At 45.4% G+C, this 922,746-nt stretch carries 804 protein-coding genes, 34 tRNA genes, 3 rRNA genes, 2 other RNA genes, 5 pseudogenes, 3 riboswitches and 2 other annotated features (2 of these 853 cut by a window edge); of the genes and pseudogenes, 504 read left to right on the top strand and 344 right to left on the bottom strand.

All coding sequences use genetic code 11. The annotated features are described in order from the left end of the window. From recJ to C1S73_RS08100, 5 genes are all read left to right on the top strand, one after another. A protein-coding gene (gene recJ / locus C1S73_RS08120) for a single-stranded-DNA-specific exonuclease RecJ (protein WP_038866370.1) crosses the window boundary here: on the top strand, positions 1 to 750 show its 3' portion. Its footprint begins 990 nt before the window's first position; the window shows 750 of its 1,740 coding nt (coding positions 991-1,740); its start codon lies off the left edge, out of view; its stop codon occupies positions 748 to 750. Between the two features lie 173 nt (positions 751 to 923). Further along, a protein-coding gene (gene prfB, locus C1S73_RS08115; protein WP_096030938.1) for a peptide chain release factor 2 occupies positions 924 to 2,022 on the top strand; the annotation gives its coding sequence in 2 pieces (ribosomal slippage) (positions 924 to 998 and positions 1,000 to 2,022; 1,098 coding nt in all). A 35-nt stretch (positions 2,023 to 2,057) separates the two neighbouring features. Further along, entirely contained in the window at positions 2,058 to 3,590 is a 1,533-nt protein-coding gene (gene lysS, locus C1S73_RS08110) for a lysine--tRNA ligase (RefSeq protein WP_038866372.1), read from the top strand. Positions 3,591 to 3,835: 245 nt separating this feature from the next. Next, positions 3,836 to 5,170 (top strand): cyclic-di-GMP-binding transcriptional regulator VpsR, encoded by a 1,335-nt coding sequence (vpsR, locus tag C1S73_RS08105; RefSeq protein ID WP_038866373.1) that lies wholly within the window; start codon positions 3,836 to 3,838, stop codon positions 5,168 to 5,170. A 508-nt stretch (positions 5,171 to 5,678) separates the two neighbouring features. After that, the gene (locus C1S73_RS08100; RefSeq protein WP_038866374.1) at positions 5,679 to 5,930 is read left to right on the top strand and encodes a hypothetical protein; all 252 of its coding nucleotides are present in this window, start codon (positions 5,679 to 5,681) and stop codon (positions 5,928 to 5,930) included. 124 nt (positions 5,931 to 6,054) lie between these two features. Here C1S73_RS08100 and C1S73_RS08095 read toward each other — a convergent pair whose 3' ends face one another. Continuing rightward, positions 6,055 to 7,089: an NADP(H)-dependent aldo-keto reductase gene (locus C1S73_RS08095; RefSeq protein WP_038866375.1), complete on the bottom strand. Its 1,035-nt coding sequence runs from the start codon at positions 7,087 to 7,089 to the stop codon at positions 6,055 to 6,057. Positions 7,090 to 7,243: 154 nt separating this feature from the next. Between C1S73_RS08095 and C1S73_RS08090 the strand changes: the two genes are divergently transcribed. Next, positions 7,244 to 7,555 carry a DUF6482 family protein gene (locus tag C1S73_RS08090; protein WP_038866376.1) on the top strand — a complete coding sequence of 104 codons (312 nt, stop codon included), beginning with the start codon at positions 7,244 to 7,246 and terminating at the stop codon, positions 7,553 to 7,555. On the opposite strand, the gene mutH is transcribed toward C1S73_RS08090, so the two are convergent. Further along, entirely contained in the window at positions 7,556 to 8,236 is a 681-nt protein-coding gene (gene mutH, locus C1S73_RS08085) for a DNA mismatch repair endonuclease MutH (protein WP_038866378.1), read from the bottom strand. Between the two features lie 617 nt (positions 8,237 to 8,853). On the opposite strand from mutH, the gene rppH reads away from it, so the two are divergent. Genes rppH through C1S73_RS08055 form a run of 5 tightly spaced genes read left to right on the top strand, consistent with a single transcriptional unit; the run spans position 8,854 to position 14,148 of the window. Further along, the gene (gene rppH / locus C1S73_RS08075; protein ID WP_005434895.1) at positions 8,854 to 9,372 is read left to right on the top strand and encodes an RNA pyrophosphohydrolase; all 519 of its coding nucleotides are present in this window, start codon (positions 8,854 to 8,856) and stop codon (positions 9,370 to 9,372) included. 9 nt (positions 9,373 to 9,381) lie between these two features. Continuing rightward, positions 9,382 to 11,628, top strand: a complete 2,247-nt coding sequence (gene ptsP, locus C1S73_RS08070; RefSeq protein WP_038866380.1) for a phosphoenolpyruvate--protein phosphotransferase — start codon at positions 9,382 to 9,384, stop codon at positions 11,626 to 11,628. 6 nt (positions 11,629 to 11,634) lie between these two features. Beyond that, positions 11,635 to 12,426, top strand: a complete 792-nt coding sequence (locus C1S73_RS08065; RefSeq protein WP_038866383.1) for a sulfite exporter TauE/SafE family protein — start codon at positions 11,635 to 11,637, stop codon at positions 12,424 to 12,426. Between the two features lie 39 nt (positions 12,427 to 12,465). Beyond that, on the top strand, positions 12,466 to 13,287 hold the full coding sequence (gene lgt, locus C1S73_RS08060; protein ID WP_038866385.1) for a prolipoprotein diacylglyceryl transferase: 822 nt from the start codon (positions 12,466 to 12,468) through the stop codon (positions 13,285 to 13,287). Between the two features lie 9 nt (positions 13,288 to 13,296). Next, a complete protein-coding gene (locus C1S73_RS08055; protein ID WP_005434888.1) occupies positions 13,297 to 14,148 on the top strand; it encodes a thymidylate synthase in 852 nt (283 codons plus the stop codon). A gap of 421 nt (positions 14,149 to 14,569) precedes the next feature. Here the strand turns inward: C1S73_RS08055 and C1S73_RS08050 are convergent, their stop codons facing one another. Then, positions 14,570 to 15,715 (bottom strand): Na/Pi symporter, encoded by a 1,146-nt coding sequence (locus C1S73_RS08050; protein WP_027726695.1) that lies wholly within the window; start codon positions 15,713 to 15,715, stop codon positions 14,570 to 14,572. A gap of 386 nt (positions 15,716 to 16,101) precedes the next feature. Between C1S73_RS08050 and nhaR the strand changes: the two genes are divergently transcribed. Further along, on the top strand, positions 16,102 to 16,992 hold the full coding sequence (gene nhaR, locus C1S73_RS08045) for a transcriptional activator NhaR (protein WP_038866387.1): 891 nt from the start codon (positions 16,102 to 16,104) through the stop codon (positions 16,990 to 16,992). Positions 16,993 to 17,118: 126 nt separating this feature from the next. Continuing rightward, positions 17,119 to 17,421, top strand: a complete 303-nt coding sequence (locus C1S73_RS08040) for an ArsR/SmtB family transcription factor (RefSeq protein ID WP_038866389.1) — start codon at positions 17,119 to 17,121, stop codon at positions 17,419 to 17,421. Between the two features lie 133 nt (positions 17,422 to 17,554). On the opposite strand, the gene rpsT is transcribed toward C1S73_RS08040, so the two are convergent. After that, positions 17,555 to 17,815 carry a 30S ribosomal protein S20 gene (gene rpsT, locus C1S73_RS08035; RefSeq protein ID WP_005440571.1) on the bottom strand — a complete coding sequence of 87 codons (261 nt, stop codon included), beginning with the start codon at positions 17,813 to 17,815 and terminating at the stop codon, positions 17,555 to 17,557. A 294-nt stretch (positions 17,816 to 18,109) separates the two neighbouring features. On the opposite strand from rpsT, the gene murJ reads away from it, so the two are divergent. From murJ to ispH, 6 genes are all read left to right on the top strand, one after another. Continuing rightward, entirely contained in the window at positions 18,110 to 19,672 is a 1,563-nt protein-coding gene (gene murJ / locus C1S73_RS08030) for a murein biosynthesis integral membrane protein MurJ (protein ID WP_038866390.1), read from the top strand. A 70-nt stretch (positions 19,673 to 19,742) separates the two neighbouring features. Next, positions 19,743 to 20,678: a bifunctional riboflavin kinase/FAD synthetase gene (gene ribF / locus C1S73_RS08025; RefSeq protein ID WP_038866392.1), complete on the top strand. Its 936-nt coding sequence runs from the start codon at positions 19,743 to 19,745 to the stop codon at positions 20,676 to 20,678. Between the two features lie 64 nt (positions 20,679 to 20,742). Continuing rightward, positions 20,743 to 23,571 carry an isoleucine--tRNA ligase gene (gene ileS / locus C1S73_RS08020; protein WP_038866393.1) on the top strand — a complete coding sequence of 943 codons (2,829 nt, stop codon included), beginning with the start codon at positions 20,743 to 20,745 and terminating at the stop codon, positions 23,569 to 23,571. 73 nt (positions 23,572 to 23,644) lie between these two features. Next, entirely contained in the window at positions 23,645 to 24,151 is a 507-nt protein-coding gene (gene lspA, locus C1S73_RS08015) for a signal peptidase II (protein WP_005440576.1), read from the top strand. Positions 24,152 to 24,311: 160 nt separating this feature from the next. Beyond that, positions 24,312 to 24,743, top strand: coding sequence for an FKBP-type peptidyl-prolyl cis-trans isomerase (gene fkpB / locus C1S73_RS08010; protein ID WP_038866395.1), 432 nt, complete (start codon positions 24,312 to 24,314; stop codon positions 24,741 to 24,743). 24 nt (positions 24,744 to 24,767) lie between these two features. Continuing rightward, positions 24,768 to 25,733 carry a 4-hydroxy-3-methylbut-2-enyl diphosphate reductase gene (gene ispH, locus C1S73_RS08005; RefSeq protein ID WP_038866396.1) on the top strand — a complete coding sequence of 322 codons (966 nt, stop codon included), beginning with the start codon at positions 24,768 to 24,770 and terminating at the stop codon, positions 25,731 to 25,733. 82 nt (positions 25,734 to 25,815) lie between these two features. On the opposite strand, the gene btsR is transcribed toward ispH, so the two are convergent. The 3 genes from btsR to C1S73_RS07990 all read right to left on the bottom strand — a co-directional run bounded on the left by btsR (position 25,816) and on the right by C1S73_RS07990 (position 29,872). Continuing rightward, a complete protein-coding gene (btsR, locus tag C1S73_RS08000; RefSeq protein ID WP_038866398.1) occupies positions 25,816 to 26,544 on the bottom strand; it encodes a two-component system response regulator BtsR in 729 nt (242 codons plus the stop codon). 33 nt (positions 26,545 to 26,577) lie between these two features. After that, positions 26,578 to 28,248: a sensor histidine kinase gene (locus C1S73_RS07995; RefSeq protein WP_038866399.1), complete on the bottom strand. Its 1,671-nt coding sequence runs from the start codon at positions 28,246 to 28,248 to the stop codon at positions 26,578 to 26,580. 139 nt (positions 28,249 to 28,387) lie between these two features. Beyond that, a complete protein-coding gene (locus C1S73_RS07990; RefSeq protein WP_038866401.1) occupies positions 28,388 to 29,872 on the bottom strand; it encodes a carbon starvation CstA family protein in 1,485 nt (494 codons plus the stop codon). A gap of 316 nt (positions 29,873 to 30,188) precedes the next feature. Between C1S73_RS07990 and C1S73_RS07985 the strand changes: the two genes are divergently transcribed. Both C1S73_RS07985 and C1S73_RS07980 read left to right on the top strand, forming a co-directional pair. After that, entirely contained in the window at positions 30,189 to 30,530 is a 342-nt protein-coding gene (locus tag C1S73_RS07985) for a DUF2799 domain-containing protein (protein WP_009707688.1), read from the top strand. Positions 30,531 to 30,640: 110 nt separating this feature from the next. Then, positions 30,641 to 30,970 carry a hypothetical protein gene (locus C1S73_RS07980; RefSeq protein WP_038866404.1) on the top strand — a complete coding sequence of 110 codons (330 nt, stop codon included), beginning with the start codon at positions 30,641 to 30,643 and terminating at the stop codon, positions 30,968 to 30,970. 88 nt (positions 30,971 to 31,058) lie between these two features. Here C1S73_RS07980 and murQ read toward each other — a convergent pair whose 3' ends face one another. Both murQ and C1S73_RS07970 read right to left on the bottom strand, forming a co-directional pair. Further along, positions 31,059 to 31,985, bottom strand: coding sequence for an N-acetylmuramic acid 6-phosphate etherase (murQ, locus tag C1S73_RS07975; RefSeq protein ID WP_005440589.1), 927 nt, complete (start codon positions 31,983 to 31,985; stop codon positions 31,059 to 31,061). Positions 31,986 to 32,049: 64 nt separating this feature from the next. Beyond that, entirely contained in the window at positions 32,050 to 33,162 is a 1,113-nt protein-coding gene (locus C1S73_RS07970) for an anhydro-N-acetylmuramic acid kinase (RefSeq protein WP_038866407.1), read from the bottom strand. Between the two features lie 100 nt (positions 33,163 to 33,262). Here C1S73_RS07970 and nagZ point away from each other — a divergent pair, with 100 nt between their 5' ends. The 3 genes from nagZ to tyrA all read left to right on the top strand — a co-directional run bounded on the left by nagZ (position 33,263) and on the right by tyrA (position 36,712). Next, a complete protein-coding gene (gene nagZ, locus C1S73_RS07965) occupies positions 33,263 to 34,246 on the top strand; it encodes a beta-N-acetylhexosaminidase (RefSeq protein WP_038866410.1) in 984 nt (327 codons plus the stop codon). 239 nt (positions 34,247 to 34,485) lie between these two features. Further along, a complete protein-coding gene (locus C1S73_RS07960) occupies positions 34,486 to 35,559 on the top strand; it encodes a 3-deoxy-7-phosphoheptulonate synthase (protein ID WP_038866412.1) in 1,074 nt (357 codons plus the stop codon). A 25-nt stretch (positions 35,560 to 35,584) separates the two neighbouring features. Next, complete coding sequence (tyrA, locus tag C1S73_RS07955; protein ID WP_038866413.1) at positions 35,585 to 36,712, top strand: bifunctional chorismate mutase/prephenate dehydrogenase; 1,128 nt, start codon at positions 35,585 to 35,587, stop codon at positions 36,710 to 36,712. 60 nt (positions 36,713 to 36,772) lie between these two features. Here tyrA and C1S73_RS07950 read toward each other — a convergent pair whose 3' ends face one another. The 3 genes from C1S73_RS07950 to ettA form a co-directional block, all read right to left on the bottom strand. Next, positions 36,773 to 37,774 (bottom strand): M23 family metallopeptidase, encoded by a 1,002-nt coding sequence (locus C1S73_RS07950; RefSeq protein ID WP_038866415.1) that lies wholly within the window; start codon positions 37,772 to 37,774, stop codon positions 36,773 to 36,775. 29 nt (positions 37,775 to 37,803) lie between these two features. Next, positions 37,804 to 38,172 carry a PilZ domain-containing protein gene (locus tag C1S73_RS07945; RefSeq protein ID WP_038866418.1) on the bottom strand — a complete coding sequence of 123 codons (369 nt, stop codon included), beginning with the start codon at positions 38,170 to 38,172 and terminating at the stop codon, positions 37,804 to 37,806. A gap of 257 nt (positions 38,173 to 38,429) precedes the next feature. Next, the gene (gene ettA, locus C1S73_RS07940; RefSeq protein ID WP_038866420.1) at positions 38,430 to 40,097 is read right to left on the bottom strand and encodes an energy-dependent translational throttle protein EttA; all 1,668 of its coding nucleotides are present in this window, start codon (positions 40,095 to 40,097) and stop codon (positions 38,430 to 38,432) included. Positions 40,098 to 40,470: 373 nt separating this feature from the next. Between ettA and C1S73_RS07935 the strand changes: the two genes are divergently transcribed. Beyond that, entirely contained in the window at positions 40,471 to 42,417 is a 1,947-nt protein-coding gene (locus C1S73_RS07935; RefSeq protein WP_038866422.1) for a transglycosylase SLT domain-containing protein, read from the top strand. Between the two features lie 13 nt (positions 42,418 to 42,430). Next, a complete protein-coding gene (gene trpR / locus C1S73_RS07930) occupies positions 42,431 to 42,733 on the top strand; it encodes a trp operon repressor (protein ID WP_038866424.1) in 303 nt (100 codons plus the stop codon). Positions 42,734 to 42,844: 111 nt separating this feature from the next. On the opposite strand, the gene yjjX is transcribed toward trpR, so the two are convergent. The 5 genes from yjjX to C1S73_RS07905 all read right to left on the bottom strand — a co-directional run bounded on the left by yjjX (position 42,845) and on the right by C1S73_RS07905 (position 47,859). Then, positions 42,845 to 43,378, bottom strand: a complete 534-nt coding sequence (gene yjjX, locus C1S73_RS07925) for an inosine/xanthosine triphosphatase (RefSeq protein ID WP_038866427.1) — start codon at positions 43,376 to 43,378, stop codon at positions 42,845 to 42,847. Between the two features lie 24 nt (positions 43,379 to 43,402). Next, positions 43,403 to 44,581, bottom strand: a complete 1,179-nt coding sequence (gene pheA, locus C1S73_RS07920; RefSeq protein ID WP_038866429.1) for a prephenate dehydratase — start codon at positions 44,579 to 44,581, stop codon at positions 43,403 to 43,405. Between the two features lie 13 nt (positions 44,582 to 44,594). Continuing rightward, positions 44,595 to 44,716, bottom strand: a sequence feature (Phe leader region). A gap of 108 nt (positions 44,717 to 44,824) precedes the next feature. Beyond that, the gene (gene hpf, locus C1S73_RS07915; RefSeq protein ID WP_038868798.1) at positions 44,825 to 45,151 is read right to left on the bottom strand and encodes a ribosome hibernation-promoting factor, HPF/YfiA family; all 327 of its coding nucleotides are present in this window, start codon (positions 45,149 to 45,151) and stop codon (positions 44,825 to 44,827) included. Positions 45,152 to 45,520: 369 nt separating this feature from the next. Further along, the gene (locus C1S73_RS07910; RefSeq protein ID WP_038868800.1) at positions 45,521 to 46,978 is read right to left on the bottom strand and encodes an MltF family protein; all 1,458 of its coding nucleotides are present in this window, start codon (positions 46,976 to 46,978) and stop codon (positions 45,521 to 45,523) included. Positions 46,979 to 47,130: 152 nt separating this feature from the next. Continuing rightward, positions 47,131 to 47,859: an outer membrane protein assembly factor BamD gene (locus C1S73_RS07905; RefSeq protein WP_038874006.1), complete on the bottom strand. Its 729-nt coding sequence runs from the start codon at positions 47,857 to 47,859 to the stop codon at positions 47,131 to 47,133. 136 nt (positions 47,860 to 47,995) lie between these two features. Here C1S73_RS07905 and rluD point away from each other — a divergent pair, with 136 nt between their 5' ends. From rluD to C1S73_RS07835, 13 genes are all read left to right on the top strand, one after another. Next, on the top strand, positions 47,996 to 48,973 hold the full coding sequence (gene rluD, locus C1S73_RS07900) for a 23S rRNA pseudouridine(1911/1915/1917) synthase RluD (RefSeq protein ID WP_038874005.1): 978 nt from the start codon (positions 47,996 to 47,998) through the stop codon (positions 48,971 to 48,973). A 1-nt stretch (position 48,974) separates the two neighbouring features. Next, positions 48,975 to 49,703, top strand: coding sequence for a peptidoglycan editing factor PgeF (pgeF, locus tag C1S73_RS07895; protein WP_038874002.1), 729 nt, complete (start codon positions 48,975 to 48,977; stop codon positions 49,701 to 49,703). 148 nt (positions 49,704 to 49,851) lie between these two features. Continuing rightward, the gene (gene clpB, locus C1S73_RS07890) at positions 49,852 to 52,425 is read left to right on the top strand and encodes an ATP-dependent chaperone ClpB (protein WP_038874000.1); all 2,574 of its coding nucleotides are present in this window, start codon (positions 49,852 to 49,854) and stop codon (positions 52,423 to 52,425) included. A 572-nt stretch (positions 52,426 to 52,997) separates the two neighbouring features. Then, positions 52,998 to 54,550 (top strand): 16S ribosomal RNA (locus C1S73_RS07880). A gap of 99 nt (positions 54,551 to 54,649) precedes the next feature. Then, positions 54,650 to 54,725, top strand: a tRNA-Ala gene (locus C1S73_RS07875). 42 nt (positions 54,726 to 54,767) lie between these two features. Continuing rightward, positions 54,768 to 54,843, top strand: a tRNA-Glu gene (locus C1S73_RS07870). 294 nt (positions 54,844 to 55,137) lie between these two features. Continuing rightward, positions 55,138 to 58,028: ribosomal RNA gene (locus C1S73_RS07865) — 23S ribosomal RNA — on the top strand. A gap of 92 nt (positions 58,029 to 58,120) precedes the next feature. Continuing rightward, a 5S ribosomal RNA gene (gene rrf, locus C1S73_RS07860) occupies positions 58,121 to 58,237 on the top strand. Together the 16S, 23S and 5S rRNA genes with 4 tRNA genes alongside form the textbook arrangement of a ribosomal RNA operon. A 68-nt stretch (positions 58,238 to 58,305) precedes the next feature. Beyond that, positions 58,306 to 58,382, top strand: a tRNA-Asp gene (locus C1S73_RS07855). 36 nt (positions 58,383 to 58,418) lie between these two features. Then, positions 58,419 to 58,495 (top strand) — tRNA-Trp (locus tag C1S73_RS07850). Between the two features lie 200 nt (positions 58,496 to 58,695). Continuing rightward, positions 58,696 to 59,028, top strand: coding sequence for a DUF1904 domain-containing protein (locus C1S73_RS07845; RefSeq protein WP_038869523.1), 333 nt, complete (start codon positions 58,696 to 58,698; stop codon positions 59,026 to 59,028). 12 nt (positions 59,029 to 59,040) lie between these two features. After that, complete coding sequence (gene mepA, locus C1S73_RS07840) at positions 59,041 to 59,877, top strand: penicillin-insensitive murein endopeptidase (RefSeq protein ID WP_038869524.1); 837 nt, start codon at positions 59,041 to 59,043, stop codon at positions 59,875 to 59,877. Between the two features lie 335 nt (positions 59,878 to 60,212). Beyond that, a complete protein-coding gene (locus C1S73_RS07835) occupies positions 60,213 to 60,521 on the top strand; it encodes a hypothetical protein (RefSeq protein ID WP_009705551.1) in 309 nt (102 codons plus the stop codon). 41 nt (positions 60,522 to 60,562) lie between these two features. Here the strand turns inward: C1S73_RS07835 and C1S73_RS07830 are convergent, their stop codons facing one another. From C1S73_RS07830 to rdgC, 3 genes are all read right to left on the bottom strand, one after another. Next, on the bottom strand, positions 60,563 to 60,817 hold the full coding sequence (locus C1S73_RS07830; protein ID WP_005445273.1) for a YfhL family 4Fe-4S dicluster ferredoxin: 255 nt from the start codon (positions 60,815 to 60,817) through the stop codon (positions 60,563 to 60,565). A 2-nt stretch (positions 60,818 to 60,819) separates the two neighbouring features. Then, positions 60,820 to 62,220 (bottom strand): prephenate-dependent tRNA uridine(34) hydroxylase TrhP, encoded by a 1,401-nt coding sequence (gene trhP / locus C1S73_RS07825; RefSeq protein ID WP_038869526.1) that lies wholly within the window; start codon positions 62,218 to 62,220, stop codon positions 60,820 to 60,822. Between the two features lie 166 nt (positions 62,221 to 62,386). After that, positions 62,387 to 63,301 (bottom strand): recombination-associated protein RdgC, encoded by a 915-nt coding sequence (gene rdgC, locus C1S73_RS07820; protein ID WP_038869528.1) that lies wholly within the window; start codon positions 63,299 to 63,301, stop codon positions 62,387 to 62,389. A gap of 224 nt (positions 63,302 to 63,525) precedes the next feature. On the opposite strand from rdgC, the gene phoB reads away from it, so the two are divergent. The 3 genes from phoB to C1S73_RS07805 are packed head-to-tail and all read left to right on the top strand — an operon-like array spanning position 63,526 to position 66,519. Further along, complete coding sequence (gene phoB / locus C1S73_RS07815; protein ID WP_038869529.1) at positions 63,526 to 64,215, top strand: phosphate regulon transcriptional regulator PhoB; 690 nt, start codon at positions 63,526 to 63,528, stop codon at positions 64,213 to 64,215. 40 nt (positions 64,216 to 64,255) lie between these two features. Next, on the top strand, positions 64,256 to 65,554 hold the full coding sequence (phoR, locus tag C1S73_RS07810) for a phosphate regulon sensor histidine kinase PhoR (RefSeq protein ID WP_038869530.1): 1,299 nt from the start codon (positions 64,256 to 64,258) through the stop codon (positions 65,552 to 65,554). Next, a complete protein-coding gene (locus C1S73_RS07805; protein ID WP_038869532.1) occupies positions 65,554 to 66,519 on the top strand; it encodes a PstS family phosphate ABC transporter substrate-binding protein in 966 nt (321 codons plus the stop codon). Before phoR ends, C1S73_RS07805 begins: the two co-directional genes overlap by 1 nt. Positions 66,520 to 66,553: 34 nt before the next feature. On the opposite strand, the gene ppx is transcribed toward C1S73_RS07805, so the two are convergent. Further along, positions 66,554 to 68,059 (bottom strand): exopolyphosphatase, encoded by a 1,506-nt coding sequence (gene ppx / locus C1S73_RS07800; RefSeq protein ID WP_038869534.1) that lies wholly within the window; start codon positions 68,057 to 68,059, stop codon positions 66,554 to 66,556. Beyond that, entirely contained in the window at positions 68,043 to 70,133 is a 2,091-nt protein-coding gene (gene ppk1 / locus C1S73_RS07795; RefSeq protein ID WP_038869536.1) for a polyphosphate kinase 1, read from the bottom strand. Before ppk1 ends, ppx begins: the two co-directional genes overlap by 17 nt. Before the next feature lie 208 nt (positions 70,134 to 70,341). Here ppk1 and C1S73_RS07790 point away from each other — a divergent pair, with 208 nt between their 5' ends. From C1S73_RS07790 to phoU, 4 genes are read left to right on the top strand one after another with little or no spacing between them, the layout of a single operon-like run. Beyond that, positions 70,342 to 72,546, top strand: a complete 2,205-nt coding sequence (locus C1S73_RS07790) for an ABC transporter permease subunit (protein WP_038869538.1) — start codon at positions 70,342 to 70,344, stop codon at positions 72,544 to 72,546. A 27-nt stretch (positions 72,547 to 72,573) separates the two neighbouring features. Further along, the gene (gene pstA / locus C1S73_RS07785) at positions 72,574 to 74,247 is read left to right on the top strand and encodes a phosphate ABC transporter permease PstA (protein ID WP_038869540.1); all 1,674 of its coding nucleotides are present in this window, start codon (positions 72,574 to 72,576) and stop codon (positions 74,245 to 74,247) included. A 2-nt stretch (positions 74,248 to 74,249) separates the two neighbouring features. Next, complete coding sequence (pstB, locus tag C1S73_RS07780; protein ID WP_005424834.1) at positions 74,250 to 75,068, top strand: phosphate ABC transporter ATP-binding protein PstB; 819 nt, start codon at positions 74,250 to 74,252, stop codon at positions 75,066 to 75,068. Between the two features lie 31 nt (positions 75,069 to 75,099). Further along, the gene (gene phoU / locus C1S73_RS07775) at positions 75,100 to 75,798 is read left to right on the top strand and encodes a phosphate signaling complex protein PhoU (RefSeq protein ID WP_038869541.1); all 699 of its coding nucleotides are present in this window, start codon (positions 75,100 to 75,102) and stop codon (positions 75,796 to 75,798) included. 3 nt (positions 75,799 to 75,801) lie between these two features. Here the strand turns inward: phoU and C1S73_RS07770 are convergent, their stop codons facing one another. The 6 genes from C1S73_RS07770 to C1S73_RS07745 all read right to left on the bottom strand — a co-directional run bounded on the left by C1S73_RS07770 (position 75,802) and on the right by C1S73_RS07745 (position 80,529). Then, entirely contained in the window at positions 75,802 to 76,281 is a 480-nt protein-coding gene (locus C1S73_RS07770; protein ID WP_038869543.1) for a hypothetical protein, read from the bottom strand. Between the two features lie 53 nt (positions 76,282 to 76,334). Next, complete coding sequence (locus C1S73_RS07765; RefSeq protein WP_038869545.1) at positions 76,335 to 76,979, bottom strand: YadA C-terminal domain-containing protein; 645 nt, start codon at positions 76,977 to 76,979, stop codon at positions 76,335 to 76,337. A 137-nt stretch (positions 76,980 to 77,116) separates the two neighbouring features. Next, complete coding sequence (locus tag C1S73_RS07760) at positions 77,117 to 78,049, bottom strand: LysR family transcriptional regulator (protein WP_038869548.1); 933 nt, start codon at positions 78,047 to 78,049, stop codon at positions 77,117 to 77,119. Between the two features lie 9 nt (positions 78,050 to 78,058). After that, on the bottom strand, positions 78,059 to 78,835 hold the full coding sequence (ppk2, locus tag C1S73_RS07755; RefSeq protein WP_038869550.1) for a polyphosphate kinase 2: 777 nt from the start codon (positions 78,833 to 78,835) through the stop codon (positions 78,059 to 78,061). Positions 78,836 to 78,901: 66 nt separating this feature from the next. Further along, positions 78,902 to 79,645, bottom strand: a complete 744-nt coding sequence (locus C1S73_RS07750; RefSeq protein ID WP_038869552.1) for a copper homeostasis protein CutC — start codon at positions 79,643 to 79,645, stop codon at positions 78,902 to 78,904. A 275-nt stretch (positions 79,646 to 79,920) separates the two neighbouring features. Beyond that, the gene (locus tag C1S73_RS07745) at positions 79,921 to 80,529 is read right to left on the bottom strand and encodes a peroxiredoxin C (RefSeq protein ID WP_005424820.1); all 609 of its coding nucleotides are present in this window, start codon (positions 80,527 to 80,529) and stop codon (positions 79,921 to 79,923) included. 199 nt (positions 80,530 to 80,728) lie between these two features. Here C1S73_RS07745 and C1S73_RS07740 point away from each other — a divergent pair, with 199 nt between their 5' ends. The 3 genes from C1S73_RS07740 to aceA all read left to right on the top strand — a co-directional run bounded on the left by C1S73_RS07740 (position 80,729) and on the right by aceA (position 85,350). Continuing rightward, complete coding sequence (locus tag C1S73_RS07740) at positions 80,729 to 81,634, top strand: hydrogen peroxide-inducible genes activator (protein WP_005424789.1); 906 nt, start codon at positions 80,729 to 80,731, stop codon at positions 81,632 to 81,634. Positions 81,635 to 82,240: 606 nt separating this feature from the next. Next, positions 82,241 to 83,869, top strand: a complete 1,629-nt coding sequence (gene aceB / locus C1S73_RS07735; protein ID WP_038869554.1) for a malate synthase A — start codon at positions 82,241 to 82,243, stop codon at positions 83,867 to 83,869. A gap of 167 nt (positions 83,870 to 84,036) precedes the next feature. After that, positions 84,037 to 85,350 (top strand): isocitrate lyase, encoded by a 1,314-nt coding sequence (aceA, locus tag C1S73_RS07730; protein WP_038869556.1) that lies wholly within the window; start codon positions 84,037 to 84,039, stop codon positions 85,348 to 85,350. Between the two features lie 108 nt (positions 85,351 to 85,458). Here aceA and C1S73_RS07725 read toward each other — a convergent pair whose 3' ends face one another. Both C1S73_RS07725 and C1S73_RS07720 read right to left on the bottom strand, forming a co-directional pair. Beyond that, positions 85,459 to 85,905, bottom strand: a complete 447-nt coding sequence (locus C1S73_RS07725; RefSeq protein WP_095760575.1) for a CBS domain-containing protein — start codon at positions 85,903 to 85,905, stop codon at positions 85,459 to 85,461. Between the two features lie 234 nt (positions 85,906 to 86,139). After that, a complete protein-coding gene (locus tag C1S73_RS07720) occupies positions 86,140 to 86,361 on the bottom strand; it encodes a hypothetical protein (protein ID WP_038869560.1) in 222 nt (73 codons plus the stop codon). Between the two features lie 260 nt (positions 86,362 to 86,621). Between C1S73_RS07720 and C1S73_RS07715 the strand changes: the two genes are divergently transcribed. The 7 genes from C1S73_RS07715 (at position 86,622) to C1S73_RS28115 (ending at position 94,787) form a co-directional block, all read left to right on the top strand. Further along, on the top strand, positions 86,622 to 87,788 hold the full coding sequence (locus C1S73_RS07715) for a trypsin-like serine protease (RefSeq protein WP_038869561.1): 1,167 nt from the start codon (positions 86,622 to 86,624) through the stop codon (positions 87,786 to 87,788). 233 nt (positions 87,789 to 88,021) lie between these two features. Then, complete coding sequence (queA, locus tag C1S73_RS07710; protein ID WP_038869562.1) at positions 88,022 to 89,074, top strand: tRNA preQ1(34) S-adenosylmethionine ribosyltransferase-isomerase QueA; 1,053 nt, start codon at positions 88,022 to 88,024, stop codon at positions 89,072 to 89,074. A gap of 209 nt (positions 89,075 to 89,283) precedes the next feature. Beyond that, complete coding sequence (gene tgt / locus C1S73_RS07705) at positions 89,284 to 90,417, top strand: tRNA guanosine(34) transglycosylase Tgt (RefSeq protein WP_038869564.1); 1,134 nt, start codon at positions 89,284 to 89,286, stop codon at positions 90,415 to 90,417. A gap of 165 nt (positions 90,418 to 90,582) precedes the next feature. After that, a complete protein-coding gene (yajC, locus tag C1S73_RS07700; RefSeq protein WP_010446143.1) occupies positions 90,583 to 90,912 on the top strand; it encodes a preprotein translocase subunit YajC in 330 nt (109 codons plus the stop codon). Between the two features lie 21 nt (positions 90,913 to 90,933). Next, the gene (gene secD / locus C1S73_RS07695) at positions 90,934 to 92,790 is read left to right on the top strand and encodes a protein translocase subunit SecD (protein WP_080774369.1); all 1,857 of its coding nucleotides are present in this window, start codon (positions 90,934 to 90,936) and stop codon (positions 92,788 to 92,790) included. 14 nt (positions 92,791 to 92,804) lie between these two features. Next, entirely contained in the window at positions 92,805 to 93,752 is a 948-nt protein-coding gene (gene secF / locus C1S73_RS07690; protein WP_038869569.1) for a protein translocase subunit SecF, read from the top strand. 165 nt (positions 93,753 to 93,917) lie between these two features. Further along, positions 93,918 to 94,787 carry a hypothetical protein gene (locus C1S73_RS28115; protein ID WP_227740547.1) on the top strand — a complete coding sequence of 290 codons (870 nt, stop codon included), beginning with the start codon at positions 93,918 to 93,920 and terminating at the stop codon, positions 94,785 to 94,787. Between the two features lie 71 nt (positions 94,788 to 94,858). Here C1S73_RS28115 and suhB read toward each other — a convergent pair whose 3' ends face one another. After that, complete coding sequence (gene suhB / locus C1S73_RS07675) at positions 94,859 to 95,662, bottom strand: inositol-1-monophosphatase (RefSeq protein ID WP_038869570.1); 804 nt, start codon at positions 95,660 to 95,662, stop codon at positions 94,859 to 94,861. Positions 95,663 to 95,894: 232 nt separating this feature from the next. On the opposite strand from suhB, the gene trmJ reads away from it, so the two are divergent. The 21 genes from trmJ (at position 95,895) to C1S73_RS07570 (ending at position 115,636) form a co-directional block, all read left to right on the top strand. Beyond that, on the top strand, positions 95,895 to 96,614 hold the full coding sequence (gene trmJ, locus C1S73_RS07670; protein WP_038869573.1) for a tRNA (cytosine(32)/uridine(32)-2'-O)-methyltransferase TrmJ: 720 nt from the start codon (positions 95,895 to 95,897) through the stop codon (positions 96,612 to 96,614). 125 nt (positions 96,615 to 96,739) lie between these two features. Further along, a complete protein-coding gene (gene iscR, locus C1S73_RS07665; protein WP_038869575.1) occupies positions 96,740 to 97,246 on the top strand; it encodes a Fe-S cluster assembly transcriptional regulator IscR in 507 nt (168 codons plus the stop codon). Positions 97,247 to 97,274: 28 nt separating this feature from the next. After that, positions 97,275 to 98,489: an IscS subfamily cysteine desulfurase gene (locus C1S73_RS07660; protein ID WP_038869576.1), complete on the top strand. Its 1,215-nt coding sequence runs from the start codon at positions 97,275 to 97,277 to the stop codon at positions 98,487 to 98,489. A 37-nt stretch (positions 98,490 to 98,526) separates the two neighbouring features. Next, positions 98,527 to 98,910 (top strand): Fe-S cluster assembly scaffold IscU, encoded by a 384-nt coding sequence (gene iscU / locus C1S73_RS07655; protein ID WP_005424883.1) that lies wholly within the window; start codon positions 98,527 to 98,529, stop codon positions 98,908 to 98,910. 74 nt (positions 98,911 to 98,984) lie between these two features. Further along, entirely contained in the window at positions 98,985 to 99,308 is a 324-nt protein-coding gene (gene iscA / locus C1S73_RS07650; protein WP_038869579.1) for an iron-sulfur cluster assembly protein IscA, read from the top strand. Positions 99,309 to 99,363: 55 nt separating this feature from the next. Beyond that, entirely contained in the window at positions 99,364 to 99,879 is a 516-nt protein-coding gene (gene hscB / locus C1S73_RS07645) for a co-chaperone HscB (RefSeq protein ID WP_038869581.1), read from the top strand. Between the two features lie 21 nt (positions 99,880 to 99,900). After that, positions 99,901 to 101,754 (top strand): Fe-S protein assembly chaperone HscA, encoded by a 1,854-nt coding sequence (hscA, locus tag C1S73_RS07640; RefSeq protein WP_038869582.1) that lies wholly within the window; start codon positions 99,901 to 99,903, stop codon positions 101,752 to 101,754. Positions 101,755 to 101,767: 13 nt separating this feature from the next. Further along, positions 101,768 to 102,106, top strand: coding sequence for an ISC system 2Fe-2S type ferredoxin (gene fdx / locus C1S73_RS07635; protein ID WP_038869583.1), 339 nt, complete (start codon positions 101,768 to 101,770; stop codon positions 102,104 to 102,106). A gap of 47 nt (positions 102,107 to 102,153) precedes the next feature. After that, positions 102,154 to 102,348 (top strand): Fe-S cluster assembly protein IscX, encoded by a 195-nt coding sequence (gene iscX / locus C1S73_RS07630; RefSeq protein ID WP_038869586.1) that lies wholly within the window; start codon positions 102,154 to 102,156, stop codon positions 102,346 to 102,348. Between the two features lie 171 nt (positions 102,349 to 102,519). Beyond that, a complete protein-coding gene (pepB, locus tag C1S73_RS07625; RefSeq protein ID WP_038869587.1) occupies positions 102,520 to 103,818 on the top strand; it encodes an aminopeptidase PepB in 1,299 nt (432 codons plus the stop codon). Positions 103,819 to 103,917: 99 nt separating this feature from the next. Beyond that, entirely contained in the window at positions 103,918 to 104,343 is a 426-nt protein-coding gene (gene ndk / locus C1S73_RS07620; RefSeq protein ID WP_038869590.1) for a nucleoside-diphosphate kinase, read from the top strand. Positions 104,344 to 104,553: 210 nt separating this feature from the next. Continuing rightward, positions 104,554 to 105,681, top strand: a complete 1,128-nt coding sequence (rlmN, locus tag C1S73_RS07615) for a dual-specificity RNA methyltransferase RlmN (protein WP_038869592.1) — start codon at positions 104,554 to 104,556, stop codon at positions 105,679 to 105,681. A gap of 413 nt (positions 105,682 to 106,094) precedes the next feature. Continuing rightward, positions 106,095 to 107,051 carry a cytoskeleton protein RodZ gene (rodZ, locus tag C1S73_RS07610; RefSeq protein WP_038869593.1) on the top strand — a complete coding sequence of 319 codons (957 nt, stop codon included), beginning with the start codon at positions 106,095 to 106,097 and terminating at the stop codon, positions 107,049 to 107,051. Between the two features lie 5 nt (positions 107,052 to 107,056). Continuing rightward, positions 107,057 to 108,175, top strand: a complete 1,119-nt coding sequence (gene ispG / locus C1S73_RS07605; protein WP_005424674.1) for a flavodoxin-dependent (E)-4-hydroxy-3-methylbut-2-enyl-diphosphate synthase — start codon at positions 107,057 to 107,059, stop codon at positions 108,173 to 108,175. A 55-nt stretch (positions 108,176 to 108,230) separates the two neighbouring features. Beyond that, positions 108,231 to 109,499 carry a histidine--tRNA ligase gene (hisS, locus tag C1S73_RS07600; RefSeq protein WP_038869595.1) on the top strand — a complete coding sequence of 423 codons (1,269 nt, stop codon included), beginning with the start codon at positions 108,231 to 108,233 and terminating at the stop codon, positions 109,497 to 109,499. Between the two features lie 125 nt (positions 109,500 to 109,624). Then, positions 109,625 to 110,239 (top strand): YfgM family protein, encoded by a 615-nt coding sequence (locus tag C1S73_RS07595; RefSeq protein WP_038869596.1) that lies wholly within the window; start codon positions 109,625 to 109,627, stop codon positions 110,237 to 110,239. Between the two features lie 12 nt (positions 110,240 to 110,251). After that, entirely contained in the window at positions 110,252 to 111,412 is a 1,161-nt protein-coding gene (bamB, locus tag C1S73_RS07590; RefSeq protein WP_038869598.1) for an outer membrane protein assembly factor BamB, read from the top strand. 181 nt (positions 111,413 to 111,593) lie between these two features. Continuing rightward, the gene (gene der, locus C1S73_RS07585; protein WP_038869600.1) at positions 111,594 to 113,090 is read left to right on the top strand and encodes a ribosome biogenesis GTPase Der; all 1,497 of its coding nucleotides are present in this window, start codon (positions 111,594 to 111,596) and stop codon (positions 113,088 to 113,090) included. 79 nt (positions 113,091 to 113,169) lie between these two features. Then, a complete protein-coding gene (locus C1S73_RS07580) occupies positions 113,170 to 114,039 on the top strand; it encodes an alanyl-tRNA editing protein (RefSeq protein WP_038869601.1) in 870 nt (289 codons plus the stop codon). A gap of 296 nt (positions 114,040 to 114,335) precedes the next feature. Then, positions 114,336 to 115,340 (top strand): GGDEF domain-containing protein, encoded by a 1,005-nt coding sequence (locus C1S73_RS07575; RefSeq protein ID WP_038869603.1) that lies wholly within the window; start codon positions 114,336 to 114,338, stop codon positions 115,338 to 115,340. 71 nt (positions 115,341 to 115,411) lie between these two features. Continuing rightward, positions 115,412 to 115,636, top strand: coding sequence for a zinc ribbon domain-containing protein (locus C1S73_RS07570; protein ID WP_033006191.1), 225 nt, complete (start codon positions 115,412 to 115,414; stop codon positions 115,634 to 115,636). Here the strand turns inward: C1S73_RS07570 and xseA are convergent. Beyond that, positions 115,633 to 116,964 (bottom strand): exodeoxyribonuclease VII large subunit, encoded by a 1,332-nt coding sequence (xseA, locus tag C1S73_RS07565; protein WP_038869605.1) that lies wholly within the window; start codon positions 116,962 to 116,964, stop codon positions 115,633 to 115,635. The genes C1S73_RS07570 and xseA overlap by 4 nt on opposite strands. Positions 116,965 to 117,196: 232 nt before the next feature. Here xseA and guaB point away from each other — a divergent pair, with 232 nt between their 5' ends. From guaB to C1S73_RS07540, 5 genes are all read left to right on the top strand, one after another. Further along, complete coding sequence (guaB, locus tag C1S73_RS07560) at positions 117,197 to 118,660, top strand: IMP dehydrogenase (protein ID WP_038869606.1); 1,464 nt, start codon at positions 117,197 to 117,199, stop codon at positions 118,658 to 118,660. Between the two features lie 126 nt (positions 118,661 to 118,786). Then, positions 118,787 to 120,340 carry a glutamine-hydrolyzing GMP synthase gene (guaA, locus tag C1S73_RS07555; protein WP_038869609.1) on the top strand — a complete coding sequence of 518 codons (1,554 nt, stop codon included), beginning with the start codon at positions 118,787 to 118,789 and terminating at the stop codon, positions 120,338 to 120,340. A gap of 301 nt (positions 120,341 to 120,641) precedes the next feature. Next, a complete protein-coding gene (locus tag C1S73_RS07550; RefSeq protein WP_038869610.1) occupies positions 120,642 to 122,165 on the top strand; it encodes a Na+/H+ antiporter NhaC family protein in 1,524 nt (507 codons plus the stop codon). A gap of 200 nt (positions 122,166 to 122,365) precedes the next feature. After that, the gene (locus tag C1S73_RS07545; protein WP_038869611.1) at positions 122,366 to 124,075 is read left to right on the top strand and encodes a glycoside hydrolase family 19 protein; all 1,710 of its coding nucleotides are present in this window, start codon (positions 122,366 to 122,368) and stop codon (positions 124,073 to 124,075) included. A gap of 179 nt (positions 124,076 to 124,254) precedes the next feature. Continuing rightward, a complete protein-coding gene (locus C1S73_RS07540; RefSeq protein ID WP_009705589.1) occupies positions 124,255 to 124,848 on the top strand; it encodes an acetate uptake transporter in 594 nt (197 codons plus the stop codon). A gap of 128 nt (positions 124,849 to 124,976) precedes the next feature. Here C1S73_RS07540 and C1S73_RS07535 read toward each other — a convergent pair whose 3' ends face one another. After that, positions 124,977 to 126,524, bottom strand: a complete 1,548-nt coding sequence (locus C1S73_RS07535) for an alanine/glycine:cation symporter family protein (RefSeq protein WP_038869613.1) — start codon at positions 126,522 to 126,524, stop codon at positions 124,977 to 124,979. A 307-nt stretch (positions 126,525 to 126,831) separates the two neighbouring features. After that, positions 126,832 to 128,088: a D-amino acid dehydrogenase gene (locus C1S73_RS07530; protein ID WP_038869614.1), complete on the bottom strand. Its 1,257-nt coding sequence runs from the start codon at positions 128,086 to 128,088 to the stop codon at positions 126,832 to 126,834. Positions 128,089 to 128,194: 106 nt separating this feature from the next. Here C1S73_RS07530 and C1S73_RS07525 point away from each other — a divergent pair, with 106 nt between their 5' ends. The 10 genes from C1S73_RS07525 (at position 128,195) to sufE (ending at position 138,195) form a co-directional block, all read left to right on the top strand. Beyond that, a complete protein-coding gene (locus C1S73_RS07525) occupies positions 128,195 to 129,097 on the top strand; it encodes a LysR substrate-binding domain-containing protein (RefSeq protein WP_038869616.1) in 903 nt (300 codons plus the stop codon). 162 nt (positions 129,098 to 129,259) lie between these two features. Next, positions 129,260 to 129,838: a DUF6795 domain-containing protein gene (locus C1S73_RS07520; protein ID WP_050566707.1), complete on the top strand. Its 579-nt coding sequence runs from the start codon at positions 129,260 to 129,262 to the stop codon at positions 129,836 to 129,838. A gap of 2 nt (positions 129,839 to 129,840) precedes the next feature. Continuing rightward, a complete protein-coding gene (locus tag C1S73_RS07515) occupies positions 129,841 to 130,977 on the top strand; it encodes a lipase family protein (protein ID WP_038869619.1) in 1,137 nt (378 codons plus the stop codon). A 170-nt stretch (positions 130,978 to 131,147) separates the two neighbouring features. After that, positions 131,148 to 132,416, top strand: coding sequence for an O-acetylhomoserine aminocarboxypropyltransferase/cysteine synthase family protein (locus C1S73_RS07510; protein WP_038868796.1), 1,269 nt, complete (start codon positions 131,148 to 131,150; stop codon positions 132,414 to 132,416). A gap of 234 nt (positions 132,417 to 132,650) precedes the next feature. After that, on the top strand, positions 132,651 to 133,022 hold the full coding sequence (gene sufA, locus C1S73_RS07500) for a Fe-S cluster assembly scaffold SufA (protein WP_038868794.1): 372 nt from the start codon (positions 132,651 to 132,653) through the stop codon (positions 133,020 to 133,022). Positions 133,023 to 133,070: 48 nt separating this feature from the next. Continuing rightward, positions 133,071 to 134,546, top strand: coding sequence for a Fe-S cluster assembly protein SufB (gene sufB, locus C1S73_RS07495; RefSeq protein WP_038868793.1), 1,476 nt, complete (start codon positions 133,071 to 133,073; stop codon positions 134,544 to 134,546). Positions 134,547 to 134,552: 6 nt separating this feature from the next. Then, complete coding sequence (gene sufC, locus C1S73_RS07490; RefSeq protein ID WP_038868792.1) at positions 134,553 to 135,299, top strand: Fe-S cluster assembly ATPase SufC; 747 nt, start codon at positions 134,553 to 134,555, stop codon at positions 135,297 to 135,299. Then, the gene (gene sufD, locus C1S73_RS07485) at positions 135,274 to 136,554 is read left to right on the top strand and encodes a Fe-S cluster assembly protein SufD (protein WP_038868791.1); all 1,281 of its coding nucleotides are present in this window, start codon (positions 135,274 to 135,276) and stop codon (positions 136,552 to 136,554) included. The genes sufC and sufD overlap by 26 nt, the downstream gene beginning before the upstream one ends. Then, complete coding sequence (gene sufS / locus C1S73_RS07480; protein WP_038868789.1) at positions 136,551 to 137,774, top strand: cysteine desulfurase SufS; 1,224 nt, start codon at positions 136,551 to 136,553, stop codon at positions 137,772 to 137,774. The genes sufD and sufS overlap by 4 nt, the downstream gene beginning before the upstream one ends. A 13-nt stretch (positions 137,775 to 137,787) precedes the next feature. After that, positions 137,788 to 138,195, top strand: coding sequence for a cysteine desulfuration protein SufE (gene sufE, locus C1S73_RS07475; protein WP_038868788.1), 408 nt, complete (start codon positions 137,788 to 137,790; stop codon positions 138,193 to 138,195). A 19-nt stretch (positions 138,196 to 138,214) separates the two neighbouring features. On the opposite strand, the gene C1S73_RS07470 is transcribed toward sufE, so the two are convergent. Further along, on the bottom strand, positions 138,215 to 138,613 hold the full coding sequence (locus tag C1S73_RS07470; protein ID WP_038868787.1) for a hypothetical protein: 399 nt from the start codon (positions 138,611 to 138,613) through the stop codon (positions 138,215 to 138,217). A gap of 191 nt (positions 138,614 to 138,804) precedes the next feature. Here C1S73_RS07470 and C1S73_RS07465 point away from each other — a divergent pair, with 191 nt between their 5' ends. Beyond that, positions 138,805 to 140,136 carry an aspartate aminotransferase family protein gene (locus C1S73_RS07465; RefSeq protein WP_038868786.1) on the top strand — a complete coding sequence of 444 codons (1,332 nt, stop codon included), beginning with the start codon at positions 138,805 to 138,807 and terminating at the stop codon, positions 140,134 to 140,136. Continuing rightward, positions 140,127 to 140,963, top strand: coding sequence for a beta-keto acid cleavage family enzyme (locus C1S73_RS07460; protein ID WP_038868784.1), 837 nt, complete (start codon positions 140,127 to 140,129; stop codon positions 140,961 to 140,963). Before C1S73_RS07465 ends, C1S73_RS07460 begins: the two co-directional genes overlap by 10 nt. 47 nt (positions 140,964 to 141,010) lie before the next feature. Here C1S73_RS07460 and C1S73_RS07455 read toward each other — a convergent pair whose 3' ends face one another. From C1S73_RS07455 to smpB, 6 genes are all read right to left on the bottom strand, one after another. Further along, positions 141,011 to 142,378, bottom strand: coding sequence for a Na+/H+ antiporter NhaC family protein (locus C1S73_RS07455; protein ID WP_038868783.1), 1,368 nt, complete (start codon positions 142,376 to 142,378; stop codon positions 141,011 to 141,013). Between the two features lie 179 nt (positions 142,379 to 142,557). Continuing rightward, positions 142,558 to 143,133 carry a DedA family protein gene (locus C1S73_RS07450; RefSeq protein WP_038868782.1) on the bottom strand — a complete coding sequence of 192 codons (576 nt, stop codon included), beginning with the start codon at positions 143,131 to 143,133 and terminating at the stop codon, positions 142,558 to 142,560. Positions 143,134 to 143,278: 145 nt separating this feature from the next. Beyond that, positions 143,279 to 145,321, bottom strand: coding sequence for an FUSC family protein (locus tag C1S73_RS07445; protein ID WP_038868781.1), 2,043 nt, complete (start codon positions 145,319 to 145,321; stop codon positions 143,279 to 143,281). 99 nt (positions 145,322 to 145,420) lie between these two features. Beyond that, positions 145,421 to 146,314: a LysR family transcriptional regulator gene (locus C1S73_RS07440; protein WP_038868780.1), complete on the bottom strand. Its 894-nt coding sequence runs from the start codon at positions 146,312 to 146,314 to the stop codon at positions 145,421 to 145,423. A 138-nt stretch (positions 146,315 to 146,452) separates the two neighbouring features. Next, positions 146,453 to 146,819, bottom strand: a transfer-messenger RNA (tmRNA) gene (gene ssrA, locus C1S73_RS07435). 66 nt (positions 146,820 to 146,885) lie between these two features. Beyond that, positions 146,886 to 147,371 carry an SsrA-binding protein SmpB gene (smpB, locus tag C1S73_RS07430; protein WP_038868779.1) on the bottom strand — a complete coding sequence of 162 codons (486 nt, stop codon included), beginning with the start codon at positions 147,369 to 147,371 and terminating at the stop codon, positions 146,886 to 146,888. A 119-nt stretch (positions 147,372 to 147,490) separates the two neighbouring features. On the opposite strand from smpB, the gene C1S73_RS07425 reads away from it, so the two are divergent. Continuing rightward, on the top strand, positions 147,491 to 147,934 hold the full coding sequence (locus C1S73_RS07425) for an SRPBCC family protein (protein ID WP_005424743.1): 444 nt from the start codon (positions 147,491 to 147,493) through the stop codon (positions 147,932 to 147,934). After that, positions 147,924 to 148,226, top strand: coding sequence for an RnfH family protein (locus C1S73_RS07420; protein ID WP_038868778.1), 303 nt, complete (start codon positions 147,924 to 147,926; stop codon positions 148,224 to 148,226). Before C1S73_RS07425 ends, C1S73_RS07420 begins: the two co-directional genes overlap by 11 nt. A gap of 54 nt (positions 148,227 to 148,280) precedes the next feature. On the opposite strand, the gene C1S73_RS07415 is transcribed toward C1S73_RS07420, so the two are convergent. From C1S73_RS07415 to nadK, 6 genes are all read right to left on the bottom strand, one after another. Continuing rightward, positions 148,281 to 149,546, bottom strand: coding sequence for an erythromycin esterase family protein (locus C1S73_RS07415; protein ID WP_038868777.1), 1,266 nt, complete (start codon positions 149,544 to 149,546; stop codon positions 148,281 to 148,283). Between the two features lie 231 nt (positions 149,547 to 149,777). After that, positions 149,778 to 150,137 (bottom strand): outer membrane protein assembly factor BamE, encoded by a 360-nt coding sequence (gene bamE / locus C1S73_RS07410; RefSeq protein ID WP_038868775.1) that lies wholly within the window; start codon positions 150,135 to 150,137, stop codon positions 149,778 to 149,780. Between the two features lie 251 nt (positions 150,138 to 150,388). Further along, positions 150,389 to 150,871 carry a GNAT family N-acetyltransferase gene (locus C1S73_RS07405; protein WP_038868774.1) on the bottom strand — a complete coding sequence of 161 codons (483 nt, stop codon included), beginning with the start codon at positions 150,869 to 150,871 and terminating at the stop codon, positions 150,389 to 150,391. Positions 150,872 to 150,892: 21 nt separating this feature from the next. Then, complete coding sequence (recN, locus tag C1S73_RS07400; RefSeq protein WP_038868773.1) at positions 150,893 to 152,557, bottom strand: DNA repair protein RecN; 1,665 nt, start codon at positions 152,555 to 152,557, stop codon at positions 150,893 to 150,895. A 168-nt stretch (positions 152,558 to 152,725) separates the two neighbouring features. Further along, positions 152,726 to 153,913, bottom strand: coding sequence for a DUF3103 domain-containing protein (locus C1S73_RS07395; protein WP_038868772.1), 1,188 nt, complete (start codon positions 153,911 to 153,913; stop codon positions 152,726 to 152,728). A gap of 240 nt (positions 153,914 to 154,153) precedes the next feature. After that, positions 154,154 to 155,038 carry an NAD(+) kinase gene (gene nadK, locus C1S73_RS07390; RefSeq protein WP_038868771.1) on the bottom strand — a complete coding sequence of 295 codons (885 nt, stop codon included), beginning with the start codon at positions 155,036 to 155,038 and terminating at the stop codon, positions 154,154 to 154,156. A gap of 145 nt (positions 155,039 to 155,183) precedes the next feature. On the opposite strand from nadK, the gene grpE reads away from it, so the two are divergent. The 4 genes from grpE to dnaJ all read left to right on the top strand — a co-directional run bounded on the left by grpE (position 155,184) and on the right by dnaJ (position 161,062). Beyond that, complete coding sequence (grpE, locus tag C1S73_RS07385) at positions 155,184 to 155,780, top strand: nucleotide exchange factor GrpE (RefSeq protein WP_038868770.1); 597 nt, start codon at positions 155,184 to 155,186, stop codon at positions 155,778 to 155,780. Positions 155,781 to 156,201: 421 nt separating this feature from the next. Then, the gene (locus C1S73_RS07380) at positions 156,202 to 157,476 is read left to right on the top strand and encodes a dicarboxylate/amino acid:cation symporter (RefSeq protein ID WP_038868768.1); all 1,275 of its coding nucleotides are present in this window, start codon (positions 156,202 to 156,204) and stop codon (positions 157,474 to 157,476) included. 319 nt (positions 157,477 to 157,795) lie between these two features. Next, entirely contained in the window at positions 157,796 to 159,712 is a 1,917-nt protein-coding gene (gene dnaK / locus C1S73_RS07375) for a molecular chaperone DnaK (RefSeq protein ID WP_038868767.1), read from the top strand. A 201-nt stretch (positions 159,713 to 159,913) separates the two neighbouring features. Next, the gene (gene dnaJ / locus C1S73_RS07370) at positions 159,914 to 161,062 is read left to right on the top strand and encodes a molecular chaperone DnaJ (RefSeq protein ID WP_038868766.1); all 1,149 of its coding nucleotides are present in this window, start codon (positions 159,914 to 159,916) and stop codon (positions 161,060 to 161,062) included. A gap of 89 nt (positions 161,063 to 161,151) precedes the next feature. Here dnaJ and C1S73_RS07365 read toward each other — a convergent pair whose 3' ends face one another. Further along, a complete protein-coding gene (locus C1S73_RS07365; protein ID WP_038868765.1) occupies positions 161,152 to 161,589 on the bottom strand; it encodes a type IV pilin protein in 438 nt (145 codons plus the stop codon). Between the two features lie 103 nt (positions 161,590 to 161,692). Between C1S73_RS07365 and C1S73_RS07360 the strand changes: the two genes are divergently transcribed. The 6 genes from C1S73_RS07360 to tadA all read left to right on the top strand — a co-directional run bounded on the left by C1S73_RS07360 (position 161,693) and on the right by tadA (position 167,410). Beyond that, positions 161,693 to 162,208: a GspH/FimT family pseudopilin gene (locus C1S73_RS07360; protein WP_038868764.1), complete on the top strand. Its 516-nt coding sequence runs from the start codon at positions 161,693 to 161,695 to the stop codon at positions 162,206 to 162,208. 11 nt (positions 162,209 to 162,219) lie between these two features. After that, positions 162,220 to 162,846 carry a PilW family protein gene (locus C1S73_RS07355; protein WP_038868763.1) on the top strand — a complete coding sequence of 209 codons (627 nt, stop codon included), beginning with the start codon at positions 162,220 to 162,222 and terminating at the stop codon, positions 162,844 to 162,846. Further along, positions 162,846 to 164,141, top strand: coding sequence for a hypothetical protein (locus C1S73_RS07350; RefSeq protein ID WP_038868761.1), 1,296 nt, complete (start codon positions 162,846 to 162,848; stop codon positions 164,139 to 164,141). Before C1S73_RS07355 ends, C1S73_RS07350 begins: the two co-directional genes overlap by 1 nt. Then, complete coding sequence (locus tag C1S73_RS07345) at positions 164,131 to 164,541, top strand: type IV pilus modification PilV family protein (protein ID WP_038868759.1); 411 nt, start codon at positions 164,131 to 164,133, stop codon at positions 164,539 to 164,541. The genes C1S73_RS07350 and C1S73_RS07345 overlap by 11 nt, the downstream gene beginning before the upstream one ends. A gap of 288 nt (positions 164,542 to 164,829) precedes the next feature. Beyond that, on the top strand, positions 164,830 to 166,389 hold the full coding sequence (locus C1S73_RS07340) for an AbgT family transporter (RefSeq protein ID WP_005440222.1): 1,560 nt from the start codon (positions 164,830 to 164,832) through the stop codon (positions 166,387 to 166,389). Positions 166,390 to 166,876: 487 nt separating this feature from the next. Further along, positions 166,877 to 167,410, top strand: a complete 534-nt coding sequence (gene tadA / locus C1S73_RS07330; RefSeq protein ID WP_038865456.1) for a tRNA adenosine(34) deaminase TadA — start codon at positions 166,877 to 166,879, stop codon at positions 167,408 to 167,410. Between the two features lie 483 nt (positions 167,411 to 167,893). Here tadA and mltF read toward each other — a convergent pair whose 3' ends face one another. Next, on the bottom strand, positions 167,894 to 169,495 hold the full coding sequence (mltF, locus tag C1S73_RS07320; RefSeq protein WP_038865454.1) for a membrane-bound lytic murein transglycosylase MltF: 1,602 nt from the start codon (positions 169,493 to 169,495) through the stop codon (positions 167,894 to 167,896). Between the two features lie 585 nt (positions 169,496 to 170,080). Here mltF and purL point away from each other — a divergent pair. Together purL and C1S73_RS07310 are read left to right on the top strand one after the other, a co-directional pair. Then, on the top strand, positions 170,081 to 173,992 hold the full coding sequence (purL, locus tag C1S73_RS07315) for a phosphoribosylformylglycinamidine synthase (RefSeq protein ID WP_038865452.1): 3,912 nt from the start codon (positions 170,081 to 170,083) through the stop codon (positions 173,990 to 173,992). 380 nt (positions 173,993 to 174,372) lie between these two features. Next, the gene (locus tag C1S73_RS07310; protein ID WP_038865460.1) at positions 174,373 to 174,681 is read left to right on the top strand and encodes a DUF3622 domain-containing protein; all 309 of its coding nucleotides are present in this window, start codon (positions 174,373 to 174,375) and stop codon (positions 174,679 to 174,681) included. An 88-nt stretch (positions 174,682 to 174,769) separates the two neighbouring features. On the opposite strand, the gene C1S73_RS07305 is transcribed toward C1S73_RS07310, so the two are convergent. The 3 genes from C1S73_RS07305 to C1S73_RS07295 all read right to left on the bottom strand — a co-directional run bounded on the left by C1S73_RS07305 (position 174,770) and on the right by C1S73_RS07295 (position 178,800). After that, complete coding sequence (locus tag C1S73_RS07305) at positions 174,770 to 175,192, bottom strand: hypothetical protein (RefSeq protein WP_050566673.1); 423 nt, start codon at positions 175,190 to 175,192, stop codon at positions 174,770 to 174,772. A 98-nt stretch (positions 175,193 to 175,290) separates the two neighbouring features. Next, positions 175,291 to 177,477 (bottom strand): TonB-dependent receptor domain-containing protein, encoded by a 2,187-nt coding sequence (locus tag C1S73_RS07300; protein ID WP_038865450.1) that lies wholly within the window; start codon positions 177,475 to 177,477, stop codon positions 175,291 to 175,293. A 252-nt stretch (positions 177,478 to 177,729) separates the two neighbouring features. Beyond that, positions 177,730 to 178,800: a succinylglutamate desuccinylase/aspartoacylase family protein gene (locus C1S73_RS07295; RefSeq protein WP_038865448.1), complete on the bottom strand. Its 1,071-nt coding sequence runs from the start codon at positions 178,798 to 178,800 to the stop codon at positions 177,730 to 177,732. A gap of 330 nt (positions 178,801 to 179,130) precedes the next feature. Between C1S73_RS07295 and C1S73_RS07290 the strand changes: the two genes are divergently transcribed. Next, positions 179,131 to 179,670 carry a DUF3332 domain-containing protein gene (locus tag C1S73_RS07290; protein ID WP_038865446.1) on the top strand — a complete coding sequence of 180 codons (540 nt, stop codon included), beginning with the start codon at positions 179,131 to 179,133 and terminating at the stop codon, positions 179,668 to 179,670. Between the two features lie 85 nt (positions 179,671 to 179,755). Here C1S73_RS07290 and C1S73_RS07285 read toward each other — a convergent pair whose 3' ends face one another. Next, positions 179,756 to 181,228 carry an aminoacyl-histidine dipeptidase gene (locus tag C1S73_RS07285; RefSeq protein ID WP_038865444.1) on the bottom strand — a complete coding sequence of 491 codons (1,473 nt, stop codon included), beginning with the start codon at positions 181,226 to 181,228 and terminating at the stop codon, positions 179,756 to 179,758. A gap of 461 nt (positions 181,229 to 181,689) precedes the next feature. On the opposite strand from C1S73_RS07285, the gene vcdP reads away from it, so the two are divergent. From vcdP to pgpA, 15 genes and pseudogenes are all read left to right on the top strand, one after another. Beyond that, positions 181,690 to 181,776, top strand: a complete 87-nt coding sequence (gene vcdP, locus C1S73_RS28320) for a small protein VcdP (protein ID WP_017188447.1) — start codon at positions 181,690 to 181,692, stop codon at positions 181,774 to 181,776. A gap of 487 nt (positions 181,777 to 182,263) precedes the next feature. Then, entirely contained in the window at positions 182,264 to 183,553 is a 1,290-nt protein-coding gene (locus C1S73_RS07280; RefSeq protein WP_038865443.1) for an NCS2 family permease, read from the top strand. 304 nt (positions 183,554 to 183,857) lie between these two features. Beyond that, the gene (gpt, locus tag C1S73_RS07275) at positions 183,858 to 184,322 is read left to right on the top strand and encodes a xanthine phosphoribosyltransferase (RefSeq protein WP_005440202.1); all 465 of its coding nucleotides are present in this window, start codon (positions 183,858 to 183,860) and stop codon (positions 184,320 to 184,322) included. A gap of 91 nt (positions 184,323 to 184,413) precedes the next feature. After that, positions 184,414 to 185,661 (top strand): esterase FrsA, encoded by a 1,248-nt coding sequence (gene frsA, locus C1S73_RS07270; RefSeq protein ID WP_038865442.1) that lies wholly within the window; start codon positions 184,414 to 184,416, stop codon positions 185,659 to 185,661. A gap of 118 nt (positions 185,662 to 185,779) precedes the next feature. Continuing rightward, positions 185,780 to 186,169, top strand: coding sequence for a sigma factor-binding protein Crl (gene crl, locus C1S73_RS07265; RefSeq protein ID WP_038865441.1), 390 nt, complete (start codon positions 185,780 to 185,782; stop codon positions 186,167 to 186,169). A 122-nt stretch (positions 186,170 to 186,291) separates the two neighbouring features. Beyond that, positions 186,292 to 187,432, top strand: a pseudogene (gene proB, locus C1S73_RS07260) (glutamate 5-kinase). Positions 187,433 to 187,449: 17 nt separating this feature from the next. Next, positions 187,450 to 188,700: a glutamate-5-semialdehyde dehydrogenase gene (locus tag C1S73_RS07255; protein ID WP_038865437.1), complete on the top strand. Its 1,251-nt coding sequence runs from the start codon at positions 187,450 to 187,452 to the stop codon at positions 188,698 to 188,700. Between the two features lie 127 nt (positions 188,701 to 188,827). Continuing rightward, positions 188,828 to 189,277, top strand: a complete 450-nt coding sequence (gene nrdR / locus C1S73_RS07250) for a transcriptional regulator NrdR (protein ID WP_038865435.1) — start codon at positions 188,828 to 188,830, stop codon at positions 189,275 to 189,277. A gap of 7 nt (positions 189,278 to 189,284) precedes the next feature. Next, complete coding sequence (gene ribD, locus C1S73_RS07245; RefSeq protein ID WP_038865432.1) at positions 189,285 to 190,409, top strand: bifunctional diaminohydroxyphosphoribosylaminopyrimidine deaminase/5-amino-6-(5-phosphoribosylamino)uracil reductase RibD; 1,125 nt, start codon at positions 189,285 to 189,287, stop codon at positions 190,407 to 190,409. 11 nt (positions 190,410 to 190,420) lie between these two features. After that, the gene (locus tag C1S73_RS07240; RefSeq protein WP_038865431.1) at positions 190,421 to 191,074 is read left to right on the top strand and encodes a riboflavin synthase; all 654 of its coding nucleotides are present in this window, start codon (positions 190,421 to 190,423) and stop codon (positions 191,072 to 191,074) included. A gap of 159 nt (positions 191,075 to 191,233) precedes the next feature. Then, positions 191,234 to 192,343: a bifunctional 3,4-dihydroxy-2-butanone-4-phosphate synthase/GTP cyclohydrolase II gene (gene ribBA, locus C1S73_RS07235; RefSeq protein ID WP_038865430.1), complete on the top strand. Its 1,110-nt coding sequence runs from the start codon at positions 191,234 to 191,236 to the stop codon at positions 192,341 to 192,343. A 169-nt stretch (positions 192,344 to 192,512) separates the two neighbouring features. Beyond that, positions 192,513 to 192,983, top strand: coding sequence for a 6,7-dimethyl-8-ribityllumazine synthase (gene ribH, locus C1S73_RS07230; protein ID WP_005440184.1), 471 nt, complete (start codon positions 192,513 to 192,515; stop codon positions 192,981 to 192,983). Beyond that, positions 192,983 to 193,450, top strand: a complete 468-nt coding sequence (nusB, locus tag C1S73_RS07225; protein ID WP_038865428.1) for a transcription antitermination factor NusB — start codon at positions 192,983 to 192,985, stop codon at positions 193,448 to 193,450. The genes ribH and nusB overlap by 1 nt, the downstream gene beginning before the upstream one ends. Before the next feature lie 78 nt (positions 193,451 to 193,528). Then, a complete protein-coding gene (gene thiL, locus C1S73_RS07220) occupies positions 193,529 to 194,494 on the top strand; it encodes a thiamine-phosphate kinase (protein ID WP_038865426.1) in 966 nt (321 codons plus the stop codon). Positions 194,495 to 194,550: 56 nt separating this feature from the next. Next, entirely contained in the window at positions 194,551 to 195,054 is a 504-nt protein-coding gene (pgpA, locus tag C1S73_RS07215) for a phosphatidylglycerophosphatase A (RefSeq protein ID WP_038865424.1), read from the top strand. A gap of 92 nt (positions 195,055 to 195,146) precedes the next feature. Here the strand turns inward: pgpA and dxs are convergent, their stop codons facing one another. Genes dxs through xseB form a run of 3 tightly spaced genes read right to left on the bottom strand, consistent with a single transcriptional unit; the run spans position 195,147 to position 198,182 of the window. Continuing rightward, complete coding sequence (gene dxs, locus C1S73_RS07210) at positions 195,147 to 197,012, bottom strand: 1-deoxy-D-xylulose-5-phosphate synthase (protein WP_038865423.1); 1,866 nt, start codon at positions 197,010 to 197,012, stop codon at positions 195,147 to 195,149. Positions 197,013 to 197,032: 20 nt separating this feature from the next. Next, entirely contained in the window at positions 197,033 to 197,917 is an 885-nt protein-coding gene (ispA, locus tag C1S73_RS07205; protein WP_038865422.1) for a (2E,6E)-farnesyl diphosphate synthase, read from the bottom strand. 22 nt (positions 197,918 to 197,939) lie between these two features. Continuing rightward, positions 197,940 to 198,182, bottom strand: coding sequence for an exodeoxyribonuclease VII small subunit (xseB, locus tag C1S73_RS07200; protein ID WP_038865420.1), 243 nt, complete (start codon positions 198,180 to 198,182; stop codon positions 197,940 to 197,942). Between the two features lie 265 nt (positions 198,183 to 198,447). Here xseB and pomA point away from each other — a divergent pair, with 265 nt between their 5' ends. The 7 genes from pomA to rlmM all read left to right on the top strand — a co-directional run bounded on the left by pomA (position 198,448) and on the right by rlmM (position 205,337). Further along, positions 198,448 to 199,209: a flagellar motor protein PomA gene (gene pomA / locus C1S73_RS07195; protein WP_038865419.1), complete on the top strand. Its 762-nt coding sequence runs from the start codon at positions 198,448 to 198,450 to the stop codon at positions 199,207 to 199,209. Positions 199,210 to 199,224: 15 nt separating this feature from the next. Beyond that, positions 199,225 to 200,169, top strand: a complete 945-nt coding sequence (locus C1S73_RS07190; RefSeq protein WP_005440148.1) for a flagellar motor protein MotB — start codon at positions 199,225 to 199,227, stop codon at positions 200,167 to 200,169. A 197-nt stretch (positions 200,170 to 200,366) separates the two neighbouring features. Beyond that, on the top strand, positions 200,367 to 201,815 hold the full coding sequence (gene thiI / locus C1S73_RS07185; RefSeq protein WP_038865418.1) for a tRNA uracil 4-sulfurtransferase ThiI: 1,449 nt from the start codon (positions 200,367 to 200,369) through the stop codon (positions 201,813 to 201,815). Between the two features lie 521 nt (positions 201,816 to 202,336). Then, the gene (locus tag C1S73_RS07180; RefSeq protein ID WP_005447583.1) at positions 202,337 to 203,257 is read left to right on the top strand and encodes a transcriptional regulator GcvA; all 921 of its coding nucleotides are present in this window, start codon (positions 202,337 to 202,339) and stop codon (positions 203,255 to 203,257) included. Further along, on the top strand, positions 203,238 to 203,861 hold the full coding sequence (locus C1S73_RS07175) for an alpha/beta family hydrolase (RefSeq protein WP_038865416.1): 624 nt from the start codon (positions 203,238 to 203,240) through the stop codon (positions 203,859 to 203,861). Before C1S73_RS07180 ends, C1S73_RS07175 begins: the two co-directional genes overlap by 20 nt. Then, a complete protein-coding gene (locus tag C1S73_RS07170; protein WP_038865415.1) occupies positions 203,851 to 204,249 on the top strand; it encodes a DUF423 domain-containing protein in 399 nt (132 codons plus the stop codon). The genes C1S73_RS07175 and C1S73_RS07170 overlap by 11 nt, the downstream gene beginning before the upstream one ends. Further along, the gene (rlmM, locus tag C1S73_RS07165) at positions 204,246 to 205,337 is read left to right on the top strand and encodes a 23S rRNA (cytidine(2498)-2'-O)-methyltransferase RlmM (RefSeq protein ID WP_038865414.1); all 1,092 of its coding nucleotides are present in this window, start codon (positions 204,246 to 204,248) and stop codon (positions 205,335 to 205,337) included. The genes C1S73_RS07170 and rlmM overlap by 4 nt, the downstream gene beginning before the upstream one ends. A gap of 78 nt (positions 205,338 to 205,415) precedes the next feature. Here rlmM and xni read toward each other — a convergent pair whose 3' ends face one another. From xni to queF, 5 genes are all read right to left on the bottom strand, one after another. Further along, entirely contained in the window at positions 205,416 to 206,198 is a 783-nt protein-coding gene (xni, locus tag C1S73_RS07160) for a flap endonuclease Xni (RefSeq protein WP_038865412.1), read from the bottom strand. A gap of 58 nt (positions 206,199 to 206,256) precedes the next feature. After that, complete coding sequence (ppnN, locus tag C1S73_RS07155) at positions 206,257 to 207,633, bottom strand: nucleotide 5'-monophosphate nucleosidase PpnN (protein ID WP_038865411.1); 1,377 nt, start codon at positions 207,631 to 207,633, stop codon at positions 206,257 to 206,259. Positions 207,634 to 207,851: 218 nt separating this feature from the next. Continuing rightward, on the bottom strand, positions 207,852 to 209,417 hold the full coding sequence (locus tag C1S73_RS07150) for a GGDEF domain-containing protein (protein ID WP_038865410.1): 1,566 nt from the start codon (positions 209,415 to 209,417) through the stop codon (positions 207,852 to 207,854). A gap of 98 nt (positions 209,418 to 209,515) precedes the next feature. After that, positions 209,516 to 211,798, bottom strand: coding sequence for a tetratricopeptide repeat protein (locus tag C1S73_RS07145; RefSeq protein ID WP_038865409.1), 2,283 nt, complete (start codon positions 211,796 to 211,798; stop codon positions 209,516 to 209,518). A 160-nt stretch (positions 211,799 to 211,958) separates the two neighbouring features. After that, on the bottom strand, positions 211,959 to 212,804 hold the full coding sequence (gene queF / locus C1S73_RS07140; protein ID WP_038865407.1) for an NADPH-dependent 7-cyano-7-deazaguanine reductase QueF: 846 nt from the start codon (positions 212,802 to 212,804) through the stop codon (positions 211,959 to 211,961). A 107-nt stretch (positions 212,805 to 212,911) separates the two neighbouring features. On the opposite strand from queF, the gene syd reads away from it, so the two are divergent. The 4 genes from syd (at position 212,912) to C1S73_RS07120 (ending at position 218,032) form a co-directional block, all read left to right on the top strand. Beyond that, positions 212,912 to 213,457: a SecY-interacting protein gene (gene syd, locus C1S73_RS07135; protein ID WP_038865406.1), complete on the top strand. Its 546-nt coding sequence runs from the start codon at positions 212,912 to 212,914 to the stop codon at positions 213,455 to 213,457. A gap of 2 nt (positions 213,458 to 213,459) precedes the next feature. After that, positions 213,460 to 214,236 (top strand): Zn-ribbon-containing protein, encoded by a 777-nt coding sequence (locus C1S73_RS07130; protein WP_038865405.1) that lies wholly within the window; start codon positions 213,460 to 213,462, stop codon positions 214,234 to 214,236. A 318-nt stretch (positions 214,237 to 214,554) separates the two neighbouring features. Next, complete coding sequence (locus tag C1S73_RS07125; RefSeq protein ID WP_038865403.1) at positions 214,555 to 216,750, top strand: bifunctional metallophosphatase/5'-nucleotidase; 2,196 nt, start codon at positions 214,555 to 214,557, stop codon at positions 216,748 to 216,750. Positions 216,751 to 216,841: 91 nt separating this feature from the next. Beyond that, positions 216,842 to 218,032: a YibE/F family protein gene (locus tag C1S73_RS07120; protein ID WP_038865402.1), complete on the top strand. Its 1,191-nt coding sequence runs from the start codon at positions 216,842 to 216,844 to the stop codon at positions 218,030 to 218,032. Positions 218,033 to 218,119: 87 nt separating this feature from the next. On the opposite strand, the gene C1S73_RS07115 is transcribed toward C1S73_RS07120, so the two are convergent. The 3 genes from C1S73_RS07115 to metN are packed head-to-tail and all read right to left on the bottom strand — an operon-like array spanning position 218,120 to position 220,663. After that, entirely contained in the window at positions 218,120 to 218,929 is an 810-nt protein-coding gene (locus C1S73_RS07115; protein WP_038865401.1) for a MetQ/NlpA family lipoprotein, read from the bottom strand. A gap of 32 nt (positions 218,930 to 218,961) precedes the next feature. After that, complete coding sequence (locus C1S73_RS07110; RefSeq protein WP_038865400.1) at positions 218,962 to 219,639, bottom strand: methionine ABC transporter permease; 678 nt, start codon at positions 219,637 to 219,639, stop codon at positions 218,962 to 218,964. Then, positions 219,629 to 220,663 carry a methionine ABC transporter ATP-binding protein MetN gene (gene metN, locus C1S73_RS07105; protein WP_038865399.1) on the bottom strand — a complete coding sequence of 345 codons (1,035 nt, stop codon included), beginning with the start codon at positions 220,661 to 220,663 and terminating at the stop codon, positions 219,629 to 219,631. Before metN ends, C1S73_RS07110 begins: the two co-directional genes overlap by 11 nt. Positions 220,664 to 221,006: 343 nt before the next feature. Between metN and gmhB the strand changes: the two genes are divergently transcribed. The 4 genes from gmhB to treC all read left to right on the top strand — a co-directional run bounded on the left by gmhB (position 221,007) and on the right by treC (position 225,959). Next, entirely contained in the window at positions 221,007 to 221,558 is a 552-nt protein-coding gene (gmhB, locus tag C1S73_RS07100) for a D-glycero-beta-D-manno-heptose 1,7-bisphosphate 7-phosphatase (protein ID WP_038865397.1), read from the top strand. Positions 221,559 to 221,632: 74 nt separating this feature from the next. Further along, on the top strand, positions 221,633 to 222,577 hold the full coding sequence (gene treR / locus C1S73_RS07095) for a trehalose operon repressor TreR (RefSeq protein ID WP_038865396.1): 945 nt from the start codon (positions 221,633 to 221,635) through the stop codon (positions 222,575 to 222,577). A 178-nt stretch (positions 222,578 to 222,755) separates the two neighbouring features. Beyond that, complete coding sequence (treB, locus tag C1S73_RS07090; protein WP_038865395.1) at positions 222,756 to 224,180, top strand: PTS trehalose transporter subunit IIBC; 1,425 nt, start codon at positions 222,756 to 222,758, stop codon at positions 224,178 to 224,180. Between the two features lie 93 nt (positions 224,181 to 224,273). Next, complete coding sequence (gene treC / locus C1S73_RS07085; protein WP_038865393.1) at positions 224,274 to 225,959, top strand: alpha,alpha-phosphotrehalase; 1,686 nt, start codon at positions 224,274 to 224,276, stop codon at positions 225,957 to 225,959. 94 nt (positions 225,960 to 226,053) lie between these two features. On the opposite strand, the gene C1S73_RS07080 is transcribed toward treC, so the two are convergent. The 3 genes from C1S73_RS07080 to C1S73_RS07070 form a co-directional block, all read right to left on the bottom strand. Continuing rightward, entirely contained in the window at positions 226,054 to 226,953 is a 900-nt protein-coding gene (locus C1S73_RS07080; protein WP_038865392.1) for a hypothetical protein, read from the bottom strand. 131 nt (positions 226,954 to 227,084) lie between these two features. Next, complete coding sequence (locus tag C1S73_RS07075) at positions 227,085 to 228,611, bottom strand: winged helix-turn-helix domain-containing protein (RefSeq protein WP_038865391.1); 1,527 nt, start codon at positions 228,609 to 228,611, stop codon at positions 227,085 to 227,087. A 90-nt stretch (positions 228,612 to 228,701) separates the two neighbouring features. Continuing rightward, positions 228,702 to 229,304 carry a YitT family protein gene (locus tag C1S73_RS07070; RefSeq protein WP_038865389.1) on the bottom strand — a complete coding sequence of 201 codons (603 nt, stop codon included), beginning with the start codon at positions 229,302 to 229,304 and terminating at the stop codon, positions 228,702 to 228,704. 348 nt (positions 229,305 to 229,652) lie between these two features. On the opposite strand from C1S73_RS07070, the gene glyA reads away from it, so the two are divergent. Beyond that, positions 229,653 to 230,903 (top strand): serine hydroxymethyltransferase, encoded by a 1,251-nt coding sequence (glyA, locus tag C1S73_RS07065; protein ID WP_038865388.1) that lies wholly within the window; start codon positions 229,653 to 229,655, stop codon positions 230,901 to 230,903. Positions 230,904 to 231,208: 305 nt separating this feature from the next. Here glyA and lipA read toward each other — a convergent pair whose 3' ends face one another. The 12 genes from lipA to leuS form a co-directional block, all read right to left on the bottom strand. After that, positions 231,209 to 232,174, bottom strand: a complete 966-nt coding sequence (gene lipA / locus C1S73_RS07060) for a lipoyl synthase (protein ID WP_038865387.1) — start codon at positions 232,172 to 232,174, stop codon at positions 231,209 to 231,211. Continuing rightward, a complete protein-coding gene (gene lipB / locus C1S73_RS07055) occupies positions 232,171 to 232,833 on the bottom strand; it encodes a lipoyl(octanoyl) transferase LipB (RefSeq protein WP_038865385.1) in 663 nt (220 codons plus the stop codon). Before lipB ends, lipA begins: the two co-directional genes overlap by 4 nt. Positions 232,834 to 233,009: 176 nt before the next feature. Beyond that, complete coding sequence (ybeD, locus tag C1S73_RS07050) at positions 233,010 to 233,288, bottom strand: DUF493 family protein YbeD (protein WP_038865384.1); 279 nt, start codon at positions 233,286 to 233,288, stop codon at positions 233,010 to 233,012. Positions 233,289 to 233,449: 161 nt separating this feature from the next. Further along, positions 233,450 to 234,628: a serine hydrolase gene (locus C1S73_RS07045; RefSeq protein ID WP_038865383.1), complete on the bottom strand. Its 1,179-nt coding sequence runs from the start codon at positions 234,626 to 234,628 to the stop codon at positions 233,450 to 233,452. A 92-nt stretch (positions 234,629 to 234,720) separates the two neighbouring features. Further along, the gene (locus tag C1S73_RS07040) at positions 234,721 to 235,524 is read right to left on the bottom strand and encodes a septal ring lytic transglycosylase RlpA family protein (RefSeq protein WP_038865382.1); all 804 of its coding nucleotides are present in this window, start codon (positions 235,522 to 235,524) and stop codon (positions 234,721 to 234,723) included. 3 nt (positions 235,525 to 235,527) lie between these two features. Next, the gene (rodA, locus tag C1S73_RS07035) at positions 235,528 to 236,649 is read right to left on the bottom strand and encodes a rod shape-determining protein RodA (protein ID WP_038865381.1); all 1,122 of its coding nucleotides are present in this window, start codon (positions 236,647 to 236,649) and stop codon (positions 235,528 to 235,530) included. Beyond that, positions 236,649 to 238,574 (bottom strand): penicillin-binding protein 2, encoded by a 1,926-nt coding sequence (gene mrdA / locus C1S73_RS07030; protein ID WP_039973733.1) that lies wholly within the window; start codon positions 238,572 to 238,574, stop codon positions 236,649 to 236,651. The genes rodA and mrdA overlap by 1 nt, the downstream gene beginning before the upstream one ends. A 29-nt stretch (positions 238,575 to 238,603) precedes the next feature. Then, entirely contained in the window at positions 238,604 to 239,074 is a 471-nt protein-coding gene (rlmH, locus tag C1S73_RS07025) for a 23S rRNA (pseudouridine(1915)-N(3))-methyltransferase RlmH (RefSeq protein WP_038873801.1), read from the bottom strand. 4 nt (positions 239,075 to 239,078) lie between these two features. Beyond that, on the bottom strand, positions 239,079 to 239,396 hold the full coding sequence (rsfS, locus tag C1S73_RS07020; protein WP_038873803.1) for a ribosome silencing factor: 318 nt from the start codon (positions 239,394 to 239,396) through the stop codon (positions 239,079 to 239,081). A gap of 88 nt (positions 239,397 to 239,484) precedes the next feature. After that, on the bottom strand, positions 239,485 to 240,504 hold the full coding sequence (gene holA, locus C1S73_RS07015; protein ID WP_038873805.1) for a DNA polymerase III subunit delta: 1,020 nt from the start codon (positions 240,502 to 240,504) through the stop codon (positions 239,485 to 239,487). Positions 240,505 to 240,509: 5 nt separating this feature from the next. Next, a complete protein-coding gene (locus C1S73_RS07010) occupies positions 240,510 to 241,067 on the bottom strand; it encodes an LPS-assembly lipoprotein LptE (protein WP_038873808.1) in 558 nt (185 codons plus the stop codon). A 171-nt stretch (positions 241,068 to 241,238) separates the two neighbouring features. Then, a complete protein-coding gene (gene leuS / locus C1S73_RS07005; protein WP_038873810.1) occupies positions 241,239 to 243,812 on the bottom strand; it encodes a leucine--tRNA ligase in 2,574 nt (857 codons plus the stop codon). A 155-nt stretch (positions 243,813 to 243,967) separates the two neighbouring features. Between leuS and C1S73_RS07000 the strand changes: the two genes are divergently transcribed. Continuing rightward, on the top strand, positions 243,968 to 244,438 hold the full coding sequence (locus C1S73_RS07000; protein ID WP_038873812.1) for a zinc ribbon-containing protein: 471 nt from the start codon (positions 243,968 to 243,970) through the stop codon (positions 244,436 to 244,438). Positions 244,439 to 244,498: 60 nt separating this feature from the next. Here the strand turns inward: C1S73_RS07000 and lnt are convergent, their stop codons facing one another. The 5 genes from lnt to miaB form a co-directional block, all read right to left on the bottom strand. Further along, entirely contained in the window at positions 244,499 to 246,016 is a 1,518-nt protein-coding gene (gene lnt / locus C1S73_RS06995; protein WP_038873814.1) for an apolipoprotein N-acyltransferase, read from the bottom strand. A gap of 37 nt (positions 246,017 to 246,053) precedes the next feature. Further along, complete coding sequence (gene corC / locus C1S73_RS06990; RefSeq protein WP_038873816.1) at positions 246,054 to 246,953, bottom strand: CNNM family magnesium/cobalt transport protein CorC; 900 nt, start codon at positions 246,951 to 246,953, stop codon at positions 246,054 to 246,056. 105 nt (positions 246,954 to 247,058) lie between these two features. Further along, positions 247,059 to 247,523: an rRNA maturation RNase YbeY gene (gene ybeY, locus C1S73_RS06985; RefSeq protein ID WP_038873817.1), complete on the bottom strand. Its 465-nt coding sequence runs from the start codon at positions 247,521 to 247,523 to the stop codon at positions 247,059 to 247,061. A gap of 2 nt (positions 247,524 to 247,525) precedes the next feature. Then, a complete protein-coding gene (locus C1S73_RS06980; RefSeq protein WP_038873820.1) occupies positions 247,526 to 248,623 on the bottom strand; it encodes a PhoH family protein in 1,098 nt (365 codons plus the stop codon). A 73-nt stretch (positions 248,624 to 248,696) separates the two neighbouring features. Continuing rightward, positions 248,697 to 250,121, bottom strand: a complete 1,425-nt coding sequence (gene miaB, locus C1S73_RS06975; RefSeq protein WP_038873822.1) for a tRNA (N6-isopentenyl adenosine(37)-C2)-methylthiotransferase MiaB — start codon at positions 250,119 to 250,121, stop codon at positions 248,697 to 248,699. 258 nt (positions 250,122 to 250,379) lie between these two features. Between miaB and C1S73_RS06965 the strand changes: the two genes are divergently transcribed. Further along, positions 250,380 to 251,555, top strand: coding sequence for a 2-octaprenyl-3-methyl-6-methoxy-1,4-benzoquinol hydroxylase (locus C1S73_RS06965; protein WP_038873825.1), 1,176 nt, complete (start codon positions 250,380 to 250,382; stop codon positions 251,553 to 251,555). Positions 251,556 to 251,708: 153 nt separating this feature from the next. Here the strand turns inward: C1S73_RS06965 and C1S73_RS06960 are convergent. The 25 genes from C1S73_RS06960 to lolB all read right to left on the bottom strand — a co-directional run bounded on the left by C1S73_RS06960 (position 251,709) and on the right by lolB (position 258,809). After that, positions 251,709 to 251,793, bottom strand: a tRNA-Leu gene (locus tag C1S73_RS06960). A 55-nt stretch (positions 251,794 to 251,848) separates the two neighbouring features. After that, a tRNA-Gln gene (locus tag C1S73_RS06955) sits at positions 251,849 to 251,923 on the bottom strand. Positions 251,924 to 251,969: 46 nt separating this feature from the next. After that, a tRNA-Leu gene (locus C1S73_RS06950) sits at positions 251,970 to 252,054 on the bottom strand. Positions 252,055 to 252,109: 55 nt separating this feature from the next. Further along, positions 252,110 to 252,184, bottom strand: a tRNA-Gln gene (locus C1S73_RS06945). Between the two features lie 46 nt (positions 252,185 to 252,230). Beyond that, positions 252,231 to 252,315: transfer RNA gene (locus C1S73_RS06940), tRNA-Leu, on the bottom strand. 53 nt (positions 252,316 to 252,368) lie between these two features. Continuing rightward, positions 252,369 to 252,445 (bottom strand) — tRNA-Met (locus C1S73_RS06935). A gap of 41 nt (positions 252,446 to 252,486) precedes the next feature. Continuing rightward, positions 252,487 to 252,571 (bottom strand) — tRNA-Leu (locus tag C1S73_RS06930). Positions 252,572 to 252,636: 65 nt separating this feature from the next. After that, positions 252,637 to 252,711, bottom strand: a tRNA-Gln gene (locus tag C1S73_RS06925). 39 nt (positions 252,712 to 252,750) lie between these two features. Further along, positions 252,751 to 252,835: transfer RNA gene (locus C1S73_RS06920), tRNA-Leu, on the bottom strand. Positions 252,836 to 252,886: 51 nt separating this feature from the next. Next, positions 252,887 to 252,963 (bottom strand) — tRNA-Met (locus C1S73_RS06915). 41 nt (positions 252,964 to 253,004) lie between these two features. Next, positions 253,005 to 253,089: transfer RNA gene (locus C1S73_RS06910), tRNA-Leu, on the bottom strand. Between the two features lie 64 nt (positions 253,090 to 253,153). Then, positions 253,154 to 253,228: transfer RNA gene (locus C1S73_RS06905), tRNA-Gln, on the bottom strand. 30 nt (positions 253,229 to 253,258) lie between these two features. After that, positions 253,259 to 253,343: transfer RNA gene (locus C1S73_RS06900), tRNA-Leu, on the bottom strand. 33 nt (positions 253,344 to 253,376) lie between these two features. Beyond that, positions 253,377 to 253,451, bottom strand: a tRNA-Gln gene (locus tag C1S73_RS06895). Between the two features lie 16 nt (positions 253,452 to 253,467). After that, a tRNA-Leu gene (locus tag C1S73_RS06890) sits at positions 253,468 to 253,552 on the bottom strand. A 26-nt stretch (positions 253,553 to 253,578) separates the two neighbouring features. Next, positions 253,579 to 253,663, bottom strand: a tRNA-Leu gene (locus tag C1S73_RS06885). A 73-nt stretch (positions 253,664 to 253,736) separates the two neighbouring features. Next, positions 253,737 to 253,813: transfer RNA gene (locus tag C1S73_RS06880), tRNA-Met, on the bottom strand. Between the two features lie 80 nt (positions 253,814 to 253,893). Continuing rightward, positions 253,894 to 253,968 (bottom strand) — tRNA-Gln (locus C1S73_RS06875). A gap of 31 nt (positions 253,969 to 253,999) precedes the next feature. Then, a tRNA-Leu gene (locus C1S73_RS06870) sits at positions 254,000 to 254,084 on the bottom strand. Between the two features lie 39 nt (positions 254,085 to 254,123). Then, positions 254,124 to 254,200, bottom strand: a tRNA-Met gene (locus C1S73_RS06865). Positions 254,201 to 254,484: 284 nt separating this feature from the next. Further along, complete coding sequence (gene ychF / locus C1S73_RS06855; protein WP_038872793.1) at positions 254,485 to 255,576, bottom strand: redox-regulated ATPase YchF; 1,092 nt, start codon at positions 255,574 to 255,576, stop codon at positions 254,485 to 254,487. Positions 255,577 to 255,586: 10 nt separating this feature from the next. Next, complete coding sequence (gene pth, locus C1S73_RS06850; RefSeq protein ID WP_038872796.1) at positions 255,587 to 256,177, bottom strand: aminoacyl-tRNA hydrolase; 591 nt, start codon at positions 256,175 to 256,177, stop codon at positions 255,587 to 255,589. A 151-nt stretch (positions 256,178 to 256,328) separates the two neighbouring features. Then, entirely contained in the window at positions 256,329 to 257,273 is a 945-nt protein-coding gene (locus C1S73_RS06845; RefSeq protein ID WP_010446481.1) for a ribose-phosphate pyrophosphokinase, read from the bottom strand. 28 nt (positions 257,274 to 257,301) lie between these two features. Continuing rightward, entirely contained in the window at positions 257,302 to 258,174 is an 873-nt protein-coding gene (gene ispE / locus C1S73_RS06840) for a 4-(cytidine 5'-diphospho)-2-C-methyl-D-erythritol kinase (RefSeq protein ID WP_038872798.1), read from the bottom strand. Further along, a complete protein-coding gene (lolB, locus tag C1S73_RS06835) occupies positions 258,171 to 258,809 on the bottom strand; it encodes a lipoprotein insertase outer membrane protein LolB (protein WP_080774326.1) in 639 nt (212 codons plus the stop codon). The genes ispE and lolB overlap by 4 nt, the downstream gene beginning before the upstream one ends. Before the next feature lie 134 nt (positions 258,810 to 258,943). Between lolB and hemA the strand changes: the two genes are divergently transcribed. The 8 genes from hemA to ybaK all read left to right on the top strand — a co-directional run bounded on the left by hemA (position 258,944) and on the right by ybaK (position 266,853). Then, on the top strand, positions 258,944 to 260,200 hold the full coding sequence (hemA, locus tag C1S73_RS06830) for a glutamyl-tRNA reductase (RefSeq protein ID WP_038872799.1): 1,257 nt from the start codon (positions 258,944 to 258,946) through the stop codon (positions 260,198 to 260,200). Positions 260,201 to 260,229: 29 nt separating this feature from the next. Beyond that, on the top strand, positions 260,230 to 261,318 hold the full coding sequence (prfA, locus tag C1S73_RS06825; protein ID WP_038872803.1) for a peptide chain release factor 1: 1,089 nt from the start codon (positions 260,230 to 260,232) through the stop codon (positions 261,316 to 261,318). A 3-nt stretch (positions 261,319 to 261,321) separates the two neighbouring features. Further along, a complete protein-coding gene (prmC, locus tag C1S73_RS06820) occupies positions 261,322 to 262,179 on the top strand; it encodes a peptide chain release factor N(5)-glutamine methyltransferase (protein ID WP_038872804.1) in 858 nt (285 codons plus the stop codon). A gap of 41 nt (positions 262,180 to 262,220) precedes the next feature. Then, positions 262,221 to 262,604 (top strand): SirB2 family protein, encoded by a 384-nt coding sequence (locus C1S73_RS06815; RefSeq protein WP_038872806.1) that lies wholly within the window; start codon positions 262,221 to 262,223, stop codon positions 262,602 to 262,604. 5 nt (positions 262,605 to 262,609) lie between these two features. Continuing rightward, positions 262,610 to 263,419 carry a SirB1 family protein gene (locus C1S73_RS06810; RefSeq protein ID WP_038872810.1) on the top strand — a complete coding sequence of 270 codons (810 nt, stop codon included), beginning with the start codon at positions 262,610 to 262,612 and terminating at the stop codon, positions 263,417 to 263,419. A 51-nt stretch (positions 263,420 to 263,470) separates the two neighbouring features. After that, positions 263,471 to 264,322, top strand: coding sequence for a 3-deoxy-8-phosphooctulonate synthase (kdsA, locus tag C1S73_RS06805; protein WP_038872813.1), 852 nt, complete (start codon positions 263,471 to 263,473; stop codon positions 264,320 to 264,322). A 303-nt stretch (positions 264,323 to 264,625) separates the two neighbouring features. Continuing rightward, on the top strand, positions 264,626 to 266,287 hold the full coding sequence (ushA, locus tag C1S73_RS06800; RefSeq protein ID WP_038872816.1) for a bifunctional UDP-sugar hydrolase/5'-nucleotidase UshA: 1,662 nt from the start codon (positions 264,626 to 264,628) through the stop codon (positions 266,285 to 266,287). 92 nt (positions 266,288 to 266,379) lie between these two features. Next, entirely contained in the window at positions 266,380 to 266,853 is a 474-nt protein-coding gene (gene ybaK, locus C1S73_RS06795; protein WP_038872819.1) for a Cys-tRNA(Pro) deacylase, read from the top strand. Positions 266,854 to 266,917: 64 nt separating this feature from the next. Here ybaK and rluF read toward each other — a convergent pair whose 3' ends face one another. The 3 genes from rluF to C1S73_RS06780 all read right to left on the bottom strand — a co-directional run bounded on the left by rluF (position 266,918) and on the right by C1S73_RS06780 (position 268,991). Further along, positions 266,918 to 268,033, bottom strand: coding sequence for a 23S rRNA pseudouridine(2604) synthase RluF (gene rluF / locus C1S73_RS06790; protein WP_038872822.1), 1,116 nt, complete (start codon positions 268,031 to 268,033; stop codon positions 266,918 to 266,920). Positions 268,034 to 268,136: 103 nt separating this feature from the next. Continuing rightward, on the bottom strand, positions 268,137 to 268,718 hold the full coding sequence (smrA, locus tag C1S73_RS06785; RefSeq protein ID WP_038872825.1) for a DNA endonuclease SmrA: 582 nt from the start codon (positions 268,716 to 268,718) through the stop codon (positions 268,137 to 268,139). Between the two features lie 132 nt (positions 268,719 to 268,850). After that, the gene (locus C1S73_RS06780) at positions 268,851 to 268,991 is read right to left on the bottom strand and encodes a DUF3149 domain-containing protein (protein ID WP_020198127.1); all 141 of its coding nucleotides are present in this window, start codon (positions 268,989 to 268,991) and stop codon (positions 268,851 to 268,853) included. A gap of 260 nt (positions 268,992 to 269,251) precedes the next feature. Between C1S73_RS06780 and C1S73_RS06775 the strand changes: the two genes are divergently transcribed. Next, positions 269,252 to 269,328: transfer RNA gene (locus tag C1S73_RS06775), tRNA-Pro, on the top strand. Between the two features lie 451 nt (positions 269,329 to 269,779). On the opposite strand, the gene C1S73_RS06770 is transcribed toward C1S73_RS06775, so the two are convergent. Together C1S73_RS06770 and C1S73_RS06765 are read right to left on the bottom strand one after the other, a co-directional pair. Beyond that, entirely contained in the window at positions 269,780 to 270,202 is a 423-nt protein-coding gene (locus tag C1S73_RS06770) for a hypothetical protein (RefSeq protein WP_038872828.1), read from the bottom strand. A 174-nt stretch (positions 270,203 to 270,376) separates the two neighbouring features. Further along, positions 270,377 to 271,249 carry a TraB/GumN family protein gene (locus C1S73_RS06765; RefSeq protein ID WP_038872831.1) on the bottom strand — a complete coding sequence of 291 codons (873 nt, stop codon included), beginning with the start codon at positions 271,247 to 271,249 and terminating at the stop codon, positions 270,377 to 270,379. Positions 271,250 to 271,707: 458 nt separating this feature from the next. Here C1S73_RS06765 and C1S73_RS06760 point away from each other — a divergent pair, with 458 nt between their 5' ends. Continuing rightward, positions 271,708 to 274,359: a beta-N-acetylhexosaminidase gene (locus C1S73_RS06760; protein ID WP_038872833.1), complete on the top strand. Its 2,652-nt coding sequence runs from the start codon at positions 271,708 to 271,710 to the stop codon at positions 274,357 to 274,359. Positions 274,360 to 274,808: 449 nt separating this feature from the next. Next, positions 274,809 to 275,501 (top strand): oligogalacturonate-specific porin KdgM family protein, encoded by a 693-nt coding sequence (locus tag C1S73_RS06755; RefSeq protein WP_038872835.1) that lies wholly within the window; start codon positions 274,809 to 274,811, stop codon positions 275,499 to 275,501. A 331-nt stretch (positions 275,502 to 275,832) separates the two neighbouring features. Here the strand turns inward: C1S73_RS06755 and C1S73_RS06750 are convergent, their stop codons facing one another. Both C1S73_RS06750 and C1S73_RS06745 read right to left on the bottom strand, forming a co-directional pair. Beyond that, positions 275,833 to 276,282, bottom strand: coding sequence for a DUF411 domain-containing protein (locus C1S73_RS06750; RefSeq protein WP_038872838.1), 450 nt, complete (start codon positions 276,280 to 276,282; stop codon positions 275,833 to 275,835). Positions 276,283 to 276,306: 24 nt separating this feature from the next. Further along, positions 276,307 to 279,003, bottom strand: coding sequence for a heavy metal translocating P-type ATPase (locus C1S73_RS06745; RefSeq protein WP_038872841.1), 2,697 nt, complete (start codon positions 279,001 to 279,003; stop codon positions 276,307 to 276,309). Positions 279,004 to 279,476: 473 nt separating this feature from the next. Between C1S73_RS06745 and chiP the strand changes: the two genes are divergently transcribed. From chiP to C1S73_RS06715, 5 genes are all read left to right on the top strand, one after another. Further along, positions 279,477 to 280,598, top strand: coding sequence for a chitoporin (gene chiP, locus C1S73_RS06735; RefSeq protein WP_038872845.1), 1,122 nt, complete (start codon positions 279,477 to 279,479; stop codon positions 280,596 to 280,598). A gap of 123 nt (positions 280,599 to 280,721) precedes the next feature. Beyond that, positions 280,722 to 281,318, top strand: a complete 597-nt coding sequence (locus C1S73_RS06730; protein WP_038872848.1) for a YccT family protein — start codon at positions 280,722 to 280,724, stop codon at positions 281,316 to 281,318. A gap of 226 nt (positions 281,319 to 281,544) precedes the next feature. Then, positions 281,545 to 282,972 (top strand): glutamate--tRNA ligase, encoded by a 1,428-nt coding sequence (gene gltX, locus C1S73_RS06725; protein ID WP_005438627.1) that lies wholly within the window; start codon positions 281,545 to 281,547, stop codon positions 282,970 to 282,972. Positions 282,973 to 283,577: 605 nt separating this feature from the next. Beyond that, a complete protein-coding gene (locus C1S73_RS06720; protein WP_038872851.1) occupies positions 283,578 to 284,534 on the top strand; it encodes an OmpA family protein in 957 nt (318 codons plus the stop codon). Positions 284,535 to 284,738: 204 nt separating this feature from the next. After that, complete coding sequence (locus C1S73_RS06715; RefSeq protein WP_038872853.1) at positions 284,739 to 285,245, top strand: hypothetical protein; 507 nt, start codon at positions 284,739 to 284,741, stop codon at positions 285,243 to 285,245. Between the two features lie 100 nt (positions 285,246 to 285,345). On the opposite strand, the gene C1S73_RS06710 is transcribed toward C1S73_RS06715, so the two are convergent. Together C1S73_RS06710 and C1S73_RS06705 are read right to left on the bottom strand one after the other, a co-directional pair. Then, positions 285,346 to 285,422: transfer RNA gene (locus C1S73_RS06710), tRNA-Arg, on the bottom strand. A gap of 68 nt (positions 285,423 to 285,490) precedes the next feature. Then, on the bottom strand, positions 285,491 to 286,624 hold the full coding sequence (locus C1S73_RS06705) for a flagellar assembly protein FlgT (protein WP_038872856.1): 1,134 nt from the start codon (positions 286,622 to 286,624) through the stop codon (positions 285,491 to 285,493). Positions 286,625 to 286,796: 172 nt separating this feature from the next. On the opposite strand from C1S73_RS06705, the gene C1S73_RS06700 reads away from it, so the two are divergent. Together C1S73_RS06700 and flgP are read left to right on the top strand one after the other, a co-directional pair. Beyond that, positions 286,797 to 287,435: a FlgO family outer membrane protein gene (locus C1S73_RS06700; protein ID WP_038872858.1), complete on the top strand. Its 639-nt coding sequence runs from the start codon at positions 286,797 to 286,799 to the stop codon at positions 287,433 to 287,435. Positions 287,436 to 287,444: 9 nt separating this feature from the next. Next, positions 287,445 to 287,876 carry a flagellar assembly lipoprotein FlgP gene (gene flgP, locus C1S73_RS06695; RefSeq protein WP_038872861.1) on the top strand — a complete coding sequence of 144 codons (432 nt, stop codon included), beginning with the start codon at positions 287,445 to 287,447 and terminating at the stop codon, positions 287,874 to 287,876. 168 nt (positions 287,877 to 288,044) lie between these two features. Here flgP and C1S73_RS06690 read toward each other — a convergent pair whose 3' ends face one another. The 3 genes from C1S73_RS06690 to flgA form a co-directional block, all read right to left on the bottom strand. Then, positions 288,045 to 288,470, bottom strand: a complete 426-nt coding sequence (locus C1S73_RS06690; protein WP_038872864.1) for a flagella synthesis protein FlgN — start codon at positions 288,468 to 288,470, stop codon at positions 288,045 to 288,047. A 26-nt stretch (positions 288,471 to 288,496) separates the two neighbouring features. Next, on the bottom strand, positions 288,497 to 288,811 hold the full coding sequence (gene flgM / locus C1S73_RS06685) for a flagellar biosynthesis anti-sigma factor FlgM (RefSeq protein ID WP_005425628.1): 315 nt from the start codon (positions 288,809 to 288,811) through the stop codon (positions 288,497 to 288,499). A 115-nt stretch (positions 288,812 to 288,926) separates the two neighbouring features. Next, positions 288,927 to 289,673, bottom strand: a complete 747-nt coding sequence (gene flgA / locus C1S73_RS06680; RefSeq protein WP_038872868.1) for a flagellar basal body P-ring formation chaperone FlgA — start codon at positions 289,671 to 289,673, stop codon at positions 288,927 to 288,929. Between the two features lie 76 nt (positions 289,674 to 289,749). Between flgA and C1S73_RS06675 the strand changes: the two genes are divergently transcribed. The 16 genes from C1S73_RS06675 to C1S73_RS06600 all read left to right on the top strand — a co-directional run bounded on the left by C1S73_RS06675 (position 289,750) and on the right by C1S73_RS06600 (position 307,271). Further along, a complete protein-coding gene (locus C1S73_RS06675) occupies positions 289,750 to 290,676 on the top strand; it encodes a chemotaxis protein CheV (RefSeq protein WP_038872871.1) in 927 nt (308 codons plus the stop codon). A gap of 11 nt (positions 290,677 to 290,687) precedes the next feature. After that, positions 290,688 to 291,515: a protein-glutamate O-methyltransferase gene (locus tag C1S73_RS06670; protein ID WP_038872874.1), complete on the top strand. Its 828-nt coding sequence runs from the start codon at positions 290,688 to 290,690 to the stop codon at positions 291,513 to 291,515. Between the two features lie 340 nt (positions 291,516 to 291,855). Then, complete coding sequence (gene flgB / locus C1S73_RS06665) at positions 291,856 to 292,251, top strand: flagellar basal body rod protein FlgB (RefSeq protein WP_038872877.1); 396 nt, start codon at positions 291,856 to 291,858, stop codon at positions 292,249 to 292,251. Between the two features lie 5 nt (positions 292,252 to 292,256). After that, positions 292,257 to 292,670 (top strand): flagellar basal body rod protein FlgC, encoded by a 414-nt coding sequence (gene flgC / locus C1S73_RS06660; protein WP_038872880.1) that lies wholly within the window; start codon positions 292,257 to 292,259, stop codon positions 292,668 to 292,670. A 17-nt stretch (positions 292,671 to 292,687) separates the two neighbouring features. Beyond that, entirely contained in the window at positions 292,688 to 293,398 is a 711-nt protein-coding gene (flgD, locus tag C1S73_RS06655) for a flagellar hook assembly protein FlgD (RefSeq protein WP_038872887.1), read from the top strand. Positions 293,399 to 293,430: 32 nt separating this feature from the next. Further along, a complete protein-coding gene (gene flgE / locus C1S73_RS06650) occupies positions 293,431 to 294,744 on the top strand; it encodes a flagellar hook protein FlgE (protein WP_009705674.1) in 1,314 nt (437 codons plus the stop codon). Positions 294,745 to 295,052: 308 nt separating this feature from the next. Beyond that, positions 295,053 to 295,802 (top strand): flagellar basal body rod protein FlgF, encoded by a 750-nt coding sequence (locus C1S73_RS06645; RefSeq protein WP_038872889.1) that lies wholly within the window; start codon positions 295,053 to 295,055, stop codon positions 295,800 to 295,802. An 18-nt stretch (positions 295,803 to 295,820) separates the two neighbouring features. Beyond that, a complete protein-coding gene (gene flgG / locus C1S73_RS06640) occupies positions 295,821 to 296,609 on the top strand; it encodes a flagellar basal-body rod protein FlgG (RefSeq protein ID WP_038872892.1) in 789 nt (262 codons plus the stop codon). Between the two features lie 30 nt (positions 296,610 to 296,639). Next, positions 296,640 to 297,419: a flagellar basal body L-ring protein FlgH gene (flgH, locus tag C1S73_RS06635; protein ID WP_038872908.1), complete on the top strand. Its 780-nt coding sequence runs from the start codon at positions 296,640 to 296,642 to the stop codon at positions 297,417 to 297,419. A gap of 44 nt (positions 297,420 to 297,463) precedes the next feature. Beyond that, positions 297,464 to 298,555 (top strand): flagellar basal body P-ring protein FlgI, encoded by a 1,092-nt coding sequence (locus C1S73_RS06630; RefSeq protein WP_038872894.1) that lies wholly within the window; start codon positions 297,464 to 297,466, stop codon positions 298,553 to 298,555. Positions 298,556 to 298,574: 19 nt separating this feature from the next. Continuing rightward, positions 298,575 to 299,501: a flagellar assembly peptidoglycan hydrolase FlgJ gene (gene flgJ / locus C1S73_RS06625; protein ID WP_038872895.1), complete on the top strand. Its 927-nt coding sequence runs from the start codon at positions 298,575 to 298,577 to the stop codon at positions 299,499 to 299,501. Between the two features lie 165 nt (positions 299,502 to 299,666). Next, on the top strand, positions 299,667 to 301,580 hold the full coding sequence (gene flgK, locus C1S73_RS06620; RefSeq protein WP_038872896.1) for a flagellar hook-associated protein FlgK: 1,914 nt from the start codon (positions 299,667 to 299,669) through the stop codon (positions 301,578 to 301,580). Between the two features lie 12 nt (positions 301,581 to 301,592). Continuing rightward, positions 301,593 to 302,783 carry a flagellar hook-associated protein FlgL gene (gene flgL / locus C1S73_RS06615; RefSeq protein ID WP_038872898.1) on the top strand — a complete coding sequence of 397 codons (1,191 nt, stop codon included), beginning with the start codon at positions 301,593 to 301,595 and terminating at the stop codon, positions 302,781 to 302,783. Positions 302,784 to 303,227: 444 nt separating this feature from the next. Then, positions 303,228 to 304,382, top strand: a complete 1,155-nt coding sequence (locus C1S73_RS06610; RefSeq protein ID WP_038872900.1) for a flagellin — start codon at positions 303,228 to 303,230, stop codon at positions 304,380 to 304,382. Positions 304,383 to 304,898: 516 nt separating this feature from the next. Further along, a complete protein-coding gene (locus C1S73_RS06605; RefSeq protein ID WP_045463848.1) occupies positions 304,899 to 306,032 on the top strand; it encodes a flagellin in 1,134 nt (377 codons plus the stop codon). A 114-nt stretch (positions 306,033 to 306,146) separates the two neighbouring features. After that, on the top strand, positions 306,147 to 307,271 hold the full coding sequence (locus tag C1S73_RS06600; protein WP_038865753.1) for a flagellin: 1,125 nt from the start codon (positions 306,147 to 306,149) through the stop codon (positions 307,269 to 307,271). A gap of 98 nt (positions 307,272 to 307,369) precedes the next feature. Here C1S73_RS06600 and crr read toward each other — a convergent pair whose 3' ends face one another. From crr to cysZ, 5 genes are all read right to left on the bottom strand, one after another. Continuing rightward, positions 307,370 to 307,879, bottom strand: a complete 510-nt coding sequence (gene crr / locus C1S73_RS06595) for a PTS glucose transporter subunit IIA (protein WP_005425608.1) — start codon at positions 307,877 to 307,879, stop codon at positions 307,370 to 307,372. Positions 307,880 to 307,984: 105 nt separating this feature from the next. Then, positions 307,985 to 309,709, bottom strand: a complete 1,725-nt coding sequence (ptsI, locus tag C1S73_RS06590) for a phosphoenolpyruvate-protein phosphotransferase PtsI (protein WP_038865752.1) — start codon at positions 309,707 to 309,709, stop codon at positions 307,985 to 307,987. Between the two features lie 139 nt (positions 309,710 to 309,848). Further along, positions 309,849 to 310,106 carry an HPr family phosphocarrier protein gene (locus C1S73_RS06585; RefSeq protein WP_005436894.1) on the bottom strand — a complete coding sequence of 86 codons (258 nt, stop codon included), beginning with the start codon at positions 310,104 to 310,106 and terminating at the stop codon, positions 309,849 to 309,851. Between the two features lie 298 nt (positions 310,107 to 310,404). Then, entirely contained in the window at positions 310,405 to 311,373 is a 969-nt protein-coding gene (gene cysK, locus C1S73_RS06575; protein ID WP_038865751.1) for a cysteine synthase A, read from the bottom strand. A gap of 164 nt (positions 311,374 to 311,537) precedes the next feature. Next, positions 311,538 to 312,281, bottom strand: coding sequence for a sulfate transporter CysZ (gene cysZ, locus C1S73_RS06570; protein WP_038865750.1), 744 nt, complete (start codon positions 312,279 to 312,281; stop codon positions 311,538 to 311,540). Positions 312,282 to 312,531: 250 nt separating this feature from the next. Here cysZ and zipA point away from each other — a divergent pair, with 250 nt between their 5' ends. The 3 genes from zipA to C1S73_RS06555 all read left to right on the top strand — a co-directional run bounded on the left by zipA (position 312,532) and on the right by C1S73_RS06555 (position 317,488). After that, positions 312,532 to 313,467 (top strand): cell division protein ZipA, encoded by a 936-nt coding sequence (zipA, locus tag C1S73_RS06565; protein ID WP_038865749.1) that lies wholly within the window; start codon positions 312,532 to 312,534, stop codon positions 313,465 to 313,467. 90 nt (positions 313,468 to 313,557) lie between these two features. Continuing rightward, the gene (gene ligA, locus C1S73_RS06560; protein WP_038865748.1) at positions 313,558 to 315,570 is read left to right on the top strand and encodes an NAD-dependent DNA ligase LigA; all 2,013 of its coding nucleotides are present in this window, start codon (positions 313,558 to 313,560) and stop codon (positions 315,568 to 315,570) included. Between the two features lie 511 nt (positions 315,571 to 316,081). Next, on the top strand, positions 316,082 to 317,488 hold the full coding sequence (locus C1S73_RS06555) for an OprD family porin (protein ID WP_038865747.1): 1,407 nt from the start codon (positions 316,082 to 316,084) through the stop codon (positions 317,486 to 317,488). 40 nt (positions 317,489 to 317,528) lie between these two features. On the opposite strand, the gene C1S73_RS06550 is transcribed toward C1S73_RS06555, so the two are convergent. The 6 genes from C1S73_RS06550 to bcsE all read right to left on the bottom strand — a co-directional run bounded on the left by C1S73_RS06550 (position 317,529) and on the right by bcsE (position 323,271). Next, positions 317,529 to 317,711 carry a hypothetical protein gene (locus C1S73_RS06550; RefSeq protein ID WP_038865745.1) on the bottom strand — a complete coding sequence of 61 codons (183 nt, stop codon included), beginning with the start codon at positions 317,709 to 317,711 and terminating at the stop codon, positions 317,529 to 317,531. Between the two features lie 634 nt (positions 317,712 to 318,345). Next, entirely contained in the window at positions 318,346 to 318,807 is a 462-nt protein-coding gene (locus tag C1S73_RS06545) for an NfeD family protein (protein WP_038865743.1), read from the bottom strand. 3 nt (positions 318,808 to 318,810) lie between these two features. Continuing rightward, positions 318,811 to 319,731 carry an SPFH domain-containing protein gene (locus C1S73_RS06540; RefSeq protein ID WP_038865742.1) on the bottom strand — a complete coding sequence of 307 codons (921 nt, stop codon included), beginning with the start codon at positions 319,729 to 319,731 and terminating at the stop codon, positions 318,811 to 318,813. Positions 319,732 to 319,892: 161 nt separating this feature from the next. Then, complete coding sequence (bcsG, locus tag C1S73_RS06535) at positions 319,893 to 321,515, bottom strand: cellulose biosynthesis protein BcsG (protein ID WP_038865740.1); 1,623 nt, start codon at positions 321,513 to 321,515, stop codon at positions 319,893 to 319,895. After that, positions 321,515 to 321,691, bottom strand: coding sequence for a hypothetical protein (locus C1S73_RS27885; RefSeq protein WP_164492031.1), 177 nt, complete (start codon positions 321,689 to 321,691; stop codon positions 321,515 to 321,517). The genes bcsG and C1S73_RS27885 overlap by 1 nt, the downstream gene beginning before the upstream one ends. Next, the gene (bcsE, locus tag C1S73_RS06530) at positions 321,688 to 323,271 is read right to left on the bottom strand and encodes a cellulose biosynthesis protein BcsE (RefSeq protein ID WP_038865738.1); all 1,584 of its coding nucleotides are present in this window, start codon (positions 323,269 to 323,271) and stop codon (positions 321,688 to 321,690) included. The genes C1S73_RS27885 and bcsE overlap by 4 nt, the downstream gene beginning before the upstream one ends. A gap of 478 nt (positions 323,272 to 323,749) precedes the next feature. Here bcsE and C1S73_RS06525 point away from each other — a divergent pair, with 478 nt between their 5' ends. From C1S73_RS06525 to C1S73_RS06500, 6 genes are read left to right on the top strand one after another with little or no spacing between them, the layout of a single operon-like run. After that, positions 323,750 to 323,947 (top strand): hypothetical protein, encoded by a 198-nt coding sequence (locus tag C1S73_RS06525; RefSeq protein WP_038865736.1) that lies wholly within the window; start codon positions 323,750 to 323,752, stop codon positions 323,945 to 323,947. Further along, positions 323,944 to 324,717 (top strand): cellulose biosynthesis protein BcsQ, encoded by a 774-nt coding sequence (bcsQ, locus tag C1S73_RS06520; protein WP_050566675.1) that lies wholly within the window; start codon positions 323,944 to 323,946, stop codon positions 324,715 to 324,717. The genes C1S73_RS06525 and bcsQ overlap by 4 nt, the downstream gene beginning before the upstream one ends. A gap of 3 nt (positions 324,718 to 324,720) precedes the next feature. Further along, positions 324,721 to 327,354 carry a UDP-forming cellulose synthase catalytic subunit gene (gene bcsA, locus C1S73_RS06515; protein ID WP_038865734.1) on the top strand — a complete coding sequence of 878 codons (2,634 nt, stop codon included), beginning with the start codon at positions 324,721 to 324,723 and terminating at the stop codon, positions 327,352 to 327,354. After that, positions 327,344 to 329,635 carry a cellulose biosynthesis cyclic di-GMP-binding regulatory protein BcsB gene (gene bcsB / locus C1S73_RS06510; protein WP_038865733.1) on the top strand — a complete coding sequence of 764 codons (2,292 nt, stop codon included), beginning with the start codon at positions 327,344 to 327,346 and terminating at the stop codon, positions 329,633 to 329,635. The genes bcsA and bcsB overlap by 11 nt, the downstream gene beginning before the upstream one ends. Further along, positions 329,632 to 330,738 (top strand): cellulose synthase complex periplasmic endoglucanase BcsZ, encoded by a 1,107-nt coding sequence (gene bcsZ, locus C1S73_RS06505; protein WP_038865732.1) that lies wholly within the window; start codon positions 329,632 to 329,634, stop codon positions 330,736 to 330,738. Before bcsB ends, bcsZ begins: the two co-directional genes overlap by 4 nt. Continuing rightward, positions 330,729 to 334,496, top strand: coding sequence for a cellulose synthase subunit BcsC-related outer membrane protein (locus tag C1S73_RS06500; protein ID WP_038865731.1), 3,768 nt, complete (start codon positions 330,729 to 330,731; stop codon positions 334,494 to 334,496). Before bcsZ ends, C1S73_RS06500 begins: the two co-directional genes overlap by 10 nt. Before the next feature lie 102 nt (positions 334,497 to 334,598). Here the strand turns inward: C1S73_RS06500 and C1S73_RS06495 are convergent, their stop codons facing one another. The 3 genes from C1S73_RS06495 to C1S73_RS06480 form a co-directional block, all read right to left on the bottom strand. Beyond that, a complete protein-coding gene (locus tag C1S73_RS06495; RefSeq protein ID WP_038865730.1) occupies positions 334,599 to 335,453 on the bottom strand; it encodes a thioredoxin family protein in 855 nt (284 codons plus the stop codon). 455 nt (positions 335,454 to 335,908) lie between these two features. Continuing rightward, positions 335,909 to 336,736, bottom strand: coding sequence for an SDR family oxidoreductase (locus tag C1S73_RS06485; protein ID WP_038865729.1), 828 nt, complete (start codon positions 336,734 to 336,736; stop codon positions 335,909 to 335,911). Positions 336,737 to 336,773: 37 nt separating this feature from the next. After that, positions 336,774 to 337,691 carry a TIGR01777 family oxidoreductase gene (locus C1S73_RS06480; RefSeq protein ID WP_038865728.1) on the bottom strand — a complete coding sequence of 306 codons (918 nt, stop codon included), beginning with the start codon at positions 337,689 to 337,691 and terminating at the stop codon, positions 336,774 to 336,776. Positions 337,692 to 337,949: 258 nt separating this feature from the next. Here C1S73_RS06480 and C1S73_RS06475 point away from each other — a divergent pair, with 258 nt between their 5' ends. The 6 genes from C1S73_RS06475 (at position 337,950) to yfcE (ending at position 341,205) form a co-directional block, all read left to right on the top strand. Further along, a complete protein-coding gene (locus tag C1S73_RS06475; RefSeq protein WP_038865727.1) occupies positions 337,950 to 338,684 on the top strand; it encodes a DUF1538 domain-containing protein in 735 nt (244 codons plus the stop codon). Continuing rightward, positions 338,681 to 339,472, top strand: coding sequence for a DUF1538 domain-containing protein (locus C1S73_RS06470; RefSeq protein ID WP_038865726.1), 792 nt, complete (start codon positions 338,681 to 338,683; stop codon positions 339,470 to 339,472). Before C1S73_RS06475 ends, C1S73_RS06470 begins: the two co-directional genes overlap by 4 nt. Continuing rightward, entirely contained in the window at positions 339,462 to 339,812 is a 351-nt protein-coding gene (locus tag C1S73_RS06465; protein WP_005436932.1) for a P-II family nitrogen regulator, read from the top strand. The genes C1S73_RS06470 and C1S73_RS06465 overlap by 11 nt, the downstream gene beginning before the upstream one ends. Beyond that, positions 339,809 to 340,216 carry a CBS domain-containing protein gene (locus C1S73_RS06460; RefSeq protein WP_038865724.1) on the top strand — a complete coding sequence of 136 codons (408 nt, stop codon included), beginning with the start codon at positions 339,809 to 339,811 and terminating at the stop codon, positions 340,214 to 340,216. Before C1S73_RS06465 ends, C1S73_RS06460 begins: the two co-directional genes overlap by 4 nt. Positions 340,217 to 340,379: 163 nt before the next feature. Beyond that, positions 340,380 to 340,589 carry a hypothetical protein gene (locus tag C1S73_RS28110; protein WP_080774343.1) on the top strand — a complete coding sequence of 70 codons (210 nt, stop codon included), beginning with the start codon at positions 340,380 to 340,382 and terminating at the stop codon, positions 340,587 to 340,589. A gap of 70 nt (positions 340,590 to 340,659) precedes the next feature. Next, positions 340,660 to 341,205 (top strand): phosphodiesterase, encoded by a 546-nt coding sequence (gene yfcE, locus C1S73_RS06450; protein ID WP_038865722.1) that lies wholly within the window; start codon positions 340,660 to 340,662, stop codon positions 341,203 to 341,205. 59 nt (positions 341,206 to 341,264) lie between these two features. Here the strand turns inward: yfcE and C1S73_RS06445 are convergent, their stop codons facing one another. Genes C1S73_RS06445 through C1S73_RS06430 form a run of 4 tightly spaced genes read right to left on the bottom strand, consistent with a single transcriptional unit; the run spans position 341,265 to position 343,770 of the window. Continuing rightward, positions 341,265 to 341,543: an Rdx family protein gene (locus C1S73_RS06445; protein WP_038865720.1), complete on the bottom strand. Its 279-nt coding sequence runs from the start codon at positions 341,541 to 341,543 to the stop codon at positions 341,265 to 341,267. A gap of 23 nt (positions 341,544 to 341,566) precedes the next feature. After that, the gene (locus tag C1S73_RS06440; RefSeq protein ID WP_038865719.1) at positions 341,567 to 342,322 is read right to left on the bottom strand and encodes a sulfite exporter TauE/SafE family protein; all 756 of its coding nucleotides are present in this window, start codon (positions 342,320 to 342,322) and stop codon (positions 341,567 to 341,569) included. A 48-nt stretch (positions 342,323 to 342,370) separates the two neighbouring features. Continuing rightward, on the bottom strand, positions 342,371 to 342,886 hold the full coding sequence (gene toxS, locus C1S73_RS06435; protein ID WP_038865718.1) for a transmembrane regulator ToxS: 516 nt from the start codon (positions 342,884 to 342,886) through the stop codon (positions 342,371 to 342,373). 11 nt (positions 342,887 to 342,897) lie between these two features. After that, positions 342,898 to 343,770 (bottom strand): winged helix-turn-helix domain-containing protein, encoded by an 873-nt coding sequence (locus tag C1S73_RS06430; protein WP_038865717.1) that lies wholly within the window; start codon positions 343,768 to 343,770, stop codon positions 342,898 to 342,900. A gap of 271 nt (positions 343,771 to 344,041) precedes the next feature. Here C1S73_RS06430 and htpG point away from each other — a divergent pair, with 271 nt between their 5' ends. From htpG to hemH, 3 genes are all read left to right on the top strand, one after another. Beyond that, positions 344,042 to 345,946 (top strand): molecular chaperone HtpG, encoded by a 1,905-nt coding sequence (htpG, locus tag C1S73_RS06425; protein WP_038865716.1) that lies wholly within the window; start codon positions 344,042 to 344,044, stop codon positions 345,944 to 345,946. A 318-nt stretch (positions 345,947 to 346,264) separates the two neighbouring features. Continuing rightward, entirely contained in the window at positions 346,265 to 346,909 is a 645-nt protein-coding gene (gene adk / locus C1S73_RS06420) for an adenylate kinase (RefSeq protein WP_038865715.1), read from the top strand. A 141-nt stretch (positions 346,910 to 347,050) separates the two neighbouring features. Beyond that, positions 347,051 to 348,013 carry a ferrochelatase gene (gene hemH / locus C1S73_RS06415; protein WP_038865714.1) on the top strand — a complete coding sequence of 321 codons (963 nt, stop codon included), beginning with the start codon at positions 347,051 to 347,053 and terminating at the stop codon, positions 348,011 to 348,013. Between the two features lie 85 nt (positions 348,014 to 348,098). Here the strand turns inward: hemH and C1S73_RS06410 are convergent, their stop codons facing one another. Beyond that, entirely contained in the window at positions 348,099 to 349,487 is a 1,389-nt protein-coding gene (locus C1S73_RS06410; RefSeq protein WP_038865713.1) for a peptide MFS transporter, read from the bottom strand. A gap of 332 nt (positions 349,488 to 349,819) precedes the next feature. Between C1S73_RS06410 and rfaH the strand changes: the two genes are divergently transcribed. After that, positions 349,820 to 350,320, top strand: a complete 501-nt coding sequence (gene rfaH / locus C1S73_RS06405) for a transcription/translation regulatory transformer protein RfaH (RefSeq protein WP_038865712.1) — start codon at positions 349,820 to 349,822, stop codon at positions 350,318 to 350,320. 104 nt (positions 350,321 to 350,424) lie between these two features. Here rfaH and asnB read toward each other — a convergent pair whose 3' ends face one another. From asnB to nagA, 4 genes are all read right to left on the bottom strand, one after another. Next, the gene (asnB, locus tag C1S73_RS06400) at positions 350,425 to 352,089 is read right to left on the bottom strand and encodes an asparagine synthase B (RefSeq protein ID WP_038865711.1); all 1,665 of its coding nucleotides are present in this window, start codon (positions 352,087 to 352,089) and stop codon (positions 350,425 to 350,427) included. Between the two features lie 230 nt (positions 352,090 to 352,319). Beyond that, positions 352,320 to 353,909 carry a cation:proton antiporter family protein gene (locus C1S73_RS06395; protein ID WP_038865710.1) on the bottom strand — a complete coding sequence of 530 codons (1,590 nt, stop codon included), beginning with the start codon at positions 353,907 to 353,909 and terminating at the stop codon, positions 352,320 to 352,322. An 81-nt stretch (positions 353,910 to 353,990) separates the two neighbouring features. Further along, positions 353,991 to 355,205, bottom strand: coding sequence for a DNA-binding transcriptional regulator NagC (gene nagC / locus C1S73_RS06390; protein ID WP_038865709.1), 1,215 nt, complete (start codon positions 355,203 to 355,205; stop codon positions 353,991 to 353,993). Between the two features lie 2 nt (positions 355,206 to 355,207). Next, positions 355,208 to 356,344 carry an N-acetylglucosamine-6-phosphate deacetylase gene (gene nagA / locus C1S73_RS06385; RefSeq protein ID WP_038865707.1) on the bottom strand — a complete coding sequence of 379 codons (1,137 nt, stop codon included), beginning with the start codon at positions 356,342 to 356,344 and terminating at the stop codon, positions 355,208 to 355,210. 489 nt (positions 356,345 to 356,833) lie between these two features. Here nagA and nagE (C1S73_RS06375) point away from each other — a divergent pair, with 489 nt between their 5' ends. Both nagE (C1S73_RS06375) and glnS read left to right on the top strand, forming a co-directional pair. After that, positions 356,834 to 358,408: an N-acetylglucosamine-specific PTS transporter subunit IIBC gene (gene nagE / locus C1S73_RS06375; protein WP_038865705.1), complete on the top strand. Its 1,575-nt coding sequence runs from the start codon at positions 356,834 to 356,836 to the stop codon at positions 358,406 to 358,408. Between the two features lie 236 nt (positions 358,409 to 358,644). After that, positions 358,645 to 360,315, top strand: coding sequence for a glutamine--tRNA ligase (glnS, locus tag C1S73_RS06370; protein ID WP_038865703.1), 1,671 nt, complete (start codon positions 358,645 to 358,647; stop codon positions 360,313 to 360,315). A gap of 53 nt (positions 360,316 to 360,368) precedes the next feature. Here the strand turns inward: glnS and C1S73_RS06365 are convergent, their stop codons facing one another. After that, on the bottom strand, positions 360,369 to 360,956 hold the full coding sequence (locus tag C1S73_RS06365) for a type II secretion system protein (protein WP_038865701.1): 588 nt from the start codon (positions 360,954 to 360,956) through the stop codon (positions 360,369 to 360,371). Between the two features lie 71 nt (positions 360,957 to 361,027). Further along, a complete protein-coding gene (fcrX, locus tag C1S73_RS06360; RefSeq protein ID WP_010643296.1) occupies positions 361,028 to 361,477 on the bottom strand; it encodes a ferric iron uptake transcriptional regulator FcrX in 450 nt (149 codons plus the stop codon). Positions 361,478 to 361,676: 199 nt separating this feature from the next. Between fcrX and C1S73_RS06355 the strand changes: the two genes are divergently transcribed. Beyond that, positions 361,677 to 362,180: a DUF4442 domain-containing protein gene (locus C1S73_RS06355; protein WP_038865698.1), complete on the top strand. Its 504-nt coding sequence runs from the start codon at positions 361,677 to 361,679 to the stop codon at positions 362,178 to 362,180. Positions 362,181 to 362,234: 54 nt separating this feature from the next. Here C1S73_RS06355 and fldA read toward each other — a convergent pair whose 3' ends face one another. The 3 genes from fldA to C1S73_RS06340 all read right to left on the bottom strand — a co-directional run bounded on the left by fldA (position 362,235) and on the right by C1S73_RS06340 (position 363,918). Further along, positions 362,235 to 362,768 carry a flavodoxin FldA gene (fldA, locus tag C1S73_RS06350; protein ID WP_038865696.1) on the bottom strand — a complete coding sequence of 178 codons (534 nt, stop codon included), beginning with the start codon at positions 362,766 to 362,768 and terminating at the stop codon, positions 362,235 to 362,237. Positions 362,769 to 362,816: 48 nt separating this feature from the next. Then, positions 362,817 to 363,038 (bottom strand): DUF2788 domain-containing protein, encoded by a 222-nt coding sequence (locus C1S73_RS06345; protein WP_005446406.1) that lies wholly within the window; start codon positions 363,036 to 363,038, stop codon positions 362,817 to 362,819. A 112-nt stretch (positions 363,039 to 363,150) separates the two neighbouring features. Continuing rightward, positions 363,151 to 363,918, bottom strand: coding sequence for an alpha/beta fold hydrolase (locus tag C1S73_RS06340; RefSeq protein WP_038865695.1), 768 nt, complete (start codon positions 363,916 to 363,918; stop codon positions 363,151 to 363,153). A gap of 92 nt (positions 363,919 to 364,010) precedes the next feature. Here C1S73_RS06340 and seqA point away from each other — a divergent pair, with 92 nt between their 5' ends. Beyond that, positions 364,011 to 364,553 (top strand): replication initiation negative regulator SeqA, encoded by a 543-nt coding sequence (gene seqA, locus C1S73_RS06335; RefSeq protein WP_038865694.1) that lies wholly within the window; start codon positions 364,011 to 364,013, stop codon positions 364,551 to 364,553. A gap of 92 nt (positions 364,554 to 364,645) precedes the next feature. Continuing rightward, positions 364,646 to 366,292 carry a phosphoglucomutase (alpha-D-glucose-1,6-bisphosphate-dependent) gene (pgm, locus tag C1S73_RS06330; protein WP_038865692.1) on the top strand — a complete coding sequence of 549 codons (1,647 nt, stop codon included), beginning with the start codon at positions 364,646 to 364,648 and terminating at the stop codon, positions 366,290 to 366,292. Positions 366,293 to 366,503: 211 nt separating this feature from the next. Here pgm and C1S73_RS06325 read toward each other — a convergent pair whose 3' ends face one another. Then, positions 366,504 to 367,256, bottom strand: coding sequence for a DUF1853 family protein (locus tag C1S73_RS06325; RefSeq protein ID WP_038865690.1), 753 nt, complete (start codon positions 367,254 to 367,256; stop codon positions 366,504 to 366,506). A 132-nt stretch (positions 367,257 to 367,388) separates the two neighbouring features. Between C1S73_RS06325 and C1S73_RS06320 the strand changes: the two genes are divergently transcribed. Further along, positions 367,389 to 368,147 carry a Nif3-like dinuclear metal center hexameric protein gene (locus tag C1S73_RS06320; RefSeq protein WP_038865688.1) on the top strand — a complete coding sequence of 253 codons (759 nt, stop codon included), beginning with the start codon at positions 367,389 to 367,391 and terminating at the stop codon, positions 368,145 to 368,147. A 180-nt stretch (positions 368,148 to 368,327) separates the two neighbouring features. Here C1S73_RS06320 and C1S73_RS06315 read toward each other — a convergent pair whose 3' ends face one another. Beyond that, the gene (locus tag C1S73_RS06315) at positions 368,328 to 369,617 is read right to left on the bottom strand and encodes a citrate synthase (RefSeq protein ID WP_038865686.1); all 1,290 of its coding nucleotides are present in this window, start codon (positions 369,615 to 369,617) and stop codon (positions 368,328 to 368,330) included. Positions 369,618 to 370,012: 395 nt separating this feature from the next. On the opposite strand from C1S73_RS06315, the gene sdhC reads away from it, so the two are divergent. The 8 genes from sdhC (at position 370,013) to sucD (ending at position 379,638) form a co-directional block, all read left to right on the top strand. After that, complete coding sequence (gene sdhC, locus C1S73_RS06310) at positions 370,013 to 370,405, top strand: succinate dehydrogenase cytochrome b556 subunit (RefSeq protein ID WP_005446421.1); 393 nt, start codon at positions 370,013 to 370,015, stop codon at positions 370,403 to 370,405. Beyond that, the gene (gene sdhD, locus C1S73_RS06305; protein ID WP_038865684.1) at positions 370,399 to 370,743 is read left to right on the top strand and encodes a succinate dehydrogenase, hydrophobic membrane anchor protein; all 345 of its coding nucleotides are present in this window, start codon (positions 370,399 to 370,401) and stop codon (positions 370,741 to 370,743) included. The genes sdhC and sdhD overlap by 7 nt, the downstream gene beginning before the upstream one ends. Then, the gene (gene sdhA / locus C1S73_RS06300) at positions 370,744 to 372,510 is read left to right on the top strand and encodes a succinate dehydrogenase flavoprotein subunit (RefSeq protein WP_038865683.1); all 1,767 of its coding nucleotides are present in this window, start codon (positions 370,744 to 370,746) and stop codon (positions 372,508 to 372,510) included. It begins immediately after the preceding gene. 18 nt (positions 372,511 to 372,528) lie between these two features. Next, a complete protein-coding gene (locus C1S73_RS06295; protein WP_038865681.1) occupies positions 372,529 to 373,239 on the top strand; it encodes a succinate dehydrogenase iron-sulfur subunit in 711 nt (236 codons plus the stop codon). A gap of 93 nt (positions 373,240 to 373,332) precedes the next feature. Continuing rightward, complete coding sequence (sucA, locus tag C1S73_RS06290; RefSeq protein WP_038865679.1) at positions 373,333 to 376,158, top strand: 2-oxoglutarate dehydrogenase E1 component; 2,826 nt, start codon at positions 373,333 to 373,335, stop codon at positions 376,156 to 376,158. A gap of 28 nt (positions 376,159 to 376,186) precedes the next feature. Further along, positions 376,187 to 377,395 (top strand): 2-oxoglutarate dehydrogenase complex dihydrolipoyllysine-residue succinyltransferase, encoded by a 1,209-nt coding sequence (gene odhB / locus C1S73_RS06285; protein WP_038865677.1) that lies wholly within the window; start codon positions 376,187 to 376,189, stop codon positions 377,393 to 377,395. A 204-nt stretch (positions 377,396 to 377,599) separates the two neighbouring features. Further along, positions 377,600 to 378,766, top strand: coding sequence for an ADP-forming succinate--CoA ligase subunit beta (sucC, locus tag C1S73_RS06280; protein ID WP_038865676.1), 1,167 nt, complete (start codon positions 377,600 to 377,602; stop codon positions 378,764 to 378,766). Next, on the top strand, positions 378,766 to 379,638 hold the full coding sequence (gene sucD, locus C1S73_RS06275; protein ID WP_038865674.1) for a succinate--CoA ligase subunit alpha: 873 nt from the start codon (positions 378,766 to 378,768) through the stop codon (positions 379,636 to 379,638). Before sucC ends, sucD begins: the two co-directional genes overlap by 1 nt. Positions 379,639 to 379,699: 61 nt before the next feature. Here the strand turns inward: sucD and znuB are convergent, their stop codons facing one another. Then, positions 379,700 to 380,485, bottom strand: coding sequence for a zinc ABC transporter permease subunit ZnuB (znuB, locus tag C1S73_RS06270; protein WP_038865673.1), 786 nt, complete (start codon positions 380,483 to 380,485; stop codon positions 379,700 to 379,702). Beyond that, the gene (gene znuC / locus C1S73_RS06265) at positions 380,478 to 381,266 is read right to left on the bottom strand and encodes a zinc ABC transporter ATP-binding protein ZnuC (protein WP_038865671.1); all 789 of its coding nucleotides are present in this window, start codon (positions 381,264 to 381,266) and stop codon (positions 380,478 to 380,480) included. The genes znuB and znuC overlap by 8 nt, the downstream gene beginning before the upstream one ends. A 78-nt stretch (positions 381,267 to 381,344) precedes the next feature. Between znuC and znuA the strand changes: the two genes are divergently transcribed. From znuA to C1S73_RS06240, 5 genes are all read left to right on the top strand, one after another. Continuing rightward, on the top strand, positions 381,345 to 382,226 hold the full coding sequence (gene znuA, locus C1S73_RS06260) for a zinc ABC transporter substrate-binding protein ZnuA (protein WP_038865670.1): 882 nt from the start codon (positions 381,345 to 381,347) through the stop codon (positions 382,224 to 382,226). Positions 382,227 to 382,437: 211 nt separating this feature from the next. Further along, a complete protein-coding gene (locus C1S73_RS06255; RefSeq protein WP_038865762.1) occupies positions 382,438 to 385,812 on the top strand; it encodes an AraC family transcriptional regulator in 3,375 nt (1,124 codons plus the stop codon). A gap of 760 nt (positions 385,813 to 386,572) precedes the next feature. Beyond that, the gene (locus C1S73_RS06250; RefSeq protein WP_033005426.1) at positions 386,573 to 386,800 is read left to right on the top strand and encodes a FeoA family protein; all 228 of its coding nucleotides are present in this window, start codon (positions 386,573 to 386,575) and stop codon (positions 386,798 to 386,800) included. Then, positions 386,800 to 389,076 (top strand): Fe(2+) transporter permease subunit FeoB, encoded by a 2,277-nt coding sequence (gene feoB, locus C1S73_RS06245; RefSeq protein WP_038865667.1) that lies wholly within the window; start codon positions 386,800 to 386,802, stop codon positions 389,074 to 389,076. The genes C1S73_RS06250 and feoB overlap by 1 nt, the downstream gene beginning before the upstream one ends. Then, complete coding sequence (locus C1S73_RS06240; RefSeq protein WP_038865666.1) at positions 389,073 to 389,303, top strand: FeoC-like transcriptional regulator; 231 nt, start codon at positions 389,073 to 389,075, stop codon at positions 389,301 to 389,303. The genes feoB and C1S73_RS06240 overlap by 4 nt, the downstream gene beginning before the upstream one ends. A 91-nt stretch (positions 389,304 to 389,394) precedes the next feature. Here C1S73_RS06240 and C1S73_RS06235 read toward each other — a convergent pair whose 3' ends face one another. The 3 genes from C1S73_RS06235 to argS form a co-directional block, all read right to left on the bottom strand. Continuing rightward, positions 389,395 to 389,916 carry a YqhA family protein gene (locus tag C1S73_RS06235; protein WP_038865664.1) on the bottom strand — a complete coding sequence of 174 codons (522 nt, stop codon included), beginning with the start codon at positions 389,914 to 389,916 and terminating at the stop codon, positions 389,395 to 389,397. A gap of 149 nt (positions 389,917 to 390,065) precedes the next feature. Continuing rightward, a complete protein-coding gene (locus C1S73_RS06230) occupies positions 390,066 to 390,494 on the bottom strand; it encodes an HIT family protein (RefSeq protein WP_038865663.1) in 429 nt (142 codons plus the stop codon). A gap of 104 nt (positions 390,495 to 390,598) precedes the next feature. Then, positions 390,599 to 392,332: an arginine--tRNA ligase gene (gene argS, locus C1S73_RS06225; RefSeq protein ID WP_038865662.1), complete on the bottom strand. Its 1,734-nt coding sequence runs from the start codon at positions 392,330 to 392,332 to the stop codon at positions 390,599 to 390,601. A gap of 220 nt (positions 392,333 to 392,552) precedes the next feature. Between argS and C1S73_RS06215 the strand changes: the two genes are divergently transcribed. Further along, positions 392,553 to 393,152 carry a VOC family protein gene (locus tag C1S73_RS06215; protein ID WP_038865661.1) on the top strand — a complete coding sequence of 200 codons (600 nt, stop codon included), beginning with the start codon at positions 392,553 to 392,555 and terminating at the stop codon, positions 393,150 to 393,152. Positions 393,153 to 393,227: 75 nt separating this feature from the next. Here the strand turns inward: C1S73_RS06215 and purU are convergent, their stop codons facing one another. Beyond that, the gene (gene purU / locus C1S73_RS06210) at positions 393,228 to 394,061 is read right to left on the bottom strand and encodes a formyltetrahydrofolate deformylase (protein WP_038865660.1); all 834 of its coding nucleotides are present in this window, start codon (positions 394,059 to 394,061) and stop codon (positions 393,228 to 393,230) included. Between the two features lie 217 nt (positions 394,062 to 394,278). On the opposite strand from purU, the gene yoaA reads away from it, so the two are divergent. From yoaA to rnd, 7 genes and pseudogenes are all read left to right on the top strand, one after another. After that, positions 394,279 to 396,204: a DNA repair helicase YoaA gene (gene yoaA / locus C1S73_RS06205; RefSeq protein ID WP_038865659.1), complete on the top strand. Its 1,926-nt coding sequence runs from the start codon at positions 394,279 to 394,281 to the stop codon at positions 396,202 to 396,204. 45 nt (positions 396,205 to 396,249) lie between these two features. Beyond that, positions 396,250 to 396,951, top strand: a complete 702-nt coding sequence (tsaB, locus tag C1S73_RS06200; RefSeq protein ID WP_038865658.1) for a tRNA (adenosine(37)-N6)-threonylcarbamoyltransferase complex dimerization subunit type 1 TsaB — start codon at positions 396,250 to 396,252, stop codon at positions 396,949 to 396,951. A gap of 53 nt (positions 396,952 to 397,004) precedes the next feature. Next, on the top strand, positions 397,005 to 397,310 hold the full coding sequence (locus tag C1S73_RS06195; protein WP_038865657.1) for a hypothetical protein: 306 nt from the start codon (positions 397,005 to 397,007) through the stop codon (positions 397,308 to 397,310). Positions 397,311 to 397,335: 25 nt separating this feature from the next. After that, complete coding sequence (locus tag C1S73_RS06190; RefSeq protein ID WP_038865656.1) at positions 397,336 to 397,893, top strand: Slp family lipoprotein; 558 nt, start codon at positions 397,336 to 397,338, stop codon at positions 397,891 to 397,893. A 6-nt stretch (positions 397,894 to 397,899) separates the two neighbouring features. Next, positions 397,900 to 398,755, top strand: a pseudogene (locus C1S73_RS06185) (alpha/beta fold hydrolase). A 106-nt stretch (positions 398,756 to 398,861) separates the two neighbouring features. Continuing rightward, a complete protein-coding gene (gene fadD, locus C1S73_RS06180) occupies positions 398,862 to 400,553 on the top strand; it encodes a long-chain-fatty-acid--CoA ligase FadD (RefSeq protein WP_038865654.1) in 1,692 nt (563 codons plus the stop codon). Between the two features lie 87 nt (positions 400,554 to 400,640). Continuing rightward, positions 400,641 to 401,759 carry a ribonuclease D gene (gene rnd / locus C1S73_RS06175; RefSeq protein ID WP_038865653.1) on the top strand — a complete coding sequence of 373 codons (1,119 nt, stop codon included), beginning with the start codon at positions 400,641 to 400,643 and terminating at the stop codon, positions 401,757 to 401,759. A 108-nt stretch (positions 401,760 to 401,867) separates the two neighbouring features. On the opposite strand, the gene minE is transcribed toward rnd, so the two are convergent. The 3 genes from minE to minC are packed head-to-tail and all read right to left on the bottom strand — an operon-like array spanning position 401,868 to position 403,626. Continuing rightward, complete coding sequence (minE, locus tag C1S73_RS06170; RefSeq protein ID WP_005437690.1) at positions 401,868 to 402,131, bottom strand: cell division topological specificity factor MinE; 264 nt, start codon at positions 402,129 to 402,131, stop codon at positions 401,868 to 401,870. Between the two features lie 2 nt (positions 402,132 to 402,133). Continuing rightward, positions 402,134 to 402,946 (bottom strand): septum site-determining protein MinD, encoded by an 813-nt coding sequence (gene minD / locus C1S73_RS06165; RefSeq protein WP_005437688.1) that lies wholly within the window; start codon positions 402,944 to 402,946, stop codon positions 402,134 to 402,136. Between the two features lie 17 nt (positions 402,947 to 402,963). Further along, on the bottom strand, positions 402,964 to 403,626 hold the full coding sequence (minC, locus tag C1S73_RS06160) for a septum site-determining protein MinC (protein ID WP_038865652.1): 663 nt from the start codon (positions 403,624 to 403,626) through the stop codon (positions 402,964 to 402,966). Between the two features lie 197 nt (positions 403,627 to 403,823). Between minC and C1S73_RS06155 the strand changes: the two genes are divergently transcribed. The 4 genes from C1S73_RS06155 to C1S73_RS06140 all read left to right on the top strand — a co-directional run bounded on the left by C1S73_RS06155 (position 403,824) and on the right by C1S73_RS06140 (position 407,579). Continuing rightward, the gene (locus C1S73_RS06155; RefSeq protein ID WP_038865650.1) at positions 403,824 to 404,105 is read left to right on the top strand and encodes a YcgL domain-containing protein; all 282 of its coding nucleotides are present in this window, start codon (positions 403,824 to 403,826) and stop codon (positions 404,103 to 404,105) included. A gap of 51 nt (positions 404,106 to 404,156) precedes the next feature. After that, entirely contained in the window at positions 404,157 to 405,128 is a 972-nt protein-coding gene (locus tag C1S73_RS06150; protein ID WP_038865648.1) for a lytic murein transglycosylase, read from the top strand. Between the two features lie 71 nt (positions 405,129 to 405,199). Then, positions 405,200 to 406,144: a LysR family transcriptional regulator gene (locus C1S73_RS06145; protein WP_038865647.1), complete on the top strand. Its 945-nt coding sequence runs from the start codon at positions 405,200 to 405,202 to the stop codon at positions 406,142 to 406,144. A gap of 235 nt (positions 406,145 to 406,379) precedes the next feature. After that, complete coding sequence (locus C1S73_RS06140; RefSeq protein WP_038865646.1) at positions 406,380 to 407,579, top strand: NupC/NupG family nucleoside CNT transporter; 1,200 nt, start codon at positions 406,380 to 406,382, stop codon at positions 407,577 to 407,579. Positions 407,580 to 407,849: 270 nt separating this feature from the next. Here C1S73_RS06140 and C1S73_RS06135 read toward each other — a convergent pair whose 3' ends face one another. Next, positions 407,850 to 408,209, bottom strand: a complete 360-nt coding sequence (locus C1S73_RS06135; RefSeq protein ID WP_038865644.1) for an endonuclease domain-containing protein — start codon at positions 408,207 to 408,209, stop codon at positions 407,850 to 407,852. Between the two features lie 540 nt (positions 408,210 to 408,749). Next, positions 408,750 to 409,610 carry a bifunctional methylenetetrahydrofolate dehydrogenase/methenyltetrahydrofolate cyclohydrolase FolD gene (folD, locus tag C1S73_RS06130; protein WP_005430847.1) on the bottom strand — a complete coding sequence of 287 codons (861 nt, stop codon included), beginning with the start codon at positions 409,608 to 409,610 and terminating at the stop codon, positions 408,750 to 408,752. A gap of 204 nt (positions 409,611 to 409,814) precedes the next feature. On the opposite strand from folD, the gene C1S73_RS06125 reads away from it, so the two are divergent. Together C1S73_RS06125 and C1S73_RS06120 are read left to right on the top strand one after the other, a co-directional pair. Further along, positions 409,815 to 409,891 (top strand) — tRNA-Arg (locus C1S73_RS06125). 113 nt (positions 409,892 to 410,004) lie between these two features. Further along, complete coding sequence (locus C1S73_RS06120; RefSeq protein ID WP_038865642.1) at positions 410,005 to 410,598, top strand: hypothetical protein; 594 nt, start codon at positions 410,005 to 410,007, stop codon at positions 410,596 to 410,598. Between the two features lie 39 nt (positions 410,599 to 410,637). On the opposite strand, the gene C1S73_RS06115 is transcribed toward C1S73_RS06120, so the two are convergent. From C1S73_RS06115 to C1S73_RS06035, 17 genes and pseudogenes are all read right to left on the bottom strand, one after another. Continuing rightward, on the bottom strand, positions 410,638 to 411,861 hold the full coding sequence (locus C1S73_RS06115) for a beta-ketoacyl-ACP synthase (RefSeq protein WP_038865640.1): 1,224 nt from the start codon (positions 411,859 to 411,861) through the stop codon (positions 410,638 to 410,640). After that, positions 411,858 to 412,583 carry a 3-ketoacyl-ACP reductase FabG2 gene (locus C1S73_RS06110; protein ID WP_038865638.1) on the bottom strand — a complete coding sequence of 242 codons (726 nt, stop codon included), beginning with the start codon at positions 412,581 to 412,583 and terminating at the stop codon, positions 411,858 to 411,860. Before C1S73_RS06110 ends, C1S73_RS06115 begins: the two co-directional genes overlap by 4 nt. After that, positions 412,580 to 413,045: pseudogene (locus tag C1S73_RS06105) on the bottom strand (hotdog family protein). The gene C1S73_RS06110 and the pseudogene C1S73_RS06105 overlap by 4 nt, the downstream one beginning before the upstream one ends. Beyond that, positions 413,038 to 414,225, bottom strand: a complete 1,188-nt coding sequence (locus C1S73_RS06100) for a beta-ketoacyl-[acyl-carrier-protein] synthase family protein (RefSeq protein ID WP_038865634.1) — start codon at positions 414,223 to 414,225, stop codon at positions 413,038 to 413,040. The pseudogene C1S73_RS06105 and the gene C1S73_RS06100 overlap by 8 nt, the downstream one beginning before the upstream one ends. 20 nt (positions 414,226 to 414,245) lie before the next feature. Further along, a complete protein-coding gene (locus tag C1S73_RS06095; protein ID WP_038865760.1) occupies positions 414,246 to 414,857 on the bottom strand; it encodes a DUF3261 domain-containing protein in 612 nt (203 codons plus the stop codon). 26 nt (positions 414,858 to 414,883) lie between these two features. Next, complete coding sequence (locus C1S73_RS06090; RefSeq protein ID WP_038865632.1) at positions 414,884 to 417,226, bottom strand: MMPL family transporter; 2,343 nt, start codon at positions 417,224 to 417,226, stop codon at positions 414,884 to 414,886. Next, positions 417,198 to 417,809 carry a LolA family protein gene (locus C1S73_RS06085; RefSeq protein WP_038865630.1) on the bottom strand — a complete coding sequence of 204 codons (612 nt, stop codon included), beginning with the start codon at positions 417,807 to 417,809 and terminating at the stop codon, positions 417,198 to 417,200. The genes C1S73_RS06090 and C1S73_RS06085 overlap by 29 nt, the downstream gene beginning before the upstream one ends. Next, entirely contained in the window at positions 417,809 to 418,255 is a 447-nt protein-coding gene (locus C1S73_RS06080) for an acyl-CoA thioesterase (RefSeq protein WP_038865627.1), read from the bottom strand. Before C1S73_RS06080 ends, C1S73_RS06085 begins: the two co-directional genes overlap by 1 nt. Then, positions 418,255 to 419,808, bottom strand: a complete 1,554-nt coding sequence (locus C1S73_RS06075) for an HAL/PAL/TAL family ammonia-lyase (RefSeq protein ID WP_038865625.1) — start codon at positions 419,806 to 419,808, stop codon at positions 418,255 to 418,257. Before C1S73_RS06075 ends, C1S73_RS06080 begins: the two co-directional genes overlap by 1 nt. Continuing rightward, positions 419,792 to 421,525: a glycosyltransferase family 2 protein gene (locus C1S73_RS06070; RefSeq protein WP_038865623.1), complete on the bottom strand. Its 1,734-nt coding sequence runs from the start codon at positions 421,523 to 421,525 to the stop codon at positions 419,792 to 419,794. Before C1S73_RS06070 ends, C1S73_RS06075 begins: the two co-directional genes overlap by 17 nt. Before the next feature lies 1 nt (position 421,526). Continuing rightward, complete coding sequence (locus C1S73_RS06065) at positions 421,527 to 421,886, bottom strand: ApeI family dehydratase (protein ID WP_038865621.1); 360 nt, start codon at positions 421,884 to 421,886, stop codon at positions 421,527 to 421,529. A 13-nt stretch (positions 421,887 to 421,899) separates the two neighbouring features. Further along, positions 421,900 to 423,270 (bottom strand): AMP-binding protein, encoded by a 1,371-nt coding sequence (locus C1S73_RS06060; RefSeq protein ID WP_038865619.1) that lies wholly within the window; start codon positions 423,268 to 423,270, stop codon positions 421,900 to 421,902. Positions 423,271 to 423,275: 5 nt separating this feature from the next. Then, on the bottom strand, positions 423,276 to 423,836 hold the full coding sequence (locus C1S73_RS06055; protein ID WP_038865617.1) for a COG4648 family protein: 561 nt from the start codon (positions 423,834 to 423,836) through the stop codon (positions 423,276 to 423,278). Beyond that, on the bottom strand, positions 423,836 to 424,093 hold the full coding sequence (locus C1S73_RS06050) for an acyl carrier protein (protein WP_038865615.1): 258 nt from the start codon (positions 424,091 to 424,093) through the stop codon (positions 423,836 to 423,838). The genes C1S73_RS06055 and C1S73_RS06050 overlap by 1 nt, the downstream gene beginning before the upstream one ends. A 15-nt stretch (positions 424,094 to 424,108) precedes the next feature. Next, the gene (locus C1S73_RS06045; RefSeq protein WP_038865613.1) at positions 424,109 to 424,381 is read right to left on the bottom strand and encodes a phosphopantetheine-binding protein; all 273 of its coding nucleotides are present in this window, start codon (positions 424,379 to 424,381) and stop codon (positions 424,109 to 424,111) included. A gap of 10 nt (positions 424,382 to 424,391) precedes the next feature. Further along, the gene (locus C1S73_RS06040; protein WP_038865611.1) at positions 424,392 to 425,153 is read right to left on the bottom strand and encodes a lysophospholipid acyltransferase family protein; all 762 of its coding nucleotides are present in this window, start codon (positions 425,151 to 425,153) and stop codon (positions 424,392 to 424,394) included. Continuing rightward, positions 425,150 to 425,890: a beta-ketoacyl synthase chain length factor gene (locus tag C1S73_RS06035; RefSeq protein WP_038865609.1), complete on the bottom strand. Its 741-nt coding sequence runs from the start codon at positions 425,888 to 425,890 to the stop codon at positions 425,150 to 425,152. Before C1S73_RS06035 ends, C1S73_RS06040 begins: the two co-directional genes overlap by 4 nt. A 74-nt stretch (positions 425,891 to 425,964) precedes the next feature. Between C1S73_RS06035 and C1S73_RS06030 the strand changes: the two genes are divergently transcribed. From C1S73_RS06030 to C1S73_RS06005, 6 genes are all read left to right on the top strand, one after another. Then, positions 425,965 to 426,363 carry a hypothetical protein gene (locus C1S73_RS06030; protein WP_038865607.1) on the top strand — a complete coding sequence of 133 codons (399 nt, stop codon included), beginning with the start codon at positions 425,965 to 425,967 and terminating at the stop codon, positions 426,361 to 426,363. Positions 426,364 to 426,390: 27 nt separating this feature from the next. Continuing rightward, the gene (locus tag C1S73_RS06025) at positions 426,391 to 427,458 is read left to right on the top strand and encodes a class I SAM-dependent methyltransferase (RefSeq protein ID WP_038865605.1); all 1,068 of its coding nucleotides are present in this window, start codon (positions 426,391 to 426,393) and stop codon (positions 427,456 to 427,458) included. Positions 427,459 to 427,466: 8 nt separating this feature from the next. Further along, a complete protein-coding gene (locus C1S73_RS06020; protein ID WP_038865603.1) occupies positions 427,467 to 428,711 on the top strand; it encodes an NAD(P)/FAD-dependent oxidoreductase in 1,245 nt (414 codons plus the stop codon). 190 nt (positions 428,712 to 428,901) lie between these two features. After that, complete coding sequence (locus tag C1S73_RS06015) at positions 428,902 to 430,593, top strand: class I SAM-dependent methyltransferase (protein WP_038865601.1); 1,692 nt, start codon at positions 428,902 to 428,904, stop codon at positions 430,591 to 430,593. 90 nt (positions 430,594 to 430,683) lie between these two features. Then, a complete protein-coding gene (locus C1S73_RS06010; RefSeq protein ID WP_038865599.1) occupies positions 430,684 to 431,100 on the top strand; it encodes a DUF5991 domain-containing protein in 417 nt (138 codons plus the stop codon). Between the two features lie 130 nt (positions 431,101 to 431,230). Next, positions 431,231 to 431,953, top strand: a complete 723-nt coding sequence (locus C1S73_RS06005; protein WP_038865596.1) for a transglycosylase SLT domain-containing protein — start codon at positions 431,231 to 431,233, stop codon at positions 431,951 to 431,953. Between the two features lie 24 nt (positions 431,954 to 431,977). Here the strand turns inward: C1S73_RS06005 and C1S73_RS06000 are convergent, their stop codons facing one another. Then, entirely contained in the window at positions 431,978 to 432,769 is a 792-nt protein-coding gene (locus tag C1S73_RS06000; RefSeq protein WP_038865595.1) for a 2,3-dihydro-2,3-dihydroxybenzoate dehydrogenase, read from the bottom strand. A 102-nt stretch (positions 432,770 to 432,871) separates the two neighbouring features. On the opposite strand from C1S73_RS06000, the gene C1S73_RS05995 reads away from it, so the two are divergent. The 6 genes from C1S73_RS05995 to C1S73_RS05970 all read left to right on the top strand — a co-directional run bounded on the left by C1S73_RS05995 (position 432,872) and on the right by C1S73_RS05970 (position 442,972). Then, positions 432,872 to 433,969, top strand: a complete 1,098-nt coding sequence (locus C1S73_RS05995; RefSeq protein ID WP_038865593.1) for a hypothetical protein — start codon at positions 432,872 to 432,874, stop codon at positions 433,967 to 433,969. A 289-nt stretch (positions 433,970 to 434,258) separates the two neighbouring features. Further along, the gene (locus C1S73_RS05990) at positions 434,259 to 435,479 is read left to right on the top strand and encodes an isochorismate synthase (RefSeq protein WP_050566674.1); all 1,221 of its coding nucleotides are present in this window, start codon (positions 434,259 to 434,261) and stop codon (positions 435,477 to 435,479) included. Continuing rightward, positions 435,476 to 437,095 (top strand): (2,3-dihydroxybenzoyl)adenylate synthase, encoded by a 1,620-nt coding sequence (locus C1S73_RS05985; protein WP_038865591.1) that lies wholly within the window; start codon positions 435,476 to 435,478, stop codon positions 437,093 to 437,095. Before C1S73_RS05990 ends, C1S73_RS05985 begins: the two co-directional genes overlap by 4 nt. A 65-nt stretch (positions 437,096 to 437,160) precedes the next feature. After that, entirely contained in the window at positions 437,161 to 438,051 is an 891-nt protein-coding gene (locus tag C1S73_RS05980) for an isochorismatase (protein WP_038865588.1), read from the top strand. Between the two features lie 33 nt (positions 438,052 to 438,084). Further along, complete coding sequence (locus C1S73_RS05975) at positions 438,085 to 442,032, top strand: enterobactin synthase subunit F (protein ID WP_038865586.1); 3,948 nt, start codon at positions 438,085 to 438,087, stop codon at positions 442,030 to 442,032. After that, positions 442,025 to 442,972 (top strand): hypothetical protein, encoded by a 948-nt coding sequence (locus tag C1S73_RS05970; protein ID WP_038865584.1) that lies wholly within the window; start codon positions 442,025 to 442,027, stop codon positions 442,970 to 442,972. Before C1S73_RS05975 ends, C1S73_RS05970 begins: the two co-directional genes overlap by 8 nt. A gap of 8 nt (positions 442,973 to 442,980) precedes the next feature. On the opposite strand, the gene C1S73_RS05965 is transcribed toward C1S73_RS05970, so the two are convergent. Next, entirely contained in the window at positions 442,981 to 443,694 is a 714-nt protein-coding gene (locus C1S73_RS05965; protein WP_373863210.1) for a 4'-phosphopantetheinyl transferase family protein, read from the bottom strand. A gap of 149 nt (positions 443,695 to 443,843) precedes the next feature. Here C1S73_RS05965 and C1S73_RS05960 point away from each other — a divergent pair, with 149 nt between their 5' ends. After that, positions 443,844 to 445,805, top strand: coding sequence for a TonB-dependent receptor domain-containing protein (locus tag C1S73_RS05960; protein ID WP_038865580.1), 1,962 nt, complete (start codon positions 443,844 to 443,846; stop codon positions 445,803 to 445,805). A 95-nt stretch (positions 445,806 to 445,900) separates the two neighbouring features. Here the strand turns inward: C1S73_RS05960 and C1S73_RS05955 are convergent, their stop codons facing one another. Beyond that, on the bottom strand, positions 445,901 to 447,226 hold the full coding sequence (locus C1S73_RS05955; protein WP_038865579.1) for a hemolysin family protein: 1,326 nt from the start codon (positions 447,224 to 447,226) through the stop codon (positions 445,901 to 445,903). 182 nt (positions 447,227 to 447,408) lie between these two features. Between C1S73_RS05955 and C1S73_RS05950 the strand changes: the two genes are divergently transcribed. Beyond that, positions 447,409 to 448,641: a DEAD/DEAH box helicase gene (locus tag C1S73_RS05950; RefSeq protein WP_038865578.1), complete on the top strand. Its 1,233-nt coding sequence runs from the start codon at positions 447,409 to 447,411 to the stop codon at positions 448,639 to 448,641. A gap of 109 nt (positions 448,642 to 448,750) precedes the next feature. Here the strand turns inward: C1S73_RS05950 and C1S73_RS05945 are convergent, their stop codons facing one another. Continuing rightward, the gene (locus C1S73_RS05945) at positions 448,751 to 450,352 is read right to left on the bottom strand and encodes a BCCT family transporter (protein ID WP_038865577.1); all 1,602 of its coding nucleotides are present in this window, start codon (positions 450,350 to 450,352) and stop codon (positions 448,751 to 448,753) included. A 412-nt stretch (positions 450,353 to 450,764) separates the two neighbouring features. Between C1S73_RS05945 and C1S73_RS05940 the strand changes: the two genes are divergently transcribed. The 8 genes from C1S73_RS05940 to C1S73_RS05905 all read left to right on the top strand — a co-directional run bounded on the left by C1S73_RS05940 (position 450,765) and on the right by C1S73_RS05905 (position 461,974). After that, entirely contained in the window at positions 450,765 to 451,427 is a 663-nt protein-coding gene (locus C1S73_RS05940; protein ID WP_038865576.1) for a potassium channel family protein, read from the top strand. Next, positions 451,424 to 452,791, top strand: coding sequence for a TrkH family potassium uptake protein (locus C1S73_RS05935; RefSeq protein ID WP_042602174.1), 1,368 nt, complete (start codon positions 451,424 to 451,426; stop codon positions 452,789 to 452,791). The genes C1S73_RS05940 and C1S73_RS05935 overlap by 4 nt, the downstream gene beginning before the upstream one ends. A 227-nt stretch (positions 452,792 to 453,018) precedes the next feature. Next, complete coding sequence (locus C1S73_RS05930; RefSeq protein WP_038865574.1) at positions 453,019 to 456,000, top strand: M6 family metalloprotease domain-containing protein; 2,982 nt, start codon at positions 453,019 to 453,021, stop codon at positions 455,998 to 456,000. A 170-nt stretch (positions 456,001 to 456,170) separates the two neighbouring features. Continuing rightward, positions 456,171 to 456,986, top strand: a complete 816-nt coding sequence (locus tag C1S73_RS05925; protein ID WP_038865573.1) for a hypothetical protein — start codon at positions 456,171 to 456,173, stop codon at positions 456,984 to 456,986. Positions 456,987 to 457,164: 178 nt separating this feature from the next. After that, entirely contained in the window at positions 457,165 to 458,634 is a 1,470-nt protein-coding gene (locus tag C1S73_RS05920) for a protein adenylyltransferase SelO (protein WP_038865572.1), read from the top strand. Positions 458,635 to 458,850: 216 nt separating this feature from the next. Further along, the gene (locus C1S73_RS05915) at positions 458,851 to 459,849 is read left to right on the top strand and encodes a TRAP transporter substrate-binding protein (protein ID WP_038865570.1); all 999 of its coding nucleotides are present in this window, start codon (positions 458,851 to 458,853) and stop codon (positions 459,847 to 459,849) included. Between the two features lie 88 nt (positions 459,850 to 459,937). Further along, the gene (locus tag C1S73_RS05910; RefSeq protein WP_038865567.1) at positions 459,938 to 460,609 is read left to right on the top strand and encodes a TRAP transporter small permease; all 672 of its coding nucleotides are present in this window, start codon (positions 459,938 to 459,940) and stop codon (positions 460,607 to 460,609) included. 3 nt (positions 460,610 to 460,612) lie between these two features. Continuing rightward, on the top strand, positions 460,613 to 461,974 hold the full coding sequence (locus C1S73_RS05905; RefSeq protein ID WP_038865565.1) for a TRAP transporter large permease: 1,362 nt from the start codon (positions 460,613 to 460,615) through the stop codon (positions 461,972 to 461,974). A 34-nt stretch (positions 461,975 to 462,008) separates the two neighbouring features. On the opposite strand, the gene C1S73_RS28105 is transcribed toward C1S73_RS05905, so the two are convergent. The 3 genes from C1S73_RS28105 to C1S73_RS05890 all read right to left on the bottom strand — a co-directional run bounded on the left by C1S73_RS28105 (position 462,009) and on the right by C1S73_RS05890 (position 465,415). Beyond that, on the bottom strand, positions 462,009 to 462,191 hold the full coding sequence (locus tag C1S73_RS28105; protein WP_038865757.1) for a hypothetical protein: 183 nt from the start codon (positions 462,189 to 462,191) through the stop codon (positions 462,009 to 462,011). A 77-nt stretch (positions 462,192 to 462,268) separates the two neighbouring features. Then, positions 462,269 to 463,606 (bottom strand): sigma-54-dependent transcriptional regulator, encoded by a 1,338-nt coding sequence (locus tag C1S73_RS05895; protein WP_038865563.1) that lies wholly within the window; start codon positions 463,604 to 463,606, stop codon positions 462,269 to 462,271. A 12-nt stretch (positions 463,607 to 463,618) separates the two neighbouring features. Further along, on the bottom strand, positions 463,619 to 465,415 hold the full coding sequence (locus C1S73_RS05890) for a sensor histidine kinase (RefSeq protein ID WP_038865562.1): 1,797 nt from the start codon (positions 465,413 to 465,415) through the stop codon (positions 463,619 to 463,621). A 523-nt stretch (positions 465,416 to 465,938) separates the two neighbouring features. Between C1S73_RS05890 and tig the strand changes: the two genes are divergently transcribed. The 7 genes from tig (at position 465,939) to C1S73_RS05855 (ending at position 474,796) form a co-directional block, all read left to right on the top strand. Next, a complete protein-coding gene (gene tig / locus C1S73_RS05885; protein WP_038865559.1) occupies positions 465,939 to 467,246 on the top strand; it encodes a trigger factor in 1,308 nt (435 codons plus the stop codon). Positions 467,247 to 467,351: 105 nt separating this feature from the next. Next, positions 467,352 to 467,978 carry an ATP-dependent Clp endopeptidase proteolytic subunit ClpP gene (gene clpP / locus C1S73_RS05880; protein ID WP_005430931.1) on the top strand — a complete coding sequence of 209 codons (627 nt, stop codon included), beginning with the start codon at positions 467,352 to 467,354 and terminating at the stop codon, positions 467,976 to 467,978. 72 nt (positions 467,979 to 468,050) lie between these two features. Beyond that, positions 468,051 to 469,331, top strand: a complete 1,281-nt coding sequence (gene clpX / locus C1S73_RS05875; RefSeq protein WP_038865557.1) for an ATP-dependent protease ATP-binding subunit ClpX — start codon at positions 468,051 to 468,053, stop codon at positions 469,329 to 469,331. Positions 469,332 to 469,461: 130 nt separating this feature from the next. Then, entirely contained in the window at positions 469,462 to 471,813 is a 2,352-nt protein-coding gene (gene lon / locus C1S73_RS05870; RefSeq protein ID WP_038865555.1) for an endopeptidase La, read from the top strand. Between the two features lie 191 nt (positions 471,814 to 472,004). Then, positions 472,005 to 472,277, top strand: coding sequence for an HU family DNA-binding protein (locus C1S73_RS05865; RefSeq protein WP_005430934.1), 273 nt, complete (start codon positions 472,005 to 472,007; stop codon positions 472,275 to 472,277). Between the two features lie 214 nt (positions 472,278 to 472,491). Then, positions 472,492 to 474,351 carry a peptidylprolyl isomerase gene (gene ppiD / locus C1S73_RS05860; protein ID WP_038865553.1) on the top strand — a complete coding sequence of 620 codons (1,860 nt, stop codon included), beginning with the start codon at positions 472,492 to 472,494 and terminating at the stop codon, positions 474,349 to 474,351. A gap of 145 nt (positions 474,352 to 474,496) precedes the next feature. Continuing rightward, complete coding sequence (locus C1S73_RS05855) at positions 474,497 to 474,796, top strand: ComEA family DNA-binding protein (protein ID WP_038865551.1); 300 nt, start codon at positions 474,497 to 474,499, stop codon at positions 474,794 to 474,796. 134 nt (positions 474,797 to 474,930) lie between these two features. Here C1S73_RS05855 and rrtA read toward each other — a convergent pair whose 3' ends face one another. Continuing rightward, on the bottom strand, positions 474,931 to 475,482 hold the full coding sequence (rrtA, locus tag C1S73_RS05850) for a rhombosortase (RefSeq protein WP_038865549.1): 552 nt from the start codon (positions 475,480 to 475,482) through the stop codon (positions 474,931 to 474,933). Positions 475,483 to 475,485: 3 nt separating this feature from the next. Here rrtA and C1S73_RS05845 point away from each other — a divergent pair, with 3 nt between their 5' ends. Continuing rightward, positions 475,486 to 476,103 (top strand): tRNA-uridine aminocarboxypropyltransferase, encoded by a 618-nt coding sequence (locus tag C1S73_RS05845; protein ID WP_038865547.1) that lies wholly within the window; start codon positions 475,486 to 475,488, stop codon positions 476,101 to 476,103. A 19-nt stretch (positions 476,104 to 476,122) separates the two neighbouring features. Here C1S73_RS05845 and C1S73_RS05840 read toward each other — a convergent pair whose 3' ends face one another. The 3 genes from C1S73_RS05840 to C1S73_RS05830 form a co-directional block, all read right to left on the bottom strand. Continuing rightward, complete coding sequence (locus C1S73_RS05840) at positions 476,123 to 477,457, bottom strand: anti-phage deoxyguanosine triphosphatase (protein ID WP_042602167.1); 1,335 nt, start codon at positions 477,455 to 477,457, stop codon at positions 476,123 to 476,125. A 3-nt stretch (positions 477,458 to 477,460) separates the two neighbouring features. Continuing rightward, positions 477,461 to 478,045, bottom strand: a complete 585-nt coding sequence (gene yfbR, locus C1S73_RS05835; RefSeq protein ID WP_038865545.1) for a 5'-deoxynucleotidase — start codon at positions 478,043 to 478,045, stop codon at positions 477,461 to 477,463. Between the two features lie 114 nt (positions 478,046 to 478,159). Continuing rightward, positions 478,160 to 479,374, bottom strand: coding sequence for a pyridoxal phosphate-dependent aminotransferase (locus C1S73_RS05830; RefSeq protein WP_005437583.1), 1,215 nt, complete (start codon positions 479,372 to 479,374; stop codon positions 478,160 to 478,162). Between the two features lie 217 nt (positions 479,375 to 479,591). Here C1S73_RS05830 and C1S73_RS05825 point away from each other — a divergent pair, with 217 nt between their 5' ends. The 6 genes from C1S73_RS05825 to menE all read left to right on the top strand — a co-directional run bounded on the left by C1S73_RS05825 (position 479,592) and on the right by menE (position 486,822). Then, complete coding sequence (locus C1S73_RS05825) at positions 479,592 to 480,899, top strand: isochorismate synthase (RefSeq protein WP_038865544.1); 1,308 nt, start codon at positions 479,592 to 479,594, stop codon at positions 480,897 to 480,899. Continuing rightward, positions 480,896 to 482,614 (top strand): 2-succinyl-5-enolpyruvyl-6-hydroxy-3-cyclohexene-1-carboxylic-acid synthase, encoded by a 1,719-nt coding sequence (gene menD, locus C1S73_RS05820; RefSeq protein ID WP_038865543.1) that lies wholly within the window; start codon positions 480,896 to 480,898, stop codon positions 482,612 to 482,614. Before C1S73_RS05825 ends, menD begins: the two co-directional genes overlap by 4 nt. Next, positions 482,601 to 483,395: a 2-succinyl-6-hydroxy-2,4-cyclohexadiene-1-carboxylate synthase gene (gene menH / locus C1S73_RS05815; RefSeq protein WP_038865542.1), complete on the top strand. Its 795-nt coding sequence runs from the start codon at positions 482,601 to 482,603 to the stop codon at positions 483,393 to 483,395. The genes menD and menH overlap by 14 nt, the downstream gene beginning before the upstream one ends. A 26-nt stretch (positions 483,396 to 483,421) precedes the next feature. Continuing rightward, a complete protein-coding gene (menB, locus tag C1S73_RS05810; RefSeq protein WP_038865541.1) occupies positions 483,422 to 484,288 on the top strand; it encodes a 1,4-dihydroxy-2-naphthoyl-CoA synthase in 867 nt (288 codons plus the stop codon). A 129-nt stretch (positions 484,289 to 484,417) separates the two neighbouring features. Beyond that, positions 484,418 to 485,407 carry an o-succinylbenzoate synthase gene (gene menC, locus C1S73_RS05805; protein ID WP_038865539.1) on the top strand — a complete coding sequence of 330 codons (990 nt, stop codon included), beginning with the start codon at positions 484,418 to 484,420 and terminating at the stop codon, positions 485,405 to 485,407. Next, positions 485,392 to 486,822: an o-succinylbenzoate--CoA ligase gene (gene menE / locus C1S73_RS05800; protein ID WP_038865538.1), complete on the top strand. Its 1,431-nt coding sequence runs from the start codon at positions 485,392 to 485,394 to the stop codon at positions 486,820 to 486,822. Before menC ends, menE begins: the two co-directional genes overlap by 16 nt. A gap of 50 nt (positions 486,823 to 486,872) precedes the next feature. On the opposite strand, the gene nagE (C1S73_RS05795) is transcribed toward menE, so the two are convergent. Further along, positions 486,873 to 488,327 (bottom strand): N-acetylglucosamine-specific PTS transporter subunit IIBC, encoded by a 1,455-nt coding sequence (gene nagE, locus C1S73_RS05795; protein WP_038865536.1) that lies wholly within the window; start codon positions 488,325 to 488,327, stop codon positions 486,873 to 486,875. A gap of 157 nt (positions 488,328 to 488,484) precedes the next feature. Here nagE (C1S73_RS05795) and C1S73_RS05790 point away from each other — a divergent pair, with 157 nt between their 5' ends. Together C1S73_RS05790 and C1S73_RS05785 are read left to right on the top strand one after the other, a co-directional pair. Further along, positions 488,485 to 489,366: a LysR substrate-binding domain-containing protein gene (locus C1S73_RS05790; RefSeq protein ID WP_038865535.1), complete on the top strand. Its 882-nt coding sequence runs from the start codon at positions 488,485 to 488,487 to the stop codon at positions 489,364 to 489,366. 96 nt (positions 489,367 to 489,462) lie between these two features. After that, the gene (locus tag C1S73_RS05785; protein WP_038865532.1) at positions 489,463 to 489,645 is read left to right on the top strand and encodes a hypothetical protein; all 183 of its coding nucleotides are present in this window, start codon (positions 489,463 to 489,465) and stop codon (positions 489,643 to 489,645) included. 3 nt (positions 489,646 to 489,648) lie between these two features. Here the strand turns inward: C1S73_RS05785 and C1S73_RS05780 are convergent, their stop codons facing one another. The 3 genes from C1S73_RS05780 to C1S73_RS05770 form a co-directional block, all read right to left on the bottom strand. Further along, complete coding sequence (locus C1S73_RS05780) at positions 489,649 to 490,581, bottom strand: YeiH family protein (RefSeq protein WP_095760217.1); 933 nt, start codon at positions 490,579 to 490,581, stop codon at positions 489,649 to 489,651. Between the two features lie 133 nt (positions 490,582 to 490,714). Continuing rightward, positions 490,715 to 492,589, bottom strand: coding sequence for an MFS transporter (locus C1S73_RS05775; RefSeq protein WP_038865529.1), 1,875 nt, complete (start codon positions 492,587 to 492,589; stop codon positions 490,715 to 490,717). A 13-nt stretch (positions 492,590 to 492,602) separates the two neighbouring features. After that, positions 492,603 to 493,193 carry a TetR/AcrR family transcriptional regulator gene (locus C1S73_RS05770; protein WP_038865527.1) on the bottom strand — a complete coding sequence of 197 codons (591 nt, stop codon included), beginning with the start codon at positions 493,191 to 493,193 and terminating at the stop codon, positions 492,603 to 492,605. Positions 493,194 to 493,448: 255 nt separating this feature from the next. Between C1S73_RS05770 and C1S73_RS05765 the strand changes: the two genes are divergently transcribed. Further along, positions 493,449 to 494,324: a Tim44 domain-containing protein gene (locus C1S73_RS05765; protein ID WP_009707155.1), complete on the top strand. Its 876-nt coding sequence runs from the start codon at positions 493,449 to 493,451 to the stop codon at positions 494,322 to 494,324. Between the two features lie 141 nt (positions 494,325 to 494,465). After that, positions 494,466 to 494,594, top strand: a complete 129-nt coding sequence (locus C1S73_RS28190; RefSeq protein WP_265102048.1) for a hypothetical protein — start codon at positions 494,466 to 494,468, stop codon at positions 494,592 to 494,594. A gap of 139 nt (positions 494,595 to 494,733) precedes the next feature. Here C1S73_RS28190 and C1S73_RS05760 read toward each other — a convergent pair. From C1S73_RS05760 to C1S73_RS05735, 6 genes are all read right to left on the bottom strand, one after another. Further along, positions 494,734 to 494,818 (bottom strand) — tRNA-Tyr (locus C1S73_RS05760). Positions 494,819 to 494,902: 84 nt separating this feature from the next. Then, positions 494,903 to 494,987 (bottom strand) — tRNA-Tyr (locus C1S73_RS05755). An 83-nt stretch (positions 494,988 to 495,070) separates the two neighbouring features. Then, positions 495,071 to 495,155 (bottom strand) — tRNA-Tyr (locus tag C1S73_RS05750). Positions 495,156 to 495,240: 85 nt separating this feature from the next. Then, positions 495,241 to 495,325: transfer RNA gene (locus tag C1S73_RS05745), tRNA-Tyr, on the bottom strand. Positions 495,326 to 495,410: 85 nt separating this feature from the next. Continuing rightward, positions 495,411 to 495,495: transfer RNA gene (locus tag C1S73_RS05740), tRNA-Tyr, on the bottom strand. A gap of 84 nt (positions 495,496 to 495,579) precedes the next feature. Continuing rightward, positions 495,580 to 495,664, bottom strand: a tRNA-Tyr gene (locus C1S73_RS05735). A 283-nt stretch (positions 495,665 to 495,947) separates the two neighbouring features. Between C1S73_RS05735 and C1S73_RS05725 the strand changes: the two genes are divergently transcribed. Further along, on the top strand, positions 495,948 to 497,036 hold the full coding sequence (locus tag C1S73_RS05725; protein ID WP_038873962.1) for an efflux RND transporter periplasmic adaptor subunit: 1,089 nt from the start codon (positions 495,948 to 495,950) through the stop codon (positions 497,034 to 497,036). Next, positions 497,036 to 500,149 (top strand): multidrug efflux RND transporter permease subunit VmeF, encoded by a 3,114-nt coding sequence (gene vmeF, locus C1S73_RS05720; protein WP_045419466.1) that lies wholly within the window; start codon positions 497,036 to 497,038, stop codon positions 500,147 to 500,149. Before C1S73_RS05725 ends, vmeF begins: the two co-directional genes overlap by 1 nt. A gap of 89 nt (positions 500,150 to 500,238) precedes the next feature. Here the strand turns inward: vmeF and C1S73_RS05715 are convergent, their stop codons facing one another. Continuing rightward, positions 500,239 to 500,814 (bottom strand): porin family protein, encoded by a 576-nt coding sequence (locus tag C1S73_RS05715; RefSeq protein WP_038866614.1) that lies wholly within the window; start codon positions 500,812 to 500,814, stop codon positions 500,239 to 500,241. Positions 500,815 to 501,016: 202 nt separating this feature from the next. Between C1S73_RS05715 and C1S73_RS05710 the strand changes: the two genes are divergently transcribed. Then, entirely contained in the window at positions 501,017 to 501,334 is a 318-nt protein-coding gene (locus tag C1S73_RS05710) for a DUF1244 domain-containing protein (RefSeq protein WP_038866615.1), read from the top strand. 71 nt (positions 501,335 to 501,405) lie between these two features. On the opposite strand, the gene C1S73_RS05705 is transcribed toward C1S73_RS05710, so the two are convergent. Then, entirely contained in the window at positions 501,406 to 502,500 is a 1,095-nt protein-coding gene (locus C1S73_RS05705; protein ID WP_038866618.1) for a PLP-dependent cysteine synthase family protein, read from the bottom strand. A 145-nt stretch (positions 502,501 to 502,645) separates the two neighbouring features. On the opposite strand from C1S73_RS05705, the gene C1S73_RS05700 reads away from it, so the two are divergent. Both C1S73_RS05700 and C1S73_RS05695 read left to right on the top strand, forming a co-directional pair. Further along, positions 502,646 to 503,113, top strand: coding sequence for an Lrp/AsnC family transcriptional regulator (locus tag C1S73_RS05700; protein WP_038866620.1), 468 nt, complete (start codon positions 502,646 to 502,648; stop codon positions 503,111 to 503,113). 333 nt (positions 503,114 to 503,446) lie between these two features. Next, positions 503,447 to 506,494: a D-Tyr-tRNAtyr deacylase gene (locus C1S73_RS05695; RefSeq protein ID WP_038866623.1), complete on the top strand. Its 3,048-nt coding sequence runs from the start codon at positions 503,447 to 503,449 to the stop codon at positions 506,492 to 506,494. Positions 506,495 to 506,547: 53 nt separating this feature from the next. On the opposite strand, the gene tesB is transcribed toward C1S73_RS05695, so the two are convergent. Continuing rightward, positions 506,548 to 507,408 (bottom strand): acyl-CoA thioesterase II, encoded by an 861-nt coding sequence (gene tesB / locus C1S73_RS05690; protein WP_038866625.1) that lies wholly within the window; start codon positions 507,406 to 507,408, stop codon positions 506,548 to 506,550. 167 nt (positions 507,409 to 507,575) lie between these two features. Here tesB and C1S73_RS05685 point away from each other — a divergent pair, with 167 nt between their 5' ends. After that, positions 507,576 to 508,010, top strand: a complete 435-nt coding sequence (locus C1S73_RS05685) for a YbaY family lipoprotein (protein WP_038866627.1) — start codon at positions 507,576 to 507,578, stop codon at positions 508,008 to 508,010. A gap of 38 nt (positions 508,011 to 508,048) precedes the next feature. Here the strand turns inward: C1S73_RS05685 and C1S73_RS05680 are convergent, their stop codons facing one another. After that, on the bottom strand, positions 508,049 to 508,351 hold the full coding sequence (locus tag C1S73_RS05680; RefSeq protein ID WP_038867151.1) for a DNA base-flipping protein: 303 nt from the start codon (positions 508,349 to 508,351) through the stop codon (positions 508,049 to 508,051). A gap of 272 nt (positions 508,352 to 508,623) precedes the next feature. Here C1S73_RS05680 and C1S73_RS05675 point away from each other — a divergent pair, with 272 nt between their 5' ends. The 5 genes from C1S73_RS05675 to C1S73_RS05655 all read left to right on the top strand — a co-directional run bounded on the left by C1S73_RS05675 (position 508,624) and on the right by C1S73_RS05655 (position 516,155). Further along, complete coding sequence (locus tag C1S73_RS05675) at positions 508,624 to 509,367, top strand: VP0952 family biofilm-associated protein (RefSeq protein ID WP_038866630.1); 744 nt, start codon at positions 508,624 to 508,626, stop codon at positions 509,365 to 509,367. Between the two features lie 172 nt (positions 509,368 to 509,539). Then, positions 509,540 to 511,543 carry a GGDEF domain-containing protein gene (locus C1S73_RS05670; protein ID WP_038866634.1) on the top strand — a complete coding sequence of 668 codons (2,004 nt, stop codon included), beginning with the start codon at positions 509,540 to 509,542 and terminating at the stop codon, positions 511,541 to 511,543. Between the two features lie 136 nt (positions 511,544 to 511,679). Then, positions 511,680 to 511,776, top strand: an RNA gene (ffs, locus tag C1S73_RS05665) — signal recognition particle sRNA small type. 707 nt (positions 511,777 to 512,483) lie between these two features. Further along, a complete protein-coding gene (locus tag C1S73_RS05660; protein ID WP_038866636.1) occupies positions 512,484 to 515,237 on the top strand; it encodes a cation-translocating P-type ATPase in 2,754 nt (917 codons plus the stop codon). A gap of 183 nt (positions 515,238 to 515,420) precedes the next feature. Then, positions 515,421 to 516,155, top strand: coding sequence for an RNA methyltransferase (locus C1S73_RS05655; protein ID WP_038866638.1), 735 nt, complete (start codon positions 515,421 to 515,423; stop codon positions 516,153 to 516,155). Between the two features lie 90 nt (positions 516,156 to 516,245). On the opposite strand, the gene fdxA is transcribed toward C1S73_RS05655, so the two are convergent. Beyond that, positions 516,246 to 516,569, bottom strand: a complete 324-nt coding sequence (gene fdxA, locus C1S73_RS05650) for a ferredoxin FdxA (RefSeq protein WP_005431654.1) — start codon at positions 516,567 to 516,569, stop codon at positions 516,246 to 516,248. A 232-nt stretch (positions 516,570 to 516,801) separates the two neighbouring features. Between fdxA and C1S73_RS05645 the strand changes: the two genes are divergently transcribed. The 5 genes from C1S73_RS05645 to udp all read left to right on the top strand — a co-directional run bounded on the left by C1S73_RS05645 (position 516,802) and on the right by udp (position 524,176). Continuing rightward, a complete protein-coding gene (locus tag C1S73_RS05645) occupies positions 516,802 to 518,421 on the top strand; it encodes an NAD(P)/FAD-dependent oxidoreductase (RefSeq protein ID WP_038866640.1) in 1,620 nt (539 codons plus the stop codon). 344 nt (positions 518,422 to 518,765) lie between these two features. After that, positions 518,766 to 519,185, top strand: coding sequence for a CBS domain-containing protein (locus C1S73_RS05640; protein ID WP_038866642.1), 420 nt, complete (start codon positions 518,766 to 518,768; stop codon positions 519,183 to 519,185). Positions 519,186 to 519,247: 62 nt separating this feature from the next. Beyond that, a complete protein-coding gene (locus C1S73_RS05635) occupies positions 519,248 to 520,699 on the top strand; it encodes an MATE family efflux transporter (protein ID WP_038866643.1) in 1,452 nt (483 codons plus the stop codon). Positions 520,700 to 520,799: 100 nt separating this feature from the next. After that, positions 520,800 to 523,109: a zinc/cadmium/mercury/lead-transporting ATPase gene (locus tag C1S73_RS05630; RefSeq protein ID WP_038866645.1), complete on the top strand. Its 2,310-nt coding sequence runs from the start codon at positions 520,800 to 520,802 to the stop codon at positions 523,107 to 523,109. 308 nt (positions 523,110 to 523,417) lie between these two features. Further along, complete coding sequence (udp, locus tag C1S73_RS05625; protein ID WP_038866646.1) at positions 523,418 to 524,176, top strand: uridine phosphorylase; 759 nt, start codon at positions 523,418 to 523,420, stop codon at positions 524,174 to 524,176. Between the two features lie 143 nt (positions 524,177 to 524,319). Here the strand turns inward: udp and C1S73_RS05620 are convergent, their stop codons facing one another. Continuing rightward, positions 524,320 to 525,480, bottom strand: a complete 1,161-nt coding sequence (locus C1S73_RS05620) for a DUF1887 family protein (RefSeq protein ID WP_038866647.1) — start codon at positions 525,478 to 525,480, stop codon at positions 524,320 to 524,322. 165 nt (positions 525,481 to 525,645) lie between these two features. Next, the gene (locus tag C1S73_RS05615; protein WP_038866648.1) at positions 525,646 to 527,637 is read right to left on the bottom strand and encodes a methyl-accepting chemotaxis protein; all 1,992 of its coding nucleotides are present in this window, start codon (positions 527,635 to 527,637) and stop codon (positions 525,646 to 525,648) included. Positions 527,638 to 527,872: 235 nt separating this feature from the next. Between C1S73_RS05615 and hinT the strand changes: the two genes are divergently transcribed. The 7 genes from hinT (at position 527,873) to C1S73_RS05580 (ending at position 534,117) form a co-directional block, all read left to right on the top strand. Continuing rightward, positions 527,873 to 528,223, top strand: coding sequence for a purine nucleoside phosphoramidase (gene hinT, locus C1S73_RS05610; protein ID WP_038866649.1), 351 nt, complete (start codon positions 527,873 to 527,875; stop codon positions 528,221 to 528,223). A 72-nt stretch (positions 528,224 to 528,295) separates the two neighbouring features. Then, positions 528,296 to 529,690, top strand: coding sequence for a COG3014 family protein (locus tag C1S73_RS05605; protein WP_038866650.1), 1,395 nt, complete (start codon positions 528,296 to 528,298; stop codon positions 529,688 to 529,690). Continuing rightward, positions 529,690 to 530,082 carry a YcfL family putative periplasmic lipoprotein gene (locus C1S73_RS05600; RefSeq protein WP_038866655.1) on the top strand — a complete coding sequence of 131 codons (393 nt, stop codon included), beginning with the start codon at positions 529,690 to 529,692 and terminating at the stop codon, positions 530,080 to 530,082. The genes C1S73_RS05605 and C1S73_RS05600 overlap by 1 nt, the downstream gene beginning before the upstream one ends. Before the next feature lie 87 nt (positions 530,083 to 530,169). After that, positions 530,170 to 530,760, top strand: coding sequence for a penicillin-binding protein activator LpoB (gene lpoB / locus C1S73_RS05595; RefSeq protein WP_038866656.1), 591 nt, complete (start codon positions 530,170 to 530,172; stop codon positions 530,758 to 530,760). A gap of 43 nt (positions 530,761 to 530,803) precedes the next feature. Then, on the top strand, positions 530,804 to 531,682 hold the full coding sequence (gene thiK / locus C1S73_RS05590; RefSeq protein WP_038866662.1) for a thiamine kinase: 879 nt from the start codon (positions 530,804 to 530,806) through the stop codon (positions 531,680 to 531,682). 79 nt (positions 531,683 to 531,761) lie between these two features. Next, positions 531,762 to 532,301, top strand: a complete 540-nt coding sequence (gene ycfP, locus C1S73_RS05585) for an alpha/beta hydrolase YcfP (RefSeq protein ID WP_038866663.1) — start codon at positions 531,762 to 531,764, stop codon at positions 532,299 to 532,301. Between the two features lie 526 nt (positions 532,302 to 532,827). After that, the gene (locus tag C1S73_RS05580) at positions 532,828 to 534,117 is read left to right on the top strand and encodes an NAD(P)/FAD-dependent oxidoreductase (protein ID WP_038866664.1); all 1,290 of its coding nucleotides are present in this window, start codon (positions 532,828 to 532,830) and stop codon (positions 534,115 to 534,117) included. A 118-nt stretch (positions 534,118 to 534,235) separates the two neighbouring features. On the opposite strand, the gene C1S73_RS05575 is transcribed toward C1S73_RS05580, so the two are convergent. The 4 genes from C1S73_RS05575 to C1S73_RS05560 form a co-directional block, all read right to left on the bottom strand. Next, entirely contained in the window at positions 534,236 to 534,781 is a 546-nt protein-coding gene (locus C1S73_RS05575) for a GNAT family N-acetyltransferase (RefSeq protein WP_038866666.1), read from the bottom strand. Between the two features lie 78 nt (positions 534,782 to 534,859). Beyond that, positions 534,860 to 535,630, bottom strand: coding sequence for a peptidoglycan binding protein CsiV (locus tag C1S73_RS05570; RefSeq protein WP_042602659.1), 771 nt, complete (start codon positions 535,628 to 535,630; stop codon positions 534,860 to 534,862). 7 nt (positions 535,631 to 535,637) lie between these two features. Further along, complete coding sequence (mfd, locus tag C1S73_RS05565) at positions 535,638 to 539,099, bottom strand: transcription-repair coupling factor (protein ID WP_038866669.1); 3,462 nt, start codon at positions 539,097 to 539,099, stop codon at positions 535,638 to 535,640. A gap of 5 nt (positions 539,100 to 539,104) precedes the next feature. Then, entirely contained in the window at positions 539,105 to 539,674 is a 570-nt protein-coding gene (locus C1S73_RS05560; protein ID WP_038866671.1) for a PilZ domain-containing protein, read from the bottom strand. A gap of 251 nt (positions 539,675 to 539,925) precedes the next feature. On the opposite strand from C1S73_RS05560, the gene lolC reads away from it, so the two are divergent. From lolC to lolE, 3 genes are read left to right on the top strand one after another with little or no spacing between them, the layout of a single operon-like run. Then, positions 539,926 to 541,134 (top strand): lipoprotein-releasing ABC transporter permease subunit LolC, encoded by a 1,209-nt coding sequence (lolC, locus tag C1S73_RS05555; protein WP_038866672.1) that lies wholly within the window; start codon positions 539,926 to 539,928, stop codon positions 541,132 to 541,134. After that, complete coding sequence (lolD, locus tag C1S73_RS05550; protein ID WP_038866673.1) at positions 541,127 to 541,834, top strand: lipoprotein-releasing ABC transporter ATP-binding protein LolD; 708 nt, start codon at positions 541,127 to 541,129, stop codon at positions 541,832 to 541,834. The genes lolC and lolD overlap by 8 nt, the downstream gene beginning before the upstream one ends. 2 nt (positions 541,835 to 541,836) lie before the next feature. After that, the gene (gene lolE, locus C1S73_RS05545; protein ID WP_038866676.1) at positions 541,837 to 543,081 is read left to right on the top strand and encodes a lipoprotein-releasing ABC transporter permease subunit LolE; all 1,245 of its coding nucleotides are present in this window, start codon (positions 541,837 to 541,839) and stop codon (positions 543,079 to 543,081) included. Positions 543,082 to 543,280: 199 nt separating this feature from the next. Here the strand turns inward: lolE and C1S73_RS05540 are convergent, their stop codons facing one another. Next, a complete protein-coding gene (locus C1S73_RS05540) occupies positions 543,281 to 543,790 on the bottom strand; it encodes a DUF2062 domain-containing protein (protein ID WP_005431694.1) in 510 nt (169 codons plus the stop codon). Between the two features lie 8 nt (positions 543,791 to 543,798). On the opposite strand from C1S73_RS05540, the gene C1S73_RS05535 reads away from it, so the two are divergent. Genes C1S73_RS05535 through kdsB form a run of 5 tightly spaced genes read left to right on the top strand, consistent with a single transcriptional unit; the run spans position 543,799 to position 549,765 of the window. Continuing rightward, positions 543,799 to 546,057, top strand: a complete 2,259-nt coding sequence (locus tag C1S73_RS05535) for a DNA internalization-related competence protein ComEC/Rec2 (RefSeq protein ID WP_038866679.1) — start codon at positions 543,799 to 543,801, stop codon at positions 546,055 to 546,057. A 31-nt stretch (positions 546,058 to 546,088) separates the two neighbouring features. Further along, on the top strand, positions 546,089 to 547,837 hold the full coding sequence (gene msbA / locus C1S73_RS05530; protein WP_038866683.1) for a lipid A ABC transporter ATP-binding protein/permease MsbA: 1,749 nt from the start codon (positions 546,089 to 546,091) through the stop codon (positions 547,835 to 547,837). A gap of 5 nt (positions 547,838 to 547,842) precedes the next feature. Then, positions 547,843 to 548,850, top strand: a complete 1,008-nt coding sequence (lpxK, locus tag C1S73_RS05525) for a tetraacyldisaccharide 4'-kinase (RefSeq protein WP_038866684.1) — start codon at positions 547,843 to 547,845, stop codon at positions 548,848 to 548,850. Then, positions 548,831 to 549,010, top strand: a complete 180-nt coding sequence (locus C1S73_RS05520) for a Trm112 family protein (protein ID WP_005378451.1) — start codon at positions 548,831 to 548,833, stop codon at positions 549,008 to 549,010. The genes lpxK and C1S73_RS05520 overlap by 20 nt, the downstream gene beginning before the upstream one ends. After that, complete coding sequence (kdsB, locus tag C1S73_RS05515; protein WP_038866685.1) at positions 549,010 to 549,765, top strand: 3-deoxy-manno-octulosonate cytidylyltransferase; 756 nt, start codon at positions 549,010 to 549,012, stop codon at positions 549,763 to 549,765. Before C1S73_RS05520 ends, kdsB begins: the two co-directional genes overlap by 1 nt. An 81-nt stretch (positions 549,766 to 549,846) precedes the next feature. Here kdsB and C1S73_RS05510 read toward each other — a convergent pair whose 3' ends face one another. From C1S73_RS05510 to C1S73_RS05465, 9 genes are all read right to left on the bottom strand, one after another. Continuing rightward, positions 549,847 to 551,349, bottom strand: a complete 1,503-nt coding sequence (locus tag C1S73_RS05510) for a SpoVR family protein (protein ID WP_167391659.1) — start codon at positions 551,347 to 551,349, stop codon at positions 549,847 to 549,849. Between the two features lie 67 nt (positions 551,350 to 551,416). Continuing rightward, positions 551,417 to 552,688 (bottom strand): YeaH/YhbH family protein, encoded by a 1,272-nt coding sequence (locus C1S73_RS05505; RefSeq protein ID WP_038866690.1) that lies wholly within the window; start codon positions 552,686 to 552,688, stop codon positions 551,417 to 551,419. A 45-nt stretch (positions 552,689 to 552,733) separates the two neighbouring features. Beyond that, entirely contained in the window at positions 552,734 to 554,668 is a 1,935-nt protein-coding gene (locus tag C1S73_RS05500) for a PrkA family serine protein kinase (protein WP_038867152.1), read from the bottom strand. A 488-nt stretch (positions 554,669 to 555,156) separates the two neighbouring features. Beyond that, positions 555,157 to 555,657, bottom strand: a complete 501-nt coding sequence (locus tag C1S73_RS05490; RefSeq protein ID WP_038866692.1) for a YfbU family protein — start codon at positions 555,655 to 555,657, stop codon at positions 555,157 to 555,159. A 158-nt stretch (positions 555,658 to 555,815) separates the two neighbouring features. Further along, positions 555,816 to 556,481, bottom strand: a complete 666-nt coding sequence (locus C1S73_RS05485) for an energy-coupling factor ABC transporter permease (RefSeq protein ID WP_038866694.1) — start codon at positions 556,479 to 556,481, stop codon at positions 555,816 to 555,818. Positions 556,482 to 556,676: 195 nt separating this feature from the next. Next, complete coding sequence (gene pflA / locus C1S73_RS05480; RefSeq protein WP_038866696.1) at positions 556,677 to 557,417, bottom strand: pyruvate formate lyase 1-activating protein; 741 nt, start codon at positions 557,415 to 557,417, stop codon at positions 556,677 to 556,679. Positions 557,418 to 557,561: 144 nt separating this feature from the next. Further along, the gene (locus C1S73_RS05475) at positions 557,562 to 558,539 is read right to left on the bottom strand and encodes a lipid A deacylase LpxR family protein (protein ID WP_038866698.1); all 978 of its coding nucleotides are present in this window, start codon (positions 558,537 to 558,539) and stop codon (positions 557,562 to 557,564) included. 152 nt (positions 558,540 to 558,691) lie between these two features. Then, positions 558,692 to 560,968, bottom strand: a complete 2,277-nt coding sequence (gene pflB / locus C1S73_RS05470; RefSeq protein WP_038866700.1) for a formate C-acetyltransferase — start codon at positions 560,966 to 560,968, stop codon at positions 558,692 to 558,694. Between the two features lie 306 nt (positions 560,969 to 561,274). Next, on the bottom strand, positions 561,275 to 562,822 hold the full coding sequence (locus tag C1S73_RS05465; protein ID WP_038866702.1) for a DUF3360 family protein: 1,548 nt from the start codon (positions 562,820 to 562,822) through the stop codon (positions 561,275 to 561,277). 457 nt (positions 562,823 to 563,279) lie between these two features. Between C1S73_RS05465 and C1S73_RS05460 the strand changes: the two genes are divergently transcribed. The 5 genes from C1S73_RS05460 (at position 563,280) to C1S73_RS05440 (ending at position 568,113) form a co-directional block, all read left to right on the top strand. Beyond that, positions 563,280 to 564,752, top strand: coding sequence for a hypothetical protein (locus tag C1S73_RS05460; protein ID WP_038866704.1), 1,473 nt, complete (start codon positions 563,280 to 563,282; stop codon positions 564,750 to 564,752). Positions 564,753 to 564,985: 233 nt separating this feature from the next. Continuing rightward, positions 564,986 to 565,756 (top strand): ABC transporter ATP-binding protein, encoded by a 771-nt coding sequence (locus C1S73_RS05455; RefSeq protein WP_038866706.1) that lies wholly within the window; start codon positions 564,986 to 564,988, stop codon positions 565,754 to 565,756. Positions 565,757 to 565,840: 84 nt separating this feature from the next. Then, a complete protein-coding gene (locus tag C1S73_RS05450; RefSeq protein WP_038866708.1) occupies positions 565,841 to 566,611 on the top strand; it encodes an ABC transporter substrate-binding protein in 771 nt (256 codons plus the stop codon). Between the two features lie 80 nt (positions 566,612 to 566,691). Then, positions 566,692 to 567,432, top strand: a complete 741-nt coding sequence (locus tag C1S73_RS05445; RefSeq protein ID WP_038866711.1) for an ABC transporter permease — start codon at positions 566,692 to 566,694, stop codon at positions 567,430 to 567,432. Positions 567,433 to 567,435: 3 nt separating this feature from the next. Then, positions 567,436 to 568,113 (top strand): ABC transporter permease, encoded by a 678-nt coding sequence (locus tag C1S73_RS05440; RefSeq protein ID WP_038866714.1) that lies wholly within the window; start codon positions 567,436 to 567,438, stop codon positions 568,111 to 568,113. Between the two features lie 77 nt (positions 568,114 to 568,190). On the opposite strand, the gene C1S73_RS05435 is transcribed toward C1S73_RS05440, so the two are convergent. The 8 genes from C1S73_RS05435 to dinG all read right to left on the bottom strand — a co-directional run bounded on the left by C1S73_RS05435 (position 568,191) and on the right by dinG (position 578,963). Further along, entirely contained in the window at positions 568,191 to 571,109 is a 2,919-nt protein-coding gene (locus tag C1S73_RS05435) for a calcium-binding protein (protein WP_038866716.1), read from the bottom strand. A gap of 30 nt (positions 571,110 to 571,139) precedes the next feature. Next, a riboswitch (cyclic di-GMP riboswitch) is annotated at positions 571,140 to 571,221 on the bottom strand. A gap of 63 nt (positions 571,222 to 571,284) precedes the next feature. Then, a complete protein-coding gene (locus C1S73_RS05430) occupies positions 571,285 to 572,628 on the bottom strand; it encodes an HlyD family type I secretion periplasmic adaptor subunit (protein WP_038866720.1) in 1,344 nt (447 codons plus the stop codon). Next, a complete protein-coding gene (locus C1S73_RS05425; protein ID WP_038866722.1) occupies positions 572,621 to 574,321 on the bottom strand; it encodes a type I secretion system permease/ATPase in 1,701 nt (566 codons plus the stop codon). Before C1S73_RS05425 ends, C1S73_RS05430 begins: the two co-directional genes overlap by 8 nt. Before the next feature lie 168 nt (positions 574,322 to 574,489). Then, on the bottom strand, positions 574,490 to 575,296 hold the full coding sequence (xthA, locus tag C1S73_RS05420) for an exodeoxyribonuclease III (RefSeq protein ID WP_038866724.1): 807 nt from the start codon (positions 575,294 to 575,296) through the stop codon (positions 574,490 to 574,492). A gap of 85 nt (positions 575,297 to 575,381) precedes the next feature. After that, positions 575,382 to 575,546 carry a pleiotropic regulatory protein RsmS gene (gene rsmS, locus C1S73_RS05415; protein ID WP_038866726.1) on the bottom strand — a complete coding sequence of 55 codons (165 nt, stop codon included), beginning with the start codon at positions 575,544 to 575,546 and terminating at the stop codon, positions 575,382 to 575,384. After that, on the bottom strand, positions 575,546 to 576,091 hold the full coding sequence (locus C1S73_RS05410; protein ID WP_038866728.1) for a primosomal replication protein: 546 nt from the start codon (positions 576,089 to 576,091) through the stop codon (positions 575,546 to 575,548). The genes rsmS and C1S73_RS05410 overlap by 1 nt, the downstream gene beginning before the upstream one ends. Then, the gene (locus C1S73_RS05405; RefSeq protein WP_038866730.1) at positions 576,088 to 576,873 is read right to left on the bottom strand and encodes a sulfite exporter TauE/SafE family protein; all 786 of its coding nucleotides are present in this window, start codon (positions 576,871 to 576,873) and stop codon (positions 576,088 to 576,090) included. Before C1S73_RS05405 ends, C1S73_RS05410 begins: the two co-directional genes overlap by 4 nt. A gap of 14 nt (positions 576,874 to 576,887) precedes the next feature. Next, positions 576,888 to 578,963 (bottom strand): ATP-dependent DNA helicase DinG, encoded by a 2,076-nt coding sequence (gene dinG / locus C1S73_RS05400; RefSeq protein ID WP_038866732.1) that lies wholly within the window; start codon positions 578,961 to 578,963, stop codon positions 576,888 to 576,890. Positions 578,964 to 579,479: 516 nt separating this feature from the next. Here dinG and C1S73_RS05395 point away from each other — a divergent pair. Together C1S73_RS05395 and C1S73_RS05390 are read left to right on the top strand one after the other, a co-directional pair. Then, complete coding sequence (locus tag C1S73_RS05395) at positions 579,480 to 580,505, top strand: porin (RefSeq protein WP_020195015.1); 1,026 nt, start codon at positions 579,480 to 579,482, stop codon at positions 580,503 to 580,505. Between the two features lie 76 nt (positions 580,506 to 580,581). Continuing rightward, the gene (locus C1S73_RS05390) at positions 580,582 to 581,259 is read left to right on the top strand and encodes a DUF2057 family protein (RefSeq protein ID WP_038866735.1); all 678 of its coding nucleotides are present in this window, start codon (positions 580,582 to 580,584) and stop codon (positions 581,257 to 581,259) included. A 69-nt stretch (positions 581,260 to 581,328) separates the two neighbouring features. Here C1S73_RS05390 and C1S73_RS05385 read toward each other — a convergent pair whose 3' ends face one another. Next, the gene (locus tag C1S73_RS05385; protein WP_038866737.1) at positions 581,329 to 582,033 is read right to left on the bottom strand and encodes a pseudouridine synthase; all 705 of its coding nucleotides are present in this window, start codon (positions 582,031 to 582,033) and stop codon (positions 581,329 to 581,331) included. A gap of 370 nt (positions 582,034 to 582,403) precedes the next feature. On the opposite strand from C1S73_RS05385, the gene C1S73_RS05380 reads away from it, so the two are divergent. Continuing rightward, entirely contained in the window at positions 582,404 to 584,629 is a 2,226-nt protein-coding gene (locus C1S73_RS05380) for an NADP-dependent isocitrate dehydrogenase (RefSeq protein ID WP_038866739.1), read from the top strand. A 169-nt stretch (positions 584,630 to 584,798) separates the two neighbouring features. Here C1S73_RS05380 and cspD read toward each other — a convergent pair whose 3' ends face one another. After that, positions 584,799 to 585,017, bottom strand: a complete 219-nt coding sequence (gene cspD, locus C1S73_RS05375) for a cold shock domain-containing protein CspD (RefSeq protein WP_038866741.1) — start codon at positions 585,015 to 585,017, stop codon at positions 584,799 to 584,801. A 698-nt stretch (positions 585,018 to 585,715) separates the two neighbouring features. On the opposite strand from cspD, the gene clpS reads away from it, so the two are divergent. Both clpS and clpA read left to right on the top strand, forming a co-directional pair. Beyond that, complete coding sequence (gene clpS / locus C1S73_RS05370; RefSeq protein ID WP_005427554.1) at positions 585,716 to 586,036, top strand: ATP-dependent Clp protease adapter ClpS; 321 nt, start codon at positions 585,716 to 585,718, stop codon at positions 586,034 to 586,036. Between the two features lie 48 nt (positions 586,037 to 586,084). Further along, positions 586,085 to 588,355, top strand: a complete 2,271-nt coding sequence (gene clpA / locus C1S73_RS05365; RefSeq protein WP_038866743.1) for an ATP-dependent Clp protease ATP-binding subunit ClpA — start codon at positions 586,085 to 586,087, stop codon at positions 588,353 to 588,355. A gap of 185 nt (positions 588,356 to 588,540) precedes the next feature. Here clpA and infA read toward each other — a convergent pair whose 3' ends face one another. The 3 genes from infA to aat all read right to left on the bottom strand — a co-directional run bounded on the left by infA (position 588,541) and on the right by aat (position 590,248). Then, the gene (gene infA / locus C1S73_RS05360) at positions 588,541 to 588,759 is read right to left on the bottom strand and encodes a translation initiation factor IF-1 (protein ID WP_001040192.1); all 219 of its coding nucleotides are present in this window, start codon (positions 588,757 to 588,759) and stop codon (positions 588,541 to 588,543) included. A gap of 80 nt (positions 588,760 to 588,839) precedes the next feature. Next, on the bottom strand, positions 588,840 to 589,541 hold the full coding sequence (locus C1S73_RS05355; RefSeq protein ID WP_038866745.1) for an arginyltransferase: 702 nt from the start codon (positions 589,539 to 589,541) through the stop codon (positions 588,840 to 588,842). After that, positions 589,538 to 590,248, bottom strand: coding sequence for a leucyl/phenylalanyl-tRNA--protein transferase (gene aat, locus C1S73_RS05350; RefSeq protein ID WP_038866747.1), 711 nt, complete (start codon positions 590,246 to 590,248; stop codon positions 589,538 to 589,540). The genes C1S73_RS05355 and aat overlap by 4 nt, the downstream gene beginning before the upstream one ends. Before the next feature lie 41 nt (positions 590,249 to 590,289). Between aat and C1S73_RS05345 the strand changes: the two genes are divergently transcribed. After that, the gene (locus tag C1S73_RS05345; RefSeq protein ID WP_038866750.1) at positions 590,290 to 590,766 is read left to right on the top strand and encodes an outer membrane lipoprotein; all 477 of its coding nucleotides are present in this window, start codon (positions 590,290 to 590,292) and stop codon (positions 590,764 to 590,766) included. 160 nt (positions 590,767 to 590,926) lie between these two features. Further along, positions 590,927 to 592,207, top strand: coding sequence for a 3-phosphoshikimate 1-carboxyvinyltransferase (gene aroA / locus C1S73_RS05340; RefSeq protein WP_038866752.1), 1,281 nt, complete (start codon positions 590,927 to 590,929; stop codon positions 592,205 to 592,207). A 64-nt stretch (positions 592,208 to 592,271) separates the two neighbouring features. Here the strand turns inward: aroA and C1S73_RS05335 are convergent, their stop codons facing one another. Next, positions 592,272 to 592,520 carry a YciN family protein gene (locus C1S73_RS05335; protein WP_038866754.1) on the bottom strand — a complete coding sequence of 83 codons (249 nt, stop codon included), beginning with the start codon at positions 592,518 to 592,520 and terminating at the stop codon, positions 592,272 to 592,274. A 480-nt stretch (positions 592,521 to 593,000) separates the two neighbouring features. On the opposite strand from C1S73_RS05335, the gene topA reads away from it, so the two are divergent. The 4 genes from topA (at position 593,001) to C1S73_RS05315 (ending at position 599,756) form a co-directional block, all read left to right on the top strand. Continuing rightward, the gene (topA, locus tag C1S73_RS05330; RefSeq protein WP_038866755.1) at positions 593,001 to 595,631 is read left to right on the top strand and encodes a type I DNA topoisomerase; all 2,631 of its coding nucleotides are present in this window, start codon (positions 593,001 to 593,003) and stop codon (positions 595,629 to 595,631) included. A gap of 534 nt (positions 595,632 to 596,165) precedes the next feature. Further along, positions 596,166 to 597,383: a glucose-1-phosphate adenylyltransferase gene (gene glgC, locus C1S73_RS05325; protein ID WP_038866756.1), complete on the top strand. Its 1,218-nt coding sequence runs from the start codon at positions 596,166 to 596,168 to the stop codon at positions 597,381 to 597,383. After that, a complete protein-coding gene (glgA, locus tag C1S73_RS05320) occupies positions 597,373 to 598,830 on the top strand; it encodes a glycogen synthase GlgA (protein ID WP_038866758.1) in 1,458 nt (485 codons plus the stop codon). Before glgC ends, glgA begins: the two co-directional genes overlap by 11 nt. 122 nt (positions 598,831 to 598,952) lie before the next feature. Next, positions 598,953 to 599,756 (top strand): alpha/beta fold hydrolase, encoded by an 804-nt coding sequence (locus C1S73_RS05315; RefSeq protein WP_038866759.1) that lies wholly within the window; start codon positions 598,953 to 598,955, stop codon positions 599,754 to 599,756. Between the two features lie 37 nt (positions 599,757 to 599,793). On the opposite strand, the gene C1S73_RS05310 is transcribed toward C1S73_RS05315, so the two are convergent. The 5 genes from C1S73_RS05310 to torD form a co-directional block, all read right to left on the bottom strand. Next, positions 599,794 to 600,111 carry a putative signal transducing protein gene (locus tag C1S73_RS05310; protein ID WP_038866760.1) on the bottom strand — a complete coding sequence of 106 codons (318 nt, stop codon included), beginning with the start codon at positions 600,109 to 600,111 and terminating at the stop codon, positions 599,794 to 599,796. Then, complete coding sequence (locus C1S73_RS05305; protein WP_038866761.1) at positions 600,111 to 600,800, bottom strand: TVP38/TMEM64 family protein; 690 nt, start codon at positions 600,798 to 600,800, stop codon at positions 600,111 to 600,113. The genes C1S73_RS05310 and C1S73_RS05305 overlap by 1 nt, the downstream gene beginning before the upstream one ends. A gap of 120 nt (positions 600,801 to 600,920) precedes the next feature. Beyond that, on the bottom strand, positions 600,921 to 601,511 hold the full coding sequence (locus C1S73_RS05300) for a TfoX/Sxy family DNA transformation protein (RefSeq protein WP_038866763.1): 591 nt from the start codon (positions 601,509 to 601,511) through the stop codon (positions 600,921 to 600,923). A gap of 116 nt (positions 601,512 to 601,627) precedes the next feature. After that, a riboswitch (cyclic di-GMP riboswitch) is annotated at positions 601,628 to 601,717 on the bottom strand. A gap of 279 nt (positions 601,718 to 601,996) precedes the next feature. Then, complete coding sequence (purR, locus tag C1S73_RS05295) at positions 601,997 to 603,001, bottom strand: HTH-type transcriptional repressor PurR (RefSeq protein ID WP_038866766.1); 1,005 nt, start codon at positions 602,999 to 603,001, stop codon at positions 601,997 to 601,999. A gap of 442 nt (positions 603,002 to 603,443) precedes the next feature. Continuing rightward, on the bottom strand, positions 603,444 to 604,091 hold the full coding sequence (gene torD / locus C1S73_RS05290) for a molecular chaperone TorD (protein ID WP_038866768.1): 648 nt from the start codon (positions 604,089 to 604,091) through the stop codon (positions 603,444 to 603,446). A 233-nt stretch (positions 604,092 to 604,324) separates the two neighbouring features. Here torD and torR point away from each other — a divergent pair, with 233 nt between their 5' ends. Further along, positions 604,325 to 605,038, top strand: coding sequence for a two-component system response regulator TorR (gene torR / locus C1S73_RS05285; protein ID WP_038866769.1), 714 nt, complete (start codon positions 604,325 to 604,327; stop codon positions 605,036 to 605,038). A 93-nt stretch (positions 605,039 to 605,131) separates the two neighbouring features. Here the strand turns inward: torR and elyC are convergent, their stop codons facing one another. Continuing rightward, positions 605,132 to 605,938, bottom strand: a complete 807-nt coding sequence (gene elyC, locus C1S73_RS05280) for an envelope biogenesis factor ElyC (RefSeq protein WP_038866771.1) — start codon at positions 605,936 to 605,938, stop codon at positions 605,132 to 605,134. Positions 605,939 to 606,052: 114 nt separating this feature from the next. Here elyC and cmoM point away from each other — a divergent pair, with 114 nt between their 5' ends. The 4 genes from cmoM to mukB are packed head-to-tail and all read left to right on the top strand — an operon-like array spanning position 606,053 to position 613,356. Next, on the top strand, positions 606,053 to 606,844 hold the full coding sequence (cmoM, locus tag C1S73_RS05275) for a tRNA uridine 5-oxyacetic acid(34) methyltransferase CmoM (RefSeq protein WP_038867153.1): 792 nt from the start codon (positions 606,053 to 606,055) through the stop codon (positions 606,842 to 606,844). A gap of 2 nt (positions 606,845 to 606,846) precedes the next feature. Next, a complete protein-coding gene (gene mukF, locus C1S73_RS05270; protein WP_038866773.1) occupies positions 606,847 to 608,184 on the top strand; it encodes a chromosome partition protein MukF in 1,338 nt (445 codons plus the stop codon). Then, entirely contained in the window at positions 608,165 to 608,890 is a 726-nt protein-coding gene (mukE, locus tag C1S73_RS05265) for a chromosome partition protein MukE (RefSeq protein ID WP_038866775.1), read from the top strand. The genes mukF and mukE overlap by 20 nt, the downstream gene beginning before the upstream one ends. A 2-nt stretch (positions 608,891 to 608,892) precedes the next feature. Next, positions 608,893 to 613,356 carry a chromosome partition protein MukB gene (gene mukB / locus C1S73_RS05260; RefSeq protein ID WP_038867154.1) on the top strand — a complete coding sequence of 1,488 codons (4,464 nt, stop codon included), beginning with the start codon at positions 608,893 to 608,895 and terminating at the stop codon, positions 613,354 to 613,356. Positions 613,357 to 613,425: 69 nt separating this feature from the next. On the opposite strand, the gene C1S73_RS05255 is transcribed toward mukB, so the two are convergent. Further along, entirely contained in the window at positions 613,426 to 614,457 is a 1,032-nt protein-coding gene (locus C1S73_RS05255; RefSeq protein WP_038866777.1) for an AraC family transcriptional regulator, read from the bottom strand. Positions 614,458 to 614,622: 165 nt separating this feature from the next. Between C1S73_RS05255 and C1S73_RS05250 the strand changes: the two genes are divergently transcribed. From C1S73_RS05250 to C1S73_RS05240, 3 genes are all read left to right on the top strand, one after another. Further along, a complete protein-coding gene (locus C1S73_RS05250; RefSeq protein WP_038866779.1) occupies positions 614,623 to 616,113 on the top strand; it encodes a coniferyl aldehyde dehydrogenase in 1,491 nt (496 codons plus the stop codon). A gap of 81 nt (positions 616,114 to 616,194) precedes the next feature. After that, positions 616,195 to 617,760 (top strand): long-chain-fatty-acid--CoA ligase, encoded by a 1,566-nt coding sequence (locus tag C1S73_RS05245; RefSeq protein ID WP_038866780.1) that lies wholly within the window; start codon positions 616,195 to 616,197, stop codon positions 617,758 to 617,760. Beyond that, complete coding sequence (locus C1S73_RS05240) at positions 617,747 to 619,387, top strand: GMC family oxidoreductase (protein ID WP_038866782.1); 1,641 nt, start codon at positions 617,747 to 617,749, stop codon at positions 619,385 to 619,387. The genes C1S73_RS05245 and C1S73_RS05240 overlap by 14 nt, the downstream gene beginning before the upstream one ends. Before the next feature lie 89 nt (positions 619,388 to 619,476). Here C1S73_RS05240 and C1S73_RS05235 read toward each other — a convergent pair whose 3' ends face one another. From C1S73_RS05235 to C1S73_RS05200, 7 genes are all read right to left on the bottom strand, one after another. Next, positions 619,477 to 619,704, bottom strand: coding sequence for a hypothetical protein (locus C1S73_RS05235; protein WP_162142535.1), 228 nt, complete (start codon positions 619,702 to 619,704; stop codon positions 619,477 to 619,479). 125 nt (positions 619,705 to 619,829) lie between these two features. Further along, complete coding sequence (locus C1S73_RS05230) at positions 619,830 to 620,798, bottom strand: alpha-L-glutamate ligase-like protein (protein WP_038866784.1); 969 nt, start codon at positions 620,796 to 620,798, stop codon at positions 619,830 to 619,832. A gap of 3 nt (positions 620,799 to 620,801) precedes the next feature. Beyond that, complete coding sequence (locus C1S73_RS05225; protein WP_038866785.1) at positions 620,802 to 622,307, bottom strand: inactive transglutaminase family protein; 1,506 nt, start codon at positions 622,305 to 622,307, stop codon at positions 620,802 to 620,804. A gap of 11 nt (positions 622,308 to 622,318) precedes the next feature. Next, complete coding sequence (locus C1S73_RS05220) at positions 622,319 to 623,065, bottom strand: ATP-dependent zinc protease family protein (RefSeq protein ID WP_038866788.1); 747 nt, start codon at positions 623,063 to 623,065, stop codon at positions 622,319 to 622,321. Positions 623,066 to 623,285: 220 nt separating this feature from the next. Continuing rightward, positions 623,286 to 624,257 (bottom strand): tRNA 5-methoxyuridine(34)/uridine 5-oxyacetic acid(34) synthase CmoB, encoded by a 972-nt coding sequence (cmoB, locus tag C1S73_RS05210; RefSeq protein WP_038866789.1) that lies wholly within the window; start codon positions 624,255 to 624,257, stop codon positions 623,286 to 623,288. 70 nt (positions 624,258 to 624,327) lie between these two features. Then, a complete protein-coding gene (gene cmoA, locus C1S73_RS05205; protein ID WP_038866790.1) occupies positions 624,328 to 625,065 on the bottom strand; it encodes a carboxy-S-adenosyl-L-methionine synthase CmoA in 738 nt (245 codons plus the stop codon). Positions 625,066 to 625,169: 104 nt separating this feature from the next. Then, the gene (locus tag C1S73_RS05200; protein WP_038866791.1) at positions 625,170 to 626,036 is read right to left on the bottom strand and encodes a DUF72 domain-containing protein; all 867 of its coding nucleotides are present in this window, start codon (positions 626,034 to 626,036) and stop codon (positions 625,170 to 625,172) included. A 272-nt stretch (positions 626,037 to 626,308) separates the two neighbouring features. Here C1S73_RS05200 and aspS point away from each other — a divergent pair, with 272 nt between their 5' ends. From aspS to C1S73_RS05090, 22 genes are all read left to right on the top strand, one after another. Continuing rightward, the gene (gene aspS, locus C1S73_RS05195; protein ID WP_038866792.1) at positions 626,309 to 628,087 is read left to right on the top strand and encodes an aspartate--tRNA ligase; all 1,779 of its coding nucleotides are present in this window, start codon (positions 626,309 to 626,311) and stop codon (positions 628,085 to 628,087) included. Positions 628,088 to 628,231: 144 nt separating this feature from the next. After that, a complete protein-coding gene (locus C1S73_RS05190; RefSeq protein WP_038866794.1) occupies positions 628,232 to 628,978 on the top strand; it encodes a YebC/PmpR family DNA-binding transcriptional regulator in 747 nt (248 codons plus the stop codon). Positions 628,979 to 629,077: 99 nt separating this feature from the next. After that, complete coding sequence (gene ruvC, locus C1S73_RS05185; protein WP_005426231.1) at positions 629,078 to 629,599, top strand: crossover junction endodeoxyribonuclease RuvC; 522 nt, start codon at positions 629,078 to 629,080, stop codon at positions 629,597 to 629,599. Positions 629,600 to 629,721: 122 nt separating this feature from the next. Next, on the top strand, positions 629,722 to 631,173 hold the full coding sequence (locus C1S73_RS05180) for a methyl-accepting chemotaxis protein (RefSeq protein WP_038866796.1): 1,452 nt from the start codon (positions 629,722 to 629,724) through the stop codon (positions 631,171 to 631,173). Positions 631,174 to 631,251: 78 nt separating this feature from the next. After that, on the top strand, positions 631,252 to 631,863 hold the full coding sequence (ruvA, locus tag C1S73_RS05175; protein WP_038866798.1) for a Holliday junction branch migration protein RuvA: 612 nt from the start codon (positions 631,252 to 631,254) through the stop codon (positions 631,861 to 631,863). Between the two features lie 21 nt (positions 631,864 to 631,884). Next, positions 631,885 to 632,889: a Holliday junction branch migration DNA helicase RuvB gene (gene ruvB, locus C1S73_RS05170; RefSeq protein WP_038866800.1), complete on the top strand. Its 1,005-nt coding sequence runs from the start codon at positions 631,885 to 631,887 to the stop codon at positions 632,887 to 632,889. A gap of 461 nt (positions 632,890 to 633,350) precedes the next feature. Continuing rightward, positions 633,351 to 634,937: a cytochrome ubiquinol oxidase subunit I gene (cydA, locus tag C1S73_RS05165; protein ID WP_038866802.1), complete on the top strand. Its 1,587-nt coding sequence runs from the start codon at positions 633,351 to 633,353 to the stop codon at positions 634,935 to 634,937. A 17-nt stretch (positions 634,938 to 634,954) separates the two neighbouring features. After that, positions 634,955 to 636,091 carry a cytochrome d ubiquinol oxidase subunit II gene (gene cydB, locus C1S73_RS05160; RefSeq protein WP_038866805.1) on the top strand — a complete coding sequence of 379 codons (1,137 nt, stop codon included), beginning with the start codon at positions 634,955 to 634,957 and terminating at the stop codon, positions 636,089 to 636,091. 12 nt (positions 636,092 to 636,103) lie between these two features. Further along, positions 636,104 to 636,211 (top strand): cytochrome bd-I oxidase subunit CydX, encoded by a 108-nt coding sequence (gene cydX / locus C1S73_RS05155; protein WP_000270284.1) that lies wholly within the window; start codon positions 636,104 to 636,106, stop codon positions 636,209 to 636,211. Further along, entirely contained in the window at positions 636,204 to 636,506 is a 303-nt protein-coding gene (gene ybgE, locus C1S73_RS05150; protein ID WP_038866807.1) for a cyd operon protein YbgE, read from the top strand. The genes cydX and ybgE overlap by 8 nt, the downstream gene beginning before the upstream one ends. Before the next feature lie 172 nt (positions 636,507 to 636,678). Further along, complete coding sequence (gene ybgC / locus C1S73_RS05145; RefSeq protein WP_010447291.1) at positions 636,679 to 637,098, top strand: tol-pal system-associated acyl-CoA thioesterase; 420 nt, start codon at positions 636,679 to 636,681, stop codon at positions 637,096 to 637,098. Then, positions 637,088 to 637,786, top strand: a complete 699-nt coding sequence (gene tolQ, locus C1S73_RS05140; protein ID WP_038866810.1) for a protein TolQ — start codon at positions 637,088 to 637,090, stop codon at positions 637,784 to 637,786. The genes ybgC and tolQ overlap by 11 nt, the downstream gene beginning before the upstream one ends. 3 nt (positions 637,787 to 637,789) lie before the next feature. Then, complete coding sequence (tolR, locus tag C1S73_RS05135; RefSeq protein WP_038866811.1) at positions 637,790 to 638,233, top strand: protein TolR; 444 nt, start codon at positions 637,790 to 637,792, stop codon at positions 638,231 to 638,233. Positions 638,234 to 638,246: 13 nt separating this feature from the next. Further along, positions 638,247 to 639,269 carry a cell envelope integrity protein TolA gene (tolA, locus tag C1S73_RS05130; RefSeq protein WP_038866812.1) on the top strand — a complete coding sequence of 341 codons (1,023 nt, stop codon included), beginning with the start codon at positions 638,247 to 638,249 and terminating at the stop codon, positions 639,267 to 639,269. 16 nt (positions 639,270 to 639,285) lie between these two features. Next, the gene (gene tolB, locus C1S73_RS05125) at positions 639,286 to 640,638 is read left to right on the top strand and encodes a Tol-Pal system beta propeller repeat protein TolB (RefSeq protein ID WP_080869721.1); all 1,353 of its coding nucleotides are present in this window, start codon (positions 639,286 to 639,288) and stop codon (positions 640,636 to 640,638) included. A gap of 30 nt (positions 640,639 to 640,668) precedes the next feature. Continuing rightward, positions 640,669 to 641,190: a peptidoglycan-associated lipoprotein Pal gene (gene pal, locus C1S73_RS05120; RefSeq protein ID WP_038866814.1), complete on the top strand. Its 522-nt coding sequence runs from the start codon at positions 640,669 to 640,671 to the stop codon at positions 641,188 to 641,190. Between the two features lie 15 nt (positions 641,191 to 641,205). Next, positions 641,206 to 641,961, top strand: a complete 756-nt coding sequence (ybgF, locus tag C1S73_RS05115) for a tol-pal system protein YbgF (RefSeq protein WP_038866815.1) — start codon at positions 641,206 to 641,208, stop codon at positions 641,959 to 641,961. Positions 641,962 to 642,194: 233 nt separating this feature from the next. Continuing rightward, a complete protein-coding gene (nadA, locus tag C1S73_RS05110) occupies positions 642,195 to 643,256 on the top strand; it encodes a quinolinate synthase NadA (protein WP_038866817.1) in 1,062 nt (353 codons plus the stop codon). 132 nt (positions 643,257 to 643,388) lie between these two features. Further along, a complete protein-coding gene (locus tag C1S73_RS05105) occupies positions 643,389 to 644,432 on the top strand; it encodes a potassium channel family protein (RefSeq protein ID WP_038866818.1) in 1,044 nt (347 codons plus the stop codon). Beyond that, on the top strand, positions 644,432 to 644,848 hold the full coding sequence (locus C1S73_RS05100; RefSeq protein WP_038866820.1) for a DUF350 domain-containing protein: 417 nt from the start codon (positions 644,432 to 644,434) through the stop codon (positions 644,846 to 644,848). Before C1S73_RS05105 ends, C1S73_RS05100 begins: the two co-directional genes overlap by 1 nt. An 8-nt stretch (positions 644,849 to 644,856) precedes the next feature. Further along, complete coding sequence (locus tag C1S73_RS05095) at positions 644,857 to 645,426, top strand: DUF1190 domain-containing protein (RefSeq protein ID WP_038866823.1); 570 nt, start codon at positions 644,857 to 644,859, stop codon at positions 645,424 to 645,426. A gap of 8 nt (positions 645,427 to 645,434) precedes the next feature. Beyond that, positions 645,435 to 646,601, top strand: coding sequence for a glutathionylspermidine synthase family protein (locus C1S73_RS05090; protein ID WP_038866825.1), 1,167 nt, complete (start codon positions 645,435 to 645,437; stop codon positions 646,599 to 646,601). Between the two features lie 62 nt (positions 646,602 to 646,663). On the opposite strand, the gene C1S73_RS05085 is transcribed toward C1S73_RS05090, so the two are convergent. Further along, positions 646,664 to 647,275, bottom strand: a complete 612-nt coding sequence (locus C1S73_RS05085) for a YecA/YgfB family protein (protein WP_096030927.1) — start codon at positions 647,273 to 647,275, stop codon at positions 646,664 to 646,666. 53 nt (positions 647,276 to 647,328) lie between these two features. Between C1S73_RS05085 and C1S73_RS05080 the strand changes: the two genes are divergently transcribed. The 5 genes from C1S73_RS05080 to C1S73_RS05060 all read left to right on the top strand — a co-directional run bounded on the left by C1S73_RS05080 (position 647,329) and on the right by C1S73_RS05060 (position 652,784). After that, on the top strand, positions 647,329 to 649,749 hold the full coding sequence (locus C1S73_RS05080; RefSeq protein WP_038866827.1) for a hybrid sensor histidine kinase/response regulator: 2,421 nt from the start codon (positions 647,329 to 647,331) through the stop codon (positions 649,747 to 649,749). Between the two features lie 440 nt (positions 649,750 to 650,189). After that, positions 650,190 to 650,639: an L-alanine exporter AlaE gene (locus C1S73_RS05075; RefSeq protein WP_038866830.1), complete on the top strand. Its 450-nt coding sequence runs from the start codon at positions 650,190 to 650,192 to the stop codon at positions 650,637 to 650,639. A gap of 144 nt (positions 650,640 to 650,783) precedes the next feature. Then, a tRNA-Ser gene (locus tag C1S73_RS05070) sits at positions 650,784 to 650,871 on the top strand. Between the two features lie 83 nt (positions 650,872 to 650,954). Then, positions 650,955 to 652,091, top strand: a complete 1,137-nt coding sequence (locus C1S73_RS05065) for a site-specific integrase (protein ID WP_038866832.1) — start codon at positions 650,955 to 650,957, stop codon at positions 652,089 to 652,091. 189 nt (positions 652,092 to 652,280) lie between these two features. Next, positions 652,281 to 652,784 carry a hypothetical protein gene (locus C1S73_RS05060; RefSeq protein ID WP_038866834.1) on the top strand — a complete coding sequence of 168 codons (504 nt, stop codon included), beginning with the start codon at positions 652,281 to 652,283 and terminating at the stop codon, positions 652,782 to 652,784. A 357-nt stretch (positions 652,785 to 653,141) separates the two neighbouring features. Here C1S73_RS05060 and C1S73_RS05055 read toward each other — a convergent pair whose 3' ends face one another. Continuing rightward, a complete protein-coding gene (locus tag C1S73_RS05055; protein ID WP_038866836.1) occupies positions 653,142 to 653,666 on the bottom strand; it encodes a helix-turn-helix domain-containing protein in 525 nt (174 codons plus the stop codon). A 957-nt stretch (positions 653,667 to 654,623) separates the two neighbouring features. Between C1S73_RS05055 and C1S73_RS27755 the strand changes: the two genes are divergently transcribed. Both C1S73_RS27755 and C1S73_RS05045 read left to right on the top strand, forming a co-directional pair. Continuing rightward, entirely contained in the window at positions 654,624 to 654,767 is a 144-nt protein-coding gene (locus tag C1S73_RS27755; RefSeq protein ID WP_158654981.1) for a hypothetical protein, read from the top strand. A 249-nt stretch (positions 654,768 to 655,016) separates the two neighbouring features. Beyond that, positions 655,017 to 656,513, top strand: a complete 1,497-nt coding sequence (locus tag C1S73_RS05045) for a hypothetical protein (protein WP_038866841.1) — start codon at positions 655,017 to 655,019, stop codon at positions 656,511 to 656,513. 160 nt (positions 656,514 to 656,673) lie between these two features. On the opposite strand, the gene C1S73_RS05040 is transcribed toward C1S73_RS05045, so the two are convergent. The 3 genes from C1S73_RS05040 to C1S73_RS05030 form a co-directional block, all read right to left on the bottom strand. Beyond that, positions 656,674 to 658,191 (bottom strand): HD domain-containing protein, encoded by a 1,518-nt coding sequence (locus tag C1S73_RS05040; RefSeq protein ID WP_038866843.1) that lies wholly within the window; start codon positions 658,189 to 658,191, stop codon positions 656,674 to 656,676. Positions 658,192 to 658,627: 436 nt separating this feature from the next. Further along, positions 658,628 to 658,927 (bottom strand): T3SS regulon translocated regulator ExsE2, encoded by a 300-nt coding sequence (exsE2, locus tag C1S73_RS05035; protein WP_038866845.1) that lies wholly within the window; start codon positions 658,925 to 658,927, stop codon positions 658,628 to 658,630. 7 nt (positions 658,928 to 658,934) lie between these two features. Beyond that, positions 658,935 to 659,381: a CesT family type III secretion system chaperone gene (locus C1S73_RS05030; RefSeq protein WP_038866847.1), complete on the bottom strand. Its 447-nt coding sequence runs from the start codon at positions 659,379 to 659,381 to the stop codon at positions 658,935 to 658,937. 359 nt (positions 659,382 to 659,740) lie between these two features. Between C1S73_RS05030 and C1S73_RS05025 the strand changes: the two genes are divergently transcribed. The 20 genes from C1S73_RS05025 to C1S73_RS04930 all read left to right on the top strand — a co-directional run bounded on the left by C1S73_RS05025 (position 659,741) and on the right by C1S73_RS04930 (position 677,911). Further along, positions 659,741 to 660,148 carry a YscW family type III secretion system pilotin gene (locus C1S73_RS05025; RefSeq protein ID WP_038866849.1) on the top strand — a complete coding sequence of 136 codons (408 nt, stop codon included), beginning with the start codon at positions 659,741 to 659,743 and terminating at the stop codon, positions 660,146 to 660,148. 600 nt (positions 660,149 to 660,748) lie between these two features. Beyond that, positions 660,749 to 661,609, top strand: a complete 861-nt coding sequence (locus C1S73_RS05020) for an AraC family transcriptional regulator (RefSeq protein ID WP_038866851.1) — start codon at positions 660,749 to 660,751, stop codon at positions 661,607 to 661,609. A 143-nt stretch (positions 661,610 to 661,752) separates the two neighbouring features. Then, the gene (locus C1S73_RS05015; protein WP_038866853.1) at positions 661,753 to 662,733 is read left to right on the top strand and encodes a T3SS regulon anti-activator ExsD domain-containing protein; all 981 of its coding nucleotides are present in this window, start codon (positions 661,753 to 661,755) and stop codon (positions 662,731 to 662,733) included. A 12-nt stretch (positions 662,734 to 662,745) separates the two neighbouring features. Then, entirely contained in the window at positions 662,746 to 663,174 is a 429-nt protein-coding gene (locus C1S73_RS05010; RefSeq protein ID WP_038866855.1) for a YscB family type III secretion system chaperone, read from the top strand. Beyond that, positions 663,174 to 665,045 (top strand): type III secretion system outer membrane ring subunit SctC, encoded by a 1,872-nt coding sequence (sctC, locus tag C1S73_RS05005; protein ID WP_038866857.1) that lies wholly within the window; start codon positions 663,174 to 663,176, stop codon positions 665,043 to 665,045. The genes C1S73_RS05010 and sctC overlap by 1 nt, the downstream gene beginning before the upstream one ends. A 5-nt stretch (positions 665,046 to 665,050) precedes the next feature. Continuing rightward, positions 665,051 to 666,352 (top strand): type III secretion system inner membrane ring subunit SctD, encoded by a 1,302-nt coding sequence (gene sctD, locus C1S73_RS05000; RefSeq protein ID WP_038866858.1) that lies wholly within the window; start codon positions 665,051 to 665,053, stop codon positions 666,350 to 666,352. Beyond that, entirely contained in the window at positions 666,339 to 666,545 is a 207-nt protein-coding gene (locus tag C1S73_RS04995) for an EscE/YscE/SsaE family type III secretion system needle protein co-chaperone (protein ID WP_005426287.1), read from the top strand. Before sctD ends, C1S73_RS04995 begins: the two co-directional genes overlap by 14 nt. A gap of 16 nt (positions 666,546 to 666,561) precedes the next feature. Continuing rightward, the gene (gene sctF / locus C1S73_RS04990) at positions 666,562 to 666,810 is read left to right on the top strand and encodes a type III secretion system needle filament subunit SctF (protein ID WP_005426103.1); all 249 of its coding nucleotides are present in this window, start codon (positions 666,562 to 666,564) and stop codon (positions 666,808 to 666,810) included. A gap of 3 nt (positions 666,811 to 666,813) precedes the next feature. Next, positions 666,814 to 667,170 (top strand): YscG family type III secretion system chaperone, encoded by a 357-nt coding sequence (locus tag C1S73_RS04985; protein WP_038866859.1) that lies wholly within the window; start codon positions 666,814 to 666,816, stop codon positions 667,168 to 667,170. After that, entirely contained in the window at positions 667,170 to 667,832 is a 663-nt protein-coding gene (locus C1S73_RS04980) for a YopR family T3SS polymerization control protein (protein ID WP_038866861.1), read from the top strand. The genes C1S73_RS04985 and C1S73_RS04980 overlap by 1 nt, the downstream gene beginning before the upstream one ends. Before the next feature lie 8 nt (positions 667,833 to 667,840). After that, positions 667,841 to 668,185: a type III secretion system inner rod subunit SctI gene (gene sctI / locus C1S73_RS04975; RefSeq protein WP_005426285.1), complete on the top strand. Its 345-nt coding sequence runs from the start codon at positions 667,841 to 667,843 to the stop codon at positions 668,183 to 668,185. Between the two features lie 32 nt (positions 668,186 to 668,217). Next, entirely contained in the window at positions 668,218 to 668,949 is a 732-nt protein-coding gene (gene sctJ / locus C1S73_RS04970) for a type III secretion system inner membrane ring lipoprotein SctJ (protein ID WP_010646247.1), read from the top strand. Beyond that, positions 668,942 to 669,607: a SctK family type III secretion system sorting platform protein VscK gene (gene vscK / locus C1S73_RS04965; RefSeq protein ID WP_038866862.1), complete on the top strand. Its 666-nt coding sequence runs from the start codon at positions 668,942 to 668,944 to the stop codon at positions 669,605 to 669,607. The genes sctJ and vscK overlap by 8 nt, the downstream gene beginning before the upstream one ends. Continuing rightward, positions 669,586 to 670,221 (top strand): HrpE/YscL family type III secretion apparatus protein, encoded by a 636-nt coding sequence (locus tag C1S73_RS04960; protein WP_038866865.1) that lies wholly within the window; start codon positions 669,586 to 669,588, stop codon positions 670,219 to 670,221. Before vscK ends, C1S73_RS04960 begins: the two co-directional genes overlap by 22 nt. A 226-nt stretch (positions 670,222 to 670,447) precedes the next feature. Then, complete coding sequence (locus C1S73_RS04955) at positions 670,448 to 670,843, top strand: hypothetical protein (RefSeq protein WP_038866867.1); 396 nt, start codon at positions 670,448 to 670,450, stop codon at positions 670,841 to 670,843. 3 nt (positions 670,844 to 670,846) lie between these two features. Continuing rightward, a complete protein-coding gene (locus tag C1S73_RS04950) occupies positions 670,847 to 673,750 on the top strand; it encodes an ADP-ribosyltransferase (RefSeq protein ID WP_038866868.1) in 2,904 nt (967 codons plus the stop codon). Between the two features lie 273 nt (positions 673,751 to 674,023). Beyond that, on the top strand, positions 674,024 to 674,455 hold the full coding sequence (locus C1S73_RS04945; RefSeq protein ID WP_038866869.1) for a CesT family type III secretion system chaperone: 432 nt from the start codon (positions 674,024 to 674,026) through the stop codon (positions 674,453 to 674,455). 3 nt (positions 674,456 to 674,458) lie between these two features. Further along, on the top strand, positions 674,459 to 675,619 hold the full coding sequence (locus C1S73_RS04940) for a VopS family T3SS effector adenosine monophosphate-protein transferase (protein WP_038867157.1): 1,161 nt from the start codon (positions 674,459 to 674,461) through the stop codon (positions 675,617 to 675,619). 343 nt (positions 675,620 to 675,962) lie between these two features. After that, a complete protein-coding gene (locus C1S73_RS04935) occupies positions 675,963 to 676,421 on the top strand; it encodes a CesT family type III secretion system chaperone (protein ID WP_038866872.1) in 459 nt (152 codons plus the stop codon). 11 nt (positions 676,422 to 676,432) lie between these two features. Next, a complete protein-coding gene (locus C1S73_RS04930; protein ID WP_038866874.1) occupies positions 676,433 to 677,911 on the top strand; it encodes a hypothetical protein in 1,479 nt (492 codons plus the stop codon). Positions 677,912 to 678,058: 147 nt separating this feature from the next. Here the strand turns inward: C1S73_RS04930 and sctU are convergent, their stop codons facing one another. Genes sctU through vscN form a run of 8 tightly spaced genes read right to left on the bottom strand, consistent with a single transcriptional unit; the run spans position 678,059 to position 684,940 of the window. Then, positions 678,059 to 679,108 (bottom strand): type III secretion system export apparatus subunit SctU, encoded by a 1,050-nt coding sequence (gene sctU, locus C1S73_RS04925; RefSeq protein ID WP_038866876.1) that lies wholly within the window; start codon positions 679,106 to 679,108, stop codon positions 678,059 to 678,061. Positions 679,109 to 679,126: 18 nt separating this feature from the next. Next, on the bottom strand, positions 679,127 to 679,909 hold the full coding sequence (gene sctT / locus C1S73_RS04920) for a type III secretion system export apparatus subunit SctT (RefSeq protein ID WP_038866880.1): 783 nt from the start codon (positions 679,907 to 679,909) through the stop codon (positions 679,127 to 679,129). Continuing rightward, positions 679,906 to 680,172: a SctS family type III secretion system export apparatus subunit VscS gene (vscS, locus tag C1S73_RS04915; RefSeq protein ID WP_005426136.1), complete on the bottom strand. Its 267-nt coding sequence runs from the start codon at positions 680,170 to 680,172 to the stop codon at positions 679,906 to 679,908. The genes sctT and vscS overlap by 4 nt, the downstream gene beginning before the upstream one ends. A gap of 13 nt (positions 680,173 to 680,185) precedes the next feature. After that, positions 680,186 to 680,836 (bottom strand): SctR family type III secretion system export apparatus subunit VscR, encoded by a 651-nt coding sequence (gene vscR / locus C1S73_RS04910; RefSeq protein WP_038866882.1) that lies wholly within the window; start codon positions 680,834 to 680,836, stop codon positions 680,186 to 680,188. Continuing rightward, on the bottom strand, positions 680,833 to 681,798 hold the full coding sequence (gene sctQ / locus C1S73_RS04905) for a type III secretion system cytoplasmic ring protein SctQ (protein ID WP_038867158.1): 966 nt from the start codon (positions 681,796 to 681,798) through the stop codon (positions 680,833 to 680,835). Before sctQ ends, vscR begins: the two co-directional genes overlap by 4 nt. After that, the gene (locus C1S73_RS04900; RefSeq protein ID WP_038866885.1) at positions 681,798 to 683,150 is read right to left on the bottom strand and encodes a type III secretion system needle length determinant; all 1,353 of its coding nucleotides are present in this window, start codon (positions 683,148 to 683,150) and stop codon (positions 681,798 to 681,800) included. The genes sctQ and C1S73_RS04900 overlap by 1 nt, the downstream gene beginning before the upstream one ends. 9 nt (positions 683,151 to 683,159) lie before the next feature. Next, positions 683,160 to 683,621, bottom strand: a complete 462-nt coding sequence (gene sctO / locus C1S73_RS04895) for a type III secretion system stalk subunit SctO (protein WP_005528941.1) — start codon at positions 683,619 to 683,621, stop codon at positions 683,160 to 683,162. Then, positions 683,618 to 684,940 carry a SctN family type III secretion system ATPase VscN gene (gene vscN, locus C1S73_RS04890; RefSeq protein WP_038866887.1) on the bottom strand — a complete coding sequence of 441 codons (1,323 nt, stop codon included), beginning with the start codon at positions 684,938 to 684,940 and terminating at the stop codon, positions 683,618 to 683,620. The genes sctO and vscN overlap by 4 nt, the downstream gene beginning before the upstream one ends. A gap of 186 nt (positions 684,941 to 685,126) precedes the next feature. On the opposite strand from vscN, the gene sctW reads away from it, so the two are divergent. From sctW to vopD, 12 genes are read left to right on the top strand one after another with little or no spacing between them, the layout of a single operon-like run. After that, positions 685,127 to 686,020, top strand: a complete 894-nt coding sequence (gene sctW, locus C1S73_RS04885; RefSeq protein WP_012127547.1) for a type III secretion system gatekeeper subunit SctW — start codon at positions 685,127 to 685,129, stop codon at positions 686,018 to 686,020. Continuing rightward, positions 686,001 to 686,285, top strand: coding sequence for a TyeA family type III secretion system gatekeeper subunit (locus C1S73_RS04880; protein ID WP_005426113.1), 285 nt, complete (start codon positions 686,001 to 686,003; stop codon positions 686,283 to 686,285). Before sctW ends, C1S73_RS04880 begins: the two co-directional genes overlap by 20 nt. Then, positions 686,272 to 686,646 (top strand): type III secretion chaperone SycN, encoded by a 375-nt coding sequence (sycN, locus tag C1S73_RS04875; RefSeq protein WP_038866889.1) that lies wholly within the window; start codon positions 686,272 to 686,274, stop codon positions 686,644 to 686,646. The genes C1S73_RS04880 and sycN overlap by 14 nt, the downstream gene beginning before the upstream one ends. Continuing rightward, entirely contained in the window at positions 686,643 to 687,020 is a 378-nt protein-coding gene (gene vscX / locus C1S73_RS04870; RefSeq protein ID WP_038866890.1) for a type III secretion system protein VscX, read from the top strand. Before sycN ends, vscX begins: the two co-directional genes overlap by 4 nt. Before the next feature lie 5 nt (positions 687,021 to 687,025). Beyond that, positions 687,026 to 687,364 carry a type III secretion system chaperone VscY gene (vscY, locus tag C1S73_RS04865; protein WP_038866893.1) on the top strand — a complete coding sequence of 113 codons (339 nt, stop codon included), beginning with the start codon at positions 687,026 to 687,028 and terminating at the stop codon, positions 687,362 to 687,364. Continuing rightward, positions 687,348 to 689,474, top strand: a complete 2,127-nt coding sequence (gene vcrD / locus C1S73_RS04860) for a SctV family type III secretion system export apparatus subunit VcrD (RefSeq protein ID WP_095759917.1) — start codon at positions 687,348 to 687,350, stop codon at positions 689,472 to 689,474. Before vscY ends, vcrD begins: the two co-directional genes overlap by 17 nt. Then, positions 689,474 to 689,887: an LcrR family type III secretion system chaperone gene (locus tag C1S73_RS04855; protein WP_038866895.1), complete on the top strand. Its 414-nt coding sequence runs from the start codon at positions 689,474 to 689,476 to the stop codon at positions 689,885 to 689,887. Before vcrD ends, C1S73_RS04855 begins: the two co-directional genes overlap by 1 nt. Before the next feature lie 60 nt (positions 689,888 to 689,947). Next, complete coding sequence (locus tag C1S73_RS04850; RefSeq protein WP_005426293.1) at positions 689,948 to 690,238, top strand: LcrG family type III secretion system chaperone; 291 nt, start codon at positions 689,948 to 689,950, stop codon at positions 690,236 to 690,238. Between the two features lie 10 nt (positions 690,239 to 690,248). Beyond that, positions 690,249 to 692,066 carry a virulence-associated V antigen gene (locus tag C1S73_RS04845; RefSeq protein ID WP_038866896.1) on the top strand — a complete coding sequence of 606 codons (1,818 nt, stop codon included), beginning with the start codon at positions 690,249 to 690,251 and terminating at the stop codon, positions 692,064 to 692,066. 12 nt (positions 692,067 to 692,078) lie between these two features. Next, positions 692,079 to 692,570, top strand: a complete 492-nt coding sequence (gene vcrH / locus C1S73_RS04840) for a SycD/LcrH family type III secretion system chaperone VcrH (RefSeq protein WP_005426175.1) — start codon at positions 692,079 to 692,081, stop codon at positions 692,568 to 692,570. A gap of 3 nt (positions 692,571 to 692,573) precedes the next feature. Continuing rightward, positions 692,574 to 693,773 (top strand): type III secretion system translocon subunit VopB, encoded by a 1,200-nt coding sequence (vopB, locus tag C1S73_RS04835; RefSeq protein ID WP_038866897.1) that lies wholly within the window; start codon positions 692,574 to 692,576, stop codon positions 693,771 to 693,773. Between the two features lie 9 nt (positions 693,774 to 693,782). Further along, complete coding sequence (gene vopD / locus C1S73_RS04830; protein WP_038866898.1) at positions 693,783 to 694,787, top strand: type III secretion system translocon subunit VopD; 1,005 nt, start codon at positions 693,783 to 693,785, stop codon at positions 694,785 to 694,787. Positions 694,788 to 694,850: 63 nt separating this feature from the next. Here vopD and C1S73_RS04825 read toward each other — a convergent pair whose 3' ends face one another. Beyond that, the gene (locus C1S73_RS04825) at positions 694,851 to 695,222 is read right to left on the bottom strand and encodes a zf-TFIIB domain-containing protein (RefSeq protein ID WP_005528920.1); all 372 of its coding nucleotides are present in this window, start codon (positions 695,220 to 695,222) and stop codon (positions 694,851 to 694,853) included. 401 nt (positions 695,223 to 695,623) lie between these two features. Here C1S73_RS04825 and C1S73_RS04820 point away from each other — a divergent pair, with 401 nt between their 5' ends. The 9 genes from C1S73_RS04820 (at position 695,624) to C1S73_RS04775 (ending at position 704,506) form a co-directional block, all read left to right on the top strand. After that, entirely contained in the window at positions 695,624 to 696,367 is a 744-nt protein-coding gene (locus C1S73_RS04820; protein ID WP_244179736.1) for a carbon-nitrogen hydrolase family protein, read from the top strand. A 30-nt stretch (positions 696,368 to 696,397) separates the two neighbouring features. Beyond that, complete coding sequence (locus C1S73_RS04815; protein ID WP_038866901.1) at positions 696,398 to 696,841, top strand: DUF3291 domain-containing protein; 444 nt, start codon at positions 696,398 to 696,400, stop codon at positions 696,839 to 696,841. A gap of 124 nt (positions 696,842 to 696,965) precedes the next feature. Continuing rightward, complete coding sequence (locus C1S73_RS04810) at positions 696,966 to 697,505, top strand: zinc finger Ran-binding domain-containing protein (RefSeq protein WP_038866902.1); 540 nt, start codon at positions 696,966 to 696,968, stop codon at positions 697,503 to 697,505. 337 nt (positions 697,506 to 697,842) lie between these two features. Then, on the top strand, positions 697,843 to 698,082 hold the full coding sequence (locus C1S73_RS04805; RefSeq protein WP_038866903.1) for a VPA0252 family protein: 240 nt from the start codon (positions 697,843 to 697,845) through the stop codon (positions 698,080 to 698,082). A gap of 163 nt (positions 698,083 to 698,245) precedes the next feature. Further along, positions 698,246 to 699,793 (top strand): arylsulfatase, encoded by a 1,548-nt coding sequence (locus tag C1S73_RS04800; protein ID WP_009707066.1) that lies wholly within the window; start codon positions 698,246 to 698,248, stop codon positions 699,791 to 699,793. A 385-nt stretch (positions 699,794 to 700,178) separates the two neighbouring features. Continuing rightward, complete coding sequence (locus C1S73_RS04790; protein ID WP_038866908.1) at positions 700,179 to 700,694, top strand: hypothetical protein; 516 nt, start codon at positions 700,179 to 700,181, stop codon at positions 700,692 to 700,694. Positions 700,695 to 701,043: 349 nt separating this feature from the next. Next, a complete protein-coding gene (ascF, locus tag C1S73_RS04785) occupies positions 701,044 to 702,537 on the top strand; it encodes a PTS cellobiose/arbutin/salicin transporter subunit IIBC (RefSeq protein ID WP_038866910.1) in 1,494 nt (497 codons plus the stop codon). Between the two features lie 63 nt (positions 702,538 to 702,600). After that, the gene (locus C1S73_RS04780; RefSeq protein ID WP_038866911.1) at positions 702,601 to 704,028 is read left to right on the top strand and encodes a 6-phospho-beta-glucosidase; all 1,428 of its coding nucleotides are present in this window, start codon (positions 702,601 to 702,603) and stop codon (positions 704,026 to 704,028) included. Positions 704,029 to 704,170: 142 nt separating this feature from the next. Beyond that, complete coding sequence (locus C1S73_RS04775) at positions 704,171 to 704,506, top strand: zinc ribbon domain-containing protein YjdM (RefSeq protein ID WP_005426222.1); 336 nt, start codon at positions 704,171 to 704,173, stop codon at positions 704,504 to 704,506. Positions 704,507 to 704,586: 80 nt separating this feature from the next. Here C1S73_RS04775 and C1S73_RS04770 read toward each other — a convergent pair whose 3' ends face one another. The 3 genes from C1S73_RS04770 to C1S73_RS04760 all read right to left on the bottom strand — a co-directional run bounded on the left by C1S73_RS04770 (position 704,587) and on the right by C1S73_RS04760 (position 708,652). Next, positions 704,587 to 705,420, bottom strand: coding sequence for a heme/hemin ABC transporter substrate-binding protein (locus C1S73_RS04770; RefSeq protein WP_038866914.1), 834 nt, complete (start codon positions 705,418 to 705,420; stop codon positions 704,587 to 704,589). Between the two features lie 94 nt (positions 705,421 to 705,514). Next, on the bottom strand, positions 705,515 to 707,770 hold the full coding sequence (locus C1S73_RS04765) for a TonB-dependent hemoglobin/transferrin/lactoferrin family receptor (RefSeq protein ID WP_038866916.1): 2,256 nt from the start codon (positions 707,768 to 707,770) through the stop codon (positions 705,515 to 705,517). A 201-nt stretch (positions 707,771 to 707,971) separates the two neighbouring features. Next, the gene (locus tag C1S73_RS04760; protein ID WP_038866918.1) at positions 707,972 to 708,652 is read right to left on the bottom strand and encodes a Crp/Fnr family transcriptional regulator; all 681 of its coding nucleotides are present in this window, start codon (positions 708,650 to 708,652) and stop codon (positions 707,972 to 707,974) included. A 212-nt stretch (positions 708,653 to 708,864) separates the two neighbouring features. On the opposite strand from C1S73_RS04760, the gene C1S73_RS04755 reads away from it, so the two are divergent. Then, complete coding sequence (locus C1S73_RS04755) at positions 708,865 to 709,671, top strand: class I SAM-dependent methyltransferase (protein ID WP_038866920.1); 807 nt, start codon at positions 708,865 to 708,867, stop codon at positions 709,669 to 709,671. Between the two features lie 3 nt (positions 709,672 to 709,674). Beyond that, on the top strand, positions 709,675 to 709,998 hold the full coding sequence (locus C1S73_RS04750; protein WP_038866922.1) for a cupin domain-containing protein: 324 nt from the start codon (positions 709,675 to 709,677) through the stop codon (positions 709,996 to 709,998). A gap of 80 nt (positions 709,999 to 710,078) precedes the next feature. Here the strand turns inward: C1S73_RS04750 and C1S73_RS04745 are convergent, their stop codons facing one another. Further along, entirely contained in the window at positions 710,079 to 710,948 is an 870-nt protein-coding gene (locus C1S73_RS04745; RefSeq protein WP_038866923.1) for a nickel/cobalt transporter, read from the bottom strand. After that, positions 710,948 to 711,613 carry a DUF1007 family protein gene (locus C1S73_RS04740; RefSeq protein ID WP_081634752.1) on the bottom strand — a complete coding sequence of 222 codons (666 nt, stop codon included), beginning with the start codon at positions 711,611 to 711,613 and terminating at the stop codon, positions 710,948 to 710,950. Before C1S73_RS04740 ends, C1S73_RS04745 begins: the two co-directional genes overlap by 1 nt. Positions 711,614 to 711,920: 307 nt before the next feature. Here C1S73_RS04740 and C1S73_RS04735 point away from each other — a divergent pair, with 307 nt between their 5' ends. From C1S73_RS04735 to C1S73_RS04675, 13 genes are all read left to right on the top strand, one after another. Continuing rightward, positions 711,921 to 712,169 carry a DUF2607 family protein gene (locus C1S73_RS04735; protein ID WP_158654980.1) on the top strand — a complete coding sequence of 83 codons (249 nt, stop codon included), beginning with the start codon at positions 711,921 to 711,923 and terminating at the stop codon, positions 712,167 to 712,169. Positions 712,170 to 712,449: 280 nt separating this feature from the next. Beyond that, positions 712,450 to 714,036 carry a nickel ABC transporter substrate-binding protein gene (gene nikA, locus C1S73_RS04730; RefSeq protein ID WP_038866926.1) on the top strand — a complete coding sequence of 529 codons (1,587 nt, stop codon included), beginning with the start codon at positions 712,450 to 712,452 and terminating at the stop codon, positions 714,034 to 714,036. Between the two features lie 108 nt (positions 714,037 to 714,144). After that, complete coding sequence (gene opp1B / locus C1S73_RS04725) at positions 714,145 to 715,089, top strand: nickel/cobalt ABC transporter permease (RefSeq protein WP_038866927.1); 945 nt, start codon at positions 714,145 to 714,147, stop codon at positions 715,087 to 715,089. Beyond that, positions 715,086 to 715,910 carry a nickel/cobalt ABC transporter permease gene (gene opp1C, locus C1S73_RS04720; protein WP_038866929.1) on the top strand — a complete coding sequence of 275 codons (825 nt, stop codon included), beginning with the start codon at positions 715,086 to 715,088 and terminating at the stop codon, positions 715,908 to 715,910. Before opp1B ends, opp1C begins: the two co-directional genes overlap by 4 nt. Further along, a complete protein-coding gene (locus C1S73_RS04715) occupies positions 715,907 to 716,713 on the top strand; it encodes an ABC transporter ATP-binding protein (RefSeq protein WP_038866931.1) in 807 nt (268 codons plus the stop codon). The genes opp1C and C1S73_RS04715 overlap by 4 nt, the downstream gene beginning before the upstream one ends. Continuing rightward, entirely contained in the window at positions 716,713 to 717,495 is a 783-nt protein-coding gene (locus C1S73_RS04710) for an ABC transporter ATP-binding protein (RefSeq protein WP_038866936.1), read from the top strand. Before C1S73_RS04715 ends, C1S73_RS04710 begins: the two co-directional genes overlap by 1 nt. Further along, positions 717,492 to 718,796, top strand: coding sequence for an MATE family efflux transporter (locus C1S73_RS04705; RefSeq protein ID WP_038866938.1), 1,305 nt, complete (start codon positions 717,492 to 717,494; stop codon positions 718,794 to 718,796). Before C1S73_RS04710 ends, C1S73_RS04705 begins: the two co-directional genes overlap by 4 nt. A gap of 172 nt (positions 718,797 to 718,968) precedes the next feature. Next, positions 718,969 to 719,730, top strand: a complete 762-nt coding sequence (locus C1S73_RS04700; RefSeq protein ID WP_081094897.1) for an ATP-binding cassette domain-containing protein — start codon at positions 718,969 to 718,971, stop codon at positions 719,728 to 719,730. Positions 719,731 to 719,750: 20 nt separating this feature from the next. Further along, positions 719,751 to 720,599 (top strand): ABC transporter ATP-binding protein, encoded by an 849-nt coding sequence (locus tag C1S73_RS04695; protein WP_038866941.1) that lies wholly within the window; start codon positions 719,751 to 719,753, stop codon positions 720,597 to 720,599. After that, positions 720,589 to 722,103 (top strand): ABC transporter substrate-binding protein, encoded by a 1,515-nt coding sequence (locus C1S73_RS04690; protein WP_005441857.1) that lies wholly within the window; start codon positions 720,589 to 720,591, stop codon positions 722,101 to 722,103. Before C1S73_RS04695 ends, C1S73_RS04690 begins: the two co-directional genes overlap by 11 nt. 50 nt (positions 722,104 to 722,153) lie before the next feature. Then, complete coding sequence (locus C1S73_RS04685) at positions 722,154 to 723,860, top strand: ABC transporter permease subunit (RefSeq protein WP_102778945.1); 1,707 nt, start codon at positions 722,154 to 722,156, stop codon at positions 723,858 to 723,860. A gap of 164 nt (positions 723,861 to 724,024) precedes the next feature. Further along, positions 724,025 to 724,492, top strand: coding sequence for a hypothetical protein (locus C1S73_RS04680; RefSeq protein WP_038866945.1), 468 nt, complete (start codon positions 724,025 to 724,027; stop codon positions 724,490 to 724,492). A 179-nt stretch (positions 724,493 to 724,671) separates the two neighbouring features. Next, positions 724,672 to 726,309: a methyl-accepting chemotaxis protein gene (locus C1S73_RS04675; RefSeq protein WP_038866947.1), complete on the top strand. Its 1,638-nt coding sequence runs from the start codon at positions 724,672 to 724,674 to the stop codon at positions 726,307 to 726,309. A 472-nt stretch (positions 726,310 to 726,781) separates the two neighbouring features. Here C1S73_RS04675 and C1S73_RS28250 read toward each other — a convergent pair. Then, positions 726,782 to 727,409: pseudogene (locus C1S73_RS28250) on the bottom strand (winged helix-turn-helix domain-containing protein). A gap of 497 nt (positions 727,410 to 727,906) precedes the next feature. Between C1S73_RS28250 and C1S73_RS04660 the strand changes: the two are divergent. From C1S73_RS04660 to C1S73_RS04650, 3 genes are all read left to right on the top strand, one after another. Continuing rightward, complete coding sequence (locus C1S73_RS04660; protein WP_038866953.1) at positions 727,907 to 729,043, top strand: efflux RND transporter periplasmic adaptor subunit; 1,137 nt, start codon at positions 727,907 to 727,909, stop codon at positions 729,041 to 729,043. 2 nt (positions 729,044 to 729,045) lie between these two features. After that, on the top strand, positions 729,046 to 732,207 hold the full coding sequence (locus tag C1S73_RS04655; RefSeq protein ID WP_038866955.1) for an efflux RND transporter permease subunit: 3,162 nt from the start codon (positions 729,046 to 729,048) through the stop codon (positions 732,205 to 732,207). Between the two features lie 372 nt (positions 732,208 to 732,579). After that, complete coding sequence (locus C1S73_RS04650; RefSeq protein WP_005437051.1) at positions 732,580 to 733,032, top strand: MarR family winged helix-turn-helix transcriptional regulator; 453 nt, start codon at positions 732,580 to 732,582, stop codon at positions 733,030 to 733,032. A gap of 28 nt (positions 733,033 to 733,060) precedes the next feature. Here C1S73_RS04650 and C1S73_RS04645 read toward each other — a convergent pair whose 3' ends face one another. Continuing rightward, positions 733,061 to 733,807: a FadR/GntR family transcriptional regulator gene (locus C1S73_RS04645; RefSeq protein WP_038866957.1), complete on the bottom strand. Its 747-nt coding sequence runs from the start codon at positions 733,805 to 733,807 to the stop codon at positions 733,061 to 733,063. A 238-nt stretch (positions 733,808 to 734,045) separates the two neighbouring features. Here C1S73_RS04645 and C1S73_RS04640 point away from each other — a divergent pair, with 238 nt between their 5' ends. From C1S73_RS04640 to C1S73_RS04630, 3 genes are all read left to right on the top strand, one after another. Further along, a complete protein-coding gene (locus C1S73_RS04640) occupies positions 734,046 to 735,293 on the top strand; it encodes a M20 family metallo-hydrolase (RefSeq protein ID WP_038866958.1) in 1,248 nt (415 codons plus the stop codon). A gap of 132 nt (positions 735,294 to 735,425) precedes the next feature. Next, complete coding sequence (locus C1S73_RS04635) at positions 735,426 to 736,817, top strand: YfcC family protein (protein ID WP_005437061.1); 1,392 nt, start codon at positions 735,426 to 735,428, stop codon at positions 736,815 to 736,817. Between the two features lie 21 nt (positions 736,818 to 736,838). After that, positions 736,839 to 737,540, top strand: a complete 702-nt coding sequence (locus C1S73_RS04630) for a DUF1028 domain-containing protein (RefSeq protein ID WP_038866960.1) — start codon at positions 736,839 to 736,841, stop codon at positions 737,538 to 737,540. A 63-nt stretch (positions 737,541 to 737,603) separates the two neighbouring features. Here the strand turns inward: C1S73_RS04630 and C1S73_RS04625 are convergent, their stop codons facing one another. The 5 genes from C1S73_RS04625 to C1S73_RS04605 all read right to left on the bottom strand — a co-directional run bounded on the left by C1S73_RS04625 (position 737,604) and on the right by C1S73_RS04605 (position 745,295). Then, positions 737,604 to 738,413: a fumarylacetoacetate hydrolase family protein gene (locus C1S73_RS04625; RefSeq protein ID WP_038866962.1), complete on the bottom strand. Its 810-nt coding sequence runs from the start codon at positions 738,411 to 738,413 to the stop codon at positions 737,604 to 737,606. 87 nt (positions 738,414 to 738,500) lie between these two features. Further along, positions 738,501 to 739,457 carry an AEC family transporter gene (locus tag C1S73_RS04620; protein WP_038866964.1) on the bottom strand — a complete coding sequence of 319 codons (957 nt, stop codon included), beginning with the start codon at positions 739,455 to 739,457 and terminating at the stop codon, positions 738,501 to 738,503. 179 nt (positions 739,458 to 739,636) lie between these two features. Next, positions 739,637 to 741,253, bottom strand: coding sequence for a polysaccharide lyase 6 family protein (locus C1S73_RS04615; RefSeq protein WP_038866966.1), 1,617 nt, complete (start codon positions 741,251 to 741,253; stop codon positions 739,637 to 739,639). Positions 741,254 to 741,311: 58 nt separating this feature from the next. Further along, entirely contained in the window at positions 741,312 to 743,099 is a 1,788-nt protein-coding gene (locus C1S73_RS04610; protein WP_038866968.1) for a sodium:solute symporter family transporter, read from the bottom strand. 414 nt (positions 743,100 to 743,513) lie between these two features. After that, positions 743,514 to 745,295: a sodium:solute symporter family transporter gene (locus C1S73_RS04605; protein ID WP_038866972.1), complete on the bottom strand. Its 1,782-nt coding sequence runs from the start codon at positions 745,293 to 745,295 to the stop codon at positions 743,514 to 743,516. A gap of 1,403 nt (positions 745,296 to 746,698) precedes the next feature. Between C1S73_RS04605 and C1S73_RS04600 the strand changes: the two genes are divergently transcribed. The 3 genes from C1S73_RS04600 to C1S73_RS04590 all read left to right on the top strand — a co-directional run bounded on the left by C1S73_RS04600 (position 746,699) and on the right by C1S73_RS04590 (position 750,349). Then, positions 746,699 to 747,958: an alginate lyase family protein gene (locus C1S73_RS04600; RefSeq protein ID WP_038866974.1), complete on the top strand. Its 1,260-nt coding sequence runs from the start codon at positions 746,699 to 746,701 to the stop codon at positions 747,956 to 747,958. 71 nt (positions 747,959 to 748,029) lie between these two features. Then, complete coding sequence (locus tag C1S73_RS04595; protein WP_020195684.1) at positions 748,030 to 748,746, top strand: oligogalacturonate-specific porin KdgM family protein; 717 nt, start codon at positions 748,030 to 748,032, stop codon at positions 748,744 to 748,746. 154 nt (positions 748,747 to 748,900) lie between these two features. Continuing rightward, a complete protein-coding gene (locus C1S73_RS04590) occupies positions 748,901 to 750,349 on the top strand; it encodes an MltF family protein (protein ID WP_038866976.1) in 1,449 nt (482 codons plus the stop codon). A 106-nt stretch (positions 750,350 to 750,455) separates the two neighbouring features. Here the strand turns inward: C1S73_RS04590 and C1S73_RS04585 are convergent, their stop codons facing one another. From C1S73_RS04585 to C1S73_RS04570, 4 genes are all read right to left on the bottom strand, one after another. Further along, entirely contained in the window at positions 750,456 to 751,340 is an 885-nt protein-coding gene (locus C1S73_RS04585; RefSeq protein WP_038866977.1) for a DMT family transporter, read from the bottom strand. Positions 751,341 to 751,358: 18 nt separating this feature from the next. Then, positions 751,359 to 752,075 carry a 3'-5' exonuclease gene (locus tag C1S73_RS04580; protein ID WP_038866978.1) on the bottom strand — a complete coding sequence of 239 codons (717 nt, stop codon included), beginning with the start codon at positions 752,073 to 752,075 and terminating at the stop codon, positions 751,359 to 751,361. Next, entirely contained in the window at positions 752,075 to 753,937 is a 1,863-nt protein-coding gene (locus tag C1S73_RS04575; RefSeq protein ID WP_038866979.1) for a putative nucleotidyltransferase substrate binding domain-containing protein, read from the bottom strand. Before C1S73_RS04575 ends, C1S73_RS04580 begins: the two co-directional genes overlap by 1 nt. Positions 753,938 to 754,110: 173 nt before the next feature. Continuing rightward, on the bottom strand, positions 754,111 to 754,830 hold the full coding sequence (locus C1S73_RS04570; protein WP_038866981.1) for a FadR/GntR family transcriptional regulator: 720 nt from the start codon (positions 754,828 to 754,830) through the stop codon (positions 754,111 to 754,113). 368 nt (positions 754,831 to 755,198) lie between these two features. Between C1S73_RS04570 and C1S73_RS04565 the strand changes: the two genes are divergently transcribed. The 4 genes from C1S73_RS04565 to C1S73_RS04550 all read left to right on the top strand — a co-directional run bounded on the left by C1S73_RS04565 (position 755,199) and on the right by C1S73_RS04550 (position 759,615). Then, a complete protein-coding gene (locus tag C1S73_RS04565) occupies positions 755,199 to 755,975 on the top strand; it encodes an SDR family NAD(P)-dependent oxidoreductase (RefSeq protein ID WP_038866984.1) in 777 nt (258 codons plus the stop codon). Between the two features lie 119 nt (positions 755,976 to 756,094). After that, positions 756,095 to 756,811: a FadR/GntR family transcriptional regulator gene (locus C1S73_RS04560; protein WP_038866985.1), complete on the top strand. Its 717-nt coding sequence runs from the start codon at positions 756,095 to 756,097 to the stop codon at positions 756,809 to 756,811. Positions 756,812 to 756,994: 183 nt separating this feature from the next. Further along, on the top strand, positions 756,995 to 758,284 hold the full coding sequence (locus C1S73_RS04555) for an MATE family efflux transporter (protein ID WP_038866988.1): 1,290 nt from the start codon (positions 756,995 to 756,997) through the stop codon (positions 758,282 to 758,284). A 260-nt stretch (positions 758,285 to 758,544) separates the two neighbouring features. Next, complete coding sequence (locus C1S73_RS04550) at positions 758,545 to 759,615, top strand: polysaccharide lyase family 7 protein (protein WP_038866990.1); 1,071 nt, start codon at positions 758,545 to 758,547, stop codon at positions 759,613 to 759,615. Positions 759,616 to 760,087: 472 nt separating this feature from the next. Here the strand turns inward: C1S73_RS04550 and C1S73_RS04540 are convergent, their stop codons facing one another. Beyond that, a complete protein-coding gene (locus C1S73_RS04540) occupies positions 760,088 to 762,253 on the bottom strand; it encodes a heparinase II/III domain-containing protein (RefSeq protein ID WP_038866991.1) in 2,166 nt (721 codons plus the stop codon). Positions 762,254 to 762,255: 2 nt separating this feature from the next. Beyond that, on the bottom strand, positions 762,256 to 764,421 hold the full coding sequence (locus tag C1S73_RS04535) for a heparinase II/III domain-containing protein (protein ID WP_038866994.1): 2,166 nt from the start codon (positions 764,419 to 764,421) through the stop codon (positions 762,256 to 762,258). 421 nt (positions 764,422 to 764,842) lie between these two features. On the opposite strand from C1S73_RS04535, the gene C1S73_RS04530 reads away from it, so the two are divergent. The 4 genes from C1S73_RS04530 (at position 764,843) to C1S73_RS04515 (ending at position 769,221) form a co-directional block, all read left to right on the top strand. Continuing rightward, the gene (locus C1S73_RS04530; protein ID WP_005450851.1) at positions 764,843 to 765,178 is read left to right on the top strand and encodes a cupin domain-containing protein; all 336 of its coding nucleotides are present in this window, start codon (positions 764,843 to 764,845) and stop codon (positions 765,176 to 765,178) included. A 34-nt stretch (positions 765,179 to 765,212) separates the two neighbouring features. After that, a complete protein-coding gene (gene kdgK / locus C1S73_RS04525; RefSeq protein WP_038866996.1) occupies positions 765,213 to 766,145 on the top strand; it encodes a 2-dehydro-3-deoxygluconokinase in 933 nt (310 codons plus the stop codon). 78 nt (positions 766,146 to 766,223) lie between these two features. After that, positions 766,224 to 766,847 (top strand): bifunctional 4-hydroxy-2-oxoglutarate aldolase/2-dehydro-3-deoxy-phosphogluconate aldolase, encoded by a 624-nt coding sequence (locus C1S73_RS04520; protein WP_005388506.1) that lies wholly within the window; start codon positions 766,224 to 766,226, stop codon positions 766,845 to 766,847. A 616-nt stretch (positions 766,848 to 767,463) separates the two neighbouring features. Then, positions 767,464 to 769,221, top strand: coding sequence for a sodium:solute symporter family protein (locus C1S73_RS04515; RefSeq protein WP_038866999.1), 1,758 nt, complete (start codon positions 767,464 to 767,466; stop codon positions 769,219 to 769,221). A gap of 276 nt (positions 769,222 to 769,497) precedes the next feature. On the opposite strand, the gene C1S73_RS28095 is transcribed toward C1S73_RS04515, so the two are convergent. From C1S73_RS28095 to kduD, 9 genes are all read right to left on the bottom strand, one after another. Next, positions 769,498 to 769,599 (bottom strand): alpha/beta hydrolase, encoded by a 102-nt coding sequence (locus C1S73_RS28095; RefSeq protein WP_227740522.1) that lies wholly within the window; start codon positions 769,597 to 769,599, stop codon positions 769,498 to 769,500. Positions 769,600 to 770,277: 678 nt separating this feature from the next. After that, entirely contained in the window at positions 770,278 to 771,156 is an 879-nt protein-coding gene (locus tag C1S73_RS04510; protein ID WP_038867000.1) for an NAD(P)-dependent oxidoreductase, read from the bottom strand. 369 nt (positions 771,157 to 771,525) lie between these two features. Continuing rightward, positions 771,526 to 773,706: a catalase/peroxidase HPI gene (gene katG / locus C1S73_RS04505; RefSeq protein WP_038867001.1), complete on the bottom strand. Its 2,181-nt coding sequence runs from the start codon at positions 773,704 to 773,706 to the stop codon at positions 771,526 to 771,528. Between the two features lie 230 nt (positions 773,707 to 773,936). Then, positions 773,937 to 775,973 carry a heparinase II/III domain-containing protein gene (locus tag C1S73_RS04500; RefSeq protein WP_038867002.1) on the bottom strand — a complete coding sequence of 679 codons (2,037 nt, stop codon included), beginning with the start codon at positions 775,971 to 775,973 and terminating at the stop codon, positions 773,937 to 773,939. Between the two features lie 5 nt (positions 775,974 to 775,978). Beyond that, positions 775,979 to 777,409, bottom strand: coding sequence for a glucuronate isomerase (gene uxaC, locus C1S73_RS04495; protein WP_038867003.1), 1,431 nt, complete (start codon positions 777,407 to 777,409; stop codon positions 775,979 to 775,981). Between the two features lie 129 nt (positions 777,410 to 777,538). Then, positions 777,539 to 779,305 carry a sodium:solute symporter family protein gene (locus C1S73_RS04490; RefSeq protein ID WP_038867005.1) on the bottom strand — a complete coding sequence of 589 codons (1,767 nt, stop codon included), beginning with the start codon at positions 779,303 to 779,305 and terminating at the stop codon, positions 777,539 to 777,541. A 376-nt stretch (positions 779,306 to 779,681) separates the two neighbouring features. Then, on the bottom strand, positions 779,682 to 780,323 hold the full coding sequence (locus C1S73_RS04480; RefSeq protein WP_038867008.1) for an RpiB/LacA/LacB family sugar-phosphate isomerase: 642 nt from the start codon (positions 780,321 to 780,323) through the stop codon (positions 779,682 to 779,684). A 28-nt stretch (positions 780,324 to 780,351) separates the two neighbouring features. After that, positions 780,352 to 780,672 carry a cupin domain-containing protein gene (locus C1S73_RS04475; RefSeq protein ID WP_009705706.1) on the bottom strand — a complete coding sequence of 107 codons (321 nt, stop codon included), beginning with the start codon at positions 780,670 to 780,672 and terminating at the stop codon, positions 780,352 to 780,354. A 10-nt stretch (positions 780,673 to 780,682) separates the two neighbouring features. Continuing rightward, the gene (gene kduD, locus C1S73_RS04470) at positions 780,683 to 781,444 is read right to left on the bottom strand and encodes a 2-dehydro-3-deoxy-D-gluconate 5-dehydrogenase KduD (RefSeq protein ID WP_009705707.1); all 762 of its coding nucleotides are present in this window, start codon (positions 781,442 to 781,444) and stop codon (positions 780,683 to 780,685) included. A gap of 244 nt (positions 781,445 to 781,688) precedes the next feature. Here kduD and kdgR point away from each other — a divergent pair, with 244 nt between their 5' ends. The 4 genes from kdgR to C1S73_RS04450 all read left to right on the top strand — a co-directional run bounded on the left by kdgR (position 781,689) and on the right by C1S73_RS04450 (position 785,626). After that, on the top strand, positions 781,689 to 782,474 hold the full coding sequence (gene kdgR, locus C1S73_RS04465) for a DNA-binding transcriptional regulator KdgR (protein ID WP_038867009.1): 786 nt from the start codon (positions 781,689 to 781,691) through the stop codon (positions 782,472 to 782,474). A gap of 257 nt (positions 782,475 to 782,731) precedes the next feature. Further along, positions 782,732 to 783,229 carry a prepilin-type N-terminal cleavage/methylation domain-containing protein gene (locus C1S73_RS04460; RefSeq protein ID WP_038867011.1) on the top strand — a complete coding sequence of 166 codons (498 nt, stop codon included), beginning with the start codon at positions 782,732 to 782,734 and terminating at the stop codon, positions 783,227 to 783,229. Between the two features lie 625 nt (positions 783,230 to 783,854). Next, positions 783,855 to 784,877: a tryptophan--tRNA ligase gene (gene trpS / locus C1S73_RS04455; protein WP_038867016.1), complete on the top strand. Its 1,023-nt coding sequence runs from the start codon at positions 783,855 to 783,857 to the stop codon at positions 784,875 to 784,877. 194 nt (positions 784,878 to 785,071) lie between these two features. Beyond that, the gene (locus tag C1S73_RS04450) at positions 785,072 to 785,626 is read left to right on the top strand and encodes a hypothetical protein (protein WP_038867161.1); all 555 of its coding nucleotides are present in this window, start codon (positions 785,072 to 785,074) and stop codon (positions 785,624 to 785,626) included. Positions 785,627 to 786,133: 507 nt separating this feature from the next. Here the strand turns inward: C1S73_RS04450 and C1S73_RS04445 are convergent. Both C1S73_RS04445 and C1S73_RS04440 read right to left on the bottom strand, forming a co-directional pair. Next, positions 786,134 to 787,093, bottom strand: coding sequence for a hypothetical protein (locus C1S73_RS04445; protein ID WP_038867018.1), 960 nt, complete (start codon positions 787,091 to 787,093; stop codon positions 786,134 to 786,136). Next, positions 787,090 to 788,418, bottom strand: a complete 1,329-nt coding sequence (locus tag C1S73_RS04440) for a sphingomyelin phosphodiesterase (RefSeq protein ID WP_038867021.1) — start codon at positions 788,416 to 788,418, stop codon at positions 787,090 to 787,092. Before C1S73_RS04440 ends, C1S73_RS04445 begins: the two co-directional genes overlap by 4 nt. Before the next feature lie 340 nt (positions 788,419 to 788,758). Between C1S73_RS04440 and C1S73_RS04435 the strand changes: the two genes are divergently transcribed. The 4 genes from C1S73_RS04435 (at position 788,759) to C1S73_RS04420 (ending at position 793,926) form a co-directional block, all read left to right on the top strand. Then, the gene (locus tag C1S73_RS04435) at positions 788,759 to 789,616 is read left to right on the top strand and encodes a YDG/SRA domain-containing protein (RefSeq protein WP_050566681.1); all 858 of its coding nucleotides are present in this window, start codon (positions 788,759 to 788,761) and stop codon (positions 789,614 to 789,616) included. 16 nt (positions 789,617 to 789,632) lie between these two features. Further along, positions 789,633 to 790,847 carry a DUF3644 domain-containing protein gene (locus C1S73_RS04430; RefSeq protein WP_038867023.1) on the top strand — a complete coding sequence of 405 codons (1,215 nt, stop codon included), beginning with the start codon at positions 789,633 to 789,635 and terminating at the stop codon, positions 790,845 to 790,847. Between the two features lie 54 nt (positions 790,848 to 790,901). Continuing rightward, positions 790,902 to 791,240 (top strand): GFA family protein, encoded by a 339-nt coding sequence (locus tag C1S73_RS04425; protein WP_038867025.1) that lies wholly within the window; start codon positions 790,902 to 790,904, stop codon positions 791,238 to 791,240. Between the two features lie 247 nt (positions 791,241 to 791,487). Then, entirely contained in the window at positions 791,488 to 793,926 is a 2,439-nt protein-coding gene (locus C1S73_RS04420) for a M9 family metallopeptidase (RefSeq protein WP_038867028.1), read from the top strand. 90 nt (positions 793,927 to 794,016) lie between these two features. Here the strand turns inward: C1S73_RS04420 and C1S73_RS04415 are convergent, their stop codons facing one another. The 5 genes from C1S73_RS04415 to C1S73_RS04395 form a co-directional block, all read right to left on the bottom strand. Beyond that, the gene (locus C1S73_RS04415) at positions 794,017 to 795,507 is read right to left on the bottom strand and encodes a tripartite tricarboxylate transporter permease (RefSeq protein WP_038867030.1); all 1,491 of its coding nucleotides are present in this window, start codon (positions 795,505 to 795,507) and stop codon (positions 794,017 to 794,019) included. 9 nt (positions 795,508 to 795,516) lie between these two features. Beyond that, positions 795,517 to 795,930, bottom strand: a complete 414-nt coding sequence (locus tag C1S73_RS04410; RefSeq protein ID WP_038867165.1) for a tripartite tricarboxylate transporter TctB family protein — start codon at positions 795,928 to 795,930, stop codon at positions 795,517 to 795,519. A 159-nt stretch (positions 795,931 to 796,089) separates the two neighbouring features. Further along, positions 796,090 to 797,016, bottom strand: a complete 927-nt coding sequence (locus C1S73_RS04405) for a tripartite tricarboxylate transporter substrate binding protein (protein WP_009705724.1) — start codon at positions 797,014 to 797,016, stop codon at positions 796,090 to 796,092. Positions 797,017 to 797,038: 22 nt separating this feature from the next. Then, a complete protein-coding gene (locus C1S73_RS04400) occupies positions 797,039 to 797,512 on the bottom strand; it encodes a hypothetical protein (protein ID WP_038867033.1) in 474 nt (157 codons plus the stop codon). Between the two features lie 313 nt (positions 797,513 to 797,825). Beyond that, the gene (locus C1S73_RS04395) at positions 797,826 to 799,169 is read right to left on the bottom strand and encodes a polysaccharide lyase family 7 protein (protein WP_038867036.1); all 1,344 of its coding nucleotides are present in this window, start codon (positions 799,167 to 799,169) and stop codon (positions 797,826 to 797,828) included. 553 nt (positions 799,170 to 799,722) lie between these two features. Between C1S73_RS04395 and C1S73_RS04390 the strand changes: the two genes are divergently transcribed. Continuing rightward, on the top strand, positions 799,723 to 799,980 hold the full coding sequence (locus C1S73_RS04390) for a hypothetical protein (RefSeq protein ID WP_038867037.1): 258 nt from the start codon (positions 799,723 to 799,725) through the stop codon (positions 799,978 to 799,980). A 158-nt stretch (positions 799,981 to 800,138) separates the two neighbouring features. Next, positions 800,139 to 801,167, top strand: coding sequence for a metal-dependent hydrolase (locus C1S73_RS04385; protein ID WP_038867038.1), 1,029 nt, complete (start codon positions 800,139 to 800,141; stop codon positions 801,165 to 801,167). Between the two features lie 128 nt (positions 801,168 to 801,295). Here C1S73_RS04385 and miaE read toward each other — a convergent pair whose 3' ends face one another. Both miaE and C1S73_RS04375 read right to left on the bottom strand, forming a co-directional pair. After that, positions 801,296 to 802,075 carry a tRNA isopentenyl-2-thiomethyl-A-37 hydroxylase MiaE gene (miaE, locus tag C1S73_RS04380; RefSeq protein WP_038867040.1) on the bottom strand — a complete coding sequence of 260 codons (780 nt, stop codon included), beginning with the start codon at positions 802,073 to 802,075 and terminating at the stop codon, positions 801,296 to 801,298. A 123-nt stretch (positions 802,076 to 802,198) separates the two neighbouring features. Continuing rightward, positions 802,199 to 802,963: a hypothetical protein gene (locus C1S73_RS04375; protein ID WP_038867041.1), complete on the bottom strand. Its 765-nt coding sequence runs from the start codon at positions 802,961 to 802,963 to the stop codon at positions 802,199 to 802,201. 354 nt (positions 802,964 to 803,317) lie between these two features. Between C1S73_RS04375 and cysB the strand changes: the two genes are divergently transcribed. Together cysB and C1S73_RS04365 are read left to right on the top strand one after the other, a co-directional pair. Beyond that, positions 803,318 to 804,292, top strand: coding sequence for an HTH-type transcriptional regulator CysB (cysB, locus tag C1S73_RS04370; RefSeq protein WP_038867045.1), 975 nt, complete (start codon positions 803,318 to 803,320; stop codon positions 804,290 to 804,292). A gap of 53 nt (positions 804,293 to 804,345) precedes the next feature. Continuing rightward, on the top strand, positions 804,346 to 805,542 hold the full coding sequence (locus C1S73_RS04365) for a methyltransferase (protein WP_038867047.1): 1,197 nt from the start codon (positions 804,346 to 804,348) through the stop codon (positions 805,540 to 805,542). A gap of 93 nt (positions 805,543 to 805,635) precedes the next feature. Here the strand turns inward: C1S73_RS04365 and ald are convergent, their stop codons facing one another. After that, positions 805,636 to 806,760, bottom strand: coding sequence for an alanine dehydrogenase (gene ald, locus C1S73_RS04360; protein ID WP_038867050.1), 1,125 nt, complete (start codon positions 806,758 to 806,760; stop codon positions 805,636 to 805,638). 156 nt (positions 806,761 to 806,916) lie between these two features. Here ald and lrp point away from each other — a divergent pair, with 156 nt between their 5' ends. The 8 genes and pseudogenes from lrp to C1S73_RS04320 all read left to right on the top strand — a co-directional run bounded on the left by lrp (position 806,917) and on the right by C1S73_RS04320 (position 816,049). Continuing rightward, positions 806,917 to 807,411 (top strand): leucine-responsive transcriptional regulator Lrp, encoded by a 495-nt coding sequence (lrp, locus tag C1S73_RS04355; protein WP_009842652.1) that lies wholly within the window; start codon positions 806,917 to 806,919, stop codon positions 807,409 to 807,411. A 151-nt stretch (positions 807,412 to 807,562) separates the two neighbouring features. Further along, positions 807,563 to 810,832 (top strand): DNA translocase FtsK, encoded by a 3,270-nt coding sequence (locus tag C1S73_RS04350; RefSeq protein ID WP_038867054.1) that lies wholly within the window; start codon positions 807,563 to 807,565, stop codon positions 810,830 to 810,832. Positions 810,833 to 810,906: 74 nt separating this feature from the next. Next, complete coding sequence (gene lolA, locus C1S73_RS04345; RefSeq protein WP_038867055.1) at positions 810,907 to 811,533, top strand: outer membrane lipoprotein periplasmic chaperone LolA; 627 nt, start codon at positions 810,907 to 810,909, stop codon at positions 811,531 to 811,533. Positions 811,534 to 811,599: 66 nt separating this feature from the next. After that, the gene (locus C1S73_RS04340) at positions 811,600 to 812,889 is read left to right on the top strand and encodes a replication-associated recombination protein A (protein WP_239032711.1); all 1,290 of its coding nucleotides are present in this window, start codon (positions 811,600 to 811,602) and stop codon (positions 812,887 to 812,889) included. Between the two features lie 91 nt (positions 812,890 to 812,980). Continuing rightward, complete coding sequence (serS, locus tag C1S73_RS04335) at positions 812,981 to 814,288, top strand: serine--tRNA ligase (protein ID WP_038867058.1); 1,308 nt, start codon at positions 812,981 to 812,983, stop codon at positions 814,286 to 814,288. A gap of 366 nt (positions 814,289 to 814,654) precedes the next feature. After that, the gene (locus C1S73_RS04330; RefSeq protein WP_227740524.1) at positions 814,655 to 815,227 is read left to right on the top strand and encodes an ATPase; all 573 of its coding nucleotides are present in this window, start codon (positions 814,655 to 814,657) and stop codon (positions 815,225 to 815,227) included. Next, positions 815,221 to 815,660 (top strand): annotated as a pseudogene (locus C1S73_RS04325) (hypothetical protein). The gene C1S73_RS04330 and the pseudogene C1S73_RS04325 overlap by 7 nt, the downstream one beginning before the upstream one ends. Positions 815,661 to 815,782: 122 nt before the next feature. Beyond that, positions 815,783 to 816,049, top strand: coding sequence for a DksA/TraR family C4-type zinc finger protein (locus C1S73_RS04320; protein ID WP_005437185.1), 267 nt, complete (start codon positions 815,783 to 815,785; stop codon positions 816,047 to 816,049). A gap of 104 nt (positions 816,050 to 816,153) precedes the next feature. On the opposite strand, the gene bioA is transcribed toward C1S73_RS04320, so the two are convergent. Continuing rightward, complete coding sequence (bioA, locus tag C1S73_RS04315) at positions 816,154 to 817,431, bottom strand: adenosylmethionine--8-amino-7-oxononanoate transaminase (protein WP_038867061.1); 1,278 nt, start codon at positions 817,429 to 817,431, stop codon at positions 816,154 to 816,156. 130 nt (positions 817,432 to 817,561) lie between these two features. Here bioA and bioB point away from each other — a divergent pair, with 130 nt between their 5' ends. Genes bioB through bioD form a run of 4 tightly spaced genes read left to right on the top strand, consistent with a single transcriptional unit; the run spans position 817,562 to position 821,238 of the window. Continuing rightward, complete coding sequence (bioB, locus tag C1S73_RS04310; protein WP_038867063.1) at positions 817,562 to 818,614, top strand: biotin synthase BioB; 1,053 nt, start codon at positions 817,562 to 817,564, stop codon at positions 818,612 to 818,614. After that, the gene (bioF, locus tag C1S73_RS04305; RefSeq protein WP_038867065.1) at positions 818,601 to 819,752 is read left to right on the top strand and encodes an 8-amino-7-oxononanoate synthase; all 1,152 of its coding nucleotides are present in this window, start codon (positions 818,601 to 818,603) and stop codon (positions 819,750 to 819,752) included. Before bioB ends, bioF begins: the two co-directional genes overlap by 14 nt. After that, positions 819,752 to 820,558, top strand: a complete 807-nt coding sequence (gene bioC / locus C1S73_RS04300; RefSeq protein ID WP_038867067.1) for a malonyl-ACP O-methyltransferase BioC — start codon at positions 819,752 to 819,754, stop codon at positions 820,556 to 820,558. The genes bioF and bioC overlap by 1 nt, the downstream gene beginning before the upstream one ends. Beyond that, complete coding sequence (bioD, locus tag C1S73_RS04295) at positions 820,555 to 821,238, top strand: dethiobiotin synthase (protein WP_038867069.1); 684 nt, start codon at positions 820,555 to 820,557, stop codon at positions 821,236 to 821,238. Before bioC ends, bioD begins: the two co-directional genes overlap by 4 nt. 93 nt (positions 821,239 to 821,331) lie before the next feature. On the opposite strand, the gene C1S73_RS04290 is transcribed toward bioD, so the two are convergent. After that, complete coding sequence (locus tag C1S73_RS04290) at positions 821,332 to 821,499, bottom strand: hypothetical protein (RefSeq protein WP_095759866.1); 168 nt, start codon at positions 821,497 to 821,499, stop codon at positions 821,332 to 821,334. Positions 821,500 to 821,888: 389 nt separating this feature from the next. Here C1S73_RS04290 and htpX point away from each other — a divergent pair, with 389 nt between their 5' ends. From htpX to C1S73_RS04245, 9 genes are all read left to right on the top strand, one after another. After that, positions 821,889 to 822,758, top strand: a complete 870-nt coding sequence (gene htpX, locus C1S73_RS04285) for a protease HtpX (protein WP_038867070.1) — start codon at positions 821,889 to 821,891, stop codon at positions 822,756 to 822,758. Positions 822,759 to 822,980: 222 nt separating this feature from the next. Continuing rightward, positions 822,981 to 823,400: a nuclear transport factor 2 family protein gene (locus C1S73_RS04280; protein WP_038867072.1), complete on the top strand. Its 420-nt coding sequence runs from the start codon at positions 822,981 to 822,983 to the stop codon at positions 823,398 to 823,400. Further along, a complete protein-coding gene (locus tag C1S73_RS04275; protein WP_038867073.1) occupies positions 823,397 to 824,122 on the top strand; it encodes an SDR family oxidoreductase in 726 nt (241 codons plus the stop codon). The genes C1S73_RS04280 and C1S73_RS04275 overlap by 4 nt, the downstream gene beginning before the upstream one ends. Positions 824,123 to 824,134: 12 nt before the next feature. Continuing rightward, positions 824,135 to 825,445 (top strand): NAD(P)/FAD-dependent oxidoreductase, encoded by a 1,311-nt coding sequence (locus C1S73_RS04270; RefSeq protein WP_038867075.1) that lies wholly within the window; start codon positions 824,135 to 824,137, stop codon positions 825,443 to 825,445. A 1-nt stretch (position 825,446) separates the two neighbouring features. Then, positions 825,447 to 826,265 carry a DUF1365 domain-containing protein gene (locus C1S73_RS04265; RefSeq protein WP_038867076.1) on the top strand — a complete coding sequence of 273 codons (819 nt, stop codon included), beginning with the start codon at positions 825,447 to 825,449 and terminating at the stop codon, positions 826,263 to 826,265. After that, complete coding sequence (locus C1S73_RS04260; protein WP_038867078.1) at positions 826,259 to 827,515, top strand: SAM-dependent methyltransferase; 1,257 nt, start codon at positions 826,259 to 826,261, stop codon at positions 827,513 to 827,515. The genes C1S73_RS04265 and C1S73_RS04260 overlap by 7 nt, the downstream gene beginning before the upstream one ends. A gap of 6 nt (positions 827,516 to 827,521) precedes the next feature. Further along, positions 827,522 to 828,034, top strand: coding sequence for a DUF2878 domain-containing protein (locus C1S73_RS04255; protein ID WP_038867080.1), 513 nt, complete (start codon positions 827,522 to 827,524; stop codon positions 828,032 to 828,034). Further along, positions 827,994 to 828,578 (top strand): chalcone isomerase family protein, encoded by a 585-nt coding sequence (locus C1S73_RS04250; protein WP_038867083.1) that lies wholly within the window; start codon positions 827,994 to 827,996, stop codon positions 828,576 to 828,578. The genes C1S73_RS04255 and C1S73_RS04250 overlap by 41 nt, the downstream gene beginning before the upstream one ends. Next, positions 828,578 to 829,114 carry a DUF3833 domain-containing protein gene (locus tag C1S73_RS04245; RefSeq protein WP_373408442.1) on the top strand — a complete coding sequence of 179 codons (537 nt, stop codon included), beginning with the start codon at positions 828,578 to 828,580 and terminating at the stop codon, positions 829,112 to 829,114. Before C1S73_RS04250 ends, C1S73_RS04245 begins: the two co-directional genes overlap by 1 nt. Before the next feature lie 252 nt (positions 829,115 to 829,366). On the opposite strand, the gene purB is transcribed toward C1S73_RS04245, so the two are convergent. The 3 genes from purB to mnmA all read right to left on the bottom strand — a co-directional run bounded on the left by purB (position 829,367) and on the right by mnmA (position 832,661). Then, the gene (gene purB, locus C1S73_RS04240; protein ID WP_038867096.1) at positions 829,367 to 830,737 is read right to left on the bottom strand and encodes an adenylosuccinate lyase; all 1,371 of its coding nucleotides are present in this window, start codon (positions 830,735 to 830,737) and stop codon (positions 829,367 to 829,369) included. Positions 830,738 to 830,890: 153 nt separating this feature from the next. Continuing rightward, positions 830,891 to 831,508 carry a high frequency lysogenization protein HflD gene (hflD, locus tag C1S73_RS04235; protein WP_038867098.1) on the bottom strand — a complete coding sequence of 206 codons (618 nt, stop codon included), beginning with the start codon at positions 831,506 to 831,508 and terminating at the stop codon, positions 830,891 to 830,893. Between the two features lie 10 nt (positions 831,509 to 831,518). Further along, the gene (gene mnmA / locus C1S73_RS04230) at positions 831,519 to 832,661 is read right to left on the bottom strand and encodes a tRNA 2-thiouridine(34) synthase MnmA (RefSeq protein ID WP_038867100.1); all 1,143 of its coding nucleotides are present in this window, start codon (positions 832,659 to 832,661) and stop codon (positions 831,519 to 831,521) included. Between the two features lie 190 nt (positions 832,662 to 832,851). On the opposite strand from mnmA, the gene C1S73_RS04225 reads away from it, so the two are divergent. Together C1S73_RS04225 and C1S73_RS04220 are read left to right on the top strand one after the other, a co-directional pair. Then, positions 832,852 to 833,121 carry a hypothetical protein gene (locus C1S73_RS04225; RefSeq protein ID WP_038867102.1) on the top strand — a complete coding sequence of 90 codons (270 nt, stop codon included), beginning with the start codon at positions 832,852 to 832,854 and terminating at the stop codon, positions 833,119 to 833,121. Positions 833,122 to 833,237: 116 nt separating this feature from the next. Further along, positions 833,238 to 834,542 (top strand): inosine/guanosine kinase, encoded by a 1,305-nt coding sequence (locus C1S73_RS04220; protein ID WP_038867104.1) that lies wholly within the window; start codon positions 833,238 to 833,240, stop codon positions 834,540 to 834,542. Between the two features lie 133 nt (positions 834,543 to 834,675). Here C1S73_RS04220 and C1S73_RS04215 read toward each other — a convergent pair whose 3' ends face one another. Next, a complete protein-coding gene (locus tag C1S73_RS04215; protein WP_038867108.1) occupies positions 834,676 to 835,083 on the bottom strand; it encodes an H-NS family histone-like protein in 408 nt (135 codons plus the stop codon). A 599-nt stretch (positions 835,084 to 835,682) separates the two neighbouring features. Then, a riboswitch (Lysine riboswitch) is annotated at positions 835,683 to 835,863 on the top strand. 109 nt (positions 835,864 to 835,972) lie between these two features. On the opposite strand from C1S73_RS04215, the gene tet(35) reads away from it, so the two are divergent. The 9 genes from tet(35) (at position 835,973) to hisIE (ending at position 845,135) form a co-directional block, all read left to right on the top strand. Next, complete coding sequence (gene tet(35), locus C1S73_RS04210) at positions 835,973 to 837,574, top strand: tetracycline efflux Na+/H+ antiporter family transporter Tet(35) (RefSeq protein ID WP_038867110.1); 1,602 nt, start codon at positions 835,973 to 835,975, stop codon at positions 837,572 to 837,574. Between the two features lie 180 nt (positions 837,575 to 837,754). Then, positions 837,755 to 837,893, top strand: a sequence feature (His leader region). 53 nt (positions 837,894 to 837,946) lie between these two features. Beyond that, the gene (hisG, locus tag C1S73_RS04205) at positions 837,947 to 838,843 is read left to right on the top strand and encodes an ATP phosphoribosyltransferase (RefSeq protein ID WP_038867112.1); all 897 of its coding nucleotides are present in this window, start codon (positions 837,947 to 837,949) and stop codon (positions 838,841 to 838,843) included. A gap of 5 nt (positions 838,844 to 838,848) precedes the next feature. After that, entirely contained in the window at positions 838,849 to 840,159 is a 1,311-nt protein-coding gene (hisD, locus tag C1S73_RS04200) for a histidinol dehydrogenase (protein ID WP_038867114.1), read from the top strand. Positions 840,160 to 840,171: 12 nt separating this feature from the next. Next, positions 840,172 to 841,212, top strand: coding sequence for a histidinol-phosphate transaminase (gene hisC / locus C1S73_RS04195; RefSeq protein ID WP_038867118.1), 1,041 nt, complete (start codon positions 840,172 to 840,174; stop codon positions 841,210 to 841,212). A gap of 71 nt (positions 841,213 to 841,283) precedes the next feature. Next, the gene (gene hisB / locus C1S73_RS04190) at positions 841,284 to 842,357 is read left to right on the top strand and encodes a bifunctional histidinol-phosphatase/imidazoleglycerol-phosphate dehydratase HisB (RefSeq protein WP_038867120.1); all 1,074 of its coding nucleotides are present in this window, start codon (positions 841,284 to 841,286) and stop codon (positions 842,355 to 842,357) included. A gap of 26 nt (positions 842,358 to 842,383) precedes the next feature. After that, complete coding sequence (gene hisH / locus C1S73_RS04185) at positions 842,384 to 842,998, top strand: imidazole glycerol phosphate synthase subunit HisH (protein WP_038867122.1); 615 nt, start codon at positions 842,384 to 842,386, stop codon at positions 842,996 to 842,998. A gap of 12 nt (positions 842,999 to 843,010) precedes the next feature. Next, positions 843,011 to 843,748: a 1-(5-phosphoribosyl)-5-[(5-phosphoribosylamino)methylideneamino]imidazole-4-carboxamide isomerase gene (gene hisA / locus C1S73_RS04180; protein WP_038867124.1), complete on the top strand. Its 738-nt coding sequence runs from the start codon at positions 843,011 to 843,013 to the stop codon at positions 843,746 to 843,748. Continuing rightward, positions 843,730 to 844,503, top strand: coding sequence for an imidazole glycerol phosphate synthase subunit HisF (gene hisF / locus C1S73_RS04175; RefSeq protein ID WP_004749837.1), 774 nt, complete (start codon positions 843,730 to 843,732; stop codon positions 844,501 to 844,503). The genes hisA and hisF overlap by 19 nt, the downstream gene beginning before the upstream one ends. Further along, positions 844,500 to 845,135 carry a bifunctional phosphoribosyl-AMP cyclohydrolase/phosphoribosyl-ATP diphosphatase HisIE gene (gene hisIE, locus C1S73_RS04170; RefSeq protein ID WP_038867126.1) on the top strand — a complete coding sequence of 212 codons (636 nt, stop codon included), beginning with the start codon at positions 844,500 to 844,502 and terminating at the stop codon, positions 845,133 to 845,135. The genes hisF and hisIE overlap by 4 nt, the downstream gene beginning before the upstream one ends. Positions 845,136 to 845,416: 281 nt before the next feature. On the opposite strand, the gene C1S73_RS04165 is transcribed toward hisIE, so the two are convergent. The 4 genes from C1S73_RS04165 to C1S73_RS04150 form a co-directional block, all read right to left on the bottom strand. Then, positions 845,417 to 845,926, bottom strand: coding sequence for a YchJ family protein (locus C1S73_RS04165; protein ID WP_038867128.1), 510 nt, complete (start codon positions 845,924 to 845,926; stop codon positions 845,417 to 845,419). Between the two features lie 87 nt (positions 845,927 to 846,013). Next, positions 846,014 to 847,228: an EAL and HDOD domain-containing protein gene (locus C1S73_RS04160; protein ID WP_038867130.1), complete on the bottom strand. Its 1,215-nt coding sequence runs from the start codon at positions 847,226 to 847,228 to the stop codon at positions 846,014 to 846,016. 99 nt (positions 847,229 to 847,327) lie between these two features. After that, on the bottom strand, positions 847,328 to 848,065 hold the full coding sequence (lpxH, locus tag C1S73_RS04155) for a UDP-2,3-diacylglucosamine diphosphatase (RefSeq protein WP_038867132.1): 738 nt from the start codon (positions 848,063 to 848,065) through the stop codon (positions 847,328 to 847,330). A gap of 58 nt (positions 848,066 to 848,123) precedes the next feature. Continuing rightward, complete coding sequence (locus C1S73_RS04150) at positions 848,124 to 848,618, bottom strand: peptidylprolyl isomerase (RefSeq protein ID WP_038867134.1); 495 nt, start codon at positions 848,616 to 848,618, stop codon at positions 848,124 to 848,126. A 204-nt stretch (positions 848,619 to 848,822) separates the two neighbouring features. On the opposite strand from C1S73_RS04150, the gene cysS reads away from it, so the two are divergent. Next, positions 848,823 to 850,205, top strand: a complete 1,383-nt coding sequence (gene cysS / locus C1S73_RS04145) for a cysteine--tRNA ligase (RefSeq protein ID WP_038867137.1) — start codon at positions 848,823 to 848,825, stop codon at positions 850,203 to 850,205. An 87-nt stretch (positions 850,206 to 850,292) separates the two neighbouring features. After that, complete coding sequence (locus C1S73_RS04140; protein ID WP_038867139.1) at positions 850,293 to 850,871, top strand: thymidine kinase; 579 nt, start codon at positions 850,293 to 850,295, stop codon at positions 850,869 to 850,871. A gap of 75 nt (positions 850,872 to 850,946) precedes the next feature. Here C1S73_RS04140 and C1S73_RS04135 read toward each other — a convergent pair whose 3' ends face one another. From C1S73_RS04135 to C1S73_RS04125, 3 genes are read right to left on the bottom strand one after another with little or no spacing between them, the layout of a single operon-like run. Continuing rightward, a complete protein-coding gene (locus tag C1S73_RS04135; protein WP_038867141.1) occupies positions 850,947 to 851,585 on the bottom strand; it encodes a YdcF family protein in 639 nt (212 codons plus the stop codon). After that, positions 851,582 to 852,409 (bottom strand): NAD(P)H-binding protein, encoded by an 828-nt coding sequence (locus C1S73_RS04130; protein WP_038867144.1) that lies wholly within the window; start codon positions 852,407 to 852,409, stop codon positions 851,582 to 851,584. Before C1S73_RS04130 ends, C1S73_RS04135 begins: the two co-directional genes overlap by 4 nt. Positions 852,410 to 852,437: 28 nt before the next feature. After that, on the bottom strand, positions 852,438 to 853,313 hold the full coding sequence (locus C1S73_RS04125) for a LysR family transcriptional regulator (RefSeq protein ID WP_038867146.1): 876 nt from the start codon (positions 853,311 to 853,313) through the stop codon (positions 852,438 to 852,440). A gap of 89 nt (positions 853,314 to 853,402) precedes the next feature. Between C1S73_RS04125 and C1S73_RS04120 the strand changes: the two genes are divergently transcribed. Next, the gene (locus C1S73_RS04120) at positions 853,403 to 853,828 is read left to right on the top strand and encodes a PACE efflux transporter (protein WP_038867149.1); all 426 of its coding nucleotides are present in this window, start codon (positions 853,403 to 853,405) and stop codon (positions 853,826 to 853,828) included. A gap of 72 nt (positions 853,829 to 853,900) precedes the next feature. Here the strand turns inward: C1S73_RS04120 and C1S73_RS04115 are convergent, their stop codons facing one another. The 3 genes from C1S73_RS04115 to C1S73_RS04105 form a co-directional block, all read right to left on the bottom strand. Further along, complete coding sequence (locus tag C1S73_RS04115) at positions 853,901 to 854,743, bottom strand: IS3 family transposase (RefSeq protein WP_244179735.1); 843 nt, start codon at positions 854,741 to 854,743, stop codon at positions 853,901 to 853,903. Then, the gene (locus C1S73_RS04110; protein WP_038873058.1) at positions 854,740 to 855,249 is read right to left on the bottom strand and encodes a helix-turn-helix domain-containing protein; all 510 of its coding nucleotides are present in this window, start codon (positions 855,247 to 855,249) and stop codon (positions 854,740 to 854,742) included. Before C1S73_RS04110 ends, C1S73_RS04115 begins: the two co-directional genes overlap by 4 nt. A 90-nt stretch (positions 855,250 to 855,339) precedes the next feature. Further along, a complete protein-coding gene (locus C1S73_RS04105) occupies positions 855,340 to 855,576 on the bottom strand; it encodes a TIGR02647 family protein (protein ID WP_038873668.1) in 237 nt (78 codons plus the stop codon). A 299-nt stretch (positions 855,577 to 855,875) separates the two neighbouring features. Between C1S73_RS04105 and focA the strand changes: the two genes are divergently transcribed. Continuing rightward, on the top strand, positions 855,876 to 856,736 hold the full coding sequence (gene focA / locus C1S73_RS04100; RefSeq protein ID WP_038873665.1) for a formate transporter FocA: 861 nt from the start codon (positions 855,876 to 855,878) through the stop codon (positions 856,734 to 856,736). A gap of 58 nt (positions 856,737 to 856,794) precedes the next feature. On the opposite strand, the gene C1S73_RS04095 is transcribed toward focA, so the two are convergent. Continuing rightward, positions 856,795 to 856,932, bottom strand: coding sequence for a hypothetical protein (locus tag C1S73_RS04095; protein WP_095759865.1), 138 nt, complete (start codon positions 856,930 to 856,932; stop codon positions 856,795 to 856,797). Positions 856,933 to 857,187: 255 nt separating this feature from the next. Further along, a complete protein-coding gene (locus C1S73_RS04090) occupies positions 857,188 to 857,982 on the bottom strand; it encodes an ABC transporter permease (protein WP_038873662.1) in 795 nt (264 codons plus the stop codon). Between the two features lie 464 nt (positions 857,983 to 858,446). Here C1S73_RS04090 and torE point away from each other — a divergent pair, with 464 nt between their 5' ends. The 10 genes from torE (at position 858,447) to C1S73_RS04040 (ending at position 869,604) form a co-directional block, all read left to right on the top strand. Then, on the top strand, positions 858,447 to 858,626 hold the full coding sequence (torE, locus tag C1S73_RS04085) for a trimethylamine N-oxide reductase system protein TorE (protein ID WP_005450728.1): 180 nt from the start codon (positions 858,447 to 858,449) through the stop codon (positions 858,624 to 858,626). A gap of 50 nt (positions 858,627 to 858,676) precedes the next feature. After that, on the top strand, positions 858,677 to 859,861 hold the full coding sequence (torC, locus tag C1S73_RS04080) for a pentaheme c-type cytochrome TorC (protein ID WP_038873660.1): 1,185 nt from the start codon (positions 858,677 to 858,679) through the stop codon (positions 859,859 to 859,861). A gap of 25 nt (positions 859,862 to 859,886) precedes the next feature. Continuing rightward, entirely contained in the window at positions 859,887 to 862,349 is a 2,463-nt protein-coding gene (gene torA / locus C1S73_RS04075) for a trimethylamine-N-oxide reductase TorA (protein ID WP_038873657.1), read from the top strand. A gap of 199 nt (positions 862,350 to 862,548) precedes the next feature. Then, a complete protein-coding gene (locus C1S73_RS04070; RefSeq protein ID WP_038873654.1) occupies positions 862,549 to 864,291 on the top strand; it encodes a glycoside hydrolase family 36 protein in 1,743 nt (580 codons plus the stop codon). Positions 864,292 to 864,437: 146 nt separating this feature from the next. Then, a complete protein-coding gene (locus C1S73_RS04065) occupies positions 864,438 to 865,346 on the top strand; it encodes a metal ABC transporter substrate-binding protein (RefSeq protein WP_038873650.1) in 909 nt (302 codons plus the stop codon). Further along, positions 865,346 to 866,200 carry a manganese/iron ABC transporter ATP-binding protein gene (locus C1S73_RS04060; protein ID WP_038873649.1) on the top strand — a complete coding sequence of 285 codons (855 nt, stop codon included), beginning with the start codon at positions 865,346 to 865,348 and terminating at the stop codon, positions 866,198 to 866,200. The genes C1S73_RS04065 and C1S73_RS04060 overlap by 1 nt, the downstream gene beginning before the upstream one ends. Before the next feature lie 12 nt (positions 866,201 to 866,212). After that, entirely contained in the window at positions 866,213 to 867,121 is a 909-nt protein-coding gene (locus tag C1S73_RS04055; protein ID WP_038873646.1) for a metal ABC transporter permease, read from the top strand. Beyond that, on the top strand, positions 867,114 to 867,968 hold the full coding sequence (locus C1S73_RS04050) for a metal ABC transporter permease (RefSeq protein WP_038873643.1): 855 nt from the start codon (positions 867,114 to 867,116) through the stop codon (positions 867,966 to 867,968). Before C1S73_RS04055 ends, C1S73_RS04050 begins: the two co-directional genes overlap by 8 nt. Positions 867,969 to 868,231: 263 nt before the next feature. Then, positions 868,232 to 869,137 (top strand): manganese-dependent inorganic pyrophosphatase, encoded by a 906-nt coding sequence (locus C1S73_RS04045; protein ID WP_038873640.1) that lies wholly within the window; start codon positions 868,232 to 868,234, stop codon positions 869,135 to 869,137. Positions 869,138 to 869,214: 77 nt separating this feature from the next. Next, positions 869,215 to 869,604, top strand: a complete 390-nt coding sequence (locus C1S73_RS04040) for a DUF2750 domain-containing protein (RefSeq protein WP_038873637.1) — start codon at positions 869,215 to 869,217, stop codon at positions 869,602 to 869,604. Between the two features lie 94 nt (positions 869,605 to 869,698). Here the strand turns inward: C1S73_RS04040 and C1S73_RS04035 are convergent, their stop codons facing one another. From C1S73_RS04035 to pspF, 6 genes are all read right to left on the bottom strand, one after another. Further along, positions 869,699 to 870,481 carry a peptide ABC transporter ATP-binding protein gene (locus C1S73_RS04035; RefSeq protein WP_038873635.1) on the bottom strand — a complete coding sequence of 261 codons (783 nt, stop codon included), beginning with the start codon at positions 870,479 to 870,481 and terminating at the stop codon, positions 869,699 to 869,701. Further along, positions 870,478 to 871,473 (bottom strand): peptide ABC transporter ATP-binding protein, encoded by a 996-nt coding sequence (locus C1S73_RS04030; RefSeq protein ID WP_038873632.1) that lies wholly within the window; start codon positions 871,471 to 871,473, stop codon positions 870,478 to 870,480. The genes C1S73_RS04035 and C1S73_RS04030 overlap by 4 nt, the downstream gene beginning before the upstream one ends. Further along, entirely contained in the window at positions 871,473 to 872,360 is an 888-nt protein-coding gene (locus C1S73_RS04025) for an ABC transporter permease subunit (RefSeq protein WP_038873629.1), read from the bottom strand. Before C1S73_RS04025 ends, C1S73_RS04030 begins: the two co-directional genes overlap by 1 nt. Beyond that, positions 872,347 to 873,309, bottom strand: a complete 963-nt coding sequence (locus C1S73_RS04020; RefSeq protein ID WP_038873626.1) for an ABC transporter permease — start codon at positions 873,307 to 873,309, stop codon at positions 872,347 to 872,349. Before C1S73_RS04020 ends, C1S73_RS04025 begins: the two co-directional genes overlap by 14 nt. After that, entirely contained in the window at positions 873,309 to 874,928 is a 1,620-nt protein-coding gene (gene sapA, locus C1S73_RS04015; RefSeq protein ID WP_038873624.1) for an ABC transporter substrate-binding protein SapA, read from the bottom strand. Before sapA ends, C1S73_RS04020 begins: the two co-directional genes overlap by 1 nt. Before the next feature lie 308 nt (positions 874,929 to 875,236). After that, positions 875,237 to 876,247: a phage shock protein operon transcriptional activator gene (gene pspF / locus C1S73_RS04010; RefSeq protein WP_038873622.1), complete on the bottom strand. Its 1,011-nt coding sequence runs from the start codon at positions 876,245 to 876,247 to the stop codon at positions 875,237 to 875,239. A gap of 233 nt (positions 876,248 to 876,480) precedes the next feature. On the opposite strand from pspF, the gene pspA reads away from it, so the two are divergent. The 7 genes from pspA (at position 876,481) to C1S73_RS03975 (ending at position 883,790) form a co-directional block, all read left to right on the top strand. Then, on the top strand, positions 876,481 to 877,152 hold the full coding sequence (gene pspA / locus C1S73_RS04005) for a phage shock protein PspA (RefSeq protein ID WP_038873620.1): 672 nt from the start codon (positions 876,481 to 876,483) through the stop codon (positions 877,150 to 877,152). 14 nt (positions 877,153 to 877,166) lie between these two features. Further along, positions 877,167 to 877,400: an envelope stress response membrane protein PspB gene (gene pspB, locus C1S73_RS04000; RefSeq protein ID WP_038873617.1), complete on the top strand. Its 234-nt coding sequence runs from the start codon at positions 877,167 to 877,169 to the stop codon at positions 877,398 to 877,400. Next, complete coding sequence (pspC, locus tag C1S73_RS03995; protein WP_038873614.1) at positions 877,393 to 877,782, top strand: envelope stress response membrane protein PspC; 390 nt, start codon at positions 877,393 to 877,395, stop codon at positions 877,780 to 877,782. Before pspB ends, pspC begins: the two co-directional genes overlap by 8 nt. Positions 877,783 to 877,938: 156 nt before the next feature. Next, positions 877,939 to 878,970, top strand: a complete 1,032-nt coding sequence (locus C1S73_RS03990; RefSeq protein WP_038873611.1) for an efflux RND transporter periplasmic adaptor subunit — start codon at positions 877,939 to 877,941, stop codon at positions 878,968 to 878,970. Position 878,971: 1 nt separating this feature from the next. Then, complete coding sequence (locus C1S73_RS03985) at positions 878,972 to 880,057, top strand: efflux RND transporter periplasmic adaptor subunit (protein ID WP_038873608.1); 1,086 nt, start codon at positions 878,972 to 878,974, stop codon at positions 880,055 to 880,057. Further along, the gene (gene vmeI, locus C1S73_RS03980) at positions 880,054 to 883,158 is read left to right on the top strand and encodes an efflux RND transporter permease subunit VmeI (protein WP_038873605.1); all 3,105 of its coding nucleotides are present in this window, start codon (positions 880,054 to 880,056) and stop codon (positions 883,156 to 883,158) included. The genes C1S73_RS03985 and vmeI overlap by 4 nt, the downstream gene beginning before the upstream one ends. A 71-nt stretch (positions 883,159 to 883,229) precedes the next feature. Then, on the top strand, positions 883,230 to 883,790 hold the full coding sequence (locus C1S73_RS03975) for a DNA-3-methyladenine glycosylase I (RefSeq protein ID WP_038873602.1): 561 nt from the start codon (positions 883,230 to 883,232) through the stop codon (positions 883,788 to 883,790). Between the two features lie 8 nt (positions 883,791 to 883,798). On the opposite strand, the gene C1S73_RS03970 is transcribed toward C1S73_RS03975, so the two are convergent. The 4 genes from C1S73_RS03970 to cls all read right to left on the bottom strand — a co-directional run bounded on the left by C1S73_RS03970 (position 883,799) and on the right by cls (position 888,713). Beyond that, on the bottom strand, positions 883,799 to 884,656 hold the full coding sequence (locus tag C1S73_RS03970; protein WP_038873599.1) for a lipase secretion chaperone: 858 nt from the start codon (positions 884,654 to 884,656) through the stop codon (positions 883,799 to 883,801). A gap of 13 nt (positions 884,657 to 884,669) precedes the next feature. Continuing rightward, complete coding sequence (locus C1S73_RS03965; RefSeq protein ID WP_009705784.1) at positions 884,670 to 885,572, bottom strand: esterase/lipase family protein; 903 nt, start codon at positions 885,570 to 885,572, stop codon at positions 884,670 to 884,672. 280 nt (positions 885,573 to 885,852) lie between these two features. Then, entirely contained in the window at positions 885,853 to 887,058 is a 1,206-nt protein-coding gene (locus tag C1S73_RS03960) for a cystathionine beta-lyase (protein ID WP_038873596.1), read from the bottom strand. A 194-nt stretch (positions 887,059 to 887,252) separates the two neighbouring features. Then, entirely contained in the window at positions 887,253 to 888,713 is a 1,461-nt protein-coding gene (cls, locus tag C1S73_RS03955) for a cardiolipin synthase (protein ID WP_038873594.1), read from the bottom strand. Positions 888,714 to 889,142: 429 nt separating this feature from the next. Here cls and C1S73_RS03950 point away from each other — a divergent pair, with 429 nt between their 5' ends. From C1S73_RS03950 to C1S73_RS03935, 4 genes are all read left to right on the top strand, one after another. Next, positions 889,143 to 890,513, top strand: coding sequence for a sodium-dependent transporter (locus C1S73_RS03950; protein WP_045407738.1), 1,371 nt, complete (start codon positions 889,143 to 889,145; stop codon positions 890,511 to 890,513). A gap of 247 nt (positions 890,514 to 890,760) precedes the next feature. Further along, positions 890,761 to 892,374, top strand: a complete 1,614-nt coding sequence (locus tag C1S73_RS03945; RefSeq protein ID WP_164492037.1) for a methyl-accepting chemotaxis protein — start codon at positions 890,761 to 890,763, stop codon at positions 892,372 to 892,374. 49 nt (positions 892,375 to 892,423) lie between these two features. Further along, positions 892,424 to 893,116 (top strand): TIGR01621 family pseudouridine synthase, encoded by a 693-nt coding sequence (locus C1S73_RS03940; RefSeq protein ID WP_038873589.1) that lies wholly within the window; start codon positions 892,424 to 892,426, stop codon positions 893,114 to 893,116. Between the two features lie 31 nt (positions 893,117 to 893,147). After that, positions 893,148 to 894,080 carry a class I SAM-dependent methyltransferase gene (locus C1S73_RS03935; RefSeq protein WP_038873587.1) on the top strand — a complete coding sequence of 311 codons (933 nt, stop codon included), beginning with the start codon at positions 893,148 to 893,150 and terminating at the stop codon, positions 894,078 to 894,080. 92 nt (positions 894,081 to 894,172) lie between these two features. On the opposite strand, the gene C1S73_RS03930 is transcribed toward C1S73_RS03935, so the two are convergent. The 3 genes from C1S73_RS03930 to norR form a co-directional block, all read right to left on the bottom strand. Continuing rightward, the gene (locus C1S73_RS03930) at positions 894,173 to 895,216 is read right to left on the bottom strand and encodes an FAD-binding oxidoreductase (protein WP_038873585.1); all 1,044 of its coding nucleotides are present in this window, start codon (positions 895,214 to 895,216) and stop codon (positions 894,173 to 894,175) included. Between the two features lie 76 nt (positions 895,217 to 895,292). Next, a complete protein-coding gene (hcp, locus tag C1S73_RS03925; protein ID WP_038873582.1) occupies positions 895,293 to 896,954 on the bottom strand; it encodes a hydroxylamine reductase in 1,662 nt (553 codons plus the stop codon). A gap of 541 nt (positions 896,955 to 897,495) precedes the next feature. Beyond that, positions 897,496 to 899,025, bottom strand: coding sequence for a nitric oxide reductase transcriptional regulator NorR (norR, locus tag C1S73_RS03920; protein ID WP_038873580.1), 1,530 nt, complete (start codon positions 899,023 to 899,025; stop codon positions 897,496 to 897,498). 271 nt (positions 899,026 to 899,296) lie between these two features. Between norR and C1S73_RS27880 the strand changes: the two genes are divergently transcribed. Continuing rightward, a complete protein-coding gene (locus C1S73_RS27880) occupies positions 899,297 to 899,449 on the top strand; it encodes a hypothetical protein (protein WP_167391658.1) in 153 nt (50 codons plus the stop codon). A gap of 69 nt (positions 899,450 to 899,518) precedes the next feature. Here C1S73_RS27880 and C1S73_RS03915 read toward each other — a convergent pair whose 3' ends face one another. The 8 genes from C1S73_RS03915 to C1S73_RS03880 all read right to left on the bottom strand — a co-directional run bounded on the left by C1S73_RS03915 (position 899,519) and on the right by C1S73_RS03880 (position 908,262). Continuing rightward, positions 899,519 to 900,127: a CDP-alcohol phosphatidyltransferase family protein gene (locus tag C1S73_RS03915; RefSeq protein WP_038873578.1), complete on the bottom strand. Its 609-nt coding sequence runs from the start codon at positions 900,125 to 900,127 to the stop codon at positions 899,519 to 899,521. Continuing rightward, positions 900,120 to 900,767, bottom strand: coding sequence for an ATP-binding cassette domain-containing protein (locus tag C1S73_RS03910; RefSeq protein ID WP_038873575.1), 648 nt, complete (start codon positions 900,765 to 900,767; stop codon positions 900,120 to 900,122). Before C1S73_RS03910 ends, C1S73_RS03915 begins: the two co-directional genes overlap by 8 nt. Then, positions 900,733 to 902,442, bottom strand: coding sequence for an ABC transporter permease (locus tag C1S73_RS03905; protein WP_038873573.1), 1,710 nt, complete (start codon positions 902,440 to 902,442; stop codon positions 900,733 to 900,735). Before C1S73_RS03905 ends, C1S73_RS03910 begins: the two co-directional genes overlap by 35 nt. A 9-nt stretch (positions 902,443 to 902,451) precedes the next feature. Further along, positions 902,452 to 903,609 (bottom strand): ABC transporter substrate-binding protein, encoded by a 1,158-nt coding sequence (locus tag C1S73_RS03900; protein ID WP_038873571.1) that lies wholly within the window; start codon positions 903,607 to 903,609, stop codon positions 902,452 to 902,454. A 337-nt stretch (positions 903,610 to 903,946) separates the two neighbouring features. After that, on the bottom strand, positions 903,947 to 904,624 hold the full coding sequence (locus C1S73_RS03895; RefSeq protein WP_005442307.1) for a TVP38/TMEM64 family protein: 678 nt from the start codon (positions 904,622 to 904,624) through the stop codon (positions 903,947 to 903,949). A 69-nt stretch (positions 904,625 to 904,693) separates the two neighbouring features. Next, entirely contained in the window at positions 904,694 to 905,464 is a 771-nt protein-coding gene (locus C1S73_RS03890; RefSeq protein ID WP_005442306.1) for a heterodisulfide reductase-related iron-sulfur binding cluster, read from the bottom strand. After that, entirely contained in the window at positions 905,461 to 907,257 is a 1,797-nt protein-coding gene (locus C1S73_RS03885; protein ID WP_038873569.1) for an FAD-dependent oxidoreductase, read from the bottom strand. Before C1S73_RS03885 ends, C1S73_RS03890 begins: the two co-directional genes overlap by 4 nt. A gap of 21 nt (positions 907,258 to 907,278) precedes the next feature. Beyond that, positions 907,279 to 908,262: a sulfurtransferase gene (locus tag C1S73_RS03880; protein ID WP_038873567.1), complete on the bottom strand. Its 984-nt coding sequence runs from the start codon at positions 908,260 to 908,262 to the stop codon at positions 907,279 to 907,281. Between the two features lie 299 nt (positions 908,263 to 908,561). Between C1S73_RS03880 and C1S73_RS03875 the strand changes: the two genes are divergently transcribed. The 4 genes from C1S73_RS03875 (at position 908,562) to C1S73_RS03855 (ending at position 913,607) form a co-directional block, all read left to right on the top strand. Further along, on the top strand, positions 908,562 to 910,367 hold the full coding sequence (locus tag C1S73_RS03875) for a sensor histidine kinase (RefSeq protein WP_038873565.1): 1,806 nt from the start codon (positions 908,562 to 908,564) through the stop codon (positions 910,365 to 910,367). Then, complete coding sequence (locus C1S73_RS03870) at positions 910,357 to 910,953, top strand: response regulator transcription factor (RefSeq protein ID WP_038873562.1); 597 nt, start codon at positions 910,357 to 910,359, stop codon at positions 910,951 to 910,953. Before C1S73_RS03875 ends, C1S73_RS03870 begins: the two co-directional genes overlap by 11 nt. A 167-nt stretch (positions 910,954 to 911,120) precedes the next feature. Then, the gene (locus C1S73_RS03865) at positions 911,121 to 911,789 is read left to right on the top strand and encodes a hypothetical protein (protein ID WP_038873560.1); all 669 of its coding nucleotides are present in this window, start codon (positions 911,121 to 911,123) and stop codon (positions 911,787 to 911,789) included. Positions 911,790 to 912,116: 327 nt separating this feature from the next. Beyond that, entirely contained in the window at positions 912,117 to 913,607 is a 1,491-nt protein-coding gene (locus tag C1S73_RS03855; protein WP_042601813.1) for a SulP family inorganic anion transporter, read from the top strand. 81 nt (positions 913,608 to 913,688) lie between these two features. Here the strand turns inward: C1S73_RS03855 and C1S73_RS03850 are convergent, their stop codons facing one another. Then, positions 913,689 to 914,135: an META domain-containing protein gene (locus C1S73_RS03850; protein ID WP_038868744.1), complete on the bottom strand. Its 447-nt coding sequence runs from the start codon at positions 914,133 to 914,135 to the stop codon at positions 913,689 to 913,691. A 220-nt stretch (positions 914,136 to 914,355) separates the two neighbouring features. On the opposite strand from C1S73_RS03850, the gene C1S73_RS03845 reads away from it, so the two are divergent. Continuing rightward, a complete protein-coding gene (locus C1S73_RS03845) occupies positions 914,356 to 914,604 on the top strand; it encodes a DUF1289 domain-containing protein (RefSeq protein WP_080774337.1) in 249 nt (82 codons plus the stop codon). A 101-nt stretch (positions 914,605 to 914,705) separates the two neighbouring features. Here the strand turns inward: C1S73_RS03845 and C1S73_RS03840 are convergent, their stop codons facing one another. Both C1S73_RS03840 and ushA (C1S73_RS03835) read right to left on the bottom strand, forming a co-directional pair. Next, complete coding sequence (locus C1S73_RS03840) at positions 914,706 to 914,927, bottom strand: hypothetical protein (RefSeq protein ID WP_038868743.1); 222 nt, start codon at positions 914,925 to 914,927, stop codon at positions 914,706 to 914,708. Between the two features lie 440 nt (positions 914,928 to 915,367). Next, positions 915,368 to 917,071 (bottom strand): bifunctional UDP-sugar hydrolase/5'-nucleotidase UshA, encoded by a 1,704-nt coding sequence (ushA, locus tag C1S73_RS03835; RefSeq protein WP_038868741.1) that lies wholly within the window; start codon positions 917,069 to 917,071, stop codon positions 915,368 to 915,370. Positions 917,072 to 917,420: 349 nt separating this feature from the next. Between ushA (C1S73_RS03835) and C1S73_RS03830 the strand changes: the two genes are divergently transcribed. After that, a complete protein-coding gene (locus C1S73_RS03830) occupies positions 917,421 to 918,128 on the top strand; it encodes a GNAT family N-acetyltransferase (RefSeq protein ID WP_038868739.1) in 708 nt (235 codons plus the stop codon). 12 nt (positions 918,129 to 918,140) lie between these two features. Further along, the gene (locus C1S73_RS03825; RefSeq protein WP_038868738.1) at positions 918,141 to 918,656 is read left to right on the top strand and encodes a GNAT family N-acetyltransferase; all 516 of its coding nucleotides are present in this window, start codon (positions 918,141 to 918,143) and stop codon (positions 918,654 to 918,656) included. A gap of 204 nt (positions 918,657 to 918,860) precedes the next feature. Here the strand turns inward: C1S73_RS03825 and rplY are convergent, their stop codons facing one another. Further along, positions 918,861 to 919,139, bottom strand: a complete 279-nt coding sequence (rplY, locus tag C1S73_RS03820; protein ID WP_038868737.1) for a 50S ribosomal protein L25 — start codon at positions 919,137 to 919,139, stop codon at positions 918,861 to 918,863. A gap of 420 nt (positions 919,140 to 919,559) precedes the next feature. Here rplY and C1S73_RS03815 point away from each other — a divergent pair, with 420 nt between their 5' ends. Both C1S73_RS03815 and C1S73_RS03810 read left to right on the top strand, forming a co-directional pair. Then, complete coding sequence (locus C1S73_RS03815; RefSeq protein ID WP_038868736.1) at positions 919,560 to 920,294, top strand: glycosyltransferase family 2 protein; 735 nt, start codon at positions 919,560 to 919,562, stop codon at positions 920,292 to 920,294. A gap of 14 nt (positions 920,295 to 920,308) precedes the next feature. Then, positions 920,309 to 921,670, top strand: coding sequence for an LssY C-terminal domain-containing protein (locus tag C1S73_RS03810; RefSeq protein WP_038868734.1), 1,362 nt, complete (start codon positions 920,309 to 920,311; stop codon positions 921,668 to 921,670). Here the strand turns inward: C1S73_RS03810 and C1S73_RS03805 are convergent. Beyond that, positions 921,667 to 922,746: the 3' portion of an ATP-binding protein gene (locus tag C1S73_RS03805; RefSeq protein WP_038868733.1), read on the bottom strand. 270 nt of this gene lie beyond the right edge of the window; the window shows 1,080 of its 1,350 coding nt (coding positions 271-1,350); its start codon lies beyond the right edge, outside the window — the gene reads right to left on this strand; its stop codon occupies positions 921,667 to 921,669. The genes C1S73_RS03810 and C1S73_RS03805 overlap by 4 nt on opposite strands.

Here is a 922,746-nt window from a genome sequence, read left to right as displayed (position 1 = left end):
GAGGGCATGAAACAAGAAGCGATGGCTTTCTGTGAGCGTCTTCAGTTTGGTGAAAACAGTGAACTGCCATACGGCTTGGCACTTTTCCAACGTGATTGGCACCAAGGTGTGATTGGTATTCTGGCTTCACGTATTAAAGAGAAGTTCCACCGTCCTGTTATTGCTTTTGCTGATGGTGGAGAAGGGACGATCAAAGGTTCTTGTCGTTCGATTCCTGGCTTACACATGCGTGATGCATTGGACTTTATTGATACGCAAAACCCAGGTTTGATCATCAAATTTGGTGGTCACGCAATGGCGGCAGGTTTAACCATCAAAGAGCAAGACTTTGAGCGTTTTTGTCGTCTATTCGATGGTGTTGTTAAAAAAGAACTTGATGAAGCGGCGCTAAAAGGCGTGATCATGTCTGATGGTGAGCTCAAGCCAGAAGAATTTTCTATGCACATTGCGGAGCAACTGCGCTCAGGTGGTCCATTTGGTCAGGCTTTCCCAGAACCTATCTTTGATGGCGAGTTTAAAGTATTACATCAAAAGCTGGTCGGAGAAAAACACCTTAAGCTAATGTTAGAGCCACTGCATAAAGGTCACCCAACGAATGTGATGATCGATGGTATTGCCTTCAACGTTGATTTGCGTCGTTGGCCAGATGCCTCGGTCAAAACGGTACGTCTCGCGTATAAGTTGGATGTGAATGAGTTTCGTGGTAATCAATCGTTGCAATTGATGATTGACTACATCGAAGCCAAGTAAAGTCAGGTTTTACACTTTATATAGAGTACGGTCGCCTTTAAGTGGGGCAAAAATTTTATGACCGTGCTCTCTCTAATTGCAATCTGATTTCCCAGCCGAAATTTTCCTGTATCTCCGTCACATTTTTGAGTAGAATTTCTCGGTTAAATTCTATTCTAAAATGTTGAGCAAACATGTTTGAAATCAATCCAATTAAAAACCGTCTTCAGGACGTGTCTGAGCGCACGAATGTCCTGAGGGGGTATCTTTGACTATGACGCAAAGAAAGAGCGTCTAGAAGAAGTCAACGCAGAACTTGAACAACCAGATGTATGGAACGAGCCAGAGCGTGCGCAAGCACTAGGTAAAGAACGTGCATCTCTAGAAGCGGTTGTTGAAACTATCGTTCAACTAGAACAAGGTGTAGAAGACGTTGATGGTCTTCTAGAGCTTGCGGTTGAAGAAGAAGATCAAGAAACGTTTGACGAAATCGAACCAGAACTTGCTGAGTTGGAACAGAAGCTAGAACAGCTTGAATTCCGTCGTATGTTCTCTGGCGACCACGACAGCTCTGATTGCTACATTGACTTGCAAGCAGGCTCAGGTGGTACCGAGGCACAAGACTGGACCAACATGATGCTACGTATGTACCTGCGTTGGGCTGAAGCAAAAGGCTTCAAGGCAGAGGTTATCGAAGTGTCTGAAGGTGAAGTCGCTGGCCTTAAAGGCGCGACAGTTAAGATTTCTGGTGAGTACGCTTACGGTTGGCTACGTACGGAAACAGGTGTTCACCGCCTAGTACGTAAATCGCCATTCGATTCAGGCGGCCGTCGTCATACGTCATTTGCTTCTGCGTTCATCTACCCTGAGATTGATGAAAACATTGCTATCGACATTAACCCTTCTGACCTACGTATCGATGTTTACCGAGCGTCAGGTGCAGGTGGTCAGCACGTCAACACGACTGAATCTGCGGTACGTATTACACACGTTCCAACGAACACCGTTGTGCAATGTCAGAATGACCGTTCTCAACATAAGAACAAAGATCAGGCAATGAAACAGCTTCGAGCGAAGCTATTTGAGCTTGAATTGCAAAAGCAAAACGCGGAAAAACAAGCTAATGAAGACGCTAAGTCTGACATTGGCTGGGGTAGCCAGATCCGTTCTTACGTATTGGATGACTCACGCATTAAAGACCTCCGTACGGGCGTTGAAAACCGTAATACACAAGCGGTTCTTGATGGCGATCTGGACAAATTTATTGAAGCTAGCCTGAAATCAGGTCTATAAAGCTTTTCACCGACAAAAAACAGGATACATCGAAAATGACTGATGCTGTTCAAAACGAAACTGTACAAGAAGCCTCTGCACAAGAAGAGAACAAGCTAATTGCTGAACGCCGCGCTAAACTGGATGCAATCCGAAAGAGCTGCAAAGCGAACGGCCATCCAAACGACTTCCGTCGTGACGCACTAGCGGGCGACCTTCAGAAAGAGTTCGGTGAAAAGACGAAGGAAGAGCTAGAAGAGCTTAACCACGTAGTAGCAATCGCTGGCCGTATCATGGCTAAACGTGGTCCATTCTTGGTAATTCAAGAAACTTCTGGCCGTATCCAAGCTTACGCTGACAAAGCGGTACAAAAAGTACTGAAAGACCAATACCAAGGCCTAGATATCGGTGACATCATCGGTGTGAAAGGTGCACTTCACAAGTCTGGTAAAGGCGACCTATACGTGAACATGGAAGAGTACGAGTTGCTAACCAAAGCACTACGTCCACTTCCAGAGAAGTTTCACGGTCTAACTGACCAAGAGATGCGTTACCGTCAACGTTACGTTGATCTAATCGTTAACGAAGATTCTCGTCAAGCGTTCGTAGTACGTTCTAAAGTAATGTCTGCAATCCGTAACTTCATGATCTCTAAACAGTTCATGGAAGTTGAAACGCCAATGATGCACGTTATCCCTGGCGGTGCGAGTGCGCGTCCATTCATCACGCACCACAACGCACTAGACATGCCAATGTACCTACGTATTGCGCCAGAGCTATACCTGAAGCGTCTAGTCGTTGGTGGTTTCGATCGCGTATTTGAAATCAACCGTAACTTCCGTAACGAAGGTCTTTCTCCACGTCACAACCCTGAATTCACAATGATGGAATTCTACATGGCGTACGCTGACTACAAAGATCTGATGGACCTAACTGAAGAACTACTAAGCTCTATCGCACTAGAAGTTCTAGGTTCAACATCAATGCCTTACGGTGAAGATACAGTAGAGTTCGGTGGCACTTACACTCGCATGAGCATGTTCGAAGCAATCAAGCACTACAACCCAGACCACGCGCAAATCCAAGCGCTAACAGAAGAAGACATTCAAAACCGTGACCTAATGGTTTCTATCGCGAAATCTGTTCACGTTGAAGTGGAATCTTTCTGGACATGTGGTCAGCTTCTAGAAGAGATCTTCGGTGAAACAGCAGAACCTAAGCTAATGCAGCCAACGTTCATCACTGGTTACCCAGCGGATATCTCTCCACTGGCTCGTCGTAGCGATGACAACCCATTCTTCACAGACCGCTTTGAATTCTTCATCGGTGGCCGTGAAGTTGCGAACGGCTTCTCAGAGCTTAACGATGCAGAAGACCAAGATGCGCGCTTTAAAGCACAGGTTGAAGCGAAAGAATCTGGTGATGATGAAGCAATGTTCTACGATGCAGACTACATTACTGCTCTAGAGCACGGCCTACCACCAACAGCAGGTCAAGGTATCGGTATCGACCGTCTAGTTATGCTATTGACTAACACGCACACAATCCGTGACGTGATCCTATTCCCAGCGATGCGCCCACAAGCGTAATCTCCTCGCTGAGCCATAAAAAACCACCTTCGGGTGGTTTTTTTGTATCTTTAATTTGAACAAATTCAACTATTTGCATTTGAGGTCGGATAGGAGTAGTAAATAAGTATTCGCGAAATCTCAATCTGTTGCATAGTCTTAATATTGAGACAGACTTCGTCAGGCGTAGTCTCGATAATGTTACCCGTTCGCAAAGTTGGGTTTGTGGCGCGAAATTTCAATCAACAATCAATAAGGGTTAGAGAATGGCTGGGCAGTTTAAGATGGATTCCATTCCGGGATCGCTAGTCGTAGTTGGCGGTACTTATGAACCTTGGTTATCAGTACTAGAACAAGTGGGATGGAAGTGTCATCAAGTGGGTGACTTACGTAAAGCCAACACATTGTTAGAAGATATTGGACCATGCATCGGTATAGTTGACCTCAGCCATGATGAGTTCAGTCTTAATGGTTTAGCGAACTTAGTGAGTTCTCATAAACACGTTCGTTGGTTGGCGTTCATCCGCGAATCTCAACTTGGTACTGACACCATCTGCCAGTTCATCGTGAACTTCTGTATCGACTTCTTTACTGCACCAATCCCAGATGCGCAGCTATTGAGCACGATTGGTCACCAATTGGGTATGCTTAAGCTTGAAAAGAAAGTTTGGCCAAGTTTTGGTAACAGTTTAGATATGGGGTTGATTGGTGAGTCAATTCCAATGAAGCGCCTGCGTGACCAAGTTAAGCGTATCGGTCCAACAGACGTGAGTATTCTTATTTACGGTGAAAGCGGCACGGGTAAAGAGGCTGTCGCTCGTGCAATTCACAAAGTGTCGTCACGTTCACATAAGCCGTTCCTATCGATTAACTGTCGTGCACTTAACGAGCAACGTTTCCAAGCTGAAGTATTTGGGATTGAGGCGGAAGAAGAGATGGGACCAAGCCTGCTAGAACAAGCTGATGGCGGCACCGTTTTATTCAATGACATTCTAACCATCTCAAAAGAGCAACAGATGAACCTGCTACGCTTCCTGCAAGAAGGGACGATTGAAACACGTGATGGCGCGAAGAACGTCAATGTACGGGTTCTTGCCGCTAACTCGTCTGATGTAGAGAAAGCACTCATTGACGGAGACTTCAATGAAGAGCTTTACCACTACATTAATGTACTGCGTATCAACGTACCAAGCTTGAAAGAGCGCGCAAGTGACATCGCTTTGTTGGCGCGTTTCTACCTGCAGGAGTTCTCTAAAGAGTACAACTCACAGGCGAAGAGCTTTTCTGAAGATGCTTTGAAGGCTCTGACACGTTATTTCTGGCCAGGTAATGTCCGTGAGTTGATGAACCAAGTGAAACGCGCTGTACTGATGTCTGACAGCGTCATGATTGAAGAGCATCACCTAGACCTACCTCAACGCAATGACTCAAAGCGCAGCTTGAAATCGATTCGTGAGAAGAGTGAACGAGATGCGTTGCTGGTGGTATTAGAGTCGCATTCTGGTCAAGTATCGAATGCCGCAAAAGAGCTTGGTGTGTCACGTGCGACCATGTATCGATTACTGAACAAACACAACTTGATTACAGAGCAGACGGTATAAACCCTCTATCTGACAGCAAGATAAAAGGAGCGCAATGACGCTCCTTTTTTGTGCGCAAATTCTAAATATTTATAAAACTCGAGTTTTTATATATTCCTTAGTTGAATATGTTATTCAAAAAACCATATGCAACCTTATTTTAGGCTAATGGTTTGTTTTTAAGCAAAAACACAAAAATGGTTTGATAAATATCCTCTGTTGCTTACAATTCAACCGTAACTCAATGAGTTATACCACATCAATCACGGATTAATTTTTAGCTAGGAGGCGCAAGATGAAACATTACGTTGTTAACACCACTGCTTGCGCTGATCGTATGTCTGATGTTCGCTCAACCTTTGAAGCGATCAAACAAGATACTACTGGCTCATTAGATTAAATTAATCCGTAACCTACCTCTTATTACTAGGCTGCGGAAAAGTAGCGGCTTAGTCTCAACAGAGTCTTTCTGTTTAATTAGTCCACTATTTTTCCCTGTCGATTATTTATCGCTATTTGGAGAAAAATTATGCGTCACTCTATCTATTTGAAACTGGCCACTGTGCTTTTAAAAGCCGATCTCAAACGTGAAGAAAAGCAATGGCAACGTATGGTCCGCCGTAATGCTCATCAAATCCCTTGGACAAATGAGCACTTGTTAAAAGACATTGGCTTAGATAAAGAAGGTCGTTCAAACCATGTCAGTGTGCCTGATGCTGTCAAAGTTGAACGCCGAGTTCGTCATCTACGTCGTGTTTTAACTGCGCGAATACCAACGTAATCAATAACCCAAGTGGAGCTCTCAATCATATCTATTCGGTTCAACTTGGGTTTAATTCGCCAATGCAAAGAGGCTGACCATTGTGGTCAGCCTCTTTGTTTTTAGTCTATTGGGAAGTGAAATACTATGGGCATGGGTTCGAGTAAGTCGTACCAATCGCTTGGATATCATTTAGCAACGCTTCACTTAGGTGAACATCGATACTGTCGATATTGGATTTAAGCTGTTCTAGGTTAGTAGCGCCAATGATATTTGAACCCACAAACGGGCGCTGATTGACGAAGGCAAGCGCCATTTGCGCAGGATCTAATCCATGGTCTCTCGCTAGGTTGACGTATGCTTCTGTCGCTTTAACACCTTGTGGTGTGAAGTAGCGAGCGAAGCGTTCCCAAACCGTGCAACGCGCACCTTCTGGTTTTGCTCCGTTGAGGTATTTACCGCTCAAACAACCAAATGCTAGTGGTGAATAAGCCAGCAGCTGAACGCCTTCGTAGTGGCTGATTTCAGACAAACCAACTTCGAAACTGCGATTAAGTAAGTTATATGGATTTTGGATTGAAACGATTCTTGGTAAGTCATGCTTTTCTGCCAAACGCAGCAGTGACATCACGCCCCATGGCGTTTCGTTTGAGACACCGATGTAACGCACTTTACCTGCGTTGACTAACTCCGTTAGAGCTTCAAGGGTCTCGATCAGTGTGACTTCTTCTTGTTTGTCTGGGTAAGGATAGTTGAGTTGACCAAAGCAGTTGGTCTGACGCTGTGGCCAATGCAATTGGTATAGATCGACATAATCGGTTTGCAGGCGTTTTAAGCTATCGTCGATCGCAGTGTGAATATGGCGACGGTTAAGGCTCATGTTTTCACGAATGTATGGGACGTTGCGCGGACCAGCTACTTTAGTTGCTAAAACCACTTTCTCACGTTTACCACTTTTCGCTAACCAATTGCCAATGTACTGCTCGGTGAGTCCTTGTGTCTCTGCTTTCGGTGGTACGGGATACATCTCGGCAGTATCGATGAAGTTCACCCCATGATCGAGGGCAAAGTCGAGCTGTTGAAAAGCTTCTTGTTCGGTATTTTGCTCACCAAACGTCATAGTGCCAAGGCAGATCTTACTGATCTCGAGTGATGAGTGCGGTAGTTTTGTATATTGCATTTCACATCCTTGAAGAGTTACCGACTGAATAAGTCATTCCAATATAGGGGATTTTTAGTTGCTGTCGCAAATGATTTAAGTTTCGTTATGTAGTTAACTCGAAAGTTATCAATACGGTAACTAGACTTAAAGGATCTTGTAAAGGAGGTGCAATATGCAGAAGCATCAACTCGACATGTGGTTGCATGGCTATCACAAAGACTCCTATAAAACGCCTAAGGTCTTTGTGATTGGTTGTTCTGATGTCTCTGATTACCTATTAGCAGTGGAGTACAAACACCAACTTGAACCGATCAAAGACGGTGAAGATCCGATTCATTTCGGCTCATTGGATCTGGTGAAAGAAGAACTGCTGAGGTTGGGGATAGATAAAGCTTATTTGAGGCTGCACAATGCTTACGATGAGTTTGGCAGTGAAGGTACAGCCTCGTACTGTGATATTGAGTTGTCACTCGTGACACACTGATCATTCTGATTGGGCGTTGATGTAGTGCTTCAATAATATCTGTTCGGTGAATTGTGTCCTAAGGTAGAAACCACGGGGCAGGGTTTTTATCGGTTTACCATTTGAGCTGTAAGCTTCAGTTAGTGCTTTTGCGTTTGCTGCTTTAGGTCGCAAGTGAAGCGCTTCTCCATGCCTGGCGGAAATTTGATCAAACTTACCCAACACGATCAATTCCATCAGTTCTTCCCAATCATTTTTTAGTATTAACTCTTCTTCTTGATCGGGTGACCATATCAATGGGCTACCAACTCTTCGATCTGCCAAAGGAATCTCGCGCTCGCCCTCTACAGGTACCCACAGTACTCGTGACAGCTTGTTGCGAACGTGACTGGTTTCCCACGTGAGTCCCTGAACCCCAGTCAATGGAGCGACAGAGACAAACGTTGTCTCTAGTGGTCGACCTGAATAACTGATCGGAATGCTTTTTAGTTCGATCCCAAGCTTGGCAAAGTCTTGTTGCGGTTTGCTTCCTGCTGGCGCACCTAAATGCCATTCCAGTAATTGCCCAACCCAGCCTTTATCGCGTTTTAAGTTTTCAGGAACAGCCATTCCTGCCTCTTCGGCAAGTTCTGTAAAGCTTAAGCCCGCAATATCATGTGCGCGCTCCATCAGTTCAGCTTCGGATTGTGGTTCTGGTTTCATAACGGCAATGTGATGAGGGAAAACGTTAGTCTACCAAATTTCATCAAAATCGACTGTCCAAGATTTCACCGAGCTGGATTAAGAATGATCAATTCATAACTTATCCACAGATTAGAAAGCCACCAATAGGATCCACATGTAGGCTGGATGAATAAACAGGGGTTTAAAGATGGATTGAGACTTGATTTTATTGAGATGTCATGAAGTCCTACCTGTTCAATGTGGATAAATAACCGATTGAGCGATCTTTGACCGATCTGTATTTGGTGAAAAGATCATCAGGAAAATAAAGATCGTCAAATCGCCATTTTTGGGCTTTATGTTTTTATAATCAATATCTTATGTTTATTTTATTTGTGGTTGGAAAATATTGCTTGTAATGGTTTTGAACAAAAATCTTTATTGATAATGATTTCTTCACAAAGTTATTCACAGAAAAGGTGAATAAATGTGGGCTATGTCTCAATCTTGTGTTGATAAAATAATGTCTGTCTAAAAGATATCCAAAAAAGGCCAAAAGGTAATAAATCTTGCTCATATCACATCAGTAAGTTTGCTAGTAATGGGGATATGTGGAAAAATCACGGTAATAAAAAATTATTCATAGAGGTTAGCCGGTGATAGATGGCGATGGTTACCGACTTAATGTTGGTATTGTGATCTGTAATAACCATGGTCAGGTCTTCTGGGCTAAACGATACGGGCAACACTCATGGCAATTTCCACAAGGTGGGATTGACGAAGGTGAAACACCTGAACAAGCCATGTTCAGGGAGTTATATGAAGAAGTCGGTCTGACGAAAAAAGACGTTAAGATCATCGCAACAAGTCGTCATTGGTTAAGATATAAGCTACCAAAGCGATTGGTGCGTTGGGACTCCAAGCCTGTTTGTATCGGCCAAAAACAGAAATGGTTTCTGCTGCGATTAGAATGCGATGAATCCCGCATCAATATGCAGCGTGGGAAATCCCCTGAATTTGATGGTTGGCGCTGGGTAAGCTACTGGTATCCAGTTAGGCAAGTTGTTTCTTTCAAGCGAGACGTTTATCGTCGTGCGATGAAAGAGTTTGCATCTTTAGCCATGCCTTTTCGAGAGCGTAAGACGAAAGGGAAAAGAAAAAAGCAACGTAGATAGAGGATCAACATGCTCAGTCAGCTAAGGGAAATAGTTGAGAAAGTCTCCAGAGTCGATGATGTGCATCTGGCACTGGATATATTGGTTAAAGAGACTTGCGCAGCCCTATGCACTGAGTGTTGTACTATTTATCTAGCTAATGATGAAATGCAGCGCCTTGAGTTAATGGCAACTCAAGGCCTTATTTTTGAAGGCGATAGTATTCATATCAACTTCAACGAAGGCTTGGTCGGTTTAGTCAAACGCAGTGCGGAACCCCTAAACTTAGCTGAGGCTTCAACCCATCCTGATTTTAAATTCTTCCCTCAACTCGGTGAGCAGGTTTACCACTCCTTTCTAGGTACGCCGATCATTCATCGTAAACAAGTGCTCGGTGTTCTGGTTATCCAGCAGAAAACCCCACGCTTGTTTAGTGAGATGGAAGAGTCTTTCCTTGTGACCTTATCTGCGCAGCTTGCTGTGTTGATTGCGCATGCGCAAAACTTAGGTCACTGGCAACTCGCCTCCAAGCCTACTGTTATCAAGGGGCTTCCAGCTTCGACTGGTGTCGCTATCGGCGAGTTCTGGTTTGATAATACTCAACCTAATTTAAGTGATGTTTTCCCTGCCTCTGCCTTAGATAAAGAAAGGGAACATGAACTTTTGGCGGTTGCTGTGGAAAGAGCGTTGAATGATTTTCGCCGTATGCGTAAGAAGTTTGACAGCGAAATCAATAAAGACGCGTTAGCTATTTTTGACCTCTTTACCCACTTACTCAATGATCCAATGTTGCGTGGTGATCTTAAGAAGCAGATCGAGAAAGGTGACCGTGCGGATTGGGCATTGCGACAAGTCGTCGAAACCTACTCAAACCGCTTCGCGCGTATGTCAGACGTTTATCTACGTGAACGTGCTCAAGACATTCGCGAGCTTGGGCAACGCTTGCTTTACTTTTTACATAATAGTGAGCAAGAGCATGCCTCGATTGATCGCCCAGTGATTTTAGTTGCCAATGAACTCACGGCGACGCTACTTGCTTCAATACCAAAACAGCACTTACTTGCCGTTGTTTCGCTGGAAGGTGCGGCGAACTCCCATGCTGCGATTCTATCTCGTGCGCTGGGTGTTCCTGCCATTATGGGCGCAAACATTAATACTCGCGCGGTAAACGGCAAGAAGGGCATTGTCGATGGCTACACTGGCGAGATCTATTTAGAACCGAACCGTCAATTGCTGCGTGAATATCGCAGCTTAGTGAGTGAAGAATCTGAATTGTTCGCAATGGTGAACAAAGATCTTGCACTACCTGCGATCACACAAGATGACCATCCGATTGAAGTCATGCTCAACGCGGGCTTGAGTGCGGATAGCAATATCGCCATCAACTCTGGTGTGGATGGCGTGGGTTTGTACCGTACTGAAATCGCTTTTTTACTTAAGCATCACTTTCCATCGGAAGATGAGCAGTATCATCAGTATCAAGCAATCCTCAATAGCTATCCAAATCAACGAGTCGTAATGCGTACGCTGGATATCGGTGGTGATAAACCGTTACCGTATCTTCCGATTGAAGAAGATAATCCGTTTTTGGGTTGGCGAGGTATTCGTTTTACGTTGGATCACCCTGATATCTTTTTGATCCAGTTGCGTGCGATGCTTAGGGCGAGTGCGGAAAGTGGTAATCTAAGCATCTTACTACCGATGGTTTCTGGTATTAAAGAGCTGGATGATGCTATTACGCTGATTAACCAAGCTTACAGCGAAGTCGTGTTATTGGATGACCGCATTCAAGCGCCGAAGGTTGGGGTAATGATTGAAGTGCCATCAATGGTGTACTTATTGCCTGCGATAGCCCATCGTGTTGACTTCGTTTCTGTTGGTACTAACGATTTAACTCAATATTTGTTGGCGGTTGATCGGAACAATTCTCGTGTTGCGGATGTCTATGAATCCATGCATCCGGCAGTACTGTTGGCGTTGAAGCAAATTCATGATGTTTGCCATCAATATCAGGTTCCGGTCTGTATCTGTGGTGAGCTCGCAGGCGACCCATTTGGTGCCCTTTTACTGTTGGGCTTAGGTTACGACAGTTTGAGTATGAACACCTCTAACGTGGCTAAGGTGAAGTATTTGATTCGCCATAGCCAGCAAAAAGAATTAGAAAAACTCGTCGAAAAAGCCATGTCATGCTCTTATGGGCAAGAAATCCATCAAATGATGCATGATTTCTTTATTCAACAAGGTTTTGCCGGCTTTATTCGTGCAGGTAAGAAGTAGGTAATTGTGACCATCTCTTTATTTATATTATTGCTCGCGCTAGGCGCTTTCGTTGGCGTGATGGCAGGACTCTTAGGCATCGGAGGCGGGCTAATAGTTGTACCGGCATTACTGTATCTTCTTCCTTTAGCTGGCATTTCTCCTGAAATGAGTATGCACATGGCACTTGCTACTTCCTTGGCGAGTATCATCGTGACCTCCGGTTCGTCGGCGATGAATCACCTTAAACTGGGTAACGTCGATATGTTCGTCGTGAAATGGCTGATGCCTGGTGTGGTTATCGGTGGTTTTGTTGGTGCCAATATCGCCGAATGGATCCCTACACACTATTTACCGAAAGTCTTTGGTGTGATTGTGTTGTGTCTAGCGGTGCAGATGTTTCGTTCAATTAAAACGAAAAGCGAGAAGCCCATGCCGAGTAGTCCGGTCACTATGATGTACGGAACGGGAATTGGTGTGGTATCAAGTCTTGCAGGTATTGGCGGTGGCTCACTGTCGGTCCCTTTCTTGAACAAACATGGTATTGAAATGCGTAAAGCGGTTGGCTCCTCTTCGGTGTGCGGCTGCGTGATCGCCATCTCAGGCATGATTGGATTCATCTTACATGGCTACAAAGTAGAAGGATTACCTGACTACAGTGTAGGTTATGTGTACCTTCCAGCTTTGTTAGCAATCGCCATGACGTCGATGCTCACGACTAAAGTTGGCGCAAAACTGGCTTCTACCCTTCCAACTGCGGTATTGAAGAAAATATTTGCCGTATTCTTGATGTTTGTTGCAGCGACCATGCTGCTGTAAAGTCCACCTGTTTTATTAGTAATAAGAAGAGAATGAGTTATGTCTCAGGGATACTTTGAATTTCCCAATATTGATCCGGTTTTAGTCTCTATTGGTCCTGTTTCTGTTCGTTGGTACGGTTTGATGTACCTTGTCGGCTTCATGTTCGCACTTTGGCTGGCAAACCGCCGCGCAGATAAGCCGGGTAGTGGTTGGACACGTGAGCAAGTTTCTGACTTGTTGTTTGCGGGTTTCCTTGGGGTAGTGATTGGTGGTCGTGTTGGCTACGTGATTTTCTACAACTTCGATTTATTCTTAGCGGACCCTTTGTACCTATTTAAAGTTTGGACCGGCGGCATGTCGTTCCACGGTGGTTTAATGGGCGTGATTACTGCCATGTTCTGGTACGCGCACAAGAATGGTCGAACTTTCTTTGGCGTGGCAGACTTTGTGGCACCGCTTGTGCCATTTGGCCTTGGTATGGGCCGTATGGGTAACTTTATGAACAGTGAGCTTTGGGGCCGCGTGACAGACGTACCATGGGCGATTATCTTCCCGAATGGTGGACCACTCCCACGTCATCCATCTCAGCTTTATGAGATGTTCCTAGAGGGTATCGTACTGTTCTTAATCTTGAACTGGTTTATTAAAAAGCCTCGTCCTTTGGGGGCGGTATCAGGGCTATTTTTAGCTGGATATGGTACATTCCGTTTCCTAGTTGAGTTTGTCCGTGAACCGGATGCACAGCTTGGTTTATTTGGTGGCTATATTTCGATGGGGCAAATCCTATCTTCACCAATGATCATTCTAGGTGTGCTTATGATGGTTTGGGCGTACAAACGTGGTCTTTACCAAGACAAAGTCCAAGCAGAAACGAAGTAAGGAATTGGTGTGAAACAGTATTTAGATTTGTGTCAGCGTATCGTTGACCAAGGCACTTGGGTTGAAAACGAACGCACAGGCAAACGCTGCCTAACGGTGATCAACGCAGACTTGACCTACGATGTTGCCAACAACCAATTCCCATTAGTAACGACACGTAAGAGCTTTTGGAAAGCGGCAGTTGCTGAGCTACTTGGTTATATCCGTGGCTACGACAACGCTGAAGACTTCCGTAAGTTAGGTACGAAAACATGGGATGCGAACGCAAACCTAAATGAAGCATGGCTGAACAACCCATTCCGTAAGGGTGAAGATGACATGGGACGTGTATACGGCGTTCAAGGTCGTTCATGGGCGAAGCCAGATGGCGGTCATATTGACCAGCTGCGTAAGATTGTGGATGATTTAACGCGCGGTGTTGATGACCGTGGTGAAATCCTAAACTTCTACAACCCTGGTGAGTTCCATATGGGGTGTTTGCGCCCATGTATGTACAGCCACCACTTCTCACTGTTAGGTGACACGCTGTACCTAAACAGCACGCAGCGCTCTTGTGATGTTCCGCTGGGTCTGAACTTCAATATGGTTCAAGTGTATGTGTTCTTGGCAATCATGGCGCAAATTACAGGTAAGAAACCTGGTCAGGCTTATCATAAGATTGTTAATGCACACATCTACGAAGATCAGCTTGCGCCAATGCGTGACATCCAGTTGAAGCGTGAACCTCTGAAAGCTGCAACCTTCCACATCAATCCAGAAATCAAATCTCTAGAAGATTTGGAAACATGGGTAACTCTAGATGACTTCTGGGTAGAAGGTTACGAGCACCACGATCCAATTCAGTACCCGTTCTCAGTTTAACGAGTATATTGAGTTTCTAAGCCGCCTTTATGGGCGGCTTTTTTATATCCGAAGGGTGGCGGACAGGCTTCGCCCTACAGAACGCTACGCTTCAAAATGTGAGAGGGGATAAAAGATCCTCCAACTCACTCGAGCCTCGCTCTTGAAGATGATGTTCACTCACTCTGAAATCAAACGGTCGTCGGGAATCTCTTTTACCATAGTTTACTGCGTGATCAAGAAATGAGAGCGCTCCGCTGTAGGTATCGAGAGTGGGGGACTAGAAAAGAATTTTGGCAGGACTTGATGTCTTAGGTGGATATCATCGAGCCTTATCCCTCTCGAAGCTTAGCGTTCCTAGGGCGAACCCATTTTTACTTCTCTAAAACGAAAAAAGGCCCCACCGAAGTGGAGCCTAACATAAGCGATGGTAATCTTATTATTATGCTGTCAGAGCAAGGATAGAGCCTGGTAGCACGATGAATACTGCTAGTAGGTAACCTGCTACAACCGCTTTGTTCTTAATAGCCATTTCTGAAATCACTTCTGCACATTTTACTGGAATCTCACGTAGGAACGGGATACCGAAGATGAACAGTGTCGCCAGAATGTTGAACGTTAGGTGTACTAATGCAATCTGTAGTGCGAATACCGCGAACTCACCAGATACTGCTGTTGCTGCTAGTAGAGCCGTGATACATGTACCGATATTAGCACCTAGAGTGAACGGGTAGATATCACGTACTTTTAGAACACCTGAGCCTACTAGTGGAACCATTAGACTTGTTGTCGTAGAAGAAGACTGAACAAGAACCGTTACTACAGAGCCCGATACGATACCGTGGATAGGACCACGACCGATTGCGTTCTTAAGGATGTCACGAGCACGACCAACCATCAGGCTCTTCATTAGCTTACCCATAACAGTGATAGCGACGAAGATAGTACCGATACCTAGAGCGATTAGTGCTACACCACCCATGGTGTCACCAAATGTAGATAGAGGCTCTTTAATCGCGCTTACTACAGGTTTAGTGATTGGTTTGATGAAGTCAAAACCACCCATGCTCATATCGCCAGTTTTTAGTAGAGGCGATACTAACCAGTGTGAAATCTTTTCTAGAATGCCGAACATCATTTCCAATGGTAGGAAGATCAGTACTGCAAGTAAGTTAAAGAAATCGTGGATTGTTGCACTTGCGAATGCACGTTTAAATTCTTCTTTACAACGTACGTGGCCAAGTGAAACAAGAGTATTCGTTACGGTAGTACCGATGTTAGCACCCATTACCATAGGAATAGCGGTTTCTACAGGTAAACCACCTGCAACCAAACCTACAATAATAGAAGTTACGGTACTTGAAGATTGGATTAGGGCCGTAGCCACCAAACCGATCATTAGACCTGCGACTGGGTGAGACGCAAATTCAAAGAGTACTTTAGCTTGATCGCCAGTCGCCCATTTGAAGCCGCTACCAACCATAGATACTGCTAGAAGAAGCAGATATAACATGAATGCCAAGTTAGCCCAGCGTAACCAGCGAGTCGTGCTCGAGATTGGTGCTGCTGTTGAAGTAGCTTGGTTCATCATAATTTTCTCCGTGGACCTTTCAGTTCGTTTATTTGGTCTGTTGTTGAAACTGAGGGCGATGTTAGAGATTAAATATTTCAGTAATATTACAGTTCGGTTTCTATGGAGAATTTTTATTATTCTTTTTAATAGTTGCCTGTGAAGAAAAATTCACAGCATTGTAATTGATTGAAATTTATGTAATTTTCTGTGTTATTGGTTCGCTGCCACTTATCTTGATGAGATTAAAAAAGTGCGTTTTACTTCAAGTTTTATGACAGTGTGAATTCGTTATTTTCGGTAAAACTTATCTTTTTCTTATTTATTGTAGGTTTTGCCGAGCTTCTTGTCTGTCCTTGTCACATTTGATATAAAAAGTGTCATCTTCTTTATAGGGATTGATGATGTCACATCTAAATTACAACCACCTTTATTACTTCTGGATGGTGTGCAAACAAGGTTCTGTAACTAAAGCTGCTGATGCTTTATTTCTAACACCACAAACTGTAACTGGGCAGATCAAAGCACTTGAAGACCGCATGAAGGGGAAGTTGACCAAGCGTAATGGGCGCACGGTAGAACCAACAGAACTAGGACAGTTGGTATTTAAGTACGCCGACCGTATGTTTGGTTTGAGCTACGAAATGCTCGATATCGTTAACTACAGCCAGCACTCTAATATTCTTTTCGAAGTTGGCGTTGCCGATGCACTATCTAAGCGACTCGTCAGCAAAGTATTAATGACGACGGTTCCTGAAGATAACAGCATTCACTTACGCTGCTACGAATCGACTCACGAACTGCTTTTGGAGCGTTTATCCCAGCATAAACTTGATATGATCCTTTCTGATTGTCCGGTGGACTCAACACAAAGTCCGGGCCTTTACAGCAAGAAGTTAGGTGAGAGTAGCATGAGCTTTTTTGCTTCGTCTGAAATACCAGATGTGAAATTTCCTGAAGTTTTAGAGAATAAAAAATTACTTATCCCGGCCAGTAGAACGGCAATGGGACGTAAAGTATTGCAGTGGTTTGATAGACAAGGATTACAGCCAGATGTGCTGGGCGAGTTTGATGATGTTGCCTTAATGAAGGCATTTGCTCGTTATCGTGATGATGTGATTTTTTTAGCTCCGACCGTTTATATGTCGGAGATTGAAGATGACCGCAATTTACAACTGATCGGCCACGTAGACGACCTTAAAGAAGAGTATTACGTTATTTTTGCTGAACGAATGATACAACATCCAGCAGTTAAGAACGTTTGTGATGCAGATTTTAGCCAAATGTTTGAATGAACACGTTTCGTTGCGCAAATAAATAGATTACTATCGACAAAACTATAACTCTAAATTATAAAATCTTTGTAACACAACAAACTGGCCAGGGTTGGGGAAAGTAAGTTGTAGCTAGAGGTCCAGCACATGAATCTACAAGAAATGGAGAAAAACTCCGCCAAAGCTGTCGTGTTGCTTAAAGCAATGGCAAACGAGAGACGCCTACAAATCCTTTGCATGCTGCATAATCAAGAACTATCGGTCGGGGAACTTTGCGCAAAACTAGAGTTGAGCCAATCGGCACTGTCTCAACATTTAGCTTGGCTTCGTCGCGACGAACTGGTGGCTACGAGAAAAGAAGCACAAACGGTATACTACACGTTAAAGAGTGATGAAGTGAAGGAATTAATCCAAACGCTTCATGGCCTTTACTGTGCAGAGGCCATGTGATGACAGGTCACATATAAGAAAAGCTGGCATCGCCAGCTTTTTTATTGTCTAAAATTCGATGAGTTACACGGAATTTAGATATAAAAAAACCGGCAGTAGCCGGTTTTTTCTTCACTGTAAAATCAAGTTTCTATTAAAGAGCTTTGATTTGCGCAGCGAAACGAGACTTATGACGTGCTGCTTTGTTCTTATGAACAAGGCCTTTAGTCGCCATACGGTCTAGGATAGGTGTAACTGCAGCGAATGCAGCAGTTGCAGCTTCTTTGTCGCCTGCTTCGATAGCAGCAACAGTTTTCTTCATGTAAGTACGCATCATTGAGCGACGGCTAGCATTGTGCTGACGACGTTTCTCAGCTTGGATAGCGCGCTTCTTAGCAGATTTACTATTTGCCAAGGGTCTAACTCCCAAAAACTTATTTCTGTGACAATTTAAGGGCGAGGACTATCCCTCATTTGCGCCTAAATGTCAAATGATTTGTGCAAAAACCAATCGAAGCCAAAACAAATTTTGGTAAGAAAGGTTATCGCGGTTAAGATGGCGGGGATTCTAACAGCATTTTTAGACCATTGCTAATAATTATCCGCCTAGATCTGACAATAAACGGATATATTTTTAACGCCCATTTGTAGCTTTCAAAGGCTTAGAGGAATAGGGTTGGCTATCTTTTGGTGATATTCCGAGGTTACAGTGAGTAAACGACTGCTCAAGTCTGGCATGATCGTCAGTGCCATGACATTAATTTCGCGCGTCCTAGGTTTAGTTCGTGATGTGGTAGTAGCAAACTTGATGGGGGCAGGAGCGAGTGCCGACGTCTTCTTCTTTGCCAATAAAATTCCTAATTTCTTACGCCGTTTGTTCGCAGAAGGCGCATTTTCTCAGGCCTTTGTGCCAGTACTAACCGAAAGTCACGCTCAAGGGGATATGGATAAAACTCGTGAGTTGATTGCTCGTGCGGCTGGTACGCTGGGCGTGATTGTCTCTATTGTTACCATTCTAGGGGTTTTAGGCTCTGGTGTAGTGACGGCGCTGTTTGGTTTTGGTTGGTTCCTAGACTGGATGTATGGCGGCCCGGCCGCTGAGAAGTTCGAACTTGCCAGTGTCATGCTCAAGATAACCTTTCCTTATTTATGGTTCATTACTTTTGTTGCGCTTTCTGGTGCGATCCTTAATACCTTAGGTAAGTTTGCCGTCTCTTCTTTTACGCCTGTCTTCCTCAATGTGATGATCATTTTGGCGGCGTGGTTTATCTCGCCTCAGATGTCGCAACCAGAAATCGGTCTTGCGATTGGCGTATTACTAGGTGGCCTTGTTCAGTTTCTATTCCAGATTCCCTTCCTTATTAAAGCGGGAGTAATGGTTAAGCCTAAATGGGGTTGGCGCGATCCGGGTGTGGTGAAGATCCGTACCTTGATGATTCCTGCCTTATTTGGTGTGTCGGTAAGCCAAATCAACTTATTGTTTGATACTTTTATTGCCAGTTTTCTGCAAACCGGTTCGATCAGTTGGTTGTACTATTCAGATCGCTTACTTGAATTCCCGTTAGGTTTGTTTGGTATCGCGATTGCGACGGTGATTCTCCCTGCATTGTCACGTAAACACGTAGATGCTCACAGTGAAGGTTTTGCTCATACCATGGATTGGGGCGTGCGCATGGTGACCTTACTGGGTATTCCTGCCATGCTTGGGTTGATGGCATTAGCAAAGCCTATGTTGATGGTGTTGTTTATGCGAGGAGAGTTTTCCCCGCAAGATGTACATCAGGCTTCTCTCTCTTTATTAGCATACGCCTCGGGCTTGCTTAACTTTATGTTAATTAAAGTGCTCGCTCCGGGCTACTACTCGCGTCAAGACACCAAAACGCCTGTAAAATACGGCATTATTGCTATGGTGACCAATATGGTCTTCAATGCAATTTTTGCTTATTTCTACGGTTATGTTGGCCTTGCGATTGCCACTGCACTCTCTGCGTTTGTAAACATGGCATTGTTGTATCGTGGTTTACATATTGCTGGGGTGTACCAAGTCACCAAGCGAACGGTCTTTTTTATTGTTCGCTTGATGGTGGCTGGTGGCGCAATGGTTGCGGCAATTCTATGGCAGCTCGAAGACATGTCGGTGTGGTTGGATTGGAGCTTTGCTCACCGTAGTGGTGTGCTAGCGATGTTGATTGGTTTAGGTGCCGCGGTTTACCTTGCTGTGGTGTTTTTACTCGGTGTTCGTTTAAAAGACCTAAAAGCTGGGACAGAATAAGGTTGATTGGTATATAATCCGTCAGTTTCACACAGTGCAAAGTAAAAACAGAGGCATAAAGCAGTATCCAATGGAACTGATTAGAGGCATTCACAATATCAAGTCGCGCCATCAAGGCTGCGTGCTGACTATTGGCAATTTCGATGGCGTACATAGAGGCCATCAACAAGTATTGCAACAAGTGTCTGAACAAGCGAAGAAACTTTTGTTACCTTCGGTTGTGATGACCTTTGAACCTCAGCCTATGGAGCTGTTCGCTCGAGATAAGGCACCAGCAAGGTTAACGCGACTGCGAGACAAATTTGTCCAGCTGAGTAAGCTGGATATTGATCGCTTACTTTGCGTTAACTTCAATCGTCATTTTTCCGACCTAACGGCGGAGGAGTTTATCCGTGACTTGTTGGTTACTCGATTGGGTGTTAAGTTTCTTGTCATTGGTGATGATTTCTGTTTTGGCAAAGGTCGAACAGGTAACTTTGCAATGCTACAAGAAGCGGGGGAAAAGTACGGCTTTAAAGTCGTAAGTACTCAAAGCTTTTGTTTACAGCAGTTACGAGTCAGCAGTACAGCAATTCGAGATGCATTGGCTCGTGATGATTTGCAGTCCGCACATGAGATGCTGGGAAGAGATTACAGCATCAGCGGTCGTGTTTCACATGGAAGAAAACTAGGTAGAACCATCGGGTTCCCTACGGCAAATATTCCTTTGAAGCGCTGTGTTTCTCCGGTTTCCGGAGTCTATGTTGTTCAAGCGCTTGGCTTAGGAGATAAGCCGATTGGTGGCGTCGCTAACATTGGTCAACGACCGACGGTTAATGGTGTTCGTCAGCAGTTAGAAGTACACTTATTCGACTTTCACGCTGATTTATATGGTAAACAGCTAGAAGTGAAACTTTTGCATAAACTAAGAGATGAGCAAAAGTTTGAGTCGTTTGAAGCACTTAAACAACAAATCGTATTGGATGCTGAAGCAGCAAGGGTGTGGCTGCGTCAGCTTAAGCGTTGAGCGGTTTATTCCACCGTGCAACATAATGTCTAATTTTCGCCCAATATAACGGAATTAAGAATCGATGAGTGAGTATAAAGATACCCTGAACTTACCTGAAACAGGGTTTCCAATGCGCGGTAACCTGGCCAATCGTGAGCCAGAAATGCTTAAGCGTTGGTACAAAGAAGATCTTTACGGTGAAATCCGTAAAGCGAAGAAAGGCAAAAAGTCATTCGTATTGCACGATGGCCCTCCTTACGCGAATGGTGACATTCACCTTGGTCACGCACTAAACAAGATTCTTAAAGACATTATTATTAAATCCAAAACACTTTCAGGTTTTGACGCACCATACATTCCAGGCTGGGATTGTCACGGTCTACCAATCGAGTTGATGGTAGAGAAGAAAGTTGGCAAACCAGGTCAAAAAGTGACAGCAGCTGAGTTCCGCGAGAAATGTCGTGAGTACGCTGCAGGTCAGGTTGAAGGTCAGAAAGAGAGCTTCAAGCGTCTTGGCATCATGGGTGAATGGGACAAGCCATATCGCACTATGGACTTCGCAACTGAAGCGAACATCATCCGTGCTCTTGGTAAGATCGCAAGCAAAGGTCACCTACTGAAAGGTTTTAAACCAGTTCACTGGTGTACAGACTGTGGTTCAGCACTGGCTGAAGCAGAAGTTGAGTACAAAGATAAAGTATCGCCATCTATCGACGTTCGTTTTAAAGCGACTGACGAAGCGGCACTATTGTCTAAGTTTGAATTGACAGAAGGTCATGAAGGTCACGGTGACGTGTCTATTGTTATCTGGACAACAACACCTTGGACACTGCCAGCAAACCGCGCAGTATGTCTACGTGACGATCTAGAGTACGTGCTTATCCAAACAGAAGGCGACAACGCTGAGCGTATCATCGTTGCTGCTGAGCTGGCGAAAGACGTAATGGATCGTGCGGGTATCGAGCACTTCCACAACCTTGGCTTTGCTAAAGGTGCGGATCTTGAGCTTTCTCAATTCCAACACCCATTCTACGATTTTACTGTACCAGCGATCCTTGGTGATCACGTTACGACTGATTCAGGTACTGGTGTTGTTCACACTGCACCAGGACACGGTCAAGAAGACTTCGCGGTTGGTAACAAGTACAACTTAGAAGTAGCAAACCCAGTTGGTTCAAACGGTGTTTACCTACCAGATACTGAGCTATTTGCTGGTCAACACGTATTTAAAGCGAACGATGCAGTAGTAGAAGTACTGAAAGAAAAAGGTGCACTACTACACCACCACGCTTACGAGCACAGCTACCCACACTGTTGGCGTCATAAGACTCCAATCATCTTCCGTGCTACGCCTCAATGGTTCGTTTCTATGGACCAAGCTGGCCTACGTGCTAAAGCACTAGAGTCTATCAAGAACGTAGAGTGGATGCCTGAATGGGGTCAAAGCCGCATCGAGGGTATGATCGAAGGTCGCCCTGAATGGTGTATCTCTCGTCAACGTACTTGGGGTGTGCCAATTGCTCTGTTTGTTCATAAAGAAACAGCAGAACTTCATCCAAACACGCTAGAGCTGATCGAGAAAGTCGCTAAGCTGGTTGAAGAGAAAGGCATCCAAGCATGGTGGGATGTAGATGCAGCTGAACTACTAGGTGCTGACGCTGACCAATACGAAAAAGTGCTAGATACGCTAGACGTATGGTTCGATTCGGGTGTAACACACTACTCTGTTGTTGATGCTCGTGAAGAGTACAACGGCAACACTGCAGACCTATACCTAGAAGGCTCTGACCAACACCGCGGTTGGTTCCAGTCTTCGCTTATTTCATCTATCGCGATGAAAGACGAAGCGCCATATAAGCAAGTACTGACACACGGTTTCGTGGTGGACGGTAAAGGCCACAAAATGTCGAAATCTATTGGTAACGTGGTATTGCCAAAAGACGTAACTAACAAGCTAGGTGCTGACATTCTTCGTCTATGGGTTGCTTCAACAGACTACACTGGTGAAGTTGCGGTTTCTGATGAAATCCTAAAACGCAGCGCAGATGCGTACCGTCGTATCCGTAACACTGCGCGTTTCTTCCTTGCTAACCTAAGCGGCTTCAACCCTGAAACAGACATCGTTCCTGTTGAAGAGATGGTTGCATTAGATCGATGGGCCGTTGGCCGTGCACTAGCAGCACAAGAAGAGATTGTTAAAGCATACGAAGAGTACAACACACACGGTGTGACTCAGCGTCTAATGCAATTCTGTTCAATCGAAATGGGCTCTTTCTACCTAGACGTTATTAAAGACCGTCAGTACACAGCAAAACGTGGCGGCAACGCTCAACGTAGCTGTCAGACTGCACTTTACTACATCGTAGAAGCGCTAGTTCGTTGGATGGCGCCAATCATGTCGTTCACTGCAGATGAAATCTGGAACGAAATGCCAGGTCAACGCGACAAGTTCGTATTCACTGGTGAGTGGTTCGATGGTCTATTCGGTCTTGCTGAAGGTGAAGAGCTGAACAACGAATTCTGGACTGAGCTCCAAGCGGTTCGTGGTGCAGTAAACAAACTTCTAGAAGATGCGCGTAAAGAGAAAACCATTGGTGGTGCACTACAAGCTGAAGTGACTCTATTTGCTGATGACGCACTAGCGGCGAAGATCAACAAACTTGAAGATGAACTGCGTTTTGTTCTACTAACATCTGCTGCGAAAGTTAAGCCACTAAGTGAGAAGACTGATGCAGCACAAACGACGGATATCGAAGGCTTGTTTGTTGAAGTAGCAGCAGCTGAAGGCGAGAAGTGTGACCGTTGTTGGCATCACACGCCAGACGTAGGCACAATCGAAGGTCACGAGAAGATCTGTGGTCGTTGTGTGTCGAACGTAGACGGCGAAGGTGAAGTACGTAAATTCGCGTAATTGCCTAGAACGACTGAACTTTTTTTAAAATTAACAGCCCCAGTATTTACTGGGGCTGTTTGTAGGTAAAGTAATGAGTGAAAAAGCACTGACGTTAAAGCAATCTGGAGTTCGCTGGCTGTGGTTAGCAATTCTGGTATTTATTGCAGATATTGGCATCAAATTGGTGGTGATGGACAACATGGGCTATGGATGGGCAAACCGAATTGAGGTGCTGCCATTCTTCAACCTACTTTATGTTCATAACTACGGTGCAGCATTCAGCTTCTTGAGCGATCAAGCGGGTTGGCAGCGCTGGTTGTTCACAGGTATCGCGTTTGTTGTGACAGGTCTTTTGACCTACTGGATGAGCAAGCTTCCAGCAAAGGAAAAATGGAACAACATCGCTTACGCACTGATTATTGGTGGTGCAGTGGGCAACGTGTTTGACCGTGTTGTTCATGGCTTTGTTGTTGATTACCTAGACTTCTTCTGGGGTAACTATCACTGGCCAGCATTCAACCTTGCAGATACAACTATCTGTATTGGTGCGGCAATGATCATTCTTGATGGCTTTCGCAAAAAGGACGCTGACAAGTAATCTTTTGCGATATATCGAATAACCCTAAGCGTCGTCCGTTGATTCGGACGACGCTTTTTATTATGTTGGAGCCCAATCCGCGTATCTTCGTACAATAAAAAGCAATCACAGCACGTGATCAGATAGAGCGCAGGAAACCCAAGAACAAGGAAGCAGTAACGTGACAACAATAAATCAAGATTCAGCAGTAACGCTGCACTTCACCATTAAAATGCAAGATGGCTCTGTAGCGGACAGTACACACAATATGGGCAAACCTGCTAAGTTCGTTATGGGCGACGGTAGCTTGAGTGAGAACTTCGAGCAATGCCTACTGGGCTTACAAGTAGGCGAGCAAAAGGCAATTGAACTAAAAGCGGCGGACGCTTTTGGCATGCCAAACCCAGACCATATCCACCATATGGACCGTACTAAGTTCGTGGGTGAATCAGAAGTGGAAGTCGGCACAATCATGGCATTTAGCGGTCCTGATGGAATGGAAATCCCGGGCATTATCACTGAGATTGCTGGTGACTCAGTGACTGTGGACTTTAACCATCCACTCGCGGGACAAGACGTGACTTTCGAAGTCGAAATTTTGTCAGTAGAATAGCGAACCAAATAAAAGATAACTTCCATGAGCAATGAAATGAAAATCCTGTTAGCTAACCCACGTGGTTTCTGTGCTGGTGTTGACCGCGCGATTAGCATCGTAGAGCGTGCGCTAGAGATGTATCAGCCACCTATCTATGTTCGACATGAAGTGGTGCATAACCGTTTTGTGGTTGAAGGTCTAAAACAGCGTGGTGCTATCTTCGTTGAAGAACTTCATGAAGTGCCAGACAACAACATTGTGATTTTCTCCGCTCATGGTGTATCTCAAGCTGTTCGTCAAGAAGCTAAGTCTCGTGACCTAACGGTATTCGATGCGACCTGTCCGTTGGTAACCAAAGTACATATGGAAGTGGCACGTGCAAGCCGTCGCAATATGGAAGTGGTACTGATCGGTCACGCTGGTCACCCAGAAGTGGAAGGCACGATGGGTCAGTATTCAAGTGATACAGGCGGTATGTACCTTGTGGAAACGCCAGCCGATGTTGAGAAGCTAAAAGCGATCGTGAAAGATCCATCGGATCTGCACTACGTGAGCCAAACGACACTGTCTGTTGATGAAACTGCTGACGTAATTGAAGAGCTACGCCGCGTATTCCCAGACATCCAAGGTCCTCGTAAAGATGACATCTGCTACGCGACGCAAAACCGTCAAGATGCCGTGCGTGAGCTTTCTGCTGATGTAGATGTGATGGTTGTTGTAGGTTCCAAGAATTCATCAAACTCAACGCGCTTAAAAGAACTGGCTGAAAAGCTAGGTACGCCAGGATACCTAACAGACTGCCCAGAAGACATCATGCCTGAATGGTTTGAAGGCAAAGTGAAAGTTGGTGTGACTGCTGGCGCATCTGCACCAGAAGAGCTGGTAAACCAAATCCTAGATCGCATCAAAGAGCTGGTTGGTGCAGAAGCGGTAGACGAAGTGCTTGGTCGTGAAGAGACCATGTTCTTCGAAGTGCCAAAAGAGCTACAAATTAAGCAAGTCGATTAAGACGAGTCAAACATCAAAAAGGCGACCACAAGGTCGCCTTTTTAATTGGGAATTTCTACACGAGTTATGCCAGAGTCTGAGCTTAGTGACTGATGCCTAGAAGTTCTTTGAGCACCTTTAAGTAACGGCGGCTCACTGGGATCTCAAAGCCTGTTTTGGTGATGATTTCAGCTAGGCCGTTTTCCAATAATCTAATCTCGCTGATGGCTTTGATACTCACCAGATACTGGCGATGACAACGCACCAGTGGCGTTTTTTCTTCCAAGGTTTTCAACGTTAACTGTGTACTGGCTGTTTGGCTGGTGGAACGCACATGCACACCGCTAATATCGCTGTAAGCAGACTCAACTGTCTCGGTTGCCATGATCACAATGCGGTTGTGGCCAATGCATGGGATTTGATCAAGGCTATCAGGAGCAATGCTGGAGATTTGTTGCGTCAAAGCTGATTGGCTAACGACTTTATTTAAGCGTTTCACCGTCTTTGTTAAGCGGCATGGATCAACCGGTTTTAATAGATAGTCGAACGCATTGTCCTCAAAAGCTTGAATCGCATACTGGTCATACGCAGTCACGAACACAACATAAGGCATGGTTTCTGGGTCGAGCATGCCAAGCAGTTCTATTCCTGTCACTTGGGGCATTTGGATATCAAGGAACACCACATCGGGCTTGAGCTCATTGATCTTCTTAAGGCCCATAATGGCGTTTGATGCATCGCCTATTACTTCAATTTGGCCTGTTTCGTCCAATAGCTCTGCCAGCTCTTCACGAGCAAACTGTTCATCATCAATGACGAGGGCGGTTAACATCCAACATTACCTTTTTATGCGTTTTTATTGCGCTTATCGCGAGGAGGGAATGATAAAACTCATTTTAGTAAATTGGTGTTGTTGATAGTTAATTTTTAGCGCTGAATCACGTCCAAATTGATTAGAGAGGCGCTTATCGACAATTTCCATCCCCAAACCAGAATGATTCTCTTTTGGTGATTCATAGCTGCCAGCATTGTCTTCCACGGTAATAAGGTACCCTTGTGCATGAGGTTGGCTATAGATTTTTACTTTGCCGCCTTCCAACATAGTCGAGATACCGTGTTTGATTGCATTTTCGACCAAAGGTTGCAGCGTAAAGCTTGGTAACTTGATATCCAGCAGTTCAGGTTCAATATCAATCTCAACTTCTAGGCGATCAGTAAAGCGTGCTTTTTCGATCGATAAGTAGGAATTCACATGTGCTAATTCTTCTTTCAGCGTCACGGTATTGATGTTCTGTTTTAAGTTACTACGGAAGAAGTGCGACAAGTTTTGGATCAGTTCTCGTGCTTTATCTGGATCACGACGCGTAATCGCACTGATGGTGTTTAGCGCGTTGAACAAGAAATGTGGGTTCACTTGCGCGTGCAGTAGTTTGATTTCTGCCTGAGCTAATAACGTTTGTTGCTGTTGGTAATCGCCATAAAGAATTTGACTCGAAAGAAGCTGAGCAATGCCTTCTGCCATTGACATATTTGCCGTCGAGAACAGCTTACGTTTTGGTTCGTAAAGCTTAATGGTGCCCACCACTTCTTTTCCTGCTCGTAGTGGGATTATCAGTGCGGAGCCCAGTTTACAGTCTTGTGCTAATGAACATTGGTAAGGGCGCTCACTGCCATCAAGGTAGATGATGTCGTTCTTCTCCATTGAGTCGAGCGTACTCTGCGATGAGATTGGAGTATTTGGCCTATGATGATCATCGCCGATGCCAACGAAAGCCAGAATCTTCTCTTGGTCAGTAATGGCGACTGCGCCTACTTTGGTTTCTTCATAAATGATGCGGGCGATCTTATCGGCATTTTCGCTGTTAAATCCGGTGCTGAGAATACCAACTGAGCGGTCGGCAATGCTTAATGCTCGGCGGGAAAAGGTGGCCGAGTACTTTTCAAAAATGGTTTTACGATCTTGCAGAATACTCATAAACAGAGCGGCACCAACGGAGTTAGCGATGATCATTGGGGCAGCAATCGCTGAAACAAGTTCATAGGCTTGGTTGAATGGTTTGGCGACAGCAAGCAGCAGCACCATCTGAACGATTTCTGCAACAAAAGTAATGCTGAATACTACGCTCGGGTTAAACAGCATTGCCCCTTTGTTACGCTTAATGAGGTAAACGTGGAGTAGCCCCCCAATGAGCCCTTCTGCTGTTGTGGAAATCGCACAAGCTAAGTCGGTAAAACCGCCTAAAGTATAACGATGAATCCCCCCAGTTAAGCCCACCGCAAAACCGACAACAGGACCGCCAAACAGTCCTCCCATCACGGCACCAATTGCACGCGTGTTTGCTATCGCGTCGTTGATCTGTAAACCGAAGTAGGTGCCTAGGATACAAAAACCAGAGAAAAGCACATAACAAATGAGTCGGTGACTTAAGCGAGAAGAAATGCTCAGTAGGGGAAGAATGATTGGCGTTTTACTCAGCATATAAGCCAGCACTAAGTAAACACACATTTGTTGCAAAAGGGAGATGATCAGTTCCATAGCGAACCTAACCTAGACATGATGTTGTTATTGTAAGTGAATTCATTCTTTAAAGAGAAAGAAAAAGAGCCTGCGATAGGCAGGCTCTTAGCGTTATCCAGATATTGATAATGAATCGGTTAGCAAGCGAAGGATTTCATTACGCCGTTTCTGAGACAGTGTCTGGTTTATTTTCATCTGCAAGATCTGTTTCGCCTTTGCCTTTCGAGATTTTGATAACGTAAGCCGCTGCAGCAAGAGCGAACAAAATGCCAGAGATTGTCGAGATTTGCATTGGTAGACCGAAGCCTAGCGTGCTGTTGTTCAAAATGAAAGTGACACACACGGTTGTCATGAAGACTGCTGGGATAGTCGTAATCCAATGCAGTTTGTTGTGACGTAGTAGGTAAGCCGACGCAGTCCAAAGCATCATTACTGCTGTTGTTTGGTTTGCGAAACCGAAGTAGCGCCAGATAATACCGAAGTCTACTTGAGTCAGAATGCCACCGATAACGAACAGTGGTAGAGCCATTAGAAGACGGTTACGTAGTGTTTTCTGTTCCATACCGAAGTATTCAGCAAGAATCAGGCGGCTTGAGCGGAATGCGGTGTCACCCGATGTGATTGGCAGAATAACAACACCAAGGAAGGCAATCACACCACCGAATACACCCAGTAGACCGAATGAAGCGCTGTATACCACGTTACCAGGGCCACCGTTTTTCACTGCTTCTGCAAGGCCATCAAGCGTGCCGAAGAAAGACAGAGCGATAGCACACCAGATTAGCGCGATAACGCCTTCACCAATCATTGCACCGTAGAATACGAAGCGACCGTTCTTCTCATTTTCCATACAACGCGCCATCAGTGGAGACTGAGTCGCGTGGAAGCCAGAGATAGCACCACATGCGATAGTGATGAATAGTGCAGGCCATAGAGGCATATCGTTCGGGTTCAAGTTAGTCAGCATGTCGCTTACTTGGAAGTCACCCATCACAGTGTGTTCGCTAGAGAAAGCAATAGCAGTCATTAGACCTACAGACATGAAGATCAGTAGCGCGCCAAACAATGGGTAGAAGCGACCGATGATTTTGTCTACAGGAACAATTGTCGCGATGATGTAGTAAGCGAAAATCAACACAACCATGGTTGTCATGCTTACGCTAAAGCTAGTTTGGTCGTTGATTAGGTTTGTGATCATGCCTGCTGGCGCTGACACGAATACCACACCAACAAGAAGCAATAGGACAATGGCAAAGATGTTCATAAAGTGTTTTGCGCCATTGCCTAGGTAGCGACCCGTAATTGTTGGTACTGATGCACCGCCGTTACGAACAGAAAGCATGCCTGAGAAGTAATCGTGTACCGCACCTGCGAAGATACAGCCAACAACAATCCAAAGCATTGCAGCAGGACCGTATAGGGCACCCATGATTGGGCCAAAGATAGGACCAACACCTGCGATGTTCAGAAGCTGAACAAGGTAAACACGTTTGGTTGACATTGGAACGTAGTCAACGCCGTCCGTCTTAGTATGAGCTGGCGTTTGACGATTCTCATTGATGCCGAAAATCTTCTCAACGAAAGCACCGTAGATGAAGTATCCGCCGATGAGGGCTGCGACACAGGTTAGAAACCACATCATAGCAATTGTCCTTGGTTTGTTAGGTAGGGTAATTTTTTAAGCTCAGGATGTATGGTATTCATCTCTTTTGTTAAGCGCATTCGCTCTATGGGTGAGTGGTCGAATAGAGAAGCGAGTGGTCGATATAACGGTTAAGTGGTTTTATCGTTTGCCTAGTGGTCGTGCTTAGGACTGAGCGGTTCTATCAACGATTAAGCGGTGGTTATCAAGGGTGAGCGGCGAGTTCGAGAGTTAAGTGGTGAAATCAACAGATAAGCGGCAAAGCACAGGCTTTAGTGGTAAGCTTGTTTTGAAAACAATTAGTTAAGGAAGAATGATGAAAAAGGCAACGTTAGGCTTGGCGCTGGCTTTACTAGCAGGGTGTGCGGCAACAACGGAAGAACTGGCGCAGTCCGGAGATTGGTACCAGATCGGTTATCAAGATGGTGTCGCTGGGCATACCTCTCGTACCATGAAAGAACTTCGCTCGTTAGGAAATGTAAAGCAAGGCGATTATGACCAAGGTTACCTTGAAGGGGTGACGGAATATTGTAATCCTGATTTTGCTTACCAAATGGGCTTATCTGGTCAGTATTATGAAGGTGTATGTGAGGGAACGCCTGGGGCACAAAAATTCCGTATGGAATGGCAACGTGGCTGGAACGAATACAGCAACTAGATCTGTTTCATAATCAAGACTGTGGTTTTGCTTGTTGATCTTCTGACATTTGAATTTTATTGCTTTGCTGTACTTATGGCTTGAGATTCAATCAGAAGTGAAATGAAAACATGAAGAAGTATTTTTTGGTCGCATTAGCATTGTTGCCCTTAACGGTCGGTGCGACCAACGTGTTGAAAGAGTCGATTAAGATGAAGCGTAAATACGATCACGATAAGCATCGTATTACCAATACCATCAACAATACCAAGCGTAATATTAAAGAAGTCACTGACGGTACTTATGTCGAGAACCAAGTGAAGCGAGAAGTAAACCAAACCACTCGCAAGTACACCAATAAAGTAGAGAACGTTAAGAACATAACGAACCCTGATCACATCAAGAGTAAAGCAAATGACAAGCTTAACCAAGAGTTTGATGAATGGTTGTATGAAGACTAAATCTTGATATCTAAAACAAAAAAGGAGACCACGAGGTCTCCTTTTTGTTTGTCTTCTATCGACAGATTTGAACTACGGGACTCGAGATTTATTTAGGCTGGTGGTTTTCCACTGCTTTGCGTAAGAAGCCGTCTTGGTGGTGCAGGTGAGCACGAGCAGATTCAATATCAAGATCGGTCAGGATCATTAAGATCGCCAGTTTCACCTCATAACCAGTTTGTTTAAGTACGTCGGTAGCTTGTTCTTTGCTGCAATCGGTCGCTTGCATCACAATACGTGCGGCGCGTGCAACGAGCTTATTGTTGGTTGCTTTCACATCGACCATTAAGTTTTGATAACTCTTACCCAAACGGATCATGCTGGCAGTAGTCAGCATGTTCAGGACCAGTTTCTGCGCCGTACCTGATTTCAAACGTGTTGAGCCAGTCAATGCTTCAGGGCCTACAACAGGGCTAATTGCGACGTCGGCAATGTCGGCGATTGGAGAATCTGGATTACAAGATAGTGCAATCGTGGTTGCACCGATCTCGTTGGCGTACTCCAAACCACCAATGACATAAGGCGTTCGGCCACTTGCAGCGATGCCCACGACCACATCGAGATTTGTGAATTTGATATCTTTTAGGTCTTGCTCACCTAAAGCCGGCGAATCTTCCGCACCTTCTTTTGCTTTTAGAATCGCCTCTGGGCCACCTGCAATCAGACCGACCACCATCTTGTCAGATACGCCAAATGTTGGCGGACATTCCGATGCATCAAGCACACCTAAACGGCCACTGGTGCCAGCGCCCATATAAACCAGACGACCGCCGACTTTAAACGCGTCGGTGATCTTATCCACCGCGAGTGCGATTTCGGGTAAAACCTTCTCAACCGCAAGTGGTACGAGCTTATCTTGCTGATTAAGTCGCTGAACAATGTCTAGAGAGGGCAGTAAATCGATGTCCATCGTATCTGGGTTACGACCTTCTGATACTAGGTGGGCAAGAGCAGCAATAAGCGCGTCATTTGTCATAGTGGTTTAAGCCTTTTGAATACTGATTTCGATTTATTTTGTCGCTGTGTCTGGCACAACGCATTTAGTTTTTAGGATAGAGCACACCCAGCGAAGCAAGACGGCTCGCACCAGTCACTTCAGGTAAGTTGCTCGGCAGCCCGTCAATATGTCGCTGAGCAAGCCAAGCAAACGCCATGGCTTCCATGTAATCGCCATCGACACCTTTATCATCCGTTGTTGCGACTTGCCACTGCGGCAGAAGTTCCGCTAAACGTTGCATCAGTAGAGGGTTTCTCGCCCCTCCGCCACACACCAACAGCTGTGGCTGCTGACCATACGTGAATTTCTCCACTTCGTTTGCAATGGTCTTCGCCGAGTATTCACACAGCGTGCGTTGTACATCTTGTGCTGAGATATTGTGGTTGGCTAACTGATGATGCAGCCAATCGATATTGAACAGCTCTCGACCAGTGCTCTTAGGCGCCGACATGGCGAGGTAAGGCTCTGCTAAGAGTTGAGTTAGTAGTGTTGCATCGGTGTTGCCTTGCAGAGCAAATCGCGCGTCTTTGTCGAAGCCTTGTCCTGTGTGCTGTTCACACCATGCATCCATCAACATGTTGCCTGGGCCAGTATCGTAGCCGATCACTGCTTGGTCAGGATGCAGTACCGAGATATTGGCAATTCCACCGATGTTAAGCACCACGGTGGTAGAATCTTGCATGGCAAAAATACTTTTATGGAAGGCAGGGACGAGCGGTGCACCTTGGCCACCTAACGCCATGTCTTTACGACGAAAATCTGCCACGGTATCAATGCCAGTTTTGACTGCAATGATGTTGGCATCACCCAGTTGGGTGGTGAAGGGCTGTTCGCCAGTCGGCTGATGGAACACGGTTTGACCATGATTACCAATGGCTCGGATTTGCTCTGCGGAATAGCCGGATTTATCCAGTAGCTGTAAAACCGCATCGGCAAACAGATGGCCAAGTTGGTGGTCGAGCTTACCAATGGCTTTTAGATTCGTGTCTTGCCCAGTGCAAACCGACAAAAGCGTCTGCTTAATATGAGCAGGCATTGGGTAATCATCGTGTGCGAGCAAGCGAACACGGTTATCTTCAATTTCAACCAGTGCGGTATCTACACCGTCCATACTGGTTCCAGACATCACACCGATATACAGTTTGTTAAGATTCACAGCCAATTCCGTCAATTCTTCGATTCACTTATTGTAAAGCAATTCTGAAGCGAATAACCTCATCGAATACGAGATATTCAGCCGATTTTGAGGAGAAAAAATGGGACCGTTATGGGTTGATGTTGCAGGCTATGAACTGACTGCAGAAGACAGAGAAATTTTGGAGCATCCAACGGTTGGTGGTTTGATTTTATTTACGCGTAACTACCACGACAGCAAGCAGCTTCAAGCTCTTACCCAATCAATCCGAGAAGCGGCGAAACGTCCGATTTTGATTGGTGTTGACCAAGAGGGCGGACGCGTTCAGCGTTTCCGTGAAGGCTTTTCATTGATTCCTGCGGCGGACCAATACGCCAAACACCAAAACAGTGAAGCTCTGGCCCGCATGGGCGGTTGGTTGATGGCTGCTGAGCTGATTGCTCATGATATCGACCTAAGCTTCGCGCCAGTGTTGGATAAAGGTCATCAATGTAAAGCGATTGGCAGCCGTGCTTTTGGTGAGGATTTAGACACTATTTTGCGTCACAGCACTGCTTATATGCAGGGTATGAAGAGTGTCGGTATGGCGACGACGGGCAAACATTTCCCGGGTCATGGTGGTGTGATTGCTGATTCACACCTAGAGACACCGTATGACGAGCGTAGCGATATCTTTGAGCAAGACATGGCTATCTTCAAAGCGCAAATCGATGCAGGTATCTTAGATGCGATGATGCCTGCTCACGTCATTTTCCCAAATTATGATGACCAACCTGCTAGCGGCTCTGAGTATTGGCTTAAACAAATCCTGCGCCGGCAACTTGGTTTTAAAGGTTTGATCTTCTCTGATGATTTGACCATGGAAGGTGCCGCAATTATGGGTGGTCCTGCCGAACGTGGCGCACAAGCATTAAACGCTGGCTGTAATATGCTGCTGGTTTGCAACAAGCGCGATGCGCAAGTTGAGGTGCTTGATAATCTACCCATCACTTCTGTTCCTCTCGCTGATGCCTTGTTGAAGAAACAGAGCTTTTCTCTAAGCGAGCTAAAACGTTCGCAAGAGTGGAAAGATGCCTCTGAAGCTATGAAGCGATTGGTTGGCTAGCCATCTCACCCCTGAATAATGGTTTGTTCAGGGTGAGACGTAAACTTTCTAAAACATCCATTTAAAGCCGAAGTGCTCTGCATTTCGGCTTTTTCTTTTAATGTAAACTTAAATTTACAATTGATGTTTTTTATTGTGTACGGTTGTAATTCTTTTTTAGCCTGTTATCTTGTCCGTAAAGCTTAGTTGTCTCACCAAGGAATTGGTTGGGTGTAAAAAATAATATACAGGTCAAGGTTATGCAAAGAAGTGAATTGAGCAACATTAACATCTGCGAAGAACAAGTTCTTATCACGCCTGAGGAGCTAAAAGTTAAGCTTCCTCTAAGTGAAAAGGCCCGTCGTTTTATCCAAGATTCTCGTCAAACCATCGCTGATATCATTCACAAAAAAGATCATCGTCTACTCGTTGTATGTGGACCATGTTCTATCCATGACGTAGACGCTGCGAAGGATTACGCCAAGCGTTTAAAAGCACTTTCAGAACAACTAAGCGACCAACTGTATATTGTTATGCGTGTTTACTTTGAGAAGCCTCGAACCACGGTTGGTTGGAAAGGCTTGATCAATGACCCACACCTAGATGGCAGTTTCGACATTGAACATGGCCTGCATGTTGGTCGTGAACTGTTGGTTGAACTCGCTGAGATGGATATTCCGCTGGCAACAGAAGCTCTTGACCCAATTAGCCCACAATACTTGGCAGATACCTTTAGTTGGGCAGCGATCGGCGCTCGTACGACTGAGTCACAAACACACCGTGAGATGGCAAGTGGTCTCTCAATGCCTATCGGCTTTAAGAATGGTACGGACGGTAGTTTGGCAACGGCGATCAACGCAATGCAAGCGGCTTCTTCTAGCCACCGTTTCATGGGTATTAACCGTGAAGGTCAAGTAGCGCTTCTGACTACGCAAGGCAACCCGAATGGTCATGTGATTCTTCGTGGTGGTAAGCAGACCAATTACGACTCAGTATCCGTTACTGAGTGTGAGCAAGAGATGGCGAAGTCCAACCTTGATGCGTCCTTGATGGTGGATTGTAGCCATGCGAACTCACGTAAAGATTACCGCCGTCAGCCGTTAGTTGCAGAAGACGTGATTCACCAGATTCGAGAAGGCAACACGTCGATCATTGGCCTGATGATTGAAAGTCATATTAATGAAGGTAATCAATCTTCAGACCTTACTCTCGAAGAGATGAAATACGGTGTTTCAATTACCGACGCGTGTATCAATTGGGATTCAACTGAGGCACTATTACGTCATGCACACGAAGAGCTGGTGCCTTTCTTAGAGAATCGCCTTAAAGGCTAAAACGGAACTTATTTAAGGAACATCAATGGCAGTTGAACTTAACGCATTGCGCGATCAGATTGATGCAGTCGACAAGCAAATGCTAGAGCTACTCTCTCAGCGTTTAGCGCTAGTAGAGAAAGTGGGTGAAGTAAAAAGCGAACACGGTTTGCCAATTTACGCCCCAGATCGTGAGGCGGCAATGCTGGCATCACGACGAGCTGAAGCTGAAAAAATGGGGATCCCTCCACAGCTGATAGAAGACATTCTTCGTCGAACAATGCGTGAGTCTTATGCCAGCGAGAAAGATTCCGGTTTTAAGTGTTTGAACCCAGAATTGCGCTCAGTCGTTATTATTGGTGGTAATGGCCAGTTAGGTGGTTTGTTCGGACGTATGTTCAAACTGTCTGGATACCAAGTGAAAGTCTTGGGCAGTAAAGACTGGGAGCACGCTGACGAAATCTTAAAAGACGCTGGCCTGGTGGTCGTGACTGTGCCAATCCATTTAACTGAAGGTGTGATTGAAAAGCTCGGTAACCTGCCACAAGATTGCATTCTTTGTGATCTGACTTCTATCAAGTCCAAGCCACTGCAAGCAATGTTAAATGTACACTCTGGCCCGGTTGTTGGTCTCCATCCAATGTTTGGTCCTGATGTGCCAAGCTTAGCGAAACAGGTGATTGTGTACTGCGATGGTCGTGAGAATGAGCAATACCAATGGCTACTGCAACAGTTTGGTATTTGGGGCGCAAGCTTGTGCCAGATCGATGCGCAAGAGCACGATCATGGTATGACTTTGATTCAGGCGCTACGTCACTTTACTTCCTTCGCTTACGGTATGCACCTAAGCAAAGAAAACCCTAACATTGAACAATTGTTAAAGCTGAGCTCGCCAATTTACCGCTTGGAGTTAGCGATGGTAGGGCGTCTGTTTGGTCAAGACCCAAATCTATACGGTGACATCATTCTTTCATCACAAGAAAACATCGATATGATTAAGCGTTTCCACCAACGCTTTGGTGAAGCTTTGTCTGTTTTAGACAGTAAAGACAAGGCTGAGTTTGTTGAAAGCTTCGAGCAAGTGAGCGATTGGTTTGGTGAGTACTCTCAGCAATTCATGAACGAGAGTCAGAATCTACTTAAGCAAGCGAACGATAATATCCATCGTGGCTAATTCCCTATTTTAGATGCAAAAAGAGCAGCACATTGGCTGCTCTTTTTTGTTTGAAAATAATCAGTTGGTCGATGTACCACTGTTGTCTTCACTTGATACCGTGCTAATACTCGTATCTCGGTATGGCGAATTGGTTAGATTGATTTGCAGACGAACCACGTTATCGATCAACTGAACCAGAGGACCCCATTTCACCATCTTTTCTTTCTCGAACACGGAGTTAAAGTTCTCTGGTGTCCAATCCATTAAGTAGCGCGGGTTTAGCGTACGCCCAAGAAAGCGTACTTCGTAATGAAGGTGTGGCCCAGTCGAGTTACCTGAATTACCACATTTCGCTATTACATCGCCTTTACTGACAAACTGGCCATTTTTCACGCTGAATTTGTTCAGATGAGCGAATGAGCTTGAGAAACCAAATGAATGACGGAGCGTAAGGTAGTTACCGTATCCACGATTACTTGGTCGCACCGTTTCTACCACACCATCCGCTGGGGCTAAGATTTCTTCGCCGCGTTTACATGTAAGGTCGATGCCTGTATGCACATGACGTTTGCCAGAAATAGGGTTAATCCGACTGCCATAAGGGGAGGAGATACGTTGGTAAGTCATCGGACTGTCGTTTGGAATTAAACGGAACATCGTTGCGCGCACTGCTGAATCAATGGCTGCGGCATCAATACGCTCTTCTAGGGCAACGTTGTACTCTTCGCTTTCAAGCTCTTCGTCAGCGAGACCGAGAACCGACTCCACATCATATACACGCTTACCTAGCAATTGAATCTGATTGTTTTTGTCAGTTAAAGATTGAGAAAGAGAGTGGTTCGTATCAAGTTGTTCTTCATACAGTGCCGTGATCTCCGCTTTTTCACCTTCCAGCTTTGCGATGGTTTGGTTTAGCATCTCTTGATTGTATGTTTGTTGTTGATTCAAATACCAAGCGCTACCAACGACGGCAGGCAAAGCGATGACTGACACACATACTGCAAGGATCGAAAGGCGACCCACATAAAATTGCTGATTCCCATCTTTTGTTGGGATCTGCATGATGATTTTTTTAGACATAGTTATTGTTACTAAAGCAGGCGTTCAATTTATTCTTCCCCCAAATCAGAAAGGTATTCTAACTCTCGATTCAGCAGCTCGTTATTGCCTACGTTTAACTCTATAAATCGTTTTAATTGGCTAATACTGTCGATGTCTATGTTGATGATCTTCAGCCGGATCTCGTTACTTGCAACAGCGATGATATCAGCGGTTAACTGCATCACCTGTTCTGATTGAGCGAACGAGAATGCGACTTCTACCGGTAGTGACGACTCAAGTGAGTTTGCATTTTCAGCTCTTAACAATAAACCATGTAATGAGAGATCTTGAATCGTGGCTTGTAGTGCCAAGTCATTTTGTTCCACTAAAGCAGAAACTTGGTAGATGATGCGTGAAAAGCGTCGTCTCTCCGTCATAGAGCTTTCTCATATAGTCGTCGAATCTGTCGATGACTATATCAAATAGAACAAAAATTGTTCAATTGTTGTTCTTAAAATGTCGAGGTAGCACAGAGTTACGATTGCTAAAGGTCAAGCTCTTAATTGAAAAAATGCCAATCTGAGCCATTTATGCAACACATACAACAAAGGCCGCTATGATAGCGACCTTTGTACGAATTACAAGCAAAGGTGAGTGTAAGGTGATATACCACACACTCATCTTATAAACGAAATTACTTCGATACGCGCTTGTATTTGATACGGTGTGGTTCAGCGGCTTCAGGACCAAGCGTCTTCTTCAGCCATTCCATATACTCGTTGTAGTTACCTTCGTAGAAGTTAACTTGGCCTTCATCGCGGTAGTCGATGATGTGCGTTGCGATACGGTCTAGGAACCAACGGTCGTGCGAGATAACCATGGCACAACCAGGGAACTCAAGCAGCGCTTCTTCAAGTGCACGTAGTGTTTCAACGTCAAGGTCGTTGGTTGGCTCATCGAGTAGTAGTACGTTACCGCCGGCTTTAAGCAGCTTAGCAAGGTGCACACGGTTACGCTCACCACCAGAAAGCTCGCCGATAACTTTCTGTTGATCTGAGCCTTTGAAGTTAAAGCGAGAACAGTAAGCACGTGCAGGGATTTCGAAGTTGTTGATCTTGATGATGTCAGCGCCTTCTGAGATCTCTTGGAATACCGTGTTTTTATCGTTCATTGAATCACGGAACTGCTCAACAGAAGCCAGTTTCACAGTGTCACCCAGTTCAATCGTACCCGAATCAGGTTGTTCAGTACCGCTTAGCATCTTGAATAGGGTTGATTTACCCGCACCGTTGGCACCGATGATACCCACGATGGCACCTTTAGGCATGCTGAATGATAGATCATCGATAAGAACGCGACCGTCGAATGACTTAGTCAGGTTGTTCACTTCGATAACTTTATCACCTAGACGCTCACCTGGCGGGATGAACAGCTCGTTAGTTTCGTTACGTTTTTGGTGGTCAGTGTTTTGTAGCTCTTCAAAGCGCGCCATACGTGCTTTAGATTTCGCTTGGCGACCTTTAGGGTTTTGACGAACCCATTCAAGTTCTTTCTCGATGGTCTTTTGACGAGCTTTTTCTTGCGACGCTTCTTGTTGTAGACGCGCATCTTTTTGCTCTAGCCAAGAGGTGTAGTTACCTTCCCATGGAATACCTTCACCACGGTCAAGTTCTAGGATCCAACCCGCTGCGTTATCTAGGAAGTAACGGTCGTGGGTAATTGCAACTACAGTACCAGTGTAATCAACTAGGAAGCGTTCTAGCCATGCAACAGACTCAGCATCCAAGTGGTTGGTTGGTTCGTCGAGCAGTAGCATGTCTGGTTTTTCTAGAAGAAGACGACAGATAGCCACACGGCGACGCTCACCACCGGATAGGTGTTGGATTTTTTGATCCCATTCAGGAAGACGAAGTGCATCAGCAGCACGTTCTAGCGCGTTGTCTAGGTTGTGACCATCTTTCGCTTGAATTAGCGCTTCTAGTTCACCCTGTTCTTTTGCTAGAGCATCAAAATCGGCATCTGGTTCTGCATACGCTGCATATACCGCATCCAAGCGCTTAAGTGCGCCAGCAACATCTGCAACAGCTTCTTCAACGATTTCACGAACGGTTTTTGACTCGTCCAGAACAGGCTCCTGCGGTAGGTAACCTACGTTTAGGCCCGGTTGTGGGCGTGCTTCACCATCGATATCGGTATCGATACCCGCCATGATACGTAGCAGCGTAGATTTACCCGCACCGTTCAGACCTAGAACACCGATTTTTGCACCAGGGAAGAAGCTTAGAGAGATGTCTTTAAGAATTTGACGCTTAGGTGGCACAATTTTGCTCACCCGCGACATGGTATATACGTATTCAGCCATTGCCGATCGTTCCTAAATTAACTGTCATTCAAAGGCTCTATTTTATACCAACTCCTTCAGTTTTGTTACCGCATTGCAAGAAATTAGCATCTTGTGTGATTTCTTCTTCATCGCTGACCGGAAACTCTCAACTTTAGGGTATACACTTTTCTTGTTCGTCTTTAAATCAAAGCCAACAGTTCATTTAGTTGGATGAATTGATGGGAATCTATTTGTCTTAAAGGGTTCTAAAGTTTTACGAGTACAACATTTATTACATCAAGTCGCTTTACAATAAGCACTTATTACGGTGTAAATAGATGCATATGCTTTATTGCTTACTACGTTTGTATTCACCAGTGGTAAAGCATGAAGAGAGAAACGTCTGGGGAAAATGACGCACATGAAATTCAACGTAACTGAATTGGCTAAAAGAGTATGCTACGCAGCCGCTTTATGTGCGGTAAGCGTGTCGGCAAACGCGACGCTGAGCCTAGAAAAGCAGCGTCAAGTCTATGAGCAGGCACAAAATTTATTAGACAAGAATGACATTGATGGCTACTTGTCTATTCGTTCCAAAATCGCTGATTATCCACTCACTCCTTATGTGGACTATCGGGTATTTCTGAGGCAATTATCGAGCAAGTCATCACAACAGGTAGATGCGTTTATTAGTGAACATGAAGCTTTTCCATTCTCACGTCGTATTCGCGCCCCGTATCTAGATAACCTTTATCGCCAGAAAGATTGGAAAACCATTACCGAGTTCCAGAAAGTTGAGCCAAGTGGTGAGCGTTATCAGTGTATTTTCTATGTCGCTCAGCTAGAACAAGGGAAACAAGTTGCTGCCTTTAAAGGCGCAGAGCACATGTGGCTGCGCGGCAAGAGTATTGCTGATGAATGTGACCCACTGTTCTCTGCATGGGACAAAGCGGGTGAACGCACAGATGACATGATTTTACAACGCATGTTATTAGCATTTGATGCGCGTAATGGCGGGCTAATGGCCTATCTGCAAAAGTTGCCTACATCGGCCAAAGCTCAGCAGCAAGCCAAAGCGATGAAGGCATTGTTCGATAAGCCTGAAAATGTGGCGGAGTTTGCCAAGAAGCAACAAGCGAATGACTTTAATCGAACTCAAGCAGAATTCGCATTAGAGAAACTGGCTCGAAAAAACACCAAGCAAGCGCAAGATGCTTATGCGACCGTAGTGAAAGGGCAAAAGTTCTCTCCAGAAAAGGCTCAAGCACTGGCGGATTACATTGCGATTCGTTTGATTCGTACTGAATCAGATTCATTGGCGAAGTGGCGCGATGACAAAACAAAAACCAGTAAAAACCTACCTCTGATTGAAAGTCGTATTCGTTTATCGATTCAAAATGGCGACTGGCAAGGGGTAAAAAAATGGATCGCAGTGCTTAATGATGAAGAGCAAGCATCACTTCGGTGGCAATACTGGTTAGGGCGCAGTGAAATCGCATTGGGTGATGAAGTCGCAGGCAAGCAACGTTTAGCAAAACAGACTGGCCAGCGTAACTTTTACAGTGTGGCCGCAGCGAATGCGATTGGTCAATCGATCAAGTATCCATCAAGCTCTGTTAAGCTCGATAAGAAAGCTATTCAGCCATATCAAAAATCGCTGCTTCGTATTGAAGAGCTGATAGCAACCGACAAGATCGCTGCGGCGAAGAGTGAATGGACACATTTGCTCCGTCGTGTTGGTAAAGAGGAAAAAACGCAACTTGCCGCTTTTGCCGCGTCTAAGCATTGGCATAACTTGACGGTTATTGCGAGTATTCAAGCTCAGATGTGGGATAACATTCCGTTGCGATTCCCTGTCGCGCATCGCTGGTGGTTTAACTTTTACGCTGAGAAACACAATATCGACCCAATCACAATGATGTCTTTGGCGAGACAAGAGAGTGCACTTGATTCTGAAGCGCGCTCTCCGGTTGGAGCTCGTGGTCTGATGCAGATTATGCCTGCGACGGCTAAGTACACGGCAAACAAGTACAAGCTGAAATATCAAGGTACGCAAGATCTCTACAATGTAGGTAAGAACATTGAAATTGGTAGCCATTACTTACAAGGCTTAATGGAAGATTACGATAATAATCGTATTTTTTCGCTCGCTGCTTATAATGCAGGGCCTAACCGAGTAAAAATGTGGCGAGAGCGAACTCAAGGAAAAGTGGATGCTTATTCCTTTATAGAGGCGATTTCATTTAAAGAGACGCGTGGGTATGTACAGAACATTTTGATGTTCGAAACGTACTACCGCGACCTTTTAGGTGTCGACGGTTCGTTCTTGACCCAAGAAGAGATCAATACCAAGTATTGAGTGAGGTAACTTGATGTCACATGAACCTGAGTACAAAGACTGGCAACAGATTGTCGAGTTAATCCGTTCAAGTGTGGACAATCAGCAACACGAAATGTTGTTGACCATGCTAATGACACCGGATGAGCGAGAGTCACTGACCGCACGCGTTAATATTCTCAACGAGTTGCTAAAAGGTGAGCTCTCACAGCGTCAAATCAGTCAAATGCTTGGGGTTGGTATTGCGACAATTACCCGTGGCTCTAACGAGTTAAAGTCAAAGTCCGATGTCGACAAAGACAAACTTAAGACATTATTAGAGCAGGGCGCTCAATAATCTTTGAGTTACGGACAGCAAAAAGGGCGGAATATCCGCCCTTTTTAATACGTATTTTAATACGTACTTTACTCGACTATCAGCTTCAGACTCTTAATAAGAGCCACACAGCTATAGGTTTGCAGGGAAATGTTCAGGGTTGGTAAAAGGAATCAACGCCAGAATCAAAGCTTGGTGGTAGACCGAACTGCGCGTCAGTTGGTTTTGAGTTAACAGGCCAATTGCGCCACCTTTTTGTTTGATGTTGTCAGTACCAAATACTTCATCCATTACATCACCCAGTTCATTGGCATGTTCAAGTTTTTCTAGCACTTTTGGTGGTAGCATCAAACTTGCTGAACGCGACTCTCCACGATGAGTCGCGGATTCAATCACCATCCAAGCAAAAGTAACTTTTCCTTCAATACCCGCTTCTAAACCAATATAGAAATCAGCATTCGGCATCTCAGTTTTAGCATTGCGAACACGATTTAAAGCACCTCGGCGTGTTTCATCATTGGTCATTGGCTGGTCTGAAACTTCACTCGGGACACTGACTCCGAAAAAGTTAAAACGTTGTTCAGGGAAAGCACTTTGAAAAGCACTCTCTACGGCTTTAATTTTTGCAGGGTTGAGTGAAGCGATAACGACTTTTTGGTCTACCATGATCTTTTTACCTATCGATGTCTATTAACCCAATTTTACTTGAGTGGGTTTTACGTTCTCACTTGGGTAACATCCTAATACTTTCAGGTGTTTAGTTATCTTGGTGAGCTCATCGAGCACATGCTGCATGGCGGTGGAACCAAGGTGTGATTCTAAATCAACATAGAACATTTCTTCCCATGGGTTACCCATGATCGGACGGGACTCTAACTTAGTCATGTTGATACCGAAACGTTGCAGTACTAACAGGGTCTCGACTAAAGAACCTGCCTCTTGAGAGGTAGACATAATCAATGTGGTTTTTGCCGGTATCTGTGTGGAGACCTCGACAGGTTTACGAGCAACCACAATAAAGCGGGTATGGTTTTCAGTTTGGTTCGCGATGTTGCCTTGGATCGCTTGTAAGCCATAAAGCTTACCACTGGAAGCATTACCGATAGCGGCGACATCATCACGGCCCAATTCTTGTACCTTCTGCATCGCATCGGCTGTGCTCGCACAAGATTCGAGTTGAACGCCTTTCATTCTACTAAGGAACTCACTGCATTGCTGATGGGGCTGCGGGTGAGAGTAAAGCGTTTTGATGTTCTCTAGACGAATGTCTTTGGTTGCAACAAGGCAATGCTCAATCGGTTGAGTCAGCTCTCCTACGATATAAAGTGTTGTGTGTTGTAGAAGGTCGTAGACTTCGTTAATTGAACCAGAACTGGTGTTTTCAATTGGTAGAACACCATAATCAGCATGGCCAGATTCAACGGTCTGAGTTACTTCTTTGAAGTGCTCGCAGTTGAGTTCAATTAGCTCTGTATTTTTACGACTGAAGTACTCACGACTAGCTAAGTGAGAGTAAGACCCTTTAGCTCCTAAGAAAGCCACTCGTGCTAATGGTTTACGACTTTGCTGAGGGTTGACTAGGTTCTGTAGATAGCTTTGTTGCAAAAGCACCGAATCTTCGATGATCGTATGGAAAAGTTTGGTGATGTACTGAGCGTCGAGTTCGTATTTATCACGGCCGTTGGTAATCAGTTTTACTAGTAGTTGTTGTTCACGGACAGCATCACGAACAGGTTTTGATGTTTGGACTTTGCTTTTTGCTACTTCAATGCTGAGCTTACGACGTTCAGACAGCAAGCTTAAAAGCTCGTCATCAAGCTCATTCAAACGTAAACGAATTTCATCCAGGGAAATAGGTTGGTCAGTCATCAATTCTTTCCTTATAAAAAAAGCCTCCCGATTTGGGAGGCTTTCTGTTTGTTTTTGACTTTTCTTTCACAAACGAGTTAGCCCCTCCAACTATGGAAGGAAAAAGAAGTCAAAAAGAAACAGGTGAGTCAAATGCATAAATAGTGCTTAATTTGTGAGTGTTTAAACACAATAAGCAAGCAGGCGGGGAGCGTCAAGCAAAAAAATAGCGCCTTACGGCGCTACTTCCTCGATCTGGTCGGTTTACTCTTCTTCTTCCACTAACTCTGGCTTGCTAGCACGTCGAGCTTCAGGTTTGTGGGTCAGCTTATTCAATTGTCGTTCTAGTTTTTGCTCCACTTCGTTGATAGCTGCGTAAAGATCTTCGTGAGTAGCTGAGGCGATTAGTTGCCCTTTAGGAACCGTAATAACGGCTTCGAATTTCTTCTGTTTGTTTGGTTCCTCACTGAAAGTTGCTTGGCATCCGATGATGTCTACTTGCCATTTCTCCAGCTTTTTAAATTTGCTCTCAATATGAGCTCGGATTGCAGAGGTGATTTCGATATTTTTACCAGTGATGTTCATTGTCATAAATGTTTTTCCTCTGTTTCATCCCTCATGGGTTGAATTCAGATTACCGCTCTTAGGATAAAATAATGTGATATAGATCACTATTTTGAGTGGTTTTTTATAGGTGGGAAGTGAATGTGATCTTTCTCAAGAACTGTTTAGATTTCTGTGAAAATTGCTTGTTATCGGATTCGAAATCATTAGATTGGATAGAGTACTGAGCTGAAAACTATCCCGTTTTTAGGGGAGTTATACGGCCTGTAATTCTAGTTAGTTAAAAATTAACCAGAACAAAGATGTGAATCAGATCACTCTTAAAGTGCATAGTAAGTTAGATTCAAAAACGCCGCTCATGAACTGAGCGGCGTTTTTGGTTTTTTGTTCTCGGTTTTATGGCGTTTGGCTTATTTTCTTCAATGGCGTCATGAACACAGGGTCTTCTGGCGCTAATAAGACGTTGTCCAATGTCTTGGCTAGGTCGAGGCTTTCGAGTTGCTTGTAAATAACGTAGTAGCGGTTCACGTTAGTGACGTATCTGACGGTTTCGCCTAAGCTACGTCGCGTCACCACTTCTACATTGTGAAACCAAACGTTTGGGTCATAACCTTGTTGCGCGGCGCGTTTGCGCATTCTCTCTATATTTCCAGGCCCTGCATTGTATGCGGCAAGCGTTAGGTACAGTTTGTTCTCTTTACTGATTGCTTCATCGCTGAAGTAGTATCGACGTAGAAAGGCCATGTACTTCACACCAGCATGGACATTGTTCTCTAAGTTTCGAACGTTTTTGATGTTTACGTTTGGGTCGCTGGCAGTACTTGGCAGAATTTGCATGATGCCAACTGCACCTCGACTCGATACTAGATTATTGTTAAATCCAGATTCTTGATAGGCCACTGCGGCGATAAGCAGATAATCAAAATCGTATTTCTCTCCATATTTAGAGAATAAGGAAGAGAGCTTTTCTAATTGCGCGATTTTTTTCGGGTTGAGGGCTTTGTTGAGCCAATTAGTATTATCGATATATTTGCCGTAAATCACATTGCCCAATAAGGTGCCGGATCTTGATGTCTTGATGAATTTATTCACCACTTTCTTCAACTCTGGACTATCGTGCCTCATTGCCCATGCTATCTCACCGCCGGTGCGGAGGGGGATTTTTGTATGAGAGCGAATATCATCCATAAAGCTCATCCACAACTTGGCTTTGTGGCTATCAAGAACGATGGCTTTGACATAGCCATTGTTGAGCATTCCCACCAATTCGTAGTCTTGTAGTGTTTCTTCTATGAAATGCACAACAACAGGTGGTAAGCCTTTCTTATTAAGTTGTTTGTTTAATGCCTGAATGCTCTCGAAGTAACTTGAACTGGCACGTACCCATATTTCCTTGCCGCTTAACTGGTCAAGCTTGGTCATCACAGGTGTTTTCTTGTCGGTGATCACCCACTCTTCAATTCCCGTAATGGCAGGATCACTAAAATCAACCAATTTCTTACGTGCGTCGGTAATGGTGAGATTCGCAACAACCAGATCTCCCAGCCCTTGTTCTAGGGAAGGAAGCAGCTCATCACGAGATACAGGAATGATTTGAATATTGATCTTAGGTTTGAGTTTGCGTAAATCTCTCTCAAAATGCGCAAGCAACTCAGCGCCAATCCCTTTTGGTTCACCTCCCTCTATGTAATAGAAACCCAAATCGGCAGATACCAACACACGCAAGACGTTCTTCTCTTTAATGACATCGAGATCACCTGTGTAAGGGGGCTGTCTCAGAGGGGACAACTCTAAAGCAAATGCTGATGCTGAGAGTAACAGTAGAAGTCCTGTCCATAGCTTTGATAATGCCATGTTCACATCCATGTTGATGGTGAAGGAGAACCTTAAGCATATGTGTCGCTTAAAAAATCATCAAGGTAATGAATGTGGTAACGAGAAAGGATAAAGCAAAAATGAGGAAGGGGGGGACAAAACCGCCACAGGCAAAGCTGTGGCGGTTGGTGTTATTTTACTGGGTTAAGCTTTATCAGCTCTTCCGTTCTGGCAACTGCATCTTTTAGTTCCAGTTGCTTGTAAGCTTCTAACTGAATATCCAGTGACTTGCGTGCTGCTTCAGTATCTGGGAATGCTTTTTGAAGTTCTTGGGCACGGTTAATCGCAGCAATCCAAGCTTCACGGCGTAGATAGAAGTCCGCAGTAGCAAGGTCGTAGTTTGCTAAGCGGTTTTTCAGTGCCACCATGCGTTTTTGTGAATCTTCAGCATATGGGCTGTTTGGGTAACGCTCTAGCAGTTTTTTGAAATCATCAAATGCTTTCTTAACTGGCTCTGGATCTCGGTCACTACGGTCAACGTTGAACAAGTCATGCATAAAGTTACGGTCTTGCGCCATGTGGCTCAAACCACGCATGTACAATACCCAGTCCATTTTTTCATGAGTTGGGTTCAAACGCATAAAGCGAGAAATCGTTGCAAGACCTAATGCTAGGTCGTCGTTTTTGTAGTACGCGTAAATAAGGTCAAGTTGTACCTGCTCAGAGTAGGCACCAAACGGGTAACGCGAATCTAAAGCTTCCAATTTCTCAATAGCAGAAAGCCAGTTACCACTTTGAAGCGACGTTTGCGCGTCAGCATACAGTTCAGAAGGTGGCACATCAGGAACGATTTCTTCTTTGCTTGCACAGCCAAACAGAAGGGATACCGCTAAAAGGCCTGTTAAAGTCTGATGTTTCATATCAGGAGTCTGTTCCTTGAATCTAAATATTTCTTAAGCTGCCGTTACTTTCTTTCCAGTAACAGATACAATGACGTAATAGTCTATTTTTCCACAGTCGTGAGCATTAGTCTCACAGTTTTTAAAAAAGTTCGATATGGCTCAGCAGATTGTTTTAACCAACACCGTAAAAGATAGCCAATTAGGTCAACGTTTGGACCAAGCTATCGCCGAATTATTCGCAGACTTTTCTCGCTCTCGCCTGAAAGAATGGCTTCTTGACGGGAAAGTACAAGTGAATGGTGAAGTTGTCACTAAACCTCGCACCAAAGTTATGGGTGGCGAGGAAATTACCTTGCAAGCCGAGCTGGAAGATGAAGAACGCTGGGAAGCGCAAGATATCCCTCTAGATATCGTCTACGAAGATGATGACATCATCGTAATCAATAAGCCTCGTGATTTTGTTGTTCACCCTGGTGCGGGTACTCCAGATGGTACCGTGCTCAACGCGCTATTGCATCATTATCCTGATATTGCAGAAGTACCTCGTGCAGGTATTGTGCACCGTTTGGATAAAGATACGACTGGCCTAATGGTGGTCGCAAAAACCGTTCCGGCGCAAACTCGTCTAGTTCGTGCTCTGCAAAAACGTAACATTACACGTGAATACGAAGCGATTGCTATCGGCCGTATGACAGCAGGCGGTAAAGTGGATAAGCCAATTGGTCGTCACTCTACTAAGCGTACGCTGATGGCTGTAGCTCCTCTGGGTAAGCCAGCAGTAACACACTACCGTGTTGCTGAGCACTTCCGCGAGCATACACGCATTCGTCTTCGTCTAGAAACCGGTCGTACACACCAAATCCGTGTGCACATGTCTTACCTGCAGCATCCGCTATTAGGTGATACCGCTTACGGTGGTCGTGCTCGTATCCCGACAGGTGCTTCAGAAGAAGTGACTGCGATGATTCGTGGCTTTGACCGTCAAGCACTGCACGCGGTAATGCTTCGCTTTGAACATCCTATCACTGGTGAAGAGCTTGAGTTCCATGCTCCAGTGCCTGCGGATATGGTCGTCATGACAGAAGCGTTGCGCAAAGATACAGAAGAATACGGTCTACCAGACGAGTTCTAATATGAAGACAGTTATTCCCAACTGGCCTGCGCCTAAGAATGTAAAAGCTTTTTCCTCTACGAGAGTAGGGGGTTTTTCTTCTGCTCCGTATCAAGGGCTTAACTTAGGTGCACACGTTGGGGATGAACTGTCATTAGTTGAAAAAAACCGCGAATGGTTAGCGCAACAGGCAAATATGCCGACCGCACCTATCTGGTTAAACCAAACTCATTCGACGGTTGTCACTCAAGTGAGTGCTCCGACTTTGCAAGTGCTCGATGCGGATGGCATATATACGTGTTCAAGCAATGTTATCTGTTCTGCTATGACGGCAGATTGTTTACCCGTTTTACTGACCAATATGCAAGGTACCCAAGTTGCTGCGGTGCATGCCGGTTGGCGTGGTTTAGCGAATGGTATCATTGAAAACGCATTAGAGTTGTTTTCTGGTGAGGTAATGGCGTGGCTTGGTCCTGCTATTGGACCAAAAGCATTTGAAGTGGGGGAGGATGTCCTCCAAGTCTTTATGGATTTCGACTCACAAGCTCATCAAGCCTTTACCCCTCGTGATGTTGAAGGAAAGTGGTTAGCGGATATGTCCAAGCTTGCAACTCAGCGTCTTAATAAACTTGGTGTCACTCAAGTATTTGATTCAGGTCTATGTACTTTTCAAGACAAAGATGACTTTTATTCCTATCGCCGTGATGGTGTGACTGGTCGACAAGCCACTTTTATTTGGATTGAAGATTAACTCTGACCAAGCGCAAATTCGCTATGATGCATAGCTCTATTTTTGCAAAGCTATCTTTATTGATTCACTCCCTTGAAATTCCCCCTTTGCGTATCCATCTTTCTAACTGTCAAAAGAATTCTCTTAAGTTGAGGTTAGGAAGGAAGATATGCGTCTTGATAGATTCACAAGTAAGTTTCAAATCGCTATCTCTGATGCTCAGTCACTGGCGTTAGGGCGCGATCATCAATACATCGAACCAGTCCATCTTATGGTGGCTTTGCTGGATCAAAACGGTAGCCCAATTCGTCCATTGCTAACAATGTTAGATGTCGACGTTACTCAGTTACGTTCAAAGTTGAGCGAGATGTTAGACCGATTGCCAAAAGTAAGCGGTATTGGTGGTGATGTTCAATTGTCTAGTTCAATGGGGACTTTGTTTAACCTGTGTGACAAGGTGGCTCAAAAGCGTCAGGACTCTTACATCTCATCAGAAGTCTTCTTACTTGCTGCAATGGAAGACCGTGGTCCTCTTGGTCAATTGCTTAAAGAGCTCGGCTTAACTGAGCAAAAAGTTAGCCAAGCAATCGAAAAGATCAGAGGTGGTCAAAAGGTCAATGACCCCAATGCAGAAGAGCTTCGCCAAGCCTTGGAAAAGTTCACGATTGACCTTACCGAACGTGCAGAGCAGGGTAAGCTGGATCCTGTGATCGGTCGCGATGATGAAATCCGTCGAACCATTCAAGTACTGCAACGTCGAACTAAAAACAATCCTGTCATTATCGGTGAGCCGGGCGTGGGTAAAACCGCTATTGTGGAAGGTTTGGCGCAGCGCATCATTAATAATGAAGTTCCGGAAGGTCTACGCGGGCGTCGTGTGCTTTCACTAGATATGGGATCGCTCGTAGCAGGAGCGAAATATCGTGGTGAATTCGAAGAACGTTTGAAATCGGTATTGAATGAATTAGCCAAAGAAGAAGGCAACGTTATTCTCTTTATCGATGAATTACATACTATGGTCGGCGCTGGCAAAGGCGAAGGCTCTATGGATGCAGGCAATATGCTTAAACCAGCGTTGGCACGTGGCGAGCTTCACTGTGTCGGTGCAACAACATTGGATGAATATCGTCAGTATATAGAGAAAGATGCCGCACTTGAGCGTCGTTTCCAAAAAGTGCTGGTGGACGAACCTAGTGTTGAAGATACCGTTGCGATTTTGCGTGGTCTAAAAGAGCGCTATGAACTTCATCATCATGTAGAGATTACCGACCCTGCGATTGTCGCAGCGGCCAGTTTGTCACACCGTTATGTGTCAGACCGTCAATTACCGGACAAAGCGATCGACTTAATTGATGAAGCGGCTTCTAGCATTCGTTTGCAGATTGACTCCAAGCCTGAGTCACTAGACAAGCTAGAGCGTAAGATCATTCAGCTTAAAATCGAACAACAAGCATTAAGTAATGAACATGATGAAGCGAGTGAAAAACGTTTAAATGCACTTAATGAAGAGTTGGATGAAAAAGAACGCGAATACGCGGAGCTTGAAGAAGTGTGGAATGCTGAAAAAGCGGCCCTTTCTGGTACACAACATATTAAAGGTGAACTAGAGCAAGCGCGTATGGACATGGATTTTGCTCGCCGCGCAGGTGATTTAAACCGTATGTCTGAATTGCAATACGGTCGTATTCCTGAACTTGAAAAACAACTCGACCTTGCAACTCAAGCTGAGATGCAAGAGATGACGCTACTACGCAATAAGGTGACGGATAACGAGATTGCAGATGTACTCTCTAAGCAAACGGGTATACCAGTCTCTAAAATGCTCGAAGCAGAAAAAGAGAAACTGCTCCGCATGGAAGAGGTATTGCACAAACGTGTGATTGGTCAGGCAGAAGCGGTAGAAGTGGTATCGAATGCAATCCGCCGTAGTCGAGCAGGATTATCAGATCCAAACAAACCAATTGGTTCCTTCTTATTCTTAGGCCCTACGGGGGTGGGTAAAACGGAATTGTGTAAGACACTCGCGAGCTTTATGTTCGATAGCGAAGATGCAATGGTACGTATCGACATGTCTGAATTCATGGAGAAACATTCTGTGGCAAGGTTAGTTGGTGCGCCTCCGGGTTACGTTGGTTATGAGGAGGGTGGTTATCTAACAGAAGCGGTTCGTCGCAAACCTTATTCTGTCATCCTATTAGATGAAGTAGAAAAGGCGCATCCCGATGTGTTCAATATTTTGCTGCAAGTATTGGATGATGGTCGATTAACTGATGGTCAGGGTAGAACGGTTGATTTCCGTAATACTGTAGTGATCATGACATCGAACTTAGGTTCAGCTCGCATCCAAGAGAACTTTGCTACTCTGGATTACCAAGGCATTAAGAATGAAGTTATGGATGTGGTTAGTAAGCACTTCCGTCCTGAGTTTTTAAACCGTGTTGATGAAAGTGTTGTATTCCATCCGCTTGGTCAAGAGCACATAAAGTCGATTGCTTCTATTCAACTGGAACGTCTAGCTAAACGCTTAGAAGAAAAAGGTTACCAATTAGAGGTATCCGCAAAAGCCCTCGATTTGATTGCTCAAGTTGGTTTTGATCCTGTGTATGGTGCGCGACCTCTAAAACGTGCCATTCAACAAAATGTCGAAAACCCACTAGCGAAATCAATCTTAGCCGGACAAATATTGCCAGATAAGAAAGTACAGCTGATTGTGAACAATGACCAAGTTATCGCTCACCAGTAATTTCACTAATGCAGTGAAAAGTGAGATGAAGTTCAAGGTTTAGGGGGCAGTAGCCCCCTTTTTGATGCACTTTTATCGGCTTTTGATTGTTTTCTATACGAACGAACCAAAAAGATAAGTTTTTTTTGAAAAATAGGGTTGTGTTCCTAAACGAACTCCCTATAATGCGCCTCCGTTGTCACGGGAAAGCAAACAAAGCGAAGCCGAGATGACAAGGTCAGTGAGTTCGAAAGTAACTCACAGAGAAATAACTTAAAAAAGTGTTTGACACGATAAGTTATCTCGCTAAAATGGCCGTCCACTTTGAAGAGAACTTCAGAGTGTGCTCTTTAAAAATAAGAACCTATCAATCTGTGTGGGCACTCGTTGATGATAATCCAATTAGAAATTTCTCTTAATAAAGAGCGGTTTCAAATTAGGTTTCAATGAACTGAGTGACCAATCAAGTCTTCGGACTTGGCACAGTCAATTCATTATCATTCTGTTGGAATGGTAATAGCTTTAAAATTACTTCTTACTTTCGAGTAAGGATGAGTTTTGAAGTCAGTATTCGTTGAGCCGAACAAAATCTTAAATTGAAGAGTTTGATCATGGCTCAGATTGAACGCTGGCGGCAGGCCTAACACATGCAAGTCGAGCGGAAACGACTTAACTGAACCTTCGGGGAACGTTAAGGGCGTCGAGCGGCGGACGGGTGAGTAATGCCTAGGAAATTGCCCTGATGTGGGGGATAACCATTGGAAACGATGGCTAATACCGCATAATGCCTACGGGCCAAAGAGGGGGACCTTCGGGCCTCTCGCGTCAGGATATGCCTAGGTGGGATTAGCTAGTTGGTGAGGTAATGGCTCACCAAGGCGACGATCCCTAGCTGGTCTGAGAGGATGATCAGCCACACTGGAACTGAGACACGGTCCAGACTCCTACGGGAGGCAGCAGTGGGGAATATTGCACAATGGGCGCAAGCCTGATGCAGCCATGCCGCGTGTGTGAAGAAGGCCTTCGGGTTGTAAAGCACTTTCAGTCGTGAGGAAGGTGGTAGTGTTAATAGCACTATCATTTGACGTTAGCGACAGAAGAAGCACCGGCTAACTCCGTGCCAGCAGCCGCGGTAATACGGAGGGTGCGAGCGTTAATCGGAATTACTGGGCGTAAAGCGCATGCAGGTGGTTTGTTAAGTCAGATGTGAAAGCCCGGGGCTCAACCTCGGAATAGCATTTGAAACTGGCAGACTAGAGTACTGTAGAGGGGGGTAGAATTTCAGGTGTAGCGGTGAAATGCGTAGAGATCTGAAGGAATACCGGTGGCGAAGGCGGCCCCCTGGACAGATACTGACACTCAGATGCGAAAGCGTGGGGAGCAAACAGGATTAGATACCCTGGTAGTCCACGCCGTAAACGATGTCTACTTGGAGGTTGTGGCCTTGAGCCGTGGCTTTCGGAGCTAACGCGTTAAGTAGACCGCCTGGGGAGTACGGTCGCAAGATTAAAACTCAAATGAATTGACGGGGGCCCGCACAAGCGGTGGAGCATGTGGTTTAATTCGATGCAACGCGAAGAACCTTACCTACTCTTGACATCCAGAGAACTTTCCAGAGATGGATTGGTGCCTTCGGGAACTCTGAGACAGGTGCTGCATGGCTGTCGTCAGCTCGTGTTGTGAAATGTTGGGTTAAGTCCCGCAACGAGCGCAACCCTTATCCTTGTTTGCCAGCGAGTAATGTCGGGAACTCCAGGGAGACTGCCGGTGATAAACCGGAGGAAGGTGGGGACGACGTCAAGTCATCATGGCCCTTACGAGTAGGGCTACACACGTGCTACAATGGCGCATACAGAGGGCAGCAAGCTAGCGATAGTGAGCGAATCCCAAAAAGTGCGTCGTAGTCCGGATTGGAGTCTGCAACTCGACTCCATGAAGTCGGAATCGCTAGTAATCGTGGATCAGAATGCCACGGTGAATACGTTCCCGGGCCTTGTACACACCGCCCGTCACACCATGGGAGTGGGCTGCAAAAGAAGTAGGTAGTTTAACCTTCGGGAGGACGCTTACCACTTTGTGGTTCATGACTGGGGTGAAGTCGTAACAAGGTAGCGCTAGGGGAACCTGGCGCTGGATCACCTCCTTATACGATGATTACTCACGATGAGTGTCCACACAGATTGATATGGTTTAAATTTCAGAGCAAAAGATTGGTTCTGCATAAAATGCTGAAGCGATTTTATGTGGGGCTATAGCTCAGCTGGGAGAGCGCTTCGCTGGCAGCGAAGAGGTCATCGGTTCGATCCCGATTAGCTCCACCACTAGCTATATTGTTTCTGCTTTTAGCAAAACAAGCTTACAGTGTCCCGTTCGTCTAGAGGCCTAGGACACCGCCCTTTCACGGCGGTAACAGGGGTTCGACTCCCCTACGGGATACCATCTTTAAACATTCTCTCTTGAGAGTTTTTAAAAATGGTTACTTCATAAGAAGTGATTAGCTCTTTAACAATTTGGAAAGCTGACAAAGTAATCTTTAAGATTACTTGTAAAGTTCTCAATGTTTGTCTTTAAGACAAACACCAAAAAACACATTCAAGTGTTCTTGGGAATATCACTTTTAAAGTGATTATTCGAAATTGAGTCCGGCAAAATCGAAATGTCTCTCGCTCATTCAAATAATGAGAGACAACTTTGGTGATTTGATTATCAACTCGAAACTCCTTCGGGTTGTATGGTTAAGTGACTAAGCGTACACGGTGGATGCCTTGGCAGTCAGAGGCGATGAAGGACGTATTAACTTGCGATAAGCCCAGATTAGGTAGTAAAAACCACTTGAGTCTGGGATTTCCGAATGGGGAAACCCACTAGCATAAGCTAGTATCGCTGCGTGAATACATAGCGCAGCGAGGCAAACCGGGGGAACTGAAACATCTAAGTACCCCGAGGAAAAGAAATCAACCGAGATTCCGAAAGTAGCGGCGAGCGAAATTGGACTAGCCCTTAAGCTTTATATGCGTTAGACGAACGGTCTGGAAAGTCCGGCAATAAAGGGTGATAGCCCCGTAGTTGACAACGCACATTCAGTGAAATCGAGTAGGGCGGGACACGTGATATCCTGTCTGAATATGGGGGGACCATCCTCCAAGGCTAAATACTACTGACTGACCGATAGTGAACCAGTACCGTGAGGGAAAGGCGAAAAGAACCCCTGTGAGGGGAGTGAAATAGAACCTGAAACCGTGTACGTACAAGCAGTAGGAGCACCTTCGTGGTGTGACTGCGTACCTTTTGTATAATGGGTCAGCGACTTATATTCAGTGGCAAGGTTAACCATCTAGGGGAGCCGTAGCGAAAGCGAGTGTTAACTGCGCGACTTAGTCGCTGGATATAGACCCGAAACCAGGTGATCTAGCCATGGGCAGGTTGAAGATTGAGTAACATCAATTGGAGGACCGAACCGACTAATGTTGAAAAATTAGCGGATGACTTGTGGCTAGGGGTGAAAGGCCAATCAAACCTGGAGATAGCTGGTTCTCCCCGAAAGCTATTTAGGTAGCGCCTCGGACGAATACTACTGGGGGTAGAGCACTGTTAAGGCTAGGGGGTCATCCCGACTTACCAACCCTTTGCAAACTCCGAATACCAGTAAGTACTATCCGGGAGACACACGGCGGGTGCTAACGTCCGTCGTGGAGAGGGAAACAACCCAGACCGCCAGCTAAGGTCCCAAATTATTACTAAGTGGGAAACGATGTGGGAAGGCTCAGACAGCCAGGATGTTGGCTTAGAAGCAGCCATCATTTAAAGAAAGCGTAATAGCTCACTGGTCGAGTCGGCCTGCGCGGAAGATGTAACGGGGCTAAGTAATAAACCGAAGCTGCGGCAATGAAGTTTACTTCATTGGGTAGGGGAGCGTTCTGTAAGCCGTTGAAGGTGTGTTGTAAAGCATGCTGGAGGTATCAGAAGTGCGAATGCTGACATGAGTAACGATAAAGGGGGTGAAAAACCTCCTCGCCGGAAGACCAAGGGTTCCTGTCCAACGTTAATCGGGGCAGGGTAAGTCGACCCCTAAGGCGAGGCCGAAAGGCGTAGTCGATGGGAAACGGGTTAATATTCCCGTACTTCTTACAATTGCGATGGGGGGACGGAGAAGGCTAGGTGGGCCTGGCGACGGTTGTCCAGGTTCAAGTGCGTAGGCTGAAGAGTTAGGTAAATCCGGCTCTTCTTAAGGCTGAGACACGACGTCGAGCTACTACGGTAGTGAAGTCATTGATGCCATGCTTCCAGGAAAAGCCTCTAAGCTTCAGATTGTAAGGAATCGTACCCCAAACCGACACAGGTGGTCGGGTAGAGAATACCAAGGCGCTTGAGAGAACTCGGGTGAAGGAACTAGGCAAAATGGTACCGTAACTTCGGGAGAAGGTACGCTCTTGATGGTGAAGTCCCTTGCGGATGGAGCTGACGAGAGTCGCAGATACCAGGTGGCTGCAACTGTTTATTAAAAACACAGCACTGTGCAAAATCGTAAGATGACGTATACGGTGTGACGCCTGCCCGGTGCCGGAAGGTTAATTGATGGGGTTAGACTTCGGTCGAAGCTCTTGATCGAAGCCCCGGTAAACGGCGGCCGTAACTATAACGGTCCTAAGGTAGCGAAATTCCTTGTCGGGTAAGTTCCGACCTGCACGAATGGCGTAATGATGGCCACGCTGTCTCCACCCGAGACTCAGTGAAATTGAAATCGCTGTGAAGATGCAGTGTACCCGCGGCTAGACGGAAAGACCCCGTGAACCTTTACTACAGCTTGGCACTGAACATTGACCCTACATGTGTAGGATAGGTGGGAGGCTTTGAAGCACAGTCGCTAGATTGTGTGGAGCCGTCCTTGAAATACCACCCTTGTAGTGTTGATGTTCTAACGTCGACCCCTTATCGGGGTTGCGGACAGTGCCTGGTGGGTAGTTTGACTGGGGCGGTCTCCTCCCAAAGAGTAACGGAGGAGCACGAAGGTGGGCTAATCACGGTTGGACATCGTGAGGTTAGTGCAATGGCATAAGCCCGCTTGACTGCGAGAATGACAATTCGAGCAGGTGCGAAAGCAGGTCATAGTGATCCGGTGGTTCTGTATGGAAGGGCCATCGCTCAACGGATAAAAGGTACTCCGGGGATAACAGGCTGATACCGCCCAAGAGTTCATATCGACGGCGGTGTTTGGCACCTCGATGTCGGCTCATCACATCCTGGGGCTGAAGTCGGTCCCAAGGGTATGGCTGTTCGCCATTTAAAGTGGTACGCGAGCTGGGTTTAGAACGTCGTGAGACAGTTCGGTCCCTATCTGCCGTGGGCGTTGGAAGATTGAAGGGGGCTGCTCCTAGTACGAGAGGACCGGAGTGGACGAACCTCTGGTGTTCGGGTTGTGTCGCCAGACGCATTGCCCGGTAGCTAAGTTCGGAATCGATAACCGCTGAAAGCATCTAAGCGGGAAGCGAGCCCTGAGATGAGTCTTCCCTGATACTTTAAGTATCCTAAAGGGTTGTTCGAGACTAGAACGTTGATAGGCAGGGTGTGTAAGCGTTGTGAGGCGTTGAGCTAACCTGTACTAATTGCCCGTGAGGCTTAACCATACAACACCCAAGGGGTTTTGATGGACTCAATGTAAGAACATTGAATGTGTATAAATAGAACTTAAAATCAGTTTTCCAGATTAAAGAATTTGCTTGGCGACCATAGCGATTTGGACCCACCTGACTTCCATTCCGAACTCAGAAGTGAAACGAATTAGCGCCGATGGTAGTGTGGGGTTTCCCCATGTGAGAGTAGGACATCGCCAGGCTTTATTTTATTTTCACTTTTTATGAAAAAGTGAAGACAAAAACTTAGACTTAAATGTCTAACCAGTGCGGAGCGGTAGTTCAGTTGGTTAGAATACCGGCCTGTCACGCCGGGGGTCGCGGGTTCGAGTCCCGTCCGCTCCGCCACTTATTCCGAGAGTCGTCTCACTAAACACGAACTACAGGGGTGTAGCTCCAATTGGCAGAGCAGCGGATTCCAAATCCGCGTGTTGGGAGTTCGAATCTCTCCACCCCTGCCATATTTAAGGCTCTAGCAGAAATGCTAGAGCCTTTTTCGTTTTATCACTTTTCTGCTTCTGCTTCTCCCTCAAATTGTCAGTCATACTTATGTCTCGCGGTATGTGTGCTATTTTGTAGTGCATAGCTAGTGCTCAACGTGATTAGAAGGTGACTTCCTGTTATCATCGGCGCTGAATTCTAATAATTAGGAAGCAAGTCTATGCCACATCTTCGATTTCGCGCAGTAGAGCCTCAAACCGTTCAAGCTTTATCAAAGCCTCTTACTGACGAATTACAGCCATTAATGGAATGTCCTCGTGAAGACTTCACGTTTGAATACATCTACAGTACTTTCTTCAGTGAAGGTGAAGTAAGCAGTGCATATCCTTTTGTTGAAGTTCTGTGGTTTGACCGTGGGCAAGAGACTCAGAATAAAGTGGCTAAAGCGATTACTGAGCAAGTTCGTGGTATTGCCGGTGAAGATATCGATGTTGCGGTAATTTTCTCTGCACTCTCTCCTAAAGGCTACTATGATAATGGTGACCACTATTAAGGAATGAGCGTGATGAAGCTGAGTCTTTCTTTTTGTTTAAGTTTTCTATTCTCAGCTTCTCTTTCTGCTACTCCGTGGGAGCAGGTCTCTGGTCCCACAAATAACACATCCTCTTCTATCGGCAGTTATGCGAATGGCTGTTTAGATGGTGCTTCTCCTCTCCCGCTTGATGGTATTGGTTATCAGGTTTTACGCAGTAAAACGAAGCGTTACTATGGGCATCCTCATACAATAAGCTTTGTTGAAGAGTTAGCGAAAAAAACCAGTAAAGATCTCAACACAACGTTACTTATTGGGGACTTATCCCTAGCTCGTGGTGGACGTTTTTCTTCTGGCCACTCTAGTCATCAAACTGGCCTAGATATTGATATTTGGCTGCGATTGGCCGATGAACCGCTTTCTTATAATGAGCTTCAACTTCCGAAACCCATGAGTGTCGTAGATCTTAAAAAATACAAGATTCTAGAACACCGTTGGGAAGATAGGCACTTTGAACTGATTCGAAGTGCCGCGAAGAGTCAAGATGTTGCTCGTATCTTTGTTCATCCAGTGATTAAAGAGCAGTTATGTAAGCAAGAAGGTGAGAAAGACCGAAATTGGTTACGTAAGGTTCGGCCTTGGTGGGGGCATCATTACCACTTCCACGTGAGATTAACTTGCCCTGAGTCGAGCTCTAATTGTGTTAACCAAGCGCCACCACCTGCAGGAGATGGCTGTGGAGCAGAGTTAGCAAGTTGGAAGCCGAAAGCAACGCCTCCACCTGTGACCAAAAAAACTAAGGTAACGCCTAAACCGAAGAAGAAAAAGATACTGCCAACACAATGCCAGCCGCTCATTACGCAGAAATAAGTGGTGAGTCCTACCAACGAAATACCAAATATGCTTTCTCTGGATCTCTATTATGAAACTGGAGAAAGATCATACTTTTGTCTACAGTGAATAATACCAGTACAAAAACTGACCTTTAGGTTTTTGTGGCATATTATAGAAATCTTATATAAACAAAGAGTTGCATTATTTTTAAATGTTGTGGCAACTCATATTAAGAAAGATCTTTTCGTCGCGATTCTCTGATTTCTTAGCAATATGTCTGTTGGTTGGTGAAAGACAAACGACAACGCAGACAAGTGTATTGAGGTGGGTAAGGAGGCTTTTCCCATCGAGAGTTAATCAAGGATAAAACCATGACTATGATTTGTGCAAAAGAGTTTGCAGAGTGGTTAAGACACAGATTTAGCAGTGATACTAAAGGAGTCTTTTTGACTCGAGAGGATGTTAATCACCTGACTGGGCGCCAACGCCTTGACCCAGGTTTTGTTAATGACGTGCATTACGAGCTGATGCAATATGGAATGGCTTTCGTTACTGATACAAGTAGGGAGAACTTTTATCTGATCCCTGTCTCGCAAGCTGAAAACTGGCGTGAGAGGTTAGAGTATCACTTCGAGAAAGAGCTGTTTTGTAATATCTATCCTATCGAAAAATCGGGTTAAAAAAAGGTTCAACTTTGTCGGCAAAGTTGAACCTCTTTCGATTACGCTAACCCTTGAATAATTACAAACTTCTCTAGCAATTGCTCTTCAGTTTCGACATGATTCGGGTCGGTGATAATGCATTTCGTAATAGGACACACTGACTGGCATGTTGGCTTTTCGTAGTGACCTTTACACTCTGTACATAGAGCAGGGTCAATCTCGAAAATACTGTCACCCATAGTAATTGCACCGTTAGGGCATTCTGGGTCACACATGTCGCAGTTGATGCACTTATCGGTAATAAGTAGTGCCATGATTACTTACCAGTTGGGTTACGGGTATCCTGACCTGCATTTAAGTTACGCATCAACAGGCCGTATTCCAGATCCATATCCTCTGGTACAGGGATAAATACAAAGTGGCCGTTACCTTTTGCGTCTTCAATTGATTCTGACTTACGGTTTTCCATCGCTTCTAGCGTAAAGATTACGTTACCTTTTGGCGTCATTAGCTCTAGGCTGTCACCAACGATGAACTTATTCTTAACTTCTACTTCTACCATGTCACCACGGCGCTTACCTGTGAACTCACCAACGAATTGCTGAGCATCTGATACAGAGTAGCCGTAGTCATAGTTTTGGTAGCTGTCGTGAGTGTGACGACGTAGGAAGCCTTCTGTGTAACCACGGTGAGCTAGGCTCTCCAATGTGCCCATTAGGCTTTCATCGAATGGCTTGCCAGCGACCGCATCATCGATTGCTTTACGGTAAACCTGTGCAGTACGAGCACAGTAGTAGAACGACTTAGTACGGCCTTCGATCTTCAATGAATGAACACCCATTTTAGTTAGGCGCTCAACGTGTTGGATTGCGCGAAGATCTTTCGAGTTCATGATGTAAGTACCATGCTCGTCTTCGAACGCTGCCATTTTTTCTTCAGGGCGATGCGCTTCAGAAAGCAGAACGACTTCATCGGTTGGTTTGCCGCGACCGATGGTTGTCTCAGGACGCTCGTCAGCGACTTCGATTGCTTGCGCTTCCGTTGGGTCAAACTTCTCTACGATGTCGCCAGTGTCGTTTTCTTTGCCTTCTTCTACTTTGTATTCCCAACGGCATGCGTTAGTGCAAGTACCTTGGTTAGGGTCACGTTTGTTGATGTAACCAGACAGTAGGCAGCGACCAGAGTAGGCCATGCATAGAGCACCGTGAACGAAAACTTCTAGTTCAGTTTCAGGACAGTGCTCGCGAATTTCTTCGATTTCTTCTAGAGAAAGCTCACGAGAAACAATCACACGCTCAACACCGTTAGCAGCCCAGAACTTCACAGTTGCCCAGTTTACTGCGTTCGCCTGTACAGACAGGTGAATTGGCATTTCTGGGAACGCTTCGCGAACCATCATGATAAGACCTGGATCAGACATGATAAGTGCGTCTGGGCCCATTTCTACCACTGGCTTAAGGTCACGGATGAAAGTTTTAAGCTTAGAGTTGTGCGGTTGGATGTTACATACCACGTAAAGCTTTTTGCCTAGGGCATGCGCTTCGTTGATACCGATTTGTAGGTTTTCGTGGTTGAACTCGTTGTTACGTACGCGAAGGCTGTAGCGAGGTTGGCCAGCGTATACTGCATCTGCGCCGTAGGCGAATGCGTAACGCATGTTTTTAAGGCTACCAGCTGGAGACAGTAGCTCTGGTACGAATGCTTTCTCTGTTGTCATTGCTCAATTCTCTTAGTATCTGATCACAAGTCAGGCCAATTCCACCTCATGGAAATGGGGCGCAAATTTTACGTCAAAATGTGACCTGTGACTAGGAGAATTATAGTTTAGATAAACAAACGCCCTCAAAAAAAGTGAGGGCGTTATGATTAATATTTGTACGAAATTAAGCGTTAGGGTTTGGTAGACCGCCCAATGCTTCGTATAGATTTGGTAGGAAAGCGCTGAACTCGCCACACATTAGAGAGAAGTCTGCGTCGAAGCGAGCGGCTTGATCTTCGCGTGGGATGTCATCGTTTTGATCTTTTAGTTCATCAGAGAACTTCAGACGTTTGATGCCAGAATCTTCTGCCATAATGAATTCGATACGATCTTGCCAGTTCAGTGCTAGCTTAGTCACCACCTTATCCGCTGCGATGTGGTTGCGGATTTCATCAGTTGTCAGTTCTTGCTTCTTACAACGAATCACACCGCCTTCTTCTAGCACAGACTTAAGCTCAGCTTCGTCCATCATCGAAATGCCTTGTGGCGTGTCGCCAGTTTTCACCCATTCAGTCAAGGTCGTTTCAATCGCGACTTCAGGGATTGCAGGCACAACAGGTAGGCTACCCATTGTTTTTCGTAATAGTGCCAATACATCTTCTGCTTTTTTATAGCTGCTTGCATCAACAAGGATGAAGCCTTCTTTTGGCATGATAAGTACGTAAGTGTGGCTGCTGCGGCTGAATGCACGTGGCAGTAGATCCATCACGATGTCATCTTTGAGGTTGTCCTTCTCTTTCTTCTTGAGTGGGCGACCTTCTTGCGCTTCCATTGCTTCAACTTTGGCATTCAATGAATCTTTGATCACTGATGCAGGAAGCATTTTCTCTTCTTTCTTAGCGCAAACAAGAATGCGGTTTTCAGAAACGTGCGTCATCATGTCGCCGTGTCTGCCCATTGCACTAACCCAACCAAATTTTTGTTTATCTTGGCTGCCACAAGGGGTAAATCGGAACTCTGAAAGTTGAGTTTCTAGTTGATCGGCGTTGAAGCTAACCTCACGGTTAACACGGTATACCAGACAGTTTTTAAACCACATAAATCTTCTCTAGGCTTGATGACAAGGGACTAATCATAGGGAATTTTCCGACTGATGTCCTAATAGAATTGAAAAAGATCATGATGAATCTCAAAAGAAACTTATATGAAAATTTGTTTTCAAAGGTCACAAAAGTGTCATAATTGATGGTAATAATGCTTATGCATAGAGGGGCGCTTGGTCTCTTAAATTCATTAGCTTAACTAACATAAGGTTACTCAATTATGTCTAGAAGGATTCTGGTTGTTGAAGACGAAGCTCCAATTCGCGAAATGTTGTGCTTCGTGCTTGAACAGAAAGGTTATCAAGCAGTAGAAGCAGAAGATTATGATACTGCGGTAACTAAACTGGCTGAACCCTTCCCAGATTTAGTGCTACTAGATTGGATGTTACCTGGTGGTAGTGGCATCAACTTCATCAAACACATGAAGCGTGAAGAGTTAACGCGCAATATTCCTGTCGTAATGCTAACAGCTCGCGGTGAGGAAGAAGACAAGGTTCGTGGCCTTGAAGTTGGTGCAGACGATTACATCACTAAGCCTTTTTCACCAAAAGAGTTAGTGGCTCGCCTTAAAGCGGTTATTCGCCGAGTAACGCCAACAGCGCTTGAAGATGTGATTGATGTACAAGGTCTGAAGTTGGACCCTGTTTCTCACCGCGTGACCGCAAATAATGAAGCGGTTGATATGGGACCAACAGAGTTCAAAATGCTGCACTTCTTTATGACGCACCAAGAGCGCGTTTACAGTCGTGAACAACTGCTAAACAACGTTTGGGGCACCAACGTGTATGTTGAAGACCGTACCGTTGACGTACACATTCGTCGCTTGCGTAAAGCACTTGAAGCGGCAGGTCACGACAAACTAATCCAAACCGTTCGTGGTGCAGGTTACCGTTTCTCGACGAAGGCATAACATCGCTAGCAGCTTATCAATACCATTTCTGGAGTAATGAGTGGTTGAAAGATTAACTTGGAAAAAGCTGGCCTGGGAGCTGGCTTTTTTTTACACCCCTTGGGTGATCATAGGATGGATATTCGGTTATATGCCGTGGTTGCTTCTGGCGGCCACGGCTTTGCAGCTTGTCTGGCATCTGCATAATCAGGTTCGCTTATCGGCTTGGTTATGGGATGAAAAGCGTCTGACCCCACCATCAGGTAGTGGTAACTGGGAATCTTTGTTTAACGGTTTATACCGCTTACAACAACGTCAGCGTCGAAAACGTAAAGAGCTCACCAATTTAATTCGCCGTTTCCGTAATGGTGCTGAATCGCTACCGGATGCGGTAGTGGTTTTTCGTGCTGAAGGCAATATTGTGTGGTGTAACAAGCTTGCTCAGCACCTTTTAGGATTCCACTGGCCAGAAGATTCTGGACAGCCTATTTCTAATCTCATCCGTACTCCTGATTTTATCAAGTACATCAACAAGCAAGATTTCTCTGAGCCGCTAGAAATGCGCTCGCCGCTCAACGTCGAACGTATGTTGGAATTGCGTATCGTGCCTTACACCGAAGGCGAACATTTGATGGTGGTGCGTGATGTGAGCCAGCTTAAACAGCTTGAAGGTATGCGCCGTAACTTTTTCGCTAACGTATCTCATGAACTGCGTACCCCTATGACGGTACTCCAAGGCTATTTAGAGATGACGGAAGATCCAGACATGATCGTTGGTCCAATGTGGAGTAAAGCACATGGTGTAATGACCGAGCAGCTAAATCGAATGAACAGTTTGGTGAACCAGTTATTAACGCTGTCTAAGATCGAAGCGGCGCCAATGCATGAGCTAGAAGACGTTGTGAACGTACCAAGTATGTTAGAAGTGCTTGAGAAAGAAGCGATCAGTTTGAGTGGTGATGATAAGCACCAGTTGACTTTCGATGTTGATTCTAGCTTACGTGTCCTTGGTGATGATGACCAGTTACGCAGTGCTATCTCCAACTTAGTTTACAACGCGGTGAAGTACACCCCTCCAGGTGCTCACGTTAATGTCCGTTGGTATCAAACCGCACAAGGTGCTTGTCTAGAGGTTGAAGACAGCGGTGATGGTATTGAGCCACAACACTTACATCGATTGACCGAACGTTTCTATCGCGTGGATAAAGCACGCTCTCGTGATACGGGGGGCAGTGGTCTCGGTTTGGCCATCGTGAAGCACGCATTGAGCCACCATGACTCTCACCTCGAAATCTACAGTGAAGTTGGTGTCGGCAGTAAGTTCTCTTTCATCCTACCAAGTCGTTTGGTGGTGAAGTAATGAGTGTCGTATCCAAAGCTATTAAGAAAATCACTCTAGCCATGTTGGTGCTCTCCAGCGTGGCATTTGCACAAGATCAACCGTTGCCGAATTATCAAAAGACGACGGGTATTGCGGGTAACTTATTGTCTGTCGGCTCAGATACGTTAGCAGGCATGACCACGCTTTGGGTAGAAGAGTTTAAATCTATCTACCCGAACATTAATGCTCAGGTTCAGGCGTCTGGTTCATCGACTGCGCCACCGGCGTTAACGGAACAAACGGCGCAATTCGGTCCAATGAGTCGTTCAATGCGTATGCGTGAAATCGAAGCATTTGAGCGTGTACATGGTTACAAGCCAACGGCACTTCGTGTTGCAATTGATGCGATTGGCATCTTCGTTCATCAAGACAACCCAATCAAAGGGCTTAACTTTCATCAGTTGGATGCGATGTTCTCGGCGACATTGCGCTGCGGTGAAAGTGAGTTCATCACCAACTGGCGTGAGTTAGGCATCAAAGCCGAGTGGGCAAAACGTAACTTGCAGCTGTTTGGGCGCAACTCAGTATCGGGTACGTACGGTTATTTTAAAAGTAATGCCTTGTGTGGCGGTGATTTTAAAACTCGTGTGAACGAGCAACCGGGATCTGCATCAGTGGTGCAGTCTGTTGCATCTACGATTAGTGGTGTAGGTTATTCAGGCGTAGGCTATCGCGTGGCGGGTGTTCGTTTAGTCCCAATTGCGAAAACAGGCACAGATTACGTTAGCCCTGTGCGTGAAAATATTATCTCAGGTAAGTACCCACTATCACGTTACCTCTATGTATACGTGAATAAACATCCTGATTACCCGCTAAGCCCAATTGAAGCTGAGTTCATTCGCTTTATGTTCTCTGCCCAAGGGCAAGCGCTGGTTGCGAAAGATGGTTATGTTCCGATTACTGCCGATTTCGCTACAGAGGAATTAAAAAAGGTCGGTTTATAAGCCGACCTTTTTCTTTATCTCATTGAGTTCGTGGTTAGAAGTTCAATGCCCATCCTGCGCTTTCCCAGCGTTGCTGTTCTTCCTGCAAATCTGCATCGAGCAGCTTGTTGTTCTCCAACCAATCTTCTTCTACGCAGGTAAGTACCCACTTATCTTCTTGTATCGATAGTGTCAGCTCAGGCAGCGGATCATCATTGCGTTGACCGTTGACCACAATGGCTAGACGCAGAACCTTAATTAAGTTGATGATGTCACTCTCTTTGTAGAGATTGAACTCTGGGAACTCATTAAGCTTGAGGGATTTACGTTGGAAGCGAGCTAAAGTCGCCAATACCAATTGCTGTTCGCGGTTAAAGCCGGGTAAGTTGGAGTGCAGCAGAATGTAGAATGAGTGACGATGGAAACCGCGCAGACTGATGCTCAAGCCGACTTCATGCAGCAAAGCAGCCCATTCTAGTAAATCAAACAGCTCACTCTTCTTCTTGATACCAAGTTCAGAACGAACATTGCACAGCATCTCTCTTGCATGACCTTTTACGCGCGCTGCGTGTTCGATATCAACGCGATGTTGTTTTGCTAGATTTTCTGTGGTGCGCATACGAATATCAGAACGGGCGAAGCGTTCTTCCATCTCGTAAAGCAGACCTTCACGTAATGCGCCATCCGAGAAGAACATCTGGTTGATTTTTAGTGATTGGAAGATGGCAGACAAAATGGCTACACCAGCGGCAAAGACTGGCTTGCGTTCATCGGTCAGACCAACAAGCTCGATATCATCAATGGACTCAAATTCGCACAATGTGTCGATGAGCTTACCCAAACGCTTGTTGGTGATCAGCCCATCTTCATGACCCAATCCAATCAAGACTTCGCGAATCGCTTTAATAGTACCTGAAGAGCCGAGGGCAATATCCCAGCCTTTCTTGCGGTATTTTGCAGCAATGGACTCCATGCGTTGCTCTGCGGCGAGAATCGCTTTGCTGAAGTTCTTCCGCGACAGTTTGCCGTTATTGAAGAACTGCTCGGTAAAGCTTACACAACCCATTTGCTTGCTGTTCAGAAGCTCTGGGTCAAACTCTTGACCAATGATCATCTCAGTACTGCCGCCACCGATGTCGACGACCAGTTTGGAGTTAGATTCCGCTTGAGTATGTGCGACGCCGAGATAGATGAGGCGAGCTTCTTCTTCGCCCGGAATGATTTCAATTGGAAAAGGCAGCACCTCTTTGGCTCGTTGGATAAAGAGATGGGCGTTGTTAGCACGCCTTAAAGTGTGGGTGGCTGCAATTCTTACGTTTGAAGCTTCAAAGCCTTGCAAGCGTTCGGCGAACATCGCGAGGCACTCAAGACCTCGTTCCATTGCTGCATGGCTAAGATTGAGCTCTGAATCGAGTCCGGCAGCTAACCGTACGCGTTGTTTATGGCGACTGACAAGTTGAAGATCACTACCGACAACTTTCGCTACCACCATATGGAAACTGTTTGACCCGAGGTCAATTGCAGCGATATGGCGTACATCTTGTTCAAGTATTTGAGGCATCGGCTTTTTGTTTTCTTATTTGCTTCTCTATATTTTTAAGATAGTCGTAGATGGCAACTTGTGAGCGAACTTTTTTACGATTACCTCGCGGTACGTAGCTGTTACTCATCTCTTTATCTATCAGGCGAGCTTTTACTGTATCGGTAAAGTGAATGTTAGTTATATCAATAATCCTCTGTTTCAAACGTGGATCACGGACGGGGGCTGCAACTTCAATTCGATGATCGATATTTCGAGTCATCCAGTCCGCTGAGGAGATGTACACCTGTGGTTCGCCGTCATTGTGAGTAATTACAACGCGAGGATGCTCTAGGAAGCGATCGACGATACTGATGATCTGAATGTTCTCGCTCACCCCTTCAATGCCTGGGACCAATGAGCACATACCACGAATGATCATCTTGATTTTTACTCCAGCATTACTCGCGCCGTAGAGTTTATTGACGATGCCTTTATCGACGAGGTTATTGACCTTGATGGTCAGTGCTGCTTTTTTTCCTGATTTGGCATTGGCAATTTCGTTGTCAATTAAGCGATATAATTGTGTTCGTGAGTTTCGTGGAGAGACAATCAAATGATTGAACTTCACCGGACGGTATGGATTTTCGATATAGCCAAATACATTTCGTACCTCATCGGTGAGTTCTTGATCGGCGGTCAGCAAGGTAAGGTCCGTGTACACTTGTGCTGTTTTCTCGTGAAAGTTCCCAGTACCAATGTGAGCGTAGCGAACAATCTCTCCGTCTTCACGACGGCTTATTAGCAGTAACTTGGAGTGAATCTTAAGACCAGGGGCGCCGAAGACGACATGTACACCAGCCTCCGTTAGTATTTTGGACCACTCGATATTCGCTTCTTCATCGAAGCGAGCTTGCAGCTCCACAACAACGGTGACTCCCTTGCCATTATGTACAGCATCGATCAACGAGTTCATCAAACGCGAGTCTTTGGCGACGCGGTAGATGTTGATCTTGATGCTTAGGACTTTAGGATCGAACGAGGCTTGTCGAACCAATTCCGAAATATGATCAAAGGTATGATAAGGGTAGTGCAGCAGTATATCGTTGGCTTTGATGGCTTCAAAACTGTTTGCATAGCCCTCAAAGTCTGCACACTTCATTGGCGGCATCGGTTTGTTTTCTAAATAATCTCGGCCAACATTAGGAAAACCAATAAAGTCTTTGAAATTATGATAGCGCCCACCAGGGATGAGGTTGTCGTAATTAGAAATCTGTAGTTTTTTGCATAAAAAATCGAGCATTTTTTGCGGCATATCTCGCTCATATACAAAGCGTACAGGTAAGGCGGTAAGACGTTGATTCACCCCTTCAGACATTTGTTCAAGCAGGCTAAACTCAACCTCGTAACGCAAGTCGTACTCAGCATCACGGGTCATTTTCATCGCATAGCCGTTAAGAGCATCGTATTCGAAAAAGCCTTTAAAAAGTTCATCAAGGCAATAGCGAATAATATTGTCGAGTAAAATGATCGTTTTACGTCGCTTGCCTTTTTTTTCAGGCAACATAACAAAGCGAGGTAAGTGATCGGTTGGGATCTCAATTAAAGCGTATTGGGATTGATCGCCTTTTTGCAGATCGACCGTAATGTAAGCGTATTCGTCTTTAAGAAACTGCAGAACATCAATATCTTCTTTAATAAGAAGAGGGGTAATGTGCGGCATGACTTCTTTACGAAAATACTTGGTTACCCAACGTTTTTGTGTGTCATCTAATTGGTGCTCATTAACTAAAAAAATCCGACGTCGTGCCATTTCACGTATTAATTCACTGTATAATTCATCGAATTGTTCGTTTAGCTTCAACGCTTTGGTTTGCATCTTTGTTAACAAGTGCTTAGAGTTGTCGCTTCCACCGCGTTCTTGGCTGATCAAGATCCGACGTTTTACATCCGCAAAGCGTACTTTATAGAATTCATCTAAGTTATTGGAAAATATCCCGAGAAATCGAATTCGTTCAATGAGAGGGACGGTTTTGTCGGCAGCTTCTTGTAGTACTCGTTCGTTGAAAGATAACCAACTAAGTTCTTTTTCTATATAGAGTTTTTCTGCGCTCATAACCTTACCTAGCCTAAAAAAGAGTGAATCCGCACTCATCGAGGGATAAAAGAGGAGTGTGAACATTATGAGTTTTTCATTACAGATTTATTTCATACTACGGCATGCATAAGAGTTGTATTCTTTTCAGTCGTTTAATGTGATCTGTAATATAATTGTCATCTTAACGACATATTCTAGTACTAAGTCAAAAAGGGTAGAGAGATCAATGGCACAAGCCGAGTTTTCATTGCAGGAAAAAGATAAGAAGCGATTGATCAAAGATCGTTTAGTTCGATTTGCAGTGACATCCGGTGGTGTAGGCGTGTTAGCCGCCCTTGTTTTGATCTTTGTTTACCTTGCAATGGTGATCATCCCTCTGTTTTCTGATGCAGAGATCGAAACCAATTATGCCTCTAGAGCAACCCAAAGTGGGAAACCTCTCGCAATTTCAGTCGATGACTATTCTCAAATTGGACTAGTGTTAACCCAGTCGGGGGAGGTTCGTTTCTTATCGCTGGATCACCCGAGTAAGCCAGCTTTATACACACAGCAAATGGCTCGCAACCCTGTTGCGTTTGCTCAATCTGCCCCTGGTTTAGGTTGGTATGGATTAGTTGATGAAAATGGTTTCGCTCACCTTTTTAAGCCAGAATTTAATGCGACACTAAGAGAAAATACCCGTCCACCGGAGGTCATTCCTTTTCATTCTGGCATGGATATGCAGCTAACAAATGCCAGCGATCCGGTAACACAGTTTGTTTTTAGTGCTTCGACCCAAACCCCAACGTTAGTATGGCAGACTCAGACAGGAGTGCTTAAAGCTCGCTGGCAAGAGCCACAGCTATTAGACGCACCACCGATCACCATTGATTACACTTTTTCATCAGGTTTTGATTCGCCCGATCAAATGTTACTAACACCTGACGGAAAGAACTTGTACCTGCGTAATGGCTCCGAGCTGATTGTGTTAGTGAAAGGAGAAGGTACGTTCTCTGTGCGTGAGGTCATCGATCTTACTCAAGGTGATACTAAACATTCGGTGAGAACCATTGACTTATTAGCTGGCGCTTATTCCATCTTGGTTACTCATAACGATGGTCACGTTTCTCAATGGTTTGATACCCTACAAGGTGATCAACGCACCTTGACGCACATTCGTGAATTCAAGTTGGCATCGGAGCTTAAGTACTTGTTGCCGGATTCCCACCGTAAAGGTTTTTACAGCTTCTACACTAACGGAACGTTGCAGAGCCATTACACCACCAGCGAGAAACTGGTGCTGTTTAAGCGTGCATACAAGCAGGCACCTGTGATGGCGGGAATGTCGAATAACGAGCGTTATCTAATTACTTGGCAAAATGACGAGTTAAATGTGGCGTTCGTTGATAACCCATACCCAGAAGTATCGTTGTCATCTTTATGGCAAAAAGTGTGGTATGAAGGTTACCCTGAGCCAGAGTTTGTATGGCAATCGACCTCGGCCAGTGATGATTTCGAAGCGAAATTCAGCTTGGTTCCTATTGCGTTTGGGACCATTAAAGCGGCGATGTTCGCGATGTTATTCTCGGTACCTTTGGCGGTACTAGGAGCGATTTATACGGCTTATTTTATGTCGCCTCGAATGCGTCGTGTGGTAAAGCCTTCAATTGAGTTAATGGAAGCTTTGCCGACGGTTATCATTGGTTTCCTTGCCGGGCTTTGGTTCGCTCCGATTGTGGAAGACCACCTGATTACCGTTGTGGTGATGCTGTTTGTTTTGCCTCTGAGCACCATGGTGATGGGCGGACTATGGGCGCTGATCCCACAACCAATACGTAACCGCCTGCCAAACGGATGGCATGCTTTGGTGTTAATGCCTTTGATTTTACTGTTGATTGGTTTAGGTGTGTGGGTATCGCCAATGCTTGAGCAAGCCTTCTTTGGTGGTGACATGCGTTTGTTCCTGACTGATCATGGTATTGGCTTTGACCAACGCAACGCGCTGGTGGTTGGTTTAGCGATGGGCTTTGCGGTTATCCCTACGATTTTTACCATTGCAGAAGATGCAATTTTCTCAGTGCCGAAGCACCTATCGGATGGCTCATTAGCTCTGGGAGCCACGCCATGGCAAACCTTGATTTATGTCGTCCTGCTGACAGCCAGTCCGGGGATTTTCTCGGCAATCATGATGGGGCTTGGTCGCGCTGTGGGGGAAACCATGATTGTGTTAATGGCGACGGGCAATACACCATTAATGGATTGGAACGTGCTAGAAGGCTTACGTAGCTTGTCTGCAACCATTGCGGTTGAATTGCCAGAGTCGGAAGTGGGCAGTTCTCACTACCGATTATTGTTCCTATCAGCATTAATTTTGTTTGTCTTCACCTTTGCGGTGAATGCATTGGCGGAATGGGTTCGTCAAAGGCTGAGAGATAAATATCGTGCGTTGTAATCAGTTAATGAAAGAGCGAGTAATAGCGTGTTAAATTGGATTCGTTCTGGCGCACCTTGGATATGGTTAACTGGGGGAGCGGTAAGCATCAGCTTGCTTTCTGTCCTTGGTTTATTGCTGTTGATTGGTTGGAAGGGACTCACATACTTCTGGCCCGCGCCACTTTATCAATGGAATGTTGCTGCGCTGACTCCTGTGCAGGGCGAAGTGTTGCATGAAAACTCGACTCTTGTTGGTCAAGTTTACGAGCGCAGTTTTGTACCAAGAAGTTACCTACCAGAAGATGCGGCGAATAAACTCGAGGATGATGAAGAATTCGCGACGCGCTTAAACATCAAAATTGCTAACCGTGAATTGTATCCATCAGATTTTATTTCTGTGCTGAAAATACAGTTGGATGATCCGACGACGCCGAGTGAATGGGCGGTGATCGAACGCAGCAGTGGTGGCTACTTCTTCGGTAAATTTGTAGCCTTCCAAGACGGGAAAAAACGCTACGAAAACAACATCCAAACGCTTTTGGATCAGAAGCTCGATGATGCAGAAACCTTACATCATGAAATTGATATGTTGGTGGATGATCAAGTAAAAGACTTGGGGTGGCAGTTAGAGCAGCTTCGCTTAGATAAACGCAAGCACGAGCTCAACGACACCATCACGGACGAGTTTTTGGTGAACAATAGCCAACGAAAAGCCGAAATTGAAGCGGAACTCGCGAAGCTAGATACTCAGCTTAATGGGTTACGTTTAGGCTTCTCTGATTATTCTCTCATTGTCGAAGACATGACTGGAACTCAGGTTGCGATTCCGTTAGAAGATATTTTGGACTACTGGTATCCAAACCAAATGTCATTGCCTGAGAAGGTTGCCCATTGGGGGAAACAGGTTTGGAAGTTCTTATCCGAAGACCCTCGCGAATCGAACTCTGAAGGTGGTGTTTTTCCGGCAATTTTCGGTACGGTTTTCTTAGTTATCATCATGTCTATCATCGTGATGCCATTGGGCGTAGTTGCGGCGATTTACTTACATGAGTATGCCAAGAACAATGCTCTTACTCGCGTGATTCGTATTGCAGTTATTAATCTTGCTGGTGTTCCTTCGATCGTTTACGGCGTGTTTGGTTTAGGCTTTTTTGTTTACACTATTGGCGCCTCTATCGATAACCTGTTTTACGCCGAGCGATTACCTGCTCCAACCTTTGGCACGCCTGGCTTATTGTGGTCAGCACTGACTCTGGCTGTCTTGACGTTACCGGTGGTGATTGTCACCACGGAAGAAGGCTTAACCCGTATTCCTAGCTCTGTTCGTCATGGTTCGTTGGCGTTGGGCGCAACGCAGTTCGAAACGTTGTGGCGTGTGGTATTGCCTATGGCAACCCCTGCGATCATTACAGGTTTAATTCTCGCAATTGCCCGAGCTGCGGGGGAAGTGGCACCATTGATGCTGGTGGGCGTTGTGAAGTTAGCTTCTAGCTTGCCAGTGGATGGGCAATTCCCTTATGTGCACTTGGACAGAAAGTTTATGCACCTAGGCTTCCACATTTACGATGTTGGCTTCCAGACTTCGAATATCGAAGCTGCGCGTCCGCTGGTTTACGCGACTTCTTTCTTACTCGTGACGGTTATTGTCGGACTAAACTTAACAGCAATCAGCATTCGTAATAATCTGCGAGAGAAATACAGAACTTTAGGACAAGATTAAGCATGTTTAACTTTGATAATACATTGGGTTACGAGCCACCATTGGATGTGCATAACCTGACGGATGAACAAACGGCTATCTCGATTGAGAACCTTAATCTTTTCTATGGTCAGGCTCAGGCGCTACATGATATCTCCATGCGTATTCCGAAAGGGCGCGTAACGGCGTTCATCGGCCCGTCAGGTTGTGGTAAATCCACACTGCTGCGCTGTATCAACCGCATGAACGACTTAGTTGAAGGTTGTAAAGTGACGGGTAAAGTACGTCTGCATGGTAAGAACGTCTACAACCCAAGTGTGGATGTCGCCACGCTGCGTCGCCGAGTTGGCATGGTATTCCAGCGCCCAAACCCATTCCCTAAGTCGATTTACGAAAACGTGGTTTATGGCCTTCGTCTGCAAGGTGTGAAGAACAGTCGCATGTTGGATGATGCGGTCGAGCGTTCACTACGCTCTGCGGCATTATGGGACGAAGTAAAAGACCGTCTGCATGAAAACGCATTTGGACTTTCTGGCGGCCAACAACAGCGTTTGGTGATTGCTCGTGCCGTCGCTATCGAACCTGAAGTTCTATTATTGGATGAACCGACATCGGCATTGGACCCAATATCAACTTTAACTATTGAAGAGCTTATCAATGAGCTCAAGACTCAATATACTGTGGTTATCGTTACCCATAACATGCAACAAGCGGCGCGTGTCAGTGATCACACTGCATTTATCCATATGGGTAAGTTGATTGAATACTCGGATGCGGATTCGATCTTCACTTCTCCAATGAAGAAACAAACCGAAGATTACATCACCGGTCGTTACGGTTAAGTTACGATCTCTTAAGGATTAAAGGAAAGCCATGCACTTTGGACGTCACATCTCAGGACAATTTAACGTAGAGCTAGAATCGATTCGTACCCATGTACTTACCATGGGCGGCTTGGTAGAGCAGCAACTCTCGTATGCTATTCAAGCCTTGCATAAGGAAGATATCGAACTGGCGCGTAAAGTTGTGCGTGATGATCATAAAGTGAACGCGATGGAAGTGTCTATTGATGATGCTTGTACCCGTATCATTGCCAAGCGTCAGCCAACAGCAAAAGACTTACGTTTGATCATGGCGATTATTAAAACCATCACCGATCTTGAGCGTATTGGTGATGTTGCGACGCGCATTGCTTATGTCGCAATTGAAAGCCCATCATCGCAAGAACGTCAGTTTCATGTATCGTTAGAGCCACTATGTCGTCAAGCGATCCAGATGCTACACCAAGTGTTAGATGCATTTGCGCGTATGGACGTAGAAGCCGCAGCAGAAGTGCATAAGCTCGATGATAAGTTGGATGCGGAATACGAAGCGGTGATTCGTCAGTTGATGACATACATGATGGAAGACCCGAAAAATATTCCGCATATCCTGCAAGTGATGTGGTCGGCACGTGCCATTGAGCGTGTGGGCGATCGTTGTCAAAACATCTGTGAATACATCATTTATTTCGTGAAAGGCAAAGACGTACGTCACCTTGGTGATCAAAGCATCGATGACGTACTGAAGTAAGTCTTAAAGGCGCAGGCCAAAGCCCAGAGAAAAGTTAATTGCCGTATCAGTAAAGGTGTGGGTTTTATCGTTCATGAAAACGTCTAAATCCGCCCCTGCTCTTACCGACAATAATGGGTTAACTTGATATACGTAAGCGCCACCAATACTCAATCCGTTCGCATCTCTTCGTTCATTGCGATACGTTCCATCGTACTGCGCTAATCCTAAGCTCGCTTGAAATCCCATCTGTGGTTGATGACCAAATAAGTGTTGAAAGCCAATACGGTAGGCGTCAATGGTTTCATCATAATTACCGCTCTTATAAGTAATCTGAGAGTAATCAAAATACAGCGCATCAAAGCCCGCAATATCAGTTGCCCCCAGTTGGATACCTGCCCCTCGAAATGAGCCAATCTTAACTTCTGGAGAGACATAAATACCTGAAGCTTGGACGCTAATAGGAGCGAGAATAAGGGCAGCGAGAAAGAATTTGCGTTTCATAGAGTTACCTAAATAAAAGCCTTCCTTGGCTATGGACTTATTGAGTGCAGTTTTTATCTAAAGCTAATTTGGACACCAACGCCGCCAGCAACGTCAGAGGAGGAGTACTTACCCGATGATTCGTAGTGGAAGGTACCTGATAAACTAACTTGGTCTGTTAGACCGTAAGCACCGCCAACCGCGACCGCTTCTTTGCTACCTGAGAAGCCAACACCTGCACCGATAGCCAGTTCACCACTTGTCGCGTAAGGTCGAGCGTTGGTGACTGCGTGTAGACTTGCTCGGATTCCGTCCATTTGTTCTGCTTGCTGGTTTAAGCGGTAATCATATTCTGCCGCGAGCCCTTCCAAGTGAGTCAATCGTTCATCGGTGGTATCGCGTTCAATAGGTTGCTCTGGAGAACCTGGTTGAGGTCGATTGGGTGGGTTAGAGTCTTCAATTGGGTGAACAGGCTGCTCTTCAATTGGATTAGTTGGAAGTTGTGGTTTTGGTCGCTCAGGTACACCTGGAATACCATTGTCTGGCTCAGGAAGTGTTGGATGCTCTGGTGCAGCCTCAATCGGTGGAGCAATGGGTAGCTCTTCTATTGGATTAGTTGGCACTTGTGGACTTGGGCGATCTGGGATAACAGCTGCAATTGAGCTGAAAGATGCAAGAAGGGTGTAAGCAGCGGTAAGCTTTACAATTTTTTTAGACATGTCTGAACTCTCAATAAGTAAACGAGGGACAGCATCCTTACTGTAAGCAATCGCTTTTTGTTATTTCCCTTAAAGCAGGGCTATCTTATTGAGAAGTATGATTTATGACTAAATGGCTATCATTATCTCGGTGATAATCAAATCTTATCAGCCTGTAACTTTAGGCCTTGTTGAATAAGCTCTGTTAACCATTTTACTAAAGGGTTATTCCGGTTTCGGACGTGCATGTGGCAATGTACAGACTTCATTTGTGGTTGACCATCAATCGTGACGTCAACGGCTCTTAATCCCGGAAATTGCTCAACCGGAAGTAAATTGGAGTGAGGTAAATACATGTCGGTGTGTTTGACGACATCAAGTATTGCAGAGACCATTTCTGAGCGAAATCCAATGCTGTGTTCAACGTCCATTTCGGTTAGAAGTTCAGATGCATAGCTAAATTTGTCGTTCCACCCTGGAGAAATTAAAGAAGCAATTGGGTAACCGCCAAGATCATGTGGTTCAACATGAGGTTTGGTGATTGGGTGATCTTCGCGGACAAAAATACGCCCTTTCAAATCCAGTAGCTTCGGCGTGTAGATCTCTTTGTTGGTTAGAAGTAATTCGTAGTTTACGCCCATCAGGGTTTCACCCTTTAAGATCTCATCCACAGTACTGTTTGACCAACCGACCAGTTCAAGTTGGGCGTTAGGAGCTAATATTCTAATTTGTTCGAAGAGGAAACCGGGCAAGCAAGTCATTGTAATTGGCGCAAGCGCAATACGTATTTTGTTGTCCACTTCGATAGGATCAAACTGATGGGAGCGATTAACTGCGGCAGCTAAACCATCGAGGTGCGGCGTAATATCGTTGGCGAGAGATTCGGCGAAAGGCGTCGGTTCAAGACCTGTTTTTACTTTCACAAACAGTTCGTCATCAAAGTGATGACGCAGTTTTTGTAATGCTTGGCTGATTGCTGGCTGCGAGACCAATAGACGTTGTGACGCTTTACGCATGTTTCGCTCTTGCATCAAAATCATAAAGGTTTTGAGTAAGTTCAGATCAAGGGTATGAAACAAGTCTTTCGCCATGGTGTCTCTCTAGTATTTATCAGGGACAAAGGTTTGATCGTCGATAGGGGCGCGAACATAACCTTCTTTACTCAGCTCTGGTAATTCGATAACGGGATGCTCAAGTTCTTCGTACTCGACTTGGCTGAGTAAATGACTGATACAGTTCAGCCGAGCTTTCTTTTTATCATCAGAAGGGACCACCCACCAAGGACAGTTTTTCGTGTCTGTGTAGGCAAACATCTTATCTTTTGCTTCTGAATATTCTGCCCAGCGGTTACGTGATTCCAAATCCATTGGGCTGAACTTCCAACGTTTGATAGGGGTATTGATACGTTCTAAGAAACGCTTTTCTTGTTCTTCATCGGAGACTGAAAACCAGTACTTAATTAAGATGATGCCAGAGCGTTGCAACATGCGCTCGAATTCAGGGCAGGAACGAAGGAATTCCTCATATTGGTCGGGAGTACAAAAGCCCATGACTTTCTCTACACCGGCACGGTTGTACCAACTGCGGTCAAACAACACGATTTCTCCGGCAGCAGGCAGGTGTACCACATAGCGCTGGAAGTACCATTGTGTTTTTTCTTTTTCTGTTGGGGCGGGAAGGGCTGCGATACGGCAGACTCGAGGGTTGAGTTTTTCAGTGATGCGTTTGATGGTGCCACCTTTGCCAGCGGCGTCGCGTCCTTCAAACAGTACCACGACTTTAAGCCCTTTGTGTTTGACCCACTCTTGGAGCTTAACTAATTCAATTTGCAGATGTTCTAGTGCTTCTTCGTATTCCTTTTTCTTCAGTTTCGTCATGTTTCCTCCCGTCCTTAGTTATCAATATGTTAGCACTCAATAACCAAAGACGGGATTTGAAAGCGCTTAATTGAGAGCTGTTACCATGTTCGCGATAGCTTCAGTGTTAGTGACTGGAATCGAAAAGTCATTCACATCGGCAGCGCCCATTTTGCTTTGCTCTGCAATAAAGGTCATGTGGCTCGGGCGAGTTGCCTTACCAGATAAATGCACTTCAGTAACTTTGGCTTGTTCCACGATCTGGCCAACATTGTCTGCATTGACACCGGCGCCCGCCATGATCGCAATACGTCCCTGCGCTTGCTCAACCAAAGCTCTAAGCACATCGATCCCTTGTGGTGCTGAAGGCGCAAGTCCCGAAGTCAAAATGCGTTCACAGCCTAAGCTGATCACTTCTTCTAACGCTTTTTCAGCATCGCGACACTGGTCAAAGGCACGGTGGAAAGTCACGCCCAATCCGAGAGCTTGGGCAAATTCACACAACGCTGTCGCGTAAGGAATATGAATGTCGCCGTCTTGAGTGAGCACGCCGAGCACGACACCATTCAAGCCTGCTTGTTTAGCGGCTTCAATATCCCAACGCATCATTTCGATTTCTTCCTCACTGTAGAAGAAGTCGCCTTGGCGAGGGCGAATCATCGCGTAAACCGGAATAGTAGAGCGTTTAGCGGCTTGCTGCATAAAGCCATAGCTTGGGGTTAAGCCACCCAAAGCAAGTGAAGAGCAGAGTTCGATGCGGGTTGCACCACCGGCAATCGCGTTGTGGAGAGATTCAATGTTATCAATACAGACTTCAAGTTGAGTGTTCACGAGGTTGTCCTGAATTATTGTAATTACAGCAAATACTAGCAGGACGAAAAGGGATAATCTGTACTGAGACCGAGGGAAATAGAGGTAAACTTTTTGCGTGATGCTTGCCTCTTTTGCTTTTCCAAAGCGCAGATAAAAAGAAAGCCCAGAGCGAACTCTGGGCTTTTTTATGACTTTACTTAGACTGATTGGCGTTTGCGGTTTTCCCGCTATAGCTTTTTGCTTTATATATACATCCAACCAACACGCCCATTGAGCTTGGGCGGCAGTGTCTATTACTTGCTTAGGTCGTCTGCGTGCTCAGATAGGAACGCTGCAACACCTTTTGGAGATGCGTCCATACCTGCTTTACCTTCTTCCCATTGTGCAGGACATACTTCGCCGTGCTTCTGGTGGAAGTTAAGAGCATCAACCATGCGTAGCATTTCGTCGATGTTACGACCTAGAGGTAGATCGTTAACTACTTGGTGACGTACAAGACCGTCTTCGTCGATTAGGAAAGAACCACGGAAAGCAACGCCTGCTTCTGGGTGCTCTACATCGTACGCTTTACAGATTTCGTGCTTAACGTCAGCAACTAGAGGGTATTTAACTTGACCGATACCGCCATCTTCGATAGCAGTGTTACGCCATGCGTTATGAGAGAACTGAGAATCGATAGAAACACCGATTACTTCAACACCTTTAGCTTGGAAATCAGCTAGACGGTTGTCGAATGCGATTAGTTCAGATGGGCAAACGAACGTGAAATCTAGTGGGTAGAAGAATACTACTGCTTTCTTACCTTTAGTGAATTCTGCAAAGTTGAAGTTTTCAACGATTTCACCGTTACCTAGAACAGCTGCTGCAGTAAAGTCAGGGGCTTGACGACCTACTAGTACCATTTTTTTGCTCCTAAAAATTTTGTTTGCTCCAAACCTACATTCAGTTATTTAGGTTTGGTCCGTGTTTGTGCGAGACAAACTATAGTACAGATTGTAGTATTGAAAAAAGCGAAATAAATAGATTGAGTTCATCGAAAAAAGCGATAACACCAAAACTATTATCTCGATCACTGGAACAGCAATAGATACAAATAGAATTATGAATAAATGGCCTAGCTTGAAGCAGTTACACTATTTGGTCACTCTGCACGAAACTCGACATTTTAGTGATGCTGCTGAGCGTTGTTTTGTCAGTCAATCCACCTTAAGTAAAGGCATCCAAAACCTTGAAGAGTTGATTGGTTGTCCACTTTACGAAAAGAAAGATAAAAAAAGCCCATTAGTCTTCACTCAAGCTGGTGAAATGGTGGTGCAGCAAGGTCGAGAATTGCTCGCCAAAGGGCAAGATCTTGTTGAACTGGGTCGCTTATGCCAAGGCGATGATATGGAAGGGCAGCTTAAAGTCGGTTGTATTCCGACCATAGCACCTTTCTTATTGTGCGATCTTGTTCAAGAGGTGAACTACCGCTTCCCGCAATTAAATCTTCTATTAAGAGAAGACACCACGACTAACTTGCTGCAAGCGCTTCGCCACGGTGAGTTGGACGTATTGATTCTGGCTCTGCCTGTAGAGATAGAAGGAATGGAAAGTCGTGTAGTCGGTCAAGATCCATTTCGCATGGTGATCAGCGCCAATCAAGCGGATTCTGTTCCTGTACCGATCCGTTATGCAGACTTGCCAGATGAATCCGTCTTCTTATTAGAGAAAGAGCACTGTCTTACAGAGCACGCGGTTTCAGCATGTAAGCTAACGGACAAAGAGAAGATCAACCCATTCACCGCAACCAGTCTTCATACATTGGTGCAAATGGTGGCGAATGGTCTGGGCACCACGTTTATCCCGCAAATGGCGATTGATCATGGTTTGCTACACAACCAGAACTTAGTGGTGATCGACCCTCCAGGTCAGCAAGCATATCGCGATATTGGTTTGGTTTGGCGTCCGAGCTCGTCACGATCAAACACTTTCAATCAATTGGCAGAAGTCGTCTCTGAACTGCTTTAGCGATTAGTATTAGCCTGCTACTCCCGATCTAATATCAAAAAGCGCACTAGAAATAGTGCGCTTTTTAGCATTTTATTCTGTACGTGAACTTTGACTTGTAAAATTTTACAGATGAACTTTCATGAAGCTTTCATAAAATAGTGAAATTTCACAATGTTAATTTTACACAACTGCCTGCGTAACGCGTTTAAGTCGCGTTTAATTTCCTCTTCCTAGCCCTTGTGAATACAAGGATTTTTCTCCTGTCTCACTATTCATACGCTTGTTTGAATTCAAAAATAACCTGTAAATTTAATGTAATTTAATTACGTAATAACTTACAAATTGAACTCAAAAATCAAACACTTGTTTGATACCGAATAAAACTTTGAATTTAACGTTTTGTTTACTTGAGGGGTTTCGCTGAAACCTTTGTTGGGTTAGCTTAATTAAAGGCTTGTAAGACTTATGTCTAGATTGAAAAAGCAATTCAGGTTGCGCAAGGTATAGACACAACGAAGCGAAGTGAACACCAAATCGAAGGATGTAATTTGTTGTTCATAACTTACAAATGTAGCTTTAGGCTGACTGCCCAAGATGGATAAAGCACGTTAAGGATGAATGATTATGCTTGCTCAGACAGAACAAAAAACACAACAACTAAAGCAAACCCAAGGCATGCTTGAGGTGAATGGAGTCGTTGCTCCTGAACATCAAGCAATTTTCCCTGTTGAAGCCCAAACCTTTTTATCTCTACTGTGTGAAAAATTTTCCGGACGTGTTGAACAGTTGCTGGAAGCACGAGAAGAGAAGCAAGCACGCATCGACGCTGGTGAACTGCCAGACTTTCTACCAGAGACACAAGACATTCGTGAAGGAAGCTGGAAGATCCTCGGAATCCCGCAAGATCTGCAAGATCGCCGAGTGGAGATTACAGGACCGACTGATCGCAAGATGGTGATTAACGCACTGAATGCGAATGTAAAAGTGTTCATGGCAGACTTCGAAGATTCGATGTCCCCTGCGTGGAGTAAAGTGCTGGATGGTCAAATCAACTTGCGCGATGCTGTTAATGGCACCATCAGCTACACCAACCCTGGCAATGGCAAACACTATCAGCTGGCAGACGACCCAGCGGTGTTGATCTGCCGTGTTCGCGGACTGCATCTAAAAGAAAAACACGTAACGTGGCACGGTCAGATCATTCCAGGTGCGCTATTCGATTTCGCTCTGTACTTCTACAACAACTATAAAGCGCTACTGAAAAAGGGAAGCGGTCCTTACTTCTACATTCCGAAACTGCAATCGCATCATGAAGCGAAGTGGTGGAGCGAAGTGTTCCATTTCACTGAAGAGTATTTCGGTTTGGATACTGGCACTATCAAAGCGACTGTGCTGATTGAAACCTTACCAGCCGTATTCGAAATGGATGAGATTCTGTTCTCACTAAAAGAACACATCGTCGGTTTGAATTGTGGTCGCTGGGATTACATCTTTAGCTACATTAAGACACTGAAAAACCACCCAGATCGCGTACTACCAGATCGCCAAGTGGTAACCATGGACAAGCCATTCCTCAACGCTTACTCAAGATTGTTGGTGCGTACTTGTCATAAACGTGGCGCATTTGCGATGGGCGGCATGGCAGCCTTTATTCCGGCTAAAGACCCACAAGAAAACCAAAAAGTACTGGATAAGATCCACAACGATAAATCGCTAGAAGCTAACAACGGTCACGACGGGACTTGGGTTGCTCACCCGGGGTTGGCAGACACCGCAATGGAAGTGTTCAGTGCCACACTGGGGCTGCGCACCAACCAATTGGATGTGAACCGCTCAGAAGACGAACCAATAACCGCCGCAGAGCTGCTTGAACCGTGCGAAGGTGAACGTTCAGAAGAGGGCATGCGCCATAACATCCGCGTTGCGCTGCAATACATCGAAGCTTGGATCTCTGGCAACGGTTGTGTGCCGATTTACGGACTGATGGAAGACGCAGCAACGGCTGAAATCTCACGTGCTTCTATCTGGCAATGGATTCAACACGGCAAGTCGCTCGACAACGGATTGAAGGTCACTAAAGAGCTGTTCGAACTCTACCTGAAAGAAGAGATTGAAGTCGTGAAACAAGAAATTGGCGAGCAGCGCTACCAAGCTGGTCGATTTGAAGAAGCGGCAGATTTGATGGCTAGGCTCACCACAAGCGATGAGCTGACCAACTTTTTAACCATTCCAGGTTATGACTACTTGGATTAACCCAAAGATTTTAAACACTCAATTTATCTAACTAATACATGTTTATTTAACTAATACGTGTTGGTTTAACGACTACGTGAAAGATTCGAGGCAGATAAGGATGTACTGCCTGAGAACGGAAAACTCAACGCACATGCACAAGTGCACATTATAAGAGGGATAGACCAATGACTAACTTAACTCGCCGCCAACAAATTGAAGCTCTGGAAAAAGATTGGGCAACCAACCCACGCTGGAAAAACGTAAAACGCACCTACACTGCGGAAGAAGTAGTAACACTGCGTGGTTCTATGGTACCTGCGAACACGATTGCACAACGTGGTGCTGACAAACTTTGGTCACTGGTCAACGGTAGCTCAAAGAAAGGCTATGTTAACTGCCTTGGTGCACTAACGGGTGGTCAAGCCGTACAGCAAGCGAAAGCAGGTATCGAAGCGATTTACCTATCTGGCTGGCAGGTAGCGGCAGATAACAATACTGCGTCTACGATGTACCCAGACCAATCTCTGTATCCAGTAGATTCTGTTCCTTCGGTCGTTAAACGCATCAATAATTCGTTCCGTCGTGCAGACCAAATTCAATGGACTGCAGGTAAATCGCCAGAAGATGAAGGCGGCATTGATTACTTCCTACCAATCGTCGCGGATGCAGAAGCAGGCTTTGGTGGTGTACTTAACGCTTACGAGCTAATGAAATCGATGATCGACGCAGGTGCGGCAGGTGTTCACTTTGAAGACCAATTAGCATCAGTGAAAAAATGTGGTCACATGGGCGGTAAAGTATTGGTTCCAACTCAAGAAGCGGTGCAAAAACTGATAGCAGCTCGCCTAGCCGCGGATGTTGCTGGCACAACAACACTGGTTATTGCGCGTACCGATGCAAACGCAGCCGACTTGCTAACGTCTGATTGCGACCCATACGATAAAGACTTTATTCAAGGAGAGCGCACTCCAGAAGGTTTCTACCGTGTTCGTGCAGGTATCGACCAAGCTATCTCTCGTGGCCTAGCTTACGCACCATATGCGGATCTAATCTGGTGTGAGACGGCAACGCCATGTTTAGAAGAAGCTCGTAAGTTTGCAGAAGCGATTCATGCCGAGTACCCAGACCAACTATTGGCATACAACTGTTCGCCTTCATTCAACTGGGAGAAAAACCTAGATGCAGAAACCATTGCTAAGTTCCAACAAGAACTGGCGAATATGGGCTACAAGTACCAGTTCATTACGCTAGCAGGTATTCACAACATGTGGTTCAACATGTTCGAACTGGCACACGCTTACGCACAAGGCGAAGGCATGCGTCATTACGTTGAGAAAGTTCAGCGTCCTGAGTTTGAAGCGGCAGAAAAAGGCTATACGTTCGTAGCGCACCAACAAGAGGTTGGCACGGGATACTTTGACAGAATGACCAATACTATCCAAGGCGGGCAATCTTCAGTGACAGCACTGACAGGGTCTACCGAAGAAGACCAATTCTAACAAGCATAGAGTCTATAATTACTACGTTAGTAATGACATCTTGAGCGGCGAATTAGCCGCTCTTTTTTTGCTTTTTGTTTGTTATGAGTGCAATAAGCTCTGCTCAAACTATTCTGTTTCTAGCTCTTCAGGTTCAACTTCTTCCTGAAGCTCTAGTAGGTTGATTGCGATGGAAACAAAGTCTGTGTCGGTGATAATTCCGACTAAGTGACCTTTAGTTACCACAGGCAAACAGCCTACTTTGTGTTTTTGCATATAGATAGCACTTTGCTTTAATCCAGCTCTTGGTTCTGCTGTCATGATGTTGGTGTGCATCATTTCATAAAGCGGGGTGTCGAGGGTAAAAGATTGTTCAGCCTCATCTGGGTGTAAACAGGATTCTTGTGCGGCAAGAATATCGCGTTGAGTCACCAAGCCTTGTAAGTGTTTATTGGCATCAACAACCGGAATATGTCGAATATCAAGCGCTTCCATCATGCTTTTTGCGTCACGTAATGTGTGCTCACGCAGCAAGGTATGAGGGTTGCGAGTCATCATATCTTCAACCTTGATCATAGAGACCTCCAGCGGCATTGTCCTTCCTTTAAATATAGAGAATATTTTTCCGTATATCTGGGAGCTGTCTCGTTTTTCACTAATAAAATAAAACGATTAGATGGAGATCAATCAGAGGTGAGAATGTACTGGAGTTTTCCATAATTCCAGCTACTCATTTGGGGCGATGTTAGGATGTAAGCGCTATCATAAATAACCAAAGCTAAGGCGTTGAAACCTTAGCTTTGGTTACTCTTAACGTTGCTTAAAATGCACACAGATAAGACCATAAGCTTTCGCGTCCACACATCGGCCGATATAGCTTTTATTAGGAAGGTTGACCGCACATAAACGAGGGACCTGCTTTAAGTCACATGCTTGTTGCATTGCGGTGATCTTCTGGTGGTTAGAGTTTGCGAGTGTACCGGAAGAAAACACGAGTACGGCGGCACTTAACGCCATAGTTAACATCTTCATACTTACCTCAATCAATGTTCAAAGAGCAAATGCTCACCTTCACTATAGTTCAAAGAAATTACTACTGATTGGTTTGTTAATTATTGCTGTTTACCGTTGAAAAACTCAATGCGAGTCAGTTTGCATTTTTCACTGATAAGGTATGTGGTCAGAATGTAATCTAATGAGTTGAATCGCACATTTTTACTTGCTTGATTCTCCAAGATAAGCCTGTGGAAGAAGATATGCTCAGGCTTACCAGATTGAAGATTACAACCTAAATGAAACGAACGAAATGCAACAAGATCATTGCTTTGGCAGTGGCGGCATTCAGTGTGCAATCCGCTCAAGCGATTGTGTTAGGAGATGAGCAAACCGACCCGGTTGATCGTGTGACTTTACGCGCAAGTAACATGGCAGAGTTTCCGCTGTGTGGCGGTACCATGCTGACGGAACAATGGGTATTAACTGCGGCACACTGTGTGGTGATGGGACAGGGAACCAACGAAGCGAGCTATTATGTGACCCCTCCGGGTGAACTGTCCGTGAATGCCAATGTGTATGATCTAAATACTGCAGGGCTTGATAACTTCTATCCAGTTTCACATGTGGTAGTGCATCCGGATTACACGCGTATATCTAAAGCGGACATCGACAGTAGCGGCAACGTCAAACCCATTCAAACGGGTTTAGATTCTGATATTGCATTGTTGTATCTCACTCGTCCGGTCGCGAATGCAAGATTTGCGGACTTAGCAAACAAAACTGAGATGGAGAATATTGAGGCGCGTCTGGCTGCAGATTGGAACGACAATTATCTAACCAATCAGCGTGTGGAAAACGTGCAAGTATTTGGTTGGGGAACTACTCAACCTGATGCGTCTGAATCCTCAGATACACTTAAAACCACCATTAGCACCTTTTTACCCATCGACAAATGTTATGAGCGCTTAGAAATTGGCAGCAGCTTTCCGGGAATCATTGATTCACGTGAGAATTTAACCAAAATATGTACTTTGCCAACTCGGAATGAAGTGCTGGACTTAGAGAGTAATACCCAATATGGCAATTCTGCATGTAAAGGTGACAGTGGTGGTCCACTCATCGATGTCGCAACGGGGAAGCAGATCGGTATTGTAAGTGGTGCTCCTCTTATTCTTCCGACATGTGGTTCACTTACTATCCCAAGTTTCTACACCAAAGTGAGCCAATATCATGATTGGGTACAGTCTTACATAACCGCTGACGCCCCCCCAAACAGTTACATCATTGAACCCAACTTTATTAAAGAGGCCAATGATGACAATGGGGGAGAAGAAGAGTGTCACGATGGTATTGCGACCAACAACTGTGATTTTAGAGGCTCTGAAGAGGATGGTGGTAGCTTAGGAATTTGGTGGCTGAGTGTTTTAGCCTCATTTACATGGTTGCGCCGACGTAAAGTATAAAATCAGGCCGCAATAGATAGAAAAGATAAGCAGCGAACTCCGCTGCTTTTTTGTTGCTGCTAATCCTGAGACTTTCACGTTTTATTACACTCTTAATGAAAGGTTTTACAGTCAATCTAAGGGGATTTGCTTGCTATTGCAGCATGTAAACATATACTAGTCTGCTGCGAAAAACTCGTCGCAATTTTATCGTCGTTTTCGACGTGATTTGACCAATATATAAGACAAGTAACATGCAAGTATCAGATTTCCATTTCGACCTTCCAGATGAACTTATCGCCCGCTACCCTCAACCAGAGCGTACCGCTAGCCGACTGCTGCAAATGGATGGCAATACTGGCGAACTTATTGATGGCACATTTACTGATGTGTTGGACCAAGTTCAAGCTGGTGATCTAGTGGTTTTCAATAATACTCGCGTTATCCCTGCGCGTATGTTTGGTCGAAAAGAGTCTGGCGGCAAACTAGAAGTGTTGGTAGAGCGTATGTTGGACGAAAAGAGCATTCTGGCTCACGTTCGTTGTTCAAAATCACCAAAGCCAGGTTCGACTATTATTGTTGGCGAGAACGATGAATATTCAGCGCAAATGGTTGCTCGCCATGATGCTCTTTTTGAACTGAAGTTTGAGTCTGATAAGACGGTTTTAGACATTCTGGAAGAAATTGGTCACATGCCACTTCCTCCTTACATCGACCGCCCAGATGAAGACGCAGATAAAGAGCGTTACCAAACGGTTTACAACCAAAAGCCAGGTGCGGTTGCAGCACCAACGGCAGGCCTTCATTTTGATGATGTTCTGCTTGAGAAGATCAAGGCGAAAGGCGCTGAGTTTGCTTACGTAACACTTCATGTTGGTGCCGGTACGTTCCAACCAGTGAAAGTGGACGACATTAACGATCATCACATGCACGCTGAGTACGTTGAAGTACCGCAAGATGTTGTTGATGCGATTAATGCAGCTAAAGCACGCGGTGGCCGAATCGTTGCCGTAGGCACTACGTCAGTTCGTTCGCTTGAAAGTGCAGCGCAAGACGCACTGAAGAAAGGCACGGAATTGGTACCATTCTTTGGTGATACTGAAATCTTTATCTACCCTGGTTACGAGTACCAGCTGGTGGATTGTTTGATCACCAATTTCCACTTGCCTGAGTCAACATTGATTATGTTGGTCAGTGCATTCGCAGGTTACGAGAACACCATGAATGCTTACAAGCACGCTGTGGATAACCAATACCGTTTCTTCTCGTACGGTGACTCAATGTTTATTAAGAAGAAAACGGCATAATGTTTTAACCCCTCCCTACTAGCCCTTCCTTTGTAAAAGGAGGGAGGTTAGGAGGGGGAGAAAGCTAATGATTTACGAGTGCTAGCAGTACGCTAGGAAACAGAGTAGAACTTCTGCTTTGTCTCTCGCAAGGAAGGCGACCGCTCCTTAAAGTGGGGAACACCCCCAAGATACATAGTCAGACTGTTTCTCTGACACTCGGAGGCATCGTGAAATTATCATTCGATCTTAAAAAGAAAAACGGCAATGCGCGTCGTGGTCAATTGACCTTCGAACGTGGCACTGTTCAAACTCCAGCATTCATGCCAGTAGGTACTTACGGTACGGTTAAAGGCATGACTCCGGAAGAAGTAAAAGGCACGGGTGCAGAAATTCTGCTAGGTAACACTTTCCACCTATGGTTACGTCCTGGTCAAGAAGTGATGAAAATGCACGGTGACCTGCACGATTTCATGAACTGGCACGGTCCTATTCTTACTGATTCAGGCGGTTTCCAAGTATTCAGCCTAGGTAAAATGCGTAAGATCACCGAAAAAGGTGTTCACTTCCGTAGCCCTGTAAACGGTGACAAGATTTTCATGGACGCTGAAAAGTCGATGGAAATCCAAAAAGACCTAGGTTCTGACATCGTCATGATCTTCGACGAGTGTACGCCATACCCAGCGACACACAACGAAGCGAAAAAATCGATGGAAATGTCACTACGTTGGGCACAACGCTCACGTGACCACTTCGATAAGCTAGAAAACCCGAACAACCTATTTGGTATTGTTCAAGGTGGTGTTTACGAAGACCTACGTGACGTATCGGTTAAAGGTCTAACTGAAATCGGTTTTGATGGTTACGCAGTTGGTGGTCTTGCAGTAGGCGAACCGAAAGAAGACATGCACCGTATCCTTGAGCACACGTGTCCACAGCTTCCAGAAGATAAGCCTCGTTACCTAATGGGCGTAGGTAAGCCGGAAGATTTGGTTGAAGGTGTTCGTCGCGGTATCGACATGTTTGACTGTGTAATGCCAACGCGTAATGCACGAAACGGTCACCTATTTGTGACTGGTGGTGTGATCAAGATCCGTAATGCGAAACATAAAACGGATACAACTCCGCTAGATCCGCACTGTGACTGTTACACTTGTCAGCACTACAGCAAGTCGTACCTTCACCACCTAGAGCGTTGTAATGAAATTCTAGGCGCGCGTTTGAATACTATCCATAACTTGCGCTACTACCAGCGTTTGATGGAAAGCATTCGCACGGCGATTGATGAAGACCGTTTCGATGAGTTTGTTCAAGAGTTTTACGCTCGTCGTGACCGCGAAGTGCCACCACTAAGCAAAGCATAAAAGAATTAGAGCCTTTGGCATGTCGCCAGAGGCTTTTGCTAATAAAGTAGGCTAACGTACGTTATTTTTGAGAAGGTGATCTCTATTACTCACTCTTAGACTTGAATCTAAATTACGAAAGCCCAACTTGTTGGATTATCAATAAAATATAATGAGGATGTTTTAATGTTTATTTCTCAAGCTCATGCAGCAGCAGAAGGCGCTCCAGCTGGCGGCGGTTTTGAAATGCTAATCATGCTAGGCATGTTCGCGGTGATCTTCTACTTCATGATCTACCGTCCACAATCTAAGCGTGTAAAAGAGCACAAAAACCTGATGTCTTCCATGGGCAAAGGCGATGAAGTGCTAACAAGCGGTGGTCTAGTGGGTAAAATCACGAAAATCGCTGAAGATAATGACTACATTTCAATTGAGCTTAACGCAAACAATGAAGTTGTAATCAAGAAAGACTTCGTAACTGCAGTGCTACCAAAAGGTACGCTGAAGTCTCTATAAAACAGCTAAAGGATCCTCGCTGTGCTAAACCGTTACCCATTATGGAAGTACTTGATGGTATTTTTTGCCATCATCACCGCTGCGTTGTACGCACTTCCAAATATCTACGGTGAAGATCCGGCTATTCAAGTTACAGGGGCACGTGGTGCCTCTGTAGATATGTCAACGCTGGATGCTGTCACCAAAGCTCTTGATAAAGAGCATCTCTCTCATAAATCCATTGCTCTCGAGAATGGATCAATCCTTGTTCGTTTCAATGACACTGACACTCAAATCAGTGCCCGCGATATCATCAGTGAAGCGCTTGGCAAAGATAAAATTGTTGCACTCAACCTTGCTCCAGCTACGCCAGATTGGCTAGAAGCAATTGGTGCGTCACCACTTAAGCTAGGTCTTGACCTACGAGGTGGTGTTCACTTCTTGATGGAAGTGGATATGGACGCGGCGATGGAAAAGCTGGTTGGTCAACAAGAAGAAGCTTTCCGTAGTGAACTTCGTGAAGCTAAGATTCGCTACCGCGCAATCCGTCCTTCTGGTAAAGAAGGCGTGGAAGTATTGCTACGTAATGAAGAGCAACTAGCTGAAGCGAAAGCTACGTTAGAAAAGAATCACCCAGACATGAATTTTGTCGATTCTGATTCTGATGGTCGTTACGCGTTGATTGCCACCTTTACCGAGCAACGTTTACAAGAAATACGTAACTACGCAGTAGAACAAAACATCACGATTCTTCGTAACCGTGTAAATGAACTTGGTGTTGCTGAGCCATTGGTTCAACGTCAAGGTGCTAGCCGCATCGTAGTTGAATTGCCAGGTGTTCAAGACACCGCTCGAGCAAAAGAAATCCTAGGAGCTACGGCAACACTAGAATTCCGCGAAGTCGACGACAAAGCTGACCTTTCTGCTGCGGCAAACGGTCGAGCACCAGCTGGTAGCGAGATTAAGCAAGATCGCGATGGCCGTCCTGTTGTTCTGAAGAAACGCGTAATTCTCGGTGGCCAAAGCATCACAGATGCAAGTTCAAGTGTTGATGAATACGGTCGTCCTCAGGTTAACATCTCGCTAGACAGCGAAGGTGGTAACAAGATGTCTGCGTTCTCTAAAAAGAACATCGGTAAGCTAATGGCAACCGTGTTTGCAGAGTACAAAGATAGTGGTCGTCGTACGCCAGAAGGTCGTGTGATTCTGGATAAACATGAAGAAGTGATCAACCAAGCAACGATTCAGTCTGCGCTTGGCCGTAACTTCCGTATTACCGGTATCGATTCTGCTGCTGAAGCTCACAACCTAGCACTTCTACTTCGTGCTGGTGCTCTAATTGCGCCTATCTCAATCGTTGAAGAACGAACCATCGGTCCATCAATGGGTCAGCAAAACATCGATATGGGTATTCAAGCGTGTATCTGGGGTATGGTAGCCGTAATGCTATTTACGCTGCTTTACTACCGTGGTTTCGGTCTGATTGCCAATATTGCATTGATGGCGAACTTGGTTTTGATCATTGGTGTTATGTCGATGATTCCGGGGGCGACAATGACGCTGCCTGGTATTGCCGGTATCGTATTGACGGTCGGCATGGCAGTCGATGCCAACGTACTGATATTTGAGCGTATCCGTGAAGAACTTCGAGATGGGCGTAGTCCACAACAAGCGATTCACCAAGGTTACGCAAACGCATTCAGTACTATCGCCGATGCGAACATCACAACGCTTATCACTGCAATCATTCTATTTGCAGTAGGTACCGGCGCGGTGAAAGGTTTCGCGGTAACACTATCTATCGGTATCTTAACTTCAATGTTCACCGCTATTGTGGGTACACGTTGTATCGTGAACCTGATTTACGGTGGCAAACGCGTTGATAAATTGTCGATCTAAGGCTGGGAATTAATATGTTTCAAATTCTAAAAGCAGAAAACACGATCGGCTTTATGCGTTGGTCGAAAGTCGCGTTCGTATTCTCTATTGTTATGATCGCAGCTTCTATCTTCACGCTATCAACCAAATGGTTGAACTGGGGCCTAGATTTTACTGGTGGTACGCTTATCGAGGTGGGCTTTGAACAACCTGCAAACCTTGAAGAGATTCGTTCAGCACTAGATTCAAAAGGCTTCGGCGATGCGACAGTACAAAACTTTGGTAGTGCTCGTGATGTAATGGTTCGTCTTCGTCCTCGTGACGATATGTCTGGTGAAACACTAGGTAACCAAATCATTGGTGCTATCAAAGAAGGTACGGGTGAAAGCGTAGAAATGCGTCGTATCGAGTTTGTAGGTCCAAATGTTGGTGATGAGCTGACGGAAGCGGGTGGTCTAGCGATTCTTGTATCGCTGATCTGTATCCTGATCTACGTATCAATGCGATTCGAATGGCGTCTAGCGGCTGGTGCGGTAATGGCACTGGCACACGATATCATTATCACGCTGGGTGTCTTCTCACTGATGCAAATTGAAGTGGACCTAACCATCGTAGCGGCGCTACTTACGGTTGTTGGTTACTCGCTCAACGATACCATCGTTGTATTCGACCGGATTCGTGAAAACTTCCGTAAGATGCGTAAGGGCGAACCTTCGGACATCATGGATGCGTCAATCACTCAAACATTGAGCCGTACATTGATTACGTCTGGTACGACATTGTTCGTAGTTATTGCACTGTTCATGCAAGGTGGTGCGATGATTCACGGCTTCGCAACCGCACTTCTACTAGGTATCACTGTAGGTACTTACTCTTCTATCTATGTAGCATCAGCACTAGCGCTAAAACTGGGTATCCAGAAAGAGCACTTGATGCCACCTCAAGTAGAAAAAGAAGGTGCAGAGTTCGACGAGATGCCATAAGGCAGATTGAGAACCGAAAACAAAAACCGCTGAGCAATCAGCGGTTTTTTTATGTCTGATAGATTTGATAGTTTCATTTTTATTTGAGGTACTTCCAGCTTGAATTGTAGTTTTTTGATTGAGTTGAATATACGGAAGTATGTTCAACAATTTCGGGAGGAAATAATGTCAAGGCAAGTTGAAATAAAAGTACAGTTACTGAAGTTTGTAGAGATTTCTTACAAACACAATAAAGGCGTTACCAGCAAGCTAGTTACTGGAGGGAAAAGATTCAAGTTAGCAGTTGATGAGTCTGGTAAGGCAACTTTATCTGGTGAACTTGGGTTTACTAAGTTTGAAGTTTCAAAAGAAATGGTTGAAGAGCTGGGCATAAAATTAAAAGCAGTTTCTGTTACTTTTAAAACTACTCGTGATGGTGTTTTGACATACAGTGGAAGTGTTTCTTTTTTTGGTGTTGTTTCCTTTGGTGTTGCTGGGCAGGTAAATGTCCGAGAGCTTTTAGAGCAGTGCGAGTGGGGGCTTTGTAAGTACAGATTTAAGAAGAGTAAAATTGATCAAACGCTCCGTGAAGCTGGGGTTTCGCTGGTTATGATAAATAGAATTCTACCTATTCCGGTTTTACTCAGTGTTTCAGCGCCGTGCATAGCAAGTCCACTCCACGATACTTACCTTGATATACGCAATAATTTATACAAGATGCAGTATATCGAGGTGGTAGAAGCTATGGCAGGACCAAACCTATCGATTGAAGAGCTAAATAGTATTAAATCTCACCCAGTAAAATTTGGTCATCAATTTCCATTTTTGTCATCCATCCCATCAAGTTTGGTTACGGAGCTGTCTTACTTTGAAGCATATAGTGAGGATGGAGGAGTTGGGTGTCTTTCCGTAAACGGCTTTGGCGATGTATACCAGCCAGTCACGGTTTCGTTGCAGTTTCTCATGAAGGAACAAGTATGGAAGGTTCAGCACGTAAAAATAGACCACTTACCTGACTACGACCGTTTCTATAAACAGGCAGATTGTTCCATATAAAAAAGCCCCGCTCAATGAGCGGGGCTATTCAAAAGTCATCAGCGTGACGGGCTTAGTATGACTTCAGAATCTTACTTAAGGATCGCGCTGTTGCCGTTTTCACGGATGTGTTTAAGCATTGATTTAACGCCACGAGCGCTAGAAGCAACGATGTTGCCTGACTTCATGTACTCAGTGCCGCCAGCAAAGTCAGTTAGGATTGCACCAGCTTCACGAGCGATAAGCTCACCAGCTGCCATATCCCAAGGTTTTAGACCTAGTTCGAAGTAACCATCAACACGACCTGCAGCCACGTAACATAGGTCAAGAGCAGCAGAGCCGCTACGACGGAAGTCAGCACATTCAGTGAATAGAGAACCTACGATTTTGATGTAAGACTCAGCGTGTTGCTTCTGTTTGAATGGGAAACCAGTTGCTAGAACAGTACCTTGAAGGTCTTTCAGTTGAGCTACACGAATACGAGCGTTGTTTAGTTGAGCGCCAGCACCACGTTGTGCAGTGAATAGCTCGTTTTGCATTGGATCGTATACACAAGCCACTTCAGTTTTACCTTTGAAGCGAACCGCGATAGATACTGCGAACGTTGGGTAACCTTTTACAAAGTTATTGGTGCCATCCAGTGGGTCGATGATCCATTGTACGTCTTTATCTTTACCTTCGATAAGACCAGCTTCTTCAGCAACGATACAGTGCTCTGGGTAAGAGTGCTTGATAGTATCAATGATGATAGCTTCTGCTTCTTTGTCTACGTTAGTAACAAAGTCATTAGTGCCTTTTAGCGTAGACTCAACTTTATCTGTGTTTTCTAATGATTTAGCAATATGATTGCCTGCTTTTCGCGCAGCGCGAATAGCAATGTTTAGCATTGGATGCATACGAATTTCCCAACGGATGTTAAAGAACAATTTAAAGCGGCGGCGAGTATACCAGAGTGCAGAGAAAAGGGAAGTGGTTATTTTTTGGTCGCATGTGAAAGCCGTACTAATTAGCCCTACCTTAAAGCTGAAAAACAATTGATGAGATTGCGAATAGAAACCTGCTTCACCCTAGGGTGTGTTAAAAAATTATGGTAATATCCTTCGGTTTTAATTTAGGTAGCAATCACAGATGTTGGATCAAGTAAAAGTCGTACTCGTCGGAACTTCTCATTCAGGCAACATTGGCTCGGCAGCTCGAGCAATGAAAGTCATGGGTTTAAGCCAGCTTGTATTGGTTGATCCGCAATGTGAGGTCGACGACCAAACCCTAGCACTAGCGGCAGGGGCAGGTGATATTGCACAAAATGCCAAGGTAGTAAAAACACTAGAAGATGCCATTGAAGATTGTGGCCTAGTGGTTGGTTCTAGTGCACGTTCACGCACTTTAGAATGGCCAATGCTTGAACCACGTGAATGTGGTGAAAAGTTTGCCGTCGAAGGCCAAAAGCACCCTGTTGCATTGGTATTTGGCCGAGAAAGAACAGGCCTCACTAATGAAGAATTGCAGAAGTGTCACTACCATGTTTGCATTCCAGCTAACCCTGAATACAGCTCGCTCAACCTAGCAATGGCTGTACAGACGCTGAGCTATGAAGTGCGTGTTGCACACCTCAACCTAGAACAAAGCCAGTACACGCCAAGTGAGCCTGAAGAGTACCCTCGCCATAAAGAATTAGAAATGTTCTTCGAACACCTTGAAAAAGTAATGGTGGAGACCCAATTTATTAGCAAAGATCAGCCTGGTCAGGTGATGAACAAGCTTCGTCGTTTGTATTCACGAGCTCGACCAGAGGCTCAAGAGCTTAATATCTTGCGTGGTGTTTTGACGGCGATTGAAAAGAAGCTCTGAACAAAGAATAACCACTTTAGATGTAAGGATGAATACCTGACTATTTTAGTCAAATAAATACTTGACCATTTTAGTCGGGTATGGAAAAATCCTAATCATTACAAACGATGTGGATACGGTGTGGTATGAAACTTACATCTAAAGGAAGATATGCGGTGACGGCCATGCTGGATGTGGCACTGCACTCGCAACAAAACCCAGTACCTCTAGCTGATATCTCAGAGCGTCAGGGTATCTCGCTCTCATACTTAGAGCAGCTTTTTTCAAAATTGCGCAAAGCCGGTCTTGTTGCCAGCGTTCGTGGTCCTGGCGGTGGTTACCGACTGGGTACTGACGCTCACAGCATTGCTATTGGCACTGTTATCGCAGCGGTTGATGAGTCAGTTGACGCAACCAAATGCCAAGGCAAAGGCGACTGCCAAGGTGGCACTCGTTGCTTAACCCACACTTTGTGGCGTGACCTAAGCTCTCGCATTAGTGACTTCTTAAATAACATTACGCTCGGTGAGTTAATGACAGATAATGAAGTCTTAGAAATTTCTGATCGTCAGGACATTGATCTTGTGGTCACTCATGGGTTAACAAACAAAAATACAACCACCGCGCCCATCGGTGTAAACGTCCGCTCTTAGCGGTCAGCATTTTACATTGGAGTAGAGAATGAAACTGCCGATTTATCTTGATTATTCCGCTACATGTCCAGTCGATCCTCGTGTTGCTGAAAAAATGGTTCAGTACATGACAATGGATGGCACATTTGGCAACCCAGCTTCGCGTTCGCACCGTTACGGCTGGCAGGCAGAAGAAGCTGTAGATACTGCTCGTGAGCAAATTGCTGACCTTCTAAATGCAGATCCACGCGAAATCGTATTTACATCAGGTGCGACCGAGTCAGACAACCTTGCAATCAAAGGTGCTGCTCACTTTTACTCTAAGAAGGGTAAACACGTAATCACTTGTAAAACAGAGCACAAAGCCGTTCTTGACCCATGTCGTCAATTAGAGCGCGAAGGTTTTGAAGTGACTTACCTAGAGCCAGAAGCAAACGGCCTAGTTGATTTAGGCAAGCTGCAAGCAGCAATGCGTGAAGATACTGTTTTGGTTTCAATCATGCACGTTAACAACGAGATTGGTGTTATCCAAGACATCACCGCAACCGGCGAATTATGTCGTGAACGTAAGATTGTGTTCCATGTGGATGCTGCACAGTCGGCAGGCAAGTTGCCAATCGACGTTCAAGAAATGAAAGTTGACCTTATTTCACTGTCTGCGCACAAAGCTTACGGTCCTAAAGGTATCGGCGCACTTTACGTACGTCGCAAACCTCGAATCCGTCTTGAGGCGCAAATGCACGGTGGCGGTCATGAGCGTGGTTTCCGCTCGGGTACACTTCCAACTCACCAGATCGTAGGTATGGGTGAAGCGTTCCGCGTAGCAAAAGAAGACATGCAAAAAGATTACGATCACGCATTAGCACTTCGTAACCGTCTTCTAGATGGCGTTAAAGATCTAGAAGCAGTAACGGTGAATGGTGATCTAGAACAGCGTGTTCCACACAACCTAAACGTGAGCTTTGCATTCGTAGAAGGCGAATCTCTACTGATGTCACTAAAAGACCTAGCAGTCTCTTCTGGTAGTGCTTGTACATCAGCGAGCCTAGAGCCATCTTACGTTCTTCGTGCTCTTGGTCTAGACGACGAATTGGCGCACAGCTCAGTACGTTTCTCATTTGGTCGTTTCACGACTGAAGCAGAAATTGATTACGCAATTGAACAAATCCGCGTTGCAGTGACTAAGCTACGCGACATGTCTCCTCTATGGGATATGTACAAGGAAGGGGTTGATCTGAGCACTGTTGAATGGGCTCATCATTAATCTCACGGACTGAATAGAGGATTCGAGGTAATTTATCATGGCATACAGCGAAAAAGTAATTGATCACTATGAGAACCCACGTAACGTTGGTTCTTTCGATAAAGAAGACCCATCAGTAGGCAGCGGCATGGTTGGCGCACCAGCTTGTGGTGACGTAATGAAACTTCAAATCAAAGTGACGCCAGAAGGCATCATTGAAGACGCGAAATTCAAAACATACGGTTGTGGTAGTGCGATTGCTTCAAGCTCACTCGTAACTGAGTGGGTAAAAGGCAAGTCTATCGACGAAGCGGCATCTATCAAAAACTCTGAGATTGCAGAAGAGCTAGAGCTTCCACCAGTGAAAGTTCACTGCTCAATCCTAGCGGAAGATGCTATCAAAGCAGCAGTTGCTGACTACAAGAAAAAACACCAGGAATAAGTATTCCGTATATAATGGGAGCCCTTAAAACGCTCCCATTCCAAAACGTAATTTAGACAAACTTAAGGTGCAGTATGGCCATCACAATGACAGAAACAGCGGCAAGTCGCGTAAAAGCATTCCTAGACAACCGAGGCAAGGGTGTCGGTTTGCGTCTTGGAGTGAAGACGACAGGCTGTTCCGGCATGGCTTACGTACTTGAGTTCGTCGATGATCTTAACGAAGAAGATGAAGTATTTGACCTTTCAGGTGTGAAAATCATCATCGATCAGAAGAGCTTGGTGTACTTAGACGGTACCGAGTTAGATTACGTGAAGGAAGGGTTGAATGAAGGCTTTGAATTCAACAACCCGAATGCAAAAAGTGAATGTGGTTGTGGTGAAAGCTTCAACGTCTAATTGTTCGTCCTTCTGGGCGACCGAGTCCAGAAGGCTTTACTAGGACCCGATCTTAATGAATCACTTTGAATTATTTGGGCTACCAAGTCAGTTTAAGCTGGATGGTAGCCTTCTTTCTTCTCAGTTCCGAGAACTACAAAAACGCTTCCACCCAGATAACTTTGCTACTGCTTCTGAGCGTGATCGCTTGATGGCGGTACAAAAAGCAGCGCAAATTAACGATGCTTATCAAATTCTAAAGCAGCCTATTTCACGTGCGGAATATCTCTTGGCTGAAAAGGGCATCGAAATCCGTGGTGAACAACAAACTATGCAAGACCCAATGTTCTTGATGGAACAAATGGAATTGCGTGAAGAATTGGAAGAAATTGCTGACAGCTCTGATCCGGAATCAGCGCTTTTTGACTTCGACTCTAAGGTCAGCAAAATGTACAAACAGCATTTGGCGAGTGTAGAGAAAGAACTTGATAATAGTCTTTGGCCAGAAGCCGCAGACCGAGTTCGAAAACTCAAATTTATTGCCAAACTAAAGAACGAAATTGAACTGGTTGAAGACAAACTCCTCGGCTAGTTAGCGTGACAAGGACCCATCATGGCACTACTTCAAATCGCAGAACCGGGCCAAAGCTCGGCACCTCATGAGCATAAGTTAGCAGCGGGTATCGACTTAGGTACCACTAACTCTTTGGTTGCATCAGTTCGAAGCGGCGATGCAAAAACTCTGACAGATGACCAAGGCCGTAGCATTTTGCCTTCAGTGGTAAACTACACGCAAGATTCAGCGTCAGTCGGTTACGATGCCAAAGCAAAAGCAGAGCTAGAGCCAGCAAACACCATCATCTCGGTAAAACGTCTGATCGGCCGTTCATTAAAAGACATTCAAGCTCGCTACCCATCTTTGCCTTACCAATTTAAAGAAAGCGACAACGGTCTGCCAATTCTGCAAACCGCTCAAGGTGACAAAAACCCGATTGAAGTGTCTGCCGACATTCTAAAAGCGCTTGGCAAGCGTGCAGAAGAAACGCTAGGTGGTGAATTAGCTGGCGTGGTAATTACTGTTCCTGCTTACTTTGATGACGCTCAACGTGCAGGTACAAAAGACGCGGCGAAATTGGCTGGTCTTCATGTACTACGTCTGCTTAACGAGCCAACAGCGGCTGCGATTGCTTACGGTTTAGATTCTGGCCAAGAAGGCGTTATTGCGGTTTACGACTTGGGTGGTGGTACGTTTGATATCTCTATCTTACGCTTGTCGAAAGGCGTATTTGAAGTATTAGCAACAGGTGGTGACTCGGCGCTAGGTGGTGATGACTTTGACCATCTTTTAGCAGACTACCTGATGGAGCAAGCTGGCTTAAAAGCGCCGCTTTCTGCTGAGAAAAACCGTGCGTTGCTGAACATTGCAACCGAGACGAAAATTGCGTTTTCTGAGCAAGACCGCGTTGATGTTGATGTATTTGGCTGGAAAGGCTCAGTGACTCGTGAGCAGTTCGAAGATTTGATTCGTCCTCTGGTTAAGAAAACGCTGATGTCTTGTCGTCGAGCATTGAAAGATGCAGATGTCGATGCAGAAGATGTACTCGAAGCCGTAATGGTGGGTGGCTCAACACGAACGTTACTTGTTCGCGAAATGGTCGGTGACTTCTTTGGTCGCAAACCGCTTACTACGATCAATCCAGACGAAGTCGTCGCAATCGGTGCCGGTATCCAAGCGGATATTTTGGCAGGTAACAAACCTGATTCTGAAATGCTTCTGCTTGACGTCATCCCATTGTCTCTTGGTATTGAAACCATGGGTGGCCTGGTTGAGAAAATTATTCCTCGTAACACCACAATCCCAGTTGCACGAGCGCAAGAATTTACCACATTTAAAGATGGTCAAACGGCTATGACAGTGCACACCGTTCAAGGTGAACGTGAAATGGTGGACGATTGTCGCTCACTCGCTCGTTTTTCATTGAAAGGCATTCCTCCAATGGCAGCAGGCGCAGCACACATTCGCGTGACTTATCAAGTGGATGCTGACGGTCTATTGTCCGTGACCGCGATGGAGAAAAGCACAGGCGTACAATCTGAGATTCAGGTGAAGCCTTCGTACGGTCTGAGTGATAATGAAGTCGCGAACATGCTACGTGATTCAATGGCGTTTGCGAAAGAAGACATGCAAGCTCGAGCTCTAGCGGAGCAACGTGTGGAAGCTGACCGAGTGATTGAGGGCTTGATTGCGGCAATGCAAGCTGATGGCGATGAATTGCTGTCAGAGCAAGAAAAACAAGCATTAGTTAAAGTTATTGAAGCGTTGATCGAGTTGCGCAATGGTGACGATGTCGCAGCAATCGAACAAGGTATTAAAGACACCGACAAAGCAAGCCAAGACTTTGCGTCGCGACGTATGGATAAATCAATTCGAGCTGCACTGTCTGGTCAGTCAGTTAATGATATATAAGAGATAAGTAGTTATGCCTAAGATTATTGTATTACCGCACGAAGATTTGTGCCCAGAAGGTGCAGTGTTGGAAGCAAACACTGGTGACACCGTTCTAGATGTAGCACTGAAAAACGGTATCAGTATTGAACACGCATGTGAAAAGTCATGTGCTTGTACAACTTGCCACGTGATCATTCGTGAAGGTTTTGATTCACTAGAAGAGAGTGAAGAACTAGAAGACGATATGCTAGATAAAGCATGGGGTCTGGAACCAGAATCTCGCTTAGGTTGCCAAGCGAAGGTCGCTGATGAAGATTTGGTTGTTGAGATTCCGAAATACACGTTGAACCACGCGTCAGAAGATCACTAATACTATCTCCCCAATAATATAGGGGCGAAGCAAAAGGAAGATGAGCAATGAAATGGACAGATTCTCGCGACATCGCGATTGAGCTTTGTGACAAGTTTCCTGATACGGATCCTAAAACGGTACGTTTTACGGATTTACATCAATGGATCACTGAATTGGAAGAGTTTGACGATGAACCAAACCGTTCTAATGAAAAGATCCTAGAAGCTGTTATCTTGTGCTGGATGGATGAAGCTGACTAATGCTCGATTCGGCGGTAAAACGCAGCAGAGTTAACAATTCTCACTAAAAAAAGCGGACCTCAAGGTCCGTTTTTTTATCAAGTTGACATTTTTACCCTACATAATGCTAACATCCGTTAGTTATTAAAAAGAAGAGGCGTAGGCAACGCCGTTATAAGACAAGGAGAAACCATGTCTACACAGATGTCTGTATTTCTAAGCCAAGAACCAGCGGCACCACATTGGGGCGACAAAGCATTGCTTTCTTTCGCTGAAAATGGCGCAACGATTCACCTAGGTGAAGGGCATGATCTTGGCGCAGTCCAACGTGCAGCTCGTCAACTAGATGGCCAAGGAATTCGTTCAATTCTACTTGCTGGTGATAACTGGGATGTTGAAAGCGTTTGGGCTTTCCACCAAGGTTACCGCAACCCGAAAAAACACGGCACACTAGAGTGGATTGCTCTGTCTGAAAAAGACCAAGCTGAGCTTCATGCTCGCATCACTGCAACCGACTTTACTCGTGACATTATCAACAAAACAGCAGAAGAAGTTGCCCCTCGTCAACTGGCAACCATGGCTGCGGAATTCATCAAATCTGTTGCGCCTCAAGGTACAGTTACTGCTCGTATCGTAAAAGATAAAGACCTACTGTCGGAAGGCTGGGAAGGTATCTACGCAGTGGGTCGTGGTTCTGAGCGAACGTCAGCAATGCTGCAACTTGATTACAACCCAACAGGCGATGAAAACGCACCAGTCTTTGCATGTCTAGTAGGTAAAGGCATTACATTTGACTCAGGCGGTTACAGCTTGAAGCCATCAAACTTCATGACGGCAATGAAGGCGGATATGGGCGGTTCAGGTACGATTACTGGTGGTCTTGGTCTCGCTATTCTTCGTGGTCTGAACAAGCGTGTGAAGCTGATTCTTTGTTGTGCTGAGAACATGGTATCTGGTCGTGCGCTTAAACTTGGCGACATCATTACCTACAAAAACGGTAAGACAGTTGAGATCATGAACACCGACGCCGAAGGGCGCTTGGTACTTGCTGATGGTCTTATTTACGCAAGTGAGCAAACCCCAGAGCTCATCATTGACTGTGCAACGCTGACAGGCGCAGCGAAGAACGCACTAGGTAATGATTACCATGCGCTAATGAGTTTTGATGACGAGCTTTCTCATCAAGCGCTAACGGCCGCGAACCAAGAGAAAGAAGGTCTGTGGCCACTACCTCTTGCTGATTTCCACCGTGGCATGCTGCCATCAAACTTTGCTGACCTGTCTAACATCAGTTCTGGTGATTACTCTCCTGGTGCGAGCACTGCCGCGGCATTCTTGTCTTACTTCGTTGAAGATTACAAGAAAGGTTGGTTGCATTTTGATTGCGCGGGTACCTACCGTAAGTCAGCGTCAGATAAATGGTCTGCTGGTGCGACAGGTATGGGGGTTCGTACTCTTGCCCGTTTCCTAAACGAACAAGCCACGAAATAAGACTTTTGCCAGTGCAGACTTTTGTCTGTACTGGTATAACTAAGAGAGACGCAAGTCCATCATATAAAACTATTATTACAAGTACAAAAAGGAAACTTTATGGCTCTAGAAAGAACGTTTTCAATTGTTAAGCCCGACGCTGTAGAACGCAATCTGATTGGTGAGATCTACCACCGCATTGAAAAAGCTGGTCTACGCATCGTTGCTGCAAAAATGGTTCATCTGACAGAAGAACAGGCAAGCGGTTTTTACGCAGAACATGAAGGCAAACCTTTTTTCCCTGCACTGAAAGAGTTCATGACATCTGGTCCTATCATGGTTCAGGTTTTGGAAGGTGAAGATGCAATCGCTCGTTACCGTGAGCTAATGGGGAAAACAAATCCAGAAGAAGCGGCATGTGGCACTATCCGTGCAGACTACGCACTTAGTATGCGTTACAACTCTGTTCATGGCTCAGACAGCCCTACATCTGCAGCTCGTGAGATTGAATTCTTCTTCCCTGAGTCAGAGATTTGCCCGCGTTAATCTTGTTCTAATATGAATGTTGAGCCTCGGAATTTTCCGGGGCTTTTTATTATCGAAAATTGACTGAGAACTGATCACACCTATTGTCTAAAATTTAATCTATAGGATTTTAATGCCTTAGCAAACTCAGGGTCTTAGAACCCTTGTTGTAGCTGCATAAAGGCTGTACAATTCGCGCCCTTATTCTTGTTTCAGTCATTGAGAGGCAACATGACCACTGAAAAAATCAATCTACTGGACTTTGATCGCAAAGGCATGCGTCAATTTTTCGCGGAAGAGCTAGGCGAAAAAGCGTTCCGTGCGGATCAGGTTATGAAGTGGATCTACCATTTCGGTGTTGATGACTTCGATAACATGACGAACATCAACAAGAAGCTACGTGAAAAACTGCAACACAAGTGCGAAATCAAAGCACCAACGGTAGCAGAAGCTCAGCACTCTTCAGACGGCACAATCAAGTGGGCGATGAAGGTGGGTGATCAGGACGTAGAAACGGTTTATATCCCAGAAGAAGATCGTGCGACATTATGTGTATCGTCTCAGGTAGGTTGTGCGCTGGAATGTAAGTTCTGTTCAACTGCTCAACAGGGTTTCAACCGTAACCTAAAAGTTTCTGAAATCATTGGTCAGGTATGGCGTGCTGCGCGCGAAGTTGGTTTGCAAAAAGAAACCGGTCGTCGCCCAATCACTAACGTGGTAATGATGGGCATGGGTGAGCCTCTTCTAAACATGAAGAACCTTATCCCTGCGCTTGAAATCATGCTTGATGATCTTGGCTTTGGCTTGTCTAAACGTCGTGTCACCGTATCTACTTCTGGTGTGGTTTCTGGTCTTGATCAGATGACGGGTAAAATTGACGTCGCATTGGCGATCTCTCTACACGCGCCAAATGATGAACTGCGTAGCCAAATTATGCCGATCAACGACCGTTGGGACATTCAAGATTTCCTTGCATCTGTTCGTCGTTACATCGCTTCATCGAATGCTAATCGCGGAAAAGTAACCGTTGAGTACGTACTACTTGATCATGTGAATGATGATATGGACCACGCTCGTGAACTTGCGGAACTCATGAAAGATACGCCATGTAAGATCAACCTGATTCCGTTTAACCCGTATCCAGGTTCTCCTTACAAAAAACCAAGTAACTCACGCATCGACCGTTTCCAGAAAACATTGATGCAATACGAACACACGGTAACGGTTCGTAAAACGCGTGGTGATGATATCGATGCCGCATGCGGGCAGTTAGTTGGTGATGTTATTGACCGCACCAAACGTACAGCATCTCTAAAAGCTGCGCGTGGTGCAGAAACCATCGACGTAAAAGCAGTATAAGTTGTAACAAATTCTTGAATAGCCAGAGCCTTATGCTCTGGCTATTTTGTTTGTAATATCTACACTGTATCCTTATAGACACAGCGTTGTGAGTAGAAATATTACTTAGCTGTGTCAATTTTTGGACAAAAGCTTGAGCTATCTGTTAATTTGAGAGCAAAGAGTTTTTGTCTTCCTTATACATTCGCTTATCATGGTGAGCGAAATATAACAAAGACACTGACTATTCTCAGTATTCTCTCAATTACGTTTGCTGATTCATTGCAAGCGAGCATTCATACTCCGAACACTGAGAATTTCTAAAAGATTATTTTGGTTAACGCGTTTAGGCTAGCTATCTTTAAGTGAGGCTTAAGAACAAAAACGAAAATAAATAACTGTGTTAGCCACCAAACAGATTAAATACCGCCATTATGACAGAACACGAAAACACCAATGAAGTCCCGCTTTCTATGGAAGCTGGCACGTTACTAAAAAACAAACGCGAATCTCTAGGGATGACTCAGAAGCATGTTGCTGATCGCCTAAGACTTCGCGTTTCTGTTATTGAAGATATTGAAAGTAATCGATTTGAAGCACAGCAAGTTACTACGTTTACTCGTGGTTACTTACGTTCTTATGCAAAGCTTGTTGGGCTTGATGAAAAGATTGTTTTGGCAGCTTTAGAGCAAACTTCTGAAGTTCACGTTAAGCCACAAGAAACAGAGATGCAAAGTTTCTCTCGTAAAACCAAACACGAGAAACACAATAGCCGAATTATGCTGCTCACATGGGCGATTGCGATTGTGATTACTGGTATCTCTGGCGCTTGGTGGTGGCAGAACCAGCAAGAAAACAGCCTTGCTCAAGTTGTGACAGAATCAAGTTCAGAAACGGAACAAACAGCGGACGATGCTGATATCGATCTAATGAGTGCCGATGAACTTATCGCAAGCACGCCTGCGGAAGTTGCGCCAGTGGTAGAAGTTGCTGAAGCCGTTTCATCTGCTGACGAGACGGTAAGTAAAGCAGAAAGCGCGGTAGCAACAACTGAAGAAACGATGACAGAAGCTGTGGCAGAAGAGCCTGTTGCGGTCATCGAAGATGCTCAAGCAACTCAAGAACCAATGACGCCTGTTGTGCCAGAGGGCATGACGTTATTAACCATGAAGTTTAAAGCAGACTGCTGGATTCAGGTTAAGGACTCGAATGGCAAAACGCTAGTAAGCGGGACCCGTAAACCGGGTCAAGACGTAGAACTTGCCGGAAAAGCACCTTTTAAAGTGATATTAGGCGCACCAGAAGGCGTAACCATGACATTTGCAAGTGAACCTGTCGACCTTTCTGGGTATACTTCAGGCAAAGTCGCTAGATTCACTTTACCGTTATAAATATTATGCAACACGAATCTCCAATTATTCGTCGTAAATCGACGCGTATTTATGTGGGTGATGTGCCAATTGGTGATGGTGCACCGATTGCTGTACAGTCAATGACAAACACTCGCACGACTGATGTGGAAGCTACAGTCGCACAAATCCGAGCATTAGAAAAAGTGGGTGCAGACATTGTACGTGTTTCTGTTCCTACTATGGATGCAGCGGAAGCTTTTAAGCTCATCAAACAGCAAGTGTCTGTGCCGTTAGTTGCGGACATTCACTTTGACTACCGTATCGCCCTGAAAGTGGCAGAGTACGGTGTTGATTGTTTGCGTATCAACCCAGGTAACATCGGAAACGAAGAGCGTATTCGCTCTGTTGTTGATTGTGCCCGTGACAAAAACATCCCTATCCGTATTGGTGTAAACGGTGGTTCTTTGGAAAAAGATCTGCAGATGAAATACGGTGAGCCAACGCCAGAGGCATTGGTAGAGTCGGCGATGCGTCACGTGGATCATCTAGACCGTCTTAACTTTGACCAGTTCAAAGTCAGTGTGAAAGCGTCAGATGTGTTCCTAGCGGTGGATTCATACCGTCTATTGGCAAAACAGATTGACCAGCCACTACACCTAGGTATCACCGAAGCCGGTGGTGCAAGAGCTGGTGCTGTTAAGTCATCGGTTGGTCTTGGTATGCTTTTGGCTGAAGGCATCGGTGATACGTTACGTATCTCATTGGCGGCAGATCCAGTAGAAGAGATCAAAGTTGGCTTTGATATTCTTAAGTCTCTGCGTATTCGCTCACGTGGCATCAACTTTATTGCTTGTCCAAGCTGTTCACGTCAGGAATTCGACGTGATTAACACAGTAAACGCACTGGAAGAGCGCCTAGAAGACATCATCACACCTATGGATGTGTCTATCATCGGCTGTGTCGTAAACGGCCCTGGTGAAGCTGAGGTTTCACACCTAGGTCTAGCAGGTAGCAATAAGAAGAGCGCATTCTACGAAGACGGCAAACGTCAGAAAGAGCGTTTCGACAACGATGACCTAGTGAACCAGCTAGAAGCGAAAATCCGTGCGAAAGCGTCTGTATTAGACCAAGCTAACCGCATCGATATCAAACAAGAAGATTAATCTCATAGCTTGAGCACGCTAAATGTGCTCGGGTTACTAAGCGACGGTAATAATTGTGGCAAAGAAAATCCAAGCAATCCGAGGCATGAACGACTGCCTTCCAACTCAGTCTCCGCTGTGGCAGAAACTTGAAAACGCAGTAAAAAGTACCGTGAGCGCATACGGCTACAACGAAGTGCGCATGCCAATCGTTGAAGAAACAAACCTATTCAGCCGCGCGGTTGGCGAAGAGACAGACGTCGTTTCAAAAGAAATGTACACCTTTGATGATCGTAACGGAGACAGCCTAACACTTCGCCCTGAAGGTACAGCGGGCTGTGTACGTGCATGTATTCAAAATAGCCTGATCAACCGTGACGAACAACGTCTATGGTACATGGGGCCAATGTTCCGCCATGAGCGCCCGCAGAAAGGTCGTTACCGTCAATTCCACCAGTGTGGTGTTGAGGTGTTCGGTCTAAATGGTCCAGATGTTGATGCTGAGCTTATCATGATGACAGCACGTCTATGGCGTGAGCTGGGTATCCATGAACATGTTCGTCTTGAGCTTAACTCTATCGGTTCTCAAGAAGATCGCGCAGATTACCGCACGGCACTGGTTGCGTTCCTTGAGCAACATATCGATGTGCTAGACGAAGATTGTAAGCGTCGTATGCACACGAACCCACTGCGAGTTCTGGATACGAAGAACCCTGAAGTTCAGGCTATTTTAGGCGATGCACCTCGTCTTTCTGAGTACTTAGGTGAAGAATCTAAAGCACACTTCGCAGGTCTATGTGAACTTTTAGACGCTGCAGGTATCGAATACACAGTTAACGAGCGTCTAGTTCGTGGTTTGGATTACTACAATCGTACGGTGTTTGAGTGGATCACTGAGAGCTTAGGTGCTCAAGGCACAGTATGTGGCGGTGGTCGTTACGATGGTCTTGTAGAACAATTAGGTGGCAGTGCAACACCAGCAGTTGGTTTTGCAATGGGCCTAGAGCGTCTTGTTTTGATGCTAGAAACACTAGAGCTAACAGATGTTCGTCGAAGTGTTGATGTTTACGTAGTGACAGCTGGCGAAGGCACAATGATGGTAGGCATGAAGCTAGCAGAACAGCTTCGTGAAGCTGTTCCTGGTGTTCGTGTGATGAATCACTTCGGTGGTGGTAACTTCAAGAAACAGTTTAAACGCGCAGACAAAGTCGGTGCTGTTGTAGCATTAGTGCTGGGCGAAAACGAAGTTGCGGATAATACCGTAGTACTAAAAGATTTGGTTGGTGGTGAGCAAGAGACTTACAATCAAGCAGAAGTTGCTGAGAAGATCGCAGCACTTATCTAAGTCTTTTAATAAGCTAAAGATTATATCCTAATTTGTAATAACGAGGCTCCCAAGATAGGAGCCTTTCGACGAATAGGAGCAATGGTAGCCCTTGCTGCCATTTACATGTTTTAAGAGGACAGGAAGTGGAACTTTACGATACTGAAGAACAACAAGTTGAAGCCATTAAAGACTGGTGGAAGGAAAACGGCAAAGCCGTCATCATCGGTGCGGTTGTTGGTTTAGGTGGTCTATTTGGCTGGCGTTACTATCAGGATTCTGTCGTTCAGGCGAGTGAAGCAGCTTCTCAAAGCTACACAACGGCGATGAATGCTTTGCAAACGAAAGGCGCAGATGCTCAAACAGATATTCAAGCGTTCATTGATTCAAACAAAGTGAAAGAGTACTCAGTACTTGCTGCACTTCAATTAGCAAAAGTTCAGGTTGATGCAAAAGATCTTGCCGCTGCGCTTGAGCAATTGAAATGGGCTCAAAGCAACACGAAAGATGCCGCGCTAACTCCACTTATCAGCTACCGTATTGCGCGCATTGAAGCGGAAATGGGCAACTTTGACGCAGCAAATGCTGAGCTAAGCAAAGTAACAGATGCAGCATGGACTGGTCGTATTGCAGAACTTCGTGGTGATATCGCACTTCGTCAAGGTGACAAAGAAGCGGCATACGCAGCTTACACGGAAGCTCAGCAAGCAGCAGATGCTAGCCCGACGCTACAAATGAAATTGGACGATCTGGCGAAATAAGGACCGCATTGGATGAAAAGAGTCTTTAAGAAAGCCTTGTTAGGGGCATTAACAGTGGGAATTCTTGCCGGTTGTGCTAGCGAGGAAGACACCATTGTTATGGCTCCACTGCCTCAGGTAGATAGCCAGTTCACACCAAGCAGTGAATGGAGTACATCAATTGGAGATGGCGTAGGTCATTACTTCTCTAAGCTGTCTCCTGTCATGGCCAATGACACTCTGTTTGTTGCTAGTCGTGATGGTTTAGTTAAAGCATTGGACCCAGAAAACGGCAAGCAGAAGTGGCAAGTAAATCTAGAAGAAGATGTGATTGCTCGTCTTTCTGGCGGTATTACAGCGGCTTACGAAAATCTTTATATTGGTTCTGAAAACGGTGAAGTGATCGCGCTTGACCAAGAAACTGGTGACGTGATTTGGCGTATTGAAGTTGGCGGTGAAGTATTGGCGAAGCCAATCGCAGACTCAGGTTTGATCATCGTTAATACTAGCCGTGGCACTCTCATTGCGCTTGACGAAAGCACTGGTGAGCAACGTTGGGCACTGAGCACTGAAGTTCCAAACCTAACCTTGCGTGGCGATAGCACACCAACTGCAATCGGTGGTGGTGTATTCTGGGGTACTGCGAATGGACGTCTTGCGGCGGCAATCGTTGAACGCGGCCAGTTGATTTGGCAACAGCCAGTTGGAACACCAAAAGGCGCAACTGAGATTGATCGTCTGGTTGACGTAGATTCTTCTCCTATCGTTCTTGGCGGTACTCTTTTCACTGTTGGTTACAACGGGCAGTTGATTGCTATCGACTTGCGCAGCGCAAACCCAATTTGGAAACGTAACTACTCATCAGCCACAGATATTGCGACAGATGGTAGTCGTATCTTTGTGATTACAGAGAAAGATCATGTGGTCGCTGTTGATGCACGTAGTGGTACTGAGCTTTGGGAAAACAGCAAGCTTGAGTACCGCCAGCTAACAGCACCTGTCCTTGTTGATAACTATCTTGTTGTTGGTGATACATTGGGTTACTTGCACTGGATGGATCGTTCAACGGGTGAGTTCGTCGCACAACAGTTTGTCGATGACAGCGGCTTCGCTGTAGGGCCAACCTTGTTGTCAGATGGTTACGTGATTACCACTCGCAATGGCGATGTAAAGAAACTAACCATTAACGAATAATATCGTGATATAATTCACATTCGGCTCCTGGCTGGTAACAGTTAGGGGCCGTTTTGTTGTTTGAAATTATTATTTATTAACAGTTATTCCTGACGTGGTTATAGGTAAAAAGCTGGTTTGATTTGGCATTAGGCAAGTCGTTACCTATAACTACAGAAGAAAGATTATTGTAGAGGTTGTTATGGTACCTGTTGTTGCTCTTGTGGGGCGTCCAAACGTAGGTAAATCTACGCTATTTAACCGATTGACTCGTACTCGTGATGCGTTGGTTGCGGACTTCCCTGGCCTAACGCGTGACCGTAAATATGGCCAAGCTCGCCTTGGTGAGGAACACGAATTCATCGTTATTGATACCGGTGGTATTGATGGTACGGAAGAAGGCGTAGAAACAAAGATGGCAGAACAATCGTTAGCGGCTATTGATGAAGCTGACGTAGTGCTGTTCCTTGTTGACGGTCGTGCCGGACTAACGCCATCGGATGAAGCGATTGCTGCGCATCTGCGTAAAATCGAAAAGCCAGCGATGTTGGTAGTAAACAAAATCGATGGTATTGATGCTGACGCCGCATGTGCCGATTTCTGGCAGCTTGGTGTTGACGATATGTACCAAATCGCTGCGGCACACGGTCGTGGTGTAACGGCATTGCTAGAGCGTGCATTAGCGCCATTTTTCGATGATCTACTGGCAAGTGAATCTGAAGAAGGTGAGATTGAAGATCTGACTGAATTCGAAGATGAAGAGTTAGCGATCGAAGATTACACCGAAGAAGACGCAGAAGCTGAGTTCAAACGTTTGCAAGACCAGCCAATCAAACTGGCAATTATTGGTCGTCCAAACGTAGGTAAATCAACGCTGACTAACCGTATTCTTGGTGAAGAACGTGTAGTGGTATATGACATGCCAGGAACCACTCGTGACTCTATCTATATTCCAATGGAACGTGATGGTCGTGAGTATGTGCTGATCGATACTGCGGGCGTACGTCGTCGTGGTCGTATCAACGAAACAGTAGAAAAATTCTCTGTTGTTAAAACGCTGAAAGCCGTAGAAGATGCAAACGTGGTTCTATTGGTTATCGACGCGCGTGAAAACATTTCTGACCAAGATCTTAGCCTACTTGGCTTCGCACTGAATGCTGGTCGTTCAATCGTACTAGCGGTAAACAAGTGGGACGGTCTGGATAACGATGTAAAAGAGAATGTGAAGAAAGAACTCGACCGCCGTTTAGGCTTCGTTGATTTTGCACGTATTCACTTTATCTCTGCATTGCACGGTACTGGCGTTGGTCACTTGTTCGAGTCGATTCAAGAAGCGTACAAGTCGGCAACGACACGTGTAGGTACATCTGTTCTTACTCGTATCATGAAGATGGCAACAGACGATCACCAACCGCCTATGGTTCGTGGCCGTCGTATTAAGCTTAAATATGCACACGCGGGTGGTTACAACCCACCAATCGTGGTTGTTCACGGTAACATGGTTCGCGATCTACCTGATTCGTATAAACGTTACTTGATGAACTACTTCCGTAAGTCTCTGGAAATCATGGGTACACCAATCCGTATTAACTTCCAGAACAGCGATAACCCGTACGAAAACCGTGGTGGCAAGCTGACTCTTTCTCAAGAGCGTAAGCGCAAACGTATGATGTCTGCAGTGAAGAACCGCAACAAGTAATCGCCTAAGATTTTATGAATACCCAAGTTTCGACTTGGGTATTTTTTTATTCGAAGCTTTCATAAGAAGTAATCAACACATGACAATCACAGCAACCAAGACGCGTTTCTGTCATCAAACTTGGCAGTTAGAGGCGCACGTACAATTTGTTCAATCTACATCAGAAGCTACCCATGTTGTTACTGATGTCACGCCTTTTCATCCTGTCAGCCACATTTGGCCTGATCATCCTGCAGACAAAGGTACCCTTACTATCAAGGGCATAAGCTATGAAGTAGCGGATTGCCAAGTTGGAGCGGTAGAGCTTGCAAGTGGAGAATTGCATGTCGGTACAGCAATTCCTGTAAAACGCGAGACGGAAGGCTGGGCATTTGTGGTGGTACACGTATTGTCACGAACTGATGCTATTAAGGCTGGTGATACTGCATTATTGGAAGTCGACAAAGAGTACCAGTTGTCGTTAAGTCGCGGTCATAGCGCAGGACACATCGCATATCTTGCGCTCAATAAGGTGCTGGCGCAGAACTATTGGCGTAAAGATGCTGACCGTAAAGACCCGCATGGTAACTACGATTTCAATAGCTATGCGCAAGAAACCAGTTTTGTCACCCAAGACAAATGTCTGGATACGTATCGTTTAGGCAAAACACTCCGCAAAAGGGGTTTAAACAGTGCAGATATGCTGTCTGACCTGAAAAGTATCGAACAACAGGTGAATGTTCTGTTGGGGGATTGGTTAAAAAGAGACGCTGCAATCACTGTCGATTGCCATGGGGAACACCTCACGGACTCACGTTATTGGCAATGTGATTTAGGCGAAGGAGAAATCGCTGTCATCCCTTGTGGGGGAACGCATGCGAGTCATTTGAGTGACTTTGGTTCTATCCTAGTCACGCTAGTGGAAATAGACTCACAAACTATCGAAATGCACACCGATGTAATACGCTAAATTTGGATTCTGATCTTTTTATTAAATCCTGTTATCGTGGTTTTTGGTTCGAAAGTGTAGTTTTTAGTTCTGAATAAAATTGAGAGACAGAATATGTAACTTATGCTTTCGGTATGTGGTTATATAAATATTCTTTTAAGGGGTGATCGCTGATCAAAGGGGAAATATCCGAAGATCAGTATGTGATCTTTTATAGTGTCGCGTGCGCATAATGTGAGTTAGCTACCTGTGTAATATTAATAGATTTATTATATTCCTAGCTAACAAACATAATAACAATGTGAATACGCAGTACGATGGATAAAGATAGACTGTTAGATGCTCACCGAGCAGTCAATCGTCTTTTAGGTAAGCTTGCTCTTGGGATGAGTCGCGATAAACTTAATCATGAAGTGATTGAGTTAAGTGAACATTTGTTCGGAAAGAGGCAAGCTTCAATATTACGATTACAGCCAGATACAAACACACTTCATTTAGAATTTGCCCCGCATTTGCCTGATTTTTATAACCAAGCGATTGAAGGCGTTCCTATTGGAGCTGATATTGGTTCTTGTGGGGCTGCCGCATTTTTAAAGCAAACCGTTGTAGTGAGTGATATTGATCATCATGTTAACTGGGCGGCTTTTCTTAAACTTACTCAGCAGGCTCAACTCCGGGCTTGTTGGTCTGTCCCTATTATTGCTTCCGATGGACATGTGCTTGGTACATTCGCGGTCTACAGTACTGAACCGTCAACACCGCACCCTTATGAAATTGAAGTACTAGAAATGCTTGCGGCTTTGTATGCGATTGCATTGGAGAAGTTTCGCCTGGAAGAGCAGCTCCACTTTCATGCAAGTCGAGATTCATTAACTCACTGCTTCAATCGTCGAGCTTTGTTGGCCGAGGTTGACCACAAAGTGAATGGTGAATGTGGGCGGAATGCCGTTGTCGGTTGCTTTTTTGTCGATATCGATGAATTTAAGTACATCAACGATCGTTTTGGTCATGAAGCGGGTGACCAAGTGCTTATTTTAGTGGCTGAGCATTTAAAGCAGGTCTTTCGTTCATGTTCAGTGATAGGGAGATATGGAGGGGATGAGTTTGTTGGCTTTAGCTGCTTTGCTGATGATCGCGCTTATCAAGAGTTTGGTATCCGTTTAGAAGCGGAGCTCAACCAAATCTGTCATTTAGAAGAATATTCAGTTAGGGCAAGTATTGGTTGGGCTTGTAGTTTAGCGAGTGAACGTGCAGTGTTAGAGCAGCTTATCCAACAAGCTGATGTGGCAATGTATCAAAACAAGCGTGCCAAACGAGCGTGATTAAGATCAAAGCACAAGATTGCCTTATGATTAAACTGTGAGTCAGTAAATAGAAGTTTTTAGGGGTAACCATGCAACCGAATATTTGCCCAACATGCGATATTGAGCTGGAGTGGACAGGTCAATACCACTGTAATCAATGTGAGTCGGATTATAAGAAAGTGGGATTTTGTCCAGATTGCGACGCTGAACTAGAAAAGCTACAAGCTTGTGGTGCGGCGAACTATTTCTGCAACAGTTGTAATGAACTCAAATCGAAATCACGTGTTCGATTTGAGTTTCAGAAAGTCAGTTAATTAACGGTTGAGCGAAGCTCACCATCAGATAAGCGGGTGACCAATACGTCGCCCGTTTTTACATCTTTCGCTTGAGTAACAACCTGACCTTGCTCAGTTTGAGTGATCGAGTAGCCACGTTTTAGCGTTGCCAGTGGGCTTACCGTATCTAGCTTTTCTGCTGCAATTGCCAGTTGGTGACGCATGGTCAGTAGCTTACGGTCCATCGCATCCAGCAATTTTTGCTCAACTCGATCAAGCTTCGACTTCTGCTCAGCCAAGCGCTTTACTGGTGAGTTCAGTTGTAGGCGATGATGCTTACGCTCAACAGCTTGTTGGCGTGTAGTAATGAATCGTTGCATCGCGCGTTGTAGGCGCATCTCCAACTCATCAAGTTGTTGCGTCTGGCGTTGCAATTGATAGCTTGGGTGTTGGCGCTCTAAACGGTGTATAAGTTGAGCTGATTGCTGTTTTTGCTGCGCTAGGTAGTAACGCATTGCACTGGCTAGCTTATGTTGACGAGTCACCAAAGCTTGATCTTTGTGGCTGTTATCGCGGCTTACCAATTCAGCCGCCGCTGATGGAGTCGGCGCTCGCATGTCCGCTACAAAGTCGGCAATAGTCACGTCAACCTCATGACCAACTGCACTGATGATCGGAATTTGGCTTGCAGCAATCGTGCGAGCAAGAATTTCGTTGTTAAAGCACCAAAGGTCTTCTAACGAGCCGCCACCACGACCAACAATCAATACATCACATTCATCACGACTGTTTGCACGACCGATCGCTTGCGCAATTTGAATGGCCGCTTCTTCACCTTGCACCATGGTCGGGTAAACCACCACGGGTAGGGAAGGATCACGGCGTTTCAATACGTCTAAGATGTCGTACAGCGCTGCACCGGTTTTTGAGGTGATCACACCAACGCGTTTTGGGTGCTCAGGTAAAGGCTGCTTATTGGTTTGAGCAAACAAACCTTCTGCTGCCAATTTCATCTTAAGTGCTTCGAACTCTTGTTGCAGACGACCATCACCTTCAGGTTGCATGCTTTCAATGATCAATTGATAGTCACCACGAGGCTCATACAGAGACAGACGTGCTTTAACTAATACTTGATTGCCGTTAGCAGGTTTGAAAGTGACGCGACGATTGTTACCACGGAACATGGCACATTTAACTTGAGCGCGAGAATCTTTAAGAGTGAGATACCAGTGACCAGAGACAGGAGCTGAGAAGTTGGATATCTCTCCGACAAGCCAGACGATCCCCATTTCGTTTTCAAGTAACAGGCGGACTTCCGCATTGAGTCGAGAAACAGTGAAGATGTTTTGATTGGTCTGGGAGAGCACAGCTAATTCCGTAGACGTGAGTATGGAAATTAGCGGCAATATAATACATATCAAGGGGGTAATTGCAAGAAAAAAATTAAAAAATTTGTGGTCAAGCGATTGCGTTAACCGTATAATCCCTCCGCAATATCTAATCCAAATGTAGCCAACAACCTAAAACTGGTTACCCTCATTATGCGAAACGATGAGATTGGATTGTTCTTTCTACTCCTCTAATTGTGAGATATTGCAAATGCTAAGAATTGCCAAAGAAGCGCTGACATTCGATGACGTACTACTCGTGCCAGCTCACTCCACTGTTCTCCCAAACACAGCTGATCTTCGCACTCAGCTGACTAAGAACATCACCCTAAACATCCCAATGATTTCAGCGTCTATGGACACTGTTACTGAAGCTCGTCTAGCTATCGCGCTAGCGCAAGAGGGTGGCATTGGCTTTATCCACAAAAACATGTCTATTGAGCAGCAAGCTGCTGAAGTTCGTAAAGTTAAGAAGTTCGAAGCTGGTGTCGTTTCTGACCCAGTAACGGTAAACCCTGAAGCGACAATCGCTGACGTGGTAGCTCTAACTGAAAAACACGGCTTCGCTGGTTTCCCTGTCATCACAGAGAACAACGAGCTTGTAGGCATTATCACTGGTCGTGATGTGCGCTTTGTTACTGACCTTTCTAAGAAAGTGTCGTCAGTAATGACAGCAAAAGAAAACCTTGCAGCAGTAAAAGAAGGTGCAACTCGTGAAGAAGTGCAAGAGAAGATGCACGAAGCACGCGTTGAAAAAGTACTGGTTGTGAATGATGATTTCCAACTAACCGGTATGATCACTGCGAAAGACTTCCATAAAGCAGAACGTAAACCAAACGCATGTAAAGATGAGCGCGGTCGCCTACGTGTTGGCGCTGCTGTTGGTGCTGGCGCTGGTAACGAAGAGCGTGTTGCTGCTTTGGTTGAAGCTGGTGTTGACGTTCTACTTATCGACTCTTCACACGGTCACTCTGAAGGTGTACTAAACCGTATCCGCGAAACTCGTGCTGCTTACCCAGATTTAGACATCATCGGTGGTAACGTTGCGACGGGTGCTGGTGCTAAGGCTCTTATCGAAGCGGGCGTTAGCGCAGTTAAAGTTGGTATCGGCCCTGGTTCAATCTGTACAACTCGTATCGTAACGGGTGTTGGTGTTCCTCAAGTAACAGCAATCGCAGACGCGGCAGAAGTGGCGAATTCATTCGGCATTCCAGTTATCGCTGACGGCGGTATCCGTTTCTCTGGTGACATCTGTAAAGCAATCGTGGCTGGCGCATCTTGTGTGATGGTTGGTTCAATGTTCGCAGGCACAGAAGAAGCCCCTGGTGAAGTGATTCTTTACAACGGTCGTTCTTACAAGTCTTACCGTGGCATGGGTTCTCTTGGTGCAATGTCTCAAGGTTCATCTGACCGTTACTTCCAGTCTGACAATGCAGCAGACAAGCTAGTACCAGAAGGTATCGAAGGTCGTATCGCATACAAAGGTCGTCTAAAAGAAATCGTACACCAACAAATGGGTGGTCTACGTTCAAGCATGGGTCTTACTGGCTCTGCAACGATTGAAGATATGCGTACTAAAGCTGAATTTGTTCGTATCTCAGGTGCGGGCATGGCTGAATCACACGTACACGACGTTCAAATCACTAAGGAAGCTCCAAACTACCGTCGCGGTTAATTTTTACTGTTGTAAAAATAAAACCTATACACTCGACGTAAACGTTTGCTTTTTTCCTTGAAGCATTAATAAGAGGCGAGTACACTCGCCTCCGTTTTAATAACCTAGCTTATAAGACTGCTCAAAATGACTAAAAATATTCATGACCAACGTATTCTGATCTTGGACTTCGGTTCTCAGTACACTCAGCTAGTAGCGCGCCGTGTACGTGAAATCGGTGTTTACTGTGAACTGTGGAGCTGGGACGTTGAAGAAGCGGATATTCGTGAATTCAATCCAGACGGTATCATCCTATCTGGTGGTCCAGAAAGCGTAACGGAAGATAACTCTCCACGCGCTCCTCAATACGTATTTGACTCTGGTGTGCCAGTACTAGGTGTATGTTACGGCATGCAAACTATGGCTGAGCAGCTAGGTGGTAAAGTAGCGGGTTCTACTGAACGTGAATTCGGCTACGCACAAGTTAAAGTTTCTGGTGAATCTGCACTGTTTAAAGATCTTGAGTTAACTCAAGACGTGTGGATGAGCCACGGTGACAAAGTAGTAGAAATTCCTGCTGACTTCGTGAAGGTCGGTGAGACAGACACATGTCCGTACGCTGCGATGGCGAACGAAGAGAAGAAATACTACGGCGTTCAGTTCCACCCAGAAGTAACGCACACGAAAGGCGGCCTACAAATGCTAGAGAACTTCGTTCTTGACGTATGTGGCTGTGAGCGTCTATGGACTTCTGAATCTATCATCGAAGACGCGGTTGCTCGTATTAAAGAGCAAGTGGGTGACGACGAAGTTATCCTAGGCCTATCTGGTGGTGTTGATTCATCGGTAGTTGCGATGCTGGTTCACCGTGCAATCGGTGACAAGCTAACGTGTGTATTTGTAGATAACGGTTTGCTTCGTCTAAACGAAGGTCAACAAGTTATGGATATGTTTGGCGACAAGTTCGGCCTGAACATCATCAAAGTTGACGCAGAAGAGCGTTTCCTAAATGCATTAGAAGGCAAAGCGGATCCTGAAGAGAAGCGTAAGACAATCGGTCACGTATTCGTAGACGTATTCGATGAAGAATCTAAGAAGCTGAAAAACGCGAAATGGCTAGCTCAAGGTACGATTTACCCTGACGTTATCGAATCTGCTGCATCTAAGACTGGTAAAGCGCACGTGATCAAATCACACCACAATGTGGGTGGTCTTCCAGATGACATGGAAATGGGTCTTGTTGAGCCACTTCGTGAGCTGTTCAAAGATGAAGTTCGTAAGATCGGCCTAGAGCTTGGTCTTCCATACAACATGCTTTACCGCCACCCATTCCCAGGTCCTGGTCTAGGTGTTCGTGTTCTTGGTGAAATCAAGAAAGAGTACTGTGACTTGCTACGTCGTGCAGACGCTATCTTCATTGAAGAGTTACACGCTGCAGACCTATACAACAAAGTATCTCAAGCGTTCACGGTATTCCTACCAGTTCGTTCTGTAGGTGTAATGGGCGATGGTCGTAAGTACGATTGGGTTGTCTCTCTACGTGCGGTAGAAACTATCGACTTTATGACTGCGCATTGGGCACACCTACCATACGACTTCCTAGGTAAGGTTTCTAACCGTATCATCAACGAAGTTGAAGGTATTTCTCGCGTGGTTTACGACATCTCTGGTAAGCCACCAGCGACAATCGAATGGGAATAATATTCCCTTCATATTTGAAGTAGCAACGTTGTTGACTTCTCCATTTCACCCTAATCACATAGTAAACCTATGCTCATAGGGCTGAAATGGCTTGTCGCCTAGTTGCAACTCCAACTATTTTGGGAACTAGCTTTCGTATTTGACGTAAAGATTAAAATAGTAAAGCCAGCCTTCGGGCTGGTTTTTTTATGCCTGAAAAGTGTGAACGCAGGTCTCAACTTTTTTATTAGAAAATATATACATGCGAGATTATTGAATGTATATTCACTTTTAGTGTTTAAATATTAAAGTTGGTATTGCTATGGAACAGGCAGAAGTTACCTCCCTCATCCCCATCATTATTACGTTAGTCCTCGCGCTAACTACAAGAAACGTTGTTGTCGGTCTTTTTGCCGGCGTTGTTAGCGGTGTGGCTATGTTAGAAGGCACATTCGTCGATAAAGGTCCGCTCGATTCGTTTAGCGCACTGATGAAAAGTTACCTGTTGCCGCAACTGACTGACAGTTACAATGCGGGCGTCATTTTGCTCTTAGTCTTTATTGGTGGCTTTGTGGCCTTGATGGAAAAATCTGGCGGTGGCGTGGCGTTTGCTAAAAAGGTCACTCAGTGGGTTGCAAGTAAATGCCAAGCGCAGCTTTCTGCTTGGTTTGGCGGCGTCGTTATTTTCTTTTCAGACCTTGGTACACCGTTAATTGTTGGTCCTGTCTTTCGTCCTCTTTTTGATAAGCTGAAAGTCTCTCGCCAGAAACTTGCGTTTATTATTGATTCCACTTCATCCCCCGTGGCTATCCTGATCCCTTTCATCGGTTGGGGCGTTTACATCATGAGCCTGATTCAAAAAGAGTTTGCTGCACTGGATGTGGGTATCAGTGATTGGGATGCCTTTATTGGCGCGATTCCTTACCAGTTTTATGCCTTTTTAGCGATCGCGATTGTGCCGATTGTCTCTTTCTTCAAACTGGATTTTGGACCAATGGCGAAAGCGGAACAACTTGCGGAGCAGGGTTCTGATTTTGGAAAAGTGCAAGATTCATTAAATGTGTTTGAGCATAAAAATGCAAAAACAAGTTTTGTTTGGGCACCGCTGCTCGTCATGCTTGTGGTGCTTTGTTCAATCTTGGTTCCTCACGGTTTTCCATTTCAGAAAGTAGCAGGCTCAACTTTCCGTGCTGCACTGTCGTCGGCGTATTTCTTTGCTGCAATTACCCTAATTAGTTTGATGGCGTTTTATGGCGTGAGAAAGCTCTCTGATGGCATTCAGGTTTACCTAAAAGGGATGTCGAACATGATGTCCGTTGCGGTGATTCTAGTTCTCGCTTGGTCGCTGAGTTCTGTCGGTAAAGAGCTTGGCGCTGCGGCTTACATTGCAGAGCAGGCACAAGCTGGCTTCCCATACTGGTTATTACCAGCGGTGGCATTTTTATTGGCGGGTATTATCTCTTTTGCCACAGGGTCGTCATGGGGCACTTTTGCCATCATGATGCCATTGGTCATTCCAACCGCAGTCGCGATTGATGCGCCATTATTGGTGTGTATCGGTGCGGTGCTATCTGGTGGCTTATTTGGTGATCACTGTTCGCCAATTTCGGAAACCACCATCTTGTCCTCTACGGGCGCAGGTTGTGAGCAGTATGAGCACTTTAGAACTCAATTGCCTTATGCGGTACTCAACGGTGCTATCGCTCTGACAAGCTTCCTTGTTGCGGGTGTGATGGCTTCTCCTGTAATTGTGCTGGTGGCAATAGTCGCGCAGTTTGCCATTTACTTGGTGCTCTCTAAACAGCAATCTTCACCGACGCTAGAGCAAGCAACAGCAGATCAATAACAATAAATGAGAGCGGGGGATTATCCCCCGTTTTCTTTTGAGTCGAGGTAACAGTTTTTGTGATACCCACTGTGTAACAATATTTATTTATGAAATTTGCGTCGCAGAATTAATTCACTTCACTCGGCGTTTTTTCTACATGATCCACTATGTGTCTAGTTATTCCTTGTATATTGTATTGTTAAATACGGAGATTAGACATGTTTGCACTCAAACATCTGCCTCTCGCATTGGGTTGTGTACTCGCTGCACAAGCTCATGCCAGCATGAATATCCAACCTGATCCACAAAACCCAAATGGTTACGTGATTGCTCGTGGCGACATCCAAGCTATGGAGCAAAGTAAAACCTCTGACCCTATGTATGCTATTTGGTCACAAGCGCTAGAGACTCGTCCAAATACGGTTGTTGAAGCGATTGTTCCAGGAGCAGCAAGCAATCCGGAAAACGTTAAGCGAGTTGAACGTGTCTTCCCTGAGAGCGAGTGGAATTTCCTTACTCAGATGGCGGCACCAGAGTATACGTACACACGTTTCTTGCGTGCGATCGGTAAGTTCCCTGCATTCTGTGGCGACTACACTGACGGGCGTGATTCAGACGCGATTTGTAAGAAATCCATCGTGACAGCATTTGCACACTTTGCTCAGGAAACCGGTGGTCACATTGCGGTCGATAACGTATCTGACAACCCGCTTGCACTTGAAGAGTGGCAACAAGCATTGGTTCATGTGCGTGAAATGGGATGGTCAGAAGGTCAAGAGGGCTACACCACAGGTTGTGGTCAGAACGATTGGCAAAATAAGCGTTGGCCTTGTGAGCCTGGTCAAGGGTATTTCGGTCGTGGTGCAAAACAGCTTTCTTACCACTTTAACTACGGCGCTTTCTCTGAAGTGATGTTCGATGGCGATGCATCGGTATTGCTGAAGAATCCGGGCTTAGTCGCTGACTCATGGTTGAACTTAGCTTCTGCGATTTGGTTCTTCTTAACCCCTCAAGCGCCAAAACCAGCAATGCTGCACGTGATTGATCGTACTTGGGTACCATCGCAGCGTGAAATTGATGCGGGTATTGGTTATGGATTTGGTACCACGATCAACGTTATCAACGGCGGTATTGAGTGTGGTGAGCAAAACAAAGATAAAGGTCAGCCAGTTAACCGCATTCGTTACTGGGAAGGTCTAGCAGCGCACTATCAGATTCCTATCGAAGCCGATGAGACCAATACCTGTTGGCAACAAACGCCTTACGGTAGCTTAAACCTTAACGGTGCCACTGACGTGCTTTACACCAACTGGGATGGTAACTGGAAGTACTACTCAGATCGCCCGGGCGGTCACTCATTTGAATGTGAGTTGGTTGGTTTCCAAACCGCGTATTCGGCACTGGTTGCTGGTGATTACGAGAAATGTGTTACCAACTTCTACCAATCTCATGCAGGTTGGCCTGAAGTTCGCGTTGTCGATAAATTAGACCCAGTCGATCCGGTTGACCCACCTGTAGGCGGTGTTGCTGCATGGGATGCTGGCAAGGTTTATAACACGGGCGACCAAGTCTCTTACAAGGGAGCGGTATATGAAGCGAAGTGGTGGTCACAAGGTAATGAGCCTACTAAAGGTGACCCATGGAAATTGGTCTCAGGTACGCCAACAGAGCCACCAGCGACTGAACCGCCAACGACTGAGCCTCCTGTAACAGAACCACCCGTCACCGAGCCGCCAGTGACAGAGCCTCCGGTTACTGAACCACCAGTATCGGGTGACTTTATTGCATGGGAACCAGGTGTGACTCAAGTGGCTAATGGCGACAAAGTGACTTATCAAGGCAAATGCTTTATCGCGAAAAATGGACCGGGTGTATGGGAATCACCGACACAGAGTAATTGGTTCTGGGATGAGATCTCTTGCCAGTAATTGAACAATAAATAGTCTAACCATCTATAAAGACTCTGCTTTTTAGCAGGGTCTTTTTTTATTCGTTTGGTTGCTTATTTGTGTAATCTAAGTTTTCAATAACGTCTTTTCTCTTTTGTTTTTGAGTCCATTAAAATTCGCGCGCAATTTTTATCAACATTTTTGAAAAGGTAATGTACATGTCTACAAAACTGGCTAACCCAGCGCCACTAGGTCTAATGGGTTTTGGTATGACTACCATCCTGCTAAACATCCACAACGCAGGTTTCTTCCCAATGGATTCTATGATTCTGGCTATGGGCATCTTTTACGGTGGTTTAAGCCAAGTACTTGTTGGCATGATGTGCTTCAAGCGTGGTGACACGTTCGGTACGACTGCATTTACTTCTTACGGTCTATTCTGGCTAACACTGGTTGGTCTAATCGTAATGCCTTACATGGGCCTTCCAGCAAGCCCAGCACACTTCATGGGTTGGTACCTACTACTATGGGGTATCTTCACTGGCTTCATGTTCATTGGCTCTCTATGTTACCCAGTAGCGAAGCAAGTAGTATTCGGTTCTCTTACTATCCTGTTCTTCCTACTAGCGGCACGTGACTTCACTGGTAGCGAGCTGATCGGTACTATCGCAGGCTTCGAAGGTATCTTCTGTGGCGCGAGCGCAATCTACTTTGCAATGGCTCAAGTACTAAACAACGAATACGGCCGTACCGTACTTCCTGTTGGCGAAAAGCAAAAGCCACAAGTTGCTACGCAAGAAATCGCTGCATAATCGCTTCGAATTGAATGCAAAAGAAAAGGGTTAGCCACTGGCTAACCCTTTTTTAATATCCGTTGTTCGGACCACTGCTTTTTCTTATATACCTGCCAACCCATTGGGGGAGGATGTTAAGTGAAGCATTAGGTAGATGGTTGCTCTACCGTTTCTGCTGTATCGCTTTCTGCGGTTGGTGCTTTACCTGTTTTGCGCTTGTACTTCTCTTCCCAGTAAGTTGCGCCTTTAATACCAAGTGCTACTGGGTTGAACGTAAACTCAGTCACACCACGTTTCTGTTGCTCTTCGTAGTCAGCCAGCGCTTTTAGTGCAGGCTTCGACATGAAGAAAATGATCAGAATGCCGACAATGTTCAGCCATGCCATTAGACCTACGCCCACATCACCCATTGCCCACGCAAGGTTGGCAGTCTTCACGGTGCCGTAGAATACCGCAGAGATGAGTACCAGCTTCAGAATGAACATCAGACCGTTTACTTTTACAGTGCGACGGATGTACGCGATGTTCGTTTCTGCGATGTAGTAGTAAGCCAGAATCGTCGTGAAGGCGAAGAAGAACAAGGCAACCGCGATGAATGGTTTACCAACCCCAGGTAGAGCGCTTTCAATCGCCATCTGTGTAAATACAGGGCCATTAGCACCGATATCTGCAGGTAGGTTTTGCACTAAGAATGAACCCTCTACTGCGCCTTGTACGTTGTATGCACCCGTGATAAGAATCATAAACGCGGTTGCTGAACATACTAACAACGTATCGATGTAGATAGAGAATGACTGAACAAGACCTTGCTGTGCTGGGTGGTCAACACTTGCTGCCGCTGCTGCGTGAGGGCCAGTACCTTGACCTGCTTCGTTAGAGTAAACACCACGTTTTACACCCCAACCAATCGCAGCACCAATACCAGCCATCGGCGTGAATGCATCACCAATGATCATGCCAACGATACGCGGAATCTCTCCGATGTTAAGTAGGATGATAACGAACGCGGTGATGATGTAAGCCAGCGCCATGAACGGAACCACAATCTGCGTGAAGTTCGCGATGCGCTTTACGCCACCAAAGATAATGAAAGCAAGAATGACACAGACAACCGTACCAGTGAAAATTTTAGCGAAACTGAAGGTACCAATAGCGGTTTCAATCATGTCACCTGAGCCAAAGGCTGCTTCTACTGCGTTACCAATACTGTTTGATTGAACGCCGGGAAGTAGAACGCCACATGCAAAGATGGTTGCGATAGCGAAGACCCATGCGTACCACTTCTGACCCATTGCTTTTTCGATGTAGTAAGCTGGACCACCGCGGAATTCGCCTTCGTCTTCCTCTTTGTAAATCTGTGCGAGTGTTGATTCTGCGTACGCCGTTGCTGCACCAAAGAAGGCAACAACCCACATCCAGAATACTGCACCTGGGCCACCGAAGCCGATAGCAGCAGCAACACCTGCAATGTTACCTGTACCTACACGGCCAGATAGTGAAACGGCCAAAGCCTGAAATGATGAAATCCCCTTGGTTGAACTCTTACCATTAAGTAGCAAGCGCCACATTTCAAAGAAGTGACGAATCTGCACAAAGCGCGTCATGATCGAGTAGAACAAACCAGCGCCAAGACACAGATAGATCAGTGCCGGACTCCAGATAATTCCATTCAGAAAATCAACTAATGACTGCATGAGTATTTTCCCTGTTTGTTATGGTTGTGGTTGTTTTTCGTACAACACATTACCCTTTTTTGTAATGCAATTGTTAACCTTTTTAACTAAAAATCCCTTGTAGCGTGATGGTGGGCACAGAACGGTTAAATATTGTTAAAAATTGGTTCTTGTTATGTATCTGTGTGGTTTTTATTGGAAATAACAATGAATTGATTGAATATGCAGAACATTGTCATGAAAATGTTCTGCGAGAGGTGGTAGTTATATCTTCTGAATGCTATTCAACTTGTGGAGTAATACACTGTTTGAAATGGTTTGCAGGTGTTTAGGCGTAACGACTCAGGTTCAACTCTGAGTGATTTGTCACTTTGGGAACGGCGTTCATGATGACGTCTGTCAGCATCTGAGCTGAGCCACAAGCCATAGTCCAACCGAGCGTGCCATGCCCTGTGTTCGTAAACAAATTCTCGTAAGGTGTTGTCCCAATAATGGGCGTACCATCGGGTGTCATAGGGCGAAATCCACTCCAAAACTCAGCTTTAGTAAAATCGGCGCTTTGCGGAAACAGATCTCGAATCACCATTTCAATCGTATTTTTGCGTTTTTGCGGTAACGAAGGATCAAAGCCAGCCAGCTCAGCGGTTCCTGCGACGCGAATGCGGTCATCAAAACGCGTCATTGCGACCTTATAGGTTTCATCCATGATGGTAGAGCGAGGCGAAAATTGCTCACATTCAATTGGTACCGTCAGTGAATATCCTTTGACGGGGTAAACAGGAATGTCGATCTCAAGCTGTTTGAGTAACGCTGTAGAATAGCTGCCAGAGGCAAGGACAAACTGGTTTGCTTTAAACAAACCACGGTCCGTTTGGACACCCATGATCTTTTTGCCTACGGTAACCCAATTGCTCACCTCCGTATTGAACTCAAACCTTACACCATGGGCTTTTGCTAGCTCTGTTAACTGCTGACAGAACTGAAAACAATCCCCCGTTTCGTCATCAGGCAGATATAACCCACCGACCAATTTTTCTTTTACTAATGCCAATCCTGGCTCTTGCTTGATGCACTGTTCGACATCCATTAACTGAAAACGTGTACCGCTTTGCTCTAACAACTCAAGGTCTTTCTCTATGGCATCGACCTGCTGTTGAGAGCGAAACACTTGCAAGGTGCCTAACTGGCGACCTTGGTATTCAATCGCATGATCACGGCGCAACTGCTCCAGACACGCACGGCTATGATTGGCGATAGAGAGCATTCGGGCTTTGTTGATTTGATAGCGGGACAAAGTGCAGTTCGACACCATTTGCGTTGCCCAGCGGATAAGCTCCGGGCTAAGAGACGGTTTTATTTTGAGTGGTGCATGTTCTTCAGTGAGCCACTTTATGGCTTTGAGTGGAATCCCCGGCGCAGCCCATGGTGAAGAGTAACCATAAGATATTTGTCCGGCGTTAGCGAAGCTGGTTTCCATCGCACTGCTTGGTTGGCGATCGATCACGGTAACCTGATAGCCTGCCTGAGATAAATACCAAGCCGAGGTTAAGCCGATAACACCACTGCCTATTACGATGACTTCCATTGATGTGCTCCACACATTTTCGATGTTGCACAGTTTCTCTTCTTTACCTTTTGTTAACAATCGATATAAATTACATTCAGCGTTTAGAAAAACTATAGGCTCAAAGATGAAAAGCAGTGTCGTTAGCGGATTGTGGTTATTCAGCCAAGTGGCGGAACACAGCAGCTTTACCAGTGCAGCAAAGGCATTACACTTAACGACGGGGGCCATCAGCCAGCAAATCATTCAGTTAGAAGAACAGCTTGGTTTTACTTTGTTTGAACGCCACTCGCGCGGAATTCGATTGACGCCTAAAGGATTACAGCTGTATCAATCCTCACAATTTCACTTCTCCGAACTAGGAAAGACACTTCAAGAGCTGCAAATTGAAAAGCCCCACAATGAAATTCGCCTCAAGCTGACGCCTTCTTTTGCGTTTAAATGGTTAGTTCCACGCATTGAAAGCTTTCATCTAGAAAACCCCGATCTCCAAGTGCAGATTTTTGCAGAGGGAGCACTAGTGAATAGTGAGCTAAAGGACTATGACGTTGCGATAGACTACGGTTCTCATCCCTATCGAGATAAAAGCGCAGAGCGGATTCTAAATGAACAACTTTTGCCAGTCATGAGTCCAAAATACCTTGAGGAGCATGGGTGGCTAAAAACTCTTAAAGCGTCACCAGAACAATGGAGAGACGCGACGTTACTGCACGATGCTATGCCATGGGATAAGGCTCCGCGTGACTATGAATGGCTCTACTGGGCATCAAGCATGGGGTTCGATTTCAAAACAGAGGTAGGGCACTTCTTTAATCGTACGGATATGGCAATGTCTGCTGCCGAAGCTGGAGTGGGAATAGCAATGGCACGTATGGCGCTGGTGGAAGATGAACTTGAAAGCGGTCGCTTAGTCTCGCCATTTGAACCTGTGGATGCTAACGCAGGGTACTACCTGATCATTAATACCAAAAGTGAGCCTACAGCGCGATTTAGACGTTGGCTTTTACAGCAAGTCCAATCATCTATGTAGAGAGATAATTGGCACAAGTGTTTAAGAAATAATAAAAATAAATTTCTTAATTACATGATACTTCGAATTGCTTCCCACAAATTGCCTTCCGTTTATTAACTCCTCTCACTCTGTCTTCTTTTTCCATATCATCCAAAAATTAATCAATGGATGAGAAAGACTATGGCTAAAAGAATCTCTCTTATGTTGGCCCTAGCTCTATTTTCGGTAGGAGCAAGTGCAATGTTTTGGCCGTTCAAAAAATACGATGTGGAAATGTCTCCAGAAGTGCGTGGTGTTATCAAGCTTGATGGCGTTCCACAAGCTGGGTTAACGGTTCATCGAGAGCTTTATTACGAAGGGTACAAAAAAGGCAAAACCTTATCAGACGAAGTTCAGACCAATGAACTAGGAGAGTTCTCTTTCGAACGGCTCGTTGTTCGTTCAAGTGCTCCTGGAGATCTCTTTGGAGGAAGCTTAAGGGTTCATCAAAAAATTTCGCTCACTTATAACGGTGAACAAAAGAAGCTTTGGGGAGTTTGGTCTCCTACAGATGGGCGGAAGCCTTTGGTATCAATGCTCTCTAATATCGATTGTGAGTTAACCAATATTAAACGTATTCATGAAGTAGAGATCGCGCCGGAAAAAGGTGCGCCAATTTCGGTTTACTCGGTTTGCGACTGGAATCACGACAGGGTAACCACCTATCTGTATGACGAAGACACTGATACATACATTGCAAAAAAGGATATGGCTAAATAATTATGAGTGATATTTCCCCAAAGCAAGCCAGTTACTTGGCATCCGCAGCTTATGCCATAAAAAACAACTTAGAAGACTTAGAGGTGCCTCTTTCTCTTCGCAATGATTTTTCTTTCAAAAACATGGTTACAGGAACTAGTGGTGGTTTTTTCTTTCGCCCAGAAACTGGATTTGCTTTGTTGGGGAAAGGAAAAAGTCAGCGCCATAAGAACGACCTAGTTTTAGCTTTTAGAGGTACCGCAGGATTAGCTGATGGAATTACCGACTTAACTTGCAGTGGAAAGGGGACTGGGACAGGAGAGATCGTGCACTCTGGGTTTCAAACGACTTTCTATTCTATGAAAAAGGGCCTAACTCGTTTTCTGCGTGATAATCCGGTTGTTGGTAATGGCACTATTCATTGCGTCGGACACAGTTTAGGTGGCGCACTTGCCACTTTGGCTGCGAACTGGATATCGGCTTCCCCTGAGTTTAAAGGAAAAGTGAATTTGTATACCTTTGGCTCACCAAGAGTGGGAATGAAGCCGTTTTCTGTTAACTCATCCTCGCGCATATCGTCCCATTTTCGTTGTGTGAATGGTGCAGACCCAGTGACAAAAGCGCCAGTGTGGCCTTTTTATCATGTGCCTTATGATGGTTCAGAATACATATTGAATCGTGCACAGGGACTGCTTCCTAGCGCGCATTTTATGTCGGAATATAGTTCTTACACACAATCAGCAACGTGGGATAGCCTAGGGCTTCAAAAAGCGAACTCAGCTTTTAAACGTGTTGTCCTGAATTACGAGAATCGATTGCAAGCGAAACCTTCTGCTGATTGGGCAGATAAGATTTCAGCGGCAATCCTTACGCTGTTAATTGATGGTGGCTTTGCAGCAACAGTCTTTGCATTGCAAAGTGGTGGTGCTGCAATCGCAACTATCTACGATGCGATGGCGCGCTCAATGGTAAAAATCTCAGAACTTTCTAGTGAATTTGCCTCTCGCGTAAAAGGCTTACTTGGTCATATGTTGGTGTTTGCAGGTAAAGTCGCCCAAATTGCGATTAAATTTACTTACTCCTTTATCCGTTGGGTATTCGAACTGGTTTTAGGCAAACTGAATAAAGCAGTAAAAGCCGCACTAAAAACTAGCTTTTAGTCTTCAATATAAAACCGCCTCATTCGAGGCGGTTTTGCTTTGTGCAATTCATATCTTGATAAGTACTTTCTAAAACCAATCCTCTCCCTGTGACTTGAGCTACTTTTCTTTGCTGAAAAAATCGGCAATATAAAAGAATAACCATTCACTCAATAGTTCAGGGAAGATGCATGAAAGACGAAACACTCTCAATCCATTTTGGCTACGAAACAGACCCAACAACCAAATCTGTTGCGACACCGATTTACCAGACCGTCGCGTATGAGTTTGATAACGCTCAACATGGTGCTGACCTGTTTAACCTCGAAGTTCCGGGAAACATTTACACTCGAATTATGAACCCAACCAATGATGTGTTGGAAAAGCGCATGGCAGCATTGGAAGGCGGTATTGCTGGTCTTGTCGTGAGTGCTGGTAGTGCAGCAATCAACTATGCCATTCTCACTTTAGCGCAAGCTGGAGATAACATCGTTTCTACTCCTCAGCTATACGGCGGCACTTACACTTTATTTGCACATATGTTGCCGAACCAAGGTATTGAGGTACGTTTTGCCAAGGATGACAAACCTGAAAGTCTCGCTGAGCTTATCGATGAGAATACCAAAGCGGTTTACTGTGAAAGCATTGGTAATCCGGCTGGCAATATCATCGATCTTGAACGTGTTGCTGAGTTGGCTCATGCGCAGGGCGTGCCTGTGATTGTTGACAATACGGTCGCAACTCCTGTGTTATGTAAACCAATCGAATTTGGTGCAGATATCGTGGTGCATTCACTGACTAAGTATGTGGGTGGTCACGGTACGACATTAGGTGGCATCATCATTGATTCGGGTAAGTTTCCTTGGGCGCAGCACAAAGATCGTTTCCCGGTATTTAATCAGCCTGAACCTTCTTACCACGGCGTGGTTTACACCGAGGCATTTGGAGAGGCAGCGTTTATTGGTCGTGCTCGCACCGTTCCTTTGCGTAATACCGGTTCTGCTTTGTCACCGATGAATGCGTTTATGTTGATGCAGGGGCTGGAAACGCTGTCGCTGCGTATGGAGAGACACACCGAAAACGCACACAAAGTTGCAGAATATTTAAGCCAACACGATAAAGTGAGTTGGGTAAGTTACGCAGGCTTGCCAGATTCTGAGTTCTATCCATTGGCAGAGAAATACATGCAAGGTAAGCCGTCGGCGATATTGTCGTTTGGGTTGAAAGATGGTTACGAGGCGGGTGTACGTTTTTACGATGCGCTTAAGATATTCAAGCGACTGGTGAACATTGGTGATGCGAAGTCGCTTGCTTGTCACCCTGCATCAACTACACACCGACAGTTGAGTGAGGCGGAGCAAAAGCAAGCGGGCGTTTCTCCAGAGATGATTCGTTTGTCTGTCGGTATTGAACATATCGATGATATCTTGGCAGATCTTGAACAAGCCCTTAATGCTTAGTTATTGAATTAAATGTGAAAAGCAGCTCTTTGATGGGGCTGCTTTTTTTGAATACACCGTCTATATTCCACTTTCGCCTCAAACTCTTTTTTCTTTTCTAAATCCCATTTCGTTTCTATTCCAAATTGTGACCGAGCAGCATGCCTTAATCCCATAAATTCATTATGGTTGAATGCACAAATGATAATAACTATCATTCTCAATGTTTTGTTGTTTTTAAATAGGTGAATAGTCATGGTGGGAGTCAATTCAGTAGACAGCTTCGATCCTAGCAACAGTTGGCAAGGGCTGACTCTGACCGATAAAGCTGCCAATCAAATTAATAAGCTGCTCGAAAAAGACGAATCTCTACGTGGCTTGCGACTCACAATTAAGTCGTCAGGTTGTGCAGGTTATGCGTACGTACTTTCCACTGTGGATGAAGTAGTCGCAGGCGATCTTGCGTTCGAGCATCTGGGAGCCAAGTTATTTGTACCTCTTGATGCCATGCCTTACCTCGATGGAACAGAAGTGGACTTCATTTCACAAGGATTGAACCAGATGTTCCAGTACAACAACCCTAAAGTACAAAGTGCTTGTGGTTGCGGTGAAAGTTTTAATGTGTAAAAGCGAGCACTGCCCTTGGGCGGTGACTGGTTTCAAATGGTACCGACAATGACACAAAGTGGTATTGAGATCCAAGAAGACGTTCAAGCTTGGGTTGATGATGATAGTTACAAACAAGGTTTCTACAGCAATATTGCGACAGACCAGTTAGAGAAAGGCATCAATGAAGATGTTGTACGAGCGATCTCTGCCAAAAGAAACGAACCTGAATGGATGCTGGAGTTCCGACTTCGGGCGTTTCGAATTTGGCAAACCATGGAGGAACCGCATTGGTTAAAAGCACACTACAAGCCGCTCAACTATCAAGACTATAGCTATTATTCCGCGCCATCTTGTGGCCAGTGTGATGATACTTGTGCTGGCGATGATGCATCACAAGATCTGGAGTTTTTGACCAAAGAAGTAGAACAAGCTTTTGATTTGCTTGGTGTGCCAGTTCGTGAGGGAAGTGAAGTAGCGGTTGATGCGATCTTTGACTCCGTATCGGTCAAAACCACGTATAGTGAAAAACTGGCAGAGAAAGGCATTATTTTTTGCTCATTCAGCGAAGCGATTCATAAGTACCCTGATTTAGTGCAAGAGTACCTAGGGACGGTCGTCCCGCCCGAAGACAACTTCTTTGCGGCGCTAAATGCTGCAGTAGCATCGGATGGCACCTTTGTTTACATCCCTAAAGGTGTTGAGTGTCCTATGGAGCTCTCGACCTACTTCCGAATCAACTCGGCAAAAACAGGGCAGTTTGAGCGCACGATTTTGATTGCCGACGAGGGCAGTTACGTCAGCTATATCGAAGGTTGTTCAGCACCCTCGCATGATAACTATCAGTTGCATGCCGCAGTTGTGGAGGTCATTGTCCTCAAAGATGCTTACGTGAAGTATTCGACCGTACAAAACTGGTTCTCAGGCAAAGACACCAACGGCGGCATCCTCAATTTTGTGACCAAGCGAGCGCTGTGCAAAGGCAGTGGTTCAAAGATGTCTTGGACTCAATCCGAAACTGGCTCTGCCATTACATGGAAGTACCCAAGCGTCATTCTCCAAGGGGATAACTCGATCGGTGAGTTTTATTCTATCGCGTTAACGTCGGGTAAACAGTTGGCTGATACTGGTACTAAGATGATCCATATCGGTAAAAATACCAAGTCCACCATCATCTCAAAAGGCGTCTCCGCTGGGCACAGTGAAAACAGCTACCGCGGATTAGTGAAGATCTTACCGAGCGCTGAAAATGCGCGAAATTTCACACAATGCGACTCGATGCTCATCGGTCCGGATTGTGGAGCGCATACCTTCCCTTACGTTGAAGTAAAAAACAACTCCGCTCAGGTTGAGCATGAAGCAACCACAACCAAAATTGGTGAAGACCAACTGTTTTACTGTTCACAACGAGGCATTGCAGAAGAGGATGCGATCTCAATGATTGTGAACGGTTTTTGTAAGGATGTGTTTTCCGAATTACCGCTGGAGTTTGCCGTAGAAGCACAAAAATTATTGGCAATCAGCTTAGAACACAGCGTTGGATAATGAAAAATGTTAACAATTAACAACTTAAAAGCCAAAATTGAAGAACAAGAAATTCTAAAAGGAGTCAATCTTCAGATTAATCCTGGAGAAATTCACGCGATTATGGGGCCTAACGGCTCCGGTAAAAGCACGCTGGCAAGTACGCTAGCGGGACGTGAAGACTACGAAATTACCGATGGAACCGTCGATTTCAACGGCAAGGATTTATTGGAATTAGATCCTGATGAACGTGCAGGCGAAGGCGTGTTCTTGGCATTCCAATACCCTGTCGAAATTCCAGGAGTTAGTAACCATCTCTTCTTACAAGCGTCAGTGAATGCGGTGCGAAAATACCGAGAACTTCCTGAATTGGAACGCTTTGAACTTGCGGATTTAATTGAGGAGAAAATTGAGCTTCTCAACATGCCGAAAGACTTGCTTTCTCGTTCGGTAAACGTCGGCTTTTCTGGCGGAGAAAAGAAGCGTAATGACATCTTGCAAATGGCGGTACTTGACCCACAACTTTGCATTTTGGACGAGACCGATTCTGGATTAGATATTGATGCGCTTAAAGAAGTCGCTAATGGTGTAAATAGCCTAAAAGACGGCAAGCGTTCTTTCATCATTGTGACCCATTACCAACGCATTCTTGATTACATCAAACCTGACTTTGTGCACGTGCTGTATCAAGGAAAAATCATCAAATCGGGTGATTTCTCTATGGTGGCTGAGTTAGAGGAGAAGGGCTATGGTTGGCTCACCGGAGAGGAGTAACAGTCTATTGCCATTCAGTGACTATTTAAAGTCTCGTCTGACTGCGTTAGATGAGGTTGCCGAATACCATTGGCAAGCCGCATTAGCACAAGGATTACCGACTCGTCAGCATGAAGATTGGAAATACACCTCGCTTGAAGGCTTCGATGCCATTGATTTTTCCAGCCAGCGTGAGACTGATGTATCGATGGCTTTCGTTCAGGCTCACAAGCTCGATATGGACGCAGAAAGGTTAGTATTTGTGAACGGTCAGTTCCAACCTAATTTGAGTGATATTGATAGCGAGGCATTTCGACTTTCTTTACTTAATGGTGATGCAAAACAAGCGTTGCCTGCCGCGATTGCACCAGAAATCTTTTTGCATCTCACGGAAGCGTTTTCCGATACGACTTTGTTGATTGAGGTGGATGCCAAACATACCGTAGCCAAGCCTATTTACTTGATGCAAATTGAGTCTCGACCTCAAGGTGGTATGGCACATCATCGCGTACACCTAAAAGTCGGACAAAGTAGCGAAGTTAACCTTGTTGAGCACCTTCTTTCTGCTTGTCACGGCAACCGTGTGGCAGCAAGTTATTCCGGTTCGCGACTTACGATGGAGGTTTCGGACAACGCTGAACTTACCCATTACAAGCTCTGCTTGGGTTCTGCGGAACATTACCATTTTGCTCACAATGATCTTTTCGTTGGACGAGATGCAAATGTATCAAGCCAGACTTTTTTGCTCTCTGGTCAATTGACACGCCACCACACCAGCTGCCAGTTAAATGGCGAAAATACAGAGATTGAAATCAACAGCCTAGCGCTACCTAGCCATCAGCAAACGTACGACACGCGTACTTACCTTGAACACAACAAAGGGCATTGCACGAGTCAGCAACTACACAAAATTATTGCCAGTCAGCAAGGCAAAGCGGTATTTAACGGCATGATCAAAGTCGCCCCAAATGCGCTCAAAACTGACGGACAAATGGACAATCACAACTTGCTGCTAAGTAAAGTGTGTGAGGTCAACAGTAAGCCTCAACTGGAGATCTATGCGGATGATGTGAAGTGCAGTCACGGTACTACCACAGGAGCATTGAGCAAAGAGCAGGTGTTTTATTTGCAGGCTCGCGGATTGCCAAAGCACCAAGCTGAACAATTGATCACCCTTGCCTTTGCCGCAGAAGTCGCAGAGGCGATTAATATTGACGTTATTCGTGCGCTGGTTTTACAGCATATAGAGTCAAAGCTAGCAGAGGTAAATGCATGAGTTCTTCCATAACAGCGCAACGAGCACACTTTCCAACCTTACATCAGGAAGTGAACAACAAGTCTTTGGTTTACTTAGACAGCGCAGCAAGTTCACATAAACCATTGGTCGTGATTGAACGAGTCGACACCTTTTATCGACATGAAAACGCAGCGGTTCATCGTGGAATCCATCATTTGAGTGCTCATGCGACAGACTTGATGGAACAAGCGCGTGATAAGGTTCAGCACTTCCTTAATGCCAAGCAGCGTGAAGAGGTGGTTTTTGTCCATGGAACCACGCATGGCATTAACCTTGTTGCGAATGCTTATGCAAAAGCGCAGTTGACGGAAGGCGATGAGATCATCGTGTCTGAGATGGAGCATCACGCCAATATCGTGCCTTGGCAAATGCTAGAACAAGACATCGGGATCAAAGTGGTGGTGTGGCCGCTAGAGCTTGATGGAAGCTTGAGTTTGGATACGCTGAAAATGCTGATGACTGGGCGTACTCGCTTATTAGCGGTCACCCACGTTTCTAATGTGCTTGGTACTATTAATCCGGTCAAAAATATCATCGAGTTGGCTCATCAGAATGGCACCCGAGTGCTGGTAGATGGGGCACAAGCAGTGATGCACCAAGCGGTCGATGTACAAGAAATTGACTGCGACTTCTATGTCTTTTCAGGGCATAAGCTCTATGGTCCGACAGGAGTAGGGGTGTTATACGCGAAGAAAGAGCTGCTTGATATTATGCCTCCTTGGGAAGGTGGCGGCGCGATGATAAAAGAGGTCGATCTGTACCAAGGGACCACTTATAACGACGTGCCATGGCGTTTTGAAGCTGGCACTCCTAATGTTGCAGGCATTATCGGTTTAGGGTGTGCGATTGATTATGTGCTCGATCTTGGGTTTGAAGCGATTGGTCGCTATGAACAAGCATTGGTTGACTACCTCTACGATCAATTAAAGACGGTGCCAGATATTGTCATTTATGGTCCTCAAGAGCGCTGCGGCGTAGTGTCATTCAACCTTGCACAAGTGCATGCCTTTGATGTGGGTAGCTTTTTAGATAAGTACGGTGTTGCGATTCGAACGGGGCATCATTGCGCTCAACCTCTGATGAAGTTCTACCAAGTAACTGCGATGTGTCGTGCATCGGTTGCTTTATATAATAATCAACAAGATATTGATGTTTTGGTTTCGAGTCTAAAACGTATTCATACCTTGTTAGTTGGATAGGGAAGAGAAAGCAGTGGACCAAAAACAATTAATTAAAAACTTCAATCGATGTATTGATTGGGAAGATAAGTACTTATACATCATTTCGCTTGGCGAGAAGTTTGCTCGTTTACCGGAAGCGCTACAGAACGAGCAGACGGCGATCTACGGCTGTCAAAGCCAAGTATGGATTCAGGTACAAGTAGAACAAGGAAAAGTGCAATTGTTGGGTAGCAGCGACGCAGCTTTAGTGAAAGGACTTGTCGCTGTGGTGTGCTTGTTATTGCAAGATAAAACACCGAAGCAGTTGTTGGAGACTGATATTAAAGGCATTTTTTCTGAGTTAGGCTTACAGAAACAACTAACCCCAGCCAGAAACCAAGGCATTGAAGCTATGGTTAAGAGTATTTTTAAGCAAGTACAAGCGCTAGAAATGGCGTAATTTCCGCAGAGCTTCTGTGTTAGGTAATGGACGAGCGTTTGGCAAAGTCAGTGCGAAGGATCTTGGCTTTGTCCATCACGTCATAGCCTTTGTAGAGTTGACAAGTGAGATTGAGTGAATCAAGCGCGTAGACTTTGCATTGGGAGCGGCAGCAAAGCTCGTTATTGGTGTCATTCAATTCAGCCATCATTCTGGTGTAGAGCTTTTTTAGGCAAAGTAGATAACTCATATCATCACCGCTATCACGAGCAGTCAGGGCGACGTCGAGACTCGCATGATAATACTCTGATAACCGTTTTTCAGAAGGACCATGACGATTAAGATTCATCTCTGCAAGAAAGAACTCTGAAGTGGTCGTTTGTAATCTATCCTTATAGTCGTCAATCTCTGCAGTTAGCCATGTCATCACGCAATACATAAAACACCTTCCATCTGTTATCTGATCTTAATGATAATTATTATCATTTATAAATCAAGACTTCTTACATGTTTTTATCGTTACTCTTTAGTGTTATTCCAAATGCTCATGATGGTGTACTTTTCTTACCTTGCGTATAAGTCTCATCTTACTGACTATGCTTAGAAAATAGTCACTAGGAAGGGACGCTCATGTCTTACGTGTTTCACCGTCATTGCCACGCCAAATTGCCCACTATCGCCAGAGGAGAAGGGGTTTACCTGTTCGATAATCAAGGCAACCAATACCTCGATGCTTGCGGCGGTGCTGCTGTTTCAAACCTTGGGCATAGCCACCAAGCTGTTAAACAAGCCATGCTCGACCAAATCGAAAAAGTACCTTTTGCTCATACTGGCTTTTTTACTAGTGAAGTAAGTGAGCAGTTGGCTGAGTTGATTTGCCAGCAAATGCCATCGCAATTCAATCACGTCTACTTAGTCAGTGGGGGCTCTGAAGCGGTTGAATCTGCACTAAAGATGGCAAGACAATACTTTGTGGAATGTGGTAAGCCAGAGAAAAAGCAGTTTATTGCTCGCCAGCAAAGTTATCACGGTAATACGCTTGGTGCGTTGGCTGTTGGTGGTAACGAATGGCGGCGTGAGCCTTTTAAACCCATTTTGCACCCAAGCCATCACATTGCGCCGTGCTATGCCTATCGTCATCAAAGAGAAGGTGAATCAGAGCTCGATTACTCACTGAGAGCAGCCAATGAACTTGAAGCTAAAATTTTAGAACTGGGTTCGGATAACGTCATGGCGTTTGTTGCAGAGCCGATTGTTGGCGCAACAGCTGGCGCAGTACCTGCCACTCTAGGTTACTTCAAACGAATACGAGAGATTTGCGATCGCTATGATGTGTTGCTGATCATGGATGAGGTGATGTGTGGCGTTGGACGTAGCGGTAGCTTTTTTGCTTTTGAACAAGAGCAAGCCGTCCCAGATTTAGTTTGCATGGCGAAAGGATTAGGTGCGGGTTATCAACCTATCGGAGCCGTTGTTGCCAATGACAGAGTCTATCAAGCAATCGCGTCTGGTAGTGGCTTCTTTCAACATGGGCATACTTTTATGGCGCATCCCGTCGCATGCGCAGCCGCCGTTGCAACCATTCAGACCATCGGTGACCAAAAGCTCCTGCAAGCCGTCAACCAACAAGGAGCAATGTTAAAAAGAGAACTCGAATCGGCGCTTTCAGACTTCCCGTATTTTGGAGATATTCGTGGTAAAGGGCTGTTTCTTGGCATTGAGCTTGTAGCAGACAAAGTAAGTAAAACACCGCTGCCTAATTCAACTTTGGCAGACAAAAAGATCAAGCAACAAGCGATGGTAAATGGGTTGATGTGTTACCCAATGGGCGGAACGATTGATGGTGTAAGCGGACATCATATCCTTCTTGCTCCACCTTTTATCATCGAACGAAACCACATTGACGAGCTGGTGGAAAAGCTCTCTCGTACACTCAAAGAGGTGTCGCAAACATGGCAATAAGTTCCCCAACTGAAAGAGCTCGAATCGCGATTATTGTTGCGCCCAATGGAGCGAGAAAAACCAAGCAAGACCATGCTCAATTGCCGATGACTATTGAAGAAATGGTTGTCGAGGCGAAAGCATGTCAAACGGCAGGGGCTGCCATGATCCATTTGCACGCGAGAGATGCGCAAGGCAGGCATTCTCTAGAGGTCGATGACAACTTAGAAATCTACCACGCGGTGAAAGCTGCGGTTGGTGATTCGATGATTGTTCAGCTCACGACTGAGGCTGTTGGCATATATTCGCCACAACAGCAAATGGTGCTGATCAAAGCGGTAAAACCAGAAGCCGCTTCTTTTGCTTTGCGTGAACTGATTCCTGATGAGCAGAGTGAAGAGCAAGGTTTTGTTTTTTTTGACTGGGTCGCTGAACAGGGCATTCTCAGCCAAATCATTTTGTATGATCAGGCAGACATTGAGCGCTATTTATCCCTAAGAGAGCGAGGCGTTTTACCAAAGCAAAATCAACACGCGTTAGTGGTACTTGGTCGATATCATGAGGCTCAACAATCTTCGCCATGGGATTTACGGGCACTGCATTTAGAGCGATTTATCGAAGAGAAGGTTAGGTGTGCCGTGTGCGCGTTTGGCGCGAGAGAGCAAGACTGTTTAACCCATGCATTGTTATTGGGATTGGATGTTCGGGTAGGCTTTGAGAACAACCATTTGAGTGCTGATGGTCAGCCCGCGAACAGCAATGCGGAGCAAGTTCAACGATTAAAAGAGATCTGTGAATTGCTCGATGTGCCACTGCATGATGCGGAGAGTTTTCGAGAATCCATTTAGCAACAGGTACAAAAAAGGCTCCAATCGGAGCCTTCCTCAAATGTAATTTAATTTTCAGCCTGAGTCACTGTTTGGCGTGCTGGGTGTTTGATAAACACTGCTACGACAGCGGCAATTGCCAGAGCAAAACAGTAGTAAGAGTTCGCAACAACTTCTAGTGGAGAAAGGTTAAATACCGAGCCCAATAGCAGAACCTGTGCACCGTATGGCAATACACCTTGGATAACACACGAGAAGATATCCAACAAACTTGCAGAGCGACGCGGTGAAACGTTGTTCTCTTCTGCCAGTTGGCGAGCCACGCTACCTGATACGATGATGGCAACGGTGTTGTTAGCGGTACAGGTATTCACCATCGAAACCAGACCAGCAATACCTAGTTCACTTGCACGACCATTTGCTTCTTTCGAGTGGCTAGAGCCAAACGTACGGATGATGCCGCTCACTAGGTTAGTTAGAAACGCGAGACCGCCTTGGCGACGCATAAGCTCACTCAGACCACCAATCAGCATGGATAGCAGGAAGATCTCTTGCATGTTGCCAAAGCCTGAGTAGATGTCTTGAGCGAAGTTGGTTAGACCGTAATTTTCGATAGAAGACAAGCTCACGCCGCCCGCCAAAACGATACCAATAGTCAGTACCACAAATACATTCATGCCTGATACTGCAAGGATAAGAATCGTTATGTAAGGAAGTACTTTCAACCACTCAATAGAACCGGTTTCTGGTACTTGAGTCGCTGTACTGTTGAAGGCGAAGATAACAAGCGCAACCAGTGCTGCTGGCAGTGCGATACGGATGTTTTCTTTGAATTTGTCCTTCATCTCACAGCCTTGAGAGCGTGTTGCCGCAATGGTGGTGTCCGAGATGATCGAAAGGTTATCACCAAACATTGCGCCGCTTAGCACTACGCCTGCCGTTAGTGGAAGGCTCATACCTGCCGATTGAGCAATGCCCAGAGCAACAGGCGCAACTGCTGCGATGGTGCCCATTGAGGTGCCCATCGCTGTCGCGATAAATGCAGAAATCAGGAAGATACCCGGCAAGATCATGCTGGTTGGAATCGCAGAAAGACCAAGGTTAACAGTTGCATCTACGCCGCCAGACGCTTTTGCAACTGCAGCAAAGGCACCGGCAAGCAGGTAGATCATACACATCGCGATGATGTCTGGATGACCAACGCCACGCATAAAGTGTTCGATAGAACGATTGAGTTTGTCTTTGCTTAAGATGAGCGCAAGGATCACCGCAGGCAATACCGCGATAGGCGCTGGCAATTGGTAGAACGCGAAATCAACGCCTTGCAAAGATAAGTAAGTGCCCACGCCAATAAACAGCGCAAGGAATAGCACTAAAGGTAAAAGTGCGACCGCTGATGGTGCGATTGCTTTATTAGAATTTTTAGAACCAGACATGTGAACGACAACATAATCAACAAATAAGGCGAGCAGACTAATCGGACACCAAAGACTTGTCAACGTCTAGACGTCTAAATGGCTGGTTATTTTAAATCGAAAAGACCAAGAAAAAAGGCTCACATAACATATCTTATTGATACCGTGAGCCTTTGCGGAATTATATTGGTTTAGATCACTTACGCTTTTTTTCGTTTAAGAAGCGCGAAGATCATCAGTGAGAACAGCAGTGCTGCGCTAGACCAAACCACGTAACGGTGTTCGGTGTAGAATTGGCTGAGCACGCTCAGGTGCTCAAACGCAAAGTTAGTGAGCAAACTGAACACGGCAACCCAAATGGTCGTTGCAAGGGCGTTGCCCAACAAGAACTCTTTGCGCGGCATCTTAGCAATACCGCAAGCAAGCGGCATAAACTGCTTCATCCCTTCTACAAAGCGACTAACAACCAAACAAGCAGGACCGTACTTCTGAATCGTACTTTGTAGCTTCTGCATTTTAGGGCCAGATATATAGCCTTTCTTATCTAGCCAACCTTCGAAGTAATAGCCAACCAGGTAGCCGCACGTGTTGCCCAAAAAGCAACTCAACCAAGAGACTATCATTACTAGGCTAAGGTTCATGACATGCTCAGATGAGATGATAGACGCTGCAATCATCAGCGATTGCCCGGGCATCGGAATACCAATGCCTTCAAGAAAGATGCTGACGATAAGGGCGAGATAGCCATATTGCTCTAGCAGCGGCTTCATCGCCATTAATAGTTCATTTATGTGTTCCAAACGCTTTCCTCTAACAAAACTGGAACGAAGCTGGAGTGATACTCCTGTTAGTTCGCTTGGTCAATCGACGTTGTTCTCCGTTAGTAAAATCTGACACGCCGTTGATAATAGTGCTGCGGATTTAGTCTTTTAGGTTACGCCTTACTAAGTCGTGCATTTGCTTAATCGTCATCAATGCTAACCAGATGATCTCTTCGACAGATCGTTGACCAGTCGTTGAGGAGGGATGATTGGCATCGGTTTTATTGCTCAGTGCAGGAAGTTCATGAACACGATTGTCACGAATCGTACTGATCAACGCATCCATCGCATCATGAATCAGGCGTTCGACTTGCGGTGAGCCTTGATAATGGGTGCCCGTTCTCACTAGAGGGATCAGCAAGCAGAGGTAGTGACTCAACAAGCGATAATGGCTCAACATATCTTCGTAATAATGCGGATCGGCGCGAGTGTGCCTTGGCTCTTGCTGCATCTCGTTGTAAATCAACTCAAGGTCGCTTTCAGCAGTGAGCATAGCGGCACGTTGCTTAGTGAGCGTCATATGATCACGTTGCTCAGTGGCGACTTGTAACTGCTCATAGCAATACACAAATAAGCTTTTGGAGCTATCGAGCGCTTTTAATGCTTGGGTATGAATCTCTTTACCTCGCCACTGCGGCCACAATAAGCCATAACCGAGCAAGACAATTGCGCCACCGACGACATTGTCGATCAAGCGCGGTGCAGCAAAGTCGAGTCCCTGGTGTGCCATGGTCTGATAAACCAAAATCAACAGTGCGGTAATACAGCCAATCGCAAGCGAATAATGACGCATAATATTGAGCATTGCGACGGGTAATAGGACAGCTATTAACACAAACAGGATGGTCGTTGGTACGCCAAGGTGAATCAAGGAGGTGGCGAACAGTACCCCGAGCGCGGTACCTAAACAGCGTTGCCAGGTTTTACTTCGGGTTGCCAAGAAGCTCGGCTGAATCACCATCAACATGGAAATTAATACCCAATCCGGGCGAATCAATTCAAAGTATTCAGCAATCCCAGATCCAAGAGCAAACATCAAACCAACGCGAGTCACGTGGCGCCAAATCGGGTTGCCTCGACTTGGTAAACGAAAAGACAGCTCGAATGGTTGCACATCAAAGGAGCGTTCATAAGCGGGTTCATTGAGCTCAATACGACGAGAAATATGCTTGACCGCGTATGCCCAGTAGCGAAAGCGAGGTTGGTCTTCTAGCTTCACTGCTTCAATCAAATCATGAGCTTCCTGTTCTAGTGAGCTCAAGTGTTCCATCTCTTCATGCGTGTTATGCAAAAGCTGCTTGGCTCTGTGTCTTAATCTTTGCTGACAGTGCTGGCTCCAAACCAAGAGCAGATCTCGTTTCGGTTTACTGGATTGAAATTGCTTGAGCAGATCAGGGTTGCTGGTATGGCTGCTCAAGACGACTTCAAATGTATCGAGCGCCAAAAACAAAGCCTGACGTAGTGAGTTGGCGTCTTCATGTTTCGATCGAAAAGATTCCGATTGCAGAGCTTGCTGAAACAGTTCAATCAACTGATATTTGATGCGTCGTTTCGGGGCATCGTTTTCGCTTCCAAGCAAGAAAGCTTGGCGATATTGAATGTAGTCCGCTAGCGTTTCGTAAATCGCAGAAAGACAAACACGCAGCGCGTAATGTTTCCATAAGGCAAACCAAAGCCAACTGAACAGCGCAAAAGTGAGTGGTCCCAACACCAACATAGGATAGAGACCAAGTACCGCGCTGGAATTATGTAGCGACAAGCTCACGACCGCGATCAGCAAGCTCGACATGCCAAGACGTCCCCAAAACGGACCATTCACTGCCGTACTCGCCAATACTGCTCCCATCGCGCCGTAAGTCAGCCACAGTGGTAAGCCCATATTCAGCAGGGCATAACTGATGATGAGCGTAATGCTCCACGTGAAAGCAGTAATCGCAAAGCGTGTCCAGCGCCTAGGGCCGGCAGTGTCTAAACCACTGATCAATGCTGCGGGCATGGTCATTAAAGCCGTCATGGCGAGATTGATTTGGTTGAATAGCACACCCAACCCCATAAACAGAACAATCGCGCTGGTGGCACGCAGACCAAGGTTGACAGAAGGGGAGTACCAGATTTTACGCAGAAAGGCAGGAGATAACGTCATAAACCCTCATTACAGTTGGCAACACCTTCAGTGTAACGCGAATATCTTTAGATGTGCTGGCTTCAACCACAGTTTGAAAAATTGAAGCGGAGTCGTAATCTAACTGACGCCTTCTCCAAGTTGAGTAAATAGCCAATCATTGAACAGCGAGACTTTTCGCGCCGCTAGACGGTAGTTCGGCACAAATACGTAATAGCCATAATGGCTATGCATACGCAATTGTTGGATGTGGTAGACCTCATCTCTCGACATCGCCTGTTGCACCATAAAATCAGGCAGAAGAGCAAGCCCTTTGCCGAGCTTTACCGCTTCATAAGAAAGATAGAAATGCTCATGACCAACAGGGTGATAATGAATCGTGCTTTGCAGACATTGTTCTAGTTTGAACTGCTCCCACAACTGCGGGCGTGTCGTTTGAGGAATAAAAGCGAAATCCGTGATGGATTGCTTGTCGTTACACGTTGAAGAACTTGATGAGCCCGTTAGCAGCAGCGTTTCTTGACGCAACAATCGACCATGTTCGTAGTGGCTGGAGAGAGGAAGGCAACGGATAGTGATGTCACTGTCTACTTCTAACTGATTTATTGGACCGTCACTGGTGCGAACTTTAACGCGGATATTAGGATGGATTTGATGGAAGGCATCAATGTTTGGCACCAACCACAAACTGGCGAAAGAAGGCGTGACATCGACTACCAGTAACTCTTGCTCTGTGTCGGTTTGAATCAAGCTTGCCGTCGCATGTTGGATGATCTCCAACGCTTCAGTTACCTTGGGTAAGTAACGTTTTCCTTCTTCAGTGAGCTCAATACCATTGATACCACGTTGGATTAAAGGTAGCCCAACCAGTTGCTCTAACGTCGCAATTTGTTTGCTCACGGCACCTTGAGTCACGCACAAACTCTCTGCCGCTTTAGAAAAACTCAGATGGTTAGCAACCGCAACAAAGGTTCGAAGTGCACGAATAGAAGGATATTCACTGCCTTTTAGCATGATCTCATGTCCATTGATGAATGCTTAACCACAGACTAAGAGATTTTGGCTAAGAATCAAAGCGATGAGTTGAGGGGGAGATATAAATTGCAGATACAAAAAGGGCCAACCCTTTCGAGTTGGCCCTTTCCAAACGTTTGGTGGAGCTGGCGGGAGTTGAACCCGCGTCCAAAAATCATTCATCATTGGTACTACATGCTTAGTCGATCTTTAATTTCACCAGCAACCTGCGAACCGACACGCTAGTTAAAGGCTAACCTGAATTATAATTCGCGCTTTTCCTCTCAGGTGGGAGAAGCCACGCTAGCTAGTTTGGGTTTGATCTCTTATTGGTCCCCGTCTTACGAGCGGAAGCTAGGGTAAGAGAGCTCTAAGCAGGTTATTAAGCTGCTAGTGCGTAGTTTTCGTCGTTTGCGACTATTTTTTTGCGGCTTTTTACGTGGCCAACCGCCCCACGGCATGCACCTCAGACTTCAAAATTCCTGTCGAATCCTAAATCAGCCCCAAGTGTTATCCGCATAGTACCAGAAAAGCTTTCCTTGTCTAGCTCTGTGCGTTTAAGTGCTCAAGATTAACGCAAGTTACTCTTCATGATACGTGCTTTATCGCGAGCCCAATCTTTTTCTTTCATATCAGTACGTTTGTCGTGAAGCTTTTTACCTTTTGCAACACCGATTTTGATCTTCACCCAAGAGCGAGACCAGTACAGTGACAGTGCTGCTAGCGTCATACCTTCACGGTTAATGCGACCAAGAAGGTTGTCGAGTTCACGACGACTCATCAATAGTTTACGCACACGTGTAGGGTTTGCGACAACGTGAGTTGATGCTTGATTAAGAGGAGTGATGGTCATTCCGCTCACAAAAGCCTCACCGTCACGCATGAAAACATAGCTTTCGGCGATATTAGCTTTTCCTTGGCGAAGGGCTTTCACTTCCCAGCCTTGTAGCTCCAAGCCGGCTTCAATTTCATCGTCAATGAAGTATTCGTGGCGAGCTTTTTTATTCAGCGCGATAGTGTTGCTACCCGCTTTTTGCTTTGATTTTTTCTTTACCATAATGGGCTCATTATACGGGTTGGATATACGTTAGGAAATCCTTTTATTTGCGCTATCGTGGAATAAAAGTAAAATTGGCACAAGCCTTAAAACATGTACGCGTATCGATAGGAGTGTGTATGAAGCAAATCAGCCGTTCTGCTTTGGTGTCTTTTAGTGCAGAGCAGATGTTCGATCTGGTCAATGATGTTTCGAAGTATCCTGAGTTTCTACCTGGTTGTTCAGGTTCACGAATCATTGAGTCTTCGGGCGAGGGTATGGTGGCTTCTGTCGATGTTGCGAAAGCGGGTATCAGCAAAACGTTCACAACTTCAAATGAACTCATCCCAGGTCAGGCTATTATGATGAACTTGGTGGATGGTCCCTTTAAGACGCTGCGTGGTGGTTGGATCTTCACTGCTTTGGATGAGCAAGCGTGTAAAGTAGAACTAAAGCTTGAGTTTGAGTTTTCGAGCAAAATGATCGAAATGGCTTTCGGCAAAATATTTAATGAGCTAACCAGTAATATGGTGAACGCTTTTACTAAACGTGCGAAACAGGTGTACGAGTGTTATGAGTATTGAGTCGGACATGATTCACGTTGAGGTGGTGTATGCGCTTCCTCAAGAACAACGTGTGTTTAATCTAGTTGTGAACAAACAAGCGACAGTTGAAGAGATCATTCGTCAATCTGGTGTTCTGGAACTGTACCCTGAAGTTGATTTGAAAAAGAATAAAGTCGGCGTATACAGTCGAAATGTTCGTTTAGATGCAACTATCCGTGATAAAGATCGTATCGAGATATACCGACCGTTATTGGCCGATCCAAAAGAAATTCGCCGTAAACGTGCAGAGCAAGCAAAAGCAGCTAAGTAACGCTTATGGACAGCTTAAAAACCTCCCAAATGGGAGGTTTTTTGTTTTAAGGCGCTATCTTGGAGAGTCAATAGAGCTTGGTGTTTCTGTTCTGGTGTAGATGATGCCGTCGGCCAGTTCTGTAGCGTAGTTGATTGGCTGCTTAATGATGCTATTTGGGTACGTTAAGTTTGCGATATCTTCCATTTTTATGAACGCATTCTCGACGCCATTTTTTGCTAAGAGTTTCTCGACACTTCCCAGCTCATTTGTTGCGAAATGAGGGATAGCACGTAACTCAGGGTCTGATTCCATTGGTGTAATGTAACCGTCTTCAAAAGCATGGATTAAGCTATATACCTCATTAGGGTTTACTTGCTGTTTTAAGTGCCAAAATGCCCCTGTGCTGTCTGGCCAAGCACCAACATAACTGCTGATGTGGACGTTATGTCCCCACGCCAAAATACTTTTTTGTGGTAACCATTCTTTTTGTAACCAGCGCAAGTTGTCCGCTTGCATGATCTCATCTGGATTGTAGGTGTCAAACCAACGGCTTTGAACGTGGGCTTGCATGCTTTTGACTATCTGTAACCAAAAAGTCGCATACTCACGAAAATCTTGGCGCTCTGTGAGTGGAGGAAGGTGTTGTTCGGCTTTCATTTGAGACATTACGGAGTTGAGTGAAGCCAGTTGGTTGATAAAGGCTTGTTGTGCGCTGTTATCTGGCTTATCGAAATACCAAGGGCACATCATGGCTTCGCCATTGGCGATAAAACTTTGCCAATCAAGGTTGATGAGTTGATATTTTTCGACGAAGGTTTGCATCTCCGGCAGCATGAGGCTACAAGCTGGATCGCTACTGTGTCTACCATCAAAAGCAACCAAATACAGTGGTGTGTCGGTAAACGCTTGCTGTTCTACGTATTCATAGAGTGGGTAAATCTCAGGGGTTTCAGCGTACAAGAACATGAAGGAGTACAGCATGGCATCTCGAACATCGGTCACTTCTCCATCCATTAATCTCTGCCAAAGGCGAAGGCCGTCATACAGTCCACTTTCCATGGCGAGTACATCTATTTCACCTTCTTGATGCAGGTATTTGGTTATTCGCGACTTGGCTTTAAAGCCTTGCGCACCACCATGCGTTGCTTCTCCCAAACCAATGAATGATTTTCCAGCGACAGCTTGTTTTACGGCCTCCAAGTCGGAGTTATCCGTGTGGTTAAACTCCAAGCTTTTTATGTGAGATGTTATGTGGATTTGTTCTTGGTTATCGTCCTCACCACATCCAAGCAGAGCTAGAGAAGATAAGGCAAGCAAACCGCATGATAGTGCTTTCATTTTCGTGTTCCTACATGAAAAATTCTACACTCAGAATAGATATGCTTAGTTGCATAGAAAACTAACGTGAAAATGATCTGCGAGTTTATTCAAATATTCCAATGAGTAAGAGAACAAATAACGAGATAGTTTGTGATTGGGTTTATGGGTTTATGGGTTTATGGGGTTATGGAAGCAATAAAAAAGCCTCCGACGAGGAGGCTTTGAGAATTCTGTGAAAATAAAGACGGGCTACTGAATCTTCTCGTAAAAGGCATCACTTTTCGGGTAGTCGCCAGTCAGATCGGCTAACGTACCTTGGTCATTGAATTGAACAACCAGATCTTTTTGCACAGGTTCACCGTGCCCAGGAGTGTGATGGTAAATGTAGTACCAAGTATTTGGGTAGCCATTTTCAACCAACATAGGCGAACCAAGAACGTAGCGAACTTGTGCTTTAGTCATCCCAAACTTTAATTTATCAACCGCACTTTGTTCTACATAGTTGCCTTGGTTGATATCAATACGATAAACCAGTTTTTCCAATACCGAACATCCTGTCAGCAAAGTCATTGCTAATGGTACGGCAACTAACCACTTCTTTAATTGCATAATAATTTCTTAGTAACCTTTAAAATACTGCGCTGATAATAAACAAGCTCGACGCAGATGTAAAAAGCTATGCGTCGTATGGTAGAAAATCTGACAACGAATTTTGAGTTGAGTTGCATTTATTCGCTGATATTAGACGATAACTGGCGGAACATGACTCATCAAGCATGTTGTGTGCTTTTTATGATATGGGATTTAAGAGATCGCCTGCAATATTTCGTGAGGGCGACTACTGTTGGTCGTGCGTTGCATTATTGCGGGAGGGAAAATGCTTTGAGCGTTTCACCTTCAAACCGATAATATTCTTTTTCAACAAGGTGTGCTGCACCTATGGAGCGGTAAAATTGACCAGCGATAGGATTGGTGTTTTCTGCTGTCCAATCAAGTCTTTGGCAACCCGAGGTAACTGCTAGGGTCGCTAAATGTTTCATTAGTTGAATACCAACGCCTTTTCCTCTCGCGATTGAAGAAACGAAGAGATCTTTCATGTACATTTGGCCGGAAAGTTTAGGGGCAGGGTACATCACTGTGTAAGACGCAAAACCAATAATAGAGTCGCGCTCATAAGCTGCGATGATTTTGATACTAGAATGCTCAGAGAAGACTTGGTGCTTTAGATAGTGCGTCAATTCATTCTCTGATGCGGCGTCCTCTTTGAAGTAATAGCATTCTAACTCAATAAAAAGAGGGACGAGCTCTAAACAGTTTTCTTTGTTGATGGCTTTGATATCCATTTCTCATCCCTTGTTGAATGGTTAAGCCGCGATGAGTAATTCTTTTGCGTTGGCTAATGTTGAGTCGGTAATTTGGCTTCCGCCCAATAAACGAGCGAGTTCTGCCACACGTTGTTGTTCATCTAGGGCGTGCATTTTTGTTTCGGTTTGCCCACTCTTGGTGTGTTTAGCAACAAACATTTGTTGATGACCACAGCCAGCAACTTGCGGTAAGTGGGTTACACACATCACTTGAGTCGATTCGCCTAACTTGCGCAGCATCTTACCGACAACCGCAGCCGTTGGGCCGCTGATACCGACATCCACTTCATCGAAGATCAAGCTTGGCGTATCCACTTTTTGTGCGGTGATAACTTGTATTGCTAGCGAGATACGTGATAGCTCACCACCTGATGCGACTTTAGCGATAGGTTGTAATGGCTGACCTGGGTTGGTTGAGACCAAGAAACACACACTGTCCATACCCAATGGAGATGGGTGGAGGTTTTCGTTGTTTACCTCGATGCTGAATACCGCTTTCTCCATGCTCAATTCGTGCATGCTTTGCGTGATAAGTTTGTTCAGCTCTTTTGCGTAACGGCTACGTGACTTGTGCAGCTTCTCTGCTTGAGTTAAGAAGCTTTGGTATTTCTGTTCTACTTCTTGAGCGAGTTCATCCAGACGCTCGTCAGAGCAATCTAATGCTTCGATTTGTGCAAGAAGATCTTGGTGATGTTGGTATAGCTCATCGGGCATAACATGGTGTTTGCGAGCCATCGACATCACTTTAGAAAAACGTTCTTCGACATAAGCCATGCGACCGGGATCGACATCAATGCCATCTAGGTAGCTGCGAAGTTCGTTTTTGGTTTCTTCTAGCTGGATCATTGCCTCTGCCAGCATGTTTGGCAATTCAGCTAACTTCTCATCCAATTCGGCTAACTGGATTAGGGAGTGATTGGCCGATTGCAAAATACCAAGCGCATTGACTTCTTCACCTTCGTAAATAAGTTCGAGGGCTTGCTGACAGGTAGTGGCGAGTTCACCACTATTGGACAGTCGTTTGTGCTCTTGCTCGAGCTCTGCGAATTCTTCTTCACCTAGCGATAACTCATTCAGTTCTTTAATTTGGTATTCAAGCAACTGTTTTTGGGCCTGATTTTGCTGGCTGTTCTCTTTTAGTCGCTTAAGGTTGTTGTCTGCTTGACGCCAATGCTGGTAAGCACTGCGTGTGCTTTTTAGTAGGTTTAAATGTCCAGCATATTGGTCCAGCATGGCCATTTGATGCTCGCTCTTCATCAACTGATGATGCGCGTGCTGTCCATGGATGTTGATCAATAACTGCCCAAGAGATTTGAGTTGTGAAAGAGGGACTGGGCTGCCATTGATAAAGGCTCTAGAACGGCCTTCTTTCGTGATGATGCGACGCAAGATACATTCGCTGCCATCCAGCAGGTCGTTATCTTCTAGCCAACGCGTTGCGTGTAGATTGTTGTCCAGTAAAAAGGCGGCGCTGACTTCTGTTTTCTCTTCGCCTTGTCGTACCATGCCTGCATCGGCACGCCCGCCTAAACAAAGACCTAATGCGTCAATTGCAATAGATTTACCTGCACCTGTTTCACCAGTGATGGTGGTCATGCCCTTTGAAAGCTCGAGCTGTAAAGACTTAACAATCGCAAAATTATTAACACTTAGATGAGCCAGCATTTTTATTTACCTGTATAACTGAACAATACTGTATAAGAAAACAGTATATACTGTTTCTTTATACAGTAAAGGTGGCTGCTGGATTTTTTGTAGGAAGAAGGTATTTTTTGTGATGGTGAAGAGAAAAATAGGCCGAGCAAATGCAACGACCTATTAAAATTGAACAAGTTACGGTCGAGTTGGGTTAATTGTGAGCGGCTCAAACGTTGCCACAGCATTAACCCCTGCTCCAGGATGGTCGACATAGGAAGTGTCTTGCATCAGGGTGTAATACACATCGATAAAATCGTCATCGTTAGTGAGTGCGCCATCCGGAATCGCATCGATAATTTTATTGGTGATCTGAGGAATAATGGCATAGGCCTGAACTTCGGGATCTGGAATTGCCTTCAGGACTTCTTCTGCAACCTGAACAAGCAGTTTGGCTAACTGTTTGTAATCGGTGCCGTCATCTTGCTCCATTAAGACGATATCCGCCGCCCCCCAACGGTAACGAGACCAGTGAATGATGATTTGGTTGGGTAAGTAGGTGGTGTTGTCGTAATCCAAATAAGGTAGCTCGACGAGATCCAAAGTGGGTTCATCACGCGTAGGGTTTACACCTGTGACAATGGCGTAGATTTCAGCTTTTCCTGAAATCCAAGGCTCTTGGTCATTGGCAAGACGAATCTTCTTCAAAACCGTAGTTTGAATTGGTTGAGGTGTACTTTCTGTGTGGGAGAAAAGAGATTTTTGAGCCTTTGCGATGTCAGTCATATAGGGTTGGACCATGGTTGCTTGCCCAAGCTTGCTCATTTCTGCCTGCATAGCCTGTAGCCCAGCTTTTAGCTCTGCAGAGCTGTTGCTGTCGACAACCAATACAGGCACGTCTGGAAGTTGATAGACATCGAGTTGGTGGACTTGGCCATAAACATCGTAAGCTTCGATGTATTGCCACTGCTCATCATCCCCTGTTGGTTCGAAAGCAAAGAGTGGGTCGACGGTCCCTTCTTGCCACACGCCGAGCATTTCTTCATTTGCAAGTCGAACTTCAAGCAATTGATCGGAGTATTCAGAGATGCCTTTCCACGCTCGAATTTGTGTATCGGCTTGTGTGAGTTGTTGGCTAAATGCTGATAAAGGTTTCTGTTCGACGAATGAGGAAAGGGGGACATTAATGTGTTCGGCAGTGATGTCTTTGCGCAGCATGGGTTCTATGTTGGCATAACTTTCGCTGAGTTGCAGAGCTAGTGTCCGCTTGGTATTCGAGATGTCCTCGGCTTTTGCGTTTGATATATCGGTAACCTTTGCCTCCTCAGATTGACAGCCAGCAAGCGCTAACGTACTGAGAACGGACAATATCATTGTTTTTTTCATAATGTGCCCTTTGAGATAATAAGTATGAATTAGAGTTTATGTTCTATTCATACTGAGAATATCATCAGTCGGACACCTTTCAATTTGAGCTCAGAATTTTGTATAAAATTTACCCACAAGATCAAGTTTTATAAAATTAAATTTAACAATGAATTAATCTGTGTCGCCTTGGGTGGGGATGGAATTGGAGTTAATGAGAGCATAGAAAAAAGGTTGATGCCTTCACATCAACCTTTCTTGTTAAAACAATTTGCTTGACCAACCGAGCTTGTTTCTTAGCACGTGGTAGTAGCTGTAGTCTTTTGGGTGGATCAGTTTAAGTACATTCGGGCTTTGATAAATATGAACTTCATCGCCTGGAGAAACCGGTAGTGAAACTTGTCCATCACAACTGACTTCTTGCGTACCGCGGTTTTCTGGTGACACGATCAATTTAATGCGTCGTTTTCCATCAACCACTAAAGGACGGCTTGAAAGAGTGTGAGGAAACATCGGAACCAAAGAGATTGCATTCAAGCTTGGCGACAAGATAGGACCACCACCGGAAAGGGAATAAGCGGTTGAACCTGTTGGAGTTGAAACGATTAAACCGTCGGCGCGCAGCGAAAACGCAAAGCTATCATCAATGTAAACTTCAAACTCGATCATATGTGCGACTTGACCAGGGTGAAGTACTGCTTCGTTTAGGGCGGCATTGTGGCTTTTAATCTGGCCATGACGATGCACTTCGGCCTCAAGTAAAAATCGCTCTTCTTCAATATATTCGCCATTCAGAACGGCTTTCAATGCCGTTTTGAAATCATCGGGGTTAAGGTCCGTTAGGAAACCAAGGTTACCTCGGTTCACACCGATCACTGCGACATCAAAGCGAGATAAAATGCGAGCTGCGCCTAACATGTTGCCATCGCCCCCAACGACAATAGCAAGATCGGCGTTTTTACCAAGTTCCACTAGGCTGGCAAATTGATTTTGTGGAATATCGTCTAAAATTGCAGCAAGGCGGTCATCGATAAACACTTGGTAACCTTCAGAGGTTAACCATTGGTAAAGCTCTCTATGAGTTTGAATAGCCTGCTGATCTCGAGGTTTTCCGATAATCGCGATCACGTTACATGGGTTTTTCATAGCATTTCCGCATTAAAGAGGCTTGAATCAGGAATCTTCATCCCCATAATAATGGCAAGTTACCTAAATATGCGAATTTTAATGTGGTTAGAGCCCGCAAAACGTGCGTAAGCTTTGAGGACATTATGTTGATTCTGGAGATATCATGAGCAACGAAGAAAACAAAGTTACTGAAGCCGAGCTTGATCAGATCATCGAAGAGGCTGAGAAAGTAGAGGCAGCAGCTCAAGAAGCAGAAGCGGAACTTGAAGACATTGGTGATGAAAAAGACGCTAAGATTGCTCAACTAGAAGCAGCACTTCTATCAAGTGAAACGAAAGTGAAAGATCAGCAAGATGCCGTTCTACGTTCTAAAGCAGAAGTAGAAAACATGCGTCGTCGTACAGAGCAAGAAATTGATAAAGCGCGTAAATACGCTTTGAACAAGTTTGCTGAAGAGCTTCTTCCTGTTATCGACAACCTAGAGCGTGCTATCCAAGCTGCTGATGCTGAGCATGAAGTGGTTAAGCCAATTCTTGAAGGTGTTGAGCTAACGCATAAGACGTTTGTAGACGCAGTATCGAAATTTGGTTTGAAAGAGATCAATCCAGAAGGTGAAGCTTTCAACCCTGAATTCCATCAAGCGATGTCTATCCAAGAAAGTCCTGACCATGAGTCAAATACCGTTATGTTCGTAATGCAAAAAGGTTACGAGCTAAACGGTCGCGTGGTACGTCCTGCAATGGTTATGGTTGCAAAATAATTCAGTAACCTACTGATATATATTTATTTAAATGCCTACTGGTTCTCAGTGGGCATTTTTGTTTCAAACATTGTCATTCTCATATTCACTCCTCTGAATATGAGCTAAATTTCGAAATTTGATCCTCTTCAAACTTTTTCCTATTGGCAAATAATTTTCCTATAGGAGATATCCTCTCTTTATCTTGCTTACTTATGGGATGCTGTGTCTATAAGTACCTGTTATGACTTGTCTTCAAAATAAAATTCTGAATATCAATCTAGAACTGGTGATTTACTTTTAATGTTAGTTATTAACATTCTCGTAAAGAAAGCCTTTATTTTGTAACTCTGATGTGTATTATTCGCGAGGTCTGCCGTAAAAATTAGCAGATGTAACTATAAAAATATAAATAGCAAACACAACATTTCGGAGATTTATGATGGATAAATCGCTTTCTAGTAAGATTTTTATCGGCTTGTTCGCCGGCCTCGTGCTGGGTACAGCTATTCAGTACTTATTTAGCGGTATTGCGATTTTTGATACCTATATTCTAGGTGCAGCAGAAGGTGCGGGCGGCATGTTCGTTTCGCTGATTAAACTTCTGGTTGTTCCTCTGGTTTATGTGTCAATTGTATGTGGCATTGTGGAACTTAAAGACATTCGTTCTTTTGGTCGCTTGGGTGGTAAAACTTTTACTCTTTACATTTTAAATACCGTCGTTGCGATCATTGCTGCTCTTACTGTTGCTATGATTGTTCAGCCTGGTGCAGGTGCAAACCTTGCGGGTACGATTTCTGATTCTGTGGCGCTTAAGTCAACAGAAACACCGGACATCTTCTCTATGGTTGTGAACATTGTTCCAAGCAACCCTGTACAAGCGTTTGCAAATGGCGACATGCTACAAATCATCTTTATGGCAATTCTGACAGGTCTTGCAATTCAAGCGCTTGATTCAAAAGGCGGCCCTGCGGTTCGTACTTTTAAGATGGCGAACGAAATCATGATGAAACTAATTGGTCTCGTAATGAGCTTAGCGCCATACGGTGTATTTGCTCTGATGATTCAACTTGGTGCAACCTTGGATGCGGGTACGCTTGCATCAGTAGCCGGTTACGTTGCTCTTGTGGTTTCAATGCTAGTGCTTTGGATCTTCGTGGTTTACCCTCTAGCAGTTCAAATGTTCACGGGTATTTCTGCGCGCGAGTTCTCTCGTAAGACGCGTGAACAAGTGTTGTTCTCTCTATCTACAGCAAGTTCAAATGCGACGATCCCAGTAACGATGCGTACTCTTACTGACAAGATTGGTGTGTCTAAGTCGGTAGCTGGTTTTGGTGTACCACTAGGTGCAACTATGAACATGGCAGGTGCTTCAATCTACATCGCAATCGCAGCGGTATTCTGTGCAAACGCGTTTGGTCAGCCTATTGCGGTATCTGACCTAGTGACTCTAGGCTTCACGGTTCTGCTACTGTCTATCGGTGCTGGCGGTGTTCCTGGCGGCGGTGTAGTGATGGTTGGTGTTATCCTTCACCAATTGGGTCTACCACCAGAAGGTTTAGCAATCGTTGCAGCGGTTGATCGTATTAACGATATGTTCTGTACATCATCTAACGTAGTCGGCGATACAGCAGTAAACACGATTGTTGCTAAGTCTGAAGGCGAGATTGGTAAAGAAGAAATCGTGGATGCTGAACCAGCACAAGCGAGTGCGTAATTCTTAATCGCTCACTTAATCGAATTCACAGCGAGGTCTTAGGGCCTCGCTTTTTCTTTTTAAGAGACGCTTCGCTTCGGGAACGGACTTCGTCCTATGGAACGCTGCGCTTCGAGATTCCAACATCCCGCTTTTTGCACAACTTTTTTCAATTTTTTTTGCTCTTTCCCTTGAAAAGCCATTTGCAGCCCTTATCTATTGGGCATAAGAGAAGCAAACATAATTATTTTTGTTTGTGAGCAAGGGTTGAAACCCGATTCTACGTCCCCACATAGGGGATATAGCAAAACGAAAATAGAATTTATTCGGAGATAGCCTGATGGGTAAAATCATTGGTATTGACTTAGGTACTACTAACTCATGTGTTGCTGTACTAGACGGCGACAAACCTCGTGTAATTGAAAACGCTGAAGGCGAACGCACAACGGCATCGGTTGTTGCATATACCGATGGTGAAACGCTAGTAGGTCAACCTGCAAAACGTCAAGCGGTTACAAACCCAACTAACACGCTATTTGCAATTAAGCGTCTAATTGGTCGTCGCTTTGAAGATGAAGAAGTTCAGCGTGATATCGAAATCATGCCTTACAAAATCGTTAAGGCTGACAACGGTGACGCTTGGGTAGAAGCGCAAGGCCAAAAAATGGCTGCTCCTCAAGTTTCTGCTGAAATCTTGAAAAAAATGAAGAAAACTGCTGAAGACTTCCTAGGTGAGGAAGTAACTGGCGCAGTTATCACAGTTCCTGCTTACTTTAACGATGCTCAACGTCAAGCAACAAAAGACGCTGGCCGTATCGCAGGTCTAGAAGTTAAACGTATCATCAACGAGCCAACAGCGGCTGCTCTAGCATACGGCCTAGACAAGTCAGGCGGCGACCGCACTATTGCGGTATACGACCTTGGTGGTGGTACATTCGATATCTCTATCATCGAAATCGATGAAGTTGAAGGCGAGAAAACTTTCGAAGTTCTAGCAACTAACGGTGACACTCACCTTGGTGGTGAAGACTTTGATACACGTCTAATCAACTACCTAGTTGACGAGTTCAACAAAGAGCAAGGTATCAACCTTAAGAACGATCCACTAGCGATGCAACGTGTTAAAGAAGCAGCAGAAAAAGCGAAAATTGAGCTTTCTTCTACTTCTCAAACTGACGTAAACCTACCTTACGTGACTGCAGACGCGACTGGTCCTAAGCACATGAACGTGAAAGTGACTCGTGCGAAACTAGAATCTCTCGTTGAAGACCTAGTACAACGTTCTCTTGAGCCACTAAAAGTTGCTCTAGCTGACGCTGACCTATCTGTAAACGACATCACTGACGTAATCCTAGTTGGTGGTCAGACTCGTATGCCTATGGTTCAAGCGAAGGTTGCTGAGTTCTTCGGTAAAGAAGCTCGCCGCGACGTAAACCCTGATGAAGCAGTAGCAATGGGTGCTGCAGTTCAAGGCGGTGTACTTGCAGGTGAAGTAAAAGACGTACTTCTACTAGACGTAACACCACTGTCTCTAGGAATTGAGACAATGGGCGGTGTAATGACTAAGCTAGTTGAGAAAAACACAACTATCCCAACTAAAGCGAACCAAGTTTTCTCTACAGCAGAAGACAACCAGAACGCGGTAACAATCCATGTTCTTCAAGGTGAGCGTAAGCAAGCGTCATACAACAAGTCTCTAGGTCAATTCAACCTAGAAGGCATTCAAGCTGCGCCTCGTGGCATGCCACAAATCGAAGTAACTTTCGACCTAGATGCTGACGGTATCCTTCACGTATCTGCGAAAGATAAGTCAACAGGTAAAGAACAGAAGATCACTATCCAAGCTTCTGGCGGCCTAAGCGACGAAGACATCGAGAAAATGGTTCAAGAAGCAGAAGCTAACAAAGAAGCGGACAAAAAGTTCGAAGAGCTAGCGGCTGCACGTAACCAAGCTGACCAAATGATTCACGGTACTCGTAAGCAAGTAGAAGAAGCTGGTGAAGCACTACCTGCAGATGAGAAAGAGAAGATTGAAGCAGCTATCGCTGAGCTTGAAACTGCTCGTAAGGGTGATGACAAAGAAGCAATCGATGCGAAAGTTCAAGCGCTTATGACAGCAGCTCAAAAGCTAATGGAAATCGCTCAACAACAAGCTCAAGCTCAACAAGCACAAGGTGCTGACGCTGATGCTCAACAGTCTAAAGAAGACGACGTAGTTGATGCTGAGTTCGAAGAAGTTAAAGACGACAAGAAATAAGCTTTCTTAACTAGGCGACCACGGTCGCCTAGAGTCGATAAGACTTTGTGTACGGGCGTTTGGGGTAACTCTTACGCCCGTCTGTTTGTCAACGTTGTCCTTCTAGCTAAGTATTTTGCAATAAGTGCACTTAGCTAGAATGATACAAACACCAAGCGGTGAATCGATGCCGTTTGCAGTAAATAATTGGTGACGAAGAACATGTCAAAACGTGATTTTTACGAAGTATTAGGCGTAAGCCGAGATGCCTCTGAGCGCGATATTAAAAAGGCGTACAAGCGTCTAGCGATGAAATACCACCCAGACCGTAACCAGGGTGATGAGTCTGCTGCGGACAAGTTTAAAGAAGTAAAAGAAGCGTACGAAATTCTAACTGAGCCTCAAAAGAAAGCGGCTTACGACCAGTATGGTCATGCGGCTTTTGAACAAGGCGGTGGCGGCTTCGGCGGCGGCGGTTTTGGTGGCGGTGGCGCTGATTTCGGCGACATCTTCGGTGATGTATTTGGTGATATCTTTGGCGGCGGCCGTCGTGGCGGTGGTCAGCAGCGAGCACAACGTGGTGCGGACCTGCGTTACAACATGGAACTATCGTTAGAAGAAGCCGTCCGCGGTGTTTCTAAAGAGATCGAAGTGCCTACGCTAGTCCACTGTGATACCTGTGATGGCAGTGGCGCGAAGAAAGGCTCAACGGCTGAAACTTGTGGCACCTGTCATGGCCATGGTCAAGTACAGATGCGTCAAGGCTTCTTCGCAGTTCAACAAACCTGTCCTACCTGTCATGGTAAAGGCAAGATCATCAAAGACCCATGTAATGAATGTCATGGTCAAGGTCGCAAACAGAAAACGAAAACGCTTAACGTTAAGATCCCAGCCGGTGTTGATACTGGCGACCGTATTCGTCTATCTGGCGAAGGCGAAGCAGGAGAAATGGGCGCACCAGCGGGTGACCTATATGTTCAAGTTCATGTAAGAGAGCACCATATCTTCGAACGTGAAGGTAACAACCTGTACTGTGAAGTACCAGTAAGCTTTGCAATGGCAGCACTTGGTGGTGAAGTTGAAGTTCCTACGCTAGATGGTCGTGTGAACCTTAAAGTACCGACAGAAACGCAAACTGGCCGTATGTTCCGTATGCGTGGTAAAGGTGTGAAAGGCGTTCGTGGCGGCGGTGTTGGTGATCTAATCGTTAAGCTAGTGGTTGAGACACCTGTTAACCTAAGCTCTCGCCAAAAAGAACTGCTTAAAGAGTTTGATGAGTCTTGTGGTGGTGATGCTGCGACTAAGCACAAACCAAAATCTGAAGGCTTCTTCAACGGCGTGAAGAAGTTCTTTGATGACTTAACTAGCTAATTGCTGACTAAGTTAAAATTTAATAAGAAGCCCGCATCAATGCGGGCTTTTTCGTATCTGTTTTCTTTTCGCCAGAGAAGGCGGCTTGATCAGTTCCAGCACTCGCTTGGCGATTCAATATTGGTTGAAGTGAGTGTTATTTTTTTATCTTGGTCGCTAGGAAAGCAACTGTCCCCATCTTGCCCACGATCAGATTTCGCGGTTGCCGTAATTGTGTATGCCACTGTTGCTGAACTTGCGACAGCAAAGGAGAAACGGTCTGTGTCCGAATCGCAGATCGTACAACTACCTCCAGATATAATCCCGCTCCAGTCATAGCCACCGTTGTAAGATGTTTCGAGCTCCAACTGAATGCGGCTAATATCACTCAACGCGACCGTTCTATGCGATGTGATCGTATGACCTGAGTAAGATGGATAAGCAATAGCTGCAATGATCCCAACAATCACGACTGCAATCAGTAATTCGATCAATGTCATCCCTCTTAATCGTCTGTTGTATCCGTTACAACTAGAAATTCGAATCATGACGAGTAGTTCCCTTTTCACTTTTCCGACTATTTTTCTCAGGTGATAGCATCTGTGCAAGATGAATTACGGCCCTCTCGCCGTTTGCATAGGAATTTGGGAAATGCCTCGCGGGTTTACGTTACTGGAGCTCTTAATCACCATTGCTGTAATGAGCATATTGTTAGCTGCTGCGGCACCATCTTTTCAAAATGTGTTTGAAACCAACAAAATGCAGCGATTAGCAGATGAGCTACATGGTTTTGTTATTCAGGGGAAATCTGAAGCAGTATTGCGCCGTGAGCGACTTTGGGCGCATATCATCATGTCTGGAAACTCATCGAGCGATGGTGATTGGCGCATTGAATTAACTGACAATGGAACCGAAGGTGCTGGGACCGTATTGTTTTCTTTTTCTGGCGTTCCCTATGACGGGATAGTCGTCACACCTAGTTATTCGTCTGGTCAAATAAGCTTTGATGATGTTCATGGTCGCCCTTCTTCGGGCAATATCCAATTCTATCCGGTTGGAGAATCTGCAAAAGCGCTTAAGCTTATTTCCCACACACTTTCCGCCCGTGTTCGAGTATGCAGTGATAACAACTCAACTGAATACTTTGGCTATTCCACTTGCTCTTAGTAAGGGTTGATATGTTAAAGCAAAAAGGGGCGAGCCTCGTTGAGTTTATGATTGCGTCCTCTTTGGGGCTCATTTCTCTCGTTATTGTTGGTTCGCTGTATATCAGCGGTCAAAAGGCTGCAATGGAGCGCTCCAAGGAACTGATGCTATTACAAAATACAGCCAGCGTTTTACAGATGTTGAGAAACGACATTCAACGCGCTGGGTTCGATGGTATTGATGGTAACTCCGTGAAGATTTCAGGAGCCAGTAATACTATCTACACCCTTGATGCTCCGGGTATGGGGCTTATTGCTTACGCCTACAATGTCGGGGCTTCCGGAGCGACGGCTTTGTATAAAAACGTTGTATATGAACAACGCGTCGATACACCAGAATCTCTGTTTGTATGTGAAAAAAAACAAACAACGATCTGGAGTGTAGCTGATGTCATCGCTCTATCTGGAACGGGATCATGTAACACGCTTTTTGATAAGAAAGCGATTCATGTGAATCAATTTACGTTGGCCGCGGCTACGGTAAAAAATACCGACGCCGAGACTGCCATGGTAACGGTTACGTTAGGGACAGAGTTAAAAGATGCGACTGATATTCGAACAGAGCAGTCGTTTACAGTGAAGCAAAGGAATTGGCAGTAATGAGAAAACAGCAAGGTGCCGCCGCGTTATTGGTCGTCAGTGTGTTGCTTGTTGCAGCGCTGATGATGTCACTAGGAAGCTATAAATCCCTTTTTTATCAAATTAAGCGAGCAAACAACCAAATTGAAGCTCGACAAGAACATTGGTTAGCTGAGGGGGGATTAGAGTGTTTCTATTCTTTAGTTCAAAGTACAGGTGATGTTTCTTCTGCAACGTCACTAATTTCAAACCGATGTGAAACACCGTTAGACCTGCATCAACTAACTTTAGAACCCGACAATAAGGTGCTAAGTCAGCCCGTTGCGAGTTCTAGCCGAACCATTGAAAAGCAACTAGTTCTATCTCGTGGAAGAGCTTCTGGAGCACTAAAAAGTAGCACTGATTTATATGTGAATGGCAGCTCTGCTTTTTCGACACCAGATCCTGGAGAGTTAGTCGGTAGTGGGTGGGAATGTGTGGCTATTCGCTATAAAAATGCTTTCCATTCTCGAGCTGGGGCGACTAATCAAGGGGTTATCCATGGCTCAGCGCCTTATGCAGATTTTGTTCACAACAACATAGATTGTAAATCTGAGCATAAGAGTGTCACTGCTTCTGACTCTGGCTATGGTGAGGACTTTATTCAAGATGCAGATCTAGAGCCATTTTTCGACATTTTTAGAGAGCAGCGTAGTAATTGGGATTCTGTGAAATCTGACTGGGGTTTTACTGCGATTGATTACGATGATTCAACCAATCAAATTGTTACCGATTGTGGAAAGAAAGTTGGGGAGCAAATTTCAGCAGGTAAAACTCATATTTGGGTGACTGGGTCCTGTGAGTTTACTTCCTCGAAAAAGAATAGCTCTGGAGGTTATGAGAATGATTCTGATGGGGTACCAATCAAAGGTGGCATTGATTATCTCAACGAAGCCTTTGATGCAACAGGAGAAGCTCCAATATTACTCTTGGTTCAAGATGGTATCTTCGCTGTACATGGCTCTATGACTTTCCCCGGTATGCTTTATCAACTCACAACCAACTCACTTACAGGGTTGGATACACATTGGGATTTATTCGAGGCCAAAGATCACTTTGGAGATGCGGCTAACTTTCCCACGCTTGCTTTAGATAAAGTCGTTTACCTCCAACGCGGTTCCTTTAGTTTTTCGGGTGGACAAGTGTTAGATAGCCCTGGTTATAGTGCTTATTTTGTTAACTCTCTAAATTTTGCATACAACCGAGATAACATCGATGAGGTAGTTGATCCGATTATTAACTTCCGTTGGAAAAAAGGCTCTTGGAATGATCTCTAAACAACAAGGTTTTAGCTTAATCGAAGTGCTGATTTCTTTTCTGCTATTGGGAATCGGAGCGCTTGGTCTAACAAAGTTGCAAATCTACATGGAGCGTAAATCAGAATATGCTATCCACAGTATTGAAGCGCTGCGTTTAGCTGAAAATCAGCTCGAATGGTTCAGGACTCGCGGGGCTTCTGATGCGCTTTCTACCATCTCTACCGCTTCCTTTGCTTCGATTGCAACAGGATCTTCTGCTACTGGATCTTATATCGTTGAGTGGGAAGTTCCTACAGCAACGATCTCCGGATCTCTCAAGACCATCACGATAACTGCTAGTTGGAAAGATAGGATAGGGGAGACGCAATCCCTTGAGTTGAAAACAATGATTTCGCAGTACAGTGAATTCGAAAACTAACGATTTTGTATTTTTCTCGTCATTACATTTGTCGTTAACATTTGTGCTTTTTATTGCTGTTTTTGGTAGTTAATAGGTGGTTTTAGAACTGTTAATGCGAATGGTGTGCTACTGTTTTTTTTATGTTTAATTGATATGTCGTTTTTGCAAAATATGTCTCCAAATATGGAAAAAAACATAGAACCTTGTGCTTTCTTAATCACTATTTAATAGAATGCTCGGTTGAAAATAGGCCGTTATAATTACTCAAATAGGCCATGGCACCAACATCATTCATATGGAGTTACCATGAGTAACCAAGCTGTAAATAAAGCACCGTCACCGAAGCCGAGCGGGATGGATCGCTTTCTGAACTTTATCGAAAGAGCGGGTAATAAAATTCCTGATCCAGCGATTCTGTTCTTCTGGGCACTAATCATTACTTGGGCTGCGTCTGCACTTTTGTCGAATGTTTCTTTCGACCTTCTAAACCCTCGAACTGGCGAAGCTCTTACTATTACTAACCTTCTTACGGGTGAAGCACTAGCAAGTTTCCTTGCTAACATGGTGACAACGTTCACTGGCTTTGCTCCACTGGGTATCGTACTTGTTGCGATGCTAGGTGTGGGTGTTGCCGATTCGTCTGGCTTCATCACCACTGGTCTTAAGAAGATGCTGAACTTCACGCCAGCAAAACTTCTTACTCCAATGCTAATTCTTGTGGCAATCGTATCGCACACTGCTGCGGATGCGGGCTACGTTCTAGTTATTCCTCTTGGTGGTATCATCTTCCACGCAGCAGGTCGTCACCCTCTAGCGGGTATCGCAGCTGCGTTTGCTGGTGTATCAGGTGGTTTCTCTGCAAACTTCATCCCTTCAGGTATCGACCCTCTACTAGCTGGCTTTACTCAAACAGCGGCACAGGTTCTTGACCCTGAGTACGTGGTTAACCCGCTAGCGAACATCTTCTTTACTGGTCTATCTTCAGTAATCATCGTTGCTATTGGTTGGTACGTAACTGAAAAAATCATCGAACCTCGCCTAGCGAACACACCTGTTGATGAAGATGCAGAAAAAGCACCAGATCTTGGTTCTTTCACTGAAACTGAATCAAAAGCTTTCCGTTACGCTGGTTGGGCTATGATGGCAGGTATCGCACTTCTTGTTGTGGCACTTATCCCAGAAAACTCTGCACTGCGTTCACCTGAAGGTGAAATCACTGCGTTCTCTGCGCCAATCATGAAGTCTATCGTTCCGTTGATCTTCATCCTGTTTATCATTCCGGGTTACGTTTACGGTCGCGTTTCTGGCACGTTCAAGACAAGTAACGACATCATCAAAGCGATGGCGGATACTATGTCTACGATGGGCGCATACATTGTAATGTCGTTCTTCTGTGCGCAGTTCCTATCTGCGTTCGCGCAATCAAATATCGGTACGATGCTAGCGCTATACGGTGCGGAAGGCCTGAAAGCGATGAACCTACCTGGTGAAGCAACTATCATCGGTATGATTCTTCTAACGGCTTCTGTAAACCTTCTAATCGGTTCTGCATCAGCGAAATGGGCTCTTATCGGTCCTATCCTAGTGCCTATGCTAATGGCTGTGGGTATCTCGCCTGAGCTATCTCAAGCGGCTTACCGTGTAGGTGACTCTGTATCGAACATCATTTCACCTCTGATGGTATTCTTCCCTCTAGTAGTGGTTTACTGTCAACGTTACGTGAAGTCGACAGGTATCGGTACGCTAGCTTCTCTAATGATGCCATTCTCGATTGCGATGCTAATCGGCTGGTCTATCTTCTTAGTTGCTTACTGGATGCTAGGTATTCCTCTAGGTATCCAAGCGCCATACACATACACAATGTAAATACCGTCATATTTGGCGCTGTAGCGTTGTTAACTGCGCAAGTTCACCCTAATCACATAGAGCCTCTATGCTCATAGGGCTGAACTTGCTTGTTGCCTAGCTACAACACCAACTATTTAGGTATTGGTAATTCGAAAGCGCTGGTCGAGAGACTGGCGCTTTTTGGTTTTCGGGAATCGAAGAACGGACTTTGTCCTATAGAAAGCTTCGCTTTTTAAATCAAGAGGTGTACTGGAAGGTTGATGAGAGAGACTCAGTTTAAACAGCGTTGACAAAATTTGCTCCTAGAAAAACAAAATAAGCCGCATCCCGCATCCCGCATCCCGCATCCCGCATCCCGCATCCCGCATCCCGCATCCCGCATCCCGCATCCCGCATCCCGCATCCCGCATCCCGCATCCCGCATCCCGCATCCCGCTTCCACTTCCTCTCTTTGAAGGTTAAAATCCACTTTCCATAATGACCGATCCCAAAACTGGAGCCTCTTTTGTCAGACTCACAATTCTCCCCTCAAGACGAACTATTTATGCGCCGTGCGATAGAGCTTGCAGAGCAAGCTGAAGCGGAAGGGGAAGTGCCTGTTGGGGCTGTGCTTGTGAAAGATGGTGAAGTGGTTGCTGAAGGTTGGAACCGCTCTATTTGTTCGCACGATGCGACCGCTCATGCTGAGATCCAAACCTTGCGTAAAGCGGGTGAGGTGTTCGAGAACTACCGTTTACTTGATACTACGCTCTATGTGACCTTAGAACCGTGTCCTATGTGCGCAGGTGCGTTACTACACAGTCGAGTAAAGCGCGTGGTATATGGAGCTCCAGATCTTAAAGCTGGCGCTGCAGGGACCGTTCTGAATTTGTTTGAGAGCCAAGCCGCGTATCATTATGCGACAGTAGAAAGCGGTTTGCTGGAAGAGGAATGCAGAGGTCAGTTACAGGCGTTCTTTAAACGTCGTCGTAAAGAAATTAAAGCGAAGAAGCAGGCGCAAAAAGCGTTGGACAATGAACAGGGAACAAAAGACGAATAACAGGGAGTTTGATGGTTGTTTTTAGCAAACACCTACCGTGCAGTAGATGTTTGCTTCAAGTTTTCAGTGATTCACTAAGTGAACGAAAACACGATTACGTGCACTGACTTTTCTTTTCATGGTTGTAAGCGTGCGCTTACGGCGGTTAGCAGCCACTGTTTTATTCAAACGTTTTGACTGCACTCTGCGTTTTCTCATTATCAGAACCTCTTGCAGACAACGAACACACTCTCCGACACTCGCATAGCAAAGTATCCGATTCATGATCAATAGATGTCATTCTTATGATGCATACTCATGGATGATGGTGACATCATATCAAGGAGAGGGTGACCAATTGAGCTCACTGTTTCTCTTCCGTTACTCGGTATTTCACGAAAAAACTGGCTAGATAAATGAGCTCGAAAGACGGGATTCTAGTGAGTTTCTGTTGTCGACTCAATAAAAAAATAGCGAGCTGTTAGCTCGCTATTTTCGAAAGGTTTATTCTTCTTTTGGATTCGGCGTTTGCTCTGCATTTTGATTTGGGCTGGCCTCTGTACTTGGTGTTGTCTCGACCGCTCCCGAAACTTGCTCAGCTAAGGTTTCCACCGCTCCAGACGTTAACAGATCTGGGGATAGTGGTGGAATGACTTGCAGATCTTCTGTGTCTTCGTCAATCGCAGGCTTTTGGCTGACATGCCCAATGATGGATTGATAGTAGCGACGAATGTTCTCAACATAGTTGCGTGCTTCATCACCACGAGCATAACCATAACGTGTTTGGCTGTAGAAGCGCTTCTGGCGCAGCAAGGGTAGACGTTCTTTAACATCTGCCCACGCGTTTGGATCGCCGCCTTGTGCTTTAGTCAGGCGTCGTGCGTCCATCATATGACCATAACCCACGTTGTATGATGCTAAGGCAAACCAAATCTTTTCATGTTCATTAATTGAATCTGGAACACGTGCGACTATACGACGTAGGTATTCCACACCACCGCGTACGGATTGTTCCGGATCAAGACGATCTGTTACACCAACACTTTTTGCGGTAGGGAGCGTGAGCATCATCATGCCACGAACGCCAGTCGGCGACTTCGCTTTTGGTTTCCAATGAGACTCTTGATAAGCCAATGCAGCAATCAAGCGCCAATCAAACTCTTCACTGTATTTTTGGAACAGCGGTGCCCATTTAGGCAAGGTATTGTCCAGTGCGCGTATAAAAGCACGAGTATCGACATAATCGAAGGCTTCGATATGTCCAATGTACTTCTCTTCTAAAGTCGCCAGTTCGCCAGATTGTTTAATGTTGCCGAAGAACTCGATCAACATTGCGTAGAAGCTTTCATCTTCAGAGCGACGAGTAAACCAAGAGACGGGTTGGTCTTCTGTCAATTCAAAGGCTAAAGCAAGATCCGGGTACAGGCGCTGTGCCAAAGACAGTTCTACTGAATCGGTTACCGTAAAACGTAACTCACCTGTAGAGACATGCTTGAGTAGATCTCGCGTATCCGCATCACCAACAATCTCAAATTGGAAGTCTGGGTATTGTTTCTGTAGCGCCGTTAAGGTTGGAACAAACTGAGATTGTTCAACTATCTGAAGAGTTTCTGCCCCAGCATTTGAACCTTCTTCCGCATTACTGTCTTTTTTAGCTTGATAATTGATCAGCTGATTAATGTCGCGAGGACGAAGCTGACCTTTTTTATAAACCACTTGTTGGCTGACGTAATAGTAAGCGGGTCCAGGACGAAAACGTTGTACAGCTTCAGAAGTTTGGTTTAAACCTGTCGCAATAATATCGATGTCGCCTTTCTTTAATGCAGGGAAGAGATCTGCTTGGCGAAACGCCGGTCGAATCTCCAGCTTCACACCTAATTGCTCAGCAAATTTTCGTGCCAGTTCGTAATCCAAACCTGCCGGGCCATCAGGTCCGATGTAGTAGGAGAGTTGGTTGTTTAGCGTGCCAACACGTAGGACACCACGCTCTTGGATTTGCTCGAATTCACTTTTTGGCTCCGATTCAATCTGGCAAGCAGAAAGTAAAAGCACAGACGCGAAAAGTAGGGCGCTGCGCTTGAGTCGGTTGAACTGACTTATTTGCATTAATTCGGTACGTCTCGATAAATTTCTAGTTGCCTTTATATCAAAGCGAGCTGGTTGGGCAAAGTGAATCAGGCAGATAGAGTGCGACATTGTGTGATTTATCGACATTTAAGGATACCCAAGTAACCTCGAGATACTTGGTTCAGCGAGAATGACTTGGTTTGAAAGCGAGGCAACAATTTGAAAATCTAGTGATTCTAAATTGATAATTGGTAACGATGGATTCGAGCCAAGGCAACTCGCCCTTTGGGAGCGTGTCACTGAAACAATTTCATCGTCAAACAACTTGGAAAGAGCTTGCTATTACACGGTGTTGCTTTCCTTGAACTTGAATCAGTGACACTGCTCTGACCCCTGAATCTTGAAGTCACTTGGGTATAAATCAAATTTGACGAAAAAAATGACGCAAACGGTTGCTTTTGGTGTTACATCACAAAAACAATTGCTATATAATGCGCTCGCAACGAAGAGGTGGCATCGGCATAGGTTTGAAAAACCTTCGGGAATAGCTTCGAAGAAAACAGTATAACCCACTGAATTTATTCCAATATCACCTTAATCACTTGCAATAAGAGACCTAAGCACATGAGAATTTTGCGTGGCTCCCCAGCTCTTTCTGAGTTTCGTGTTAATAAACTACTGGAACTTTGTCGTGAACAAGATCTGCCTGTCACTGGCATTTACGCAGAGTTCATGCACTTTGCGGATCTAAAGTCTGACCTTGATGCTCAAGAGTTGGAAAAACTGGAAAAATTGCTGACTTACGGTCCTACGATCGAAGAGCATGAGCCAGAAGGTCTTCTACTTCTTGTTACGCCTCGTCCGGGCACTATTTCGCCTTGGTCTTCTAAATCTACTGATATCGCTATCAACTGTGGTCTAGACAAAGTAAAACGTCTTGAGCGCGGCACTGCATACTACGTAGAGACATCGACTCCTCTTAACGATGCTCAAATTGCTGATGTAAAAGCACTCATCCATGATCGCATGATGGAAGTGACATTTACTGATTTCGATGCAGTAAATGCGTTATTCCAAGCGGCAGAACCTGCTCCTGTAGCAGACGTTGACCTATTAAAAGGCGGTCGTGCTGCGCTTGAAAACGCAAACGTTACCCTAGGTCTTGCACTTGCAGATGATGAAATCGAATACCTTTACGATGCGTTCGTAAATAAGCTAGAACGCAACCCGACTGACATTGAGCTAATGATGTTTGCACAAGCGAACTCAGAGCACTGTCGCCACAAGATCTTCAACGCAGACTGGACTATCGATGGCGTTAAGCAAGAGAAGTCTCTGTTCAAGATGATCAAAAACACGTTTGAAACCACACCAGAAAACGTTCTGTCTGCATACAAAGATAACGCAGCAGTTATGGTGGGTTCAGATGTAGGTCGCTTCTTCCCGAACCCGGAAACTCGCCAGTACGGTTACAGCCAAGAGAAAGCGCACATCCTAATGAAGGTGGAAACGCACAACCACCCAACTGCTATCTCTCCTTGGCCGGGTGCTTCTACTGGTTCTGGTGGTGAAATCCGTGATGAAGGCGCGACTGGTATCGGTGGTAAGCCAAAAGCAGGTCTAGTTGGTTTCACAACATCTAACCTACGTATTCCTGGTTTTGAACAGCCATGGGAAACAGATTTCGGTAAACCAGGTCGTATCGTTAACGCTCTAGACATCATGCTAGAAGGTCCATTGGGTGGCGCGGCGTTTAACAACGAATTTGGTCGTCCAAACCTACTTGGTTACTTCCGTACTTACGAAGAAAAAGTGAACTCGCACGCAGGTGAAGAGGTTCGTGGTTACCACAAGCCAATCATGATTGCTGGTGGTATGGGTAACATCCGTGACGAGCACGTTCAGAAGAAAGAGATCCCTGTTGGTGCAAGCCTAATTGTACTTGGTGGTCCAGCAATGAACATCGGTCTTGGCGGTGGAGCTGCTTCTTCTATGGCATCTGGTCAATCAGCAGAAGACCTAGATTTTGCATCGGTACAGCGTGAAAACCCAGAAATGGAGCGTCGCTGTCAGGAAGTGATCGACCGTTGTTGGCAGCTTGGTGATGCTAACCCAATCGCATTTATCCACGATGTGGGCGCGGGCGGTATCTCTAACGCACTTCCAGAGCTTGTAGACGATGGCGAACGCGGTGGTATATTCCAACTGCGTGACGTACCAAACGACGAGCCGGGCATGAGCCCACTTGAGATCTGGTGTAACGAATCTCAAGAGCGTTACGTAATGGCAGTTGCGCCAGAGAATATGGAAGTATTCGACGCAATCTGTAAGCGTGAGCGCGCACCATACGCCGTAGTAGGTGTAGCAACTGAAGAGCGTGAACTGAAACTTGAAGATTCGCATTTCGACAACACGCCAATCGACATGCCAATGGATGTACTTCTTGGTAAGACGCCTAAGATGCACCGTGATGCGAAAACGCTTAAAGCGAATAACCCAGCGGTTAACCGTGACGGTATCGAGCTAAATGAAGCCGTGGATCGCGTTCTACGTCTACCTACGGTTGCAGAAAAAACATTCCTAATCACGATCGGTGATCGCACGGTGACTGGTCTTGTAGCGCGTGACCAAATGGTTGGCCCGTGGCAGGTTCCTGTTGCTAACTGCGCAGTAACTGCAGCAAGTTACGACACTTACCACGGTGAAGCGATGTCGATGGGTGAGCGTACACCAGTTGCTCTACTAGACTTTGGTGCGTCGGCTCGTCTAGCGGTTGGTGAAGCAATCACAAACATCGCAGCGACAAACATCGGTGATATCAAACACATTAAACTGTCTGCAAACTGGATGTCTCCAGCAGGTCACCCGGGTGAAGACGCAGGTCTTTACGAAGCAGTGAAAGCCGTGGGTGAAGAGCTATGTCCAGCGCTTGGTCTAACTATCCCAGTTGGTAAAGACTCAATGTCGATGAAGACCAAGTGGGAAGAGAACGGCGAGCAGAAAGAAGTAACGTCTCCGTTATCTCTTGTTATTACTGCGTTTGCACGTGTTGAAGATGTTCGTAAGACGATTACTCCTCAGCTTCGTACTGACAAAGGTGTCTCTAGCCTTGTACTTATCGACCTAGGTAATGGTCAAAACCGTCTAGGCGCAACAGCGCTTGCACAGGTTTATAAGCAGCTTGGTGATAAGCCAGCAGACGTAGACAACGCAGTACAACTGAAAGGCTTCTACGAAGGCGTTCAAGCCCTAGTCGCGAATGACCAAGTAGTGGCTTACCACGATAAAGGTGATGGCGGTCTATTCGTGACTCTTGCTGAAATGGCATTCGCAGGTCACTGTGGTGTGAAAGCAGATATTGCTGACCTAGGTGAAGACGTACTAGCAGCACTATTTAACGAAGAGCTAGGTGCAGTACTTCAGGTTAAGAACGAAGATTTAGACGCGGTACTTTCAACGCTATCAGCAAACGGTCTTGAGGCATGTTCTCATGTAATCGGCTCAGTAGAAGCATCTGATGAGCTAGTGATTACTTCTGGTGACACGGTAGTTCTAGAGCGTAATCGTACTGAACTACGTACTATCTGGGCGGAGACTACGCATAAGATGCAAGGTCTACGTGATAACCCAGCATGTGCTGACCAAGAGCATGAAGCGAAGAAAGACAACTCAGATCCTGGCCTAAACGTTAAGCTAAGCTTCGATGTAAATGAAGACATTGCAGCACCTTACATTGCCGGTTCTATGATAAATAAGGGCGCTAAGCCTAAGATGGCAATCCTACGTGAGCAGGGCGTTAACTCTCACGTTGAGATGGCAGCAGCCTTTGACCGTGCAGGCTTTGAAGCAACCGATATTCACATGAGCGACATCCTAACCGGTCAAGCGGTTCTAGAAGAGTACCAGGGTCTAGTCGCTTGTGGTGGCTTCTCTTACGGTGACGTACTTGGTGCGGGTGAAGGTTGGGCTAAGTCTATCCTGTTCAACGAGCAAGCTCGCAACCAGTTTGAAGGCTTCTTCCAGCGTGAAGATACCTTCTCTCTAGGTGTATGTAACGGCTGTCAGATGCTATCGAACCTGAAAGAGCTAATCCCAGGTGCAGACCTATGGCCACGCTTCGTTCGTAACGAATCTGAGCGTTTTGAGGCTCGCTTTAGCCTAGTGGAAGTACAGAAATCTGATTCTGTATTCTTCGATGGCATGGCAGGCTCTCGCATGCCAATCGCAGTTTCTCATGGTGAAGGCCGCGTAGAAGTTCGTGATGCTGACCACCTAGCCGCGATTGAAGCGTCAGGCACGGTTGCAGTTCGTTACGTGGATAACCACGGTAATGCGACTCAGCAATACCCGAACAACCCGAATGGTTCGCCAAATGCAATCACGGGTCTAACGACTCAAGATGGCCGCGTAACTATCATGATGCCGCACCCAGAGCGTGTATTCCGTACAGTTGCGAACTCATGGTCTCCAGAAGGTTGGGGTGAGAACGGTGCTTGGATGCGTATGTTCCAAAACGCACGCAAGAACATCGGTTAATCACGACGTCGTTCGTCAACGTTAACGAAAATCGATAAGCGCTGGTTGAGAGACCGGCGCTTTCTTTATTTAAGAATCGAGAACAGACTTCGTCCTACAGGACGCTGCGCTTCGAGAGTCGGGAAGGCTTCGCTGTAGGAATTGAGATGTGTGTACTGGAATACTAGAGGTCAATGCATGGACTCAATAGGTGTTGACAGTATTTGTTCCTAAGTATTCCAAATGAAATCGTCTCCCGTCTCCCTTAAAAAACTTGCAGCGTTTCGGTAACTTTTATGCTCTAATACCGCGCTTACCAAGGGATGGTGTTAAACAGCTCAGCTTAGATGGAGTTATCAAGTTGACCGAATCCCTGATTAATCCCTTAGGAAATGAAAGAAATGGCTAAAAATCCAAAATTTGCTATCCGCGTAACTGAAAAACGTAACGGTTGGAGCGCAGAGATCACTCGTCAGGTGACTTCTCGTAAAGTAGTGGTATCAAAACGTGAAACTGGTTTTGACAGCGAAGAGAAAGCACAAGCTTGGGCTGAGCAGGAACTTGCAGGTTTTGTACAAAACCAAGTAGTTCGTAACGAGCGCAAAGCAGTACAACGTCAAGAGCGTGAAGCAGAGCAACTAGCGGCAAAAGTTCGCAAAGAAGAAGCTCGTCAAGCTCGTGAAGCAGACGTAGACACTGACGAAGAGTAATCGCAGTGTGTTTGATGGTGATTGACTACCATCGACAATGAATTTGAAAATGCCCCGAGTTAATCTCGGGGCATTTTTATTTGTGTCGTTATAAGCAGTCAGAGGAAACTGAGAATGTCATTGAACTTCCTGATGAAGGGGTATTGTACGTATGGTCTTTGCGCAGTTTTTTAGGTGTGTGAACTGGCTGCAAATCAATGTGGCGTAATCCATCTGACAAATCGGTAGCTTCACCGTAGTCATAGTCTCTTGCCTCGGTAATCTCACCTTTTGCGTAGTTACAGTGACCTGACTTCCCATTTTCTCCCCAAGTCAAAGCTTCAGGCTGAGCATCTAGATTTAAGTTATCTGAAATGTTGGCAGCGTAATGATCCTCTACTGGTAGTGTCTTACTCTGAACCATTAAATACTGAGAGATATTCTCTTGTGAGTAGCTTGGAGCAATGAGGAAGGCGAGGCCAATTGTGATTAACGTTCTTGTTAGTAAAAAAGTAATTTGAATCTTCGTCATTAGATATACTGTGAAAAGTGGCGGTGAATAAAAAGAAAAATTCGGAGCAAGTACGTATGCTCCGAATTTGGTTCGGTTCGTAATCAGACAAAGCCTGATTAGTATTGATAAGTTAGTTGGACCTTCACTTCTCGGCCGGGAGAAGGCACGCCATTAGATAGGTAAGCTTCGTAATAACGGTCTGTTAAGTTATTCACGACCGCTCCAACACTTAACCCTTTCACCTGCTGAACTTCCCAAGTGACATAAGCATTTTGCAACGTGTATTGCTCACTTGGTGATTTCACTTTTAAGTTATCACCAGCCGCGTCTGTTTTGGTTTGAGCATCGTACCAACGAACTTCCCAACCAGAGCGCAGCCCCGGAAGCCATTCGTAGCCCAAACCGAGATTAATATTCAAGGGCGGGACGCCCGGGTAGTCATCATCCGAGCCGGTTGAATCCGATAAGCTACCTTTATTTTTCCCGCGAATGTAACTCGCTGAGAAATCACTATAGAAATCGTTAATACGGTATTGTGAAATCAACTCGAAGCCATAGTTCTTGAAGCCATCTAGGTTTGTGCTCCAACTTTGAATATCACCGCTGTCTTTATCTAAGTTTTCACCGGTTCGGATATCAACAGTGTCACTCACATCGTTATAGAACAATGTCAGTTCTGTTGCGAGGTTGTCGCGCTCGCTAACCAATCCTTTGGCCAAATTAATCACACTGGCTTGATAAGCATGAATACGAGAAACATCGAGATCGCGTGCCGTAGCTGTGGCTGTTGCTCGAGCATATTGCACAGAGTAAATGTTATCGACGGTTGGAGCTTTTAAGGCGTAGGCATAAGAGAAGTTCAAACGAGTATTGTTGGTCGCGTCAAAATCGATATCCAAACGTGGACTAAAGCCTTTGTGGCTTGTTTCACTGTAGTCATGGCCGGCTGCTGGGTCATTGTAATCTGGCGCCGCATTACCTTTTCCTTCGCTGGTGATGTACTCATAACGCAGAGAAGGAGTAATCGTCAGGCGGTCGGTTGCCTGATAGTGGTCAGCAATGTAGGCCGCGTAAATAGACTGAGTGCCCGATGGTTCATAGTACGGGGTATACCAACCGTAGTTTTTCGACTCTTTATTATCGTAAGAAGCATTGAAAACTAACGAATCACGATCCGTTTTTTGATACTGAAGACCCGTAACCAGTGCATGGTCACCAATTTGCGCTTGGTTGAATACATCAATGTAATCACGTTCGTAGCTTAGCCAAGATTCATGACCATAACTGCCAACGGAAACGAACATTTTTTCAAAGGCAATATCTGGACGAACCCAATGACGGTCGTTTTCAGAACGCGCCATTTTTATGTTGAAATCAATGTACGGGCTAGTCGGCATGTAATGGTAGGAGATTGTCGTCGTATTGTCTTTGTATTCGTTGTAGACCGTGTAAGCGTATTGTGCTTTTTCTAACGAGCCATATTTTTTGATGTTGTAATCCGAAATGGTTGGCATTTGACCACGACGGTTAGCCCATGGTTTACGGCCTTCATCTTTGTATCGTGTGTGACTGATTTCAAATTCATGGTCATCATTTTCGTACCCAACTTTGACGAGCATGTTTTCTTGTTCGTAACCTGAGTAATCTAGTGTTTTACCGCCACCCACTTTAATGTCGTCGGAGTCTTTTACTGAACCATTTGCGAGGAAGTAAAAGCCAGCGTCATTTTTGCCATAAAGGGAGAGGGTGTATGAGTTCTCTTCGCCATTGTTGTTATAACCCGTTGACGCACGAACGCCGAAGTTGCGATCCCCTCCAAGCAGGTCGTCAACGCTTTTGGTTTTGATTCGGATAGACCCACCAAACTTACCGTTTAGAGCGCGGTAGTCATGTGCGCCTTTGATGATCTCCGCTTCACCAATTAAGAATGGGTCAAAGAAGAAGGTGCCGTAGCGGTATTGCTGGAAACCAATTGGAGCTCCATCAACAAACACGGCGATGTCGCTAGGGTTATCGAAACCGCGAATATTAATGCGTTCCCCACCAGAACGCGCTCCGCCGTCGAGCGTTGCCCCCGGCACAGCATCAATCATTTCAGCGAAGTTAGAGTATTGTTGTTCTTCGATTTGGGTCCAATCAATGATGGTTTCAGCGGGTTCTGCGACGGTAATCGGTTTGGTATAGCGGACACCAATGACTTCGAGTTCTTCGTCGACGCTTTCTGTTGCATGGAGAGAAATTGAGTTGAGCATTGCGAGCGAGACAAGGCTTACTTTTAAGCGATGGGTCGATAATCGTTTCATATTCATTTGTTATCGTAATTTGAGAGGCGGGGATTATATGAATGCTGAAAAGATTAATAAATGATAATGAGATTAGTTATCAATAATGGTTTTTGGTTTTCCTGTAAACTTTTATACCCACGATTAGACGGTAAATTGGATTATTGTTTGGTTTTTGGTCTGTTAGTTAGTAAGTGTGTCTATTTGAACGACAAAATAAAGCCCAGACAAGGAGTCTGGGCTTGGAAGTTAGCTTTCTATACTAGTTCGCAATTATTGTTGCGTTTCTAGCGGGATTTGCCCCGTTGTTACTTGGTCGACATCAAACTCAGTCAGCTCTTCAATGTAGCTTTCTACTGTTTGCTCAACCACATCATCGTCTTGCTTAAAGTAGGCAATATGGAAAATAGCATCACCTTCATTAACCAGTGGCAGTGTTTGCTGGCCAATTACGATACCGCCTTTTGGTGCTAACAGCTCTAGCTCGTCATGACCTAAAGGCGAGCTGATGTAAGCGAGAGTCTCGCCTTCTTCTACTTTATCACCTAAGTTCACAACCGTACGTAGGATACCGTTGCCCGATGCGCGAACCCAGCTGGTGGATTTGGCAATGATTGGCTCTGGTAGCTTTTTGCGGCTCGCACGTAGCATGCCGATAGCCTGCATCACACGTTGCACACCTAGTACACCAGCACTGATCGACAATGGATCAAAGCGTAGCGCTTCACCTGCTTCATAAGTCAGTACAGGAATGTCGCACTTCTCTGCTTCACTACGTAGAGAGCCATCACGTAGAGCAGAGTCTACGATCACTGGGGTTGCAAATGCTTTTGCGATGCGCAGTGTTTCTGGGTTGCTCAAGTTAGCGCGGATCTGAGGTAGGTTCGTTCGGTGAATCGCACCCGTGTGAAGATCCAGAATATAGTCACAACGCTTAGCAATGTTGTTGAAGAACCCATGTGCCATACGAGAAGCCAACGCGCCTTTTTCACTGCCTGGGAAGCAACGGTTTAGATCGCGACGGTCTGGCAGGTAGCGAGATTTATGGATGAAGCCAAACACGTTAACGATAGGCACGGCAATCACAGTACCTTTTAGTTTTGCAGGGTCCAGTTGGTTGATCATCTGACGAACGATTTCTACGCCATTCAGCTCGTCACCATGGATTGCTGCGTTTACCATTAACACCGGACCTTCTTGTTTACCGTGGATAATTTCCACAGGGATAGAAAGAGGAGAGTGTGTGTAAAGCTGCGCCGCTTCAAATTCGGTTTCTAATCGTTGTCCTGGTTGAACTTGGTGTCCTAGTAGCTCAAACACCTTGCTTTTTTTACTTCTGGCCATAAACCATCTCTATCGAATACGTTAGCAACAATGTAACAACTGGTTCAAAATCACACTAATCATTCTTCTTAATGTCACGAACAATAATTTTTATTGAAAAGATTAAAAATTCACCAAGTGTATGGCTTGTGTAAGTACATTTGGGAAATTCTTGTGTTAATTGAGTAGCTGTACGCTGTGTTTTAAATTGTTATATTCATCACAAAAATAAGACTGTGTTAAATTTAATACTAATATTTTTTTCGAGAAAAACTGTCTTTTACCTAAGGTTTTTATCCGCTACTATCCCCGCCGAATTTTTGACCTAATACTATCTAACTAGAGGTTTTGATGAAAAAGGCGATCGCTAAAATTGGCGCACTAACTGCTGTAGCAGTTTCTCTTTCTGGCTGTGTAGGCAGCAACGCTGTAACGGGTTACGTTATGGGCTTCAACTTGAAAGCTGTTGATAACCGTTACGCTCGTGGTGGTCTAAACATGCTAATGGCGCCAGTTTACGGTGTTGCTATTGCGGCTGACTACATCGTGTTCAACTCACTAGAGTTTTGGACTGGTAAAAACCCGCTAAACGGTAAGCCACACATCTTTGACAAGAAGATGGATACTTACATCGACGTAAACCACCAGTTAGATAAATCTCTAACCACTGCACCTGTTGGTCCTCTAACGAACAACCGTGTTATCGAACAAGGTCAAATGCAACAGCTTGACGAGAACACAGTTCAAATGGATATCACTTACAACAACGGTGAGAAAGCGACGCTAATGGGTGTTCGTGAAGGTGACTTTGTGACTTACTACATCGATGGTGAAGTGGTTGCTAAGACTTCTATGGATGAGCTAGCGGCATACGCGCAAACTCGTGCATAATTTGCGAAGTGCTTTTAAATAGCAAACTCGCAATAGAAAAGGGTGCCTAGGCACCCTTTTTCGTATTTGTCGTATCTGGTTAAGATTACGCTTTTTCTGGAATAGCTTCTAGAAGTGCAACCATTTGATCCCAGAACAATTGAACGGTATCAATCTTCACTTTCTCATCTGGAGAGTGAGGGAATTTGATGGTTGGGCCGAAAGAAACCATGTCCATAGTCGGGTAAGGTTCTTTAAATAGACCACACTCAAGACCTGCGTGGATAACCATAATGTTCGGTTTGTGACCGTAGATGCCTTCGTACATATCACGGAAAATTGCCATGATTTCTGAGTCTGCATCTGGTTTCCAACCTGGGTAAGCGCCAGAGAACGCGATTTGCGCGCCAGCTAGCTCTGCTACTGATTGAAGCATGCCTTCAACTTGGCTACGACCTGAATCGATCAGCGAACGAATTAGACAAAGTACGGTGACTTTATTCTCTTCTGTTGTGATAACGCCAACGTTAAGAGACGTTTCAACCACGCCTTCAACTTCATCACTCATGCGCATTACGCCGTTTGGACAAGCATTCAATGCAGCGATGAAACGTTGTTGGTCTGCAACGGCAAACACTTGTGCATCAGTCGCGAACTCTTCGTTGAAAGTCACAATGTCAGTCTCAACTTTACCAAGCTCAGTTTTTAGTAGCTCGGTGTAGTAGTTGAACAATTCCGCTAACTTATCTTGGTTTTCTGCCGGTAGAGCAACCGTAACGAATGCTTCACGAGGGATAGCGTTACGTAGGCTGCCACCACGGAACTCAACAAGACGAAGATCCAACTCTTGTGCGTGACCCGCTAGGAAACGACCAATCAGTTTGTTTGCGTTGCCACGACCTGTGTGGATATCACAGCCAGAGTGACCACCTTTAAGGCCTTTTAGCGTTAGCTGACGAGTAACAAAGCCTGCTGGAATGGCATCGCGAGTGATGTCGAATGTCATTGCGCCGTCGATACCGCCAGCACAGCCCATGTAGACTTCGCCTTCTTGCTCTGAATCCGTGTTTAGAAGGATGTCGCCTTCTAACCAACCTTCTTCAAGACCGAATGCGCCAGTCATGCCAGCTTCTTCATCAATCGTTAGCAGAACTTCAATTGGGCCGTGTTTGATTTCAGTAGAAGCGAGAACTGCAAGACAAGAAGCCATACCAATGCCGTTGTCAGCACCTAGTGTTGTTCCTTTCGCTGTTACCCACTCACCATCGATGTATGGTTGGATAGGATCTTTAGTGAAGTCGTGATCAGTATCTTCGTTCTTTTGCGGCACCATGTCGATGTGCGCTTGAAGAACCACGCCTTTCTTGTTTTCCATACCCGGTGTTGCTGGCTTTTTGATAAATACGTTGCCAGTTGGATCGCGGCGTACGTCAAATCCCTGCTCTGTTGCCCAAGTCACAATGTACTGAGCTAGTGCCTCTTCATGTTTAGAAGGGTGAGGGATTGAACAAATCTTATCGAAAAACTGCCAAAGTGGAGCAGGTGATAAGGTACTGATTTCAGAATGGAATTCAGACACGGAGGACTCCTTTTGATGTGCTTTGCCAAATATAAACCGTAAATTTAATAAGTGTTTAGCAGTAAATGCTAATCCGGTTTTGGCTTTGAATTGTTTTCAGCATACCACCAGAAGGGCGCTACTAGTAGATGTGGATAAAAGGATTTGCCCTTGAACTGTCACAGTTTATGGACACACAGAAATACACGAATGCAACTCAATTAGTATCAATTATAAGATTGGTTATTTTTTAATTTACTAAAGTGTAATTTAATTACAGTTAATTCTTGATGAAGATCAATTTATTAATGTTTTGTGATTTCTGTCACTAAAATGCTTGTAATTAAATTTCTTGGTGGTATATTTGTAACCAGCTTCTGAGAGAAGAATGAAATGCTCAAAGGATGAGTCCGTTTGTCGCCTCCAAGGAACCGAGAAATCAACCAAATTAACAGTATTAATTGATTTAGAAGGTGATATTTATGAAAGGTTTACCAAGTGCAATGTTCTGGAACAGCAAATCTGTTTACACCGGTAACTTTGTATACCCAACAAGCTTTGGTTACTAATTGAAGCCAACGCATGTGACTCGAACAAATTTGTTCACCCCTATAAATTGGAATTTTTTTTCAGTGCATAGTGCTGACATGATTCACCGCCACTCAAATTGAGTGGCGTTTTTTTATCTCTTGATCCTGAACGTTGACTGATTTCTCACCGCTAAGCACCTATTCTAGGTTTGCTTCCCCAACTTATTTCATTTGCTAACCAAATTCGTGAGTGTTTTACGCTCAAAACTCCATGTTTCTGTTTGAAAGTTTAATACATTGTTCAGTTTGCACTCGTTGTCTTACTTGAATGCCTTAATTGTTAGTTATTGTTTATTAAGCCTTAAATTTTAATCGCGTTTGAAACGCTAGCGAATCGGTTTCATATCCAAAGAAAAAAATCGCATTAGAGTGAAAATTCTATCTGGAATTTGTTATTTGATAACTTTATAATTCGAGCCAATCGATTACGCAACCGTTTACTTTTTACCCTTTACAGGATTCGATCATGCTCGAAAGGCTATTCAAACTTAGTGAAAATGGCACCAATGTGCGCACTGAGATCATCGCAGGTGTTACTACCTTCTTAACCATGGCTTACATTATCTTCGTAAACCCAGCAATCCTTGCAGATACTGGTATGGATCGTGGTGCTGTGTTCGTTGCGACGTGTCTTGCTGCGGCTATTGGCTGTTTCATCATGGGCTTAGTAGCAAACTACCCAATCGCTCAGGCTCCAGGTATGGGCCTAAACGCGTTCTTTACCTACTCTGTTGTGTTGGGTATGGGTTATACGTGGCAAGTCGCGCTAGCAGCAGTATTTGTGTCGGGTCTACTATTTATTGTGTTGAGTGTGTTCAAGATCCGTGAGTGGATCATTAACTCAATTCCACTTTCTCTTCGTACAGGTATCTCTGCAGGTATCGGTCTGTTCCTTGCGTTCATCGCACTGAAAAATGCCGGCATCGTAGTAGATAATCCAGCAACGCTAGTTTCAATGGGTAACATCACTTCGCTACCATCTGTACTTGCGGCTATCGGCTTCTTTATGACTATCGCGCTGGTTCACCGTGGTGTGAAAGGTGCGGTTATGATCGCCATTTTGGGTGTGACAATTCTTGGTCTTATCTTTGGTGACGTTCAATGGGGCGGCATCATGTCGACACCACCAAGCATCGCACCAACCTTCATGCAGCTAGACTTCTCTGGTCTGTTCGAAGTTGGCATGATCTCGGTCGTATTTGCTTTCCTATTCGTTGACTTGTTCGACACTGCGGGCACGCTAGTTGGCGTTTCACAGAAAGCAGGTCTAACTGACGAAAACGGCAACATTCCACGTCTAAACAAAGCGCTACTTGCTGACTCAACAGCAACATCAGTAGGTGCTCTACTAGGTACATCTAACACGACGTCATACATTGAGAGTGTTTCTGGTGTAGCAGCAGGCGGTCGTACTGGTCTAACGGCTGTGGTTGTTGGCGTATTGTTCCTTCTGGCTCTGTTGTTCTCGCCACTAGCAGGTATGATTCCAGCTTACGCAACATCTGGTGCGCTATTCTATGTAGCGATCCTAATGCTTTCTGGTCTTGTTGGCATCGACTGGCGTGACCTCACAGAAGCTGCGCCAGTTGTGGTTACTTGTTTGGTAATGCCTCTTACTTTCTCGATTGCAGAAGGTATCACGCTAGGTTTCATCGCTTACGCTGCTATTAAACTGTTCAGTGGTAAAGGCCGTGAAGTATCGATGAGTGTGTGGGTGATGTCTGCTATCTTCATTGTGAAATACATGGTCGGTTAATTCCAACGATTGAAAAAAGCCAGTGCGAACTCGATTCACACTGGCTTTTTGTTTGTGGATAATTTTTAAAGTAATTCATCCACTTCTCCATTTTGTATTGTTCACCGAATACGATTTTTCTGCGTAATAGGCAGAGAATTTTGATATCAGCGTTGGTATTAACGATGTGTTTCGGTAGAATAATCGTTTGCGTAGCTTGAAACCCCTATTTCCTCTGGTGTGGAAAGTTTAGCGAGATGAGTCCATTTCAGCGCCATCAGCTAGACAGAGGGGATGCATATTTTGAAATTATTAGGTTATTACAATGAGTAAAAAATTCATTATCACTTGGGATGCGATGCAGTCTTACTGCCGTGAACTGGCTGAGAAACAAATGCCAGCTGAGCAATGGAAAGGTATTTGGGCGGTAAGCCGTGGTGGCCTAGTTCCTGGTGCAATCCTAGCGCGTGAACTGGGTATTCGTCACGTTGATACTATTTGTATCTCTAGCTACGACCACGATCACCAGCGTGATATGACAGTAGTTAAAGCACCAGAAGGTGACGGCGAAGGTTTCCTAATCGTTGAAGACCTAGTAGATAGCGGTGACACAGCACGCAAGTTACGTGAAATGTACCCGAAAGCGAAGCTTATCGCAGTATGTGCTAAGCCTGCAGGTGTTGAGCTACTAGACGATTACGTAGTAGACATCGCTCAAGACACTTGGATCGAGCAACCTTGGGATATGTCTATCCAGTTTGCTGAGCCAGTAAATCGTAAGCAAAAATAAGTTTGCACCAAGAATATTGAGAAATGCCCCTTTATAGGGGCATTTTTTTTATTATTATTACAGCAATTGCCAATAGCTTAGAGTTCTTCCTATGTCAGAAGACGTCAGTAAAAACCTCTCAGAAACCTTGTTTGTTAAGCACAAGCAGGCGAAAGAAACCTCTGCACTTACTCAATACATGCCTACCAGCCAAACAATTCTTGATGAGCGAGAAGGGCAAGATGATCGTGCGTGGTATCGACACTTAAGACGTTTGCAGTGGACTTGGCAGGGTTTATCTCCAATCGAGATGGAAAGTACACTGTCTAAAATTGCGTCGTCGAAACATTCGCGTACGGAAGATAAGTGGTTAGATACAGTGATGGGTTATCACGGCGGTAACTGGACGTTTGAGTGGATAAAGCTTGGGATGGAACACCAACGCCGTTCAACCGAATTGAAAGGTGAAGATGCGGCGGATGAGTTGTTTTCCGCTTCGCTGTGTTTCAGTATTGCGGGCTACCCACATTTGAAGAACGATAACCTTGCGACTCAAGCTCAAGTGTTGGCCAATAAAGCTTACAACGAAGGCTCTGAGAAAACGCAATACACGATCAAACAGATCGAAGTACCTTATCAAAAGCGCAAGATCATCGCGAATTTACACTTGCCACGTACGGACAAGCAATTGCCCGTTGTGATGGTGAGTGCGGGTTTGGACAGCTTGCAAACAGACATGTGGCGTTTGTTCCGCAATCATTTAGCGCCTAAAGACATCGCAATGTTGACCATCGACATGCCGTCAGTGGGTCATAGCTCCCATTGGCCATTAACGGAAGATTCTAGTTGTTTGCATCAAGCGGTATTGAATGAGCTGTACAAACTGCCTTGGGTCGATCATTACAAAGTGGGATTGATTGGTTTCCGCTTTGGTGGCAATGCTATGATCCGTCTTTCATTCGTTGAACAAGAGAAGGTCAAAGCGTGTGTGGCGCTCGGTGCACCTGTACATGATTTGTTTACCTCACCGAAGAAGCTGCAGCAGATGCCGAAGATGTACCTAGATCTACTGGCGTCTCGTTTAGGTAAGAACGCCGTGGACATCAATAGCATGGCTGGGCAGATGATGGCGTGGTCGTTGAAAGTACAAGGGTTCTTAAGCAGTCGTAAAACCAAGGTACCTATTTTGGCTTTGAGTTTGGAAGGGGATCCTGTTTCCCCACACAGTGACAACCAGTTGGTAGCGCTGTTTAGTCACTATGGTCAAGCAAAGAAAATCAGTTCCAAAACAATTACAAAAGGTTATGAGCAATCCCTCGATTTGGCCATAAAGTGGTTGGAGGAGGAATTATTAAGATGACAAATCTCCTAATTTAGTTAAGAGTGATATATGTGAGCAAAAAATAAGCTCATGATAATAAAAAATAATAATCATTCTTGGATAGCTAAATATCCTTACTATGGAAACGGAGATTCTTATGTCAGAGACGACTCAAGGGCCGACTCACTTTCGCTTGATGTCTAAGTTAAAGGCGATAGGTCCTTACCTGCGCGAACCACAATCACAAGAAGGCCACTACTATTTTGACTGTCTATCTGTTTGTGTAGACGACAAAAAGTCGCCAGAAAAACGTGAATTTTGGGGATGGTGGATGGACTTGGAGTCCATCGAAGGTGGCTTTACTGCAAAATACCATATTGGTAAATACAACAAAGAAGGGGATTGGACCTCAGAGCCATTACCGAATAAGGTGACTGAAGAGGTTTACCTCACCCAGAGTACCTTTCATCAGAAGCTAGTAGATACGCTGGCTGAGCATTTCAAACTGGAAGTGGAATATCACACAGAATCGTTTGATTTCGCCTAATTTGGCTGTTTTCTTCCTCTATAAGACAAAAAGGTGCGTTTTCGCACCTTTTCTGCTTGTTAAATCCCCATTTGATTGCTAAAACATCCACTCTTTATTTGTTTTTCATTTCAGAAGACATCATGACAACGAATCAACAGAATGCAGTTATTTCACAATCACAAACCGTCGTTGTGAAACTGGGTACAAGTGTGCTGACAGGCGGCACTTTGGCGTTAAACCGTGCTCACATGGTAGAGCTGGCTCGTCAATGTGCTGAACTAAAAAAAACAAGGCCATTCAGTCGTAATGGTTTCGTCTGGTGCAATTGCAGCAGGCCGTGAGCATCTTGGATACCCCGCATTGCCCAACGAGATGGCGAGCAAACAATTGCTTGCTGCAGTGGGCCAAAGCCGTCTGATTCAAACATGGGAGTCTCTGTTTGGCATTTATGGCATCAAAATTGGTCAGATGTTGCTAACTCGTGCTGATTTGGATGATCGCGAGCGTTTTCTTAACGCGCGTGACACCATCAATGCTCTGGTTGCAAACGACATTATACCTATCGTGAACGAAAATGACGCGGTAGCAACGAACGAGATCAAAGTGGGCGATAACGACAATTTGTCTGCTTTGGTGGGGATTTTGTGTGGTGCAGACAAATTGCTGCTGCTAACAGACCAAAAAGGTTTGTTTACCGCAGACCCTCGTAAAGATCCAAATGCCGAATTGATCAAAGAAGTGAAAACCATTGATGATACTTTGCGCAAAATTGCGGGTGGTAGCGGCACAACGCTAGGTACTGGCGGCATGGCAACCAAGCTTCAGGCGGCAGACATCGCTCGCCGTGCAGGCATTGAGGTGATCATCGCTGCGGGCAGCGCACCAAATGTTATTTTTGACTCATTGAGCTCAGAGCCACAAGGGACGCGTTTCCTTCCTTGTGAAGAAGCGCTAGAAAACCGCAAGCGCTGGATCCTAGCGGGCCCTGCTGCATCCGGTGATATCATTATTGATGATGGTGCAGTTAACGCTGTTGTCGGTAAGGGCAGTAGTCTACTTGCAAAAGGCGTGATTAAGGTAAGTGGTGATTTTGCTCGTGGTGAAGTGGCTCGCGTGACCAACGCACAAGGCAAGCTGGTGGCACGTGGTATCAGCGCCTACTCAAGCGAAGACCTAGCAAACATTGCCGGTAAACACAGTAAAGATATCATCTCTATTTTGGGTCATGATTACGGCTCAGAAGTGATTCACCGCGATGATCTTGTCGTCATCCAAGAATAGATATTGAGGGAAGCAAAGTGGATTTAACGAATATGGGTAAAGCTGCCAAAGATGCAGCTTTCGAATTGGCGACAGCGTCAACCGCACAAAAAAACCAAGCACTAGCGATCATCGCTGATGAGCTAGAAGCGAATGCGGCAACTATTTTGGCTGCAAACACAAAAGACATCGAATTAGGTCGCGAAGCGGGTCTAACAGATGCACTACTAGACCGTCTTCTATTAAATGAAGAGCGCCTTACTGGTATCGCTAATGACGTTCGTAACGTTATCAGCCTAAACGATCCTGTAGGCAGCGAAATCGACAGCAAAGTGCTAGAAAATGGCATGTCTCTGTCCCGTCGTCGTGTACCACTGGGTGTGGTTGGTGTGATTTACGAAGCGCGTCCAAACGTAACTATCGATATTGCTGCTCTATGTCTAAAAACAGGTAATGCAAGCATCCTACGTGGTGGTAAAGAGACGTTCTTTTCCAATATGGAATTGGTAAAGGTTATCCAATCGGCTCTAGCGAAAGCGAACTTGCCGGCGGCTTCCGTTCAATATATTGAAAAGCCAGATCGTGAGTTGGTTTCTCAACTCCTTAAGCTAGACGATTACGTTGATATGATCATTCCACGTGGCGGCGCTGGCTTACACAAGATGTGTAAAGAGAACAGCACCATTCCAGTGATCATCGGTGGTTTTGGTATCAGCCATATTTTTGTTGATGAGTCAGCGGATCTAGAAAAATCGTTGAACGTTGTTGAGAATTCAAAAGTTCAACGCCCTTCAGCATGTAACTCGCTAGATACTTTGCTCGTACATGAAGATGTTGCGGCGCAATTCCTATCAATGATCGTAGAGCGCATGAGCGATAAAGTGACCTTCGTGACAGAGCCAAAGGCAAAAGTACTGATGGCTCAAGCAACACAAATTCGTGATGCAGTGGAAGGTGACTTTGATACTGAATGGCTAAGTTACACGCTGGGTGTAAAAGTGGTTGCCGACGTAAAAGAGGCGATTGACCACATGCGTGTTCATAACGCGAGCCACTCAGATGCGATCATGACCAACAGTTTGGTTAACTCGGAATTATTCATTAATTCTGTTGGTTCTGCTGCGGTTTACGTGAATGCCTCAACTCGTTTTACTGACGGTGCTCAGTTTGGTCTTGGGGCAGAAGTGGCGGTATCTACTCAGAAACTGCATGCACGTGGCCCAATGGGTTTGGAAGAACTCACCAGCTACAAATGGGTTGGTAAAGCAAACTACCTAGCACGCAGTTAACAGAAACCGTTTGATATTGATTGAAAAAGGGGCAGTAGTGCCCCTTTTTGTTTTCTCTAACATAGCAATTCCGCTACACTAGTCTTGCTTTTGGGACGAACCCAATCGCACGCTATTTGGAGGTGATATGCATTGTCCTTTTTGTTCTGAGAACGATACAAAAGTAATTGATTCCCGCTTAGTTGCTGACGGCCATCAAGTGCGTCGTCGTCGCCAGTGCTTAGCTTGTAGCGAACGTTTTACCACGTTTGAAACAGCTGAGTTGGTGATGCCTAAAGTGATTAAGTCTAACGGCAACCGTGAACCGTTTGATGAAGACAAAATGGTCGGTGGCATTCAACGCGCACTAGAAAAACGCCCAGTGAGTGCAGATTCTATCGAATTGGCAATCAGCATGATTAAATCGCAGCTGCGTGCAACAGGTGAACGTGAAGTGCCAAGTGAGATGATTGGTAACCTAGTTATGGGCCAATTGAAAGAGCTGGATAAAGTTGCTTATATCCGTTTTGCATCGGTTTACCGCAGCTTTGAAGATATCCGTGAATTTGGCGAAGAAATTGCTCGTCTAGAAGACTGATTGAGTCATGGAACAACAGAACACTTCTTCAGAATTTACCTCTCAAGATTTCGAAATGATGTCGCGTGCGTTGAAATTGGCGAAGCGCGGCATGTATACCACAGCGCCTAACCCCAACGTTGGTTGCGTTATTGTCCGTGACGGTGAGATTGTTGGCGAAGGCCATCATCATCGCGCGGGTGAAGCTCATGCCGAAGTTCATGCAATGCGCATGGCTGGGGATAAAACCGAAGGGGCGACCGCTTATGTGACGTTGGAGCCTTGCTCTCACTACGGGCGAACACCGCCGTGTGCTGAGGGACTTATCAAAGCCAAGGTTGCACGTGTGGTCTGCGCAATGGAAGACCCAAACCCGAAAGTTGCAGGCCGTGGTTTTCAAATGCTGCGTGATGCAGGGGTAGAAGTTCACGTTGGCTTGTTGGAAAGCGATGCGATCGAGCTGAACAAAGGTTTTATCAAATTCATGCAAACTGGCATGCCTTATGTTCAGTTGAAAATGGCAGCTAGCCTCGATGGGCAAAGTGCGTTGAGTAACGGACAGAGCCAATGGATTACCTCCCCAAAAGCTCGCCAAGATGTCCAACACTATCGTGCGATGAGCGGCGGTATTCTCTCTACCAGCAAAACAGTGATTGACGACAATGCCTCATTGAACGTTCGCTGGGATGATTTGCCAAAAAGCCTACAATCGCAATACCCTCAGGTTGATGTTCGTCAGCCTCCACGAGTCATACTCGATCGCCAATCTCAGCTTCGTAATGATTTAAAGCTATTCAAGACAGAAGGTGAGCGTATTATTGTCAGTCAAGATGGTGATATCGCCCCTAAACTGACTGAAAACGATCAAGTTGACTTAGCTGCGACATTGAAAGCCGTGGCAAGCGAATGTCACATCAATCACTTGTGGGTCGAAGCGGGAGCGACACTCGCGAGTTCATTAATCGAAGCTAACCTTGTAGATGAACTGATCGTTTATCTCGCGCCTAAGTTGATGGGGAGCGATGGACGAGGCTTGATCGGCGCGCTTGGTTTAACCGAGATGGCACAAGTTATCGATTTAACTATTACCGACGTTCGAATGGTGGGGGTGGATATTCGCATCACCGCAACCGTCAAACGCATTCAACGCTAGAAAGAAGCATTATGTTTACAGGAATTGTAGAAGCAGTTGGCAAACTAACTGCAATCACGCCAAAAGGCGAAGACATCACCGTGACGGTGGAAGTAGGCAAATTGGATATGACTGACGTTAAGTTAGGCGACAGCATTGCGACTAACGGCGTATGTTTAACGGTCGTCGATTTCGGTAGTAACTATTACAGTGCTGATTTGTCACTGGAAACGCTGAACAAAACTGGTTTTGCTGCTTATCAAGTGGGCGACAAAGTGAACCTAGAAAAAGCCATGTTGCCGACCACTCGTTTTGGCGGTCATATCGTTTCAGGTCATGTTGATGGCGTCGGTGTGATTGTTGAGCGTAATCAAGTTGGCCGTGCGATTGAGTTCTGGGTTGAGATGCCAGCGGAAATCTGTAAGTACGTGGCAGAAAAAGGCTCTATCACAGTGGATGGCATTAGTCTGACCGTCAACGATCTACGTAAGAATGGATTTAAATTAACGATTGTTCCTCACACCAATGAAGAGACAACCATCGATCAGTTCCAAGTTGGCCGTAAAGTGAACCTAGAAGTGGACGTGTTAGCTCGCTATATGGAGCGCTTGCTACAAGGCCAGAAAGAGGAGCCGCAAGAATCACGTATTACAATGGACTTCTTGCAGCAAAATGGTTTTGCGTAAGCGAAACCGACCACAATCACAGAACGTTATCAGGTTAATTGACTTAATAAAGGTTAGCTTCAAACTGCTTTGCTGACTAAAGCCAGTAGACGTAACTCAACGAAACGTTAAACGCATTGCTGCTGCAATAATAAATTTTTGAATAACGGGAAACAGAATATGCCTATCAGCACGCCTCAAGAGATTATTGATGATATTCGCGCAGGCAAAATGGTCATCCTAATGGATGATGAAGACCGCGAGAATGAAGGTGATTTGATCATGGCTGCCGAGCACATTACGCCGGAAGCTATCAACTTTATGGCTACGCATGGCCGTGGCTTAATCTGTCTAACCATGACAAAAACTCGTTGTGAGAGCCTTGGCTTGCCACCAATGGTGCAAGACAACAACGCGCAATACACCACCAACTTTACGGTTTCTATTGAAGCCGCTGAAGGTGTTACCACTGGTATTTCTGCAGCTGACCGTGCTCGCACTGTACAAGCGGCAGTTGCGCCAAGTGCAAAAGCGGCGGACTTAGTGCAACCGGGCCATATCTTCCCTCTAGCAGCACAAGACGGTGGTGTTCTAACTCGCGCTGGTCATACAGAAGCCGGCTGTGATTTGGCTCGTCTTGCAGGTCTAGAGCCTGCATCGGTTATTGTTGAGATCCTAAACGACGATGGCACGATGGCGCGTCGCCCGGACCTTGAAGTGTTTGCTGAAAAACACGATTTAAAGCTAGGTACCATTGCAGACCTTATCGAATACCGCAACAACACGGAAACAACGATTGAACGCGTTGCTGAGTGTGCACTGCCAACGGAATTCGGTGAGTTCACTTTGGTGACTTACAAAGACACGATTGATAACCAAGTACACTACGCGATGTGTAAAGGTGATTTAACTGCGAATGCACCGTTAGTTCGCGTTCACTTACAAGACGTATTTACCGATGTGCTTCGCAGTGATCGTAACGCAGAACGCAGTTGGACGCTGGATAAAGCGATGAAGCGAATCGGTGAAGAAGGGGGTGTTCTGGTTGTACTTGGTCATGAAGACTCGACCGATCTGCTTATTCATCGTGTAAAAATGTTTGAATCGCAAGACAAAGGCGAGGCACCTACTCTTGCTAAGAAGCAGGGCACATCACGTCGTGTAGGTGTTGGTTCTCAGATTTTGGCGGATCTTGGCGTGCACGATATGCGTCTGCTTTCTTCAACCAACAAAAAGTACCATGCATTGGGTGGCTTTGGCTTGAATGTTGTCGAATACATCTGCGAATAACAACTGAACGATTCCCCCCTAGCCAAGTTTCGGCTTATTCTGCTGACGGCTAGGGCTTGGTGACTCGTCTCTAATTTCCATTAGATATTGCTCACAAATTTGTGATAGAATCCGGCGATTCTCACTTGATGAACAATTTTCACTTAAAAATAGAGTTAAAGGAAGGCTTATGAAAGTGATCGAGGGTGGCTTCCCAGCGCCAAATGCAAAAATTGCTATCGTTATTTCTCGTTTTAACAGTTTTATTAACGAAAGCCTACTTTCTGGTGCGATCGATACACTAAAGCGTCACGGACAAGTAAGCGAAGACAACATCACTGTTGTTCGTTGTCCTGGTGCTGTAGAACTGCCTTTAGTTGCTCAACGAGTTGCTAAAACTGGTAAGTACGATGCTATCGTATCTCTAGGTACAGTAATTCGTGGTGGTACACCACACTTTGACTATGTTTGTAGTGAATGTAACAAGGGTCTTGCACAAGTTTCTCTGGAATACAGCCTTCCAGTAGCGTTTGGCGTACTGACTGTTGATACTATCGATCAAGCGATTGAACGCGCAGGAACCAAGGCTGGTAATAAAGGTGCAGAGGCTGCACTAAGCGCACTTGAAATGATTAACGTATTATCTGAAATTGATTCCTAATGGGGGCCAGTGTGAAACCAGCCGCACGTCGTAACGCACGTCAATTCGCTCTACAGGCGATCTACTCATGGCAAATTACTAAAGACAATGTTGCCACGATTGAAGAACAGTTTTTGTCTGGTGACAAATACGATGAAGAAGAACTTCATGCATCTGAGCCAGCACTTGCTGCTCCAGAAACTGACGTAGCTTACTTCCGTGAACTACTAAGCGGTGTTGTACTTAGCCACTCAGAGCTAGATTGCAAAATCCGTCCATACGTGTCTCGTCCAATGCAGGATCTAGACATGATGGAACTTGCTCTTCTTCGCCTTGCTATGTACGAGATGACTCGTCGCGAAGATGTTCCTTACAAAGTGGTAATCAATGAAGCGATTGAACTTGCAAAAGTATTCGCGGCAGAAGACAGCCACAAATTTGTGAATGGTGTGCTAGATAAAGCGGCGCCACACGTACGTAAGAAATAACGATTTCTTTATTAAAAAGGTCAGCACATGCTGACCTTTTTTGTATCAAAATCTTTTACATCAAAAAGAAAGTGAATTATGTCTGGTGAATTTAATCTTATCGACAAATACTTTGTTGGACGCCAAAGCCAGCGCAAAGACGTCCATCTAGCAGCGGGGGACGATTGTGCGTTAGTGAAAGCACCTGCGAATGTACAAATTGCTATTAGTACCGATACGCTGGTGGCAGGCACGCACTTTCTTTCTGATGCTAACCCTGCGTGGGTGGCGCACAAAGCACTAGCGTCAAACATCAGTGATTTAGCTGCAATGGGTGCAACACCTGCTTGGGTAAGCTTTGCGTTAACTATGCCAGACCCAGATGAAGCATGGCTTGCCCCTTTTTGTGATGCGTTTTTTGAGTTAGCTGATTACTTTGGTATTCAGCTTATTGGGGGCGATACGACCAAAGGTCCACTAAGCCTGACGCTTACGGTGCAAGGCTTTGTACCAGAGGGCAAAGCTTTGACTCGCTCTGGAGCAAAAGTCGGTGACTGGGTGTATGTGACAGGTAACCTTGGTGATGCCAAAGCTGGTCTGGATGTCGTTCTTGATAACACATTACGTACTCGAATAGCTGCCCCAGAGTTAGAGAAAGCACATTATCTCAGTACGCCACGCGTGTTGGCAGGGCAAGCATTAGTCGGGTTAGCGTCATCAGCAATTGATATTTCTGATGGCTTGATTTCTGATATCAAACATATTCTTAAGCGTTCTGATGTTGGAGTCAGTTTAGATGTGTCCCAACTGCCTATATCTTCAGAATTGGTTCAATTTTTAGATGATAAGGTAAGCGCACAGCAGTATGCTTTATCCAGTGGTGAAGAGTACGAATTGTGCTTTACTGTGCCTGAGCAGAACAACGGTTCATTGCAAAGTGCGTTGTCGCACGCTGGGTGTAAGTTTACGTGCATTGGCCAAATTCGACCAAAAGGTACCTTCGAGCTGCACGACAACAATCAACCTCTTGATTGGGAACTCAGTGGCTTTGACCACTTTAGATAATCTGAGCTAGGCTCTAGCCTAAGATTGAAACCAACTAGCAGTATAGGTTTAAGGAAATGACCAATCCCCTCTCTCTGATTTCATTAAAGAACCCGTGGCATCTTTTGGCAACGGGTTTTGGTAGCGGCTTATCACCAGTGGTTCCAGGAACTATGGGGACGTTGGCAGCTGTGCCGTTATTCTTGTTACTGGCGCAGTTACCCTTCCCACTGTATGTCGTATTAGTACTCATCTCTTGTGTTATTGGTATTAAGATCTGCCAAGTGACATCAGATGACATGGGGGTTCATGACCATGGCTCAATCGTGTGGGATGAGTTTGCAGGCTTTTGGATCACCATGAGCTTAGTACCAGCACTAAATATCCCAGTCACGGAATGGAAGTGGTTGCTGACTGGTTTTATTTTGTTCCGCTTCTTTGACATGGTAAAACCATGGCCAATTGGCTGGTTGGATAAACGTGTTCACGGTGGTTTGGGTATCATGATTGATGATATCGTGGCCGGTATCATGGCGGGTATCGCACTGTTCTTAGTGGCGAAATACGCAGGTTGGATGTAGTCATACCGCTTTAACAATCGACAGATAAACAAAAGGGATGCCATCATGGCATCCCTTTTTGGTGTTTACTTTTAGCGCTTGTTTGCGCTAACTTACTTCGCGAGATATTCGTTGATCGACTTCTCAATGCCCTTCGCGTCTAAGCCAAGTTCTTCATGAAGTTCGTCTTGTGTGCCTTGAGGAATAAAGCGATCAGGCAAGCCAAGATTTAGCACAGGCTTGATGATCTTATCTTGCATCATAAACTCAATCACACCCGCACCCGCACCGCCAGCAATTGCGTTTTCTTCTAGCGTGACTAATACATCGTGCTCAGACGCTAGCTGGCGAATCAATTCTTCATCAAGTGGTTTCACGAAGCGCATGTCTGCGACGGTTGCATCCAGATTTTCAGCCGCTTCTAGCGCGTTACCTAAGAAGGTGCCGAAGTTTAGAATCGCGACTTTTTCGCCTTTACGAAGTACACGGCCTTTACCAATCTCAAGTGCAGTAAATTCTGGCTCGATTTCTGTGCCCATGCCGCTGCCGCGAGGGTAGCGAACTGCACTTGGTCCAGTGTGTTTATGACCGGTGTACAGCATTTGACGACATTCGTTTTCATCACTTGGTGCCATGATCACCATGTTTGGGATACAACGCATGAAGCTAAGGTCGAACGCGCCTTGGTGAGTTTGACCATCTGCGCCAACCAGACCTGCACGGTCGATAGCGAACATGACAGGTAAATCCATGATCGCCACGTCGTGGATTAACTGATCGTAGCCACGCTGCAAGAAGGTTGAGTAGATAGCGACGATCGGATGATCACCGGCAATCGCCATGCCTGTTGCTAGTGTCACAGCATGCTGCTCTGCAATTGCAACATCAAAGTACTGTTCTGGGTACTCTTTCGAGAAACGAACCATGCCAGAGCCTTCACGCATCGCTGGCGTAATCGCCATTAGCTTAGGATCTTGCGCGGCCATATCACATAGGAAGTCACCAAAGATCTTAGAGAAGGTCGGTTTACCGCCACTGCTCTTCGGCAAACTGTTATGTGATGGGTCGAACTTTGGAACTCCATGGTAGCCGATAGGATCTTTTTCTGCTGGCTCATAACCTTTGCCTTTCTTGGTCATGATGTGCAGGAATTGAGGGCCTTTCAGCTCACGCATGTTTTTCAGCGTTTTGACTAACTCGTTAACATCGTGACCGTCGATAGGACCGATGTAGTTAAAACCAAGCTCTTCGAATAATGTACCAGGAACAACCATGCCTTTAAGGTGCTCTTCTGTACGACGAACCAACTCTTTAATTGGAGGAACGCCAGACAGCACTTTCTTCCCGCCTTCACGGATAGAGGTGTATAAGCTACCAGAAAGGACTTTAGCAAGGTGGTTGTTCAATGCGCCAACGTTTTCTGAAATCGACATCTCGTTGTCATTTAGAATCACTAGCATATCAGGATGAACGTCACCAGCATGGTTCATGGCCTCGAATGCCATACCTGCTGTGATTGCACCATCACCAATAACACTTACCACCTTTCGACCTTCATCTTCTTTTTGTGCACTGATTGCCATACCGAGCGCTGCACTGATAGAAGTCGATGAGTGGCCAACAGATAGCGTGTCGTATTCGCTCTCTTCACGCCATGGGAATGGGTGAAGGCCGCCTTTTTGGCGGATGGTTGGCATTTGGTCACGACGGCCAGTAAGAATTTTGTGTGGATAAGCCTGATGACCCACGTCCCAGATCAATTGATCCACTGGGGTGTTGTAAACATAATGCAGAGCAACGGTTAGCTCTACTGTGCCTAAGCCAGACGCTAAATGTCCGCTAGACTGACTCACTGAATTTAGCAGATACGTGCGTAATTCATCGCACAAAGTTGGCAATGTTTCTTTCGGAAGAAGACGCAACTCTTCCGGTGTATTTGCTAACGCCAGTGTTGGGTACTTTGAAATATCAAGAGTCATATAAATGCGCGCTTATAGTGTTAGTTCTTGCGCTCGATGACATATCGGGCGAACTCTTCGAGTAACTGAGTATTGTATGGGATTGCCTCCAATGCTTGAAGTGCTTCTTGCAACAGAGTGTGAGCTTTCTCCATTGCTCCCTCTAACCCCAGTAAAGATGGGTAAGTGCTCTTGTTTAGCTCTTGGTCTGAACCTTGAGGCTTACCCAATGTTTCTGTATCACTAATTATATCAAGAATATCGTCTTGAACCTGAAACGCCAGACCGATCGCTCTAGAGTAGCGCTCAAGGTGAGGCATAACGTCTAGGCCCTTATCGCCAGCGGCAAGTGCGCCTAGTTTTACGGCACAGTTAATCAGTGCACCAGTCTTATTGCGATGAATTTCTTCCAATTCTGCGAGAGACACTCGACGATTTTCTGCACCTAAGTCCAATGCTTGACCAACGCACATGCCATTCGCACCAGAACTTTGTGCAAGGGCTTGCACCATCTTTATACGGTGGCTTTCTGCGTTCGGATTCAGTTCGCCTTCTGCAAGGATCGTAAATGCGAGGGTTTGCAGTGCGTCACCGGTCAGAATGGCTGTCGCTTCATCAAATTTGATGTGGCAAGTCGGCTGTCCACGGCGCAGGTCGTCGTTATCCATAGCAGGTAGATCATCATGGATAAGAGAGTAGGCATGGATACACTCAATCGCAGAAGCCGGCGTATCTAGGTCTTCAGGTTCACAACCCAGCATTTGACCAGTGATGTAAACAAGGAAGGGACGAACACGTTTACCGCCGAGGAGTAGGCCGTATTTCATGGCTTGAATCAACGGCTGTTCTTGATGAGGTAATTGCTCAAGCCATTGATTTAAATGTTGGTTATTTCTTTGTTGATAAGACGTCAATGTCTCTTGCATCACATTGCTCACTACTGATTTATTATTCTGACTCAGGGTTGAAGTCACTCAGTGGTGCTTCATCATCTTCGCTTAGAAGAATGCTAACGCGATGTTCGGCGTCGCTCAGTTTCGTTTGACCAGCACGAGCGAGTGCAATGCCACGTTCAAATTTACGTAGAGCATCATCTAGAGCAAGGTCACCGTTCTCTAGTTGATCAACCAAGCTGTCTAGCTCATCGATGGTTGCTTCAAAGGTCATGTTTTCTGGTTTCTTAACCGCCATCTTTTATCTGCCTTAATCAAGCCTCTAATAGAATGCACGCAAGTTACCTTAGCCTAGTAACTTGGTCAAATTTAACCTTATATAATTGTCACAAATTTAGCGTTCAACGGGTCTGATGAGACGAAGACCATTAATAAGTTAAGGTATTAACGATCTTTTTGTGATGTATTAACCAAGATTTTTCTAAAAATTCTGCTCTAGTTGTCGATACAAGTAATAATTCGCCTGACTGGGCAATGTTTGAGTATAGCGTGAGGAGTGCTTTGTGGATTTAGCAACCCTAATAGGTTTGATTGGTGGTTTTGCATTCGTCATTATGGCGATGGTGCTTGGTGGCAGCATTGGCATGTTCGTAGACGTCACCTCAATCCTAATCGTCGTTGGTGGTTCAACGTTTGTAGTATTGATGAAGTTCACCATGGGGCAATTCTTCGGCGCGACCAAAATTGCGGGCAAAGCGTTCATGTTCAAATCGGACGAGCCAGAAGATCTGATTGCTAAGATCGTAGAAATGGCAGACGCAGCGCGTAAAGGTGGCTTCCTAGCATTGGAAGAGATGGAGATTAATAATAGCTTCATGCAAAAGGGCATCGACTTATTGGTGGATGGGCATGATGCGGATGTGGTGCGTGCTGCTTTGCAAAAAGACATTGCACTGACCGATGAGCGCCACTCGCAAGGCACGGGTGTTTTTCGAGCATTCGGTGATGTCGCTCCGGCAATGGGTATGATCGGTACCTTGGTTGGTTTGGTTGCCATGCTTTCAAATATGGATGATCCAAAAGCGATCGGTCCTGCGATGGCCGTTGCACTTTTAACCACTCTTTACGGTGCAATTCTTTCTAACATGGTGTTTTTCCCAATTGCGGACAAGCTTTCACTACGCCGCGATCAAGAAACACTCAACCGTCGTTTGATTATGGACGGTGTACTCGCAATTCAAGATGGTCAGAACCCACGTGTTATCGATAGCTATCTGAAGAACTACCTCAACGAGGGCAAACGCGTCCTTGAGATTGACGAGTAATCTGGAGGTCATCTAATGGATGAAGATAACAAATGTGATTGTCCGCCACCTGGCCTCCCCCAATGGATGGGGACGTTCGCTGACTTGATGTCCTTGTTGATGTGTTTCTTCGTATTGTTACTTTCGTTCTCGGAAATGGACGTACTGAAGTTCAAACAGATCGCTGGCTCTATGAAATTTGCTTTTGGTGTTCAGAACCAACTTGAGGTTAAGGACATACCTAAAGGCACCAGCATTATTGCGCAAGAGTTCAGACCAGGTCGCCCAGAGCCAACACCGATTGATGTCATCATGCAGCAGACCATGGACATCACTCAGCAGACGTTGGAGTTTCATGAAGGGGAATCTGACCGAGCTGGTGGCACTAAGCGTGACCAAGGGAAGTTAACCGGTGGTCAATCACCAGAAACGTCAACGCAAAACAACCAATCAGCGGAATCAGACATGCAACAACAGCAGTCTGAGCAAACCTCGCAAGAGATGGATACCTTGATGGAAAGTATCAAGAAAGCGTTGGAGCGTGAGATTGAGCAAGGAGCAATAGAGGTCGAAAACCTTGGCCAACAGATCGTGATTCGAATGCGAGAGAAAGGGGCATTCCCTGAAGGCTCTGCGTTCCTCCAGCCGAAGTTTAGACCGCTGGTGCGTCAGATTGCGGAGTTGGTGAAAGATGTACCGGGCATCGTACGAGTTTCTGGCCATACGGATAACCAACCGTTGGATTCTGAGCTGTATCGCTCCAATTGGGACCTGTCGTCGCAACGAGCGGTATCGGTTGCTCAAGAAATGGAGAAAGTACGAGGCTTCTCGCATCAACGCTTACGCGTGCGTGGTATGGCGGACACTGAGCCATTGGCACCAAATGATTCGGATGCGAACCGAGCGCTTAACCGCCGCGTCGAAATCAGCATCATGCAAGGTGAACCACTCTACAGCGAAGAAGTGCCGGTAATTCAATAACCGAGTATTTATTCTTATACTAAAGCGAGCGTCAAGCTCGCTTTTTTTGTCATTCCATTTCGCTTGGGTGTATAATCTTGCGCCTTTAAAAGTGAGCTCAAAAGTTTGAGTGTGACATGCGCGATATTTTTACGTATGAACACCTAGTGCGGAGTATCACTCATTGTTGATTGCGAAACTAACCTGCGAACTAGACTATGAAATTTATTGTAAAGCCCCATCCAGAAATTTTTGTAAAAAGTGAATCTGTGCGTAAGCGCTTCACAAAGATTTTAGAGTGCAACATTCGTAACATCGTTAAGAGCCGTACGGAATCTGTCGCGGTATTCAACCGTCGTGATCACATTGAAGTGACCTCTGAGAGTGACGAGTTTCACGCTGAAGTTTTAGAAGTCCTGACTCATACCCCTGGTATCCACCATGTTCTTGAGGTGAAGCAAACTGAGTTCAAAGACTTGCACGATATTTACGAGCAAGTGTTGGAGTTAAGCGGTTCACTGATCGAAGGTAAGACTTTCGTCGTGCGTGCTAAACGCCGTGGTAAACATGATTTTACTTCTATTGAACTAGAGCGTTACGTAGGTGGCGGTCTTAACCAAGCGGTAGAAAGTGCTCGTGTTAAGCTAAGCAAGCCAGACGTAACGATTAACGTTGAAGTTACCAATGACAAGCTAAACCAAGTGTTGGCTCGTCACAAAGGCCTAGGCGGCTTCCCTCTAGGTACACAAGAAGACGTACTAAGCCTGATCTCTGGTGGTTTCGACTCTGGTGTTTCAAGTTACCTGCACATCAAGCGTGGTTCAAAAGTTCACTACTGTTTCTTTAACCTAGGTGGTCCAGCACACGAGATCGGCGTTAAGCAGGTTTCTCATTACCTGTGGAACAAGTACGGTTCTTCTGCAAAAGTTCGCTTCATCTCTGTTGATTTCGAACCAGTAGTTGCTGAAATCCTAGAAAAAGTCGACGACGGCCAAATGGGCGTGATCTTGAAGCGCATGTTCATGCGTGCCGCTGGTATGGTGGCAGAGAAGTTTAAGATCGAAGCATTGGTTACGGGTGAAGCTCTAGGCCAAGTATCAAGCCAAACACTGACTAACTTGCGTCATATCGATAATGTGACTGACACCCTGATTCTTCGTCCGCTTATCAACTGGGATAAAGAAGACATCATCAACCTAGCGCGTGATATCGGTACTGAAGACTTCGCTAAGACGATGCCTGAGTACTGTGGTGTTATCTCTAAGAAGCCAACAGTGAAAGCGGTAAAAGGCAGACTGAACGCGGAAGAAGAGAAGTTTGACTTTGCGATTCTTGAGCAAGTTGTGCAAGAAGCTCGCGTGATGGACATTCGCGATATCGCAAAAGAGTCTGAGCAAGCAGCACCAGAAGTAGAGCAGGTTCAAGCTGTAGAAGAGCACGCTATCGTTTTGGATATTCGTAGCCCTGAAGAGGAAGACGATAACCCATTAGAAATCGATGGTGTGGACGTTAAGCACATCCCATTCTACAAGCTGGGTACTCAGTTCGGAGACTTAGACCAATCTAAGACTTACCTTCTATATTGTGACCGTGGTGTGATGAGCCGTCTACAGGCATTGTACTTGCAGGAGCAAGGTTTCAACAACGTGAAGGTTTACCGCCCATAGAATCGTTGTAAAACAGAAGATCACAAAAGCGCAAATTGAGAAATCAGTTTGCGCTTTTTTCGTTTTAGCGCGCGCAAAATGGAGTGTATTAAAGTGGTAGTATTGCGTTAAATCACACGTTTCGAAATTTGTATTGATATAACGATAGATAATCCGAAATGAGGATGAAAAGTGACGTTGATGCCAATTTTTTATAAAAGAAGAAATGTGGATGGCTTAGATAAAAAAACACCGCCTAATTAGGCGGTGCAAGAAATTTGACAGACAGGTCAAAATAAATACAGGAAGTATATGTTTTGTCACAGGGAGTGTGGACAAAACATCATGGTAGAATTCTACCGAACTCGAAATACGAGTTTGCAAACACAACATCGCAACAACGAAGCCAATTGATTCACAAATGGAATCAAGCCGTTCAGGCTCGTGTTGCGGGATGAAATATAGAATTTATCTGGCTGTTCGGCAACGGACATTTTATAATGTTTCAGATTAAAAAAACTAATCCTACTTGAGGTCCCATAATGTCTCGCAGATTGCCTCCGTTAAATTCGCTTCGCGTTTTTGAAGCGGCTGCTCGCCATCTTAGTTTTACCCGTGCTGCTGAAGAGTTGTTTGTTACTCAAGCCGCAGTGAGTCATCAAATTAAAGCGTTAGAAGAGTTCTTATCGCTGAAGCTTTTCCGTCGTCGTAATCGTTCGTTATTACTGACGGAAGAAGGGCAAAGTTACTTTTTAGACATTAAAGATATCTTCACTTCCATTGCTGAAGCTACCGATAAGGTATTGGAACGTAGTGAAAAAGGTGCGTTAACCATCAGTTTGCCACCAAGTTTTGCCATCCAATGGCTAGTGCCTCGTTTAGCCGATTTTAACGCGCAAGAACCAGACATTGATGTGCGCATTAAAGCGGTGGATATGGATGAAGGTTCACTGACTGATGATGTTGATGTAGCTATCTATTATGGTCGTGGAAATTGGCCTGGTTTGCGTGCCGATAAACTCTACCAAGAGTTTTTGATCCCACTTTGTTCACCATCGTTACTTTTAGGTAACAAACCATTAGAATCTCTAAGTGACCTTAAATTACACACCTTGTTACACGATACTTCTCGTAAAGATTGGAAGCAGTTTGCTCGCCAACAAAATATCGAAGGTATCAACGTAAACCATGGTCCAATCTTCAGCCACTCAACCATGGTGTTGCAGGCGGCGGCGCATGGGCAAGGTGTTGCACTAGGAAACAACGTACTCGCTAAACCTGAAATGGAAGCAGGACGCTTGATTGCACCATTTGATGAGGTGCTGGTTTCTAAGAATGCCTTCTACGTGGTGTGTCACGAACAACAAGCGGATATGGGACGTATCGCGACGTTCAGGGATTGGATGTTGGCGACCGCACGAAAAGAACAAGAGGAAGTACTAGATGAGCCATTGGATAGCTGAAGGACCTGAGTACGGACCACTGTTTATTTTTGCTCACGGCGCAGGTGCCGGTATGGAGCATGACTTCATGATTGCCGTAGCCAAAGGATTAGTTGAGCAAGGTATTCGTGTGGTGCGTTTTAATTTCCCTTATATGGTTAAGCGAGCAGAAGATGGTAAAAAACGTCCGCCAGATCGTGCGCCAAAGTTACTGGAAGCATATGAAGAAGTGATCACTCACTTTACTTCACAGCCTATTGTCATTGGTGGTAAATCGATGGGTGGCCGTATGTCGAGCCTGCTTGCAGACAATACCCTAGTAGCAGGCGTTGCGTGTCTGGGCTTTCCGTTCCATCCGCCAGGCAAACCTGAAAAGTACAAAGGTGAGCATCTCGCGACGATCAATAAGCCGACGCTTATTTTACAAGGGGAGCGAGATACCTTTGGCAAGCGAGAAGAATTCGATGGCTTTGCTCTTTCTGACCAAGTAACGGTGAGTTTCTTGCCCGATGGCGACCATGGATTCAAGCCTCGTAAACGTTCCGGCTTTACGGAAGAAGGCAATATTGCCTTGACGGTAGAGCAATTAGCGACATTTATTAAAGAGGTATCCAATGAAAAGTAAGTGGTTACTTTCTTTTACAGGACTTTCTGGTTTAACTTCTGTTGCGCTAGGAGCGTTTGCTGCTCATGGTTTAAAAGCAACGCTCTCGCCTTATTTACTCGGTGTGTTTGAGACCGGTGTTTTGTACCAATTCATCCATACTTTGGCTATCGCGCTTTGTGCCATTTTGCTCGTACTAAATTTGGGGCAAAAAGCACAAAAGTATTTTTTCATCGCGGCGATTTGCTTTATCATCGGCATCTTTTGTTTTAGCGGCAGTCTTTACGCGCTGGCGCTGACAGGTATCAAGTGGTTTGGACCAATCACCCCTATGGGAGGATTCTTGTTCATGATCGGTTGGTGTTTGTTCTTTTTTGCTGCGTTTAATATCAAAGAGGTCTCCAAGTGAAACAACTAATGCTCTATTGCCGTTCTGGCTTTGAGAAAGAGTGTGCTGGTGAAATTCAGGACAAAGCAACAAAACTTGAAGTGTATGGCTTCCCTCGTGTGAAGAAAAATTCAGGTTATGTTGTCTTCGAGTGTTACCAAGATGGAGACGCAGATAAGCTAGCGAAAGGTCTAGATTTCAGCGCATTGATTTTTGCTCGCCAAATGTTTGCCGTTGCTGCTGAATTTGAAGCTCTGCCAAGCGAAGACCGTATCAGTCCAATTCTTGCTGAACTGTCTGAAATGGAAGAATTCCCACGTTGTGGTGATCTACGTATTGAAACCCCAGACACCAACGAAGCGAAAGAGCTATTGAAGTTCTGCCGTAAGTTCACGGTACCAATGCGTCAAGCGATGCGTGGTAAAGGTCTGATGTGGAACAAAGACAATGCGAAGAAGCCTGTGTTGCATATTTGCTTTGTGGCTCCTGGTCATTGTTACGTAGGTTACTCTTACCCAGGTAACAACTCTCAGTTCTTCATGGGCATTCCTCGTTTGAAGTTCCCTGCAGATGCACCAAGTCGTTCTACTTTGAAGCTAGAAGAAGCGTTCCACGTGTTTATTCCTCGCGAAGAGTGGGATGAGCGTTTAGCACCAGGCATGTGGGGCGTAGATCTCGGTGCGTGTCCAGGCGGTTGGACTTACCAATTGGTGAAGCGTTCGATGTTCGTTCACTGTGTCGATAACGGCATGATGGCAGACAGTCTAATGGAAACGGGACAAATTAAGCACCACATGGTGGATGGCTTTAAGTTTGAACCAGACCGCAAGAACGTGACTTGGATTGTATGTGACATGATTGAGAAGCCAGCACGCGTTGCTCACTTGATGGGACAGTGGTTACTGAAAGGTTGGGCAAAAGAAGCCATCTTCAACCTGAAACTGCCAATGAAAGGTCGCTACGACGAAGTACTGCAAGATTTGGAAAACCTAAAAATGTTCCTGATTGAGAACAAGGTGAAGTTCAAACTGCAAGCTAAGCACCTGTACCACGACCGTGAAGAAATCACGATTCACATTCAGTGCCTATCGAACATTTCTCCGCATTAATCTACGCGTTGATATGCGATAGAGTAGAAGCAAAAAAGCGCCTGTAATAGGCGCTTTTTTAGTGTTTGAAGTCGATTGCTATTCCGCTTTGTTTGGTCCGGTAAAGCGAATGTCTTGTAGGTTGAAACCTAGTTCAATATCGCATTTAAGTGCTGCGACGCGTTTACATAAGCGTGCCGACTCAATATGTTCATCAAACTTCTTACGATATTTCGGTACCAGTTCTTCGCTAGCGTAAGCGGCTTCAATGTCTTCGAATTGAGTTAAGATCTCTTTGGCTGCTTTAGGGCCAACACCCGGAATACCCGGAACTTGGCTTGAGCTGATTCCTGTCAAACCCCAATAATCCGCGAGCTGAGATGGTTTTACGCCAAACTCTTTTTCGATAAACGGTTCATCTAGCCAACGGTGTTGGAAGTAATCTCGGATCTGAAGAGTCGGGGAGAGCAGTTGGCAGTAGCCTTTATCGGTCGAGACAATCGTGACCTTTTCGCCGTGGCTCGCCACTTTAGTTGCCAGTGTTGCGACTAAATCATCGGCCTCATCGCCTTCAGACAATAGTGAATCAATGCCTTCTTCCCACCAAGCTTGTTGGATGGCATCCAATCCCTGCATTAGCGGCTCTGGCATAGGCTTACGATTTTGCTTGTAGTTCGGAAGAATTTCAGCGCGCCAGCCTCTATCTTGTTCATGATGATCAAACACCGCGATGATGTGCGTAGGTTGAGCTTCAGAAAGGATGCGAGTTAGCGTTCGTCCTGTCGTCGTGATAGTTCTTGCTATGTCGGTCGGATCGGGTTGTGCAGAGTGCACGCGACGAATCAGGTTTAGGGCATCAATAATAACAAGATGAATAGACATAATGACTTAGCAATAAAAAAGGGGCGTAATGCCCCTAGTGTAACCAAAGCTGAGTTATCTATCGACCACCATTTTCCTGATGGGCAATTCGGTAACATGGCTCATAGGCCGTTCCGCCTGGTAGTTTCATGCGGTGTTGTTCAACAAAGTCTTTCAGTAACTTATCCAGCTTCTTCATTAGCACGGGATCGCCGTTGATGGTAAATGGACCATGACGTTCGATTTCTTGAATGCCTTCTGCTTTTACGTTACCCGCAACAATGCCAGAGAAAGCCTGACGCAAGCTCGCAGCCAGTACCTGTGGTTGTTGATTCAAGTGCAAATCTAGGCTTGCCATCGCATCGTGAGTTGGCTCAAAAGGCAATTGGAATTCTGGTTCGATCTTCATTGACCAGTTAAAGCTGTAGGCATCGCCTTTTTCTTTGCGGTGTTGACGAACATCTTCCATCGAACGCTTCATGATACGAGCGACTTCGGCCGGATCATCAATAACGATTTGATAGTGTTTCTGGCCTTCTTCACCCAGCGTATCTGCAATGAAAGCATCGATTGAGCGGAAGTAAGCTTCGCTTTCTTTTGGACCCGTTAGCACGATTGGCATTGGTTGGTCGGCGTTATCTGGGTGCATCATGATGCCCAAGATGTACAGCAACTCTTCTGCCGTACCCGGACCACCAGGGAAGATCACTATGCCGTGCGCCATACGTACAAAGGCTTCGAGACGCTTCTCGATGTCTGGCATGATCACCAGTTCATTCACGATAGGGTTTGGTGGCTCTGCAGCAATGATTGAAGGCTCTGTCAAACCAAGGTAGCGCTGCTCAGTGTAACGCTGTTTGGCGTGACCAATCGCTGCCCCTTTCATTGGTCCTTCCATTGCACCAGGGCCACAGCCTGTACAGATGTTCAGCTCACGAAGGCCAAGCTCGTTACCTACTTCGCGAGTGTATTGGTATTCGGTTGCATTGATTGAGTGGCCACCCCAACACACGACAAGATTTGGCTCGATGCCCGGAGTTAGGGCGCCCGCATTGCGCAGAATGCCAAATACAAGGTTGGTAATGTGCGTAGCATTGGTGAGATTAAGGCGTTGGTTGTCCGCCAAATGCATGTTCACGTACACGATGTCACGTAGAACAGAGAATAGATGCTCTTGAATACCTTTAATGATTTCGCCATCGACAAATGCATGCTCAGGCGGATTCGCCAATTCAAGCTTGATGCCGCGCTCACGTCTAACCACGTTCACATCGAATGAAAGGTATTTGTCTAATAGCTCTTTTGAGTTATCGGTGTGGCTGCCGGAGTTGAGGACCGCGAGCGTGCAGTTACGATAGAGTTGGTATAACTCACTCGATGCGGTTTTCTTAAGACGTTCAACTTCCAGTTGGGATAGCAAATCCATGCTACCTGCGGGGCTTATATGGGTAATCATAAGGCCTCCTTGCTAATGCATTCTTTTGAGGGAAGAAACCAACTCACCTGTCAGTTTATACGTATCGTTTTACTCAGTGGTTGGCGGACTTTGTTTTAAAGCGTTTAAACAGCTTAGCAGACTGATAAGGGAGAAACGTGATAACTCGTTGAAAATTTGAGGCAATATGACAAAACAGCACGTAAAAAGCGTTCGTTTGGTTGTTTTTTGAACGCTTTTCAGTTCCAGTTCACCTGACTGTTACCACGCAGCTTGGCATCTCTTAGCATGTTACCAAGACGATCTAAGACGTACTCAGGGTTGTCTGCTTCTTTGAAGGAAGTGGAAACCGCCGTCAGCGTAATCATGATGTTTTGTTCGCGGAACTTGAATGGCAATTTACTGATATCACGCTGAATGTGCTTCATCAATTCAAGCGTGTATTCTTCTGATTGCTCGGGGATAAGCATGATGAACTCTTCACCGCCAAATCGAGCGACGGTTTCGGTATCGGCGATGCGCTTGTTCATGGTGCGAGCAATAATCTTCAATGCTTTGTCGCCAGCGGTGTAGCCATAGCTGTCGTTAACGGCTTTGAAGTTATCGACATCAAACAGTACAACACGAAGGTTTTGTTGTGAGCGAATCCAACGACGATATTCTAACTCTAAACGATCATTAAAAGCCGCGCGGTTATATACCTTGGTCAATGGGTCTAGCAGCATGCGCTGTGCTTGATCTTCCAAGCGACGACGATAATCTTGCGTTGATTCAAAGACGGCTTCAAGCTGGTTTTTGCTGTAGCTTAAGCGTTCTTGAAGGGCTTGTTCGCGCTCTTCGGTCATTCTTAAGCGCTCAGTCAAAGAGGCCATCTTGGCCAGCAATGGTGATACTTCACCTTTCAACTCTTCGAGATCTTGTGCATGTTCCAGAGATTCTTGGCTGCGTTCCACCAAGGTAGTCATCTCTGAATTCAATTCTTGGCGATGTTCGAAGTAGGTTTGATGCTGATCGACGTTCTGATGAACAGTTTTCAGATTGCTTGAAAGCGAAGTATTGAGTTGCTCTAGGAACTGTTCTGATGATTTACGCTCGTACTTAGTGGCTTCGACGACCAGTTTAAGCGTATTTAACGTCAGCTCAATCAGTGACTCAGCGTTCACACCCAAAAGTAGTTTGGCACGGATATCCAACAATTGATCACCCGATTCGCCTTCAAAGTCGAGCTCGGTAATCGTGTGCTGGAGGTCGCTGGCTAAACATTCCAGTTGTGATTTATCTGGCCCGTTTTCTAGCTCGCCAAGGTTAAGGCGTGAGTTGGATGTGATGATCTTGAGCGCACGCTCATAAATGCTCAGTAGCTTGGTTGCTTGGTCAACTTTTTTACCCGCATGAACTTCAGAAAAGCTCATGAGATTTCGCAGTTCGCGTTTTAGCTGCGCAGGCAAACCTGTGATGCGCTGAAGCGTCTCACCACTGTGTTTGATTTGTTCGTCGAGATAGCCGTTTTGTTTTTCCATCGCCTTAGACTGCTGTTTGAGCATTCTTTCTAGCACTGCTAAACGAGGGATCAGCGCGCTGACATCTTTTTGATGTTCGAGTTCTTGCTGAATTTCGAGCAGGTAGTTGGTTACTTGAGAGTTTGAACCCTGACAAGCAGAAGACAATGATGCCACAACTCGCTTCAGAACTTGCTGCTCACGTTTAAATTTGAGCGAAGTATCACGATGAGTCAGCCTGAGTTGGTCAAGTTGACAACTCAGCTGATGAAGCTGCGACTGAATATCGGATTCCAAGATTCCCATGAAGTGACTACGGTTAAGTCCATGTACTACTGACGATTATTTGATAATAACAAAAAACTTTATAGCGTCATCACTGATTATGCTCAACCGTTGGTTAATTATCCGTTTTTTAATATTTTTTTGATGTCGTCCTCATTCTTGTACGAAGAATGAATCTTTATTAGCCCTTGGTTGATGGCATGTTGGCAAGCGGTTCTTATGTTACCGGTTGCAAAGCTTGCGGCGGGCGCGTTATCAATCGCCTTCAAGAACACCCAATGGCTGTGTTTATCTTTTAAGCTGACCTCACGGGCAATGTGCGTAGCGAGCAATAATAAGTCGAGCAGTTCTTCATCATTAATGGCGGTGTAGGCACGTGGCAAGAATGGGTAATCACTGATACCCATACGAATCGTGCGATTCACATGGTGTTTGGCCGCAAACTCATCTACCCAACTTTGGAATTTGTTGAATGTGGCTTCCGCAGAAGCATCGCGATCAGCATTGGGTTCGATGTACAGTAAGTTTGCATCTGAGAAGTGGTACAAACGTGTTGGTTTCTGGATACGTTCTGCCAAGAACTCACCAAAAGCCCGCTCTAGTTCCAAACCAGCTTTGTAGCCGTGTTGTACGTACATACTTCGTAAGAATGGTAAGTCGATCATCACAAAGCGTAGGCGGTCGTTGAGGGGCTCGTGGATCAGCTCGCCCATTTGCCATTGTTCAAACGTATCGCTCGATTTCTTCAACGAACGCGACAGTTTCACGTTCAACATACGTAAGTTACGTAGACGCGAACGCGAGTGGGTGAAGAGATCATTACGTAGCTTGTCGATTTGTGATGTTTGACGCTGCATGATCACACCACGACGCATGATGAATAAGAACATCACCAGGACAGTAATGAACAGGGCGAATGAAATCTTTTGGAACTTGCGATGTTCCATCTCAACTTGTGCAAGCTTGTCTGCTTGGCCGACATAATGAATGCTTTGTTCGGCAAACTCTTTTTGCTGGCGAAAGGCATCCTCACTGATTTGGTTAAGTTGCTTTTGCTCTAGTCGCACAAGACTGGTGTACTTTTTGTAGGCTTGTAACGACAGTTGGTATTCGCCTGCTTGCTCATACCCCAAGCCCAGTAGGCGGTAAGACTGCTGTTTGATAAAGCCAGTATCGTCCGGTGCCTTCTCGATCAGGTCGAGTGCTTTTTTCGCATTATTTATGACATTTTTACTTTCATTTTGGTGGTAAGCCAATCCCGATTGCAGTAATGCCGCTTTCGCTTCTAGTTGTGGTAGGTCTGCGTATGCAAGCAAATCCATAGAGCGGTCAAGGTACTGCTCTGCTAATGCATAGTTGTAGAGCTGCAGGTAAGTGGCAGCTAGGCTCAGACGAATCTTAATGATGCGGTTGATATTTTTACTGGTGCTGTCATGGTCCAGTACGTTGAAGTAGTGCACTAAAGCCAGATTAAATTTGCCTTGGTAGAAATAGATGTCACCCATTTGCTCTAGCACGTCGGCCAAAATCGGTGAGCTTGGGTAGCTATCGTAAAAGTCTGCGGCCTGAGAGAGGTACTCGATCGCTTTGTCATACACGCGGCGTTCTTGAAACAGGCGCGCCAATAAACGATTTACTTTTGCTAAGCGTGCACCGCTGTCGCTCTCGATTGACTGCCAATAGCCGTACAGCAGTTCAGAAAGGGCGAGGTTGTACTTTTTATCATTGAGATAAAATTCGCCTACGGCGGTGTGGTAATCAATTAAAATCAGGTCCGAGCGGTTATCTTTCAGCATGGTTTTAGCTTGTGCGTATAAACGGTCGGCGTTAACGCTATCACCACTGTTTGCTGCCAGTAGCGCACGCTGCATCACCAAGCGATAATGCACGCTGTCGGTGCGTTGCAATACAGGATTGGCGTCTTCAATCTGTTTTTCGATTTGATCGAGTTTTTCTTCTGCGGCTGCGTAGTTTTTGTCATACATCCAAATCATTTGGTTGCGCATTAGCTGCACGTCCAGATTCATGTATGGCAATTGGTATTCTTTGGCAAGACGTTCGGCTTCATCAAGGTTATTGATCGCAGAACGAATGTTCCCCATGGTGTAATCGGCTTGGGCAATGATCTTGTGTGCTTCGATGGTACTGCTTGGCGTGCGGATACTGCGATCGGTCTCTTCACGAGACATAGCAGACGGGCTTCCGTTCTCTTGACGCTCTGTCAGCTCGCGTTGCAATAGGTAGTTTTTGGCCGCTTGTTTGGCTTGTGAAGGCTCAATCTCAGCAAGTTGTTGAGCTTCATTAAGTAAAGCGGAAGATAAAATGGTCGCGTGAAGTGGCTGTGCTAGTAATAAGCAAAGAAAGCCAATCAGCCTAAATAGACGCGAACTGTCCCAAAACATCCTTTTCGTTCCCTCGAACTGTGTCGTAAATTATGTATTTTTGAATAAACAATAGTAGAGAAAAACGCCCAGCAATCCAACAGATAGCTGAGCGTTTTTGAGTATTTAAGCAATTAGTTTTTGAGTGTGGAACTCAAGCACTTTTGATTCTCAACTCAGATTACTGACGCGCCATGCGGTTATTGTGCGTGGGCTTGTCTTGTTCCGTTGAACGGTAAGGGTTGATATCCAAACCACCACGACGTGTGTAACGTGCAAATACCGTCAGTTTCGTTGGCTGGCAGTACTTCATCAAGTCAGTGAAAATGCGCTCAACACATTGCTCGTGGAACTCGTTGTGCTCACGGAATGAAACGAGGTAACGAAGCAACTTCTCACGATCAAGCTTGGCGCCTTGGTAGCGAATTTCTACGCTGCCCCAGTCTGGCTGGTTGGTGATCAAACAGTTCGATTTTAGTAGATGGCTGTGAAGAATTTCTTCTACTTGCTCATCACCAGCAGCTCCTTCAAGCAGTGCAGCATCAAAATCGTAGCTGGTGATTTCGATGTCTTGAGCGTCAATACACTCGCCTTCCATCGTCACGATAGGTTGGTTGGTGTAATGAGTTACTGGGTTTACTTCCACAAGTACTTGCTCACCTGCGCATGCCGATAGGTCTTGCGTCAAACGTTCAGTCACTTCTTCCCAAGTAGCGAAACGCGTTTGGTTGTAGCTGTTTAAGTAGAGTTTGAACGACTTTGACTCAATCAAGTTTGCGCTAGTTGCTGGAATGTACACTTCGCCAACCGCAACTTGAGGCAAGCCTTTGCTGTTGAGCCAAGATAGCTCGTACAGCGTCCAAATGTCGTGGCCCATAAACGGTAGGCTGTCGCCAAGTTCAAGGTCGTCACGGTTTAAGCTGCGAGGAACAGGTTGCAGCAAGCTCGCGTCGTATTGGTTTGCGTACTCGGTCTTTTTACCCAGAGTCAGGCCAGCAAGCTCTTTAGCGTCAGAATATTTGCTCATACTTTGTGGTCGTTTTCGATTAGAATGGCGAGAATTTTACTGAATCCGCTGATTAATTGCCATCCGGCAGATACCGCAACCTGATAAAAACAAACCAGGAGACCTTCATGACCCAAACCGTTCCTCAGGCTCTACAGGACTTTAGCCTGCGCTACCAACAAGCTTGGCAAGGCAAACACAACGAACTGCCACGCAGTGAAGAGCTTGCTGATCTTGTTTCTCCATGTGTAGAAGAGAAACGCGATGAGGTCGTTTTGTGGAAATCAGTTCCACGTGAAGAGATGGCAGACTTCACCAACGTTGAGAATGCAATTGAATTGACGTTGCATGAAGACATTAAGCTTTTCTATGGTTCGCAATACAGTGCTGATATGGACGCGACTTGGCAAGGCAATGAACTGACACTGCTGCAAGTTTGGAGTGACGATGACTTTACTCGTCTGCAAGAGAACATTCTTGGTCACCTGGTGACTCAGCGTCGTCTAAAACTAAAGCCGACGGTATTTATTGCAGCGACTGATGCCGAGCTGGATGTGATTTCAATCTGTAACTTAACGGGCAATGTGATTCTTGAGCGCTTGGGTTCTGATAAACGTGACGTATTGGCTGAAACACTGACTGAGTTTCTAAGCAAACTTGAGGCAGCGGTGTAAGCATGTACGTTGTTGAGTTGCAGTTTGAGTGTTTTGATAACACTACCGTAAGCGCCGTAGATAAAGCGATTAATGGTCTGATGGACGCACTGCGTTACAACGGACAAGTTCTGGGTCGTGAATTTCCTATCGTAATGGGTGATGGCGAGTTTTATGTTCGCGTCGTTTGCCCAGAGCAAGACAGTTTGCATCCTCGCTACCATTCTGATTTCGTCAAAGTGTGCATGAATCGTTTGTCGGAAGCATCGTTGCTTGCGCCGAAAATGCGCATGTTGGGTCGTGATTTGAATTCAGAAGAAGCGGCTGAAGAAGAGACTCCAAGTTGGCAAGTACTTTACACCACTTACGTGCATACCTGCTCTCCACTGCGCAGTGGTGAGACGCTGTTGCCAATTCCACTTTACCGTAATGGGGCAACACTGAATGGTGACCATAAAGCGGTGGTGAAATGGCAAACCGAATGGCAAGCGTGTGATGAAATCCAAATGGCGGGTGGCTGCCGCGCTGAACACGCTGCGCTGCATGAAATTTGCGACTCAGACAGTGTGTTGTTCCGCCGTGGTTGGGATTTGCGTGGCCGTATTGAATACATCACCAAGATTCCAACGTACTACTACCAATACCGCGTCGGTGGTGAGTCACTTGAAGCGGAAAAAGCGCGCAAGTGTCCAAAATGTGGTGGTGACTGGTTACTCGACGAACCGCTGCACGACATTTTCTACTTTAAGTGTGACGATTGCCGAATTGTCTCCAACATCTCTTGGGACCACATCAAGTAGTCTATTTTTTTAAAGCTGGCGTCTATGCCAGCTTTTTTCTATCGATATAAATGAATCAAACCTGATCAGTAAAATTATCTATTATTGATTTTATCAATATATTGATTCAAAAAGCATTTTCACTGACCATTCCTCTCATCCCCTTGATTGTGATCTTTGTTCATATTCAAAGAAAAATGTAACTTAGTTGCATGCTTTATAAGCATTGAAACGTTTGCTTCTCAAAAAATTAAAATAACATCCATATCCTTTTTAAGGTTTTGGGAAGAGGGCCCCTTCCGAAAATATATATAAAAAAATAATCTGGAAGGAATTGTGATGACATTTTTTAAACGAAGCCTCGTCTGTATTGCTGTTGTCGGCCTGATGGCTGGCTGTAATGACGACGATACGAAATACGTAGAAGTTCCATCGGACTACAGCCCTGTAGTCGCAGAAGGCAAAACACTGACTAACACGCCTGATGTGGTTGTGAAAGGTGAAGCGACACAAGAGGATGAAGTCACCATCGCTATTGCGGCGACATCTGACCTACATGGTCGTTTATTCGGTTTTGACTATGCATTGAATGCGGAAGATGACGACGCTGGTATTACGCGAATTGCGACTCTGCTTGCTGACCAAAAAGCGGCGCACCCAAATATGATCCTGATTGATATCGGTGATACGGTTCAGGGCAACTCCGCGCAGCTATTCAACGATGATCCAACTCACCCAGTAGTCGAGAGTATGAACTCTCTTGGTTTTGATGTTTGGGTACCTGGCAACCATGAATTCAACTTTGAGCGTTCGTTTGTCGATCGCAACCTCGATCATTTTAATGGTGCGGTACTGTCTTCAAACATCAAATGGGAAAGCAACGATGTGAACTACATTCGCGCGTTCCAAATGTTTGAAGTGGAAGGTGTGAAAGTGGCGATCGTTGGTCTAACGCCGTCGAACGTGCCGAACTGGGAAGCGTCTGCGCCGGATCACTTCAAGGGTTTGAAGTTTGAGAACGAATTAGATGCAACCAAAGAAGCGGTTGACCAACTGGTGTCTAAATACAATCCAGACGTGATTGTTGGTGCACTTCACCTTGGTCGCCAAGAAGATGGTGGTGTGGGTGTTTACGAAATCGCGTCAGCAATGGCGGATAAATTCGATGTCATCTTAGCGGGTCACGAACACGCGAACTACATCGAGCAAGTGAATGCTGATGGCACGGTTACCCCAATCAGTAAATCAACATCAGAAATCGGCGGTGAAAATACGTTGATTGAAGACAAAACCAAGTCTGGTGAATACAACCAAGACAACCGCGTGCAAAGCGTCAAAATCATTGAGCCGGGCAAGTGGGGTGCTTACCTTGCGAAAGCTGAGATTCAACTGAAGAAAGTTGATGGCAAGTGGACGATGGAAGACACCACATTGACCAACATCGGTACGAAGAAAGTGGAACAAGAGCAAGCGCTGCAAGCGAAATTCCAATACGTGCATGATATCTCGGTTGAAGACGCAACTCGTGAGCTTGGTCGTGTAACGGGTGACTTCACACCAAGTGCAACTGGCTTCCCAGATGAAGCGACAGCGACGGATTACAACTACACCGCAGAGCGTCTGTACTCGACGATTCACCTTGCGAAAGTCGTTGATACACCGTTGATGGACGTGATTAACCAAATCCAAATGCAGAAAATCGAAGATGCTGTCGGTGAAGGTAATGGTGCGGTTGTGTCTGCTGCGTCGTTGTTCTCTGATCAATCTAACCTGATCGATGGTGAAGTGTACACCAAAGGTAAATCGACCAACTTGTACAAGTACGACAACACCTTGCTTGGTGTTGAGATGACAGGTGCAAACCTAAAACGCTTCATTGAGTGGTCATACTCTTACTTCAACCAGTATCAACCGGGTGACATTACGGTGTCGTTTAAGAAAGGCGCGCCAGCTTACCTATACGACCAATTTGATGGTGACATCGAGTTCACTGTGGATCTAAGCAAACCGTCGCTAGAGTTGGATGAAAACAACGCCGTAACGAATGAAGGTAGCCGCGTGAATATCACCAGCATTGGTGGCGAGCAGTTCGATCCAAATGCGACTTACAAAGTGGCGATGAACAGCTACCGCTTTGGTTCGCAAATCCAGAAGTTTGGTTGGGCGAGCAAAGACGATGTGTTCTATGACTCAGTGAATGAACAAGTTTACGCAATTCGCGACATGCTGACGGCGTATGTTGAAGAGAACAAAGGTATCAACGTGGCAGATTTCAGTGGCAGCGTTGGTAACTGGTCATTCACTCAATACCTACCAAGCGGTGATATCACGACACTGCGTGAGGGCGAAGGCAAAGCGCTTTGGGATCAATTGAAGAACATGGAAATCTGTGTCTCGATTGACTTGGAAAACCCGAAATACCCAGCGATTGTTAAGTCTGTGAACATCAATGATTCGTCTAGCTACTTTGTTAACCCTAACAAAGACGCGGCGACCCTTGATGAGAAAGTCGCAGGTTGTAACCCAACTCATTAATCCTGCATGTGGGCGCGGTAATCTTTACCGCGCCTAATTTTACTCACCAGAGGCAAAGCTCGTTTGAGTGAGTGATGTAGAAGAGTGCTTCATGATTAAAAGAATCTATAACCGATGGGGTTTCACCCTACTGATTACCCTTATCTCCACGCTTATCTTCCAGTTTTCTTCTTCGTGGAGTGAAGATTTCCGTCCTAAATCTCGTCAGCAACAAGAGTTTGTTGAAGCGACCGTCACGCGTTCGATCTCAAACCATGTTGCGCCAGATCCGCTCGTGCCGGATGTGATGACAGGTAAGCAAGTCTTCATGGCAAAAATCCTTGAGGGAGAGAGTGAAGGTTTAGAGGTGGAAGTCACCAATCCTCTTAGTCGCCAGCACAACGTGTATGTCAGTGAAGGCGATACCTTCATCATGATGATTCGTGAAACCACCAATGGCACCGTCTATTGGGCGTATAACCACAAACGATCAGGCGCGATTTACCTGATGCTTGCGCTTTTTTGCGCGCTGCTGCTGAGCTTTGGCAAGAAAGAGGGCATCAACTCAATGGTTGCTCTTTATTTCACTGCTGCCTTGATCGTTGGCGTGTTGGTGCCGAGTATTTTTTCGGGTTGGAATCCGATGTTGGTCAGCATCTTATTGATGGTGGTGATCATTGTGGTCAGCTTTATTCTCGTTTCTGGCTATAACCGTAAGAGTTTATGTGCCATGGGCGGCACGTTATTGGGCGTGATCGCCGCAGGTGTAATGGCGCAGTGGTTTGGTGAAATGGCGCACTTGTCGGGCATTTACCTCGACAAAGGCGAAGACGTGATTTACCTAACGTCGGTGAAGATGGGCATTCGCTGGTTGATGTTCGTGACGATTGTCGTTGCTGCGCTTGGCGCTGTTATGGACGTTGCGATTTCGATTGCATCGGCGTACGCGGAGCTGCAACAAACTGATCCGAAACTCAAGCCAAAGCAGTTGGTTAGAGCGTCGATGAACATTGGTCGAGACATCATGGGAACCATGACTAACACCTTGATCTTGGCGTTTGCTGGCGGCTCATTGACGACCATCATGATGGTGTGGGGGCTTAACATGCCAGCGAGCCAATTTATGAATATGCCGCTGGTGGGACTTGCAGTGGTGAATGCGTTAGCGGGCAGTGTGGGCATTGTGCTTACTATCCCTTTCACTGCGTTTTTGGCACCTTATGTGTTTAAACATCCTCAAGTAGATACGCACTCAGAACAGGTGAAAAAGAAGGTTGAGCAAGACGAAATTCAGCTGTTTTAACGATATAAAACCGCAATGAAAACAAATGCAAAAAGGGCGCTCCGATGAGCGCCCTTTTTAAGTTTCAAGTGTTGTAGAAAGAGGGGATTACCAACCTTTAACAACGCCACCTTTGAAGATGTCTTTCGCTGCTTCGTAAACTTCATCAGTTTGGTATGCTTTCACGAAGTTTTGTACGTTAGCTGCTTGCACGTTGTCTTCACGAGCAACGATTAGGTTTACGTATGGAGACTCTTTGTCTTCTACGAAGATACCGTCACGCTCAGGTGTTAGGTCGATTGAGCTTGCGTAAGTCGTGTTGATGATAGAAATCGCTACGTCATCAAGAGAACGTGGAAGTTGTGCTGCATCTAGCTCCACGATAGTGATGTTTTTCGGGTTACCAACGATGTCACGTACTGTTGCTTGTAGACCAACGCCATCACGCAGTTCGATCAGACCTTGTTGCTCAAGAAGTAGAAGAGAACGACCAAGGTTTGTTGGATCGTTTGGTACCGCGATACGAGCGCCATCTTCGATCTCATCAACCGATTTAACTTGCTTAGAGTAACCCGCAATTGGGTATACGAAAGAGTTACCAGCCGTTACTAGCTTGTAGCCACGGTCAGTTACTTGCTGGTCTAGGTATGGCTTGTGTTGGAACGCGTTTGCGTCGATTGAGCCATCATCTAGCGCAGCGTTTGGTGTAACGTAATCAGTGAACGTCACCAACTCAACATCCAAGTTGTATTTCTCTTTCGCAACTTTTGCTGCTACTTCAGCAACTTGAGCCTCTGCACCCGCCATTACGCCAACTTTTACTTTGTTTGCGTCGACTTCTTTATCACCACAACCTGCTAGAACAAGTGCAGAAGCGGCAGTGGCTACAGTCAAAAGACTCTTAAGGCTAAATTTCATCTTTATCTCCTTATAATTGGTATTTTCAATTCTTATCTGTGGTCTACACGGCGTACGATTGCATCACCGATAGACTGAATAATTTGTACTAGCACAATTAGCATCACGACAGTCACGGCCATGATAACGACATCATAACGGTGGAAGCCATAACGGATGGCTACGTCACCAAGACCGCCGCCGCCTACCGTCCCCGCCATTGCTGAATAGCTTACTAGTGTTACTAGGGTAATGGTCACTGAGTTAACAATAGTCGGCATTGCTTCAGGAAGCAGAACTTTTGTGATGATTTGAGTTGGGGTTGCGCCCATAGACTGAGCTGCTTCCACTAGGCCTGTCGGTACTTCCAGTAAAGCACCCTCGATCAGACGTGCCACAAATGGGATTGCACCAATCGTGAGTGGAACAATCGCTGCCGTTGTACCAATAAACGTACCGACAAGCAGCTTGGTTACTGGAATAATCGCAACCATCAATACTAGGAAAGGCACTGAACGGCCAATGTTGACTATCGCGCCAAGAACGCCATTTAGCTTGGTGTTTTCAAGCAAGCCACCTTTTTTAGTGGTGTGCAGAATTACACCAAGAGGGATGCCAACCGCGAAACCAACGATGCCAGCAACTGCCACCATGTAAAAGGTTTCCCACGTTGCGCCCAAAAGTAGGTTGCTGTTTAAGCTCAGCCATTCAGAAATCGTATTAAAGGACATAGCCAAGTACCTCTACTTTCACGTTGTGCTCACGCAGGAATTCAATTGCTGCGTTATCATCTTCTTCGCTACCAAACAGTTCTGCGACCATCATGCCGAACTTCACGCCGCCAGCGTAGTCCAGATCGGAACTTAGGATGCTTACGTCGATGTTGTACTTACGAGCGATTTGCGTCATCAGAGGGGCATCCACGGTTGCACCAGTAAATTCCAGGCGAACCAACGGGTAGCTGTTTTCTACGCGCGTAGTTTGTAAGCGAGCTTGGTAATCTTCTGGAATAGAAAGATCCAAAGTAGAGCGAATGAACTCGTGTGCCAGTGCTGTCTTCGGATGAGCGAAGATTTCACCCACGGTGCCTTTTTCCACAAGTTCACCATCACCAATGATCGCCACTTCGTGACAGATGCTCTTAACCACTTCCATTTCGTGAGTGATAAGCAGAATCGTGATATCCAGTTTGCGGTTGATTTCTTTTAGAAGTTCTAGGATTGACTGCGTCGTTGCAGGGTCGAGTGCGCTGGTCGCTTCGTCACACAACAAAACACTTGGATCAGAAGACAGAGCACGTGCAATCGCCACACGCTGCTTTTGACCGCCACTTAGGTTTGCTGGGTAGCTTTCGTGCTTGTCAGAAAGGCCAACCAGTTTAAGCAACTCAGTCACTTTTGTTGTGATTTGCGATTTGTCTTTGCCTGCTAGCTCAAGAGGGAGTGCGACATTATCAAAAACGGTGCGAGACGATAGCAGGTTAAAGTGTTGGAAGATCATCCCGATGTTGCGGCGGGTTTCTCCCAGTTGTTTCTTGTTGAGTTTGGTCAGGTCTACGCCATCAACAATGATGGAGCCTGATGTTGGGGCTTCCAGCATATTCACGCAACGGATCAGAGTACTTTTACCCGCGCCCGATGAGCCGATAACACCAAAGATGGTGCCCTTCGCGATATTTAAGTTAATGTCCTTAAGGGCAAGAATTTCCTTACTGCCTTGGTAGAACACTTTATTGACGTTTTTAATTTCTATCATGTTTCAACCTGCACAGAGATACTGGGAACTTCGCTGTTAAAAACGGCTTTTAACAGGAGTAAATTTTGAACTCTATCTCAATTCTCAGTTGATGCTATGGGTTAAGCAGTAGTAAGTCAATAGATATTTTTACGTCTAGACGTCTAAAAGTATGGATGTTTTGTTAGGAAATAAAGCAAGAAGATGTTCGGCGGAACGGGATATAAAAGAGGGATATTCAAGATTTACCGATTCTCGGGTGACAAATCAACTGTTTTGTCACTTCCTCATACCAATTAGATAGTGTGAGTGCTTATAAGGTATGTAATAATCTGATGAAACCGAGTAAATAGAGAAATACGTTTTGGCCAAACCTGCTGTTTTTATCGATCGTGACGGCGTGATCAACGTTGACCATGGCTACGTTCATGACGAACATGATTTTGAGTACATTGACGGTGTCTTTGAAGCGACGAAAGCGCTGAAAGATAAAGGCTACCTGTTGGTGCTTGTGACCAATCAATCAGGCATTGCACGTGGTAAATTCAGCGAAGATCGTTTCATTTCTTTGACTCAATGGATGGACTGGAACTTTTCCGACAACGGTGTTGAGTTTGATGGCATCTATTACTGTCCTCACCATCCGGAACACGGTATCGGCGAATACAAACAAGATTGTGATTGTCGCAAGCCAAAACCAGGCATGTTCATCTCTGCTCGTGATTTTTTGAAAATCGACATGGCTAAGTCAGTGATGATTGGTGATAAAGCCGAAGACTTGATGGCGGCTGAAGCGGCTGGTGTTGGTACTAAGATTTTGGTTCGCACTGGTAAACCAGTTACCGAACAAGGCGAAGCGATTGCCACGGTTGTTCTCGACAGCATTGCAGACGTTCCTGCATACCTAAACAAGTAATCTTCATTACTGATTGAGATAAGGGAAGCCGCTGCTTCCCTTTTATTTAAATCCAACTTTTAGTTTGATCACTTATGAGCAAAAAACTCACTATTCTTGATATCGCGAAATTGGCAGGTGTTGGTAAATCGACAATAAGCCGTGTGTTAACCAATGATCCTAAGGTGAAACCGCAAACGCGAGAGAAGGTAGAAAGAATCATTCGTGAATCTGGTTATGTACCTTCTAAGTCTGCACAGTCTATGCGTGGGGGCAGCCAGAAAGTGATCGGGGTGATTATATCTCGTTTGGATTCCCCTTCAGAAAACCGTGCTGTTGGCACTATGCTTAATGCTTTGTATTCAGCAGGGTATGACGTGGTGATCATGGAAAGTCAGTTCGATCGTGAAAAGACCAACGAACATTTAAACGTACTTAAACGCCGTAATGTCGATGGTGTTATCGTGTTTGGTTTTACTGGGTGCGATGAGCAAGCGTTAGCGGAGTGGGGCAATCGCATTGTCGTGATCGCGATGGATACCAAGCTCGTCTCTTCTATTAATTACGATAACCAAGGCGTTATTGAGATGGCGTTGTCACACCTAGAGCAACAATCTCTTTCTCGCATTGCTTATATCGGCGTTGATCCAGAAGACCGTACGACGGGGCTTGCTCGCCTGAAGACTTACCAATCTTGGTGTGAGAAAAATCGCATCGAACCTTGTTTTCAAACCGGCAAGCTTAGCCATGAAAGTGCTTATCATCTGGTGGATCAAGTCCTTCAATCCGACACGCAAGCCATCGTTTGTGCCAGTGATACCATTGCTCTTGGGGTGATTAAGCGCCTGCAAGAAAGAGGGCGTGAAGATGTCGTGGTTACTGGTGTGGGTGGCAATGAGCTACTTTCCTTCCTTTTTCCAAATGTTTTCAGTGTGGACCCCGGTTACTCTCTCGCAGGTGAAAAGGCCGCTAACATGCTGATTAATCAATTAAATGGTGATGAGTCTGTGGTGCACTTTACCCAGCAACCAGTTCGTTAATAATCCTCCTTTCGATGGTTTGCTCTAAAATTATACTGTGATCGTTCTCAATTAATGGGACTGTTCCCATTTTGTTTTTGAATGCGGAGTGGCAATATAAAAATCATCAAATGGGAATGTTCCCATTATAAAAATAAAATGATGAATTGAATGTATCCAATACAGGGTGGACAAAGTTATGAGTAAGATTGCGCGTCAAGATGTACAGCGTCTTATTGAACTGGTCGGGGGATCGGACAATATTGCCAGTGTAAGCCACTGTTTAACTCGCTTGCGTTTCGTGTTGAATGACACTGACAAAGCCGATATTGAACAATTAGACGCATTACCTATGGTAAAAGGCTGCTTTACTAACGCAGGTCAGTTCCAAGTGGTGATTGGTACTGAAGTTGATGAGGTTTACAAAGTACTGATCGAGCTGACGGGTAAAAGTGAAGCGAGCAAAGACGAATCAAAAAACGCAGCTCGTCAAAACATGAACATTGTTGAGCGTGGTATTTCTCACCTTGCAGAAATCTTTGTGCCATTGTTACCGGCGATCATCACTGGTGGTCTGATTCTTGGCTTCCGTAACGTGATTGGCGACATCAAGATGTTTGATGGTCAAACGCTAACGGAAATCAGCCAGTTTTGGGCAACGGTACACTCTTTCTTATGGCTAATTGGTGAGGCGATTTTCTTCTTCTTACCGGTTGGCGTGTGTTGGTCAACAGTCAAAAAACTTGGCGGTACTCCGATTTTGGGGATTACATTAGGTGTGACACTGGTTTCGCCACAGTTAATGAACGCCTATCTGATTGGTAAGCAAGTGCCAGAAGTGTGGGACTTTGGCTTATTCGCCATCGAGAAAGTGGGGTATCAAGCGCAAGTGATTCCGGCCATGTTAGCGGGTGTCGCCTTGGCATTCATAGAAACCAATTTAAAGCGAATCATTCCGTCTTACCTTTACCTAGTGGTCGTGCCGTTTGTCTCTATCATTGTGTCTGTGATTCTTGCGCACTCTATCATTGGTCCATTTGGTCGTATGTTGGGTGACGGCGTTGCTTTCGCAGCAAAAGCAGCCATGACGGGTGACTTTGCGATGATTGGTTCAACCATCTTTGGCTTCCTATACGCGCCTTTGGTGATTACGGGTATTCATCACACTACCAATGCGGTTGACCTTCAACTGATGCAAGAGCTAGGCGGTACGCCAATCTGGCCATTGATTGCACTATCAAACATTGCTCAAGCTTCAGCGGTAGTCGGCATCATTATCATCAGCAAAAAACATGGCGAACGTGATATCTCAGTACCTGCGGCTATCTCTGCTTATCTTGGTGTAACAGAACCTGCAATGTACGGCATCAACTTAAAGTACAAGTTCCCAATGCTGAGCGCGATGATCGGCAGTGCGATTGCCGCTGCTATCTGTGGCAGCGCAGGTGTGATGGCGAATGGTATTGGTGTGGGCGGCTTGCCGGGCATCTTGTCTATCCAACCACAGTTCTGGGGCGTATTTGCTCTGGCGATGTTGGTGGCGATTGTGGTTCCAGTAGCACTGACGCTTGTGTTGTATAAGCGCGCACAAATGAAAGGCGAGTTAGAAACCGCTAACGCGTAATCCAAACCGAGGCAGCGATTTAACTGCCTCGTTTATCTCCTCAATTTTTTAAAGATTTTTAAGTTTCCTTTTAATGGTAAGTGAGCGTTAGAAATGGCAATGACCAAGCATGATGAGAGCTGGTGGAAAACCGCAACCATCTACCAAATTTACCCAAAAAGCTTTTGTGACAGTGGAAGTAAAGGCACGGGCGATATTAAAGGGATCATTTCTAAACTGGATTATCTAAAACACCTTGGTGTGGATGCAATTTGGCTGACGCCGGTTTATCAATCGCCAATGATCGACAACGGTTATGACATTTCCGATTACTACGCGATCAACCCAGATTTCGGCACCATGCAAGATTTCGATACCCTGTTGGCTGAGGCTCACCAACTGGGTATTCGAATCATCATGGATATCGTGGTCAACCATACTTCGACAGAACACAAGTGGTTTCAATCGGCACTGGGTGACAAAAACAGCCCTTACCGTGATTACTACATCTGGAAAGATCCTGTTGATAGCGCAGAGCCAAACAACTGGCAATCTAAGTTTGGTGGCAACGCTTGGGCGCTGGATGAAAAAACGGGTCAGTACTATTTGCACCTTTTTGCTAAAGAGCAAGCGGACTTAAACTGGGAAAACCCGGTAGTGCGTGAAGAAGTGAAAGAAGTCATCAGCTTCTGGGCAGAGAAAGGTGTCGATGGTTTCCGTCTTGACGTTATCAACCTGATTTCCAAGCAGCAAGATTTCCCAAGTGACGATATTGGTGATGGTCGCCGTTTCTACACGGATGGTCCTCGCGTGCATGAATACCTTCAAGAGATCAGCGAAGCCGTGTTCCAAAAGTACGGCAGCGTGACGGTGGGTGAAATGTCTTCCACCACGCTAGAGCATTGTCAGCAGTATTCAGCGCAAGATGGCAAAGAGCTGTCGATGGTGTTCAACTTCCACCACTTGAAAGTTGATTACCCGAATGGTGATAAGTGGACGAAAGCGCCGTTTGATTTCATCCAACTGAAACAGATCTTCAACCATTGGCAAACCGGCTTAAATGGCAAAGGGTGGGGCGCACTATTTTGGTGTAACCACGACCAACCACGTGTTGTGAGCCGATTAGGTAACGACGAACAATACCGTGTTGAATCTGCCAAAATGCTTGCGGCATCGGTACACATGATGCAAGGCACGCCTTATGTTTATCAAGGTGAAGAGATCGGCATGACCAACCCAGGCTACACCGAAATCAGCCAATATCGTGATGTTGAAAGCACGAACATGTACGACATCATGATCAATCGCGATGGCGTATCTCACGACGACATGATGGCGATTTTGGCGCAGAAGTCGCGTGATAATTCACGTACCCCAATGCAATGGAACAGTGCGAAACATGCGGGTTTTACTGAAGGCACGCCGTGGCTAGAGGTGGCTCAGAACTATTCTGAGATCAACGCGGAAGCCGCAATTGCCGATTTGAACTCGGTGTTCTACTTCTACAAGCGCTTGATTGAACTGCGTAAACAGGTTCAAGTAATCACTGATGGTCGTTACGAGGACTTGCTGCCAGAACACAAACGTATTTTTGCTTACGCTCGTCAGAACGACAACCAAACGCTACTGTGTATTAACAACTACTACGGCGAAGAAGTGGAGTGTGTGTTACCAGAGCGGTTTGATATGAGCAAAGCCAAGAATCTGCTTTCCAACTATCAGAATGCGACCAGCGCGATTGCTTCCAATCACCAAGTTCTGCGTCCTTACGAAACACGCATCTTGCTGATTGAACCTTAAAGGCAAATAAAAAATACCCCTAAGGATTTCGATCCTAAACAAAAGGCTTTGGAGTGCTCCCCAAAGCCTTTTTTCTATGAGATAAGACTGCGGCTTATGCTTTCTCGATCTTGCTCAGTGTCGCTTTCTCTTCACTGATTTGAGTCTGTTCTGCTTTCAACAGTTCAACTTGTTCAATCAACCCTAGTGCAGGGTTGAACCAGCGCTCTGCGGATGTTTCAAACTCCATTGAGTCCATCTCGTCACATCTTAGGTTATAAGTATTCGTTTCGGTTAGGTAGGCGGCTTCAATTGATTTACCAGACACTTTGAAAGTTTTGCGTGCGCCTGTTTCGGTGATTTGTTGGCTCCAGCCCGCTTTACAGTTTGCCTCATTTGGCAAAGTTTTTACCCATTGGTGATCATCAAAATCATTCAGTAGGTTTGCCACTTGTTCACCATTTAGATCTAAAATGACTGAGACCTTGTTTACGCTGATATCAATGTTCGGATCTTTCTCCTTAACTGTCGAACCTTCCAAGCGAAATACTGGGCTGCTGTTCATGATGGGTACGATAAAGCGATGATCAACGAGATAGGTGTCCGTGATTTCATGCAGTGCGCCATCCGTACCGGCAAAGTAAATCGACTTCTCTTCTTCGCCGCTCTCTTCCACTTGCTGTGATAGGTAAAACTGAGTGATACCGTTGTTGACTAAGTCATGGATAACTTGTTGCACTGGAGCTGATTGTGGGATCAGAGTTAAAGCGTCAAGAAGTTCTTGGCTGCTCATTGGATCAAAATTCATCAGCACCGAGCCCACTTGTTGCCCGTCTGCAGAAATGGCGTAGTTCAGTTTTGTTGTTACTACTGGGGAAAAAGATGAGTTTTGGATCGGGTAATCGATGCTATTTTGTGGGCCTTTATTGCCGCTTGATGAGCCGGAAGAAGAGCCGCCGCCACAGCCGTAAAGTGCGATCGTAGCTGCTGCGATAAGCGTCATTTTTTTAAGCATGAGTTTACATTCCTAGTTGGTAAAGGCTGATAAATCGAGCCGTTATTTGAATGTCGCCATGCTAAGTTTTGAGTGAGAAAAAGGGCAAAAAATAAAAGCTAATAGAGTTAAATGAAAGCTTAATTTTATATTTAGGTCTTTGTTTTATCTGGATTAATATCTGCCTCGATATTGGTGCAGTATTCTTCAATTAATGCCTTCCAACGCATCACTATTTCCTTTTCCTTAATACTGACACGCAACTTCTTCCAAGGCTGTAAGCAGGTTTCTTTGGATTCTGGTTGTGACAAGCGACTAAACAATTCTTCAGAAGGCATGACGCGCAGCAGAGCCACCAAAGACTCCATATAATTGAGGCGGAATTGGTCAAGCTTATTCTGCTTGTAGGCGATATGAGAGACAAAAGTGTAAATCAGGGCATTTTGAATCAATGAATCTCCTGCCGGTGTCGTCAAGAAAGTTTTCGCCTTATCGAGATTACCAAGTTTGTAGTGGAGGATCCCCATCCATAAATTTAACTCATCAGGTAAGGCGTCAAACCCGGATTGTACTTGATAAAGAAAACCTTCGAGTTCGGCTTTATTTTGTTCGTATAAAGCTAAATGCCGAGCAATTGTGATGGCGGCAAACTCATCCATGTTTTTGATATCAGTCGTTGAAAATGCTTTTCCAAGCAGCATTTTCTTGTGGGCGTCACTCAGATGCCAAGTGCTTTTGGACGGTTCTGGTAAGTTGAAGTATTGGGCAATGTCCGTGTGGAGCTTAAACAAATCCGACTGTAAGTGTGCGGTGCGAAGCATGTATTGGTTACGAAAGGCCAGTTTACCCGTAGCAGGGTAAATCAAGTTCATTTTTGCCTTTAAAACACCTTCGGTCGGACCATCTTTGAGTTCAATATTAAGTTGATAATCGCTGGTTTGCATGTTGCGAGCGCCAGGGAAATAAGGCGTCTCGTTGATTGGATCGAGGAAATAGCTCGGTGCATCTTGGTTAGCGATGTCCGTATATGGGTACTCAACTTGTTGTTGCAATAATATCGCTTTCACCATGGTGCGGTATTCCCTTGCCTCTGCACCTAAGGCGTCAACACGGTTAAGCAGTAGCTCCACTTTTGGAATCAGCAGTTGGTTACGAGTTTGCTGAGTGGAGACTCCTTGCTGTTGCCAGACAACAACGGAAAGTATCACGCTAGAGGCAGCTAGCAGAGCACAAAGGCAGTAGGCGATAGGCCATTTCAATGACGAAGTCGTTTTTTGTGGGTTTGCCACCTTCGCTTTACGTTTGTCGGCTCTCGCTGGTGGTATTAACTGAATGTTGGCTTGGTTGAAAAAGTAACCTTTACGCGGGTAGGTCACCAATAGTTTGGCGGCATCATGCTCTGGTAAGTGCTCTTGTAGCAAGGCCCGAAGTGTACTGATTCGATTGGTAAGTACGTTCTTTGAGATAAACTTACTTTGCCAAATGGTCTCTATGATAGTTTCTGCAGACAGCGGGTGGCCAACACTGGTGAGCAACAGTTCTAATAACTCGATGCTACGCGGCTCAAGATCTATAACGACCGCTTGTTTGTGAAGGGTTTGAGTCTCTGGGTTGTAGATCAGCTCGCCAATAACAATCTGACTGTTGGTTTGTTTGGCTCGTTGTAGGAAGTCGCGCATACCATCATGAGTGATTAGGAAATGGCGAAGTATTATATAGTCATTGGAGCGCAAAATCTTATAAATTGCGCTCCAATTATCACAGAAAGGTTATGAACCGTAGCTCACAGAATAGCGATGTGGTTTGTGGTTCATCGCAAGCACTAGGTTCAGTGCGAATGCACCAAGAATCGATAGGCCGATAACCCAAGGCGTGACGAAGAAGAAAGACGCAAATAAGATGCAAGCGTCAATCGCCATCTGCGATTTGCCAACAGAAATGCCAAACTTGTCTTGAATGAATAAGCACAGTACGTTGAAGCCACCCAAGCTTGAACGATGACGGAATAAGATCAGCATACCTAAACCCATCAGTAAGCCACCGGCTACCGCACAATAAACCTCGTTAATTGATTCAAGTGAAATCAGCAAATACAGGTTGTCCGCAAAGATAGAAACCAAAGCGCCAGAAATTGCACTATTAATCGCAAAATGACGGCCAAAGCGTTTCCAAGCCAGCAAGTAAAAAGGACAGTTGGCTAAAAAGTACAGCACACCAAACGTAAAAGGTGTAAATTGGCTAATAAGCAGAGCCAATCCAGTGGTGCCTCCCGTTAAGAGGTTCGCGGATTGGAGAAAGAAAACGCCTTGAGCTACCAAAAAGGTACCTGTAAGAATTGCCATCCAGTCTTCTTTTCTTGAGTGTTTTTCCATCTAGTATGCAGTCGTTGATGATAAATCGGGCATGCATAGTAGTAAAAAGATGATCTTTTCGGTAGCTAGAGGGTAAAATTTGCGGTAAACCTATGTAATTGTTGTTTTACAGGGTGTAAAGCACAAATTTGACAGTCAGTGGATCATGGTTGAACGATTGCAACATCGTCATGATAATCCTTACTTGTCATCATGAAAAAACTGCATGAGAAAAATTGTAAATTTCTCTTTATGACCTAGATCAAATTATGTAGAATGCGCGCCATTACGGTGACGAAAACGTTTGCGTTAGGTCATTTAGTCGGTTTTTTTGCAACTTTCAGTACCAATCTGAGTCAGGAGATACAGATGCTTAAGCGTGATATGAACATCGCAGATTACGATGCGGAACTGTTCGCAGCTATCCAGGAAGAAACACTTCGCCAGGAAGAACACATTGAACTTATCGCTTCTGAAAACTACACAAGCCCACGTGTAATGGAAGCGCAAGGTTCTCAGCTAACGAACAAATACGCTGAAGGCTACCCAGGTAAGCGTTACTACGGCGGTTGTGAGTACGTAGATAAAGCTGAAGCACTAGCTATCGATCGTGCATGCCAACTGTTTGGTTGTGAGTACGCGAATGTACAGCCTCACTCAGGTTCTCAAGCAAACAGCGCAGTTTACATGGCGCTTCTAAACCCAGGCGACACAGTTCTAGGTATGAGCCTAGCGCATGGTGGTCACCTAACTCACGGTTCACCAGTAAACTTCTCTGGTAAGCACTACAACGTGATTCCTTACGGTATCGATGAAGCAGGCCAAATCAACTACGACGAGATGGAACAGCTAGCGCTTGAGCACAAGCCTAAGATGATCATCGGTGGTTTCTCTGCTTACTCACAAATCGTTGATTGGAAGCGCATGCGTGAAATCGCAGACAAAGTTGACGCTTACCTATTCGTAGACATGGCGCACGTTGCTGGTCTAATCGCAGCAGGCGAGTACCCAACACCAGTTCCACACGCTCACGTAGTAACAACGACTACGCACAAAACGCTAGCGGGTCCTCGTGGCGGTCTTATCCTTTCTAACGAAGGTGAAGAGCTGTACAAGAAGCTGAACTCAGCAGTATTCCCTGGCGGTCAAGGTGGCCCTCTAATGCACGTTATCGCTGGTAAAGCAGTAGCGTTCAAAGAAGCGATGGAACCTGAATTCAAAGCTTACCAAGCTAACGTAGTGAAAAACGCGAAGGCAATGGTTGGTCAATTCCAAGAGCGTGGCTACAAGATCGTTTCTAACGGTACTGAGAACCACCTGTTCCTTGTTGACCTAATCGACAAAGATATTACTGGTAAAGATGCAGATGCGGCACTAGGTGCAGCAAATATCACAGTAAACAAGAACTCTGTACCAAACGACCCACGCAGCCCATTCGTTACGTCTGGTATTCGTGTAGGTACGCCAGCAATTACTCGTCGTGGCTTCACTACTGAAGACGCGAAAGAGCTAGCAAACTGGATGTGTGACGTTCTCGATAACATCGGCAACGAGGAAGTTATCGAAGCAACGAAACAGAAAGTTCTAGAGATCTGTAAGCGTCTACCAGTTTACGCATAGTCCTCTGTGTAAATTTGCTTTCTTTGAAAATAACTCAGGCGAACTCGCTCTATTTCTGCGATTCGGTTTGATTATTTGATTGGTGAAAGGTCCTCATTTGAGGGCCTTTTTGTTTTTCTAGCGTATGGAAATATCAGCTTGGAGTGCGCTGAAACGAGATTCCTGATATTGCCTAGGCTCTTCGGAATGACGCTGCTTTTGGTTCTGATAAATAGGCTTATTGTCCAAATGACGGTGTTTTATGTTCGACAGATACAAAAAAGGCTGGCACTGAGCCAACCTTTCTCTTCAAAACAAGCGAGTGCTTATTTAATCTCGATACCTTGAGCCTGCATATCGGCATGGTAAGAAGAACGAACGAATGGACCACACGCCGCGTGCGTGAAGCCAAGTTCCAGTGCGATCTCTTTTAGCTCGTCAAACTCTGATGGTGGAACGTAACGCTCTACTGGCAGGTGGTGACGGCTTGGTGCTAGGTACTGACCAAGTGTCAGCATTGTTACACCGTGTGCACGTAGGTCTTTTAGTACTTGGACGATCTCTTCTTTCGTTTCGCCAAGACCCATCATAACACCTGATTTGGTCGGTACATCTGGGTGCTGCTCTTTGAACTTTTGCAGCAATTGTAGTGACCACTTGTAGTTCGCGCCTGGGCGAGCTTTACGGTACAAACGAGGTGCCGTTTCTAGGTTGTGGTTGAAGACATCTGGCGGGTTGTCTTTCATCAGATCAAGTGCTACATCCATACGGCCACGGAAATCAGGTACAAGCGTTTCAATCTTGATGTGTGGGTTCAGTTCGCGGATTTCACGGTTACAGTTTGCAAAGTGCTCTGCACCGCCATCACGCAAATCATCGCGGTCTACTGAAGTGATAACGACGTATTTCAGCTTCATGTCTGCGATGGTTTTAGCCAGTTTCTTCGGCTCTTCAGCTTCTACTGCAAGCGGACGGCCATGGGCAACGTCACAGAATGGACAACGGCGAGTACAGATAGCGCCAAGGATCATGAAAGTAGCCGTACCGTGGTTAAAACATTCCGCTAGGTTAGGGCAAGAGGCTTCTTCACATACTGAGTGAAGGTTGTTCTTGCGCATCGCTGATTTGATGTCTTGAATACGTTGGCTGTCGGCTGGTAGCTTGATCTTCATCCAATCAGGCTTACGTAGCACTTCTTTCTGCTCTGTAGGCATGTTCTTTACGGGAATCAATGCCATTTTGTCAGCGTCGCGGTATTTGACGCCTTTTTCCATCTGGATTGGTTTGCTCATGCTTTGTTACCTTGAGAAGGTGCTTCTGTGCTGAATTCTACTTGCTCGTAATCAAGCAAAGTAACGAGTTCTTGTATTAGTTGTTTTTCCACGACTTCGATATCTTCAGGGCCGCCAACTTGGCTAACCTGAACCATCTCCATTCCTTCATAGCCACAAGGGTTTATACGTAAAAACGGACCTAAGTCCATATTGACGTTCAACGCTAGGCCGTGGAATGAGCATCCTTTGCGAATGCGAAGGCCGAGAGAACATATTTTTTTACTGTCGACATAAACACCTGGGGCATCTGGTCGCGCAGCAGATTCGATATTGTATGCCTTTAGGGTGTTGATCACGAGGTTCTCGATGTGCGTAACGAGATCTCGCACCCCTAATTTTTTACGACGCAGGTTGATCAGAAAGTAAGCGACAAGCTGACCAGGACCATGGTAGGTCACTTGACCCCCGCGATCGCTTTGTACAACAGGAATATTACCAGTGTTAATGAGGTGTTCGGCTTTACCCGCTTGACCTTGTGTAAATACTGGGTTGTGTTCTACCAACCAAACTTCATCAGGCGTGTCGTCTGTGCGTTGATCAGTGAACTCATGCATCGCCTTCCATACAGGCTCATAATCTTGGCGCCCAAGTCGTCTTACAACAAGTTGGTGTTGCATGGGGATTCCTGTCACTAATATATAAAGTTTTTGGATTATAAACCGGATGAGTTTGATGCTCTACAGTTGAGTAACAGATTTTTAACTGAAAGAGTCAGTGGTTTTCATTATCTACATGATAAATAAAAAGAAAGCAGCCGAAGCTGCTTTCAAAAAAAATTTAATTTATCAAAAAATTATAGAACCATGCGTACGATGTCGATTTCACCCAGTTCTTTGTAAAGGGTTTCAACCTGCTCGATAGAGGTAGCAGTAATATTGATAGACACCGAGTGGTAGTTGCCCTTAGCACTTGGTTTTACTGCTGGGCTGTAGTCACCTGGAGCATGACGCTGGATTACTTCAAGAACGAGTTCTGGAAGTTCAGGTTTTGCATGCCCCATTACCTTGTAAGTAAATGAACAAGGGAACTCAAGCAGGTCTTTCAATTTTGCATCAGAGTTGATGGTTAGCATATCGGTAACTCCAGTTGGTATTCGTTGCGGTGCGAAATAGTACAGTCAAATTAGGGTGAACTCAAGATCATCCCCAAGCATCTTAACGTCACTTGAGTATAGATAACAAAGCCGCCCTAGTTGGCGGCTTTGCGGACTTGTTTGTTGTTCAGAAGCGACTGTTAGAAGAAGCTCTTAAACAACAATACGATGTAGTCCCACATACGGCTAAATAGGCTGCCTTGGTCTACAGTTTCTAATGCCATTAGTGGGTACTCAGCAATATCTTCACCATCAATTTGATAGTATAGCTTACCAACTACATCACCTTTATTAATTGGGGCTTCTAGCTCTTTTTCAAGTACAAAGCTTGCCTTTAGATTCTTTGCTTCACCACGAGGTAGCGTTACGTAAGTATCTTGGTCAAGACCCAGAGCAACCGTATCTTTGTTACCCATCCATACTTTTTCTTCTACAAACGTTTCACCCGCTTTATGTGGCGCAACGGTTTCGAAGAAGCGGAAGCCGTAGCTCAGTAGCTTTTTGCTTTCTGATTTACGAGCGTTTGCATCTTTGGTACCCATTACCACTGCAACTAGGCGCATTTGACCTTCAGTTGCCGAACTTACTAGGCTGTAGCCCGCGTTGCTAGTATGGCCAGTCTTGATGCCATCAACGTTCATGCTCTTATCCCACAATAGGCCGTTACGGTTGTACTGTGTGATGCCGTTGTAAGTGAATTTTTTATCTGAGTAGATACGGTACTCATCAGGAACGTCACGGATCAATGCTTTACCAAGCAGTGCCATGTCATAAGGTGTTGAGTATAGATTTGGGTTATCTAGGCCGTGCACGTTAGCAAAATGCGTGTTGCTCATGCCAATTGTGTTTGCCCATGCGTTCATTAGGTCTACGAATGCATCTTCAGAGCCTGCAATGTGTTCAGCCATTGCGACACAAGCGTCGTTACCTGATTGAATGATGATACCGCGGTTTAGGTCTTTCACCTTAACTGTGGTGCCAACTTCAATGAACATTTTTGAAGAATCAGGGAAGTTTTTCGCCCATGCGTTCTTACTGATGGTTACATCATCGTCTTCTGAAATATTACCACGCGCTAGCTCTTGGCCAATTACGTAGCTGGTCATCATTTTTGTCAGACTAGCAGGAGACAACTTTGTGTTCATCTCTTTCTCAGCCAGAACTTTACCTGAGTTGTAATCCATCAAAACGTAGCCTTTCGCTGCGATTTGAGGTGCGTCTGGGACAACAACTGGTGAAGCAAAAGCAGATTGAGCGATGGTTGCAGTTAGCGCAACCGAAGAAACGAGAATAGATTTCACAAACTTATTTTTATTCATGGTAATTCAAATTTTTTGGTTAACTGTCGACATCTTAACAGAATCCCTGCTTATGTAAGAAGGGCTCTGCATAGAAATTCATGACACCAAGGTCATTTGTCAGTTTTGTGTTTTTTAATAAATGCGGACGAATAGCCGAGCAACTTTACTTTATCCAGTGTTGCTTGCGTCAGGGAATAGTCAGTAAATGGCCCTAGCAACAAGCGGTGAGTTTCTTTCGTGCTCTCCAAGAAAGTTTCTGTATCCAGCTTTTGACCAAGCTCTTGGCCTAAAGTTCGCGCTCGATCTTCATATTTTGAAGAAGCAACTTGAATCACGTATTTTGGGTGCGCAGCTAAAGACTTTTCATCGGTTGGCTTATCAATGGTGATGACTTCAATTTGTACGTTCGCTGTGCCTGTTTTCACGACGTCGAGCTTATGAGCGGCGGCGTAGCTTAAGTCAATAATACGGCCGTCATGAAATGGGCCACGGTCGTTAACTCGTACAACGGTTGATTTACCATTGTCGGTATTGGTGACTTTAACGTAGCTCGGTAATGGCAGCGTTTTGTGTGCGGCTGTCATAGAGTACATATCGTAAATTTCACCGTTGGACGTTAGGTGACCTTGGAATTTTTTTCCGTACCAAGAGGCACGGCCTTTTTCCGTAAAACCTTTTGCGTTACGAACGATTTTGTAGTCGGAACCTCGTAGATTGTAATCGCTGTTACCACCTAAGCTGTATGGTTCATATTTAGGATGCGCATCCTCAATGTGCTCGACCGATAGAGGTTTATCTGGTGCTACATCGGATTCAAGTTCATAACGGCCTTCTTGTGTTTTTTGGTCGGTAGAAGAACAGCCCGCTAAAATAACAGCAGAAAAAACTAAGGAATATAAAGCGCGTTTTTGCATGGTCTAGGTCGCCTTAGAGAATGCTTTTCGGTGCGTGTGGATCGACATCAAAATGCCAAAACCAGCCATCAGTGTCACCATGGAAGTGCCACCATAACTGATCAACGGTAAAGGTACGCCTACTACGGGTAGGATGCCACTTACCATGCCGATATTTACAAAAATATACACGAAGAAGCTGAGTACAATACTGCCTGCCATCATTCGGCCAAACGCAGTTTGTGCTTGGCTTGCGAGGTAGAGACCTCGTCCAATAATAAAGAGATAGATGGTCAACAGGCAAAGGAAGCCAATCATACCCCATTCTTCAGCAATTACTGCAAAGATAAAGTCAGTGTGACGTTCAGGAAGAAATTCTAACTGTGATTGAGTGCCTTGCAACCAACCTTTGCCGGAAATACCACCAGAACCAATCGCAATTTTACTTTGGATGATGTGATAACCTGCACCGAGAGGGTCTGATTCAGGGTTGAACAGAGTACGAACGCGCACTTTTTGATACTCACGCATCAAGAAGAACCACAAAACGGGAATGAAACCACCAAGCGCCAGTGCGGCACCAGCAATGATTTTCCAACTGATACCCGCAAGGAAGATAACAAAGATGCCTGATGCAGCGATCAGAATCGAGGTCCCTAAGTCAGGTTGCTTTGCGATGAGAATGGTTGGCAAGCAAACCATGATCAACGCAACGATGAGGGTTTTGAACGTCGGGGGAAGTGGTTGACGACCGATATAGCGCGCGACCATCAAGGGTACGGCGAGCTTGAGAAGCTCAGAAGGTTGGAATCGAACAAAGCCAAGATTTAGCCAGCGCTGTGCGCCTTTGGAAGCTTCACCAAAGAAGAGCACGCCAAAGAGCAGTATGACACCACCGACAAACATGAGAGGCGCGAGGCTTTCGTAAGTTCTGGGCGAGATCTGTGCTAAGACGATCATCACGACTAATGATAGGGCCATGCGCATGGCTTGGCGGTCCATCATCGCCAAGCTCTGGCCACTGGCGCTGTACATGATGACCAAGCCAAAGGCCATTAGTGCAAAGATGCCGAGTAAAAGCGGCAAGTCGATATGGAAGCGTTCAAACAGGGCTCGGTTCTTACCTGTAGAGGGATCCATTTTCATCACTGCGTTACCTCTTGTTTCTCTTTGGCTTGCTCATCGTCTGGTTCGATTTTTTCTGGCCCAACGATCACTCGGTCGAAGATCTTTCTTGCTACTGGTGCGCCATTACTTGAACCACCACCGGCGTTTTCAAGCACGATTGAAACGACAACTTTAGGATCGTCAAATGGCGCAAAACCGGTAAACAGGGCGTGGTCGCGTAGATGTTCTGCGACTTCGTCTGCGTTGTATTCTTCGTCTTCACCTAGACCGAAGACCTGAGCAGTACCTGATTTACCACCCGTTTGGTAATCCATATTGTAGAAAGAGCGACGAGCCGTCCCTTTCGCACCATGGTTTACCAAGCGCATGCCTTCTTTGGCCATGTTCCAGTATTTATCCGGCACATTTTGAATTGGCGGGTAGGTGACGTATTCAGAGGTCTTTTGTTCTTCAAAATCACCGCCATTATCAATTGTTGCTTTAAGCAAATGTGGCGCGGCTACGGCGCCTTCGTTGACCAATACCGATGTTGCTTTGGCAATTTGCATTGGTGTTGCTGTCCAGTAACCTTGTCCGATACCAACAGGAATCGTATCGCCTTTGTACCAAGGGGTTTTATGGCGAGCCATTTTCCATTCACGCGTTGGCATGTTTGCTTTACTTTCTTCGTAAATATCGATGCCGGTATAGTCACCAAAACCAAACATCATCATCCAATTCGAGATACGGTCGATGCCCATGTCATAAGCGACTTGATAGAAGAAAGTATCAACGGATTCTTCTATCGACTTGATGATATCTACGCGGCCATGGCCCCAACGCAGCCAGTCACGGAATGGGCGAGTATCGGAGTTTGGAATGCGCCAATAGCCAGGGTCATTACGCGTGGTTTTTGGTGTTACCACACCCTCTTCCAAAGCTGCAACTGCCATAAATGGCTTGATGGTGGAAGCTGGGGGGTAAATACCTAGCGTAGTTCGGTTTACAAGTGGACGATTCTTATTGTTCAAGAGGGCTCGGTAAGCTTTGCCTGAGATACCATGAACAAACGAGTTTGGATCGTAGCTTGGGCTTGAAACCATCGCGAGCACGCCATTGTCTTTAGGATCCAAAACCACCGCACTACCACGACGCCCATCTAATAATTGGTGAACGTATAGTTGTAAGTTAATGTCGAGGTTTAACACGATGTCTTGACCCGGAATCGGCGGGACGTACTTTAAGGTACGAATTACTCGGCCACGGCTGTTGACTTCGACTTCTTGGTAACCCGCGGTACCGTGCAATAAATCTTCGTAGTATTTTTCAATACCTAGTTTGCCGATATCACGAGTGGCTTGGTAGTTCGCGTCTTTTTCTTCACGAACTAGGCGTTGCATGTCACGATCGTTGATGCGTGATACGTAGCCAATAACGTGGGTCAGTACTTCACTAAATGGGTAGTAACGCTTCAATGTTGCGCTGATTTCAACACCCGGAAAGCGGTATTGGTTTACTGAGAAAACAGCAACTTGGTTTTCATCTAACTGAGTCAGTAGTGGTACGGATTTAAAGCGACGTGTACGTTTACGTTCACGCTGGAAACGTTCAATTTGCTCTGGCGTGATTTCAAGAATGGTTTGTAGCTCTTCGATGGTGCCGTCAATGTCTTTGATTTTTTCTGGAGTAAGCTCCAAGTTGAAGACAGGGCGGTTTTCAGCGAGCAAAATACCGTTGCGGTCGTAAATAAGACCACGGTTTGGTGCGATTGGAACGACTTTGATGCGGTTGTCGTTAGAGCGAGTTTGGTAATCTTGGAACTGGTTAACCTGTATGTTGTACATGTTAGCAACCAGCAACCCCATCAAAATGACGATACCCAAAAAAGCAAAAATAGCGCGACTGGAAAACAGGCGCGCTTCAGCTTGGTAGTCTCGGATTTGACTGCGGCGTTTACGAATCATTAACGCTTGTCTCTACGGCTAAGCAGCGATTATTCGCGGTGATAAGGGTGGTTAGCAGTAATGCTCCACGCTCGGTATAAACTCTCCGCCATGACAATACGCACAAGTGGGTGCGGTAAGGTCAATGCAGACAAAGACCAACTTTGATCAGCGGCGGCTTTACATGCAGGAGAAAGCCCTTCTGGGCCACCAATTAAAATCGAAACGTCGCGAGCATCTAATTTCCAAGCTTCTAGCTGTTCTGCCAGTTGTGGGGTATCCCACTTTTTGCCCGGGATATCCAATGTCACGATGCGGTTGCCTTTTGGGACCGCTGCCAACATAGCTTCGCCTTCTTTTTGAAGAATACGTGCAATGTCGGCATTTTTGCCACGTTTCCCTGCTGGGATCTCAACCAACTCAAGTGGCATATCATGAGGGAAGCGACGACGGTATTCTTGGAATCCCTCTTCGACCCATTTGGGCATTTTAGTGCCTACAGCAATTAGTTGAATTTTCAAAAAATTAACCCCAAAGCTTTTCTAGCTGGTACAGGTTACGGTGTTCATCTTGCATGACATGAAGCATGGCATCGCCCATATCGAGAACAACCCATTCACCTTCTTTCTCGCCTTCCATACCTAGTGGTTCTAGACCAGCTTTCTTCACTTCAGATGCGACGTGATCAGCAATAGATGAAACGTGACGTTTAGAGGTGCCAGTACAAATGATCATGTAATCTGTCACGCTAGATTTGTCTTCTACATTCAGAATTACAATATCTTCTGCTTTCATGTCGTCAGCTTTATCAGCTAAAAAGTCTTTAAGTTCTTCGCGAAGCACTCGGTTTTCCTCGGTTTTCTTTTCAATCTGTGGGTGTTTTGAATCATATTAATCAAAACTGGTCGCGCACTATATCACGCTTTGAATTCTAAATTGCCAGCTTAATATCAGGTGAACAGGTTTCTAAGCTCAACTGGTGAATCGTTGGCCACACAGATTCTTCATATTGGGTTTTCGCTTTTATCTCGGCGTGAGCCAAAAGAGATAAAAGCGCACAAATGCGACTTGTTGACAGGCGTGTCAAAGCTGCGTTGTAAAATGGGCGTTTGTTTTGCCACACACGATGCTTTTCAAATACCTGGATCATACCCATTTGGGTTAAGTCGCGGTGCATGTTCAGCAGTTGATTAAACTCTTTCTGTACACTGCGGATCAGAATGATGGTTTCGACGCCTTCCGCTTCTAATTGACGCAGTATACGTTGTGCACGATTGGCTTTACCCGCTAACAGAGCGTCGATCCAGTGGAAGGTCGTAAAGTGGTTATGGCGACTTAAGGCTGCTTCCAATCGCACCACAGTTAACTCACCATCTGGGTAGATTAGAGCAAGTTTCTCTAAGCTTTGTGAGAGCGCAAACAAATTACCTTCATGCCATTGTGCCAACACTTGCAGTGATTGTTGGTCCGCCTTTAGACCAAGGGCACGGCAGCGAGTTTGCACAAACATGGGTAAGCGTTGTAAATCGGGTGTTAAGCAACTCACCCAATCACCCTTTGCACTCAGGGCTTTAAACCATTTTGCGTTTTCTTGTGCTTTGGTAAGTTTGCTGCCAATGACGACTAACATGATATCGTCATGCAGCATTTCGCATAGGCTGACTAGCTCTTTACTAATGGCTGCGTTTGCGCCGGCTTCTGGTAACTCTAATTCAATTAACTGACGGCTTGAAAACAAACTCAATGCTTGGAAGCAGTCGTAAACTTGGTTCCAATCTAGACTCGCATCCACGGCAAAGCGATGTCTTTCTTCAAAACCGTGCTGGCGCGCGGTGTGCTGAATCGCTTGTCGGCTTTCTTGAATCAATAAGGGTTCATTACCGAAAATTAGATAAACCTGCTTTACGTGTTTTGCTAAATGGTCGGCCAGCTTATCGGCATAAATTCGCATTTTGATTAAGAGTCAGTTTTGTTGTCGTTAGTGTTTGTCGCATCAGGAGTAATATGGCCTTGTTCGTACTCTGCACGAACTCGACCTAGCTGACGCATCATTTGGCTTGCGGCTTGCTGACGCATTTCATCTTCGATAACGTCGCGCTCTACTGACTTAGCTAGGGCAGTGAGTGGGTTATCAAGATAGTTACGGTTTACTGTTGTTGTGAAGGCTTTTGAACCGAACTCAGGAATTGTAACGCGGTATTGCACTACATAGGTCAGCTCTTTTTCTGCAGCACGACTGTTTTGATACAGCGACAGCGTACGTTCGTCAATGGTTGCTTCAATTAGGTGTAGGTTTGGTGTGTTAGCAGAAGGCTGTACCAAGTCCACTTTATTCAGTTCAAGTTGAGCTCGTACATATCGAGTCAAAGGACTGTATTCATCATAGCTAGTGAATGACATGGTGTGCAGTTCTTCCGGAACGGAATACTCGCCACGAAGGTGAAAACCACAGGCAGAAAGAAGCCCCGCTAATACCAATACCACTGGTAGTTTAATCAAAGAGAAAAAGCGCATTGATTGTATTCATCCTAAATTTAAGGGGTTATTTACCTTAAACCACTCATCGTGAATGGTTTGAGGTAAATAAACAGGGTGATGACTCACCCTGTTAGAAAACTCATGCCGAACGAATCAGTTCGCTCGGCGTTGAGTTCTTGCAAGCTGCATTTCGTTGGTAACGAGCGGCTAGTTTGCAACGATGTTCAATAGTTTACCTGGTACGTAAATCACTTTACGGATAGTTAGACCATCTAGGAACTTCTTCGCGTTCTCGTCGTTTAGACCAAGCTCACGAACTTGCTCTTCTGAAGCGTCAGCAGCAACAGTTAGCTTCGCACGTAGTTTACCGTTGATCATCACAACGATAGTTTTCTCGTCTTCAACCAGAGCTTTCTCATCAAACGTTGGCCATGCCGCGTTGTCGATGTCTGCCTCACCTAGCGCTGCCCATAGTTCGTATGAGATGTGCGGAGTGATTGGGTAAAGCATTGCAACCACAGCTTTAAGTGCTTCATCAAGGATTGCACGGTCTTGTACAGATTCTTGAGGCGCTTTCGCAAGCTTGTTCATCAGTTCCATGATCGCTGCGATTGCTGTGTTGAATGTTTGACGACGAGCGATATCGTCAGTCACTTTTGCGATAGTCTTATGAACATCGCGACGCAGAGCTTTTTGGTCACCAGAAAGTGCCGCTGCATCAACTGACTCTGCTGCACCTTTTGAAGCGTGAGCGTGAACCAGTTTCCAAACACGTTTCAGGAAGCGGTTAGCACCTTCTACGCCAGACTCTTGCCATTCAAGGGTCATGTCTGCTGGTGAAGCAAACATCATGAATAGACGTACCGTGTCAGCACCGTACTTGTCTACCATTTCTTGAGGGTCGATACCGTTGTTTTTCGACTTAGACATTTTGATCATGCCTGAGTGCGTTACATCACGGCCTTCATTGTCTTTCGCCGAAGTGATACGACCTTTACCGTCACGTTCAACAGCAACATCTGTTGGGGCAACCCACTCTTTACCGCCTTTTTCGTTCTCGAAGTAGAACGCGTCAGCCAGTACCATGCCTTGACACAGCAGTTGCTTGAACGGTTCGTCAGACGTTACGTAGCCTGCGTCACGTAGCAGTTTGTGGAAGAAGCGAGAGTACAGTAGGTGCATACAAGCGTGCTCGATACCACCGATGTACTGGTCTACCGGTAGCCAGTAGTTTGCTTTTTCTGGATCTAGGATGTCGTCAGCTTGTGGTGAACAGTAACGTGCGTAGTACCAAGAAGACTCCATGAACGTATCGAACGTATCTGTCTCACGTAGAGCAGGTTCGCCGTTGAATGTTGTCTTCGCCCATTCTTTGTCTGCTTTGATTGGGCTTGTTACGCCGTCCATTACCACGTCTTCTGGAAGAATAACGGGTAGTTGGTCAGCGGGTACTGGGTGAACTTCGCCGTCTTCAGTGGTTACCATAGGGATTGGTGCACCCCAGTAACGTTGACGAGATACCCCCCAGTCACGTAGACGGAAGTTAACTGTCTTAGTGCCTTTGCCTTCTGCTTCTAGCTTCGCTGCGATTGCATCGAACGCCGCTTGGAATTCAAGGCCGTCGAATTCACCTGAATCGAACAGTACACCTTTCTCTGTGTATGCCGCTTCAGATACGTCTAGTTCGCTGCCATCAACCGGTTTGATGACAGGAACGATGTCTAGGCCGTATTTCGTTGCAAATTCGTAGTCACGTTGGTCGTGTGCAGGAACCGCCATTACTGCGCCAGTGCCGTAGTCCATCAGTACGAAGTTTGCTACGTAAACTGGCACTTCACGACCGTTCAATGGGTGAATAGCAGTAAGGCCAGTAGCCATACCTTTTTTCTCCATTGTCGCAAGCTCAGCTTCTGCTACTTTGGTGTTTTTACATTCTTCGATGAATGACGCTAGCTCTGGGTTGTTCTGAGCTGCGATAGCCGCAAGAGGGTGACCTGCTGCGATACCAACGTAAGTCACACCCATTAGCGTGTCTGGACGCGTGGTGTAAACTTCTAAATCTTGTTGACCGTTAACTTCAAACTTGAGTTCCACGCCTTCAGAACGACCGATCCAGTTACGCTGCATGGTCTTAACCATTTCTGGCCAACCTTCAAGTTTGTCTAGGTCGTCTAGTAGCTCTTGAGCGTATTCAGTGATCTTAATAAACCACTGTGGAATTTCTTTTTGTTCTACCGGAGTATCACAACGCCAGCAACAGCCGTCTTCAACCTGTTCGTTTGCAAGAACAGTTTGATCGTTTGGACACCAGTTAACAGAAGAGGTCTTCTTGTAAACCAGACCTTTCTCGTAAAGCTTAGTGAAGAACTCTTGTTCCCAACGGTAGTACTCTGGCGTACAGGTTGCGAATTCACGATTCCAGTCGTAACCAAAGCCAAGAAGCTTAAGTTGGTTCTTCATGTATTCAATGTTTTCGTAAGTCCAAGGCGCCGGTGCAGTGTTGTTTTTTACTGCCGCGTTTTCCGCAGGTAGACCGAATGCATCCCAACCGATTGGTTGCATTACGTTTTTGCCTTGTAGGCGTTGGAAACGAGATACTACGTCACCGATGGTGTAGTTGCGCACGTGACCCATGTGCAGTCGACCACTTGGGTATGGGAACATGGATAGACAGTAGAATTTTTCTTTGTTTGGGTCTTCACTTACAACAAAGGTCTTGTTGTCATCCCAGTGCTTTTGAACTTTTTGTTCAAGGTCTTGTGGATTGTATTGTTCTTGCATCGATGGTATCCGGTTATCTTGGAATTTGTGAGTTCGGTTAGAACAGACTTAAATAGATCGTCATAGAATACCTAAAGCTAGGGATCACAACAATAGCCAATCTGTACCCATGCGCCTAGAAGTGACGCTTGGTAGTGGAAAGATGGAGGTCAGTTATGCCTAAACGTAAAGCAGGTTATGAGGAAATGCTCGAGGATGTGATGGAAACCTTGAAGCACAGTCCGGATGAAGTTAACAAAGTATTCGAGACGTCGGGCAAAGTCGTGGATGCCGCTAACGACATGACCAAAGATGAGCTCTCACTAATTTCAGCTTACGTAAAAGCCGATTTAAAAGAGTTCTCTGACAGCTATGAGGAAGGAAAAAGCGGGCCTTTTTATCTCACCATTGCCGATTCAATCTGGCAAGGTTTACTGGATATTACCGATAAAACTAAAGTTGAGTGGGTTGAGTTGTTCGATGATTTAGAGCATCAAGGCTTGTATGAAGCGGGCGAAGTCATCGGGCTCGGGACATTGGTCTGTGATGAATGTGGTCATAAAACCACTTACAACCATCCAACGGTCATAATTCCATGCATCAAGTGTAATCATACTGGTTTTAGTCGCCAATCTCTCAAGCCATAACATGCAGTCAAAAAATACAACGCAATAAAAAAGAGGCTACCAGAGCCTCTTTTTTTGATGTTATTTGCGTTTTCTTGGTAGCCACCAAGCCAATATAAGGCTCAGTGCTGCCCAGATATATAATGGCCAAGTACCAAAGGTGCGATAAGGTGTTTGTCCGTCTGTCGGAACCAACTCTGCGCGCAATACCGCTGTCTCAAACTGAGGGATTTGCTCGATGATCTTACCTTTATGATCAGTAACAGCTGTCAAACCATTATTGGTTGAACGAATCAGCGGTTTTCCAAGCTCCAATGCACGCATGCGTGCGATTTCCATATGTTGTAGTGGACCAATGGAGTGACCGAACCAAGCATCATTTGATAGCGTTAGTATGAAGTCAGTATCGTCTGTGACGTTCTGACGAACTTGTTCGCTAAAGATGATCTCGTAGCACAAAGCCGGGTCCATATGTTTACCATTCGCCACAATGTTTGGTTGTACGAAATCGCCACGGCTGAACGATGACATTGGTAAGTTGAAGAAGGGCGCTAATGGACGTAACACCTCTTCAAATGGAACAAATTCACCAAATGGAAGTAAGTGATGCTTGTGATAGCGTTTGTCTAAATCAAAGCTGTAATCGCCGTATGGATTCACACCCAGCGAGAGAATGCTGTTGTAGAACTGGCCGTCTTCTCCTTGGTTAACCACGCCGGTGATGATCGCGCTGTTATTCATTTTCGCCGCAGCATCGATGTTTCTCAAGAACGACGGGACTTCGATTTCAAATGCCGGAATCGCAGCCTCAGGCCAAACGATGATGTCGGCATCCCAGTTTTCACGCGTTAAGTCGGCATACTTCATGATGGTTGGCCAGCGCTGGCTTGGTAGCCATTTTAGGTTCTGATCAACATTACCTTGGATTAAGGCGACTTTGGTTGTGTCTTCCGGACGAGGTGTCACCCAGTCGTATTGGCTGATGCCAAAACCTGCGCTGAGCAAAACCACAGGGATAATGACCATCAGCCACTGCTTATGCACCCAAGCGTAAGCCAGAGAACCAGCACTCATTAGTATGAATAAGGTCAGGAGTTCAACACCACCAATAGGTGCGAAGCTGGCCAATGGGCCATCAATTTGGCTGTAACCCAGCCACAACCATGGAAAGCCGGTCATAACCCAACCGCGTAGCCAATCAGTGACTAACCACAGAGCAGGAGCGGCTAATAATGCTTTAGTGAGGGTAAGTTGTGGGAAGAACTTATTGCTGAGCCAAGCGAATAGGCCGGTGTAAATCGATAAGTAAGCAATCAGCAAACCCATCAGGAATAAATTTGCAATGAGCGGCATCCCACCGAAGCCAGCGATGCTGACATAAACCCAACTAACGCCGGTGGAGAATTGGCCGAGTCCCCACGCATAACCGATCCAAAGTGCACGCTTAGGTGATTGGTTTGCAAGGAGAATAAGAAGGATAGCAGGGCTGAGTATGGCAATAGGCCATAACTGGTAAGGGGCAAATGCTAGGGTAGTGGAAGCGCCAACAAAAGCGGCCACTAAGGGCCGCTTTAGGCGATGAAAGAGTACATTCATCATTATATTTTTCTGATATTCCCGTTGTTAGGGTATCGCGTTACTCTTGAGTGGCTTCAACCAGCGTTTCTTCGTCTGGAATCGTCACTTGGAGTTGAATGACACGACGGTTATCGGCAGCGGTGACTTTGAAGTTATAGCCTTCAATTTCGACCAACTCACCACGAGATGGTAAGTGACCAAAGGCAGTCATTACCATACCACCTACAGTATCCACTTCTTCATCGCTGAAGTCGGTACCGAATGTCTCATTAAACTCTTCAATGGTTGTCAGAGCTCTGACAGCAAAGGTATGCTTGCTTAGCTTACGGATATCGGTTTCTTCTTCGTCATCGAACTCATCTTCAATATCCCCTACGATTTCTTCAAGGATATCTTCGATTGTTACTAGACCAGAAACGCCACCGAATTCGTCGACAACAATCGCCATGTGATAACGTTCTTCACGGAATTCTTTTAGCAGGCGGTCGACACGTTTACTTTCCGGTACAACCACTGCTTGTCGAATTACTTCTTCGATATCAAATGGGTTACTGCCTGAGCCCAAGTATTTGAGTAAGTCCTTCGCTAATAGAATGCCTTCTACATGGTCTTTATCTTCGCTGATCACAGGGTAGCGAGAGTGTTGAGCATCAGTAATTAGAGCGATCAAAGTATCAAGATCGTCTGTGCGCTCAACCGTAACCATTTGCGAACGCGGGATCATGATGTCACGCACGCGCATTTCAGAGATTTCCATCACACCTTCAAGCATGTCGCGGGTGTCGTGGTCAATCAGGTCGTTGATTTCTGAGTCGCGGATAACATCCACAAGCTCTTGGCGGTCTTTTGGTTCGCCTTGAAATAGTTGACCTAGACGTTCAAAGAAGGACTTTCTACTCGGACCTTCTGCCTTTTCTTTCTTGCCTTCATTAGAAGAGGGAGAATTATCTTCGTTCATTGTTTCTCAATTAAGTAACGCTATCAGATGTGTGATAGCTCACATAGAAAAGCGATCACGAGGTCGCACCTAGGTGGTTCGCTTTTCCCTGTCGAGCAACCAAAGTTACTCTTTTTCAGCAATGTACGGGTCTTCGTAACCCATGCCTTGCATGATTTCTGTCTCGAGGGATTCCATCTCTTCAGCTTCATCCTCCTCGATATGATCATAACCTAGCAGATGCAAGCTGCCATGTACAACCATATGCGCCCAATGTGCTAGTAGAGGCTTGTTCTGCTCAATTGCCTCTTTTTCAACTACTTGGCGACAGATTATCAAATCGCCTAGGAGATCCATTTCCATACCAGGTGGTACTTCGAATGGGAAAGACAGCACATTAGTCGGCTTATCTTTACCACGGTATTCGTGGTTTAGCTCGTGACTTTCTTGCTCGTCGACAATACGAATCGTCAGTTCCGCTTGAGGCTGAAATAGAGGAATAGTCTTATCTAGCCACAATTGGAAATCTTGCTCAGAAGGTAAACCTTCTTCATTTTCGACTGCCAGTTGCAAATCAAGTTCAATTGCCATGTTTATTCCTTACTCGCCGCGACTTGTGAACTCAGCTCTGCTTTTGCTGCTTCTAGCAATTTAGCATCACGTTCTTCGCGTCGGCGTTTTTCAAACTCTTTGCGCTCTTTTTGGTCTTGCGCTTCCCACTTCTCATAAGCATTAACAATACGAGCAACCACTGGGTGGCGCACGACATCGTCTGCTTGGAAGAAGTTAAAGCTGATGTCATCAACTTCACTCAGTACTTCAATTGCGTGGCGAAGACCTGATTTTGCACCGCGTGGTAAGTCAATCTGGGTAACGTCACCAGTCACAACGGCACGAGAGTTGAAGCCGATACGGGTCAGGAACATCTTCATTTGCTCAACCGTGGTGTTTTGACTCTCATCAAGAATGATGAAAGCGTCGTTCAAAGTACGACCACGCATGTAAGCAAGAGGCGCAACCTCTATCACGTTACGTTCAATCAGCTTTTCTACGCGCTCAAAACCCAGCATTTCAAATAGGGCATCGTAGAGAGGACGTAGGTATGGGTCGACTTTCTGGCTCAAATCACCAGGTAGGAAGCCCAGTTTCTCACCTGCTTCAACCGCAGGGCGAGTTAATAGAATACGACGGATCTCTTGACGCTCTAGTGCGTCAACGGCTGCTGCAACCGCGAGATAGGTTTTACCTGTACCTGCAGGACCGATACCGAAAGTGATATCGTGCGTCACCATGTTCATCAAGTATTGGCCTTGATTCGGTGTACGCGGCTTGATCACGCCTTTTTTGGTTTTTACGAAGACTTCTTTGCCGTGCTCGAACGTTGATTCTGTCGTCTGTTCCAGTACACCTGATTCTTTGATTGCCAGATGGATCTGTTCTGGCTCAATGTCAGGTGTTTCACCACGAACGGGTGCTGTTTCTACGTATAGGGTTTTGAGAATATCCAGCGCAGCTGCCGCGGTATGAGGTTTACCCACGATGGTGAAAAGATCGCTACGGTGGTTGATTTCAACGCCTAAACGACGTTCTAAATGCTTGATGTTGTCATCGAATGGACCGCACAGGCTTGCAAGTCGGCGGTTGTCTGAAGGTTCTAGATTGATTTCTAGCGTTACGATTTTATTGCTCAATGTTGCCTCTCATTTTATGCCACTTAACGAGAGCCTGACAACGACCAGGCTCTCAATGGCTATTTGTACGAGCTTATGGCGTAAAAGTAGCTACACCTAGCTCATCTTCGCGACGTGTTTTCGCCATCATTTGCATTGGTGAAATCACACTACGAAGGTCCATGTCTTTTTCTGTACGTACTAGCTCACCACGTAGTGAGTTAGCAAATACGTCCGTAATCTTCACGTCAACGAACTGACCGATTAGGTCTGCGCTACCTTCAAAGTTTACTACACGGTTGTTTTCTGTACGAGCACGTAGCTCCATTAGGTTCTTTTTAGAAGGACCTTCAACCAGAACGCGTTGCTCAGTGTCTAGCATTAGACGAGAGTAGCGCATTGCTTGTGTGTTTACGGTTTGTTGTAGCTCGTATAGACGCTCTTTCTTCACTTGCTCTGATAGATCACAAGGGTAATCTGCCGCTGGTGTCCCTGGGCGTGGAGAGAAGATAAAGCTGAAGCTCATGTCAAAGTCTACGTCTTTGATTAGCTTCATTGTGTCTTGGAAATCTTTGTCTGTTTCACCAGGGAAACCAACGATAAAGTCTGAACTGATTTGGATATCAGGACGTGCTTTACGTAGCTTACGGATGATCGACTTGTATTCGATGCCAGTGTGAGGACGTTTCATCATAGTCAGCACTCGGTCACTACCACTTTGTACTGGTAGGTGAAGGAAACTTACTAGTTCAGGTGTGTCTTCGTATACTGCGATGATGTCATCAGTAAACTCTAATGGATGGCTTGTTGTAAAGCGGATACGATCAATACCATCGATAGACGCAACCAAACGAAGCAGTTCTGCGAATGAACAGATCTCACCGTCGTGCATAGGACCACGGTACGCGTTTACGTTTTGGCCCAGTAGGTTCACTTCGCGGACGCCTTGTTCTGCTAGTTGTGCGATTTCGAACAGTACGTCATCCATTGGGCGACTTACTTCTTCACCGCGAGTGTACGGTACTACACAGTAAGTACAGTACTTAGAACAACCTTCCATGATAGAAACGAACGCTGTCGCACCTTCAGCACGAGGCTCTGGTAGACGGTCGAACTTTTCGATCTCTGGGAATGAAATGTCCATGACTGGTGCTTCATCCGATTGAGATTGCTTAATCATCTCAGGAAGACGGTGAAGGGTTTGTGGACCAAAAATTACGTCAACGTATGGAGCACGTTGACGAATGTGATCGCCTTCTTGAGTTGCTACACAACCACCAACGCCGATAACCACGCCAGGTTTTTTATCTTTTAGTGTTTTCCAACGACCAAGCTGGTGGAAAACTTTCTCTTGCGCCTTTTCACGGATCGAACAGGTGTTAAGTAGAAGTACGTCTGCTTCCTCTGGCTCCTCGGTCAGCTCATAGCCGTTTGCAGCATTAAGCAGGTCGGCCATTTTTGATGAATCGTATTCGTTCATCTGGCAGCCCCAGGTTTTAATTAGCAGTTTCTTACTCATCTCACTTTCGCTCGTTCAGTTGTACTTAAATCGGAGAGCTATTGCTCAAATTATAGCCGCCATCTCGGCGGTAAGCGGCGTATTGTACTGCTTTAAAAAGCACCTGACTAGTGATCTGACGAATTCTCTGCAAACCCTGATGAAATCTAGATTTTTACCCCATACGAAGCAAGGTTTTGTATTAAAGAATTTTGTAAAAATAGCCGTGGAACGTACAATTAAAAAACGCCAAATAATCAATACGATGAAGAGCAAAAAATGAACAAGTATGATATCGCCGTAATCGGTGGCGGCATGGTCGGTGCAGCGATGGCTGTCGGGTTTGCTAAGCAGGGCAGAAGTGTTGTGGTTGTGGAAGGTGCTGAACCTAAGGCTTTTGAAGCTTCTCAAGCCTTGGATATTCGTGTTTCAGCAATCTCACACCAATCAGTAAAGTTACTTGATTCATTAGATGCGTGGTCAGCAATTGAGAGCATGCGAGTGTGTCCTTATCGTCGTTTGGAAACGTGGGAACATCCAGAGTGCCGTACTCGTTTTCACTCTGATGAACTGTCACTAGAGCAGCTAGGCTATATCGTTGAAAACCGACTAATCCAACTTGGTCTTTGGCAAGCTTTCGCACAGTACGACAACTTAACGGTGATGTGCCCAGAGCGATTGAAAGACATCGAATTTGCCGAGGTAAACCGTGTAACGTTAGAAAGTGGCGAGCAGTTTGAGGCTAGTTGGGTGATTGGTGCCGATGGCGCGAACTCGAAAGTTCGGCAATTGGCGGGTATTGGCGTAACCGCGTGGGATTACCGTCAACACTGCATGCTGATCAACGTGAAAACCGAACTTCCTCAACAAGACATCACTTGGCAGCAATTTACTCCGTCAGGTCCACGTTCGTTCTTGCCGCTATGCTCATTAACTGAAGATGGTAAAGAAGTGGGGCAGGGTTCGCTGGTTTGGTATGACTCACCAAAACGTATTAAGCAATTGTGTGCGATGACGAACCCCCAGCTAAAAGAAGAGATCTTACGTCACTTCCCAGCTGAATTGGGCGATATCAACGTTTTACAGTTTGGTTCATTCCCACTGACTCGTCGTCATGCTCAAAGTTATTCAAACAAGAATTGCGTGTTAGTGGGCGACTCTGCCCATACAATTAACCCACTTGCTGGGCAAGGCGTGAATCTTGGCTTCAAGGATGTTGATGTCCTGCTTTCAGTGACGGATCAGCAAGAGCAACTTAATGATTCATTACTCGCCAAGTATGAGCGCGCTCGTCGACCAGATAACTTGCTAATGCAAACTGGCATGGATGTGTTCTACAAAGGCTTTAGTAATGATTTAGGGCCACTGAAGTTCGCTCGTAATGCGGCGTTAAAGTTAGCGGAAAACTCAGGGCCGATTAAAGCTCAAGTATTGAAGTACGCATTGGGTATGTAAGTCTGGATACCCAATGCGTCAGGTAGAAAAGCAATAGATAGAAAAAAAGCGAGCCATGAGCTCGCTTTTTTAATTCGATAAATCAGAGATCTACCGAGTCCAGAATCGGAAAAAAGAAAAAACCCAGCAAATTAATGCTGGGTTTTTCAATCATGGTGCGGTCGGAGAGACTTGAACTCTCACACCTTGCGGCGCCAGAACCTAAATCTGGTGCGTCTACCAATTCCGCCACGACCGCATCGTGTTTTTTTAGTTACTAAGGTAATTGGTATAACCTTAACAACGTTTTGTAATGGCAGGGCTACCTGGATTCGAACCAGGGAATGGCGGCATCAAAAGCCGCTGCCTTACCGCTTGGCGATAGCCCTACAGGTCTTAGTCTTTCAGCTAAGTGCTTCCCAATTAAGGAAAGTATGGTGCGGTCGGAGAGACTTGAACTCTCACACCTTGCGGCGCCAGAACCTAAATCTGGTGCGTCTACCAATTCCGCCACGACCGCATCGTGTTTTTTTAGTTACTAAGGTAATTGGTATAACCTTAACAACGTTTTGTAATGGCAGGGCTACCTGGATTCGAACCAGGGAATGGCGGCATCAAAAGCCGCTGCCTTACCGCTTGGCGATAGCCCTACAGGTCTTAGTCTTTCAGCTAAGTGCTTCCCAATCAAGGAAAGTATGGTGCGGTCGGAGAGACTTGAACTCTCACACCTTGCGGCGCCAGAACCTAAATCTGGTGCGTCTACCAATTCCGCCACGACCGCGCTTTAACGCTTCTGATCAATAGTCGTAAGTATAAACTATTTATCGGAATAAATGGTGGCTACGACGGGATTCGAACCTGTGACCCCATCATTATGAGTGATGTGCTCTAACCAGCTGAGCTACGTAGCCAACAATATGTTTTAACAACATATGTATTCTTTTAATTAAGATGGTGCGGTCGGAGAGACTTGAACTCTCACACCTTGCGGCGCCAGAACCTAAATCTGGTGCGTCTACCAATTCCGCCACGACCGCATCTTAATTGTTGTTATCGAGAGAATTGGTAAAACCTCAATAACGTCCCTCTAAAGGGAGAATAATGGCAGGTCTACCTGGATTCGAACCAGGGAATGGCGGCATCAAAAGCCGCTGCCTTACCGCTTGGCGATAGACCTACGGGTGATAGTCAAAAGACATATCAAATTAGAAAAGTATGGTGCGGTCGGAGAGACTTGAACTCTCACACCTTGCGGCGCCAGAACCTAAATCTGGTGCGTCTACCAATTCCGCCACGACCGCGACTTTTCTAAATCATCTAGGAAATTGGTAAAACCTAGACAATAAAATAAATGGTGGCTACGACGGGATTCGAACCTGTGACCCCATCATTATGAGTGATGTGCTCTAACCAGCTGAGCTACGTAGCCAACAATATGTTTTAACAACATATGTATTCTTTTAATTAAGATGGTGCGGTCGGAGAGACTTGAACTCTCACACCTTGCGGCGCCAGAACCTAAATCTGGTGCGTCTACCAATTCCGCCACGACCGCATCTTAATTGTTGTTATCGAGAGAATTGGTAAAACCTCAATAACGTCCCTTTAAAGGGATAATATGGCAGGGCTACCTGGATTCGAACCAGGGAATGGCGGCATCAAAAGCCGCTGCCTTACCGCTTGGCGATAGCCCTACAACGCTCTAATAAAAGAGACTTTAATAATGGTGCGGTCGGAGAGACTTGAACTCTCACACCTTGCGGCGCCAGAACCTAAATCTGGTGCGTCTACCAATTCCGCCACGACCGCATAACTACTGAGTAAACTCAATAATTAAAATAGTGGCAGGTCTACCTGGATTCGAACCAGGGAATGGCGGCATCAAAAGCCGCTGCCTTACCGCTTGGCGATAGACCTGCAGGCAATAAATATATGGTGCGGTCGGAGAGACTTGAACTCTCACACCTTGCGGCGCCAGAACCTAAATCTGGTGCGTCTACCAATTCCGCCACGACCGCATATATTTATTTAAGTAGTTTCAAGATGGTGCGGTCGGAGAGACTTGAACTCTCACACCTTGCGGCGCCAGAACCTAAATCTGGTGCGTCTACCAATTCCGCCACGACCGCATCTTGAAATCTATTAACCATTAGTTAATTGGTAAAAACTAATCGTTATAATTTTTCTTTCATTAAGAAAGAATGGTGGCTACGACGGGATTCGAACCTGTGACCCCATCATTATGAGTGATGTGCTCTAACCAGCTGAGCTACGTAGCCATCTTTTTGAGCGAGACAATATAAACCTTCACGCTCTAAGTGACAACCCTTTTTCTTAAAGGAATCCCACTTTGGAATAATGGCAGGTCTACCTGGATTCGAACCAGGGAATGGCGGCATCAAAAGCCGCTGCCTTACCGCTTGGCGATAGACCTGCAGGCAGTAGTATTTCTACCACTTAATACATGGTGCGGTCGGAGAGACTTGAACTCTCACACCTTACGGCGCCAGAACCTAAATCTGGTGCGTCTACCAATTCCGCCACGACCGCATCTATTCCTAACAATTCTAATAAAAGAACGTTTAGGAATGGTGGCTACGACGGGATTCGAACCTGTGACCCCATCATTATGAGTGATGTGCTCTAACCAGCTGAGCTACGTAGCCAATACCATGTTTTCCGTTCTCGTCGCTAAGTTGCCTTGTTGTCGGGAACGGCGCGCATTATGCGAAGTTGAGTGAGATCCGTCAACAGTTTTTTTCAATAAATCCCGCAAAATCCATCGTTCGCTTCCTTTTTAAACAAAGAGGCGTGTTTATGATCTAAAACTGGAAATAAATTGGCTTGGAGCGAGGGAGTTTATTTTGTGTTGTTTATGAAAGGTATAAAAAAAGCCAGCATGCTAGCTGGCTTTTTTTGTAAATGAAGTGTTTAAAATTCATTCACTTAGTTATACGTTGAAGCGGAAGTGTACAACATCACCATCTTTAACGATGTATTCTTTACCTTCTAGACGCCATTTACCCGCGTCTTTCGCACCGCTTTCACCGTTGAATTGGATGAAATCATCGTAGCCGACAACTTCTGCACGGATGAAGCCTTTTTCAAAGTCAGTGTGGATTTTACCAGCTGCTTTAGGTGCGCTTGCACCAACAGGGATTGTCCAAGCACGAACTTCTTTCACGCCGGCGGTGAAGTAAGTGTGTAGGTTAAGCAGTTCGTAACCTGCACGAATTACACGGTTTAGACCAGGTTCTTCGATGCCGAGATCTGCAAGGAACTCTTCACGCTCGTCGTCTTCTAGCTCAGCCATTTCTGATTCGATAGCCGCACATACTGGAACAACTACGTTGTTTTCTTTTTCTGCGTACTCACGTACAGCGTCTAGGTATGCGTTATCTTCAAAACCGTCTTCGTTCACGTTAGCGATGTACATAGTCGGTTTTAGCGTCAGGAAGTTTAGGTAACCTACTGCTGCTAGCTCTTCTTTAGAAAGCTCAACGGTACGTGCCATGCCGCCTTCTGTCAGAACTGGAAGTAGCTTCTCTAGCACAGTCAGTTCGAATTTCGCGTCTTTATCGCCGCCTTTTGCTTTTTTAGCGTTACGCTGAATCGCGCGCTCACAAGCATCAAGGTCAGCCATTGCTAGCTCAAGGTTGATAACTTCAATATCTTCGATTGGAGATACTTTACCAGCAACGTGAACGATGTTGTCGTTTTCAAAACAACGTACAACGTGACCAATCGCGTCAGTTTCACGGATGTTCGCTAGGAATTTGTTACCTAGCCCTTCACCGCGTGATGCACCAGCAACGAGACCAGCGATGTCTACGAATTCCATTGTAGTAGGCAGAACTTTCTGTGGGTTAACGATCTTCGCTAGTGCGTCTAGACGTAGATCTGGCACAGGAACCACACCAGTGTTTGGTTCAATGGTACAGAACGGGAAGTTTGCTGCTTCAATACCCGCTTTAGTTAGTGCGTTAAACAGAGTTGATTTACCAACGTTAGGTAGACCAACGATGCCACATTTAAAACCCATGATAGTAACCTTATTCAGCTTTGAACGTGTGGAGGCGATTTTGCGCTTTTGATAGGCCATCCTTTATTAGGATGTCTAGACAACGAACCGACTCGTCGGCTGCGGCGTCTAGTAGCTCTTGCTCTTTCGCTGGAGCTTTGCCTAGTACAAAACCTGCCACTTTATCTTTGTGTCCCGGATGGCCGATGCCGATACGAAGACGATAAAAATCTTTGTTATTGCCCATTTTGCTAATCGTATCACGTAGGCCATTGTGACCTCCGTGACCACCACCTTTCTTAAACTTAGCGACACCTGGAGGTAAGTCTAGCTCGTCATGAGCAACCATGATCTCTTCTGGTTTAATTTGATAAAACTTCGCTAATGCCGCGATCGCTTTACCAGAAAGATTCATAAACGTGGTGGGGATGAGCAAACGGAGATCCTGGCCATTGACCATAATGCGTCCGGTTAGGCCAAAGAACTTTGGTTCGTTCTTCAGGGTAACGTTGTGAACGCGAGCTAATTCTTCTACAACCCAAGCGCCCGCATTGTGGCGAGTTTTGGCGTATTCTGGTCCCGGATTAGCAAGACCAACAAGAAGTTTGATTGGTTGAGTCAAGGTTAGGATCTCTCTGGAATCTCAAAAAGCGCAGTATGATAGCACAGAATTCTCACAGTGGGCGACCAAGGGATTTTCTGCCTATCGATACAAATAAAAAAACACCCCAAAGAGGGGTGCTTTTAAAATCAGTCTAACTGAAATGTTCGTATTAGTTGAACATTGCAGAGATTGACTCTTCGTTGCTGATACGACGAATCGCTTCAGCTAGCATGCGAGATAGGCTTAGTGTGGTCACTTTGCCAGTTGCAGCCATCTCTTTAGATAGAGAGATAGAGTCAGTTACGATAACTTGGTCAAGAACAGAGTTCTTGATGTTGTCTGCAGCGTTGCCAGAGAAAACAGCGTGAGTTGCGTAAGCGAATACACGCTTAGCACCGCGCTCTTTTAGCGCTTCAGCTGCTTTACATAGTGTGCCACCTGTATCGATCATGTCATCAACGATCACACAGTCACGACCTTCAACGTCACCGATTAGGTTCATTACTTCAGAAACGTTTGCACGTGGACGACGCTTGTCAACGATAGCGATGTCGATGTCGCCTAGTGCTTTCGCTGTTGCACGAGCACGAACTACGCCACCTAGGTCAGGAGAAACCACTACTGGGTTTTCTAGACCACGAGATTGCATATCTTCTAGCAGTACAGGCGTACCGAAGATGTTATCAACAGGTACATCGAAGAAGCCTTGGATTTGCTCAGCGTGTAGGTCGATAGTCAGAACGCGGTCAACACCAACGTTAGATAGGAAATCAGCAACAACTTTTGCAGTAATTGGCACACGAGAAGAACGTACACGACGATCTTGGCGAGCGTAGCCGAAGTAAGGAATAACTGCAGTGATACGGCCTGCTGAAGCACGGCGCATTGCATCAATCATAACAACCAATTCCATTAGGTTGTCGTTAGTCGGTGCACAAGTGGATTGAATGATAAAAACATCGCTACCACGAACATTCTCGTTGATTTGAACTGCAACTTCGCCATCAGAAAAGCGAGAAACAGATGCATCACCTAGAGAGATGTAAAGACGATCAGCAATACGTTGGGCTAGTTCAGGTGTTGCGTTACCAGCAAATAGCTTCATATCAGGCACGGTGGAAACCTCGGGTTTGCGTCCAGTTTTAAATAGGTCGGTGTTGGGCTGATTGGTATTCAGCCAAAGTCTCTTTTAGTGGCGAGATATTGCGCCCTTGAGCGACAAATGCCGAGACATTATCAGAGAGTTGTGCAAGGATAGCTTTTGCTTCCGCTTTGCTTGAAAATTCAGCAAAAACGCAAGATCCTGTCCCCGTCAATCTTGACGGCGCGTATTGTAGCAGCCATGAAAGTTGCTTATCAACCTCTGGGTAGAGCATTCGTACAATTTTTTCGCAATCGTTTACGCTTGGCGTGTTGAAAAGCGTTTCTAAATCGCGTTTTGGCGTGTTTCGAGTCAAATCCGGATGAGTGAATATGTCGGCGGTTGCAATGGAAACATTTGGACGAACGACCAAATACCATTTCTCATCTGGATGAGCTGGCGAAAGTTTCTCGCCAACACCTTCCGCAAACGCTGCAAAGCCGCGAACAAAAACGGGTACATCAGCACCAAGCGCAAGGCCGATTTCGGCTAATTCATCATCACTTAAGTGGGTTTGCCATAGGTAATTAAGCGCAACTAAGGCCGTTGCTGCATTGGATGAACCTCCGCCAATACCACCGCCCATAGGTAAGATCTTATGAAGATCGATATGTGCACCGTATGAGCAATTTGCGTAGCGTTGCAATGCTGTGGCGGCTTTCCAGATCAAGTTGTCTTTTAGAGGAACACCTTCAATTTCAGGTGAAATTGTGATCTCGCCAGAGCCATTCGCTTGGATGCTAAGTTCATCGCCGTGATCGACGAATTGGAATAAGGTTTGTAATTCGTGGTAGCCGTTTTCAGTTCGGCCATTGATATAAAGAAAGAGATTCAATTTCGCTGGTGAAGGCCAGCGGGTTGAAAATTCGATCATTGGGTGATGTTCCATTTTGTGATCACTAAATTAATTTTTACGTCTGCGGTACTTAGCTTGAGTTTGTTCGGTAATGGCAACGCTTGTTCGTGCCAGGCCACATCCCCATACCGTTGGTAGGCAATGTTCCAATCGTTCATACCAATTTGCTTGTCCAGCGCTTGCAAGGTATTGGTCGCTGAGAGTTGGAAGGAGTCTGCATCCGTTGGAAGGCCAAGTAGCCAATCCGGCATGTGATCAACAGGCATCATTAAGCCCGTTAATCGGTAAATCAATTGGTTGGCATTACGCGCAGAAAGTACTTGGTCGTCATAGGTTTCTACAGTCGCACCTTGTGGTGTAATCGTGAGTTTTAATGCGGTTTGACCAAGTAGAGTAGTTAAGCGCAATTGGCTTAAGGTGGAAGAATGTTTCCAGAAAAAATTCAGACTTTGCCTTTGGTCGGGGCCAATGTAGCCAAGCTTGCCCGTGGCTTGAAAGTTATCAATGGTTTCTAGTCGCTGTTCATGTGCTTGCCACTCAACACTGGTGACACTCTCAGGAACAGAACTACAACCTGCAAGTACTATGCTCGATAAGAGCAAGATGAGAAAGGAGCGTAAGGTCATGTTTGATGGCTTATTAATCAGTTTCATCGGTAATCGCTCACAACTATAGCACTGAAAACAGAGACGAAGGAAAACAAATCCTGCTTACCCTTTCAATAAATGCGTGCTTACAGTAAAATTCTGAACCTATTTTATAACCGATCTCAGAGATACCACGTTAGATGTCCTTGCTTGCTATTGGAATCAATCACAATACAGCGTCTGTTGACTTGCGAGAGAAAGTGGCGTTCGGACCCGATAAACTGGGCCCAGCACTTGAGCAACTCAGAGACCATGAAGCCGTTAATGGCAGTGTGATTGTTTCAACCTGTAACCGTACCGAAGTGTACTGCGACGTAAAGCAAGGAGCGCGAAATAAGCTTATCGACTGGTTAGCCCAGTTCCATCAAGTTAATCAAGAAGACTTGATGCCGAGCCTTTATGTCCATGAAGAGCAAGCGGCGATTAAGCACTTGATGCGTGTTTCTTGCGGCCTTGATTCACTGGTACTTGGTGAGCCTCAGATTTTGGGTCAGGTAAAACAAGCGTTTTCCGATTCCCGAGATCATCAGGCGGTGGATACGTCGATTGATAAGTTGTTCCAAAAAACTTTTTCTGTCGCAAAACGTGTTCGAACTGAAACTGATATTGGTGGTAATGCGGTGTCAGTGGCTTACGCTGCTTGTACACTGGCAAAACACATCTTCGAATCACTTTCTGATTCTACGGTGTTGTTGGTGGGTGCGGGAGAAACCATCGAACTGGTGGCGAAGCACTTAGCCTCCAATGGCTGCAAGAAAATGATTGTGGCTAACCGAACCAAAGAGCGTGCATTGTTATTGGCAGAGCAATTTGGTGCTGAGGTGATCAGCCTGAATGAAATTCCTGACCATCTACCAAGAGCGGATATCGTAATTAGCTCAACAGCGAGTCCGTTACCTATCATCGGTAAAGGCATGGTGGAAACGGCATTGAAAAAACGTCGTCACCAGCCAATCTTGCTTGTAGATATCGCCGTGCCACGAGATGTGGAGGCGCAAGTCGGTGAATTGAGCGATGCTTACTTGTATTCGGTGGATGACTTACAGTCGATCATCGATAACAACATTGAGCAACGTAAAGTCGAAGCGATTCAAGCGGAAGCGATTGTTAGCGAAGAAAGTGCAGCATTCATGACGTGGATGCGCTCGCTGCAAGCGGTCGACAGTATTCGTGATTATCGTAAATCGGCGAACGAAATTCGTGAAGAATTATTGAGTAAGAGCCTACAATCATTGGCAACGGGCGCAGATCCTGAAAAGGTCCTGCGTGAGCTTAGTAATAAACTCACCAACAAACTGATTCACGCTCCTACTCGTGCATTGCAAAGTGCGGCCGAGCAGGGCGAACCAGCAAAATTAACGGTTATCCGCCAGACCCTTGGTTTGGATGATCTGTAACTCACGCTTTTTATTAAGAAAACGACACTATGAAAGCCTCTATTCTGACTAAGCTAGAAACGCTAGTAGAACGTTACGAAGAAGTACAACATCTTCTTGGTGATCCTGATGTAATTGGTGATCAGGACAAATTCCGTGCTCTATCAAAAGAGTACTCGCAGCTAGAAGAAGTAACTCAGTGCTTCCAAGCGTATCAGCAGGCAAAAGAAGATCTAGAAGCCGCTGAAGAGATGGCGAACGAAGACGACGAAGAAATGCGTGAAATGGCGCAAGAAGAGATCAAAGAAGCAAAAGAGGCGATTGAGCGTCTTACCGACGAGCTTCAAATCTTATTGCTACCAAAAGATCCAAACGACGAGCGTAACTGTTTCTTAGAAATCCGTGCGGGCGCAGGTGGTGACGAAGCGGGTATCTTCGCAGGTAACTTGTTCCGCATGTATTCTAAGTTCGCTGAGAAGAAAGGATGGCGCGTTGAAGTGATGAGCAGCAATGACTCAGAACAAGGCGGCTACAAAGAGATGATCGCGAAAGTGAGCGGCGATGGCGTTTACGGTGTGCTTAAGTTTGAATCAGGTGGTCACCGTGTACAACGTGTACCTGAGACTGAATCTCAAGGTCGTGTTCACACTTCAGCGTGTACCGTGGCAGTGATGCCTGAGATCCCAGAAGCGGACTTACCAGAAATCAAAGCAGCCGATCTGAAGATTGATACATTCCGTGCATCTGGTGCGGGTGGTCAGCACGTCAACACCACGGATTCTGCAATCCGTATTACCCACTTACCAACAGGTACAGTAGTAGAGTGTCAAGACGAGCGTTCACAGCATAAGAACAAAGCGAAAGCGATGGCAGTACTTGCTGCTCGTATCGTTCAAGCGGAAGAAGAGCGTCGTGCTGCAGAAGTCTCTGATACACGTCGTAACCTACTAGGTTCTGGTGACCGTAGTGACCGTATCCGTACTTACAACTACCCGCAAGGTCGTGTATCTGACCACCGCATTAACCTAACTATCTACCGTTTGAACGAAGTGATGGAAGGTGACCTGCAAAGCTTGATTGAACCAGTGGTTCAAGAGCACCAAGCAGACCAACTTGCGGCGCTAGCTGAGAACAACTAATCGATGAGCCAAGTTCAATCGATTGAGCAAGCACTGAAAAGTGCAACGGCAATTCTGACAGAAGGCGGCAAAGAGTCGCCTTCTCTCGATGCGGCTGTCCTCCTTTGTCACGTCCTAGGCAAACCAAGAAGCTACCTGCTCACATGGCCAGAAAGAGCATTAGAAGCGGAACAACAAGCTCAGTTTGAGATGTTGTTAGAAAGACGCATCGCAGGTGAACCAGTGGCTTACATCATTGGTGAACGTGAGTTCTGGTCTTTGCCGTTAAAAGTCTCCCCTTCTACCTTAATTCCAAGACCAGATACCGAACGTTTGGTTGAAGTCGCACTAGATAAAACCTTTGATCAGACCGGGCCGATTCTTGACCTTGGTACAGGCACAGGAGCGATTGCCTTAGCTTTAGCGTCTGAAATGCCAGCGCGTCAAGTGATGGGCGTGGATTTAAAACAAGAAGCAAAAGAGCTCGCAGAGTACAACGCGGCGCAACTAAACATTAAAAATGTGACGTTTGACCAAGGTAGCTGGTTTGAACCTATTGCCAGCGGAACAAAGTTTGCTTTAATTGTCTCCAATCCACCATATATCGACGAAAAAGACCCACACCTATCTCAAGGTGATGTGCGTTTTGAGCCAAAATCTGCGCTTGTTGCAGACGAGAATGGCTTAGCGGACATTCGATATATCTCCGATCTTGCTCGTCAATATTTGCAAGAGGGTGGATGGCTTGCTTTCGAGCATGGTTACGATCAAGGTGATGCAGTACGCGAAATCCTGACGAACTTTGGTTTCGAGCAAGTGATGACAGAAAAAGATTACGGCGGTAACGACCGAGTGACGCTTGGTTGCTTTAAGCCAAAATAATAACGAGCAAGTCAGCAGTAAACTTATAAAAGAGAAGAGAAATGTACGTAGCTCTAAAACACATTCACTTGGTGACGATCGCGCTGAGTGCAACACTATTGTCTATCCGATTTGCGTTGTTGATGATGAATTCTCCGAAACTCAACAATCGCTTTCTGAAAATTTTCCCGCATATTGTTGATACCGCGCTACTGCTATCTGGTATCGGTCTGATCATGGTGACCGGCTTTATTCCATTTACGGATGCCGCGCCTTGGTTAACCAACAAGATCACTTGTGTGTTGGCGTACATTGCTCTTGGTTTCTTTGCGATGAAGATGGCGAAGAACAAGTTGCTGAGAATCTTTGCTTTCTTCGGTGCTTTAGGCTGGTTGGTTATGGCCGCGAATATTGCCGTTTCTAAAAATCCAAACCTATTTGGGTAATCTTCATGCTTGAACTTTTTGACGAAGATTTTGACAACATCCCGTTGGTGGAAGGCGCCTTAGAGCTGAACCATTCCATTAACCCAGAAACCAATGTTCATTGGGCAAAACAAGAATTAGAGCGTCTGTACAAAGAAGCAGAAGCGACACTTGTTCATGAAACCGATGAAGAGCAACGCTTTGACTCATTCTTGCGCCTATTCTTCCATGAATGGGGTTTTAAAGGGGATGAGCAAGAGTATTTTATCTCTGACAACAGCTTTATTGATAAGGTGCTAGAGCGTAAGAAAGGCATTCCAGTTAGCCTTGGTGCTATTCTGCTTTATCTTGGCAATCGTCTTGGTTTCCCGATGAAAGGGGTGACATTCCCAACTCAGTTCTTGATTAAGCTGGATTGGATGCACAAAACACCAGATTACATTAATCCGTTTAACGGTGAATACGTTGGCGAGAAAATTCTTCAAGCATGGTTGATTGGTCAAGAAGGTCCACTTGCGACGCTTAAACCTGAACATTTTGAAGAAGCCGATAACCCGACTGTAATTGGCCGTTGGTTAGCTTTGATTAAAAGTGCGATGCTGCGTGAAGAGCGCTACACACTGGCACTGCGTTGTACCAATCTTGCGTTGACGTTTGTACCTGATGACCCGTATGAAATTCGTGACCGTGGCTTTATCTTCCAGCAGTTAGAGTGTCTTCAGGTTGCCGCTTCCGATTTTGAGTACTTTATTGACCAATGCCCAGACGATCCGGCATCAGAGCTACTAAAATCACAAGTTAATGCGATGAACGAAAAGCACGTCACGCTTCACTAATTTTATCAATAGGCCGAAAGGCATATTGAGGACAGACAAAAGAGAATCAAAATGGAACAGAAAATCGTTAATATTGGCGACATTCAGGTTGCTAACGACAAGCCATTCACACTGTTTGCTGGTATGAACGTTCTTGAGTCTCGTGATCTCGCTATGCAGATCTGTGAGCACTATGTAAAAGTAACCGACAAGCTTGGCATTCCTTACGTATTTAAGGCATCGTTCGACAAAGCAAACCGAAGCTCTGTCCATTCATACCGTGGCCCTGGTCTAGAAGAAGGTATGAAGATCTTCCAAGAACTGAAAGACACGTTTGGCGTAAAGATCATTACTGATGTTCATACTGAAGCACAAGCTCAACCAGTGGCAGACGTGGTTGACGTTATTCAGCTTCCTGCATTTCTAGCTCGTCAAACTGACCTTGTTGAAGCAATGGCGAAAACAGGCGCGGTTATCAACGTGAAGAAACCTCAGTTCATGAGTCCAGGCCAAGTGGGTAACATTGTTGAGAAGTTCGCAGAATGTGGTAACGAAAACATAATCCTATGCGAGCGTGGCTCTTGTATGGGCTACGACAACCTAGTTGTAGACATGCTTGGTTTTGGTGTCATGAAGAACGCATCAAAAGGCAGCCCAATCATTTTTGACGTAACGCACTCATTACAAATGCGTGATCCATCGGGCGCGGCATCTGGTGGTCGTCGCGAGCAGACGGTTGAACTGGCAAAAGCGGGCTTAGCAACAGGCATTGCGGGTCTGTTCATCGAAGCGCACCCGACTCCAGACCAAGCTCGCTGTGATGGACCATCTGCATTGCCTCTAGACAAACTAGAGCCGTTCCTAGCGCAAATGAAATCGCTAGACGATCTAATCAAGAGCTTTGCAGACATCGATATCAAATAATCGATCGTTGTGAATGTTTGAATGAAATGGTCAGCCCGCGTGCTGGCCATTTTTGTATCGACACATTGATTCTGCCTCACTATCCTTTTCTCGCTTCCTTACCCCACCTTGGTTATGTCTATAATCTGTTTAAATTTGCGGCTGTTCAGTTCGTATAAGTAAAGTGCGTCGCAGAAACATGAAATCAATATGTTAGTGTTTTACACTATCTCAAGTTTTTGCGTCTCAATAAGTAAGAGTTGAGTTAGTTCTTCTCATTGAGCGTGCAATGCAGTGGACCCCAGACGATAAAAAGGTAAAACAATGAAGCAACGCCTGATTGTAAAAACCGCTTTAAGCGCCGCTATTCTGGCTATTTTAGCCGGATGTGCAACGCAACCAGCACACGAATGGAATGAAGATACAACGTACAAATTGACCGTACTGCACACCAACGATCATCATGGTCGTTTCTGGCAGAATAAATACGGCGAGTACGGCATGGCTGCGCGTAAAACGCTGATTGATGAACTGCGCGCAGAGATTCAAGCGGAAGGGGGCAGTGTGCTACTCCTATCAGGTGGCGACATCAACACAGGTGTACCTGAGTCTGACTTGCAAGATGCAGAGCCTGACTTTAAAGGCATGAGCAAAATTGGTTACGATGCGATGGCGCTCGGTAACCACGAGTTCGACAACCCACTCGAAGTGCTATTCAAGCAGCAAGAGTGGGCAAACTTTCCGATGCTGTCTGCCAACATTTACGACAAAGAAACTGGTAAGCGCTTGTTCCAACCTTATGCCATGTTCAACAAGCAAGGTATCAAGATAGCTGTTATTGGCTTAACCACTGAAGACACGGCGAAGCTAGGTAACCCTGAATTTATTGGCGAGGTTGATTTCCGCGACCCGAAAGAAGAAGCGAAGAAGGTCATCGCTGAGTTGAAAGAAACAGAGCGGCCGGACCTTATTTTTGCAGTGACACACATGGGCCATTACGAAAATGGCAACCGTGGTGTGAATGCTCCCGGTGATGTGGCATTGGCTCGCTACCTAAATGAAGGTGACTTGGACATGATAGTGGGTGGTCACTCTCAAGAGCCTGTTTGTATGGAAGGTCCGAACGTCATCAAAAAGAACTTCATGCCAGGCGATGAATGTAAACCTGATGTACAAAATGGGACTTACATTGTGCAAGCGTATGAATGGGGTAAGTTTGTTGGCCGCGCGGATTACGAATTCCGTAATGGTGAGCTTTCTATGGTGAGCTACGATCTGATTCCAGTCAACTTGAAGAAGAAAATCAAAGTGAATGGCGAATCACAACGTGTGCTGATTCAAGATGAGATAAACCAAGATGAGACATTGCTTGAGTTTTTACGCCCTTATCAAGAGCAGGGTCAAGACAAGCTCAATGTGAAGATTGCTGAATCGAATGGGAAACTTGAAGGCGACCGTAACGTGGTTCGTTATCAGCAAACCAATCTTGGCCGTTTAATCGCAACCGCGCACATGGAGCGAGCGAAAGCAGACTTTGCTGTCATGAACTCAGGTGGCGTGCGTGACTCCATTGAAGCCGGTGATATTACCTACAAAGACGTACTAACGGTACAACCGTTTGGCAACATGGTTTCTTACGTCGATATGTCGGGTAAAGAAGTCTTAGATTACTTAAATGTAGTCGCAACTAAGCCCGTAGATTCAGGTGCTTATGCTCAGTTTGCGGGCATTTCTATGACTGTGGAAAATGGCAAGGTTTCGAACGTATTCATTGGTGAAAAGCAGTTACGCCTCGATGGCCAATACCGCTTTACCGTACCGAGCTACAATGCGTCAGGCGGTGATGGGTACCCGAAAGTAAATACGCATTCAGGCTACGTCAATACAGGGTTTACAGATGCAGAAGTGTTGAAAGAGTTCTTACAAACGCACAGTCCGATTGACGTAAATGAGTATGCCCCTTCTGGTGATATTGTTTACAAGTAAAAAGCGATTGACTCAAACTCGCGGATACCATTAACTTAAAACGCTGCTACCGATAACGGAGCAGCGTTTTTTGTTTTATGAGGAGAATCTTGATGACTCCGGCCATTAATCTTGCGAAAAAGAAAAAAGTATCACACACCATTCACCAGTACGAGCACCACCCACGAGCGGACAGCTATGGATTAGAAGCGGCAGAAGTATTGGGACAAGATCCAAAGAAAGTCTTTAAAACGCTGCTGTTCTGTTTGAACTGCGAGCCTAAAAACCTAGCCGTTGCCATTATTCCTGTCGACCAAAAGCTGAATCTTAAATTGGCAGCGAAAGCGGCGAAGGGCAAAAAGGCCGATATGGCTGATCCGGAAATTGCACAAAAGACCACAGGATATGTTGTTGGTGGGATTAGCCCACTTGGACAAAAAAAAGCGCTGCCTACCTTTCTACATGAAAGTGCAACAGATCAAGACACCATCTGCGTGAGTGCGGGTAAGCGTGGTTTAGAAATCGAGTTAGCCCCGAAAGATTTGCTGAGTTTAACTCGTGGTCAATTTGCACCGCTGTGCTTGTAAGTTTAAGACAAACAAAAAGGACGCTCATGAGCGTCCTTTTTTGATCTTACCATTCAGTGAAGCGTTATTTCTTCAGGCTCAATGTGCCACCAGAACGTTTTGCAGGTTTGCTTGGCTTAGCGGCATTTGGGTTCATGTAATGCTGCTTAGGTTTACTCGGTGATTGAGGCTTTTCAGTTTTACCATATTCACCTTGAGGCTTAGTGCGTTCATTTTGTGGCTTTGCGTTGTAATGCTCTTTTGTTGGGCGTGCTTTTTCATCATCACGTTGACGACGCTGTTGGCCTTTTTTCGAATTCGGTGCATGACGAAATTCATCAGCATTGTTACCACGGAAAGTTCGTGTCTTCTGGTTACGACGAGCAGTAGAGTCTTGGTTTTCTTCACGGCTATCAAACAGCTTTGCGTCGGTCGCTTTACGAATATTACGCCCTCTAGAGTCTGTTTTTGATGCTTCTTCCGTACCCACTGAGCCTTCACACATTGCTAGGATCTCTGCCATTTCGTCGTCACTTAGGTAACGCCACTTACCATTAGGAATACCATCAAGTGAGATGTTCATAATGCGTACGCGACGCAGTTTGAAAACTTCGTAGCCTAGCGCTTCACACATACGACGGATTTGACGGTTCAAACCTTGTGTTAACACGATACGGAAAGAGAATTTGGTCTCTTTCTCTACTTTACAAGGCAGAGTCACCGTATCAAGGATCTTCACACCGCTCGACATCTGCTTAAGGAATTCGCCGGTGATAGGTTTGTCGACACGCACCACGTATTCTTTTTCGTGGTTGTTGCCTGCACGCAAAATCTTGTTCACGATGTCGCCATCGTTTGTTAGGAAGATCAAACCATCTGAAGGCTTGTCCAGACGACCAATTGGGAAAATACGCTTTTTATGACCGATGAAATCAACGATGTTACCAGGGATATCACGCTCAGTGGTGCAAGTGATACCGGTTGGCTTGTTCAAGGCAATGTAAATTGGCTTTTCTTTTGCCGCAACGGGGTTGCCATCGACGCAAACATCATCACCAGGTAGCACTTTTGTGCCCATCTCTGGTTGTTGACCATTAATGGTGACGCGGCCTTGCTCGATAAGGCGGTCTGCTTCACGGCGCGAGCAGAAGCCCGTTTCGCTGATGTATTTGTTTAAGCGTTTTGTGTTGTCTTGTGACATGTCGTCTCCTAACGTTTCACAACGGCGGTTAATTGAAGTGCCTTACTGCTAGATAAAGCAGCAAGACGAGATAAGGTCGGGCATTCTAGCACCGGGAGAGCGCTTAGCCTAACCGTTTTTGATGACGTTCTCGCGTCTCAAGCTTCTTCTCGGGGCTCTTTCTTAATAGAACGTACACAGCACCGCTGCCACCGTGAAATCGTTGCGCACTGTGTACACACTGCACTTCGCGGATTTGCTGCAACCAACTGCTGACATAACTTTTCATTAAGGCTGGTGGATTAGAACGTTCACCACGGCCATGCACTATTACCACGGTACGAATGTCCATTTGAATGCATTGCTTAAGGAATTTTACGACTTCGTCACGCGCTTCTTTCAACGTCTTACGGTGTAAATCAAGACGAGCTTGTATCGAGTACTTGCCCAAACGTAGCTTACGATAGACACCGTCTTGTACGCCATCACGTTTGAACTCGATAAAGTCATCTGGTTTCAGCATTTCTGCATGGTCAATCGACAAGTATTCAGGATCGTCTTCAGTTAACCAAATTGCTGCCTCGCGTTTAGCAAGGTGTGCATCGGTAACTTGGTGAACCTTTTTGTGTTCGGCGGTGTCATTGCTGATTGGCTTTACATCGCCCATCATCTGTTGGAACAGATCAAAATCGTCATCGTGAGACATAACGGCAATCTCATAAAGAACAGGATAAGTAGAGACAATTATATCAAGGACGTGTGTGAAAAGATCAAATAAAAAACCGGAGCAGGCAGGTTACCAACTCCGGTGCAAAGCGTTTCTAGAGCTAAGCGAGATCTAGTGAGGAGATTTGTCGTTCATGATCTTGTAAATGAAGAAACCGCTGAAAAACAACATCAGTCCAATTGTCCCAAAGATTACTATCATTGACGATAGTCCCACCGCATTACCAAATAGGAGTTCAAGCCAAAAGTCCATGTGTTTCCTCCAAGATAGTTCCGACATGGACCAAACTAATAGGTGGTGCTTTTTTACACACTGATCTGGATCAATTATGTTGCCAAGGTTAATAGTCTGTATTTTATTGTGGGTTCTTAGTCACATTTCACGTGCTAGTGTTCAGTAATTCATCAAACGAATTAAGACATTAGGTTTTTTCGCAAAAAGCACTTGCGTCTCTCAAAAGAATCCGTAATATACGCATCCGTTGACGGGGATAAGTCCTCAGTTAAACATCTCGGTGAATAGCGCAGCTTGGTAGCGCATCTGGTTTGGGACCAGAGGGTCGGGGGTTCGAATCCCTCTTCACCGACCATATTAGAGAAAGCCGTAGCAGAAATGCTACGGCTTTTTTGCATTTGAGGCTGGTAAAGCTTTAATGCTGCGTGAAGCAAGAGGGCGGGAGGCTGGAATGCCAGTCCTCTGGAAGCCCAGCCGCGTCGAATCCCTACTTCACCGACCATTTTCAGAAAGCCTGCTCAATGAGCAGGCTTTCGTCGTTTCAGCGGTCGCAAATTTGGCTTTGATAGTAGCGAACTAAATGGGGTTCGCCTGAAGTTAGAATATGGCTCTTCACCGACTTATTTTAGAAAAGCCGCAACAGAAATGTTGCGGCTTTTTACGTTTACGGTTTTTTTGAGTCGGGAGCGCTTCGCTTTAGGAATTGAGAGGTGTTCGCTAGAGGGCTAATGAAGTGCACTCGGCTTTGAAAGTTGTTGATGGAACTTGTTCCTAGAAAGACAAAACAAAGTCGCTTCCCATTTCCGCTATTTCACATCACAACTAATATCTTTAATTGGTGTTTCGGATGTGGTGAAACAGACATAAACCGTTTGTGGATTGTTTGGTCCTACCTTGATGTAGCCAGCTTGAAGTTCATCTTCATCAAACGTCACAGAGTGTGATTTCCCTGTTTTGCCATCGAAGTATTCGGCTTCAAAATTCTGATTGATTAGATGTGCGACGCGATTGCGAGTATGGGCAGTAGAAAAAGTAATGTTCGCACAGCGCATCATAGGTTTTTGGGTAATTAAGAACTGACCACTTTCTTTATCGAATACACCACCTTTAGTTTCTGGGGCGATATCGACGGGCTGGAATTCTTCAATCGTGCAAGATGGCTTGGCATTCGCTAACGAAGGTAAAAGTAGTGCGCTGGCTAGACATAATAATGAGGCTTTGAACGTCATAAGGCTCTTATCAAATTTGAGATTGTGTACAGGTTGAGTCGATAGTATCGGATAGATTGCTGGATTTGTCAGCGAAGCGTAAGTGTAGACTCAACAGCGTGGGTGCGGTGTAAGAGGATGTAAGTGCCCCGTCAATCAGGGCACTGATGTTCGTAGTGTAAATATTGTGCCCGTTTAGATGTCACAATCTGCTTTGCTAGTATTGCCCAGAGCTTCGATGTTAAAGCCGCGTTTTCTGAGTAAATCGATCAAGTTATCTTTACCAACTAAGTGCAAGCTACCGACCACAATGGTGTATTGACCTGCTTTCTTTGGCAGTACACTGCCTGAATCTAGCTTTTCAGCCCAATCATGGTTGCGCTCATACAGGAAAGCCTCATTAAATGCATCGGTAGACTCTGCGCTTTTAGACGCATCTTCTAAAGAGTTACCATCTCCAGTCTTCCAACTGTCGATCAAGCACTGTACCAAAGCCTCACCACCGTCATATTCTTCGATAGAAGAGAGCAGTAATTCTTTCCCGCCATCTTCTTGTCCAGCAATTAAGTCCAACTGAAATTGTACCGTTTCGAGTGGGATCACTGGCACATTTTGCTTATCAGCAAGCGTCATTAAGTGCATGTCGACACCTTGGTCTGAGGCATAGCCTAACTTATTCACTAGCAAGAGCTGAATCGTCAATGCTGCCGACCAAGGTGGTGCATTGAGTAGTTGTTCTTCCGGTAATCCAAGATCTTTTGCGATGTCAGCCAAGTGCTGACGTTGTTGTTTATCGAGGATGTCTTTCGCAAGTAGTTTTGTTTTTGGAAATGCAGCCCCTTCGGTATTTCTGATATCCGCTTCGATGATCAAACCGTCACTGTTGTTGAGGAATTGAGTCACGGCTTTCGGTAAAGGGTACATGCTTTTGTCGCCCACATGGACAGAACCAATAATCATGTATTCGGTGTCTCCTTTTTTTACCAACCAGTGTTGTGGCTCTGCTTGTGCGGAGTAGGAGGTGAAAAAAACAATCAAAGATGACATGACAGACAAGAGTCGAAACATATTTTGCTCCTCGAATTCAATATGCACCTTATCTATAACATGGTTCGGCAAAATCGTCATTTCTAAAAATATTGACGAGTTTTGACGGCATGGAAATGAGATCTAATTCACGAAAGCACTTCAATTGAGTTTGTTGTTAATGGATTACTAAATAACCAATAGTGATCAAAATCCTATAAAACCCGTCTAAACCCATCGATATTCGTGATTGAGATCGCAACAAACTCGTCAAAAAAAGTTGTTCGTTTTTGACGTTTTAATTAAGTAATTGAAATGTAAGTGTTTATATTTTCTTAAGCAATGCTGAATTTGACCTGGATCACTTCTTAGTTTCATTAATTTTACGCTTAGAAATAACTGCTTGTATGTTGAATGCAACTGTTAAGCGCCTCGCATTTAGGTGCTCACCATTTTTGATAAATGTCGTTTTGAACCACTGACTTTTTGGGGAAAGTAAGATGTTGAAACATAGTCTGATTGCTGCTTCTGTTATTGTTACATTGGCAGGTTGCTCTTCACTACAGAATTCTGAGCAACAAGTTGTAAACTCATTGGCTGACAACCTTGATATTCAATATGAAGTGTTGACTAACCACGGCGCTAACGAAGGTCTTGCATGTCAGGATATGGGCGCAGAGTGGGCGTCTTGTAACAAAGTCAACATGACACTGGTTAACCAAGGCGAAGCGGTTGACTCTCAAGATTGGGCTATCTACTTCCACAGCATCCGTCTGATTCTGGATGTCGACAACGAACAATTCAAAATCTCTCGTGTAACGGGCGACCTACACAAACTAGAACCAACAGACAAATTTGATGGCTTTGCGGCAGGTGAAGAAGTGGTTCTTCCTCTTGTTGCTGAATACTGGCAGTTATTTGAAACTGACTTCATGCCGGGTGCATTTGTTGCAGCGCCAAACGCAGAGCCTAAGATGATCGCGTCGCTTAATACAGAAGACGTTAATTCTTTCGTTACTGGCCTTGAAGGCAACAACCTAAAACGTACGCCTGATGACAACAACATCATGGCAAGTGCGGTATCTCGTTTTGAAAAGAACGAAGATCTAGCAAAACAAGATGTATCAACTACGTTGCTACCAACTCCAATGCATGTGAAAGCAGGCAAAGGCACAGTAGACATCGCAGGGGGTATTGCGCTGCCGAAAGACGCATTTGATGCGGCTCAATACGCAGCAATTCAAGATCGTGCAGAAGTGGTAGGTGTGGATGTTCGTGGTGATGTTCCTGTTAGCATCACGCTAGTTCCTGCAAACTTCACCGGTGAATTAGCAAAATCTGGTGCTTACGATATGAGCATCAACGGCAACGGTATTGTTATTAAAGCGTTCGACCAAGCTGGCGCGTTTTACGCAGTACAATCTATCTTTGGCCTGATAGATAGCCAAAATGCTGATTCTCTACCACAACTGTCTATTCAAGATGCACCTCGCTTTGATTACCGTGGTGTGATGGTGGATGTGGCTCGTAACTTCCACTCTAAAGACGCAATTCTTGCAACGCTAGACCAAATGGCAGCGTACAAGATGAACAAACTACACCTTCACTTAACGGATGATGAAGGCTGGCGTTTAGAAATCCCGGGTCTGCCTGAGCTGACAGAAGTGGGTGCTAACCGTTGTTTCGATTTGGAAGAGAAAAGCTGTTTACTGCCTCAGCTTGGCTCAGGTGCAACGACAGACAACTTTGGTTCTGGCTTCTTCAGCAAAGCAGACTACGTGGACATCTTGAAGTACGCGAAAGCGCGTAACATCGAAGTGATTCCTGAAATCGATATGCCTGCGCACGCTCGTGCAGCTGTGGTATCAATGGAAGCTCGTTACGACCGCCTAATGGAAGAAGGTAAAGAAGCAGAAGCAAACGAGTACCGCCTGATGGATCCTCAAGATACATCGAACGTAACCACGGTTCAGTTCTACAACAAGCAAAGCTTCATCAACCCATGTATGGAATCTTCAACTCGCTTTGTTGATAAAGTGATTTCAGAAGTAGCGGCAATGCACCAAGAAGCGGGCGCACCGTTATCAACATGGCACTTTGGTGGTGACGAAGCGAAGAACATCAAGCTAGGCGCTGGTTTCCAAGATGTGAACGCTGAAGACAAAGTAAGCTGGAAGGGTACGATTGACCTGTCTAAACAAGACAAGCCATTTGCACAATCTCCACAATGTCAGACGCTAATTGCAGACGGTACGGTAAGCGACTTTGCTCATCTACCAAGCCACTTTGCAGAAGAAGTGTCTAAGATTGTGGCTGAGAAGGGCATCCCTAACTTCCAAGCTTGGCAAGATGGTCTTAAGTACAGTGAAGGCGAGAAAGCGTTTGCAACAGAAAATACTCGCGTAAACTTCTGGGACGTTCTTTACTGGGGGGGCACATCATCAGTGTACGAGTGGTCTAAGAAAGGTTACGACGTGATCGTTTCTAACCCAGACTACGTTTACATGGACATGCCATACGAAGTTGACCCGAAAGAGCGTGGTTACTACTGGGCTACACGTGCAACAGATACTCGTAAGATGTTTGGCTTTGCACCAGAGAACATGCCTCAAAACGCAGAAACGTCTGTAGATCGCGATGGTAATGGCTTTACTGGTAAAGGTGAAATCGAAGCGAAACCTTTCTACGGTCTATCAGCACAGCTTTGGTCTGAGACAGTACGTAACGACGAGCAATACGAGTACATGGTATTCCCTCGCGTACTAGCAGCCGCTGAGCGTGCATGGCACCGTGCTGATTGGGAAAACGACTACAAAGTGGGTGTTGAATACTCGCAAAACTCTAACCTAGTAGACAAAGCTGCGCTAAACCAAGACTACAACCGCTTTGCGAACGTACTTGGCCAACGTGAACTGGCTAAGCTAGAGAAATCTGGTATCGACTACCGCCTACCTGTACCAGGTGCGAAAGTAGAGGATGGCAAGCTAGCAATGAACGTTCAGTTCCCTGGTGTGAAGCTTCAATACTCTCTAGACGGCAAGAACTGGCTAACTTACGCAGACAATGCTCGTCCAAATGTGAAAGGTGAAGTGTTTATCCGCTCTGTATCTGCTACGGGTGAGAAAACAAGCCGCGTGACTAGCGTGAAGTAATTCTGCTAATCATTCACTAAAATCATTGTTCCTTACTCAAAGCCCTCAACCTATGTTGAGGGCTTTATTTATTTTTCTACGGAAAATAAGCGTGATCAATGTCTAATTATTTTTTACTGATAATTAAGTTCGTAATTTAGAAAGAAAATAAGAGTGTGATCTCGATGCTTATTTTGTGCCGAATTTGAGAGCCTAATTAGCTTCAGGTCACACTTTATTTTTTTGACGAATTTTTATATTTTATATCAAGTGACTGTATTTAATAAACTTTATTGGGTTTCGAAAATGTTGATTTGAATTGGATCACTGTTTTAAACGATTTATTTTTCAATGCGAATTAAATTGCGCAGTATTGCTGTCGCCAGGGAGGCACATCCCAATGTTTGCGATGAAGGGCAGTGATAGCCGGACATCTCATCGCATAACGTGAACAAATAAAGGCAGTAATTATGAAAAACGTTTTAGCACTAAGTGCACTTTCTCTTGTTTTCGCTTCAAGCGCTTTCGCAGACTCATCTTACGTAACGGGTAATATTCAATTTCACGATGATGGTCGAATTCACGGTTCGGACATGACATCAACGCTAGAAGCTGGCCACACTTTCGATAACCAATTCGGCGGCTTCACGGTTTACACTGAGTTTGATGGCATCCAACTTGGTAAGTTAGAAACTGAAAACGGCGGCGCAGGTAACACAACACCGGCTATCACTGTGGGTGGTGAGCAAGCATTTAACATCACTGATCACCTATGGGTTGCAGCAGGTTACCAGCATCTATTCTCTGCTGGGGAGAGCATTCAATACCGCCCGCTAGTTAAAATCGGCTACAACTTTGATAACGGTATCTCTCTAAGCAACCGTACTCGTGCACACATCGATGCAACAGACGCAGATGCGAAAACAGATTACCGCATGGATAACCGCATTGGTTACGCGATGAACGAAGACGTGACCTTCAGCTACAACAACGTTTACATGATTGATGCTGAAACCATGGACCACGAGTTACGTGCAACATGGACTCGTAAGGGCGTTCAACCTTACTTTGAGTTCCGTAGCCAAGCACACGGTGCAGAGAATGCATCAGGTGATAGCCTAGTAAACAACGCATTTGTATTCGGCGCATCTTACGGCTTCTAATTAAAAAGTTTGTCTAATACCCAAGTAACCTCGAGATGCTAGGTTCAGCGAGAATGACTTGGTTTGAAGGCAAGGCAACAATTTGAAGATCTAGTGGTTCTAAATCAAAAATTGTTAACAAAGCATGCAAGGCAAGACAACTCGCCCTCTGGGAGCGTGTCATTGACTCAATTGCTGTGTCAAACAACTTGGAAAGAGCTTGCTATTCCGCTTCGTTGTCTTCCTTGCACTCGAATCAATGACAACGCTCTGAACTCTGCATCTTGAAGTCACTTGGGTATATTTGTCCATTAAGAAAAAGCCCAGCGGTTTGTCTCGCTGGGCTTTATTTTTATTGCTCGTTACCTTTGTGGTAACGGTATTCGTATACTTGGCCTTTCTCGTTGTAGGCGTAAACAGCGTAGCTGTCTTTCTTATCGCCGTATTCCATGCCTGGTGAGCCCATTGGCATACCCGGTACAGTCAGGCCTTTTGCATTTCTAGGCGGGTTTTCTAAGAAGGCTTTAATGTCGGCGGCAGGAATATGACCTTCAAATACGTAGCCATCGATCTCCGCGGTGTGGCAAGAATAAAGCTGTTCGTTCTCGATGCCTAAATCGCGTTTGATCGCATTCATGTCATCATGCAGCTTTTCTTCCACAGTAAAGCCATTCTCTTCCATGTGTTTTGTCCATTCGCCACAGCAGCCACAGTATGGCGATTTGTGGTTGATGACATCAGCGGCTAAAACGTTCGCCGATGTGACAGCAAGCATTGTAAAGGTCAATAGTTTCAACTTCATAATATCCTCGAGAAGAAGTGTCGCTTACTTAATGGTAAACAGTCGTAGTCGATTTGCATTACTGACGACCGTGATTGAAGACAGTGCCATCGCTGCGCCAGCAACGACAGGACTGAGCAAAAATCCAAACGCTGGGTAAAGCACGCCTGCGGCGATAGGGATACCCAACGAGTTATAAACAAAGGCGCCGAACAAGTTTTGTTTCATGTTCTTAAGTGTCGCGCGCGAGAGTTCAATCGCATGCACAACGGCCATTGGTGATGTATTGAGAATGGTCATTTGTGAGCTTTCGATTGCCACGTCACTGCCACTTCCCATTGCGACACCAAGATCCGCCAACGCAAGGGCTGGTGCGTCATTGATGCCATCACCGATCATCGCCACTGTGCGGCCTTGAGATTGCAACAGTTCAATATGCTGCGCTTTCTCGTCGGGCATCACTTGAGCGATGACTTCATCAATGCCGAGCTCTTTACCGATGGCATTGGCAACGTGTTGGTTGTCGCCTGTGAGCATAACTGTTTTTATGCCCTGCGATTTTAATGCAGACACCGCTTGTTTGGCATCAGATTTAATTGGGTCAGCGATGGCAATTAAACCAATCAGTTCGTTGTTCAGAGCCACAGCCACTGGTGTCCATGCGTTGTTTGCACAATCTTGAATCGCTTGCTTCATTGAGCTGGTATCAATCAGCTCGGTTTGCATAAATTGCAATGAGCCAATGAGTAGCGGTTGTGCTTGGTAAGTCGCAGTAATGCCACGGCCACGAATGTTCTCGAATGCGCTCAACTCAATATTTTCAGTATTGTTCTTTCTCGCGTAATCACACACGGCTTTTGCCAACGGGTGCTCCGATTGACGTTCTGCCGCGTATGCCAGAGCTAGCAAGTGCTCTTGGCTGGTGGCGTGAGTAAGCACTTGCTGCACACTCGGTTTACCTTGAGTCAGCGTGCCGGTTTTATCGAATACGACGGTGTCGATTTTACTTGCCAACTGCAGTGCGTCAGCGTCTTTGATCAGAATGCCGAGCTCTGCGGCTTTACCTACACCAACCGTAACCGACAATGGCGTTGCTAAGCCCAGCGCACAAGGGCAGGCGATAATCAGTACGGTGGTCGTTACTACAAGCATGTAGCTGGCTTTAGGTTCTGGACCTACGGCAAACCAAACCAAAGCGGCAAGGATTGCGATGCCGACCACGACCGGTACAAATACCGATGAAATCTGGTCCGCTAATTTGGCAATGGCAGGCTTGCTGCTTTGCGCTGTGCGTACCATGCGAATGATTCGAGCCAGCATGGTGTTCGCGCCGATGCCCGTTGCTTCAATGATTAATCCACCATCTGTGTTCAGTGTACCGGCAGACACTTGTGCATCTTGCGCTTTTAACACTGGTACTGGTTCACCGGTTAGCATCGACTCATCAATGTACGATTCACCTTGTATCACAACGCCATCTACTGGCACTTTCTCGCCCGGTTTGATGCGCAGTTTCATGCCTAGCGTGATTTGCTCAACTGCGATCTGTTGATCACCTTGTTCTGTCATCACCGTCGCTTGTTGAGGTTGCAGGTTAATCAGAGCTTGCAATGAGCGTGTTGTGTTTGCTTTGGCTTTTGCCTCTATGTAGTGACCAAGAGAAATTAAGCCGATGATCATTGCGCTCGCTTCAAAGTACACATGGCGTGAAGCAAGAGGGAACCAGTCTGGGAAAATCACCACAAGCATTGAATAGAACCACGCCGCACCAGTACCTAGCGCGACTAACGTATCCATGGTGGCGCGTTTGTGAGTGGCTGCTAACCATGCGTTAGTAAAGAAGTGCTTACCCGCAGTTGCAAGCAGTAAGAGACACAGAATACCAATCGCGCCCCAAGCCAACTGGTCGTTCGTGTTGCGAATCACCATGTTGCCGCCAAATACCCCCCACAACATCAGTGGCGCACCGACAACTAAGCCAGCTATTGCATCAAGCTTGAAGCGTTTTTGTTGGGCAAGTTGCTGAGCTGCTTGCTTTTCTTGTTGGGTTGCTGCCTCTTGCAAGATCTCTGCTTGGTAACCGGCTTGCTTTACGGATTCAACGATCGCTTGGTGAAGGGCTTCTGTATCTTGAGTGGCGAACACTAATGCACTTTGCTCAGCAAGGTTTACTTGTGCTTTCTCAATGCCTTCTACGTTAGTAAGTGCTTTCTCTACTGAAGAGACGCAACTCGCACACGTCATGCCTTGAATCAGCATTTGCAATTGAATACTCGCTGCTGGCACCTGCGCATCTTTAATATTGCTTTGCTTGTCTGCTTGTTCAGTCTCTGGTGAACTTTCTTCTTCTACTTCAATAGAATCAGGGCTGGCGGTGTAGCCGAGAGTCGCCACAAGATCGATCACTTTCTGCTCTGATAGTAGGGTCGAGATATCGAGTTGGGTTGTCGACGCTTGAAATGCAATGATGTCTTGGTTTGCTTCTAACAAAGAAGAGAGTTTCTTCACGCAGCCGCCGCAGCTCAATCCAGCTAGATGGAACTGAAATTGATGACCAGCGTGATAACCCAAGGATTCGATCGATTCAACAATAGAAGAAAGAGGGGACTCGGTTTTCACCTCAACCATGGTCGGGGACAAATTGATGATCTCAACACTGTGATTAGCATGTAAAGCTTTCTCAACTTTTCTAGCACAGCCCATGCAGTTAAGCCCTGACATCGGTACAACGAACTGATACATAATTTGTCCTCAAGAATAGTAATGTTCAGAGGATAAACCTTCCTGCAAGGGGAAGGTCAAGCATTTCGACGTGAAACAATTTCGTCAAATTCCCCCTACTTGCACCGTCAATGTACTGATATTGTTGCGAGTTATCTCAAAGTTTTTTCTCTCTGAATATAAAGTTCCGTTAAAACGCCTAAAAGTGAGGTGAGGTTGCTCACGAATTTCGAGCTTTTTATATAAAAAGCAAGTGACTCTGGATGCTTTTGACGTTTTTATATTTTTATTTGTCATTTTAAGTCGTTGTTATTAATTGGTTTATATTGTTTTTGATCTTCTCATTTTGAAGTTGCTCAGATTGCCGTGGGGAAAGTTTTTTACTGCGAAAAAAGTTTGTCATATTTGCTCCGTCCAAACACAGATTCAAGTTCCTGCAATGTCCTAGTTAGCGAATTTGAAAATGGAAAAAACTAAAAATATAGGGGTTAAAAATGTCTTACCTAAAGAAAAGCCTACTTGCTACTGCAATCACAGGCATGATGTTCAGTGGTTCAGCTTTTGCTGATGGTGCAAACAGTGATGCAGCGAAAGAGTACCTAACTAAAGACTCTTTCTCATATGAAGTGTACGGTATTATCGCGATGCAGGCCGCGTACCGCGATTACGATTCTGGTAGCAAAGCAACTGACGATGACTTGGGCGGCATGCAGCTAAACAACGAATCACGTATCGGCTTCCGTGGTAAAAAGCAATTCGCTAACTTTGAACCAACGTTCATTTGGCAAATCGAAGGTGGCTACGTAGACCCAAGCTTTGGTGGTGAAGGCGCAGGTCTTGGTGAGCGTGACACATTCGTAGGTTTTGAAAGCGCTTCTTGGGGTCAAGTTCGTCTAGGTCGCGTTCTTACGCCAATGTACGAGTTGGTTGACTGGCCAGCATCTAACCCAGGTCTAGGTGATGTTTACGACTGGGGTGGTGCAATCGGTGGTGCTAAGTACCAAGACCGTCAATCAAACACTATCCGTTGGGATTCTCCAATGTACGCTGACAAGTTCTCTATCGACGCAGCAGTGGGTGCTGGTGATAAAGCGGGTCTAGGTGAAGGTGACGATTACTGGGGCGGCATCGCGGCTCACTACAAGTTAGGTCCACTACAATTGGATGCTGCTTACGAAGGTAACCGTAACATCGAAGGTGAAAGTCAAACTTGGGAAAACAACACGTACCTACTAGGTGTTCAAGGTTGGTTTGACAACGGTATCTCTTTCTTCGCTCAATACAAATACATGGAAGCTGATGCAAGCAACGGTGTAAGCGAGAAGCAAGATGCAATGTCTGCAGGTCTAATGTACACAACAGGTGATTGGCAGTACAAACTGGGTTACGCAGCAAACTTCGACCTAGAACGTGACGGTAAGACAATCGATAACACAGCGGATGATGTACTATCAGCACAGATCATGTACTTCGTAGACCCATCTGCAGTACTTTACGCTCGTGCACGTACGCTAGACTTCGGTGACGGTGCGTCTCAAGTAGACGATGACACTAAAGCACGTTGGAAGTCAGCTGACTACGACGAGTTCTCTGTAGGTGTTGAATACTACTTCTAATATAGAAGCAGCTAAAAGGGCGGAAACGCCCTTTTTGTATTGATACTTATTCACATAAGTCATTGGAATTACTGGCCTGTTGATTTCAGTGACTTATCTAAATTGGTATAAGACGAGAAAACCATGATGAAAAAAACAACCACACTATTAGGACTTTGCGCACTTATTTCTGCGCCTGCATTTGCTGCTCAACTGACTCTGCAAGCGGAATTGGTTCCTCGCGTTCTCAACAGTGAGTTCGTCTACCCTGAGTGGATCTCTGACAACAACAGCATCAAAGTAGAAGACGGTGCAAACCAACTGGCCGTGAACGTGGGCCAAATTGTTTTTGAAGATGGTAAGCGTCGTAAGTTTGATTCACAGCCTCTTTTACTTGAGTTCGATGCACCGAAAGATGCAGAGCTAACGCTGACATACAATAAGTTCCGCACTATTGAAGAAGCCAAAGCATTTGAAATGGATCCGAAACTGACGCTGAAAGACGTAAGCGGTAAAGATGTTGAGTTTTCAATGGTTCAACTTCGCAAAGGCGGCCTACAAGGGTTCCGCGACTATGAACGTGAAGTGGCTGATTACAACAAAGCAATGAACAAGCAATCGACGAAAGCAAGCATCGCGGCGTCTCCGGCTGTCACTAAGACATTGAAAGAGTCCTTCAGTGATCTAAGCCGTCAAGAGCAACAAGAATTCATGCAGTGGGCGATGCAGAATCTAAAATAATCGGCATTCGTAACTTTCTTTTGCGATAGCTCTTCTGTTGTTCCAAGCGTTTTGTCGCTATAAATAAGAGGGCAGTACCTTAATCGGTGCTGCCCTGTTTGTATTTCTGGCGTTAAACCACACGGAAGGATTGTAGAATCGACCTACGATGGTAAAATGTCGCCACTTTTATCCTTGATATTACAACGAGAGCCCTCTCGTTGCTCATTACCCCTAAGGAACTCTGATGACGGTTAAAACTCGTTTTGCTCCTAGCCCAACTGGCTACCTACACGTTGGTGGTGCGCGTACTGCACTTTACTCTTGGCTATATGCTAAAAACCAAGGTGGTGAATTCGTTCTACGTATCGAAGATACTGACCTTGAGCGTAACTCTCAGGAAGCGGTTGATGCGATCCTAGAAGGCATGGAATGGCTAGGTCTTGAGTGGAACGAAGGTCCTTACTTCCAAACTCAACGTTTTGATCGTTACAACGAGATGGTTGATAAGCTTCTAGAAGAAGACAAAGCATACAAATGTTACGCATCTAAAGAGCTGCTAGATGAAGTTCGCGCAGAGCAAGAAGCAAACAAAGAAATGCCTCGTTACGATGCTAACCATCCAAAAATCAAAGCGGCAAACGAAGCGGCAAAAGATGGCGATCCATGTGTTATCCGTTTCCGTAACCCGAAAGAAGGCAGCGTAGTATTTGATGATCAAATCCGTGGCCGTATCGAAATCAGCAACACACAAATGGATGATCTGATCATCCGTCGTACTGACGGTTCGCCAACGTACAACTTCTGTGTAGTGGTTGACGACTGGGATATGGGCATCACTCACGTAGTGCGCGGTGAAGACCACATCAACAACACGCCTCGTCAGATCAACATCTACGAAGCGCTAGGTGCGCCAGTACCAACATTCGCACACTGTGCAATGATCCTAGGTGATGACGGTGCGAAACTGTCTAAGCGTCACGGCGCTGTATCGGTAATGCAATACCGCGATATGGGTTACCTACCTGCAGCACTAAACAACTACCTAGTGCGTCTTGGTTGGTCTCATGGTGATCAAGAGATCTTCACTCAAGAAGAGATGATCAACCTATTTAGCCTAAACGCAGTATCTAAGTCAGCGTCTGCATTCAACACTGACAAACTGCAATGGTTGAACAACCACTACATCAAGAACTCAGATCCAGCGTACGTTGCACAGCACCTACAATGGCACCTAGATCAACAAAAACTAGACGTAACAAACGGCCCAGCTATCACTGAAGTGATCAAGCTAGTGGGTGAGCGTTGCAACACGCTAGTTGAGCTAGCTGAGCAAATCCGTTACTTCTACGAAGACTTCGCTGAGTTTGAAGCGGGCGCGGCGAAGAAACACCTACGCGGCGTGGCTAAAGAGCCTCTAGAGCTTGCTCTAGCGAAAGCAGAAGCACTGACTGAGTGGACGACAGCGAACATCAAAGATGGCGTTATCGCAGCAGTATGTGAAGAGCTAGAAATCGGCATGGGCAAAATCGGTATGCCACTACGCGTTGCAGTCACAGGTGGCGGTCAGTCTCCTTCTGTAGACGCAGTAATGGAACTGATTGGCAAAGAACGCTGCGTTGCTCGCATCAAGATGGCGCTTGAGTTCATCGCTGAGCGTGAAGCAAACGCATAATTGCTTGAATAATTAGTCGAAAAGCCGCGGTAAATACCGCGGCTTTTTTGTATCTGCCACCAGGGAAACAGCAAATTTCCTGAAATACCGCCTGAATTACTGAACTTTTTCTCATCAGATTGCTCAAAAGTTGATAAGTTTTACTAATCCAAATATAGCTGTTGTGAATGCTAATTGAGTAGTTTCATGCGAAATATCTCTCTGAAATAAAAACACTATCCTCAAAGTTCCTTAAATATCGTCTCATTTATGAGAAGTTAATTTGCTTTACCTCTACTATTTTGAAATTTCACGCAAACGTTTGCGTCATTGCTGTGGCTCACTTTATGGTGCGCCAGATCACACTAAATCATGCTTTTCGATGACACTAAATTGACAGTTTTGGGATTTGTCTCGGGATTTCTTAGGGTTATAGTGCTCGCCGTCAGTGAGGCACGCTTATGCATCATTGAGCAGGAGACATACCCAAGTGACTTTTATGCAAATGAGCGGAAGTTATTTCGGTATCAAACTCAAAGGAACTGAATAAAAGAATTGAAATACAACGTCAGTCAGGCGGCGCATTTCGTTAACGAACAAGAGAACTTCTTTTAGAGGAATCAATAATGAAAAAACTAGCAGCGGTAATTTCAGCTTCTTTACTTATGGCTTCAGCAGCGCACGCAGAAGTATACGTGGGCGGTAAGATGGGTAAGTCTTGGATGGACGACGCTTGTGTAGCTGGTCAAGCTTGTGACAAAGATGGCTCTACTCTAGGTGCTTTTGTTGGTTACGAAATGAATGACTACTTCTCAGTAGAAGCTGGCTTCGACAACCTAGGTGACTTCGACCAAACTTCTTTCGGTGGCCACGTAGAAGCAATTACACTTGCTCCTAAGTTCAGCCTACCAATCACAGAAGACATCGCACTTTACGGTAAAGTGGGTGGTGCTTACCTAATGATGAACGATGGTAAAGACGATTACTCTTACCTAGGTGCAGCTGGTGTTGAATTCAACGTCAGCGAAAACGTAACAGCACGTGCGGAATACCAAACAATCACTGACATCAACAACGATTCTGTGAAAGCAATGGGTAACTCTGCAACGCTAGGTGTTGCATTCAAGTTTGGCGGTAACGACGAAGTTGTTGTTGAAGAAGAGCCAATCGTTGAAGAAGTGGTTGTTGAAGAAGTTGCTCCAGTTGTAGTAACTAAGACTTTTGAAACTCAAACTATCGGTACAGGTAGCTTTGCACTAAACAGCACAACTCTAAAACCAGAGAGCGCTGCAAAACTAGACGAGCTAGTAGCATTCCTAAACGAGTACCCACAAGCGAACGTTGACGTAATTGGTTACACAGACACTTCAGGCCCAGCAGCTTACAACCAAAAAGTTTCTGAGAAACGTGCTGAATCTGTAGCAAACGCGCTAGTAGAAAAAGGTATCGATGCTTCACGTATCCACGCTCGTGGTGAAGGTGAAAACAACCCAATCGCTTCAAACGAGACTCGTGAAGGTCGTGAACAAAACCGTCGCGTAGAAGTTGTTGTTCCTGAGTTTGAATACCAAGTTCAGCAATAAGCTCCTATCTGACCGTTAGAAGCATAAACGCTGAATGCCCCAAAGAGTTCGCTCTTTGGGGCTTTTTTATATCTATCGCGCTCATCTTAGATGTATTACAAAAGAATCAACGTCTATGCTATTTACAGTTTTGTATTTTATTACTTTAATTATGTATGAGTTTTGCTTACCCTTTGGCTATTAATAGAATTATTAGTTAGCACTATGTCTAAGAGCAATTTAATAACAAACACTGGACACCGCTTTATCTCAAAAGGCAAAACAGCCTTTAAGATCCACATCCACACACCGGAAGATACGGTATTGCACCGCTCCGTGGGTTTCGTTCGCATTGGAGAAAAGAAAGGCCTTAAGAAGGCCATCAAACTGCGTAACGAGCTCGGGCGTGAAATGTGGGGCAAGTTTTGGCGTCGTCTATTGAAAGACCCGTACCTGATGACAAGGCTGCCACACAGCGTTGAGCCTAAGATTGTCCATAAACCTAACCCAACGTTGGAAGATCCGAACAATCGAGACACTTGTTACATTGCCAAGTGGCGTGAGTTCGATGAGGAAGGGCAGTACAAGTACAAAACGGTGGTTCGATCCATCAACAAGTACGGAAAACTTGCCGCCTACATGCAGACGAAAAAAGCGTTGTTGGATGCACACAAAGATAACCTTGAGATCTTAACCTTCATGGGGCGCCTTAACAGCATTGATCTCAAGTAAGCGGTTTTTCACTGGTGTCGTCGACATCGTTCGAAATTATTTCCCTATACTACGGGCATAAAAAAGCCTTAGCTTGAATGCAATAAGCTAAGGCTATGAATGGCGCCCCCAGTAGGATTCGAACCTACGACCTGTCCCTTAGGAGGGGACTGCGCTATCCAACTGTGCCATGGGGGCGTAATCAAATAAGATGCGTTACCTATGATATTCAAAAGTAAGCATATCGCAAAGCCTTATACGCGTTGCTAAAGCATCTTGTTCATTACGTCGCCAATTTGAACACTAGAGGCAAGGTTTGGTTGTTCGATCGTCAGTTCCGCTTCGTGCTCATAGACTCGAGTTACCCTTAGGGTTATTTCGCTCTGAGAGACCTTATTACGTGGCAAACCGTTTTGGTCGATGAATGACGCCGTGTGCCACAATTGCAGCTGGTCACCCTCTTGTACGCCGTGCATGCGGCCAAGATCCATGGTGACTGTGTTGCCAAATACCGCGACCACTTCTGGTAGGGTAATTTTACAAGACAGTTCCGATTCCAAATCCAACATAATATTACGGCTCACGCGCAGCATCATTTCACCGTAGGTGGATGCCCAGAAGCGTGCACTGCGTGTATCGACTTGGCTGGTTTTTGCAAATGGCCAGCGAGCCACTTCACGGTAATTTTTGTGGTAGACCTCATGGCCAGTTTTACCATCAAAAACTTTCATCTCCAGTGCAAACTGACGATTGATTACGTCGTCTTTCAATAATTTTGCATCAATGGTTGCGGTTAAATCTGTTACTACACCACCAATGATGTATTGCGCGCCGTTGTCTTGCGCGATCATTTTGGTTCGTTCTGGGTAATTTGCGCTGATCGAATAATCGGTGGTGCCAACAGAAACAAAGCTGCGTGACGTTTGATCCAATTGACGATTCACAACATGGCTGAAATCGTCGCCGACATTGTAGATCTGGCCCATTACCGCTTGTTGGGGTGACGCGACATCAATGTTACCCACCAGAACGGTTTTCTTGTATTGATCCACGTGGCAACCCGTTGCCGATGGATAAATGTCCACACGGATGCGCATTTCCATCTTGCCGCTGCGTTTACGCTCTGACTCCACCAAGATGTAACGCACTTCATGGTTAGTGAATTGGTACTCTTTGCGGCTTTCTTCTAATAGCGGCATCAAATTACTGATGCTGCCAATGTCTGCGCCCGAAAAGTTGACGGCTTTGAAGAGGGCGTCTTCCAATGCGTGCAGCCTTGCCGCTTCATCTGAAGAGACGATCGTGGCAACGCCTGTCACTTCATACCAAGATGCTGCCGCTCGAAATGGCGTCATCAATATGAAAGTGATTGATATTAGGCTAAAAAATAATTTTTTCATTGTTTGTAACCGTTCGGGTATAAATATTGCTTTACCAATTTCAGTGAAGTTTGGTGGCTTTTTCTTAGTTAGACAAACAGAAGAAAAGCAAAGACTGTTCCAAGATCACGCTTCTTCGTAAACGAAGTGATGAAAGAGCAGTAACACCTAAGATTATCTGGAGAATCAAACCATGAAAAGATGGCTTGTCGCCGCATCGATGATGACGCTTTTGACATCGTGCGCGTACTCACCAATTTACAATGGTAAAGAACCGTATTCTGGCAGTCAGTTTATGCTGATGGACAGTCCTCGTCATACGATGGACTTTTTCATTGAGAGCATGACGGAAGAGTTAATGGTTTCGAATGTTGCAGTATCGTCGCGTACACCGATTGCGATTACCTCTTTTGTCGATCTGCAAAGCATGGATGCCACTAACTGGCTGGGCAATTCGGTATCGGAAGGGTTTATCCATCAGTTCCAGCGCCGTGGCTTCAAAGTTGTGGATTTTAAAACAACGGGCAATATCCAAGTTACACAGCAAGGTGACTTTGCTCTAAGCCGTGATTGGCAAGACCTTGCACAAGCACAAGAGATTCAATACGTGCTGACCGGTACGATGTTGCGTCAAGAGGGCGGCGTCCTAGTCAACGCTCGTGTAGTTGGAATGCAAAGCCGTATCGTAGTGGCGACAGCGCAAGGCTTCTTGCCTGCGGACCGTATTGGTCGTGATTTGGATACGCTTAACAGTATTCGCACTCAAGATGGCGTGCTGATTCGCTCCGACCCAACTATTCGTCAGCCATACACAGTGATTCTCCGCCCGTAGGACATTAGCATGAAGAAGTTATTATTTATTATTGCGACATTGGTGCTGGTGGGGTGTCAACCATTGCAGCAGATGCGCCAAGATGAGATTTTAGTGGCGGTAGGTTATGCCAGCGTAAGTGAGCAAACAGGCCGAACCGTTGAAGAAAGACGCGTTCGTGCCATGCGTGCGTCAAAGATTGATGCTTACCGTGAGTTAGCAGAGCAAGTGTATGGTATGCGTGTTAGCGGCCGTGCAGAGCTTGCTGATCAGCGTCTGGGTGTGGAAAGTACCACTGGCGCTGTTGATGGCGTTATCCGTGGTGCAGAAGTCGTGCGCAGTTACTTGGTTGAAGACAGTTACGTGACAGAGCTTCGCCTAGATATCCGTAAAATGGATAAGCTGCGAGATTACGGAGAAGTACAACAAGTTCCTGAGAAGCGTCAGCAGACCTTGTTCTAATTCGACCCAGCTTTACTCAATAGATAATCTTTCTTAAGCGGCTGATTGGCAACAATGAGTCGCTTTTTTGTTGGCGTTTTATTGCGAAGTCGTGTGAGTAGAAAATACCCTCAGTGGGAATGTTCTGGTGAGCGTGGAGCGAATGCCAAAGAGTAGAGGTGAGGAAATCTACGCTTTAATGTTGGTTCCGAGAGTAGAAATCGTATGGGTTTTACCGCCAGCATTGTAAGTCATGCCGATCTTACCGTGGGTATGTTGAAGCATGTTGTTAAGTTTGTTGAAACTCAGTTGAGCACGGTTGAGTGATTCACCGTTCATTTGGTTTACTTGCTGACAATCGAGGACGATGGATTGGATTTGAGCGACTAGCTGACTTAGGTTTTCGTCTTCAGTAAGTTGATTGACGTGCGGGTGAGAGGCGATTCGCTGGTCAGTGGTTCTTAGTTGACCAATGAGTGTCATTTTTTCTTTGGCGAGTTTTTCGATCTCAATAGAGACACGAGCAGTGATGGCTTGTGTTTCTTGACGCAGTACACCAGAAAGTGCTTTCGCATTTTCTAGCTGGAAATTTACAAGATCGACTAATGCTGCCATGAATACTTACCTTGGGCCTAAGTCAGTTAGCTTTTGCCTTGCAATTCGTTTTCAAACTTAATCATATTGTCCGCCAGTTTTTCTGGGTCGACTTTGTATGAACCGTTTGCGATTGCTTCTTTAATTGCCGCTACTTTTGCGCTGTCATAAGCCGGAGAAGCTGCCATATCCTTTTGGAGTTTGCTGACTGCTTTGCCTTGTTGGCTTAGTGATACCGCGTCTTGCTGTGCTGGCGCTTTTTTCGATTCCGTTGTGCTGGTTGCACTAGAATCTGTACGTGCAGGTGCGCGACTGGTTGTCGTCATCATCTGTCCTGAACGTATATTGTCTATACCTGCCATATATCAACCTTAAACTCGTATCGTAATACTGGTATCCAGACTATCGACCAAGTACCAAATAACTTTAGTGCTTTTTTGCATTTTTATTGATCGATTTGCCGTACACCAGCCAACCTTAGAAGGTGATGGTGATTTCCGCAATGCCTGTCACAATTCCTTCTATTATACGTTGGGACTTATCATTTTTCACTCTTACTTGATCGCCAGAAGATCCATCTTGCAATGCGGTGCCTTGCGTGGTGATGGTCATACCTGATTTTACTGCTCTGATCGTCACTTTCTCATTACGGCAAACCACGCACACGTCATTGCGCTCGACCACATCACCTAGGCGTACATTGCGCTTGAGTTTTGAGCCGATCACTTGCTCAATATTGGTGAAACCGTCTTTGCGAAAACGCTGTAACTCGATCATTGAAGTGGTTACGTCAGAAGCACTGATGATCTCTCCTCGACCTAACTGGCGGGTAGAAACGATCATTGGAACTGAAGCCGAGATCCTTACCGGAACGTAGACCTTCCAATTGTCTGCGGGGCATTCAACCAAAACGTTAATATTGCTGCGTGTGCTACTGGTTGAAGATGCAGATGTATCAAGGGGCTCTGGGCAATCGGTGGCTTTGATACGTGGATCAATATTTGCCGCATTGACGGACAAATTTCCTCCCGCTGGTTGCTCTACCGTGCTAAGAATGTGCTGCTCGGCGGCGGTTCGGATTTGCTCAAGTTGGTTTTCCGTTGCTGAATGCACAAAAAAGCTAAACATACTGAGCAAGATGCCGATAGACTTAGCGTACTTTGTAAATAACGCTCTACATATTGTCATAGTCAATGGTGTCGAATTTATATTATGATACGCCATACTGTTTCTCTGGTATTATGCCTACCAGTGGTAGAGTATCATTTAAAATCAAAAAGTTTGAGATGGAGATGAGCATATGACGGGGATTCTTGATTCGGTGAATCAGCGTACGCAACTCGTTGGCCAAAACCGATTAGAATTACTGACTTTTCGGTTGATGGGGCGACAGCGTTACGGCATTAACGTATTCAAAGTAAAAGAAGTACTACAGTGCCCTAAGCTGACTTCAATGCCAAATCTACACCCTTTGGTGAAAGGTGTCGCTCATATCCGTGGCCATACTGTGTCAGTGATTGATTTAAGTCTGGCAATCGGTGGCCGCCCAACCACAGATATTGATAAATGTTTTGTTGTTATCGCAGAATTCAACCGTACCATCCAAGCGTTTTTGGTGTCGTCGGTTGAGCGCATTATTAACATGCATTGGGAAGCGATTCTGCCGCCACCTGATGGTGCAGGCAAAGCGCATTACCTAACTGCGGTAACGAACATTGATAACGAATTGGTAGAAATCCTAGACGTAGAAAAGATCTTAGCTGAGATTGCGCCAGTGGATGAAACCATGGATTCAGCTATCGGTGAAGAAATTGCCGTTGCTGAGCAAGCGAAGCCAATTGTTCGTCGTATTTTGATTGCGGATGACTCAACCGTTGCTCGTAAACAAGTTGAGCGAGCAATTACTTCGATTGGATTTGAAGTTGTCTCTGTGAAAGATGGTAAAGAAGCGTACAATAAGCTGCTTGAAATGGCACAAGAAGGAAGCATCTACGATCAGATTTCGTTGGTGATCTCCGACATTGAAATGCCAGAAATGGATGGTTATACGCTAACCGCCGAGATTCGCAGAAATGCAGATTTGAAGAACCTTTATGTTATCCTCCACTCCTCATTGAGTGGCGTCTTCAACCAAGCCATGGTTGAGCGCGTGGGTGCAAACACCTTCATTGCGAAATTTAACCCAGATGAATTGGGTAACGCGGTTAAATCTGCATTAACACAATAAAAGAGACATTAATGACTGCTATTACAATCAGTGATCAAGAGTATCGTGACTTTAGCCGTTTTCTAGAATCACAGTGTGGCATCGTATTAGGTGACAGTAAGCAATACCTAGTGCGCAGCCGACTGAGCCCGCTTGTGACTAAATTCAAGCTTGCTTCGTTGTCTGATTTGCTCCGTGATGTCGTAACTGGCCGCAACCGTGAACTGCGAGTTGCCGCTGTGGATGCGATGACGACTAACGAAACATTGTGGTTCCGAGATACTTATCCGTTCACGGTATTAGCTGACAAATTGTTGCCGGAGATGGCGGCAAATAAACGACCAATTAAAATTTGGTCAGCTGCTAGCTCGTCGGGTCAAGAACCTTACTCAATGGCAATGACCATCTTGGAAACGCAGCAGCGTAAACCGGGTCTATTGCCGAGCGTGTCGATCACCGCGACGGATATCTCAGCAAGTATGTTGGATATGTGCCGAGCGGGTGTATACGACAACCTAGCATTGGGCCGTGGCCTTTCTCCTGAGCGTCGTCGTACCTTCTTTGAAGATGCTGGCGATGGCCGTATGAAAGTTAAAGACAACGTGAAACGCTTGGTAAACTTTCGTCCACAAAACTTGATGGAAAGCTATGCGCTGATGGGCAAGTTCGACATTATTTTCTGTCGTAACGTGTTGATTTACTTCTCTCCAGAGATGAAGTCTAAAGTGCTGAACCAGATGGCAAACAGCTTAAACCCTGGTGGCTACCTGTTGTTAGGTGCTTCGGAATCGCTCACTGGTTTGACCGACAAATTTGAAATGGTGCGCTGTAATCCAGGTATTATTTACAAATTAAAGTAGCGGTAAGCTAAAATAGCGGACTCTTTTTAAAACAATGAAGCCTGACCTTGTGTCAGGCTTTTCTTTTTGTTCCTTTCCATCCCACCATTTCCTTACTCTTTCTGCGTTTCTCCTCGCTAAAGATCTGGCCGTTTTTGCCTGCAATGTACCAAAGGGTGTATATTTTTTAGAGGGTCGAGTTGATTACTCGATTCTATATGACACTCCATCAATCACTTTGGCTTGCTTATTGCAATCCATTACGTCGGTAACAAAAATGGCAAAACGGCATGTTCTATTTTTGGCACGCTAATTGCTTTTTAGTTATCAATAACGGTCAGTTCTTAATGTAGAGGCAAACATGGCTATATCTTTTGACAATGCACTAGGCATCCACCAATACACGGTGGGCGTACGTGAGCGCAACGCGGAGGTGATTTCCACCAACATCGCGCAAGCCAACACGCCTGGTTATAAATCAAGAGGTTTAGATTTTGCTAAGGAATTGCAGGCGGCAAGTTCTGGGGCAAGCATTGGTCTTAGCCGTACAGATGGTCGGCACATTCCTGCCACTACAACGTTGGTCGGGGACAAGCTATATCGTCTTCCTACACAACCTGATACGGGCGATGGCAATACGGTGGATTTGGATTTAGAGCGTAACTTATTTATGCAAAACCAAATCAGACACCAGGCATCACTCGACTTTCTAGGCAGTAAATTCAAGAACTTAACCAAAGCAATCAAAGGGGAATAATTTAGATGAGCTTATTTAACGTTTTCAATGTGACAGGTTCCGCAATGAGCGCTGAGTCCGTTCGTCTGAATACTACCTCAAGCAACTTGGCGAACGCCGACAGTGTCAGCAGCTCTGCGAAAGACACTTACAAAGCGCGTCATGCTGTGTTTGGTGCGGAGTTAAGTAACGCCATGCGTGGCGGTGATACGGTGCCAGTGAAGGTGATGGGTATTGTAGAAAGCGATAAACCGCTTAGTGCGGAGTACAACCCAGACCATCCTCTTGCAAACGATGAAGGCTACATCTACAAGCCTAACGTAAATGTAATGGAAGAAATGGCAAACATGATCTCGGCTTCTCGTGCATACCAAACCAATGTGCAAGTAGCGGATTCTAGTAAACAAATGCTGCTGCGTACGCTGCAGATGGGTCAATAAGGATAAGGGGGTAGCGTATGGCCGGAATTAACAACGTTGGTCAAAGCGGCTTGTCCTATATCGACCAGCTTAAAAGTCTACAAGAGAGCAACAAGAAGACGGAAGAGAGCACTGGTAAGCAAGACCTGAAACAGGAAGACTTCTTATCTTTGCTCACGAAGCAATTGTCGCAACAGGACCCTTTTAAGCCGGTAAGTAATGACCAGATGATTGCGCAAATGGCGTCATTTGCGACCGTAGATGGTATTGGCAAGATGAACTCTCAGTTCGAGAGCTTAAACTCGTCAATGACATCAAACCAAGCGTTACAAGCTTCCTCTTTGGTAGGTCGTGACGTATTGGTCCCAGGTGCGGCGGGTGTGAAGCAAGACAATGCTGCAATGGCGGCAATGGTTAAGCTGGCACAACCAATCGACAACCTGTTTGTTCGAGTGGAAAACGAAGCGGGCCAATTGGTGCGTACTTTTGAGGTAGGTGCGAAACCAGCCGGTGACACTCGTGTACTTTGGGACGGTAATGATGAAAACGGTAATCCATTGCCTGCTGGTAAATACAATGTGAAAGCGTCTGGCTTGGTAGAAGGGGAGTCGCAAGAGTTCCCGGTGTCTACTTATGCGAACGTGAACAGTGTATTGCTAGGCAAGGGTGACGGAAACGTATTACTCAATCTGGCTGGTTTTGAATCGCCAGTTCGACTTGCAGAAGTATTGGAAGTCGGCAAAGCGTAATTCGATAACAGGTCAGGTTAGGAGATTTTGGAATGTCATATGTATCTTTAAGCGGTTTGTCCTCCGCTCAACTGGATTTGAACACCACCAGTAACAACATTGCGAACGCCAACACGTACGGCTTTAAAGAGTCTCGTGCGGAATTCAGCGATGTGTACTCGAACTCTTTGTTTACCAACGCAAAAACCACTCCGGGTGGCGGTGCGCAAGCGAACCAAGTGGCGCAACAGTTCCACGAAGGTTCAAGCATTTACACCAATAACCCAATGGATCTACGTGTGTCGGGTACGGGCTTCTTCGCGGTAGCGAAAGATCGCCTTATCCCTCAACAAAATGAAATGACACGTAACGGTGCATTCCATTTGAACAAAGAAAACTACATGGTAACGGCGAACGATGAGTTCCTACTTGGTTACCAAGTAAACCCAGAGTCTGGTGAGGTATCGTCTTACGAGCCACAACCAATCAATATTCCTGCAGAGTTTGGTAAGCCAAAGCAAACAGCGAACATTGAAGTGGGTGTGAACTTACCAGCTAATGGTGATTTGAAAGATCCAACTCAGTTTGATTTCTCAGATCCAGATACATATAACCGTTCAACGTCTTCGACGATTTACGATTCAATGGGTCAGTCTTACAAGCTAACTACTTACTACTTGAAAGACCAAACTCAGCCGAACACGTGGCAAACTTACTACACAGTAACGGACAAGGGCGGTGAGAAGCCATTAAACGTTGCTAACGGTGATGCGGCAACACCAACGGGTCACGTTGGTCACACGATGAAGTTCAACAACGATGGTACGCTGGCAAGTTTGAACAACGGTCAGCCAATCACATCGGTAGCGTTGGGCGATCCTGCGACAAACACCAACCCAGTGGATTTAAACGGTGCCGATCCTGCGCAAACACTTAACTTTGGTTTAGGCTCAGCGACTCAGTTTGCTGCACCATTCGAGCTGACAAAGTTCGATGAAGATGGCGCAACAACGGGCTTCCTAACTAAAGTAGACTTCGATGAAAACGGTAGCGTATTGGGTACTTACTCAAACGGTGAAAACGTAACATTGGGTCGTGTGGCGCTAGTACGTGTTCCTAACGAGCAAGGTCTGGATAAGAAAGGCGGCACTCAGTGGGATTCAACACAGTTCTCTGGTGATAAAATCTGGGGCGAATCAAACAAGGGCTCTTTCGGCACCATCAACAACGGTATGCTGGAACAGTCAAACATTGATATGACTCAGGAGCTGGTGGATCTTATTTCTGCTCAGCGTAACTTCCAAGCAAACTCACGTGCGCTAGAAGTACATAACCAACTGCAACAAAATATCCTACAGATCCGCTAGTACACTAGCCTGATAATCTGTTTGATCAAGCGCTGCGAGCCACGGCCGTTACCGCTTGGTAACATCATGACATTCATCTGATGCCTAATCTGAATAAACCTCAATTCAGGTTGGGCATGCTTTGATCTTATACTTGCCGCTGTTGCCGCTTTGTGGATCACAATCTTGCCTCTCTAGCGACTTATTCCTTCATTATCCCCTTTTTAAATATCTCGTTTTATATTCAAGCTTTTGATTAATAACATTAATTTAATATTGGCATAACTCTTGCTTTTTACTCCTTGTACAGAGAATTTTTGGAGTAAATTATGGATCGCGCACTGTTTCTCGCAATGAGCGGCGCCAAGCAAAATATGCAGGCCCTGCAATTGCGTGCCAACAACTTGGCAAACGTAAGTACAACTGGCTTTCGTGCTGACTTAGCACAAGCACGTTCCATGCAAGCTTATGGTGAAGGTCTCCCTACACGCGTATTCAGCATGACAGAACGCCCAGGGCATAACTTTGCCCAAGGCAGTGTGATTACTACGGGTCGCGATCTTGATATTACGGTAGAGGGCAATGGTTGGATTTCCGTTATGGACCAAACCGGTAAAGAAGGTTTGACGCGTAACGGTAACCTAAAAGTGGATCAAAACGGCTTGTTAACGAATGCAAGCGGTCATGTGGTGTTGGGCGAAAACGACGCGCCAATCACCTTGCCAATCCCAGTATCCAAAATCGAAATCGGTCGTGACGGCACCATCTCTGTACTGCCTCAAGGTGCGCCGGCTGAAGAATTAGAAGTGGTTGATCGTATCAAGCTTGTGCGCACGGACGATCAAAACTTGTTTAAAGATACCAATGGCTTATTCCGCCATAAAACTCCAAACCAGCCTTACGAAGCAGACGGCTCTATCAGCATCCAAACAGGTGCAATTGAAGGTAGTAACGTGAATGCCGTAGGTGAAATGACCGCTCTGATTGACCTTCAACGTCAGTTTGAAATGCAGGTCAAAATGATGAGCACCGCTGAAGAGATGGACAAATCTTCAGATTCATTGCTTCGTATGAGTTAACAGAGTTAGAGGTTCACAATGCATCCAGCACTATGGGTAAGTAAAACGGGTCTAGACGCCCAACAAACCAACATCGCAACGATTTCGAACAACTTGGCGAACGCCTCAACCGTTGGCTACAAGAAGAGCCGTGCGGTATTCGAAGATTTGTTCTACCAAAACATTAACCAACCTGGCGGTCAGTCTTCTCAAAATACTGAACTTCCAAGTGGTTTGATGCTGGGTGCCGGTTCTAAAGTGGTCGCAACTCAAAAAGTGCACACGCACGGTAACGCACAAACCACAACCAACGCATTGGATATGATGGTAGAAGGTGATGGCTTTTTCCAAGTGACACTACCAGACGGCAACATCGGTTACACCCGCAACGGTCAGTTCACCCTTGATGGTGAAGGGACATTGGTGACTTCTGGCTCTGGTTACGCCGTTGAACCTGAGATTGTGATTCCTGAAGATGCGATTTCTATTACAGTCGGCACAGACGGTGAAGTATCGGTACGTATCCGTGGTGAGCAAAACAACGTGGTTGTTGGCCAGTTAACCATCACTGATTTCGTGAACCCTGGTGGTTTAGAACCAATTGGTCAAAACCTTTACCTACCAACGGGCGCAAGTGGTGATCCACAAGAAGGTGTTCCTGGTCTTGATGGCTTAGGCGAGATTCGTCAATCCATGCTTGAAGCGTCCAACGTGAACGTGACTGAAGAGTTGGTCAACATGATCGAAGCGCAGCGTGTTTATGAAATGAACTCAAAAGTAATCTCATCCGTCGATAAGATGATGAGCTTCGTTAACCAGCAATTGTAATCGCTCGGATTAGGAATTAAGGGGCCAATGATGAAACGTATTTCTCTACTTGCACTTATCGCTACGATGTCTGGTTGTACGATGCTAGAACCGATCGAAACTGACGAAGTGAGCCAAGCGACAACCGTGGTAGATGCGGTTGAAGGCGATAAGTCGAAAGACGAGAGCAGCGGCATCATTGATACTCTGCGCGGCAGAAGCGACCCTGTGGCGGGCGATCCGGCATGGGCACCTATTCATCCTAAGCAAAAACCTGAGCACTACGCAGCAGCGACGGGCTCGTTGTTTAGCGCAGAACACATTACTGACCTATACGATGACTCTAAACCTCGCGGAATCGGCGACATCATTACCGTAACACTCGACGAAACGACTCGTGCGACTAAGAGTGCCAATGCCGATCTATCAAAAACCAACGATGCGAAAATGGAACCGTTGTCTGTTGGTGGTCAAGAGTTGCAAGTGGGCGGCAAGTACAACTTCTCGTACGATTTGAACAACACGAATACTTTTGCTGGTGACTCATCAGCGAAACAGAGTAACAGCATCAGCGGTTACATCACGGTAGAAGTCATTGAGGTGCTGGCAAACGGCAACCTCGTGATTCGTGGGGAGAAGTGGATGACGCTAAATACGGGTGATGAGTACATTCGCCTAAGCGGTACTATTCGTCCTGACGATATTACTTTTGACAACACTATTGCGTCAAACCGCGTATCAAACGCAAGAATCCAATATTCAGGGACCGGTTTACCACAAGATATGCAAGAGCCGGGCTTCTTGGCACGATTCTTTAATGTAGCCTTATAAGACGCCGCATTGACGGCAATTTGACTGCAAGAGAATAAGTAAGCATGAAAAGAATCCTATTAGCACTGTTGAGCGTTGCGCTGTTTGCAACCACAGCCGAAGCTGCGCGTATTAAAGACGTAGCACAAGTGGCTGGTGTGCGTAGTAACCAACTTGTCGGTTATGGCTTGGTTTCAGGCTTACCAGGTACGGGCGAATCGAACCCGTTTACTGAGCAAAGCTTCGCGGCAATGCTGCAAAACTTCGGCATTCAAATGCCGCCAGGCACTAAGCCGAAAATCAAAAACGTTGCCGCGGTAATGGTGACGGCTGAATTGCCTCCATTTTCAAAGCCGGGACAACAAGTCGACGTCACTGTGTCCTCTATCGGTAGTGCGAAAAGCCTGCGTGGTGGTACGTTATTACAAACGTTCCTAAAAGGTTTGGACGGTGAAGTATACGCAGTCGCGCAAGGCAATTTAGTCGTGAGTGGCTTTAGTGCGGAAGGTGCAGACGGTTCTAAGATTGTGGGTAATAATCCAACGGTCGGTCTTATTTCTAGTGGTGCCATGGTAGAGCGTGAAATCCCAAACCCATTTGGTCGTGGTGATTACATTACCTTTAACCTTCTGGATTCTGACTTTACCACTGCGCAGCGCATGGCAGATGCCGTGAATAACTTCCTTGGTCCCCAAATGGCCAGTGCCGTTGACGCGACTTCTGTTCGTGTTCGAGCACCACGTGATGTAAGCCAACGTGTGGCCTTCTTATCAGCTATCGAGAATCTAGAGTTCGATCCGGCTGATGGCGCGGCGAAAATCATTGTAAATTCTCGTACCGGCACCATTGTTGTCGGGAAACACGTTCGCCTTAAACCTGCGGCAGTGACGCACGGTGGCATGACGGTAGCAATCAAAGAAAACCTCAATGTGAGCCAACCAAATGGTTTCTCTGGTGGGCAAACGGTGGTTGTGCCGGACTCAGATATCGAAGTCAACGAAGAAAAAGGCAAGATGTTCAAGTTCGAACCGGGCTTAACGCTGGATGATCTTGTTCGTGCAGTCAATGAAGTGGGTGCTGCTCCTTCTGACTTGATGGCGATTCTGCAAGCGTTGAAACAAGCTGGTGCCATTGAAGGCCAGTTAATCATCATCTAATCGATTAGGAGAAAAAACCATGGTGAACAATCCTAACGATATTGGCTTTATTCATGACATCAGCTCCCTTGATACGCTTCGTCAAAAAGCGGTGAAAGAAGGCAAAGATGGCGAGCATGAAGCACTGCAAGCAGCGGCTCGTCAGTTTGAATCTATCTTTACTTCGATGATGCTGAAATCGATGCGTGAAGCCAACGAAGGCTTTGAATCGAATTTCATGAATAGCCAAAACGAAAAGTTCTACCGTCAAATGCTGGATGAGCAGATGGCGAGTAACTTGAGTGCATCGGGCTCGATGGGCCTTGCTGACATGATTGTGAAGCAACTAACCGTTGGTCAAGGTGATGATAAGAGTGAAACAGCCATGCGCGATGCGGCAAATAATGCTGTGGAATATCGTCGCGTGGATCCAAAGAAAGCGCGTGAAATCGAGCAACGTTTAATTGAATCTGGCCAGTTGTCGCGTCCGGGTTCTCAGCCATCACGTTTTGATACGCCAGAATCTTTTGTTAACTCGATGAAGCCTTACGCCGACCGAGCAGCGAAAGCCTTGGGTGTGGAGCCTTCATTATTACTCGCTCAAGCCGCGCTAGAAACGGGCTGGGGGCAAAAGGTGGTTCAGAATGCGCGTGGTAGCAGTAACAATCTGTTCAACATCAAAGCTGACCGAAGCTGGCAAGGCGACAAGGTAACAACGCAAACACTGGAATTCCATGATAATACACCAGTGAAAGAGACGGCGGCGTTCCGCTCTTATTCGAACTACCAAGACAGTTTTAACGATTATGTACGATTCTTAAACGAGAACCCTCGCTACGAAACGGCACTTCAGCAAGGCGGTGATTCCGAGTCCTTTATTCGTGGTATTCACAGTGCAGGCTACGCCACCGACCCGAATTACGCAGACAAAGTACTGCAAGTGAAGCAGAAAATTGAAAGTATGTAATTCATATCGTTATTGAATGCTAAATCTTCATTTGATAAGGCTTGCCATGGTGCAAGCCTTTCTTTTTTCCTAGGTTATTTCCTTTTAATAAACTGGCACACCTTTTGCTAAAAGTTCAGTAGGTGATCGGTTCATTCCGGTTTTAGTTCGTTTTTGGGGGCATGTATGGCGTCAGATCTGTTGAATGTAGGTACACAAAGTGTGCTTACTGCTCAGCGACAGTTGAATACAACTGGTCATAACATTTCTAATGCGAATACAGAAGGTTACAGTCGTCAGTCTGTTATCCAAGGCACCAACGATCCTCGCCAATTTGGTGGTTCTACCTATGGTATGGGCGTGCATGTGGAAAATGTTCGCCGCTCTTGGGACCAGTTTGCCGTCAAAGAGCTTAATCTTTCTACGACCAACTACGCTGCCAAGCTTGATGACGAAAAAAATCTCGACTTACTTTCGAGTATGTTGTCGTCGGTCGCGTCAAAGAAGATCCCTGAGAACCTTAATGAATGGTTTGATGCGGTGAAAACCATGGCAGACACCCCAAATGACATGGGCGCACGTAAGGTGGTGTTAGAAAAAGCTAAGCTGCTCAGCGATACCTTAAACGAATTTCACGAAACCGTTCGTCAGCAATCGGATGTGACCAACAAATCGCTCGATATGGGCATTGAACGTGTGAACCAACTTGCTGTTGAGATCCGCGATGTCCACCGTTTGATGATGCGAACTCCTGGTCCTCATAACGATTTGATGGACCAACACGAAAAGCTGATTAAAGAACTTTCTGAGTACACCAAAGTGACGGTCACGCCACGTAAAAACTCAGAAGGTTTCAACGTGCACATTGGCAACGGGCATACCTTGGTCTCAGGTACTGAAGCTAGCCAATTAAAGATGATTGATGGCTCACCTGATGTGCATCAACGCCGTCTTGCTATGGTGGAAGGTGGCGGTATTAAAGCCATTAAGTCGGACGACATCGACGGAAAAATCGGTGCGATGTTGAAAATGCGCGATGAACATATTCCTCAAGTGATGGATGAGTTGGGTCGATTAGCGACCGCATTCTCAAGTGAAATTAACCACTTGCAATCACAAGGCTTAGATCACAATGGAAATGTTGGTGACCCGTTGTTTACTGATGTTAACTCAGAGCGCTTGGCGAAATCCCGTGTGGTCGCCGGCCCTCAATCAACCGCAGATATGGCGGTGTACATCAATGACATTAGTGCATTAAAGGGTGGGGAGTATTCATTGCGTTACGACGGTGACAGTTACGCAGTGACCAAACCAAACGGTGAAACCGTCAAACTGAATACTGATGCTGGCAATGCAATATACATTGACGGCATGCGTGTCGAAGTGCGCAATGAGCCAAAAGTGGGTGAGCATGTGCTGCTTCGACCAACCCGTAGTAGTGCGGCACAAATGAAAGTCGAAACCACTGATCCAAAAGCAATTGCCGCACAAAGCTATGAGGCATCGACAACCTTTGCCCAAGGTAACGCAAAATTCGAAATTATCGATGCGGGCGACCTGCGTGAATTTGAAGTGGTGGTCTCACCTACGGGCGATCAATTTGCCGTTACCGATACCAAAGGCAATGTGATTATGGCTCCGCAGCCGTATCCGCCTACAGGGCCTGTTTCAGTGTCTTTGCCTAGTCATCACCCGAGTTACAAAAATGGCGGAGCAACGGTATTCGAGCTTAGCTCTGGTGCGCTGGCGAATGACAAGTTTACCGCTAACCTAGTCCCTTCTGAGGGTGATAACGGTAACTTGCGTAAGATGCAGAACATCCAAACTGACAAAAAGATGAACGGCAATGAATCGACGATTCTGAGTTTGTATTACAACTTGAATACGGACGTGGGGCTTAAGACTTCAACTGCAACGCGTTTGTCAGACGTCGCTCAACTAGAAAGTGAAGCGGCACAAGAGCGTGTGGCGTCGATCTCGGGGGTAAATCTCGATGAAGAAGCGGCAAACATGATGAAGTTCCAACAGGCGTATATGGCCTCTTCTCGTGTGATGCAGGCAGCCAATGACACCTTCAACACCATCTTGCAGTTGCGATAAAGGAGGCCCTAGATGTTAACGAGAATTTCTAGCTTCCATAACTACCAGTCAGTGCAGAATGACCTGCGCCGTCAGGAAAACAAGGTACACCATAATCAGGAGCAACTTGCTTCTGGTAAGCAGTTGACCAAGCCGAGTGATGATCCACTTGCGACGCACTATATTCAGAGCATTGGCCAGCAAGAAGAGCAGCTAAAGCAATATCTTGATGCCATTGTTCTGGTTCGTAATCGACTAGAAAACCAAGAAGTGGTGATTGCCAACGCTGAGCAATTCACTGATGAATCGAAACGCATTTCGATGGAAATGATCAACGGTGCGTTTTCTCCGGAAGATCGCGCAGCAAAGAAGCGTGAGTTGGAAGAAATTGCGAATAACTTCTTGGCGCTTGTGAATACACAAGATGAGTCTGGTAACTATGTGTTTGCGGGAACGAAACCAAAGACACAGCCATTTTTCCGCGATTCTGATGGCAGTGTCGTGTACACCGGTGACGATTACCAGCGCAAGATGAAGATCGCCAGCAATATGGAACTGGGCATTAATTATCCGGGGAATCAACTGTTCTCGGAGATACCCAATCCGTTTGGCGATTTTGAGCCGCAGTATGACTTGAAGGAAGGTTCTGAGCTCTTACTTGGTCAAGCGACCAATGCATCATCAGACAATGCCAACTACAAAGTCACGTTTGTCGACATGAGCAACGGCAAGTTTGGTTACCAGTTGGAAAAAGACGGCAGTATTGTTCAAGTGGATGACTATTCACCGGTCGACGGGATTCAATACGAAGGCGTCAATATTCAGCTTAAAGGGCAGGTGACGGCAGGAGATAGCATTGCGCTTGAACCACGTGAAACCTTTAGCGTTTTTGACGCGTTTCGGGAAACTATGTCTTGGTCAGACAGTTCAGTGTCGGATGCGTCAGCAACGGCAAAGCTTCACCAGATGACAGAAGAATTTCAAGCGGCCTTCGTTCACATGAACAAAGTCAGAACCGACTTGGGTGCTAAGTTGAGTACGCTCGATATTCAAGAGCAAAACCACGAAGATTTTAATTTGTCTCTGGCGAAAGCGAAGAGCAACTTTGAGGATTTGGATTATTCCAAAGCAGTGATTGAGTTCAGTGAGAACTCACGTGCGCTGCAAGCCTCACAGCAGGCTTTTGGTAAAACAAAAGACCTGACACTGTTTAACTACATCTAGGACGTTCACAGATTTCAATCTGTTGTGATTGTGCTTTATTTTGATGCCTTATGTGCCAAGCCTTAAGCGCGATAAATAGAGTAGAACAAACATGATTGTCGAGCAGATGCGGCACGATTTTACCGAAAGCGGCAATGCGTAAAGTGGCAATGTTAGCGGCAACAGAAAAACAGTGAACCGATAGCAATACATGATGACCTTGCGTGGAATGAAAGCGCAGGAAAATAGAACTAACTTGTTGTTTATTTGTTCGTTTCTAAAAGAGTAAATAATGGTTAATAAGTTGGCACACAAATTGTATTGATGTTGGCAGAACAGACTTACGAGATTCTAAACCCTGCCTTATGGGCAGATTTAGCAAGTAATTTTTACGGTCAGTGCTTATCCAAATGAGAGTAAAGCTGGCCGCTTCGCAAAAGCTTGCGAACTCAAAAGGAGAGCAAAATGGCTGTAACAGTTAGTACTAACGTTTCCGCGATGACCGCGCAGCGTTATTTAAACAAGGCGAGCAACGAGCTAAACACCTCGATGGAACGCCTGTCATCAGGACATAAGATTAACAGTGCAAAAGACGATGCCGCAGGTCTACAGATCTCTAACCGTCTAACTGCACAGTCTCGTGGTCTTGATGTAGCAATGCGCAACGCAAACGATGGTATCTCGATTGCCCAAACAGCAGAAGGCGCGATGAATGAAGCGACGTCAGTGATGCAACGTATGCGTGACTTGGCGATTCAATCTTCAAACGGTACTAACTCTCCAGCAGAGCGTCAGGCGATCAACGAAGAATCATCAGCATTGACTGACGAGCTTAACCGTATCGCAGAAACAACCTCATTTGGTGGTCGTCGCCTATTGAACGGTTCGTTCGGTGAAGCGGCATTCCAAATCGGTTCAAGCTCTGGTGAAGCAATGATCATGGCGCTAACGAGCATCCGCGCGGATGACCAGCGTATGGGCGGTGTGACTTTCTTCTCTGAGAACGGTAAAGACAAAGACTGGGGTGTCGACCCGGCTAAAGCGGACCTAAAAATCACGCTTCCTGGCATGGGTGAAGACGAAGACGGCAACCCTGACGATCTAGAAATCAATATCAACGCAAAAACAGGCGACGATATTGAAGAGTTGGCAACGTACATCAACGGCCAATCTGATATGATCAATGCATCGGTAAGCGAAGACGGCAAGCTACAAGTGTTTGTTGCTCACCCGAATGTTCAAGGCGATATTTCAATCTCTGGTGGTCTAGCGTCTGATCTTGGTTTGACAGAAGATGCAGTGCGTACTTCAGTGCAAGACATCGACATGACAACTGTACAAGGTTCTCAGAACGCGATTTCTGTACTGGACTCAGCGCTTAAGTACGTGGATTCACAACGTGCTGACCTTGGTGCGAAACAAAACCGTCTGAGCCACAGCATCAACAACTTGGCGAACATCCAAGAGAACGTTGATGCATCGAACAGCCGAATTAAAGATACGGACTTTGCGAAAGAAACCACGCAAATGACCAAAGCTCAAATATTGCAACAAGCAGGTACTTCGATTCTTGCTCAAGCAAAACAGTTGCCAAACTCTGCGATGTCACTATTGCAGTAGTTTACCTTGCCTGTGTTCAATACATTCAGACGTGGATGGGAATGCAGGCTTGTGGCAAGCAACTTTATAATAGAATGTGCGGCTCTCTCATCTCTCACCTGCCAATCATTTTCAATGTAAGGTTGCACCCGGTGTGCCGGTTATGTGTTCATTTCTCTTGATCTCCACATAGGCTCTGGCTACCAACCTAGCCCCAGTTCTCTCAAAGGAAAAGGGGCTTTTTCTTTTCTATCTCCTAAATAAAACCTTCTTCACCTTCATCTAACTCACTGCTTTTTAGTGGCTTTTGATTGTTCTTTGCTCAATTTAGAACGCTCGGCTTAAGCTGCAGAAACTTGAGGCCTTTTTTCTATTTTTCTTCAATTTTTCTAGTCAAATCTCGCAAATTCATTTTTTTTGATTTTTTCCTAAAGCTTCTGAAATCCGAGTCGTTAATAGAAGTAACTTTGAGAGAACTACTTGGTTTTCCGAGACGTCGGAAACCGCTACATCGGAAAATCAATTGGAGAAATCACCATGGCAGTGAATGTAAACACAAACGTATCAGCGATGACCGCTCAGCGTTACCTAAACAACGCAAACTCAGCACAACAAACTTCTATGGAGCGTTTGTCTTCAGGTTTCAAAATCAACAGCGCGAAAGACGACGCTGCGGGTCTTCAAATCTCGAACCGCTTGAACGTACAAAGCCGTGGCCTGGATGTGGCTGTTCGTAACGCGAACGACGGTATCTCTATTGCACAAACTGCTGAAGGTGCAATGAACGAGACAACCAACATCCTGCAACGTATGCGTGACCTATCTCTTCAATCTGCGAACGGTTCTAACTCAAAATCTGAGCGTGTTGCGATTCAAGAAGAAGTAACAGCACTAAACGACGAACTAAACCGTATCGCTGAAACGACATCTTTCGGTGGTAACCGCCTACTTAACGGTACTTACGGCACTCAGTCTTTCCAAATCGGTGCGGACAACGGTGAAGCAGTAATGCTTAACCTAAAAGACATGCGCTCAGACAACCAAATGATGGGCGGCGTGAGCTACCAAGCTGACAACGGCAAAGACAAAAACTGGAACGTTGCTGCTGATAAATCAGACATGAAAATCAGCCTAACGGACAGCTTTGGTCAAGAACAAGAAATCAACATCAGCGCGAAAGCGGGTGACGATATCGAAGAGCTAGCGACGTACATCAACGGTCAAACAGACCTAGTGAAAGCGTCAGTAGACCAAGACGGTAAGCTGCAAGTGTTTGCGGGCAACAACAAAGTGGAAGGCGACGTTGAATTCTCTGGCGGCCTATCTGGTGAGCTAGGTCTAAACGACGGTAAGAAAGTAACGGTTGATACTATCGACGTAACATCAGTAGGTGGTGCACAAGAGTCTGTAGCTATCATTGATGCGGCATTGAAATACGTAGACAGCCACCGTGCAGAGCTAGGTGCTTTCCAAAACCGTTTCAACCACGCAATCAGCAACTTGGATAACATCAACGAGAACGTGAACGCGTCGAAGAGCCGTATCAAAGATACCGACTTCGCAAAAGAAACGACTCAAATGACCAAGTCACAAATTCTATCGCAAGCGTCAAGCTCAATCCTTGCGCAAGCAAAACAAGCGCCAAACTCAGCGCTAAGCCTACTAGGTTAATCAACCTAATACGACGCGATACAAAAGCCAGGCTCACCCCTGGCTTTTTGCTTATTCAAATCACGCATTAGGGACACCGAATAGGACAGGTGACAAGGAGTTCGTATCGATTAGATGGTCTCTTTAAATACCAATGTCACTGCGATGATGACGCAGCGACACCTCAGTCATGCGGCTGAGCAAAACATAGAGTCACAGCGAAATCTCACTTCAGGCTATCGGATTAACTCAGCCAGTGATGATGCTGCTGGTTTGCAAATTTCCAATACTCTTAATGTCCAAACAAGAGGGCTTGATGTCGCCTTGAGAAATGCGCACGATGCGTATTCGGTGGCACAAACTGCAGAAGGCGCTTTGCATGAGAGCAGTGATATATTGCAACGCTTGCGCTCTCTGGGGCTTCAAGCGGCAAACGGCAGTAATGACTCAAGTGATCGACAAAGTATTCAATACGAGGTCGTAGCGCTGCAAGATGAGCTTGATCGTGTCGCGATCACGACGACATTTGCAGATAAAAACCTATTTGATGGCTCTTACGGCTCGCAAAGCTTCCATATTGGTGCGAATGCCAACTCTATCTCTCTGACACTGCGAAATATGCGTAGTCACATCCCGGAGATGGGAGGGCAGCATTATGTTGGTGATGCAGTCGATAAAGATTGGCGAGTCACTAAAGATAATCAAACCCTTAAATTTGAATACCAAGACAGTAAAGGGCAAACCCAAACAGAATCTATTGGGCTCAAGCTAGGAGATCGCATCGAGCAAGTTGCTACTTATATCAATGCGCAGCAATCGATAGTGAGTGCCTCAGTGACTGAAAACAATGAACTGCAATTCTTTGCTTCAACCTTGAATGCACCAGAAGGTGTAGAGCTGAAGGGGCGTTTAGCGAATGGGCTTGATGTAAGTTCCGGTGAGCTCGTTACTATGGATGATATCGATATGTCGACAGTTGGTGGGGCACAGCTTTCGATTGGGGTGATTGATGCCGCTATTAAGTATGTTGATTCACACAGAAGTGAAATCGGTGGCTTTCAAAACCGTGTCAGTGGCACCATGGATAACCTGAATACGGTGAACCGTAGTGTGACGGAATCCAAAGGACAGATACGAGATACGGACTTTGCTCGTGAGTCGACGGAGATGGTGCGTTCGAAAGTACTGCAAGATGCAACAACTGCATTGTTGGCTCAGGCGAAGCAGAAACCAAGCTCGGCACTTGGGTTGCTCAGTTAAACCAGTTTTAGCGATGAAAGTTGTTTGGAAACAAAAGCTTCAGGTAATAAAAAACGCTGCCAATGGCAGCGTTTTTTTCGTGTTAGGCTAAGTAAAAATTACTTAGTTACACGTAGAACTGGAGTTTCACCAACAGTTACAGAACCAGAAAGCTTGTTCAGCTCTTTGATTTCGTCCATGTTAGAGATAACAACTGGAGTTAGCGTTGATTTCGCTTTCTCTTCTAGAAGAGCAAGATCGAATTCAATTACAGTGTCGCCAGCTTTAACAGTTTGACCTTCTTCAGCGATGCGCTTGAAGCCTTCGCCTTTTAGTTCAACAGTATCGATACCGAAGTGAACGAAAAGCTCAACACCGTCGTCAGACTCGATAGAGAATGCGTGGTTTGTTTCGAAGATCTTACCGATAGTACCGTTTACAGGAGCTACCATTTTGTTACCAGCAGGTTTGATAGCAATACCGTCACCAACGATTTTCTCAGCGAAAACAACATCTGGCACATCTTCGATGTTCACGATCTCACCAGAAAGTGGTGCGATGATTTCGATTGCACCTGCGTCAGCGCTGTCGTCAGATACTAGCTTCTTAAGTTTGTCAAACAGACCCATTGTGTCATGCTCCTAACGTTTTATTTAATTCTGTCGAATTATAGTATACCAATCTTACGAGATAGACGACTTTTTTTAACCGCCTATCCCATTGGAATTAGTTGATTATTGAGTTTTCTCTGCAATGAACTTTTCTACAACAGCTTCGATTTCTGCTGCTGTTGGTAGAGAAAGTGCTTCTTCAGCCATTGCTTTCACTTCTGCGAAGTTAGAGTTACGGATAACTTTCTTCACTTTAGGGATAGAGATGCCACTCATAGAGAACTCGTCTAGACCCATACCTAGAAGTAGAAGTGTTGCACGCTCATCACCTGCAAGCTCACCACACATACCAGTCCATTTACCTTCAGCGTGAGAAGCGTCGATAACTTGCTTAATCACAGTAAGTACCGCTGGTGATAGTGGGTTGTAAAGATGAGAAATCATCTCGTTACCACGGTCAACCGCTAGTGTGTACTGAGTTAGGTCGTTTGTACCGATAGAGAAGAAAGCAACTTCCTTCGCTAGGTGGTGCGCGATAGCTGCTGCAGCTGGAGTCTCAACCATTACACCGATTTCGATGCTTTCGTCGAATGCATGACCTTCCGCACGAAGTTCCACTTTGTACTCTTCGATTGCTTTCTTAAGCTCACGGATTTCTTCAACAGAGATGATCATTGGGAACATGATACGTAGCTTACCGTGTGCAGATGCACGTAGGATACCACGTAGCTGGTCACGTAGGATTTCACGACGATCCAAGCTGATACGTACTGCACGCCAGCCTAGGAACGGGTTCATCTCTTTTGGTAGATCCATGTATGGAAGATCTTTGTCGCCGCCGATGTCCATAGTACGGATGATCACAGATTCACCATTCATTGCTTCCGCAACTTCTTTGTAAGCTTGGTATTGCTCTTCTTCAGTAGGAAGTGCATCACGGTCCATGAACAGGAATTCAGTACGGTACAGACCAACGCCTTCACCACCGTTACGGATGATACCGTCACAGTCTTTAACTGTACCGATGTTACCGCAAACTTCTACGCGGTGACCGTCAGTCGTTTCTGCGTGTAGGTCTTTTAGCTTCGCTAGTTCTTCTTTCTCAGCGATGAATGCCGCTTTAACTGCTTTCGCGTCTTCTAGTTCAGCTTCAGATGGGTTGATAACGACTTTGTTGTTCATCGCATCAAGAATCAGCATGTCGCCGTTCTTAACTTGCTTAGTGATGTCGTTAGTACCAACGATCGCTGGAAGTTCTAGTGAACGAGCCATGATTGAAGTGTGAGAGGTACGACCGCCGATGTCACAAGCAAAACCAAGAACGTAGTCTAGGTTGATTTGTGCCGTTTCAGATGGCGTTAGGTCGTAAGCCACTAGGATAACTTCTTCATTGATGTCGCTTAGCGAAACAATGTTGATGCCTAGAGCGTTCTTAACGAAACGAGAACCGATGTCACGGATATCAGTTGCACGTTCTTTCAGGTATTCGTCGTCTAGTGACTCAAGAGCACATGCTTGCTCTTCGATAACTGAATGAATAGCGTGGTCCGCAGACATTTTGTCGTTTTTGATAAGTGCTAGGATTTCTTCTTCTAGCTCTTCGTCTTCAAGAAGCATGATGTGACCTTCAAAGATCGCTTCTTTTTCTTCGCCAAACGTTTCAAGCGCTTTTTGCTTGATAGTTTCTAGTTGAGCAGAAGATTTGTTACGAGCGTCAAAGAAACGTGCAACTTCTGCTTCTACTTGATCATCAGAAATAGTGTTTGTGTTTAGGACAATTTCATCTTCTTGAAGTAGTAGTGCTTTACCGATTGCAATACCAGGAGATGCTAGGATGCCTGAAATCATAGCCTTACCTTAAGTTGGTCAACTTTATAAAACGGGAGAATAATGGGTGCGCTAACGAATAGTATTAGCTTAGTTTTGAGCCTATTTCCAACGAAGCCATTTTGCTTTCACAAAATGGCTTCTGAAATAGGAGACCGAATTAGTGTAGTTGGTCCATTAGAGCAACTAGGTGGTCTACTGCTTGCTGAGCTTGTGGGCCTTCAGCAGAGATAGTTACTAGAGTACCTTTTACTAGGCCTAGTGTTTGCAGCTTGAATAGGCTCTTAGCGCTAGCGCTTTTACCGTTAGAAGTCACAGTGATGTCCGCGTCGAATGCTTTAGCTTCTTTAACGAACTGTGCAGCTGGACGAGTGTGAAGACCGTTTTCTGCTGTGATTTCTACTTGCTTCTCGTACATGTGATATACCCCAATAAATGTATTTTTTTGTTAGTTTGTGACTGAGTTTTAGCTTAACTGCTTTACTTCTTGTGCGCTAGCACGGGAGAGTTCAAAGCGTGTCAGAACTGATACTAGTCAAAAGTTTGGTAATTACGCAACTGTTTGCGTGCACAATTACTTAGAAAACTTTTTGGTTTAGATTCTTTATTTTGAACCTAAAAATAAAACACCCTGATATTACCAAAGGTGGGGCAGGGATCAACAAAAAAGCCCCTGACCGGGGCTTTTTTAAACGAAAAATTGATTTGACCACATATTACTGTTGGTTCTCTTTCTCAGTAAAGATACCGGCAAATAGTGCCGTACTTAGGTAGCGTTCACCTGAGCTTGGAAGTACAGTTACAATTGTTTTTCCTTCAAATTCAGGAAGTTCCGCAAGGCGGTTTGCTGCCACTACTGCTGCACCCGATGAGATGCCAGCCAGAATGCCTTCCTCTTCCATAAGGCGCTGAGCCATCTCAATTGCCTCTTCAGAAGTCACTTGCTCAACACGGTCCAAAAGCTCTAAATCTAGGTTGCCTGGGATGAAACCAGCGCCAATACCTTGGATTTTGTGTGGTGCTGGTTGGATTTCTTCACCTGCTAGTGCTTGTGCGATAACCGGTGATTCTGCTGGCTCAACAGCGACAGAAGTGATTGCTTTGCCTTTTTCACCTTTGATGTAACGGCTTGTACCAGTGATAGTACCGCCCGTACCAACACCTGCTACGAATACGTCGATTTCACCGTCTGTTGCTTCCCAAATTTCAGGACCCGTTGTCTTCTCATGAATCTCTGGGTTTGCAGGGTTGTTGAACTGTTGCAGAAGCAGGTATTTGTCTGGGTTGCTTGCTACGATTTCTTCGGCTTTCGCAATCGCACCTTTCATGCCTTTTGCTGCTTCAGTTAGCTCCAGATTTGCACCGAGTGCTTTTAGCAGTTTACGACGCTCAAGACTCATTGACTCTGGCATCGTTAGCGTTAGCTTGTAACCGCGAGCGGCCGCTACGAATGCAAGCGCAACACCTGTGTTACCACTGGTCGGCTCTACTAGCTCAACACCAGGTTTAAGCGTGCCTGCTTTTTCCGCTTCCCAAATCATGTTGGCACCAATACGGCACTTAACGCTGAAGCTTGGGTTACGTGCTTCGATTTTCGCCAAAACTTTACCTTTGCTCACTTTATTCAAGCGAACAAGAGGCGTATTACCAATAGTAAGAGAGTTGTCTTCGTAGATCTTGCTCATAGTGATGTTCCTTCATTACACGATTTGTGAATATGATTAGAAGAATATGCGGTATGAAAAAAAGGGAAAAGGATTAAAAAGTTATATCTTATGAGGTTGGTCGAGAATTGAACAAAATAACAGAGGAGGCTTATTCGGCCTCCTCTGATTGATTCAAAACTGCGCTATTGCTGGTGTTTAAACTCAGCTACCCACATTGCAGTTGCACCACATACAGCAACAGGCATAACAATGAGGTTGAGAATTGGAATGGTGGTAAATACGGAAACCAAAACACCAAACCCATAAGCTTTACCTTGCTTTTGTTTCAATTTGTAACGCATGTCATTGAACGGCACTTTATGGTTATCAAATGGATAGTCGCAGTATTGGATCGCCAACATCCAGGCTGTGAAGAAGAACCATAAGAAAGGTCCAACCGTTTGACCCAGAGCGGGAATCAACAACAACAGGAATAAACCAATCGCTTTTGGCAATACATACAGCAGTTTTCGCCATTCACGAGCCATAACACGAGGTACATCTTTGACCAATGCTGCAAACCCATCGTCATTGACTTTCTGACCAGTCAGCGACTCTTCTACTTTTTCAGCAAGCAATCCGTTGAATGGTGCGGCGATAAAGTTCGCTAAGGTGCTGAAAAAATATGAAAAGGTGGCGAGAATCGTTAGGACGAGAATTGGCCACAAGAGGTAAGTCAACCAAGACAGAAACTCAGGGAGTTGCCCAATCCAGCCTTCAATCCAAGCGTCTAAGTGAGAGAAAAGATAGAAGATAGCACCACCAACTAGCAATATATTCGCCAGCAGAGGGAGAACGACAAAACGTCTGATCTCTGGAGAGAGCGCCAATTGAATTCCGTATAGGAAATAACCAAAACCGGTTCTTTGTTGAATGTTCGACTTCATATCTATTTTATTTCTTGTGAGTGAAAACTCATTGTACCTGTCGATACTTTTCTTTCAATGCCCTAACAAATGAGGTCTTGTAAAGTGGAATCGTGGCAAGAATCACAACAAAAAACGGAACTTCTTGCATTAAGTTGTTCTAAACCTGCATATAGTTTTGGTAAAGTAAACGCATCATTCAGATTTATTGCACTTGGGTTACTGCTCAAGGATGTGCGAGTAGTAAGAACAGGTAGATTGAGAGTAAATAATGCAGGAATTGCGATTCGTACTCATTGTTGTTGGCGCATTAGCCATCGCCGCATTGCTTTTTCATGGCCTATGGACAAGCAAAAAAGAAGGCAAAGCGAAGTTTGGTAACAAACCACTTGGTAAGTTGGATGTTGACCAAGAAGAAAAAGAACCTCAAGAACAAGAGCGAGATTTTGCTCCTGCTCCAGAAGATGATTTCGAGATTATCCGTAAAGATCGCAAAGAGCCAGACTTTGGGATGGAAAGCTCGTTTGACAACAAGTTCGCCTCAGACCCTCTGATTGATGATGTTCTTGATGTAAAAGAGAAAGAGCATAAAGAAGAACCTGAGGTCCCTGCTTTTGTTGCAACTAAAGCGGAACAAGAGCCTGAGCCAGAAATTGTTGAGCCTGTTCAAGCGACGTTCGAAGAAGAGATTATCGAGCCAGTGTTCGAAGCTCCTGAAGTTGTCGAACCAGAAATCGATGTTGCACCAGTTGTTGTAGAGCAACCTGAAGAGCCAAAACCAGAACCTGAAATGCAAGTCATTGTGTTGAACGTTCACTGCGCTGGTGATGAGCCGTTCATCGGTACTAAGTTGTTCGATAGCATGCAGCAAAATGGATTGATTTACGGTGAGATGAATATCTTCCATCGTCATGTTGATTTGTCTGGTAACGGTAAAGTGCTCTTTAGTGTCGCCAACATGATGCAACCGGGCACATTAGAACATGGTGACCCTGCCGAATTCTCTACCAAAGGTATCTCGTTCTTTATGACATTACCTTGCTATGGTGAAGCAGATCAAAACTTCAACCTAATGCTGCGTATTGCACAACAAATTGCAGACGATATGGGTGGTAATGTCCTTGATGACCAACGAAATCTAATGACGCCGGATCGATTGGCATCTTATCGTCGTCAAATAGTTGAGTTTACTGCCGCTAGCGCATAATCTTAACACCAAATAAAGAGAGGGCTCCGTTAGGAGCCCTTTTTCATAGAATTCTCAACCTCATTTATTGAATACACACGGGGCTTTAATATGTCTGAACCAGTACTTCAGCGACTAGAAGAACTCAAAGAATCGTTGCATTACCACGCTGTTCGTTACTACGTGGAAGATAACCCTGAGATTCCAGATGCAGAATACGATCGTATGATGCGCGAGCTTATGGATATTGAAGCCGAACACCCAGATCTTGTTACAGTGGATTCTCCAAGCCAGCGTGTAGGTGGTCAGCCGTTATCTGAGTTCAGCCAAGTGACGCACGAAGTTCCAATGCTGTCTTTAGACAATGCTTTCGACGATGGTGAACTGGATAGCTTTCATAAGCGCGCTCAAGATCGTGTTCCTGACCAAACTATCAAGCAGTATTGCTGTGAACCTAAGTTAGATGGATTAGCTGTAAGCTTGCTGTACGAGAACGGTGTACTTGTACAAGCAGCAACGCGTGGTGATGGTGCGACAGGTGAAAATATTACTGAAAACGTACGTACTATCAGCGCAATTCCACTTAAGTTGCAAGGCAAAGACTGGCCTGCTCGTCTTGAAGTTCGTGGCGAAGTATTCATGCCGAAAGCCGGTTTTGACAAACTTAACGAGACTGCTCGCAAAAAAGGCGAGAAAGTGTTTGTGAACCCACGCAATGCAGCTGCGGGAAGCCTGCGTCAATTAGATTCGCGCATTACTGCTTCACGCCCATTGAGCTTCTACGCGTACAGTGTTGGTGTTGTGGAAGGTGCAACGTTAGCATCAAGCCATTACGAGCGATTCCTTCAAATCAAATCTTGGGGTTTGCCAATGTGCCCTGAAACCAAGCGAGTCGATAGCTTGGAAGAAGTGAAAGCCTACTATCAAGATATTCTGACTCGTCGTGAAGCATTAGCTTATGAAATCGACGGTGTCGTAATAAAAGCTGATGACATTGCTATTCAAGAGCGATTGGGCTTTGTTGCTCGAGCACCTCGTTGGGCTATCGCATACAAATTTCCGGCTCAGGAAGAAATTACAACGTTAAACGAAGTCGAGTTCCAAGTGGGTCGTACCGGTGCGATTACTCCAGTAGCGAAGCTTGAGCCTGTCTTCGTTGGCGGTGTAACCGTCAGTAATGCAACCCTACACAATGCAGACGAAATTGAACGTTTAGAGGTAATGGTTGGCGATGAAGTTGTGATTCGTCGTGCTGGTGATGTTATCCCACAAGTTGTTTCGGTGATCAAAGAGCGTCGTCCTGAAACTGCGCGAGAAATTATTTTCCCTGAAGCGTGTCCTGTATGTGGCTCTCATGTTGAACGTATTGAAGGGGAAGCGGTAACACGTTGTACTGGTGGATTAGTGTGCCAAGCACAACGTAAAGAAGCACTAAAACATTTTGTTTCTCGTAAAGCCCTTGATGTTGATGGTCTTGGCGACAAAGTGATTGAACAGCTCGTTGACCGAGAAATGGTTGAGACACCAGCAGATCTGTTTAAGTTGTCGGCCGGAGTGTTGACAGTCCTAGAGCGCATGGGCCCTAAATCGGCAACCAACGTAGTTAATGCTCTTGAGAAATCAAAATTGACAACATTACCGCGTTTCTTGTACTCGCTAGGTATTCGTGAGGTAGGGGAGGCGACGGCTGCCAACCTAGCGCAACACTTCAGGTCATTGGATTTGATTCAGGCAGCGACAGAAGAACAGTTAATTGAAGTTCAAGATATTGGCGTTATTGTTGCCAAACACATCACGACCTTCTTTGGTGAAGAGAAAAACCAGGTTGTTGTACAGGATTTGTTGAATCAAGGTATTAATTGGCCTGAGATTGCCGCTCCGCAACAAGGTGTTGAGTTACCGTTAGAAGGCAAAGTTGTTGTATTGACGGGCACGCTTTCTCAGCTGGGACGTTCCGAAGCGAAAGAAGCGCTGCAGAATCTAGGTGCAAAAGTGACGGGTAGCGTTTCAAAGAAAACCGATATTCTTTTTGCTGGAGAGAATGCTGGCTCTAAGCTAGCGAAAGCTCAAGAGTTGGGTGTTGAGGTTAAAACCGAACAAGACTTGCTCAATTTGATGAAATAACTTCCATCAAAAAAGATAAAAAATAACTAAAAGCCCTAAATGACAGTCATTTGGGGCTTTTTCTTGCCAATTAAAAAGTGACAAAATTAGCGCTATTTTCCTATTGAAATCATTTCAGTGATCAAGATCTCTCCTTTAATTTTTCCTCGTATCTAGCAGTAACTCTGCGATCAACTTCAAATTGACGTTTCCGTATTAGTCATAAGTTATTGATAAATAGCATCTTTGTATCGCTCTGTAGTTTGGGTGTTAAAAATAAGATCTGGATCAACAAGTTATATGGAACTTTGGCGTTGGTCATATTTTTTTAGAAAAAAAATAAGTTCCGTTTGGATGTTTTTAGATGCGAAGTTAGTCTTAGAAGCGTGGATACACGGTGTGTATGCAGGAACTAAAAAGAACCAATTTAGAAATATTGAGGTTCACTCAGGAATTTACTTCTCTCCTTCGGCGGCCAACTTAAGGTGAGATAGAAAAATACAGCTATATCCATTTTTAGGAGTTTTTTTCCATGGACAAATTTTTCAAGGTTTCAGCACTAACCGCAGCAATGTTTGGTGCAGTAGCGGTAGCTCCAGCTACGGCTTCTACTGAAAGTGCTGCTGGTGGTGAGTATGTAGAGAAAGTTAACGAGTTTATGAGCGACTCATCATTGAACGCAATGTTCGTTGTTGATACTCGTTCTCGTACACGTACTAGCGGTAAGCCTGGTGGTGAAAATGGCGATCGTTGGAGTCGTCTAAACTACTCATCTTACAATGCAATTATTGACTTCACTTCTGGCTACCATGACGGTTGGTTAGGTGCTGACGTCGCTGCTTACTACTCTGGTGACCTATACAATGATAGCTTGAAAGGCGCAGACGGCTACCTATGTAACGAAATCTCTACGTGTACTAACCTAGACTGGGGTGCAGGTGACGGTGATCAGCTTAAAGTTTACAAAGCGGCTCTGAAATTTAAGACTGGCGAAAACTTTAACGCTCGCGTCGGTATGCTACAAGCTGGTGGCAACGGTACAATCGGTAACGTTTGGAGTTTTGTACCTGGTACGTACCGTGGTTTCGAGCTAAACGCGAAACTTGGTGATTTCAACCTAAGCTACTTCGGTGCAGACCAATTCACAGCACCTTGGTTACTACATGAAGATGATTACGCGCCAGCACTATGGTCAGACACTTCATGGAGCTACCTACACTCTCTAGGCTTGAACGGTAACATCACTGACGCTCTATTCTTCCAAGTTGGTCTTGGTCAAGCGACAGGCGTTAAATACGCGAACGGTATCGATTGGGGTGCAGGTCAAGTAACTAGCTACCATGACGACACTGATAACACATCATACAAAGCTTACTTGAAGTACACAGTAAGTGACCGCACTACTCTTGCATTCGACTTCTACGGTGTTGATGATGATGTGAAATACGATGGTCTAGGTTTCCATACTGGTCTATCTCTAAACCAATCTTTCGGCAAGCTATCTTGGATGTCTGAGCTACGCTACACAGATACAGACAACCGTTCAGATTTCGTTCCACGTACTATCCATACTTACGGTATGAACAACGGTACTTGGTCACAATGGTGGGATGCACTATCTGACTGGAACAAAGCTGGTGAGCTAGCTTGGTACAACCGTCTTTCTTACAACCAAGGTAACGGTTGGAACTACTACCTAGGCTTGGGCTACGGTTCTGGTGCAGATTCTGCAGCAAGTGGCGCATCAGGTGACTGGGATTACGAGAGCGAGTACGCAGTTAACGCAACGGTTTCTTACTCTCTACAAAGTGGTTCTCTTAAAGGTACAACCGTTCGTCTACACGGTACTATCCTAGAGCGTGACGAGTTTGCTGGTGCAGCAGACGCGGACGAGACAGATCTACGTCTACAAGTTCTTATCCCATACAGCTTCCACTAATATTCAGAAGCTAAGAAAAAGGAGCCATTCGGCTCCTTTTTTATTTCACTTTTTTTCCGTCATACATTTTGCAATAGAGTGGCGGCAGCATGTGTACGTTGCCATTAGGCAGTTCACATTTTATTTCTGGTGCTAATGTTCTACCACCTGAAGCTCCATTTGCTAACGAAGTCAAAGGCATTAATGCTGCAATCGCGATTAACAATCCAGTTACCAGTTTCATATTATTTACCTTGTAATCTAGAACGTATTTTGCTTTTTAAATTCAATTTAATTACTTGGAATAAGTCTACAAACTAAAAGTAATTAGAGCAGAGAGTTTTACTCGTTTTCATACCCTGATTTTAGTTGTCCCATGATCCACCTTGAAAGCGGCACATCTCGCTAGGAATATGGGAAATATCTCCACTTGGTAGAGTACACTCGACAATAGGTCCCAGGTTGGTGGTGCCTCCATTCCCGTTGTTATAGGCGAATGAAGAAAACGCAAATATGCTGCACGCTAAAAATAAAAAAAACTTCTTCATAGTACTTCCTCTTACTTACCTTAAAAAAACATAAGCACTTAATAGACATGCTTATGCGTTAAGTATGTATAGAGACCTAGAAAGATCAAAATTAAATTCAACAAGGTTTTATTTTTTAAAATAAATTTAGATTTTGAAAAAGTAATTATATTTCGCTATGTGTTTGAATTATTAAAATTGAAAATTTAACAATAGGTAGAAAAGAGAGGATATTGATAATATTTCTATCACTTAATTCACATAATTAATTTAAATAAGTGGATGAAATAAAAGAGGTAGTGGGATTAGGAATAGAATAGGGCGCATAGCACCCTATTATTTTGACAAACATCATCGAGAAATAGGTTTTATCTTAAGAATTATGCCATCAACAGCAATAATTTCGACTCGAGTTCCTGCTGGTAAATCGTGTTCTGACTCAGCAGACCAAGTAGTATCTGCCACTCGTAAGCGGTTCATCCCCACCGTGAAGTCTTCATCTAACGTCACGATACTGCCGACTAATTGCTTCTGTTTTTGGTTAAGATCGCGCGCACTGTCGCTCTTGCGATCTTTCGACCATTGTTTTCGCCACCATAGCCAAGTTGTCACCAAGCTGAATGCCGCAAAGGCTAACCACTGCATTTGCCAGCCGATTGGTAGCACAGATAAAATCGCACCTACGATCAATGCAGAGATGCCAAGCCATAGGAAGTAGCCTGCTGTGCCGAGTAACTCAACAGCTAACAATGCGAGGCCGAAAGCAATCCAATGCCAGAAAGTGATGCCTTCTAATAAACTAAATAAGTCCATAGGCTAGCCTTTGTCTTTGCTTTGTTGGAACATTTCAGCAATACCAGCAACAGAGCCCATTAAACCAGTTGCTTCGATTGGTAGCATGATGATTTTCCCATTTTCTGCTTGGCCAATACTCTTCAATGCGTCGGTATAGCCTTGAGCAATAAAGTAGTTCACTGCTTGAACGTCACCTTTAGCGATGGCTTCTGACACCATGTAAGTCGCTTTTGCTTCCGCTTGCGCCGCACGTTCGCGGGCTTCTGCGTGTAAGATCGCAGACTGCTTTTCACCTTCCGCTTTTAAGATCTCTGATTGTTTTTGACCTTCTGCTCGTAAGATTTCTGCTTGGCGCACACCTTCAGCTTCTAAGATCTCTGCACGTTTATTACGTTCTGCTTTCATCTGAGCATTCATTGCAGCAGTCAGATCTGCTGGTGGCTGAACGTCTTTGATTTCTATACGAGTAACTTTCACTCCCCATGGGTTTGTTGCTTGGTCAACAATAGAGAGAAGTTTGGTGTTGATCATGTCACGCTGGCTGAGCATTTCGTCCAGCTCCATTGAACCAAGTACGGTACGGATGTTGGTTAATGTGAGGTTACGAATAGCATGTTCTAGATCGTTAACTTCATAAGCCGCTTTGGCTGCGTCGATAACTTGAACAAAGCCGACTGCGTCGATGACGACATTCGCATTATCTTTAGAAATAACCTCTTGAGCTGGAATGTCGAGAACGCGTTCCATCATATTGATCTTCTGACCAATTCTATCAATAAACGGAATAATTAAGTTCAGGCCCGGTTTAAGTGTGTGGGTATAACGTCCAAAGCGTTCAACTGTCCAGTTGTTCCCTTGAGGTACAGTCTTAATCGCAGAGGCAAGAATAATAACGGCTAGAGCAACGAAAATACCGATGGTGATCAATGAGTCAATTGGCATGTGCTATTCCCTTAAGTGCATAATGTTTAATCCATTCTTACTTATTTATGCGTATTAAACAATCGTAGAAATGAGAGCTTGGATAGATAACAGGCAGAATAAAGGCCGGAATACACCAGCCTTTATTGTTGCTAAAAATTCATGCCGTTAACATGTGAATGCTATTTAGTTGGGTATTCAATCCAACTGGTACCATCTAGTGAGACGTAGTACTTACCATTTACCTCAATTACGGTTGAGCCAGAGTTTTGAGCGACCACACGGGTTTCTGGTAAGTTGCCAGCCAATTCGCTCGGGTTGAATGATTCCTTGTCATAAATGTTTTGTTCAAGAATATTCGATACCAGTTGTGATAGGGCTAAGTAGCTTGAAGGCGCTTTAACGTGCTTCGTATTGCCTTGGCGTTGAATTCCTTCACCGAAGACTTTAATCCCAACCGGTGTGTGAACGATGGTCGGCGCTGGAATTTCACGCATACCAGAGATCTGCATTCTATCACCTCGCATACCGGCGCCATGTTCTGGCACTAATGCAACAACAATATTACGGTTGGAGGCTTTTAGCTCTTGGAAGAACGAGTAAAGATCATCAAGAAGATTCTTTAGGCGTTTCTTGTAACTCACCATAGACGTTGTCGAATTGGCATTGATGATGCGGTTACCATCATGCAATGAAATGGTGTTATACAACGCAACCACTTTCTCATCATCACTTTTGATTCGTTGTTGCCACCAATCATCAAGCACCTGTTTATCACGGAAGATAGAGGAGCCATCGAACGACTTTTGGTAAGGCTTGAACCCTTCTTGAGACATCAGGTTCGTTTTTAGATCGCCATCTTTTTTGATCAGTTCTAAGAAGCTATCGAACACACCATTGTGGTTCATCAACAGATTTTCTTTGAAGCCGAGATCTTTCAGGTTATCGAACAAGTAACATTGCTTTGGAGCAGGCTCGAACAGTTTACTGTGTTCTTGCTGGCCACAACTTGCTCTCAGCAGCCTTACAACGGCTGGTCCGCTGTAGGATGTTGCCGCGCTGAAGTTATCAAACATGACATCAAATTCTTTGAACAACGGGTGATCGGCCAAACCAGCAATCTCGATGTCATCCCAAGCGACGGAACAGATACTCAAGAACAGCAAATCAAACGGAGCATCTTGTGCACTATCAGGGCTGAACGAGACACGTCGTGACGCTTCTTTCGCAAAGAAATCTGCTGTCATACTGTTGAGCGACTCATCGTTGATTTCTGTGACTTGAGGTTGTGCCGTTTCCGCCACTTCCGTAGTTGCTGGTGGCGCAGGTTGAGTTGTCTCAACGGTGACTGAACTCTGTGGCGTTTTTGGAATGCTGACGTAAATCATCGCGATGACAACGAATACAGAAACACGTAAAAACTTACTCAGAATGAAATACGCTGCGCACAAAGCAAACAACCCAAGCAATGCTTGAACAGAGATGAAGCGTCCCATGAGCTCGACAAGATAGCTAAACTCAAACTGCATCAACTGACCCGCCTGAGCCCATAATCGCTCTAGCGGAGGTAAGAAAGAGTCATAATGCAGTAGCCATGCAGCGATGATCACTGCGATAACATGTCGCAGGACATTCAATGTTTTGTTTGGCACTGGTAACAGAATAAAGAGTAAGAGCGCAAAGTTTTCTAGCGGATGGAAATCGATGGTCCCTTGGAGGAAAAGGGCAACTTTGGCAATAAAATAAATGTTCCACCAACCCAATCCAATTGTGAACTGAGCGGGCTGTTTAGAGTGTGAAGTCATCACTTAAGCTTCTTGTTTTTGTTTACAGAAAGATCTTGCTCAAAGTATTGAGCGCGTTTTAAGTATCTATCGTAGAGTCGCTTTATCGCGCTTACTGCATCACGCAGAAAGTAGCCTAGGATTAATCCGATGCAAAGACTAATGCCTACGGTGAGCATAAAGTCATCAATGTTCATTCCTGCTCCTTAATGTTGATGGCTTTCTTTACTGCGAACAAAGCAGGTACTTCGCTCATCGGCTTTTTAGTTACCGCGAAAATCTGCTTCTCAGTGGTCAAGCTTGATACCTCCTCAGAGATGCTGACTTCATCCTCTAGGATGTATTTTAGTTCAGCTTCGATGTCGTAATGGGTATCGAAGGTGCGCGTTGAGTGAAACAGATCTCGAGGTGGAAACTCGAAAATATTATTAAGAGCAACATCGATGTCGTTATGACGAATAGCACTGAACAAAACATAAAGTGCTTTGTTACACGCTGTGACGACATCACCATCTCGTCGGATGTGGCACAAACGAAGACATTCTTCAGGGCTCATTCCCGGCAGCAAATTCAACTTAATCAGAGCAAAGTTGACGTTAGAACGGCTCGAACTGGCGATCACATCCGTACAGTATTGACTGAAGTCTCTGTTATGCAGGTAACCTTTGCTGCCAAATTTAACGTCGTACTTTAGTAAGGCCTCTAAGCTTTGAGGTAACGCACGCGTCAGCATTTGTCCTTGTATGGCCTCTACCTGAGTCATAAAGCGCATCTGAGGCACCTGCACCGGTGAAATCAGGTTTACGCCAGCACGAAGCAGAAACTTTTCGTCCGCATATCGTAAACATTGTTGTGTTTCTCTGATCACGAGCTTGAGTTGTCTGCCCGCTTTCGTGCGCAGTCGGTAGCAATCCAATGCCAACTGTTGTACTTCGCTTTGGCTTGAGCAGTTGAAAACAATGGTTGATGCTCTTGGGCTGTCTAACATCTCTAATAACTGTTGGTTATTTTCTGCTAGGTGCATTCCTTTCGGAACTTTTGTGCTATCACCTAAGGCTTCTTTCGTAATGTAAAGTCGTTCGCTATCGGCTTTGTCTTCTGTAACGTCGTTCGTTTGCAACTTCTCATAAGGTGTCGCGAGCAAGTGGCCGTCATCATCAAAAGATAGGATGTATTCTTCTTCTGATTTCACCCCATGCTTGTTGGACCAAAAGTCGACAAAGTAACTGTATCGTGTTTCATCTAATGCGCTCATCGTCGCGAGACCGGCGAGGTATTGATTATTCGTCAACAACTTAGGCTTAAGTATCGATGTCGCCAAATGACCATAGATACATATATTGATCATGAGCGATTTTTTATGAGCGAATTCATTAATTGTTTTTAGGAATATGCCTACATCTTTGTCGCTGCAGTGAGATAAAATCGAGTCGGGAATAAACAAAATATAGTTAGAGTTCTTAATGATATTTATTTTGTGAATGTCTTTGGCGAGAATAATTGGGTTTAACTTCTTTTTATGGTTTTTATTACTTACAAAGTAGACCTTATCAAGATAACTATCAGATAAGTCATTGAATTTTTGTGATGCTTTGCGATTTAGGCCGGATAGGAAGGTTTCTTTATTGGTGAAACTTGTAAGCGAAGTGTTGTGACTTTGGTCTGATGCACTAGTTAAGAATTCAATTGTCATGTGTTTGTGAGAAAATAAATTGACGTATACCGATTTACTTGCTCGATCACTGGTAATTGCGGACAGACCGTTTATTAATGACATCAAAATAGCCTTTTAATCAGATGGTTATGTTCAATATTGGTTGTCTTTATCGTTGTGCTGTATGTAAAACGTTACAGAAAAAAATGCCAGTGTGACAATAAAATGACGCGAAGATATTAAACGAAATTGATCAAAAATAAAATTAGATATAGCATTATCTGCCTTGATGTTTATAAGTTTAAAATTAGGCATTTGCAAATCAATATATTTAAAGTTCGCCTATAGTTTTATCTTATATGTCGTAAACGGATAATTACAACTCATCTTCATAACCTCAGTTTCTGAAGCCTAACATCGTATAGGAATTTAATAATCATGTGATCAATGACTTAGGTTGTTCACATTTTTTCTCATTCTATAAATATGTGATGCACGGGTTAGGTGCGTCAAATTTTCAGCATCGTATTTGATAAAAATTTAAGCAAGATAGGAATGTCTTAGCGCTTTATCAGATCCGTGGATAACGTGGAAAGATGTCGTGACAGAGCCAGCAAAAGACATTAATTCGATCTACTCTTCATATGACTTAACTCAGCATCAATATGTTGAGACGACAGAAAACGAGTCGTATCTCAATGTGAAAAGTAAATGGTTGGTTTTTCAATCTCAATCGACCAAAGACAGTGGCGTTGGGATCAAAAACAAACAAGCAGGTATTGAAACGGAAGCGATATGAAGCGCCTTCTTTTTGTTAGCCTGAGAGGCGGATGTGGATCAACCACGGTAACCGCAAACTTGGCTCAAGCTTTAGTCAAAATTAACAAGCAGGTTCTAGCTATCGACGCAGTGCCTGAGAATCTGTTACGCCTTCATCTTGGCCTTCCTTATGAAGAGCAAGACGGTTGGGCAGCACGTGTGTTGTCTGGCGATGCTTGGGTAGAGGCCGGGTATCAAAGCCCGCAAGGCGCTCTGTTGCTGCCATTTGGCGAATTGGATGCCGATCAAAAGGGTCAGTTCGCTCAATCTTATCAATACCTTCAAGCGCTTGGTCGCTCAACGTTGCAAGTCACAGATGCAGAGCAATGGCAGTTGTTCCATGGTGATATGTCTTACCTCATGACTCCAGAAATGAACGCGTTTGTTGAGTCGATGGACATGGTGTCTGTGGTTATTAACGCTGACGCAATGAACTACGCAGCGTTACAAACGGCGCTTAGCCACTCGCCTCAACTCAGCAACCTGCTTGACTCTGGTAAGCTGCGTTACATTCTCAATCAATATCAGCCTGAGACTGAGATTGGTCGAGATTTCATGCTGGTGTTTAAGAAGGAACTGCAAGCGTCGTTAGTGCCTGTTCTTATGCACCGTGATACGGCATTGGCTGAATGCGCAGCCAACTTGACGACCGTTCAGCATTACTCTCCGACGAGCCAAGCTGCGAAAGATTACCAATCTTTGGCATTTTGGTGTGTTTCAACGCTTGCCGCTGCAACTTCTCAGGGCTAGTGCATGCGTAGCCTTAACCTTATCTTCCAAAGCTGGATAGTCGACCAATTTCAGTCGCACAAGCAGGCGTATGAGCAAGCTTGGGAGTGCAAAACCAATTGGTTGGGCAACATTGTGCTTTCTGTTTGGTTTTCATTGAGCTTTGTTTTCCTAAAACCTGTGATTTCTGGTGTTCCCTCTTGGAAGCTGCCTCTGGTCTATTTCCCACAAGTTAACTACGCCGCTCCTCGCTTATTCGACCCGATTCGATTTGTTGTCCAGAGCGTTTGGTTACTGTGTTTTAAGCAAAGTGTGGCGTCCGCTTGGTCTCATCAAGCCAGTAGTGTCGTGATGCATCTTGCTGAGAAAATCCGCAATGCTTTCTACTTGCCGTTTGAGCTGGTGGCGAAAAGTGTTCGTTGGTTAGAAAAGGCCGCAAACCAAGTTAAAGATCCTGAAGTTCGTGAACGCATGAAAGCCAGCAAGTCTGCGATGGCCTTGAACTACGCATTGTTGTTCCTCGTTGTGTTGATCGCGTTGCTCTGTTTTACCGTGCCATTCGGTTACCAAGCGCAGACTGTATTTGTGCTGCTGTTGTGGGTGCTTGCCATGATGGTGCGACGCATGTCGGGGCGCTTTCCGACCATGTTGCTCATCATTCTTTCGGTGACAGCATCTTGCCGTTATCTCTGGTGGCGTTACTCATCAACCTTAAACTGGGACGATCCTATTGCACTGATCTTAGGGGGTATTTTGCTTTTGGCAGAAACCTATTCTTGGATCGTGTTGATGCTGGGTTACTTCCAGAATATATGGCCGCTTAACCGAAAGCCGGTTTCGATGCCACAAGATCAATCGACTTGGCCAACCATCGACTTGATGATTCCGACTTACAACGAAGATCTCGATGTGGTTAAAGCGACGGTGTACGCCTCAATGGGTGTGGACTGGCCAAAAGACAAATTAAAAATTCACATTCTCGATGATGGTAAACGAGACAGCTTCCGTGACTTCGCGAAGAGCGTAGGGGTTAACTACATTCGCAGGCCAACTAACGAGCACGCCAAAGCCGGTAACATCAACTATGCGTTAAAGCAGACGGATGGTGAGTTTGTGGCGATCTTCGACTGTGACCACATTCCAACTCGAGCATTCTTCCAGCTCACGATGGGGATGTTCCTTAAAGATCCGAAGCTGGCGTTGATTCAAACTCCGCACCACTTCTTCTCTCCAGATCCGTTTGAACGTAACTTATCGAACTTCCGCAATGTGCCTAACGAAGGCAACTTGTTTTATGGGTTGATTCAAGATGGTAACGATTTATGGGACGCGACGTTTTTCTGTGGATCGTGCGCCATTTTGCGCCGTGAACCGCTTGAAGAAGTGGGTGGTATTGCAGTTGAAACCGTAACGGAAGACGCACATACGTCACTGCGCATGCACCGATTGGGCTATCGCTCTGCTTACCTTAAGCAGCCGATATCAGCGGGTTTAGCGACAGAAACCTTATCGGCACACGTAGGGCAACGTATTCGCTGGGCGAGGGGCATGGCGCAGATCTTCAGGGTCGACAACCCGCTCACCGGTAAAGGGCTGAAGTTGTCGCAGCGGCTTTGTTACGTCAATGCCATGCTGCATTTCTTATCCGGTATACCGCGTATTGTGTTTTTGATTGCACCTCTGGCGTTTTTACTGCTGCACTCTTACGTCATTTACGCACCAGCATTGGCGATCATCCTGTACGTTTTGCCGCATATGATCCACGCCAGTATGACCAACTCACGCATGCAGGGTGACTATCGTTACTCCTTCTGGGGAGAAGTGTATGAAACCGTGCTTGCTTGGTACATCGCAAGACCAACCACCGTCGCTTTGTTTGCGCCTCATAAAGGGACATTCAATGTAACGGCGAAAGGGGGCTTAGTTGAAAAATCGCATTACGACTGGGTGATCTCTCGACCGTATTTGGTGCTCGTGGCACTGAATATTCTTGGTTTTGCCGTGGGCCTGTATCGAATGGGGTGGGGGCCCCAGGATGAGGTCGGCACTGTCATCGTGAACTTAGTATGGACGATGTACAACTTGCTGATCTTAGGTGCAGCGGTCGCGGTTGCGGTAGAAGCGAAACAGGTACGAAAAGATCACCGCGTAGAGGTGGCAATTCCTGTTGCGGTGAGATTGCATTCTGGGCATTTGATTCAAGCTCAGATGAAAGACTTTTCATTGGGGGGCGTCCGCATAGAAATCGATGGCGTTGACGAACAAACTTGCCAGTACTTACTCGGTCAGTCACTCGAAGTGATTCTGAATCGTGGTGGACAAGAATTCGTGTTCCCGATGACGGTTGCCTATGCTCATAAAGGCATGTTCGGTATGCAACTCAATGAATTGTCGCATCAACAACAAATCCAATACGTCCAATGTACATTTGCGCGAGCAGATACATGGGCGAAATGGCAACAAGGCTATCAAGCAGATAAGCCACTATCGAGTATGCAAGCCGTTCTACAAGTCGGCTTTAATGGATACAAGCGCTTGCTACAACACTGCCCGAAATTTGTCGTGGTCAGTGTGGATGCACTTTTATTTTGTATCGAATTTATTTGGTCACTTCGACCTCGCTATGTCCCAATCAGGACCACAAGTCATGCTAAATAATAAAAAACTAACAGCGTTGACGACGGCAATCACTCTGATGTGTATGTCGGGCAGTCTCGCGGCACAAGAAGTAAAACAGCAATTGTCGGAACCCCAAGCTCAGCAACAAGACGCGGAAAATGCCACCGTCTTTAAGCGAGTTGTTCCATTTACTCAATTGGGCTACAGCGGCTCAATTGCGATTCAGGGCAGTGAAGCGAACGCTTATGTTGGCTTTGGCTCTCGCCTTGATGAGGTGGTTTCAAAAGCCACGTTGTACTTTGATATTACGCCTTCGCCAGCGTTACTTGCTTTGGTATCGCACGTCAAAGTGTACTTGAACAACGAGTTGATGGGCGTGGCGTCTATCGTTGATGGTCAGCAGGGTAAAAAGCTCAGTCTTTCTATGCCACTGGATACGCGTTACTTCAGTAACTACAACCAAATTCGTTTTGAGCTGATTGGCAATACTCAAAAAGACTGTGCCAACCCGAATGATTCCAGTATTTGGGCCGAGATCAGCCAAAGCAGCCGCATCGAAATGTTTGTGCAAAAAACGCAGCTAGAAAGCGATTTGAGCTTACTGCCAGCGCCTTTCTTTGATGTTCGTGACTTTAGCCAACTTAATCTGCCTGTTGTGATGGGCGATAAATATGACTTAGACGAAGTGAAAGCCGCGGGTGTTTTGAGTTCCTACTTCGGCTCTTTAGCGGCTTGGCGCGGTGCGCAGTTCCCTCTGAGTTTCGACACTTTGCCAGAGCGCAACGCTGTGGTGTTTATCACCAACGACAACAAACCTGAATTCCTAAAAGACTTCCCAGATACGGATGGCCCGCGTGTACAGGTGATTACCCACCCAACCGACCCATACGTGAAGTTATTGCTGGTGATTGGTCGTGATAGTGCTGACCTAAACACCGCGGTACGAGGCTTGGCATTGGGTAACCAAATTCTCACCGGCCCCATTGCCAAGATCAACGAGGTGAAGCAAATCAAACCTCGCGTGCCTTACGATGCGCCAAACTGGGTGAGCACAGATCGACCGGTTGCGTTGTCTGAATTGGTTGAGCAAAAGAGCATGCTGCAAGTAGAAGGTCGCACACCACCGCCTATCAGCGTGAGCCTACGTTTGCCACCAGATCTGTTTACTTGGCAGAGCCGCGGTATTCCAATGGATCTGAACTACCGTTACTCACCGCCGACGGAAGACCATTCTGGCTCCCGTCTGACGCTGAGCATTAACGACCAGTTCATCGAAGCCTTTAACCTGACCACTGCTGGCCAAGGTGGCGACTCCAACCGCGTTCGTGTCCCATTGTTGGATGACAGCATTCTCAGCAGCGACGACCGTGTACGTATTCCGGCATTCAAAGTGGGCAGCAAAAACCAGATCGATTTTGAATTTGGCTTTGCCTCTGTCACAGATGGTCAGTGTCAGGTCACTCAACCAAGCAAACAATATGCCGTGGTTGATGGCGACTCTACGCTCGACTTTAGCGGCTTCCCGCATTACATCGAAATGCCAAACATGCGCGCGTTTGCAACATCTGGCTTCCCGTACACACGTATGGCGGATCTGTCTGAAACCGCTGTTGTAGTAGCCAAAAATGCACCAAAGGAAGCACTGCAAACCTTCCTGAATGTCATGGGCTCTTTAGGCAGCGACTCTGGCTACCCAGGCATCCAAGTCTTGTTGACCGATAAGTGGGATGCACAAGCGCTAAAAGACAAAGATATCTTGAGCATAGGAGTGGTGCGTTCATTAGAAGAAGCGGCGAACGACCCAGAGCAAGTGAATCTGGTGGTTGAAGCGGGCGAGCGTCAAATTCGTCTACCAAGTAAAAATGAACAGCAGCTTGGCATGAACTGGATGAACCCAAGCGACGCTAACCAAGTGCCAGCTGACTACGTTTCAGTGGAAGCAGGCGGCTCCTTTGCTGCGATTTATGGTATGGAATCACCTTACACAAATAATCGCAGTTTAGTGTCTATTATGGCTGCTCATCCTGCCGATTTTGCTACGGTTGATGAAGCTCTCGCAGATTCGGGCAAAGTGGAGCATATGTTTGGCTCTGTAGTGACGCTAAGAAACGATGAAGTCGCGAGCTATAACGTTGGTTCTCACTACTTTGTGGGTGAATTACCAGTGTGGCAATTAGTGTGGTTCCACTTCTCAAATCATCCAATCATCGTGGCATGCTTCGCTGCGTTATTGATGGTGATCGTGACTATTGTGCTTTGGCGTGTTCTGCGTCAGGTTGCTGCAAAACGTCTAGAGAAGACTGAGGAGGAAGAGGAATGAAAAAGTTGATTGTACTTATCATGCTACTGATTTCTCCTCAACTGTGGGCAAACACGTGTGACTGGCCACAATGGGACACATTCAAGTCGGTTTATATCGAACAAGGTCGAGTCGTGGATGGCAGCGATGAACGCATGATCACCACATCGGAAGGCCAGTCCTATGCGTTGTTTTTTGCTTTGGTTGCCAATGATCAAAAAGCGTTTGCCGAGGTATTAAACTGGACTCAAGTGCATTTAGCTGGTGGTGACCTTACGGCAAGATTGCCAGCTTGGTTATGGGGCAGAAAAGCGAACGGCAGTTTTGGTGTGTTAGATACCAATGCAGCATCGGATTCCGACCTTTGGATTGCTTACGCTTTAGTTGAAGCGGGTCGACTGTGGGATAACTATTACTACCAATCGCTTGGTCATCTGCTTGCTAGTCGTATTCTACGAGAAGAGACTGTGACCATTGAAGGTGTGGGCACCGTGTTACTGCCTGCACCAACAGGATTTGAGTTTGGTGATCGCTACCGTGTGAACCCGAGCTATGTGCCGTTACAGCTGATTGCCCGAATGGAAGCTCTGTATCCGCAGTATTCATGGGATGGCATGTATAAAGCAAGCGCGCAAATGCTAACGCAAACCATGCCAAAAGGTTTCAGCCCTGATTGGGCAACGCTCAGCCAAGGCCAGTACAGTGCCGATTCGGTGACTGGGCCAATTGGCAGTTACAACGCCATTCGTACCTACTTATGGGCGGGTATGCTTGATGACCAAGTCGCAGAAAAAGCTCAGCTGATTCAGCAAATGCAGCCCTTTGTCGCAGCGACTAAAGCGCTCGGCGCACCACCACGAGAAGTGAATACAGAAACGGGTGAATACACTCGAGTTGGCAGTGCAGGATTTTCTGCTGCTGCTTTGCCGTTGTTAGCGGCGTGTGGTGAGTCTGAGCTGCTCAAAGCACAAGCAAGCCGAGCGCAGCAAGAGCTTATCTCGGACAGAAACGACCACTACTACGACAATGTTTTGAGCTTGTTTGGCCTAGGCTGGCATCAGGCACGCTACCGCTTTGGCAAACAAGGTGAACTGTTGCCTGCATGGAGCGAGCAATGCCAATAGCAAGACGTGCTTCGTGGTTGATCTCGCTGGCCATGATGGCGAGCGGGATTGCTCCTGTTTACGCACAAAGCTTTAGTTCAAACCCGCTTAGCAAAGCGCAGTTAGCCGCAGTATATCAACCAGTTGAAACGGTTCAGTTCTCGACGTCTCTTGCTCGGGTAAATTCGGTGGAGTGGCTAGTTGAACAACTGAAACTGGCGGATGCAATAGGACGCGACGACATTGTTGAAAGTACGTTAGAGCGTTTGTTTGCCATTGAGGAAGGCAACCCGATTGGCTTGTATTATCAAGCCAATATGTACTTAAAGCGTAAGCAACCTGAGCTGGCGAAGCAGACGTTTCAACGTTTAACTACACAATCGCCAAATTCTCCACAAGCCAAAGACTTGGCTGCCATCATGTCTCTTCAAGGAGATAACAAAGGCGATTACCAACGAGCTAAGCTGCTGGCTAAATCTGGCCGTTACGAAGAAGCCATCCAAGCGTACAAAGTCATTTTTCCAAACGGCATGCCTTCTGCTGCATTGCAGTTAGAGTTTCTTCAGCTGCAAAGCAATCTAGATGGAAGTTGGCAGGCAGTAAAACAAGGTTTAGAGCGCTTAAATGCAGATTACCCGGGTGTGCCTCAGTTTCAACTCGCATTGGCGAATCATATCCGCAAAGAGAACCCAGCTGACCCATGGATTTTGGATACCTACAGAAAGCTCGCTTTAGCGCCAGTCATTGGCAGCAGTGCGGCGACATCTTGGTTGCGTGCTCTCGATCAACTGCCTATCTCAGAACAAGTGGTTCAACAATACGCGATTCTTGCGAGTTACTATCCATCAGATCTTGAGATTCAACGCGCCAACCAAGGCGCGAAGAAGCGCTGGGAAACCGAGCAAGATCTACGTAAGGACCCAACCTACCTTGCCAAATTGAAAGGTCTCAAACTGCTGGATGAAGACAAAACCTTGCAAGCTGAGAAGCAGTTGCGTTATGCGATGACGACGCGTCCGAACGACCCAGAAATATTGGGTGGTATGGGCAAGGTCTATCTGCGTAAAGGTCAGCAACAAAAGGCGCTTGAGTACTTTGAACGTGCACAGCAGTTAGATAAAGACCCGGATAGTGCCTCGAAATGGGCCACTCTGATTGAAACCTCGCAATACTGGGCTTATTTGGATCAAGGTGATGCACTGGCTGAGAAAGGGCAGTTTAAACAAGCTGAAAGCCTTTACCGTAAAGCCATTCAGTCTGATAAAACACAGCCTTATGCTTTTACCTCTTTAGGGGCGCTTTACTTAGCACAAAAGAACTATGCCGCGGCAGATAAAGCTTATATCCAAGCACTAAAACTTGAAGCGCTGAACGGATCTGCCTTACGTGGACGACTCGATGTTCGTATTGAGCAGCAGGACTGGGCGGGCGCGGCTTCGCTTGCACAGCGCTTTTCTCCAGCGCAAAAACAGGTGGTGTCTGAGAAAATCAATGGCATTCAATCTGAGATCATTCTGGCGAGATTGCGCATTGCGATAGCGAAAGATGACCAAGCAGGTATGCAATCTGCAGTGGAAGATCTGATTGAGCTGAAGCCAACATCGCCGTGGTTGAGGCTAGATATTGCCGATGTGGTTCGCTCTATGGGGGATAAACGTCGTGCCGACAAACTGATGTCTGAATGGGCGACGAACAGCACTGATCCGGAAATGAAGTTCGCGTATGCCTTGTATCTCGCTCAAGATTTTAAAGTCGATGCGGCGATTTCTGAGTTAGAGAGTGTGCCGAAGCGCGAGGTTACCCCAGCCATGGAGCGTAACCTCACACGCTTAAAGCTCAATGCCGATTTACAAGATTTATCCTCGCGTTATCAGGCCTCACCGAAGACGGTTACTACCATGTTGACGTCGCTTGAGTCTCAATATGCTGGGCAAGTTCAACCTCTAGCGAGGCTTGTAAGTGCTTGGGTAGAGATTGAAAAGGTCAATGAAGCGCAGCGTATTTATCAAAGTATTCGCCCCTCAAGCAAATGGTCTACCGACGAAAAACTCGCTTACGGCAGTATGATGGTGAGCCTGAATCAGTTTGACGATTTCGACCAATGGTACGAAGGCTTGGCGTTGAGTAAAGACCAGCAAGCAGTCAGTGCCTCTGAAGCGCTGCAATTTGATGAACTCAAAACACGTCGTACTTTAGCGCAAGCGGATTTGTTACTCGCGAATCAACGACCAGAGCAAGCAATGGCTTTATATGAACGTATCTCATCAAAACCTGAACCATTCAAGACGCAAGCTCAGGTGGGGTTGCTGCAAGCTAGCGCACAGAGTGGGGATGAGGCAACCTATCACGACTTGCATCTGATCTTGAATAAGAAGCGTGACACGCTGAATGCTGCTCAGCTGATGACGGTTGCTTCGGTATTCAATCAACTTGGTTACCGCAATGATGCGAACACCCTGAACTGCTTGCTCGATGATACACAGGGCGCTGACGCTCTGGCGTATCGCAACAGCATGTCTATTGCGATGGACAATCAGCAATGGACGTTAGCGGAAGAGCGCGGACGTCAGGCACTGAATAGTGATCGAATTGAAAAAAGTGCAAAACCAGATGAAGCAAGTCTAGAGACGCTTACTTTGCGTGAGTTGTATGACACAGCAGATGACTACTGGCTAACGCGAAATGTTAAGTCGGACATCGATACGCTCCATGACCACAGTGATGGTCATGTACTTATTGGTTGGGATTACAGTGCGCGTGATGGGCGTAACTCATCTAACCAAGTGCCAATCGAAGCGCGTATTCCGATTGAGTCACTCGATGGGCATCTGCTGCTGAGAGCGGATTACGTATCTATCGATTCGGGCGAGCTAGATTACTACGAGAAGGAACCTGAAAAATTCCCAACTACAACAACGGTTCAAAATGATGCATCGGGTATGGCGCTTGGTGTGGGTTGGCAAGCCAAAGATTGGCAAGTGGATATCGGCACTACACCGATTGGTTTTGACCATACTACTTGGGTAGGCGGGGTCAGTGTGGATGGTGATCTCGGGGACTTCGGATGGACAGCAGAAGCTTCTCGCCGACCTGAAACCAGCAGCACACTTTCTTATGCTGGAATGACAGTACCGAGTGGAACCAGTGATCCTCAAGGCAAAAAATGGGGTGGTGTAGTTCGAACTGGCGTTAAGCTCATTTCGAGCTGGGATATAGGTGGCCCTTACGGTTTTTGGAGCAGCCTGCAATACCATGCACTGACGGGTGAAAACGTTGAAGACAATACTCGTCTCGGTGTGCTTGGTGGGGCTTACTACAAACTGATCGCAACGGATGATCAGCGCCTGAGCATTGGCACCAACTTGATGTATCTCGACTATGACAAAAACTTGGGTGAATACACTCTTGGGCATGGTGGCTACTACAGTCCGCAAAGCTATTTCTCTGTGTCATTGCCAGTCAACTATTACGGTCGGTACGGCAGCACATGGTCGTATCAATTGAGTGCTTCCATTTCTAACTCATGGACAGAAGAAGATGCGCCTTATTTATCTTCTGGTGATAGTTCTGAGCGCGGTGGCGGCTTTGGTGCATCGCTGCAAGCAGCCGTTGAGAAACGAGTGAGTAAACGTTGGTATATCGGTGCGCTGGTGGATCTACAGCGTTCAGAGTTTTACACGCCAAACCATTTCATGCTGTACGGAAAATACACCTTCAATGACCGCTGGCAGCCGATTGAATACCCACCTGCGGTACCTACGCTGTACAGTGATTTTTAGTACCAGTCTCTCGCGACGAGTATTTTAGGAATGGTAGAAACAACAAAGGCCGGAGTTTTCCGGCCTTTTCTATTTGAGCTGTCCTGATTTAAATCGATTCGCTTAGTACAAAATCGAGTAAAGTTGACGGCGGTACTTACTTGCCAGAGCGTTGCCTTGGCCAAGTGCGCTCAAGATATCCATAAAGACTTTCTTCACTTCACCATCTTGTGCGCCTAGGTTGGCCTTAAGAATGTTCCAAAGTAGCTCTAACGCTTCTTCATCGCGACCTACTTGGTTGTACTGAACGGCAAGTTCACACGCCAATTCAATGTTATCAGGGTTTGCTGCTAGTTCTTGTTCAAGACGTTGAAGCTCTGGGCTTTCCGCTGCTTGAAGATGCAGGTCTAACTTCGCGATCAAACCTTTGTAGTAGTTGTCTTGGTATTCCAGTGGAATCGCGCTTAACAGCGTTTGTGCCAATTCAAACTGTTTGGTTTCCAGCAAGCAATCTGCCATCGCCAGTTTCACGTCGCCGCGGTTTTGAAGCTCTTCCGATAGCGTTTGAAGAATCGCTAATGCTTGAGCGTGCTCACCTTGTTGGAGCAATTCATTTGCTTGCTTCAACTGCATCTCATCTTGGCTTGGTAGATGCTTTTGCAGCATTGCTGTAATCGCATCAATAGTCTGAGGGCCACCCATACCATCGACAGCTTGACCATTCATGAATAATGCGATGGTCGGTAGCACTTGCACGCCAAATTGAGAAGCAAGAGCAGGTTGCTGTTCACAGTTCAATAGAGCAAGGGTAAATGCGCCGTTGTATTGCTGAGTCAGCATTTGTAGATCAGGAATCACTTGTGCGCTTTCTGGTTGAGCGCCCGCCCAAAAGTGGATCAATACAGGCGTGTTCATTGACCCTTCAAGCGTTTCACGGAAGTTTTGTTCTGTTAACTCAACGATAAATGGGGATTGCATCAGAGTATCCTTGCTTTTTGTTTCTTGTCGTTGATTGTAGATATGGAGTTGATATTTGGGAAATTCAAGCGATAGAAAGGAAAAACGCTGCCGAAGCAGCGTATTCCTGATAGCAAGCGAAAGTGCTATTAAATTTGGCTAGTCCAGCACACTTTAGAAAGTCTTGTTAGACGTTATAGTGGTGTGCTGGGTGTGGTATCAAAATAGGATGAACATGGTCAACACTACACCCACACTAAGCCAGTTAAGCTGATTTAATGTCATTATTGTCTCGCGAAAATACAAAACAGAAAGGGTGGCGATACCAAATCTAAAGTGAGTATCCACATCGCGTTCAGGCACGATGGATGAAGATACTAACCTAGAAATTGATTCGAACATTGAGGCTTTCTTAACCTACATGCTCATAATGACATCACATTGTTACGGTAAAATTACATCGTGATAAAAATTTTTTATGCTGCTTGTCGCAAAATCTTATCAAGAATACGAGTTGGTAACAGGCGCTTCAATACCGCAAAAACTTTGGTCGGTGTGGTGATTCGGTAACGGATTTTGGGTTTATCACTGGTGAGTGCGTGAAGCACCGGCTGAATACAAGACTCAGCTGGAAGGACAAATTTGTTGTTCGACTTGTCGTTATCCAAACGCTGCTTTTGTCCTTCGTAAGCCGCTCTGTGGGCACTGTTTTCCACATCAATCCACTGCTCAAAAGCTTTTAAGGCATTTTGTCTAAACTGGGTTTCTATTGGGCCGGGTTCGATCAGTGCAACTTTGATGTTGGTGTCCATCAATTCCAAACGTAGCGTGTCTGTCCAGCCTTCAAGAGCGAACTTAGAGGCGTTATAGGCACCACGATATTTCATCGCGGCGAATCCTAGCACAGAGCTGTTTTGGATGATTCTTCCTTCACCCTGTTTGCGCATGTGTGGCAACACTTCTCTTACGAGTTGGTGCCAGCCAAAAAAGTTGGTCTGAAATTGTGCTTGAAGTGCTTCTGTCGGTAGATCTTCTAATGCGCCAGGTTGTCCGTAAGCGCCATTGTTAAACACGGCATAGAGTGTCCCCTCGGCCAGTTCCAGAGCTGTTGAAACTCCAGCAGAAATACTTTGAGGATCATTAAGATCTAACTGAATGCAGATTAAGCCTTCACTGGTTAAGCGTTGAACGTCTTGCTCGTTGCGACACGAGGCAATAACGTGAAAGCCCTCTTTTTGTAAAGCGTGGGCACACACGTAACCGATGCCTGTAGAGCATCCGGTGATTAAAACTGACTTTTTCATAGTAAGGGGCTCACTGGGAGGTAGTGAGCCTTATGATTCAACAACTTCTGTCTTGAAGCAAGTTCTTGAGTGCGGGTTCAACTCTTGAGTAGCTGAACTTGAAACCAAGCTCGGTCAGTTTCTTAGGCTTAGCGCGAATGCTATCAAACAGTAAGCACGATGACTCTCCCATCGCCATGTTCATCACCCATTTAGGAGTAAACAGGATATGCGGTCGCTTGAGGGTTTTCGCCAGTGTACCGCTAAAGATTCGGTTGCTGACAGGGTGGGGGGCGCACAAGTTGAACTCACCATGAGCATGTGGGGTTTCAAGTAGGTACATGATAGCGCGAACCATATCCAGAATATGAATCCAAGGCATATACTGTTTACCGCTTCCCATCGGCCCACCTACACCTAGTTTGTAGGGCATCAGCATTTTTGCCAACGCACCTCCATTTTGACCGAGGACAACACCAGTACGAATTAAACACACTCGTGTTTGTTCAGATTCTGCACGCTTGGCAATTTGCTCCCAACGAGCACACACAGAATGAGCGAAAGCATCGCTATTCACGTGTAAGCACTCATCAAACGGGTGGTCTTGCTGGTCACCGTAATAGCCAACCGCAGAGCCGCTAATAAATACCACTGGTGGCTCGGTACTGGCGTGAATCAATTCAACGATCCGCTCGGTCACTTTCCACCGACTGTTACAAATGACCTCTTTCTGCTCCTTGCTCCAGCGTTTATCTGCAATCGGTTCGCCGGCAAGGTTAATCACCGCATCGACGTCATTGAGATCTTCAATCGAATCTAGGGAGTCGAGGTATTCTATATTACCGACATCAGCATGCTGTAGGCGTTGCTTCGCCTGCTCTGGGGTGCGAGTAAGCAGCATGACTTGATGCGTGGTAAGCAGTTTAAGTAACTCAGAGCCAATAAAGCCTGTACCACCGGTCAGTAATATCTTCATGTTATCCCTTTGATTGTAAAACTATTCAAACATTATAGTCGTTAACGGCCTAGCATGATCATTTCAATGACTTGCGTTGTCGATTTTATTATTAGTTCCTAAGCAGTTAGAAGCGTTTTGTTGTGAAGCGATGTGAAGCTCACAATTTGAATAAATGTAACAAGATGTTATTAATCATCGAGTGCGGCTCACACTTAGTTGCAGGAAACTGTGTCATGCTGACTTTAAAGGAAGATGACATTAGGGTAGGAGGCGTATATGGAAGCATTTTTTGCTCTGTTTCGAGCCTTACTCAGCAGTGCTCGCGACCTACTACCTATCGTTCTTGTTATTACCTTTTTTCAGCTCGTTGTTTTGCAAGAGCCACTCCCTAATCTTGTCTCCATTCTATTTGGCCTTCTTTTGGTTATTCTCGGCTTGACCTTCTTTATCTTTGGTTTGGAGCTTGGGTTATTCCCGATTGGCGAAAACATGGCGCAAGCTTTTGCCAGTAAAGGCAGCGTGTTTTGGCTGCTGATTTTCGCATTCTGCTTAGGTTTCGGTACAACCATTGCTGAACCAGCATTGACTGCTGTAGCGGAAGAAGCTTCGGAGGTGGCGGCTGAGGGAGGGATGATTGCCAATACTGAGCAATCAATGGAGGAATACGCAGATGGCTTGCGCTTAACGGTTGCTTTGTCGGTGGGCGTGGCGATTGTATTAGGCGTACTTCGGATTCTAAAAGGTTGGCCGATTCAGTACATGATCATCGGAGGCTACATCGGCGTTGTGATACTGACGGGATTTGCGCCGGAATCTATCATAGGTGTGGCTTACGATTCTGGCGGTGTGACGACTTCTACCATCACGGTGCCTCTGGTTACTGCTCTTGGGGTTGGGCTCGCATCGGCGATCAAAGGACGCAATCCCATGATTGATGGGTTTGGACTTATCGCTTTTGCCTCCTTGTTACCGATGATGTTTGTGATGGTTTATGGGATGGTGGTGGCATGATTTCCTTTGCGCATTTCATCGATACTTTTATCTCAACCATCACTGATGTGGTTCCTATCGCGACCATTATCTTCGGTTTTCAGTTGGCAGTGCTGCGCCGTCCAGTTTCAAACTTACCCAAAGTAATACTTGGCTTTGGTTACGTTATTTTAGGGTTATCGTTATTTTTGCTTGGTTTGGAAATGGCGCTGTTTCCACTTGGTGAAACCATGGCGACTCAATTGACTGCACCAGCTTTCTTGCTGGAGTTTAAAGTCTCAATCGGCCAAGCCTTGAGTTGGGTTGATTATTACTGGGTGTACATCTTCGCTTTCTTTATCGGTTTTAGTACCACCATAGCGGAGCCTTCTCTTATCGCGGTGGCCATTAAAGCTAATCAAGTGTCTGGTGGCAGCATCAGTGTGAACGGGTTACGTGTTGCTGTTGCTTTAGGTGTCGCGGTTGGCATTGCGTTGGGCAGTTACCGAATCGTAGTGGGCGATCCGATTCACTATTACATCATTGCAGGTTATATCGTGGTGGTGATTCAAACCTTTTACGCGCCAAAGCTAATCGTTCCTTTGGCTTACGATTCGGGTGGCGTGACGACGTCTACGGTCACAGTGCCTTTGGTGACTGCACTTGGCTTGGGGTTGGCATCGACGGTTCCGGGACGAAACCCCATGATAGATGGCTTTGGTTTGATCGCCTTTGCCAGTTTATTCCCAATAATTTCTGTCATGGGCTATGCCCAAATCACCCAGTGGTTAAACAAAGAGACTGCGGAGGAAAAAGAGAATGCGCTTTAAACTAATACTGGCCTTTGTAGAGGATAGCAAGACCGACAAAGTGCTGGATGCGGCTCGTGATGCAGGGGCAACGGGTGCTACGGTGATTAACAACGCTCGAGGGCAAGGTTTAAACCAAAAACGCACCTTCTTTGGATTGACTTTAGAAGTGCAAAAAGACGTGTTGTTGTTTGTTGTTGAAGAGCATTTATCCAGACACATACTAGAGACAATCAGCGAGGTCGGAGAGTTCGACCAAGAGTCAGGCCAAGGCATTGCCGTACAAATTGATGTCGAGGATGCGGTTGGCGTCGCGCACCAAGTAGAAAAGCTGACCAAAGTGGTAGAGGACGAATTATGAGTAATCACGAGTTAATTCGAGTCAGAGACGTGATGGCTGCAACGTATATCATTGTAGATGGGTTAATCACGGTTCATGAAGGTATTACGTTAGCGAAAAGGAGTGAAGTTAAAGCGCTGGTGATAAATAAGCGTGATAGCGATGATGAATATGGCATTGTTCTGATGAACGATATCGCTAAAAAAGTTCTGGCAAAAAATCGTTCTCCGCAACGAACCAATCTTTATGAAATCATGACTAAACCAGCACTGTCCGTCGATCCCAACATGAATGTGAAATATTGCGCACGCTTATTTGAACGATTTGGTATTAGTCGCGCACCAGTGATTGAAAATGGTGAGGTCATTGGCATGGTGAGTTACAACAACATTGTGATTAATGGTATGGCGAGAGAAGAGGTATAGGCGGCTCTTTTCGTTAATGGCTCAATAGAGGGTAAGAACGGAAACATTCTCATCACAGCGACAAATAGCAAACCGAGTAATAATTACTTATTTGTGCCATTGCATATCCGTAAACTGAGGCTTATTCTTTGAGAATTAAAGAAATAATTGAGGATGTCATGTCATGCCGCTAGTTGCTTGCCCTGTGTGCGAGAAGCAAATATCAAAACGAGCTCACACCTGTCCAGGATGTGGAGAGCCAGACCCACTAAACCACCTAGCCAAGTCTAAGTTTTTATCGATGATATTTTGGGCTGTAATCCTTGTGGGGGCCGGTTATTTTGCTTGGTTCTACTTGGTGCCAATGTTGGTTGAAATGCTTCGTAATCACTAGTTTTGTACTTTGGTTGAGCTTCTATAAGAATGCCGTAGAATACCCTCATACATTTTGAGGAGACGATGTCGTGAAACTATTTTTTGCCTCAGACTTGCATGGCTCTTTGCCGGCAACCGAAGAAACTATCCAGCTTTATTTGGCCTCTGGTGCTGACCATCTCATCTTATTGGGTGATACGTTAAACCACGGGCCAAGAAATCCAATCCCAGAAGGTTACAACCCGCCACAAGTCGCAGAGTTACTTAATCAATATAGTGAGCAGATCATCTCTGTTCGTGGTAATTGTGACAGTGAAGTTGACCAAATGCTGTTGAACTTCCCAATGATGACGGAATACGCATGGCTGCTATTGGAGTCGGGTAAGCGTATGTTCCTCACTCATGGTCATTTATACAACAGTACAAAACGCCCGCCATTGCGTGAAGGCGACATCATTGCTCATGGTCATACTCATATTCCAGTGGCAGAGATGCAAGAAGGTGCGATCATCTTTAATCCGGGATCAATGACCTTCCCAAGAAATGGCTTGTCACGTAGCTATGGTTTGATGGAAGGCAACACACTAACGGTGCAAACGCCAGAAGGTGAAGTGTTAGCACAGACCACGATTTAATTTTCGTGTCATCGAATAAATCGGTAATTAGATAAGTAATCAAGGGGGCCATTGGCTCCCTATTTTGTATCTGAATGACCTAAATCGCGTTCTGGATCGATGATATCTCTTACGCGTTGCTTTAGGATTTTGGCTTCAGGGAAACCTCCGTCTTTTTTACGTTCCCAAATTTGGGTACCGTTGCAAAAAATCTCAAAGCGGCCACCCGTATCAGGATGTAAGCTGACGGTTTCAATCTCTTCACTGAATGTATGAAGCAATTCTTGCGATAGCCAAGTTGAACGCAACATCCAATTGCACTGACGACAGTAGTGAATGTCTATGATGGCTTTATCCATTTCTAATTTCCTTTCTTTAAATACTAAAGCAACAGCTTGATGCCGACTGCAAAGGTGAGGATTTCAAACGCGATTTTGATAACTCGATTGCTGTACTTTGTCGCCGCCCATGCACCTAAGCTGCCGCCTAAAAATGAACTCACTAATAAAACCGGTAACCAGGCCCAATGAATTGGCGCTCCGGCTTGTACCACTGCGACGCCACCGATACCATTCCAAAACAGACCGACACAAATCATTGTATAGGCCACCGCTTGCTTGTAGTCGTAACCAAACCAACGCACAAGGAAAAGGGTAACAAGCAAGCCAGAGCCAGCAGTCAACGAGCCATTCACTATACCAATGAACATCAAACCTAACCCGCCGACTATCCAGCCAAAGGTATCACGATGAGTTGGTATCTCTGTCTGCCCCAACTGTTTCTTAAAGCGAGAGTAAATTCCAAGAGCAAGGATCATCGCCCCGAGCATTTTCTCGGCGATGTTATCAGGAATTTGGACAATCAGGTTTGCGCCAATCACGACTCCAATGCTGCCCACCAGAATCAGATAAAGCGCGACTTTAGGTTTTATAGTCCCGGCTTTTAGATGCGCACTCGCAGCACCAAGTCCAAGGGCAACGGAAGCGACTTTATGCGTTCCTAGTGCGACGGAGAAAGGCAAGCCAAGGAAGATCAATAACGGAAATTGCAGTAACCCAGCGCCACCACCAGAGAGGGAAGCGAGCGTATTTGCAATGAGGGAACCAAAGAAGAGGGTAAGGGTATCTAGCCAGTCCATGTCCAAAATAAAAGGGGGGCATCTTGCCCCCTTATCATCGAATCAAAATCAATTTCTAAACAGTACCGTAGAACCGTGGTTCAGGCTAGTCAGTAGTAACGTTTTTTCGTTCACGACATCAATGCGACGGCTCTGCTCGGCATCTAACTTAAAGATTTGAGTAATGAGACGAAGTTGCGATTCAGAGAAGTCTTTGGACTGAGAGGCCGAAATATCTTTGAACTCAGCAGGCGATACCAACAAATAATTGTCGCTCACTTCCCATCGACCTTTTTCCGAAATGTTGATGGTTGACTCCGCCGTTGAGTCTTGCGCAAACAATCGAATATTTGCTACACGGATGTAGTCACCGTTTGGTAAATACTTCACGTTCGATTCAACATTGACTTTGCGTAGTGGACCTACAGTATCGTCTGGCAAGTTATCAGTGATCAGTGTGACCATGGTAGATTGCCATTCGTTTGCTGTCAGTACTTGTTCTACTTTTAGGTCACTGCCCCAATATAACCAGCCACTAAAAAGGATAGATACGGCTAAAACCGCAGATGCTATTTTAATCTTCATTTCAGCCTCCTTTAGTTGCAGATGTCTGTTGGGTCATTACGACCAGCGAAGATTCGCAGCGTCACATTCTCGTATGAATGGTCGCTATCATGAATATAGTTAAGTATCAGTTGATTGTTCTGGCCGCCAGTGGCGATAACTTCGACTGGCGAAGACTCTTCCGCATGATGCTCCACATAACGTTTGATGCACTGCTCAATGGATGGCAGCCAATCGTTCAATTGCGGGTGATTAATGGGTGTCATAACGGGGACGTTATGGTACTCACCAACTTGACGGAATTGAGACTCAGCAGGATTAGTTAGTAACAATACGCACACTGGCAATAGCAGAGCGACAATAACAAGCACGCGCGCGATCCAGTGGTTTGTTTTTGGTGCTGGCGTTGTTTTTGGTGTTTCTAATGACGCTTCAAGTTCAACAGGTGCTTCAGCAATTGTTTCCGTCGAAGATTCTGTGAATTGCTCTAAATCTACGACAGGCGCTTCGTTTTCATTCTCTGGATCATCAAGTTCAGGGAGAGAATCAGAAGACAACGGGCTTAAACGTTCAACAGAACAAATCAATTGGTAACCGCGTTTAGGGACTGTTTTTACGAATTCTGGCGATTTAGTTGAATCCTTCAACATTTTTCGCAGGGTAGAAATTGCTTGAGTTAGGCTTGAGTCATCCACCTCGAAGCCTTGTTCGCGCCAAACAAACTCATGCAACTCGTTACGTGTTAATACTTCGTTAGGTCTCTCTGCCAACAACAGGAGTATACGGCTTTCGTTGCTTCCTAATCGTACAACTTCGTTGCCACTTTGTTGGTCAGCGAGCGAATTACTATTTGGGTCAAAGACAAATCTTTGAGCAAGCAGAAATTTGGTGCCGATGTTAGTCATTTAGTTCTTCTTAGATGGATGATTCTGAAATTATAGTGATTTGCGTCACAAAAAATGGCGTGCGCAAAAGGACATGTGCTCGTTTTAGATGCTTTTAGACAAATAGGATAATTAAAATTTTCTAAAAAAACACCGTTTTTAGCAATATTGACCTTGAATTTACATTTGTCAGCCACATGTTAAATGACATCGTGGTAAAGCTGTTTTTATAAGGCAGCGGTTAGGACTTTGTCATTTAAAGTCTTTTTAATTTAGAAGTTATGGAGCAAACATGAGCGACACCGTATCCCCAAACAAAGAAACTCGTGGCTTTCAATCAGAAGTAAAGCAGTTACTTCACCTGATGATCCATTCTCTTTATTCAAACAAAGAGATTTTCCTACGCGAGTTGATCTCAAATGCATCTGATGCATCAGATAAATTACGCTTCCAAGCGCTATCTAACCCAGATTTATATGAAGGGAATGCCGACCTTGGTGTAAAGCTTGCGTTTGATGAAAAGGCTAACACACTTACGATCTCTGATAACGGCATCGGCATGACGCGTGACGACGTGATTGAGCACTTAGGTACTATCGCGAAATCTGGCACGGCAGAATTCTTTTCGAAGCTGTCTGATGATCAAAGTAAAGACTCGCAGCTGATTGGTCAGTTTGGTGTTGGCTTTTATTCAGCGTTCATCGTTGCTGACTCGGTGACTGTGCGCACTCGTGCTGCGGGTACTGCTGCTGACGAAGCGGTTCAATGGCAATCAGCGGGTGAAGGTGAGTACACCATTGAAACCATTACGAAAGACTCTCGTGGTACCGATATTGTTCTTCATATGCGTGAAGAAGGTAAAGAATTCCTAAATGAATGGCGTCTGCGTGATGTCATCAGTAAATACTCTGATCATATTGGTATTCCAGTTGCAATTCAAACCACTGTTCGTGATGACGAAGGTAATGAAACGGGTGAGAAGAAGTGGGAGCAAATCAACAAAGCTCAGGCACTTTGGACCCGCAGCAAGTCGGATATCTCTGAAGAGGAGTATCAAGAGTTTTACAAACACGTTTCTAACGATTTCGCCGATCCGCTTACGTGGAGTCATAACCGTGTAGAAGGTAAGAACGATTATACCAGCCTGCTTTACATCCCAGCGAAAGCGCCATGGGATATGATGAACCGCGACCATAAGTCGGGTCTAAAGTTGTACGTGCAGCGTGTATTCATCATGGATGACGCTGAGCAGTTTATGCCATCTTACTTGCGTTTCATCCGTGGTTTGATTGACTCGAATGATCTGCCATTGAACGTGTCTCGTGAAATTCTTCAAGATAACAAGGTCACTCAGTCACTTCGCAACGCATGTACCAAGCGTGTACTTACTATGCTTGAGCGTATGGCGAAGAATGATGATGAAAAATACCAATCATTCTGGAAAGAGTTCGGCCTTGTCATGAAGGAAGGCGTTGCAGAAGACATGGCAAATAAAGAGAAGGTTGCTGGTCTATTGCGCTTTGCGTCTACTGAAGTGGACTCTGCTGAACAAACCGTTGGTTTGGCTTCTTACATTGAACGCATGAAAGAAGGCCAAGATAAGATTTACTACCTAACGGCAGACAGCTACGCAGCCGCGAAGAACAGCCCGCACCTAGAGCAGTTCAAAGCGAAAGGCATCGAAGTTATCTTGATGTTTGACCGCATCGATGAGTGGCTGATGAACTATCTAACCGAATTTGATGGTAAGCAATTCCAATCGATTACCAAAGCGGGTCTTGATCTGAGTAAGTTTGAAGACGAAGCAGAAAAAGAAAAGCAGAAAGAAACGGAAGAAGAGTTTAAGTCTGTAGTTGAGCGAACTCAGTCATACCTTGGTGACCGCGTAAAAGAAGTTCGTACGACTTTCAAGCTTGCTACTACGCCTGCAGTTGTCGTGACTGACGATTTCGAAATGGGTACACAGATGGCGAAGCTTCTTGAAGCGGCAGGTCAAGCAGTACCAGACGTGAAGTACATCTTCGAAATCAACCCAGAGCACGCACTTGTTAAGCGTATGGCAGATGAAGCCGATGAAGAAGCATTTGGTCGCTGGGTGGAAGTGTTGTTGGGCCAAGCGATGCTGGCTGAACGAGGTTCGATGGAAGACCCGACGCAATTTGTCGGTGCCATCAACAAGCTTTTGACTAAGGTTTAATAACCAAACATCAATGAAAAGCTCGCGAAATGCGAGCTTTTTGTTTGTAAACGCATAGATTCACACTTCGAGTGTTGAGTTAGTAATCAATAAAACTCGAAAGCAGGCATCGCTAACATTCTTTAGTCTTAATCTGCTCATTGCTTAGTGAACCTGTGTTAGAATCTCGAACTTGAATGTGAGTAATAAGGCGTGTATTTTGGCTCGCCTAAACGTTATACCGAAACTTATCGTTGCGACTGCCTCGACGGGTTGCGGCCCAAGAAGCCAGCTATTGTGAGCTTCGGTATAAATCTTAAATATTAAAGAGGATAAATCATGCGCATCATTCTTCTAGGTGCTCCAGGTGCTGGTAAAGGCACACAAGCAAACTTCATCATGGATAAATACGGTATTCCACAAATCTCTACTGGTGATATGCTTCGTGCTGCTATCAAAGCAGGTACAGAGCTTGGCAAACAAGCTAAAGCTGTTATCGACGCTGGTCAGCTAGTTTCTGATGAAATCATCCTTGGCCTTATCAAAGAGCGTATTGCTCAAGACGATTGCGCGAAAGGTTTCCTACTAGATGGTTTCCCTCGTACTATCCCTCAAGCTGATGGTCTAAAAGCAATGGGTGTTGATGTCGATTACGTAATCGAATTCGACGTTGCTGACAGCGTAATCGTTGAGCGTATGGCTGGTCGTCGTGCACACCTTCCATCAGGTCGTACTTACCACGTTGTTTACAACCCACCAAAAGTGGAAGGTAAAGATGACGTAACTGGCGAAGATCTTGTTGTACGTGATGACGACAAAGAAGAAACAGTACGCGCACGTCTGGGTGTTTACCATGAGCAAACTGCACCACTTATCGAGTACTACGGTAAAGAAGCAGAAGCAGGTAACACTAAGTACCTTAAGTTTGACGGTACTAAGCAAGTTGCAGAAGTAAGTGCAGATATTGAGAAAGCACTAGCATAATTTGCTAGCGGCAAAATTTAATATTTTGATATATTTAAAAGCGACCTTAGGGTCGCTTTTTTTTATTCAGCTTGTTTGAACGGTGAACCAATTTCTTATACTCATCGTACAATCAACGCCGTTTACCATGAATAGGATGTTATGAAAAACAATAATAAGCAAGGGGTGTTACTGGTTAACCTTGGCACTCCCGATGAGCCGACCGCACCGGCAGTAAAGCGTTTTCTCAGTCAGTTCCTTCATGATCACCGTGTTGTCGATATGACTCGTTGGCTGTGGTGCCCAATCCTTCACGGTATTATTTTGCCAGTACGCGCGCCGAAAGTTGCAAAACTCTACCAATCTGTATGGATGGAAGAAGGCTCGCCTTTGATGGTGCACTCTAAGCGACAAGCAGAGAAGCTCGCAGTCGCGTTAGACATGCCTGTGGAATTAGGAATGACTTATGGTACCCCAAGTCTTCTAAGTGGTTTTGAAGCCCTGCAAGCGCAAGGTGTCGAAGAAGTGGTCGTGTTGCCGCTATATCCGCAGTATTCGGGGACGACGACAGCTGCAGTCTCTGATGGCATGACGAAAGCGTTCAAAAAAATGCCAGTGATGCCAGAATTTAGCTTTATTCGTGATTATCACAACCACCCCAAGTACATCGCAGCATTAGCGCAATCAGTACGTGAACATTGGGAAGAGCATGGGAAAGGGGATTACCTGCTGTGTTCTTACCATGGTATTCCAAAGCGCTATGCCGACAATGGTGATATCTACCCTAAACATTGTGAAGAAACGACGCGATTGCTAGGTGAAGCATTAGGGTTAACTGATGACCAGTTCGGTATGACGTACCAGTCTCGATTTGGCCGTGAAGAGTGGTTACAACCTTACACCGATAAAACGTTAGAAGTATTACCAAGCCAAGGTAAGAAGAAGTTAAGTATTCTAACGCCTGCATTCTCGTCAGATTGTTTGGAAACGTTGGAAGAGATTTCAGAAGAGTGCCGTGAGATTTACCTTGAAGCAGGCGGGGAGAGCTTTAGCTACATCCCTTGTTTAAACGACAATGATATGCACATTGATATGATGGTCGATTTGGTGCGTTCTAAGCTTTAATCTTTCAAGCCTTCGAGCTTCTGTTTTGTTTACAGAGAACAAAAAGGGTCGCGATTGCGACCCTTTGTTTTATTTGTACTTTATATTAAGCAACTTGAGTTTGTTGCTCTTCAATTTGTTCTGCTGTGCTGTGTGTATTTTCTGCACCGTGCATCCAACGAACTAGCGTGTTAGAGAACAACAGTAGAATTACACCAGAGATAGTCGCTGTTACTGCAATACCACTGAAGATTGCTAGTGCACCTAGCTCACCTACGTGAGAGCCAACATAACCTGCAACGTAGTTTGCGATCGCGTTACAGCCAAACCATGCACCCATCATAAGTGATGCAAGACGTAGCGGAGCTAGCTTAGTTACTAGAGATAGACCAATAGGAGATAGGCACAGTTCACCCAACGTATGGAAGAAGAATGCACCTACTAGCCATAGCATTGATGTTTTAACCGCAGTATCACCACCTTGCTCCATAACGGCACCAACCATACATAGGAAGCCTAGTGCTAGGAAGAACATTGCGAAGGCAAACTTCATTGGCGAGTTAGGTTCACGTTTACCCAGCTTCACCCATAGAACGGCTAATACAGGTGCAAGAGTAATAATGAAGAATGGGTTTAGTGATTGGAACCACGCAGCAGGCACTTCAAAACCACCGATCATACGATCTGTGTATTGTTGTGTGTAGATGTTCATTAGACCGCCGGCTTGTTCGAAGCCCGCCCAGAAAACGATAGTGAACAAGCTCATCACAAGGATAACTTTGATTCGGTCGACTTCTTCTTTAGTTAGAGGCTCTTTCTTCGCAGATTTTTTAATTGCTAGGTCACGTTTTGCTGCTGGTACACGGCCAATATCACCTAACCAAGATTGAGCCATGGTCATTTGCATCACAAGGCTGACAATCATACCAACACCAGCGGCAACGAAACCGGCTTTCCAACCAAATTCATTGGTTACTGAGCCAGATACCACGCCTGCAAGTAGTGCACCTAGGTTAATACCCATGTAGAAGATAGTGAATGCGCCGTCACGACGGTTATCACCTTCGTTGTAAAGGTCACCAACCATTGTTGAGATGTTTGGCTTAAATAGACCGTTACCACAAATAAGCAGAGCAAGACCTAGGTAGAAAGTGTGTAGAGAGCCAAGACCGAGCGCATCAGCTGGCATTGCTAGCGTAAATTGGCCGATAGCCATTAATGCACCACCAATGAGGATCGAACGGCGTTGACCTAGATAGTTATCCGCAAGGTAGCCACCAATAAGCGGAGTGATGTAGACAAGTCCAGTATAGATGCCGTAAAGGTCTAGGGCATCTTTAGTCGACCAGCCAAGGCCACCGTTCATGGTTGTGTCAGTAAGATAAAGTACTAGAATGGCGCGCATTGCGTAGTAAGAAAAGCGTTCCCATAGTTCTGTACCGAACAATAAGAACAAGCCACGTGGGTGACCAAAGTATTGATGTTGGTTTGACATAAGCTCTTCTAATAGTAGTTATTACATTTTTTAACGAAATCTACGTATACATGGCAATTTTATGTCTGACAAACAATAAAATTTTATGTGACGATTCATTTACCTTATGAAATGACTGCTTAGTGTTGAAATGGCGGGGTTTTTGTCGGTGATTTGGTCGTGTTACAAACTTACTTTTCATTTTTGCCTATAGACTTATTTTCTTAAGCTGATGAAAAGGTGTAAGTTGTATGTGCAATATAAAGTGGCTTATTGATAGGTTACTTGAATATCCATGACTCATCTTGGGCTTAATGCTAGGATGAGAGAAAAATATAATTGGCTAGTAAAAAATGAAACGTTGGTATTTACTTTATTGTAAACGTGGAGAACAAGTTAGGGCAAAACAGCACCTAGAAAATCAGGGTGTAGAATGTTTTTACCCAACTGTTGAGGTCGAAAAGATCTTACGGGGTAAGCGACAAAAAGTCGAAGAGCCATTGTTCCCGTGTTATGTATTTGCTCGATTTGATTATGAAAAAGGCCCTAATTTCACCTCAGTACGTTCTACACGTGGTGTTGTGGATTTTGTGCGTTTTGGTGCGCAGCCTAAAGAAATCCAAGGTGATCTGGTTTTTGAGCTTAAACAGCTGGAAACCTGCACAGACGATCATTCTGATTCTGAATGTATGCCACAGCCTGGTGATGAGGTTCGAGTTAAAAGCGGGCAGTTTGCGGGTATAGATGCCATCTTCCAAGAGCAAGATGGTGAGAAGCGCTCAATCATGTTAGTGCAGATGATCACTAAGCGAGTGCCGGTAAGCATAGACAATAATGACCTCGATTTAAAATAACCAACAGTCATTCTGGTATAAAAAAAGAGGTGCTTTTGCACCTCTTTTTGATCTTTGTGCCTAAAGACTGAAAGGCAGCTGGTGGAGCCAGTCCTACCTTAGAGTCAATATGCGTCGTTATGAACGGCTTGCACAGCGCGTCCTGATGGGTCTACACAGTTTTGGAAAGACTCATCCCATTCAATCGCTTTCGCTGAAGAACACGCTACTGAAGGGCCTCCAGGAACACATTCAGCTGCAGAAGGTAGCGGGAACAGCTCTTCAAAGATCTCGCGGTACACATAACCTTCTTTTGTGGTTGGTGTGTTGTAAGGGAAACGGAACTGCGCTGTTTCCATTTGCTGGTCAGTCACTTTCTGCTCAGCCACTTCTTTTAGAGTATCGATCCAGCTATAGCCTACACCATCAGAAAACTGTTCTTTTTGACGCCATGCAATTGACTCTGGTAGGTAGTGCTCGAAACACTCACGTAGAATGTGTTTTTCCATTTTACCGTTGCCACACATCTTGTCTGCTGGGTTCAGGCGCATTGCAACGTCAATAAATTCTTTATCTAGGAATGGAACACGGCCTTCTACACCCCACGCTGCTAGTGATTTGTTAGCACGTGCGCAGTCAAACATGTTTAGAGCGAGAAGCTTACGTACCGTCTCTTCGTGGAACTCTTGAGCGTTTGGTGCTTTGTGGAAGTATAAGTAACCACCGAAAATCTCATCCGCACCTTCGCCAGACAGTACCATCTTGATGCCCATTGCTTTGATCTTACGACCCATAAGGAACATCGGAGTAGAAGCTCGAATCGTTGTTACGTCATACGTCTCAATGTGGTAAATCACGTCACGAATGGCATCCAAACCTTCTTGGATGGTGTATGTCATTTCATGGTGAACCGTACCAATTTGGTCAGCAACTTCACGAGCAGCTTTCAGATCGGGCGCACCTTCTAGGCCGACAGCGAAAGAGTGCAGTTGTGGCCACCAAGCTTCAGACTTCTCATCATCTTCAATACGCATCGCTGCAAAGCGTTTCGCTACCGCAGACGTAATAGAAGAATCTAGACCACCTGAAAGAAGTACACCGTAAGGCACGTCAGTCATTAGTTGGCGCTTGACCGCTGCTTCTAGAGCTTCAGTCAATTCTTCTTTGCTAGTGCTGTTACCTTGTACGGCTGCGTATTCATTCCAGTCACGAGTGTAGTAGCGTTGAGGCTCTGCATCTGCACTGCCGTAGTGACAACCTGGAGGGAACTCGCTCACGGTCTTACATACTGGTACTAGTGCTTTCATTTCTGAAGCAACATAGTAGTTGCCGTGCTCATCGTAACCTTGGTAAAGCGGGATGATACCGATGTGGTCACGGCCCACTAAGTATTCGTCTTTTTCTTCATCGTAAAGTACGAATGCGAAAATACCGTTTAGTTCTTCAAGAAGGTCTGCGCCCATGTCTTGGTATAGCGCTAGGATAACTTCACAATCTGAATCGGTTTGGAATTCGTATTTGCCTTCGTAGCGAGCACGAATCTCTTTGTGGTTGTAGATTTCACCGTTTACAGCAAGGATGAGTTTTTTATCAGGGCTGTATAGCGGTTGCGCACCACTATTTAGACCAACGATCGCTAGACGCTCATGCGCAAGAATTGCGCGTTCTGATGAGTAGATTCCAGACCAGTCTGGACCGCGATGACGAAGCTTTTTCGACATCTCAAGTGCGATAGGGCGCAATGCTGCTGCATCACTCTTAATGTCTAAAATGCCAAATACTGAACACATACAACATCCTTTTTAAACTAAACAATTTTTAATCGGTATGGCTTCAATTTGCCATTGTGAGTAAAAAAAAGCAACGTTTTATGATTAAAAAAATGATAAAAAGGCTTGTCTATTAGATGATGTTTAAAATAAGTCTTGTTTTGATGAATGAGATTAAGGTTTGGTATAAAAAACACACAAAAAAGCCCTCTTATTGTTAGAGGGCTCAATAAAAATATTGTTTTTGATGCTTATTTCATCGGGGTGAACTGAGGTTGAAGTTGCTCGCAAACATGACGCGCAAAACCGCTACCGGCTTCACTATAAATGTTCAGCGCCGCATCAACACCACTTTCTAGTAATCCTTCTAGCTGATCGGGATATTCAGCAATCGCTGCAATTTGGCCTTTATATTTTCGGCTTTGTAGTTGCTCTAATGCGGTTTGGTTTCCTTGGTGATGTGGCATCGCCAGTAAGACCAACTTTACATTGGCTGTGTCTAAAATTCGTTCCCAGAAATCGGGGTCGGTCGCGTCGCCAGAAATTACATTGCGTCCTTCAGAACGGTGTTTATGCGCTGCTTCTTCACGGACTTCTACACCAAGAGAAATCTTGCCATAGCGAGAACGCAACTCATCGTAGGCACCAGTGCCAATTCGGCCCATACCTAAAATCAGGACTTGAGCATGGCCCGGGTTGATAAGTTGGTCGCGTTGATTGAGCTTTTCGGCTGCTGTTTCTTGTAGCCATTTCCCAGAATGCTGGTAGATCTGGTGACCCAAGCGGTTCAATGGTGCAGAGATAATGAAAGAAATGGAGACGGCAACTGCAATCGCAGCAAGCATATCACTTGGCATCCAACCCATTTTGTAGGCCAATCCACCGACGATCAAACCAAATTCACTGTAGTTGAATAATGATAGTGATGTCAGCAGTGAGGTACGTACGCGGAATTTGAAATAGTTGATGGTTAGGAAGTAAAGCAGACCTTTAATTGGCAGTAGTAAAATAAACAGCAACGCCAAACCAATGCCTGTGAAGCTCAGAGATGCCGACAAACCAATATTCAAGAAGAAGCAGACTAAGAATAGTTCTTTCATATTGAATAGAGATTTGGATAATTCAGATGCTTTACGGTGTCCTGCCAAGAGCATACCGAGGATAAGAGCACCGAGGTCAGGCTTCATACCTACAAGCTCAAATAGGCCTGCGCCAACGACTAACGCAAAGAAGATACCGAAGAGAACCAGCATCTCGCCATGGCCTACCTTGTCTAAGAGTTTATAGAACAATGGACGAAGAAGAGGCAATGCAAACAAACCTATCGCATACCACTCCGGAATTTTACCCGTTGAAGCGGTAAGGAAAACCACGGCAAAAATATCCTGCATAACCAGAATACCAATAGCTAGGGTCCCGTAGGTCGCGTTCATCTCACCTTTTTCTTGCAGTGTCTTAACGGCAAATACAGTACTGGAAAATGATAAAGCAAAAGCGAGAAGTAGAATTTGCGAGCTATCCATGCTTGTCAATGAGGATAAGCCGAGCAGTTTTAGTCCAATAAGAACAAGCGCAAAGAAAAGAGTTGAAAGAACGTTGTGCGCCGTGGCTCCTCCCCAAATTTCTTTAGAGAGTAGGGTTTTGACATCTAGCTTTAAGCCAATTGTAAAGAGGAGAAGCGTAACACCAAGATCTGCAAGGGTAACAATGACGTCATTACTTTGGTAACCAAACGCGTGCAAGCCAAAGCCGGCAAGTAGAAAGCCAACCAATGGAGGGAGGTGGCATTTGAGCGCAATAAAACCGGCGATGAAGGCCGTTGTAATTAGAATAATTTCCATACTGTTGAGCTATATTCCTGATATACAAAAACGGGCTGTGAAATCACAGCCCGAGATTGTAACTCAATTGGTTGTATAAACTTAGTCTTCTAGTAACTTTTGTAACAAAACTCCGTTCAACATGGCGCGTTTAATCATCGCAAATGCGCCCATTGTTGGGTGTTTATCAATATGAGAAGCAACAATTGGAAGTTCGTTATGGAAGGTCTTCAAAGATTGGTTTTCTACGTTTCGCTGAATCGCTGGGAAAACAATTTCTTCAGCGGCAGTAATGTCACCAGCAATGACAATTTTTTGTGGGTTGAATAAGTTGATGGTAATTGCAATCGCTTTACCAAGTTGATTACCCACACGAACCAGACTTTGTTTCGCCAGTTCATCACCATTCATTGCGTGGTTACAAACATCTTCAATCGTGATGTGTTCAAGCTGAGTTAAACTAGATTCGTAACCTTGTGCAATCAGTTTTTTCACACGTTGAATGATTGCTGGATTTGCCGCTACGGTCTCTAAGCAACCAAAGTTACCGCATTGGCATTGCTCACCGAGTGGGTCAATTTGGATGTGGCCGATTTCACCTACGTTGCGGTTAAAGCCCAAGAAAACTTGACCATTTACGATGATGCCCGCACCAGTACCGCGGTGAACACTGACCAGAATTGAGTCTTGGCAATCTTGGCTTGCACCAAAGTAGTGTTCAGCCAGAGCCATACCACGTACATCGTTACCAACGAAACACGCAGTATTGAACTTCTCACGGATGATTTCGCCAAGCGCTAAGTTATCGATATCTGTGTTTGGCATGTATTCAACAACACCTGTAGTTGGGTTTACCAAGCCAGGTAGGGTGATGCCGATAGCAATAAGTTGGTCGATTTTGTCTTGGCAGCGATTTACGAAGTCTTTCAACAGATCAATCAAACCAGCGATCAAGTCAGCCTGATTGGTGTAGTGAAGTTCGTGTTGGTCTTCTGCCAACGCCGTGCCACCCAGATCGTACAAACTAAATTGCACGTAGTCTCGGCCTAATCGCACAGCGATAGAGTGGAAGGGTTTTACCTCAGTGGTCAACGATATCGCTCGGCGACCACCGGTAGATGCTTGTTGCGCGACCTCTTTAATTAAGCCGCGCTCTAAGAGTTGGCGGGTTATTTTGGTAACACTCGCAGGGGCGAGCTGACTAACATCCGCGACTTGAATACGGGAAATTGGACCTTGTTGGTCAATCAGCCTGTATACCGCAGCGCTGTTAAGCTGTTTTACTAAATCTACATTACCAATCTGTCCGCCATTCATGCTTAATTTTGCTCGTATTGTCCGTTAACAACCGTCGCTTTTACATTGAAGTCACGATCGAAAATAGTCAGGTTTGCCACCATTCCTTTTCGAACTCGGCCAAGACGTTCCTCAACACCGATTGCGGTTGCTGGGTACAGTGTAGCCATTCGTAGAGCTTCGTCTAAAGCGATGCCTGCGTGCTCAACTGTATTCTGAACTGCTTCTATCATAGTCAGAGCTGAGCCGCCTAATGTGCCATTTTCATCAACACATTTACCATCTCGGTAATATACTTTCTTACCAACAAAAATAAAGTGATCCATGTTAGCACCTGCTGGAGCTGTGGCATCCGTCACCAAAACAAGCTTTTCACCCTTGATTTTATGAGCAATTCGGATGTTTGCGTAGTCTACGTGAAAACCGTCAGCAATGATGCCGGCGTATACTTCCGGAGTGTCATAAATCGCACCAACAACACCAGGTTCACGGCCAACCATTGGCGTCATTGCGTTGAATAGGTGAGTAGCAAAGGTGATACCTGCTTCAAAACCTTCACGCGCTTCTGCGTAAGTCGCATTTGTATGGCCGATTGATACGACGATACCTGCCGCTTTAAGACGTGCTATGTGCTCAGGATCATTTTGCTCTGGTGCTAGTGTTACTTTTGCTACGAGATCTGCATTCGCACAAATAAGGTCAATCATGCCATCGTCAGAAGGGCGGATGAAGTCCACGCTGTGGATGCCTTTCTTCGCAACGTTAAGGTAAGGACCTTCAAGGTGAAGACCTAACGATTGGTTTTGGTATTTGTTGTGGTATTCACGAGCCGCAGCAATCGAAGCACGCATGTCTTCGTCTGAAGACGTGATAAGAGTTGGTAGGAAGCTAGTACAACCCGACTTTAGGTTGGCTTCGTGCATGATTTGCATGGTTTCAGGTGTGATTTCGTCGTTTAGCATCACACCGCCACAGCCGTTTAGCTGAAGGTCAATAAAACCAGGGCTTAGATTTGCACCGTCCAGATCTTTGATCTCAATACCTTCTGGTAATTGAGTTACTGGCACAACTGATTGAATCTGGTCATTGTCGATGATGACCGCATGATCGGTAAGAACATCACTACCGGTATAGATTTTACAGTTACTTAGCGCGTACATAGTCAGCTAGTCCTTATAGATGAGAATTCATTTTCTGTCCCGTTATCTAACTGGTGACTGCATGAGTCATGCTGGTACTTAGTTTGTATCACTGAATTAGATAACGAGTCACATACAGCAAGTCGCGTTTTATCGATGTCATTATCAGAGTAACTAACTGAAAAATAATAAATGAATTAGTTTTTATGATTGTTTTCCAGAGCGAAGTTACTGCGAATCATCTGTAGAGATACCAAAATAACACTGATTCTGTCTTGCATAAAGTGCGAGAATCTTATCTCTAAAACGCCATTTTTTCGTATAATAAAATAAGTTTTATGATCTCGCTAGCAAAAACCTTCCCAAAGGGCTGTTTCTGGTGATTATGATCACAAACAATGAGCTTTTAATTTGCGGAGCAAAATTAATATCATAAACTGGTAGCGACTAAATTGAACGACTGAAATAAGTCATTCGACAAAACATAAAATCCTATAGGGGGAACTTAAGGTGAATATTCTTGGATACGCGCAGAAGTTAGGTAAAGCTCTTATGCTTCCTATCGCAACGCTTCCAGTTGCAGCGCTTTTACTACGTTTGGGTCAACCTGACCTTTTAGACATTGCGTTTATGGCATCAGCTGGTAATGCAATCTTTAGTCAACTACCACTACTATTCGGTCTAGGTATCGCGATCGGTCTTTCTAAAGACGGTCAAGGTGCTGCTGGTCTAGCAGGTGCAGTTGCTTACTTCGTGCTAACTGCTACTGCAGCGACAATTGATGCAAGTGTTAACATGTCATTCTTCGGCGGTATCATTGCAGGTATCATCGCTGGTCACTCTTACAACGCTTTCCATGCTACTCGTCTTCCTGAGTGGTTGGCATTCTTCTCTGGCAAACGTCTAGTACCAATCATGGCGGGTCTATTCTCGCTTGTAGCTGGTGCTCTTGCTGGTGTTGTATGGCCAACAATTCAAGGCGGTCTTGACGCGCTAGCGCACGCAGTTTCTACTTCTGGTGCTATCGGTCAGTTCGTTTACGGCACGCTTAACCGCGCACTTATCCCTGTAGGTCTACACCACGTACTAAACTCGTACTTCTGGTTCGGTATGGGTACGTGTCAAGAAGTTCTAGTATCTGGCGCAACTGCTGCTGGTCAAGCACTTCCTGCTCTACAACAGCTTTGTGTTGACCCAGCTCTAGCTAAGACTCTTGTTGCTGGTCAAACTCACACATTCGAATTCGCTAACTCTGTAACTCCAGAAATCACAGCAACAGTTAAAGAAGTAACTGAAACGCTTAAATCTGGTGACCTACACCGCTTCTTCGGCGGCGATAAGAGCGCTGGTGTATTCATGAACGGCTTCTTCCCTGTAATGATGTTCGGTCTACCAGGTGCGGCACTAGCTATGTACCTAGCAGCACCAGTTGAGAAACGCAGCCAAGTTGGTGGCGCACTATTCTCAGTAGCGTTCTGTTCATTCCTAACAGGTATTACAGAGCCTCTAGAGTTCATGTTTGTGTTCCTTGCTCCTGCTCTATACGCAATGCACGCCGTGTTTACTGGTCTATCTCTAGTACTTGCAAACATGCTTGGCACGCTACATGGCTTTGGTTTCTCTGCGGGTCTAATCGACTTCGTACTGAACTACGGTCTAGCTACTAAGCCTCTAGTGCTTCTTGCTCTAGGTCTAAGCTTCGGTGCTCTATACTTCTTCACATTCAGCTTCGCAATCCGCGCATTCAACCTGAAATCGCCAGGTCGTGAAGATGACGATGAAGATGCATCTGCTGCTCCAGCTGGTGATGCACCAAAAGGTGACCTAGCTCGTCAATACCTGAAAGCACTAGGTGGTCACGACAACCTAACTTCAATTGACGCATGTATCACTCGTCTACGTCTTACTCTTAAAGACCGCTCAGTCGCTGACGAAGCTGTTCTTAAGAAACTTGGTGCGAAGGGTGTGGTTAAGCTAGGTGAAAACAACCTACAAGTTATCCTTGGTCCTCTTGCAGAAATCGTTGCTGGTGAAATGAAAGCAATCGGTGCAGGTGAAGACCTATCAGATGTAAAACTTCCTTAGTAACATCTTAAAGACTCTCTATAAAAGACCTCCTTCGGGAGGTCTTTTTTTGTTTCAAGCGTTTCAATATGCTTTGGTTTCCACCTAAGTAGAGAAATATTGCCTTTTTAACGACGGTTCTTGTTGTCTAATCGCTAAGAATTGTGGATCATTAGGAACAATGCACTCTGCAAATCCAACCTTGGTTGTGGAGTTCTGTTTTCTCTGACAATACTAATATTTTTGAGGTGCTATAGATGAGTGAAGCTGATGCTCGTCCATCAAACTTTATTCGCCAGATTATTGATAAAGATCTAGCGGATGGTAAACACACTAGCGTGCATACTCGATTCCCGCCGGAGCCGAACGGTTACCTGCATATCGGTCATGCTAAGTCTATCTGTTTGAACTTCGGTATTGCTCAGGACTACCAGGGTCAATGTAACTTGCGTTTTGACGATACAAACCCTGAAAAAGAAGACATCGAATACGTTGAGTCTATCAAGAAAGATGTAAACTGGTTGGGCTTCGAGTGGGATGGTGAAGTATGTTACTCATCAAACTACTTCGACAAGCTTTACGAATATGCAATTGAATTGATTAATAAAGGCTTAGCGTATGTTGATGAGCTAAGTCCTGAGCAGATTCGTGAATACCGCGGTACGCTAACGGCTCCGGGTAAACCAAGCCCATACCGTGATCGCCCAATCGAAGAAAACCTAGCGCTATTTGAAAAAATGCGTGCAGGTGAGTTCGAAGAAGGCAAAGCGTGTCTTCGCGCTAAGATCGACATGGGTTCTTCATTCATGGTAATGCGTGATCCAGTTATCTACCGTGTACGTTTTGCGACTCACCACCAGACTGGTGATAAGTGGTGCATTTACCCAATGTACGACTTCACACACTGTATCTCTGATGCATTAGAAGGCATTACGCACTCTATCTGTACTCTTGAGTTCATGGATAACCGCCGTCTGTACGACTGGGTTCTAGACAACATCACGATTGATTGCCGTCCACACCAGTACGAATTCAGTCGCTTAAACCTTGAATACACAGTGATGTCTAAGCGTAAGCTAAACCAACTAGTGACTGAGAAATTGGTTGATGGTTGGGATGACCCACGCATGCCAACCGTATCTGGTCTGCGTCGCCGTGGTTTTACTTCTGCATCTATTCGTGAGTTCTGTAAGCGTATCGGTGTAACGAAACAAGAGAACATGATTGAGTTCGGTTCACTAGAATCTTGTATTCGTGATGATCTAAACGAAAACGCACCACGTGCGATGGCCGTTCTAGATCCAGTTAAGATCGTTATCGAGAACTTTGAAGAAGGTGCGGTAGAAACTCTGACGGTTGCTAACCATCCAAACAAACCTGAAATGGGCGAGCGTGAAGTGCCATTCACTCGTGAAGTTTGGATTGAGCGCGAAGATTTCCGTGAAGAAGCAAACAAGAAGTACAAGCGCCTTGTTCTAGGTAAAGAAGTACGTCTACGTGGCGCATACGTGATCAAGGCTGAACGCATCGAGAAAGACGCGGAAGGCAACATCACGACAATCTTCTGTACTTACGATGCTGAAACGCTAGGTAAGAACCCGGCAGATGGCCGTAAAGTGAAAGGCGTAATCCACTGGGTATCAGCAGACAAAGCATTGCCTGCAGAAATCCGCATGTACGATCGTTTGTTCACAGTACCAAATCCAGCGGCTGCGGATGACTTTGCTGCGACAATCAACCCAGAATCACTAGTGGTTCTAAACGGTTTTGTTGAGCCAAGTCTAGCAACGGCAGAAGCGGAAACAGGTTATCAGTTTGAGCGTATGGGTTACTTCTGTGCAGATTCAAAAGATTCTTCAGCAGATAACCTAGTATTCAACCGTACGGTTGGCCTACGTGATACTTGGGCGAAAATCGAGAACCAATAATCTCAATACCTCGCTAATAAAAATGCCAGCAAATTGCTGGCATTTTTTATGTCCTATGGTAGACGAGAGGGCTTTGATGTCGTTACCGTTCCCGCTTTTGAGTCGTACCATATGACAAAGCTTGAGTTCTCGGGAGTTCGTTCGTAACCTTTTTTTGTATACGTGTAATAGCAAACGGATTGGTGGGAGTCATTGTCTCTGATACGGCGCGTTATAAAATCAAACCTATCGTTCGCATTCCGATTATTCGATAGCGAGTATTCATCACCTAATAGAGCTTGCCATACGGCAATACATCCTGCGTTCCCTTGGCCAATATTGTATGGGTTACCAATATTCCCACTGGCGTTGCCTTTGTTTGTTCCTAAAGGGTAGCCAAATTCATTGACATCCAATTCTCCGCCACCATAGCCATCTATATTTTGCTGTGCTGCTGGTGTCCCCCCGTTAACTAACCACTGGCTTTGGGTGAACTTAACTGCCGTTTCAAATTGGTCTGCGATGGCTTTCATCTTGGCTTCGTAGGCGTCATCCTGAAGGTTTAGGAATCGCGGTGCGGCTACAACAGCCAGTATCCCAAGAATAACAATTGCAATAATCAGTTCGAGTAAGGTAAAGCCACAAGAATTCCTTTTCTTCATTGCTTGTCTCCATAAAAAAACGCCAGCCGAAGCTGACGTTTAGAGTCTTTATTAATAAAAAGCGTTACTTTTTATTTTGCAGGCTTGTGCGCGTCAGGATTCGTCTTACAAGAGCCATCGCTACATTTACCGTATAGGTACAAGCTGTGGTTAGTAAGCGTAACATTGTACTTAGCTGCGATTTCTTTTTGACGTTCTTCAATCACGTCATCTGAAAACTCAATTACTTCACCACAGTCTAAACATACTAAGTGATCGTGGTGATGTTGAGTTGACAGTTCAAATACTGATTTACCGCCTTCGAAATGGTGGCGAGTAACAATACCAGCATCATCAAATTGGTTTAATACACGATAAACGGTTGCTAGACCAATCTCTTCACCTAGATCGATTAGCTTTTTGTACAAATCTTCAGCACTGATGTGCTGGCAGTCTGGCTGCTGAAGTACTTCTAGAATTTTTAGCCTTGGAAGGGTTACTTTTAAGCCCGCATCCTTCAGCGCCTGATTATTATCTGACATATACTTTCCCGTTGGATCATCTGCAGCGATTTAACAGAATTCAATATTCCTACCATTATAGGCGAAGCGTACTGAACATTAAACCACGAACTTCAAAGGGTTAATAGATTCTTTTTGTAAATTAGAAACAGGTCGATTATATTACAGATCAGACCAGTTACATTTTTATAACATTGCATCGCAAAGGCTATGGATAGGTATGAATAAGCGACTTGCCAAGATTTATAGACCAGGGATTGTTAAGTTTGCGCTTAATATTTGGCCGCCATTTTGGGGCTCAGGTATCAAAATCTTACATATTTCTGAAGACTTTCGAACGGTTAACGTTCGTTTGAAGCTCCGTTGGTGGAATAAAAACGCAAATCGTACCCAGTATGGCGGTAGTATCTTCTCGCTTACGGACCCAATTTATTCTCTGATGTTGATGGGCATTTTACGGGAAGAGTATTTTGTGTGGGATAAAGAGGCGAGTATCAACTTCATCAAACCGGGACAGAGTGATTTATTTGCTGAGTTTGAAGTAACAGAAGGAATGCTAGCTGACATTTACCAAATGACTCGTAACGGTGAAAAGTGCTTTCCAGAGTTTATTACCTATGTGAAAGACGAAGAAGGTAATGTCGTATCGGAAGTGCAACGGAAGTTGTATGTGAGGAAGAAACCTCAATATCGAGAAGAAGAGGTCGCAACGGAAGCTTCTTGATAGACAGATACAAAAAGACCTCCAAGGTGGAGGTCTTTTTCAATAGGTGCTGTATTAGCCTTCAAGCTCAGCTAAGCACATCTCTTCATAGATTTGCTTAACCCAGTTTTCGACACGTTCATCAGTCAATTCTGGTTGACGATCTTCGTCGATACATAGGCCAACAAACTGGCTATCGTCGCCTTCAACAAGTGCTTTAGACGCTTCAAACTCGTAACTTTCAGTTGAAGTGTGGCCAAGGATAGTACCGCCTTTTGCTTCAACGATGTCACGAACTGTACCCATCGCATCACAGAAGTACTCTGCGTAATCTTCTTGGTCACCACAACCAAAGATAGCGACTAGCTTTGTTGAGAAGTCTACTTGCTCAAGCTCAGGGAAGAAATCATCCCAATCACATTGCGCTTCACCGTAGTACCACGTAGGGATACCTAGAAGAAGAAGATCAAAGTTATCAATGTCTTCTTTGCTGCTTTTTGCGATGTCTTGAACGTGAACTAGTTGTTTACCTAGTTGCTTTTGAATCATCTTTGCAACGGCTTCAGTATTACCTGTGTCGCTACCGAAGAAGATACCTACACTTGCCATAGAGTCTATACCTTTACATTGTTTGTTACTGGCGATGGGGAGAAGAGCTTAACCAAGCCCTGTGCCTTCCCAACTGAGCTGAATCAGGCCTTTCGCGATGAAACCAGCGCAGCCAAGGAAAAGGACTAACCACACAATACGACGACCAAAAACAGGTACGTTACCTTGTTTTAGCACATCTTTTATTGCCATCCCGATGAAAAAGAAGATAGCAGCAAAAAGCAGATCGAGCCCAATCGACTCGAGCATGTCCATATAGTCGTATAGCATTGTCGTCCTTCATGCCAAAAATTCTTGGGCGCACTATACCACTGTTAAACAGTAAAGTTAATGCACAACAAGAAGGGTTATTTCAATAATCTGGCGTTGTTTTTCGAATTTGTTAACTCGAAATATATTTCCTGATCACACGCATTACTTCAGCGGGTTTCTCTGCATGTAACCAGTGTCCGGTATTGGCGATAATGTGTGCTTTTGCGTTGTTAAACTGACGCTTAACAGCAGGCTGATGCTCAGGCATTAGGTAGTCTGAATCTCCACCTTTAACAAACAGAGTTGGAATATCTGTGGTAGCAATTTCTTGCCAGCCAATAATCTGATCATAATTGTTGAATAAGCTTGCGACATTAAAGCGCCAATCCATTTTGTCACCGTTCCTATACAGCGACTTCGACAAAAATTGTCTTACGCCGTCCATTTCAATGTGTTGAGCAAGAATATCCATGGTTTGTTGGCGATTACTTGGTTGTTCTTTGACTACCGCTTGTAGACCACGAAATACATTGTCGTGACGATTTGTGTTGTAGGCAACTGGTGCCATGTCTAAAACGATCAGCTGTTTTATTAATTCAGGAGCGACATCTGCTAGTTTCATTGCAACCTTACCACCCATAGAGTGGCCGATTACTAACGCAGGCTCGATGTCGATATTGTGAAGTAAATCAGCAACATCTTGCGCCATGACTTCATAGTTGTGTGTATCTGAATGGAAAGAGAGACCGTGATTTCGTAGATCAATGCTGATCACGGAATGATCTTGGACGAGGTCGCGAGCCAGTAAACCTAGATTACTGAAACTGCCAAACAATCCATGAATCAAAACAACCGTTTGGCCTTGGCCTTCCTGCTTATAGTTGAGTAATGCTGACATTTTATCTTATTCGTGATGGGTTTAACGTGGAGTATCCGCGAGGATCTCGTTATAATCCCCCAGAGTTTAAACATTGAGAATGTGAAAAGCGAATGAAAACAATTGAGGTTGATGAGGATCTATACCGTTACATTGCGGGTCAAACCAAGCATATCGGTGAAAGTGCCTCGGATATTTTACGACGCCTTTTGAACCTTGATGGTCAGTTGCAGGAAGCCGTCGTTGCACCTGTAATCGAGCAGCCACAAGGGATTGTAGTAAGTAAAGATGCTGGTAAAACAGAATCAGTGGATACCGTAAAAGAGATGCGTTCTCTACTGATTTCTGATGAGTTTGCTGGCCTTAAGAAAGCGATTGATCGCTTCATGTTGGTTCTATCAACCTTACACACGTTAAATCCAGAGAGCTTCTCTCAAGCAACGAAAGTAAAAGGGCGCAAGCGCGTTTACTTTGCTGATAATGAAGATACTCTGCTAGCAAATGGCAATACCACCAAGCCTAAAGCAATTCCTGGTACGCCATTTTGGGTAATCACTAATAACAACACCAGTCGCAAGCGACAGATGGTTGAGCAGGTGATGACCCATATGGAATTCCAGCCTGACTTGATAGAGAAAGTAACAGGTTCAATCTAAGAAACCTGATAGAAGCCTCATAATGTGTAGCGTATAGCGGATATTATGAGGCTTTTTTGATTTTATTTGTATTTAAAGAAAGGATGTCAAACATGGCTATGCACCCTCGTGCTGGGCAAAAAGCGCAGCAGGAAGATCTTCATAATATCCCAGCACTCGTTGCTAACTACTTCTTACTTCAACCTGATGCATCAAATGCAGAGCATAACGTTCAATTTGGTACTTCTGGTCACCGCGGTACCGCGGACAAGCACACCTTTAACGAAAACCACATTTTAGCTATCGCTCAAGCGGTCGCAGAAGTTCGTGCTGAGCAAGGTACAACAGGTCCACTGTTTGTGGGCAAAGACACGCACGCGCTATCTGAACCAGCGTTTTCAAGTGTGATTGAAGTATTGATTGCAAACGGTGTGACAGTGATTGTCCAGCAAGACAACGGCTACACGCCAACGCCTGGTATTTCACACGCGATTCTGACTTATAACATCAAGCATGATGACAAAGCAGATGGCATCGTGATTACCCCATCTCATAACCCACCTCAAGACGGCGGTATCAAATACAACCCAACGCACGGTGGTCCAGCTGAAGCAGAGCTAACTCAGGCTATCGAAGATCGTGCAAACGCACTGATTGCTGAAGGTCTACAAGGCGTTAAACGCCTACCGTTAGCTGAAGCAAAAGCATCTGAGCTGTTTGTAGAGATGGATTTGGTGAAACCATACATCGACGATTTAGTGAACGTTATCGATATGGAAGCAATCCAAAAAGCAAACTTGAAGATTGGTGTAGATCCATTGGGCGGCAGCGGCATCGATTACTGGCGTCAAATTGGTCAGGCATACAACCTAGACCTAACGCTAGTAAGTGAAGCGATTGATCCTTCTTTCCAATTCATGTCGCTAGATAAAGACGGCGTTGTACGTATGGACTGTTCTTCTCCTTACGCAATGGCGGGTCTATTGGCGCTGAAAGATGAATACGATTTAGCATTTGGTAACGATCCTGACTACGACCGTCACGGTATCGTTACGCCAAAAGGTTTGATGAATCCGAACCACTTCTTAGCGGTTTGTATCGACTACCTATACCGTCACCGTGACGCGTGGGGTAAAGATGTCGCTGTTGGTAAAACGCTAGTTTCAAGCGCCCTGATTGACCGTGTTGTTGCGGATCTAGGTCGTGAGCTATGTGAAGTGCCTGTTGGCTTCAAATGGTTTGTGGACGGTCTGTACACTGGTAAGTTTGGTTTCGGCGGCGAAGAAAGTGCTGGTGCGTCTTTCCTTCGTAAAGATGGTACGCCTTGGTCAACAGACAAAGATGGCATCTTGCTATGTCTTCTAGCGGCAGAGATCACTGCGGTAACGGGTAAGAACCCTCAAGATTACTATGAAGAGCTTGCGGCGAAGCACGGTGAGTCTAAGTACAACCGTATTCAAGCTGTAGCAAATGGCCCACAAAAAGACGTACTGAAGAAGTTGTCACCAGAAATGGTTGCGGCTGAGACTCTAGCTGGTGATGCAATCACTGCTCGTCTGACGCACGCTCCAGGTAATGGTGCAGCGATTGGTGGTCTTAAAGTAACGACAGCGAATGGTTGGTTCGCTGCACGTCCATCAGGCACTGAAGACATCTACAAGATTTACTGTGAAAGCTTTAAAGGTGAAGAGCACCTGAAACAAATCGAAGCCGAAGCACAAGAAATCGTTAATCAAGTATTTGCAGCCGCTGGTTTGTAATTCAAACGATTAAGGTTCGAAAGGGTCGACATTGCGTCGGCCCTTTTTTGTTTGTGAAGAGGAAACGCTGCGCTTCGAGAGTCGGGAGCGCTTAGCTTTAGGAATCGAGAGGTGCTCGTTGAGAGTATAGTGAAAAGGTATTTCGATTAAGAAGGTGTTTACCGAACTTGTTCCCAGAAAAGCAAAATAAAATCGTTTCCTGTTTCCTGTTTTAGTTCGGCCAAGTATCCGGTACAACAAACCAAAATTGACCACTCTTTGTTTGAGCGTGAATAAACCTATCTGATGGTTTATCGATGGGTTCCAAGAACTCCTCATTGCCAATTGCCCATAGTGGTTTGGAAAGAGCATATAAAGGTTCTTTAATCCCTTCCCATTGGCTTTGATAACACCAATTGCCGGATATTTGGCTTTGGTTCAGCTCGTAACCTAAACAGGTTGTAGGGGTTGGCTCGTCTGAAAAAGGATTTACATAGAGGCGACCTTGCATCAGCAAGTGTTCGCTCGGTACAACGTCTAACGGTAACTGCTGGTGGAACTCTTCTCTCTGGCTCATTTTTAGTTGGTGGGTAAGCATGCGATCGAGTTTCTTATGCAGTTGGTCGTGTGCATTCGGGCCATACCAAATGCCTTCATTCAGTAAGTAAAATTTGATGGCCACTTCCCAATGCTCGTATTGTTTGGTTTCCTGATTCTCGAGGATCAAATCGACGGCGCCAATTGTGCGGCCAGTCGTGTCGTTGAGTTGAATCTCTTCAGCAACCAGTTCATATCGAGGTGAGCAAGTCAGTAGCTTGGTGCAAAGGTGTTGGTAAAGGAAGCCAAGTCGTGGATTGCCATCGTAATCTTCATTATCCGATAGAGGTGGTGTCAGAATGTCTTCGACGGTGACAAAGGGCGTTTGAAGTTTAAAAAGTGGTGGGGTGCTAGCAATCCATTGATAGAAACGTTGTAGAGAATTCATCCATGATCCTTGTTGTCGCGGGCAGAGCCTTTCTATTGTATCGAAATTTATTCTGGTTGGGGATGCCACAACTAGCATCCTGATCGCGGTTCGATATACACTTTGTTTAAGCCACAAGTATTGGAAGTAACAATGAATAATTTACAGCTGGAAAAGATCCTTAACGAGAAATTATCGCCGCAACTTATTAAAGACTACGCACCGAATGGAATGCAAGTTGAAGGCAAATCAGAAATCAAACGCATCGTGACAGGCGTAACGGCCTCACAAGCATTGATCGATAAAGCCATCGAGTTAGAGGCTGATGCACTGCTTGTTCATCACGGATATTTTTGGAAAGGTGAAGCAGAACCAATTCGTGGTATGAAAGGAAAGCGTATTCGCAGTTTGATCAAAAGTGACATCAACCTTTACGGCTACCATTTACCGCTAGATATTCATCCTGAGTTGGGTAACAACGCAGAGTTGGCACGCTTGCTAGACATTGAAGTGGAAGGTGGCTTAGAAGGACACCCTCAATCTGTCGCCCTGTTTGGCCGCTTAAAACAAGCAATGACTGGCACTGACTTCGCGAATAAAATCAATCACGTATTAAACCGTGAACCTTTGCATATCGCGCCTGACAATGCAGAAAAAATGATTGAGACAGTAGGTTGGTGTACCGGTGGTGGTCAAGACTTCATTGAGCTTGCTGCTCAACATGGATTAGATGCATTTATTTCGGGCGAGATCTCAGAACGTACGACTTACACCGCTCGTGAATTGGATATTCATTACTTCTCTGCAGGTCACCACGCAACCGAACGTTATGGCATTAAAGCGTTGGGTGAATGGTTAGCGCAAGAGCACGGGTTAGACGTCACGTTTATCGATATTGACAACCCAGTATAAAAGGGACAGGCTTCGCCCTGTGAGATGCGAAAGTGTTAAGCAATTATTTCTCGCATCTCGAAGCGAAGCGTTCCATAGAGCGTAGCTCGTTCTCATCTCTTCAAAATAGAAAGGGTTGACGCTTTCACGTCAACCCTCATATTTACTCGATTCTCGATTCTCGATTCTCGATTCTAACGCCTACTCACGCTCGTGCAGTGGAGAGAACTCACGTTGAGTTTCACCAGTGTATAGCTGACGAGGACGGCCGATACGGTTTAGTGGGTCGCTGTGCATTTCGTTCCAGTGAGCAATCCAACCGATAGTACGAGAAATCGCGAAGATAACCGTAAACATCGATACAGGAATACCGATTGCTTTTAGGATGATGCCTGAGTAGAAGTCTACGTTCGGGTATAGCTTCTTAGACACGAAGTATTCGTCAGAAAGAGCAATACGTTCAAGTTCCATTGCAACGTCTAGCAGTGGATCCTTGATGTTTAGCTCTTTTAGTACTTCGTGACATGTTTCACGCATTACCGTTGCACGTGGATCGTAGTTTTTGTAAACGCGGTGACCGAAGCCCATTAGACGGAATGGATCATCTTTGTCTTTTGCACGCTCTACGTACTCTGGGATGTTATCTACGCTTCCGATCTCTTCAAGCATCTTCAGACATGCTTCGTTTGCACCACCGTGCGCAGGACCCCATAGAGAAGCAATACCTGCGGCAATACATGCGAACGGGTTCGCACCAGAAGAACCGGACAAACGAACCGTTGATGTTGATGCGTTTTGTTCGTGATCTGCGTGAAGTGTGAAGATCTTATCCATCGCACGAGCAACAACAGGGTTTACTTCGTATTCTTCACATGGGTTTGCGTACATCATGTGTAGGAAGTTTTCTGCGTAGCTTAAGTCGTTACGAGGATAGATAAATGGCTGACCGATAGAGTACTTGTAACACATCGCCGCCAATGTTGGCATTTTAGACAGTAGACGGTACGCCGCGATCTCACGGTGCTCGTCGTTGTTGATATCGAGTGAATCGTGGTAGAAGGCCGCTAGTGCACCAACCACACCACACATTACTGCCATTGGGTGTGCATCACGTCGGAAGCCATGGAAGAAGCTTGCGATTTGTTCATGCACCATCGTATGGCGAGTAACCGTTGTTTTGAATTGCTCGTATTGCTCACGGGTAGGGGCTTCACCATAAAGCAGGATGTAACATACTTCCAAGTAATCTGCGTTGTTGGCTAATTGATCAATCGGGTAGCCGCGGTGCAAAAGAATACCTTTGCCGCCGTCGATGTACGTGATTGATGATTCACAAGATGCAGTGGCAAGAAAACCTGGGTCAAAAGTAAAGTAACCATTGGCTCCCAGTTTACGAACATCAATCACAGGTGTACCTAGCGTACCGTCCATAATTGGCAGTTCGATCGGCGCATGACCTTCAACGTGAAGGGTAGCTTTCTTATCCGCCATAACAATCTCCTTTGTTTATTATTTAATCCGTCCAGGATGTTTATGTGCCATTTTTGTACTGTTGTTAAAGCTTAAAGTCAATTTTTCTCCATTTTTGTGTGCACTTGTTATGATTTTTCTCATGAAAATCGTTAAAAATCTGTTCTATGTAGCATAATTTGTTACATCAATTGTATTAGAATGTTGCTGGCCGTATATTGGCACAGAAAATTTTAGTTAAATCCTTATAAATTCGGGGCTGGAAACAAAAGTGAGGTTTGTTTACTGACTCCGTTTGTTAACAAAGTGTTTACAATTATCTCCGAACATATTGCGAGTATTTGTTAGTCAAATGTTAACTTTTGTACGTTTGGAAGCTGAAATTGGTTATAACAATAAATGCTCAATGGAGCTGAGTGAGCAAGCCCGTGAAAGAAAGAAAGTCAAGACCTGTTAATTTAGATTTACAGACCATCCGCTTTCCCATCACAGCAATCGCGTCCATCCTACATCGTGTGTCGGGTGTGATTACGTTTGTTGCGGTGGGCATATTGCTTTGGTTACTGTCCATTTCTCTGTCATCCCCGATGGGTTTTATGGAAGCCGCTGATATCGTCGATAGCTTCTTCGTGAAATTTATTCTGTGGGGAATTCTAACTGCACTTGCCTACCACATCGCTGGTGGTGTCCGTCACCTGTTGATGGACCTAGGCCATTTCGAAGAACTCGATTCAGGCGCGATGAGCGCTAAAGTCGCATTTGGTGCTACTGCAGTATTATCACTATTGGCGGGGATCTTGGTATGGTAAAACACGTCTCTTCATTTGGTCGTAATGGTGTCCACGATTTCTTATTGATTCGTGCATCAGCAATCATTATGACGCTATACACGATTTATCTGATTAGCTTCTGCGCTTTCTCAGATATCTCTTACGCATCTTGGACCCAATTCTTTGGTGGTACGTTCACCAAAGTTTTCACCATGTTGGCCTTAGTCTCAATTCTAATTCACGCGTGGGTTGGTTTGTGGCAGGTGTTAACGGATTACATTAAGCCCGCGATACTTCGTGGTGCATTGCAACTTGGTGTTATTGCCGTTTTATTCGGCTATGTCTTCTCTGGTCTATTTATTCTGTGGGGTGCGTAAGTGTCTATTCCAGTTCGTGAGTTTGATGCCGTAGTAATCGGCGCTGGTGGTGCGGGTATGCGCGCTGCACTACAAATTTCGGAGCAAGGCCTGTCATGTGCGTTGCTATCTAAAGTTTTCCCAACACGTTCACACACTGTTTCTGCTCAAGGTGGTATTACGGTCGCGCTAGGTAATGCGCACGAAGATCATTGGGAACAGCACATGTACGATACGGTTAAAGGTTCTGACTATATCGGTGACCAAGACGCAATCGAATACATGTGTAAGAACGGCCCTGAATCTGTTATCGAGCTAGAGAAAATGGGTCTTCCTTTCTCTCGTTTTGATAACGGCACTATTTATCAACGCCCGTTTGGTGGCCAGTCAAAGAACTTTGGTGGCGAGCAAGCTGCGCGTACAGCGGCAGCGGCTGACCGTACTGGTCACGCACTCCTGCACACGCTATACCAACAAAACATCAAGCACAAAACAACGGTATTCTCTGAGTGGTATGCTCTTGATATCGTTAAAAATGAAGATGGTGTTGTTCTAGGTTGTACGGCGCTATGCATGGAAACGGGTGAAGTGTGCTACTTCAAATCGAAAGCAACCATCTTAGCAACGGGTGGTGCAGGTCGTATTTACGCATCAACGACTAACGCGCACATCAATACTGGTGATGGTGTTGGTATGGCACTTCGTGCTGGCGTCCCAATGCAAGATATGGAAATGTGGCAGTTCCACCCAACGGGTATCGCTGGCGCAGGTGTTCTTGTAACCGAAGGTTGTCGTGGTGAGGGTGGTTACCTTCTAAACAAGGACGGCGAACGCTTCATGGAGCGTTACGCACCAAACGCGAAAGACCTTGCTGGTCGTGACGTGGTTGCACGTTCAATGATGATTGAAATCCGTGAAGGTCGAGGCTGTGATGGCCCTTGGGGTCCACATATTAAATTGAAACTTGATCACCTAGGTAAAGATACACTGGAGTCTCGTTTACCGGGCGTTTGTGAGTTGTCTCGTACATTTGCGCACGTTGATCCGGTCAAAGAGCCAATCCCAGTAATTCCTACGTGTCACTATATGATGGGTGGTATTCCTACTCAGGTATCAGGCCAAGCGATTAAGCAAGATGAAAGCGGCGCGGATGTTGAAGTTCAAGGCCTATTCGCTTGTGGTGAAATTGCATCAGTATCAGTACACGGTGCTAACCGTCTTGGCGGTAACTCACTACTAGACTTGGTGGTATTTGGTCGTGCAACAGGTCTGCACTTAGGTGAAACTCTGCTTAAACAAGCTGATGCGAAACCTGCAACTGAAGCAGACATTGAACGTTCACTAGAGCGTTACAACCGTTGGGAAAATAGCACTGACGGTGAAGATCCAGCGCAAATTCGTAAAGACCTACAACAATGTATGCAAAACAACTTCTCGGTATTCCGTGAAGGTGATGCAATGGCTAAAGGTCTTGAGGAGCTTAAAGTTATCCGTGAGCGTCTGAAGAACGCACACCTTGCTGACAAATCGACAGAGTTCAACACTCAACGTATTGAGTGTCTAGAACTAGAGAACTTGATGGAAACAGCATACGCAACAGCTGTAGCAGCAAACTACCGCACAGAAAGCCGTGGTGCACATGCTCGCTTTGACTTTCCAGACCGTGATGATGAGCAGTGGCTATGCCACTCAATCTACAACCCGGAAACGGAAGCAATGGCTAAACGTGGTGTAAACATGGAGCCAATCCATCGTGAAGCATTTCCGCCAAAAGCACGTACGTACTAAGGAAAGGAGGGTAATATTATGAAACTGAATTTCTCTTTGTACCGCTACAACCCGGATGTCGACCAAAAGCCGTACATGAAAGACTACACGCTTGAGGTCGAAGAAGGATCAGACATGATGCTTCTGGATGCCTTGATCCTTTTGAAGGAGCAAGACCCTAGCATTGCATTCCGTCGTTCATGTCGTGAAGGTGTGTGTGGTTCTGATGGCCTTAACATGAATGGTAAAAACGGATTAGCGTGTATTACACCTTTATCTGCTTTGAAAGGCGATAAGCTCGTCATTCGACCATTACCTGGTCTGCCTGTTGTACGTGATCTTATCGTAGACATGACTCAGTTCTACGATAACTATGCGAAAGTTAAGCCTTTCTTGATTGACGATGGTGCTCTTCCACCGTCTCGTGAAAACTTACAATCGCCTGATGAGCGTGCGCATCTAGATGGCTTGTACGAATGTATTATGTGTGCATGTTGTACGACATCTTGTCCGTCTTTCTGGTGGAACCCTGATAAATTTATCGGCCCTGCTGGTCTTTTAGCGGCCTATCGTTGGTTAATTGATAGCCGAGATACAGCGACTGATGAACGTTTGTCCGATCTTGATGATGCATTTAGCGTTTTTCGTTGCCATGGCATCATGAATTGTGTAAGTGTTTGTCCTAAGGGGCTAAATCCAACGAAAGCCATCGGTCATATCAAGTCGATGTTGGTCAATCGTTCGATTTAATTAACAACAAAAAATTGCCGACCTAAATGGGTCGGCTCTTAATAGCTCGGCGCAGACCGCAGCAAACGTGAAAACTACTGGTTAAGGGAAAATATGCACAACGGCGTGATGAAGGCATGGCTCGAGTCTTCACACTTGGCTGGCGCCAATGCAACGTATGTAGAAGACCTCTACGAACTGTATCTAAGTGACCCCGATCTGGTAAGTGAGGAGTGGAAACGTGTATTCGATGAGTTGCCAAAGAACTCAGAAGAAGTGGCTGATCAGCCACACTCGCGTGTCCGCGACTACTTCCGACGACTCGCTCAAGAAACAAAGCATTACAGTGTCCAAGTTAGTGATCCAGATGTCGACGCTAAGCAAGTAAAAGTTCTCCAGCTTATCAACGCATACCGTTTCCGCGGTCATGAAGCTGCAGAGCTCGATCCTCTAGGTCTATGGCAACGTCCACCTGTGGCGGAGCTAGACCCTGCATTCCACAATCTCACCGAAGATGACTTCGCAGAAACTTTTAACGTAGGTTCTTTCGCCGTCGGCCAAGAAACCATGCAGTTAAAAGATATCTACTCAGCACTTAAGAAAACCTACTGTGGTTCGATTGGTGCAGAATACATGCACATGACAGACACAGAACAAAAACGTTGGATTCAACAGCGTTTAGAGTCTGTCGTTGGTCAGCCATCTTTCGATAAAGACGAAAAGCGTACATTTCTTGAGGAGCTAACGGCTGCTGAAGGTCTAGAGCGTTACTTGGGCGCAAAATTCCCAGGGGCGAAACGCTTCTCGCTAGAAGGTGGCGATGCACTGATTCCGATGACGAAAGAACTGATTCGACATGCTGGTACAAGCGGTATGCGTGAAGTTGTGATCGGTATGGCTCACCGCGGACGTTTAAACATGTTGGTTAACGTTCTAGGTAAGAAGCCACAAGATTTGTTCGATGAGTTTGCGGGCAAGCACGATGATACATGGGGTACTGGCGATGTTAAGTACCACCAAGGTTTCTCTGCTGACTTTGCGACGCCAGGTGGTGATGTTCACCTTGCGTTAGCCTTTAACCCATCTCACCTTGAGATTGTAAATCCAGTAGTTATTGGCTCTGTACGAGCTCGTCAAGATCGCTTAGGTGATTTTGAGGGCAGTCGCGTACTTCCTATTACTATTCATGGCGACTCTGCGATCGCAGGACAGGGTGTGGTTGCCGAGACGTTCAACATGTCTCTTGCTCGTGGCTTCTGTGTTGGTGGTACGGTGCGTATTGTTGTAAACAACCAAGTTGGTTTTACAACATCAAACCCTCGCGATACACGCTCTACCATGTACTGTACAGATATCGCTAAGATGGTGCAGGCTCCGATTTTCCACGTTAATGCTGATGATCCAGAAGCGGTAGCATTCGTTACCCGTATTGCACTGGATTACCGTAATGAGTTCAAACGTGATGTTGTCATTGACTTGGTTTGTTACCGTCGTCATGGTCACAACGAAGCCGATGAGCCAAACGCAACTCAGCCATTGATGTACCAAAAAATCAAGAAGCACCCAACGCCTCGTAAGCTTTATGCAGATGTACTGATCGATAAAAACGAATCAGACATTGAAGTCGCGACGCAATTGGTCAATGAATACCGCGACGCGCTAGATAAAGGCGAAGTTGTGGTGAAAGAATGGCGTCCAATGGCGTTGCATTCGGTTGACTGGTCTCCATACCTTGGTCACGACTGGGATGTGGATTGGGACAACAAATTTGATGAGACTCGCCTTAAAGAGCTTGGTCAGCGCCTAATTCAATACCCTGATAGTCATAAACTGCAAAGCCGCGTAAACAAGCTTTATAACGATCGTTCTGCAATGATCAGTGGTGAAAAAGCAATTGACTGGGGCATGGCTGAGACTCTGGCATACGCTACGATCGTTGATGACGGCAAGCGTATTCGTATCTCGGGTCAGGATTCTGGCCGTGGTACGTTCTTCCACCGTCACTCTGTTTTGCATAACCAAAATGATGCAAGTACATACATTCCGCTGGCGAATATTCATGACAAACAAGGTCCATTCCAAGTGTTTGACTCTGTGTTGTCAGAAGAAGCAGTATTGGCGTTTGAGTACGGTTATGCAACAGCAGAACCAAGTGGTTTGACTATTTGGGAAGCTCAATTCGGTGACTTTGCAAACGGCGCACAAGTCGTGATTGACCAGTTCATCTCATCAGGTGAACAAAAATGGGCACGCCTATGTGGTCTAACGATGTTGCTACCTCACGGCTATGAAGGTCAAGGTCCTGAGCACTCATCTGCGCGTCTTGAGCGTTATCTACAATTATGTGCTGAACAGAATATGCAGGTTGTAGTGCCATCTACGCCAGCACAGGTTTATCACATGATTCGTCGCCAAGTGGTGCGCCCTATGCGTCGCCCACTGATTGTTATGTCACCTAAGTCGCTACTGCGTCATCCACTTTGTACTTCAACGTTGGAAGAATTGTCTGATGGCACATTCCAACCAGCGATTCCTGAGATTGATAATCTGGAACCGAGCAAACTGAAACGTGTTGTGTTCTGTTCAGGTAAGGTTTACTTCGACCTTCTAGAACAACGTCGCAACAACGAACAAGATGATGTTGCTATTGTACGTGTTGAGCAACTGTACCCATTCCCTCTGGATGAAGTACAAGCTGCCATCGAACAATACACGAATGTTGAAGATTTTGTTTGGTGTCAGGAAGAGCCTCAAAACCAAGGTGCTTGGTACTGCAGTCAACACAACTTCCGTGCTGCAATTCCAGCAGGTGCAGATCTTAAATACGCAGGTCGCCCAGCTTCTGCTTCGCCAGCAGTAGGCTACATGTCGGTGCACTTGAAACAACAAAAAGCGTTGGTTGAAGACGCTCTGAACGTGAACTCAAAAACTTCGAATTAAGAACTAGAAGTTAAAGGAAGAAACAGATATGACAATTGAAATTCTGGTTCCAGATTTACCTGAATCAGTTGCTGACGCAACCGTAGCGACATGGCACAAACAACCAGGCGACGCGGTAGAGCGTGATGAAGTTCTGGTTGATATCGAAACCGATAAAGTTGTGCTTGAAGTTCCAGCTCCGGAAGCTGGCGTTTTAGAAGCCATTATTGAAGTAGAAGGTGCGACGGTACTTTCTAAACAACTGCTTGCAAAGCTTAAGCCAGGCGCGGTAGCGGGTGAGCCGACAACAGACTCAACAGAAGACAAAGAAGCGTCTCCTGATAAGCGTCACAAAGCAACGCTGACAGAAGAGAGCAACGATGCGCTAAGCCCAGCGGTTCGTCGTCTTCTTGCTGAACACGGTCTTGAAGCTAGCCAAGTGAAAGGCTCTGGTGTTGGCGGTCGTATTACTCGAGAAGACATTGAAGCGCACCTTGCAAATGCAAAAGCGGCACCAAAAGCGGAAGCTCCGGCAGCCGTTGAAGCGCCTGCAGCGGCTCGCAGCCAAAAACGTGTTCCAATGACGCGTCTGCGTAAGACAGTCGCAAACCGTCTTCTAGAAGCGAAGAACAACACGGCAATGCTAACCACGTTTAACGAAGTGAACATGAAGCCAATCATGGACCTTCGTAAGCAATACAAAGACCAGTTCGAAGAACGCCATGGTACTCGCCTTGGTTTCATGTCTTTCTACGTGAAAGCAGTAACAGAAGCACTAAAACGTTACCCAGAAGTGAACGCATCTATCGATGGTGATGATATCGTTTACCACAACTACTTCGACATCAGCATGGCAGTTTCTACGCCACGTGGTCTAGTGACGCCAGTTCTAAAAGACTGTGACACACTAGGTTTCGCTGACATCGAAAAAGGCATCAAAGAGCTAGCAATCAAAGGCCGTGACGGCAAGTTAACCGTTGATGAACTGATGGGCGGTAACTTCACTATCACCAATGGCGGTGTATTTGGTTCATTGATGTCTACGCCAATCATTAACCCACCACAATCGGCAATCTTGGGTATGCACAAAATCCAAGAGCGTCCAATGGCGGTTGATGGCAAAGTAGAAATCTTGCCGATGATGTACCTAGCACTATCTTACGACCACCGTTTGATTGATGGCCGTGAGTCAGTGGGCTTCCTGGTAACCATTAAAGAGCTACTAGAAGATCCAGCACGTCTGTTATTAGACGTTTAATATCGCTAAAACGTCGAGTTATCCTTGATGGCTCGACGTCTACAGCATCCAAGGCTAGACTGGCTCAGCGTCTGGCCTTCATTTGAACTGCCCCCGATATAAAATTATAAGCAGTTGATTTGAGAAGACCCTACAGACGTACCGCATGAAGCGGCGTTATGGAAATAATAAATCCCCTAAGGGATAAACAAACGGAATATCAAAATGAATTTGCACGAATACCAAGCCAAACAGCTGTTTGCAGAATTCGGTTTGCCTGTACCAGAAGGCTACGCATGTGATACGCCACAAGAAGCTTTCGAAGCGGCGGGTCGCATCACTACTGAAAAGAAAGTCGTTAAATGTCAGGTTCACGCTGGTGGTCGCGGTAAAGCGGGCGGCGTAGAACTACACGATACAAAAGACGGCGTAAAAGAATTCGCACAAAAATGGCTAGGTAAGAACTTGGTTACTTACCAAACAGACGCAAATGGTCAGCCTGTTACTAAAATCCTTGTAGAAGAAGCATCTAACATTGCGAACGAACTTTACCTTGGTGCGGTTGTAGACCGCGCAACTCGTAAGATCGTTTTCATGGCTTCGACTGAAGGTGGTGTAGAAATCGAAAAAGTTGCGGAAGAAACGCCGGAGCTAATCCATAAAGCGGCAATCGATCCACTTGTAGGCCCTCAAGCTTACCAAGGTCGCGAGCTAGCGTTCAAACTTGGCCTTGAAGGCGATCAAATCAAACAATTCGTTAAGATCTTTATGGGTCTTGGCGCGATGTTCTCTCAGTACGACCTAGCGCTACTAGAAATCAACCCGCTTGTCATTACAGGTGAAGGTAACCTTCTTTGCCTTGACGGCAAAATTAACATTGACTCAAACGCAATGTACCGTCAGCCAAAGCTTCGTGAAATGCACGATCCTTCACAAGAAGACGAGCGTGAAGCACACGCAGCTCAGTGGGAACTGAACTACGTAGCTCTTGATGGCAACGTTGGCTGTATGGTTAACGGTGCAGGCCTTGCAATGGGTACGATGGATATCGTAAACCTACACGGCGGCAAGCCAGCAAACTTCCTTGATGTAGGTGGCGGCGCGACAAAAGAGCGTGTAGCTGAAGCATTCAAGATCATCCTTTCTGATGACAATGTTAGTGCAGTACTAGTAAACATCTTCGGTGGTATCGTTCGTTGTGACATGATCGCTGAAGGTATTATCGGTGCGGTTAAAGAAGTAGGCGTAACAGTTCCTGTAGTTGTTCGTCTAGAAGGTACAAACGCAGACCTAGGTCGCGAAGTACTTGCGAATTCTGACGTTGATATCCTTGCAGCTGAATCTCTAACAGATGCTGCTCAGAAAGTTGTTGCTGCTGCGGAGGCTAAATAATGTCTGTATTAATTAACAAAGACACTAAAGTAATCTGTCAGGGTTTCACTGGCGGTCAAGGTACATTCCACTCAGAGCAAGCTATCGCATACGGTACGCAAATGGTTGGTGGTGTATCTCCTGGTAAAGGTGGTCAAACTCACCTTGGTCTTCCTGTATTCAACACAGTACGTGAAGCTGTAGAAGTAACTGGCGCGACAGCAACCGTTATCTACGTACCAGCACCTTTCTGTAAAGATGCAATCCTAGAAGCGATTGACGCAGGTATCGAGCTGATCGTAACGATCACTGAAGGTATCCCAACAACAGATATGATCGACGTTAAAGTGAAGCTAGAAGAAACTGGCGTTCGCATGATCGGTCCTAACTGTCCAGGTCTTATCACTCCAGACGAGTGTAAGATTGGTATCATGCCTGGTCACATCCATAAGAAAGGTAAAGTAGGTATCGTATCTCGCAGCGGTACTCTTACTTATGAAGCAGTTAAACAAACAACAGATGAAGGCTTCGGTCAGTCTACATGTGTTGGTATCGGTGGTGACCCAATCCCAGGTTCAAACTTTATTGATATCCTAAAACTGTTCCAAGAAGACCCGGAAACTGAAGCAATCGTAATGATTGGTGAAATCGGTGGTACTGCGGAAGAAGAAGCTGCGGCGTTCATCAAAGAGAACGTAACTAAGCCAGTGGTTTCTTATATTGCAGGTGTTACTGCTCCTCCTGGTAAACGTATGGGGCACGCAGGTGCGATCATCTCTGGTGGTAAAGGTACTGCTGAAGACAAATTCACAGCTCTAGAAGCGGCAGGCGTAAAGACTGTTAAATCTCTAGCAGAGATTGGCAAAGGTCTACGTGAAGTGACTGGTTGGTAAGAAGCCAAACCAATACAAAAGCATTAAAAAGCCTGCGAAATCGCAGGCTTTTCTTTTTGTCTTACGCTTTGCGCCTAATCAGTTGGCTAAGTATAAATAGGGATGTCGCGCTAATCACAACAGAAGGACCTGCGGGTGTATCGAAATGCCAAGACAGACTGAGTCCCATTAATACAGCAACAGAGCCAATGATTGAGGCGAAAAAGGCCATTTGTTCCGGCGATGAAGAGACTTTACGTGCGGTTGCTGCAGGGATGATCAATAGGGAAGTCATAATCAGTGCCCCAACAAACTTCATACCTACTGCGATAACAATACCGACCATCAGCATTAATACTAAGCGCACTAAATCTGTATTTACGCCTTCGACAGCAGCTAACTCCTCACTTACGGTGCTCGATAACAATGGACGCCAGAAAAAATACAAACATGCACTTACAGCCACAACACCAGCGTAAATGAACATTAAGTCTTGTGGAGAAACGGCGAGTAAGTCACCAAATAGGTAGCTCATCAAGTCAATGCGAACATTATCCAAGAAGCTCACAGAAACTAAGCCGATGGAAAGGGCGCTATGAGCTAAAATACCAAGTAGGGTATCGGTGGCAACGAGTTGCTGTTTTTGTAGCGTTACGAGCAACACCGCAAGGGCTAAACAGCACACTAAAAGAGCCAGATACAAATTTACATTAAGCAGAAAGCCAAGGGCGAGTCCCATTAGGGAAGCATGCGCTAGCGTATCACCAAAGTAAGCCATTTTTCGCCACACGACGAAAGAGCCTAATGGTCCTGCAATAATGGCAATACCAATGCCAGCAAGAATAGAAGGCAGTAAAAACTCAATCATGGTGGTGATGTCCGTGGTTATGTTGTGAGCAAGATGTCGCATCGCCTGTTACAGGAGAGCCAGCAAGATCGTGATGATGGTGTTCATGATCATGATGATAAAAAGCAAGCGATTCACGAGTCGCGTTACCAAATAGAGCGATGTACGACGGATGCTGAGTAATCGTCGCTGGTGAGCCAGAGCAACAAACATGATGGTGCAAACATATGACATCATCCGTTTTCGCCATTACCAGATGCAGGTCGTGCGATACCATAAATACGCCACAATCGAAGCGATGACGAATGCTTTCGATTAAATCGTATAAGTCAATCTGACCTTGAATATCAACGCCTTGAGCTGGTTCATCAAGTACTAAGAGTTCTGGTCGCTGGAGTAGAGCACGAGCGAGCAATACCCGCTGGTTCTCACCACCAGACAAGCGATGCATATTGCTATTTAGTAAGTGTTCCGCTCCAACTAATCTCAAAGCATCTAGGCATTCTTGTTTGCTGTATTTCCCAGCAAGATTAAGGAATCGAACGACATTGAGAGGCAGAGAGTCGTTGAGTTTCAGTTTCTGAGGAACATATCCAATCTTCAGCTTTCGTTTGTTCGTAAGTTTGCCACTTGTCGGTTTTTGTAACCCTAAAATGACTCGAACTAAAGTGGATTTTCCCGCTCCGTTGGGACCGATAAGAGTAGTGATTTTACCCTTCTCTAATTCCATGCTGATGTTATCAAGAACTCTACGACCATCGAATTCGACGCACAGCTGTTCAAGACGGACTAATGAAGACATGAATGAAACTCATTTGCAAACTGATAATGTTATAATGTAACATTATCTCACTTTCAACGCCATATCCCAAGTAAAACTATGAAAAGAGCACTAATTCTTGCTGCTTCAGCAATACTAACTTTACCTGCACACGCAGTGACCGTGTTAACTAGCATCAAACCTATTCAAATGATCACAACTGAGCTCACGGAAGGTGTAACAACACCGGATGTGTTACTTCAGAATAATGCCTCTCCTCATGATTATGCTTTGCGTCCTTCGGATGTAAAAAAAGCGGCTGCGGCTGATCTTGTTATTTGGTATGGGCATGATTTAGAACCCTTCCTTGAAAAAGTGGTAGCAGACAAAGACAACACGCTTACCGTAAGTAAAATCCCAGACCTTAAATTGCGTGAATTTGGTAGCGAGCATGCTCACGACCATGATGGGCACGATCACGGTACCCATGATCCTCATTTTTGGCTTGGTATTGAAACCGTTCAACAAGTCGCTAACGCGATCGCCCATAAACTCGCTGAAATCGATCCTGCTAATGCCAGCACTTATGCAGCAAACCTGAAAAAATTTGATGAACATCTGAAAACGACAGACGCAGAAATTAAGCAAGAGCTTACGCCAGTTAAAGACAAGGGATACTTCGTTTTCCATGATGCCTATGGTTACTTTGAAGCGCGTTATGGGCTAAACCAAATGGGCCACTTTACTGTCTCTCCTGATCGCAAGCCTGGCGCAAAAACATTGATTCATATCCGTAAAACACTAGGGACGGGCGATGTAGCATGTGTCTTTTCTGAGCCACAGTTTACTCCTGCAGTGATCGAAAGTGTTATGCGTGGTAATGACGTGAACACTGGCGTACTTGATCCGCTAGGCAGTGAAATTGATGTACAGTCAGGCAGTTACTTTGCATTTCTGAAACAAATGTCGAATAGCTTTAGTCAATGTTTGAGCGAAAAGTAACAAATGTGTTGTTACTCCTTACACTGAATTCGTTTTTAACGTGATCCAACAGTAAGAATTGCAACCTTTGGCGCAGTGAGTCTTTCCTATTAAAGGATTTGAAGTATCATTATCAATAATTAGCGGCTCGAAATAACCATATTGACACTTAACTATGGAAGGCATGAGTGTACAAGAGCACGCACGTATTGATACATGTAAGGATTTCAACTTGCTGCGCCCATTAGCCCTATTTTTGGGGTTTTTTATCCTCTCATTTCAAGCGTTTGCTTCAAGTGAAGCGAATGCGATCTTCTACCCTTTGCCAAATCAGGTTAAGGGCACTTTTATTGCGGCGAAAAAATTGTTTCCTGGTGAACAGGGCGGGCTATGGATCCATGATGTTCACGGCAGAGTATTGTTCTATGACGGTCAAACGACGCTTCCCAAATCAGGCAGTTTCCTGCCAGCGAGAGAAGAACAATTAGCCTATCACAAAGGGTCATTTTGGACCTTTGTTGAAAATGAAGTTTATCAAACCTACCCAAATCGAGATCGTCGGCTAGTCTTTAGCCTCAATCCAGGCTCCCAAATACGTAAAATTGGTTCTTCGGGTCAATATATTTGGGTCAGTGATGGTGCGCATTTCTATACGTATAACATCGATACCAGCGAGCTGAATTCCTTCTCATTGCTCCAGCTTTATCAGCACAGCAACAATAGTTATGTATACATCAACGATGCCATATTTGTTGAAACAAAATGGGCCTTGGCGACGACATCAGGTGTCTACCTTTCTGAAGGCAATTCGTTTAACCACGTCGTTTCCTCAGGTAAGCACTACATAGAAAAAGTCTATTATTCGCATACTCGAAGGGAAATACTCATCGGAACGTTGAAAGGTGCGCTGATTTTCAATATTTACGAGCCTAACAAACCCGTGATCAGAATCGGAGCCTCCCATGTTTTGACGTTTGCAGAGACGAACCAAGAGTATTGGGTTGGTACGGAACAAGGGTTATATCTGTACTCTTTTTTGACTGGTGCTGTGACTCAGGTGACGCCTGCAAGTTTCTTGGAGATCGAATTAGCGAGTACCAAAATTTACTCTTTGTTGAACGATAATATGGGAGGAATGTGGATCGCGACGAATCAAGGGATTCGCTATTACTCACTATTCAGCAAAAAGTTTGAACGTATTACTTTCAGCAGTTATGACTCACAAACACTTTCTGGCCGTATTCGACAGACATTAACTGGCCCAGATGGCGTGTTATGGTTTGTCGATGACCACAACTTATATCGTTCTGGCTCTAAAGGTGTCATGAAAGTGATGAATTTAGCATCACAAATCAATGAGTTTGCTTTCCAAGGCGACAGATTATGGCTGGCGACGTCTTCAGGATTAGAGATCTACAATTTAAATGATTTAGAACGTGTTAGTTATCCCTATTTAAGGGTTATGGCTGGTCGACCTATCGATCATATCGTTGCTGATGGTTCAACAAGACTGTGGGCTTCAAGTGGGTATCAATTATTTAATATTGATGTTTCTAGCCAAGAAGTTAGGAACTTTGGTAGTGATTGGTTAGTCAGCCAATACCTACCTGCTAAGATCACCCGTCTCTACGACAAAGAAGAACTGTTATTGATTGGTACTGACCACGGTGTGTACGAGTACGATGGAGAACGAATCCGATTCAACCGTTTCTCAGAAAAATATGGTGAATCCTTAGACATGATTACAGCAATCGATGGTTCTCAGTGGTTTGCCTCTGCATACGGCGTGTTTAAAACGATGCCAGGTAGTGATTCAAAGCAAGTCATGGAAATGAGTGTTTCCAACTCCCGTCCTGCATGTATGATCAGTGACTCTGAAGGCGTCTGGCTCGCATCGTCTGTTGGCCTGAGTTATTACCATTTGTCTGGTCAGTTAATGAAACATTATTCCTCTTCATCCGGCTTGATAAATAATGAGTTCTTGCCTGGTGTATGTAATACGATCAGGCGTGCTGAGGATAGTGACCGCCAACTTATCTTTGGTTCGCAATATGGGTTGGTCAAGGCTGATGCTTCTAAGCTTCTGGTGTCTAATACGCCAGAATCCAAGCTTATTGTTAGCCAAGTCATGTTAGAAAATGATGTGGTTCAAGTCGGAAGCGCCGATCTTTTGGAGATGAAGCTACCGTATGGGTCTTCTTTAAGTTTCCTTTTTGGTGTCATGCCTAAACCTGACAATCAGAATTTGTATTATCGCTTGCACGAAAATGAGAAGTGGCAAACTTTAGAAGGTGGGCAACTGACTCTAGAGCACCTGAATTCAGGAGAGTATCACTTACAAGTGAGTAATGACTCACAATTAGCCTCTGGAATGATAGGGCTTGATTCGAAATTTACTGTCTTGGAACCGTGGTATTTATCTAAACTCGCGATCACGGGTTTTACCATGGTGGTTATTGTCATTCTTGCTTTGATTATTTACTGGCGTTCTCGCTATGTACTACAGGCCAACCGTGACCTCGCTGCTCAAGTTACATTGAAAACAAACCAATTACGCCATCAAAGTCGTGTATTACTCACCAGTAATCAGCAGTTGAGAAAGCAAATACAGGTAAGAAACTTATTAGTCGACCATGTTGCCCAATCGATTAAGACAAGCGTCGATTCCATTGCCAATAGGTTGCCTATAGATCTGGACTCAGCAACCCAAGACCATCTTTCGAAAACCTACTGGCAACTTAACGAATTAAAGAGTTCGCCAGAAGATAGCAGCGGTGGCAGCCAAAATTACAACCTAAGCCAAATAACGCAGTCTGTCGTTGACGTATGGCAAGAGGATTTCTCGAAAGCCGGCATTGTTGTCGAGTTGGAAGATGCTAATAAATCCAGTCGAATCGCACTTGAGAGTTTTAATCTCGATGTTATCTTCAATAGCATCTTTGCTAATGCGATAAAGCGTTCATTTCGAGGTCAGTCAGTTAAGCTGGTCTTAGAGGAGGGAAATGACATTGTTTCGCTCAGCTTTATCGATTACGGAACTCAACTGCCTAGTAAAGTGTCGACGATGCGTCCTTCTAATACTACAAATGTAGACTTAAGTATGGACAACCTGCCTCAACTGGTATCGGTGAGTGGAGGACATTTATCAATGTTCGCCTCTGATGCTCAGAATAAAATCGAAATCACTTGGCCATGTGCGCAAGAGCTGAGCCATGTTGAGGAATCATTACCGGAATTTACCCAATCAGAACCAATATCGGAGAAAGTGTCACCGGAGCAAGAGTGGCTGATGAAAGTTTATCAATTAGTTGCAGAAAATTATCATGATGCGGAATTCGGTACCGCCTCTGCGGCGAAGTTGCTGTTTATGTCTGAACGTAGCTTACAGCGTCGTTTCAAATCCGCGTCATCGAGAACTTTCAAAGATTATCTTACAGAGGTGCGCTTAGAAACAGCATGTGAGCAACTATTAGCGGGTGAAAAAATCAGTGAGGTTGCATTTAATTGCGGCTTTAATGACCCTTCCTACTTCAGTCAAAAGTTTAAGCACCACTTCGGTTTACCTCCGTCTAAGTTTGCTATGACGCAAGAGAATCAAGTTAGCTAGATTCATTAGCTTTTGATGCTCTGCTATTAAATTGTTAAGCCCAGCTCGTTTTGATGCTGGGCTTTTTATTACGCCAAGCATCGAATCGACTTGGTTTGACGCGGCTTGTTAGAGGCATGCTTTGAGATGCGAGCTATGACTATTTATCACATGATCTTTTGGTTGTGTGGGGTTGAGCGTGCTCGAGGTAGTGCAATTAAGTTAGGGAAACTAACAGTGAACAATGGAGTGTTGATGTATTGAGTATTAAGGGGAGTAAAGCGTTAAGTGGATAAAGAAAGAGAAGAAAAAAAATATCGTGGTATAGCCGGGGGGACTATACCACGGGTGTCAATGACACCTTCGCTTGCTGCCGGAGTGACATGTTGCCATGTCACCTCTGGAATTCTTTTGAGTGGCTGTTGCCTCTCGATGGGTTAACTATACGAGACCTTACTTATTTTTCTTATAAAAATAACGACAGGTTGATGTGAGAAAAGCGACAAAATGCAATTTTAAATGCAAGTGATTGTTTTTTATTGGCTTTTTGTTTTTGGGCGATTTGTTTGTTGCGATTGTGTTAATTGCTAGATTGCTGAAAATATTCAATTTTGACGAAAATGACGTGAGATTAATTAACGAAGTTGACGTTTTATTTGGCCAAAAGCATTAATGAAATCTTTGATTTCACACAATGAATGAGAGGGTATAGAAGAGTAACATTAGCGCCCTATACTATTAATAATAATATTTATCATTTGCACTACTCTTAAGGGCCACTATGAAGCTATCAGAAATTAAACCTGGCGAAACAGTGACAATTCGGTTGTTAGAAGGACTTACGTCGGACGTCAGAAAAAAGCTAATGGTAATGGGACTACTTCCAAATACTGAGGTTAAAGTTATTCGACGTGCTCCAATGGGTGACCCACTGCAAGTTGAAGTTCGTGGTGTTTCTGTTGCATTGCGAGAGGCCATTGCGCAGAACATTGAAGTGGAGCGAGCATAATGCAATACCAAATTCTTACGGTCGGTAACCCAAACAGCGGTAAAACGACACTTTTTAATGGCCTTACTGGTGCAAAACAACAAGTCGGCAACTGGGCTGGTGTAACGGTTGAAAAGAAAACTGGTCAGTTTAAACACGCTGGCGATGAATTTCTGCTGACAGACCTTCCGGGTATTTACTCTCTAGATAGTGGTAATGACAGTAATAGTATTGATGAGTCTATCGCGTCTCGTGCGGTTCTGACGCACCCTGCTGATCTGATCATCAACGTAGTCGATGCAACAAGTCTTGAACGTAGCTTATATATGACACTGCAGTTGCGCGAACTTGGTCGTCCGATGATTGTTGTATTAAACAAAATGGACGCACTTAAGCGTGAACGCCAAATCATCAACGTTGCAGAACTAGAAAAAACGTTGGGTTGCCCGGTAGTTAGCCTGTCAGCGACAAACAAAGCACAAGTAGCAGAATTTAAAGAGAAGCTGCACAAGTCTGTGGTTCAAGGTGTCGCGTTAAAAGAAGTCGCTTTGAATTACGGCGAACAAATGGAAGCGGCGATCGGCAAAGTTTCGGCTCTTTTCAATGATCAAACCGTTTCTCACCGAGCATTGGCGATTCGCGCACTAGAAAAAGATGCACTGGTTCTTAACAGCATGTCGGATGCAGACCGCAATGGTGTTGAAAATACGATTGCCGAGCTAGATCTTGATGTTGACCTGCATGTGGCTGACACCAAATACACACATCTTCACGAAGAGTGTAAGAAAGTACGCCGTAGCGAAGGTAAGCTAAGCCGCAGCGTGACTGAAAAGCTAGACCAATTCATTTTGAACAAGTGGGTGGGCATCCCATTCTTCTTCGTTGTGATGTACCTAATGTTCATGTTCTCTATCAACATTGGTAGTGCGTTCATCGACTTCTTCGATATCGGTGTTGGTGCTCTGTTGGTTGATGGTGGTCACCACTTGTTAGACGGTCATTTGCCTGTGTGGTTAGTGACGGTTCTTGCTGATGGTATCGGTGGTGGTATCCAGACGGTTGCAACCTTCATTCCGGTTATCGCTTGTTTGTACCTGTTCCTAGCGGTACTTGAGAGCTCAGGTTACATGGCTCGTGCAGCATTCGTATTAGACAAAGTGATGCAGAAGATCGGTCTACCGGGCAAAGCATTTGTACCGTTGGTTCTTGGTTTTGGCTGTAACGTTCCGTCAATCATGGCAACTCGTACTCTAGACCAAGAACGTGAGCGTAAACTGGCTGCATCTATGGCGCCATTTATGTCATGTGGTGCTCGTCTGCCTGTATACGCGTTATTCGCTGCGGCATTCTTCCCGGGTTCTGGTCAGAACATTGTATTCGCACTTTACCTACTTGGTATTGTGGCAGCGATCTTCACGGGTCTTTTCCTTAAGCACACGCTTTACCCAGGTAGCAGTGACAGCCTAGTAATGGAAATGCCTGATTACGAGCTTCCGACGCTACAAAACGTGGTGATCAAAACTTGGCAAAAACTGAAGCGCTTTGTTCTAGGTGCCGGTAAAACCATCGTAATCGTTGTTGCTATCTTAAGCTTCTTTAACTCACTAGGTACTGACGGTAGCTTTGGTAACGAAGACAGCGAAAACTCTGTGCTTTCTAAAGCAGCGCAAGTTGTGACTCCCGTATTCTCACCAATCGGTGTTCAAGAAGACAACTGGCCAGCGACGGTAGGTATCATTACCGGTATCTTCGCAAAAGAGGCGGTAGTTGGTACGCTGAACAGTCTATACACTACGCCAAGCGACGGCGAAGACGCAGAATTTGACCTAATGGGCAGCCTAGAAGAGGCAGTAATGAGTATCCCAGAAAATCTAGCCGGTTTGAGCTACTCAGATCCACTAGGTATTGAAGTGGGTGACTTAACTGACTCAAATGCAGTTGCAGAAGAACAAGAAGTCGATGCTTCTATCTTCGGTAACATCAAATCGCAGTTTGCTTCTGGCAATGCAGCGTTTGCTTACCTAATCTTTATCTTACTGTACACACCATGTGTTGCAGCGATGGGTGCTTACGTACGTGAGTTTGGCCATAAGTTCGCTCGATTTATAGCAGTATGGACAATGGGACTGGCTTACCTATGTGCGACGTTCTACAACCAACTGACACATTTCGCAGATAGCCCAGTGACCAGTGGTATTTGGATTGCGGTAATTGTAGCAATCTTCTTTGGTACATACCGTGTGTTCAAACGAGTTGGTAAGAAGCAAAACGGTGCATTAGAGGCGCAAGTAGCATGATTTTAAAAGAGCTTTATCAATACATTGCAGACAAAGGAATCGTCTCTCAATCAGATCTAGCTAAGCAGTTTGGGATGAGTGAAGATGGCGCCGACGCGATGTTAAGCGTGTGGATCAAGAAGGGAAAAATTAACCGTCTAGTCGACACCAATAAAGCTCATGATGTGACTCGAGTACGTTACTCAGTAACTAAGCAAGATGGTTTATCACTGACAGTGACCATGTAGCAATCAAACTTATCATGTAAAGACGACAAAGCCGCATCAGTAACGATGCGGCTTTTCTTTTGCTAGTTATTGTATTGTTAATACAGCGGAATCAATGCTCTTCAGAGTGTTTAGTCGCACCTAACCCTAGGAACTTCAACCCTAGACTTAAAACTAAAATCGAAATAGGTAAGGTCAAGATCGTCCAATTTAAGCTGTCGAAGTTAATCAGTACGAGTTCCAAGAACTTCACAAACAAAATCACAATGATGACTTCAGCCAAGATATTTTTCAGGTGGCCGATGTTTGGGGTTCTGATCCAATGTAAAACCGACTGTTCTTGTGTTTTCGCTTTAGCTTTGTTGGAAATAAATAGTGTGTAGATGCCGTGAGCAAAGATGAACAAAACTAGCGCAACAAGAAATGTATCCAGTGACTTGATCAAATAAGCGATCGCGATATCTGCTTTATCTAAATGTGCGAGTGCTTCCGGAGGTGTTTGATTAAGAATGAAGACTGCAAACGCCGAATAGGTTTTCGCTGCGCCCATAACAAAAAGCAAGAACGAAGCAGCCATAGAACAGATGATGGCGATCCAGCTGACGTATCGGAATGTGTTGAAGACTTGTTTCATGATGACCCTCTCTAATTGAGCTGGCAGTCTAAACAAGTTTGATTTAAGTGATAATCCCAGAAAAATGAGAAAGATTGTTACAAATATGCATTAATCTTCCTCTACTTATCTCGTGTGTATTCAAAGGCGGATGATTTTACTCGCGGTGCTTATGCCTTTTGGAAAATAGAGCTCAGTGACAGTACGTTCTTAATGCGCCCAAGTAGCTCGTTTTGCTCTTCTTCTGTACGGAATTTACCTTTGGTGTTACCCCAAACCGGTCCAGGCCATGCGACGTCATCTTTGAAGCGAGCGATATGGTGAACGTGCAGCTGTGGCACCATATTACCTAGCGCACCAAGGTTTAACTTGTCTGGACGGAATGTGGCTTCCAGTGCTTGGCTTACTGCCTGAGACTCTAGCAAAAATTGTTGCTGTTCTTGCATTGGCAAGTGGTGAAGCTCTTTTAGGTTTGCACGTTTTGGTACCAAGATAACCCATGGCACGGCATTGTCTTTATGCAGAAGCGCCACACACAGTGGGAAGTGACCGATAACGGTAGTGTCTTTTGCCAATTGAGGGTGCAGTTCAAAACTCATTATATTATCCGATTTTAATTGAATGACATCAGTATACGCCAGATAAAACAAAAGGTTGACGCTTTCACGCCAACCTTTCTAAATCATCGCGATTCTCGATTCGCTTACATGCGCTCTAGAGTATCGATACCTAGTAGAGACAGACCCTGCTTGATAGTCTTCGCTGTTAGCGCTGCTAGTTTCAGACGGCTTTGTTTCACTGCTTCGTCTTCTGCAACTAGGATAGGGCAGGCTTCGTAGAAGCTAGAGAACTGACCTGCTAATTCGAATAGGTAGCTACACATGATGTGTGGTTGACCTTCGCGAGCAACAGATTGAACCGCTTCTTCGAACTGCATAAGTTTTGCAATAAGCGCTTTTTCTTTCTCGTCAGTGATTTTGATTTCACCTTGTAGATCATCCATAGAAACGCCAGCTTTAGCGAATACAGATGCTACACGAGTGTAAGCGTATTGCATGTACGGTGCAGTGTTACCTTCGAACGCTAGCATGTTGTCCCAATCGAACACGTAGTCCGTTGTACGGTGCTTAGAAAGGTCTGCGTATTTAACCGCTGCCATTGCAACAGTATTTGCGATCGCTTTCTTCTCGTCTTCAGCTAGCTCAGGGTTCTTAGATTCGATCAGCTGTGCTGCACGAACTTCTGCTTCATCAAGAAGGTCTGCTAGACGAACAGTACCACCAGCACGAGTCTTGAATGGTTTACCGTCTTTACCTAGCATCATGCCGAATGCATGGTGTTCAAGAGAAACAGATTCTGGAATGTAACCCGCTTTACGAACGATAGTCCAAGCTTGCATTAGGTGTTGGTGCTGACGAGAGTCGATGAAGTAAAGTACGCGATCCGCGCCTAGTTCCTCGTAACGGTATTTCGCACATGCGATGTCCGTTGTTGTGTATAGGAAGCCGCCGTCGCGTTTCTGAACGATAACGCCCATCGCTTCGCCGTCTTTGTTCTTGAATTCTTCAAGGAACACAACTTGCGCGCCGTCATCTTCAACCGCAAGACCTTGTGCTTTAAGGTCTGCTACGATCTTAGGTAGCATGTCGTTGTACATGCTCTCGCCCATTACGTCATCACGAGATAGAGATACGTTTAGACGATCGTAGTTGCGTTGGTTTTGGATCATGGTAACGTCAACTAGCTTCTTCCACATTTCTGCGCAGAACTCGTCACCGCTTTGCAGTTTTACAACGTAGCCACGAGCTTTTACTGCAAACTCTTCGTCTTCATCGTACAGCTTTTTCGATTCACGGTAGAAACCTTCAAGATCCGCCAGTTCCATAGAAACTTCGCCAGACTCTTGTTGTACACGCTCAAGGTTTGCGATAAGCATACCGAACTGAGTACCCCAGTCACCGATGTGGTTCGCACGGATCACTTTGTGACCTAGGAACTCAAGAGTACGTACGACTGCATCACCGATGATGGTTGAACGTAGGTGACCAACGTGCATTTCTTTAGCAACGTTTGGTGCAGAGTAGTCAGCAACGATCGTTTGAGCTTCGTCTGCTGCAACGCCAAGACGTGAGTCAGCCAGTGCTGCTTCCGCTTGTTTTGCTAGGAACTCTTCGCTTAGGAAAATGTTGATGAAACCAGGACCAGCGATTTCTGTCTTGCTCGCAATACCATCTAGGTCTAGAACATCCAGTACTTTCTGTGCAAATTCTCGTGGGTTAGTACCCAGTTTTTTAGCAACGCCCATTACGCCGTTTGCTTGGTAGTCACCAAATTGTGGCTTTGCTGATTGGCGTACTGCCGCAGGGCTGCCTGCAGGTGCGCCAGCGGCTTCTAGAGCCTGAGATACTTTGTCATTAATAAGTGCTTGGATATTCACACGCGTTTCCTTCAATTCAAGGACGAAGAACTCGGAGAAGTAAGTGCCGAGTTCTGTTGGAGTTCACAAAAATGGGGCTAATGATAACAACTTTATTGCTTTTCATACAGAGAGGAATTGGGGAAATTTATACTTTTTCGATTGAATGGAAATGTGGCTTAGTTTGCGTTTACTATTGCGCTCAGAGTAATGAGATAAATCGCCCTATAAGAGAGCCACAATGACGACTCAACTAGTTGAAAAACGCCTAGCGCCTGAATTGATGATCCAAGATCTGGATGCATTTATGGCGAAGATTGAAGAGCTTGCATCCCTGTTAAAACTGGATCTGAGCTTTGCTCAAGCTGACCATATTGCGCTGCGTATTAATGATACTGAAACAGCGAAAGCCGCGCATGAAGCATGGAGCCAATACGGTAAGGTTATCTCGCAAGCGGAAATCAATGGTCGCCCAATTATCGTCATTGAATTTGATAAAGCGTTGGAAAGCCGTGGCTGGAAGATAGAGTGTTTGGAGCTACCATACCCAGCGGAAGGCAAAATCTACTCAACTGAAAGCTGGGAACATGTGGAGTTTGTGATTCCGTCTCATGCTGAAACCGCCGATGAGTTTTTAGCGGATTTGAAACACACTTATCCTGCGTTTGGTGCGCGTTGTGATGAGTTAGGAGAGCTGGGCGTGAAGATCAAACTATCGAGCCCAAAAGGGGAAGGCGAACGCTTGAACAACCCAACCGTGGCGTTTAAGTATCAAGGTATTTGTATCAAGCTGCACCCACATTCACTCAAGCGTATTGTGGAGTCAGAGCAGGCTGAATAAGTTCGCTTTTAACGATTAGAAAGAAGAAAGGGTTGCCCAATGAGCAACCCTTTCTTTTATTGAAATTCGATAAACTTAAAGAATAACCGTCTTATTGCCGTAAACAAAAACGTGATCATTGATCACTTTATTCAAAGCCTTGCTCAATACGTTCTTCTCGACATCGCGACCCGCTTGCGCCATATCTTGTGCACTAAACGTGTGATCCACTGGAATAACGTCCTGCTTGATGATTGGGCCTTCATCCAAGTCATTCGTCACGAAGTGCGCTGTTGCACCGATGATCTTCACACCGCGGTCGTAAGCTTGTTGGTACGGTTTTGCGCCGATAAACGCGGGTAAGAAGCTGTGGTGGATATTGATGATCTTGTGACGGTATTTCTCTACGAAAGTTGGAGTGAGAACACGCATGTATTTCGCTAGCACAAGATAATCGGCATCGTATTGATCAATCACTTCAAGCATCTTCTGCTCGTGCTCTTCACGGCTAAGATCTTCGTGTGTCACGTGGTGATAAGGGATATCAAAACGTTCGGTCAGCGTTTGCAGTTTGTCGTAGTTACCAACAACCGCAGCAATTTCAACATCTAAGCTGCCGTCATAAGTCTTCATCAGAATATCACCCAAACAGTGCGCTTCTTTCGTCACTAGGATAACGATGCGTTTGCGGCGAGAGCTGATCAACGTGCGCTTTGCTCCTTGCGGCAGTGCTTGATCTAAATCAGCGAGAAGCGTTTGATCGTTGAAGTATCCCTCCAACTCAGTTCTCATGAAAAAGTACCCACTGGTGTTATCAACAAACTCGTTATTATGAACGATATTCAGCTGATGCTTATAACAGATATTGGTGATTTTTGAGATTAGACCCGGTGCGTCGCTGCAATGAGTCAACAGTGTTTTCTTTTCCATAAATCAGATACTTCCATGCATTATTTTTCTAGCGTACGAATAAAGTACTCACTTTAGAAGCGTGAATCGTACGGCAATCTGACTTCATAAATAATCTATTCTTGGCGTGGTTTCAACAAATTATCCGCATGATGCTAAAACCTAGTGCTTTTGTTGGCTGATGTTTACGCTCAACTCCTGATATACTCTCGACAATTTTTCCAACCAGATGTCAGGCATGATCGCAAAAACATTCTCCTCTGAGGGCGCGTTAGGTAAAGCCATTCCGGGCTTCCAAGCTCGCCAGCCACAAATTGATATGGCAGAAGCTGTCAGCAATGCGATCAAAGACCAAACTCAGTTGGTGGTTGAAGCGGGAACGGGGACCGGCAAAACCTTCGCTTACCTTGTGCCTGCGTTATTGAGTGGCAAGAAAGTCATCATCAGTACCGGGTCGAAGAACCTACAAGAACAGCTGTATCACCGTGATTTGCCTTTGATGGTGAATTCGCTGGGCTTTTATGGTCAAGTGGCACTTTTAAAAGGTCGTTCTAACTACCTTTGTTTGGATCGTTTAAGTCGTCAAATGGTCGAAAGCCATACGAATCAAGCTGACCCAACACTGCTTACCCAATTGGTTAAGGTTCGTAGTTGGTCGTCTGAAACTAAAACGGGTGACTTGGGTGATTGCGATGACCTGCCAGAAGACAGCATGATTATTCCGACGATTACGTCAACGAATGATAACTGTCTGGGTAAAGACTGTCCGAGCTACACCGATTGTTTCGTCTTGAAAGCACGTAAACGTGCGATGGATTCAGACATTGTTGTAGTCAACCACCACTTATTCCTTGCGGACCTTGCGATCAAAGAAACTGGCTTTGGTGAATTGATCCCAGAAGCTGACGTGTTTATCTTCGACGAAGCTCACCAGCTTCCAGATATTGCCAGCGAATACTTCGGTCAATCGATCTCTAGCCGTCAGATCCAAGAGCTCGCCAAAGACATTGAAATTGCCTACCGCACAGAAGCAAAAGATATGCGCCAACTACAAAAAGTCGGCGATAAGCTGATGCAAAGTGCAATGGATATGCGCATCGTACTGGGTGAGCCGGGCTTTCGTGGTAACTGGCGTGAGGCGTTGCAATCAGAATCGATCAAGCGTGAGTTGGTGCGTTTAACCGATAGTTTAGATTTGGCGATTGATGTGTTGAAACTGGCGCTAGGTCGAAGCCAATTGCTGGATACTGCCTTTGAGCGTGCCAACCTGATCAAAGGACGAATTGACCGCGTCTGTGATGTTGATATTACCGGTTACTCATACTGGTACGACACGTCTCCCCGTCATTTCGCTCTGCACATTACGCCGCTATCGGTGGCGGATAAATTCCATGAGCAAATCGAAATCAAACAAGGCGCGTGGATTTTCACGTCTGCAACCCTAGCGGTTTCGGGTGACTTTAAACACTTTACCGACCGTCTTGGATTGAAGCCGAAACAGCAGTTTTCGTTGCCATCTCCGTTTGATTACGAGAAGCAAGCGCGCCTATGTGTGCCTCGTTATTTACCAGAGCCAAATAGCCCAGGCTTAGCCGACAAACTGGTGCGAATGCTTGCGCCTGTAATTGAAGAAAACGACGGGCGTTGTTTCTTCCTGTGTACTTCGCACAGCATGATGCGTGAGCTTGGTGAACGCTTCCGTGAAGTACTGGATCTGCCTGTGCTAATGCAAGGTGAGATGAGCAAACAAAAGACCCTTACCGAGTTTATGGAACTGGGTAATGCACTGCTGGTGGCGACGGGTGCATTCTGGGAAGGGATCGATGTTAGAGGTGATGCGCTGAGCTGTGTTATCATCGACAAATTACCGTTTACTGCCCCTGATGACCCGCTACTCAAAGCCCGAATCGAAGATTGTCGATTACGTGGTGGTGAGCCGTTTGCAGAAGTGCAAATCCCGGATGCGGTTATCACGCTAAAGCAGGGCGTAGGACGTTTGATTCGAGACCAAAAAGACCATGGTGCCTTGATCATTTGCGACAACCGTTTGGTAACGCGTGATTATGGTGGCATCTTCCTCGGCAGTTTACCGCCAATCCCAAGAACACGGGATTTGGAACGAATCAAAACATTCCTAAAAACAGAACAACCTGCCGCAGATTAATGCGCTGTGGCATCAATAAATTAAAGAAGAATTGTAGAGAGTTACATGAGCGCAAAAATTCTTGCTATCGATACGGCAACTGAGAACTGTTCAGTTGCGCTACTGGTTAATGACCGAGTGATTTCACGCAGTGAAGTGGCTCCTCGTGACCACACTAAGAAAGTACTGCCTATGGTAGACGAGGTACTGAAAGAAGCGGGTCTGACTCTACAAGATTTAGACGCATTGGCGTTTGGTCGTGGTCCGGGCAGCTTTACTGGTGTTCGTATCGGTATTGGTATCGCACAAGGTTTGGCGTTTGGTGCTGACTTACCAATGATTGGCGTTTCAACGCTGGCTGCGATGGCACAAGCAAGCTACCGCCTGCACGGTGCAACGGATGCCGCGGTTGCGATTGATGCGCGCATGGGTGAAGTTTACTGGGCACGTTACACTCGCCAAGAAAACGGTGAGTGGGCAGGTGTGGACTCAGAATGTGTTATTCCACCAGCGCGTCTAGCGGAAGAAGCACAAGCAGACGACAAAACGTGGACTAAAGCGGGTACTGGTTGGGATGCTTACCAAGAAGATCTTGGCAAACTGCCATTCAACGTCACGAGTGGCGATGTTCTTTACCCTGATTCGCAAGACATTGTGATTCTTGCTGAGCAGGAACTTAAGAAAGGCAACACAGTCCCAGTAGAAGAATCGAGCCCGGTTTATCTGCGTGATAATGTGACGTGGAAGAAACTTCCGGGTCGCGAATAATTCATCACTACTAGAATATACGGGGCGTTTGCCCTGTATTTTTATGGAACGTTATGGCGTCTATCAATGGTTTACCTCCTGCGTTAATACCGGGTGCAAATCGCACCAATAGAGTCGGTAAAAAAGGGCAGGTAAAGAAAGCTCAAGATAAGCAGCCCGTTGGTCAACCTTCTAAGGTGGCGAACGCTGTCGCGCATTCCATTAAGCAAGTGAATGAGTCTCAGATTCATCGCGCTCAAGTGCAATATGATTTGCCCGAGGGTCATGCTCGCAAAGCAATGGAACAGTATATGGATGTCATGAATCGAGCGAAGAAAGAGGAACTTGCTCAGTTACTTGGTGTCGATATCTATGTGTAAAACAACAAATTTATAGTGGGGGTTTATGAAACTTTCTGGACGTATTTTTCTGGTTATTATCGCGGCATTCGGGCTTTCTGCCTGTAGTTCTCTTCCTGAAGAGCTGAACGCAAGCACTGAGCAGGTTTTGACGGATTACAAAGCCTTTGCTGAAGACCAAGGACAGGCTGCTAACGATGTTCGCCTTGGTGGTGTTATCGCGAAAGTGGATAACTTGAAAGACCAAACGCGTCTTGAGATCGTAAACCTTCCAATCAGCAAATCTGGCAAGCCAGATATCGACCAAGAACCAACGGGTCGCTTTGCGGTGTATTTTGATGGTTACTTAGAGCCAGTTTCTTTTAGTAAAGGTCGAATCATTACCGTTGTTGGTAAAGGTTCGGGCGAAGAAGAAGGCAAAATTGGTGAGCACCAATACATCTTCCCAGTCATCAAAGGCGATGGCTACCGCTTATGGAAGATTGAAGAGCGCGTACGTATGTACGACACACCAACCTATTACTACCCTTGTTACTCTATTAACTGCCGCATGTGGCGAAATGACTTCCCGCAAGATGGCAAGGTGATCAAGAAGGTTAAATAATCTGTGATGAATGAGCGCCGTTTCGAACTCCCAAATGGGAGCATGGCTGCCTTAGAGATCGGAAACGAAAAAAACGACTGCTTGTACAGTCGTTTTTCTTCATGGGTGGATGGATAACGCGGGCAGCTTCAAAAGTTTGATGAATGCCATCCATCAGCGAAACCCTGACCTTCATTTATTGGCGATTGACCTATTTGGTCATGGCTTATCCAGTCATAAATCCTCGGACAATTACTACCCCTTCCACGACTACATTGCTGATTTACACCAACTATTGGATGAATTATCACCAAACAGACTGATGTTAGTAGGGCATTCACTAGGCGCCTTAATCGCAAGTTGCTATAGTGCTGCCTTTCCTGAACAGGTCGAAGCGTTAGTGCAAATTGAAGGAGCGGGTCCACTCGCTGAACAACCTTCCAATAGTGTTAAACGACTGCGAGATGGTGTCCTTGGCCGACAACGTCAACGCAATAAACCGGAGCGAGCTATCGCTTCTTTCGATCTGGCGTTAAAGCTACGCATACAAGCGAATCACCTGACCGCCGAGCAGTTGATGCCAATCGTAAAGCGCGGAACTGAATGTCGTGAGAACCAGTGGTTTTGGCGACACGATGCCAAATTAAAGTGCGATTCTCTTTATCGTATGGCACAGGACCACGCGAACTCGATCACCAGCCAAATACGCTGTCCGCACCTGATCATATTGGGTGACAAAGGATTTCAGCATTTACAGTCTAACCAAGTCGATTGGGGCGAAAATCCACCGAATGTGGTTTCTGTCGCGGGTGGGCACCATTGCCATTTAGAGCAAACACTCGAGGTCGCAAAGCGAATTCTTGGTGTAGTTAACAAAATTTAAACAAGTGTTTGAGAGTTACGTGCTCAAGCACGTTTGCTGTGCTGTAATAGTGTTCAAAATAAAAAGGACGCTATTTTTTAGCCAGTTATAAACGAGGAGTAACATCGTGGATAAACCATGGCTTTCACGTTATCCAAGTGACGTACCTGAAACCATTAATCCAGAGCAATATGAGTCTTTGGTAGAAATGTTCGAACAGTCTGTTCAAAAGTACGCAGACCAACCGGCATTCATGAACATGGGCTCGGTCATGACCTTCCGCAAATTGGAAGAGCGTAGCCGCGCATTCGCCGCATACCTACAAAACGAACTTAAGCTGAAGAAGGGCGACCGTGTCGCGCTTATGATGCCAAACCTGCTGCAATACCCTGTCGCGCTATTTGGTGTTTTGCGTGCTGGCTGTATCGCTGTGAACGTGAACCCACTTTATACTCCACGTGAGCTTGAACATCAGCTAAACGATGCTGGTGCAACGGCGATCGTTATCGTTTCTAACTTCGCGAACACACTTGAGCAGGTTGTAGAAAATACACCAGTGAAACACGTCGTCTTGACCAGTCTTGGTCAAATGCTACCACGCGCGAAAGGTACGCTTGTCGACTTCGTCGTTAAGTACGTGAAAGGCATGGTACCTAAGTACGACTTACCTGGCGCAATCTCAATGCGTAAAGCACTGCACAGAGGTCGTCGCCTTCAGTACGTGAAGCCATTCATGTCTGGTGATGATATCGCATTCCTGCAGTATACCGGTGGTACAACGGGCGTAGCGAAAGGCGCAATCCTGACGCACCGCAACATGATTGCTAACGTTATGCAGGCGAAAGGTGCTTATGGTCCAGTATTGTCTCCGGGTCGCGAGCTTGTTGTAACGGCGCTGCCGCTTTACCACGTATTCGCACTGACGGTGAACTGTCTACTGTTCGTTGAGATGGGTGGCAACAACCTGCTTATCACTAACCCGCGTGATATTCCGGGCTTTGTCAAAGAGCTGCAAAAATACCAGTTCACTGCGATTACTGGCGTTAACACCCTGTTTAACGCGTTAGTGAACAATGAAGATTTCCATGAGTTAGATTTCAGCAACCTTCGCCTAGCAGTAGGTGGTGGTATGGCAGTGCAACGCGCCGTGGCTGAAAAATGGCAAAAGACCACCGGCTGTTACCTACTAGAAGGTTACGGTCTAACAGAATGTTCTCCATTGGTGGCGGCTTACCCGCACGACCTAGTGGAATACAACGGCTCTATCGGTCTGCCTGTACCATCAACTGAAGTACGTATTGTTGATGAAGAGGGTAATGCACTTGCAAACACAGAGACAGGTGAGCTTCAAGTTCGCGGTCCTCAAGTGATGCAAGGTTACTGGCAGCGCCCAGAAGCGACCAAAGAAGTGATCAACGAAGACGGTTGGCTATCGACGGGTGACATCGTTAAGTTTGATGATGAAGGCTTCTTGCACATTGTTGATCGTAAGAAAGATATGATTCTTGTATCAGGCTTCAACGTTTATCCGAATGAAATTGAAGACGTAGTTGCATTGCACGGCAAAGTATTGGAAGTCGCGGCTATCGGCCAGCCTCACGAAGTGTCTGGCGAGTTGGTGAAGATCTACGTTGTAAAACGCGATCCAAGCCTGACCAAAGACGAAGTGATTGCACACTGTCGCCAACACCTAACGGGCTACAAAGTACCGAAGTTGGTTGAGTTCCGTGAAGATCTACCTAAGACCAACGTAGGTAAGATCCTTCGTCGCGTACTGCGCGAAGAGAACGACGCAGAACTTGCGAAGAAGAGCGCATAAGCGGATTTCTTTGTGCAACAATCATTTATTGCCAAATAGTGTTAGAATGCCAGCGTTTTGCTGGCATTTTTTTATAGCGAGAAGCATGTGAACTATCAGATCATTACGAAAAACAAAGACCTAGAAGAAGTCTGCGCTCTAGCAAGAGAAGCCGACGTAGTTATGCTGGATACCGAATTCGTCCGAATCAGAACTTACTATCCGCAACTAGGTTTGATTCAGCTTTTCGATGGCAAACAACTTTCCCTTATCGACCCGACTGAACTGACCGACATGACGTCGTTCGTCGAGTTGCTAAAAGACACCTCAGTACTCAAAGTACTACACGCGTGTGGTGAAGATTTAGAAGTCTTCCAAAATGCCTTTGGCTGCACACCATTCCCAATGGTTGACACTCAACTTATGGCGGCATTCCTAGGTCACGGTCTGTCGACGGGCTTTGCTACGCTGGTGGAAGAATACCTAGGCGTTGAGCTCGACAAGAGCGAGTCTCGCACTGACTGGATGGCACGTCCATTGACTCAAAAGCAGCTTGATTACGCCGCAGCTGACGTTCATTACCTCATGCCTCTTTACGAGAAGCTATTCGATAAAGTCAATGAAGCTGGCTGGTGGGAAGCGGTTCAGCAAGAGAGTGATCTGCTTGTTTCAAAGCGTATTCGCAACGTGAACGAAGAAAACGCGTACCTAGACATTAAAGGCGCATGGCAGTTAAGACCGGCTGAACTTGCGATCCTTAAGCCGTTAGCAACTTGGCGTTATAAAGAAGCAATTAAGCGCGACCTCGCATTAAATTTCATCTTCAAAGAAGGTGACTTACTGACGGTTGCTCGTCTTGGTTTGACTGGCTTTAAGAAGATGGAAGCGGAAGGCATCGACATCCGCGCGATTAACCGCCACGGTGCGAGGATTGCGGGTATCGTGAAAAGTGCAAAGCAAATACCTGCCGATGATTACCCAGCGAAAATTGAACGTTTGATGGATTACCCAGGCTACAAGCAAATCTTCAAGAACATGAAAGATGTAGTGAAGGTAGCATCGCAGAAGTCAGGTTTGGCGACCGAGTTTTTGGCTTCTAAAAAGCAGATCAATCAAATCATTAGTTGGGTATGGAAGAAAGATCGCGACCCAGCACGCCTACCAGATGTCATGCAAGGCTGGCGCCTTGAACTTCTCGGAAAGAACATGGATAAGCTTCTGAAATAGGAGCAAATAAAAAAGGTTGGCATTATCGCCAACCTTTTTTGTAACACGCATTTGTTTTTGTTTTGAGTACTCAAGTGTTTAGAGCGCTCAAGCAAAGTCGAAAAGTAATTACTTCTCGTCTTCTGGCAACTTCACGTTTAGCTCAAGAACCGAAATATCATCGTCCTTGTGTTCAAACGTCAAATCCACCATGTTTGGATCAATCGCAACGTACTTGCTAATTACCTTCAAGATGTCCTCTTTCAATTGAGGTAGGTAAGAAGGTGCAGGATCGTTCTGGCTACGACGCTCAGCAACGATGATCTGCAAACGCTCTTTGGCTAGATTCGCAGAAGTTTTCTTTTGTGGGCGGAAAAATTCTAGTAGTGACATGTCTAGCCTCCGAATAGTCGTTTAAAGAGTCCTTTCTTCTCCTCAGTAAGGAAACGAAATTCAACCTGATTGCCCAGTAGGCGGTCTACCGTATCAGAGTAAGCCATACCTGCGTCGGTGTTCTCGTCAAAGATCACAGGTACACCTTTGTTTGATGCATTCAGTACCGCTTGGCTCTCTGGAATCACACCCAATAGAGAAATGTGTAGGATCTCTTCCACGTCTTCAACGCTTAGCATCTCACCCTGTGTTACGCGAGAAGGGTTGTAACGCGTCAGTAGTAGGTGCTGCTTAACTGGCTCAAGACCTTGCTCTGCGCGTAGCGACTTCGAATCCAAAATACCTAGGATACGGTCGGAGTCACGTACCGAAGATACTTCCGGGTTCGTCGTTACGATCGCTTCATCTGCGTAGTACAGCGCCATCAGAGCACCTTGCTCGATACCTGCTGGCGAGTCACAGATGATGAAGTCGAAGCCCATCTCATCCAACTCAGTGAACACACGTTGTACGCCATCTTTCGTTAGCGCGTCTTTATCACGTGTTTGAGAAGCTGGAAGAATGAATAGGTTATCTGTGCGCTTGTCTTTGATCATCGCTTGGTTAAGCGTTGCTTCGCCGTTGATGACGTTAACAAAGTCATACACCACGCGGCGTTCACAGCCCATGATAAGATCGAGGTTACGCAAGCCGATATCAAAATCGATCACCGCAGTCTTTTTACCCTTTAGAGCCAGACCCGAGGCGATGGCTGCGCTTGAAGTGGTTTTACCAACGCCACCTTTGCCAGACGTTACTACAATAATGCGTGCCATTTTATTTCCTTTTTAGACTAAATCGTGAGTGTTTCTAGATGTAATGATTCTTCGGCTTTACTGATCATTACTTTCTTTTGCCAATACTCACTCTCAATTTGATCGCTCAACCAGTAATCTCCTGCAATGGAAACCAGTTCAGCTTGTAAATCGTGACAAATAATTCGTGCTTCTTGTTGGCCGCTCGCCCCAGCAATAGCACGTCCGCGTAGGGTGCCATGAATGTGGATAGAGCCATCAGCAATCACTTCTGCACCAGCGCTTACGTGTGCCAGTACAACCAAGTCACCATCTTTGGCGTAAATCTGCTGGCCAGAACGAACTGGCGTGCGCACGATCTTCGTTGGAGCCATTTTGGCTGGTGCTTGAGTTGGAGATTTGCTCGCAGACATGATGGCGAAGCCCGCTTCTGAAGCAAGGTTTTGAACGCGTTTATCTTTACAGCCAGTCACACCAACCGGAATAAACCCTGCGTCAGCGATGCCTTGTTTAAGTGCGAGGAAATCAATATCACCTTCTACTTTTGCTATATTGATAACCAGAGGTGCGGATGCGAAGAAAGAAGGCGCTTGAGAAACCTTTTCTTGCAAAAATTCGACAGTCGTAGCGATCTCATTGTCAGAAAGGTGTAAAACTGACAATGTAAAACTGCTACCTTTAAGGTCAGGTGAATGGGTCATCGTGGACTTCTTGCCTTTATTGAAAGAGCGTTGCCTTAAACTAGGTCTGTCATGTTATATTTCATCCTTTAGCGCAGCAAGTTCTCAAGCGAGCAAATAAGTGAATTAATCTCAAATTTGCAATCAAGTTTGCGAGAATTTTACGTTTTCAACAAAATCCGCACTCAAAGCGGGTAAATCAGCACAAAAGGCTCGTCATGCTTTGTTCTATTTATAAAAGTTCTAAAAAAGAAGGCACTTATCTCTATATTCCGAAAAAGGATGATTTCTCACAGGTTCCTGACATGCTTATGCAAATGTTCGGTAAGCCTATGCCGGTGATGACAATCAAACTTGATGGCCGTACTTTGGCACAAGTTGATGTCGAGAAAGTGAAAGCTTCATTAATTAATGACGGTTTCTTCCTACAGGTTCCGCCTCCGCCGGAAAACCTACTCGATAAATACAAAGAACAAAAAGCCCAGCAGAAAGGCGAATAAACTCGCAACTTTTCATCTGGGAATTCTGCCTCGCTCATAAAGGAGGGCGATATGAAAAAATTACTGGCAGCCATGCTCAGCGTTGGTATGTGTACTTCAGCCTTTGCAAGCAGCGACGGCTTTGATGAATACCTAAATAAATTGCGTGCAGAAGCGCGTGATAAAGGTATTTCTGAGCAGGTGATCAGTGCCGCTTTTTCTGATGTGGAATACAAACCACGAGCAGTAAAAGCCGACCGTAACCAGCCAGAGAAGAAACTGACGTTAGACGAATACATTCCGCGTGCGGTTCCTGAGTGGAAGGTCAAGCAAGCGAAGCAACTGTATAAAGAACACTACGCTGAACTAAAACGCATTGGTGATGAGTTTGGCGTGCAGCCGCGCTTTATCGTTGCACTGTGGGGCGTAGAAAGTAACTTCGGTAAGTTCACTGGTAACTTCCGCGTTATCGACGCGTTGTCGACCATGGCGTTTGAAGGTCGTCGTGAAGAGTTCTTCCGTAAAGAAACCATGGCGGCGCTACAAATCCTAGATGAAGGTCATATCGAGCTAGAGAACTTCAAAGGTTCTTGGGCTGGCGCGATGGGTCAATGTCAGTTTATGCCAAGCTCATTCCTGCGCTTTGCCGCAGATGGTAACGGCGATGGTAAGAAGGACATCTGGCAATCAGAAGCAGACGTGTTTGCTTCTACTGCGAACTACCTAAGCAAATCTGGCTGGGATGATAAGTTCACTTGGGGTCGTCAGGTTAAAGTGCCACACGGCATTGACCACAACCTGCAAGGTCGCGAAGCAGAAAAAGGTAAGTACCTTCAAGAGTGGAGCAAGCTTGGCATCACCAAATACGATGGCAGCCCACTTCCTAAGCTGGACGAAGACATCAAGGCTTGGCTGATCATGCCAGACGATGAGAACGGCCGTACTTACTTGGTGTACAACAACTACAATGTGTTGATGAAGTGGAACCGCTCTTACTACTTCGCACTGGCGGTAAGTCACTTAGCTGACCGCATCACATTCTAGGTTGAATGTATAAACGAATAAAAAAGGGCTCTTCGGAGCCCTTTGTTTTCTCTATTTGAAACGAGGTTTGCGTGTTATCTGAACGTGCTGCACAAATGGTGATCTTCTCGGCGTTGATCAAACATAAAAACTTTACCGCTGCGGCAAAGAGCTTAGGCGTGTCAGTTTCTCACGTCAGTAAACAGCTCAGCCAGTTGGAAGCTTCACTTGGCATCAAGCTTGTGCAACGTACCACGCGCAGCTTCACACCAACCGAAGCGGGTCAAACCTTCTACCACCATTGTGAACAAGTGGTGCAAGCCGTTAGCAGTGCCACGTTAGAGATGGAAAGCCAACGCGATGAAGTCGCCGGTTTAGTTCGTCTTGGGTTGTCGCAGTCTTTTGGCACGCTGCACATCATTCCTGCCATTCAAGAACTTCGTGAGAAATACCCGCAACTGCAAGTCGAAGTGCATTTGTTCGATTACAAAGTCGATATGCTCGAAGAAGGTTTGGATTTGTGGATCACCAACAATGAACACCTACCAGAGGGCTACATTGCTCAGCGCTTAGCAGATTGCCAATTCGTGGTTGCTGCATCGCCGGATTACTTACTCAAGTTCGATACGCCAACCGAACCGAATGACTTGTCGCAGCACAACTGTCTTATTTACCGTAGTTGGGAGCGTGACTACACCAGTTGGGCCTTCACCAATCGCGAGCAAGAGCTCAACGTGAAAGTCTCTGGCAACTACTCAGTCGATTTGGCAGAAGCGGTACGTGATGCTGCGATCGCAGGGTGGGGGATTGCTTACTTAGCCACTTACTTGCTAGGGGATGAATTCCGCTCAGGTAAACTGATTCAGCTTCTACCAGATTGGAGAGCCAGCCAATCTATGCCGTTTTATGCGGTGTACCCAAGTCGTCAGCATATGCCGAAAAAGATCTCTGCAGTGATCGATTTCATCAAACAGAAGATCGGGTCGCCTTGCCATTGGGATCAGCGATTAGCTCCTTATATCTCGATACCTAAGTAGTGAGTACATAAGGTGATTTGAATCACAAAATTTTTCCAAATTCAGAAACATCTTTTCCATTTGGAAATAATGATTTTAGGCAAACGTTTATCTTCATTTAATTCAATGGGTTATTTGGCTGGTTAAATTGCAACCAGCTGACTTATTCAGCCTGTTAACATCTCCAACTTGCAGCATTTATTATGCTCTATACAATCCGACGCCTTTCCTGTTCCCCCTTTGTCGGATTCATTTTATGAACTCAATTCTTGGTATCGTAGCCATCCTATTCGTAGCATGGTTGCTTTCGACTAACCGTAAGAACATTCGTCTACGAACGGTGTCTTTGGCTTTTGCTCTGCAAGTTATCTTCGCGCTTTTGGTATTGTATGTACCAGCGGGTAAAGAAGCGCTTAACGCAGTAACTGGCGCGGTTTCTAATCTGATCAACTACGGTCAAGAGGGCATCGCGTTCCTATTTGGCAACCTAGCAACAGGTGGCTTTACCTTCGCGATTAACGTACTTGGCATTATTATCTTCTTTTCAGCACTGATTTCAGGTTTGTACCACATCGGTCTAATGCCTAAAGTGATCAACCTAATCGGTGGTGGTCTACAGCGCTTGTTAGGCACTGGCCGAGCAGAATCACTGTCTGCTACAGCGAACATCTTTGTGGGTATGATTGAAGCTCCACTAGTCGTTAAGCCATATCTTAAGCACATGACGGACTCTCAGTTCTTCGCAGTAATGACTGGTGGTTTGGCATCGGTTGCTGGTGGCACGCTAGTAGGTTACGCATCACTGGGTGTGGATCTGAACTTCCTAATCGCAGCGGCATTTATGTCTGCGCCAGCGGGTCTTCTAATGGCAAAAATTATGATGCCAGAGACAGACACCACAACTCAGGATATGGATCTAGACCAAGTAGAAATTCCACGAGCAACCAACGTGGTTGAAGCAATGGCAGACGGCGCAATGTCTGGTCTACGTATCGCAGTAGCGGTAGGTGCAACTCTATTGGCGTTCGTGAGTGTTATTGCGATGCTAAACGGCATTCTAGGCTGGTTCGGCGGTCTATTCGGTATGGAACTGAGCTTCGAGCTAGTGCTTGGCTACCTATTCGCACCAATCGCATGGTTGCTAGGTATTCCTTGGAACGAAGCTATCGTGGCCGGTTCTCTGATCGGTAATAAGATCGTGGTAAACGAGTTCGTAGCCTTCATCCAACTGATGGAAGTGAAGTCTCAGCTAAGCGCACACTCACAAGCTATCGTAACCTTCGCACTGTGTGGTTTCGCAAACATCTCAACCATGGCGATGCTGATTGGTGGTCTAGGCTCACTCGTACCAGAGAAGCGTTCATTCATCTCTAAATACGGTTTCCGCGCAATCGCAGCAGGTGTAATGGCGAACTTGATGAGTGCATCAATCGCTGGCGTGATTTTGAGTTTGTAACAGAACCCCTCCCTAACCCTCCCCTTAAAAAGGGGAGGGGACTAGACCTGAGTGCGCTGAGTATGGAGCGCCAATTGACAGTTAATATAATGTCTGTAGCGATTGCATTAGTTGAATCGATCTCTTTCCGGTCCTCCCCATTTTCAAGGGGGAGTTAGAGGAGGTTGTTACTCCAAACTAAATCCGGTTGCTGCATTTGAATAAGTTAACAAACGAGTAGCGAGCTCAGTCCAGTCCTCCCCATTTTTAAGGGGGAGCTAGAGGGGGTTATTACTCCGAACTAAATTGAATAATCCTTTCCAAAACAGACTCGGTTTGCTTCATCACTTCTTCGTTGGTAAATCGCAGAACCTTAATCCCCAACGCTTCTATGAATGCATCCCTCTTTGTATCTTTCTCTTTTCCCTCGGTAGAGAAATGTCTATCGCCATCAATTTCTATTACGAGACTCAATTCTGCACAATAGAAGTCAACGATGTAGCGACCAATACCGTGTTGCCTACGAAACTTTACACCGAGTTGTTTTCGTCTAATTTTTTGCCAAAGTACTTCTTCAGGTTTTGGCATATTCGAGCGTAGCTTGCTTCTGATTTTCTTTTGATACTTCAAGTTAAACGTTCGTTGTTGCACTTGTGCTTCCTTTGCGTTCTCAACCCCTCCCTAACCCTCCCCTTAAAAAGGGGAGGGGACTAGAGCGGAGTGCGCTTAGTGTGAAGCGATAATCGAGAATTCATATAATGTTTGCTTTGATTGCATCTGTTAGAGCGATCCAGTCCTCCCCATTTTCAGAGGGGATCTAGAGGGGATTATTACTCCGAACTAAATCCGGTAGCTGCATTTGAATAAGTTAACAAACGAGTAGCTAGCTCAGTCCAGTCCACCCCATTTTCAAGGGGGAGTTAGAGGGGATTATTACTCCGAACTAAATCTGGTAGCTGCATTTGAATAAGTTAGCGAACGAATAGCGATCTCAGTCCAGTCCTCCCCATTTTTAAGGGGGAGTTAGAGGGGGTTGTTGCTCTGAACTAAATCCGGTTTCGGTGTTTGAATAAGTCAGCGAACTAAAAGCGAACTCAGTCCAGTCCTCCCCATTTTCAAGGGGGACTTAGAGGGGGTTATTACTCCAAACAAAAAGGGCCCCCTGCGGAGCCCTATCAGTATCGTAATTCTTTATTTCTTCGTATGGAACTGTTCGCAAGCCAGCATTGTGTTCTCAATTAGGCTTGCTACTGTCATTGGGCCAACACCGCCCGGTACAGGAGTAATGAAGCTCGCGTTCTCACGTGCTTTATCGTATTCCACGTCACCGACTAGTTTGCCAGATTCAAGACGGTTGATGCCCACATCGACCACAACAGCGCCTTTCTTAATCCACTCACCAGGAATGAAGTTTGGTTTACCAACTGCAACCACAACAAGGTCAGCTTGACGAACGTGACCCTCTAGGTCTTTGGTAAAGCGGTGACAAGTTGTTGTCGTACAACCAGCAAGAAGCAGCTCAAGTGTCATTGGGCGACCAACAATGTTTGATGCGCCAACCACAACCGCATGCTTACCGCGTAGTTCGATGTTGTAACGGTCAAGCAGCGTAATAATGCCTTTTGGCGTACAAGAACGAAGCTTAGGAATGCGCTGTGCTAGACGGCCAACGTTGTAAGGGTGGAAGCCATCCACGTCTTTCTCTGGGTGAATACGCTCAAGAACGTGCGTTGCATCGATGCCAGCAGGAAGTGGCAACTGAACAAGAATTCCGTCGATTTCTGCGTCGTTGTTCAACTCATCGATAAGTGCCAACAACTCTTCTTCCGACGTTGTCGCAGGAAGGTCAAAAGACTTAGAGACAAAGCCAACTTCTTCACACGCACGGCGTTTGCTGCCAACGTAAACTTGAGAAGCTGGATCTTCACCAACAAGAACAACTGCAAGACCAGGAGCACGAAGGCCAGCCTCAACGCGAGCTTTCACACGTGCTGCAACTTCGGATCGAACAGTTTGGGAAATGAGAGTTCCATCTATATTTTGAGCAGTCATGACTTTCCTTTTTAAATTGAGAAGGCAAATTATTTGCGGCGCATTGTCGCAGAAAATCTATTTAACATCCATACGCAAACGTTTGCTTTGGGGTGTTTTTGAACATTTATCGCTTTAGTGCCCTTTTTTTAGGCATTCAGATCAGAATGTTATGAAAACCCGTTGATTTAAGCGCTTGAACTCGTATAATCCTGTCCCTGTAGCGCGCCCTTAGCTCAGCTGGATAGAGCACGTCCCTTCTAAGGATGTGGTCATAGGTTCGAATCCTATAGGGCGTGCCATTTATTCAAAAGCCCCGATAACTCCTCGAGTTATCGGGGCTTTGTCGTTCTGGTGATGTCTAAATGACTCATTTCAGAGATATTTGTTCTTTTCTCTCTTTAGCTCTTGAATCATGAAAAAAATCATTCTTACAGCCGTTGTGCTTTCTCTTTTAAGTGGCTGCGTTACTCGCAAAGTGCGCGTTCTTCCTCAAGCTACCAATATTTCCCCGATTACAAAAGTTGCGGTTCAAAACCTTGACTGTCAAATGGTGGACTCTTACATCATTGAAGATGCACACCCTAACAATGTTGACCGAATGCTGAAGAACCAGACCTATGCTTCTGGTGGAAACCGCTACCATATTACTAAGGTTCTTGATACCAGTCGTGGTCGTCCTTCTAGTGTGGTTGCCGAACTATTCAATTGTCCATCAGCGCCGAGTGTGAGCGTGGCAAAAGCGACAAAGATTATGTTGTTACCTGGTGCTAATGAAGTGCAACCAATCTCGTTTGCTGAAATCGAAAATAATGAATGTAAGGTGATTGGTAATAAAGTTGTGGCAGAGCAACAGCAAGGTACTCTATTTGATGAGTTATCAAACCAAGTTTACATGGCTGGCGGAAATCGCTACCACGTAGTCAAAGTTATCGAAACTGACGGCCAGAATCCGACGTCGGTATCTGCGGACGTTTATCGCTGTAAGCACCGCTCAGTCGCATACTAATAAAAAAGCGCTAGTCTCTACTAGCGCTTTTTTAACGGGTTAAATTTTCTTAAAAATGATCGAAGTGTTGATGCCACCGAACGCGAAGTTGTTACTCATTAAGTATTCCACTTCTAGTTCACGGCCTTGACCGGATAAGTAATCGAGATCACCACATTGTGGATCGAGATTATCCAAGTTGAGGGTCGGGCTAAACCAACCTGTATGCATCATCTCAAGACTTAACCAGGCTTCGATAGCGCCGCAAGCGCCTAGAGTATGGCCAAAGTAGCTCTTTAAAGAACTGATTGGCACCTTACCGAGTGCATTGGCAGTCGCGTTACTTTCTGCGATATCTCCTCGGTCGGTTGCCGTTCCGTGAGCGGAAACATAATCGATTTTATCCGCAGGAATACCTGCATTCTGTAACGCCATTTCCATACAGATCTGCATGGTTTCCATTTGAGGTTGCGTCACGTGTGCCGCATCGCAGTTACTTGCAAAGCCGATAATCTCTGCATAGATTGTCGCACCACGTGCAACGGCGTGTTCGTATTCTTCTAAAACCAACGTACCCGCACCTTCACCGATCACTAGGCCGTCGCGGTCAGTGTCATAAGGCCTCGGTGTGCTTTTCGGCTCTTCATTTTTTAGACTGGTCGCAAAAAGGGTATCGAAGACAGCCGATTCTGTCGGACAAAGCTCTTCAGCGCCACCTGCAACCATAACGGTTTGGTAGCCGTGTTTGATAGCTTCGTAGGCGTAACCAATCGCTTGACTGCCAGAAGTACAGGCGCTGCTGGTCGGAATCACTCGACCACGTAAGCCGAAGAACAGCCCAACGTTAACTGCAGTCGTGTGCGGCATCATTTGTACGTAGGTGGTTGCAGTGATGGCTTTGGTGGTTTTTTCGTTAAGCATGACACCAAAGGCACCAATCGCATCGGTACTGCCTGTTGAAGAGCCGTAAGCAATGCCAGTTTGACCGTTTGTCAGCACTTCGTTGCCAATTAAGCCAGCTTGGTTTAATGCGTTTTCGGTGGCTACGGTAGCCAGTTTAGAAACACGACCCATGCCGCGAACTTGTTTGCGCTTGTAGTGCTTAGGCAGTTCAAAATCTATGACTGGGGCTGCCAGTTTGGTATTCAAACCATCATATTGCTCGTAAGAGGGCATGTATTGAGTGGCGTTTTGACAATCGCGTAGTTTAGGTTCTACTGCAGACCAATCGTTACCAAAAGCAGTAACGCCGGACATACCTGTTACAACGACTCGACGACTCATACTAAGCCTCCGTTTACTGAAATGACTTGGCGAGTCACGTAGCCCGCGATGTCTGACATTAAGTAACTCACAAGGCCAGCGACCTCCTCTGGTTCACCCATGCGGCGCAGAGGGATTTGTGGCATCGCGTGCTCTTTTACGTGCTCGTCTACCATGCCAGTATCGATAAGACCGGGCGCCACGCAGTTTACGGTGATCTTGCGTTTTGCTAGCTCAAGAGCCAATGACTTAGTTGCACCAATCACGCCTGCTTTTGCTGCGCTGTAGTTGGTTTGGCCGCGGTTGCCCATCAAGCCAGATACCGAAGCTAGCGTTACAATGCGGCCGCCTTTGCGTTTTTGTACCATTGGCATCACACAAGGGTGCAGGACATTGTAGAAGCTATCTAAGTTAGTATGAATCACACCGTCCCACTCTTCTTCTGTCATTGCAGGGAAGGCGGTGTCGCGAGTAATCCCAGCATTGTTAACTACGCCGTAGTACGCGCCATGCTCGGCAATGTCCGCTTCTAGCTTGTTGCGGCATTCTTCACGGTTACTGATATCAAACTGAATTAGGCGGCCGTTGCCACCATTTTGTTGAATAGTATCTAAAGTATCTTGTGCGCCTTGTTGATCGCCCATGTAATGCACGACGATGTCAAAACCGTCTTTCGCAAGTTGAACGGCGATGGCTTTACCGATGCCTTTACTAGCACCTGTTACGAGGACTTGTCGGGTCATTGTTGACTCCTGATTTTCATTTCTTTTAATTTTTCTTCTGATGGGACGTAAACGTTCAGTTGGCAGGTCGCAATGGTATTTTCTTGCCACTCAATTCGAGCCGAAAATACTGCCATACCATTGTCTTCCATCATTTTTTCTGCGTATACGTCGAGTATTTGCCCTTGCATAAACGCATCGCAATCTGCCACGTAGCGTCGGCTGCCAAGCAAAAAAACCGATGGGCGGTTCTTCACCTTGAGTAAGCGCGTGATAGCCGGACCAAGCGGCGACAGATTGAGCCATAAACTCGATACCGACATAAGCAGGCACCGAGAGGCTTTCTTGGTTGAAGAATGGATTGTGGTCACCGATATCAACTTGGCAATGAATAGTGTCTTGCTGAACGTCTAAAGCACGATCAACCAGAATCATCGGTTTATCGTGCGGAAGCAGTTGTTCAATAGGGGGAAGTTTAGTCATGAGCGTAACCAAAAATGAGACTAACGTTATTACCACCAAAAGCAAAAGAGTTGCTTAAAATGGCCTTACCATTCAGTTTCGTTGCTGTTTCTACCAACGAAATCTCGATGTCTTCGGCTTTATTTTCACAAGACTGAATCGGAAGGTCGAGGTCGTAATTTAAAATATGCCACGCAATGGCCGCTTCTGTGGCGCTGGCTGCACCCAACGTGTGACCTGTTAACGGTTTGGTTGAGCTGACAGGGACTGCATCGCCAAAGCAACGATGGATGGCTTTGCTTTCCATCGAATCATTCAGTGGTGTTGCTGTGCCATGGGCGTTGATGTAACCAATGTCACTTGGTGATAAGCCCGCGTTTTCGAGTGCCTTCATCATCGCTTGTTCTGCGCCAACACCTTCAGGGTGAGGGGCGGAGATATGATGCGCGTCAGAGCTGTCACCTGTGCCAAGTAAGGCCACTTTGGTTGGAGATGTACTTAGCAACATAACAGAAGCCGATTCGCCAATGTTGATGCCATTACGGTCAGCACTGAAAGGTGCGCAGTGCTGTTCTGAAAGAGCTTCCAATCCGTTGAAGCCGTTAAGTGTTAGGCGACAAATCGTATCGACACCACCGACAATCACCGCATCTACAAGCCCGGTTCGAATCAGGCGTTGAGCAGTAATAAATACGCGGCCACTCGAAGAGCAAGCTGTGGAAACTGCATAACACGGTCCGGTTAAACCAAAGTAAGCGGCGACAAAGTCACTGCAATTGCCAAGTTCTTGCTTGCGATAGTGGTAGCTTGCAGGGAAGTCTCCTTCGGAGAGTTTTTCTGCAAATGCCACCTCGCCATCGGTGATGCCTGACGTGCTGCTACCGATAACAACGGCAACACGTTCCACGCCATACTGTTCTATGGCGTCGCGCACAGGCCCTTCAATCTGACGAAGAGCAGATAGTGCCAGACGATTGTTGCGAGTATCAAATGGGACTAACTCAGGCGGCATCTCTGGTAACGACTCTGCCACTCGGCCAATCACTGTTTGGCGGCCAGAGTTCAGAATATCCGCATCAATGACCATGTTAGATGGTTGGATTCCAGCTAGGCAACGATGAATAACGTTTTCATCTTTGCCCAATGCGGAATGAAAACCACAGGCCTGAATATACAAAGGTTGAGGAGAGCGAGTTGGCATATAGATTTACTAAGGTCGTTCTAGTTTAATTGATATTGCAGTGTTTGAATGGAGATTGAAAACCCATGTTTGAGGTGGTGAAAATCAATCTGACCTTTTAACTTGTCAGCGTTTGCATAGCGTATCTCTATGACCTTTTCACCGTCGCTATCAAATACGGTTCGGGAATATCCATCATCAATCATTCGCCACCTTACCTTATTTAGCGGCGCTTCCCAAGCGGAACTCGGCCACAGCGTGATCATTAGATTGAATAGTACCTGCTCTGGTTCCGGTAAGGTGCCTTGTAGCCCGTTTAAAATTTCAGTATTGATTTGCGTGCCATCGTATTGCAGTGACAAGACGCGAGTTCCCCATGAGGAAAAACCAGCCAAGACCACATCAGCGTCGCTGACTTGCAGTTGTACGGGTAATTGTTCTTGCTTCTCTTTGCCATCAATCGACCAAGTCGCGGTGATCAATTGGCTTGCTGTGAGCTGGTAGCCTAGTGCGCTCGGGGCTGGAAGAGAGACTTGGGTGCCTTTGGCTATTTCCACCGTTGGCGTTGATTGCTGAGGAACTAAGCTACACGCACTGAGCAGAATGCTTAGCGTGAGGCCAACAGCAACTCGGAGCGTCGTGGTTATCTTCATCGTTATGGGCTTCATCGTTCTGAACTTCATTGTGATTTATCTTCCGTCATGATGGCGATAGGAGAGAGCAGCCACGCGATAAAAATACCGCTTAATACCGTGATACCAAAGCTATGGATGGCATGCGTTTGGCTCAACGAGAGCAGACCAAAAGATAAGACCGTGGTAATGGCTGACAACGTAATTGCAAGCAAGGTGCTGAGACTGCGAGCCTTCTCGGCAAAGAACAAGGTGTAGTCGATACCAATACCAAGAATCAAAATCAGGCCAAGTAAGTTAAACAGATTGAGCGTTGAACCCGCTGCCACGGCTGCTGCCAGGCCCCCAGCACAAGCAATGGCAGACGGTAACAAGATTCGCCAAGCGTGTTTAAAGCCGTAGCGTTTGACTAATACCGCAAAAATTAAGGCTGTCGCTGCCAGTAATAGCTCCATGATTTTGATTCGGTATTCACCAAACAGGGTAGAAATTTCTTCTGCTTTGTTTAGGTAAGTCACGTCAGCTTGTGATTGAGCGAACGCTTGCACCAGACCGAGATTCTTAACTTCATTCAGTGTAATCACGGCGGCTGATTTACCTTCAATCTCACCTAAATGCAGAAAGCGAATCGGTTCTGATACCGGGTTACTGAGGTACTGTGCTAGGGTGATCGGTGCAAATTCAGCTTGTAACTCTGGCACTTTAGTCAGTTGTAATCCTGCTGCTAATGCTGGCCCCTGAGTTTGGTACAAGTGGCTGATTAAGCTGAAATCTTGTTGTTGGCGCTGATTCGAACCTAAGTATTGAGCCAAACTCTGATGGCCTTTGATAAGGCGCTCTTTTTGCCAGTTAACTAAAATCAGCTCAAGGCTTTCCAAGCGCTGCATTAAGGCTTCATCTGAGTCAGCAGTAACGACCAACATTTGTTGTGATGCCTGCATGCCGCTAACTTGTGTTATCAAGGCTTCTTGTTGCTTTAACGTCGCTGGCATGGCTTGCAGTTGGCGAATATCATCATCGTATTTGAGTTGAGCAAGATAGTATCCGCTGATGGCTAAACACAACACAGGCAAACCGAATTTGAAAGCAGGGCGCTGCCATAAGTTTAACCAAACTGAGAGCAAGCGCTTACCCGGTAAAATTGCGGCCGATTGAGAGGGCTGTGTCGCCAATATCGGATACCAAGCCACGACGGTCGCATAGGCGGCAATCAAACCAATCGATGAGAACAGAGCCAACTGCTGCAGTCCGGGAAAAGGCGCGACCAGCATACCTAAATAGCCAATCAAACTGGTGACAAGCCCAAGTGTGATTGCAGCAAAGATGTGTTTCAGCCCCAAGCGGCTGTCCCATTGATTACCAGCGGCTAATCGTTCTGTTAGATAATGGAAAGCGTAGTCAATGGAAACGCCAATCAGACTCGCGCCAAAAACCAAGCTAAACAGGTGAACTCTGCCAAAAATCCATGTCGTGATACTTAGTGCGACGGCAAGTCCAACCGAGATAGACAATAGTGCTAAAGCCAATGGCGTTACACTACGGAAGACGACAAGAAACAGCACCACAATTCCTAGCAGAGAGAATACGCCGATGGTACTGATTTCTGACTTCGCGCTTTGAGTTCCAAAATCGGCATAAAACAGCACGCCAGTATGTGCCGTCTGTACGCCATATTTGTTAGTAATGGCGTGTTCCAATTGGTCAATTTCAGGCACCGCCAATTGGGTTGATAATGCGTAAGGTGAGCCACCTAATGTCGCCGTGATCAACAAATAAGGTTGGCCGTTCTTCTCGGTAAACAAATACCCATTTTCTAAATGAAACGCTGAGGTTTGTTGAGTTACCTGACCTAAATAATCACGGAAGAGTAAGAACGGGTCGGTTTGTAACTCTTGTCCAGTCACGCCAGAAAAGGGATTGTAGAGAGATTGAATCACATGCTGAACTTGCGCTTGAGGATTTGTTGTTAATCGTACGCGTTGTTCAGGAGTGAGCTGCTGAAAGCGATGCTTGAAATAGTAACTTGCCCATGCTTTTTGCTTGTCTGGTGAGATTTTGCCGACAACTTCAGTAAAGTGCTGAGTTTGTTGTAAGCCTTGCTCAAATGCTGCCGCAGCCTGAAAAAGTTTGGCTTTATCTGGCGCCGACAAAACAAAAATAACCTTATCACTCATGCTGCTAGAAACCGCGTCGAAGGCTTGCTCAGCAATTGGGTTTTGCTGATTTTCTGGCAATAGCTTCAGAATGTTAGTTTCAATTGGTGAGTGCTCGCTACCAAGCCATTGCGTCAGCAACAGCGAACTTGCAAGCACTACAATCCCCAACCAAACCAAAGCCAGTGAGTGCGAACCTAACCGGAATTTAGAAGTCAAATTGAGCCTTTTCAGCATCCGTCATTTCCAGTGGTAGTGAAGTCTGTTGAGTGAACTCGATTTCTGTTTTGTCACCACGCAGTTCTTCTAGCATTAATTGGTCGATATGTTGTTCACCAGAAAGGGTAATCACTTTAAATACCGCATTGAGGGGCGCTTGTTTAGGCGTTAGAGCCAGTTGCCATTTACCGTTTTCTTGAGCAGAGAAATTAAGCGTAAATTGCGCTTTTAGTGCTGCTGTATCGCCATGGAATACCGAAAGAAACACATGGCTGAAGTAAAACGCCATTGGGTTTTCTTGGGCCGTAATGATCTTTGAAACTTGATCCCCAAACGTTTGACGCAACTTGTTTTGAGTAAGCACTAAGTTCACAGCAAATGGCACTTGTTGTTGCCACAATAAGCCATGCGATTTACTGAGCGTAAATTTACCGGTTGATGTTAGCGGTTGATTGAACATTTCAAGGTGGCGGCTTTGTTTAAAGTCACCACGTACTATCTCGTTCTGAGATAACTGCTGTTGAAGGGATTCTAAATCAGTCACTTGAGCCCAAGCAGAAACAGAGAACAGCATCAATAAAGAGCATAACCATTTGCGCATTAAGCAAGGCTCCCATGCTTGTGCCATTGTTCAATTTTGTCCATGAATACGGCAGGTGAAGCAAAGCACATCTCTTGTTTCTCAATCGATACCGCGACTTGGGTCGTGTGCGCTTTACACATACGTTGGTCAGTGTTGGCATCGTAGATCACGTAGTCGACGCGCAAGCGGTTCTCCCATTCTGTCAGCTTTGCGGTAATACGAATTTCATGATTGAACGGAATCGCTTTTACGTACTTCACGCGCGTATCAATGATTGGCCACATGTAGCCAGACTCATTCATATCGCGGTAGCTGTATTCAATCTTTTCCATTAGGACACGACGTGCCTCTTCAAAATAGCGAAAGAAGTTTCCGTGATAAATCACACCCATTGGATCTGCATCTTGAAATGAGGTGATCATCGTCACCTCAGTTTCCAAAGGGTAAAGGACTTGTTCTTGCATTACGCCTCCGCGTACAACGACCATTGACGTTGCTGAATTTTAGCAATGAAGTTACGCAGATCATGCTCTAAAGGACGATCTTCGACAACAAACTCAAACTCTTCCAGTACCGCATCGCGAATCATCTTCAAGTTACTGCTCATGTGGTGCTCATCAAGCTCGTTATGGCGACGACGAATTTCTACCGCTTGTACACTTGCCAGCAATGACGCGGCTGCAACTTGTTCGGTTAGTTCCAGTACACGCATACAATCGCGTGCAGCAATGGTGCCCATGCTGACTTTGTCTTGGTTGTGGCACTCTGTCGAACGAGAGAACACGCTCGCAGGCATGGTGTGTTTCAACGCCTCTGCTGTCCATGCGGAGATGCCGATTTGAACTGCTTTGAAACCGTGGTTGATTGGTTTACGTTCACCCTCTGCGCCGGTCAGGTTAAACGGAAGGCCGTTGTTGAACTTGTAATCCATCAGCTGTGCCATTTGACGATCCAACAAATCAGCAAGGTTAGCAATGTTCGCTTTTAAGGTATCCATGGCCATTGCGATGTGGCCGCCATAGAAGTGACCGCCATGCAGCACACGTTCGTTGTCACCATCAATGATTGGGTTGTCGTTAGCACTGTTGAGTTCGTTTTCGATCAACTGACGTAACCAAGGCAGAGAATCTTGCACCATACCAATCACATGCGGAGCACAACGCAGAGAGTAACGGTCTTGAAGGCGGTCGCTATTGCGTGGTGGGCGCTCGGCTTTAAGGTCGTTACGTAGCCAAGCGGCAACTTGTTGTTGGCCTGGGTGCGGCTTCACGGCGAACAAGGCTTCATCAAAGTGGAAATCATTCCCTTGCATGCCCACCGATACCATTGCCGTTATCTTGGTACACAACTGCGCAAGATATTCTGCGCGTTTATAAGCGATACAAGCCAGCGCTGTCATGACCGATGTGCCATTCATCAGCGCCAACCCTTCTTTTGGCTTAAGCGTAATTGGGTGAATACCTAATTCGGCAAACACTTCTTGGGTTGGACGTACTTCACCTTTGTAAAGCACATCGCGTTCACCAATCAATGCTGCAGCAAGGTAAGAAAGCGGTGTTAGGTCACCGCTTGCGCCTACGGAGCCTTCTTGCGGAATACGTGGAGCAACATCATGGTTGATTAGGTTTACGATCTGGTTAAGTAGATCGTGAGAAACACCCGATACACCTTGCGATAATGAACACAGACGCGTCGCAAGAACGGCTCTTGCTTGCTCGTGAGAAAGGATTTCACCTAAGCCACAACCATGAAAGCGAGTTAAGTGCAGCGGTAACTCATCAACCAATGCTGGTGGAATCGCGACGGTACACGAGTCACCGTAACCTGTGGTCACGCCGTAAATGACGCCTTCTTCTTTCAGCAATTTCTCTAGAAAAGCGACGCCACGATCGATCTTGGACGTAAATTCTGGTGACGCATTCATGCTTGCGTTTGCGCCTTGTGCAATCGCAACCACATCTTCGATAGAAAGAGCTTGTGCGCCGAAGGTAATGTTTTGATTAGTGTTCGTTGTCATGTTGCTGATTACTTAAAGTCCAGAAGTTGAAAAAGTTATACCACTGCAACGGTGCTTGCAGAGTATGGTGTTCCAATCGTTGCGCGTATTGCTGTACCACAGTATCTAACGCTGCTTGGCGCGTTTTGCGTGGTAGGACGATTTGGTCACTAAAATGTTCGAAGTACACATTGAAGTGCGGGGTGATGGCATTGTCGTCTCGTAGGCCAAACAGCAAATAAACCGGCGCTTTCAGTACCGAGGCCAACATAAATGGGCCTTGAGGGAAGGGGGCGGGTTTACCTAAAAAGTCTGCCCAAACCACACGGCTTTCAACGCTGGTTGAAGTGCGATCTCCCACAATCACAACCCATTCACCTTGCTCAATTTTTTGTTGTAGCAAAATGGCGGTGTCTGGTCCCATTGAGCTGACTTGAATCACGTTGAGTTCTGAGCTCGGGTTTACGGCTTTCATGACCGCATTGAACTGCTCAGCGTGTTCGGTGAACACCAAAGCATTAATTTTGACATGAGAATGGCGACGACCAAGTGCGCGGCACAGTTCTATGTTGCCTAGGTGTGAGCCCAGAATGACCACACCTTGTTGTTTCTCTGCCATTGCTTCGAAGTGGTGCTGACCATGAATGGTGAGATTACTCACGTCAAAGTCACCTTGCCACGCGGCCAGCTTATCCAGCATGGTGCGGCCAAATGACAAAAGATGATGATAGCTATCGAGTGGCTGTGGTAACACTAAACTTTGCTGTTTCGCGTAAGTCTGTAATTGGTTGAGATAAAGCTCAGATGCTTGACGTGAAGACTTACCAGTAAGGTGGTAATAGCGCATCACTAACTTCAGGATGAAGTCGAACGCTTTGCGGCCAAACAGACGGTAGATCGCCAGAAGCGTCTTGATGCCTAAAACGGTGCCTTGCTCTTTGCGTTTCGACCAATGCGCATCGCTTTGATTGTGCTTTTGTTCGATGTCTTTAGATTGACGTTTTCGAGCTAACAAAGATGGAATGCGTGGCAACATGCCAAAGAACAAGCGAGTATGCATCCAACTGATTTTGACGTTGTCCCACAATGCGTCAAAGTGGGAAATACCGCCTTCAGGGTAAATCACCCGAGTCGGAACAAAGTCGATATCAGTGCCATCCCAATACATGCGAACAAGGATCTCGATATCGAAGTCCATGCGTTTACCAATCTTATTCTTCTTGAGGACGTTGGCCGTAGCTTCGAGAGGATAAGCACGAAAGCCGCACATGCTGTCTTTAATCGACAGAGACAAGGTTTCAATCCATACCCAGATATGGGTCGCGTATCGGCCATATAGACGCGATTTTGGTACGCTGTCGTCGTAAATCGGTTGACCTGAAATCAAGTTATCTGGCTTATCTTGTGAAGCTTGAAGCAGATTAGGTAGAGCATCAAGATCATGTTGACCGTCGGCGTCGATTTGAATCGCGTGACTAAAGCCGTTCGCGTAGGCTTGTTGAATACCAGCCATTACCGCTCCGCCTTTCCCTTGGTTTTCGGTCAGACGAATTAAGGTGATTTTCTCTTCGTTTGCTAACGCATCCAGTGTTTGTTTTGTCGCCTCTTCACTGCCGTCATCCACGATCAAAATGGGCACGGAAAATGACGCGAGAGAATCTACAACGGCAGCGATGGTGCTACCATGGTTATAGCAAGGGATCAGAAAGCACGGTTGATAGGAGTTTGCGCCGCTCACACTAGCTACCCAATTTCATTTTGCCAGATGAGTGAACAATCGTCTGTTCAGCGGGTTGAGAAGTATATTTGAACGCCAGTTTTTCACGTTCTGAATCCCAAGACAGCGATAAGCTAACCTGCATATCTGGCAGGATAGGTTCTTGGAATTTGATCACTTCCATCCCTTTAAATACTGCAGGCGTATTGAGGTATTCGACGGCATAAAATAGCGCCCAATCGATTTGAGTTACGCCCGGCAGTAGGGGGAAATGCGTAAAGTGCCCTTGGAAATCCATGATGTCAGCGTCGACAAGCATCTCAATGGTCGCTGTCTTATCTAACACGTCTATGTTCTTGAGCGTTGGTTTTCTTTTGTCCATGTTCGATGCTTAATTATTCTTGGAATAGTTTTTCTATTTCAGCGACTTGTCGCTTACCTTGGCTGTTAAGTGGTACTTCATCCAGCACTCGGAATTTGCGTGGTATCGCAATCGGCTCTAACCAGTTACGTAGCGCTTTTCTCAGTGCAAGCCAAAACTTGCCTTTGCCCAGTTCACTTAATGTCTGCTGGCCTTGCTCGTTCAATACTATGACAGCAAAAAGCGACAATCGTCCTGCTTGCTCCATAGGAATAACAGCACTTTCCTTAATCCAAGGCAGCTGTTCTAAACGTTTTTCTACTTCAACCAAAGACACACGTTTTTCTTCGACCTTAACGATTCGGTCTGTGCGGCCGCGTAATTCGAAAGAAATACTATCATGGAAATAGCATTCATCTGCGGTTTGATACCAAGCGTTTTCATCGATGTGCGGTGAGCGAAGCTTTAAACAATTTTCATGGTTTAATGCCGCTTCAACTCCAGGGAACAGCGTCCAAGGTTGTGTCGCAGTAAGTTGTTGACGATAAGCAATACCGCCAGTTTCTGTACTACCAAATACTTCGACTGGGTAGTCACCAAAAATCTCAGCACTGTGTTGTGCGGCGTCATTCGGTAATGGGCCACCAGAGGAGAAAACGCAGCGCAATGCCGTCGGTTTATGCTCCTCGGTGAGACGCTTGAGCAGAGCAGGGCTGCTAATTAAAGCGGTATTGCTGGTGGCATGATTCACAATTTGCTCTGGAAACTCCAGATTGTGGGTAGCAAAAGCGCGACCAGCACAAAGTGGCCAAAGCACACGGAAAAGTAAGCCATAAATATGCTGATGAGAGACCGTACTTTCAATCTGACAGCCAGCGATTTTCTCTCCCCATAAGGATTGAAGAATCGCAATTTCGACATCCAGTTGTTTAAGTGTTTTCGCGATGGCTTTAGGTTTACCGCTAGAACCGGACGTAAACAAAGTGATGCTCAGAGCGCTGGCGTTAAGCGAGTGCCACTCTATCGAGCGGTCATCTGCTTCTTCCGTCACGCATCGTGTGGTCAAGCTGTCAGGTACCGAAACGTCAGCATCATGAAGGACGAGGTCGTAATGTTCATCAAGTTCTTTTAATGCTTCTGGTTGGTAGTTTCCTGGTAAAACGATGGCTTTATTGGCATGGCAACAAGCAAGAAAACTGATGGCAAACAGGTAGCTATTGGCAAAACAAAGAGCAATACGCAGCGATGGATTGGCGTCGAGTTGTCTTTTAAGAGCGGAAACACTGCGCTGAAATTCATCCCATGTTTTTTCTTGAGCGGACTCGAAGGCGACGACCGATGGTTCAGGACGTTGAGCGCGCATTAACATGGCAATAGAAGAGAAGTCAGAAGAACGGGTGTTCATACGATCTAGTGTTCCTTTCGTACAAATTGGCGCACTATCCATTCACCGGCAAATAAACTGCCTGCAAGTAGGTAGCTGATCAGGCCGTTGTATAACGTCCAAATCTCGATGGATTCAAAGCAGGTATACAGTGCAGTTGCCGCATTCATAATAAAAAATGCGCACCACACCAGAGTGACTTTACGTGTGTAGAGTACGCCGCTTTCAGGCAAGTCTGGTTCTTGAAGCCGCGCCAATCGCTCAATGATGGTTTGAGGCTGTCTTAAGCTGAGGGCGAACACCCCAAGCATGCAAAGGTTCACCACGACAGGATAGAACTTTAGCCACCCGTGTTGCTTAAATACAACCCCAAGGGTGACCAGAACGATACCAACAATGCCAGTGGTGAAAGCAAGAAACTTAAATTCTTTCAGTGGGGTCTTGTTTGCAACCAATAATCGCAAGAGCAACGCTGCAATTAACAAGCCCCCAACGAGGTTTAAGCCAAATCGATCAATGCCGAAGTAAACAGCAAAAGGGTAGGCAAACAGGACAATTGCAGACAGACCAGTCAGCAATTGGCGCATTAACTTTCCTTAAGAAGTTCAGCGACAGCCGTTACCACGTCATCCACCGTACGAACGGTGCTGAATTCAGCTGGCTTGATTTTCTTACCAGTGACATTTTGCAGGTGAACCACAAGGTCTACCGCGTCAATGCTGTCTAGGTCGAGATCGGTGTAAAGGTGTGCTTCTGGCTGGATATCCGCAGCGTCGATTTCAAACAGTTCTACCAGTGCATCTTTAACTTGTTCAAATACTTGATCTTTATTTACATCTGTCATGAATATACCTAAAAACTATTCATTATCTTGGGAAGAAGTTTGAGAAGAAATGTACTTCGCAAGGTTAGCTACTGAAGCAAAGTGCTCACGTGTATTTGAATCGTCAGCATCAATGACAATGTTGTATTGCTTTTTAATCGCTAAGCCAAGCTCAAGTGCATCAATAGAATCCAAGCCTAGACCATCACCAAACAGCGGCGCTTCGGTTTCAATATCGTCGACGGTTAAATCTTCTAGGTTCAATGCGTCAATAATAAGTTGCTTGATATTGTTGTGTAATTGTTCCACTGGGACCTGCTTATAATTCTGGAAAAATAGTATCAGCTAAATGCTGCTGTAAGCGACGAGCCGCTATTGTTGGGGACGTAGTTTGCTTTATAAAAGGCTCAATCTCAACTTTATCCTTCACTTCCACTTTGAAAAAGGGTTTTGTCGACGGAACTTGATACCACTTTTTCTCTTTTGTTAAGAAGCTAGGCGTCACCGTAATATGTACAACTCTTAAATCTCGCTGCGTTCTTACTGCTATTTGTGCAGCACCACGCTGTAATTTTGATTTTACCCCAGGAGTGGTTCTTGTGCCTTCCGGAAAAATGAGCAATACATTGCCATTATCAAAACGTTCTTCACACATTGTTAATAAATCATCAGGAGCTTCATTAGGAATATAACCCGCAGCTTTCACAATGTGTTTCATAAATGGGTTGGCCCAAATCGCTGACTTTACTAAACAATCGCAGCGCTTTAATTGAGATGCGATAAGAACGTAATCAATTAAACTTGGGTGGTTGGCAACAATAAGGCAATTTTGATCTTGTTGAATAATATCTGTGCCGATGATCTTATAATCGATTGCGCCAGTAAATTTCATCAATTTACAGAAGGTATTAAAAGCAAACTGTATCGCACCTTGGACTTTATATTCCTTGGCGGTTTGATCGGAGGTGGTTAAACCAATGAGTGGAATGACGATAAAACTGAGTACTAGACCGCCAAGCCCAAATACGGAAAAACAAAAGCCAGTAGCAAAGACACGCCAATATTGATTCAAAACCCTCATCGACGATGCCATTCCCACGTTTGCTGTGGCGAATGAATCAACCAGCTTGGATCTTCACAAAGATAGTGTTTTAAGAAAGCTAATCCTTGTGGAAGCGGGCAAAGTTGGGACGTGTCTCCGCTTCTTTTTGTTGCGACTTGCTCTATCTTAAAATCGTCACCAGCAGACAACACCATACCGACAGCATAACCTTGATATTGCTGGGTCTCAAACTCCGAGTAAGCATCAGGCAAGGGTTCATCAAAGTCGATAAACACTACTTTTTTGTCTGGGTTCTCTGCGAGAAACAACCACGCTTCAATCAATGCGCTTTGAAAAGTGTTCTCTGATGCCGCAATCGACGTCAATGGGATAGGTTGCTTAGTCGCAATGGTTGCCAAGCCCGCTGCGGTATTGTGCACCGACTGAGAAAACGCCATTGGGGAAGCTTCTTCACCTTGGATAATGTCTTCAATCAACGCTGCGCTGCGATGTAACTCACCATGGCGACTCGCAAACACCAAGTAATCCACATCATACTGTTTGAGTAAACCAATCGCGGTTTGTACCGCAAGTTTGCTTAATGCGCTCATACGTCGGCGCATCATTGGTGGGATATCTGCGACGTGTAATTTGCCTTCTTTAGGCCATATACAGTCCGATGCCCACTGCTCCCATTCTTCTGGTTGATTTAAACCCAATGAATTGGCGGATAATGCATCGATATTAAACGAAATTTTGATCTTCGAGTTTGGCATATTTGTTTTAATTGTTTATTTTACAGCTCGATAGAATCTGGGTTTCACCAGAGTCACAATAAAAGGAAACGACCATGTCTCGCTTAAAGCTGCTTATCTCTGTGTTATTAACAGTGCTTCTTGTCGGTTGTGGAAGAGTACAACCTGTAATGAATGTGGAGGATACTCCAGTTGCTTATGATCTTCAAAATAAACAAGTAAAAGCTGCGATTGTGCAATCGGCAACAAATCGTGGTTGGACGATAGAAGAAGTGAGCCCAGGTGTATTAATTGCCAAAATTCACGTTCGTAGCCATTTTGCTGAAGTAAAAATTCCATATAACAACAAATATTATTCAATTATTTATCTCAACTCAGTAAATCTAAAAGCGGGTGATGGCAAAATTCACCGTAATTACAATCGTTGGGTTAACAACCTGAATGTTGATATTCAGAGAGCCATCGCACTTTTAGGTGCTGAGTCTCAACAATAATTTTATTAATAGTAGTTAGGTTTTTTCGTGTTAAATCAAAATATTGATCCATTCAACGCTTTTGAAGCAAAAACAGAAGCTCAAAAATTATCTTTCGCCCCTATTGTTTTCCAGACCGCGAGAACACTTCGAGATCTTGGCATTTTAGCTGCGTTGGATAGTGCGGGCTCAAAAGGCATGAATGCCGTAGAGATCGCAGAGAAAACAGGCGTATCTGAATATGGCGTCAAAGTGCTGTTAGACATGGCCATTAGCGCGCATATCGTGCTGTGGGAAAAACCTAACTACTCATTGGCAAACCTTGGCTTCTATTTGCTTTATGATGGCATGACGCAAGCCAACATGGATTTCACAGCGGACGTTTGTTATGCCGCAATGATGCACCTAACCGATGCGATCAAAGAGGGCAAACCGTCAGGCTTAAAAGAACTGGGTGATTGGGAAACCATTTACCAAGGGCTATCGACTCTACCAGAGCAAGCGAAGCAGAGCTGGTTCAAGTTTGATCATTTCTACTCAGACCGTTCCTTCCCATTGCTACTAAAAGAAGTGTTTGCCAACAAACCAAGCCACATTGTCGATATCGGTGGTAACACGGGTAAGTGGGCGATGCAGTGTTGTAACCACAATTCAGACGTTCAAGTGACGATTGTCGATTTACCACAGCAGCTTGAAGTGGCGATGTCGAACGCAGCGGATAACCAGCTAAGTGATCGCATCAAACCATTCCCTGCTAACATGCTGGACAAAGCTCAAACCTTGCCTGAGCATGCCGACACTTGGTGGATGAGCCAGTTCCTCGATTGTTTCTCTCCAATCGAAATTCTCAATATTTTAAAGAAAGTCAAAGCACAACTACGACAAGGCGATACCGTATACATTCTAGAATTGTTCTGGGACGCGCAAAAATACGCGGGTGCCTCTTACAGTTTGAATGCCACGTCGCTGTACTTTACTTGCCTTGCAAATGGTAACAGCCGCTTCTACCGTAGTGATGACTTCCTAGAGATTGTCGAAGCTGCAGGCTTAACCGTGGCAGAAAGAACAGACAACATTGGCCTTGGTCACACATTATTAAAACTACAAGCAAACTAGAAAACAGAATGAAAACAGAGCAAAAGCAAGTCGTCGTTATTGGTGCGGGCCCGTCAGGTTCTACCGTATCAGCATTGCTCAACGCACGAGATATCGATGTTGTTGTGATTGAAAAAGCCACCTTTCCACGTTTCTCTATTGGTGAAAGCCTACTTCCAGCGTGCATGGAAGTTGTAGAGCAAGCAGGCATGTTAGAGGCAGTCAACCAAACTGGTTTCCAATACAAAGACGGGGCTGCATTTCGTCGCAACGGCGTTTACACCCAATTTGATTTTACCGATAAGTTCACCTTAGGTCCGGGTACAACCTACCAAGTCCAGCGTGGGCACTTCGATAAAGTACTGGCAGACAGTGCCGCGCAGCAAGGGGTTGAAATTCGTTACCAGCACGAACTGAAAAGCATCGAATTTGAAGGCTCAAAGTCGGTTCTTTCTGTTATCGATGAAAACGAATTAGCGTATCAAATTGAAGCCGATTACGTATTAGACGCCAGCGGCTTTGGGCGTGTGCTTCCAAGATTGTTAGAGCTGGAAGAGCCGTCTTGCTTGCCACCAAGAAAGGCGATCTTTACCCACATTGAAGACAATATCACTGCCGAGAACATCGAATACGATCGCAACAAGATCCTGATCTCTGTGCATCCAGATAACCACGATGTTTGGTATTGGTTGATCCCATTCTCCAACGGCACCTGTTCATTTGGTGTGGTCGGTGAGCCAGCGTTTTTTGAAAACTACCCAGAAGACAAAATCGCAGCCATTAAACAGCTAGCAAGTGAAGAGCCTGGTTTGGCTGAGTTGCTTAATCAAGCCAACTACCCGAACCCAGCCGGTGAGCTCGGTGGATACTCGGCCAATGTAAAACACCTTGCAACATCGCACTATGCGTTGCTTGGCAATGCCGGTGAATTCCTTGATCCTGTCTTTTCATCTGGCGTGACCATCGCGATGAAGTCAGCTCAATTTGCCGCAGACTGTATTGAGCGCCAGCTCAACAGTGAAGCCGTGGATTGGCAAGCAGACTACGCCGATCGCCTGATGGTTGGAGTGAACACCTTCCGCACCTATGTAGAAGGTTGGTACAACGGTAAGCTACAAGATGTCATCTTCTACCAAGAACCGAATCCACGTATCAAACAAATGATCAGCGCGATCCTCGCCGGTTACGCATGGGATGAAGCAAACCCATACGTCAAACAAAGCGAGCAACGCTTATCTACATTAGCGGAACTGGTAAGAAGCGAAGAGCGTTAAGGCTCAGAGCCGAAACTGAGTGATAGTAATTTAATACCAAAGCCCCGATAACTTTATGAGTTTTCGGGGCTTTGTTGTTTTAGGCAACAGTACCTCCAACGCAACGTTTCCTACAACTTTTGCACTACCTTCTAGTCTTTGCAATCAATAGCACTTACTATGTGTTCAGTTCAATTGCAGTCTTACCTTTATGTCCTCTACCTTCAATTTCTATAACCAAAATGCGAGCTTATTAGCGGAGCAATACAACTCGACGACGTTTGAGAACGTTCATGCGAGCTGGCAGGCTTTTTGGCCTCATGCAGGCGATCGGATCTTGGATGTGGGAGCGGGGTCTGGGCGAGATGCAAAATGGATGATGGAACAAGGCTGTGAGGTGATTGCTCTTGAACCAGCGGCATCTCTACTAGAGCTTGGTAAAGTTAAGACGGGTAATTTGGTTACTTGGCTTGATGATGCCTTGCCTGCTCTTGAGAAAACCACCAACTTGGGACTTCGCTTTGATCTGATATTGGTGAGTGCGGTTTGGATGCATCTTGCGACTTCTCATCGTGAGCGTGCTTTCCGTAAACTCTCTAATCTGCTTGCGCCTAATGGCCGCTTGGTCATAAGCCTTCGCCATGGAGAGTTTACTGATGGGCGCAAAGCTTATCCTGTCTCCGTTCAAGAGTTAGAACAACTGGCAAAGAACAGTGCGCTTATGGTAAGGCATGTCTCGGACAGTGACGACCAACTAAAGCGTGATGATGTTCATTGGCAGACGGTTGTCATGTCACTTCCCGATGATGGTTCCGGTGATCTCAACAAGGTTCGTCATATCATCGTGAACGACTCTAAGTCGGCCACTTACAAATTGGCTTTGCTGCGAACCTTATTGCGAATTGCAGATGCTCATTCCGGAGCCGTTATTGATCGTACTGATGGTAAAGTTGCGATCCCTCTTGGTTTAGTTGGTCTGTATTGGATTCGTCAGTTTAAACGCCTCATTGATAAAGAAAACATCCAGCAGAACTCTAATGCATCAAAAGGACTCGGTTTCATTAAGCCTGATGGTTGGGACAAGCTTTCTCATTTAAGTCCGGATGATTTAGCAATTGGTACCATATTTGTTGGTGACGATGCCGTCGCTTTAGATAAAGCTGTCAAAGACAGTTTGAAAACCATTAAAGATGGACCAGTTACCTATACATACCAAGGTGACAAATCGAATCCATATTTTGAAATGGTACGTTCTTCCAAAAAGCATAAAGGTACTATCGTTGTTGATGGGGAGTTCCTTGAAAGCTATGGCAAATTTATTTTGGATGAGAGCTTGTGGGACTGCTTTAGGCTTTATCATTCATGGATTGAGCCGCTGGTGGTCAATCAGTGGATTCTTGAAATGCAGCGGTTTAGCTCAAACCAAGACCGAGGCATTGCCCTTCAAACCTATCATGATTGCTTGGTTTGGATTGATAAAGACCACGACACTCGCGCAGTACGCAAAAGGGTAGAGCAGTTGCGTTCGAGTCAATCTGAGATCATCAGTGTATGGAGTGGGAGTAAGTTGCGTAATGAGTACCATGTTGATCACTGCTTGCCCTTCGCTTATTGGCCGAACAACGATAAATGGAATCTGCTGCCAACATCTAAAACTGAAAACCTCAACAAGCGCGATCGACTGCCCGCGGTGTATCGATTGAATGCGTCTAAACAACGCTTCTTGGATTGGTGGGAACTGGCGTGGGGAGAATCAGAAACCCTGAGTCGGTCATTCTTTACAGAAGCGTCGCTGTCTTTACCGAATGTACCTGCTTCCTGCCAAGATTTTGAGCATGTATTTGAGGCGATGGGATTACAGATTCGTGGTGTGAAAAGCCGTCTTTGTATTGCAGAGTGGTAACTGGGTATCACTCGAAGTTTTGTTATTGTTAAGTGCAGCGATATTTGGGTTGAAATACTCTCTCATTTTTAGCCAGAGAAGTGAGAGAGTATGATAATTAGCACAATCGGATTCGTAGCGGCGGTGGCCTTTGTCACTCCTAATTGGAATGGGATTTTTCATTGTGATGTCGATTTTGGGCAAAGTAACGCAGGGCCGTTTGTGTGGATTGAATATGAACTTCAGGTACAAGATGAAGAGTGCACATTTCGTAGTTTAGGCGTTCAAACTGATGAAAGGATAAAGTGTAAATTGAATAGGCGAGGACCCGCATTAGATGTGTTGTTTGAGTCTTATTCAAATGGCAACTTAACTAACATCCATGGTGTTCAAGTTTACGAACGTGATGCAGTATTAGTGCAGCTCCGACAAGATCAAGGTCGTATTGTCACTCAGTGGTTTACCATCCAACCTAGCGAGAATACACCACAAATTTCTCATTGTTTTCAACGTACAGAAAAACGCTGAGTATACTTTTCAAACAGTCTTATTTATAAATTTTCCATTTCTTATAAAGCTCACAGATCTGCCTCACATTTTTGTGCATCATAACTGATACTGATATTAAAAGAGTGAGAAATGGATTACAGTTTGGGACATGTTTTCCAAATGTGGTTGTATCGTGAAAACGGTTTCTAAGCGATTGTATCAGCTATTAAAAATTGAAAATCTTAAGCACAAAAAAGATAAGGTTTTTTCCTTTCAAAACAGGTTGATAGATAATAATTCTAAAAGCCTGAACATTTTTTCACCTTCATCTTTATTCCTTAAAAAAAGTGATGTTTCTTCAGCGTCTTTATCGGTTCCAACTACCGATGCCCTTGCTTGGGGAAATCGCGTCTCGGTAGAGTTCAAAATCAAGGTTAACGACATTTCTAAAGAGCTCAATATAGATCCTAATCATTTGATGGCTTGCATGGCATTTGAAACAGCAGAGACATTTAGCCCAAGTATTAAAAATGGATCGGGAAGCGGTGCGACAGGGTTAATTCAATTTATGCCTTTAACCGCAGAAGCTCTAGGAACAAGCACAAAGAAGTTGGCCAAAATGAGTGCTCTGGATCAGCTGGATTATGTCAAAGCGTACTTTATGCCATATCGAAATGACATGGCGTGTCTTGAGGATGTGTATATGGCGATCTTTTATCCTGCTGCAATCGGCCAACCGCCAACACATGTGCTTTTCAAGAAAGGCTCGATCGCTTATCGCCAAAACGCGGGGATTGACCGCAAGAACTCAGGCAAAATCACATTAGCTGATGTGTCCTATAAAGTGAGGCGCAAGTTAGAGAAGGGCATGCACCCCAAATTTTACGGTTAAACTTTCCGATATTTTGGCGGGGGATCAGAAGGTTGCTCCGCCATCCACTCTCAAATCATGCATAGTGATATGGCCAGATTTATCACTGAGCAAAAATTCAATCGCATTGGTGATGTCTTTGGTTTCGGCAATCTTGTTTAACGGAATGCCAATTCGATGCGACGCTAAGTTGCCTTGAACCGTTTCTCGCTCGCCATAAGATTCATTCCACATTTGCTCTTGCATTGGTGTTCTGGTTGAACCGGGGCTAACAATATTGCAGCGAATGCCATGCTCTGCCAGTTCTAATCCCAAACATTGCATCCACATGTGCAGGCCAGCTTTAGATGTGCAGTAGGCGGACATCTTCATGCGTGGTGTGTCTGCGGCATTTGATCCTACTGCGACAATCGCGCCTTTTCTGCCGTTTTCGACCAACATTTTTGCAAGCTGTTGGGTAAGTTGCATGGTGCCTTTTAAGTTGATATCTAGGGTTTTATTGAGCGCTTCGTACGGCAGTTCGAGAATAGAGGCGAGGTGTAATGTACCAGCACAAGTGATGATGAGCTCAGGGATGAGGTTATCCTGCTGAAGGTTCTGGCAGGCATTGAGGATCGCATGTGGATCGGATAGATCAAACGGAAGTAATGTGGTGCATTGTTGTTGGTTGGTCGACAAGTTTTGTTGTAGTTCATCCAATGTTGCTTGAGTCACATCACAAGCAATAACATGCGCCCCTTGGTCTAATAAGCTTTTGGTACATGCTAGGCCAATCCCTTGCCCGGCACCAGTGACCAAGCACAGTTTGCCGTAGAATTCTGAGCGGTTTTCACGCATCACCTTCTCCCTTTCGCGATACAAATATGAAATCTAAGTTGGATAGATGATAATGATTTTTGTTATCGTTGTCATGATGTTAACAAGGAGGTATAGAATTCAATGAAGACATTAGGCTGGAAAATCAAGCCCTTGGTACTGGTTTTAGGGTTGGTTGGGATCTCAGGGTGTGAGTATTTACCGCACTTTGCAAAGGTCGATTTGCCGGAGCAAAAAATTGAACAAGTGGTTGAGCAAGCTAAGCCCGCTGATGCTGCAATTCTGAAGGCATTCGAGCAACACAGTTTTGTTGGGATTGGCGATTACCATTGGAATGACGCTTTTTTACGTTACGCAACGGAACTGGTTTCGACCGATGCTTTCTCTGACCAAGTCACCCATGTTGTGGTCGAATTTGGTAATGCGAAATATCAACCTGTATTGGATAAATATCTGGCAGGCGGTGAGGTCAGCGAATCACAGCTGAATGAGGTGCTACGTGGTTCGATTTACTTTATGGCTTGGATGCCAGATGCGTATATCAACTTCTTCAAGGCGATCAGGGCGCGTAATTTGTTGTTACCTGAAGGCAAAAAAATTCAGGTGCATCTCGCGGAAGCGCCCTTTGAATGGGATGGTGTCGCGGATGCAAAAGTTTGGAAACAAGCGGCGCAGAGTAAAACGGATTACTTTTACCAAGTTGCTCAAGAGCGAATTGAGCACAATGAAAAAACACTGTTGATTTTCGGGGCTTTCCATCTGGTGAATGCACCGAAGGACTATGTCGCGAAAACGCAAGCCAGCGCTTGGCCGCTTGCGACTCGATTAGAGCAAGCGTTTCCTGATAGTACGTATTTAATTTGGCCGATGACAGAGCCCGAAGTTGTGCAAACCTTCCACAATGTAAAATCGCCAGCGCTACTCGAAGTGACGAATAGTCCTATTGAGCCACTTCGATTCATCGATTTATTACCTAAAGCGCGCTATAAACTGGCGGCAATGGATAAGATGGATGCCCCAGTCGGGGAACTGTTTGATGCGTTTCTGTACCTTGGTGAGAATGCGCGTTCCACCGTATTTCCACGTGAAGTGATGGCAGATCGTGAATGGGTGAATGAGATGCAAAGGCGTGTCGATTTGATTGGAGGCAAGATGCAAGATCGCTTCAACGAGATACGATCGCTGAGTGATGAGAAGTATGGTTTTTCTGATAACGGGTAATATGGCTAATAAGCATTTCTAAGTAAGAACTATCACAACAATCAATGGCTGACAGCATAAGGTGTCAGCCATTTTTTATGGGTCATTTTGAGGCTATTTTACTGATAAGACTAAAGAATTATTTGCGTTTCCCCATATTAATACTATGGGATTAATTTATAAAATTGTAAATAATACGAATGATAATTATTATCAAAAGTGTTTGAATAAATGATTTTGTGTGTGTAGTCTCACCTCTTAAATGAGAAGGAATCTCATTTGGAACGCCATGTTTAATACAGTTTGAGAGATGATTATGCTTCGTAACTCAACGGGAAGCAGCACTATGCTCACAGAGTTTCTTAATGCCCATACGGATGATGCTTCGTTCTTCTTTAGCTCTCCGACAGTGACGTTATTGACTCAAGGGATTGCTGCCGAATTTTCCCAACAAGTCAGGTTCTCAGAATTAGATACTCACATCAGCCAATTATTGGAATCGGCGAAGGAAGAGGGCAATGAAAACCCTATCGCTGTAGGTGTGATCCCATTTTCTGAACACAACCCAGTACATTTTATTGTCCCTGAACGTCTGATTACGACATCACCAATTCGACCGGATAAAGTGTCGGATGTGGATGGGTTAGCGGATTGTCATCCATCTTCTATTCAACCCATTCCCGATCCTAGTGATTACATGCGTAGCGTTGAACAAGCCGTAAGGAGTTGCTGTCGAGAGGATGTGGAACTCGACAAAGTCGTCTTATCTCGCACCATGCAAGTCGAGACGGAAGAGGATATTGACCGCGCTCGTTTCCTAAAAACGTTACTCAAACAGAATCCCGGTGGCTACACCTTTTCGACTCGCATTGGAGGAAGCCATTCCGATGCATATTTAATGGGCTCTAGCCCTGAGCTTCTTGTTTCGCGCAAAGGCCCTCATGTTTGCTCCAACCCGCTAGCAGGTTCCCGTCGTCGCAGTGACAACGAATCAATGAACCAACAACAAGGTGAGTTGATGATGGAAAGCAGCAAGGATCTTCACGAGCATGCGGTGGTTGTGGATGCCGTCGAGAAAGCGCTCCAACCTTGGTGCCACAATTTGTATGTGCCGATGGTGCCATCGGTGATTGAAACCAAAGCGATGTTACACCTTTCGACTCGTATCGAGGGCATGGTTTCAGATGCCAATACCAGCGTATTAAAACTCGCGAGTGCATTGCACCCGACACCTGCGGTATGCGGTTACCCTACAGCGCAGGCTTATGATTTTATCAGCAATGTAGAGCCTTTTGACCGTGGTTACTTTACCGGACTGGTTGGCTGGGTGGATGCCCGCGGCAATGGAGAATGGGTTGTCGTGATCCGTTGTGCTGAGGTCGAGAAAAAACGTCTTCGCGTTTACGCGGGTGCTGGCATTGTTGCTGGCTCAGAGCCACAAAGTGAACTTGAAGAAACCGGCAACAAGATGCGAACCGTGCTTAACGCATTGGGTATTGAAATCCGTGAGAACATGGAGGTGGTTCAATGAACCGCCCGTGCATGAAGGCATCAGGATTTACCCCATGGCCGCAAGAGATGGCGCAAAAGTATCGCGATGCAGGGTTTTGGACGCAGCAAACCATCCCAGAGATGCTTGAGGCGAGCGCACAGCGTTATTCAGAATGCGTAGCTTTGGTTGCGGGCGATCAGCAATGGACTTACCAAACGTTAGTCGAACAAGTTGACAAACTTGCTGCCGGGTTCCAGCACAAGCTCAATCTAAAATCCGGTGACAAAGCGGTTTTGCATCTGCCCAACGTTGGCGAGTTTTATTTGAGTTTCTTTGCCTTGCTTAAAATTGGGGTTCAACCCGTTTTAGCGTTACCTGCGCATCGCTATTCGGAGATTCGATACTTTTGTCATTTTACTGAAGCGAAAGTATTGATTACCGCACCTCAATTGGGCGTCAAAACCGCTGAGATAGCTCAACAAGTGGCCGCAGATTTACCGAGTTTAAAAACGGTAGTGTGGGTTGGTGAAGAGGGCTTAATGCCTACCGGTGCTCAAGCGCTAAACACACTGTTTTTGGAAGAGGTTGATGCTCAACCTGATGTCGCCGAAGACTTTGCTTTTTTCCAACTTTCTGGTGGGACAACGGGTACGCCAAAGCTCATCCCAAGAACCCACATTGATTACCTTTATAGCGTTAGTGCGAGCAATGACGTTTGTCAGTTCTCTGCTTGCACTCGTTACTTATGCGTTTTACCTGCTGCGCACAATTTCCCATTAAGTTCGCCTGGTGCGTTGGGCTGCTTTATGGCTGGTGGCATGGTCGTACTAGCGCCAGATGCCAGTCCTCAAACGGCCTTTTCTTTGATTGAAAAACACCAAATCACTGTCGCGGCTTTGGTCCCTCCATTGGCGTTGTTATGGCTAGATGAAGCAGCAAGAACCCAGCAAAACATTGCGTCACTTCAGGTACTACAAGTCGGTGGCGCTCGTTTTAGTGAAGAGGCGGCAAAACGAGTGAAGCCAGAGCTTGGTTGTACTTTGCAACAAGTGTTTGGCATGGCTGAAGGGCTGGTAAATTACACCCGTTTGGATGATCCCGAGTCAGAAATTGTCACTACGCAAGGCCGTCCTATGTCTCCTGCAGATGAGCTTTTGGTACTAGACGAAGCAGGTAATCCGGTTCCGAAAGGGACTGCGGGGATTTTGTTCGTGCGTGGTCCTTATACCATTCAGGGTTATTACCATGCACCGGAACACAATCAGCGTTCTTTCACCGATCTTGGTTATTACCGCACTGGGGATATCGTCGTTATGACTGAAGCCGGCAATTTGCAAGTTGTGGGGCGGGATAAGGACCAAATCAATCGTGGTGGTGAAAAAATTGCGGCCGAAGAGGTGGAGAATCACCTTCTTGCTCATGACTCTATTCACGATGCGGCGGTGATTGCGATCCCGGATGAATACCTTGGTGAGCGCAGTTGCGCGGCATTGGTGTGTAGAGCGCAAAATCCCAAGCCTATTGAAATCAAGCGATTCTTGCGAGGTCGAGGATTGGCGGATTTCAAAATTCCAGATCGCGTGATCTTTGTTGATGTTCTACCCAAAACGCCAGTAGGAAAGATCAATAAAAACAAACTTCTAGAACTGATTTAATCGAACCACCACACCACGATATCAAAGGTGTCGTGTGTATAAATAAAATTTTGGAGATTAGCCCCATGGCCATTCCATCTATCTCTGGTTATTCACTATCTAAGCCGATGCCAGAAAACCGCGTAAATTGGTCTGTAGAGCCAAAGCGCGCTGTATTATTGATTCACGATATGCAGCAGTATTTTCTCAATTTCTATGATGTCGATAGTGAGATGATCCAAACGCTCACTCATCATATTAAGCAAATTAAACAAGCGTGTATCGATGCGGGTATCCCTGTGGTTTACACCGCTCAACCGGGTGACCAACGCCAAGAAGACCGTGCCTTACTAACGGACTTTTGGGGACCAGGTCTGAAAGCGGATGATGATATTACGCGTATTTTCCCTGCGCTTGCGCCTTCTGAACAAGACATTGTTTACACCAAGTGGCGTTATAGTGCGTTTCAGCGTACTCCGCTTAAATCCATGATGGATGAAACGGGTCGTGACCAGCTGATCATCGTAGGTATTTATGCCCACATTGGCTGTTTACAAACCGCTGCCGAAGCGTTCATGACCGATATTAAAGCTTTTATGGTTTCTGATGCTGTCGCAGATTTCTCAGCGAACGATCATGAAATGGCACTCAATTATGTCGCAGGTCGCTGTGGCTATGTGTTGGATAAGCAGCAATTGCTATCTCAAATCAGCAGTGCAGATGAATTTGTCGGTGATGACTTTTCCATTCCTCAATCTCAGCAACATTTAACTCAGCAGTTAGCGGCATTGCTAGAAGTGCCAGTCGATGAAATGACGCCGGAAGATAGCCTGCTGGATTTCGGTTTAGATTCGGTTCGTATGATGTCACTGGTCGGTGACTGGCAGCAAGCTGGTCTAGACGTGAGTTTTATGGAACTTGCCGCCAAGCCCAGTGTGCAAGATTGGTGGCAACTGATTGAGAAGAAGCTGACTTAACAGCCTACGAGGAAGAGTAACAAAGGAATGGACATGTACGATTTACCTTATACAGCGGAGCAATTGCTGCCGCTTACGGATGCCCAAGCAGGGATTTGGTTTGCTCAGCTGCGCGACCCAGATAACCCAATTTACAAGACTGGTGAATACTTAGTGATTGATGGCAAGGTGGATGAGCCTTGTTTTGTTGAAGCGGTAAAAACCGCCATTGATGAAGTTGACTCGTTACACGCGAAGTTTGTCACTACCACCGAAGGCCCTCGCATGGTGATTGATAGACAAAACTGGCAGGTAGAGCGAATCGACTTCTCGCAACATGATGTGCCACTCGAGTCTGCAGTCGATTGGATGAAGAAAGAGTTGAAGCAGCCCGTTGATTTGGAGCAAGGCCCACTGTTTATTATGGCGCTGCTTAAGCTTGCAGAAGATAAGTTTGTTTGGTTCCTGTCACTTCACCACATTGCTATTGACGGCTACAGCATGTCGTTGATCGCTTCGCGTATTGCTCATATCTATGGCCAACTTACGAAGGGAGAGCAGTTTGACGAGATCCAATTGGTGGATCAACACGCTTTGCTTAAAGAAGACAACGACTATAAAGCGTCGGAAAAATACCAAAAAGACCGTACCTTCTACTTACAACGTTATGCCGACCACTCTGATACGGTTAACTTAGCGGGTAAACCAACAGTGACATCTGATCACTTCTTACGCTTGAAAGGCGCGATGCCAGTAGAAGACTTCCATCATATGGAATCGTTGGCGAAGCAATGCCGAACGCACTGGTACAGTGTGCTGATCGCTTCCATTGCTGCGTATGTTCATCGTATGACGCGTTCCAACGAAGTGGTGCTTGGTGTGCCGTTGATGGGTCGCTTAGGTTCAGTGGCAATTCAAACGCCAGCGATGCGAGTGAATATCTTGCCAGTGCGTGTGAGTTTTACTCAAGGTACGGACATCAAAACGCTAGTTAAGCAGGTAAACCAAGAGTTCTCATCTGTTCGTCGCCACCAAGGGTACCGCTATGAAGAACTGCACCGCGAATTGAATCTAGTAAAAGACAACCGCAATCTATTTGGCCCTTTGGTCAATATCATGCCGTTTGAGTATGAACATAAATTTGGCGAGTTGGCTTCGAAAGCGCATAACCTGTCAGCGGGGCCCGTGGATGATATTTCCTTCTATTGTTATGAGCTTGACGGTCAACTTCACATAGATATGGATGCCAATCCAGAGCTGTATTCTGACCAAGACATTAAAGAGCACCAGCAGCGCTTGTTCCACTTTATGAGCGACTTTTTTGCAAGCGCGCAAGCTCAAGACCCATCGTTATGCCAAATCAGTGACGTGAATATTCTTCTCTCTGGGGAGAAAGAAAAGGTCATCGAAACTTGGAATGATACCGACCACGAGGTGCCAGAAACGACCCTAGCTGCCTTGTTGGCAAGGCAACGTATTCTGACGCCTCATGCTCCCGCCCTCATTTTTGAAGGACAAAAGCTCAGCTATGAGCAGTTAGCGAAAAAAGTGTACTCCTTGACGAACTGGTTAACCGCGCAAGGGGTTGAGCTGGGAGATCGCATTGCGGTTTGCATCCCAAGAAGTGAAGAACTGATTGTCGTACAACAGGCGATTCTTGCTGCTGGTGCGGTTTACGTACCGATCGATCCAGATTACCCAGAAGGCCGAATCAACTACATGTTGGAATCTTCTGCACCGAAGTTTGTATTCTCGACGACCGAGCTACAAAGCAAATTGCCACAAGGTGTGGAGGTGAAGTTGGTTGATGACGCGACGTTGCCAACTATTTATAAGGTGGTTGAGGCATTACCACCACAAGTGCGTCCGGAACCTCACTCTCCGGCTTACATGATTTATACCTCTGGTTCTACGGGCAAACCAAAAGGTGTTGTGGTTACTCACGATGCTATCGTCAACCGATTGCTGTGGATGCACGACCAATACCCAATTGATGCCAAAGACCGGGTATTACAAAAAACGCCTGCAGGTTTTGATGTCTCTATTTGGGAATTTTTCTGGCCAATGATCGTCGGTTCATGCTTGGTGGTCGCAAAACCGGAAGGGCATAAAGATCCTATTTATCTGCAAGATCTTATCCATCGAGAGAAAATCACGACCTTGCACTTTGTGCCTTCAATGCTGCAAATCTTCGTCCAACAAGCCGATGCCAATTTGTGCCAGAGTTTACGCCAAGTTTTTTGTAGTGGTGAAGCGCTACCGATGGAGTTGGTGAATCATTATTACCAAGACTTTAGTGCGCCATTACACAACTTGTACGGTCCGACAGAAGCGGCTGTTGATGTGACTTATTGGCCAAGTGAGGCGAATGCGCAAGGTAATTCGACACCAATAGGCCGCCCTGTGTGGAATACCCAAATTTACATTTTGGATGATGCATTAAATCCAGTACCGCCGGGTGTCGTCGGTCATCTTTATATTGCGGGTCGACAATTAGCGTTGGGTTATCACGGCCAGCCAGAACTGACCGCAGAGCGTTTCATTGAAAGCCCATTCGGACCAAAAGGCAGCCGAATGTACTTATCTGGTGATTTGGCTCGTTGGCGAAAAGACGGGGCGATTGAATACTGCGGGCGTAGTGATTTTCAGGTCAAGATTCGAGGTTTCCGTATTGAGCTTGAAGAAATTGAAAACGCCTTAGCAAATCACCCAAGTGTCGCGCAAGTTGCGGTATTGGCGCAGGAATATGCCGATGGTGACAAACGCCTCGTAGCGTATGTTACGGCAGAAGATCCAGAACAGGGTGTTGATAGCAACTTGCTGCAGCGATTCCTTGCCGAACCGCTGCCAGAGTACATGGTTCCAAGTTACTTTGTGACGTTGGATACTTTCCCGTTAACGCCAAACGGTAAGCTGGATCGCAACGCGTTGCCGAAGCCAGATTTGTCTGGTCAGGTCGGTACAAAAGGGCCAAGCAACCTTGTTGAAGAACGTTTGTGTAAGCTGTTCTGCCAACTGCTTGATTTACCTGCGGTAGGCGTTGACGACAACTTCTTTGAACTAGGTGGTCACTCTTTGCTTGCCGCACAGTTGATTGCTCATGTGAAAGAAATCATGGGAATTGAACTGTCATTGGCAGCCGTATTTGAATCGCCGACTGTCTCTGGGATTGCCGCCAAGTTGAATGGCAGTGAAAGTGATGATGCCCTGAACATGTTATTACCACTGCGTAAACGTGAAGGGAAAGCGGCCATTTTCTGTGTACACCCTGCGGGTGGCTTAAGTTGGTGCTACGCGGCTTTAACGCCGATCATTCCATCCAATGTTCCACTCTATGGCGTGCAAGCTCGTAATCTGGGTGACCCTTCTGCACCATTGCCAAAGAGCATGAAAGAAATGGCAGAAGACTACGTTGCCGCGATTCGTGAAGAGCAACCTTTTGGTCCTTACCATCTTCTGGGCTGGTCAATTGGTGGCATGATTGTTCACCTAATGGCGGGCATCTTACAAGAACAAGGCCAAGAAGTTGGTTTGGTTACGCTGTTAGATTCTTACCCTGCAGAGCAGTGGCAAACCATCCATCCACCGGGAGAAGAGCAAGCGCTCGGCGCACTGATTCGTATGGCCGGCGTTGAGTTTGATGAAGCCGCGCATTCCAGTATTACGAAGCCAGAAGTGATCGATATCTTGCAGGATGCGGGCTCGTCTATGGCGCACTTAAGTACTGAAACCATCACGGCGATGATCGATGTCGTAATCAACAACAACCAACGTGTCCGTGATGCCATTGACTATCAATATCAAGGCGATGTGCTGTTCTTTAATGCTGAGAAGCCACCTGAAGAGGCCTTTTTGGATCGCAATGGATGGTTCAAATACATGGACGGCGACTTGAAAGTGATTGATGTGGCCTGTATTCACCGTGACATGATGCGCCCAGATATGCTGCGTGAAATCGGTACGCATATGGTGAAAGAGTTGAGAGAGAATTTCGATGTTTGATTCGACAGCTCAATCTAAGCCAAGTGCGATGTTGGAGGGGATGATTTCCCCTCTGACTTTCTTCAAAAATAAGTTGGAATCAGGCGCTATTTTGGCGCTTGGCGAGGCGCATTGGTATGCCGATTTATTTGAGCAAATGACCGATGTGTTGCTCGATCCTCAATTGGATGGGGCATTCACGCATTTGTTCATCGAGTTTGGTAACGCTAAGCATCAAGCGCTGCTTAACAACTACTTATTGGGAGAGGCGGTCACCGACACTGAATTGGCTGCCGTATGGTTAGATTCAATCGCCTTTCCTGCATGGATGCATCCGTGTTACGGCCAATTTTTTCATCGATTGCGAGCTGCGAATGCTGAGCGCAGCGTGCCGATCAAAGTCGTGCTGACGGAGCCGTCGTTCAATTGGCAAGCCATTCAACATCCTTCTGAACTGAGTAAGTTGAATGCTCAACGTGACCAAGCCTTAGTGGACGGCGTTGAAAAGCTGCAACAGAAACAGGCACAGGGTGTGGTGGTGCTTGTTGGAGCAAGACACATTCTTAAGCGTTCCCCAACCTTAGGGTTCATGTCCAAACATAAAACTTTTGGTGACCTAGCGAAACAGAAGTTTGGCGAACAATATGTATCAGTTTGGCCACACATTTTACCAAGTGAATGGGGCAGCACTGAGCGGGGTATTTATACAACGACGCAGCCTCATCTTAAAAAGAAATCGTTTCTCGACATTATTCCGAAAAAGCCACCGGTGAACCCTTACGCGTTTACTTCCCTTGAGCAGCTGGTGGATGCCTATTGGTATTTAGGTCCACAAACGCGTCAGTTAGATGCCAAGGGCGTCACAGTACCGCCAATGTGGAAAGCGCTTTTAGAACAACGGTTGCCGCTGGTTAATGCGCGACAACAAATGGTGATCAAAAAGGTTATTGAACAAAAATAATGACATATTCATGAGGAAAAAAAGCACAACGAGAAAACATATTGCTCGGTAAAGCAATAGTGGCCATGAAAGGAGAGATTCGGCAAGTTAGCCTGCAATAAAGTTCGATTCTCTCCAATCAGTTCGAAGTGAAATTGACCGGCGTTTTCAGCGTCCGGCTGCAGGGTGATTTGTGCATCTAGAAAGTCGAAGTACACCTGAACAAACGGGTAGAGACATTTAAACAGGCTCTCTTTAATGCTGAATATCAGTGCATCGGGGAGGGTGTTGGACGTTTCCATTAATGTCTTTTCGCTCTGGGTGTAGATGCTAGAAAAAAGGTGCGAGGCGAGAGGGGTATTGTTTTCCACATCAATACCCAAACTCGGTACTTCACTTTTTAACGCACACGCTGCGAGGCATAGGCTGTCGGTGTGACTGATGCTGCCGCTGATGAGGCTCGGGAATAAGGGCTCTCTAGCTTTGCCTGAAAGAATGGGTACCTGAGCTAATTCAGAATCGTTTGATACCAATCGCTTTATGGCTTCTCGAGCGGATTGACGTCCGGCTCGGAATTCTCGTTGACGCTTTTTAACGGCTTTATGAATTTGTTGCTCTTCCTCGAGAAGGCCCACTTTATCGTACATATCGGGTGTGGCTTTTACGATGTGAACCGTTGGACTGGCACTTTCTAAGTGAAGACAGAGAGGGGCAAGAATGTTAACTAGCTTGTCGTTTTTCAATAGTGTCACTTTTCAACCTGTTGCAGTTCAAAAATACAATACAGCTCAAATGTAAATGCTAATACGAGTAATAATAATTGTCATTTATACATTCGTTTATTAGAGTTTGCGAGCTCAATTTATTTATAAAATAGATATAAGGATATGCAGTGAAAAGTTTAGTTAAAAAGCCCACATTTATGCCTTCTATGCTCGCAGGAGCACTTTTGACGGCGCTAAGTGGTTATGCTGTTGCTGATGATCAAGATGAAGTGTTGGAAATGGAACGTATGGTTGTTACTGCAACCCTTACCCAACACTCAGAATTGACCGCACCAGCTTCTGTTTCGGTTATTACCGCAGAAGACATCTCAAAGATGCCAGTGAAAGATATCTCAGAAGCGATTCGTAGTGCGACGAGTGTGAGTGTTTTGAGCAGCACCGCTTATGGTCGTAATACTATCCGTATTCGTGGTTTGGATTCCAAGCACACGCTAATCTTGATCAATGGTCGTCGAATTAACTCACAAGATGCGCTTATTCGAGGTAATGACTTTGACCTATCGAGTATCCCTTTAACGGCGATTCAGCGTATTGAAGTGGTTCGTGGCCCGGTTTCTTCCCTTTATGGTTCTGAGGCCATGGGTGGTGTGGTGAACGTGATCTTGAAATCACCAACGGAAGAGTTATCCGGCTCGGTTGGTCTTGAATACGAGAGCATTCTTGAAGGTGATGGTGGTGATGGTCTGAAAGGTCATGCTTACGCGAGCGGCGAACTGACGCAAAATGTAGAAGGCAGCATCATTGTTGAAAGCTCTACACGTGACCCTTGGCGCACAGACACAAATCCTAATTTTGATGCGCTAGAGCAGAAAGACACGACCAATGTGTTTGGTGAGCTCGCATGGCAATTAACCGAAGAACAGCGTTTGATTGCGGATGTTATCTACACCAAAGATGAGCGTGAAGCAGATTGGGTTCACCCTCGTTCAGGCCCTCAAACGAACACACAAGACTCGACGCGCTGGAACTACGGTTTAACGCATGAAGGCGCTTGGGACACGGTAGATTCACAAGTACGTCTTTACGGTGAGAGCATGCAACTTGACGATGCAAGTACGGCTTACACTAACGGCGCTGCGGATGTCGACTTACAAAATAATACTCTCGATTTCAAACTTTCTGGTTTGTGGCGAGATTCGCATGAGTGGGTATTCGGTGGTGAATACCGTACTTCTGAGCTGAAAAACAGCCGTGATGTTCCATCTGGTGATATCGATAACTACCAAGGTGCGGTATTTGTTCAAGGTGAATTTGATCTCGACAAACTGGCGCTGACATTGGGTGGCCGTCAAGATTTTCATGAGGTCTATGGCAGTCACTTTAGCCCGCGGGCTTATGCCGTTTACAGCATCACCGATGAGTTTGTCTTGAAAGGCGGTGCTGGTGGTGGCTTCCGAGCTCCTGGCATGATGGAAAGCAGCGACCAAGTTCGCGTAATCAGTTGTGGTAACCGTTGTTGGTTAACGGGTAATGATGATCTTAAACCGGAAGAATCAGAAAGCTACGAAGCAGGTCTTGCGTACGAATCAACATCAATGGGCGTAGGTCTGATGTACTACTACACGGACTTGAAGAACAAGATCGAACGTGACCTAACCAAGGTTGTTGGTATGGATGGCCCTATGCCAATCTTCACTTACCAAAACATCGGTAAAGCGGAGATCAAAGGTATTGAGCTTGAAGGTTGGTATGACATTACAGACAGCATCAACCTGAAAGGTAACTACACTTACACGGACGCTAAAGACAAGAGTACAGGTGATACGCTCATGCAAACACCTGAGCATCTAGCGAACCTGGACGTCAATTGGGAAGTGTTTGATTCATTCACAACGTTTGCTCGTGTGAATTACATCGGTGAACAAGTGATCACGAACCTAAGCCGTGAAAACAAAACGGTGGATGGTTACACGCTAGTCGGTCTTGGTGTGGGTTACGATTTCCAACAGTTGAACCTTAAAGCGGGGTTAAACAACATTTTTGATGTCGAGTTGGACGATGAAGACGATTACTACGGCTACTCTGAAAAAGGCCGTAGTGCGTATGTAAGCGCAACGTACTTGTTCTAATCGAAACGAAGATCGTGAATCTCATTTATCAAAACAGCCTCTATCGAGAGGCTGTTTTTTGTTTGACTCAAACACTCGTAAATTCGTAATTAGCCTTATTGCTCAGCTTCGAATTCTCTCACCATTTCCGTTACTTTAACTTGTGTGATCCGATTGCTCTTGACCTGCAACACGTCAAATTGCCACTGTTGATATTCAACGGTTTCTCCTTGAGCAGGCACGCGGCCAATTAACCAAGTCAGAAAACCATTTAAGGTTTGGAAGCCCTCGCTTTCTTCTCCCTCAATGCTGCTGAGCTCAAGTTTGTATTTCAGCTCATTCATCGGAATCAAGGCGTCCATTATCCAACTGCCGTCTTTCTGTTTTTTCGCCCAGATTTGCTGTGGTGCCATGCCTAACTCACCAGCGATAGATTTGAGCAAATCGTAGTGTGTCACTAGGCCCTGCACGTCGCCATATTCGTCAACGATAAAGACCATTTCGGTGCTGGTTTGCTGCATGTAGTTGAGCAACGGTAGCCCTTTCATGGACTCAGGAACAAAACGTGAACGTTTGAGTAATTTTGCTAACCGCGATATTGATAGCTCGTCATACTCATCGAGCAACGCTTTAGAAGAAATGGTCCCAATGATGTTATCCAAGCCGCCTTTACATACCGGCCAAACGGAATGCTGAGTTTGACGTAAATTCTTCAGTATTGCATCGAGTGGTAAATCCAGATCGAGATAGTGAATGTCACAGCGTGGTGTCATTAAAGAGAGCGCCAAGCGGTCATTCAAGTGCAGAAGGTTACGGATCATCAGCTGTTCCTGAGGCTCGATTGCACCACATTCAGAACCTTCACTGACCACAGCAAATATATCTTCTTCTGTTACGACTTCACCGGTGTGGTTTTGGCGTAGCAATCTCAGTAAAGATTCTGTCGATAGCGTCAGTAACATGACAAACGGAGTCGTTAACTTGGCCAACCAATGAATAGGGTAGGCCACAAGAACAGCAATACGCTCTGCGTTGTTTTGAGCGAAGCGTTTCGGAACTAGCTCACCCACTACGATTGCAAAGTAGGTGATCACGACGACGACAATGGCGGTGGCAAGGATGGTGGCGACCTCTCGTTCTAGGCCTTGTGCGACAAGCCAATGCTCAAAGGGAACTGAAAGGGTGGCTTCACCAAAAATACCGCTGAGGATACCAATCACGGTGATGCCGATTTGGATTGTGGAGAGGAATTGCGTTGGGTTGTTTTTTAATTGCAGAGCGAGGCGGGCAGAAGCGCTGTGTTGGGCAAACTTTTTCAGTCGGCCGCTTTTGGCTGTGACTAACGCTATCTCAGACATGGCAAAAACACCATTAAGCGCTATTAATCCAACCAGTAATAAAATATCCATGAAGTTTTCCAGTGATGCACACTCTTGCAGCATAACGAGGTTCAAGGGGAAGAAATGTGAGGTGGTCAATAAATCATCACGCTGTAACAATCAGATGCCTTATTAAAAGGATAGAATTTGCTTATCGTCTCCGGCTTGTTCAGGTATGAATGATTCTGTTACTTAGTTCGGATTCTGATACACTACGCGCCCATTTCCTCTGTTGAGACTTTTCTATGCCATTTTCTAAGCTTGGTTTAAGCGCACCTATCACTGATGCAGTGAAGGCGCTGGGTTATGAAAAACCGACTTCTATCCAACAAAAAGCCATTCCGATTGTTTTGCGTGGCAGCAATTTGATTGCCGCAGCACAAACTGGTACCGGTAAGACTGCTGGCTTTGTACTACCAATCTTAGAAAAACTCAGCAAAGGGGAAACTCAGCGTAAGAAGCGCGCTCGTGCGATCATTTTGACCCCGACACGTGAGTTAGCACTTCAAGTACACCAGAGCATCGAGGCATACGGCAAAAACTTATCGCTTCGTTCTATGGCGATGTTTGGTGGTGTGGATTATGCGCCACAGAAACAAGCGCTGATTGAAGGCGTGGATATTGTCGTAAGCACGCCAGGCCGTTTGATTGACCTTTACGGCCAACGTGCCATTCACTTTGATGAAGTGGAAATGCTGGTTCTGGATGAAGCCGATAAGATGTTGGATATGGGCTTTATCGATTCGATTGATAAGATCGTCGATTGCATGCCAGAAGACATTCAAAGCTTGTTGTTCTCAGCGACGCTATCAAACCCAGTTCGTGACTTGGCGAAAAACGCTATCGTTGACCCTGAAGAGATCACCATTGCGAAGCACAGCGCATCTAAGTCGAACATCAAGCAGTGGATCACTACCGTTGATAAAGACATGAAGTCGTCACTACTGAGCCATATGCTGACGGAAAACGACTGGTCGCAAGTGTTGGTGTTTATCGAGACAAAACACGGCGCGGCGAAGTTGGTTTCTCAACTAGAGAAGCGTGGTATCGTGGCAGAGGCGTTCCACAGTGGTCGTAACCAACGGGTTCGCCAAGAGTTGATTGAGCAGTTTAAAGCGGGTGAAATCCAGTACTTAGTGGCAACGGGTGTTGCGGCGCGTGGTATTGATATCGACAACCTACCTGTTGTTATTAACTACGACTTGCCATTCCCAGCGGATGAATACGTTCACCGTATTGGTCGTACTGGCCGTGCTGGTGCACAAGGTGAAGCGATTTCACTGGTATCAAAAGATGACTTCAAAAACCTATGCATGATTGAAAGCCGTCTGGGTCACTTGCTTGAACGTGTAGAAATCGAAGGTTTCACACCAAGAAAGCCTGTGCCAATTTCTATCTTGAACTACGTACCAAAGAACAAACGTAGACCGCAAGACAATGATCGTCCTCGTCGAGACAACGCTGACAAGCGCGATTAAAAATAATCCTTGTTAAAGACGCAGAACTAAAAAAAGAAGCCGCATTTCGATGCGGCTTCTTTGTTTTTTACAACCCTGTTCAAGCTAGGTGGGTTCAGGTTCTGTCTGTCTAGTTCGCTTTCGCTAAACGTCGCTGAATGAACTGAGGTTCTGTGCGCATACCCATCACCAGACTGACACACATAACCAATAGAATGATGGTGAATGGCAGACCAGTTGAAATCGTACCGGCTTGCAGGGCTTGAATTGCTTCTGTACCACCAATCCACAGTAGAACAGCCGCAATAGCACCTTCTATGGTTGCCCAGAAGATACGTTGTGGTACTGGCGCATCCACTTTACCACCAGCGGTAATACTATCGACAACCAGCGATGCAGAGTCTGACGAGGTAATAAAGAACACCATGATCAGAACAATCGAAATGACAGACAAAATCGAGCTCATTGGCATTGCTTCATAAGCATAGAATAGTGACAGTGTTAGGTCGGTAAGCCCATTCGTACCAAGCTCTCCCACTTTGTTCATTACTTGGTCTATCGCAATGCCACCAAATGCGGACATCCAAATTAGCGTTATGAGCGTCGGAATTAAAATCACAGCAGTAAGGAATTCGCGAACCGTACGTCCTTTTGATACTCGTGCAATGAACATACCCACACATGGTGACCATGAAATCCACCAAGCCCAGTAGAACACCGTCCAACCGTGCATCCACGCTTCATCTTCTCGGCCATACGGGTTGCTAAGAGGAATAATGTTCTCAACGTAACCCATTAGCGTAGTCGGGATAGTACTCAACGCGACGGCAAGACCCGCTAGGATAACAAAGACCAATAGAGCAAAAGCCATAGTAAGGTTGATGTTGCTCAGCACTTTTACGCCGCCATCGATTCCTCGAATGACCGACACAACCGCAAGTGTAGTAACGAAAGCGATCACCCCAAGTTGCATTCCAATGCCACTTTCAATGCCCATCACATGCGCGATACCGCTTGCAGCTTGCTGCGCGCCTAGACCTAACGAGGTTGCTAGACCAAAGAGTGTTGCGAGCACGGCCAGAACATCAATCACATGGCCAAACCAACCCCACGTGCGATCACCAAGCAGTGGGTAAAAGACGGAACGGATTGAAAGTGGTAGGCCTTTATTAAAGGCAAAGAAAGCCATAGACAGTGCAACAACGGCGTAGATTGCCCAAGGGTGCAGACCCCAGTGGAACATGGTTGCCCCAAGTGCGACTTGTTTGGCTTCTTCTGTAAATGGCGTTACGCCAAGTGGAGTCTCGTACCAACCTGTAAAGTATGCGACAGGTTCGGCAACGCCCCAAAACATGAGACCGATGCCCATGCCAGCAGCAAACAACATCGCAATCCAAGAAATGTTGGAATGTTCCGGCTTTGCGTTCTCACCGCCAATGCGGATCTTGCCAAAAGGAGAAAAGATCAAACCAATACAGAAGATTAAAAAGATATTGCCAGCCCACATGAAGAGATCATCAAAGCTTCCGATGATCTGCCATTTGACACCATCAAGGCTTGCTTTTGCAGTGGCTGGGTCGACGAGCAGAAGTGCGATTAAAAAAATAATGATCAAGCCAGCGCTGGTGCCAAAAACAGGGTTATGAACATCAAATCCCCACTTTTGAACGTTGTCTTGGCCGACCGTGTAGTCAGTATTATCAATACTGTACTTATCCTTAGTTGTAGACATCATCCCTCTCAAAACTACTTAGAGTACAAACTAATTTGTCGGCGCGCACTATAACAAACGTCAGAGTAAATGGCTAATTTGTTGATGAAAAGATCAACTTGGTTGGTTTTTATACGTGCAAAAAGCAAAGAACACGAAATAATTTTCGGGATTGATAGTCTTTGCAAATAAAGCATCTGTCAAAAATATATATTGATAACTGTGTGAATAGCATGAGTGTGAGTCAGTTAGCTATTGTTCTGATTTAATTGACAATAAGTAGGAAAACTCGCTAGTTGCGTCTACGCTTTAAAAAGTTTTTGTGCGAATGTTTCAGTTAATCTTCTGTCAATTTTCTGTCGTCTAGTTTGCAGATGATAGGGAATAGGCGCAGACTTTCGCGCTTGCTATTCAACGCATAAATGAGGCACAAATGAAAACGGGTGATAAGCAATTTGCTGTAATTGGTCTAGGTCGTTTCGGCTTAGCCGTGTGTAAAGAACTGCAAGATTCTGGCTCACAAGTTTTGGCGGTAGACGTTAATGAAGATCGTGTAAAAGAAGCGGCGAGTTTTGTTAGCCAAGCCATTGTTGCAAACTGCACTCATGAAGAGACGGTGACCGAACTTAAGCTTGATGACTATGACATGGTCATGATCGCCATCGGTGCTGATGTTAATGCCAGCATCCTCGCCACTTTGATCGCGAAGGAAGCCGGCGTGAAATCCGTTTGGGTGAAGGCAAACGACCGCTTCCAAGCTCGCGTACTGCAAAAAATTGGTGCAGACCACGTGATCATGCCAGAGCGAGACATGGGTATCCGCGTTGCACGTAAGATGTTGGATAAGCGTGTGCTGGAGTTCCACCCTCTGGGCAGTGGCTTGGCAATGACTGAGTTTGTCATTGGCTCTCGTTGGATGGGCAAAACCTTGGGCGAACTGGCTTTGTGCAAAGTGGAAGGTGTTCAAGTGCTGGGCTTTAAGCGTGGTCCAGAAATCATCAAAGCGCCCGAGCTCACCACGACATTAGAAATTGGTGACCTTATTATTGTTGTCGGCCCTCAAGATAAATTAGCAAGCAAGCTGAAATCATTATGAGCCAATTTCACCAGAGAGGCGTGTTCTACGTCCCAGACGGCAAACGAGATAAAGCGAAAGGTGGCGAGCCGCGCATTATATTGCTGAGCTTTCTCGGTGTGTTATTGCCTTCTGCTGTTTTGCTAACCTTACCTATGTTTTCGGTGACCGGTCTGTCGATTACAGATGCGCTATTTACTGCGACTTCTGCCATCAGTGTGACGGGGCTTGGGGTCGTTGATACGGGGCAACACTTCACCTTGGCCGGTAAGATTTTGCTGATGTGCTTGATGCAAATCGGTGGGCTAGGGCAAATGACGTTATCTGCGGTATTGCTTTATATGTTTGGTGTTCGCCTTAGCTTGCGCCAACAAGCCTTGGCAAAAGATGCCTTAGGACAAGACCGTCAGGTTAACTTGCGTAAGCTGGTTAAGAAAATCGTGGTGTTTGCCCTGATCGCAGAAACGATAGGTTTTATTTTCCTTTCTTTCCGTTGGGTGCCTGAAATGGGTTGGCAAACGGGGATGTTCTACGCACTGTTCCATTCTATCTCTGCGTTCAACAACGCCGGATTTGCATTGTTCTCAGATAGCATGATGAGCTTTGTGAATGACCCAGTGGTGATCTTTACGTTGGCGGCATTGTTCATATTCGGTGGTTTGGGTTTCACTGTTATTGGTGACTTGTGGTTGCATTGGCGAAAAGGTTTTCACTTTTTGCACTTGCATACCAAGATCATGTTGATTGCGACCCCCGTATTGCTTGCCGTTGGGACCATCATGTTCTGGTTATTGGAAAGACACAATCCGAACACAATGGAATCTTTGCCTGTAGCGGGGCAGTGGTTAGCGGCGTTCTTCCAATCTGCCAGCGCACGTACAGCGGGTTTTAATAGTGTCGATCTAGCACAATTTACTCAACCAGCTCTGCTGGTGATGATTGTATTGATGCTTATCGGTGCGGGTTCTACCTCAACCGGCGGTGGTATTAAGGTGTCTACCTTTGCTGTCGCGTTTATGGCGACATGGGCGTTCCTTCGTCAGAAAAAGCATGTCGTCATTTTCAAACGTACCGTCAATTGGCAAACCGTTACTAAGTCGCTTGCGATTATTGTTGTGAGCGGGGCTATTCTCACGACGGCAATGTTTTTGCTCATGCTCACAGAGAAAGCCGACTTTGATAAGGTGATGTTCGAGACGATTTCTGCTTTTGCGACTGTTGGATTAACTGCTGGTTTGACGGCTGATCTTTCTGAACCAGGCAAGTACATCATGATAGTAGTGATGATCATTGGTCGTATTGGTCCACTGACACTGGCTTATATGCTAGCGCGTCCAGAACCAACGCTAATCAAATACCCAGAAGACAATGTCTTAACTGGTTAGTAATAGATCTGTTATCAGCAAACGATTACGCGAGTATGGCGGTTTAACTGCGCTCGCGTTTTTTATAAATACGCTGCAGAAATGAGAATAATTTCGATTTATTTGCATTAGTAGTATTTCAATCCTTAACGATTTCTGTACTATCCCATAGTTCTTTCATATACAACTTGTTGTTTTATTTGCGTATGGAATGCGTAATTCGCGCATCGAACTCATGGAGCCGTAGTTTGAAGTTCAAGACACTAGCACTCACCATGCTGGCCGCTTTCGTATCTGGTCAAAGCATGGCAACCACCCCACCTTCCCCCAATTGGCGAGTAGTCGCCCTAAGCGATGGTACTTCTAGTGATGTGATTCTGCGTGGTAGCGCAAGTTTTCACTGGCACGAAGATAAACAAGGTAATGCGCTGATCAAACAGGGTGAGACTTGGTTTTACGCCCAAATTGAACGTAAATCCGATCGCCCTATTTTGGTTTCAACGGGTGTTGAAAAGACACAAGCAGCCACTGCACCTGCCATTGCAAAAAATCGCCCAAGCGTCTTGCTCAAGCAGTCGATGTCTTCATTGAAAGGCATAGAACCAAGAGCGCGCGCCAATATGATGCGCCAAGCTCAGGGAATTCAAGCGATGAGTGGGGCGAGTGTTAAGCAGCAACCACTATTGGTTGTCGAAGTGTCCTTTAATGATCAAGCGATGGTGCATGATTTCCAACCTTTGGTGTTTGGTGAAAATCGTCAAAGTGTGGTGGATTACTACGACAAGAACTCGAAAGGGCAATATCGTGTTGTTCCAGCCGTTGAAACATACGGGACGGAAAATGATGGTGTGATCGGTGTTAGCGTTAACCAAAACCACCCAGATTGTAACAGCAGTTTTGGTGGTGATGCGTGTGATGTAAAGACCAAGGCCGTTTTTGCAGAGGCCTATCAAAAATTGGACCCGTACTTAAACTTGGCCCAATACGATGTCAATGACAACGGGCGTATTGACCCGACAGAACTGTCAGTGATGTTTATTTTTGCTGGTGGTGACCGTTCGACAGACTATCTTGATCGTCCATCAATTTGGCCGCACAAATTCTCTCATGATGATGTAACCATCGACGGTAAAACGATCACAGAGTATTGCGTATTTGCTGATTTCCAAGTGACGCATCAATCGACATTGGGAGTGATCGTTCACGAACTCGGTCATCTTATGCTTGGTTTACCGGACCTATACTCCTACAACGGTTTGGCCTCTATTGGTCAGTGGGGAGTGATGGGCGCTGGTTCATGGGCGATGAAACCAGGGGACAGCTATGCTGGCGATACCCCCGTTAATATGAGTGCGTGGAGCAAGCATGCCGCTGGGTTTGTCGTACCAGAAATTGCCCAAACGGACGAATCTTCCTCGGTATCGAATGGCGAGGTAGAGCTGGTTTACCTTGATCCTTACTTAAAAGAACATGGCCCTCGCGTTTACCTTGAAAATCGTACCCATGTTGATTACGACCGTGCATTGGCAGGAGAAGGTGTTCTCGCTACGTCGGTGAATATCTTGAATCCTTTCAATGGTGCTGGCGATATGCAGGTGCAAATCATGCAAGCCGATGGTGAGCGTGAGCTTGAGTGGGGATTCCCAAGTGACAGTGGCGATTTGTACCCAAATGGTGCTACGGCTATCTCTGATTTCTCTATTCCTAGCTTGAGTAGTATTACGGGATACAACACCGACGTCACTATTTCGAATATTACGAGTAACGCCAGTAGCGCGACCTTCTCATTAACGATGCCAAATGAGCCAAATAAATCGGCTTGGAAAAATTCGTTCTATCAAGGCTATGTGATGTCGGGAACGGATAACGCGTTGGGCATTTCTATTGACCTCAAAGCCGCATCGCAACTTGATGGCCTTCAGGTTTACGCCACGTTAGACAGCTTTGAGAATTCGATGAATTATAAGGTGTGGCGTTTTCCATCAACAGGTTTAGAAACTTACAGCCTGTGGTTAGAGGAAAGTGAAGCTCAGTTGCTGCAAGAAGGTTCTTTGCAAGGTTCCTCACGTATTCTTTTTGATCAACCTAGTCAGCTAAGTGCGGGTCATCACTTGCTAGTCGTTGAGCTTGAAGGTGGGCGTTTTGAAACTAATTTCAATTTTGAAAGTGCGTTAGCGACAGAATTGCAATCTCAACCAACGATGTGGGCTGGTCGCAGCAACGCGATTTACGCAAATGGTTTAACGAGACAAAGCTTTTCTTTCATTCCTTTCGCCGCCTTATTTGATATCGACACAAACAGCCTTGTTGAAGCAAAAGCCGATATCATTGAAACCGATAAGAATGTTTCTGTTGATCTGAACTTAATGGACAATGACTTTGTTGCTCCAGGTTATCAATTTAATGTTGAATACACGCAGCAACCGACACATGGATCTATTAGTGGAAATAAATATCAACCACAAATGGGCTTTGTAGGGACTGATCGTTTCCAATATCGTCTTGTTTCTTCTGATGGTGCATTGATCTCGGCATCAGTCACCGTTCAAGTGACAGTGAATGGTCAAAATGAAGCGCCAACCGCGAGTATTGACGTTGATACCAGCAGCATGATTGTTGATGGCAAAGGAAGCTTATCAGCGGCATCGAGTACGGACCCAGATGGCGATACGCTTGAATATACGTGGGTACAAACCTCCGGTACGGCAGCAACATTGACGAATACAAGCAGCGCAGACGCAAGTTTTAGTGTCGTTCAAGGTACGAAAGCCGGTGAGGTTCTAACGTTCCAAGTGACGGTCACCGATCCAAGCGGATTGTCTTCAAGTGCAACAGTCGATGTTGAAGTTGAGAATACTGCGCCGGTGACGCAACCAGACTCTGCCAGTGTTGAAGCGGGTAAGAGTATTGTGATTGATGTGTTGAGTAATGATTCGGATTTCAATGGAGACACACTCATATTGCAAAGTGTAAATAACTTGTCTGGAGACGGCTCTGCGAGTGTCCTTAACGGTAAAGTCGAATATCAAGCACCAGATGATGAAGTCGCGAACGTTCAGTTGGAATACACTGTTTCTGATGGCATGGGTGGTACTACCAAAGGATCCATCAATGTTTCCGTCGTGGCTTCAGTTAAGAGTGTCGATTTCAAAAAATCTGACAGTGGCGGTAGTGTCTCTTATTGGGCATTAATGTTACTGGCGCTACTTGGTTGGCGTCGCCGTACTTAATTGATGTTTCGAAGCCACTCTTTTGAGTGGCTTTTTTCTGTTCATTCTTATTCCAACAATGTACTCATCGATCTTTTTACTATGAGATGAGTTTCACCTTTATTTTTGTACGCTTTCTATTCTTGAGGCGTAATCTATGGCTAGGTATTTATAAAAGTAAGGATATTTTTATGTCTGATAATCGGTTTTCTGTTACGGCTATTTGCCAAGAAGCAGTAGTAATGGTCAGAGCAAATCTGCTCGCGATAGTTGTCGCTTGTATTCCTTTGATCGTGGTTCACACGATCTTTATTACCCAATACCAAGAAGCCCTAGTTCAAGGATCGCAAGAGCCTGACTTTTCTAACTTTGGTGCTGGTTTCTTTATTACGACTTTCCTTTTGTACCCGCTAGTTGCGGCAATGGCGGCGGTTCGCATCCACCGTATTTATCTTGCTCATGAATACATGCGTTCTGTTCTCGATGTGATGCGCTTATCCATGCGAGAGTTACGGTTTATTGGCTGGTGGATTTTGTTCGGTTTATCAATGGGCTTGATCATCGCGTTACCAATATTTCTCGTGACGTTTTTTATCGTCTTTGAAGGCGGAGAGATCAGTGAGTTCACAATGAACCTTGTTACCTTGCTGCTGAGTGTTCCGGGATACTGGGTTCTTTCCCGTTGGTCCTTAGTGTTACCTGCAACGGCGTTAGATCGTGAACCGAGAAGCCTTGGTGATGCATGGAGACAAAGTCGTCCTTTCAACAAGCAGATTTTTATTTTGATGGGGCTAATTCCTTTGGTTGTGGGATCGGTTAGTCAATTTGTGTTCGCTGAGTTCACCCATCTTTTCGCATTGGTCGTATCTGGCGTTATTTTCGGTATTTTTGGAGCCTTCCAAATCGCACTTCTATCTTTGAGTTATCGAACGATTCTGGACATCGAACGCGCTCAGTTTAAGGGTGTTCCAGACTCTCAGAGCGATGCTTACGAGTTTCGAGGGTAAGTCATCATGGCAGCCCCGTTAACGATGCTGTAAAGCGGGGCCGCTTATTTTTACTCCTTTCTCTAAAGTGGTTTCTTTGATCTGCTCTTTCTGAAATACCCATGAATAATTCGTGGCTGAAAGCTATGGCATACAGGGCGTATACTTTCTAACAGGAAGCCGTATTTGAGGAACCATCATGCCTATCTTAGAAGGTGTCAATTTCACCCATCGATTTAGTGAACTACCATCTGCGTTTTTCACCTATGTTACTCCGCAGCTCTTAGACAATACGCGTTGGGTAGTGTGGAATGGCGAGTTTGCTCAACAGTTTGGTTTACCAGTGAAAGAGAATGACGAGCTTTTGAAGGTATTTTCTGGGCAAACGGATTTTGTGCCTTTCGCGCCTTTAGCAATGAAGTACGCAGGTCATCAGTTTGGGGTTTATAACCCAGACTTGGGGGACGGTCGCGGCTTGTTGTTCGCTGAAATGCAGCACAATGATGGCACTTGGTTTGATATTCACCTCAAAGGAGCAGGGCTTACCCCGTACTCGCGAATGGGGGATGGCAGAGCGGTACTACGTTCTACTATTCGTGAATATCTGTGCAGTGAGGCGATGGCTGGGTTAGGCATTCCGACCACCAGAGCACTGGGTATGATGGACAGCGATACCCCCGTTTATCGCGAGAAGATGGAATATGGTGCGTTGTTGATTCGCGTAGCAGAAACGCACATCCGTTTTGGTCACTTCGAGCACTTCTTTTATACCAATCAACTTGCTGAGCAAAAGCTGCTCGCTGACAAAGTGATTGAATGGCACTTCCCTGCGTGCTCCCAAACGGAGAAGCCATACGCAGCTATGTTCGAGTCTATTGTGGAGAAAACCGCAGAGATGATTGCCTACTGGCAGGCTTACGGTTTTGCGCATGGCGTGATGAACACCGATAACATGTCGATACTCGGACAAACTTTCGACTATGGCCCGTTTGGCTTCCTCGACGATTATGATCCAAATTACATTTGTAACCATTCAGACTACCAAGGTCGTTATGCGTTTGAGCAGCAGCCACGCATCGCGCTGTGGAACTTATCTGCCTTAGCGCATGCATTATCGCCGTTGGTGGTGCGAGAAGATCTTGAAGCGGCGCTTGGTAAATTTGAAGTTCGCCTGAGCCAGAAATTCAGTGCACTGATGCGAGCCAAACTCGGTCTCCATACTAAGGTGGACGAAGATGGACGTTTGTTCGAAGCTATGTTTGAGCTGTTGAACCAAAACAAAGCTGACTACACTCGCTTCTTCCGTGAGTTGTCTAATCTCGATGTTAAGTCGCCTCAAGCTGTGATCGATTTGTTCCTTGATCGCGAAGCCGCTAATGCATGGGTGGATTTGTATCTTGCTCGCTGCGAATTAGAGGTTGATGAACGAGGTGAGTGTGTTAACGCAGCCACACGATGTGGACGCATGCGTCAAGTGAATCCGAAATACATCTTACGTAACTACCTTGCGCAGCTTGCCATTGATAAGGCAGAGGAGGGAGATTTCAGTGAAGTAAATCGTCTCGCTGAGTTGCTAAAGCACCCATTTGATGAACAGCCAGAGTTTGATGATTATGCCAAGTTACCTCCTGAGTGGGGTAAGACGATGGAAATCAGCTGCTCTTCCTAAAATGTGTCATTTCCCACCCATAGAGCCTGTTCTCGTGGGTGGATTTAACCCCTTATCTTCACCATTGATTATTCTTTATTATTTAAATTACTGAATAATAGGGATTAATTAACTTGGCCTGCAACTTGCCCCTTGTTGAACATCCGTACCCATCACCCTCTACCCATTTAGGTACTCATGGAAAGGATGGGATGTGATTCAACAAGGAGAATAATAATGTTTAAACCTCTAACCCTTCTGTCTGTCTCTGCTCTTGCTGTCACTAGTTTTAACGCTGCCGCAAATTGTGACCCTGGTGAAACCGTCATCAAGTTCAGCCACGTAACTAACACTGATAAACACCCGAAAGGCATTGCAGCTTCGCTGCTAGAAAAGCGCGTGAACGAAGAGATGAACGGCAAAGTCTGTATGCAGGTTTTCCCTAACTCGACACTGTACGATGATAACAAGGTGCTTGAAGCGCTCCTTAATGGTGATGTTCAACTCGCTGCCCCTTCTCTTTCAAAGTTTGAGAAATTCACCAAAAAGTACCGCATCTTTGACCTTCCTTTTCTATTCGAAGATGTGGCGGCTGTTGACCGTTTCCAAAACTCAGAATCTGGCGAGAAGCTAAAGAACGCGATGAAGCGTCGTGGCTTACAAGGTCTCGCTTTCTGGCACAACGGTATGAAGCAGATGTCTGCCAACAAGCCATTAATGCTGCCAAGCGATGCCGAGGGGCTGAAGTTCCGCGTGCAAGCATCCGACGTTTTGGTCGCTCAGTTCGAGCAACTTGGTGCGAACCCGCAAAAAATGTCATTTAAAGAAGTGTACGGCGGTCTTCAAACCAAAGTTATAGATGGTCAAGAAAATACGTGGTCGAACATTTACGGTAAGAAGTTCTTCGAAGTACAAGATGGCATCACTGAAACCAACCACGGCATTCTGGATTACCTTGTTGTAACGTCAAACGACTTCTGGAAAAAACTCCCAGATGATCAACGCGAGCAGCTCAATACCATCATTCAAGAGGTAACGACTCAGCGCAATGCAGAATCGACACAAGTTAACCTTGCGAATAAGAACAACATCATTGAAGCGGGTGGGGTAGTTCGAACTCTAACGCCTGAGCAACGCCAAGAATGGGTGACTGCACTTCAACCTGTGTGGAAAAAGTTTGAGAAAGACATCGGTACCGATCTTATTGATGCCGCAATAGCGTCTAACCAACAATAAATATTACACGAGCACTACGATTGGCCCTCATGTACTCAGCGTTTTGAGGAAGAGGGCCCTTTTCTCCCAATAATGATGTGATGTAATTATGGAACAGACTTTTTTTGCCAAGGCAGGGCGAATCACTGACGCCTTAGAAGAAACGCTGATTGCATTTTTTCTCGGTGCAATGACGTTGCTGACGTTTGCCAATGTGATTTTTCGCTATGTCTTTAACGACAATATACTTTGGGCGCTGGAGCTGACCGTATTCATGTTCGCATGGATGGTGTTGGTTGGTGCGTCTTATGGCGTAAAGAAACATTTTCACATTGGTGTCGATGTCATCATCAATATGGTTTCTGAGCCTAAACGTAAAATACTCGCGTTGCTTGCCGCTGTTTGCTGCCTAGCGTTTTCGGTTCTACTACTGATTGGTTCTTGGAATTACTGGTACCCATTTGCGACGGAGCGTGCATGGTATGAGACCGATGACATTCCAATGCCAGAGATGTTTCAATTCTTGGCCGATTGGCTTAATGAAGGTGAACGCTACGAAAAGCTACCAAGATTTATTCCTTACTTTGCGCTGCCACTTGGTATGGCGCTGCTGACGTTCCGTTTTGTACAAATTACATGGCAAATTGCGACAGGTAAACTCGACCGTCTAATTGCAGGTCATGAAGCGGAAGAAGAGTTAGAAGCGTTAAAGGAAGAGCTGAGTGAAGCGGCGGATGCCATTCCAAATAGTTCCTCTTCATCAGATCGCAAGGAGCAATAAACCATGGATATTCTGTTTTTATTCTTGATGGTGATTGGCTTCATGCTGATTGGTGTGCCAATTGCTGTCTCGCTGGGCCTTTCTAGTATTCTGTTCTTATTGATGCACTCGGATGCGTCTTTGGCCTCTGTTGCTCAAACTCTGTTTAATGCGTTTGCTGGTCACTACACCCTTTTAGCGATTCCCTTCTTTATTTTAGCCTCAAGCTTTATGTCTACCGGTGGTGTAGCCAAACGTATTATCCGCTTCGCGATCGCCATTGTCGGCTGGTTCCGTGGTGGCTTAGCGATGGCGTCGGTTGTGGCGTGTATGATGTTTGCCGCGCTTTCGGGGTCATCTCCAGCAACGGTAGTCGCGATTGGTAGCATCGTTATCGCCGGTATGATCAAAAACGGCTACTCGAAGGAGTTTGCGGCGGGTGTTATCTGTAATGCGGGGACATTGGGCATTTTGATTCCACCTTCAATTGTGATGGTTGTGTATGCCGCTGCGACGGATGTATCGGTGGGGCGTATGTTTCTTGGCGGTGTGATACCGGGCTTGCTTGCGGGTGTGATGTTGATGATTGCTATCTACATCGCCGCGAGGATTAAGAACTTACCCAAACAACCTTTTGTTGGTTGGAAGGAAACTTTCGCTGCCGCCAAAGACGCCAGTTGGGGATTGTTGTTGGTGGTGATCATTCTTGGTGGTATTTACGGTGGTATCTTCACACCAACAGAAGCTGCGGCGGTGGCAGCAGTTTATTCGTTTTTGATTGCCAACTTTATCTATAAAGACATGGGACCATTTGCGGATAAACATAATACCAAACCAGCGTTGGTAAAGATCTTCCAAACGTTTGTCCATAAAGACACCAAGCACACGCTCTATGAAGCCGGCAAACTGACCATCATGCTGTTGTTCATCATTGCCAATGCTTTGATTCTTAAACATGTACTGACAGAAGAACGCATCCCGCAAATGATCACTGAATCTATGCTGTCTGCGGGGCTCGGCCCGATCACCTTCTTAATTGTGGTCAACGTGTTGCTGCTGATTGGCGGTCAGTTTATGGAGCCTTCAGGGTTGTTGATTATCGTCGCACCTTTGGTTTTTCCAATTGCAATCGCACTAGGTATCGACCCTATTCACCTTGGTATTATGATGGTGGTGAATATGGAGATAGGCATGATAACGCCACCTGTGGGGCTTAATTTGTTTGTAACCGCCGGGGTAGCGAAAATGTCGATGATGAACGTGGTGAAAGCGGCTTTGCCTTGGGTGGCGGTGATGTTCTTATTCCTCATTATCGTAACGTATGTACCTTGGGTTTCGACTTGGCTACCAACCACGCTGATGGGACCAGAAATCATCACTAAGTAATGGTTTTTAGCCATAAACGAAGAGGTGTGACTGTTCACACCTCTTCGTTTATGGATTTATAGGATGGTCTTCTCGGATCGGGTTTGATCCTCCGCTCGTAGCCAAGCCACTTCTTTTTGTTTTTGCGCCTATCTTCGCCAGAACGCCTTTCTTCTTGATAATGCCCGTCGACCATTACTGTATCAGTGATCACCGGTATTTTAATTTTTTCTGTCATATCCGTATGAGCCATCTTTTCGTTGTTATAAAAAGTATGATTCAAGTTGGATATAACAACAAACCGCAAACTGCGTTTTATTTATATAGATCTTTATCTATCTGATAGCGTTGCATTTTGTCATACAGGGTTTTTCGAGGCACATTCAATTGTTCCATGGTTTGCTTAATACTGCCGCGGCTTTCTAGTAAAACACTCTCTATTGCCGCTTTCTCAAATTCTGCCACTTGTTCTGCAAGGCTTGATGCCGTTGTTGGGTGAGAGGGTGTCTCTCCGAGTTGTATCAGCTTACCCAGTAAGACAAAGCGTTCGGCTGCGTTGCGCAGTTCACGAACATTACCGGGCCAATCATGGGCAATTAATTGAGCGAGATCTTGCGACGAAAGGCTAGGTGAGGTTTTACCATAACGTGATGCAGCGACTAACAGAAAGTGGTGGAACAGCGTAGGAATGTCCTCTTTTCGTTCGCGCATGGGTGGTAAGTCGAGCGTGACTACATTGAGACGATAATACAGATCTTGTCTAAAGTAGCCTTCTTCAGCGGCTTGCTTTAAGTCGACTTTGGTTGCGGCAATGACTCTGATGTCCAATGGCAGTAATTCATTTGATCCTACTCGTTCAATCACTCTTTCTTGAAGAACACGTAGTAATCGAATTTGTGCCTGAATCGGCATAGATTCGATTTCATCTAAAAACAGTGTGCCGCCCTGAGCAAATTCAAACTTGCCGATACGACGGGTTTCTGCGCCAGTAAACGCGCCTTTTTCGTGACCGTACAACTCGCTCTCAATTAGGTTTTCCGGTACTGCGCCGCAATTTACTGCGACAAAGTTTTGATTGCGGCGAGCACTTTGCTCATGCAGCGAACGAGCAATCAGTTCTTTGCCTGTTCCTGTTTCGCCAAATAGTAAAATATCGGCGTTCGTATCCGCGATGTGACTGATGGTTTCGCGCAGCATTTGGATGCTAGGAGTTTCGCCGATAATTCTTGGCCCAAGGGTTTTGCTGGCTTTGAGTGATTGGCGCAGTTTTTCATTTTCGTTGGTGAGCTTGCGCTTCTCGATTGCCCGCTTAACGGTTTCTACTAGATGCTCTGGCGCAAAAGGTTTCTCGATAAAATCGTAAGCGCCCTGATGGAGAGCTTGTACTGCCATGGATATATCGCCATGTCCGGTGATCATGATGACGGGGAGGTTTGCATCGCGCTGAGTGAGTGTGGTCAGCAAATCCATTCCGGAAATGCCCGGCAAACAGATATCAGTGACAACGACGCCAGCTTCTTCGCCTTGCTGCATCGCAATTAAAGCCGATTCTGCATCGGAGAAAAACTTTGCGTCAATATCGGCAAGTTCGAAGGTTTGTTCTATCGCCAGTCTGAGATCGGCTTCGTCATCAATAAAAAATACCTGACACATGGTCTCATCCTTCTATGGTTTGGCGTGTGGTGAAACAATAGGTAAACAGAGTGAGAATCGAGCCCCACCTTGTTCTCTATTCTGAGCACTCAATTTACCGTTCATCCCGGCTAAGATTTGTTGGGAGATTGAAAGCCCTAACCCCAAACCGTTTTGTTTGGTGGTCAAAAACGGTTCGCACAATTCTGAAAGTGTGGATGCACCCAAACCTGAGCCGTTGTCATCGACATGAACCCAGACAGTTTTCGTTGTCTCATCACGTTCCACAGACAACGCCACTCGTTTCTGCTCTTGGGCTTTCATTGCTTCAATCGCGTTGGTTAGCAGATTTACTAATACTTGCTCAAGCTGGATAGTATTGATGTACACATCGATATCATGCTCTGGAACATTCGTTTCTAATGTCACTCGCGCCGATTTGAACGCGGGCTTCATCAACTCTTGTGCCGACGCAACGACGGGTAATAGGCGGGTTTGAAGTAGTTCACTCCCACTGGTTTTCTTGGCAAAAGAACGCAATTGTTGGCTGATGTTTGCCATTCGGTCGGTGAGTGCGGAAATGCGGGTGAGGTTATCTTCAACTCGTTCCCATTTTTCTTTTTGAAGAAATAGCTTCCCGTTCTCAGCAAAACTGCGAATGGCGGCGAGCGGGTTATTAAGCTCATGGCTGATGCTTGCTGACATTTGCCCAAGTACCGCCAGTTTTGCGGCTTGTATCAACTCATCTTGCGTCAAGCGTAAGGTCTGCTCGGTTTCGGTACGCTGGGCAACTTCGGCTTGCAGCTCAGCGGTACGCGCCATGACTTGATATTCAAGTTTCTGATTGGCTTCTTGCTGAATTCGATCAAGTTGACGATGGCGCTGCTGGCGGTGATAAACCAGTTGGCCTAGAAGGAATAAAACGGTAAAAGCTAGAGTCAAAACGAGCAAATAGCCCATGGTGAACCAAACCACCGTTTGCTTAGGCGAGAGTACCCGGATCGTCAGTTTGAGTTCGTCAAGGGGGAGGGAAGAGATCACCAAGGTTCCTTTATTGTAAGGGTAGCCCTGCTTTACCTCAGAATGTTTCGGCAACATGTCACCGACAAAACCAAGTGACTCAATTTGAGTGTCTAAATACTGTCGGCTTGCCCGAACTTCGGCTTCTTTTATTTCATCAAGTGATTGTAGGCTTTTGAACAACCAGTCGTTACGGCTGCTCATAAACACTATGCCATTTGGGTCACTGGCGACGAAAACACTTTTAGGCTGCTGCCAATTGTCTTCTATCTTGTTCAAATCCATTTTGACCACCACGACACCAATTACGCCACCGGCATAGACGATAGGGTAGGAATAGTAATAGCCGCGTTTACCCGAAGTGGAGCCGAGGGCGTAATATTCACTTCTCTCACCGACAATGGCTTGCTTGAAATAAGGGCGAAAAGCGAAGTTGCGCCCGACAAATGAACGCTCTTTGCGCCAATTACTGGCGGCGATCGTCGTCCCCCATTTGTCGATCAAATAGGTGTCTGCCGCTTCAATCACGTGATTAACCGATTCTAGATAGCGATTGGTGATTTCGAGCTGCGCACTGTTATTCGGGGTTAGTAGTGCTTGTACCAAAGGTTCATCTTTAGATAGTAAATGGGGAATGTGCGCGTATTTGTCTAATTTGTTTTGGATATGACTGGAAAAACGTTCCAGCTGAGACTGGTGTTTTTCGAGCAAAGATTGGTAGCTGTGACTCCAAACCCAATGCCCACCGATGAAAGCGCAAAGTAAATAGAAGGCAAAAAAAATCAGTAGAATACGGTTTTTCTGCGACATCATTACGCTCCTTGCCCCTTCCTTTGGTGACGTAAGAAAATGTTAATAGTTTGTAGTGATGAATAGGGATTTAGTTTTCAACTCTGTGGAGTAAAACAAGAGCAAGATCTCTTTTTAGGCTTTTCAATAAAAAAAGCAGTCGATTCTCTTGAAAAAGTCGCTATTGTCCCCATTCTAGATATGCTGGCTAAGGCGAAGCGATGCTAAAAGGGCATTTTTCGCAAAAATTGAGCCCGTATTCGAGAATTTAGCGCAGACAATGTCCACATAGTGGCTATTGGCTCGACAGGATTGCGACAGATCGCTAGAATGTCGCGTCTAAAAATTCTGTCCTGAGGCTAATAGGAGATACCTTTTGCGTTTGCGGAGGATATCACTGATTAGTCTGGTGTTGGTTTCCAGCATCGATACTCGGTTTTAACTTAGGTGTTCGGACAGAACACTACACAAGGATGAAGCGTGAACTCACAGAGTCTCGCTCATAAGCTCGGGAAGACCGAGCCACTTTAGAGGTTTATATATAATGCAAGTTACTGTTGAAACGCTAGAGGGCCTAGAGCGCCGTCTAAACATTACTGTTCCAGCTGCAAACATCGAAGACGCTGTAACAGCTGAACTACGCAACATCGCTAAAAACCGTCGTTTCGATGGTTTCCGTAAAGGTAAAGTGCCTCTAAAAATGGTTGCTAAGATGTACGGCAAAGCAGTACGTCAAGACGTTCTTGGTGAAGTTATGCAACGCCACTTCATCGAAGCGATCGTAAAAGAGAAAATCAACCCAGCAGGCGCTCCAACTTTCGCACCAGTTGAAAACAACGAAGGCGCTGACCTAGTTTTCGCTGCAACTTTCGAAGTTTACCCAGAAGTTGAGCTAAAAGGCCTAGACAGCATCACAGTTGAAAAACCAACAACTGAAGTTAACGATGCAGACGTAGAAGAGATGATCGAAACTCTACGTAAGCAACAAGCTACTTGGGCTGAAGTAGAAGAAGCTGCTGAAGCTGGTAAGCGTGTAAGCATCGACTTCGTTGGTTCTATCGATGGTGAAGAGTTCGAAGGCGGTAAAGCTGAGAACTTCCCACTAGAGATGGGCGCAGGTCGCATGATCCCAGGTTTCGAAGACGGTATCGAAGGTAAAACTAAAGGTATGGAATTCGAGATCGACGTAAACTTCCCAGAAGATTACCACGCTGAAAACCTAAAAGGTAAAGCTGCTAAGTTCGCAATCAAAGTGAACAAAGTTGAAGCTCGCGAACTACCAGAACTAAACGACGAATTCGTTTCTAAGTTCGGTGTTGCTGAAGGTGGCGTTGACGCACTTAAAGCTGAAGTTCGTAAGAACATGGAGCGCGAACTTAAGCAAGCTATTAAGAACCGCATCAAAGAGCAAGCTATCGACGGCCTAGTTGAGCAAAACGAAATCGACGTACCAGCTGCACTTATCGACCAAGAAATCCAAGTTCTACGTCAACAAGCTGCACAACGCTTCGGTGGTAACCCAGAAGCAGCTGCACAGCTTCCACGTGAACTGTTCGAAGAGCAAGCTAAGCGTCGCGTAGTTGTTGGTCTTCTACTAGGTGAAGTAATCAAGTCTGAAGAGCTAAAAGCTGACGACGAGAAAGTGAAGTCTCTTATCGAAGAGATGGCAACAGCTTACGAAGATCCAACAGAAGTTATTGCTTACTACGAGCAAAACGAGCAAATGATGAACAACATGCGTAACGTTGCTCTAGAAGAGCAAGCAATCGACGCGATCATCGCTAAAGCACAGGTTACTGAGAAAGAAGTAAGCTTCAACGAGCTACTTAACCAACAACAACCTGCTGCTTAATAAGCAATATCTTGCGTAGAAGGTTGACTTAACGTCGACTATTCTGCTAACAATGGTCCGTATGATAGTCATCATCCGGGCCATTTATTTTAGGGACATAAGAATATGAGCTACCAAGAAAAAAATGCAATGTCGCCAATTATTGACGCGCTAGTGCCAATGGTGGTTGAACAAACTTCCCGCGGCGAACGCTCTTACGACATTTACTCACGTTTGCTTAAAGAGCGCGTGATCTTTTTAACCGGTCAAGTGGAAGACCACATGGCAAACCTTGTCGTGGCTCAGCTACTTTTCCTAGAATCTGAAAATCCAGATAAAGATATTTTCCTATACATCAACTCTCCAGGCGGCAGCGTGACTGCGGGTATGTCTATTTACGACACTATGCAGTTCATCAAGCCAAATGTGAGTACAGTATGTATGGGTCAAGCTTGCTCAATGGGTGCGTTCCTGCTTGCAGGTGGTGCGCCAGGTAAGCGTTACGTTCTGCCTAATTCACGTGTGATGATCCACCAACCACTTGGTGGTTTCCAAGGTCAAGCTTCTGATATCCAAATCCATGCTCAGGAAATCCTGACTATCAAGCAGAAGCTAAATAACCTATTGGCAGAGCATACTGGTCAGCCTCTTGAAGTGATTGAACGTGATACTGATCGTGATAACTTCATGTCGGCAGATCAGGCAGTAGAATACGGTATTGTGGATGCAGTGTTGAGCCATCGCGGCGAGTAATTTAGCCAGCGCATTTTGGCTAAATTTGATATACACTCAATTCATAAAGAGTAAAGGCTAAGAGGTTAGCGAATGACAGATAAAAGCAAAGAAAGTGGCAGCGGCAAATTGCTGTACTGCTCTTTCTGTGGCAAAAGTCAGCACGAAGTTCGCAAGCTAATCGCAGGTCCGTCAGTTTACATTTGCGACGAGTGTGTCGACTTATGTAACGATATCATTCGCGAAGAAATCAAGGATGTTCTCCCTAAGAAAGAATCTGAGGCGTTACCAACGCCAAAACAGATCCGTGAACACCTTGATGACTATGTGATCGGACAAGATTACGCGAAAAAAGTGCTCGCAGTTGCGGTATATAACCACTACAAGCGTTTACGCAATGGTGATACAACGAGCGAAGGTGTGGAGCTTGGTAAGAGTAACATCCTTCTAATTGGTCCAACGGGTAGTGGTAAAACACTGCTTGCTGAGACGCTAGCTCGATTCTTGGATGTGCCATTTACAATGGCTGACGCTACCACACTAACCGAAGCTGGTTACGTAGGTGAAGACGTTGAAAACATCATCCAGAAGCTTCTGCAAAAATGTGATTACGATGTAGCTAAGGCTGAACGCGGCATTGTATACATTGACGAAATTGACAAGATTTCTCGTAAAGCTGAAAACCCATCAATTACGCGTGACGTATCTGGTGAAGGTGTTCAGCAGGCGCTACTAAAACTTATTGAAGGTACGGTTGCATCGGTTCCACCACAAGGTGGTCGTAAGCATCCACAGCAAGAATTCCTACAAGTGGACACGTCTAAGATCTTGTTCATCTGTGGCGGTGCATTTGCTGGCCTAGATAAAGTGATTGAGCAACGTGTAGCAACAGGTACTGGTATCGGCTTTGGCGCAGAAGTGCGCTCTAAGAACGAAACCAAAACCGTCGGTGAACTATTTACTCAGGTAGAGCCTGAAGATCTAGTGAAATACGGTTTGATTCCTGAGTTTATTGGTCGTCTACCAGTAACGACAACGTTAACTGAGTTAGATGAAGAAGCGTTAATTCAGATCCTATGTGAGCCGAAGAACGCACTAACCAAGCAATACGCAGCATTGTTCGAGCTAGAGGACGCTGAGCTTGAGTTCCGTGAAGACGCACTACGTGCTATCGCTAAGAAAGCAATGGAGCGTAAGACAGGTGCTCGTGGTCTACGTTCAATTCTAGAAAGCGTTCTGCTGGAAACCATGTATGAACTGCCATCAGCGACGGACGTAAGTAAAGTCGTGATTGATGAATCAGTCATTAATGGTGAATCAGAACCACTGCTTATTTACAGCAACGCCGACAGCCAGGCAGCTGGAGCAGAATAAATTCAGCCATGAATAAAAAGGAGGTAAGTAATTACCTCCTTTTTTTATTTCTCTTATTGAATCCAAATAATTAGACCCCATATACTTCGTTAAGTAATACGTTAAACGTGAAAGCGGAAGAGAGAATTATATGAACTTGGAACGTTCCGAGCGTATCGAGATCCCGGTATTACCTCTACGTGACGTAGTGGTCTACCCACACATGGTTATTCCATTGTTTGTTGGTCGTGAGAAATCGATTAGTTGTCTAGAAACGGCAATGGAAACAAACAAACAAGTTCTGCTTGTGGCACAAAAGCAAGCTGATACTGACGAGCCGACGGTTGATGACCTATTTGAAGTAGGTACGGTTGCAACCATTCTCCAGCTTCTTAAGCTACCTGACGGCACAGTTAAAGTGTTGGTTGAAGGTCAACAGCGCGCGAAAATTAACCACTTTAAAGAAAGCGAGTTCTTCCTAGCAGAGGCAGAGTTTGTGGTTACGCCTGAGCTTGAAGAGCGTGAGCAAGAAGTGATTGTTCGCAGTGCGATCAACCAATTCGAAGGCTTTATTAAGCTAAACAAAAAGATCCCACCAGAGGTGCTTACCTCACTAAATGGTATTGATGAAGCAGCTCGTCTTGCAGACACCATTGCTGCGCACATGCCTCTAAAGCTGGTGGACAAACAGCAAGTACTTGAAATCGTTGATGTGACTGAGCGTCTTGAATTCCTTATGGGTCAGATGGAATCAGAAATCGATCTTCTTCAAGTCGAAAAACGCATCCGTGGTCGCGTTAAAAAGCAGATGGAAAAATCTCAGCGTGAGTACTACCTGAATGAGCAAATGAAAGCGATTCAGAAAGAACTTGGCGAGATGGAAGATGCTCCTGACGAGTTCGAGACCCTGAAGCAAAAGATCGATGAATCGAAAATGCCTCAGGAAGCGCGTGAAAAGACAGAACAAGAGCTACAAAAGCTTAAGATGATGTCTCCAATGTCAGCAGAAGCGACAGTGGTGCGTAGCTACATCGATTGGATGGTGAGCGTGCCATGGGCGAAGCGTTCAAAAGTTAAGAAGAACCTTGCGAAAGCAGAGGAGATTCTAAACGAAGACCATTACGGTCTAGAGCGTGTTAAAGAGCGTATTCTTGAATACTTGGCGGTACAAAACCGTATCAACAAACTGAAAGGCCCTATCCTTTGTCTTGTTGGTCCTCCTGGTGTTGGTAAAACATCCCTAGGCCGCTCTATTGCTGCTGCAACGGGCCGTAAATACACGCGTATGGCACTGGGTGGTGTACGTGATGAAGCGGAAATTCGCGGTCACCGTCGTACGTACATTGGTTCATTGCCGGGTAAGCTCATTCAGAAAATGTCGAAAGTTGGGGTGAAAAACCCACTATTCCTTCTGGATGAGATCGACAAAATGTCTTCAGACATGCGTGGCGATCCGTCTTCAGCACTGCTTGAAGTACTAGACCCAGAGCAAAATAACGCGTTTAACGATCACTACCTAGAAGTCGATTACGACTTATCAGACGTGATGTTCGTTGCAACGTCGAACTCGATGGATATTCCTGGTCCTTTGTTAGACCGTATGGAAGTGATTCGTCTGTCTGGCTACACAGAAGACGAAAAGCTGAACATCGCGAAACGTCACCTTGTTGACAAGCAAGTTCAACGTAATGGCTTGAAACCAAGCGAAATTATTATCGAAGACTCAGCGATCATTGGCATCATTCGTTACTACACGCGTGAAGCGGGTGTGCGTAGCCTAGAGCGTGAGATTTCTAAGATCTGTCGTAAAGCAGTGAAGAACATCCTGCTTGATAGCAGCTTGAAATCAGTTACCGTGACAATGGAAAACCTAAAAGAGTACCTAGGTGTTCAGCGTCATGACTTCGGTAAAGCGGACGATAGCAACCGTATCGGTCAAGTAACGGGTCTAGCTTGGACACAAGTTGGCGGCGACCTACTGACCATCGAAACTGAATCAATGCCGGGTAAAGGTAAGCTGACGCAAACGGGGTCACTTGGCGACGTAATGAAAGAGTCGATCCAAGCTGCGATGACCGTTGTGCGTTCACGTGCCGAGAAACTGGGTATTAACTCTGACTTCTACGAAAAACGAGATATCCACGTTCACGTACCTGAAGGTGCAACACCAAAAGATGGCCCAAGTGCGGGTATCGCAATGTGTACTGCACTTGTTTCTAGCTTGACGGGTAATCCTGTAAAAGCAGAAGTGGGCATGACGGGTGAAATCACGCTTCGCGGTGAAGTTTTACCTATCGGTGGCCTAAAAGAGAAGTTACTTGCGGCACACCGCGGTGGCATCAAAACGGTACTGATTCCGAAGGACAATGAGCGTGATTTGGAAGAGATTCCAGAAAATGTTATCGCTGATCTGAAGGTTATCCCTGTACAGTGGATCGACGAAGTTCTTAAAGTTGCACTAGAGCAAGACCCGACAGGCGTTGAGTTTCCGTCTCAAAAATAGTGATGTGCAGCAAAAATAAGTAAAACTTTACGCTGATAGGCTCAAAAAGGCTTGTCAGCGTTTTTTTTGGAAGCTAAGTTAAGTTCGATAGCTTCCAGCCCTTGAAGGATAAGGGGTGGGGCATATTTTTTAATTATGGAACGAAACGTCATCACAAAAATAATCACAGATGACACAAAGGGGAAATCACAGTGAATAAAACTCAACTAGTAGAACAAATCGCAGAAAACGCAGACATCTCTAAAGCATCAGCTGGTCGCGCTCTAGATGCATTCATCGAAGCAGTAAGTGGTACGCTTCAGTCTGGTGACCAAGTTGCGCTTGTTGGCTTCGGTACTTTCAGCGTTCGCACTCGTGCAGCACGCACAGGCCGTAACCCAAAAACTGGTGAAGAAATCCAAATCGCAGAAGCTAAAGTACCTTCTTTCAAAGCTGGTAAAGCTCTAAAAGACGCTTGTAACTAATTCTTTGCGTCGATGACGCAGAGCTGGTTCAGCGAACGGCCATTGCATGGTTTTTGTTCAAACAGTCAGATTTGTACAAAAATTTACAAACTAAGAGCCGAACTTTCTTAAATTATGCGCATCCTACTGATGCGCATTTCTTTTTCTGATATTATCGCGACATTACATTTTCTATTAGAAGCAGTCGGCTTCAATTGTGGAGAGCAGTTAAATTATGATGGATCGACTACGCGAAGGCGTGAATAGCATCGCGGTCAAAATTATCCTTGGACTTATCATTCTATCTTTCGTATTTGCAGGTGTAGGTAGCTACATTGTTGGTGGTAACAACAACTCTGCGGCGAAAGTAGGTAATACCGAGATCGCTCGTGGTGAGTTCGAAATGGCTTACCAAAATGAGCGTAACCGCATGCAAGCTCAATTGGGTGACAACTTCTCTCAGTTGCTAGCAGACCCTGCATACGTTGAATCTTTCCGCAAATCAGTTCTAGATCGTATGATCAACGATGTGTTGCTTGATCAACAAGCTGAAGCACTAGGTCTACGCATTAGCGATGCTCAAGTACGTAGCATGATTCTAGACATGCCTCAGTTCCAGTCTAACGGCCAATTTGACCAAGACATCTACCAAGCTTCTTTGCGCCGTGCTGGTTTCTCTCCAGATTCATTTGCAGAGTACATGCGTCGTGAATTGGTTCGTGAGCAACTGCTTAACGCTCTACAAACCAGTGAGTTCACTCTACCAGGTGAAGTTCAGTCAGAAGGTAAGCTGTTCACACAAACTCGTGACGTTCGTACTGTGACTATCGACTTAGCTGAGTTTGCTAAAAAAGTAGATCTTACTGATGAAGAAATTCAAGAGTACTACAAAGCAAATCCAGATATGTTTACTCGCCCAGAGCAAGTAAAAGTCGCTTACATTGAACTATCAGCTGAAGCACTGAAAAAGCAAATCCAAGTTTCTGACGAAGAAGTTAAGAAATACTACGATGATCACCTAGACAAATACTCTTCAGAAGAGCAACGTCGCGTCGCACATATCCTAGTTGAAGGTGATGACGAAGCGAAAGCACAAGCCATTCTTGATGAACTTAACGGTGGTGCAGATTTCGCTAAGCTAGCAGAAGAAAAATCTGACGACTTTGGCAGTGCTGAAAACGGCGGCGACCTAGGTTGGATTGAGCGCGATGTAATGGACCCTGCATTCGAAGAAGCGGCGTTCGCACTTAAGAACCCTGGTGACGTGACTGGTCTAGTGAAGTCTGACTTTGGCTACCACATCATCAAGCTTGAAGAGCTTAAAGACTCTGTTGCTAAGCCTTTCTCTGAAGTCGCAGCTGAAATCAAACAAGAGATGGTTGACCAAAAAGCAGTTGATCAATTCTACGAGCTACAAAACGAGCTAGAGAAAGTGGCGTTTGAATTCCCTGACTCTCTAGACGACGCTTCTAAAGCGGTTGGCCAAGAAGTGAAAACGACAGACTTCATTTCTCAAGTTGATGCGCCTGAAGTGCTTAAGAACCAAGCAGTAATGCAGGCGATTCTAAGCCCAGAAGTGAAAGAAGATGGTCTAAACTCTGAAGCAATCGAAGTCGCACCTGAGCACATCATTGTTGTTCGCGTTGAAGATGCTCGTGACGAGACCGTACTTCCTCTAGACGAAGTGAAAGACCAAGTGGTTGCTGAGCTATCTCGCGTTAAAGGTGAGCAAGGCGCAATCGAACTAGGTACGAAAGTGGTTGCGGCGCTTAAAGAAGGCAACACGGCTATCCTTGCTGAAAACAATCTAACGTTTGGTGAGCAAGAAACCGTAGATCGTCGTTCTCCACTGGCGAGCACAGTATTTGCTATGGCGAAACCAGTTGATGACAAGCCTGTATACGGTCAGTCAAAAGACCTTGCTGGTAACATCGTGGTTATCGAGCTTGATGCTGTGAAAGCTGAACTAGATGCTTCTTTAGAAGAGCAAGTAGCAATGCAGATGCAACGTGCTTCTTCACAACAAGATCTTACTTCTGTTATCGCAGTACTACGCGCAAACACTGACATCGAGTACTTTGTTGTGAGCAACTAAGCACTACGAATGTAATTTGCATGTTAACTAAAACGGGTCGCATTAGCGGCCCGTTTTATTTTTATCTGAAGCCACTTCAATGCCGTGCTCGGTTTATCTAGAGTAGTTAGTACTTTGACAAGATAACTCAGGAGGAGCACTCAATATGAAATGGATGTTAACGCTGTGCTTAATGCTATTGGCACCAGTGGGATGGGCGGCCGGCGGTGAGACAACAAAGTCGAAATCGTCGAAATACGAAGGTATTGAGATTACTGTTAATGTGAATACCGCTTCAGCGGAAGAGATCGCGACATTACTTAATGGTATTGGCGAGAAGAAAGCCGAACAGATAGTAGAGTATCGTGAAGAGCACGGTCCATTCAAAACGGCAGCGGACCTAAGCAAAGTGAAAGGCATTGGGGAAGCAACGGTGAAGAAAAACCAAGAGCGAATTTTGCTGTAAATACATTTTGGCCATTGAAAAGCGAAGTTTCTGTTTCCTATTACTGCTTTCCCGAACCAATCCTCTTTACCGGTTCGGGATTTTTTATTTGGTCAGATTTACATTTGAGGAAGGCCAAAGATCGCTTATCTGGTTTAACCAAAGATCCGACGATGCATTAACTTTTCCAACCAAGCCATGCCTAAACCACCAATTGCACCAAATAAATGAGCGTCAACCGCAACACGTGCGCCAATCATGGCTGCAGTACTAGTGGAGGGGCCGTAGAATTGCTCCCACGCGACTTTTGCAATTAAGCCACTCACCAACACCAAACTGCTTCTTCTGCCGTCGAAAACCTCACTGAGCGCCCAGAAACCAAAGAGTCCATGCAATACACCTGACAACCCGACATAAACTGACATATTGGTAAAAAGATTCATCGCACCGACAAATGAACAAAGAATCAAAAATACGATGGTGAAGTTACGTGCTGTCGGTCGAAAGATAAAACCAATAACCCATAATCCAGCGAGATTCATGCCGAGATGAGCAAAGTTGGTATGCGTGAGATTTCCTGTTACGATTCGCCACCATTCGCCATGGCGTATATTGTAAGCATGCCATTCAGTCAGACTTGCCATGGGTTCGAATTGAAGAATTAAACAGATAACGCTGATGATGCTCAGCAATGTATAAAGGTTCACTCTATGTCTCGTTATTGTTCTCAGTGTGGAAAATCGCGCAAAGCCTGTATTTGCCAATGGATTGTACCGCTAGCAAGCGAGGTTGAACTTATCATTCTTCAGCATACGAGTGAAGAACATCGTCCTCTTGGTACGGCACGGATTCTCAATTTGAGCCTAAATCATTGTACTTGCCTGATTGGAGAAGACTTTTCTGACAGTGCGGCCTTGAATGCGTTGCTTGAAGATGAAACCTACCAACATTTCATTCTTTACCCTTCAGAGCAATCGTTGTGCCTTTCAGAATTGGCGACGGTTGCAGAAGTGCCCGATAAGAAAACACGTTTAATCTTACTCGACGGTACTTGGAAGAAAGCCTACAAGATGTGGCAACTGTCGACGAACCTTCATACTATCCAGACGGTTAAACTACCGGAAGACTTACAAGGTCATTATACGATTCGTAAAGCGCCTTCTGATAACAGCTTGTCGACGGTAGAAGCGGGGTTTCATGCGCTCTCGTTACTTCAACCTAGCAAGGATCTTACTCCTTTGTTGATTGCTTTTGAGAAGATGATTGAATTTCAAATCGCCCAGATGCCTCCGGGCGTATTTGAGAAGAACTATCTGAAAGGTGAGTAGCGAATCTATAGAGCATTCTCTATAAGACAATTGAAGAAAACAACTGACGGTGTAGCTTCTGTGCATGGCCGTCGGTCATCGCTGAGATGTAATCTGCAATGACGCGCATTTTTGCACTCTCATCCATTGCTTCTTTCCAAAGTTCTTGAGTGTGTTTGGGTAGCAAGCGTTCAGGATCTGCACTGAGCGCTTCAAATAAATCCATGATGATTTGCTGGCCTTTGTATTCAACAATCTGTACTTGATGAATTTGAATCACATATTGGCTCACGAAGTGTTTCAATACTTCTAGTGCTTTTGCCATATGAGGTTCTAAACAGGCGTTCCAAGCCAGTAAGTGGTTATTGAATGGCTCATCAACTACTTTGATTGAGATACTCGTCAATAGGGCGTTAACCATGCCACCAATCGCGTCTTTACGTCGATGATGTTTACCACTAAACAACATTTGACCGATGGAACCGATGTGTTCTTCAAACCAAGGGTCTCCGCAATCTGCAAGCTGGCTTGCTGCCCCTTCTTGCCACTGCTGTCGAGTTACCATACCAAGCACAATGGCATCTTCTAAATCATGTACGCCATAGGCGATGTCGTCCGCTAGCTCCATGATTGAGCAGTCCAAAGACTTAAACCGAGTTTTACAGTGCTCCAAGTCTGATTCAGGGCGGCAACGCATTTGGCTTAATAGTGCTTTGTCGTTTTCGGTCAGTGGCGCAATGACCCAATCGAATAAATCCTTATCGCAATCATAAATGCCTTTGGCAGGGCTCCAATCTTTGGCTTTGAGTTTGCGTTGATGCTCAACCGGGTCCGGTAGGCGTGTGGAGCGTGTTTGACTAAGCAGAGCTGGGTACTTTATTAAACCGAGTAAAGCGCGACGTGATAGGTTCATGCCGAAGTGCTCTGTATAAGGTTCAAGCTTGGTGACGATACGGAAGGTTTGAGCATTGCCTTCAAAGCCGCCGTGATCACGCATCATGTAGTTTAAGGCGACTTCACCACCATGCCCATAAGGGGGATGACCAATGTCGTGTGCGAGACACAATGAATCGATCAAGCTGTCAGACGGCAGTAGATCTCGAAATTCAGGTTGCTTCTTTTTTAGTTGGGCAACAATACCTGTTCCAAGCTGCGCTGCTTCTAGAGAGTGGGTGAGTCGAGTTCGGTGAAAATCTTCCAAGCTGTTGCCATGCACTTGGGTCTTCGCTTGTAAGCGTCGAAATGCTGCAGAATGCAGAATGCGTGCACGATCACGTTGATACGGGCTACGATGGTCATCGCGGCGGATTTTATGTTCATCATCATGGCGTTCTTGCCATAAAGCGTTTAATTCAAATGACACATTTCTCTCCATCAACTAGCTAATTTCATCCAGTGATAATTCAAAACTTGGGGCAAAGGTATGAAGGAAGTATTCCATTTCCGGTGTTTTGCGTTCTTGCAATGTGATATCTAAGCGTTTCTTTGCCAAGGCAAATTCGTGGTTACCTGCACTGAGTTCTTCCAAGCATTTAAGGTACGCACAGATAGAATCTGCTTGCTTAACGATTTTAGCGTCTTCTTCATGAGCGGAATGCGAGAGCAAGTAGGGTGCGAAATCATCTTGAAACTCTTCAGGTAACATCGAGAGCAGTTTTTGTTCTGCCGCTGCTTCAATCTTCTTATATTCTTTAGAAATTTCAGGGTTGTAGTACTTAACGGGGGTCGGTAGATCCCCAGTGAGTACTTCACTCGAATCATGGTACATGGCGAGTATAGCGATACGTTCAGGGTTTAGTGTACCGCCGAATTTTTTGTTTTTAATTAATGCTAGGGCATGCGCTACGAAGGCAACTTGTAAGCTGTGTTCAGAGACATTTTCTGGCGAGACTGAGCGCATCAGTGGCCAGCGTTGGATGAGTTTCATTCGGGCCAAGTGGGCGAAAAAATGGCTTTCTTTCATTGCACTCTCCTATGTACCGATCCCACAAACCGTTCGTAAGTGACATTGGTATTTGATACGAAAAAGGAGCTCACTGGGAGCTCCTCTAAGCATATGAGAGATCAGCAGTAATTACTACTGGCTATACGTTGATAGGAAACGCTCAAAGCGGCCAATCGCGGTTTCGAGATCTTCTACGTGCGGCAGTGTAACAATACGGAAGTGATCCGGTTTCGGCCAGTTAAAGCCAGAACCTTGTACCAGAAGTACTTTTTCTTGCTTCAAGAAGTCGAGCACCATTTGTTGGTCATTCTTAATGTTGTACATCTTGGTGTCGATTTTCGGGAACAAATACATCGCACCTTTCGGCTTCACACACGAAACACCAGGGATCTGGTTGATCAGTTCGTAAGCTCGGTTACGTTGCTCAAGCAAACGACCACCCGGCAAGATCAGCTCATTAATACTCTGGTAGCCACCCAATGCGGTTTGAATCGCATGTTGCATTGGTACGTTGGCACATAAACGCATCGAAGAAAGCAGTTCTAAGCCATTGATGTAACCTTGTGCTAGATGTTTAGGACCCGTTAGGAACATCCAACCACCACGGAAACCACAAACGCGATACGCTTTTGAAAGACCGTTGAACGTCATCACTAGTACATCTTCTGTTAGCGTTGCAACCGAGGTGTGTGTCGCGCCGTCGTAAAGGACTTTGTCGTAGATTTCATCAGCGAAGATGATCAGGTTGTGTTGGCGCGCAATCTCGATAACTTCTAATAGGAAATCACGACTGTATACCGCACCTGTTGGGTTGTTCGGGTTGATAAGAACAATACCACGGGTTTTTGGCGTGATTTTCTTTTTGATGTCTTCAAGATCTGGGTACCAGTCTGCCCCTTCATCACAGATATAATGCACAGGTTTACCGCCAGACAAAGCAACAGATGCCGTCCAAAGCGGGTAGTCTGGCGCAGGGATCAGCATTTCGTCGCCATTGTTCAGTAATGCTTGCATCGCCATCACGATCAGCTCTGATACACCGTTACCAACGTATACATCTTCAACATCTAACGATCGGATGCCTTTGCGCTGATAGTGCTGCACGACAGCTTTACGCGCCGAATAAATGCCTTTGGAATCACAATAGCCTTGAGAAGTTGGCAGATTACGAATGACATCTACTAGAATCTCATCAGGGGCGTCAAAACCAAATGGGGCGGGGTTACCAATGTTTAGCTTTAGGATTTTATGCCCCTCTTCCTCCATGCGTTTAGCATGTTTGAGTACAGGACCCCTAATGTCGTAGCAGACATTGTCGAGTTTTGACGACATCCCGATATTTTGCATTGCTTAATTCCTAAAAAATCGTTAATTTCTTTATTAAAATACAATAATTTGTTTTTTATTAGAATAAAAATCTGTAAATTATCCGTTTGGTGATTAAGTTTTGTTCTGTTGGTATCACAGGAATTTGCAAAAGATCGTATACGACCTTGATTTGCTTTGGGTCTAAACTTAGAGTAGCCGTCAGTTATCCTTTATCCTCACACGTTTCGAGGTTGATTTGTCACAGTTCCATCAAGCCGTAAATAGAATTATCGAGCGAGTTCAGCAAACGGAAGGCAATCAAACACGTTTAATCGAGCCACTCAGCGAGAAACCCAATTTCGCGTTTATAGACTGGCTTGAAGCACAACCACTTTTTCCCAAGTTTTACTGGCAGTCCCGTGATACTCGTGAAGAAGTTGTTGCTCTAGGCCAACTCCACTCCTTTGTCGAGCCTGGACCTGCCTATACGATCCTTGGTGAAGGCCAACGCGTATGGGGCGGTCGTTCATTTGACGGTCAGCACGAGAAAAATCGTCGCTGTATGCCATCCTTCTTTTTTCTTCCGCAAATTGAGTTGATTCGGTTTGACCAGCAATGGTCACTTGCGGTGAATATCGCAGAAGATAAAACTCGTACATTAGCAGGCTTGAAAAAGCTGGTCTCTGATGTGCCTAGCTTAGCGCCAATCTCTTCTCATATCCGTTCGATTGATCACGCTCCGACAGAGCCACAATGGAATGATTTGGTAGAGAAGGTGCTCACTGGTATCGACAATGACGAGTTTAAAAAAGTGGTGTTGGCTCGCAAATCGACTGTTCATTTAGATTCGACACTTTCTGCTGCGCAGCTATTGAAAGCGAGCTACCTCAACAACCATCATAGTTTTCATTTTCTGTTGAGCTTAGACAGTAAACACAGCTTTATGGGATCCACACCAGAGCGTTTGTATTCGCGTATCGGACACGAGCTACATACAGAAGCATTGGCCGGTACGATAGGCCGTGGCGAGAATGCGACTCAAGATATGGAATTGGCGAACTGGCTATCTCAAGATTCTAAGAACCTCAATGAGAACCAGTATGTGGTGGACGACATTATTGAACGTCTTTCACCCCACTCAGAAAGCGTTGAAGTTGAAACTGATCCTCGTTTGGTTCGCCTGAGAAAAGTGCAGCATTTAAAGCGTAATATTCATGCGGATCTTAAAACGGGCATTAATGGCGTTCAGTTACTCTCTGCTTTACAGCCGACAGCCGCTGTTGCTGGGTTGCCCCGTAAAGAGTCGATGCAGTTTATTTTAGATCATGAGCCGTTTGCACGCGGCTGGTATGCAGGCTCCATGGGTTATATCAGCCATGAGCGTGCAGAGTTTTGTGTCGCAATCAGAAGTGCGTTGATCCTTGAAGAACAAGTTCAACTGTTTGCTGGCGCGGGTATTGTTCCAGGTTCCATTGCAGAGCATGAATGGGCCGAGTTAGATAAAAAAATGTCAACGTTACTTTCTCTTATTTCAGACCACCCACCGCTTGGGGTTGCATCATGAATGCTGATCAAGCTGTTTTAAATCGAATTTGGTCTGAAACCATCCTGACAGAATTAAACCGCTTTGGTGTAAATCATATCTGTATTGCACCAGGTTCTCGCTCTACCCCTTTAACGGTGGAGGCGGCGGATAATCCAAATTTTACCATTCACACGCACTTTGATGAGCGTGGTTTGGGCTTTATGGCATTAGGGCTAGCAAAAGCCAGTAGAGAGCCTGTGGCATTGATCGTGACCTCTGGTACTGCCGTCGCCAATCTGTTGCCCGCTATTGCAGAGGCAAAACTTACTGGTGAAAAGCTGGTGGTATTGACTGCCGATAGACCAGTCGAGTTGGTAGGGTGTGGCGCAAATCAAGCCATCAATCAACTTGGTATTTTCTCACAGCATGTTTCTGACAGTCTGAATTTGCCAAGCCCGACATTGTCTACGCCACTCAACTGGCTTTTGACCTCTGTGGACGAAGTGATGTTCACGCAGCGGCTAAAAGGCAGTGCTGTACACATCAACTGTGCCTTCCCTGAGCCGTTATACTCAAACGTAGAAAAAAGTACTCACCAAGATTACCTCGATACGGTTGCTGGTTGGAAAGAAAGTCGCGTGACGTATTGTCAACGATTCAACCCGAAAACGAACAGTGCGATTCCAAGCTGTGGTGACAACAAAGGTATCGTGGTCATTGGGAGTTTGCCTTTAGCTCAAGCACAGGCTGCACGTTCGTTTGCTGAGCAAATGGGGTGGCCTGTTTTGGCTGATCCTCAAAGTGGTGTGAGTTCGGATTGGGCCCATTTTGATATGTGGTTGCAGCATCCAAGATTGGCGAGCCAGTTAGATAGCTGTGATTTAGTGGTTCAATTTGGTAGCCGAATCATCTCCAAGCGTTTTAACCATTGGCTCGATAAACATGTTTCGCGTAGCCAACATGGTAGAGATATTCAGTACTGGTATGTTTCTCCACGTTTAGACCGTGATAATCAAAGCCACTTGCCACAATGGCATTGGGCTGAACAACCGAGCTCTTGGGTAGAACGTACCACAGAGTTTGAATCGGAATATACTGGTTGGGCAGACGACCTTGCGACTGACATTAAGCAAGTGACGCAGCATGCAAAAGGTTTGTTTGTTTCTGATCCTAAGAGTGAGCTAAGCGAGATTGCATTAGCCATTGATGTTGCAGAGCGCGCACAAGGTGTTGACCTGTTTGTGGGTAACAGCTTGTTTGTTCGCTTAATTGATATGTTTGGTAAGCTCGACAATACTGAAGTGTTTACCAACCGTGGTGCTTCAGGCATCGATGGCCTGTTTGCAACGGCAAGCGGGGTGCAACGCGCGCGCCAGAACCCGATGTTAATGTTTATTGGCGATACTTCGGCATTGTATGGGTTGAACTCACTGGCGTTGTTTACGCACAGTAAGTTACCGTCAGTGTTGGTGATTACGAACAATGATGGCGGCGCGATTTTTGATTTACTGCCGGTGCCGCAGGAACATCGTGAGTCGTTCTACCAAATGCCTCATGGTTACGACTTTGAGCACGCCGCGAAGCAGTTTGGTTTAGAGTATCGTCAACCAAGCTCATTAGCAGAATACCAATCTTTGGTTTCTGAGCATTTTGCTTCAGGGCAAGGCGCATTGGTGATTGAAGTGCAAACGCCGTCTAACCAAGCTGTTGAGCATTTAAAATCGTTCAACAAGAATTTGCATGCTCTATTCTGAGCACTTTTCAGCAACGGAAAAGCGCCAAGGTAGCACTTTACCTACTCTGGTGTTTTTGCATGGCTTGTTAGGTAGCGGAGCGGATTGGCATCTATGCTCAAACGCGTTACCTCAATTCGAACGTGTGACGATTGACCTTCCTGGTCATGGTCAAAGCCAATCTATTTCTTGCAGTGATCTAGATGATTGCTGCAAATTGCTCAATTCCACACTATCTTTACTATTTCCTTCACAACAACCGCTTATTTTGATTGGTTACTCAATGGGTGGACGCATTGCTATGCATGGCCTTGCTCACCAATGTTTTCCAGATCTCAATATTTGTGTTGCCATTGTTGAAGGAGGAAACTTCGGGCTTCAAAGCGAGTCAGACAGACAGGCACGATTCGAAAACGATTCGCGCTGGGCAAAGCGTTTCAAAACTGAGCCTCTTGCCTGTGTTTTGAACGATTGGTACCAACAGTTGGTCTTTTCTTCACTAAACCATGAGCAAAGACAAACATTGGTGGCGAAACGAAGTGCTAATCTTGGTTCCGCAGTGGCGGATATGCTGATTGCGACATCATTGGCGAAGCAATCTTATCTGTTGCCAGCATTGCAGCAACAAGCGGTTCCGCTTTATTACCTCTGCGGTGAAAAAGATAAAAAATTTAGCCAACTGGCTGAGACAAGCGGGTTGGCGTATCGACAAATTGAGGGGGCTGGACATAACGTCCATCAAGAGCAACCACAACGATTTGCGATGCAAGTTGATCAAATAATTCATTCTCACTTTGAGTGAGAGCAACGAGAACAATGGGAATCACCATGGCTAAAACAGTAGGCATTTCTGAAGAAGAACTTTACGCTCCGGTTCAATGGAAAGATTGCGGCGACAAATACGAGGATATCCACTACCACAAATCTGAAGATGGTATCGCGAAAATCACCATTGCACGCCCTCAAGTGCGTAACGCGTTCCGTCCTCAAACGGTAAAAGAGATGATTGATGCGTTAGCAGACGCACGCTATGACTCAGGTGTTGGCGTAATCATTCTGACTGGTCTAGGTGAAGACGCATTCTGTTCTGGCGGTGACCAGAAGATCCGTGGCGACTACGGCGGCTACAAAGACGACCAAGGTACGCACCACCTAAACGTATTAGACTTCCAACGCGATATTCGTACTTGTCCAAAACCAGTGATCGCATCGGTCGCAGGTTGGGCTGTCGGTGGTGGTCACGTGTTGCACATGATGTGTGACCTGACGATTGCGGCGGAGAATGCACAATTTGGTCAAACTGGTCCTAAGGTGGGCTCTTTTGATGGCGGTTGGGGCGCGTCTTACATGGCTCGTATCGTAGGTCAGAAGAAAGCTCGCGAAATCTGGTTCCTATGTCGTTTCTACAACGCTCAAGAAGCGGTAGACATGGGTCTAGTAAACACAGTAGTGCCACTAGCGGATCTAGAGAAAGAAACCGTTCGTTGGTGTCGTGAAGTACTGCAACACAGCCCAATGGCACTGCGTTGCTTGAAAGCCGCATTGAACGCGGACTGTGATGGTCAAGCGGGTCTGCAAGAACTGGCTGGTAACGCGACTATGATGTTCTACATGACAGATGAAGGCCAAGAAGGTCGTAACGCATTCAACGAGAAACGTCGCCCAGACTTCGACAAGTTCCCTCGTAACCCATAATCCGTATAGAAGAGGAGCCTTTGTGCTCCTCTGTTTCGTTTTTCGTCCTGAGCGTCTCGCCCTCTGGGAGACTAGCGAGTTCTCTCGTTAAAAAGCTCAGAATATACGGCATTACATAGGATTCGAATTATGCGTAAAGCGAAGATTTACCGTTACTGTCTACCAATGGACAGTGGCGTAATACTACGTGATAACAAACTGACTGAGCGTGTTGGCTTCATTCTTGAATTAACGGATGGCGACAAAATTGGTCGTGGTGAAGTTGCACCTTTAACGGGCTTTAGCCTTGAAGGTACCGAAGACGCTGGTGTTCAACTGCAAGCTCAAGCGGAGCGTTGGGTTGCGGATTTACCCGTGGATTACAACCACATGTATCCGTCTGTGGCGTTTGGCTTATCGATGGCTCAACTTGAGCTAGAAGGCGGTCTACCGGTACAAGGGCAGTATCAAGCTGCGCCCCTGTGTAATGGTGACCCTGATGAGCTGATTCCTAAACTGAACGAGATGGAAGGCGAGAAAGTTGCGAAGGTAAAAGTGGGTCTATACGAACCGATTCGCGACGGCATGCTAGTGAACTTATTTCTTGAGTCGATACCGCAGCTGACACTTCGCCTTGATGCAAACCGTGCTTGGACGCCAGAAAAAGCGCAGCAGTTTGCTAAGTACATTGCCCCATCACTGCGTCAGCGTATCACCTTCTTGGAAGAACCATGCCGCTCTCCGGGTGACAGTCTGTCGTTTGCAATCAATACGGGGATTGCTATAGCGTGGGATGAAACGCTACAGGATGCGGTTCGTCGTGAAGACTTCCGCCTAGAAGATCTCACTGGCGTAAAAACCATCATCATCAAGCCAACGCTGATCGGCTCGGTTGAGTTTTGTATTAAGCTGATTGAGAAGGCTAAAACTCTGGGTATTAAAGCTGTGATAAGCTCAAGTATTGAATCCAGCTTGGGTCTGAACCAGTTAGCACGTTTAGCTCAATGGCAACTGCCGAATGAAATCCCTGGCTTGGATACAATTGGCTTGTACAAAGCGCAATTGGAACAGGGTTGGCCTAAATGTGAACTTCCAATTATTCCGCTATCAGAGCAGGAGTTAGTGTGGCATTCAGCATAGAGACGATTGCGATTGCACCATGGAAATATTGGGCTCAAATGAGCCCTTTTTCTATTGCGCTGGAAACAACCAAAGAGTCTGTAAATTGGCAGCAATTAGCATTTCGCGTTGACCGATATGCACAGTATTTGCAGCAGCAGGGAATGGCAAATGGTGATGTCTTGACTTTAGTCGGCAAGAATCAAGTCGATGCATTGTTGCTTTCCCTTGCTGCCCAGCAATTGGGCGCTATTGTAGCGTTGACGATGCCGCAGCCTTTGGTGGCATTGCAAGGCAAGCTCAAGACACTTTACAAAACTCATCAACAACGTTTTGTTTGGTTTGCTGATAGCCTAGCGAATGCTTATTCAGGGCGTCAGTTGTCACAACTCGATGCGACGTTTATTTCCATTCAGAACATGATAAACGCGGATGTCGTTACTCCAACTGATGGCTATGAGCGTGATGCACTCGCGACTATCGTATTTACTTCCGGTTCAACGGGAACGCCCAAAGCAGTAGCTCATAACCATCTGCAGCACTTTGCTTCAGCACAAGGTCTGTTAGAGGAGTTTCGATTTACTCAACGAAATACTTGGTTGTTGTCACTGCCGCTCTACCATGTATCTGGCCTTGCGATCGTTTATCGTTGGTTGTTTGCTGGTGCGACTCTGAAGGTGGGAGATGGCAATCTAGCAGAAGATATTCTTGGTGTGTCTCATGCGTCTTTGGTCGCAACGCAATTAAAACGTCTGTTGGATGACCAAGTTAACCTGTCTCTTACTCATGTGTTACTTGGTGGTAGTCATGTTGGGCACGAACTGGCTTTACGGGCGACACAGCAGGGGGTTGAAACTTGGTTAGGTTATGGCATGACAGAAGCGGCCTCTACCGTAACTGCTAAGCAAATCGATAGCATCAGTAACGCGGGTCACCTATTGCAAAACCGCGATATTAAGCTGGTGGAACAACGTATTTATATCGGCGGTAAGACTCTGGCAGCAGGCTATTTTCATCAAGGTAATATTACTTCTCTCCTGAATGAAAGTGGTTGGTTTGACAGCAAAGACTTAGGTGAATGGCAAGGGGATGAACTCAAGATTATTGGTCGAGCAGATAACCAATTTATCTCTGGTGGTGAAAACGTTCATTGTGAAGAGATAGAAGCGGCACTGAACCAAATAGAGAGTGTTTCGCAGAGCATCGTTGTACCGGTAGAAGATGTGGAATTTGGACATCGACCAGTAGCAGTGATGCAGACGGATTCATTACTGGACAAAGCTCAATACGAGCAACACCTGCAAACTAAGCTAGAAAAATTCAAATGGCCGGTCGCGTATTATGTAATGCCTCAAACCTTATTGGCTGGAGGAATTAAAGTATCGCGCAAAGCGGTAAAAGACTGGTTAAAAAATGAAGTGCAAAACGGTGACTAAGCGTTATTGCACTTCAGGGGGATGTGGTGATGGTGAGTCACCACAATTCTTTAGTTAGCGAGGGCGACTTTCATTTGCTCCGCTACTTTATCTACTTTACCTAGGCCGATGATGACTTGCAGGCCACCTTTACCAATACAAACTACACCTGCTGCGCCGAGCTGTTTTAGTTTTGCTTCGTCAGCCAGTGAGGAATCTTTTACGGTTAAGCGTAGGCGGGTAATACAGTTGTCTACCTCTAGGATGTTATCTGCACCACCGATAGCGGCAATGTAATCTTTTGCAAGTTCACCAACGTTTTCTGTTACTTCCTTCTCCATGTCTTCGCCACGACCCGGAGTGCGCAGGTTGAACTTAACGATCGCGAAGCGGAATATCGTGTAGTACAGAGCGAAGAACACTAAACCTTGTGGGATCAACATGTACCATTTGGTTGCTAGTGGATTTTGGCTTGAAAGCACAAAGTCTACGAACCCAGCGGAGAAACCGAAGCCTGCCATCCATTGCATGCTTGCAGCAATGTACATAGAAATGCCCGTTAGTACTGCGTGGATTAGGTAAAGCACAGGCGCTAGGAACATAAAGCTGAACTCTAGTGGTTCGGTGATGCCTGTGAAGAAAGACGCCATTGCAGCGGCAAGCATGATAGAAAATACTTTGTTTTTGTTCTCTTTATCTGCGCAGTGGTACATCGCAAGCGCAGCGCCCGGCAGGCCAAACATCATGATAGGGAAGAAGCCTGCTTGGTACATACCAGTTTGGCCAACAACCGCAGTGCCATTCGCAATAGATTGTGCACCACCGAGGAAGTTTGGAATGTCATTAATCCCAACTACATCAAACCAGAACACTGGGTAAAGCGCATGGTGCATGCCGATGGTCAGCATCAGGCGGTTGAAGAAACCAAAAAGACCGGCACCGACAGCGCCCATTGCTTCCAACTTAGTGCCGAAAATGATCAGTGCATCGTAAATCACAGGCCAAACGTAAAGCAGAACGAAGGCCAATGCCATACCAGCAATAGAAGTTAGGATCGGAACTAGGCGTTTTCCACTGAAGAACGCTAATGCCTTAGGTAACTCGACTCCAGAGTAACGGTTGTAAATCTCCGCTGAGATTATGCCGACTAAGATACCGATAAACTGGTTATTAATCTTGTTGAACGCATCAGGCACCTCATCTGCTGTGATGCCCATCAGTTGAGTGACCGCTCCTGGCGCAAGCAATGTGGTTAAAACCATAAAACAAATAAAGCCGGAAAGTGCGGCAGAGCCATTCTTGTCTCTGCTTAGACCAAAAGCAACACCGACGGCAAATAGCACTGCCATGTTATCGATGATGGCACCACCAGATTTGATTAGAAATGCGGCCAGTACGCTTTCTGAGCCCCACCCAACAGGGTCAATCCAGTAGCCTATGCCCATCAAGATTGCCGCAGCGGGTAGTGTCGCTACGGGAACCATCAACGCCTTACCGACTTTTTGCATGTAGCCGAGTATATTCATATTTGCCCCTATAATTTTTAATGCCTCCCAGAATATGATCTATGCTGGAAATTGGCGTTTTTATTAAGTTTCTAGGAACTATTTGAAACTTAATTATCGACGCAAACAAACGAATTCACTACTATCATGAATTAATATTTTTAATGCATGGTGTGTCATGGCTAACCAACAATTACTGCTTAGGAATCTTCATACCTTTAGTATCGCAGCTAAGCACCTTAGCTTTACTCATGCAGCGAAGGAGTTGCATTTAACCCAAGGTGCGGTTAGTCATCGCATTAAAGTTCTCGAGCAAGAGCTGGGTTTTACTTTGTTCGTTCGCGGCACGAGAAAGCTTGAGCTGACAGAGGAAGGGCGTCGTTTTCAAAAGACGTTATCTACATCACTCAGTACCATTTTTAATGAGATTGAAGAAATAAAGTCGACGGATTTAGTAGGCGAGATAAACATTGCCGCCTCTCCTGGATTCTTAAACGGTTGGTTAATGCCAAGGGTTGCGGACTTTAAGCGCCATTACCCAGGTTTCAATCTCAATCTATTTGCGCAAGAAAGTCAGTTAGATCTTGTAACAAATCAGATCGATGTGGCGATCTTTTATGATACTGAGCACCTTGTTGATGTTTATCGTCAGCGATTGTTTGGTGAAAAGTACATTCCTGTTTGTACACCACAGTACATGAAAGAGATGAATATTTTAGAAGATGGGCTCGCCTCTCTACACCGTATTAATTTTATTCATGCATTAGGCTCTGACGTATGGCAGAGGTGGGTGTCTCACATGGCATTAGATGTGGATGTTTTCCAACACTTTTATTGTGTTAGTCACCGTGATATGGCTGTGTTAGCCGCGAGAAACAATGTTGGTGTTGCGATGGGACGCTATCGGTTTGTCAAAGATCTCTTAGACAAAGGAGAACTAGTGAGCCCTTACCCTACGATGGATACTCAGCAGGGGTATGATTTACTCTGTCCATCTGGATATGAGCACCGCCCTAAAGTGAAGACTTTCATTTCATGGGTGGAGAGCCAACTTAGTTGATTTAGCAATGAATTAGTCGAAAAGGGAATTTCGAATCCTTATAACTCTGAATCATAATTATGCTTAAAGTTTAAGAAATAAAGCATAAGGTTCAGGATGATCAAATTAGCTTTGGTGGCAGCGGTGTTGCTACAAATTGGCCTTGCGATGAGCACTGAGGGACTAACGCGCTCATTGGCTGAGCTAACCGCCTTTCTGGTCGCGATAGCTTTAGTGTTGGTACACAAAAACCAGAGCGCGAAAAAAGCAGAGCTCACCCAGCCACAGAAAGTTAATTAAGGTTTAGCTCAGCAGTAGCCAACCGAGTGATGTTGTAGAAATCAGCACCCACAGTGTGACACCAAACAATAATGGTTTTGCCCCTGCCGACTTCAGCTTCGATACTGAAATACTGCAACCAATCAAGAACAGACACACCACAAGCGCTTGCTTAGCAATAGCAAAGATGCCTTGATACACCACTTCAAATTGCGGGAAGAAGTCGCTGAATGCAATAGCAGCGCAGTACCAGAAAATGAAGTAAGGAATCACTAACTTGCTTTTACCTTCTTTACCGTTTCCACGAGAAAAGATCACGGCACTGATCAGTGCGACAGGAATGATCCACAATGCGCGAGCAAGCTTCAATGTGGTTGCGGTAGTCAATGCTTCTTCACCGTAAGCAGATGCCGCACCCACAACGGAAGAGGTATCGTGAATTGCAATCGCAGCCCACGTTCCGAACGTATGCTGATCCAAACCAATAGCGTGACCAATTACAGGGAAGATAAACAGCGCCAGTGAGTTCAGAACGAAAACCGTTGCAAGTGCAAGACCGATTTGTTCGTCCTTTGCTTTGATCGCTGGAGCGACAGCAGCAATCGCACTACCACCACAAATAGCAGTACCAGAAGCAATCAAATACGCCGTTGTGCGTTCAAGTTTTATTGCTTTGGCAATCATCATGCCGATCACAAGTGTGCCAAGGATGGTCGCGATGATTAGACCTATTCCATCAGACGTGACCGCGAGAGCTTGGTCAAAGTGAATCCCAAAGCCTAAACCAATAATGGAGTAAGAAAGCAGCTTCTTGGTAAATGAAGCAATAGGAAGCTCTGTCGGTACTAGGCTAAAACTCGCCAAAAGAAAACCGATCACAAGCGCGATAGGAGAGGACACAAAAGGGGTTAAACAAAACAGCAGTGCCAATCCAAAGGGGATATTCTTTGTATTCAAGGGTGTCTTCGTTGTAGTGAGTTAAAGCGCAGAGTATATCGTAACGTCTATGGTCAGAAAGTCTTAATGAATTGAACGTGCGTTCAGAAAAACTAAACGTATGTTCAAAAATTAAGAATTGTTCTGTTTGAGTTTAGCGCCAGTCGCCGCGAAGTGCTTTTACTTTCTCAAACATAGCTTGTGCTGTGGCATGTTTTGGATCGACAGGTGTACCAGCTTCGATTTCCAGTCTAGACCAGAAACGCGTTGGTAAGCCCTTACATGCTCGGCCTTTTGCGCGACTGAAGTAGCTGCCCCATAAGCCTTTCAACGCCATTGGTATCACTGGAACAGGGCTACGACGAAGGATGATGTCGATACCGCGCATAAACTCGTTCATCTCACCATCTGATGTCAAACGACCTTCAGGGAAAATACACACAATATGCCCCTCACTTAGTGCCGCCTCAACATCACTGAATGCACGACGAATAGAAGTGCGATTGCTGGCCGAGATCGGAATCACACCAGCTCGGCGAAGAAAACGTCGTAGAGGTGGAAGGTTGGCGTAATCTTCTTCCATCACAAAGCGAATCAAGCGTGGGCAAACCGCACTTAATAGTAGCGAGTCCATGTAACTCACATGATTACATACGATTAATGCACCACCATGCTCAGGAAGGTGGTGCAAATTCTTGTGTTTTACGCGGTAAATTGTGTGAGTGACTACCCACATAGCAAAGCGCACAACGAAAATTGGGATTTGCAGGAAAATGTATGCCGCAACTAAGAAATTTAAAACAGCCAATAGAGCGAACAATTGGGGGATGGTCATTTCAAGCACGCTTAGGCAGACGATACCCAATATTGCGCTACCCACCATAAACAACGAGTTAAAGATGTTTAGCCCCGCAATGACTTGTGCTCGCTCTGTCTCTTTTGCTCTGTGTTGCATAAGCGCGTACAGCGGTACGATGAACAAGCCGCCAGAGATTCCGATCATTAGTAGATAGAAGAACAGCGGCCAAAAAGCGTCGAAGTTTACAAACTCAACAAAGGTATGAAATCGAGGTAAGTCTGTAGGAATAGATGTCGCCATCAAGAAGCCGAATATGGTGATACCTAGAGCACCAATCGGTACGATTCCTACTTCAATTCTGTGGTTTGAGAGCCAGTTACAGGCCATTGAGCCAACAGCAATACCGACCGAGAACAAAGCTAACAGAAATGAAACCGCGCTCTCTGTACCATTCAAATACTCTTTCGTGAAATTAGGGAACTGGGTGAGGTAAGCCGCGCCTAAGAACCAGAACCAGCTGATTGCCATGATGCATTGGAAGACGATGCGGTCAGACTTGGCAATAGAAAGCGTGTGTTTGGTTTGTTTGTATGGCTGCCATTTAAATTGAATATCGGGAGCGCTAGCGGAAGCAAAGGGAATTGAACGGCTTGATAAGTAGCCAAGAAGGGCAAAGATAACCACACAAAATGCAGCAAGGTATTTAGCGTTATCTGCGGAAGCAATTAGCCCAGCGCCTAGTGTACCGATCAAAATAGCAATAAAGGTACCAGCTTCTACTAGTGCATTGCCCGGAACGAGTTCTTTCTCGTTAAGTTGTTGTGGTAGCAATGCATATTTGACTGGGCCGAAGAATGCTGACTGCGTGCCCATCAGGAATAACAGTAGGAGTAAAACACCGTAGCTCTCGGTAATGAAACCTACAGCCCCAAGCAACATTATGCCTATCTCGAACAGTTTTACCTTGCGGATAAACCAAGATTTTTCATACTTATCTGCCAGCACCCCTGCTGATGCGGAAAATAGAAAGAACGGGAGGATGAACAAGCCTGCGGCTAAGTTGATAAATAAGTTGCTAGAAACGGGCAGTGCACTAGACCCCGCAAAGGCGACAAACAGCAACAGCACATTTTTGAAGATATTGTCGTTGAAAGCACCAAAAAACTGGGTAATAAAATAGGGAAGGAACTTTCGTTGCCTAAGCAAGGACGACTGGCTGTCTGATGACATGAATAATCCTTTATTACCAGCTGATCAGATAGTTTGAAATCAGGTTATCAATAAGCTCTTTACCATCAATAGGTTCACTAGAGAAAAACTTATCATCAACGCTTAGTAGCGTGATTCCATGTACTCCGGACCACAATACGCGACTCGCTTGAAGTACTTCAGACTCAGTACGGTGCGGTGCGATTTGAGCAAGTAAGGATTCTAGCATGCCAGTCATACCGTCGATGCGTTTTGCATGCCATTCAGGAAGTTCTGCGCCATTCATATTGTGCTCAAAAACTAACTGCCAACGATGTGGGTGTTTTTGCGCGAAATCGTGATAACAATAAGCCAGTTCAAATAAGGCCTGGTGGGCATCTTTACTGTTCTTGGTCGCTTTCACTGCTTCTTGTTGTAGTTCATCTAACGTTTGAGCAACCGCGTGTAAAAGCAACAAGTTATAGTTGCCGAAAATGTTTACTAAAGTGCTTGGCACGTAACCAATCATGTTAGCAATCTTACGAAGACTGAGCTCGTGGTAAGAGTTTTCGTCTAAAAAGTCTTTGACCGTAGTAAGGGTCAAGTTGACTAACTCTTCTCTGGTGTGATCGTTTCTGCGCGCCATAATCTAAAACTACTTATTGAACAACGTTCAATATGATAGACAGCTACTGAATCACCGTCAATAACACAAACCAGTCAGAAACCTATTGCTTGGCAATATTCTGATACATGTCTTCTATTATGGAATGTTTCATTGTTGTATCTGACGGAGTATGATGGTCATATCTCATATTTAGCGTGCTACTGATATGGATGCTTGTTTGCTTCATCATCTATCAGCATGATTAAGTACATATCGTCAATTTTAAGGATAACGATGAAACGTTTATTTTCGATTGTCGCCCTACTGATGTTTACTGTTGCCGTAACGCCTATCGCAGAAGCGAAGAAATTTGGTGGTGGTAAGTCTTTTGGTAAGAGTTACAAAACCGCGCCTGCTCCTAAACAGCAGCAACAAAACACAAACACCATTGGTAAAGAACAAGGTGCTAAATCATCAAGCAAAAAAGGTTTGATGGGCGGCTTACTTGGTGGTCTTCTTGCTGGTGGTCTATTGGCAGCATTCTTTGGTGGTGCATTCGAAGGTATCCAGTTTATGGATATCCTAATCATTGGTTTGATCGCATTCGTTATCTTCAAGCTGATGCGCGGCATGCTTGGTGCTAAGCAGGGCAGTATGAATCAGCATCGTCAGCAGCCAGCATTTGGTGGTAACGCTTCTAAGTTCGAGCAACCAAACATGCAGAACTTTGAACAGCAGCCTAACAACACAAATGCAGGTGGTTTTGGCGGTTTCGGTGCACAAACTGATATCCCGCATAACTACCCACCGGGTTTTGACCAAGCGGCATTCATCAACGGCTCTCGTGAGCACTATCGAATCCTGCAAGGCGCGTGGAACCACAACCAACTTCATACAATTGAAGAGTACGTTTCACCAAGCCTGTTCGAAGACTTGAAAGCAGAACGTGCGAAGCTAGATGGCGAGCAACATACTGATGTGATGTATGTAGATGCGGAAATTGTTCGTGCTGACTACGATGCGAACAAGGCACAGCTTAGCCTGCAATTTAGCGGTCGTTACCGTGATGCAGAAGAAGGTATCGAAGAAGACATCGAAGATATCTGGCACTTAGAACGTGACCTAACGGTACCAAATGCACCTTGGTTGATTGTTGGTATTCAAGGTTAATCACCAACAGCGTTCAATTTAGTCTTATTAAAATCCCGCTTTCGTGCGGGATTTTTTATGCCTGAAGATCAGAGACTCTAAATCTATCGAGACAGTACGAGTGGTTGAAGTCGACTTTAATATGGTTGTTATGAGGCAGCGATGAGTCGCACAGTAGGGAATAGTGAAGATAAAGCTAACGGAGATGATCAATGGCTTGATTCCATTGACCTAAATAAACCAACTAACACTTGGATTCGCTCTCAAGCAGAGCTAGTTAAAAGTACCTAGGTGTCGTACTACTTAACGAAAGATCACTAAGAATCGCGCGTTGAGTGAGGCTAGATTTAGCCAAATAGTTAGGTAAGCCATTGAAAAACTATAGCTATAGAACGAAAAAAGCCAACTCAATGAGCTGGCTTTTTCAATATGGTGGAGGGGGACGGATTCGAACCATCGAAGGCAGTGCCGGCAGATTTACAGTCTGCTCCCTTTGGCCACTCGGGAACCCCTCCAGGGTGTTTTTATACTTAGATGTTAGTTTCCCAACCTAGCTTCCAAGTTGTTCTCATGTTCAAAGGAAAACATAAGAAAGAATATGGTGGAGGGGGACGGATTCGAACCATCGAAGGCAGTGCCGGCAGATTTACAGTCTGCTCCCTTTGGCCACTCGGGAACCCCTCCAGGGTGTTTTTATACTTAGATGTTAGTTTCCCAACCTAGCTTCCAAGTTGTTCTCATGTTCAAGGAAAACATAAGAAAGAATATGGTGGAGGGGGACGGATTCGAACCATCGAAGGCAGTGCCGGCAGATTTACAGTCTGCTCCCTTTGGCCACTCGGGAACCCCTCCAGGGTATTTTTATACTTAGATGTTAGTTTCCCAACCTAGCTTCCAAGTTGTTCTCACGTTTAAAGGAAAAACATAAGAAAGAATATGGTGGAGGGGGACGGATTCGAACCATCGAAGGCAGTGCCGGCAGATTTACAGTCTGCTCCCTTTGGCCACTCGGGAACCCCTCCAGGGTGTTTTTATACTTAGATGTTAGTTTCCCAACCTAGCTTCCAAGTTGTTCTCACGTTTAAAGGAAAAACATAAGAAAGAATATGGTGGAGGGGGACGGATTCGAACCATCGAAGGCAGTGCCGGCAGATTTACAGTCTGCTCCCTTTGGCCACTCGGGAACCCCTCCAGGGTGTTTTATACTTAAAAAGTGTTTTCCCAACACGCTTTCCAAGTTGTTCTCATGTTCAAAGGAAAAACATAAGAAAGAATATGGTGGAGGGGGACGGATTCGAACCATCGAAGGCAGTGCCGGCAGATTTACAGTCTGCTCCCTTTGGCCACTCGGGAACCCCTCCAGGGTATTTTTATACTTAAGATTTGTTTTCCCAACACATCTCTCAAGTGCGGAGCGCATCATAGCAAACTCGCTCCGGCTGTAAAGCGTTTTTCTTACGTTTTTACGTTGAATGCTGCCTTTTTGGGCAAAGATGGTAGAAAGTCAGCGTTTTGTATGTCGTTTATACAAAAGGAAAACCTTCTTTTTACTTGAATTTACACTACTTGACGTTAGAGGACGTATCTACTGATAAACTGTATTCAGTTTAATGACATAAGTTTATTCGATTAATAGTCAAGATTATGAGTATGAGAGCCACTTTATCTGTTTTAACGCTTTCTATTTTAATGGCTTCGCCAGTAGCTTTTGCTGCCAAACGTGGTCCATCTACAGTTACGGTAGTAACTGAACAAGTAGAAACGCATGAAATTAACCAATCTCTGTCGTTGATCGGCAAGTTAGAAGCGGCCGAATCCGTAGTGGTTGCTTCTGAAGTCGCTGGCAAGGTGAAAAAAATCGCCGTTAACGCCAATCAAAACGTTCAGCAAAACCAGCTTTTGATTCAACTTAACGATGATAAAGCACAAGCTGCCTTAATAGAGGCAAAAGCATACCTAAAAGATGAACAGCGTAAGTTAAAAGAGTTTCAGCGTTTGGTTAAACGTAATGCGATTACCCAAACTGAAATTGATGGGCAAAAGGCGAGTGTTGAAATTGCACAAGCGCGTCTAGATGCCGCTAAAGCTAACTTATTGGATCTTCATATTAGTGCACCTTTTGCCGGTACCGTTGGTTTTATTGATTTTAGCAAAGGTAAAATGGTCAGCGCTGGTTCTGAATTATTGACGCTTGATGACCTCTCTGTCATGGAATTGGATCTTCAAGTTCCTGAACGTTACCTATCGATGTTGTCGGTCGGTATGGAAGTGCATGCCACCACCAGTGCTTGGAATAATCAAGAATTCGTGGGTAAGGTAACAGGTATTGATACGCGAATTAGTGCTGAAACCTTAAACTTACGTGTTCGTATCGAATTTGATAACCCAGAAAATCACTTAAAACCTGGCATGCTGATGAATGCATCGTTGGCATTTCCTGCGATTAAAGCGCCAATCATTCCGGTTCAAGCACTTGAGTATTCAGGTACTAAGCGTTTTGTATACGTGATTGATGAAGACAATAAAGCAATGCGTCAGGAGGTCTTCCTAGGAGCGCGTGTTGATAATGAGGTTGTGATCGAATCGGGTGTTGAGATCGGCGACAAAATAGTGGTTCAAGGCATCGTAAATATGCGTGATGGCGTTGAAGTCGCTGAAATTGTCGCGCCAACTCAATCGAAAAGTGCACATGCTGCAGATGCAGAAGGCAAAGCGGCTAAGGAAGCGAACTAATGTTACTTTCTGACGTTTCCGTAAAGCGCCCTGTCGCTGCGCTGGTATTGAGTATGCTGCTGTGTGTATTCGGCTTTGTGTCGTTTACTAAACTTGCAGTCCGTGAAATGCCAGACATCGAAAGCCCAGTGGTTTCGATCAGCACACGTTATGAAGGCGCCTCTGCCACCATTATCGAGAGCCAAATAACGTCGGTATTGGAAGACCAGCTTTCTGGTATCAGTGGTATCGACGAAATTAGCTCGACGACGCGCAACAGTATGTCGCGTATCACCATTACATTTGAGCTGGGTTATGACTTAAACACCGGCGTGAGTGATGTTCGCGATGCCGTTGCTCGCGCTCAACGTTCGCTGCCAGATGAAGCTGACGATCCCGTTGTTTACAAGAATAATGGTTCTGGTGAAGCCTCCCTCTATATTAACCTCAGTTCATCAGAGATGGACCGTACCCAGCTAACGGATTATGCCGAGCGCGTACTTATGGACCGCTTTAGTCTGATATCGGGCGTCAGTTCGATCGACTTGTCCGGTGGTTTATACAAAGTGATGTACGTGAAGCTTAAACCAGATCTGATGGCTGGTCGCTCGGTTACTGCATCTGATATTACGACAGCATTACGAAGTGAAAACTTGGAAAGTCCAGGTGGTGAGGTTCGTAACGATTCAACCGTCATGTCAGTTCGTACAGCACGTACGTACAATACGCCAGAAGACTTTCAATATCTTGTTGTGAAACGTGCTAGCGATAACACGCCTATTTATTTGAAAGATGTGGCGGACGTATTCATTGGTGCGGAAAACGAAAACTCAACCTTTAAGAGTGATGGTGTAGTCAACATTAGCTTAGGCGTCGTTCCGCAATCAGACGCTAACCCACTGGAAGTGGCACAGGCGGTGCGTTCAGAAGTAGATAAGATTCAGAAGTTCTTACCGGACGGTACTCGTCTGGCCATAGACTATGATGCCACAGTATTTATTGAACGCTCGATTGATGAGGTATACAGCACGCTCTTTATTACGGGTGGTCTGGTTATTTTAGTCCTCTATATTTTTATCGGTCAGGCGCGCGCTACATTGATTCCTGCGGTGACGGTACCAGTCTCACTGATTTCTTCATTCATTGCGGCTTACTACTTCGGCTTCTCTATCAACCTAATCACCCTGATGGCGCTTATCCTATCTATCGGTCTAGTTGTGGATGATGCGATTGTTGTCGTAGAGAACATCTTCCACCATATTGAGCGCGGCGAGTCACCACTGCTGGCGGCTTATAAAGGCACAAGAGAAGTCGGATTTGCCGTTGTTGCTACGACCTTGGTTCTGGTGATGGTCTTCCTGCCGATTTCTTTTATGGATGGCATGGTAGGCCTGCTATTTACTGAGTTCTCAGTATTGTTGGCGATGTCAGTGATCTTCTCATCTTTAATTGCATTAACGCTGACTCCAGTGCTCGGTAGTCAGATACTAAAAGCGAATGTGAAGCCGAATCGATTCAACCAAGCGGTCGATAAATTGTTTGCTAAGTTAGAGGCTGGTTACCGAAAAGCGCTGCGTGGTGCATTGAAGGTTCGTTGGGCTGCGCCTTTGGTTATCCTTGCGTGTATGGGAGGCAGTTATGGTTTGATGAATCAAGTGCCTGCACAGCTAACGCCACAAGAAGACCGAGGGGTTATCTTTGCTTTTGTTCGTGGTGCAGATGCGACTTCCTACAACCGAATGTCGGCGAACATGGACATCGTAGAAGATCGCTTGATGCCATTGTTGGGACAAGGTTTCCTGAAATCATTCAGTATTCAAACACCAGCATTTGGTGGGCAAGCGGGTGACCAAACTGGCTTCGTTATCATGATTTTAGAAGACTGGAACGAGCGTGATGTGACGGCACAAGAAGCACTCAACCAAGTTCGTAAGTCATTGGCCGGTATTCCAGACGTTCGTGTTTTCCCATTCATGCCGGGTTTCCGTGGTGGTTCTAGCGAACCTGTTCAGTTTGTTCTTGGTGGCTCTGATTACGATGAGTTGTTGGTCTGGGCTGAAATGCTCAAGAACACAGCTGAAGAGTCACCAATGATGGAAGGTGCGGAAATCGACTATTCAGAGAAAACACCAGAGCTTTTGGTGTCAGTGGACAAGCGCCGTGCTGCTGAACTTGGTGTGAGTGTACAAGACATCTCTGAAACTCTAGAAATCATGCTTGGTGGTAAGAGTGAAACCACTTACGTTGACCGTGGTGAAGAATATGATGTTTACCTTCGAGGTGACGAAAACAGCTTCAATAACGCGGCTGATTTGAGCCAGATTTACTTACGCACCAACAGCGGTGAGCTAGTGACCCTAGATACGGTTACTAAAGTCGAAGAAGTGGCGGCATCAATTCGTCTGTCCCACTACAACAAACAGAAGTCGATCACCATTACTGCTAACCTATCGGAAGGTTACACCCTAGGTGAGGCGCTAGATTTCTTAGATCAAGAAGCGATTGATAACCTGCCGGGTGATATTTCGGTCAGTTACTCTGGTGAGTCGAAAGACTTTAAAGAAAACCAAGCCAGTGTTGCCGTTGTATTTGCCTTGGCATTACTTGTTGCATACCTAGTATTGGCAGCGCAGTTTGAAAGCTTCGTCAACCCACTGGTGGTAATGTTCACCGTGCCTATGGGCGTATTTGGTGGCTTCCTTGGGTTGGTCGTCATGAGTCAAGGAATGAACATCTACAGCCAAATCGGCATGATTATGTTGATCGGTATGGTAACCAAAAACGGTATTTTGATCGTTGAGTTTGCTAACCAGTTACGTGACCGTGGTATCGAGTTTGAAAAAGCGATCACTGATGCGGCAGCACGTCGTCTACGTCCAATCATGATGACGGCATTTACGACGCTTGCTGGTGCGATTCCGTTGATCATGTCAACAGGTGCAGGTTACGAAAGCCGCGTGGCAGTAGGTACGGTCATCTTCTTCGGTATGGGCTTCGCGACGTTAGTTACACTGTTTGTTATCCCTGCGATGTATCGATTGATTTCTGCGAAGACGCGTTCACCTGGCCATGTTGAAGCTGAGCTGAATAAAGCGCTTAGCCATGATACGAAGGGACGTATCGCGCACCCTTAACCAAACTTTAAAACACAAAAGCCGAGGCAATGACCTCGGCTTTTCTTTGTCTCCAATTTTGGGTTTTATAACCAGCTTGGAGTGTTCGATTAGAAGCGTTTACCCAAGCTCACTTGCACGCCTTCATAGCTGTCGTAGAAGTCATCAAAGCCCATGTCTGCAACGTTGTAGATGTATTCTGCACGTAGCCAAATATCTTTACTCATATCCCAATGGACACCTGCACCAATGTTGAATAGTGCACCAGAATCGTCTGTGACTTTTTGTTCGTTTGGAACATACATTTCAGCTTGAGTGCCAAGCGCGGTTACGCGGCCAAATAGTGACAGTGGCGTATCGCCTAAGTTATCACTCGTTACAACAGCAGACATACCTGCTTGGTAATAGTGAAGGTCTAAGTCAGTTTTTAAAGCATCATTCTTAAGTTCATTTTGTGAATAACGCAGTACCCCTTCAAATGCGAGGTATTGGTTTACATGGTAACCCCAGCCAACCGTAATGTGAGGTGTCGACCAGCCACTGTCGCGATCAGAACCAAAATTCGGAGTGTCAAAACCAACATTACCTGTGCCTAGGTATAAGTAGGATTGGTGAGTTTGCTCTTGAGCTGCGAAAGTTGGCAGACTCAGGGTCAGTGCCGATAATATTAGAATGGCGTTTTTCATAACTTGGCGATAACCTTTGTGAAGAACTGTTTTTAGAATTAGTATTAATTTAATCAATAAGATAAGTGGCAGTTATCATATCAGTCTTTTGGGTGAGTATGCGATGTTGAGCGAAAATTTGTTGTGATGGCGCAAGTTTTAAGCAGATCAAACTCGCTCATTTCTCTGTTATGAGCTGTGAGATAAATAAAAGGAAAGTAAAGTGGCTGAATTCAAATACAAAAATCTAACTCAAGAAGAACAAGACAAGCTGGACGCGGCAACATTTCGTCGTCTTCTTGCACATTTAGATGCAAACAAAGACGTGCAAAACATCGACCTTATGAGCCTTGCTGGTTTCTGTCGTAACTGTTTCAGCAAATGGTACAAGGCAGAAGCGGAAGATCTTGGTGTGGATATCGACATCGATGATGCTCGTGAGCGCGTTTACGGTATGACTTACGATGAGTGGAAACAAAACCACCAGCCAAAAGCGACACCAGAACAGTTGGCGGCATTTGAAGCGCGTCAGAAAAAGTAATAGACACCATTTAAGCAGATACAAAACAGCCCGCTCATTTCAGCGGGCTGTTGCTTTATTCTCAGCGAAAATCACTCAGTGATTGGGCCGCAACATGCGGGTTCCACACAGCCTTCTGCTTGAATAATCTCAAGTTGAGCAAGATACGGTTGGATATCACCGATGTTCTCTTTTACCCAATCAGTGTTGTAGTAAGTATCTAGGTAGCGTTCTCCAGAGTCACAAAGCAAAGTAACGATAGAGCCGTTCTCACCACGCTTTTTCATCTCACATGCAAGCTGTAACACGCCGTACAGGTTGGTACCTGTCGATGCGCCAACTTTACGACCAATCAGACCTGATAGCCAATGTGCTGTCGCCACGCTTGCTGCATCAGGGATTTTACGCATTTCGTCTACGACACCAGCAATGAAGCTCGGCTCAACACGTGGGCGACCGATACCTTCGATTTTGCTACCATTTTCACCTTTGATATCGGCATTACCAGACTGGAAGTAGTCAAAGAATACTGAGTTCTCAGGGTCAACAACACACAGTTTTGTGTCGTATTTTTGGTAACGGATAAAGCGACCAATCGTTGCAGATGTACCGCCAGTACCTGGGCTCATCACAACCCAACTTGGGATTGGGTGATCTTCTAGCTCCATTTGGCTAAAGATAGAGTTCGCAATGTTGTTGTTACCACGCCAGTCGGTTGCGCGCTCTGCGTAAGTAAATTGGTCCATGTAGTGACCGTTTAGCTCTTTCGCTAGGCGACGAGACTCGTCATAAATTTGGTCTGAACGGTCAACAAGGTGCGCTTTACCGCCGTAGAATTCGATTTGTTCAATTTTCTTGCGTGCTGTGGTTTTTGGCATTACTGCGATAAACGGTAAGCCAAGTAGACGCGCGAAGTACGCTTCAGAAACCGCTGTACTACCTGATGATGCTTCGATCACCGTGGTTTCTGGACCAACCCAGCCGTTACAAATTGCATAAAGGAATAGCGAACGCGCTAAACGGTGCTTTAATGAACCTGTAGGGTGTGTGCTTTCATCTTTTAGGTAGATGTCGATGCCTTCAAGAGAAGGAAGATCAAGTTTGAAAAGATGAGTGTCTGCTGAGCGTTGGAAATCAGCTTCAATCTTACGCACTGCGTTGTTGATCCAGTTGTGGTCAGTACACATAACGTGTCTCCTCGGAATTTTGTAGGGTAGTTGTTTTTGTCTATAGGGATAATCTACCTATAAATGTAGAGAAAAACTTTGCTATTATTGTTTTGATATTCACTAATGATAGAAAAAAATTCTACTTTGTAAGGTTTTTATAGGAATGAACTTAGATAAAATCGACAAGACGTTACTTTCTTTACTTCAAACCGATGGCACCTTGTCTTTGAACGACTTAGCTGAACGGGTGAATTTAACCACAACACCTTGTTGGAAGCGGATGAAGAAGCTAGAAGATGAAGGTTACATAGAAAAGCGAGTCGCGTTGCTGAATGCAGAAAAACTTGATTTGTCATTCATCGCTTTTGTCCAATTAAAGACCAGTGACCACTCTGAAGATTGGTATCACCATTTTGTTACCACAGTGAGTGATTTCCCTGAAGTGATGGAGTTTTATCGTATGGCGGGTGAATACGACTATATGATGAAAGTATTGGTTAAAGACATGAAGTGTTTTGACGAGTTTTACAAGCGGCTCGTCAACAGCGTAAAAGGTTTGTCGAACGTGACATCAACTTTTGCAATGGAACCGATAAAGTACACGACGGAGTTGCCTATTTACGGCGTCTAAATTCCTACCTAAATAAGATATGAGGTCACTCTGTTGACTTCATATTTCCTCAATATCGACACCACACGCCAGCTAAAGTGTGATCGACTGTTTATATTTTAATCTATTGAAAACCCTAATTTAATCATCGCTAATTTAATGCGAAGTCGGATCGTAAACGGTTGTTCGCGACATTACTGTGCTTGTTTTAGAAAATTGACGGCATTTTATTTATTTAGCGAATGGTAATGTAGTTTATCGATAATCTTATTAATCAAAAAAGGGACTGGCGGTGAATAAAACATCGTATTATTATCGCCGCCACTTATAAGATGTAAGAAATTATTACAAAAAATGAAAAGATATTATTTTCTCCTTTTGCTTGCTGCAGTAATCGCTGGCTGCGGTGGTGGGGGCGGTGATTCCAAGCCGCGTAATTCGGGTTCTTCAACTCAAACAACAAAACAAAGTCGACCTCAACTTACAGTCGAAGACGCAATACTCACATTTGATGGCATTGGAAGTGTCACAAATACGACAATGAGTAACGTACAAGGCACGATCACATACCAAGTTTTATCTTCAACCCCTTCTGATGTGGTTCAAATCGACGATGGTCAGTTAAAAATCCTTCGTCCAGGTACGGCATCAATTAAAGTGACGGACAGCAGTCCGACTTACGAAACGTCAGAGGCCACGTTTACGATTACCGTAGACAAAGGCACCAATGCCGATCTGGCTGCAAACGATGTCAGCCTTAACGCGTCAGAAACTGAAGGGCAATCTTTGGTTGTACGAGGGCAGAAAGGCTCTCTGAGCTATGCCGTAGAAAGTGGATATGAACACTTGATTCAGGTTAATACCGACGGTCGAGTGTTCGCCATCGGGAAATCTGGAACGGCGCAAGTACGTGTTCATGACTCGGGCGACGATTATTACCAAGCTCGTGATTTACTCGTCAATATTCACCTTTATCAAGTTGGTGCTGAGCAACTGCAATTTGCTCCTCTAACGGGGGAGTTTCGCGAAGGTCTGACGTTGGCACCAGTGAGACTGGATAGTACAGAGACCAAAAGCATTCGCTACGAGATCATCAATAGCACCCCTGATGACAAAGTCGCTGAGGTATTGAATCCAGATACCGGTTTACTTTTGATTCAAAACACTGGGCAAGTAACGATTGAAGCAACGGCAACGTACAGTGAAGGGTTTATTGAGCAGCAGCAAACGGCTCGATTTAACGTTGCAATTGACAAGGGAGCGCGACAAAACATCAGTGCTTCAAACATCTCGGCAAGTTATCAAGCGCTTGCTCCGTTGTACCCACAAGTTAAGGGTGCACTGGGAGATTACCATTTTGATGTGGTTTCAGGCCAAGACGTGGTGCGTGTTTCTGACGACGGCAACGCTTTGTTGATTCAAGGTGTTGGTCGTGCTGAGGTTGATGTGATTGAGGGCGATTTGCGTAATTTCCCTTCTACGAAAGCGCGTTTTTATATCGATATTACTGCAGCAGTACACCCTGTTATCAAAGACATTGATATGTCCTTTACCTATCAGAAAGGTCTATCGATTCCGTTCGTGTTTGCGGGGCAAAAGGGCGATATCAGACTGATTGGGGATTTACCAGAGGGGCTGAGCATGTCCTCAGATACGCTATATCTCGAAACGGCGGGTAACTACACGTTAACGTTCGAAGATGATGGCGGAGAGTTCTATCAGTCAACTCAGTTCAAAGTGAACCTTGATATCGCTAAAGCGCAAGGACAGCCGCTTGCGACTCGTGATTATGAAGAGGTCTACAGTAAGGATCACCAATTCAATCTGCTAAAAGATTTTGACGAGCTTAGCTCCGGTGATGTGATTGAGATGACCGACAATACACACCCAGACGTAGCAAACATGATTGCTAATGGGATTGTACATGTCTACAAAGCGGGTGAAACCACACTGACTTTACGTCGTAAGGAAAGCGACAATTATAGTGCGGGTCCTGAGCATAAAGTGACTTTCAATATTTTAGGTGCCCCGAGCCGCATTCAAATTTCATCAGATGTTGAAGATAATTGGAATGCACTCAAACCTTTGGCAAGCAAACCGACTATTAGCGGAACGGCTGGGCAGGTGACTTACCAATTTGCAGATGGCTCACCGACCGATGTGGTGTCTCTAGATAACGACACAGGGGAAATGCGCGTTCTTAATGCTGGCAGCACACGCATTGTGGTTTCTGACTCTGGTGATGATAAGTTCACGCCGGGTCAAGCAAGCTTCAATGTGACCATCAAGCCAATTGAAAGTCGAGCGACGGTCCAATACCCAAGTGCAACCTTTGGTTCAGATAAAACGCTAAAGCCAGTAGTCTCAGACAGCGATACCACCACCTCTTACCGTTTGATTAACCAAGCATTACCAACGGTAAAAATGGCATCGTCTGATACGGGAATACTAGATGTGCTTCATGCTGGCGATTACTCCTTGGAAGTCACGTTAACAAGCCGCAATTATCTGACAAAGACGATCACCGTTAATGGCTCGATTGCAAAGGCTGAACATCCGGGATTAAGCGCGACTCGTCAAACGGTGGCATTTGAACCGTTTAAACGCGTGGAGTTAGAGATTGGTACGGCGATTGGTACGCGTAGCTATGAGTTTGCTACCTCTGTTAGTGAAGAAATAGCGACTCTGGATCGTGCGAATGGAAGCATCACCCTCACAGATTATGAGTTTGGGCACTCGATTCAACTGAATGTTTCTGAGGCGGAAACGCAAGACTATAAAGCCCTGAACAGTACATTGGTGACGGTATTTCTTGATCTTGCCGAATCTGGTGACGCCGATAAATACACTCAGTTGGATAGTGAACAAACGGTAGTGATTAGCACGTTAAGTGGTCCTGAGTTTGCCAATCTTCAAGAGAGTGAGTTTGGTGTCATGGGCGCTAGAAGTGTACGAGAGCCGACAGACACAGAGCTCGCGCTGTATGGCAAAGGCAAAGTGGTGTTTTTAAACATGAAGCCAGTTGGCAATGATGATCCGGCGAAAACTCGTGGTTTGTGGATGCACGTTGCCCGTTTCGATGGTTGTCGTTCGCAACTCAGTGAAAATGACACGAAACCTTTCCTTGCTGTCGATTATTCAGATGCGGGATATTGCGAAAACGGTAGTAGTATTCGAATGACGCGTTTTCTGGTGATTGATGACCGACCGTTAGATGCAAATACGGCCTACGAATCGATGAGCCCTTTGATTCATTACCGCAAAGGTGCGCGAGAGTTCTTGGCAAGTGATGCGGGGGGCTTCTATGCTGAACCGGATACTATTTACGGTGAAGGGAAGTACGGTTACCCGAAATCACTTTATGAGTGGGCAGTCGTCAGCCTAAACTACCAAAAGAACTAAATACAAAAAGGAGTGCGTCGGCACTCCTTTTTTTGATTGAACATCGCGATGGTTTATTTGGTAAAGCGCATCACGCCTTCTTGAACTGCGGTAGCAACAAGGTGGCCTTGTTGGTTGTAGATCTCACCACGAACCAACCCACGCGTATTGCTTGCTGTTGGGCTTTCGATGGCATACAGCAACCATTCATCCATCTTAAATGGACGGTGGAACCAGATAGAGTGGTCGATGGTCGCCACTTGGAAGTTTGGCGTCATCAGCGATACTTCATGCGGGTGCAGTGCTGTGGTTAAAAAGCCCCAATCAGAAGCATAAGCCAATAGATATTGATGAATGAGCTGGTTGTCTGGCATCTCTCCGTTGGCACGAATCCATAGATATTGCTTCGGTTCTGTCTTTTTAGGCTTGAGAGGATTGACGATGTTCACTGGGCGAGTCTCTATCGACTTCTCTCCACAGAATGTTTTGCGCAGCCTTTCTGGCAAAAACTCAGCAATGTGACTTGCGAGTTCCGATTCGGATGGAAAGTTTTCTGGCCCCGGAATGTCGGGCATCGCGTTTTGATGGTCAAACCCAGGCGTATCCCCATGGTATGAGGCAGTAAGGTAGAAAATAGGGCGACCGTTCTGAATCGCCTTCACGCGTCGAGTACTGAAGCTGCGGCCATCACGCAGGTTTTCAACATCGTAAATGATCGGCTTTTCAGGATCGCCAGGGTATAGGAAGTAACTGTGGAATGAATGCACGGTGCGTGCGTCTTCTACCGTGTAACGTGCTGCGGATAACGCTTGTCCAATAACCTGACCACCATAAACTTGAGGTAAACCTAGGTTCTCGCTTTGACCACGGAACAAGCCTTCTTCTAGTTTTTCGAGTTGTAGTAGGCTGAGCAATTCTCTTAATGGTTTACTCATGATGTCTCCTCACCTTGTTTTTATTACTGCTTCAATTATGAAACAAAATCAACTGTTTGGTAATTTCTAACTTAGTCAAACTATTGTCAAATGAATCCATTTAACGCAGACAGTTTAATATTCTCCCTCTATACTTAGCGCGAATCGATACACCCGTTGAGGAAACTATGAAAAAAACACTACTACTTGTTACTTCTTTACTATTCGGTGCTGCACTAGTGGGTTGCCAAACTTCTCAAACAACAGAAATGGAATCGGCTGAGGCGTCAATGAAGACAATTACAGGTACAGTGGCTTACCGCGAGCGTATTGCACTGCCTCCACACGCAGTAGTAACGGTAGCACTTGAAGATGTTTCTTTAGCGGATGCTCCTGCGAAAGTTTTAGCAAAACAAACGTTCGAAACAGAAGGTAAACAAGTGCCTTTAGCGTTTGAACTGGGCTACAACAGCAACGATATTAAACCTAACCATCGTTATAGCTTACGTGCTCGTATCGAAGTTGATGGTAAGCTGCGCTTTATTAATGATACTAGCATTCCAGTTATCACGGATGCAGAACAAACGCACGAAGCGAACATTCGCCTTGTTGGTACGCGTTAATCGCTACCTTCAAACAAAACGAATAAAAAAATGGCAGCTTAAGGCTGCCATTTATATTTTCTAAGGGATACTTTTCCGACTTCAGACACTTCGATGCCTTCTGCTTTTAGCTTGCTCTTTTGTCGTTCAAGATCTCGGCCTTTTAACGAAATCTTTCCTTGACTATTAATGACTCGGAACCAAGGTAATTTGCTGCCTTCTGGTAGGTTACCCAGCGCTTTACCGACGTGCCTTGCATAGCCCGGATAGCCTGCCATTTTGGCAATTTCACCGTAGGTCGACACTCGCCCTGTGGGAATTTGGTGAATTACAGCAAAGATTTGCATTAAAAATTGGTCCATACTGACAGTGTCCATTGTTGTTTACCAAGGAATGGTAATACACAAGACTTGTATTTCGCTATCAGTTCTTGCTCCTTAACATCACTTACTGCTCACAAAATAACACCGTTTACGTTCCCTTTTTTCTGAGCTGTACATTGATCTCAAAGAGTAGGTTAGCAATGCAAAAATAAGCTCAAGCTTAGCTTGAATCTAGACCCGTTCAATGACGTTAGAACCGAAAGAGGTTGGCCGTTGAATTACCAAGTTGGTTGGGGAAGCCAGGAGGCGCTATGATTTTTTCGACACTTCAATTTCTTGTTACGACTCTACTTGCTGTGGTGTGCGCGCGTGCCATTAGTTTAAGTGAGGGTGACATTCCTGTTATTGCTTTGATGATTCCTGCACTGTGGATCTTGCCGCAAGGGGGCTTCGCTGGCCTAGTGTTACTGGGCGCGATGACTGTCTATGGTGTTACGTTGTCTATGCAGCCGATCGCCTTATCCATTGGTACCTTAGTGCTGTTTCCGTTGCTCATGGTGGTTTTTTCTCGACGCAGCTCATTGGGCGTGTTGCTCACCGCAGGTTTGATCGTATTGACACTTCAAGTTGGCATTATGGTAACGCAGCAAGCAGGCAAGTTAGATGGTTCACCATGGCTTACTGTTTTGCAGACAATGTCCGTTGTGGTGATGTGGTGGGCCGCGAGAAGTTGGAGACCTTCCGAAAAACACAGCTGGTGGTCGTTGTTATTGTTGCTGCCATTGTGGATAGCTGGCCTACCTTATGCGGTACTTTTGGCATTAGGTATCACAGGTATTTTAGCGTCCATGGAAGCGCTGACTAAGATTAAAAATTCAATACGCTGGGGTAAATTACTGTGTTGGACGTTACCGACAGTAGGCTTTGCCGCTTTGGTAGTCAGTCCGAATATTGAAGTGCCAAACCCTGTCTTCGTGGTTTGGATATGCTTACTTGGTACAGCATGGATGACAGACTACATCTTACGTAGTAGTGATGAGCAGGCCGAGTTATAAAATAGTTGTAAGCGCGCTGACTAAATAGTGACCCGTGCGGCAGACTCCTGATCTGATTATGAAATAATAGGCTGGATGTTATATGTTCGGCCTTTCATATTTATTGTGTATTTAAAAATAAAAATTCAATCTTAATCTCTATGGATATAGAGGCATTTTAGAAACGTTAGTCATGGTTAAAGTTGTTCAAAGGCTGTTGGTTTTTGCTTGTTTTTTACTGAGTCTGAGTCTCAAAGCAGAGCCCGTAACACCCTCTTATTATAAAGTTGCGACAGAAGCGGATGATGTCGTTACTCGAGTCCTGTTTGATGCAGTAGCAGAAAACTTTGATGTCTCGATCCAATACGTAAACTACTCCAGTTTCGATGCCATTCTTGATTCGGTAGCGACAGGTGAAAGTGATTTCGCCGCCAACATTACCTACACCGATGAGAGAGCAGCGCGGTTTAGCTATTCGCGTCCGACCAATATTGAATACACTTACCTCTATGGGGTGAGTGATACTAGTTTAAAAGACACCGCTGTTGTTGGTGTTCCCCAAGACACTATTTATCAAGACCTGATCAAACAAAACTATCCCGAAGTCATTCAGGTTCCCTATCAAGGGTATGAAGAAGCGTTGATGCTGCTACGAGCAAATCGAGTTGATGGCGTTGTTGATGCCATCAACCAACTCAAGCCTATGTTGCTTGAAGGCTTTGATGCCAAATTGCTCAACGATCACATATCAATAAAGCCGGTATCAATCGTAAGTGCGAAAGGCATCCATCTGGACGAGCTTGATCGCTTTGCTGATTTCATTCATAGCGAATCGGTGCAAAAGCTATTACGAGAGCAAGTAGCACTGTACCAATTTGAATTGCGTCAGACCGCGTTACGAGAGTCGTTAAAACAGCTTCCTATCGATTTAAATGAGCCGTTTAGGATCAAACTGGAGTCTATTTTTCCCTACGTTGTCTATAACGAGGATGGCTCGGTAGAGGGTATGACGGCAGATGTTGTGCTTAAGAGCTGCGATATTCTGGATCTAAATTGCGTGATTGTTGGTCAACCAAGTGAAAGTTGGGAATCCATGTATCATCAATTTATTCGGGGTGAGTTTGATATGCTTGCTCCATTGACGATCAGTCGAGAAAGACGAGCATTCAGTTATTTCCCGCAGCCTCATTACTCTCCGACGTCCGTGATGGTTAAGCGTCTTGGCTACAAACCCAACGTTTATTCTCATGTCTCTCAGTTGATCTCCGAACGTATTGGCGTAGTGAAAGACGATTTCTTCGATCAAATTTTGACGCAAATGCTGCCGTTAAAAGAGCTTAATCGTTTTGATTCACAGCAAGCGATGCTCGAAGCACTGCTAGCAAGAGAGATTGATTACATCGCAATGGATACCGCGATGCTCAACCACTTCTTACGCTTGAGCGAACTTATCCCCATTGAGCAAGATGATGCGATTGGTGAATTCTACCAATCAGAGCTGTCGGTTGGGCTGGCGGCGAACGAGCGCGGAGCAATTCTTGCGCCGTATTTCAGTCGCGCGATTTCTATGCTCGATATTGAGAAAATTGTCGCGCAATACGATTTAAGGCCTGATTGGCGAACTGCATTGGAATACGAAGTACGTTTGGCCACGCAAACTCAAGCAGTGTTTATCTTTGTGTTGGTGTTTGTACTTGGGGTGACATTGTATTTATATCGTCAGTCTAATACCGATAACTTAACCGGATTGAGAAATCGTCGCGCTCTGCATGTGAAGTACCGCCAAGGTGTACCAAAAGACTTAGCGATTCTTTATTTGGACATTAATCAGTTTAAGCAAATCAACGATACCTACGGACACCGAGCTGGTGATCGCGTACTGCAATTGCTGTCTCTCAAAGTACATCGAGTATGGGCGGGTAGGAGCTACCGAATCGGAGGGGATGAATTTATTTTGCTCGGATACCCAACCGAAGTTCAATTGCAAAGAGCAATGGAGGAGCTCAGTCAGTTGGATGTCAAAGATGAAGCTTTAAATGGACTGAGTGAAGTGACTATCTCTGTCGGGGTTTCAGCTAAACGTGAGCGTAGCGTGAGTCTGGAGCAAGCCATGCATTTGGCTGATGAGAACATGTACTCCAGTAAGCAGGCGTCGCGTGATTGTTGTGACGGAAATTCCTGTCCGGCGGGGACCTAATAGGCTGAATTGACCGAGTTTTGTGCAAACAGAAGTGAAATGGTTAAATTCGTCGCTTTAGCCCTTGCAATCTGAGAGGCGATACTGAATAATCCTCACATCATTTGAGACACGCTCTCAAAACAGAATTATGGGGCCCTGGTCCTCTCGCAACAATAGCTCGTGAACTCGGTCAGGTCCGGAAGGAAGCAGCCGCAGCGGGTGACTTGTGTGCCGGGATGTGGCTGGGGTCCCACCCTTTAAAAGCCTCGCTTATACAGCGAGGCTTTTTCGTTTCTGCTCTGTAAAATACTCTCTCAAACCTTTTCCCTTCCTCCCAACTGGCTATTCGTCTGGCTGGTGGCTTCTCATTACTCATAACCAAATTTGTATGCAGTATTCAGCCGTGTCTCTTGTGATTTCTCTTTTGTTTTGGAGTGAATGAATATGCTGATTGTATGGTTCGAACGGGATGTATTTCGACTAGCTAAATTTGGTCATTCTTTATTAGCAATTTTTCTATCTCCCCTTGCAAATCTTTTCGGATAGTTTGCATTTTTGTCACGCTTGTTAGCCACTCTTAATAAAACCATCGTGTAGAAAAATTACACTTTTCGGGAAAAATGAAGTGTTTTTTCAGTCTAATCGGGGTCTTATTCATGTTCATTTACACTTAATTGATCTTTTGTATGACAAAATAAAATTGAGATTGATTGGGGTCAAAGATTCGCCCGCATTCGCTGTCTGGCTATCTGAAAGTTAATTACAAGTATTCATCGGTTCGGGTAGGTTATTTTTACTCGCTGGCATAACACTGAATAGATTCTTGATAAATATTCAAAATGAAAATAAACGGTGCAACGGTGACTAGCGAGGCGATTTAACTCAATTCTATTCAGCGAATGCTTTTTATCAGTTTGAAATTGTACTGATGTCGCTTGAATGCTTTTTGGAGACCCCCATGACTAAAAAGTGGTTTACTGAGTCGGTTGAAGAAACACTGACTCAATTAAATGTATCAACTGAGCAAGGTTTGACTTCGGAAGAAGTAGAGCAGCGTCAGGCTGAACACGGCAAAAACGAGCTACAAGAGCAAGAAGGCAAATCTGCCCTTGAGCTATTCCTACACCAATTTAAGAACCCATTGATCTTCATTCTGGGTATTGGTGCGATTGTTTCCTTCTTTACTGGTCACCTTGTGGATGCGATTGCCATCACTGTGATCATCTTCATCAATGCCATCATCGCATTTTGGCAAGAGTTTAAAGCTCAGAAGGGCATGGAAGCGCTGCGCGAAATGGCAGCCCCAACGGCACAAGTTCGTCGTAATGGCGAATGGATTGATGTGTTGGCACGTGACATTGTGCCGGGTGACATTCTAAAGATTAATACGGGCGATATCCTTGCTGCGGACGTGCGCATCATTGAAGCAAACCGTCTTGCGGTAGATGAAGCCGCGCTTACTGGTGAGTCTGAGCCGGTTGATAAAATCGTTAAGGTGATTGAAGACGAAACCGTCGGCCTTGGTGATCAGCGTAATATGGGCTTTATGACCACGATTGTGACCACTGGTACAGGCTTAGGTGTGGTTGTCAGCACAGGCATGAAGACCGAAGTTGGCCACATCGCGGACATGATGGCAAACACTGAAGAAACCAAAACACCAATGCAAGAGCGTATGGATACCATCGCAAAAACCTTAATGGTTGCGGCTTTGGGTGTGGTTGCTGTGGTTTGTGGTATCGGCCTTTACCACGGTATGCCTTGGCTGGAAATACTCAACACGGGTATTTCGTTGTCAGTAGCGGCGATTCCAGAAGGTCTGCCAACAGTTATCTCAATTGTGTTGACGATGGGCTCAACGCGCATGGTGAAGAACAACGCATTGGCGAAGCAGCTTTCTGCAATTGAGACGCTGGGTTCAACCACGGTTATCTGTTCAGATAAAACCGGTACGCTGACACAAAACCAAATGCAGGTAATGAAAGCGTACGACGCAAGTGGTCGTTACTGGGAAGTGTCAGGCAAAGGCTTTAGTCCTGAAGGTGAATTCAAACCTCTAGGCCACACGGTTGATGCAAAGCAAAGCCCAGAGATGATGAAAGGCTTAGTGGTTGCGACCCTGTGTAATGATGCGGAGTACATCAAAAATGGTGATAACTCGTCTGTGCGTGGTAACCCAACCGAAGGCGCATTGATTGTTGCAGCGGCAAAAGCGGGTCTGGAGCAATCAGACATGCTATCGATAGGCGGTTACTCTATCGTTGAGAAGTTCCCGTTTGATTCTGCACGTAAGATGGCGTCAGTGATTGTTAAAGGACCGGATGGTAAGCACTTCCTTGCTATTAAAGGTGCGCCAGATGTGGTGTTACGCAATGCCTCTGGTTTTATGGTTGATGGTGGTGAGCTACCAACAGCTCCAACCATGTCGACAGGTAACCTTGCGTTAGCGGCAAGCCCAGCAGAAGAGGTGATTGCGAACTACGAAGCGGCAATTCAGGACTTTGCAGAGCAAGCGCTTCGCACTTTGGCAGTAGGTTATAAAGAGCTGACTGAAGATGATCTCAAGCGTGATCCTGCTGAGCTAGAGAAAGATGTGACCGTACTTGGTTTGTACGGAATCATGGACCCTCCACGTCCAGAAGTTCGCGACGCAGTAGAAAGCTGTTATAACGCAGGCGTTCGCACGGTGATGATCACCGGTGACCACGCACTTACTGCAGCGGCAATTGCACGTGAAATCGGCATTATCCGCAGTGAAAAAGACTTGGTCATTACGGGCGCACAACTGGATGAGATGGATGATGAAGCGCTACGTAAAATCTGTCCTGAAGTTGCCGTCTTTGCTCGTGTAACACCAGAACACAAACTGCGCATTGTTCAAGCTCAGCAACACAATAATGAAGTGGCAGCGATGACAGGTGACGGCGTGAACGACGCGCCAGCTCTTCGTCGTGCGGACATCGGTGTTGCAATGGGTATCACTGGTACATCGGTAGCCAAAGATTCGGGCGATTTGATTCTACTGGATGATAACTTCAGTACGATCGTGAAAGCCGTGCGCCAAGGTCGTCAGATCTTCGATAACTTGCGTAAGTTTATTCGCCAAGCACTGACGGCGAACGTGGGTGAAGTATCGGTTATCTTGTTTGCTTTCTTGATGATGGGGCCAGAGGCGATTCTGCCACTTACGCCGCTAATGATTCTATGGATCAACCTAGTCTCAGATGGTCTGCCAGCGCTGGCATTAGGTGTAGAACCTGAAGAGAAAGATCTGATGGAGCGTAAGCCGCGTAAGCGTAACGAAAGTTTCTTCAGCGACCATCTGGGTACACGTATTGTGACGCGTGGTTTGGCATTAGGCGGTATGAGCTACTTGGCGTTCAACTGGGCACTGAGCAGTGGTCAAAGCGCGCAGTATGCACAAACGATGGCGTTCGCAATGCTGATTTTTGCTCAGCTATGGCACTTGTTCGATTCGCGCAGTTTTAGTTCGCTATACCGCAAGAACCCGTTCACCAACAAATACCTCTTGGGCGCAGTAGCATTATCGGCAACGCTGTCCCTTGGCGTGATTTACACCGGTCTTGGTCAGTTGATCTTTAACACAGAGGCACTAAGTGCTGGTCACCTATTTGGTGTGATTCTTGTGTCTTCGCTACCGACATTCATTTTGTCTGGTATTAAAGAGATGACGAAAACCAAAGTCGTTTAAGAATGGTAATGTCGATTCTTTCAGCATAGGGAAGCGACAGATGCCTAAAGCCCGCCGAGAGTGATAGCTTGGCGGGCTTTTCTTTTCTCTCAAGCAAGGCATCTCTTTAGCTGTGCGAAGGTTTACTCTATAATCCCCCCGTTTTCATCTGGTACTTCACCAACTTTCATCTGGGATATTTTCATGATTTCAAAAAACCAACTAAAACTGCTGCGTGCTTTAGGTCAAAAGAAGCAGCGTAAAGCGCACGGCTTATTTCTGGTTCAAGGTGAAAAGAACGTACTGGAATTGGCGAACAGCTCACTCACGGTAAAGCAGATTTTTGCGACGGCTGAGTTTCTGGAAGAGCATCGTCAAGAACTCAACAGTTTCGAATGTATTGAAGCGTCACTAGATGACCTAACTAAAGCAAGTACTCTGGTAAGCAACAATGCAGCCATTGCTGTGGTTGAAATTCCAAACGTAACAGTACCTCAGGCAAAAGGCTTGATGATTGCATTGGATGGCGTTTCTGATCCGGGCAACCTAGGTACGATCATTCGCGTGGCGGATTGGTACGGTATCAAGCACATCATCGCGAGCGCAGATTGTGCCGACCCATACAACCCAAAAACCATCAGTGCAACCATGGGCAGCTTTGGGCGCGTGCAAGTGAGCCTAGTGGATTTACCAAGCTACCTAGAAGATGCAAACTTGCCAGTGTATGGCGCTTTCCTTGAGGGCGAGAGTGTGCACAAGACGGAATTCTCAGCAGAGTGCATTTTGTTGATGGGCAGTGAATCTCACGGTGTACGTGAAGCGGCATCGAAGTTTGTGACCGACAAGATTACCATTCCAGCGTTTGGCGGTGCAGAGTCTCTAAACGTGGCAATGGCGACAGGTATTATTCTGGACAACATGCGTCGTCAAAACAGCTAATCGCCTCAACGAATCATAGATACAAAAAAAGCGTAACGAGCCAGACTTTTTCAAGTTGAGGTTCATTACGCTTTTTTCGTTTTAATGCGCTTATTTTTCTAGCATGTCCAACTTGTTTGGCACGCCGTTCCACTTTTCCGCTTCATCCATTGCTGGCTTCACTTCAGTTTGTACCGGCCAGATTTCTGCAAGTTCTGCGTTGAGCTCTTTGTAGATCACTTGATCTTCTGGCAGCTCGTCTTCTTGGAAGATGGCGGCTGCGGCACATTCGTCCACGCACAAGCCACAGTCGATGCACTCAATCGGGTTGATTACCATAAAGTTTGGGCCTTCGTGGAAGGCATCAGCAGGGCATACCGCGACACAGTCAGTGTATTTACATTGGATACAGTTATCGGTTACGACAAACGCCATGATAATCAGCTCTTAAGTTAGTCAAAATTGAAGAATGGGGATAATACTCATCCCAAGGCAAAATTCAACATTCGCTACGTTAATTCCGCCGCGCAACTTGGATTTAGTATGACAGACAAATCAATTTCTCGTAAAATGCGCGCCATTGTGAGCTGACTGCTTTTTCACCCTCGATATTAACGAGGAGAAAATAGTAGTTCTGGCTAAGACACCTACCATAACGAGACATCACATGATTCGTATTAATGAAATTAAACTTCCTCTTGATCATGAGGAAGGCGCGCTATTGGACGCGATTACTAAAAAGCTTGGCATTGCTGCTGAGAAAGTTATCTCTTTTAATGTCTTTAGACGCGGCTACGATGCTCGTAAGAAAACTAATATTCATCTTATCTACACGCTAGACATCATCGTTGAAGGTGATGAAGAAGCGTTGCTAGCGAAATTCGAAAAAGATCCGCACGTTCGCCAAACACCAGATATGGAATACAAATTTGTTGCGAAAGCACCAGAGAACCTAACAGAACGCCCAGTGGTGATCGGTTTTGGTCCTTGTGGTCTGTTTGCGGGTTTGGTTTTGGCTCAAATGGGTTTTAACCCAATTATCGTTGAGCGTGGTAAAGAAGTGCGTGAGCGTACTAAAGACACGTTCGGCTTTTGGCGTAAACGCACACTAAACCCAGAATCAAACGTACAGTTTGGTGAGGGCGGCGCAGGTACTTTCTCTGACGGTAAGCTTTACAGCCAAGTGAAAGATCCAAATTTCTACGGTCGTAAAGTGATCACTGAGTTTGTTGCAGCTGGCGCACCAGAAGAAATTCTATACGTAAGTAAGCCGCACATCGGTACCTTTAAACTGGTAACTATGATCGAGAAGATGCGCGCGAAAATCATCGAACTAGGTGGTGAGATCCGCTTCAGCACTCGTGTTGATGATGTGCATATGGAAGATGGTCAAATCACAGGCGTAACGCTATCAAACGGTGAAGAGATCAAATCTCGTCACGTTGTTCTGGCAGTTGGTCACAGTGCTCGTGATACTTTCGAAATGCTGCATGACCGTGGCGTTTACATGGAAGCGAAGCCATTCTCTGTTGGTTTCCGTATTGAACATAAACAAGCGATGATCGACGAAGCGCGTTTTGGTCCAAGTGCAGGTCACCCAATTCTTGGTGCAGCGGACTACAAACTGGTTCACCATTGTAAGAATGGTCGTACGGTTTATAGCTTTTGTATGTGTCCTGGCGGTACTGTTGTTGCTGCAACTTCTGAAGAAGGTCGTGTAGTAACAAACGGTATGAGCCAATATTCACGTGCAGAGCGTAACGCGAACAGCGCAATCGTAGTGGGCATCTCTCCAGAAGTTGACTACCCGGGTGATCCTCTGGCGGGTATCCGTTTCCAACGTGAACTAGAATCGGGCGCTTACACACTCGGCGGTGAGAACTACGACGCACCAGCACAGAAAATTGGTGACTTCCTGAAAGGTCGCGATCCAAGTGCGTTGGGTGATGTTGAACCATCGTTTACACCTGGCATCAAACTGACTGATCTTTCTAAGGCGCTTCCACCGTTTGCAATCGAAGCGATTCGTGAAGCGATTCCAGCATTCGATCGTAAGATCAAAGGCTTTGCTTCTGAAGACGGTCTACTGACTGGTGTTGAGACGCGTACGTCTTCTCCAGTTTGCATCAAGCGTGGTAAAGACTTCCAAAGTATTAATCTGAAAGGTTTCTTCCCAGCGGGCGAAGGTGCAGGTTACGCAGGGGGTATTCTTTCTGCGGGTATTGATGGAATTAAAGTCGCCGAAGCGGTTGCTCGTGATATCGTTGAAACAATGCAAAATGCATAATTTCAGTAGATAATAGTTTGTCGAAAGCCAGCCCAATTTGAGGCTGGCTTTTTTGTGCGTGATGCATAGCTAATTAACCTAACCCCTTTTTCTTTTCCGAGTTTAAGCCTGTTTGTTTTCAGTTTGTTCCTTATTTCATCGCATTCTGTCAGATCTTTCCGTGCGGGTGGAGTACAACATAAATATGCAACTGATCTTTCATTGCTCTATCTTATGAATCTATTGTGACTGTGATTAATAGACAACGCCTATAAATAAAATTGCCATTTTCCATTTAGTAAAATCAAGAAATTAGACGACACTTATCTTAAAGGCAGCAAAAATGTGCCGCTAAGGAGATAAGAATGCACTCACTAAAAGTAAAAGATTACATGACGTTGCAAGCGGTGACTTTCACCAAAAACATGTCGCTCACAGCGGCTTTGGATAAGGTGATGCAAAGTGTTACTCTAGGTGGTCCCGTTATCGACGAAAACGAGAAAGTCATTGGATTCCTTTCTGAACAAGACCTTTTAGACAAACTCGTTAAAGCCAGTTACCACTGTCAGGATACCCACACAGTAGAAGAGTGCATGCACGAAGATGCACTGTCTGTGTCACCAGAAATGTCCATCATCGAACTAGCAGATATGATGAAGGTGGGGAAACCGAAAATGTACCCAGTGGTGGATGATAAAGATAAGCTTGTCGGTGTAATTACTCGCCGTGATGTATTGAGGGCTATCGGGAAGACGCTAAACGAATGTTTCAAACATCCTGTTTAAAGCCAAAATAATAAAAGTTCAGACAAAAGACGCCTCGGCGTCTTTTGTCGTTGAGGAAGAATATGTCCACGCAAGACGCGAAGTTTGTCCAAGGTTCTACCATGCGCCACATCTTAGTGATGTCTGGCGCAGGTTCAGTTGGTTTGATGGCGTTGTTCGTCGTCGATTTACTCGACATGTTGTTTATCAGTATGTTGGGGCAAGTTGAATTAGCGGCTGCCGTTGGTTTTGCTGGGACATTGATCTTTTTCTCAACGTCAGCTTCGATTGGCACGTCAATCGCGATGGGAGCACTGGTCTCCAAGTCTATTGGTGCAAAGGACTTTGACCGAGCGAGGTTGATGAGCGGCAGTATCATGCTCACTGCCTTTATGATCAGCTTGGTTATGACTATTGGCATGTACATGCACATTCCCGAGCTCTTGGCTGCGATTGGTGCAGAGGGCGTTGCCGCTGAAAGAGCCGAAGCTTACCTTAATATTCTACTTCCAAGTGCTCCTATTCTCGCCTTAGGCATGTCAGCAGGCGCAGGTTTGCGTGCGGCGGGAGATGCTAAACGTTCCATGTGGGCCACCTTAGCGGGAGGCATTGTTAACGCTATTCTTGATCCTCTGTTTATTTTTGTCTTCAAATGGAATGTTGAAGGGGCTGCAGCTGCGTCGGTTATTGCTCGATTTACCGTATTGGCTTTCTCGCTCTATCCATTAGTGAAAGTGCACAAGTTGGTTTCATTCCCGGATTACAGCATCCTCAAAAACAACCTTAAGCCAATTCTAGCCATTGCTGTGCCCGCTATCATTACTAATACCGCAACCCCTATTGGGAACGCTATTGTAACGACGCACATTGCGCATTTTGGGGAAGACTTTGTGGCTGGTTTTGCCGTTATTGGACGTTTGACACCAGTCTGTTTTGCTGTGATTTTTGCTTTATCAGGTGCGGTAGGGCCGATTATTGGACAAAACTTTGGTGCAGAGCGAATGGATCGCGTGAAAAAAACGCTGACGGACTCGTTGTTAGTCACCACGATTTATACACTTTCGGTGTGCGTTGTACTGTATCTATTGCAAGACTACATTGTTGCGATGTTTAGCCTTACTGGTGATGCTGCAATCATTGTAGTGGCCTTCTGCACTTATGTGGCAATCAGCTTTGTGTTCAATGGCACTCTGTTTGTGGCAAATACCTCGTTTAACAACCTTGGTAAGCCACTTTACTCGACAGCATTGAATTTAGGTAAAGCGACGATTGGTACCTTACCTTTTGTGTACTTTGGGGCGCAATGGTATGGCGCGCTTGGTGTGCTCTATGGACAAGCGGTCGGTACCATCGTGTTCGGCTTGCTGGCATTGGTTGTGCTAAATAAACACATTAAAGATCTGATGCAAAACTTTGGCGAAGACTTGATGGAAGACGACCCTGCGATAACGTGCGTAAATACTCAGCCTTTCTGTTCTCACGATGCGGTTTTGATCGATGAAGTCGTCACCACCTTAGAAGAAGAAAAAGCGTAAATTTTAATAATTTCACATAAACACTCTTGACCTTGGAGTAAGCTCCAAGGTTTATTCTTTACGGTAGATAAAGACTTATCACCAATAAGGAAAGTGAATTATGTGTAATAAACATCAAGGTTGCCAATCAGGCAAAATCAAATCTGCGGTGGCAATAGGTGCTACGGAGTCTTGTTCCGCACCAACAAAACCAACCTTAAATATCACTCAAGCCAGTGTTATGGCTTCAGAAGAGTCATGTTGCAGCAGCAGTGGTGGTTGTAGTAATGACCCTGCTGATGAAGAAGGCCCTGCCGAACCCATAGAATCCTCCATTCGCCATAGCTGGTTGGTGTCTGGCATGGATTGCCCTGCCTGTGCCCAAAAGCTTGAAAAAGCCGTTTCTTCTATAGACGGTGTACTCAAGGCCAAAGTCTTGTTTGCGACGGAAAAGCTGGTGGTTGATTTTGACAATCGCGCTCTTGCGCCTGTGATTGAACAAATCTCACAACAAACAGGATTCCCACTGTCTTCGACCGATGCTCCAAAGCCAAAAGCTGAGAAGAAGGGTTGGTTAGGTATCATCAAAGACAATGCTCAGATACTTTCTATTGCAGGTGCGATGGCATTTGCCGGTCTTATTTCGGACGTTAATCCGATGCTGAGCACGTGGTTGTTTACCTTGACCTGTTTGTTGGGTCTATACCCAGTGGCAATGAAAGCTTTCAAACTCGCACGCAGTGGTACGCCCTTTGCTATCGAGACGCTCATGAGTGTGGCGGCTTTAGGTGCGCTGTATCTTGGTGAAACCGCAGAAGCTGCGATGGTGCTATTGCTTTTCCTTATTGGTGAAAAGTTAGAAGCATATGCATCCTCCCGTGCTCGTAGCGGTGTTCAGGCTTTGATGGATTTAGTGCCAGAAAACACGACTTTGATTTTGAACGGAGAGCGTAAAGAAGTCCCTGCTTCTCAACTTCAGCCGGGTGACGTGATTGAAGTGGCACCGGGTGGTCGTATGCCTGCTGACGGTGTTCTTATCAATCAAGCCGCAAGCTTTGATGAAAGTGCTCTTACCGGTGAATCGCTGCCTGTTGAACACATTGAAGGTGGGAAAATCATGGCTGGCGCCGTGGTTGTCGACAAAGTCGTGCAAATTCAAGTGACGTCTCGCCAAGGTGAAAACGCGATTGACCGAATTCTTCATTTGATCGAAGAAGCGGAATCACGCAAAGCTCCACTAGAACGCTTCTTAGATAAGTTCAGCCGTTGGTACACTCCTTTGATGATGTTGGTGTCGCTACTTGTCATTATCACACCACCATTGCTGTTTGCTCAGCCTTGGGAAACATGGGTATACCGAGGCTTAGCGTTACTATTGATTGCTTGTCCATGTGCGTTAGTCATCTCGACACCTGCGGCGATTACTTCTGGTTTAGCAGCGGCAGCAAAACGAGGCGCCCTCATCAAAGGTGGTGCAGCATTGGAACTGTTGGGACGTGTTGAGTCCGTCGCGTTCGACAAAACAGGTACATTGACACAAGGTAAACCTCAAGTGACCGATGTGGTTGCGATAGGTGTGACTGATGAGCAGCTATTGAGCCTAACAGCATCGATTGAAATCGGTTCAAGCCATCCGCTAGCGATTTCACTGGTGAACAAAGCTCAAGACCAAGGCGTGATGATTCCGGAAGCCACAGACAAAACTGCGCAGGTAGGTTCTGGTGTGACTGGCTTAGTCGATGGCAAAGTGGTTCAAGTGATTGCACCTTCTAAAGCCGAATTCAAGTTGAATAAAGAAGTCGAAGATCGTGTACTTGAGCTTGAAGGGCAGGGGAAAACAGTGGTTGTTGCTCGCCATGACTCTCAAGTTATTGGTCTGATTGCGTGGCAAGATACGTTACGTCAAGATGCTCAGCAAGCGGTTGCGGCTTTGAAACAACTGGGTATTTCATCTGTGATGCTAACCGGTGATAACCCACGCAGTGCTGAAGCGATTGCGAACCAAATTGGTCTCGATTACAAGGCGAGTTTACTGCCTGCCGACAAAGTCCATTACGTCGAAGAAATTTCTGCGCAGCATACGGTTGCAATGGTCGGTGACGGTATTAATGATGCCCCAGCAATGAAAGCATCCAGCATTGGTATTGCCATGGGAGGCGGTACAGACGTTGCCTTAGAGACTGCAGATGCTGCGCTGACTCACAACCGCTTGGTGGAACTGCCAGCCATGATTGAGCTATCACGCGCAACATTAAATAACATTCGTCAGAACGTTGCTTTGGCTTTGGGTTTAAAAGGGGTGTTCTTAGTGACTAGTTTGTTAGGTATTACAGGCCTATGGGTTGCGGTACTTGCTGACAGTGGTGCTACGGCCTTGGTGACTCTAAATGCTTTGAGATTGCTTCGATTCGAGTCCAAACAAGTAAAGTAATTTCACGATCTAATCGATTAATTATTAGCCCGAGGTGGATTCGCCTCGGGCTTTTGTATTTGTATGATTGAAATCATTTTCCTGAATGATTTGATTGAAGAGTCACTGTTTATTATGCAACACAATAGCTTTATGGCTTTCAAAGTGTGATCAAAACCGTTTTTATTTGAAAGTGTAAGTTTATTACATTGTTTCATTGTGATTATGATCACTCTATGTTGGTAAAAGGTTCGCTACAGTGCATCTGTACCCAACAACTTACTAATGAGCTTATTGCTTACAAAATAAGCCACAACAAGGAGCGACTTATGTCTCAAGCTGTATTCCATTTAGGTGTTACTGAAGCGGATCTTAATGGTGCGACTCTAGCAATCATTCCAGGCGATCCTGCACGCGTACAAAAAATCGCAGAAGAAATGGAAAACCCAGTATTTCTAGCAAGTCACCGTGAATACACGCTATACCGTGCAGAGCTAGACGGTAAACCTGTTGTGGTTTGTTCTACAGGTATCGGTGGTCCATCTACGTCTATCGCAGTAGAAGAACTAGCTCAGCTTGGTGTTCGCACTTTCCTACGTGTTGGTACTACTGGTGCAATCCAGCCACACGTAAACGTAGGTGACATGATCGTTACGACAGGTTCTGTTCGTCTAGATGGCGCGAGCCTACACTTTGCTCCAATGGAGTTCCCAGCAGTAGCAGACTTTGAAATCGCAACAGCAATGAAAGCGGCTGTTGAAGAGTCTGGTGCAACCGTTCATATGGGTGTGACTGCTTCAAGTGACACTTTCTACCCTGGTCAAGAGCGTTACGACACGTTCTCTGGTCGTGTTGTTAAGCGTTTCCAAGGATCTATGCAAGAGTGGCAAGACATGGGCGTTCTGAACTTCGAAATGGAGTCAGCAACACTCCTAACCATGTGTGCAAGCTCTGGTTTGAAAGCAGGTTGTGTGGCGGGTGTTATCATCAACCGTACGCAAAAAGAGATTCCAGATCATGCAACGCTGAAAGAAACGGAAGCTCGCTCAATTAAAGTTGTAGTAGAAGCAGCGCGTAAGATGCTTTAAGCACAACGGTTAGTTGGCATTTAAACAAACGGGAAAAACCAGAGGTTTGCCTCTGGTTTTTTCTATCTATAGAATGGTATTTTGCGGGTGACACGCAATAAAAAAGCAGCGAGAACGCTGCTTTTTTATTTGAGTACAGATGATTAGATTTCGTCAGAACCACCGGCGGCTTCAAACCATGCACTTAGATGTGTTTTCAGATCTTTCAACTCATCAGGGCCAATAAGCGCCAACCCTAAGTCTTCAGCACGTGTGATATCGTTATGACGCAGTGGGCGGAAGCTAACTAACATTGCTCGCGCTTGCAGACCACCTAGAAGGTCGCGCAATGACTCCAATTTGTACAAGGTATCATCGCCATCATCACGCATGCCTTTAGTTTTACATTCGATGATGTGTAACTTGTTGTTCACCACAGTCGCAACATCAAGCTCGTTACGAACTTCGCTTTCACCGAGTTTGCGATAAACCTGGACGTTCAACGATCGGTCTTGAATAGTCGGCATTGTGTCTTGGATTTGCTTCACAGTGCTGTGAACTAACGTTTCTAACCATTCACCATTTGAGAAGCGACGAGCATCTTCATCGATAAAGGTGAGAACCCCATTTTCATAGGTTGCAATTTCTGCTTCCACCAAATCAGTCAGAAGCATATTCAATTCACGGTAGCCTTGCTGCTTCTCAGAAAGCTCTACATCTAACTTTTGTTCTTTACGACATGTCGTCGCAAGATAGTTAAGCGTCGCCAGTCCAGGACCAAGTTCTAGCGCATTGGAAGCCCAACGCTCACCCAGTTCATAAAGTTTTTGGTCTAGTTGAGGAGGCAGATCGACGTGGTGGAATTCACCGCGTGCACCGAAGATAGTCAGGTAATCAGAGATGGTGATGTGGTCTTCAACTTGCGTGTCTTCTTTACCATCAGGATACAGCCAGCAAAGTTTGTCGCTGTTTGGCTCAACGACAAAGATTGGCCAGCGGTACGTACGGAAAACTTCATACACAGAAAGCAGTCGGTGACGAAGGCCGCAACTTGCATTCAGTTTTACTTCTTCACCTCTATCATGGAGGTCTTTTGCCAATTTATGGATCGATTGCTTAATAAGAGAAGTGTTTACAACAGAAGGAATTTCAAAAAATTCAGAAGTAATTTCTCGCTGCTCCAACACGGCACTCAGTCGCTCGTACATATCAGATTGGCTTTTGTCGCCGATGAAGACGATATGTGTGCTAACAGTGCGATTATCCAAAAGAGGAGTGACCAATCTCACTGGGTCTTGGTCGATAATACCAACATGAACAGCCATAGATTTTCCTTCTTATTTGGCTTGCTCGAAAAGAGAAAAGAAAAGGGATGAGCAAGCCATATTAACCATATGTAGACAAGGCTCATAAAAAACAAGGGCGACTTCAATAAAAAGTCGCCCTTATACAGTTGGTTGCAAAAAATCTGTTAACTGTCGATGCTGCTCTTATAGTTTAAATCGATGAACTAACTCGTTTTGCTGATGAGCCAGTTGGGTTAACGATTCGCTGGTCTGAGCGATGCTCGACATCGCATGGTAGCTTTCATCTGCGATACTGTTGATGTCTTCAATATTGCGTGCAATGTCAGCTGACGTCTCGCTTTGCTCTGCTGCCGCCTGAGAAATATGCGTACTCATTTGGCTGATTTCGATAATAAGCGCTTGGATTTCTTCCATTGAGCTATTGGCTTTCGATGCTTGCTCTACTGACATTTCCATGTCACTCATGCAACTTTGGATGACTTGGTTAGCGGATTGCGAACTTGATTGTAGGTTACTGATCATTGCCTCAATCTCAGTTGTCGATTGTGTGGTCTTGGAGGCAAGCACACGAACTTCATCTGCGACGACCGCAAAACCACGACCTTGTTCACCGGCACGTGCAGCTTCAATTGCGGCATTTAGGGCAAGCAAGTTGGTCTGCTCGGCAATGTTACGAATCACATCCAGAATCGAGCCAATTTGACCACTCATCTTTTGCAGTTCAGAAACGGCAGACACCGATTCGTTCAAGCGTGTTTCAAGTTGGTTAATCGTCGAAATGTTGCTGTTCATGACATTTCGACCTTGGTCAGAGGCGGTTTCTACACGCTGAACCATTTCAAGTGAGCCTTGTGCACTTTGCGCTACTTCCTGCACCGAATGTGACATCTCTGTCATTGCGGTTGCGACGGTCGCGGTTTGCTCGCGCTGCGCATTCAATTTAGATTGCGCTTGAGAAGAAGTTTGTTCATTCGTTGATGCGGTAGTTGCAAGGTTATCTGAGGCATCATTTAATTTCACAAGAATGTTGTGCAGGCTGTCTGCCAACGTATTAATGTGACCACTTACGCGGCTGAACTCGTTGTTGTAACGGTTATCGATGCGCTGCGTCATGTCACCTTCGGTCAAGCTTTCTAATACCTTCAAGATACGAGTCAATGGTTCACGTACACTTTGTGCAATGTGATAGCCGATAGCCGTCGCAAACAGAACCACAATCACTGCGATCACAATAGCTTTGGTTACACCAGCAGAATAGATGTCACCTGCATCGGTCAGAGACTCATTCAATTTGTCTGTCGCTGTTGTTGTAAATTGCTCCAGAATCGACATGCTTGAATCAACTTTAGTCGCTAGATTTGCGATATTGTTGTACAGCGCAGAACGAGCAGATAAGTAGTTGTTGTGTTGGTCTAATACACCACCACGCATGCCTACGTCTCGAGTAAATTGATCCACTGAATCACCAAAGGCTTTTTTAAGCTCAGGTAACTGAGTAACTAATCCACGAAATGCGTAATTCAGGTGCGTAACCGCTTTACGGTTTTTCGCAACGGCTTGAGTCACAAACTCTGGGTTTGAGCTAGCCAATGCGTCCGATGTGATCACCTCTGCATCTTTTAGCTTAATGAAATAGCTTTTTGCCATCACTTTGACTGAGATGCTTGATTGATCGGCTACGTATTCTTTCAGACCAACGGAAAGTTCGGTGTTGAGCTTTTGGAAACGACGAGAAGACTTCTGCACTTCTTCTTGTGCCGCAAACATCGCTTCGTAGTTGTCCATTGCTTCCTTTGCTTCGGTAAAGTAGCTCTGCTCAAGTTCTTTAAGCTGAGAAAAAGGTTCTGCTAGGGAAGGGTAGATTTGGCTGGCCACTTCAAGTTGGCCTAATGTGCCTTCGAATCGTTGTTGAGATTTAGCAAACTCCTGACGCATTTCATCCATGCGCTGTTTATTCTCCGTGGTCAGGAAGTCTTTGAAAGATTTGTCCGCAGAAAGTAGCTCGACACTGGTTTGGTTGGATAGGGATACCAGTGGAAGTGATGATTTAGATACTGTCTCAAATTTGCCGTGAATATCATTCATGCCCCCCATCATAATGGCAATCGTGACCGCGAAAAGGACGATGATCAGCGCGAAGCCTGCATACATCCGTTTAATTACTGAACCTCGCATAAGTGAGCTTCCTCTCCCAAAAATAGACAACGTAAATAAGAATTGTCTTAAAAAAGTAACAAAATTCATCGGATTGTATTGAGTTTGCGACGCACGTTTTATGACGCACACGACAAAAAAAGCTTCAACGTCACGAGTTATATTGATAATGTTAAGTGAACACTGTTTTTTATTGAGCTCGCTTTTGGCTTAGCGCATACTAAATAGGTTACACACCTTATAAAATGGAGTACCCATGGCGGAAGAAACCATCTTTAGCAAAATTATTCGCAAAGAAATCCCAGCAGATGTCCTTTACCAGGATGATCTAGTGACGGCATTTCGCGACATTAATCCGCGTGCGCCAAGCCACATCCTTATCATTCCAAACAAGCTAATCCCAACCACAAATGATGTGGAAGCAGATGATGAAGCAATGATGGGACGCATGTTCACCGTAGCGAAAAAACTAGCGAAAGAAGAAGGCATTGCAGAAGACGGTTACCGTTTAATCGTAAACTGTAACTCACATGGCGGTCAGGAAGTCTATCATATTCATATGCACCTAGTGGGCGGTCGTCCTTTAGGTCCTATGGTATTGAGCTAATCTATTAGAAGTGGGTGAAGTGATTCATCCACTTCTTTATTCCTGACGAACAACACATTTGTGGAGATAAATGTGAAACATGGTGTGAAGCTATTCGGATTAATGAGCTGGGTCCTGCTTGCTACAGGATGTGCAAACTTGTCCGCTGGCAATCTCTTCAGTCATTACAGCGACCAAAATAAACAAGTCTATCAGGCAGTAGTTGCGGGTGAATATGCCAAAGCTGAGCAACTGCAATCGAGTGATGTAGGTGGCGATATACTTGGCAACTTTGAGCAAGGTCGAATCTCGTTTCTTGCCCAAGATTACCCAAAAAGCCTGAGTTCACTTGAAGACAGCGATCGTGCAGTGCGTAAACAACAAGATCGCGCAACCATTTCTGTAACGGAAACGGCGACCAGTGTTGGGTCTCTTGCCGTTAACGACAACCTAAACGAATACCAACCTGCCGACTATGAACTCGGCTTTTTGCATTTGTACCTCGGTCTGAACTACCTACAAAAGAATGACCTTGAAGGGGCATTGGTTGAAATGCGTCGTGCAAACCAAGTGCAAGAAGCGGCAAAGAAAGCACGTGAAAAGGAACTAAAGCAGGCAGAGAAGGATCTTAAGAAGCAAGGTATGTCAGCGAACCTAGGTAGCGTGTTAGCTAACTACCCAGACGCAGGCAAGAAGCTTAGCTCAGTGCAAAATGGCTACTTGTTCTACCTTTCTGGTTTGCTATATGAAGCGTCACGAGATTTGAACAGTGCCTACGTAGACTATCGTCGCGCGCTCGCTGTGATGCCAGATAATAAGCAAGTGATTGAAAGTACAATGTATGCCGCGAAAAAGCTCGGTATGCGTCAAGATCTTCTTATGCTGGAAAAACGTTACGGCAAAGCGCCTTCAGGACTGAGTAAGTCACAAGGTCGCGTGATCGTGATAGACGAGCAAGGCGTGGTGGAAGCGTTGCAAGGTTGGCGCATTGATTTGCCGATTTATGACAGCCGAGGCGACGGTGCGATTTATTCGCTTGCGCTGCCTTACTACCCGAAACGTGGAACACAGCGTTTTGGGGATGTTGCGCTAAATGGCAACAAGCTACCTTCAAGCACATTGGCCGATGTGAACGCGATGGCGCAAAACGATTTGCACGAACGTTTGACCACGATTGTGATTCGCCAAGCGATTCGTGTTTGGGCAAAAGACAGAATCCGAAAAGAAGCGGCAAAAGGCGATGATGTCGGCAACATTCTTTTCAATGTGTGGAATACATTAACCGAACAACCTGATACCAGAAGTTGGCAGACGCTACCTAGCACGGTGAAAACGGCTTCGAAAGTCGTGAAACCGGGGCTGCAGAGCTTAAACGTTGGCGATCAGGTGTATCAATTCGAAGTGCCAGCACAGCAAACAACGTTGGTTTGGGTTTCTCGACAGGGAACGCATTCAACGGTATGGCACAAACAATTAGGGAGATTGTAATGAAAGCATGGCTTATTGGCTTGGTAATGATCATCGGTTTAGCGGGGTGCGCTGATAATACTGCGGGTATCCGAATTGACGGCCAAACACAAAAAGTATTCTTCCACGATAACGTAATGGGCAGTCGTTTATTAGTCGATAATATTACGACGACTTACGTGGATGATCGTCCACGCGGTGTTGTACAACTAAGTAGCAACTACAAAGGTGACCAAGAAATCCTTTATCGTTTTTACTGGTATGACAATTCTGGGTTGGAAGTGAACACCAAGCCAGGCCCTTGGCGAAAAATGATCGTACGTGGATTTGAGCAAGTGACGCTGTCGGAAGTGACAGTGAATCCAAACGGTACCCAATTCCGTGTACAAATTCGCGAAGCACAAGATAACTAACCCACTTTTGGGTAAATAATTTTAGGCAGCTTGCTGCTTTTCCAAGGTGGAGACGCCTTGGGATGAAACACAAACTAAGGAACTCTCATGAAAAAAAGTATTATTGCTCTTTTAGGTCTTGCCGTCATTTTGGGTGGTTGTTCAAACAAAGTCTCTTACGGTGATGCGCAAGCGACTGAAACTACAACCATCGATTTCGGCTCGACGGATCTACAAAAAATTGCTGGCGAAATGGTAGACAGCATGATGATGTCAGGTTCAGTGGCAGCAATTACTCGTGACCAACGTCCTATCGTATTTGTTGAGCGCATTAAGAACAAAACAAGTGAGCACATCGATACGGAGTCTATCACCGACACTATCTCTACTAAGATGTTGAACTCAGGTAAGTTCCGTTTCGTGGATATGGATCGTGTTGAGTCAGTTCGTGAGCAACTAAACTTCCAAAATACGGATGAGCTAGTGAACCAAAGTACGGCAATTCAGTTCGGTAAAATGGTCGGTGCGCAATACATGCTTTACGGTAACCTTTCTAGCATCGTAAAAGATGCGGGTAGCGACAAAGACGTATATTACAAAATGACGATGCGTCTGATGGATCTAGAAACTGGTCTGATCGAATGGGCGGATGAAACTGAAATCCGTAAAGAGCAATCGAAGAGCCTTTTTGGTCTTTAATTGATTCTATTTGGTCCTACGACCTTGAGTGGAGAAGTCATTAATGGCGTGGTTTTCTTGGCAACAAGCGAAACAATTAGACCCAAGTCTTAATACCCTTGATAGCTTCTTTGCTTCTCCACCAGTGAAGGTACAAACCGTCACTGGTGGGTTAACCAATCGCTGTTGGCGGTTGGAATCCTCAGAAGGCCTTGCTTACGTCTGGCGCCCGACCAGCAACGTGTGTAAGGCCTTTGCTATATCTCGTCATAACGAATATCAAGTGCTTAACGCGATTGCGCCTCTCAACCTAGGACCAAAGCCTGTCTTTGTGCATGAGCAAGGTTTGTTAGTGGAATGGGTGCCGGGTGAAACGCTGACGAAGCCAGGTATTGATATTGAAGAGCTATTGCCGATTGCTGCTAGGATTCATGAATATCCTGCAAAGGCGGTTCCTTTAGTACCGTTCTCGTATCTTTCGCGTATCGACCATTATTGGTTGGAACTGGCTGGCCAGTACGTCGGTACTGAGTTCGAAGCGCTTTATCAAAAGTGGCGTTCTGAGCCAAGTGTGGCACAAGTCCCTGCAGCACTGTGCCATTTTGATCTTGGGTGTTACAACTTAGTTCGTGGCGAAGAGGGCGTGAAAGTGATCGATTGGGAGTATGCTGGCGTGGCGGACCCAAGACTCGACTTGACGTTGATTCTGCAACTCGCCGACGTGCCTATTGAACAAGGTGTAGAACAGTATTGCCAAACTCGTGGCATTGAAGACGTCGCTTTATGGTTGGAAGGCGTGCGAGCGTGGATGCCAAGAACTCGAATGATGGCGATGCTTTGGTATTTATTGGCCTACAAATTATGGGATGATGAACAATACTTGAGCAGTGCATACGAGTTTAAAGACTTATTATGTATGGAAGATCACTGTTTTGAGAACTGATGGCTTTTTCCTCTTTAACCATAAGGAAATAGTGGTAGTTTAAAGTGAAAGTACCAGCAAGTCACAGGGAGAGGTACACATGATTATTTACTTGCACGGCTTTGATAGTACAAGCCCAGGTAACCACGAAAAAGTTCTGCAACTGCAATTCATCGATGATGACATTCGTTTCATCAACTACAGTACACTTCATCCAAAACACGATATGCAGCACCTGCTGAAAGAAGTGTCTAAGGTGATTGACCAATCTGACGATTCGAACCCATTAATCTGTGGTGTTGGTTTAGGTGCTTATTGGTCAGAGCGTATCGGTTTTCTCTGCGGCATTAAGCAAGTGATGTTCAACCCGAACTTGCATCCTGAGAAGACAATGGCAGGACGTATTGATCGTCCAGAAGAGTACGAAGACATTGCGACCAAGTGTGTTGAGGAGTTTCGTGCTAAGAACAAAGCGCGTTGTTTAGTGATTTTGTCGAAAGAAGATGAGATTCACGACAATGGAAAAACGGCGTCGGAATTAGAGAAACATTACGACATCATTTGGGATGAAACCCAAACGCATAAATTCAAGAAGATCTCTCACCACTTGCAGGCGATGAAGGCATTCAAGAACGCGTAACTTGCATAAAAACGAACAAACTGACTATGTTTAAACAGCACTTTTCGAAGTGCTGTTTTTGTTTTTGCAAGACGTAACTTGATAGCAATAATTCTGTAGATATTTACATTTTGTAGCGATTTATTATCTTGATTTATCGTTTTAACCTTTTGTGGCACGAAAACGATACCGTTAAACAGTTGAAAATTAGCCAATCCGTATTCCTAGCAAGGATTTTTGTTGCCATCAAAAGATTGCCCTATATAATGAACTTGGTAAAAATAATTTGATAAATATCAAAAAAAATTGAGAGCGAGTAAGAAACTTGCCCATTTTTTGTCTGAGATCGTATCTTTCAGACAAACGAGCAATGCCACATCAGCAAGTTAATCAAACACGCACATTAAAGATGGCATTGGATTTATCCAAAAAGTGAGCTCACCTCTAGAGACCAAAGAATTCATCGGTTGGATGCTTTACCACAGTAAGACTGTGAGTCAGAGCTTCGAGCTGAACCCATATATTCATTTTTGTAGAGGATAACATTGTGACACGCATTATCGTTGTAGGCGGCGGTGCTGGTGGCCTTGAATTGGCAACCAAGCTAGGTCGAACTCTTGGTCGTAAGAACCGTGCGCAAATTACGCTGGTAGACCGTAAAGCGAGCCACTTGTGGAAACCGCTGTTGCATGAAGTAGCAACTGGTTCATTGGATGAAGGTGTGGACGCATTGAGTTACCGTGCTCACGCGAAAAACCACAGTTTTGACTTCCAAATGGGCAGCCTTCAAGACATCGACCGTGAACGTAAAGTGATCATTCTTAGTGAGCTTAAAGACGAACATGGCGAGCTTCTTATGCCAAGTCGCGAACTAGAGTACGACATTCTAGTGATGGCGATTGGCTCTACGTCTAATGACTTCAACACTCCCGGTGTTCGTGAAAATTGTATCTTCCTAGATAGTCCAGAACAGGCGCACCGTTTCCGTTCTGGCATGAACAATGAGTTCCTAAAACTGCACGCGAAAAATGGTAACGGTACCGTGGATATTGCGATTGTTGGTGCGGGTGCAACGGGTGTGGAGCTGTCAGCAGAACTGCACAACGCAGTGAAAGAGCTGCGTACTTACGGCTTTGGTGACTTAGACTCGAGCAAACTAAACGTGAACCTAGTGGAAGCAGGTGAACGTATTCTTCCGGCATTGCCACCGCGTATTTCTTCTGCGGCGCACCAAGAGCTGGTTAAACTCGGTGTTAACGTGCGTACTGCTACTATGGTAACGCAAGCGGATAAAGACGGTTTAACCACTAAAGACGGCGAGAAAATTCCTGCGCAAATCATGGTGTGGGCAGCGGGTATTAAGGCCCCTGACTTTATCAAAGACATTGCCGGCCTAGAAACAAACCGTATCAACCAACTTGTGGTTAAAGGTACGCTTCAAACCACTCGTGACGATGACATCTTTGTTATTGGTGATTTGGCGCAATGTACTCAACCTGATGGTTCATTCGTACCGCCACGCGCTCAAGCAGCACACCAAATGGCAAGCCAAGCGTTCAGCAACATCGTCGCTAAGCTTAACGGTCGCGAACTGAAAGACTACGTTTACAAAGACCATGGTTCTTTGGTTTCGCTAAGCCGCTTCTCTACAGTTGGTAGCTTGATGGGGAACTTAACCAAAGGCTCTATGATGGTTGAAGGTCGTATCGCGCGTGTTGTATACATCTCGCTATACCGTATGCACCAAATGGCGTTGCATGGCGTAATTAAGACTGGCTTGATGATGCTGGTTGGCCGTATTAACCGCGTACTTCGTCCAAACTTGAAGCTACACTAATTTGATGACTTGGCTTTCTATTGGTGACTTGATAGAAAGACAAACAATCAAAACGAAAAGCCACCGTCTGTCGGTGGCTTTTTTGTTGTCTTAAAATCGAACACTTTCATTCGATTAATTACAAATCAGTGGGTAACAACGAATACACAACGCCATCTTTTGGTTTACCGTGGAAGATAAAACGATTTCTAGCGATGGCTTCTTTCTTCGCTCCGACTGATTCGATTAATGTTTGACTGGCAATGTTGTCTGGATCGCAGACGATCTCTACTCGCGTTAGGCTAAGCTTGGCGAAACAAAATTCAGCCAGTGCTCGAATTGCTTCTTGTGCATAGCCTTTTCGTTGGTATCTATCTGCAACCCAGTAGCCAATACTCGCCATGTTGAATGTATGGTAAAGCTCGTTTACAGCAGCCATTCCAAGTAAATTGTTGTATTCACGATCATAAATACCAAATCCAAACGCTTCCGTTTTTACCCAATTTAAGCGAGTGGCAAGAAGGAAGTCCTGCGCGTCTTTGAGGGTGACGTTTTCGTCACACCAATCTAACCATTGATGTAGGGAAGGGGATTCAACTAACAAGCGTTGTAGTGAGTGGGCTTGTTCTGAGGGAATAAGCTTGAGTGCCAAGCGTGGGGTGATGATTTCAAAATCTGGACTCATGAACAGATACGACTTCCTTGTTTGGCGCTAGATAAAACAAAGCGCAGTCAGTGCTGCGCTTTTATGTTTATGTTGCTCTTATCGAACGCGACGAACTTGAATGATCATTCCCATCAATGGGTTGTCTAAGTAGTGAGTTTCACTACTGCGCATACGGCGCTTCTGATCCATGCGGAAGCTCTTCAAGAACTTCTCTTCAGTGATGGTTGGTGAAACTTCTGCCAAGTTGCCTACTTGAACGTTGCCGTCCACTTCACCTAACTCATTCGTCATTTGCTCAGAAGGCTGAGACTCGATACGAACTTCACGTACAGCGGGCTCACGTAAATCTATGGTGGTCTCAGCGAACAAGTAGTGCTGAACGTAGATTTGAAGTTTGCCGTCTAACTCGTAGAGCGGACCGTTAACGGTTTCTTCACTGTAACCATCGGTTGAAAGTGATTGTGCATTGCCATTGATTTGGCTGCCGTCAGCGTTGTAAGAGCCTGAGAAATCACGTCCACCCACGATATGGAAGATCGGCGCGCTTGCCTTGCCGCGGTCGCCTTGACGCCAGGCTACGTGTTTAAGCACTTTGAAGCCGGCGTGATTGTTCAATGCTGATTCTTGTGCATTCAAACGGAAAGAAGAACGTGGTAGCAAAGTGACGCCTTTAGAACGGCGGTAAGACTCACTGTCTAAGCTGCCTACGTTGCTCATTTCGATTTTTGGCAGCTCATTTGGCCATGATTCACTGGTACTTTCAGCGTTAACTGCTCGCTTGAAAATAATTACTTCAATATCAAATTGACGCGCAGCCCAAGTAGGCATTGAGACACAAAGAAGCAATAATGGGATCAGTATTCTCATTCGACTATTAGCTCGTTGGTAATAAATTCTGTTTAAAATCATTCAGTAAGTCTTGAACAAACTGAATGCGTTTTCGTCGGTCCGTTAATGGTACGCTAAACTTGAACTTAGTTGGACCTTCCATTGCAAATTTTTGCGGCTGTGATTGCAGGAGTTTAACCAAATACGCTGGGTTTATGTCAGCATCAGGGTAAAACTCGATGAATCCGCCCTTATCATGTGCCTCAATTTTCTTCGCTTTGAGACTTCCTGCCCCAATTTTCAGTTCTGAGACAGAGAGAAGGTTTTTGGTTGCATCTGGCAATAAGCCAAAGCGATCAATCAGTTCTACCTTCAATTCCGACAAGCCTTCGTTGTCGCTGACGCTTGCAATACGTTTGTACATTGATAGGCGTGTATTCACGTCAGGGATGTAGTCATCCGGTAACAAGGCTGGAATACGCATTTCAATTTCCGTTTGCTCACGAAGCAAGTCATCCAACGATGGTTCTTTACCTTCTTTCAATGCTTCAACCGCTTGTTCAAGCATCTCCATATACAGTGTAAAGCCAACCGATTGAATTTGACCACTTTGTTCGTCACCTAATAGCTCACCTGCGCCACGAATCTCAAGATCGTGCGTCGCAAGAGTGAAACCTGCGCCCAGATCTTCTAACGAAGCAATAGCATCAAGACGTTTGATGGCGTCTTTGGTGATGGCTTTCGGATGTGGTGTCAATAAGTAAGCATAAGCTTGGTGGTGCGAACGACCTACACGACCACGTAATTGGTGAAGCTGCGCAAGACCAAGGTTATCGGCACGATCCATGATAATGGTGTTTGCCGTCGGAACATCGATACCTGTTTCAATAATAGTGGTACAAACGAGTAAGTTGAAACGCTGGTGGTAGAAGTCGTTCATGATGCGTTCTAGTTCGCGTTCACGCATTTGACCGTGAGCAACCGTCACACGAGCTTCTGGGATCAGCTTTTGCAAGTCTTCAGCGGTTTTCTCGATGGTTTCGACTTGGTTATGCAGGAAGTACACTTGACCACCGCGCATAATTTCTCGCAATGCGGCTTCACGAACGACCGAATCTTCATGCTGGCGCACAAACGTCTTGATCGCTAAACGACGCGCTGGTGGCGTTGCGATGATCGATAAATCACGCATACCACTCATCGCCATATTCAGCGTACGAGGGATTGGCGTTGCCGTCAGCGTTAGGATGTCGACATCGGCACGCATTGCTTTTACTTTCTCTTTCTGGCGTACACCAAAACGGTGTTCTTCGTCGACGATCAACAAGCCAAGATCTTTGAATTTAATGTCGCTTGAAAGCAGCTTATGGGTACCAACAACGATGTCCACTTTACCGTCCGCGACGTCTTGAAGGATCACTTTCTGCTCTTTCGCTGATTTAAAGCGCGAAAGGACCTCTACACGAATTGGTAAGTTAGCAAAACGATCACGGAAGTTTTCAAAGTGCTGCTGAGCGAGCAGGGTAGTCGGCACCAATACGGCCACCTGCTTGCTGTTGTCTGTTGCCACGAAGGCTGCTCGCATTGCAACTTCGGTTTTACCAAAGCCAACGTCACCACATACGAGTCGGTCCATCGCTTTTGCTTGGCACATGTCCGAAAGTACCGCATTGATGGCGGTGGATTGGTCGTCCGTTTCTTCAAATGGGAATGTCGCTTTGAATGTGGCGTATTGGCCACGATCCAACTCGAATTTGTACCCCGGTTTTAGCTCGCGTTTTGCGTAAACATCCAGAAGTTCTGCTGCGACGTCACGTACTTTTTCTGCCGCTTTACGACGTGCTTTTGCCCACGCTTCACCGCCGAGTTTATGCAGTGGTGCACTCTCTTCTGCACCGCCAGAATAACGGCTGATTAAGTTCAGGGAAGAAACCGGAACGTAAAGTTTGGCATCGTTTTGATACTCAAGGGTAACGTATTCCGTTTTCATACCACCGGCTTCAAGCGTTTGCAGGCCGATGTAGCGTCCGATACCGTGGTCAATGTGTACGACAGGTTGCCCCGGTTTTAGCTCGGCAAGGTGGCGAATGACGGTGTCACTATTGACGGTTTTTTTGTCTTTGCGACGGCGTTGGATAACGCGATCGCCGAGTAGGTCGCTTTCACAAATTAGTGCAAAGTTCAGCTCATCATGGATAAAGCCATGTTCTGCAGCGCCAAGTATCAGGCTGAATCGGTCATTTGAATCTAGTGCTTGGTATATTGAGCCATGAACCACGGGACGTACTTTGATGCCTTGCAACAGTTCTGTCAGCGCTTCACGACGGCCTTCGGATTCGACAGAAAAGACGATTTTTCCCGTAAATTGTTCGCTAAATTGGCGAAGGCGAGACAATGGCTCTTTGTTTTGTTGCTGGACACCAAGCTCTGCCAAAGACTGTACCGCGAGGTTCTGACGACCAGCACGTTTAACAATTTTCTCTAGGCTTAATAGGGCCTGAGGCAATTGTTTGATGTGCTTAAATAGTTCGTCTTTCTTTAGCCACAGTTCATGAGGGGCCAATAGCGGACGGAGTGGGTCGATTTTCTTTTGATCGTAACGGTAGTCAACGTCATTTAAGAAAGTATCGACCGCTGCTTCGATGTCTCCATAAATGATCAGTTGCGAATCTTCTGGTAAGTAATCGAACAGAGTCTCTGTGTGATCGAAGAACAATGGTTGCCAATATTCGATACCGGCAGGCCATGTTCCTTTAGTGACCTGCATATAAATCGATTCAGGCTCTCGGCGTGCTTCAAACTGTGTACGCCAACGGGTACGGAAGTCTTCGATTGCTACCTTGGTCGTTGGAAATTCGTGCGCAGGCAGTAATTGGATCTGCTGGATGTCTTCGATCGAACGTTGGTTCTCTGGGTCGAAAGTTCGTATCGTGTCGATCTCATCATCGAAGAAATCAATACGATAAGGGTCGGAGCTGCCCATAGGGAACAAATCTAAGATCGAACCGCGACTGGCGTATTCACCCGGTCCAAACACTTGATCGACGTGACGGTATCCCGAGTTTTCTAGCTGAGCACGTAGCTTTTCGAGTGAGAACTGGTCGCCCGTCTTAACCATCAAAGTGTGTTGCAGCAAAAAGTCTCTCGGAGACTGACGTTGCAAGATTGTGCTGACTGGTACGATCGTCACACCATTACGTTGATGAGGCAACTGGTATAAACGTGCAATTCGGTCTGAGATAATTTCTTGGTGCGGTGAAAAATTATCGTATGGCAAGGTTTCCCAATCCGGGAACAGGCTCACGGTTTGGTCTGTAAACTGCTCAATTTCAGCTTGTAGTTTTAGCGCGATTTGTGGATCGGGCACCACAAGAACTGAATGGCTTGAGTGTTGTTTTGCCAGTTCTGCAATGGCCATTGGTAATGACGCGCCAGGTAAATTCCCTAGCTGTTTTTTATCGCCACGTTCAGACGGATTAGTGACGGAAAGAATCGTTGCTTTTGTCATGGTCGTTATTTGTTATCTCGCTCTAGTGAACGCTGACGCAGTAGTTTTTGTTGTTGGTACAAAGCGGCTTTGATCAATAAATCTTGGTCGGCTTCTCTGAGCAATTTATACCTCAGAGTGGTGATGAAACCACGGTCACAAGGCTCGCATGCCACTACCTGAGCGTAGCAGTAAATGGCTGCGGCAGGGTGATCTAAGAACAGTTTTACTCGCACTAATTGTTGAGTCTCAATTTCAGTTTCTGAGCGATAGCTGAGCTGGCTTGCTCCAAACTGAGTGGTTTGAAAGCGCAGTGTTGCATCGTCTTGTTGAGAGAGCATAAAACTAAGTAAAAGGTTGAGCTTTGAATTCTGTGTATCCAACAGGCTGATGACGTGTTTCAGCTCTTTAGTTTGTAGTTCAAGGCGTGCATTATCTGCCAGCATATCTAAATGGCTAAATTCGCTTGCGACAATAAAAGGCGTTGGAATTTCCGAGACAAAGGTTTCCTCATCAGGCAGAACGAAGTCCGCTCCTAATGTTTCGACATTAAGAGTGAGGTTGTGGTGTACGGTGAAGTATTCTTGCTCTGTCATTAATCGGTCCTTTTCTGCCAACGAGCACTCTCATTTCATTGAAGAAAGAGAGGGATAGGGCACTGATTATCGCTAACTGAAATAAGTTATCAAGTTTCCATGTTTTGTCTGGGTGAACTTTCTCGCTTAAAAATGGACTTATTGCATGTCGTTGACAAATTTAGCGATTATCTTGTCTTCTTCATTGTAAGAGTAAGGTAAGATAACTCTTATTATTTAGCACTATTAGAAAACCAGTTGGTTTGTCCTATATGTATCATCCTATCTCTTTGTTTATTGGCTTGAGATATCTTCGGGGTCGTTCCGGAGATAGGTTCAGTCGATTCGTGTCTTATATGTCGACTGCAGGCATTACGATCGGTGTGATGGCGCTTGTGACCGTACTCTCTGTCATGAATGGTTTTGAAGCGCAACTAAAAGAGCGCATTTTAGGTGTGTTGCCTCACGCCGTAATTTCACAACATGATGGCAAAACGCCAATGACAGCGACGGCGCCTGAATTTATCCAGAAGATGTCTATGACGGCAAAGCCTGAACCGATCGTTCGTGGAGAAGCGGTTATTCAAAGTTCTGCACAATTGACCGCGGGCTACTTGATTGGGATTGAACCAAAACAAGGCGACCCTATTTCAAACCATTTAATCGCAGGTCGATTGTCTTCTTTAAAAGCGGGTGAGTATAAGGTCTTCTTAGGACACAGCTTGGCGCGATCGTTAAAAGTCTCAATGGGCGATAAAGTGCGTTTAATGGTAACGAATGCATCACAATTTACTCCGTTAGGACGTATTCCTAGTCAGCGTAACTTTACCGTTGCGGGGTTGTTTAATACTGGCTCGGACGTTGATGGACAATTGATGATTGTGAACATGACGGATGCTGCAAAGTTGATGCGCTTACCTAAAGAGACGGTCTCTGGTTGGCGTGTCTTTTTCTCCGACCCGTTTATGGTGACTGAGTTTGCAGATAAACCTATGCCTGAAGGTTGGCAGTGGAGTGACTGGCGTGCACAACGTGGTGAACTTTTCCAAGCGGTTAAAATGGAAAAGAACATGATGGGCTTGATGCTCGGTTTAATAGTCGGTGTTGCCGCGTTTAACATCATTTCTGCTTTGATCATGGTGGTGATGGAGAAGCAATCTGAAGTCGCAATTCTCAAAACCCAAGGGATGAAGCAATCTCAGGTGATGACTATTTTTATGGTTCAAGGTGCTAGCAGTGGCGTAATTGGCGCGATTGTTGGTGGAGTGGTAGGCGTGGCTTTGTCGCTTAACCTCAATGCGATTCTGGAAGCGGCTGGTGTGGCGCTATTTAGCTTTGGTGGCCACCTGCCAATTGTTATCGATTCATTCCAAATTTTATTAGTGGTAGTGCTGGCGATTGCTCTGAGTCTTGCTGCAACTGTATATCCATCTTATCGAGCATCTTCTGTTAAACCTGCTGAGGCACTTCGCTATGAATAAGCTATTAGAATGTCGTGATATTCGTAAAGTCTACCGAGAGGGATCGTTAGATACAGAAGTGTTGAAAGGCGTGAGCTTTGATATTGATAAAGGTGAGTTAGTGTCAATTGTTGGCTCATCGGGCTCAGGGAAAAGTACTTTACTGCACATCCTTGGTGCGTTGGACGACGCATCACAAGGTGAGGTCGACTTTCTTGGCCAAGACCTATCTGCATTGAGTTCAAATAAACAAGCCGCGTTGCGTAACAAACACCTTGGTTTTGTGTATCAATTCCATCATTTGTTGGCGGATTTTACGGCAGTAGAGAATGTGGCTATGCCCCTGCTGATCGGTGGAACGAAAGTATCGCAAGCAAAAGAAGCTGCTCAATCTCTACTCGAAAAGGTGGGGTTAGGTCATCGCATGGATCATCGTCCGTCCGAACTTTCTGGTGGTGAGCGTCAGCGCGTAGCCATTGCACGAGCTTTGGTGAACAAGCCTGATCTGGTATTGGCGGATGAGCCAACGGGTAACTTAGACCACAACACTGCTCTGGCGATTTACGATTTGATGCGTGAATTAAACCAAGAGTCGAACATTGCCTTTTTAGTTGTTACTCATGATAACGAGTTAGCCGCGAAAATGGATCGCCAAATGCATATGCAAGATGGCTTGCTGGTGGATCGCTTTATCACTGAAACAGCGGTTGCGGAGGGCTAATTTTGTTTTCATCTCTAGCACTGATGATCGGGGGCCGATTCAGTCGCGCTAAAAAGCGTAACAAAATGGTGTCGTTCATTTCGCTTTCTTCCACGATTGGTATTGCGGTTGGCGTTGCGGTTATCATTATTGGCCTTTCAGCAATGAATGGTTTTGAACGTGAGCTGCAATCGCGCGTGTTATCAGTTATTCCGCATGGTGAGTTAGAAGGGGTCAATGGACCACTGCACAACTACACCAAAACTATGAATCAGGCATTGAGTCATGAACATGTTGTCGCGGCGGCGCCTTATGTTCGCTTTACTGGTTTGGCGGAAAAAGGCAGCAAGCTTAAAGCCGTTGAAGTACGAGGTGTCGATCCGGCTTTTGAGCAGGCCGTATCAAGCATGTCTGATTTTATTGATCCCCAAGCATGGCAGAATTTTTATGCTGGTCAGCAGCAAGTCATTCTGGGGCGTGGAGTTGCCAACGAATTAAATGTTGAGGTTGGTGACTACGTTACGTTAATGATTCCGCAAACGGGAAGCACCAGCAAAGTTCAAGCACCAAAACGTGTGCGAGTCAAAGTCTCAGGTTTTTTAACGCTTAACGGCCAGATCGATCATTCACTCGCTCTGGTTCCATTAAAAGATGCACAGGCGTATGCACGTTTAGGCGATGGTGTTACAGGGATTTCATTGAAGACAGATGATGTACTTAATGCACCTTCGATCGTGCGTGAAGTCGGTAGTCTGATTGATGTGTATGTCTACCTCAAGAGCTGGCAACAACAATTTGGTTTCTTGTATCGCGACATTCAACTGGTTCGCACCATTATGTACTTGGTGATGGTTCTGGTGATTGGTGTAGCAAGCTTCAACATCGTTTCTACATTGATGATGGCCGTAAAAGATCGCGCTGCAGAAATTGCGATATTACGCACCATGGGCGCAAAAGATGGGCTAATTAAACGTATCTTTGTATGGCAAGGTGTGTTCTCGGGCGTATTCGGAAGTATTGCAGGCAGTATTGTTGGTGTGTTTGTCGCGCTAAACTTAACCCCCATCATTAAAGCGTTAGAGAGTTTAATCGGACATCAGTTCTTATCGGGGGACATCTACTTTGTTGACTTCTTACCTTCCCAGTTGCATTGGCCTGATGTGGCTTTGGTTTCGGGAACGGCAATCATGTTGAGCTTGTTAGCAACTTGGTACCCTGCTTCTCGCGCAGCGAAGCTCAATCCTGCTGCGGTATTGAGTTCCAAGTAATCGAAAGAAAGACTTTAGCCGACGCTCTCAAGCGGCAGGCACAAAAAAGGACCGAATCTCGGTCCTTTCTTTTATCTATGTTCAGCTTATCTCTGTCATGGCTCGGTAGACTTCATACTTGAGTTACAGCGCCTTTCATGTCGAACGTTAACTGTTCTCCATTCGATGCTCTACAACCTGCTAATTGAAGAATAAGTACTTATCTTATCTTACGTTTTTGCCAGCTTCTCACGACTGAGTAACGCCAAAGCCCCCGAATACCAAAATAGCCAATGATAGCTGATACAACGCCGCATATTGCGCAGCCTAGTAGGAACGGTGGTCCAATAGTGTTCATTTGTTGCATGATGAATTCCCACGACAACTCAAAATGGAATGGCTGTGGAGGAACGTGCATAACCAAAGCGCCAAGTTTGTACGCAAAGTAGAACAGAACTGGCATCGTGATAGGGTTGCTGATCCATACCAATGCAACAGAAAGCGGTAAGTTAACGCCAAGCATGATGGCGAGACCTGCGGCCATGATCATCTGACTCGGAAGCGGAACAAACGCCATAAATAAGCCAACAGCAAAAGCACCAGATGCAGAGCGACGGTTTAAACACCACAAGTTTGGGTTGTATAACACGTTGCCGAAGACCTTTAGTGCTTTTTGGCGTTTGATCATTTCATGATCTGGCATGAAGCGTTTTATCAGCTTTCTAGGCATAGGACGACATGACTCTCTTAGAAAAAAGTTGGACCTTGGCATTATTTGTCGCGAGCGTTATTTCGTCAGCATGGTGGCCGACGATGCCAGATTGGCGATGGTTGCTGCTGGGAATAATTGCCATTGGCTCAATAATCAAATTACGTCGAGGCTTAATTAGCATAGGCGTAATTTCGGGCTGTATGGTTGTTATTGTCCACGGCAATGTTATGGAACATCAAAGACAAGCCCTGTTTCAAGCAGGGGTGAATATTACCATAATTGGTAAAGTTGACAGCCCTTTTACGCAAATAAGTCACGGATATGAAGGAATTGCGGTGGTTCGCGGGGTGAATTCTCAAAACCTGTTACCTTTTCTTAAACCGAAAATCCGTCTGATAACCCCTTTCCCACTGCCTGTTAACAGTGACTTTACTACTCAAGTTTCACTTAAACCCATTCTAGGGTTGAGAAATGAAGCGGGTTTTGATTCTGAGCAACAAGCCATTGGACAGGGAATTGTTGCAAGGGCAGCGTCGCCACGTAATGCCAAGTGGCAGATTCGTTCTTCTTACTCTGTTCGTCAGCAAATCATTCAGTCGGTTTCTGGAAGCATCTCGCGCCTCAAACATTATCCACTCATCAATGCGCTCGCCTTTAGTGACCGCTCACTTTTAACGTATCAAGATTGGCAGCTGCTACGGGATAGTGGGTTATTGCACCTTGTCTCTATTTCCGGTTTGCATATTGGGATGGCATTCAGTTTTGGTATTTTCGCCGGGGTTGCGCTTCGGTATATTTTTTTCAATCTCCAGCTGTTACCACCTTTCATTGGGATTATCACTGCGTTTTTGTACGCTTGGCTTGCAGATTTTTCTTTGCCGACAATAAGAGCTTTTTCTGTCTGTGTTATTTATGTGTCATTAAAGTTTTGGCTGGTGTATTGGAGCACTTGGCGTGTATTGCTGTTAGCAGTCGCTATTCAGCTTTGCATTGAACCTTTTGCTTCTCTTAGTCTGAGTTTTTGGTTGTCGTATCTCTCTGTTGTTGCGGTACTGCTTGCGGTGAATGCCGTTCAGAGCCACAAGGGGGATTGGAAGGGCAAGTTGATCTTGTTGTTGAAAGTACAGTTAGTACTTACTTTGTTGATCGTGCCGATCAGTGGGTATTTCTTCTCTGGCACCAGTCTAACCTCAATTATTTATAACCTAGTATTTATACCTTGGTTTGGGATGATTGTGGTTCCTCTGATGTTTCTTGCACTCATGTTTTCGCTTTGCTCTTATTTCATTTCGGCGTGGTTTTGGCAAGGCATGGACTGGGCGCTATGGCCATTGAGTTGGTCTTTACCCTTTGCCACAGGGAGTTGGCAGTTTCTCAGTTTAAAAGCAACGCTTCTTGTCGGTGTGGCAAGTGTTTGTCTTTCACTTGGTCGCTTTTTTCGGGCGAACGGACTGCTTTTATTACTTTTGGTCACGATTTGTGTGGTGTTCTTTCATGATTCCACTAGAGACCGATGGCGAGTGGATGTTCTCGATGTCGGGCATGGGCTTGCAGTATTAATCGAAAAAGGCGGCAAGGTATTGCTTTATGACACAGGGAAAGGATGGGGGAGCGGTAGCATTGCTGAGCAGGTTATCACCCCGACTTTGCATCGTCGAGGTTACGATTCCATCGATGGGTTCATCATTAGCCATGCGGACTCTGACCATGCAGGAGGTCGTCAATACATCGAAAGTGCTTTCAATCCGACCAATAAGTTCAGCAGCCAGAATTATACTGACTACAAAGCGTGCGTTGCAGGGGAGTACTGGTCATGGCAATCCTTGAATATGGAAGTGTTGTGGCCACCGAAGTTGGTTCAGCGTGCCTACAATCCCCACTCTTGTGTGATTAGGGTAGTCGACTCTCAATCTGGTTTCCGTCTGCTGCTGACGGGAGATATTGAAGCCATAAGTGAATGGATACTCATGCGTGAGCCTGAGAAACTAGAAAGTGATGTGATGTTGGTTCCTCACCATGGCAGCAAGAGTTCTTCGAACCCCAAATTTGTTCAAGCCGTTTCCCCCAAATTAGCCATTGCTTCTCTCGCAAAAAGTAATCAATGGGGGATGCCTGCTGAAAATGTTGTATCAGCTTATGAAGAGAGCAAGGCGCTTTGGTTAGACACAGGCAGTGATGGTCAAGTATCGGTGTTTATTGAGCAAGACAATTGGCACTTCGAAGTTAAACGAAGTGAGACATTTGACCCTTGGTATAGGCAGATGCTGCGTAAGGGAGTAGAATAAGAGTCTTAATGTAAGAAAATAAAGCACTTCTATGTCGATAAATACTGATGAAACGACCTGGCAGACGTTTAAGCGTCTATGGCAATTTATTCGCCTTTATAAGGCCGGTTTGATCGTTGCTGTCATTGCATTAGTCGTTAATGCTGTTTCAGATACCTACATGATTTCCCTGCTTAAACCACTTCTTGATGAAGGTTTTGGCAATGCAGAGTCAGACTTTCTACGCACACTCCCATTAATTGTTTTTGCCATGATGTTTATTCGTGGTGTGAGTGGGTTTGTCTCGACCTATTGTTTGAGCTGGGTTTCCGGCAACGTCGTGATGCAAATTCGACGAATGGTGTTCAACCACTTTATGCATATGCCTGTTTCTTATTTTGATAAAGAAAAAACAGGCAACTTATTGTCACGTATCACTTACGACTCAGAGCAAGTATCTGCTGCAACTAGCCAAGCATTGGTCAGTATCGTTCGTGAAGGTGCAAGTATCATTGGCTTGTTGGTTTTGATGTTCTACAACAGCTGGCAATTGTCTTTGGTACTGTTTGCTGTTGCTCCTGTTGTTGCTTGGGGTATTGGTATCGTTTCTAAACGATTCAGAAAAATTTCAAAGAACATGCAAACCATGATGGGTCATGTGACGGCTTCCGCGGAGCAAATGCTGAAAGGTCATAAAGTCGTACTGAGTTATGGTGGTCAAGACATCGAAGGCAAACGCTTCGAGAAAGTCAGCAATCAGATGCGCCAGCAAAGCATGAAGCTAGTGACAGCTCAAGCAGCTGCGAACCCGATCATTCAAATGATTGCATCTATCGCGATTGTTGTTGTGCTTTACCTTGCTAGTATCGACTCAATTAAAGACCAGTTGACTCCGGGTACATTTACGGTTGTATTCTCTGCGATGTTTGGTTTGATGCGTCCATTGAAAGCTCTGACGAATGTTACGTCACAGTTCCAACGCGGTATGGCGGCAAGCCAAACCTTGTTTGCACTGGTCGATCTAGAACCAGAAAAGAACGAAGGTAAATTCAAAGTAGAGCGTGCGCAAGGCGATGTAACTGTCAAAGATGTCAGCTTTACTTATGAAGGTGCAGAAAAACCAGCACTTGAGAATGTCAGTTTTGACATTCCAAAAGGTAAGACGGTTGCTCTCGTTGGGCGCTCAGGTTCAGGAAAGAGTACCATTGCTAATTTGTTCAACCGTTTCTATGACGTAAGCAGTGGTTCAATTACGCTTGATGGTCATGACATTCGTGATTATGAGCTTAAGAATCTTCGTGAGCAGTTTGCGCTTGTTTCGCAAAACGTACATTTGTTCAACGACACGATTGCAAACAACATTGCTTACGCGACAGAAGAACAATACTCACGTGAAGACATTGAGCGTGCAGCTAAACTGGCTCATGCGATGGAGTTCATTGGTAAAATGGACGGTGGCTTAGACGCGATGATTGGCGAAAATGGTGCGAGTTTGTCAGGTGGCCAGCGTCAGCGTGTCGCAATTGCACGTGCACTTCTACGTGATGCACCTGTGCTGGTACTTGATGAGGCAACGTCAGCTCTGGATACGGAATCGGAACGTGCTATTCAATCGGCGCTGGATGAACTGCAAAAAGACAAGACGGTACTGGTGATTGCTCACCGTTTGTCGACCATCGAAAACGCTGATGAAATCCTTGTAGTCGATGAAGGCGCTATCGTTGAGCGTGGTAGTCATGCTGATTTGATCGCTAAAGATGGCGCTTATGCCCAGCTTCATCGAATTCAATTTGGTGCCTAAGCGCTGTGATTGAAAAGATCTGGTTCGAAAACCATCCGCTTAAATACTTGCTATGGCCGCTTTTGTGGCCATTAAGCGTGCTGTTTGGTGCGATAAGCCAATCGAAACGCCGTCAATACCAAGTCGGCAAGAAAGAAGCCTACAAAGCACGCGTGCCTGTTGTGGTCGTTGGTAACATTACCGCTGGTGGCAATGGTAAAACGCCAGTGGTAGTGTGGCTGGTGGAGCAATTGCAACTACTGGGTTATAAACCCGGAGTGGTATCGCGTGGTTATGGCGCAAAAGCACCTCAGTATCCGCTTGTTCTTGATGATAATACACCAGCGAAACACTGTGGTGATGAGCCTAAGCTAATTCATCGTCGTACTGGTGCGCCAGTAGCCGTAGACCCGATTCGTGCTAATGCGGTGAAAGCATTGCTTGAAAATGGCGTTGACATCATTATTACTGACGATGGCCTCCAGCATTACGCTTTAGAGCGAGATATCGAGTTCGTTATCGTTGATGGTTATCGCCGCTTTGGCAATGAAAGCCTTATTCCACTTGGCCCACTACGTGAAGGGGTAGAGCGTCTTGCTGAAGTCGACTTTATCATCACTAATGGTGGTCAAGCTCAGCATGGCGAAATGCCAATGTCTTTAGCGCCATCAAAGGCGATCAATTTGAAGACGAAGCAGCACGTGGATGTTAGTGAGTTGAAAGACTTAGTCGCATTTGCTGGTATTGGGCATCCACCTCGTTTTTTTAATACACTTAACGCAATGAATGCGGATGTCAAAGTCACGAAAGGGTTTGCCGATCATCAGGACTTTGACCAAAAAGAATTAGATGCATTGGCTCAACAAGGAGCGAATGTGATTATGACAGAAAAAGATGCCGTTAAATGCGACCGCTATGCGCAAGACAATTGGTGGTATCTTCCTGTTTCTGCTCAGTTTGAACAACATGATGCAGAACGAATTTTAAATCGAATAAAAGAGGTTAAAGCGACTTATGGATCACCGTCTGCTTGAGATTGTAGCTTGCCCTGTGTGCAAAGGTAAGCTGACGTACGATAAAGATAATCAAGAGTTGATCTGCAAATTAGATCGCCTTGCTTACCCAATCAAAGAGGGTATTCCTGTTCTCCTTGAACCAGAAGCAAGAACCATGAGCATGGACGAGGGACGCTAATGTCTTTTACGGTTGTCATTCCTGCGCGTTACGCGTCAAGCCGCTTACCGGGTAAGCCGTTGGCAGACATTGGTGGTAAACCAATGATCCAATGGGTTTATGAGCAAGCGTTACAAGCGGGCGCTGAAGACGTGATTATTGCGACTGACGATGAGCGCGTGTCGGCGGCTGCAGAGCAGTTTGGTGGCAAGGTTTGTATGACCTCGCCAAACCATGAATCTGGCACTGAGCGACTAGCAGAAGTGGTAGAAAAAATGGCGATTCCTGCAGACCACATTGTGGTTAATGTTCAGGGTGATGAACCATTGATTCCGCCGTCTATTATTCGCCAAGTGGCTGATAACCTAGCAGGTTGCGATGCGCCAATGGCAACGCTTGCGGTTGAAATCGAATCGGAAGAAGAAGTCTTTAACCCAAATGCGGTAAAAGTAGTAGCGGACGAGCGTGGTTACGCTATGTACTTTAGTCGTGCGACGATCCCTTGGGATCGTGACAACTTTGCCAAGCAAGACAAAACTATCGTAAATCCATTAATGCGTCACATCGGCATCTACGCTTACCGTGCTGGTTTCATCAACACTTATGTGAATTGGCAACCAAGTGCACTTGAGCAAATCGAGTGCCTGGAGCAACTTCGTGTGCTTTGGTACGGTGAAAAGATTCATGTTGCGGTTGCAAAAGAAGCGCCAGCAGCAGGTGTGGATACGCAAGCCGACCTTGAAGCGGTAAGAACAATTATTGCAAAGCAAGCTTAGTACACCGCACTGACTGATTTAGATAGATAAAGGCTCCTAAGTTAGGAGCCTTTTCTTTTATTCATTAGTAGAAGGGGAGTTCTAGATATTTGTGTCGTACTGATTGCGTTTCGGACAGGTAGAGAGAATCTCTCGGTGTCCGGTATCTTTTACTTCCTCCAAAATCACATCGAAGCCCCATAAGCGATAAACATGTTTCAACACCTCTTCATAACTGTTATCCAATGGAATTCGGTTATGAGGGACGTATTGAAGTGTTAACGAACGATCGCCTCTCACATCCACGTTAAATACCTGAATGTTTGGCTCTAGATTGGCTAAGTTATATTGTGCGGCTAGCGCCTCTCGGATGCGTTTGTAACCCATCTCATCGTGAATGGCGGCAACCTCAACGAAGTTCTTACGATCATCATCATTAATGGCGAAAAGTTTAAAATCTCGCATTAGCTTTGGTGACAAGTATTGGCTGATAAAACTTTCATCTTTGAAGTTATGCATCGCAAAGTGAAGCGTGTCTAACCAATCGGCTCCGGCAATTTCTGGGAACCACTCTTTATCCTCATCGGTTGGCTCTTCACAGATACGTTTTATGTCTCTGAACATCGCAAAGCCAAGCGCATAGGGGTTAATGCCGCTAAAGTACGGACTGTTATAAGCAGGTTGAGCAACAACGCTGGTGTGGCTATGTAGAAATTCGAGAATAAACTTCTCTGATACTAAGCCTTCATCGTAAAGGTGATTCAGAATCGTGTAGTGCCAAAATGTTGCCCACCCTTCATTCATAACTTGGGTTTGTTTCTGAGGGTAAAAGTACTGGCTGACTTTACGGACAATTCGGACGATTTCACGCTGCCAAGGCTCCAGCAATGGCGCATGTTTTTCGAAGAAATAAAGCAGGTTTTCCTGTGGCTCACTTGGGAAACGAATCTTGATATCTTCTTCTTTAGTTTTTGCCTGTGGAACGGTACGCCAAAGTTCGTTCACTTGAGATTGAAGATAGGCTTCGCGCTCTTCTTGACGAGCTTTCTCTTCATTAATAGAGATTTTTTCGGGACGCTTATAGCGGTCTACACCGAAGTTCATTAATGCATGGCATGAGTCAAGTAGTTGCTCAACTTCATGCACCCCGTATCGCTCTTCACATTCCGCAATGTAGTTCTTCGCAAACAAGAGATAGTCAATGATCGAGCTGGCGTCGGTCCACGTTTGGAACAGATAATTGCCTTTGAAGAACGAGTTGTGTCCATAACAAGCGTGAGCGATAACAAGCGCCTGCATCGTGATGGTGTTCTCTTCCATCAAATAAGCGATACATGGGTTGGAGTTAATCACGATCTCGTAAGCCAAGCCCATTTGACCGTGTTTGTAGTTTTGCTCAGTTTGGATGAACTTTTTGCCAAACGACCAATGATTGTAGTTGATGGGCATACCGATACTTGAGTATGCATCCATCATTTGTTCAGAGGTAATCACCTCGATTTGGTTTGGGTAAGTGTCGAGGCGATAATGCTCCGCGACACGCTTGATTTCTTTGTGATAACGCTCCAACAATTCAAACGTCCAGTCTGGGCCGTCTGGAAGCATATTTTCTCTGCGCTTCTTCGAAGCTTCCCCGAAAGGTTTTTCGTTGCGGTATTCATCGCTAGCCTCCTTACGCCGTTTCTTTTTGGAATAGTTCACGGAAGACTGGGAAGATATCCTCCACAGAGCGGATGTTTTTCATGGCAAAGTTTGGGAAGGCTTCAGCAAGCTTCTCGTATTCATGCCATAGCGTTTGGTGTGAGCGTCGGGTGATCTCAATGTATGAATAGTACTGACAGTTAGGAAGCAGTTTATTCACTAGGAGTTCACGGCAACGCGGAGAATCGTCAGCCCAATTATCCCCATCGGATGCCTGTGCGGCGTAGATGTTCCATTGGCCTACAGGATAGCGGTCTTGCACGATTTCGTTCATTAGCTTGAGAGCGCTCGACACAATTGTTCCACCCGTTTCTTGCGAGTAGAAGAACTCATGTTCATCGACCTCTTTTGCTTGAGTATGGTGACGAATGAATACGACCTCTACATTTTCGTAGGTGCGCGTCAAGAACAGGTATAAAAGAACATAGAAGCGTTTTGCGATATCTTTGGTGGCTTGGTCCATAGAACCTGAAACGTCCATCAGACAAAACATGACCGCTTGGCTCGATGGCACAGGGCGCTTCTCATAGTTCTTGAAACGTAAGTCGAAGGTATCAATGAAGGGCACGCTTTCGATTTTCTTGCGCAGATCCTCAATTTCCTTCTTCAGACGATTTTCCTCGAGCTGCTGAGCTGGCTCGATGTTTTTGATGCGAGTAAGCTCATCCTCTAGTTCATTAAGAAGACGCTTTTTACCTGCTGTCATTGCGGTACGTCGAGCAAGTGATTGCTGCAACGAACGCACAATGGCAATGTTGGACGGAATGCCTGCAGTTTGGTAACCCGCACGATGGGTCTTCCATTCAGTTATTTTAGCAATCTGATTTTTTTCAAGATTGGGTAACTCCAAATCCTCGAACAAGATATCGAGATATTCATCTTTGGATATCTGGAAAACAAACTCGTCTTGGCCTTCGCCATCAGGACTCGCATTGCCTTCTCCTGCGCCACCACCTTGACCTCCACCTTTCGGGCGCTCGATTTTGTCACCAGTAATAAATTGGTCGTTGCCAGGGTGCACACGCTCACGTACGCCCCCTTTACCCTGATGAAACATAGGTTCGTTGATGTCTTTGTGCGGTATTGCAACGTCTTCGCCCGTTTCCGTGTTTGTGATCGAGCGTCGATTCACTGCGTCAGCTACCGACTCTTTAATCTGCTCTTTATGGCGTTTCAAGAAGCGCTGTCGATTAACAGCGCTCTTGTTCTTACCATTGAGCCTTCGGTCTATAAATTGCGCCATGAAATAGCCCTCTTCATGTTTCACAAGCGACCTAACTCAAACTGGTTAGGATGACTTACGTACTCGTAGGTACCACTCAGAAAGTAGGCGAACCTGTTTCTCGGTATAGCCTTTTTCCATCATGCGAGCGACAAAGTCGTCGTGTTTCTTCTGATCTTCAGAAGACGTTTTCGCATTGAATGAAATAACCGGAAGTAGCTCTTCGGTATTGGAGAACATTTTCTTCTCGATTACCGTGCGCAGTTTTTCGTAGCTGGTCCAAACTGGGTTCAGACCATTGTTATTGGCTTTCGCACGAAGCACAAAGTTGACGATTTCGTTTCGGAAATCTTTCGGGTTTGAAATGCCAGCGGTTTTCTCGATCTTCTCTAGTTCAGCATTCAGAGAGGCACGGTCAAACAGCTGACCTGTTTCTGGATCGCGGTATTCTTGATCTTGAATCCAGAAATCTGCGTAAGTCACGTAGCGGTCAAAGATGTTCTGGCCATATTCAGAATAAGACTCTAGGTAGGCCGTTTGTACTTCTTTGCCGATGAACTCGACGTAACGTGGTACAAGGTAACCCTTCAAGAACTCGAGGTACTTTTCTGCCATTTCAGAAGGGAACTGCTCACGCTCAACTTGCTGCTCAATCACGTAGAATAGGTGGACAGGGTTTGCCGCTACTTCGGTTTGGTCGAAGTTAAACACACGCGATAGAATCTTGAACGCGAAACGGGTGGAAAGACCGTTCATACCTTCATCGACACCGGCAAAGTCGCGGTACTCTTGGTAACTCTTCGCTTTCGGATCGGTATCTTTCAGTGTTTCACCATCGTAGACACGCATCTTCGAGAAAATGGACGAGTTCTCAGGCTCTTTGAGTCGAGACAGAATACTGAACTGTGCCAAAGTTTCGAGTGTGCTTGGTGAGCAAGGTGCTTTAGAAAGTTCACTGTTTTCAAGTAGTTTCTGGTAGATCTTCACTTCTTCCGATACACGTAAACAGTAAGGGACTTTCACTATGTATACACGGTCTAAGAATGCTTCGTTGTTCTTGTTATTACGGAACGTTTGCCACTCTGATTCATTTGAGTGGGCCAAAATCATGCCGTCGAATGGGATAGCAGATAACCCTTCCGTACCGTTAAAGTTACCTTCTTGAGTTGCCGTCAAGAGAGGGTGTAGCACCTTGATTGGCGCTTTGAACATCTCCACGAATTCCATCAAACCTTGGTTTGCTTTACATAGCGCGCCGGAGTAGCTGTAGGCATCTGGGTCATCTTGTGAAAAGTGTTCAAGCTGGCGAATATCAACTTTACCAACCAATGATGAGATGTCTTGGTTGTTTTCATCGCCGGGTTCAGTCTTCGCAATTGCAACTTGGTCTAGAATAGAAGGACGTACCTTAAGCACCTTGAACTTGGTGATATCACCGCCAAACTCGTGCAGACGTTTTGCAGCCCAAGGTGACATGATAGAGCGTAGGTAGCGATGCTCAATACCGTATTCTTTCTTAAGGATTTCGCCGTCTTCCGAAGCATTAAATAAGCAGAAAGGATGATCATTTACGGGGCTGCGCTCACCATTGGCGCTGAGCACGTAAACTGGCATTTTTTCCATCAGTGCTTTTAACTTCTCAGCCAGTGATGATTTACCACCACCTACTGGGCCAAGAAGGTAAAGAATTTGTTTTCGTTCTTCCAAACCTTGCGCGGCGTGTTTGAGATAAGACACGATCTGTTCGATAGCGTCTTCCATGCCGTAGAAGTCTTTGAAGGTTTCGTAACGAGAGATCACTCGGTTTGAGAAGATGCGGCTCAGTCTTGGATCTTGCGCAGTATCAATGACTTCTGGTTCCCCAATCGCTATGAGAAGTCGTTCTGCTGCATTGGCATAAGCGCTTTTATCGTCCTTGCACAGGGCTAAGAAATCCTGCAACGACATCTCTTCATCTTTTGAAGCTTCATATCTTGATTGATAGTGGTCGAAAATACTCATGTCGCTTTCCCCTTTAATAGTCAGTCTACCGACGAACGTTGACGCAGGCTTACCCACCTTTGATATGTCCTTCGTTGTATGAACTTATACGCCCTGTTATCGCATTTGGTTTGTACCGAACCCCAGTTAGGTCACGCCAAAGGCTTTGCTTTATGGACAATTTTTCACTGCAACGGAGGACGGTGGATAGGTACCTTTCAATCACTCCCTTTCTCATTTTAAGCCTAGTCGGGGATTTCCAATTTTGCTTAACAATTATGAATTTATTGCAAAAGTGACATTTGAATCACTGTTTAATGAGAGAAGAATTTGTGTTGTGAATGACAGTATAAGAAATCAATTATTTGGCGATAAATCGTCGATATCAGTGAATTCTAGGTGGTGTTTGGGAAAGCGTAGAGAAAGCTGACAGGTGAGATTTGATAAAATCGTGACAGGGGAGATGAAAAAAGGAGAGCGTTTACTCTCCTTTTCAAATGCTTAGTGCGTTATGCACTGAAAATTTGCGCCAATTCGTTTGCACACAAATGGTACTGACGAGGGCAGTTGCGCCATGTTTTCAACATGCGCTGGTATTTTTCCTGCATTGGCATTTGGCTGTTGAAGTGGTGATCAGCCTTATCAAATTGAGGATATAGACCTTCAGAATCCACAAGGAAACGAACGTAATGCACTTGTTGGGCTTCTGTTGCGATATCAAAACCAAGGAATTGCAGACGGCGTTGATCGACTTTGCTGCGCTCTTCGTCATCCAGCATCTTGTTAGATTCTTGCATTGCATGGTACATCTCCATGATGTCGATGATTTCACGACATTCAGATTCAGTAATGCAGCCAAAATCTTTGTTCAGTTCGCGCATTTGCAGCTCGTAACCACGTTCTACGATGGTCTGTAGACGCTTGTATTTTGCTGCGCTGCTAGGGTCCATCTGAGACATTAGGTTGTACTGGTTTGATAAGATCAAACGTTGAGCGTTTGACATTTCCATGATGACCTCACTAAATAATCTAATACATTTTTAATGTGCTTAGGTTAACGTTTCAGACGTTACTGAAACATGATCTCAACACATATTTAATATGAAAAATGGCAAGAATTATCAAATTTAGCCAGTTTACAAACAGCGTATGAATGCGTTGTGACATGCTATTTGTGGTAGTGGTTGTATATGTAATCTCGATCCGAGAATACTCTTAACCATTCTGGTTTGAATACGGTTAGGACCGCCAATGACATCCCATTAAGAAGCCCCTCGGGGAAAGCGAGTAATGGTACAAAAACAAAGTAGTTGTGCTGGATGGTTTGCCAGTCGTAATGACCGACTGATAGATGATAAACCGAGTTAATGAGTAGGTGTAAGCTACCGGTTAGTGCTCCATTGAAGAATCCCGCCACAAAAATGAAGACAAAAATATTGCGTGGCAAATATTGATAGCTGAGTAGAAAAACGAGGTAGCTTATTAGTATTGGTACCAGTGCAGAAAGTACGAGCGCACTTGGCAGCATTAATAGAGGAATACTGTGAATCAAGTGATTGATGATCATGGCAGGGATACAGAACAGAAAAGCCATTCGCCAACCGAACATCATGGTTAGCGTTGTCAAAGCAAGAAAGTGGATTTGCAACCCTTCTTTCACACCGGCCTGTGCAGACCACAAAATGCTAAGCAAGAAGAGCGTTGCGAAGATCAAATGTTGAAATGGTTTTTCTTGTTCCATTTTAGGCCAAACGACTGTTCGCCAATCGGGTAGGCAATGCATGATTACAACCCAACCAACAATGATGACCGATACGAAATTAAACCAATCCATGTTTGATATCCTGACTTTTGATTCCTTACGAGCTTTACTTACCGTTTTAAGTGTGTAGTAGGTTTGTATACGTTTAATGTGTCGAGGATAGGGCATCAAATGTTTTGATTTGTTTGGTACTCTCGACGGTAATATGAGTAAAAAAATACCAGCGAATTGCTGGTATTTTTAATTTATTCAATAACCTAATATGACTTAGTATTTCACATTTGGATGGTATTGGGAAAGGATCGATTGGATTTCATCCATCGTTTCTTTCGATGGAGGGTTTACACCATCTAATGGGTAATCAAGCCCTAATGCTTCCCATTTATGCGCACCAAGTTTGTGGTACGGAAGAAGTTCCACTTTCTCAATGTTGTCCATATCTTTGATGAATTCACCAAGCATATGCGCCGCTTCGGGTTCGTCTGTATAGCCCGGAACAACTACGTAGCGGATCCACGTTTTTTGACCGATTTTATGTAGATAGCGAGCGAAGTCTAAAACTCGACGGTTCGAAACGCCGATGAAATCTTGGTGAATTTCGTCTTTCATGTGCTTAAGGTCAAGCATTACAAGGTCTGTCGCTTCAAGCACTTCATCGATAACATCGGTATGTTTGCGGATGTAACCATTGGTATCAAGACAAGTGTGAATACCTTCCGCTTGAGCTGCGCGGAAGAAGTCTCGCACAAATTCTGGTTGAAGCATCGCTTCGCCACCAGAACAAGTAATGCCACCACCTGATGCATTCATGAAATGACGGTAGGTTTTTGCTTCAGCAATAATTTCTTCAACCGTCACTTCTTTGCCGTCATGCGTATCCCAAGTATCGCGGTTATGGCAATACTTACAACGCATTAAACAACCTTGCAAGAAGACGATAAATCGAATACCGGGTCCGTCTACGGTACCACATGACTCAAACGAGTGAATACGACCAGCTGTTGACATCTTTTGCTCTCATTTTTTAATAAATTCTACCCGTTATTTTATTACAAATTGCAGGGTTAAAACAGTCTTGGAGAGGGACGTTGGCGAGATATTGAGCAAAGAAAGCGGCGAATGAAAACTCACACGCCGCACAGGGACTTATATTTAGAAGAACGCAAACAGTGACAGAGAGCCTGTACCATAAACATCAGTTTGTGCTTCTTCATAATCCGGTGTTTTAACGGTAAAGGTTAAGCTCGCGCCGTAGTTTCGGTTATACCAAGCTGCACCAGCAACCGCACTTGCTTGCCAGTTTTGTAACGTAACATCGTATTGATCGGATGGCTCAGGAATGCCTGAACGATCGCCTTCGATGGTAATGTCGTTAAAGCGGTAACGTCCTTCAAAGCCGGTGAACAAGAACCAACTGGATGTACTTTGCGCTAGCATACTCGCGTGGAATGGGCTTTCAACACTGATGTTTGCCGCACCGATACTGTTCGCTAAGTTGGTACCCCAACGGAACATGACACCTTGAGATACATCACTACGGAAGTTACCTGCGTTGATGTCGTTTACGTTAGTAATTTCCCATTGTGTGCTTTTACCTTCGCTGCGCATCAGTTTGTTGAATGCTCGGTAACCAACACTGAATGCGACTTCGTCATCAATTTGGTATTCCCAACCTTGTGGGTCGGTTGAGCCAGTGATGCCGTGAACGATATCTTGGGCTTTATCTGATAGTGAGCTTTCACCTGTTGCCCCGATAGTAAAATTATATCGAACGGCTTGGTCTGCTGTGATCGAGATATAGTTTATTTCGGTGTGTAGGTAGCCAGCGTAAGGACGATCATTAACAAGAGGGTAGTCGGCTTCTATATCACTCGGCGTCCACATTTTGTGGCCTAGTACAAGTTCTACTTTATCGACGTTGGCTTGCCCATTACCGTTTAAACTGAACCATTTCCATTCGCTGTCTTCACGCAGTTTATCGGTCGCGTAAGAAAGGAAAATACCGTTGGTGTAGTCTTGGTCGACACCAAATATGCCATCGTTATCTAAAGTGAAAGAGACGGTAGATTTTGTTGATGCAATCGCAGCAGGCGACAACAAGGCAAGGATAAATAATTTACTGAGTTTCATATACTTCGTTTGCTAGCGTTTTCGGCATCATACGTAAGATCGAGAACAAAGTCTTAGGCAATGTCACAACTTTAGTTCAAGACACAAAAAAAGGCCGATGCTTTACAGCATCGGCCTCTATTTTATCACTCAAAGTGCTAATTCAATCAGTCTTATAGAGACTCAGTGAATGTACGTGCGATTACGTCAGCTTGTTGCTCTGCAGTTAGAGAGTTGAAGCGTACAGCGTAACCAGATACACGGATTGTTAGCTGAGGGTATTTCTCTGGGTGCTTAACAGCGTCTTCTAGAGTTTCGCGGTTAAGTACGTTCACGTTAAGGTGTTGACCACCTTCAATGCCAGCTTCGTGGTGGAAGTAACCATCCATCAGACCTGCTAGGTTAGCACGTTGGCTAACTTCTTCTTTACCTAGTGCGTTTGGCACGATAGAGAAGGTGTAAGAGATACCATCTTTTGCATCAGCAAACGGTAGTTTACCTACAGATGTTAGAGATGCTACCGCACCTTTCTCATCACGGCCGTGCATTGGGTTAGCACCAGGTGCAAAAGGAGCGCCTGCTTTACGACCATCTGGTGTAGTACCAGTTTTCTTACCGTATACCACGTTTGAAGTGATAGTAAGAATAGACTGAGTTGGGATTGCATCACGGTAAGTCTTAAGCTTACGGATTTTAGCCATGAAGTTAGAAACAAGTTCACATGCCATGTCATCAACACGTGCATCGTTGTTACCAAATTTAGGGTAATCGCCTTCGATTTCGAAGTCGATTGCAATGCCATCTTCGTCACGGATTGGTTTAACTTTACCGTATTTGATTGCAGATAGAGAGTCAGCTGCAACAGAAAGACCAGCGATACCACAAGCCATAGTACGACGAACGTCACGATCATGAAGAGCCATTAGAGCTGCTTCGTAGCTGTATTTGTCGTGTGAGTAGTGGATAGCGTTTAGTGCAGTTACGTACTGCTTAGCTAGCCAATCCATTAGGTTGTCTAGGCCAGCCCAAACTTTGTCGAAGTCTAGAACTTCGTCAGTCATTGGTGCAGTCTTAGGACCCACTTGCATTTTAAGCTTCTCATCTACACCGCCGTTGATAACGTAAAGTAGAGTTTTCGCTAGGTTTGCACGAGCGCCGAAGAATTGCATGTGCTTACCGATAACCATTGGCGATACACAACAAGCGATAGCGTAGTCATCGTTGTCGAAATCTGGACGCATTAGGTCGTCGTTTTCGTATTGGATAGAAGAAGTATCGATAGATACTTTCGCACAGAACTTCTTGAAGCCGTCAGGTAGCTGCTCAGACCAAAGTACAGTGATGTTTGGCTCTGGAGAAGGACCCATTGTGTATAGTGTGTTTAGGAAACGGAAGTTAGTACGTGTAACTAGTGTACGACCGTCAACACCCATACCACCCATAGATTCTGTTGCCCAGATTGGGTCGCCAGAGAATAGCTCATCGTACTCAGGAGTACGTAGGAAGCGAACCATACGTAGTTTCATTACGAAGTGGTCGATCATTTCCTGAGCTTGTTCTTCAGTGATGATGCCAGCTGCGATGTCACGCTCAACGTATACGTCAAGGAAAGTCGAAGTACGACCTAGAGACATTGCTGCGCCGTTTTGAGATTTAACAGCAGCTAGGTAGCCGAAGTAAGTCCATTGGATAGCTTCTTGAGCTGTAGTCGCAGGAGCAGAAATGTCGTAGCCGTAAGATGCTGCCATTTCTTTCATTTGACCTAGTGCACGGTGCTGTTCTTGAATCTCTTCACGAAGTTGCATCGTCATTTGTAGATCTTCACCAGACTCTAGCTTCTCTTGAGTAGAGTGGAATTGAGCTACTTTGTCTTTGATTAGGAAATCTACACCGTATAGAGCTACACGACGGTAGTCACCGATGATACGACCACGACCGTATGCATCTGGAAGACCAGTTAGAACACCAGACTTACGACATTTTAGGATGTCAGGAGAGTAAACATCGAAAACACCTTGGTTGTGTGTTTTGCGGTACTCAGAGTAGATTTTAGAAACTTGTGGATCAAGCGTACGGCCGTATGCTTTACAAGAACCTTCGATCATACGTACGCCGCCGTTAGGCATGATTGCACGCTTAAGCGGAGCTTCAGTTTGTAGGCCTACGATAGTTTCTAGGTCTTTGTTAATGTAACCAGCATCATGTGAAGTGATGGTAGAGATAACAGAAGTATCGAAATCAACAGGTGCGTGAGTCGCGTTTTCCTGCTTGATACCTTCCATTACTTTAGCCCAAAGCTTGTTAGTCGCTTCAGTACCTTCAGAAACTAGGAAAGATTCGTCGCCTTCGTACGGAGTGTAGTTCTTCTGAATGAAATCACGAACGTTTACTTCGTTTTGCCAGTCGCCTGCAGCAAAACCTTCCCAAGCTTTAGCAAATTGCTCTGCCATGACATACCTACCTTTGTAGTAGAAAAAAATACGTACTGGTTCGCCGTTGAGCCAGCTATCTCCACTTCCACATGGAGAACAGTACACTCTTAATGAATAACAATATTTATAGTCTTAAATAAGAAGAATAGGGCGATAAAACTATAAATATTGTCACTGTTACTAATGTGGGTTCTTCCCAACCACAATTCAAGGCTACACTAAAAAATTTTTGCAAACCTTAAACTAAATCAATAAATACTAAAAAATAGCGATAAAAATGGGGTAGCGACGAGCGCTACCCACACAATTTTTGAACGAATGTCATTATAGCCAAGCTTTAATGCCATATTGTCCTTCTAGCATACCAACTGCAAGCATAGCGACTAAACAGACGACAAGTACACCTACAGGGATCACAATCTTATCTACAAATGACAGACGTGATGCACGCTCTTTGTCACCAATCAGACCGTTGTTGTCTAGAAGCATAGTCAATGCCCAAGCCAGTACTGGGTTAACTACCGCAGAACCGAAGATACAGATACCTGCTGCTTGAGAGTCTTTAGAGTCTTTCACCATCTGCATACCTGCTTCAAGTAGAGGTAGAGATACACCTACTAGAAGAGCAACACGCATTACTGGTGGCCATACTGCTACATCCATTGGGAAGCCAAGAATCGCGACGATGATACATAGAGAGCCGAGCAGGATTGCACCGCCAGGGATAGGGCGTTTCGCAATTGCTGCTGGGATCATGTACGTACCCCAAGATGACGTAATGTTACCACCACCTACAGCAGTACCAACCATTTGACGAACCGAACACATAGTCATTGTGTCATCAACGTCCATCAGAACTTTTTCAGTCTTTTTAGGGTAGTTCAGTTCTTGGAAAATACGGTGACCAAGGAAGTCTGGAGACCACATCGCTACAGCAAGAATTGCAAACGGTAGTGAAGCAATGAAGTGTTCTACATTTGGTAGACCAAGCATCCAACCTTCTTCTGTGCTACCCCACCAGTAGATTGGGTTTAGGTTCGGAAGACCTGTTTCAGTAACGAATTTGATGTCGAAACCAGCACCAAGTACAAGTGCAATGACGAGACCCGTGAAAGCACATACTGGGATGGCTAGCCAACGTTTATTAACTTTAGCAAGGAAAGCATATAGACCGATAGTAACCGCGAGAACGATTAGGCCAATGTAGCCCATACTGCCTGCGGCAACCGTATCCGATTGCAAACCAACTGCCCAAGCTTGGATTGAGTTGATTTGGCTCATGGTACCTGTTAGGCCTAAGAAGATGAGTAGGCCCCCAGCTGTACCCTCTGAAGTGAGGTTTACGAGTTTTGAGCCACCTTTTAGTAAGCTCAAAATCAAACCAAACACACCGATTAGGATTGCCAATGCAAGAGGATGGGCACCCGCAAGAGCGATGGTACCAATAAGAGGGATCATTGGACCGTGGTTACCTGCTAGGTTGGCTTTAGGGTTAATAAAGCCAGAAGCAAGAATACAGAAAAGGAGTGCAGGGATTAGCATTTCTACACGAGCAACTTCGATAGCAAAATCTTTGCCTAAGTTAACGTGGTCCCATGCAGCAGTAAGACCTTCAGCCCAAGACATCATTACCGCAGAGTACATTGCGATAATACCGATCGTACCAGCAAGCGCTGGAACAAGGTCTTCAAGCTCAAAGCGGAAGTCACGACCTGGCAAGTTTAAGCCAAAACGGCGTGGCTTCATGATTTGTAGTTCGTGGTCTAGGTAGTCTGAACGGCTTGCGAACTCAGATGATGGACGATGAAGCTCGCGGTAGCTTTTAGTCTCGATATCCGAATCAGAGTGCGCTTTATTCACTGCGTCTGACATAGATTCCTCATATATTTAAAAGTTATGAATTCTAAATTGAATTGTGTTTTTCCGCTTCCTGCGGCACTTCCTATGCTAGCTATTATTAGATTTTGTTGCACGAATACCACGTGCCTAAGCATAGCTAATAACTCATTGTGTTGAGGCACAAAAAATTCCTCATCATCGTGGCGGAGTCTAGCAAGATAGCCCTTTGGGGTGATTGATTTAGATCACTTTAAGAATAGATGTGAAAGAAAACTACAGAAAGTGTCTGGCATGCGAATGACTTGGTTGTTTAGTGTGTAATTCGATTACACAAGTTGCATAAAATTAGACGTTATTTTGCAGAAATAATGTCCAATGCGATTTATTTACGTCATTCATGAATTGTATATAAAGCTGGCTTCATTCTTGCTTAGTACCGAGCAGAGACGATTTTTTGGCTAATCATTGCCGCTCAGTTTAGGAAGAAGACATGAAACAGCTTAAAGTACTGCCGCTAGTGGCAATTATTTCGGGATTAATGGTCGGTTGTGGCGGCGGTGGCGGTGGCGGTGGCGGTTCATCGAAAACAACATTTACGTTTGATTTTGCGATCCCTGCGACACTGTCTGAGAGCGATGCTAAGGCACAAAGCTGTACAATTTATGATCGAGATACTGATTCGAATGGTGACGCTACCGTTTTAACTTACAGTCAAGCATCAAAAGCTCAGGTCACGAATAATGTTATCGGTTACTATTCTGATGCTGATGGCAAAATGGTTGGAGAAGTTATTAAACCAACCAGCGATAACTTCAAGTTTGTTTTAGAAGACATTCCTGAAGGTGGTTACATCACTATTCAAGCACTTGAATTCAATGGTCGAGAAGTTCGTGTAAATTCTTTCTCTCGCGAGTTTTTAGAAGATAAAGAGCTACGCAATGTTACTTTCGCACTTAACCGTGAGTCGTTGAATAAGTGCTTTACAGGAAGTAACGTATCGGACAAAACGTTCAAAAACCTTTCATACCGAAACGCAGTATCTGGTGGTGGTGATTACCACTATGTATCACAAAAAGATGTCTTAGTATCTCCAAACAGTGATATGACTTCAGATGAAGAACTACTAGGTTTCAATGGAGAGCCTACCGCTTTATTCCAATATGAATCTGGCTCGGACAATAAATCATTATATCAATATGGTATCGGTTCTTGGGGTACTAATGATATTGACCTAGTTACGACAGATGTTGTTTCTAGTATTTACTCATCGTCTGGCTACAAGTATGACTCCTTGGATATTGGCTTTGTATCAAACGACTACTTATATGATGCCTTAGAGCTGGGTAATTCCGTTGATGAATATCGTCGACCTAGTGAAGCTAATAAAGAAGAATGGGTTTACCTAGCCGTTGCTGAAAGCGCGACAAATGGTTGGGATTCACTATTAACTGGCACTATTGATTCAAGCTGGGATATAGATGCTGATCCAAGTACATTCCTAAATATCAAAAACTTACCGAACTCAAAGCCTAGCGTGATATCTCAGAGCGGACGAGAGTCGGTGATTGATATTAATATGGGATTAACTAACTCTACAGAAGGTTTCACTCGTACCGCATATTTTGCTGCTTCAGGTGATTACAAAGTAACTCATCGTATTTTCACTAAGAGCAATAGTGATTATGTTGTAGTACCTGAGCTGGACTACTACAATTTTCCATCTTCCGCGATAAATGGTTTGAAAGTATCGGAAACGGACAACTTCAACCGTTCTGCAGTCATTCTTGATGGTAACAGCGATATTGACTCAGAAATGTTCATGAGCTTCTTCTCTAATGGTGAAGCATCGGAGCCTGAACTAGAAGCTGACCTAGACGGTATTCTAACTTCTGAAAAAGATGGAATGGAAAATGAAGTGACATTACGCACTTCGAATTCTCTCGTTGTGACACGTTTTAATTAACACTTTTGTATCTTAATGAGCCCCTCTCTTGAGGGGCTTTTTTATGTCAGTTATTCAGCATTAAAAGAATATATTGCTAGAAAGTGCATATTCATTTGATTGTTGTATCTATCTATTCGATTTATTTAGGTTAATAATTTGTTGCAACTTCTCTTGGGTGGTGATAGTTTGTTCCAATTCAAAGAGGGCGGAGTCCCTTTATTGCAGTGACTAAAACACAGGGAGTAGGGCGCATGAATGATGTACCAGCGCTAGATATTAAAGACCTGCACAAAACCTTCGGACAAAATGAAGTATTAAAGGGCATTTCACTTTCTGCCCATAAAGGCGATGTTATCTCCATCATTGGCTCTTCCGGTTCAGGTAAGAGTACCTTCCTAAGATGTATCAACTTATTAGAGACACCAACTGCGGGTGAAATTTGGGTAAACGGTGAACTTATCCAAATGAAGAACAACCGCGCAGGGGAGTCTGTCCCAGCAAATGAAAAGCAAGTTCAGCGTATTCGTTCACGTTTAGCTATGGTATTTCAGGGCTTTAACTTATGGTCGCATTTAACGGTTTTAGAAAATGTGATTGAAGCGCCCGTGCACGTACTTGGTGTACCTAAGGCGCAAGCGATTGAAAATGCGGAAGTACTGTTGAAGAAAGTTGGGTTATACGAACGCAAAGACTACTACCCAGGACACCTGTCCGGAGGTCAGCAACAACGCGCTGCAATCGCTCGTGCTTTGGCCGTTGATCCAGAGGTTATGTTGTTTGATGAGCCTACCTCTGCACTTGACCCTGAACTCGTTGGTGAAGTGTTAGGGGTAATGAGAGACCTGGCCGAGGAAGGACGCACCATGTTAGTTGTCACGCATGAAATGGCTTTTGCGCGTGATGTATCTAACCATGTGATGTTTTTGCATCAAGGTTTAGTGGAAGAACAGGGAGATCCAGCTAAGCTTTTTACGAATCCAGATTCGGAGCGATTACAGCAATTTATCTCTTCTATCTACTAATATTTCTTTGGGTGGCAGCTTTTTGCCTCCTAAACAAGCACAACAAACAAAACCAAATAAAATAGCAATCACAGGAGTATGGAAATGAAAAAGTGGTTATTGGCAGCAACGCTTGCTGCAACAGCAGTGTCTGGTGTCGCCCAAGCGAAAGAATGGAAAACAGTTCGTTTTGGGATTGAGGGAGCTTATCCTCCGTTTAGCTGGACTGAAACGGATGGCTCCTTAAAGGGGTTCGATGTTGATATGGCGAATGCGCTTTGTGAAGAGATGCAAGTGAAGTGTCAAATCGTTGCTCAAGATTGGGATGGCATCATTCCTTCGTTACTTGCTCGTAAGTACGACGCGATCATTGCTGCAATGTCTATCACCGAAGAGCGTAAGAAGAAAGTCGACTTTACGGGTAAGTACGCACTCATTCCAAACAAATTCATTGCTAAAAAAGGTGCGGGTTTAGACTTCGACAACCTTGATGGTCAAAAAATTGCGGTACAACGCGCGACAACGCATGACAAGTATCTGACAGATAACTACGGCGATAAAGTTGAAATCGTACGTTACGGTTCGTTTGATGAAGCATACCTAGATCTTGCAAATGGCCGTGTCGCTGCAGTACTTGGTGATGCTTCAGCTCTTGAAGAAGGTGTACTAAATAAGGCGGGTGGTGAGGCTTACGAGTTTGTTGGCCCTTCTCTAACTGACCCTAAATGGTTTGGTGATGGCTTCGGGATTGCGGTTCGTAAGCAAGACAAAGATCTCACTAAAAAGTTAGATGCGGCAATCTTATCTCTGCGTGAAAAAGGTGTTTATCAAGAAATCGCAGGTAAGTACTTCAACTACGATGTTTACGGTAAATAAGCCGTAACTAAGCGGCCGTTGGCTTGTTCCTAGAAGTAACCAACGGCCGATTTTTGAGTTTAGGGATTAGGAACTCACCTATGCTGGATTTACAAGGATATGAAGCCTCGATACTAAAAGGGGCTCTAGTAACCATCGAAGTCGCAATACTCTCATTGTTGCTTGCTGTCATTTTAGGCATGCTTGGGGCACTTGCGAAATTAGCGCCCTATAAATGGGCAAGAGCTATTGCAACACTCTACACCACCATTATTCGTGGCATTCCTGACTTAGTCTTGATGATGCTTATCTTCTTTGGTGGCCAAATTCTACTGAATAACAGCCTTTATTCGATCAATGAAACGCTCAACGAGTGGTTTACCGCAAGCAACCCTGAACATGAATGGACTGCTTACCTCCCTGATTACATCGATGTGAGCCCATTTATTGCTGGTGTACTGACCATCGGTTTTATCTTTGGTGCGTATATGGCGGAAACTTTCCGTGGTGCGATCATGGCTGTCGATAAAGGTGAGTTGGAAGCGGCAAAAGCCTACGGAATGAGTTCTTTTATGTCGTTTAGAAGAATTCTATTACCTCAAATGATTCGACACGCGTTACCCGGGTTTGGTAATAACTGGTTGGTATTACTCAAGACTACCGCTCTTGTTTCAATCATTGGATTGGAAGATATGGTGCGTATTAGTTCACTTGCCGCTGGTACAACAAAGATGCCATTCACTTTTTACATGGCTGTCGCGATCATCTTCTTATTCTTCACCAGTGTATCAACCGGTCTACTTAAGCTTGTTGAACGCAAATTCAGTATTCATGCGAGGTAGATAATGGACTTTTCATTGATCATTGAAAGCTTCCCTGTCTACTTAGATGGATTGTGGACAACGGTATGGCTGGTGGCATTAGCTCTGGTGATCGGGCTCTGTGTATCGATTCCCTTAGCTATAGCGCGCAATAGCACGAATTACGCATTAAGTTTGCCGTCATGGGCGTTCATTTACTTTTTCCGCGGTACGCCGTTGTTGGTGCAGCTTTATCTCATTTACTACGGCATGGACCAATTCTTTCCTGTGAAAGACACACTTTGGGAACATGCTTGGTTCTGTGCCTTGGTGGCTTTCGTTCTTAATACTTCGGCTTACACGGCGGAAATTATTCGTGGTGCGATCAATGGTTTACCAAAGGGCGAAGTAGAAGCAGCAAAAGCATACGGCATGAGCAAGTTTATGACTTATCGTCGCATCATCTTGCCAAGCGCATTACGCCGTGCTTTACCTGCATATTCGAATGAAGTGATCTTTATGCTGCACGGCAGTGCAGTCGCTGGGATCATCACTATTATGGATTTGACAGGCGCAGCTCGACTTGTGAACTCTCGTTACTATGCACCATTTGAGTCATTCCTGACGGCTGGTCTCTTCTACATGGGATTAACGTTCATTATTTTGTGGTGCTTCAAAATCGCAGAGAAGCGCTTCTTGGCATATCTAAGGCCATTAAGCTAAGGCGTTTTTATAGATATCTAAAAGAAAGAGCGCCGATTGGCGCTCTTTTTGGGTAGATGAAGGGCGAGTGAGTTTACCTATACAAATTGGAAATCACCGTCAAAGGCTGCGTCGGTATAAATGACGACTTCTTTACCACCTTTTGTAAAGGTATAGGCCGTTAAGACATCTGAGCCTGATAACCCTAAGGAATCAATCATGCCTTGGTCTAGCTTGTAATCTGATGACGCCATAAGGTCCGCCACCGTCATAGTCACACCATCATCGGGATCGCCTTGAGTATCGCTTTCTAGGCTCCAATTATTGCTTTCGTCCAACTTGATGTCTTCAACGCCAAGGGCAAAGAACTCTGATTGACCATCATCTTTACTCTTACTATTGTCGCTAGCTCCACCTTGATGGTACGCCTTGCCAAGGGTCAAGGTAACAGAATCTTGGTCACTACTTGTACCTATTACCGCTTCAATACCTTTAATGTTGTCTGCATCTTGACCTTTAGACATATCGATATCGATAGGGCCGTCTTTCTCATTGGCGACAAGAACATCGAACCCTTTTCCGCCTCTGATTAGTGTATCATCTGCGTCGTAAGCGATCGTATCGTTGCCTTTACCACCTCGAACTTCGTCGGCACCACTACCACCGATGATCACATCATCGCCTTTGCCGCCTTTAAGTACATCAACGCCTGCACCACCGTCTAGCCAGTCGTCACCTCGACCGCCTTTGAGAAGTTCAGGTTCTGCTATGGTAGTGACGTTATGGATCACGTCGTTGAAGTCATCATCGTTAGTTGAAAGGTCAGTGTTATCATTCCATTCGAATAAGGAGGTTCCATCCCCCATAGGAGTGACTTGCGCATGGACTGGGAGACCCAATTCAAATGCAGCTTCACCGAGTAATTGCGCATCTAGATCGAATTCTGAAACATCAATAAATCCCTCAGATTCAATACCGTTATCGGCACCGTCAGGGACCACGAAGAACCCCAGCTTACAAGCATCTCCCCCCATCATTTCTTTCGATATTGAGGTGTTCATTTCATCAGGCTGTTTTACATTTGACCAAAGAATGCCGACATTCAAGACTTCACCGCTTGAGTCTGCGGTGTAGAAACCAAGGGAGTTATTGAACCCTGCATTGGACCCGATGAGTTCAACGTCGAACGTTCCGTTGAACTGGCTGATATCATACATACCGTCAGATGGCGTCGGCAGTATTTCGTTATTGTCACCGCCGAGTAAGATATCATCACCACGCCCGCCATATAGCATGTCGGTACCGTCGCCAGTGAGCCCAAGTGTTTCTACTGATGTGACAAAATAATCACTTGAGTCTTCTTTCTCTCCCCCTTTACTGAATTGTTCACCTGCGGCAGAGAACTGAATTTCATCAAAGGCTTTGAAGCCAGTATCGTTTGGACCAATACTAAACTCACCGCTATTGTTGCTATCAGTAGAAAGCACTTTAGTATTTTCTAGTGTCATGCCCGCAGCGGCGTAGTGGGCTAGGGTATCTGCGTCAGGTTCATTTGCGCTAAAAAATCCACTTGCGACTTCAATGCCATCTCGAAATGCAGTCCAGATACCAATTTCGTCCACATCATCATCTTCTCCACGACCTTCATTGGCATAAAGATTTGAGATCCCGACGGTGGCGGCCATAGTATGTTCATCTAAGCAAACAGAAAGCATTTCGGAGCCAACTGCATCGCCAGGTTCCGAATCTCCGTCATCGTAGCTATACCCAATTTGTGCATCTTTACCACTTTCATCCGTGCCTTCGACTCCATACTTACTGCCTTGTTGGGTCGTGTTTCCTTCAGAGCCATCAGGGTTGTATGCTGTGGCGTTATCAAGACCTAAATCCTCTCCCTCAGGAGTCTGTGCTGAGTCAAGATCGAGTTCAAAGTTACCTGTTTGCTCATCGAAAGAGAGGGCATCGAAATTGTCACCAATGAGCACATCAGCCCCTTTGTTACCGCGAATAAGATCATCTCCCGGCATCGAGCTATTATCGACGTTGTCTCCGTCTCTAGGAGTACCATCACCAATCAACACATCGTTGGCCTGATATTGATGAAGAGCGACGTTATCGAGCAGGGAACCAAGAGAATCTTCATTACCATCGGCCATAAACGAAATGGTATGCTCGCCAGCGCCTAGATCTAGATCTAGATTGACCGTTTCCCAGCCATCGTTGTTGTATGTTCCAACAACTTCACCGTCAATGAGGACTTTTAGCCCATTTGTATCTGTATTATCGGTACGGTTGGTGTGATCAAAAGAGAGTTTGAATGTACCTGCAGTATCAACAGTGAAGGTTTGACAAACGGTAGAGTTGGTAACGGTATTGTCTCCGTCTTTGTGAGAATCAAGTTCTAACACGTTTCCTCGTGCGGGATCTTTGTTATCTCCGTAGCCACCACCATTTTGGATTTCGATTAGACCTTCGGTCGCTTCCCATCCACCGTAGCTAGAGTAGGTTTGCCAGCCGCCATGATCGACGACAGGACTATCACCTACATCATCATCAAAATTGCCATCGGCTAATAAATTGGTATCATCCGTTTTAGCTCGACGATCACCATAAATAATATCGTTGTTGCCACCGCCTTCGACATAGTCGTTACCAGAACCAGCAACAATGATGTCGTCAACGCAGCCCACTTTTTCAACATCGCCTTCGCGCGCTAAGTTAATGTTAGGGTTTTCTCCGGCTTCGTCTTTTGCATTTATGGTGTGATTCCACGATTCAATGACATCATTGCCATCTCCAGATTTGATCGCCTCTGAACCCCTACCACCAGCGATAAAGTCATCACCATCACCCGTTTTAACGATATCATCACCTTTACCTGCACGCACTTCTAGATCTGCACCTGAATTGTCTTCAAGGTGATTATCTACATCCCTTGACACTCCATCTTGAGTAGGGCCATCAACTAAGGTACCAACCTGTGCATTGGTCTCTGTTACAGAAACTTCTTCCGCCATTGTTTCATCCTCATATATCGCGAGATACATAGAGGCAGCCCAGCCATCTCAGTCCCGTTTGAGATCTGTAGCTTTCCGTCCCCACTTCGCAGTGGGTTTGGCTTTGTCATCCGTTATGTTATTAATCAATTAATTAGCCAGTAACGTTGAGGGATTATGATTTTATAAATAAGTCTTACATTTCTCGCATTGCCTTATATGAGGCAATGGCGAGAGGATTGAGCAAATAATCGAGTGGGGTTTGTTCATCAATTAGAATCATGACTTCCGCAGGCATGCCTGGGTAAAGCGAAACTGATTCCCCTAATTCAGCTAACATGTTTGCATCTAGTGACACGCGAGCGAGGTAGGCTGAAGAGCCTGTTGCTTGGTCGCTGATGCGGTCAGCAGAAATATGTATAAGCTTGCCTTCTATAGGTGGCGTTTTTCTAAAGCTGAATGCGGTTAAGCGTACTTGAGTCGCTTGTCCAATATGAAGCACTTCAATATCTTCGGGTTTTACCAAGGCTTCCACAATGAGTTCGTCCTCTTGTGGGACGATTTCCATGAGCGTGTCGCCTGGAGCAATAATCGCATGTTGACCGACAACATTGAGGCCAACGACAACACCGCCTTGTGGCGCTCTGATTTCGACACGTTTGAGTACATCATTCGCGTTTATCATTGCCTCTCTTGTCTCATTGAGTTTTCGTTCAAGCTCCTGAACTTCTTCACCTAAGGTTTTGGCGTAATTGAACTCCGCATTGGCTAATTCCATTTTCGCTTCCGCAACAAAGCCTTTTGCTCGTCCAATTTGGGCACTGAGGTCGGCAATTTGTCCTTCAAGTTGTGAGTGCTCTCGTTGGAGATCGAGGTAACGTGATTTTGATGTATTGCCGGAGGTGAGCAGCTTTTTATGCATGGCGACCTGTTCTGCAAGATAGCGCAAGCTTTCTTTGCCGGCTTGATATCGCTTTTGTAGGCCGAACATGTCTAATCGAGCTTGCTCAATCTTTTCTGCCAGAATGTTATTCTCTCCATCCCTTAGTGACCGGCGTTTTTCGTATAAAGCTTGCTGGGTACGAATGATTGATTGAATTTCTTTGGAGTGATTTCGAGAAAGTAAGCGTGTATCGAATTGAATTTCAGGATGATCAGCGAGCTCGGACTGAAGTCGGTTTAAGCGAGCAAGATCGCTTTCCCACTGAGCTCTTAGTCGATTCAAGCTGGCTTGAGCCTGTGTCGCACTCAAAGTAATCAACAAATCATTTGTTCTGACCTTATCCCCATCTTTTACATGAACGCTCTCGATAATCCCACCTTCTAGGTGCTGAACGGGTTTTCGCTTTGATTCGACGATAACAACGCCGGGAGCTATCGCTGCCGAACTCAGAGGTGACAAACTTGCCCATGCAATGAAGCCGCCGATCATGATGAGTAATACGAGCAGAGAAGTGATGACCACGGGCTTGGTAGTAAAAGAGAGTTTACGACCATCTTCGAAATCGATGCCATGTTCGTTAAGTGTGGTCTTACTCATTGGAAGCCTCTGATTGAGTTTGCGTTCTTGAACGCACATCCATCATCGAGCGGAGAACCTTGCTTGCTTCTCCGGCTCTCGCAATCTGACCTTTATTGATTTCAACCACCCAATCGACATGGCGCAGCAAGTGTGGCTGGTGGGTGATCATTACGACGGAAATGCCTTCTTCTCTGCATGTTGCGAGGAGGGTTGTGAGGTACTCTTCCCCTTCTTTATCCATGTGAGAGTTGGGTTCGTCTAAGACCAAGAGTTTGGGTTTAAAGCACAATGCTCGTGCTAAGGCGAGCTTTTGGGCTTGCCCGCCAGACAATTGATGTCCACCATCACCAATCAAGGTTTCATAACTGTTTGGAAGTTGAAGAATCGTCTCGTGTACACCAGCGCGAATGGCGGCTTTAATGATTTGAGAGTCACTGATCTCTGTGTCGAAATGGGCAATATTTTCTTTCACGCTACCTTGGACAAACTGAATATTCTGTGGGAGGTAACCTACGGTATGTTTGAATTGTGTCTTCTCCCAGTGGGTGACATCTAAGCCATCGATAGACACCTTGCCTGATGTCGGTTTGTGTATTCCCATTATTAATTTGCAAAGGCTGGTTTTTCCAGAGCCACTTGCCCCGATGATTGCAACACGGTTTCCAGCCTCTAGCCTAAGTTTCAGCTGTTTGAGGATAGCTTCGCTTTTGTGATTCTCAGGTGACCAAGTCACGTTTTCAAAGCGTAATTCACCGGTGATTTGGGGGAGCGTTGTACGTTCAAGCTCTATTTTTGATTGGCTGACAACCGCTTTTATGCGCTTGGCTGCGGCTAACCCCGTCTTCCAGCCTTGAAACCCAGAGGTTAGCTGCTCTATTGGTTGGAGCGCTCTCGCCATAAGAATTGATCCAGCAATCATTCCGCCCGCACTCATTGAATTTTGAATCACAAGAAACGCGCCTGTTCCCATAATGCCAATTTGTAGCGTCATGCGGACAAGTTTGGCAAGAGATGTCAGGTTAATAGATGCGAGGTCTACTTTGTTTCTGAACCACAACTTTTCAGCAAGGACAGGCTGAAATTTGTTAAATGTTCCATCGGCTGCTTGTTGAGAGAACAGGGTTTCTTGTTTGTTGAATAGCTCATCGACTTTTCGATTTGCAGCAATTTGGGTAGCGTAAGATGCGTCAAATGATTTCTTTTTCGCGTAGAAAGAGAGTAGTGCGACCATTAATACACAGATAACAGCAATCAAACCAACCAATCCGATAATAGGGTGGAGCATAAACATGACCAGAAGGAACAATGGCGTCCAAGGCAGATCGAAAGCAACAAAAAAACCGGGTGACATGAGAAGAGCTCGTATCTCATTTATGTCGTTAAACACGTAACGTGTCTTCGTGTCGTAATGTTGACCGCACAGTTGGTATAACCATTGAGCACTTTCCGATTCAAACTGAAGGGCTTTTCTTTGGGTGTATTTTTGTCTTAAGGTTTCAAGCAATGCCTGTGAAATCAACAGAAACAGAGCGATAGCAGTAAGTAGCAATAGTGTATCTGTACTTCTACTCGACAATACACGGTCGAACAATTGAAGACTGTAGATTGGAACAACTAGCATCAAAGCATTAATTACGGCGCTCACCAGTGTCATTGGGCCTAATGCTTTAAATGTAAAAGGAGACAAGTTGCTCCAACTCTTTTGAACCATACTTCCCTTACTCCATGAACTAAAGAAGTAGTAATGAGTATAGAAAGTGAATGTTCGAGAAATGCCTCAAAATTGAGACGAGGAAGGAAAGCGAAAAATGAACTAAGAGGAGGGTAAGTCGGGGCTAATCACGATAAGTTGGCAAGATGATTAGCCCTTTAAAGCTATCTATTTGAAAGTAGACCAAATAGGAGCATGGTCTGACGGTTTCTCGATGCCACGCAGTTCGTAATCAACATCGGACTCAACACATTTTTGTGCAAGCGATGGCGTCGCAAGAATCACATCAATACGTAGACCTCGATTATCGTCAAAGCCGCGAGATCGATAATCAAACCAAGAGAAACGGTCATCCACTTCTGGGTGCAGGTTACGGAAAGTATCTTCGAATCCCCAATCCATTAGCGTCTTCAACCACTCGCGCTCTTCCGGTTGGAATGAGCATTTACCAGTCTTCAACCAGCGTTTACGGTTCGGTTCGCCGATGCCGATATCTGCATCAATCGGACTGATGTTGATGTCTCCCATTACAATCAGTTGTTCATCATTTGTATGGTGATCATTTAGGTAGGTCATCAGATCTTTGTAGAACTGGCGTTTGTATGGATATTTGGTCTCATGAGCGATGTTGTCGCCTTGAGGGAAGTAACCGTTTAACACAGTGACCTTTTCACCACTCTCATCTTCAAACGTCGCCATGATCATGCGCTTTTGGTGTTCTTCGTTATCGGTAGGGAACCCTTTTTGCACATTGATTGGTTCTTGTTTACATAGCATCGCGACACCGTAGTGTGCTTTTTGCCCATGAAAGTAAACTTTATAACCCATGGCTTCGACATCTTCGATTGGAAAAGCTTCGTCGTGCACTTTGATTTCTTGAAGACCAATGACATCAGGTTGGTGCTTATCGATAATGGTTTGGAGCTGATGCAGACGAGCACGAAGTCCATTGATGTTAAAGCTAATTACTTTCATTTTCTATCCTTCTGAAGGGCGTATTTGTGCTTGATGTTACCATTGGCCGGCATAGGCTGGAAACGTCGAAAGTAAATAAGAACAGTTATTTGTTACTGAGTTTGTTCTCTAGGTCATTCTGTACGATTTTAATTGCTTTTAATGCGGTTTCAGGTTCGATTTCATTCGACTCTAACAAGTAAATCAAATCGACGGCTAACTTCACCTCTTCTGGGGCATCATCGAGCGGAGATTTTGGTTGGTCAGTCATTACTGGTTCTTTTCCCTGTGAGTGATTTGATTTTCTAACTTAAGCAGCGCTGCTTCGCATCGTTCTAATCGTTGTTCTGTTGCTAAAAGTACTTTCTGCGCTTCAGCACGAGCAAAGCTTGGGGAAAACTCAACAGCTCTCTCTTTCTCCAGCACCATTTCTCGTAATCGACGAGCCCACTCTTGGTGTTGAGCTAGTTCTTGATACAAGACATTAATTGGCTTTCTAAAGTGACTGCTGTGTTTTACTTCGTTTTTGCGAATTTTTGTGGTGGAAATTTCACGCTGAATTGCGCCAATTTGCGCGACTAATCTTTCAGTTAAGTACTCTGCTCGTAATGCCGTGAGCTTTTGCTCCTTTTGCTCGCGTACAATCGAATCAAGTGTTGCTGTTGCTTCTTTTACGCAGGGTACGAGTAGTCGAGAGCGGCAGTGGAACAAACGCTCATCAAACAAAGGAACATGGTGTTCTCCACGCTGACGGTCAAGCATTGCAGCCTGTTTAGACATTTGTTCTAGATGTTCTGAGAGCTGGCTGATGTTCATGTTAATCCTACAAACCATGCATCGTAAGCGAGTTTAATGGCAAGCACGCTAACAACGGTAACAAAGACCGGACGTATGAACTTAGCACCAAAGTGGATTGCTGAATGCGCGCCAACAAAAGCACCAGCCATTAAACAGACGCCCATTGTTAAGCCTAGTACCCAGTTGATGTGTCCTAATACGGCAAATGTAACCAATGAAGTAAAGTTACTGGTAAAGTTCATTGCTTTAGCCAAACCAGACGCAAGCAAGATATTGAGTCGGTATAAGGCCATGGAACTCACCGTCCAAAAAGCCCCAGTTCCTGGCCCCGCTAAACCATCATAAAAGCCTATCGATAAGCCTTGCATATACTGCTTTTTATTTAGCATCGGACAAGGTTCGGGAGTTGGGCTTTGATGAGTCGACTGTGGTGGTTTATGGAAAACAGTATACATCGCAGCAGCGAGAATGATCAGCGGCAGCGCTTTCTCTAACCATTCTGTACTAATTGCATCAACAAATAGCGTTCCTAGTGTTGCACCAACAAGAGTGGCAACAAACGCTCTGCCCCAGCACTGGGGCTTAAAAAGACGTTTCTTATAGTAAGTATAGGCCGCCGTCGAAGAGGCAAAAGAGGCAGCTAACTTATTGGTGCCCAATGCGATGTGGGGAGGCAGCCCTAACGACAGTAACGCGGGAACAGTCAGCATACCACCACCGCCAGCAACAGCATCGATAAATCCAGCAACAAAAGCGACTAGCGCCAACACCAACAGCATGGTTGGCTCAATCATTTCCATAAATAGTTATTCTTTTAATATTCTATTTTGCGTTTAAACGGAGGAAGCGAATCAATCAGAGCTTGTCCGTAGCGTTTTGTTATCAAGCGTCTGTCGAGGATGGTCACTCTACCAGAATCTCGTTCTTTGCGCAGTAATCGACCAACGCTTTGGATCAGCTTTTTACTTGCATCTGGAACCGTGATTTGCATAAACGGGTTACCACCCTTTTTCTCGATGTACTCCGAGTGTGCTTGTTCAACTGGAGAAGTAGGGACCCCAAATGGAATTTTTGTGATAATGAGGTTTTCCAATAGCTCTCCAGGTAAATCAAGGCCTTCAGAAAAGCTGCCTGTACCAAAAAGGATGCTGGTTTTCTGCTTATCAATGAGCCTTTTATGTTTTTTTAGAATTTCTGTTCGTGAACTTTCGCCTTGAACTTGCAACGCCCAACCTCGTTTTATGAAACCAGCATTGAGTGCATCAGCAACTTGGTTCATCTGCCAATAAGAGGAGAATAATACCAAGTTCGCTTTATTGTCTTCTAAATACTTAGGCAAAATTTCAATAAGATATTCAGTAAACTGCGGTGCCTGCGGTTCATACTTCATTGCTGGTATCAGCAGTTCGGCTTGATTCTGATAATCGAAAGGAGACGCTAGTGCCAAAAACTGTGTTCCTGAGTCCGGTTTGGCGTCAACGCCCACTTGATGGCAAAAGTAATTAAATGAGTTTAGTGCTCGCATAGTGGCAGAAACCAATACGGCGCCGATGCAACGACTCCAGATTTGTTGGTCTAGTTGCCATCCAATTTCCAACGGGGAAACGCTGACAATAAAATCGCCTTCACGATCTGGGTGTTTTTCTAACCAGCGCGCAAGAGGTGCACCTTTGTCTCGGCTTGGCTCGGCCATTAAACGCCAGACTTGAGCTAGGTTTTCCAAACGTTGGATGTAAAACCCTAACTCAGCCAAAGCTGGTTCCGCCAATCTTGATGAAAGTTCGCCATCTTTAACGCGCTCAGCTATTAGATCGGCGATCTTTGCGACGCTTTGGTTTGCCTTTTTGCTTAGTTGTTTTAAATCTTTTGATTGATTTTCCAACCAAGTCGGTAGCTCACCATGTTCAAAACGGTATATCCCTTCCTCAAACTGGGCTGGATCAAACTGTTTAGTCAGTTGGGTCAACGCAGGAATCAGTTCCTGTACGGATTCTTGTAGATCATTGCGGAATCGACCAACACGTTTTTCATCTGTTAACGAAGAAAATTTGGTGATTGACTGGTTGAGCTTTTCTAACCAAGCAGCTGCACCTTTTAAACTGGCTGACGCAGAAGCGTGATCGCGAGCGACATGAGGTAGATGATGAGCTTCGTCAAACACGTAAATTGTGTTTTCTGGCTCAGGGAGGATCACTCCACCACCCAAATCTGCATCGGCCATTACGAGTGAATGATTGGCGATAATGACGTCATTTTTATCCAACTCTGCTCGAGCTTTTTGAAAAGGGCAGCCTCGGTGTGCTGGTAAGCTGTTGTTACAGCTGTGCTTATCACTGACAATAAGTTGCCATAACTGATCATCTATTGGTTTCGGCCAAGAGTCTCGGTCGCCATCCCACTTCCCTTGAGCGAGGGAGCGATACATGGTTTCCAGTAGCTCAATATCTTTCTTCTTCGGTTTAGTTTCAAACATCGCTAACTGGCCGCCATCGACACCACTTGCCGTCGCGAGTTTTTCAGCACAACAATAACGCTGTCGGCCTTTTGCAAGAATAAAAGAAAACTCTCGATCGGTGATACGACGAAAAAGAGGCAGGTCTTTATTCACCAACTGTTCTTGTAGAGCGACGGTGGCTGTTGAGATCACTACTTTACGATTGTTATAAACCGCCACAGGAATCGCTGCCATCAGATAAGAGAGTGATTTACCGATGCCAGTACCAGCTTCTGCAATCAACATGCGATTTGACTTGTGGTATTGCCCGCATAGTGTTTTCGCAATTTCTGCAACTAAGTAGTTTTGTGCTCTTCGTGGAACAAAATTATCAAGCTGCGCTTGTAAGTTTTGGTAACTGGTGCGAATCGATTTTTGAATGTTACTGGTTAGCATACGGGCCTCAAATGCGTTGGAGGCGCATAGTAGCACACATCACTAGTTGTACTGTAGTTCACAAAACGGAATGCTTTTATGATAAATATCGATCTTGTTCACAAAAAAATATTGAACCTAAACTAAATGAAAATAATTTCATTAGTCGAAAAATATAAAACTTCAAAAATGATACCTTTGTAGTGTTTTCTTCTAAAGTTTATTGTTGTATGGCAATTGAAAGGTGTTTTCTATTTGTTATTAATGAATTACTAAATTAAGAAAAATCAAGCTCATTGTTTAGAACTTCATCGAATATTTTAAATGTAAATGCACAAGAGTTTGTATTTAAAGGATATTTTTGTTTTTTGATAAAACTATTTAGAAAATTTGACAGTCAGAATAATCTTTTGCACTCTAGTGCCCAGATTTTGTAGGTAAAGCATTGTTACGTTTCGATAACAAGCTACCTCAAAAATATAAAAAAAGGGAATCGGACAAGGATATCCCGAACTAAGAAAAGGCAGTGGATTAAATATGAAAAAGACTCTTTTAGCACTAGCGGTTGCTGCTACAGCAACTACTGTGAATGCGGCTGAAGTATTCAAATCTGACGAAGGTTCTGTAGATTTCTACGGTCAGCTACGTCCAACTCTTCTATTCCTAGACAGCACAGACCACACTGCAGAGCTAAACACTAGCTCTTCACGTATGGGTGTAAACGGTGTTTACGTTGTAAACGATAGCCTAAAAGTTCTAGGTGAAGTTGAAATCGGTGTAGCTCTAGGTGATAACTACGGCGCTGGTGCTGATTCAAGTGAGCGTACTGACGACACTGTATTCGTTCGTCGCCACATCTTCGGTTTCGACATGGGCGAAATGGGTACTATCCGCTTCGGTAAAGAAGGTACTTTCGCAGATGACGTTTACGGTGCGGATTACTCTTACTTCTTCGGTGGCTCTGCTCTACTTTACGGACACGAGTGGAACAACGACTCTCAAATTAAATACGCATTCGAAAACGACGCATTCTGGCTAAAAGCGGGTTACGCTCTAGGCGAGAAAGACAAGAACGAAGAAGTTCGTGAAGTATTCGTAGGTAAGTCTTTCGGTGACCTATCTATGCACGCTGGTATCCTTTCTTCTGTAAACAAGATTGCGGTAAACAAGGTTGCTCACGATTCAGAAAACCTATCTTTTGAAGTAACTGGTGAGTACGCTCTAGGTGAGCACACTCTTGGTGCAACATACTACTACAACGAAGACGAGAACAAGATCTCAGACGAGACTGTTGATTCTCACGGTATCTCTCTAGCAGGTATGTTTGCAGTAGCTCCTAAGACAACTCTTTACTCTGGTTACGAGCTAGTAATGTCTTCTTCTGACCAAGCTGGTACTGTAGACGGTGATGATTCACGTTTCTACGCTGGTGTTGAGTACAAGTTCTCTAAATGGGCTCGCGTATTCGTTGAAGGCGCATACGTATTTGAAGAAACTTCAACTGACAACGTGAAGACAGACAGCAAAACTGACTTCGGTGTTGGTGCACGTTTCTACTGGTAATCAAAACCCAGTTTGATATTGTAAGACCCAGCTTTATGCTGGGTCTTTTACTATTGGAGATAAGGATTTAATTTCTATGCAGTTATCATTAAAAGTGGCAATCACACTTTCTGTTCTAGCCAGTACAAACTTATATGCTGCAACGACCTTGGTGGTTCCTGAAGACGTAAAATTACTTGCGGTAAATATGGAGAAGCCAAAGTTGGAGGGTGGTTTGTTTTCGGATGAGAAAACAATAGAGATTCCTGACGGTACCAACCAAATTGTCTTCAAGTATCAACCAGAATTTGAGATTGGTGATGATATCAAAGGGGTTTATGGTGACGCCATTATTGCCAAGTTTGATGTAAAAGACGAAGAACTGAAATTTGAACTACCAAAGTTCAAAACCTACCGCCAAGCACAAACCAACATCTCTCCTTTAGAGTGGCAACTACTAGACTCTAAAGGCCAGCCAATCGACCTTGTTGAAGACGTTCTTGAGTCCGATGGCGTTCAAATTGGTCGTAACTATGCTCAGGAAGCTCGCAACTATAATATTGCAGGCGGTGTCGCTGGGGTTGCTGTGACATATGTGACAGTAAACCAACACAGCCAAGCTGTTACAGGCGTAGAGCCTAAAGCGGTTGCGGTAGTCGACACGAAATCTGCGACTGCACAAGACAGCCAAATGGTTGATCTACTTAAGACGATGTACCAAAAGGCCACTCCACAAGAAAAAGAAACCTTTAAAAAGTGGGTTGCTCAACAATAATCGTTATTAGTAACGATAAAAACTAAAAAAGCAGACAAAAGTCTGCTTTATGTTTTTTGATGTTTATTGTTAGAGCGTTATTTCTTTCCACTCGCCAGGTTTGAGGTTGTGTAACTCAATCCCTCCCATCGAGTAGCGTACGAGTCGCAGTGTCGGAAAACCGATATGTGCAGTCATACGTCTTACCTGACGGTTTCTTCCTTCTATGATAGTAATCGCTAACCACGTTGTTGGAATGTTTGCTCGGAATCGGACAGGTGGAGTCCTATCCCAGATCTCTGGTTCAGGCATCACTTCTACTTTTGCTGGTAAGGTCATGCCATCTTTTAGCTCTACGCCTTTACGTAGCATCTCCAAGTCTTCTTCTTTAGGGGCTCCATCCACTTGTACCCAGTAAGTTTTTGGTGATTTTGATTGGGGCTGCGTCAACTTCGCTTGCAAAATGCCATCGTTTGTTAAGACCATCAATCCTTCGCTGTCTCGATCTAAGCGGCCTGCGGCATACACATTTTTCACTGGAATAAAGTCGGCTAGCGTTTTGCGACCATCTCCATCAGTGAACTGGCTCAACGTGTCATACGGCTTATTAAAAATGATCACTTTGCGATCTTCTAAGGCAATGCGTGGCTTAGATGTTTTTGAAGCGCGGGCAGGGCGACTTTGTCGATTTTTCGCTTGTCCATTTGAGTGGTTTGCTTTTCCAGAGCGTTTAAAATGACTCGTTTTCGATTGGTGAGTACCGCGACCTTTTTCATGACCCGAGCGAGATGACATGTTAACTACCTTGCAAAAATGTAAATGAACTGTGTTTGAAAGTTTTATGTTTTCTTGTTATCGGCTATCATTTGCGCGCCTAAAACTAACAAAAGCGCACAGAATAATAGACTATTTCGTGTTATTTGTTTAATGATATAGCTAAGTTGCTTTAGTGAGACATTTCTAACGGAAATGGACACCAAAGTAAGCTTGGCACCAAGTGCACTCATGGATATAGAGCCATAGAGCTTCAAACTATAAGAAAGAGTGCAAACCGCATGTCGCGTTGGTGAGGAGGAATGCACTACTAACGTTAAGCAATGCGTCAATTCAACGAACTCAGTTGCTGAGAAGTTCAGCTAAGTTGAGTAAAAAATAGGGAAATTTCATGCCTACAGAAAAACCTACAATTATCTACACAATCACTGATGAAGCCCCGGCGTTAGCAACCTATTCATTACTACCAATCATTCAATCGTTTACCGCATCGTCTGGCATCAACGTAGACACTCGTGATATTTCGCTAGCGGGACGCATTATCGCTAACTTCCCAGAGCATTTAAAAGAAGAACAACGTATTGGTGATGCTCTAGCAGAACTTGGCGAGTTAGCGAAAACACCGGAAGCGAACATCATTAAGCTTCCAAACATTTCGGCTTCAATTCCTCAACTAAAAGCCGCAATCAAAGAATTGCAAACGAAAGGGTATGCGCTTCCAAACTACCCTGAAGAACCGACCACTTACGAAGAAGAAGCAATTAAAGCGACTTACGACAAAATCAAAGGTAGTGCGGTAAACCCGGTTCTTCGTGAAGGTAACTCTGACCGTCGTGCTCCATTATCAGTTAAGAATTACGCGAAGAAAAACCCACACTCAATGGGTGCATGGTCAGCTGAGTCTCAATCTCATGTATCAAGCATGACAGGAGATGACTTCTTCGGTAGCGAAAAATCGACGACTATTACTGGTGCTACTGACGTTAAAATTGAATTCGTCGCTGCTGACGGTTCGGCAAAAGAACTTAAATCAGCATTCCCTCTGCAAGACAAAGAAGTGATCGATTGTTCAGTCATGAACAAGAAAGCGCTTGTTGAGTTCTTCGAGAAAGAAATTGCAGAAGCAAAACAGCAAGACGTCCTTCTGTCTCTTCACATGAAAGCAACCATGATGAAGGTATCGGACCCAGTTATCTTTGGCCATGCAGTTAAAGTGTACTACAAAGACGTTTTCGCAAAATACGGCAAGCTATTTGAAGAACTAGGTGTAGATGTAAACAACGGTCTTGGTGATGTTTATACTAAGATTGAATCTCTACCTGCTGAACAAAAAGCGGAAATTGAAGCAGCTATTTTAGCGGTATACGAGAGTCAACCAGCGCTTGCGATGGTTGACTCTGATCGTGGTATTACTAATCTCCACGTACCGAGTGACATTATCGTTGATGCTTCTATGCCAGCAATGCTTCGTGCTTCTGGCCAGATGTGGGGACCAGATGGTAAGCAAAAAGACACAAAAGCGATGATCCCAGATCGTAGCTATGCGGGTATCTACCAAGCGGTTATCGATTTCTGTAAAGAACACGGTGCATTTGACCCAACCACAATGGGCAGCGTGCCAAACGTGGGTCTAATGGCTCAGAAAGCAGAAGAATACGGCTCGCATGATAAGACATTTATCCTAGACGCTGCTGGTACTGTACGTGTTGTCGACACTTCTGGTGCGGTTCTTCTTGAGCAAACTGTCGAAGCAGGTGACATCTTCCGTATGTGTCAGGTGAAAGACGCGCCAATCCAAGATTGGGTGAAACTTGCCGTCACTCGCGCACGTGCAACAGGTGTACCAGCGGTGTTTTGGTTAGACGAAGCGCGTGCACACGATGCTGAACTGATCAAGAAAGTGAATGCATACCTTCCTGAGCACGACACTTCAGGTTTAGAGATCAAGGTTCTAGCGCCAATCGATGCATGTCAATTCTCTCTAGAGCGCATTAAAGAGGGGCTAGACACCATTTCTGTAACAGGTAACGTACTTCGTGACTACCTAACGGATCTATTCCCGATTTTGGAACTGGGTACTTCTGCGAAAATGCTGTCAATTGTTCCACTAATGAACGGCGGTGGTTTATTTGAAACTGGTGCTGGTGGCTCTGCGCCAAAACACGTCCAACAAGTTGAGAAAGAAAACCACTTGCGTTGGGATTCTCTGGGTGAGTTCCTTGCTCTAGCTGCATCATTGGAGCACCTAAGTACAGTTGCTGGTAATGCGAAAGCTCAGGTTCTGGCTGAGGCATTGGACAAAGCGACAGGTGAATTCCTAGACGAGAATAAATCACCGTCACGTAAAGTGGGTGAGTTGGATAACCGCGGCAGCCACTACTACCTTGCGACGTATTGGGCGAAAGCTTTGGCTGAACAAAGTGCAGATGCAGAACTGGCTGCTGAATTCGCACCAGTTGCTAAAGCCCTTGCAGAACAAGAAGAAGCGATTGTTGCTGAGTTGAACAACGCACAAGGTGTAAGAGGTGAACTCGGTGGTTACTACGCGCTAGATGATGCTCTTGCATCAACACTAATGCGTCCAAGTACGACGTTGAACGGCATCATTAACAAGTAAGCATTGATTTCGCGCTATTTCGGTAGCGCGTTTTTATGTTACTTAGTTTAGTGCTCTTACAAACGTAATAAACCCGCTCATAGGCGGGTTTATTTTTCTCTTCATAACACTAGAAGGTAAAGCCAGTGTTATGAGAGCAAATGGTTTTGTCTTTCCGACAGCGCTCTAGTTATTTGGCTTGGGCTTCTATTGGAACAACGCTGCTAGCGTGTGAGCCCTTTGGACCTTTTTCAATCTCGTATGAGACTTGTTGGCCTGCTTTCAGTGTACGATAACCGTCCATTTGGATAGTTGAGTAGTGGGCAAAGATGTCTCCTTCCTCTTCATCTGAACAGATAAACCCAAATCCTTTGGCATTGTTAAACCACTTTACTGTACCTGTAGCCATGCTTTTACATCCCTCATGCATTTTTTACTGATGTTGTTACAACACCAAGCCATACCTTTAGCTTGGTCTCATTGCTAGCGTTCACTAACACACGTCGAGTTGGGCACTTCCATATTCATCAAATTGTTAGAAATCCAACAAATTCAAAATGAGGATTTATGCATCAACACTTTCCACTGTAGTCAATGAATTCTGACAGTCAATAGTCAAAGGCAACAATCAGAAACATTATTGAAAACAAATCACTTTTGAGATTAACAATTTTGCAAAGTGTTTCTGCCGCATGCGTAAGCTTTTAGTTAAAAGGACTGCAAGGTGTTGATATAGGGGGGAGGCATACTAACCAAGTTGATTACATTAGAAGATTCTACTGAATGAATAAAAAATGATGTTTTCGTGATAAATAACCGATTATCAACCATTAAATGTGATCTTCTTTCTTATCGGAGCACTAATTAATATAAGTGAAGTGAGTCGAAATTTGGTAAACACAACCGCAAAAATAAGCATGTGTTGGGATAAAAATCTTTTATTTGCGCCCCTGCCAGAGGTGAATTAATCTCTATGTAAGGGCATAAATTTTATCTATCAAAGTCCAATTAGGTGCCACATCTCACTACACCGCATGGCATGCTTATGGTAGATTGTTTTTATAGGTTAAAAACATCAACCCTTTGATACGATATCTTTGAATTGCCATGAGTAAAAATTTTGAATGGGTGACTCCAGACTCTGATCTTCTGGAGCGAGAAAGTACGAAAGTTCAGCCACCTAAGCTGTACAACGTAGTTCTAAACAATGATGACTACACACCTATGGATTTCGTCATAGAGGTACTTGAGCGATTCTTCTCGCATGATATTGATAAAGCAACGCAAATCATGCTCAAGATCCACTATGAAGGAAAGGCAATCTGTGGCACATATAGCGCAGAGATTGCTGAGACAAAAGTAGCGCAAGTGACGATGTACTCAAGGGAAAATGAGCATCCGCTACTATGTACTATGGAGCAAGCGTAATAAGAAGACTTGCTCGAGCAACCAAAGTTGTTCTTTCGGGAGGTACTTATGCTAAATAAAGAACTAGAATCAAGCCTTAACGGTGCATTCGCTCGTGCACGTGATAAACGCCACGAGTTTATGACTGTCGAACACCTCCTACTTGCATTATTGGAGAATGATGCAGCTAAGGAAGCCCTACTAGCCTGCAAAGCGGATCTTGACGCTTTGCGCAACGAACTCGATATTTTTATCGACCAAACAACGCCACTCATCCCAGAAAGTGACGAGACGCGCGAAACCCAGCCGACATTGAGCTTTCAGCGTGTACTTCAGCGCGCCGTTTTCCATGTACAGTCGTCTGGTCGTAGTGAAGTGACCGGTGCAAATGTACTTGTTGCCATCTTTAGTGAGCAAGAATCTCACGCTGCTTATCTATTGAAGAAGAACGACATCTCTCGTTTAGACATCGTTAACTTCATTTCCCACGGCATCACAAAAGCTTCGGGTTCTAATGAAGACCCATCTTCGTCTGACTCCTTTGGCTCAGAAGCGCCAGAAGAAACGAATCCAGAAGAACGATTGGAAAGCTTTGCGACTAACCTAAACCAAGTCGCGAAAGCTGGTAATATCGATCCACTCATCGGGCGAGATAAAGAGCTAGAACGTACTATTCAAGTTCTTTGTCGCCGACGTAAAAACAACCCGTTGCTAGTCGGTGAAGCAGGCGTTGGTAAAACAGCAATCGCTGAGGGTCTAGCTTGGAGAATTGTTGAAGGCCAAGTACCAGAAGTGATTCAAAACAGTGTTATCTATTCTCTAGATATCGGCTCTTTGCTTGCTGGTACAAAATATCGTGGTGATTTCGAGAAACGCTTTAAGTCAGTCTTGAAGCAGCTTGAGAAAGAAGAAGACGCGATTCTGTTTATTGATGAAATTCACACCATCATTGGTGCAGGTGCAGCTTCTGGTGGTCAAGTTGATGCAGCGAACCTAATCAAACCTCTGCTAAGTAGCGGTAAACTGCGTTGTATCGGTTCGACAACTTACCAAGAGTACAGCAACATCTTTGAAAAAGAGCGCGCGTTGTCTCGCCGTTTCCAAAAGATCGATGTCGTAGAGCCATCGCTGGACGATACGACGAAGATCCTAATTGGTTTGAAACCAAAATACGAAGCGCACCATGAGGTCCGTTACACCAACAAAGCGCTACGTGCAGCGGTTGAGTTATCGGCAAAATACATCAATGAACGTCATTTGCCAGATAAAGCGATCGACGTGATTGATGAGGCGGGTGCACGCAGCCGTTTAGCGCCGGCGAGTCGTCGTAAGAAGACGGTTGGCGTTGCAGACATCGAATCCATGGTTGCGAAGATGGCGCGTATTCCAGAGAAATCTGTGTCGTCGTCTGACAAAGACATTCTGAAGAACCTTGATGACAAGATGAAGATGCTGGTCTTTGGCCAAGACAATGCGATTGACGCACTGTCAGAGGCGATCAAGCTATCTCGTGCTGGTTTAGGCGTTGATAACAAGCCTGTTGGTTCATTCTTGTTTGCCGGTCCAACTGGGGTAGGTAAAACAGAAGTGACGGTTCAGCTTTCTAAGCTATTAGGCATTGAGCTTCTTCGTTTTGATATGTCTGAGTATGGTGAACGTCATTCTGTGAGTCGTCTGATTGGTGCACCCCCAGGTTATGTTGGTTACGATCAAGGTGGTTTGCTGACTGATGCGGTGCTAAAACACCCGCACTCAGTGGTTCTGCTTGATGAAATCGAAAAAGCACACCCAGATATCTTTAATTTGCTGCTGCAAGTCATGGATAACGGTACGCTAACAGATAATAACGGTCGCAAAGCGGATTTCCGTAACGTGATCCTTGTTATGACAACCAATGCTGGTGTAGCTGAAACTGAGAAGAAATCGATCGGCCTGATCCAACAGGACCACAGTCATGACGCGATGGCGGAAATTAAGAAGGTGTTCACACCTGAATTCCGTAACCGTCTAGATAATATCATTTGGTTCAATAGCCTAGACGAAACAGTCATTCATCAAGTTGTTGATAAGTTCATTGTTGAGCTTCAAGTACAATTAGATGCTCGCGGCGTATCAATGGAAGTGTCTCAAGACGCTCGCCATTGGTTGGCGGATAGAGGCTATGACAAAGCGATGGGAGCTCGTCCTATGGGGCGTGTTATCCAAGAGCAGCTTAAGAAACCTCTGGCAAATGAACTGTTGTTTGGCTCACTTGTAGATGGTGGAACAGTGAGAGTAACGCTTGTGAAAGACGAGCTTAAGTTTGAATACCTAAGCGAGAAAGAAGCAGCACTTCACTAATTCTCTGTTGAAATCTATGTTAAAAGCGTGCGCCTAGGTGTGCGCTTTTTTGTGTTTGCAAGAATGGAGCAAGCCTGTGGAGTGTATTGAAACTCCCAAAAGTAAGCTTGGTATTGAGAGCAAAAAACAGACAATAAAAAACGGAGCTTTGAGCTCCGTTTTTTATTGTATTCGAAAATCAGAGATTAACGAGCACGGAAGACGATGCGGCCTTTAGATAGGTCGTATGGAGTCATCTCTACAGTTACTTTATCACCAGTAAGGATACGGATGTAGTTCTTACGCATCTTGCCAGAGATATGTGCAGTCACAACGTGACCGTTTTCAAGTTCAACGCGGAACATAGTGTTTGGTAGAGTGTCAAGCACAGTGCCTTGCATCTCAATTACGTCTTCTTTAGCCATTTAATCCTCTTTAGAAATTAGGCGGTATTAGCGCGCTTATTTTGCCGCTAAACAGTAATTATGTAAAGTTGGGGCGTATTCTACCCTTGCCAACGCTGATTTACTAGCCTTTGGTGTCGTTGAAAGCGAGTTTTGTAGTTCATTGCCGGACATTCATCGATTTGATAGCCCAAATAAAGCCAATGTTTGTTCTGTTGCTGGCAAAACTCAATCTGATACAACACAGCTAACGTACCGAGAGATAAGGAAAAATCAGGGTCATAGAAGGTGTAAAAGGCGCTTGAACAATTCTCCATTATGTCGGTAACTGCGACGGCGATTAATTGCCCAGAATCCGTATATAAATGGAGAAAACCCGTCTTCAACCAAGTCGTTTGCGCAAATCTTGCGAACTCATCTTCTTTCGGTGGATACATAGTGCCATCTTTGTGGCGTTTACAAATATATCGACTGTATAAATCGAACCATGCATCATCGAGCTCAGATTTCATTTCCCATTGAATGGTCTTCGCTTTGTTCAATAAACGCTTTTGGCTTTTAGAATGGATGAAATCGGGCACAGCAATCCTTATCGGCTGACAAGCATTACACTGCTCACAGTGAGGTTTGTAAATCGTGTCGCCACTGCGACGAAACCCATTGGCCATGAGTATTTGGTAGTTCTGGGCGCTGTGTAAACTAGGATCTAGCGCAACTGCGACGCGCTCTTGGCGCTCCGGTAGGTAGCTGCATGGGTGATTGTTGGTCAACCCGATACGAATTTGTTGAAGATCCGTGCTCATGATTCAGCGCCTTGCAAAGTTTGTGGTTCGAACGTTTCCAAATTAATTTTCTTATCCCTTAAAGATAGTAGTGTTTGTACGAAATCGTCACGCTCTAGTTCAAAGGCTCCAAGGGATCGCAGGTGAGGGTTCATCACCTGACAATCGATTAATTGGCCTTGGTTTGACGCCAAATGTTCGCATAAATACCACAATGCAACTTTAGAAGCGTTGTCTTTGAGACTGAACATCGACTCACCACAGAAAAGTTGGCCGACGCTGATACCATACAACCCCCCGACCAATTGATCATCGTGCCATACTTCTACTGAGTGGCAGTGTCCTTGCTTGGCAAGCGCAATATAGGAAGCTTGCATCTCCGGATTGAGCCATGTTTCTTTCGCTGGACGGGTAGAAGCGCACAATTCAATTACGTGCTCGGTTGCATTGTTTAGCGTTACTTTATACTGTTGTTTACGCTGAAACTTTTTAAGGCTCTTTGATGGAGTGAAAGTTGCTGGGTCAAAAACCGCTCTCGGAGATGGACTCCACCATAAGATTGGTTCTCCAGGCCCATACCAAGGGAAGATTCCTTGATGGTAACCCGTTAGGATCCTTTGAGGATTGAGATCGCCCCCAAATGCTAACAAGCCATTTGGGTCGTGTAGGGCCTCATAGGGAGAAGGGAAGGCAAAAGAGTCATCAAGTTCAGTTAAATAAATAGCCATAAAGAAGAGTTTACCAACATCAAAGCCTATAGGAATGAAATATGAGCAGAGCAATACTTAGCGCAAAACGATGGGCATGGATCATACTGTTTTTACCATTTTTCGCCAATGCAGCTTATGAAAGAAATGTCGCAAAACCAGTGAATCAAGTGGTGTATGGCAAGGTTGATTCTGTGCGATACATTACTCAACAAGAAGTTAAACAGTCGCAAAGCAACGGTTGGGAAACACTACTCGGTGCGACCATTGGTGGCTTAGTTGGTAACCAGTTTGGTGGTGGTACAGGTAAAGAAGTCGCAACCGCAGTTGGCGCGTTGGCAGGTGCGGCCGTGGTCAAAAACCGTAATAACTACGAATATACGGTTGAATATAAATTGGTTGAATTACTGGTCAAGGTAGACGGCAACAAGCTAATTAATGTGATTCAAGACGTGGACAATAGTATGTTGTTTAACCGCGGTGACGATGTGCGAATCCTATATTTTGACGACGGTGTAAGGGTCGATATCGCTTATTAAGCTGACGTTAGCATACTAATTTTTGAACTGACTAATTATTCAAAAATTAGCATGGATTTACTCTGGTTTTGTGTTGGTTTTTTCGTTAGTCTGAATTCACGAAGAATTGTTTAGCTCTCTAATAAAATCGAAAGAGGGCACAAAGGATTATCTACTTTCAATGGAAAGCCTAACGTTACAACCTATCAACAAAATTCAAGGGGAAGTGAATCTTCCTGGATCGAAAAGCGTTTCTAACCGAGCTCTGCTTCTCGCTGCCCTTGCAAAAGGCACGACTCGTTTGACCAACCTTCTAGATAGCGATGACATTCGCCATATGTTGAATGCACTGACCAAGCTTGGTGTGCATTACCAACTGTCTGAAGACAAAACAGAATGTGTTGTAGAAGGTCTTGGTCGTCCATTTTCAGTTTCTGAACCAGTAGAGCTATTTCTTGGTAACGCGGGGACAGCGATGCGCCCGCTTGCCGCAGCATTGTGCCTTGGACATGGTGAGTATGTTCTGACTGGTGAACCTCGTATGAAAGAGCGTCCGATCGGTCATCTAGTGACAGCCCTTCAAGCGGCTGGTGCAGACGTTACTTACCTAGAAAACGAAAACTACCCACCACTGAAAATCGTCGGCACTGGTCTTAAATCTGGTTCTGTATCGATTGATGGTTCGATTTCTAGCCAATTTTTAACGGCATTTTTAATGTCAGCGCCTTTGGCTGAGGGCGAAATTCGCATCAATATTGAAGGCGAATTGGTTTCAAAGCCTTACATCGATATCACGCTGCATATCATGAAGCAGTTTGGTGTAGAAGTGATCAATAACGACTACCAAGAGTTTGTTATTCCTGCTGGTCAGCAATACATTGCGCCGGGTGACTTTTTGGTCGAAGGTGATGCATCATCCGCTTCTTATTTCTTGGCTGCAGCAGCGATCAAAGGTGGTGAGGTCAAAATCACTGGCATTGGTAAAAACAGCATTCAAGGCGATATCCAATTCGCTGACGCACTGGAGAAAATGGGTGCGGAAATCGAGTGGGGTGAAGACTACGTCATTTCTCGTGTTGGTCAATTGAAAGGCATCGATATGGACTACAACCATATCCCAGATGCAGCAATGACAATCGCAACGACTGCATTATTCGCTGAAGGTACAACCGCGATTCGTAACGTGTACAACTGGCGCGTAAAAGAAACTGACCGTCTATCTGCAATGGCAACTGAACTTCGTAAAGTCGGTGCAGAAGTGGAAGAGGGTGAGGATTACATCATCGTTAAGCCCGTACCACAGCTTACGCATGCGGCGATTGACACCTACGATGATCACCGTATGGCGATGTGTTTTTCTCTGGTGGCGCTAAGCGATACACCTGTGACGATTAACGATCCTAAGTGTACGTCAAAGACATTCCCTGACTACTTTGATAAGTTGAAAGCACTGAGTTGTTAACTCACTTATTGAAAGAAAAAAGCCAGAGTGGATACTCTGGCTTTTTTGATGAAATTTCAAAAGCTTATTTACTTAGTGTGAACTCTTTTGAAAGATGATGCGCTAGGTATTTAAACATATTGAATACCGCAGTGGTTTTGGGGGTCGGTAGGCCTTTATCGTCTAGAAAATACTCACCTTTAAACACCAAAACATCGTCTTTTTCTTCTACGCTTGTGGCACGCATTCCTTCGATAAAATCCTCGTGCTCTTGGATGATTTGGTTTGCGATCAACAGGAGGTCGAATTTTTCAATGTGTTTTCTATCAGACATAGCGTTCTCGTCATTCAATGAAACTTAATTGGCCGCAGTATACCTACAATTGCCGTGGCTTTGCAGAGGTAAATTTGTGATTACGTGTTTGCTACAAAGCACACATTAATATAGAAGAAAAACCGCAAAGCATTCTCATATGCTAATGATGCTTATTTCGCTGTCATGATCTAAGGTTACGTTCTGATAGCGAAAGAAAAAATATTTTGTGATGAGAGACAAAATTTATTGAATTCGACTAGCGGGCAGAAACTTTGCCTGCTTAGTATATGCCGCTCAAGACCTTTTGCAGAACCCTGCCTTGTTAAAGTATAAAGGCGATGAATTGTCAACCAATCGGATCTGAATTTCAAAAAAGCAGTTGATCTTCTTTTCATCTCGCACAATAGTAAAAAAAGAAGCAATGAAATAGAACATTATGCGGGTAGGCTCTTTTTGGAGTTTTCACCCGCATTATTATGAAGGACGTTAGAGTCAGTTATGGGTAAATCGCTCGTTATAGTGGAGTCACCAGCCAAGGCTAAGACGATAAACAAATACCTTGGTAAAGACTTTATTGTTAAGTCTAGTGTTGGTCACGTGCGTGATCTGCCTACGGCCGGTCAAAGCACTGGTGAGAAAAAAGCCGCGGCAATTTCTACGAAAGGAATGAGCCCGGAAGAAAAAGCGCGTGTCAAAAAAGAAAAAGACCGTAAAGCTCTGATCAAGAAAATGGGGATTAACCCATATCATGACTGGGAAGCGAACTATCAAATCCTTCCGGGTAAAGAAAAAGTCGTTAGTGAACTGCAAAAACTAGCCAAAGATGCTGATCACGTCTATCTCGCAACCGATTTGGACCGCGAAGGGGAAGCTATCGCATGGCACCTTCGTGAGATCATCGGTGGCGATGAAGAGCGATACAAACGTGTAGTTTTTAACGAGATTACAAAGAATGCTATCCAACAAGCTTTCCAGACTCCTGGTGAATTGAATATGGATGGCGTGAACGCGCAGCAAGCACGTCGTTTCATGGACCGCGTAGTAGGTTTCATGGTTTCTCCATTGCTATGGAAGAAAGTGGCGCGTGGTTTGTCTGCGGGCCGAGTGCAGTCAGTGGCTGTTAAGCTATTGGTTGAACGTGAGCGCGAGATTAACGCATTTATTCCAGAAGAGTTCTGGGATATTCACGCAAACACTCATACCAAAGATAAGACAGCATTTAAGTTGCTCGTGGCGCAAAAAGAAGGCACTGCATTTAAGCCTGTGAATGAGGCTGAAACTAAAGCTGCAATGTCTGTACTTGAAAACGCAAGCTACGAAGTGTGTAAGCGTGAAGACCGCCCGACGAAGAGCAAACCGTCTGCGCCTTACATTACGTCGACATTACAGCAAGCGGCAAGTACACGTCTTGGCTACGGTGTGAAGAAAACCATGATGCTCGCTCAGCGTTTGTATGAGGCGGGTTACATAACTTATATGCGTACCGACTCGACAAACCTGAGTTCAGAGGCGGTGGATGCGGTTCGTGGATTTATCGGTTCAGAATTTGGTGACAAATACCTTCCAGCTAAACCATTAACTTATGGCAGCAAAGAAGGTGCACAAGAAGCGCACGAAGCGATTCGTCCTTCCGATGTTGCGGTGAAAGCAGAAGACCTACAAGGTGTTGATGCAGATGCGCATAAACTGTACTCGTTGATCTGGAACCAATTCGTTGCCTGTCAAATGACACCAGCAGAATACGATTCGACGACCATCAGCGTAAAAGCAGCGGAATACACGCTAAAAGCGAAAGGCCGCATTCTGAAGTTCGATGGTTGGACTCGTGTTCAGCGTCCAATGGGCAAAAATGAAGACACGATTCTTCCTGCGGTCCAATTGGGTGATAAGCTAAACCTTGAGTCTCTTGACCCGAAACAACACTTCACAAAGCCACCTGCGCGCTTTACTGAAGCTGCTCTAGTTAAAGAGTTAGAGAAACGTGGCATTGGCCGACCTTCAACCTACGCATCAATCATTTCTACGATTCAAGATCGTGGTTACGTAAAAGTTGAACAACGCCGCTTCTACGCAGAGAAGATGGGTGAGATCGTGACAGACCGCCTAGATGATAGCTTCAACGATCTAATGAACTACGACTTCACTGCACGTATGGAGCAAAAGCTTGACCAAATCGCAGAAGGTGAGGTGAAGTGGAAATCGGTTCTTGATAACTTTTTCACTGACTTTACTGGTGACCTAGAACAAGCAGAGCAAGACGAAACTGAAGGTGGCATGAAGCTGAATCACATTGTGATGACAGATATTGAGTGTCCGACATGTAGCCGTCCAATGGGTATTCGTACCGCTTCAACGGGTGTATTCCTTGGTTGTTCTGGTTATGCATTGCCACCGAAAGAACGTTGTAAGACAACGATCAACTTGGGTGATGAAGACGGTATCATCAATGTTCTTGAAGAGGACGTTGAAACAGCGGCACTGCGTGCTAAAAAGCGTTGTCCTATCTGTGAAACAGCGATGGATGCGTATCTAATCGACGATAAGCGCAAGATGCATGTTTGTGGTAATAACCCGAACTGTGAAGGCTACATCGTTGAACACGGCGAGTTTAAGGTGAAAGGCTACGATGGCCCAGTTGTCGAGTGTGACAAGTGTGGCTCTGACATGGTGCTTAAGAACGGTCGTTTCGGTAAATACATGGATTGTACGAGTGAAACGTGTAAGAACACTCGTAAGATTCTGAAAAATGGCGAAGTTGCGCCACCGAAAGAAGACCCAGTTCATTTCCCTGAACTGCCATGCGAAAACTCGGATGCGTACTTTGTTTTGCGTGATGGTGCTTCTGGCTTATTCATGGCAGCAAGTAACTTCCCTAAATCGCGTGAGACTCGTGCACCGTTAGTGTCAGAACTAGCACGCTTTGAAGAGCGTTTGCCTGAGAAGTTCAAGTACCTAACGACTGCGCCAGTTGCTGACCCTGATGGTCGTCCGACAGTGGTTCGATTTAGCCGTAAGAGCAAAGAGAACTATGTGCGAACGGAAGACGATGGCAAACCAAGTGGCTGGACTGCACTTTACATTGACGGTAAATGGGAAATCACCGACAAACGTAAAAAAGCCAAAGCATAATTAATGGTTCAAATGAAATAAGGCAGCGAATTCGCTGCCTTATTTTTTTCGTAAATTCCTACTGTTTTATAAGTTATATCAATACGACTCACTTCAACTCCCTGCATTTTTATTTTCATCTTCCGGTCATAGTTTCATCGTATCCTGTCGCAAAACTGCACTTGTGTAGTCAATCGGTTTGTAAATTGTTTTCACAATGTAATCGTTTGCGTCCCGTTGTGTGATCAAGATATCGTCTTGAGTAAGTAACATCTGTATGTCACACAGAATGGCGTATTTAAAATTGTAATTTAGTTCCAGTTCGATAACTTATTACACAAATAATGCAACTGTATGCTGCTATTTGGTGCTGAGAATAAAAAATAAATAAGGTGCCTGCATAGAGGATGTGCAATAGCTTTTTTTGTTTATACCGCGAGAGCTCAGAGAAGCCCATCGGTATGGATGTACTAACGTGTTCGCTTGACTCCCCGAGTCCTGCTCACCTCAAACGAACACTAATTCCAAGCTATAACTATATATGGAGAACAACGAATGGCTGGTGTTTTGGGAATGATTCTTGCTGGCGGTGAAGGCTCTCGTCTGAGACCTTTAACGGAATCCCGCAGTAAACCTTCGGTCCCTTTCGGCGGAAGTTACCGACTTATTGATTTCGCTTTGAACAACTTCGTGAATGCGGATCTGATGCGCATTTATGTCCTCACTCAATTTAAGTCTCAATCTTTGTTCCATCATATGAAGAAGGGTTGGAACATCAACGGTATTACCGATCGATTCATCGACCCAATCCCAGCACAAATGCGTACGGGTAAGCGTTGGTATGAAGGTACGGCGGATGCTATCTATCAAAACCTACGTTTTATGGAGCTTGCTGAGCCTGACCAAGTTTGTATTTTTGGTTCTGATCACATCTATAAAATGGACATCAAACAGATGTTGAACTTCCACAAAGAAAAAGAGGCATCGTTGACCGTTTCAGCATTACGTATGCCTTTGTGTGAAGCATCGCAATTTGGTGTTATTGAAGTGGATGCCGAAGGTCGTATGGTCGGTTTTGAAGAGAAACCAGCACAACCTAAATCAATCCCGGGCGATCCAGAACATGCACTCGTTTCCATGGGCAACTACGTATTTGAAGCCCAAGCACTATTTTCTGAGCTGATTGAAGATGCGGATAATGAAGCGTCTTCACACGACTTTGGTAAAGACATCATTCCTAAGATGTTCCCACGTGGCGACGTGTTTGTTTATGACTTCAGCACAAACCGTATTACTGGTGAAAAAGAAGAAGTTTACTGGCGTGATGTCGGTACTATTGACGCGTACTGGCAAGCTCATATGGATTTGTTGGAAAAAGACGCCCCGTTTTCTCTCTACAACCGCAAATGGCCACTGCACACTTACTACCCACCATTGCCGCCTGCAACGTTTACCGACTCAGTTAATGGCCGAGTTCAAATCATCGACAGCTTAGTATGTAACGGGAGTTACGTGCGAGGCTCAAGAATTGAAAAATCGGTACTGGGTTTCCGCAGCAACATCGCTTCTGCGTGTGACATCAGCCAAAGTATTTTACTTGGTGATGTTAAGGTCGGTGAAGGATGTGTACTTCGTCGCGTGATTGTAGACAAGGATGCCGACATTGCACCTGGTACGCAAATTGGTGTAAATCTACAAGAAGATAAAAAGCACTACCACGTGTCAGAAGATGGCATTGTTGTGATTCCAAAAGGAGCAAGAGTTGGCTACTAACAATTTGTCTGTACTGTTTGTAGCGTCTGAAGTCGAAGGACTGATAAAGAGTGGTGGCTTGGCTGATGTAGCCAAGGCACTGCCAGAAGCCCTTCAAAACCTTCAGCAGGATGTACGAATTACAATTCCAGCTTACACAGCTATCGAGCGACTAGCGGACGCCGAGTTGGAATTAGTTACCGAGTTAGCGCACTGGCCGTATACGGCATACAAAGTGTTGAAGCTAAACCTTGGTGATAATCCGGTCTATTTGATTGATTGCCCTCCGTATTTCAATCGTCCGTCAATGTACGCTGAAAATAACCAAGCTTACACGGATAACGGTGAGCGCTTCGCGTTTTTTAGTGCAGCGTGTCTAGATATGTTGCCAAAACTTGGTTTTCAACCAGATATTGTGCATGCCAACGATTGGCATACTGGTTTAGTCCCATTTTTGCTTAAACATCGTTATGGTAATGAAGCATTTTTTGCCAAGACTCGCAGTGTAATTTCCATTCACAACGCAGTCTTTAAAGGGGTATTTAGCTACGATGACGTCCAGTGTTTACCTGAATTTCACAGTCGAAATGTTCCTGATGCCGCGGTAAGCGCAACGCACATCACGATGCTCAAAGCAGGGGTGATGAACGCGGATAAAATCAATGCGGTAAGCCCAACCTACGCTGAAGAGCTTAAAACAGAACTTGGCAGCCATGGTATGGCGTGGGAATTCCAGCAACGCGCAGGTGATCTTGTTGGGATTTTAAATGGTTGCGATTACGGAACATGGAACCCTGAAACCGATTCTAATCTTCCGTTAAATTACAAAGCGAACCGTCAAAGCATGGTCCGTGGCAAAAATGCATGTAAAAAAGCGCTACAGCAAAGGCTGGGGATTGAAGAATCAGACAACGCCATGTTCGGTATGGTGTGTCGTCTAACGCAACAGAAAGGTGTGCATTACCTGCTGCCTGCATTAGCTGATTTCCTTAAGCATAATGTTCAACTCGTCGTTGTTGGCACTGGTGATCCTGTTCTTGCTGCACAGTTAAGAGACGTAGCCGCACAATTTGCGAGTAAGTTTGTTTTTGTAGAGGCTTACGATAACGAGCTAGCACATTTGGTTGAGGCAGGCTCGGATTTCTTCTTAATGCCTTCTGAATTTGAGCCGTGTGGTTTGAACCAAATCTACAGCATGGCCTATGGCACTTTGCCAATCGTTCGTGGGGTAGGTGGCTTGAAAGACAGCGTGAATGACTACGATGTGGATCCAGCTGATGCAACGGGCTTCGTTTTCTATGAGCCAACACCGCAAGGTCTATTACTGACAATGTTGAGAGCACTTCTTCTTTACGCACAAAATGTGACAGAAGTGAGACGTGTACAACTTCATGCTATGCAAAAAGACTTTTGTTGGCGAAAAGCTGCAGAAGAGTATTTGCAACTGTATAGGGCTGCGTTAAATTGACGCAAAATCTTTAAAAAGTGTAACGAAAGGCACCGAATTAGGTGCCTTTATTACTTTGCTCTTATGGAGTGTGGTAGGATTTACCCACACTTTTTCATACAGAATGCTTTTCAAACTGATAAATGACTCAGCCACTTCTATTCCATAAAACCTATTTACACCCTACCAGCAATGAGTGGGTCGTTTTCGTGCATGGTGCTGGTGGCAGTTCTTCAATATGGTTTAAACAATTAAAGGCCTATAAAGAGCACTTTAATTTGGTCTTAATCGATCTCCGTGGACACGGCAAGTCAAACCAGTTGATCAAAGAACTGATGACAAGTCGTTATACCTTTACTGAGGTGACACAGGACATTTTAAAGGTTCTGGATCATTTGAAGATCCAATCCGCACACTTTGTTGGTATGTCTTTGGGTACAATTATTGTGCGTAACCTTGCCGAAATGGCAACAGAGCGTGTGAGTTCTATGGTGCTTGGTGGGGCGGTAACGCGCTTAAACACTCGCTCTCAGATCTTAGTTAAACTCGGTAATCTTGGAAAGCACATCCTCCCTTACATGTGGCTGTATAAGCTCTTTGCTTACATCGTTATGCCACAAAAAAATCAACGCGAATCTCGTCACTTGTTTATTCGTGAAGCAAAGAAGTTATGCCAAAAAGAGTTTAAGCGTTGGTTCACACTGGCGGCGGATGTAAATCCGTTAATGAAGTATTTTAAAGATAAAGAGTTGCCTATTCCGACGCTGTACCTAATGGGGGATAGAGACTACATGTTCATTAAGCCAGTAAAAGAAATGGTTGCAGTGCATAAGCTAAGCTCATTACGTGAAATTCCAAATTGTGGCCACGTGTGCAACGTAGAACGTCCAGAAGATTTCAATCAACACTCTATTGAGTTTATTAAGCAGCAAAGTCTAGCGGCTTAATAGATTTGAGAACCGATCTAAAAAGATAGGGGAGCCATCATAGCTCCCCTATTTGATATCCACATTGCCAACAAGCACCAAACTGTCCCTCATTCTTCTCTGCACATTGCGGGCATTGCCAGTCTTGGTAAGTAAGCTCTGTTTGTTGTCGATAGTCTTCGACAATCGCAGACGCCTTCAACTGCTGTTCCGGATGTAAAAGCCAAACATACGGGTCTGTATCATCGCTGAAGGGCAACTCTCCCTTCAACCCAAACATACCTTCGCCTCTTACTTCACAGTGAATCTGTTCGGTTTTGAGGAGCTCACAAACGATATGAGCTTCCGCAGGGTTTTTAGCGATGAAGATTTTCATTAGGCATTTCCATTTTGAACTTGAGCAGGGCGGACCTTATTCATAACCCATTTAGCGATAATAGGGAACAAACCAAGCAGAGCAAATGATGCTAATACGGTTGGTGACACAATTCCTGAAAGACTGTCGATAGTGGCTAGTTGAGTGCCCGCATTTAAGTAAACGGCAGTACCAGGCAGCATGCCGATTTGGCTTGTTAAATAGAAGCGGCTGATAGACATCGGTGTTAACCCCATTAAGAGGTTAATCAAGAAAAATGGGAATACTGGGATCAAACGCAGTGAAAACAAATAAAACGCTCCGTCTTTTTCTACACCTTGGTTAATGGCATTTAACTTATTACCAAATTTACTTTGTACCCATTCACGTAATAAGTAGCGGCTGCTTAAGAAAGCAATTGTTGCGCCGATGGTGCTAGCAAAAGACACCAATAATAAACTGGTCCAAAAACCAAATAGGGCGGCGCCGAGCAGGGTAACAACGGCGGCTCCTGGAATAGAGAAAGCGGTGATTGCGATGTAAGCCAAGAAGTAGGTCGCCGCAGCAAACACAAAGTTTTGGTCAATGAACGTATTTAGTGCTGCTTGTTGTGCTTTGGCATTTTCTAAGGTGAGATACTGGCCAAAATTCACTCCTAAAAAGAGGATGGTTGCGAGCAGGATCAGTCCTAAAATCAGTTTCTTATTCATCGTAATTACTCCATTTGGCTTCTTAAATAATAAGACAGAATAAGAGAAGAAAAAATTTCAAAAAAAAAACCGCAGTATGAAAACTGCGGTTTTTACTCAATGTCATGCTGATAGTGCGCGTTAAGACAATGCGCTCATCAGTTCTTCTCGGCGAGACTGAGGGACGACGCTCCAATGGGTGCCGTTGATTGCACCTTCTAACGCCCACAACAACTCAAGGCTTACCGTAGAGGCATGCGTATCTTGGATTGCTTTGTATGCGCTTAAGGCACCTTCTTCTTCTAATTGCTCGACAGAGTCGATGCCTGCTTTCTTCAACATACGTTCAGTTGCTAGGCGTAGATTTGGAAGGTCTTTCAATCGATTAGGCTTGGTGCTCGCTTGCTGTTTTTTTTCTTGCTTAGCAGTCTCAAGAGATTGCTTTGCAACATCAATCAAGCGATCCGTTGAATCCCATAGATCATCAGAAATAGCATAGTATTTCGTGACCACTGGGAAACCACGTTTCTTGTAGACGTACGGTTTTAGTCCTTGAGTCTCGAAGTCAGATGAAGTTTGTTGGTCTGCTCGAATATGAAGTTGATTGTTTACAACTAGTGCGAACATCGTTTCATCGGCGAAAAGCCCGAAGCCACCAAACATTGAGCGCGACTTGATAGTACCAAGTGCCTCAAACAGCTTCATTGAGTCTTTGAGTATCGGTTTATCCATGATGTGTTATCTCGGTGTAATTAATATTACGCCACCAAAAATCAGGTCCGAGAGATTAGCAAATGCATGCAGACACAATGTCATTAAAGGGTAAACTCACTTAATGCATATTTGCCATCGGTAACCCCGCTACCTTCCATCTAATAAGATGGTTCAGGCCGGAGGCTTTGCGTCCCACCCTTTCGAATGGTTTGCCCTGTGCGTGACACTTTGAGAATACTTCGTATATTGAATTAACATCACGTTTCAAACATGAAAGTGTGATCTTGGTTCAGTTAATAGTGATTTTTTGATGTGTTTGGTTTCATATTTGGGAACGGTCCCTTGTCATACAAAAGGTTGATGTAGGAAATGGACTACGCCCAATTAAAACAGCAACTTATCTAAATGAGGGGAGGTATTTATATTCTGAAATGTTTTTGGAATGTTATTTTTAGGCAATAAAAAAGCGCCCTTACGAGCGCTTTATAAAACTTCGATGCCGCTTAGTTCAGTTTCTTAACTGTGTTGCGAACAACAATTTCTGGCTGCATTTCGAAAATGCGTTTTTCATGTTCTTTGTCTTTGATGCGTTCTAGCAAAATTTCAAACGCATTCTTACCAACACGACGTTTTGGCTGGTGGATAGTCGTTAGCGGTGGCGAGAAGTACTCTGCTAGCTCGATGTTGTCGTAACCAATGACAGAGATATCTTCTGGTACTTTGATGCCGTTTTGCTGCAAGCGACTCATCAAACCAAGCGCCATGGTATCGTTAAAACAGAAAACGGCAGTCGGGCGTTTGTCCATTGCTGTGATGTTGTCAGCAGCAAGTACGGCAGTATCACACTCAAAGTTACCTTCAAGTACCCAATCTTCATTTACTGCTAAGTTTGCTTCTGCCATTGCGCGGCGGTAACCTGCAATGCGTTCTTGGCACGCGGCTTTTTCGAAGTGACCGCTCAAACAAGCAATATCAGTGTGACCATTGTCGATCAGATATTTTGTTGCGATGTAGCCACCTTCTTCAGAGTTATCAATGATCTTGTCAGCTTGCGAACTCTCTGGACCCCAGTCCATCACCACTTTCGGGATATCTGAATGACGGTCAAGCATCTCTTTTAGCTCTTCCGTTAAGTCAGAACACATCACTAAAATGCCATCTACACGTTTCTCCGCTAGCATGCGAATGTAGTCACGTTGCTTTTCGTAGATACCGCCAGTATTACATAGGATCAGCGTGTAACCTTGACGGTAACAATAGCTCTCAACGCCGTCGATAACTTCTGAGAAGAAAAGGTTAGTCGATTGCGTTACCAACATACCGATAGTGCGAGTTGAGTTACACTTCAAGCTACGTGCAACTGCACTTGGCGCGTAATTTAGTTCATCAACCGCTTTCATTACTTTTTCTTGGGTTGCTTCAGCAACAAAACGCGTTTTGTTGATTACGTGCGAAACTGTTGTGGTAGAAACGCCGGCTAAGCGAGCAACGTCTTTTATAGTGGCCATAAATGATGTCCTGTATCGAGCTACTGAATACCGTAGTGAATACAACCTTACGCTTAGTATGTTGCGCGAATTGAACCATATCTGAAGTTTAAGGTTCAATTAATTAGGCAGCGGTTGTTCCGAAATCGGTATAAAAAGGTTTGTAGCAACATTTGTTGCTGAATCTCATGTTCCTTACTTATATAAGTGAGGAATTGGTCAGCAATCTTGTTAATAAAACACAAAAACCGCCATATTTCAGCGGTTTACATATAAGTCGTATTTAATCGTTTGCGCTCACATTTTAGACTGATGTGGGCACACTAGCAATATTTTCAGCAGGTGTTTTGCGCTATTGAGGTCACATTTTAACTGCTAAATGGAAAGGGCTTCTATGTGCTAGATTAAAAATTAACGAATAAAATAGGGAGCCCGCTTGCGAGCTCCCTGAAATTGGCGGCAATTATTCACCAAGAAGGTAGGTGCTGTCCAGTTTACAAAATGCAATTAATAGTTGCGCAACGCTTACATAGAAACCAAATTCGTCGAATTGCTTACATTTCGCAGCAAACTGTGGCAACCAAGACATAAGATGCTTTTGGATTAAGTCGTTCTGTTTCTCGAACGCTTCTTCCATGTGTTTGTCTTGTTCTAATTCGTTAGAACGAATGATCATGTTACCTAAGAAGTCTAGTTCAACCGCTAAGTGATCCGCTGGCTCTTTCAGGTTCTCATCAACCTGAACACCAAAATCGGCCATCAGTTTTTCCATCTCTTCTGCTGGCTTGTCATTTAAAAGACCAGATTCACCGATGTACATAGATGCGTAAGGCAGTGCACCGTGCTTTTCTGTTTTCAGGAAAAGCTCGCAAAAGTCTGCAGCCAATTCAAGTTGCGCGTCTTCACGATCCTGTAGGCGGTTAAGTGCATCAACAAGGGTATCCACAGCTGGTTTTAATGACTCATTTTCACCAAGGCCAGCCAAAAAGCTTCGAATGTCAACACTGTGGTAGCTTTCTAGTTCTTTCTCTGTTAGTTCTTTTGCGAACAGGCTAGAAAACCACCAATAGATTTCTGCGCGTTTCTCGTTAAAAGCTTTCACTTCTTGCATTTTTTTGCTCCTGAATGGTTATTCCCTAAGTGTAAACAATTAAGATGAATAGCAGTAACTATAATTGTTATCCATTATGGGAAAATGTGCCGGTTTATGAATGGCTGTAAATAAGCTTGCTTTGAATCAATAAAATCGCAAAATCTTGCTTTTTAATGTATCTATGACTAGAAATGTTACTAGTTATGAATAGAATACGTCTTGGAAAATAAAAAAGACAGAAAGTGGTGTAAATGAGCTATCACGTATTAGTCGTAGAAGATGATGTTGTAACTCGTAGTAAGCTTGCGGGCTACTTCCAAAATGAAGGCTACAAAGTCAGTGAAGCAGAAAGCGGTGCAGAAATGCGCGAAGTGCTTCAAGGTGGTGATGTGGACCTTATCATGCTGGATATTAACCTGCCCGGTGAAGACGGTCTTATGCTTACGCGTGAATTACGCAGCCAATCAGATATCGGCATCATATTAGTGACAGGACGCACGGATAGCATTGACAAAATCGTTGGCCTAGAAATGGGTGCAGACGATTATGTGACAAAGCCTTTTGAACTAAGGGAATTATTGGTTCGCGTTAAGAACTTGCTGTGGCGCATTTCTGCAGCTCGCAATGGTTCACAAAAAATCGCGAACGATACTAATGAAGAACACATTGTACGTTTCGGTGAGTGGACGTTTGATATTCAACGCCGTGCTCTTAGCCGTAATGGTGAACCAGTGAAACTAACCAAAGCGGAATATGAGCTATTGGTGGCACTGTCTTCGTACCCAAATCAGGTACTAAGCCGCGAGCGTATTTTGAATATGATCAGCCACCGAGTGGATGCGCCAAACGATCGTACTATCGACGTACTGATTCGACGCATGCGCGCTAAGATGGAGTTTGATCCGAAGAACCCACAAATCTTTGTGACGGTTCATGGTGAAGGCTACATGTTCGCGGGTGACTAATTCATAGCGACAAAGAAAAAGGAGAGCATAGGCTCTCCTTTTTTGTGTCTGCAATTTAGCGATGATGGACTTCATCTGCGATTGGTAAGCCTTCTATGGCTGCGCCACTTCAGGATCTTCAACTTCAACCATCGGTGTTTGACCTACGTTATCACGCAGTTTTTGCCATAACCCGCCAAGGTATTCATGCCAATACAGCTCAGTTTGCTCTAAGTAGCGAGCTTTTGGCGCGTACTTTTGCCAAGGTTGTTCGATATCATCGATCGCCATAAAGTTCGTTGGCGCTGGGATTGGCTTAATGCCCGCTGCGTTGAATTCATAAAGAGCACGCTTCATGTGACTGGCTGAAGTCACTAAAACAATGTCTTTCTGCTTAACAAACGCGGCAGCTTGGCGTGCTTCTTCCCAAGTATCTTTGGCATCCTCTAATAAAATAATATCGGATTTTGCGACACCTAGGGAAAGCGCTACGTTTGCCATCATACGAGCATGGCTGATTTCAGAGCCACCTGCGTAACCGGAAAGGATTAACTTCGCACCTGGGTACATACGCAAAATACGAATACCCTCAGTTAAACGCATTAAAGCGGTACGGCTCAGTTGAGACGTTGGTGGTATTTCATCATCTACCACGTGTCCATTACCAAGAACCATAACGTAGTCCACAGTGCCAGAAACCGGCAAAAACGCTTTGTACTCGCGTTCTAGAGGCATAAGAAGCTTGGTTGAAACGGGTTGGAAGGCAACAAGGAAGATGCCAACAAAAGAGAAAAGAACAACAAAGCAGCCGGTTTTACGTTTAGTGGTAAAACTGATGAGAGCAAGACCTAACAAGCCTATCAGTAGCAATGCTGGTAATGGCATCAGCAAGGCTGACATTACTTTTTTCAGCTCAAACATACATAAATAGTCCGAAAAAACATCAATTGATAATAAAAATGAGGATAACCCTCTTTATTCCTGCTTTCCTTGTGCCAGAATAGCGGCACAATCCGTTATGATAACTCAGCAGAAGTGACAGAAGACCGCAATTTCGACGATATCGCCCACAAATTTGCAAAAAATATTTACGGCTCCGATAAAGGGGAGATCCGCCAAATCATTGTGTGGGAAGATTTTCTACAGATTCTAAGTGAATTAGACGCCGACCATCAAGCCCTCCAAGTACTTGATGCCGGAGGTGGCTTAGCACAATTGTCGCAAAAGCTTGCTAAGCTCGGACATCACGTCGCTTTATGTGATCTATCTTCGGAAATGCTGCAACTAGCGAAACAGGATATTGAAAAAAACGGTTTGCTTGAGCAGTATCGCCTGATTCATTCACCTGTCCAATCCATTGGCGAGCATATGGACGCGCAGGTGGATCTTGTCATGTTCCATGCTGTGATGGAGTGGCTCGTTGATCCAAAAACGGCACTCGAAACGGTATTGGAGCAGGTCAAACCGGGGGGCATTGCATCGGTTATGTTCTATAACCACCACGGCTTAGTCTATAAAAATGTGGTTTGTGGCAACATTCCTCATATTTTAGACGGCATGCCTCATCGGAAAAGATTTAAACTACAGCCACAAAAAGGCCTAAAACCCGAAGAGGTCTATCAATGGATAGAAGATTCTGGTTTTAGTATTTGTGGTAAATCTGGTATTCGTTCCTTTAGTGATTACATAGGTAATATGGAATACATGGGCGATTACGAGTTTGAAGATGTGTTGGCGCTAGAAAAACAACTTTGTCGACAAGAGCCATACCTCTCATTAGGCCGCTATATCCACGTGTGGGCTAAGAAGAACGATAAACAGGAATAACGATGAGTGAGATGACTCTCAATGCTGCAGAGCAACCAATCGATGAGTTGGTTGGCTGGGTTAAGCAGCACGATTTCTCGTTGAACCTGACCACTGAGCGACTGGCGTTTTTGATTGCCATCGCCGTACTAAGTAATGAAAGGTTCGATGAAGAATTGGGTGAAGGTGAATTGCACGACGCATTTGCCATCGTCACTCGACTATTTGATGAGACGGGCGAAGCTTCGGCTTTCCGCGCGAATAATGCCATCAACGAGATGGTTAAGCAGCGTCTTATGAGCCGTTTTGTCAGTGAGATTACTGACGGAGCGAGCATTTACCGCTTGTCGCCATTAGCGATAGGAATCACCGATTATTACGTGCGTCATCGCGAGTTCTCGAAACTGCGTCTTTCTATTCAGCTATCGATGGTAGCGGATGAAATGGCAAAAGCGATTGAAGCAGCACAAAAAGGTGGCACTCCGGGCCACTGGAAGAAAAACGTTTACGGAATTTTGAAATATTCTGTAGGCGAAATCTTCGATCAAATCGACCTTAACCAACGTGTGATGGATGAGCAGCAACAGTCTGTGAAACAACAGATTGCAGACCTGCTTAACAAAGACTGGCGTGAAGCGATCAACAACTGTGAAGCGCTACTGTCAGAAACCTCCAGCACGTTGCGTGAACTTCAAGATACGCTGCAAGCTGCCAGTGATGAACTGCAAACTCAGATCCTAGATATCCAAGAGATCGTCTACGGTGACCCTGAACTTGAATTCATCGATGAAGCGTTGTTTGGTCTGCAAATGAAGCTAGACCGAATTACCAGCTGGGGCCAGCAAGCGATCGACCTTTGGATTGGTTATGACCGACACGTGCACAAGTTCATCCGTACCGCTATCGATATGGATAAGAACCGTGCATTTAGCTCGCGTTTGCGTCAATCCATGAAAGATTACTTCGATATGCCTTGGTATCTGACTTATGCAGATGCGGAAAGGCTTTCTGACCTTCGTGACGAAGCTTTGGTACTACGTGATGACGAAGTCACTGGCCAAGTTCCGATGGAAGTGGAATACGAAGAGTTTCAACAAGTCAATGATGAGTTGGCAGAGCGAATTGGTGACATGCTGAAAGCGCATAAAGATCAAGGCACACCAATCGACTTGAGCGTGGTTCTGCGAGATTACCTTGCACAGCACCCATACACTCATCACTTTGATTTAGCTCGCATTGTCGTTGATCAGGCGGTTCGTCTGGGTTATTCAGAATCCGACTATCAAGCCATTCAGCCAGACTGGAAAGCAATCAACGAATTTGGGGCAAAGGTACAAGCGAATGTCATCGACCGATACTAATGAATACATGTCAGATAATCTGGCAAAAGCAATTTCTAACCCTCTGTTCCCAGCGCTAGATAGCATGCTTCGAGCAGGGCGCCATGTTTCAAGTGAAGATCTAGACAACCACGCGTTGTTGTCGGATTTCGAACTTGAGCTTTCTTCTTTTTACCAGCGTTACAACACCGAATTGGTGAAAGCGCCAGAAGGTTTCTTCTACCTTCGCCCACGTTCTACTTCTTTGATTGGTCGTAGTGTCCTTTCTGAGCTGGATATGCTGGTGGGTAAGGTACTGTGTTTCCTTTACCTAAGCCCGGAGCGTCTTGCGCACGAAGGCATCTTCACTAACCAAGAGTTATACGACGAACTGCTTGCACTAGCAGATGAAAACAAGCTGATGAAGCTAGTGACGAACCGTGCAACCGGTTCTGACCTTGATAAAGAAAAGCTGTTTGAAAAAGTACGTACGTCACTTCGTCGTCTGCGCCGCCTAGGAATGATCATCAACATCGGTGAAACGGGTAAATTCAGCATCAGCGAAGCGGTATTCCGTTTTGGTGCTGATGTACGTGTTGGCGATGATGTGCGTGAAGCACAGTTGCGTCTGATCCGTGATGGCGAAGCGGTAGTGCACACTAAGGAACCAAGTCAAGGCAGCCTATTGTCTGAAGAAGAACAAGACGACCAAGCCCAAGAAGAAATTAAAGAAGAGGGTGAAGCATGAGCATGATTGAACGCGGTAAATACCAATCGCTGACCATGGTCAACTGGAACGGCTTCTTTGCCCGTACGTTTGACATCGATGGTCTGGTCACCACGCTATCAGGTGGTAATGGTGCAGGTAAATCAACCACTATGGCGGCATTCATCACCGCACTGATTCCTGACCAAACGCTACTGCACTTCCGTAACACGACAGAAGCAGGCAGCAGCCAGTCGTCTCGCGACAAAGGTTTGTACGGTAAGCTACAACCGGGCGCGTGTTACGCGGCGCTGGACGTGGTGAACTCACGTAACCAACGTCTATTGTTTGCAGTAAAACTGCAGCAAGTTGCGGGTCGTGATAAAAAAGTAGACATCAAACCGTTTGTTATCCAAGGTCTTCCAAGCCATGTGAAACCAACGGATATCTTGGTTGAAAGCGTATCTGCGACTCAAGCTCGTGTTCGTCAAATCAACGAAGTAAAAGAATCGATCGCCGAGTTTGAGGGCGTTCAATTCAAAGCGTTCTCTTCTATTGTGGATTACCACGCGCAAATGTTTGAATTCGGTGTGATTCCGAAGAAACTGCGTAACTCTGGTGACCGCTCTAAATTCTACCGCCTGATCGAAGCATCGCTTTACGGTGGTATCTCAAGTGCGATTACACGCTCGCTACGTGACTACCTTCTGCCACAAAACGGCGGCGTGAAGAAAGCGTTCCAAGATATGGAATCAGCACTGCGTGAAAACCGCATGACGCTAGAAGCGATCAAAACCACGCAAGCAGACCGTGACTTGTTCAAACACTTGATCACAGAGTCGACTAACTACGTGGCCGCGGACTACATGCGTCACGCGAACGATCGTCGCAATAAGCTGGATAAAACGCTGTCATTGCGTTCAGAGCTGTTCGGTTCTCGTGAAACTCTCGTTGAGCAAAACAACCTGCTTAACCGTGTTCAAGAAGAACTAGAACTGTTGATCGAGTCGGAATCTGCGCTAGAGCAAGATTACCAAGCGGCTTCTGACCACTTGCAACTGGTGCAAAACGCACTGCGTCAGCAAGAGAAGATCGAACGCTACCAAGAAGATCTTGAAGAGCTGAGTGAGCGTCTTGAAGAACAGATGATGGTAGTGGAAGAAGCGCAAGAACGCGTGATGATGGTGGAAGAGCAAGCGACCGTTGCGGAAGAAGAGGTGGATAGCCTTAAGACGCAGTTGGCGGACTACCAACAAGCACTCGACGTTCAACAAACTCGTGCCCTTCAATACCAACAAGCGGTTCAAGCGCTGGAAAAAGCGAAGCAACTACTTAGCGATGACAGCCTAACGGCAGAATCGGCACAAGCGCTTGTCTCTGAGCTTAAGAGCAAAGAATCAGAAAGCACCAATGCGTTGCTATCGGTTAAGCACAAACTGGATATGTCTTCTGCAGCAGCAGAGCAATTCGAAACGGCGCTTAAACTAGTACAAAGCATCGTTGGTCAAGTTGAGCGTAAATACGCGTCTGAACATGCGAAAACCGCAATTGCGAAAGCGCGTGAATCTCAGCAAGTCGCGCAAAACGAACAACAATGGCGTGCACAGCACCGTGACCTTGAGCGTAGCCTTAACCAGCAACGTCAAGCACGTGAGCTCGTTAACGAATACCAAAAGCAGTTCCATGTTGAACTGACTGACGAAATCACGTTTGAGCAAGAGCGTGAACGTCATGCGATGCAAATCGACTCGCTAGAGATGACGCAAGAAGACGTGCGTGAACAACGCAGCGAACAGCGTCGTCTAGAGCAAGATGCAGCGGCGGAAATCAACAAGCTAGAAGCCATTGCACCAACGTGGATTGCGGCGAACGATGCACTAGAAAAACTGCGTGAGCAAAGTGGCGCTGAGCTAGAAGATAGCCAGTCGGTCATGAGCCAAATGCAAGTGGTGCTTGAGAAAGAGAAAACCCTTTCTCTGGCGAAAGATAAACTGGCAGAGCGTCGTAGTCAGCTTGATACTGAGATTGAGCGTCTTGCTTCTCCTGGTGGTTCAAACGACCCTCGTCTGAAAGGTTTGGCAGATACACTAGGCGGTGTATTGCTGTCTGAGATCTACGATGACATCACGATTGATGACGCGCCTTACTTCAGTGCGATGTACGGTCCGGCTCGTCACGCTATCGTCGTTTCTGATCTATCTGGTATCGAAGAAAAACTGGTAGAGCTAGACGACTGTCCAGAAGACTTGTACATCATTGAAGGTGACATCGATGCCTTTGATGACAGCTCATTCGACGCAGAAGAGCTAGAAGGCGCGGTTTGCGTTCGCATGAACGACCGTCAAATGCGTTACTCTCGCTTGCCTGAAATCCCTCTGTTTGGCCGTGCAGCACGTGAGCAACGTTTAGAGCTACTACGCAATGAACGTGAAGAAGTGGTTGAGAAGCACGCGAAAGCAGCATTCGATTCGCAAAAAATGCAGCGTCTGTTCCAAGCGTTCAACCAGTTTGTGGCAAGCCACATTCAAGTAGCATTCGAAGCTGACCCAGAGCAAGCATTGGCGACCATTCGCGACAAGCGTAACCAAATCGCTCGCGTACTGGCTGATCTGGATGCAAAAGAGCAACAACAACGTTCTCAGCTTCAAACCAGCAAGCAAGCGTTGTCTTCTCTAGACAAGCTAGCACCAAACATGGCGCTGATTGAAGATGAGTCGCTGCAAGCACGCTTTGATGAGTTGGAAGAGAAAATCTCCCAACTTTCAGAAGCAAAAGCGTTCCTAACCAACCACGCGAAAGCGGTGGCGGAACTGGAAAAAGTCGCAGTTGCCCTAGATGCTGACCCAGAGCAATTCGATGCGCTAGAAGCGGAATACAAAGCGGCAGACCAACAGCTGCAAGATCTTAAGAAGCAAATCTTTGCACTCTCAGATCTCGTTGAACGTCGTCACTACTTCGCTTACTCAGACTCAGTAGACTTACTGAACAAGAGCAGCGAATTGAGTGAGCAGTTAAAAGCGAAATTGGTTCAAGCGGAGCAGATGCGCACACGCTCTCGTGAAGAGTTGAAGCAATCGCAAGGTCAAATGAACCAATACAACCAAGTGCTAGCGTCTCTGAAGAGTTCACACCAAGCGAAGCTTGAAACGGTTCAAGAGTTCAAACAAGAGTTGCAAGAGTTTGGTGTTAACGCAGACGAAGGTTCAGAAGAACGTGCAATGCGTCGTCGTGACGAGCTGCATGAGCGTCTGCATACGTCTCGTGGCCGTAAGAGTGAATACGAACGTACCATTACTTCTACTGAGCTAGAAATGAAGGGTTTGGCGAAACGTCTGAAGAAAGTTCAGAAAGAATACGTTGAGCTGCGTACGTTCGTGGTTGCCGCGAAAGCAGGCTGGTGCTCAGTACTTCGCCTAGCGCGTGAGAACGATGTTGAGCGTCGTCTACACAAACGTGAACTGGCTTACATGTCAGCGGATGAACTGCGTTCAATGTCGGATAAATCATTGGGTGCGCTACGTCTAGCGGTTGCGAACAACGATGATCTTCGTGATGCGCTGCGCCTATCAGAAGACAATGCACGTCCAGAGCGTAAGGTTCTGTTCTACATCGCGGTTTACCAACATCTTCGTGAGCGTATTCGTCAAGATATCATCCGTACTGATGATCCAGTCGAAGCGATCGAAGAGATGGAAGTAGAGCTGGCACGTCTAACGGAAGAGCTAACGCAACGTGAAAACCGCCTAGCGATCAGCTCTGAGTCAGTAGCAAGCATCATCAAGAAGACGATTCAGCGTGAGCAAAACCGTATCCGTATGCTAAACCAAGGCTTGTCGAACATCTCGTTCGGTCAGGTGAAGGGCGTACGTCTAAACGTGAAGATCCGCGAAAGTCACGAAGTACTACTGAATGGTTTAGCGACACAACAAGAGCAGCATAAAGATCTGTTTGAATCGACTCGCTTTACCTTCTCTGAAGCAATGGCGAAACTGTTCCAACGCGTGAACCCACACATCGATATGGGTCAACGTTCTCCTCAGGTTTTGGGTGAAGAGTTATTGGATTACCGTAACTACCTAGAGCTAAGTGTAGAAGTGAACCGTGGTACAGATGGCTGGTTGCAAGCGGAATCTGGCGCGCTATCAACAGGTGAGGCGATCGGTACTGGTCAGTCAATCCTACTGATGGTTGTTCAGAGCTGGGAAGAAGAATCACGCCGTTTGCGCAGCAAAGACATTGTACCTTGTCGTTTGCTTTTCTTGGATGAAGCAGCGCGTCTGGATACAAAATCGATCGCGACGTTGTTTGAATTGTGTGACCGTCTGGATATGCAGCTTCTTATCGCAGCGCCAGAAAACATCAGCCCAGAGAAAGGGACGACCTACAAACTAGTGCGTAAGGTGTTTAAAGATCACGAACACGTACACGTGGTTGGTTTACGTGGCTTTGGTCAAACAGACAAACCTAAGACCGAAGCGCAAGAGATGATTGAAGAGTTTGAATCCTAAACTCCGAATCTAATAAAACGCCCGCAATGAATGCGGGCGTTTTTGTTTCTGTTCTGATGAACAACAAGCTTACAACTGAGGCGTTTGTCGTCGATATTGTCTTGGTGAGTCCCCGCTCCATTTACGAAAGGCGCAGCGAAAGTTTGCGCTGTCTGAAAAGCCAATACGTTCGGAGATCTCTTCAACGCTCATTTGTGTCGATGCGAGATAGTGACGCGCTAAGTGGAAGCGAACATGGTCGAGAATTTGCTGATAGCTGGTCTCTTCCGATTTAAGGTGGCGTCGTAGCGTTCTTGAAGACATGCCTAATTCACTGGACAGTTGCTCTATCGACGGATAGCTCCCCGGCCTTTCGACGAACATTTGTGTGATCTTCTCTTTTAAACTGGCACTGCCACTCACTTTTGCCAACATTTCATCGCAAGACTTCAAGCACATTTGTAGCGTCATTGTATTTGCTGCAGGTAGCGGCTCATATAAGCTGGTGGCATCAAACTGCCATTCTAAACGATCACTATTGAATTCAATTTCGCAATGGAACACTTGTTCGTAAAGTTCGCTGTGTTCTGGTTCAGGATAGGGGAAGCGGATCACCTTCGAAGGGAAAGGCTTCTGCATTACCTCCTCACACAAGCTTTGAATGGCCGCGAACCAATATTCACAACAAAATGGCAGTAGTGATTGTAGATCGATAAGTTGCTCTGCACGAAAGTAGCCCGAATTATCTTCCACCCACATTTTTTTCTTTAAAACGGGTCCTGCCAGCCGAAGATACTTAAAGCCCATCATCAAAGCATCGAGTAGGGTGCTACTGCTGAAAACGGCATACCCAAGTACGCCAAAGTCACTAAATCGAGCTTGTTGTCCCACTTTTAGGCCAAGCCCCGGTTCTCCTGAATGAGCAATTGCGTTACTAAAAATGGTCAGTTTCTGAGCAAGGGTAATATGCGTGTCCGGCGCATAAAGTTCGAGAGCAGTAATACCACTGCCTTCAAGTAACGTTTCTACATTTATACTGGGCTCAAGGTAGCGTGTGAGTAGCTGCAAGTCCAAAACACCACAGGATTCGGTATCTGGCTCATAAACTGCGGTGTATTCCATGCGTTTCTCCTCTACATTCAGATATATCCTAGCGTGTATTGGGATGGTATTCAGTCATGCTTGTCTCAAAGCTGTCCGAATATCACCGTTTTTTGTCTCTTTGTAACCTGTGCCACATGTTATCAAAATGTTGTAATTGGATAAAATGCACGGTAGGAGAGAAACATGAATGTACTGGCAACGCAAAATAAGGAAATACAACGCGAACAAGGCACGTTTGCAACCAATGATCCTTTAGTCGGTGAGCTCACCATGTGGTTCTCGGAATTACAGTCTGCATACCAAGCTGAGCCGAACGCGACATTTGCGGTGAGAAAGCACCGACTCTTGGCGTTAAAGAAACAGTTGTCCCGTTATCAAGATGTCTTGGCAGACGCGATGAGTGAAGATTTTGGTGGTCGGAGTCACACCGAGTCCATTATGGCTGATGTGCTAGCGCCTATCCTCGATATCAACCATGTTGTTCGCCACCTTAAAGGTTGGATGAAGCCAAGTCGAAGACCAACAGAGTGGTTATTCAAGGGCAATAAGCTGGAAGTGCGTTATCAACCAAAAGGGGTAGTTGGTATCATCTGTCCTTGGAATTTCCCGCTTTATCTGTCGATTGGTCCTATGATCACTGCGTTGGCTGCGGGTAATCGCTGCATGATTAAAATGCCACCAAATTGCCCGGCAACCACTCGACAAATACGTCGTATGTTAGGCGAAATATTCCCTGAGAACTTAGTTCGTATTGTGGATGGCAACCACCCAGAGGCGATGGAAATCTCTCATCTACCTTTTGATCACCTTGTGTTCACTGGGTCGCCAGCCAGCGGAAAAGTCATCATGGCCAATGCGGCAGCGAATCTAACGCCTGTGACCTTAGAGCTAGGTGGTAAATCCCCTGTGGTGGTATTTGATGATTATGACGTTGCAAAAGCCGCAGAGCGCATTGCTCATGGTAAAGGTTTTAATTCAGGGCAAATTTGTATCGCACCAGATTACGCGTTTGTACCAGAAGGTAAGCAAGCAGCGTTTGTTGAGGCGTTAAAGCACGCACATCAAACCATGTACGGAGAGATCAAAGCCAATCAGGATTACACCGCGTTAGTCGATGATGCCCAGCACAAACGATTCCACGATCTACTGGCGGATGCACGTGATAAAGGGGCGACTATTACTCAATGCCTCGACTATGGTGAAGGGCGTAAAACACCGCTGTACATCGCTACCAACCTGACATCCGAAATGCGTATTTGCCAAGAGGAAATCTTTGGCCCGCTTCTTCCCATTCACACTTACCGTTCTCTCGATGAGGTAATTCAATACATTATCGAGAGGCCACGACCGCTAGCATGTTACTTATTTAGCAATAATGCCGCGCAACGCGAAATCTTGCTTACTCAAACCCATAGTGGTGGTGTCACGATCAACGACTGGGGGTGGCATGTACTCAACCATTCAGTGCCATTTGGTGGCGTGGGTAACTCCGGCATTGGTAATTACCATGGAGAAGAAGGTTTTCGCGAACTCAGCCATGCGCGCACGGTACTAAAAATGCGCGATTGGTTCCCGATTCAGTTGTTTGCACCGCCATATGGCAACATGGTGCAGAAGCTGGTACTGCGAGTGTTTGCGGGCAAACCCGACCCAGATTTAAACAAGCACTCATAACCCTCTATACTTACCTCTCTACATAAAGAATCTTCAGTAGCCAGTGCTCGCTGGCTGCCTTGCGACCAAAGGAGATCATGGATGCACAACCTTGCTGTCAATCTGGAGCGCAGTGCTGCGCTCTTTCCTTCAAAAGCTGCGCTCAGGATGGGCGATGATGAAATCAACTACGCACTGCTCGACAAATTTGCAGGCAATATTGCTACGAACCTAAATCGACTTGGACTAAAAGTTGGTGACAAAGTTGCACTGTCTTGTCCAAACATTACTTACTTCCCAATCGTGTATTACGGGATTTTAAAAGCAGGCTGTGTCGTAGTTCCTTTGAATGTGCTGTTTAAAGGCCGTGAGATTGCTTACCACCTCAACGACTCTGATGCAAAAGCGTATTTCTGCTTTGAAGGAAGCGAAGAGCTGCCAATGGGAAGCTACGGTAGACACGGTTTCTCTGAAGCTGAGCAGTGCGAACACTTTATCTCTTTGTCAGAACGATGCAGAGAAGAAGAGCACGCTGTTGATGCTTGGCTTATGCAAGACAATAAGCCGTTTGAGTCAATCAGCAGAAATGGTGATGATACCGCCGTTATTCTTTATACCTCAGGCACGACCGGTCAGCCGAAAGGGGCGGAGTTATCTCACACCAACATGTTAACGAACGCTATGTCTTCCCAGTATCTGATGCGGTTGGAATACAGTGATACCACCATGGCAACCTTGCCGCTGTTCCACAGTTTTGGTCAGACCGTGATGATGAATGCCAGTGTGCTGACAGGCTCTACTATGGTGTTGATCCCGCGCTTTGAGCCAAAGTTTGTGATTGAACAAATCATCCAGCATAAAGTCAGCGTGTTTGCAGGTGTGCCTACAATGTACATCGCATTACTCAGAGCGGGTGAGCAATCTCCGGAGCATTCCGAATTAGTAAAGCACAGTCTTCGCATAGGAGTGTCTGGTGGGGCTTCTATACCTGTAGAAGTGATTCGTCAATTTGAACAACGCTTTGAACTGCCAGTATTGGAGGGTTATGGATTATCAGAAACCGCACCAGTGGCCACGTTTAATCATAGTGATGGAGACCGACTACCAGGCAGTGTCGGACAACCATTATGTGGCTACGTGATTAAGATTGCGGACGTAAAAGGTCACGCCCAAGCCGTGGGTGAATTAGGGGAAGTCTGCATAAAAAGCCCAAGTGTAATGAAAGGCTATTACGGACGACCAGAAGCAACTCGTGAGGCGTTGCGCGATGGTTGGTTCTTAACGGGCGATATTGGACGAGTGGATAAACACGGCAACTTGTTCATTGTCGACCGCGTTAAAGACATGATTATTCGCGGTGGCTACAACGTGTATCCGCGTGAGATTGAAGAAGTCTTGATGTGCCACCCCGATGTAGAGATGGTGGCTGTTGTTGGTGAGCATGATGACCGCCTAGGTGAAGAAGTTCATGCCCATGTCGTGCTTCATCAAGATGCGCATTGTAGCCCTGACACTTTAATCGCTTGGTGCCGTGAACAACTTGCTGACTACAAATACCCACGCCGTGTTTTCATTCGTAAAGCACTGCCTATGACCGCCACAGGCAAGATTTTAAAGCGAGAGCTTCACCCTTTAGATGTCGCGGAGGTAGATGATGGACAGTTATGATTTTATTATTGTGGGCGGTGGTTCAGCCGGATGTGTTTTAGCGTCTCGACTCACTGAAGATCCTAATGTCACTGTATGCTTGTTGGAAGCGGGCGGGCCGGATTCAAGTCCCTTTATTCATACGCCGGTTGGTGTCGTAGCGATGATGCCAACCAAAATAAACAACTGGGGTTTTGAAACCATTCCTCAATCGGGCTTGAATGGTCGCAAGGGTTATCAACCAAGGGGCAAGACGTTAGGTGGCTCGAGTTCGATCAATGCGATGATGTATGCCAGAGGACACCGATACGACTACGATCTTTGGGCAAGCCTTGGGAATGAAGGGTGGAGCTATCAAGATTGCCTGCCGTACTTCAAGAAAGCCGAAAATAACGAAGTCCATCATGATGAATTTCACGGGCAAGGTGGGCCACTGAACGTCGCGAACTTACGCTCGCCAAGTGATGTTCTTGAGTGTTATTTAACCGCTTGTGAGTCGATAGGTATACCTCGTAATCACGATATCAACGGAGCCGACCAGTTTGGTGTTATGCCAACCCAAGTAACGCAGCGTAATGGGGAGCGATGCAGCGCCGCAAAAGCCTATCTGACTCCAAACCTGAACCGACCTAATCTGACTGTCTTGACCAAAGCGACGACTCATAAAGTGTTGTTTGAAGGAAATCGAGCTGTTGGAGTTGAGTATGGTCTGAAAGGACAGAGCTTTCAGATCAAATGCACGAAAGAAGTGATTCTTTCAGCTGGGGCGTTTGGCTCTCCGCAGATCTTGATGCTTTCAGGTGTGGGGGCAAAGAAAGAATTAGAATCCCACGGAATCGAGCAAATCCATGAATTGCCCGGTGTCGGGGAGAATCTGCAGGATCATATTGATTTGGTTCATACTTACCGGAGCAGCGCGAAGCGAGATACGTTTGGTGTATCACTCAAAATGGCATCTGAAATGACTAAGGCTTTACCACAGTGGATGAAAACACGTAGTGGGAAAATGACCAGTAATTTTGCAGAAGGTATAGGGTTCTTGCGTTCAGGTGATGATGTCGACGTGCCCGATCTAGAGTTTGTCTTTGTGGTGGCGGTGGTTGACGATCACGCTCGTAAGATCCACGCTAGTCATGGGTTTAGTTCGCATGTGACGTTACTTCGACCGAAAAGTATTGGGACGGTTAAGCTAAACAGTGCAAACCCTTATGATGTACCAAAGATTGACCCTGCTTTTTTCAGTCACCCTGAAGACATGGAAATCATGATTAAAGGCTGGAAGAAGCAACACCAAATGCTGGAAAGCCAAGCGTTTGATGACATACGCGGGGCCAGCTTTTATCCCGTGGATGTGAACGATGAGAAAGCCATCGAGCAAGATATTCGTAATCGAGCGGATACCCAATATCATCCCGTAGGCTCCTGCAAAATGGGTATGGCGAACGATCCTTTCGCCGTGGTAGATAGCAATCTTAAGGTTTATGGATTAGAGGCACTAAGAGTTGTCGACGCGTCGATTATGCCGACGCTAGTGGGCGGGAATACCAATGCGCCAACCATTATGATCGCGGAGAAAGTGGCGGATACCATCAAAGCTAGCTATCGCTTAGATGAGAGTATTGAGAAGCCAGCCACCGCTTCGATATAAGTTACACCCTTCAAAAAATAAAATAAGCCGAGGCTGTAGGACAACAGTCTCGGCTTATTAGCAGGCACTTAAAAGCGAAAAGGTAAGTGCTATTCTTCTGAAAAGTCGTTTCCGGTTTCGATCATTTCAGCAAGCTCATCAAGTGCTTGGACAGAGATTTCCGACAAACGTTGTAAATGTTGATCAAAGTTCTCTTGTTCAACAAGCGGTGTTTCATTGTTATTAATTTCTTTTGTTAGCATCGCCCAACCTCTTGAGTTGAGTAAGGGGGAGACGACATGATAAGCAAAAGTATGAGAAAAAAAGAAACGATCCATGTGTAATCTGTTAGCTGGATCATCGATTGCAGTGATAGAAGTGATGAATTACTTAGAAAGCGAGCGATAGAGCTCAAATATGAAAGGTTAGCTAGCAGCTACGTTAATAGCTGCTAGCTAAGAGATTAGAACTGAGATTTAGAACCAAACTGTTCAGCAGCGTAAGCAACGCGCTCTTTTGGTTTTGGATATTCGGCCGGCATACCAAGGTTTTCAATGTGTTTTAAACGAGGTAGCAAACCCGCGCCGTTGGCGATTTGAATAGCCAAACCCGGACGAGCGTTCAACTCCAACACCATTGGTCCTTCTTCTTTGTCCAACACCATGTCAGTACCCATGTAACCAAGTCCTGTCATTTCCCACGCACTCGATGCAAGCTCTAATAAGCGCTCCCAATGAGGTACTTGTAGGGTTGATAGATCTTTGCCAGTATCTGGGTGATGCGTAACAGGTTGGTCAAATTGCACCGCACGAATGGCTTTGCCTGTCGCAATATCAATACCAACACCTACTGCACCTTGGTGAAGGTTGGCCTTGCCATCTGAGGCTGCAGTAGAGCAGCGCATCATTGCCATGACTGGGTAGCCTTTAAAGACGATAATACGAACGTCAGGCACGCCTTCGTAACTGAAACCATCAAAACAGTCATCGAACTTGATTAGGTTTTCTACGACTGCAACGTCATTCTTACCACCTAGAGAAAACAGACCAGCCAGTGCGTTACTGATATGGCGTTCTACATCCTCTTTATTGATGGTTGCACCAGATGGCTTGGTGTAAACGCCATCTTTGTGCGAAGTGATAACAAGGATACCCTTACCACCACTTCCTTGCGCTGGCTTGATTACAAAACCTGGCCAGTCCAATACCATCTTGTGGATCTTTTTGACTTCAGCTTGGCTGTCAATCACGCCGATAAGAGCAGGCACTGTCGCACCTGCTGCTTCAGCAATGATTTTTGTCTTTAGCTTGTCATCCACCAACGGGTATTTTGAGCGATCATTGTAGCGACCAATATAGCTATGGTTACGCTTGTTCATCCCCATAATGCCTTTATGGCGAAGCTTTGCTGGCGAAGTGAAACGTTCAAACATCGTTTAGTCCTCCGCTAGTGGCTTAAATCGACGTAGCTCTGTTAGACGGTAGCCTGTGTAAGTACCTAGTAATAGGATGCCTGCAAGAACAATCAGTTGTAGGCCAATGAAGTTAAACGTTAAGTGTTGGATATAAACGTTCGTCATCGCTAGGTAAACCAAGACAGCGGTTAGTAGTGAACCACCACCTTGAAGAACTACTTCTTTCGCACCTTCTTCTTCCCATAGAATCGACATACGTTCGATCGTCCATGACAAGATGATCATAGGGAAGAACGTAATTGTTAGACCTTCTGTTAGGCCAATCTTGAATGCGACTACGGTGAAGACCGAGATGATCATAATTACGGTTATGATTACGGCGGATATCCTTGCAACCAGAAGTAAGTTAAGCCTCGAGAGGTAACTTCGTATTATCAAGCCAGTACCGACAATTAATAGGAAGCCGACAATACCAGTTACCAGTTGCGTTTGAACAAAGGCAACCGCAATCAATACTGGCATGAAGGTACCCGAAGTTTTCAGACCGATGATGACACGCAGGAACACAACAATCAGTGCGCCGATTGGGATCAACATGATGGTCTTAAACATGGCTTGCTCTTCAAGTGGCAAACTATGGATAGAAAGGTTGAGTAGGCCATCCGCTTCCACTTTATTGTCAGTGGCTTGCTGTGGAGTCACTTCCTGCTTAATCATAGAGAAGTGAACTTGGCTGTTTTTACCGCCAACTAAGTCAAGTAGGGAAACGTTCGATTCATCCCATACGAGAAGGTTAGGTTGTGCTGCGGCTTGCTCTGAATTTGGCGAGAAGAGAACCCATTCTTCCCCCGACCATACCTGAACCATAGGCTGAATAGCTTGACGACGGCGGCCGTCTTCTAATTCGATTACACCAACGATTTTGCTTTGCACACCTGCAGTAAGTAGGATCTTGTGTAATGCATCGGTACGATCAAAGTCATTAAGAATCAGCGCTGAGTTTTGGCTGTCTGGATCGTTTAGCGTTTTGATCAGCTCGCGAGCAAAGGTGACATTGTCTGCTGAGCGGCTCATTGCACGTTCAATCAATGCATTTGCGGCGGCTTGTTGCGGCGCTGAAAGGGTAGGTTTTGTGATTTCACCTGCAGGTGGCTGTTCATCCACTTTTGCTTGTGGGTCAACTAAGAACTGGGCTTTGTAGTAAATAGTTTGTGGGCCACTTGCTTGACGGATTGACCATTCTGCACGACGACCAGAGTCTGAGTTGACGTAAGAAACGCCGTAACCTGGAGACGATGCTGATTCACCAATCAGGGTGTAACCATTTTGAGTATGCGGCGCAGCAAGAGAAGCTTTTACTTCGTTGCCATTCGCATTAAATTCGATACGGGCTTCAACATCCCAAATTTGACGTGTTTCACCTGGAGTCCAAGGTACGCCGTAATTCTGATGTCTGAAAACACTCAAAGCGATGCCTGCAATCACCAACAGGATGATTGACAGGTAAAACGGTATTCTGGACGTCATAATCTACCTTATTATTTTTTATCTTCTTCCGTTTGAACGTATTTACGGCTCACATCAACGAGTGCGATGTCGCGCATAAACTCTCTTCCTAGTAACACAGGATGGTTCATTTGAGAACGATCTGCCAACGTAAATTGCGCTTTTTCATGAATTTTTCCAACGCGCACCCAAAGTTCAACAACAGCTCGACGCTCTAGTTCTTCAGTGGTTGCTTGACGGATTTTCACGTAGCGAATAATTGGCGCTTCAATCCAAATGTCTTTCTCTTCATCTGACTTGGTATTGTCAGCAAGATGGAAACGCACCCAGTTTTTGCCATTTCTTTCGAATTCTTCAATATCGACTGCATTTAATGAAGACGTTGCTGCGCCAGTATCGACACGTGCATCGAAAGTTTGTTTGATGGAGTCAATAGTCACTCGCTCTATGGAGCCCAGGACAATGTCATGAGTAGGAGTCGCCTGAACAGGCGCAGGAGCTTGAACGATAATAGGCTCTTTCGGCTTTCTTACTTCGTCCATCGCTTCTTTACGGAAGGTATTGAGTTCGCCATTTAACTTATCCACTTGGCCTTCTAAACTTTCGATGTAATCCGATTGGTTACTAAGTTGAAGCTCTAAGTTGGTAACGCGAGTATTGAAATTCGTCTCTGAAGCTTGAATAGCGGCTAACGTTTCTTGGTGGTACTGTTCGCCTTTTGTAAGGGTACATCCTGACAATAGGGCGATTGCAACAACCGGAGTCAATCGTATAAACATTGAAAACCTTGGGATTGGATTAAGTTGTTTGTTTTTTAAGAGTTTAGCGTTATCGCCAAAGGCTCACAAGTAAGAATCTCTCGCAGTCTCTTACAGAGTGAGGAATAGTGACGAAAAGCTAAAAAATTAAGGACGCAATATGCATCCTTAATTAGATTGAAGAGAGGTTAATGTCTTAAAGGAAGGAGTGAGTTAAGACAATGTCAGAAATCTCAGTTAATTATGGCTTAGTTGCGACAAGTACCGCACGACGAGGGGCAGGGTAGCCTTCAACGGTTTTCGTTGGGTCGTTTGGATCAAGGTAGTCAGGCAGTGAGTTATGTGTCATCCAGTCAGTAGTACGTTGTTCTCCGACTGACGTTACATTCTCATCTACAATACGAACGTCTTTAAAGCCAACCAATTCTAGCCAAACTTTTAGTGCTTTCGCTGAAGGGAAGAAATACACATTACGCATTTGCGCGTAACGAGAAGTCGGAACCAATACTGCGTTCTCATCGCCTTCAATCACTAGTGTCTCTAATACAAGCTCACCGCCTGCCACTAACTGGTCTTTCAGTTGCATCAAGTGATCCAGTGGGGAGCGGCGGTGGTAAAGAACGCCCATGCTGAATACGGTATCGAACGCTTCTAGCTTAGGTAGTTGCTCAATACCTAATGGAAGGAGGTGAGCACGTTGGTCATCGCCCATCAACTTACGAATCGCTTCGAACTGAATTAGGAACAGGTGAGAAGGATCGATACCAACCGTTAAGCGTGCACCTTCACCCAGCATGCGCCACATGTGGTAGCCGTTACCACAACCAACATCGAGCACGCTGCGGTTTTTCAGAGGTGAGATGTGCGGTAGAACACGATCCCATTTCCAGTCACTGCGCCATTCAGTATCGATATGAATACCGTGCACTGTGTATGGACCTTTGCGCCACGGGTGGAACGTACGCAGCAGGCTTTCTAGCTTTTTCAGCTCACCTTCATGAAAAGGCGTATCGTTGCTGATGGTCACTGAGTTTTTGATGTCCACTTGGTTTGGTGCACCTTGTGGGATCTTGTTCAGCGCTTTTAGCCAGCGACCAAAATCACCGTGCTCAGCATTTTGCCAATCTGTTAACTGTTGAGGTAATACGTTTAGCCACGGCTGAAGACGAGTGTCTTGCGCGATTAACTGATAAAAATTAGCAAAATTAAACATAGTTTTTCACTGAGTAATAAATTAAAAAATTGACACTAAATGCGAAACGTTAAGACTTTCTCGCTTCTCGCTATTTAATCGCAAACATCGAACCGAAGTTAAAGCACTGGAACCAAACGTCGTAGCTTGAGAAACCAATTTTCGCGAAACGCTCTTTATGATCTTTCTTCGAATCAGGGCGCATCACGTTTTCAATTGCGCTGCGCTTCTGGCTGATTTCCAGCTCACTGTAGCCGTTCGCACGTTTAAAGTCGTGATGAAGATCGATCAGTAGCTCATTGGATACTTCATCTTCAAACACAAACTTCTCAGACAGAATCAAAATGCCACCTGGGCGCAAACCCGCGTAGATTTTCTCCAATAGCGCATAGCGGTCTTCTGGAGAAAGGAATTGCAGTGTGAAGTTCAATACCACAACCGACGCGTTTTCGATTTCAATATCGCGGATATCCGCTTCTACCACATCAACTGGCGTGTCACTTCGGTAGGCGTTTACATGAAGCTTACAGCGCTCAACCATCGCAGGAGAGTTGTCCACTGCAATGATTTGACAACCTTCTTGTTTGATATGACGACGCATAGACAGCGTAGCAGCACCCAAAGAACAGCCTAGATCGTAGATGTTTGAGTGAGGTTTAACAAAACGCTCTGCCAACATACCAATGGCAGAAATGATGTTGCTGTAACCCGGCACCGATCGTTGAATCATGTCAGGGAAAACTTCCGCTACGCGTTCATCGAACGTGAAATCCCCAATTTTATCGATTGGAGCCGAAAAAATAGTATCTGGATTGCTGTTAGGGTTCATAACCAAATCTCTGCATACAAGCTGCCCGAAACGTCAGGCATCAAAAAAGGCGCGTATTTTATGGGAAATTCGCGCCTCTGTCATTTGCTTAATTATAAGCTTACCTAAAACATTTGTATTTGTGAGTTGCCATCATTGGCAGGAAACGACGACAAATTGGGCAGCGAGAGCTTAAGTTGTAGCTGCTTATAAAGCTTTTCAGCCAGTTCTGGTGCTAAGACGTTATCTGGCGTGTGGATCATCAAGTAAGGTTGAATGCCTTGTTCAATCCACATCGGTAACTTCTGCAACCAAGGTTCGAAAAAGCGCAGGTTGTCTTCCATGTCGGGATGACCGATAAAGCGAATCATCGGGTGCTTAGCAGTTGCAATTGCATGAACTGGAACGCGAGGCTTTTTCTGGTGGGCATCGATCACCGCTTCGGTCGTCGGCTGCGCGGCGAACACTGGGCGGCTGTCCATGATAATGCGGTCAATGCCACTCTCAAGTAGCCATTGATTCAACGCACGTTCTTCTTCACCTTTGGAGAAAAACGCCATATGGCGAACTTCCACTCCAAGTGGAAAATTCGGTGGAAAGCTAGCACAGAACTTCTTTAATCTATCGAGGTGTTCTGGACCAAATGCAGCAGGGAGCTGAATAGTCCATTGCCCGACACGCTCATGAAGCGGTTCCATGACCTTCATAAAGTCACGTAACTGCTCGTCGCAACCTCTGAGCATCTGCTCGTGAGTAATGGCTTTTGGCAACTTAAAGGTGAATTTGAAATTGTCGTGAGTCGCGGCTTTCCAGTTTTGCACCGTGTTGAGCGACGGTGTGGCATAAAAGGTGGTGTTGCCCTCTACGGTATGGAACACCTGCGCGTACTTTTCGAGTCGCTCTGCGGGCTTGGTTCCGCTGCCATAAAAGCTTTGTTGCCATTGGTTGTGCGACCACATGGTCAATCCAAGTCGAAGGGGTAAATTATCCATATCTCTGCTTTACGTTTTTTCCTGAGCCCACTTTACGAGAGTTTTGCTGAAATGGGTAATTTCACGCTATAATCCCCACCAATTTTTTCGCTTTGGTGCGCTTTTGAACATTTGTTGTACTAAAAACCACCAATGAATGATAAAACACACTTAATTGTATGTTGAGTAGTCGATTTTCATAGGCTTTCAGCGTATAAATGGATCTTTACTCTGCTCGGCAATGAGGCTGACAGAGCGTAGTTAACAATATTTGAGAGATTGGGAATTTCATTATGCGTACCCATTACTGTGGTCACCTGAACAAGTCCCTTGCAGGACAAACTGTAGAACTTTGCGGCTGGGTTAACCGTCGTCGTGATTTAGGCGGTCTTATTTTTATCGATATGCGAGATCGCGAAGGTATCGTTCAGGTAGTTGTTGATCCAGATATGGCAGATGCGTATGAAGTGGCTAACACACTTCGTAATGAATTCTGTATCAAGCTAACTGGTGAAGTTCGCGTTCGTCCAGAAAGCCAAGTAAACAAAGACATGGCAACAGGTGAAGTAGAGCTCCTTGCGAAAGGTCTTGAAATCATCAACCGTTCTGACGTTCTGCCTCTAGACTTCAATCAAAAGAACTCTGAAGAGCAACGTCTGAAGTACCGTTACCTAGATCTACGTCGTCCAGAAATGAGTGACCGCATCAAGCTACGTGCTAAAGCGTCTAGCTTTGTTCGTCGTTTCCTAGATGACAACGGCTTCCTAGACATCGAAACACCAGTACTAACAAAAGCGACACCAGAAGGCGCTCGTGACTACCTAGTACCTAGCCGTGTTCACAAAGGCAGCTTCTACGCACTTCCTCAGTCTCCACAGCTATTCAAACAGCTTCTAATGATGTCTGGTTTTGACCGTTACTACCAAATCGTTAAGTGTTTCCGTGATGAAGACTTGCGTGCTGACCGTCAACCAGAATTCACTCAGATCGATATCGAAACGTCATTCATGACGGCTGACCAAGTTCGTGCAACGACTGAGAAAATGGTTCGTGAAATGTGGCAAGAGCTACTGAACGTTGACCTAGGTGAATTCCCAGTAATGCCGTTCAGCGAAGCGATTCGTCGTTTCGGTTCTGACAAACCAGACCTACGTAACCCACTAGAACTAGTAGACGTTGCAGACCTAGTAAAAGACGTTGAATTCAAAGTATTCTCTGGTCCAGCAAATGACGAGAAAGGTCGCGTTGCCGTTATCCGTGTACCAGGTGGTGCTGAGCTTACTCGTAAGCAAATCGACGGTTACGCAGAATTTGTAGGTATCTACGGTGCGAAAGGTCTAGCATGGATGAAGGTTAACGACCGTGCAGCAGGCATGGAAGGTATCCAATCTCCTGTAGCTAAATTCCTAAGCGAAGACGTGATCAATGGTATTCTAGATCGCACTCAAGCGGAATCTGGCGATATCATCCTATTCGGTGCAGACAAAGCTAACATCGTTGCTGAAGCACTAGGTGCACTTCGTCTTAAACTTGGTAAAGACCTAGGTCTAACTAAAGAAGGCACTTGGGCTCCACTTTGGGTTGTTGACTTCCCAATGTTCGAAGAAGACGACGAAGGCAACCTGCACGCAATGCACCACCCATTCACATCACCTCTAGGTGTGACTGCGGAAGAGCTAAAAGCGAACCCAGCGGTAGCGAACTCAAACGCATACGACATGGTTCTAAACGGCTACGAAGTGGGCGGTGGTTCTGTACGTATTCACAACGCAGAAATGCAAGCAGCGGTATTCGATATCCTAGGTATTGATGCAGACGAGCAAAAACTGAAGTTTGGTTTCCTATTGGAAGCGCTGAAATTCGGTACGCCACCTCACGCAGGTCTTGCATTCGGTCTAGACCGTCTAGTAATGTTGCTATGTGGTACTGAGAACATCCGTGATGTTATCGCATTCCCTAAAACAACAGCAGCGGCGTGTCTACTAACAGACGCACCGAGCCTTGCAAACCCAGCGGCTCTAGAAGAGCTAGCAATTGCAGTGACTGTTGCGAAAGAAAAAGACGCAGAATAAGCGCACAACATTTAAAGAAAACTCCCGCATTTGCGGGAGTTTTTGTTTTAATGAACCCAAGAATTATTCCGAGCTCTTTCCCAAGTAACGTTATTGAGCAATCAAAGCTGAGCATTAACGTCAAAATAAATTAAAAGGTGAATCATGGCAGGTCATAGTAAATGGGCGAATATTCGTCACCGTAAAGCTGCGCAAGATGCCAAGCGTGGCAAAATCTTTACCAAGTTAATTCGTGAAATTGTCGTTGCCGCGAAAGAGGGTGGCGGAGAAGCTGACAATAACCCTCGGTTACGAGCTGCTATCGATAAAGCACTTTCTAACAACATGACGCGAGACACGGTGAACCGTGCGGTCAGTCGTGGTGCCGGTGGTGAAGGCGATGACAACATGGAAACCGTCATCTACGAAGGATACGGTCCAGGTGGCACCGCCGTAATGGTTGAATGCATGACAGACAATCGCAATCGAACGGTTTCTGGCGTGCGTCACGCGTTTTCGAAGTCTGGCGGTAATTTGGGTACAGATGGAAGTGTTAATTATCTGTTCGATAAGAAAGGTGTGATTTCTTATGCCTCCGGCTTAGATGAAGACGAAGTGATGGAAGTGGCGCTTGAGAGCGGCGCCGATGATATCGAAACATCCGAAGACGGTTCTATTGATGTGTACACGGCACCAGCTGATTTCGGTAGCGTCAAAGATGCCTTGGATGCAGCAGGCTTTGAGGCTGACAATGCAGAAGTATCATTAATCCCATCAACGAAAGCAGAATTGGACGTGGATACTGCCCCTAAGCTTCTACGTCTGATTGATGCGTTAGAAGACTTGGATGATGTTCAAGAGGTGTATCACAATGGTGACATTTCTGACGAAGTGGCAGCCACATTAGAATAAGATTACTCAATGGGGACAGAGCGTTCTGTTCCCATTTATTTTCATTAATTATAATAACGAGATAGAGATCGTTCTTGATCTGCTTTCTTAGGAAAATTCATGTCAATTATTTTGGGTATTGACCCAGGCTCTCGCATTACGGGTTACGGTGTGATTCGTCAGCAGGGACGTCATCTACAATATCTAGGCAGCGGCTGTATTCGCACTTCTGAAAAAGAGTTGCCAGGTCGTCTCAAGCAAATCTACGCAGGCGTGACGGAAATCATCACCCAGTTTCAACCGGATGTGTTTGCCATCGAACAAGTGTTTATGGCGAAGAACGCTGATTCTGCACTAAAGCTAGGGCAGGCGCGTGGTAGCGCAATTGTGGCGGCTGTGAATGCGGATCTTCCGGTGCATGAGTACGCGGCTCGTCTTATTAAACAAGCGGTAACGGGCACAGGTGGTGCAGACAAAGTTCAGGTTCAACATATGGTTCAACACATGCTTAAATTGCCAGCCAAGCCTCAAGCCGATGCTGCCGATGCGTTGGGTGTTGCTATTTGTCACGCTAACACCAATAAGACGCTGGTGGCGCTCGCAGGCAAAGCAACCAGCGCAAGAAAAGGTCGTTACCGTTAAGCGTGTTTTCGTATTAAAAATGAGACATCTCAGACAGATTTAAGGATTGGGTTTGTTGAGAAAATGTTACAAAACTATAGTGGTCAGAGGTCTAATAAGAAATCAATCAAGGAAGATTGAACATGAATCCAGCCACGCTGTGGCGCAGTGCATTTATGCCGCGCCAAACTCAATGGACAAGAACTCAACAACGTCAAGCCGATATCCTCTCGCTATTTACCTTCATCGCCTTTCTCGTCGGGATTTACAGCCTGATCAAATGGTCTAAACATGGGCATGAAAGCTTAATCTTCACCTCAGTACTCTTAATCGCACTCGAACTGATATCCGCCTTCAGCCTGAGATGGTTCAAACGACCAGCATTGTCGCTCAATCTGGGGTTTGTAGGCATGTCAGTGCATGCACTCAACATCATTTATCAAAGCGGTGGTGTGGTCGATTCAACCCAAACTTACTGGGTACCTTTGTTAGTCGTCGCTTTCTTTTTATCTGGCACTCGTATCATGGCGATCTCATGGAGTGCGCTAGTCATCGCGGTTTCTGCAGTAATGACGTATCAGCATGTGTCTGGTTTTGGTTTTCCCCAACTCGTGTTGTCTGAATCTGCGCAGCGCGTGGAAATATGGTCAGGCACTGTGTTACCGCTGGTGGTGATTTGTATTGCACAAGCCTTTACTGCCAAGCAGCGAGATATTGCGATTGAAAGTGCAGAGAAATCTAAAGCAGAAAGTGAATTGGTCGCACAAAAAGCAACGGCGGGGGAGTTACGGCTAGGAGAGGTACTAGAGCAAGCTAATCAAAATTCGGCGGAGCTTAAACAAGTTTCGCAAGTGTTGGATGGACAATCTTCGCTGTTAGGTGCTCAAGTCAATGCTCTCAATATCAACAGTGAGTCTCAAGCCAGTGCGGCTGAGCAAATGAGTCAGCAAGTACACCACATGGCGACGGGGATTGAAACGTCAAGCAAGTTTGTTGAAGAGCTTCGTGAGAAGAGTGAAGACGTTCATCAACAAGCTGAGAAAAGCTCTGAGTTGCTCGAAGACTCTACCCAAGCGATCAGCCAGATCATTACCAGCCATGAAGACATCATGAAAGTGGCAGACTTGATTACCTCGGTCGCAGAACAAACCAATTTATTGGCACTGAATGCGGCTATTGAGGCGGCGCGAGCGGGGGAGCAGGGCAGAGGCTTTGCAGTGGTCGCGGACCAAGTGAGAGAGCTTTCTGCAAAGAGTAGTCAATCCGCAATCGAGATTCGTAACTTGCTTGATCGCAGCGAGCAAGAGGTGAAACACGGGCAGAATGTTGTTACTTCAAGCACAGAACGAATGAATACCATCATCCAGCAAGTGACCACAATTTCTCATGATGTGCAGAGTCTTTCTGGCATCATGGCGACGCAAATGACCGCATTAAAAGAGCTTGATGAAGCCAGTAGCGAAGTTGCTAACGGAGTCGTGAACACCAAGACCATTGCTGAAACTGTCGCTCAATATGGCACTGAGCTCAGTAGCCAAGTCGTCACCGTGAGAAACCTGACTCAACAACTTGATCAAGTTGTCTCAAAAATCTAACCGAACGGCATAAAGGACTGGATGTCTATCCAGTTCTTTATTATCCTGTCGCAAATTCATTTCCAAAGAGTATTTATAGTGATTGGACGTCTTCGCGGCACTCTGCTTGAAAAGCAACCACCTGAAGTTTTAATTGAAGTTAATGGCATTGGTTATGAAGTACAGATGCCAATGAGCTGTTTCTACGAACTGCCAAACGTCGGCGAAGAAGCGATCATTTATACTCATTTTGTTGTGCGTGAAGACGCTCAGCTGCTTTACGGCTTCAACACTGTCAAAGAACGTGCGCTCTTCCGTGAAGTAATCAAAGCGAACGGCGTCGGTCCTAAACTGGGGCTGGGTATACTTTCTGGTATGACGGCAAGCCAATTCGTTTCTTGCGTAGAGCGTGAAGACATTTCAACACTTGTGAAGCTACCTGGCGTTGGTAAGAAAACCGCAGAACGTCTTGTTGTGGAAATGAAAGACCGCCTTAAAGGTTGGGGTGCTGGCGACCTATTTACTCCGTTTACGGATGCGGCTCCTGCGGATTCTGGTGCGGCATCTAGCAATGCTGAAGAAGAGGCAATCAGTGCGCTTCTAGCTCTAGGCTACAAACCAACTCAAGCGTCGAAAGTAGTCTCTCAGATCGCTAAACCGGATATGACCAGTGAGCAACTGATCCGTGAAGCACTAAAATCAATGGTGTAACGAAAAGTTCAAGGGAACAATATGATTGAAGCCGATCGTTTAATCGCGCCAGAAAATCCTTCATTTCGTGATGAAGATGTCATCGACCGTGCGATTCGTCCTAAGAAGCTGGCGGATTACCAAGGTCAGGATCACGTGCGTGGTCAGATGGAGATTTTCATCAAAGCCGCTCAATTGCGAAATGAAGCGCTCGACCACCTTTTGATATTTGGTCCTCCAGGTTTGGGTAAAACCACACTTGCGAACATCGTTGCTAATGAGATGGAAGTGAATATTCGCACTACTTCCGGCCCAGTACTTGAGAAAGCAGGGGACTTGGCGGCGCTGCTGACCAACTTAGAAGAAAACGATGTGCTGTTCATTGACGAGATTCACCGCTTAAGCCCAATGGTTGAAGAAGTGCTGTATCCAGCGATGGAAGATTACCAGCTAGACATCATGATTGGTGAAGGCCCAGCCGCTCGCTCTATCAAGATTGACTTGCCTCCTTTCACGCTTATCGGCGCAACCACACGAGCGGGTTCATTGACCTCGCCATTGCGTGACCGATTCGGTATTACTCAGCGCCTTGAGTATTACAAGGTCAAAGACTTGCAGGATATCGTTCAGCGCAGCGCAGATTGCCTAGGCTTGTCAATGGAGTCGGAAGGTGCGTTAGAAGTTGCTCGCCGCGCTCGTGGTACGCCACGTATCGCTAACCGACTACTACGCCGTGTTCGTGACTATGCTGAAGTAAAGGGCAATGGACACATCTGTGCGGAAGTTGCAGATAAAGCGCTGAACATGCTCGATGTCGACGCTAAAGGTTTTGACTACATGGACCGAAAACTGCTTCTTGCGATCATGGAAAAGTTTGGTGGTGGTCCTGTCGGTCTGGATAACATGGCAGCAGCCATTGGTGAAGAGAAAGACACCATTGAAGATGTGCTAGAGCCTTATTTGATTCAACAAGGTTACTTACAACGCACACCTCGTGGTAGAATAGCGACCGATCGCGCCTATCTGCATTTCGGAATTGAAAAGTAAGATTCCAACGCTGGGCGCACAGCGCTCAGCATTTCACCAATGTTGACCAACCTCTCATTTATTAAATCTCTTCTAATACTAAATAGGTAATAAAAACTTATAGATTGTTAACTCTATGTTCTTGCCTAACTGATTATTTTCTCTCCTGATTACTCTCTATTAACATACTCTTCTGATATCGTTTGATCTGGATCAATGTGATGGATTTTTGTTCAAATTCAGCGCATAAAGATTGATATACATCAAAGCGGTTTCTCGCTATAAACCTTTTGAAACAAACTGTTTTTAGCAGTAATATTAGGCCCAGCTATATTAGCTGATGCTTAACAATTAACTAACCAACGAAGCACATTTTTGCAACAAAGCGTTGTGATAATTCAACATTTTTCAAGTGTAAATAACACTTGTGTATGGATTGCAATATGTAGAGAGTGTCATTCAGCCGACACATAGGAGTTACCATGATTGACGTAGTTGATCTGTCGCGGTTGCAGTTTGCACTGACAGCGATGTATCACTTCCTATTCGTACCATTGACCCTTGGTATGGCCTTCCTTTTGGCCATTATGGAATCAATGTACGTAATGACGAACAAGCAAATCTACAAGGACATGACCAAGTTCTGGGGTAAGCTGTTCGGTATTAACTTTGCACTTGGTGTGGCTACTGGCCTTACCATGGAGTTCCAGTTTGGTACGAACTGGTCTTACTACTCCCACTATGTAGGTGACATCTTCGGTGCACCACTAGCGATCGAAGCACTGGTTGCTTTCTTCCTGGAGTCAACTTTTGTTGGTCTATTCTTCTTCGGGTGGGATCGTCTATCAAAACGTCAACACTTAGCGGTAACCTGGTTGGTTGCTCTGGGTTCTAACTTCTCTGCACTGTGGATTCTTATCGCGAACGGCTGGATGCAAAACCCAGTTGGCGCAGAATTCAACTTCGAAACCATGCGTATGGAAATGGTGAGCTTCGCAGACGTTGTACTAAACCCTGTAGCGCAAGTTAAATTTGTACACACAGTAGCATCTGGCTACACGTGTGGTGCAATGTTCGTTCTTGGCATCAGTTCTTACTACCTATTGAAAGGTCGTGATGTGGCGTTCGCTCGTCGTTCGTTTGCTATCGCAGCTTCTTTCGGTATGGCAGCAATCCTGTCTACAATCGTGCTGGGTGATGAATCTGGTTACGAACTTGGTGAAGTTCAAAAAGTGAAGCTAGCAGCAGTAGAAGCTGAATGGCATACAGAACCAGCACCAGCGGCGTTCACACTGTTTGGTTTACCGAACCAAGAAACAATGAATACCGATTACGCAATCAAGATCCCTTACGTAATGGGTATCATCGCAACGCGTTCGTTTGATGAGCAAGTAACAGGCCTACACGATCTACGTGAAGAGCACGTTGACCGTATCCGTACTGGTATGTACGCATACGAATTGCTTGAAAAACTGCGTGCAGGCGACAAGTCTGAAGCAAACATGACAGCGTTTGACGAAGTGAAAGGTGACCTAGGTTACGGCCTACTTCTAAAACGTTACACAGACAAGGTTGTTGATGCGACTGAAGACCAAATCCAAGCTGCAGCGGATGATTCAATCCCAACAGTATGGCCGCTATTCTGGTCGTTCCGTATCATGGTTGCGTGTGGCTTCATCATGCTATTCGTATTTGGTGCGTCATTCATCCAAACATGTCGTCAGAAGATCGAACAGAAACCTTGGATTCTTAAAGCTGCATTGTTCAGCATTCCACTACCTTGGATTGCGATCGAAGCGGGTTGGTTCGTTGCTGAATACGGTCGTCAACCGTGGGCTGTAGGTGAAATCCTACCGGTACACGTTGCTGCATCAGCACTAACAGCAGGTGAAATCTGGACTTCACTATTTGCAATCCTAGCGCTATACACTGCATTCCTAATTGCAGAAGTATACCTAATGGTGAAATTCGCTCGTAAAGGTCCAAGCAGCCTGAAAACTGGCCGCTACCACTTCGAGCAAAACGCTGACTCTGTTGAAGACAAAGTTAGTCGCCAAGTAGAAGCGTAAGACAAGGAGACAACAAGATGTTTGATTACGAAATCTTGCGATTCATCTGGTGGGTACTGATCGGTGTTCTACTAGTTGGTTTTGCAATTACTGACGGTTTCGATATGGGTGTGGGCGCACTTGTACCTATTATCGGTAAAAACGACACGCAACGTCGTGTGATGATTAACTCGATCGCACCTCACTGGGATGGTAACCAAGTATGGCTTATCACTGCTGGTGGTGCATTGTTCGCAGCATGGCCTTTGGTTTACGCGACATCGTTCTCTGGTTTCTACCTAGCGATGATCCTAACCCTAGCGGCACTTTGGCTACGTCCAATCGGTCTTGATTACCGTTCAAAGATTGAAGATAAAAAATGGCGTAACACTTGGGATATCTGTATCTCAATCAGTGGCTTCGTTCCACCAATCATCTTTGGTGTAGCGTTTGGTAACCTTCTGCAAGGTGTTCCATTCCAATTGAACGAATTCCTAATGCCAACGTACCATGGTTCGTTCTTTGGTCTTCTTAACCCATTTGCATTGCTATGTGGTCTAGTAAGCTTGTTCATGATCCTGATGCAAGGTTCAACTTGGCTACAAATGAAGACAACAGGCGAAGTACATACTCGTGCTCGTAACGTTGCTCAGCTAATGGGTCTATTAACTGTGGTTGCATTCGTAGCAGCTGGCTTCTGGATTCAGAGCATCGAAGGTTACGTTATCGTAGGTGGTATCGATACAGGCGCTGCTTCTAACCCTCTAAACAAAGAGGTTATCCGTGAAGCTGGTGCGTGGATGAACAACTTCGAAGCTTACCCAATGCTATGGGCTGCGCCTGTACTGGGTGTTGCAATGCCGCTTCTAGCTGTATTGGCATCTCGCCTAGAGAAGTGTGGTATCGCGTTCCTAACCTCTAGCCTTGGTAACGCAGGTGTTATCTTTACTGCTGGTATTGCAATGTTCCCATTCGTAATGCCATCAGACCTAATGCCAAGCCAAAGTCTGACAATGTGGGATGCAACTTCATCTGAACTGACTTTGAACCTAATGACAGGCGTTGCGTTTGTTATGGTTCCAATCATCTTGGCTTACACGTCTTGGACTTACTACAAGATGTTTGGTCGCTTGGATGACAAGTTCATCGAAGAAAACAAAAACTCACTTTACTAAGGAGCTATTACTATGTGGTATTTCGCATGGATTCTAGGTGTACTACTTGCTTGTGCATTCGGTATCATCAACGCTCTTTGGTTAGAGCACTCAGAAATGATGGATAAAGACAGTGAGTAATCTCGCTGAAAAGGTAGCGAAACTTCACGCACCAATGGACAAGACTCTACTGAGAGTCTTGGCCTTAATCCTCGGCTTTATGCATGTAGGATTGGTGATGTGGGATCCAAACGCATACCATCGAGAAATTGGTGGCTTTAATGCGTTTATCGCACCGGCACTGATTTGGGCAGTCTGCTCAAGCATGGTTTACGGTGTGGGCTTCAAGCCAAGAAATTGGTACTGGCAAGTATTGTTCAGCCCTTATTTCTCACTTGCTATCTTAGTTTATTTAACAGCACTCTATTTCATTTAAGCGTTACACTCTGAAATAAAGTCGGTTATTAAATCATCGAATAAAAAGCCAGACGTCTTGTCTGGCTTTTATTTTTTCTACAAAATTCAAAAATATTCCCTTCGCTCAGTACCAATTACTGCCGCTTCAGTTATAGTAATTGCTTTAAAGAATTGAAAGTACTGGTACTCCCTTGCAAGGCACATCTAATCCCTTCCGCTGGCCGATCACCGTGTATTATGAAGATACCGATGCGGGTGGCGTTGTATATCACTCTAATTATTTAAAATTCTTTGAACGCGCACGCACTGAGATGTTGCGTGCAAAAGGCATTTCTCAACATGTGTTATTGGAACAAAACATTGGCTTTGTTGTCCGACACATGGATATCGATTTCAACCAAGGGGCGAGACTGGACGAGCATTTGACCGTTCTTACCCGAGTGTCAGAAATAAAGCGTGCGTCCCTGCAATTCTGTCAAGAGTTAGTCAATGATGAAGGCAAAACATTGTGCAAGACAATTGTTAAGGTAGCATGTATCGATAATAAGAAAATGAAACCAATAGCTATCCCATCTTTTATCAATTCGGAGCTAACAAATAGTGACTGCTGATATTTCCATTTTAGATCTCTTTCTTCAGGCCAGTCTGTTGGTAAAGCTTGTGATGTTGACCCTATTAGGCATGTCAATTGCGTCATGGGCAATGATCATTAAGCGCAGCAAAGTACTGTCTCAAGCATCAAAAGACGCTGAGTCCTTTGAAGACAAATTTTGGTCTGGTACCGATCTTTCACAGCTGTACCAAAAAGTGAAAGCTCGTAAAGACGACATCGGTGGCACAGAAGAAATCTTCTATGCTGGCTTTACCGAATTTGCACGCTTGCGTAAGAGTAACGCAAACTCACCGGCCTACATCATGGAAGGTACAGGGCGTGCAATGCGCGTTTCTGTAGCTCGTGAAGTGGATGAACTAGAAACCAGTTTACCGTTCCTCGCAACGGTCGGTTCTATCAGCCCATACATCGGCCTATTTGGTACGGTATGGGGTATCATGCACGCCTTTATTGCATTGGGTGAAGTGAAACAAGCAACACTATCTATGGTGGCACCCGGTATCGCAGAAGCACTGATCGCAACAGCGATGGGTCTGTTTGCAGCAATCCCTGCAGTAATGGCTTACAACCGTCTAAGCAACAAAGTAAGTAAGCTAGAGCATACATACGCAACTTTCTCTGAAGAATTCCACAGCATCCTGCACCGTCAAGCAATGGCGGGTCGAGACAGCGCGAATAAGGAATAAGGCATGGCGGGTTACCAACCTAAAAAGCGTAAAATGACCGCAGAGATTAACGTTGTACCTTATATCGACGTTATGCTTGTACTGCTGATCATTTTCATGGCGACCGCTCCATTTGTCACTCAAGGTGTGGATGTAGACCTTCCAAAAACCTCTACCGCGGAATCAATGCAAGATCTTGCTGGTGAAACAGACAGTAGCTTCATCATTATTGAAATCGATCGCGATGGTAATTTGGGCCTAAGCGTGAATGATGAAGAGGTTCAACGCGGTCTATCACTACAAGACGTTATTGTTCGTGTGAAAGCAGAGCGGGAAATCAAACCTGATTCTCCGGTTGCAGTAGGGGGTGATGCCGCAACGCCATATGCAGATGTGGTACTTCTGCTTGATGAGCTAAGTCGGGCTGGCATCCCTAAAGTAGGTCTGATGACCGATATCAGGGAATAGACATCGAACATCTATGAAAGACAATAAGAAGAAAACCAAAGAATACACCAAGCCGATAGCAATATCGGTTGGTTTGCATGCGCTTTTGGTCGTAGCGTTACTTTGGGGTACAGATTTCAACATGTCTAAACCCGAGCCGACAGGGCAAATGGTGCAGGCGGTTGTTATTGACCCGAAGCTTGTCCAACAACAAGCCAAAGAAATTCGTCAGCAACGCGAGAAAGCGGCAAAAAAAGAGCAAGATCGTCTTGATAAACTGAGACGTGAAGCTGAGCAGCTGGAAAAGAATCGCAAAGCTGAAGAAGAGCAGATTCGTAAGCTGAAAGAGCAGCAAGCAAAAGATGCAAAAGCCGCTCGCGAAGCGGAGGTCGCTCGTAAAAAGAAAGAGCAAGAACGTAAGGCCGAAGAAGAACGCACTCGTAAAGAGAAAGAGCGGGCAGCAAAGGCCGAACAAGAGCGTAAAGCCAAAGAAGAGGCCGTACGTAAAGCGGAGCAAGAACGTGTAGCGCGCGAGAAAGCGGCGAAAGAAGCCGAAGAGAAAGCGAAACGTGAACGTGAAGCCGCAGCAAAAGCCGAGCAAGAACGCATCGCGAAAGAAAAAGCAGCCAAAGAGGCCGCTGAGCGCGAACGTAAAGCTCGAGAAGCCGCAGAGAAAGCAGAGCGTGAACGCAAAGAGCAAGAAGCGGCTTTGGATGACATTTTTGCTGGTCTAGAAAGTGAATCCGAACTTAACCAAGTAGCGAAGAATCAACATGTTGATTCGGAAGTTGGTCGTTATGCAGCCATCTATAAACAGCTAATCGAAAGTCGAATCATTAAGGATGATTACCTTGTGGGAAAGTCGTGTAGGCTGAATATTAAGCTTGTGCCAACTGGAACAGATGGCGTAGTAAGTGGCGTTTCAGTCATTAGCGGTGATGCTCGATTATGTGGTGCGGCAAAGAGTGCAGTAAACCAAGTTGGCAATTTCCCTATGCCAAAAGACCGCGCAATTATAGATAAAATTCGTGATATTAACTTAACAGTTGATTATTAATTTAAGGAACTGAGACGTGATTAAACGCCTTTTACTAGGAATGTTTGTACTGCTTGGCAGTCTAACGAATGTGGCTCACGCTGCATTAGAGCTGGTGATTACCGATGGTATTGATTCAGCACGACCAATTGCTGTTGTTCCCTTTAAGTGGGAAGGCAGTGAGCCTCTTCCGACTGATATTTCCGCTGTGATTGCTTCTGACTTGCAACGCAGTGGTAAATTCAGTCCGGTACCTACCAGCAAAATGCCACAAACGCCAACCAACGAATCAGAGGTGAACTTTGATGCGTGGACCGGATTGGGCGTAGATGCATTATTGACCGGTTCAATTAAGAAAAACGAACAAGGTAACTACGTGGTTAACTACCAGTTAGTTGACGTTGTTCGTGGCCAATTAACGAAGGGTCAGAGCAAAGCTCTCGGTGATGACGGAGAACTGGTTCTTTCCAAAGACCACGTGTTGTTTAACAAGGTAGCGACGGTAGAAGGCCCACGCATGCGTGAGTACGCTCACCGAATTGCGGACCTTGTCTACGAGCAATTGACTGGCGAACGCGGCGCATTTATGACTCGTATCGCTTATGTTGTTGTAAACGACAAAGATCGCTTCCCTTACCAGCTGCGTGTTGCCGATTACGATGGTTACAACGAACGTTTAGTACTTCAATCTAAACAGCCACTGATGTCTCCAGCATGGTCTCCTGATGGCCAGAAATTGGCTTACGTGAGTTTCCAGAACGGCCAAGCTGAGATCTTCATTATGAACATCTACACCGGCGAGCGAGAGAAGATTACGTCATACCCTCGTCATAATGGTGCGCCAAGATTTTCGCCTGACGGCAGTCAGTTAGCTTTGGTTCTTTCTAAGACCGGTTCACTTCAGGTTTACACGTTGGATCTGAAAACTCGTAAGCTGACACAAATTACGCGTGGCAGATCAAATAATACAGAACCGTACTGGCACCCTGATGGCAAATCACTGATTTTCACATCTGACAGGGGTGGTAAACCTCAGATTTATCAAGTAGATTTGGGCAGCGGTTCTACTAACCGTTTGACTTGGCAAGGCAGCCAAAACTTAGGTGGTCAAATCACTCCTGATGGTCGATTCCTTGTCATGGTGAATCGCAGTGATTCGGGCTTCAACTTGGCTAAGCAAGATTTGGAAACAGGTGCTCTTCAGGTACTAACAAAAACATTGCTTGATGAGTCTCCGAGCATTGCCCCAAATGGTGGCATGGTTATCTATAGCTCAATCTACAACAAGAAAAACGTACTATCGATGGTGTCAATTGATGGTCGATTTAAAGCTAGATTACCGGCAACAAATGGGCGTGTCAGAGCTCCCGCATGGTCACCGTTTTTGTAGTAATAAAATTGATTAATAAAGGAAAATAAGATGCAACTGAACAAGGTTCTAAAAGGATTGCTAATCGCGATTCCTGTGATGGCAATGACGGCTTGTAGCTCAAGTGATGACGCGGCTTCAAATACGGGTGCAGAAACCAACACTAGCGGTTCTGAAACAACAGTAGTAACGCCAATCGATCCAAACGGTCAATTGACAGAGCAAGAGCTAAAAGAGCAAGCACTACGCGAAACTCAAACTATTTACTTCGCATTTGATAACTCAACAATTGCAGGTGACTACGAAGAGATGCTAGCAGCTCACGCAGCTTACCTAAGCAAGAACCCTGCTCTTAAAGTGACAATCGAAGGTCACGCTGATGAACGTGGTACGCCAGAGTACAACATCGCACTAGGCGAGCGTCGTGCTGAAGCAGTATCAAACTACCTACAAGCGCTAGGTGTTCAAGCTGACCAAATCGCAATCGTTAGTTACGGTGAAGAGAAGCCACTTCTTCTAGGTCAATCAGAAGATGTTTACGCTAAAAACCGTCGTGCGGTTCTAGTATACTAATTCGAGGTAAACCTCATGTTCAGTAACACTAAGCGCGCTGTTACGCTTACGTTACTGGCAAGTGCAGCGAACTTCGCGTTCGCTGCACCAGCTCCAGTATCAGATCTCAACAGCACATCATCAGTATCAACTCGATCTTCTTCAGAATCAGATGTCGAGCGTTTAGAGCGCTTGCTGCAAAATCGCAACCGTGTTCAGCTCCAAATGCAAGAGCAAATTGACCAAATGTCACAAGAGATCAGTGATCTACGTGGTCAGTTAGAACGCAATAGCTACGAAATGCAGCAAATGTTAAAGCGTCAACGTGAGTTGTTTGTCGAGCTAGATCGTGTGCGTGGTGAAATGAAAGCTGCGCCAGTAAAAGAAACCAAGCCTGCAGAAACAGGTGGTAAATACACGTCCAACGCTGATGAGCAAACTGCTTATCAAGATGCCGTGGATTTGATCCTTAAGAAACGAGACTACACGGGCGCTATTGCGGCTTTCCAGCAGTTCCAAAAGGATTACCCGAACTCGACTTACTCAGCAAACTCCCACTACTGGCTAGGCCAGTTGTATTTTGCTAAGAAGCAAGACAAAGAAGCAACGAAGAGTTTTGCCGCTGTGGTTTCTTACAAAGATTCTAACAAGCGTGCAGACGCATTGGTTAAGCTAGGCGATATTGCTGAGCGTAACAATAATGCTGCACAAGCGAAGAAATACTATCAGCAAGTTGTCGATGAATATGCCGGCAGTGCGTCAGCGAAAATCGCGAGCGCTAAGCTGAAGTAATAAAACTCATACATTGAGACTAATAAAGGGAGCTTCGGCTCCTTTTTTCTTGTTTGCTCGTTTTACTTCACTGGTTTTTCTTTGCAACAACCCAATTCTATTTTGTCGATAGAATAGTTATTTGCGTCAAAGATATACGGCTAGACTGCTAGAAATTCCCGCTCTGGGTTGGTTTTTGAAAATTAACAAGGTTACAATACTCGGATTAAAGGAAGTTGCGTAGAGCAAGAGCAATGAGCCACATATTAGATAAAATCGAGACAGTTTACCCATTCCCTCCAAAGCCAATCCCATTAAGCCAAGAAGAAAAAGCCGATTACATCGAGCGAATCAAAAAGCTGCTTAAAGAGAAAGATGCCGTGCTTATCGCACACTACTACACCGATCCTGAGATCCAAGCATTAGCGGAAGAAACGGGTGGTTTTGTTGGTGATTCGTTAGAGATGGCGAAATTTGGTAACCGTCACCCAGCAAGCACATTGATCATTGGTGGTGTTCGCTTTATGGGCGAATCTGCAAAGATCTTAACACCAGAAAAACGCATTCTAATGCCAACACTAGAAGCGGAATGTTCACTTGACCTTGGCTGCCCAGCGGACAAGTTTAGCGAGTTTTGTGATGCTCACCCTGATCATACGGTCGTGGTATACGCAAACACTTCCGCGGCGGTTAAAGCACGCGCTGATTGGGTTGTAACGTCTAGTATTGCACTGGAGATCGTTGAACACCTAGACGCAGAAAATAAGCCAATCATTTGGGGCCCAGACCGTCACTTAGGTTCTTACATCGCAAACAAGACTGGCGCAGACATGCTGTTGTGGCAAGGTGAGTGTGTAGTTCATGACGAGTTCTCAGCGGACGCACTGCGTAAGATGAAGAACGTATACTCGGATGCGGCAATCCTAGTGCACCCAGAATCACCAGCTAGCGTGGTTGAGCTGGCTGATGCGGTTGGTTCTACGAGTCAGCTTATCAAAGCGGCGAAAGAGCTACCTCATCAGAAAATGATTGTTGCAACCGATAAAGGCATCTTCTTTAAAATGCAACAACTGGTGCCAGAGAAAGAACTGATCGAAGCACCCACTGCTGGTGCGGGTGCGACTTGTCGCAGTTGTGCACACTGTCCTTGGATGGCAATGAACGGTCTTAAAGCGATTGAAAAAGCATTGAATGAAGGTGGTGAAGAACACGAAATCTTCGTTGATGAAGCGTTGCGTGTGAAATCACTCATCCCATTGAACCGCATGCTAGACTTTGCTGAACAACTGAATATGCAAGTGAAAGGGAACGCATAGTCGTTCTGTCTGCCCAGACATCAGTTTGTTAAGACAAATCTCAAAAACCAGCCGAATTTGGCTGGTTTTTTTGTTTCTTACAATCAATGAGTTAGTATTTACTTATAGTAATCAGAAAGGAATCGGAAACTTATGGCTGTATGGCTAGTACTGAAAAAGTGGCTGAGCACCCATCTTTTCAAATTAAGCAACCGAAACCTTCTCGTCATTAGCGGTAGCTACATTGGTATTTCTTGGCTGTTGCTGGCTCTCGCGGGGGAGCATGCACTTACCGACAGTTTCTCTAACTTCATTTATTACCTGATGGTGACTGCGTCGACGGTTGGTTATGGTGATCATTCACCAACGACGGATGCAGGGAAATGGGTCGTGGTTCTGTTTATCATTCCTGGTGGCTTGAGCTTGTTTGCAGCCATTTTGGGGCGTGTGGCAGGCGGTGCAATTGATTATTGGCGAGCGGGTATATTAGGTAAACGGAGAGTAAGAGTGGAAAACCATATCGTATTGTTGGGGTGGAATGGCGCAAGGACCATGCACCTTATTCGTATGTTGCAGCATGAAGAAGCGGGTAAGCGTCCTATTGTGTTATGTAGCCGTTCTGACATAGAGAATCCGCTACCGGGTGAGATCGGTTTCATCAAGGTGAACAGTTACACCGATGCACAAGAGATGAAAAACGCCAACATCACCAGCGCCAACTGTATCATTGTTGATAATCTCACCGATGATATTACCCTCTCGGCCGCCTTGTATTGTGCCTCTGTGAATCCTGATGCACACTTGCTTGCCTACTTTAAAGATGATGCTTTAGGTAGATTGTTGAGCCAGCATTGTCCTAAAGCGGAGTGTATACCTGCCGTAGGTGCTGAGATGCTGGCGAAAGCAGCCGTGGACCCCGGTTCAAGTGCTCTACACCAAGAGTTATTAGCTTCTACTAGAGGTATGACGCAATACTCGGTGATTTACCCTGAAGATCAGGCGACAACCAGTGTCGAAAAGGTGTTCAGCTTCATTAAAAAGCATCATCAGGCCACATTGATCGCCTTCGATCTTGGCAATGGCATTGAGCTAAACCCTGAGCTCGAAGCAGAAGTGCCACCAAATACCAAGCTGTTCTACATTGCAGATGAGCGCATTGATAATTTTGCATGGAACGACATGAATAAGGACAAATAATGCACATGATTGCTGACCTGTTGGCAGGTTTTCCCAATTTTCTTCTCTACTTTTCCGTCTCGATTGTCTTCGTGCTGGCGTTTAAGTTCGTCTACGTAAAACTGACGCCATACGATGAATGGCACCTAATCAAAGAAGAAAAAAACACCGCAGCAGCAGTCGCACTGAGTGGTGCTTTTCTTGGTTACTGCTTAGCCATTGCTGGAGCGGCAACGAACTCAGTCAATATTGTTGATTTTATGGTGTGGGGCGTTGTTGCCATGTTGGCTCAAATCATTGCTTTTGGTATTGTGCGATTCATTCTATTGCCTAAAGTCTCTGAGCGTATCGAGAACGACGAAGTGCCCGCAGGTATTGTACTCGCGGGAGTCTCTATCTCTGTCGGCGTACTTAACGCAGCTTGCATGACTTACTAGGAGGGGCGATGAAACGCAGTTCCAACGTAAAACGATCTTCGATGGATAAAAGCTTCAAAGTTGGGCGAATCATCCCGTTTGTCGCTTTTGGTGGCATCTTCTTTCTGGCGACTCAAGAGTCAGAAACAGAAGGCTATATCTATGTTGATGCGGATGAATGCAAATCAGACGCGCCAGAATTCAGCGAACAATGTGAAATAGCGTACCAAGAAGCGATGGCGAGAGCAGAAGAAAACGCACCACGCTATAACAACGAGTTTGAGTGTGAAGACGATTTCTATGAAGACGATTGTTATTACAGCTCACGTCACCGCTCGTATGTCCCGTTTGTTGGTGGCTACTTCTTTAGCCGCGCAGTGAGTGGCTTGAGTGGTTACAACAAGAGTTACTACTCAGAGCCGATGTATCGCTACAAATCGAAGTATTACAATGGTGCAGGGCAGTTCTATGGTTCTTACCGTAACCAATCAACTAAAGTCGCAACCAGTAACTTAAATAAACGAGGTGGTGGCACGATAGGGCGCGCTATGTCCCGAGGTGGCTTTGGTAAAGCAGTCTCTGTTGGTCGAGGCGGTTAACAGCATTTATGTTTCGAAGAGAAATACAAGAAAGAGAAAACTGGCGTGATTTAGCACGCCAGTTTGGTTTTGGGTTTCACTCTATGTACGACCAACCTTATTGGGATGAGAGTGCGTACTATCAATTCACATTAGATCAAATCGAACGAGATCTAGAAGCGCCAACGGAGGAGCTTCATCAAATGTGCCTTGAAGTTGTGGATGAGGTGATTCGAAGTGAGCAATTACTGACCCAATGCGCGATTCCGGAATCCATGTGGTCTCAGGTTGCCTCTTCTTGGCGAAGTAGAGAGCCGTCGCTTTATTCCCGGTTGGATTTTGCTTACAACGGTTCATCACCCGCAAAGCTATTGGAAAACAACGCCGATACCCCCACATCCTTATTTGAAACGGGTTTTTGGCAGTGGGTGTGGTTAGAAGATGTCGTGAACAAAGGGCGTATCCATCAACGAGCCGATCAATTCAACATCTTGCAAGATTTCTTGATTGAACGTTTTGCGGAAATCGCCAAATTGCAGCCAGGGCAAACGCTTCATTTCAGTTGTTGTAAATACGCAGAAGAAGACAAAGGCACGGTCCAATATTTAGAAGACTGCGCTCGAGAAGCAGGACTGTCGACTGCGTTCGTCTACGTCGAAGATATTGGCGTAACGGAAGAAGGCCGTTTCGTCGATGCCGATGGTCGAGCGATTCGATGGATGTTTAAACTCTATCCATGGGAATTTATGTTTGAAGAGGAATACAGCCAATATTTGGCAACGGCGAGCGTGAACTGGTTAGAGCCGATGTGGAAATCTGTTCTGTCTAACAAAGCACTGCTTCCTTTGTTATGGCAACGCTTTCCAAACCATCCTAATTTACTGCCGGCGTATTTTGCTAATGATCCAAAAGCGAACCGTTTGAAAGACTACGTCATCAAACCACTGTTTTCTCGCGAAGGCGCGAATATAGAGATTGTGAAGAATGGACAGCGCGTAGTGAAAACCCCTGGTCCCTATGAGTCGGCTCATAACATTGTTCAGCAGTACTACCCGTTACCCAAATTTGGTTCTAGTCATACTTTAATTGGCAGTTGGTTAGTAAACGATAAAGCCGCGGGTATCTCTATTCGTGAAGACAGCAGTTTAGTTACCCAAGATATGGCGCGTTATATTCCCCATGTCATTCTAGATTGATCAAAAAAGCTCTCCGACTTGGAGAGCTTTTTCATTTAGTGTATTCAACAGAGCAGAGAATTTTACTCTTCTTCTGCCAGCATGACACCACGCTGAGTCAAGCCGCCAAGCATCATTGGCATTGCATTGAATATTTCTTCAAATTGCTCAAGACCTTCCATGCCTTGTTCTGCCAGTGTTGCGATTGTTGTTTCTGGATCGTACAGCATCGTCAGAGAAAGCAGAACGCCGCCCAGTAGCGCGCTGTCTTCGCTATCTTCTGGCATTAGGGTTTCCCAATCATCACGAGTCAACTGCCAACCCTGAAGGACACCTTCACAGAAATCACGCGTGTTTGCTGACACGATATCTTGATCATCCAACTCACAGCCTTCTGGCCATTGCCACGCGCCTTCTAGAAGCGCTGGACGAGTTTGGTTCCACATTTGAACAATCTCATCAATGTACTGTTCTAGTTGCTCGCCGTCTGTGAAGGGTGCTGTTTCTTCACCGCCCCATAGGAATGGCAGCCACTCTTGAGGGTTCAGCACGTTTGGCGCAGAAGCCATTGCCGTTACGAAGCCTTGAGTTTTCGCTAGGTTTAGTAGTTTTCCATCAAGTTCTGGAAGAGAAAGGATGTCTTGTAGTTTCAAAATAGAATACCATTTGTTAATGGGCTGGTTGGTTGCGCTCATATTACCAATCAATTAGTGATAAATCGATATTAGGGAATGATTCGGCTACATCTATGGAAATTCGCTCGTCACTCAGAAAAAAAAGCATTCTCGCCCTAACACTTTATTTGTGCTTCTTCATTGCTACGATTGGCTCTGTGGTGTATCTCGTTGTTGAGCCACCAGTTCGAAGCAAACTCGAACGTAATCTCGATTTGCGTACGCAGTTGTTGGCGTCTCAAATAGAAGAGCCGCTGACCAGCTCAGTTGGTCTGCTTAATAGTCTGGTAGGACTAGGGCAAACGCCGGAACAGAGCATCTCCTTACAAAAGACGATTCCTCAACTCCTTCGTGTGAGTGACGACATCATTGTCAGTGGTGGCCTATGGCCGAAGCCAACCTTAGACGGTGCTCGTTGGCAATACACAAGCTTATTCTTCAATAAGAATGAAACGGGCGGGTTGGATCAGATCCACTCATACAACAATCCTGAATCTGGCGGTTACGACAACGAACCTTGGTATCAATCTGTGGCCAATGCGCCTTCAGGAACCGTCACTTGGTCTGGCGTGTACATCGATACCTTTACTCAGGTTCAAATGATTACGGCGTCTGCACCCTATTATGAAGATGGGCTATTTGCTGGCGTGGCAACAGTGGATCTCTCTTTAGAGGCTTTATTCCAATTTATTCGAGAGCATACAAATCAATATTCTTTAGGGGTGGTTATCCGTGACGCTGATTCGCAAGTCGTGATTGAGCACAATTTCCAACTCAGCAAAGACATTTACATCAGCCAATTAGACTTCGGAGCGTTCAATTGGCAGATGGACGTTGTTAACGCAAAGGTAAAAGTTGCCGATCAAGTGTTTGAACAAGTCATGAGTGTAGAGCGAGGTATTATTCCATTCTTATTGCTCTGTGTGCTGGTCGGATATTACTTGCTAAATCGATACATCGTTGAACCGATAGTGCGAATCGCTCAAAAAGTCGATGATTCTAAGACCGGAGGCATCATCGATATTGCTTATGATAGTGAGGATGAAATCGGCCACTTGGTGACTAAGTTTAACGAAAAAACCGTTTATTTAGAGCAAGAGAGGGTGAAGGCTCAGGCGTCTACCAATGCGAAAACTGCTTTTCTCGCAACACTCTCTCATGAGATCAGAACACCGATGAATGGTGTGCTAGGCACCGCGCAAATCTTGTTAAAGACGCCACTTACAGATGAGCAAAGAAAACACCTCAATACCTTGTATGATTCTGGCGATCATATGATGACGTTGCTTAACGAGATCCTCGATTACTCCAAAATAGAGCAAGGTCATATCGAGCTTGATAACACCCCATTTCCTATCGAGTCCATTCTCGGCAGTATTAACAGTGTTTACCACACACTTTGTGCTGAAAAGGGCTTACAGTTCCGAGTGGTCTCAAATGTTCCACAAGGGCGATGGTACAACAACGATAAAGCACGCCTTCGCCAAGTACTGTTTAACCTTCTTAATAATGCCGTGAAATTTACGGATCGCGGTTTTGTTGAAGTTGAGTTGGAAGAACAGATACAGAGCGATCACGCTAAGCTTATTATCACCGTCAAAGACTCTGGAATTGGCATTCATCCCGATGCGCAAAAACGAATTTTCCGACCGTTTGAGCAAGCCGAGTCCTCAACGATGCGTCGATTTGGTGGAACGGGTTTAGGGTTAGCGATTGTTAAGCAGATCTCTGAACACATGAAAGGTGGCATTAGCGTTCAAAGCCAAGAATGTATTGGCACCAAGTTTGTGGTGGAACTGGAGCTCAGTCCGTGTGAAGCGGGTGTTTCGGAATCGACCAACACACATAAGCTTGATTGCCAAGGTTTACACGCTCTGATCGTCGAAGACAATCGAACCAATACCATCATTATGGAAACCTTTTTACGAGCCAAAGGCTTTACGTGCGTGTGTGTGGAGAATGGACAGCAAGCGGTCGAGCAGGTCGCCAAGCAAGAGTTCGATTTGGTCTTAATGGACAACCATATGCCAGTACTCGATGGGGTAGGGGCAATCGCTGTGATTCGTTCTATGGACTCGCCTGCAAAATCTGTGTTGATCTTCGGTTGTACAGCCGATGTATTTAAAGAGACACAAGAGCGGATGCTCGATGTTGGTGCCAACCACATTATTGCTAAACCTGTTGTTGAGTCTGAGTTGGATGATGCCTTGTATCGCCATTCTTCAATCCTCTACCAATATCAAAATAAGCAGGGAGACGAGCCAGCGAAGCCGCGTAATGTAGAGGCATTGCTTTTGAATTTTTACATGGCGTTAGATGATGGTAACTTAGAACAAGCGATGACAACGCTCGCTCATATTTTTGACAGTGTTCAACCGAGCGTCACGCAGGAGTTAAGAGGCGTGATCGAACGTATTGAAAGTCACTTGATCAACGCATTATCTCCTGAACAAGAAGACATCGATCAGCTCACCATTTTATTGGCAGATCAATAACCTCACTCATAAAGAGGAAGCCGCTTGAACAGAGGTTCGAGTTGCTTCTTCTGTCCTTGTCCATTCATCAAATCTCACAAACTTCGCATTTACTCTGAAAATCCTTCTCCAAGTAGCATAAGCCGATCTTTTTGAAATTCGCTTACCAGATATTCGTCTGGTTTTTTGTGTTTTAGCGCGAGCTAAGTCGTTCGTTGGTAAGTAAATTACGTTTTTTAACTTCATTTTAGGTCCTTTAGCGGTGCCTTTTATTGGTTTTGGTGAAAGCTGCTACTTTTAACCTTAAAGTTGGTTATTAATTTACAACTGAGATTTTAAAACGGAATCATAAACTGAAAATATTGTGCTCTAATAGCGTCATTAACTGCTATGTGGTTTTAAATGCAGTAAATCATTTTATAGATATCGTTTTTAATAGTGTTTGATTTTAGAGGTTGTAAATGAAGTCTCGTGGACCATTTTGTATTCGTAACGCCGCAGCGGATACTTTTGCTATGGTGGTTTTTTGTTTTATCACAGGGATGATTATTGAGATTTTGATCTCGGGTATGACGTTCGAGCAGTCTTTGGCATCGCGTACGTTGTCTATTCCGGTCAACATCGCAATTGCATGGCCTTATGGCATGTTCCGTGACTGGGTATTGCGCCAAGGCAACAAGCTTTCACCTTCATCTTTCATGAAGAACGTATCTGACTTGATGGCCTACGTGCTATTCCAATCTCCGGTTTACGCAGGCATTTTGTTTGCGGTAGGCGCTTCTACTGACCAAATTATCACAGCAGTAGCGAGTAACGCAGTTGTGTCTTGTGGTATGGGTGTACTTTACGGTTACTTCCTTGACCAATGCCGCCGTTGGTTCCGAGTACCTGGCTACTATCAAGAAGCATAATTGCCCCTGATTTATGCAATTTAGCTAGATAGTGAGCAAACAAACGCAAAAGGGCGCTTTTTTTCGTGTTTAGCCTTGACCATCAGGCACATAATCATTAAATTAGCGCCTCGTTAGCCAATGATGCTAACCACAATTTGATTCGGTGAGTTGTCCGAGTGGCTGAAGGAGCACGCCTGGAAAGTGTGTATACGGCAACGTATCGAGAGTTCGAATCTCTCACTCACCGCCACATTCTAAGAGGTCTGATTTATCAGGCCTTTTTTCGTTTTTAAGGCTTATTGAGATAACGCTAGCCCACACTGGAGCTAACACATGTTATCGAATCAAAGGCTATCTTCTAGAAAATCACTTTACCTTATTACCAGTAGGACGGGTGTTTTCACGTTCCGCTGGAATCTTAGAGCTAATGGTAAGCACCACCAGCCAACATTGAGTCTAAAAACAAGAGACTACCTCCAAGCGGTTAAGCTCGCATCAGAACTAGCAATCCGCATACAGCAAATTGCCCTCCCAACATTAGAAGACATTAAGTCGATCTACAGTGACTTTAAAAGCTCTGAGGAAAAGAAAACTCTCTTGCTTCAGAGTATTGATATCTCAAATCATCTAACAGACCTAAGTGTTAAAAGCCAAACAGAGTACAGAAATTGCTGGAATAGCTTTGTGGTCGCTCTCAGTTCTACAACGACGTTAGATAGTGTTAGGCAGTCGCATATAGACCAATGGAAAGAGACTCAAACTTGTAACCTTACTACTATGAAGAAGAAGCTTAGATTACTGTCTAGTTGTTTTGGGAGAGTAGGGCATAAAGTAGAACAAGATTGGTTCAAGATTGCAGTTGAAAAAACACCAGTTAGACCTAAGAGAGCTATAACCAAGCAAGAGCTAGGAGAGCTATTGAGAGCCACGCAGAGCTATAAAAAGAGTAAAGATGAATGGAAGTATTATCTTCCTCGTATAGCGGCTCTAACAGGCTGTAGGCTCAATGAGATAGCGCAGTTGAGGGTATGTGACGTTCAGTTAGGAAATGAACCTACATTGAATATCAATGACGATCATGAAGATAAAAAGCTTAAGAATGCATCGAGTAAGCGAGTCTTGCCAATTACTGCTCCTTTACTGAATTTACTAAATGAGTTGGTAGCAGGTAAAGGAAAGAATGAACACCTATTCACTCTTCCATACAGTAAGCAGAATGGTTATGCAGGTAAGCCCAGTAAGTACTTCTCAGGGCTTCTAAAGTCATTAGGTGCCAAAGGGGTATCGTTTCACTCTCTACGTCACTATGTGGTTACAGAGCTATTTAATGCAGGAGTGAAAGAGGAGCTGATAGGTTCACTGATGGGGCATAGTGTGGGTAAGTTAACTACAGGTAAAATTTATTTGTCTGGTTTTTCATATAATAATAAATGTAAGGCATTGAATATGCTTGCTGTAGGCAACTTCTGATTTTAAGCGCCCTTGATTAATTAAATAGTCCAACGGGTTATCATTACGGAATTTATCGCGAGTAGGGAAGCTTTTTCAGAGTAGAACCTGATTTTGAGATATAAATTATGTTTAATAAACAGGTTGAAGCCAATGTGTTTGAGTGTTGATGTTAAAGACTCATTAGACGGTTGAGTAAGAGTTATTTTAATGAATCTAGAAATATTTGTCATAGCCGCTGTTATTGAATTGCTTGTTATTTTTCACTTTGTAGGTAGGTACCAAGACTCTCAACAGCAAAAAAACATAGCGTTATTGAAAGTCAGTGACCTTCAAAAAAAACTAGAGTTAACTGAGTCCCTTTATCGACAAGCAGAAAGCAGTGTTGAAGAGATGATAGTGTCAATTTCTGAGGGGGTTGAGGCTCTCGAATCTTCTGAACAATCACTTTTGATGGCTGAAGCTGAAGAAAGTTTAAACCGTGCAACTATTGAGAGTTTAACCAGAAGTGTAGATACAGCCAACAGAATTATAGAAAAGCAGAAGATCAATCACAATGCGTTAGAGTCTAGACTTGAAGAGTTATTAGCAACGAACTCAGATCTATGCGAAACCAAAGCAAACCTTGAGCTGGAACTTAACGAATGTAAATATGATATTATAATGTATCGTGCTGAAAATAATTTGTTAAAAAACAAAACTGAGAGTGCTTGAAGTCTGGACTTGCCATTTGTCCTTTAAAGTCTTATTTATTGGTGAATAGTTAACAAACCTACTCCAATGTATGTACGAGTAGAAGGTTTATCCGTTTACCATGCCTATCCACTGAGAGGATAAGGATTCACTGAAAGGGGGAAGAGGGTATCTAACCTTCCATCTATCACTTTTCTTTCAGTGCTTAACTTACGTAGTTAGTATGATAAATAGTAGGATAGATAGTATGTTCCTTAGTATGTTTGTGTTGCCTGAGCATACAAGGATTCAGCTTCTATCATACAGGGGTAGAGCTCTCAGCGAACATGGATGTTCGTTCACGATACATTGAGAAAGAAAGCCTCCGAAGAGGCTATCTTAGAACGGTGACTCACTAACCTCTAACTCTTCTTGTTCAAAGTCAGTCCACCAATAACTGGTAGTCTGCTGTTGTTCTCTTGATAGTTGAACTGCATCAACAGTCGAACTAACTGGAGTGTCAGAATTTTCAGTCTTTGAATCGTTATCCGTTTGTGATTCCAAATTCACAGTATCACCTCGCTCATTAGTAGAGCTAAGCTCTTCTGTTTCTTCTTCCTCAAGTGTTGGAATCCCAAGCCACGTATAGAGGTTGGAAGTATTTGTACCTCGATAAGAACTACGAATAAAACCAAGTCTCACAAGTTTTTGAAGCGCATTGTTTACGGTTGGACGGGTACATCCAACTCGTTCTGCAACACGATCTTGACTTGGATAACAGCTATAGGTGTTACTGTTGCCTTTTGTACCAAAGTAACTAGAAAGCGTCACTAAAACGCTTTTGTCAGTAACAGTCAAACCATGTGACTTTTTTAGATTGGCTTCAATGATTTGTTTTGTGATAGAAAACGGGTTCCTAGGCATAACTATAGTTCCTTGTGATTAAGGAAACTATGGATTGCTCCAAACATTTTCAGCATGCATCTATGTGTATCCACAATTCCATATGTGAAAGACAGCACCATCCAGACAGTAGAAAGGATGGAATAGAGAGTCTAAGTGAAAGTGGGATTAAAAAAGTCAGCGCAATGTATGTTTTTGCGATAAAATGAGCCTACACAACTACATACACTAGCGTGCTAGTTTTGTTTTCTCAGTGTAGATAAGTCATTGACCTATATACGGCACATCGCCGTTAGGTGATGGTGAAAGCGTAGCTTTACGTATCGAGAGTTCGAATCTCTCACTCACCGCCACATTCTAAAAGCCCCAGCAGAAATGCTGGGGCTTTTTCGTTTTATAACTCTTTGTTTTTGAACAAATTAATAGTTTCACTACGTATCACCCGCCTTTTACTATCCCAAACTTTATTGTATGCCAAAGTGTATGCTTCTAGGTTGTGAGAAAAATCGGCATACATTTGCGTCGAAAATTCAGCATACATGTTTGTGGGGAGCAGGGTTGCCAAGTTTCTTATCCTACCTTACTTACAACACACTCTGTATCTCAAAGAAGATGAACAATAATCAGCGGAATCTTATAAACCCACCAAAGTGCTATCTTAAGTTGGGCTTGGATGGTGATGGGTTACTTCAAGGGAATTATTTTACTAGTCGAAAAACCGTCAGCGAGGTTCTTGATATTATCTAAGAGCAAGTCAATGCTCGGCTCATTTCACACAGAAAGTAGCGGCGTTTCAGTATTGCAACGGTTAGCGTTGTCATTGGTTCTTATCATTGATGATAAGCAGGAGGGATGTAGTAAATTTAAGCACTATTTAGGTTCAAAACGCAGGCTTCTTTGGCTTACGTTTGTGCAACTCAAAAATGTCAGCGACGGTTGCAGAGGTTAATTACTCATTTCTGAATAATGCTTCGAACCATGTCGAAAGTAGTTATTGACCTAGATATGAGAGGGCAGGCTCGCGCAGCATTTAGCTGGTTGTCAGATCTGGACAATGGCAGTGTCGATACGTCGATCCATATCATTTGGAAAGAACATATCATAGGTACTCTCTTAGCTTAACTTAGCTAAACCACTTCATTTAGATTTAGTCAGGCAGTTTTGGGGTGTTTAAACGAATAAATTCAAAATGAGGCAGACTCGAAAGATTATAGAGCAGTTATAAGTTCGTCTTTCGATCTTATATGCGACGGATGATCACACTAAGTAAGCACATTGTCTTTGACTTGATTTTAGTATGGTAATTAATATGAGATTGATTCCATATTTTGTGTTTTTAACCATCACTATTTTTCCAATGTTGAGGTGTACATGAGAAATCGTTCTATTTTTGGGTGGAAGCTAAGCGAGAGCAGAGTTGTTTCTGTTGTTGAGCTTGAAAGTGGCACTCAGGATGATGTTGTCTGCCCTTGCTGCGGAGACTTCATGGTTGCCGCACATAGTAATAAAGGCATAGCTAGCTACTTACGTCATCAAAGTAACGCAGAATGTCGCTATTCGTATGAAACCCAGTTGCATTTGAGTGCAAAGGAGTTCATTGAACGGGAGAAGCTCATTCCTCATCCATATTCCAGTGGCATTTTTGATTCTAGTGATTGTGAAATGGTAGGTGTGAAAAATGTCCGTCTAGAGGTCTATCGAGACGGTCGGATTCCAGATATCGTCTGCCAGATCGGTAGGGAAGAGTATTATGTGGAAGTTACTAATACTCATGAAACCCCACCAGATAAAATAGTGGACTTTCGAAAGCAGGGTAGGAGTGCCCTTGAGTTATTTCTTGTTGGATTGGACTCAGATTCGCTGCTGAACAGCTATGAAAATGTAAAAGTTCAGATAACAGCATTAAATCCGCTAAATCCATTCTGGGATTTTATTGAGCAGCAAGCCGCGATGAGTATCAGCAAAGAAAGAAGTATGTTGTTGAGAAAGATAGCAAGGCATCGCAAACAAGTTCAAAGAATCACTGATAACATTTCTGAGCGTGAGGAACAGGCTGAGGAAAGGGTAGCCCGAATCAAACAAAGAGTTGAAAAGTGGCAAGAAAAAGAGCGGGAGCAAAAAGAGCTCTATACGCAGATAAAGTCCCTCGCGAATGACCTTCAAGTAGCGGTATTGCGGCTTGAAGAAGAGAAGTCATCTTTAAATCAAGAATTAGAACAACTCAAGCAAACCATTTATCTTAACAAGTTAGAAGCGGGAAGAATCATTAACAATGCGAGAGTTGAAGCAGAACAACAACGTGAAAAGGTCAGAGTAGAAGTTAGAGATGATGTTCTAGCGGAGTTAGCGTCGGAAATAGAAGATGCAAGAAAGAATGCTCAAATGATTACCGAGAATGCTCTAAAGCAAGAGCTATCAGTGGTTGAAAGCGCTCAAAGAACAGCGCAACAAATATTGGATGGAGCGCATTACAAAGTCACGAGTGAGCTTGAAGCTGCACTAGATAGAAAAGGTGTATCAAGTGAAGCGTTGACCGAGTTAGAAAACCGTGTCAAATGGTTAAGGCAAGAAACGGAGAGTCTAGAGGAAAAGAAAGCTGAGCTAGAGAGTGGTGTAAATTTAGATGAACTTTGGAGTAAGCAACAACACTTGTTGGATTCTATTGGCAAGGAGACAAACCGTTTGAATGAGGTTAAAGAAGTTGGTGATAAGTATGTCAAGATCATTAATGATATTGCCATAGATTTTAAACAACTCGATACTGCGGAGTATGCCTCTCTTTTGCCTGAACGTATTCAAAAGAAAATAAAAACTCATCGAATGATCTTAGAGATGCAAAACTCAATAGAATACGAACCGTTGTTATGAATATAGTGTTTAACCCAATTCCTTAAAGTTACTCTTAAGAAGAGCTCATAGATAGGCTTTCAAGTGTGATGGATACCCATGAGCTTCTTGTATTAAAACTGTTTTATTTAAGTTTCTGATTTTTTGAGTGGTAGAGTTTCATCGTCTTAGTGTGGAACTATTACTTCACTAGGCTGTGTTCTTTCAATAGATTATCTTTTGTTTCATCAATCGCCTTAATCAAGCTTAAGTCAAACCGTTCCATGATCGATTCGTGTGCAAAAATTCTAACAAAGCACTTAATTGATTGATATCTAGATAGTTTATGATTTGAGTCTTTGAACTTCTTCACTGAGTAATGCCCGTCAAGTTGCTTCTCAAGAAGTTTAATCTCAGTCTTAGCTATGTCTTTAAACGCATTGTCAGTCATAACATCAATGGTAAACATAGAAGGATCAATATCTTTTCCAACAATTAACTCGTTGATTTTTGATTCTAAAAGATCGGTTTTTGATTTGTCGATCGTAGCCGTTATATGCAAACCGGAAGGGTAGATTTTTGACTCGTAAACCTTACTCCAAGGTTTTCTTGTGATTATGTCATTTGTGATACTTACTGCTGGTTGGATATCACCAATCAGTTGTTCTAGCTGCTCGTTCAGAAAATAATCATCAGAGTTATCTAAGTAGAACTTTTGGATTTGTTCTACATACGATGCCTGTTCTGCATCTGTAGGTAGTGTGAACTCAAAAAGGTTTGCCTGCGAGTCATGCTCTTTTGCTAGCTTACAAACTTTGCTCAACATGGATGAAAAGGCGCGATTTGTTTTGTGATAGTAAACTTGGCCAAACAAGTTGGCTCTAGCATTGATGAACTCAATAATCGAATCTAATCCACTTTCTTTATAAGCTAAATAAATTGTATCGTTAGCAACAACAGGAACCATAGACATAAAGAGCCTATTGTGGTCATAAATACCACATTTTACACCAGAGAAATAACTATCCCTAAGAAGGTAATCCATACGGTCTGCATCTATTGGACATGAAGAAATTATTGAGGTGAACAGTGGGAGCATGTCGAATTTTTGACCTGCTAACTCTATTTCGATTTCTTTCTGATAGTCTTTTTCTATAATCGATAGAACGTTATTAATGTTGATTTGACTACGTTTCTTTTCCGGCAAGCTATCGTAGATGATTTTTGCGAATAGTAGAGATATATGCTCGTGTTCCACTTGAGCATTGTCTTCAATTAGGTCTACGATTTGGGGGTAATCTTTGCCAAAGTAACTTTGGAACTCATCTTTATCACACATAAAGGAGTCAAATTGATGAGACATAGGACCGTGTCCAATATCATGCATTAAAGCGGCCAATCTAAGTTCTTGTATGTTGGAAGCAGGCAGGCTCGAAAGCTTTGTGAATATTAGGTTATCATCATACTTTTTCTTGTAACGATGAGCATTGATACTCATGTTTTCTAAAATTTCATAAGATAGATGCATTACTCCTAAAGAGTGTTCAAAACGACTGTGCATCGCGGATGGGAATACTTTGTAAAGGAAAGTATTTTGCTTAATGTTTCTAAGACGCTGAAACAATGGATGATCTATAAAATCTAGCTCTAATTCTGTTAGTCGAATTATGCCATGGATTGGATCGAGGATTTTTCCCGTAAGGTTTTCATTGAACTGCATATCACACCTAAATCTTTATATAAAACACATGGTATATAGTTGGGGTGCATATCATGAAAAACAATAGAATAGGTTCGAAAAATTATTGAGTCTTGAGGCTGAAAGTATGATTCTTGTTGACTCCGACTTGAGTAGCTCTAATGGCAGAGCTCGAATGGATGTGCAAATCGTAAGCGATATATCTATCGATAGAGTATAGGTTTAATGGATAGACTTCGTTGGAATTGTAGTTTGATCTACTATAATTAGCCAACAGGGGATATTGTGTGGAGCTATGATATCTAGGCGTGTATGCGTAATGAAATGCTTTTTTCTACCCAACTCGTAAGTTGGTTATAAATTCAAAGAGTTATATTTCTAGGTGTTAGGTCTCACTCACAAAACAAAAGCCCCGAAACCTCGGGGCTTTGCGTTTCTTGCAAAGTGAGGTCTACCCCTAGCGCATTGGCCTGCTTGCCGCGATCACTTGGACCTTTCTATTCAACAGGCTCTGTGCTGCATTCGAGTCTTTTTCAAAGCTTAAAATCGCGTTGGAGAGCTCAGTATTGGCAAGCATAGAAAGTGTCTCGCCTAGCTCCAGTTTTGAGTGAGTGCGGTTTTGCTCTCGCTCGTTTGGATTTATCTGCACCACGGTTCTGCCTAAAAAGTTTCCCTTCTTTACAGACTCAGTCTGGCTATTGCTCTCGATCCAATCGATAGATAAGTGCTTTTGTGTTGGTTGGATGTCATTGGACATAGATTACCTAAACTCTTAAATCCGAGCTCTGAAGCTGAGAGGGCAAAGTTTCCATGGCGATGTGGGCGGATAACAAGTCTTCCCAAGATTCGCTCTGTGTGAGCAGCTCAGCCAGTGCATCTTCAAACAGTTCGTAGTCGAGTGATTCTACGTGAAGCAGTCTATTTAAACAAAGCTTGTGCCTGTGGTTATCTAAGCTAAAAAACAATTGATGCTCAGACCAATGGTAGTTGAATGCGACAAAAGAACGGTAAAGGTCAGAGTTAACAATTTGTAGATCGACGATCTCAGCTTCTAATTGAAGCATCCCTGTTGTTGGGTGAAAAATCACATGCACTCTTAAGTTGTCATCAAAAGCTAAACCCAATTCGTCTTCAATCAACTGTAATTTAGGTAACCCTATTTGATGAGCAAATTTAAGTAAAACCTCATCTACGATTTGGCGCGCAGACATAGAAGTTATCCTATTTAGAATTTTAAGGGTGAAATTATGGGAAGTGCATTTGAATGTTTATCAATATTGGTTGGATTTTTTTATATAAACGTTTTTTCTATAAGGTTAATAAACAATTTATTGATGGTGTTGCTTATATCCTTAGTGCATATAAATTTCACTTATATAATGTTTGATTATGTGCTTGGAACTAATGTCAAATTTTAAAACAAAGTAAATCCAGCGCCATTAAAAGTATTCTTATTTTTGAGAATTTAATTTTTAACTTATATATGAAATATAGGTTGATCTTTTATATATTTCTGTACCAGAATTGCGACTGTCATTTTTAATAAAAAGATAAGTAGATAGAGTACGCAGTGAAATCTAGAACGCTTATTGGGTTGTTAAGCATTTTGCTTTTGAGCGCTTGCACTCACACCAGTTCCTTAGAAGGCGGGTTTGCGAGTTCTTCCCAAGCCGTGCTGTATGGGTGGGTTGCTTTTGATGAGTATATTGCTCCCGTGAGTACATCGGTTGATATTGATGTATGCCAAGTGACTGCAGAACGATGTATTACTGTCGCAAAGCAGACGTATCAAGGGGTTCAACTACCTGTGCAATACTCTTTTGTTATTGCGCCGATTCAAGCTGGAAAAGGCGAGATGAAAATCCGTACCGTGTTACGTTCTCAAGGAAAAATCATAGCCAGTAAAGAAGAAGGCTATATTTTTACGCAAGGCAGAGTACATAAGGACTTAAAACTAGAAGCTTACAATAATAACTAGAAAAGTAATCGTTTTCATTTTTTCTATTTTAATAAAAAATTAAGTTGAATGAAGCGAATAATCCAGCGCTTAAACCCTAATTATTATTGGGTTTAAGTCATCGGTTCAGTGCTTCTTTATATGAATATCAGTTGCACTTACTGCAATTTTTATGTTTATATCCCCCGCTTCTGAGAAGTTGGCTAGATAGAATGGTTTAAAAATAAACACTTCGTTTTTTGTGGAAATACCAATATTAATGAAAGTAGGCTTAAATATTAGTACTTTCATTTATTCTAATATAATAAGAGCTTTGGTTGTTTGAGTATCACTAGTTATAAGTTGAACTTTAGCAAAAGCTTATTAATTCTCGAGAATATCACATAACAATATCGAGACGTTTTTCCAAGATTATTTTTTGCTGCTACAGGCAGTTTTTGAGCTATTTATAATTTATTCGGGGAGTATGGTCGTGCTATCGCACCTATGCTCTTTTCTTTGCTTCTTTAATTGACATCGTTTTGATTACACATCCGCGTGTACGTTTGCGTATTGGGTGTGAGTCAGGCTATGGCATTTCTCTAGTGGGATTAGAGAAATTAGAATTATGAAGGGTAGAAAATGGATGTGTTAGGCCAACTAAACACAGAAAGGGTCAACTCGCTATCGCGAAAAATCCATAGTGCTTGCTACTATGAAAAATACGATGAAGTATTTCATTCTCGCAAGTCTCACATTGTTGTCGTTCACAATGGACAATTGAGAGTTCAGACGGGGGACTGCACGTTAGATGTGGTCGCTGGTTGTGGGGTGTATCTCTCTCAAGGGGATTACTTACTAGAATACACGCCAGTAGATGGCCAATATACGGCGTCAGTGATCGAATTCGACAATGAACTTGTCAGTCAATTTTTGCAAAAGCACAGTGATTTACTGATGTCGCTACCAAAAGTTGAGAACGTTCAGTCTGGATTATTCCCGTTTACTTTCAATTTGTTGATAGAGCAGACCTTATCAGGGATGAAGACGCTAGAAGAGCAGTCTTATCCTGACACCATCATGCGCTTAAAATACGAGGAAATGCTCATCTTATTGCTCCACGGTGAGCAAGGTGAGAACCTGTATGCGTTATTATCACAGCTGACCAACAAAACCTCAGACCGACTGCGTCGCTTTATGGAACTCCATTACCTGAAGGAGTGGAAGCTGACCGACTACGCTCAAGAGTTTGGCGCGAGCCTGACGACGTTTAAAGAGCTCTTTAACGAGCACTATGGCGTTTCTCCTAGAGCGTGGATCAGTGAGCGCCGTTTGCTGCATGCCCATAAGTTATTGCTTACCAGCAAAATGAGCATTGTCGACGTCGCAATGGAAGCGGGCTTTTCTAGCCAATCTTACTTTACGCAAAGCTACCGACGCCGTTTTGGAACGACACCAAGTCGTGTACGTTCTGGGGATGAACAAGTCGCTATTGCTAAGTGAAATGTCTGACGACTAAAATTTTCTGACTAATTTTGAAAGGCATCAACTGGCGTAAACTCTATTATGCTCAGCGTAACAACGAACAAAACTATTACCTCTACTTCCTTCTGGATTGTTCGAAGTAGATGCGGAGAACAACACCAATGAAAAAGCTGCATTGGCGACGCCGTTCGCTTTTTCCTAACAACATTGTGACGCAAAGGAAGGTCACTGTATTGCAGAGAGGCGCAAGATACGAAGGTTTAACCCAATCATCGCAAGTGCCCAATGTTGTTAATGTCAATCACCGACAACTGCTTAGTGAAGACGTTCTGAGTTCAGAACAATTGTCTTTGCTACAACGTTTGCTTGACCGCAATGTCGTTGATTGCTTATGTGCAAGCCAAGTGGTGAAAACCTATCAAAGGTTTGGTACCTCTTTAGACCGGTTTGCCATGCGCCTCTTTCTCGAGGTGGGTGGGCAACTGAGTGATAATCACGTGTTGAGCTCTTTTGAGCAAAGGCTGGATTACATTAACAGCCGATTAGGGTTTCGCTTCAATTTGGCGTCACCTAAAACGCTGATTCTTTCAATGTATTTAACCCTGAATGAGTGGGTGAACCGAAAGACAGATCAGGCGGTGTTGCATGACACCATCAAGCTTGAGCAGTTGATTAATCAGCTGAGTATTCAGAAAGACTACTGGTTGAGACTGTCGACAGAAGAAAGCAGTGCGATTTTTGCAGAGCAGCAGTTAGCACTGATCCAGAGCCAGCAGAGTGAACTGTATGAGCAGCTGGATGTTCTTAATGAACAACAAAATCAGGCAGTCGAATCTCACCGAGCGATGGTAGAGGAGTGGAAGCCAACGCTTGATAAGCTCAAAGGTTTATCTCAGTACGGTGAGACCTCAGATAAGTTTATCTCCGAATGGAAAGTCTGGTGTGGCGAAGCTCGAGTGCAAGCGCCGGAACTCAACGACGTGTGGGACGCTTGTGACCTTGTGTACAGCGACTTAAATGCGGTTGCGAAGATTTGGCAGTGGTTTCAAGACATGCACACTGTTGGCAATGTGGATCACTACTATTTTGATATTCAGAGTAACCAGTGCGGTCAAGCTTGTAACCATCTCAGCCAGATTTAAATAGAGCTAAATATGTTAGATCAAATGATGAAATCCCTCGCGGCAACGCTTGGGGTTGGGGATTTTATTGCCTCAAATAATGGTTCCTACGATATTGAAGTCGACCAGATGCTGCTTAACATTCGGCAGCATTCATCATGGGTCTTGTGGGAAACCGTGCTCCCATTTCAGTTTGAACAGCACCTCGATTACCAAAAAGAGCAGACGCTCAAACATTGTATGCAGCTCTCTTTGAAGACACTGCGCGACACGAGCAGCACACTGACGGTGAATGATAACGAGCAGTTGATTGTGCAAGGAAAGATGAATATGGAAAGCGTTACCACAGAAGCATTATGCGCCCAGCTCTCCCAGCATGTGAATTTGGTGGAGCAGTTTAGTGGTGTGCTAGAGCACCAACGCGTTAACCATACCGTCAGCCACAGTATTTGGATTCCATAATGCTTGCCGTTTTACAAAAACAACTACGCCGACTTGTTTGGTCTGTTGCATGTACTTTGAGTTTGTTGACGGCATTGCCTTTACACGCATCAGAGTTGAATTGGCCTGATCAGCCGTTTCGTTACTATGCCGACAATGACTCTTTAAAAGAACTATTGAATAACTTTGGCGCTAACTATCGCGTTTCGGTGTCGGTCAGTGACAAGGTAAACGATCGAGTCAGTGGCCGATTTACGCCAGAAGACCCAGCCGAGTTTCTTGATTATCTAGCACAGGTCTACAACCTGATGTGGTATTTCGATGGCGCGGTGTTGCATGTGTACAAAGCGACGGAAACCCGTTCACGACTGTTACAGCTTGAACTTCTTACTGCCCGTGAGCTACGAAGTACTCTGATATCAACAGGGATTTGGGACTCTCGTTACGGTTGGCGTGCGGCAGAGAACAAAGGGCTGGTTTACTTGGCGGGGCCACCTAGATACGTTGATTTGGTTGTGCAAACGGCCGAAGCGCTGGAAAGCCGATTGGTTCAAAAGTCGAACTCTACCGATGAACTGTTTGTTGAAATTATTCCTTTGAAATATGCCTCAGCGACGGACAGAGAAATCACTTATCGCGATCAAGCGGTGACGGTGCCGGGCATTGCATCGGTATTAAGCCGAGTATTGTCGGGCGTTCAAACTCAGATCAAGGCAACCAAAGAGAGTGAAGAAGCGGACATCAATACGGCTGCAACCACGACGAAGAATGTTTCTGTACACGGCGGTGCGTCGGTTGAAGCAGAGCCAGGTTTAAACGCCATCATAGTGCGTGATACGCAAGCGCGTCTGCCTTTGTACCGCAAGTTAGTCGCTCAGTTGGATCAGCCACAGTCACGAATTGAAGTGGCACTCTCTATTGTCGATATCAGCGCGAACGATTTGAGCCAACTGGGTGTGGATTGGCGAGCGGGTATCGAGGTCGGTAACAACAGTATTTTAGACATCAAAACCACAGGTGACGTTGATGGTGGTGATGTGACGTTAGGTAGCGGGCAGACTTTTAAGTCACTGCTTGATGCGACCAACTTAAACTACTTGTTGGCTCAAATTCGTTTGTTGGAATCTCAAGGTAGCGCTCAAGTCGTGTCTCGACCGACTTTGCTAACTCAAGAAAACGTTGAAGCGGTCCTAAACAACAGCAGTACGTTCTACGTCAAGTTGATCGGTAAAGAAACTGCAGCGCTTGAAGAAGTGACCTACGGTACCTTACTGCGAATCGTCCCACGCATTGTTGGAGATAGATTTGTTGAAAGACCTGAAATCAACCTGAGTTTGCATCTTGAAGATGGTGCGCAAATTCCAGATGGCGGTGTTGATGATGTGCCATCTATCCGAAAAACAGAGATCAGCACGTTAGCGACCGTGAAGCAAGGTCAGAGCCTACTCATCGGTGGTGTATACCGTGATGAAATCAGTCATCAACTGCGTAAAGTGCCTTTGTTAGGGGACATCCCATACCTTGGTGCCTTGTTCAGAAGTACGACCGATACCACCAGAAGAACGGTGCGCATGTTCATTATTGAGCCGAGAATTGTTGTCGATGGCATTGGCGACAACGTGCTTATCGGTAATGAGTATGACTTGAGGCCGAAGCTCGGCACCTTGAACAATATTTCAAATAACAGTGTAGATCTGAAATCGGCACTCGCGCTCTACAGCTGTACATCTCAAGTACAAGCGGAGCGTTATCAACAAGATCTATTGTCACAGGGCAAATCTTCGCTGTTATCACAATGCGAGCTGCCTTCAGGGCAGAAAGGATGGCGAGTGCAAATCAAAGAGTGTGATGGCTCAGAGAATCATTGCATTCGACCATTAGAGGAGCAATAGCCTCAATGCAGCAATGGAAAATTCGTATTCTCTCTGGTGTTCATGCCGGAGTAGAGGTGACCTTACCCAATGATTCATTGGTGTTGGGGAGCGATGACTTTACCGCCGACCTTGTGTTGACCGATTCGGACATCAAGGCGAGTCACCTTGTATTGGTATGCGATGGCGATACCGTCTTACTGCGTGATTGTAATGAGGTTTCGATCAATAACGAGAGCGTTACCGTTGACGCTAATGGGATTGAATTATCACGCAACGCCTTGGTTTCGGTTGGCCGATTAACGTTTGCGGTAGGGCATCTTGAAGACGACTTGGCGATCGATATCACGACGGAAGCCGCGGATAAACAAGCGACACCGGTCAGTCATAAACCGTCATCAGGTTGGAAGAGAACAGTCTTGATCGGCTTGATGTGCAGCCTGATCCCAAGCGTGATATTTGCCGGTGTTTGGTATAGCCAAATCCGAGCCAGCGACAGCGATGCCATCACGGAAGCGGAGCCCATCGTTTTAGTGCGCAATATTCTGAGCGAATTGAAGCTCGATGATGTGCGGGTTGAATGGAATGCCACGGCAAGGCAAGCAGTACTGGAAGGGTACGTCGAGGATAGAACCGCAAAACTGCAACTGTTGGGAAGAATTGACGCACTAGGGATCAACTACAAAAGTGACCTGCGAACCATGGAAGAGATTCGTCGCGGCGTGCGCTTTATCTTGCGTAACCTCGGTTATCACCAAGTCAAAGTTGAGAATGGTGAAGAGACCGGCACGCTGCTCTTAACGGGGTACATTGATGACGCGAGCCGTTGGAGCCAAGTCGAGCAGATATTAGAACGCGATGTCCCGGGACTGGTCGCTTGGAAGGTTGAACTGCAAAGAGCGGGCGCCTATATGGATACGCTCAAAGCCTTGCTTGAAAAAGCAGAGTTACTAAAGAAAGTTCAGTTAGTAACAAGTGGCGATCGTATTGAAGTGCGCGGTGAGTTGGACGATATCGAGACCACTCGCTTTTATGGCGTAACGAGGGATTTCCGTGAGCAGTATGGCGAGAAACCTTATTTGGTTTTGAAGTCCATTCCTAAAGTAAGCAAGGGAACCAACATCGATTTTCCGTTTCGTAGCGTGAATTTCGGCCAAGTCCCTTATGTGATTCTTACGGACAATGTTCGTTACATGGTTGGGGCTCGCACCCCTCAAGGGTATCGCATTTCTAGCGTCACCCCATCAGGAATAGAGCTGGTGAAAGGCGGGCGAGTGATCACGATCGATCTAGGGTATGAAGGTGGAAATACCAATGACAAATCTTGAACAACTACTACAAAGCGACTCAGGGCAGGAACAGAAAGAGGCCATTGTCCTCAAGTTCAAGCAAGCGCAATCTGCAGTTAAGCGCCAGCTCGATCTTGGCTGTGCCCCCCATGAATATCAGTTGCTACTCAAACAGCATGAAGCCTATCAAGCGGCCCTAGCTGTGATTGAAACTGTCGAATGCAATAAATAACCAAGAGGCGATACCTATGTCATTTTACGATGCGAGTAACAGTGTTTATCTCGATGATGTTAAAGCGAAACTAGAAGAACAAGCAAAAGCGGCGAATGAAGCCGTGAATGAAGCGATCAAAAACCTAGAAACGAACGCTGATGACCCATCAAAGCTGGCTGAATTGCAGCACACCATCAACAAATGGTCGGTGGTTTACAACATCAACGCGACCACCACTCGTGCTATCAAGGATGTGATGCAGTCGATTCTGCAGAAGGTGTAAGTTATGGAAAAAGACATGCGTTTGCTGCTGGCCGAAACGGCTTTGATGGCAACCGGTATGCATCGCCACGAAGAGGCAGAGACGATTGCGTCTTGCCTCGAATCCCAAGGGGATACCGAAGAAGTTGTGGCAATGATTCGTTCTATGAGTTTGATGAATCGTGGTCGCTACGAAGAGGCGCATCGCTTGCTTGAACCTGTGTGCGTGAACTCTCCTAACTTAGTCTGTTTAGCAGCTTTGGCGGCGGGTAAAGCAGGGTTAGCGAGCAAAGCAGAATCTTGGCTGGCGATGGCTTCAAAAGGCAGTGAAGAAAGCCAAGCCTTTGCAACGAGCTTCTCTCAGGATATCAGGAACCTTTAATGAAGGTTGAAAACAACTCGCTCAACTATGTGCTCAGTCAGGTTCAGCAGCCAACCAAAGTTGATCCGCACGAGGCAAACAAGATGAGCCGTTTGATGAGTGAAAGTGCATCAGACTACAGTGCATCAGAAAGCAATTCATCAAACAAGAGCGCATCGCCAGTGCAAAAAAGCACGGACATCGTCTCTCAGTCTGAGGCCAAAGTGACGGCAATTAAAGAGTGGTATGAAGCGCTCAAGAGTTCCGGAAACTTTAGCTCAACGGCACTTAGCCGCTCACTTGAAGGAGCGCTTACTTCTCCAAGCGAGCAGAAAGAGGCGTTGTGGTATGCGCTTAGCCAGGAAAGAAGCGTAAAAGGCACCGATAAAGCGTCTCCAGAATTACTGGCTTCACTCGAACAAGAGTTACTGGGCAGCTTTTCTGGACGTTTGCTCGCCGATCCTCCAAAAGACCGTGATGAGCTAAAAGTGCTGCTGTCTGAGCATTTCCCTCTGGGGGCGCAAAAGGAACAAGCACTTTGGCATAGCTGGGCCGAGTTGAAAGACATTCCTGATCAAGAGCCATTGTTAGACATGGTTCGGGAAGAGTTGAGCTTTGTTATACAAATCAACTCAATGGTCAAAAACATGCTGACTTACAGCCACAAACTAGAGCTCTCATAGGAACGCAGATGATCAATACGCAGTACACCGAAGTCATGCAGACGAATCTAGAGCAAGTGCAAGATGCGCAAGCTCAGGATGGGCTTAGCGAACGTTTCGAGCAAGCGATGTTGGCCCCGGAAGGAAACAATGGTTTAGAAGGTGGTTTGTTAGAAAACATAAGCGAACTGAAAAATACCATCGATAACGCAAAAAGCAGTTTAACCGACAGTATGAAAATGGTGGGTGACGATCCTGCTCAGCTTTTGCAAATGCAATGGGCGTTGACTCGAATTACCTTTCAAGAGGAACTGATCGCCAAGACGGTAGGTAAAACGACGCAAAACGTAGAAACACTGTTAAAGGCACAGTAGTTACAATGAAGTCAGTCATCACAAGAAAAACAATGCGTGCAGTAAGCATGTTACTGGTTCTATTTTTGGTGGGTTGTCAGACCGAACTTTACACCGGTGTAAGCCAGAAAGAAGGCAACGAAATGTTGTCAATCTTACTTTCTGAAGGCGTCGTCGCCACCAAAGAACCGGATAAAGACAACACTGTCAAGCTGATGGTAGATAACGCACAAATTGCGTTTGCGGTTGATGCGCTTAAGCGCAAAGGTTACCCAAGAGAGCAGTTCTCGACACTTAAAGAAGTCTTCCCGAAAGACGATCTGATTTCGTCTCCGCTTGCCGAGCGAGCGAGACTTATTTACGCGAAATCGCAAGAGCTGTCGTCCACATTGTCACAAATTGATGGGGTGTTGGTTGCTCGCGTTCACGTGGTACTTGAAGACCAAAATCTTCGTCCTGGTGAGCGCCCAACGCCAGCATCGGCATCTGTGTTTATCAAGCATGCTGCGGATGTCGCGTTGGACTCTTATGTCCCTCAAATTAAGCTGTTAGTAAACAACAGTATCGAAGGGTTGAACTACGATCGTATTAGCGTGGTGATGGTGCCATCTTCGGAAGTTCGCGTGACGTCTCAAGGTAATCAATTCGAAAGCATTCTGTCGATTCAAGTGACCAAAGACACCGCAAGCCATCTGATTGCTATCCTTGTTTTCTTGGTACTACTGATCATTGGCTCTAACGCAGCAACGTTTGCTTGGTGCCGCAGGAACGTGAAACGTGGTTAATTCCGAAACGCCAGTTTCCCAAATTCAGCATCAGTTTAACTATTGCCCTTGCAGTTATATTGACGAAAGTTGGGTAATGGAAAAACAGCCTTGGTTGTTAAAACTCCAAGGCTGGAGAGACCAAGCGGCCATCAATCAGTGGTGTATTGAAGACTGGGCGTTGTCGCCAATTACGGATCATGCTTTTAATCATCCATACAACAGTCTGGCTTTACTGCCTGTAGAGGCAACAAATCGACTGCTGTTGATGATTGGCGGAATCATGCATTGCCAAGCGATGCGCCAAGTGGTGCTAAAGCAACCTAAACAATGTCTTAATCAGGTCTTTGGAGTGGATGAAACGCGTTTTTTGATCCAACAAGGACCGATGATGATTTCCAACTGGCCCAGCGGTTGGCAAAAGCCACTGCCAACCAGCCTTGACGAAAAAAGCTTTGAAAAGACAGCCCGAGAGCTGGGGTATTTATGGGTCACGTTCTTACTGGCAAAGTCACCATCAGAGCTAGTGCAACGATGGCAGTTTAAGCTCGATCGTCAACTGACGCTGACGGATCGCAGTGCTGATTGGTTGGATGACGCGCATCGTGATCTCGCATATCGACTTATCAAGAAAATCGCAAAACAGGTAATTCCTCAATGGTTTCATTTGTTGAAATAAAAACCGACAACTTGCAATTGGCGCCGGGCTTAAAAGTGCTCAAAGCAAAAGACTATGTGAGTTACTTAGATTCGCAGCATTTGGTTGAGGCGGCGCACTCAAAAGCAGAAAGTATCATTGCGAAAGCGGACGAAGCCTATGAGCTAGAGAGGCAGCGAGGTTATCAGGACGGCATCGATCAAGCGAAGATCGAGAACGCCGAAACCATGCTGGCAACACTTGCTCGATGCAACGAGTACTATTTGCAGGTCGAGCAAAAAATGACAGGCGTTGTGCTCGATGCCGTCAGAAAGATCATCAACAGCTTTGATGATGTGGATACCACTGCAAGTGTCGTGAGAGAGGCGCTCCAGCTCGTCAGTAACCAAAAGCAAGTGATTCTGCACGTACACCCAGAGCAGGTTACTGAAGTGCGGGAGAAGGTTTCCTCCATACTCAGTGATTTCCCTGAAGTGGGGTACGTTGAAGTCATTGCTGATGCACGTTTAAAAAACGGCGGTTGCATATTGGAGACCGAGGTCGGTATTATTGATGCGAGCATCGACGGGCAGCTACAAGCACTCAAGAATGCCATCACCAAGCAATTGAGCGAACGCCAGCAGATACAGCCATAACTCGTTTATTTTTGTTCCCCGTAAGTCCAGCCATGCTGGGCTTTTTTATTTTCAGTGGCTGGCTATTTCTAGATTCAGCATCAATTTCCTCTCACTAGCATTCAACTGAAAGCCGTGAGCGCTAGCCGATAAAAGGCGCCCTAAAAACTTCTGACCAAAAGTGATATATGGCGAATGCCCTTACGCTTATCGTTTTGATTACTCAATACGAAAAGGGGTCCTCGCAATGAACAAAGAAGAAATCATAAACAACTGGCTATCCGACTTATCTGGCGGGCAATGGCAGCTTTTGAATGGTCAATGCAACTTAGTTGGCGAAGATGGCATGCATTACGCCACGATTTTCAATTATGAAAACCGCATGGTGGTCATGTTCCCTTTGTCACCAGCCAAGCAGCCTGAGGGGGGAATATCACCTTCCAAACTGCTGGCGCTGAATTCTCACCCCGATGTTGTCGGCATTGCGTCGTTCTCGTTAGCCTCTGACAACGCCACTGTTGTACTCAACTTTGCATTGCCGGATGAGTCTGTGGTGAATAGCGATCTCAATGTCTTTTGGCAAAATGCACTCAGTTTACGCAGTGCCTTGTTTGATGCGATCACTGAATCCACTGCGGGGTGATCGATGCAAACAACGATTCGAACAGACGGCGCGGCAAGTACTGCGGCTTTGCTGTCCTCACAGCAGACACTAAGCGCGGCAAGCACCGCGGCTAATACCTCTTTAAGTCAGGTTTCATCGGTCTCCGTTTCCTTAGTCGGCAATCAACCGCCGCTGAACACGCAACCAGTCCCGATGCCACCATTGCGTCAGGCCGAGGAAGAGTTTAATCACGCCATCATGCGTGCTGCCCAGTATGAAGGTAGCATTGAAAATTTAGTCCGAGACAAGGTAAATGCGCAGTTTCCAACAACCTCTGACGCGGTGAAAAACCAGATAGTCGCTCAGTCGGTGGAAAAGATTGCAGAAGCTAACCAAGCATTTGAGTTTAACCATTTGGGCAATGACCTGCTGCAGAGCCCTGCCGTTGAGTACATGTCTCAATCGTTTTTGCGTCGGATCCTAGAAAACGTAGCGATCGCTCAAGCGAAAGATCCTTCAGTGCCAGTAGCAAAGAAAAATGAAGACGCTGGCATCGGTTTTCTGGACGGCTGGAGTGATGATGACGTTAAGTGGGCAGAACAGCTCAACAGCGTACTCAAGGACCCTAAAGCCAATGCTCGGGTACTGACTACATTAGCTTATAGCCATTTGAGGGTATTTCGTGATCCTTCACGACTTAAGATGATGGGCGATGCTGTGAATCAGCCGCTGCTGAATGCTAAGGAAGCAAACCAAAGGCTGAACATTTTCCACTTACACGGTGAAGGGGCGCAGCCAGAGATCTCGACGCCGACCACCACCCAGCCCCACGGTTGGGCATGGCTTAAGTATGCCGATTGGAATACAAGTGAAGTGCTCGGCAAAAAAACTGGCAATGACTTTATCGGCAGTCGTCAAAATGGCGATCCTCACAAAGGGACCGGATTCAAGTTTCAAGGAATGCAGGAGGCTATGAAGCCTGCGGCTTATCACAATGACGCCGTTGCTTTAAAAGAGCGTCCAGAACATGAGTCCGGCTATGGTGGTTTCGTTATCAATGACAAAACGTTAACCACGATTGGCGACGATAAACCAACCTCGGTCAACTGGCGCCAACAAAACATGGATAAGAAGTTACCTATGTTTGCGGGGCCATCCAGTACCACCTCTTTTATGTACGAAGTGGCACGCCTTCTCAAAATGCCTGCTTCTGAAGCGCAAGCCTTTCGAGCCTTGCTGTTGGGGTGGATGATTCAGCCGCGTGATCACAGTTTTACAGAGATCATGGGAGCACTGGATGCTTATGCAATGGAGCACAATGACCACGGTGCTGCGACAGTAGACAGTGATGGCATGATGGCGTGGCAAGCACGTGAGACGGGCAATTGGCTTGGTGCTTACGAGGGGCTGATAACCCAAGACATCGACTTACCCGGTATGGATGCCAAGACAATCACACTAAATGGACAAGAGGTTCATCTACCCGCGATTGAACCGGTGAAAATGAGTGTCGAAGAGTTCGATCAATCTGTGACTCAAGGGAAAGGCTACCCATCACAATATGCTGGGAGTGAGTATCTTGATGTACTGGCGCAGGCAGCGCAGAGTGATCAAGCAGCAGACGATACCTTTGGCCTAGCTTCAGAGAAAATTCACTACGCTCCGCAAAATATGAATGACTTGAAGTTATACAATACCGAGCAGCGAACCATGCCGGAATTGCCTGAGCGAAAACCGTCAGGGCAACCATTTATCGATGGTGTTAAAGCGGAAGCATTAGGCAACTGGTTGGAGGGTAAGTCTCCTGCGCAATACCAACAGCTTCTCAGTAATGCTGCGTCTTTGTTGGCGGAATCTTCACAGGAAGGATCGCTAAGTAATGTTTTTCGTTACGGTGAGCGTAATGACGTGTGGGAAACCTTTCGCACGGTAGATAAGTCGAACATGCTTGATGCTCAGTTGGTGCTAAAAAACAAACCCGATCATCAAGATGCGTTGGGCTTTTTACAGGATGTCGCGAGTAGCAAAGCCACACCAGCTGAACGCCAACAAGCGGTATTAGAAGCCATTGGTGATGATGCAAATAACCAAGCGACGCTGATTAACGCGATGCTGCTGGCGACGACTCGATTCTATACAGGGAATGGCGCAAATATTATCAACCCAGGCTACGGCGATTTTGCTCCACCCAAGAACGAGAGTGAAATGGAGATGCGTCTTCAATCGTTCCTAAAACGTAATCAATACACAAGTTCTGCTGAGCGAGCGCAGGCGAAGAAGGAGTATCGCCAGAACGTGGATATGTTACAGGCTGCGATAGACTCTCCAATGTTTGAACGATACTCCGGTAAAGTCTGGCATGGCTGTCACACCAGTGTTGCCGATGCGGCGTTAGAGAAGGGAACCGGTTTTCAGTTTCCTGGCTTTATGAGTACAACGCGTGCTCCAGACGTGGCACAAAGTTATATGGCGAAAGGTGCGCTTTTGGTCATTAACCCGGCGCCAGACCTTGGGGTGAATATTGAACCCATCAGTAATGCGGAAGGTGAGAGAGAAATCTTGGTTCCTGCAGGGATGTCTTTTACTGTGGAACAAAGCTATACCTTACACCTGGAGAAAGGTTACCCGCCTTCAGCCAATACGGTGATGAAAAAGCGAATTTACGATGCAGAAGTGGCTACGGGGAGCCGCAAACCTCATGTGACCATACGCATAACGACGCCAGAGATGGATAAAGCGGGCCTAAGTGGTCAAAGCGATCCAAAAGGAGAGGCAGAGCTTGCTGACCTGATTGATCATATCAAGAAAAATCCCTCGACCATGGAAGAGCAAACCAAGGTTGTGGTACTGAGCCGAGAGTCCAGTGCACCAAGCGTCAATACCGCGAATGCGGATAAAGCGGCAACAGAAGCCTTTAAACCAATGTACTCTGGTGGCTTTGTTTAGCCAAATGCTCAACCACTTAAGTAAGTCTATTCAACTCGAGGTCTCTCAACAGTTTTAGCTTGCTTGAGACTGAAACAGTAAAGCTCAGCACACCATGCTGAGCTTTTTTCTATTCTCATCATGTGTCTTATCATAAACGGCTTAAAATGAAAAAAAGCCGACCATTTCTAGCATATTCCCCCATCCGAATTCAGCATAATCACTCCATCAGCCAATACTCTGTTCTTATCTAAACCGCAGAGATGTAAATATAAAAATAGGAATGTAAACCAGATGGTCAACGGATTTATATCGACCCTTCTAAACGACTTTGCAAAGCGTTGCCAAATAGAAACGCTGGAATTTGATGAAGAAGGCTGTTGTCGCTTAATTATTGATAACGAAGTGGCGATTACACTTCGAACAAATGAAGAGAAGCTGACGCTTATTGGCTTAATTTCCGGTGAGAAACCACATCCCGATGTTTATTTTCAACACATGAAGGCGGCATTAACCAAAGATGAGCCCTACGTATGTTGGGATGAAGATGCTGGTTACATCGGCTTTATTCACATTCATCAAACGATGTTAACTGAGACATATTTTGAAGCGTCGATTGTTCAGCTTGTGGACTGGCTAAAACAGTCAGCAACGGCTCAAGAGCCAGCTACGCAAGAACAAACACAGACAATAGATGCGGCTCAATTTGCCACACTAAGGGTATAAATGATGATTAGTTTTGGAAACGTAAGTGCGCTACAAGCCGCAATGCCGCAAACGCGAAATGATATTCTTAATGAAGGCAAACTCAATGTTGGTGGCAAGGAATATAAGGTCGATGCAGATACTCAGCAGTTTGTTCGTTCAAACCCAAGTAATAGTGCAGTCGCTCGATTCTTTGAAGCAACGGGTAAGCTATTTAGAGAAGGCAACACAGACTCAGTAGCGAAAGCGATTACGAAATCGGTATTCGATAATGAACTTGGACAAGCTCAGCGCTTGCAAACCAGTTCTTCTGTTGAGCACGGTCAAATGCTGTTTAAAGATGCCAGCCTTAAAACGCCGGCCGATGTGTTAAATGCCTTTAGCCGACTTGATGCTCAGGCGATTAAGTCAGACAGTGGTGAACTTAACCAATTGGCTGAGCGCGCGATGTCAGAAGCGCTATTGGATACGAAATCAGGACAGGACTTGAAGTCACAAATTGGTGAGGGTTCAACAAAAGCATTAGCTGGCAAAGTTGTTAAAGCTTTTGGTGGCGGTGCGATGGGCGTGAAGAACAACCCAAATACCGCGATGGGCTTGGAAGTTGTATTTGAAACCGAGGTTAAGAACTTAAAAGCGGCACAAGCACATATTGAAGGTTTGGCAAACACAGATTTGAGTTCGGGTGTTTATGCCGATTCGCTAGCAGAAGAGAAATTCAATAAAACGGGCACGACGAACAATCTTGAACGCGCGGCGGCTTGGATCATTAACGCATCGACTTCGAAAGGAAACGATGCTGATAATATTACCGCGCTTCTTAAAGAATACGCGGCCAATGATAAAGACTTGCTGAACATGGATAACTTAAAAGAGCTTCATGCGCGAGCGGTGCCGAATATTGAAAGAGATTACCGAGGCCCAGCGACGGCTGGTGGCGCACTTCCATCAAGCATTGGTGGTGAAGGCATGCTAAAACAGCACATAGAGGGCTTTTTGAAAGAAAACTCAGTGGCAGATAAAGACCTTGGAAAACAGTTGTTTGCTGGTGTGATTGGCTACCATGGCTTTACGGATGGTAACGGTCGTATGGGACGTATGCTGTATGCGATTGCTGAGCTGAGAAATGATGCATTTACGCCTCTCGCTTTAAGCGCAGAGCTTAGCCTTCACGGGATTAAGTAAATATCCAGACCATATTTAGAGCGACGAAAGTCGCTCTTTTTCGTTGTGAGTTCTATATATTAACATTGAAGTGTGAAACCGAAGTAATAAGTTTTTTCATTAATAGTTTTGATGTTTTATCCTTGGATTAATCAATTAATATTATTGGCGGATTCTTAGCTTTAAATAGCTTGCTTAAACTACTTTTGATATTTATTCCACTTGCTTTTACTCAAGTATTTATTTCTATTATTTTGTGCAGTAGTTCACGAGAGGTAATGGAAAACAACAAAATAAAAGCTAATTTCGACATCGCAAACTTTCTATTTACGTTTTACTAGAGAGAGTAAATAGAGGAGTTGCAATGAATACACTACAAGTTCTATTAAATGAGTTTTGTGAGATAAATGAGCTACCGCCACTTAACTTTTCTGAAGAGGGTCGCTGTCAGTTATTAGTTGATGACCGTTACGTGATTTACTTTATCGCAACAGATAACAACGATCTTATTCTATCCGTGGCTTTTGGCGGACTCGAAAGAAGTGGTGAACTGAGGGTGAAAGGCCTTGAGCTTCTGGCTCATGCTAATTATTTCTCCATTGCTGAAGGGGGCCTAACCCTGTCGCTGGCTCCAAATGGCAGGCAGCTTGTTCTCGCGGGCAGGAAGCCAATAGAGCACTTAGATGCCGCGAGTTTGTCAACTTGGTTCCATGCGCTCAATGAGCAAGCTCAGCTCTGGCAAGCCCGATTTGCGATGCTAGACCAAGACATCACTCCATTACCCAACACACAGCTATCTCACGTACAGACCCTTCGAGTCTAAGGAGTTCATCCATGGTAAATCCAACGAATAAAATCAGCCAAAGCCCGGTTCCTAACTTAGACCAATTTCGTTCTGTTGCGGCGCAAAAAGATGACCGAGTGATCAGCAAGCGTGGCAAGGTAAAAGAGCCGTCGACTTTCCATAAAGGGCAAAAATTTGCAGCAGTGAGTGAACATTTGCTGCGCTCAAAATACCCAAAGTACTTTCAAGAAAATATTAAGACTCATCTTGATTTAAAGCAGGCGTTATTAAAACAAGAAAAGCCAGAGACGGCACTGTTAGCTTTTTCCCTTGTCAGCCCATCAGGGTACCGAGGTGAACCACTAACGGAACGAAAGATCCTTGAAGTAGTGAACTTGTTGGAAGAGGTTAAGATTGACGGTAGCGCTTATGAAAACCTCAAAGGTACGTTTGATTCGATCAGTCACGATCCTCGCTTACAAGTGAGCATCGAAAATCAATATCCAGGAAAAATGGACGGCTTTGGGGCAGAGTTGCTTGAGATGGCAAAAGATAAGCTCAAAGGCACTGGTGTGAATGCGGCGATTAACCTTGCCTTGCCGGGCGTTGGATTGCTGGTGGCGACAGGTCGTGAGTTGCACAAAGCAGCGGTAAATGGCGATGCAGAGGCTTACCATCATCAATTGGATCAAATTGCGCAACTGCCCGGTCGTGATCAGAGACTTGCTTTGCCGATGCAACAAGCCTTAGCACACGGACACGCCACCTTGTCGACTGAAGGTGCTGTTACAGCAACATTAGGGATGGCTACAGGCAGCCTTGGTGCTTTTGGAGTAAACTCTGTGGGGACGGCGGGTGTGCTTCCTGTTGCAAAAGAAGCATTGGGCAGTGCTGCGGCATCAGGCTTAATCAGTGGTTCTGGTTTTGTGGCAGGTCAAGCGGGCTCGTATGGTTTGAATAACGAAGCTCAAGAGGTGTTTCGTCAAGATCCCATGTCTGGTGTGCTACCACGTATCGAAGTGTCTAACAGCAAAGGAGACTTTACCTTTAGTATGCAAGATTCCGCGTCAGTACGTGCTTTGATGGCGTATTTAGGCCCAAAAGAGGACAAGTCGATGACGTCTCCTCAAGCGCCGAAAGAAGCACAGGAAATGGAAACAGCGCGCTTAACGCTCAAGAAGATGCTGGGCTCTGAAGCCAGTGAACACTTGGTGCCAGATGTCGATCCTATGCTTAAACTGAGTGTGGAAGATGCTCCAAGTCAAACTGAATCCGTGGCGAATGGTGCGTTTAAGAAACTGCTTAGTGAAGATTGGGACTGGTTGATGCCAGCCGTCCGAGCCATTGATCAAGGTAAGGCACAGGACATCAATAAGACCTTGACCTACAAACTGCCTCTCGATGCAGAAAACGGACGAGTGTACTTGGATAAAAGCCCGAACCTGAGTGAAGGGCAATTATCAGCGTTAGAGAAGCTAGGCTCACCAAGCCAGTTAAGATTGATGTACTTAGCAGAAGGCTGGGTTTAATCCGTTGAGTTTAAAAGAAAGCTCGCGGCTAAATCATAGTTAAGAAGAAAAGCAAAAGGGAGCGTAAGCTCCCTTTGTGTTCAGTTAAATTCCTTAAAAACAGTGCCAATGCCTGTTCCTATAAAGACAAAATAAATCCGTTTCCCGTTATTCCTCTGACTGCTCAAGAGACGCAACCCAACGCAGGATCTCGGCGGTGGCTTCAATAAGATCGCCAGGAATGTATTGGTTTAATTGACCATCGGCATAAAGGGCACGTGCGAGCGGCACTTTTTGCATCACAGGGATGCCTTCTTCGTGGGCTATCGCGATCATACGTTTCGCCATCGCATCGGTTTCTTTAAGGGTTATCACAGGCAGCGGTGTTTCGCCCTTTTTGTAGTACAAACCAATAGCGATGTGGGTTGGGTTCGTGACCAACACATTCGAACGTTTAACGTTATCTCTTTGGTTCGAAGCTTGCAGCTCTTGGTGTAACTGACGACGCTTACTCTTGATTTCCGGGCTGCCCTCCATCTCTTTATATTCGCGTTTAACTTCGTCTTTAGTCATCTTTAGTTGCTTGGTGTGGTCGAACTTTTGGTAAGCGTAATCGGCAGCTGCAATCACAATAAAGCCGACGGAAGAGATGATCATGAGTTGTTTCACCAATACGCCGGTGATGGTCGGTACACACTCTAATCCGCATGTCGGGATTTGCAGTAGCGTGTTTAAGTTGCCTTTCAGTGTTACCCAAATGATGCAGGAAAGGAGCGAGACTTTAAGAATTGACTTAATAAACTCAATGATGCTCTTTAGCGAGAAAATTCGTTTCGCCCCTTCGACGGGGTTGATCTTTTTGATATCTGGTTTGACGGATTCACCACTAAATAGCAAGCCGAATTGCCCCATGTTCGACATGATGGCAATCAATGCCGCCACGATCAGGATCGGTGCCAGTAGGTAGACCATTTCTTTGGCAATAGCGATGGCTACGTCAAGCAACGCATCCTGAAACCCTTGATAAGCCAACTCACTCGGTAACAAAAGTAGGGCAGAGATGTGCGACATATAGTAGTCAGCAAAGGCAAATAAGACGGCAATTAGGGCTAGGATTAACGCCGATGAGACGACTTCCTGACTTTTGGCGACTTGCCCTTTTTGCCGGGCATCCCGAAGTTTTTTCGGGGTGGGGAGTTCCGTTTTTTCTCCGCTCATTGCTCTTCCTGTCTGTTATTACCAAATGGTATTGAGCTGTTCTCTGAACAGTACGATTTCAGAGAAAAGGGCTTGAAAGTGGTCCATCATCAATGCCAAATAAACAGTCAATAGCACGCTGGCAATGGCACTTTTGATCGGCATGGCTAAAGAGAAAACGTTCAGCTGTGGGGCGAATCGGCTAATCAGCGCGAGTCCAAACTCGGCAAGGAACATGGCTAAAACCAAAGGCGCAGACATCAAAACGCCAAGCCACATAAGTTGCTCGAACTGAGCGTAGAAAAAGTGCACCCATTCCTCAGTGACGGTTGGGAAAAAGCTAATCACAGGCCACGACGCATAGCTGTTAAACAGCGCATAAATAAAAGCGACAAAGCCACCACCGGAGAAGAACAAGGTGATCAGAGTTTGAGTCAATAGCACGGCCGTTGGCGTTGACTGAGAGCCGAGAGTGGGGTTAAACATACTTGCCATCGCAGCACCACGTTGGTTATCCACCAAAAAGCCTGCTGCCTCAATAGCCCAAAAAGGGATTGCTGCAACAAAGCCAATCAGCATACCCAATAACACCTCTTTGCCTAAGATGACCATCAACCAAATCCCATCCGTTTCTGTGGGCAGGTCTTGTTGGTTGATCATTGGGAAGATAAACAGTGCAAGCGAGCACAAAACACCATTTCTTACCAAGGTGCCACCCAGCATTTGCTTGTTTAAGATCGGCAAAAATATAAAGCAAGCCATTAACCTAGGGAGCGTCAAGCTGTATAGGAGCAGGGCTTGGTGCAAATCATCGTAACTCATCGTATTTGCGGGATTTTATCCAAGGTCAACGTGGCAAATGAATGCAGCTCGGCGCCCAGCCATTGTGTGGTAACAAATAGGGTAATGATGACGGCGATCAGTTTGACGACAAAGCCTAACGTCTGTTCTTGTACTTGTGTTAGCGCTTGGACAAGAGAGACCAAGGTACCGACAAGTGCCGCAACCAAAATCGGCGGCAGTGACAAGAACAGAACAAGCGTTAGAGCCTGAGTGGTGAAGTGGATGATTTCAGCCGGATTCATGCTTCTCTCCTCATTATCCGTAACTGAGCACTAGGCCATGGGTCAACTTGGTCCAACCGTCTAGCAACACAAAGAGCAACAACTTGAATGGCAGTGAGATGGTCATTGGCGAGACCATCATCATGCCCATTGCCAGCAAGATGTTGGATACGATCAGATCGATAGCGATGAATGGCAGGTACAACAAGAAGCCAATCTCAAACGCTCTAGTTAGCTCACTCACGGTAAAAGCGGGGAGCAACAACAATAAGCTGTCTGACTCTAAACGGTCGACGTACTTTTGTGGCCACAAGGTTCTTGCCGCATCGGTAAAAAAGACCGATTCAGTTTCACGGATGTGCTTTTTTAAAAACTCACGATACGGCTGCAATCCACTTTCGATTAAACCTTCGATGCTCTCTGAATCTTCAAGTGAGATTTCGTGCTGGGTCACGTAGTCATAGGTTTCAAACCCTACAGGCGCCATGATGAAGATCGACAGAATGATCGCCAATCCGTACAAGGCCATATTGGGTGGAATCTGTTGTACACCTAGTGCATTTCTTAGCAGAGAGAAAACCACGGCCAGTTTAACGAAGGAGGTCGCCATCATTGCAATGAAAGGAACCAGAGCAAGAAGGGCAAGTGTGACGATGAGGTTCAGTTCATCAGGTAACTGGATCATGCTGGCTCCTGACTGCCGCCAAACAGTTCGAGCACGCGCACACCCAAGCGTTCATTGATGTTCACAAGCTCGCATTCCCCAATGATTTTTCCGTTTGCTCGCATGGTGACTGGGTTAGAAATTGGTTGGTTAAGCTCAAAGGTAAACCCTGGTTGCAGTGCGTTAAGTTGTTCTAAAGTAATGGTTTGCTGACCAACATCGAAAGTCAGTTCAATTGGCAATTGCTGGTGGTCGGTAAGTGCTTCAGAGCTGTTGATATCGTTCATATTGGTTTCTTTTTTTTGGATATGGAGTGTCGTATTGTCGAGTTGGCATCGCCAAAGGTTCTGATTCGAGACCTGAAGCAGCACTTGGTGTTGCGCGATGTAGCAATCATCGAAAAACACCACATCGCCCAGTGCCAGTTGCTCAAATTGACTGAGCGCCAAACGCGTTTTGCCAAAGCTCAACCAGAAGGGCAGTGCGATGTTTTGGCTCAGGTAAGAGGGCGCTTGTGGCAGAGTGTCAATCAACACATCTCGACCCTCATTGACCCACAGGCTAAGAGAGACATCATTGCGATTGATGGTGAGCATCAACACGTTTTCTTCTTGTGTAGGCTGCTCATGAACTTGCAACTTGCTCAATACCGGAAGTTGTCCAAATAAGCGCTTAATCACGTCGGTGTAGGGCTCAATTTGGCTACTGATCAGCGCCAATTGCAATGAGTTTGGCAGTGATTCAAATGCCGTCGAGTCAAGAATGCCATGTAACCATTGCTGTAATTGCGCACCGCTGAAATCGATTTGAATGGTTTGCCCACCAATGAGTAGCGTTAAACGATAGCCAGAAAACTCCGGTTTTTGGCAAAGCGTGACCGATAAGCTATTGCTCTGACTATCTTGAAAGTGGCACTGTTTTGCGCACAGTTGATTGCTCAGCGCGATGCTTGAAGGTTCGACCTTTGGGAAATCTAATATCATCATTCGTCCTCAGGCTTCCATTCATCGTAAATGCTGCGTTGTTGTCGTGAGCGTTGTTGGTCTTGTTGTTGGTTCATCTGTTCGCTGACGGCGATCCGAATCGGTTGGTCGATGCCTAAACGTTGCAGACGCTCGGTCAACTCTTGCTTAGCCGTTTGGTTGATCAGCGAAAGAGCGTGCTCTTGCTTAATCAGCACGCTGTAGCCAGAACTGTCCTGCTTGATGGAGATCTCGCCGCCTTTTAATTGGCCTTCATTAAGAAGCAGGCGAACTTCTTTTTCGTTTGCTGAAGGAAGAGACACGTAGATCTTGTCGACTAACTTATTAATCAATTCATTTACGTTTTGAGCTCTGTTTTGGGGCGCGTGTGTCTCTACGTTTTTAAGGATGATGTCGCCTTGCGCTGTCGATTGGCTTAGGTTGGCCGTCGGGTGAAACTTAGCGTCCGACTCTGAACTTGGATGACGCAGTTCGATGTGCTTCACCGGCTTAACCTTCTCTTCAAGCGCGGCCAATGCGGCTTTCGAATCGACAATTTTCGAGTCCACAATAGCAGCAGCGTCTTTTGCCGCAGGGTCGAGTTTATGAGCTGCTGCATCTAACTTATGCAGTTGGCCTTGCAGCACACTCTGCACGGTTGATGGCTCAGCTTTGTTCCGCAGATTGGCTTGGTCAGTCTGAATCGGTAATACCTGATCCTTTAGAGCGTTAGGCAAGCTGGTCATCGGTATTTTAGGATCACGAGACGAACCATTATCTAATGGTGCCGTGCTTACCGAGCTGACTTGCTTATTGTTCGAGTCTTTTTCTGCCGCAGAGTTAAAAGCCAACGGCTGTGATTTATCCGTTTCTTTACTTCCTATCGACTGCTCGATTAGAGGGTGTGGTTTTACGGGTTTGCCAGTATCTGAATGTGGCTCTTTCGCAGGGCGCTCTGAAGCCTCGCTATGGCTCTCTTCGTTTTTATCTTTGTTGTCCATTACCTGCACGGTTTCTCTTTCTGAGAGATCGTGACTTGGCTTTTCTAGATGCAGACCTGCGTCTGACTTCTCATTAGTAGGTTGATCTTTCAAGTTTTCAGGGTGCTCTTGGCCACCCTCGATCTGCTCTTTCCCCGCCTCAGGAATAGCACTGCTGACCTTGCCTTTTTGCTTCATGCTATCGAGTTTATCTGCGTTCAATACAGCAGCGAATAAGCGAGAGGTCTCTGACTCATGTTCGCTCTCTGCTTGCGTTGGCTTAAGTGCATTATTAAAGCGAGATTCGAGCTCTTCTGAGATTTGGTTGACTGGCCTCTGTTGAACTTGTTGCGGACGTTCAGTTGTGTTTGGATGATCGTTTTTGACTCGCATCTTTACCTTCTATGAAACAACTACGCTGCGGAACTCTTCTTGTTCGAGCTCTTCTTGATACTGCACTTGGCGTGCTTGCTCAGCGATTTCTTGTTCGTTTAATTGAATGAATTTTTCTTTGGTTTTATGGGCGGCCAGAGCTTCTTGCTTTCTTTCCTTGAGTCGCTGGTTCTCTTGTTCCAATGCCTTTTTTTCTTCTGCAGCTCGTTGTTTTAAATCGGCTTCTCTTTCCCTTAACAGCGCGATTTCTTGTCGCAATATTTCAAGTTCTTTTAGAACGACGGTTTTCTGTTTGGCTTTTGCAAAGCGCCGCTCTTCTTCCTCTTCGCGCCATTGACGATAATCAACGACAGACTGTTCCGCCTTTCGGAGTGAGGCTCGCGCGTTATTGACTCGATACTCTTGTTGCTGAACCGCGCGATCGGCACGGTCGGCACGAATTTTTTTTATCTCTAGCAATTGCTCGATCATAAGCCTGCAAGCTCGCGCAGCTGCGTGACGGTCTCTTCGAGCTCACTTGGCTCGTGCGTGCCTTGGCGTAAGAACGCTCGGATATCATCTCCCTGTGCGATGGCCATATCCGCGCGACTGTCGGCGCCGTGTTGGTATTCACCAATTTTGATCAGCAGTTCGACTTCTTCATATTTGGCCAGCATTTCACGCATGTGAGCCGCGGACGCTTGATGAGTTTTATCGACGATTTGGTTCATCACACGGCTAGCTGAACGAAGCACATCAATGGCTGGATAGTGGTTCATCGCCGCCAGTTTGCGAGAGAGAATGATGTGACCATCGAGTATCGAACGCGTCTCATCGGCAACCGGTTCTGTCATATCGTCACCTTCCACAAGCACGGTATACAGCGCGGTGATGGAGCCTTTGTCTGATTGACCTGCACGTTCCATCAGTTTTGGTAGTGCAGCAAAAACAGAAGGCGGGTAGCCTCGTCGTGTTGGTGGCTCGCCAGCTGCCAAGCCGATTTCACGCTGAGCTCGGGCAAAACGCGTCACCGAATCCATCAGCAGCAGGACACGCTTACCTTGGTCGCGGAAGTACTCCGCGATGGAGGTTGCAACGAACGCCGCTTTGGCACGTTCCATTGCTGGCCGGTCTGAGGTTGCGACAACAAGTACTGACCTTGCCATGCCTTCTTCGCCAAGGTCGTGTTCGATAAATTCTCTTACTTCACGGCCCCTTTCACCGATGAGGGCAAGCACGGTTACATCGACATCGGCAGAGCGAATGAGCTTGGCGAGTAGGGTACTTTTACCTCCGCCAGCCGCAGCAAAAATGCCCATCCTTTGTCCTTCACCACAGGTGAGCAATCCGTCGATGGAACGCACGCCCATAGAAATCGGCTTTTCAATCAGCTTTCTCTGCATTGGTGGCGGCGCATCACGATAAACCGGATACCAAGCGCTCGGTTCAGTGCTTTGAGAACCATCGAATGGCCGGCCCAGGCCATCGAGTATTTTCCCTAACAGATGATCGCCAACGCCGACTTCGTGCATTTTTCCAAGCGGGCTCACTTCGGTATTGGAGGAAATACCAAACATGTTGCCAAGTGGGGTAAGCAACGCATGGTGTTGCTGAAAACCCACCACTTCCGCAAGCAGCGACAAGGTTTGATCGGGGTTACGTAGCTCACAAAGCTCGCCGACACGAACACCAGGCACAACGGCTTTGATAATGGTGCCAGTAACCTGAGTCACGCGACCACGGATTTGGATCAAACGCGTTTGCTTGATGGCCGATTGTTGAGTTTCGGTGATGTATGAGAAGTCGTTCAATTTAAGAAAACATGCGCAATAACTGATGCTGGGAGAATAGAAAGGATGGCTCCGTATTTATAGTGACTATTGGTCGGGAGTTTTTAGAAAACTTAAAACGCCCTAAAAAAACACGTCTGATTTTGACAGCCGATTAAAAATGCAATTCCTATAATTCGTCCATATTGTAGGAAGGAGTGCAAATCAATGAGCACTATCAATAGCCAAATTTTAACGGGCAACAAATTTGACGCGCCAATTCGAAGTAACCTTGAGTCTTCCCGCACGGGAGCCTCAGTCAATGGTAATTATCGAGGTGAAACTGTCCGCGTACACAATGCAACTCAGTCGTTGTTTGATGCAATGGAAGAGCTGACGGCGTTAGGTTCAGAAAAAGCAGAAAAAGATCTCACGAAACGCAAAGTGAAAGACGGCAGCATTCGCGTGAATGAAGCGCATGAGCTGGTTTCTGATTACCTAAGAAAAGTGCCTGATCTTGAGAAGAACCAAAAGATCAAAGACCTTGCTACCAAAATGGCAAGCGGCAACTTATCAACGATTGCTCAGTTACAGGCGTACCTCAACGGATTCTCTGAAGAGAAGAGCCATCAGTACCTCGCGCTGCAAGCAGTGAAAAAGTTCCTCGGAGCCAATCCGGAAAGTAAGAACCTATTAGCGCTGATAGACCAAGCCATTCTGACCTTTGAGCAGAACCCGGACTCTTGGGCTCAGATTGATACTGAAATTCGTGTTTCAAGCTTTGCGGATGAATACAGCCAAGAGCAAGGCTTTAGCAGTTTGCACCAATTGCGTGGTTTCTATCGCGACACGGTACATAGCTACCAAGGTTTAGGCTCAGCATACAAGGATGTGGTTGAGCGTTTTGGTGCAAAAGAGGTCTCCACGGCGGTCGATTTTATGTTGCAGGGCATGAGCGCAGACTTGAGCGTGCAAGGTAGCAATATTGACTCCGTTAAGCTTCAGCTTCTGATGTCCGATATGCAAAAACTTAAGACGTTGAATACGCTTCAAGACCAAGTCAGTAACCTCTACCAGATGTTCAAACCTCAGCAGGCAAACTATGGCTTATCAAGTTACTGATTTGATGTCAGACGTCATCGCTTTGGTTGAACAGCGTTGGGTGGGAAGTGCCGAGATATGGAACCTAGTGAACGCCATGGAGTTGGCGTCCACGGAGCGAAAAATCAGCTTTTTTAGGGAACTGCACAAACTGATTCGCCACATTCCAATTGATGTATTTAACGATGAAGAACAGCGACAAAACCTAATACAAGCTGTGCAAAAGGCGCTTGATGAAGCGATTGATTTAGAAGAAGAGGAAATGTGGGACGATGAATTGGATTGATGCGTCAGTGGATGATTTTTGCCGAGGAATGGGACTTGAAGCGGTGAACTTCTCGTCAGCAGGACGTGTTCAACTGAGCTTCGAGCAAAGCGGCACTCTGCATATCGAGAAGCATCAGGACTGCCTGTTTCTTATGCTGGCGAAACCGCTGCCTTGGCACCAGTCGAATGAGCCGATTAAAAAGGCGTTGAGTTTTTGCCATGCAGGTCAAGGTTGGCCATTCCTCATTAAGACTGGGTTGCTGGATGAACAGACACTGGTCTTCTCTGCACAAATTGAAGGGGATGAAGTGACCTTGCCAACCATCGAACAAGCGTTCGCTCTACTGGCTCGTTTACATAAAGATGTGGCGGATTCATGAGTCGCATCAGTACATTAAACGTTGGTATTGAAGGCTTTACTCACGTTTCACTTGAACAAGTTGAAAACGACTTCCCACAGCGCTTTCAACTGTTGCCTGATGGTCAAGCCATCGCGACTCACCTAGAGAAACTGTACGAGCTTCGCCCCTCTGAGCAGTACTTGATGTCGCTTGCCAAGCCAAAGTTGACGCATTCGGAGCTACTTCGCCCAGACAAATACCGTCAACAGCTTGATACCACTCAGCTGCGGCTTCAGGAACTGGCGCAGAAAAATGGATCGCACGCGCTCAATCAGGCACTGGAAACACTGCAAAGTACCCAATTAGACCAACGTTATCTCACCATGGCGTTGAATCTACTGATTCAGGTTTAAGCCCCATGTTGCAAACGAAAGACGTGGAGCTGTTGCTTATCCACGCTGCACTCCAAGTTCAATATCAAAAGCCGGAACAAGCGATTACCTTGCTTGATGCACTGCTGGAAATCGAACCTCAGCATCAAGAAGCTCGCCAAACATTAGCAGTGGCATGCCTGAATTCGGGTCGATACACACGTTCAATCGAGTTGTGCGAAAGCTTATTGAAAACCGAACATTCAAATAAAGCGGGCTTGTGGTTTTGCCTAAGCCAAGCTCGCTGGAAACAACAGGATGTTGACGGTGCCCGCCGCGCGCATCGACGTTATCTACAATCTCTAAATAGTGAATCAAATGAATAAGTTGATCGATATTCTAAACAAAGTCGGACAGCGTAAAGACATCATGCTTGCCGTGATGTTACTTGCGATCGTCTTTATGATGATCTTGCCTTTACCTACGGCACTCGTGGACGTTTTGATCGGTACCAATATGAGTATTGCGGTCGTCTTATTGATGTTGGCTATCTACATCACGACACCGCTGGAATTCTCTGCATTCCCAGCCGTGCTTTTGATCACCACCTTGTTTCGCTTGTCGCTTTCTATTACGACAACGCGACTTATCTTGCTGCAAGGCGATGCAGGCCAGATCGTATATACCTTTGGTAACTTCGTGGTCGGCGGTAACTTGGTGGTGGGTATTGTTGTTTTCCTGATCATCACCATTGTTCAATTTATGGTGATCACCAAAGGTTCTGAAAGGGTTGCGGAAGTCAGCGCTCGATTCTCCCTTGATGCGATGCCAGGTAAGCAGATGAGTATCGACGGCGATATGCGTGCTGGGGTTATTGATGTTCATGAGGCGCGTCACCGCCGTTCATTGATCGAAAAAGAAAGCCAAATGTATGGCTCGATGGATGGTGCGATGAAGTTCGTGAAAGGCGACTCAATCGCGGGCCTGATTATCATCGTGGTAAACATTCTCGGTGGTGTCACTATCGGTGTGACTCAAAAGGGCATGTCTGCCTCTGAGGCACTTGAGCTGTTCGCAATCCTAACCGTCGGTGATGGTCTGGTTTCGCAGATCCCAGCACTGTTTATCGCTATCACGGCCGGCATCATCGTTACTCGTGTTTCAAACGAGGACTCTTCTGACTTAGGCTCAGATATTGGTGGTCAGGTGACTGCTCAGCCAAGAGCTTTGTTAGTTGGTGGCGTTCTGCTTATCTTGTTTGCTCTTATTCCGGGCTTTCCGAAGGTTACCTTCCTGATTCTTGCCGCGATTGTTGGCGGTGGTGGCTTCTTCTTGTTCTACCAACAGAAAAAACAACGCGAATCCGACAGTTCTGATTTACCTAGCTTCGTCGCCCAAGGTGCTGGTTCGCCAGCGGCTAAGCCTAATAAACCGACGCCATCTCGTAATAGCAAAGGCAAGCTGGGTGAGCAAGAAGAGTTTGCGATGACAGTACCGCTGCTCATCGACTTGGATTCTCGTTTACAAGAGAGTTTAGAAGCCGTGGCTCTGAACGATGAGCTTGCACGAGTCAGGCGCGCGCTTTACCTCGATCTCGGTGTGCCGTTCCCCGGTATTCACTTACGCTTCAACGAAGGAATGAGTAACGGCGAGTACTTGATTCAATTGCAAGAAGTACCAGTAGCTCGCGGGCGAATTGAAAGCGAAAAACTGCTGGTGACCGAAGGTAATGAACAGATTGATTTGCTGGGCGTACCTTACGAAAAAGACGACGACTTTCTGCCGGGCATTACGAGCATTTGGGTCGATCAAAGTCATCACGAAAAGCTGCAAAACAGCCATGTGGGCTTTCTGACCCCCGATCGCATTCTGACTTATCACTTGTCTCACGTTTTGAAAGAGTACGCGCAAGACTTCATCGGTATTCAAGAGACCCGCTATCTGCTTGAGCAAATGGAAGGCAGCTATTCCGAACTGGTGAAAGAAGCGCAACGTATTGTGCCTCTGCAAAAGATGACGGAAATCCTGCAGCGTTTGGTTTCTGAAGACATTTCTATTCGTAATTTACGAGTGATTTTAGAAGCCATGGTGGAGTGGGGTCAGAAGGAGAAAGACGTGGTACAGCTGACGGAATATATCCGCTCAAGCTTGAAACGCTATATCTGTTACAAGTACGCCAGCGGTCAAAACATGCTGCCAGCGTATCTGTTGGATCAGAGTTTGGAGGATACGATCCGTAACGGTATTCGCCAGACTTCTGCGGGCAGTTACTTGGCGCTTGACCCTTCTGTCACTCAGCAATTTGTCAGCGACGTTAAGCAAACCATTGGTGATTTAAGCCGCATGCCAAATAAGCCTGTGCTGGTGGTGTCGATGGACGTGCGTCGTTACGTACGCAAACTGATTGAATCTGAATACTACGAGTTGCCGGTGTTGTCGTTCCAAGAGCTGACGCAACAAATCAATATTCAACCGCTTGGCAGGGTAGGTATGTGATGAAATGCCTTCTCACTCAGTCTCTAGTGGCGTCAGGCATCGAAGTGACGCCCTACTTTTGGCAGAAAAGTACCATCTTACTTGGTCATCGTTATGAATGTGATGGGATGGAGCTAGTCTTTCGTGTCGAAGAGGGCGAAATCATCATCGTATTACTGCGAAGAATCAGCCCAAACCAAGGTCTAAGCAACCCTTTCTCCGCGCTATTTATGCTCGCAGAACATGCCATCCGTTTGTACCCGCTTGACTGGGCTATTCGTGGCAATGTTGATGTATTGCGAGGTAGCAACATGAGCAGCCATCGGTTAGCACAATTCTACTTACGCGCCTGTGGGGCGAGCCATGATGAACAAGAAGATTGGTACTTCTTGCGCCTCAGTGATTACCGCCCACTTAAAAAGAGAAAAAAGTAAAAACTCTCGACTGTTACTGACAGCATCCCAGAGATGCTTCGCTTTAAGATAGGACCCAAGATGAAGCAACCCTTTACTGAAACCATTGAAAACTCAGAACTTGCTATTCGCAATGCAGAAGACAGGACTGACGTATTCAATGAACTACTCGAAGGATTAGGCGTTGGTCCGGTAGCAGGCAACATTCTGCTCGATGGGTTAAACGCTTCGCCTCAATTGATGAAGCAAGCAGAGCATGAGCTGCTTGAAGAAGTACAACGCCGCAGACAACAACAGCATCAACCGCAAGCCGCGAGCACCAAAGGCACTAGGCGCAAGCGACCGACCATGATGCGTGGCATGGTGATCTAGAGGTTTTTACATGACGGATATGACAGCCATGAACTCCATCACCGGAGTTCTCAATACAACAGCCAATCGTGATTCTCAGATCGCATTCCAGCAGAGTTTGGTTAAGACCCTTTCTCCCATTCTAAGCGATGCCCGTATCGACCCGAATCAATTGGAGTCATTGATTCGCCAATTATCTATGGTCGTTGGGCGCACCGAACAAGAAAGCTTGGATCTTTATGCAGACTCATTGGACACCTTGTTAAAGAAGCAAGATGCCTTTACCGGGACTGCTGCCGCTGAGACCGCTGCGCATTGGATGCAGTCACTGCAACACCAAGCGTTGAATGGCCAGATCGCACCTAAAGAAGTGGAGATGGGCGTTAATACTACGCTCGCACATCAATTCCAATCTTGGTTTAGCACACAGCTAAAAGACAAGGTCGACAGCTCGCTTCCGACCGATTTTGTCGCTAATTTCCGTTTGGGAAGCCAGAGTAACCAAGCACTGCAAATTGAAGCTTTAGATACGAGCGCCCTTAAAGCAGCAACGGCAGAGATTAGCTCGTTTGTAAATGCACTGGCAGTGCAGATGAGTGCCAGTGAGGTTCGCGAGAGTGCTATTCCGTTCTTGCGAAATGCCTTTGGTAATCTTGGTTCGGTCAACCTTAATGAGCTTAAGAATTCAGACTACTTCTTAACAGAAGAAAGCTTTAGAGCTGCTGTTACCGCTCAACTTGTTGCCTCTTTCAATAGCATTGGGATCACCATCAGCACCGATGATGCACAGGCCTTGGCGAACAAGATTGCTTGGATTCCAGGCATGTCTAAGCAGGAACTTACCGATGCGCTAAATGGCTTAGCGACACAAGTAAAAGGACAGTTTGAAAATGCTTACGGCGCAGGTGGTGTTGCTCAACTGCAAACTATCCTTGATGCTGAAATCGCGAGAATAAAATCGGATCCTAGTGCGATCACCTTATCGAGTTTGTTCTCCAATATAGCCATTGCGCTTATCAACACTCAGATCGATGCGTTCTATAACGGCTTGCTCGATGTCCAGGTCACTCAAACAACACCGGAGCAACTTGAGCGGATTAAACAAAACACCGCACAAGATATCCGACTCCTTTTCGACAAAATAGTCTCAGGCCAAGACATCGGGACGGATTTCATTGCACGTCATCAAAAAATGATGGAGAACCTAGAAAAGCTCAATGATCGTTTGGGCAAAATCACACCAGAGGAAGTGAGCAGTAAAGAAGTGAATGCCGAGCACGCATTGACCGCTCGTGACCTACTGTCGGTGATTGAATCTAGTATCGGTGACCGCTTTGATGAACGCGTCTTGTTTGCTCTAAACGAGCGCCGAGTCGACCGCCTTGAAAAGCGTAACGAGCAAAAAGAACAACTCGAAGATCTAACGATCCAATTGAAAGTGTTTAGTGTCGTTCAGTCAAAAATACACTCGACCCAAAGTGTTGATGGCACTTACAAGCCGGGTGATTCAGCGAACAACTTTAAAGCCAGCGATTTTGGCTACGACAATGACGCGGCGTTTAAGGCTTCTCCTGAATACAAATACTTAAAAGACAACAACATCACCAACCATAAAGACTTTTTAGTAAAACAGGGAATGGAAGTTGGAAGCGACTCTTTCAAAGGGGACAAGCTGTCTAATTTCTCCAGTTCTGTCACCGCAGAATCTAAAGTGCTCAACGATGAAGTGCAGATTAAAACGACCGAGTTAAACGACACCAGTTCTCAGTACAACGCAACCGTTGAAGCGATGAACAAATTTGTTCAGAAGTACCACAGTATTTTACAAGAAATCCTACGAGCCCTTTAAGGATAAATAACCATGACTACACAAAACGCGCCAACTGACCCATCTCAAATGCAAGCAGAGGAACTCCTTTCATTTTTGGAAGAGGGGGGCACGCTAAAAATGCTGCACGATGTATCAGCAGACACCATCGAGCACATTTATGCGGTTGGATACAACTTTTTCCAGTCAGGCAAAATAGAGCAGGCCGCTAAGGTATTTCAGCTGCTTAGCATGCTTGATCACTATCAAGCGCGATTTTTCATTGGTTTGGGCGCGGCTCGTCAGGAACTGGGTGAGTACCTGCAGGCGCTTGACGCCTACAGCTACGCTGCGCTTGTGGACGTAAATGATCCACGCCCACCTTTCCACTCTGCAGAATGTCACCTCAAGCTTGAGCAATTGACGGAAGCAGAGAGTGGGTTTTACAGCGCGAAGGAGATGTCTGCTGGGAAATCAGAGTATGCAGACTTGCATCAACGAGCAGGCATCATGTTAGAAGCGGTGAGAAACAAAAGGAGTAACTAGAATATGAATTCTATTGCACTTGACCGCATTCAGAGTCAGGTATACACGCCTGATTCTGACCAAACTACGTTAAACAAGGTTAACAAGACCGCTGCTCATGCATCGCCGTTAGTAACCGTTGAAAACGTAAAAGGTAAAGATGCTGAAGCATTGAACACCGGTAAGGTAAAAGTTCAGCTTGATGCACCAAATGCCGCAGTCAGCGATAAGGTGAATGACCTTACGCTTAAAGCCATGGAGCAGCTACAAAAAATCGTAGACTCAATTGCCAAGGTTTTACACGCGGTTGCCGACAGTACGGGCTCGCTAGCAGTGAAAATCATCTCAGGTTATGCAGATGATTTTGAAGTTGAACTGGCTGCTATCACAGACAAACTGAAAAGCGCTCAAAACGAGCTCAAAATTCAGGAAGTGAAGGTAGCGAAAGCGAAGCACGAACAAGAAATGGCAGAAAACCTAGAGAAGATCAAAGAGTCTGAAGCGGCAGCGAAAGAAGCACAAAAATCGGGCTTAGCTTCCAAGATCTTCGGTTGGGTTAGCGCTGTGGTTTCTATTGTCGTTGGTGCAATCATGGTGGCGACGGGTGTTGGTGCGGCAGCTGGCGCATTAATGATCGCAGGCGGCGTGATGGGCGCAATCAATATGACTCTGCAAGAGCCTGCTGTTCAAGAGGCGATGAAAGAGGCCGGAATTAACGTCGATATACTTAACAAAGTCGTCATGGCGTTAGAGATTGCGACTGCCGTCATTGGCGCTGTAGTTACATTTGGTGGTGCAGCTGCGAGTGGTATTGCGAAGTTAGCGGCGAAAAGTGCAAGTTCAATTGCGCAAAAAGTCACTGATATCGCAACCAAAGCGGCGACAAACATGGCGAAAATTGCCGATATGGGTTCTAAAGCGGCGACAACCACCGCGAAGGCAATCCGTTACGGTGCTGAGACCGTCGACCTTACTGTTAACGTAGGCAAGGGGACCACGGACAGCGTTCATGCTGCAAACAATGCGCATGTAACTGAAATCCAAGCTGACATTACAGATTTAAGGGCGAAGATGACGCTTAGCCAAGCGGTGATCGACAAACTTAAAGAAGAAATCGCCAAGCTGATGGAAGATTTCCAAGAGCTAATGAGTGTCATCATGCAGATGATTCAGGCGAAAGGCGAAACGATGCAAGCGGTAATGAGTCGTCCAGCGACGGTTTAAGGAGCAACCATGTTAGATAAAATTAGTAATACTGGACGCGCTGACCTTTACGGTTTGGGTGAACTAGGCAAAACAACTCAGGCCGAGAAAATGTCTGAGACGAAAGCCGAAGCTGCTGCTGTCCGTGGTAACAATGATCGTGCAGTAACGGGTGCGAAGAACTACCAATTGGATGGGCCAAAAGCCCCTGCGATTGGCGATCAAGCTCGTGTGGTAGAAAAGCTGATGAGCGCGTTGGCTCCAACCGTAAATCTATTAATGCAAACCACCGAAAAAGCACTGAATGGTGAGCAAGTGGTTAAGTCACCATCGGATGCCATTTCGCAATCACTGTCTCTGATTACTCTGCTTTACCAAGTGTCTAAGCTAAGCCGTGAGCAACAGGTTCTGCAACGTGAAATTGCCGTTGAAGCAAACGTTGCAAGCATCAAGAGCCAAGCGGAAGAGTTAAACAACTCTGCTAAAGCGATGATCGCGATGGCGGTAGTATCAGGCGTATTGGCTGGTGTGACTGCTATTATCGGTGCCGTGGGTTCTTTCAAAGCGGGCAAAGAAATCAAGGCAGAAGTCGCGGGCAACAATGTATTGAAGACGCAGAAAGCAGGCTTTGATCAGGTTGAAGAGTTAATGGGCAATACTAACTTGTCGAAAACTCAACAAGATCAAGTGAGACGTGCTCATGCGTTCGCAAAAGATAGCATTACTGATACGACAAATACTTTGTCTAGTGGTGGCCGCAAGTTCGACAAGATGATGGGCGCAAACCAATCGAAGAACGCGGTATTGCAGGGACTTGGCCAAATGGCGAATTCAGCTGCAAATGTAGAGCAGACGAAAGCTCAAGCTCGAAGCAAAGAGGACGAGGTATTAGCAACTCGTGCTCAAGCAGACAAACAGAGAGCCGATGAAAACATTGGCTTCCAAGAAGGTTTGCTAAAAGAGCTGCGTGAGCTTTTCCGCTCTATCGCTGATAGTCAAAACCAAGCATGGCGTGCCTCTATCCCTACGGTATAGGTTTGCTATCAATCATCAAGGCGCTGGGAATACAGCGCCTTTTTTATGGAAAGAAGAAATAAGCTACACGCGCTCAACCAAGCCAAATTTCTTGAAAAAATCAGATAGGTCGAGTGTCGCTAGATCTTTAAATTCACCGGCGTCATAGAAGCGACCTTTACAGGTAGGACAGCTTTCAAACCAGATATGTGGCTGTTTTGGATCGACCAATCGAAGCAGTTGATTGTTTGGGCATACAGGGCAATCGATACGATCAATCGCATTGAAGGCTTTTCCGATTTCTTCGTCACCTGAATCAATCACATCAGCTAACGGCTTCATCGCTTCCACTTCGTAGGCGTCAATCCATAAGCCTTTACATTCAGTGCAGCGTTCAACATCGCCTAGCGGAGTTTGAAGTTGTTCAAAGTCAGAATTGCATTTTGGGCATTGCATTTTGTTTTTCCTTTTATTTTCTAAAGAGAATTGAGCCTAGTACTCCCAGCTCTCTTTGACGACAAATCAAAATACGACATCTCTCGTGCCATACGTTTTGAATCTTTCTAAGTTGTTTATATTGTTTTCTTAGCAATGACGAGTCCATGATTGCTTGAGCCTAACTAGCAGCGTTCTCGGTGATGAATTCTTTTTAAAGAGCTTCTATCTCCGTTGAATGTCACGCTTTTGAATGAATCCGTTTGTTCATAAACTTATTGCTTATTTGAATGTGTTAAAAGGTATTGAAAAGTTATTTGAATTGAAAGGGTTGGCACGTCGAAGTGAGACGAGTAACCGCACAATCCTATAAATTTGAAAGGTCAGGGAGGTGGCTAGGAGTGAAGATTGGTGTAGTTCAGATGAGGATGGGTTGGACGGTCCGAGAAAATCTAAAAACAATCATTTCTCATGTTGAGAATATGAGGGCGTTAGATGCTCTGGTTTTCCCTGAACTCAGCCTTAGCGGTTTCCATCGCAACATCAAACAGGAATCGGAGCCTCAAACTATTCATCACGCTATTCAGACGTTATGCGAGCTTGCTTTCGATTACAAGACCACGCTTTTTATTGGTGCGCCGTTAACGGAAGGCGAGCGTATATTTAACAGCTACCTATGTATCGATGTTAATGGTGACGTCGTGGTGCAATGGAATAAAGTCGGGCTAACGGAAAGTGAGGCCAAGTTCTTTGCAATAGGCGAAAGACGTGAACTGCTTAACTTGGCGCAATTATCAATAACGAGTGTCATGTGCCGAGAGGTTGATGACATCGAATGGTTTTTATCTGAGGTACAAGAACAAGCCAGTTTGATCCTTTGGCCTAGTTACATCGGTCAACAATTACAAGATCAGCAAACACAGGGCTACTACGAACGAGCATCTCTTATCGCAAAAGAAGCGGGTGCTTTCGTTGTGCAATGCAATTGGCCTCACGCCTTGAATGACCCAAATTTGAGAGGGCTGGGAGGGAGTCATATTTATGATGATTCTGGTCAATGTATATACACAATGCCGGTCGACAAAGAGTCAGTTTGTATCTTGGATTTGAACCAAGGAACGGTAGAGCCTTTGAAAGCTGGATTAAAATCACTGAGCGAGTCGTAATTCTCAGTAATAAGGGTAAAGGAGGATGAAATGAAACTTGCTCAATTGAATATTGCTTTAGCGAAGTACCCACTCGATGCACCTGAGATAAAGGACTTTGTTGAGAATCTCGATTTGGTGAATGGCATTGCAGAACAAAGTGATGGGTTCGTTTGGCGCCTAAAAGATGAATCCGGCGATGCCACCAATATTAAGCTATTCGATGACCCAAATATGATCGTCAATATGTCGGTGTGGGATAACGTGGATGTGCTGAAGAATTTTATGTTTCGGACCCATCATCGTGATTTCATGCGCCGTAAGAGTGAATGGTTCCATCGTTTAGTAGAAGATACTTATGTGCTTTGGTGGATTGAGGATAATCATATCCCAACAGCAGAGGAGGCTTTAGCCCGTCTACAGTACCTTCGTGAAAACGGCGATACGCCATATGCATTTACCTTTAAAGCTAACTTTACGTCTAATGATTTGTAAATCCGTCTACCGGTTAACAAGGATTCTAGTTAAGTAGCTCGAATAATACTTATCTGTTTTCGGGATATTATTGGTTCCGTGTTTAACTGAAATCAGTAAAGGTCGAATTTGGTTTAATAGGTAGATGGTAAAGTATCGATGGACATGTAATGCATGTGGCTTCGGAAATGCGGCAGAGGCGGCTCATTGCAGTGAGTGTGGGTGTGTCGCAACTGCTAGTGCTGAGGAAATTGAAAGAGTTAAAGATCCCAAAAAATATTATCGCCAGCGAGTATTGACGGATTACAGGGGACGTATTCAAGGACTTTTATCGGCTCCAATGCTCTTTGTGTGGGTTGCCCAAGGAGAAAAAGGCATCCTTGGTTGGTTAGCTCTTATATACTTTCCAGTTTGGGTTTATTGGAATCGAGACATTGCCTCTCATCTGTATAGCACTGGGTGGGCTCGATATACTGCCACTATTTATAGCCTCATGTATCTTGGAATAGCCATTTTCTGCCCGCCTACTTTTGAGTTTTTATTTTTGGAACAAAAAGGTTTGCTCTTGTGGCTTATGATAAGTCAGTTTTACATTTTCTTTTTGAGTAAGTCAGGTAAGGCCTTGTATCTAAAGTACTATCGAGAGGTAGGTAAATCGGTAGAAAATCTGAAGGCGCGTACTTAGATAATGGGTAAAGAGAAATTCATCACCGTCATTTCTTTATGTATTGGTATTTAGTTCGCTAAATATTTTATCAATGTAATAATACGATATATTAGATTAGTAAACTCTTACTTGTCTTTATTAATTATACGCTTTTAGTCTTATATATTAAGTTATAGTTAATATAACTTTTGGTTTTAATATTATCTTTGTTAATTTCCTGTCCAATTTGGAAAGGTGATATTTCCTTGTGTGTATTCACTTCTCTATATCATTATATCGATGAAGCTTGAGTAATCATTGTCGCTCAAGTTATTAGCAAGACACTATTTCAATAATAGAGTAAGAGAGGTTAGTTATGAAAAGGCTGATAATCCTAGGTCTCGCAGTTTCCTTTGGTAACGCAGCTGTTGCTGGAGAAGGCACATACACGGGTACGATCGATATGACTATGCCGCAAGGCAATCAAGTGAAGTATGAACGAGTGGTTGACGCTGGTATAAAATTAAAAGGACGAAATGAAGATCGTGCTGGTGGCTTAGTAACTAAGAGCCAAGTGGATGAATCTCAGCCTATCGTGTTGAGAGGCCGTAGCTAAACGTTAAATATCTATTCTTAAAGAGGTGGATGTATTGAATATATCCATCGTCTAATTACAAATATAAATAATGTTGTTCGTGAATCGTGAGAGTGGATTGCTTTTCCTCATTTTAAAATACTAATTAATTCACTCAACCAAGAACCATTATAGAAATAATATTATGAAGATAAATAAATCTACACTAACGCTTGCGATGGTGGCCGCCACATCATCGGTTGCAGCCCATGCGGCCTCTAAACCAAACATGCTGGTTATTTTTGGGGATGATGTCGGTTACGGCAATATTTCTGCATACAACCAAGGTATGTTGGGTTACGAGACGCCAAATATTGACCGTATTGCTCAAGAGGGCGCTTTATTTACCACTTACTATGCACAACAATCTTGTACCGCAGGACGCAGTACATTTATCACAGGTCAGATGCCAGCTCGTACTGGTTTGACTAAAGTTGGTCTACCTGGTGCCGCGCAAGGCATGCAAATGCAAGACATCACCATGGCAACAGCGCTAAAAGACATGGGCTACGCCACGGGGCAATTCGGTAAAAACCACTTGGGCGACAAAGACGACATGTTGCCAACCAATCATGGTTTTGATGAGTTCATGGGGAACCTGTACCACCTAAATGCAGAGGAAGAACCAGAAAACCCAGACTACCCGAAAGATCCTGAGTTTCGTAAGAACTTTGGCCCGCGTGGTGTGATTCACTCCTATGCGGATGGCAAGATCGAAGATACAGGGCCGCTGACGCGAAAACGTATGGAAACGGTCGATGAAGAAACCCTTGATGCCGCGATGAACTTCATGGAGCGTCAGGTCAAAGCCGATAAACCATTCTTCTTATGGTATAACGCAACGCGCATGCACATCAGCACTCACGTGAAAGCAGAGCACCGCACAACAGGGCTTGGCGAATACGCAGACGGCATGGTTGAGCACGACAACATGGTTGGGGATTTGCTTGATAAGCTCGATGACTTGAAGATTGCGGATAACACCATTGTGATTTACACCACGGATAATGGCCCAATGAATGCGACATGGCCAGATGCGGCATTTAGCCCATTCCGTGGCGAGAAGAACACCGGTTGGGAAGGTGGCTTCCGAGTACCTGCAATGATTCGTTGGCCTGGTCATATTCAGCCAAACACCAAGCTGAACGACATGTTCGCGAGTGAAGACTGGTTCCCAACGCTACTATCCATTGCAGGTAATGACACCATCAAGCAAGATTTGTTGAAAGGATATAAGTCTTCTTCGGCAGACCAGACTTACAAAAACCACCTTGATGGCTACAACCAAGTTGATTTCATTACGGGTAAAACAGACAAATCAGCGCGTGATGAGTTCTTCTATTGGTCTGACGATGGTGAGCTGCTTGCTATGCGTGATAAACGATTCAAGATGCACTTCAAGATCCAAGAACACGAAGGCTGGGATGTTTGGACCAAAGAGCTGACTAACTTGCGTTTACCAATGATCTTCGACCTTCAAGTCGATCCACTTGAGAAAGGCGATCAAGGCTTTGGCTATAAGAAATGGCAGTTTGAGCATGTGTTCTTATTGGTTCCTGCCCAACAGAAAGTGGCAGAGATGTTGAAGTCATTTAAAGAGTTCCCTCCACGACAAGAGATCCCAAGCTTCTCAGTCGACAAAGTCATGGAGCAAATGACTAACTTACGTAAGTTGGAAGAAGCGAAAAGCTAGCAATTACTTCACCTCAACTAAAGTAAAGCCAGAGAATGACTCTGGCTTTTTTTGTTTCGAAATTAACATTTTATAAATGTTACTTGCTCTATTTATTGAAAAATGACATGTTACAAACTTCATTGATAAGCAACCTCTTGATTAAAAGTGTGAGAAGTTCACGGTAAGGAAATGAGATGAGCGTAATTCCTGGAGCAATAGTGACCGCAATTATCATAATTGCTTGGTTCGTGCCGTTTATGATAATTACCACCTCTCGACAAACGGGAAGGCCTGAAAAGTTTCTATGGGTTTGTGCATTGTTGTTTGTGTCATGGTTCTGCTGGATTATTTACTGGCTTGTTGCACCACTCAAACCAATTCACAATGAGGGTTGGGAGAGGAAATGAACTATGTCTTATCATTCATGCGTTTCCTCAACCCTAGTTACACCAAAACACATCTCTACTTGGTGACGTTAATCATCCTCTCCATTGTTGGGTTGATCGTCTACCAAATTAACTCAGAGCCTGCCGAAGAAGAGGTTAAGTACTATCAAGGAACTGTTACGCACGCATCAGGTGATGTGGTGGTCTTTGATGTCCCGCCGGAAGGGTTTATTGTCTCGTCTGGCAGCTATTACGATCTGGAAATCCACCCGAATGGATTGATTGTGGAAGCTCTTACTAACTCTGGCATCGCAAACGGATTGCTCAATCAAGAGGTGAAGTTTGGTGTGATCTTCGCAACAGGCAGACATGTTGCTGCGCCCTATAAGTTGGTTTATCTAGAGCAAAATCGACAGGTAATCCTTTCTCTGGAAGAGGGCTTGGATAGCCGTTTTAGTTGGCTCCATCTGTGCTTGACCATATTTGCGCTGCTCGCGTTGATGTTACGCGTTAGTCGAATGACATTTCATTAGTTCTCGTTTGAACCCACCTCACATTTATCTGCTTAATCCTCACGAATGATGGTTTCTTTCTCATATGCAACATCATTAGTTTCATCAATGAAATAGCGGATCAGATTTACGTCTTTGAGAACGTGAATCATGTTTAGATTTCACTGTTTCATTCACCTTGCAGTGGATTCCAGCCATTATCCCACTTTGAACTTGTTCTCCGAATACGCGGTTTATTTACCGATAGTTACCGGTAACATGTTACCGGTAACTTGGTTGTTGTGTTCGATTTCGTTGATTCTCATTTGAAGGTTCGCAGCAAGAAAACAACCTCCCTACAGGTTGATGAATAATAATTGGAGTGAGAAAGATGGCGAAAGATTACGGCATCATTGCTCGTTCAGTACTAGAGAAGCTGGGCGGTGCAGAAAACGTAGTGGCACTAACACACTGCATGACGCGATTGCGTTTTGTATTAAGTGATGAAAGCAAGATAGATGCAGAAGCACTGAAGGGCATCAAAGGCGTGATGGGCGTGGTTCACAATGGTGATAAATGTCAGGTCATCATTGGCAATAACGTCTCTTATGCGTACAAAGAAGTGATGGCGTTGTGCAACCTTTCCTCATCAGAATCGAGTGAACCAGAGAAAAAGGTCAAGCTTACTCCAAAAGTGATTGGAGCTAAGATCCTTGATGCGTTGGTCGGCACCATGTCACCATTGATTCCGGCGATCATCGGTGGCTCAATGGTGAAGCTGCTGGCTATGGTTCTTAAGATGACAGGCTTGCTTGATGATGATTCTTCAACACTGATCATCCTCAATGCGATTGGCGACGGTGCGTTCTTCTTCCTACCTGTTATGGTTGCCGCGTCTGCTTCAATTAAATTCAAAACTAACATGTCACTGTCCATCGCGATTGCAGGCGTGTTGATTCATCCGAACTTCATGGAATTGATGGCGCAAGCAGCTGATGGCAAGCATGTTGACTTCTTCAGCATTCCAATTACTTCGGTGAAATACACATACACCGTTATTCCTGTGTTGGTGATGACTTGGGCGCTGTCTTACATCGAACGTTGGGTTGATAGCATCACACCTGCAGTGACGAAGAACTTCCTAAAACCGATGCTGATCGTATTGATTGCAGCACCACTGGCCATCGTTTTGATTGGTCCACTAGGTATTTGGATTGGTACTGCGCTTTCTGCATTGGTTTACACCATTCACAGCACACTAGGTTGGTTGTCGGTTGCGATCATGGGCGCACTTTGGCCACTATTGGTTCTGACCGGTATGCACCGCGTATTTACGCCGACCATCATTCAAACTATTGCTGAAACTGGCCGTGAAGGCATGGTTATGCCATCGGAAATCGGTGCCAACATCGGCATGGGTGGCGCTTGTCTTGCGGTTGCATGGAAAACTAAAAACCGCGAACTAAAACAAACCGCGAGTGCGGCGGGGGCGTCTGCAATTTTTGCGGGTATCTCTGAGCCTGCACTTTACGGCGTGCTTGTTCGTCTGAAACGACCACTTATCGCGACCATGATTACTGGTTTCATCGTGGGTGCACTTGCTGGCATGGCGGGGCTGGCGAGCCACTCAATGGCAGCGCCGAGCTTGTTCACTAGTGTGCAGTTCTTTGATGTGAACGACCCGATGAGTATCGCTTGGGTATTTGGTCTGATTGCTCTGTCGATTGTGCTTTCTTTCGCTCTAACTTTAATCCTTGGGTTTGAAGACATCCCGAACGATGAAGACGAAGAGGGCGAAGCTATTGCAAATAAAGACGTCGCAAATAAAGAAAAAACCGAAGAGCAAGAAACGGTGTTAGAGCCTGTAAAACCAGCTTCCGCATAACCAAGATTTGAATAATTGATAGAGCCGCCTTTGCTAGTGGCTCTATGTTAAGAGGTAAATAAGATGTCTAAATCTGTGTTCCCAGAAAACTTCCTATGGGGTGGGGCAATTGCAGCAAACCAATCTGAGGGTGGATACCGAGAAGGCGGCAAAGGGCTCACGACCGTGGATATGATCCCTTATGGTGACAACCGAATGCCAATCAAACTCGGCCTTGTCGATTCGGTGGAATTGAGTGAAGAAGAGTTCTACCCAAGCCATCAAGCCATCGATTTTTATCACCGTTATAAAGAAGATATTGCGCTTCTAGCGGAGATGGGGTTCAAGACCTTTCGCATGTCGATCGCATGGAGCCGAATCTTCCCTAAAGGCGATGAACTAGAGCCAAACCAAGCAGGCATTGATTTCTACCGCAGCGTATTTGAAGAGTGCCACAAGTATGGTATTGAGCCGCTTGTCACGCTGTGCCATTTCGATGTGCCAATGCATCTGGTGAACGAGTATGGCTCTTGGCGAAACCGTAAGATGATTGGCTTTTTTGAACGCTACGCAAGAACCTGTTTTGAAGCTTTTGATGGGCTAGTGAAATACTGGCTGACGTTCAATGAAATCAACATCCTTCTGCATAGCCCATTCTCTGGCGCGGGTTTGTTGTTCCAAGAGGGTGAAAACCGCGACCAAGTGAAATATCAAGCCGCGCACCATGAGCTTGTTGCAAGCGCGCTGATGACTAAGGTTGCTCATGAGATCAATCCAGAAAACCAAGTAGGTTGTATGCTGGCGGGTGGTAACTTCTACCCATACAGTTGTAAGCCGGAAGATGTGTTCACCGCGATGCAGAAAGATCGTGAGAACTTATTCTTTATTGATGTTCAATCTCGTGGTTATTACCCGTCTTACGCGCAGAAAGTGTTTGATGAAAAAGGCGTGAAGCTGGAGATTCTTGAAGAAGATTACGAGACGCTGAAAAACACGGTCGATTTTATCTCATTCAGTTACTACGCCTCACGTTGTGCATCGGCAGAAATGAATTCCAATAACACCAGTGAAGCCAACGTCGTGAAGTCGATTAGGAACCCGCATTTACCTGCTAGTGATTGGGGTTGGGTGATTGACCCGCTTGGTCTGCGTATCACCATGAATACGCTTTATGACCGTTACCAAAAGCCATTGTTCTTAGTAGAAAACGGTCTGGGCGCAAAAGATGTACCGGATGAAAATGGCGAAGTACAAGACGATTACCGTATTGATTATCTGCGCCAACACGTAGAAGCCATGGCCGATGCGATTACCGATGGTGTGCCGCTGATGGGCTTTACACCGTGGGGTTGTATCGACTTGGTAGCGGCATCAACGGGTGAGATGAGTAAGCGCTATGGCTTTATCTACGTGGACAGAGACAACCTAGGCAACGGTACGCTAAACCGAACACCGAAGAAGTCTTTCCACTGGTATAAGCGTGTTATCGCATCCAACGGTACAGAGCTTTAATCAAAAAGAAATGCGCCCTTAATCTTAAATGCCTTACCAAAGAAGGATGGCTAAGTTGTGAGGGCGCTTTTTGACAAATCTACTCGATAAGGTGAGCAATACCCTTTACCATAACGGCAAATTCATTAGCTCGTAATTACTTATGTCTCTACCTCCTTGCCCAAACTGTAACTCAGAATACGTTTACCCAGACCAAGACCATCTTGTTTGCCCAGAGTGTGCTTACGAGTGGAACCCGACTCAGGCGGCAGATGAAGATGCCGTAAACGTGAAAGATGCCAACGGCACGTTGCTGCAAGAAGGTGATAAGGTCACGTTAGCGAAAGACTTAAAAGTAAAAGGCAGTTCGTTGGTACTTAAGATCGGCACCAAAGCGGTGATTCGTCGCATTAAAGACGGCAAAGATCATCAGCTCGACTGCAAAGTTGATGGCGCTGGCGAGATGATGGTGACGGCGCAGTTTGTGAAGAAGGCGTAATACCTGCACTTAGATATCGCTTTCAGAAACAATAAAAACAGCTCACTAGGAGCTGTTTTTTGTTTTTAAACGAAGCTTAGTTATTGAGGGCAAAACGTTGGATTGAGCTCTGTTGCTACCTCGATACTGGCCAGTCCGAACCCTCCCAGTAGAGCACCACTTGGGACGACAAGAATATTCTTTTTGATGCCCGCAGGCGTTGATTTCAGGATTGGTAATTTATCCAGAATCTTATCCGCACTCTGATACATATCCCATGCACGTTGGCTCACTAAAATATAGTCAGGTTGCATCTCTAACATCGCTTCCATGTTGGTTGAGCGATAGCCTTTAAAGTGTGCTTGTGCAGGATTAATCGCCCCTGCGAGAGTAATAATGGTGTCGATTGCCGTATCAGCGCCACCGACGCGGGTAGCGCCAGAGCGATCAAGCATAAAGAAAATGACATTAGGTTTTGTCTTACATTGTTTTTGTTCTAGAGCTTCAATGTCCAATGTGACGGTTTGCTTGAGTTGTTTTGCTTCTGCGGGATGCCCCATGACTTCTGCCAGAGTGTCTATTCGAGACAACAGATGAGGAACATCTTGCCCTGAAGGGATGGTCACCACTTCGACGCCACTTTTTGCAATTTGGTCGACAGCGGTTTGCGGGCCCATCTCATCGGTGCCGATCAAGTGAGTAGGGTGTAATGCCATTACCCCTTCAGCAGATAGCTGAACGTGCAAACCGAGCTGAGCAATATCATCGCCTTCGATGAGGTGCCTGCTGGTAAAATCTGCTGCAATCAATTTATCTTGTGCATCTAGTGCATAGATGACTTCTGTCACGCCAAAGCCAGCGCTAATCATACGATCTTCTGCATGCAGTGGCGTTGTAGCTAAAGCCGCTAGCGCCAAACATAAGAGTTTTTTCATGTGTTCCACCTTACATACCCTAAGCGAGCAAGGGTATGTTTGATAAATCAAAGCCCCTCCGAAAAAGAAAGGGGCTGAATGGTAGGGTTGTGTCTTAGAAAACGTACTTCGCGTTTAAACCGAAGTTGATACCCGGTGACGTTAATGAATCAGAGTTTGAAACAGACGCTGGTGTTAGCCCTTTCACGCGGCTGTAGTTCCAGTATTTCTTATCCAACAAGTTAAACACACCGCCTCGAATCGTCAGATTTTTCACTGGTTGAGCATATGCGGTTACGTCAACTACGCCATAGCCAGGAGCTGATAAGTTATCTTCGCTGCTCCAATCGCTGCCATCTTTACCTGCAACGGCGGTTAGAGTTGTTTCCCAACCGTAGAGACCATTTGCCTGATCAAAACCAAGACCAAATACGCCTGTTAATGGTGCTACGCTGTCGATTGCATCACCTGTATCTTTGTCTTCACCCTCAGACCAAGCGCCGCTCAGGCGTAGGTAAGTGCCTTTTGGTACTGGCATCACATCACCAAGTTGTAACGCACCGGAGTACTCCACGCCGTAGATGCGTGCGTTGTCGATGTTCTCGTTTTTGGTGTACATGTAAGTGCTGCCATTATGCACTTCAGTCCAAGATGTTGAGTTAATGAAGTCACTGTAATCGTTGTAGTACGCCGCCAATTCCCAATTCAAAGAACGGTAGTTTTGACGAACGCCCAGTTCAATAGAGTCGCTGGTTTCAGGCTTCAGGTCTGGGTTAGCAAGTACGATGACATGCATGCCAGGCATCGGGTTTCGCTCAAAGCTGTAGTACAGTTCTTCTGGTGTCGGCGCTTTGAAGCCACGAGCGTACTTTGCAAAGGCGCTGGTGGTATCGGTAAAGTGGAATACACCACCAAATTGACCAGTGAATGCGTCGCTATCTAAATCTTTATATTCACCTAGGTTGCCATCAATATCGCGATGGTCTTCCGTTGGGCGGTATTGGAACATGTCATAACGCAAACCCGTGGTAACAATCAGACGATCATCCATCAGATACATTTGATCTTGGGCGAAGATACCTGCTTTGCGCACGTCTGTTTTTGGTGGCATCTCAACAACGCCGTTGGTGTCATCGCCTTTGTCATTCGTGTCGCGAGTTTCAAGTTTAAATTCGCTATCGATCAGTGTCGCACCGTAAATAAAGTCGTGATTTGCGTTGCCCGCCATAAATGACTTATTGAATTGCACATCCAACTGCAAAGACGTGTCTTCCGCGTTACGTTGTCTGGTGCGGTCAGTGCTAGTCCAAGGTGGGAAAGAACTGGTTAGCGTATCTTTGGTGGTGTTTTTTGCTTCTGAATATTGCCAGTTTGCTTGCCACGTGAGGCTATCAAAGGCGGAGTAGTGAGCGTCCCATGTGTGCTCAATACCAACACGACCTCGACGTTGGGTATCTTCAAAGCGATAGTTTGAGTAGGTATCAAAACCGCTTGATGTCCCCTCTAAAGAGAGACTCTGACCATCAGATTCTTGTTCAAAATATTGGCCCGTAAACACAAAGTGATGATCGTCATTCGCTTGGAATTCTAACTTGGACAAAATATTGTTTGAGGTGTAACTCGTTGGGTCGGCTTTTCCACGACCTTCACCAATCACATCTGTACCATCGCCATGGGTTTCAAGTTCGTCGCCATCGCGGTGAGTAAAGATAACCATACCTTTGAGATCTTCATTAAATTGGCGTGCAGCATTGACGGTTGCTTTATAGCTGCCGTCGCGAGATTGGTAGCCTGCGTCGACACTTACATGACCTTCTTCACCTTGGAGGAGATCATCAGCGGATTTTGTTCTCATCAAAACGCTGCCGCCGAGTGCACCACTGCCGTACAAACTTGAAGACGAACCTTTGTTGACTTCAATCGCGGTGAGCGTATCAACTTCGACTTGCCCTTGACCTTTGCCAAGAACATTCATCACAGTTCCGCTGACTCCTGAACCGTAAGCGACTGGTTGTTCTACGCCATCGACTAGAACTTTAACCCGGCTTCCTTCCATTCCTCGAACATTGAAATCTGACGCCCCAAAACGTGAGTTGCCATTCATGCTGACGCCCGGTATGTAACGCAGGCTTTCTTCGATATTGTTTGCCATCTGCTTTTCAATATCTTCTGAGCTGACAACCGCCACACTACCCGCGACGTCAGAAATAGACTGTTCCATACGAGACGCAACGACGACAACGGTTTCCATTTTTTGTGTGTTTGCCGTTGGCTTTTGTTGTTCGGCATCACTAGATGCATAGGTGAGAGGGGCAATAAGCGTTGGCAGCAATAATGTAAAAGGTGCCACCCTTGGCTTTAAAAGAGACATACTGCATTTCCTTAGAAAAATCGCACTAAAAATAAAAGCTCCTAGCGCTTCAAGTGGGAATGGTTATCATTATTATCGCAGTATGATGAACAAGATTTACTCATCCAGATTTGATCTTTATCAATTAATAATGCATCTCATTTGCATCTTTTGGGTGGTGGTGGAATGTTCAAGTTGGCAGACACCGCTGATGGCAGCCTCTCAATCTCGCTGGAATATTTCTGGTGCTAACTCCACCGCTTCGCACATGGCAGGAATATCTAGCAGCGTGATATGACTTTCGCACTCAGTAATAAAACCATCGTTTTTCAGTTTTTTGAACGTTCTAGAAAGCGTCTCTGGCGTCATTCCTAACTGTGTTGCGAGCAGCTTTTTTGTCACGGGTAACGTGATTTTCCCTTCGCTTCTTGATTGAGCGCGATAGAAGTCAGCCAATTTCATCACCAGTCTTTGGTTCGCGTTTACTTGCGTCAAAATGTTCACGGTATCCATCAGCTGGTGGATGCGATTGGTCATGTAGTTCATGACTTTTAATGAAGTCTGCGGAGACTGAGTAAACACCGTTAACACATCTTGGTAGTGGAACACAGACAACTCCGTATCCTGATCGACACGGGCACTCATCGGATAGGTTCTTGGAGACATAAACATCGCCATTTCCGCAATCATTTCTCCCGCCATAAACACTCTAAACAGCTTTTCGTCTCCGTTAGGCATCAAACGAAACAGCGAGACTTTTCCTCTCTCTACCAAGTACATATTTTCCGCAGGTTCCCCACGTTCAAACAGTTGATGCCCTGCATCGCAATGCAAAGGCGAGCGTTTTGAGAAGAGTTGTGTTTTTTCTTCTTCGTTCAGGAGCGAAACAATAGAGCCGGGCACGCTGTTTTCCTTAGCTTGATAATTATCAAGCAGCAAATTCGGACTTGGGGGATAAGATACAAATAATAATCATTATTGATTGATGTGCCAACTTATCCAACCTGAGAAAGGAGAACAGTTATGGACGGTATTAGCCACGTATTTCGATGGGTTGCCTTGTGCGGTCTGGTCGTTCTTTTTGTTCCCGTCGCCATCTTTGCTTAGGAGTCATTATGTCTAAACGATTAGCGATGCCCAATGAAGGGCGAGAAGTGACAAAAACACCGGGACACTGGGTACTCGCTCAACTGGGTAAGAAAGTGCTGCGTCCTGGTGGCAAAGAGCTGACACAAAAAATGTTGCAAGGGTTGGCGATTACTCGTGGTGACCGCGTTGTCGAATTTGCGCCCGGTATGGGTTACACGGCACGTTTGTGCTTGGAAAAATCCCCTGCAAGCTACACCGCTATCGAACAAAATGAGCAGGCAGCGGAGATTGTTCGCTCTTACTTACAGGGTGCAAACCAACGTTGTCATGTCGGGAATGCACAAGAGACAGGGTTAGAGCCAGAATGCGCTTCTGTGGTTTATGGCGAAGCCATGCTGACGATGCAATCCGATGCGCGTAAAAACGAAATTATTGCTGAGGCTGCTCGAATCCTCGCAACTCATGGTCGTTACGGTATCCATGAGCTGTGCATTACGCCAGATACTATCGATGAAGATAAAAAGCGCGCAATTCAAAGAGAAGTTTCCGAGACCATTCAACACCCCGCCAAACCCATCACACCCGCAGAGTGGAAAGCTTTGATGGAAGAGAATGGTTTTTTCGTTGAATTTGAAGCAGTTGCTCCAATGCATTTACTCGAACCAAAACGCGTTATCGCCGATGAAGGCTTGAGTGGGTTCTTAAAAATCGTGAAAAACGTACTGACTAAACCGCAAGCGAGAAAGCGTGTGTTAGGCATGCGTAAGATTTTCCGTAAGCACGAAAAGAACCTATCTGCGATAACGCTTGTCGCAAGAAAGAAGGAAAGCTAAATCATGTTTGAATACACTTTATATGAAGATCTCGCCAGCGAAGTGGATATCCCCAAAGCAGGTATCACGAGTTGCCCTGTGTACAAAAGTGAGCGTTTGCGAGGTGTTATCTTCGGGTTCGCCGAGGGTGAAGAAATGAGCGAACATACTGCAGCAGTACCAGTAATTGCACAAATACTCGAAGGAGAATGTACGTTCACGCTAGAGGAAGAGGCGAAGGAACTAAAAGCTGGCGCTTGGTTGCTAATGGACGCGCATTTGCCTCACAGCATTATCGCAAAAACGCCATTGAAGTTAATGCTTTACCTGTTGCGCGAGCCTAAGTAACACGCAGTATTGAAATACAAATCAATGTAAATTCAGCCCCAACCAAGTGTTGGGGCTTTTGCGTTTATTGCTGTCGGTACTTATCTGACGAAGTTCTGCAATCCTGCCACGCTGGCAAAGTTATAGAGAATAAAGCCCGATACCACCATGGTGACTGCCAAAACAAGGTTAAGCGTATCGCTCAAGTTGGCATTAGGTTTGGCGCTGTGGTTTTTCATTTGGCGTTGAATCGTTAAAGCGTTGAACACCAATATCGAGTTGGTCATTGCTGTTCCTAAAGCCATCACGAATGTCGCGATCATGCCCCACATTAAGCTGCCTAACATGTTAGAGAGAAACAGAACCAGCACCGCGCCAGTACAAGGGCGGAAGCCGATAAGCAGTAGTGCTTTCCATGAAATATTGCCGTTAGAATCTGCGGAATCATCATCTTCTTGAGAGGGTGTTTGCTTGATGCGGCGTTTAACCACCGACGCAAACTCTTTCAACGCCAATAAGATAATAAAAACCGCACAACCTTGCGTTAGCAGACGAACATTGTCGGAAAGGCTGAAAGCAAACTGCTCGGCAATCTTGGCGGTAATCACGAAAAGGATGCACGCGCTCGCGGCTTGTAAGGCGGCAATAATCGCGACCAATACAAGCGCTTGTCGACGACGGTAGCCATGAATCAGGCTCATTGACGTCACTGCCGTTTTACCGTGCCCAGGGGCAACCGAATGCAGCAAACCATACAGAAAACTGAAGCCCAACAAGTACCAACCGTACAACAGTTGCCCTTGGCTGATGAGCATCAGATATTCACTGAGTGAGTTTACCGTGTCACGTTGAAGCCGAATCAACTGCATCCAGTAAGCGGGGAAGTGATTCCAAATATGCAGAGTAATGGCTAATAGCATTACGCTAAACACAGCGAACAGAGCGCGTTTGAAGACTGGCGAGTTTCCCATTAGTTCTCCTCCGGCTCACAGGTGAAGAGGGCTTTTTGGGTAAATAGCTGACCGAGTTCGTTATCTGGATCGGCATCAACAGAGAGTGACATCGCGTAAGTCACTTGCTCAGGTGTTGGGTTTGGTTCAACCACGTTGATATGACAACGATCAGCGTAAGGTTTATTGATGGTGATGGCATGTTTGTGTTCCCAACTCATATCTACGAAGTAGCTTGGATCAAAAATAAGCAAACGTAGATCAGGTGTGTAGATACTGGTGGGCTTAGCGAGTTCAAGATTGAACTTCAATGTTGCTTTTGCACCATTCATCTCGATAGACCCTGCTTCCACCATCTTGTAGCGAATCGGTTCATCGTCGGCATAAAAGTAGGTGAAGTAATGGCTTGATAACAAGTTGTAAACCACCTGACTAGAGAGTGTCGAAAGTACTTCATCTCGATTTTCGTCGGTGAGCTTCTCTCCCGCCAGCATGTAAGCCGTGGTCATGGCGTCAAACTCCCAGTTCATTGAGAGCGATTGAATCTTATCTTCTTTGATATTGATTTTGGTTTCCATTGTCACCCAAGAATGAGGGTGGGCGTGGACAAAACAAGAAAACAGCAGTGAGAAAGCAGTAAGAGTTAGGCGTAATCTAGAAAGAGAAAACGATCCAAAAATGGACATCCGATTACCTATGTGTGAAGCAATATGAAAAGTGGAAATTGTTATAACATAACATTTTGGTGATTTGAACGCGGTTGATTTTTTATCACTAAATTTTATAAGGATTTGCCTGTTTGAGGAGAGATGGCTAGGTTTGATGAATATGTATCGAAAGTAAGATTAATTCTCATTATTTTTCAAACTTAGGGTGTTAACTTGATCTAGATAAAGATTTAGCACGCAATGCGGTGTTACATTTCGCCCCATCATCATCACTGAGATGTGGAATTTGAACTACTTTTCTCGCTTTACCAACAATGTGCTGTTAATGCTCGCACTGCTCATGCTGCCTGTCGGCTTGAGTACGTTGTCGATCGTGCACGATTTGGAAATGGAGCCAGAAACGCATCTTCAACATCAGTGCGAAATCTATGACGCGATTCAAACGGCTGTTCACAGCAGCGATTTTGAATTGCCTGTCGTCAATCAAACCCCAGAATATCATCATACAATTCTGACCGAAGCGCATCTCAATGTTTATGAGCTGCCACGTACTCGGTCGCCTCCTCACGCGTAATTACGTGCTCATTTCCTATCAGCTTTAAACTTCTGTTCGTCTGTCGTAGTTGCGAGATTGCGGGACTTGACGCCTGTTGTTTTCAGCATGTTTTCTGGTGAATTTGTCAGATACACCCACGAGCACAACTAATTATTTTTCTATCTAAATCATTGTCTTATTTTTTATGAGCCAATGAACATCAGTTTGATGCCATTAAGGGCTTGATGATTATTGCCCTTATTGTAGTATTAATATAATTAAAGATAATAATTATCATTAACATTTAAAGGTTTTGTTTATGCCGTCTAAAAAACTGATCGCCGCGGTTGCGGTAGCTGCTTCTGCCATTCTTCCCATTCAAAGTGCTTTTGCAGAAGAGAGCACGCTCACGTTTGCCAATTACCGCGACATTCGCGATCTTAACCCGCATCTTTATGGCGGTGAGATTTTTGCGCAAAACCTAATCTTCGAAGGTTTGGTTCACCTTGGTGAAAACGGCGTTCTTGAACCTTGGTTAGCAACCAGCTGGAGCACGTCAGAAGACGGCAAAACCTACACATTTAAACTGCGCGATGACGTCACTTTTTCTGATGGTGCAAAGTTTGACGCTAACGTCGTGAAGGCAAACTTTGATGCATTGTTAGATAACGCAAACCGTCACACTTGGCTTGAGTCGATTCGTCTAATGGTTGAAGTCGAGAAGTCTGGTAAAGAGAGTGTTCGCGTGGTGGACAACAACACCATCGAAGTTGAATTTGCTGAATCCTACTACCCATTCCTTGTTGAGCTTGGTGTGACTCGCCCGTTTCGTTTCCTTTCTCCAAAATGTTTCAAAGACGGCACAACCAAAGATGGCACTAATTGCTACGTCGGCACGGGTAGCTATGTCCTAACGGACAACGTAGTAGATCAACGTGCAACGTTTGAACGCAACGAAAACTACTGGGGTGAAAAGCCTCAGGTTGACAAGATCATCGCGAAAGTGATTCCTGACAACCAATCGCGTCTGTTGTCACTGCGCAGCGGTGAGGTGGACATGGTTTACGGTCTGCAGTTGATCAGTGCGCAATCATTCAAACAGTTTGAAAAAGATCCACGTTTTGGTACTAACCTGTCAGATCCGGTTTCTACACGTATGCTGATTCTGAACTCAGTGAGTGAAAGCCTGAGTGATACGCGTGTTCGCCAAGCATTGAGCCATCTAACCAACAAAGCGATCATTGCTGAGCGCATTATGCTGGGTCTTGAACAACCAGCAGACACGCTATTGGCGCAAAACGTACCTTACGCAAACATCGAGCTGACGCCATACCAATACGACGTTGCTCAAGCAGAAAAACTGCTGGATGAAGCGGGTTGGAAGAAAGACGGCAAAGTGCGCAAGCTTAACGGTAAGCCTTTTGAAATCACGCTTTCTTACGACAGTGACAAGGTGGTTGAGCGTACTATCGCGCAATACCTACAAAGTGAATGGTCAAAAGTGGGTTTGAAAATGAACCTTGTTGGTGAAGAAGAACAGGCACACCGTGACCGTTTGAAACAAGGTGACTTTGACCTATCGTTCAACATCTCTTGGGGTACACCTTACGATCCCCAATCGTTCCTAGGTGGTATGCGTAAACCGGTTTACGGCGATTACGCAGCGCAGCAGGGCATTCCTGAGAAAGCGGAAATCGATAAGAACATCCTTGAAGCACTAGAAGCGATTGATGAAACCGAGCGCCAAGCGCACTACACCTACGTATTGAAAACACTGCACGAGCAAGCGATCTACATCCCGATCAGCTACGAGCAAAACCGTGCGATTTTCAACAAGCGTGTAGAAGGTGTGGGCTTTAACCCATCTCAATTTGAGATTCCTTTGCAACGTATGTCTGTTAAGTAATCTCACTCGTCGGTGGACAAAACACTGACCCAAAGTATCACGACTGACACTCTGAATTGGGTGTCAGTCTTTTTACTTTTCTAACTAAAACGTAGAGAAAGTATCTGCATGGCGAAATACATAATCAAGCGGCTACTGAGTGCAAGCGTGACACTTTTCTTTGTCTCCTTTATCGCTTTTGCCTTGGTCAATATTATTCCCGCTGATCCTGCCGAAGTTGCATTACGTGTTAACGACACGACGCCAAGCCCAGAGGCGATTGAAGAGATCCGCCAAGAGCTTGGTTTAGATAAACCGTTTTTGGTGCGTTACGCCAATTGGCTGGTGGCATCATTACAAGGCGACTTTGGTGTGTCTTACACCAACACCAACCGCCTCGTGTCTGAAGAGTTGGCGCGTAGTTTCCCGTACACTTTAAAGCTTGCTGGGTTGTCGCTGATTCTGTTGGTGTGTGTGAGTATTCCGATGGGTGTGCTCAGTGCGGTGTATAAAGACCACTGGTTTGATCGCATTGTGCGAGTGTTTATCTTTGCCAGCACAGCGATGCCAAACTTCTGGCTCGCGTTTATTCTGATTTGGTTCTTCTCAATTTACATGTACTGGCTGCCAAGCAGCGGCGCATCGACCTTCAGTCATTTTATTCTGCCATCGATTACGTTGTGTATGGCGTATGTGGCAACGTACATTCGTCTGATCCGTAACTCGATGTTGGATTCGATGAATCATAACTACGTGGTTTATGCGCGAGCGCGTGGTATTCCTGAATATCGCGTGGTGTGGAAACACCTTCTTAAGAACTCGCTGCAAACCTCTATGACGGCTTTGGGTATTGGTATCGTGCGATTGATCGCGGGAACCGTAGTTATCGAAAGCATCTTCGCCATTCCGGGTTTAGGGCGTCTTGCACTCGCAGCAATCTTCAATCGAGATTACCCAATCATTCAAGCTTACATCTTGGTGATGGGCAGCTTGTTCGTGGTATCGAACTTACTGATCGATATCTTACATACGGTAGTGGATCCTCGCCTGAAATCCGGAGGTAACAACCAATGATGCAACGCCTCTTTAGCAACAAAACCGTTGTCGCCTGTTTGTTTATTCTTACCGTGATTTGTTTGATGGGGGCATTTGCGCCTTATCTTGCGCCGCACGATCCAAACTTAGCCGATGTTATTAACACCTTGATGCCAATGTCGGCGGAATACCCGCTGGGCACTGACCATTTAGGTCGTTGTATTTACTCACGCCTTCTTTTTGGTATTCGCACCACGCTTTACTACTCCTTGCTGACCATGGTGATCACCGCTTTGGTCGGTGGCTTTATTGGTGTTGTTTCTGGTTATGTGCGTGGCAAAGTCGATGCTCTGATCATGCGTGGCTGTGAAGTCATGTTGTCTTTTCCTTATGAAATCATCGTGCTAAGCATCGTCGGTATCATGGGACCAGGCATCACTAACATTATCGTGGCGAACTTCATTGCCAAGATTGCATGGTATGTACGCATCGTGCGTAGCTCGGTTATCGCGTTTAATCATCAGAACTACATCATGTATTCGCGCACGGTAAAAACACCGCAAAGCTTCATCTTCCGCAAGCATTTAGCACCGAATATTGCTGCCGAGGTCATCATTCTCGCTACCTTGGACTTGGGGTGGATCATCCTAAGTATTTCGACCCTGTCTTTCTTGGGACTGGGTATTCAACCGCCGACACCAGAGTGGGGGGCAATGCTTAGTGATGCCAAAGAAGTGCTGTTCTCTAACCCTGAACAAATGCTGATTCCGGGCGCGGCGATTATGGTAGTGGTAGCGTGTTGTAACTTGCTCGGTGACTCACTGCGCGATGTGTTAGACCCAAGAACGGAGCAACGATGATGTTAGAAGTGAAGAATCTTGCTGTGACATTGGAGAAACCTACCCATCGTGAATTGGTTTCTGACGTCAGCTTCACCCTAAAAGAAGACCAATGTTTGGGCATTTTAGGTGAGTCGGGCAGTGGCAAAAGCTTAACTTGTAATGCGATTAACGGCTTGCTAGGCGAGCACTTTACCATCTCTGGTGAGGCTATTTTTGAGGGCGAAGATTTATTCTCGATGCCGCAAAAGCAGCGCCGCCAAATGCGTGGTGAGAAAATCTCGATGATCATGCAAAGCCCAATGACGGCGTTCAACCCGCTGTTCACGATTGGTAACCAAGCCGTTGAGACGATTAAACAGCACTCCGCGATGAGCAGTAAAGGCGCGACCGAGTTATTCTGCGATGTGCTTACCCGAGTGAACTTAAAATCGGTGCAATCTTTATTGAAGAAATACCCGCACGAGCTGAGTGGCGGCATGCTGCAACGCATCATGGTAGCGCTGGCTTTGGTGCTAAAACCTAAGCTGATTATTGCCGATGAGCCAACCACAGCTATCGATTACATCTCACAACGAGAGGTCATCAAAGAGCTGCAATTTGTGCGAGAGCAGTTCGGCACGAGCCTGATTTTCGTCAGTCACGATTTAAGTTTGGTTTCGCACATTGCCGATAACGTGATGGTGATGAATCAAGGCAAGGTCGTGGAATATGGCGACACCAAGCAAGTGTTTACCAACCCACAAAGCGAGCACACACGTTATTTAGTTGATACCCGTATGGCGTTGATTAATCGTTTTAAATCTGTGATGGAGAGTGCCTAATGCTGATTGATGTTCGAAAAGTCACTAAGGCTTTCAAAAACGATGACAGTTGGTTGTTCCCAAGCTATCAGCATGTACTCAATGGTGTGTCGATTACCGTAAATGAAGGCGAATGTGTCGGTATCGTTGGTGAATCAGGCAGCGGAAAAAGCACCTTGGGCAAAGTTGTTTTAGGCTTGGAATCTGCCGACAGTGGTGAGGTGGTACTAGGTGAAGCGATTGCTAGCTTACCGACACACAAAGCCATCAGTGTGGTCTTTCAAGATTACAATACCTCGGTGAACCCGCGCTTAACCGTGCGTGAAATCATTAATGAACCGCTGATTACTGAAGCAATGAGTAAAGCGCAGCGCGAAGCTTTATTAATTCAATTGCTCGAAGAAGTGGGGCTAAAAGCAGAAATGCTGGAACGATACCCGCATCAATTGAGCGGCGGTCAATTGCAGCGCGTTTGTATTGCGCGTGCAGTCGCACCGAACCCTAAATTCATCCTGCTTGATGAAGCGGTAAGTTCGCTTGATGTGTCGGTTCAGGTACAGATCCTCGACTTGCTACAAAAGCTCAAACAGGAACGCAATATTTCATACCTGTTTATCACTCACGATATTGCGGTAGCGAGTTTCTTATGTGATCGTCTGATGTTTTTCAAAGGCGGTCAGATTGTTGAACGCGTTGATGACATGCGTAATCTCAAGCACGTACGCGACCCATATACGAAAGAACTGCTAGAAGCCGCTGGCTACCTAGAAATCCCATTTGAAACTGAGTTTAACCAAGAATGAACCTGACTCATAAAGACTATTTTAAAATCGCATTTCCTTTCATTGTTTCTACGGTTACCCAACCATTATTGGGGGCGGTGGATACCGCGGTGATCGGTAAACTCGGTGTGGCTGAGATGATTGGTGGTGTGGCGATCGGCACCGTTATCATGAATACCTTGTATTGGCTGTTTGGTTTTTTCCGCGTCAGTACTACTGGGCAAAGTGCAATCGCATTAGGTAAAAATAGCCCAGAAGATCAAGCGAGCAGCTTATTCCGTCCTTTCGTGCTTTCGCTCTGCCTTGGCTTGATTTTCATTGCGTTGCAGTCCGTGATTTGGATGGGGGCAGAGCTGATTATCTCCCCTGATGCAGTCGTGGCCGAAAACGCTAAGATTTACTTCGATATCATGATCTTTGGTGCGCCGTTTGTACTGCTGAACTACACCGTGATTGGTTGGTTAATGGGGCAGGCGAAAGCCAAAGAAACCTTGTTCACGCAAGTGTTTGGTAACGTGCTGAACATCGTGCTAGATATCGTCTTTGTGTTGTACTTCGATATGGGTATTGCTGGCGTTGCGGTAGCGACACTTATCGCGCAAATCTCGACGTTTGTTATTGGTGCGGTGCTGGTGTTGAAAACCTGTCGCTTCCCGCTGTTTGATTACATTCAAACAGCGAGCATGACGCGTAAAGATCTCAAAGTTATCGCATCTTCCAATATGGATCTGCTGCTTCGTACTGTGTGTCTATTGGTGTTCTTCAACATGATCGCGCGTGTGGGCTCTCAGCTTGGCTCTGATGTGCTCGCGGCGAACGCAATCTTGATGCAAGTAACCTTCATCGTCAGCTACATGTTCGATGGTGTGGCGAATGCGTCGAGCGTCTTTGCAGGTAAAGCGGTAGGGCAGAAGAATCCGACATTGCTTGATAACGTGATTAAGTTAAACACGCAATGGACCGCGGCGTTCGTTGTTGTATTGACCTTGCTGTTGGTGCTGTTCAAACACCAAGTGGTGTCGTTATTTACCACTTTGCCAAACCTTGTTGAGCTGTATTTGGACATGAGCCCTTGGTTATTGGCATTCCCGTTGGTTTCTGGTTTTGGTCTGACGTTTTACGGCATCTTTACCGGTACAGGTACGACGCGACCAGTTCGTAACTCTACCTTCTTAACCATGGTGTTGTTCTTAGTGACTCAATTTATTGCGGTGCAATATTGGGGCAATCACGGTTTGTGGCTGGCATTCACTTTGTTCTACGTTGGGCGCTTTGTCTTCTTGTTCCCGTACCTCGATCAAGTAAAACAAAAGTGTCAGTAATTCACGTTTTTACAATCGGTTTTATTGCGATTTTTTATCGCAAGGGCGGAGCCATCTGCCCTTGCTGATAAAAGCGTGAAAAAGGTGATGAAATAACCCCTCTGAGTTGTTTTCTTGCTCAGGCCTGCGTGATACTATCGTTATGTTATATTGTTACATTTAGTTTGATGTCGTGATTTCTCAACCAATACTCTCCGTTAATAATCTCAGCCTTACAGACTCAGAACGTACACTCTTCAAAGACATTTCTTTTGAGCTGTTTCAAGGTGAAGTTCTTGCCATTATGGGACCTTCCGGCATTGGTAAATCCATGTTGTCGAAAGCCGTCGCAGGTTTTTTGCCGTCTGATATTTGGGTAGACGGAAGTATCCAGCTTAACAGCAGTGAGGTCGCACAAACTGCCATGCTGCAACGTAGTCAACCGCAGCGCCCCGCGGTCATTTTCCAAGATGCACTTAAAGCGCTGAACCCATTGGCGTCTGTCGAACAACAACTGTGTTTGGCATTGACGGGCAACAAAACGCGCTTGTCTTCAGCAAACCGAGATACGGTGACAGCCTTGTTGTCTCAACTCGGATTTGCAGATCCAAAAGCAGCATTGGCGCAGCATCCAAGCCAGTTATCTGGTGGTCAGCGCCAGCGTATTTGTATTGCGATTGCGTTGCTTGGTAGTGCCAACTTGATCATCGCTGATGAGCCCACCAGTGCGCTCGATCCAATCACCGAAGCGGAGATCCTTGAGTTGTTCCGCAGCAGTGTTCAGCAACGCAACATCAGTGGTTTGTTGATCACGCACGATCTGTCTGCGGCTTTGGCGTGTGAAAAAGTCTTGGTGATTGCGGACAACACCATGGTGGCCTATGGAGCGCCATGGCAAGCTATTCAGCAAAGTTCGCATCCTTTCTGCCAACAACTTGCGCAACTGCTGCCTTAACCTCATCTCTGGAGCCTATTTTGACTAAGCACAACTTGAGCGGGCACACGCAGCCTAAATCGGCGGAAGTTCGCTTTGAGCAAGCCAGTGTTCACTATTACTCCAAACCAAGTTGGTTAGGGGGCAAACCGTTTAAAGCGCTCGAACAATTGGATCTTGCCATCGACACAAAGAACATTGCGATTGTTGGTCCTTCTGGTGCGGGTAAATCGACCTTGATTGAACTTCTGTTTGGTCTTCGTAAACCCACATCTGGTGAAGTGTATGTGTGTGGTTATCAGTTATCGCGTAGCTCGGCTAAGCAGCGACAAGAGTTATGTCAGCACATTCAGCTGATCCCGCAAGAGCCGCAGTCTAGCTTGAATCCGTACTACACCGTTCGCCAGATCTTACTGGAGCCGCTAAGCAATATTGGTTTAACGCAAGAGCTTAACGAGAAGGTGGAAAAGGTCTTGGTGGATGTCGGTTTGGATCTCACATTGTTGGATCGTAACCCGCTGCAATTATCAGTTGGGCAAGCCCAACGTGTGGCTATCGCCAGAGCTTTGATTGTCGAGCCTTGCGTGTTGGTTGCGGATGAGCCAACCAGCAGCCTAGATCCCGTCAGTCGTAAACAGATTCTCGACTTGTTGGCAGGCATTCAAAAGAGTCGTCAGATGCGCCTGATTTTGGTGACACATGACCTCGATGCGGCACAAACCCTATGCGATGAAATCCTAGTGTTAGACAAAGGACGCGTTGTCGAGCACGGCACAGCACAGAACGTGACAAATAACCCATCACACTTGATCACGAGAGCCTTGATGAGCGCTCAACACAAAAGTAATGAATTCACAAAAACCATTGGAGAGGTTTCTTATGCACCTTAGTACTCCCAAGTTAGCTTTGTCGCTGGCTTTAAGCGCACTGCTGACGGGTTGTTTTGACTCTGGCGAAAGCAAGCCAGAAGCGGAAAAAGCAGCGGCACCGCAAGCAACGGAAATTCGCGTTGCCATGATGCAACCACCACGCACTGGTTTGTCGCCACTTTCAGATGACGCGTTCAAACTGTCACGTTGGAGCACAGCAGAAACGCTAGTGAACCTCAACGATCAGTCGGTAGCAGAGCCAATGCTGGCAACAGAGTGGGAACAAGTTGATCCGATGACGTGGCAATTTACGGTACGTAAGGGCGTGAAATTCCACGATGGTTCTGACCTTGATGCAAACGCGGTTGTGAACTCTTTGCAAAAAGCATTAGATGCCGCACCTAAGCCACGCATTTTGGATGGTATCGAATGGCAAGTTCGCGCATTGGACGACTTCACTGTTGAAATCAAAACGACCTTTAACGATCCATTGTTGCCAAGCCGTCTATCTAGCCCACAGCTAGCGATCCTTTCTGGTGCTGCATACCAAGAAAACGGTCGTGTTGTGCCAATCAATGCGGGTACTGGTCCATTCGTTCTGACAGAAATCAACGGGACAACCAGCGCGAAACTGAAGCGTTTTGATGGTTACTGGGGTGAAAAAGCAAAAGTAGACAGTATTTTTGCTGAATACGTACCAAACGGTTTTGCTCGTGCTGCTGCACTGCGTACCGGTGAGGCGGATGTAGTTGAAGCCGTTCCTGTTTCGCAAATCGCGATGATGGAATCTTCACAACTGCATGAAGTTGCAATGCCACGTACCAACACGCTTTACCTAAACAATAAATCAGATGTGTTTAGCCAGTTCGGTTTGCGTAAAGCAGCAGCTCAAGCGGTTAACCGTGAGCAAATCATCAAAACGGTTTACGAGAACCACGCCGATTCAGCGAAAGGTCTGTTAGGTCCAGCATTGGCATGGGCTCAACCAATTCGTGATGCGAACCCTCGTATGGAAACCATGGAAATGCGCCACGCGAACGGTGAGAAGATCACCATCGGTACATTTACCGACCGTGCTGAGCTGCCAGAAGTAGCGGTGCTGCTAAAGCAACAACTTGAAGCGGCTGGCTTTGTGGTTGAACTAGACGTTCGTGAATACGCACAAATCGAAAACGATGCACTAGCAGGTAAGTTCGATGCGTTCTTGTTGTCACGTGCAACAGTGTTGGATTCTGGTGACCCAGTGGCGTACATGCAAAGTGACTTTAGCTGTAAAGGTTCTTACAACCTAGGTCAGTTCTGCTCTGAAGAAGTGGACGCAGCATTGAAACACGCTGATCGTCAGCCATTGGGTGAGAAACGCCAACAAGCGATCATCGAAGCAGAAAGCAAAATCCTTGAGCAATACGCTGTGATTCCACTGCTTCACGAGCGTGTAATCCAAGGTGAGAGTGACCGCGTGAAGAACGCACAACGTGACCCACGCGAGCGTCGCCTGATCGACCAGTTTACTGAGGTGAACTAACTCGATGTCGTCTGTTGCCAACATGCGCTCTCGTTTGAGCGCTTGTATGCCTGAATGGTTTACGCGTTTTTTTGTCGCGCTTCCTGTCACTCGGGGTAGTGGTTGTGCTGGTGGGTTTGATGCCGGATATTGCAGGTATTGACCCAAGCCAATCAATCCTCCGTGCCCGTGCGGGTGCTCAACAATTGCTGACGGCGGAAGCTCTGCAAGCAATTCGAGAAGATCTTCAACTTGACCGCAGCGCTGCTGAGCGACTGTGGGATTGGTTGACGCTTGCCATGCAAGGTGACTTAGGTGTCTCTTGGGTGAGTGGCGCATCCGTGATGGAGAGCGTTCAACAAACCGCAAAAACGTCACTATTACTGATGCTTACAGCGTTAGGTATGGCATTTGTAATGTGCATGGCGAGCGTGCTTTACACTGTGCGTCGTTGGCAACAGAATCGTTTAGACAAACATCATGACACGCTCAGTTCGGTGCTGGTCTCACTGCCGGAATACGTGATTGCTTCATTGCTGATCATGGTGTTTTCCATCTGGTTGGGTTGGTTCCCACCTTATGGTTGGCAAGGCGTGCAAAACCTCTGGCTACCCAGTTTGGCAATGGCATTACCTGCTGCTGGCTTGTTCGGGCGCTTGCTCAATGACAGCCTCAAGCGTGTACTAGATGAGCCTTGGGTGATCACTTGGCTATCGGCGAACGTCAGTAAGTTTCAAATCTTACGCTTTGCCTTGTGGCGTGCCGTTAGTAACTTGATTCCTCAAATCGCAATGACGGTGATTGGTTTAACCGGCGGTGCGGTTGCTGTGGAACAAGTGTTTTCCATTCCGGGTATCGGACGACTAATCTTAGGCGCTGCGAAGTCACAAGATCTGCCGATGCTGCAAGGAGGCTTGTTGGTGTTGCTGGTGTTCTCGATGTTGATCAGCAGTGCGAGCATCTTATTGCAACGTTGGTTACTCGGGCACAGTGTCACAAGTGGCAAGTTGATCAGCAGTCACAGCACGTTCCGTTTTACCCAAAGCACCACCAAACGCATCGTCAGTGCCACAATCTTTGCCTTGCTGATTGGTTGTGCTGGATGGGCGTTAATGCGCGATCCTTACACCATCCAATTTACCCGCCTTGAATCGCCAAGCTTAGCAGCACCGTTTGGTGCCGATGCGGTTGGACGAGATCTGCTTGCGCGTGTAGGTGGCGGTATGATGTCGACAATCAAAATGGGCATCATCGCAACCTTCCTAAGTTTGGTGATTGGTTTGCTGCTCGGCTTCGTGACTCGTTATAGCCAAGGCTTAATTGAGATCACCAAAGGTGTGCCATACATTGTGGCGGGTCTGCTGATTGCTGGTCTAACGGGGATGAACCCAAACAGCGCTTTGATTGCGATTGTTATGGTGTCATGGGCACCATTAGCAGCGCACTGTGCGAGCTTGTTGATGGAAGCCAAAGCGCAGCCTTACACGCATCTTGCGCCCATTTGGGGAACCAGTCAGTGGCGAGTACTCCGTTACTACTTGTTGCCTTATGTGCTGCCGCCATTGATTCGCCACGCGTTTCTGCGTTTGCCGTACATTACGCTTAGCCTGACTTCTCTGAGTTTTATCGGACTTGGCGTTAAGCCACCAGAACCTGAGTGGGGTTTATTGATTGCGGAAAACTTGCCTTACATCGAGCGCTCACCATTAGGTGTCTTGCTGCCAATCTCAGGCTTAGTTTTGATGGCAATTGCAATCAACTTGTTGTTCGACGATTAAACCGGACTCATGAACTTTCTAACAGCCTCAATAGCGATATTGAGGCTGTTTTCTTTCTGTTTCATTATTCGCCATTGTGCGTCCCAAAAGCCACGCGCACATTTGCGTTCTGGCGTGCCATTCTTAAGCTGACTTTCTCGGTTTTTATCATGATAGGAAAGGGCATGAAGGAATACGCGCCGCAGTACAGCAAAAAAGAAAAGATCATCAGAGTCGCGATCGCTGGCGTATTTGGTCTTCTAGCTGGTGTGCTGTTTAAGCTTAAGGGAGAGCCTTTTCTGCAAGCAGTCGTCGAAGCGCCGGAATGTTATCAAATGTTCGGTATGTCAGGCTTAGAACTTTTGGTTCACATACTGTTCTTTTGGATGCCACTGTCCGTGTTTTTACTTGCTGCGGTATTGATGTTGCCACTTGGCGTACGTGGTTTGATCGAAGGTCAGTTCCCACCAAAAGGCGTCAAGGTATTCAGACCCACAGCGATTCAACGCGGCAAACTTGGCACGCTTAAATCCCTTATTCATCTGTTGTTCCCCTTATTGTGCTTTGGCTTTGTTGTATGGGGTAACGTTCAAATCGAACCCATGATGGAAATGTTCCAATCTAACCAAGGTATATCGAACTGTACCGATTGAAGTTATGTGACCTTGCTTCCTAGAAAAATCGTCCAATAAATCAGTTATTTGTTGAATCTAAAATATTAGTCGTAAAGACAAAAATTATTAGAGGACGTTGAACCGTATAAACAATTTTATACGCCTTTTGTTTGATAAACTCGGTGGTGATTTGAACAATAAAACAAAGGTATCTATTCATGTTCAACAACCTGTCTATCAAGCAGAAGATCGTTCTTCCATTGTCTTTGATGATTGCATTACTGGTTATTAGCTCAGTACTGAATGTCGTAACAATGTGGAAGCAAACTGAACTGACCAAAACACTGAATGAACAAGTAACCCCGAGCTTGTTTACTATTGAAGATGCATATCGCGACCTGTATCAAGCGACTTCTGCAATTCAGGGTTTAGCGCTAGCGAAGACTCAAGCGGAGATCGATCACCACCTATTTGAGTACAAAGACAACGCATACAAAGCATTACCTCGAATGAAAAAAGTCATGTCTCTTTCTAATGAGGGTGTAATGCCTCGCAGCCATGGTAGCGAAGTACAAAAGTTGGTCACGACGGGTGAGCAATGGCTACAAAGTTATGACGATATGATTAACAAACCACAAGCACAGTGGTTGAATTATTACGAATCTAACAAAGTTTTATTTGAAGATCAGTTTAGTGCGGTACGCGAGCAGCTTAATGTCGTAAAAGATGGCATCGAAGCAAAACAAAGCGAGTTGAAATCTGACATTTCAGCGGCAGCGCTTCGAGCTGAGATTATTCTAGAATCAGGTATCGCGATCGTGATTATCGCTGCACTTGGTATGGTCATATTGCTACTTAAAACGGTAGTTAAACCAATCAATGATATTAAAGAGGCGATGGTGCAAATTGCTTCCGGCGAAGGCGATCTAAGTCAACGCATTAGCATCAATTCTCAAGATGAAATTGGTCAGCTTGCTGGTGGCTTCAACCAGTTCGTGACTAAGATCCAAGCGACGGTGTCACAAGTGGTGAAAAGCGCTAATACGTTGCGCCAAGAGATGAACAACCTAAACTCACTGACTTCGACCATCGCAGATTCAACTGTTGGCCAACAGCGTGATAGTGAAGCCGTTGCTGCAGCAGTACACGAGATGCAAGTAACCAGTCGTAATGTTAGCGACAGTGCGACAGAAGCAGCATTGGCGAGTCAAACGGCGAACGAAGAGCTGTCGAATACTAATATCATTTTGGAGCAAACTGTGGGTGCTATTCGCGACCTAGCGGGTGAGATTGAAAGCGCAAGCCAAGTCATCAACACCTTGGATAACGATGTGAGCAATATTGCTTCGGTATTGGACGTTATCCGTGGTATTGCAGAGCAGACTAACTTGCTGGCATTAAACGCGGCGATTGAAGCAGCGCGTGCTGGTGAGCAAGGTCGTGGTTTTGCTGTCGTGGCAGATGAAGTTCGCTCCCTAGCGAGCCGAACGCAAAAGAGCACGGGCGAGATCCAAGCCATGATTGAGAAGCTGCAAGCAGGTGCTGCTCAGGCGGTGGAAGTGATGCAGGGCAGTAAAACCAGCAGCGAAGACACCATTCAATCGGCAGGTTTAGCGACAGAGTCGTTGGCTGAAATCCTAAACGCGATCGCACGTATGAACGAGATGAACACGCACATTGCGACAGCTGCGGGCCAACAAAGCTCAGTGAGTGATGAAGTAAACAGCAACGTTCAAGGTATCGCAGACAGCAGTACGTCGATTGTGGATGTAGTAAGCCAAGCGCAACAGTCATTGTCTATGTTGTCTGAACAGACACAACAGCTAGACAAGCAAGTCAGCCAGTTCCGCGTATAAGACAGCGTTATACCCATTACGCTCTACCTGAAATGAAAAAGGCACCTTTGATCATCAAAGGTGCCTTTTTATAAGTTTCTTCAGAAGCGGTAAACATCAGTATAAGCAGCGGAGCGTCATATTCTTTAGAGTTCTCTCTGCTCTGCCGAAAAAGAGCAAACTGCATTGTTCATCTAGATAGTAGATACGATTATGGCGCATGGTCACTGGCTTTTCATAGCTCAATACAATGTATTCGTTTCCCTTAGATTTTGAATATTCATATTGATAGTCAAGCGATTGATACTCTGTCACAGCACCACCGATAGGTGAGTAGTGATTATGGGTCTCAATGTGATCTTTATTGAGCCTAGTATAGGTCGTCCACCTGTATTGCATCGCTTCTACTTTGCCAAACAGTTGAACTTTTGACTGGTGTGCCGTGAACAAGAGAATGCCGTTGAACACAACCAATGCTATCAACACTTTGAATTTATGGGCATTGAAGTAAAAGCTGATCTTTGTGATAAATGCATTCATGGTTGTTAATTGTCACTACCGTTTTTCCGTCATCGGAACGTTTTATTTCTGGGTAAACTTTGGCTTTTAGCACTTGTTCAAAGTCGTGCTTGTAATACAGCGCTTTCGCCGTTTCATAAAGATTAAACAGCGTCACTAACAGCATGACTATAAAAAGCGCATTCCATAGTTTTGCGTTTTGCTTGCTGACTGGTTTGAGCTCGCACTCTTCTGGTTTGGTAATTGGCTGTGAAACTGGCTCTTCTGGAGCAAATTCAAAACTGAGGGAATAGCCAACCCCAGGGGTATTAACCAGGATGGTTTTTTTCGTAATCTTCTAACGTTCGTCGAGTGCGATTAATCAGCTGCGGCAAGCTCTCTTGTGAGATATGCTCATAGCCCCAAACCTGCTGAATAATCTCTTTATTGCTGATCGTGTTTGGATACGCATCAACAAGGCAGTTCAATAACGCTTTTTGTTTATTCGTCAGCTTAACCGTTTCTTGTTCTTCTGCTGTGCCATTCAAAGGGGATAGCTGTAAATAGTGAGTCGTCCTGTCCCATGTGAATTTCCCTAATACTATTCTATTGTTGTTTTTCATAACCAACTTATTTCGTATATCAGGCTGTTTTAGGGGAGCGAATTATAGGGTAATGAATACGGAAATCAACGCCTATATTTGCAATTTATTTAATCAAAGCGCGCTCTAAATGTTCAACTGGTGATTAAATGTTATGCGAGTGTAAATTCTTGTGTTTTCACTTATTTTCACGATATTTAATAAACTTTCTTTTTCTTCGTAGCAGCAACGCGTCCTCCAAAATACTTTGCTTTGTCACGATTTCTCTCGCTTTGTCCACTCTTTTTTCTTGTTTCTATTGTGAAAAATCTGTTTTCGATTGCTCACAGAAAATTTATTTTTCCAACATAAATGCGTTCAAATTGAGAGATCAATAACAGCTTTAGAGCAAATATTTTTGTCTATCGTAAAGAGCGGTAAATTTTGTTGTATGTACAACATTGAGTAATTATCATCCCGAATAATATTTGCTGACTTTTTATTGGGTCACTGTTTTTATTTAGGAAGAGAGAAGTTTCATGAGACGTAGAACCACGCTATCACTTCTGATTGCGTCGAGCTTAATTTTGGCTGGATGTGAACAGAGTCAAGATGGACAAGCACAAGGTGGTCCCGCGCCAACACCGGAAGTGACTGTCATGACAGTTGAACCGGTTCGCCAAGCGCTAACGGTGGAATTGCCTGGTCGTAGCCGCGCATTTAAAGAAGCAGAAGTTCGCCCACAAGTAACGGGTATTATTTCTGAGCGTAATTTTGTTGAAGGTGGTGTGGTAGAGAAAGGCCAATCGCTATACCAGATTGATGATTCTACTTTCCAAGCTGATTTATTGAGTGCAGAGGCGGAACTGATCCGTGCGCAAGCATCGGAAGAATCAACGTACTCAACAGTGCGTCGTTACCGTGCATTGATCACTAAAAAGTCGATCAGCCAACAAGCATTGGACGAAGCAGAAGCGGCTTATAAAGAAGCGAAAGCGCAAGTGTTAGTCGCGAAAGCGAAGATCAACACAGCGAAGATCAATTTGTCTTACGCACAAGTGAAAGCGCCAATCAGTGGTGTGATCAGCAAGTCAAACGTGACGGCGGGTGCACTTGTTACTGCGAACCAAGCAGCGACGCTGACGACTATCCAACAGCTAGACCCAATCAATGTTGATATCGTGCAATCTTCTGCTCAACTACTTCGTTTGAAAGCAGCGATGTCACAAGGTCACTTGCAAAAAGATGAGACTGCTCAAGTCACGCTGACACTCGAAGATGGTTCGACATACGCGCACAAAGGTGCAATGAAGTTTACTGAAGTGAACGTAGATGAAAGCACGGGCAGCGTAACGCTACGTGCAGAATTCGCGAACCCAGATGGCTTGTTGCTACCGGGTATGTTCGTGCGTGCGACGGTAACGGTTGGTGTGGACCCTGTTGCGATTCTTATCCCACAAAACACAGTAACGCGTGACGCAACGGGTAAAGCCTCAGTAATGACGGTAGGTGAAGACAACAAAGTAACAATCACTCCGGTAACAACGGCTGAGTCTATTGGTAATCAATGGCGCATCACTGACGGTCTGAAAGTGGGTGATAAAGTCATCACAACAGGTCTACAGATGATCCAACCGGGTAACCCAGTGACCATTCAATCAGGTGAGCAGGCATAATCATGGCACGATTCTTTATCGATCGTCCGGTATTTGCTTGGGTTCTTGCGATTCTGACTATGTTGGCGGGCGTAATGTCCCTGTTCAACTTGCCGGTTTCTCAATACCCGACGATTTCACCGACCACGATCTCAATCAATGCCCGTTACCCTGGTGCTTCTGCGAAAACCGTAGAAGACTCAGTGACTCAGGTTATCGAGCAAAACATGACGGGTCTGGACTACCTACGCTACCTAAACTCAAGCAGTGATGCGTTTGGTAACGCGACCATTACGCTGACGTTTGATAGCGAAGCGGATCCAGATATCGCGCAAGTTCAGGTGCAGAACAAACTGCAATTGGCGATGACGTCACTTCCGATGGAAGTACAAAGCCAAGGTATCATCGTAAACAAATCCAACACCTCATTCTTGATGGTTGTGGCGGTTTACTCTGAAGACCCTGAATTCACAGAAAACGACATTGGCGACTTTGTGGTTACCAATATTCAAGATCCGATCAGCCGTGTTACGGGTGTAGGTCAAGTGCAAGCGTTTGGTTCTCAATACGCAATGCGCGTTTGGCTAGACCCATTCAAACTGACTCAGTTCAACCTAACAGCAATTGACGTTGCGAACGCGATTCGTGAGCAGAATGCACAGGTTTCTTCGGGTCAGTTAGGTGCAGCTCCTGCTCAGTCTGGTCAGTTGCTTAACGCGACGATTTCTTCAGCAAGTCGTCTAACCAGCGTGGCTGAATTTAAAAACATCATTCTGAAATCAGAAGCGAACGGTTCGAATGTTTACCTGAAAGACGTGGCGCGTGTTGAGCGCGGTGCAGAAAGCTATGACATCAAAGGTCAGTACAATGGCTTCCCAGCAGCAGGTCTTGGTATCTCTCTCGGTACTGGTGCTAACGCGCTAGAAACGGCAGAAGCAGTAAAAGAACGTCTTGGTCAGCTGAGTGCGACTTTCCCAGATGGCTTAAAGATCGCTTACCCGTTTGAGACAACGCCATTCGTAGATGCGTCGATCAAGGAAGTAATCAAGACACTGCTTGAAGCAATCGTGTTGGTATTTTTGATCATGTACCTGTTCTTGCAGAACTTCCGTGCAACGATCATCCCAACGATTGCGGTTCCGGTGGTATTGCTGGGTACGTTTGCCGTCTTGTACGCGACGGGCTTTAGTGTCAACACCTTAACCATGTTTGCGATGGTTCTGGCAATCGGCTTGCTGGTGGACGATGCGATCGTTGTGGTTGAGAACGTGGAACGTGTAATGCACGAAGACGGTCTCGATCCAAAAGAAGCGACGAAGAAGTCAATGGGGCAGATCACTGGCGCGCTAGTTGGTGTTGGCCTGACGCTGTCTGCGGTATTCGTACCGATGGCGTTCATGTCTGGCTCAACCGGCGTTATCTACCGTCAGTTCTCTATCACCATCGTGGCGGCGATGACGCTCTCGGTATTGGTGGCGATCATTCTTACTCCGGCACTTTGTGCGAGCTTGCTGAAAAAAGGCGATGCGGAATTTTCGGATAAGAAAGGCTTCTTTGGCTGGTTCAACCGTAAGTTTGATGCGGCAACGGCGGGTTACGAAGCGGGCGTAGCGAAAATGCTAAAACGCACCGGTCGCATGCTGTTGGTGTTCGCGGCAATGAGTGCGGGCGCAGGTTGGTTGTTCATGAACCTACCGACGTCGTTCCTACCGGATGAAGACCAAGGTACCGTGTTCTCCATGGCAATCTTGCCACCGAACTCGACTCAAGAGCAGACTGAAAAGACACTAGAAAAAGTCCGTAACTATTTCCTTGAAGAAGAGAAAGACAACGTCGCGTCAGTGTTCTCGGTAGCGGGCTTCAGCTTCGCGGGTCAAGGTCAGAACATGGGTATGGCGTTTATCGGTCTGAAAGATTGGTCAGAACGTGAAGCACCAGGTTCGGATGCGGCTTCGCTGACAGGTCGTGCGATGGGTTACTTCTCAACGATTAAAGAAGCAATGGTGTTTGCGTTTGCGCCACCAGCGATTCAAGAGTTGGGTAACGCGACTGGTTTCGACTTCTACCTACAAGACTCAACTGGTAACGGTCATGAAGCGCTTGTAGCGGCTCAATACCAAATCCTAGGTATGGCAGCACAAAACCCGAAACTGGTGGGTGTGCGTCCAAATGGTCAAGCAGATGCGCCGATGTACCAAGTTCATATCGACCACGTGAAATTGCGTGCGCTGGATGTGAGCATTAATGATGTAAACCAAATCCTAGCTTCGGCATGGGGTGGTGCATACATCAACGATTACATCGATCGCGGACGCGTGAAGAAGGTAATGGTGCAGAGTGACGCAGAACACCGTATGCAACCGAAAGACTTCGACTCATGGTACGTGCGTAACTCACAAGGCGAGATGGTGCCATTCTCGGCATTTGCAACGGGTGAGTGGACTTACGGTTCTCCGCTATTGCAACGCTTTAACGGTCTACCTGCGATGAACATCCAAGGTGGTGCGGCTCCGGGCGTAAGTACTGGTGAAGCGATGGCAGAAATCGAAGCCATGGTAGAAAAACTGCCTCCTGGCTTTACGGTGAACTGGAACGGCATCTCTTACGAGGAACGTCTGTCTGGTAACCAAGCACCAATGCTTTACGCACTGTCGATTCTGGTTGTCTTCCTTGTACTAGCTGCACTGTACGAGAGCTGGTCAGTACCATTTGCAGTTGTACTTGTAGTGCCTCTAGGTGTACTAGGTGCGGTACTTGCGGTAATGACTCGCGGTATGGATAACGACGTATTCTTCCAAGTAAGCTTATTGACCACTGTTGGTTTGGCAACGAAGAACGCGATCCTTATCGTCGAATTCGCCAAGGAATACTACGAGAAAGGCGCGGGCTTGATTGAAGCAACGTTGCATGCGGTACGTGTTCGTCTTCGTCCTATCATCATGACTTCGCTTGCGTTTGGTCTTGGTGTAGTGCCACTGGCAATCAGTGCGGGTGTAGGCTCTGCAGGTCAGAACGCGGTAGGTACGGGCGTACTTGGCGGTATGGTAAGTGCGACTTTGCTTGGTATCTTCTTCGTGCCTGTGTTCTTCGTTGTGGTTGAGCGTTTGTTCGATCGCCGCGCAAGAAAAGAAGCACAAAAAGAGCAAGTGGAATCTACTTCACAGCCAACGGCAAGCCAAGAGTAGGACTTAGCGCTAAAGACTAAGTTATACTATTGCTAATAAGTACAAGAAAAGGGCGCTTCGGCGTCCTTTATTTTTGGATTCAATTGGATAGTTTGCGTTTGAGGTTTAATTTTGACGTCATTCTGAACAGCGAGGGACGAGTATGATTCAGAATCTGCTCACCGAGTGCTATGGCTTGACGTGAAATATTGAGCTAAGAGCGTGTGGCAATTAGATTCCTGATCTCGCCTAGGCTCGTCGGAATGACGGGGTGCCGCTCTCTCGGTTATGTTTCTCGTCATTCCCGAAAGCGACGAAGGAGCGTAGTCGGGAATCTCTTGTAAACGCAGTACTATCCAAATGAAAACAAAGCCGAAAGTAGAATAGGCAAGTATGAAAGATCAGAAGATTTCTCCGATATCTGTGTTGGATCAAAGCCCGATGTTTGTGTGCAGCGTGATGAACCGAACCTTCCGCAATCGTGCTCAAGCAGAGCTATCGCGTCAGGACTTAATGACGCTGGAAATGGCGAGTGCCTTGGCAGCGTTAGAAGAGTTTCAACCGATGAGCCAGCAAGAGTTGGCGGATGCGGTTCTAACGGAGCGAAGCGTCGCAAAACGCATGGTGGATAACTTAGAGAAACGAGGCTTTGTTAAAGTTTCTAAGAGCGAAACCAATCAGAGATTAAAGATTCTGACACTCACCAAAGAGGGCGTAGAAGCGGTACGCAAAGTGCACCGCATCATGACTAACCTTAAGCAAGATTTCTTTTCTTGTTTGACGGAAGAGGAATCTGACGAATTCTTCCGTTTGGTCCGTAAAATGACCTTAGCCAATCACGCTTAATTCTGCATTTCAAACGATGGCGAGCCAATTAGCTTTCTGTGAGGAAACGGTTCGCCACTTCAGCTTCTTGCTTCTTCATCAATTGATGCGCGGTCAGCATGTGTTGTTCCATTACTTGCTTGGCTTTTGGCGCGTCACCTTTACGTAGTGCTTCCACCAGTGCACGTTGGCTTTGTACGCCCGTTTGCCACAGTTTGTGGTTACCCGGTTCATACAGTTTTCGATAAATCGTTAGCTCGGTAAGCATCTGCGCAGTAAAGCGAACCACAAACTTCAGCAGCTCATTACCAGAGTAACTCGCTAATAGGCTGTGAAACTCAATCGATGCAATGTGGTGCTCGCGCTCTTGATACACGTCTTCTGGTGGCGTTTGGTACTTATCGATTTGCTGATCGAGCGTGACAAGCTGTGCCTCCGTTAATGTGCCTGCTAATGAGGCCGCGATTTCTGGTTCAAGTGACAAGCGGATTTGGTACAGGTCAGAAATCGAAAGGTCTTTAAAGAACAGGTAGTTGCTTAGCAGTGCCTGAGCTTTGTTCTCGCTCATTTCGCTAACAAACACACCGCCTTTTGGCCCTGTCTTGGTCGAGAGAATACCTTGCGCCTCAAGGATTCGCATGCTTTCACGCACCGTGCTTTTGGAAGCATCAAAGGTTTCCATGACTTCGATTTCACTCGGCAGACGATCGCCGGGCTGCAAAGCTTGATCGACGATCCAAGTTTTGATCGATTCGGCCAGTTGTTGAGTTCTACGTCCTTTCGCGCTGCTTGCCACATTTTCCTCGCTGGGTTATCTCGCGGTATCTATTGAATTTTGAAGGAAATTCAAAGGATGTCACCTGTTTTCTGCCTTTCATTTTCTGAAAAACGAACACGGTTTTAGTTATGAAACCATCCGATTATCGATCGAATCGCACTCACAAAAAAGTCTATTTATCATGATAAATGTCTTTCATTTGATATTTATCATGATAAATTAAAAATGAACATGGTTAGAAATAGAGCGATTCAAGATGGAAAAATTTGTAGAAACGGCCAGTCTAGCGTGGGAATGGTTGGAAGATATTGCTCAATGCAGCCAAACCAATGACCCAGATAGCGAAGGCGTGACGCGTTTGTGTGCCAGTGAAGAGCACGCGAGAGCAAATGAAAAGCTACGCGAGTGGATGTTGTTGTCTGGCATGGAAGTGCGCATGGATAACGCGGCTAACCTTATTGGTCGTTACCATAGCCCGAACCCAAATGCACAGACGCTGATCTTTGGTTCTCATCAAGATACCGTGCCAAATGGTGGCAAGTACGATGGTATTTTAGGCGTAATCCTACCTATCGCTTTGGTTTATTATTTCCATCAGCATAAATTTGAATTTCCTTTCCATATCGATGTGATTGCATTTAGCGATGAAGAGGGCACTCGATTCCAATCGACATTACTCGGTTCAAAAGCCATTGCCGGAACGTTTGACCCGAGCGTTTTGGATGCACGCGATGCTTACGGTATTACGATGCGTGAAGCACTGACTTCATTCGGTTGCCATCCAGAACTTATTGCGCAAGATGCTTACGACAAAGACAAGGTGTTGGGCTTTGTGGAACTCCACATTGAACAAGGCCCGCAACTTGAGCAAGCGAACTTGCCTGTGGGTGTGGTTACGGCCATCACCGGTATCGAGCGCCATACTTTGTCGGTTCTAGGGAAAGCTGGTCACGCGGGTACAGTGCCAATGGATATGCGCCAAGATGCGCTAGTTGGGGCTGCGCAGGTCATCCATATGTTTGACCAACTGTGTAAGCGTGAAGACGACCTTGTGGGTGTGGTGGGCAAAATTGCCAACTTCCCGAACGGTGTGAATGTGATTCCCCAGCAAACGGACATCACTATTGAGCTGCGCTCACCAAATGATGCTTCGCGTATTGCAGCACGACAAGAAATGCTGGCAAACATCGAAACCTTAATGACGCAGTACAATCTTGCGTATCGCCACGAACAGACTTACGAGCAAGCGGCTGTCACTTGTTCTGATTCGCTTTCCTCGGCACTGACTCAGGCGATCTCGCTATCCAATATTGAAGCTAAGCACTTATTTAGTGGTGCAGGGCATGATGGTCTCGCGGTGTGTGAATTAACCGACATTGCGATGCTGTTTATGCGTTGTACGGATGGGGTTAGCCACCATCCAGATGAAGCGATTCTACAAAAAGATCTGATGGCCGCAGTCGAAGTACTGAACCATTTCTGCATGCTGATGAAGCATCAATAACACACGAATAAAACAAGAGAGGGTGGGGATTCATCCTCTTTTTTACTTTAAAACCAAGCGTTGGTTTTTGCTTGCAAACGTGATTGCTCAAACGAGTGAGCTTTCATTCCTATACTAAGGAGAGATTTTGTTATGGATATGACAAAGAAGATGGAGACGACAGAGAAAAAGGCTTGGTACAAAAGCATGCCGGACCCGATGGTCCTGATCTTTATGATTTTAGTGGCGACTTACCTACTGACCTTTGTTGTGCCTGCGGGGGAATTCTCACGCGTTGTTGTCGATGGCCGAACCACGGTAGTACCGAACTCATTTGCCTATCTGAATGACGTTCCAGCGGTGCATTTCTTTGATATTTTTGTCGCGATTCCGAAAGGATTGATCAGCGCGGCACCTTACTTGTTCATCGTATTTATCGCTGGTGGTTTGTTCCACATCTTGCAACGTACTGGTGCGCTAGAGAACGCGATTGGTGTTGCGGTAAACAAAGCGGGTGTGAAGAACCGTAATCTGATCATCACTATCGGCACCTTTATCTACGGTTTCTTTGGCGTGGCGGTAGGCTTTGAGAACAACATCGCGCTTGTTCCGGTTGCAGTGCTGATTTCTGCGGCAGTTGGCTACTCTAGCCTTGTGGGCACCGTGATGGCGGTAGGCGGTATTGGTGTGGGCTTTGCGCTGTCACCAATCAACCCTTACACCGTGGGTGTAGCTCAAGGTATTGCTGAACTGCCGACCTTCTCAGGCGCTTGGCTGCGTGCAGCGATGGTGATTTCCTCTCTTGCATTATTGTCTTACTACATCTGTACTCGCGTAGCGAAGATGGAGTTTAAAGAGCCAGATTCAGCGGAAGGCTTAAGTAAAGATCTTTCAGAATACCACCTAGAGAAGAAAGACAAACTGACGCTGGGCGTATTCCTAGCAGGCCTAGGTGTGATGCTTTACGGTGTATTTGCCAACGGTTGGTACATCAATGAGATCGCAGGTCTGTTCTTATTGATGGCAATTGTGATCGGCGCGGTGAACGGTTTAAGTGCGAACGGCATCGTCAAGCAAATGATGGAAGGTGCATCGGGCGTAACCGCAGGTGCATTGGTGATTGGTGTTGCGGCATCGATTCAAATCATCCTCGATCAAGCACAAATCATCGACACTATCGTTAACGCATTGAGCTCACTGATCCAAGATATGCCGATTGCCATCTCTGCGATTGTCGCGAGTGTGGTGCAAGGTGTGATTAACCTATTCGTACCATCGGGTTCTGGTCAGGCAATGGTGACTATGCCAATCCTAATTCCTGTGGCAGATCTTACTGGCATGAGCCGTCAGCTGATGATCACCGCATTCCAAGTGGGTGATGGTTTGACCAACCTTATCGTACCGACTTCTGGTGGTACGCTAGCAATGTTGGCTCTTGGTCGCGTGTCTTACGAGCAGTGGCTCAAAGCCATCATGCCATTCATGGCGTTCGTTTATGTTCTATGTTGGGTAGCCCTGTTTGTTGGACAAATGGTTGGTTACTAACGTCTTTTATACTGAGAATCTATGACGATTTCACTTATACACGTTAACCCAGAAACAGGGTTATCGGCTTCCATTACAGCCACTGGCGGCGTTGCCGTCGGTGGCTACGTAAACCACAGTTGGCGTGGGATTGGCGCGTGTGCCACCCAAGGCTTGTTTACTAATCCTTGGTATGCCGACAACGCTAAGCGATGGTTATCCCAAGGGCTTTGTTGCCATGATGTGGTTGAGCGTTTGAAAGAGGGCGATGCTGAATTTGCTAAGCGCCAATGCATGGTAATGGATAAACATGGCCACGCGGCGTTTATCAATGGTGAAGAGAACATCGCGCACGTGGGTTCTCTTGCTTTTCAAGATCTCGCCGTTGCTGGCAACATGCTAGAAAGTGACGCGGTTATTGAAGCTTTTGCGGATTCATTTATGGCTCAAACAATGCTGAATGCTGAGCAAGTGAGAGCAGGGGACAAACCTCAATATCATGAGAACTACGAAGCAAGGTTAGCGGAAGTGCTCATAACTGCACTAGAAGCCGCGTTGGAAGCAGGCGGCGATAAGCGCGGTACGTATTCGGCTTCGCTTCGTATTGAAAGTTACACGCAAGCACCGATTGATATTCGCGTTGATTGGTCTGACGATAGCCTAATTGAAGACATGAGAAAGGTATTGAGTCGCGTACAAGCACCGAGCTTCCAAGAGTTTCTCAACGGATTGCCGAATCAGTAAGAGGATTCATGTCGCGCGAAATAAAAAGCCGAACAGTGACTGCTGTTCGGCTTTTTGTATCGGTTAAAACATAATTTTGTTTTCAACTTTAACGATGCCGTTGAGTGAAACAGAAACGACATCGTTATCTTTCACTTCAACAGTGTGAGTCGGTAAGTCGATGTAAATTAAATCGCCTGGTTTGAGTGTAAAATACTGGCTGAGTTCACTCACAACTTCTGCTGGAGAATAGGTCATTTCAGCCAAGGCATCATCGTTAATTGCTTTACCGTTGATTTTCGAAGAAACATGAATCTGGGTGAAATCGAGTCCGCGAACGATCTCATTCGCAATTGGGGCAAAACCGTCAGCACTTTTGGCTCTTAACGAATGGGCATCATGCTGCAGCCAGTTTGGTTCCGTAAGATCGCCCCCAACGGTGAGTCCAAATATAGCGGCTGACGCTTGCTTGGTATCGATGTTCTTACTTTGCTTTCCTATCACGACCACTAGGGAACTGGAATACTCTATGTTCTTCGCATCGGTTGGTATTTGAATAGGAACACCTTTTGAAATTAAGGCTGAGGGGAGTTTAAACGAAAATTGATAATCGTTTGCTTGTGTTTCACCAAGCTGTTTTTGGGCTTGAACAACGAATACTTTTTCAGGCTTAGTTGGAAGTAACAGGTTTACATCACGGACAGACATTTTTCGGGATGAAAGGGATGAGTCAGAGAAAATATCCCCCTTAAGAGGATAAATTGAGTCTTCAACGAGCTTACCGTATCCGATTTTTCCGAGGTGTTGATAGCGAACATATGTCGTTGAAGAGGCATTCGCGGCAAGGCAAACAACACTTAAACACGCACCTAAACATAATGCGATAAGCTTCATTCTAGAAATCCTTATTTTTTAGCGCATTATATCGGTTAATTAAAGGGAAGCGTATGCCGATATCTCCCACTTGGGTATATGTTTCGATTAAATGAGACTGTAACTCTTAAGGATGACGATACCCAATGTGCAAGTGATTGTTGAAAGCACAGTTGTTAAAGCAATGATGTTCGCCGCTAACACGGAGTTTCCTCCCATCGAGCGTGCCATCACATAACTTGCTGCCGCCACAGGAGAGGCGTTCATAAAGAACAGAATGCCAAGCTCAATCCCTCTAAAGCCGAACAAATACGCGCCTGTTGTAATCACGATAGGGGCGACGATCAGTTTGTAGCTGCTAGCAAACCAAGATGGTCCTTTCTCTTTCTTCATCAAACTTAAATCGAGTGAGCCGCCGGTACACAAGAGGGCAAGGGGAAGCGTCATCTTTGATAGATAGTTACCGGCATCAATCGCCACATCCGGAACCGGAATCGACAGAAGGTAGAACACCATGCCAGAGACAATCGCGATGATCAGAGGGTTGCGCGTTAAGGTTCTCACCATCATTTTGGCGGCTTGAGATCCAGACGTTGCCCCTTTTGGAGACAAACAAATCACCGCTTGCACATTATAGATAAAGGTGGTCACCGCAACATAAAGCGCGGCCAGCGCCACACCTTGTGAACCGTAAGCATTTGCCACATACGCAATGCCGATGATACCCGTATTGGCGCGAAAGCCACCTTGGATTAAAACGCCTTGGTCTGGTGAAGATTTGAAGAACAGTTTGACGGAGGTAAAAGTGAAAATGAAAAACGCGATGCTGGCAACAATGCCGTAATTGACGAAGCCGCTAGCCGCAGAGAAATCGTGCTCGGAGACGACGATACTCAAGAACAACATTGCAGGTAGCGTGACCTGAAACACCAGTTTAGAACCGACTTCGATAAAGTTGTCGTTGATAAGCCCAATGCGTTTGAAGATAACGCCCAAGACCAGCATTAAGCAGATGGGGCCAGTGATCGACAACGAGAATTGCAACTGATGTAAAACAGCATCCATGAGTGTATCCGCAGCAAAAGAAAAGAGTTTTATAATTGTCATACAATTAAACCACAACTCAATCTTGGGAGACAGTAGGGTGGTGAAATTTTCTTCAGTTATTGTGGGGTTACTGGTGAAAGGAGAGGAAAACCAGTCTGGCTTGTATCACCAGACTGGAAGCAAACTCTAAAGCAGAATTACTTTTGAGCGTTTGAAAGGAGGTAATCAGGCCCTGCTGTTTCCGCCGTTACCACAGATAGCTTGCTCGTATCCGCACCAACGCCTTGGTATTGAGTAAAGCCTTTCACTTGTTCGCTTTTTGGTAGCTCTACCGAGTAAGAAGCGATTTGCTCTGCGTTAGTCACCGTGCCGACGTAGACTTCGTTGTTGTAGGTAGGATTCACCAGCGGCAACTCTTCTGTCGCGCGTACACTCACGAATTGCTCTTGCTGGTGGTTATCAACCACGTTGCTATCGAAGTGAACGTCCACGCCAGCGAAAATGTTCTTCACTTCACTGTTGTTGAACAGGCTCACACGGTGCGTTTGGTTGCCGTAGACAATGCCCCATTCCGTATCTACAAGGGTGTTGTTACGAATGGTGATGTTCTTTGGTGTCCATTGTTTGTTGAGCTCTTTGCCTTTTACTGCTTGGTCTAGCTTCTCGCCGTTTGCTACATCAATAATGCCAGTGTTGATCACGATGCCGCCACGTAGATCTGCATTGCCTTCAATTTTGCCATCACGACCGCGCGTGCCAGTGATGTAGTTGTTCTCAATCACGTGGTCTTCATCGTAAATACGCATACCGCCAGTCAGCAGTTTTTCATTACCTAGAATCACGTTGTCTTTCACCACGTTCGCTTTACCGTGACGAAGAGAAATCAGAGAGGCACTTTCAAAGATGGTGTTGCCAGAGATTTCATTGCCGCCTGACTTAATCGAAATCAGCTCACGCTCACCATCCATATCAATCATCAGGTTGTTGGTGAACTTAGAGTTTGATGCCCATTGAGAAGATTTAGAGTCACCAATTCGAATCGCTTCCCAGCTGTTGCCGTTGTAGCGAATCGCTTCTTTGATGTCGAACTCATTGAACTGGTTTGGTTTTTGGTCCAAGAAAATGTTGTTAGCAATAAGGTGGTTATCTGGTGTGTCGTCTTTTTGTACGCCAATTAACGTGCCGCGCTTTTGCTTACCTTCAAAACGGTTGTTGATCACTTTTCCATCTTTACCCCAAAGCGAAACCCACAAGTATTTCGGGTATTCAGAGCGACGTTCGTCCGGTTGGTATTCGTAAGCGTGGTTGAAGTAGTAGAACGTAGAGTTTTGCAAAGTGTTGTTGTTACCCATCATACGCACGCCGCCGAAACGTTCAGCAGGGCCGCCTTCGGTAAACACCAAACCGTCGACAGTGATGTTGTTACCTTCAAGGCGAAGCTGAGCCAAACCCGTTAGCCAAACGCTGCCAGGTTGCTCCGCCTTGATGGTAATGTTGTCGGCTTTCACCGTGACGATATCAAGATCCGCGTATTTACCCGCAGGAATCGTGATTGTTGTACCGTCTTTGGCATTCTCCATTTGTTGTTTCAATGCTTGCACAGCGTCTGCTGATTGCGCTTCAAGTGCGCTGCCATCCACTGTGTTTAAGCGATCCGTAGCAAGCAAGTAATCGCGAGTGATGTCATTCACCGCGGTTTCAACAACAGCGGGAGCCGCAGCTTCTGTCGTTTGAGAAGGTGAAGTGTTACAACCTACTAGGGTCAGGGCAGAAATGGACGCGGCAACCACGCCAGCAAGCATTGTTTTTTTCATAATGTATCTCTTTGTAGAAGCACAAAAAGCGGTTGAATACTCAACCGCTTGTTTCTCGTTATGAGTTCTCCGTTATCGGAGCCCCCTCAGAAGCGCGCTCTGCGTTGCCATCGACTGCTCTCATCAGCGCCACGCCGACGCCAAGAACAATCACACCACAGAACACGAAAATCATGCGTCCCCAGAATGGGTTAGGCAGTAAGAACATCGCCATCACACCCACACCAGATACGGCAATCAACGAACCCAACATTTGGCGTTGTTTGTTATCCAGTTTTTTCTGTTCCGTTGAGTCAGAAACCAACGGTGTTGCTAAGTTATTGAAGAAGCGGTCAACGTCTTGTTGGCGTTTCTCTTCAAGCGGTTTGTAGAACAGTGTCGACAGAGCAAAGAAGCCTGCGGTAAACACCAAGTGACCAATCAAACCAACCGCAACTTTTAGATCTGACCATTCACGGCCTGTTAGAGGCTGAAGATCAAACCAGTTTTGAATCATTTCCGGTGTGATGACAAAACCAACCGTGTAAGACACGATGCCACCTACCACCAATGTGCCCCAGCCAGCCCAGTCCGGTGTTCTCTTGATGAAGAAGCCACAGAACGCAGGAATCGTCATTGGGAAGCCAATCAACGCGCCAACGTACATCATGGTGTCGAACAGGCTCAGACCTTTTAGCGAGTTGATGAACAGAGCAATCAAGATGATCGCGATGCCGAAGAAGGTAGAGGTGATTTTCGATACGATCATCAGCTCTTTTTCTGTCGCGTTCGGGCGCAGAATCGGCAAGTAGAAGTTCATCACGAAGATGCCTGAGTTACGGTTCAAACCCGAGTCCATTGACGACATCGTCGCCGCAAACATCGCTGAAATCAGCAGACCAACCATGCCCGCTGGCATGTACTGCTCAACAAAGTACAAGTAAGCAAAATCACCCGCTTTTGAGCCTGCTTCTGGGTAGTGCGCCGATAGGTCAACACCTTGGCTTGCAATGAACCAAGAAGGGGTAAACCAAATAAATACGCCCACTGTCATTAGTACACACGCAAGCAGTGCCGCTTTCTTCGCGTTCTTAGAGTCTTTTGCCGCTAGGTAACGGTGACAGTTCAACATGTTGTTGTTGATAGAGAACTGCTTTAAGAAAATGAACACTGCCCAGATACCAAAAATACTGAGGTAGTTCAGGTTGTTACCCGTTACGAAAGACCCGTTTTCTTGAACAGGGAAGTTCGCAATGATTTCTGTAATACCGCCGCCTTTTACTACCGCAACCACCGCACACGTCACCGTTACTGCCATGATGATGACCATCTGCATAAAGTCAGATGCGATAACCGCCCAAGAGCCGCCCGTTACGGACATCATTAGTACCACTAAGCCCGTGATCCAAATGGTGGTTGTCATATCGAAGCCGAAAATGCCCGATGCAATGATCGCCAAACCATTCAACCAGATACCCGCAGAAATCACGCTGCTTGGCATGCCAGACCAAGTGAATACTTGCTCGTTAAAGCGACCAAAGCGCATGCGAATCGCATCAATCGGCGTGATAACGCGCAGCTGGCGGAATTTTGGTGCGAAGTACAGGTAGTTCATCAAGTAACCGAACGCATTCGCTAAGAAGATAGTCGCTACAGCGAAGCCATCGGTGTACGCTTTACCGGCCGCACCAGTAAATGTCCAAGCACTGAACTGGGTCATAAACGCCGTTGCGCCTACCATCCACCACAGCATGTTGCCGCCCCCGCGGAAGTAGTCACTGGTGGTGCTTGTAAATGTTCTAAACATCCAGCCTATCGCAATGAGGAATAGGAAATAGATGCCAACAATCAGGGTATTGAGTTCCATTTTTCGACCTTCTCATAGTCATTGATTTCTGCCAGATATATTATCCGTTCGATTATTTATTTGTACTACAATAATTCAATTGTGTGATGAAGTGATTAATACTGGAAATCGGATTGACCCAGTACATTCTTCTGCTTCTATCTGCAAGAACTGATTGTTGTGAACTTAAAATCGATTATTCAATAACTTATGATGAGCTTTGTCAGTATGGAACCCCGTTAATTACATTCGCTTATCGTATCAACAAGAAACTTTGGTTATACATTTTGCTTATTTTGTATGATTATTTCTTTGTTAAATTCGCTGGTTATTTAATGTCTCAACCGCAACGGACTTAACAAAAAAGTAAACAAATAGACCTGAGTGATAAGGGAAGAATGAAGCGGCTGAGTACAACCGCTTCATAAGGTAGATTTAACTTTCGGTTACCGCTTGTTGGGTTTGAGTACCGTTGTCGTCGACTGCTTTAACAAGTAGCAGACCAACGCCACCAACAATGGCACCACACAAGATGAAGACTAAGCGTCCCCACATTGGGTTTGGCAGTAGCGCCATCAGCATTACGCCTACACCAGCGACTGCGATGAGTTTGCCAAGCATTTGACGTTGCTTGTTATCAAGAACTTTCTGTTCTGCAGATTCAGCAACAAGTGGTGTTGATAGGTTGTCGAAGAACTTATCTACGTCTGCCTGACGTTTCTCACTTAGAGGCTTGTAGAACAGAGTTGATAGAACAAAGAAGCCACCCGTTAGCGTAATGTGGCCAACTAGACCAATCGCGACTTTAACGTCTGACCATTCACGGCCAGTAAGCTGCTCAAGACCGAATGCTGAAGAAACCATGTCAGCAGTGATAACGAAACCAACAACGTAAGAGACAAGACCACCGACAATCAGCGTGCCCCAACCAGCCCAGTCAGGCGTCTTCTTAATAAAGAAGCCAAGGAATGCAGGGATTGTCATTGGGAAGCCGATCAAGGCACCTACGTACATCATGGTGTCGAACAGGCTCAGACCTTTTAGTGAGTTGATGAACTGCGCAACCAGGATGATGGCAATACCAAATACCGTTGACGTAATTTTCGATACCGTTACTAGCTCTTTCTCTGATGCTTGGCCACGGCGAACTACTGGTTCGTAGAAGTTCTTAACGAAGATACCAGAGTTGCGGTTTAGACCTGAATCCATTGAAGACATGGTCGCGGCAAACATTGCTGCTACGAGAAGGCCAACCATACCTGCTGGCATGTATTCTTGTACGAAGTAAAGGTAAGCGAAGTCGCCTGCTTTGCTACCTGCATCTGGGTAAGCTGCTGATAGGTCTACGCCTTGACCCGCAATGTACCAAGAAGGCATGAACCAAATGAATACACCGCCTAGCATTAGAACACACGCTAGCAATGCTGCTTTCTTCGCGTTTTTTGAGTCTTTTGCTGCAAGGTAGCGGTAAGAGTTCAACATGTTGTTGGTAATAGAGAACTGCTTAACAAAGATGAAGAACGCCCAAATGCTAAAGATGCTTAGGTAGTTCAGGTTGTTACCAGAGACGAAAGAACCGCCTTCTGCAACAGGGAAGTTATTGATGACTTCAGTAATGCCGCCGCCTTGAACGATCGCAACAACTGCACAAGTTACCGTTACCGCCATGATGATGACCATCTGCATGAAGTCAGACGCGATAACCGCCCAAGAGCCACCCGTCACTGACATCATCAGTACCACCAAACCGGTAATCCAGATAGTTGCTGTCATATCAAAGCCGAAAATACCAGAAGCGATGATCGCCAGTGCATTCAACCAAACACCAGCAGATACCACACTGTTTGGCATTGAAGACCAAGTAAAGACTTGTTCGTTCGTGGTGCCGAAACGCATACGAATCGCTTCAATTACCGTCACTACGCGTAGCTGGCGGAACTTTGGTGCGAAATAAGCAAAGTTCATGAAGTAACCGAATGCGTTTGCTAGGAAGATAACCGCAACCGCGAAACCATCGTTATAAGCTTTGCCAGCAGCACCAGTAAACGTCCATGCAGAGAACTGCGTCATGAAGGCCGTTGCACCAACCATCCACCAAAGCATGTTGCCGCCGCCTCGGAAATAGTCACTAGTCGTATTGGTAAACGTTCTGAACATCCAACCTATTGCAATTAAGAATAGAAAGTAGATGCCTACAATAAGGGTATTGAGTTCCATCTTTAGACCTTTTGATCGTTATTTAATGTCTTGAGGCAATACTAACTATCAGTTTGCTTATTTGTAGTACAATAACTCAAAAGCGTGACGAATGATCCGGAATGGGTCATTTCAATAATCATACAAGTGATCGTGATCGGATATTGACATTGCACTCAAAAAGGGAAGGGTGCACCAAGTCAATATCACGACAGGTTATCAATGGCTTTGGCATGCACTCGATTGGTTCAATAGCGTTTATAGCCTTAGATAATAAGGGCTATAACGGAGTAAGAAGGTGTGAACTATTGTCAGATTTGTATGACTATTGCAGATAAAAAAACGCCCACGACATGCCTGTAATGCGTGGGCGAAAAACGGTATTGATACCGTCTGAGCCAAGGGCTCTGTTGGATTGCAATAGAACAGTGAAACGAGGTTCTGGATGTAGCTGAAAGATACTCGAGGGGTATATCTCTCATCGCTGCTAAGCACGTTACGCTGTAAGATCTTCGACAATCATTGCAAAGTTCAACAAAGCTAGGCTCTGTAAAGTGTTGTTATGATATGGGAGCAACTATACCAATCGACACAAAACATCCTCGTCTGCTCGATCTCGGCGTTTTACCTATGCCGATTGGTATTAAAGACTTCCCAATTAATTAACGGCTCCTAAAAATAAACTATTCATAACCAATTAAGCGTTTTCCTTGCTATCTGTTGATAGCGAAACCAGCTTGTTGATTTGTCTCTATAAGTGTCTGTTACAAAAGACAAACCGCTACAGCCACTTAAGTCCAATGAGAACCACAACTGTTGGAAGCAACATCAAGCTGCTTAGAACCATCAAGACTTGAGCAACAGCGAGTAGGGATGACAAAACAGTATTCTTCAATGTCGAAAGTTTCACTGGTCGCATCCATCTTGTTCGCTGTACTTTGCTTCTATTGCTATTTCTTGTGCTTACTTAATTCTTCTATCCACTTATATCTCAGCCTGACATAAGTGACCTCTGCTTATATAGCTTCGGCCTTCCTCATTTTATCTCTATAACCAAGCGATGCTTAACCTGTTATTGGACTCTATATAGAAAAGGACAGAGCGAAAAAGTGCGCGTCAATAGCAATTTGATGTTCTGTGTCTCAAAAACTTGAAATGATTATATTGTATTACAAATAAAAATGAACTCATTTGGTGCAAAAATATGCGGTAGAGCACATTTTTAGCCTAAATATTAAGACAATTAATAAGCAAGAAAGAGAGTTAATATATTTAATATCAATAAGTTAATGTGAACTTTAGTGATTTTAATAAAGTTTGATAACGCGGATAAATCATACAATTAGATCTAATTCACAGAACGCTCAACATCGGCTAGGTACTATATTTGTAGTATTTTAACTCAAGATATAAGGCCGATAATAATGAAACCCCTACGACCTCTACATCTAGCAACCTGCCTCAGCGCCATTCTTTTCAGTGCTAACACTCTCGCTGCAGACTTTGTGTTCCTTGATGAAGCAACGCTTGAACAAAACCGCGCTGTTTTACAGTCAGATAAAGCGAGCGATTCAATGAAAGACGCGTACGACCGTCTGATTGAAGAAGCAGAATTGGCGATGAAAGATGGCCCGTTCACGGTAACGGCGAAAGGCATGACGCCACCAAGCGGTAGCAAAAACGATTACATGAGCATCAGCCCGTACTGGTGGCCAGATGAATCGAAAGAAGATGGCCTTCCTTGGGTTCGTCACGATGGCAAAACCAACCCAGCATCGAAAACAGCTGAAACAGACTCTAAGCGTATTGGTCACTTCACTCGTTCTGTTCGCGCATTGGCATTGGCTTATTACTTCAGCCAAGACGAGAAATACGCAAAACAAGGGATCGAATACGTTCGTACTTGGTTCATGAATGATGAAACTAAGATGAACCCGAATGTGAATTACGGTCAGGGTGTACCTGGTCGTGCAGAAGGTCGTCGTGGCGGCATTATTGATACGCGTACTCTGGCCGATCGCATGCTGGACTCAATCGCCATCCTTTCGCTTTCTCCTGCTTGGACGGAAAAAGACGAACAGCAAATTACACAATGGTACGGCGAATACCTAGATTGGTTGATCATTGATGACCTATCAGGTGGTCCGAAAGGCGAAGCTGCTGCGGCAAACAACCATGGCACTTGGTATGACTTCCAAGTCGCGAGTATTGCTTACTTCTTAGGTAATGAACCTTTAGCAAAACAGATGGTTCAAAAAGGCAAGATGCGCGTAGACACTCAGTTCGAAAAAGATGGCTCTCAGCCTCATGAAATCGAACGTACTCGCGCTTACCACTACCACTACTTCAGTTTAGATCCATTGGTCGGCATCGCTCAAATCGGTGACAAAGTGGGCATCGACCTATGGCACTACCAAAACAAGAAAGGTGGCTCATTAGCGCAAGGTATTCAGCTAATGGCGACTTATCAAGATCCTGCGTCTGACTGGCCATACACCGCGAAAGACAATCCACGCCGCGTAGAGCGCATGACACCGATTTATCTAAAAGCAGGTGTGGCGATGGAGAAACCTGAGTGGGTGAAACTGGCAAGCGAAACTGACTTTAGCCGCTTCACAGTGAAGAAGAACTTGGCAGAAGTTTGGGCTCAGCGCGATATCGAATTGCTTTACCCAAAACAATAAAACCCTAAAAAGGGCGGCGTGTATGCGCGTCGCCACTTTGAAATACAATTTATTTACAGTGGAACATTACTATGACATCTAAAAAACAAATTGCTTTAGCGATCGCGACAACCCTTTTTGCAGGTAGCATTTCAGCCGCGTCACTAGACTTCCGTGAAGAATACAAACACGATTCAGAGCAGTGGGCAGGCCGTATCAAAATTGGTGGCAGCACAGGTAACCATTACTACGGCGTTGAAATGAAGCACACTGGTAACTTAAGCGAGCTTCAACGTGGTGATAGCGAATTCGAATACGGTTACCACTTCAAATTTGATAACAACTGGCGTGTAACCACATCGATGCCAATTACCTTTGGTGACGAAGCCGTAACGTACAAACCACAAGTTCGTGTTCAATACAAATTCGATTCTGGTATCACAACCAAGCTTCGCTACCGTCACGAGTTCCGCAACTACGCATCTGGTAAAACATCAACAGGTCTAGACGGCAAACAACACGACTCACTAAACGCGAGTAAAATCACAGGTAACATCGATTACAACTGGAACGCTTGGCAATTTGGTTTTGAAGCAAACTACAAAGAAGATTTCTTCAGCGATGAGTGGAAGCTAGGTAACCGCGACGGTAAGTACGAATGGGACTACAACTTTAAACTAGGCTACAAAGAGAAAGGTTGGGATTGGCGTCCATACGTAGAATTCGGTAACGTTCAATGTAACAGCTCTTGTGATGACAGCTCATCTCGTCAGCTACGTAGCCGTGTTGGTGTGACGTACAGCTTCTAATCTAAGCCACAAATAAATTAAGATTCTTTCCAATAGCCCGCCCCCGAAGCGGGCTATTTTTATTTCTCGAACAAGGTCAGGCTCAGACCTAAGACATGCCCTTGAGTTTTTATTGCTAAAATTATCATTAATGATTTGGCGAACGGATAAGCTCATGGTGGGTAAAATACTTTGCATCGTCCTGTGTCTTTGGTCTTTCTCTCATACCAGTGCCGCATTGGAACTGTCTCCTTTAAAGTCTGACCCCTACGTGGGGGACTTAGAGACCCTTAAGGAAAAGAAAGCCGTTCGTATTTTGGTGTCTGCTGATCTGGGTTTTTACTACATCCAAAATGGTAAGCCGAAAGGCATTATCTCTGAGCTTATTTATGAATTTGAACGCTATTTAAGGAAGAACAAAAAGGCGATCAACATTCAGGTTATTCCGGTCGCAAGAAACGAACTCATCCCCAAATTGATAGCTGGTTATGGTGACGTCATAGTTGCGAATCTAACCATTACCAATGAGCGCAAAGAGCAGATTGCGTTTAGCGATCCGGTACGAGAAAACGTCTCAGAAATCATTGTTACCAACAGCAGATACTCGGACATTAAAACCGTGGATGATTTGAGTGGGCTGGATGTTTGGGTGAGAGAAAGCTCGAGTTATCATAAGAGCTTAACTAAGGTAAATAATTACTTCACGATACAAAACAAACCGCTGATTAATATCTTGTTTCTTGATGAGATCATGCAAGATTATGAGGTCTTAGAAATGGTCAGTGCGGGCATTATCGATATCACCGTACTCGACCGACACAAGACGGGGATGTGGGGGAATATCTTTCCCGGCGTGGCATTCCATAATCAAATCACCATCAGAGAAAATGCACAGATTGGCTGGGGAATACGACAAGATTCGCCACAGTTAGAAGAGGCGGTGAACAAGTTCATCAAGGAAGTGCGCATAGGAACTTTGTTCGGCAATGTGGTCAATGAAAGGTATCTAGAAAACGACAAATGGTTGAGAAAGTTCCTTAACCGAGACAACGCAGTTCGTTCTAGAGAGTTGTTGGATATCTTCTATCTCTATTCACAAGAGTATCAGTTTAACCATCTGTTGATGTTGGCCCAAGGCTTTCAAGAGTCAGGTTTGAACCAGAATGTGATCTCTCATATGGGGGCGGTTGGGATTATGCAAATCTTGCCCACAACCGCGCGGGATAGAGCGGTAAATATCTCGAACATTTATGAAGAAGAGCCAAACATTCATGCTGGAGTGAAATACATGAACTACCTAAGGAAATACTTCTTTAACGATGACAACATCAGCGACAACGACATCATTTATTTCTGTCTTGCAGCCTACAATGCGGGGCCGGGTAACATGAGGAAGATGAGAAGAATCGCCAAAGAAAAAGGGTATGATCCCAATGTTTGGTTCGGCAATGTGGAAGTGGTGACTCGACAATACATTGGACTAGAGCCGATACGCTACGTGAGCAACATTAACCATTATTTTATTGCCTACAAGCTGTTAGAGCGACTCGACAATCGTCGTAGTGAACTTGAGGCTTATCTTCACCCACCATACAAACTCGAAACCATTAAGCTCTATTACTAACGAGCAAATGGTCATCGGTATAGACATTAGCGAGATAGCGATAACACACTAAAGAAAAGAGGAGCGCTGTGCTCCTCTTAAGTATTTATCTTATTGCTTAAAGTGATTAAGACACTTCTTGTGCAGTCTCTACTCGGCGCTTGTTACCCAGTAAACGCTGCCAATTGAGCGGCATCATCGGCAGTACAATCAGGACGATACCGAGCGCGGTAAACAGGTCAGGTATTTCATCAAACCACATCACACCAAACAATGTCACGAACGCCAGTCCGGAGTACTCAGCTAGTGCAATCTGGCTTGCAGGAGCACGCTTAAACGCTTTGACCACCAAGGCATGGTAGGCAAGCACAAACAAGTTAATTGCCATAATCCACATCAGATGTTGCCATGTAATGGCTTGCCATTGAGGGTAGGCGAGCAATAAAGCGACCGGTAATGTCATTAACGTTGTCCAAAACAAGGTGCACACCAAAGGCTGGTCTTGAGGCATACGGCGAATAAGGATGTTGCCCACACCGATGGCAAGCGCGCTGCCTAGAGCAATGATCGCCGCCCAATGGAAATGTTCAGGGCGAAGCACAATTAAGACGCCACCAAAGCCAATCAAGGTGCCGAAAATCTTTCCTTTGGAGGGCTTTTCTTTGAGGAAGATAACCGAGAGCGGCAGCACCAATAATGGGCCCACATAGAAAATCGCATTCGCTGTCGCCAATGGCAGATGCGTGATTGCTACCATAGCGCTGGCACTGCCTATCAGAATCAATTGCGCACGGCAGAAGGTGATCCAATCGCATCCCATTTGACGCTCTCGTTTATCCAAACGAACCCAAAGAGGTAAAAGCAACACCAGACTGATTAATTGGCGAATAAAGACGTATTGAAAAGTGGGCACTTCGCCATTGAGCATTTTGAGGGAAACGTCAGAAAGAGACGCAACCAAGTTCGCCGCCACCAAAAGGAAGATGGCGCTAGAGACATCAGATTTTTTCATATTGGAATGTATAGAGAGTTAGAGACTCAATCGATAAAGGGTACCGATGGTGGTTTTTCCTTGAGGAGTAATGCGAGTTTTTTGTGCCAACAACAGCTCTGCAGTCGCAACCGCATCCGCTAACGCATTGTGCCCATTGTATTCTGGCAGGCCATAACGAGCGCGAGTGCCAGAGAGAGTGACATCAATTTCGTCACGAGGATTAATCGCTTTCTGTAGATGCTTTTCAATGCACATGGTGTCGAGCCAAACCAAAGGCGGTTCGCTGAGTTTAAACACCCGCTGTAGATATTGATTGATGAACTGGGTTTCGACCACACAAGCGTGAGCGACCAAGATCTTGCCTTTAGCGGCGTGGAAAAACGCTCGCATGGCATCATGGATAGAAACGCCTTCGGACAGCATTTGCGGCGTAATATGGTTGATCACCGCGGTTTCTGGTTTGATTTGCGAATCACTATTGATGTACATGTGCTGGCTGGTGGCCAGATCCACTTTGCCATTCGCAATGTCTACCCAACCGATCGACAAAATCAAATCTTCTTCGCTGTCTAAGCCGGTCGTTTCCAAATCTAGCACAATGTAATTGGCATCTTGTGCAAATTGCGCCGCTTCCAGATGTGGCGTTTGAACCAGCGCTTTGATGTGCTCTGGCATGGTCGTCTGTTTCACGTATTGCTCGCGCTTTCGATTCAGGCGCGAGCAAGGATGAAAGTGTTCTAAGATTCGCTTCATTAACGGCTCCCAAAGCGCACTTTCGCCGCTTCTTGCAAATCAGCAATAATACGGAAGGCGTCTTTCAGGTGCTGGCGTTCAAAGCTACCGAACGTATTTGGGTCGATGTGGTTATTTGGCTCTTCACCGCGTTTCAGCGCTTCTAACTGATGACCAAAACGGAACGATAAGATGAACTGGTAGGCGTTCAGGATGTTCTTGTACGCATCTTCACTTAATACGCCCGCTTCATTCGCTGCTTTGAAACGCTCGTCGGTTGCCGTTAAATCACACTCAACCGCCAAACCGTAAATGCGCGCCAAATCGATGATCAGATTGATGGCGTATTTCTTCACATCGAGCGTCTTCTTGTTCTCACCCGACTTCTCCAAAACTAAACTGTTGAAGATGCCCAACGGGGGATTGGTGTTCACCGCATCGTTCACTAACATGGAGAGGAACTCACGGTTGCTGCGAATGTTAGTATGCAGTTCATCTCGCAAGATGCTCTCGTAATCTTTATTGCCGTAAAGGGTACGAATTTCCAAGAACACGCTGATGTTTAGTAAGCGCTCGTATTCTGGGTTGGCAACCCACTTTTTGTAGTACTTCTTCCAAACGCTTAGAGGTTGGCACCACTTTGGCGTCGCGGCCATAAACTTGCCAGGACACAAAGGGTAATCACAGCTTGCAAGGCCGTTACTGACGATCATAGCAAGATGCTTGAAGTAAATTCGGTCGTTCTCTGTCGCGTGGTCAGCAAGGACGATCGCGCTGTCTTGATCCGACAACATGTGGACTTCGTTACGAGCGTGAGAGCCTGCCACAATCCATGAGAACTTACATGGCGGAGGACCAAGCTTATCAATCGCGATTTGAATCAAACGGCGCGTGTAAGCGTCCATGATCATTGTCATCACTTTACCGATGACTTCTGGTGAGACGTGCCCATCAACTAGCGCTTCAAAGATCGCTTGGCGCTCTGGAGTAAAGCTCGACAGAGATTTGACGCTGCCTGCGTATTTGATTTTCTCGATCAAGAAGATGGCTTGCACACGGTGGTTTTGCACAAGATGTGTCGTAGTAAGCACGCCGACGACCTTGTTATTTTCCACTAATGGCAGGTTGCGAATATTGTGCTGCATCATCATCGATGCGGCGTGTAAGACGAGATCATCCGGTTTGATGGTTTGCGGATCGTGTGTCATCACTTCAGAAATAGGGCGGTCAGTACTTACCCCTTGTGCGATAACGCGCTTGGTCATATCGCGGTCGGTAATCAAGCCAACGATTTTGTCGTTTTCGTAAACCACGGCGCAAGGGGAGCATTTGGTCAGCATCTCGTTTGCAACGGTTTGAATCGACTGATCGGCAGTCACTACTGCAACGCGACCGCTGGCGACCTCGCCAACGCGGCGAATGAACAAGCCTTTCTCTTTGTTTGACCACACCACATCCAGCGCGGATTTCAAACGAACTTGTGCCTGAGAAGCAAAGTGTTCTGCACATTCTGGGTGGGTTTCGAACAGCTTTTTAAGGGCCGAGTTGGGAATCACATAAACCAGTGAGTTCTCAATTGCGATGGCGCGGTAGCCCTTAGTGCTGTCGATTTGGCTGCCAAGAAAGGTGAAACCGAAGATGTCTTCTGGCCCCAGTTTCGCACGTAGCACACCATCGGACTTTCTTTGCTCCATGGAGCCAGTTCGTATGATGTAGAGCGACTTCTCTTGGCCTGTCACGCATTGGTCAATGACTTCACCTTTGCCCAGGTAAGTAATCTGCACGTGCGATGCGAGTTCACGTAAAGCGGGTTTTGGGATCTTGTCGAATGGGTCGACTTGCCCAATAAATTGCAGGATGTTTGGCAGCAAAGATTCAGTCATAACACAGCACTTTAATAAATTTGATTTGTATTATTATATATCTAAATTTAATCAAAGTATCACTGAATAAGAAGTTTTTTGTGAGGATAGAGAGGGTTCTGGCTAAAGCAAGAGGGGAGTAGAGACAAAAAAGCACGCGAAGGACGCGTGCTTTCAATGGTTTGTCGATGAACTTATTTTACTGGCGCTAAGCGGTGCTTAGAGTCTAATAAGTGATTTGCTGATGCTTGGCGCGCTTTGTCAGCGTTACCTGCCATGATTGCATCGTAAATCTGACGGTGTTCTTTGATACAAGTGCTGCCTTCTTCCGAAGAGTGCGCAATAAAGTTAACGAACATCGTCGTCAGGATATTGCCGAATGGTAGGTAGAAGTCGTTACCCGTTGCGTTGAAAATCAGGCTATGGAAACGAGTGTCAACTTCCATCCATTTTGCCTGATCAAACTCTTCCGCTTCTGCAACGTCGACCATCTGCTGGAAAGTTTCAGATAATTCAATACGTTGTTCCGCAGTCGCGTGGATAGCAGCAAGTGCACATGCCTCTGGCTCGATCGCACGGCGTAAACCAAGGAATTGACCACAGAACTGGTCAGTATCTGCAAGACCGTCCATCCATTCAATCAGCTGAGGATCTAAGAAGTTCCAGTAAGCGCGGTTGATGACGCGAGTACCGACTTTAGGACGCGACTCAAGTAGGCCTTTCGACGTTAGCAATTTCACTGCCTCACGCAGTGCAGTACGGCTGATGCCAAATTGCTCACAAAGAACCATTTCGCCAGGTAGGATCGAGCCTTGAGGGAGCTTACCAGACAAAATGCCACGCGCGATTTCACGTGCAACTTGCACATGAAGGCTTCGCTTAGAGCCTGAGATAGAATGAAATTCGCCAGACATAATCTTCACTTAATTACTAAATATGTATTATTTAAGCCGTACTATAGCACTCTTGCCCCCACCCACCAAGCAGATGTGAACGTAATATAAGAAGGTTCACATAACGCGTGTTTTCACTAGACACAATCAATGATTGCGTTGACTTGAGCGCTTCTTCAATATCGTTTTTATCGCTATCAAGTTGTTAAATTATTCATACAAATAATAGCTGTAAAATCCTACTTGCTGTGACCCAAACCACAAATGCAACGCAAAACTGACGAATTTTGCCGGATCTCGCTCAATTGGGTGCAAATACGCTTGCGACCGAAAGATCTTATTGTATGATTTATCTCGAAAGCACGAATAACTAACATAGGTAAACCGTCATGTTTAACGATTTGAAAGGTAAGCGCGTACTTATCACTGGTTCTACGTCAGGTATGGGCCTAGCGGCGGCACGCGTGTTCGCAAAATACGGCGCTAAAATCGGCATTAACAGTCATCAAACCGGTCCTGACGCAGATGCAGCTGTGACTGAGCTAACCGCACTTGGTGGCGATGTTAAGTTTTTCCAAGCGAACCTTATGGTGACCGCAGATTGCGAAAAGCTGGTTAAGGAATTTACCGAACATTTCGGTGGCATGGACGTGCTAATCAACAACGCTGGTGGTCTTGGCGGTCGTGAAAACCTAGAAAACATCGATGATGAGTTCTACAACCGCGTTATGGATCTGAACGCTCGTTCTGCGTTGATGACAACCAAATATTCAATCCCGCACCTTCGTGCATCCGCATTGGAATCTGGTGAGACAGCATGTGTGATCAGCACTGGCTCTATCGCAGCTCGTGAAGGTGGCGGTGTTGGTGCTGGTATCTACGCAGCATCAAAAGCATGGTTGCACGACATTCACCGTAACTGGGTGAAAGAGTTCACTAAAGACAACATCCGTTTCAACATCGTTTCTCCAGGCACTATCGACACCGCATTCCACGATGGTAAATCTGACGAGTTGAAAGCAGCAATCGCAAGCGGTATCCCTATGGGTCGCTTCGGTCGAATCGAAGAAGTAGCACCAACGTTTGCTTTCTTTGCTTCACATGCATGTTCTGGTTACATCACTGGCCAAGTGCTGGATGTAAACGGCGGACAAATGGCGCCATAAGCGCTGACCTATTTCGTTTCAGACGAATACACTGACCTCAAAAAGCCAGCTTCGTCTGGCTTTTTTTGATCATTTATCAAGTGCTAAGGCACTGGAAGCATAATTATAAGGAGCGTCAAATGGCAAAGTTTTCTCTTGTGGAGGATTCACACCGCAAGATCCATGTGCAAGTTGCCAGACAAATCGCCCGCAAAATACTGTCAGGTGAGCTAAACCAAAATGAAAAGCTACCCAATGAGATGGATCTCTGTGACGCGTTTGGCGTGAGTCGTACAGCATTACGCGAGTCAACCAAACTGCTATCAGCAAAAGGGCTAATCGAGTCAAAGCCGAAGGTGGGGACGACCATTCGTGCTCGCAACCACTGGCATTTTCTCGATCCTCAACTCTTGGAATGGATTCAGGACTTAGAAGATACCGAGCCGTTTCTGGCTCAGTTTTTGGGGTTGCGTAAAGCGATTGAACCAGAGGCTTGTGCCTTAGCGGCGAATAACGCAACAGCAGAGCAACGTAAAGAGTTGTCGGTTATTTTTCAGCGTATGACCATGGCAGCCAATCGTTTCGATTATGACGATTGGACGGTCAACGACCACCTGTTCCACCAGACAATATTCCTTGCAACAGGCAATCAATTCTACATTCCGTTTAGCAATATCTTGTCGACCATCTTCAAGCAGTTTATCGATCATTCCGCTGAAGGCGGTCGATTCTGTATTGAAGAGCATCGCGCGATTTACGATGCGATTATGGCGGGGAATGGAGACCAAGCTCGTATCTCGTCGCATACATTGCTTAACGACGAAAACCAAAAACTGGCTCAGGTCGTCAACGGTTGATGAATCAACGTGTATTTGGCTTTGCTCTAACGGTGAAAGGATAGGGCAAGGCCAACGTTTAGCGGCAATTGCGTCTTTGCTAGTTGCGCTTATGACAACCCCGAAAGGTCTACCATGTCTTCCCAACCCTATATAAGAAAAAATCTGTCCCTTGCTTGGCCGTTGGCCTTGAACGCATTATTAATGCAGTCGATGTTAATGATCGACACCTTCCTTGTCTCACCACTCGGTGAAGTTTCCCTTGCCGCCATGGGTATTGCCACCACCATTGTTTCCTTTGTTTTAGGTATCCAAATGGCATTGGCGAACGGCTCACAGTTGGTACTTAGTCGTGCAGTTGGATCTGGGCAACACCCATCCTTGAACAAAGGCTTCTGGGCGGGCTTAATTATCAACGTTTTGGTCGCGGTTGTGTTTTGGACACTGATTACCGCCTTCGACAAAGCGTTGATCAGTAAGTTAACCGACAATGTTGCTCTTTATGCAGAGACCGAACGTTACCTCGCTGTCGCCAAGTTCATCATCATCTTCAACGCGATTACCCAAGTCATGATCGCCTTGTTTAATGCCCTTGGCCGAACCAAAGTGCCGTTCAAAGGTTACTTGATTGAGCTGCCAGTCAACATGGCAATGTCGTACGTGTTGATTCATGGCTTTGCTGGTTTTGAGGGTATTGGTGTGCAAGGCGCGGCAGCGGGCAGCTTAATCGCCATCACCATTCGATTGCTGTACTTGACCCTGTGTATTCGATGGGATGATTCCATCGTCTTGTCAATTAAGAACCTAGATGCCTCACTGAAAGCCAACACGCTGAATCACTTTAAAGAGATTTTCCCCGTTGCAGCAAACGTGACGATGTTGCAAACCGGCGCGACTATCTACATGTTGTTGTATTCACAGCTTACATTGAACGCCTACGTAGCGATGACCATCGTGATGCCTTGGATCAAAGCAGGGACTCAGTTCATCACTGCGTGGGCACACTCGTCGGCGATCACGATCAGCCAAGCGATTGGTTCACGACAAATGGATGAACTGCGTAAGAATGTTGATATCAGCATCGATATGGCTGTGATGATCTCATTTGTCTCGGCGGCGTTCTTCTTAGCCTTAAGTTTTGTCCTACCGGATTTATACCCAGACCTAGACCCAAGTACCTACGTTGCCCTTGCTTCCATCGCACCGTTATACGTCTTTCTGCCGATTGTTCGTGGCTATAATACGGTACACGGCCATGTGTTGCGTGCGTTGGGCAAGACCACAGAAGTCTTCAAGATCAACTTCACTGGCCAGTGGATAGTGTCCATCCCATTGTGTGCATTAGTCATTCTGCATTGGGATCTCTCTTTCTTTTGGGCGTTCGCCGTTATGCCATTTGAAGAAATAGTGAAAGCACTGCCATTTAGGCACTTGGCGCGTAAATCACTCAACGAGTTTGATCTTAAGAAAGCTGAGAAGCTTATGTATGATTAATTTGTCGTTTTTATTTTGATTTTTCGTCTAGTAAAGAGCCCTCAATGATGAGGGCTTTTTTGCCGCTATAGTTTACTGCTGAGTGTTTGGTTTAAATAACCTGCTTTTATCTATCACTTTTTCTTAAAGTTTGATCCAAGTAGAACTTGAAGTGATCAAACTGTGAGCGATTTTACACACCCGAATTTCCGTTCGGTTTAATCTCTGGATTAATAATTAATATGTACGACAATAATACATAAATAAGGAAATCCAAATCCATGTGTAATAGCAAAAGACTGAACAAGAATCTCCTCGCTGCCGCCTTACTGACTACGTTACCAATGACCGCTTTGGCCCATAATCAGACACCTCATCCAGTGCCTGCGGATAAGTTCGATATGATGAACTGGAAGATCACCTTGCCAATGGACAAAGACAACAACGGTCGAGCGGATGAAATCGAAGGCGTGGCGATGCTCAGTTACTCACATCACCAATTTTTCTTCTTAGATGAAAACGACAATATGGTCTTTGAAGTGCCGAACATGGCCGTGACAACAAAGGGTTCTACAAACGCGCGTTCTGAGCTCCGTCAAATGGGGCGAGGCACTGATGTCGATATCAGTGTGAAAGCACCAGAAAACAACTGGGCGATTGCCGCGCACCCTCAAGCGGAATCATTCAGCGCAGTAGGAGGAACATTAGAAGCGACGTTAAAAGTAAACCACGTTGCTACGCGCTCTAAGAATCCAGAAAAATACCCAGCGTATTCCGTCGTGGTAGGGCAGATTCATGCAGGCAAAGATCCGGCTCAGTTAGAGGCGAACACAGGGTTTGGACACGGCAATGAACCACTAAAAATCTTCTACAAGAAATGGCCTAACCATAAGATGGGATCGGTGTTCTGGACGTACGAACGCAACCTAGCGAAAGCGGATCCTGATCGCACAGACATCGCTTATCCAGTATGGGGTAATACATGGGAAAACAACGCCGAGCCGGGAGATAAAGGCATCGCACTTGGCGAAGAGTTCAGTTACAGCGTTAAAGTCGAAGGCAACATTATGCAGCTTGCATTCGAAGCCGAAGGCCACCCAACCGTGAAGTATGAACTCGACTTGAGCAATAACGTCGACGCTTATGGAAAAGTGGATAAGAAAGACTTCGCGAAAGGTTATGCGAACGAGTGGTTCTACTTTAAAGCGGGCGCTTACGGACAATGCAGCGTGAAAACTGGTGATAACTTCTGGGCGACAGGTTGTGAAGGAACGGGAGATTTCGAGACGGATAAGAAGTACGGCGATTACAGCAGCGCCACCTTTTCTGAGTTGAAGCTAAACGGCAAGTAAGATATCGCTTTAACGTCCCTAATCATTGGATTCCAATGGTTGGGGATTTTTTATGCCTCCAACAAAACATGTACAAACGATTTGATTGGTATTGATAAAACGAAGAGGGGGCTGTTGATGGAAGTAAACGAAAAAAAGCCGAACATGACGTCCGGCTTTGGATTAGTTCCCGATTTTTACATTAATTTTTAGTGACCAGGGTCTGTTGACCTTTCGTGATGATTTTTGCAGCAGTTTGTAGGTGCTTTATACAAGGCAGAGGCGTTGATATGTAGTTGTTCTACCTGATAAGCCGATAACGCAGTAGAAAGCACCTACAAACGCTACCCAAAGGGTTCGGCTAAAAGCGTTTTACTCTTTGTTGAGTCAATTTTACTTAGAACCACTAGGCTTCAATCGACTCGCCGCGATTAAAACGCTTTTATCTCGAACAAAATTTAACCACGAAAGATAAACAGACCCTATCTAAAGATTAAATTTGTGCGAATGCGCCTTCCCAAGTGTAAGTCACACCGTCGAACTCAACGCGATGTGCCGCGTTCTGTTTGTCTTCGTCTAGGTTGCAGATAGCGAAGTGGTAAGCGTTGCCTGTTGTGGTTTGCAGACGAATCACGGTACCCACTTCGTTGTTGCCAACGACGGTTACTGACTCTACTAGACCACGAGCGCCAACCGATGCTTCGATAGACTCGTTGAAGTAACCGTGTGTCTCTAGTACAGAGGCAAACACGTGGTTCTGACCAGATTGACGTAGGATCAGTGCTGGTTCGCTCTTCAAGTTGAAGTCTGGATCATTTGCGCCTGTGCGAGTGAAGAACACTTTGCCGCCGTTCGTTGCGCTTGTGATTAGCGAGTAGTAGCTGTTGTCGTGCAACCAGCTTACAAGCGAGCTGTTTTGAACTTGGCCTGAACCTACATTCCATAGGTGTTGGTAACCGTTGTCTTCGCCCATTGGACGCAGCGTGCTTTCTACATCGTATTCAAAATCCGTACGGATGATTTGACCAGAGTGGTGCACTGGCAGGTCGTATTGGTGCTCTTGATCTGCTTCGATGCGGTAAACATCAATCACAAGTGGTTTTTCGAATTCTGGCAATTCAGCAAGAATGATGCTGCGTTGCATGTTTACGCCGTTGTAGTAACCAGAAATACGACCGCTCATGCCTTGCAGTTTTTCATCGTCCGCTTTGAAGAAATGCTTAGAACCGTATTTTGATTCCGCTAGAGCCGTGTCGAAGTTGTTTTGTGTCTTTTGGTCAACTGTTACTGTGTTGTGCGCGACTGTCTGCTTACAGTAAGACTTGTTCTCTGGGATGTAACGACCGCCAAATTTAGGCTCAACGTTTACCCAGCGACCAAAGCCGTAATCGTGCAGCACTTCATGACCGCGGTTAAACACACTCAGGTGCAGACCATCGTAGTGACCGTGGTCTAGTGCAGAGTGGTACTGGTGATCGCTGCCGTGTTGACCAAACCAGATAAGCGCCATGGTGTCGTCGTCTTGCTCGTCACGGTGACGAAGAATGCTTACGCCGCCTTTTTCGCCTTCTGGGCCGTCTGTTACGAATAGGCTACCCCAGTTGAACGGTTTGATGTTGTCTGTTGTTGCAACTGCGTCAGACAATGTCTTGCCTGAGATATGAACCCAAACATCTTGCTGGTGGTCAGCCATGCCAAGTAGTGTTTCAGTTTGTTCGTAACGGTGGTAACACACAGACGTGGCCATGATTACGCCTTCATCGTTGATCGAAATCGTCTTCGATGAATCGTTCAATGCTGGCAAAGTACCATCTGGGAATGCCGTCTTAAATACTGCGTAAGACGTGGTCTTGATTACCGAGTCGTTGAACTCGTAAATACCAAGCTCAGGCTGGCGACGTTCAATCGCTTCTGCGAATAGGTAGATTGGACGCAGCGAGAAACGGTGGTAGTAAGGACCTTCCATGTAGTAGCCATCTGGCGAGAACAGTTGGTCTAGCTGAGCGAGGAAGCCGCCGCTAACTTTGTCCAGCTTCAAGCCGTAAAGCGCTTTGTCTACCGCTTCTTGGTCGTTAATTGCGTAACCACAGATACCTACTGCTGCTACTGCCCACAAACCGTGGTTGTGTACGATGTCGAAGTCGTGACCGTAAGTGACTACGAACAGCTCAATCATTTGTTTGAACAGGTCGTTTTCAATCAGTGTCTTTTGCTCTTCTTCCAACGTATGGTAAATGCAGCTGTACGCACAAGACGCGTATAGCATCCACATGTTCTCGTTCAGAGTTTGGTGGAAGATCTTACCCGGAGGGTTAGAGTCACGGCTGGTGTTGCTCTCTAGCGTCGGGTATACCTTCGCGTAAGCCGTTAGCATGTCCACGATGTAATCGCGGTACTTCTGTTCGCCAGTGATAAGGAATAGGCGACCCGCTAGATCAATGTGGATGTAGTTTTGCTTGTGACGGTTATGCTCGTAACCGCCGCCTTCGCCGTGACCTGGAACTTCAATACCCACCTCGGCCATGTAAGCGTCAGTTTGTTTGATGTCACGTGCTAATGCATTTCCTAATAGGCTATCCGTGCCAAGTGCTTTGCTTAGTTCTGCCGCTTCTTCAAAGTTCATTAATAGCGGTTGGTAAGACTGGGTTTGGTAGCTCATTATTATTTCTCCTGCCCGAATGCGTTCACTTCTAGAGAGTAGAAGCCATTCCAGCTGTAGGTTTTACCGTTCATTTCTACTTGGTGTGGGGTTTGGTCGTCAGCGCCTAACACATTGCTGATCATCACAGTAACCAGTGATTTCTCAGTCGTGATTTCTACGATGCTGCCAACGGCGTTGTAACCCACGACGCGGATATCTTTCACCTGACCACGTGCATTCACCGACTGCTCAAACTCTTCGTTGAAGTAGCCGTGTGTTTCTAGCACAGAAGCAAATAGCGTCGATTCGCCCTTGCTGCGCAGAATGAATGCTGGTTCGCTACGTAGGTTAAAGCTTGGGTCATTAGCGCCAGTGCGAGTGAAGATCACTTCATTATCACCGTTTTGTTTCGCGCTGCTGCTAGTGCCTAACCAAGTGTAGTAGGTGTTGTTTTGTAGCCAGCTAACCAACGCCGTATCTTGCGTTTTGCCGCTTGCTACTTTCCAAAGGTGCTGGTAACCGAAGTCATCGCCAAGCGTGCTCAGTTCACCAAAGCTTTGGTAATCGAAGTTAGTACGTACGATTTGACCATCGTATTGATGAGAGTAGTCGTACTGATGCTCGCCTTCACCTTCGATGCGGTAAAGGTCTAGCAGTAGCGGTGCTTCAAGCTCATCTAGGTTAAGCATGAACACACTGCGTTGCATGTCTGTATTCGGGTAATGGTCGCTCGCAAACGCACTCATACCGTTGATCTCAGTGCCTTCTACTTTGAAGAAGTGAGGCAAACCATGCACCGAATCAGCGCGGTCTACATCGAAACCATTCTGACATTGCTCATCAATCGTTACCGCGTTGTGCGCGATAGTTTGACGTGCGTACGATTTGTTTTCGTCTAGGTAACGACCGCCGAATTTAGGCTCTACGTTTACCCAGCGACAGAAGCCGTATTCACGCAGTACTTCTTGACCACGGTTGAAGAAGGTAATGCCAAGCGTATCGAAGTTACCATGTCCCATGCCGTGTTGACCGTAGTTCATCACAAGCTGTGACACATCACCGGTTTTATCCTGCATACGGATAAAGCCTTGTGCTCCGTTGTTACCAGTTGGACCTTCGTTAAGTTCCACACTTGGCCAGAAAGGCATACCGATTTCACGGTCTGCGATGGCTTTATCGTAAGCTTGAGAAAGCTCAAGACCACAAGGGTGCATCCAAACGGCGTTTTGAATCTTCGCCATGCCTAGGATGTTGTCATCCAAGCCGTAGTGCTTGCTGTAAACACTCACTGCAACTTGAACACCCATGTCGGTAATGCTCATGGTACGAGATGCATCGTTTAGGGCAGGGAACTCACCATTCGGGTAAGCCGTTGCCAGCATCGCTTGTACTGTGTTGCCAATCACTTTGTTTTTGTAGTTGTAGATGTCTACTTCAGGCATGTGACGGTGTACTACTTCTGCAAATACACAAGTTGGACGAATCGCATAACGATGGTAGTACGGACCTTCCATGTAGTAACCAGAAGGGGCGAACAACTGTGAGATTTGCGCTAGGAAGCCACCGGTATCATCACGATCTTGACCGTATACCGACATCTCTAGATATTCAGGTTTGCCAATGGCTAGACCACAGATACCAACAGCCGCAACTGCCCAGATACCGTGGTTGTGAATACGGTCGAAATCGTGCGCGTATTTCACTGTGAACATGTCTAGCATTGGTTCGAAAATGCGCTCAACAACAGCTGTGCGCTCTTCTTCTGTCATCACTGATGCCACGCAAGAGTAAGCAAGGCTAGTAAACATTAACCAACAGTGTTCATTAAGGATCTGGTGGAAAAGACGACCTGTTGGGTTAGTGTTTTTCTGTACGTGGAAATCAAAAGTGAGGTACTTCTCTGCGTAAATAGCGAGAAGATCTTTAACGAACTGCGCGTACTTTTCTTCTTGAGTGATCAAGAACAAACGACCCGCTAAATTCATGTAGGTATAGTTTTGTTTGTGGCGGTTGTGCTCGTAGCCACCCGCTTCGCCGTGACCTGGTACGTCTAAAGGCAGACGCATAAAGGCTTCAAGTTCCTTGCGATTCGCTTCAATGGATTTACCCATTAAGCTCGGCTTTCCGACTTCCTTTCTTAGTAGTTCGACTTCTGCTTCAGTCAACAAAATCGGTTGTGTAGTCATTTCTTTACCACCCTCAGATGAAGTGTGTTGTTTTCTTAAACTTTCTATAAAGTAATACAATATTAAGTTTGGGTGTAGTTTTTGTGGCAAAAAGGGAGAGTGAAATCACGCGAATTTAGTTAACTTATTGATTTATATAGCTGTGGTAATCCTTGTTGTGACTGATGTTTCGGCGTTATCAATCGTTAAGTGGAATACTTTAACGAGCACCGTTTGATGAATATCACATATTTTTAGATATATTGTATGACAATTAAAATAGATCGGATATGCTCGTTACCAATTCGACAGCAGACCCTTTCGCTGCGCGTTTCACTTTTATCAATACGACGCTTTTTTAAGAGAACCTTTTAATAAAAGCATGGTTAAGAATGAAGTGCCGTAGGGTTCGCTTTAATAGAGACTTTTTAGGAGTATGACGATGAATTCTTTCTTTGTATTAGATGAGAACCCGTGGGAAGAGCTAGGCGGTGGTATCAAACGTAAAATTGTTGCTTACACAGATGACCTAATGGCGGTTCACCTATGTTTTGATAAAGGTGCGATTGGCGCTCCGCATACTCACGAAATCCACGATCAAATCGGTTACGTAGTACGTGGCAGCTTTGAAGCGGAAATCGAAGGCGAGAAGAAAGTACTAAAAGAAGGCGACGCATACTTTGCTCGTAAGCACATGATGCACGGTGCGGTTGCACTAGAGCAAGACAGCATTCTTCTAGATATCTTCAACCCAGCTCGTGAAGACTTCTTAAAATAATCTATAGCGCAACCTCAGTTGCTAAGGTGACAACATGAAATCATTAAACATCGCGGTCATTGGCGAATGTATGGTTGAGCTACAGAAGAAGGAAGGTCAGCTAAAGCAGTCATTCGGTGGTGATACGTTGAATACCGCACTGTATTTATCTCGTTTGACCAAAGCTCACGATATTAAAACCAGCTATGTAACGGCTTTGGGTAACGATCCTTTTAGCCAAGAAATGCTATCAGCATGGCAAGAAGAGGGCATCGATACTAGTCTGGTTCTTTCTGTTAAAGAAAAGCAACCAGGTATCTACTATATCGAAACCGATGAAACTGGCGAACGTTACTTCCACTACTGGCGTAACGAAGCGGCCGCTAAGTTCCTATTCGAACAAAACGAGTCTCCGCTATTAGTCGACAAACTTTACTCGTACGATGCGGTTTACTTAAGCGGTATTACATTAGCGATCCTTACTGAAGAAGGTAAGACGCAACTGTTTGGCTTCCTTGAGCGCTTCAAGGCACAAGGTGGTAAGGTTATTTTCGATAACAACTACCGCCCTAAATTGTGGGAAAGCCGCGAGAATGCTATGTCTTGGTACCTTAAGATCCTTAAGCACACAGATATCGCACTGCTCACATTTGAAGATGAGCAAATGCTTTACGGTGATGAGCATTTAGAACAATGCTTTGAGAGAACCTCTGCACTGGGCGTGGATGAAATCATCATCAAACGTGGCAGCAAAGATTGCTTGGTTGTGGCGAATGGCGAAGCGCAATACGTGGCGCCAAACAAAGTCGACAACGTGATTGATACAACAGCGGCAGGTGATTCTTTCAGTGCAGGCTTCTTAGCGAAGCGTTTGACTGGCGGCAATGCAGCTGAATCGGCTTACTCTGGCCACTGTATGGCTGGCGCGGTAATTCAACATAAAGGTGCCATCATTCCACGTGAAGTGATGCCAGATCTTCCTTTGTAATTCTTTTGCGGAGCGTTGAGTAATCGGCGCTCCGCAGTGATTTATTGAACTCAAGTTAACGACGACGAGTACACTCTTATGACGACATTAAACGAACAATTAGCAAACCTAAAAGTAATTCCTGTTATTGCCATCAACAAAGCAGAAGATGCGATTCCTCTAGGCCGCACTTTGGTTGAAAACGGTATGCCTTGCGCAGAAATCACGTTCCGCACAGAGTGTGCTGCAGAAGCGATTCGTGCGATGCGCGCTGAGTTCCCAGAAATGCTGATCGGTGCAGGTACGATCCTAACTAACGAGCAAGTTGACCAAGCGATCGAAGCTGGTGTGGACTTTATCGTAAGCCCAGGTTTTAACCCTCGCACGGTTCAATACTGCCTAGACAAAGGCGTGGCTATCGTACCTGGCGTAAACAACCCAAGCCTAGTTGAGCAAGCGATGGAAATGGGTCTGCGTACACTTAAGTTCTTCCCTGCTGAGCCATCTGGCGGCGTAGGTATGCTTAAAGCATTAACGGCGGTTTACCCAGTGAAATTCATGCCAACAGGTGGCGTGAGCCTAGGTAACGTAGACGAGTATTTGTCTATCCCTTCAGTGCTGGCATGTGGCGGTACTTGGATGGTGCCAACAAAACTTATTGATGAAGGTAAGTGGGATGAACTAGGTACACTGGTTCGCGACGCAGTAGCTCACGTAGCATAAGTGTCGTAACACCCCGATAAAACTAGCGAATAGAATATAGAGCGAGCCTTAGGGCTCGCTTTTTTTGTTTGAAATAGGCGAAATAAAGAAACCAGAAAAGAGACTTCCTATTCAGTCGTTCCTCCTTCTAGGAAATGGCGGGGAGGGCTAGGGAGGAAAAATGAGAATTGAGGTATTGGGTTAGGGAGGTGGAAATGGAAAGCGCTGAACTTCCTAGCGTCATCCTCGAGAGCGACGAAGGAGCGAGTCGGGGATCTTGCTTGTTACATTCATCTAAATCCCACTTTCTATCCAATTCCTTCGAAACATCTCATTACGTTTCCCTCAAAGAAATACCACGCATTTTTGATCTTCAGACAAAGCATGAAGAAGAAAAATATTCCATACTTTAATGAATTTGCAATAGATTATTTGTATTACAATATAATTACTTGTTGAGTGGTGGTTATTCTGACTTTGAATGCCAGTATCCCTATAAAGTAAAGGCTTTGTCGCCAATTTTTCAATGAAATAACTTATGTTCCAGATCACAATTAAAGCTTATTGTAGTACAAATAAAATAATGAACAGAGTAGTCTAGGCGTTAGAAAATGATCAAACTTGAAAGGCTGAAAAAATGACTATTGATACTCTTGTTGTTCTTGCCTACTTCTTCTTCTTAGTTGCAATTGGTTGGATGTTCCGTAAGTTCACTACCTCAACCAGTGACTACTTCCGAGGGGGCGGTAAGATGTTATGGTGGATGGTAGGTGCTACCGCCTTCATGACGCAATTTTCAGCATGGACGTTTACAGGTGCCGCAGGACGCGCGTTCAACGACGGTTTCGTTGTTGTAATCCTATTCTTAGCCAACGCATTTGGCTACTTCATGAACTACCTCTACTTTGCTCCAAAGTTCCGCCAACTACGTGTAGTGACGGCGATTGAAGCAATTCGTCAACGTTTCGGTAAGACTTCAGAGCAGTTCTTCACTTGGGCTGGTATGCCAGACAGCTTGATCTCAGCCGGTATTTGGTTGAATGGTCTTGCGATTTTCGTGGCAGCGGTCTTCAACATTCCTATGGAAGCGACCATCATCGTTACGGGTTTAGTGCTAATGCTAATGGCGGTAACGGGCGGCTCTTGGGCGGTTGTTGCATCTGACTTTATGCAGATGTTGGTTATCATGGCAGTGACGATCACTTGTGCGGTGGCGGCATACTTCCACGGTGGCGGTATTGGCAACATCGTGTCTAACTTCCACGGCGACTTCATGCTGGGTAACAACCTGAACTACGTCAGTATCTTTATCCTTTGGGTAGTGTTCATCTTTGTTAAACAGTTCGGGGTAATGAACAACAGCATCAACGCTTACCGTTACCTATGTGCAAAAGACAGTGAAAACGCACGTAAAGCAGCAGGTCTTGCATGTGTGCTGATGATTGTTGGTCCTATCATTTGGTTCCTACCACCTTGGTACGTTGCGGCATTTATGCCTGATTTCGCAGAGCAATACGGCTCAGTAGGTGGTGATGCAGCTTACCTAGCATTCGTACAAAACGTAATGCCAGCGGGTATGGTGGGTCTTCTGATGTCAGCAATGTTTGCGGCGACCATGTCTTCAATGGACTCTGGTCTTAACCGTAACGCGGGTATCTTCGTGATGAACTTCTACAGCCCGATTGTGCGTCCACAAGCGTCACAAAAAGAGCTGGTTATCGTGAGTAAAGCAACGACTATCGTGATGGGTTTCATCATCATTGGTATCGGTCTATTCATTAACTCACTACGTCACTTGAGCCTATTCGATATCGTACTGAACGTGGGCGCATTGATTGGCTTCCCAATGTTGATTCCTGTACTACTTGGTATGTGGATTCGTAAGACGCCGGACTGGGCTGGTTGGGCAACACTGGTTGTTGGTGGCTTTGTTTCTTACATCTTCGGTATCTCACTACAAGCAGAAGACGTGGAGCGCCTATTCGGTCTAGAGCAAGCGTTTACAGCACGTGAGTGGGCTGACCTGAAAGTTGGCTTGAGCCTAGCAGCACACGTTGTCTTCACTGGTGGATTCTTCCTACTGACAACACGTTTCTACAAAGGCTTATCGCCTGAACGTGAGAAAGAAGTGGATCAATTGTTCGAAAACTGGAACACGCCTCTTGTGGCTGACAGCGAAGAGCAGCAGAACCTAGATACAAAACAGCGCGGCATGCTTGGTAAGCTTATCAGCGTAGCGGGCTTCGGTATCCTAGCGATGGCTCTGATTCCAAACGAACCATCAGGTCGACTACTGTTTATCTTGTGTGGTGCGATTGTTCTCTCGGTGGGTGTTCTATTGGTGAACGCAGCACGAGGGCCTAAAAGCCCAAAGTTAGCTAACGCGAAAAGCTAAGTCCCACTTAACTCACTCTTTCTAATAAAAATCCCACGGTGTCATCACTGTGGGATTTTTTCTATTTGTCGGCTTGCCTCTCTACACAGATCCTGCTTTTTGATTCTTTGCCCAATTCGCCCAGTTGTCATTAGACATTGGGAAGTACTTCATTTCAAATCAGTAGTAATGGGGAATGCTCGGTTTGGTTTGAAACCGCAGTGATGCCGCGTCTTGCTGAACCACTTACTTCAGAAAGTTGAGAGAAGCTATGAATGGCCCCAAGTAACGTTCCCTTCAGACTTCGACACCATAAGAGAGCATGAGTTTGTAGAGCTGTTCGCCTTCGTTACGTAGCGGATCAAACTCAGCGGTGATGATCGTGTCTGGGTAGTTCACCGAAGTCACTGCTTAAAAGGTTAAGATCCTGTTTGGTTGTGGTTCTGAATTTTCCGTGTGTGTATAAATCGAAACCAGAAAGACGCATCTTGGCGGTAATACCACAGTCGGGCCCGTTTTCTGCGTCGCTTTGTGAGAGGCCTTAGGAGCTAAAATTGGGTGGATAATTTGTTGGCTCGGCAACCAATGTCGCAAGTACTTGAGCCAAGCGTTGTCGCTAACGCCAATTGGCCTAAAGCGCAGCACGACTTGTTTGGTATAGCCACCATATTTATGGTCATCTTCTTTCATGCCAAGCCCGCCTGATAAACATCATCATGTGCCCTAGGATAGGTATGTTCAGGTGCCGCTGATATTTAATGCAGATAACAATTGCATTGGAAAGAAGGGCGGCTTGTAAATTTTAACTTCAATGCTATTCCTCACATCTAGGCATTTGCTGCGAAATGTTGGCTCTCGCCTGTTAAAACATTAGCGCCAATATAACCCGTTCGGCGACGGCTTGTTTTTAAAGGCTGGGCTTACGATTTGTTTGGAATGCGTCGACTAGCTTTTTGATGCCACCGTTAGAGCGCAGAAAAATAAAGAATGGAAGAATGGAAGAATGGAAGAAGAAGAACAAAAAAAGCCTTGCTACTAGGTGAGCAAGGCTTAGAAAATTTGGTTTAGAAAGGGTTATTAACCTTCTAGTTCAGCAAAGTAGTCAAAGATAACTGGAACGTCGTTTTGACCAAGGCCTTGGTCTACCGCTGCTTGAAGGCTCTTAGAAGTACCTTCAGCAATAAGAGACTCAGTACCTAGATCTTTAACCATTTCTAGGAAGTAACCTAGATCTTTGTTTGCGTTTGCGATTGAGAAACCTAGCTTCTCTTCGCCGTCTACAGCGTAGAACTTACAGAACTGCATAAATGGTGAGTTTGATGGACCTGCAGACATGATGTCGAATAGCTGTTGGCCATCAACGCCAGCACGCTTAGCAACAGCGAACGCCTGAGACATAGTTGCTACTGTTGTCATGCCCATGAAGTTGTTCACGAGCTTAGTTACGTGACCAGAACCAAGAGCACCAAGGTGGAATACGTTTTCGCCTTGTTCATCAAGCACTGGCTTAACTTTGTTGAACGTTTCGATGTCGCCAGCAGCCATGATGTTTAGTAGACCATCTTTCGCGTGAGCTGGAGTACGGCCAAGAGGCGCATCAATCATGCCTGCGCCTTTCGCAGCAAGATCAGTACCGATCTTACGAGTCGAAGCTGGGATAGAAGTACCGAAGTCGATCAAAGTCGCGCCTTCTTTGATACCCGCTAGAATACCTTCTTCACCGTAAACGATCTTTTCTACAACTTCAGAAGTCGTTAGACACAGCATTACGATGTCACTTGCTTCAGCAAGTTCTTTAGGTGTGTTTGCCGCTTTAGCGCCGCGAGCAACACAAGCTGCCACAGCGTCTTTATTCAAATCCATTACGTTTAATTCGTAACCACGGTTTTGTAGGTTCTCAACCATGTTTCCACCCATCAGACCAAGGCCGATGAAACCAATGACAGGTTTTGTCATATCAGACTCCAAATATCGTATTGTATGATTATATGGCTTTATCTTAAGTCCTCAGTTGGATTTTGCAATCGGAAAATGCAATGAATAAGGTTTTATCGATGTTTTTTGGCAAAAGTGAGAGGTTGGTTTGGCTATTGGCTCGATTTTTCTTGGTTTCTAGCGGGTTTTAGTGTCTCAAATAATAAGTGTATCTATGCCAAATATAACCAAGAGATTCGCTTTAACTACGCAAATGTTTGTTCAGTGAATAATGTTAATTGTATTACAATTTATCTAGGGGGAGAGGAAGGAATCAGTGACAGTTAGGATGAAAAAATAAGAGCTGAGGTCATCAGCTCTTTTGGAAGATAATGGATAAAAGCGCGCTCTTTATAAGTCGAAGCGATCGTTGTTCATCACTTTCACCCAAGCTGTGACAAAGTCTTGGACAAACTTCTCTTTGTTGTCGTCCTGAGCGTAAACTTCAGCGTAAGAGCGTAGTACCGAGTTAGAGCCGAATACTAAGTCGACACGTGACGCAGTCCATTTGGTTTGGCCAGAAGCGCGTTCGCGGATTTCATACTCGTTGTCACCGGTTGGATGCCATGTGTAGCTCATATCAGTGAGGTTAACGAAGAAATCGTTGGTCAGTGCGCCGACGTTATCGGTGAATACACCTTGGCTTGTACCACCATAATTGGTGCCAAGAACACGCATACCACCAATGAGCACCGTCATCTCGACAGCGGTCAGTTGCATCAATTGGCTTCTTTCCAATAAGAGCTCTTCAGCCGTTACGATGTAATCGGATTTCAGCCAGTTGCGGAAGCCATCGTGAATTGGTTCAAGCACATCGAACGAATCGGAATCGGTCATAGTGTCCGTTGCATCTCCACGTCCTTGGCTAAATGGCACGGAGATATTCATACCTGCGTTGGATGCCGCTTTCTCGATACCTACGCCACCCGCCAGCACAATCAAATCCGCCATGCTAATTGGCGAGTTGTGTGTGGTGCGAATATCGTCGAGCACGCTCAATACTCTCTGCAATCTTTCTGGCTCGTTACCCACCCAATCTTTTTGCGGAGCAAGACGAAGTCGTGCGCCATTAGCACCACCGCGACGGTCAGAACCACGGTAAGTACGAGCGCTGTCCCATGCGGTAGAAACCAGCTCAGCAATGCTCAATTCGCTATTGAGAATCGCCATCTTGAGCGCGTCGATGTTCTCTTCAGATAGGTGGTAAGAGACAGGTGGCACGGGATCTTGCCAAATCAAATCTTCTGCTGGCACATCAGGGCCGAGGTAACGAGATTTAGGGCCTAAATCGCGGTGAGTCAGTTTAAACCAAGCGCGAGCGAAACAATCTTCGAAGTACTTAGGATCATCACGGAAACGCTCTGCAATCTTGCGGTATTCCGGATCAAACTTAAGCGCCATATCCGCGTCGGTCATCATTGGGTTACGACGGATGCTTGGGTCTTCCACATCCACCGGCATGTCTTCTTCTTTGATGTTCACCGGCTCCCACTGAGCAGCACCCGCTGGGCTCTTAGTAACCCACCAGTCGTAAGTGAACAACAAGTGGAAGTAACCGTTATCCCATTTGGTTGGGTTAGTGGTCCACGCACCTTCCACACCACTGGTGACGGTATCACGTCCTATGCCGCGAGAGGTTTTGTTGAGCCAACCAAAGCCTTGGTCTTCGATTTCTGCGCCTTCGGGTTCAGGGCCGAGTAGGGAAGCATCGCCATTACCATGTGCTTTACCTACCGTGTGACCACCCGCGGTGAGCGCAACGGTTTCTTCATCGTTCATTGCCATACGCGCAAAGGTGACACGCATATCGTGTGCGGTTTTGATTGGGTCAGGTTTGCCATCGACCCCTTCAGGGTTTACGTAAATCAAACCCATCATTACCGCTGCAAGCGGGTTTTCTAGATCGCGTTCACCAGAGTAACGATTGTTCTCGCCGCCACTTGGTTGCAACCACTCTTTTTCTGCGCCCCAGTAGATGTCTTTTTCAGGATGCCAAATGTCTTCACGACCGCCAGCAAAACCAAACGTTTTAAAGCCCATGGATTCATAAGCCATGTTACCAGCAAGAATCATCAAATCGGCCCAAGACAATTTGTTGCCGTATTTTCTTTTGATTGGCCAAAGTAGGCGACGTGCTTTATCTAGGTTGCCGTTATCTGGCCAACTGTTGAGTGGAGAAAAACGTTGATTACCTCGGCTTGCACCACCACGACCATCTGCAATTCTATAAGTACCCGCAGAGTGCCACGCCATACGAATCATCAAGCCACCGTAATGACCCCAGTCTGCTGGCCACCAATCTTGGCTGTCGGTCATCAGATCTTTTAGGTCTTTTTTCACTTCCTCTAAATCGAGAGAGTTAAAAGCATCGGCATAATTAAAATTCGCGCCCATTGGGTCGGTTTTTTGGTCGTGTTGATGAAGAATGTCGAGGTTGAGGGTTTTCGGCCACCAATTGAATTCAGCTGCCTGTTGGTTGGTGTTCGCTCCATGCATGACAGGACATTTGGAGTGATTGTTTTTGTCGCTCATCTCTTGCTCCCTAACTGGGGTTAGTGTTCCCAAAGTTTAGTTACAGGTTGCGTATTTCGCCCTTGCGGTTTTACGTTATATTTCGGGATTTTGTTCAAAAGATGATCAGCGTCATTCTTCAAGCGTCTGCTTATAACGCGCGCTTATTTGCAATTGGAAGGTCATGTATAGAAAGGAATATTTAAAGAGACAAGGCCAGCATTTAGCTAGCCTTGTTTTGATGGAGATTATTATGACATCTGCTCAAACATGGTGATTCTTGCCGATTTAAAGTCATACATGATTCTGGTGCAGTTGATGTGTTCACTGCCGTTCGTGTTCGATAGAACGAAGTAGATACTTTCCTCACCCCAAGTTACGTCATTGACGTTGTAGTTACTCTGTTCCGAAAGATCATGAAGCACTAAGGTATTCAACTTGTGCCCATGAGAGCGAACCAAGGAATAAGCGAGATCGGACGTTGCTGGATTGTCTGGTGCATTACCAATGAGCACTTCAACAGGTGAGTCAGCGTAGATGTGTTGACGAAATTCTGTTTGACCCTCTATTTCATAATTAAGAGAGAATGCCGTGTTTGGTTCGCTCATCTGTGTATTCGTCATCCGTGCTAAAGCTCCGGATAGTGGGTTCGTAATTGGCTCCCAAGCCCCGTTTTCTAGTTGAAGAAGATGTTCACCTCGAACGTGATAAGTCAGATCCAATTGTTGGTTGTGTGGGTTAAGAATCGTATTTAGCTCAATGGCGACATCATCAAGCCAAATGAAGGCACGACGGAACACTACATCTTGATACGCCTCTTTGTCCCATTGCACGATAGTATGGCTATCGACACTGGCTTCTGGGTGTGACCAATCCACAACGGCATCGATGGTGGTGTAATTCTCAGTTTGTGTAAAACCCAGTAATTGCGGGTGGATTGGGGATTGGTTTTGCTGATTCACCACCAGTGTATTGTGTGTTGCGGTGTTTTTGTAATAGCCGTAATGCAGTTCTGCACCATAACCTGTCGTGCCTAAATCTGGCAAAATCTCTTTGCCATTACGCGTTAGGATAAAGCCGAGTCGGTCATAATGGTCGTGCTCACCGCCATACGGTGCGTGCTTGTACAACAGAGCATTATTCAATGTTTGATGATGGGCAATGGTCAAGCCAACTGCTTCGCTATGTGTTGAGTAACAAAGTAACGGGCTAACTTGAGGAAGTTCATCCACGCCATAGAGCAAAGCGTTGATGTTATCGCGACTGATGTTTTGATAGATGCTGGCTAAGGCACGAGCAAATTCTTCACACGGTGTTTGCTTGTAGGCAAATTCAAACAAGTGAGCATGAGTGAGCTTTTCTTGTCCTGCAATACAATCGTTCAAGCGAGGGAAATCACCGGTGTTCATTACCAACTGTAGCGGGAATTTCAGTAACTTTAAGTAGTTAGGATTCGAGCTGACAGAGTATGGGGTTTGATGTGCCATTTTCTCGAAATTCAGCAAGGCTTGTAACGCGTAGTAGTGATAGTGGATCGAGCCTTCAAACCACATGCCTTCTCCGATACAACCATGTTCTAGCTGATAGTGCAGTCCGTATTCGGTGTTGAGTGCGAAATCGAGATAACGTTGTTCATCAAGAATAAGGCCAATCACACCGATGGTCGCGTTTATCTTCATCTCATGGTTATGCAGCTGAGCGGTGCGATGTTCCACCAGAAAATCCGCACCCTCTCGCAGTAATCGCAGTTCGATATAGGCTTGCTGTTCTGGCGTTAGAGCTTGCTTGATGAAGTCATAGCCTCGAGCGAAATCAAGATGACAGTTCGCCTCACACAAGGTTTGTGCATTTGCTTTGCCTGGGCCATTGTATGGTATGCCACCGTGTACCTCGTAGTCTGGGTAGTATTTTGCATACTGGAGCAGTATTTGTTTCACTTTCTCTAGATAACGGTCTTCATTGGTCAGATGCCACAGTAGTCCCAAGTCATAACACGCCTTGGCGTTTAACCCATTTAACCAGCGCCACCATGCACCGTCGTACGGCTCATCAGTAAATGTTTTGCCATCAACAGGGCAGCAATGAGACGTTGGCTTATTTCGATCCCAAGTCAGTCTCACCCCATGTTCAGGGCAATAATAGAATAGGTTCCAAGTCGCGCGTCCGTCTTCAGGAACTAGGACTTCGTGATTAAGTACAATTTGGTTATCTTCAATAAGCGCTTTGATGACAGAAGGCGTTGCGCGATGACGAATGTTCTCCATTTCTTTGTTTGAAAATTGCAGCATGGCGATTACCCCTCTAAGCCTTGATCAGAATTGAAGCGAAAGTAGCGTTTGGCGTTGTAGTAACAAATGTTCTCTATGGTTTGTTTGAGTAATGGTTCGTCGTTAGGTATTTCTCCTTCCTCGACCCATTTTGCTAAGAGGTTGCACAATACTCGGCGAAAATATTCATGTCGGCTAAAAGAGAAGACATTGCGAGAGTCTGTCAGCATGCCGATAAAACGTCCGAGCGCACCGAGATTTTTGAGTGTTGTCAGTTGAGATTCCATGCCGTCTTTATGATCGTTAAACCACCATGCCGCACCAAATTGAATCTTCCCTGCGACAGTATCGCTGTCCTGAAACGCACCCGCCATGCAGCTTAGTACTGGGTTGTCGTTAGGGTTGAGATTAAAGAGTACCGTATTAGGCAAACACGAACTTCGATCCAGTTCACTCAGTAACTGGGAAAGGGCATGGGCATACGATTCACTGTTAATGACGCTAAATCCGGTTCCTCCACCAAGTTGCGCTTTGCGTCTCTCATTGACGTTCATCAAAACGCCTATGTGAAGTTGCATGCTCCAGCCGAGTTGGTAGTAACGTTGGCCTAGCTCGAAAAACAATCTGGATGTCAGTTGAACAAGTGCCGTTTGGGTAATCGCTTGGTTTTGTAGAAGCTGTTGGAAGATGAGTTCTGCTTGCTCTTCACTGCATGGTTCAAAGCTTACGCTTGGTAAGCCCAAATCAGATAAACGACAACCCACTTCATGAAAGGCATCTAGCCTTGTTTGGATTGCACAAAGATAATCTTGGTAAGTGCCAATTGAGGTAGCGGTTAGCTTCGATAAGTGTGTGAGTAGCGCATGAAACTTGTCGGTTTGGTTGAAACAAAACAACTCGTCAGCACGGAACGTCGGTAACACTTGCACCTTAAAGTCAGATTCTTTCAGGGCGAGATGGTGCTCTAGGTTGGATAAAGGCGAATCCGTGGTACACAAGGTTTCGACGTTTAATTGTTCCAGCACATCACGAGTACTGTTGTTTCCTTGTTTGAATTGCTGGTGGCTTAACCCCCAGATGTCTTGTTGATTGTCTGGATTGAGTAATAAGTCACAATCAAAGAAACGTTTTAACTCCAGATGAGACCATTGATAAAGAGGATTGCCAATCAAGTAAGGCACGGCTTCGCACCATTTGGCGAACTTTTCTGTGTCCGTTGCATCACCAGTGATGTAGTGCTCGTCGATTCCGTTACTTCGCATCGCTCTCCACACATAGTGATCGCTATTAAGCCATGCTTGGGTGAGGTTCTCGTGTTTTGTGTCCTGCCAAATGTCTTTTGCTTCAAGGTGATTGTGAAAGTCTATGATCGGCATCGGTGCGGCAAAGCGATGATACAGATCCTGAGCAAGTGGGCTGGAGAGAAGAAAATTATCGTGAATGTAAGCTTGATTCATGGTTCTTACCTCAAAAGTATTCAGCGAGTCACTCTGCAAAAAATGACTGACTCAAGACTTATCTGTTGTTCGTTGTGAATGTAGGAGGCTCAACCCTTCGAGCCTCCAAGGTCTGAATTCAAACGAGAATTAGTGTTGTAATCGTGTCGACAGTAATTCAGTTTTCTTGGCGCTCTTAAGAAGCAAGGCACCAACGGTAAGAACAACGCCACCACAGAATAGGAAGGCCATGCATCCCCAGAATGGATTTGGAATCAACACCATGGCGATAACCAAAGTACCAAACACCAAGATCAGTTTGCCAAGCATGCTTCGTTGTTGACGATCCACTTCATCTTGCCCCTCAGCTTCCACCACTGGTGTATCAACATCCGTCCAAAATTCCGAAAGCTCTTTTGCGCGCGCTTCTTGAGGTGCCTTGTAGAACTTAGTAGTTAAGCAGAAGAAGCCACCTGTAATCAGTAGATGACCGATGATGCCATTCATGACAATCAGGTCAGACGCTTCACGACTGGTGAAGCCATTTTCAAGATTTAGCATGTTAGCGATAACGTCTGGAGTGATTACAAAACTCACGAGATAAGAGACCACCATACCAACAGCAAGCGTTGCCCATGCAGCCCAATCCGGTGTTTTCTTGATGAACATGCCGAAGAATAACGGCACCAAGATCGGCATTTGAAGTAGGGTACTCACGTACATCATTGCGTCGAATAAGCTCAAACCACGCAATGAATTGATGAACAATGCGACCATGATGATCAGTACACCAAACACAATGGTGACCGCTTGGCTGACACGCATAAGCTGACGTTCGGACGCATCTTTATTGATGATTGGGTTGTAGAAGTTACGAACGAAAACACCTGCATTTCGGTTAAGGCCTGAATCCATTGAAGACATGGTGGCTGCAAACACGGCAGACATAAGTAGGCCAACCATGCCGACAGGCATCACACGTTCTACAAACACAAGGTAAACCGCATCTGCTGCTTTTCCGCCAAGCGCATCGACGTGCGCAAGTGCTGCGTCTGGGTAGATAACTGCAGTTACCCAAGGAGGCATAAACCAAATCGCAGGGCCAACAAGCATCAACACAAAGGCAAGCAGAGCCGCTTTACGTGCGTTGATAGAATCTTTTGCAGTAAGAAAACGGTAAGAGTCCTGCATGTTGTTGATGTTTTGCAACTGCTTAACGAACATGAAGATAAACCAAGCGACGAACAGCAATGGGTAGTTCATACCCGGTCCCATGATTGAATCGGTAGGGAACTGCTCGATCAAGTTACTTGGGCCACCGATCTTAATGATCGCCGCTACGGCACACACTACAGTTACGGCCATGATGACAACCATTTGGACAAAGTCTGACGCCACAACGCCCCATGAGCCGCCAATCACAGAAATAAACAGAACGATCAAACCCGTGACAATGATGGTGGTCTCGATGTCAATTTTGAATACCGCACTCACGAACAGCGCCAAGCCATTCAACCAAATACCCGTGTAAACAATGCTGGTTGGCATTGTTGCCCAAGTGAACACTTGCTCGTTCGTTGCACCAAAGCGGCGGCGCACACCCTCTACAGGTGTCACTACTCGCATTTGACGGAAACGGTACGAAAAGAATAACCAAGACAACAAGAAGCCGAACGCATTCGCCATGAAGATCACCATGATCGGAAAGCCGTCAGTAAAGGCCTTGCCTGCTGCACCGGTAAACGTCCACGCACTGAACTGGGTCATAAACGCCGTTGCGCCTACCATCCACCACAACATCTTGCCGCCACCTCTAAAGTAGTCACTGGTTGAGTTACCGGCCAAGCGTTTAAAGATGATCCCGACAGCGATCATAAACACAAAGTAAACGGCGACTACGAGTATATCTATGTTCATTTTTGTACCCCTAGTGATTTTAAAAATAAGGTTTCTGTTTTTTAAAACGTTGGTTTATTATTTAATATGTATGACAAAAGATCGAACAGGAAATACAAAAAATGTGACAAATGAAACGCTATTTCAATTTTGTTATTTAAACAGTAAAGAAATAATTTTTCTTATAGAAATTTGGATTAAGTGATTGAAATGTATTGTTTTAAATTAATTTTTATTGGAGGGGAGATAGGGCGGTGATACGATTTTTTTGGACGGAATTAGAAAAGGAACCACGCTAAGAAAGAGTGATATGTATGATTATATTTTGTGGTTAGATATATGCGTAAAACCGTTGCCGCTTAAAGATGGAAGAAAAGCGACAACGGGATTTAAGACATTAAGCTAAGATTTCGCGTACGAATGCTTCGATCTCCGCATCTTGGCAGTGCTCAAAGAAACATTGCTGGAAACGCACGCCACTTACTGCGGTTTTCACCAGTTCTGGGTCAATGGCTTTTAACGTATCGAGGTAGTTTTCTTTTACGACAGCAAACTTCACATCGTTAAGAATGGCTGCATTTCGCTGCTGTGGTTCTGCTCGCTCTAGTGGATAACCTTGGCCGCGCGCTCCGGTTGTGAATGCTTTCTCGAAAATATAACGAACGTTTAATTCTGCACCCCAGCCATAACCTTTTGCGAACGCAAGCGATAAGGCATTGCCGTTGTTAATTTGATTAAACAAGAATGCATCAGATGGATCTAAGCAGTAGCCACAAACAATGCCTGGATGAATATTCAATGACATCATGGCACCTTGTCCTGTACCGCAGCCAGTCACGATGAAATCCACTGCTTTAGAGTTGATTAAGATGCTCGCCATGATGCCTAGGTGGATGTAAGTCAGGTGATGATCGTTTTCGTCACTCATGCCTACGTTAAATACTGAGTATTCTTGTGAACGAGCCACTTGCTCAAGTTCGTTTAGCACAATCGCGTTTTTACCCGCTTGGCTATTTTCCATCATCAGTGCAATTTTCATGGGTTTCTCCAATAATAATCTTTTAAATTTAGACAAAATCTTTGCGCATAGGCGTGAAGTTATCGAGCAGCACACCTTCGCTTAAACAGGTACAGCCATGAATGATGTTCGGCTGCTTATATAGCGCATCTCCGGCTTTGACGACTTTCGTCTCGTCGCCAATGGTGAATTCAAACTCACCGGAGAGCACATAAGTAATTTGCTCATGAGGGTGACTGTGCAAAGCGCCGACCGCACCTTTGTCGAAATACACTTCGACGCTCATCATGTTGTCACTGTAAGCCAAAACTTTGCGTTTGATACCATCGCCAAGATCTTCCAGTGCAATGTCTTTATTAAATACAAACATCACTTTCTCCTTAACGAGCTAACCAGCCGCCATCGACCGCGATGGTATAGCCGTTCACGTAATCAGAAGCAGACGACGCAAGGAAGACACAAGGCCCAGCCAGATCTTTTGGTGTACCCCAACGCTCTGCGGGGATGCGCTCGACGATTGCTTTATTTCGTTCTTCATCTGCTTGCAGAGCTGCGGTGTTGTTAGTCGCCATATAACCCGGCGCAATTGCATTGACGTTAATACCTTTGCTTGCCCATTCATTCGCCATCAAACGCGTTACGCCCATCACGCCGCTTTTCGATGCCGTGTATGAAGGGACGCGGATACCACCTTGAAATGAAAGCATGGACGCCACGTTAATGATCTTGCCGCCAGTACCTTGAGCAATGAACTGCTTGGCTGCGGCTTGAGACATAAAAAAGACCGATTTGACGTTGATGTCCATCACGTCATCCCAATCTTGCTCACTGAATTCGAGAGCGTCATTGCGACGAATGATGCCAGCGTTGTTTACCAAGATATCGACCTTGCCAAACGCAGTAACAGCTTGATCAATGATGCTTGGAATATCGTCTAGAACCATAAGATTCGCACGTACATCCAAAAAGCGGCGACCAAGCGCTTCGATCTGTTGTTTGGTTTCTGTTGGTTCAGAAATGTTCACGCCGACAATGTCACAGCCTGCGCTAGCCAAACCCAACGCCATACCTTGACCAAGTCCAGTATTACACCCAGTCACAACAGCGACTTTTCCTTCAAGATTGAACGAATCGAGAATCATAATGAGTTCCTTACCATGCAAATTAAGTATTAATGTATGACTTATTGCCATCAGATGAGGTCACTTTATAGAAATGAAATTATGCGATCAACTAAAATGAAAAGGTGTTTTAAAAATTTTATGATGTGAGTCACCTTTAAGCGAAGATTTATCATACAAATGAGATTTTTTATTGAAAAAGCTTTTCATTTTTTTTGAACACTAAAGGTATACTGGCTGAAACATTGATGTGGAAAGCGAGAATATGGCAGAAAAGAACACACAACCAGAATCCGTCTCTTCCGTTCTAAAGGTCTTTAGTATCTTAGAAGCGTTAGGCGAGCAGAAAGAAATTGGCGTGTCGGATTTGTCTCAACGATTGATGATGTCGAAGGCGACGACTTACCGTTTTCTTCAAACAATGAAGACGTTAGGCTATGTATCCCAAGAGGACGAAGCCGATAAGTACAGCTTAACCATTCGCTTGTTTGAATTGGGAGCGAAGTCGCTAGAGTATGTCGACCTTATTGAATTAGCAGACATCGAGATGACCAAAATCGCGGATGCAACAGGTGAAGCATTACACCTTGGTGCATTAGATGAAGACGCGATCATCTACATCCATAAATTGGATGCTAAATACTCATTGCGAATGCACTCACGTGTCGGACGCCGCAATCCACTCTATAGTACCGCGATTGGTAAAGTACTTTTAGCGGAACGCGAAGAAGCATTTGTCAGAGAATTATTGAAAGATATTGAGTTTATTTGTCATACAAAAAATACTCATAATGACGTTAAATCTTTGCTTAAAGAGCTTGAGTTAGTTCGTAAGCAGCATTACGCGGAAGATAACGAAGAGCAAGAACCTGGCTTATATTGTGTCGCGGTTCCTGTCTATGACCGCTTTGGGCATGTGGTTGCGGGTGTGTCTATGTCGTTCCCAACGGTGCGCTTTGAAGAGTCTCGCCGTGAAGAGTACGTATCCATGCTGCACAATGCTGGCCGCGTGATCTCCGAGAAAATGGGTTTCCACGAATATCCGGTATGATCGTTCATATTGTTGAGCTCAAGAACTCAACGAAAATGCTAAATTGAAACGGAGGCGCGAATGCCTCCGTTTTTGTGTTTTTCTCCGACCTTATTTATTGCATCTAGCTGGGGAACCTCAAAACGTCGCTAATCCCTCGCCACTTTGTCAGATTGTTCTCGAACCCGACGTAAGATTTCCCAATCCAATGTTGGCCAATAGTAATCTCATTTCACCGCTCTAACATGTGCCCTAAGCAACAAATACAGGGCTTTTAAATGAGAACAGCAAAGGGTTTCACCTTAATTGAATTAGTCGTGGTTATCGTGATTCTTGGGATTTTAGCCGTGACGGCCGCGCCACGTTTTTTGAATATTCAGGGTGATGCGAGAGCAGCAGTGATCGAGGGCGTGAGAGGCGCTGTGGTGAACGCGAACCAAATTGCCAATGCGAAGTATCAGCTTGGTTATGGCGTATCGATTGGCTCCACGGCAACAGACAATACCTTTTTAGATTTGAACAAAAATGGCGCGCAGGACGATGGCGAACCTCTGATGGTTTGGGGGCATTTAGACAACGTTTCGGTTGAAGAAATGGTGAACCTTGATGGCGATTTGGTGGTGTCTGATCCAGAGGCGCCAGGCAAGAACAAACTCTATATTGGTTTTGCTCAAAACGCGGATGCATTAGAGAACGGTCAATGCTATTTCCTTTACACCCAAGCATCGGGAGAAGGCTCAGAACCGAGCTTTGAAACGGTGACATCTGGTTGCTAGTCCTTTTGAACCTCAACAGTTTTGCACAATAAATCTGGCCGTTTTTAATAGACACGTCTCTGTAAACCTTGTCGGCTTTCATTGAACTTGTTCTAAGGTCATCACACTTCTTGGACTAAGTGGTTTAAGTTTTCGCTAAAAATCGTAACGCTGTCTGCAACAGAGTGAACCGAAGATTGTTTGGCGTATCGATTCACCGGAAAGGATTTATCACTGTTCAACTTAGTAAGAGAGCGGAGCAAACAGCGTTGCTCCACGTGCTCTAAAGTCGAGAAGTAAAGGATGAGAAGCAAACAGAATAAAGCGGTATTGTGTGCGTTTGTATCGGGTAGCCTATTTGGCGCTGCACTGGTCATCGCCATGTATATCCAGATTTGATGCCGTGCTGGCAAGCCGTACCAAAACTGAAAAATCAAATTGTACAAGGAGTAGGGTTGTTTTTAGCTCTGCTCCTTGTTAGTTTTAAAAGTATGAAAACGACATTCACACCTTCATCAAACTTCTTCTGGTGGCGCTCTAATTAGAGCGGCGCGGAATATTTACATTCTTACGCTGCTGGACGGTAGCTAAGAGTGTCATGTCTTTTTATCTCCAGTAGCGATCTATTTTTATTCGGAGATAAGTTATGAACACCACACAAAACACTCAACAACGCGAAGTCATTCTCACTGGCGACCGAGCCACTGGCCCTCTGCATTTAGGTCATTACGTCGGCTCACTAGAACAGCGAGTCGCGCTGCAAACTCAGCACGATCAAACCATTCTCGTTGCCGATATGCAGGGTTTAACCGATAACGCGCATAATCCTTCCAAGGTTTCTTCCAATATCTTGAACGTAGTGGCCGATTACCTTGCTGTTGGCATCGATCCGATTCAAACCACCATCTGCTTGCAGTCTCAAGTTCCGGCGCTTGCTGAGCTAACCATGTATTACAGCAACTTGGTTTCTATCGCACGTTTGGAGCGTAATCCGACGGTGAAAAACGAAATCCAAAGCAAAGGGTTTGAGCGTTCCATTCCGGCTGGATTTTTGACTTATCCAATCTCTCAAGCGGCTGACATTACCGGATTTCACGCGACACTTGTTCCCGTTGGTGATGACCAATTGCCAATGCTAGAGCAAACCAATGAAATCGTGAGAAAGATAAACCATCTTGGCGGGAAAACCATTCTGAAAGAGTGTCGTCCACTGCTCAGTGACGCGCCGCGTTTGCCAAGCACAGATGGCAAAAATAAAATGTCGAAAAGCATGGGTAACGCAATCAACCTTGGAGCGACAGAGAAAGAAATCAGCGCAGCGGTGAAATCCATGTATACCGATCCAAATCACTTACGTATTGAAGACCCAGGCCAAGTGGAAGGCAACATCGTGTTCACTTACCTTGATGCCTTCCATACTGATAAAGCTTATGTGGAAGAGTTAAAAGCGCATTATCGCCGTGGTGGATTGGGTGACGGAACAACCAAGAAAGTGTTGGAGGAGTGTCTGCAAGAGATGCTTCGTCCAATCCGAGAAAAACGCGCCATGTTCTTAGATGACAAAGCACAGCTTATCGAAATCCTTAAACAAGGCAGCCAACGTTCACGTGAGAAAACCGAGCAAGTGTTATTTGATGTGAAAGGTGTGTTTGGTTTGAACTTGTTCTGAAGTTACGATCGAAATCCGGTTTGGCTCAAGGAGTTCAATTTGAGTTCAACGGATTGGCATTTCTGATATAGGCACGATCTATTGTAGTGAGCCGTGCCTTTTTATACTCTCAGTTTTTCTTTAAAACTATTGATAATAATTCTCATTACGATATGTTTGTGGTCTCAAATACACTCATTGTTGCGGAGACCAACATGGAACACTCGGATATTACTCAACTGCTTATTCCAAAGAGTGATTGGGCATCGCCTGATCTTTTTCTTTATGAAGGGGAAGACAAACTTCGTCTGAGCTTAGAAGGCGCAATTCAATACAGTGGATTGAACAGCATTGGTGGCGTGGTTCTGGGCTTTAGGATGATCCAATACGCGGTGCAACTGGCGGCGGGTGATCAGTCTTTGCAACGAGATGGCATCAGTATTTATACCGCGTTCCCTGGTCGTGGTGCTCAAGATGTCTTTGAATACACATGCCGCGCACTACGTGATAAACGCTATTGCTGCGATACCACATTGCACCACCCAGCAGCGCAAACCGGCCAACGTGGCCAGTTCCTATTTACGATTCGTTTGAATGAACAATCGATGGTGATGACGCCAGCGAACGGACTACCAAGAAAAAGCTACTTTGAAGCTGACCGACATTCGCAAGACAGCCGAGAAGCGGCATTGAAATGGCGTGATGAGAAGATCAACTTCGCTAACACGCTGCTTAGCTTACCTCCGGAAGAGTGCTTACGAGTGTTGTAACTCTTGAGTTCTTAACGGAACGAATTATAGAAGGTCGCTTTAAGTGAGCGACCTTCTTGTATCAAGCATTCGCGGGAACCTAGATTCCTAGTCGCGCCTAGGCTTGTTGGAATGACACGGTTTAAGTTTTGAGTTAGTGGGGGAGGTATTTGCTGCCGATGCCCATGAACTCAAACATCGCCATTTCCCAGAGCGAAGATGAATGAGTACGGAAGCTCATTTCATACTCATGCTCTAAATACCGTCATTCTGAAAAAAGAGGGACGAGTGTAATTCAGAATCTACTCACCAAGTGCTGTGAACTTTGGTGTTCTCGCCAATCTACAGCTCGTTGGAACCAGATTCCTAGTCGCGCCTAGGCTTGCTGGAATGACACGGTTTAAGTTTTGAGTTAGTGGACGACGAATTTGCTGTCGATGGCCACGAACTCAAACATCGTCATTGCCTAGAGCGAAGAATGAGCGAGTAGGGAATCTCTCACCTCCAATTGCTCAGACAAACGAGCCGTTAGCCAGCGAAGAACTCGCGACGAAAATCCGCCACCTCTTTTTGGTAATACCGCTGCCACTCCGAGTCCGACAAACCTGCATGGCTGGTGGCTCTTTGAGTTGCCAGTTTGGATTCAAGCTGCTGCAACTCACTCTGATAATCGCGCACTTGCTGCTTTTGCTCTGCGACTTGTTGTTCGCGAGCGTGTATCTCTTCACTCTCTTGTTCAGAAAGGTAAGTTTGTTGAAGCTCCTCAATCAAAGCCTCACGCTCTGTTTGGCTCACGTTATCCGGAATTAACGCCACCGCACGCTCATACTTAGCTTGCTCGCTGGCTAGTCCCAACGTTTCCTCATTGCCTTGCCACTCTTGAACTAAATCCCCAAAGGCTTGCACGTAGTCTTGAGCAGGAGTCGAATTCAACTGCTCTGCCTGCAAACTAAAATCGTAAAGGGCAAACTCATCAGCAAAAATCACTTCGGCCAACTCACCCCATACCTTTCTTGCTTCCGCTTTGAGAAGAGCAACACGAGAGGCGAGCGGTTGCTGCTCATCAAACAACAAATCACCCACACTTTGCTGCCACAAACTGTTTAGTTGATGGTAGTTCGCCAGTAAAGCAAAGCGCTCACCCGACATATAGCTTTCCAATTCGGCCAGCTTAGATTCGCAGTTATGATCAGACATACACGTGTGCCAGAAGGTCTCTATCTCGGCTTTTAATGCACGACCTTTGGCGTCATTCAAACGTCCAGCAATGGCTTTAATTGGAGAGGGGGTATCTTTGGCTTTGGGTACGACTTTTTTACTGACAGTTTGATTTACTGATGAAGAAGAATGACCACTGGTATCTTGTTCAGCACGGCCTTCAATCACAGCAGAAAACGACAACAAGCTTTCACGCTTATCACCCGCCTTTGAGAACCAAATCGTGCCCGCCACAACGACGGACACAGTAACTAACGCAACACGCTTCATGGTTTGATCACAGCGCTAACAGGGAAGTGATCCGACAGATTGAAGTGTTTCCACAAACTCTCTGCGGTAGAGCGCGGAACGTCGACACGGTTATCGTTAAACGACTTCACGCCATACTCATTACTCACCATCACGTAGTCGAGGTACTCAACATTCTCACCACCAGATAAAGCCTCTCCGGCAAAATTGTTAATGCGAGGGTCGAAGGTGGAGGCCGTATAACCTGAGTACTGCGGCTCGATTGCACTTAAGTTCGCAATCATCTGTTGATAGTCATCAGGGAACTTCAACTTATTCACATTGAAGTCGCCACTGTAAACCACAGTTTCACTCGTTGGGATATTCAAAGACTGAGCCATCGAACGCATTTGTTTAAATTGGCGTTGGCGATAGTCTCGTGCCGTGTCCGTATCAAAAGAGGCGGTATGCGTGGCAAACACATGGTAAGCCTGACCACCTTTGATTATCTCCGCATAATTCACGCCCTTGTCGGCAAAACAGTCGGTGCCGGTGCAATCAGGGAACACATATTGCGCCTGATTCACGATAGGGTAGCGGCTCACGATGATCACACCGCCGTCGTAAATATTGAAGCCATCTTTATCCAGCATCTTAGTCTGGTAAGGGTATTCTTTTGCAAGTTCTCGTAAGAACGCATCACGACCATTGGCAAACACCTCTTGTAGTGCCAGTACGTCGTAACCTTTGACGTAATCAGGAATTAGCGCGTAACGATCGCCAATATGTGAAGCAATCGCAGGCAGAGCCCAGATGTTATAAGTCATCAGCTTCAGGTTTTGCTCATTATTATCCGTTGCTTCATCTACCTTGTTAGGGGTGATGGTGTAGTGCAAATCGTCGTACCGGGCTGTCTTGCTCGATTTGAATGCGAGCTCTGTATTGCGAATACCAAAAGATCCCGTATAAGAACGGTGGACGTTACGGTCATCTTTCAATGCTAAACCGACATCAGCAGCCGATAGGCCATATTCCATTGTCGAGTTATACCAATGGCCCTCCACCACTTGGTTGAGTGTGACACTCTCACCTTGTGGGTTAGACACCACGGTTTCAAAGCGATAGTTCTGGCCATTTTTCACGCCTTCCCAGCGATTAAAGCTCAGTATCGATTTGGTTTCCCAAGGACCAAGTAATTGCACATGTTGCTGCCATTCTTCACCGTATTCCAGTAAATCGCTGCCTTCATGTTTTACCTGAATGGTTAACGGTTGGTCTGAGTTATTCGTAAGGTATACATCTGTGTCTGCCAAGCTCGGTAATGCGAGTAAGCCACTTAGCCCAACAATCCATTGTGTCAATTTCATCTGTCTGTCCATAAGTCGAATTAGAGTGATTATTCTTATTGATAATTATGACTAGCACGTTAAATATGGATGACAGAAAACCGCACGTCGGACTTTGATAATAAGTTGTGATCTTTGTTTTGTTTGAGATGCAAAATTGACCATGTTGTTTACCCGGTGCTGTTCGCTATGTATATGAAAATAAACGATTGTCACCATAAAAACTTCTTGTGAAAAATGAGAAGGTTTCACGCATATAAACCTGATTGACTGTGATACCGTTAGCGTATGTATCAGTTGGAAATTCGTCACTTTTCTCGACACGTTTTCCCACTGAGTAGTACACATACAAGGGTTTACTATGAGAGTTTTTGGACACATACCCGATACCGAAGTCGGTGACATGTTCGAAAATCGAGCCGCGTTAGCCAAATCTGGCATCCATCCACCAACGCAGGCTGGTATCAGTGGCGGCGCTAAAGAAGGCGCTGACTCAATCGTACTTTCCGGTGGTTATGAAGACGACGAAGATTTTGGCAACGTCATCATCTATACCGGAGCTGGTGGTCGTGACGAAAACAGCAACAAGCAAATTGCCGATCAAAAATTAGAACGCACCAACCTCGCTCTGGCTAGAAACAAGCTGGAGGAGTTACCCGTCCGCGTTACTCGAAGTCATAAACACCAAAGCCATTATTCTCCAACCAAAGGTTACCAATATGCGGGTTTATACCGCGTTGAAGACTATTGGTGCGAGCGAGGGCTGTCTGGCTTCAAAGTATGGCGTTACAAACTTGTCCAAATTGATTCGGAACCTGCGGCAGAGGTGCAAGACACAAGCAAAGCACGTTATGAGGTAACGTCCCGCCAAGCCGTTACGGTCAACAAGATCGTCCGAGACTATAAAAAGGCTAAGCAGGTAAAAGATTGGCATCAATACCAATGCCAAGTATGCGGTTTGGCCATTGATACTGGAGCAGGGTACTACGCAGAAGCTGCACACATTCAACCGCTGGGTGAACCGCATCGCGGCCCTGATGTGGTCGAAAATATTTTGTGCCTATGTCCAAACCATCACGTGATGTTTGACAACGGTGTGTTCTCAATCGCGGAGGATTTCAGTTTGATTGGTCTAGACGGACACTTAACGCTGAACAAGAAACACAAGATAGAACAGAAGTTTCTTCAGTATCACCGTGAGCATTATTTTAAGTCTTAATAGAAGGTTAAGTCTGATGTCAGATAAAAAGTGGTTACAAGTCGATAAAGCCTATTCGTTTTTTTTAAGAGCGTATCGAGAGGGGCTTGAATTTAATCTGGAAGATCTTGCTGCAGAGACTGGTTGGAGTGTTTCTACTGTAAAAACATACTTACGCAAAAAGTGGGAAACTTTATTGGATGATTCTGGAGATAAGTTAAAGGTTACCGAAGCTATTACTAAGTTTAATGAGACTACCTTTAGACAGCATCAAAGCCAGAAAAATGAAATTGAAAAATTACTGCATCAGATCATGCTGGAAAAGTCGATCTCTGCTTGTATTTCAGCAATTGAGATATATAACAAACCTAACTTTATGCATCGTGAAGAGACGTTTTCTATCCTAATGACTAACGCTTGGGAGCTCTTGTTAAAAGCTAAGCTAGTCAAAGATGGGGATGAAGAAGCACAGGCGATACATATTTTTTCGAAAGATAAACCAGTAATCTCCCCTAGTGGAAATCCGAAAACAATATCTTTGGGGACAGCTCTCAACCGATTGTTATCAAACGGCTCTGTTCCGCATGTTGTTGGGGATAATATTCGTTTGTTGATGAATATCAGAGATGACTCCGTGCATTTTGTTTGTGGCGACTTAGAACTTAGCACGAGCATACAAGAAATAGGAACAGCGTCTCTCAAGAACTATATGACGTTAACAATGAACTGGTTTAATTATGACTTTAGTCGTTACAATTTCTACCTAATGCCAGTATCGTTTTTTCATCTTTCGGATGTAACAAGCTTTAGTGTCGATAGTGATGTTAAATCTAACTTATTAAAATATCTTAAGTCAGTTGAGAAGGAACACGAGCGAGATAAAGACGCTCACTATGCAATTTCACTTAAGCTACACACCAAACTTGTCAAAACTACTAATGATGAGGCATTGCAAGTAAGACTTACAAATGATCCAGATGCTCCAGAAATTATGTTGTCGGAAGAGGATGCGCTAAAAAATTATCCGCACGATTACTATGAACTTCTAGAAATACTAAAGTTCCGTTATACAAACTTTAAGCAAAACAAGGTGTTTCATGACCAAATGAGGACTTTGAAAGCCGAGGGTGAACGTTATTGTAAAGTTAGGAGGTTAGATCCAACCAACCCTAACAGCATCAACAAAACTTTTTATCATAATCGTGTGATTGATCAGTTTGACCAATGGTATGAGAAAGCAACAGTAAAATAGTATCGAGAGTATAAACAGGGCTTTAAAGCTCGTTATGGAGACGAGAGGCTGAATATGGAAATCACATGCCATTGCGCGAACATCGTTGTTCAAGCTGATGTACCGAAAGAGATAGCATCATGTAATTGCTCTATCTGCCGTCGGTATGCAGCTTATTGGGCTTACTACTCACCAGAGCAAGTATCAGTTCGCTATTTAAAAGAGCCTTCTGTCTTTTATATTTGGGGTGATAAAGAAGTCGAGTTTCATCGCTGCAATCTGTGTGGGTGTTTGACACACTACGTAACGACAGAGAAATGCGACGCTGATATCGTCGCCATCAATATGAGGATGGCAGAAGAGGAAGTCTTGAAAGATATCCCGCTGAGACGCATTGATGGTAAGCGCTACTAACCTAAAAGCCAGACACATGTCTGGCTTTTCTCTTTCTAGTTAACTGACTTTATCTTTGATATTTCAATCAGTTGTGTAACGTTTTCGGAGAGAGATAATCTGCAAATCTGGTAATTGGTTTATAAATTAGAGTATAAATTCTATTTCCTGAACTGGCTTCATAAATTTTATGCAACTCAGTTCTCCGTATTGATTGTAAGGAATATAACAGCGCCCTCAAATATATAACTAATCAATGAGTGTCGTTATGTCTCATACCCGTCTATTCCCACGTCATCGCTTGGCGCTAGCTTGCATGCTTGCCAGTGTTTCCAGTTTCTCATTCGCACAAGAGCAGTGCGATATTCCTGATCTTCAAAAAGCGTCTGATCTTGCCTTGGCCGTTTCTGAAGCGAGTCATCATTGCTATGGTGCTTGGTTCTCTGCACCTGCTGATTCGTTGAACGATATCTACAGTGAAGCGAGCTTAAGCCGTATTCAAATCGCGTTAAACCAAGCCATTGCAAGTTACCGTGGTGAGGCGGAGCAAGCGCGCAAACTAGAGAACCTTGGTGAGTTTGTGCGTGCGGCTTATTACGTTCGCTATAACGCGCAACAGCCGGATTTCTCTGAGATATTAGGCCAACGTTTTGCTCAGTCGATTAATGCGTTCTTAGCGAATCCACACGCGCTAGACCAAGGACGCGAGCAAGTAGGAGCGATGAAAAGCCTGACGTTGATGGTCGACAATGTGAAGCAACTTCCTCTAACGATGGAAGCACAACTTGCGGCACTGCGTCACTTCAATCGCGAAACGGCACAAGATACACAGTGGGTCGATGGGTTGAACAACCTTTTCCGTGCAATGGCTGGCCATGCTTCGCGAGATGATTTCTACCAATACATGGCGAACCATACACAACACATCGATACGTTAGCAGCGTTTGCTCGTGATAATGCTTGGGCATTGGAAACGGATGCCAGCTTCTTGGTTTACAACGCCGTTCGCGAAACCGGACGTTTATTAGCCAGCCCAAACCAAGCAACCAAAGAGAAAGCGCTGCGTGTGATGCAAGAAGTGATGGAGCAAAACCCACTTGGTAGCGAACACGATAAGCTTTGGTTGGCTGCGGTCGAGATGATGAGCTACTTCGCGCCAGAGGGTTTGAATGGTCTGGATTTAGATCAAGCGAAGCGTGATTTGGCGGCCCGCGTGCTACCTAATCGTCATGAGTGTGATGGTCCGGCCATCATCCGCTCCCAAGATTTAACCCAAGCCCAATCTATTGAAGCTTGTGAGGTTTTAGCCGCAAAAGAGGCCGACTTCCACCAAGTGGCAAACACAGGGCATCAACCTGTGGCGGACGACAACAATGAGCGAGTAGAAGTCGCCGTGTTCGCGAACAACGGCAGCTACGTGGATTACTCGTCTTTCTTGTTTGGTAATACAACGGATAACGGCGGTCAGTACCTTGAGGGTAATCCAGCACAAGTTGGCAACGTGGCTCGCTTTGTCGCTTACCGCTATGACAATGGTGAGGCGCTTTCTATTCTCAACCTAGAGCATGAATACACTCATTACCTAGATGCTCGATTCAACCAATATGGCTCATTCAGCGATAACTTGGCACATGGTTACATTGTTTGGTGGCTTGAGGGTTTTGCTGAGTACATGCATTACAAGCAAGGTTATGACGCAGCGATTGGGCTGATTGCTGACGGCAAGATGAGCCTATCGGACGTGTTGGCGACTACTTACTCTCACGATACCAACCGCGTTTATCGTTGGGGCTACTTAGCGGTTCGCTTTATGTTGGAAGAGCACCCGCAAGAGGTAGACAGCTTACTGGCGCTTTCCCGTTCTGGTCAGTTTGCTGAATGGGCAAAGCAGGTTCAATTATTGGGTGAGCAGTATAATGGCGAGTTTGAACGTTGGTTAGATTCAGTCTCTAGTGAATCTCAGCAGCCTGATCCGAACCCAGACCCAAATCCGGGTGAGCCGACTGAGCCTTCTGATCAAGTAACGCAACTCGCAGCAAATCAGAGTGTGGTGCTCAGTGGCGCTGCATACAGCGAGCAACTGTTCTATGTGGATGTGCCAGAGAACGTAACTCACTTTGACGTGGCGATTCATGGCAATAGCCAAGGCGATGCCGATTTGTACATGAGCTTTGAGAAAGAAGCCCATTACTACGACTTTGAGTTCAGCCAATATGGCGATGGCAGCAATGAGTTAGTGACGTTTGAGCCGGAGCAATCGGGTTACATCAAACCGGGTCGTTACTACATCAGCATTGCGGGCCGTTCGGACTTTAATGACGTAACGTTACAGGCGTCATTGGTGACAGAAACCCCAACACCGCCAGCACAAGAGCAAGATGACTTAACCCCAGTGGTATTGGAATCTGGTCAAGCGCAGATGTTTACAGTACACGAACGACGTTACGCAGCGGTTTATGTACCGCAAGGCGTGCAAGAGATGCGAGTGTGGCTAACTGACAAAAACGGTCATGCAGACAATGGCAATGTTGACCTGTATGCGAGCAAAGCTTATTGGCCAACAGCAGGGCAACACGAATACGCATCAAACTACTGGGACAGCAATGAATACCTGCAAATTCCAGTAACAGAAGAAGGCTATGTCCACTTCTCTTTAAATGCTGAGCAGCAAGGGGATGAGGTCGAAATGCTGGTGTACTTCTACTAACTCGCCACACCGAAATCAAACCCTCATAAAACCAAAGCCGGACATCAAAGTCCGGCTTTTTGCTGTGTGTTATTCGTTATGCAACCTTTTCTAGGTTGTGGCTTGGGGTTTGGCTTTCTTCTTCATTTTCAGTGTTGAGTACACCGAGAAGATCGCTAGCAACACGAAGGCAAGTGCGATTGGTCGCTCATACAAGAATGACCACGAGTTATCGTACATGAGTAAGGCTTTGCGTAAGTTGGTTTCTGCCATTGGCCCCAAAATGATGGCCAACAATATTGGCGAGGATGGAATGTCCATCTTACCGAGGGCGAAGCCCAATAAACCGAACGCGATAGCGATGCCGACGTCAAACATGGAGTTGTTAATCGCATAGGCACCAACCACGGACAGGAAGATGATGATTGGAATCATCAGTATTTTCGGAACTTCTATGATGCGACAGAAGAAACGAATACCAAGTAAGCCAACCAGTAGCATGACGATATTAGCGACCAACATCGAGCTAAAGACGCCATAAACCACCTCAGGACTTTGGCTAAACAACAGAGGCCCTGGCGTTAAACCTTGCACAATAAGTGCGCCCAACAAGACTGCTGCAACGGCATCACCCGGAACACCTAGTGTGAGCAAAGGGACTAATGAGCCACCGGTTACGCCGTTGTTACCGGATTCAGCTGCGGCCAATCCATGAAGTGACCCCTTACCAAACTCTTCCGGTTTTTTCGCTGAACGTTTGGCTTCGTTGTAACAAACGAAAGCCGAGACATCCGCACCAGCACCGGGTACAGAGCCAATCGCAGTGCCAATCAGGCCGCTTTTAGTGGCTGTAGGCAGGATTGTCTTAAGGTCTTTTTTGCTTAGAATTTTACGATCAAACGTTGGCACTTCTGCATGCTTCTCATTGATGATCTTCTCGATCTGATTAATTGCTTCTGACAAGGCAAACAAACCAATAAGCACCGGAATAACATTGATGCCGCTATAAAGATCCATCATTCCAAACGTGAAGCGCGGAACGCTACTGATAGGGTCAAGACCAACCGTAGACACCAATAAACCGATGCTACCAGCCAACAAGCCTTTCAAAATGTTTTGAGAAGAAACGCTAACAATAATGGTTAGGCCAAACAGAGCGAGCGCAAAGTACTCGGGCGCGTTAAAGCGTAGTGCAAAGTTTGCCAAAAGCGGAGAGATGGCAATTAAGACAATCGTACTCAGTAGTCCGCCGACAAACGAGGCAACCGCAGAAATGCTGAGCGCGCGAGCAGCTTGTCCTTTTGCTGCTAAGGTGTGTCCATCGAGTACCGTCGCGGCTGAAGCCGGTGTACCCGGTGTCTTCAATAAAATGGCGGCAATTGAGCCTCCGTAAATACCACCAATATAGACGCCAATAAGCATCACCAGTGCTGGTGTGGAATCCATACCAAAGGTAAAGGGCAATAGAATCGCCACGCCCATTGTAGCCGTCAATCCGGGTAGTGCGCCCAAGATGATCCCACCGACAACACCGAAAATTAAGATGGGTAATACTTCTGGGCTAAATGCGGTTAGTAGGCCATTGAGTAAGTGTTCAAACATAGCCTCTCCTTAATAGTACAAGCCTTGAGGTAGAGCGATGTAAAACACCTCTCCAAATAGGTAATACACCCCAAATACAAAACACCAAGCGATAAGGTAATACAGCGGCTTTTTGACTTTGAAAAAGACCAAGTAAGCGGTGAACGCGACTAAGCTTGCGATCAAATAACCGACGATATGAATCAGCAGCGCATAAGCCACGAGAAAGCCGATTCCAAATATCGCCATTTTTGAAAATATAGGAACGGCAGGCGGTTGAATGGATGCTTTTAGCTTTCGTTGGACGATAAGAGCGATGCAAATGACGATTTGTGCAATTGCGATAGCACTAGGGAAGAATTGGGCGTTAACGCTGGCGTCTTGGTAGTGCGGTTCATCGAATTGGCTGATGAGCACAAGTACGATGCTGCTAATGACGATCATCAAAAGCGGGAAAAAGATCTCTCTATCCAGTTTTGATGACGGTTGGTTTTGAATGGGTTCTGTGGGCTGTGAGCCGCTTTGTTGTAGGCTGTTTTGACTCATGCTGATTCTCCTCAACACGAAGAGCATCGTGGTGATGCTCTTCGCTTAAAACATCACTTACTGAATTAGTTTTGCGAGTGCTTTGCTGTCTTCATCAACAAACTTGGTAAACGCTTCTGCATCCATGTTGTGGATTGTCATTGCGCCTTTTTCCATAAACTCTTTGAACTCTGCCGATGCCATTGCTTCATCAAAGGCTTTACCCAGCGTTTCAATCACTTCATCTGGCGTGTTCTTTGGTGCGCCAATACCGCGCCATGTACCAGTAACGACATCAACACCTTGCTCTTTCAAGGTTGGAACATCGGCGATGTATTCAATGCGTTCGTCTGACATGACGCCCAATGCTTTTAATTGACCTGAACGCAACTGAGCAATGGCTTCTCCTGGCGTTACCATGGTGACGTCTGTGTGTTTACCAAGTACCGCGGGAATCGCTTCCGATGCACCGTTGTATGGAATGGCGTTAAGTTTGATTCCTTGGTTCTGCTCTAATGCCATCAGGTAGAAGTTTGGCGCCGCAGTCGAGGCGAACTTCACTTTACCTTCGCCTTTTTTGGCTTCGGCGATCAGGTCATTGATGGTGTTGAAAGGGCTGTCTTTATGAACCAAAACCACGGCAGGATCGAGGTTAACCATTCGAATCAATTTAAAGTCACTCGCATCATGTCGCATTAAACCCATTTGAGGGAGAGAAGCGATTTCACGAGTGACAACGGTCAGCGTGTACCCATCTGGACGCTGCTGCGCACCAAAACTCATGCCCACCGCGCCAGCGCCTCCAGTGCGGTTCATTACGGCGATGTTTTGTCCTAGTACATCTTTTGCGGAGTTAGCCAGAGTTCGACCGACGGCGTCTGTACCACCGCCTGCACCAAACGGAACAATAAGACGGATGTTTTTCGTTGGATAATCCGCGGCAATAGCCGTTGCAGAGACCATGATGCCAGCGGCGACAAGTAGAGATTTAAGAAGCTTGTTCATAATAATCGACCTTTTGTTTCCGTTAGTTTTTGTATGCTTGTGTAGGGTGGTTTGTTTTATTGTTTTGATATTCGCTCATGCAGAGCTGCTCAAACGCGACGGCGATCCAGCCGCTTATGAGCATGTCGTACCATTGCTCGACACCACTGCACGCAACGACGACGTCGCCATGTACAAATGAGCCGAAGAACAGCAAATCGTTTTCTTGTAGAGAAGAGGTTTGGGTGGTTTGGTTATGAATATTAGGGCGGCCGTTGCGCCATGCTTGTTGTGCTTTGTTTCTTGCGAACTCATCAAATGGAATGGTCCATTCTTGTGGTTGTCCCAGAGATGTTTCATAGAGAACGGCATCAGTAAAAGACGCTTCCCACGGTTTTACTCTAGGATCCATCACCACGATATGAAGTTCTTTTCGATTGGTTCGTTCGAATAATCGTTCTATGGATGGCTTGACTAACTCGACAGCATCCATGGCAATTTCAACATGACTTTTCATCATTGATTCCTTTTGATGTTCTTACCTGAACTTGCAAAAGAAATGATATTGTATGACAAGTGAGTGCGAAACGTACGAAACGATTAAATGATGGTCAGATCACTTGTGAATCAAGAGAATAGTGCGAGGGATCTAACTTTAATAAGGATATTGGTTATAAAAGTGAGGGCTGAATCAAGTTTTATAACTAAGACAATAAAGTGGCATTTGTCACGATAAATTTTACGTATAAACCGTTTTTTATTGTTGTTAATGCCATCACTAAGATGGGAAGTAGCGGAAGGGAGTTAACCTTCCGCTTGGCTTTATAGATCTAAGGGAACTCGTATCCTTCATGGCTGTTGGTGAGGTAGTAGAACGTTGCTTGTACGTAGTCTGTAGGGTCACCAGAGTTGTTTTGGTTGTAAACACCTGCCTTGAAGTACATGTACTGACCGCCAACATCGTAGCCACTCGTGCTCATGTCGACAGTTTCCGTCACGTCTTCATGGTCATCTCGCTGAATTGTCACGATCAACTGGTTCCCTTGAACTTCAATGCGATAGAAGAAGAGTTCATTAAGGGCGATACCATCAGAAGGTTCAGAGGCATCATCTGCAGAGCTGCCGATTAGGTTGATGAACTGCTCATCGTCTGGAGAAGCGTCTGCGTTAGGTTCATGTGCAAAGTACAATGAACCTTTGCTGTGACCGGGTAGTAAGCGATAGTAAAGTCGAATTGGCTCGTCATTATTGGCGTGGATCTGACCAACAATCACTCGGCCGATTTGGTTGCTATCGCCGGTTGTTGTCACCGCGTTGACCGCGAGAGTTGCTTCTAATACACCGTCAACGCCGCCTGATGCATCTTGGTCATCTGCTGGAGCGCTTGCAAATACCCAGTTATTCTTGGTAATACCTGTGGTGGAAATACTGGTATCGCCTCGGCGTAACATTTCGCGCATTTCAGAACGCGTGTATTTGGTATTACTTGATGTCGTTGCTCCTTCAACTGGAGAGATAAATACGAGGCCACCGTCGTCTCCCGTATAGAAGAATTCTGTGTTTTCGTAACCACTTGATAACTCATCTTCTTTTACTTCTTGTGCATCGCCAGAGGCGTTACCGTTATCGTCAACAGGTAAATCCAGTTTCCAATCAAGTAGATCAAAGTTATCGGAAGGTGGCACTGACGGGTCAAGGTCAAACATAGGTAAAGAAGTCGTCGGTGGGTCAATGATGTCTGATGAGTTGAGTGCGAACAGGTCAACACGTCCTTCGGCACTATTGTATTCACCAAATATGGTGATCTCGGTTGAATCCTGCGAGTTAAAAATGACGGTTGTTTTCGCCCAATCGCTATTGGATGCAGATTGGCTATAGGTACTTCCACCAACGTCTACGCCAATGTTTGCATCACCCCGCACATAAGCACTAAGTGTATATTCGGTGTTGGCGACAACGGAAACGGTTTGCTCAAGGCGAGCTCCATCACCTTCGAATTTTGCTGATTTTACACCATCGTAAGCAACGCCAGATTCGGCGGTTGGGTCGAATTCCGTCCAGCCAGAAAAGCTCTCTTCAAAACTTGGGTTTATTAAATTCACTTGAGCGCTGTGCGAGGCAAATGTTGTTAGTAACAACGCACTACCGACAATATTCGTGAGTGTGATCTTCATATTGTTCTCCATGGTTAACGTCATTCTTCGTGACATACAAAGAAAGTAATATTGCTTGTATTTAAATAACACAAATATGCGTAATGTTGATTATGTGAAGTATGAAGTGGAGGGGAAAAACACAAATATTGAAATTGAAATGGACGAAAAAGTGACCACTGCCAGTTGTTGACAATGTAACCAACTTTCTATGCTGCTCGGACTATGATTTTGCTTCTGAAATTGGATGTTTGAATAGTATGGCGGTGATTGATTGGAGTGAGAAAACAACCTATATAATATGATTTATGTGATCGAGAGCGAATTTGTACTCAATAGTAAAATTGGCAGAAAGGCGAAAAGTTTTTTATTGGGAAGATGTGAATGTGTGTCTTTGTACTTCAGAGCGGTAAATTGTTTAAGCAGGTGAGTATCTTTTTGTCGTAAGTTCGTTTCATGTTTTGCTAATAAATGACTTTAGGCTGCAATAACGTTGTCATGTTTGGTCTATAAGTTGTGCGACTTGAAAGCCCAACAGCATGGCGGGCAACGCAAACTTTTAGATTGGAACCCCATGACACGAGCAGTAAATCAAACCGATGAAGCCATCATCAAATTGTTGCAGAGCCAAGGCCTTATTAAAAGCGAAGCTGAAGCGCGATTAAAGAAAGACGTGTACCGTTTACACCCGAGTGAAATCGAAAAAGTGAAAAATTACGCTCAACACTTTGGCATTAGTGCGAAAGAGAAATTGATTGATGAGATTTTAGATCTTCGACGTGAAGCGTTAATCAAGAAAATCTCCCGCCAAGAGACTGCTTTTTTTAAGTAAGTCACCTTCAAACTATCAAAGGCATTTGATCGCCCCTTTGTGTGTAAAAGTAAGTAAATAAGAGACATAAAGTGGGTGACTGGTTTGACACATATGGAAATGCGTTTTAGTTTTCGAACCAATCAATCTTTGTCATGAATGAGTATAGATAGCGGGATATGGATTCAATCACACAAGCTGCACTAGGAGCGACCGTCGCTGGCGCGATCGCAGGGAAGCGCTGCAACGCAAAGGTGCTATTAATGGGGGCTGCCCTCGGGACCTTGCCAGATCTGGATGTGATTCTGGACTATGGCGATGCCGTGCAAAACACAATTAAGCATCGTGGTTTTAGTCACTCTTTACTTGTTTTGCCTCCTTTCGCTTTGCTGATTTCTTGGCTCTATTGCCGCTGGCGACCAGATACGTTTTGGACACTTTCTCGTGTGTTCTTTTTAACCGTGAGCGTGTTCGTTACCCACACTTTGTTGGATGCAATGACAACGTATGGCACGCAGTTGATTTGGCCATTTGAGGGCTATTTTGAGCTGCGGAACGTGTTTATTATCGATCCGCTTTACACGCTGCCTTTATTGCTGGCGATTGGTGTGGCTCTGTTTTCCAAAACTCGCGGCGGACGCTGGTGTCAGAGCGTGGTGTTGATTTCGACGCTTTATCTTGGTTGGGGTTACGCATCGCAGCAAATGATCGCGTCTCGCGTGGAACAAAACTTGAGTGCGCAGAACTTACCTAATCAACAAGTACTGATCACCCCAACACCGTTCAATACCGTTTTGTGGCGCGTCGTCGTAATGGATGACGGCCAATACTATGAAGGTTTGGCGTCAGTCCTCGATGGTAGTGACCACATTGATTTTGTCTCGCACCCGCTTGGGAGTTGGCCATTGGAAGACAAGCCAGACACATTGAAAGGGCTTAAGGCTTTCTCTCACGATTACCTAAACTACCGTATTGAAGACGATGCGTTGATTGTGACTGACTTACGTTTGGGTATGTCCAACAACTTATCGTTCGAGTTTATCTTTGCTGAGAAGGGGAAAGATGGACAATGGCAGTTATTGGAATCGACGGAGCGTTACCCAAGTGAACGTAGTTTGGATTTACTTGGCCAGCTTTGGGAAAGGCTGAGAGGTGACCAGAGTATTGATGCAAATTTACAACGTATTGAGTTGAGTGCGCGTTCTTAGTTTGCGTGTATGAGATCCCCAACTCGCACGAGCCTCGCTCTTGAGGATGAAGATACGAGATACTGGATTAGATACAGAAAAGCCGGACGTGATGTCCGGCTTTTTGCTATTTAACGTTAGGCTGCAGCCTATGCCGTTAACACTGGAACGCCACTGTGGAATTTGAAATCTTCATCTGGTGTTGAAATCAGTGCTGCTTCGATGCGACCAAATTCCGCCACACGTTCGCTGATGTCTTTACCCGCTATTTGCTCTGCCAGAATCAAGTAATCTTGATAGTGACGCGCTTCTGAGCGCAATAGAGAAACATAGAACTTCGCGATATCGTCATCCATGTGCGGAGCCAGTTTGGCGAAACGTTCACACGAGCGAGCTTCGATGTAGGCACCGATGATGAGCTTATCAATCAACGTTTCTGGCTCGTATGTCTTCATGTGCGAAATCAGCGTTTTGGCATAGCGGCTTGCCGGAATGTTTTTGTATTCCACACCACGGCTTTCCATGATTTCTAGAACTTGGTAGAAGTGGTGTAACTCTTCTTTGATCAGCAGAACCATCTTATCAATAAGATCTTGGCTGTATGGTGAATCCGACTTAGCAATGATCGCTTTAGAAATGTTGCTCTTACCTTTTAAAGTCTCGAGTGAGCCAGTTTTGCGGTAAGCGAAGTCCTCATAAGGTTTGAACCAATCAAGTAGGGCAAGTGAGCTTGCGTCGTCTACTGCGTATTTACGGATTAAAAGCATGGCAGACTGACCTGCTTTGAGTTCACACAGTAGGTGATCTACTAAAATCGTTGGCAGGTTTTCCGGTTTCTTTGCTTCCTCAACCCATTCATCTGGGGTGCTGCATTGCAAGAATTGGTTAATGGGAGCAAGAAGGTCCTGATAGGCGTCGAGATTAATCATTTTAGTTCTTAGTACGTTGTATTCTGTTTTGGTGTAACCATCGGCATCTTGAGCAAATACAAGATACAAAAAAGGCCGCAAACGCAGCCTTTAATCGAGTAGTACGAAAAGCTTGTGGAGAGTTTACCACTTTTTCTTTTCGCCGAAGAGTGCATCCATATCACTGTCGCGTTCTTTATCGGCAAGCTGCTGCATTTCTGCTTCATTCTTGTCTTGGCGTTTCTTGTCTAGGTCACCAAGCATTTCTTCCAGCTTTTGTTTTGCTTGAATCGAGTACGCATCGTTCTTTGTACTTAGGGCATCAATGCCTTTACGAAGCAGTTGCAATGCGGTGCCAGGTTGGCCACGAGCAATAGAATCGTTCGCTCGCTTGATAACGTTTTCGATGTTAATACGAATCTGCATAGTTTCCAGACGCGCGTTCTCTGTTACGTAAGTTTGCGTATCTAAACGGCCTTTGTTGTGCTCATTACGAACTGCATCACGAAGACGTTTGACGAGCTTTAACATTACAATGGCTTGTTTATCGCTGCTCGGCATTTTGAATGTGGTGCTTTCACCGTTTGCGCTGCTCTCATTCAATTGAGAAATTTGCTGCTTCATGTTTTCGATGCGCTGAACGAGCTGCTTGTTCTTTGGATCAAGGTCGCGCATGCTTTCGAGTGCATCAAGAATACGGTTGTTAAGACACAGCAGTAAGTCCTTGCTGAAAGGAATATGATGAGCGTGCCCTATGAGCTCTTCAGTACCGTCAATCAGCGCCACATAGCGAGCAGACTCCTGTCTTTTCGCGGTCTCTACTTTTACCTTGTACTGCAACATGATGTTATAGCCAAGGATCAATACCAGTAGGATGGCAACCAAAGCGATTATTAAAGTCAAATTCATATCTTTGCTTCTACTACTTGTTACTTTTCTGTGTCCAGCGTTCAAGAATACATGAATCTTATCTTTCTCGGCACCCTATTTATCTGATTATTTTGCTCCAAACACGTTTTCCTGTGGAAATCAGCAGGGAATGCGGTGAGCTCCTGAAAAAACCTATTTTTAATGATTCAACCCTTTGCATATTGGCAGCGTTGAACGGCCTTGCTATGAGCTTCGGGTATAAGTTAGAAATTACTGTTCATTTAGTTGCTAACACGTTATAACTAAACATTATATCGTGTGCATTCATATGCTCGGGAGGGCGGCCACGATGGGTATGACGTTATTATCTCGATAAATGAGTAAGGGATTACGATGAAGCTGCAACAACTGAAGTACATTGTTGAGGTTGTGAACCATAATCTGAATGTTTCTGCGACGGCAGAGAGCCTATACACATCCCAACCGGGTATCAGTAAACAGGTACGTTTGCTGGAAGATGAATTGGGTATTCAGATCTTCGAACGAAGTGGTAAACACTTAACGCAGGTGACCCCCGCTGGTGAAGAAATCGTGCGAATTTCTCAAGAGATCCTCGCTCGCGTTGAAAGCATTAAAGCGGTCGCAGGGGAGCACACCCACCCTGAAATGGGTACGCTTAACATTTCTACTACACATACCCAAGCACGTTATGCGTTGCCTGATGTGATTAAAGGCTTTACAGCGCGTTACCCGAAAGTGTCATTGCACATGCACCAAGGCACACCATCCCAAATGTCTGAGGCTATCGCGAAAGGCACGGCGAATTTTGCGATTGCAACGGAAGCGCTTCACCTTTATCAAGATGCGATCATGCTGCCTTGTTACCACTGGAATCGCTCTATCGTGGTACCAAAAGACCACCCATTAGCGAAGAAAGATAAAGTAACGATCCACGATTTGGCGGCGTATCCGCTGGTGACTTACGTATTTGGCTTTACGGGTCGCTCGGAGCTGGATACCGCATTCAACCGCGAGGGTCTAACACCACGAGTAGTATTTACCGCTACGGACGCAGATGTCATTAAGACTTACGTTCGTATGGGGGTTGGTGTTGGTGTGATTGCGAGCATGGCAGTCGATCACGACCAAGATGGCGATTTGGTGGCGATTGATGCGAGCCACTTGTTTGGTGCGAGTACGACCAGCATTGGCTTCCGTCGCGGTACGTTCTTACGCTCTTACATGTTCGACTTTATGGAGCGCTTTGCGCCGCACTTGACTCGTCCGGTTGTGGAACAGGCGATCTCGCTTAAATCCAATACGGAAATCGAAGAGATGTTTAAAGACATCGAGCTTCCGGTCAGATAACACTTCATTCAAGTTTCGATTCCCTCTACAATGCGCTCGTTGTAGGGGGAGCTATGAAAACGCAATTTCAATTTATTAATGACTGCTTAATCGAGAATCAATCGTTGTGGCGATTTGAGCCCTTTAAAAGCAGCATTCACGCATCATTACCTTGGCAAGAGCAACACCCTCAGTTGTGTCAATGGTTAGCGTCTCTTACTTCTTCTCAGATCGAAGAATACAAATCAGAACCTGAGCTTTTATTTAAGGCGATCGGAACTTGTTTACCTGATCTTGAACCGCTCGCCGCTCTTACTCGCTTAGAAACACTTTCATTAAATGGATTGGAGCTTGCTCGCGGTTTAGACAGTGGTATTCCTGGCCGCAAGTTAGAGCAAATAAGTTCGATGGGCGAAGCGGCTATTCAACATCATCACGGCAAAGAATGGTTAGAGTGGTGTTCAGGAAAAGGCTATTTAGGGCGAATTCTTACCACACAAACGAACCAGCCAGTGACGAGCTTCGAATTCCAACAAGCGCTGTGTGATTCAGGGCAACAAGCGGCGAATGAACATCGTTGGAACATGACGTTTATTCAAGGTGACGCGTTTGATTCTGCGGCAAAAGCCGTGTTCAAGCCGACACAACATGCGGTGGCGTTACACGCATGTGGTGATCTCCATGTTCGATTAATGCAGTACGGCAGCGAAAACGGCATCGCCGCGATGACAATCTCGCCTTGCTGTTACCATTTGATTCAGTCTGAGCAATATCAGCCAATGTCGGAGCAGGGCAGAGCTTCTTCTCTTTCTTTGTCTAAGCAAGAGCTTCGTATTCCTTTACAACAGACTGTGACTGGAGGTGAGCGTGTGCGCCGTCATCGTCAGCAAGAAATGGTGTTTCGCTTAGGGTTTGATTTGATCACGCGACAAGCGTTAGGGTTGACCGAATATCAACCAGTGCCGAGTATTCGTAAGTCGCAATTAAGTGATGGTTTTGAATCTTTGTGCCATTGGGCCGCAGAGCGAAAGGATATCGAGTTGACTCAAGATATTGACTTCTCGAAGTTCGAATACTTGGCTGAGCAGCGTTTTTGGCAGATGGAGCGTTTGAGTTTGGTTCAGTTGGTATTTCAACGACCATTGGAGATTTGGCTTGCTTTAGATAAAGCACTTTATCTTGAAGAACGTGGTTACCGTGTTAGATTGGCAGAATTTTGCGCTAAATCAGTTACACCTCGAAACATTTTAATTTGCGCTTATAAGTTTTAGATCTTTTTTATAATTAAATGCTCTATACAAAAAAGCCCACTTCTCAGTGGGCTTTTGTAAACAAAACGTGACAATTTGTGCGTTATTTTGTCATTAGTTGAACATTGCGATAGCTTGTGCTGGTTCAACGTATTCTAGGTCAAAGCTCTCAGCAACCTCTTTACAAGTCACTTTACCGTGGATAACGTTCAAGCCTTCTAGGAAACCGTTATCTGCTAGAAGCGCTTCACGGTAGCCTTTATTCGCGAGTTTTACGATGTAAGGTAGTGTTGCGTTGTTCAGTGCAAATGTTGATGTGCGAGCAACGGCACCCGGCATGTTAGCCACACAATAGTGAACAACTTCGTCAACGATGTAAGTTGGCTCTGCGTGTGTCGTTGCGTGAGAAGTTTCAAAACAGCCACCTTGGTCGATTGCTACGTCAACGACCGCTGCGCCTGGCTTCATCTTAGCGATGTGCTCTTTTGTTACTAGTTTAGGAGCGGCAGCACCAGGGATTAGAACTGCACCAATCACTAGGTCAGCTTCTAGAACATGCTTCTCAATCGCGTCTTCTGTAGAATAAACCACTTTCGCGCGGCCTTGGAATTCTTCGTCTAGTTTACGCAGTGTATCTACGTTGCGGTCTAGGATTGTTACGTCAGCACGAAGACCAACAGCCATACGAGCTGCGTTCGCACCAACGACACCACCGCCAACAACAACGACTTTCGCAGGCTCAACACCAGGTACACCACCTAGTAGTAAACCACGGCCACCGTGTGATTTTTCCAGCGTTTGTGCACCAGCTTGGATAGACATCCGACCTGCTACTTCTGACATTGGTGCTAACAGTGGCAAACGACCCATATTATCTGTTACAGTCTCATACGCTATACAGACAGCTTTGCTCTTGATTAGCTCATCAGTTTGTGGAAAATCTGGTGCTAGGTGTAAATAAGTAAATAAAATCTGCCCTTCGCGGAGCATTGCTCTCTCGACGGCTTGTGGTTCTTTTACTTTTACAATCATGTCTGCTTTCGCAAAGACGTCTGCAGCAGTAGGAAGAATGGATGCGCCTACAGCGATGTAATCATCGTCTGAAAAACCAATGCCGGCACCTGCATTGGTCTCAACTAAAACTTGGTGACCATGTGAGATAAGTTCTCTCACGCTAGCTGGGATCATTCCCACACGGTATTCGTGGTTTTTGATTTCCTTAGGTACGCCAATGATCATCCTGTGTCCTCTTTCTAAAATGGTTGTATTAACTGTTTGTAGGGTGTTATTGTCGAATTAATATCTAGTATAGATGTTGATTTGTAATATTTGGCACCAAATATTAAAAAGTTGTAGTATATTTTTTTGCAAGGAAGTAATAAGGTGGAATAAAAAATGGCAGAGAACTATAAGAAGCCGTCCAAGGAACTAGACCGTATCGACCGCAACATTCTTAATGAACTGCAGAAAGACGGTCGTATTTCGAACGTTGAACTTTCAAAACGTGTAGGACTTTCTCCAACGCCGTGTTTGGAGCGTGTGCGTCGCTTAGAGCGTCAAGGTTACATCACAGGTTACACTGCGCTATTAAACCCGCAGTTCCTAGATGCATCACTATTGGTATTCGTAGAAATTACGCTTAACCGTGGTGCGCCAGATGTATTCGAACAGTTTAACGCAGCTGTTCAAAAGCTAGACGACATTCAAGAGTGTCATCTAGTATCAGGTGATTTCGACTATCTTCTAAAAACCCGTGTATCTGATATGGGTGCTTACCGTCGACTACTTGGCGATACGTTACTACGTCTACCAGGCGTAAATGACACTCGCACCTACGTAGTTATGGAAGAAGTGAAGCAAAGTAACCAGCTTGTGATTAAAACTCGTTAAATTCTTGCAAAGAAAGCGGTAAATGCTTCCGCTTTCTCGATAGAGTAATTGGGTTTTTCTCTTTGATATGGTTAAATCAATTTACCGAGCGGCTTTTGCCGCTCGGAATGTTTTGCTTATTCCTAATTCATTTCCATATTCAAGTTGATTTATGTTCAAAGAGAACGCAAAGAAAGTCGAAACCATCATCAAAACCAGTGAAGAGCCTCAGTCTTCGCGTCTTAATGGCTTCCAACGCTTAAAAGAGTGCTGCTTTATCGTTGGCGTTCTTAGTTCGGTATTGTTGGCCGTTGCACTATTTACGTTTAGCCCAGCCGATCCGTCTTGGTCCCAAACTGCTTGGGGCGGAGAGATCGATAACGCTGGTGGTTTGTTCGGCGCTTGGCTTGCCGACACGCTATTTTTCACATTTGGTTCCCTCGCGTACCCACTGCCATTCTTGCTTACTGCAGGGGCATGGGTGATCTGTCGTAAACGCTCAGAGGACGATCCAATTGACCTAATGCTGTGGGGAACCCGTCTATTAGGTTTAGTTATCCTTATTCTTACCAGCTGTGGTCTTGCAGACATTAACTTTGACGACATTTGGTATTTCTCTTCTGGCGGTGTTGTTGGTGATGTGCTGACGAGTCTCGCGTTACCAACGTTGAATGTGCTTGGCACAACCTTGGTATTACTGTTCTTGTGGGGCGCAGGCTTTACGCTATTTAGTGGTATCTCTTGGTTAAAAATTGTCGAGTGGCTTGGCGATCGCGCTTTGGGTCTGATTGCTGCAGTCACTAATAAGGCACGTGGCTCAGAGCAAGAAACACTAGAACCACAATTGGATGAGTTTGTTGACGATCGTGTTATGACGAAACGTCGTGGTGACGATCTGGAAGATGAGCCGCTACCGCACTTAACCGCGTACGAAGTGGATGAACCAAAAGAGTCGGTCCCTGCGCATGAGTACCCAATCTACATGCCTCAATCCGCGGCGGCAGAACAAGCTACATCTCAGTCTGTTTCACCGAAACCGGCCGAGCCTGCTCCGCAGTCAGTTGTTATCCCTGCCTCTATTGCTCAAACTGCTGCTCAAGCGGCACCTGTTCAAGCACAGCCTGTTGAGCCCGTTCAAGCAGTAAACACTGACAACGTGGACCCAACGGTTGAACGCACTAAGCAACTTAATGTCACGATTGAAGAGTTAGAAGCCGCGGCACAACAAGCGGATGACTGGGCGGATGAAGTTCAACCAGTGCCAGTTGCACAAGAAAATGTCGCAGCGCCGATACAGCAACCTATTGAGCCGACACCTGTTCAGCCTGCTTATGCTGCGCAATCAGAACAAGCTTCATACCAAGCGCCAGTTCAACCTCAAATTGACGTTCAGGCAGAACCGTATGTGCAACCTGAGCAGACCGCTCAAACTGAACCGTTTGTGTCTGAGCCTGTTGAGCATGAATCAATGTACACTGAATACGAGCAGTTCGAAGCGGAGCAAATTCAGCAGTCTTATGTTGCTCAAGACACAGTACATCAGCAAGAAGAGCCAATGATTGATTCGGCTTCTCTTGATAACATCACTGAACAAACAGAGCCGAACCAACACATCGAACCAACGATTTCTAACTTTGATGTATTGGATGAAGAAGATGAATTCGTAGCACCGCAAACTGTTCATCAAGCTCAACCTGTTCACGCTGAACCACAGCAACCAACGGTAGCACCAACTCAGAATGTCCAACCGCAAGTTGCCGTTCAACCTCAACCGCAGGCACCTTCGGCAACGTTTGATCCTGCTCCTCAAGAAGTTGAGGTAGAAGAGGTTCAAGAAGGTGATCAAGACGTAGCAGCGTTCCAAAATCTGGTCTCGAGTGCTCAAGCGAAGGTCGCGGCGAAGCAAAACCCGTTCTTGGTACAGCAAGATCAAAACTTGCCAGTACCAGAAGAGCCACTGCCTACTCTTGAATTGTTGTACCACCCTGAGAAACGTGAAAACTTTATTGATCGTGATGCGCTAGAACAAGTGGCTCGTTTGGTTGAAACCAAGCTTGCAGACTACAAAATCAAAGCGGACGTTGTTGGGATTTACCCAGGTCCGGTTATCACTCGTTTTGAGCTAGATTTGGCTCCGGGTGTGAAAGTAAGTCGAATCTCTGGTCTATCAATGGACTTAGCGCGTGCACTTTCTGCTATGGCCGTGCGTGTTGTTGAAGTAATTCCGGGTAAACCATACATCGGTCTAGAGCTTCCTAACATGAGTCGTCAGACGGTATTTCTATCTGATGTAATCAGTAGCCCTCAGTTTGAACAAGCCACGTCACCAACAACGGTCGTTCTTGGTCAAGACATCGCGGGTGAAGCGGTGATTGCCGACATTGCGAAGATGCCTCACGTGCTGGTTGCTGGTACCACTGGTTCTGGTAAATCAGTCGGTGTAAACGTGATGATCTTGAGTATGCTTTACAAAGCGTCTCCAGAAGATCTGCGTTTCATCATGATCGACCCTAAAATGTTGGAGCTTTCAATCTACGAAGGTATTCCTCATCTTCTTTCTGAAGTTGTAACTGATATGAAAGATGCGTCTAACGCACTACGATGGTGTGTAGGCGAGATGGAGCGTCGTTACAAACTGATGTCTGCATTGGGCGTGCGTAACGTGAAAGGCTTTAACGAGAAGTTGAAGATGGCAGCAGATGCTGGCCACCCAATTCACGACCCATTCTGGCAAGAAGGCGACAGTATGGATACTGAGCCGCCGCTGCTAGAAAAACTGCCTTACATCGTTGTGGTTGTCGATGAATTTGCCGACCTTATGATGGTTGTGGGTAAGAAAGTTGAAGAACTGATTGCGCGTCTTGCTCAGAAAGCTCGTGCAGCAGGTATTCACTTAATCCTTGCGACTCAGCGCCCATCGGTTGATGTAATTACTGGTCTCATTAAAGCAAACATCCCAACTCGTGTTGCGTTTACGGTATCGACGAAGACCGACTCACGTACCATTCTTGACCAAGGTGGCGCAGAGTCGCTACTTGGTATGGGTGATATGCTTTACTTACCGCCTGGTTCTAGCCATACGACACGTGTTCACGGTGCTTTTGCATCGGATGATGATGTTCACGCGGTTGTAAATAACTGGAAAGCGCGCGGTAAGCCAAACTACATTGATGAAATCATCAGCGGTGACCAAGGTCCTGAAGCTTTACTACCGGGTGAACAAATGGAATCTGACGAAGAAGTCGATCCTTTGTTCGATCAAGTTGTGGAACACGTCGTTCAGTCTCGTCGCGGTTCTGTATCGGGCGTTCAACGTCGATTCAAGATTGGTTACAACCGAGCTGCGCGTATCGTAGAGCAACTGGAAGCACAAGGCATCGTGAGCGCGCCTGGCCATAACGGAAACCGCGAAGTCCTTGCTCCTGCGCCACCAAAAGATTAATGAACTTGTCTTACTCACCTCAGTCCAACTGAGGTGAGCAACTCTAGGTCTTTGACCCTCTGATAGGTATCTGAATGAAAAAACTATTTTCAGCGAAACTATTCTCTGCGCTTGTTTTAAGCTTCTCTCTCTTTTCAACTGCACATGCAGCGTCTCCAAAAGATGAACTAAGCAAACGCCTAGCGATGAACGAAGGCTTCAGTGCGGATTTTTCTCAACAGGTCATCAGTCCTGAAGGTGAAACCGTCATGGAAGGGAAAGGAACGGTTGAAATTTCTCGTCCAAGTCTGTTCCGTTGGAGCACCACATTCCCGGATGAGAACTTGCTTGTCTCTGACGGTAAAACGTTGTGGTACTACAGCCCATTTATCGAGCAAGTGAGTATCTACTGGCAAGAGCAAGCAACAGAGCAAACGCCATTTGTTTTGTTAACTCGTAATCGTGCAAGTGATTGGGATAACTACAAGATTTCGCAAAAAGGTGACGAATTCACCCTCATTCCTACGGCGGTAGACTCCACACAAGGTCAATTCCAGATTAATATTGATGCCAAAGGTGTGGTAAAAGGCTTCAATGTAGTGGAACAAGATGGGCAAAAAGGCTTGTTCACGTTCAACAATGTGAAGCTTGGTAAACCCAAAGCAGACAGATTTACATTCACAATTCCAGATGGTGTGGAAGTGGATGACCAAAGGAATTAATAGGTAGTGAGCAATTACACATTAGATTTCTCGGGGGACGAAGATTTTCGTCCCCTTGCTGCACGTATGAGACCGGAAACGATTGAACAGTACATCGGTCAACAGCACATTTTAGGTCCTGGTAAGCCGCTACGCCGTGCGTTAGAGGCTGGGCATATTCACTCCATGATTCTGTGGGGGCCTCCGGGCACAGGTAAGACGACGCTAGCGGAAGTGGCGGCAAACTACGCCAACGCAGAAGTAGAGCGTGTATCAGCTGTGACCTCAGGCGTAAAAGAGATTCGTGCTGCTATCGAGAAAGCACGTGAGAACAAAATGGCGGGCCGTCGTACCATCCTATTCGTGGATGAGGTGCATCGCTTCAACAAATCTCAACAAGACGCGTTTTTGCCGCATATTGAAGATGGCACGGTTACCTTTATTGGAGCGACGACAGAAAACCCATCGTTTGAGCTGAATAACGCATTGTTGTCTCGTGCTCGCGTGTACAAGCTGACGTCTCTCGACAAAGATGAAATCTCGTTAGCGTTGAACCAAGCGATCAGTGACAAAGAGCGCGGCTTGGGAAATACGCCCGCACACTTTGCTGATAACGTATTAGACCGCCTAGCAGAACTCGTAAACGGTGATGCTCGCATGTCTCTCAACTATCTTGAGCTGCTTTACGATATGGCAGAGGACAACGAGCAAGGCGAAAAAGAGATAACCTTGAGGCTGCTTGCTGAAGTGGCGGGAGAGAAGGTTTCCCGTTTCGATAACAAGGGTGATATTTGGTACGACCTTATTTCTGCTGTACACAAGTCGATCCGTGGCTCAAACCCGGATGCTGCGCTGTATTGGTCTGCGCGTATGATTGCTGCTGGCTGTGATCCTTTGTACATTGCTCGACGTTTGTTGGCGATTGCTTCTGAAGATGTAGGCAACGCTGACCCTCGCGCAATGCAAGTGGCACTGTCTGCTTGGGATTGCTTTACCCGTGTTGGTCCAGCAGAAGGTGAACGTGCTATTGCACAGGCGATCGTGTACTTAGCGTGTGCGCCCAAAAGTAATGCGGTATACGTGGCGTGGAAACAAGCGCTCACAGACGCTCATAACTTACCTGAATATGAAGTGCCGCATCACCTTAGAAATGCACCAACCAGTTTGATGAAAGACATGGGTTATGGGGCAGAGTATCGTTATGCTCACGATGAGCCTGGCGCTTACGCTGCTGGTGAGCAATATTTGCCACCTGAAATGGGCGATCGTAGGTACTATCAGCCGACAAATCGTGGTCTAGAGACCAAAATCGGCGAAAAGTTAGATTACTTGGCTACTTTAGACGCAAATAGCCCACAAAAGCGCTATGAAAAGTAGGCGTTTTTGGATACATTTGTTCAGTAAATTTTTTTAACGCGTACGCTTGGAAAGTGCGCGTGATTTCACAACAAAAAGCATAGGATTAACAATGCTGGATTCTAAATTACTTCGTACAGAGCTGGATGAAACAGCTGCTAAACTGGCGCGTCGTGGCTTTAAGCTAGACGTAGATACTATTCGTAAACTTGAAGAACAACGTAAGTCCATTCAAGTAGAAGTAGAAAATTTACAATCCACGCGTAACTCCATCTCCAAGCAAATCGGCCAAAAAATGGCGGCTGGCGACAAAGAAGGCGCAGAAGAGATCAAGAAACAAATCGGTACGCTAGGTAGCGATCTTGATGCGAAGAAAGTTGAACTTGAGCAAGTAATGGCTCAACTAGACGAATTCACGCTTTCTGTACCAAACACCCCAGCAGATGAAGTGCCAGATGGCAAAGATGAAAACGACAATGTTGAAATCTCTCGTTGGGGTGAGCCAAAGACTTACGACTTCGATCTGAAAGATCACGTTGACCTAGGTGAAATGGGTGGCGGTCTTGATTTCGCAAGTGCAGTTAAGATCACTGGTGCACGTTTCATCGTGATGAAAGGCCAATTTGCTCGTCTACACCGTGCGATCGCTCAGTTCATGTTGGACCTTCACACAGAAGAGCACGGCTACACTGAAATGTACGTACCTTACCTAGTTAACTCTGACAGCCTATTCGGTACTGGTCAGCTTCCTAAGTTTGGTAAAGACCTTTTCCACACTGAGCCGCTAGTAGAAAAAGTAAACGACGAAGAACCACGTAAACTGTCTCTAATCCCGACAGCAGAAGTACCTGTAACGAACCTAGTTCGTGACACGATTTCTGATGAAGCGGATCTACCACTTAAGATGACAGCTCACACGCCATGTTTCCGTTCAGAAGCCGGTTCTTACGGTCGTGATACACGTGGTTTGATTCGTATGCACCAGTTCGACAAAGTTGAGCTAGTACAAATTACTAAGCCAGAAGATTCAATGAACGCGCTAGAAGAACTGACAGGTCACGCTGAGAAAGTTCTACAACTTCTAGAGCTTCCTTACCGTAAAGTGGTTCTATGTACAGGTGACATGGGCTTCGGCGCTCGTAAAACTTACGACCTAGAAGTGTGGGTTCCTGCTCAAGAAACTTACCGTGAAATCTCTTCATGTTCTAACATGTGGGACTTCCAAGCTCGTCGTATGCAAGCTCGTTTCCGTCGTAAAGGCGAGAAGAAACCTGAACTTGTGCACACGCTAAACGGTTCTGGTCTAGCTGTAGGTCGTACCATGGTTGCTATTCTAGAAAACAACCAAGAAGCAGACGGTCGTATTGCAATCCCTACAGTACTTCAGAAGTACATGGCGGGCGCAACGCACATCGGTTAATTCATTAACCACTAGAACAACAAAACCCAGCCTTAGTGCTGGGTTTTTTGTTATCTGCGTCGAGTGAAAACGTACTGTTTTGTATATTAATGCACCGTTTAATGATGAGTTCGCCCAGAATCTGATAGTGCGTAACAAATGATATTTTTCTAAGTGGTTTTCAACGTGACAAGGTAATGGCTTCATTTGCCCTTATTGTTAAACGTTATGCCAGTAAATCATCTTCCATTTTTCGTAACTTTTGCGCTTACCTTACTCGTTAGTGAGAGTGTTATCGCAAGTAAACTTATCCAGCCTCAATATTTAGATCGGGAGCGAACCGATCGCTTTTTTGCGCGCGAAATAGTGCAACCTTCAAAAGAAAATATGCAGCTTCGTAATTCACTCGACTGGGGATACGAGCTTGAGTTGGCAAGTGCGGCTGGTGACACTGAATCGGTGTCTAATTGCAAAGACTTAGCTACTGCAAACTCTGCGGGCTTTACTGCGGCTAAAGCTTATGAATACGGCGCGTTTAAAGCGTATTTAACTCAGTGTCAAACATGGAGTGAGATGGCAAAGTTAGCTGCCTCTAAGCGCTCATATATATCGAAATTTAAGTTAGATGATAGCTTTCCTAGTTTAGCTCCAAGTGCGCTTGCTTTTGTTATTTCTAACGAAAGCGCTGAGAAAGCAAAGACACTATCAACGTGGGATGAAGCAGACCATATCCAAAGAACTCATGTCTCCAGTGAAGTGAGAGCAGAGTACTTCGACGCGACCGATGGCTTTCAAGTCGTTACGATTGTAGCAAAAGGTGATTACAACGCTGACGGCATCGAGGATGTCGTTATTGAGAAAGAGAATAGTGTACTCAGTGGCTCGTATTCTTCTTCACACGGCTATGTATTAACTCGCATGTCTGAGCAAGCGCGATTTACTGTGTTGGCTGAATGGTAATGACACGATTGGTGGCCACTTGGGGTTTAAGTATTGCTATGATGAGCACGTTGCTGTTGCTAGCACCTCGCATAGAAAAGTCTTTGAATGCGCGGTAAGTCAAACTATGAACTTTAGTATTTCGATAGAGCAAGGCAAAGGCGAGCTTATCTTTAATAAGTCTATTGCCAATCAAAGCCCAGTTTTACAGCGGATAAAACCTCAAGATTATCGTGTCGAACATTACCATCGAGCGTTGGTAGATGAGAAGTCTCTGGAATTTAGTATTGGTGAGCACGTCATATTAGTCAGTGAGTACTTCAGCGAGGAGTTTGATGAGGTAGAGAAGATACTCAGTGTTACTTTGAGAGAGCCTGAGCAAACGCAGTATTTTGAATGCGAGGAAGGGAGTATGAGTCACCTTGCATTGCTTTTCCAAGAGATTACAGAATGATTATTACCAAAGTGTAATAGTGTTTTCGAATTTACCCTAATTATCTTGTTATTTGTAATCGATATAATCATCCACCTTACCACGGTAAGTAGATTTTCTCATTCAAGTAACGAGGAGGGCTTATGGCCGTAGGGTGGGCAAACGACGATAGCGTCAGCCAACAAATTCAAAACACAATAGACGACGAAATTTCCCGTGTTCGTGGCAGTATCACAAAGGGTGAGAGCGCCCATTATTGCGATGAGTGTGGTGATGAGATTCCGGAAGCGCGTCGTCTTGCAATGAAAGGCGTTCGTTTGTGTATCGAATGTCAATCAACAATCGAATTGGTGTCTCAACGCCAAGCATTATTTAATCGACGAGCGAGTAAAGACAGCCAACTGCGTTAACTTTACTTTTTATCACGTGAATAGAGAAAACGGTTTGAGTTGTATACTCAAACCGTTTTAGCATTTATTCACTGAACTTGTTCTTTGTATTAGTCGAGAACGTATCAAGCGAAGCAATCTTGATGTTGAAGCGCCGCATCAATCGCGCTAACTAATTTCTCAATATCTTCCGGCTTGCTGATAAATGGCGGCATCATATAAATCAGTTTGCCAAATGGACGAATCCAAACACCGTGCTCAACAAACAGTGCTTGGATGGTTTCCATATTCACTGGGCGATGCGTTTCTACAACGCCAATGGCACCCAACCAACGGGTGTTTTTAACCAAGTCGTATTCTTCAAGTTTTGGTAGTAATTCAGAAAACAGCGTTTCTATTTGTTGAGTTTGTTGTTGCCAGTTACCTTGTTCAATTAATTCCAAACTTGCAGTGGCAACAGCACAGGCGAGTGGGTTACCCATAAAGGTTGGACCATGCATAAAACAACCAGCGTCACCACCACAAACGGTATCCGCAACGTGTTTGCTCGCCAGAGTCGCAGAGAGGGTCATGTAGCCGCCGGTGAGTGCTTTACCAACACACAAAATGTCTGGTTGAATATCTGCGTGTTCGCAAGCAAACAGTTTACCGGTACGCCCAAATCCGGTTGCGATTTCATCTGCAATCAATAACAAACCGTGTTTATCACAAAGCCTACGCACGCCTTTGAGAAATTCTGGATGGTAGATACGCATACCGCCGGCGCCTTGAACGATAGGCTCTAGAATCACCGCAGCGAGTTCTTGATGATGCGTTTCAATCTTGTGCTCAAAGTCAGCAAGATCTTCTGATTTCCACTCATCCCAAAAGCCACAAGTTGGTGACTCTGCAAAGATATGCTCAGGTAAAAAGCCTTTATAGAGGGAGTGCATCGAGTTATCTGGGTCGGTAACCGACATTGCCGCGAAGGTGTCGCCGTGATAACCGTGTCGCAAAGTAAGAAACTTTGGCCTGCGTTCGTCCTTCGCATGCCAATATTGCAGCGCCATTTTCAAGCTGACTTCTACAGCAACAGAGCCTGAGTCGGCAAGGAATACATGTTCAAGATTAATTGGTGCAAGAGATAGCAACTTCTTACACAAACTGATTGCTGGCTGATGGGTAATACCACCAAACATCACGTGGGAGACCTGATCGATTTGCTGGTGAGCGGCCTGATTTAAGTGCGGGTGGTTGTAGCCGTGGATCGTCGACCACCAAGAAGACATGCCATCGACAAGCTCTGTACCGTCTTCCAATTTAATGTGAACACCGTTTGCGGATTCTACTGGGTAGCAGGTCAGAGGTGTCAATGTAGAAGTGTAAGGATGCCAGATATGCTGGCGGTCGAAGGCGAGATCCATGTGCGATTCCAATAATAATTAAGATTAAAAAATAAACAGATGTAAACTTTGTTCTTTTGTGTTGTGTTGACAGTTTATCGAGACTCAGTAGACTGTCAACACAACAACAAAAGTGACTAAAGGAATACACGTGGAAGTTCGTCATAACTGGACGCATGCTGAAGTGCGCGATCTCATGGAAAAACCATTCATGGATCTCCTATTCGAAGCGCAGCTTGTACATCGTCAATATCAACAAACCAACCATGTTCAAGTAAGCACGCTTCTGTCGATTAAGACAGGTGCTTGTCCAGAAGATTGTAAGTACTGTCCTCAGAGTGCTCGTTACACCACAGACATCGAAAAAGAGCGTCTGATGGAAGTTGAACGTGTACTCGATGCTGCACAAAAAGCGAAAAACGCTGGCTCAACCCGATTTTGTATGGGCGCAGCATGGAAAAACCCGAAAGAGCGTGACATGCCGCATTTGACCGACATGATCAAAGGTGTGAAGGGCATGGGTCTAGAAACGTGTATGACGCTTGGAATGTTAACGCCAGATCAAGCTAAGCAACTGGCAACCGCTGGTCTGGATTACTACAACCACAACCTTGATACCTCACCTGAGTTTTACGGCAACATCATTACCACACGTACTTACCAAGACCGTTTAGATACCCTGTCTCACGTACGTGATGCCGGAATGAAGATCTGTTCTGGTGGCATTATCGGCATGGGCGAAAGTGCCAATGACCGAGCAGGTTTGTTTGTGGAACTGGCTAACTTACCAACACATCCGGAAAGCGTGCCAATCAATATGCTCGTGAAGGTGAAGGGCACACCACTGGAAGAAGTGGATGACGTTGAGCCCTTTGACTTTATTCGTTTGATAGCAATTGCCCGCATTATGATGCCTATGTCTGCGGTTCGTTTATCGGCTGGCCGTGAAGATATGAACGAGCAGATGCAAGCGCTGTGCTTTATGGCTGGTGCAAACTCCGTCTTCTATGGCTGCAAACTTCTGACCACGCCAAACCCTTCTGAAGACAAGGACATGATGCTGTTTAACAAGCTCGGCATCAACAGCCAAGAGGTGTCTCAAAAACCTGATGAAATCGAAGAAAACGAGTTGCTGGATCGCGTCGTAGAGCGCGTTGCGGCACGTCCGACTAAAGGCGATCTTTTCTACGATGCCAGCGTTTAAATCTCGTATCGAATCCGCCCTTGTTGAGCGTAAAACGCAAGGGTTAAATCGTTCTATGAATGTGGTGTTTGCCGGTAACCAGTCCGTTTTGGAACACGAAGGCAGACGCTACATTAATTTCTCAAGTAATGATTATTTGGGCTTGGCAAACGACCAAGCGCTCGTTCGTGCATGGCAGCAAGGTTTAAGCGTATACGGAAGTGGCAGTGGAGCATCACCAATGGTGACTGGCTTTAGTGCAGCACACAGCAATTTAGAAGCCGCACTGACCGAATGGTTGGGCTACGACAGAGCAATTCTGTTTGGCTCTGGATTCAGTGCTAATCAAGCCTTGTTGTTCACCTTGTTAGAAAAATCAGACGTATTGATTCAAGACCGTTTGAACCACGCGTCTTTGATGGAGGCTGGGGCGTTGTCACCAGCTAAGATGAAGCGTTTCAAGCACAATGACATCGAGCATCTAAAATCGCTGTTGAATAGTGAAGACAACCATCTAGTTGTGACTGAAGGGGTATTCAGCATGGACGGTGACTGTGCGCCGCTCAGCGATATAACTGAAGTCACTCGCAGTCATGATGCTTGGTTTGCTGTCGATGACGCTCATGGCATTGGTGTTCTTGGTGAATCTGGTGGTGGCTCTTGTGAATTAGCGATGGTTAAGCCCGATATATTGATCGTTACCTTCGGCAAGGCATTTGGAATGTCTGGCGCTGCCATTCTATGTGATCACGCAACGGGAGACTTTTTAACTCAGTTTGCTCGTCACCATGTGTATTCCACAGCAATGCCTCCGGCACAAGCCTACGCGCTGACACATGCTGTCTCGATGGTTCAAGAGCAGTCTTGGCGACGTGAAAAGCTTATAGAACTTAGCGAAGTTTATCGAGATAGCCTCAACGATCTCGACGGTTTTGTCGAAACGCAAACTTCGATTAAGCCATTTATGATTGGTGAATCGGAACTGGCCTTACAGGTTGCAAGCGCTTGTCGTCAAAACGGTATTTGGGTGAGCGCGATTCGCCCACCAACGGTTCCAAAAGGGACCTCACGACTCCGAATTACACTGACGGCCAATCACACTAAAGAACAAATACAAACGCTTTCAATGGCACTGAAGCAAGCATTAGGAGCGCAGTAATGGATAATGCAGAGCACTTTGCGTTAGACAATTTCCTTCAAGATAAAGAGGCAATAGCGTCGTCTTTTGGCAAAGCAGCAGATACCTACGACCGGCATGCCGCGTTTCAACGTGATGTGGGACAAAGACTATTACAAAAACTGCCTGACGACTTAACCAATAAACGAGTCTTAGACTTGGGGTGTGGTACGGGCTACTTCTCTCAAGTGCTCCAACAACGTGGCGCCGAAGTGGTTTGTGGTGATATCTCACAAGCTATGTTAGATAAAGCGAAGCAGCGTTGTGGTGCACACCGAATGCAGTACCAGTTAGCTGATGCTGAAAATTTGCCTTTTGAGGACGATAGTTTTGATTATGTTTTCTCCAGCTTGGCATTGCAGTGGTGTGCGGATCTCAGTTACCCACTTAGAGAAATTCGTCGTGTGTTAAAAAAGGGAGGCACTGGCTGCTTTTCGACACTAATGGATGGCTCTCTGTATGAGTTGCGCGAATCGTGGTCAAAAATTGATGCATATCAACACGTGAATAACTTTATTACCCACAATCAGGTAAAAATTGCGTTAGCGCAATCTTGGTGCCACAACCATCATCTAGACTTGACCCCCATCACAGTTTGGTACGATTCAGCGTTTTCTGTCATGCGTGATCTCAAAGGCATTGGTGCAAATCACGTAAGCGGGCGCTCACATGGCCTAACGAGCCGTCGCACTTTGTTGCAAGTTGAGGGCGCGTACCAAGCATTTAGAAATGATCAAGGTCTTCTACCTGCAAGTTATCAGGTTTGTTTTGGAGTAATACATCTATGATTGATGCTTTTTTTATTGCTGGTACGGATACTGATGTAGGCAAAACCGTAGCGTCTAAAGCCATTCTGCAAGCATTAGCGGCAAAAGGGCTAAATACTATTGGTTATAAACCAGTGGCAGCAGGAAGCGATAAAACTGAGCAAGGTTGGCGTAATTCTGATGCGTTGCATTTGCAAAAAGCGGCAACGCTAGATATCGCGTACGATGATGTAAACCCATACGCTTTGGAATTACCTGCTTCTCCTCACATCGCCGCAAAGCATGAACATGTAGAAATTAAGTACGAAGTATTGAGTGATAAATTGGCTCAACACAAAGAGCAATCAGACATTGTTCTTGTGGAAGGGGCTGGTGGTTGGCGTGTTCCTGTGTCTGATACAGATAGCTTGTCGACTTGGGTACAGCAAGAGCAGTTACCCGTTGTATTGGTTGTCGGTATTAAATTGGGCTGTTTGAGCCATGCTTTGCTCACTGCTGAGATCATCAAAGCGGATGGTTTGAATCTCGTAGGTTGGGTAGCAAACCGAGTAAATCCGGGCACTGAGCACTACGCAGAAATCATTGATATGCTTGAAGAACGCCTAGATGCACCAAAACTCGGTGAGATCCCTTATATCCCGAGTGCAAAACGTAAAGAGTTGGGCAAATACATCAACGTGGACCCGCTACTGAACGTTTAGCTGCTGACTTTTTATCAGAAATCAAAAGGGCTGCATCATGCAGCCCTTTTTTCATGTAAATTTTTGTGTCTGAATAACAAATAACGATTCTGGTTATTTTTCTTGGCTCAGACCCATCAAAGCCGACTGTGTTTCAGAAACACGTTTTGCCATTTGAGCTTCTGTTGAAATACCCAGTTGCTGTTTTGCCTCATCCTCTGAGATACCTAGGTGACAGCAAAGTAAATCGATAGCCATTTGATAGTCGTTAGTTTCTACCATGATTTTTCCCTCAAGACATGGAAGTTTAGAGCTGCTTTATTGTCCTTTAGAGCATGCTCCGTTTCGTTCATCTGACCCGAATTTAGCATGTACAGAAAGTCGCACAATAAGACCAAAGTCTATACCGACGATAAAGTACTGATTTAAGAGTGTAAAAAGGTGTGTATTATTTCAGTCTCGAAAACAAATGTTGCAATTTATTGCTTAACCTTGTTTTTATCGCGGATAGACTATATCTATAACGCAACGGAACACAAAACCAAGCAGAAATGCCTTTTGTAGCGTTCTGTTTCTTATAACAAGGTGTTCTTATAATAATCCGTTTTAAAAATAGGTGTCTTGAAAAACAACCTGTTCTAAAAAACGATAAGCTTCCTCGGAGAAAAGTAATGAAGCGAATTATGTTATTCCTAGCAACTAACCTAGCCGTTGTGCTGGTTCTTAGTGTTGTTCTGAATATTGTTTACGCTGTAACTGGAATGCAACCAGGCAGTCTGTCTGGTCTACTTGTCATGGCCGCAGTGTTCGGCTTTGGTGGTGCGTTTATCTCATTAATGATGTCGAAGGGCATGGCGCTACGTTCTGTTGGCGGTATGGTCATCGAGAGCCCACGTAATGAGACTGAGCATTGGTTGTTGGAAACTGTTGGTCGTCAAGCTCAACAAGCGGGCATTGGTATGCCAACGGTGGCAATTTACGATGCTGCAGATATCAACGCATTTGCGACAGGCGCAAAGCGTGATGACTCTCTGGTTGCGGTTTCTACTGGTCTGTTACACAACATGACGCGTGATGAAGCTGAAGCAGTATTGGCACACGAAGTGAGTCACATTGCTAATGGCGACATGGTAACCATGACATTGATGCAAGGCGTGGTGAATACATTCGTTATCTTCCTGTCTCGCTTTATCGCAAACATCGTGGCATCTAATGATGATGAAGAAGGCCAAGGCACTAACATGATGGTGTACTTTGGTATTTCAATGGTGCTAGAACTGGTATTCGGTTTCCTAGCAAGCTTCCTAACCATGTGGTACAGCCGTCACCGTGAATTCCACGCTGATGCGGGTGCTGCTCAATTGGTCGGTAAAGAGAAGATGATTGCTGCGCTTGAGCGCTTGAAGATGAGCCATGAATCTCAACTAGATGGCACAATGATGGCGTTTGGTATCAATGGTAAGCAATCTATCACAGAGCTTCTTATGAGCCACCCACCACTAGACAAGCGCATTGCTGCACTTCGTAGCCAACAATACTAACTGCTCGTAATTATTCAGCAGATAAATAGTTAATCCTATGAAAAGGCTTGGTTTTTTAACCAAGCCTTTTTTTGTGTCTGTTGATCGCTACCGTACTTCATCACGTATCACTCTACAGAAACAAAGTTATACAAAAATATTTTTGTACAACTTTTCTTGTTTGGTCTATCTTGTACATATAATAATTTTGTACAACTGTTGAAGTAGCGTAGGAGTATAGAAATGGACATTCAGTCAGTTGGCAACATATATCAGAAGTTGAGCAAAGCGAATTTGCACTTGCTTGAAGGGGTATACCACCAGGATGTGGTGTTTGAAGATGCTGCTCATCGCCTAGAGGGATGGCCTGCGCTTTCTGATTATTTTCAGTCGCTATATTCTAATGTAATACGCTGCGACTTTGTTATTCATGATCACCAACAAGTTGGAGAAACTGGGTTCTTGACATGGACGATGGATCTTCAGCATCCAAAGTTGCAGAAAGGCGCCCCGATCCTTGTTAACGGCGTATCGCACCTTAAATTTTGCGAGGGACAGGTTATTTATCACCGAGACTATTTCGATTTGGGTGAGATGCTTTATGAAAACTTACCTTTGCTAGGGTCAGTAGTGAGAACCATTAAGCAGAGGTTAGGGCAATGACAGAGTCGGTTTTGATAACTGGAGCAACGTCGGGTATCGGCAAACAACTCGTACTCGATTACGCCCTAGCTGGATGGAAGGTGATCGCTTGTGGTCGGAATCAAGCGGTTCTGTCAGAGCTAGAAGCTTCATCTCAAAATATCGCTACATTGCGATTTGATATAACTGACTATGAACAAACTCAGACCGCACTCAATGCGTTGCCGTTTACCCCTGAGACATGGATGTTTAATGCGGGTGACTGTGAATATATGGATGACGGTTTGGTAGATGCACAACTTATGGCGCGTGTTATGAACGTCAATGTCGTTGGTGTCGCGAATTGTGTCGAAGCGTGCCAGTCGCAATTCGAACGTGGCCACCGTGTTGTGATCGTCGGCTCTATTGCCTCTGAAATCGCGCTGCCTCGCGCTGAAGCCTACGGAGCATCGAAAGCTGCTGTCAGTTATTTCGCACGCACACTTGCCGTAGATTTGAAAGCGAAAGGCATCAAAGTCGTAACCGTATTTCCTGGCTTTGTAGAAACCCCTTTAACAGACAAAAACACGTTTGATATGCCGATGATTATCTCGGTCAATCAGGCTTCTGAAGCCATCAGAAAACAATTGGATGCAGGCAAAAGCTATATTTATTTCCCAGCGAGGTTCACCGGAATACTACGTTTTATCTCGTTGCTTCCATACAGCTGGCAAGCTCGGCTCACCGCAAAACTCGTCTCATAAGAAGGAAGAAGCATGAACACGGTAGGAAGAAAAAAAGTCGCGATTATTGGAACGGGTATTTCTGGCCTGACTTGCGGTTACTACTTACACAAAGAACATGACGTGACGTTATTTGAGGCCAACGACTACATTGGTGGACACACCGCCACTGTCGATGTGAACGTTGCTGGCAAAGACTACGCTATTGATACTGGGTTTATCGTTTACAACGACCGTACTTACCCTAATTTCATCCAAATGATGAACGAGATAGGTGTGGAAGGGTTACCAACACAAATGAGTTTCAGCGTACGAAATGACAGCAACGGGTTAGAGTATAACGGCCATACGGTTTCAACGCTGTTTGCGCAAAAGCGTAACTGGGCAAACCCCAAATTTTATCGTTTCATTTTCGAAATTCTTCGCTTCAACAAGCTGGCAAAACGTTTTGCCAATGAGCAATCAACAGATTCACAGACGCTGGGCGAGTTTCTTGACGAGCACAAATTCAGTCCTTTCTTTTCTGACAATTATATATTGCCGATGGGTGCTGCGATTTGGTCGTCGACGTTAGCGGACATGCGTGCGTTTCCACTCATGTTCTTCTTACGTTTCTTCTTAAACCACGGTTTGTTAGATGTGACGAACCGACCGCAATGGTATGTAATAAAAGGGGGTTCGCGCGCTTACATCCCACCACTGACCAAAGGCTTTGCAGATAAAATTCGACTCAATAGCCCGGTTGAGAAAGTCGTTAGAAGTGACAACGGTGTGGGTGTTCATGTACATGGCGAGACGTATTGGTTTGATGACGTTATCTTCGCCTGTCACAGTGATCAAGCGATGAAAATGCTCAATGAAATCTCGCCTCTAGAACAAGATATTTTGGGCAATATGACTTATCAAGCGAATGAAGTGGTTTTACACACGGACACTAGTTTGTTGCCAAAACGCAAAGCGGCGTGGGCGGCATGGAACTATTTGTTGGATGGCAGTGACGGCGAGCAGCAACGTCTACCTTCGCTGACTTATAACATGAACATTCTTCAGCACGTTCAATCAGAGCATACGTTTTGCGTAACGTTGAACAGTAGCAATCAAATCAACCCAAACAAGATTCTACGCTCATTCACTTATCATCACCCTGTGTTTACCACGGAGTCGATAGCAGCGCAGCAGCGCAAAGATGAGATACAAGGAAAGCAAAGCTCTTGGTTCTGTGGCGCTTATTGGTACAACGGATTCCATGAAGATGGTGTACGTAGTGCACTTGACGTAGTGAAAGGCTTGGAAGAAAAGTACCGCGCTCAAAATGTGGTTCCTTTTGAAAAAGGCGCGGCATGATATGGGGAGCGAGATGAACAGCAGACTATTTATTGGCAATGTTCGTCATCGCCGATTTACCCCAGTTAAGCATGAACTGAACTACTCTCTGTTCATGCCTGCGATTGATGTCGATGAGCTTGTCGAGTTAGAGAAGAATGTATGGGGCTTTGGTTCACGTTGGTGGCACTGGGCTCGTTTCAAGCGCAGCGATTACATTGGTGAAGGTTGCATTAAATCAGCAGTACAAAACAAAGTTGAAACATTAACCGGTGTTCGTTGTTCGGGGAAAGTTATTGCTGTTTGCCACTTGCGCTATCTCGGTCTTTATTTTAGCCCTGTGAACTTTTACTACGTTTACGATGATAAAGGCGAATGGCAGTACCTTCTCGCAGAAGTGAGCAATACCCCTTGGAATGAATGCCATTATTACGCGGTTGCTGCGGATAAGGATGATGAACACTTTGGTTGGGAACAAGACAAAGCATTTCACGTCTCGCCATTTAACCCTATCGACCAGCGTTACCATTGGAAGATAAAACCGTTGACCGACAAACTTAATATCCATCTCGAGTGTCACAAAGGCGAAAAACACTTTGACGCGACGATGGCGATGAAAGGGCAACCTTTTTTGAGTAAAAGCTTACTTAAGTGCTTGATCGTTACACCGATTCAAACGGTAAAAGTAATGGTTGGCATTTATTGGCACGCACTAAAACTCTGGATTAAAGGCGCGCCTTTTTACTCACACCCTAAGTATGCTCAACCAGACACAGCTGTACCTGAGCAAGTGAGTGAAGACGAGAAAAATAATAAGCATAAGGAGAACTCTGCATGTTAAATACGACTTCTATGGCGATGCCGCGAGAATTGACGACGACACAAAAAGCGGCTCGTGGGGTTCTTTTTCAGTGTCTACAGAAAATGGAAATCGGCTGCTTAACTGTGATTGAAAGCTTTAAGACAGAAACAACCGAGCGCAGTGAGAGATTTTCTACACCAAATGGTGATTACAAAGGTTCGCCCGTCGTCGCAACGATAGAGGTGAAGCATCCTGGTTTTTACTCCCGCATTTTGCAAGGCGGGAGCATTGCAGCGGGTGAAGCTTACATGGACGGCTGGTGGGATAGCCCAGATTTGACTGCACTGATGAAGCTAATGGCGCTCAACATGCGAGCCCTCGATAGACTTGAAGAGCAAGGCAGTTGGTTGACTAAGATATTGTATAAATTTAGTCACTGGACAAACCGAAACTCTCAAGAGAATTCGCGCAAGAATATACACGCACATTACGATTTGGGTAATAACCTCTATGAAGCGTTTCTTGACACCAACATGCTGTATTCATCAGCACTGTATAACCAAGAGAGCGACTCATTGGAACAGGCACAAATCAATAAGATGGATCGTTTGTGCCAACAGCTCGAACTCAAACCTAGCGATCATGTTATCGAGATTGGCACAGGGTGGGGCGCTATGGCGATCTACATGGCTGAGCAATACGGTTGTAAAGTCACGACGACAACCATCTCTGAAGAGCAACACGCTTACGCTGAGCAGAAAATCAAAGAGCGTGGCTTAACAGACAAAGTAACGCTGCTGAAAGAAGATTATAGAAACTTAACCGGAACGTACGATAAGCTGGTTTCTATTGAAATGATCGAAGCGGTCGGTAAACAGTTCTTGCCGTCGTACATTAAGAAATGTGAATCTTTGCTGAAGTCAGGTGGTTTGATGGCCATTCAAGCGATAACTATTGCTGACCAGCGTTACGATTACTACAGCAACAACGTCGATTTTATTCAAAAGTACATTTTCCCTGGGGGCTTTCTACCTTCGGTAACATCGTTAACACAAGCGACAACCAAGCACAGTGACTTGGTGACTCGAGATTTGTTCGATATCGGTCTAGATTATGCGAAAACGCTTAATGAATGGCATTTCCGATTCAATCAAGCAGAGCATGAAGTCAGAAGCTTTGGCTACGATGACCGATTTGTACGAATGTGGCGCTACTACTTGAGCTATTGTGAAGGGGGCTTTTTAGCTCGAACCATCAGTGCTGTGCATATGACCTTTCAACGTCCGTAACCCTTTATGAGACTGTTTATTACATCAACATGGTTCCAACTCTGCTGGTTCGCCGCCGTGCTTGGAACCTATCAATGGCAATGGCTGACGTTAGTGCTTACGTTACTAACGTTGGTGTATTGTTGGAGAGTCGAGCCCTTCGCTCTCAAAAGTGTTGCCATAGTCGTGTTCATGGGCTTGGTGCTTGACACTCTCAACAAGCAACTGTCTGTCCTACTATTCCCAACTGTTTGGTTGCCCATGTGGCTTGTCTGCTTGTGGGTTTTATTTTCTTGGTATGCCTACCAACTCAAGTCAATTTTGTACCGTTTCCCAAAAAACTACGTATCAGTAGTAGGCGGTATCGGAGGAACAGCGAGCTACTTTGCTGGTTACAAGCTCCAAGCCGTTGAATTTGGATTCAACACAAGCATTACCCTCGCAATTTTATTTGTCGAATGGTGTTTAGTAATGCTTTTGATACTCAGGGTATACGGAAATGAAAAGCTTGAAGAGAAATTGGAAACAGAACCTGACTAACAATTGGTTGATGACGGCTTTACTTTTTGTGATGCCTTCACAAGCTCAGACGATTACAGGAACAAGCGCTTTACCTATGTGGCAGCAGTGGCAAACGGTTGGAGAAGCACAACTTACTTGGTTCGTTTTTGATGTTTATAAGTCAACCTTGAAAGCGCCAGACGGACAGTACCTCGTCTCTAATGACGTTTCTCCTCACCCATTTGCGCTTGAAATTAATTATCAAAGAGACATTAGCAAGCAGCAACTTCTTGATGTGACGGATGAACAATGGCAAAAGCTTGGTTTCACGCAAGCTTACCGTCAGGCTTGGATCTCTAAATTTGACACCATGTTCCCTAACATCAAAAAAGGCGATGAGCTTACCTACCTCACTGATGGAAAAACAGGGCGACTTATCTATCGACAAGCGGGCAGCAAGCCTTATCAGATAGTTGGTTATGTTAAGGATGAGCGACTCAATGATGCGTTTCTATCCATTTGGTTATCACCAAAAACTGAATTTCCTAAACTTCGTAAACAACTTATTGGGCAGGTAAGGTAGTGAAAGTACTAAAGCGTATCTTAAAAACTTCGATTGTCGCAGCGGTAACACTGCTTGGCGCGTGTTCTGCTGATATCGACAATTACCAACCCGCTACTCCAGCCTTCGATTTGTTCGGCTATTTCGAAGGTGATGTCAAAGCATGGGGAATGGTGCAGGATTACACCGATAAGCAAACGCGTCGCTTCGAGGTTGACATCGTCGGTACAGTGAAAGGCAATGAGCTAACACTGGTGGAAGATTTTGTCTTTGATGATGGCGAGCTTGACCAGCGTATATGGGTTATTACCAGACTCGAAGATGGTACTTATCAAGGGAAAGCGGACGACATTATTGGTGTAGCGACCGGTAAAGAGATGGGTAATGCGCTGCAATGGCAATATGACTTCGAGTTGAAAATGGATGATTCAACTATCACGGTATCGTTCGATGACTGGCTTTACCGCCAAGATGAAATGCACGTGTTTAATCTCACCAAGATTAAGAAGTTCGGGGTCGAGGTAGGGACGATTACTCTTTTCTTCCAGAGGCAATAAAACAGTTAGGAACGCTGCGCTTCGAGATTTGGGATCGCTTCGTTCTGGGAGTCGAGAGTAGGGCGCTATTATTCCAGTAAATGGAAGTTAAGTTTGGGATGTGTTGGCAAAGATGCCTTTTGAATGGATATAATCGAGTCTTATCCCTTATCCCTAAGCGTAGCGTTCTGTAGGGCGAAGCCTGTTACCCCTAAAATAAAGAAAGGGTTGACGCTTTCACGTCAACCCTCACGATTTTTGGAATTCCGAATCTTACAGCTTGTCTGTCAGCTCGATTGCTTGACCGATATAGTTCGCTGGTGTCATCTCTTTCAGGCGTGCTTTCTCGTGCTCAGGAAGCTCAAGACCGTCAATGAAGTTACGCATTGCTTCGCCGTCTACACGTTTACCTCGAGTCAGCTCTTTTAGCTTCTCGTATGGCTTCTCGATGCCGTAACGACGCATTACTGTTTGCACTGGCTCTGCTAGTACTTCCCAGTTCTTGTCGAGTTCAGCAAGAAGCGCTTCACGGTTTACTTCTAGCTTGCTGATGCCTTTTAGCGTTGAAGTGTAAGCGATGATTGCGTAGCCAACACCAACGCCAAGGTTACGTAGAACCGTAGAGTCAGTAAGGTCACGTTGCCAACGAGAGATAGGCAGTTTCTGTGCTAGGTGACCGAACACTGCGTTCGCAAGGCCTAGGTTACCTTCAGAGTTTTCAAAGTCGATTGGGTTAACTTTGTGAGGCATTGTTGAAGAACCGATCTCACCAGCAATGGTTTTTTGCTTGAAGTGGCCTAGTGCAATGTAACCCCAAACGTCACGATCGAAATCAATCAGGATTGTATTGAAACGTGCAACCGCATCGAATAGTTCTGCGATGTAATCGTGAGGCTCGATCTGAGTTGTGTAAGGGTTCCAAGTTACGCCTAGAGATTCAGTGATGAACTCTTCAGAGAACTGGTGCCAATCTAGCTCTGGGTAAGCAGAAAGGTGTGCGTTGTAGTTACCTACTGCACCGTTGATTTTTGCTAGGATCTCAACGTTTTCGATTTGCTTGAATTGACGCTCCATACGGTACGCCACGTTTGCCATTTCTTTACCCATTGTAGATGGAGAAGCTGGCTGGCCGTGTGTACGAGACAGAAGTGGGATGTCGCGGTATTCAACAGCAAGCGCTTTGATTGCGTCGATTAGGTTGCGAATTTCTGGAAGAATCACAGTTTCACGCGCTTCTTTAAGCATTAGAGCGTGTGATGTGTTGTTGATGTCTTCAGAAGTACATGCAAAGTGGAAGAACTCGTTTACTGCGTGCAGTTCAGGAACGTCTGCTACTTTCTCTTTGAGGAAGTACTCAACCGCTTTAACGTCGTGGTTAGTTGTACGCTCGATCTCTTTGATACGGCGTGCATCTTCTTCAGAGAAGTTTGCAGCAAGGTCGTCTAGGAATTGGTTTGCTTCTGTGCTAAACGCTGGCACTTCTGCAATTTCAGCAGTAGCAGCAAGCTTTTGTAGCCAGCGGATTTCAACGATAGTACGGTACTTAAGTAGACCGTACTCACTGAAAATTTCGCGTAACGCAATTGTCTTGCTTCCGTAACGACCGTCTACTGGTGAAACAGCAGTCAATGCTGACAGTTCCATGATGTTCTCCTGAATTGGGTTTCTAAATTTCGTGAGCTTTATACCAATAACTGTGGCAATTGTCACGAATATTGCGCAAACGTTTGCGCGGGATTTGTTTTGGTAGAAAAAAATGAGCTCGCGATAAACGCGAGCTGCTTATTTATTACCTTATTACATACGAGCAAGAAGAATTTGTGCTTGCTCGACCATCTTTTTGCGTCCAAAGATTAAGTGGCGACGTTTACCGCCAACTTGGCGCCAGAGTACTGCACTACGGATACCTGATAACAACAACGCGCGAACTTTGTGTTGGTTAGAGGTTTGTTGCAGCACGGATGGGGTACCGGTAACTTGAATGCGAGGGCCGATAGGGCTAACAACATCCAAGTAAATGCTTGCTAGGTTGCTGATCATTTGATCGTCCAGCAATTCAAAATGTTCCGTTTGACGCTGAGCCATTTGGATACGGTCACCAAGTTGTGACATTGCATCGTTGCGGCCTGTTAGCTTGCGCTCTAATGCCATTAGGCTAATGATGTAGCGAGTAACTTCACTCCCTGACGGGGTGCTATCAATCCCTTTCACTAAGCACTCAAGACCCAGCTTTAAGTCGGATTCACGACCAAAGACACCAATAGTGTTCGCTGGGTTTGTATTGATAATGGCGTTAATTGACGTTTCAAAGGCATCTTGATCACAATGTCCGTCTTTCGCTGCCTGTTGAACCAATGCAACAGCTTGGCAAATGCCTGCGAAAGCGATAGTACGGTCATAAAGTGTATTCGCCACGTAACGACTCCTAAGCTTGAGAATATTTAATGCGTTGCTCGATGATGCCGCCACCTAGGCACACGTCATCTTTGTAGAACACGGCCGATTGACCTGGCGTCACGGCAATTTGTGGTTCGTCAAAGATCACCTTAATGTTCTCATCATCGATAGGGATGATTGTACAAGGAATATCTTCCTGACGGTAACGTGTTTTCACTGTGCACTTCATAACATCGCGAATTGGCTCACGATCTACCCAGTGAAGTTGTGATGCAAGTAGACCTTCTGATTTTAGCATCGGGTGGTCTTTACCTTGTACCGCAATCAAAACATTACGCTTTAGATCTTTCTCGCCAACGAACCATGGGTCTTCGTTACCGCCGCCGCCTTTACGTCCACCGATGTGAAGACCTTTACGCTGACCAAGCGTGTGGTACATCAGGCCTTGGTGTTGACCAATCACTTCGCCTTCTGGTGTTTCAATGTTGCCAGGTTGCGCAGGTAGGTATTTACCGAGGAACTCAGTGAACTTGCGCTCACCGATGAAACAAATACCCGTCGAGTCTTTCTTCTTCGCGGTGATTAGATCTTGCTCTTCCGCAATGCGGCGAACTTCTGGCTTCTCTAGGTCACCAACAGGGAATAGGCTACGTGCAATTTGCTCGTTGCTTAATGTGTACAGGAAGTAGCTTTGATCTTTGTTGCCATCGAGACCACGTAGCATCTGTGGTTTTTCCTGTTCTTCACCAGATAAAGCGTTCTCTGGGAATGAACGACGTACGTAGTGACCCATTGCAATGTAATCTGCATCAAGCACTTCATCAGCGAACTCTAGGAATGCTTTGAACTTGATTTCTTTGTTACAAAGAATGTCTGGATTTGGTGTACGACCAGCTTTGTATTCTGCAAGGAAGTATTCAAATACGTTATCCCAGTACTCAGCAGCAAAGTTGATGGTGTGTAGGTGAATGCCCAGCTTGTCACATACTGCTTGAGCATCAGCAAGGTCTTCTGCTGCTGTACAATATTCTTCGTTGTCATCTTCTTCCCAGTTCTTCATGAACAGGCCTTCTACTTGGTAGCCTTGTTGCTTTAGAAGATACGCAGAAACAGATGAATCAACGCCGCCGGACATACCGACGATGACTTTCTTTTGGCTGTTATCAGACATTACTAAACACCACTTAAATAAACGGGACGCAGATTCTAACAGAATCCACAGACCGGTGACAGATCCGAGATCGAAATCACACTTCGATTTTGGCTTAAATTTATCCAAATACGAACGTGAGCGTTAAATTCGATAAGTATAGAAGGGTTATATATGGCATAGTTGGCAAAAATCCAAGAGGAAAAATCAAATGACTGAAGAAAACCAATTTATGCAAGAAGCTGAGTTGATTGAAATTGTAGAGAATCAACTTGAAGATGGTAACCCTATTAAAGTCAAAGAGACGTTAATGCGTTTGATGATGACTGGCACACCACGTGAAGATGCGGTTGCGATGATGGCGTGTGCTATGTCTATCGAGATTTTCGACGTGATGAAAAATGAAGGTGAATTCAATCTAAAGCGCTATACCGAACACCTCGAACAGCTGCCTGATTTGGGTTTCATGGAAGGCGAATAGAGCGTTAGAAAATAAAAAGCAGGGTGCAAACGTTTGCTATAATCGCTTTTATTGCTGCTTTATTGTCAGCGGTATAGAATCCGTTCTCCTTTTCATCCCTTACTCAGACTAACAATATGAAATTTCCTGGACAACGCAAATCGAAGCACTATTTTCCTGTTCATGCTCGTGACCCATTGGTGAGCCAAGCACAAGAAAGCAAAAAGATGACGCGCACTCACATCATTGGTATTGATCAGACTCTGGTTGATATTGAGGCGAAAGTTACAACGGATGTGATTGAAAAGTACGGTTTGAGTAAAGGACACTCGTTGGTAATTGATGACGCAACAGCAGAAGCGCTTTATCAACAATTAAAAGAAGAATGCCTAATTACCAATGAGTATGCAGGTGGCACGATTGGTAATACGCTACACAATTATTCTGTGTTGGCAGATGACCGCTCAACGCTTCTGGGTGTAATGAGCCAAGATATCAAAATCGGCAGCTACGGTTACCGTTACTTATGTAACACATCAAGCCGCATGGATCTGAACTACCTACAAGGTGTTGAGGGTGCAATTGGTCGTTGTTTTGCTCTTATTACTGAAGACGGTGAACGTACTTTCGCTATCAGCGAAGGTCAAATGAACCAACTTCACCCAGACAATATCCCTGAAAAGATTTTCAAGAGTGCGTCGGCTTTAGTACTGACTGCATACCTTGTTCGTTGTAAAGAAGGCGACCCAATGCCGGAAGCAACGATGCGTGCTATTGAATACGCGAAGAAACACGATGTACCTGTTGTATTAACGCTAGGTACCAAATTCGTTATTCAAGATGACCCTACATTCTGGCAAGAGTTTATTCGCGATAACGTTTCTGTTGTTGCAATGAATGAAGATGAAGCGGAAGCATTAACGGGCGAATCTGATCCTCTAGCAGCATCGGATAAAACGTTAGATTGGGCTGATCTAGTGCTTTGTACTTCTGGCCCTGTTGGCCTATTTATGGCTGGTTACACTGAAAATAGCGCGAAACGTGAAACTTCTTTGCCATTACTTCCTGGTTCTATTGCTGAATTTAACCGTTTCGAATTTAGTCGCCCAGCGAAGAAAGATACGTGCGAGAATGCAATTAAAGTATATTCACATATCTCTCCATACATGGGTGGCCCAGAAAAAATTAAGAACACCAATGGCGCAGGTGATGCGGCATTGTCTGCAGTTCTTCACGATATGGCGGCAAATAAATACCACAAAGAAAATGTGCCTAACTCAAGCAAGCACAGCAATGAGTATTTAACTTACTCTTCATTCTCTCAAGTTTGTAAATACGCAAACCGTGCAAGTTATGAAGTGTTAGTTCAACACTCTCCACGTCTTTCTCGCGGCCTGCCGGAGCGTGAAGATAGTTTGGAAGAAGCATACTGGGAACGTTAATTAATCACGTTGAATTAGGTAATTCCTAGCATACGAAAAATGGCGCATTCCAAATGCGCCATTTTTGTATCTATTTACAGATAAATAAAAAGGTTCCCATTTGGGAACCTTTTTTAATTTCATAAATCTTTTATTAGATTAGGAAATCGTCTAGAGATTTACCTGCATCAAGTTGCTCTTGGATTGATGAAGGTGTACGACCTTGACCCGTCCAAGTTTTTTCTTCGCCGTTAGTGTCAGTGTACTTGTACTTAGCTGGACGAGGAGCGCGTTTAGCTTTCGCTTTAGTCTTCGTTTCGCCAGATAGTGCACTGATTAGTGCTTCAACGTCGATACCGTCTTGAGCGATTTGCTCAGCGATAGCTGCAAGTTTTGCTTCTTGCTCAGCAAGTGCTGCGCGGTCAGCTTCTTCAGCTTCTTTACGCTCTTCAACAACGATAGTTAATTTATCTAGAGCTTCTTCCAATTGTTCTAGAGTCAGCTCACGAGAGAATGCACGAAGGCTACGGATATTTAGAAGTGTTTTAGTCAGCTCTGACATAACGATTCCTATTAATAGGTTAAAAGGTTCAACACTAGTTATCGATACGATTAATTAAATGCTAAACGAGAAATAAAACATAGAGTCCTTATATTTAACTTTATCTTTCTCATATGTGCAAATGCTAATTCATGATTTAGATTAAATTTCTTGGGTTTTTTCGTAATAAAGCAATATTAATTTACAGATATGAATTCTTAATTGAGTTTAACCTCAGTTTTTTCATTATAGATACTGCGTTTTTCTCGATTAGTGGTTTCTTTATTTATATGTTGAATTCTATTTCTCTCAATCTGACAGAAAAGTAGGAAAAGAGGGAAAACCGAATGTCATATTTCTTTCATTTATTGTTAGAACACAAAACATGAAGAATTGATGGTAGTAATAAAGTTTCATAAAAGACAGCATTGCCGTGATTGCAGTTGCTCAATCTATAGGTGGCTCACATTCTATTTATAAATCAAAATTGCGATTATTTATTCATTTAATTTAGTTTGATGTGTTGCATTGGAGGTCTTCATGAGTACAATGGCTGTCACCTGATGCAATATTGCAGATAATTTGTTGTTAATTTGTACAATTAATGGTTAATTATTTGTTGTTGCCGTAGAGGTGCAGTCTCGAAGAGTAGCTATTATTGGGGTGATGCCAATGAATAATAGTGGAAGGCGAAGATTGCCGAAGTAAGTGGCCTATCAAAACCACTTGCTGGGGTTGTCTCTGAAAGGAACAACACTGCCATAGTATATTTACATTAAACTATGGAGCGCTACTGTAGGGTTGGGTGGAGTGTTCGCTTCCCTGTCGCTAAGTTCAACATGAGCACGTACCGTATGCTACGTGACTTGTCTGCAGTAGATCTCTAGCCAAACTTTGGTTTTTGAAGATCATGAATTTAATAGATTTTGCACATTCTCCTGTTTCGTTACTACCGCCGATTGTCGCTTTGACACTGGCGATTTTAACTCGACGCGTATTAGTTTCTCTTGGTGTAGGTATCGTACTTGGTGCGATTCTGCTTAATGATTGGTCTATCGGTAACACGATAGGTTATGTGAGTTCTCAAGTTTCTTCTGTCTTTATTGAAGACGGCGGTCTTAACACTTGGAACATGAGTATTGTCGGTTTCCTAATTCTTTTAGGTATGACAACGGCGCTATTGACGCTATCTGGTGGTACTCGCGCTTTCGCTGAATGGGCGCAAACTCGAGTTAAAAGTAAACGTGGCTCTAAACTTCTTGCTGCCTTCTTAGGCGTGTTCATTTTTGTCGACGATTACTTTAACAGTCTTGCTGTTGGTGCGATTTCTCGTCCAGTAACAGACCGTTTCTATGTGTCTCGCGCTAAACTGGCGTACATTCTAGACTCCACCGCAGCTCCTATGTGTGTGATTATGCCTGCTTCAAGCTGGGGTGCTTACATCATTACGATCATCGGCGGTATCTTGGTGTCACACGGCATCACTGAATACTCAGCACTCGGTGCGTATGTTCGTCTTATTCCAATGAACTTCTATGCTGTATTTGCTCTACTTATGGTATTTGCAGTAGCGTGGTTCGGTCTTGATATCGGTAAAATGCGTGAGCACGAAATTGCAGCCTCTCAGGGCCGTGGTTTTGAAAAAGACAAAGAAAACGACACGCAAGAAGCACATGAACTAAACGAAGAGCTAGATATTCGTGAAAGCGAGAAGGGTAAAGTTTCTGACCTAGTTCTCCCTATCGTTACGCTTATCATTGCTACGATCGCTTCTATGCTTTACACCGGTGGGCAGGCCCTAGCCGCTGATGGTAAAGAGTTTGCGCTCCTTGGTGCGTTCGAGAACACTGATGTAGGTACTTCTTTAGTTTACGGTAGCTTGCTGGGCCTTGCGGTTGCACTATTTACTGTACTTAAGCAAGGCATCCCAATGGTGGAAATTGGCCGCACACTTTGGATTGGTGCGAAGTCAATGTTTGGTGCGATCCTTATCCTTGTGTTTGCTTGGACTATCGGCTCTGTTATCGGTGACATGAAGACAGGTTCTTACTTATCGACTATGGCTCAGGGCAATATTAATCCGCATTGGCTACCAGTCATCCTATTCTTGCTATCTGGCCTAATGGCGTTCTCGACAGGTACGTCGTGGGGCACGTTTGGTATCATGCTCCCTATCGCGGGCGACATGGCAGGTGCAACAGACGTAGCGCTTATGCTGCCAATGTTGAGTGCAGTACTGGCAGGTGCGGTATTCGGTGACCACTGTTCACCAATCTCTGATACGACCATTCTGTCGTCGACAGGTGCCCGTTGTAATCACATTGATCACGTATCGACTCAGTTGCCTTATGCATTATCAGTCGCGCTTGTTTCATGCGTGGGCTTTATCGCTCTTGGTATGACTGCGTCTATCGTATTCTCTTTCATTGCTGCGTCGATTACTTTTGTTATCGTTTGCGCAATTTTGTCATGGCTTTCTAAGTCAAAAATGGCATCATGTCAGAACGCTTAATTGCTTGATAATTAAAATAAAATAAAAGGGGGCTTCGGCCTCCTTTTTTATTTGTATTATACAATTCGATTTTTTTTAAAATTAAGGGTTGAAAAAAAGAATCAGCTTGGTTAGTGTGGTTACTAACAAAGCAACTAAGACGAGCCTTGAAATAAGTATGCGCAATTTTGTAATGAACATTCATCACCATCATCACCCAATTTAGTCTTTCGGGAGATGCGCGCATACCCGGGAGACAGGATACTCCCGGAGGTGAAAATCAAAGTGTAAACAGATTTCAAACCCTCGGGAGACTAAAATCTCTCGAGGGTTTTTTAGTTTTACTGGTTTATAAAATATTTAGATTATCGAATCTGGCACAGGGATAAAGCAATGCAAACACAACGCTTAAGAATCGCAATTCAGAAAAAAGGCCGCCTAAGTAAAGAGAGCCAAGCTCTATTGAAAAAGTGTGGTGTGAAATTCAATGTAATGGGTGAGCGTCTGGTCGTTCATTCTGAAAATATGCCCATTGATTTGTTATTAGTTCGCGATGATGACATCCCAGGTTTAATTATGGATGGTGTTGTTGACCTAGGTTTTATTGGTGAGAATGAATTAGAAGAAGTTCGTTTAGACCGTAAAGCTTTGGGCGAACCTTATGACTTTGTTCAGCTTCGTCGTCTTGATTTTGGCGGCTGCCGTTTGTCTATCGCCATCGACAAAGACGAAGAATATAACGGTCCTCAAGATCTAGCAGGCAAACGCATCGCAACCACGTACCCGCAACTGCTAAAAGCTTACATGGATGAAGCGGGTGTACCGTTCTCAACTTGCATGCTGACAGGCTCTGTAGAAGTTGCGCCTCGAGCTGGTCTAGCAGATGCTATCGCTGACTTGGTTTCTACTGGCGCTACGCTAGAAGCCAATGGTCTAAAAGAAGCCGAAGTTATCTTTAAGTCGAAGGCAACGTTAATTCAACGCAAAGGTGAGTTTGACGCAGATAAAGTTGCGCTTATCGATAAGCTATTGACTCGTATGCAAGGCGTGCAGCAAGCAAAAGAGTCAAAATACATCATGCTACATGCGCCTGCTGAGAAGCTTGAGCAAATTAAGTCTCTATTACCGGGTGCAGAAGACCCAACGGTATTGCCTCTATCTGCTGACAAGCAAAAAGTTGCGGTTCATTTGGTAAGTACTGAAAACCTGTTCTGGGAAACCATGGAACAGCTAAAGGAACTGGGTGCGAGCTCAATTCTGGTACTACCAATTGAAAAAATGATGGAGTAATCGCAATGAGAACAGTTGTATGGCAATCGCTGAGTGAAACTCAACAAGACTCGATTCTAGAACGTCCGGCAATCGCAGAAGGCGCAAACATCACTGCTGCGGTTTCTGAAGTAATCGCAAAAGTTCGTAAAGAGGGTGATGCTGCATTATTGGAGCTGACTGAGAAGTTTGACCGTGTGAAGCCGGCATCCATTCGTGTATCAGCTCAAGAAATCGATGAGGCGTCTGCTCGCCTTTCTGAAAAGATGAAAGGCGCGCTTGAGCAAGCTTATGCAAACATCTCGAAGTTTCATAAAGCACAAAAGCCACAACCAATTAAAGTAGAAACTCAGCCGGGTGTCCTTTGTGAGCAGGTAACGCGCCCAATTCAAAAAGTGGGTTTGTACATTCCTGGCGGTAGTGCGCCATTGCCTTCGACTGTTCTAATGCTCGGCGTTCCTGCAAAAATTGCAGGTTGTCGTAAAGTGGTGCTTTGCTCTCCACCGCCAATCGCTGACGAGATTCTGTACGTAGCTAAACTGTGCGGCATTGATGAAGTGTACAACGTTGGTGGTGGCCAAGCCGTCGCTGCAATGGCTTATGGCACAGAGACTGTATCTAAAGTTGATAAGATCTTTGGTCCAGGTAACGCTTATGTGACGGAAGCAAAACGTCAGGTTAGCAATGATTTCCGCGGTGCTGCGATTGATATGCCTGCAGGCCCATCTGAAGTGCTTGTGATTGCCGATGAAACCGCAGATGCAGACTTTATCGCAGCGGATCTTTTGAGCCAAGCAGAGCACGGTCCTGACTCTCAAGTGGTACTTGTGACGCCTTCTCCTGTTATTGCGGATCAAGTGACGGATGCGGTTCAACGTCAGCTTAAAGAGTTATCTCGTGCGGAGATCGCCGAGCAAGCATTGGCGTCAAGCTTGATTATTATTGCTGAGTCTCTCACTCAATCTATTTCGATTTCAAATTATTACGGTCCTGAGCACTTAATCGTTCAGACTAAGAACCCTCGTGAGCTTCTACCTCTATTAGATAACGCAGGTTCTATCTTCCTAGGTGATTGGTCGCCTGAATCAGCAGGTGATTACGCATCGGGCACCAACCACGTTCTTCCTACTTACGGCTACACACGCACGTATTCAAGCTTAGGTTTGGCTGATTTCTCCAAGCGCATGACGGTTCAAGAACTGTCTGCTGATGGTCTAAAGAACCTTGCGCCAACAGTGGTAACGATGGCGGAAGCAGAAGGTCTGGATGCGCACAAACGTGCAGTAACAATCCGTACTGAGAAACTAACCCGCACGGAAAAACTGGCAGCTAAGTAAGAGGATATTGAGATGGAAAAGCTAGCGCGCAAACAAGTCCAAAAACTTACCCCTTATATGTCGGCTCGTCGAATTGGTGGTACAGGTGACGTATGGCTGAACGCCAACGAATCGCCATTTAACAATGAATACAAAACAGACTTCGCTCGCCTTAATCGTTACAGCGAATGTCAGCCTAAAGAACTGATTTCTGCTTACGCAGCCTATGCGGGTGTAAAACCAGAACAAACGCTGACTTCTCGTGGTGCAGATGAAGGTATTGAATTACTGATTCGTGCATTCTGTGAGCCGGGTGAAGATGCGATTTTATACTGTCCACCGACTTACGGTATGTACGCTATCAGCGCAGAAACTATTGGTGTCGAGCGTAAAACCGTGCCGCTCACGTCAGATTGGCAACTAGACCTTGCAGGCATTGAAGCCAATCTGGATAACGTCAAATTGGTTTTCGTATGTTCACCAAACAACCCAACGGGTAACTTAGTTAAGCGTGAAGATATTGTCTCTCTGCTTGAGATGACAAAAGACCGTGCAATCGTGGTGATGGATGAAGCGTACATTGATTTTTGCCCGGAAGCATCAACGGTAGATTTACTGGCGCAATACCCGAATCTCGCAATTCTGCGCACTCTGTCGAAAGCTTTTGCGCTTGCTGGTCTGCGTTGTGGATTTACGCTTGCGAACGAAGAGCTGATTAATGTACTTCTTAAAGTTATCGCACCGTACCCAGTCCCGGTTCCAGTGGCAGAAATTGCGACTCAGGCGCTTTCAGAAGCTGGTTTAGCGCGAGCGAAGTTCCAAGTGCTCGATTTGAACGCGAACCGTGCTTACTTGCAAGTTGGCCTTTCAATGATTCCGGGTTTGGAAGTTTTTGAAGGATGGGGTAACTACCTATTGGTGAAATTCCCAGATGGCGATGATGTTTTCAAAGCAGCTTGGGATACGGGGATTATCCTGCGTAACTCGCCAATCGAAGACTGTGTGCGTATCAGCGTGGGTAACCGCGACGAGTGCGAAAAAACGCTTGGATTTATTAGAAACTACTACGCATAAGTAGAGATAAAATTAATCGCTCTCGCTCAATAGCGGGAGCGCCAAAAGAATAGCAATAAGGAAGTTCTCGAGTGAGCAAACAACAAAAAATCCTTTTTATTGATCGTGATGGCACCTTAATTGTTGAGCCGCCGATTGATTTTCAAGTAGACCGTTTAGACAAACTAAAGCTAGAGCCATTTGTTATCCCAAGCCTGTTGTCGTTGCAGGACGCTGGATACCGTCTAGTGATGGTCACGAACCAAGATGGTTTGGGTACTGACAGCTACCCACAAGAAGATTTTGATGCACCACACAACATGATGATGGACATTTTTGAATCTCAGGGTGTGAAGTTTGATGACGTGCTGATTTGTCCTCACTTCGATGAAGATAACTGCTCTTGCCGTAAGCCTAAATTAGGCTTGGTCAAAGAGTACCTTCAAGGTGGCAAAGTTGATTTTCAAAACTCCGTTGTGATTGGCGATCGTCAAACCGATCTTCAACTTGCAGAAAACATGGCAATTCGTGGCATTCAATACAACCCAGAAACCATGGGTTGGAAACAGATCCTCAAAGATCTCACAGTGAAGGCTCGCGTTGCTGAAGTGGTTCGCACCACAAAAGAAACAGACATCAAAGTATTCGTTAATCTTGATGAGCAAGGCGGTAACGATATTTCTACAGGTCTTGGCTTCTTTGACCACATGCTGGATCAAATCGCGACACACGGTGGATTTCAAATGGTGTGCAAAGTGGAAGGTGACCTGCACATTGATGATCACCACACAGTAGAAGATACCGCTCTTGCGTTGGGTCAAGCGTTGAAAGAAGCACTGGGTGACAAACGTGGTATTGGTCGCTTTGGCTTTAGTCTTCCAATGGATGAGTGTTTAGCACAATGTGCACTAGACCTATCTGGTCGTCCTTACCTCAAGTTCGACGCGCAGTTTAGCCGTGAGCAAGTAGGTGATCTTTCAACAGAGATGGTGGTTCACTTCTTCCGCTCTCTGACTGACACATTAGCGTGTACGCTGCACCTGTCTTCTGCGGGCAACAATGATCACCACATCATTGAAAGCTTGTTTAAAGCGTTTGGTCGTACTTTGCGCCAAGCAATCAAAGTAGAAGGCACTGAGCTACCAAGTAGTAAAGGCGTGCTTTAAGGCTAACCTTAGCAAGGAGAAAAACAGTGACAGAACAGAAAGTTGTCATTATCGATACTGGCTGTGCCAACGTCTCTTCGGTGAAGTTTGCTATTGAACGCCTAGGCTATGACGTAACAATTTCAAAAGATCCGCAAGTTGTATTGTCGGCAGATAAGCTATTCCTACCGGGCGTGGGAACCGCTAGCGAAGCGATGAAAAACCTAGAAGAGCGCGATCTGATCAGCTTGGTAAAACAGGTAGAAAAGCCGCTGTTAGGTATCTGTTTAGGCATGCAACTGTTGGGCAAAGTGTCTCAAGAGAAAGGGCAGAAAGCCGATGAGTTGGTTGAGTGTCTTGGACTTTGTGATGGCGAAGTGAAGCTACTACAAACTGGCGATTTGCCACTGCCGCATATGGGTTGGAATACAGTGTCTGCAAAAGCAGGTAATCCACTTTTCAAAGGTATTGAAGAAGGAGAGTATTTCTACTTCGTGCACAGCTTTGCAATGCCTGTTGGAGATTACACGATTGCTCAATGTGAATACGGTAACCCGTTCACAGCAGCAGTACAAAGCGGTAACTACTACGGCGTACAATTCCACCCTGAGCGTTCTTCAAAAGCGGGCGCGAAGCTTATTCAAAACTTCTTAGAATTATAAAAGGGATTTAGTGTGATTATTCCAGCTCTTGATTTAATTGAAGGACAGGTGGTTCGCCTTTATCAAGGTGATTACGGCCAAGTAACCGAGTACAAAGTCGACCCAGCAGAGCAGTTCAACTTGTACCACCAAGCGGGTGCTAACTGGCTGCACTTGGTGGATTTAACTGGCGCGAAAGACACGACAGCACGCCAACTTGATTTGATTGCAAAGCTACTAGCAAGCACACCAGCGAACATCCAAATCGGTGGTGGTGTGCGTACAGAGCAAGACGTGATTGATCTGTTAGAAGCCGGTGCGCAGCGTGTTGTCGTTGGCTCAACAGCAGTAAAACAGCCAGATCTTGTGAAAGGCTGGATGGAAAAGTATGGCGCAGAGAAAATCGTTCTCGCGCTAGACATCAACATCGCCCAAGACGGCACACGTAAAGTAGCGATTTCTGGTTGGCAAGAAGATTCAGGGGTGACCATCGAAGCTCTGATCAACGATTACCTAACGGTAGGTTTGCAGCACGTGCTTTGTACGGACATTTCTCGTGACGGTACGCTAGAAGGCTCAAACGTAGAGCTTTACGTTGACCTATGCAAACAGTACCCACAAGTGCAGTTTCAATCTTCAGGTGGCATTGGCTCATTAGCGGATATCGAAGCGCTAAAAGGCAGCGGTGTGGCTGGCGTTATTGTTGGTCGTGCGCTGTTAGATGGTAAGTTCACAGCAGAGGAGGCGTTTGCATGCTGGCAAAGCGAATAATTCCATGTCTTGATGTTCGTGATGGACAAGTGGTAAAGGGCGTTCAGTTCCGTAACCACGAAATCATTGGCGACATCGTTCCTCTGGCACAGCGTTATGCGGAAGAGGGCGCCGATGAGCTTGTGTTCTACGATATTACCGCTTCAAGTGATGGTCGTGTCGTCGATAAAAGTTGGGTCGCTCGCGTTGCTGAAGTGATTGATATTCCTTTCTGTGTGGCTGGTGGTATTAAATCAGCGGAAGATGCAGCGCGCATTCTTGAGTTTGGTGCAGACAAGGTGTCTATCAACTCACCTGCATTGGCAAATCCGCAGCTGATTACTGACCTAGCTGATAAATTTGGCGTTCAATGTATCGTTGTTGGCATCGATTCATACTACGACAAAGAGACGGGCAAGTATCAGGTTTACCAGTTTACTGGTGATGAAGAACGCACCAAAGCAACTCAATGGGAAACACGTGATTGGGTGCAAGAAGTACAAAAGCGTGGCGCTGGTGAAATCGTATTGAACATGATGAACCAAGACGGCGTGCGTAACGGCTACGATATTGAACAACTTAATATGGTGCGTGAAGTGTGTAACGTACCATTGATTGCATCGGGCGGTGCAGGTGCCATGGAGCATTTCGCAGAAGCCTACCAAAAAGCAAATGTGGATGGTGCGCTTGCCGCATCGGTATTCCACAAGCAAGTCATCAATATTGGTGAACTAAAGCAGTATTTGAAACAACAAGGCATTGAGGTACGACTATGAGTGTGAAAGCCGCCGAAGTAAGTTCGCTAGCTGAGCGAATCAACTGGGAAAAGGTGGATGGTCTGGTACCTGCCATCGTACAAGATTTCCAATCAAGCCAAGTGCTGATGATGGGTTACATGAACCAAGATGCGTTGGCAAGAACGGGCGAAACGGGTCAAGTGACGTTTTTCTCTCGTACCAAGCAGCGTCTTTGGACGAAAGGTGAGACCTCTGGCAACGTATTGCAATTGGTGAACATTCAGCTCGATTGTGACAACGACACGTTACTGGTGAAAGTGAATCCCATTGGTCCTACGTGTCACTTGGGTAACACAACTTGCTGGGATGTGGACCCTCAAGAGGAGTCACAAATGGTGTGGCTTCATCAACTTGAGCAGCTATTGGCTGCCCGCAAGAGTGCCGACCCAGATTCCTCTTATACTGCCAGTCTTTATGCCCGTGGCACCAAGCGTATTTCGCAAAAAGTGGGCGAAGAAGGCGTTGAAGTCGCGCTTGCGGCGACGTCGGGCGATAAGGCGGAGTTAGTGTGTGAATCGGCAGACTTGATTTACCACTTAATGGTATTGCTTCAAGACCAAGGTCTATCGATGAATGACGTAGTGAATAAACTGAAAGAGCGTCATAAATAAGCCTGTTATAAATAAATGAAAGCCCCTATGGCTCAAGAGTCTAGGGGCTTTTTTAATCTAATATTGTTGATTCGATGGGGAAACCTGACAGCAGAACCCACGGTGATTAGGTTCTGAGTCATGCTCGTGCTTCGTTGTTGAGAATGACGATATACTTTGTAATGGTACTTGAGACCGCGTTACTTATTTCAAATCGAAGAACATTTTACGTCATTCCGACGAGCCTAGGCGAGATCAGGAATCTCATTAAAGCAGGCTTAATAAGCTAGGCGTGGGTGCGATTACCCACAACACTTCTTAAATTTCTTACCGCTTCCACAGATACACGGATCGTTACGACCGACCTTTAGGCTGCTTACCGGTTGGCTTAAGCGAGGATCTTGTTCAGGCTCTTTCTCGTCTTCTGGAAATGTGCCGTCAATGTAGTACCAAAGCCCATCTTCTTTCACGAAACGAGACCGCTCGGTCATGCAGTAGCGTTTGCCGTTTTCGTCAAAGTAAGCGTTGAATTCAACAAAACCTTCATTCTCGTTGCTACTCGCTTCGGCTTTTACTACCTCAAGCTTGCACCAATCGCTGTCGATGGATTGGGCAATGCCTTCACGTTGCTCTTCTGCATTACAGCTTGGGTGGTAAGTGTTCACCACGTAATCCACTAGACCTAACACATGCGCACTGTAACGAGAGCGCATTAACTGCTCCGGAGTGGTGACGTCAGCATGGTTATTGTGGGCAATTTCACAACACTGTTGGTAGGTGCGGTTAGAGCCGCAAGGACAAGAAGAAGCCATAAAATGAAATCTCGATTAATTAAGCGGTAAAAACAAACAACCTCACATAAGTGAGGTTGCAGGTATTCTTTGGGGCATTATAGCCGTTTAGGGCGTTTGAGACAGCAGTTCTTGAGCCCAAGCCGTGGATTGGCTAAACGCTTTGGCTAATTGTGGCTCAGTGAGTTTTAGGGCGGTACAGTATTTCTCTGTCATTTCCCAATCTGCTTTCTCGTAAGCGATGATCATTGAGAGAAGGTAACCCAAAACACCTTTGTGCCCAGTTAAGGCATGTTTAATTTCTTCATCGACAGGTATATCACTGATGACATCTTCAAGAGGTTGGTCGAGGAGAGAGCCTAACAGTGAAAACATCCCAGTAAGAAATGCCTGACCTGGGTCATATTTGGTTTTCATTTGGCTCAACAAAATCTCACACATACGTGCGCGTTGAATCGCTAATGAGTATAGAGAGTCAGGCTTGTCTTCATGTACCGAAGCAATTGCAACAAGAGAAATAAAGCGTCTTAAACGTTCTTCGCCTAGATAAACCAATGCTTGACGGAAAGATTTGATCTTAGTGGTGAGCGTGTAGCCAGAATTGACATAAGTCAGAAGCTTGTACGACAGCGTGACGTCGATAGAGAATAAACGCTCGACTTCGTTAAAGTTAATCGGCTTGTCGGCAATTTCTTTACACAACTGAATCACCGTTAGAAACGCTGGATTGAGGCGTTTCTTCTGAATCATTTCTGGTTTGCTAAAAAAGTACCCTTGAAAATAGTTAAAACCCGCGTCCATCGCTTGTTCGAATTCTTCATAGGTTTCAACTTTCTCGGCCAAGAAATCAATATCAAAATGAGACAGGGCTTGAATATAAATGGCGGCCTTGTCTATCGGCACTAAGCGAATGTCGAATTTGATGATAGCGACGTAAGGTAAGAAGCGTTTCCAAGCTTTGGTTGGAACAAAGTCATCTAACGCTACGCGATAGCCAGAAGCATGAAGGTGTTTAATGGCATTCAACAACTCATCCGTCGGTTCGCAGTCTTCGAGAACTTCAACCACTAAGGATTCATTTGGGAATAAAGTTGGTACAAGGTTAACTAAGCTTTGGTAGGGAAAGTTAACAAAGCCAAGTTTATCGCCCAGCGTGCTGTAGTGCGTTGATAGGAAATGATCAGATAGAAGTCGACTAGTAGCCAGCTCAGGTTCTACTTCTGGGAAGGTATTTTTCGGACCGTCACGAAAGAGAAGCTCGTACCCAATGGTACGTTTTTCTCTATCCAGAATCGGTTGGCGAGCTACGTATGAATACTTCAATGCGGTATTATGTTCTGTTTAACTTAGTATTACGATGATAGCGATTTTCTGCAAAATTTCTATGCTTTGAGCGTCAATCTTTTACATGCTTGGCAGGCTTTACTTCATTTCTGTGTGAAACGGCCGTGTTTGAAGGTCAAAACCACCAGAATTTACTTGTAAAACTGAGCCTTGGGTATACCAATCACCTAAGACAATGCGAGTGGTTTTAACACCATTTAGCTCGAAAAAATGTGTATTTGGGCGATGAGTGTGTCCATGAATCATCAGGTTGACGCAATTCTGAGACAGCACGTGTTCAACTTCACCTTGGTTCACATCCATGATATCGAGAGACTTAGTCTTTTTGTCATCGCGAATATCCGATTGAACTTTAGAGACAATTCTTTTTTTAACAAACCATGGAATACGATTAAAAAGCCATTGTAACCAAGGTTTGTGAACCGTCTTGCGAAACTCTTGGTATTTGATGTCGTCAATGCAAAGGGTGTCGCCGTGCAAAATGACGGCTTTTTGGCCGTAAAGATCAATCGTGCACACGTCGTCGAGTAATGTGATGCCCGTTTCCTTACAAAAGCGTTTGCCCAATAAGAAGTCTCGGTTACCTTGGATAAAATAAACAGGGACGCCCATATCCGTTAGTGTTTTAAATTCCGCACGGATTTGGTCTGCAAAAGGGGTGTTATCATCATCGCCAACCCAGAATTCGAATAAGTCACCAAGTACGTACAGGGCTTCAGCCTCGATGGCTTCTGTTCGCATAAAAGTCTCGAAGCATTCGGTAATGTCCGGACGGGAAGGGGCGAGGTGAAGATCAGATATAAATAATGTCGTCATAGAAATAAGGGGAGGCGATGCCTCCCCACTAACTTATCTCTTTGGTAATTCGTATGAATTACTCTTCGATTGTTGTACCAGTGATCGTTACGTCTTCTAGAGGTACGTCTTGGTGCATGCCGTAAGAACCAGTGCTAACGCCTTTGATCTTGTTTACGATGTCCATGCCTTCGATTACTTCACCGAATACACAGTAACCCCAACCATCTAGGCTTTCGCTACGGAAGTCTAGGAACGTGTTGTTGTTTACGTTGATGAAGAACTGAGAGCTTGCTGAATGCGGCTCCATAGTACGTGCCATAGCAAGTGTACCCACTTTGTTGCTAAGACCGTTGTTTGCTTCGTTCTTGATAGGTGCACGTGACGCTTTTTCACGTAGACCAGACTCCATACCGCCACCTTGGATCATGAAGCCATCAATAACACGGTGGAAAAGTGTGTTGTCGTAGAAACCGTCGCGGCAGTACTGAAGGAAGTTTGCGCTTGTTTCTGGCGCTTTCTCTTCGTTTAGTTGAATCTTGATGTCACCAAAATTAGTGTGAAGGGTGATCATGCTACTTTCCTTTACTATGTTGTATTCAAAGAGGGATTCTAGCCTAAGTTAATACGCATGGAAAACTCAGGATCATCAAAATATACGCTTTGTGCTTGAAGTTTAGCCGATTATCGTTTTATCCGTTAATTGCTATTACCTAATAAGGTCGGAGTTGATATACTCCTTGTTCTCGTAATTCATTCACAAGCATAGATAGAGATCATGTTAAAGATATATAACACACTGACAAGACAGAAAGAGGAATTCAAACCAATTACAGCCGGCAAAGTTGGCATGTATGTCTGTGGAGTTACCATTTACGATCTCTGTCACATTGGTCACGGTCGTACGTTTGTTTCTTTTGACGTTGTGTCTCGCTACCTTCGTTACCTAGGTTACGATCTAACATTTGTACGTAATATCACTGATATTGATGACAAAATCATCAAGCGTGCGGCAGAAAATGGTGAGTCTTGTGATTCTCTGACTGAACGTTTAATCGGCGAAATGCATGCGGACTTTGATGCACTAAACATGAAGCGTCCGGACGTTGAGCCTCGTGCAACTGAATTTATCGCAGAAATCATCGAGCTGGTTGAAAAACTAATCGAGCGTGGTTTTGCTTACGTTGCAGACAATGGCGACGTAATGTTTGAAGTAGGTAAGTTCAATGAATACGGCAAGCTGTCTAAGCAAGACCTTGATCAGCTTCAAGCTGGTGCTCGTGTTGATATCGAAACTGCAAAACGCAGCCCGTTAGACTTCGTACTTTGGAAGATGTCTAAACCAGGTGAACCAACATGGGAATCGCCATGGGGCGCGGGTCGTCCAGGTTGGCACATCGAATGTTCTGCAATGAACTCGTCAATCCTAGGCAACCATTTCGATATTCATGGCGGCGGTTCTGACCTTCAGTTCCCACACCACGAGAACGAAATCGCGCAATCATGCTGCGCTCATGACACGCAATACGTGAACACATGGATGCACAGCGGCATGGTAATGGTAGATCGTGAGAAGATGTCTAAGTCTCTAGGTAACTTCTTTACTATTCGTGACGTTCTAGGTCATTACGATGCTGAGACAGTTCGTTACTTCCTAATGTCTGGTCACTACCGTAGCCAGCTAAACTACAGCGAAGACAACCTAAACCAAGCACGCGCGTCTCTTGAGCGTCTATACACATCTCTACGTGGTCTGGATCTAAATGCTGCGCCAGCCGGTGGTGAAGAGTACGTAACTCGCTATACAGCAGCGATGAACGATGACTTCAACACACCAGAAGCTTACTCGGTACTGTTTGACATGGCGCGTGAAGTAAACCGTCTGAAGACAGAAAATCTAGAGAAAGCGAGCGAGCTAGGTGCGCTAATGCGTGAACTGGCTGACGTGATCGGTATTCTTCACCAAGATCCAGAAGCGTTCCTAAAAGGTGATGCAGGTGACGACGATGAAGTGGCTGAAATCGAAGCACTAATTAAGCTACGTAACGATTCTCGTGCAGCAAAAGACTGGGCTAACGCAGATATGGCTCGTGACAAGCTGACTGAAATGGGTATCGTTCTAGAAGACGGGCCGGAAGGCACAACGTGGCGTCGTAAATAACGATTGAATCTTAAAAAGGGGCTGATGATTCAGCCCTTTTCTTTACAAGCTTTTATAAATTCTAAACTTTAACGAAGGTAGTGCTCTGTGGCTCAGATGTATTTCTATTACTCGGCGATGAACGCGGGTAAATCAACGACTCTTCTTCAATCTTCTTTCAACTACCAAGAGCGCGGTATGACGCCAGTGATTTTCACTGCGGCACTTGATGATCGCTACGGTGTTGGCAAGGTAAGTTCACGTATTGGTTTGCAATCAGACGCACAGCTGTTCCGTCATGATTCCAACCTATATCAAGAAATCGCTGCACTGAATGAAGTGGAAAAACGCCACTGTATTTTGGTTGATGAATGTCAGTTCTTGTCAAAAGAACAGGTTTACCAACTAACTGAGGTGGTTGATAAGCTTCATATTCCAGTACTTTGTTATGGCCTTCGTACCGATTTTCTTGGCGAACTTTTTGAAGGCAGCAAGTACCTATTGTCTTGGGCTGACAAATTGGTCGAATTAAAAACTATCTGTCACTGTGGCCGTAAAGCAAATATGGTGATTCGTACTGACGAAAGCGGCGTTGCTATCAAAGAAGGCGATCAAGTTGCTATTGGTGGGAATGACAGCTATGTCTCGGTTTGTCGCCAACACTACAAAGAAGCACTTGGCAAGTAAACGGCTCTTGATAAGAGAAAGCCACCAGATTTGGTGGCTTTTTTATTGTTTGTTAGCAGGTGGTTGAGTGAAGGATTACACTAGACCAAATTCAAACTTTTCTTGCAGTGCTTGATAAGAGGATTCAACGTGAGCAGGAATTTCTTGCTCGGTTTGAAAGCCTTTTTCTGGGTAGGTTTTAATCCTAGAAAAATCTTCCATTAACGCGGCTAAAACCATCATCAACGGCATGTCTTCATTGATGTATTCAAAGAAAGGATGTGCGGTTGAGGTCACTAGTAGTTGTGAATATGAAGATTGCCACTGTTTTTCGAAAGTGGCGATGGCGCGTCTTTCCATAAATGGCTTCTGAACTAGAATCAGAGAATCACAGCTGATCCCTTTTTCTATCAACAACTGTTCAGTGAATCGAACATTCTCGCCGCTGTTGCTCGATTTTGTCTCTGCAACAATGGACTCACTTGGGACGCCAGCGATTCTCGCAATTTCAGCAAAGGTTTCGGCTTCGCTTTTCTCAAACAAGCCATCTGTAAATCGCCCTTCACCTCCAGAAAACACAATCAAGGGCGCAAGTTTTTGGTGGTAAAGCTTAGCGGCGTATTCAGCAACACGCAGGTCATTACTGCACATAACAAACAAGCAGTCAGCCGATTTTAAGTCATGTTTAAGCTGCATGTAGTCCCACAAGGTTTCGATGTGTTGATAGAGTTTCATAGTGCATCCAGCGTTGAGTTGAATTGGAACTGGTAGCCAAGCGCAATAAGCTTGTCAGCAAGGATTCGTTTATCGGCAGTTTCAGTGACTGGTGGGAGGGCAATATCTAAATCACTTCTTGTAATGGCCGCTTGGTAAAATTCGGCTTTGCTGACGGTATTCGGCGTTGTGGCGTTCACAACTTCATTGCTGATTTGATTGAGAGCGAAAGCCGTTGCCGCCACAGCATCGTTTTGATGCACCATATTCGCAGGGGCTTTACGGCTCACTTGTTTCAATCGCAGTGCAAAGCGAGAAGGGTGGCGGTCAGAGCCGATTAAACCACTACAACGGACGATGGCGTAATCGATACCGGAATCAATCACGTATTGCTCAGCTTGTAGCATAATGCGGGCGTTGTCAGAGAAGTGTTCTTTCGTCTGGGCCAATGCCAATGTGGCGTCTTCTTCTTTCATATCGACGGCTAGGTTTGGGTATACCGTCGTTGAGCTGACCATCAAAATCTTTTCAACGCTACTCACTTTTACCGCTTTGCTTAAGCGATGCCATTGCTGTGCGTACTCTTGCCCATTTCCTTTACGAAAGCCAGGAGGGAAAGCGCCGACAATACGTTCGATATGGTGCTGTTTGATGATATCAATGAGTCGCTGCTCAGAGTTCGGTTCATTGAGATCGAGCAGAGCAGTTTGAACGGAAGGTATTGGAAACTCATCCAATCGAGTTTGGCTGCGTCGAGTGACGATAACTTGATGTCCTTGGTCAATAAGCGTTTGTGCAAGTGGTGTGCCTAACCAGCCTGCGCCGACGATCAATGTATTTGCCATCTGTAAGTTCCTACTTCTTCATCCCTGATTAAGATTCAAACAGGGTTTGTAATTCTAATCTGGCTTGTTGGTGTAGAGGATCGGAGTGCCATTTCTGATGTTGTATCAGATCGATGTTGACTTGCCATGCCAGTTTTGTGAATTCTTCGCCAATTTTGATCAGCGTATTGGGTGCATGTGACACCAAATGGTTTGGAAGAAAACACCAACCAAATCCCTTATTTGCCAGTTCTAATAAGATGTAATAATTATCAGCGTACCAGATATCTGGGCTAACCGCCTGATTGAGTCCGCTCGTATCGGTATTTTTTGAACGTATAACCAGTTGTCTATGTTGCTTTAACTCATCGATATGACGCACTTTTTGTTTCGCTAAAGGATGCTGGGAAGAAACAAAAACGTCAAAACCGATATTACCTAGGTTTGAGTAATCGATATTCTGTGGCATTTGTAAGTCGCTGAGAATAATACCTGTGGTTGCTCGACCTGATTTAACGAGTTCGATGATATCTGGACTGGAGCCTGTTAAACATTCAACTTGGATATATGGGAATTGTTGCTCTAGATTTTTGAGTGCTTGGGGTAGGTTAGTCAGAGGGATACCTTCGTCAACCGCAAGAATAAACTGCGTCGCGTGTGGTGAAAACAATTGAGATGCTTTGTTATTCAGTCGGTCGAGTTGACTGATGGTGGCTAACGCGTAGGGCAAAAGTTCATGGCCTTTTTCGGTGAGTTTTGGGTAGCGTCCTGTTCTATCAAACAGGTCGACGCCACAATCGAGCTCCATGTTCATCACGTGTTGGCTTACCACGGACTGAGCTCGTCCAAGTTTTCGTGCAGCTGCAGAGAAAGATCCTGCTTCAGAAGTTGCGACAAAGGCCTGTAGTTGTTCAATAGTAAACATATCGTTTTTACCGATGGTATCTAACTTTTACTTATCTAGATGATAGATAAAATGTCAGCCATTGAGTAGAACAATTTAGGTAAAAACACATGGCACGTAACGAACGTATCTTTCACGCTATCCTATTTGAGCTGTTTGCATTGGCGATGATTATCCCAGCGGCTTCACTTGTCACAGGGAAAGGCTCAAGCGATTTGGCTGTCGTTGGTATTGGGTTAAGCTTGTATACGGTAGTCTGGAATTACATTTACAATTTGTATTTTGACAAATGGTTTGGGTCAAACCGAGAAGAAAGAAGTTTAATGGTGCGTATTGGTCACACGGTTGGATTTGAAGGTGGGTTGATATTTATCACCATTCCGGTCATTGCGTGGTTCTTACAAATTACATTGCTGCAAGCACTCGCATTAGAAGCTGGATTCTTAATCTTCTTTTTGTTTTATGCAACTGGCTTTAATTGGGTTTATGACAAGGTCAAACCTTACGGCAAAATGAAAAAGCTGATCGCCCAATAAGAATTCAGAACGAATGACAAAAACAGAAAAGCCACCGAAAATGAAGTGACCCCGTAAAGTTGGACATTTCTGTTAAGCGGCTTTCAAGGCCTGAGTTCGATACTCTATCGGAGTTAGGCCTTTTAGCTTCACCTTTATACGTTTGGTATTGTAGTACTCGATGTATTCTTTAATTTGCTCTATCAGAGTATCTGCATCTTCAAAGCTCTGGTTGTGATACATCTCTGTTTTAAGTAAAGCAAAAAAGTTTTCTGCAACAGCATTATCCAAGCAGTTACCTCTTCTCGACATACTTTGTATTAACCCACTCTCTTCGATTTTTTGCTGATATTGTCGATGCCGATATTGCCAACCTTGATCGCTATGTATAATTGGCTTTGAGTTCGGTCTAAGCTGTGATATCGCTTCCGTCAACATATCAATGACAAGCGGCAAACAGGCATTTTTAGCTACTCTATAAGCAACCACCTCTTGAGTAAACAAGTCGACAACCGGAGACAAGTACACTTTCTGCTCTTTGACTTTGAACTCCGTAACGTCAGTTACCCACTTTTCATCTGGCTGGGACGCACTAAAATCTCTTTCAAGTATGTTGGGAGCTGTTCTTCCAGACTCACCTCGATATGAACGGTACTTTTTAATCCTGACCGTTGATTTAAGGTTTAGCTGAGCCATAAGCCTTTGAACCGTCTTGTGATTCAACATGAAGCCTCGCTTTTTTAGTTCCAAGTGAATACGGCGGTAGCCGTATCGCCCCTTATGCTCATGATAAATTGACTTTATCAACCGCAGTTCACTTTCGTAACTATCAGTACGCTTGCTTGCTTGAGCCTGATAATAAAAGACACTTTTCGCCAGTTGCAGAGTTTGCAACAGGTGCTTCAGTGGGTACTTACCTTTAAGAGTTAGAGCTATGACCGCTTTTTCTTTGTTCGACGGTTCTTTTCTTGCTCCAACTCTTCCAACTTTTTTAGAACAGCATTCTCAGTTCGTAAGTAGATCAACTCCTCTCTTAGCTCCTCAAGTGTCATTTCATTATCTGGTTTAGTGGTACGTTGAGGCTGCTGTTTCATTGAAGGTCTTCCTTTCTGGCGAATTTTGAGCCCTTTGATACCGAGCTCGTTAAATCTTTTGAGCCAGACAGATAGTATCCCAGGGGACGAGAGGTTAAATACTGCGCTAGTGTGCGAAAGAGACCAGTCATTCGTCCACATTAAATTTAATGCTTTTAGCTTTGTTTGAGCAGAAACAGCATGTTTAGTTGGTAAAAATGAAGCTGCACCATGGATAGCAAAAACTTGGGCCCAATACCGAATCTGTCTCGAAGAAACTGAATATTGCTTTTCTAAATAACTAGATGACGTACCATTTAAGCATTGTTTAGCAATGACACATTTTAGCTCGCGGCTATATTTGGACATAAAAAGACCCCCAATAATTAGTGTCCAACTATGGGGGGTCAGTTCAAAAGGGTGGCTTTTTACTAAGAAGATTGGAACAAACTTGTGAGATTACTCTGCTGAAAGAACTCGAAGGATCTTGTCGGCATGTTCTGCAACTTCGATTCCTTCGTCGGTTAAATAACCACCATCAGGCTGAGTGCATAGTTGTTTTTCGTATAGGCGGGCAACCGCTGCCTGCATGTCTTCTGAAGCTTCTTTGTGGACTTTAATGCCCGTAGCTGCACTGGTTAAGTCGAATTGAAGAAGTAGGTTCAGTTCGGCGATGTGGTCAGCTGAATATTTCATAGGTAATTCCTTTGTGCTTTTTTATCCAAGCTAGTCTGAAAACTTAGGTTGAGCAATAGAAAACCGTGAGAAGTGTTAAGTGTGGCGCTATCGGCCTGATATAACGCGGAATTTTTATTCGATGGTAAACATCGCTCCCAAATATTAATGATGGTTAAGACAAGAACTCATAGTTGAGTTTTATCGATCACTCTCTCAGCAACAACAAATTTAGTAAACATGAAAAATAGCCCTTGAAAAACTCTGGAAATGGAGCGATTATCCGCGCCTCGTTAATTGTTTCTAAATGTTACACTTCCATGAACTTCAATCAGTTTGACTCACTCTTACCACCTCAGGCTGCTGAACGTGCCGCCGAAGTAGGTGTTGGCAAAGCGACTAAAGCCCCAATGAAGTCTTTTCTGCTCGCTATTTCAGCAGGTCTTCATATCGGTATCGCTTTCATTTTCTATACAACCGTTACCACTGGTGCGGGCGATATGCCTTGGGGTATTACTCGCTTAATCGGTGGTTTGGCTTTTAGTCTTGGTCTTATTCTAGTCGTGGTGACAGGTGGTGAGTTGTTTACCAGTTCTGTACTCACACTGGTTGCTCGCGCAAGCGGCAAGATTTCATGGAAAGCCTTAATGAAGAATTGGCTGGTTGTGTACTTCGGTAACATGGTTGGCGCAATATTGCTGGTGGTATGTATGTTGATCACTAAGCAATATATGTTCGATGGTGGCCAAGTAGGTCTGAATGCGATGGCTATTTCTCAGCACAAACTGCATCATGGCTTCTTCCAAGCGATTGCGCTGGGCATCATGTGTAACGTTTTAGTTTGTATCGCGGTTTGGATGACCTTCAGTGGTCGTACGCTAACAGACAAAATTGCCGTTATGATTCTGCCTGTAGCGATGTTTGTATCAGCAGGTTTTGAACACTGTATTGCAAACATGTTCCAAGTGCCGATGGCGATTGGTATTAAATACTTCGCTCCAGAATCGTTCTGGCAAATGACAGGTGCGAATATCGCAGATTATGCAGATTTGAATATGGTTGGCTTTATCATGAACAATCTTATTCCTGTAACGATTGGCAATATCATTGGTGGCGGTGTCTTCGTAGGCATGTGGTATTGGATGATTTATTTACGCGATGAAGATAAGCACCTTAAATAGAATTGAAAAAGGCAAGCCAACTTGGGCTTGCCTTTCTTTTATCTGCCGTTTGAAAGGGTTAGATTAACTCTTCGTTAATACCAAACTCCTTCGGATTCCAGTGAGACGTTATTTCTCCTGGCTCTTGTACCAACCAGTCCACTGGTGAATCTGACAGCAATTCATCTGCGTTTTCCTGCATGATTAACTTATCCATAGTGACTCCTCCCTTTGTGGTTAACTGCACTCTAGAGTCTCCATATGTCAGTTGAATGACTGCTTTATGACCATTTGGGGGCGTGGGAGATAATGGCCTCTAATTGATGTTATGTTTCTGGTTGCTTATGGGTTTTAGTGGTTTATCCACATTTTCTGTGGATAACCTGTCTTAAAGATCGTGTGTATCTTTTTGGAACAAGAAAAATTCATAAAATGAGACGCTTATGTGGTCATGTATTCGCCATTCGACTAGTTAATCCTTGTTGATAAACTTAACTTTCACGCGACCTTCTCTTGTTTGTACACAGCTCAATGTCATTTCCAATGTAATCGCAACAGACACACTTAGCATGACGAAAATCGCCAACATGATTATCAATTGATACTTAATTGCCACCATTGGGCTAGCTCCACCAAGGATTTGGCCTGTCATCATCCCAGGAAGGGTCACTAACCCCGTTGTTGCCATAGAGGCGAGGATTGGGGCAAGCGACTTACGTAGTGCTTCTTGAAGGAAAGGGAATGACGCGTATTTTGGTGATGCGCCAAGTGAGATAGCGGCTTCGTACTCGGATTTTCGTTGTTCAAACGCAGTGAATAGGTTTTGCAAAGCAACAATATTACTACTCAAACTGTTCCCTAACAGCATACCAGCTAAAGGAATTAAGTACTGGGCGTTGTAGAAGGGGACCGGTTTTACCAAACCTAAGATTATGCCAGCGAGTAGGGGAAAAAGGCTGCACGTTAAGCCTGTGATGAGAGGGAGCATTAGCGGTCTTTTGGGAAGGTTCGCTTTGCCTACAATCGAACTCGCCCCAACGACAATCATGACCAACAACCAGACAAGATTCACAGTTAAGCTATTCAGTTTAAATAGGTACTCAAGATAAACACCCACTAAGAGCAGTTGTACGGTCATACGGGCAATACTGATGGCAGTGTCTTTGGCTATGCCTAATTTGTATCGAGTATTAATGGCAAAGGGAACGATAAGGATCAAACTAAAAAGTGCGAGCTCAAACCAATTAATGTCTACAACTTGATTCATAAATGTTCCCCCAAAAACAACGCTTTGATTCTAACGAAGTAGTATGGGTTTATGAATTGCTAAGCTCTGTTTTTTTGCAAACTTATCGACAAAAAAGTCAGTCGGATTCTGTGAATTTTTCTTAACATAACGTTCACAAGGTATTGTCTTTAGTCGAAAAAATAGCGGTTTAGTAGCACGAAAAAATCCATTTAAATGTAAACAAAGTTATCTTTATGTTGTATCTTTAACAAGGTTGCAAAAGACTTATTTTTTCACATCTGTTAATAATTTTAAATAAAGAATATCAATCAAACACATCTCTGGATGAGCTCAAAAAAGTGTTGGATAACAAGGTATGAAGCGTCAGATTTGATTGAACCTTACTGATAGTATGGTCTAACATTTTCCAATAGAGATTGTAAAAAACTTAAGCTTGGTAAGACAGGCTTTCCAATAACACTAGATACAAAATAGGCAAATGTATGAGTGATGTTAACAAAATTGAGAGTGGTGAAAAACGCTCACTGGAGTGGAAGTCTTTCCTCTTCATTGCAGTTGTTCTCTTCCCAATTCTGAGTGTGGCTTTCGTAGGTGGCTACGGATTTATTGTTTGGGCACTTCAAGTGTTCTTCTTTGGTCCCCCAGGTGCGCACGGCATGTAAGCCAGTGAGCTCATAACCACACTTTAGAAAAGATTTTAAGAGAGCAAATAATGAAATCATTAATCATTAAACTGTGGCGTACTATGACGCGCCCGGCAGTTCATATCAGCCTTGGTGTGCTGACTATGGGCGGTTTCATCGCTGGTGTTATTTTCTGGGGTGGCTTTAACACAGCCCTAGAAGCAACCAACACAGAAGAATTCTGTATCAGCTGTCACACAATGCGTGACAACGTATACGTTGAACTACAAGACACTGTTCACTGGAAAAACCACTCTGGTGTTCGTGCAACTTGTCCTGACTGTCACGTTCCTCATAACTGGACAGATAAGATCGCTCGTAAAATGCAAGCGTCTAAAGAAGTATTTGCACAAGTATTTGGTAACTACGATGAACCAGGTGTTTTTGAAGAGCGCCGTATCGAACTTGCTAAACACGAATGGGATCGTTTCTCTGCAAACAAATCTCTAGAGTGTAAAAACTGTCACAACTACGACTCTATGGATTTCGAGCAAATGTCTCCAACAGCTCGTATCCAAATGAAACAAGCTGCTGAAAAAGATCAGAGCTGTGTTGACTGTCACAAAGGCATCGCGCACAAACTTCCAGCTGGTATGGACAGCATCGGTGGTATTGTTGGTGACCTAGAAGGTATGGCATCTAACACAGATTACGGTGTAGGTCAGGAGCTAGTAAGTGTTCGTCACTTACCAATCTACTTCGACGATAAAGGTGCGAAAGAAGCAGGTCTTCTAAACCCAGCATCAACAGTGAAAGTTCTTGAAGAAAAAGGCGACTACGTTGAAATCGAAATCGACGGCTGGCGTAAAGCGAAAGGCTTTGGTCGTGTAATCCAAGAAGACTTCGGTAAAAACATCGCAGTAGCTTCTCTACTTAAAGACGCTGCAACAGACGCTGACGTTGTAACGGCTGGTGAGAAGAAAGTGGATGAGCTAACAGGTCTTCCTTGGGAAAAAGTGGCTGCGAAAGTATGGATCAAGAAAGAATCTATGCTGAACGACATCACGCCTGTATGGGAAAAATCAGCAGAAGCATACAAAACAAACTGTTCAGTATGTCACACACAACCAGCTGAAGCGCACTTCGATGCGAATACATGGCCAGGTATGTTTGACGGTATGCTAGCGTTCGTTAACCTAGATACAGACAGTGAAGCACTGATCTTGAAGTACCTACAGAAGCACTCTTCAGATTATGCTGAAGGCCACCACTAATAAGCGTCGGATTGGAGTAAATTAAATGGCTATTACACGAAGAAGTTTTCTTAAAGGTGTAGCAACCACAAGTGCAGCGTCAGTTATCGGTCCAAGCTTATTGGCTTCAGCATCTGCAAATGCAGCTGAGACTACGGGTACTTGGAAAGTAACAGGTTCACACTGGGGCGCGTTCCGCGCCCACATCTACGCGGGTAAAGTTCAAGAGATCAAACCGCTAGAACTAGATAAGAACCCAACAGAAATGTTGAACGGCATCAAGGGCATCATTTACAGCCCATCACGTGTTCGTTACCCAATGGTTCGTCTAGATTGGCTTAAAAAGCACAAATACAGCGCGGAAACGCGTGGTAACAACCGTTTCATCCGTGTTACATGGGATGAAGCTCTAGACCTGTTCTACCGTGAGCTAGAGCGTGTTCAAAAAGAATACGGTCCATGGGCTCTACACGCAGGTCAAACAGGTTGGAACCAAACTGGTGCGTTCAACAACTGTACTGCACACATGCAACGTGCGGTAGGTATGCACGGTAACTTCATCACTAAAGTAGGTGACTACTCTACTGGTGCGGGTCAAACCATCATGCCTTACGTACTTGGTTCTACAGAAGTATACGCACAAGGTACGTCTTGGTCTGAAATCCTAGAGAACTCAGACAACATCGTTCTTTGGGCAAACGACCCAGTGAAAAACCTACAGGTAGGTTGGAACTGTGAAACGCACGAGTCATTTAAGTACCTAGCGCAACTGAAAGAAAAAGTAGCGAAAGGTGAGATCAACGTTCTATCTGTAGACCCAGTGAAGAACAAGACTCAGCGTTACCTTGAAAATGACCACTTGTACATCAACCCGCTAACAGACGTAGCATTTATGCTTGCTGTTGCGCACGTGTTGTACAATGAAGACCTATACGACAAGAAGTTCATCGAGACTTACTGCCTAGGTTTTGAAGACTTCATCAAGTACGTTCAAGGTGAAACGAAAGATAAAGTTGTTAAGACGCCTGAGTGGGCTGCACCTATCTGTGGTGTGAAAGCGGACAAGATTCGTGAATTCGCACGCATGTTAGTAAACGGCCGTACACAAATCCTGATGGGTTGGTGTATCCAGCGTCAAGAGCACGGTGAACAACCATACTGGGCAGCTGCAGTTGTGGCAGCAATGGTTGGCCAAATCGGTCTACCAGGTGGCGGTATCTCTTACGGTCACCACTACTCAAGTATCGGTGTTCCTTCAACTGGTTTCGCGGGCCCTGGTGGCTTCCCTCGTAACCTAGACACAGGTATGAAACCGAAGTGGGATAACAACGACTTTAACGGTTACAGCCGTACTATCCCTGTTGCACGTTGGATCGACTGTCTTCTAGAGCCAGGTAAAGAAATCAACTACAACGGTGGTAAAGTTAAGCTTCCAGACTTCAAGATGATGGTGATCTCAGGTAATAACCCATGGCACCACCACCAAGATCGTAACCGCATGAAGCAAGCATTCCAAAAGCTTCAGACTGTGGTAACTATTGAGTTTGCGTGGACTGCAACATGTCGTTTCTCTGACATCGTTCTACCAGCATGTACTCAGTGGGAACGTAACGATATTGATGTATACGGTTCATACTCGAATAAAGGTTTGGTTGCTATGCACCGCCTAGTGGATCCATTGTTCCAATCTAAGCCAGATTTCCAAATCATGAGTGAGTTGACTCAACGCTTTGGTCGTCGCGACGAGTACACTCGTGGCATGAGCGAAATGGAATGGATCCGTAGCCTGTACAACGATTGTAAGAAAGCGAACGACGGTAAGTTCGAGATGCCAGAATTTGAAGAGTTCTGGGAACAAAGCGTACTAGACTTCGGTGAAGGTAAGCCTTGGGTTCGTCACGCTGACTTCCGTAAAGATCCAGAAATCAACCCACTGGGTACGCCTTCTGGCTTCATCGAGATCACTTCTCGTAAGATCGGTCGTTACGGTTACGAACATTGTCAAGAACACCCAATGTGGTTCGAGAAATCAGAACGATCACACGGTGGCCCTGGCTCTGACAAACACCCGTACTGGCTGCAATCTTGCCACCCGGACAAGCGTCTGCACTCTCAGATGTGTGAATCTGAAGATTTCCGTGCTACTTACGCTGTTCAAGGTCGCGAGCCTGTATACATAAACCCAGCTGATGCGAAAGCAAAAGGCATTAAAGACGGTGACTTGGTACGTGTATTTAACGACCGTGGTCAACTTCTTGCTGGTGCGGTTCTAACAGACAGCTACCCACGTGGTGTTGTGCGTATCGAAGAAGGTGCATGGTACGGTCCTCTAAACGAGAAAGTAGGTGCAATCTGTACTTACGGTGACCCTAACACACTAACTCAAGATATCGGTTCTTCTGAGCTAGCACAGGCGACTTCTGCGAACACATGTATCGTAGACTTCGAGAAATTCACTGGTAAAGTTCCACCAGTGACTTCATTCGGTGGTCCAATCGAAGTTGCTTAATAACAACACTAAGCTTTAAATGAAATACCAGCCTTCGGGCTGGTATTTTTTTAACCAAAATTTCAGTGAGCATTCTCTCAATACTTATTTGATATAATTAGGAACGATGTCGATTCGTGATGTCGATAACGATTTGGGGGAGAGAAGCAAAGGATAATGAAGGAAACAACACAATAATAATCAAGTGAGTAGATTTTCTATGGCTCAAACCATTCAATTGGCCAATCACACTGAAATAACGGTGATGGATAACGATCTTCAGTTCGAAGTCGTTGGTAACCAACTGCACTTTTCGTTTGCGGGGATTCACAACAAAACCTACAGCGAACGAGAAGTACTATTTGAAATGCCTTTCTTATATGAGCAAGGAGCGACCGTTATAGGTGACGGCTTCCAGATGCTCGCTCAAACTTCGGGCACCATTTCTCACCCCGTCGATATTGGCCGCTGTCCTGATAACAATGCGTCGTATCGAATCTATCCGGAACATGCGCCAAAACGTTACTACAACTATCTCGTTGTAGAAGATGCTGCAGGCTATACCTTGTTTGGTTTCACCTCATGTCATCGTTTTGCGGGTTATTTTGATGTTGTTCAACATGGTGATCATTGGATTCTATCTGCTGCTCTCGATGGTGAAATGACACAAGTGGCCGATTGGGCGCACAATACCCTTGAATCTGTTGCCGTTTTACGTGGTGATTCTCTGTCTGAACTCTACGCTGAATACAGTGAGATGATTGCAGAACATCACTCCGTGCGTAATGGTGTTTTACAAGATGCGCCAATTGGGTGGTGTTCTTGGTATGCGTATTATGCGGAAGTGACTGAAAATAACGTCCTAGAAAATGTTGAATGCATGCAAGATAAGCTGTCTGAGCTTGAATGGGTATTGTTGGATGATGGCTACCAAGCTTTCATGGGCGATTGGTTAACGCCTTCTGATAAGTTCTCTGGTGGTGTAAAAGAGCTTATTCATAACATTCGCGCGAAGGGCAAGAAGCCCGCGATCTGGATGGCACCATTCATTGCCCAACCAGAATCAGAAATCTTCAAAAAGCATCCTGAATGGTTTGTGCGTCACGAAGACGGAGACCTCCTGAAAGCTGAAGATGTCACCTTTGGTGGTTGGCGCTGTACACCTTGGTACATTCTCGATACTTCAAACCCTGAAGTTCAAGATCACTTAACTTACGTCGTATCTGTCATGCGAGAAGAGTGGGGTGTTGAGCTATTCAAATTAGACGCAAACTACTGGGGCACTTTAAAAGGTAAGCGCAGTCAATCGGGCGTAACCGGTGTAGAAGCCTACCGCATGGGGATGGAAGCGATCGCCACAGGGGCAGGGGATGCATGGCTATTAGGCTGTAACGCGCCAATGTGGCCTTCTTTGGGCTTAGTCGATGCAATGCGTGTGTCTGACGATGTCGAGCGCCATAGTCATCGCTTTGAACAAATCGCTAAAGAGACTTTCTTCCGCAGTTGGCAACATCGTAAGTTGTGGCAAATCGACCCTGATTGTGCGACGTTTACTTCACTTCCAAACCAAGCCGCTTCCCGAGAAGACTACCAATTTCATCGCAATGTTCTATTAGCTTGTGGTGGCTTACTGCTTTCTGGTGATCCTTTGCCAGAGATTACGTCATTTGCGAGTAAGACACTCTCTAAACTAATGCTGCGCCAGCGTCGAAATCAAGAGGCTGCCAAGTTTACTGCGTTAGGCTTAAATCACGCATTTTTGCCGCTGACCTCCAAGAATGACCTACATTGCTTGTTTAACTACACCAATGATGAACCTATGGAATTTACCCTCACAGCCGACCAACCTACCGATTGGTACGATTTTTGGACCGGAGAAAAAATCAACCAAGAGCCGTGCCAATTATTGTTGGTCAACTTAGATAAAGGATTGAATGCGAAAGCAATTGTGACGGCTGTTTAAAGGGCTGTTCAAAACGATCTCACACTTTTCATAAGATAAAAGTTAAAAACACTGTAAATGATAACCATTATCATTTACAGTGTTGCTATTGGAATGTAGAATCATTCTAACTTTCAAAGTAACTTTGCCTTCTGGAGAAAACAAGGATGAGATTGAAACTTGGTGCTTTAGCCAAACCTGCAGCTGTACTTCTGTCATTATTATCATTGGGATTGAGTGCGTCAGCGGTGGCTGATGAGAAATTTAAAGTCGTGACTACCTTCACCATTATCGCTGACATCGCGAAAAATGTTGCTGGTGATGCTGCTGTTGTCGAATCCATTACGAAGCCCGACGCTGAAATCCACAATTATCAAGCTACGCCAGGAGACATTCGTCGTGCTCAAGGCGCTGACCTTATTCTTTACAATGGACTGAACTTAGAACTGTGGTTCAAGAAATTTTTCAAAAATCTGCACGATGTTCCAAGTGTGATTGTCACGGAAGGCATCAAACCAATGAGCATCGCGCAAGGCCCATACAGTGGTAAGCCCAACCCACATGCTTGGATGTCCCCAAGTGACGCGTTAATTTATGTCGACAATATTCGAGATGCTCTCGTGAAATATGACAGCGTTAATGCGGAGACTTACCAGAAGAATGCAGAAGTCTACAAAAAGCAGATCATGGACATGGTGCAGCCAATCCGTGAAAAAGTCGCTCAAATCCCAGAAGACCAACGTTGGTTAGTGACCAGTGAGGGGGCGTTCAGCTACTTAGCTCGCGATTTTGGTTTAAAAGAGCTGTACCTATGGCCAATCAATGCAGATTCACAAGGCACACCACAACAAGTTAAACGTGTCATTGATGAAGTTCGCTCCAATAAAATCCCAGCGGTCTTTAGCGAAAGTACGGTCTCTGCTAAGCCAGCGCAACAAGTTGCTCGCGAGACGGGGGCGACATACGCAGGTGTCCTTTATGTTGACTCGCTAAGTAGCCAAGATGGTCCAGTCCCTACGTTTTTGGATTTATTACAAGTGACGTCTAATACAATTGCAGAGGGTCTAGAGCAGTAATGACGGGTATTAAAGTATCGGACATCAGCGTCACTTATCGTAACGGACATACCGCACTGTATGACGCGAGTTTTACACTTCCAAAAGGGTCGATTACGGCCCTTGTTGGAGTGAATGGAAGTGGTAAGTCTACGCTATTCAAATCGATCATGGGTTTTGTTCCGGTGAGCCAAGGATCGGTCGAGATCCTTGGTCTCCCTGCTAAAAAAGCACTTAAGCAAAATGTGGTGGCTTACGTTCCACAGAGTGAAGAAATCGACTGGAATTTTCCCGTATTGGTCGAAGACGTTGTCATGATGGGACGTTACGGTCATATGGGGTTGTTGCGAATTCCAAAGCAAAAAGATCATGACATGGTGACGGCCGCGCTGGATCGCGTGAACATGACGCCTTTTAGAAAACGCCAAATTGGGGAACTTTCCGGCGGTCAGAAAAAGCGAGTATTTCTGGCAAGGGCACTGGCTCAAGAGAGCAACGTTATTTTACTCGATGAACCTTTTACGGGGGTCGATGTTCAAACCGAAGATCAAATCATGGCATTGCTTCGTGACCTACGTGACGAAGGCAAAGTGATGCTGGTTTCTACCCATAACCTCGGCAGTGTTCCAGACTTTTGTGACCGTACCGTATTGATCAATCGAACGGTATTGGCATCTGGTATGACTCGTGATGTTTTCACTCCTGAAAACCTTGAACTTGCTTTTGGTGGGGTCCTTCGTCATTTCATCCTTGGCGGTAAAGACCTTCATGAAGACGATGATGAACGTAAGCTGACAGTCCTTTCAGATCACGAGCGTCCGGTCGTGATGTATGGCGAGCAGCAAGCGGTACCTGTTTCTAGAGTTGAGAAGTAAGGAGTTCATTTAATGGATTATTTACTTGAACCATTTCACTACGGCTACATGGTAAATGCGATGTGGGTGAGTGCGCTTATCGGTGGTGTTTGTGGCTTTTTATCGACATACCTGATGCTCAAGGGCTGGTCATTGATTGGTGATGCATTGTCTCACTCGATTGTTCCCGGTGTTGCTGGAGCTTACATGCTTGGTCTGCCATTTGCCTTTGGCGCGTTTCTATCTGGCGGTCTTGCAGCAGCAGGAATGTTGTTTTTAAGTCAAAGAAGTAAATTAAAAGAAGATGCCATTATAGGCCTGATTTTTACCTCCTTCTTTGGGTTGGGCTTATTCCTTGTCTCTTTGTTTCCTGCCGCGGTTAACATTCAAACCATCGTCTTAGGCAACGTATTGGCCATCACACCAACGGATACGTTTCAGCTAGTCATAATCGGGGGTATATCGCTGGCAATATTACTTATCAAATGGAAGGATCTAATGGTGGTTTTCTTCGATGAAAATCACGCACAGAGTGTTGGCCTGAATCCAACCAAGCTTAAAGTATTATTCTTTACACTTCTTAGTGCCTGTACGGTTGCAGCGCTACAAACAGTAGGGGCGTTTTTGGTGATTGCCATGGTGGTGATTCCAGGGGCTACGGCTTACCTAATGACCGACCGATTCTCTAGGGTGATCGTTTATGCTGTTATCATTGGTGCATTGAGCTCATTTTTAGGCGCTTATATTAGCTACTACATCGATGGTGCGACAGGTGGAATCATTGTGCTAATGCAAACTGCTTGCTTCTTAACTGCGTTTGTTTTTGCTCCTAAACATGGACAAATCGCCATCAGGCGTAAAAGTAAGCAACAATTGACACGAAAACAGCGTGATGGATCTTCAACCATTCCAATGATGAGTAAGGAGCACAAAAATGCTTGATACTCTCGTTATGCCATTTACGTTCACCTTCATGCAGCAGGCTTTCTTAATCGTCTTGTTGGTTGCTATTCCCACGGCTTTGCTCTCGTGCTTTCTTGTATTGAAAGGATGGTCATTGATGGGCGATGCCATCGCGCACTCCATTTTACCCGGTGTTGTTATTGCTTATATCTTGGCGATCCCATACACAGTTGGTGCGTTTGCTGCGGGTATTTTCTGTGCTCTTTCTACGGGGTACTTGAAAGAAAACAGCCGTATTAAAGAAGACACTGTCATGGGTGTTGTCTTCTCCGCTATGTTTGCGTTGGGCCTTGTTTTAATGACCAAAGTTGAGGTTGGCGTTCATTTAGACCATATCTTGTTTGGTGATGCTTTAGGGGTAAGTTGGGCCGATATTATCGAAGCGGCGATTGTTGCTTTGCTGGTGGTTCTTTTTGCCGTGTTCAAGGGTAAAGACCTTCTGGTGTTTGTTTTTGACCACCAGCATGCCCAAGCAATTGGCTTGCCTGTTAAGTTCCTGCACTATGGTTTGTTATCGCTTCTGTCCCTGGCTATTGTGGCAGCTTTAAAGGCGGTGGGGATGATCTTAGTGATTGCGATGCTTATTGCTCCAGGCGCCACGGCATTTTTGCTAACACGCCGATTCCATAGCATGGTGTTATTAGCATTGTGTATCTCGTTACTCAGCGCATTTTTGGGTGTTTATCTGAGTTTCTTTATTGATAGCGCGCCAGCGCCAACCATTATCCTGATCATGACGCTCAAGTTTATCTGTGTTTTTTGTTACACAAGTTATAAGAACCGAAAAGTGGAAGTGAGCTCCGGTGATACTGTGAAGCAGTTTTAAGCTACCTCTCTTCTAAAGCCCAAGCGTTAAACTGCTTGGGCTTTTTCGTTTGTTACGATTAAAGCGGCTCAGTGCTGCAATTCATCCTTGCTCAGCTTGTTGGTCGAAGCTATTGAGCCTTTTTTACGTTTTGAAATTAGGACAAAAGCAAAATTTCAGGTAAAGTATCGGCCTTTGTGAGCAAACCCGCTTCCAAGGTGTCATTCACTATGCAATACACCCCCGTTCGGAAGCGCATCAAACTGACTTGAATAGGAAGAAACATGATTCTAGTTGTAGGTCATAAGAACCCAGACAGTGACAGCATCTGTAGTGCACTAGTTGCAACTGAACTTCTAAAGGCACGTGGTACTGAAGCGATGCCAATCCGCCAAGGCGAAATTAACCGTGAAACTCAGCACATCCTTGAAGTGGCTGGCGCAGAAGTTCCTGAACTTCGTACTTCAGTCGCGGGTGAAACTGTTTGGCTAGTAGATTACTCAGATTTAGCGCAAGCACCAGACGATATTGCTGAAGCAGAAGTTGCAGGTATTGTTGACCACCACCGTCTAGGTGACGTGATGACAGTAAACCCAATGGAAGCATGGATCTGGCCTGTTGGTTGTACTAACACAGTACTGTTCAACATGTTCAAGATTGAAGGTCACGAGATCAAGCCTCAAATCGCTAAACTAATGATGTCAGCTATTCTTTCTGACACAGTAGGTTTCGCTTCGCCAACTTGTACTCAAAAAGACAAAGATGCTGTCGCTGAGCTAGCGGCTATTGCGGACGTACAAGATGTTGATGCATTCACTAAAGATCTTCTAATCGCTAAGACAAACATCGAAGGTCTATCTGCGGCTGAACTTGTTGAAAAAGACCTGAAAGGTTACCCATTCAACGGTCGTGATGTAGTAGTAGGTCAGGTTGAACTTGCGACTCTAGACCAAGTTGACGGCATGATCGAAGCACTAGAAGCGGATCTAGAAGCACGTTGTGCAAACGACAACCTAGCATTTGCTGCTGTTATGCTAACAGACATCACTACTGCGCAAACTCGTCTTCTTTACAAAGGTGAGTGGGCTGAGAAGCTTGTTAAGCACGAGAAAGACGGCATGCTAATGATGGAAAACACTCTAAGCCGTAAGAAGCAAGGCTGGCCTTGGCTTCAAACTGAGCTTGTGTAATTTCATTATTACCAACGTATACTTTAAATGCCCGCCGATAGGTGGGCATTTTTCTATGGGAAAATAGGAGACGAGAAATGTCCGAAGCATTAACCCAAGAGCAGATGGATACCATCAACCGCTACAATGAAGAGCAGCGTTTGAAATACTGTGTGAAAGAGATTGTCGCAAAGCGCAAAGTGTGGATTCTAAAGGATGAACACGGCTGTGTGATGCTGAACACCGAAGACGACGATTGTGTTCCAGTATGGCCAAATGAAGAATTCGCACAGCAATGGGCGACGGGTGATTGGGAAGAGTGCGAGCCAGAAGCTATCTCGCTGAATAAATGGCACAGTCGCTGGACATCGGGTCTAGAAGATGACGAACTGTCTGTTGTGGTGTTCCCAAACCAAAATGAAGAAGGCGTCGTGCTGTTTCCTGACGAGTTTGATTTCGAGCTTCGTAAACAAGAGAGCCGTCGTTAATTGACGCGTTTATGATCAACTGTATAGATACGTTAAAGCCTGCTGTGATAGCAGGCTTTTTTGTTTTTTGATCACTGTCAGTGTTTGTCGACTTTTAGTGAGTTGGAGCTTTATAGAAGTGGCTTTCCACCAGACGCTGGGTAATCGCATGCTCTGGGTTGGTTAGTACTTGATTGGTTTCACCAAATTCTACTACTTCACCTTCGTGCATAACCATGACCTTATCAGTAATGTGCTTCACTATGCCGATATGCTGTGATACGTAAACGAAAGACAAGCCCATCTCTTCTTGTAATTCTAGGAAGAGATTAATGATTTGCGAGCGCATCGCCATGTCTAAACCGTTTAATGCCTCATCGGCAACAATGATGGAAGGTTGTAGAATCAAAGCACGAGCAAGACACACACGCTGTTTCTGACCTGCTGCTAGCATTTGAGGATAGAAGTAAGCATGCTCCGGAAGCAAACCCACACGAAGTAAGGTTTCTTTTACACGTTTCATGCGTGCGTCTGGTGGCATGTTCGTGTTTCGCTTTAACGGACCTTCCAAGATTCGACCAATCTGAATGCGCGGATTCAATGAGGTATTTGGATCTTGAAAAATCATGCGGATCAGCTTACAACGCGTCGAATAGTCTTTGTGTTCTAAGCGCTCACCATTAACGCGAATCTCCCCAGAGCTTGGTTCGACAACGCCAGCAAGCATGCGCGCTAACGTTGACTTGCCAGAGCCATTTTGACCAATAAAGCCGATAGTTTGTCCAGGCTCTAAGGAAAAGCTCACCGGCTTAACTGCTTCTTTGACTGTGCGTTTAAACAGACCAGAGCGCGTGACGAACTGTTTCGATAGGTTATCGACTTCAAGCAACGCACTCATGAATGTTTCTCCGTATTCAGTGGGAAGTGACAGCTAAATTTATGGTTTTTGATACGTTTAGTATGTGGAATTTCGACGCATTGCCTCTGAGCATAAGGGCAACGAGGTCCTAAGCGACAACCGATCGGCAGATGCTGAAGTGGAGGGATAGAACCCGGTAGAGATTGCAGCTTTTGCTTGTGCGGAATCCAGTCGTTAAAGTCAGGCATGGCTTTAAGCAGTGCCGCAGTATAAGGGTGCTTGGGAGCGGCGACCAACTTCTCTGTATCAGCTGATTCAACGGACTGCCCACAGTACATTACCGTAATGCGATTTGCCCACTGAGTAATGGTGGTTAAGTCGTGACCAATCAGCACAATCGTTGTGTTGTTGAGTTGGTTCATGCGGCTCAGCAAACGCAGAATTTGAGATTGAGTAATCGGGTCTAGATCGTTGGTTGGCTCATCAGCAATCAAGATTTTTGGCTTGGTTGCAATCGCCATCGCAATCATGACTTTTTGACATTCACCATCGGTCAACTCATAAGGATAACTGCCCATCAAACGACGGTGATCTTTGATACCCACTTTATGGAGTAGGGCAACTGCTTGCTTCCTGCGCCACTTGAAGCGCTCCCACCATTTACCTTCAAACGATCGAGAAGGGATGGATTCAATTAACTGTCTTCCGACTTCTTCCGACGGATCCAAACAAGTCGATGGCTCTTGGAAAATCATCGCAATGTCACGTGCAATCACACGACGGCGCTCTTTTGGCGTTAGCTGAAGCAGATCAATATTGCCAAGACGCATTCGGTCTGCGGTCACTTTCCAGTTGTCTTTACAAACACCCACGATAGCCTTTGCAACCAAACTCTTACCGGAACCAGATTCACCAACCAGACCACGAATTTCACCTTCATTCAAGGTAATGCTCATGCGATCAACGGCTTTGACTAAGCCCGATGGTGTTTCAATTTCAATGGTTAAATGTCGAATATCTAATAATGGCATTATTCGATCCCCGCATTGAGTGCTTGGCGTACACCTTCACCCACTAAGTTTAGAACAACAACGGTAAACATAATGGTCAGACCCGGTAAGGTAACGGTCCAAGGTGCGATGTATATCAGTTCAACAGAGTCACCCAAGATCGCACCCCATTCCGTACTTGGTGCTTGTGCGCCTAAACCTAGGAAACCAAGCGCAGTTATATCTAGAATAGCGACCGAGAGTGCCAGGGTTATTTCTGCAGCGATGACTGTTAATACGTTCGGTAGAATCGAGTTCCAAAGCAAGTAGAAGTCGTTAGCGCCATCCAAACGGGCAGCCATGATGTAGTCTTTTTCGACTTCGGTGTGCACGGCGATGTAAACCGAGCGGATAAAGCGTGGAATTAAAGCCAGACAGATCGCCAAAAGGATATTGAACTCACCAAAGCCCAAAAACGCCACAAAGATAATCGCCAGCAGTAATGATGGAATGGACATGACTGTGTCGAGCAAGTGGTTAAGCGTACTGGATAACAGACCTTTGGTCATACCCGCTAACACACCAATAATACAGCCGATGAATGCGGCAATAGCAGTAATTGCTACGGCAGCACCAAAGGTGAGCTGAGAGCCCATAATTAAACGAGATAAGATATCGCGACCTAGGTCGTCAGTTCCTAAAAAGTAATCGACGGTTCCGGCTGGCGCCCACGAAGGCGGCACTAACAATTCGCCAGATTGAGCTTGTGGATCGTAAGGCGCTAAAATAGGGGCCAATATGGTGATTAAGACAATAAAGCCAAGGCACCAAAGACCAAACATTGCCAAACTGTTTGCGCGGTAACTGCGCCAGAATCGTTCAAACTGGGTTGGAATGCGCTCTTCCTGATAAACGTTATTTGTTAGCATACCATTCCTTTCTCACCAGAGGGTTAATCATGGCACCAATCAGATCCGATAGGATATTGGCGGTTAAAACAAGCGTCGCTAACACCATGACACCTGCTTGGATGGAAGCGTAATCTTGATTTGCAAGTGCATCCAATAACCAACGTCCAATGCCCGGCCAGTTAAAGATGGATTCTGTGATGATCGCCAAGGTAATCATGCTCGAAAGCTGAACGCCAACTTTTGGGATGATAGGCGGAATCGCATTCCGAAGAACGTGTTGAGTGACGATCTCACGGTTGGATAAACCTTTGATTCGTGCGGCGCGAATGTAGTTTTGACTCATCACTTCTGCCACTGATGCACGCATCAAGCCAATGACTTGTGTTGTTGGTGTCAATGCGAGAACCAAACAAGGCAGGATCATATGCTCAATCACGCTTTGTAACGCGTGAGCACGGTATTCACCTTTGGCCATAAAGGCATCAATAATTGCAAAGCCTGTTACGTGGTCAATTTCGTAAAGTAAGTCATAACGACCCGCCACAGGGAATACGTGGTATTGCAGAGAGAAGACCATAATCAGCATCAGGGCAACCCAGAAGATTGGCGCCGAATACCCTGACATAGAGACAAATGAGATGCTGGTGTCTAGCCACTTGCCTTGTTTCATGCCTGCTACGGTCCCCAAAGGAATACCAATTAATAGTGAAACAACGAAGGCGAAGAAACACAACTCTAACGTCGCAGGGAATACGACCGCGAGCTCATCATAGATTGGGTTCCCATTCTTACTGATACCAAAATTAAGATGTGAAAGCTCAACAAGGTAGCTTTGCCAGCCTGACCAAAACTCCACGTTTGCCCAGTGTGATGTCGGATCAAGACGTAGCAAAGAGAAGCCCACTAAAGTGAGGATCATCAAAGTGATGACAAAGAGATTAAGACGTCTTACGGCGTACCAAAACATTAATGAACTCTCTCAACTTTATCAAAAGGTTGTGCATTGAAAGGGCTCGATTTAAAGCCTTTCAACGATTTATCGTGCACACGGAATTGAACGCCGTGAGCTAATGGAATGACAGGAAACTCTTCATTGAGAATATTCTGCGCTTGGCGATACAAGTTTAAACGATAACGTTGTTGCTCGGTTTCTAATGCCAGATCCAACAAGAAATCGAAGTCGTCGTTACACCACATGGAAACGTTCAGGCCAACACGTTCAGATTCACAAGAAAGCAGAGGGCGGAAGAAGTTATCAGGATCGCCCGTATCACCAATCCAACCTGTTAGCAGTAAGTCAACATTATTGATGTTTTCGAGCTGAGTTCGTTCAAAGCGATCATCGGTTAGTAGTCGTACTTCGACGCCGATATCAGCAAAGTTCGCCTGAATCAACTCCGCGGTTTTACGTGGACTTGGATTGAAGGCTCTAGGTTCTAGCGGCACCCACATGGTTAATTGCAGACCTTTCTCATACCCAGCCTCTCGCAGCAACGCCAATGCGTAATTACGATCATAACGGATCTTCACGCTGTCTTTCTGGTATGCCCATGAGTTCGGCGGCAGTAGTGTATAAGCTTGAGTACCCGTGCCGTAATATACGGAATCAAGGATATTTTGGCGGTTGATAGCAAGGTTGAGAGCTTGACGAACTCGCGCATCTTTCAGTGCCGGATGACCAGTATTAATCGCGATAAAAGAGACGTTATTAGCAGGCGTTGCGGTTAATTCAAGGTGCTCGGTTTCTTGTATGATTGGAATTTGGCTAGAGATTGGCGAAGCAAGTACATCACATTCATTGCGTAAAAGTTTTGCCAACGTGCCAGTGCCACGATGTGAAATATCAAAAACGACCTGTTCCATTTTCGCCGGCGCTTTCCAGTATTTAGGGTGACGCTCCAAACGAATCAAATCATTCACTTGGTATTCTTTTAACTGGTAAGGACCTGTACCGATAGGTAACAAGTCAATTTGTTCTTTTTCGTCTTTGGCCGCAAGTTGTTGCCCATATTCTGCTGACAGCAGCACGGCGTGGCTGGTGGCAATATTGGCTAAAAAGGCAAAGTTAGGTTGAGAGAGAACAAACTTAACGGTGTGGTCATCAAGAGCAATCACATCTTGCACGAGATTTTGGAAGTCTAAACCTGCAAACCATGGATAAAAACCACCACCGACGTCGTGAAACGGATGGTCTACATCAATGATTCGCTTAAAGCTGAATACCACATCTTGTGCATTAAATGGACGAGAAGGGGAGAACCAAGGAGTTTTTTGAAATTGCACGTCCTGCTTTAAGTTAAAGGTGTATTCCGTACCTTCCTCATTTACAGACCACTTTTCTGCAAGGTTTGCAACTGGTTGGTGAGATTTAGGATCGAGTGTAAGCAGCGTATCGTATAGCTGAGGGCTAAGTGCTTCGGCAGTGATGCCGCTGTCAATGAGCTGAGGGTTAAACGTGGTTGGCTTACCCTGCCCACAAAACACAAATCCATTCTCACGAATATCATTGTGATCGATTTCGTCACCACAAGCGGTGAGTAAGCTAATCCCGATAAGGCTCAGCGATAGTTTGATAAAAGCTTTCATAATATGAAATGGTCATTGGATCTTGCTTGTTTCTATGCGGTTGAAGGCGAAGAGTGACAAGCGAAAATGATCTCGCTAATTTATCACCTTTGCTAACTCGCTCCAAATACAAAATCGTTGAGTCGCAGGGTGTTAGATCAAATTACCGCATCATTTACTGATAATGACCAAATTTGCCTCTTGAGTGCTCGCTACTATGTATTATTCCAGTCGTCATGAAGTTCCGCTCAATTCCCCCTAATTCGATAAAGGGGGCTGTGTTTTAGTATAGTGAGCGATTTAAGGATGATGCCATTCACGTCAAAGACTTAGCTTTGTCCAACCAATCCGTATTTTCTTACCATCCCCCTAAGTTGATGGTAACTGAGTCCAAGTAAGTCCGCTGCTTGTCGTTGATTAAATTTGGCCTCTTCTAATGCGCGGTTAAGAAGAGTGATGTCTTGTTCTTCTTGCCATTGTTTGTAGTCCAGCGGGAAGTTAATTGTTGGACCAACATGAGGTTGCTCCGTTTCCTGCTCTCCTTGGTCTGAAGAATGACCAAGTGCGTTTTCCCAACAGGTTTCAAATGGATTAAACACCAAGTACTCGATTGGATCGGCATTGAGTCCGTGGCGATAAATAGCTCGCTCTATTACGTTCTTGAGTTCACGCACATTACCAGGCCAAGCGTAATCTAATAGAGACTGTTGTGCTTCTTCTGTAAAGCCAACAAAGTACTCCAGTTGCAATTCACGACACATTTTTATGGCGTAGTGCTCGGCGAGAGAAAGAATGTCTTCTTTGCGTTCTCGCAAGGGTGGCAACATGATCACATCGAAGGCCAGTCGGTCGAGCAAGTCCGCGCGAAAATCACCGCGCTCTGCCAATTGTGGAAGGTCAGCGTTGGTAGCACACACCAAACGAACGTCTGCAGTTAATGCGGTGTGGCCGCCTACACGCTCGTACTCGCCGTATTCGATTACTCGCAATAGTTTTTCTTGTACCAAAAGCGGGGCTGTCGCGAGTTCATCGAGGAAAAGCGTGCCCCCTTCAGCCCGCTCAAAGCGTCCCTTGTGTTTCCCTTTCGAACCAGTAAATGAACCAGATTCATGGCCAAAAAGTTCAGAATCAATCAAGCCTTCGCTTAATGTCGCACAGTTTAGAGAAAGCAGTGGCTTATCCCAACGTCTTGATAAATAGTGTAAACGTTGTGCTATGAGTTCTTTACCTGTGCCTCGTTCTCCGATTATGAGGACCGGTCGTTCAATCGGTGCGATTTGTGATACTTTATCTAACACAGAGAGAAAGGCGGGTGATTCACCGATTAGGTTCTGCTTCATAAAGTCCTTCTTATTTTTTATCTGACCATGATTTACAGTATTGAAGTTGGTGAAATTTACCAACTGTTGGTAAAAAGCATCATAGCATATCAGTGTGCTACAACAACAAAATGATTAACTCGTTGTTTAGTAAAGGAAAACAAAGTTGGCATGCTACTTGATATAGGTAAAGGGAGACACAAGGTAAATGACCACCTTGTCGAGTTTAAATAGGAAGAAAGAGGAGTTCCGTTATGGGTATTTTTTCTCGTTTTGCAGATATCGTTAACTCAAATATCAGTGCATTGTTAGACAAGGCGGAAGATCCTGAAAAAATGATCCGTCTTATCATTCAAGAAATGGAAGACACACTTGTTGAAGTGCGTACCAACTCGGCTAAAGCGATTGCAGACAAAAAAGAGTTGGCTCGCAAAGTGGAAGCACTAGAAGAGCAAATTACTGAGTGGGGCCAAAAAGCGAGCCTTGCACTAGTAAAAGAGCGTGAAGATTTAGCGCGTGCCGCTTTGATTGAAAAGCAGAAACTTGAGCACGTAATTAAAGGCCTTCACACTGAGCAAACACTCGTTGAAGAAACCATCGAAAAATTGACAGGTGAAATCGGTAAGTTGGAAGCCAAAATTACAGAAACTCGAGCGAAGCAACAAGCGCTTGCGATTCGTAACCAAACGGCTTCTAACAGACGTGATGTTCAAAAACAATTGCACGCAGGTCGTACAAACGAAGCGATGGCAAAGTTTGAACAATACTCTCGTAAAATTGATGAGATGGAAGCAGAAGCGGATCTTTACGCAAAGACTGGTAATGCTAAATCGTTAGACCAAGAGTTTGCAGAGCTGCAAGCACAAGATGAAATTGAAAAAGAGTTGGCAAAACTGAAAGAACAGATGTCATCGAACGATAAATAAGAAAGGAGCCATTCATGTCGACATTTATTATTACTGGACCATTGATTGTCTTTTTAATCTTTGTCGCTCCACTATGGCTCTTCTTACACTATCGCAGCAAACGCAAAGCAGATAGTGCACTGTCGGGCCAAGATCTAGAGCGTCTTCAGGTACTGTCTGAAAAAGCGGAGGCGATGCAATCTCGCGTTGAAACATTGGAGCGTATCTTAGATGCAGAATCCCCAACGTGGAGACGAAAGTATGATTAAACGAGAGCTGTATCGCGACCCTGTTAATGGCAAAATCTCCGGTGTGTGTGCCGGAGTCGCGAATTACTTTGGTGCGGAAGTTTGGTTGATTCGGATCGTCGTGATATCGGCAGCCTTACTTGGTGGTACTTTTCTCGTGTTGCTGGCTTATATTGCAATGACATTCATGTTGGAAAAGCAGCCCGTAACTTATACTGAGAATATCAAGTCACGCCAAGAGCATACGTTGAAGAGCAAACCATGGCAGAAAGGCCAGAGCCCAGACCAACTGTTGAGTGTTTTAGAAAGTGACTTTAGCCGCCTTGATGGAAAAATCCGTAGTATGGAAGCGTATGTCACGTCCGACGCATATCGTGTAAACAGAGAATTTAATAAGCTCTGATAATTAATTATGATTTTATTGATAAAGCAGGCTTCGGCCTGCTTTATTTTTGTCTCAAATTGCTATTTTTAAAGAATTTTTTTGCTCCGATGCTCTAGAAGAACACCATAAATTCATCTACCTTAAAAGGAATGGATCTTAAATGGATGAATTAACATGAGAAAAGCGCTCATTCCAATCGCTGTCATGACGGTTCTCTCTGGGTGTGGAAAAGAGCTACCACCAGTCCCAGAACCGGAATCTCGGCCCGCTAAACTCTTTACGGTTACTGTAGGCAATGCACAGTTTGAAAGACACTTTCCTGCCACTACAGAAGCCGGAGATCGAGCCGTTCTCGCATTCCGAGTGCCTGGTTTGCTTCAATCGATCGAAGTCAATGCCGGACAAATGGTGAATAAAGGTGATGTGCTTGCCGTACTCAACCCTGACGAATACTCGCTACTCGAAAAACAAGCCCGAGCAAATTACACCCTTGCTGATGTTCAATACGAACGCTCGAAAAAGCTTCGTAAAGAGCAAGTGGTTTCGGAACAAGACTTCGATGCGGCGAAAGCCAATCACAATTCAGCGAAAGCTCAGTGGAATCAGGCCAAAGCTAACCTGAGGTACACAAAGCTTGTTGCGCCTTACGATGGCACGATTTCGTATCTGCCAGCAGAAAATCATGAGTATGTGGCGGCAAAAGAAGGCGTCATGAATATTCAAACCAATCAAGTCATGAAGGTGTTGTTCCAGCTTCCTGATCATCTACTCAGCAAATTCACACAGGGTGCGAATGCTTATGCATCAATGACATTTGATGCGTTTCCTGAGCGCGCTTTTGAGGTGACATTCCAAGAAATTGATACCGAAGCCGATCCTAAAACTGGCAGTTACAAAGTCACAATGGTAATGGAGCGTCCTGAGGGTGTTGGCATCCTACCAGGAATGTCCGGTAATGTTCATCTTGTGTCTGAAAACGCGGGTGCGACTAAAATTCCTGATTCAGCCCTGTTTACCGAAGATGGCAAAACCTGCGTTTGGCGTGTTAATGATCAAGGCATTGTTGAAAAAGTCTCGGTTTCTTTGAACGACAAGCAGCAAGTTGAAAAAGGGCTAGAGGATGGAGATCAAATCATTATCTCTGGTGTCAATGTCATTGAGCCGGGTATTAAGGTTCGTGAGTGGGTTAAGGAGCGAGGATTATAGTATGAAAGGAATCATAGCTTTAACCATGCTTTGCTCTGCCGTGTTACTTGCAGGCTGTGGTGAAAAAGGCCCAGAAAGAGAATTGGAGACCCCTCGTGTTCGTGTTGCTTCTTTAGAAGGGCAGCGCGTTGATGACAACTTATATTTTCCTGCGATAGCCAACGCTGCCGATCGTTCACATTTGAGTTTCCGTGTGGCAGGTGAGGTAAGTCGTGTTTTGGTCAAAGAAGGCGATAAGGTCATTAAAGGTGATGTCATTGCTAGGCTTGACCCAACCGATTATCAATTGGACGTAGATAACGCATCTGCGCGTTTTTCTGTGGTAGACAGCCAATATCGTCGTTCCGCACCGCTGGTTAAAAAAGGTTTATTAGCTAAGTCCCAATTTGATGAAATTGCGGCACAACGCCAAATCGCGCTCGCTGAGCTTGAATTGGCTAAGTTGCGTTTGTCTTTCACTGAGCTTAAAGCGCCAGTCGACGGCATTATTTCCCGTGTTAATGTCGATCAATTTGAAAATATTCAAGTTGGTCAATATATCGTTAACATTCACAGTGTTGATCGCGTTGAAGTCCTTATTCAGCTCCCCGATCGTCTTTACGTGAACCAACCTCCTACTGAAGAGCGTTTGACGGCAATTAATGCTGTCGTTCGTGTGCCAAGTGGCAATGAATACAAGGCGAAAATCAAAGAGTTCACGACAGAACCTGACCCTGATACAGGCACCTTTACGGTGACGCTATCACTGCCAATGCCGGAAAACGAATACATTCTTGATGGTATGGCGGTAGACGTGACATCGAAAGATGAAAAGGTGGGTCTTGAGCTTAACGTCGGCATTAATGTTCCCATTGAAGCGATCTTCAATGCCGATGGAGATGATCTGAGCCGTGAAAATAAATTCGTTTGGGTTTTGAATGATGATAATACCGTGAGGCGCAAACAAGTGCGTGCAGGTAAAGCGTCACAAACCTCAGTTCAGATTCTTGATGGCCTAGAACTTGATGACAAAGTCGTTGTTGCTGGTGTATCCCGATTAAGAGATGGCATAAAAGTGGAAGTGGTTAAGCAGGAGGCAACGCAATGAGTGAACAAAAAAATACTGCGCCTCAAGATGATGATAACGTAACTGGCATTGCGGCCTATTTTATTCGCAACCGTGTTATCAGTTGGATGGTGTCGCTGATCTTTTTGATCGGCGGTGTGTCAGCATTCTTTGGCTTGGGACGCTTAGAAGATCCTGCGTTTACTATCAAAGATGCAATGGTTGTTACTTCTTATCCGGGCGCAACGCCTCAACAGGTTGAGGAAGAGGTAACGTATCCGATAGAAAAAGCGATTCAACAGCTGACTTATGTTGATGAGGTCAATTCCATCTCCAGTCGAGGCTTGTCGCAAATCACCGTGTCCATGAAAAACAACTATGGTCCAGATGACTTACCACAGATATGGGATGAACTGCGTCGAAAAGTAAATGACTTAAAGGGCTCCCTGCCTCCGGGTGTAAATGACCCATCGGTTATCGATGACTTTGGCGACGTGTACGGTATTTTGCTCGCGGTTACTGGTGATGGGTACAGTTACAAAGAGTTGCTCGACTATGTTGATTATTTAAGGCGGGAACTCGAACTTGTTGACGGCGTCAGCAAAGTTTCGGTTTCTGGCCAGCAGCAAGAACAAGTCTTCATTGAAATCTCGATGAAGAAGTTGAGCAGTCTTGGCCTATCACCAAATACGGTTTTCAATTTACTTTCGACTCAAAACGTCGTTTCCGATGCCGGTGCAATTCGAATTGGTAATGAGTACATTCGTATTCAACCGACGGGTGAGTTCCAAAGTGTTGATGAGCTAGGTGATTTGTTGATCACGGAATCAGGTGCTCAAGGTCTTATCTTCTTAAAAGACGTTGCTGAAATTAAACGTGGCTACATGGAAGTCCCGACGAACATCATCAACTACAACGGTGAACTGGCGTTGAACTTGGGCGTCTCATTCGCTCAAGGTGTGAACGTTGTGGAAGTGGGTAAAGCATTTGATCGCCGTGTTGCAGAACTGAAATACCAACAACCCGTTGGTGTTGAAATTTCAGAAATCTACAACCAGCCGAAAGAAGTAGATAAGTCAGTGAGCGGCTTCGTTATCAGCCTAGCTCAAGCGGTTGGTATCGTAATTATCGTTTTGCTGTTTTTCATGGGGCTGCGCTCGGGTCTGCTTATCGGTCTAATTCTGCTTTTGACCGTGCTTGGCACTTTCATCTTCATGAAGTATCTGGCCATCGATTTGCAGCGTATTTCGTTAGGTGCCTTGGTTATTGCTCTAGGTATGCTGGTGGATAATGCCATCGTTGTCGTGGAAGGGATACTCATAGGTACCCAGAAAGGGAGAACGAGACTGCAAGCTGCAACGGATATTGTAACGCAAACTAAATGGCCGCTATTGGGTGCAACGGTGATCGCGGTGACGGCGTTTGCACCAATCGGTTTATCAGAAGACTCGACGGGTGAATATTGTGGCACCCTGTTTACCGTGTTGCTTATCTCTCTGATGTTAAGTTGGTTTACGGCGATTTCGTTAACCCCATTTTTTGCTGATATCTTCTTTAAAGGGCAGAAAATCAAAAGTGGTGAAGGCGAAGACAACGACCCATACAACGGTATTGTTTTTGTCATGTACAAGAAGTTCCTCAGCTTCTGTATGCGCCGAGCTTGGTTCACCGTGGTTGTTTTGGTGGCAGGTTTGGCCGCGAGCGTTTACGGCTTTACGCACGTGAAACAAGCATTCTTCCCATCTTCAACGACACCTATCTTCCAATTGGATGTTTGGTTACCGGAAGGCACCGATATTCGAGCGACTAACGATACGTTGCAGGAGTTAGAAGGTTGGTTGGCAGAACAGGACCATGTAGACCACATCACGACGACGGCGGGTAAAGGTTTGCAACGTTTCATGCTGACCTACGCACCAGAAAAAAGCTACGCGGCTTATGGTGAGATCACTACTCGAGTTGATAACTACGAAGCACTAGCCCCGTTAATGGAACGTTTTAGAGAGCATTTGAAATCTGATTACCCAGAGATCAACTACAAGCTGAAACAAATTGAATTGGGCCCTGGTGGCGGTGCGAAAATTGAAGCACGTGTTATCGGTTCTGATCCAACAGTGCTACGTACTATCGCTGCGCAAGTGATGGATGTGATGTACGCCGATCCAGGTGCAACAAACATTCGTCATGATTGGCGTGAACGTACTCAGGTACTTGAGCCTCAGTTTAATGAAAGCCAAGCACGCCGTTACGGTATCACCAAATCAGATGTGGACGATTTCCTTTCAATGTCGTTTTCGGGCATGAGCATCGGTCTTTACCGAGATGGTACAACGCTAATGCCAATTGTTGCTCGTCTACCAGAAGATGAGCGTATCGATATTCGCAACATCGAAGGGATGAAGATTTGGAGTCCAGCACAGAGTGAGTTTATCCCTCTACAACAAGTAACTATGGGATACGACATGCGTTGGGAAGACCCAATCATCGTGCGTAAGAACCGCAAGCGTATGCTAACGGTGATGGCAGATCCAGATATCTTGGGTGAAGAGACGGCGGCAACATTACAAAAACGCCTACAACCTCAGATTGAAGCGATCGAAATGCCACCAGGCTACTCTCTAGAGTGGGGGGGTGAATATGAATCTTCTGGTGATGCTAAAGCATCGTTGTTCACCACGATGCCGATGGGTTACTTGTTCATGTTCTTGATCACCATTTTCTTGTTCAACTCAATCAAAGAACCTTTGATTGTTTGGTTAACGGTACCTCTGGCATTGATTGGTGTGACGACAGGTTTATTGGCCTTGAATACACCATTTGGTTTTATGGCGCTGCTGGGCTTCTTGAGTTTGTCTGGTATGGTTCTGAAGAACGGTATTGTACTGCTTGACCAGATTGAGATTGAAATGAAGTCGGGTAAAGAAGCGTACGATGCCGTAGTTGATGCCGCGGTGAGTCGTGTGCGCCCGGTATGTATGGCGGCAATCACTACCATTCTTGGTATGATTCCTCTACTACCGGATATCTTCTTCAAACCAATGGCAGTAACCATCATGTTTGGTTTGGGTTTTGCGACCGTACTGACACTAATTGTTGTACCAGTGTTGTATCGTCTATTCCACAGAGTGGCATTACCAAAGTAACCGCTTAACTCAGTTAAGTTTGAAAAACGCCTCTGACCGATTGTCAGAGGCGTTTTTATAAGGATAAAAGTATGGAACATAGAACGTGTGCATGGGCGATGAACCACCCACTTGAACGTGAATATCACGATGCGGAATGGGGAGTGCCTGTTCATGATGATACCGTTTTGTTTGAGTTCATCACGTTAGAAGGTGCGCAAGCTGGCTTGAGTTGGATTACTATCCTGAAAAAGCGAGAAGGCTATCGTGAAGCGTTTGAGCACTATGATTTAGATAAGTTGATTCAACGCGATGAAGAGCGTACAGAGTTCATCGTTGAGAACTTCGATGTGGTCAAGCATCGCGGTAAAATCAATTCGGTATTTAGCAATGCCAAAGCGGCCAAGCAATTGATTGAAGAATACGGAAGCCTTTCCGCTGCGCTATGGCAATTTGTCGATGGCAAGCCAATCGTGAATCACTGGACAGATATGAGCCAAGTGCCAGTATCGACAGAACAGTCCAAAACGATGAGTAAGTTCCTTAAGAAGAAAGGCTTTAAGTTTGTTGGTGAGACCATTTGCTATGCCTTTATGCAAGCCGTAGGCATGGTCGACGACCACATTGTTGGTTGTCCTAAAAAGCCTAACTAGACATCGAACTAGTTGTTCGCTTCACTATCATGAATTCTTTCTAAAGCTTCGACGTGACGCCATTGGTTTTGCTCGAAGCTTTGCTCTCTTAATCCAGCGATTTCTGTTTTCTTTTCTTCCTTACCGAGGAAATCATTGTTGATGATCTCCGCTCGTTTCTCTAAATAATCGTTGAGTGATGCATTAAACGATGCTCGTTGTTCATCCAAAGCCTGTAGTCGTTCGGCGCCTTCTTCGCCCACCAAATCAACACGAGCCAAATACTTCTCTTGTGCAGACATTTCCGAGGTCTGATTTAGTTCAATCACTAGCGCGTTATTGCGCTCACTTTGTTGAATGTACTCAGGTTGAGAGGCGAGGTTTTCTTCGAGTATTTGTTTTTGAGAGTCAGCGTCTAATTGGGTTTCCCGAATGGCGAGTTTATCTATTGCTAACTGACGTAAGCGATTTTCTTCATCGAAAAGTTGAGCGATTTGTTCGTCAGTAAAAAATTCGCTCTGCATCGACAAGATGGTGTTGTTCAGTTGTTTCAACTCCATCAATGACAATGAATTTCCTTCAAACGGTTCTAGCTTGGATAACGCTTCTTTGTAGGCGAGGTAAGTTTCGAACAGTTCTGCGTTGATACCCAGTGAATTTGATTGTGATTCGCCGGTTTTTACGTTGGCTTTGATTTCTTCAAGGCTTTGCTCCCCAAGACTGCTCAATGAGTACTCAAAGAAGTCTTTCTGGGAGGAAAGATCAACTGTAGTATCTTGTTGTGAATGCGCCTTTATTGGCTGCGCTGACTGAGGTTGATACAAATAAACCGCTCCTACACTAATGAGTGATACAACGGACACAATGACAAGAGCGGCTTTCTTCATGATAAGTTCCTTTTTATAGACCTTGCAGTTTCAAGCGATTTGCATGCTGACGATACAGTGTGACTGGGTCAGTTTCGAACAAGTGATGAATACCAAGCAATCCGTTGATTTCATCCAGATGATTCATCTTATAGTTGTCTCGAATCACCTTACCTAGGTGAGTACTGCATGCCCCGACAAGGCCATCGTTCGGACCATCAAATGCTAAGCCTAAGACGACCATTGCGCCGTCAGTAGGGTCAAATAGATTGGTAAAGTTCGAAGAGCCCGTCCATGAGTAGTAATACACGCCATTCGATGCCAACAAATCACCATCTCCGCATTCACTGGTAGGGATACCTTCCGGATAATATTGGTTGAACGCCAAAGAACCTTCGGTGGTTAGAGCTTCTAAAGAGGCCAATGGATCTTGGTCGAGGTCTGTGCCACCAGAAAGTAGGTTAATCAATGTCACGAGCCCTTCTGCCAACTTCACAGCCACGCCTTCACTGATAGAGCCTTCAGGCACCGTACCGCGCACAATATCTGCAACTTTAGAGCCCTTATTTACTCCTCCGATACTGGTAACGGATGCCACTAAGTCAGGGCGTATGGAGGCGACATAGCGTGTTGTTGGGCCTCCGTGACTGTGTCCAATCAAGTTGACCTTCTGTGCGCCTGTTGCAGCAAGCAGCGTTTCAACCTGTGCTAATAGCTGCTCACCGCGAGCTTCACTGCTGTTGGTCGCAGACACTTGGGCAACATAAACCGTTGCGCCATCTTTGGTCAGAGAGTGTGGTATGCCATAGAAGTAATCGACACCGGCCAAGGTATCAAAGCCAAACAACCCATGAACAAGAACAATGGGATATTTAGTCTCCGTGTACCCACTGGCGTTGGCAGATGCAAAGGGTAGGGTGCTTAAAACGAAAAGCATTGTTGTTATGAATCTGAGTTTCAAAACTATCTCCTTGTGGTATGACCTCTTGTGAGTTTTATAAAATAGGAGATAAGTTTTGCGGTTGAGAAGTTCGTTTGTGGCACATTGTTTTAATCTGTGATTACTCAAAAGAAAATCAACAGATATGATTAACATTGAATTTATGAATATTAGAATGTTAGTTAATTCTAATTAAGACAATGGGTTAGTAACTCTGTAATGAGCGGCAAAAAAATAGCCTCGCAGTACGAGGCTATTTAATAATTGTTCTGAATGCTTATAAAGAGGCTTCTTTTTCTAGTACGAGTGCGTTGTATCGCTCGAAGCCTGCTTCAAGATCGGCAATGAGATCTTCAACATCTTCAAGACCGATGTGCAGACGGACAAGTGTGCCTTCGAAGTTTGGATTCGCCACTGTGCGCAAACTGTTAAAGCTCTTTGGCTCGTTAGCTAAAATCAAACTCTCAAAACCACCCCATGAGTAACCCATGTTGAAGTGTTTCATGCCATCCAACAGTGCGGTGGTGGCTTTCGGGTACGAGCTTTTCAATATGAATGAGAACAAGCCATTCCCACCAGTAAAGTCGCGTTTAAAGAACTCATGACCAGGGCAGCTTTCTAGGGCAGGGTGACGAACGTGATCGACTTCAGGGCGGCTTGCCAACCACTGTGCGACTTTCAGGCTGTTCTCTGCATGCTGGCGTAAGCGAACATCCAAAGTACGAATACCGCGCAGACCAAGATATGCGTCATCAGGAGAAACGCATTGTCCCATAAGGTAGCTTTGTTCGCGTAGCTGGTCCCAGTATTTCTCAGACGCAACCGCCGTACCCAGCATTACATCTGAGTGACCAACAATGTACTTGGTTGCTGCTTGGATAGAGATATCAACACCGTGCTCGAATGGTGAGAAATTCACACCGGCACCCCAAGTGTTATCAAGCATTACGATGATGTTTTTTTCGTGTGCAATGCTTGCTAGAGTCGGAACGTCCATGACTTCCATAGTGATAGAACCCGGAGACTCAAGGAAAAGTACCTTGGTGTTTGGCTGAATTAGGTCGCGGATACCTTCGCCTATCATAGGATCAAAATAAGTCGTTTCGACACCCATTTTTTTCATAATGGTATCGCAGAAATCGCGGGTTGGTTCGTAACAAGTATCCACCATCAAAATGTGGTCGCCGGTTTCGATAAAAGACAGAATCGCATTCGAGATTGCGGCCGTGCCACAAGGGTAAAGTGCACAGCCAGCACCACCTTCGATTTCCACCATCGCATCTTGGAAAGCAAAGTGAGTATTCGTACCACGACGTCCGTAAAACAGTGTTTTGTTGGTTCGGTTAATCATTGCTTGGTTCTTTTCAGCAACTGTATCAAACACGATAGTTGAAGCTCGTTGTACTGGTGGGTTGACCACGCCATTCGTCCACTTCTTATCACGGCCTGCAGTAACGAATTTGGTCTTTTTGCCCTCTGACATAAAATTTCCCTGTCTAATTTACGATTTTCAATATTTAAAACATGGACGATGGGTGGTTTGCAAGGGAAAACTTAACTTCAAACGACTCCTCCGAGGATAGGTCGAAAAACAGAAGCATTGATTGAATAAGAAAAAGAAAACCGACAGTTTATGGCTGTCGGTTTTCGAGGAAGTTTTGTTATTTTGGGTATTTGCTACAGCAATGGATTAAACAGGTAGAAAACACGCTCTAAGAAGCGAGAGAAAATACTGCGTTTTTCCCACTTATCTCTATCAACGGTATGGGACTGTTTGATATAGCTGTCTTGCAGCCACGACATCTGTTTTGTGAACTCTTCATCATCGACAGCCAGTGTTACTTCGAAGTTAAGCCACAAACTGCGCATGTCCATGTTTACGGTACCCACCAAACAGAATTGCTCGTCAATCACGACTGATTTTGTATGCAGTAACCCGCCATAGAATTCGTAAATCTTCACCCCAGCGACGAGCAACTCGTCATAGAATGCCCGCGAAGCCCATTGAACCATCATAGAGTCATTCTTGTGTGGGATGATAAGTTCTACTTCGATGCCGCGCTGCGCGGTCATTTTCAGAGTCTCCAATAGATCGGCACTTGGCACGAAGTAAGGCGTGGTGATTCTGACGGAACGATTCGCTTGGTTGATGGCTAATGTGAGTACTTGGTAGATCAAATATTCTGGCATACCAGGGCCAGACGGCACCACTTGGATTGGATGCTGAAACTCGTCTTCTTTATTGTCGATTCTACATTCTGGATGCTTAGGAAAATAACGTTCACCAGTTTCTACTTCCCAATCCCAACAATGAATAGCGCTTAAAACATTTACCGTCGGTCCAGTGACTCGCACCATAATATCGATCCACTGCCCAACCCCACTGTTCTGCTTGAAAAAGGCGGGGTCAACCAAGTTCATCGAACCGGTGTAAGCGATCTCATCATCAATCACGATGATCTTACGGTGTTGGCGTAAATCCAAACGACGAAGGAAGATACGCCACATTTTTACTTCTAACGCTTGCACAACATCGATGCCTGCGTCTTTCATCATTTTATACCAATGACTGCGAAAGAAGCGTGGACTGCCCGCTGAATCGAGTAGCAGTTTTACGTCTACGCCACGTTTAGAAGCGCGAATCAAAGCCGAAGCAACAGCGTCAGCTAAACCACCGGGATGCCAAATATAGAAAACCATGCGAATACTGTGTTCAGCATTCTCGATGTCTTCGATAATCGAGTGGAGAATTTCGTTAGGCGATTGTTGTAGAGAAAGCGTGTTCCCACTTAATGCAGGTAAACCAAGACGATTGTTGCACAGCTCATCAATACGATAGATATGGCGTCCCATTGCTTCAGGGACATGCGCGTTGCAGTCATTTAACTGAGTGAACCATCGCTGGAATGGTGAAAACATCTCTTTTGCGCGTTCTGCACGTTTGCGGCCGAGGTTGAGCTCACCGAATAGAAAATAACAAGCGACGCCAAGCACTGGCAGAATATAAATGATCATCAGCCATGCAAGAGAAACACTAACAGCGCGACGTTTTAATACGACACGGATCGTAACACCAGCAACCAAAAACCAGTAAAGGCCGATGCCAGTTAGAGTGAGAAAATGATAGAACTTGTCCATAGTCGCCAAAAGTAATAAACCCAATATGGATATTAAGCGTAAATGGCGGAACGGGAAACTATTTTCATACCACTAGAGGAGGATGATTTTGTATCGTGAAATGAATTTTATAACGAGACGTTCTGTTACTAAGGTGTGAAAAGTTGGAGGAAATCTTAACTTTTGCGTAAAAAAGCAGCATTTAGCGTGAACAATGATACATTTGTGCGATAAATGTGCTGATCGGGGTTCCAATTTTAAATTGAAACTGCTTTACTTGCCATACATAGAGCGTCATACAAACATCTTATAAAGTGTACATTATTTTTTACACGAACATATTCTAGACGCCTATCTCTATGCAAACACAACAAAACATTTTGGAGAAAAAGCGTGGCTACAAATACAGCAGCACCACGTGATACGTGGGGGTCTAAACTAGGCTTCGTCATGGCAGCAGCGGGTTCCGCTGTCGGTTTAGGCAATATATGGAAGTTCCCTTACACAGCAGGTGAGAGCGGCGGCGGCGCGTTCGTAGCAATTTACCTTTTATTCGTTATTTTTATCGGCTTTAGCGTCATGCTGACAGAATTCGCTATTGGTCGTAAGACAGGTCTTTCAGCAGTAGGTGCGTTCAAATCTACTGACCGCCGTTGGACGTTTACCGGTGTTATCGGCGTGCTAAGTGGTCTACTAATCATGGGTTTCTACCCTGTAGTAGGTGGCTGGGCGCTTGCTTACATCTTTAAAGTAGGTGGTGGTCTACTAAGTGCTCCTGAAGCAATTGGTGACAGTTTTGGCGGCTTCATTTCTGATCCAGTCCAACCGTTAATGTGGATGGGTGTTTACCTGTTCCTTAACATCGTTATCGTTATGAAAGGTATTTCTGGCGGTATCGAAAAGGCTGGTAAAATCCTCATGCCTCTTTTATTCCTTATCCTGATCGTTGTATCAGTTAAAGGTCTGATGCTTCCTGGTGCAATGGCGGGTCTTGAGTTCCTATTCATGCCAGACTTCTCGAAAGTAGACAGCAATGTCGTTCTAGCGGCGCTAGGTCAAGCATTCTTCTCTCTAAGTCTAGGTATGGGTTGTATGATGACTTACGGCTCTTACCTGAAGAAGAAGGAAAACTTAGTTCAAACTACCGGCATGGTTACGGCAATGGACACAGGTGTTGCAATCCTAGCGGGTGTAGCAATGTTCCCAGCAATGTTTGCATTCGGTATGGAGCCAGCAGCAGGCCCAGGTCTAGTATTCGTCGTTGTTCCTCAACTGTTTGCTGAAATGGGCGGCGTAATTGGCCTTCTATTTGCTCTGATGTTCTTCATCGGTCTAACAGTAGCAGCGCTGACGTCTTCAGTATCTCTGCTAGAAGTAGTGGTTTCTTACCTAATCGATGAGAAAGGCCTGAAGCGTTCTACAGCAGTACTGTCTGCGAGTGTCGTAATGGCAACCCTGTGTGTGTTCGCATCGCTATCACTTGGTGGTGTTGGTCCGACACTATTCGGTACGGGCGCATTTGATATCTTTGACCTACTAACGGATAAGATCTTCCTAGCGGTTGGCGGTATGTTGGTATGTATCTTTGCTGGCTGGCGCCTAAACCGCGCTGAACTAGAGAAAGAGATCACTAACGACGGCAAAGTTTCTTTCCCACTATTTGGTCTATGGTACAACCTAGTTAAGTACGTAATCCCAGTGGCAATCGCAATCGTAGCCTTCATGGGTATCAAGTCTGGTTTCGACAGCGGTAAGGGCGAAATCATGCTGGTGGGTATCGGCATCATCGCACTGGCGGGTATCTTCTCTAAGAAGTTATAACCAAATAGACTTTGATTGAAAACGGGAACCTTAATCGGTTCCCGTTTTTTTATATTCATAATTTATAGGATTGAGAAAACTCATATTAATAACGGGTAGTAATTGTGAGATCGCTCGCATAGAGATGTGGATCACAAAAAAATGTACTCAAGTTGCAGAGGTACGTTCCGATAACCCTTACAAAGCATGTGTAAATATGTGGATTAACCAGTAAGAAAATCCATGACAACGGTAAGGAAGGTTATTAGTGACAATGTCTGTTCGTAAAAAACTGTACGCGAGTTTTGGTGCCATTTTGGCGATCATGCTAGTGATGATAGGGATTATTACATTAGAAGTATTGAACTCGCACAAAGTGGCTGACGAGGTAAGAACGGACGATGTTCCTGAAACAGTTCAGTATCTAATTCTGATCGATGAGGCCGGTGATGTTTATCGCGATGCATTAGGAAGCATTGTTGGTGTCTCTGGCGCTCAGGCTGAATATCAAGTTAATAAAAAGGAGTTTGCAGCAGCGATTGCTGCAGTTAAACGTTTGGAGACGGTAGGTGGTGAAGATTACCGTAACGTTGAGAAAGCTGAGCGTTACATGAGCGATTTTACACGAGACTTTGAATCCCAAGTTCTGTCCAATCTCGGCTTAGAAAATGTTGAAGAGAATGTCGCGCGTCTTCGCTCACTTTATGAAACGAATCTAGCACCGCTTGAGTCTATCCTAGATGCTGCATCAATCGACGGTCGTCAAAGTACTAGTGAAGCTTTGCTTGATCTTTCGGATTCATTTAACAGTATCGAATTGACGATTTATGTGCTTGGTTCGATAGCACTTGTTGCCACTGCTGTTATCGCATACTTGTTGTCTAATTCGATTACCAGTCGCTTGAGTAAATTGGATGAACTGGCGCAGCGCGTTGCAGAGGGTGACCTAACGGTAGCGCCTATCGACGATAAATCAGGTGACGAGCTAGCAAACCTCGCGACGTCTTTGAATAAGATGCAAGCGTCTTTGACCAGTCTTATTGGTTCTATATCGTTAGTATCCGAAGAAGTGAAGTCCGTGACTGGAGAATTGGCTACCGTCAGTCAAGATATTGTCTCCGGTGCAAGCAGCCAAGCGGACAAAGCGCACTTGATCGCGACAGCGTCAGAAGAGCTAAGCCTGACCATTTCTCAAGTAGCAGAGCAGGGCGCAGCAACCTTTGAAGAGGCACGCAAGTCGGAATCAACCGCAGAGCAAGGGCGTACTGTTATTGTTGAGATGGTTGAAAGCATTCAGCAAGTATCACAGCAAATGTCGGATATGTCGGTGCAAATGAACAGCCTAGGTTCTCATGGCGAGAAAATCGGTGCGGTTATCAAAGTCATTGAAGATATCGCAGAGCAGACGAACCTTCTGGCATTGAACGCGGCGATTGAAGCGGCACGTGCAGGTGAGTTTGGTCGTGGTTTTGCTGTGGTTGCGGATGAAGTTCGTGCTCTTGCTGAACGAACAACGAAGGCAACACAAGAGGTTGGTGAGATCATCCAAGCAATTCAAGTCGGTACTCAAGAAGCGGTGACTTACACTGAGGACGGTTGTCGTTTGGTTGAAATTGGCGTGAGTCAAAGCTCAGGTGCAGTGAACTCACTGGAGGAAATCGTTTCTGGTGCGGCGCATGTTCAAAGTATGGTGAACTCAATTGCGACTGCTGCAGAAGAGCAAACCGCTGTAACGAAAGAAATTGCCGCGGATATTACGTCGATCAGTGATATTTCAGCTCGTTCATTACAACTCGCGAATGACAGCTCTCAAAGTGTTGAGGGCCTGAATCGTAAAGTTCAAGAGTTGGAAGCTCTAGTGGGTAAGTTTAAGCTCGCCTAATTGCTTAGAATCGGTATACTTCTGGCTCCAAACGTGGAGCCAGTTTTTTATGTTCGACATTCTACATACCCATCCAGATTTTTTGATCATCAATAAACATCCCAACGTCTCTGTTCATAAAGACGATGGTGACACTATGTTGCTTCAAGAAGTAGCAAAGCAGAGTGGTGATGAGCAGCTGTATCTTATCCACCGTCTCGATAAAATGACTTCTGGTATTCTACTTCTCGGCCGCAATGCGAAAGCAGCAAGCGCCTTATCTCAAGCATTTGCCAATCGCGAAGTCGAAAAGTTCTACCTTGCGATTGGCTCGAAAAAGCCTAAGAAGAAACAAGGGCTAGTAGTGGGTGATATGGAACGCTCTCGTCGTTCCTCATGGAAACTGGTGAACAGCAAAACGAATCCCGCGATTACCCAATTCTTTTCCCTCGCTGCAGAGCCGGGAGAGCGCCTGTTTTTATGTAAGCCGCACACTGGCAAAACACACCAAATTCGCGTGGCATTGAAATCAGTTGGCTCAGGAATTGTTGGCGATCCTATTTATAATGCAGGCAATGAAGCAGACCGTGGTTACTTGCATGCATTTTCGTTGTGCTTTCTGTATCAAGATGAAACTCATCGCTTTGTTTGCGACCCGCGCGAGCATAAAGCACTTGGCAGTAAATGGCATAATGAAGTCGTCTCTCAAGGTGTAGACTCTTGGCTTTCTCCGTGGGAGCTGAACTGGCCTACGATTAAATAACCATCACAAAGAAAACGAATAAGAGAATTCGATGCAAGCATCACAACTTCCGCTGTTTTTCCAGCATCTAGAAGCGGAGCTAACACAAGCTCCCAATGAAATTCGCCGACTGTTTCACGGTCGTGGTCGCCGTTTTGAAGGTTTAGAGCAAATCACGTGTGATTGGTTACAAGGTCAGTTGATCATCAACCTATTTAAAGAAGTGGATGAGACGTTTCTTACTGAATTGAAAGCAGGGTTGAACACGCTTTCAGAATCTGCTCTGTGGGCAGAGAAACAAGGGCGTACGATCGTAATTCAACATCGCTACGCTGACGGCGCACCTTCTGAAACTCTGTTGGGTGAGCTAGATGCTCGACCTGTGGTTGAAGAAAGTGGCTTGAAGTACCAGTTAGACATCGGACGTAACCAGAACTTCGGTCTGTTCCTTGATATGCGTTACGGCCGTGACTGGGTACGTGAAAATGCGAAGCACAAAAACGTACTTAATCTGTTTGCTTACACTTGTGGCTTTTCTGTTGCTGCAATTGCTGGTGGCGCAGATAAAGTGGTTAACGTGGATATGGCGAGAGCATCGCTGTCTAAAGGTCGTGAGAACCATAAGCTGAATGGTCATAACATCAACCAAGTGAGCTTTATGGGGCACGACATCTTTAAGTCGTGGGGCAAGATTAAGAAAGCGGGCCAATACGATGTGATCATCATTGATCCACCATCATTCCAGAAAGGCAGCTTTGCACTAACCAAAGACTACAAAAAGATTCTACGCCGTTTGCCTGATTTATTGGCAGAAGGTGGTCAGGTGTTAGCGTGTGTAAACTCACCATCGGTGACCAGCGATTTCTTGATTGAAAGCATGAAGGAAGAAGCGCCAGAGCTAACATTCCGCGAGCGTTTGGATAACCCGCCAGAGTTTATGGATGTAGATAGCGAAGCTGCACTGAAGGTTTTACTGTTTAGCTGAGTTTAGATAAAGAAACTTCCGAGTTTAATAACACTTTTCCATAAGCAAAAAGCGCCTAGTACGGCGCTTTTTTAATGTTCGTATTAACGGCTTTAACCAATCTGAACTTCAAGATCGGATTCAATCGTCGAAGAGCAGGCGAGTACATAGCCTTGCTCAATTTCTTCAGGGGTCAATGTCTCTTGGCTGGTTGAAGACACGCTACCCTTGCGAACCTTACACTTACAAGAGCCACAAATACCGCTTCGGCAAGCTATGATCAGTGGTAATCCTGCGCCTTCCAACACATCAGCAAGGACTTGGCCTTTTTGAGCATCAATCGTTTGGGCGAAATTAGGTACTGACACACTCGCTGATTCATTTGATACTTCGGTTTCTTCGCTTGCTGCTGGTGTAAAGCTTTCTTGGAAGAAGTTCGCCATATCAAAGCCAAGCTCATTCAAGTAGCTTTGAACATCAAGCATAAACTGATTTGGACCGCATAGATAAACCGTGCGCTGTTTAAAGTCGGGCACCAGTTCTTTTAACCACTCGGTATTCAAACGACCTTCTGGGTATAGTGTTTCACCACGGTTTTTCAGCAGCAATTTCAAATTGAAATCTGGATAAACCGAATGGTAGGTCTCCAGCAAATCAAAGTAGATGGTTTCCGGCTTAGAACGGGCAATGTGTAGGAACTCAATATCAACACCAGCGTCGTTGCCTAGCCATTCTTTTGCCATCGCGAATACAGGCGTAATGCCACAGCCCGCACTGATGAGCAGTGCTTTCTTTCTACCGTTGACCTCGATTGGTGGATGGTCAATGCAGTTGAAATCACCCGTAGGAGGAAGCGCTTGAACTGTATCGCCAATGAGAAGCTTATCGATGATGTAGTTGGATACCTTACCGCCTTCGACACGCTTTATCGTTAGTTGCAGACAGTCGTCACCGGAAAGAGAGCTGAGAGAGTAAGCACGAAACTCCATCTTGCCATCGATTTCAACGCCAAGGTTGATGAACTGACCGGCTTTAAATTCAAACAAGAGCGACTCTGACAGGTCTGCCAACTTGAGGCTCACTGCATCAGCAGTTTCATGGTATTTGTCTACACAGCGTAACGTGACAGGTTGACTGCCTTGCCATTCAAAAAACATAACAATCTCTTTGGTTGTCGAGTACTCAATAGATAAAAGCGCCCCCAATTAAGGAGGCGCGTGATAAGCAAGGTGATTACGCTGCTAGGATGGTTTTAAGATCATCCTGAACATTACCAATGCTACGCATATCGAATTTCTCTTGGATAATCGCAATCAAGTTTGGCGTCAGGAATGCAGGCGCTGTTGGACCCGTGTAGATGCCTTTCACACCAAGAGCGAATAGGGTAAGCAGGATCACAATCGCTTTTTGCTCGAACCAAGACAGAACAAGCGTTAGAGGAAGCTCGTTGATGTCGCAATCGAACTCTTTCGCAAGTGCCAGTGCAAGCTGGATTGCTGAGTACGCATCGTTACATTGGCCTACATCCAATAGGCGAGGGATGCCATTGATGTCGCCAAATGTGTTCTTGTTGAAGCGGTATTTACCACAAGCCAGCGTTAGGATTAGCGTATCTTCTGGTGCTTCCGCGGTGAAGTCGGTGTAGTAGCTACGTTCTGCTTTGTCGCCATCACAACCACCTACTAGGAAGAAGTGCTTGATGTTGCCTTGCTTCACTTGGTCGATAACTGCAGGAGCCGCGTTCATCAGTGCGTTACGTCCAAAGCCAACCGTGATGTTGTGCTCGATTTCATTGTGTTGGAAGCCTTCTTGTGCCAATGCACACTCGACTACTTGGCTAAAATCATCACCTTCTAGGTGAGCGACACCCGGCCAGCCAACAATGCTACGAGTGAATAGACGGTCTGCGTATTGGCCAACGTTCGGGTTCAATAGGCAGTTTGATGTCATCACAATCGCGCCAGGGAAGTTAGCGAACTCTTTCTGTTGGTTCTGCCAAGCGCTACCGTAGTTACCCACTAGGTGAGGGTATTTCTTCAGCTCTGGGTAACCGTGTGCAGGCAGCATTTCACCATTGGTGTAAACGTTAATGCCTTTGCCTTCAGTCTGTTGCAGGATTTTCTCTAGGTCGTGAAGGTCATGACCAGAAACAAGAATACATTTGCCTTTCAGTGGCTTAACGTTAACGGTTGTTGGCTCTGGGTGACCGAATGTAACTGTTTCACCGTGATCCAGCATTTCCATCACTTTGTAGTTCATAAGACCGATGCGCATTGAGCAGTCTAGCAGTTCGCCTAGATCTTCAGGGTCAGTACCTAACCAAGCCATGATTTCGTGGTATTCCGCGAAGATATCATTGTTGGTTTGCTCAAGTACGCGTGCGTGTTCCATGTACGCAGCTGCACCTTTTAGGCCGTATAAGCAAAGTAGGCGCAGGCCGATAACGTCTTCGTGTACTTGGTCTTTACCGCGGTTTACCGCAACTTGAGGAGCAAACGCCAAGATTTCCTCTGCGCTGTTTGGCAACTCGAAGTTCGCTACATCAGGAATGTTCACTAGCACTTCATCTGCAAGAGTTGCTGCTGTCGTCGCTTGGTCTTTTAGCAGCGCTTTGTATGTTGCTGCTTGAGAAGTCAGTTCAAGGATACGTTCTGGGTCAAAGTTTACGTTGGTCAACGTAGAGAAAAATGCTCTTGGAGCCCACTGGTTGATTTCATCATTGATGATATTGAATTCAAGCGCGCGTGCTGCCCAAAAAGAAACCCCTTGCAAAGTGTAAACCAACACGTCTTGTAGATCGGATACCTCTGAAGTTTTGCCACACATACCTTGTGCGAAAGAACAGCCTTTTACAGCCGGGGTTTGGATTGTCTGTTCACATTGAATACAGAACATATTGGGTTCTCCAGTGATTGTAGTAATAGTCGTTTTATTTTCCTTATATAGCAGAATGCGTGCCAATTGTTATCTTATTGATGTATAACGGTTTTGTTGCTTTCGAAGTGAGTGATTGATGTGATTGTGACAACGCGAATGATGTGCAAATGACAACGAAAATACAGATGTGATGAGAAAAGCAACACGCGAGAAACGCTTGAACAATCGAAAGTGGAAGTACTTGTTAAACAGGAGAAAAGTTAATGCGGTTGTGTGGAGGAAGAGGTTTCCTATTGTGCGCCTCCGTAGATTTTTGGAGTGACGCAATAAGGCAACTGAAAACTTGATGAGCTTAAAGAGTGAGAAGAAAGCAGAGACTTGAGCGGTTTAATTGTCACGAATGAGGAGGAGCGAATGAAATGCGAAAAACCAAATGAGGCAGTTAACCCATGCACATTGGTGTTAAGCGTTATTCCGGACGGGTCTAAGCGAGCCATCCGGAATCCCTCTGTTCAAGAGGTAACTTTTCCTTCTAGATAAATGAGCGAAGTAGGGGCTTCTATTTGCTTATGCCGAGCTTTTTACCCATGCGATACAAGTTGCCTCGATCCATTTGTAAAAACTCCGCTGCTTTTGCCCAAACACCGCCAGTTTGGCTTAAAGCGTGTTCAATTAAGTCACGTTGATAACTCTCTACTAACTCGCGCATTGGTTGGCTCTCCTTCGGCAAGTAGTGCGATGTGTTTTTTACATCATCCAATGCCAATGAAGTATCAAAGTGATTGAGCATGATGGTGCTCGCGCCTTGTTGAATGGCATGTAACGCTGCTCGCGTTAGGGTGTGTTCAAGCTCTCGAACGTTACCATACCAAGGCAGAGATTCTAGTTGAGTCAGTACCTTAGGGTGAACGTGAAGGTTTGGTGCGTTAAATTGCTGACGTACTTTTTCTAACAAATATCCCGCAAGAACTGGAATGTCGCCATCACGCGCGCGAAGTGGTGGTACTTTGATTGGGAACACGTTTAAACGATGGAACAAATCCGCACGGAATGTGCCATCTTCCACTTCTTTTTCTAACTGTCGGTTGGTGGCTGCGATGATGCGCACGTTAACCATCAAATGCTGATCGCTGCCTACACGTTGCAACTCACCTTGCTGGATAACTCGCAACAGTTTTGCCTGCAAAATCAATGGTAATTCACCCACTTCATCTAAGAAGATTGTACCGCCATCAGCCAGTTCGAATTTACCTGCACGATGACTATTGGCTCCAGTAAAGGCGCCCTTTACGTGGCCAAACAGTTCGCTCTCCGCCAGACCTTCGGGTAGGGCGGCGCAGTTTACGTAGATCATCGGTTTATCATTACGATGAGATTGAGCATGGACAGAGTGAGCAACAAGCTCTTTGCCTGTCCCCGTTTCTCCCGTTACCAATACTGCGTAATCCGACTGAGCAACGGTCGCAATATTGTTTCGTAATTGATTGATTTGTGTGCTTAAGCCAACCATGTCACCGTGTTGTGAGCGCGCCTGTTGGATCAGGGTTTGTGTGACGCTCTTTTGCTTCTGGTTCTGCGCTTTAAGGGCTTTTAATTGCGCAATGTTACGCAGTGTTGCCGCCGTTAGTGCTGCGAATGTTTCGATTGCGACTGGGTCGATATGGTCAAACGCGCCAACCGCTAGCGCATCCATGGTTAATGCGCCGACAAGTTGCCCCTCAACGTACAAGCTAAAGCCCATGCAGTCATGGACGTCAATACATTGATCTTCGGTTAATAGTGTTCCATCAAATGGATCGGGCAGGGCGCAGTCGGCATCAAAGCGAACAGGCTCGCGACTATGAATGATGGCATCTAAACGCGGATGAGCTTTAGGGAAGTAACGGCGACCGAGAACTGAGTTCGACAAACCTTTCACTGCGACTGGCGTGAGAAAACCGTCTTCATCAAAGATAAACAGGCAACTCGCATCGCAAGGGAACACTTGTGCCACCCCGTCAATCAGGTTTTGGTATTGCTGCTCATGAGAGCGATTTGAGCTCAGATTAAGTGCGATATTGAGAAGTACGTGGTCGACAGTAGGAGTCATAACAAGCCCAGAGTTATCTTGAATGGGCTCATGCTAGCAACTTGATGTCATTTGAACATCGAAAGGTGTGAGAGATTGATGTTCCATTGACGACGATCAAGTGACACAACAAAACTGTGATACAAACAAGTGCAACTGATTGAGCTTAAGAACTAGGAGTGAGGGATTCAGCCTTCGCAAATAATATTATCCGAAATTGAATTTTTCCGTTGACCTTAATTTAACTTGAGCTTTTATCCTCCATCTGTAAAACACGTCAGGAGGACAGGTTATGCATAATAACTACATTAAAGAATTGGCCGTAAAGAGCTACCAAGAGGACCTACAAAAAGAGTATTACCGCGCTAAGCAGCGGACGTGGCATTTTCCGAGTTTTGTCTCTGGAATTGTGCTGACGTTGGTGGTGAGTGGGATGCTTTATTGAGGGATGATGGAATAGAGATTCCCGACTGCATTCCTTCGTTGTAATCAGGAATCTCTCTTGAAGTTTTGTTTACGGTTTCAGCGTATGAAATCCGGAGTAAATACGCGTAAACGTAGTAAACCAACATGCTGCACCAAAGATGTACGCAATCACGGCAAAATGCTGCGGGAACAAACAAAACAGCACGAAGCAACCTATGGTCTCTGTGCCTTCTGTCAGGCCGCTCATGTAGTACAGAGATTTGTGCTTGTAGACAGGGTTATCGATACCACGTTTACCCGCCATGATCGCGAAAGCTAAGAAGCTGCTTCCTGTACCAATAAACGAAAAGATCAAGAACGCACCTGCGACAGCGTTTTGTTCTGGATTTGCTAGTACAAAGCCAAAGGGAATCAGAGAATAGAACAGGAAGTCTAGACTTATATCAAGGAAGCCACCCGCATCGGTGATGCCTTGAATCCTCGCTAAAGCACCATCCAATCCATCACAGATGCGATTCAGCAGAATAAACGCTAATGCAAGCGTGTATTGCTCTGCCATCAATGCAGGTAAGGCAAAACAGCCAAGTGCGAAGCCAAACAAGGTGGTTTGGTTAGCTGTCACGCCACATTTATCAATAACTTTAGCGCTCTGTGCCAATGGCCACTTAATGATTTTGATACTCAGGCTATCAAGCATGGCTTGTCTCCCAAGGCCAGTTCAGGCAGCGACTGCCCTCAGGAATATCATCCTCATCGTGAGTTACCATTAAAGCAGGAATGTTGGCTTGTTGAAGCTGCTCCACAACCCAGTTACGAAACTGTACGCGCAGATCTTTATCGAGCTTGCTGTAGGGCTCATCGAGTAGGGCAACTTTCGGTTTTGCCAACAACATGCGAGTGAGAGCAATACGTGCGCGCTGGCCGCCTGAGATTTGATCAGGGAAAGACTCTGCGAGTTTAGTTAGCGAGATGTGCTTCAAAGCCTGCATCGCGCGTTCTTTACGCTCAGTCCCTTTGATTGAATCAGGCAGAGCGAAAGCTAGGTTTTCCCACACGGTGAGGTGTGGGAAGAGCAAGTCATCTTGGAACAGAATACCCACCTGACGTTTGTGCGCAGGTAAAGCATCCAGCTTTTCGTTATCGAGTGTGATTGAGCCTGAATAGTCGAACTCGGAAGACAGGTGACCAGCAATCGCATCCAACAAGGTGGATTTTCCGCAGCCGCTTGGGCCCATCAGGGTAACAATTTCACCTTTCTTTACGGTCATGTTGAACGCAGAGAAAAGTGTGTCGCCATTGGTTTTACGGATGGCGAGGTTTTTGAGACAAAGACTCATTCGGTAGTAAACCTTTAATAGACAACCGGCGATACTTGACGTGTAAACGACTAAGTAGAATCGCAAAAGAGAAGAACATTAACGGCAAGAGCGCTTGCCAAATTGCGTAAATCGCGGTGACACGACGGTCGAAGCCACTTGAGAGGGCTACCGCTTCTGTTGTTATTGTGCTGATGCGACCTGCGCCCAGCACGAGTGTTGGTAGGTATTGAGCCAAGCTCACACTAATACCCACAGCCCAAGCAAAGGCAATGGCAGGCAGAAGAATCGGCAACTTCACTTTCAACCAAGCTTGCATTGGTGATTTACCAAGGCTAAGAGCGACACGAGTCAAACCGTTGTCGAAGCTGCGCCAAGGCCCATCCAATGACAGGTAAACGAATGGGAAAGCGAAGAAGACATGTGCCCAGCACACCCAGAAGAAATATGCATTGCTGTCGAGATACAGAGTAGCGACCTGCATACCAAACAGCACAGAAAGCTGCGGGATCAACATAGGTACAGCGATGATGTAACCCGGCACCTGCCAACGGTATCGTAGGCGGTACTCATGAGCGATTAGTGCTAGTACAAGGGCAATAGATGCACTGATAACTGCAATCAACATGCTTTGCTCTAGCGTGCCAAGAATACTTTGCCACTCGTATTCCCAAAAACGTAAGCTGTAGCGGCTTGGTAATAAGTCAGGGAAACGCCAACGCTGTGCAAAGCTCCAGACCACCATCAATGGCACCATTAACAGTGCGAGTAGGGCTATCAGAGAAAACAAGGTTTTACCCGGTAAGCGGAAACCGCTGCGACCAGAGTATTGCCAGCGTTTAAAGCCTTTGGTAATGCTCCATTCGACGAGTCGTGCAAAACCAATCAAAAGGCTTGCAATAGCAAACAGTACCACCGCACCCGCCGCTGCTCTTGGTAGGAGCGACAAATCAGGATCGTTAAACCACTGCCATACCAACACTGCAAACGTAGGAGGGTTGGTTGGGCCAATAATTAGCGCCACATCCACAACGGATAAGCTATAAGCCAGAACAGCCAACATTGGGAAACGCAGTTTCGCTAACCATTGTGGGAAGACACATTTCCACCATGCTTGCGCGGAACTGTAACCCATCGAATGGCTGACTTTTTCAATCTTCTCAACTTTTAATTGCTGAAGAATAGGAATGCTCATCAACAATAAAAACGGCACTTCTTTAATAGCAAGCATGACGATCAACCCCAGTGCGTGTGGATCTTTGATCAACAACGCTAAGTCATTCACTGTTTGCGCATTTGGATCGTAACCAAACAATTGATTGAGAACACGAACGCCCATACCTGTTGGTGCGAATAGAAAAGCGAAGCCGATAGCAAACGCGACATGCGGCATAGCAAGAAGAGGGGACAGACTCATTTCAATCTTGCGCCAGAACTTGCTGCCCCATGAAGCTTGAAGAATCGCGAAAGTGATCAAACAAGCAAGGTAGCTGCTGAAAATGGCGGAATAGAAAGTCAGTCCAATTGACGTCCACACGCCTTCCCATTCAAACACAGCATGAAAGCCATCCAGTGAAAAGTGGTGCAAACCGATAGGGGGTACATAGCCGAGCGCAGACACCACCACCCCGAGTAGCCCCGGGATGGTTGGTAATATACAAACTGCGATAATAACTAGATACAGCGCTCTTAACATGGGTGTGTATTAATTTCCGTAGCGTTTCAGCCATTCTTTTTCTAACGCTGCTTGCCAGCTTGGGTGTGGCTCAGCGATAGATTTGAACTGTTGAGTATTCTTAGCCGTGCCGGTTAGGTACTGGCTGCTTAGCACTGAAGGATCACCCCAGATGTTGATATCACCTTTGCGAGACTGTGCTTCAGGGCTTAATAAAAAGTTTATAGCAACTTGCGCGCCTGCACTGGCATTTGCGTTCCAAGGAATCGCTAAGAAGTGGATGTTCGACAGTGCGCCTGCGTCCATTGCGTATGCTTTGGTACTTTCTGCTAGGTTACCGCTTGATTGTGCTGAGAAAACCGCGTTCGGGTTGAACGTGACAGCTAGATCAATCTGACCATCATCTAGCAGTTGTACGGTTTCTGCTGTTCCGCCTGGGAACTGTTTACCACCGCGCCATGCAACAGTGTGGAATTCATCTAAGTAAGCCCATAGAGGCTGCGTAACGGTTTTGAATGCTTCGTCGGTCACTGGCTTTTGCAGTGTAGGATCGTTGTTACTTAACTCAATGAGTAGAGATTTAATGAAGCTAGTGCCATGAAACTCTGGTGGGCGAGGGTAAGTAAGGCGGTTAGGAAACGCTTTTGCGTAACTTAGCATTTCTGCGTACGAGCTTGGCGGGTTGTTTAGTGTCTCTTCATCGTAGATAAAAACAAGTTGGCCCACCCCCCATGGCGCTTCAAGGCCATCAGTTGGTTCTGAAAAATCGACATCTACTGGTAGTGTTTTATCGACATATTGCCAACTTGGTAGACCGTCAACAAAAGGACCAAACAGCAGTTGGTTGTCTTTCATTGATTTAAAGTTTTCACCATTAATCCAAACCATATCCACACTGCCACCACTGCTCTTCCCTGCGGCTTTTTCTGCGATAAGACGAGTGGTGGTTTCAGAAATGTCGGTGACTTTTACGTGGTTAAGCGTCACGTTGTAGCGAGATTTAAGCTCTTTGCCTGCCCATTGGATATAGCGGTTGATCTCTTGGCTACCACCCCAAGCATGGAAATAAACAGTCTGACCGTCGGCTTGTTGTTCGATTTTTTGCCATTCTTCGGAGTGAGAAGTGGCATAAGAGGAGGTGGCAAAAGTGGTGGCTAAAATGCCAATGGTGCTAAGTAGCTTTTTCATACGTAATCCGTGTTTCTTTATCTTTGTTTTCATTTTGGAGCTTTGTTCGCCTATGTGATGAAAAACGTCTATTTTCAATACTCAACATAGGGGTATAAACAGGCTGAACGCTCCGTTCCCTCTACATGGATAGTAATCTATCTCGCTTTATTATCAACGCGAATTTGATAATAGTTTCATAGAATTATTCGCCTTGTGAGGTCATACCAATTCACGTCAGTTTTTGGTTTTAAAAGTGGCCAAAAGAGGCACAAACTGTGGGCAAATTAGTAAGAATGAAAAGAGTGCAACTCCCGATAAGTCGCACTCTTTTGGCGTCAATAATGGATAGACCGGATTACTTCGCTAATTCTTCCATGTTGATGCCTTTTTTCTTCGCGATGTATTTTGGAATCAGAGACATGCCAAACAGGATAAGACCCGCAACCGCAAACTTCACTAGTAGCATCGCAGACACACCGTTTGTCGCAATATCACCCGCCATGTAAGCGAAGATGAATGCACCTGGTGCCATTGTTAGTAGAGAAACCAAAGCGTAAGTGCCAAGGTTTAGGCTGGTTAGACCGTAAGCGTAGTTCTGTAGGCTGAATGGGAATACAGGTACTAGACGCGTTAGGATCAGGAAGCTTGTACCGTTTGCTGCTACGCCATCGTCGATTTTCTTGAAGATTGGGTTATCGCCAAACTTCTTCATGATGGTGTTACGAAGCAGGAAGCGCGCCACGATAAATGCCGCCACCGCGCCAAGCGTTGCAGAGAACAGCGCTAAGATACCGCCTTTGATTGGGCCAAATACGATACCCGCTACGATGGTGAACGCACTGCCCGGTAGTAGGAAAACACACGCAAATACGAATGCTGCTACGAATACTGCGTAACCCCAAACGCCAAAGCTTGCGATCCAATCTTGTAGGCTCTTGATGTCTGTGATGATTTCAAGGATGCCAGTTTGTTTTGCTGCAAATAGAGCGAGAGCGATAACAGCAACAATAAGAGCAATTTTTACGAATTTCATAAGTTCAACTTCACTTAAACCTAATAATTAAAAAGATGTAGCTACAAAAACGTAGCTACAGAGACACAGTTACACAGACATACACTTGATTAGGCCCGCTTTCGATTTGTAGCGGTTGAACCAAGCTTTCACAGGGCTAGCAAGTACGTTTACTGGCGGCTCATCACCTTGCATGATCACAGGGCCGAACATTAGATCCAGAATGTGCCAAGATTTCGTACCTACACCCATCATGGATGCACGACAAGCCGAGCAGTAAACCACAACGTAGTCTGTCTCAAACTCTTCCACGCGGCGCTTGATTACGCGTGTTGCGACGTCTGGGTTTGCTGGCACTACCATGCCGCCGAAACCGCAACAGCGTGTGTTTTCACGTGTGTGTTCTGGTTCTGAGGTTTTGTATCCAAGCTCATTCAAGATCCAGCGGATACCGTCTTGCAGCTCTTTTTCGTAGCGAGTTGAGCAAGAGTCGTGAATGGTGAATACCACGTCACTGTTTTTCGCTTTACCGCGTAGCGCTTCTGGCAGGCCGATTTCTGGAAGCAGTTTCCACAATGAAACCGGTTTTTGTGTGCCACCAGATTTCTTGATCATGCCATAGCAGCTTTGACACGCCACAATGACTTCTTGTGCGTCTAGCTTATCGAAGTCTGCTTGAAGCTGACCGTAACGCTCTTTGAACTTCTCAGTTTGGCCAATAGCAGCGGTTGGTTTACCACAACACTTCTGCACTGCGCCCATGTCTGGGTACACTTCTTTTAAGTAGCTCGCAATTGCTGCTACGCCTTCAGGTGAGTAGGATGGCAAGCTGCATCCTGGCATAAATACTTTATTACTCATTTTGTCGATACCGCTCGTTTTGCCATAGTGAAGATTTTTGAGAAGCCCAGCTTCTGGTGCATGTTGATTGCTTTGTGACCCGGCATTGGTGATTCACCATTGTTTGCCTTAACAAAGTCAGCACGTGCGCCTAGGAACATTTCCTTCATTGGGAAGTCTTTCGGACATACGATGGTGCACTGGTCACAGGCATTACATGAGTAAGCCATCAGTGGATCCATTGACTTGTTGTTCACGAAGTCAGAGAAGATGGTCTTCGGACAGTCACTGAAGTCGTTCATCATGATGCACTCGGTCATACATAGCTTGCAGCTACATTGCAGACAGCGAGATGCTTCTTGTTTGATTTGTTCTTCAGTAAAGCCTAAATCCACTTGTGCAAAATCTTGCTTACGCTCTTCCGCGTTACGCAATTCACCGTGTAGGCGAGGGGTATCTACCGTACCTTTTGGTAGTGGTACGTCTAGACGAGATGAGTAGCTGTATTCTTGCTCGAAGTCGCGACCTTCAGTCAGTGGGCGAGTCGTTAGGAAACGCTCAACACTCATTGCGGCTTTGCGACCTAATGCCATCGCTTCAATCACGATGTTACCGCCACACGCGTCACCAGCTACGAAGACGTCTTCTAGGCTAGAAGCTAGCGTTTGTTTATCGACTACGTAACGGCCGCCGCGAGTTTGTTCTAGCGCGCCGCCAGTGATGTCAGCCACTACTTGACCCGTAGCGAAAACAACCGTATCCACAGAGATAGTTTTGCTTTCTTCGCTGTACTTAGGTGCAAAGTTGCCTTGCTCGTCAAAGATAGACACTACTTTCTTGATAGTGATGCCGGTTACTTTGCCGTTATCGTGTTCGATAGCAACTGGGCCCCAACCTGCGTTGAACTCGACACCTTCTTCTAGCGACTCGTCGATTTCGATTTGGCTTGCAGGTAGATTCTCTAGGCTCTCAAGCGAACATTGGTAAACTTCGCTTGCACCGATACGCCATGAAGAACGCGCACAGTCCATTGCCACGTCACCGCCGCCGATCACCATCACGCGTTTGCCTGCACGTGGGAATTGGCGAGTTTCAGAAATCTCTTTCAAGTATTCAACCGCAGAGAACACGCCATCGTTGTCATGACCTGGTAGCGGAATGATAGAGCCTACGTGTGCACCGTGAGCTAGAATCACAGCATCGTGTTCGCTACGTAGAGTATCGAAGCTGATGTCTTTGCCGATTTCAACACCGAAACGAGTCGTCACACCTAGCATTGTTAAGTAGCTGTATTCGAAGTCGATAACGTCGCGTGGTAGACGGTATTCAGGGATACCCACACGCATCATGCCGCCGTATACGTCTAGCTTTTCGTAAATCGTTACTTCGTGGCCTTGACGACGAAGCTCAATTGCCGCTTGCGCACCGGCTGGGCCTGCACCCACGATCGCGATGTGTTTGTTGGTTAGAGGAGCAATGTTGAGATCCCAGTGATCTTGGTTATCCAGTTTTTCTGCAACAAAACGCTTGATGCCTGCAACGCTGATCGGCTGACCGAACTCAGTATGACGACGACAAGAAGCTTCACAAGGGTGTGCACAGATGCGGCCAAGCGTTTGAGGTAGGAATAGTTTGCTGCGGATCAGATCCAAAGCGCCTTGGAAATCACCTTCGCCTGCCATGCGAACGTATTGTTTTACGTCTGTGTGCATTGGACATGCGGTTTGACATGCCGGATCGGCATCCCCCATACAGCCATCGACGATAGTTTGAGCGGTGTCTAATAGCTTTTGGCTAAAAATTACATTGTTCATTGAGTGCTATTTCCGTGTTGTTCAGCTCTTGCCGTTGATAACGTTCACTTCAGGATTCTTCTGCTCGTAGTGAGCATGGCTGTACTCGATCCATGAGCCGTCGTAGTTGTAGACGCCTTCTGCACCTAATACTTCAGTAAGAATCATGGTGGTGTGGGCAGAGCGAACACCAGATTGGCAGTAAGCGATAACTTTCTTGCCTTTGATGATGTCGCCGTAAAGGGCTTGCAGCTCTTCTGCTGATTTAAGCGTTGTGTCTTCGTTCAACGCTTTGGTCCAGTTAATGTGAACACTGTTTGGAATGGTGCCTGGACCAAATGCACCAGAAACCGCTACTTCGCCTCTAAATTCGTCGTTGCCGCGCGTATCTAGGATCACCCAGTCTGGGTTGTTTTGCGCTGCGATAACCATATCCAGCGTTGCTAGTGTGTTGTTGTCTTGTTTTTTCTTCGGAGCTTTGTATTCAACCGCTGCAACGCTTTGGTTTGCAGAGCCAGTTGGGAAACCTGCGCCCATCCAAGCATTCAAGCCACCGTCTAGGTAACGAACGTCTTGGTGACCAAGGTTATGGATTTGCCAGTAAAGGCGCGCAGCATCGTGGTGAGAGCCTGCCGCGTAAACCACGATTGTGCTGTCCATTGATGCGCCGAAGCTACCTAAGATGGTTTCCATCTCTTCCGTGCTGTTGCTCATACCGCCGAAATCGTAAACGCCTTCAGCCGCAGAGTAATCGTTACGCCACATAGTGTAAGAACCAGAGATAGGACTATCTGGTTTGATAGGGTTTAACGCGCCGATCACAACCACGTCTTTATCACTGTCCATTAACGATTTCAGTTGCTGTGATGAAATGAAATGCTCTGGGTGAGCGTATTGTGTGAATTTCTGCTCTTGAGCAGCGGCATCCACTGTTACGGCCTCTGCTGAGAACATCGTATTGTAAGCTGAGTAGCCAACAGCTGCGACAGCCGCCAATACACCCAACGCAATCGTCGATTTTTTCATGAGTTGCTTCCATATTTTAATTTAAAGTTTTTGTGCCGAAACTTCGATTTCTCGACAGTTAGAATGCTTTTGAAGGGGAAAGGCCGGCATGAACGTTTATTATTCGTTAGAGATGTTCATTGCGTGAAACAGGCAAAGTGCCCCTACCCCTTTATGGGTAAGGCATTCTGAGGAAAACGTTTAAATGGCGATATTGTGGTTTCCCACAATAATGATGTGGGATTGATCTAAAGCAACAAAGTAGTAGGGGGGAGTGGTGCTAAAATGTGCCACAACGATGTTTTGGTAGTATCTCGTAAGTGATTGATAATTATTCTCAAAAGTTAACTCTTTTCATTTGTGCTCTCTTCTTTTTCTTTACCTCTTTTGTGTTTGCTAGTGAACAAAAAGCACACAGAACAGACTATGATGTTGGTGTTTTAGCACTGCGCGGACACGCCCATGCGCGTGAAGCTTGGCAACCGACTTTGGATTGGTTAGAGGTGCAAAACCCTGGATACAAATTCAATTTACATACTTACGATTTCGACCAACTGGAAGACGCATTTCTGCACGGTTGGCTCGACTTCATTTTGACCAGCCCGGGGCAGGCGACCAAGCTTGCTCGTGAATACCCTATTAATTGGTTAGCCACACAAAAAACCGCTTACAGCGACTTGCCAAATAAGTCGATTGCTTCGGTGGTGGTGGTACGTGAAGAATCACCCTTTAAAACACTTAGAGACATCAATAAAGCCAATGTCGCTGCTGTGTCTGAAAAAGCCTTTGGTGGTTTTCTTGCCCTGCGTTATGAGTTGGATAAGTTGGGTTACTTCAACTCTTCATTCTTTGAAAAAATCCATTTCACTGGTCCTCCAACGGATCAATTGATTTTGGATGTGATCAAAAATGATCTGGATGTGGCGATCGTTCCTGCTTGTACGTTGGAAAATATGGCGAAAGAGGGCCGTATCCAGCTGCATAGTTTAAGAGTACTTAACGAAAAGCGTCCGGCCGATTCAATTTGTGCAGTCAGTACACCTCTTTATCCAAACTGGACCATGGCAATGACTGAACGCACGCCTTTTGATGTCGGACAAATGGTCGCACAAACACTATTTGCGATGCCTGCTGAGCACCCTGCGGCAATAGCGGCGAATAATGTAGGTTGGATGTTGCCTGCGCCGAGTATCAATGTAGATAAAGTTTACAAGCATTTGGATATGCATCCTTTGCAGAAATCATGGGGACAAAAGGCTAAAGAATGGTTGGGTAAGAACCAAGCGATAGCGATGGCATCTTTGTTGACCTTATTGCTTATGACGGGTTACCACTTTTGGTTGGAATGGAAGTTTCAACGCAGCCAAGAAAAACTAAAATCCACCATGAATAACTTACGACGCAAAAGCAGCATGCTTGAACACGCACAGCGGATCACTATTGTTGGGGAGCTTGGCAGCAGCATTGCTCATGAGATTAACCAGCCGTTAGCTGCGATTAAGAACTACAGCCAAGGGGCGAAAGTCCGCATGGAACGAGGGACAACACCCGAAGAGATGTTGCCTATTTTGGATAAGATTCAGCAACAAGTGACTTCTGCCAGTGACATCATTCAACGTTTACGAAGCTTGATTCATCGTACTCCGATTGAAAAAAAATGGATTGACCTTCCAAGTCTCATCGAAGAGTCAATGAAGCTGGTGGATTATGAATTTCAACGCCATCGCATTCAATTAGGGGTGATGTATTCAGGTGAAGTACAACCCATTTTTGCAGACGTAACGGGGTTGCAGCAAGTCATCCTTAACGTCTTAAACAACGCAAAAGATGCGTGTTTGAGTCACGAGCCAAAGCGAAAGGAGCTCTACGTTGACCTGCACATAAGCTTTTGTGACGAAATGGTCATCATAGATGTCATGGACAACGGTATTGGCATCGAAGAACAAGATATTCCGCTGGATCAAGCGTTCTACACCACCAAAGAAAATGGCCTAGGACTAGGACTCGCGATTTGTCGTGATGTTATCGATGCCCATCAAGGCAGTATTCGTTTTCGGTCAATAGAGCCTACTGGCTGCCAAGTGACCATTATTTTACCGTATCAGGAGACTTGTCATGAGTCGTAACCTCTGTCCCCTTTATATCGTCGATGATGAAGAACCCGTATTAGAGTCGATGGCGTTCATGTTAGAAAGCTATGGCTATGAGGTTCAGGCGTTCTGTAGTGGCCCGGATTTTCTAAAAGAAGCCGATTTACCGTCAGCAGGGTGTGTGCTACTTGATAGTCGTATGCCAGAGATGCGAGGGCAAGATGTTCATCAAATCATGAATGAGCAATTTAGCCCAATCAGTGTTATCTATCTTACTGGGCACGGCGATATCCCTATGGCGGTAGATGCGCTAAAAGATGGTGCGCTCGATTTTTTCCAAAAGCCAGTTGATGGCAATGCGTTGGTGTTAGCGATTGAAGATGCTATGGAACAGTCGATCAAAAACTGTGAAAAGCTCGGTGCAAAACAAGTTCTACAGAATCTTACTAAGCGTGAAAGAGAAGTGCTTGGCTTGGTGGTTAAAGGGATGAAAAACCAAGAGATGGCGGACTTGTTGTGTGTCTCCTTACGAACGATTGAAGTACACCGTTCCAACGTGATGAAGAAACTCGAAGCGGAAAGCCTTGCTGTACTGATTCGTAAAGTTGGACATTTAATCTAACAAAGCCGTATTGGGTGAACAAAGCGCTTAATTGTGGATAAATGAACCTATCTAGGTCGAAGTAAATACGGTAACTCAATGATAATTAGGGAAAGGTTTGCTCATTTAGTATCTGGAAGATAACATCAGTAACCAGAATAAACCTTACTCTTAATTAGAATCCAACTATGTTTGTCGATACCGTTAAAAGCGCTTTTTCATCATTGAGTGCAAATAAACAGGCTATTGCGAAAGCAACGGCGTTACCCATTCTCCTTTCTCTTATGCTGGATCTTGTTTTGAACTCAGCGCAAGGGGATGTCGCTCCTATTCTTGTTCAGATCTTGATGGCTCTTTTATCTGCAATCGTTGCAATCAACGTTCACAGCATCATTTTGAAAGGTCCTCAGTCTGTGCCTCAGTGGGGACGTTTCACGTTTGGAAAAATCGAAATGTGGTTTATCGGCCACTACTTAGCCATGACGGTGGCGGTGGTCGCAGTGGCTGCGATTTTCGCGATGATTAATCTTGTCCTTGCAGCTATCGCATTATTAGCGTTAAGCGTGGTGTGTTGTCGATTAGTCTTGGTTTTTCCAGCCATCGCGATTGGTAAAGGTGTTTCTTTCCCTTACGCTTGGAACCTTACCAAAGGCCATACTTGGTACATGATGAGCGTTGTGATTATAGTGCCGCTTCTGTTTGGTTTGGCTATGTCACCACTTGCGTTTTTACAGCTTTCTTTCTTAATGAGTCTGTTGAGTTTCTTGGTGACGATTATCGGTATTGCGATTCTTTCCAAAGCTTATGAGCAATTAAGTGGCTTTGATGGAGAAAGGTACTCTCAGCAGTCATTCTAAAAACGGTTGTTACGATAATCCCTTATCCTATAAGGCATAGAGATGATAAGAACGCTTCCTTTGTGAGGCGTTTTTTTGTGGCTCTTTGTAGGACTGTTGACTTTGTTTTGTAAGAATTTATTACAATTTAGATTTTTATAGTGATATAAAGCACACTTCTTTTGGGGGCACTCTCGTTGTTTGTCCTCATTTTTTGGTCCATCAATAGGAAAAGGAAGGTGCTTTTTGCTCATTAGTCCGCCTTAGAACGATCTCTCAGATGCGTTTGCATCACTCCCTTCACCGTGCGCAATGCACCAACTAAGGCAATACGTTTATGAGAGATTTATGTTTAAATTTACAAAAGATACTTGGTTCAACAATGTTAAAGGAGATTGTTTATCAGGAGTTGTTGTAGCGCTGGCACTGATACCAGAAGCTATCGCATTCTCTATTATCGCGGGACTTGACCCTAAAGTTGGTCTATACGCCTCGTTTTCAATATGCGTCGTTATTGCGTTCACAGGTTCAAGGTCCGGAATGATTTCCGCGGCGACAGGAGCGATGGCGCTATTAATGACCACCTTAGTCAAAGATCATGGTTTGCAGTATCTGTTAGCGGCTTCTTTTTTCGCTGGTGTGCTTCAATTATTGATTGGGTATTTGAGACTAGGGGACCTAATGCGTTTTGTATCCAAGTCGATTATGACGGGATTCGTTAACGCTTTGGCTATCTTGATCTTTATGGCTCAACTGCCTGAACTGACGAATGTTTCTTGGCCTGTTTACGCACTGACAGGATTAGGGTTGGCCATCATCTACATGTTTCCTTATGTTCCGAAAATAGGAAAAATGCTACCTTCACCTTTAGTGTGTATCGTCGCAGTGACTGTGATTGCCCTAATGTTCAATATTGATATTCGGACAGTAGGCGATATGGGAGAGTTACCTGATTCACTCCCTGTTTTTATGATCCCAGATATTCCTTTTAACCTTGAAACACTCCAAATCATTTTCCCTTATTCACTAGCACTCTCTGTTGTTGGTGTGCTGGAGTCATTGATGACAGCTTCCATCGTGGATGAGCTGACAGACACGGAAAGTGAAAATAATGATGAGTGTAAAGGACAAGGGATTGCGAATATGGTCTCGTCGTTGTTTGGTGGTATGGCGGGTTGCGCTATGATCGGCCAATCAATGATCAATATTCAGTCTGGTGGACGTACGCGGTTGTCTACGTTATGCGCTGGTGTGTTTCTACTTATCATGGTGGTGTTTTTGGGTGACTACCTTAAACAGATCCCGATGGCCGCGTTGGTAGCGGTGATGATCATGGTTTCTATCAGCACATTTTCATGGAATTCGATTGCCGAAATGCGTAAGCACAGTCTGTCCACAAACCTTGTGATGGTTTCAACCGTGATTGCGGTTGTTGCAACGCATAACTTAGCAATAGGTGTGTTAGTCGGAGTGCTATTGGCGTGTGTGTTTTATGTGAACCAGAGTCGAACCCTAATGAAAGTGTCGGATGAGGTGATCATAGATAACGACCACACCATTCATAAAGTGCATGGGCAAATCTTCTTTGCTTCTGCGTATAGCTTTACGGATATGTTTGACTTCGGTAATGCCACTAAGTACATCACGATTGATTTATCGGATGCGCATTTCTGGGATATCACGGCAATATCTGCGCTTGATAAAGCCATCATGAAGTTCCGAAAAGGAGGGGCGATTGTCGCGGTGAGAGGCATGAACGAAGCCACATTGGATATGATTGACCGTCATGCGGTGTATGACGATCCTGAAAAGCTTGCGAAGCAATCTGTCGGACATTAGAAACAAAAAAAGCAGCCAATGGCTGCTTTTTTAGAGACTCATCATTTCAGCGACGTATTGTCTTAGAAACTGAATATGGGATTAGTTTACCCAGTCACGCAGTGTGAACGTTAGTTCGTGATCTGCGTTCTTAAGTACTAGACCTTGGTCAGTCAGAGTAACGTCGCTCCAATCAGAAAGCGTTTCAGACATTACTTTTTCAATCTTCATTTGATCGCCTACGCACATCATCATGGTCATACCCATTTTCTCAATGCGCAGTTGGTTGTCTTTCAGTTCTGCTTGACCGAAGAAGTTGTTACAACCTGCGTTGCCGTTCGCTGTTAGGTTTTCACCAATTTCTAAGCGAGGGGCTTTCTTTTGTTCTTCCGATGCAATGTTTTTGCCATCGATTTGAACCAGCTCCCAGTTATGGTGCTGTAGATCTTGAGCCGTAATTTCTTTCACATTATCACCGTTGCTAGCGCATGCAGTCATCAGAACTGGAAGTGAGATTGCTGCTACTAACGTTTTTAGGCTAAGCTTCATTTTATTGACTCCGTTTTTAGAAAACGTGGTAAGTATAGGTAATAAAACACTGTTTTTGTCAGCATACGGTTATGGTTTCGTATGTTTTTAAACACAGCGTATTTTATAACAGAGATCCCATTATCGGTATTGATATTCACCGAAAACTTAGAAATTTCTTACAGTTATTCGACTATTAACGTATTGGATTTAAACAAGCTAACGATAGAACGGTTTGAGCATGGAGCAACTGGAGTTTTTTACCGTCCCAAGTCCTTGCGTTGGAATTTGCACTTCCGACGAAAAAGGGTATTGCAAGGGATGCATGCGTAAGAGAGAAGAGCGGTTTAATTGGCTAAGCTTTACCCCTGCACAACAGTTACACGTGATCAAGCTATGTCGTCAACGCTATAGAAGAAAGGTATTGGCAGGGAAGGCAAAAGCAGAATCGCCACAGGATGGATCATCACCGCAGCAAGACTTGTTTTAGTTGATAGTGGGATTCAACTATTCCCGGCCCAGTCTGAGATACTTATCCATAAGAGCCGGGAAGCTCCTATCCATTTTCCACCTCTGAAAAAGTGGTTGGCGTTATTTCATTGACCATTGGTCACTGACCCAGCCTCCTGCTTGTTCGTCAAAGTGGCTTCCGGCAAAGCGGTGGTTTTGCTCCACCTCTAATCGACTGGTTGGCAGTTCATCCATTAGTTGATGAATATAGTTTGCCATGGGATCAGTACATGCTTCACGTTCTCTGCGAGTTACCACTTCTTTAATCAGTTGCAGTCTGTAGCTGTTGCTGGCTCGTTTCATTTTTGACCTCCAGAACTCGATGGCAGCAGTTTGAACACATTGACGTCCAGATCGCTGCTCATTGGCGTGCACGTGGAGACACAACGCCGTCGTTTGAAGTCCTAAAGACAAATTGTTTGAGAGCAGTGTTTGTAACGCCATTCAAATCTTTCTCAGAATCATTAGCTGCGCGAATAAAAATGAATCGCGAAAGTTAGTCAATGAATCTGCTTATTTGAAAGACCTTATCAAACATAGAAGCCCCGCACATGGGCGTCAATAACACAAATGAACATTTTTTGAACGATTTATGAAGGGGCTGCTTTTTCAGGGATTTAGCACCAATAAAAAACCGGAGCCACTTGGGCTCCGGTTGGTCTTAGAGTCAGTCTGACACGCTTTTGTTTCGATTGTTATGCAACCGAATAGCTGTCAACATCTAAGTGTAGACACTTAGTAGCTTAGCTACCTGAAGCAGGACAACCTTTCACAGCTTGACCGTTGCTGAAGTACTCGATATTGCCTAGATTCTTGTCAAAGTCTGCCGCAGAGATCTGAGGGTTTTTAACGAAGAACTCACGCAGTACAGAAGCATCTGTCATTTGAGTTGATTCAACATCGATCACTGGGTAATCATCACCGCCAGCCGCGCTGAAGCTGATCACTGAGAACGTGTAAGTGTCCGCTAGGTTGAAGCCCTTACCGTTGATGTCTGTGATAGTGACATCGCTTGCGTCACAATCAACAGATAGCGTGATGTTGTCTAGTTGAGCGTAAGCACCAGAGCCCGCAGATTTCGTAGCAACTACGTCTAGATAATCTTTAACTTCTTGGCCGGTCATCGTTGCTTTGGTTACGAAGTTACCGAAAGGTTGTACGGTTAGTACATCGCGGTAAGCGATATCGCCTTTCTGGATTGAGTCACGCACACCACCTGAGTTCATTACACCAAAGTCAGCGTTAACTAGCTCATAAGTGCGGTATGCCTCACCCAATAGGTGGCCAAGGTTAGTTTGCTCTGAACGAACTACGCCACGGTCGCCTTCAAGTTTGCCGTCAGTTTCTGAAACTTTAACATCCAACAAGTCTTGACCTTGTTGTTGGTAAGGAAGAAGGATCGACTTCACTGTTGCATCGTGCTTGATGTACTCACCGATCACTTCATCGTTGTCATCAAGAAGGTTTACAGGGATTAGTGCGTATTTAGCTAGGTGCAGTTTACCGTCGTAAAATTCGAAGTCTGCACGACCTACGTATTTACCCCACTCATGCGCTTGCATGATGTAAGTACCGTTTTGTTGGTCTGGAGCACAGTCATCACCTGGTTTGAAGTCAGCGTAGTTGTTTGTGCCAGGTTCCATACATACTGGGTTTTGAGAGTGACCACCAATGATTGCGTCCAGCTCACCTTCTTCAAGAGAACGTGCAAGTAGAACATCGCCAGGTGCTTCGCTGCCGTGTTGACCATCTTGGTAGTGGCCCATGTGTGTTGTAGCGAACACTAGGTCAACTTTCTCGTTTGCTTCGATTTCTGCAAGTACTTTTTGGATTTCAACTTGTGGATCTTCGAAGTAGATATCCGCAACATTGTCTGGGTTTACCAGTTTTGCAGTGTCTTTCGTTGTAAGACCGATAACCGCCACTTTAAGACCGTTAACCGTGAATACTTTGTAAGGGTCGAAGTAACGTTCATCAGTTACTTTGCCGTCTGCATCTTTCTTGTAGATGTTTGCAGCTAGCATCGGGAAGTCAGCAAGCTCTGCCTGCATGTCTAATACGTCTAGAGAGTTATCAAATTCGTGGTTACCGACAGCCATTGCATCGTAACCAATAAGGTTCATACCTACGAAGTCTGGCACGGCATCTTGCATGTCTGACTCTGGTACACCTGTGTTGATGTCACCGCCAGACAGCAGAATTGACTCACCACCGTTTTCAGCAACTTCTGCACGAATAGATTCGATAAGTGTTTTACGTGCTGCCATACCGTACTCGCCGTCGCTGTTGTGCCAAAAGCGACCGTGGTTATCGTTGGTATGAAGAACAGTAAATTTAGTACAAGAGTCTGCGGTCTCACAGGTAACTGGAGAGTTGTCGCTGTCTGAGCCACATCCAGCTAGCGCAGCACCGACAGAAAGTACCAAGAGGGATTTATAAAACTTCATAAGGGATCCTTTCTTTGTGATTTTGATTTTATTACGGCGTGAAATATACGGAATTAGTGTGAAACTTTAGTGATCTATATCTTATTTATAGTTTTGTTGAATAAAGGAAATAACAAGCCTGCAATGGATGTCGACAAATAAACAGAAATCGTATTTAGAAAGGTTTTTGCGAAGTGGTTTATTAAAATTGTGAGCAGCTCAATTGAATGTGTTTTCTTAGTGTGAATCAATACGCATTTTGGCGAGATATGAACCAAGGATTGATTATTATTTTACCAGATTCATGTTTTTATAATGTATGCGAAACATATAGTTAAGATTTTTCTGTACAGCATGTTGAGAGGTAGGGATGCTCAAAAAATCAGCCGCGCTCACAGCGGAAATCGATTGCTCTTGGCAGAAGCAGTTCACAGCCATCGATAAAATGTACAACGGTTACTCTTACGACCCTGAATATTGGAAAAAGTTCTCCGATCAGGCTGCGGTTTTTTTATACCAATCCGATGCAACGACGTTTATATCCTGTCCCAAAGGGCTATGGAATAAAATAAGACATTTTCAACCAAGTGAGATCGAACGGAAATTAAATAATAAGCAATTCTTCTGTGATTATGACGATGTCGACTACTATTTATTTAATGACGATAACGTCAACAATGATGACGAAATAATTCCGCTTACTATCGAATCCGATCTTTCATTACTTGAATTCTTTTTAAGCCAGAATAGTAGTGAGGATATAGAAAAGGCGGACTTTGAGCTGGATAGTCATTTCTTTTATGGCATCTTCGACAATGAAAAGCTCGTTGCGGTACTGGCGTCATATTGTTATCCGGGAAAGGAACCGTTTGAATCTTTGTCCATATTGGTTTCTCCATATGCGAGAGGGAAAGGGTATGGGAAGCGGCTGCTTGCTCACTTAGTCCGTGAGGTGAAGGCAAGACAGCGTAAAGTTAGGTATCGAGTAAACATTGAAAATACACCTTCAATAAAGTTGTGCCAATCACTGGGATTTGAAGCATACAGTCGTCAGAGAGTGTTTACTCAAGAGTTATAAGAAAGGCGCGCAATGGGATATACAGTAAGAAACGCACTAAGGGACGAAGCTAGGCTTATCGCCAAGATTCATGTCGATTCATGGCAAGTCGCCTATAAAGGATTGATGCCTGAAAGTTATATTTGTCAGTTTACTCTTGAGCGCAGAGAAAAGATGTGGACACGAGTGATGACAGAACAATTGGCAAATTTGATTGTGGTAGAGAAGGGTAAAGAGATAGTTGGTTTTCTCAGCTACGAGCTACCGAATCATTCTAGTGAGGATAAGACAGCAGTTGTCACTTGTTGTTATGTTTCGCCTCTTTACTACGGGCAAGGAGCGGGTAGCGCATTGATTGATGAGCTAGAAACGCGTTTGTTGTCCACACCGGTGATGCAAATCAGCCTTAAAGCGTTGGATACGAATCAACAGGGGCTGAACTTCTATAAAAAATGTGGCTTTGTGCGGTCAGGAGAGGAGGAGGCAGAGGTCATTGAGGGCATGGTGTTGAATGACCTCACTTTGGTGAAGTACATCGCACGAACATAGTTGGTTCGAATCCATGGCGCTCCCATGTTTGGGGCTCTCTTGTGTTTGGAGTTTGCGTGGGAATTTTCATCGGCCATATATAGTAAAACCCCGGAGATGGTAAGGCTCCGGGGTTTTGAATTTTTTAGATATCTCGGTTGGTAAGTCCGATAATCTTTTTATGCAAAAGGTTTGGATTTTATCCGTTAATTCCTTGGTAGGGAATTAGATACGGATGAAGTCCATGTGCTCAACTTTTGGCTTGAACGCGTGACGTTGAACGTCTTGTGGCTTAACTTTAACTTCAGCGCCGTCGATCACTAGAACGATACCTTCGTAGAACTCAGGCTTGTCCATTTGGTTAACGATCTCGTCGTGGTTAAGAACGATAGCAACTGCTGCTGCTTCACCGCCGTATACAACTGCAGGGAATTTGCCAGCGTGACGTAGGCGGCGGCTCGCACCTTTACCTAGTTCAGTACGTACTACTGCTTCGAATTTCATAGTATTTACTCTCAAATTAGTAAAAATTAAACTTCACGAACCACAATGCGACCTTGAGTTCGTGGTAAAGCTTGAAACAGGAACTGTTCAAGCGAGCGCGGATACTATCATCCTGCTCTGGGTTCAGCAACCATAAATGCACCCAAATCAATAAAAAGACAGCAATCTTTGGATAGTAAGAGTGCAAGTTTTATCGCTTAGATAAAAGTTTGTTCACTTTGAGGCGATTTTAACCTATTTACCTTCCTTTACTTGTATTTTTCCTCCCTTTCTCGACAGGCGTCATTTTTGTGAATGGATAATCATCGACATCTGTTATTAACGAAATGAACGCAAAATGAATGCTGACCTCAGTAACCGTTAAGCCACTCGGTTCTATTCTTGGCCCAACACCTAACGAGAGCATCAATGGAGTGCATTATGAACCCAGTCAGTATCGTGATTATTACCCTAAATGAAGAAAAACGTATTGGTCGACTACTCGAAGATTTAACTAAACAAACACATCAGAAATTTGAAGTGGTTGTGGTGGACTCGAACAGCGAAGATTCGACTCGTGAAGTTGCACAAGCTTACGAAAGCTCATTACCAGAACTTACCGTTCATCAAATGGAGACTCGTGGTGTCAGCTTAGGACGTAACACGGGGGCAGAGTTGGCGAAATACGAACGCATTCTTTTCTTGGATGCAGACGTACGTTTGCCAAGCGACTTTCTAAGTCGTGCAATGAGCAAGTTAGAAGATGCGAAGTTAGAAGTGGCCGGTGTGTACATGGGGGCAAAGGAATTACCAATGGCGCACAAACTTGGCTATGGCTTGTTTAATACAGGCTTGTTCATTACCCAGTACACATTCCCAACGGCTGTTGGCGCGTGTATTTTCTCGACCAAGCGTGCGCATAAAGAGCTTAACGGTTTTGATGAATCCATCACGCTTTGCGAAGATTGTGATTACGTGAAACGCGCTTCAAAAACATGGCGATTCCGCTTTTTACCAATGACATTCGAATTCGATCCGCGTCGTTTGGAGCAAGATGGTTTCTTTAAAATGGGCATGACCTATTTCAAAGCGAATGTACGTCGATTCTTCTTTGGGGAAATGCGTAACAACGAAATGGAATACAAATTCGGTCACTATAAAGATCAACACTCATAATCGTTGGAGGCTGTATGCTGGAAGCGATCAGTCTGTTCTTCGGGGCATTTCTGGATGCGACGATTGGACCAAATCTCTTTGTTCCCGGTGAGCCGTTTTTGCTCGCCGCGGGCTATCAATTACACCAAGGCATCATCTGGGGCGTAATAGCCGTCCTCATGGGTGGTTGGCTTGGTGATCAACTCAGTTACTTTATTGGTAAACGTTCGGGCTCTAAAGCCCAGAGAAAGCTGATTCGTTGGCAAGCTAAGACGAAGCGCCCAATTGCCCGTTGTCGCTTGCTGATGAAAAAGCGTGGTAACGCCATTTTGATCTTTGCACGCCTACTAGGCCCAGTCGCTTGGGTCGTGCCATTTATGGCGGGTTCAGTGAACGTGAGTTGGAAGCGCTTTACCATCTGTTCATCAATAGGTTTGATACTCGGTGTTGGGCAATTTGTTGTTGCTGGATATTTGCTTGCTGCAGGTCTGCAAACTTGGTTGCCATTGGATTCCTTAAAGTTAATCTTAATTGAACATAAACTTCTTATTGCTTCGGTATTGGTGGCTGTGACATTTACCGTTGTTGCGTGGAAAAAGAACTGGTCACGCAAGTGGACCAAATCGCTGACGGCATTAGTGTTGTGTTTGGTTGCTGCAAACTATGGTCATTTTTTCTATCTTGCTGACGATAATGTTCAGCAAGTCGAGTCCACTGAGATTCAACCAATCGCGTTTAACGATCTCGGTTTTAAAGTGTACCCAGGACGTTCCAATGTGTTTGACGCTCAGGCTGTAAATTTGGTCTACGTCGGTGAATCACCGAGAACACTAATGCAAGAGTTGGGTTGGTTAGAAAATCAAACATTCTCAAGAAACGACATTGAGTTGTCTGATTATGTGAGTTTGTTGAAGCAAAAGCTGCCACCTGTGTCGGATTTGTTTTGGAATGGCAAACCACAAGCGATGGCGTTTCAAGAACCCGGAAGCTTACTTAAACGCTCTCATATACGCTGGTGGCAAGCAGGGCACGAGGCAAGCTCAAATCAATCGGTTTGGGTTGGGGCGATAAGTTACGATGATGGACTCAAATTAGCGCATTATTCCGGTATTGTGACTGTGTTGCATCGGATTGATCCCAATGTAGATAGTGAAAGAGACCGTTTGGCAAATCAAATCGAAATGAGTCATTTAGCCTTAGCAGGGGAATTGTATTCGTTGGCGCAACCTGTCGCGATGGACAATCAACATGACTATTACTCTGATGGGAATGTCTTGTTGATTAGCGAGCCTTCACTCGCTTTAAATGTGCCTAATCAGCAATCAGATACAAAAATGGCACCTAACGATGAAACATCGATAAGTGCCATTTCAGTGTTATCACCGGATGTGATTTAAACTCGACTCTTTTGCAAAATAAGGGTGGCTTTTAAACCGCCCATTTTGCTTTGTGAAAGCTCAAGCTGGCCACGATAACTGTGGGCCATCTCACTCACAATATTCAGGCCTAAACCTGAGCCAGGGGTGGTTTCATCCAATCGGTAACCACGTTTGATTACCTGGCATAACTGCTCGGCGGGGATTCCAGGTCCATCATCCTCAACGATGATGTGAATGTTGTCTTTGTCTTGCGTAGAATGGACACGAATAATGCTCGCTGCCCATTTGTAACCATTCTCTAGTAGATTACCCACCATTTCATCAAGATCCGTTTTCTCAACGGCAACGTTCAACTCAGAATCAAGTTCATTGATTAATGTGACTTCTCTTACGGCATACACTTTATCGAACGCCATAGAGATCGCATCAACGCGTTCTGATGGGTTAGATTTTACCGATAGGATGTTCATAGAGCCGGCCATACGAGCTCGGCCTAAGTGGTAATCAATATGTTGTTGAATCTGACTAATCGGCGCATTCAATCTCGTTTGAGTTTCAGGGGCTAAGTTCTGCACTTCGTTTTTTAACACGGAGAGTGGTGTTTTTAACGCGTGAGATAAGTTACCCGCGTGGTTACGCGCTCGTTCAAGTAGCTCTTGGTAGTGAAAGAGCAAGGCATTCAGATCGGAAATTAGAGGTGAAATTTCTTTTGGATATTCTTCTTCCAGCCCCTTCTTGTTGCCCGATTTGAGCTCGGCAAGCTCTCTTTGCAGCTTCGTTAGGGGGCTCAATGACCAAGCGATCTGAAGCAAGATAACTGCTAAGACGCCGGCGAATAGCAAGCCTAATATAATCCACAATTGACCGGTGAGAGATTGAATAGTGTGTTCAATTGGATCTTCATCAACACCAATGATGATATCGATAGGACCGTTATAGTCGGGCAGATAAAGGGTTTTCTTTATGGTTATGAGTTTTTCATCTCGTGCACCAAACGCGTTTTTATCAAGCCCCTTATAAGTGATTTTTTTATCCCAAAGTGAACGTGAGCGTTCGAGGCTGGTCTCTGTGGAGGCGCTCCAGTATAAACCACT

The organism is Vibrio jasicida 090810c, assembly GCF_002887615.1.
Classification (GTDB): domain Bacteria; phylum Pseudomonadota; class Gammaproteobacteria; order Enterobacterales; family Vibrionaceae; genus Vibrio; species Vibrio jasicida.
This window is presented reverse-complemented; position numbering and strand designations above follow the sequence as displayed.

Bases quoted from the DNA above. Each gene is read 5' to 3' on its own strand.
- lpoB (WP_038866656.1), top strand. From the start codon at position 530,170: ATGAAAAAAAGTATTATTGCTCTTTTAGGTCTTGCCGTCATTTTGGGT.
- znuB (WP_038865673.1), bottom strand. From the start codon at position 380,485: ATGATTGAGTTTTTACTGCCTTCTATTCTTGCTGGCATTGGTATTGCC.
- cydX (WP_000270284.1), top strand. From the start codon at position 636,104: ATGTGGTATTTCGCATGGATTCTAGGTGTACTACTTGCTTGTGCATTC.
- C1S73_RS07405 (WP_038868774.1), bottom strand. From the start codon at position 150,871: ATGGATATCAAAGCCATCAACAAAGAAAACTGTTTAGAGCTCGTCCCT.
- ppnN (WP_038865411.1), bottom strand. From the start codon at position 207,633: ATGATTACCCATATAAGCCCCGCAGGTAGCATGGATTTGCTATCCCAA.
- C1S73_RS04995 (WP_005426287.1), top strand. From the start codon at position 666,339: ATGACAAATCTTGAACAACTACTACAAAGCGACTCAGGGCAGGAACAG.
- C1S73_RS04220 (WP_038867104.1), top strand. From the start codon at position 833,238: ATGAAATTTCCTGGACAACGCAAATCGAAGCACTATTTTCCTGTTCAT.
- lpxH (WP_038867132.1), bottom strand. From the start codon at position 848,065: ATGACGACATTATTTATATCTGATCTTCACCTCGCCCCTTCCCGTCCG.
- opp1B (WP_038866927.1), top strand. From the start codon at position 714,145: ATGGCGAAATACATAATCAAGCGGCTACTGAGTGCAAGCGTGACACTT.
- crr (WP_005425608.1), bottom strand. From the start codon at position 307,879: ATGGGTCTGTTTGACAAACTTAAGAAGCTAGTATCTGACGACAGCGCT.
- vscY (WP_038866893.1), top strand. From the start codon at position 687,026: ATGTTGCAAACGAAAGACGTGGAGCTGTTGCTTATCCACGCTGCACTC.
- xseB (WP_038865420.1), bottom strand. From the start codon at position 198,182: ATGGCGGTTAAGAAACCAGAAAACATGACCTTTGAAGCAACCATCGAT.
- sufB (WP_038868793.1), top strand. From the start codon at position 133,071: ATGACACAAAGTGGTATTGAGATCCAAGAAGACGTTCAAGCTTGGGTT.
- C1S73_RS04440 (WP_038867021.1), bottom strand. From the start codon at position 788,418: ATGAAATTGACACAATGGATTGTTGGGCTAAGTGGCTTACTCGCATTA.
- C1S73_RS04105 (WP_038873668.1), bottom strand. From the start codon at position 855,576: ATGAAATATTCAGCTGACCACATCGCCGAACTGAACCTACTTCTTCAA.
- C1S73_RS06000 (WP_038865595.1), bottom strand. From the start codon at position 432,769: ATGCGTGAAAACCGCTCAGAATTCTACGGCAAACTGTGCTTGGTCACT.
- C1S73_RS07725 (WP_095760575.1), bottom strand. From the start codon at position 85,905: ATGATCAAGGTTGAAGATATGATGACTCGCAACCCTCATACCTTGCTG.
- C1S73_RS05060 (WP_038866834.1), top strand. From the start codon at position 652,281: ATGAATCTAGAAATATTTGTCATAGCCGCTGTTATTGAATTGCTTGTT.
- uxaC (WP_038867003.1), bottom strand. From the start codon at position 777,409: ATGAATCAAGCTTACATTCACGATAATTTTCTTCTCTCCAGCCCACTT.
- C1S73_RS04435 (WP_050566681.1), top strand. From the start codon at position 788,759: ATGAGAGTTTTTGGACACATACCCGATACCGAAGTCGGTGACATGTTC.
- sctC (WP_038866857.1), top strand. From the start codon at position 663,174: ATGCTTGCCGTTTTACAAAAACAACTACGCCGACTTGTTTGGTCTGTT.
- bioC (WP_038867067.1), top strand. From the start codon at position 819,752: ATGGATAATGCAGAGCACTTTGCGTTAGACAATTTCCTTCAAGATAAA.
- C1S73_RS07130 (WP_038865405.1), top strand. From the start codon at position 213,460: ATGTACGTTGTTGAGTTGCAGTTTGAGTGTTTTGATAACACTACCGTA.
- C1S73_RS05935 (WP_042602174.1), top strand. From the start codon at position 451,424: ATGAGCCAATTTCACCAGAGAGGCGTGTTCTACGTCCCAGACGGCAAA.
- flgG (WP_038872892.1), top strand. From the start codon at position 295,821: ATGCATCCAGCACTATGGGTAAGTAAAACGGGTCTAGACGCCCAACAA.
- pgm (WP_038865692.1), top strand. From the start codon at position 364,646: ATGGCTATGCACCCTCGTGCTGGGCAAAAAGCGCAGCAGGAAGATCTT.
- C1S73_RS04800 (WP_009707066.1), top strand. From the start codon at position 698,246: ATGAAGATAAATAAATCTACACTAACGCTTGCGATGGTGGCCGCCACA.
- flgP (WP_038872861.1), top strand. From the start codon at position 287,445: ATGAAGAAGTTATTATTTATTATTGCGACATTGGTGCTGGTGGGGTGT.
- C1S73_RS05685 (WP_038866627.1), top strand. From the start codon at position 507,576: ATGAAAAAAACACTACTACTTGTTACTTCTTTACTATTCGGTGCTGCA.
- crl (WP_038865441.1), top strand. From the start codon at position 185,780: ATGTCAGAGACGACTCAAGGGCCGACTCACTTTCGCTTGATGTCTAAG.
- C1S73_RS27885 (WP_164492031.1), bottom strand. From the start codon at position 321,691: ATGAACATTGATGACTTTATGCTCACCGTAGGCATTAGTCTTTGCATC.
- bcsG (WP_038865740.1), bottom strand. From the start codon at position 321,515: ATGACTTCACACTCTAAACAGCCCGCTCAGTTCACAATTGGATTGGGT.
- tig (WP_038865559.1), top strand. From the start codon at position 465,939: ATGCAAGTTACTGTTGAAACGCTAGAGGGCCTAGAGCGCCGTCTAAAC.
- opp1C (WP_038866929.1), top strand. From the start codon at position 715,086: ATGATGCAACGCCTCTTTAGCAACAAAACCGTTGTCGCCTGTTTGTTT.
- C1S73_RS05540 (WP_005431694.1), bottom strand. From the start codon at position 543,790: ATGCCTAGAAAGCTGATAAAACGCTTCATGCCAGATCATGAAATGATC.
- C1S73_RS07045 (WP_038865383.1), bottom strand. From the start codon at position 234,628: ATGAATAAAAATAAGTTTGTGAAATCTATTCTCGTTTCTTCGGTTGCG.
- C1S73_RS06730 (WP_038872848.1), top strand. From the start codon at position 280,722: ATGATGAAAAAAACAACCACACTATTAGGACTTTGCGCACTTATTTCT.
- torD (WP_038866768.1), bottom strand. From the start codon at position 604,091: ATGCAAGAAGTGAAAGCTTTTAACGAGAAACGCGCAGAAATCTATTGG.
- C1S73_RS07525 (WP_038869616.1), top strand. From the start codon at position 128,195: ATGAAAAGCAGTGTCGTTAGCGGATTGTGGTTATTCAGCCAAGTGGCG.
- C1S73_RS06050 (WP_038865615.1), bottom strand. From the start codon at position 424,093: ATGACAGATGTAAATAAAGATCAAGTATTTGAACAAGTTAAAGATGCA.
- pspF (WP_038873622.1), bottom strand. From the start codon at position 876,247: ATGAAGCAGAACCTAATCGGTGAATCACCCGCCTTTCTCTCTGTGTTA.
- lolA (WP_038867055.1), top strand. From the start codon at position 810,907: ATGAAAAAACTATTTTCAGCGAAACTATTCTCTGCGCTTGTTTTAAGC.
- rfaH (WP_038865712.1), top strand. From the start codon at position 349,820: ATGAAACGTTGGTATTTACTTTATTGTAAACGTGGAGAACAAGTTAGG.
- C1S73_RS06480 (WP_038865728.1), bottom strand. From the start codon at position 337,691: ATGAAGATATTACTGACCGGTGGTACAGGCTTTATTGGCTCTGAGTTA.
- C1S73_RS06230 (WP_038865663.1), bottom strand. From the start codon at position 390,494: ATGAGTTTTGAACTGCACCCTCAATTGGCAAAAGACACTACCGTTATC.
- C1S73_RS07125 (WP_038865403.1), top strand. From the start codon at position 214,555: ATGACATTTTTTAAACGAAGCCTCGTCTGTATTGCTGTTGTCGGCCTG.
- cysZ (WP_038865750.1), bottom strand. From the start codon at position 312,281: ATGAAGTCGAACATTCAACAAAGAACCGGTTTTGGTTATTTCCTATAC.
- C1S73_RS07000 (WP_038873812.1), top strand. From the start codon at position 243,968: ATGCCTAAACGTAAAGCAGGTTATGAGGAAATGCTCGAGGATGTGATG.
- C1S73_RS06355 (WP_038865698.1), top strand. From the start codon at position 361,677: ATGAATAAGCGACTTGCCAAGATTTATAGACCAGGGATTGTTAAGTTT.
- C1S73_RS06430 (WP_038865717.1), bottom strand. From the start codon at position 343,770: ATGACTAACATCGGCACCAAATTTCTGCTTGCTCAAAGATTTGTCTTT.
- C1S73_RS04215 (WP_038867108.1), bottom strand. From the start codon at position 835,083: ATGTCAGAGCTGACTAAAACACTTCTAAATATCCGTAGCCTTCGTGCA.
- bcsE (WP_038865738.1), bottom strand. From the start codon at position 323,271: ATGTCATTAATAAACGGTCTGTCCGCAATTACCAGTGATCGAGCAAGT.
- mfd (WP_038866669.1), bottom strand. From the start codon at position 539,099: ATGACAAAAGCAACGATTCTTTCCGTCACTAATCCGTCTGAACGTGGC.
- C1S73_RS04400 (WP_038867033.1), bottom strand. From the start codon at position 797,512: ATGAAAAGTCATGTTGAAATTGCCATGGATGCTGTCGAGTTAGTCAAG.
- C1S73_RS06475 (WP_038865727.1), top strand. From the start codon at position 337,950: ATGGAAGCATTTTTTGCTCTGTTTCGAGCCTTACTCAGCAGTGCTCGC.
- C1S73_RS05235 (WP_162142535.1), bottom strand. From the start codon at position 619,704: ATGGATCGTTTCTTTTTTTCTCATACTTTTGCTTATCATGTCGTCTCC.
- C1S73_RS07145 (WP_038865409.1), bottom strand. From the start codon at position 211,798: ATGTTTTGGGACAGTTCGCGTCTATTTAGGCTGATTGGCTTTCTTTGC.
- torA (WP_038873657.1), top strand. From the start codon at position 859,887: ATGGCTATTACACGAAGAAGTTTTCTTAAAGGTGTAGCAACCACAAGT.
- folD (WP_005430847.1), bottom strand. From the start codon at position 409,610: ATGACTGCTCAAAATATAGATGGAACTCTCATTTCCCAAACTGTTCGA.
- C1S73_RS06440 (WP_038865719.1), bottom strand. From the start codon at position 342,322: ATGGACTGGCTAGATACCCTTACCCTCTTCTTTGGTTCCCTCATTGCA.
- C1S73_RS04825 (WP_005528920.1), bottom strand. From the start codon at position 695,222: ATGCAATGCCCAAAATGCAATTCTGACTTTGAACAACTTCAAACTCCG.
- C1S73_RS06700 (WP_038872858.1), top strand. From the start codon at position 286,797: ATGAAAAGATGGCTTGTCGCCGCATCGATGATGACGCTTTTGACATCG.
- sufA (WP_038868794.1), top strand. From the start codon at position 132,651: ATGGTGGGAGTCAATTCAGTAGACAGCTTCGATCCTAGCAACAGTTGG.
- sycN (WP_038866889.1), top strand. From the start codon at position 686,272: ATGAATTGGATTGATGCGTCAGTGGATGATTTTTGCCGAGGAATGGGA.
- C1S73_RS04610 (WP_038866968.1), bottom strand. From the start codon at position 743,099: ATGGAACTCAATACCCTGATTGTTGGCATCTATTTCCTATTCCTCATT.
- rluF (WP_038872822.1), bottom strand. From the start codon at position 268,033: ATGTCACAAGACAACACAAAACGCTTAAACAAATACATCAGCGAAACG.
- ychF (WP_038872793.1), bottom strand. From the start codon at position 255,576: ATGGGTTTTAAATGTGGCATCGTTGGTCTACCTAACGTTGGTAAATCA.
- C1S73_RS05075 (WP_038866830.1), top strand. From the start codon at position 650,190: ATGAAGTCTCGTGGACCATTTTGTATTCGTAACGCCGCAGCGGATACT.
- C1S73_RS04880 (WP_005426113.1), top strand. From the start codon at position 686,001: ATGGCTTATCAAGTTACTGATTTGATGTCAGACGTCATCGCTTTGGTT.
- C1S73_RS05385 (WP_038866737.1), bottom strand. From the start codon at position 582,033: ATGTCATCTCGCTCGGGTCATGAAAAAGGTCGCGGTACTCACCAATCG.
- C1S73_RS04390 (WP_038867037.1), top strand. From the start codon at position 799,723: ATGACACGAGCAGTAAATCAAACCGATGAAGCCATCATCAAATTGTTG.
- C1S73_RS04705 (WP_038866938.1), top strand. From the start codon at position 717,492: ATGAACCTGACTCATAAAGACTATTTTAAAATCGCATTTCCTTTCATT.
- C1S73_RS05670 (WP_038866634.1), top strand. From the start codon at position 509,540: ATGGTTAAAGTTGTTCAAAGGCTGTTGGTTTTTGCTTGTTTTTTACTG.
- znuA (WP_038865670.1), top strand. From the start codon at position 381,345: ATGAAAAGAGCACTAATTCTTGCTGCTTCAGCAATACTAACTTTACCT.
- C1S73_RS04375 (WP_038867041.1), bottom strand. From the start codon at position 802,963: ATGAATTTGACTTTAATAATCGCTTTGGTTGCCATCCTACTGGTATTG.
- C1S73_RS05695 (WP_038866623.1), top strand. From the start codon at position 503,447: ATGAAAAGATATTATTTTCTCCTTTTGCTTGCTGCAGTAATCGCTGGC.
- rlmN (WP_038869592.1), top strand. From the start codon at position 104,554: ATGACCACTGAAAAAATCAATCTACTGGACTTTGATCGCAAAGGCATG.
- vmeI (WP_038873605.1), top strand. From the start codon at position 880,054: ATGAGTGAACAAAAAAATACTGCGCCTCAAGATGATGATAACGTAACT.
- bcsZ (WP_038865732.1), top strand. From the start codon at position 329,632: ATGAAAAAGTTGATTGTACTTATCATGCTACTGATTTCTCCTCAACTG.
- treC (WP_038865393.1), top strand. From the start codon at position 224,274: ATGGCAATGACCAAGCATGATGAGAGCTGGTGGAAAACCGCAACCATC.
- C1S73_RS03930 (WP_038873585.1), bottom strand. From the start codon at position 895,216: ATGTTTTTTGAATGGCAAGGCAGTCAACCTGTCACGTTACGCTGTGTA.
- lolC (WP_038866672.1), top strand. From the start codon at position 539,926: ATGTATCATCCTATCTCTTTGTTTATTGGCTTGAGATATCTTCGGGGT.
- pal (WP_038866814.1), top strand. From the start codon at position 640,669: ATGCAACTGAACAAGGTTCTAAAAGGATTGCTAATCGCGATTCCTGTG.
- mukB (WP_038867154.1), top strand. From the start codon at position 608,893: ATGATTGAACGCGGTAAATACCAATCGCTGACCATGGTCAACTGGAAC.
- nagZ (WP_038866410.1), top strand. From the start codon at position 33,263: ATGGGACCGTTATGGGTTGATGTTGCAGGCTATGAACTGACTGCAGAA.
- C1S73_RS04425 (WP_038867025.1), top strand. From the start codon at position 790,902: ATGGAAATCACATGCCATTGCGCGAACATCGTTGTTCAAGCTGATGTA.
- iscA (WP_038869579.1), top strand. From the start codon at position 98,985: ATGGCCATCACAATGACAGAAACAGCGGCAAGTCGCGTAAAAGCATTC.
- sctD (WP_038866858.1), top strand. From the start codon at position 665,051: ATGCAGCAATGGAAAATTCGTATTCTCTCTGGTGTTCATGCCGGAGTA.
- C1S73_RS05095 (WP_038866823.1), top strand. From the start codon at position 644,857: ATGAAACGCAGTTCCAACGTAAAACGATCTTCGATGGATAAAAGCTTC.
- C1S73_RS05535 (WP_038866679.1), top strand. From the start codon at position 543,799: ATGACTCTCTTAGAAAAAAGTTGGACCTTGGCATTATTTGTCGCGAGC.
- cysS (WP_038867137.1), top strand. From the start codon at position 848,823: ATGTTAAAGATATATAACACACTGACAAGACAGAAAGAGGAATTCAAA.
- C1S73_RS04065 (WP_038873650.1), top strand. From the start codon at position 864,438: ATGAGATTGAAACTTGGTGCTTTAGCCAAACCTGCAGCTGTACTTCTG.
- rplY (WP_038868737.1), bottom strand. From the start codon at position 919,139: ATGAAATTCGAAGCAGTAGTACGTACTGAACTAGGTAAAGGTGCGAGC.
- C1S73_RS07830 (WP_005445273.1), bottom strand. From the start codon at position 60,817: ATGGCACTACTTATTACCGATAAGTGCATCAACTGCGACATGTGTGAC.
- C1S73_RS06140 (WP_038865646.1), top strand. From the start codon at position 406,380: ATGAACTCAATTCTTGGTATCGTAGCCATCCTATTCGTAGCATGGTTG.
- C1S73_RS07545 (WP_038869611.1), top strand. From the start codon at position 122,366: ATGTTTGCACTCAAACATCTGCCTCTCGCATTGGGTTGTGTACTCGCT.
- C1S73_RS07960 (WP_038866412.1), top strand. From the start codon at position 34,486: ATGCAAAGAAGTGAATTGAGCAACATTAACATCTGCGAAGAACAAGTT.
- C1S73_RS04625 (WP_038866962.1), bottom strand. From the start codon at position 738,413: ATGAAGCTTATCGCATTATGTTTAGGTGCGTGTTTAAGTGTTGTTTGC.
- hisC (WP_038867118.1), top strand. From the start codon at position 840,172: ATGGAAAAGCTAGCGCGCAAACAAGTCCAAAAACTTACCCCTTATATG.
- C1S73_RS04280 (WP_038867072.1), top strand. From the start codon at position 822,981: ATGGACATTCAGTCAGTTGGCAACATATATCAGAAGTTGAGCAAAGCG.
- C1S73_RS04025 (WP_038873629.1), bottom strand. From the start codon at position 872,360: ATGCTAACAAATAACGTTTATCAGGAAGAGCGCATTCCAACCCAGTTT.
- C1S73_RS07530 (WP_038869614.1), bottom strand. From the start codon at position 128,088: ATGGAAGTCATCGTAATAGGCAGTGGTGTTATCGGCTTAACCTCGGCT.
- C1S73_RS06555 (WP_038865747.1), top strand. From the start codon at position 316,082: ATGGACAAATTTTTCAAGGTTTCAGCACTAACCGCAGCAATGTTTGGT.
- C1S73_RS05640 (WP_038866642.1), top strand. From the start codon at position 518,766: ATGCACTCACTAAAAGTAAAAGATTACATGACGTTGCAAGCGGTGACT.
- kdgK (WP_038866996.1), top strand. From the start codon at position 765,213: ATGAAATCATTAAACATCGCGGTCATTGGCGAATGTATGGTTGAGCTA.
- C1S73_RS05500 (WP_038867152.1), bottom strand. From the start codon at position 554,668: ATGAGTATTTTCGACCACTATCAATCAAGATATGAAGCTTCAAAAGAT.
- C1S73_RS04600 (WP_038866974.1), top strand. From the start codon at position 746,699: ATGAAACCCCTACGACCTCTACATCTAGCAACCTGCCTCAGCGCCATT.
- hisIE (WP_038867126.1), top strand. From the start codon at position 844,500: ATGAGTGTGAAAGCCGCCGAAGTAAGTTCGCTAGCTGAGCGAATCAAC.
- nhaR (WP_038866387.1), top strand. From the start codon at position 16,102: ATGTCACATCTAAATTACAACCACCTTTATTACTTCTGGATGGTGTGC.
- ispE (WP_038872798.1), bottom strand. From the start codon at position 258,174: ATGATCGAATTTTCAACCCGCTGGCCTTCACCAGCGAAATTGAATCTC.
- C1S73_RS06610 (WP_038872900.1), top strand. From the start codon at position 303,228: ATGGCTGTAACAGTTAGTACTAACGTTTCCGCGATGACCGCGCAGCGT.
- C1S73_RS04135 (WP_038867141.1), bottom strand. From the start codon at position 851,585: ATGAAACTCTATCAACACATCGAAACCTTGTGGGACTACATGCAGCTT.
- C1S73_RS04130 (WP_038867144.1), bottom strand. From the start codon at position 852,409: ATGGCAAATACATTGATCGTCGGCGCAGGCTGGTTAGGCACACCACTT.
- flgA (WP_038872868.1), bottom strand. From the start codon at position 289,673: ATGGCGTATCATAATATAAATTCGACACCATTGACTATGACAATATGT.
- odhB (WP_038865677.1), top strand. From the start codon at position 376,187: ATGACAATTGAAATTCTGGTTCCAGATTTACCTGAATCAGTTGCTGAC.
- hinT (WP_038866649.1), top strand. From the start codon at position 527,873: ATGGCGGAAGAAACCATCTTTAGCAAAATTATTCGCAAAGAAATCCCA.
- C1S73_RS07365 (WP_038868765.1), bottom strand. From the start codon at position 161,589: ATGATTCGAATTTCTAGTTGTAACGGATACAACAGACGATTAAGAGGG.
- C1S73_RS07805 (WP_038869532.1), top strand. From the start codon at position 65,554: ATGAGTGTCGTATCCAAAGCTATTAAGAAAATCACTCTAGCCATGTTG.
- cydA (WP_038866802.1), top strand. From the start codon at position 633,351: ATGATTGACGTAGTTGATCTGTCGCGGTTGCAGTTTGCACTGACAGCG.
- C1S73_RS05940 (WP_038865576.1), top strand. From the start codon at position 450,765: ATGAAAACGGGTGATAAGCAATTTGCTGTAATTGGTCTAGGTCGTTTC.
- ligA (WP_038865748.1), top strand. From the start codon at position 313,558: ATGTCTGAACCAGTACTTCAGCGACTAGAAGAACTCAAAGAATCGTTG.
- metN (WP_038865399.1), bottom strand. From the start codon at position 220,663: ATGATAGAAATTAAAAACGTCAATAAAGTGTTCTACCAAGGCAGTAAG.
- C1S73_RS04650 (WP_005437051.1), top strand. From the start codon at position 732,580: ATGAAAGATCAGAAGATTTCTCCGATATCTGTGTTGGATCAAAGCCCG.
- mepA (WP_038869524.1), top strand. From the start codon at position 59,041: ATGAAGCTGAGTCTTTCTTTTTGTTTAAGTTTTCTATTCTCAGCTTCT.
- cydB (WP_038866805.1), top strand. From the start codon at position 634,955: ATGTTTGATTACGAAATCTTGCGATTCATCTGGTGGGTACTGATCGGT.
- C1S73_RS03830 (WP_038868739.1), top strand. From the start codon at position 917,421: ATGCTCAAAAAATCAGCCGCGCTCACAGCGGAAATCGATTGCTCTTGG.
- C1S73_RS05090 (WP_038866825.1), top strand. From the start codon at position 645,435: ATGTTTCGAAGAGAAATACAAGAAAGAGAAAACTGGCGTGATTTAGCA.
- cysB (WP_038867045.1), top strand. From the start codon at position 803,318: ATGAAGCTGCAACAACTGAAGTACATTGTTGAGGTTGTGAACCATAAT.
- torC (WP_038873660.1), top strand. From the start codon at position 858,677: ATGAAATCATTAATCATTAAACTGTGGCGTACTATGACGCGCCCGGCA.
- C1S73_RS07110 (WP_038865400.1), bottom strand. From the start codon at position 219,639: ATGTCCTTTAATACGATTTCTGAATGGCTGAGCTTAAACAGCAACCTA.
- nrdR (WP_038865435.1), top strand. From the start codon at position 188,828: ATGCATTGTCCTTTTTGTTCTGAGAACGATACAAAAGTAATTGATTCC.
- C1S73_RS03965 (WP_009705784.1), bottom strand. From the start codon at position 885,572: ATGCTTTTCGTTTTAAGCACCCTACCCTTTGCATCTGCCAACGCCAGT.
- C1S73_RS06600 (WP_038865753.1), top strand. From the start codon at position 306,147: ATGGTCTCTTTAAATACCAATGTCACTGCGATGATGACGCAGCGACAC.
- C1S73_RS06215 (WP_038865661.1), top strand. From the start codon at position 392,553: ATGACGACTCAACTAGTTGAAAAACGCCTAGCGCCTGAATTGATGATC.
- C1S73_RS03950 (WP_045407738.1), top strand. From the start codon at position 889,143: ATGGCAGCAGCGGGTTCCGCTGTCGGTTTAGGCAATATATGGAAGTTC.
- C1S73_RS03815 (WP_038868736.1), top strand. From the start codon at position 919,560: ATGAACCCAGTCAGTATCGTGATTATTACCCTAAATGAAGAAAAACGT.
- C1S73_RS04620 (WP_038866964.1), bottom strand. From the start codon at position 739,457: ATGGATGCTGTTTTACATCAGTTGCAATTCTCGTTGTCGATCACTGGC.
- vopD (WP_038866898.1), top strand. From the start codon at position 693,783: ATGTTAGATAAAATTAGTAATACTGGACGCGCTGACCTTTACGGTTTG.
- C1S73_RS05065 (WP_038866832.1), top strand. From the start codon at position 650,955: ATGTTATCGAATCAAAGGCTATCTTCTAGAAAATCACTTTACCTTATT.
- tsaB (WP_038865658.1), top strand. From the start codon at position 396,250: ATGAGCGCAAAAATTCTTGCTATCGATACGGCAACTGAGAACTGTTCA.
- C1S73_RS07115 (WP_038865401.1), bottom strand. From the start codon at position 218,929: ATGAAATTTAGCCTTAAGAGTCTTTTGACTGTAGCCACTGCCGCTTCT.
- C1S73_RS05990 (WP_050566674.1), top strand. From the start codon at position 434,259: ATGATTATGCTTCGTAACTCAACGGGAAGCAGCACTATGCTCACAGAG.
- glnS (WP_038865703.1), top strand. From the start codon at position 358,645: ATGAGTGAAGCTGATGCTCGTCCATCAAACTTTATTCGCCAGATTATT.
- C1S73_RS05105 (WP_038866818.1), top strand. From the start codon at position 643,389: ATGGCTGTATGGCTAGTACTGAAAAAGTGGCTGAGCACCCATCTTTTC.
- C1S73_RS03940 (WP_038873589.1), top strand. From the start codon at position 892,424: ATGTTCGACATTCTACATACCCATCCAGATTTTTTGATCATCAATAAA.
- C1S73_RS06240 (WP_038865666.1), top strand. From the start codon at position 389,073: ATGATTTTAAAAGAGCTTTATCAATACATTGCAGACAAAGGAATCGTC.
- C1S73_RS05830 (WP_005437583.1), bottom strand. From the start codon at position 479,374: ATGCAAAATATCGGGATGTCGTCAAAACTCGACAATGTCTGCTACGAC.
- btsR (WP_038866398.1), bottom strand. From the start codon at position 26,544: ATGTTAACCGCCCTCGTCATTGATGATGAACAGTTTGCTCGTGAAGAG.
- C1S73_RS04940 (WP_038867157.1), top strand. From the start codon at position 674,459: ATGATTAGTTTTGGAAACGTAAGTGCGCTACAAGCCGCAATGCCGCAA.
- elyC (WP_038866771.1), bottom strand. From the start codon at position 605,938: ATGTTTGAGCTGAAAAAAGTAATGTCAGCCTTGCTGATGCCATTACCA.
- C1S73_RS07550 (WP_038869610.1), top strand. From the start codon at position 120,642: ATGGAACAGGCAGAAGTTACCTCCCTCATCCCCATCATTATTACGTTA.
- C1S73_RS07570 (WP_033006191.1), top strand. From the start codon at position 115,412: ATGCAACCGAATATTTGCCCAACATGCGATATTGAGCTGGAGTGGACA.
- C1S73_RS07360 (WP_038868764.1), top strand. From the start codon at position 161,693: ATGCCTCGCGGGTTTACGTTACTGGAGCTCTTAATCACCATTGCTGTA.
- C1S73_RS06485 (WP_038865729.1), bottom strand. From the start codon at position 336,736: ATGAAAAAGTCAGTTTTAATCACCGGATGCTCTACAGGCATCGGTTAC.
- C1S73_RS05020 (WP_038866851.1), top strand. From the start codon at position 660,749: ATGGATGTGTTAGGCCAACTAAACACAGAAAGGGTCAACTCGCTATCG.
- C1S73_RS06605 (WP_045463848.1), top strand. From the start codon at position 304,899: ATGGCAGTGAATGTAAACACAAACGTATCAGCGATGACCGCTCAGCGT.
- C1S73_RS06465 (WP_005436932.1), top strand. From the start codon at position 339,462: ATGCGCTTTAAACTAATACTGGCCTTTGTAGAGGATAGCAAGACCGAC.
- C1S73_RS04350 (WP_038867054.1), top strand. From the start codon at position 807,563: ATGTTCAAAGAGAACGCAAAGAAAGTCGAAACCATCATCAAAACCAGT.
- rodZ (WP_038869593.1), top strand. From the start codon at position 106,095: ATGACAGAACACGAAAACACCAATGAAGTCCCGCTTTCTATGGAAGCT.
- C1S73_RS05775 (WP_038865529.1), bottom strand. From the start codon at position 492,589: ATGTCATCAGACAGCCAGTCGTCCTTGCTTAGGCAACGAAAGTTCCTT.
- C1S73_RS03960 (WP_038873596.1), bottom strand. From the start codon at position 887,058: ATGTCAGAGGGCAAAAAGACCAAATTCGTTACTGCAGGCCGTGATAAG.
- tolA (WP_038866812.1), top strand. From the start codon at position 638,247: ATGAAAGACAATAAGAAGAAAACCAAAGAATACACCAAGCCGATAGCA.
- C1S73_RS06035 (WP_038865609.1), bottom strand. From the start codon at position 425,890: ATGCCAAACTCGAAGATCAAAATTTCGTTTAATATCGATGCATTATCC.
- sdhD (WP_038865684.1), top strand. From the start codon at position 370,399: ATGGTAAAACACGTCTCTTCATTTGGTCGTAATGGTGTCCACGATTTC.
- vmeF (WP_045419466.1), top strand. From the start codon at position 497,036: ATGTTACTTTCTGACGTTTCCGTAAAGCGCCCTGTCGCTGCGCTGGTA.
- C1S73_RS04565 (WP_038866984.1), top strand. From the start codon at position 755,199: ATGTTTAACGATTTGAAAGGTAAGCGCGTACTTATCACTGGTTCTACG.
- C1S73_RS03915 (WP_038873578.1), bottom strand. From the start codon at position 900,127: ATGCTTGATAGCCTGAGTATCAAAATCATTAAGTGGCCATTGGCACAG.
- C1S73_RS06090 (WP_038865632.1), bottom strand. From the start codon at position 417,226: ATGCTGAAAAGGCTCAATTTGACTTCTAAATTCCGGTTAGGTTCGCAC.
- C1S73_RS04580 (WP_038866978.1), bottom strand. From the start codon at position 752,075: ATGAAGCGAATCTTAGAACACTTTCATCCTTGCTCGCGCCTGAATCGA.
- thiI (WP_038865418.1), top strand. From the start codon at position 200,367: ATGAAATTTATTGTAAAGCCCCATCCAGAAATTTTTGTAAAAAGTGAA.
- C1S73_RS04960 (WP_038866865.1), top strand. From the start codon at position 669,586: ATGGTTTCATTTGTTGAAATAAAAACCGACAACTTGCAATTGGCGCCG.
- C1S73_RS03850 (WP_038868744.1), bottom strand. From the start codon at position 914,135: ATGAAGCTTAGCCTAAAAACGTTAGTAGCAGCAATCTCACTTCCAGTT.
- C1S73_RS04630 (WP_038866960.1), top strand. From the start codon at position 736,839: ATGACGATTTCACTTATACACGTTAACCCAGAAACAGGGTTATCGGCT.
- C1S73_RS07995 (WP_038866399.1), bottom strand. From the start codon at position 28,248: ATGGAACTGATCATCTCCCTTTTGCAACAAATGTGTGTTTACTTAGTG.
- ribD (WP_038865432.1), top strand. From the start codon at position 189,285: ATGGAACAACAGAACACTTCTTCAGAATTTACCTCTCAAGATTTCGAA.
- feoB (WP_038865667.1), top strand. From the start codon at position 386,800: ATGCAATACCAAATTCTTACGGTCGGTAACCCAAACAGCGGTAAAACG.
- C1S73_RS04605 (WP_038866972.1), bottom strand. From the start codon at position 745,295: ATGGAACTCAATACCCTTATTGTAGGCATCTACTTTCTATTCTTAATT.
- C1S73_RS06085 (WP_038865630.1), bottom strand. From the start codon at position 417,809: ATGCGCAAATGGTTATGCTCTTTATTGATGCTGTTCTCTGTTTCTGCT.
- C1S73_RS05910 (WP_038865567.1), top strand. From the start codon at position 459,938: ATGGAACAGACTTTTTTTGCCAAGGCAGGGCGAATCACTGACGCCTTA.
- pheA (WP_038866429.1), bottom strand. From the start codon at position 44,581: ATGACTGACCAACCTATTTCCCTGGATGAAATTCGTTTACGTTTGAAT.
- C1S73_RS05915 (WP_038865570.1), top strand. From the start codon at position 458,851: ATGTTTAAACCTCTAACCCTTCTGTCTGTCTCTGCTCTTGCTGTCACT.
- fldA (WP_038865696.1), bottom strand. From the start codon at position 362,768: ATGGCAAGTGTAGGTATCTTCTTCGGTAGCGACACAGGTAATACTGAA.
- C1S73_RS06720 (WP_038872851.1), top strand. From the start codon at position 283,578: ATGAAAAAACTAGCAGCGGTAATTTCAGCTTCTTTACTTATGGCTTCA.
- C1S73_RS04150 (WP_038867134.1), bottom strand. From the start codon at position 848,618: ATGATCACCCTTCACACTAATTTTGGTGACATCAAGATTCAACTAAAC.
- C1S73_RS04765 (WP_038866916.1), bottom strand. From the start codon at position 707,770: ATGTCTCTTTTAAAGCCAAGGGTGGCACCTTTTACATTATTGCTGCCA.
- C1S73_RS05200 (WP_038866791.1), bottom strand. From the start codon at position 626,036: ATGGATAATTTACCCCTTCGACTTGGATTGACCATGTGGTCGCACAAC.
- C1S73_RS05620 (WP_038866647.1), bottom strand. From the start codon at position 525,480: ATGGCTGTTCATGTTGGTATTATCGACCAAGACCCAGTGAGATTGGTC.
- C1S73_RS05840 (WP_042602167.1), bottom strand. From the start codon at position 477,457: ATGGAGAGAAATGTGTCATTTGAATTAAACGCTTTATGGCAAGAACGC.
- C1S73_RS06770 (WP_038872828.1), bottom strand. From the start codon at position 270,202: ATGACGTTCAAAGCCTCATTATTATGTCTAGCCAGCGCACTACTTTTA.
- C1S73_RS04320 (WP_005437185.1), top strand. From the start codon at position 815,783: ATGGCCGTAGGGTGGGCAAACGACGATAGCGTCAGCCAACAAATTCAA.
- C1S73_RS05300 (WP_038866763.1), bottom strand. From the start codon at position 601,511: ATGGATAAACCGATACTCAAAGACTCAATGAAGCTGTTTGAGGCACTT.
- C1S73_RS03910 (WP_038873575.1), bottom strand. From the start codon at position 900,767: ATGAGTCTTTGTCTCAAAAACCTCGCCATCCGTAAAACCAATGGCGAC.
- C1S73_RS04750 (WP_038866922.1), top strand. From the start codon at position 709,675: ATGTTTGAATACACTTTATATGAAGATCTCGCCAGCGAAGTGGATATC.
- C1S73_RS04045 (WP_038873640.1), top strand. From the start codon at position 868,232: ATGATTCTAGTTGTAGGTCATAAGAACCCAGACAGTGACAGCATCTGT.
- C1S73_RS05355 (WP_038866745.1), bottom strand. From the start codon at position 589,541: ATGAGCACGGATCTTCAACAAATTCGTATCGGGTTGACCAACAATCAC.
- C1S73_RS06765 (WP_038872831.1), bottom strand. From the start codon at position 271,249: ATGTTTCGACTCTTGTCTGTCATGTCATCTTTGATTGTTTTTTTCACC.
- ispH (WP_038866396.1), top strand. From the start codon at position 24,768: ATGAGCAATGAAATGAAAATCCTGTTAGCTAACCCACGTGGTTTCTGT.
- lysS (WP_038866372.1), top strand. From the start codon at position 2,058: ATGACTGATGCTGTTCAAAACGAAACTGTACAAGAAGCCTCTGCACAA.
- C1S73_RS05040 (WP_038866843.1), bottom strand. From the start codon at position 658,191: ATGCAGTTCAATGAAAACCTTACGGGAAAAATCCTCGATCCAATCCAT.
- C1S73_RS05045 (WP_038866841.1), top strand. From the start codon at position 655,017: ATGAGAAATCGTTCTATTTTTGGGTGGAAGCTAAGCGAGAGCAGAGTT.
- ptsI (WP_038865752.1), bottom strand. From the start codon at position 309,709: ATGATTTCAGGCATCCTAGCATCTCCTGGTATTGCAATCGGTAAAGCA.
- hisG (WP_038867112.1), top strand. From the start codon at position 837,947: ATGCAAACACAACGCTTAAGAATCGCAATTCAGAAAAAAGGCCGCCTA.
- C1S73_RS04480 (WP_038867008.1), bottom strand. From the start codon at position 780,323: ATGAAAATTGCACTGATGATGGAAAATAGCCAAGCGGGTAAAAACGCG.
- bioD (WP_038867069.1), top strand. From the start codon at position 820,555: ATGATTGATGCTTTTTTTATTGCTGGTACGGATACTGATGTAGGCAAA.
- C1S73_RS07280 (WP_038865443.1), top strand. From the start codon at position 182,264: ATGCTCGAAAGGCTATTCAAACTTAGTGAAAATGGCACCAATGTGCGC.
- fdxA (WP_005431654.1), bottom strand. From the start codon at position 516,569: ATGGCGTTTGTCGTAACCGATAACTGTATCCAATGTAAATACACTGAC.
- C1S73_RS04780 (WP_038866911.1), top strand. From the start codon at position 702,601: ATGTCTAAATCTGTGTTCCCAGAAAACTTCCTATGGGGTGGGGCAATT.
- C1S73_RS03895 (WP_005442307.1), bottom strand. From the start codon at position 904,624: ATGAAATTCGTAAAAATTGCTCTTATTGTTGCTGTTATCGCTCTCGCT.
- murQ (WP_005440589.1), bottom strand. From the start codon at position 31,985: ATGACAAATGACGCGCTTATTGCTGCTCTTGCCCACCTAGTATCAGAA.
- C1S73_RS04810 (WP_038866902.1), top strand. From the start codon at position 696,966: ATGGTAAAGTATCGATGGACATGTAATGCATGTGGCTTCGGAAATGCG.
- lgt (WP_038866385.1), top strand. From the start codon at position 12,466: ATGTCTCAGGGATACTTTGAATTTCCCAATATTGATCCGGTTTTAGTC.
- C1S73_RS05485 (WP_038866694.1), bottom strand. From the start codon at position 556,481: ATGGATTGGTTTAATTTCGTATCGGTCATCATTGTTGGTTGGGTTGTA.
- vpsR (WP_038866373.1), top strand. From the start codon at position 3,836: ATGGCTGGGCAGTTTAAGATGGATTCCATTCCGGGATCGCTAGTCGTA.
- udp (WP_038866646.1), top strand. From the start codon at position 523,418: ATGTCTCAAGCTGTATTCCATTTAGGTGTTACTGAAGCGGATCTTAAT.
- C1S73_RS05700 (WP_038866620.1), top strand. From the start codon at position 502,646: ATGAACTTAGATAAAATCGACAAGACGTTACTTTCTTTACTTCAAACC.
- C1S73_RS07460 (WP_038868784.1), top strand. From the start codon at position 140,127: ATGGCAATAAGTTCCCCAACTGAAAGAGCTCGAATCGCGATTATTGTT.
- sapA (WP_038873624.1), bottom strand. From the start codon at position 874,928: ATGAAAGCTTTTATCAAACTATCGCTGAGCCTTATCGGGATTAGCTTA.
- C1S73_RS07465 (WP_038868786.1), top strand. From the start codon at position 138,805: ATGTCTTACGTGTTTCACCGTCATTGCCACGCCAAATTGCCCACTATC.
- C1S73_RS07180 (WP_005447583.1), top strand. From the start codon at position 202,337: ATGTCTCGCAGATTGCCTCCGTTAAATTCGCTTCGCGTTTTTGAAGCG.
- C1S73_RS04950 (WP_038866868.1), top strand. From the start codon at position 670,847: ATGCAAACAACGATTCGAACAGACGGCGCGGCAAGTACTGCGGCTTTG.
- C1S73_RS04815 (WP_038866901.1), top strand. From the start codon at position 696,398: ATGAAACTTGCTCAATTGAATATTGCTTTAGCGAAGTACCCACTCGAT.
- C1S73_RS05635 (WP_038866643.1), top strand. From the start codon at position 519,248: ATGTCCACGCAAGACGCGAAGTTTGTCCAAGGTTCTACCATGCGCCAC.
- C1S73_RS05705 (WP_038866618.1), bottom strand. From the start codon at position 502,500: ATGTGTACTGACCACAACTGGATCAACAACGCAGTGCGTAAGATTGAA.
- C1S73_RS06645 (WP_038872889.1), top strand. From the start codon at position 295,053: ATGGATCGCGCACTGTTTCTCGCAATGAGCGGCGCCAAGCAAAATATG.
- C1S73_RS07170 (WP_038865415.1), top strand. From the start codon at position 203,851: ATGAAAAGTAAGTGGTTACTTTCTTTTACAGGACTTTCTGGTTTAACT.
- lolB (WP_080774326.1), bottom strand. From the start codon at position 258,809: ATGAAACTGATTAATAAGCCATCAAACATGACCTTACGCTCCTTTCTC.
- C1S73_RS03865 (WP_038873560.1), top strand. From the start codon at position 911,121: ATGTTTGTCGATACCGTTAAAAGCGCTTTTTCATCATTGAGTGCAAAT.
- C1S73_RS06065 (WP_038865621.1), bottom strand. From the start codon at position 421,886: ATGGACAAAAGAAAACCAACGCTCAAGAACATAGACGTGTTAGATAAG.
- lrp (WP_009842652.1), top strand. From the start codon at position 806,917: ATGGCAGAGAACTATAAGAAGCCGTCCAAGGAACTAGACCGTATCGAC.
- C1S73_RS05015 (WP_038866853.1), top strand. From the start codon at position 661,753: ATGAAAAAGCTGCATTGGCGACGCCGTTCGCTTTTTCCTAACAACATT.
- aceA (WP_038869556.1), top strand. From the start codon at position 84,037: ATGACTAACTTAACTCGCCGCCAACAAATTGAAGCTCTGGAAAAAGAT.
- C1S73_RS07150 (WP_038865410.1), bottom strand. From the start codon at position 209,417: ATGGGAATCTTGGAATCCGATATTCAGTCGCAGCTTCATCAGCTGAGT.
- C1S73_RS04845 (WP_038866896.1), top strand. From the start codon at position 690,249: ATGACGGATATGACAGCCATGAACTCCATCACCGGAGTTCTCAATACA.
- flgJ (WP_038872895.1), top strand. From the start codon at position 298,575: ATGGTGAACAATCCTAACGATATTGGCTTTATTCATGACATCAGCTCC.
- C1S73_RS07760 (WP_038869548.1), bottom strand. From the start codon at position 78,049: ATGGCGAAAGACTTGTTTCATACCCTTGATCTGAACTTACTCAAAACC.
- tesB (WP_038866625.1), bottom strand. From the start codon at position 507,408: ATGAGTAAACCATTAAGAGAATTGCTCAGCCTACTACAACTCGAAAAA.
- seqA (WP_038865694.1), top strand. From the start codon at position 364,011: ATGAAAACAATTGAGGTTGATGAGGATCTATACCGTTACATTGCGGGT.
- C1S73_RS04250 (WP_038867083.1), top strand. From the start codon at position 827,994: ATGAAAAGCTTGAAGAGAAATTGGAAACAGAACCTGACTAACAATTGG.
- C1S73_RS04900 (WP_038866885.1), bottom strand. From the start codon at position 683,150: ATGCGAGTCAAAAACGATCATCCAAACACAACTGAACGTCCGCAACAA.
- C1S73_RS07835 (WP_009705551.1), top strand. From the start codon at position 60,213: ATGACTATGATTTGTGCAAAAGAGTTTGCAGAGTGGTTAAGACACAGA.
- hscB (WP_038869581.1), top strand. From the start codon at position 99,364: ATGAATCACTTTGAATTATTTGGGCTACCAAGTCAGTTTAAGCTGGAT.
- adk (WP_038865715.1), top strand. From the start codon at position 346,265: ATGCGCATCATTCTTCTAGGTGCTCCAGGTGCTGGTAAAGGCACACAA.
- phoB (WP_038869529.1), top strand. From the start codon at position 63,526: ATGTCTAGAAGGATTCTGGTTGTTGAAGACGAAGCTCCAATTCGCGAA.
- C1S73_RS04255 (WP_038867080.1), top strand. From the start codon at position 827,522: ATGAGACTGTTTATTACATCAACATGGTTCCAACTCTGCTGGTTCGCC.
- C1S73_RS06010 (WP_038865599.1), top strand. From the start codon at position 430,684: ATGATAATTAGCACAATCGGATTCGTAGCGGCGGTGGCCTTTGTCACT.
- C1S73_RS04110 (WP_038873058.1), bottom strand. From the start codon at position 855,249: ATGTCCAAATATAGCCGCGAGCTAAAATGTGTCATTGCTAAACAATGC.
- C1S73_RS06055 (WP_038865617.1), bottom strand. From the start codon at position 423,836: ATGCGCCAATTGCTGACTGGTCTGTCTGCAATTGTCCTGTTTGCCTAC.
- bamB (WP_038869598.1), top strand. From the start codon at position 110,252: ATGAAAAGAGTCTTTAAGAAAGCCTTGTTAGGGGCATTAACAGTGGGA.
- C1S73_RS06080 (WP_038865627.1), bottom strand. From the start codon at position 418,255: ATGCAAGAACAAGTCCTTTACCCTTTGGAAACTGAGGTGACGATGATC.
- miaB (WP_038873822.1), bottom strand. From the start codon at position 250,121: ATGAGTAAGAAACTGCTAATTAAAACCTGGGGCTGCCAGATGAACGAA.
- C1S73_RS07190 (WP_005440148.1), top strand. From the start codon at position 199,225: ATGGATGAAGATAACAAATGTGATTGTCCGCCACCTGGCCTCCCCCAA.
- ppiD (WP_038865553.1), top strand. From the start codon at position 472,492: ATGATGGATCGACTACGCGAAGGCGTGAATAGCATCGCGGTCAAAATT.
- nagC (WP_038865709.1), bottom strand. From the start codon at position 355,205: ATGAATGGCGGACAGATTGGTAATGTAGATTTAGTAAAACAGCTTAAC.
- bamE (WP_038868775.1), bottom strand. From the start codon at position 150,137: ATGCAATTAAAGAAGTGGTTAGTTGCCGTACCATTAGCAATGACTTTG.
- ybgF (WP_038866815.1), top strand. From the start codon at position 641,206: ATGTTCAGTAACACTAAGCGCGCTGTTACGCTTACGTTACTGGCAAGT.
- rodA (WP_038865381.1), bottom strand. From the start codon at position 236,649: ATGAAAATGGATCCCTCTACAGGTAAGAACCGAGCCCTGTTTGAACGC.
- C1S73_RS04560 (WP_038866985.1), top strand. From the start codon at position 756,095: ATGGCAAAGTTTTCTCTTGTGGAGGATTCACACCGCAAGATCCATGTG.
- C1S73_RS04225 (WP_038867102.1), top strand. From the start codon at position 832,852: ATGACTGAAGAAAACCAATTTATGCAAGAAGCTGAGTTGATTGAAATT.
- C1S73_RS04275 (WP_038867073.1), top strand. From the start codon at position 823,397: ATGACAGAGTCGGTTTTGATAACTGGAGCAACGTCGGGTATCGGCAAA.
- C1S73_RS05410 (WP_038866728.1), bottom strand. From the start codon at position 576,091: ATGAACATCAGCCAGCTCTCAGAACATCTAGAACAAATGTCTAAACAG.
- flgL (WP_038872898.1), top strand. From the start codon at position 301,593: ATGTTAACGAGAATTTCTAGCTTCCATAACTACCAGTCAGTGCAGAAT.
- C1S73_RS04590 (WP_038866976.1), top strand. From the start codon at position 748,901: ATGGTGGGTAAAATACTTTGCATCGTCCTGTGTCTTTGGTCTTTCTCT.
- flgE (WP_009705674.1), top strand. From the start codon at position 293,431: ATGTCATATGTATCTTTAAGCGGTTTGTCCTCCGCTCAACTGGATTTG.
- C1S73_RS07240 (WP_038865431.1), top strand. From the start codon at position 190,421: ATGTTTACAGGAATTGTAGAAGCAGTTGGCAAACTAACTGCAATCACG.
- C1S73_RS05950 (WP_038865578.1), top strand. From the start codon at position 447,409: ATGCCATTTTCTAAGCTTGGTTTAAGCGCACCTATCACTGATGCAGTG.
- ascF (WP_038866910.1), top strand. From the start codon at position 701,044: ATGGCGAAAGATTACGGCATCATTGCTCGTTCAGTACTAGAGAAGCTG.
- yfbR (WP_038865545.1), bottom strand. From the start codon at position 478,045: ATGAAAGAAAGCCATTTTTTCGCCCACTTGGCCCGAATGAAACTCATC.
- rdgC (WP_038869528.1), bottom strand. From the start codon at position 63,301: ATGTGGTTTAAAAACTGTCTGGTATACCGTGTTAACCGTGAGGTTAGC.
- C1S73_RS03935 (WP_038873587.1), top strand. From the start codon at position 893,148: ATGCAAGCATCACAACTTCCGCTGTTTTTCCAGCATCTAGAAGCGGAG.
- C1S73_RS06500 (WP_038865731.1), top strand. From the start codon at position 330,729: ATGCCAATAGCAAGACGTGCTTCGTGGTTGATCTCGCTGGCCATGATG.
- pspC (WP_038873614.1), top strand. From the start codon at position 877,393: ATGATTAAACGAGAGCTGTATCGCGACCCTGTTAATGGCAAAATCTCC.
- clpX (WP_038865557.1), top strand. From the start codon at position 468,051: ATGACAGATAAAAGCAAAGAAAGTGGCAGCGGCAAATTGCTGTACTGC.
- C1S73_RS06030 (WP_038865607.1), top strand. From the start codon at position 425,965: ATGTCTCGCTTAAAGCTGCTTATCTCTGTGTTATTAACAGTGCTTCTT.
- ribH (WP_005440184.1), top strand. From the start codon at position 192,513: ATGAAAGTGATCGAGGGTGGCTTCCCAGCGCCAAATGCAAAAATTGCT.
- C1S73_RS27755 (WP_158654981.1), top strand. From the start codon at position 654,624: ATGTCGAAAGTAGTTATTGACCTAGATATGAGAGGGCAGGCTCGCGCA.
- C1S73_RS04270 (WP_038867075.1), top strand. From the start codon at position 824,135: ATGAACACGGTAGGAAGAAAAAAAGTCGCGATTATTGGAACGGGTATT.
- C1S73_RS04490 (WP_038867005.1), bottom strand. From the start codon at position 779,305: ATGAACATAGATATACTCGTAGTCGCCGTTTACTTTGTGTTTATGATC.
- C1S73_RS04510 (WP_038867000.1), bottom strand. From the start codon at position 771,156: ATGACAAAACCTGTCATTGGTTTCATCGGCCTTGGTCTGATGGGTGGA.
- sctO (WP_005528941.1), bottom strand. From the start codon at position 683,621: ATGATCGAGCAATTGCTAGAGATAAAAAAAATTCGTGCCGACCGTGCC.
- smrA (WP_038872825.1), bottom strand. From the start codon at position 268,718: ATGTCTCACGATGACGATTTTGATCTGTTCCAACAGATGATGGGCGAT.
- C1S73_RS04395 (WP_038867036.1), bottom strand. From the start codon at position 799,169: ATGAAGATCACACTCACGAATATTGTCGGTAGTGCGTTGTTACTAACA.
- mutH (WP_038866378.1), bottom strand. From the start codon at position 8,236: ATGAAACCAGAACCACAATCCGAAGCTGAACTGATGGAGCGCGCACAT.
- sufC (WP_038868792.1), top strand. From the start codon at position 134,553: ATGTTAACAATTAACAACTTAAAAGCCAAAATTGAAGAACAAGAAATT.
- C1S73_RS05560 (WP_038866671.1), bottom strand. From the start codon at position 539,674: ATGACAGAGCAAGAATACTTCACCGTACACCACAACCTCACTCTTAAT.
- zipA (WP_038865749.1), top strand. From the start codon at position 312,532: ATGCAGGAATTGCGATTCGTACTCATTGTTGTTGGCGCATTAGCCATC.
- C1S73_RS06965 (WP_038873825.1), top strand. From the start codon at position 250,380: ATGAACAAGTATGATATCGCCGTAATCGGTGGCGGCATGGTCGGTGCA.
- aceB (WP_038869554.1), top strand. From the start codon at position 82,241: ATGCTTGCTCAGACAGAACAAAAAACACAACAACTAAAGCAAACCCAA.
- ribF (WP_038866392.1), top strand. From the start codon at position 19,743: ATGGAACTGATTAGAGGCATTCACAATATCAAGTCGCGCCATCAAGGC.
- C1S73_RS04850 (WP_005426293.1), top strand. From the start codon at position 689,948: ATGAAGCAACCCTTTACTGAAACCATTGAAAACTCAGAACTTGCTATT.
- C1S73_RS06410 (WP_038865713.1), bottom strand. From the start codon at position 349,487: ATGTCAAACCAACATCAATACTTTGGTCACCCACGTGGCTTGTTCTTA.
- C1S73_RS05845 (WP_038865547.1), top strand. From the start codon at position 475,486: ATGTCTCGTTATTGTTCTCAGTGTGGAAAATCGCGCAAAGCCTGTATT.
- C1S73_RS07540 (WP_009705589.1), top strand. From the start codon at position 124,255: ATGTCTACAAAACTGGCTAACCCAGCGCCACTAGGTCTAATGGGTTTT.
- sufD (WP_038868791.1), top strand. From the start codon at position 135,274: ATGGTTGGCTCACCGGAGAGGAGTAACAGTCTATTGCCATTCAGTGAC.
- C1S73_RS06110 (WP_038865638.1), bottom strand. From the start codon at position 412,583: ATGACCCGACAAGTCCTCGTAACAGGTGCTAGTAAAGGCATCGGTAAA.
- C1S73_RS04415 (WP_038867030.1), bottom strand. From the start codon at position 795,507: ATGTTTGAACACTTACTCAATGGCCTACTAACCGCATTTAGCCCAGAA.
- C1S73_RS04365 (WP_038867047.1), top strand. From the start codon at position 804,346: ATGAAAACGCAATTTCAATTTATTAATGACTGCTTAATCGAGAATCAA.
- C1S73_RS04805 (WP_038866903.1), top strand. From the start codon at position 697,843: ATGAAAAGGCTGATAATCCTAGGTCTCGCAGTTTCCTTTGGTAACGCA.
- cmoB (WP_038866789.1), bottom strand. From the start codon at position 624,257: ATGTTTAATTTTGCTAATTTTTATCAGTTAATCGCGCAAGACACTCGT.
- xthA (WP_038866724.1), bottom strand. From the start codon at position 575,296: ATGAAAGTAATTAGCTTTAACATCAATGGACTTCGTGCTCGTCTGCAT.
- kdsA (WP_038872813.1), top strand. From the start codon at position 263,471: ATGGAACAGAAAATCGTTAATATTGGCGACATTCAGGTTGCTAACGAC.
- ettA (WP_038866420.1), bottom strand. From the start codon at position 40,097: ATGGCTGAATACGTATATACCATGTCGCGGGTGAGCAAAATTGTGCCA.
- C1S73_RS27880 (WP_167391658.1), top strand. From the start codon at position 899,297: ATGCATAATAACTACATTAAAGAATTGGCCGTAAAGAGCTACCAAGAG.
- C1S73_RS03870 (WP_038873562.1), top strand. From the start codon at position 910,357: ATGAGTCGTAACCTCTGTCCCCTTTATATCGTCGATGATGAAGAACCC.
- C1S73_RS07345 (WP_038868759.1), top strand. From the start codon at position 164,131: ATGATCTCTAAACAACAAGGTTTTAGCTTAATCGAAGTGCTGATTTCT.
- flgK (WP_038872896.1), top strand. From the start codon at position 299,667: ATGGCGTCAGATCTGTTGAATGTAGGTACACAAAGTGTGCTTACTGCT.
- C1S73_RS04060 (WP_038873649.1), top strand. From the start codon at position 865,346: ATGACGGGTATTAAAGTATCGGACATCAGCGTCACTTATCGTAACGGA.
- C1S73_RS06630 (WP_038872894.1), top strand. From the start codon at position 297,464: ATGAAAAGAATCCTATTAGCACTGTTGAGCGTTGCGCTGTTTGCAACC.
- C1S73_RS04640 (WP_038866958.1), top strand. From the start codon at position 734,046: ATGGAAAAATTTGTAGAAACGGCCAGTCTAGCGTGGGAATGGTTGGAA.
- ileS (WP_038866393.1), top strand. From the start codon at position 20,743: ATGAGTGAGTATAAAGATACCCTGAACTTACCTGAAACAGGGTTTCCA.
- rluD (WP_038874005.1), top strand. From the start codon at position 47,996: ATGGCTCAGCAGATTGTTTTAACCAACACCGTAAAAGATAGCCAATTA.
- C1S73_RS06760 (WP_038872833.1), top strand. From the start codon at position 271,708: ATGTTGAAACATAGTCTGATTGCTGCTTCTGTTATTGTTACATTGGCA.
- pstB (WP_005424834.1), top strand. From the start codon at position 74,250: ATGTTTAACTTTGATAATACATTGGGTTACGAGCCACCATTGGATGTG.
- C1S73_RS04165 (WP_038867128.1), bottom strand. From the start codon at position 845,926: ATGGCTTCTTCTTGTCCTTGCGGCTCTAACCGCACCTACCAACAGTGT.
- C1S73_RS06345 (WP_005446406.1), bottom strand. From the start codon at position 363,038: ATGCTATACGACTATATGGACATGCTCGAGTCGATTGGGCTCGATCTG.
- fdx (WP_038869583.1), top strand. From the start codon at position 101,768: ATGCCTAAGATTATTGTATTACCGCACGAAGATTTGTGCCCAGAAGGT.
- der (WP_038869600.1), top strand. From the start codon at position 111,594: ATGGTACCTGTTGTTGCTCTTGTGGGGCGTCCAAACGTAGGTAAATCT.
- C1S73_RS08095 (WP_038866375.1), bottom strand. From the start codon at position 7,089: ATGCAATATACAAAACTACCGCACTCATCACTCGAGATCAGTAAGATC.
- C1S73_RS05460 (WP_038866704.1), top strand. From the start codon at position 563,280: ATGAAACAGCTTAAAGTACTGCCGCTAGTGGCAATTATTTCGGGATTA.
- corC (WP_038873816.1), bottom strand. From the start codon at position 246,953: ATGAACGAAGATAATTCTCCCTCTTCTAATGAAGGCAAGAAAGAAAAG.
- C1S73_RS04585 (WP_038866977.1), bottom strand. From the start codon at position 751,340: ATGAAAAAATCTGATGTCTCTAGCGCCATCTTCCTTTTGGTGGCGGCG.
- C1S73_RS06100 (WP_038865634.1), bottom strand. From the start codon at position 414,225: ATGCCAACTCGCTCTCCTCAACCTTTGTATATTCAGGCCTGTGGTTTT.
- C1S73_RS04570 (WP_038866981.1), bottom strand. From the start codon at position 754,830: ATGTCTGGCGAATTTCATTCTATCTCAGGCTCTAAGCGAAGCCTTCAT.
- treB (WP_038865395.1), top strand. From the start codon at position 222,756: ATGAGTAAGATTGCGCGTCAAGATGTACAGCGTCTTATTGAACTGGTC.
- sufS (WP_038868789.1), top strand. From the start codon at position 136,551: ATGAGTTCTTCCATAACAGCGCAACGAGCACACTTTCCAACCTTACAT.
- C1S73_RS05975 (WP_038865586.1), top strand. From the start codon at position 438,085: ATGTACGATTTACCTTATACAGCGGAGCAATTGCTGCCGCTTACGGAT.
- nagE (WP_038865536.1), bottom strand. From the start codon at position 488,327: ATGAATATACTCGGCTACATGCAAAAAGTCGGTAAGGCGTTGATGGTT.
- C1S73_RS05255 (WP_038866777.1), bottom strand. From the start codon at position 614,457: ATGGAATACACCGCAGTTTATGAGCCAGATACCGAATCCTGTGGTGTT.
- C1S73_RS06690 (WP_038872864.1), bottom strand. From the start codon at position 288,470: ATGGCAGCATTAGTCGATCTTGTAAATTTCCAGCTAGAAAATGCGAAA.
- C1S73_RS08100 (WP_038866374.1), top strand. From the start codon at position 5,679: ATGCGTCACTCTATCTATTTGAAACTGGCCACTGTGCTTTTAAAAGCC.
- C1S73_RS07395 (WP_038868772.1), bottom strand. From the start codon at position 153,913: ATGAAAAAAACAATGATATTGTCCGTTCTCAGTACGTTAGCGCTTGCT.
- C1S73_RS05970 (WP_038865584.1), top strand. From the start codon at position 442,025: ATGTTTGATTCGACAGCTCAATCTAAGCCAAGTGCGATGTTGGAGGGG.
- yajC (WP_010446143.1), top strand. From the start codon at position 90,583: ATGTTTATTTCTCAAGCTCATGCAGCAGCAGAAGGCGCTCCAGCTGGC.
- C1S73_RS07515 (WP_038869619.1), top strand. From the start codon at position 129,841: ATGAGTGATATTTCCCCAAAGCAAGCCAGTTACTTGGCATCCGCAGCT.
- C1S73_RS06755 (WP_038872835.1), top strand. From the start codon at position 274,809: ATGAAAAACGTTTTAGCACTAAGTGCACTTTCTCTTGTTTTCGCTTCA.
- C1S73_RS03990 (WP_038873611.1), top strand. From the start codon at position 877,939: ATGAGAAAAGCGCTCATTCCAATCGCTGTCATGACGGTTCTCTCTGGG.
- sucD (WP_038865674.1), top strand. From the start codon at position 378,766: ATGTCTGTATTAATTAACAAAGACACTAAAGTAATCTGTCAGGGTTTC.
- clpB (WP_038874000.1), top strand. From the start codon at position 49,852: ATGCGTCTTGATAGATTCACAAGTAAGTTTCAAATCGCTATCTCTGAT.
- pspA (WP_038873620.1), top strand. From the start codon at position 876,481: ATGGGTATTTTTTCTCGTTTTGCAGATATCGTTAACTCAAATATCAGT.
- C1S73_RS08040 (WP_038866389.1), top strand. From the start codon at position 17,119: ATGAATCTACAAGAAATGGAGAAAAACTCCGCCAAAGCTGTCGTGTTG.
- C1S73_RS04095 (WP_095759865.1), bottom strand. From the start codon at position 856,932: ATGGATAAGTTAATCATGCAGGAAAACGCAGATGAATTGCTGTCAGAT.
- hpf (WP_038868798.1), bottom strand. From the start codon at position 45,151: ATGACAATGAACATCACTGGTAAAAATATCGAAATCACCTCTGCAATC.
- C1S73_RS04125 (WP_038867146.1), bottom strand. From the start codon at position 853,313: ATGTTTACTATTGAACAACTACAGGCCTTTGTCGCAACTTCTGAAGCA.
- C1S73_RS04040 (WP_038873637.1), top strand. From the start codon at position 869,215: ATGTCCGAAGCATTAACCCAAGAGCAGATGGATACCATCAACCGCTAC.
- purU (WP_038865660.1), bottom strand. From the start codon at position 394,061: ATGGAAAAGAAAACACTGTTGACTCATTGCAGCGACGCACCGGGTCTA.
- C1S73_RS07580 (WP_038869601.1), top strand. From the start codon at position 113,170: ATGACAATCACAGCAACCAAGACGCGTTTCTGTCATCAAACTTGGCAG.
- C1S73_RS04635 (WP_005437061.1), top strand. From the start codon at position 735,426: ATGGATATGACAAAGAAGATGGAGACGACAGAGAAAAAGGCTTGGTAC.
- trpS (WP_038867016.1), top strand. From the start codon at position 783,855: ATGAACACCACACAAAACACTCAACAACGCGAAGTCATTCTCACTGGC.
- C1S73_RS04340 (WP_239032711.1), top strand. From the start codon at position 811,600: ATGAGACCGGAAACGATTGAACAGTACATCGGTCAACAGCACATTTTA.
- grpE (WP_038868770.1), top strand. From the start codon at position 155,184: ATGAGCAACGAAGAAAACAAAGTTACTGAAGCCGAGCTTGATCAGATC.
- C1S73_RS07175 (WP_038865416.1), top strand. From the start codon at position 203,238: ATGAGCCATTGGATAGCTGAAGGACCTGAGTACGGACCACTGTTTATT.
- C1S73_RS04385 (WP_038867038.1), top strand. From the start codon at position 800,139: ATGGATTCAATCACACAAGCTGCACTAGGAGCGACCGTCGCTGGCGCG.
- ycfP (WP_038866663.1), top strand. From the start codon at position 531,762: ATGATTATTTACTTGCACGGCTTTGATAGTACAAGCCCAGGTAACCAC.
- C1S73_RS04775 (WP_005426222.1), top strand. From the start codon at position 704,171: ATGTCTCTACCTCCTTGCCCAAACTGTAACTCAGAATACGTTTACCCA.
- C1S73_RS07290 (WP_038865446.1), top strand. From the start codon at position 179,131: ATGAAAAAGGCGATCGCTAAAATTGGCGCACTAACTGCTGTAGCAGTT.
- tyrA (WP_038866413.1), top strand. From the start codon at position 35,585: ATGGCAGTTGAACTTAACGCATTGCGCGATCAGATTGATGCAGTCGAC.
- C1S73_RS05895 (WP_038865563.1), bottom strand. From the start codon at position 463,606: ATGTGTCAGGTATTTTTTATTGATGACGAAGCCGATCTCAGACTGGCG.
- C1S73_RS05030 (WP_038866847.1), bottom strand. From the start codon at position 659,381: ATGTCTGCGCGCCAAATCGTAGATGAGGTTTTACTTAAATTTGCTCAT.
- C1S73_RS05430 (WP_038866720.1), bottom strand. From the start codon at position 572,628: ATGAGTAAGACCACACTTAACGAACATGGCATCGATTTCGAAGATGGT.
- C1S73_RS06340 (WP_038865695.1), bottom strand. From the start codon at position 363,918: ATGTCAGCATTACTCAACTATAAGCAGGAAGGCCAAGGCCAAACGGTT.
- C1S73_RS04405 (WP_009705724.1), bottom strand. From the start codon at position 797,016: ATGAACAAGCTTCTTAAATCTCTACTTGTCGCCGCTGGCATCATGGTC.
- lnt (WP_038873814.1), bottom strand. From the start codon at position 246,016: ATGATGAATGTACTCTTTCATCGCCTAAAGCGGCCCTTAGTGGCCGCT.
- C1S73_RS05085 (WP_096030927.1), bottom strand. From the start codon at position 647,275: ATGAGCGCAACCAACCAGCCCATTAACAAATGGTATTCTATTTTGAAA.
- C1S73_RS07445 (WP_038868781.1), bottom strand. From the start codon at position 145,321: ATGACGTTATCTCCTGCCTTTCTGCGTAAAATCTGGTACTCCCCTTCT.
- C1S73_RS07355 (WP_038868763.1), top strand. From the start codon at position 162,220: ATGTTAAAGCAAAAAGGGGCGAGCCTCGTTGAGTTTATGATTGCGTCC.
- C1S73_RS07340 (WP_005440222.1), top strand. From the start codon at position 164,830: ATGAGTAACCAAGCTGTAAATAAAGCACCGTCACCGAAGCCGAGCGGG.
- C1S73_RS06810 (WP_038872810.1), top strand. From the start codon at position 262,610: ATGCTTGAACTTTTTGACGAAGATTTTGACAACATCCCGTTGGTGGAA.
- C1S73_RS06460 (WP_038865724.1), top strand. From the start codon at position 339,809: ATGAGTAATCACGAGTTAATTCGAGTCAGAGACGTGATGGCTGCAACG.
- ruvC (WP_005426231.1), top strand. From the start codon at position 629,078: ATGTCAATTATTTTGGGTATTGACCCAGGCTCTCGCATTACGGGTTAC.
- C1S73_RS07450 (WP_038868782.1), bottom strand. From the start codon at position 143,133: ATGGCGATGAAGCCGCTGCTAGAGCAATATGGCTATCTCGCCCTTATC.
- C1S73_RS06005 (WP_038865596.1), top strand. From the start codon at position 431,231: ATGTTTTCCAAATGTGGTTGTATCGTGAAAACGGTTTCTAAGCGATTG.
- toxS (WP_038865718.1), bottom strand. From the start codon at position 342,886: ATGAAGATTAAAATAGCATCTGCGGTTTTAGCCGTATCTATCCTTTTT.
- flgH (WP_038872908.1), top strand. From the start codon at position 296,640: ATGAAACGTATTTCTCTACTTGCACTTATCGCTACGATGTCTGGTTGT.
- C1S73_RS06190 (WP_038865656.1), top strand. From the start codon at position 397,336: ATGAAACTTTCTGGACGTATTTTTCTGGTTATTATCGCGGCATTCGGG.
- syd (WP_038865406.1), top strand. From the start codon at position 212,912: ATGACCCAAACCGTTCCTCAGGCTCTACAGGACTTTAGCCTGCGCTAC.
- C1S73_RS07950 (WP_038866415.1), bottom strand. From the start codon at position 37,774: ATGTCTAAAAAAATCATCATGCAGATCCCAACAAAAGATGGGAATCAG.
- C1S73_RS05855 (WP_038865551.1), top strand. From the start codon at position 474,497: ATGAAATGGATGTTAACGCTGTGCTTAATGCTATTGGCACCAGTGGGA.
- serS (WP_038867058.1), top strand. From the start codon at position 812,981: ATGCTGGATTCTAAATTACTTCGTACAGAGCTGGATGAAACAGCTGCT.
- C1S73_RS06745 (WP_038872841.1), bottom strand. From the start codon at position 279,003: ATGTATCAGTTCGTTGTACCGATGTCAGGGCTTAACTGCATGGGCTGT.
- nadK (WP_038868771.1), bottom strand. From the start codon at position 155,038: ATGAAAAACCCATGTAACGTGATCGCGATTATCGGAAAACCTCGAGAT.
- C1S73_RS04540 (WP_038866991.1), bottom strand. From the start codon at position 762,253: ATGAGCTACCAAACCCAGTCTTACCAACCGCTATTAATGAACTTTGAA.
- C1S73_RS05570 (WP_042602659.1), bottom strand. From the start codon at position 535,630: ATGAGAATACTGATCCCATTATTGCTTCTTTGTGTCTCAATGCCTACT.
- kduD (WP_009705707.1), bottom strand. From the start codon at position 781,444: ATGATTCTCGATTCGTTCAATCTTGAAGGAAAAGTCGCTGTTGTGACT.
- C1S73_RS04290 (WP_095759866.1), bottom strand. From the start codon at position 821,499: ATGGTAGAAACTAACGACTATCAAATGGCTATCGATTTACTTTGCTGT.
- nusB (WP_038865428.1), top strand. From the start codon at position 192,983: ATGGGGGCCAGTGTGAAACCAGCCGCACGTCGTAACGCACGTCAATTC.
- pflA (WP_038866696.1), bottom strand. From the start codon at position 557,417: ATGTCAACAGCTGGTCGTATTCACTCGTTTGAGTCATGTGGTACCGTA.
- C1S73_RS07510 (WP_038868796.1), top strand. From the start codon at position 131,148: ATGAAAGACGAAACACTCTCAATCCATTTTGGCTACGAAACAGACCCA.
- C1S73_RS06040 (WP_038865611.1), bottom strand. From the start codon at position 425,153: ATGAGGGTTTTGAATCAATATTGGCGTGTCTTTGCTACTGGCTTTTGT.
- C1S73_RS05655 (WP_038866638.1), top strand. From the start codon at position 515,421: ATGATTTCAAAAAACCAACTAAAACTGCTGCGTGCTTTAGGTCAAAAG.
- C1S73_RS04675 (WP_038866947.1), top strand. From the start codon at position 724,672: ATGTTCAACAACCTGTCTATCAAGCAGAAGATCGTTCTTCCATTGTCT.
- C1S73_RS06320 (WP_038865688.1), top strand. From the start codon at position 367,389: ATGAATAATTTACAGCTGGAAAAGATCCTTAACGAGAAATTATCGCCG.
- C1S73_RS05925 (WP_038865573.1), top strand. From the start codon at position 456,171: ATGTCTGATAATCGGTTTTCTGTTACGGCTATTTGCCAAGAAGCAGTA.
- C1S73_RS28110 (WP_080774343.1), top strand. From the start codon at position 340,380: ATGCCGCTAGTTGCTTGCCCTGTGTGCGAGAAGCAAATATCAAAACGA.
- smpB (WP_038868779.1), bottom strand. From the start codon at position 147,371: ATGGTAAAGAAAAAATCAAAGCAAAAAGCGGGTAGCAACACTATCGCG.
- mrdA (WP_039973733.1), bottom strand. From the start codon at position 238,574: ATGATTCGTAAACGCCGCAGTCAAATCCGAGACTACCAAGCTGAAGCG.
- iscU (WP_005424883.1), top strand. From the start codon at position 98,527: ATGGCATACAGCGAAAAAGTAATTGATCACTATGAGAACCCACGTAAC.
- minD (WP_005437688.1), bottom strand. From the start codon at position 402,946: ATGGCACGCATTATTGTAGTAACGTCTGGCAAAGGTGGCGTTGGTAAA.
- ribBA (WP_038865430.1), top strand. From the start codon at position 191,234: ATGCCTATCAGCACGCCTCAAGAGATTATTGATGATATTCGCGCAGGC.
- thiL (WP_038865426.1), top strand. From the start codon at position 193,529: ATGTCTGGTGAATTTAATCTTATCGACAAATACTTTGTTGGACGCCAA.
- ald (WP_038867050.1), bottom strand. From the start codon at position 806,760: ATGATCATTGGCGTACCTAAGGAAATCAAAAACCACGAATACCGTGTG.
- hisD (WP_038867114.1), top strand. From the start codon at position 838,849: ATGAGAACAGTTGTATGGCAATCGCTGAGTGAAACTCAACAAGACTCG.
- C1S73_RS28115 (WP_227740547.1), top strand. From the start codon at position 93,918: ATGTCAAGGCAAGTTGAAATAAAAGTACAGTTACTGAAGTTTGTAGAG.
- C1S73_RS05475 (WP_038866698.1), bottom strand. From the start codon at position 558,539: ATGAAACTCAGTAAATTATTTATCCTTGCCTTGTTGTCGCCTGCTGCG.
- C1S73_RS05505 (WP_038866690.1), bottom strand. From the start codon at position 552,688: ATGGCGCAATTTATAGACCGAAGGCTCAATGGTAAGAACAAGAGCGCT.
- C1S73_RS28105 (WP_038865757.1), bottom strand. From the start codon at position 462,191: ATGACAGAAAAAATTAAAATACCGGTGATCACTGATACAGTAATGGTC.
- C1S73_RS07310 (WP_038865460.1), top strand. From the start codon at position 174,373: ATGGCTAAAAATCCAAAATTTGCTATCCGCGTAACTGAAAAACGTAAC.
- ybaK (WP_038872819.1), top strand. From the start codon at position 266,380: ATGACTCCGGCCATTAATCTTGCGAAAAAGAAAAAAGTATCACACACC.
- ushA (WP_038872816.1), top strand. From the start codon at position 264,626: ATGAAGCAACGCCTGATTGTAAAAACCGCTTTAAGCGCCGCTATTCTG.
- C1S73_RS07415 (WP_038868777.1), bottom strand. From the start codon at position 149,546: ATGAAAGCACTATCATGCGGTTTGCTTGCCTTATCTTCTCTAGCTCTG.
- C1S73_RS08090 (WP_038866376.1), top strand. From the start codon at position 7,244: ATGCAGAAGCATCAACTCGACATGTGGTTGCATGGCTATCACAAAGAC.
- frsA (WP_038865442.1), top strand. From the start codon at position 184,414: ATGTCAGAAGACGTCAGTAAAAACCTCTCAGAAACCTTGTTTGTTAAG.
- flgC (WP_038872880.1), top strand. From the start codon at position 292,257: ATGAGCTTATTTAACGTTTTCAATGTGACAGGTTCCGCAATGAGCGCT.
- C1S73_RS07380 (WP_038868768.1), top strand. From the start codon at position 156,202: ATGGATAAATCGCTTTCTAGTAAGATTTTTATCGGCTTGTTCGCCGGC.
- C1S73_RS28190 (WP_265102048.1), top strand. From the start codon at position 494,466: ATGAGTCGCACAGTAGGGAATAGTGAAGATAAAGCTAACGGAGATGAT.
- C1S73_RS05455 (WP_038866706.1), top strand. From the start codon at position 564,986: ATGAATGATGTACCAGCGCTAGATATTAAAGACCTGCACAAAACCTTC.
- C1S73_RS05725 (WP_038873962.1), top strand. From the start codon at position 495,948: ATGAGTATGAGAGCCACTTTATCTGTTTTAACGCTTTCTATTTTAATG.
- C1S73_RS06545 (WP_038865743.1), bottom strand. From the start codon at position 318,807: ATGGACTTATTTAGTTTATTAGAAGGCATCACTTTCTGGCATTGGATT.
- C1S73_RS05335 (WP_038866754.1), bottom strand. From the start codon at position 592,520: ATGTCTGATAGAAAACACATTGAAAAATTCGACCTCCTGTTGATCGCA.
- ispA (WP_038865422.1), bottom strand. From the start codon at position 197,917: ATGCAAGAGACATTGACGTCTTATCAACAAAGAAATAACCAACATTTA.
- C1S73_RS05390 (WP_038866735.1), top strand. From the start codon at position 580,582: ATGCAGTTATCATTAAAAGTGGCAATCACACTTTCTGTTCTAGCCAGT.
- C1S73_RS07660 (WP_038869576.1), top strand. From the start codon at position 97,275: ATGAAACTGCCGATTTATCTTGATTATTCCGCTACATGTCCAGTCGAT.
- minC (WP_038865652.1), bottom strand. From the start codon at position 403,626: ATGACCCATTCACCTGACCTTAAAGGTAGCAGTTTTACATTGTCAGTT.
- C1S73_RS07845 (WP_038869523.1), top strand. From the start codon at position 58,696: ATGCCACATCTTCGATTTCGCGCAGTAGAGCCTCAAACCGTTCAAGCT.
- kdgR (WP_038867009.1), top strand. From the start codon at position 781,689: ATGGCAGAAAAGAACACACAACCAGAATCCGTCTCTTCCGTTCTAAAG.
- sctJ (WP_010646247.1), top strand. From the start codon at position 668,218: ATGCGTGCAGTAAGCATGTTACTGGTTCTATTTTTGGTGGGTTGTCAG.
- C1S73_RS06115 (WP_038865640.1), bottom strand. From the start codon at position 411,861: ATGAGTCGTCGAGTCGTTGTAACAGGTATGTCCGGCGTTACTGCTTTT.
- C1S73_RS07740 (WP_005424789.1), top strand. From the start codon at position 80,729: ATGAATAAATGGCCTAGCTTGAAGCAGTTACACTATTTGGTCACTCTG.
- C1S73_RS04475 (WP_009705706.1), bottom strand. From the start codon at position 780,672: ATGTTTGTATTTAATAAAGACATTGCACTGGAAGATCTTGGCGATGGT.
- clpS (WP_005427554.1), top strand. From the start codon at position 585,716: ATGAGTAAAAATTTTGAATGGGTGACTCCAGACTCTGATCTTCTGGAG.
- C1S73_RS04615 (WP_038866966.1), bottom strand. From the start codon at position 741,253: ATGAAAAAAACAATGCTTGCTGGCGTGGTTGCCGCGTCCATTTCTGCC.
- hisF (WP_004749837.1), top strand. From the start codon at position 843,730: ATGCTGGCAAAGCGAATAATTCCATGTCTTGATGTTCGTGATGGACAA.
- C1S73_RS05600 (WP_038866655.1), top strand. From the start codon at position 529,690: ATGAAAGCATGGCTTATTGGCTTGGTAATGATCATCGGTTTAGCGGGG.
- recN (WP_038868773.1), bottom strand. From the start codon at position 152,557: ATGCTGGCTCATCTAAGTGTTAATAATTTTGCGATTGTTAAGTCTTTA.
- C1S73_RS07420 (WP_038868778.1), top strand. From the start codon at position 147,924: ATGAGTATTGAGTCGGACATGATTCACGTTGAGGTGGTGTATGCGCTT.
- C1S73_RS04050 (WP_038873643.1), top strand. From the start codon at position 867,114: ATGCTTGATACTCTCGTTATGCCATTTACGTTCACCTTCATGCAGCAG.
- hcp (WP_038873582.1), bottom strand. From the start codon at position 896,954: ATGTTCTGTATTCAATGTGAACAGACAATCCAAACCCCGGCTGTAAAA.
- C1S73_RS04260 (WP_038867078.1), top strand. From the start codon at position 826,259: ATGTTAAATACGACTTCTATGGCGATGCCGCGAGAATTGACGACGACA.
- C1S73_RS04090 (WP_038873662.1), bottom strand. From the start codon at position 857,982: ATGAATCAAGTTGTAGACATTAATTGGTTTGAGCTCGCACTTTTTAGT.
- C1S73_RS05490 (WP_038866692.1), bottom strand. From the start codon at position 555,657: ATGGAAATGTCAAACGCTCAACGTTTGATCTTATCAAACCAGTACAAC.
- dxs (WP_038865423.1), bottom strand. From the start codon at position 197,012: ATGACTCTTGATATTTCAAAGTACCCAACACTGGCGTTAGCAAATACA.
- C1S73_RS07985 (WP_009707688.1), top strand. From the start codon at position 30,189: ATGAAAAAGGCAACGTTAGGCTTGGCGCTGGCTTTACTAGCAGGGTGT.
- C1S73_RS05660 (WP_038866636.1), top strand. From the start codon at position 512,484: ATGACTAAAAAGTGGTTTACTGAGTCGGTTGAAGAAACACTGACTCAA.
- vscS (WP_005426136.1), bottom strand. From the start codon at position 680,172: ATGAATCCGGCTGAAATCATCCACTTCACCACTCAGGCTCTAACGCTT.
- purL (WP_038865452.1), top strand. From the start codon at position 170,081: ATGAGAATTTTGCGTGGCTCCCCAGCTCTTTCTGAGTTTCGTGTTAAT.
- C1S73_RS04265 (WP_038867076.1), top strand. From the start codon at position 825,447: ATGGGGAGCGAGATGAACAGCAGACTATTTATTGGCAATGTTCGTCAT.
- cspD (WP_038866741.1), bottom strand. From the start codon at position 585,017: ATGGCTACAGGTACAGTAAAGTGGTTTAACAATGCCAAAGGATTTGGG.
- menB (WP_038865541.1), top strand. From the start codon at position 483,422: ATGGCTAAAACAGTAGGCATTTCTGAAGAAGAACTTTACGCTCCGGTT.
- sctQ (WP_038867158.1), bottom strand. From the start codon at position 681,798: ATGATATTAGATTTCCCAAAGGTCGAACCTTCAAGCATCGCGCTGAGC.
- ndk (WP_038869590.1), top strand. From the start codon at position 103,918: ATGGCTCTAGAAAGAACGTTTTCAATTGTTAAGCCCGACGCTGTAGAA.
- leuS (WP_038873810.1), bottom strand. From the start codon at position 243,812: ATGCAAGAACAATACAATCCACAAGACCTTGAACAAAAAGTTCAAAAG.
- C1S73_RS06670 (WP_038872874.1), top strand. From the start codon at position 290,688: ATGACTGCTATTACAATCAGTGATCAAGAGTATCGTGACTTTAGCCGT.
- C1S73_RS04710 (WP_038866936.1), top strand. From the start codon at position 716,713: ATGCTGATTGATGTTCGAAAAGTCACTAAGGCTTTCAAAAACGATGAC.
- htpX (WP_038867070.1), top strand. From the start codon at position 821,889: ATGAAGCGAATTATGTTATTCCTAGCAACTAACCTAGCCGTTGTGCTG.
- vopB (WP_038866897.1), top strand. From the start codon at position 692,574: ATGAATTCTATTGCACTTGACCGCATTCAGAGTCAGGTATACACGCCT.
- sctW (WP_012127547.1), top strand. From the start codon at position 685,127: ATGAGCACTATCAATAGCCAAATTTTAACGGGCAACAAATTTGACGCG.
- C1S73_RS04420 (WP_038867028.1), top strand. From the start codon at position 791,488: ATGTCTCATACCCGTCTATTCCCACGTCATCGCTTGGCGCTAGCTTGC.
- C1S73_RS07520 (WP_050566707.1), top strand. From the start codon at position 129,260: ATGGCTAAAAGAATCTCTCTTATGTTGGCCCTAGCTCTATTTTCGGTA.
- C1S73_RS05575 (WP_038866666.1), bottom strand. From the start codon at position 534,781: ATGAGTCCAGATTTTGAAATCATCACCCCACGCTTGGCACTCAAGCTT.
- secF (WP_038869569.1), top strand. From the start codon at position 92,805: ATGTTTCAAATTCTAAAAGCAGAAAACACGATCGGCTTTATGCGTTGG.
- C1S73_RS03810 (WP_038868734.1), top strand. From the start codon at position 920,309: ATGCTGGAAGCGATCAGTCTGTTCTTCGGGGCATTTCTGGATGCGACG.
- C1S73_RS04980 (WP_038866861.1), top strand. From the start codon at position 667,170: ATGAAGGTTGAAAACAACTCGCTCAACTATGTGCTCAGTCAGGTTCAG.
- flgB (WP_038872877.1), top strand. From the start codon at position 291,856: ATGGCTATATCTTTTGACAATGCACTAGGCATCCACCAATACACGGTG.
- ppk2 (WP_038869550.1), bottom strand. From the start codon at position 78,835: ATGACGAAACTGAAGAAAAAGGAATACGAAGAAGCACTAGAACATCTG.
- C1S73_RS04520 (WP_005388506.1), top strand. From the start codon at position 766,224: ATGACGACATTAAACGAACAATTAGCAAACCTAAAAGTAATTCCTGTT.
- C1S73_RS05435 (WP_038866716.1), bottom strand. From the start codon at position 571,109: ATGGCGGAAGAAGTTTCTGTAACAGAGACCAATGCACAGGTTGGTACC.
- C1S73_RS05405 (WP_038866730.1), bottom strand. From the start codon at position 576,873: ATGGAAATGATTGAGCCAACCATGCTGTTGGTGTTGGCGCTAGTCGCT.
- C1S73_RS06395 (WP_038865710.1), bottom strand. From the start codon at position 353,909: ATGGAAATTATTCTAATTACAACGGCCTTCATCGCCGGTTTTATTGCG.
- C1S73_RS07350 (WP_038868761.1), top strand. From the start codon at position 162,846: ATGAGAAAACAGCAAGGTGCCGCCGCGTTATTGGTCGTCAGTGTGTTG.
- C1S73_RS07790 (WP_038869538.1), top strand. From the start codon at position 70,342: ATGGCACAAGCCGAGTTTTCATTGCAGGAAAAAGATAAGAAGCGATTG.
- C1S73_RS04945 (WP_038866869.1), top strand. From the start codon at position 674,024: ATGGTCAACGGATTTATATCGACCCTTCTAAACGACTTTGCAAAGCGT.
- menD (WP_038865543.1), top strand. From the start codon at position 480,896: ATGAATGCTGATCAAGCTGTTTTAAATCGAATTTGGTCTGAAACCATC.
- guaA (WP_038869609.1), top strand. From the start codon at position 118,787: ATGACTAAAAATATTCATGACCAACGTATTCTGATCTTGGACTTCGGT.
- C1S73_RS06095 (WP_038865760.1), bottom strand. From the start codon at position 414,857: ATGAAGATAACCACGACGCTCCGAGTTGCTGTTGGCCTCACGCTAAGC.
- C1S73_RS04555 (WP_038866988.1), top strand. From the start codon at position 756,995: ATGCAGTCGATGTTAATGATCGACACCTTCCTTGTCTCACCACTCGGT.
- C1S73_RS04955 (WP_038866867.1), top strand. From the start codon at position 670,448: ATGAACAAAGAAGAAATCATAAACAACTGGCTATCCGACTTATCTGGC.
- exsE2 (WP_038866845.1), bottom strand. From the start codon at position 658,927: ATGTCCAATGACATCCAACCAACACAAAAGCACTTATCTATCGATTGG.
- C1S73_RS05675 (WP_038866630.1), top strand. From the start codon at position 508,624: ATGATTTTTTCGACACTTCAATTTCTTGTTACGACTCTACTTGCTGTG.
- mukF (WP_038866773.1), top strand. From the start codon at position 606,847: ATGAGTGAGATGACTCTCAATGCTGCAGAGCAACCAATCGATGAGTTG.
- ushA (WP_038868741.1), bottom strand. From the start codon at position 917,071: ATGAAGTTTTATAAATCCCTCTTGGTACTTTCTGTCGGTGCTGCGCTA.
- C1S73_RS05890 (WP_038865562.1), bottom strand. From the start codon at position 465,415: ATGTCGCAGAAAAACCGTATTCTACTGATTTTTTTTGCCTTCTATTTA.
- yoaA (WP_038865659.1), top strand. From the start codon at position 394,279: ATGATCGCAAAAACATTCTCCTCTGAGGGCGCGTTAGGTAAAGCCATT.
- C1S73_RS05315 (WP_038866759.1), top strand. From the start codon at position 598,953: ATGACTCAGCCACTTCTATTCCATAAAACCTATTTACACCCTACCAGC.
- C1S73_RS03905 (WP_038873573.1), bottom strand. From the start codon at position 902,442: ATGTTAAGAGCGCTGTATCTAGTTATTATCGCAGTTTGTATATTACCA.
- glyA (WP_038865388.1), top strand. From the start codon at position 229,653: ATGCTTAAGCGTGATATGAACATCGCAGATTACGATGCGGAACTGTTC.
- torE (WP_005450728.1), top strand. From the start codon at position 858,447: ATGAGTGATGTTAACAAAATTGAGAGTGGTGAAAAACGCTCACTGGAG.
- C1S73_RS04530 (WP_005450851.1), top strand. From the start codon at position 764,843: ATGAATTCTTTCTTTGTATTAGATGAGAACCCGTGGGAAGAGCTAGGC.
- C1S73_RS05955 (WP_038865579.1), bottom strand. From the start codon at position 447,226: ATGCTGCAAGAGTGTGCATCACTGGAAAACTTCATGGATATTTTATTA.
- C1S73_RS05250 (WP_038866779.1), top strand. From the start codon at position 614,623: ATGAATGTACTGGCAACGCAAAATAAGGAAATACAACGCGAACAAGGC.
- ppk1 (WP_038869536.1), bottom strand. From the start codon at position 70,133: ATGAGCGCAGAAAAACTCTATATAGAAAAAGAACTTAGTTGGTTATCT.
- C1S73_RS07305 (WP_050566673.1), bottom strand. From the start codon at position 175,192: ATGACGAAGATTCAAATTACTTTTTTACTAACAAGAACGTTAATCACA.
- C1S73_RS07990 (WP_038866401.1), bottom strand. From the start codon at position 29,872: ATGATGTGGTTTCTAACCTGTGTCGCAGCCCTCATCGGCGGATACTTC.
- tolR (WP_038866811.1), top strand. From the start codon at position 637,790: ATGGCGGGTTACCAACCTAAAAAGCGTAAAATGACCGCAGAGATTAAC.
- C1S73_RS07715 (WP_038869561.1), top strand. From the start codon at position 86,622: ATGAAACGAACGAAATGCAACAAGATCATTGCTTTGGCAGTGGCGGCA.
- C1S73_RS04460 (WP_038867011.1), top strand. From the start codon at position 782,732: ATGAGAACAGCAAAGGGTTTCACCTTAATTGAATTAGTCGTGGTTATC.
- C1S73_RS04500 (WP_038867002.1), bottom strand. From the start codon at position 775,973: ATGCTGCAATTTTCAAACAAAGAAATGGAGAACATTCGTCATCGCGCA.
- C1S73_RS04445 (WP_038867018.1), bottom strand. From the start codon at position 787,093: ATGAAGCGTGTTGCGTTAGTTACTGTGTCCGTCGTTGTGGCGGGCACG.
- gpt (WP_005440202.1), top strand. From the start codon at position 183,858: ATGAGTAAAAAATTCATTATCACTTGGGATGCGATGCAGTCTTACTGC.
- C1S73_RS06195 (WP_038865657.1), top strand. From the start codon at position 397,005: ATGGCGTCTATCAATGGTTTACCTCCTGCGTTAATACCGGGTGCAAAT.
- C1S73_RS05440 (WP_038866714.1), top strand. From the start codon at position 567,436: ATGGACTTTTCATTGATCATTGAAAGCTTCCCTGTCTACTTAGATGGA.
- fcrX (WP_010643296.1), bottom strand. From the start codon at position 361,477: ATGTCAGATAATAATCAGGCGCTGAAGGATGCGGGCTTAAAAGTAACC.
- queA (WP_038869562.1), top strand. From the start codon at position 88,022: ATGCAAGTATCAGATTTCCATTTCGACCTTCCAGATGAACTTATCGCC.
- C1S73_RS07535 (WP_038869613.1), bottom strand. From the start codon at position 126,524: ATGCAGTCATTAGTTGATTTTCTGAATGGAATTATCTGGAGTCCGGCA.
- cls (WP_038873594.1), bottom strand. From the start codon at position 888,713: ATGGACAAGTTCTATCATTTTCTCACTCTAACTGGCATCGGCCTTTAC.
- aat (WP_038866747.1), bottom strand. From the start codon at position 590,248: ATGGCTATTTATTTAACTGAACTTGATGACTCTTTTGCCTTCCCTTCT.
- iscX (WP_038869586.1), top strand. From the start codon at position 102,154: ATGAAATGGACAGATTCTCGCGACATCGCGATTGAGCTTTGTGACAAG.
- rsmS (WP_038866726.1), bottom strand. From the start codon at position 575,546: ATGACTGACCAACCAAAATCTCCGCTCGATGATGCCCCAGAAGAGGTG.
- C1S73_RS04930 (WP_038866874.1), top strand. From the start codon at position 676,433: ATGGTAAATCCAACGAATAAAATCAGCCAAAGCCCGGTTCCTAACTTA.
- C1S73_RS06365 (WP_038865701.1), bottom strand. From the start codon at position 360,956: ATGAAGAAAAGGAATTCTTGTGGCTTTACCTTACTCGAACTGATTATT.
- C1S73_RS07080 (WP_038865392.1), bottom strand. From the start codon at position 226,953: ATGCTTAAAAAAATGACGCTTATCGCAGCAGCTACGATCGCACTTTAC.
- C1S73_RS06780 (WP_020198127.1), bottom strand. From the start codon at position 268,991: ATGGACTTTTGGCTTGAACTCCTATTTGGTAATGCGGTGGGACTATCG.
- C1S73_RS06815 (WP_038872806.1), top strand. From the start codon at position 262,221: ATGTACGTAGCTCTAAAACACATTCACTTGGTGACGATCGCGCTGAGT.
- pgeF (WP_038874002.1), top strand. From the start codon at position 48,975: ATGAAGACAGTTATTCCCAACTGGCCTGCGCCTAAGAATGTAAAAGCT.
- C1S73_RS04055 (WP_038873646.1), top strand. From the start codon at position 866,213: ATGGATTATTTACTTGAACCATTTCACTACGGCTACATGGTAAATGCG.
- cysK (WP_038865751.1), bottom strand. From the start codon at position 311,373: ATGAGCAAGATCTACGAAGACAACTCTCTTACTATTGGTAATACGCCT.
- C1S73_RS04515 (WP_038866999.1), top strand. From the start codon at position 767,464: ATGACTATTGATACTCTTGTTGTTCTTGCCTACTTCTTCTTCTTAGTT.
- C1S73_RS07935 (WP_038866422.1), top strand. From the start codon at position 40,471: ATGACGCACATGAAATTCAACGTAACTGAATTGGCTAAAAGAGTATGC.
- C1S73_RS06250 (WP_033005426.1), top strand. From the start codon at position 386,573: ATGAAGCTATCAGAAATTAAACCTGGCGAAACAGTGACAATTCGGTTG.
- suhB (WP_038869570.1), bottom strand. From the start codon at position 95,662: ATGCATCCAATGCTAAACATTGCTATTCGCGCTGCGCGAAAAGCAGGC.
- sucA (WP_038865679.1), top strand. From the start codon at position 373,333: ATGCACAACGGCGTGATGAAGGCATGGCTCGAGTCTTCACACTTGGCT.
- C1S73_RS07575 (WP_038869603.1), top strand. From the start codon at position 114,336: ATGGATAAAGATAGACTGTTAGATGCTCACCGAGCAGTCAATCGTCTT.
- C1S73_RS06585 (WP_005436894.1), bottom strand. From the start codon at position 310,106: ATGTACGAGAAGCAAGTAGAAATCACAGCAGAAAACGGTCTTCACACT.
- C1S73_RS05225 (WP_038866785.1), bottom strand. From the start codon at position 622,307: ATGACGTCCAGAATACCGTTTTACCTGTCAATCATCCTGTTGGTGATT.
- bcsQ (WP_050566675.1), top strand. From the start codon at position 323,944: ATGAAGCGCCTTCTTTTTGTTAGCCTGAGAGGCGGATGTGGATCAACC.
- C1S73_RS07425 (WP_005424743.1), top strand. From the start codon at position 147,491: ATGAAGCAAATCAGCCGTTCTGCTTTGGTGTCTTTTAGTGCAGAGCAG.
- aspS (WP_038866792.1), top strand. From the start codon at position 626,309: ATGCGTACCCATTACTGTGGTCACCTGAACAAGTCCCTTGCAGGACAA.
- lipB (WP_038865385.1), bottom strand. From the start codon at position 232,833: ATGCAACACCAACTTGTTGTAAGACGACTTGGGCGCCAAGATTATGAG.
- lspA (WP_005440576.1), top strand. From the start codon at position 23,645: ATGAGTGAAAAAGCACTGACGTTAAAGCAATCTGGAGTTCGCTGGCTG.
- flgD (WP_038872887.1), top strand. From the start codon at position 292,688: ATGGCCGGAATTAACAACGTTGGTCAAAGCGGCTTGTCCTATATCGAC.
- vscX (WP_038866890.1), top strand. From the start codon at position 686,643: ATGAGTCGCATCAGTACATTAAACGTTGGTATTGAAGGCTTTACTCAC.
- C1S73_RS04935 (WP_038866872.1), top strand. From the start codon at position 675,963: ATGAATACACTACAAGTTCTATTAAATGAGTTTTGTGAGATAAATGAG.
- pspB (WP_038873617.1), top strand. From the start codon at position 877,167: ATGTCGACATTTATTATTACTGGACCATTGATTGTCTTTTTAATCTTT.
- C1S73_RS05615 (WP_038866648.1), bottom strand. From the start codon at position 527,637: ATGCGAGGTTCAGTAATTAAACGGATGTATGCAGGCTTCGCGCTGATC.
- kdsB (WP_038866685.1), top strand. From the start codon at position 549,010: ATGTCTTTTACGGTTGTCATTCCTGCGCGTTACGCGTCAAGCCGCTTA.
- C1S73_RS05190 (WP_038866794.1), top strand. From the start codon at position 628,232: ATGGCAGGTCATAGTAAATGGGCGAATATTCGTCACCGTAAAGCTGCG.
- yjjX (WP_038866427.1), bottom strand. From the start codon at position 43,378: ATGGTAGACCAAAAAGTCGTTATCGCTTCACTCAACCCTGCAAAAATT.
- C1S73_RS06325 (WP_038865690.1), bottom strand. From the start codon at position 367,256: ATGAATTCTCTACAACGTTTCTATCAATGGATTGCTAGCACCCCACCA.
- pflB (WP_038866700.1), bottom strand. From the start codon at position 560,968: ATGGCAGAGCAATTTGCTAAAGCTTGGGAAGGTTTTGCTGCAGGCGAC.
- C1S73_RS05465 (WP_038866702.1), bottom strand. From the start codon at position 562,822: ATGTCAGACGCAGTGAATAAAGCGCACTCTGATTCGGATATCGAGACT.
- mltF (WP_038865454.1), bottom strand. From the start codon at position 169,495: ATGCAAATAAGTCAGTTCAACCGACTCAAGCGCAGCGCCCTACTTTTC.
- C1S73_RS05100 (WP_038866820.1), top strand. From the start codon at position 644,432: ATGCACATGATTGCTGACCTGTTGGCAGGTTTTCCCAATTTTCTTCTC.
- C1S73_RS04735 (WP_158654980.1), top strand. From the start codon at position 711,921: ATGCTCGCACTGCTCATGCTGCCTGTCGGCTTGAGTACGTTGTCGATC.
- C1S73_RS04745 (WP_038866923.1), bottom strand. From the start codon at position 710,948: ATGGGAAACTCGCCAGTCTTCAAACGCGCTCTGTTCGCTGTGTTTAGC.
- C1S73_RS06715 (WP_038872853.1), top strand. From the start codon at position 284,739: ATGTCTAAGAGCAATTTAATAACAAACACTGGACACCGCTTTATCTCA.
- lon (WP_038865555.1), top strand. From the start codon at position 469,462: ATGAACTTGGAACGTTCCGAGCGTATCGAGATCCCGGTATTACCTCTA.
- vcdP (WP_017188447.1), top strand. From the start codon at position 181,690: ATGAAAGGTTTACCAAGTGCAATGTTCTGGAACAGCAAATCTGTTTAC.
- C1S73_RS07295 (WP_038865448.1), bottom strand. From the start codon at position 178,800: ATGGCCAGAAGTAAAAAAAGCAAGGTGTTTGAGCTACTAGGACACCAA.
- chiP (WP_038872845.1), top strand. From the start codon at position 279,477: ATGTCTTACCTAAAGAAAAGCCTACTTGCTACTGCAATCACAGGCATG.
- hscA (WP_038869582.1), top strand. From the start codon at position 99,901: ATGGCACTACTTCAAATCGCAGAACCGGGCCAAAGCTCGGCACCTCAT.
- nadA (WP_038866817.1), top strand. From the start codon at position 642,195: ATGAGCCACATATTAGATAAAATCGAGACAGTTTACCCATTCCCTCCA.
- C1S73_RS07300 (WP_038865450.1), bottom strand. From the start codon at position 177,477: ATGAAACGATTATCGACCCATCGCTTAAAAGTAAGCCTTGTCTCGCTC.
- torR (WP_038866769.1), top strand. From the start codon at position 604,325: ATGAGCTATCACGTATTAGTCGTAGAAGATGATGTTGTAACTCGTAGT.
- treR (WP_038865396.1), top strand. From the start codon at position 221,633: ATGAGCAAAAAACTCACTATTCTTGATATCGCGAAATTGGCAGGTGTT.
- C1S73_RS03840 (WP_038868743.1), bottom strand. From the start codon at position 914,927: ATGAAACGAGCCAGCAACAGCTACAGACTGCAACTGATTAAAGAAGTG.
- C1S73_RS05180 (WP_038866796.1), top strand. From the start codon at position 629,722: ATGAATCCAGCCACGCTGTGGCGCAGTGCATTTATGCCGCGCCAAACT.
- C1S73_RS04855 (WP_038866895.1), top strand. From the start codon at position 689,474: ATGAAATGCCTTCTCACTCAGTCTCTAGTGGCGTCAGGCATCGAAGTG.
- C1S73_RS05770 (WP_038865527.1), bottom strand. From the start codon at position 493,193: ATGGCGCGCAGAAACGATCACACCAGAGAAGAGTTAGTCAACTTGACC.
- ptsP (WP_038866380.1), top strand. From the start codon at position 9,382: ATGCTCAGTCAGCTAAGGGAAATAGTTGAGAAAGTCTCCAGAGTCGAT.
- C1S73_RS04020 (WP_038873626.1), bottom strand. From the start codon at position 873,309: ATGTTTTGGTACGCCGTAAGACGTCTTAATCTCTTTGTCATCACTTTG.
- mukE (WP_038866775.1), top strand. From the start codon at position 608,165: ATGTCATCGACCGATACTAATGAATACATGTCAGATAATCTGGCAAAA.
- C1S73_RS08050 (WP_027726695.1), bottom strand. From the start codon at position 15,715: ATGAACCAAGCTACTTCAACAGCAGCACCAATCTCGAGCACGACTCGC.
- C1S73_RS07745 (WP_005424820.1), bottom strand. From the start codon at position 80,529: ATGGTACTAGTAGGTCGTCAAGCCCCTGACTTTACTGCAGCAGCTGTT.
- C1S73_RS06235 (WP_038865664.1), bottom strand. From the start codon at position 389,916: ATGAAACAAGTCTTCAACACATTCCGATACGTCAGCTGGATCGCCATC.
- C1S73_RS05520 (WP_005378451.1), top strand. From the start codon at position 548,831: ATGGATCACCGTCTGCTTGAGATTGTAGCTTGCCCTGTGTGCAAAGGT.
- nagA (WP_038865707.1), bottom strand. From the start codon at position 356,344: ATGTACGCGCTAAGTAACTGTAAAATCTATACCGGTAGTGATGTTCTT.
- asnB (WP_038865711.1), bottom strand. From the start codon at position 352,089: ATGTGTTCAGTATTTGGCATTTTAGACATTAAGAGTGATGCAGCAGCA.
- C1S73_RS06020 (WP_038865603.1), top strand. From the start codon at position 427,467: ATGAAAACAGAGCAAAAGCAAGTCGTCGTTATTGGTGCGGGCCCGTCA.
- purB (WP_038867096.1), bottom strand. From the start codon at position 830,737: ATGGAACTGTCAGCATTGACTGCTGTTTCACCAGTAGACGGTCGTTAC.
- C1S73_RS05080 (WP_038866827.1), top strand. From the start codon at position 647,329: ATGGAAATTCGCTCGTCACTCAGAAAAAAAAGCATTCTCGCCCTAACA.
- sctF (WP_005426103.1), top strand. From the start codon at position 666,562: ATGTCATTTTACGATGCGAGTAACAGTGTTTATCTCGATGATGTTAAA.
- C1S73_RS07040 (WP_038865382.1), bottom strand. From the start codon at position 235,524: ATGCAAAAACGCGCTTTATATTCCTTAGTTTTTTCTGCTGTTATTTTA.
- C1S73_RS05920 (WP_038865572.1), top strand. From the start codon at position 457,165: ATGCCTATCTTAGAAGGTGTCAATTTCACCCATCGATTTAGTGAACTA.
- lolD (WP_038866673.1), top strand. From the start codon at position 541,127: ATGAATAAGCTATTAGAATGTCGTGATATTCGTAAAGTCTACCGAGAG.
- C1S73_RS05395 (WP_020195015.1), top strand. From the start codon at position 579,480: ATGAAAAAGACTCTTTTAGCACTAGCGGTTGCTGCTACAGCAACTACT.
- C1S73_RS07905 (WP_038874006.1), bottom strand. From the start codon at position 47,859: ATGAAACATCAGACTTTAACAGGCCTTTTAGCGGTATCCCTTCTGTTT.
- bcsB (WP_038865733.1), top strand. From the start codon at position 327,344: ATGCTAAATAATAAAAAACTAACAGCGTTGACGACGGCAATCACTCTG.
- C1S73_RS06120 (WP_038865642.1), top strand. From the start codon at position 410,005: ATGAAAAAAATCATTCTTACAGCCGTTGTGCTTTCTCTTTTAAGTGGC.
- cmoA (WP_038866790.1), bottom strand. From the start codon at position 625,065: ATGAACCCTAACAGCAATCCAGATACTATTTTTTCGGCTCCAATCGAT.
- C1S73_RS03975 (WP_038873602.1), top strand. From the start codon at position 883,230: ATGGAACATAGAACGTGTGCATGGGCGATGAACCACCCACTTGAACGT.
- C1S73_RS07120 (WP_038865402.1), top strand. From the start codon at position 216,842: ATGATTAAAAGAATCTATAACCGATGGGGTTTCACCCTACTGATTACC.
- C1S73_RS04820 (WP_244179736.1), top strand. From the start codon at position 695,624: ATGAGGATGGGTTGGACGGTCCGAGAAAATCTAAAAACAATCATTTCT.
- C1S73_RS04535 (WP_038866994.1), bottom strand. From the start codon at position 764,421: ATGACTACACAACCGATTTTGTTGACTGAAGCAGAAGTCGAACTACTA.
- htpG (WP_038865716.1), top strand. From the start codon at position 344,042: ATGAGCGACACCGTATCCCCAAACAAAGAAACTCGTGGCTTTCAATCA.
- hemA (WP_038872799.1), top strand. From the start codon at position 258,944: ATGTCCTTGCTTGCTATTGGAATCAATCACAATACAGCGTCTGTTGAC.
- C1S73_RS04330 (WP_227740524.1), top strand. From the start codon at position 814,655: ATGCAGCTTCGTAATTCACTCGACTGGGGATACGAGCTTGAGTTGGCA.
- C1S73_RS05765 (WP_009707155.1), top strand. From the start codon at position 493,449: ATGAAACGTTTATTTTCGATTGTCGCCCTACTGATGTTTACTGTTGCC.
- C1S73_RS05310 (WP_038866760.1), bottom strand. From the start codon at position 600,111: ATGAAAATCTTCATCGCTAAAAACCCTGCGGAAGCTCATATCGTTTGT.
- nikA (WP_038866926.1), top strand. From the start codon at position 712,450: ATGCCGTCTAAAAAACTGATCGCCGCGGTTGCGGTAGCTGCTTCTGCC.
- ppx (WP_038869534.1), bottom strand. From the start codon at position 68,059: ATGCCTCAAATACTTGAACAAGATGTACGCCATATCGCTGCAATTGAC.
- C1S73_RS06015 (WP_038865601.1), top strand. From the start codon at position 428,902: ATGTCCTCTACCTTCAATTTCTATAACCAAAATGCGAGCTTATTAGCG.
- C1S73_RS05055 (WP_038866836.1), bottom strand. From the start codon at position 653,666: ATGCCTAGGAACCCGTTTTCTATCACAAAACAAATCATTGAAGCCAAT.
- C1S73_RS05220 (WP_038866788.1), bottom strand. From the start codon at position 623,065: ATGTTTATACGATTGACTCCGGTTGTTGCAATCGCCCTATTGTCAGGA.
- sctU (WP_038866876.1), bottom strand. From the start codon at position 679,108: ATGAGCGGAGAAAAAACGGAACTCCCCACCCCGAAAAAACTTCGGGAT.
- bcsA (WP_038865734.1), top strand. From the start codon at position 324,721: ATGCGTAGCCTTAACCTTATCTTCCAAAGCTGGATAGTCGACCAATTT.
- C1S73_RS04120 (WP_038867149.1), top strand. From the start codon at position 853,403: ATGGCACGTAACGAACGTATCTTTCACGCTATCCTATTTGAGCTGTTT.
- C1S73_RS04430 (WP_038867023.1), top strand. From the start codon at position 789,633: ATGTCAGATAAAAAGTGGTTACAAGTCGATAAAGCCTATTCGTTTTTT.
- C1S73_RS06150 (WP_038865648.1), top strand. From the start codon at position 404,157: ATGAAAAAATTACTGGCAGCCATGCTCAGCGTTGGTATGTGTACTTCA.
- C1S73_RS07455 (WP_038868783.1), bottom strand. From the start codon at position 142,378: ATGTCTGGTTCTAAAAATTCTAATAAAGCAATCGCACCATCAGCGGTC.
- C1S73_RS05230 (WP_038866784.1), bottom strand. From the start codon at position 620,798: ATGTTTGAACGTTTCACTTCGCCAGCAAAGCTTCGCCATAAAGGCATT.
- katG (WP_038867001.1), bottom strand. From the start codon at position 773,706: ATGAGCGACAAAAACAATCACTCCAAATGTCCTGTCATGCATGGAGCG.
- C1S73_RS05905 (WP_038865565.1), top strand. From the start codon at position 460,613: ATGGATATTCTGTTTTTATTCTTGATGGTGATTGGCTTCATGCTGATT.
- C1S73_RS03985 (WP_038873608.1), top strand. From the start codon at position 878,972: ATGAAAGGAATCATAGCTTTAACCATGCTTTGCTCTGCCGTGTTACTT.
- lipA (WP_038865387.1), bottom strand. From the start codon at position 232,174: ATGAGCAAACCAATCCAGATGGAAAAAGGCGTCAAATACCGCGACGCT.
- C1S73_RS04690 (WP_005441857.1), top strand. From the start codon at position 720,589: ATGCACCTTAGTACTCCCAAGTTAGCTTTGTCGCTGGCTTTAAGCGCA.
- C1S73_RS07440 (WP_038868780.1), bottom strand. From the start codon at position 146,314: ATGCTAAAAGGCAGTGAATATCCTTCTATTCGTGCACTTCGAACCTTT.
- dnaK (WP_038868767.1), top strand. From the start codon at position 157,796: ATGGGTAAAATCATTGGTATTGACTTAGGTACTACTAACTCATGTGTT.
- menH (WP_038865542.1), top strand. From the start codon at position 482,601: ATGCTCTATTCTGAGCACTTTTCAGCAACGGAAAAGCGCCAAGGTAGC.
- vscR (WP_038866882.1), bottom strand. From the start codon at position 680,836: ATGATCCAGTTACCTGATGAACTGAACCTCATCGTCACACTTGCCCTT.
- C1S73_RS06540 (WP_038865742.1), bottom strand. From the start codon at position 319,731: ATGCCAATTGACTCATTGATCACCATCGGTATTTTCGTTGCTCTAGCC.
- hemH (WP_038865714.1), top strand. From the start codon at position 347,051: ATGAAAAACAATAATAAGCAAGGGGTGTTACTGGTTAACCTTGGCACT.
- ybeD (WP_038865384.1), bottom strand. From the start codon at position 233,288: ATGCTAACCATCAACTCTGATGCAAAATTGAAAGACCTGCTTGAGTTC.
- iscR (WP_038869575.1), top strand. From the start codon at position 96,740: ATGAAACTTACATCTAAAGGAAGATATGCGGTGACGGCCATGCTGGAT.
- sctI (WP_005426285.1), top strand. From the start codon at position 667,841: ATGATCAATACGCAGTACACCGAAGTCATGCAGACGAATCTAGAGCAA.
- gltX (WP_005438627.1), top strand. From the start codon at position 281,545: ATGACGGTTAAAACTCGTTTTGCTCCTAGCCCAACTGGCTACCTACAC.
- C1S73_RS07765 (WP_038869545.1), bottom strand. From the start codon at position 76,979: ATGTCTAAAAAAATTGTAAAGCTTACCGCTGCTTACACCCTTCTTGCA.
- C1S73_RS05985 (WP_038865591.1), top strand. From the start codon at position 435,476: ATGAACCGCCCGTGCATGAAGGCATCAGGATTTACCCCATGGCCGCAA.
- C1S73_RS04660 (WP_038866953.1), top strand. From the start codon at position 727,907: ATGAGACGTAGAACCACGCTATCACTTCTGATTGCGTCGAGCTTAATT.
- C1S73_RS04680 (WP_038866945.1), top strand. From the start codon at position 724,025: ATGAAGGAATACGCGCCGCAGTACAGCAAAAAAGAAAAGATCATCAGA.
- vcrH (WP_005426175.1), top strand. From the start codon at position 692,079: ATGACTACACAAAACGCGCCAACTGACCCATCTCAAATGCAAGCAGAG.
- C1S73_RS06315 (WP_038865686.1), bottom strand. From the start codon at position 369,617: ATGGCGGATAAGAAAGCTACCCTTCACGTTGAAGGTCATGCGCCGATC.
- znuC (WP_038865671.1), bottom strand. From the start codon at position 381,266: ATGTCTTCATTAGTCCGTCTTGAACAGCTGTGCGTCGAATTCGATGGT.
- C1S73_RS03885 (WP_038873569.1), bottom strand. From the start codon at position 907,257: ATGAACAATGTAATTTTTAGCCAAAAGCTATTAGACACCGCTCAAACT.
- menC (WP_038865539.1), top strand. From the start codon at position 484,418: ATGCGTAAAGCGAAGATTTACCGTTACTGTCTACCAATGGACAGTGGC.
- C1S73_RS05245 (WP_038866780.1), top strand. From the start codon at position 616,195: ATGCACAACCTTGCTGTCAATCTGGAGCGCAGTGCTGCGCTCTTTCCT.
- prfA (WP_038872803.1), top strand. From the start codon at position 260,230: ATGAAAGCCTCTATTCTGACTAAGCTAGAAACGCTAGTAGAACGTTAC.
- C1S73_RS07980 (WP_038866404.1), top strand. From the start codon at position 30,641: ATGAAGAAGTATTTTTTGGTCGCATTAGCATTGTTGCCCTTAACGGTC.
- pgpA (WP_038865424.1), top strand. From the start codon at position 194,551: ATGACCAATCCCCTCTCTCTGATTTCATTAAAGAACCCGTGGCATCTT.
- C1S73_RS03890 (WP_005442306.1), bottom strand. From the start codon at position 905,464: ATGAGTAATAAAGTATTTATGCCAGGATGCAGCTTGCCATCCTACTCA.
- thiK (WP_038866662.1), top strand. From the start codon at position 530,804: ATGGCGTGGTTTTCTTGGCAACAAGCGAAACAATTAGACCCAAGTCTT.
- C1S73_RS07720 (WP_038869560.1), bottom strand. From the start codon at position 86,361: ATGAAGATGTTAACTATGGCGTTAAGTGCCGCCGTACTCGTGTTTTCT.
- norR (WP_038873580.1), bottom strand. From the start codon at position 899,025: ATGACTCCTACTGTCGACCACGTACTTCTCAATATCGCACTTAATCTG.
- C1S73_RS06075 (WP_038865625.1), bottom strand. From the start codon at position 419,808: ATGACAACGAACACTAATCAAAACATTACCTTCGGCGCACAAGCTCTT.
- bioA (WP_038867061.1), bottom strand. From the start codon at position 817,431: ATGGATCTCGCCTTCGACCGCCAGCATATCTGGCATCCTTACACTTCT.
- C1S73_RS05790 (WP_038865535.1), top strand. From the start codon at position 488,485: ATGGCTAACCAACAATTACTGCTTAGGAATCTTCATACCTTTAGTATC.
- bioF (WP_038867065.1), top strand. From the start codon at position 818,601: ATGCCAGCGTTTAAATCTCGTATCGAATCCGCCCTTGTTGAGCGTAAA.
- C1S73_RS06495 (WP_038865730.1), bottom strand. From the start codon at position 335,453: ATGCAATCCCCATTTATCGTTGAGTTAACAGAACAAAACTTCCGTGAA.
- C1S73_RS04070 (WP_038873654.1), top strand. From the start codon at position 862,549: ATGGCTCAAACCATTCAATTGGCCAATCACACTGAAATAACGGTGATG.
- C1S73_RS05510 (WP_167391659.1), bottom strand. From the start codon at position 551,349: ATGCTTCCAGACGGCCCAGACTGGACGTTTGAATTGTTGGAGCGTTAT.
- dinG (WP_038866732.1), bottom strand. From the start codon at position 578,963: ATGCTAACCAGTAACATTCAAAAATCGATTCGCACCAGTTACCAAAAC.
- ispG (WP_005424674.1), top strand. From the start codon at position 107,057: ATGCAACACGAATCTCCAATTATTCGTCGTAAATCGACGCGTATTTAT.
- C1S73_RS05980 (WP_038865588.1), top strand. From the start codon at position 437,161: ATGGCCATTCCATCTATCTCTGGTTATTCACTATCTAAGCCGATGCCA.
- trmJ (WP_038869573.1), top strand. From the start codon at position 95,895: ATGTTGGATCAAGTAAAAGTCGTACTCGTCGGAACTTCTCATTCAGGC.
- C1S73_RS05425 (WP_038866722.1), bottom strand. From the start codon at position 574,321: ATGGTTCAAAAGAGTTGGAGCAACTTGTCTCCTTTTACATTTAAAGCA.
- C1S73_RS06470 (WP_038865726.1), top strand. From the start codon at position 338,681: ATGATTTCCTTTGCGCATTTCATCGATACTTTTATCTCAACCATCACT.
- C1S73_RS05680 (WP_038867151.1), bottom strand. From the start codon at position 508,351: ATGGACCAATTTTTAATGCAAATCTTTGCTGTAATTCACCAAATTCCC.
- C1S73_RS05010 (WP_038866855.1), top strand. From the start codon at position 662,746: ATGTTAGATCAAATGATGAAATCCCTCGCGGCAACGCTTGGGGTTGGG.
- purR (WP_038866766.1), bottom strand. From the start codon at position 603,001: ATGGCCACTATAAAAGACGTTGCTCGCTTAGCCGGCGTTTCTACCACA.
- C1S73_RS05380 (WP_038866739.1), top strand. From the start codon at position 582,404: ATGCCTACAGAAAAACCTACAATTATCTACACAATCACTGATGAAGCC.
- C1S73_RS06550 (WP_038865745.1), bottom strand. From the start codon at position 317,711: ATGAAACTGGTAACTGGATTGTTAATCGCGATTGCAGCATTAATGCCT.
- C1S73_RS03845 (WP_080774337.1), top strand. From the start codon at position 914,356: ATGGAGCAACTGGAGTTTTTTACCGTCCCAAGTCCTTGCGTTGGAATT.
- topA (WP_038866755.1), top strand. From the start codon at position 593,001: ATGGGTAAATCGCTCGTTATAGTGGAGTCACCAGCCAAGGCTAAGACG.
- pepB (WP_038869587.1), top strand. From the start codon at position 102,520: ATGTCTACACAGATGTCTGTATTTCTAAGCCAAGAACCAGCGGCACCA.
- C1S73_RS07470 (WP_038868787.1), bottom strand. From the start codon at position 138,613: ATGTATTGCGTGATGACATGGCTAACTGCAGAGATTGACGACTATAAG.
- C1S73_RS05450 (WP_038866708.1), top strand. From the start codon at position 565,841: ATGAAAAAGTGGTTATTGGCAGCAACGCTTGCTGCAACAGCAGTGTCT.
- C1S73_RS03825 (WP_038868738.1), top strand. From the start codon at position 918,141: ATGGGATATACAGTAAGAAACGCACTAAGGGACGAAGCTAGGCTTATC.
- C1S73_RS07770 (WP_038869543.1), bottom strand. From the start codon at position 76,281: ATGAAACGCAAATTCTTTCTCGCTGCCCTTATTCTCGCTCCTATTAGC.
- C1S73_RS06705 (WP_038872856.1), bottom strand. From the start codon at position 286,624: ATGAAAAAATTATTTTTTAGCCTAATATCAATCACTTTCATATTGATG.
- C1S73_RS06060 (WP_038865619.1), bottom strand. From the start codon at position 423,270: ATGAACACCCGTTCTTCTGACTTCTCTTCTATTGCCATGTTAATGCGC.
- C1S73_RS03900 (WP_038873571.1), bottom strand. From the start codon at position 903,609: ATGAAAAAGCTACTTAGCACCATTGGCATTTTAGCCACCACTTTTGCC.
- trpR (WP_038866424.1), top strand. From the start codon at position 42,431: ATGTCACATGAACCTGAGTACAAAGACTGGCAACAGATTGTCGAGTTA.
- sucC (WP_038865676.1), top strand. From the start codon at position 377,600: ATGAATTTGCACGAATACCAAGCCAAACAGCTGTTTGCAGAATTCGGT.
- C1S73_RS07910 (WP_038868800.1), bottom strand. From the start codon at position 46,978: ATGGCATTATCAAAGCTATGGACAGGACTTCTACTGTTACTCTCAGCA.
- C1S73_RS07075 (WP_038865391.1), bottom strand. From the start codon at position 228,611: ATGCGCGACTTCCTACAACGAGCCAAACAAACCAACAGTCAGATTGTT.
- holA (WP_038873805.1), bottom strand. From the start codon at position 240,504: ATGCGAATTTATGCCGATAAGCTGGCCGACCATTTAGCAAAACACGTA.
- C1S73_RS06675 (WP_038872871.1), top strand. From the start codon at position 289,750: ATGACGGGGATTCTTGATTCGGTGAATCAGCGTACGCAACTCGTTGGC.
- C1S73_RS05445 (WP_038866711.1), top strand. From the start codon at position 566,692: ATGCTGGATTTACAAGGATATGAAGCCTCGATACTAAAAGGGGCTCTA.
- focA (WP_038873665.1), top strand. From the start codon at position 855,876: ATGAACTTCAATCAGTTTGACTCACTCTTACCACCTCAGGCTGCTGAA.
- msbA (WP_038866683.1), top strand. From the start codon at position 546,089: ATGTCGATAAATACTGATGAAACGACCTGGCAGACGTTTAAGCGTCTA.
- C1S73_RS04575 (WP_038866979.1), bottom strand. From the start codon at position 753,937: ATGACTGAATCTTTGCTGCCAAACATCCTGCAATTTATTGGGCAAGTC.
- C1S73_RS06155 (WP_038865650.1), top strand. From the start codon at position 403,824: ATGCTTTGTTCTATTTATAAAAGTTCTAAAAAAGAAGGCACTTATCTC.
- minE (WP_005437690.1), bottom strand. From the start codon at position 402,131: ATGTCACTACTAGAATTTTTCCGCCCACAAAAGAAAACTTCTGCGAAT.
- C1S73_RS05785 (WP_038865532.1), top strand. From the start codon at position 489,463: ATGATCAAATTAGCTTTGGTGGCAGCGGTGTTGCTACAAATTGGCCTT.
- C1S73_RS06295 (WP_038865681.1), top strand. From the start codon at position 372,529: ATGAAACTGAATTTCTCTTTGTACCGCTACAACCCGGATGTCGACCAA.
- ruvB (WP_038866800.1), top strand. From the start codon at position 631,885: ATGATTGAAGCCGATCGTTTAATCGCGCCAGAAAATCCTTCATTTCGT.
- C1S73_RS03855 (WP_042601813.1), top strand. From the start codon at position 912,117: ATGTTTAAATTTACAAAAGATACTTGGTTCAACAATGTTAAAGGAGAT.
- C1S73_RS06445 (WP_038865720.1), bottom strand. From the start codon at position 341,543: ATGGATAAAGCCATCATAGACATTCACTACTGTCGTCAGTGCAATTGG.
- C1S73_RS04410 (WP_038867165.1), bottom strand. From the start codon at position 795,930: ATGATCGTCATTAGCAGCATCGTACTTGTGCTCATCAGCCAATTCGAT.
- xni (WP_038865412.1), bottom strand. From the start codon at position 206,198: ATGTCTATTCATCTTGTTATTATTGATGCCCTAAACCTGATTCGTCGC.
- prmC (WP_038872804.1), top strand. From the start codon at position 261,322: ATGAGCCAAGTTCAATCGATTGAGCAAGCACTGAAAAGTGCAACGGCA.
- C1S73_RS05995 (WP_038865593.1), top strand. From the start codon at position 432,872: ATGAAGACATTAGGCTGGAAAATCAAGCCCTTGGTACTGGTTTTAGGG.
- C1S73_RS04740 (WP_081634752.1), bottom strand. From the start codon at position 711,613: ATGTCCATTTTTGGATCGTTTTCTCTTTCTAGATTACGCCTAACTCTT.
- C1S73_RS04030 (WP_038873632.1), bottom strand. From the start codon at position 871,473: ATGCCATTATTAGATATTCGACATTTAACCATTGAAATTGAAACACCA.
- C1S73_RS04550 (WP_038866990.1), top strand. From the start codon at position 758,545: ATGTGTAATAGCAAAAGACTGAACAAGAATCTCCTCGCTGCCGCCTTA.
- C1S73_RS05645 (WP_038866640.1), top strand. From the start codon at position 516,802: ATGATTCGTATTAATGAAATTAAACTTCCTCTTGATCATGAGGAAGGC.
- clpP (WP_005430931.1), top strand. From the start codon at position 467,352: ATGAGCTACCAAGAAAAAAATGCAATGTCGCCAATTATTGACGCGCTA.
- queF (WP_038865407.1), bottom strand. From the start codon at position 212,804: ATGAGCAAATATTCTGACGCTAAAGAGCTTGCTGGCCTGACTCTGGGT.
- C1S73_RS04715 (WP_038866931.1), top strand. From the start codon at position 715,907: ATGATGTTAGAAGTGAAGAATCTTGCTGTGACATTGGAGAAACCTACC.
- C1S73_RS03970 (WP_038873599.1), bottom strand. From the start codon at position 884,656: ATGAAGAAAGCCGCTCTTGTCATTGTGTCCGTTGTATCACTCATTAGT.
- sctT (WP_038866880.1), bottom strand. From the start codon at position 679,909: ATGAGTTACGATGATTTGCACCAAGCCCTGCTCCTATACAGCTTGACG.
- C1S73_RS05345 (WP_038866750.1), top strand. From the start codon at position 590,290: ATGAGCAGAGCAATACTTAGCGCAAAACGATGGGCATGGATCATACTG.
- C1S73_RS05715 (WP_038866614.1), bottom strand. From the start codon at position 500,814: ATGAAAAACGCCATTCTAATATTATCGGCACTGACCCTGAGTCTGCCA.
- C1S73_RS03880 (WP_038873567.1), bottom strand. From the start codon at position 908,262: ATGAAAAAATCGACGATTGCGTTGGGTGTATTGGCGGCTGTCGCAGCT.
- trhP (WP_038869526.1), bottom strand. From the start codon at position 62,220: ATGACAACAGAGAAAGCATTCGTACCAGAGCTACTGTCTCCAGCTGGT.
- dnaJ (WP_038868766.1), top strand. From the start codon at position 159,914: ATGTCAAAACGTGATTTTTACGAAGTATTAGGCGTAAGCCGAGATGCC.
- ybeY (WP_038873817.1), bottom strand. From the start codon at position 247,523: ATGGCAATTGAACTTGATTTGCAACTGGCAGTCGAAAATGAAGAAGGT.
- mnmA (WP_038867100.1), bottom strand. From the start codon at position 832,661: ATGTCTGATAACAGCCAAAAGAAAGTCATCGTCGGTATGTCCGGCGGC.
- C1S73_RS05240 (WP_038866782.1), top strand. From the start codon at position 617,747: ATGGACAGTTATGATTTTATTATTGTGGGCGGTGGTTCAGCCGGATGT.
- C1S73_RS05630 (WP_038866645.1), top strand. From the start codon at position 520,800: ATGTGTAATAAACATCAAGGTTGCCAATCAGGCAAAATCAAATCTGCG.
- C1S73_RS07070 (WP_038865389.1), bottom strand. From the start codon at position 229,304: ATGGAAAAACACTCAAGAAAAGAAGACTGGATGGCAATTCTTACAGGT.
- miaE (WP_038867040.1), bottom strand. From the start codon at position 802,075: ATGATTAATCTCGACGCCTATCAGGACCTTCTTGCTCCCATTAACCAA.
- aroA (WP_038866752.1), top strand. From the start codon at position 590,927: ATGGAAAGCCTAACGTTACAACCTATCAACAAAATTCAAGGGGAAGTG.
- infA (WP_001040192.1), bottom strand. From the start codon at position 588,759: ATGGCTAAAGAAGACGTAATTGAGATGCAAGGCACTGTGCTTGACACT.
- C1S73_RS07945 (WP_038866418.1), bottom strand. From the start codon at position 38,172: ATGACGGAGAGACGACGCTTTTCACGCATCATCTACCAAGTTTCTGCT.
- phoU (WP_038869541.1), top strand. From the start codon at position 75,100: ATGCACTTTGGACGTCACATCTCAGGACAATTTAACGTAGAGCTAGAA.
- C1S73_RS04595 (WP_020195684.1), top strand. From the start codon at position 748,030: ATGACATCTAAAAAACAAATTGCTTTAGCGATCGCGACAACCCTTTTT.
- glgC (WP_038866756.1), top strand. From the start codon at position 596,166: ATGGCTGGTGTTTTGGGAATGATTCTTGCTGGCGGTGAAGGCTCTCGT.
- C1S73_RS07010 (WP_038873808.1), bottom strand. From the start codon at position 241,067: ATGCGCTTTTTCTCTTTGATTAAACTACCAGTGGTATTGGTATTAGCG.
- C1S73_RS06750 (WP_038872838.1), bottom strand. From the start codon at position 276,282: ATGAAGTTGAAACTATTGACCTTTACAATGCTTGCTGTCACATCGGCG.
- C1S73_RS04770 (WP_038866914.1), bottom strand. From the start codon at position 705,420: ATGAAAAAACTCTTATGTTTGGCGCTAGCGGCTTTAGCTACAACGCCA.
- C1S73_RS04450 (WP_038867161.1), top strand. From the start codon at position 785,072: ATGGAACACTCGGATATTACTCAACTGCTTATTCCAAAGAGTGATTGG.
- C1S73_RS04035 (WP_038873635.1), bottom strand. From the start codon at position 870,481: ATGAGTGCGTTGCTTGAAGTCGATAACCTATCGAAACAGTTCGTCACG.
- C1S73_RS04755 (WP_038866920.1), top strand. From the start codon at position 708,865: ATGTCTAAACGATTAGCGATGCCCAATGAAGGGCGAGAAGTGACAAAA.
- C1S73_RS04790 (WP_038866908.1), top strand. From the start codon at position 700,179: ATGAACTATGTCTTATCATTCATGCGTTTCCTCAACCCTAGTTACACC.
- C1S73_RS04655 (WP_038866955.1), top strand. From the start codon at position 729,046: ATGGCACGATTCTTTATCGATCGTCCGGTATTTGCTTGGGTTCTTGCG.
- C1S73_RS05305 (WP_038866761.1), bottom strand. From the start codon at position 600,800: ATGAATAAGAAACTGATTTTAGGACTGATCCTGCTCGCAACCATCCTC.
- clpA (WP_038866743.1), top strand. From the start codon at position 586,085: ATGCTAAATAAAGAACTAGAATCAAGCCTTAACGGTGCATTCGCTCGT.
- C1S73_RS04985 (WP_038866859.1), top strand. From the start codon at position 666,814: ATGGAAAAAGACATGCGTTTGCTGCTGGCCGAAACGGCTTTGATGGCA.
- flgM (WP_005425628.1), bottom strand. From the start codon at position 288,811: ATGGCAGGTATAGACAATATACGTTCAGGACAGATGATGACGACAACC.
- C1S73_RS05945 (WP_038865577.1), bottom strand. From the start codon at position 450,352: ATGTCTACAACTAAGGATAAGTACAGTATTGATAATACTGACTACACG.
- guaB (WP_038869606.1), top strand. From the start codon at position 117,197: ATGCTAAGAATTGCCAAAGAAGCGCTGACATTCGATGACGTACTACTC.